Raw genomic sequence first — 915,101 nt, 5'->3', positions numbered from 1 at the left:
GAGCTGTGCAATTGGCCGTACGCTGATGCCGGGGCTGTCGAGCGGCAACAGGATGAAGGTCAGGCCGTGGTGGCGCTGGGAATCGGGGTCGGTGCGAAAGATGCCGAACAGCCAGTCGGCCCAGACCGCGCGGGTCGACCAGGTTTTCTGGCCGTTGATCACATAGTGGTCGCCAACCCGCTCGGCGCGGGAGCGGATCGCCGCCATGTCGGAACCTGCGCCCGGCTCCGACCAGCCCTGGGCCCAGATGTCCTGGCCGGTGGCCATGCGCGGCAGAAAGCGCGCTTTCTGCGCTTCGCTGCCGTATTCCATCAGGGTCGGGCCGAGCAGAAAGATGCCGTTCTGGTTGACCCGTGCCGGCGCCCCGGCGCGGTAGTACTCTTCTTCGAAAATCAGCCATTCGATCAGGTCGCAACCGCGCCCGCCGAGTTCGGTCGGCCAGGTGACCATGCCCCAGCGGCCTTCATTGAGGCGGGCCTCCCAGGCCCGGTGCTGGGCAAAACCGAGTTCGGTGTCGAACGATTGCAACGCTTGCGCCGGTACGTTGGCCGCGAGCCAGGCCCGGGCCTCGGCACGCAAGGCCTGTTGCGCCGGTGTGTAAGTCAGGTCCATCGCAGTACCTTCAGCCGTTGAAGTGGGCATCGCGCTTCTCGACGAACGAGTCACGCGCTTCCTGGGAATCCTGGGTGCGGTAGGCTTCGAGGGTGAAGCCCTGCTCCCAGCGGTATTTGTCTTCGAGATTGCCGTCCTCGATGCCGTTAAGCGCCTCCTTGGCCAGGGCGATCATCGCCGGGCTCTTGGCGGCAATGCTGCGGGCGATCTGCAGCGCGGTGTCGCGCAACGCCTCACGCTTGACCACCCGCTCGACGGCGCCCAGGCGGTAGGCTTCGGCGGCGTCGATCATCTCGCCGGTGAAGTACATGTGACGGACCTTCTGCACCGGGAACAGGCGCTGCAGATGGGCACCGCCGCCCATGGCACCGCGGTCCACCTCGGGCACGCCAAAGCGCGCGCAGTCGGCGGCGACAACGATGTCGGCGGCGCCGCAGATACCGATGCCGCCACCAAGGACAAAGCCGTGCACGGCAACGATCACCGGTTTCGGGTTGCGGTGGATGGCCTTGAAGCTGTCGTAGTTGCCCTTGTTGACCGCGACGATCAGGTTGCCGTCGGCGGCCAGTTCCTTGATATCGACCCCGGCGCAAAAACCACGGCCTTCGGCGCGGATGACGATCACCCGCACCTGTGCATCGCTGCCCAGCGCTTCAATGGCGCTGGCGATTGCCGCCCAGCCCTGGCAGTCGAAAGCATTCACCGGTGGCCGGTCGAAGACCAGCTCGGCAATGCCGTTGTCAATACTGACGCTAAATGTGCTCATGCCCTTCCCCTTCATGAAATACGGCGGCTCAGTTCGCCCAGGCGCGCTTGCGCGTCACCGACGATCTGCGCGATCAGTTCGGCGCAGCTGGGCAGGCTGTGAATGTTCGCTGCCACTTGCCCGGCCGGCAGTACGCCCTCGGCGGGCAGGCCGTCGACCATGGCCTTCTGGATCACCATCGGCGCGTTGGCGGCCATCAATGCCTGCGCCGCGCTCAGCTCGCCGCTGCCGCGCATCTTCAGCGCGCTGGCGAGCAACTGCGCCAGGCTGGTGCCGCTATGGCGGCGGTAGGCCAGGCCACTTTTGAGCGCCAGTAACCAGCGCTTGAGGCCACCGCTGGCTTCCAGCGCATCGAGCAGTTCGTTGCGGATCATTCGTTGCGGCATGCCGTCGATGGCGCGGCTGACGATTACCGCCGCCGGGTCGTTGACTGCCAGGTAGCGGGCCAGGGTCGCACTCGGCACCGGGCTTTCGGCGCTCATCAAAAAGCGTGTGCCCATGGCAATGCCGGCGGCGCCATAGGCCAGGGCGGCGACCAGGCCCTGACCGTCCTTGAAGCCGCCAGCGGCGACCACCGGTACCTTGAGCGCCTCGACCACCTGGCCGAGCAACAGCGAAGTCGGCACCGAGCCGGTATGGCCGCCGCCCTCGCCGCCCTGGATGGTCACCGCGTCGGCGCCCATTTCCACCGCCTTTTGCGCATGCTTGAGGGCGCCAACGGTAGGGATGCAGACCACGCCGGCATCTTTCAGCCGGGCGATCATCTGCTTGCCCGGCGAACGGCTGTAGCTGACCGCCTTGACCTTGTGCCGAAGCACCAGCTCGACGATGTCGGCGGCATTGGCCTGGTACATGTGAAAATTGACCCCGAACGGCTGGTCGCTAAGGCGCCGGGTTTCGACGATCGCCGCCTCCATGCGCGCCGGCTCGATGGTCGCGCCGGCAAGAAAACCGAAGCCGCCGGCGTTACCGGTGGCCGCCACCAGGCGCGGTTCGGCGACCCAGCCCATGGCGGTCTGGATGATCGGGTAGCGACAGCCCAACAGTTCGGTGAGCGGTGTTTGCAGGCAGACCGTCATGCTCAGGCCCCCTCCGGCTTGCGCTGGGCACTGGCCATGGCGCGGGCGTCGTAACCGCCCAGGCGGTCGCCGGACACCAGCTCGTTGTGGGCGTGGGCGAAGTGATGCAGGCCGAAGACCATGTCCATGGTCGCGCGCTTGCCCATCAAATCCTCGGCGTTGTTCACAGCCTGCTTGCTCAGCTGCAGGCCCAGGCGCGGCATTTGCGCGATGCGCTCGGCGATGGCCAGGGTTTCCGGCTCCAGGGCCTCGCGCGCCACCACGCGGTTGACCATGCCCATCTGGTAGGCCCGCGGCGCCGGCATCGGCGTGCCCATGAACAGGAATTCCTTGGCGATCCGCGGGTTGAGCTCATGCACGTGGGCAAAGTATTCGACCCCGGGGATGCCCATGCGCACCACCGGATCAGTGAAGTAGGCATCCTCGCTGGCGACGATCAGGTCACAGACCCAGGCCAGCATCAGGCCGCCGGCAATGCACGCGCCCTGGACCATGGCGATGGTCGGCTTGGGCATCTCGCGCCAGCGCCGGCACATGCCCAGGTACACCTCCTGCTCGCGGGCATAGAGAAACTCGCCGCCCGGTTTGTCGACGTGGTCGTACCACAGGCTGACGCGCTCGAAGCTCTGGTTGACGTCGCGCTCCGGGGTGCCGATGTCGTGACCGGCGGAAAAATGCCGGCCGGCCCCGCACAGCACGATGACCTTGACCGCGTCGTCGGCGCAGGCCCGGCGAAACGCCGCGTCCAGCGCGTAGGTCATGCGCGAGTTCTGCGCATTGTGGTATTGCGGGCGGTTCATGGTGACCATGGCCACCGCGCCACGGACCTCGTACAGCACCACCTCGGCCTGGTTGTTATTGTTCTGTTCGCTCATCGATTGCTACTCCGGCAAGGCGTACTGCCCGGGCCTGGCTCAACGCAGGTTGCGCTGGCCGGCGGGGTTGTCTTTCAACTGGCTGGCCCGCAGGTTGTGCGGGTCGAGGCGCCTGATCAGCTGCAACTGCGCCTCGCTGGGCGCGGCAGTAACCGGGCAATCGGCGTCCACCTGCAAGGCGAAGCCGGTGTTGTCCTGCACCTCATCGACACTCACCCCCGGGTGCAGCGAGCGGATCCGCACCTGGTGCTGCGGGCCGTGGAAATCGAGCACGCACAGGTCAGTGACGATCAGGCGGATATCCACCTCATCCAGCGCCCAGCCTCGGGCCAGGCGCGCGGGGTTGTAGCCGATCGAGGAGACCATATCGACCTCGCCTTCGACGAACACCCGGCGGTTGTGGCTGGGCACGAAGAATGAGTTGGCATGGCTGATCGAGTTGCCCGGCAGGCCGCGCACCCCGAGCATCTGCGCCTTGGGCCGGGCGTAGTCGCCGATGCACGAGAGGTTGGCCTGGCCGAAGCGGTCGATCTGGATCGGGCCGACCAGGGCATGGCGCTTGCCGCCCCAGACGTTGTCGAAAATCCGTGCAAAACCCATCCAGCTGTCGCGCTTGGGTTGATAGCCGTTGCGTGCGCCGAGAGGCACAGGTTCCGCGACCATGTAGGCTTCGGAATCGGTCATCAGCAACTGCGGGTTGCTGGTCAGCATGCTCAGGGAGGCGGCCAGGCGCGGGATCACCCCGATGCCGGTGGCCAGGACTTCACCGTCGTCGCGCCAGGCCTCGGAGGCGGCGCAGATCATCAGTTCGGCGAGGCTGTACGTCGTAGCTGGCGTGGTCATAGAAAACTCGCTTAGAAAACCGGCAGGGGAAGCTGGCGGATGGCGCCCAGGCCACCGACCTGTTCCAGGTACTGCTCGTGGGAGCAGGCGACAAATTGCTCGACATAGGCCTGCCAGCCCTCCTCGGCCTGGGCCGAGGCGCTGTAGGCCTTCAAATGCGGCACATCGAAACCGTACAGCGGCGCGCATGACGAGGGGTGCGCACCGCCCGGCACATGGGCCACGGCGGTGGTCAGGTTGCGCTCCCAAAACACCTGGTGCGCGCGCTCCGGCGCACTGTGGAAGTAGTCGCTGTCGACCAGCTGATCGCAGGTCACGTAGCTGTGGCGGGCGGCGCGCACGAACAGGTCGTCCATGTAGTGGTCGGGGCCGCTGATCTGGCAGACCCCGCGGGCATCGGCACGGTCGACGTGGATCAGCGCCGCGTCGAGGTCAAGCGCCGGCATCGCCACCCAGTCCTTGCCGTCGGCATAGGGCGAGGCCACCAGTTTGATTTGCGGGTTGTGGCGCAGCACATCGGTGCCCAGGCCGACCGCCGTGGGAATGAACGGCACGCCCATGGCCGCCGCGCGCAGGCCAAGCAGGAGCATGCCTTCGTCGATCTCCATGACCTCGATGGCGGCGTCCTGGCGGGCCTTGCGAAAGTACGGCTCGAGCGGAATGAAATCCAGCGAGACGAAGGCGAATACCAGCTTCTTCACCTTGCCCGCGGCGCAAAGCATGCCGACATCGGCACCGCCGTAGGCGACCACGGTCAGGTCCTTGAGGTCGGAACGCAGGATCTCGCGGATCAGCGCCATAGGCTTGCGCCGCGGGCCCCAGCCCCCGATGCCGAGGGTCATGCCGTCGCGCAGCTGGCCGACCATCTGCGCCGTGGTCAATTGTTTGTCCATCATCGTTGTCCTCATGGGCGGCCGACACTGAAGTCGTGGCCCCAGTGGCTGACCACCGTGCTTTCGAAGGGGGTGTGCTGGTTCCAGTCGACCACCAGGCCGTCACAGCCGTACTCCAGGTCAAAGCCTGAAGGGGTTTTCATGTAGAACGAGACCATCTGGTCGTTGGTGTGCTGGCCGAGGGTGGCCGAGAGCTTGACGCCGTGGGCGTGCATGCGGTCCAGGGCGCGGCCGACCTCGTCGAGGCCGTCGACCTCGACCATCATGTGCACACAGCCATGGGGCACCGGGCATTCGAAGATCGCCAGGGAGTGGTGACGGCCATTGTTGCAGTGCAGAAAATGAATGCGCTTTTCCGCCTCGCCCGGGTCAGGGGTGAAGCGCACTTTCATCAGGTCCGAAAGGCCAAAGCCCATGACCCGCTGATAAAAATCGCGGCAGCGCTCAAAGGTTGGCGCCGGCAGCACCACGTGGCCCATGCCCAGCTCATGGGTGACAAAGCCCTTGACTGCCACCGGCGAGACAAAGCGGGCGAAATCCTGGCGCGGGCCCCAGAACAGTTCGTGGCGGTTGCCGTCCGGGTCGCAGAACTGCGCCACCGCCTGGACCTTGCGCAGCTCGGCCTGGGCGGCATTGCCGCGCTCGACGGCGATATCGGCGTGCTGCAGCTCGGCGATTGCCTGCTCGAAGGCGGCCTCGCCGGCCAGCTCCCAGCCACAGGCGCCGAAGCTGTCCTGGTCGCTGTGCAGCACCAGGAGGCGGTACGGGCGATCGTCCATTTTCAGGTACAGCCGGGCGCTGTCAGCGCCCTCGCCGGCCACCATCATGCCCAGCACCTGGGTTGCGTAATGACGCCATTGCGCCAGGTCGGTGGACAGCAGGGTGACGTAACCCAGGCCGCGGATATCCATGCTTGTTGTCCTCGCGTTGATCGACGTGTTGAGCGCCATTCAAGCCCGCTGCACAAGGCCGGGCATCGTCTGTTGGGACTAGCGCTATCGGGTGAATTTCGCGGGTCTGTGGGAGCAGGCTTGACCCGCGATGCTTTCACCTCACTGCTTGCGAAAATGCGGAATCACCTTCTCGCCGATGTTGCGCAGGGTCTCCAGCTGCGCCCACTGCGGCACCGTGCCCATCTGGCAGATGAACAGGATCTCGTCGGCGCCGGCATCGATCAGGCGTTGCACGTAACCGATGCAGTCCTCGACCGTGCCGTAGGCATGGTTGGGGTTCATCATCGCCATGGTCGGGTCGGAGAAGTCGACGCTGACTTCCTCGGAGGCAAAGCGCGACTTGATCACTGCCTGGCCGTTGCCGTCGACGTAGGTGTCGTCTTTCCACTTCTCCGGGTCCGGCCGCTCGCCGCCGCCGTACCAGTAGCCCAGCGACTCCATGAAGTAGCGCTGGCCACGGATGCCGATGCGCCGCGCCAGTTCGTTGTCGTCGAGGACGATGGCCGGGCACAGCGCGGCGATGTGGCGGTTGGGGCGAAAGCCGACCTGCTGCTTGGCGTCACGGTTGTCCCAGGCCTGGTGATACACCTCGACCTTCTTGGCGATTTCCTCCGGGCCGCCGAAACCCAGCACCAACGCGCCCATGCCACGGCCGCCGGCGTTCTTCAGCGATTCGGTGTTGGTGCAGGCCAGGTACATCGGCGGGTGCGGGTCCTGGTACGGCTTGGGGTGGATCGGCCGCTTGGGGATCTGCACAAAGTCGCCGTGGTGCTCGATCTCGTCCTGGACGAAGATTTTCGGGATCAGGTACATGGCTTCATCGATCTGCGGCTGCAGGGTCGCCAGGTCGTAGCCGAAGGTACCGGCCTCCTGCTGGGTACCGCCCTTGCCCACGCCGAAATGCACCCGGCCCTTGGACAGCAGGTCGAGGGTAGCGATGCGCTCGGCAACCTTGACCGGGTGGTTCATCGCCGGCGGCAGGCACACCACGCCATGGCCGATGCCGATGCGCTCGGTCTTGCCGGCGACAAAGGCGAGCATGGTTTCTGGCGCCGACATGTGCGAGTAGTTGCTCAGGGCGGTGTGTTCCACGCACCAGAAGGTGTCGAAACCGAGCTGGTCGGCCAGCACTGCCTGCTCGACGGTGTCATCGAAGATCTTGCGGTCGCCTTCGCGGCTGGAGTCCACCGTCTGTGCTTCGTAAATCAATGAGAATTTCATGCTTGATCCTTGTTCTTGTTAACGGCTCGGTCGGCGCCAGGGACCCGCGCCTTGCCACCATGCTCGGGGATCGCCGCGCCGCTCGAATCCCGCAAACGGACTAGCCGGTTTCTGTGATCTGGCGATTCAGAGGAAGAAGTCGCTGCTGTCCTGGCCCATGCTCACGCCGCCCAGGTTCCAGGCGTACTTGGCCGGGTTGTTGGCAACGTGGGCGCGGCCGGTATGAATGTCGCGAAAGGCGCGGTTGATGGCGTGGCTGCGGAAAATCGTCGAGGCGCCGCTGTTGAACATCAGCTCGGCCACCGCCTTGGCGCACTTGTCGGCGACCAGCGCCGAGTCGTAGCGCATCTTCACCCGCGTCTGCATGGCCAGGGCGTCGCCGGCCTCGGCGGCCTTGAGCATGAAATCGAAGTTGCGCAGCAGCACCGTGCGGCACTCGTCGACGCAGACCATGGCATTGGCCAGGGCGGTTTGCGCCGCCGGGTCCTGGAGCATCTTGCGCCCGTCATTGACCCCGACCCGGCTGCGGTTGTGCTCGACGAACAGATCGATCGCGCCCTGCAGGGCGCCAATGGCCGACGACGACACCGCGCGCACGAAGATCTGCCCGAACGGCAGGCGGAACAGCGGCGCGCTGTTGACCGCGTTGCCCGGGCTGTACTGCATGAAACCGTCAGCAGCGCGGTGGGTGCGGTACTCCGGGACGAAGGCATCGCTCACCTGGATGTCGTGGGAGCCGGTCGCCTCCAGGCCCATGACATTCCAGTTGTCGATGATCTGGTAGTCGCTGCGCGGCACCAGGAAGGTCCGGTAGTCCGGCGCCCCGCCCGCCTCTTGCGGCGGCACCAGGGCGCCAAGGAAGGCCCACTGGCAATGCTTGCTGCCCGACGAAAAGCCCCAGCGGCCGCTGAGCTTGAAGCCACCCTCGACCCGCTCGACCTTGCCCACCGGCATATAGGACGACGAAATCAGCACGCTGGAATCCTCGCCCCAGACATCCTCGGCGGCGCGGTCGTCGAACAGCGCCAGTTGCCAGTTGTGAATGGCCACCACCCCCAGCACCCAGGCCGAGGACATGCAGCCTTCGGCGAGGGTCATCTGCACCTCGAAAAAGTCCCGCGGCTGCAGCTCGTAGCCTTGCCAGCGCGCCGGCTGAAGGATGCGGAAAAACCCGGCGTCGTGGAAATCGCGCAGGGTTTCTTCCGGTAGCTGGCCACGTTGCGCGGCATGGGCGGCACGTTCACGCAGGATCGGCACCAGCTCGCGGGCGCGCTGGGCCAGACGCTGGCGTATCAGGTCGTGATTGAGCATGTTGTTGTTCTCCTCTGATCACCCCGTCCGCCGGGGCGCGCGTGCAGCAGAGGCGCAACCGGCCTCTGCCCCGGCATTCAAGCAAGGCGCCCGACGGCCAACATCCCTCAAACGGACCATGCCGCGACGGCGTGGCTCGACTAGTCCCCTCGGACGATGTTGGGCCTTGCACCGATTGCAAGAATTCATCGCACTCCAAGCCAACCAGAGGCCGTGCGATGAACAACAACAATCTCAAAGCCGACATGCTCCAGGCCATGCGCCGCCTGGCCAAGTCCGTGACCATCATCAGTACCAGCAACGGCACCCAGCGCTTCGCCATGGCCGCCACTGCGGTCGACTCGCTGAGCACCGAGCCGCCGTCGCTGCTGATCTGCGTCAACACCAGCGCCTCACCGCATGCCGCCCTGGCGGACGGCGCCGACTTCTGCGTGAACATCCTCGGCGTCGAGCAACAAGACCTGGCGCACCTGTGCAGCGGCGCGATCAAGGGCGAGGCACGCTTCGAGCGCGGCGACTGGCAGACCAGCGAAGAAGGCATTCCGTTTCTGGCCGACGCGCAGTCATCGATTCTTTGCCGCCAGGACGGGCGCATGACCTATGGCACCCACACCATTTTCATTGGCCGCATCCTGCGCATCCGCACCAGCGCCAGCATCACCCCGCTGGTGTACCTGGACGGCAGCTACACCACCACTGCAGCGCCTGCGCGCATGATCGCGGCAGCGGGCTGAGGCCGGGCCATGAACAGCCTGAGCGCATTGGCGCCGCTGCGGGTGGAGCATGCGGGAGAGCTGCACTGGCACGCCGCGGCCGAGCTGCTGGTGGTCGGCTTTGGCGGCGCCGGGGTCTGCGCCGCCATCGAGGCCGCCAGCAGCGGCCTCAGTGTGCTGGCCCTGGACCGCTTCGCCGGTGGCGGCGCCACGGCGCTCAGCGGTGGCGTGGTCTATGCCGGTGGCGGCACGCCCTACCAGCAGCGCGCCGGCTACCCGGACAACAGCGAGGCGATGTTCAACTATTTGCGCCAGGAAGTCGGCGAGGCGGTATCGGCCGACACCCTGCGCGACTTCTGCCAGCGCAGTGTCGAGCAACTGGCCTGGCTGGAGCGCCACGGCGTGGCCTTCGAAGCCAGCGTGCCGCCACAGAAAACCTCCTACCCCAGCGACCGTTACTACCTCTACTACTCGGGCAACGAAGCGGTGCCGGCCTACGCCGCGCAAGCCACACCCGCCCCTCGCGGGCACCGCGCCAAAGGCCCGGGCATGTCCGGTGCCAGCCTGTTTGCGCCGCTGCGCGCCAGCGCGCTGAAGCTCGGCGTGCGCCTGCGCAGCCAGTGTGAAGTGCGCCAGCTGGTGGTCGACAACCACGACCGGGTGCTCGGTGTGGTGGCCTGGCAACTGCCTGCCGATAGCCGCGCCGCCCGCCGCCATGCACGTCTGGCGCGCTGGGTCAGCGTCCTGCAGATGTACGTCCCGGCGCTGGCCGAGGTGCTGCGCAAGCGCCTGCGGCAGATCGAGCAGCGCCATGCCGTGCGCACCCTGATTCGCGCCGAAAAAGGCCTGCTGCTCAGCTGTGGCGGTTTTATCTTCAACCGCGAGCTGGTGGCCCGGCACGCGCCGCAGTACCTGGCCGGCCTGCCGCTGGGCAGCAGCGCCTGCGATGGCAGCGGCTTGCTCCTGGGCCAGAGCGCAGGCGCCAGCCTGGCGCGGATGGACAAGATCAGCGCCTGGCGCTTTATCAACCCGCCGCTGGCCTGGGCCCGCGGCATGATCGTCAACGGCCTGGGCCTGCGCTACTGCAATGAAGAGGTGTACGGCGCCACCCTCGGCCACGCCATGGTTGAAGAACAGCGCGGCAAGGCCATCCTGATTCTCAACCGCGCCCTGGTGCGCCAGGCGCTCAAGCAGGTCGGCCCGGGCAAGGTGTGGAACTTCCAGCGTTTGCCGGTGCTGCTCAACCTGCTGTTCAACGCCAAACGCGGCAACAGCCTGGAACAGCTGGCCGAACGCTGCGCCTTGCCCGCCGGCAACCTGCGCCAGAGCGTGGCGCAGTACAGCAGCGCGGCCCGAGGGGACATCGCCGACCCGCTGGGCAAGTCGGCGGCGATGCTCTGCCCGCTGGACAGCGGCCCCTGGTATGCCCTCGACCTGTCCTATGACAGCCGCCTGTTCCCCTGCCCGGCCCTGACCCTGGGCGGCCTGCGCGTCGACGAGCGCAGCGGCGCGGTGCTCGACCTGCACGGCGCGCCGATCGCCGGGCTGTACAGCGCCGGGCGCAATGCCGTGGGCGTGGCCTCCAACCTGTATGTCTCCGGCCTGTCCCTGGCCGACTGCATTTACTCCGGGCGGCGCGCTGCGGCGCATATCGCCGCGCACGCCGCCCGCAACCCCGCACCATCAGGAGAACAACCATGCAACGTGTAGAAGGCAAAGTCTGCATCGTCACCGGCGCCGCCAGCGGTATCGGCCGCGAGGACGCCCTGCTGCTGGCCAGCCAGGGCGCCCGGGTGGTGCTTACCGACCTCAATGAACAGGCCGGTCGCGAAGTCGCCGCGCAGATCGGCAGCAAGGCGCTGTTCATCCGCCACGACATCGCCAGTGAAAGCGACTGGCAGCAGGTGGTCAAGACCACCCTGGAGCACTTCGGGCGCCTCGATGTGCTGGTCAACAACGCCGCCATCCTGGTGGCCGGCACCATCGAGGACACCTCGCTGGAAACCTGGCAGAAGGTCCAGAAGATCAACGGCGACGGTTACTTTCTCGGCTGCAAATATGCCATTGAAGCCATGAAGGACAGCGGCGGTGGCTCGATCGTCAATATGTCCTCGGTGGCCGCCCTGGGCGCCATGCCGATGTTCTGCGCCTATTCGGCCTCCAAGGGCGCGGTGGCGGCGATGACCCGCTCCATCGCCCTGCACTGCAAGCAGCAGGGGTATCGCATCCGCTGCAACAGCGTGCACCCGGACGGCGTCAACACGCCGATGACCCAGGCCCTGGCCGGTGGCCAGCCGATCGACCAGGCGCTGCTCGACCAGGACCCGATGAACCGCATGTGCGCGCCGCGCGATATCGCCAACGTGGTGCTGTTTCTGGCCAGCGACGAATCGAACTTCGTCAACGGCGCCGAACTGCGGGTGGACAACGCGCAATTGATCAGCGGCATTTGAGGCGAAGATGAACATGGGCATGCAAGCGCTTGGGCAGGACTCGCTGGTGTCGGCCAGCGGCAGCTATCGGCTGCAGGTTTGCGCGGTGATCGACGAAACCGCCGATGCGCGCTCGCTGGTCCTGGAGGTGCCGGCGCAACTGCGCGAGCGCTTTCGCTACAAGCCGGGGCAGTTCCTGAGCTTTCGCGTGCCCTGTGCCGGCAAACTGCTGACCCGCTGCTACTCCATGGCCAGCTCGCCGCTGTGCGATGCCCGGCCCAAGGTGACCATCAAGCGGGTTGCCGACGGGCGGGTATCGAACTGGATGAACCAGCAGGTGCAGGTCGGTGACTGGCTCGAAGTGCTGCCGCCGGCCGGGCATTTCTGCCTGGATGAGCACCAGGCCACTGATCCTTCGCGGCCACTGGTGCTGTTTGCCGGGGGCTCGGGCATCACCCCGGTGATCTCGATCCTCAAGTCGGTGCTGCACAGCGGCGCTCGATCCGTCAGGCTGGTGTATGCCAACCGCGACGAAGCCTCGGTGATCTTTCGCGACGAACTGCGCCAGCTGAGCCAGGATCACCCGCAGCGCCTGCAGGTGATCCACCTGCTCGATTCACTGCAGGGCTTTTTGCGCGACGCCCAGGTCCAGCAACTGGTCGGCGAAATGCGCGGCGGCGACTACTTCATCTGTGGCCCGGGGCCGTTCATGGACACCGTCGAGCGCAGCCTGCTGGCCCTGGGCGAAGCTGCCGCGTGCATCCATGTCGAGCGCTTCGTCTCGCCGCCCGACCCGGATCAACTCGCCGCGCAAGAGGCCGTTGCCCGCGCCGTCAGCAGCGACTCGGCCTGTGAGCTGCTGCTGGTCGAGCTCGACGGCGAGCAACACGAAATCCGTTGCAAGCCTGGCGATACCCTGTTGCAAAGCTGCCGGGCGGCGGGCCTGGACGTGCCCTCTTCGTGCGAAGAAGGCTTTTGCGGGGCCTGCATGTGTACGGTGCTCGAGGGTGAAACGCATCTTTCGCGCAACGATGTGCTCAGCGCCCGCGAGCTGGAGGAAGGCTGGACCCTGGCCTGCCAGAGCCGGCCACTGGGCGCGCGGGTGCGCTTGCGCTTCCCCGGCTGAGGGCCGGTGCCCGCTAGTCTCATCGGACGATCACTGCGGCCCCGACTGCGGTTAGACTCGGCGCCAGCAGCCCCACAACAATAAGACAGAGGTTCAGTTATGGCTCGTTTGCACAACAAGGTCGCCGTGGTTACCGGCGGCGCATCGGGTATCGGCCTGGCGTGCGTGCGTCGCTTCATTGCCGAGGGCGCCGAGGTCGTCGGCCTGGACATTGGCGAGGCGCCGGCGGACTTCCCCGGCCTGTTCATGAGCCTGGATGTGCGCGATGAAACCCGCGTGCAGCAGGTGATGAGCGAAGTCATCAGCCGCTTCGGGCGTATTGATGTGCTGGTCAATGCCGCCGGCGTCGCCGACCAGGGCAGCGTGACCCAGACCAGCACCGCCAACTGGCAGCGGGTGCTGGACATCAACCTCACCGGCAGCATGCTCACCAGCAAGCACGTGCTGGCGCAGATGGAGGCCCAGCGCAGCGGCTCGATCATCAACATCGGTTCGATCTTCGGCCTGCAGGGCTGCGACGGCAACGTTGCCTATAACGTCTCCAAGGGCGGCATCAACCAGCTGACCCGCTCGATGGCCATCGACTACGGCTACGCCAACATCCGCGTCAACGGCCTGTGCCCGGGCCTGATCGAAACGCCGATGACCAGCATGGTCCGCGAACAGCAGGCATTCCACGCCTTCTTCGCTTCGCAGCACATGCTCAACCGTTCCGGGCAGCCGGACGAAGTGGCCAACGTCGCGCTGTTTCTTGCCTCTGACGAAGCGTCGTTCGTCAGCGGCCAGATGATTGCCGTGGACGGCGGTTTCTCCGCTGGCCGCCGCTTCGCCCCGCCTAGCGCCTGACCCGCGGTGCCGGGCAGCCTGCCCGGCGCTTTCCCTGCTCATTCATCCTCAGCCTGAGGAGGCATCATGCTGCCTGTCGAAAACGCTCAGACCATCGCCCAACTGTTCGCCCGCGCCGCCCGGGACTACGGCGACAGCCCGGCCATCGAAGACGGCGGGCAGCGCATCAGCTACCGCCAGCTCGAGCTGTTGCGCCAGCAGGCCGCCCGCGCCCTGCTCGCCCTGGACGTGCAAGTGGCCGACCGGGTGGCAGTGTGGGCGCCCAACCTGTGGGAATGGATCGTTGCCGCCGGCGCCCTGCAGAGCATCGGCGCCACCCTGGTGCCGTTGAACACACGGATGAAAAGCAGCGAGGCCGGGCACATCCTGCGCGAGAGCGGCACCTGCGTGCTGTTTTGCATCAGCCGCTTTCTGGATAACGACTACCCGGCCATGCTCGCCGAGCAAACCCTGCCGGCCCTGCGCCAGGTGATCAGCCTGCGCCCGGCAGAGCCGCGCCACGGCGGCCTGGCCTGGGAGGCGTTCATGGCCCTCGCTGAGCAGGTGCCGCAGGCGCTGTTGCAGGCCCGCGAGCAGCAGGTCGGGCCGCAGACCCTGTCCGACCTGTTGTTTACCTCCGGTACCTCCGGCAAGCCCAAGGGCGTGATGACCGCCCACGGCCAGAATCTGCAGGTGGTGCGCGACTGGAGCGAGATCGTCGGCCTGCGCCGGGGCGATCGCTACCTGATCGTCAACCCGTTCTTCCATTCCTTTGGCTACAAGGCCGGCTGGCTGGCAGCGCTGATGCGCGGCTGTACCATCCTCCCGCAGCAGGTGTTCGAGGTGCAGGCGCTGCTCGACTGCGTGCAGCGCCAGCGCATCAACATCCTGCCCGGGCCGCCGACCCTGTATCAGTCGCTGCTGGCCCACCCGCAACGCCAGAACTACGACCTGAGCTCCTTGCGCGTCGCCGTCACTGGCGCCGCCGCGATCCCGGTGGAGATGATCGGGCGCATGCGCGAGGAGCTGGGCTTTGCCACCATCGTCACCGCCTACGGCCTGACCGAAGCCTGCGGCTTTGCCAGCATCTGCCGCCCCGGCGACAACGCCGAGCGGGTCGCCAGCACCAGCGGCCGGGCCATGCCAGGGGTTCAGATCCGCTGCGTCAACAGCAGCGGCGCCAGGGTGCCGGCCAACGTGCCTGGCGAGGTGTTGATCCGCGGCTACAACCTGATGCACGGCTACCTCAACGACCCGCAGGCAAGCCTCGAAGCGGTGGATGCCGAGGGCTGGCTGCACACCGGCGACATTGGCGTGCTGGATGAACAGGGTTACCTGCGCATCACCGACCGGCTCAAGGACATGTTCATCACCGGTGGCTTCAACGTTTACCCGGCGGAGATCGAACAGACCTTGCTGCAGTACCCCGGGGTGGCCCAGGCCGCCGTGATTGGGATTGCCGATGAACGCCTGGGGGAAGTGGCCATGGCCTTCTTGCTGGCGGTGCCTGGACAGGTGATTGACGTAGCGCAGTTCAATACCTGGTGCCGCGAGCAGATGGCCAACTACAAAGTGCCGCGGCGGGTGCAAGTGGTCGAGGCCTTGCCGCTCAATGCCACGGGCAAGGTGGCCAAGCAGGTATTGCGCGGCTGGGTGTGAGGGCTGCTGTGCAGCCCATCGCCGGCAAGGCCGGCGATTGAGCCCGAAGGGGTCGTAATCCGCCGCTCAGATCACCCGCGCCGGATGTTGCTGGCGCGGGTCGCCGAGCAAGCCGCGATGGGAAGGCGGCTGGCGCCCGCCCGCTTCGCTGATGCCATACCCAGCGGCTATCTCGGCAGTGATCAGGGTTTGCCCGGAATAGCGCATCAACTGCGGGTCATTGAGCAGCGCATGAATCACCCGCCCATTGAACTGCGGGGTCTCGGCATCGGCAAGAAACGCCTTGTACTGCTCGCCATGCTGCTCGCCGGCAATCCGCGTGCGCTCGGTCAGTTGCGGGCCTAACCATAGCGACACGGCGGCGACGCCCTGGCCTTCGAAATCGATGGCCATGTCGGCGGCCAGCTTGTCGCAGCCGGCCTTCTGCGCGCCATAAGCCGGCCCATGCATGTAGCAGCCAGCGCCAAACGATGAGGTGAAACACACCAGCCCCTGGCGGCTGCGCAGCAACAGCGGCGCGCCATGGTAGCTGGCGACATAGGCTGAACGCAGGCCGACGTCGAGGATACCCGCCAGCGCCAGCGGTTTGCTCCAGAACGGCCCCGGCTCGATCAACTGGTCATGGATGAACGCCGCGTTGTTGACCAGCAGATCCAGGTGCCCGCATTCGCGCTCCACCCGGGCGAACAGCGCCTGCACCTGGGCATCGTCGGCGTGATCGCAGGTCACCGCGATACCTTGCCCGCCCACCGCGCTGATGGCCTCGGCGGTGGCCTGCAGGTCGCCGTCCAGGGCATGCCCGTACAAATGTGAACCGCCCTGCCCGCGGGCCCGGCCGGTAACGTAAACGGTCATGCCGGCCGCGCCGAGGGCCAGGGCGATACCCTGGCCGACACCGCGGCTGGCGCCGGTGACCACGGCAACCTGCCTGTGTTGTGTACTCATGGGGTGCATCCTCAAGAAACCAGCGCCGCCTGGGCCTGGTGATTACTGGCTAACGCGCCGATATGGTTGGCGGCCAGGTAGCCGAAGGTCATGGCCGGGCCGAGGGTCGACCCCGCCCCCGGATAGGTACGGCCCATCATCGATGCGGCGCTGTTGCCAATGGCATACAGGCCGAGGATCGGCTGGCCGTCCTCGTGCAGCACCCGCGCATGCACATCGGTGAGCAAGCCGCCCTTGGTGCCGATATCGCCGGCATCGACCCGCACCGCATAGAACGGTGCCTGCAGCAACGGCGCCAGGCACGGGTTGGGCTGCACACCGGGGTCGCCGTAATAGCGGTCGAACAACGACTCGCCCTTGGCAAAATCCTCGTCGCGACCCAGGCTGGCCATGGCATTGAAGCGTTGCACGGTACGCGCCAGCCCTGCGGCATCGACCCCGATGCTGGTCGCCAGGGCTTCAAGACTGTTGGCCTTGTGGAAGTAGTCGCGCAGGTGCCGGGGTAACTGCCAGTCGCGCTGGGCATAGCCCGGCAACAGCGCGCCACAGGGGTATTTACGCCGGAAGCTGGCGTCGAAGACCATCCAGCACGGCACGCTGCTGGCGCCTTCGCGGTTGTTGGCGTACATGGCGTAGACGATGTCGGTGTACGGCGCCGCTTCGTTGACGAAGCGCTGGCCCGCGGCATTGACCAGCACGCAGCCGGGCAAGGTGCGTTCGACAAACAGCGCGCGCTGCTTCTCTTCGCCCTGCACATGGGTGGTCGGCGCCCACCAGCTGTGCTCCATCAGCGCGGTGCGCGCGCCCACGGCCTGGCCGGCGCGAATGCCGTCGCCGGTGTTGTGCGGCGGCGTCGCGCTCCAGCGCGCTTGCGAGGGCTGCGGGTGATACTGGTCGCGCATCGCCTGGTTACGCTCGAAGCCGCCGGCAGCGATGACCACCCCGTGACGCGCCTTGATCCGCAGCAGCTTGCCGTCGCGGCGCACCTGGGCGCCGCCGATGCGCCCGTCGACGATCAGCAGTTGCTCCAGCGCGCAGTCGAGCCACAGCGGTACCTCACGGTCGAGCAACGAGCAGCGCAAGGCGCCGACCAGGGCGTTGCCAAGGGTCAGGAAGCGATCACGTTTCGACAGCTTGCGGCCCGTGCGGTCGCGCCAGTAGCGCCACATCACCCGCAAGGTCAGGCGCAGCCAGCCGTTGCCGCGACACAGCAGCACCTGAGCTTCTTTCATGGTCATGGCCATGCGACCCATCATCAGCGTGCCCGGTGACGGCGCGCGCATCTTCAGGAACTCGTCGCCCAGTTGCGCCGCGTCGAACGGCAAGGGGTCCATGGAGCGGTAGCCAGGCTTGCCGCCCGGTACTTCGGGGTAGTAGTCGGCATAGTGCGGCTGCGCCTCGAAGCGCACCCGCGAGTGTTGTTCGAGGTATTCGAGCATGCGCCGGCCCTGCTCGACGTAGGTTTCGATGCGCCCGTCGTCGATCTCGCCCTGGGTGACGGCCTCGAGGTAAGCGATAGCTTCCTCGGCCGAGTCGTGCCCGCCCAGGGCCCTGATGCGCGGGTTGTTGGGGATCCACACACCACCGCCGGACACCGCCGAGGTACCGCCGTATTCGCTACTTTTTTCGATCACCAGGGCCTTGAGCCCCAGGTCATGGGCGCGCAGGGCGGCGGTCATGCCGCCGGCCCCCGAACCGATCACCAGCACGTCGCAACAGTGGTCCCAGTCGATCCCGGCTTCGTTCATGTGCTCACCTTGTAAAGGGCAATGGACAACAGGCCGCGCCGGCGGTCGGCCGGGGGCATTGGTCATTGATTGTTCGATGCCCGGCACGGGCCAACATCGTCCGATGGGACTAGCGCCAGCGTCCGGCGCACGTGGCGGCATCGCTTAGTCCGCTTGGACGATGTTGCGCCGCCAAGGGGATTCCATAGTCGCCTCCAGCTTCACCTCCCACCTTGAATACAGCGGTCGGGCAGGTCTGACCGCGGCATGAGGACGACATGATAAAAACAACAATCGCCCCACCTTCACTCAATACCTGCGTGCGCCTGGGGATGCTGATGCTGGCCGGCGGCCTGGGCACCCCGGCCAGCGCCCTGACCTTTCAGGCCAACGATGACCTGAGCATCGACTGGGACACCACCCTCACCTACAGCCTGGCCTGGCGTACCGAGGGCCGCGACCACAAGCTGGTGGCCAACGCCGACGGCAACGATGGCGACAACGCCTTCGACCGCGGCAGCCTGATCAACAACCGCGTTGGCTTTCTCACCGAGGCCAACCTCAAGTGGCAGGACAACTACGGCCTGTTCGTGCGCGCTGCCGGCTTCTACGACAACGTCTACGACCAGGGCAACGACAACAACAGCGGTGCCTCCAACTGCCTGGCCAGCGGCAACTGCCGGCGCGCCGACCGCTTCTCCCAGGACACCATCGACCAGCACCGCGACGACCTGCGCCTGCTCGACGCCTATGCCTACGGCAGCTGGGACGTTAGCGGCCACAACCTCAACCTGCGGGTCGGCGATCAGGTGGTGAGCTGGGGTGAAAGCCTGTTCTACCCGGGCATCTCTGCGGCCCAGAGCCCGGTCGATGCGACCAAGGCCACCACCCCCGGGGTCGAGGTCAAGGAAGTGCTGCTGCCGGTCGGCCAGGTGTTCGGCCAGTTCAGCCTGACCGAGGCCCTGGAGCTGCAAGCCTACTACCAGTACAAGTGGGAGAAGACCGACCTGTTCGGGGTCGGCAGCTATTTTTCCAGCACCGACCTGATCGACCGCGGCGGTTTCAGCGACGCCTCAGGCTTCGTTACCCGCCTCAAGGACGACGAGCCCAGTGACAGCGGCCAGTACGGCGTGGCCCTGCGCTACACCGCCGAGTCGCTGAACAACACCGAGTTCGGCCTCTACTACTCGCGCTACCACGACAAGAACCCGTCGCTGGACTTCCAGACCGACCTGGGCCACTACCGCGTGCGCTACTTCGACAACATCGACCAGTACGGCGCAAGCTTCGGTACCGTGCTCGGCGACACCAGCATCGCCGGTGAGGTCAGCTACCGCGACGGCGCGCCGGTGATGGTCGACAACGGTTTCTCAAGCCCGGTGCGGGCGCAGACCCTGCAGGCCCAGGTGTCGATGATCCACGTGGTCGGCCCGACCGCCTTTGCCGACAACACCACCCTGGTCGGCGAGCTGGTCTACAACACCGTGCTCGACAACGACGCCTCGACCCCGCTGACCCTGGCCCCCGGCCTGACCCTGCCGGGCACCGACAGCCTGGTGCTGGACCGCGACGCCTGGGGCTACACGGTACAGGCGACCTTCGACTACAACGACGTGTTCAGCGGCTGGGACATGTCGGTACCGGTCACCTACAGCAGCGCCGCCCAGCACGACAGCGCCCTGACCGGCTCGATCAATGCCGGGCAAGGCGATGAGCGCGCAAGCATCGGCACCACCTGGCGCTACCTCGGCAACTTCACCGTCGAAGCGCTCTACAACGCCTACCTGGGTAACGCCAACAACTCGCCCCTGGCCGACCGCGACAACGTCGCCCTCAACTTCAAGTACCGCTTCTGAAGCCCCTGATGGAGGAGCACCGCATGTCTACTCTCACGCATCCCTGGTTGCGCACCACCCTGGCGGCCGCCCTGCTCGGCGCAAGCCTGGCCCACGCCAATATCAGCAATAACGATGCCGCGCGCCTGGGCCAGGACCTGACCCCGGTCGGCGCCGAGCGCGCCGGCAACGCCGATGGCAGTATTCCGGCCTGGACCGGCAAATGGCGCGGGCTGCCGCCGCATCTGAAATTCGCCGGCCCAGGCACGCCCTACCCCGACCCATACGCCGACGAAAAACCGCTGTTCACCATCACCGCGCAGAACGTCGAGCAATACGCCGCCAACCTCACCGACGGCCAGAAGGCGCTGTTCAAGCGCTACCCCAACTCGTTCAAGATCCCGGTCTACCCCAGCCATCGGGACTTCAGGGTCGACCAGGCCAGCGAAGATGCGCTCAAGCGCAACGCACTGAACGCCACGCTCAGCGCCGACGGCAACGATGCCCTCAACGCCTTCGGCGCCTCGCCGTTCCCGATCCCGAAGAACGGCAACGAGCTGATCCTCAACCACAACATGCAGGCACGGGCGGTCACCGAAGAGGCCAACTACCAGCAGGTGGTGGTGTATGCCGACAACAACAAGGCCCTGGAGAAGGTCAACTACAAGATCTACTCGCTGTGGTCCGACCCCAAGCAGAGCGCGCAAAGCGTCAACGGCGTGTTCACCGACTTTTTGCTCACCACCCTTGAGCCGGTGCGCAAGAAAGGCGAGATCATCGTCGGCCACGAATTCATCAACGCCGCCGCCCAGCCGCGCCAGGCCTGGCAATACACCCCGGGCCAGCGCCGGGTACGCCGGGCGCCGACCGTGGGCTACGATTCGCCCACCGGCGCTGGCGGCTTTCGCGTCTACGATGAAGACCGCCTGTTCAACGGTGCCACCGACCGCTACGACTGGAGCATCGTCGGCAAAAAAGAAATCTACATCCCCTACAACAACTACAAGATCGACAGCCCCGAGGTGAACACCGCGCAGATCCTCTCTACCAGCGGCCACATCAACCCGGAGCTGATGCGCTATGAAAAACACCGGGTGTGGGTGCTGCAGGCAACCCTCAAGCCATCTGCCCGGCACATCTATGCCAAGCGCCTGATCTACATCGATGAAGACAGCTGGGCGGCTACCCTGGCCGACAACTTCGACGCCCGTGGCCAGCTGTGGCGCACCAACATGCAGACCTCGGTGTATGCCTATGAGATCCAGCGCTTCCACGCGCGCCTGGGGATCTATCACGACCTGATCGCCGGCTCCTACCTGGTCGATCGCCTGCTCGACGAGCAAAAGCCGGCCAAGCTCAACGCCAGCAACTTTGCCGCCGACGAGTTCACCCCCGGCAACCTGCGCAAGCTCGGTACCCGCTGAGCCCCAGGCACGCCGCCTTGCTCCCGAGCGCTGCGCTCGGGAGCAGGCGTTTTCGCCGCTGGCGAAGTACAATGGCCGCCGTACTGCCCGCGCATCCCCGCGCGCGGCCCCGCCTTTGAACGATCAATGGATGATCCTGGTGAAACCCCTCAAGAACCGTTTCCTCGCCATCGCCATGCAGGTGGAGCTCAACCTCAGCATCTGGACCGGCGGCCTCTACATGATCTGGGTGCTGTTCGACCGTGATGCGACGCGATACTTCGAGACCTACGCAGTGTTTGCCATCGTCAGCCTCTGCCTGTTCTTCTTCACCGCGCTGTTCGTGCGCTGCCCGGAATGCAACACCTCCATGCACCACCTGTACAAGCCGGGTGAAGGGCTGTTGATGCACCGCGGCTTCCTGCCCCATGAGGTCTTCACCCAGAAGCTGATCGAGTGCCCCAAGTGCAACCAGGTGGTGAAGTTTCGCGATTAGCGCAGGCTGATAACGATTTTGCGCGCAAGCATGCCCACCAACATACCGGCGAGGGTCAGCAGCACATCGGCGCTGAACTTTGCCGAGTAGTCAGGCGCATAAATACGGTCATGGCTGTAGAAGGTCGGGCCGGTGTTGAACAGCGCGTGGTAGCCATTGGGAAAGAACGCCACCGCGCACAGCACCACGATCAAGCCCAGGGTCCAGGCGCCGGTGCCGTCGTAGGACTGGCTACGAAACCAGAGCAGAATCCAGGTGAGCACAGCGGCGAGCAGCGGCGTCCAGAACTGCGAAGTGAGGGCGTTGTAGAATTCAATCGGGAAGTACATGGCGTTGCTGAGTCCTTTCAATGACACGGTGGGTAAAGCGCGGCGAATTCTATCACGGCAGTCTGGTTTACTCAGTGCTCTCAACTAAACCAGAAAAATGAAACCACTCCCGCTATCAGGCACACCCACACTATCGACGTCACCCTGGACGCAGCTTCGCTGCGACGACTTAGTTGTTGATCCAGAACTGCCCGGTTCGATTTTCTCTCTCCTTTCTCCCCGAGCTGAAGGTAATCACTCAGCGCATAAATGATCCTGGAGAAATTTTTATGGTGCCGATGATTGCCAGGAAGGTTCGCCCCGACCTTCAAGGACGACTCGATTCTTACAACGCAAACTCCCGGCTCCAGATCATCAACTACGATGGTCACCCGTTCGCCCCAGGAAAACGCCGACATGCCCGCCGACACATCGATTCTGCCGATGAACATGTCGACGTGCGTGGCTTGCAGCCCCAGGTTCGGCAGGACTTCGCCTAGCGCTTCGAGCACGACTTCTTTGGGAAACGGAAATTTTTGCTCGGTGGCCTGTGATCCACTGCCCATACGATTGCTCCCGTGCGCCAATCATTTGTGGCTCTGCGTGATACAGGAGGTTAGATCATCGAGCATCGACCTGCGGTGCAAAACTGACCTTTTGCAGTCGGTCCAGCCCTACCCCGTAGTAGAACGAAAACGGCCGCCCGGCCTGATACGCGTAGTCGCCACACATCTCGCGCAGGCCCTGGCGCCCGGCGTCGGCCATATCAAAGGGCTGGTAGGGGTGCTCGCCGAGTGATCCGAACTCAATGGTCAGCCAGGTCGAGCGAAACTTGCCGTAGGACATCTGGCTTCCCATGCTGACCTTCAGCCCTCCCGCCTCGAGGCGCTCGCGCAAGTCACGGTCGTCAAAGTACAGGCTGGCAGGCACGCGCAGGGTCATCTTGTCGTGGGTGAGAATGTCCATGCCGCCTTCCAGTTGCGCGCTATCGGCCTTGAAGCCGGTAATGACGAACGGCAAGGCGCTCTGCACGAAACTGTCGAGCTGGCAGCTCACCTCGGCGTTGACCGTGCGGCTACCGGCAAAGGCATGGCGCCGCTCGCTGTCGCTGATGCGGGTATCGAGGCTCGTTTCGTAGGGCAAGTCGAACCACAGCGGTATGACCTTGCGCCCCATCGCGACGACGTTGGCAGGCGCCGGGCCGATTTCCCTCCCCGCGGCATTCAGGCGCTTGGCCTGACTGTAGTCCAGCTGCAATTGCACGCTGGAGACCACCGCCTTGCGCGCCTGCAGGATGGTATCGAACTGGCCGGCCAGGGCCTGGCGTTGCGCGGCGCTCAGGGCAGGCTCAGGGCCGCGCAGCACAAGGGTGTCGCTGTGCTGGGGATCGAGTTCGATCTGCAGCCGTTGCGTATCGATGTGCTGGGTGGCCAACAGCTGCTCGACGGCCTGGCGGTAAACCTCGTGCACTTGCCCGGCGTCACCGCGAGGATGGGCACCGCCCTGGAACTGCAACTGTGCCAGCACCACCCTGGGCTCCTTGAACAAGGCCACAGCGAGCAGTGCACACAACCCGATACCCGCACCCACCATCAGCTTCCCTGCCGCACTTCGACTCATTACAAGCCTGCTCCTTGACCAAGACATCCGCAGTACACCTGCGGGCGCGGATGATAACCGCCATTAGCGCTTATTGCTTGTGCGGCAAACGCCATTGTTACTGTTTCACCAATAAAGCTTCTCAGCCCCGGGCGTTTATCCGCAAACACCCTCGGCCTAAACTGAAATCAGTTTCCAGGCCAAGCCCCTGCCCCGCTTCCCAGCTGACCAGCGCTGCCCATCAGGCGTTGATGCTGCCAACTTAATTCCCCCTGAGCCTTGCGCACTGCGTGCGTGCAATGCCTATGACTAACGGAACGTATAAACAATGACGGATGACCCTCGAACGCAAACCCGGAAGTTTGCCACGACCGCGAGCGTGCTGTTTTCCCTGCTGGTTCTAGTGATATCGCTGGCGTTGCTATATGGCGGCTTCAAGCTGGTGATGCTGGGGGGATCGACTTATTACTTGATCGCCGGTATTGCCTATTTACTGCTGGCGGCACTGTTTTTCTGGCGCAAACGCAGTGGCATTACCCTTTCCGTGGTTATCGCCCTTGCAACCTGTGCCTGGGCATTTTACGAAGTGGGCCAGTTTAGTTACTGGCAACTGCTGCCGCGCCTGGTGGTTCCGGCGATTATCCTGACCCTGAGCCTGTGGGTCGGTGCCGCGTTCCCAGGTACTGCAACGAACACCCGGCGCCTGGCCAACGGCGGCGGTTTTGTCGTGTTTGCGGCGCTGATCGCAACCTTCGTGGCTGCGTTCTATCCGCACGGTGCGATCTCTAACCCGGTCGCCAGCACCAGCACGCCCGCGCCCAAAGCGCCCGCCTCCGCACCTGAAAACTGGGAGTTCTTTGGCCGCAGTGCATCCGGCACGCGCTTTGCGCCGTTCAGCCAGATCACCGCAGACAACGTCAAGGACCTGCAAGTGGCGTGGATCTACCGCACCGGCCGCAGGACTACCGGCAATGGCGCCGGTGTCGACGAAAACACCCCGCTGCAGATCGGCAACGTGCTGTATTCGTGCACCCCGGAAAACCTGATCACCGCCCTCGACGGCGACAGCGGCAAGCCGATCTGGAAATTCGACCCGCACGCCAGCAGTGCCGAGCACGTCACCTGCCGCGGCGTGGGCTATTACGACATCGACAAGGACGACAGCCTGAGCACTGAGGTCAAAGCCTCCTACAACGATCAGCAACAATGCCGTCAGCGCATTCTGGTGTCGTCTGTCGATGCGCGCTTGTTTGCCCTCGATGCGCACACCGGCAGCCTGTGCCCGAACTTTGGCGACAACGGCTTCGTCGACCTGAAAAAAGGCATGGGCCCGACCGAGAACAGCAAGCGCTATCACCCCACCTCCCTGCCGGTGGTCATGGGCCACCTCACTGTGGTCGGTGGCTGGGTCCGCGACATCGTCGGCAAAGAGCCTTCGGGTGCGGTGCGGGCCTTTGACGTACTCACCGGTGCGCTGGTGTGGGCCTGGGATATCGGCGCGCCTGAGGATGCGGATACCACCGCCGCCGATCACGCCTTCACGCTGGAAACCCCCAACGTCTGGACCGTTCCGACTTTCGACAAGGAACTGAACCTGGTCTACCTGCCAACCGGCAACGGCCCGCCCGACTATTGGGGTGGCGACCGCAACCAGGCCAAGGAAAAGTATGGCTCGGCCGTGGTTGCCGTCGATGCCTCGACCGGCAAAGCGAAATGGGTTTACCAGACCGTTCACCACGACGTGTGGGACTACGACCTGCCATCGCAGCCGGTGCTGTACGACATCAAGAATGCCCAGGGCGAAAAAACCCCGGTGCTGATCCAGACCAGTAAAACCGGCAACATCTTCGTACTGGACCGCCGCACCGGCCAGCCGGTTACCGAAGTGCAGGAGCGCCCAGTGCCGACTGCACCGGCTGCAGAAGGCGAACACCTGGCGCCCACCCAACCGCACTCGGTGGGCATGCCGGTGATTGGTGCCGAGCCACTGACTGAAAAGTCCATGTGGGGCGTGAGCACCTTCGACCAACTGTATTGCCGCATCATGTTCAAGGACTCCGTCTACGTCGGCCCCTTTACCCCGCCAACCGAAAAACCCTACATCGAATGGCCGGGCCTGTTGGGCGGCATGAACTGGGGTGGTATTTCCATCGACGAAAACACCGGCATGATGTTCGTCAACGACATGCGCGTGCCGCTGCGTATGGCCCTGGTTACCAAGGAAAACACCAAGAAGTTTAAAGTCTCGACCGATGAAGTGCCTGGCTTCATGGGCACCATTCGCCCACAAGTTGCCGGCATCTATGGCGGGGTGAAAATCGATATTCTGCAATCCCCCCTGGGCGTACCGTGCAACAGCCCGCCGTTCGGCAGCATGAGCGCCATCGACCTGAATACCCAGAAACTGGTCTGGCAAGTGCCGCTGGGCACTGTCCAGGACACCGGCCCACTGGGAATCAAAACCCACCTGCCGATCCCGCTGGGCATGCCGACCCTTGGCGGCCCGACCTCAACGGCGTCCGGCCTGGTGTTCTTTGCCGGCACCCAGGATTACTACCTGCGCGCGCTCGATTCGGCCACCGGTAAAGAAGTGTGGAAAGCCCGCCTGCCGGTCGGTGCTGTAGCAGCGCCGTTGATCTACCAGTCGCCGGCTACCGGCCGGCAATATGTGGTGATCTCGGCGGGCGGCATGAGCCATTCGCCGGATGTGGGCGACTACATCATTGCTTATGCGTTGCCGGAGGGAACGGGGAAGCAATAAGTTGCTTAGCGCCACGTAAAAATAATCCCCGGTATTCGGGGATTGTTTTTTTGAGGGGTTCATTTGAGCGGCTGTTTGAACCGCCCCGCTGCAGATCACGCAAACTCCCAATCCCGCTCCAGATACTCAACCTCGGCAGGTAACAGCTCACGCAACAGCGCCAGGCACTGTTCGAACATCGCTATGTCGGGCAGGCGCAGTTCGAAGCCGATGGACAGGTTACTGATATGCGGGACCAGGATCCGGCGCTTGCGGTCGATGGTCAGGTAGCGATACTGCTCCCACCCGGGGCCATGTTCATGTTTCGCACAGGCTTCGGGCGAAGGCGGCACCATCTCGCGAGTGAACAGGATATAAGCGATAAACAGCGGCGTCAGCAACAACCACCAGGTGCCGGTCGCCACGGCCAGCCAGAGCATCAGCAGCGCCTCGATTACCACAACCACGACGATGGTGATCCTGGCGGCGCGATCGGAGCGCACGTACTTGCTGATGGTTATGCCGTCGCGGGTGAGCTGGAATGAAAGGTGGGTTCTGACCGTTAATAACAGCAGCATCAGGACGTACATCACCGCGCATAGCCCGTAGACCCACTTGTCGGCGCCCAGCCAACTGAACATACCGGCCGCCCCGAGCACTGCGATGGTCATCGCCAGGATGCCATTGCGCAGGTCCCTGGGCGCAATCAAGCGCGCCTTGATCGACCAGTTCATCAATGTATCGGGCGGGTTTGCTGCAGGGCGTTCAGCGGGGTCGGTCGGTTGTGGGTTTTGCACGGATATCCTTATCTTCGAATGCTGTCGCGGCTCACTCAAGCCCGTCGACGTCTCGAATAGAATTCGATCGCAACCAGTACGATGCCGGGTATTAGCAAGCCCAGACCGGTGTAAGCAAATGCAGGTTGCCCGGATAGCCCCACGGCAATGAAACCCGAGCCCATGGCAATCAGTGGCGCACCGGCCAGGATGAAAGGCTTTTTGCTTGGGTTGCTCATGTCAAACCTCCTTGTTTTATGGCTGCATGGCAGTCAGCCATGATGCACCATCTTAAACCAGATTGCCGTTATGCTGCGCAACAGGACAAGCAACACTCACGTTGAAAAGACAGGTCGTCAATGAAGCACATCAAGCTGATTCGCCACGGCGAAAGCGCTGCCAACGCAGGCCAAGCCAGTCGCGATCATGCGAGCATTGCCCTTACTCAAAAGGGAATCGAACAAGCGCAGCGGGTGGCCCATTCGTTCACCCAGGCGCCGCAATTAATTGTTGCCTCGCCATTCTTTCGAGCCCAGGCAACCGCCAGGGCAACGGCCACCGCCTTCCCTGCCGTGCCGTTCGAAACCTGGGCTGTGCAAGAGTTCACCTACCTTGAACCTGCGCGCTGTACCGACACGACAGTGGCCCAACGTCGCAACTGGGTTGAAGCGTACTGGGCCAGATCAGACCCGGCATTCAGGGATGGTGCCGGAGCAGAGTCGTTTCTGGACTTCGTGGCTCGGGCGAAGGCATTCCTGGAACAACTTGCCGCACATCCTGCCCAGGACATTGCAGTGTTCTCCCATGGGCAGTTCATCAATGCCGTTGCCTGGTTACTTGAATACACGCCAGAGACAATTGATGGCCAGGCAATGACGCAATGGCGGGCGTATGAAATTGCCAACCACGTGCCCAATTGCTGTGGCTACGCGTTGTGCTGGCATTCGGACGATGCGAAGTTTCAGGCACAGGTCTGTGCATCGACCCAAGCCAAGTTGCGGTGTTTCTATACCTGACCATTCCCCAAGCTACCCAGAAAAGGATTTCGCAAATGCCGTTTTCACCGACCGAACGCGCTGCACTGCTCACCCTCAAGGGCGTCGGCCCAACCGTCATTACCCGGCTCGAACAGATGGGGATTGAATCGCTGGCAGAACTGGGCAAGGCGGATGTCAGTGACATACTGGCTCAGGCCTCAGCGGCACTGGGCTCGACCTGCTGGAAGAACAGCCCGCAAGCGCGAGCAGCGATTACTGCTGCGGTTGAGCTTGCGAAAGGGGCTGCTAGTTTCAAGCCCGCCGGCTAGATTGGTTGGCCTGCGCGAGTGCAAACCCGCGCATCAAACATTGCGGAAAAGGCAAAGCATGGACCTGCAATTCAAGCGACTCAGTGAAATCAGCAGTGCCGACATCATTGAGCTCAACAACAACTCGCGGGTCTTGCGCCACATGCCTTTGGGCCGCCCCGACTTTGACGAAGCCAAATGCGCAGCGTGGGTCGCCGAGAAAGAGTCGCAGTGGCTGCTCAATGGCTATGGCCCGTGGGCTTTCTTGGTGGATCAGAAGTTTGCCGGCTGGGGTGGGCTGCAGTTAACAGAAGGTGATGCCGACCTGGCGCTTGTTTTACATCCGGACTATTGGGGCTGTGGCAAAGCGATTTTTGCTGAGATCGTTCGGCGAGCCTTTGAGGAGATGGGGCTGGAATCAGTTACCGTTTTGCTTGCGCCTAGCAGAACGCGGGTCAAGGGGATGCTTCGGTTAGGGTTTCAGCCGGATGGGGAAGTTTGTTTGGATGGCGTGCGCTTTGTTAGCTATCGGCTTCGGGCATCTGCTGGTGATTGAGGCTGGTGGCTGAAACGGCGGAGATTCTGATGGTATATTGTTATTGGCTCTGCGTACCGCCGCGCAGGGCTGCCAATTGCTACTGGATTTCATGCGCGATACTCAAATACGAGCGGAGCAACGATCATGGAATACGACGACAAACTGATTGAAGATGCCGTGCTTGCCCTGTTGGTAGCCTTTAGTTCCGACGATGGCAATGCCTGGAAAGGGTTCGATTTCGAGATCATGAATCGACTGCATGAGCAGGGCTTCATTAATGATCCGATAAACAAGAGAAAATCTATCTGGTTGACGGCGGAGGGGCTGGAGCGAGGTCGGCGGATAGCTGACCGGTTATTTGGCGTGAAAGCTCAAGCAGTGCATGCAACCAACGCTGATATCTGAGTGGATGCACGCGTGGATGAGTCGACACGCCCCCTGGCACAACGCCTGGTGCTCTGCGATCGAGCAAAAGGCTTCGCCCTCCACTACAGTTCGCTGTCGGCTTCTCGCAAATGCGAGCGCTTGAATACAACTACGGTAACTGCGGAGGGAATAGAGCCTCGCCGCTAATTCAACAGATCGCGCAGGTACTCCTGAAAACTGGCGGCAACTACATGAGCCTGCCCATCGAGCGGATCAATTTCAACTACCTGCCAGGCGTTGTCGGTATCGAAGCCTGCGCAGTAGCCCTGCATGTCATCACCGAACAACAGAATTCCCTCCAGCGCGGTGGCACTGTCAGCATCGTAAATTTCATTCGGCGCTAGCAAACCGTCATACAGAATGAACAGCGGCTGCTCCGCACCTACTGCTCCGCTTCCGAATTCCTTCAGGAAGGCGCTGTAATCCTCGGGAAGAGACGGATAGCATTCGCTCAGGTGTGCAAGCATCGCCGAGGTTACAGGCTGGAGTTTGCTTAGCATGCTCCCGTGCGGGGAATTGTTTTTTAAGTCCTGGAACATCCACTCATCGCCTGGCAAAAATACGAATTCAGCCCATCCTAGCGAGTCCGGGGTGATGCTGCGAGGCAAATCGTTCCCTTCTAGCGATGATCGGCCAGTTGCCTTCAGTGGTAGCGTTAGGCGATTCACGCCGCTTTCAAGAAAAGACTTGGAACTGTTCAGCGATCGCTCCGCCCGGACGAGACAAGCGTTGAATGCTGGGTCAATTCAACTACCTCACAGGCGATAATCTTGCACAGGCCTTGCTGTTGATCAACGCAGTGTTTCAGCAGTGGCCCACACAGTATCCACAGCAGACATTGATCGCAGTAGCGTCGACCGACGAATCGGGCGCAGCCGTTAAGTTTTACTTATCAAGAACAGAACAATCGTGGCTGGCTGGTGACATCGAAGGCTTTATTCAGCCCGTTCTGGTGACAGACTCGAGGCAGCTGCCATTTCAATAAGCGCACGATACAAGGTGCGCCGCGCCTGATTCTCCCGCGCGGCCCGCCAGCGCCTTATCATTTTTGGTTGGTAGGGGGCATAAAGGCACCCACGAAGAAAACGCTCGCAGGCCCGATAAGCCAACTGACGGTGGTTCCTGGACTGACAATTGGCACAGCGATAGTGACTGTAATCAGAGCTATGCCCATCCATAGCCGCCTACGCGGTGTGAGCCACTCTCGAAGCTGCTGCAGCCTTTGGCGCATGACCGCTCTCCCGCCTATTGGAAGCGAAGCATATCACCCACTTCAACGAAGCGCGCCACCCCGGCTAGGTTGGTCTAAATGAAGCGGACATGATTTCGGAGAAGGGGCGCGCACGCAGAAGGCAAAATAGTGAACGTCTTCGAAGCGATTCCAAGCCGAATTGGAAGCGATATTCCCAATCGTGTTCCCAAAGCCCTGTTTTTCGCCCCCCAGAAACGCAAAAAGCCCTGAATAATCAGAGCTTTAGAAGTGGCGGAAGCGTAGAGATTCGAACTCTAGGATAGTTGCCCATCGACGGTTTTCAAGACCGTTGCCTTAAACCACTCGGCCACGCTTCCTCGTATTGCGGGCGCCATAATACCGAAATGAAACAAGCTGTCAAACTCTCTATGTGGCTGCTTTGCGCGGCTCTGTTATGATCTTTGCATCTGAACGTTTCAAACCCACAGGAGTGTCGCCATGCGCGAACAGGATTACGCCGTCAATCACGGCCAGCAGGTCGAGCAGCAGGAGGTCAGCCGCGTCCTGCGTAACACATACGGGTTGCTGGCTATCACCCTCGCCTTCAGTGGCATCATGGCCTACGTGGCGCAGCAGATGCGCGTTGGCTACCCGAACATTTTCGTGGTGCTGATCGGCTTCTATGGCCTGTTCTTCCTCACCAACAAGCTGCGTGATTCGGTCTGGGGCCTGGTGTCTACCTTCGCCCTCACCGGTTTCATGGGCTTTTTGCTCGGCCCTATCCTCAACCGTTACCTGGGTATGGCCGGTGGCGCCGAGGTGGTCAGCTCGGCATTTGCCATGACCGCCCTGGTGTTCGGTGGTCTGTCGGCCTATGTGCTGATCTCCCGCAAGGACATGAGCTTCCTCAGCGGCTTCATCACTGCAGGCTTCTTCGTGCTGCTGGGCGCCGTGGTTGCCAGCTTCTTCTTCCAGATCAGCGGCCTGCAACTGGCGATCAGCGCCGGTTTCGTGCTGTTCTCGTCGGTGTGCATCCTGTTCCAGACCAGCGCGATCATCCACGGTGGCGAGCGTAACTACATCATGGCGACCATCAGCCTGTATGTATCGATCTACAACCTGTTCGTCAGCCTGCTGCAGCTATTCGGCCTGATGGGTCGTGATGACTGATTGATTGCTGGTGTGATGTGTTGAGAGAAAGCCCGCTTCGGCGGGCTTTTTTGTGGGTGGAATTTGGCATGGCTTTGCCTTGCATCGCTGGCAAAGCCAGCACCCACAGGGATAGAGCACTACCGTAAACGAGTGCGGCCCCGTAGAATGCGCTCCTTTTTTCTTCCGGGGCAGCACTCCCATGAGTTCAATCGAGCAAGGACCCGGCGCACCCGCGCAGGCCAATGAACTGGTCCTCGGCCTTGAAGACCGGCCGCGGCCGCTGATTGCGATGCTGGCGGCATTGCAGCATCTGCTGGCGATCATTGTGCCGATCGTCACCCCTGGCCTGCTGATCTGCCAGGCGCTGGGGGTTTCGGCCCGTGATACCAACCTGATTGTGTCGATGTCGCTGGTGATCTCGGGGATCGCTACCTTCGTGCAGTGCCGCCGCTTCGGGCCGTTCGGCGCCGGGCTGTTGATTGTGCAGGGCACCAGTTTCAACTTTGTCGGGCCGTTGATCGCCGGTGGCGCGTTGATGGTCAAGCAAGGCACGCCGGTTGAAGGTGTGATGGCGGCGATTTTTGGTGTGGTGATCGCCGGTTCGTTCGTGGAGATGGGCATTTCGCGCATTCTGCCGTTCGTCAAACGCCTGATCACTCCGCTGGTGACCGGGATCGTCGTGCTGATGATCGGCCTGACCCTGATCAAGGTCGGCCTGATCAGCATGGGTGGCGGCTTTGCGGCGATGAGCAACGGTACCTTTGCCAATGGCGAGAACCTGTTGCTGTCGGGTGTGGTGCTGGCGATCATCGTCATTCTCAACCGTATTCCGGTGGTGTGGATGCGCAGCTGCGCCATCGTTATCGCCCTGGCCGTGGGCTATGCCCTGGCCGGCTACCTGGGCCGCCTGAATTTCACCGGCATGCACGAAGCCGCGCTGTTCCAGGTGCCGGTACCCCTGCATTTCGGCCTGGGCTTCTCCTGGGCGTTGTTTATTCCGATGCTGGTGATTTACCTGGTTACATCGCTGGAAGCCATTGGTGATGTGACCGCAACCAGCAAAGTTTCGCGCCAGCCAGTGGAAGGCCCGCTGTGGATGCAGCGGATCAAGGGCGGCGTGCTGGTCAACGGCGCCAACTCGCTGCTGGCCGGGGTGTTCAATACTTTCCCGAGCTCGATCTTTGCCCAGAATAATGGCGTGATTCAGCTGACCGGCATTGCCAGCCGTCATATCGGTGTATGGATTGCGGCGATGCTGGTGATTCTTGGCCTGTTCCCGAGCGTGGCCGGGGTGATCCAGGCGGTGCCGGAGCCGGTGCTCGGGGGTGCGGCGATGGTGATGTTCGGCGCGGTGGCGGCTTCGGGGATCAATATCCTTGCCAGCATCAGCCTGGATCGTCGCGCGCTGCTGATCATTGCCGTGTCGCTGGCGCTGGGCCTGGGCGTGGCGCAGGTGCCGGAGTTCCTCGCGCACATGCCGTCGGCGCTGCGTAATGTGCTGGAGTCGGGGGTGGCCACCGGGGGGATTTGCGCCCTGGTGCTGAACTGGTTCTTGCCGGAGCATAAAGACAAGGCCTGAAGTTGAGGTTGCCGCCCATCGTGGGTCAAGCCCGCTCCAACAGGAGCGGGCTTTTTGCTTTATCATTCCCGCAGATTTGCTGAAAGAGCCTTCCATGAAGTTCGCCATTGCGGTTTTTTCTCCGGCCCATGCGCCCTCCTCGCGCCGCGCCCTGCGTTTTGCCCAGGCGGCGGTTGCCGGCGGGCATGAGATTGTCCGGCTGTTTTTCTATCAAGACGGTGTGCACAGCGCCTCGGGCAATGTCGTGGCGCCCCAGGATGAACTGGACCTTGCCGCCGAATGGCGCGCGTTCGTCAGCGCGCAGCAGCTCGATGCCGTGGTGTGTATCGCCGCCGCCCTGCGCCGTGGCGTGCTCAACGCCGAGGAAGCCCAGCGCTACCAGCGCCCGGCGGTCAACCTACCGGCGCCGTGGGAGTTGTCGGGGCTGGGCCAGTTGCATGAAGCGGCGCAAGGCGCCGATCGGCTGATGTGCTTTGGAGGCGACTGAAATGGCCAAGTCCTTGCTGATTATCAGCCGCCAGGCACCCTGGGCCGGGCCGTCCGCCCGCGAGGCGCTGGATATCGCCCTGGCCGGCGGTGCCTTCGATTTGCCGCTGGGCATGCTGTTTCTCGATGATGGCGTGTTCCAGCTCGCCTCCGGCCAGCAACCGGCCCAGCTGCAGCAGAAGAACCTGGCGGCCAACCTGCAGGCCCTGCCGATGTTTGGCGTCGAGGAACTGTTTGCCGCCGCTAGCTGCCTGCAAGAGCGTGGCCTTGCTGCCGATGCCCTGAGCCTGCCAGTGCAGGTGCTGGATGACGCCGCGCTTGCGGCGTTGATCGACCGTTTCGACCAGGTGGTGACCCTCTGATGAGCACCTTGCACGTGATTTCCCACTCGCCATTTGGCGATAACCGCCTGAGCAGCTGCCTGCGCCTGCTCGGCAGCGCCGACGGCCTGTTGCTGTGCAGTGATGCGGTGTATGCCCTGCAGCCCGGCAGCGAACCGCTGCGCAGCCTGCAGGCCAGCCAGCTGGACGGGCGCCTGTTCGCCCTGGACGAAGACCTGCAGGCCCGCGCCATCGTCCTCAGTGAGCTGGGCAAGGCCATCGACTACCCGGCATTCGTCGAGCTGTCGCTGCACTATGACAAGGTCAACAGCTGGCTATGAGTACCCTGACTGTCGGCGAGCGCAGCATCGCCCTGGATAAAGACGGCTACCTGCTCGAGCTGGGTGATTGGTCCGAAGAGGTCGCCAGCGCCCTCGCCGCTCATGAAGAGCTTGAGCTGACCGCCGAACACTGGGAGGTGCTGAACCTGTTGCGCGACTTCTACCGGGAGTTCGAGCTGTCGCCGGCCACCCGCCCGCTGATCAAGTACACCGCGCTCAAGCTGGGCGCGGACAAAGGCAACAGCCTGCACCTGAACCGCCTGTTCAAGGGCACCCCCGCCAAACTCGCCGCGAAACTTGCGGGCCTGCCGAAGCCGACCAATTGCATATGACCGAACACAGCCCGTTGATCACCGAAACCCCGGCCGAGCACCCGTTTGCCCAGTTCGTGCGCATTCTTGGCAAGGGCAAGCGCGGCGCCCGTGGCCTGAGCCGCGAGGAAGCCCGCGAAGCCATGGGCATGCTGCTCGATGGCAAGGTCGAGGAAACCCAGCTCGGCGCCTTTCTGATGCTGCTGCGCCACAAGGAAGAAAGCCCCGAAGAGCTGGCTGGCTTCACTGAGGCCCTGCGCCAGCGCCTGCAAGCGCCGCCGATTGAGGTTGATCTCGACTGGCCAAGCTACGCCGGCAAAAAACGCCACCTGCCCTGGTACCTGCTGGCTGCCAAGTGCCTGGCGGCCAATGGCGTGCGCATCCTCCTGCACGGCGGCGGCGCGCACACCGCCGGGCGGCTGTACACCGAGCAAGTGCTGGCGCTGCTGCAGATTCCGCTGTGCCGGGACTGGAATGCAGTGTCTGAAGCGCTGGACAGCCACAAGCTTGCGTTCATCCCGCTGCAAGACTGGGCCCCGCGCCTGCAACGGATGATTGACCTGCGCAACACCCTGGGCCTGCGTTCGCCGATTCACTCCCTGGCCCGGGTGCTCAACCCGTTGAACGCCCGCTGCGGCCTGCAGAGCATCTTCCACCCCGGCTACCAGGCGGTGCACCGCGAAGCCAGCCGCCTGCTCGGCGATACGGCAATCGTGGTCAAGGGTGATGGCGGCGAGATCGAGATCAACCCGGACACCAGCAGCCACCTGTATGGCACCGCCAATGGCATCGACTGGGATGAAGAATGGCCGGCCCTGGCCGCCCAGCGTCATGTCAAACCGGCGAGCCTGGAGCCCGAGCAGTTGCTGGCCGTGTGGCGCGGTGATGAGCAGAACAGCTACGGCGAACTGGCCGTGGTCGCAACCATGGCCCTGGCCTTGCGCGGCCTGGGTCATTGCCGCGAGGAAGCCTTCGCCCAGGCCCAACGCTATTGGGATCAGCGCAACTGATCGACTGAGCCGATCAAACAGGCCCGGACTTTGCGCTATTCGTTCGAACCCAGCTCCGTACACTGGGTTCTATATCAGAACGAATCGCCAAGGAGCTCAGCATGGGCCTGTTGATCGACGGACGCTGGCACGACCAGTGGTATGAAAGCAGCAAAGACGGCGCCTTCCAGCGCGAAAGCGCGCAGCGGCGCAACGCCCTGCCCGGCGCCGAAGCCGGCCGTTATCACCTGTACGTGTCGCTGGCCTGCCCCTGGGCCCACCGCACCCTGATCTTTCGCAAGCTTAAGGGCCTTGAGAGCCTGATCGATGTGTCGGTGGTCAGTTGGCTGATGGCCGAGCATGGCTGGACCTTCGACCAGAACAAGGGCTCGACCGGTGACAAGCTTGAGCACCTGGACTTCCTGCACCAGCGCTACACCCGCGACGACCCTCACTACAGCGGCCGGGTCACGGTGCCGGTGCTGTGGGACAAACACGAGCAGCGCATCGTCAACAACGAATCGGCAGAGATCATCCGCATCTTCAACTCGGCGTTCGACGAGCTGACTGGCAATCGCCTGGACCTGTATCCCGAACCCTTGCGCGAGCAGATCGACGCACTCAACGAACGGATCTACCCAGCGGTCAACAATGGCGTGTACCGGGCGGGCTTTGCCACGTCGCAGGCGGCCTACGAGCAGGCCTTTGACGAGGTGTTTGCCGAGCTGGATCATCTGGAGCGGTTGCTGGGCACCCAGCGCTATCTGGCCGGGGAATACCTGACCGAGGCCGACTGGCGGCTGTTCACCACGCTGATTCGCTTTGACGCGGTGTACCACGGACACTTCAAGTGCAACCTGCGGCGCATTGCCGATTACCCGAACCTGTCGAACTGGCTACGGGAGCTGTACCAGTGGCCGGGGATCGCCGAGACGGTGAATTTCGAGCATATCCAGAAGCATTACTACATGAGCCACAAGACCATCAATCCGAACGGGATTGTGCCCAAGGGGCCGTTGCAGGATTTTGAGCTGGGGCATGACCGGGAGCGGCTGGTGGGGCGAGGGATTTGGCGCAAGGCTGGGGAATAGGGGTGGACTCATCGCGGGTCAAGTCGAGGCGTCGCACCGCCGCTCCCACAAAACCTGTGGGAGCGGCGGTGCGGCGATCCGACTTGACCCGCGATGCGGCTAAGGCTGGGCGCCTTCGAACCAGGCCAGTTTCTCGCGCAGCTGTACGACTTCGCCGACGATCACCAGGGTCGGTGCATGCACTTCATGCTCGGCCACAAGCTTGGGCAAGTCGGCCAGGGTGCCGGTGAACACCCGCTGGTTCGGCGTGGTGCCCTGCTGCACCAGGGCCGCCGGGGTATCGGCCGCCCGCCCGTGACGAATCAACTCGGCACAGATGGTCGGCAGGCCCACCAGGCCCATGTAGAACACCAAGGTCTGCGCCGGTGCCACCAGGTCATTCCAGGGCAGGTCGCTGGTACCGTCCTTGAGGTGACCGGTGACGAAACGCACCGACTGCGCATAGTCGCGGTGGGTCAGCGGGATGCCGGCATAGGCAGAGCAACCGCTGGCCGCGGTAATCCCCGGCACCACCTGGAACGGAATGCCCTGGGCCGCCAGCTCCTCGATCTCTTCGCCGCCACGGCCGAAGATGAACGGATCGCCGCCCTTCAGACGCAGCACCCGCTTGCCCTGACGCGCCAGGTCGACCAGTTGCTGGTTGATCTGGGCTTGCGGCACGGCGTGGTCGGCGCGGCGCTTGCCGACGTAGATGCGCTCGGCATCACGGCGGCACAGCTCGATGATCGCCGGGGCGACCAGGCGATCGTAGAGCACCACGTCGGCTTGCTGCATCAGGCGCAAGGCGCGGAAGGTCAGCAGGTCCGGGTCACCGGGGCCAGCGCCGACCAGGTACACCTCGCCCGGCGCCTGGTAAGTGGCACCGTCGATCTTGGCTTGCAGCAGGCGCTCGGCTTCAGCGCCCTGCCCGGCCAGTTGCCGCTCGGCGATCGGGCCCTGGAAGACATCTTCCCAGAAACCGCGACGCTGATTGACGTCCGGGTACAGCGCCTTGACCTTGTGCCGAAAGCGCGCGCCAAGGCCGGCCAGCTCGCCATAGGCGGCGGGAATCCAGGTTTCCAGCTTGGCCCGGATCAGCCGCGCCAGCACCGGCGCATCGCCGCCGCTGGACACCGCAACCACCAATGGCGAGCGGTCGACAATGGCCGGGAAGATCACCGAACACAGCGCCGGCGCATCGACCACGTTGACCGGTACGCAGCGCTGCTGGGCATCGGCCGAGACCTGGGCGTTGAGCGCCTGGTCGTCGGTGGCGGCAATGATCAGCTGGCAACCCTCGAGGTCGCCAGGCTGGTACCCACGGCTGAGGATTTCACCACCGCTGTGCCGGGCAAGCTCGGCCAGTTGCGCTTCGATCTCGGGCGCCACGACCCGCAGCACAGCCCCGGCGTCGGCCAGCAGACGCGATTTGCGCAGGGCAATCTCGCCTGCGCCGACGATCAGCACACGGCTGCCGCGCAGTTTGTGGAACAGCGGCAGGAATTCCATTTAACCGATGACCTCCAGGCCACCCATGTACGGCTTGAGCACTTCTGGCACGCGGATCGAACCGTCGGCCTGCTGGTAGTTCTCCAGCACCGCCACCAGGGTCCGGCCAACTGCCAGGCCCGAACCGTTGAGGGTGTGCACCAGTTCCGGCTTGCCGGTTTCCGGGTTGCGCCAGCGCGCCTGCATGCGCCGGGCCTGGAAATCGCCACAGTTGGAGCACGAGGAGATTTCGCGGTACTTGTCCTGGCTTGGCACCCAGACTTCCAGGTCGTAGGTTTTCACCGCGCTGAAGCCCATGTCGCCGGTGCACAGCGCCAGTACCCGGTACGGCAGCTCCAAGGCCTGCAGCACGCGCTCGGCGTTGGCGGTCAGGCCTTCGAGGGCTTCCATGGATTTGCCCGGCTCGACGATCTGTACCATTTCGACCTTGTCGAACTGGTGCTGGCGGATCATACCGCGGGTGTCGCGGCCCGAAGCACCGGCTTCGCTACGGAAGCACGGGGTGTGGGCGACGAACTTGATCGGCAGTTGCTTGGCGTCGAGGATCTCGCCGGCCACGATGTTGGTCAGCGACACTTCGGCAGTCGGGATCAGGTAGAAGTCGGCTTCGCCGTCGCGGCTGATCTTGAACAGGTCTTCCTCGAACTTGGGCAACTGGCCGGTGCCTTGCAGCGCCGGGGCCTGGACCAGGTACGGGGTGTAGGCTTCTTCGTAGCCGTGCTCGCTGGTGTGCAGGTTGATCATGAACTGCGCCAGGGCGCGGTGCAGGCGCGCGATCGGGCCGCGCAGCAGGGCAAAACGGGCGCCCGACAGCTTGGCCGCGGTTTCGAAGTCCAGGCCGCCGGTCAGCTCGCCGAGCGCCACGTGGTCCTTGATCTCGAAGTCGAAGGCGCGCGGGGTGCCCCAACGACGCACTTCGACGTTGTGGTCTTCATCGGCGCCGACCGGCACGCTGTCATCCGGCAGGTTGGGAATACCCAGCAGGATGCCATCCAGTTCGGCCTGGATGCCGTCCAGCTCGACCTTGCCGCTGGCAAGTTCACCCGCCATGCGCTCGACGTCCGCCATCAGCGGGGCGATGTCTTCGCCCTTGGCCTTGGCCTGGCCGATGGATTTGGAACGGGCGTTACGCTCGGCTTGCAGTTGTTCGGTACGGGTCTGCACCACCTTGCGGCGTTCTTCCAGGGCCTCGATGCGCGCGACATCCAGGCTGAAGCCACGGGAGGCCAGGCGGTCCGCCACTTCCTGAAGTTGGCCGCGTAACAGTTTGGAATCGAGCATATCGTTCTCTCGTTGGTTCAGAATTTGGTCAAAGACAGGCCGGCCCAGGTAGCGAGCAGCCCGCCCAATACGCTGGCTCCGGCATACCCGAAGGCCAGCGGCGCCTGCCCGCTTTCGAGCAGGCGCACGGTGTCCAGTGAAAAGGATGAAAAGGTTGTCAGACCGCCGAGAAAGCCGACGATCAGGCCCGCGCGCAGCTCGACCGGCACAAGCGGGCGATGCAAAAACAGCCCGTAGAGCAAGCCGATCAGCAGGCAGCCGAGCAGATTGACCGCCAGCGTACCGAGATAGACGTGGCGTGGCCAGTGTGCGTTGACCCAATTGGCCGTCGCAAAGCGCAGCAAGGTACCGGCGATGCCGCCGGCGCTGACCGCGGCGATCAGCGCAATCATGGTTTTCTCCGCTGCCGCGGGCTGTTGCGGTCGAGTTCGGCCAGGTGCCTGAGCTTCTCGCCGATCTTCAGTTCCAGGCCGCGCGGCACCGGTTGGTAATAGTGGCGCGGCGCGAGGTTGTCGGGGAAGTAGTCCTCACCGGCAGCGTAGGCATCCGGCTCGTCGTGGGCGTAGCGGTATTCATCGCCATAGCCCAGTTGCTTCATCAGTTTTGTGGGCGCGTTGCGCAGGTGCAGCGGCACTTCCAGCGAGCCGTGCTCGCTGGCTTCGCGCAGGGCGGTCTTGAAGCCCATGTACACCGCGTTGCTCTTCGGTGCGCAGGCAAGGTAGGTAATGGCCTGGGCCACCGCCAGCTCGCCTTCGGGGCTGCCCAGGCGCTCCTGCACGTCCCAGGCCGCCAGGCACAGGCTCAGGGCGCGGGGGTCGGCGTTGCCGATGTCTTCGCTGGCCATGCGCACCACGCGGCGGGCGATGTACAGCGGGTCGCAGCCGCCATCGAGCATGCGCGCGAACCAGTACAGGGCGCCGTCGGGGTTGGAGCCGCGCACTGATTTGTGCAGCGCCGAGATCTGGTCATAGAAGGCTTCGCCGCCCTTGTCGAAACGCCGGCGGCTGTCGCCGAGCAGGCTCTGCAGCAGCTCGACGCCGATTTCGCCGCCGTCTTCGGCCAGGTCCGAGGCGTTTTCAAGAAAGTTGAGCATGCGCCGGCCATCGCCATCGGCGGCGGCCATGAGCATCTGGAAGGCTTCGTCGCCGACCCGCAACTGGCGCTTGCCCAGGCCTCGCTCTTCATTCAGGGCGCGGTTGACCAGCTTGCGCAGCGCCGCTTCATCGAGGCTTTTGAGCACATATACCCGCGCCCGCGACAGCAGCGCGTTGTTGAGCTCGAACGAGGGGTTCTCGGTGGTGGCGCCGATGAAGATCAGCGTGCCGTCTTCCACATAGGGCAGAAAGGCATCTTGCTGGGACTTGTTGAAGCGGTGCACTTCGTCGACGAACAGAATCGTCCGGCGCCCGTACTGCCCCGCCTGCTGCTTGGCGATGTCCACCGCGTGGCGGATTTCCTTGACCCCGGCCAACACCGCCGAAACGGTCTCGAAGTGGGCGTCGCAGAACTGCGCCAGCAGCCGCGCCAGGGTAGTCTTGCCGACCCCGGGCGGGCCCCAGAAGATCATCGAGTGCAGCGCGCCCGCTTCCAGTGCCTCGCGCAGCGGCTTGCCGCGGGCCAGCAGGTGCTCCTGGCCAACGTACTCGTCCAGGTTGGCCGGGCGCAGGCGCGCGGCCAGGGGCTGGGCTACGGGGTCGCTACGAAACAGGTCCATGAACGGCGGCTTGACCTCTTACTCTTTGATCACATCAGCGCCCTTGGGCACGTCGAACTTGAACTTGCTGGCCGGGATCTGCTCGTTGGCCTTCACCCCGGTGAACAGGATGTTGGTGCGCTGGCCGACGCTGTCGATCAGTTGCATGTCATTGACCAGGCCACGACGGAACGACAGACGCAGCGAGTCGAACAGGGTGTCCTTGGTTTTCGGCTTGAGTACGAAATCCATGACCTCGCCCTGCTCCTTGGAGGTGATGTCGAAGCTCTGGCTGATCTTCGAGACGTCACCGGACAGCAGCAGTGCCGGGGTTTCGGTCAAACGCTGGTCAAGTTTCTTGATGGTAGCCTGTTCCAGATCAGGGTCCCACAATGTGACGTTCTTGCCGTCCGAGACTACCACCTGCTCCTGTGGCGCGTCGGTGTGCCAGTAGAACAGGCCCGGGCGCTGCACGGCCATCTGCCCGGTGGTTTCCTGCAGCTGGGTGCCGGTGCCATCGAGGGTCAGCTGGGAGAAATTGGCGCTAATGGTTTTGGACTTGTCCAGCAACTGGGTCAGGCGCGCCGCATCGGCCTCGGCGGCAATTGCCGAAGCGCTGGACAGGGCCATAGCGGAAACCAACAGCATGCGAATCAGGCGCATGGAAATCCTCGTTGCAGTATGAAGGGGCCGACGGCCGTCACTGGCCGCCAGCAGGTTGGATCATCAGTCGCGGGACGGCCCGGGGGCAATCACTTCGCGCGAACCGTTGGTGTTCATGGCGGTGACCACCCCGGCCATTTCCATCGCCTCGATCATCCGCGCGGCGCGGTTGTAGCCGATCTTCAGCTTGCGCTGTACGGCGGAGATGGAGGCCCGGCGGCTTTCCAGCACGAACTGCACGGCTTCATCGTACAGCGCGTCGGTTTCGGCATCGTCGCCGTCACCACCGCCACTGCCGCCGTCGAAGCCGCTGCCGGCCTCTTCGACGCCGCTGAGGATGTCGTCGTTGTAGTCCGGGGCGCCTCGCAGCTTCCAGGCCTCGACCACGCGATGCACCTCGTCATCGGAGACGAAGGCGCCATGCACACGAATCGGCAGGCTGGTGCCCGGCGGCATGTAGAGCATGTCACCGTGGCCCAGCAACTGCTCGGCGCCGCCCTGGTCGATGATGGTCCGCGAGTCGATCTTGCTCGATACCTGGAAGGCCATCCGCGTCGGGATGTTGGCCTTGATCAGGCCGGTAATCACGTCCACCGATGGCCGCTGGGTGGCGAGAATCAGGTGGATACCGGCGGCACGGGCCTTCTGGGCGATACGCGCGATCAGCTCTTCAACCTTCTTGCCGACGATCATCATCATGTCGGCAAACTCGTCGACCACTACAACGATGGTCGGCAGGGTTTTCAGCAGCGGCGGCACGTCGTCCATGCTTTCGCGCTTGAACATCGGGTCGTAGATCGGCTCGCCGGCCTCTTCGGCATCCTTGACCTTGCGGTTGAAGCCGGCCAGGTTACGCACACCCATGGCCGCCATCAGCTTGTAGCGCCGTTCCATCTCGGCGACGCTCCAGCGCAGGGCGTTGGCGGCGTCCTTCATGTCGGTGACCACCGGGCAGAGCAGGTGCGGAATGCCTTCGTAGATCGACAGCTCGAGCATTTTCGGGTCGATCATGATCAGTTTGGCGTCTTCCGGGCCCGACTTGAACAGGATCGACAGGATCATGGCGTTGACGCCCACCGACTTACCGGAACCGGTGGTACCGGCCACCAGCAGGTGCGGCATCTTGGCAAGGTCGGTGATCACCGGCTTGCCGCCGATGTCGTGGCCCAGGGCCATGGTCACCGGCGACTTGGCTTCGTCGTATTGGGGCGACGACAGCACTTCGGAGAAGCGTACGATCTGCCGGTCTTCGTTGGGAATCTCGATACCGACGGTGGTCTTGCCAGGGATCACTTCAACCACGCGCACACTGGTCACGGCCAGGGAACGGGCCAGGTCCTTGGCCAGGTTGGCGATGCGGCTGACCTTGACGCCAGCGGCCGGCTGGATTTCGTACCGGGTAATCACCGGGCCTGGGTGGATCGAGTCTACCGAGACTTCGACGCCGAATTCCTTGAGCTTGATTTCCAGCAGGTGGCCAACCCCGGCCAGGGACTCTGGCGAGTAGTTGACCTGCTTCTTCTCGGCAGGATCGAGGATCGAGATCGGCGGCAAGGTGCCTTCGATGGCGCTGTCGACAAACAGCGGCGCCTGTTTTTCTTTCTGCACGCGCTTGCTCGGCTCCGGCGCCTTGGCCGGGGCCGGCATGATCACCGGCGCCGGTTGCTGCACGCGCTCGGCCACATGCTTGCTCAGGGCCTGGTCGCGCTCGATGATGCGCTCCTTGGCCTTGGCCTGCTCGCGGCGGTCAGGGGCTACCGGGGCGACCACATCGTGGACCTGGTCGTCGACCTCACGCAGCTGCGCCACCAGGCGCTTGCGCTCGTTGCGCGCTTCCCACCAGCGGTTGGCGGCGCCCTGGAACAGCTCGAACAGGTCGAGGGTGATCTTGCCGGTGATGTCCATGACCTTGAACCACGACAGGTCGGTGAACACGGTCAGGCCGAACAGGAACAAGGCAATGAACATCAGCGTGCTGCCCTGCACGTTCAGGGCGTTCTTGGCCAGGTCGCCAAGGCTTTCGCCCAGCGCGCCACCGGCCGATGCCGGCAGGCTGGCGGCGGAATGGAAATGAATATGCGCCAGCGCCGCACCCGAAAGCACCAGGAACACCAAGCCGATCAGGCGCCAGGAGAACAGCCAGCCGCTCCACTGCCACGGCTGGTGGCGTTCGCGGAAGATCTGCCAGGTCTTGATCGCCAGCAGCAAGGGGAAGATGTAGGCGAAATAGCCCAGGACCATGAACAGGATATCGGCGAAGTAGGCACCGGCACGGCCGGCGGCGTTCTGCACCTGCTCGACGTTGCTGGTGTGGCTGAAGCCCGGGTCGGCCTGGTCGTAGGTCAGCAAGGCCATCCACAGGTACAGGCACAGCGCGCCCACGGCGATCAGCGCACCTTCCTTGAGCCGATAGTGCAGCTGCTGGCGCCAGAGCGGCACGGGCAAGGGACTGGGTGTTGCGGTGGATTTCTTCAAAACGCGTCTATTCCTGCGCTCATTGCGCGTCCAACAGTGATTGACCCAACAGAACAGTCAACAAACCACTACTTTTAACATTACTGCCCGCCTACCGCCATGGCGGCACGCCAGAACACGCGTAAACGGGGGCCAATTTCCTATACAGCAATTTGAGCACGCATTTTCTTTTGTGACAAAGGCTTATGCGGTGTTTTTGTGCAAGTGTGACAACAAAGGCCCAAGCAAGTTGCCAGACGGCACCACCGCTGCAGGAGCAGACTTGTCCCGCGAGGCTTTTTCAGGCCATGCTGGGCGCCCTCCCCTCCTCCATCATTGGACCACGATGCTGACCTGGCTGAGCCGCGACACCCTGACCTTCCCGCCGCTGGACAAAGCCCTGCGCGACCCTAACGGCCTGCTCGCCGCCGGCGGCGACCTCAGCGCCGAGCGCCTGGTGCAGGCCTATCGCCATGGTTGCTTCCCCTGGTACCAGGACGGCCAGCCGATCCTCTGGTGGTCGCCCGACCCGCGCACCGTGCTGTTCCCCGACGAGCTGCACGTGTCGCGCTCGCTGCGCAAGTTCATCCGCCAGGGCCACTACCAGGTCAGCTTCGACCAGGACTTTGCCGCGGTAATCGACGCCTGCGCTGCACCGCGCGCCTACGCCGACGGCACCTGGATCACCGACAGCATGCAGGCGGCCTACCTGCAGTTGCACCGGCAGGGCTTTGCCCATTCGGTCGAGGTGCGCCGCGATGGCGAGCTGGTGGGCGGCCTGTACGGCCTGGCCATGGGCCGGCTGTTTTTCGGCGAATCGATGTTCAGCCGCGCCGACAACGCCTCCAAAGTCGGCTTCGTGGCGCTGGTCGAGCACCTGCAACAGGCAGGATTCGTCCTGATCGACTGTCAGATGCCTACCGACCACCTGCACAGCCTCGGCGCCCGCGCCATCGCCCGGGCCACGTTTGCCGACTACCTGCAGCGCTATCTCGACCAGCCCAACAGCGCCAGCTGGGTTTGCTAGGCGAGTTTTTCCAGCTGGCTTACACTTAAAACAAAAGCACCTCCCGAGGGGTTGATCATGACAGAGCTGGCGCGGTTGAAGTTTTATGCCACTCAACCCCATTCCTGCAGCTACCTGCCAGACGAGCAAGCCACCACGCTGTTCCTCGACCCGAGCCAGCCGATGGATGTCAACGTCTACGCAGACCTGTCGGAAATGGGCTTCCGGCGCAGCGGCGACCACCTGTATCGCCCGCACTGCCAGAACTGCAACGCCTGCGTGCCGGCGCGGATCCCGGCTGCGCGCTTTTTGCCCAACCGCCAGCAAAAACGCATCCTCAAGCGCAACGCCGACATCACCGTGACGCCCGCCCGTCCGGCGTTCAAGGAGGAATACTTCGAGCTGTACCGGCGCTACATCGAGCAACGCCACGCCGATGGCGACATGTACCCGCCAAGCCGCGACCAGTTTTCCACCTTCCTGGTCCGCGATCTGCCGTTTTCACGCTTTTACGAGTTTCGCCTGGACGGCCGCCTGCTGGCCGTGGCGGTCACCGACCTGCTGCCCAACGGCCTGTCGGCGGTATACACCTTCTACGAGCCGGACGAAGAGCGGCGCAGCCTGGGGCGCTTTGCCATCCTCTGGCAGATCACCGAAGCCCTGCGCCTGGGCCTGGACGCGGTCTACCTCGGTTACTGGATCAAAAACTGCAAAAAGATGAACTACAAGACCCAGTACCGCCCCATCGAGCTGCTGATCAATCAACGTTGGGTGACGCTGAACTGAAATCATTGGCTTGAAGGCCATTTTTCGGGCACAATGCACGCCACTTTTTTTGCCTGGCGCAGCTGTGCACCGGGCCATTAACTGGACACCGAGGGCTTTACTGCATGTCGAAAGAAGACAGCTTCGAAATGGAAGGCACTGTCGTCGACACCCTGCCCAACACCATGTTCCGTGTGGAGTTGGAAAATGGGCACGTCGTTACCGCGCACATCTCCGGAAAGATGCGCAAGAACTACATTCGTATTCTGACCGGTGACAAGGTCCGCGTCGAACTGACGCCTTACGACCTGAGCAAGGGGCGCATCACCTACCGCGCCCGCTAAGCGACACCAACGAAAACGCCCGGCTAAATGCCGGGCGTTTTTGTTGGCCTTTGAAAAGCATCGCGGGGCAAGCCCGCGATCAGCCGTTACGCCATCTCAGCCGTGGTCTCGAAGTCGAACACCAGTTCGCCATCGCGGATGTCGATGTGCACCACACCGCCATGCTCGGCCAGTTCGCCAAACAGGATCTCTTCGGCCAGCGGCCGTTTGATCTTGTCCTGGATCAGCCGCGCCATTGGCCGCGCGCCCATCTGCGCATCGTAGCCACCGGCCGCCAGCCAGCCGCGCGCCGCATCGCTCACCTCGAGCAACACGCGCTTGTCTTCCAGTTGCGCCTGTAGCTCGATGAGGAACTTGTCCACCACGCTCTTGATCGTCTCATGGCTGAGGCGGCCAAACTGGATGATGGTGTCCAGGCGATTGCGGAACTCCGGCGTGAAGCTCTTCTTGATCACTTCCATGGCGTCGGATGAGTGATCTTGATGAGTGAAGCCGATCGAGGCTCGCGCAGCAGTTTCAGCACCGGCGTTGGTGGTCATGATGACGATGACGTTACGGAAGTCCGCCTTGCGCCCGTTGTTGTCGGTCAGGGTACCGTGGTCCATCACCTGCAGCAGCAGGTTGAAGACTTCCGGGTGGGCCTTCTCGATCTCATCGAGCAGCAGCACGCAGTGCGGCTGCTTGGTGATGGCTTCGGTGAGCAGGCCGCCCTGGTCGAAACCGACGTAGCCCGGAGGCGCACCGATCAGACGCGAGACGGTATGACGCTCCATGTACTCGGACATGTCAAAGCGTACCAGCTCGACACCCAGGGCCTTGGCCAACTGGCGCGCCGCTTCGGTTTTACCGACACCGGTAGGGCCGGCAAACAGGAACGAACCGACCGGCTTGTCTGGCGCCTTGAGACCGGCGCGTGACAGCTTGATGGCGGTGGCCAGCGAATCGATCGCCGCATCCTGGCCAAACACGGTCAGCTTGAGGTCGCGCTCCAGGTTACGCAGCAGCTCCTTGTCGGAACTGGTGACGTGTTTTGGCGGAATCCGCGCAATCTTGGCGACGATGTCTTCGACTTGCGGCACGTCGATACGCTTGACGCGCATCTCCACCGGCTGCAGGCGCTGGTAGGCGCCGGCCTCGTCGATCACATCGATGGCCTTGTCGGGCATGTGCCGGTCGTTGATGTAGCGCGCTGCAAGCTCGGCAGCGGCGCGCAGGGCCTCATCGCTGTACTCGATGTTGTGGTGGCTCTCGAACCGCCCCTTGAGCCCACGCAGGATGCCCACGGTGTCTTCCACCGATGGCTCGCTCACATCAACCTTCTGGAAGCGCCGCGCCAGGGCCCGGTCTTTTTCGAAGATGCCGCGAAATTCCTGGAAGGTGGTCGAGCCGATGCAACGGATATCACCCGAAGACAGCAGCGGCTTGAGCAGGTTGGAGGCGTCCATTACCCCACCGGAGGCCGCACCGGCACCGATGATGGTGTGGATCTCGTCGATGAACAGGATCGCCTGCGGGCGTTTGCGCAGCTCATTGAGCAGCGCCTTGAAGCGCTTCTCGAAGTCGCCACGGTACTTGGTCCCGGCCAGCAACGCGCCCAGGTCCAGCGAGTAGACCACGCTTTGTGCCAGCAGGTCCGGCACCTGGCCGTCGACGATGCGCTTGGCCAGGCCTTCGGCGATGGCGGTTTTACCGACACCGGCCTCGCCAACCAGCAGCGGGTTGTTCTTGCGCCGACGGGCGAGGATCTGCGCGACGCGCTCGACTTCAAGCTCACGGCCGACCAGCGGGTCGATGCGCCCTTGGCGGGCCTGTTCGTTGAGGTTGCTGGCATAGGCATCCAGGGGATTGCCCGACGATGAAGTTTCGCCGCCGTCCTCGTCCTGCATTTCTTGTTCGCCCTCGGAGTGTTCACCATGGCCCGGCACCTTGGAGATGCCGTGGGCGATGTAGTTGACCACGTCGATACGGGCCACGCTCTGCTGTTTAAGCAGGAACACGGCCTGGCTTTCCTGTTCGCTGAAAATCGCCACCAGCACGTTGGCACCGGTGACTTCACGCTTGCCCGAGCTCTGGACATGGAAGACTGCGCGCTGCAATACACGCTGGAAGCCCAGGGTTGGTTGGGTCTCGCGATCCTCGTCGTGCACGGGGATCAACGGCGTGGTGGAGTCGATGAACTCCTGCAGGTCGTGTTTGAGTTTGTCGAGGTTTGCGCCGCAGGCGCGCAGAACGGTCGCGGCGGCCTCATTATCCAATAGTGCCAGCAGCAGGTGCTCGACGGTCATGAACTCATGACGTTTCGAGCGTGCCTCCTTGAAGGCCAGATTGAGGGTGACTTCGAGCTCGCGGTTTAACATAGCTTCACCTCATACCCAAGTGGCCGGCGATTAACCGTCCTTCTCGATTTCACAGAGTAGCGGATGCTGGCTTTCCCTTGCGTATTGGTTGACCTGCATGGCCTTGGTCTCGGCGATGTCACGGGTAAACAATCCGCACACTGCCCGTCCTTCTGTGTGGACGGCCAGCATGACCTTGGTCGCCAGCTCGCGATTCAGGTTAAAAAACACCTCGAGCACTTCGACGACGAAATCCATCGGTGTGTAGTCATCGTTAAACAAAACCACCTTGTACATGGGTGGCGCCTGCAGGGCCGGTTTGGCCTCCTGTACCGCCAGGCCAGAACCATCGTCCTCATGCGATTGCGGGCGATCCTGATTGAATGTTAGTCGAATCTGGCTATGTGCATGCATGGAAAGAATTTCATCATTTCGACAGGTTGGTTTATGGGTTGACCGCACAGGCGACGCGGGACAGCCGTCACCTCACCTTGACTATCGGCAAAACGGTGTTACAACCAATAAGAACCCACCGTGGTCGATAAAGATCCGCGCAGTCAACCAGAATTTTCGCAGGTTCATATGCGGATGGAGTGGATGATACTCCAGTGATGGAGTCCTTTGCAGAGGGATATGAGGATGGCAAGCGGTAAAGTCAAGTGGTTCAACAACGCCAAGGGCTATGGCTTCATCAATGAAGACGGAAAAACAGAGGATCTGTTCGCACACTACTCGGCTATTCAGATGGAAGGTTATAAAACCCTGAAAGCCGGACAATCCGTCAGCTTCGAGATCACCCAGGGCCCCAAAGGCTTGCATGCGGTCAAAATCGAGAGTGCGACCGCACCAACCACTGCCTCCCCCACCCCCAGCCCGCAAACGACTGAAGCCTGAGCCGGCGATCAGACAAAAGAAAACCGGCCAGCCCGCAAGGACTGGCCGGTTTTCTCGTGCCGCTTACATGTGCTTGATCAAGGCCTCACCAAAACCGGAGCTGCTGACCAGGGTCGCGCCGTCCATCAGGCGCTCGAAGTCATAGGTCACGGTCTTGGCGGCGATGGCGCCGTTGGTACCCTTGATGATCAGGTCGGCCGCCTCGGTCCAGCCCAGGTGGCGCAGCATCATCTCGGCCGAGAGAATCACCGAACCAGGGTTGACCTGGTCCTTGCCGGCGTATTTCGGCGCAGTGCCGTGGGTAGCCTCGAACATCGCCACGGTGTCGGACAGGTTGGCGCCCGGAGCGATACCGATGCCGCCGACTTCCGCCGCCAGGGCGTCGGACAGGTAGTCACCGTTGAGGTTGAGGGTGGCGATCACGTCGTATTCGGCCGGGCGCAGCAGGATCTGCTGGAGCATGGCGTCGGCGATGGCGTCCTTGACGATGACTTCACGGCCGGTTTTCGGGTTTTTGAACTTCATCCACGGGCCGCCATCGAGCAGCTCGGCGCCGAATTCGTTCTTGGCCACTTCGTAGCCCCAGTCCTTGAAGGCTCCTTCGGTGAACTTCATGATGTTGCCCTTGTGCACAATGGTCAGCGACTTGCGGTCGTTGTCCACCACGTACTGCAGGGCTTTGCGCACCAGGCGCTGGGTGCCTTCTTTAGAGACCGGCTTGATGCCGATGCCGCAATCCTGGTCGAAACGGATCTTGGTGACGCCCATTTCTTCTTTGAGGAACTTGATGACCTTGGTCGCCTCGGGCGAACCGGCCTTCCATTCGATACCGGCATAGATGTCTTCGGAGTTCTCGCGAAAGATCACCATGTCGACGTCGCCCGGCTTTTTCACCGGGCTGGGCACGCCCTGGAACCACACCACCGGGCGCAGGCAGACATACAGGTCCAGTTGCTGGCGCAGGGCCACGTTGAGGGAGCGGATACCGCCACCGACCGGGGTGGTCAGCGGGCCCTTGATGGAGACGACGTAGTCCTTGACCGCATCGAGGGTTTCCTGGGGCAGCCAGGTGTCCTGGTCGTATACCTGGGTGGCTTTTTCACCGGCGTAGACTTCCATCCAGGAAATCTTGCGCTTGCCCCCATAGGCTTTCTCTACAGCAGCATCAACCACTTTGATCATGACGGGGCTTACATCTACGCCAATGCCGTCGCCTTCGATGAACGGGATGATCGGATTATCAGGAACATTGAGAGAATGGTCCGCATTGACGGTGATTTTGTCGCCGACTGCCGGAACCTTGATTTTCTGGTATCCCATGCTGCACTCCGTTTTTTTTGGTGTGGTTCGTCATCTGGATCCCCTGAGCGTACCCCAGTTGAACGGCAACGGGAACCTCGTGCGCAAATGCCCTGCGATGGGGCAGCAACGCCTACATCTTTGGTCTAAAAAAGCCCCTGCGACGGGTTGATCTTGATCAATACGACCAAGGCTTTGGTATACTCGCCCGGTGACCAAAGGGTCACTGGGGGCGAACCGTCTGAAACGAGACCCGCGGCCCCGACAAGACTGGGCTGTTACCGCAGTTCAGCCGTTTGACACTCGACTGATGCAATCCACCATCACCGCCCAGAATCTTCGACCTTCTGCTCATGGATGTGTCTGAGCGAAGCGCCTACCCTGCGCACCTCGAGATTCTGCGCACGCTCAGCAAAACAGAGAGTTAACCCGAATATGCCCACCCGATCCAAGATCATCTACACCTTCACCGACGAAGCCCCCGCCCTCGCCACCTATTCACTGCTCCCCGTCATCGAAGCCTTCACCGCTTCTGCCGACATCGCCGTAGAAACCCGGGACATCTCTCTGGCCGGCCGCATCCTTTCTGCCTTCCCTGAACAGCTCGGCGCCGACAAGCAAGTGGCCGACCACCTGGCAGAACTGGGCCAACTGGCAACCACGCCAGAAGCCAACATCATCAAGCTGCCGAACATCAGCGCCTCGGTTCCGCAACTGAAGGCCGCGATCAAGGAACTGCAAGCCAAGGGCTTCAACATTCCTGATTACCCTGAAGCCGCCGCCAGCGATGCCGAGAAAGAAGCCAAGGCTCGCTACGACCGCATCAAGGGCAGTGCCGTCAACCCGGTCCTGCGTGAAGGCAACTCCGACCGCCGCGCACCGCTGTCGGTCAAGAACTACGCACGCAAGCACCCACACAAGATGGGCGCCTGGGCAGCCGACTCCAAGTCCCACGTGGCGCACATGAGCCAGGGCGACTTCTATGGCAGCGAGAAAGCCGCGCTGATCGAAGCCGATGACAGCCTGCGCATCGAACTGCTGGACAAGAATGGCAACACCACCGTTCTGAAAGAAAAAACTGCGGTCAAGGCCGGCGAAATCGTCGACTGCGCGGTCATGAGCACCAAGGCGCTGCGTAAATTCATCGCCGCCGAGATCGAAGACGCCAAAGCCAAGGGCGTCCTGCTGTCGGTCCACCTGAAAGCGACCATGATGAAGGTCTCCGACCCGATCATGTTCGGCCAGATCGTTGCCGAGTACTACCAGGACGCGCTGAACAAGCACGCCGACGTACTGGCGCAGATCGGCTTCAACCTGAACAACGGTATCGGCGACCTGTACGCCCGTATCAAGGCCCTGCCAGCCGAGCAGCAGGCGCAGATCGAAGCTGACGTCAAAGCCGTCTACGACGTTCGCCCCGCCCTGGCCATGGTCAACTCCGACAAGGGCATCACCAACCTGCACGTGCCGAGCGACGTTATCGTCGACGCCTCGATGCCGGCGATGATCCGTGACTCGGGCAAGATGTGGAACACCGAAGGCCAGTTGCAAGACACCAAGGCGGTGATTCCGGACCGTTGCTACGCCACCATCTACCAGGCCGCTATCGAAGACTGCAAGCAACACGGCGCCTTCGATCCGACCACCATGGGCAGCGTGCCGAACGTTGGCCTGATGGCGCAAAAAGCCGAAGAGTACGGCTCCCACGACAAGACCTTCCAGGCCAAGGCCGACGGCGTGATCCGCGTGGTTGACGGCAAGGGCAACCTGCTGCTGTCCCAGGACGTCGAAGCCGGCGACATCTTCCGCATGTGCCAGACCAAAGACGCACCGATCCAGGACTGGGTCAAGCTGGCCGTCAACCGTGCCCGCGCCAGCAACACCCCGGCGCTGTTCTGGCTTGACCCGCAGCGTGCCCACGACGGCGTGCTGATCGAGAAGGTCCAGCAGTACCTGAAAGACCACGACACCGCTGGCCTGGACATCCGCGTCCTGTCGCCTGTCGAGGCCATGAAGGTTTCCCTGCAGCGCATCCGTGCTGGCCAGGACACCATCTCGGTCACCGGCAACGTGCTGCGCGACTACCTGACCGACCTGTTCCCGATCATGGAGCTGGGCACCAGCGCCAAGATGCTGTCGATCGTACCGCTGATGAACAACGGCGGCCTGTTCGAAACCGGCGCCGGCGGTTCGGCTCCCAAGCACGTACAGCAACTGGTTGAAGAAAACTTCCTGCGCTGGGATTCGCTGGGTGAGTTCCTGGCCCTGGCCGCCTCCCTGGAGCACCTGGGCAACGCCTACGCCAACCCGAAAGCCAAGGTACTGGCGGCGACCCTGGACCAGGCCACCGGCCAGTTCCTGGACACCAACAAGTCCCCGGCGCGCAAGGTTGGTGGTATCGACAACCGCGGCAGCCACTTCTACCTGACCCTGTACTGGGCCCAGGCCCTGGCCGCCCAGAGCGACGACGCCGCCCTGCAAGCGCGCTTCGCCCCACTGGCAAAAGCCCTGGCCGAGAACGAAGCGACCATCGTCGCCGAGCTCAACGCCGTTCAGGGCAAGCCGGCTGACATCGGTGGTTACTACTACCCGGATGCCGAGCTGACCAGCAAGGTGATGCGCCCGAGCCAGACCTTCAACAGCGCGATTGCCGCGCTGTAAGCTTGAAGGAATGAAAAAACCCCGGCCACGCACCGGGGTTTTTTAGCTTTAAGTATCAAGCTACAAGCTACAAGAAAGAGCCTTGCGCGCTCGGCTTTTACTTGTAGCTTGCAGCTTGAAACTTCCAACTTAGGGAGAGAATCGACCGTGCGCCCCCACATCACCGTCGCCACCATTATCGAAGACCAGGGCCGCTTCCTCATGGTCGAGGAATTCAAGGCCGGCAAGCACGTCTTCAACCAACCCGCCGGCCACCTGGAGGCCAACGAGAGTCTGCTCGACGCCGCCCGCCGTGAAACCCTCGAAGAAACCGCCTGGGAGGTCGAGCTGACCGGCGTGGTCGGCATCTACCTGTACACCGCCCCCAGCAACGGCGTGACCTACCAGCGCATCTGCTTCGCCGCCCGGGCGCTCAAGCACCACCCCGAGCGGGCCCTGGACAGCGACATCGTGCGCGCAGTGTGGCTGAGCCGCGAGGAGCTGCTGGCCGACCCCGAGCGCTGGCGCAGCGAACTGGTGCCCCGTTGCATCGACGATTACCTGGCCGGCCCGCTGCACAGCCTGGCGTTGATTCGCGACTGACAGCAACGATGCCTTGAAGGCCGCAGCCTGATAGAATCGTTGTCTTTTTCCAGATACACAGCCGGTACCTATGACCAGTCCAGCACTTTACGAACCCGAAAAGACACGCGTTATCGTCGGCATGTCCGGCGGCGTGGACTCTTCCGTCTCCGCCCTCCTGCTGATGGAGCAGGGCTACCAGGTGGAAGGCCTGTTCATGAAGAACTGGGAAGAGGACGACGGCACCGAATACTGCACCGCCCGCGAAGACCTGGCCGATGCCCAGGCCGTGTGCGACCGCATCGGCATCAAGCTGCATACCGCCAACTTCGCCGCCGAATACTGGGATAACGTCTTCGAGCACTTTCTGGCCGAATACAAGGCCGGACGCACGCCAAACCCGGACATCCTCTGCAACCGCGAAATCAAGTTCAAGGCCTTCCTCGACTACGCGCTGATGCTCGGTGCCGACCTGATCGCCACCGGTCACTACGTGCGCCGCCGCGACACCGATGGCCGTACCGAACTGCTCAAGGGCCTGGACCCGAACAAGGACCAGAGCTACTTCCTGCACGCCGTCGGCGGCAAGGAAATCGCCCGCACGCTGTTCCCGGTCGGCGAGCTGGAAAAACCCGAAGTGCGTGCCATCGCCGAGAAACACGGCCTGGCCACGGCCAAGAAGAAAGACTCCACCGGCATCTGCTTTATTGGTGAGCGGCGCTTCAGCGACTTCCTCAAGCAGTACCTGCCCGCGCAGCCGGGCGAGATCCAGACCACCGACGGCGAAGTCATCGGTCGTCACCATGGCCTGATGTACCACACCATTGGTCAGCGCCAGGGCCTGGGCATCGGCGGCCTGAAAGACGCCGGCGACGAGCCGTGGTACGTACTGGAAAAAGACCTGACCCGCAACGTGCTGGTGGTCGGCCAGGGCAACGAACACCCCTGGCTGTTCTCCCGCGCCCTGCTCGCTTCAGAAATTTTCTGGGTCAACCCGATTGACCTTTCCAGCCCACGGCGCCTGACCGCCAAGGTGCGCTACCGCCAGAGCGACCAGCACTGCACCCTGGAGCAAACCCCGGGCGGCTACCGCGCGGTGTTCGACGAGCCGCAGCGGGCCGTGACCCCAGGCCAGTCGGTGGTGTTCTATGACGGCGAAATCTGCCTCGGCGGCGGCGTGATCGAAACCGCCGAGCCGTGGAGCGCGCGCGCATGAATGCCATGCAAGAGCAGTTGATCGCCCTGGGCGGCGTGTTCCAGGCTGCGGTGCTGGTCGACCGTATCGCCCGCACCGGCCAGGCCAGCGAGGCCAACCTTGGCTGCATGCTCGGCAGCCTGCTGGTACGCGACCCCAAGGACACCCTGGAGGTGTTCGGCGGTGACGACCTGAACCTGCGCGACGGCTACCGCGCCCTGGCCAGCGCCCTGGAGCGCGACCCCGGCAGCCTGCAGCGCGAGCCGCTGCGCTATGCCCTGTCGATGCTGGGCCTTGAGCGCCAGCTGGCCAAGCGCGGCGACATGCTTGACGTGATTGGCAACCGCCTGCCGCAAATCCAGTCCCAGGCCGAGCATTTCGGCCTGGTGCATGAAAATGTCATCGCTTCCAGCGGCGCCCTGTACCAGGACACCCTGAGCACCCTGCGCCAGCGCATCCAAGTGCACGGCGACATGCGCCACCTGCAGCAGCCCAGCAACGCCTCGAAGATTCGCGCCCTGCTGCTTGCCGGCATCCGCGCCGCGCGCCTGTGGCGGCAGCTCGGCGGGCATCGCTGGCAGCTGGTGATCAGCCGGCGCAAACTGCTCAAAGAGCTGTATCCGATGTTGCGTGGCTGATAAAGCCATCGCGGGTCAAGCCCGCTCCCACAGTTGAACGAAGGTTGCTGTGGGAGCGGGCTTGACCCGCGAAAAAGCCAAAGAATTACCGGCAGACCATTTGTCAGCCACCCGACCCGGGCGCGTTTTTCATGTATGATATGCGCCCTTTTCAAAGCCTGACTGTCCGAGAACACCCCATGCAGCTTTCCTCGCTCACTGCGGTTTCCCCTGTTGACGGCCGCTACGCCGGCAAAACCCAGGCCCTGCGCCCTATTTTCAGCGAATACGGCCTGATCCGTTTCCGCGCCCTGGTCGAGGTTCGCTGGCTCCAGCGCCTGGCCGCCCACCCGCAAATCGCCGAGGTTCCGGCTTTTTCCGCCGAAGCCAACGCCCTGCTCAACGGCCTGGCCGATGAGTTCGCCCTCGAGCACGCCGAGCGCGTCAAAGAGATCGAGCGCACCACTAACCACGACGTCAAGGCCATCGAGTACCTGCTCAAGGAGCAGGCTGCCAAGCTGCCGGAGCTGGCCAAGGTCAGTGAATTCATCCACTTCGCCTGCACCAGCGAGGACATCAACAACCTGTCCCACGCCCTGATGCTGCGCGAAGGCCGCGACAGCGTGCTGCTGCCGCTGATGCGCCAGATCGCCCAGGCCATCCGCGAGCTGGCCCACCGCTTCGCCGACGTGCCGATGCTGTCGCGCACCCACGGCCAACCGGCTTCGCCGACCACCCTGGGTAAAGAGCTGGCCAACGTCGTCTACCGCCTGGAGCGCCAGATCGCTCAGGTTGCCGCCGTGCCGTTGCTGGGCAAGATCAACGGCGCCGTGGGCAACTACAACGCCCACCTGTCGGCCTACCCGCAAATCGACTGGGAAGCCAACGCCCGCGCTTTCATCGAAGACGAGCTGGGCCTGGTGTTCAACCCCTACACCACGCAGATCGAGCCGCACGACTACATCGCCGAGCTGTTCGACGCGATCGCCCGCTTCAACACCATCCTGATCGACTTCGACCGCGACGTCTGGGGCTACATCTCCCTGGGCTACTTCAAGCAGCGCACCATCGCTGGCGAAATCGGCTCCTCGACCATGCCGCACAAGGTCAACCCGATCGACTTCGAAAACTCCGAAGGCAACCTGGGTATCGCCAACGCCCTGTTCCAGCACCTGGCCAGCAAGCTGCCGGTGTCGCGCTGGCAGCGTGACCTGACCGACTCCACCGTGCTGCGCAACCTGGGCGTCGGTTTCGCCCACAGCGTGATCGCCTACGAGGCCAGCCTCAAAGGCATCAGCAAGCTGGAAATCAACCAAGCGCGTATCGCCGAAGACCTCGACGCCTGCTGGGAAGTGCTCGCCGAGCCGATCCAGACCGTCATGCGCCGCTACAACATCGAGAACCCCTACGAGAAGCTCAAGGAGCTGACCCGTGGCAAAGGCATCAGCCCCGAAGCGCTGCTGACCTTCATCGATGGCCTGGACATGCCTGCAGAGGCTCGCAGCGAGCTGAAGAAGCTGACGCCAGCCTCCTACATCGGTAATGCCGCGGCTCAAGCCAAACGCGTCTGATCTGCGCCCTGCGCGTAAACGCCCGGCTCAGCCGGGCGTTTTTATTACCGAAAGAAAATTACTTTTTTTCAATAGGTTACACATGAATCCTGATACTCCTCTGCAGCTTCTGGGCGGCCTCACTGCCCGCGAATTCATGCGCGACTACTGGCAGAAGAAACCCCTGCTGGTGCGCCAGGCCTTCCCGGACTTCGAAAGCCCGATCGATGCCGACGAACTGGCCGGCCTGGCCCTGGAAGAAGAAGTCGAATCGCGCCTGGTCATCGAACATGGCGAGCGCCCTTGGGAGCTGCGCCGCGGCCCGTTCGAAGAAGACGCCTTCAGCACCCTGCCCGAGCGCGACTGGACCCTGCTGGTGCAAGCGGTCGATCAGTTCGTGCCGGAAGTCGGCGAGCTGCTCGAGCACTTTCGCTTCCTGCCAAGCTGGCGCATCGACGATGTGATGATCAGCTACGCCGCGCCCGGCGGCAGCGTCGGCCCGCACTTCGACAACTACGACGTGTTCCTGCTGCAAGGCCAGGGCAAGCGCAACTGGAAGATCGGCCAGATGTGCGACAGCGACAGCCCGCTGCTGGAGCACGCCGACCTGCGCATCCTGGCTGAATTCGAACAGAGCGAGGAGTGGTCCCTGGAGCCCGGCGACATGCTCTACCTGCCGCCGCGCCTGGCCCACTACGGCATTGCCGAAGATGACTGCCTGACTTACTCGGTAGGCTTCCGCGCCCCGGGCGCCGCTGAAGTGCTGACCCACTTCACCGACTTCCTCAGCCAGTTCCTGCCTGACGAAGAGCGCTACACCGACGCCGATGCCGAGCCGGTCAGCGACCCGCACCAGATCCAGCACGATGCCCTCGACCGCCTGAAGAAGCTGCTCACCGAACACATGGGTGACGAGCGCCTGCTGCTGACCTGGTTCGGCCAGTTCATGACCGAGCCGCGTTATCCGGAGCTGGTCAGCGGCGAGCCGCTGGACGAAGCCGACCTGATCGAGAGCCTGGCCGAAGGCGCGATCCTGATCCGTAACCCGAGCGCGCGCCTGGCCTGGTCGGAAGTCGATGACAACCTGCTGCTGTTCGCCAGCGGCCAGAGCCGCCTGCTGCCGGGCGAGCTGCGCGAGCTGCTGAAGCTGATCTGCGCCGCCGACGCGTTGCACATTGAAAACCTTGAGCAGTGGCTTGAAAACGATCAAGGCATTACCTTGATCTGCGAACTGGTCAAACAAGGAAGCCTGGGGTTCGCCAATGAATAAGATTCGCGTCCGTCTCGCCGACTGGCAAAAAGACAACGCTGACATCCGCCGTATTCGTGAAGCCGTGTTCATCGCCGAACAGAACGTGCCGCCGGAGCTGGAGTGGGATGCCGACGACAACACCGCCGTGCATTTCCTCGCCATGGAAGGTGACTACGCCATCGGCACCGCGCGCCTGCTGCCTGACGGCCAGATCGGCCGGGTTTCGGTGCTCAAGGACTGGCGCGGGCTGAAGGTCGGTGACGCGCTGATGCAGGCGGTCATCGTCGAAGCACAGAACCGCGACCTCAAACAGCAGATGCTCAGCGCCCAGGTGCATGCCACGCCGTTCTACGAGCGCCTTGGCTTCAAGGTGGTCAGCGAAGAGTTCCTCGAGGCGGGCATTCCGCACGTGGACATGGTGCGCGAGTCGCGCGAGCTGGCCTAAAAGCATCGCGGGTCAAGCCCGCTCCCACAGTGGGAGCGGGCTTGACCCGCGATGAGGGCGGCAAAACCCCAACAAATTTGCCATCATGTCCGTTCCACCCGCGGAGATCATGGACATGCCGCTACGCCCCCTTCTCGCCTCCCTGCTTCTGTCGTTCAGCCTGAGTGCGCTGGCCGCCACCGAAGTCCTGCCGCTGAGTCACCGCACCAGCGCTGAAATCCTCCCCACCGCGCAAGCCTTCATCGGCAAGGACGGCAGCGTCAGCGCCTTTGAAAACAAACTGATCGTCAACGCCGAACCCGAACGCATCGACGACCTGCGCACCCTGCTGCAGCAACTGGACACCGCGCCGCGCAGGCTTCTGATCAGCGTCGACAACAACGACAGCAACTTCCAGGACAACCGCGGCAATGCCCGGGTCATCCGCTACGGCACCGCCAACCGCGAAGGCGGCCTGCAACAGGTGCAAGCCAGCGAAGGCAGCCCGGCGCTGATCCAGGTCGGCCAGAGCATCCCGATCACCAGCACCAGTACCGATGGCTACGGCCGGGTGCAGAGCGACACCGAATACCGCAACGTCACCCAGGGCTTCTACGTCACCGCCAGCGTTACTGGCGACACCGTGCACCTGAACATCAGTACCAACAATGACCGGATGAGCCAGGAACGTCCTGATGTAGTGAAGGTGCAAAGTACCGACACAAAAGTCAGCGGCAAGCTCGGTGAGTGGATCACCTTGGCCGGGGTCAACCAGCAGAGTCAGTCCGAACGCAGTGCTTCAGCGCTCAGTTACAGCACCCAGCGCGGTGAAAACATGACATTGCGGGTAAAAGTCGACGCTTTGGACTGAACCCAGACAAATCAAGGCCTCGACCAAAGGCCTCGAAACTGACTGAGGAGTCGCATTAGACGAAAGATGTAGTGGTGATAAAAAACCACTACAAAACATTTGACGACCCCGAACCGCCGAGGCATGATGGCCCCGCTCCCGCTAATCAGAGGCCCTGGCAAGGGCTTTCGAGCCGCGCTCTAACCTACCCGCCTGAGCCGACTCGTGTCTGTACCGCCCACAAGGCAGTTTGACGAGATTGCGACTGGAACGAAGTTGTCCCGAGGGACGGAAGCGCATCAAAAGGTACCCGGCAGCACTGTTCACTGCAGTTCGGCAACCACGAGCCACCCTGCAGCGAAAACCTCGCCCACCTGCTCACTTCCCCCTTCGAGCCCCATCGTTCGACCGTCGCATATTTCGCCCATACTGACCTTTGCCAGGCTTCTGATCTGCGCAGTAGAGAGCGAGAATTTTTACCCAAGACCGATGCGACGAGGTTTATTTCCATGGCACTGACACGCGAACAGCAAATTGCAGCCCTCGAAAAAGACTGGGCCGAGAACCCGCGCTGGAAAGGCGTGACCCGTACCTACACCGCCGCTGATGTCGTTCGTCTGCGTGGCTCGATCCAGCCTGAGCACACCCTGGCCCGTCTGGGTGCCGAGAAGCTGTGGAAGCTGGTCACCCAGGGCGCACACCCGTCCTTCCGTCCAGAAAAAGATTTCGTCAACTGCATGGGCGCCCTGACCGGCGGCCAGGCTGTACAACAGGTCAAAGCCGGTATCCAGGCCATCTACCTGTCCGGCTGGCAAGTGGCTGCCGACAACAACTCGGCCGAATCCATGTACCCGGACCAGTCGCTGTACCCGGTGGACTCGGTGCCAACCGTGGTCAAGCGCATCAACAACTCGTTCCGTCGCGCTGACCAGATCCAGTGGAAAGCCGGCAAGAACCCGGGCGACGAAGGCTACATCGACTACTTCGCGCCGATCGTGGCTGACGCCGAAGCCGGTTTCGGTGGCGTACTGAACGCCTACGAGCTGATGAAGAACATGATCGAAGCAGGCGCCGCCGGCGTGCACTTCGAAGACCAGCTGGCCTCGGTGAAAAAATGCGGCCACATGGGCGGCAAGGTACTGGTTCCTACCCAGGAAGCCGTACAGAAGCTGAGCGCTGCCCGTCTGGCGGCCGACGTTGCCGGCGTACCGACCATCATCCTGGCCCGTACCGACGCCAACGCCGCTGACCTCTTGACCAGCGACTGCGACCCGTACGACCAGCCATTCGTGGTTGGCGAGCGCACCCAGGAAGGCTTCTACAAGGTTCGCGCCGGCCTCGACCAAGCCATCGCCCGCGGCCTGGCCTACGCGCCATACGCCGACCTGATCTGGTGTGAAACCGCCAAGCCGGACCTGGACGAAGCCCGTCGCTTCGCCGAAGCGATCAAGAAGGAATACCCGGACCAGATCCTGTCGTACAACTGCTCGCCTTCCTTCAACTGGAAGAAGAACCTGGACGACGCCACCATCGCCAAGTTCCAGCGCGAACTGTCGGCCATGGGCTACAAGCACCAGTTCATCACCCTGGCCGGTATCCACAACATGTGGCACGGCATGTTCAACCTGGCGCACGACTACGCCCGCAACGACATGACCGCCTACGTCAAGCTGCAAGAGCAAGAGTTCGCTGACGCCTCGAAAGGCTACACCTTCGTCGCCCACCAGCAGGAAGTCGGCACCGGCTACTTCGACGACATGACCACCGTGATCCAGGGTGGCAAGTCTTCGGTAACCGCACTGACCGGTTCGACTGAAGAAGAGCAGTTCCACTGATCGCTGATCGGTTGCTGACATTCGGGTAACACGCAAGACCCGGGGCCTGTGATGGGGCCCCGGGTTTTGTTTTTGTGGGAGCGGGCTATGCTAGGTGCACAACAACACCAAGGATCGGCCATGTCCCGCCCTGTTACCCTGCTCTGCCTGGCCCTGCTGGGCGCAGCCCTCTATATATATGCACTGGCCAGCGCCAATGCACTGCTGGGGCTGGCGGTCAAGCCGATCCCGGTGCTGGCGCTGATCTACTGGCTCAGCACTGCAGAACCCACCCCCTACCGGCGCTGGATCATCATCGGCCTGGGCTTTTCCTTGCTCGGCGACATCCTCCTGGCCGTGCCGGGCGACCTGTTCGTGTTTGGCCTGGCGGCCTTTCTCTGCGCGCACCTGGCCTACCTGCGCGGCTACCTGGGCGAGAACCGCCAGCTGGCGCCCGTGGCCCTGCTCGGCTCGGCGATTGTCGGCGCGCTACTGCTGGGGCTGCTGATCAGCTCCGGCCTGGGTGAACTGCTGATTCCGGTCACCGTGTACGCCCTGGCCATCAGCGCCATGCTCTGGCGCGCCCTGGCCTGTGGCGGCCTGGCAGCGCTGGGCGCGGTGTCTTTCGTGTTTTCCGACAGCCTGATCGGCATCGACCGCTTCGTCAGCCCGTTCGGCGCCGCCCAGTACCTGATCATCATTGCCTACTGGCTGGGGCAATGGGCGATTGCCGCCTCGGCCTACACCAGGCAATCGGCAAAAGCCTTGACCCAGAGCGCGGCGGGGCAAGAAAAAACAGGTTAAAACACAGGGTGTGGAAACTTGCGGGTGACGACCATGTTGCACAACTTTGTAGTTGACTCGAACAGTAGGACTAATCGCACCGCTTCAAATGATATTAATTATCATTACGAAGTTGCTGGTTCATTACGTTTTACAAGAAACATAATTAACAGAACCCGGGGCAATGCCCGGCCTGCGTGGCCTGCAGCCTGTTACGAAAGATTTTTGTTCTTAATCTTACGAATAAATTTGCTGCAGAAATTTTACTTGCACCGGGTTTACCCATAAAATCAGCGCGATAGATTCCGCTGCGACATATCGTCACTGCTCTACTTCTTTTCAAGCCGCAGAGACTGGTCTCTGTATAAGGATTTTCAGCATGCCCGATTCGACAGGACTCATCGCCCACAACTGGGGCTTTGCCATTTTCCTTTTGGGTGTCGTAGGCCTGTGTGCCTTCATGCTCGGTCTGTCCGCCCTGCTCGGCAGCAAGGCCTGGGGCCGCAGCAAGAACGAACCCTTCGAGTCCGGCATGCTGCCCACTGGCGGCGCCCGCTTGCGCCTGTCAGCCAAATTCTATCTGGTCGCGATGCTGTTCGTGATCTTCGATATCGAAGCCCTCTTTCTCTTTGCATGGTCTGTGTCCGTCCGCGAAAGCGGCTGGACCGGATTCGTCGAAGCACTCGTTTTCATAGCAATTCTGTTGGCAGGTCTTGTCTACCTATGGCGCGTCGGGGCACTTGATTGGGCTCCCGAAGGTCGTCGCAAGCGGCAAGCGAAGCTGAAACAATGAGGCTTTGGCAATGCAATACAATCTCACCAGAATCGACCCGGATGCTCCCAACGAGCAATATCCAATCGGAGAGCGGGAAACCGTCTCCGATTCGCTGCTAGAGGACCAGGTCCACAAGAACATCTTCATGGGCAAACTTGAAGATGTGCTCAGTGGCGCCGTCAACTGGGGGCGTAAGAACTCCCTGTGGCCGTACAACTTCGGCCTCTCCTGCTGCTACGTGGAAATGACCACGGCCTTCACGGCGCCCCACGACATCGCCCGCTTCGGCGCCGAAGTCATCCGGGCATCGCCGCGTCAGGCCGACTTCATGGTCATCGCCGGCACCTGCTTCATCAAGATGGCGCCGATCATCCAGCGCCTGTACGAGCAGATGCTCGAACCCAAGTGGGTCATCTCCATGGGTTCGTGCGCCAACTCCGGTGGCATGTACGACATTTACTCGGTCGTTCAGGGGGTCGACAAGTTCCTCCCCGTGGATGTCTACGTGCCTGGCTGCCCGCCTCGCCCTGAAGCCTTCCTGCAAGGCCTGATGCTGTTGCAGGAGTCGATTGGCCAGGAGCGTCGTCCTCTTTCCTGGGTTGTCGGTGATCAAGGCATTTACCGTGCCGAGATGCCGTCGCAGAAAGAGCAACGCCGTGAACAGCGCATCCAGGTCACCAACCTGCGCAGCCCCGACGAAGTCTGATCCAGCGACCTGTTGCCTGCGCATGCGCGACAGGCAGCCTGGCTTCATTCTCTACGTTGACCGAAAGCGACCGAGACCATGACAGCGGACACCGCTATTTATATCCCGCCTTACAAGGCTGACGACCAGGATGTGGTCGTCGAACTGAACAACAAATTCGGCCCCGAAGCGTTCGTCGCCCAGGAAACCCGCACCGGCATGCCGGTGCTTTGGGTTACCCGCGAAAAACTCAAGGACGTGCTGAGTTTCCTGCGCCACGTCGCCAAGCCGTACAGCATGCTCTACGACCTGCACGGCGTCGACGAGCGCCTGCGCACCCAGCGCCGCGGCCTGCCGGGCGCCGACTTCAGTGTGTTCTACCACCTGCTGTCGGTGGAGCGGAACAGCGACGTGATGATCAAGGTGGCCTTGAGCGAAGGCGACCTGAACCTGCCCACCGTCACCGGTATCTGGCCCAACGCCAACTGGTACGAGCGTGAAGTCTGGGACATGTTCGGCATCGACTTTGCCGGCCACCCGCACCTGACCCGGATCATGATGCCGCCGACCTGGGAAGGTCACCCGCTGCGCAAGGACTACCCTGCGCGCGCCACCGAGTTCGATCCGTACAGCCTGACCCTGGCCAAGCAGCAGCTCGAGGAAGAAGCCGCGCGCTTCAACCCTGAGGCCTGGGGCATGAAGCGTTCCGGCGCCAACGAGGACTACATGTTCCTCAACCTCGGCCCGAACCACCCTTCGGCCCACGGTGCCTTCCGTATCGTCCTGCAGCTGGACGGCGAAGAGATCGTCGACTGCGTCCCGGACATCGGCTACCACCACCGTGGCGCCGAGAAGATGGCCGAGCGCCAGTCCTGGCACAGCTTCATCCCCTACACCGACCGTATCGACTACCTCGGCGGGGTGATGAACAACCTGCCGTACGTGCTGGCGGTAGAGAAGCTGGCCGGTATCCAGGTGCCGCAGAAGGTCGACGTGATCCGCATCATGCTCGCCGAGTTCTTCCGCATCACCAGCCACCTGCTGTTCCTGGGTACCTACATCCAGGACGTCGGCGCCATGACCCCGGTGTTCTTCACCTTCACCGACCGTCAGCGCGCCTACACCGTGATCGAAGCCATCACCGGCTTCCGTCTGCACCCGGCCTGGTACCGCATCGGCGGCGTTGCCCACGACCTGCCGCGCGGCTGGGAAAAACTGGTGAAAGACTTCGTCGACTGGCTGCCGAAGCGCCTCGACGAATACACCAAGGCCGCCCTGCAGAACAGCATCCTCAAGGGCCGGACCATCGGCGTTGCCCAGTACAACACCAAAGAGGCCCTGGAATGGGGCGTCACCGGTGCCGGCCTGCGCTCCACCGGTCTGGACTTCGACCTGCGCAAGGCCCGCCCTTACTCCGGCTATGAGAACTTCGAGTTCGAAGTGCCGCTGGCCCACAACGGCGATGCCTACGATCGCTGCATGGTCCGTGTCGAGGAGATGCGCCAGAGTATCCGCATCATCGACCAGTGCCTGCGCAACATGCCGGAAGGCCCGTACAAGGCGGATCACCCGCTGACCACGCCGCCGCCGAAAGAGCGCACCCTGCAGCACATCGAAACCCTGATCACTCACTTCCTGCAGGTTTCGTGGGGCCCGGTGATGCCGGCCAACGAGTCCTTCCAGATGATCGAGGCGACCAAGGGCATCAACAGTTACTACCTGACGAGCGACGGCGGCACCATGAGCTACCGCACCCGGATCCGTACCCCGAGCTACCCGCACCTGCAGCAGATCCCTTCGGTGATCCGCGGCAGCATGGTCGCGGACCTCATTGCGTACCTGGGCAGTATCGACTTCGTTATGGCTGACGTGGACCGCTAAGCATGAACAGCACGCTTATCCAAACCGACCGTTTCGCCCTGAGCGAAACCGAGCGCTCGGCCATCGAGCACGAGATGCATCACTACGAGGACCCGCGCGCGGCGTCCATCGAAGCCCTGAAGATCGTCCAGAAGGAACGCGGCTGGGTGCCGGACGGCGCCATCTACGCCATCGGCGAAGTGCTCGGCATTCCTGCCAGCGACGTCGAAGGTGTGGCCACTTTCTATAGCCAGATCTTCCGTCAACCGGTTGGCCGGCACATCATCCGCGTCTGCGACAGCATGGTCTGCTACATCGGCGGTCACGAGTCGGTGGTCAGCCAGATCCAGAGCGAGCTGGGCATTGGCCTCGGCCAGACCACCGCAGACGGGCGCTTCACCCTGCTGCCGGTATGCTGCCTGGGTAACTGTGACAAGGCCCCGGCGCTGATGATCGACGACGACACCTTTGGCGACGTGCAGCCTGCTGGCGTCTCCAAACTGCTGGAGGGTTACGTATGACCATCACTTCCTTCGGCCCGGCCAACCGCATTGCGCGTTCGGCTGAAACCCATCCGCTGACCTGGCGCCTGCGTGACGACGGCGAGCCGCTGTGGCTCGACGAGTACCAGGCCAAGGACGGCTACGCCGCCGCCCGCAAGGCCCTGGCGCAAATGTCCCAGGACGATATCGTCCAGACCGTAAAAGATTCCGGCCTCAAGGGCCGTGGCGGTGCGGGCTTCCCCACCGGCGTCAAATGGGGCCTGATGCCCAAAGACGAATCCATGAACATCCGCTACCTGCTGTGCAACGCGGACGAAATGGAGCCCAACACCTGGAAAGACCGCATGCTGATGGAGCAACAGCCCCATCTGCTGATCGAAGGCATGCTGATCAGCGCCCGCGCGCTGAAAGCCTACCGCGGCTACATCTTCCTGCGTGGCGAATACACCACCGCAGCGCGCAACCTCACCCGTGCGGTCGAGGAAGCCAAGGCTGCCGGCCTTTTGGGCAAGAACATCCTCGGCAGCGGCTTCGACTTCGAGCTGTTCGTCCACACCGGTGCCGGGCGCTACATCTGCGGTGAAGAAACCGCTCTGATCAACTCCCTCGAAGGCCGCCGCGCCAACCCGCGCTCCAAGCCGCCCTTCCCTGCCGCCGTTGGCGTGTGGGGCAAGCCGACCTGCGTGAACAACGTCGAGACCCTGTGCAACGTGCCGGCCATCGTCGGTAACGGCATCGACTGGTACAAGTCGCTGGCCCGCGAAGGCAGCGAAGACCACGGCACCAAGCTGATGGGCTTCTCCGGCAAGGTCAAGAACCCAGGCCTGTGGGAGCTGCCGTTCGGCGTCCCGGCCCGCGAGCTGTTCGAAGACTACGCCGGCGGCATGCGCGATGGCTTCAAGCTCAAGTGCTGGCAGCCAGGCGGCGCCGGTACCGGTTTCCTGCTGCCCGAGCACCTGGACGCGCAAATGTACGCCGGTGGCATCGCCAAGGTCGGCACCCGCATGGGTACCGGCCTGGCCATGGCCGTGGACGACAGCGTCAACATGGTCTCGCTGCTGCGCAACATGGAAGAGTTCTTCGCCCGTGAATCCTGTGGCTTCTGCACCCCGTGCCGCGACGGCCTGCCATGGAGCGTCAAGCTCCTGCGCGCCCTCGAGAAAGGCCAGGGCCAGCAGGGCGACATCGAGACCCTGCTGGGTCTGGTCGGTTTCCTCGGCCCAGGCAAGACCTTCTGTGCCCACGCACCGGGCGCCGTTGAGCCGCTGGGTAGCGCGATCAAGTACTTCCGCCCTGAGTTCGAGGCTGGCATTGCCGCCCAGGCACCGGCTGCTGCCGCTGCCGGCCTGCGCCCGGACCTGGCGAAGCCGATCGTCGTCGGCGCATAACGAATAACAACGCGGGCGGTCCGTGCCGCCCGCTGCCTGCCCAGCTCGCCCGGGGATACCTGTCGCGGGCTGCAGGCACACAGATTTCCATTAGCCACGCCCGCAGACGCGGGCCAACGAAGAACTTTGAACCATGGCCACTATCCACGTAGACGGCAAAGAGCTCGAAGTCAACGGCGCAGACAACCTGTTACAGGCGTGTCTGTCGCTCGGCCTCGACATCCCCTATTTCTGCTGGCACCCGGCGCTCGGTAGCGTCGGTGCCTGCCGCCAGTGCGCGGTCAAGCAGTACACCGACGAGAACGACACCCGTGGTCGCATCGTCATGTCCTGCATGACCCCTGCCACCGATGGCAGCTGGATTTCCATCGAAGACGAAGAAGCCAAGGTATTCCGTGCCAGCGTCGTCGAATGGCTGATGACCAACCACCCGCACGACTGCCCGGTCTGTGAGGAAGGCGGTCACTGCCACCTGCAAGACATGACGGTAATGACCGGCCACAACGAGCGCCGCTACCGTTTCACCAAGCGTACCCACCAGAACCAGGAGCTCGGCCCGTTCATCGCCCACGAGATGAACCGCTGCATCGCCTGCTACCGTTGCGTGCGTTACTACAAGGACTACGCCGGCGGTACCGACCTGGGCGTATTCGGTGCCCACGACAACGTCTACTTCGGTCGCGTTGAAGATGGCACCCTCGAGAGCGAGTTCTCCGGCAACCTCACCGAGGTCTGCCCGACCGGTGTGTTCACCGACAAGACCCACTCCGAGCGCTACAACCGCAAATGGGACATGCAGTTCGCCCCGAGCATCTGCCATGGCTGCTCCAGCGGTTGCAACATCAGCCCGGGTGAGCGCTACGGCGAACTGCGCCGGATCGAAAACCGCTTCAACGGTTCGGTCAACCAGTACTTCCTCTGCGACCGTGGCCGTTTCGGCTATGGCTACGTCAACCGTGAAGACCGTCCACGTCAGCCACTGCTGGCCGACGGCACCAAGCTGAGCCTGGATGCCGCTCTGGACAAGGCCGCGGACATGCTGCGCGGGCGCAATATCGTCGGTATCGGTTCGCCGCGTGCCAGCCTTGAAAGCAACTACGGCCTGCGTGAGCTGGTCGGCGCCGAGCACTTCTACTCGGGTATGGAAGCCGCTGAGCTGGCCCGCGTACGCCTGGCCCTGCAAGTGCTCAACGACAGCCCGCTGCCAGTGCCGACCCTGCGCGACATGGAAGACCATGACGCGGTGTTCGTCCTCGGCGAAGACCTGACCCAGACCGCTGCCCGCGTGGCCCTGGCCCTGCGCCAGTCGGTCAAGGGCAAGGCCGAAGCCATGGCCGATGCCATGCGCGTTCAGCCGTGGCTCGATGCCGCGGTGAAGAACATCGGCCAGCACGCCATGTACCCGCTGTTTATCGCAAGCCTGGCCGAAACCAAGCTCGATGACGTCGCCGAAGAGTGCGTACACGCCGCGCCGGACGACCTCGCCCGCATCGGTTTCGCCGTGGCTCACGCCATCGACCCGAGCGCGCCTGCCGTTGACGGCCTGGACGCCGAAGCCCTGGCCCTGGCCAAGCGCATCGCCGACGCCCTGGTGGCCGCCAACCGTCCGCTGGTGGTTGCCGGTACCTCGCTGGCCTCCAACGCCCTGATCGAAGCTGCCGCCAACATCGCCAAGGCCCTCAAGCTGCGCGAGAAGAACGGTTCGCTGAGCCTGGTGGTGCCCGAGGCCAACAGCCTGGGCCTGGCCATGCTCGGTGGCGAGTCGATCGATGCCGCGCTGGATGCGGTGATCGAAGGCAAGGCCGACGCCATTGTCGTGCTCGAAAACGACCTGTTCAGCCGCGTTGCCGCGGCCAAGGTCGACGCCGCCCTGGCCGCCGCCAAGGTGGTCATCGTTGCCGATCACCAGAAGACCGCCACCACCGACCGCGCCCACCTGGTGCTGCCGGCGGCGACCTTCGCCGAAGGCGATGGTACCCTGGTCAGCCAGGAAGGCCGCGCCCAGCGCTTCTTCCAGGTGTTCGACCCAACCTACCTGGACAGCAGCATCCTGGTTCACGAAGGCTGGCGCTGGATGCACGCCCTGCGTGCCACCCTGCTCAACAAGCCGGTCGACTGGACCCAGCTGGACCACGTCACCAGCGCCTGCGCCGCGGTCGCGCCGCAACTGTCCGGCATCGTCAACGCCGCACCGTCCGCGTCGTTCCGCATCAAGGGCATGAAGCTTGCGCGTGAGCCGCTGCGCTACTCCGGCCGTACCGCCATGCGCGCCAACATCAGCGTGCACGAGCCGCGTACCCCGCAAGACAAGGACACCGCGTTCGCCTTCTCCATGGAAGGTTACTCGGGTTCGGCCGAACCGCGCTCGCAAGTGCCGTTCGCCTGGTCGCCGGGCTGGAACTCGCCGCAAGCCTGGAACAAGTTCCAGGACGAGGTCGGTGGTCACCTGCGCGCAGGCGACCCGGGCACCCGCCTGATCGAAACCCAGGGCGACAAGCTCAACTGGTTCGCCAGCGTTCCGGCAGCTTTCGCTCCGGCCCGTGGCACCTGGCAAGCGGTGCCGTTCTACCACCTGTTCGGCAGCGAAGAGAACTCCTCGCGCGCCGCCCCGGTGCAAGAGCGCATCCCAGAAGCCTACGTGGCCCTGGCCAAGTCCGAAGCCGACCGCCTGGGTGTCAACGACGGCGCCCTGCTCAGCCTCAACGTCGCCGGCGTTGCCCTGCGTCTGCCGCTGCGCATCAATGAAGAACTGGGCGCAGGCCTGGTTGCCCTGCCGAAAGGCCTGGCCGGCATTCCGCCAGCCATCTTCGGTGCATCCGTCGAAGGCCTGCAGGAGGCAGCACAATGACCTGGTTCACCCCTGAAGTGATCGATGTGATCATCACCGTCATCAAGGCCATCGTGGTCTTGCTGGCCGTGGTGGTCTGCGGTGCGCTGCTCAGCTTCGTCGAGCGGCGCCTGCTGGGCTGGTGGCAGGACCGCTACGGTCCGAACCGCGTCGGCCCGTTCGGCATGTTCCAGATCGCTGCCGACATGCTCAAGATGTTCTTCAAGGAAGACTGGAACCCGCCCTTCGTCGACAAGGTGATCTTCACCCTGGCGCCGGTGGTGGCCATGAGCGCCTTGCTGATCGCCTTCGCGATCATCCCGATCACCCCGACCTGGGGTGTTGCGGACCTGAACATCGGCCTGCTGTTCTTCTTCGCCATGGCCGGCCTTTCGGTATACGCGGTACTGTTCGCCGGCTGGTCGTCGAACAACAAGTACGCCCTGCTTGGCAGCCTGCGGGCCTCGGCCCAGACCGTGTCGTACGAAGTGTTCATGGGCCTGGCGCTGATGGGCATCGTTGCCCAGGTCGGCTCGTTCAACATGCGCGATATCGTTGACTACCAGGCCCAGAACCTGTGGTTCATCATTCCGCAGTTCTTCGGCTTCTGCACCTTCTTCATCGCTGGCGTCGCCGTGACTCACCGTCACCCGTTCGACCAGCCGGAAGCGGAACAGGAACTGGCCGACGGTTACCACATTGAATATGCCGGCATGAAATGGGGCATGTTCTTCGTCGGTGAGTACATCGGCATCATCCTGATCTCGGCGCTGCTGGTAACCCTGTTCTTCGGTGGCTGGCACGGACCGTTCGGCATCCTGCCGCAACTGTCGTTCGTCTGGTTCGCCCTGAAGACCGCGTTCTTCATCATGCTGTTCATCCTGCTGCGCGCCTCTATTCCGCGCCCGCGCTATGACCAGGTGATGGACTTCAGCTGGAAGTTCTGCCTGCCGCTGACCCTGATCAATTTGCTGGTGACCGCTGCGCTCGTGTTGCTCAACACGCCAGCTGTTGCGGCCCAGTGAGGATTTGACCCATGTTCAAATATATTGGCGACATCGTTAAGGGCACTGGCACCCAGCTGCGCAGCCTGGTGATGGTGTTCTCTCACGGTTTTCGCAAACGTGACACCCTGCAGTACCCCGAAGAGCCGGTCTACCTGCCGCCACGCTACCGTGGCCGCATCGTCCTGACCCGCGACCCGGATGGCGAAGAGCGCTGTGTAGCGTGCAACCTGTGTGCCGTGGCTTGCCCGGTCGGTTGCATCTCGCTGCAGAAAGCCGAAACAGAAGACGGTCGTTGGTACCCGGAGTTCTTCCGCATCAACTTCTCCCGTTGCATTTTCTGCGGCCTCTGCGAGGAAGCCTGCCCGACCACCGCGATCCAGCTCACCCCGGATTTCGAGATGGCCGAGTTCAAACGTCAGGACCTGGTGTACGAGAAAGAAGATCTGCTGATCTCCGGCCCCGGCAAGAACCCTGACTACAACTTCTACCGTGTTGCAGGTATGGCTGTTGCCGGCAAGCCGAAAGGCGCCGCGCAGAACGAAGCCGAGCCGATCAACGTGAAGAGCTTGCTCCCTTAAGGAAGAAAGATGGAATTCGCTTTCTATTTCGCATCCGGTGTCGCTGTGGTGTCCACCCTTCGGGTGATCACCAACACCAACCCCGTGCACGCCCTGCTCTACCTGATCATTTCGCTGATCTCCGTGGCGATGACCTTCTTCGCCCTCGGCGCTCCGTTCGCCGGTGTCCTGGAAGTGATCGCCTACGCTGGCGCCATCATGGTGCTGTTCGTCTTCGTGGTGATGATGCTCAACCTCGGGCCGGCTTCGGTCGCCCAGGAACGCGGCTGGCTCAAGCCGGGCATCTGGCTCGGCCCGGTGGTGCTTGGCGCACTGCTGCTGGTCGAGCTGCTGTACGTGCTGTTCGCCAGCGAAAGCGGCGCCGGCATCGGCCACACCACGGTTGACGCCAAGGCCGTCGGCATCAGCCTGTTCGGCCCTTACCTGCTGGTGGTGGAACTGGCCTCGATGCTGCTGCTCGCCGCAGCGGTGACGGCTTTCCACCTCGGCCGCAACGAGGCGAAGGAGTAATCACATGCCAGCAATTCCTCTCGAACATGGCCTGGCCGTCGCCGGCATCCTGTTCTGCCTCGGCCTAGTCGGCCTGATGGTGCGCCGCAATATTCTTTTCGTGTTGATGAGCCTGGAAATCATGATGAACGCCTCGGCACTGGCTTTCATCGTCGCCGGCAGCCGCTGGGCGCAACCGGATGGACAGATCATGTTCATCCTGGTGATCAGCCTGGCAGCGGCCGAGGCCAGTATCGGCCTGGCGATCCTGTTGCAGCTGTATCGCCGCTTCCACACTCTCGATATCGATGCTGCCAGTGAGATGCGCGGATGAACCTTCTCTTTCTGACGTTCGTATTCCCCCTGATCGGCTTCCTGCTGCTGTCGTTCTCGCGCGGCCGCTGGTCCGAGAACCTGTCGGCGCTGGTTGGCGTCGGTTCGGTGGGCCTCTCGGCCATCGTCGCCGCCTACGTGATCTGGCAGTTCAATGTCGCCCCGCCTGCAGGCGGCGCGTACAGCCAGCTGCTCTGGCAGTGGATGTCGGTGGACGGCTTTGCGCCGAACTTCACCCTGTACCTGGACGGCCTGTCGGTGACCATGCTTGGCGTGGTGGTCGGCGTCGGCTTCCTGATCCACCTGTTCGCCTCCTGGTACATGCGCGGTGAAGCCGGTTACTCGCGCTTCTTCGCCTACACCAACCTGTTCATTGCCAGCATGCTGTTCCTGATCCTGGGCGACAACCTGCTGTTCATCTACTTCGGTTGGGAAGGCGTGGGCCTGTGTTCGTACCTGTTGATCGGTTTCTACTACAGCAACCGCAACAACGGTAACGCCGCACTCAAAGCCTTCATCGTCACCCGAATCGGCGACGTGTTCATGGCCATCGGCCTGTTCATCCTGTTCCAGCAACTGGGCACCCTGAACGTTCAGGAACTGCTGGTGCTGGCCCCGCAGAAATTCCAGGCGGGTGATTTCTGGATGGTCCTGGCAACCCTGATGCTGCTCGGTGGCGCGGTCGGTAAATCGGCCCAGCTGCCGCTGCAGACCTGGCTTGCCGACGCGATGGCCGGCCCTACCCCGGTTTCGGCACTGATCCACGCGGCAACCATGGTGACCGCGGGCGTTTACCTGATTGCCCGTACCCACGGCCTGTTCGCCCTGGCCCCTGACGTGCTGCACCTGGTCGGTGTGGTCGGCGGCGTGACCCTGGTGCTGGCCGGCTTTGCCGCCCTGGTGCAGACCGACATCAAGCGCATCCTCGCCTACTCGACCATGAGCCAGATCGGCTACATGTTCCTGGCCCTGGGCGTTGGTGCCTGGGAAGGCGCGATCTTCCACCTGATGACCCATGCCTTCTTCAAGGCCCTGCTGTTCCTTGCTTCCGGTGCGGTGATCGTTGCCTGCCACCACGAGCAGAACATCTTCAAGATGGGCGGCCTGTGGAAGAAACTGCCACTGGCCTACGCCAGCTTCATCGTCGGTGGTGCCGCCCTGGCTGCCCTGCCGCTGCTGACCGCCGGCTTCTACTCGAAAGACGAGATCCTCTGGGAAGCCTTCGCCAGCGGCAACAACGGTCTGCTGTACGCCGGCCTGGTCGGTGCCTTCATGACCTCGCTGTACACCTTCCGCCTGATCTTCATCGCCTTCCACGGCGAAGCCAAGACCGAAGCTCACGCCGGCCACGGGATTTCCCACTGGCTGCCGCTGGGCGTGCTGATCGTGCTGTCGACCTTCGTCGGTGCCTGGATTCATCCACCGCTGGCGGGCGTGCTGCCGCAGAGCGTCGGCCATGCCGGCGGCGAAGCCAAGCACAGCCTGGAAATCGCCTCGGGCGCCATCGCCATCGCCGGTATCCTGCTGGCGGCGATGCTGTTCCTGGGCAAGCGTCGCCTGGTTACCGCGATTGCCAACAGCGGCATCGGTCGTGTGCTGTCGGCCTGGTGGTTCGCCGCCTGGGGCTTCGACTGGATCTACGACAAGCTGTTCGTCAAACCTTACCTGCTGATCAGCCACATCCTGCGCAAGGATCCGGTTGACCGCAGCATTGGCCTGATTCCGCGTATGGCGAAGGGCGGTCATGCCGCCATGAGCAAAACCGAAACCGGTCAGCTGCGCTGGTACACCGCTTCGATCGCCGTAGGTGCCGTGCTTGTCCTCGGTGCCGTTGTTATGGCTGCGGTCTGATATGAACCTTGCGACTTTGCGAAAGGAATTGAGCCCGTCATGATTTTGCCTTGGCTGATCCTGATCCCCTTCATCGGCGGCCTGCTGTGCTGGCTGGGTGAGCGCTTCGGCGCCACCCTGCCGCGCTGGATTGCGCTGCTGACCATGTCCCTGCTGCTTGGTATCGGCCTCTGGCTGTGGGCCAACGGGGACTACACCCTGGCCCCTGCACCGGGCGCCGCGCCCGAGTGGGCGTTCGAATTCAAAGTGCTGTGGATCGAACGCTTCGGCATCAGCCTGCACCTGGCCCTCGATGGCCTGTCGCTGCTGATGATCCTGCTCACCGGCCTGCTCGGTGTGCTCTCGGTACTGTGCTCGTGGAAAGAGATCACTCGCCACGTCGGCTTCTTCCACCTCAACCTGATGTGGATCCTGGGCGGCGTGGTCGGTGTGTTCCTGGCCCTGGACCTGTTCCTGTTCTTCTTCTTCTGGGAAATGATGCTGGTGCCGATGTATTTCCTCATCGCGCTCTGGGGTCACAGCTCCTCGGATGGCAAGAAGACCCGGATCTACGCCGCCACCAAGTTCTTCATCTTCACCCAGGCCAGCGGCCTGATCATGCTGGTGGCGATCCTTGGTCTGGTACTGGTCAACTACAGCAACACCGGTGTGATCACCTTCGATTACACCCAGTTGCTCAAGGCCGACCTACCGGCGGGCACCGAGTACCTGCTGATGCTCGGCTTCTTCATCGCCTTCGCGGTCAAGCTGCCGGTTGTGCCGTTCCACTCCTGGCTGCCTGACGCTCACGCCCAGGCACCGACCGCAGGTTCCGTCGACCTCGCCGGTATCTTGCTGAAGACTGCGGCCTACGGCCTGCTGCGTTTCGCCCTGCCGCTGTTCCCGAACGCTTCGGCCGAGTTTGCGCCGATTGCCATGACCCTGGGTCTGATCGGGATTTTCTATGGTGCCTTCCTGGCTTTCGCCCAGACCGACATCAAGCGCCTGATCGCCTTCTCCAGCGTTTCGCACATGGGCTTCGTGCTGATCGGTATCTACTCCGGCAGCCAGCAGGCCCTGCAAGGCGCGGTGATCCAGATGCTGGCTCACGGCCTGTCGGCAGCGGCACTGTTTATTCTCAGTGGCCAGCTGTACGAGCGCCTGCATACCCGTGACATGCGTCAGATGGGCGGCCTGTGGCACCGCATTGCCTACCTGCCGGCCATCAGCCTGTTCTTCGCCGCCGCCTCCCTGGGCCTGCCAGGCACCGGTAACTTCGTTGGCGAATTCCTGATCCTGATCGGCAGCTTCGTCGCTTCGCCGTGGGTCACCGTGATCGCTACTTCCGGCCTGGTGTTCGGTTCGGTGTACTCGCTGATCATGATTCACCGCGCCTACTTCGGCCCGGCCAAATCCGATGAAGTCCTGGCTGGCATGGACACCCGCGAACTGATCATGGTGCTGGGCCTGGCTGGCCTGCTGATCCTGCTGGGCGTCTACCCACAGCCGTTCCTGGACACTTCTGCCGCCACCATGAGTGGTGTACAGCAGTGGCTGGGTTCCGCTTTCACTCAACTCGCTTCGGCCCGGTAAGAGCGCTATGGACCTGACGATTCAACACTTTATCGCGCTTGCGCCGCTGCTGATCACCACCATCACCACGGTCGTGGTGATGCTGGCGATCGCCTGGCGGCGCAACCACTCGCAAACCTTCCTGCTGTCGACCGTGGGCCTGAACCTGGCCCTGCTGTCGATCATCCCGGCGCTGAAGGTTGCGCCCCTGGCGGTCACCCCGCTGCTGACCATCGACAACTTCGCCTGCCTGTACATGGCGCTGATCCTGGTTGCCACCCTGGCTTGCGTCACCCTCGCCCACGCCTACCTGGGTGATGGCGGCAAAGGCTACCCGGGCAACCGCGAAGAGCTGTACCTGCTGATCCTGATGTCCGCCCTGGGCGGTCTGGTACTGGTCAGCGCGCAGCACCTGGCTGGCCTGTTCATCGGCCTTGAGCTGCTCTCGGTACCGGTCTATGGCCTGGTCGCCTATGCCTTCTTCAACAAGCGTTCGCTGGAAGCCGGCATCAAGTACATGGTGCTCTCGGCCGCAGGTTCCGCCTTCTTGCTGTTCGGCATGGCGCTGTTGTATGCCGACGCTGGCAGCCTGAGCTTCGACGGCATTGGCAAGGCCCTGGCGGCCACCAGCATGCCAAGCATGATCGCCCAGCTGGGCCTGGGCATGATGCTGGTCGGCCTGGCGTTCAAACTGTCGCTGGTGCCGTTCCACCTGTGGACCCCGGACGTCTACGAAGGTGCTCCGGCACCGGTCGCCGCCTTCCTGGCCACCGCCAGCAAGGTCGCGGTGTTCGCCGTCGTCGTACGCCTGTTCATGATCTCCCCTGCGGCCAGCAGCGGCGTGCTAACCACCGTGCTGTCGGTGATCGCCGTGGCCTCGATCCTGATCGGTAACCTGCTGGCGCTGACCCAGAGCAACCTCAAGCGCCTGCTCGGTTACTCCTCGATCGCCCACTTCGGTTACCTGCTGATCGCCCTGGTGGCGAGCAAGGGCCTGGCGGTCGAAGCCATCGGCGTGTACCTGGTCACCTACGTGATCACCAGCCTCGGTGCCTTCGGCGTCATCACCCTGATGTCCTCGCCATACAACGGCCGTGACGCCGACGCCCTGTACGAGTACCGCGGCCTGTTCTGGCGCCGTCCGTACCTGACCGCGGTGCTGACCGTGATGATGCTGTCGCTGGCCGGTATCCCGCTGACCGCAGGCTTCATCGGCAAGTTCTACATCATCGCTACCGGCGTCGAGTCGCAGCTGTGGTGGCTGGTCGGTGCCCTGGTGATCGGTAGTGCCATCGGCGTGTTCTACTACCTGCGCGTGATGGTCACCCTGTACCTGATCGAGCCAAACCTGCGTCGTCACGACGCCCCGCTGAACTGGGAACAGCGCACCGGCGGCGTGATGCTGCTGGCCATCGCCATCCTCGCCTTCGTCCTGGGCGTGTACCCGCAGCCGTTGCTGGACATGGTCCAGCATGCAGGCCTGCAACTGATCGGTTGATCGATCAGGCACTGATAAACACCCCGCTTCGGCGGGGTGTTTTGTTTTCAGGCCGAAACCCTCATCGCGGGGCAAGTCGGGTCGCCGCACCGCCGCTCCCACTGGATGGGCTGCCCCGCGATGATGCCACTGCCTATCGGTGACTGTGCTTCGTCTGATAGTTGCGACGTCAGATACCCGCTCTCAGTCCTGGAACCCCATCGATGCACCCCACCCTACCCCGCTCCTCCCTCGCCTTGCTGATCTCCTGTGCCGCGTCGGTGCAGGCCAGCGATAGCATCGAACTCGGCCAGGTGCTGATCCAGGAACAGGAGCAGAGCGAGTTGCAAGATGCTCGCGAACGCCTGCAGCAGGTGCCCGGCGCCAGCAACCTAATCGACATGCAACGGGTGGAGCAAGGCCGGGTCGCCAGCAACCAGGATGTGCTCGCCTACCAGCCCGGGGTGTTCGCCCAGTCGGCTGGCAACGACGGCATCAAGCTGTCGATCCGGGGTTCGGGTATCAACCGCGCCCCCGGCGCTCACGGCTCGGGTGTGTACACGATGTTCGACGGCCTGCCGCTGAGCGGCCCGGGTGGCACGCCCTATGAACTGTTCGAACCACTGTGGCTGAGCCGCGCCGAAGTGCTGCGCGGTGCCAACGGCTTCGACCGCGGCGCGTTGGCGCTGGGCGGCGCTATCGACTACATCACCCACACCGGCCGCGACGCCGCACCGCTGCAACTGCGCTACGAGCTCGGCAGTCGCGGCTATGCCAAACGCCAGATCAGCTCCGGCCAGGTCCTGGGCGACCTGGACTACTACGTGGCGCTGACCGACTCGGAATACGACGGCTACCAGCGGCACAGCAGCGGCAGCAGCAAGGGCATCGCCGCCAATGTCGGCTACCGCTTCAATCCGAACCTGGAGACCCGCTTCTACCTGCGCTATCGAGAGACCGAGAATGACCTGGCCGGGCGCTTGACCCAGGAGCAGATCAAGCATGATCCGCGCGGGGCCAACCCGGCCTACCTGAGCCGCGACGACAGCCGTCCGCAGCCAGGCAGCACCTGGCTGGGCAACAAGACCACCTTCTATCTCGATGACGATTCGCAGCTCGAAGCAGGCCTGGTCTATCACGATTATCCGATGGACCTGCGCGAAGGTCCGATGCGCCTGAAGGTCGCCTACACCGACGTCAGCGGCACCCTGAATTATCAGCGCCGCCACACGCTGTTCGGCCACGAAAGTAAAACCACCGTCGGCTGGCGCACCACCAAGCACTTGCCCAACAGCGGCGCTTCGCAATACTCGCGGGTCAATGGCGTATTCGGGGCGAAAACCCGGGACTTCACCTACCAGGGCTCGGACACTGTCCTGCATGTCGGCAACGAACTGGAACTGATCCCCGACCTGTGGCTGACCAGTGGCCTGGCGGCGATCTATACCCGCCGCGAGAGCGCGGTGACCTACCCCGACAATGGCGGCAAGGTCAGCCAGAGCGATTGGGACTACGCCCCGCGCCTGGGCCTGCGCTACGACATCAGCCCGCAGTTGCAGGTCTATGGCAACCTCAGCCGTTCGGTGGAGCCGCCGCACCCGTGGTCGCTGATCTGGAGCTCGACCAGCAACACGCAACCGATTGAAATGCACAACCAGACCGCCACTACCCTGGAGCTGGGGGCCCGCGGCGAGTCGGCCATCGGCCGTTGGGACCTGGCCTGGTATTACTCGGACGTACGCCATGAGCTGCTGGCGGTGGAGATCGTGCCAGGCCAGCCCGCCAAGGAGTTCAACGCCAGCCCGACCGTGCACCAGGGCATCGAGGCCGGCCTTGACAGCCTGCTGTGGCAGCGTGCCGGGGTCGGCACGCTGAGCCTGCGCCAGGCCTACACCTTCAGCGACTTCCACTACCGCGACGACGATACCTTCGGCGACAACCGCCTGCCGGGCATCCCCATGCACTACTACCAGGCCGAATTACGCTTCGACCTGCCCAGCGGCCTGTTTGCAGGGATCAACACGCAGATGGCCTCCAAGGTCCAGGTCGACTACGCCAACAGCTACCCGACCGACGCCTATGCCATTCTCGGCGCCACCCTGGGCTACAACTCGCCGAAACAGGACTGGCAAGCCTGGCTCGACCTGCGCAACCTGACCAACAAACGCTATGCCGCCACCGTCACCCCCGGCTACAACGACAACGGTACCGACATTGCCCGCTCGACCCCGGGCGAAGGCTTCGGGGTCTATACCGGGGTGTCCTACAGCTTCCGTTAACTGGGCAATTGCACCTGCGGTTTGGTCGAGACGAAGATCGCCCAGCTGGACATGAACAGCGCGGCGATCAGCGGGCCGATGACAAAACCGTTGAGGCCGAACACTGCCAGGCCACCAAGGGTCGAGACCAGGATCAGGTAATCGGGCATCTTGGTGTCCTTGCCCACCAGGATCGGGCGCAGCACGTTGTCCACCAGGCCGATGACGAACACGCCGAAGGCGGCCAGCACCGCGCCTTGCCAGAAGGCGCCGGTGGCGACGAAGTACACCGCCACCGGCGCCCAGACGATCCCTGCACCCACTGCCGGCAACAGTGACAGAAAAGCCATCAGCACGCCCCAGACCAAGGCGCTGGGGATGTCGAGAATCCAGAAGATGATCCCGCCCAGGGCGCCCTGGGTCACCGCCACCAGCAGGTTGCCCTTGACCGTGGCGCGTACCACGCGGTTGAACTTCAGTTGCAGGCGGCGCTTTTGCTGTTCGGCCAGCGGCACCGCGGTGCGGATCTTGCGCACCAGCTCGGCGCCGTCACGCAGGAAGAAATACAGCAGGTAAAGCATGATGCCGAAGCTCACCAGGAAATCGAAGGTGCCCTGGCCGAAGCTGAAGGCCTGGGTGGCGAAGAACTGGCTGCCTTGCATGGCACCCTTGGTGATCTTGTCGCGCAAGCCGGCCAGGTCGCCCATGCCCATGCGCTCGAGGAAATTCTGCACAAAGGCCGGGAGGATGTTCTTGAAGCGCTCGAGGTAGCCGGCCAGGTCCAGCTCGCCGCTTTCAATGTTCTTGTACAGCGCCGCGCCCTCCTGCACCAGCAGGGTACTGATGATGATCACCGGCAAAATTGCGATGACCAGGCAGATGAACAGGGTCAACCCGGCGGCCAGGTTGCGCCGCCAGCCCAGGCGCGCCAGCAGGCGGCGTTGCAGCGGGGCGAAGACGATACCGAGGATCACCGCCCAGAACACCGCGCCATAGAACGGCAGGAGAATCCAGATGAAGGCGATGGTTACCAACACCAGCAGTGCCAGTAACGCCTTGTGTTGCATGACGGTTTCGTTCATGTGCGCTCCTTGTGCGTTCTTTTCATTAGTGCGCCGGGCATTGCCAAAAGTGCCGTTGATGCAGATCAATAAACACTAGCTGCAGCCGGCGTAGCATCCGCGCCTTTTGCCGCGACCCGATCATGACCCTTCTCGCCAAACCCGAACTGCTCGCCCCCGCCGGCTCGCTGAAGAACATGCGTTACGCCTTCGCCTACGGCGCCGATGCCGTGTATGCCGGGCAGCCGCGCTACAGCCTGCGCGTGCGCAACAACGAATTCGACCACGCCAACCTGGCACTCGGCATCAAGGAAGCCCAGGCCCAGGGCAAGCGCTTCTACGTGGTGGTCAACATTGCCCCGCACAACGCCAAGCTCAAGACCTTCCTCAAGGACCTGGCGCCAGTGATCGAAATGGCCCCGGATGCACTGATCATGTCCGACCCGGGGCTGATCATGCTGGTGCGCCAGCACTTCCCGCAGATGCCGATTCACCTCTCGGTACAGGCCAACACGGTGAACTGGGCCAGCGTCGAGTTCTGGCGCAGCCAGGGTCTGACCCGGGTAATCCTGTCGCGCGAGCTGTCGCTGGAAGAGATCGAGGAGATTCGCCAGCAGGTGCCGCAGATGGAGCTGGAAGTGTTCGTCCACGGCGCGCTGTGCATGGCCTACTCCGGTCGCTGCCTGCTGTCGGGTTATCTGAACCGCCGCGATGCCAACCAGGGCAGTTGCACCAACGCCTGCCGCTGGCAATACACAGCCACCGCGGCCAGCGAGAATGTCACCGGTGAAATCGTTCGCGAAGTGCAGCCGACCCTGGGCCTCGGCACGCCGACCGAGCAGGTGTTCGTGCTGCAGGAAAGCAACCGCCCGGGCGAAGACATGCCGGCGTTCGAAGACGAGCACGGCACCTACATCATGAACGCCAAGGACCTGCGCGCGGTGCAACATGTCGAGCGGCTGACGCGCATGGGCGTGCATTCGCTGAAGATCGAGGGCCGGACCAAGTCGCACTTCTACTGCGCGCGCACTGCCCAGGTGTACCGCCAGGCCATCGATGACGCGGCAGCCGGGCGTGAGTTCGATCGCAACCTGATGCTCAACCTCGAGTCACTGGCCCAGCGCGGCTATACCGAAGGTTTCCTGCGCCGGCACGTGCATGACGAATATCAGAACTACCAGCGCGGCAACTCGGTGTCCGAACGCCAGCAGTTTGTCGGCGAACTGAGCGGCGAGCGGGTCAATGGCCTGGCTGAAGTGCGGGTGAAGAACCGTTTTGCTGTGGGTGATCACCTGGAACTGATGACACCCAAGGGCAACTACCACTTCGACTTGCATCAGTTGCGCAATCGCCAGGGTGACGAAATCGAGGTAGCACCGGGGGATGGACACACGGTGTATTTACCGATCCCCGAGCAGGTAGACCTGGCCTTCGGTTTGCTGCTCAGGGATCTGGTTGACTGAATCAAGGCGCGGACGTGGCCACCGTCGCGCTTTCAACCTCGCGAATCACTTGCAAGCGGTACTGCGGATCGGCCTTGATCTGCGCCTCGGTGAACGGAATCACCTGCCACTGCTTGGCCGAGAACGCGCGGGTCTGGTCGCTGGCATGGGCCGAACCCGCTTCGCTGGACTCGGAGAACGCCAGCATCCCCAGCGCATGCGGGCCCTGGTCATCGAAGGTCACCAGCTGCAGGTAGCTGGTACCGCTGACTACCAGGCGCTTGTCGGCGGCGACCGGTACGCTCTGGATTGCGTTGTACACGCCAAGGCTTGCCGGCCCACCGTGGATCGGTGTGCCGTCGGCAGCCTGCTGGATCTGCCCCCAGCGCGCGTCCTCGGCGAAACCGGCCTTGCTTACCTGCGCAACTGAAGCCAGGGCTGCCTCACGCAAGGCACTGGCCACCTCGGCGCGATCAACGGCCAGCCCGCGCGGCGTGTGTTGCGGATCGGCGGCGTCGAAACCAACACGCCAGATGTCCTTGCGCCCCTGCAAGGCCTGCAAGATGTTCTGGAAATGCACCAGGCCAAGGCCACTGTCGAGGTTGGCGCGCAGGTCCCAGGCCTTGAGGCTGGTACACAGCGCGCCGAGCTGGGCATCTGCCGCTTGCGCGGCGCACCAGTTGAGCAGGTCGGGCATGACCAGCTCGGCGACATACACCTGGTTGTCCATGACCATCTGCTGCAGATCCGCCGGGCTGATCTTGCCCTTCTCGCTCAGGCTCGCCAGGCGCTGCAGGGCAAAGCGGCTGCGCGGGCCCAAGGGTTGGTCTTCGCGGCTGACCAGCGGCGAATAGCCCTGCAACGGTGTGGCCGGGTTGACCATCCAGGCCGAGTCGTTGGAATGCTGGACGAAGTCCTTGCGGCTCAGGCTCGGCAGCAGTTGCGCGGGGAAGATGCCTGCCTGGGCGGCCCGCGGGTCGACCTTCCAGTTGCAGGCACTGCGCGAACCGTCGAGCACGATCATCTCCTGCCCGGCGGCCGGGTCGCTGCAGCTGGCCAGCAAGGCGGCATCGACGTACGGCACCACCGACTGATTCAAGTACAGCGCCTGACCCTTGGCGTCCACCGCCAGGGTATTGACCCAGGGAATGCCCTGCAGGCGCTGCACCGAAGCTTGCAGGCTTTTCAGGCTGTCGGCGCGGTTCATCGCATCCCACTGCGCCAGCACCCGGGTGTTTTCGAGGTTGGCATCACGCAGGCTGAAGGCGTACTGCTTGTTCCAGTCCAGGCGCCCCGGCCATTGCACGATCGGGCCGAATACCGAGCTGTAGACCTCACGGGTCAGCGGCTTGAGCTGGCCGTCCGCGCCCTTGACCGTCACGTTCAGGCGCTGCTGGGTCAAGGCCTGCGACTTGCCGTCGAGCAGGTAGCGGGTCGGGTCCTTGGGGTCGAGCTCCAGCCGGTACAGGGTGAAGTGCTTGGAGGTGTCGACCGTGTGGGTCCAGGCCAGGTGCTGGTTGAAACCGATATTGATCAGCGGCAAGCCCGGCAGGGCCGCGCCCATGGCATCGAGCTGGCCCGGCAGAGTCAGCTGCATCTGATAAAAGCGCATGCCGCCGGCCCAGGGAAAGTGCGGGTTGGCCAGGAGTATGCCGCGACCGTTGAACGAGCGCTCGGCACCGATGGCCACGGCATTGCTGCCGCGCTCGACAGCAAACTGCTCCTGGCGCAACTGGGCAACGCGCAGGTCGGGGCGCAACTGGGCGACGACATTCGGCGGTGTGGCCCCGGCCAGTGCTTCGGCGAACTGGCCGACACCGCCTTCGACCAGCAAGCGGCGAGTCAGCTTGACCAGGTCGAGGGTGGTGATCGGCCGTAGCCATTCGGCCTGCAGGCACTGCACGCCCTGCCCCTGGGCCTTGAACTCGGCCAGCGCGCGGTTGTAGCCCTTGGCATAGCCTTCGAGCCGTGCACGCATGGCCGGCGGTTGTGCCTGCCAGAAGCCGAACACCGCCGTTGGTGTATTCAGCCAATTGAAAAACAGGTCGCTGGGCAGGTTTTCGCGCTGCTCGAAGGTGCGCTGTTCTGGCCCGAAGTAACGCGAACGCTCGCCATTGACGGTGACCACCTCGTTAGCCAGCAGGCACAGGTTGTCTTGTGCATAGGCATAGCCGATACCGTACCCCAAGCCCTGCTCGTCCCTGGCCAGGATGTGCGGCACGCCGTAACTGCTGCGGCGGATTTCAGCGCTGGCATCACCCGGCGCCACACGCGCCTGGACGGACAGGCTCAGGCCGGCAAGCAGCCCGGCCATACAAAGGGTCGCTAAGGGAAAGGGCTTGATCACGCGCACTCCAGCTCAATCAGGGGAAAGGTCGTCCTGACTGAACGAAATACGCCAAATAAATTTACCGGTTTGCGCCGCTCAATACGTCTTTAGAGGGTGAGGCTGAAGATTTTTTTCATCAGGTACTGCAGTTTTGCCGCGCTCATTCGTCTTATAGGTGTAGGCAAACACTTTTGCTTACCTGGACAGGCCAAGAAATGGAGCATTCACATGTACAACCAGCCACAGCCAGCGCTAACCGCTGGCCCTGGACGCACAAAGAGCCAACCGGTGACTGCAAGAACCGAAGCCGGCGAGCACGAGCGCCCTGGCAATGAACACATCCGCGAGCTGCTCAAGGCCTTTGGCCTGCGTACCAGCCTGATCCGCCTGAAGGTCATCGATGCCCTGCACATGGCCGATCGCGATGGCCGCAGTATCGGCGTGCGCGGGGTCCACAGCCAGCTCGAACAGCTGGATATTCCGCTGTCGTTCCTCAGCGTTCGCGAAGTGCTCAAGCGTTTGTGCGCCGAAGGCGTGATCAGCCTGGGCAACGACAAGTGCTACAGCCTCAACCCCCAGGCCCGCGCGGTACTGGAGCAAGCCACCTGCCGTTGAGCGACCGGCCGGCGCGCAGCCGGCCGCGCTTACCGCCTCAGGGCTTGACCTTACGGCGCATGATGCCGTTGACCACCACCACAACCACCGCCACGGCAATGGCGATGTACTGGAACACTTGCTCGCTGATGGTGCCCTGCTTTTGCAGGTAGGACAGTCCGAGCATGATCCCCAGCACCAGCAGGGAGATCAGGATGGAGTATTTCAGGCGTTGACCTTGAGTCATGGGTAGTTCCTTGCGACATCGGCGAAAAGCCCCGAAGCGGGCCGAGCGCATGATACAACGTCACCCGCAGGCAGCGGACTATTTCCCGCTTCTGCCCGCCCCGCAGCATTGCCAACATGGCTTCCCGGACGACTGCCCAGACCAACGCAAGGATCACCATGTCGATGCGAACCCTGCTGCTCAGCCTGGCGCTGCTCGGCCCCCTCAATGCCCATGCCCTGCCCACCGAATCCCAACCTCAGGCTTTGCTGCTGGAACTGGCTGCACAATTGGCGCACAGCGCCGGCAGTAGCCAGTGGCAACAACTCTGGCAACGCAGCCGACAGGCCGGGCATCTGCACAGCAACCCGCACACCGAGCATTTCGATGTGCCCCAGGCACAAATTCCGGCACTGGTAGCCAGCACCCTGGCCAGCGCCGATCAGGCACGACCGTTGAAGCAGACGCAGGTGCGCTATCGCCGCGACTTTCACCCCAGGGTCATCGGCAAGGCTGGCACGCAGGCGTTGACCGCCCTGTGCGTGTGGGTCGACTGGCGCAGTTTCCCCGAACAGGGCGTCAGCCATCCAACCCCCTACCTGGGCCAGGTCAGCCTGTTGCTGGCACGCCCTTGCGAGTAAGCATGGGTGGCTCAACCTGGGAAGGTCACCATCGCCATGGCACCCGGTAATCAAGGCGTTGCGCTTACGTCGCAATTCATTTCCCACCCATCGGCATGGTTCGTCCTACAGAAAGCGTACATAAAGCCCTCCCTTGCCGCCCCACTTGCTGCCTAGCCCGCCTTCAGCCCAGTAGCCGAGAATCCAGCTCAAGCCACGACAGACAGATGCGATTTGTCGCATTGACGCTGCCTGCAATGGCCCTAGCTGCCTGGCACGGATCATCAAGGTGCCGAACTATCGCCTACAAGGAAGTCACCATGGAACTGAGCGACCTGAACCGTATCGATATCGAACAACTGCCCCACTCGCTGCAGATGCTGATCGAATGCCTGGGCATCGAGAATGCCTACAACCTGACCTGCGCCTTTGGCGGGCGCCCCAAGTACATTCCCAAGCACCGCGAACGCACCGCACTGGCGGAAATTCTCCCGGCGCCGGCGCTGGATGCGCTGATCAAGCGCTTCGCCGGCATGGCCCTGGAGATCCCCAAGGTTGACCATTTTCTGCGCCAGCTGCGCAACCAGCAAATCCAGCAGGAAAGCGCCGACGGTCTGTCACGCAGCATGCTCGCCAACAAGTACGGCTTGAGCCTGCGCCAGATCGGCAATATCCGTCGCCAGGAACCCTGCCCGCGCTAAGCGTCATCGACTTGAGCCGATAACTCCGGCATTCAAGGCAACCCCGCACAATGATGTGCAGTCAAGACAAGGAAATCTCTAATGGCAACAATCGACAATGGCCTGATCGGCTCGGTAATGAACGCCTTGCCACTGGACCGGATGATCTCAGGACCTCTGCAGGCGATGATCCAGGCACAGATTTCGGCAAGCAAGTCGTACGCCGACTTTCTTATGGGCGTGTGCATCCAGAATGGCAAAGCCGTCGCCATTCAATTCGACTACGACGAAACCATCACCGATGAACAAGGGGTGTACAAGGGAACTGTCTCGAAGAAGATGCAGATCCCGCTGCTGGCAGCGGTCACTCACCCCAACATCGTCATCGAAGAAGGCAACATCGAATTCGAACTGACCATCAGCCAGCAAGCCGAAAGCACCGAAGAGAGCGGCAAAGAGGCAAGTTTCGGCGCGTCGCTGGGCTGGGGCAAATTCAGGCTCAATGTCAAAGGCCAGGTCAGCCACAAATCCACTCAAACGCGCAAAACCGATACCCGTGCACGTTACGCCTTCAACACCAAGGTACGCCGCCAGGACCCACCCGAGGCGCTGATGCGGGTCATCGACTTTCTCACCGACGCTGCGACCAAGCCTGTGGTCATGGCCGATGCCACCGCGCAAAACCTCGATGCGATGCCGGTTTCGGCACTGCCGATGCCTGACGAACAGGAAAGCCGCAAAGAAACAGCCATCTGATCGTGCAGCATAAATAAAAACCCAGGCCTCTCATGCTCGAGAGGCCTGCTGACGAGCACAAGGAGTGGGAACGATTGGACCAAACCTCGGCAGTGAACGCCCCCATTACCGCCAGCGACCTCTGTGATATTACCCGCGGCCTGCAGGAAGCCGCTGCGGCCACAAACCACCTGATTGCCCAGCAGTACATCAAGCTGTTCGACCAGTTTTTCGACTACGACGCCGAGACGCTTGGCGCGCCGATGAAAGCCAAGATGGTCGAAGTGGCAATGGATGACCAGCACACCATGCAGATCCCGCTGATCGCGCTGGTGTCGCCGCGCGGGCTGGCACTGGAGCGCATGCAGGTCGACCTGTCGGTACGGATTCAAAACACCGAGACCACCGATGCCAGTGAAAACCTGCAGCGCGAACGCTTCTATGTGACGGTCGGCAGCCAGGGCAAACGCAACGGCGATGCCGCACGCGACCCCGATGAAGTACAGATCCGCATGCAGTTCCAGGCCTGTGAGCCACCGGAAGCGTTGAACCGGCTGATCGAGGAGTACACCAGCCTGATCACTCCGCAGCGGGTGTCCACACCGGCCCAACCCACGATCGACAGCAACGAGTTCATCGCAGCGGCGACCGTGCGCTGATCATTGGCGCCTCTAGAAATCACGTTTGTAAAAAATATCCAGGGAACTGGCCAGGCCACTGGCCGCCTCCAGGTAAACCTTCTTGCTGAGCTTGTAGCGCAAGGCGATGGTGTTGGCCGGCTCGAACACACCCACCCCGTAACGCAGGCTCAAGCGCTCGGTCAGGTTACCGCTGGCGACCACCGCCGTGTTGTTACCGCTACCCTGGGTGTCGAGCTGGAAGTCATCGATGCCCAGGCTCGAGGCCAGGCTGCCGGTGATCCCGGCACTGCCCGCCAGGCCCAGGCCGAGCGCCGCTTCGGCGAGCATGTTGTTATCTTCGCCAGTGGTGCCCAGCGGCCGGCCGAGCACCAGGTAGGACAAGGCCTGCTCCTGGCTCATGGCCGGCTCCGAGAACACCTGGGTGGTGGGCTGCTCGGCGCTGCCGCTCAAGCGGATGCCGGCAATCACGTCATCGGTCTTGCGAATTGCCTCGATGTCCAGGTACGGCTGATCGATAGGGCCGGCAAACAGCAAGCGCGCACGGCGGATGGTCAGGCGCTGGCCATAGGCACGGTAGCGACCATCGGCCAGGCTCAGTTCACCGCGGGTATCGAGGTTGTCGCCGATATGCACGTGCCCGAGCAGGTTGGCGGTAAGGCCAAAGCCGCTGAACGAGAGCTTGTCCTGGCCCACCTGCACGTCGATATCCATGGCCATGGCCATCGGTGCTTTGCCCTCCTCGGTCTGGTGACCGAGGATCACCGTGTCATCGGAGACCTTGACCGTCGACGGCGGCAGTTCACGCACGGTGATCTTGCCCTTGGGCACCAGCACCTTGCCAGTCACCGCAAGCTTGTCGTCAATCAGGCTGATTTTCAGGTCCGGGGCCACTTCGAGGGCCGCATAGGGTTCGACGTTGACCGGCAGGCGCTGGCCCTGCAGCGCCAGGTTTACAGCCAGGGCCTGGCCCCAGCCGATCTGCCCGTTCAGGCTGCCCTGGCCGCTTTCGCCGCTTTTCCAGCTGCCGTTGAGCTGGACCTGTTCGCCGGCGATCAACGCTTGCAGTTGCAGGTCCTGAAGGCTGATCGGCAGCTCGGCACCGCTGATTTCGCCATGTACAAGGTTCAGGCTGCCATTGACCTGAGGCGCCAGCAAAGTGCCAGACAGGCGCCCGCTGCCATTGAGCTGGCCATTCAAACGCTCGACCATCGGCGCAAACGGACGGCCGATGGCCAGGTCCAGGCCGCTGAGGCGGAAGTCACCGCTCAACGGTTTGTTCTTTGCCAACGGGTCAAGCCGGGTATTGACCGCCAGCTCGCCGAGCTTGTCACCGTGAAAGTCCAGGCGGGTATCGATGCGCCGCGGGCCCAGGGTGCTTTGCAGGCGCAGGGTCTGGTAGGGGAAGTCCAGCCATTGGTCCTTTTCACGCACGCGCAAGGTGCCGCCGCTGGCATCGATGAGGATGGTGCCCTTGGGCCCGCTGGCCGGCACATCGAGGTTGATGTCGGCATTGAGCAGGCCCTGCCAGGCAAAATCCTTGGGCAGCCACTGCGCCAGGCTCTGCAGCGGGAACTGCTTGAGGTGATAGCGCAGGCGTGGCTCGGGCGCCAGGCGCTGGTCTTCGCCGCACAGGCTGGCCTGGCCGGAACGCCAGCAATGGGCGCCGAACTCCACCTGGCCGCTGGCCAGGCGCTGCAGTTTTGCCGGCGCCTGCAGGCGCCAGTCCTGGCCACCGGCCTGGATTTCGCCGCTTGCCAGGCGCCCGCGCCAGTTGCCCTTGTCCAGTTGCCCATCCAGGCCCAGGTCAAGCTTGAGCTGCGGCCCGTCCAGGGCCAGTTGCAGCTTTTGCTGACGAACATCACCGCTGCCCTTGGCCGTGAGCATCCCCAGGCTGGTATCGCCCAGGCGAATACTGCCGGCCTCAAGGTCGATGAGTGCACGTTGGGCGTTGTCCAGGCGTGCATCCAGGCTCAGGCGCTGCACGCGATTGTCAGCCTGGGCCAGTTGCTGGCCCTGCAGAACGAAGCTGCCTTGGGGGGCCTGCAAGGTACCGGCAACCTCCAGGCGGCCCTTGACCTGGCCTTGCAGCTGCGGCCAGAGCTGGCCCAGGCGTGGCAGGTTGATATCGATCTGACCGGCCAGACGCTGTTGCAGGCTGCCACTGCCATTGATGTGGTTGTCGCCCAGGCGGATGTCCAGGGTGCCCAGGGTCCATTGCTGCCCTGCCCCTTGCGCCAGCGCTTTGAGCACAGCGGGCTGGCCACGCAGTCGACCCTTGAGGTCAAGCTCGGCATCCAGACGCAACTCGCCGTTTTTCATCTCGCCCTTGCTGCGCAAGGGGCCAGCCAGGGTGCCGGGCAACTCGGCCAGCCAGTACGCCGGGTTCAGCGCCGACAGCTCCAGCGCGGCATCCCAGGCCACGCCATCGGCAAACTGCACGCCGACACTGCCGGTGGCCTTGCCTTGGCCCGCGCTCAGCTGAAGCTGCGCCAGGCTGACTTGCTTGAGGTCGCCCTTGAACGGGCTACTGAGGCTGAAGGTGCCTGCCGGGCCGTCCAGGTCGCCGTTGAATTCGCCCTGGTAGTTGCCATCGCGGTATTGCACCTGGCCGGTGAAGCGGCGCAGGGAAACCTCCGGTGCCGGGTTCATGGGATACAGGCGCAGCCAGGGAAAATCCAGCCAGTCGATGCTGGCGTCTGCGCTCAGGCCTTGCTGCCAGTCGGCCTTGGCCTTGAGCTTGAGCGCCTGCTCGGCGCTGGCACTGAGGTCCAGGGCGCTGACTTCTGCACCCTTGGCATCAACCCGGCCTTGCAGCTTGAGCGCCACCGGGCCCTGTTCGGCAGGCAGGCTGGCTGAACCGAGCAGTTGATAGCCGTTTTGCAGGTTGCCCTTGGCGCTCAGTTGCAACTGGTTCAGTTGCAAGGTGTCGGGCAGCGCGGCCGAAGGTTTGAACGCCTCGCTGCTGATCTGCAGTTGCGCTGGCAGATTCTGCGCCAGTGCCTGCAGCTCGCCGCTCAGGCGCGCTTGCAGATAACCGCTGCTGTCAGCCGTGAGCTTGAGGGTTTTCTGCAGGTCGCCGTCGACCTGCAACGCCAGTTGCCAGGGTTGCCCGTCGACACTGGGCAACTGCAGTTGCCCCTGGGCCTGCAACGGCCAATCGGCTTCGGGCTTGAGCAGGCCCTGCAGGTTCAGCTTGAGATCATCGCGTTGCAGTTGCAGGCTGTCGATCTGTAGCCCGCCGGTGGTCCAGTGCGCGGCCAGTTGCAACTGGCTGAGCTGTTCGTTGCCATCCAGGCGTAGCTGGCCGATGCGCACACTGCCAAGCTCAATGGCCAGCGGCAGCTTGAGTTGCGGCAGTTGCAACGGCCCGCTGTCGGGCTTCGGCTCGCCGGGAGTAAAGGCCAGGTTGACCTGATCGGTTTCCAGCCGCTCGATGCACAGGGTCATACGCAGCAGGCAGGCCGGCGACCAGGCCAATGCCGGCGCGACCAGCTCGACGCGATCGCCGCCTTGTTCCCACAGCAAGCGCTCGGCCTGCCACTGCCCGGCCAGGCGGCCCTGAAAGTTATCCAGTTGCAGCCCCGGCACCAGCCCCAGTGCCCAGCGGCTGCCGGCCTGAGTACCGAGCACCAGGCCGACACCCAGCACCAGCAACAGCAGCAAGGCCAGCAGGCCAAGAACGATGAATTTGATAACCCGACTCACAGTTCCGGCCCCATGGAGAAGTGCAAACGCAAACCGCCGTCGTCGTCCAGCGCGCGGGCCAGATCCAGACGCAGCGGCCCGACCGGAGACACCCAGCGCACACCGATACCGACACCGGTCTTGAGACTGGGAAGCTCCAGATTGTTGAATGAGTTGCCCTGGTCGACGAAGGTCGCCACCCGCCATTTCTCGGCAACCGAATACTGGTACTCGGCGCTGGCGGCCACCAGGTAACGGCCGCCGATGCGATCGCCATCGGAGTTCTTTGGCGACAGGGTCTGATAATCGTAGCCCCGCACGCTCTGGTCACCACCGGCGAAGAAGCGCAGCGACGGCGGAACGGAATTCTTGTAGCTGTTGGTGGCGCTACCGCCGAACTGCACACGGCCGAGGAAGCGATGGTTCTGGCCGAGGGTGGTCAGGCCCTTGAGCAACACATTGGCGTGCAGCAGGTTGGTGTCGGACACCAGCCCCTCCTTGGCTGCCTGTACATCGAACTGCAAGCGGTACCCGTTGTGCGGGTCGATACGGTTGTCACTGCGCAGGTAGGAATAGCTGATGCCGGGCATCAGCAGGTTGCTCAGGCCCGAGTCGTCACCGAGCTTGTACTCTTCGCGCTGGTACTTGAGCGAAATGACCCGCTGCCAGCCGCTGGGCAGTTTGCTGTGCCATTCCGGGCCGACCGTGAGCAGCTTGCTCACGGTGTCGGTGCCGGCGATTTCTTCATTCTGGTAGCCGCCGGCAAAACGCAGTTTGTCGGTCAGCGGCGGGTCGAGCGGAATGTCGTACCACAGGCCGACGTTCTGCCGCGGCGCCGACAGCTCGGTCTCCCAGCCATAACTATGGCCTTGCGGGTTGACCCAGTGGCGGGTCCAGTTGGCCTTGCCGCGCGGCCCGACGTCGGTCGAAAAACCCAGGCCCAGGCCCATGGTCCGTGGCTTGCGGGTGTCGAGTTGGACAGCCACCGGGATGCTCTGCTCGACCGCGGCAGTGGGCGCGGCATCGACCCGTACGCCTTCGAAGTAGCCGCTCGATTGCAGGGCGTTGTTGAGCTCGGCGATCAGCTCGGAATCGTAGGGGGTGTCGGCCTTGAACGGCACCATGCGTTGCAGCAGGTCTTCATCGAGCGGTGTATCGCCGGCGAAGCTGACCTTGCCCAGGCGGTAGCGCGGGCCGCTGGCGTAGATCAGCTCGATGTCGGCGACACCGGCCTGGGGATCGACCGCCAGGCGCTGGCGAACGAAATGGCCGCTGAAAAAGCCATAGCGCGAGGCCTGGTTCTGGATCAGGCGCTTGGCGTCTTCGTAATGGCCATGGTTGAGCACCGCGCCTGAGCGCAGCGCCTTGCTGTCGGGAATGCGAAAGGCCTTGAGCTCGCTGGCCGGGCCGTCGATACGGATGGTCACATCACGCAAGTGCACCGGCTCGCCGGGATCGATGCTCAACACCAGTTGCGGGCCCTTGTCGGCCTTGGCCGCTGGCTTGACCTCGCTATCGATCTGCGCCTGGTAATAGCCCAGGGCCTGGGAGGCCTTGCGCGCCTGCTCGACTGCGCCGCGGCTGAAGCGCAGCAGCGCCTCTTCATCGCGTTTACCAAGGCTGCCGATATAGCCTTCGACATTGGCCTTGAGTTCGTTATTGGCAGGTTTGACCCGGACCACCAGCTCGCTTTGCGCATACGCGCCGATGCTGGCAACCCATAGAATCAAACCGCAGGTGAATCGTCCTGAATACGTCATAGGCGCGGATGCTACCAGAGCTTGGCGGCAGCATGGAGCCCGAGGTTTTCCTCGCTGTTACGCAATTCAGGCCGAAGCCTGTTGCGACGACTGCGGATTGGGGTGAAAGAACACGTGTTCGTGGACCGGTCCTACAGCGATCTCACCAATTTCCTGATAGCCCTGTCGATGATAGAACGCCAGGTAGTGCTCGTTGCCGGTGTCCAGCACCACCCCCTCGGAATGCTCATCCACGGCACACCAATCGTGCACAGCCTGTAACAATTGTTCGCCGTAGTGCTTGCCCTGAAACTGCGGATGGATCCCCAACAGTGGCAACACATGCACCGCATCACTGGGCAGACAGGCCATCAGTGCGGCCTGGTAGTCCAAATAGCGGCGGGTGCAGCGAAAGCCGGTGCTGAGCACCATGCGCATGCGCCAGGCCCAGCTTTCGGTGATGCCCAGGCGTCGCTGCGGCGGGGCGATCAGGGCGATGCCGACCAGCCGGTCTTCGACCAGCAGGCCGATGGCGGGCAGGTCCTGGAGAAAATGCTGGTTGACCAGCTCGCGCACCGTGGCGCGTATGCGCTGGTCGAACCCCGGACGCCGGGCCTCGAACAGAAAGGCAAAGGTCGGTTCGTGGCGATAGGCGTGATACAGCAGGGAGCGCGCCTCGCGGCTGTAGCCGCCATCGAGCAGACGGACTTCAGCCGGTGCGGCAGTCGATTCGGGCATGCTGGCAAACCTCCGGAAATGGGCATTCATTGCCTTTGAGGTGTTCGCGGTGCCAACGTTCACCTCGTGGCACAGGTTAGCAACCTATCGAGTGGCTCGCCACGCTGGCCGGCGCCGCCGATGTCGGCTAGCATCCTGGGTTTTACCAGGATTGTGCTGCCCATGAAGATCGTCTCGTTCAACATCAATGGCCTGCGCGCCCGGCCCCACCAGTTGGCGGCGTTGATCGAAAAGCACCAGCCCGACGTCATCGGCCTGCAGGAAACCAAGGTCAGCGACGAGCAGTTCCCGCTCGCCGACGTCCAGGCCCTGGGTTATCACGTGCACTTTCATGGCCAGAAGGGCCACTACGGCGTCGCCCTGCTCTCGCGCCAGGCGCCACTGAGCCTGCACAAGGGCTTCAGCAGCGATGAAGAAGACGCCCAACGGCGCTTCATCTGGGGCACCTTCGCCGATACCGATGGCACGCCGATCACCATCATGAACGGCTACTTCCCACAGGGCGAAAGCCGCGACCACCCGACCAAGTTCCCGGCCAAGCAGCGTTTCTACAGCGATCTGCAGGCACTGCTGGAAACCCAGTTCCAGAACGACCAGCCGTTGCTGGTAATGGGTGATGTAAACATTTCGCCAGAAGACTGCGACATCGGCATCGGCGCCGACAACGCCAAGCGCTGGCTGAAGACCGGCAAATGCAGCTTCCTGCCGGAAGAGCGCGAGTGGATGGCACGCCTGAAAAACTGGGGCCTGGTCGACAGCTTCCGTCACCTGCACCCGGAAGTCGCCGACCGTTTCAGCTGGTTCGACTACCGCAGCCGCGGCTTTGAAGACGAACCCAAGCGCGGCCTGCGCATCGACCTGATCATGGCCTCCCAGGCGCTGCTGCCGCGGATCAAGGACGCCGGCGTCGACTATGACCTGCGCGCCATGGAAAAGCCTTCGGACCATGCGCCGATCTGGCTTGAATTGAACTGATAAACGCTCCCACAGGCTTTGTAGGAGCGGGCTTGCCCCGCGATGCGATCTGGCAGACAGCATACTATCGCGGGGCAAGCCCGCTCCTGCCACAGCCTGTCATCCCCCGGTCACATGTCTGTCTTAATCTCCCGGCACACCCTTTGCCCATGAGTGCCAGACGGCATGTTGCGCCACCTCTCCCTGCTTGTGCTTTGCCTGCTCCCGCTGATTGGCGCCGCTGACCCGCAGGCGCAATTGCGTATTCAGGGTTCCAACACCATCGGCGCCGCGCTGGCACCGGCGCTGGTCTCAGGTTTGCTCGCGCAGCAAGGCGCCAGCGCCATCAGCATCGTCAGCAGCGACGCCGCCAACGAGCTTCAGGTCCGTGCCCTGGACAGCAACGGCCAGGCCTTGCGCATCGACGTCGCCGCCCACGGTTCCAGTACTGGCTTCACTGCACTCAAATCCGGCCAAGCGGAGCTGGCGGCTTCCTCACGTCCGATCAAGCCAGCCGAACTGAACGAGCTGCAAGCGCTGGGCGACCTTAATAGTGCCGCCGCCGAGCAGATCATTGCCCTGGACGGCGTCGCGGTGATCGTCCACCCCGACAACCCGCTGCCGCAATTGACCACCACCCAGCTGGCGCAGATCTTCTGCGGGCAGATCGACCGCTGGGAGCAACTGGGCATCGGCAGCGGCCCGATCAACCTGTACGCCCGCGATGACCGCTCCGGCACCTTCGAGACCTTCAAAGCGCTGGTCCTCGACCCGGCACGGCAAGCCCTGGCCGACCACACCAAACGTTTCGAATCGGCGGAGCAACTGGCCAGCCAGGTGCTCGGCGATCGCCAGGCCATCGGCTTCAGCAGCCTGGCCACGGTGCACGGCGCCAAGGTCGTGGCGATTGCCGACGGTGAGTCCCGGGCCATGCTGCCGACAGCGGCGCTGGTGGCCAGCGAAGACTATCCGCTGTCGCGCCGGTTGTTCTTTTACTTGCCCCCCGGCCAGGCCAACCCCCTGGCCCGCGCCTTGGTCGAGTTCGCCCAAAGCCCCCAGGGCCAGGCCATCGTCACCGGCAGCGGCTTCGTCGGCCAGCAGGTGCAGAGCATCAAGGTTCAGCCCCGTACCGACATGCCGCGCCGCTACCTGGGCCTTGCCAATGATGCCCGGCGCCTGTCGGTCAACTTTCGCTTCCAGGAGGGTAACGCCAGCCTCGACAACAAGGCCCTGCGCGATGTGCAGCGGGTAGTCCAGTACCTGCAGGCGCAGCACAAGCTGAGTAACAGGGTGGTGCTGGTGGGCTTTGGTGATGCCAAGGATGACCCGCAGCGCGCCGCCCTGCTCTCGCGGCTGCGGGCCATGGCAGTGCGCCGGGAACTGGCTCGTAGTGGTGTCGAGTTGCGCGAAATAATCGGCCTGGGTGACGAACTGCCAGTGGCGGCGAACACCGCCGAACAAGGGCGGATCCGCAATCGGCGGGTCGAGGTGTGGGTCTACTGAGCCACTGCCTGCCAGGCGGGGCAATCAATTGTTACAGCCTCGATTGGGCGCCCTGGTTCTCCGGGTCTAGGCTTGTCCTTAGTGACGCCGGGCCCCTCTGACGGCTGCCAAGCCGCCATGTCGGAGTCACTGTTGCTCAGCAACGTCGACATTAAGGAGGGGCTCATGGCAGCTCTACAGGTATTTCTCGACAACGACTTCCTCGGCACCAGCCTGTGGTTCTGGCTGGCCTTTCTCGGCATCGTCCTGACCCTGCTGGTACTGGACCTGGGCGTGCTGCACCGCAAGCTGCACGAAATCGAAATGCGCGAGAGCCTGCTGCTGTATGGCGGCTATTTCAGCGTCGGAGTGCTATTCGGCGTGTGGGTGTGGTTCGAGCTGGGCGCGCAGAAGGCCCTGGAGTTCTACACCGGCTTTCTCATCGAGCAGTCGTTGTCGATGGACAACGTGTTCGTCATGGCGATGATCTTCAGCTTCTTCGCCATCCCTCGCCGCTATCAGCACCGGGTGCTGTTCTGGGGGATTCTCGGCGTGGTGGTGCTGCGGGCGATCATGATCGGCCTGGGCAGTGCGCTGGTGCAGGAGTTCGAGTGGATCCTCTACGTGTTCGGCGCCTTCCTGCTGTTCACCGGGGTAAAGATGCTGTTCTCCAGCGAAGATTCCCACCCGGACCTGGCCAACAACCCGGTGCTGAAGTTCGTCCGGCGTCATATGCGGGTAACCGACGAGATCCACGGCCCGCGCTTTTTCGTGCACATCACCCCGCCCGGGCAGAGCAAGGCACTGCGCTATGCCACGCCGTTGTTCCTGGCCCTGGTGCTGATCGAGCTGGCCGACCTGGTGTTCGCCGTCGACAGCGTGCCGGCAATCTTTGCCATCACCCAGGATCCGTTCATTGTCTACACCTCGAACATCTTCGCGATTCTCGGGTTAAGGGCGCTGTACTTTGCCCTGGCGGCGCTGATGCACCGCTTCATCTACCTCAAGTACGCGCTGGCGCTGGTGCTGGTGTTCATTGGCGGCAAGATCTTCTACCACGGCCTGATTGGCGCCGTGCCGCCGATGCTGTCACTGGCGGTGACCATTGCCCTGCTCAGCGGTGGCGTGCTGGTTTCACTGTTCTCGACCCGTGCACAGGGCAAGCCCGCCGCCGACAAGGAGGCGGACTTGCACGGCAAGCATCAATGACTGCTACGGAGCATTTCCTTGGGCACGTACTTGCCGATCTCGTACTTGCCGATCGCCGCGCGGTGCACTTCGTCCGGGCCGTCGGCCAGGCGCAGGGTGCGCTGCATGGCGTACATGTAGGCCAGCGGGAAGTCGCCCGAGACACCGGCGCCGCCGTGGATCTGGATCGCCCGGTCGATAACCTTCAGCGCCACGTTCGGCGCCACCACCTTGATCTGGGCGATTTCGCTGCGAGCGACCTTGTTACCGACGGTGTCCATCATGTAGGCAGCCTTGAGGGTCAGCAGCCGGGCCATGTCGATTTCCATCCGCGAATCGGCAATCTTGTCGACGTTGCCCCCCAGGCGCGCCAGAGGCCGGCCGAAGGCGGTACGTTCCACCGAGCGCTTGCACATCAGCTCAAGGGCCCGCTCGGCCATGCCGATCGAACGCATGCAGTGGTGGATGCGCCCCGGGCCCAGGCGCCCCTGGGCGATCTCGAAACCGCGGCCCTCGCCGAGCAGCACGTTCTCGTAAGGCACGCGCACGTTCTCGAACAGCACTTCGGCGTGGCCATGGGGCGCGTCGTCGTAGCCGAACACCGGCAGCGGCCGGACGATCTTTACCCCGGGGGTATCGGTAGGCACGAGGATCATCGAGTGCTGCTGGTGCCGCGGGCCTTCCGGGTTGCTCAGGCCCATGAAGATCATGATCTTGCAGCGCGGGTCGCAGGCGCCGGAGGTCCACCACTTGCGGCCGTTGATCACCCACTCGTCACCGTCACGCACGGCGCGGGCGGCCATGTTGGTGGCGTCGGACGAGGCCACGTCCGGCTCGGTCATGGCGAATGCCGAGCGGATGTCACCGCGCAGCAACGGTTCGAGCCACTGGCGCTTCTGCTCTTCGTTGGCGTAGCGCACCAGCACTTCCATGTTGCCGGTGTCCGGCGCCGAGCAGTTGAACGGCTCGGGGCCGAGCAACGAGCGGCCCATGATCTCGGCCAGGGGGGCATATTCGAGGTTGGTCAGGCCCGCGCCCAGCTCCGACTCCGGCAAAAACAGGTTCCACAAACCCTCGGCCTTGGCCTTGGCCTTGAGCTCTTCCATGATCGCGGTCGGCTGCCAGCGATCGCCTTCGGCAACCTGGCGCTCGAACACCGCTTCGGCGGGATAGACATAGGCATCCATGAACGCCGTGACACGTTCACGCAGCGCCTGGACCTTGGGTGAATAGGCGAAATCCATGGGCAGTACCTTCAGTGGAAAAGGGATCTGTTATCGATCCTAGATCAGCCGGTAAAATCCACCTAGTCTATTCTCGGCGTGTATAAACATTCATAACCGATATATGATCCACGGATAACACCAACAAGAGCAGCGCCCATGAACCTGAGCAAGGTCGACCTGAATCTGTTCATCGTCTTCGATGCCATCTACACCGAAGCCAACCTGACCCGGGCCGGGCAGATCGTCGGCATTACCCAGCCGGCAGTGTCCAACGCCCTGGCGCGCCTGCGCGAAACCTTCAACGACCCGCTGTTCGTGCGCACCGCCCAGGGCATGGTGCCCACGCCTATGGCGCAGAACATCATCGGCCCGGTGCGCAATGCCCTGTCGCTGCTGCGCGTGTCGGTGCAAGAGAGCCGCATCTTCAACCCGCTGCAGGCCAACAAGACCTTTCGCATCAGCATGACCGACCTCACCGAGGCGGTGATCCTGCCGCTGCTGTTCCAGCGCCTGCGGCGCTTGGCCCCGGCGGTGGTGATTGAAAGCTTCTTGTGCAAGCGCCGGGAAACCACCAAGGAACTGGCCGCCGGGCGCCTGGACTTTGCCGTCGATGCGCCGCTCAACACCGACCCGCAAGTGCGCCACGTCAAGCTGATGCAAGACCGCTATGTGTGCGCCATGCGCCAGGGCCACCCGCTGTTCAAGGACAAGCTCAGCCTCGACGACTACCTGGGCATGACCCACATCCATATCTCCAGCCGCCGCAATGGCCTGGGCTATGTCGACCTGGCCCTGGGCAAGATGGGCGTGCAGCGCAAGATCGCCCTGCGCTCCCAGCATTACCTGATGGCCTCGCAAGTACTGCAGCAGACCGACATGGTCATGACCGTGCCGGAGCGCTTCGCCCGCCGCCACCAGCTCAACCATGTCAGCCTGCCGGTGGACGTGCCGCCGCTGGAAACCCACCTGTACTGGCACGAAAGCACCGACCAGGACCCGGCCAACCGCTGGATGCGCGAACAGATCATCGAGCTGTGTCAGGGTGTGGTGGCGCAGGATGAGCGGGCGGCCATGGCTGAGGTGTAGGGAGCTATGGCGGGGCAAGCCCCAGCAATCCTTGCTTGACGTATACGTCAACCTGCAATTAGCTTAGCTCCATGCCCTTTTCCCGAGCCAAGCAATGAGCAGCCAGACCTACAGCATCTCCGACCTGTCCCGCGAGCTGGACATCACCACCCGGGCCATTCGCTTCTATGAAGAACAGGGCCTGCTCAGCCCGGAGCGTCGCGGCCTGGAGCGGGTCTATTCGGCTCGCGACAAGGTCAGCCTGAAGCTGATCCTGCGCGGCAAGCGCATTGGTTTTTCCCTGGCCGAGTGCCGTGAACTGATCGAGCTGTATGACCCGTCCAGCGGCAACCTCAAGCAACTGCACAGCATGCTGGCGAAGATCGCCGAACGCCGCGCCCAGCTTGAACAGCAACTGCTCGACATCCAGCAGATGCAACTGGAGCTGGACACTGCCGAAGAGCGCTGCGAGCAAGCCCTGGCCGCGACCTTGAACAACCAGAAAAACAGCCATTGAGCCCTGAGGAACCCTGCCCATGTCATTGCCTGAAAAAGTCCGCCTGGTCGAAGTCGGCCCGCGCGACGGCCTGCAAAACGAAGCCCAGCCCATCAGCGTGGCCGACAAGGTTCGCCTGGTCGATGACCTGAGTGCAGCAGGCCTTTCTTATATAGAAGTGGGCAGCTTCGTTTCCCCCAAGTGGGTACCGCAGATGGCCGGCTCCGCCGAGGTGTTTGCCAATATCCAGCAGCGCAACGGGGTGACCTACGCCGCGCTGGCGCCGAACCTGCGCGGTTTCGAAGATGCCCTGGCGGCCGGGGTCAAGGAAGTGGCCGTCTTTGCCGCCGCCTCCGAGGCGTTCTCCCAGCGCAACATCAACTGCTCGATCAGCGACAGCCTGCAGCGCTTCGTGCCGATCATCGAAGCGGCGCGTCAGCACGGGGTGCGGGTGCGCGGTTATGTCTCGTGCGTGCTGGGTTGCCCCTATGAAGGCAAGGTCAGCGCCGAGCAGGTGGCCCCGGTGGCCCGCGAGCTGTTCGACATGGGCTGCTATGAAGTGTCGCTGGGCGACACCATCGGCACCGGCACCCCCGGGGCAACCCGGCGCCTGTTCGAAGTGGTCGGCGCCCAGGTGCCACGCGCCCAGCTGGCCGGACACTTTCATGACACCTACGGCCAGGCCCTGGCCAACGTCTATGCCAGCCTGCTTGAAGGCATCAGTGTGTTCGACAGCTCTGTTGCGGGCCTCGGCGGCTGCCCCTATGCCAAAGGCGCCAGCGGTAACGTTGCCAGCGAAGACGTGCTGTACATGCTCCAGGGCCTCGGTATCGACACCGGTATCGACCTGCAGCGCTTGATTGCCGCGGGCTTGCGTATCAGTGAAGTACTGGGCCGCGCCAGCGGCTCGCGGGTGGCTCGCGCCCGTCAGGCACAGTAATCACAAGCGGTAACAGGCTGATCTGCGTGCGGGTGTTACCGCCCCCGCACTTTTCAGGGAAATTCCGGGTAACACGGAAACAAATCGACAGAATTTCCCGAGGAGATTTTTCCGTAAAATCTTCAAGCCATTGATTTTATTGGGTTTTAAAAAGTTGGCACGGCACCTGCTATATCTCAGGTACAAGAACAATAAAAAGTGCGACACACCCAATAAAAATAAGACGAAACGACTCTGACATAACAAGAACAACACGACAGAGGCGCAGCTAACAGATTTTTTTGGAGAGGATGTGCTTTCCAGGGGCTTGCCCCGCAACCGGACACAGAACAATAAAACTACCCCAAGGTAGCGCAGGTCACGGTTGGATCAGCAATGATGAAGGTAGATCAGCGCTCAAAAAAATACGTTTGCTCTTGATCCCGGATGGGGATCACCAAAGATACAGAGGCAACGGTCGCCAAAAACAACAACAGGCCGCCCTCCAATAACAAAAAAAGAGCACGCAACAATCTTTGAGGGGAGCCTAGGCTCCCCTCAGTGCTTCCTGCCCTCCTCGTTTTCGTCCTCGTCGTCCTTCTCGAAGCGATTGACCACCAGCGGCATCACCCCCAATACCAGCAACGCCAGCACCGTGCTGACCACCGCCGTGGCCTCCCGGCCCATGCCCGCCGCCACACCGATCGCCGCGGTCATCCACAAGCCCGCAGCCGTGGTCAGGCCCTTGACGTGCCCGGCATCCTGGTCGTGGCCCTTGAGAATGGTGCCGGCACCCAAAAAGCCGATACCGGCGACGATGCCCTGCACCACCCGGCTCAGCGCTGCATCGTCGGCCCCGGCCATGCGCGGCACCAGCACGAACAGCGCCGCGCCGAGGGCCACCAGCATATGGGTGCGCACCCCGGCGGCCTTGCCCTTGAGTTCACGCTCAAAACCGAGAATGGCGCCCAGCAGCGCCGCCATGACCAGGCGCACGGTCACCTGGGTAAGCTGCTTGGCATCGGTGATGTCGGCAAATTCCGCCACCAAGGTGATCCAGACTTGATGCCACCAGGCGTCCATGGGCTGTGTCCATGCAATAGGGATTAATCGATGGACAACGCCACTGGCGGCAAGTGCGCTGCCGACCGCTGATCGGTTGCTGCCAGCATCCCCTGCACCCGTGCGGTCCCACACATAGGACCCGAGTAAAGAGGACACAGCCATGCCTATTGAAATCGACACCACTAACCAGCGCTGCACCCTGATCAGCGATGACATGCACATCCAGGGCGAGGCCACGCAGGTGCGAATCGTCACCGACGAGGCCTTGCGCATGTCGGTTGCCGAGCTCGAAGGCAAGCGCGTGCCAATCACCGAACAGGAAGCCGATGCCCTCACTGTAGCGGGTGCGGTGGATGGTCGCAGGCACCTCAAGGAGACCGAGCAAGGCTCGATAATCTGAGGCCTGCGGAGTTTCCAAGGTAAATCTGATACGGTTTTTATCCAGATACCTGAGCCTGTTATGCAAACAGATGGGGCGCCATAGTGCTCTGGCCTGATCGAGGCCTGATGAGCGACGAACCATGAGCGATAGAATCCCCGTCCAGATCGTTGAAATTGCTGAGCCTTCCACCTTCAAGAAGAAGCCTGCCAGCAGTGACCGACAGATCCACACCCGTAGTTTCACCGGCTTGTTTCGTAACCTGCGCCTGGCTGGCGCGGGTTTTCTGTTTTTGCTGTTCTTTGGCACCGTCTGGCTGAACTGGGGCGGTCGTCAGGCCGTGCTTTGGGACCTGGCCGACAGCAAGTTCCATATCTTCGGCGCCACCTTCTGGCCGCAGGACTTCATCCTGCTCTCGGCGTTGTTGATCATCTGCGCCTTCGGCCTGTTTGCCATCACCGTGCTCGCCGGCCGGGTCTGGTGCGGTTACACCTGCCCGCAAAGTTCCTGGACCTGGATTTTCATGTGGTGCGAGAAGGTCACCGAAGGTGAGCGCAACCAGCGCATCAAGCTCGATGCCGCGCCCTGGAGCCTGAACAAACTGGCCCGGCGTTCGGCCAAGCACACCCTGTGGCTGGCCATCAGCCTGCTGACCGGGCTGACCTTCGTCGGCTACTTCACGCCGATCCGGCCGCTGGCCGAAGAACTGTTCACCCTGCAACTGGGCGGTGTCAGTCTGTTCTGGATTCTGTTCTTCACCGGCGCCACCTACATCAACGCCGGCTGGCTGCGTGAAGCGGTGTGCATGCACATGTGCCCGTACGCCCGGTTCCAGAGCGTGATGTTCGACAAGGACACCCTGACCGTCGCCTACGACCCGGCCCGTGGTGAATCCCGCGGCCCGCGCAAGAAGGAAGTCGACCACAAGGCCAAGGGCCTGGGCGACTGCATCGACTGCCATATGTGCGTGCAGGTGTGCCCGACCGGCATCGACATCCGCGACGGCCTGCAAATGGAGTGCATCGGCTGCGCCGCCTGTATCGACGCCTGTGACTCGATCATGGACAAAATGGGCTACGCCCGCGGCCTGGTCGGCTACAAGTCCGAACACACCCTGCAAGGCGGCACCACCAACTGGCTGCGCCCGCGCCTGCTCGGCTACGTCACCGCCCTGGTGGTGATGATCGGCGCCCTGGTGATCGCCCTGCAGCAGCGGCCGATGGTGTCGATGGACGTGATCAAGGACCGTGGCCTGTTCCGTGAGAACAACGCCGGGCAGATCGAGAACATCTACACCCTCAAGGTCATCAACAAGACCCAGCAATCCCAGCACTACCGCCTGCGCCTGCTCGATGCCGAAGGCTTCGAACTGCACGGCAGGACCGAATTCAGCCTGGCGGCCGGGGAAATGAGCGACTTGCCGGTGTCGGTAGCGATGTTGGCCGATCGCCCGCAAAGCAGCTCCCAGGAGATCAGCTTCGAACTGATCGATACGGACGAACCCGGTGTGCGCAGCGTCGCCCACAGCCGTTTTGTTGCGCCTTTGAACCGCTGATCCCATACACTGCCCGAGCATCCGAAACCTTTCGAGCCATGATGAAACGCTACGAGAAATTCGCCGACGACATTGCCGAACTGATCCGCTCCGGGGTCCTCGGCCCCGGCCAGCGCGTGCCGTCGGTGCGTTATGCCAGCCAGACCCACGGCGTCAGCCCGTCCACGGTGTTCCAGGCCTACTACCTGCTGGAGCGCCGCGGGCTGATCCGCGCCCGGCCGCGCTCGGGGTACTTCGTCAACGCCCACGCGCCGCGCCAGTTCAGCGAGCCGCAGATCATCGAGCAAGCCAGCGAGTCCACCGAGGTGGATGTCAGCGAGCTGGTGTTCTCGATCCTCGACTCGATCAAGGACCCGCAAACCGTGGCCTTCGGCTCGGCTTTTCCCAGCCCTCATCTGTTCCCGCTGCCGCGCCTGGCCCGCTCCATGGCCAGCGCCAGCCGCGAGATGGACCCGCGCATGGTGGTCACCGACCTGTCGCCGGGCAACCCGCAGCTACGCCGGCAAATTGCCCTGCGCTACATGGTCGGCGGCCTGATGCTGCCCATGGAGGAGCTGCTGATCACCAACGGCGCGCTGGAGGCCCTGAACCTGTGCCTGCAGGCGGTGACCGAGCCCGGCGACCTGGTGGCGATCGAGGCGCCGGCGTTCTATGCCTGCCTGCAGATCCTCGAGCGGCTCAAGCTCAAGGCGGTGGAAATCCCCGTGCACCCGCGCGAAGGCATTGACCTCGGGGTGCTGGCGCAAACCCTGGCCAAGCACCCGGTCAAGGCCGTGTGGTGCATGACCAACTTCCAGAACCCGGTGGGCGCGAGCATGCCGGAAGAGAAGAAGCAGCAGCTTGTGGAGCTCTTGCGCGAACATCAAGTGCCGCTGATCGAGGACGACGTCTATGCCGAGCTGTATTACGCCCAGCAGGCGCCGAAACCGGCCAAGGCCTTCGACACCGACGGCCTGGTGATGCACTGCGGCTCGTTCGCCAAGAGCCTGGCCCCCGGCTACCGCATCGGCTGGGTGGCGGCCGGGCGTTACGCGCAGAAGATCGAACGGCTGAAACTGATGACCTCGCTGTGCGCCTCGATGCCGGCCCAGGCGGCGATTGCCGACTACCTGCAGCACGGCGGCTACGACCGGCACCTGCGCCGGCTGCGCTATGCCCTGGAAGAGCAACAGGCGGCGATGCTCGCGGCCATTGCCCGGTATTTTCCGGCGCAGACCCGGGTCAGCCATCCGGCCGGTGGCTACTTCCTGTGGCTGGAGCTGCCTGAACAGATGGACTCGCTCAAGCTGTTCCAGATGGCGTTGGCGCAAGGCATCAGCATCGCCCCCGGGCCGATCTTTTCGCCGACCCGGCGCTTTCGCAACTGCATCCGCCTCAACTACGGCAGCCCCTGGACCGAGCAGTCGGAAAAGGCCATGGAAACCCTGGGCAAGATCGTCCGCTCGTTCTGATCGGCGGTTGTACTTCGAGCGCGCTTGCGGCACCCTGCGCGCTCGAATTTCCCAGGGATGGATGGCATGCACAAGCGACAGCACTTTCTTACGCCGCAGCGTTACGAGCGCTTCCTCGAACACGACGAAGAGAGCCGTGCATTCCTGCGCGACAATCGCCTGCAAGCCGACTCCGACGAGCAAGAGGCAGTGTTCAGCGGCAAGAGCCTCAAGGGCCTGGCGCTGGACAAACTGCTGATCAGCTATACCGCCGGCGTTGACATCGAGGCCCTGCCCGCCTTGCTCGAAGCGCTGGTCGCCGAGTACGAGCAACTGCAACGCAAGATGGCCGTGTACACCGAGCAAGCCAACGTCGCTCCGCTGAATCTGGGCGATAGTGAAGAACACCACGAATGCATGCAGGTCATCAGCCTGTGCATTCTGCTCGGTCGCCAGGACCTGCTCGAACGCTTCGTCACGCTGATGGACAACGGCGGCTATGCCGAAGAAGACACCCTCTATGAAGACCTGCTGAACCGGGTCCTGCCCGACCGCTACGACGTCGATGCGTGGTACCAGGACTACGCCACGCCGTTGGTGCAAACCATCTATGCCACCAGCCCCGAGCAAGCGGCCAGCCGCCTGCAGGGCTACTGCGAGCAGTGGTACGAGCACTTTGAGCACGCCAGCTGGTACGACACCCATGGCGACGATATCAGCGGTTACGTCGGCTACTGGTCATTCGAGGCCGCGGCAGTGGCCCTGCTCTACGGTATCGATACCCGCGAACTGCTGCACGTGATCTTCCCCCATGAGCTGCTCGCGCACGCGCGCAGCCTGCCCGCCTACCAGGGCATCCGCTGGGAGTGCCTGGGCGACGCTGAAGACGATCAGGAGGAGGACGAAGAAGAGCTGACCGACGAAGACGACGAAGACGACGAAGACGACAGCGACGAAGACTTCGCCTACGACATCAAGGCCGCCGGCGTCACCTTGTCCGACGCCATCGATGCCGGCAGCATCCCGCACCTGGCCCAGGCCCTGAGTGCCTACGACACCGTCGAAGCAATCCTGGCCCTGAACCTGGCGGCCGACCAGCAGGAAGAAGACGAGGCCTTCTTCGACCTCGCCCTGGCCCTGCTCGGCTGGGTCCCAGGCCCTGGCCACGGGCTCAAACGGGTATTGCGCCTGGTCAATCGCGACCCGCAAAAGCATGCCGAGCAGCTTTATGACCTGCTGCGCCACGTACTGCTCAACTGCAAACTGAAGACCAGCCCGGATGCCCTGCTCGAAGAGAGCCTGGACGCCGAGTTGCTACGCAGCGAGCTTGCGCAAATCATCGCTGCGGTCAGCGCCAGTGCGACCTTCCTGGCCCTCGACGCGCAGCGCCAGGCCCTGGTGCTGAGCGACCTGGAACAGGCTGGTGAACACCTTGACGACCTGATCGAACGCATCGACGAACGCCTGATGCCCTGGCTTGCCGTGCAGCGCAACAGCTCGGCGCAAGCCTCGGGCAGCAGCACCCGCGTGCCGGCACAAACCAGTAAACCGCAGTCGCGGCGTGTCGATAACCTGCGCGAGCACGGAACGTTCAGTACCCATCCAGCGGCCAGTGATGGCGGCAAACTCAGTCGCGAGCAAATCAACCCGGTAGCCACCAGCAACTGGCTGGAGCTGAGCCTGGACGACGGCAAGCTCGGCGGTGTACCCGGCGCGGCCTACAAGGTGATCTTCGCCGACGGCAGCATTGCCGAAGGCTTTTTGAACAACCTCGGTCATACTCGCCTGGAGGGCGTACCTTTCGGCCCGGCCAAGGTGTATTACGGTGAAGACCCGCGCCCCTACCCGCGCCAGCCGATCAAGGCCCTGGCCAGCAGCGCGGCGCTGATCGACCGCGACCTGCGCAGCCTGGGCTTCATCCCGGCGAAACTCGACCGCGACGACCTGTACGCCGAAACCACCGGGCGCATTGCCCCCTACTGCGAACTCAACGCCCTCTGGTGGGAATGGGCCAGCGCGCGCTATCACGGCCACTGAAGCGCTTGACCTGGGGCCGCGCAGTTGTTGAGTGCTGCGCGGGACGCTACATTTGCCACTATCCCCAGGCCGGAACACGCGCATGCCGTCGAGCGAACTGCAGTCCCTGCGCCAGCAACTTGAGCAGTTGCAGCAGCAGAACAATCTGCTCACAGCCCAGCTCGCCGAGCGCAGCCGCGCCGGGCCTGCACCTGACCAGCAGGCCCTGGCCGATACCCAGCAGCGTTATCGCTTTCTGTTCGAGGCCATGGACGAAGGCTTTTGCATCATCGAGTTCTTCGACGGCCCCCACGGCCCGCTCAGCGACTACGTTCATGTCGAAGCCAACGCTGCCTACGCCAAGCATGCCGGTATCGACAATGTGGTCGGGCAGAAGCTGCGAGAGATGGTGCCCGATGAGGCCGATGGATGGATTGCCCGCTATGGACCGGTGCTGCACAGCGGCAATCCGATCCGCTTCGAGCAGGAGCTGGTAGCCACCGGCCGCCACCTGGACATCTGCGCCTTTCGCCTGGAGCCGGCCAGCCGCAAGCAGGTCGCCGTACTGTTCCAGGATGTCACCGCGCGCAAACGTGCCGAATCCGAACTCAAGCGCCTCAACCAGGAACTTGAACAGCGGGTGGCCCAGGCGCTGGCAGAGCGCAAGATTCTCACCGATGTGGTCGAGGCGACCCTGGCGCAAATCCAGGTGGTCGATCTGCACATGCGCTGGCTGGCTATCAACCGCGCCGCGCGTGACGAATTCCAGCGAATTTTCGAGCAAGTACCCAGCGTCGGCGACAGCCTGCCGACGCTCATGGCCAGCCGTGCCGAAGACTGCGCCCAGGGCCTGCAACTATGGTCCCGCGCACTCAAGGGTGAGGCATTCGTCGAGATTGCCGAGTTTGGCGAGGGCGAGCAGCATCGCCACTACGAACTGCGGTTCAGCCCGCTGCATGACAGCAATGGGCAACTGATCGGCGCTTACCTGTTCGCCTACGACATCAGCGAGCGGGTCCGCGAGCAAAAACGCCTGCGCAAGACTGAAGAAGCCCTGCGCCAGGCGCAGAAAATGGAAGCGGTCGGCCAGCTCACCGGCGGCATCGCCCATGACTTCAACAACCTGCTGACCGGCATCAGCGGCTCGCTCGAACTGTCGCGCAACCTGCTCGGGCGCGGGCGCCATGAACAGATCGCCCCCTACCTGCGCACCGCCCAGGATGTGTGCAACCGCGCCGCATCCCTGGTTCACCGGCTGCTGGCCTTTTCCCGGCGCCAGACCCTGGAACCGCGCACCATCGACGTCAATCGCCTGGTCGGCGGCATGCTTGAGCTGATCCGCCGCAGCGTCGGCCCGCACATCGACATCGAGGTGTTTACCTCCAGCGCATCCTGCCGAGCCAACATCGACGCCTCGCAACTGGAAAACGCCCTGCTCAACCTGTGCATCAACGCCCGCGACGCCATGCCGGGCGGGGGCAGGATCAGCATCGAAACCCGTCATCTGCCAGCCGATGAGCAAGTCGCCGCGCACCTGGACCTCAAGCCCGGTGACTACCTGGCCTTAAGCGTCAGCGATAACGGCAGCGGCATGTCACCGCAGGTGCTGGCGCGCGCCTTCGATCCGTTCTTCACCACCAAGCCGGTGGGCCAGGGGACGGGCCTGGGGCTGTCGATGGTCTATGGTTTCGTCCGTCAGTCCGGTGGCCAGGTGCGGGTGTATTCGGAACCTGGCCAGGGCACCAGCGTGCACCTGTACCTGCCGCGCCTGGACAGCGCCAGCCTGCCGCTTAGCGAAGCGAAACCAACGGCCCGCCCGCAACGTGAACTGCGCGACATGACGGTGATGCTGGTCGATGACGAAGCAACCATTCGCATGCTGGTCGGCGAAGTACTCGAGGAACTGGGCTGCGCCAGAATAGAATTCGCCAACGGCCACAGCGCCCTGGCGGCCCTGAAAAAGGGTGCGGGCGTCGACCTGTTGATCAGCGATGTCGGCCTGCCCGGCGGCATGAACGGCCAGCAACTGGTGGCCGCCGCCCGCCAATTGCGGCCCGGATTGAAGGTGCTGTTCATCACCGGCTACGCCGAGCAGGCGGTGCTCGGCAGCGGCGTGTTCGAGCCCACTACCCGGGTGCTGACCAAGCCGTTCAGCCTCGACACCCTGGCCCAGCGTATCGAGGAAATGATCGGCTGATCAGCGCCCGCCACCAAGGTCCAGAAAGCTGCCGGTGGAATACGAGGCCTGGTCTGACAGCAGCCAGAGGATCGCCTCGGCGACTTCCTCGGCCTGCCCGCCGCGGCCCATGGGGATGCCTGGTTCCAGCTTGCTGACCCGCTGCGGGTCGCCGCTGAGGGCGTGGAAGTCGGTAAAGATGTAACCCGGGCGCACGGCATTGACCCGTACCCCTTCGCCGGCCACTTCCTTGGCCAGGCCGACGGTGAAGGTATCCAGCGCGCCCTTGGAGGCGGCATAGTCGACGTATTCGTTAGGCGAGCCCAGGCGCGCGGCCACCGACGAGACGTTGACGATGCTGCCGCCCTGCCCGCCATGGCGGGTCGACATGCGCTGCAGCGCGTGCTTGGCGCACAGCATCGGCCCGACCACGTTGGTCTTCATCAGCTTGAGCAGGCGAAACTCCGACACCTCTTCGACCCGACTCTGGTGGCCGATGGTGCCGGCGTTGTTGACCAGCGCAGTGACCGGGCCCAGCTCGGCATCGACGCGCTGGAACAGCTGGGCGATCTCGTCCTCGACACTGACGTCGGCCTTCACCGCAATGGCCTCGGCACCCAGTTCACGGACCTCGGCCAGCACCCGCTGGGCGGCTTCGTCGTCACGCAGGTAATTGATGCAGATACGGTAACCGGCGCGCGCGGCCAGGCGTGCGGTGGCAGCGCCAATGCCGCGGCTGGCGCCGGTGATCACGATAACCTTGTCCATGGATACTCCTTGCCCCCAATGGCGTTGACCCCTCAAGGCTAACGCAGTCAGGGGCCGGGCACAAAGCCGCTTCAGGCAGCCGGTGGCGGTACCGGTGCCTTGACTTCGGCCTTGCGCAGCGGGTACAGGTGCTGGCGCACGATACCTTCAGGCAGGTCCTTGCCGAACACGCCGTATCGCGCCGGCCATTCCTTGGGCGGCAGCTTGAAGGTGCCGAACAGCATGTCCACCAGCGGCGTATGGATCGCGTAGTTCTTGTAGATGTAATCCTTGTGCCGGGCGTGGTGCCAGTGGTGATAGCGCGGCAGCACCAGCAGGTAGTTGAGCCAGCCGCCGTCGATACGCACGTTGGCATGGGCCAGCACCGCCTGCACACCGACCAGGATCACGTAAGCGTTCATCGCCTGGGGCGAAAAGCCCAGCAGGATCAGCGGCGCCAACACCCCGGTGCGGGTCAGAAGGATCTCGCAGAAATGAATGCGCGAACCGGCCAGCCAGTCCATGTGCGTGCTCGAATGATGCACGGCATGAAAGCGCCACATCCACGGCACCACGTGATACAAGCGGTGCAGCCAGTACTGGCCGAGGTCGGCGACGAACACCGCGAGCAAGAACTGCACCACGATCGGCAGGCTTTGCACCTTGGCCTGCAAGGTATCGGACAGCACCCAGCCGGCCAGCCAGCTGGACGAGGCGGTGACAAAGATGAGGATGAACTGCACCAGCATATGGCTGACGAAGAAGTAGCTGAGGTCGGTGCGCCAGTGCGGGCGCAGGATGTTTTGCTGCGGGTCCTTGGCGTAGAGTTTTTCCAGCGGGATGAAGATCACCGCCGATACCAGCAGAGCGAGCACAAACCAGTCCAGGCCCAGCGAGTATGGGGTCTGGCCGATGGTTTCGGTCTGGATGTTGGTGCCGCCGAGAAACATCGCCAGGCCTGCCGCACTGATGCCGGTAAAGCCCAGGCGCTTGCGCTTGTTGAGGAGAATGTTCAGGGTGCCCAGGGCGAAGGCCAGGATCAATCCGATCAGCAGCGCGGTACGGGCAAAGTGCACGCTGTAGACCTTGCGAAACTCGGCAAAGGTCAGCCACTGCGGAAACAGGAAGCACAGCACCGCCAGCAGGCTGAGCAGCCCCAGGGCGGCCGAGAGGTAACCGCTGATACGCCCCTGGCCGAGCTTGAACGGGTCGTGGCCGTGGCGTTTGAAATAGGCCTTGATTGCCTGCATGAATCGCTGATCCTTCATAGTGGTGGGCTCCGTGCGGCGCGGAGTATACCGACCTGCGACCACAAGTGAACGCGTACCTGCCGGGCCAGCTGACAAATCTGTAATGCACTGCTCAGTTTGCTGACAGTCAGCACTGGCTAAGGTCGTGCCATCCCCGCCCCTGGAATGGCAGCCATGCTTCGACACCCGACCCGCCGCACCTTCGTCAAGGGCTTCGCCGCCGGTAGCGCCCTGGCCGGCCTCGGCCTCTGGCGCTTGCCGGCATTTGCCGCGCCCCCTGTGTTTGCCAATGAGCTGAGCGGCGAGCACTTCGAGCTGTTCATCGGCCAGACCCCGGTCAACGTTACCGGCCGCCCGCGCACGGCGCTGACCATCAACAACAGCCTGCCCGGCCCGACCCTGCGCTGGCGTCAGGGCGATACCGTGACCCTGCGGGTGCGCAACCGCCTGGGCGAGCCGACCTCGCTGCACTGGCACGGGATCATCCTCCCGGCCAACATGGATGGTGTGCCGGGCCTGAGCTTTGCCGGCATCGAGCCCGGTGGCGAGTACCTTTACCGCTTCACCCTGCAGCAGAGCGGCACCTACTGGTACCACAGCCATTCCGGCCTGCAGGAACAGGCCGGGGTCTACGGCGCGATCGTCATCGACCCCAAAGAACCCGAAGGCCATCGCTACCAGCGCGACTACGTGCTGCTGCTCAGCGACTGGAGCGACCAGGCCCCCGAGGCGCTGATGGCGACCCTGAAAAAGCAGTCCGACGCCTTTAACTACCACAAGCGCACCGTTGGCGACTTCATCGACGATGTCGCCAGAGATGGCTGGCAGCAAACCGTCGCCGAACGCAAGGCCTGGGCAGCCATGCGCATGAGCCCCACCGACCTTGCCGACATCAGCGCCGCTACCTACACCTACCTGCTCAACGGCCAGCCGCCGGATGGCAACTTCACCTGCCTGTTCCAGCCCGGCGACACTGTGCGCCTGCGCCTGATCAACGGCTCGGCGATGAGCTATTTCGACTTTCGCATTCCGGGCCTTAAGCTGACGGTGATCGCCGCCGATGGCCAGCCGGTGGAGCCAGTCGAGGTCGATGAACTGCGCATCGCCGTGGCCGAAACCTATGACGTGCTGGTGCGGGTCGGCGACCTGCCCGCCTATACCCTGTACGCGCAGAGCATGGACCGCAGCGGCTACGCCCGCGGTACCCTGGCGCGCAGCAACGGGCTGAGCGCCGAGGTGCCAGAGCCGGACCCACGTCCCATCCTGACCATGGCCGATATGGGCCACGGCGCCATGGCCGGGATGGGCGCCATGGACCACAGCCAGATGGCCGGCATGGACCATTCGAAAATGACCGGCATGCAGCAACACCCAGCCAGCGAAAGCGGCAACCCGCTGGTGGACATGCAGACCATGAACCCCAGGCCCAACCTCGCCGACCCAGGGATTGGCCTGCGCAACAACGGCCGCCGGGTGCTGACCTACGCCGACCTGAAAAGCACCTTCGCCGACCCCGATGGCCGCGAGCCGTCCCGGGAAATCGAACTGCACCTGACCGGACACATGGAGCACTTCGCCTGGTCGTTCAACGGCATCAAGTTCTCCGACGCCGAGCCGCTGCGCCTGACCTACGGCGAGCGCCTGCGCATCACCCTGGTCAACGACACGATGATGGCCCACCCGATCCACCTGCATGGCCTGTGGAGTGACCTGGAAGACGAACACGGGCGCTTCCAGGTGCGCAAGCACACCGTCGACATCCCGCCGGGCAGCCGCCGTAGCTACCGGGTCAGCGCCGACGCCCTGGGCCGCTGGGCCTATCACTGCCACCTGCTCTACCACATGGAGATGGGCATGTTCCGCGAGGTACGCGTCGATGAATAAGCCCATTGTTCGGCCGCTGTTCGGCGGCTTCGCCCTGCTCGCCCTGCTGGCCAGTGAAGAGGCCCGTGCCGAGGCCATGGATCACGCCGCCATGGGCCACGGTGCCATGCCCCAGCAAGGCATGAACCACAGCATGGCATCCGATTCGCCGCGCACGCCGTTACGGCCGATCACCGACGCCGACCGCCAGGCGGCCTTCCCGCCCCTGCCCGGTCATCAGGTCCACGACCAGCAGACCAACTGGGCCGTGACGGTCGAGCAGCTGGAGTACCAGAACTTCGACAACAGCAGCGCCCTGAAGTGGGACGCCAACGCCTGGATCGGCGGCGATGTCGACCGCCTGTGGCTGCGCAGCGAAGGCGAACGCGAACAGGGCGTGACCCACAAGGCCGAACTGCAGGCGCTCTGGGGCCATGCCATCAGCCCCTGGTGGGAGCTGGTCGGTGGCCTGCGCCAGGACTTCAAGCCGGCCACTGGCCAGACCTGGGCCGCCTTCGGCATCCAGGGCACGCCGCTGTACGGGCTGGAGCTGCAAGCCACCCTGTATGCCGGCGAACGTCAGCAAACCGCGCTGCGCCTGGAGAGCAGTTACGCTATCCTGCTGAGCAATCGCTGGATCCTCGAACCGTCGCTGGAGGCCAATTTCTATGGCCGCAACGACGCCACCCGGGACCAGGGCAGTGGCCTTGCCGACAGCGAGATTGGCCTGCGCCTGCGCTACGAAATCACCCGTGGCTTTGCCCCGTACCTGGGCATCAGCGTCAACCGGGCCTACGGCAACAACGCCGAGCAAATCCGTGATGAGCACGGCGATATCGGCCAGACCCGCCTGGTCGCCGGAGTTCGCCTGCGTTTCTAGAAGTGGAGAAGTACATGCTGAGCAAGAAAATCGTCGCCTTCGGCCTGCTGGCCCTGAGCACCCTGGCCCAGGCCGGGCCGACCATCGATGTCTACCGTGACCCCAACTGCGGCTGCTGCAAGGACTGGATCAAGCACCTGCACGACAACGGCTACACGGTCAACGACCATGTCGAGCCGAACATGAGCGCGCTCAAGCAGCGCCTGGGCGTCGAGCCGCGCCTGGCCTCGTGCCATACCGGGGTGATCGACGGCAAGTTCGTCGAAGGCCATGTGCCGGCCGAGCAGATCAAGCTGCTGAGCAAGCGTCCCGACCTCAAGGGTCTGGCCGTACCGGGCATGCCCATGGGCTCGCCGGGCATGGAAATGGGCGACCACAAGGACGCCTACCAGGTCATCGGCCTGACCCTTGAGGGCAAGGACGAAGTGGTCGCCAACTACTGATCAGGCCTTGATGCTCAGCTATTGGGCACTGTTTCTCAGCGCCTTCGGCGCAGCCACCTTGCTGCCGCTGCAATCGGAAGCGGTGCTGGTCGGCCTGCTGCTGCGCGAACCTGAGGCGCTGATCAGCCTGTTGCTGATCGCCACCGCCGGCAACGTGCTCGGTTCGATCGTCAACTGGCTGCTGGGCCGCGGCATCGAGCACCTGCGCGACAAGCGCTGGTTCCCGTTCAAGCCCGCACAACTGGCAAAGGCCCAGCAGCGCTACCAGCGTTATGGCCAGTGGTCGCTGCTGCTGAGCTGGATGCCGGTGATCGGCGATCCGTTGACGCTGATTGCCGGGATCATGCGCGAGCCGTTCTGGCGCTTTTTAGTGCTGGTCACCCTCGCCAAAGCCGGGCGTTACCTGGTGCTGGCGCTGCTGACGCTGGGCTGGATGCAGCACTAGCGCCCCCAGATCTGCGCCTCGGTCCAGCCCAGTTCGGCAAAGTCCTGGGCGCGCAGGTGCGCTTCATCCTCACAAAAGAATTCATCCAGTTGCGGCGGGCGCACCGAGGTGTCGCTGAGCATCGCGTGCACCTGGCCACGGTGGTGGATCTGGTGCTCGAACAGGTGCGAGAGCAGGCGCAGGCGTTGTTCGCGCTGCACCCAGTCGGGGCGCACGATGTTCACATAGCGCTGCAACTGGTCGTCACGTAACTGGCTGCAGTAAGCGATCAGGCGGTGATCGGCCTGCAACTGTTCGGCGTGCAGTTCCAGGCAGGTGGCAAAAGGCTCCTCGGGCTGGAAAAAACGCTCGCTGTCCGGGTCTGGCGCTTCGCCGCGCTGCTCACACTCAAGGGCCTGCAGGTAGAACCAGTCGACGGTGAGGATGTGGTTGAGGGTCGCCTTGATCGACGGGAAAAAGCTCGCCCGCGGGGCGACGAACTCATCCTGGCTCAGTTGCCTGCAGGCCTTGTACACCCGGTGGTTGGCCCAGCCGTTCTGGTAGGCCATGGTCAGCAGGTGGCGCGAAAGAGGCTCGGCCATGATCGATTCCTCAGCAGAAGCGTTGCAGTTGCATCTCCCGCAAGCGGCTGAGCGTACGCCGGAACGGGAACTCCAGATACCCTTCAGTGTAGAGCGCTTCCAGGGCGACCTCGGCTTCCAGGTACAGGGCGATCCGCCGGTCGTAGCATTCATCGACCAGGGCGATGAAGCGCCGCACGCTGTCGTCATGCACCGACAGTTGCGGTAGCTCGCGGTCGCCGGCGACCACCCGCCGGGCGCCGTCCTCGGTGCCGCGGGCGATCTTCGCCGGGCGCTGGCGGGCGCCGAGCGCCGGTACCTCGCCGAGCAGAATGGCCTGGAAGCTGTCGCACAGGGCCATGAAATCCATGGCGGCGAAGGGTTGCTCACAGAGGTCGGCGTAGCGGCACCAGAGCACCGTCTCGCAGCGTTGCACCACGCTGAGCTGGCGTGAGCCGATCAGCAAGGGTTGTTCAGTCGCCGCTTGCTCATCGCGCAGTTGCTCGAAGACCTGCGCCAGGGCTGCGGGCTGGCCTTTCTCGGTAATCCAGTAACGCTGTATCCGCGCGCCCGGATGCAGGCGATGGTCTTGCTCACCCGCCACTGCCACCACCTGCATATGCTGCTCGATGGCGGCAATCGCCGGCAGGAAGCGCTCGCGGTTGAAACCGTCGCTGTAGAGCTGCCCGGGCGGCTGGTTGGAGGTGGCCACGATCACCACCCCGGCCTCGAACAGCACCTGGAACAACCCGCCGAGAATGATCGCATCGCCGATGTCGTTGACGAACAACTCGTCAAAGCACAGCACGCGGATTTCTTCGGCCAGGGACAAGGCCAGGGCCTGCAAGGGCTCGGCGGTGCCATTGAGCTGGAACAGGCGCTGATGCACCCAGCGCATGAAGTGATGAAAATGCTGGCGCCGGGCCGGAACCTGCAGGCAGGCGTGGAACTGATCCATGAGCCAGGTCTTGCCGCGCCCAACCGGCCCCCAGAGGTACACGCCCTGCGGGGTTTCGCCGCGTTGCAGGGCCTCGAAGCAGGTTTGCAGGGCGGTGGCGGCCTGCAACTGGGCCGGATCGCTGACAAACCCCTGGCTGGCAATGGCCTGCTGGTAGCGGGTCAGCGGGGACTGTTCGGTGAAGCAGGACATGCGCGGCGTCCGTCGCAAAAGGGGGCATTCTGCGGCGGGGGGCATCGCGGGGCAAGTGCTACCACCATTGGTAGGAGCGGGCTTGCCCCGCGATGAGGCCAGTTCAGTCAGCACATCGGATGTTGTCTGAGATACCACCGCTGCGCGCTTGATCGCGGGGCAAGGCCCGCTCCCACAAGGTCTCTACAGATCCAGCCCGACTTTGAGCAGCGCCCCATCCGTCTCATCGGTAAGCAGGTACAGATACCCGTCCGGCCCTACCCGCACGTCGCGAATCCGCGCCTTGAGCTCGCCGAGCAGGCGCTCTTCATGCACCACCTTGTCGCCCTTGAGCTCCAGGCGAATCAGTTCCTGCGCCGCCAGGGCGCCGATGAACAGGCTGTGATCCCAGGGTTTGAAGCGCGGGTTGTCGTAGAACGCCATGCCGCTGATGGCCGGGGACTTCTCCCAGACATGGTGCGGGTCGAGCATGCCCTCGACATGCTCGCCCTTGGCCTCCGGGATCGGCATCAGCGAATAGTTGATGCCGTGGGTAGCGATCGGCCACCCATAGTTCTTGCCGGGCTTGGGGATGTTGATCTCATCGCCACCACGGGGCCCATGCTCGTTGGTCCACAACTCGCCGGTCCAGGGGTTGAGCGCCGCGCCCTGTTGGTTGCGGTGGCCAAACGACCAGATTTCCGGGCGCACGTTGGCCTGGCCGACGAACGGGTTGTCCTTGGGCACCGTGCCATCCGGGAGGATGCGCACCACCTTGCCCTGCAGCTTGTCGAGGTCCTGGGCGGTCGGGCGCTGGTTGTTCTCGCCCAGGGCGATGAACAGGTAGCCGTCGCGGTCAAACACCAGGCGCGAGCCAAAATGGTTGCCGCTGGAGAGCTTGGGCTGCTGGCGGAAGATCACATTGAAGTCTTCAAGCTTGGCGCTGTCGGCCGACAAGCGCCCGCGGCCCACCGCGGTACCGGCCGTGCCGCCCTCCCCACCACCTTCGGCATACGACAGGTAGACCATCCGGTCCTGCTTGAAGGTCGGTGACAACACCACGTCGAGCAAACCGCCCTGGCCCTTGGCCCAGACTTCGGGGACGCCGCCCAGCGGCGGCCCGACCTTGCCTTCGGGGCTGACAATGCGCAGGTTGCCGGCGCGCTCGGTCACCAGGATGCCCTGGCCGTCCGGCAAGAACGCCAGGGCCCAGGGATTGCGCAGGCCTTCGGCGAGGGTGCTGACCTTGACGCTGCCCTCCTCGCTCTTGAAGTCGCGCTCGGGCGCGGCATGGGCCAGCAGCGGCAGCAGCGCCGCGGTCATCAGAGTGGGTAGCCAGGTGCGTGGGGACATCAGCGATTCCTTCCAGGGAGGGCCTGTTATTCAGGGTGCGGGCGCACGCGGCGGCCGGCTGGGTTCCAGGCGCGGGGTGGTCTGTTCGCGGCGGATGTTTTCGCCATTGCCGATACCACGGTTCTCGAGGGACGGCGGGCGCGGGTTGGGCTGGGTCGACGGGCCGCGCACCGGCGGCGTGGCCGGCACGCTGCCCTGGCGGCTGTTGGGGTTGGCGCGCATGATCGGGCTGTTGTAGGGGTTATTGTTGCTGGCCGCCAGCTGCAACGGCGCGGCAACAGGCGCCGCCTGCAGCGGCGAGCTCAAGAACAGGGCCATGGCCAGGCCCGTCAGTGATCGGTTCACGGTATTCACCTCCGGCAACACGCGGCGCCGAAAACCTGCGCGCCCAAGCGTTGGATAGCCTAAGGCGCGACAGGTTCGCCGGGAAACCTCGATTTGCCCCGCAGGTGATTCATTTTGTTACCGGATCAGCCATCGACCTTATGCTTCGCGGCGTACAGGCAAAGCATTTCCATGGCCAGGGTGGCCCCGGCCAGGGCGGTGATATCGGCATGGTCATAGGCCGGAGCGACTTCCACCAGGTCCATGCCCACCAGGTTGATGCCGCGCAGCCCACCGAGGATTTCCAGCGCCTGCACCGTGGTCAGGCCGCCACACACCGGGGTGCCGGTGCCGGGCGCGTAGGCCGGGTCCAGGCAGTCGATGTCGAAAGTCAGGTACACCGGTTGCTCGCCAACCCGCTGGCGAATCGCTTCGATGATTGCCTGGGTACCACGTTGATGCACCTGGCGGGCATCGAGCACGGCAAAGCCCTGGGTATCGTCATTGGTGGTGCGCAGGCCGATCTGCACCGAGCGCGCCGGGTCTACCAGGCCTTCGCGGGCCGCGTGCCAGAACATGGTGCCGTGATCGACACGCTGGCCCTCCTCGTCCGGCCAGGTGTCGCTGTGGGCATCAAAATGAATCAGCGCCAGCGGACCGTGTTTGCGTGCATGGGCCTTGAGCAGCGGGTAGCTGATGAAGTGGTCGCCGCCCAGGGTGAGCATGGCGCAGCCGGCTTCGAGAATTTGCTCGGCATGGGCCTGGATGCTCTCGGGCACGGTGTGCGGGCTGCCGTAGTCGAAGTTGCAGTCGCCGTAGTCGATTACCGCCAGGTGCTCGAAGGGGTCGAACTCCCACGGCCAGTGCCGGGCCCAGGCCTGCTGCACCGAGGCGGCACGAATCGCCCGCGGGCCGAAGCGCGCACCCGGGCGGTTACTGGTGGCGGTGTCGAACGGCACGCCGCTGACCACCACATCAACGCCGCGCAAATCGCGGCTGTAGCGCCGGCGCGAAAAACTGGTGATACCGGCAAAGGTGTTTTCGGCGATGGTGCCGTAGAGGCTTTCGCGGGTAATGGCCTGGTCGTTGTCGGGGGCGAGGTCCATGGTCGGGCTCCTGGTTTGTTGTTATTGGCGGCTACGGAAGGTGGTCCACAGGCGGGTGCGCTGGCGCATGTCGGCGAGGCTCATGCTGCGGTCGGCAAACAGCCGCGCGCGTATTTCGGCCGAGGGGTAGATGTCCGGGTCGCCGCGCACCGCTTCATCCACCAGAGGCGTGGCGGCCTGGTTGGCATTGGCGAAGAACAGCGTGTTGGTCAGTGGCGCCACCGAATCGGGGCGCAGCATGAAGGCGATGAAGGCGCGGGCCGCTTCTGGGTGCGGCGCGTCCTTGGGCATGACCAGGTTGTCCTGCCAGATCAGCGTGCCTTCGCGGGGGATGCGGTAGATCACCTGGTACGGCTTGCCGGCCTTGTGCGCCTGGTCGGCGGCCATGGCTGCATCACCGTTGTAGGTCAGCGCCAGGCACACGCTGCCGTTGGCCAGGTCGTTGATCTGCCGGCCGTTGGCGACGTAGCTGATCGACGGCTGCAGTTGCTTGAGCAGCGCCTGGGCGGCCGCCAGGTCGTCCTTGTCACGGCTATAGGGATCCTTGCCAAGGTAATGCAGGGCGACGCCGATCACCTCCTGGGGCGAGTCGGACATGGCAATCCCGCAATCCTTGAGCTTGCTGGCGTACTCGGGCTTGAACAACAGGTCGAGGCTGTCCAGCGGCACATCACCCAGGCGTTGGCGCACCGCCTCAAGGTTCATGCCAAGGCCCAGGGTGCCCCAGGTGTAGGGCACGGCGTACTGGTTGCCAGGGTCGACCTCGGCCAGCTTGGCCAGCAGGTCCGGATCGAGGTTGGCGTAGCCGGGCATGGCCTGGGCGTGCAGCGGCTGCAAGGCACCTGCGGTCAAGGCCCGGGCCAAAAGGCTCGAAGATGGCACCACCACGTCATAGCCACTGCCGCCGGTGAGCAACTTGGTTTCCAGCACTTCGGTGGTGTCGAAGGTGTCGTAGCGCACCTTGTAGCCGGTTTCTTGCTCGAAGCGCTGCAAGGTCTCGGGCGCGACGTAGTCGGCCCAGCTGTACAGGTTGAGGACTTTTTCCTCGGCCTGCACCGGCAAGGCCAGGGCCAGGGACAACAACCACAGGGATGTACGCATGTCGGGCACCTTTGTCAGTGGATGCCGCCAGCATGCCTGCCGGGTTACATTACTAAAATGGCAAGTCAGTTAACCTGACATTCATATGGAGCAATGTTTGATGCTGGGACAACTGCACGACCTCGACCTGCACCTGCTGCGGCTGTTCGTCACTGTAGTCGAGGCCGGCGGCTTCAGCGCCGCCCAGGGCGTGCTGGGTTTGAGCCAGCCGAGCATCAGCCAGCAGATGGCGCGCCTGGAAACCCGCCTGGGCTATCGCCTGTGCCGCCGCGGCAAGGGCGGCTTTGGCCTGACCGCAAAGGGTGAAGTGCTGCTCAAGGCCACCCGCGAACTGCTGGTGCAGATCGAGGCGTTTCGGCATCAGGCCAACGGCGTCGCCGGACGCTTGCTCGGCGAGGTGCGCATCGGCATTTCCGAAGCCCAGGAAAGTACCGTGACCTTGCGCCTGGCGCGGGCCATCGAGCGTTTTCGCCAGCGTGACGAGGCGGTGCGCCTGGAGTTGGTCAGCGCCATGCCAGCCGACCTTGAGCGCCAGCTGTTGCAGCAGCGTCTGGACCTGGCCATCGGCTATTTTTCCGGCAAGCAGGCAGCGTTCGATTACACGCCGTTGTTCGAAGAAAACCAGCGCCTGTACTGCGCCAGCCATCATCCGCTGGCCGGGCAAACCGAGGTCAGCCTGGCGGCCTTGCAACAGGCCGACCAGGTCGAACACCCCTACCGCTTCCAGAGCCGCCAGGAACCCTTTGACGGCACCAGCGGCGCGGCCCGTTCCGAGCAGGTCGAAGGCGCGCTGGCCTTCATCCTCTCCGGCCGGCACATCGGTTATCTGCCCTGCCACTACGCCGAGCCCTGGGTCGCGCGCGGCCTGTTGCAGGCTCTGGACCCGGCGCTGGATTTTGCCGTGCCGTTCGTGCTGGTGCGCCACCGCGCCCAGGTGGCCAGTGATGCCGAGCAGGCCTTCGCAGCCGACCTGCTGGCCGCCTTCGCCTGACTCAGTAGGCCAGCGACCAGGTCAGGGTGTAGGTGCGGCCACGGCCCTGGTAGTCATAGAGGTAGGCCGGGCCATAGGTCGGCGAGTAGAACAGCGTCGCGCGCTGGCCCCAGACGGTGCTGTACTGCTTGTCGAGCAGGTTCTGGATACCGGCGCTGAAGGTGCCGAAACCGGTGTCCTGGCTACCCAGCAGGTCGAAGGTGGTGTAGCCGCTGATCGTGTGATCGGCATCGTCCTTGAGGGTGAAGGCGTGGTTGGCCTGCAAACGGGCGCTGCGGCCATCGCCCTTCCAGCCGACGAAAGCGGTGGACTTGGACAGCGACGCATAGCGGGCATCGCGCTTGATCCAGTCGCCGTCTTTGTCTTGCTCTTGCGAGCGCACCAGGTGCAGGGTGCTACCGGCTTCCCAGCCGCTTTCGAAGTGACGGGTCAACGCGCCTTCAAAGCCGAAATCGCGGCTTTTCTGCTCTTCGACATTGATGGTCAAAGTGGCCATGTCGGTGGTGATGATCTTGTCCGACCAGATGTAGTACACCGCCGCCTGGGCGTCCCAGTCCAGGTCGGCATAGCGCCAGCCCAGCTCCACCTGGCGGCTCTTGATCCCGGCCAGCGGGTTGTCCTCGACGCTCAGGCCCGGCTTGCCGTAGTACTTGGCCGGGTCCGGCAGGTCGAAGCCTTCGCCGTAGTTGCTCCAGACCTGGTGACCGTTCTTGAAGTCGTAGATGGCGCCGAAGTTGAACAGGTTGACCTGGTAGTCGTTGTTGCCGCCGGGCACGTTCTTGAAGTCGCCGACATCGACGTCCATCTGCTGGCGCCGGGCGCCACCGGAAAAGGTCAGGTTATCGGTGGCCTTCCAGTCCAGCTGGGCGTAGGCCGAGATGCCGTCGACCCGGTAGCTGGGGTAGCGTGCTGCCTTGCTGGCTTCATCCAGGTCCAGGCCACCGCTTTCGGACGACGTCAGGGCATTGAAGGTGGTCTGGTCGGCGTTGAAACGCTCGCGGTCCAGGTCCACGCCGTAGGTCAGCTTGAGGCTGTCCCACTGCTTGGCGAACAGCGCCTTGAGGCTGCTGACTTCGAAGTTCTGCTGCGAGGCGGCAAAGTACACGCCTTTGGAGCCCGCCGGTTTGCCGGTGTTGTAGTACGGGAACGGGTAGAAGTTGTCGTCTTCCTTGCGGTACGAGGCCTGCAGGTAGAAGTCCTGGCCGAGCACATCGCTGTGGTGGTAGTTGGCGTTGAGCAGCAGGCGCTTGGTGCGCGGCTCAAGATCGGTGGAGTAGCCGCCGCGCAGCTCGGCGTCTTCCAGATCCGACGGGCCGTTGTAGTTCAGGTTGGGAAAGTAGATACCGGTGCTGCCGTGGTTGCCCGAGTCGTAGTACTGGGCCAGCAGGTCGAGGCTCTGCTCGTCGTTGAACTTCAGGCCCAGGCTGCCAAGCACGTCGATGGTGCGGTTGTACTGCAGGTCGGTCTGCGTGTTGTCGATGAAGATCTGCTCGCCGGCGCCGTCGTAGAAGGCTTCGTTCTGCTCGGCAGACACACCCAGGCGCGCATTGATGCGCTCGTTGCCGCCGCTGATCGACTGGGCGATGCGGGTCGACAGGTCGTCGCTGTTGTTGAAGCCGCTGCTGGCACCCAGCTGGGTTTCAAAGCGCGCCGGGCCTGCTTCGCCCCTCTTGGTGACGATATTGATGATGCCGCCGGTGGCGCCGCCGCCGTAGATGGCACTGGCGCCGGAGAGCACTTCGACGCGCTCGACGTTGAACGGCGAGATGCTGTCAAACTGGCGCGACAAACCCCGCGAGCTGTTCTGGCTGACGCCGTCGATCATCACCAGGACATTGCGCCCGCGCATGTTCTGCCCGTAGTTGGTACGCCCTTCCGGCGCCAGGTCCAGACCCGGGACCAGCTTGCCGATAGCTTCCTTGAGGCTGACGCCGCTGTCGATCTGCTCACGCAGTTGCTGCTGGTCGACCACCCAGACAGTACCGGGGATTTCGCTGATCGAAGTGCTGGTACGCGAGGCGACGCTGACTTCGATGGGCTTGAGGCTGACGCTTTGCGCCGCCACGCTCTTGCGCAGGATCACCGTATTCTGCGCGCTGAACTGCCAGCTCATGCCGCTGCCGGCCAGCAGGCTCTGCAAGGCCTGGGCAATGCTGTAGCGGCCCTGGAGCGCCGGGCTTTGCCGGCCCGCCACATCCTGGCTGGTGAACAGCAGGTGCAGGCCGGCCTGGTCGGCGAAGGCGGTCAGTGCCTGGTCGAGGTTCTGCGCAGGCAAGTCCAGGGATACTTCACGCTCCTGCTGGGTGCTGGCGGCTTTTACCGGGTCGGCGGCGTGCACCTGCAGAGTGCCGAGCAACGCGGCGACGGCGGTCGAGGCTAGCAGGACGTGTTTGAAATAACCGGTGGAACGGGCGATTGGCTTGAGCGGACCCTTCACTGTTTTCTTCCAGGCAAATGGTTGTAAATGAGAATGGATTGCTGATCAGTCTCACTACGACGATTGGGCGAAGAAGAACTTGCAATGGGAATTCGAAAATATTTTTCAGTACTGCGGGTCAGTACACCACAGCCAGCCACGGCAAGTAGGTAACCTTCAGCGCATAGCGCTGTTCAAGGGTGCGCAACAAGCCTTCAGGGTCGTTCAGGTCAAACACCCCGCTGACCTGCAGCGCCGCCAGTTGCTGATCCGACAGCACGATGCGCCCGTGCTGATAACGCTCAAGTTCGGCCAGCACTTCGCGCAGCGGCTTGCCGTTGAAGATCAGCTTGCCGCGCTGCCAGGCGGTTTGCGCGCGGGCGTCGGGCGAGGTTTCCAGCACCTGCCCGCCTACCTGCGCCTGGCCCTGGGCTACCACCACGCGATTGCGCACGCCATCACGGCGCACGCTGAACACCGCAGCGCTGCCCTGCACCGGCTCGGCGCCGGCATCGACCACGAACGGCCGCGGGTCGGCAGCAGGCTCGAACAAGGCCTCGCCGGCCTTGAGCAGCACGCGGCGCTCACCACTGCTGAATTCCACCGACAGCGCACTGCCACTGTTGAGGGTGACCTGCGAGCCATCGGCAAGGGTGATGCGCTGCTGCTGGCCCACCCCGGTGTGGTAGTCGGCAAGCAGGGCCGGCGCCTGCTGCACACCGCCATAGCCGACCAGCGCCAACACCAGCGAGGCGGCCACGGCCGAGCCCCAGCGCCGCCAACGTGGCGCCGGCGCGGCTACTTCTGCCGCCGCCCGGGTCTGCCCCAGGTCTGCCCACAGTGCCTCGGCTTCACCCGCAGCCTCGGCATGCGCCGGGCTCAGCGCACACCAGCGCTGGTAGCGTTGGCGGTCAGCGGCGCTGGCGTTGCCCGAATGCAGCAGCACCTGCCAGTCGAGGGCATCATCGGACAAATCGCTGATCGGTTGCGGCGCAGGCATGGCGTAGGCGTCAGTCATGGTTGTGTTTGAGCCAGTCGCGGCAATGGCGCAGGGCCTGGCCGATGTATTTTGCCACCATGCTCTCGGAAACGCCCAGCCGTTGTGCAATCTGCGCCTGGGTCAGGCCTTCGACGCGGTTGAGCAGCAAGGCCTGACGGGCGTTGGCCGACAGTTGCAGCAAGGCTTCATCGAGCAGCTCCAGGCGCTCACTGGCGAGCAACGCCGCTTCCGGTGCCGGCGCCGGGCATGGCACCTGACGCGCCGCTTCGCTGTCGTCGAGGCTGCTGCTCATGCGTTGTTCGCGGCGCAAGGTATCGATGGCCAGGTTGCCGGCCACGCGAAAGATGAAGCTGCGTGCATGCAGCACCGGCAGGTCCTGCTGCTCGATCTTCACCAGTTTCAGGTAGGTTTCCTGGGCGACGTCGGCGGCCCGCTGGCGGTCGCTCATGCGCCGGGTCAGGAACTGCAGCAGGTCATCGTAATGTTCCTGGAAGCTTGCAAGCAGCCCGGACACGGGAGACGTCAACATGAAGGATTCGATGGCCAGTGGGAAGAATTAGCGGACGTTAATGAGAACAAGTATCTTTCATAACGTACAGCACTTTCAACGCCGCTGTGCATTTGCCACACTCGGGGCTGTTTTCCTGCGCTGGAGCTATGCCGTGACCCGATACTTACGCCTGTGCCTGGCCCTGCTGTTGATCGGCGGTTTGAACGCCTGCGCCCTGTTGCAGCCCCGCGACCCGGTGAACATCAGCGTGATCGGCATCGAGCCCCTGCCCGGCCAGGACCTGGAACTGCGCATGGCGGTGAAGATCCGTGTGCAGAACCCCAACGAAACCGCAATCGACTACAACGGCATCGCCCTCAACCTTGAGGTCAATGGCCAGCCGCTGGCGGCCGGTGTCAGCGATCGCAGTGGCAGCATCGGGCGTTTCAGCGAGCAGGTACTGGTAGTGCCGGTGAGCATCACCGCGTTCTCGGTACTGCGCCAGGCCGTGGGCCTGAGCCAGGTGCGCAGCCTCGATGGCCTGCCGTACACGGTGCGCGGCAAACTGGCCGGTGGCGCCTTCGGGACCCGGCGCTTCAGTGACAGCGGCCGGCTCAACCTGCCACAGCCAGCCAACGCCACCTGGTGATGGCGTGATGGGCCCGGGGGCTTACTTGGCTGCGGCCATCAGCTTGTTGACTTCACTGCGGACCATGTTGGCGTACTCGGGCGGCGACATGCCGTCCAGCTCTGCCCGCACCCATTCGGCCCACTTGCCCTTGCGCCGCGGCTTTTCGGCGATGATTCGCGCCGCATCGGCCTTGGCCTTGCCCAGGTTGGTCTGCCAGAGCTCGAACAGGCGTGCTTTCTCGTCCTCGATCTGCGCCCGTTCGGCGAAGCTCTTGTTGGCCAGATTGAAACTCATGAGGGGTGTCCTGCCGCTAGAAAATAGGCGCTATCTTACACTGTAGCCGCCGATGCCCGGCAAACCGCTGCAACTTTCAGCGCCCGCCGGCATCCACTGTTCAATGCCCATCAACTGACGAGGAAGCACCCATGGCCAGGAAAACCACCGTGCAAAGCGATGCCGAGCAAATCAAGGACCAGGCGTTCAGTGAGCTGCAGGCGTTGATCGAGGAGTCGGAAAAACTGCTCAGCGAAAGCGCCGCGCTGGTTGGCGAAGAAGCCGAAACCCTGCGCGCCCAGGTCGGACTGAAACTGAAACAGGCCCGCGACGCGGTCACTGGCGTGCGCAGCAAGGCGCAGCCGGTGGTCGAGGCCACCCAGGACTACATCGGCGGCCATCCGTGGCAGACGGTGGCGATTTCGGCAGGCTTTGGCCTGGTGGTCGGTTTGCTGCTGGGGCGCAGGCCATAAACGCATCGCAGGTCCTGCTCGCTCCTGTAAGAGCAGGCAGGACCTGCGATGAACTCAACGCAAACTCAACGGCTGCACCAGCCCACAGGCAATTGCCATGCCCACCAGCGCCGGCAAATGCTCGGCCTGCATGCGCTTCATGACCCGCGAGCGATAGAGGTCGACGGTCTTCACGCTGACCTGCAACTGCTCGGCAATTTCCCGATTGGTAAAACCCCGCACCAACGGCAGGAACACATCGCGCTCACGGGGCGTGAGGCTGTCGATGCGCGCCTGCACCGCTTCCAGCGGCCCGGCATGACGCGCCTGGCCAAGGGCGGCCTGAACGCTGTCGAGCAGTAGCTGGTCGTTGTAGGGTTTCTCGATGAAATCGCAGGCCCCGGCCTTGAAGGCGCGCACCACGATCGGCACATCGGCATGGCCGCTGACGAAGATTACCGGCAAATCGATGCCGCGGGCGCGCAGCGCTTCCTGCACGCTCAATCCGCCCATGCCCGGCATGCGCACATCCAGTAGCACGCACGCCGGCCGATGGCTGTCGCAAGCGTCAAGAAAGGCCTGGCCACTGGTGAACGGCAGCGCCTGCAAGCCCACCGACTCGAGCAACCACAGGGTCGAATCGAGCATGCCCTGGTCATCGTCGACCACATACACCCGCGGTTCCTGCATATCACTCCCCACTGTTGGCCACCGGCGCCAGCCGGCAGCACAAGATCAATCCGCCCGCCTCACCAGGCTGGGCCTGCAAGGTGCCACCAAAGCCTTCGATGATACTGCGGCTCATGCTCAAGCCCAGCCCCAGGCCGTCCGCCTTGCTGGTGTTGAACGGCGTGAAGATACCGTCCAGGCGCTCGGCCGCCACCCCCGGGCCCTGGTCGCTGACGCGGATCGCCAGCCAACCGGCCTCAAGCTTGGCGCTGAGCAGGATACCCGAGGCCCGGCCGTTGTGCTGTTCGCGATTGGCATCGATGGCGTTGCGCAACAGGTTGAGCAGCACCTGCTCGAGCAGCACCCGGTCGGCGTACACCGCGGGCAGCCCGGCGACCACGCGCTGCTCGATGCTCACCTGGTCGCGGCTGGCTTCCCAGTCGCACAGGCGCACCGCTTCGGCCACGACATCGGCAATCGCCAGGGCCTGCAAGCGCCGCGGTTCCTTGCGCAGGAAGGCGCGCAAGCGCTTGATCACCTCGGCGGCATGGGTCGCCTGTTCGTTGATGCGCTGCAAGCCCTGGGCGACCCGTTGCGCCGCCTGCGGGTCGCGTTCAACAGCTTGCAGGTAGCGCAGGCTGGCGCTGGCGTAATTGACCACCGCCGCCAGCGGCTGGTTGATTTCATGGGCAATTCCCGAGGCCAGCTCACCGAGGGTGATCAACCGGGCGCTGTGGGCCAGTTCGTCCTGATGGCGGCGCTGCTGGTTTTCGCGCAGTTCGCGCTCGGTCATGTCGCGGGCCACCAGCGAGTAGTAGCGCTCGCCACCGGCAGCGCGATGGGCCAGCAGCACCAGCGATACCGGGAACGCCGCGCCGCCCTGATGCGGCACCAGCCGCGCCTCGGCCTGCCACACGCCCTGCTGCTCGGCGCGCTGCCAGCCTTCGCTGCGCAGGCGTTGCTGCAGCGCTGGGTCGAGCAAGGCCTGCAAGCCGGGCAGCGGCTCGACTCCCTGCAGCCCCAGGGCCCGGCGCGCCGAACGGTTGAGGTAGCTGAGGCGGCCGTCGCGGTCGCTGAACAGCACCAGGTCAGTGTTGGCTTCGACCACTTCGGCCAGGCGCCGGCGGTTTTCCTGGGCCTCGATGCGCACGCTGATATCGCGCGAGACGCTGACAATTTCCACCACCGCGCCAGTGTAGGTTTCGCGGATGGCGCGGCTGGCGATCTCGAACCACAGGTAACGGCCATCACGGTGGCGCACCCGCCAGGTCATGGTCTGGTAGCCGTCCTGCTCCAGCGCCTGGGACGCCTGCAACAGCGCTTGCCGGCGATCCTGCGGGTGAAACAGCGACTGCACCGGCACCCCGCGCAGCTCCTCTGGCCAGTAACCGAGCAGGCGCAAGGCGGCAGGCGAAGCATCGATAAAGCGGCCATCGGGCGTGTGCCGGGAAATCAGGTCGGTGGTGTTCTCGGTGATCAACCGGTACAGGCGCCGGGCCTGGCTGGCGTCGCGCTCGCCCTGGCGCTCCGGGGTGGCGTCGCGGCAACGCGCCAGCACTTGCTGGCCGGCGTCATCGGGGATGAAGGTCCAGAGCAGAATCTGCCCGGCCACCTGCGCCTCGACCTCGCTGATCGCCCGCCCCTGCTCCAGGCAAGCGCGTACCAGGGCCCGGTAGTTGCTCGGTAGCCAGCGCTCGACGTCACGCTCGGGGCCCATCAAGGCCTGCAAGGCTGGATTGCTGGTCAGCAGACGAGCCTCGGCATCCAGCAACAGGCTCGGTTGCGGGTCCTTGGCCAGCAGCAGGGAAAACGAAGTATCCAAAAACGGTGCCTCTGGGTTTTTATAGTATTTATACCATATTGCTATAGTCTATCTTCCAGTTACCATAGCCATTCGCGTAAAACTTGCGACAGCGGAAGGGCCTGCCCTTCACGACACCTGAACAGAGCTAACAATCAGCCATCGGGGGTTTCAGTTCGCCAATGGGCGGCTGCCTCCTGCACAGGACGACCTCATGTCGATTTTCTCCCAGGGCCTGGCGCCCGCCCCTGTCAATCATGTTGCCTTGAGCCCCTTGAGTTTCATCGAGCGTACCGCCGCCGTCTATGGCCAGTACCCGGCAGTGATTCATGGCGCGATCCGCCGTAACTGGCAACAGACCTATGAACGTTCGCGCCGCCTGGCCAGCGCCCTGGCCGGGCGCGGTATCGGCCAGGGCGATACGGTGGCGGTGATGCTGCCGAACATTCCGGCCATGCTTGAAGCGCACTTTGGCGTGCCGATGATCGGCGCCGTGCTCAACGCCCTCAACGTGCGCCTGGATGCCGAAGCGATTGCCTTCATGCTCGAGCACGGCGAAGCCAAGGTGCTGATCACTGACCGCGAGTTTCACAAGGTCATCGAAGCGGCCCTGGCGCTGATGAAATACCCGCCGCTGGTGATCGATGTCGATGACCCGGAATACGGCGAAGGCCAGGCGGTCAGCGACCTCGACTACGAGGCGTTTCTGGCTGAAGGCGACCCCGAGTTCGCCTGGCACTGGCCCGAGGACGAATGGCAGGCGATCTCGCTGAACTACACCTCCGGTACCACCGGCAATCCCAAGGGCGTGGTCTACCACCACCGAGGCGCTTACCTCAATGCCCTGGGCAACCAAATGACCTGGGCCATGGGCAACCATCCGGTGTACCTGTGGACGTTGCCGATGTTCCATTGCAACGGCTGGTGCTACCCCTGGACCGTCACCGCCCTGGCCGGCACTCATGTGTTCCTGCGCCGGGTCGACCCGCAGAAGATTCTTACCCTGATCCGCGAGCACCAGGTCAGCCACCTGTGCGGCGCGCCGATCGTGCTCAATGCGCTGATCAACATGCCCGAGTCGGCCAAGGCAGCGATCGATCACCCGGTCAATGCCATGGTTGCCGGTGCGGCGCCACCGGCCAAGGTCATTGGTGCGGTGGAAGAAATGGGCATCAAGGTCACCCACGTCTATGGCCTGACCGAAGTCTATGGCCCGGTGACCGTCTGCGCCTGGCACGCCGAGTGGGATGAACAACCGCTGGCTGAACGGGCGCGGATCAAATCGCGCCAGGGCGTGCGTTACCCGACCCTCGAAGGCCTGATGGTCGCCGACCCGCAAACCCTGGAGCCGGTGCAACGCGACGGCAACACCCTGGGCGAGATCTTCATGCGCGGCAACACGGTAATGAAGGGCTACCTGAAAAACCCCGAAGCCACCAGCGAGGCCTTCCGGGGTGGCTGGTTCCACACCGGCGACCTGGCCGTTTGGCATGCCGACGGCTATGTCGAGATCAAGGACCGGCTCAAGGACATCATCATTTCCGGTGGCGAGAACATCTCTACCATTGAAGTCGAAGACACCCTGTACAAGCACCCGGCGGTCCTCGAAGCCGCCGTGGTCGCCCGCCCGGATGAAAAGTGGGGTGAAACCCCTTGCGCCTACATCACCCTCAAGGCCGGCTGCGAGGCCACCCGCGAAGCCGAGATCATCGCATTTTGCCGCGAGCACCTGGCCGGCTTCAAGCTACCGAAGACCGTGGTATTCAGCGAGTTGCCGAAGACCTCCACCGGCAAGATCCAGAAGTACCTGTTGCGCGACTGGGCCAAGGCGCTCTGACCCCCTTTGACAGCGAGAACTGCCATGCCTGAATTCAATGCTCCCCTGCGCGACATGCGCTTTGTCCTTCATGAAGTGTTCCATGGCCCGGCGCTCTGGGCGCGCCTGCCGACCCTGGCCGAGCGGGTCGATGCCGACACCGCCGATGCCATCCTCGAAGAGGCGGCAAAAATCACCAGCCAGCTGATTGCCCCGCTCAACCGCAGCGGCGATGAACAGGGCGTGGCCTTCGAGGCCGGTGGCGTGCGCACCCCGGACGGCTTTCGCCAGGCCTGGCAAACCTACCGCGACGGTGGCTGGGTGGGCCTGGCCGGTAATCCTGAGTTTGGCGGCCTGGGCATGCCGAAGATGCTCGCGGTGCAGTTCGAAGAAATGCTCTATGCCGCCAACTGCAGCTTCAGCCTGTACTCGGCCCTGAGCGCCGGCTGCTGCCTGGCGATCGACGCTCACGCCAGTGAAGCACTCAAGGCCAGTTACCTGCCGGCGCTGTACAGCGGCCAATGGGCCGGCACCATGTGCCTGACCGAGCCCCATGCCGGCACTGACCTGGGGATCATTCGCAGCAAGGCCGAGCCCCAGGCCGATGGCAGCTACAAGGTCAGCGGCACCAAAATTTTCATCACCGGCGGCGACCAGGACCTGACCGAGAACATCATCCACCTGGTGCTGGCCAAGCTGCCGGATGCGCCGGCCGGGCCCAAGGGCATCTCGCTGTTCCTGGTGCCCAAGCGCCTGGTCAATGCCGACGGCAGCCTGGGCGCCAGCAACGCGGTGAGCTGCGGTTCGCTCGAGCACAAAATGGGCATCAAGGCCTCGGCCACTTGCGTGATGAACTTCGACGGCGCCAGCGGCTACCTGATCGGTGAACCCAATCGCGGCCTGGCGGCGATGTTCACGATGATGAATTACGAGCGCCTGTCGATTGGCATCCAGGGCATTGGCTGCGCCGAGGCCTCGTACCAGAACGCCGCCCGCTATGCCTGTGAGCGCCTGCAAAGCCGCGCGGCCAGCGGCGCCCAGAACAAGCAGCAGATTGCCGACCCGATCATCGTCCACCCGGATGTGCGACGCATGTTGCTGACCATGCGCGCCCTCACCGAAGGCGGGCGCGCCTTCGCCACCTATGTCGGCCAGCAACTGGATATCGCCAAGTACGCCGAAGACGCCGATGAACGCAACGCGGCGCAACGCCAGGTGGCCTTGCTGACGCCGGTGGCCAAGGCCTTTTTCACCGACAACGGCCTGGAAAGCTGCGTGCTCGGCCAGCAGGTGTTCGGCGGCCACGGCTACATTCGCGAATGGGGCCAGGAGCAGCTGGTGCGGGATGTGCGCATCGCGCAGATCTACGAAGGCACCAACGGTATCCAGGCCCTGGACCTGCTCGGGCGCAAGGTGGTGGCCGATGGCGGCCAGGCGCTGGCGGCCTTTGCCGCGCAGATTCGCCAGTTCAGCGAAACTGAGCCGCCGTTCCGCCAGCCGCTGCTCAAGGCCCTGGGCGAGCTCGAAGACCTCAGCCAGTGGCTGTGCGAGCAAGCGCGCCACGACCCGAATGCCATCGGCGCGGCCTCTGTGGAGTACCTGCAACTGTTCGGCTACGTTGCCTACGCCTACATGTGGTCACGCATGGCAGCGGTCGCCCGCGATTCGCTGGTGCAGGACCCGGCGTTCTACGGTGCCAAGCTGGCCAGCGCCGGGTTCTACTTCGAACGACTGCTGCCACGCACCCTGTCTCTGCACGCGAGCATTCGCGCCGGCAGTGCTTCATTGTTCGAGCTGGATGCCGCGCAGTTCTGAAAACAACCTGCGCCGCTGCTCGGTGGCGCAGGCCTACCTTTCGTCTGTGATTTTGTAGGTAATCATTGTCAGATCCGCGGTTTTACGGGGTTTTGACGGTAAAAAATCTTACAACTGATAGTCATTCGCCATTATCTCGGTTCTCGCCCGCCTACCCTGCAAGGTAGAATGGACAAAACCGGGAGTTTCAATGAACCACACCAGTCTCAGCGACGCCGAACACGATGCCATCACCGATGCCGCCGCACAGTGGTGCCTGCGCCTGCAAGCTGAAGACTGTACCGCCGCCGAGCGACGCGCGTTCGAGCAATGGCTGAAAGCCCACCCGCTGCACCTGCAGGAATACCAGGCGATGGTCGAGATCTGGCAAACCGCCGATCACTTGCCACGCAGTTTCCCGGACAACGTCGTAGCGCTGCCTCGACCGCAGCGCAGCCAATGGCAACGGTTGGCCAGCGCCGCAGCCATCGCCCTGGTCGCCCTGCCAGCCGGCGCCTGGATCGGATGGGAACAAGGCTGGCTGCCCAATAGCTACCAGTCGTTGGAGACCGGCGAGCGGGTCAATCGCGTAGTGCTCAGTGATGGCAGTGAAGTCGAACTCAACCTCAATACCGAACTGCGCTTCACCAACTACAAGGATGAGCGCCGGGTAACCCTGGTCAGGGGCGAGGCGTTCTTCAAGGTCCGTCACGACAGCCAGCACCCGTTCGTGGTGCACGCGGCCAATGGCTGGACGCGGGTCACCGGCACCCAGTTCAACGTGTGGAAGTATGATGACCAGGTCAAAGTCACCCTGGTCGAAGGCTCGGTGCTGGTCAGCAGTGACGGCAACGCCAGCGACAGCAGCTATCGCCTTGGCCCGGGCATGCAGGCCAGCTACAAGGCCGGCGACTATGAGCCACGTCTGGACCAGACCGCCAACCAGGACAACAGCCTGGCCTGGCGTACGGGCAAGCTGATCCTCGACAACCAGAGCCTGGCCCAGGCCCTGCCGATGATCAACCGTTACCTGGAAAAACCGCTGCTGCTGGCCGATACCGGTACCGGCAGCATCCGCATCAGCGGCATCTACAACACCAGCGAGATCAAGCGCCTGGTCAGCACCCTGCCCAAGGTGCTGCCGGTGTACCTGACCCAGAACAAGAACGGCAACATGGTGCTCAACCGCATCTCGCCGCCGCCCGCCAAAGGCTGAGCCTTGCGCTCAGCCCTCGCCCTGCCCTAGAGCATCATCGCCGCCAGCCAACCGAACGCCAGCAACGGCAGGTTGTAGTGGATGAAAGTCGGTACCACAGTGTCCCAGATATGATGATGCTGGCCGTCGACGTTCAGCCCCGAGGTCGGCCCCAGGGTCGAGTCCGAGGCAGGTGATCCGGCATCGCCCAGAGCACCGGCGGTACCGACGATGCACACGGTGGCCACAGGATCAAAGCCCAGCTGTACGCACAGCGGCACGAAGATCGCTGCCAGGATCGGCACGGTGGAGAACGACGAGCCGATGCCCATGGTCACCAGCAGGCCCACCAGCAGCATCAGCAGTGCGCCGACGCCCTTGCTGTGGTTGATCCAGGACGCCGAAGTCTCGACCAGGGTCTTGACCTCACCGGTGGCTTTCATCACCTCGGCAAAGCCCGAGGCGGCAATCATGATGAAGCCGATCATGGCCATCATCTTCATGCCTTCGGTAAACAGGTCGTCGGTGTCTTTCCAGCGCACGATGCCCGACACCGAGAAGATCAGAAAACCGGCCATGGCACCGATAATCATCGAGTCCAGCCACAGCTGGATGATGAACGCTGCAGCAATGGCAACGCCCGCTACCAGCAGGGTCAGCGGGTTGTAGCTGACCGCCACCTGCTCGACCTGTTCGATTTTCTCCAGGTTGTACACACGCTTTTTGCGGTAGCTGATGAACACCGCCACCAGCAAGCCGAAGAGCATGCCCGCAGCCGGGATGGCCATGGCATGGGTAACGTTGACGCCGCTGACATCCACACCGCTGCGGCTGACGTTGGCCAGAAGGATTTCATTGAGGAAGATATTGCCGAAACCCACTGGCAGGAACATGTACGGGGTGATCAGGCCGAAGGTCATCACACAGGCCACCAGGCGCCGGTCGATCTGCAGCTTGGTCAGCACGTACAGCAGGGGCGGCACCAGCAACGGAATGAAGGCAATGTGGATGGGCAGGATGTTCTGCGAGGAAATCGCCACCACCAGCAGCAGGCCGATCAGTAACCACTTGACCTTGCCGCCTTCGCCATGGCCTTGGCGATCGACCATGGCCAGGGCGCGGTCGGCCAGGGCGTGGGCCATGCCCGACTTGGCGATGGCCACGGCGAAGGCTCCAAGCAAGGCGTACGACAACGCCACCGTAGCACCGCCACCCAGCCCGCCATTGAACGCCTTGAGCGTGCCTTCGATGCCCAGGCCACCCACCAGGCCACCGGCCAGGGCGCCGATGATCAGGGCAATCACCACATGCACACGGGACAGGCTCAATATCAGCATGATGCCGACCGCGGCAATTACTGCATTCATTCTGTAACCTCTAGAAACCAGACAAAAAGCGACCGATCCGGCGACAGACTGCCCGTGAGCAGTGGCCGAACGACAGGTATTTTTATGGGAGGGCGCACACTTTGAAGCAGCCCCCCGCACTTGTCAAAAAAAGGCCTTGGCGACCTGCGACAACGTGTCGCTTGAATAGACGAAAACGACGCATTTCAATTGAACGTTTGAATAAAGAAAACGGCATCGCGGCCGACATAGTCGGCAGCCTCAATCTTTCAGGATCAAAGGACTTCGCCATGTCGTTCAGACAACTTTCCATTCAGTGGAAGATCACCCTGCTGGCCGGCCTGTGCCTGGCCGGCATCGTCACCCTGCTGGTGGGACTCTCGCTGTATCGCATGGAGCACAGCACGCAACTGGTCAAGGCCAGCAGCATGCAGATGCTCACCGAAGCGGCCCAGGGGCGCATTGAATCCCAGGGTGAAGTCCAGGCACTGAACATCCGTCGCCAGTTCATGGACGCCTACCAGTACGGCGCCGGCTTCTCGCGCCAGGTGCTGTTTTTGCGCGAGCAGGCCGAAAAACGCTTCCTCGATGCCTTCGACCTGCGCGAAGACATGACCCGCCAGGTGCGCGCGGCCCTGCAGGCCAACCCCGAGCTGCTCGGCCTGTCGCTGGTGTTCGAGCCCAACGCGCTGGACAACAAGGACGCGTTGTTCGTCGACCAGAAAGACCTGGGCAGCAACGAGAAAGGCCGCTTCGCCCTGTACTGGTCGCAACCGACCCCGGGCCAGCTGACCTCGATGGCGCTGCCCGAACGCGACATGAATGACACCAGCATCGGCCCCAGCGGCGAGCCGGCCAACACCTGGTCGGTGTGCCCGCGCACCACCGGCAAGGTCTGTGTGATCGAGCCCTACTTCTATGAGATCAACGGCCAGCAGGTGCTGATGACCAGCATCGTGTTCCCGCTGAAGGCGGCCGACAAAGTCATCGCCACCCTGTCCATCGACATCAATCTCAACAGCCTGCAGGCCATGAGCCAACAGGCCAGCCGCAACCTGTACCAGGGCCAGACCCAGGTCGGCATCCTCAGCCCCGTGGGCCTGCTGGCCGGCTACAGCCCGGACGCCAGCAAGCTGGCCCAGCGCTTTGACCAGGTCGACAGCGAAAAAGGCGCCGAACTGATCCGCCTGCTCGGCGACAGCACGCCGCTGCACAGCATCCACCATAACCAGCGCCTGAAAGTGCTGGCCTCGTTTGCGCCAATACCTGGCGGCAAGCCCTGGGGCGTGCTACTCGACGTGCCGGAAAGCGCCCTGACCGGCCCGGCCGAAGCCCTCAAGCAAGAGCTCGACCAGCGCAACACCAGCGGCACCCTGATGGAATTGGGCCTGGGCCTGCTGGCGGCCATCGTCGGCTTGTTGCTGATCTGGTTGATGGCGCGCACCGTGACCCGGCCGATCCTTGGCGTGGCGGCGATGCTCAAGGACATCGCCAGCGGCGAAGGCGACCTGACCCGGCGCCTGACTTACGACAAGCGCGACGAACTGGGCGAACTGGCCGGCTGGTTCAACCGTTTTCTCGACAAGCTGCAACCGACCATTGCCGAGGTCAAGCGCTCGGTCCAGGCCGCCCGCGATACCGCCGACCAGTCTTCGGCCATCGCCACCCAGACCAGCGCCGGCATGGAGCAGCAGTATCGCCAGGTCGACCAGGTGGCCACCGCTTCCCATGAGATGAGCGCCACCGCCCAGGACGTCGCCCGCAGCGCTGCGCAAGCCGCCCAGGCCGCCCGCGACGCCGACCAGGCGACCCGCCAGGGCCTGGCGGTGATCGACCGTACCACCAGCAGCATCGACACCCTGGCTGCCGACATGAGCACCGCCATGAGCCAGGTCGAAGGCCTGGCCGAGAACAGCGAGAAGATCGGTTCGGTGCTGGAAGTGATTCGCTCGATCGCCGAGCAGACCAACCTGCTGGCCCTCAACGCCGCCATCGAGGCCGCGCGTGCCGGTGAAGCCGGCCGTGGTTTTGCCGTGGTTGCCGACGAGGTGCGCAACCTGGCGCGCCGGACCCAGGAGTCGGTAGAAGAAACCCGCCAGGTCATCGAACAGCTGCAAGCCGGTACCCGCGACGTGGTCGGCGCCATGGACAGCAGCCATCGCCAGGCCCAGGGCAGCGTCGAACAGGTCGGCCAGGCAGTCACCGCCCTGCAGCAGATCGGCAATGCGGTCACGGTGATCAGCGACATGAACCTGCAGATCGCCAGCGCCGCCGAAGAACAGAGCGCGGTGGCCGAAGAAATCAACAGCAACGTGGCGACCATTCGTGATGTCACCGAATCGCTGTCGGAACAGGCCAACGAAGCGGCGCGGGTCAGCCAGTCGCTCAACAGCCTGGCCAACCAGCAGCAGGGGCTGATGGATCAGTTCCGGGTGTGAAAACTTCACGGGGCAAGCCTGCTCCTATTCATCTGTAGGAGTAGGCTTGCCCCGCGATCGGTCTACTACACTTGCCGGACTCCCTACCCTGCGAGCGAGGCACAATGAAGCCGATCACTACCCTGCTGGCCAGCGCTCTCCTTGCGCTGGCCCTGATACCCTCCAGCCACGCCGCCGACAACTCCACGCCTATCCACTTCGCTGATATCACCTGGGAAAGCGGCAGCCTCACCACCGAAATCCTGCGGCTGATTGTCGAGAAAGGCTACGGCTACCCCACCGACACCCTGCCCGGCAGCACCGTGAGCATGGAGGTGGCGCTGGCGCGCAACGACATCCAGGTCATCGGTGAAGAATGGGCCGGCCGCAGCCCGGCCTGGATCAAGGCCGAGCAGGCCGGCCAGGTGTTCAGCATCGGCGATACGGTGAAGAACGCCGATGAGGGCTGGTATGTGCCGGCCTACGTGATCAAGAACCGGGCACCAAAGCTGCGCTCGGTGACCGACCTCAAGCAGTACAAGGCAGTGTTCAAGGACCCTGAGTCCGCGGACAAGGGCCGCTTCCTCAACAGCCCCAGCGGCTGGACCTCCGAGACCGTCAACAGCCAGAAACTCAAGGCCTACGGGCTGGACCAGGACTACGTGAACTTTCGCAGTGGCTCGGGCGCGGCGCTCGATGCTGAAATCACCTCGGCGATCCGCCGCGGCAAGCCTGTGTTGTTCTACTACTGGAGCCCTACCCCGCTGATGGGCCGCTACGATCTGGTGCGCCTGGAAGAACCCGCCTTCGATGCCCAAGCCTGGACGACCCTGACCGATGCCAGCAACCCCAACCCACAAGGCACGCGCTCACTGCCGGCAAAATTGTCGATTGGTGTTTCGGCGCCATTCAAAAAGGACTATCCCGAACTGGTCGAGTTCTTCGCCAAGGTCGACCTGCCCATCGATACCCTGAACAAGACCCTGGCGCAGATGAGCGAAAAGCGCGAGTCACCCAAGGATGCCGCGCTCAGGTTCATGCGCGATAACTCGCAGATCTGGAAAGCCTGGCTACCCGACGAAGTGGCGAGTAAGGTCGAGGCAAGCCTGTGAGTGGAGGCTTTCCTGAAGCGCTGCACTACTCCTTTGCCGATGCCGTTAACCGTTTTGTCGATTGGTTGGTGCTGGCTTACGGCGACCAGCTGCGCAACGTTTCCGATGGCTTGCTGCAGGTGCTGGTCGGCCTCGAGAACCTGCTGCGCCTGGCGCCCTGGTGGCTGTTGCTGGTGATTGTCGCGCTGATGACCTGGCACGCCAGCCGCAGCATCACCCGCGCCCTGGTGCTCAGCGGCCTGTTGTTTCTGATCGGCGTGGTCGGCCTGTGGGACAAGCTCCTGCAGACCTGCGCACTGGTGCTGGTGAGCACCGGCCTGTGCGTGTTGATCGGCATCCCGGTCGGCATCCTCCTGGCCAGCCGACCGTTGGCGCGCAAGCTGCTGATGCCGGTGCTCGATGTCATGCAAACGCTGCCCAGCTTCGTCTACCTGATCCCGGTGCTGATGCTGTTCGGCCTGGGCAAGGTACCGGCGATCTTCGCCACCTTGATCTACGCCCTGCCGCCGTTGATCCGCCTGACCGAACTGGGCCTGAGCCAGATCGACCCGAGCCTGACCCAGGCGGCCCACGGCCTGGGCGCCAGTCGCTGGCAGCGGCTGCGGCGGGTGCAACTGCCGCTGGCGCTGCCGAGCATCATGGCCGGGCTCAACCAGTCGGTGATGATGGCGCTGTCGATGGTGGTGGTCGCCTCGATGATTGGCGCGCGCGGCTTGGGCGAGGATGTGCTGGCAGGAATTCAGACGCTCAATGTCGGCAAGGGTGTGGAGGCCGGGTTGGCGATTGTGGCGCTGGCGATGGTGATCGACCGGATCAGTCAGGCGTACGGGCAACCGCGGCGGGGCTAGCGATGCTATCTGACCCTGCGCGGCAGCTCGATGCTGACCCGCAAGCCACCCAGCGGACTCTCAAGCAGACGCATCTGCCCGCCCCAGGCTTCGACGATATCGCGCACGATGCCCAGGCCCAGGCCGTGGCCATCGACCTGCTCGTCAAGCCGGGTACCGCGCTCAAGCACTTGTTCACGAGCCGCCTGCGGAATGCCGGGGCCGTCATCATCGATCCACAGGCAATAGCGTTGCGGCTGTTCTTCGATGCTCAACTGCACCTCGCTGTCGGCCCATTTGCAGGCATTGTCCAGCAGGTTACCCAGCAGTTCGAGCAGGTCTTCGCGGTCCCAGGGCAGGAGCAAACCGGGCGGCACCTGCTTGCTCAACTCCAGGCCTTCGCCATGGATCATGCCCAGGGTCGACAGCAGCCCGGGCAGCTCGGCATCGCAATCAAACTGCGCGCCCGGCAACGCATCGCCAGCCAGCCGCGCGCGATTGAGCTCACGGCTCAGGCGCTGCTGGATCTGCTCGAGCTGGTCGCGCAACTGGGCACGGACTTGCGGCAGGTCTTTGAGGCGTTCGCTGGAGGCCAGGCTGAGCAGCACCGCCAACGGTGTCTTCAGCGCATGCCCAAGGTTGCCCAGGGCATTGCGTGAACGACGCAGGCTGTCTTCGGTGTGGGCCAGCAGGTGGTTGATCTGTGCGACCAGGGGCTCAAGCTCGGTAGGCACCTGGGTATCGAGCTGCGAACGCTGGCCTTGCTGCAGCTGGGCGATCTGTTCGCGGGCTCGCTCCAGCGGCCGCAACGAGCGGGTCACGGTGATGCGTTGCAGTACCAGGATCAACAACAGTGCGACCAGGCCCAGCCCCAGGCCAATCTGCTGCATGCGCCTGAAGCCATCGCGCACCGGGGTATAGTCCTGGGCCACACTGATGGAAATCGCCTGGCCCAGGCGCCGGTAATCGGCACGCAGCACCAGCAGTTGCTGGCCTTCCGGCCCCAGCTCCAGGCCGGCGTGCAGCCCCGGGGTTTGCGGCGCCGGCATGTCCATGTCCCACAACGAACGCGAGCGCCAGTTACCGCCGTCAAAATCGATGCGAAAGTAATAGCCGGAAAACGGCCGCTTATAGGCCGAGGAAATCCGCCGTTCATCCAGTTCAAGGCCGGTCTGGCCGCGTACCAGGGCCACCAGCAGGTTTTCGCTCTCCTTGCGCAGACCGGTCTCCAGGTAGCGCTGCAGGCCAGCCTCGAACAGCCACAGGCTGATCTGCGCCAGGGCCAGCCCGACCAGCACCAGTACCGCAATCAGGCCAAGGCTCAGGCGTGCCTGAATCGACTTCACTCGCAGCTCCCGGCATAGCGATAACCCTGGCCACGGCGGGTTTCGATCACGCTACGGCCGAGCTTGCGGCGCAGGTGATTGACGTGCACTTCGAGAACGTTGGAATCGCGCTCGGTCTCACCGTCGTAGAGGTGTTCGGCGAGGTGGCTTTTCGACAGGATCTGTTGCGGGTGCAACATGAAGTAGCGCAACAGGCGAAACTCGGCAGCGGTGAGCTGGATGTCGACGCCGGCGCGGGTGACGCACTGGCGGCCTTCGTCCAGCTGCAGGCCGGCGGCTTCAAGGGTCGGCTGGTTGGCCAGGCCGCGGGCACGGCGTAGCAGCGACTGGATGCGCAGCTGCAGCTCTTCTGGATGAAACGGCTTGCTCAGGTAATCATCGGCACCGGCCTTGAGCCCCTCGATACGCTCGGCCCACGAGCCGCGCGCGGTGAGGATCAGCACCGGTGTCACCAGCCCCGATGCCCGCCACTGGGCCAGCACCTCAAGCCCCGGCAAGCCAGGCAAGCCGAGGTCGAGAATAATCAGGTCATAGGGTTCGCTGCTGCCCTGGTAGACCGCATCCCTGCCGTCGGCCAGCCAGTCGAGCGCATAGCCCTGGCGTTGCAGGCTATGGGTCAGTTCATCCGCCAGCGGCACGTTGTCCTCGACCAGTAACAGGCGCATCAGTCATCTTCCTCGTCTTTGAGCAGCGCTCCATTGGTAGCGTCGAGCTTGATCTCGCGTACCACGCCTTCAGGGGTCAGCAATTCGACCTCGTACTCATACCTGTCGTGTTTCTCTTCCAGCTCCGCCTCCAGCAGTTTCGCCCCGGGGTAACGCCCCAGGGCGGACTGCAGCAGTTGCTCAAGCGGCAGGATCACGCCCTGCTGACGCAATTGCAGGGCTTCATCCTGATCGAGGTCGCGGGCCGAAGCCAGCGAGCAGAGGGCCAACAGCGCGATGAGAAGTGTCTGTGCTGTTCGCGATCGAACGGTCATTAGTTATCCCGGGCATCCTTGAGGATTTCACCGGTCTTGGCATCCATGTCGACATCCCACTCGACATTCTGAGCGTCACGCAGTTCGACCTTGTAGATGTAGCGGCCGTACTCGTCTTCCAGCTCGGAATCGGTGACGGTTGCGCCTGGGTGCTTGGCTACTGCGGCGGCCTTGAGTTCGTCCAGAGACTTGATGGTCTTGGCGTTGACCAGTTTTACGACCTCGTCAGGCTGTACATCTTTAGCCATTGCAACGTTGGCGCTCAGGGCAAGGGCAGCAGTGGCGAACAGGGCAGTCAAAGTTTTCATGGTGTCTCTCCGTTGAGATCAAAAATGTTTCTACGGGGCCTAGAGTACCCAACCGAACTTAATTGAAGCTGAAAACAACTGGCGACATGATAGCGCAGCCCTGCCCCACTTCCGGAGCGCTGTTCTTTATAATTACCGGCTCAAGACAGCGAGGCCCGTATGAGTGCAATCCATATCAAGTACCCGGCGCTGACGCTCAAGGCCGGCAATCGCGCCTTGCAGCGCATCCGCGAGCGTGGATTACAGGCTGCCGATGTGGGTGTGCTGCCGGGTGCAGCTGGGGGGCCCAAGGCCCTCGGCATACAAGGCCTGGACCTGGCGTTGTTCGGCCATTGGTTGCCCAGCGCACCTCGTGAGCGGGCGTTGATCGGCGCATCCATCGGCTCCTGGCGCTTTGCCAGCGCCTGCTTGCCCAACCCCGCCCAGGCCCTGCAGCGCCTGGGCCAGCTGTACACCGAACAGGACTTTGCCAAGGGCGTGACCCAGGCCGAAGTCAGCCGCAGCTGCGAGCGCATGCTCGATGAACTGCTCGAAAACCGCGACGCACAGATACTCGCAAGCCCGGGCTACCGCCTTAACATCATGGTGGTCAAAAGCCATGGCCTGCTTGCTGACGATCACCGCGCGCGCCTGGGCATGGGCTTGTCATCGGTCATCGCTGACAACCTGATTGGCCGTGCACGCCTGTCGCGGCACTTCGAGCGAATCATCTTGCACGACGCCCGCAGCGCTCCGCCATTGCAGCCACTGACGGACTTCCCCTCGCGCTGCCTGCCACTGGATGTTGCCAATTTGCGCCATGGCCTGCTGGCCTCGGGGTCGATCCCGATGGTCATGCAAGGCGTACGTGATATTCCGGGTGTCGGTCAGGGGACCTATCGAGATGGTGGCTTGCTGGACTATCACCTCGACTTGCCCTACTCCGGCGACGACCTGGTGCTCTATCCGCACTTCACCGACAAGGTCATCCCCGGCTGGTTCGACAAGGCCCTGCCGTGGCGCCGTGGGGATACCCAGCGCTTGCGCAATGTGCTGCTGCTAGCGCCTTCGCCGCAGTACCTGGCCAGCCTGCCCTACGGCAAGCTGCCGGATCGTAGCGATTTCAAGCGCTTCATGGGCGATGCGGGCAGCCGTCAGCGTTATTGGCACAAGGCAATGGCTGAAAGCCAGCGACTGGGCGACGAGCTGCTCGAACTGATAGAAACCGGCAAGCTGCACGCGCATCTGCAACCACTGAAGTAACCATGCTGGTAAACTGGCAGCCAGCATTGGTTTACAGAGTCAAGATATCGTGGAAATTTTCAAAGAGTTTACGTTCGAATCGGCCCACCGCCTGCCCCACGTGCCTGAAGGGCACAAGTGCGGTCGCCTGCATGGCCATTCGTTCAAGGTTGCCCTGCACCTGACCGGCCCGCTCGATCCACATACCGGCTGGATCCGCGACTTCTCCGAGATCAAGGCGATCTTCAAGCCGCTGTACGAACAACTGGACCATAACTACCTGAACGACATTCCTGGCCTGGAGAATCCGACCAGCGAAGTGATCGCCAAGTGGATCTGGGACCAGGTCAAGCCGCTGCTGCCAGAGCTGTCCAAGGTGCGCATTCACGAGACCTGCACCAGTGGTTGCGAGTACTACGGCGACTGAGTCGGCGAAGGAAGCGAACAAACCACCCTGCGGGGTGGTTTTTTTTGGCAGGCATTTTATCCAGCTGGGCGCTGAAAAGACAAAACCCCTACCTGCATATGCAGATAGGGGTTTCGGAATTTAATCTTGACGATGACCTACTCTCACATGGGGAAACCCCACACTACCATCGGCGATGCATCGTTTCACTGCTGAGTTCGGGATGGGATCAGGTGGTTCCAATGCTCTATGGTCGTCAAGAAATTCTGTTGCCAGAAGGTCTTGTTTAAGACACTCCAGCGAATCGGGTATGTGATGTTTGTGAGTTACAAATCTTCGGCTGTGCAGTCTTCACAACACCGCAATCTGGCTTTCGCTCAAATTGCTTGGGTGTTATATGGTCAAGCCTCACGGGCAATTAGTATTGGTTAGCTCAACGCCTCACAGCGCTTACACACCCAACCTATCAACGTCGTAGTCTTCGACGGCCCTTCAGGGAGCTCAAGGCTCCAGTGAGATCTCATCTTGAGGCAAGTTTCCCGCTTAGATGCTTTCAGCGGTTATCTCTTCCGAACATAGCTACCCGGCAATGCCACTGGCGTGACAACCGGAACACCAGAGGTTCGTCCACTCCGGTCCTCTCGTACTAGGAGCAGCCCCTCTCAAATCTCAAACGTCCACGGCAGATAGGGACCGAACTGTCTCACGACGTTCTAAACCCAGCTCGCGTACCACTTTAAATGGCGAACAGCCATACCCTTGGGACCGGCTTCAGCCCCAGGATGTGATGAGCCGACATCGAGGTGCCAAACACCGCCGTCGATATGAACTCTTGGGCGGTATCAGCCTGTTATCCCCGGAGTACCTTTTATCCGTTGAGCGATGGCCCTTCCATACAGAACCACCGGATCACTAAGACCTACTTTCGTACCTGCTCGACGTGTCTGTCTCGCAGTCAAGCGCGCTTTTGCCTTTATACTCTACGACCGATTTCCGACCGGTCTGAGCGCACCTTCGTACTCCTCCGTTACTCTTTAGGAGGAGACCGCCCCAGTCAAACTACCCACCATACACTGTCCTCGATCCGGATAACGGACCTGAGTTAGAACCTCAAAGTTGCCAGGGTGGTATTTCAAGGATGGCTCCACGCGAACTGGCGTCCACGCTTCAAAGCCTCCCACCTATCCTACACAAGCAAATTCAAAGTCCAGTGCAAAGCTATAGTAAAGGTTCACGGGGTCTTTCCGTCTAGCCGCGGATACACTGCATCTTCACAGCGATTTCAATTTCACTGAGTCTCGGGTGGAGACAGCGCCGCCATCGTTACGCCATTCGTGCAGGTCGGAACTTACCCGACAAGGAATTTCGCTACCTTAGGACCGTTATAGTTACGGCCGCCGTTTACCGGGGCTTCGATCAAGAGCTTCGCGTTAGCTAACCCCATCAATTAACCTTCCGGCACCGGGCAGGCGTCACACCCTATACGTCCACTTTCGTGTTTGCAGAGTGCTGTGTTTTTAATAAACAGTCGCAGCGGCCTGGTATCTTCGACCGGCATGGGCTTACGGAGCAAGTCCTTCACCCTCACCGGCGCACCTTCTCCCGAAGTTACGGTGCCATTTTGCCTAGTTCCTTCACCCGAGTTCTCTCAAGCGCCTTGGTATTCTCTACCCAACCACCTGTGTCGGTTTGGGGTACGGTTCCTGGTTATCTGAAGCTTAGAAGCTTTTCTTGGAAGCATGGCATCAACCACTTCGTCGCCTAATGGCAACTCGTCATCAGCTCTCGGCCTTAAGATCCCGGATTTACCTAAGATCTCAGCCTACCACCTTAAACTTGGACTACCAACGCCAAGCTGGCCTAGCCTTCTCCGTCCCTCCATCGCAATAACCAGAAGTACAGGAATATTAACCTGTTTTCCATCGACTACGCTTTTCAGCCTCGCCTTAGGGACCGACTAACCCTGCGTCGATTAACGTTGCGCAGGAAACCTTGGTCTTTCGGCGTGGGAGTTTTTCACTCCCATTGTCGTTACTCATGTCAGCATTCGCACTTCTGATACCTCCAGCAAGCTTCTCAACTCACCTTCACAGGCTTACAGAACGCTCCTCTACCGCATCACCTAAGTGATACCCGTAGCTTCGGTGTATGGTTTGAGCCCCGTTACATCTTCCGCGCAGGCCGACTCGACTAGTGAGCTATTACGCTTTCTTTAAAGGGTGGCTGCTTCTAAGCCAACCTCCTAGCTGTCTAAGCCTTCCCACATCGTTTCCCACTTAACCATAACTTTGGGACCTTAGCTGACGGTCTGGGTTGTTTCCCTTTTCACGACGGACGTTAGCACCCGCCGTGTGTCTCCCATGCTCGGCACTTGTAGGTATTCGGAGTTTGCATCGGTTTGGTAAGTCGGGATGACCCCCTAGCCGAAACAGTGCTCTACCCCCTACAGTGATACATGAGGCGCTACCTAAATAGCTTTCGAGGAGAACCAGCTATCTCCGAGCTTGATTAGCCTTTCACTCCGATCCACAGGTCATCCGCTAACTTTTCAACGGTAGTCGGTTCGGTCCTCCAGTCAGTGTTACCTAACCTTCAACCTGCCCATGGATAGATCGCCCGGTTTCGGGTCTATACCCAGCGACTAAACGCCCTATTAAGACTCGCTTTCGCTACGCCTCCCCTATTCGGTTAAGCTCGCCACTGAATATAAGTCGCTGACCCATTATACAAAAGGTACGCAGTCACCTAACAAAGTAGGCTCCCACTGCTTGTACGCATACGGTTTCAGGATCTATTTCACTCCCCTCTCCGGGGTTCTTTTCGCCTTTCCCTCACGGTACTGGTTCACTATCGGTCAGTCAGTAGTATTTAGCCTTGGAGGATGGTCCCCCCATATTCAGACAAAGTTTCTCGTGCTCCGTCCTACTCGATTTCATGACTAAGAGATTTTCGCGTACAGGGCTATCACCCACTATGGCCGCACTTTCCAGAGCGTTCCGCTAATCTCAAAGCCACTTAAGGGCTAGTCCCCGTTCGCTCGCCACTACTAAGGGAATCTCGGTTGATTTCTTTTCCTCAGGGTACTTAGATGTTTCAGTTCCCCTGGTTCGCCTCTTGCACCTATGTATTCAGTACAAGATACTCAGCTTATGCTGAGTGGGTTCCCCCATTCAGAGATCTCCGGATCAAAGTCTGTTTGCCGACTCCCCGAAGCTTATCGCAGGCTACCACGTCTTTCATCGCCTCTGACTGCCAAGGCATCCACCGTATGCGCTTCTTCACTTGACCATATAACCCCAAGCAATCTGGTTATACTGTGAAGACAACATTCGCCGAAAACTTGTAATTACTCACAAATTTTACCTTAGCCTGAACACACACCAGTGAAAGTGCTGTCCAGTCTATCTTTCTATCACATACCCAAATTTTTAAAGAACGATTCTGAAAAAGTTCAGAAATCAATATTCGAGGCGAATATTCATTTCTAAGCTTTGACGTAAGGGTGGTGGAGCCAAGCGGGATCGAACCGCTGACCTCCTGCGTGCAAGGCAGGCGCTCTCCCAGCTGAGCTATGGCCCCGTATGCTACAGCTGCACCACAGTAATTGGTGGGTCTGGGCAGATTCGAACTGCCGACCTCACCCTTATCAGGGGTGCGCTCTAACCAACTGAGCTACAGACCCAATCGTCTTCTTCAATGAATCAAGCAATTCGTGTGGGAGCTCATAAGACAGCTGATGTCTGTCGATTAAGGAGGTGATCCAGCCGCAGGTTCCCCTACGGCTACCTTGTTACGACTTCACCCCAGTCATGAATCACACCGTGGTAACCGTCCTCCCGAAGGTTAGACTAGCTACTTCTGGTGCAACCCACTCCCATGGTGTGACGGGCGGTGTGTACAAGGCCCGGGAACGTATTCACCGCGACATTCTGATTCGCGATTACTAGCGATTCCGACTTCACGCAGTCGAGTTGCAGACTGCGATCCGGACTACGATCGGTTTTGTGAGATTAGCTCCACCTCGCGGCTTGGCAACCCTCTGTACCGACCATTGTAGCACGTGTGTAGCCCAGGCCGTAAGGGCCATGATGACTTGACGTCATCCCCACCTTCCTCCGGTTTGTCACCGGCAGTCTCCTTAGAGTGCCCACCATAACGTGCTGGTAACTAAGGACAAGGGTTGCGCTCGTTACGGGACTTAACCCAACATCTCACGACACGAGCTGACGACAGCCATGCAGCACCTGTGTCAGAGTTCCCGAAGGCACCAATCCATCTCTGGAAAGTTCTCTGCATGTCAAGGCCTGGTAAGGTTCTTCGCGTTGCTTCGAATTAAACCACATGCTCCACCGCTTGTGCGGGCCCCCGTCAATTCATTTGAGTTTTAACCTTGCGGCCGTACTCCCCAGGCGGTCAACTTAATGCGTTAGCTGCGCCACTAAAATCTCAAGGATTCCAACGGCTAGTTGACATCGTTTACGGCGTGGACTACCAGGGTATCTAATCCTGTTTGCTCCCCACGCTTTCGCACCTCAGTGTCAGTATGAGCCCAGGTGGTCGCCTTCGCCACTGGTGTTCCTTCCTATATCTACGCATTTCACCGCTACACAGGAAATTCCACCACCCTCTGCCCTACTCTAGCTCGCCAGTTTTGGATGCAGTTCCCAGGTTGAGCCCGGGGATTTCACATCCAACTTAACGAACCACCTACGCGCGCTTTACGCCCAGTAATTCCGATTAACGCTTGCACCCTCTGTATTACCGCGGCTGCTGGCACAGAGTTAGCCGGTGCTTATTCTGTCGGTAACGTCAAAATACTCACGTATTAGGTAAGTACCCTTCCTCCCAACTTAAAGTGCTTTACAATCCGAAGACCTTCTTCACACACGCGGCATGGCTGGATCAGGCTTTCGCCCATTGTCCAATATTCCCCACTGCTGCCTCCCGTAGGAGTCTGGACCGTGTCTCAGTTCCAGTGTGACTGATCATCCTCTCAGACCAGTTACGGATCGTCGCCTTGGTGAGCCATTACCTCACCAACTAGCTAATCCGACCTAGGCTCATCTGATAGCGCAAGGCCCGAAGGTCCCCTGCTTTCTCCCGTAGGACGTATGCGGTATTAGCGTTCCTTTCGAAACGTTGTCCCCCACTACCAGGCAGATTCCTAGGTATTACTCACCCGTCCGCCGCTGAATCGAAGAGCAAGCTCCTCTCATCCGCTCGACTTGCATGTGTTAGGCCTGCCGCCAGCGTTCAATCTGAGCCATGATCAAACTCTTCAGTTCAATACTGCTTGGGTTTTGAGAAAACCCTAAACTTGGCTCAGCAACCTCAAATGACTTACTTTCAAATCTTTCGATTTTCGTGTAGCCACTTGTGATGCTGATAATCTTTTTGACTATCAGTCTGAGCTCACAAGCACCCACACGAATTGCTTGATTCAGTTGTTAAAGAGCGGTTGGTTAAGAGGTTTTCGCCTCAACCGAGGCGCGCATTCTACGCTTTCCTCAGAGCCCGTCAAGCGTTTATTTTGAAGTTTTTCGTTTCACTTCAAACACTTGACTCACTGCGATCTCTCGTCAACGGGAGGCGAATTCTACAGCGTTTCAAACCGCTGTCAACTGCCTTTTTCACCGCTGCCGATCTTTCGATCGAAGCCCTTCCGGATCACCCTGGAACCGCTAACCCTTTGAAATTCAAGGAGTTTTCAGTTCCGACTGCGCCGGAAGTGGGGCGAATTATAGAGAGATTAAATCGGACGTCAAGGGTTAATTCAGAAAACCCCGAACAAAAGAATAATGAGCAGTATATTGCTCATTTTTGGGCCTTTGCGCATCATAGTCTGCCCGCGCTAGTACCTATATAAGGAATGCCTTCCCGCAATGAATAGCCAACCCCGCAGCCTGGCCGCCACTCTCTTCCCTATTGGCTTGCTGCTGATCGCCATGGCCTCGATCCAGTCCGGGGCCTCGCTGGCCAAGAGCATGTTCCCGGTAGTGGGCGCACAAGGCACCACCACCCTGCGCCTGATCTTTGCCAGCATCATCATGTTGTTGCTGCTGCGCCCCTGGCGCGCCAGGCTCAGTGCCAGCACCCTGCGAACCGTGATCATCTACGGTATGGCCCTGGGCGGGATGAATTTCCTCTTCTATATGTCGCTGCGCACCGTGCCACTGGGCATTGCCGTCGCCTTGGAGTTTACCGGCCCGCTAGCCGTCGCCCTGTACGCGTCGCGACGGGTCGTGGATTTTCTCTGGATCGGCCTGGCGGTAATTGGTTTGCTGCTGTTGATTCCGATCGGCCAGACCAGCGCCGGCATCGATCTGGTTGGCGCAGGCTACGCTCTCGGCGCCGGCGTGTGCTGGGCGCTGTACATTCTATATGGGCAAAAGGCCGGTGCCGAGAACGGCATCCAGACCGCCGCCCTGGGCGTGATGATTGCCGCGCTGTTCGTCGCCCCCATCGGCATTGCTCATGCCGGTAGCGCGCTGCTCACCCCATCACTGCTGCCTATCGCCCTGGGCGTTGCGATACTCTCCACAGCCCTGCCCTACAGCCTGGAGATGGTCGCCCTGACGCGCATGCCTGCCCGGACGTTCGGCACCTTGATGAGCATCGAACCCGCGTTCGGCGCACTGTCAGGCTTGCTGTTCCTGGGTGAAGTGCTGACCGTAGCGCAATGGCTGGCTATCGCTGCAATTATTACGGCCTCTGTCGGCGCCACTCTGTCACTGCGCAAGGAGCGCCCGGCGCTGGTTGCCGCCGACTGATTTGAGAAATATTTGCATTTAAATAGACGCTGGTCATTGTGCCGGACTTCCACCATCTTTAAGCTGTCATATAACGTCAACCTTAAAGATATCTAATTGACAAGACAGGGACGCGAAGAGGCATCAGGGACGAAGCACGGGAAATTAGACACGGGCGGTAGACCCGGTACGCATTAAGGACAGGAATGAAACGAATTTTGCTCATCCTAGCCATTTTGGCCATCGCGGGGTGTGCGGCGACGGCGAGCACCGAAGTCAAACGAGGCAAGAAAGGCCTGCACATCAACTGCTCTGGCCTGTCTTCATCTTGGGACAAATGCTACGCCAAGGCCGAAGCCTCCTGCGGCAGCAAAGGCTATAAAGTCATTGCCCGTTCAGGTGACGGCGATGCCGAGCCCGGTGACTATCCTTTTGGCCTCAACCCTGCTGGCTACACCAGCCGCAGCATGATCGTCATCTGCAAGTAAGCTGATCAAAAAACAAGGGCAGCCCACAGGCTGCCCTTGCTGTCACTGCCGTCTAGATATCAGATCGATTCCGTACGAACCTGCAACCAACGCAACGCAGGCCCCTCCAACAATGGCGAAAGGCGCTTGCGTACCTCTGCGTGATAGCCATTGAGCCAGTCACGCTCCTCACTACTCAATCGCTGCGTCAGCAGGCAGCGGGTATCGATCGGACACAGCGTCAGGGTTTCAAACTCGAGAAAGTCGCCAAACGCGCTTTTGCCCACCTCACGGTTGAACACCAGGTTCTCGATACGCACGCCCCACTCGCCGGGACGATAGGTACCGGGCTCGATCGAGGTGATCATTCCCGCCTGCATGGCGGTCTGTGGCGCGGCGGCGGCCTGATAGGCAATCACCTGCGGCCCTTCATGCACATTCATGAAATAGCCGACACCATGCCCTGTGCCATGACCGTAGTCGACCTGCTCAGCCCAGATGGGCGCACGGGCTATGGCATCGAGCAGTGGCGACAGGATGCCGCGAGGGAAACGCGCGCGGGACAATGCAATGACACCTTTGAGTACCCGGGTGCAGTCCTGTTTTTGTTCAACAGAGGGGTTGCCTATCGGCACCATCCGGGTGATGTCGGTAGTCCCGCCCAGGTACTGTCCGCCGGAATCGATCAGCAACAGACCATCGCCTTCAATGCGCGCGTGGGATTCGTCGGTTGCCCGGTAATGCGGCATGGCGCCATTGGCATTGAAGGCGGCGATGGTCGAGAAGCTCAGCGAGACGAACCCCGGGCGACGTGCACGCGAAGCACTGAGCTGTTCATCCACGCTTAGCTCGGTGATCGGCTCGCCGCGCCCCTGGGCCGCCTCGAACCAGGCGAAGAATTCGCACAGCGCCGCGCCATCTTGCTCCATGGCCTTGCGGATATGTGCAAGGTCGGCTGCGCTTTTCTGCGACTTGGCCAGCGTGGTCGGGTTCAACCCTTCTACCAGGCGAACGCCATTGGCGGCATTGGCCAACAGGCCACTGGTAACTCGCGCCGGGTCGATCAGCAGGCTGGCGCCAGCGGGAATCGCGGCCAGTGCCGAGGCAACCTCGGCATAGTCGCGCAAACTGATGCCGTCGACTTCCAGCACATGACGCAAATGTTCGTCGACCTTGTTCAGGGCGACGAACAGGGTGGCCTGACCTTGGCTGATCAAGGCAAAGGAGACGAACACCGGATTGTAGGAAACGTCACTGCCGCGCAGGTTGAACAGCCAGGCGATGTCGTCCAGAGTGGCGATGAAGTGCCAGTCGGCGCCGCGCTCGCCCATGGCCTGACGCAGATTGGCCAGCTTTTCGGCACGACTGACCGTGGCTTCGGGTGGCAGGTGCTGGTACACCGGGTTTTCCGGCAGCGCCGGGCGGTCAGCCCAGATTTGCCCGAGCAGATCCTTGTCACTTAGCAAACGCACGTTGCGCGCCTTGAGCCGCTCGCCCAGCTGGCGTGCAGATGCCAGGGCCATGACCGCGCCGTCAACCGCAACCACGCCGCCTTCAGGTGCCTGCTCGGCCAGCCAGTCCAGCGGACCGGGCTTGCCTGGCTGCAGCTTGACCAGCTCAATGGTAGTGCCCGCCAGCTCCTTTTCCGCCTGTTCCCAATAGCGGCTGTCCGCCCACAGGCCGGCGAAGTCGGCGCTGACGATCAAGGTGCCGACCGAGCCCTGGAACCCTGACAACCATTGCCTGGCCTGCCAATAACCGGGCAGGTATTCGGAAAGGTGCGGGTCGGCCGACGGCACCAACAGGGCATCGACGCCTTCGCGCTGCATCACTTCACGAATACGTTCCAGGCGCGTATTCACCGCTTCCTGCGTTGAAGACTGAGTGTTCATGCTGACTCCTGCTACCACGGCATCCATTGTTATAGGCGCTGATAATGGAACAGGCTTCAGCCCTGGGCAACCGCCCAGATGGGTTGTGATTGTAACGAGGCCTTGATCGCCCCGATTGCCTGGTCGATATCCTCTGCCCGGGTGTAGCGGCCCAGGCTCAGGCGAAGGGTCTGGCGCGCGTCCTGCGGCTCGAGCCCCAGCGCAAGGAGTACGTGGGACGCTGCATTGCTCGCCGAATTGCAGGCTGAGGTCGAAGAAAATGCCAAGGTCTGGGCCAACGTCGAAAAATCGGGAACGTCAGCGCCGAAGGTAAGACTCAGGGTATGCGCGATGCGTTGCCCGGCACTGCCGTTGAGCCTCACCCCGGGTACGCTCAGCAACTGATCGAGCAAGCGCTGCTGCAGATGAGCGATGCGCCGGGTTTCGTCTTCAAGCAGCGCCAGGGCCACGGCAAACGCCTCGCCCATGCCGACGATCTGGTGCGTTGCCAGCGTCCCGGAGCGCAGCCCGCCTTCGTGCCCGCCGCCGTGGATCTGTGCTTGTAGCAAGGGCCTGGCGCGCTCTCCTACATACAAGGCGCCGATGCCTTTGGGCCCATAGACCTTGTGCGCGGAAAAGGACATCAGATCGACCGGCCAGCGGGCCAGGTCGATCGGCAGCTTGCCCGCCCCTTGCGCCGCATCCACATGCAGCAAGGCGCCATGCTGGCGCACCACCTCGGCCAGCGCCGGGATATCGTTGACGGTGCCCAGTTCGTTGTTCACCAGCATCAGTGAAACCAGGAAGGTATCTTCGCGCAGGGCTGCGCGCAGCGCTTCGGTCGTGATCAAACCCTGGGCGTCGGGCGCGAGCAAGGTCAGCTCGAATCCGTTTTGCTCAAGCTGGCGAACGGTATCGAGCACCGCCTTGTGTTCGATCTGGCTGGTAATGATGTGACCACCCTGGCGCCCCTGGGCGAGGCCCTTGAGCGCCAGGTTGTTCGATTCGGTCGCCCCCGAGGTCCAGACGATCTGCGGGGCCTGCGCACCCACCAGCCCGGCAACCTGGGCACGGGCATTCTCCACGGCCGTGCGCGCGTTCTGCCCGTAGCAATGGGAGCTGGAGGCCGGATTGCCAAAATTGCCCGAGGCGCCCAGACAGCTGACCATGGCCTGGATGACTCGCTCGTCGACCGGTGTCGTGGCGGCGTAGTCGAAATACAGCGGAAGATCGTTCATGACAGCAGGCTCTCTGGTTGTCGTCGCCGTGCAAAGCAGACGTTGCCTAAATCCATGTAGGGAAAGTGCAACGCCATAGTGCATTAGCCACTAATAGAACTATAAATTATTAATTTTTATATTTATATAACCTAAAAACCATCCTTCAGTCACTCGCCCTGAACTTCTGCCCCTAAAGGACTTCACATTCAGTACAGCCCGGCAAGGGAGGACCTGCCCATGCTCCGATCAACAGACCGCAAGCAAGGCGTGGTGCTGCTGGATACCCGTCAAAGTACACCCGAACACGAACACAGCGTGCACCTCAAGCTCGCCGAACGGCTGGCGCAGTTGTTCGACACCGAGGTGGTCAGCCCTGCCCAGCCGCCGACGGCAAACCAGAACTTCTACTACCTGCCCACTGAAACCTTGATCGGTGCCGAACGCTATCGGGCAATGGGCATTGGCGCGCCGACCGATCTGTTTGGCGGCCTGGTCAGCCAGCCGTTTATGGCCACCAAGGCAATTTCCCACCCGCTTGCGGCCGATGCGCGTTTTCCGCTGGGCTGGAGCAATGATTTCGCCCGCCTGGCCCAGGATGCACTGCTTCGTGGCTACAGCGTCTTTAGCCTCGACGATGCCCTGCGCGCCGCACAATTGCTATTGCGCGAGGGGCCCCTGCGCCTCAAGCCGGTGCGCGCCACCGCAGGCCGCGGGCAATGCGTGATCGACAACATGAAAGGCCTGGAGCAGGCACTGGGCGCAATGGATGAGCAGGAAATAACCCTCTGGGGCCTGACCCTGGAAGAGAACCTCAGCCAGGTGCAGACCTTCAGCGTCGGCCAGGCCCTGGTCGCGGGCATCCTCTGCAGCTACTACGGCACTCAGCAATTGACCCGCGACCATGAGGGCGAGGAGATCTACGGCGGTTCCGACCTGGTGCTGGTGCGCGGTGACTACGACGACCTGCTGCAACTGCAACTGGAAGATCACTTGCGCCTGGCCATTACCCAGGCCAGGACCTACGAACAGGCCGCGCTGCAAAGCTTCCCTGGGTTTATTGCCTCACGGCGCAACTATGACGTGGCACGCGGCCTTAACAGCCAGGGCAAGCTGCGCAGCGGCGTACTCGAACAATCCTGGCGCATCGGTGGCGCCAGTAGTGCCGAGGTGTTGGCGTTGCAGGCGTTTGCCGCTGACCCGGCGCTGATGCGCGTGCGCGCCTCCACCCATGAAGTCTTCGACGCGCCAGAGTTGCCCGCCGATGCGACGATTTTCTATCAGGGGGACGACAGTGAACTCGGACGACTCTGCAAATACGCACGGATCCGCGACTATGACCATCCATAGCGAAGCGATCGAGATCCCGGTCGATGGCGAGAGCATCGCCGGAACCATCGTCAGCCCCAGTGCCAAGGTGCCCGCCATCCTCTTTGTGCACGGCTGGGGTGGCAGCCAGCAACGCGACCTGGCCAGGGCCAAGCAGATCACCGGCCTTGGCTGCGTGTGCATGACCTTCGACCTGCGTGGCCACGAGAAGACCGAAAGCCAGCGCCTGAGCGTTACCCGCGAGCAGAACCTCGCCGACCTGGTTGGCGCCTACGATCGGCTGGTCAGTCATCCGGCAGTCGACAGCAGCGCCATCGCCCTGATCGGCAGCAGCTACGGCGGCTACCTGGCGACCTTGCTGACAGCCTTGCGCCCGGTCAAATGGCTGGCATTAAGGGTGCCGGCGCTGTACTGGGATGAGGAATGGGAGCTGCCCAAACAAGCCCTCGACCGCCAGCGTCTGAGCGACTACCGCCAGCGCCCGCTCGCGCCGGCAGACAACCGTGCTCTGGGCGCCTGCGCCGAGTTTGCCGGCGATGTGCTGCTGGTGGAGTCGGAACAGGACGACTTCGTGCCACACAGCACCTTGATGAGTTACCGCTCAGCCTTCGTCAGTGCCCATTCGCTGACCCACCGGATCGTCGACGGCGCCGACCACGCGCTGTCCAGCGACCGCAGCCAGAAGGCCTACAGCTCTATTCTCAGTGCCTGGATCAGCGAAATGGTCATTGGCGCGCGACTTGACCGCTACCCGCATCATTCACCCTGGTACTCCTGAGCCCATAGGCAGTTGGCAGTGCAGCCCGTGCTCGGCTGTACGCGCCAGGCTGCTGAGGGTCTGGAAGGCATTGAAGTTGACGCTTCTGGCCTGGTGCTGGCGAATCAGTTGCAGGAACGGCTCCTGCTCGAAACTGCTGACAGCAGCCTCCCAGGCAGTACGCGACCGCCACTGCAGGTATTGCAATACCCGGCTGCCATCATCGCTGGCCTGGATACTGGCAGCGACCAGACCGTTGTGCTGCACGGCAAGGTACTCACTGCGCAGCACCAGCGCCTGGGCAAGCGCGTGTTGACGATCCGGCGCCACCTCGAACTCGATCATCTGGGTAAAACACAGGCTGTTGTCTGAAACCAGCATGAAGCTACTCCCTCTGCCTTTGCACTTGCGGTGCGATGGCAGGCAGGGTAAAACCTCGAGTTAACTAGAGGTCAAGAGAAATCCTGTCATGCCCGATACCGCCCAGAGCGCCCTCAGCGTCGGCCAACTGTCGGCGCGCAGCGGCGTGGCCGTCACCGCCCTGCATTTCTACGAAAGCAAAGGCCTGATCTACAGCACCCGCAGCGCCGGCAACCAGCGCCGCTACCCGCGCGAAACCCTGCGCCGGGTGGCGGTAATCAAGATGGCGCAACGCCTGGGTATTCCCTTGGCCACCATTCATGCCGCGTTGCAAACGCTGCCGGTGGGCCGTGCACCGAGCGTGAAGGACTGGCAACGGCTATCAGAGCAATGGCGCCAGGACCTGACCCGGCGCATCGACAAGCTGATTGTGCTGCGCGACCAACTCGACGGCTGCATCGGCTGCGGCTGCATGTCGCTGCAAAGCTGCCCGCTGCGCAACTGTGACGACCAGCTCGGCGAACAGGGCCCCGGGGCGCAACTGCTGGAGCCTGGCGCCGAACACGACGACTAACGGCCCGTGCCGGCCAGAAGCTGCGCCAGCGCCTTGGCCTGCAAGGCCACGTCGGTCACCGATGTACTCTCCCACCACAGCCCGCGCAGCGGCGGGCCCATGGCAAACAGCTGCGAACTGTAGCGGCCCTCGCCATCCTGCACCGCGCCCTGGGCGTTTGCGGCGATGCCCAGGGCCAGCGGCCCCGGCTGGATCAGCCGGCGTCGCAGCAAATTCTGCGGCAAGGGCCGGGCCACCCTGCGCCAGTCGTACTCAATACCGGTGGAATTGATCAGGGCGTCGGCGCTGATCCGCTCGACCTGCGTTTGCCCGCGAAAGCGCAGCTTGACCACCGGCAGGCGGTCGGCGCCGGTTTCGACCCCTTGCAACGACGCCGCATGAATCCGCAATCGCCCTGCTTCGATCAACTGCGCCAGCAATGCCGCTCCCGGCGGTGGCGATCGATGATGATGGCTCTCCCACCAGGGCCGCACATGGCGCACGAACTGGCGCTTGTGACGCTCGCTGGCCTGGCTCCAGAGCCTGCCGATATGCACGCGCACGGTGTCCAGGGGCGCCTGCCAGTCGATGCCCTGCTGCTGGGCCAGGCGGCACTGATTGCGCAAGGCCCGCAGCAGTTGCAATGGACTGCGCAGTGACAGGTCCGCAGCGAGAAAATCTTCCCATGCCGGCGGTTGACGACGTACATGAGGTAGCAGGCCGTGGCGGGAAAATACCTCGATCGGGCCGCGATGGCCGGCTGCCTGCAGCGACACCACGGCGTCGACCATGGTCAACCCGGAACCGATAATGACCACCCGGCCGTCCGGGTTGATCGACCGCATGGCCTGGATATCCCAGGGGTCCACACAGGCGCTGTTGAAAGCATTGTCGCCGCGCTGGGGAGTACGCGCGGCGGCAAACATGCCGGTGGCCAGGACGGCCCGGCTGGCGCGCAAGGTCCGACCGTCGGCCAGGCTTACGCTGAGCCCCAGTTCATCCACCGCCAGGTCCAGCGCCTCGGCCTGAACATGCTCAAGCCACGAGCCCTGCTGCGCACCCACCGCCTGCGCCTCGGCCAGGCGCTGACGGACATACACGCCAAACAGCCCGCGAGGCGCAAACAGCTCCGTCACCGGTACCCCTTGCGCGGCCGACTCTGGCCAGCCTCCGGCAGCAATGTGCTGGTCCAGCCACTGGCTCAGGTCATCGGCGTTGTCCGGGTCGACACTCATGCGCGCGGCATTGCCGTTGAGGGTGTGCCCCAGGTGCGTGGCGCTGTAGGCTTCGCCGCGCCCCAGTTCATCGCGTGGCTCGACGACCAGTACACGGCGCTGGCCAGCTTGGCGCAGCAACTGCGCCGCGAGCAGCGCTGCGCTCAAGCCACCGCCAATGATCAGCACATCAGCCGCAGGGTTGTTGGGGTGTTCAGGGGCGCTCATGGCGTTCTCCGTCTTGTTTGCAACGGATAATAGGCAACAAAACGCCAGGTGCGCAGCCCGGCCTGTACCAAAGTAGGATCAAGCCACCACAGCGGTGAGTCGGCGCCGGTAGTCGCTGGGGGCAAGGCCGGTGACCTTGAAGAACACTTTGCGAAACGCGCCCGGGTCCTGATAGCCGACACCCCAGGCGATCTGGTCGATTGAGCGGTTGGTGAACTCAAGCATGCGGCAAGCCCGCCCGACCCTGACCTGCTGGCAGTACTCGGTGGGTTTAAGGCCCGTGGCGCTGCGAAAGCGGCGCAGGAAAGTGCGCTGCTCAAGGCCGGCACACGCGGCCATGGCCGCCAGCGACACCTCACGCGCGCCACTGCCCTGCAACCAGTGCTGGACCTTGAGCACCGCCTCATCGCCGTGGTCCAGCCGAGGGCTGAAGACGCTGCCGGGGTGCTGCCCGCCGCTGACCCGTTCGACCGCCAGGAACCGCGCAGTCTCCGCCGCCAGGGTTTCGCCCAGGAAACGCTCGACCAGTTTCAGGCCCAGATCGGTCCAGGCCATCAACCCGGCCGAGGTGATGATGTCGCCGTCATCGAGCAGCGGCAGGTTGGCTTCGACCTGCACCTGCGCAAAGCGCTCGGCCAGTGATTGCGCGAAATTCCAGTGGGTGGTCGCCGGGCGCCCGTCAAGCAGGCCGCTGGCGGCGATGAAGAACACCCCGACGCAAACCGACACCAGCAATGCGCCGTCCGCATGCCATTGACGCAGGCTGGCACAGTAACGATCGAGCAGTTCGGGCGAGGGCGCCTGGGTCAGGCTCGGCGGGATGATCATGGCCCGCAGCGGGTGCAGGCTGCCTGGGTGCGTGTCGAAGGTTACCTGCAGTTGCTGATCAGGCCTCTCGCTCCAATGGCTGACGCGCAATGCGGGCCGCTCCAGCGCCCCCAACTCCAGGCGCAGGCGGTTGGCCACGGCAAACAGATCGGTCAGGCCATGCACGGCGGCCAGTTGCGCGCCGGGATAAACCAGCACGCCAATTTCCAGAGTGTCCTGCGCCGCTGCCATTGTCAGTTTTTCCCGCCAATTTGTCGTTCGCGCCAATCCGCAAGCGCATCGTCCAAGCCTATAACTATCACCACGCCACAACCACTCCCCAACACGAGGCTTTTGACATGAGCAAGCAGGCACTGATCGTCATCGATATCCAGAACGATTACTTCCCCGGCGGCAAATGGACTCTGGATGGTGCCGATGCGGCAGCCGACAACGCCGCCAGCATCCTTGAGGCCGCCCGCGCCCGTGGCGACCTGGTGGTGCATGTACGCCACGAGTTCGAGTCCGAAGACGCGCCGTTCTTCACCCCGGGCTCGCAAGGTGCGCAGATTCACCCCAAGGCCGCCAACCGCGCAGGCGAGCCGGTGCTGCTCAAGCACAAGGTCAATTCGTTCCTGGGTACCGGGCTCAAGCAGTTGCTGGATGAGCAGAACGTCAGCGAACTCACGGTGATCGGCAGCATGAGCCACATGTGCATCGATGCCGTCTGCCGCGCGGCGGCCGATTACGGCTATGGCGTCACCGTGGTTCACGATGCCTGCGCGACCCGCGCCCTGGAGTTCAACGGTATCACCGTGCCGGCGGCGCAGGTGCATGCAGCCTTTATGGCATCGCTGGCCTTCGCCTACGCCCAGGTGATTTCCACCGAACACTACCTGACCGACACCAAGCGCTGAGTGCCGTGACCCGCCGCGTGCTCAGATCACCACATTGCGCACGAAGCGGGTCGCCACCTCGCCGTCATTGCGATAGGCATAGCGGCGATTGCTGGCAAAGGTGAAGAACTCGCCAGCATTGAGCCGCTGTTGCTGCCCTTCGACCTCCAGGGTCAGGCAGCCTTCGAACACAAACAACTGCTCGCTCCAGCCATCGGCATCGGGCTCGCAGGGGTAGACCTCACCGGGTTCCAGGCGCCACTCCCAGAGTTCGACCTCCCGGGTGGCGGCGGAGCTTGCCAGCAGCACGGCCTTGCTGCCGGGATGCACACCGGCCCAGGCCAGTTCGTTGATGCGGCTCGGGTCGCGGTTATCCGGCGCCTTGATCAAGTCACTGAAGGCAACTTGCAGGGCTTCGGCGATCAGATCCAGAGTAGTCAGACTGACATTCTTTTCGCCGGCCTCGATGGCCACCAGCATGCGCCGGCTGACCCCGGACTTTTGCGCCAGGGCACTCTGGCTCAACTGGGCAGCATGGCGCAGGCGACGAATGTTCTGGCTCACATGCTGAAGCACCGAGGCGCGTTGAGGGGAATCTTTGTGCACTATATTGCTCATCAATAGGGGTTGCGCAGTATACTGCCCACTTTCGCCGCAATTGTGCGTCGCCCCTCTTCCGTGTGCAAGGCCATGACCCCAACGAACCCCGCTGAACGCCCTTCCGTTTCCTTCCGGCTGAGCAAGGCCGAACTGGTGCTGGTGTTTATCACCATGCTCTGGGGCGGCACCTTTTTGCTGGTGCATAACGTGATGACGGTCAGCGGGCCGATGTTCTTCGTCGGTTTGCGCTTTGCCGCCGCAGCTTTGTTCGTCGGCCTGGTCACAGCCCGCTCGCTGCCCGGCCTGACCGCTACCGAACTCAAGGCCGGGGTGTTGATCGGTGTATCGATCATGCTTGGCTACGGCCTGCAGACCGTTGGCCTGCAAACCATCAGCAGCAGCCAGTCGGCATTCATCACCGCCCTGTACGTACCCTTCGTGCCCTTGCTGCAATGGCTGGTGCTGGGCCGCCGCCCGGGCCTGATGCCCAGCCTGGGGATTGGCCTGGCGTTTGCCGGCCTGATGCTGCTGGCAGGCCCCGGTGGTGGTTCGCTGCAGTTCAGCCCGGGGGAAATCGCCACCCTGGTCAGCGCCGTAGCCATTGCCGCAGAAATCATCCTGATCAGCCGCTACGCCGGCCAGGTGGATGTTCGCCGGGTAACCGTCGTGCAACTGGCCACCGCCTCGGCGCTGTCGTTCATGATGGTGGTACCGACCCAGGAGCGCCTGCCGGACTTCTCCTGGCTGTTGCTGCTCAGCGCCGTGGGCCTGGGGGCGATGAGCGCGGTGATCCAGGTGGCGATGAACTGGGCACAGAAATCGGTCTCGCCAACCCGTGCCACGCTGATTTATGCCGGTGAACCGGTGTGGGCCGGCATCGTCGGGCGCATTGCCGGCGAGCGCCTGCCAGGCGTGGCCCTGCTTGGCGGTTTGCTGATCGTCGTCGCCGTGGTGGTCAGCGAGCTGAAGTTTCGCCGCCGTAACCAAGAGCAGACGGCTCTCGAGACCCACGCCGAAGAACGCGAGCCGGGTCTGTGATCGACAAATGCAGGCTATCCTTTGAAAAAAACTGTTATAAAAAAAAGGATTGATACAGCGCTCTTGTAGGATTCTGCGACAGCTTGCGGGTTGGTGATCGACCAGTCGCCACGTATGATCCCTTACAAACTCCTGCAGATTAGAAATCTATGTCCTTGATAGTGCTACTGCTTCTGCCGTTCGTCGGCAGCTGCCTGGCGGCTGTCTTGCCGCACAACGCACGCAACAGCGAATCGCTGCTGGCCGGACTGGTCGCCCTGGTGGGCACTGTCCAGGTCGCTTTGATGTACCCGCAGATCGCCCATGGCGGCGTGATCCGTGAAGAATTCCTGTGGCTGCCGAGCCTGGGCCTGAACCTGGTCCTGCGCATGGACGGCTTCGCCTGGCTGTTCTCCTTGCTGGTGCTGGGCATCGGTACCCTGGTGTCGCTGTACGCGCGCTACTACATGTCGCCGCAAGACCCGGTACCGCGCTTCTTTGCCTTTTTCCTGGCGTTCATGGGTGCCATGCTCGGCCTGGTGATTTCCGGCAACCTGATCCAGATTGTATTCTTCTGGGAACTGACCAGCCTGTTCTCGTTCCTGTTGATCGGATACTGGCACCATCGCGCCGACGCCCGCCGCGGTGCCTACATGGCCCTGATGGTCACCGGCGCGGGTGGCCTATGCCTGCTGGCGGGGGTACTGCTGCTCGGCCATGTGGTCGGCAGCTACGACCTGGACAAGGTCCTCGCTGCCGGTGAGCAGATTCGCAACCATGCCCTGTATCCCGTCCTGTTACCCCTGATCCTGCTCGGCGCGTTGAGCAAAAGCGCGCAATTCCCCTTCCACTTCTGGCTGCCCCATGCCATGGCGGCGCCCACCCCGGTCTCGGCCTACCTGCACTCGGCGACCATGGTCAAGGCCGGGGTATTCCTGCTGGCGCGGCTGTGGCCGGCGCTCTCCGGCACCGAGGAATGGTTCTGGATCGTCAGCGGCGCCGGCGCCGCCACCCTGGTGCTCGGCGCCTTTGCGGCGATGTTCCAGAACGACCTCAAGGGCCTGCTGGCCTATTCGACCATCAGCCACCTGGGCCTGATCACCCTGCTGCTGGGCCTGAACAGCCCGCTGGCAGCGGTCGCCGCGGTGTTTCACATCCTCAACCATGCCACCTTCAAGGCCTCGCTGTTCATGGCCGCAGGGATCATCGACCACGAAAGCGGCACCCGCGACATCCGCCGCCTCAGCGGTCTGTTCCGGCTCATTCCGTTCACCGCAACCCTGGCCATGGTCGCCAGCGCCGCGATGGCCGGGGTGCCGTTGATGAACGGCTTCCTGTCCAAAGAGATGTTCTTCGCCGAAACCGTATTCATCAGCTCCACCGCCTGGGTCGAAGCGGCCTTGCCGGTCATCGCCACCCTCGCCGGTACCTTCAGCGTTGCCTATGCCTTGCGCTTTACCGTCGACGTGTTCTTCGGCCCGCCGGCCACCGACCTGCCGCACACGCCCCACGAGCCGCCGCGCTGGATGCGCGCGCCGGTCGAATTGCTGGTGATGACCTGCCTGGTGGTCGGCATCTTCCCGGCGCAATCGGTCGGCCCGCTGCTGGCCGCTGCCGCATTGCCGGTGGTGGGCGGCACCCTGCCCGAGTACAGCCTGGCGATCTGGCACGGCTGGAACGCGCCGCTGATCATGAGCCTGATCGCCATGAGCGGCGGCATCATCCTTTACCTGCTGCTGCGCAACCAGCTCAAGCTCGGGCGTTTCCCGTCACCGCCGCTGATCGAGCGCTTCAACGGCAAGCGCCTGTTCGAACACGGCCAGGTGCTGATCATGCGCACCGCCCGGCGTTTCGAACGGGTGTTCACCACCCGGCGCCTGCAAAAGCAGCTGTTCATGCTGGTGCTGATCGCCCTGCTGGCCGGCCTGCTGCCGATGCTGCACAGCGGCCTGAGCTGGGGTGACCGGCCGAAGATCCCGGGCTCGGGTGTGTTCGTCATGCTCTGGCTGATCGCCATTGCCTGCGCCCTGGGCGCTGCCTGGCAGGCCAAGTACCACCGTCTGGCGGCGCTGACCATGGTCAGTGTCTGCGGCCTGATGACCTGCATTACCTTCGTCTGGTTCTCGGCCCCGGACCTGGCCCTGACCCAACTGGTGGTCGAGGTGGTCACCACGGTGCTGATCCTGCTCGGCCTGCGCTGGCTGCCACGGCGGATAGAAGGCGTCTCGCCGCTGCCGGGCACCCAGGAGCGCGCACGCCTGCGCCGCCTGCGCGACCTGCTGCTGGCGGTCGGCGTCGGTGGCGGCATGGCGCTGCTGTCCTATGCCATGCTGACCCGCCCGACCCCCAACGACATCTCCTCGTTCTACCTGAGCCGGGCCTTGCCCGAAGGTGGCGGCAGCAACGTGGTCAACGTCATGCTGGTGGACTTCCGCGGCTTCGATACCCTCGGCGAGATCACCGTGCTGGTGGCCGTGGCCCTGGCGGTGTTCGCCCTGCTGCGACGCTTCCGCCCGCCCAAGGAGAGCATGCAGTTGCCGGCGCAGCAGCGCCTGCTGGCCCCGGACGTGGTCACCGACCTGGTCAACCCGCGCCACGCGGCCGACACCGCGCTGGGTTTCATGATGGTGCCGGCGGCGCTGGTGCGCCTGCTGCTGCCAATCGCCCTGGTGGTGTCGATGTACCTGTTCATGCGCGGCCACAACCAGCCAGGCGGCGGTTTCGTCGCCGGCCTGGTAATGTCGGTGGCGTTCATCCTCCAGTACATGGTGGCCGGCACCCAGTGGGTCGAGGCGCAGATGAGCCTGCGACCGCTGCGCTGGATGGGCACCGGGCTGCTCTGCGCGACCCTCACCGGGGTTGGCGCGATGCTGCTCGGCTACCCGTTCCTGACCACCCATACCGCGCACCTGCATTTGCCATTGCTGGGTGACACCCACCTGGCCAGTGCGCTGTTCTTCGATATCGGCGTGTTCACCGTGGTGGTCGGTTCGACCCTGCTGATCCTCACCGCGCTGGCTCACCAGTCGGTGCGTGGTCATCGCCCGGGCAGCCAACAGAAACCCACTCAAGCAGGAGCCGCCTGATGGAAGAAGTCATTGCAATCGCCATTGGCGTGCTCGCCGCCTCCGGGGTCTGGCTGATCCTGCGGCCACGGACCTTCCAGGTGGTAATGGGCCTGTGCCTGCTGTCGTACGGGGTCAACCTGTTCATCTTCAGCATGGGCAGCCTGTTCATCGGCAAGGAGCCGATCATCAAGGACGGCGTGCCCCAGGATCTGCTCAACTACACCGACCCGCTGCCCCAGGCCCTGGTGCTCACCGCGATCGTCATCAGCTTCGCCATGACCGCACTGTTCCTGGTGGTGCTGCTGGCTTCGCGCGGCCTGACCGGGACCGACCATGTCGATGGCCGGGAGCCTAACGAATGAGTGCGATGAACCAACTGATCGTCGCACCCATCCTGCTGCCGTTGCTGACCGCAGCGCTGATGCTGCTGCTCGGGGAAAAACGCCGACCGCTCAAGGCGCGCATCAACCTGATCTCCAGCCTGCTCGGCCTGGGTATCGCCATCACCCTGTTGCTATGGGTGCAAGGTCAGGGCCAGGCCAGCTCGATTGGCGTCTACTTGCCCGGCAACTGGCCGGCGCCGTTCGGCATCGTGCTGGTGGTCGACCGTCTATCGGCCCTGATGCTGGTACTCACCGGCATCGTCGGGGTCAGCGCCCTGGTGTTCGCCATGGCCCGCTGGGACCGCGCCGGCGCCAGCTTCCACGCGCTGTTCCAGATCCAGCTGATGGGCCTGTATGGCGCCTTCCTGACCGCCGACCTGTTCAACCTGTTCGTGTTCTTTGAAGTGTTGCTGGCGGCCTCCTACGGCCTGATGCTGCATGGTTCGGGGCGCGCGCGGGTCAAGGCCGGCCTGCACTACATCGCCATCAACCTGCTGGCCTCGTCACTGTTTTTGATCGGTGCGGCGATGCTCTACGGCGTCACCGGCACCCTGAACATGGCCGACCTGGCCCTGAAAATCCCGCTGGTACCAGAGGCCGATCGCGGCCTGCTACACGCCGGCGCGGCGATTCTGGCCACGGCGTTCCTGGCCAAGGCCGGGATCTGGCCACTGAACTTCTGGCTGGTGCCGGCATATTCGTCGGCCAGCGCACCGGTGGCCGCGCTGTTCGCGATCATGACCAAGGTCGGCTTCTATACCGTACTGCGCCTGTGGACCTTGCTGTTTTCCGGACAGGCCGGTGCTTCGGCGTTCTTTGGTGGCGACTGGCTGATCTACGGCGGCCTCGCCACCCTGGGCTGCGCGGCGGTGTCGATACTGGCCGCGCAGCGCCTGGAGCGCATGGCCAGCCTGAGCATCCTGGTCTCGGCCGGCACCTTGCTGGCGGCCATCGGCTTCGGCCAGGCAACCCTGACCGCCGCCGCGCTGTTCTACCTGGTCAGCTCGACCCTGGCGCTGTGCGCGCTGTTTTTGCTGGCTGAGCTGATCGAGCGCTCGCGCTCGGCCAACGAGATTCCCCTGGATGATGAAGGCGACGGCCTGCCCTCGCCCGTCGAGTCGCTGCACCCACCCAAAGGCATCAACCTCGATGACGAACAGAAGGCGGTGATCGGCCAGGTGATCCCCTGGACCATGGCCTTCCTCGGCTTGAGCTTTATCGCCTGCGCCCTGCTGATCATCGGCATGCCGCCGCTGTCGGGCTTTATCGGCAAGCTCAGCCTGATCAGCGCACTGTTCAACCCGCAAGGGCTGGGTGTGGCGCCGGAGCAGCCGTTGAGCGTCGCCGGCTGGATATTGGTGGCGTTGCTGGTGCTCTCCGGCATGGCTTCGCTGATCGCCATGACCCGCGTCGGCATCCAGCGCTTCTGGACCCCGCAGGAGCGCCCTTCGCCGCTGCTGCGCCGCTTTGAGTGCATCCCCATCGTGGTGCTGCTGGGCTTGTGCGTGCTGCTCAGCCTGCGCGCCGAGCCGTTGCTGCGTTATACCCAGGACACCGCCGCCAGCCTGCAGGACCCAGAGCAATACGTCAGCGCCGTGCTCGGCACCCGACCGATTCCGGGGCCGACCAGCCTGGCCGCCAGCACCGAGGTGCAGCCATGAAGCGCCTGTTCCCTGCCCCGCTGCTGTCGCTGTCGCTGTGCCTGCTGTGGCTGCTGCTGAACCTCTCGGTAAGCCCGGGCAACTTGCTGCTGGGCGCCCTGCTCGGCGTTGTTGCGCCGCTACTGATGGCGCCGCTGCGCCCGCTGCAGGTACGCATTCGCCGCCCGGGCACCATCGTGCGCCTGATCCTGCGGGTCGGCGTCGATGTGCTGGTGTCCAACCTGCAGGTCGCCCGCGGCGTGTGGTCGGCCAAGCGCCGTCCGCCGCGCTCGCGCTTCGTGCACATTCCCCTGGAACTGCGTGACGCCCACGGCCTGGCCGCTTTGTCGATGATCACCACGGTGGTCCCAGGGACCATCTGGTCGGAGCTGGCACTGGATCGCAGCGTGCTTTTGCTGCATGTGTTCGATCTGGATGACGAGGCGCAGTTCATCGAGCACTTCAAGCACACCTATGAACGCCCGCTGATGGAGATCTTCGAATGACTGGCCTGCTTGCCAATGCCATTCTCGCCAGCCTGTTCATCTTCGCCCTGGCCATGGCCCTGACCCTGTGGCGGCTGTTTCGCGGCCCTTCGGCCCAGGATCGGGTACTGGCGCTGGACTACCTGTACATCCTGGCCATGCTGATGATGCTGGTGCTGGGTATCCGCTACGCCAGCGACACCTATTTCGAAGGGGCACTGCTGATCGCGCTGTTCGGCTTTGTCGGCTCCTTCGCCCTGGCCAAATTCCTTCTGCGTGGCGAGGTGATCGAATGATCAATGCCAATGAACTGCCGTTGTGGGTCGAGGTGCTGGTGGCCGTGCTGCTGCTGCTCAGCAGCCTGTTCGCCCTGAGCGGTGCGGTCGGCCTGATTCGCCTGAAGGACTTCTTCCAGCGCATGCACCCACCAGCACTGGCCTCGACCCTGGGCGCCTGGTGCGTGGCCCTGGCCTCGATCCTGTACTTCTCGATGCTCAAGGAGTCACCGGTGCTGCATGCCTGGCTGATTCCGGTCCTGCTGTCGATCACCGTGCCGGTCACCACCCTGCTGCTGGCGCGCGCTGCATTGTTTCGCAAGCGCATGGCCGGGCATGATGTACCTGAAGAAGTCAGCAGTGGCCGCGACCGCGGCAACTGAACTCAGCCGCTGAGCTGCTGCAGCTCGCGGCGGACCATGGCGGCGTACTCGGGCGGGCTCAACTGGTAGAGCTGAGTGGCGACCCAGGCAAACCAGGCGCCTTGCAACTGCGGGCGCTGCGACAGCCACTGTTCGGCCAGGGCACGGGCCTGGGCCTGGTGCCGGGCATGAAAGTCGGCGCGGCTGGTGCGCTCGGCGGATGCGCTCACTCGCTGGCCTTGAAAGTGGTCAGCTCACCCTTCTGCCATTTGGCAACCTTGCGGGTCACGGCCTTGAGGGTCTTGCTCAAGCCTTCCTGCAACTGCTCGTGGGCGGCGAACACCAACACCACGCCCTGGCCTTCCTTGAAGACAATACCTTCGCCTTCAGGCACCGAGACAAAGGCATAGTCACCCAGGCCATACACCGTCAGTTTGATTTCGCGAAAACGGATTTCCAGCTTGCCACCTTCGCGGCTGGGCAACACTGCGGCGCGAAAATGATCGCCAACCTTGAGCTCCAGACGCTGCTTGTCATCCACCACCAATGCGGTTTCAGTATCGATCTCGGCCATGTACAGACCTTCCGCGTTTTGTTCGGTGACGTAAACAAAACGCGATTGAAACTGTTTGACCAGTTTCGCCCTGAGGTCGCCCAGAACAAACAGGGCATGTGTATCAAGATTGCTGACTGCCAAAGAAGAATTCCTCAAAAACCGATTACACGCCGCTCCCCCCGCAGGCCGTGAGGCAGCCGCAAGGCAACGGTACTTCAATTCGAAGTCTGAAAGACTAGTGGATTTGTGCATGAAAAGTCTGTGCAGACTGGCAAAGCAACCCGCAGGAATGTTTACCCATTACTGCAAGCTTTAGTCAGTTTGCAGATTTTCAGCAGATTTCCTTAAACGGAGACGCTTTTTCTGACAGCACTACCGCAACAAAAGTGCGATAGATGAGAGCAAGCCCTTCAGCAGGACGGGCTCCTGGAAATCATCCACAGAACACAGGGAAGCGAATATGCACGAAAACACCGAATTCCGTCGAGAGCCTAAAGGCGTTTCCTACAGAGAATATGCTGTTCACTCACACAACAGCACCCCGCGCTTCGTGGTAGTACCGGCCGGCATCGGCTTCTTTCACATCACCGAACAGGCCACCGGACGCGTCAGGGGCTTTCGCCGCGAGCATACCGAAGCCTGTGCCCTGGCCCGTCACCTGGAAAACTGACCGGCGCCTGGCTCAACCGGCCTGACGCGCAACGGCGGGCCGGTCATCCCCGTGCAACTGCTGCAGCCAGGCCGCCTGGCATTCCTGGGCTTCATTGCGGCTGGCGAAAGCCGTGCCTCGTCGTTCACCGTTGACCAGCACCACCCAGCACACGCGCTTGCCCAGCGCCTGTAGCGACGCAGGTACGCCGCTGCCAATCATCACTGCAACATCGACTTGGCTATTCATCATTCCCTCCGGAATTTATTAGCAACCTAACGATATGCGTATGATAAGACCTGGGCGCTCAGGGAAAAAGCTATCCCCGGCATAGCTGTTTTACATTGCAGGTAACAAAACCGCTCAACCCTGCTGCGGCCGGTAGCCCAGACGCAAGCCTCCCCAATGCCTGCCCTGCACCAGGATCGGTACCGACAGGTCGTGCATCAGTTCACCGGTATCGCGGGTATAGGTTTGCAACAACACCGGCTGTTGATGGCTGCCGCAGCGAATGCCGGTACGGTCGTCGAACTTGCGCTTGCTGCGATTGTGCGCGGTATCCAGGGCCGGGTCGCCGGTCAACGGCTGATTGAAGGCAGTGTTGTGGGTGGGCACATAGCCCTGCTGGGTACAGGCGATAGCAAACACCAGGCCCTCATGCAGCTTGAGCAACGGCTCCTGGATTGCCGGCAGGACCTGGTCGGTATAGTGATCAAAGCGGGTGCGAAAACGGGCCGGCGACGTGCCGGGGATTTGCTGGTAGTGGCGGTCGAACAAGTCCTCGAGACTGATGCGCCCTTGGGCAATATCGTTCTCGAACTGTTCGCCAATTCGCTGCGCGCCTTGGCGGGCGAGGTCGTAAACACGCTGGTGATAGTCATCCAGCCCCACTTCGGCAAGACGCTCGCTGATGCTTTCAGCCTGCCCTTCCAGCTGCACTGCGGCCTGGGCCAGGCGCTGGGTTTGCTGGTCGCTGACCTGCAGGTCGCTGCGCATGCGCTCCACGGCCTCGAACAAGCTGTCCAGTTGCAGGCGGTTGGTCTCGGTGCCCTCGGCGATCTCGCCGATCTGCTGCTCGACCCCGGCAGCCAGCCCGGCAATGCTGTCCAGTTGCTCGCCGGTGTGTTCGACCTGGTCGACCCCGCTGTGCAGGTCATCGGACAGTTCGCGAATCTGCTCGACCACCTGCGCCGTACGCTGCTGGATATCGGCGACCATCTGCCCGACCTCTTCGGTAGCGCTGGCGGTTCGCCCGGCCAGACCGCGGACCTCGTCGGCGACCACGGCAAAGCCACGCCCATGGTCACCCGCCCGGGCGGCTTCGATGGCAGCGTTGAGGGCCAGCAGGTTGGTCTGGCTGGCGATGGTCTGGATGACCAGGGTAACCCGGGCAATGTCCTCGCTGCGCTGGTGCAGCGCCTCGATCAGTTCACGGCTGGCGGTAGCCCGCTCGCTCAGGTGATGCATGCGCTGGATCGACTCGGCCAGCACCGTGCGCCCGGCGGCGCTGCTTTCATGAGCACTGCGGGCAGCGACCAGGGCCTGTTGGCTCAACTGCGAGGTGGCCTTCTCGGTGCCGATCATCACTTCGGCGCTGCTGACAATCTGCGCAGCGGCATCCAGTTGCGATTGCAGCTTGCCGGCCAACTGTTGCACCGAGAACGCCACTCCGGCCGCCGACAGTGCATTGTCGCTGGTGGTTCGGGCCAGATCGCGGGTCAGCTCGGCCAGCGGCTCGCGGGTTTGCTGCACGACAATCGTCGCCTTGCGCAAGCGCGGTAGCCACAGCGCCAGCAAGGCCAGCGGCAGGCCGATATAGAACGAAAGCCCGGCAAACGCCATAGCTGCCAGCAACCCTGCCAGCACCAGGCTTTGCAAAACCGTATCTGACCACGGCGCAACGGCGAACGGCGCAGCTTGCCCTTCAACCACGGCGCCAGGCAGAGATCCTTCTCGCATCATGTTTTGGCTCCATCGCAGCACGTCTTGTTGTGCGGCCATTAAACGCCACTATTAGGCCATTAGCCATGCTTCCTTGGGTGTAAGACCGGTGCCCTTGATACAGGGCAAGAAAAGCAAAACCCCCGAAGATCGCTCTGCGGGGGTTTGCGGTGACACCTGCGCGGGTCAGGCCTGGCGCTGGTGCTTGTCGATCTGCTCGTGACGCTCTTGAGCTTCGATGCAGTACTTGGTGGTCGGGCTGATCAGCAGACGCTTGAGGCCGATCGGCTCGCCGCTGTCGTCGCACCAGCCGAAGCTCTCGTCAGCAATGCGGCCCAGGGCCATTTCCAGCTGCGGCAGCAGGCGCTGGTCACGGTCGATGGTATTGACCAACCAGTGGCGCTCTTCTTCGACCGAGGCGGCATCGGCAGGATCGGCAGGCGTGTCCAGGCTTTCGATGGTTACACGGCTTTGCTCGATGCGCTCATGGATTTCGACCTTCATCTGCTGCAGCAGCGAGGTGAAGAAAGCCAGTTGCTCAGCGTTCATGTAGTCATCGGCCGGCATGGCCAGCAACTTTTCCTTTGTCATTGATTTCTCTATAAAAAATACGTGCATTAAGGCGAATCGGGTGCTCCTGGCGAACAGCTCGCCAGCAGCGGAATTCTTCAAGCACCATCCGGCACTCAATTTACAGGGGGCGGCAGTCTAAGGCCGAGATTCACACTGGGCAACAGAAATGACGGTGCAAATGACCGAAAAGGCCCTGCAGGCCCTCCCCCGGCGCTGGTTTATAACAAAAAAACCGCGGCGCAGGCGCTTTCCCGGGGACAAACGGTCATTCTCCGACAAAAACCTTGTAACAAAGATCCCCTCAACCGAGCAACTGGCTCAACACCGCGCGCAACTTGCCAGGCTTCACCGGCTTGTTCAGCAAGGGTGCGCCCAGGCGCTGCATGGCCCGGCGGCTCTGGTCGCTGCGGTCAGCGGTGATCATCACGGCAAAGATGCTGCAGGCGAAATGGCGACGCAAATCGCGCACCACCTCGCAACCGGTTACGCCGTGGTCCAGATGGAAATCTGCCAGGATCAGCTCCGGCGCCCGGCCGTCGAGCACCACCAGGGCGCTGGCATAGTCGCTGGCGGTAAGCACCTCGCAGCCCCATTGCTGCAGCAGCGCAGCCATGCTTTGCTGGATGCTCAGTTCATTGTCCAGAACCAAAAGCCGGCGCCCTGGCAATGGGTCGCCAACACTGGGCAGCACCAGCGTCGATGGCGGCAACTCACTGGGCTGCTCACTCGACAATGGCACATCGATGCTGAACACCGAGCCGCGTCCCGGCCATGAGCGGACCTGCACCGGGTAATCAAGAATGCGCGCGATCCGCTCGACAATCGCCAGCCCCAGCCCGACGCCTTTGCGATCAGCGGCGCGGCCAACATCCAGTTGGTTGAATTCAAGAAAGATCGACTGCAATCGATCGGCGGCAATGCCACGGCCGCTGTCCCAGACTTCCAGGCGCAGGTACTCGCCCCGGCGCCGCGCGCCGAGCAGGATGCTTCCGTGCTCGGTGTAGCGGCAGGCATTGCTGAGGAAGTTGCGCAGGATCCGTGTGAGCAGGCGCAGGTCGGTGCGTACCGCCAGGCGCGCGCTGCGCAGGCGCAGGCTGAGCCCGGCGGCTTCGGCCACGGGCTGGAACTCCGAGGCCAGCGGCGCCAGCACTTCATCCAGGCGGTACAGGTCGAGGTCGGGCTTGATCGCCGCCTGGTCCAGCCGCGAGATATCCAGCAGGTCGGTGAGCAGGTCCTCCGCGCCTTCCAGGGCCTGGTGGGCACGCTCGACCAGTTGCTGTTCACTCTTCGCTAGCGATCGCTCGCGCAAGGTCGAGATCAGCAGCCGGGCGGCATTGAGCGGTTGCAGCAGGTCGTGGCTGGCCGCCGCCAGGTACTTGTCCTTGCTGCGATTGGCCGCCTGAGCGGCGTCGCGCGCCTCGATCAGCTCATTGGTGCGCTCGGCGACCCGCTGCTCGAGCTGGTCGTTAAGTTGCTGCAGGCGCGCCTGGGCCTGCTTGCGTTCGGTGATGTCGGCGACAAAGCCTTCGACCACGCCCTCTTCGTCGGGCCGCAGCAGCAGGTTCATCAGCACGTCGATATGGCTGCCATCTCGCCGGCGTAGCTGGGTCTCATAGCCGATCAGCGCCTGCTCGCGCTGCAGTACCTGGGCGATGGCCAGCAGTTCATCCTGGCCGCCGGCGAACAGATGGCTGGCCAGGTCGTTGCGCGACAGCACCAGGGCCTGGGCGTCGACATACCCGAGCATGCGCGCCAGCGCCGGGTTGGCGGCGCGCATGCCATCTTCGAGGCTGGCCTGAAAGATACCGTGCACGGCGTGCTCGAACAGCCACTTGTAGCGATTGCGCTCGGCTTCCAGCTCTTCCAGGCGCACCGCCAGTTCCGGGTAATGACTCTTGCGTACGGTGTGGTTGCTCAGCCCCAGCAAACCGGCCAGGGCATCGCCCGCCGGTTCAGAGGGCCTCGCCATACACCACCTCGACGTCGCGCTGGCTGGAGCTGCGCGGGTTGGTGAGGATGCACGGGTCATCCATGGCGTGCTGGGACAGGAATGGAATATCACTGAGGCCAACGCCATGCAGGCCGAGGGTTTCATGAAAGCCCACGGCGCGCTTGAGGGCGATCAGGTGCTCGACCAGACGCTGGCTGATCTGCTTGTGGCTCAGGCCCCGGCAATCGATGCCCAGGGTTTGCGCAATCACCTTGAACCGCTCTGGCGCGGCGCTGTAGTTGAACGCCACCACATGCTCGACCAGCACCGCATTGCACAGCCCATGGGGCAAGTCGAGAAAGCCACCCAGGCTGTGGGACATGGCATGCACGGCGCCGAGAATCGCGTTAGAGAACGCCAGCCCCGCCTGCATGCTGCCGAGCATGATCTTCTCGCGCAGGGCGATGTCGTCGGGGTTGGCGATCATCTGCACCAGGTTGCCGTCGATCAGGCGCATGGCCTCCAGCGCATGGGGGTCGGTCAGCGGCCCGTGGCCGGTCGAGACGAACGCCTCGATGGCATGCACCAGGGCATCGATGCCGGTACAGGCGGAGAGGAACGGGTCCATGCTCAGGGTGGTCTCAGGATCGATCAACGACACATCCGGCACCACCGCTTTGCTGACGATGGAAAACTTCATGCGTTCCTGCTGGTTGGAGATGATCACGAACTGGGAAACGTCGGCGGAGGTACCGGCGGTGGTCGGGATCAGGATCAGCGGCGGGCTTGGCACGCGAATGGTGTCGACCCCTTCGAACTCGAGAATGTGCCGGCCATGGGCAACCACGATGCCGATGCCCTTGGCGCAATCCATCGGGCTGCCGCCACCGACGGCGACGATCACGTCGCACTGTTCGCTGCGGTAACGCTCGGCGCCGGCCATTACCTCTTCAACCCGCGGGTTGGGGGATACCTCGGTGTACAGGCAGTAATCGATGCCCAGGCCCTGCAGGCTGGCTTCGATATCGCCGACCCAGCCGGCGGCGATCACGCCAGGGTCACTGACCAGCAGGACCTTGCGCGCGCCGAAGGTCTTGGCGTAGTTGGCGACATGATGCCGGCAACCGGCGCCGAAGATGATTTCCGGGGAGACGAACTTGCGCAACTGGCTCAGCTTCGGGCTCATGGGACGCCTCTGTTCTTGTTGTAATAGCGCCAGCCTAAAGCATCCCGCATCGATTGCAATCAGACCATCGGCGGGCAGAAACAGGAGCGCCGACCGCTGCAAGCAGCGACCGGCGCAAGAGGGATCAGCGATTGGCGAAGTACATGGTCACTTCAAAACCGATACGCAGATCAGTGAACGCAGGCTTTTTCCACATAGTTCCATCCTCTTCTGGCACCACAGGATTGCGGTGCACCTATTAATACACCCTTGCCGGTGCGGGTCGAATGCTACTTTGGAAGCGTTTCTTTCAGCCTATCCGGGCCCTCAGAAGAACCCCAGCGGGTTGACGTCGTAACTGACCAGCAGGTTTTTGGTCTGCTGGTAGTGATCGAGCATCATCTTGTGGGTCTCGCGGCCGACCCCGGATTTCTTGTAGCCACCGAACGCGGCGTGGGCCGGGTACAGGTGGTAGCAGTTGGTCCACACACGCCCGGCCTTGATGCCCCGGCCCATGCGGTAGGCGCGGTTGATGTCGCGGGTCCAGACCCCGGCGCCCAGGCCGAACTCGGTGTCGTTGGCAATTGCCAATGCCTCGGCTTCGTCCTTGAAGGTGGTCACGCCGACCACCGGGCCGAAGATTTCTTCCTGGAACACGCGCATCTGGTTGTGGCCTTTAAGCAAGGTCGGCTGGATGTAATAGCCGCTGGCAAGGTCGCCACCCAGGCGCTCACAGTCACCGCCGGTCAGCACCTGGGCGCCCTCTTCGCGGGCGATCTGCAGGTAGGAGAGAATCTTCTCGTATTGCTGCTCGGATGCCTGGGCGCCGACCATGGTCTCGGTGTCCAGCGGGTTGCCGCGCTTGATCTGGCTGATCTTTTTCAGAACCTGGGCCATGAACGGCTCGTAGATCGACTCCTGGATCAACGCCCGCGACGGGCAGGTGCACACTTCGCCCTGGTTGAAGAACGCCAGCACCAGGCCTTCGGCGGCTTTCTCGATGAAGGCCGGCTCGGCCTGCATGATGTCTTCGAAGAAGATGTTCGGCGACTTGCCGCCCAGCTCGACGGTCGACGGAATGATGTTCTCGGCAGCGCACTTCATAATGTGCGAACCGACCGGGGTGGAGCCGGTGAAGGCGATCTTGGCAATGCGTTTGCTGGTGGCCAGGGCTTCACCGGCTTCGCGACCCAAGCCATGAACGATGTTAAGTACGCCTGCCGGCAGCAGGTCACCGACCAGTTCGGCAAACACGGTAATCGACAGCGGCGTCTGCTCGGCCGGCTTGAGCACCACGCAGTTGCCGGCAGCCAAAGCCGGGGCGATTTTCCAGGCGGCCATCAGCAGCGGGAAGTTCCATGGAATGATCTGCCCGACGACCCCGAGCGGCTCATGAAAATGGTAGGCCGCGGTGTGCTCGTTGATCTCGGCGGCACTGCCTTCCTGGGCGCGGATGCAGCCGGCGAAGTAACGGAAGTGGTCGGCGGCCAGTGGCACGTCGGCATTCAGGGTTTCGCGGATGGCCTTGCCGTTGTCCCAGGTTTCACTCAGGGCCAGCACTTCGAGGTGCTGCTCGATGCGATCGGCGATTTTCAACAGGATGCGCGAACGTTCCTGCACCGAGGTGCGGCCCCAGGCAGCGGCGGCGCCATGGGCGGCGTCCAGCGCCAGGTCGATGTCGGCCGCGCCCGAGCGCGGGAACTCTGCAATCGTCTGGCCATTGACCGGCGAACCGTTGCTGAAGTACTGGCCGGTCAGCGGCGCGACGAATTCGCCGCCGATGTAGTTACCGTAAACGGCCTTGAAGCTGATCAGGGCATCAGCGGTGCCAGGGGCTGCGTAGATCATCGGGACCTCATGTGCGGTGCGGGCCTGTCGGCATGACAGGCAGCTGGCTCGATGGTAAGCAGGCGCACGGCAGGCGCGAATCGGCCCTTGGCAGGTACCGTCTCGTTAATTGGTAGTAACGCCTGGGTGCTACCCGAATACCGCCCGCTCATGCGTGTGCGCACGTCATATGGAGCCTCCCTTTTTTGGAAGCCTCGCCAGATGACCGCCTCGTCCCCCCATCAGTCCATCGCCGAACAGGCCACCTTGAGCTGCGCGGTAGCCAAGCGTTTCGTCAAGCGCCCCGCCCTGCTCGAAGTCGCCGGGCAGCTCCTGCTTGAGCATTGGGACCAGCGGGGGCTGTCACTGCAGCACAACCCGCTGACACTTTATCTGATCAGCCAGCACGGCGCGCAGGTGCATATCCGCCAGTTGCCGCAAGTGCTGATCGAGCGCTATTGCCTGGGCAGTACCTTGAACCTGGACAGCAACGAAGATTGTCTGAGCCGGTATCCTCAACAAGGCCACGACGCACTGCTCGATGTCGACCTGCACGCCCTAGAGCTGCTGATCAACGAGTGTGGCCCGTTGATCCTTGAAGCCTTCCTGCAGGCGCTGGTCGAGTTCTGGAGCCAGAGTGACGAGCGCGGTGAAACACCCTGGGGCTGGTATGCCGGCTACCTGCAAAGGCTGATGAAAGACGCTATCGAGATAGCCCTGAGCGCCGGCACGCTGAGCGCCGACCAAGCGGCGAGCGCCGGGGTCGTTACCGCGTTTCCAACTGCGCAGCAACGCAGCAGCTACGCCAACCTGCAGGGCTACAGCGTCCAGCAACTGACAGTCGACCTGACCTCGGCCCAGGTCATTGATGCCGACCTGTCCAGCGCTTTACTGATCGAGGATTTCCCCGACCCACCAAAGCCTCAAGTGACGGTCCTGTTTACCCTGGTAGGTGCGCTGGCGCCCTTCAAGTCCCCCCAGGGCTTGCTCGACATGCTCGCCAGAAGCTGGCCACGATCGTTGCTTAGCGCAGCGCCACCCACGCAATTCACCCCGACAAGCACCTCGGCGTTCGAAGTTCAGGCAGGCGGATTTCTCAAGCAACAATTGCGCTTGATCGAAATCATCGCCCTGGCTTCAAAAACCCATGAGCAAGCGCAAGCACTCAATGCCACCCTTGATCGCTCCACCTCGATGCTGGACCTGTGTACGGCCGAAGAACTGGAACGCCAGAACAAGATCGCGCTCCTGTTGCCGGCCTGGCTGCTCGACAGTGAACTGGCCATTCGCTACAGCACCTTGTTGATCGATCAGGCCCAATCACACAAAACTGCTGGCGGCAAAACCTGGCGCGATGATATCGATACCGCCGAAGCATTCGCCTGCAAGGTCCTGGACGCGAGGATCGCGCAGGATCACCCCGGCGCAGGCTTTAACGCCGAGGACGTGTTGATCAGCAATCGCCAGGTCATCGCCAGCGCCATCCCCGGGCAGGGCAGCCTGATCACCGATGGCGCCATCAAGGTTGTCAGCTTTTCCCTTGCACAGCTGGCCATCGACAACCTCGGCGTGTTGGCAGCAGGCACCGTGCGCGTGCACCTGGTCAACGGTGCCCGACTGCCGGAGTGGATGAACGAGCACTATGTTCGATCCCTGGTACGTGAACTGGATATGGGTGCGATGTATCCGCAGACCTTGCAACAGCAGCTTCTGGATGAACCTGCGCAGTTTCAAACCAGGCAAACGCTGTTCTGCACACAGCTAAAAACCCAGCTACCGCTGCTGGCGCTGGAGCTGCATCTGCGTGACAAGCGTCTGAGCCTGACCGCGTGCCAGGCGGTGGATGCGCTGTTTGGCCTGACAGAGCCAGGCATATGGGTGCTGCGTCCGCTGGCCCTGTTGCGCTCAACCGGTGCCACGGGCGATACATTGCTCAATGCCTGGCTAATCGAAACGAGTGACGTCAGGCAGGGCCCCTGCGTGCTCTATCGGCCATTGCATAGCGAACCGTTGCTGGAGTTTCACGACCGGATTGCTCTGTTCGATGCCTTCGCCAGCAGCGGCCCATTGCAGGATGACCTGCTCGAGCGCCTGCCCGAACATACGCGCCCGATCTATGCCAATGGCGGCCTGCGTGAACCGCATATCCACCGCTTTGTTCCCGGCGCCGAGTTCGAACGGCTGCAGACACCGGCACCTGCCCGTCTGGATATGGCCCTGGCCAAAGGCGCAGTACACCAGCTGATCTACCAGGCCAGCGCCCGGGAGCTGGTCGAACGGGCCAGGCGCCACTCGACCAGCAGCGCACAGTCGCGCTGGGACGCCTGGAAGCAACTGGGATGGTTGATGTTCAACACCTTACTGCCCTTGTTCGAGGGTGGCGTCGCCAAGGTTGCCTGGATGATCCAGGTCATCGACAGTGCCAAGCGCCTGCTCGAGAGCGATGAAAAGGCCAGCCCCGGCCAGCATCGCCAAGCGTTCGCCGACTTGCTGGTCAACATCGCCATGGTCCTTTTCGTGCACGCCACCCGCCGCCTGGGCATCAAACCCGAGACGCCGGCGCAGCCTGGCGATGGGCCAGAGCCGGTCAGAGTTCCCAGCACCCAGGTACTGCCGGCGCCACAGGCCGAACTGAACTTCAGTTGGGCACGTCCCGACCACCAGCTGACGACGCAACAAAAACTCCGGCTTGAGCGCCTGGCCAGCCCGCTGGCACCCTCCATGCTCGGTAGCCCCATTGCCAACGGCGCACTGCAGGGCCTTTACCTGCACAACGAGCAACTGTACTTCGCCCAGGGTACTCACGCCTACCCCGTGCAATACGATGCCGGCGTCAAGCAGCCTCGCATCGTTAGCGGACCATGGCTGAGAAGAGACGAAGCCCGGCGCTGGACGCTCGATCTGCGTTTGCGCCTGCGCGGTGGCCAGCCGCTGCGCAATCGCCTCACGTCTGCCGACCTGCAGCAGGCGATCGACAACCTGGATGAGACATTACGCACCCAGCAAAGCGCCGCCCTGGCCAGCCAACAGCGGCTGCACAATTTTGCCCGGCAGATCAGCGACGACACTGACCCGCGCATCCTGCAAGGCTACCTGGACAAGATGGAAGCGCTGTCACAGGACTTTGAACAACACCTGCGGACACTGCACGAGCGCAATGAAAAGCGCCCGCTCAATCAATACAAAACCCTGCGGGCAAAAGCCCTGTTTGAACGGGCGCGTTGCGAACTGTCCGTGATTGCGACCCTGGGCAAACTGTACAAACCGTTGCGCCAGCGCTTTGTCCAGACGGTGAAAGACGCCGAAGGCAGCTTGCCTGATGCAGGTACGCACGAACATTCATTGCAAACCAGCCTGCTTGATCAGGTTGATCCCTTGATCGGCAAGTTGATCGACCATCACCAAACCCTTACCGCCACCCGCGAACATCTGCACAAGCTGTCCAGCATTCGCCAACCCACAATCCAGATGATGGAACTAAGCCTCGACGAACCGGCCATCCGCCCCGCATCGCGGCTGTACTGGTACACCCTGCGCAGCGAAGTGCTGAGTAATCGCTTGCGGCTGGTGGAGACAGACGAAGACTCCAGCGAAAGCGATAACTGGCTCGAGCACAGTTGGCGCAATATCGAGCAGGGCATGCTGCAACGCATGAACTTGCTGGCACTGAGCCGCGAGGAGATAGAAGTTCATGCCCGGGTGCTGGACAACATCCAGCGCCACTTCGATACCGCGCTGCGCCAGCTGGGTAACCTGAAGAGGTTGCTGCCCGGGCAGCAAGCCGCCAATAGCCTGGTGTCCAGGCTCGAAACCGACATGGCACTGATGCTCAAGGAAACCCGCGCCGACCTTGCCGAATACCCGCAGCCACTGCTTGAGCGCAGCAGCCTGCGTCAATTGCACCGGCAAGTGCCGGGGCTGATCGAAACCCGCGATGAAGGCGTGCTGCTGGGGCAACAGCGGCGCAACAGTGAAGGTATCGTCGACATTCACAACCCGCAGGATGACAGCGTCCGCGCGTCCTACCGAGAAGATCCGCAGACAGGTAGCTGGGAGCCCTTGGCTGTCGAACAAGCGCTACTGCCGCAGGTCGCAGACGCCGAGCTGAGCGCTTTGCTGAGGGAAGGCATGCGCCTTGCGGCACTCGCCAGGCAAGACATCCAGCGCCTCAAGCGCCAGGGTAAAAGCACCTACCTGCCGGTCGAGATTGAGGAGATCGCCGAACGCCGACAACGGTCACTGCTCGCTCAGCGTCAAGCCATCGAACGCGCCCTGACCCAAAGCAACCAGACCGATCAGGCCGCCGACAACACCGATGCGGCCTTGCAGATCAAGTTGCTGGATGACGTCGCCAATGAACTGTTGCAGACCGGCGCGCAACTGAGGACAGAGGCGGCCCTGGCGCAAGCGCCGAGCATGCGCGAACTGGAGTACCTGCTGGGCAAGGGCCAGGTGAAACTCAAGCGCCTGGTCAGGCGCAAGCCGCTGGCCAGCACCCGGGACTGGGCTCAGGATTACCTGGATGAATACGTGGTGCTGCACGCCAACAAGCCCTTGTGGTATGCGCACTTTCACTACGCGGCCGAAAACACCGCAATCGACGACTTCAAGGCCGCACACCTGAAGCTTGCCAGTCAGCGCTATGACCGCGGGCAGTTCGTCGAAAGCAACAAGCTGGTGCACCGCGGGCCGATAAGCCTGGCGGCGGCCCGGCAATGGTTCTTCAAGGAGTGATGCAGTAAAAAACGGGCGCTGGCAACAGCGCCCGATCAATCTCAGCGATCCTTGAACTGCGCCTCACGTTTGGCGATGAACGCCGCCATGCCTTCCTTCTGGTCTTCGGTGGCGAAGGCTGCATGGAATACCCGGCGCTCGAAGCGCACGCCCTCGGCCAGGTTGACCTCGAACGCGCGGTTAACGCTTTCCTTGACCATCATGGTCATCGGGATCGACTTGCTGGCGATGGTCGCCGCCACCTTCAGCGCTTCTTCCAGCAGCTCGGCTTGCGGCACCACACGCGCCACCAGTCCGGCACGCTCGGCTTCCTCGGCGCCCATCAGGCGGCCGCTCAGGCACAGCTCCATGGCCTTGGCCTTGCCCACGGCGCGGGTCAGGCGCTGGGTACCGCCCATGCCCGGCAGCACACCGAGATTGATTTCCGGCTGGCCGAACTTGGCGTTGTCGGCGGCGAGGATGAAGTCGCACATCATCGCCAGCTCGCAGCCGCCGCCCAGGGCAAAACCCGACACCGCGGCAATGATCGGCTTGCGCCGGTTGGCAATGCGGTCTGCGTCGCTGAACAGGTCATCGACGTAGATCTGCGGGTAGCGCAGGTCGGCCATTTCCTTGATGTCGGCGCCAGCGGCGAAGGCCTTGGCGGAGCCTGTCAGCACCACGCAACCGATGTTCGGGTCGGCTTCGAGCTGGTCCAGGGCCTGGTTGATCTCGCCGACGATCTGCGCGTTCAGGGCATTGAGCGCCTGCGGTCGGTTGAGGGTGATCAGGCCGACCTTGCCGTGGATGTCCAACAGAATGGTTTCAAATGACATGCAAGCTGCTCCCTTCAAAGATTGCGCGCAATGACCATGCGCTGAATATCGCTGGTGCCTTCGTAGATCTGGCAGACCCGCACATCGCGGTAGATGCGCTCCAGCGGAAAGTCGCTCAGATAGCCATAACCGCCAAGGGTCTGCAAGGCATCCGAACAGACCTTTTCGGCCATTTCCGAGGCGAAAAGCTTGGCCATCGACGCTTCGACCAGCGCCGGACGCCCGGCATCGCGCAGCGCCGCGGCATGCAGCACCATCTGCCGGGCCACGGCAACGCGGGTGGCCATGTCGGCCAGGCGAAAAGCCACGGCCTGGTGTTCGATCAATGGCTTGCCGAAGCTTTCGCGCTCGCGCGCATAGTCACGTGCTACCTCGAAGGCGGCGCGGGCCATGCCCACCGACTGCGAGGCAATGCCGATACGCCCGCCTTCAAGGTTGGCCAGGGCGATCTTGTAGCCTTCGCCCTCCTCGCCGAGGCGGTTGGCCACCGGCACGCGCAGATTTTCAAAGACGATCTGGCAGGTGTCGGAGGCGTGCTGGCCGAGTTTGTCCTCGACCCGTGCCACCTGGTAACCCGGCGAGTCGGTGGGCACGATGAAGGCACTGATGCCGCGCTTGCCGGCCTCGGGGTCGGTTACCGCAAACACTATCACCACCCCGGCGTTCTGCCCGGAGGTGATGAACTGCTTGCAGCCGTTGAGCACGTAGTGATCGCCATCGCGGCGGGCGCGGGTCTTCAGGCTGCTGGCATCGGAGCCGGCTTGCGGCTCGGTCAGGGCGAAGGCGCCAAGCATGGCGCCGCTGGCCAGCGGGGTGAGGAACTGCTGCTTCTGCTGCTCGCTGCCGAACTTGAGAATCGGCACGCAACCCACCGAGTTGTGCACGCTCATGATCGTCGAGCAGGCGCCATCGCCTGCGGCGATTTCTTCCAGGGCCATGGCGTAGGCGACATAGCCGGTATCGCTGCCGCCCCACTGCTCCGGCACCAGCATGCCGAACAGGCCCAGTTCGGCCATCTCCTGGATGGCTTCTTTGGGGAAGCGGTGTTCGCGGTCCCACTGCTCGGCAAACGGGCGCAGGCGCTCCTGGGCGAACTGACGCACCGCGTCGCTGATTTGCTGTTGTTCGTCATTGATTAGCATGGTGCACCTCAGTACAGACACTCGACGGCCATGGCCGTGGCTTCACCGCCGCCGATGCAGATGGCGGCAATGCCGCGATGCAGGCCTTTCTGGCGCAGGGCCGCCAGCAAGGTGACCAGGATGCGCGCGCCGGAAGCACCGATCGGGTGGCCCAGGGCGCAGGCGCCGCCATGCACGTTGACCTTGTCGTGGGGCAGGTCCAGGTGCTTCATCGCCGCCAGGGTGACCACGGCAAAGGCTTCGTTGATTTCGAACAGATCGACCTCGGCCAGGTTCCAGCCGGTGCGTTTGATCAGTTTGTCGATAGCGCCGATCGGGGCGCTGGGGAACAGCGCCGGGGTGTCGGCGAACGCCGCGTGGCCATGGATCACCGCCAGCGGTTTCAAGCCTTGCTTCTCGGCCTGGGAGCGGCGCATCAGCACCAGCGCCGCCGCGCCATCGGAGATGGAGCTGGAGTTGGCCGCGGTCACCGTGCCACCTTCGCGAAAGGCCGGCTTGAGCTGCGGGATCTTGTCCAGACGGGCCTTGGGCGGCTGCTCGTCGTCGCTGATCAGGCGCTGGGTCTTGCCCTCGGTGACTTCGACCGGGACGATTTCGCTGGCAAAGCTGCCGTCCTTGATCGCCTGCTGGGCACGGGTCAACGAGGCGATTGCGAAATCGTCCTGCTGCTGGCGGGTAAAGCCATTGCTTTCGGCGCAGTCCTCGGCAAAGGTGCCCATCAGCCGGCCCTTGTCGTAGGCGTCTTCCAGACCGTCGAAGAACATGTGGTCGATGATCTTGCCATGGCCCATGCGATAACCGCTGCGGGCTTTGTCCAGCAGGTAAGGGGCGTTGGACATGCTCTCCATGCCGCCGGCCACCACCACCTCGGCACTGCCGGTCAGCAGCAGGTCGTGGGCCATGATCGCCGCCTGCATGCCCGAGCCGCACATCTTGTTGAGGGTGGTGCAGGTGGTGCCCTTGTTCAGGCCGGCGCCCAACGCCGCCTGGCGCGCCGGGGCTTGGCCCAGGCCTGCCGGCAGCACGCAGCCGAACAGCACTTGTTCGACGCTGTCGGGGGCAACACCTGCGCGCTCGACGGCGGCGCGAATGGCGGCAGCGCCCAGTTGCGGTGCGGTGAGGCTTTTCAGCTCGCCCTGCAGGCCGCCCATGGGCGTGCGCACGGCGCTGACGATTACGATCGGATCATTGGCGAGAGTCATGTTTGAGTGCTCCTGAAATTACTTGGCGGCCATGCGCAAGGCGCCGTCGAGACGGATCACCTCACCGTTGAGCATGCTGTTTTCAATGATGTGGCGGGCCAGCGCGGCGTACTCCTGCGGGCGCCCCAGGCGTGGCGGGAACGGCACGCCGGCGGCCAGCGAGTCGCGTACTTCCTGGGTCATGCCGGCCATCATCGGGGTTTCGAAAATGCCCGGGGCGATGGTCATCACGCGGATGCCGAAGCGCGCCAGCTCACGGGCCGCCGGCAAGGTCAGGCTGGCAATCGCGCCCTTGGAGGCGGCATAGGCGGCCTGGCCGATCTGGCCGTCATAGGCGGCAATCGAGGCGGTGTTGATGATCACCCCGCGTTCACCGTCAGCGCCCGCCTCGCCTTCGGCCATGGCCGCAGCGGCCAGGCGCAGCAGGTTGAAGCTACCGATCAGGTTGACGTTGATCACCCGGCTGAAGCTTTCCAGGCCATGCGGGCCGTTCTTGCCCAGGACCTTCTCGGCGCCGACGATACCGGCGCAGTTGATCAGCCCGTGGATATTGCCGAAGGCGGCAACCGCCGCATCGATCGCGGCCTGGGCGGCGGCTTCCTGGCTGATGTCGGCCACCGCGAAGTGCGCCCTGGTGCCCAGCTCGCGGGCTTTGGCGGCGACCGCTTCGGCATTGAGGTCGACCAGCATGACCTGGGCACCGGCCTCGATGAGCATCTGCGCGGTGGCAGCGCCTAGCCCGGAAGCGGCGCCGCTGACGATGAAGTTGTTATTGGCAATCTGCATGATGTTGGTTCCTCAGGCGCTGGCGGTCGACGCCAGCGCGGCCTGTTGTTTGGCTATTTCCTGATTGCGCAGGATGAAACGTTGCAGCTTGCCGCTCGGCGTCTTGGGCAGCTCGCTGACAAATTCGATTTCCCGTGGGTAGGCGTGGGCATACAGGCGCTGACGCACGTGCTGCTTGAGGGCCTCGGCCAGTGCTTCGCTCGGCTCTTGGCCTTTGGCCAGCACCACGAATGCCTTGATCAGCTCGGTCCGCTCCGGGTCCGGTTTGCCCACCACCGCGGCTTCGATCACCGCCGGGTGTTCGATCAGCGCGCTCTCGACATCGAACGGGCCGACCCGGTAGCCGGAGGTGGTGATCACGTCATCGCTGCGGCCGACAAAGCTGATGCTGCCGTCGTCGTTGAGCTCGACGGTGTCGCCGCTCAGGTAGTACTTGCCGACGAACGCCTTGGTCGGCAAACCCTGGTAGCCGGCAAACCAGCACAGCGGCGACTGCTCGCGGTCGACAGCGAGAATGCCCGGCTGCCCCGGCGGCAGTTCGTTGTGTTGTTCATCGAGCACGACGATGCGGTGACCGGGGATGGCGAAGCCGGCAGAGCCCAGGTGTACCGGGTGCTGCAGCCCATGGTGGTTGCACAGGACCATGCCCAGTTCGGTCTGCCCGTAATGGTCGTGAATGGTCACGCCCAGCTCGTCGGCAAACCAGCGGATCACCTGCGGGTTAAGTGGCTCGCCGGCGCTGCTGAGCACCCGCAGGCGGCCCTTGATCGGCGCGCTGAACTCGCTACCAGCGGCGATCAGCAGGCGGTAGGCCGTCGGCGAGCCGGCCAGGTTGCTGATGGCGTACTTGTTGATGACCCGGCAGGTGCTCTCGACGCTGAACGGCCCATCGAAAAACGTGGTGGCATGGCCCAGGGCAAGCGGACCGGTCACGGCGTAATAAAGCCCGTAGGCCCAGCCCGGATCGGCGAGGTTCCAGAAGCTGTCTTCAGGGCGCAGGTCGATGGCATCGCGCATGTAGCCCTGGAAGGCGACGATGGCCCGCAGCGGCACTTCCAGCGGCTTGGCCGGGCCGGTAGTGCCGGAGGTGAACATCAGCAGGAACGGTGCCTCGGCCCCCAGCAGCACCGGCTCGCAGTGATCACTGGCCAGCGCCAGTGCGCTGTGAAAGTCGATATCGCCGGAGCCTGGCGCAGCGCCCACGCAGATGACCGTCGGGCAGCCATGCACGTCGTCGAGCTTGCTGCGATTATGCGGTTCAGTGACGACTACCTTGGCTGCGGACTGCTCCAGCCGGTGCTCGATGGCCTTGGGCCCGAATGCGGTAAACAGCGGCTGGTACACCGCACCCAGGCGCCAGGTGGCCAGCACGGTGATCAGCAATTCGGCCGTACGCGGCATCAACCCGGCAACCCGGTCGCCGACGCCCACACCCTGGGCCCTGAGCACATTGGCCAGGCGCGCGGCAGAATGTTGCAGTTGCTCGAAGCTGTAGCGCGCGCTGCTGCCGTCGCGGCCTTCCCAGTTCAGGGCAATACGATTGCCGCCGACATGCCGGTCGCAGCACTCGACGCAGGCATTGAGTGCCTCAAGGTTGCCTTGCAGGGCAGCCGCAGCGGTGTGCAGGTAGTCGAACCCTTGCGCCGCGGCGCGGTAATCACGCATCGCCAGACTCCTCGTTTGTTATTGTTGGAATAAAACGATTGGTCTGAAGATAGTCGCGCCAGAGCTGGCGCGGGACAATGGCCAAAGCTGTCAAAGTGGATGACTGGTTTGGCCGCTGGCCCTGACGCGACCACTAACTCTCGGCTTTTGTGACAAGCAAGGGCTTGGTCAGCGCCACAATCAACACCCGTACCTTCTCGGCGCGCTCGACCGCCAGCACATCCACTGCTGCCTCACCGTCCCCCGCCATGTCGGTCAGTTCCTGCAGCCGATCGACGAAGGGCTCTTCAACCTCCGCGAACGATTGCGGATAAGTGTCACGCAGGTAATTGACCCAGAAATCCCGGGAAGCGATGAAGTCCAGCAGTTCATCTCCGGCTTCAGCTGTGAGTACTGTCCTGGCCGCGTCGTCGAGTTGACGCGAGGTTACCCCCGCCACCCCGCCAAACTGCATGTAACGTGGCTGGCCGGGCAGGTCCAGGGTCTCGGCCAGACCAACCCGATAGGCCAGGCTGACCTCCACCTCGTCGACGCCCAGGCCGCTGGCCTGACGCGCATGGATATCCTCCCGGGCAACCTGCTCGACACGCTCAAGGCGAAACAAGCGCCTGGCCACCCCAAGCAAGCGGCTGGCCTGGTTTTCCGAGCCAGGCTGCTGCTCGGCTTGCCACAAGAAGTAACCCACTTCGAGGTTACTGAAGCAATCCGAAACGCTGTCGACGCAGGTCCTCGGTGCCGAGGCCAGCTTGAACAGGGTCGAACGCAGTGTCTGGCTGTCTACCGCCTCTTCGACAAGGGCCCAGACCCGCCGGCTCAGGTCCTCGCGGTTCATCCGGTAGTCTGCAGTGCCGGTCAGCTCGCCGAGCAGACGCAGAAAACCTGCGCTGTCCTCTGACCATGCGAGATCATCCCATTGCCCTGCACGCACTTCGTACACCCGCTCATCCAGGGTGGCCAGCCAAAACGCACGAGCATCGACCGGCAGCTCGTGCTCATCCTCTTCTGGCAACTGCATGCCATCGAGCTCGGCAAGGCGTTGCCAGGTCGCCTGCGCCAGGGGATTGCCCTGCAAGTAGATGGCGTCACGGATCACCCCAGGGGTATGGAAAAAGCGCTCGGGCAAGGTGGCGATCAGATTGTTGCGCAAGTCGGCCTGCTCCAGGAACGGTCGGCTGAGCAACCCGCGCGGCAAGGCTTGCATGCCGGTGTTGCGCAAGCTCAGTTCGCGCAAACGGTGCAAGGGCCGCAGGTTGAGGTTGCGCCGCAGCGGGTTGTTGTCCAGCACCAGCATGCGCAGTTGGTTCAACCGGGCCAGTGCATCGACATCCATGGCCTGCAGGGCGATGTGGTTATGTTCCAGCCTGAGGGTGCGCAACGCCGACATGTGCTCAAGACCGGACGGCAACTGGTCAAAAAAGTTGTTGCTCAGGTTCAGCCAGCGAGTGTTCGAAAACGCCCGGAAAAACGACGCAGGCAACCTGCGCATACGCATGCCGACCATGACCACATCGACCACATGAGCAAAGCTGATCTCGCCTGGCAGATTGGGAAAGGTCGGGATATGCCGGCCAACAATGCTCAGGCGATAACCCTGGAGAATCCCGTTCGCGTCAATGATCGGCTCGCTTTGACGACGCCAGCAGTGGCGCAGCGCTTCGGCCACGCGATTGCGTGGCGACAACAGCACCGTAGCGCTACCACTGGCTTGCGCAGGCGCTGCGGCCTCCCAGGTACTCAGCGTCTGATCGAGCACCTGATACTCCTGCTCGAGCCGCTGCAACGCCAGTAGCACTGAAGAGCCACTTTCGCGCAGACGGGCGATAAAGGCTTCGCGCTGCTCGGCATCAAGGCCGGGAAACAAGGCACACAAGCGGTTGCTGATGCTTTGCGCCACCGCCTGCGCAGCCCCTCGGCCACTCAGCAGGTACCCTACGCGGCCATCTGCCAGGCGATGTCCCGGGTTGAACCAGCGCCGGACCGGCGCCAGGCCCAGAACCCCTTCCAGTTCGCTGGTAGCGACCGGCAGCTGGGCAATCAGGTCCGCGCGCATTTGCTCAAGCGCATGCGGCCCCTGCCATCCCAGGCCTTCACGCTGGGCATCATTCAACGAAGCGGCAATCACCTGTAGCAATCCCCCGCTCAGCTCGACGTCCTCAGCGCCATCTGGCTGATCGCCGTAGAGCTGGTAAACGCCTTGCTGGTGGACGATGACCCTATGCAGCCCAGGGCTGTCTTCGGGCTTCAGCCGGTCGAGCAAACGGCTGTAGGGAAAGCGGTCATGCAACGTCAGGTTCACCTCTTGCGGCCACCCTGGCAAACGCCGGAGTGCATAGAACACCAGGTGAGCGCTGTCCAGCGAACCGCCGTAGCCAAGGTATAGACCTTCACGGGCGCGAGTCAGTTGTGCCACCCGAGCCAGCATCCGCGCCTGTTCCGCCAGCCCAAGGGGTACGCGCGCCTGGGCTGCCAGCAGTGCGCGCGCTTCATCGCTGGCCTGTGCAAGCAAGGCCAGGCCATAGGCGTCGGGTAAGGTGGGGAAGTCCCGCTGGAGCGTTGCCAGCAGCGGGTCGTCAGGCAAGTACCGTGTAGAAAGCGACACGCCGTGCTGGTGCTGGGCGAAGCGCTCAAGGGTGTCGCGCAGGCCTATCGGCATCCGGCGGTTTTCCACCAGTAACCCGCGCAGTTCATCTTCATCGATAGCCGCCACCTGCAACAGCGCACGCACCTCGCTCACGCTCATCAGCCCGGCAGCGGGCCACAGGCGTTCGAGCAGATGCGACTGGCCCTGCCAGGCCAGCGGCCACTCATCACGCAAGCGCCAGGCGCGTTCGCCATTGAACTCTACGACCGGCCCATACGCGTCGGCACGTTGCTGATGAACCAGGCGCCACGAACCTTGCTGCGGGAGCTGACGAACTTCGTAGACTTCGCCGCGTAGCGGCAGGTAACTGCGCCCGTCGGCCAGGTGCAGGCCACTATCGGTCAAGCGCGAGCCGGCGGGAATGCGCCCCAGCTGGTAAAGGCGCAGATCCCGGCGCCATAAGCGCGGCTGATTGCTTTCGAGGGTGACCGGTAACAGTGACTGGACAAAATCACTGCGCTTGAACGCTCTGCCGACACTATGGATACCCGCCCCCAGCGCTACCGTCACCGCCACAGTCTGGGCAACACCGAGCAGATGCTCGAGTGCTTCGCCGCGATGCCCGCGCAGCCAGTCTTCGGCCCCTTCGAACACCTCGCTCAAGGTCTGCAGTGCAAGATGCCCGAGCAACAACCCACCCACAGCGGGAACGAACAGGCCGACCAGGTTGAGTGCCGTCCAACCGGCCGCAGCCAGATCAGAACGCCACGCTCGGGTCGCCGCACTGTCGACATCGGCGGTCGGCACCGCCAGTACCCGGGCATCGGCTTTGATCCGTGCCAGCTGCAATTGACAGACACCGGTGAACAGATCACCACGCAGGAGCGTGCCCGCCAAGTCCAGGTCAACGCTTGAGTCGGTGAGTCTGGTTGCCAGCAACAGGGCAAAACCGGCACGTTGCTGCAAACCGATCAGCGCACTGAAGTAAGCGCGATACGACTCGGCCCCCTTGAGCGACTCAGCCAGTGCCACGTTGAAGGCAAACCAGGAGCGGTAACTGCGCAAAGGCTGCTGCCGGTCGGTCGGAAAATACACCAACAACCCGCGAATCAGGCTGGCCTCGGTCCAGCGCAGCGCCCCTTGCGGCGGGTCGCCGCGCACTTCGAAAACCACCGCACCGCTGACCTGGCAGTTCAGCGCACTCAGTTGATAAATACGTACTTCCAACCCGCCATGGCTGACCTGGGATGCGCCCGAGACGACTTGCTCGAGCATCTGGTAGGCCAGCGCATCGATCTGCCCGCGCAAATGAGCGAGGCGCGCAGCCACTTGCAGGGCCAGGCGCTTTTCCTCGGCCAGGTCCTGCTCAGCCGGCGCGAAGACATCCTCCAGATGCTGCTGGAAACGCCTGCCCACATCCAGCTCACGGCAGACGCTGGCCACTTTTTCGGGCGCATCGAGCAAAACTGTCTCGAGTTCGCCCGCAGTGACGATCGCTGTCCCGGCATAGTAGCTGCTGGCGGATGTCTGGCGAGCGCCAAAACCTTGCAGCAGGCGTTGCATCAAGGGCTGGGTGAGCAGAATCGTATCATCACTAGGCAGCCCGATACCCTGGCTAGGCTTGAAGTCGCGCAGTACTTCACGCCACTGGTCGCTATCGAGATTGCCCTGGTAGTTGAGCTTGTCGTGCAGTGCGTCTGCCAGCAACGGGTGGGCAAAAGCATCAATCGCCTGGAGTTCATCGAGGGTTGCGTGGACGGCTTGCTGGCTGTGCCGAAGCCTTGCGAAATCATCGCGCAAATCATTGATCTGCTCGACGGAGGCGGTTCTAAGCCAGTCAGGCAGGATATGACCGATGAATTCATCGGTCACCCCGGGCTGGGTGATCGCAGCCGGTGTGGCTGGAGATCGGGCGGCAGGGTTAGGCACGTTCAAGGTCCTGGGGGAATGGCAATCCTCCAGCCTAGAAACGCTTAACCATCACTGGCAGCGAGAGGCGTTTCACCCTGGCCGATCAATGCCCGATAGTGGCCCGGATTGCAGCCATACCACTTGCGAAAGGCCTTGTAGAACGAGCTGCTGTCAGCAAACCCCAGGCGCTCGGCGATTTCGGCGAAGCTTATCTGTTCCTGGGCCAGCCAGGCGATTGCCAGCTCCTTGCGTACACTGTCCTTGAGGCCCTGGTAGGTGGCGCCCTCCTCGGCCAGGCGTCGACGCAGGGTCGAGGCCGATATGCACAGTTGCTGGGCCTGGGCCTCGGTTTCCGGCCAATCACCGGCGGGAAGCTGGCGCAGCGATTCCTTGATCCGCCGCGCCAGGCTCGACGGATCGCGGTACTTGACCAGAATATTGGCCGGCGCCTCGGCCAGAAAGCGCTGCAACTCTTCAGGCGTGCGCTTGAGCGGCAGGTCCAGGCAATCGGCGGCAAAGATCATCCGCGTGCGTGGCCGGTCAAACTGCAGGTTCTCCGAGAACATCACCCGGTAATCGTCGCAAAACGGCGGCTCGGCACAACGCAGCTCAATGGCCAGGATCGGGATGCGCCGCCCGGCCAGCCAGCAGGCGACGCCATGCACAATCATCCAGAAGGTGAAGTAGGTGAAGGCCCGGCGCGGCTCATCCCGGGGCTCGCCGATGACGATCTCCGCCAGGCTTTGCTGGCGCACCAGCGCCGGCTGCAGGTGCTCGAGCATCAGCCCGAGAAACGCCAGGGCGCTTTCAAGCCCGGCGCCCAACGTCGGCTGGGCCATGGACGAGCGGCACACAAAGGCCAGGCTGCCCGTGCGCAGGCCACGCGGGTCCATGCAGAAGAACTCATCGTGGCAACGACGAGCCAGCAGCCGCCAGAGCTGCGCGTAGGCCCCGGCGGGCACCCGCGCATCGGCCTGCTGCAACTGTTCGGGGTCGATCCCCACACGACTGAGCAGGGCCTGGCTCGCGGCGCCCGGGGCGCAGCTTTGCAGCAGCGCCTCGCGCACCAGTTGCATGGAGATGGTGTCTTTCTCCGCCATCAGCAGTCGTTCGCCTTGCCTGTAGTGTTTGCCCGCCATCTTAGGGGCCCGCCGGGAAAAAACCAGCCCCGCCTCATACCGCCGACGCCAGGCTGAGAAACGCCTGGATCAGGCGCAGTTCGCGGCGTCGCTCCAGGCAGCCGATCATGTGCTGGTTGATCAGCCCCGCTGCGCCGATGGGCCGCGCCACCACCCGCGGGTCATGGCTGATCTCCACCGACGAGACGATACCGATGCCCAGCTCGGCCGCCACCGCTTCAGTCACCGCCTCGCGGCTGTCGAGCTCCAGCAGCACGCGCGGCTGCACCTGGGCATCGCGGCAGGCCTGATCGAAGGTGCGGCGGGTAATCGAACTGGGTTCGCGCAGTACCATGATCTGCCGGTCCAGCTCGCCAAGGGGCAATTCCTCGGCGCTGGCCGCCCAGGCATGCCCGGCCGGCAGCAAGGCGCAGATCCGTGAATCGCCCAGGCTTTGCAGGTGCAGGCCCTTGCGCGACTCGACCTCGGTCATCACCGCGACATCGGCATGCTCGCTGAGCAGCGCCGCCAGGGTTTCCTGGGCGTTGCCCAGACGCAGGTTGACGGTGATCCCCGGATACCGCGCGCGCAGTTGCGCCAGCATCGGCATGACCCGGTGCGGGCCGTCGGCGGCCACTTCCAGGCGCCCGGTGAGCAACTGGCGGTTGGCCTCAAGCATCGCCTGGGCTTCTTCGGCAAGGCCAAACATCGCGCGGGTGATCGCCGCCAGGCGAATGCCCTCCTCGGTCAGCTCGACACGTCGCGCCGTGCGGCGCAGCAAGGTGATCTGGTAGTGCTCCTCAAGCGCCTTGACATGCCCGGTCACCGCCGGCTGGCTGATGAACAGACGGGCGGCGGCGCGGGTAAAACTGCCCTCACGGGCCACGGCATCGAAGGCGCGGAGCTGGAACAGGTTCATATCTATCGGCCTGACTTATGACTGGCATAACAACAAACAATTTGATTGATAAGGCACGGAATTGCAACGTAGGCCCCGTAGATTCAGCCCACCGCTTGCGAGGACTACCGGAATGAGTAACGCCCCTATCCTGCTGACCCCTGGCCCCCTGACCACCTCGGCCCGTACCCGCCAAGCGATGATGGTCGACTGGGGCTCATGGGACCGCGATTTCAACCAGCTCACCGCCAGCCTCTGCGAGCAACTGCTGGCCATCGTCAACGGTGCCGACAGCCACCATTGCGTGCCCCTGCAAGGCAGCGGCACCTTTGCCGTGGAAGCGGCCATCGGCACCCTGGTGCCCCGCGACGGCAAGGTCCTGGTACTGATCAACGGCGCCTACGGCCAGCGCCTGGCAAAAATCTGCAAGGTGCTGGGCCGCGCCTGCAGCACCTTCGAAACCGCCGAAGACCAGCCGACCACTGCCGCTGACGTCGACCGTCTGCTGAGCGCCGACAGCAGCATTACCCACGTGGCACTGATTCACTGCGAAACCAGCACCGGCATTCTCAACCCGCTGGCAGAGATTGCCGCAGTTATCGCCGGCCACGGCAAACGCCTGATCATCGATGCTATGAGCTCGTTCGGCGCCTTGCCGATCGATGCCCGCCAGGTACCATTCGATGCCCTCATCGCCGCCTCCGGTAAATGCCTGGAAGGCGTGCCTGGCATGGGCTTCGTCTTTGCCAACAAACAGTCGCTGGCCGCCGCCGAAGGCAACTCGCCGTCGCTGGCCATGGACCTGCATGACCAGCACGTCTACATGGCCAAGACCGGCCAGTGGCGCTTCACCCCGCCAACTCATGTGGTAGCGGCGCTGCACGAGGCCTTGCTGCAGTACAACGAACAAGGCGGCCTGCCCGCCCGCCACCAGCGCTATGCCAGTAACTGCAAGACCCTGCTCGACGGCATGGCCGCCATTGGCTTGCGCAGCTTCCTGCCCGCCGAGATTCAGGCGCCGATCATCGTCACCTTCCATGCCCCGAACGATCCGCGCTACCAGTTCAAGGACTTCTACGAGCGGGTCAAGGCCAAGGGTTTCATCCTCTACCCGGGCAAGTTGACCCAGGTCGAAACCTTCCGCGTCGGCTGCATCGGCTGCGTCGGCCCGGACGGCATGCAGGCCGCGGTCGATGCCGTGGCTCAGGTGCTGCGGGAAATGGAAGTGCTGGACATCTGATACCCCGAAGCCTTTTTACCCGATCAGCGCAACCACCCGCTCAAGGAACCCTGAACATGAACTACAACAACCCGACGCAATTGCAAGCCGCGATCCTCGACTGGGCCGGCACCGTGGTCGATTTTGGCTCCTTTGCCCCAACCCAGATCTTTGTCGAGGCCTTCGCCGAGTTCGACGTCGAAGTGTCTATCGAGGAAGCCCGCGGGCCGATGGGCATGGGCAAGTGGGACCATATCCGCACCCTGTGTGACCAGCCGCTGATCGCCGAGCGTTACCGCAAGGTGTTCGGCCGCACGCCGACCGACGCGGACGTCACCGCCATCTATGAGCGCTTCATGCCACTGCAGATCGAGAAGATCGCCGTGCACTCGGCGCTGATCCCCGGCGCCCTCGACACCCTCACCGGGCTGCGCCAAGACGGTCTGAAGATCGGCTCGTGCTCGGGCTATCCGAAAGTGGTGATGGACAAGGTGGTGGCACTGGCCGCGCAGAACGGCTACGTCGCCGATCACGTGGTGGCCACCGACGAAACCCCGAACGGCCGCCCCTGGCCGGCCCAGGCCCTGGCCAACGTGATTGCCCTGGGCATCGATGATGTCGCTGCCTGCGTCAAGGTCGACGACACCGTGCCAGGCATCCTCGAAGGCCGGCGCGCCGGCATGTGGACGGTAGCGCTGGTGTGCTCGGGCAACGCCCTGGGCCTGACCTACGAAGGCTACCGCGCCCTGGCCTCGGACACCCTCGACAGCGAGCGCAAGCGCATTCATGCGTTGTTCGCAGGCTCGCGCCCGCACTACCTGATCGACACCATCAACGAACTGCCAGAGGTGATCGCTGATATCAACAAGCGCCTGGCTCGTGGGGAAATGCCGCAGGCCGTGTAAGCACGTTGCACAGCTGATTGACCCAGCAATCTAAACAGGCAGGACAAGTTACCCAACTTGACCTGCCTGTTTGCTCATGCCGCCCCGGGCAAGTGACAAAAGGTGTTAGATATAGTCGTTATTGCCGCAAATTCACGATCTTTTCACCGACTTTCCCAACCAACATTCAAACTTTTTCCCTTGAGCTTTCCACCGTACGCTCAGTGCCTACACCTCAAGGAAGAAGGTTTTAATTCATGTCTGTTGACCTCAGCTCCCCTACCCGACCAACCGATATCACACCCATCTCAAGCAAGCTACCCGCGTGGCTGATCAGCGCCCCTGCCGCCACTCATGCTGCGCTACGCAAGATCGACGTGCAGACATTGCCCTGGCTGGCTGATGCACGGCATACCGATGCGCAGACACTGGAACAGCTGCAAAGGGTGTATATCCGCCATCGCCGCCACGAGCAGCGGGTCCACGAGATACTTGCCGCACTTCCGGCCATCGAGTCCTATGCCGAACCCTTGTTGAAAGCCAAGCTGCTGGAGCGATTCGGCCTGGATGTCGATGTGCACAACAGTTATCTGTTCCACGCCCGGCGCGTGGTCAGCGACGGCTCTTTCCTGACGTTGTCGCAGGATCCAGCGGTCAAGGCTGGTGTCGCGATCAAAGCCGCCACCCAATCGCTGCTGGCCTGTGCGCTACAGAACTTCGAAGCCTGGGAAGCCGTGCCGGGCGCCATGACTGACGATCGCGGGCGGACATCGATCGCCTCGCGCATTTATTACTCCGACCCGGCACTCAACCGGCCCGGGCGCCACCCCGACGAGTCGCCGCTGAATATCGTTCCCGAGCAGTTTGCTGCCCTGTGCCGCGAACTTGACCTGGGCGGTACCTACCAACAGTTGATACACCGCGTACTCAACCCGGAGTCCGCTGCTGGTGATGCTGCCGACGCCGCCAGCGCCAACCTGCGCGCCGACTTCAAACAGCTCGAGCAATCGACGTTCCTCCTGCACACGCACATTGCGCGGTTGAAAAAAGCCATCAGCCCGCAGATGCATGGCGTATTGCTGGATATCGCTCGAAACAAACCGGCAACCCTGGACGGGGTAACGATAACCCGTAACTTTCTCAAACTCTGGGATGTCGAACTCAGCGCCATCGTTGTCTTCGGTAAAGACCGCAGTGCCAGCCAGCACAGCGAAAAGGTCGTGGTCTACATTCCCGATGACCCCTACGACCCGCTCAGGGAGTACCCCTCGCTTGCGCACTTTTTCGCGTCCCTGCGTGACAGCTTTCTGAAGCCGGACTACCAGCAGTTCTTTGCCCGATTTGTACCTGCACGCCAGCGCGCGCGGTTGTTTGCTCGCCTGCACCAGGCTTTCTATCCCAAGGTCTGGAACAGTGCCGCGGGCTACTACGAAGAAAAACTCGACCGCAACGCCAGCCTGCACCTGCGCGAAGGTACCTTTTTCGGCAACCTGCTCAACGCGCTGTACCAGCAAAAAATCACCCAGCTCAAGGACGATGCCCTGTTTCACGGCGTGCCCACGGCCGCCGAGGACCACAAGTCGCTGCAAGACAAGCTGCTGTACTTTGTCCAGACGACGCTCAACGTGCTCAATATCGCCGCGTTCGTGGTGCCGGTGCTCGGCGAGGTGATGCTGGCCGTCACCGCCGTACAACTGTGCAACGAAGTCTATGAAGGCATCGAGAGCCTGGCCAAGGGCGAGAGCCAGCAAGCCTGGGGCTACCTGATGGATGTGGTCGAAAACCTGGCGATGATCGCCGCCCTGGGAGGCCTCTCGGCGGCAGGGGGCGGCGCTGCGGTACAAGCCCCTGAGCTGGTCAGGCAGATGCAGAGCGTGAAACTGCCCGATGGCAGTACGCGCCTGTGGAAACCCGACCTGCAGCCATTCGCCCAAGACGTCAGGCTACCCGCCGAGTTGCAACCCAATGCCTCCGGGCTCTACGACTACCAGGGCCGACAATGGCTGGTGCTCGAAGGCCGCACCTACGCGGTCAAGCCGCCCGCTGCCAGCGCGCCCTACCGGCTGGAACATCCGTGGCGCATGGGCGCCTACGAGCCGCCTTTGCGCCATAACCAGGCAGGCGCCTGGCTGCAGGTTACCGACCAGCCGCTTGAGTGGGAAGGCATCCGCCTGTTCCGACGGCTCGGACATGCCGGCGCAGAGTTCTCCGATGAAGTCGCCAGCACCATCATGCGCGTCAGCGAAACCCATCAGGCACAACTACGTCACGCATTGAGCGAAGGCCTGCACCCGCCCGCCCTGTTCAGCGACACGCTACACCGCTTCCGTCTGGAACATGAGCTTGACCGCTTCACCCAGCTACTGGAGGCAGGAGATCCGCACGCCGGCCCGGCCCTGCAACTGCAACTACTGGCCGAGGCGCCCGGCTGGCCGAACGGCCAAGCGCTGACCGTGCTCGATGAGCAGGGTAAGGTGCTTGCGCAGTACCACAGCCAAAGTGGCAATGCGCTGCCCCGCCCCCTGCAGGTGCGGCTCGGTGATGATGACGTTCTCGAAGCACTGATGCGGCAAATGACCAAGGTAGAGCTCGAAGGACTGCTGCAACACCCGCTGGGTTCAGGCGAGCCCAACTTCACCACAGCGAAACGCCAGTTACAGCAACAACTGGCGACCCAGGCAAAAACCCACAAAACCCGACTGTTCAATGAACGCTACCAGGCACTGCAAAAAACCGACGCCGGCCCGGTGCTGCAGGTCCAGAAAACCTTCAGCGGCCTGCCCACGGTGGTGGTCGAGGAACTGCTGCGCCACGCCAGCCCGGCAGAACTTGAACAATTGCGTGTCAATGCGCGCATTCCCGTACGAATTGGCGAAGAAGCCCGTGCCTACCAGCATAAGCTGCGTCTGAATCGTGCGTATGAAGGGCTGTATCTGGACGCTGGCAGCAGTTCTGACAGCGAGCGGCTGGCGCTGCATACCCTAGGCACTCTGCACGGCTGGTCCACCGACGTACGCCTGGAGGTCCGCGAGGGTTCAATCCAGGGGGCGCTACTCGACAGCATCGGCAGCAGCGAAGCGCCCATTCGCAAGGTCCTGGTCAGCGATGGCACCACCTACCGCACTTACGATGCCGACGGACGCCAATTGCATGGCCGTGACAACCTTTATGCCGCAGTCCTGCACGCGCTGCCGGACGCCCAACGCAGTGCCCTGGGCTTTGCCGAGGTCAGCCAGCACGCAGCGCTCAAACAGGCCGTACAGTCGCAACCGCTACTGGCCCGGCACAGCTTGAGAGCCGTGCTGAAGATGCAAGCGCTCAAGCCCGGCGCCCGCTCCCCCATGCGCCTGGCCGATGGCAGGCTTGGTTTCCCGTTGAGCGGACGCGGCAGGCTGGCGGGCTTCATCCTTGAAGAGACGCTGCTGGACAAGATCCGTCTGCTTGAATTCGAGCACGCCTTTCCCGAGCAGATCCTGCAGATGTTCTACGACGCGCAGTGGACCCGTGCCGACATCGACCAGCGCCTGGACCAACTGCTTGAAGAGCAACAGAGCCTGCGCAATCACCTTTCCAACTGGACCGATGCCGCCAGTTCAATGCCGCCCTTGAGCGCTGCGCGCATGAACAGCCGTACACGCATCGCCGAGGCCTTGTGGCGTCACTGGCGCGCCAACAACCTGTCCGAGCTGAGTCAAGCCACCACCCCGTTGCAACTGGCAGACGTCTACCTGATCGACTTTCCAGCGCAATTGCCGGACTTTATCCAGCAGCGCGTGCGGGCCCTGGAATTGTGGAACGTGAACCACGACGAAGCGCTACCCAATCCGTTCATCAACTTGGACAACGAGCGTATCGGCCTGGGCCGGTTCTTCGAGCGCTTTCCCCAGGTGAGGTCTTTGGTCTATGGCCAGAGTATTGGCCAACCCAGCTATTCCTTTATCGGCCAGACGGTGCTGGAACATTACCCACAACTGCGCGAACTGAGCCTGATCGATACCCGCCTGTACATCGGCCAGGCCGAAATCAACCTCTACCGGGGTTTCAGCCAGCTGCAACGCCTGGACCTGAGCGGCAACACCCTCAACATACTCGGTAACATCGACCTCAGCGGCTTGAACCTGCAGTACCTGGGGCTGAACCGCACCAGCCTTCGCGGCTGGCCACAGTGGCTCGACAGCGCCAACCTGAATGCAATTGCCGAAGTCTCCCTGGCCGACAACCAGATCACCACGGTACCCCCCGCCGTGCTGGAAAACCCCGTCGGTAGCGGGCATCACACCCGGGTTTCATTACTGAACAACGAGCTTTCGCGGAGCACCCTGATCCACATGCGCCTGAGTGAAGGTGAAGGCAGGCGTTTCAGCTTTGAACTGACCATTGCAGAGAACCTTCGCACCTACCTGGATGGCATAACCCAGGAGCGTGCCCGGCTGGATGAGTTCTTTGTGCAGTGGGCCGAAGCGTCCCACTCAGGCGCACCGCTAGGCGATGAACAGATTGCCTCCAGGCGCCGCCTGGGCCGTTTGGTGCACGATTTGTGGAGCCACGAACCAACACTTGGCCACGTTGGCACCTTGCGTCTCGAGGCAATCGCCTTGAACGACTTCCCCAGGCGATTGCCGCCGTTTTTCTATAATCGCCTACGCAGGCTGCACCTTCTGCGCGTGGGCACCAACGCCAGTGAATTGCATCGGTTTCTCAGTGACTTTCCCTACCTCGACAGTTTGCACATCGAGGGGCATGTCACCCCGCTGGGCAGCTTGAATACAGTTTTGCCGGAACTGCGGATGCTGGAACACCTGAGCCTGATCGACCTGGGCTTGAATATCGATCAGTCGGCGCTGGCAACGCTGCGACGCGTGCCAAAGCTGACTGAGCTGCAACTTGACGCAAATGTTATCGGCGAGATTACCGATGCCTCTGAATTGAGCAACATCGAGCAGTTGAGCCTCAACAATGTCGGCCTGCAAACCTGGCCGCAATGGCTGGACACACTGCTGCCCGGTCCGATTCAACGCCTGTCGCTGGTTGCCAACCAGTTGCGCGAATTGCCCGAGCGAATTCTCGCTAACCCACGCACTGAAGAACATCACACTGAAATTTCCCTGACCGGCAACCCGTTGAGCCACGAGAGCATGCGTCGCGCACACTTGTCCGAAGGTTTCAATCGCGCCTACGACTTCTATATGGACTTGCCGCCCGATATCCGTGCCCTGGAGCGTGAACCACACTATTCAAGCGAGTCTTCCCCCTCTTCCCCTGAAGAAGCCGAATCCGGTGCGGATGTCTGGCTAAGCGGTGCCGAGGACCGCAGTGCGATACGCAGAGGTATCTGGCAACAGATCGAAGACGGCGCAGACGCCAGCGACCTGCTGGGGGTCATCAGCCATCTGGAACACAGCGCCGACTATCGCGATGCTAGTAGCCGCAATGGCCTTACCGAACGGGTTTGGGGCGTGCTCGAGGTAGCCGCCAATGACACAGAGCTGCGCCTGGTCCTCAACGGCATGGGTGCCGAACCCTTGCAGCAGATCAGGCAGCGCGACACCTGCCCTGACGGCATACGCCTGGCCTTCAACCAGATGGAAATCCAGGTATTCATTCGTCAATCGCTGCAGGGCGTTGCCGCCGAACAGCGGGGCAATTCCCTGTACGCCCTCACCCGCCGTCTGTACCGGCTGGAGGCGCTGGACAACGCTGCCCGCGAACAGGCCGGTAGCCGCGACGAAGCCGAAGTGCGCCTGGCCTATCGCCTGCAATGGGCCCGTGAGCTGGACCTGCCGGTGCCGCCGAGCAACATGTTGTACCGAACGGCCGCCAACATTCGCCCCGGGGAACTGGATGCGGCCTTGAGCCAGGTGCGCCAGGGCGAAGGCGGCCAGGCTTTCCTCGACTTCGCCAGGGGGCGGGACTTCTGGGTGGATTACCTGCGCGAGAGCCACGCCGATCGTTTCATGGCGCTCAAGTCTGCCTACGAGGCCGAGGTACTGGAGCTGTACGACCTCTATCCGGATGACAACCCCGACCAGATTGCCGCACGCATCACCGCGTTGGAGCAACAGTTCAAGCGCAACGAAAGCAACCTGATCGAGGCGCTGACCAACCTGGCAGGGCAACAGCAACGTTGAACCTGCCTTTGCACCGGCCAGCCTTGAGTAAGGTGGCCGGTGCAATGCCTCAGTTCTGGTGCCGCGCGACCCACACGGCGAACTTGTCGATAAAGGTCTGCAGGAACGGCCGGGTCTTCTCCGACAGCTTGCCGTTGTCGTCAAACAGCGTCCCTGCCCCACCAATGTAGGCTTCGGGCTGCTGCATGCACGGCACATCAAGGAACACCAGCGACTGGCGCAGGTGGTGGTTGGCACCAAAGCCGCCCACCGCCCCCGGCGACACACTGATCACCGCCCCGGGCTTGCCACTCCAGGCGCTCTGGCCATAGGGCCGCGAGCCCACATCGATGGCATTCTTCAACACTCCCGGCACCGAGCGGTTGTACTCGGGGGTGACAAACAGCAGCGCATCACTGCCGCGAATCTGCTCGCGAAACGTTTTGTAGGCCTGCGGCGGATTGACGTCGATATCCTCGTTGTACAAGGCCAGCTCGCCAATTTCGACGATGTGCAGCTTGAGGCTGGATGGCGCAAGCTCGGCCAGCGCGCGGGCGACTTTGCGGTTGAGGGATTCCTTGCGCAAGCTGCCGACGACGACGGCGACTGAATACACCTGGCTCATGGCAAATTCCTGATGTGATGAACAAAGGGAGTTGTAGGTATAGATGATCCGGCACGGCCCTGAAGTTTTTTTCCATACAGGCAAAACTTACCAGGCAAAACAGTGGTCTATGCCTGACAGATACTTATTTCTTCAGAGGTTGTACGGTAAATGACAGCAGTACTGGTCGGACAGTTTCATGCACGGGACGCCGAGGGCCGCATCTATCCCGTTCATGAGTTCCAGGAAGCCACCCTGCAGGCCGACGGAAGCGCCGCATCCCTGCCCATTACCACCTACAAGCTGGCAATCGGTGACCGGGTCAACCACCTGGGTGAAGACCGTTTTGAGCTGGTCCAGAGTGGCGTGGAAATCATCCGCATTCCTTGAGCCCGCTCAGGCCTTGATGCAATCGACGGTATAGACCCGTCCCTGCGCTGTGGTTTCATGCTGCAACCCATGGACATCGGCGACAAAACCGGGAAAGCCGCTGTCGAAGGCAGCAGCAAAGGCCAGGTAGTCAATGATCGAACGGGTCGCCTCGGTAAAGCGCTCCCCCGGCATGATCAACGGAATGCCCGGCGGATAGGGCACCAGCATCACCGCAGCGATGCGCCCGAGTAACTGCTCGATCGGCACCGCCTCGACCTCCCCGCGCACCATCCGGTCATAGGCATCGGCAGGTTTCATCACCACTTCCGGCAAACGCGTGAACAGGCGCTTGAGTTGCTTGGCCGTGGCATTGCTGCGGTAGCAGGCGTGCAACTGGTCACACAGGTCGCGCAGGCCCAGGCCCTGGTAACGCACTGGATCGAGCTGGGCGACGCAGGGCAGGCATTCGAGCAGGCGGGTGTTGGCATCGTAGTTGCGCTTGAACTCAAGCAACTCGGTCAGCAGCGTGCTCCATTTACCCTTGGTGATGCCCATCGAGAACAACACCAGGAAGGTGTAGAGCCCGGTCTTTTCCACCACCAAGCCGCGCTCCCAGAGAAACTTGCTGACCACCGCGGCCGGAATGCCGTGCTCACTCAAGGCGCCGCCGGCACTGAGCCCGGGCATCACCAGGGTGACCTTGATCGGGTCGAGCAGCACGTAATCGTCACTGACATCAGCGAAACCGTGCCAGTCGGCCTGGGGCTGCAACAGCCAGTCTTCGGTGGCGAGCCGCCGTGCACCGTCCGCCAGCGGCGGCTGCCAGATGCTGAACCACCAGTCATCAGCGGCCATGTGCTCACGCAGGTTGGCCATGGCCCGGCGAAAGCTCAGCGCCTCATCGAACATTTCCTGCAGCAAGGAGCGCCCGGCCGGGCCTTCCATCATCGCCGAAGAGACATCCAGCGAGGCGAGGATGCTGTACTGCGGCGAGGTGGAAATATGCATCATGAAGGCTTCGTTGAAGCGGTCGCGGTCCAGCTGGCGGGCGCCGCCGTCCTGCACATGGATCATCGACGCCTGGCTGAAGGCAGCCAGCAGCTTGTGGGTCGAGTGAGTGCTGAACACCAGCGGGCTGTCGGCACTGCGCGAAGTGCCCATGGCGTAACGCCCGCGGAAGAACTCATGAAACGCCGCGTAGGCATACCAGGCCTCATCAAAATGCAACACCTCGACACTGTTGCCCAGTTCCTGCTTGATCAGCTCGGCGTTGTAGCACAAGCCGTCATAGGTGGAGTTGGTCACCACCGCCAGCTTGACCCTGGGCGGACGGCCACGGGCCAGGGGGTTGGCGCTGATCTTGGCGGCAATCGAGGCCTGGCTGAATTCGCTCAGCGGGATCGGCCCGATGATCCCCAGCTCGTTGCGCTCCGGGCACAGGTACAAAGGGATGGCCCCGGTCATGATGATCGCGTGGACCACCGATTTGTGGCAGTTGCGGTCGACCAGCACCAGGTCATCTCGACCGACCATCGAGTGCCAGACAATCTTGTTGGCGGTGGAAGTGCCATTGATCACAAAAAAGGTATGGTCGGCACCGAAATTCTTTGCCGCCCGCGCCTCGGCGGCCGCCAGCGGCCCGGTGTGATCGAGCAGCGAGCCCAGCTCAGGGACCGACACCGACAGGTCCGAACGCAGGGTGTTCTCGCCGAAGAACTGGTGAAAGGCCTGGCCGACCGGGCTTTTGCGATAGGCCACGCCACCGCCATGGCCGGGGGTGTGCCATGAGTAGTTCGATTGCGCGGTGTGCTGCACCAGCGCCTTGAAAAAGGGCGGCAGCAAGCCATCCAGATAACTGTGCGCGGCCCGCGCCACCTGGCGGGCGAGAAACGGCACGGTGTCTTCGAACAGGTAGAGAATGCCGCGCAGCTGGTTCAGCTCGCTCATGACATCGGCAGGGGCATTCTCCAGGGTCACCTGCTCGCCCAGGGCGAAGATCGGCAGGTGCGGTGCACGCACCCGGGCCAGGCGAATCAGTTCGACCATGTTCTGTAAAAGGTGAGTGTTTTCGCCAGCGCCTTCGGCAGCAATCAGCATGCACGCCAGGCCGTGATGGGTGGCGGCGACCAAGCGGCCTTCGGCGTAATCGACGGCCGGCAGGATGGTGAAGCCGTCCTGGGCCAGCTCCTGGGCAATTGCGCGAACACGCTCGCCAGCGACCGTATCGGCCTTGATGTCGCGATGCACGATGAGGACGGGGAACTTGAGGTCCTTGTACATGGGCGGGCGCTTCCTCCGGGTGACAGCTCTGTCACCTCAGGGTAGAAGGTCGCCAGCGCCCCTGCGCGGCAAATTGCCTCAGTTTGCTTCGGACAACTGCTGCCACAGCGCCGGGCCACCGGCGGACTTGGCGATGGCTTCCAGACGCGCCATGTGCAGCTCGAGCTCCTGCTCGCTGGCGCGAATGATCCGCCCCGGCTGGCGACTGGCAGGCAGGCGGCGAATTTCGCTGCCGCGGTTGTCGTCGCCCTCCTCTTCGCCATCGGCACCGTGGCCGGCCAGCGACAGGCTGGTCTGGCCACCGGTCATGCTCAGGTAGACGTCGGCCAGCAGCTCGGAGTCGAGCAGTGCGCCGTGCAGCTCACGGCCGGAGTTGTCGACACCATAGCGTTTGCACAACGCATCGAGGCTGTTGCGCTGCCCCGGATGACGCGAGCGGGCCATCATCAGGGTGTCGAGAATGGTGCAGTGCTGGGAGATGTCGGCGCGATCGTGCTGACCGAGCAAAGCGAATTCGTTGTTGATGAAGCCAACGTCGAACGCCGCGTTGTGGATGATCAGCTGGGCGCCCTGAATGAACTCGAAGAATTCATCGGCGACTTCAGCAAAGCGCGGTTTGTCGAGCAGGAAGGAGTCGGTGATGCCGTGGACGCCAATGGCGCCCTCGTCACTCTCGCGGTCCGGCTGCAGGTAGACGTGGAAATGGCGCCCGGTCAGGCGCCGGCCCATCAGCTCGACACAACCGATCTCGATGACCCGGTGGCCGTCAGTCACCGGCATACCGGTGGTTTCGGTGTCGAGGACGACCGACCTGTTGTTCTGAATCTCCACGCCGATGGTCTCCTGCCGCGTACAGTCTGGTGAAAAGCCGGCCATTCTACCTCAGCTCAAGGGCGAGTGGCGGCCGGTGTAGTCAACGCAGACCACGGACCTCGTCAACACCGCGGTTAGCCAGTTGATCGGCACGCTCGTTGCCATGATGGCCAATATGCCCGCGGACCCATTTCCAGGTCACTTTGTGCCGGCCCACCTGTTCATCGAGCAACTGCCAGAGGTCGGCGTTCTTTACCGGTTCTTTGGCGGCGGTTTTCCAGCCGCGTTTTTTCCAGTTGACCATCCACTCGGTGATGCCTTTCATCACGTACTGGGAGTCGGTGACCAGCAGCACTTCGCACTCGCGCTTGAGCGCTTCCAGGCCCTTGATCGCCGCCATCAGTTCCATGCGGTTGTTGGTGGTCTCGCGTTCGCCGCCCCACAGCTCCTTTTCGACGCCCTTGCACACCATCAGCACACCCCAGCCGCCCGGGCCGGGGTTGCCCTTGCAGGCACCATCGGTGAAGATTTCGACGCTATCGCTCATTTACAGCCTTTTTCATCAATGATTTGGCCCCGCGCCCAGGGGGCCCGGAACTCAGGGTTCGGAATGGCGCCGGTTGACCTTGGCCATCGGCAGCGGCAGCAGTTTGCCCATCGGCTCGCGGCGCTCCAGGCGCAGGGGCCGCAGGCCGACCACCATCTTGCGCGCCACCAGCAGGTAGACACCGCCACCAGCACTCTGCCAGCCACCGGCGATCCGCTCCCAGCCGGCCAGGCGCTGTTGCCAGGCGGGGGATGCGAGCGGCGGACGATAGCACCCGAAGCGGCGTTTCTCCAGCGCGAAACCCAGCAGGTTGAGCCAGTCGCCAACCCGCGACGGGGAAATGCAGCGCGCCTTGCGCAAGGCATCATGGGCGAACACCCGGCGTACGCCCCAACTGCTCCAGGGGTTGATGCCGACGATCAGCAAATGACCACCCGGGCGCACACTGCTGGCGGCCTCGCGCAGCAGGCCATGGGGCGACAGGCTGAAGTCCAGGCCATGTTGCAGCACCACGACGTCGGCGGCATGTTCGCTCAGTGGCCAGGCCTGTTCTTCACAGACGATCTCGACCCCGGGCAGCGGCGCGCCGAGGCGCACGTTACGCTGCACCTGCGGGGCCTTGGGCGGTGCTTCGGCGCAGGGGCCGTAATGCACCAGGTAACCGCCGAAGTAACGCCCCAGTTCCTCTTCGAGCAGGCGTTGCTCTTCTTTGAGCATCATTTGCCCCAACGGGCCGGCGAACCAGTCGCGGGCCAGGCTGATCAGCTCCAGCCACTGCGGATCGGCCTGGGCGAAGGCTTGATCGGTCATTGCAGTCTCCCTTGAAGGTTCTCGACAGCGCGCATAGCTACTAAGATGCACCCATGTCCACCGTTTGGCGAATCGCACCATGATACAGATCGATGCCCTGCCCGCTTTCAACGATAACTACATCTGGTTGTTGCAAGATGCTGCCAACCAGCGTTGCGCGGTGGTCGATCCAGGCGATGCCGCGCCGGTCCTGGCCTGGCTTGAGCGCCATCCCGGCTGGCAACTGAGCGACATCCTCATTACCCATCACCACCACGATCATGTCGGTGGCGTCGAGCAGCTCAAGTCGCACACCGGCGCGACCGTCTACGGCCCGGCCCACGAGCGCATCCCTGGCCGTGACCAGGCCCTGGAGGAAAACGCCAGCGTGCGCGTTCTGGGCCTGGATTTCCAGGTTATCGCGGTGCCTGGACACACCCTGGGACACATTGCCTATTATTGCCCGCAAACAACCACCCCGGTGCTGTTCTGCGGCGACACCCTGTTCGCCGCCGGTTGCGGGCGCCTGTTCGAGGGCACGCCGGAGCAGATGCACCACTCCCTGCAGCGCCTGGCCGCGCTGCCCGCCGCCACCCTGGTGTATTGCACCCACGAATACACCCTGAGCAACCTGCGCTTCGCCCAGGCGGTGGAGCCTGAAAACCCGCACATTGCCCAACGCTTCGCCGACGTTACCCAGCTTAGGGCACAAGATCGCATCACGTTGCCATCAACCCTGGCCCTGGAAAAGCTCACCAACCCCTTTCTGCGGACCACCGAAACATCCGTTAAAGAAAAACTAGACGAACGGAATGGCAAGATATACCCCACGCCAAGTGCTGTTTTTGCTGGGTTGCGTGCTTGGAAAGATACGTTCTAAACAGCCGCTGCTGGTGACGGAAAGTTCTGAAAGGTTGACCGTTGGGGGGCCGCTTTCTAGAATCCCCCGACATTTTTGCCCGGAACTTCGTCCCAGCCAATGTCGTCCACTAGCCGCAGAACCTTCAATTCCGTCGCCCTGACGCGCCTGGCCCAAGCCAGTGCGCTGGCCCTGGCCGCCACCCTCGTGGGCTGCCAGAGCACCCGTCAAGTCGACGAATCCGACAGCGTTCGCGCGCACAACTACCAGGCCCGGGCCAAGCAGAAGCCGTTGGTCGTACCGGTCAAGCCGGTCGTCGAGCAGGCCCCCCAGGACGTCTGGGAGCGCATGCGCCAGGGCTTCGTACTGCAGGACGGAGTTGCGGTCAACCCGCGCATCGAACAGCAACGCCTGTGGTTCGCCAGTAATCCTTCGTTCCTCGAAACCGCCGGCGACCGTGGCAGCCTGTACATCCACTACATCGTCGAACGCCTCGAAGAGCGCAACATGCCGCTGGAGCTGGCGCTGCTGCCGGCAATCGAGAGTGCCTACAACCCCATGGCCTACTCCCGGGCCCATGCGGTGGGGCTGTGGCAGTTCATTCCGTCCACCGGGCGTTACTTCAACCTGCGCCAGACCCGCTTCTACGATGGCCGTCGCGATATCACCGCCTCGACCAACGCCGCGCTGGACTACCTGACCCGCCTGCACGACATGTTCAACGGCGACTGGCTGCTGGCCCTGGCCGCCTACAACGCCGGTGAAGGCACGGTCAGCCGCGCCATCGAGCGCAACGAGAAGCTCGGCCTGCCAACCGACTACTGGAACCTGCCGCTGCCGCAGGAAACCCGCGACTACGTGCCCAAGCTGCTGGCCCTGTCGCAGGTGGTGATGACGCCGCAAGCCTATGGCGTCAACCTCAACCCGATTGCCAACGAGCCCTACTTCGAAGCCGTGGCGATCAAGGACCGCCTCGACCTGTCACGGGTCGCAGCCCTGGCCGAGATCGACGAAGACGAACTGTTCCAGCTCAACCCGGCCTTCAAGAAGCGCATGACCGTCGACGGCCCGCAGCAACTGCTGGTGCCGACCGCCAAGGCGCAACTGCTGACCGCTTCGCTGTCGAACATGAAGCCTGAAGAGCTGCTGACCCTGCAGCCGAAAAAGGCCGTGTTCGAAGCTGCCATGGCCGAAGCGGCGCCGCGCACCACCACAACCCGTAACAGCCGTTACCGGGTCAAGCGTGGCGACAACCTGGCCAGCATCGCCAAGGCCAACAAGGTCAGCGTCAAGGACTTGCAGCGCTGGAACAAGCTTTCCGGCAAGAACCTCAAGGCCGGCCAGACCCTGGTGATGCAGAACGCCCAGCCGGTTGGCGCCAAGAACCAGAAGAAATCCACCCAGTACAAGGTGCGCAAAGGCGACTCGCTGTACCTGGTGGCCAAGCGCTTCAACGTCGAGATGCAGCATCTCAAGCGCTGGAACCCACGCAGCGGCCACGCCCTCAAGCCAGGCCAGACCCTGACCGTCTACCTCAACCATTGAGGTTCGTGCTCCGGTCACTGACCGGAGCCACCTGCCCCGCCCCACGCGGCACTCTTTTTCCAGTCGATACAAGCTGTTACTGTAGCTGGAATAAAGCCCAAGCCGCCTGGATCGGATCTCGACTTGATACGTCCCCTCCTGTTGCTGTCACTCAGCCTGGCCTTGAGCTTTCCCGCGGGCGCAACAATCAGCGAAAGCCACGGTTACGCCCAGTTCGGCACGCTCAAGTATCCAGCCAAATTCACCCACTTCGACTGGGTCAATCCGCAAGCGCCCAAGGGCGGCACCTTGCGCGCCATGGCATTTGGCACCTTCGACACCCTCAACCCCTACACCTTCAAGGGCTCAAGCCCGGTCACCACGCCGAACTTCTTGCAGTACGGGGTGAGCGAGCTGAACGAAACCCTGATGGTCGGCACCGGCCAGTACGACCCCTCCGGTGATGAGCCCACTTCAAGCTATGGCCTGATCGCAGGCTCGGTCGAGTACAGCGAAGACCGCAGCTGGGTGGTGTTCAACCTGCGCCCCGAAGCGCGCTTTCACGATGGCAAGCCGATTACCGCCAGCGACGTGGCGTTCTCCTATCGCACCCTGCTCAAGGAAGGCCATCCGATCTACCGGACCAACCTGCAGGAAGTCAAACGCGTCGATATCCTCAACCCGCGACGCATCCGCTTTGTCTTCAAGCGCGCCGGCAACCCGCTGCTGATCCTGCGCCTGGGCGAGATGCCGGTGCTGCCGGCACACTACTGGAAAGGCCGCGACTTCAAGGCCACCACCTTCGAGCCGCCTTTGGGCAGTGGCCCCTACCGCATCACCCAGGTGCAGCCCGGGCGACGCCTGGTGTTCGAGCGGGTGAAGAACTACTGGGGCAAGGACCTGGCGGTGAACCGCGGCAAGTACAACGTCGACCGCGTCGAGTACGAGTTCTATCGCGACAGCGCAGTGGCCTTCGAAGCCTTCAAGGCTGGTGAGTTCGACATCTACATCGAGCACCAGGCGAAGAACTGGGCCAACGGCTACAACTTCCCGGCGGTGCGCCGCGGCGATGTGATCAAGGCACAGATCCCGCACAAGATCCCGACCCAGACCCAGGGCCTGTTCATGAACAGTCGCCGGGCGACCTTCAGCGATGCGCGGGTTCGCCAGGCACTGGGGCTGATGCTCGACTTCGAGTGGACCAACCGCGCCCTGTTCAGCAGCGCCTACCAGCGCGCCACCAGTTACTACCCCAACAGCGAATTCGCCGCCAGCGGCCTGCCGGTGGGCAAGGAGTGGCTGCTGCTGGCGCCCTACCGCAAACAACTGCCTGCGGCGCTGTTCACCGAGCCCTATTCGGTGAGCCACACCGACGGCCGAGGGATCAACCGCCAGACCTTGCGCCAGGCCCTCGAGCTGCTCGGCCAGGCCGGCTGGAAGCTCAATGGCCAACGCCTGCTCAACAGCGCCGGGCAACCCTTGAAGCTGGAACTGTTGCTGGTCAATCCGAACCTTGAACGGATCCTGCAACCTTATGTCGAAAATCTCGCCAGCATTGGCATCGAAGCACGCTTGCGCACGGTAGACCGGGCCCAGTACAAACAACGCCTGGACCAGTTCGACTTCGACATGATTCTGATGACCCTGAACCAGACCCTGAGCCCGGGCCTTGAACAATGGCTGTACTTTCACTCAAGCCAGGCCTCGACCAAGGGCAGCAAGAACTATGCTGGCGTGAAAGACCCGGTGGTCGATCACCTGCTCGACACCCTGCTGGCCGCCCAGAGCCGTGAAGACCAAGTGGCCGCCGCCCGCGCCCTGGACCGGGTGCTGCTGTGGCAGTACTACATGATTCCCAACTGGTATCTCGACAACCACCGCCTGGCCTACCGCAATCGCTTTGCCTTTGTGGCCACGCCGCCCTATACCCTGGGGCTCAACAGCTGGTGGATCAAGCCTTCGGAGAAAGCCCAATGATGCCAATGTCCCGCCTGCGCCTGAAGGCCTGCGCACTGCTGCTGGCCTGCCTCGGTGGCCAGGCACTGGCTGCACCGCAACACGCCGTGACCCTTTACGATGAAGCGCCGAAATACCCGGCAGGCTTCAAGCACTTTGACTACGTCAACCCCGACGCACCCAAGGGCGGCACCTTCCGCCAGGCCGGCTTCGGCGGCTTCGACAGCCTCAACCCGTTCATCAACAAGGGTGTTTCCGCCGATGACATCGGCCTGATCTACGACACTCTGATGACCCAAAGCCTGGATGAGCCCTTCACCGAGTACGGCCTGGTCGCCGGCAAGATCGAGAAAGCTCCGGACAACAGCTGGGTACGCTTCTACCTGCGCCCCGAAGCACGTTTTCATGACGGCCAGCCGATGCAGGCTGAAGACGTGGTGTTCACCTTCAACACCCTGATCAAGCACGGCGCACCGCTGTACCGCGGTTACTACGCCGACGTCGCCGAAGTGATCGCCGAAGATCCGCAGCGGGTATTGTTCAAGTTCAAGCACAGCAACAACCGCGAGCTGCCGCTGATCCTCGGCCAGTTGCCGGTATTGCCCAAGCACTTCTGGGAAAACCGTGAGTTCACCAAGGGCAACCTCGAAGTTCCCCTGGGCAGCGGCCCGTACAAGGTCGCCGAGGTCAAGCCGGGGCGTTCGATTCGCTACGAGCGGGTCAAGGACTACTGGGGCAAGGACCTGGCGGTCAATCGCGGCTTTTACAACTTCGACGAGATGACCACCGACTATTACCGCGACAGCGCCGTCACCCTCGAAGCGCTCAAGGCCGGCCAGTTCGACTACCGCCTGGAAACCGCCGCCAAGAGCTGGGCCACCGCCTACGACGTGCCAGCCGTACGGCAGAAACGCCTGATCCTCGAAGAGCTGCCCAACGGTAACCCGACCGGCATGCAGGGCTTCGTCTACAACATCCGCCGCCCGCTGTTCCAGGATGTGCGGGTACGTGAAGCGCTGAGCCTGTTGCTGGACTTCGAATGGACCAACAAGCAGCTGTTCAACGGTGCCTACACCCGCACCCGCAGCTACTTCGAGAACTCCGACATGGCCGCCACCGGCCTGCCCGACGCCGCCGAACTGAAAATTCTCGAACCGCTGCGCGGCAAGATCCCCGACCAGGTGTTCACCCAGCCCTTCGCCAACCCGGTCACCGATGGCAGCGGCATGATCCGCGAACAGCAGCGCAAAGCCTACAAGCTGCTGCAGGACGCAGGCTGGCGCATCGTCGACGACAAGATGGTCGACGCTCAGGGCAAGCCAGTGTCGATCGAGTTTCTCCTGGCCCAGACCGAGTTCGAACGCATCCTGCTGCCGTTCAAGCGCAACCTCGCCGACCTGGGCATCGACCTGGTGATTCGCCGGGTCGATGTTTCGCAGTACATCAACCGCCTGCGCTCACGGGACTTCGACATGATCGTCGGCGGCTACCCGCAGTCCAACTCGCCGGGCAACGAGCAACGCGAGTTCTGGCAGAGCGCCGCCGCCGACAACCCCGGCAGCCGCAATTTCATCGGCCTGAAGGACCCGGCCATCGACACCCTGGTCGAGCAGTTGATCAACGCCGATTCGCGACAAAGCCTGATCGAGCATTCGCGCGCCCTCGACCGGGTGCTGCAATGGGGCTTCTACGTGATCCCCAACTGGCACATCAAGACCTGGCGCGTGGCCTACTGGAACCACATCGGCCACCCCAAGGTGTCGCCCAAATACGACATCGGCATCAACACCTGGTGGATCAAGCCGGATGTCGAGCCGGTGGTGCCGCTGAACCCGGCGCCCGAGGCGCAAGCGGCCGAAGGGGCGAAATAGCATGCTGGCCTATATCTTTCGCCGTTTGCTGCTGATCATCCCGACCCTGCTGGGCATCCTGATCATCAACTTCATCATCATCCAGGCCGCCCCAGGCGGCCCGGTCGAGCAGATGATCGCCAAGCTTGAAGGCTTCGAGGGCGCCACCAGCCGGATTGCCGGAGGGGGTGCCGAAGTCTCGGTGGCCGGCTCCAACTACCGCGGCGCCCAGGGCCTGGACCCGGCCCTGATCAAGGAAATCGAGCAGATGTACGGCTTCGACAAATCGGCGCCGGAACGCTTGTGGATCATGATCAAGAACTACGCCCACCTGGATTTTGGCGACAGCTTCTTCCGTGATGCCAAGGTCATCGACCTGATCGTCGAGAAGATGCCGGTGTCGATCTCCCTGGGGCTGTGGAGCACGCTGATCATGTACCTGGTGTCGATCCCCCTGGGCATCGCCAAGGCCACCCGTCACGGCAGCCACTTCGACGTCTGGACCAGCTCGGCGATCATCATCGGCTACGCCATTCCGGCGTTCCTGTTCGCCATCTTGCTGATCGTGCTGTTTGCTGGCGGCAGCTACCTGGACTGGTTCCCGCTGCGCGGCCTGACTTCGAACAATTTCGACGAGCTGAGCACCGCCGGCAAGCTGCTCGATTACTTCTGGCACCTGGTGCTGCCGGTCACCGCCCTGGTGATCGGCAACTTCGCGACCATGACCCTGCTGACCAAGAACAGCTTCCTCGACGAGATCAACAAGCAGTACGTGGTCACCGCCAAGGCCAAGGGCCTGAGCCCTAACCGCGTGCTCTACGGCCATGTGTTTCGCAACGCCATGCTGCTGGTGATCGCCGGTTTCCCGTCGGCGTTCATCGGTATCTTCTTCACCGGCTCCCTGCTGATCGAGGTGATCTTCTCCCTCGATGGCCTGGGCCTGATGAGTTTCGAGGCGGCGATCAACCGCGACTACCCGGTGGTCTTCGGCACCCTGTTCATCTTCACCCTGCTCGGGCTAGTGGTGAAGCTGATTGGCGACCTGACCTACACCCTGGTCGACCCACGTATCGACTTCGACAGCCGGGAGCACTGAGATGAACCTGTCACCTCTGAATCGCCGGCGCTTCGAGCGCTTCAAGGCCAACCGCCGCGGCTGGTGGTCGCTGTGGCTGTTCCTGATCCTGTTCGGCCTGAGCCTGGGCGCCGAGCTGATCGCCAATGACAAGCCACTGGCCGTGCGCTACGACGGCCAATGGTATTTCCCGGCGCTCAAGCGCTATCCGGAAACCACCTTCGGCGGCGAGTTCCCGCTGGAAGCCAACTACAAGAGCCCGTACATCCGCGAACTGCTCGCCGCCAAGGACAGCTTCGTGCTGTGGGCGCCGATCCCGTTCAGCTACCAGAGCATCAACTACGACCTCAAGGTCCCGGCCCCCGCCCCGCCGTCGGCGCAGAACTGGCTGGGCACCGACGACCAGGGCCGCGACGTGCTGGCGCGGGTCATCTATGGTTTCCGTATCTCGGTGCTGTTTGCCCTGACCCTGACCATCCTCAGCTCGATCATCGGCGTGATCGCCGGTGCCCTGCAGGGTTTTTACGGCGGCTGGGTGGACCTGGCCGGGCAACGCTTCCTGGAAATCTGGTCGGGGCTGCCGGTGCTGTACCTGCTGATCATCCTCGCAAGCTTCGTGCAACCGAACTTCTGGTGGCTGCTGGGGATCATGCTGCTGTTCTCGTGGATGAGCCTGGTGGATGTGGTGCGCGCCGAGTTCCTGCGCGGGCGCAACCTTGAGTACGTGCGCGCGGCACGGGCGCTGGGCATGCAGAACGGCGCGATCATGTACCGGCATATCCTGCCCAACGCGATGATTTCGACCATGACCTTCATGCCGTTCATTCTCACCGGCGCCATCGGCACCCTGACCGCCCTGGACTTCCTCGGCTTCGGCCTGCCGCCCGGCGCGCCGTCGCTGGGCGAACTGGTGGCCCAGGGCAAGTCCAATCTGCAAGCGCCCTGGCTGGGCATGAGCGCGTTTGCCGTGCTGGCCTTGATGCTCAGCCTGCTGGTGTTCATCGGCGAGTCCGCCCGCGATGCCTTCGACCCGAGGAAATGAGATGAGCAAGCAAACCTTGATCGAAGTCCGTGACCTGGCCGTCGAGTTCGTCACCGGCGATCAATCCCAGCGGGTGGTCGAAGGTGTCAGCTTCGACATCCGCCGCGGCGAAACCCTGGCCCTGGTCGGTGAAAGCGGTTCGGGCAAGTCGGTGACGGCGCACTCGATCCTGCGCCTGCTGCCCTACCCGCTGGCCCGCCACCCGAGCGGCAGCATCCTGTTCGAAGGGCAAGACCTGCTGACCCTCGACGAGAAAAAGATGCGGCGCATACGCGGCAACCGCGTGGCGATGATCTTCCAGGAGCCGATGACCTCACTCAACCCGCTGCACAACATCGAAAAGCAGATCAACGAGATCCTCCTGCTGCACAAGGGCCTGCGCGGCAAGGCGGCCACCGAGCGCACCCTGGAGCTGCTGGCGATGGTCGGCATACCCGAGCCGCACAAACGCCTCAAAGCGCTGCCACACGAGCTCTCAGGCGGCCAGAGGCAGCGTGTGATGATTGCCATGGCCCTGGCCAACGAGCCTGACCTGCTGATCGCCGACGAACCGACCACGGCGCTGGACGTCACCGTGCAGTTGAAGATCCTCGAGTTGCTCAAGTCCCTGCAGGCACGCCTGGGCATGGCGCTGCTGCTGATCAGCCACGACCTCAACCTGGTCAAGCGCATTGCCCACCGGGTCTGCGTGATGCAAAAGGGCCAGATCGTCGAGCAAGCCGACTGTGATGCACTGTTCCGCCACCCCAAGCATCCCTACACGCAGATGCTCCTCGGTGCCGAGCCCAGCGGTGGCCCGGCTGGCAACCCGCCCGGCGCGCCGATGCTGCAGGTCGAGAACCTGCGCGTGTGGTTCCCGATCAAGAAGGGTCTGTTGCGACGCACCGTCGATTACGTCAAGGCGGTGGACGGCATCAACTTCGACCTGCCCCAGGGCCAGACCCTGGGCATTGTCGGCGAAAGCGGTTCGGGCAAGTCGACCCTGGGGCTGGCGATCCTGCGCCTGCTGGGCAGCCAGGGCAGCATCCGCTTTCAGGGCACGAGCCTTGAGCACCTGACCCAGCAGCAGGTGCGCCCGCTGCGCCGGCAGATGCAGGTGGTTTTCCAGGACCCGTTCGGCAGCCTCAGCCCGCGCATGTGCGTCAGCGACATCGTCGGTGAAGGCCTGCGCATCCACCGCATGGGCAGCGCCGCCGAGCAGGAGCAGGCAATCATTGCCGCCCTGCAAGAGGTCGGCCTTGATCCGCAGGCGCGGCACCGTTACCCGCACGAGTTCTCTGGCGGCCAACGCCAGCGCATCGCCATTGCCCGGGCACTGGTGCTCAAACCGGCGCTTATCCTGCTCGATGAGCCGACCTCGGCCCTGGACCGCACCGTGCAGCGCCAGGTGGTCGAGCTGTTGCGCTCATTGCAGAGCAAGTACAACCTCACCTACCTGTTCATCAGCCACGACCTGGCGGTGGTCAAGGCGCTCAGCCACCAGTTGATGGTGGTCAAGCAAGGCCAGGTGGTGGAGCAAGGGGTGGCGGCGGACATCTTTGCCGACCCGCAGCATGCGTATACCCGGCAGTTGCTGGAGGCGGCGTTTCTGGTGCCAGCTGCCGCTCAGTAGCCTCTTCGCGGGGCAAGCCCGCTCCTACAAACCGGCGGGAGCGGCGGTGCGGCGACCCGACTTGCCCCGCGATGAAAACAGAAAAGGCCGCATAAGCGGCCTTTTCTGTTTCAAGCATCCAGCACTCAGTAGCGAGTGATATCCGCTTTGGCTTCCAGCTGCTTGCGGTATGCCGCGAAGTCCTGCTGGCCGGCGCGCGAAGCGAGGAAGCGGCGGTAGCTCGCTTTCTCTTCTTCAGTGGCCGCTGTGCCTTCGTTGACGCCGTTCAGACGCAGTACCACCAGGCTACCATCGTTAAGGGCGACGCTGGCGTACACCGGCTTGTCCTTGGCTTCAGGCTTGCTCATACGGAACAGTGCCTGCAGCTCGACCGGGTCGATACCGTCCTGGCTACGCGATACCGCCTCCTGAACCTTCCAGGCCTGACCGTCCTGGCTGGCCGCCAAGGCAATCTTGCCATCGCGCAGACCGGCGATCAGGGCATCGGCCTTGGTCTTCAGGGCAGCAGTCGCCTGCTCTTTGGCCAGGTGCTTGCGGATGCTCTCGGAGACCACTTCAAGGCCCAGTTGCTCAGGCTTGCGGTGTTCCTTGACGCGCAGCACCACGATGGTTTCCGGATCCAGCTCGATCGCCGTGCTGTTGGAGCCTTCTTCCAGCACTTCAGTGCTGAATGCCGCCTGGATCACCGCGCGGTTGGCAGTGATGCCTTCGCCGCCTTCACGACCGAACGCTGGCGAGGTATGCACCTTCAGGCCCAGTTCCTGCGCCGGCTGGGCCAGGTCGGAGGCTTCGAAGGCCGAGTCTTCGAGCTGCTTGGTCACTTCGACAAAGCGCTGTTCGACCTGCTGGGTTTTCAGCTCACGAGTCAGCTTGTCTTTCAGGCTGTCGAAGCTTGGCACTTCAGGCGCCTGCACATCGAGCAGCTTGATCAGGTGGAAACCGTATTCGGTACGCACCGGGCCCGAGACCTGGTCCTTGTTCAGCGCATACAGCGCGTCTTCGAAGGCCGGATCATAAACGCCCTGGCCGGCATAACCGAGGTCACCGCCATTGCTGGCCGAGCCCGGGTCCTGGGAGAACTCCTTGGCCAGGGTGGCAAAGTCTTCGCCCTTGGCCAGGCGCGCCTGGATTTCTTCGATCTTGGCCTTGGCCTGCCCCTCGTTCACCTTGTCATTGATTTCAACAAGAATGTGCGCGGCATGCCGCTGCTCGGCCAGGTTGGCGATTTCTTTCTCGTACAGCGCCTTGAGCTCGTCCTGGTTGACTTCAACCTGGTCGAAGAACGCGGATTTCTTCAGCTCGATGTAGTCGATGACGACCTGGTCGGGGCTCATGAACTCCTTGGCGTGTTCGTCGTAGTGCGCCTTGATCTGCTCGTCGGTAACCTTGACCGCGGCCGGATCGGCCTTGAAGGTCAGCGAAGCGAAATCACGGGTCTGTTTTTCCAGACGGGCAAAAGCGTCGACCTGGTCGTCGGTAACAAAACCGCTGCCGGCAAGGCCGGTGCGCAGTTGGCCGATGAGCATTTCCTGAGCCAGCATTTCGCGGAACTGCAGACGGCCGTAGCCCATCTGGCGAATGACCTGATCGAAGCGCTCGGGGCTGAACTTGCCGTCCACCTGGAACTCAGGGGTTTGCAGGATCAGTTGGTCGAGGGCAGCTTCGGAGAAAGCGAACTTGGCGTCTTCGGCGCCTTGAAGCAGCAACTTGCGATCGATCAAGCCCTTGAGCGCGGCTTCACGCAGCATTTGCTCGTTGAGCATGGCCGGATCGAAATCCTTGCCCAGCTGTTGCATCAGCTGTCGACGTTGCATGTCGACGGCCTGGCTCAGCTCGTTCTGGCTGATCTTGTCGCCATTGACCTTGGCAGCGTCCTGGCTGTGGGTGGTGGCCTGGAAGATGGCATCGAAGCCGGTCAGTGCCATCAAGGCTACGATGACACCGATGATGGTCTTGGCAATCCAACCTTGTGAATTGTCCCTGATATTCTGCAGCATGCGTCCCCCAGAAACGGTTGTACTGAATGAACCAACCGTGGAGCGTGGGTAGAGTCCTGATAGAAGAAAGGCGCATCCGAGGATGCGCCTTCTCGTAACTGGCCGAGCGCCGGGAACCTGGTATCAGGCCTCCCGGCGCTCGGCAGCCGGACCAGGCGTGAGCCCGGCTCGGTTAGGCGTGAGCCTGAAGGAAGCGACTTAGTTGACGGCTTCTTTCAGAGCCTTGCCAGCCTTGAAGCCAGGCTTCTTGGCGGCAGGGATTTCCAGAGTCTTGCCGGTTTGCGGGTTGCGGCCGGTGCGAGCTGGACGGTCGGTGACCGAGAAGGTACCGAAACCTACCAGTACCACGGAGTCACCTGCCTTCAGGGCGCCGGTGACGGATTCGATTACTGCGTCCAGCGCTTTGCCAGCGGCAGCTTTCGAAATATCAGCAGATGCGGCGATAGCGTCAATCAGTTCCGACTTGTTCACTCTAAGTCCCCTTATATCTCTATTGAGTTTGTTTCTAAGTATGTAATGAAAAGCTAAACGAGCGCTGGGTGGCCTGTTGACACTTAAGTGCCGCTTTATAACAAGGGCCTGAAAATACTGTCAAGAAAGCCCCCCAGCCAAATACGTACTAATGTGTGCTGATTCTTTCCTTGGAATCGCTGTCGCGCTTTTCATCCTTGGCGACAATCTCCGGAGCCACATCGGGCAAGGGCTCCGGGGCGTATTGCAGCGCAATTTGGAGGACTTCGTCAATCCATTTGACCGGTTTAATCTGCAGATCCTGCTTTATATTCTCAGGAATTTCCTTCAGATCACGCACATTCTCTTCCGGAATGATCACCGTCTTGATTCCACCCCGGTGCGCGGCCAGCAGTTTTTCCTTCAAACCACCGATTGCCAGCACCTGACCACGCAAGGTGATCTCGCCGGTCATGGCCACATCGGCACGCACCGGGATCTGGGTCAGGGCCGAAACCAGGGCGGTGCACATGCCGATACCGGCACTTGGACCATCCTTGGGCGTGGCGCCTTCGGGCATGTGGATGTGGGTATCGCGCTTCTCGTGGAAGTCGGCAGGAATCCCCAGGCTGCGGGCGCGGCTGCGCACCACGGTTTGCGCGGCAGTGATGGACTCGACCATGACGTCACCGAGCGAGCCGGTCTTGATCAGCTGACCCTTGCCCGGAATCACTGCAGCTTCGATGGTCAGCAGTTCGCCGCCCACCTGGGTCCAGGCAAGGCCGGTGACCTGGCCAACCTGATCCTGCTGCTCGGCCAGGCCGTAGCGGTACTTGCGCACGCCCAGGTAGTGCTCGAGCTGCTCGCCAGTAACCTTCACCGCCACCTGCTTGAGGCCGGCGTGCTCCTTGACCACCTTGCGGCAGATTTTCGCGATCTGGCGCTCCAGGCCCCGCACGCCGGCTTCGCGGGTGTAGTAGCGGATGATGTCGCGGATCGCCGAGACGTCGATCTCCAGCTCGCCCTTTTTCAGGCCGTTGGCCTTGATCTGCTTGGGCGACAGGTACTTGACCGCGATGTTGATCTTCTCGTCCTCGGTATAACCCGGCAGGCGGATGACTTCCATCCGGTCCAGCAAGGCTGGCGGGATGTTCATCGAGTTCGAGGTGCAGAGGAACATCACGTCCGAGAGGTCGTAGTCGACTTCCAGGTAGTGATCGTTGAAGTTATGGTTCTGCTCGGGGTCGAGCACTTCCAGCAACGCCGAGGCCGGATCGCCGCGCATGTCGCTGCCCATCTTGTCGATTTCGTCGAGCAGGAACAGCGGGTTGCGTACGCCAACCTTGGTCATTTTCTGAATCAGACGACCGGGCATCGAACCGATATAGGTACGGCGGTGACCGCGAATCTCGGCCTCGTCGCGCACGCCACCGAGGGCCATGCGTACGAACTTGCGGTTGGTGGCACTGGCGATCGACTCGGCCAGCGAGGTTTTACCCACGCCAGGCGGCCCGACCAGGCACAGTACCGGACCACGGATCTTTTTCACCCGTTTTTGCACTGCGAGGTACTCAAGGATGCGCTCCTTGACCTCCTCCAGGCCGTAATGGTCGGCGTCGAGAATTTCCTCGGCCTTGGCCAGGTCCAGACGCACCTTGCTCTGCGCCTTCCACGGCACCTGCACCAGCCAGTCGAGGTACGAGCGCACCACGGTGGCTTCGGCCGACATCGGCGACATCTGCTTGAGCTTGTTCAGCTCGGCCTGGGCCTTGGCGTAGGCGTCCTTCGGCAGGCCGGCAGCGTCGAGACGCTTTTTCAGCTCCTCGACTTCGTTGTGACCTTCTTCGCTGTCGCCGAGCTCTTTCTGAATGGCCTTCATCTGCTCATTCAGGTAGTACTCGCGCTGGCTGCGCTCCATCTGTTTCTTGACCCGGCCACGGATACGCTTCTCGACCTGCAGCAGGTCGATTTCGGCATCCAGCAGCGCCAGCACGTGTTCGACACGGGCCGACAGGTCGAGGATCTCGAGGATTTCCTGCTTCTGCTCGATCTTCAGCGCCATGTGCGCTGCCATGGTGTCGACCAGGCGCCCGGGCTCATCGATGCTGTTGAGCGACGACAGGACTTCAGCCGGGACTTTCTTGCCCAGCTGAACATATTGTTCAAATTGTGACAGCAAGCTGCGGACGAAGACTTCAGACTCGCGCTCGGCAGCCTGGGATTCGTCGATCAGCGAAACTTCGGCACGAATGTGGCCGTCGACTTCGTTGAAACGCTCGACCGCACCGCGCTGTTCGCCTTCGACCAGCACCTTGACGGTGCCATCGGGCAGTTTCAGCAGTTGCAGGACGGTGGCAATGGTACCGACGCGGTACAGGGCGTCTTCGCCTGGATCGTCGTCAGCGGGGTTCTTCTGGGCCAGCAGGAGAATCTGCTTCTCGCCCGTCATCGCGGCCTCAAGGGCCTCGATGGACTTCTCGCGCCCCACGAACAGTGGGATGACCATGTGCGGATAGACGACGACATCGCGCAATGGCAAGAGAGGCAAGTCGAGGGTGGTCTTCATGATTTCGCCTCTACAGCGGCCTTATGGCCGGAAACCGATGGATTTTGAGCGTGGAGTTAATGTGGGGGCAGGCCCGCAAAAAAACAAGCTCTGCGACAGGAAAAGCAAAGGGGCCCGAAGGCCCCTTGCTTGAATCGAGCCGCGTGGCGACTCAGACGTCGGGTGCAGCCTTGGCTTGCGGCTCGCTGTTCTCGTAGATCAACAGCGGCTGCGAAGAACCATCGATGACGCTCTCGTCGATCACCACCTTGCTGACATCCTTCTGCGAAGGAATCTCGTACATGGTGTCGAGCAGGATGCCTTCGAGGATCGAACGCAGGCCACGGGCCCCGGTCTTGCGCTCCAGGGCCTTGCGGGCCACGGATTTGAGCGCATCACTGCGGAACTCCAGGTCCACGCCTTCCATTTCGAACAGCTTGGCATACTGCTTGGTCAGGGCGTTCTTCGGCTCGGTCAGAATCTGCATCAAGGCAGCTTCGTCGAGCTCGTCGAGGGTCGCCAGAACCGGCAGACGACCGACGAACTCCGGGATCAGACCGAACTTGACCAGATCGTCAGGCTCGACTTCACGCAGCGACTCGCCAACCTTCTTGCCTTCCTGCTTGCTGCGTACTTCGGCACCAAAGCCGATGCCGCCGCGGGTGGAACGCGCCTGGATGACCTTTTCGAGGCCCGAGAACGCACCGCCACAGATAAACAGGATGTTACGCGTATCGACCTGCAGGAATTCCTGCTGCGGGTGCTTGCGGCCACCTTGCGGCGGTACCGAAGCGACCGTGCCTTCGATCAGCTTGAGCAGCGCCTGCTGCACGCCCTCGCCCGAAACGTCGCGGGTGATGGACGGGTTGTCCGACTTGCGCGAGATCTTGTCGATTTCGTCGATGTAGACAATGCCCATCTGGGCCTTTTCCACGTCGTAGTCGCACTTCTGCAGCAGTTTTTGAATGATGTTCTCGACGTCCTCACCCACGTAACCGGCTTCGGTCAGGGTGGTGGCATCGGCGATGGTGAACGGTACATTCAACAGACGCGCGAGGGTTTCGGCGAGCAGGGTCTTACCCGAGCCCGTCGGACCGATCAGCAGGATGTTACTCTTGCCGAGCTCGACGTCGTCGTTCTTCTTGTCGCGTTGATTCAGGCGTTTGTAGTGGTTGTACACCGCTACCGCCAGTACCTTTTTCGCACGTTCCTGACCAATGACGTACTGGTCCAGGATGGTGCTGATTTCTTTCGGCGAAGGCAGTTTATGCGCGCTGCTCTCGGCCTGGGCTTCCTGCACCTCCTCACGGATGATGTCGTTGCACAGGTCGACGCACTCGTCGCAGATAAATACCGAGGGGCCGGCAATCAACTTGCGCACTTCGTGCTGGCTTTTGCCGCAGAAGGAGCAATAGAGCAATTTGCCGTTGTCCTCGCCGTTACGGGTGTCAGTCATTCGATCGATCCAATCCGGTAGGCTTGCAACACAAGATGAAGGCAATTGCGGGCTTTTTCAAGTCCGCAGGTAGGCGCAATGCGCGCCCGCCTGCTCTGGCACCCGGATTCAGGAGGCCAGTTGCCGCTTGTCGTAGACCGAGTCGATCAGGCCGTATTCGGCTGCGCGCTCGGCGCTCATGAAATTGTCGCGCTCAGTATCGCGCTTGATGGTCTCCAGGTCCTGACCTGTGTGGTAGGCCAGCAGCTCGTTCAGACGCGACTTGATGGAGAGGATTTCCTTGGCGTGGATCTCGATATCCGTGGCCTGGCCCTGGAAACCGCCCAGTGGCTGGTGAATCATCACCCGCGAGTTCGGCAGGCAGTGACGCTTGCCCTTGGCACCTGCGGCCAGCAGGAAGGCGCCCATGCTGCAGGCCTGGCCGATGCAGATGGTCGAGACGTCCGGCTTGATGAACTGCATGGTGTCGTAGATCGACATGCCGGCAGTCACCGAACCGCCCGGCGAGTTGATGTAGAGATGGATATCCTTGTCCGGGTTTTCCGCTTCAAGGAACAGCATCTGCGCCGCTACCAGGTTGGCCATGTAGTCCTCTACCGGGCCGACCAGGAAGATCACCCGCTCCTTCAGAAGGCGCGAGTAGATGTCATAGGCGCGTTCGCCACGAGCGGATTGCTCGATAACCATCGGGACCAGGCCGCCTGCGGCCTGGATGTCAGAGCTCTGCTGATAATAAGAATTGCGGGACATGTCCTGCACTCACTCCCAAATAGTCATGTCTTGAATACGCACAAGCCAGCTCGAAGGCTGGCTTGTGGTGTTTTCCTACGAAGCTGGCGTATTACTCAGCGGCGGCAGGTGCCTGGGCTGGTTTTACGGCTTCTTCGTACGAGACCGATTTGTCGGTCACAGTCGCTTTCTGCAGAACAGTATCCACAACTTGTTCTTCCAGCACAACCGAACGAACTTCGTTCAGTTGCTGGTCGTTCTTGTAGTACCAAGCGACGACCTGCTCAGGCTCTTGGTAAGCCGAAGCCATTTCCTGGATCATTTCGCGAACGCGGTCTTCGTCCGGCTTCAGTTCGTTCTGCTTGACCACTTCGGCGACGATCAGGCCCAGCACGACGCGGCGCTTGGCTTGCTCTTCGAACAGCTCGGCCGGCAGTTGCTCAGGCTTGATGTTGCCACCGAACTGCTGAACGGCTTGAACGCGCAGGCGGTTCACTTCGTTTTCCAGCAGGGCTTTCGGGACTTCGATCGGGTTGGCAGCCAGCAGGCCGTCCATTACCTGGTTCTTGACCTTGGTCTTGATCGCCTGACGCAGTTCACGCTCCATGTTCTTGCGAACTTCGGTGCGGAAACCTTCCAGGGTTGCTTCCTTGATACCGAACTGGGCGAAGAACTCTTCGGTCAGCTCAGGCAGCTTTGGCTCGGCAACACTGTTGACGGTAACGGTGAACTCGGCAGCTTTGCCAGCCAGGTCCAGGTTCTGATAGTCCTCGGGGAAGGTCAGGTTCAGAACGCGCTCTTCACCGGCCTTGGCGCCGACCAGGCCTTCTTCGAAGCCCGGGATCATGCGGCCGGAACCCAGTACCAGCTGGGTGCCCTTGGCCGAACCGCCAGCGAACACTTCATCGTCGACCTTGCCGACGAAATCGATGTTCAACTGGTCTTCGTTCTGGGCAGCGCGGTCAGCGGCTTCGAAACGCACGTTTTGCTTGCGCAGCACTTCGAGCATGTTGTCCAGGTCGGCGTCAGCCACTTCGGCGCTCAGGCGCTCGACGGCGATCGAGTCGAAACCGGCAACGGTGAACTCAGGGAATACTTCGAAAATGGCGACGTATTCGAGATCTTTGCCCTTTTCGAACGATTTTGGCTCGACGGCAGGGGCGCCAGCCGGGTTCAGCTTCTGCTCGACCACGGCTTCGTAGAAGGAAGCCTGGACCAGGTCGCCGAAGGCTTCCTGACGGGCGGCGTCTTCGTAGCGCTGACGGATCACGCTCATCGGCACTTTGCCAGGACGGAAGCCTGGGACCTTGGCGCGACGGGCAGTCTGTTGCAGACGCTTGTTGACTTCGGTCTCGACGCGCTCGGCCGGAACGGCGATGGTCATGCGGCGCTCGAGAGCAGAAGTATTTTCAACAGAAACTTGCATGGATATTCCTCGTTGCACAGACGTTAGCCGGCGATACCCGACTCCAGAATCAAGGGCAAGCATTCTAGTGGCTCAAAGACCAGAAGTCACCCCGTTCAGGACGACGAGAAAGTACGCCGGTCCATTTAATTCAAAGACCCCGGCAAAAACCTTGCCCAAGGCCGCTCAACACACGCAGCCCCTGGCCTGGACGCCACAGCTGAAGCCATGATGATCCAGCCCCTGGGCTGCATAAAATCTTGTCAAAACACTACAAATCCCAGTTGCAGCGTTACGAATCCTGTTCGATTTCGTTGAACTCGCAATACTCTTCCCACGCCATCCCCAGCGCCTCGGCAACCTCGCGATGCACCTCAAGGCGCAGGGCCGCAAGCTCCTCGTCGGACTCGGCAATCAGTTGCAAGGTCAGCTCCCAGGGTTCGACCCCCTGCTCCTGCGCGGCATCCTCGAAGGCCCAGAGGACCTGCTGAGCCTGCTCGTGCTCGCTGAGCCCGGCAATTTCCTCACGCATCTGCGGGTTGGCGTCCAGATAGCGCTGCAAGGCTACAGCCTGACGTTCTGGTGAAATCATGGTGTTTTTCCTTTTCGCAACCGGACCCCCGACTGCTGTTTCAACCGGCTGAAATTTATCAGCTTTTCGTCGATTGTCACCAGGCCGTCAAAACATGCATGAATAATCCACCCCGATTGTCGGAAATTTCATGAACAATGGGGGGTGGGCCGTTGTCTAGGAATAGCTTGCCCACTAAGCTAGCAACGTGCCACATCGTTAATACGATTCATTATCGCTTGGCACCTCCTGCAAAATCACAGCGCCAATGCAAGGAAGTACCCGTGCTGATCAAACTCATCTCTGGCTGTTGCCTGGCACTTTGCTGTTCCCTCGTCAGCGCTACAGTGCTGCAAACCTCCTTCGATCAAGACGCCCGCTACTCGATCGTGAGCGTGTCGGGTGATCCCTCCCAGCGCACTGTAATCACCCAGCGTGTCGGCATCAGCGGGACCAGCTACAGTGCCCGCCAGTTCGATTGCAGCGCACGCACAGTACGCTTCATGGGCTCGGGAGCTTCGCTGGAGGACCTTCAGGACGCCGAGGCCGACAACGAGCTCACTCCGATCTTCAAAGGCTCACTGTCCAGAGCCATCAGCCAGGTAGTCTGCGACGAAAGCGTGCAAGCAGGCACTGCGGCAGCTGGGCCGCTCGGCAAATCCGCTCACGGCCAGCCGGTGACCAGCATTTCTCAATAACAATGATTATCAATTGATAATCATTCTCGCTATAATGGGCGTCCGTTCCGCTTTACGCCGGCCACGCACCCGATGGACACCCGCCCCGCTACACCTGCACTGAATACGTGCCTGAGCACCCTGTACAACGACCATCACAATTGGCTGCACCGATGGCTACGCAACCGTATCGGCTGCCCGGAGCATGCCGCCGACATTGCCCACGATACCTTCCTGAGCATCCTCGGCTCCAAAGACCTGTTCAGGATCCGCGAACCCCGCTCGTTTCTCTCGACCGTGGCGCGGCGACTGATGGCCAATGTCTATCGCCGCCGCCTGGTCGAGCAGGCGTACCTGGAAACACTGGCCAGCCTGCCTGAAGCAGTTGAACCGTCACCCGAAGTCCGCGTGCTGGCACTTGAAGCCCTGACCCTGCTCGATCGCATGCTCGACGCCCTGCCGGCCAAGGTCCGCGAAGCCTTCTTACTGTCGCACCTGCAGGGCCTGAAGATCGCCGAAATCGCCGAACGCCTGCAGGTCAGCAGCCGCTCGGTAAAGCTGTACCTGGTGCGGGCCAACCAGCATTGCTTTTTTGCTGACCAGCCATGACCCCCTCCCCCTTTAACCCGCGTACTACTCGCGAAGCCGCACAGTGGCTCACCGAAACCATGGAAGGCGCACTCAGCCCCGAGCAGCAGCGGGCGCTTGAGCAGTGGCGCGCCGCCCATCCGGACAACGAACGTGCCTGGCTGCACATCGAGGCCCTGCGTCGACGCATGGCCGGGCTGGAGCCACATGCCGGCTACCAGAGCCTTTCCCGGGGCAGCCAGGGCCGCAGTCGCCGGCAAGCGCTCAAGGCACTGGCGGTGCTCGGCCTGTTCGGCTGCGCCGGGCAACTGGCCTATCGCAACGTCTGGCAGCCGGGCCCGGAACTGACCTACCGCAATGGTGCCAGCGCCCCACAACACATCGAGCTGGAAGACGGCAGCCAATTGACCCTCGACGCAAGTACCGAAATCGCCGTGCTGTTCGACAGCCGCCAGCGGCGCGTGCAACTGCTCGCCGGGCGCCTGTTGATCCGCAGTGGCCACCCTTCGAACGCCGATCAACGCCCGTTAAGCGTTTACACCGTACATGGCCAGGTACGGGCATTAGGGACGCGTTTTAGTGTCGAGCTGCAAGAGCCAGCCACGCAGGTCGAGCTGTTCGACGGTGCAGTCGAGGTGCAGGCGCGGCAATCACCCGCCAACCCCCTGCGCCTGGCTCCCGGGCAGCGCGCGCGCTTCACCCCGACCCGCATCGAACCGGCCACCGGCACCTCGGCCGAGCCGGCCTGGAGCAAGGGCTTGCTGGTGGCCGACAACATGCGCCTGGATGCCTTTGTCGAGCAACTCAGCCGCTACCGGCCTGGCCTGTTGCGCTGCAGCGACGAGATCGCTGCGTTGCGTATCTCCGGCGTTTATCCGCTGGCCGACACCGATGCGGTGCTCGACGCCCTGCCCCTGTCATTGTCCGTGCAGGTGCTGCGGCGCTCACGCTACTGGGTTACGTTGAGTCAGCGCTAGACGCCACTTACGGCGCCAGCTCAATGCTCACCTGGTGGTGTTTACCCGCCGTTACCCGTACCTGCGCACCAAACATCTGGGCAATGCGCTGCTCGCTGAGCACCTGGGCCGGCGCGCCGCTGGCGCAAAGCCGGCCGCCTTCGAGCAGCCAAAGGCGGTCGCAGTAGCGCGCAGCCAGGTTCAGGTCGTGTAACACACAGACCACGGCAATACGCGGCGAACGGGTCAGCGTGCGCAACACCCGCATGAGGTTCTGCTGCTGGCCGATATCCAGGGCGCTGGTGGGTTCGTCCAGCAACAGCAGGCAGCCGCGACCATCGTCCCAGGCGTCAGTCAGCGGGCTGATTGCCAATTGGTTCATGGCCCGGGCAATGGTTACCCGCTGCAGCTCGCCGCCAGACAGCGACAACACTCCCCGGCCAAGCAAGTGACGGACATCCAGCGCATCGATAATGCCCGGGCACGGCTCGCCAGGGTGCTGCTGACCGAGACGAATGAATTCTTCGACCCGCCAATCGAAAGCACTGTCCATCTGCTGCGTCACCAGCGCGCGCCGGCGCGCCAGTTGCCCGGGCAAATAAGCGGGCAACGCTCGACCGAGCAACTCGACCTGCCCGCCCGCCGGTTGCAGGTAACCGGATATCAACGACAACAGCGTGCTTTTGCCCGCGCCATTGGGGCCGATCAACCCAAGAAGCTCACCTGCCCTTATCTGTTCGCTGAACGGCGCCAGGGCAAACGGCTGCTCCAGGCTGACATTGATCAGTTCAAGCATGTCAAAACTCCCGCACCTTGCGACCGAGTAACAACCAGAGAAAGTACGGCCCACCAATAATGCTGGTGACCAGGCCGACGGGAATTTCTGCCGGGCTGGTAAGACTGCGTGCCAGGGTATCGGCGACCAGCAACAGGATCGCGCCGCAGAGCATCGACGCAGGAATCAGCAAACGGTGGCCGGGGCCGAAATACAGGCGCAGGCAATGCGGCACCAGCAGGCCGATAAACCCGATGATGCCGCTCAGCGCCACGCACAGCCCCACACCCAGCGACGAAGCCAGCACCACACGGTTTTTCAACCGGTCGCCATCCAGCCCGGCGGCGTGCGCAGACACCTCGCCCAGCTGAAACAAGTCCAGATCGCCCGCGCAGCGCGCCAGCGCCCACAAGCTCAGGGGCAAGACCAGGGCGGCCACCGATACGCTCGACCACTCGGCGCTGCTCAGGCTACCCATGCCCCACAAGCTCAGCTGGCGCAACTGCTCTTCGCTGGCGACAAAGGTGAGGATGCCGCCCAGGGCACCGGTCAGGGTGTTGATGACCAAGCCGGCCAGCAACAAGGTGATGGTCGACTCGCGCCCTTTGTAGCCGCGGCCAATACGAAAAATCACCAGGGTCACCAGCAACGCGCCAATAAAGCCTGCGAAAAACTGCCCATAAAGCTCCAGCCCGGCAAAGCGGCCGTTGAACAGTACGACCCAGATCGACACCGCCAGCCCGGCGCCGCTGGCCTGGCCGAGCAGGGTCGGGTCGGCCAGCGGGTTGCGAAACAGGCCTTGCATCGCCGTGCCGCCCACCGCCAGGGTCGAGCCCACCAGCACTGCCAGCAGCAGACGCGGCAGGCGCACTTCGCTCCAGACCTGCCACTCCAGGGCGGTGGGCAGATCACCGAACACAATCCGTGGCGACAAGCCGATACTACCGACCAGCGAACACACCACCAGCAGGGCGCACAGCCCTGCCAGCATCAGCATCAGTATCGGCAGCGAGACGCTGCTTGCGCGCCTCATGGAAACAGCGCTCCTGCGTCCTGGCGTAGCTGCAGCATGGCCTGCACCGTGCGCGGCCCGAGGTTGAGCAGCGCCTGGTCATCGACCTGCACCAAGCGCCGATGCTGTCCGGCCGGGGTATGGGCCAGGCCGCCCAGTTTCCACAGGTTGTCTTCACCCCCAAGTGCCGCCAGCCCGGCGCGGCTGACGATGACGAAATCCGGCGCCAGCGACACCATGGCTTCAGCCGCCACTTGCTTGTAGGCATTGAAGGTCGCGCAGTTTTCGATCCCCGCCTGCGCCAGTGCCGCCTGAGCTTCGGTGCCTTGCCCCATGATCAGCGGCGTCATGCCGGCATGATTGAAAATGAACAGCGCCTTCGCTCCTTTGAGCGCCGGCGTCTTGGCCAACTGCCCAGCCAACTGTCGCTGCTCATCAAGCAACGGTTGCGCCTGCGCCTGTAGGTTCATGGCCGCCGCCACCTGCTCGATCTTTGCCGGGATATCGCCGACACCCTTGCCGCGGGCAATGCTCAGCACTTCAAGCCCCAGGCCGCTCAACTGGCGCAGCACGATAGCCGGACGGGCAGCATCGCTGATCAGCAGCCGTTGCGGCTTGAGCGCCAGCACCCCTTCTGCCGAGAGCTGGCGCATGTACCCCACCGACGGCAGGTTGGCGATGGCCTGCGCAAAGCGACTGGAATCATCGCGCCCGACCAGGCGCGAAGTACCGCCCAGGCGCTCGACAATTTCCGCCAGGTCGTTGCCGATCACCAGCGTATCGGCGGTTTCGGCCTGCACGGTCATGACCGCACAGGCCGCCAGCACGCCAAGCAGCAAAGCCTTCATCGCGCCGCCTCCAGGGCATCCAGCCACTCACGCCAGGCCGGTTGTTCAGGCTGCCCCGCCGGACGACGAGCAAAGACCTGGACAATCAGACGCTGCTCGGCATCAAAAAACTCGAGGCTGGTGACGCCGCCGACCTGGTTCGGTTTGTAAACCCGCCAGATCTGCGCATCCGGCGCATCGGCGATCCTGAAGCAGGTAGCCGCCGCCTGGTCACTGGCGGGCATGTCAAACAGCAGCTCGGCGCCCGACTCGCTCACACCCGTCAGCCGGCCGGTAAAGATCTGCACGCTACCGGCGCTGTAGACGAACAGCATCAGCTCCAGCGCGCTGGCGGCCAGCTCACGGAACATCGCCACCGGGCTGGTCTGCGAAAGTTGCCGGGCAAAATCCGGGGCGACCAGGGCGTTACCTTCGTAACGGGTCAGGCCGTGGCGCTTGAGCAGGGCAAAGTGCTCATGGACATTGGCCATCGCCGCCCATTCCTCAACAAGGCCGGGCACCTGCAGATCACGCTTGCTGAACGAAGGCGGCTCGCTGAAAACTGCCGGCTTGTCGATGCACTGCTCATACAGTCCTGCCCAGCCGGCCATCGACGACTGCTCGGTCGAGGCCAGGCGCAGCAGCACTTTGCCGTGGCGATCGAAGACACTCAGGCGGTAGCCACCGGCATCATGAGCCATGCCGATCCAGTACCAGGCACGCAGATTCAAGCGCAGGTCCAGGCCGTCCTCGCCAATCACCAACCCCGCTTCGCTGATATCGTCGGATTGCGGATAACGCCCCAGTTGTTCGATCACGGCATGGTTAGCCGGCGTACACGTGCGCACCAGGTCCAGGCTATGCAGCTGTGCGGCTACCTCCACAGCGGGCAGGTCCAGGCACAGCGGGTTTAATCCGCTTTCAGTCAGTTCAGTCATGGCTAATTCCTTGTAATGAAGGCTTCAATGGGCGGGCTGGTCGCAACCACCCGCGTCGGTAACCAGGGCGGCGCCCTCGGCATCCGCGCTCGGCAACATCCAGACGTAGTCGGCGTCGCTGGCGCTCAGGCGATGATCCTGCTCAGCGATCACCAGTACTTTCAGCCCCGGGTCACTCGCCCCTTGCCCCAGGTATTGCGGGGCGCCCAGGCTTTTGAGCGTGTGCAGCACACCCGCCAATAGCAGTCGCGGCGCCTGGGCGTTATCGAGCACCTGCGCCATGCGCTGATCGCGGGCGTGCTGGATCGCCAGCATTGCATTCATGCGCGCGGCATCGATCTGCCCGCAGTGCATCTGCTTGATCTGCTGGCGTTGGCGGGCGGCGATGGCGGGCGACGGGAACAGACCGTCGGGGTTGGCTGGCGCTGTTGCCATCAGACGCTTGCGCTCGGCGCCCGCCAGGTTGCCGGCCAGCAGTGCCGCTGGCGCTGGCATCAGCGCTGCCATCAGCGTGCCGTATTGCTCCCAGCTCCAGCGCGGGTCCCAATGGATGATCTGTTGCAGGCGCTGGCTACGCACCTGGTTGCCCTGGCCCAGCCAGGCCTGGACTTCGGCGACCGGGCGCTGCTGGTCGCTGTCGAGCATTTCCAGGACCACCGCCCCCTGGGGCCGGCGCTTGGCCAGGTGGGTCGCCAGCCATTGCTCGATCAGATGATGGGCGAAGTTGTCGTGCACTTCGCCGACCATCACCGTGTGCGCTGGCGCCAGCTCATCAAGCAGTTGCGTCGGCGAAACCTGCTTGCCACTGCCCAACTCGATGATCGCGCCCCATTCGGGAATACGGCTTTCGACCCGGGTGTAGGCGCTGTCGGCCACCGGCGCATTGACGCTGGCGCAACCGACGAGCAGCGCCAGCCCTGCCCCTATAAAAGAAGACTTGAACATGAAGGGTCCTGTCAGTATTCGAGGGTGAAGCCGAACGAGGTGGTGCGGCCACGGCCGTTGCCCTGGTCCATCACCGCCGACATCAGGTAGTCCACCGAGGCGCTGTTGTTGTAGACCTTGTTGCCGACGTTCTCGACGTTGAAGAACAGGCTCAGGTTGTCCTGCACCCGGTAGCTGCCGTACAGGTCCCAGATCACCCCGGTGGAGTTGGATTTTTTCGTCTCGTACCAGTCCCAGCTGGTTTCCGACGGGCCGGCGTACTCGCCACGGGCGCCCAGCACCAGGCGTTCGTCAAACCAGCGGGTGCCAAGGTCGAGGGTCCAGAAACGGTCCGGCTGACTGTTGATGTCTTCCAGCTCGATGCCGGAGGTGGTCGGCGACTTGGTCGTGGCCTTGGTCCACGACAGATTGGCGTAGAAGAAGCCGGCGTCGTAGCGCCCTTCCAGCTCATAGCCGCTCATGCGCACTTCTTCCGGCCAGTTGACCCAGTTCATCTTCGCCGACTCTTCGCCGTCGTCATCAAGGATGTCGAACGACTGCGGGGTGATGTAGCCATCGATCTTGCTGATAAAGCGGTTGATCTTCAGTTGCCCGTAGTCGTCGTTGCTGAACAGCCCGGCGCGGCTGAAATTGACCCCGAACTCGTAGTTGGTCGAACGTTCCTGACGCAGGAACGGGTTGGCGCCAACACCATCGGCGTCGCTGGCATCGGCCTCGAGCGGCACTTTTTCGAAGAACATTTCCTGCACCCGCGGCGCCCGCGAGGTGCGCGACCAGCTGCTGTAGAGCTGCATCCAGTCATAAGGCTTGACTGCAAAGCCCACCCGCGGGTTGAAGCTGTGTTCACGCCGGGTGATATCCACGTCACCGCCATCGATGCCGCGGCACTGGCCAATGATCGAGCACTTGGGCACATGGCCGCTGACCTTGTAGCCGTCATAGTGGCCGGCCAGGGTCAGGGCATAGATGTCGTAGTTGAATTCCAGGGTGCTGAACAGGCTATGGGTAGCCTGCTTGCCTTCGGGGTTGGCGCCGCGTTTCTCCGGGGTCTGGGCAACGAAGTCGTCGGTGTAGTAACGCGCGCCATTGCTCCAACTCGCCTCCACCGGCCCAAGATTGAAACGACTGACGTTGGTCAGGTCAAAGCCGTGGGCGTCGTCGCGGGTTTTGCGGCCAATGTAGTGGGACTCTTCTACCGGCGGGTACTCAAGCTCGGTCTTGTTCTGGTAGGCATTGACCGTGAGGTTCACCCATTCGCTGTAGGGCGTGTAGGCGTACTTGGCGCGATAGGTCTCGTTGTCCAGTTGCCAGGGGTAGTTGTGATAGAACTCGTTGCGGTACTTCACCCCGCTCAGGTCAAGGCGGTGCATGTCGTTGGGCTGCAGGCGCAGCTTGAGCAAGCCGGAGCGTGGGTTCTGCTTGGTGGTGTCGTATTCGTTGGACTGGCCGTTGGTGGTCTTGTACTCGCCGGTCTGGGTGCTGCTCACCGCGGCGACCAGACCGTAGACACCCTCGACATCTTCCGGACGGGTGCGGGCACCGGCGGCAAACATGCGGGTGTTGCCGTAGCCGTTGTTACCGGTGCGATAAGTCGTGCGCAGGCCTACACGGTGGTCTGGTTTGACAATGTCATCGATATCGAAGGTACGAAAGTTCGCCGAGCCGCCCAGGGTGTTGGCACCTTCGGCGCCGTCCACCGAACCACGCTGTACATCGACCCCGGCCAGCAGGTTGGCGTCGACAAAGGCCATCGGCCCACCCGAGCCGTGGCCGGCATTATTGCGAAAGGTCTGGGTGACGCCATCGATCATGGTGTTGACCCGGCCCAGGCCGGCCAGGCCACGAATGTTTACCGACACCCCCGGCTGGCTGCGCGAGTGCAAGGTGTAAGTACCGGGTATCGAGCGCACCACACTGTTGAGGTCCTGGCGCTCGGCATGCACTTCCCGGCTGCTCTGGATTGCCCCGGGCCGCTCGGCCAGGGCGCCGACCATGGTCGGCCCGACTTCAAGCGCGCTGTCGCTGCGTTCGTGCATGCGCAGCACGTAGGTATGATCCTTGAGCCGCTCAACCCACAGGCCAGTGCCCATCAGCAGCAGGTCGAAAGCCTCCTTGAGGGTGTACTCGCCGCTCAGGCCCTGGGTGCTGCGGTTCTCGCTGAGTTGCGGATCGAAGGTGAGGATCACCCCAGTAGCGGTGGCCAACTGGTTCAAGGCCGGCGCCAACTGCCCTGGCGCAATTTCATAATGCTTGCGCAGCGGCGCCTGCTGGGTCGCGCCTCTTTCAGCGGCATTGGCCAACGACCAGGCGCTGCTGCCGCCCGCCAAAGCCAGTGCGGTCAGCGCACTGCAGGCAATCTTGCGTGCAGCGTTTTTGTTGTTTGGCTGCAGCCGCTGAACGGCGGCCGGCTGTGTGCTCTTCACGAGGCGCTCCCTTGCAGATTGAAATGATCTTGTAGGAGAGGTCACGCGAGGGAAGCAAAAAGGGAAATGAAAATCAGTTCCATCTGAAACTATTTTCTATTTGACCGGAAACCAGCAGGCAGGAGTCAAATCCCGGAAACGAAAAAAGCCGCACAAGGCGGCTTTTTCGAGGCTTTCTCGCGCTTCAGTGAAGGGCGGTGAAAGCTTGGATGGTGCGGACGAAGAGACTCGAACTCTTACAGCTTGCGCCGCTGGAACCTAAATCCAGTGTGTCTACCAATTTCACCACGTCCGCATGAAGCGTTTAAAACAAAGGCGCCGGATTTTCATCGGGCGCCTTTGGGAATATGGGGTGGACGATGGGAATCGAACCCACGACCACAGGAATCACAATCCTGCGCTCTACCAACTGAGCTACGTCCACCATATTGCATGTGCCGCTTTGCACCTGTCAAAGCTGCTTTTGAAACATTCACGCGCTTCAGCGAAGGGCGGTGAAACGTTGGATGGTGCGGACGAAGAGACTCGAACTCTTACAGCTTGCGCCGCTGGAACCTAAATCCAGTGTGTCTACCAATTTCACCACGTCCGCATGACGCTTTTAAAGCAAAGGCGCCAGACTTTCATCAGGCGCCTTTTGGAATATGGGGTGGACGATGGGAATCGAACCCACGACCACAGGAATCACAATCCTGCGCTCTACCAACTGAGCTACGTCCACCATATTGCAGTTACCGCTTTACTTGTGCCAAAGCTGCCGATTGGCGCACCCGGCAGGACTCGAACCTGCGACCATCCGCTTAGAAGGCGGATGCTCTATCCAGCTGAGCTACGGGCGCATATTTAATCTGCTTTCTGTGACGATTACAAATTAACTTTTAGCCGTACCGAACAAGCTAAAAAATCTGCTCATTCTGCCTGACCTTGCTAACCAGTGCTAGGCTCTGCCCGACAAGTGCGACGAATCTTATAGACGAGTGGAAAAGTCGTCAACAGTTTTCTAAAAAAAATTCATTTTATTTAAGGGCTTAGGGCAATTGCCGGACCAAGCGCCTTTGCCCTCGGGCCCCTTCATGCGAGAATGCGCGCTCTTTTTATTCCCTCTCGATGGTTAATCACGCGTCATGACTGCACACCTTATCGACGGCAAGGCGATCGCCGCCAGCCTGCGCCAGCAGATCGCCCAACGTGTCGTGGAGCGTCGCCAGCAAGGCCTGCGTACGCCTGGCCTGGCGGTGATCCTGGTCGGCACCGACCCCGCTTCTCAAGTCTATGTCTCGCACAAGCGCAAGGATTGCGAAGAGGTCGGCTTCAACTCCCAGGCCTTCGACCTGCCCAGCGATACCACGCAGCAAGCCCTGACCGAGCTGATCGATCGCCTCAATGACGACCCGAAAATCGATGGCATCCTCCTGCAACTGCCATTGCCGGCGCACCTGGATGCCTCGCTGCTGCTCGAGCGCATTCGCCCCGACAAGGACGTCGATGGTTTCCATCCGTATAACGTCGGCCGCCTGGCCCAGCGTATCCCGCTGCTGCGCCCGTGCACGCCAAAAGGCATCATGGCCCTGCTCGAAAGCACCGGCCAGGACCTGTACGGCATGAACGCGGTGGTCGTTGGCGCCTCCAACATCGTTGGCCGGCCGATGGCCATGGAACTGCTGCTGGCCGGTTGCACCGTGACCGTCACCCACCGCTTCACCAAGGATCTGGCCGGCCACGTCGGCCGCGCCGACCTGGTGGTAGTGGCTGCTGGCAAGCCGGGCCTGGTCAAGGGTGAGTGGATCAAGGAAGGCGCGATCGTCATCGACGTCGGCATCAACCGCCAGGAAGATGGCAAGCTGGTGGGCGATGTGGTCTACGAGACCGCCCTGCCCCGCGCCGGCTGGATCACCCCGGTACCGGGTGGCGTCGGGCCGATGACCCGCGCCTGCCTGCTGGAAAACACCCTGTATGCGGCCGAAGAGCTGCATAAGTAAGTGCTGATGGCGGGATAAAAAACGGCACCTGTGAAGGTGCCGTTTTTTTGTGCCTGTGTGGTTACTTGCGCGCAGCCTCCCAGGATTTGAGCAGCTCGCTGTAGCTCACGGTCTCGCCCTGGGGCTTCTCGTTGGCCAGTTTCGGCTTCGGCGCACCGGGCTGATCAAACCAGTACTGGGCATCTTTCTCGGGATTGAGCTTCGGCGCACAGGTGGCCTGGGCCTTGGAACGCTCCAGACGAGCAAGGATCGCGTCCTGATCCTTGGCCAGGCCGTCGAGCGCCTGTTGCGGGGTTTTCTCGCCACTGGCCGCCTCGGCAATGTGGCTCCACCACAGCTGAGCCAGGCGCGGGTAATCCGGCACGTTGGTGCCGGTCGGGGTCCATTGCACCCGCGCCGGGCTGCGGTAGAACTCCACCAGGCCGCCGAGCTTGGGCGCAAGGTCAGTCATGGCCTGGGAATTGATATCAGACTCGCGGATCGGCGTCAGGCCGACGATGGTCTTTTTCAGCGAGACGGTCTTGGAGGTGACGAACTGGGCGTACAGCCAGGCCGCCAGGCGTTGCTTCTCCGGGGTCGACTTGAGGAAGGTCCAGGAGCCGGCGTCCTGATAACCCAGCTTCATGCCCTCCTCCCAATATGGCCCTTTGGGCGACGGCGCCATGCGCCACTTCGGCGTGCCGTCGGCGTTCATCACCGGCAGGCCCGGCTTGGTCATGTCGGCGGTAAAGGCTGTGTACCAGAAGATCTGCTGGGCGATATTGCCCTGGGACGGTACCGGCCCGGACTCGGAGAAGGTCATGCCCTGGGCCTCGGGCGGTGCATAGGCGCGCATCCAGTCGACATATTTTTGCGTGGCATACACCGCCGCCGGGCCGTTGGTATCGCCGCCACGGGTGACACTAGAGCCGACCGGGTGGCAGTCCTCGACGCGAATCCCCCATTCGTCCACCGGCAGGCCATTGGGCAAGCCCTTGTCGCCGCCGCCGGCCATGGAGAACCAGGCGTCGGTGAAGCGCCAGCCCAGTGACGGGTCTTTCTTGCCGTAGTCCATGTGCCCGTAGACACGCTTGCCGTCGATTTCCTTGACGTCCTCGCTGAAAAACTTGGCGATGTCTTCATAGGCCGACCAGTTCACCGGCACGCCCAGTTCGTAGCCGTACTTTTCCTTGAACTTGGCCTTGAGGTCGGGGCGGTCGAACCAGTCGGCGCGGAACCAGTAGAGGTTGGCGAACTGCTGGTCGGGCAGTTGGTAGACCTTGCCGTCCGGCGCGGTGGTGAAGGAGATGCCGATAAAGTCCTTGAGGTCCAGGGTTGGCGAGGTGTAGTCCTTGCCTTCATTGGCCATCAGGTCAGTGATCGACTCAGTCTTGCCGTAGCGGAAATGGGTACCGATCAAGTCGGAATCATTGACCCAGCCGTCGTAGATGTTCTTGTCCGACTGCATCTGCGTCTGCAGTTTTTCTACCACGTCACCTTCTTGCAGCAGGTCGTGGGTCAGCTTGATCCCGGTGATCTCGCTGAAGGCCTTGGCCAGCACCTTGGACTCGTATTCATGGGTGGCGATGGTTTCCGACACCACGTTGATCTTCATCCCGCGAAACGGCTCGGAAGCCTTGATGAACCACTTCAACTCTTCGAGCTGCTGCTCGGGAGTCAGGGTCGAAGGCTTGAACTCGCTGCCGATCCATTTTTTCGCGGCATCTTCGTAGGCATCGCCCCAGGCGCTGGCGTGAAAGCTGCCCAGCACCAGCAGGGCTGCCAGGGTCAAATGTCGCCGGTTCTTGTTGTTGTCGAACATTGTGATCTCCCGATTGAGTATTTTCACCCAGGCGCGCCGATTGCCCTCGGCTACCCCCAGCGCATCACCACCAACAGCCAGGCCAGGGACAGCAGCGAGGCCACCCACAGGTTCCAGTCGCTGAGCCCGATTACCAGCAAATGCAAGTAAGCGCTGCCCAGCAAAGCAATGAACAGCCGGTCGCCACGGGTGGTGGCAATCGGCAGAAAGCCGCGACGCTCGACGCATGGCCGGCGCAGCTCGTACACCGTCATGCCCAGCAGCAACAGGCCGATCGCGGCGAAGAAGATCGCCGTCGGCAGGGTCCAGGCCATCCAGTCCATAGCGCGCTCCTCAGACCCGGCCCAGGGCAAAGCCCTTGGCCACATGGTTGCGGACAAACCAGATCACCAGCATGCCCGGCAGAATGGTCAATACCCCGGCGGCGGCCAGCACGCCCCAGTCGATCCCCGAGGCCGACACCGTGCGGGTCATTACCGCGGCAATCGGCTTGGCGTTCACCGAGGTCAGGGTGCGCGCCAGCAGCAATTCGACCCAGGAAAACATGAAGCAGAAAAACGCCGTGACGCCGATGCCGGAGCCAATCAGCGGGACGAAGATCTTCACGAAGAACCGCGGGAAGCTATAGCCATCGATGTAGGCGGTTTCGTCAATCTCCTTGGGCACCCCGGACATGAAGCCCTCAAGGATCCACACCGCCAACGGCACGTTGAACAGACAGTGGGCCAGGGCCACGGCAATGTGCGTATCGAACAGGCCAATGGAGGAATACAGCTGGAAGAATGGCAGCAGGAACACCGCCGGCGGTGCCATGCGGTTGGTCAGCAGCCAGAAGAACAGGTGCTTGTCGCCCAGAAACCGGTAGCGCGAAAAGGCATAGGCGGCCGGCAAGGCCACGCTCAGCGAGATCACTGTGTTCAGGCACACGTAGTACAGCGAGTTGATGTAGCCGCTGTACCAACTGGGGTCGGTGAAGATCACCCGGTAGTTGTCGAAGGTGAAGTTCTGCGGCCACAGGGTCAGGCCGCCGAGGATCTCGGTGTTGCTCTTGAACGACATGTTCAGCAGCCAGTAGATCGGCACCAGCAGGAACAGAATGTACAGCAGCAGCGCCAGCGTCTTGCGCAGGTTCATGGGCGGCCCCTACTGTTTGTCGGCGTGGGTCATGGCGGTATAGAACAGCCACGACACCAGCAGGATGATCAGGAAGTACACCAGCGAGAACGCCGCCGCCGGACCCAGGTCGAACTGCCCCACGGCCATCTGCGTCAGGGTCTGGCTGAGGAAAGTGGTGGCATTGCCAGGCCCGCCACCGGTGAGCACGAACGGCTCGGTGTAGATCATGAAGCTGTCCATGAAGCGCAGCATCACCGCGATCAACAGCACGTTCTTCATCTTCGGCAACTGGATATGCCGGAACACTGCCCAGGCCGAAGCGCGGTCGATGCGCGCCGCCTGGTAATAGACATCGGGGATTGCGCGCAAGCCGGAGTAACACAGCAGCGCAACCAGCGAAGTCCAGTGCCAGACATCCATCACCAGCACTGTGACCCAGGCGTCCATGGTGTTGGCGGCGTAGTTGTAGCTAATGCCCAGCTGGTTGAGCGAAGCGCCCAGCAGGCCAATGTCGGCGCGGCCGAAAATCTGCCAGATGGTGCCGACCACGTTCCACGGGATCAGCAGCGGAATGGCCATGACGATCAGGCACAGCGACGACCAACGGCCCTTGGTCGGCATGGTCAGGGCGATGGCGATGCCCAGGGGGATTTCGATCAGCAGCACGCAGGCCGAATAGATGAACTGGCGCAACAGCGAGTCGTGCAGGCGCGGATCCTGCAGCACCTGGCGGTACCAGTCGGCGCCGACGAAGTAGCGACTGGACTGGTCGAAAATGTCCTGCACCGAGTAGTTGACCACGGTCATCATCGGCACCACAGCGCTGAACGCCACCAGCAGGAACACCGGCAGCACCAGCCACCAGGCCTTGTTGTTGGGCACTTTGTTCATGGCCGGGCCTCCAGCAGTACGTCATCGGCATAGAGCATCAGCCACTGCGCCGGAAAACTGATCCAGGCCTGGCCCTCGGGCAGCGTGCGGTCCTCGCCCAGGCGCACTTTGAGCGGCACGCCTTGCAGGTCGAGGCTGAGAATCTTGTAGGTACCCAGGTCTTCGACATCCACCACCCGGGCGCTGAAGCCTTCGTCGAACGGGGTGTCCCAGACCTGGACGAATTCCGGGCGGATGCCCACTTGCAGGCGCACGGCACTGGTCGCAGCCAGGCGCGCCTGCAACTCCAGCGGCAACGCCAGGTGAATGCCGGCGAAGCCGACGCCACCAGGCTGCACCTGCACCGGGATCAGGTTCATCCCCGGGCTGCCGATGAAATAGCCGACGAAGGTATGGCGCGGACGCTCGAACAACTCGCGCGGGGTGCCGAACTGGACGATCTGGCCGCCATACATCACCGCGATCTTGTCGGCGAAGGTCGAGGCTTCGAGCTGATCGTGGGTGACGTAGATCATGGTGATATTGAACTGCTCGTGGATCTGCTTGAGCTTGCGCCGCAGCTTCCACTTAAGGTGCGGGTCGATCACCGTCAGCGGCTCGTCAAAGAGGATCGCCGAGACGTCGTCGCGCACCAGCCCACGGCCCATGGAGACCTTCTGCTTTTCATCGGCGCTAAGGTTGCGGGCTTTTTTCTTCAGCAGGTTGCCGAGATCGAGCACCTCGGCGATCTCGGCCACCTTGCTGGCAATGCGCGCTTCATCCAGGCCCTGGTTGCGCAGCGGGAAGGCCAGATTGTCGAACACTGTCATGGTGTCGTAGACCACCGGAAACTGAAACACCTGGGCGATGTTGCGCGCCTGTGGCGACAGTTCGTTGACCACCTTGCCATCGAACAGTACCTGGCCGTGGGACGGGCTGAGCAACCCGGAAATGATATTGAGCAAGGTCGACTTGCCGCACCCCGATGGGCCGAGCAAGGCGTAGGCGCCGCCCTGCTCCCAGACATGTTCAAGCTCACGCAAGGCATAGTCGTCCGCACCCTGGGGGGCACGGCTGTAGCTATGGGCCAGCTGCTGCAGACGAATCTCGGCCATCAGACGACCCTCGTTTCACGCAAGCCCGGGGCCTGCACCAGTTGCCCGGCGGGGTCGAAGACGAACAGCTTGTGGGTGGGGATGAACACCCGGATCGGCGCATCGACGTGGTACTCGTGCACCCCTGGCAAGTGCAGGACCAGGCGAAAGTGCTCGTTGCGCACATGCAGGAAGGTTTCCGAGCCGCTGATTTCGGCCAGCTCCACCAGCACCGCCAGCTCCAGGTCATCGTCGTTGGACGGCACCAGGCTGATATGGCTCGGGCGCACGCCAAAGCGGTAGTCGCCATCGCCGATGCGGCGCAGGTCGGCGTTCATGGCGAAATGCACAGCACCGGCAAAACTCACTTCGTTGCCGTTGATACGCCCGGGCATCAGGTTGATCGGCGGTTCGGAAAACAGCTCGGCGGCCAGCACCGTGCGCGGCTGGTGGTAAACCTGAGCAGTGGGCCCGCTCTGGACGATGCGCCCTTCATGGAGGATGGTGGTGGTGCCGCCCAGGGCCAGGGCCTCGTTGGGTTCGGTGGTGGCGTACACGGCAATGCAGTGGCGCGCGGCGAACAGCTCGCGCATCTCCTGGCGCAGCTCTTCGCGCAGCTTGTAGTCAAGGTTCACCAGCGGCTCGTCGAAGAGGATCAGTTCGGCATCCTTGACCAGTGCCCGGGCCATGGCCGTGCGTTGCTGCTGGCCACCGGAAAGCTCCAGCGGCAAGCGCTGCAGATACGGTTCGATACGCAGCATCTGCGCGGTCTGCTGGACCTTCTCGCGGATCAGCGCTTCGGCCATGCGCGCCTGGCGCAAGGGCGAGGCGATGTTCTCGAACACGCTCAGGGTCGGGTAATTGATGAACTGCTGATAGACCATCGACACGTTGCGCTGGCGCACCGGCCGGCCGGTGACATCCTCGCCATTCATCAGCACCCGGCCGCGGTCTGGCCGATCAAGCCCGGCCATCAGGCGCATAAGGCTGGTCTTGCCGGCCAGGGTGCGGCCGAGCAGCACATTGAACGAGCCGGGTTCGAAGCGCAGGCAGGCATCGTCGATGCACAGCTGGTTATCCACGGTACGGCTGACATGCTCAAGGGTGAGCGACATGGCGCGGCCTTCTTGTTGTTAGCGGACAGGCGCCTGCTATAGAGCGAGATTCATGCCAGCGCTGGCCAAGCCATTGTCGGCAAAGGACTTTCAGTAGATTGTGGCTTTGCCAAGGTTCACTCCTGAACACAAATGAACAACCTTCACTGCACGGTTGAACAGCCGCGGCATTGACAATGAACAGGACTGAACAACACTGGATCACACAAAAACAACAACACTGCCGCCGGCAGAGGACGGGCCCATGGCCGCATCCACCAGCGCCCATGCGCAACTGATCCAGGCGTCCTGGCAGCGCTGCCGCGCCTACGGCCTGGACCACCAGTCGCAACCGCAGTTCGGCGACGCATCTACTGTGCAGGTCAGCGAGCTGCTCGAACGCCAGCACTCGCTGCTGGGCACCACTCGCGACGAGGTGCTGCCGCAGTACGCGCACCTGCTGGGTAACTCCAGCTACCTGATCATGCTCAGCGACGATCACGGCCAGTTGCTCGATGCCTGGGGCACCCGGCGCTTTATCGACCCGCGCCAGCGCCACGGCTTTGTCGCCGGTGCCTGCTGGCGCGAGCAAGGGGTGGGCACCAACGCCATCGGCACAGCCCTGGCCACCGGCGAGGCGGTGCATGTCAGCCAGGACGAACACTTCCTCAAGCTCAACCGCTTCATGGCCAGCGCCGCCGCGCCGCTGTTCGATGCCGAGCGCCAGCTGATCGGCGTGCTCGATGCGTCCAGCGACAGCTACCTGCCGACGGCGCAAACTCAGGGCCTGGTACGGATGATGAGCCAGAGCCTGGAGAACCGCCTGATCCTGGCGCGTTTTGCCGGGCACTACCAACAGCTGAGCTTCAACACCGGGGCCAACAACCTCGACAGCCAATGGGCCGGGCTGCTGGTGTTCGATGTCCAGGGCCGGGTGCTGGCGGCCAACCGTCGGGCCGACAGTCTGCTTGGGCAGAACCCACTGCAACTGAACCTGGAGCAGTTGTTCCGCACGCCGCTGGCGCAACTGTTGGCCCACCGGGCTGACCAGCCATTTGCGCTGCAGGTGGCCGGGCGCAACCGCTTCCACTGCTTGCTGCATGCCCCCACAGCATCACCCACAGCAGCGCTCAACCGCCCGCAACCAAGCTGCGATCCGCGTATCGACAAGGCCCTGCGCCAGGCCGGGTTGCTGCTGGAAAAAGACATCCCGCTGTTGATCGAGGGCGAAACCGGCGCCGGCAAGGAGGTCTTTGTCACCGCCCTGCACCGCGCCAGTAGCCGCGCCACGCAGCCATTGATTGCGGTGAACTGCGCGGCAATTCCGGCCGAGCTGGTCGAGTCGGAGCTGTTCGGCTACGAGAAAGGCGCGTTCACCGGCGCCCACCACAAGGGCAACATCGGCCTGATCCGCAAGGCCGACCATGGCATTTTGTTTCTCGACGAAATCGGCGACATGCCGCTGCCCACCCAGGCACGCCTGCTGCGCTTTCTGCAAACCCGCAGCATCCAGCCACTGGGCAGCGGCGAACCGACGCCGGTGGATATCCGCGTGGTCTCGGCGACCAACCACAACCTCGCCGAACAGGTGCGCCTGGGTCATTTTCGCCAGGACCTGTACTACCGCATCGCCGGCCTGAGCCTGATGCTGCCACCGCTGCGCGAACGCAGCGACCGCCTGGCCCTGATCGAACAGCTCCACCAGCAGTACCGCGAACCGGGGGCACCGACGCAATTGCCCGGCAAAGTGCTGGAACTGCTGCTTCAGCATCCCTGGCCGGGCAACCTGCGACAACTGGCCAGCGTGCTGCAGGTGGCCCTGGCGTTGGCCGGCGAACGGCCGATTGCCGTGGAGCACCTGCCCGACAGTTTCTTTGCCGACCTGCCTGAGGCCAAGCCCGCCGCGCCAGTGCTGGCCACGCCGGCAAACACTGACGATCTCGGCCAGCGCCTGCGTGCCCTCAATGGCAATATCTCGGCCCTGGCCCGGGCCCTCGGCATCAGCCGCACCACCCTGTACAAGCGCCTGCACACCCAGGGCCATGCCGGCGCAGTTGACGAACGCCTGGGCTGATGGTCAGATGCCTGCCAGTTTCAGGTGCCTGCCGCCGCCGTGCGTCAGGTGAAACGGGAAGCCGGTGCGTCGTTATCGACCAGTCCGGCGCTGCCCCCGCAACGGTAAGCGAGTGAAGCATTCAACACGCCACTGTGCCCACAGGCACGGGAAGGCGAATGACTTTACGCCTCGCAAGCCCGGAGACCGGCCTGAAGCCCCACGACTGCATGCAGTCAATTAGGCAAACCTGCGGAGGGCGGGCACGAGCCGGCTGCCTGGCGCGTGTTGGCCGGGGCCCTCCTGTGCGCTTCGCGAATATTTTTCGAGAAGTCCATGACAGCAACAACCCCCAAGCGTCGCCGCGGCCGCCTCGCCGAAGAGCAAATCCAGAGCAAGCCGGAGTGGTCGCAGATCCCCGAGCATACCCGCCATGTGATGCTCTGCACCGGCCCGCGCTGCGTACAACGCGGTGCCCTGCCACTGTGGAAAGTCCTGCGCCGCGAGCTGCTGGTGGCCAACCGCATCGAAACCACTGACGGCGTGCTGCTGACCCGCAGCCATTGCCAGTTCCCGTGCAACCTCGGCCCGGTGCTGACGGTATATCCGGACCGCTGCTGGTACCGGGTAGCCAACGCCGAAGACGCTCAGCGCCTGGTGCGTGTGCACCTGATCGACGGCCAACCGGTGCCCGAGTTGCTGCTCAACGGCCAGGGCTCATGAGGGGGTTGGGCGCCAGCGTGCTGGCCCTGTTGAGCAGCAGCGCCATGGCCCTGGACTATCAGAACTGCGGACACACCTGGCAACTGCCACAGGAGCGCCCGCAACGCATCCTGGCCCTCAACCAGCACGCCGCCGACCTGTTGCTGGCCCTGGGCGCCGGCCCGGCGCTGGCCGCCGTCAGCTATATAGATGATGACGCCCAGGCGTTGACCAGCGGACGCTATCGCGGCGTCCCCCTGCTGTCGCGTCGCTACCCGGCAACCGAGGTGGTCTATGCCCAAGGTTACGACCTGCTGGTCGGCGGCTTTGCCAGCGCCTTTCGTGACCGCGACGGGGTCGCGCCGCGCACCACCCTGCAGGCCAACGGCATCGCCAGCTACCTGCTGGAAAACGCCTGCGCGCCAGCGCCGGAAAACGGCTTTGCCGCCATTGAACAAGACCTGCGCAGCCTTGGCCACCTGTTGCAGCGCGAGGCCCGGGCCAGCCAGTTGATCACCCGCCAGCGCCAGGACCTGGCCACCGCCAAAACCATCGCCGGGCACAGCCCGCCGCTGTCGGTGTTCTACCTCGACAGCGAGGTCAACGGCCTGCAAAGCGAAGGCAAGCGCGGTTTCATCACCCAGTTGATCGACGCAGCAGGCGGGCGCAACCTGTACGCCGAGGTGGAGCTGAACCGGGTTACGGTCGATGCCGAGCGCCTGCTGCGCGCCGATCCTGACGTGATCATCCTTGCCGATGCGGTGTGGTCACCGGCCGCCGGCAAGCGCGCCTACCTGCGCCAGCACCCGGCGCTTTCGCACCTGCGCGCGGTGCGCGACGACCGCCTGATCGACCTGCCCTTCAGCCATATCGTGCCCGGCGAACACAGCGCCCGTACCGCCCTGACCCTGGCGCGCCAACTGCTCGCCTTGAAGCAACAGCGGCCTTGACCCGTCGCAGCAGAATCCGCTGCCAAACCCACTATTTCAGCTTTACCGGCTGAGCACCCAATGCGCTTCAGCCGGGATTTATCCTTGATCACGTCGACAATAAGCACACAGCCAACCCCGGATGCGTGCCTCGATGCAAACAACAAATACAGTCTTGATGATCCGCCCGGCGCGGTTCGCCTTCAACCCGGACACCGCCCTCAACAACCGTTTCCAGCAAGCCCTGCTCGACCCGCAGCAGGCACAGCAGAAAGCGCTGGAAGAGTTCGATGGCTACGTCGATACCCTGCGCCAGCACGGTGTCGAAGTGCTGGTGGTGCAGGACACCCCGGCGCCGCACACCCCTGATTCGATCTTCCCCAACAACTGGTGGAGCAGCCACGCCGACGGCAGCCTGGTGCTCTACCCGATGGAGGGCCAGAACCGCCGCCTGGAGCGCAGCAAGGGCGTGCTCAAAGTGCTTGAAGAGCGCTTCGCCGTCCGTCAGACCATCGATCTGAGCCCCTTGGAACAGCAGAGTATGTATCTGGAAGGGACCGGCAGCATGGTCCTCGATCGCGAACACCGGATCAGCTACGCCTGCCACTCCGGGCGCACCCACACCCAGGCCCTGCGCCTGTTCGCCGAACAGCTCGATTATCGCCTGTGCCTGTTCCACGCCGTCGACCGCCACCAGGCACCGATCTATCACAGCAACGTGATGATGAGCGTCGGCCGCGGGCTCTCGGTGGTCTGCCTGCAGGCGCTGCCCGAGGCCGATGAGCGTCGCGCCCTGGAGCATTCGCTGCGCGACACCGGCAAGGACATCCTGGCCCTGGACTTCGACCAGCTCGAAGGTTTTGCCGGCAACATGCTCGAAGTCCACGACAAGCAAGGCCAGCCACTGCTGGTGATGTCGCGCAGCGCCTGGCGCTCGCTCAACCCAGAACAACGCCGGCAGGTCGAGCAGCACAGCCACCCGGTGGTGGTGAACATCGACCATATCGAGCGCATCGGCGGCGGCAGCGCGCGCTGCATGCTCGCCGAAGTGCACCTGCCTGTCCGTCACTGATTACAACAAAGGAGTTCACCATGACCCGCTATATCGACGTTACCGACCTCAGCCGCCTGGTGGCACGCAAAGGCCTGAGCACCTGCATCAGCGAGATGGCCGAGTACATCCGTGAGGACTACCTGCGCTGGCACGACTTCGAAAAATGCGCGCGCCTGGCCAACCACTCGGCCGACGGGGTGATCGAGCTGATGCCGGTGTCCGATGCCAACCTGTACGCCTTCAAGTACGTCAACGGCCACCCGAAAAACACCCAGCGCGGCATGCTCACAGTGATGGCCTTCGGCGCCCTGGGCGACGTTGATAGCGGCGCGCCGGTGCTGCTTAGCGAGATGACCCTGACCACCGCCATCCGCACCGCCGCCACCTCGGCCCTGGCCGCGCGCTACCTGGCGCGCAAAAACAGCCGCAGCATGGCGCTGATCGGCAACGGCTCACAGAGCGAGTTCCAGGCCCTGGCCTTCCATGCCCTGCTGGGCATCGAGGACATCCGCCTGTATGACCTGGACCCTGCGGCCAGCGCCAAGCTGGTGGCCAACCTCGCCGCCTTCCCGGCCATCAAGGTCAGCGTTGCCGGCTCTGTCGCCGACGCGGTGCGCGGCGCCGATATTGTCACCACGGTGACTGCCGACAAGGCCTACGCGACCATCCTCACTCCGGACATGATCGAGCCTGGCATGCACCTGAATGCCGTCGGCGGCGACTGCCCGGGCAAGACCGAACTGCACCGCGAGATCGTCGAGCGCGCCCGGGTGATCGTCGAGTACGAACCGCAAAGCCGCATCGAAGGCGAAATCCAGCAAATGCCTGCCGACTCGCCCACCACCGAATTCTGGCAAGTGGTCAACGGCCAGGCCGCCGGGCGCGAAAACGCCGAGCAAGTGACCCTGTTCGATTCGGTCGGCTTTGCTCTAGAGGACTATTCGGCCCTGCGCTATGTGCTGGACGTCGCCAAGGCCCTGGACATCGGCAGCGAGATTGCCCTGGTGCCGGAGCTCAAGGACCCGAAAGACCTGTTCGCGCTGCTGCGCGCCCCGGTTGCAGACCTGCAGAAAAAACGCGCCTGAGGCCGACCGATTCTGCCGCGCCGCGGTGCGGCAGATCGGAAACCGCTGCACACGAAGCTCAAACAGGAGGTGCTCCAGCCGATTCGGCTGCCATTCACGCGTTAACAGCAAAATCCGGCAGCCGACGCCGGCGCAAACGACACAAAAAAAACGTCGTCATCGCGCATTCTGAGCCCGACCAGAGAGTCACTAAAAGACCAGAAGCGCACCACTGCCCTACATCAACTATAAAACTCAGGGATACTCATATGACTTCGCTGCGAAAGCTCCTCAGCGTGCTGCTCCTGCCACTGTGCGCAAGTGCGGTGCAGGCCAAGGAATGGACCGAGATCCGTTTCGGCGTCTACCCCGAATACCCCCCTTTTGAATCGGTTGCTGCCGATGGCAGCCTGCAAGGCTTCGACATCGAGCTGGGCAACGCCATCTGCGCCAAGCTGCAGGTCAAATGCACCTGGGTGCATAACGAGTTCGACGGCATGATCCCGGCCCTGCGGGCACGCAAGTTCGACGCGATCATGTCGTCGATGGCGGTGACCCCGGCGCGACAGAAACAGATCGATTTCAGCGCCAAACTGTTCCTCAGCCCGACCTCGGTTATCGTGCGCAAGAGCGCCGACTTCGGTGATACCCCGGAATCGCTCAAAGGCAAGCAGGTCGGCGTGCTGCAAGGCTCGCTGCAGGAAGCCTACGCCCGCGCCAAACTGGCGCCGCTGGGGGCCCAGGTCAAGGCTTATCAGGCCCAGGACCAGAACTACGCCGACCTGCTCAACGGCCGTCTCGACGCCACCTTGACCGACAAGCTCGAAGCCCAGCTCAACTTCCTTTCCAAACCCGAAGGCGCCGACTTCAAGAGCGGCCCGGCGATCAAGGACCCGACCCTGCCCCTGGACATCGCCATGGGCCTGCGCAAGAACGACAGCGAGCTCAAGGCCCTGCTCGACAAAGGCATTGCCGCGGTGCACGCCGACGGCACCTTCGCCGAAATCCAGAAAAAATACGTCGGCGACCTGGATATCTACAACGAGTAAGCCGTGCCGGCGTGATCAGTTCGCCCTGAGCTGATCGCGCCCGCATTTGCCCTGCGTCCTACCGAGATTTTTCCCGTGAACGACTTCCTTCACTCCCATGGCTGGCAGGCCTTGAGCCTGCAGGGCTTCGGCCCGCTGTTGCTGCAAGGGACCTGGATGACCCTGAAACTGGCGCTGTTGTCGCTGGCCCTGAGCCTGGCACTGGGCCTGTTCGGTGCCAGCGCCAAGCTCTCGCGGCTGAAACTGCTGCGGGTACCGGCCACCCTGTACACCACGCTGATTCGCAGTGTGCCGGACCTGGTGCTGATCCTGCTGATTTTCTACACCTTGCAATTGTGGCTCAACGACCTGACCGAGCTGCTCGGCTGGGACTACTTCGAGATCGACCCGTTCACCGCCGGGGTCATCACCCTGGGCTTTATCTACGGCGCCTACTTCACCGAGAACTTTCGCGGGGCGATCCTCAGCGTCCCGGCCGGGCAACTGGAAGCCGCCACGGCCTACGGCCTTAGCCGCGCGCAACGCTTTCGCCTGGTGCTGTTCCCGCAACTGATGCGCTTCGCCCTGCCCGGTCTTGGCAACAACTGGCTGGTGCTGCTCAAGTCCACTGCGCTGGTGTCGATCATCGGCCTGGCCGACCTGGTCAAGGCCGCACAAAACGCCGGCAAGACCACCAACAACACCCTGTACTTCCTGATCATCGCCGGGCTTGTGTACCTGCTGATCACCACCCTCTCCAACCGTCTGTTCAAGCACCTGGAGCGGCGTTACAACACCGGTATCAAGGGGCTGGCACGATGATCGAACTCTTTGAGCAATACGGCCAGGCCTACCTCTACAGTGACGGCGCCGGGCTTTCCGGGTTGGCCATGACCCTGTGGCTGTTCGTCATCACCATGGTCCTGGGCTTTTTCCTGTCGCTGCCGCTGGCCCTGGCGCGGGTCTCGCGCAGCCTGTGGCTGCGCTGGCCGGTGGAGTTCTACACCTTCGTGTTCCGCGGCACGCCGCTGTATATCCAGCTGTTGATCTGCTACACCGGCCTGTACGGGCTGGAGGTGGTGCGCGATCACGCCCTGCTCGACCAGTTCTTTCGCAATGCGCTGAACTGCACCCTGCTGGCTTTCGTGCTCAACACCTGCGCCTACACCGTGGAGATTTTCGCCGGGGCGATTCGCAATATCCCCCATGGCGAGATCGAAGCGGCCCAGGCCTACGGCCTGCACGGCTGCAAGCTGAACCTGTTCGTGGTGCTGCCGGCGGCTCTGCGCCGCTCATTACCGGCTTACAGCAACGAGCTGATCCTGATGCTGCACGCTACCTCGCTGGCTTTTACCGCCACCATCGCCGACATCCTCAAAGTCGCCCGCGATGCCAATGCCGCCACCTTCCTGACCTTCCAGGCCTTCGGAACCGCGGCACTGCTGTACATGTTGCTGTCCTTCGCGCTGGTCGGGCTGTTTCGCCTGGCCGAGCGGCGCTGGATGGGTTTTCTTGTTCCTGCCCGAGGCTAACTCATGACCACTACCGCACACGCCTTGTCGACCGGCGAACACACTCACAGCACACGTCCAAGCCCGCGCATTGCCAACGTCGCCGCCGACGCCACGGTAAAACTGAGCGTTGCCGACCTGCACAAACGCTACGGCGATCATGAAGTGCTCAAGGGTGTCTCGCTGCAGGCGCGCAAAGGCGACGTGATCAGCCTGATCGGTGCCAGCGGCTCAGGCAAGAGCACCATGCTGCGCTGCATCAACTTCCTTGAGCAACCCGATGCCGGGGTCATCACCCTCGATCAGCAGACCATCGAAATGCGCCAGGGCCGCGCCGGCAGCCGGGCGCCGCACCCAGCGCAGTTGCAGAACCTGCGCACGCGCCTGGCCATGGTGTTCCAGCACTTCAACCTGTGGAGCCACATGACGGTGCTTGAGAACATCTGCATGGCGCCGCGGCGGGTGCTCGGGGTCAGCAGCCAGGAAGCTGCAGCGCGGGCACGCAAGTACCTGGACAAGGTCGGCCTGCCGGCCCGCGCCGCTGACCAGTACCCGGCGTTTCTTTCCGGTGGCCAGCAACAGCGGGTGGCGATTGCCCGGGCCCTGGCCATGGAGCCGGAAATCATCCTCTTCGATGAACCGACCTCGGCCCTCGACCCGGAACTGGTCGGTGAAGTGCTGAAAGTCATACAGACGCTGGCCGAGGAAGGCCGTACCATGCTCATGGTCACCCACGAGATGGGCTTTGCCCGCCAAGTGTCGAGCCAGGTGCTGTTTCTGCATCAGGGCCGGGTCGAGGAACAAGGAAGCGCCGAGATACTTGACCAGCCGCAGAGCGAACGCCTGCAGCAATTTCTTTCCAACCGTTTGAAGTGAAGCCGAACCTGCATGGATACCAAGGTCAACAGCCCACAGACCACGCCGCCCCTGGACCGGATCGACGAAGCGATCATCGATGTGTTGCGCCACAACGGGCGCATCACCTATGAAAAGCTCTCATCGCTGGTGCACCTCACCCCTCGCCCGTGCCTGGAACGGGTGCGCAAGCTGGAACGGCGCGGAGTGATTCGCGGCTATGGCGCGATCATCGATGTGCAGATGGTTTCGCCGGGGCTGTCGCTGCTGGTGCTGGTGGCCCTCTCCAACCAGAGCGGGCGCGCCGCGCAAAAGGCCTTCGAGGCCTGCGTACGCGCCTGCCCGCAGGTGTTCGACTGCCAGCTGATCAGTGGCCACTTCGACTACAGCTTGCGCATGCGCTGCCGTGACATGGAGCACTACCGGGTGCTGACCGAAACCTGGATGAACAACGACGAGTTGCACATCGACAAGCTGGTCGCCCACCCGGAGCTGGCGGTGGTGAAGAACACCGCCCCCCAGCTCTAGGCCATTAACTCAGGTACGCGGCGGCGCCACCGGCCCGCTGCGCGACCAATCGAGCAACAGGCTGTAGGCCACCGCCAGCAAGGTCGGGCCGATGAACAGGCCGATAAAGCCGAAGGCCAGCAAGCCGCCAAACACCCCGAGCAAGACGATCACCAGCGGCAGGTTACCGCCACGGCTGATCAGGTAGGGTTTGAGCACGTTGTCGACGCCGCTGATGATGAAGGTACCCCAGAGGCCGAGGAACACCGCCATGCCGTACTCGCCCTGCCAGGCCAGCCAGGCGGTAGCCGGCACCCAGGCCAGCGGTGGGCCCATGGGAATCAGGCTGAGCATGAAGGTGACGATCCCCAGCACCAGCGCCCCTGGCACACCGGCAATCAGGAAGCCGATCAGCGCCAGTACCGCTTGCGCCGCAGCGGTGCCGATCACGCCGTTGACCACCCGTTGCACGGTACCTGCCACCAGTTCGAGGTAGTACTCGGCGCGCTCGCCGATCAGGCGATCCAGCAGGCGCAGGACAAACGCCGCCAGGCGCGGCCCGTCACGGTAGAAGAAGAACACGAAGACCAGGCTCAGGGTCAGCTCGAGAATGCCGCTGCCGATCTGCGCGCTGCGCGCCAGCAGCCAGTTGCCGACCTGGCCCAGGTACGGCTTGATGGTGACCAGCAACGCCGCGCCTTGCTGGTCAATGGTGTTCCACATGCCCACCAGGCGCTCGCCGACAAAAGGCACGCTGCCCAGCCAGCCCGGCGCATCGGGCAGGCCATCGACCTGCACGTCGCGCACGAAGGCGGTGGCATCGCGAATATGGTCGGCCAGGTTGAAGCCCAGCCACACCAGCGGCAACGCCACCAGCAATATCCACAAGGTGGTCAACAACCCTGCGGCGAGGGTTTCGCGACCGCCGAGCAGGCGCGTCAACAGACGCATCAGCGGCCAGCTGGCGTAGGCCAGGATGGCCCCCCAGAGCAGCGCCGAAATGAACGGTGCCATCACCCAGAGGCCTGCGCCAAGCAGCGCCAGCAGGATGATCTGCACCAGCAGGCGGTCATTATTGGGCATCATGTTTCTCGATCAACGAATCAGTTCGACGTGGAAACCATCAGTCTCGGCGTTACCCACTTCCAGTCGCGCTGGACGCACCCCGGCCTTTACCAGTTGCTCACGCCAGTCTTGCGCCTTGGCCCCGCTCAGGCTCACGCGCAAGGTGGTGTTGTTGTTCAGGCTGCGCCCGATCAGGTTGACCCAGGCCGCAGGCGGCTCGCCGTTCAAGTCAGGGTAGTCGAGCTTGCCGGTGTCGAGCAGTTCGCGCATCAAGGTGGCTGGCGTGGGCAACAACTCGCCCAGGGGCGCATCGGCGACGAACTCTTCGACGTGCAGGTAAGCACGCTTGTTGCCACGGGTGATGCTGTACAGGGCGACCAGGGTGTTGCTCTGCTCGGCGGAGCGGCGCAGCAGAATGAACGCCTGTTGCTCGTCGGCACCCGACAACGTGCGGTTCTTGAACACCTCGTTGGCCCACAGGCTGTTCTCGCCACAATCACGCGCCTGGCACCAGAACAACGGATAACCGCCATCGTTCTGCAGGGCTTCGCGGGCGGCGGTGAAGGCTTCGTTGGCACTGCGCTCGCGGGGCAGCTCATAGGTGGTGGAGCTGACCTGGCCGCGGCTTTCGATCTTGCCCTCGACCCGCAGCTGATTGCTGATCTTGCGCAGGCCGCCCAAGGGGTAGATGCGCTCCTGCGGTACCGCCGCGCGCTGATCGACCACCTTGGCGTCCAGCGGAACCGGCAGGCCGTCGGCCAGCAACGGCAGGCTGGCGAGAACGCCGAGCCCGGCCATGGCCGCCCGGGTAAGCAATTTGAGCCTCATAGGCTCGTCACCGAGCGCGGGGCGTCAAGGTGGTCAAATGATGTGGCGTTGTCTTGCTCGTTCATGGTTGTCTCCCTGTTCAACCCGCCAAGCCTCGACAGTTGCCGGTCACAAGTCAAGAAATGCCAAAGAAGCGATTGAAACAGTCTGCAACAAGGGTTGCGCCGGCCTCGTCATTCAGGTGCAGATGATGACCGCCCGGCAGTTGTTCTCGCTCAAAGGGTAGCTGCTCGAGCAACTCGCTGTGGCGCGCCAGCATGCCTTCGGCGGCCACCACCAGTTTCGCCGGGCAGGCGATGCGCTGCACGAAGCTCATGGCCTGGGCCTGGTTCAGTCGCGTGGGCGATGGCAGGGTCAGGCGGCTGTCGCTGCGCCAAGTGTAGCCACCGGGTACCGGCATCAGCCCACGCTGGGCAAGTAGCTCGGCCGCCTCGCGGCTGACCGCCACCAGGCCCTTCATGCGTGCCTCGATGGCCTGCTCGAGGGTCGAGTGCACGGCCTTGCGCTTGCTGTCCAGGCGCAGTTGCGCCTGCAGGGCCATGCCCATGCGTTCGGCGGCATCCTGCGGGCCGCTGGTGGGCGGGATGACCCCGTCGATCAAGGCCAGGCGGGTGATGCGTTCGGGCAAGGCGCCGGCCAGCAGCACCGAAATGATCGCCCCCAGCGAGTGCCCGAGCAGGGCAAAGCGCTCCCAGCCCATCTGCTCGGCCACCCGCAGTACATCGTGGGCGTAGTCGGCCAGGGCGTAGCCGGCGCCGGCCGGGCGATGCTCGGAATGGCCATGGCCGGCCAGGTCCAGGGCGAGGATGCGCAGGCCCTTGAGCCGGGGCGCCAGGCGGGCAAAGCTGTTGGCGTTGTCCAGCCAGCCGTGCAGGGCAATCACCGGCAAGCCGTCGGCCGGGCCGAACAGGTGCGCGGCCAGCTCGATATGGCCCAGGTTCAGGCGTACTTCTTCCATTTCAGTGCTCATGTCGGGGTGTCCTGCCAGCGCTCGAACAGGCCCTTGATCAGGCTGGCGGTATCGCTCGGGTGCTCCAGCGGAAACATATGACCGCCCGGCAGGCTGTGGTATTCGCCCCTGGGCATGCCACGCACGGCCAGGGCGTGATGGCGCTTGACCACCCGGCTGTGGCTGCCACGGACCATGGCCAGGGGCAGCTGCAGCTGTTTGGCCGGGCTCGGGCTGGTGTGCGGCAGGCTGCGGTAGATGCTGATCTCGGTAGCCGGGTCAAAGCGTAGGCGCAAGCCGTCTGCGCCGGGCTGCAAGCCATGCTCAAGGTAGGCGTCCAGGCATTCGGGATCGAAATGGCGGAACAGCGTTTTGCCAGCGAAATAGGCCCGTGCGCTGTCACGGTCGGCAAAGGCTTCGCGGCGGCCCAGGGTGCGCCCGGCCGGGGTGATGCGATCGATGAAGCCCATGCGCTTGGCGGCCTGGATCAGCCACTGGTCGACCCGGGTCAACACCGGCGAATCGAGCATCACCACGCCGCGGTAGTACTGCGGGCAGCGCAGCGCCGCATGCAGGTGCAACACACCCCCCAAAGAATGCCCGACGCCCCAGACCGGGCCCGGCTGTTGCTCCAGGTGATGGATCAGCTCGTCGACCAGGTTCTGCCAGTTGTCGTTGACCGGAAAGCGCGGATCGTGGGCATGCTGGGCCAGGTGGCTGACCTGATAGTCCGGCGCCAGCGCCGCGAACAGCTTGCCGTAGGTGGCCGAGGGAAAGCCATTGGCATGGGCGAAGAAGATCTGCTGCGACATGGCCGCCAATCCAGAAGGAAGTGATGGCTCATTGTCGGCAACCGTACCCGTGGCGGCAATGTCCGGAAAAGCCATCGGCGACGGCAATCAGGTCAATACTCGCCGAAACTGGCCATCGAGCGGCGCAGGCAGGCCTGCATATAGGCCAGTTGCTGCTCGAGGGCTTCGCGGGCGCGGCGCTTGTCTTCGACATCGAGCTCGAGCCGGCGCAGGGCCAGGCAACTGGTCTGCAGCAGGTGTGACATGCGAATGCTGGCCTGGCGCAGTTGCTCCAGCTCGTACTGGCCTTCGAACTTGCGCAGCAGGTAGTCGAGCTTGGCGTCGGCGCTGTCCTGCAACATGCGGTACTCGGCAAAGTCCAGCGCCTGGTGCTTTTGCACCTTGTCGAGCGCCGGCTGCACGTCGGCCGAGTACACCAGATCCAGATGTCTACTGCTCATAGTCCAATTCCCTGGGACACCCTGCCCCGCAACTTGATTGCACGCTAACAAGGTGTACCGGGCAGGACAACTGGTAAAAATGCTAGGTCGATCAGCGGATTTATGGATGATTCAGGCCACGCAAGGTCATCAGCCCCGCCAGCGGCCACTCACCCTCGAGTTCGGCCAGGCTGGCGGTGCTCATCGGCGCCGGAGGTTGGCGGCTGCCATGCGCCAGCAGGCTGACCAGGTTGCCCACCAGCGGCTGGTGACTGACCAGCAACACTTCGTTCACGCCCAGGCTCTCCAGCTCGCTGATTACCGCGTGCGGGTCACTGTCGGGGGTCAGCCACGGCACGGTCTGCACCGGTTTGCCGAAGCCGAGGGCTTCGTGGACCAGCGCCGCAGTCTGCTGGGCGCGCACATAGGGGCTGGCGAGAATCACCTGCAGCGGCTGCCCGAGCAACTGCGCCGCGCTGCGCAGCACCTGCTCGCGGCCATGGGCGGTGAGCCGGCGCTCGGCATCGGTGTTGGCCCGCTGCTCGGCCTCGCCGTGACGCAGCACCCACAGTTTCACAGCTTTGGCTCTTCGTCGCGCACCGGGTGCGCTGCCGGCGGCACGCTGTGGGCAGCCTCGCCTTCGGGCGCACGCGGGGTTGGCCAGTCGGCGAAAGGCCAGGGCTTCTGGTCACTGTGGAAGCTGCCGAAGCGGCCGATCTGGGCCAGGAACTGGCTGAGGCTGTCGCCGAAATTCATCAGGCTGGCACTCGGTGCGCCGTAGATCAGCCGGTAGATCAGTTGCACCAGCACCAGGCCACCGAGCAGCAGCTCGGCCAGTTGCCAGACCACCAGGAACACCAGCATCCACAGCACGCGCAAGATGATCGACTCGCGCTGGGTCTGGTTTGAAGAATCGTTCATGTCCTGCTCCTGCTTAGTTGAAACCGCTGGTGGAGATAAAGTCGACATCGGTTTTCGGCTCGCCGCGCATCAGCAGCTCGATCACCTGGGTCAGGGTCCGGCCTTCGAACAGGATCGCATGCAAGCCGGCGACCAGGGGCATGTACACCTGGACCTCCTGGGCTTTGACCTTGAGCACCTTGAGGGTGTTCACCCCTTCGGCCACTTCGCCCAGGCGGCTGACCGCCTCGTCCAGGCTCAGGCCCTGGCCCAGGGCGTGGCCAACCTGGTAGTTGCGGCTCTTGGGCGAGGAGCAGGTGACGATCAGGTCACCGACCCCGGCCAGGCCCAGGAAGGTCATCGGGTTGGCGCCCTGGCTGACGGCAAAGCGGGTCATCTCGGCCAGGGCGCGGGTAATCAGCATGCTCTTGGTGTTCTCGCCCATACCCAAGGCCACGGCCATCCCGGCAATGATTGCGTAGACGTTCTTCAACGCCCCGCCCAGCTCGACACCAAAGCGGTCGCCGCTGGCATAAACACGGAAGGTGCGTCCGTGCAGCACAGCCTGGACCTGCTGGCAGAGGGCCTCGTCTTCACTGGCGACCACGGTGGCGGTCAGCGCGTGCTCGGCCACTTCGCGGGCCAGGTTCGGCCCGGACAGCACGCCGATGCGCGCCTGGGGGGCGATTTCTTCGAGGATCTGGCTCATCAGCTTGAAGCTTTGCGCCTCGATGCCCTTGGTCAGGCTGACCAGCATCTTGCCGCCCAGCAACTGGGCGTGGGGCGCCAGCACGCTGCGCAGGGCGCTGGAAGGCAAGGCGACGAAGATCAGCTCGCAGGCCTGCAGGGTCGCCAGCAGATCATTGACCGGCTCGACCCCGGCATGCAACTTGATGCCCTTGAGGTAGCGCGGGTTCTCGCGGTTGCTGCGCATGGCCTCGGCCTGCTCGGGGTCGCGCATCCATTGGCGCACCCGAACACCGTTTTCTGCCAGCAGATTCGCCACGGCGGTGCCGAAACTCCCGCCTCCCAGAACTGCAACAGGCTGCTGTTCAGTCATATCCAATCCGTTAAAACCAATTTAAGTGGCGACCTGCGCATTATACGGAGCGCCGGTGCCAGAGCCAGTGGCAGATGACCGAATCGCCGTTGGGAACCGTCGCGCCATGACTGGAAAATGCCCACCACTCGGTTAACATGCCCGACTTGAACCTGTTACCAAGGCCGCACTGTGTCTTTTGGCCCGACCTGCAAACGCCCTTTATTACTGCTGACTGCCCTGCTCAGCGGCCCCAGTGTGGCTGACGACCTGTTCGTCGACAGCCAGGCTTTGCCGCAAGTGCTCACCGCCACCCGCCTCAAGCAATCGCCAGCGGCGGTGCCGGGCAGCATGACCGTGCTCGACAACGAGCTGATCCGCGCCAGCGGCGCCCGCGACATACCCGAACTGCTGCGCCTGGTGCCGGGGATGATGATCGGCTACGGCGCCGGCAACCAGCCGACGGTCAACTACCACGGCAGCAACGTCAACGATGCCCGGCGCATGCAGGTGCTGATCGACGGCCGCTCGGTGTACCGCGCAGGCCTGGCCACGGTGGACTGGAGCGATATCCCGCTGGCCATGGAAGACATCGAGCGCATCGAGGTGTTCCGCGGCCCCAACACCGTCAGTTACGGCGCCAATGCGCTGATGGCGGTGGTCAATATCCTTACCCGCAGCCCGGCCGACAGCCACGGCACGCGCTTGAAAGTCACCCGTGGCCAGCGCGGCATCAATGACTGGTACGCAAGCCAGGGCCTGGGCTGGGACGGTGGCGACCTGCGTCTGTCATTGTCGGGCATGCAGGACGACGGCTTCGACGAGAACCACCTGGGCCAGGACTACCGCGACAGCCGCCGCCTGAACCGCCTGAACCTCAGCGCCAGCCACACCCTGGCCAGCAACCAGAGCCTGGAGTGGCAGTTCGCGGCCAAAGAAGGCAGTGACCAGCGTCCTTATACCTATAAACCGGTGTTTCCCTACGTTACTGCCGCCGGCAACAACGCCGACCTCAACGCCAAGGACTACGCCGGCTCGCTGCGCTGGAACATCGACTTCAACCCGAACCATAGCCTGTACATCCAGGGCTCGGCCCAGCACTGGGAACGTGAACAGGTGTGGCGCGCCTGCGATGCGGCGCTGTCGTTCAGCCCGCAACTGACCGAGCTCTGGCGCCTGAACCCGAACTACGCCGAGCAGGTGGCGCGTAACATCACCTCACCCCTGCCCGCCGGCAGCAGCGAGGAGACCGCGCTGGCAACGCAAGTCCAGCAGCAATGGCGCAACGGCGGCGCGCAGCAGGTGTGCGGCGACATCGACCAGAGCACCCGGGAAACCCGCTACGACCTTGAAGTGCAGGACACCCTGAGCCTGTCCGACAGCCTGCGCCTGGTCAGTGGCGCCAATTACCGCTACGACCGCGCCGACTCGCAGACTTACTTCAATGGCAGCCTCGACGACAGCACCTGGCGCCTGTTCGGCCACCTGGAATGGCGTGCCGACGAGCACTGGATCCTCCAGGGCGGGGCCATGTACGAAGATGCCCGACTGTCCGGCAGCTCGCTGACCCCGCGGGTGGCGGTCAACTACCTGATCACCCCGCGCCATGGCCTGCGCGCGGTGTACTCGGAGGCGGTGCGCTCGCCGGACATGTTCGAGAACAACGTCAACTGGAGCTACCGGGTCAATAACCTGGAACCTGGCGCTTTCGGCCAGCGCGACGCCGATTACTTCGTCAAGACCCGCGGCCCGGGCGATCTCGAGCAAGAGCGCATGCGCTCGCGGGAACTGGGCTATAACGGTTACTTCGCCGATGCCGACCTGAGCGTCGACCTCAAGCTGTTCTACGACGAAATCACCGGCATGATCAGCGAACCGCTGCGCAACAACCAGTACATTGCCAGCAACAGCAACAAGGCCCGCTTCAGCGGCAGCGAAGCGCAGCTGGACTGGCGTCTGAGCCCGGCCGATCGCCTGCGCCTGACCTACGCCTACGTCGATGCCTGGGCCAGCAACCCGGCCGACCGGCGCCTGAGCGCCCACAACAGCGGTTCGGCCGGCTGGCTGCGGAACTGGGGCGGCGGCTGGTCCAGTGCGCTGTTCTACTACGGCGACGATGCCCTCAACCAGTACCGCTTCGAACGCGTCGACTTACGCGTGGCCAAGCACCTGCGCTGGAATCGTACCAGCCTGGAACTGGCCGGCATGCTCCAGCAGCGCCTGGATGACGAGCCGACGACCATCTACGACAACCGCTATGACAGCCGTCACGTGCTGTCTTTCAGTGCGGAGCTGGCGTTCTGATGCGCCGCCTGCGGCGCTGGCTGCTGCTGGTCTGCCTATGGCCCCTGGGCAGCCTGTCGGCCAGTGAGATCCTGCTCACTGCCAGCCAGGACAACCCCGGCGTGCGCAGCTTCGTCGACGCCTTGCGCGAGCGCCGCCCGGCTGACCAGGTGCGCTTCGTGCCGGTGGCCGAGCTGCCACGACCGAGCCAGATTAAAGCCGCCACCCGCTTGATCCTGCTCGATGGCGCCAGCCTCGAATGGCGCCTGAGCGAAAGCGCCGGTCCACCGGCGCTGGCCTTGCGCGTCAGCCGCGTCCAGGCCCAACAGCGTCTGGGCAGCCTGCGCCCGCCTTACCTGAGCCTGCTATGGAGCGACCCGCCGCTGGCCCGCCAGCTGCGCCTGACCCGCTACCTGTTGCCGCAGGCCAAGCGCGTGGGCGTGCTGTATGCCGAGCACAGCCAGTTTCTGCTCGACGAGTTGCGCAAGGCGGCCAGCCCGTTGGGCCTGGAGATCATCGCCGAAGCCTGGCCAGACCTGCGCGACAGCCGCCCACTGCAAAGTCTTCTGCAAAACAGCGATGTACTGCTGGGCGTCGACGATCCACAGTTGTACAACTCGAAAACGGCGAAAAACGTTCTGCTCAGCAGCTATGGCCGGCAAATGGCGCTGATCGGGCCTAATGCCGGCTTCGTCAAGGCCGGCGCCCTGGCCAGTACCCTGAGCGATCAGGACGACTGGCTGGCGGTGCTCGAGCGGCTGCTCAACCAGCCCCCCAATCGCTGGCCACGCACGCTCTACCCGGATCACTTCAACGTGCTCGGCAACCAGCAGGTGGCCCGCGCCCTGGGCATCGAAGCGATTGACCCGTCCGCCGCCGCCCTGGCCCTGGCCGAAGGAGAAAGCACACCATGAGACGGCGCCTGAGCTGGGACATCCACACCCGCACGCAGATCATCAGCCTCGGCCCGGCCCTGTTGCTGACCCTGCTGCTGATCAGCTTCTTTACCTTCGTGCGTATCCAGGATTTGCGCCAGGAGCTCAACCACACCGGTCAGTTGATCGCCAACCAGTTGGCCCCGGCCTCCGAATACGGGGTAATCGCCGGTAATAACGAAGTGCTCGAAAGCCTCATGCGCGCGACCTTGAGCATCCCCCACGTGCGCTTTCTCGAGGTCCAGGACAGCAGCAACCATATCCTCGTGTATGTCGAGCAGCCGGACGAAAGCAACAACCGCGCACAGCAAGTCGAAGTGTTCCAGGCCCCCATTCGCCTGCAGCAGATCCGCCTGGACAACGACTTTTTGCACAGCAACGCACCGGCCAGGAGCATCGGTGACGACTATCTGGGCCGGGTAATCGTCGGCATGTCGGACGATGCCTTCAGCGAGCGCCAGCAGGAAATCGTGGTCAAGGCCGGGATCCTCGCGCTGTTTGCCCTGCTGTTCACCTTTATCCTCGCCCGGCGCCTGGCCCTGAGCCTGGCCAAGCCGATCAGCGACATGGGCCATGCGGTCAAGGCCATCCAGCAAGGGCAGTTCAATGCGCCGCTGCCGGTGGTCGACGACAGCGAACTGGGCCATCTGGCGCGGCACATCAACAACCTTGCCAGCGCCCTGGGCACGGCCAGCCATGAACAACAGCAAGCCATGTCGCAGCTGATCCAGGCCCGCGAAGAAGCCGAACAGGCGAACAAGGCCAAATCCGACTTCCTGGCGATGATGAGCCACGAACTGCGCACGCCCATGAACGGCGTCATGGGCATGCTGCAACTTCTGGAAACAACCCCGCTCAACGAGGAGCAGGCCGAATACACCGCGGTGGCCAGCGAGTCGACCGGGCACCTGCTCAAGGTCATCAACGATATCCTCGATTTCTCGCGCATCGAGCGCACCAACCTCGAGCTTGAGCATATCGACTTCAACCTCGGCGAGCTGATCGGCAGCAGCGTGCAATCGTTCCAGCACCTGGCCCAGCAGCGCCAGCTGGAACTGCAACTGCGCCTGCCGCCGGGCATGGAACAACTGCAAGTGGTGGGCGACCCGACGCGCATCCGCCAGGTGCTGCTCAACCTGATCGGCAACGCCCTAAAGTTCACCGAGCGCGGCAGCGTGCACATCGAACCGCGCTGGCAGGTGCTCGACCGCCAGCTGATCTGGTTCACCTGCGCGGTGCGCGACACCGGCATCGGCATCGACAGCACCCGCCTGGAGATGATGTTCGTTGCCTTCCAGCAAGCCGACAGCTCGATCTCACGCCGTTATGGCGGCACCGGCCTGGGCCTGTCGATCGCCCGCACCCTGACCGAGCGGATGGGCGGAACCCTGCGCGGCGAAAGCCGTGAAGGCCTGGGCTCGACCTTTACCCTGGAAATGCCCCTGGCCCTGTCGACCGCGCAAACGCCGCGCCTGCCCAGTGGCCTGACCCGCCCCGAAGACGACGGCCAGGGCCGACGGATCCTGCTGGTCGAGGACAATCCGGTGAACCAGACGGTGATCGAAGCGATGCTGCGCAGCCTGGGCTTTGAAGTCTGCGTTGCAGTTGATGGCGCCCAAGCCGTGGCCCAGGCCGGACGTCAGCGCTTTGCCGCCGCACTGATGGATTGCCGCCTGCCGATCATCGATGGCTACGAGGCCACCCGGCGCATTCGCCTGCTGCCACAGGCGGCGGCCATGCCGATCATCGCCCTGACCGCCAATGCCTTGCAGGGCGATCGCGAGCGTTGCCTGAACGCCGGCATGAACGACTACCTGGCCAAGCCGTTCAAACGCACTGATCTGCAGCAAATTCTGCAACGCTGGCTGCCCGGTCAGACAGCTGTGACTGGCGATAAATGCTAAATTGCGGCAGTCTAAGAGACTGGACAAGCGCCGCGAAGGGCTTGAAAATAAAATTTCAGTGCACAAGTGTACTTCTTTGCCCCGTGCGCTGTGACTTTCACTACAACGCAATAGTCTATGTGTAGGCTGCCGGCTCAAACGCTAGCGTTTTGGGACGGCCGGGAAGATTTGCCCCCTGCCGCACGGGGACTATTGAGGAGCTCGCATGACCAAACAAAACGCCTTTACTCGGGAAGACCTGCTGCGCTGCAGTCGCGGTGAGCTGTTCGGCCCAGGTAACGCGCAACTGCCCGCCCCGAACATGCTGATGGTTGATCGCATCACCCATATCAGCGCCGAGGGTGGCAAGTACGGCAAAGGTGAATTGGTCGCCGAGCTGGATATCACCCCGGACCTGTGGTTCTTCGCCTGCCACTTCGAAGGTGATCCGGTGATGCCGGGCTGCCTGGGCCTGGATGCCATGTGGCAGCTGGTCGGTTTCTACCTCGGCTGGCAAGGTTTGCCGGGCCGTGGCCGCGCCCTGGGTTCGGGCGAAGTGAAATTCTTTGGCCAGGTCCTGCCGACCGCCAAGAAAGTCACCTACAACATTCATATCAAGCGCGTCCTCAAAGGCAAGCTGAACATGGCCATCGCCGATGGTTCGGTCAGCGTCGACGGTCGCGAGATCTACACCGCCGAAGGCCTCCGGGTCGGCGTCTTCACCTCCACTGACAACTTCTAAGGGTTATCCGCATGCGCCGCGTCGTTATCACTGGTCTGGGCATCGTTTCGTGCCTGGGCAATGACAAAGAGACCGTCTCCGCCAACCTGCGTGCAAGCCGCCCTGGCATCCGATTCAACCCGGAATATGCCGAAATGGGTCTGCGTAGCCAGGTTTCCGGCTCCATCGACCTCAACCTCGAAGAACTGATCGACCGTAAAATCTACCGCTTCGTTGGTCACGCCGCTGCCTATGCCTACCTGGCAATGGCCGACGCGATCAAGGACTCGGGCCTGAACGAAGAGCAGGTTTCCAACCCGCGTACCGGCCTGATCGCAGGCTCCGGCGGCGCCTCGACCCTGAACCAGATGGAAGCGCTGGACATCCTGCGCGAGAAAGGCGTCAAGCGCGTTGGCCCGTACCGCGTCACCCGGACCATGAGCAGCACCGTATCGGCGTGCCTGGCCACCCCGTTCAAGATCAAGGGCCTGAACTACTCCATCGCCTCGGCCTGCGCCACCAGTGCTCACTGCATCGGTACCGCGATGGAACAGATCCAGATGGGCAAGCAGGACATCGTCTTCGCCGGTGGCGGTGAAGAAGAGCACTGGAGCCAGTCGTTCCTGTTCGACGCCATGGGCGCCCTGTCCAGCAAGCGCAACGACACCCCGGAAAAAGCCTCCCGCGCCTACGACGCTGACCGTGACGGTTTCGTCATCGCCGGCGGTGGCGGCATGGTCGTGGTTGAAGAGCTGGAACACGCCCTGGCCCGTGGCGCCAAGATCTACGCCGAAATCGTCGGCTACGGCGCGACGTCCGATGGCTACGACATGGTCGCGCCAAGCGGCGAAGGCGCCATCCGCTGCATGCAGATGGCCATGTCCACCGTCGACACCCCGATCGACTACCTGAACACCCACGGTACCTCGACCCCGGTGGGCGACGTTGCCGAGATGAAGGGCGTTCGCGAAGTGTTCGGCGACAAGGCTCCGGCCATCAGCTCGACCAAGAGCCTGTCCGGTCACTCCCTGGGCGCCGCCGGCGTTCACGAAGCGATCTACTGCATGCTGATGATGGAGGGCAACTTCATTGCCGGTTCCGCCAACATCGACGAGCTGGACCCGGAAGTGGCCGACCTGCCGGTGCTGACCAAGACCCAGGAAAACGCCAAGATCGATACCGTGATGAGCAACAGCTTTGGTTTCGGCGGCACCAACGCTACCCTGGTACTCAAGCGCTGGGCTGGCAAGTAAGGGCTGGCCCCTTGCACTCAAAACGCCCCGACTCGTCGGGGCGTTTTTGTTTGTGCCTTACACCGAAAAGCGCCCCACCAGCCCATTGAGCTCAATCGCCAGCTGTGACAACGCCTGGCTCGCCGCATTGGTCTGATTCGCCCCCGCCGACGTCTGCATCGCCAGGTCGCGAATATTGGTCAGGTTGCGATCCACCTCCCGCGCCACCTGCGCCTGCTGCTCCGAGGCACTGGCGATCACCAGGTTGCGCTCGTTGATCAGGCTGATGGCCGCGGCAATCTCCTCCAGCGCCGCCCCGGCGGCATGTGCGCCTTCCAGGGTGCCGCGCGCCCGCTCGTTGGTCTGCTGCATACCCTCGACCGCACGATTGGTGCCCTGCTGGATGCCGTCGATCATCTGCTCGATTTCCCGGGTCGACTGCTGGGTGCGATGGGCCAGTGCCCGTACCTCGTCAGCCACCACGGCAAAACCGCGCCCGGCATCACCGGCGCGCGCCGCCTCAATCGCCGCGTTCAGGGCCAGCAGGTTGGTTTGCTCGGCAATCGCGCCGATCACATCCAGCACCTTGGTAATGCCATGCACCTGTTGCGCCAGTTGCCCGACCTCTTCGGCGTTGGCGGTGACGCCAGCGGCCAGGTCTTCGATCGAGGTCACGGTCAGGCGCACCTGCTCGCGCCCTTGGCGGGCGATGCGGTCGGACTCGCGCGAGGCTTCGGAGGTGGCCACGGCATTGCTCGCCACCTCCTCCACTGCAGTGGTCATCTGGTTGACGGCGGTGGCCGCCTGTTCGATTTCCTGGCTTTGCTGCATCAACCCGCGGGTGGCATCTTCGGTTACCGCGCTGAGCTCTTCGGAGGCCGAGGCCAACTGGCTGGAAGAATCGGAGATGCGCCCGATGGTATCGCGCAGGCTTTGCTGCATCTGCTTCAAGGCCGCCAGCAAGCGCGCCGGCTCATCCTTGCCCTGCACCGAGATCTGCGGGGTCAGGTCACCGGTGGCGACCACTTCGGCGACCTGCAGCGACTGCGCCAGTGGCCGGACGATGCTGCGGGTCAGAGTCAGGGCCAGGACCACGGTGAGCACTACGGCGGCGATCAGCAAGCCGATCACCCAGATCCGCGCCTGCGTGTAGACGACTTCGGCAAGGTCGGTGGCGCTGTTGGCATGCTGATTATTGAGCGCGATCAGCTCGTTGAGGCTGGCGGTCATCTGGTCGGCGAGCTGGTTCATCTCGCCATTGACCATGGCCACCGCCTCTTCCACCCGGTGCTCGGTAGACAACTGCACCACCTGGGCCTGCAGCTTGAGGTAGCGCCGCTCCAGGTCCAGGTAGCGGTCGAACAGGGTCTGTTCTTCAGGCAGGACGATCAGCGCCTGGTACTTCTGCTGGGCCTTGTCCAGACCGGACTTGATCTCTTCGATGCGCGACTTGTTCTGCTCCAGCGCCGCCGCATCGCGATTGACCAAAAGGCGCAGGGTCAAGGCGCGGATGCGCAACATGTCCTGGGTCATCTGCCCGACCGAGATCACGCTGGGCAACCAGTTGCTGTCGACCTGCTCGGACTGCTGGCGCATGCTGGTCATCTGCATCAAGGCAAACGCACCCAAGGCAAACACCAGCGCCGCCACCAGGCCGAAGCCCAGGCCGGCCCTGGGCGCGATATTCATGCTTCTCAAGCTCATCTTCTGGCTCCCTCCAAAAGCGCTGCTCAATAGGGCAGCAGTCCTTGCTTCTAGACGGTATCGGCCTGTGGAAAATTTGCGTAAGACGAAAACGTGATATCAAAAGGCCTTATGATCGCGACGCCAGGGTCGCCCTGCCTCAGCGCACGGTAAAGCGTTGCTCGGCCAGCAGGCGATCGCCCTGAAAGACCATGAAATGCCATTGCCCCGGCACCACTTCGTGGTTCTCGGTGAACTCGTAGGCCATGACATCCTGGACCGCACCGGGCACCAGCTTTTGTACCACTTCGAACTTGTCGTGGCGCTTGCCGTCGGGTGTGCGCACGCCAGGGGTGAGGTACAGCAGGGTCAGCGGCGTGTCCTCGGCGACCTTGCCTTCCAGGCGGTAGCGCATACCGAACTTGCTACCCAGGCGCGCCGGGATTTCATCGGTAGGCTGGATGGTCTGGTTGCTCTGGCTCAGCACCCGTTCACCGGGCTGGAAGTTCTGGTGGCGGGTTTCGAACAGGCCGTACTCGACCGGGCCTTCGACGCGAACCTCGGCAGCGGCCAGGCCACTGACCAGCAACAGCCCGCACAGGGCGCTGAAACGACGTGGAAACATAGTGCACTCCATCAGGTTGATGGCGGCAGGCTATGACGCGGGCATGACAAGCTGATGACAGTGCTGTCACTTGCGTGCCTTGGGCAGCACCGCGAGGAAGTTGTCGCGGGCGACCTTTTGCGCCACCTCGGCAGGCAAGGCATCGAGAAACGGATCGAAACCATGCAACTGTTCGCCCAGGCTGTTGAAGCGCCCGACCACGTCGGAGCCAAGCATGAAGCGCTCAGGGAAGCGCTTGACCAGCGCCAGCCACTCAGCCCTGGGCTTGCCCTTCTCATCCAGCAGATAAGGCTGCAGCACGCTCCAGGACAGGTCTATGTACAGGTTCGGGTAATCCTCGAGCATCCGTGTCAGGGTCGGCAGCAGAAAATCCAGCTGCGTCTGGTGCCGATGAATCTCCATACTGGTGCCGGCATGGGCCCAGATGAAGCGGGTGTGCGGGTGATTGCGCAACGGTTCTTCGATTTCCGCCAGGTACAGCGGGTTGCGTTCGCGCTTGGAGGTGATGTTGGAATGGATCAGCACCGGCAGGTCCTGCTCGGCGGCCAGGTGATAGATGCGGGTCATGGCCTCGTTGTTGGCCCTGGGCGTGTCGCCGCTGGTCAACGCGGTCAGGTCGTCGTGGCGGGTGAACACTTCGCCGATCCCCTGCCACAGGCCCGGGTGCAGCGCTAGCATGCGTTCGATGTGGGCCACGGCGTTCTTGTCTACCGGGTTGAAGCCGGTGAGAAACGGATGAAAGCGCTGGCGCTGCTCAGGCGAAAGCTTCTCCAGCGCCGCAGCAACGTAGATGTCGGTGGCGCTGTACCAATAGGCATCGGCATCGTCGCCCGCGTAGTAACGCGGGCGCTTGGGCTCGTCTTCGTGCCACTTCTTGGCCACCGGGATGCCGGAAATCATCGACTGGTCGATGCGCGCCTGGTCCATGGCCTTGAGCAGGGCGTCCATGCCGGCGGTTTCCTGGAAAAAATCGACGTAATGCAGGTGCGCATCACTGTAGTGATACTCACGCGCCTGCGCCGCCTGCAGCGACAACCCCAGCAACAGCGCCCAGCCCAGACACCTGGCAATCATTTCGCATTCCTTCTGGCCGATTCAGACAGGGTAGACCGGAGCGAACACACGCCAGTTCAGCAGGTTATGCTACAAGAACTTTCCCTGCTGGCCTGGAGCACACCGTGAGCCTTCCCCTGGTCATCCGCCCTCGCGCCGAATCGGTCGAAGGCCAACCCATCCTGCGCCCCCTGCCCTCGGCCCAGTGCCGCAGCGTCGGGCCGTTCGTGTTCTTCGACCACATGCTCGAAACCGACTACCCGGCCGGGCGCGGCATGAACATCCGCCAGCACCCGCATATCGGCCTGTCGACCCTCACCTACCTGTTCGAGGGCGCAATCCAGCACAAGGACAGCCTGGGCTCGGATCAACGGGTCAAGGCCGGTGAAGTCAGCTGGATGACTGCCGGCAGCGCCATCGCCCATGTCGAGCGCACGCCGGCCGAACTGCTGCCTGGCAGCTCGCGATTGCACGGTTTGCAGGTGTGGCTGGCATCGCCCAAAGCGCATGAGCAAGGCCCGGGGCACTACAGCCATCATCCGGCGGCGAGCCTGCCGGTCAGTGACAGCCTGGGGGTGCGCATTCGCATGATTGCCGGCAGCGGCTTTTGCCTGCAATCGCCGGTGCCGGTGTTGTCACCGACCCTGTATGCGCTGGTGCAGATGCAGGCGGCCACTACCCTGACGGTGCCCACCGAGCATGCCGAGCGTGCGCTGTATGTACTGGATGGCGAAGTCAGCCTCAACGATGTGGCGATCGAGCCGTGCAGCCTGGTGATCTTGCCGCACGGTGAAGAGATGAGCCTGTATGCCGACAGCGAAAGCCAGTTGGTGCTGTTTGGCGGGGCGCCGCTGGACGGGCCGCGGCGGATGAACTGGAATTTTGTTGCCAGCGATCCGGCGCTGATCGAGCAGGCGCGGGCACGCTGGGCGGCCGGGGAGTGGCCGACGGTGCCGGGGGAAACTGAAAGGATCGATCTGCCTTGAGGTTATCGCGAGCGCTACGCGGTCGATCGCCGGCAAGGCTGGCGCCCACAAGGTCAAGTGTGGGAGCCAGCCTTGCCCCTTCACTCAGCGCTGGAACACTTCATCGAGCAAATTGAACATTGCCCGGAACGCGCGCTTGGATGTGCGGGCGTCGTACTTCATCTTGCCGGGAATGTTCGCCGCGGTATCGGTGAACGAATGCACCGCGCCGCCATAGCTGATCAGTTGCCAATCGACCTTGGCCGCATCCATCTCGACTTCGAAGGCCGGCAACTGCTCTTTGGGCACGAACGGGTCGGCGGCGCCATGCAGCACCAGCATCGAAACCTTGACCTTGCCTTCTACCGCCGGCAGCGGCGTATCGAGGGTGCCGTGGAACGACACCGCAGCCAGCAGGCGGGCATCTTCGCGGGCCAGCTCCAGGGCGCAGCAACCGCCGAAGCAGAAGCCGAAGGTGGCCAGCTTGCCAGGCTCCAGTACCGCCTTCGATTGCCCCAGCAACTGGTCCAGCGCCGCCTTCAGGCGCTTGCGCAGCTCGACGCGGTCGTTCTTCAGCGGCATCATCGCCGCCCCTGCTTCATCCATGTTCGACGGTCGCAGGGTCTGGCCGTAGATGTCGGCCAGCAACACCACATAGCCCTGAGCGGCGACTTCGCGGGCGATACGCTCGGCGCCCTCGCCCACTCCCATCCAGTTTGGTGCCATCAAAAGCCCAGGCTGCTCGCGGGCGCCCTGGGTAAAGAACAAGCGGCTCTCATAGGCTTTGCCGGCAACATGATAGACCAGCGATTCGACGGTAACCTTGCTCATGCACTCCTCCTTGCACAATGAAAAAAGCCCGCCGAAGCGGGCTTTCCTGCAACTACTTAAGCCGACAATTCGACCAGCAGCTTGTTCAGGCGACGAACGTACGCCGCCGGGTCCTTGAGGCTATCGCCCGCCGCCAGCGCGGCCTGATCGAAGAGGATGTGCGAGAAGTCGGCGAAACGGTCTTCGCTCTGCTCGTTGTCCAGCTTCTCGATCAGCGGGTGGCCCGGGTTGAATTCGAAGATCGGCTTGGAGTCCGGCACCTTCTGCCCGCTGGCTTCGAGGATCTGGCGCATCTGCAGGCCCAGGTCCTGTTCACCGATGGCCAGGATCGCCGGCGAATCGGTCAGGCGGTGCGACACGCGCACTTCGCTGACGCTCTCGCCCAGCGCCGCCTTGAGGCGCTCGACCAGGCCTTCTTTCTCCTTGGCGACTTCTTCCTGGGCTTTCTTGTCCTCTTCAGAGTCCAGCTTGCCCAGGTCCAGGTCACCGCGGGCGACGTCGACGAAGCTCTTGCCGTCGAATTCGCTCAGGTAGCTCATCAGCCACTCGTCGATACGGTCGGTCAGCAGCAGCACTTCGATGCCTTTCTTGCGGAAGACTTCCAGGTGCGGGCTGTTCTTGACCTGCGCGTAGGATTCGCCGGTGAGGAAGTAGATCTTGTCCTGACCTTCCTTGGCGCGGGCCAGGTAGTCGGCCAGGGCAACGCTCTGCTCGCCGCTTTCGTCATGGGTGGAGGCGAAACGCAGCAGGCCGGCGATCTTTTCCTTGTTGGCGAAGTCTTCAGCCGGGCCTTCTTTCATCACCTGGCCAAAGTTCTTCCAGAAGCCCTTGTACTGCTCAGGCTCGTTCTTGGCCAGCTTCTCGAGCATGTCCAGCACGCGCTTGGTCAGCGCCGACTTCATCGAATCGATGATCGGGTCTTTCTGCAGGATTTCGCGCGAAACGTTCAGCGACAGGTCGTTGGAATCGACCACGCCCTTGATGAAACGCAGGTACAGCGGCAGGAAGGATTCTGCCTGGTCCATGATGAATACACGCTGCACGTACAGCTTCAGGCCGCGTGGCGCTTCACGCTGGTACAGGTCGAACGGCGCGCGGGCCGGTACGTAGAGCAGCGAGTTGTACTCAAGCTTGCCTTCGACCTTGTTGTGGCTCCAGGCCAGCGGGTTCTCGAAATCGTGACCGATGTGCTTGTAGAACTCCTGGTATTCCTCGTCCTTGATCTCGGTACGCGGACGGGTCCACAGGGCGCTGGCGCGGTTGACGGTTTCCCATTCTTCGGCCGGCTTTTCTTCACCTTCGCCAGCTTCGACCTGTTTTGGCAGCTCGATCGGCAAGGCGATGTGGTCGGAGTACTTCTTGACGATGTTGCGCAGGCGCCAGCCGTCGGCGAACTCTTCTTCACCTTTTTTCAGGTGCAGGACGATGCGCGTACCGCGCTCGGCCTTGTCGACAGTGGCAACTTCAAAGTCACCCTCGCCCTTGGACGACCAGTGCACGCCCTCGGCAGCTGGCAGGCCGGCGCGGCGGCTGAATACGTCGACCTTGTCGGCGACGATAAAGGCCGAATAGAAGCCCACGCCGAACTGACCGATCAGGTGCGAGTCCTTCTTCTGGTCGCCGGTGAGGTTTTTCATGAAGTCGGCGGTGCCGGACTTGGCGATGGTGCCCAGGTGCGCGATGACCTCTTCGCGGCTCATGCCGATGCCGTTGTCTTCGAGGGTGACGGTGTTGGCGTCCTTGTCGAAGCTCAGGCGGATTTTAAGCTCGGCGCCGCCTTCGAGCAGCTCTGGCTTGGCCAGGGCTTCAAAGCGCAGTTTATCGACGGCGTCGGAGGCGTTGGAAATCAGTTCGCGAAGGAAGATTTCCTTGTTCGAATACAGGGAATGGATCATGAGGTGCAGCAGTTGCTTCACCTCGGTCTGGAAGCCCAGGGTTTCTTTTTGAGTTTCCACACTCATGGTCTTCAACACTCCGATCTGATGGCAGTTGTCGTTGGGCAGGCCGGCGGCCTGCTTTCACGGCGGGATGCACAACAGATGGGGGTGGCTGGGGCTATTTCAAGGGCGAAGTCATTTCTTCGATCTTGAAATGCGCGCGCGCCGTGGCAATCGGTTCGTCCGCGTCGCCCTGCCAGGCGGTTATGGCCACGTTGGTTACCCGCCGGCCCTGGCGCCATAGCTGGCAGCGGGCGTAGGTGTCGCGGTAGTGGCCGGCGCGCAGGTAGTCGATGGAAAAGTCGATGATCTTCGGGATCGCCGCGCTTTCGCTGAAAATCAGCAGGTACAGCGCCGCCGACAGCTCCATGAAGCCTGCGATCACCCCGCCGTGGATCGCCGGCAGCAACGGATTGCCAATGTTGTCCTGGCTGGCCGGCAGGCAAAACAACAGGTCATCGCCCTGGCGGCTGCACTGGATACCAATCAATCCGGCATAAGGGATCAACTGCAGCAGCGGCTCATAATTACCTTCGGCATGGGCCTGGCGCAGTTGCTGGTGTACCTCTGGCGGAATCATTGGCCGCTCCCCTTGAGCTTGCTGGCGAAATTCAGGCCGCCCTTGATGCCCTTGCCCAGGCGCATGAAAGTGCCAACCACCTGGGCGATCAGCTGCTGCGGGTCGTCCTGGTAGGCCAGCCCACGGGTGAAGATCACATCGCGAGAAACGCGGTAGCAGTAGGCATGGCCGAAGATGTCCTTGCCGGCCTCGGCCGGCTGCATGTAGTCGATGCGCAGGTCTAGCGTCGGGCATACCTCGAACTCAGGCAGCGCACAAAGGGTAGCCATGCCGCAGGTGGTGTCCATCAGGGTGGTCACCGCCCCGCCGTGCACGGCGCCGGTCTGTGGGTTGCCGACGATCTTCGTCGAGTACGGCAACACCAGGGTCATGCCCTGGGCATCAGCGTGATGCACGCGCATCTGCAGCACCTGGCAATGTCGCAATGCCGAGAGAAAACGTTCGGCCATTGCCAGCAAAGAAGTGTCGGTCATTTGAAAAACTCCCGGGCCATTGAGAACATGCACACAGTCTGGCAAATGTCCATATAGAACCATTTGTTATATATCTGTATTGTGCGCGGAACTTCTACCGGTTACTTGAGCTCGAAGGAACAAGTAACTTATTCCACAAGGAGAAACACCCCATGCGTAAACCTTTTGCTTTTGCCGTTATGCTCGCCGCTGCTCTGGGCCTGGCCGCTTGCGATAAAGCCAGCGAGAACAAAGCCCAAGATGCTCAACAACACGCCGAGCAAGCCCAAGAGAAGATGGGTGAAGCTCAGGATAAAGTGAACGAGGCCGCGAAAGAAAACGCCGAAGCCGCCAAAGATCAGGCCGAAGCGCAACAGAAAGCCGCTGAAGAAGCTGCAAAAGAAGCTGCACCTGCTGCTCCAGCTACTCCTGCCGAGCCTGCCAAGTAAGCAAGCCCGCCGGAATAAAAAAACCCGACGCTGTCGGGTTTTTTTATACCTGTTGCAATAGGGTTAAACGATTCAGTCAATAACCTTCAGGCGAGGTTCTCTTTGCCGGGTTCCGCCACCGGCGCTTCGGTCGGGGTATAGACCATCACATCGAGCACATCGGAGTGGAATTCACGGCGATACAGCACCAGTACTACCCCGGTACTCATCAACATAAACAACCAGGGGCTGATAAACCAGCAGAGCATGGCCATGCCGAAGTAATAGGAACGCAGGCCAAAGTTGAACTGGTTGGCGGCCAGGGAAATAACCTTGGCCGCTCTAAGGGCAAAGGCCTTGCGCTCAAGTTCGCTGACCTGACGCTCGCCGATCATCGGCGCCGAACCCACCAATACGGCGGCGAAGTTGTATTGACGCATGCACCAGCTGAAAGTGAAGAAGGCGTACACAAATACCATCGCCAGGCACAGCAACTTGATTTCCGACATGCCCTGGGACGCCTGCTGCACCAGCGGCAGGTCTGCCAGCAACGATACCGCACGGTCTGATGCGCCGAGCACGGTGAGAATACCGGCCAGGATGATCAAGGTGCTGGAGGCAAAGAACGAGGCGTTGCGCTCCAGGTTACCGATCACGCTGGCATCGGCAATGCGGTTGTCACGCAGCAGCATGCGGCGCATCCAGTCTTCGCGGTACAGGTGCAGCACGCTGGCCAGGCAAGCGGTATCGCGGCCCTTCCAGGTGGCATAACGGGTGTATCCACCCCAGCAGACAACGAACCAGCAGGCGGCCAGCAAGTGGATCAGATTGCTTTGAATGAAGCTCATGCAAGGTCCTGATTGAAGTTTCGAGCACAATAAAGCCCATTGACCGGCTTTCGACGCTTTAGCGCAGAAAAAGACACGTCTGCCGTGCAGAAACGAAAAAGCCCCGCGTCCTTGCGGACACGGGGCTCGGAATTTGCCGTGACGGTCACCCTGTTGGCTTGTGGCCGGTGTCCGTCATAGGGCCAATTCTCAGGCCAGCACTTCGCGTGGCTTGCCAAGCATGCGGTCACACACCACCGCAACGCCCAGGGCCACTACCGACGGCACCAGCCAGGCCAGGCCCTGCTCGCTCAGCGGCAGGTGGGCGAGGATTTCCGGCAGTTCGCTGGCCAGGGCGGTGCCCTTGATGGCATCGATCATGCCGAACAGCAGCGAAACCAGCATCACCGGCGCGAGGATGCGTACCTCGGAATTCCACAGTTCTTTGCAGAAGCTCAGGCCTACGACCACGATGCACGGCGGGTAGATAGCCGTCAGCACCGGAATCGAGAACATGATCAGCTTGGTCAGGCCGAGGTTGGAGATCAGCAGCGAGAAGCCGGCAAGGATCACCACCAGGGTGCGGTACGACAGCGGCAGTACCTGGCTGAAATACTCGGCACAGGCGCAGGTCAGGCCAACGGCGGTCACCAGACAGGCCAGGGCGATCAGCACGGCCAGGAAGCCGCTGCCCAGCGAGCCGAAGGTGTGCTGTACATAGGCATGCAGTACCGCTGCACCGTTGCTGGCACCGGCGGCGATTTCATGGCTGCCGGCACCCAGGCGGAACAGGCTGATGTACACCAGGGCCAGGCCGACCCCGGCGATCAGGCCGGCAATGATCGCATAGCGGGTGATCAGCCGCGGCGATTCGACACCGCGCGAACGGATGGCGTTGACGATGACGATACCGAACACCAGGGCGCCGAGGGTATCCATGGTCAGGTAACCATTGATGAAGCCCTGGGAGAACGGTGCGGCAACGTAGGCCGGCTGCGCCTCACCGATACCACCGGCGGGCAGCATGAACGCGGCGATGCCGAGTGCGGCCAGGGCGATGATCTTCAGCGGCGCAAGGAAGCGTCCGACGGTGTCGAGCAACTTGCCCGGGTACATGGACACCGCCAGCACCACCAGGAAGTACACCAGGCTGTAGATAAACAGGGCCAGCGGGCTTTCACCGGTCAGCGGCGCAACACCCACCTCGAAGGATACGGTGGCGGTACGCGGAGTGGCGAACAGCGGGCCTACCGACAGGTAGCACACCGCCGCCAGCAGGCCGCCGGCGACCTTGCCGATCGGGCTGCTCAGGGCATCCATGCCGCCGCCGACCTTGGCCAGGGCGACAACAGTGATAACCGGCAGGCCCACAGCAGTGATCAGGAAACCCAGCGCCGCCATCCACACGTGTGGACCGGATTGCAGACCGACGATAGGTGGGAAAATGATATTGCCCGCGCCGACGAACAAAGCGAACGTCATAAAACCAAGTGCCAGGATGTCCTGGCCTTTTAAAACTTTCATTAAGGAAATACCACACTGCTGAAATCGGGATTTAGAGAGGGATTTCCCCTTGGGTGAGGGAAATGCTGCCTGGCTGGATGAGCCAGACCCGTTTAGCGTGTCGTTCCCTTTTGGGGAGCGGGCACAAAATGAGTGCATAGGTTAACGAATTTGTCACAGAAACGCACTGCTGCAGGGCTGCTTGTCCGATGTGTGAATATGCGTGTCGCTTGCGCGACAGCCTCAAGCGGCAAGTTACAAGCCGCAAGCTTGCCGCAATACCCTCATGCAGCTTGAAGCTTGCTCCTTGCCGCTGCTGCCCGGTAAACAAAAAAGCCGCTTGCACGACAGCCTCAAGCAGCAAGTTACAAGCCGCAAGCTTGCCGCAATACCCTCTTGCAGCTTGAAGCTTGCCCCTTGCCGCTGCTGCCCGGTAAACAAAAAAAGCCGCTTGCACGACAGCCTCAAGCAGCAAGTTACAAGCCGCAAGCTTGCCGCAATACCCTCTTGCAGCTTGAAGCTTGCCCCTTGCCGCTGCTGTCCGGTAAACAAAAAAGGCCACCCGAAGGTGGCCTTTCTTGTTTACCGGGCAGTGCTTACTTCTTCACTTCCCAGCCAGTCAGCTCGGCCAGGGCCTTGCCGATGTCTGCCAGCGAACGCACGGTTTTTACACCAGCGTCCTGCAGCGCAGCGAATTTCTCGTCCGCAGTGCCTTTGCCGCCGGAGATGATGGCGCCAGCGTGGCCCATACGCTTGCCCGCAGGAGCGGTAACACCAGCGATGTAGGAAACCACAGGCTTGGTGACGTTGGCCTTGATGTAGGCAGCTGCTTCTTCTTCAGCCGAACCGCCGATCTCGCCGATCATGACGATCGCTTCGGTCTTCGGGTCTTCCTGGAACAGCTTCAGGATGTCGATGAAGTTGGAGCCCGGGATCGGGTCGCCACCGATACCGACGCAGGTGGACTGACCGAAACCGGCGTCAGTGGTCTGCTTGACCGCTTCGTAGGTCAGGGTGCCGGAACGCGAAACGATACCGACCTTGCCTGGCAAGTGGATGTGACCTGGCATGATGCCGATCTTGCACTCGCCCGGAGTGATGACGCCTGGGCAGTTAGGGCCGATCAGGGTAACACCCAGCTCGTCGCACTTGACCTTGGCATCGAGCATGTCCAGGGTAGGAATGCCTTCGGTGATGCAGACGATCAGCTTGATGCCGCCGAAGGCAGCTTCCAGGATCGAGTCCTTGCAGAAAGGAGCTGGAACGTAGATGACCGACGCATCAGCGCCGGTAGCTTCTACTGCTTCTTTCACAGTGTTGAACACTGGCAGGCCCAGGTGGGTGGAGCCACCCTTGCCTGGCGTCACGCCGCCGACCATCTTGGTGCCGTAGGCGATGGCTTGCTCGGAGTGGAAAGTACCTTGCGAGCCGGTGAAGCCCTGGCAGATGACTTTGGTGTCTTTATTGATCAGGACGCTCATTACTTGCCCTCCGCAGCTTTGACAACTTGTTGAGCAGCGTCGGTCAGGCTGGTTGCCGCAATGATGTTCAAACCGCTTTCTGCCAGTACTTTAGCACCCAGTTCAGCGTTGTTGCCTTCCAGGCGAACAACAACCGGTACCTTGACGCCGACTTCTTTCACAGCACCGATGATGCCTTCGGCAATCATGTCGCAACGAACGATGCCGCCGAAGATGTTGACCAGAACGGCCGCGACATTGCTGTCGGACAGAATGATCTTGAAGGCTTCGGTAACGCGCTCTTTGGTAGCACCACCACCTACGTCGAGGAAGTTGGCTGGCTTGCCGCCGTGCAGGTTGACGATGTCCATGGTACCCATGGCCAGGCCGGCACCGTTGACCATGCAGCCGATGTTGCCTTCCAGGGCCACGTAGTTCAGCTCGAAGCTGGCAGCGTGGGCTTCACGAGGATCGTCTTGCGACGGGTCGTGGAAGGTTTTCAGCTTAGGCTGACGGTACATGGCGTTAGCGTCGATGTTGATCTTGGCATCGAGGCAGTGCAGGTCGCCGTCGGCCTTGATGACCAGCGGGTTTACTTCCAGCAGGGCCAGGTCGTGTTCTTTGAACAGCTTGGCCAGGCCTACGAAAATCTTGGCGAACTGAGCAACTTGCTTGCCTTCCAGACCCAGCTGGAACGCCAGTTCACGACCCTGGAATGGCTGAGCGCCAACCAGTGGATCGATAGTAGCCTTGATGATCTTCTCAGGAGTCTCGTGAGCGACTTTCTCGATGTCCACGCCACCTTCGGTGGAAGCCATGAACACGATACGGCGGCTCGAACGGTCGACTACAGCGCCCAGGTACAGCTCTTTGGCGATGTCAGTGCAGGATTCGACCAGGATCTTGGTCACTGGCTGACCGTTGGCGTCGGTCTGGTAGGTTACCAGACGCTTGCCCAACCATTGCGCAGCGAACGCCTTGGCGTCTTCCTTGCTGCGAACCAGCTTGACGCCGCCCGCTTTACCGCGACCACCGGCGTGGACCTGGGCTTTGACAACCCACTCGGTGCCACCGATCTTGTCGCAGGCTTCTGCGGCAGCTTCAGGGGTGTCGACTGCGAAACCCTTGGAAACTGGCAGGCCGTATTCAGCGAACAGCTGCTTACCCTGATACTCGTGAAGATTCATGCTTTTTACCGTCTTCGTTAGGTACTGCGCTTCGGCGCTGCGCTCCATGGGAGTGCCGCGCCACCTGTGACCACTTGCCCCCGGTATGCTCCGGGAGTTCGAGTCCGGCGGACTTTCCGCGGTGAGTCATGCACGCAAGACTCACGACGGGCCACCCGCCGTGGTTTCTTATTGTTTAACGCTTCTTACGGTTGGCAACGTGAATGGCACCGCCATTCACAGCCAGCGCGGCTTCATGCAGCGCTTCGGACAGGGTCGGATGGGAGAAAACCATCATGCCCAGGTCTTCGGCGCTGGTGCCGAATTCCATTGCGATTGCACCCTGCTGCACCAGTTCGGCAGCCGATGGGCCAATCACGTGTACACCCAGGACGCGGTCGGTCTTGGCATCGGCGATGACCTTGACGAAACCACCGGTGTCGTTGGCAGCCATCGCACGGCCGCTGGCCGCGAACGGGAAGGTGCCCACGTTAACCTCAACGCCTTCGGCCTTCAAGGTCTGTTCGGTTTTACCGACCCATGCGATTTCCGGGTGGGTGTAGATAACCGACGGGATCAGGTCGTAGTTCATCTGGGCTTTGTGGCCCTTGATGCGCTCGACGACCATGATGCCCTCTTCCGAGGCCTTGTGCGCCAGCATCATGCCACGAACCACGTCACCGATGGCGTAAACGCCCGGTACGCTGGTCGCGCAGTGATCGTCGACGAAGATGAAACCACGCTCGTCGATGGTCACGCCGCTGTCGGCAGCCAGCAGATCGGTGGTCACCGGACGACGGCCGACCGCAACGATCAGCTTGTCGAAGGTGATCTTCTGCTCGCCGTTGGCGTCGGTGTAGGTCACTTCGACTTCAGCGCCGTTGACTTTCGAGCCGGTCACGCGAGCGCCCAGCTTGATGTCCAGGCCTTGCTTGGTCAGGGTTTTCAGCGCTTCCTTGGAGACAGCGGCGTCAGCGGCCATCAGGAAGGTGTCCAGGGCTTCGAGGACGGTGACTTCTGCGCCCAGGCGAGCCCAGACCGAACCCAGCTCCAGGCCGATCACGCCAGCACCGATCACGCCCAGGCGCTTAGGTACGGTTTGGAATTCCAGGGCGCCGGTGGAATCGACGATGACGTTCTGGTCGACCGGAGCCGGTGGAATGTCGATCGGACGCGAACCGGAAGCCAGGATGACGTTCTCGGCTTCGATGATTTCGGTGGTGCCGTCAGCCTTGGTGACTTCGACTTTCTTGCCAGCCAGCAGTTTACCGTGGCCCTGGATCGAGGTGACGCCGTTGGCCTTGAACAGGGTGGCAACACCGCCGGTCAGGTTTTTGACGATGCCAGCCTTGCGGCCAACCATCGCGGCGACGTCCATCTTCACTTCGCCAGTGGAGATACCGTGGACGTTGAAGCTCTCTTTGGCTTCCTTGTACTTCCAGGAGCTGTCCAGCAGCGCCTTGGAAGGAATGCAACCCACGTTCAGGCAGGTACCGCCGAGGGCCAGCTTGCCTTCGCCGTCAGTGTACTTCTCGATACAGGCAGTGCTCAGACCGAGTTGCGCAGCCTTGATGGCAGCTACGTAGCCGCCAGGACCTGCGCCAATCACTACCACATCAAATTTTTGCGACATTCAGAAAATCCTCTTTAAAGCTGCAAGCGATAAGCTGCAAGCCACAAGCTCAAGCGCAAACCGTTCAGGCTTGCCGCTTGAAGCTTGCAGCTTGCAGCTGCTCAATCAGATATCCAGCAGCAGACGAGCCGGGTCTTCCAGCAGGTTCTTGATGGTCACCAGGAAGGTCACGGCTTCTTTACCGTCGATCAGACGGTGGTCGTAGGACAGTGCCAGGTACATCATCGGGCGGATCACGACCTGACCGTTAACAGCCATAGGACGCTGGATGATGTTGTGCATGCCCAGGATCGCAGCCTGCGGCGGGTTGACGATCGGGGTCGACATCATCGAACCAAAGGTACCACCGTTGGTGATGGTGAAGGTACCGCCGGTCATTTCGTCGATCGACAGTTTGCCGTCACGGGCTTTCTTGCCGAAGGTGGCGATGCCGTTCTCGATTTCAGCCAGGCTCATCTGCTCGGCGTTACGCAGTACCGGTACCACCAGGCCGCGGTCGCTGGAAACGGCAACGCCGATGTCCGCATAACCGTGGTAGACGATGTCGGAACCGTCGATCGAGGCGTTGACGGCCGGGAAGCGTTTCAGCGCTTCGGTGGCAGCCTTGACGAAGAACGACATGAAGCCCAGGCGTACGCCGTTGTGAGTCTTCTCGAACAGGTCCTTGTACTTCGAACGCAGGGCCATGACTTCGGTCATGTCGACTTCGTTGAAGGTGGTCAGCATGGCCATGTTCGACTGAGCTTCGACCAGGCGCTTGGCAACGGTTGCACGTACGCGAGTCATCGGTACACGCTTCTCGGTGCGATCGCCAGTGGCGACGACCGGGGCAGCGGCAGCAGCGGCTGGCTTGGTGGCAGGTGCGGCAGCCGGAGCGGATTTCTTCGCTTCGATGGCAGCAACCACGTCTTCCTTGGTGATGCGACCGTCTTTGCCGGTGCCCTTGATGCTGTTCAGGGCGATGCCGTTTTCTTCGGCCAGCTTGCGGGCAGCCGGAGCGCCGATGGCGTCTTCGTCGCCAGCAGCAGCGGCAGCAGGAGCAGCGGCGGCAGGCGCGGCAGCAGCGGCAGGCGCCGCGGCAGCAACACCACCTGCTTCGATCGAACCCAGGACTTCGTCGGACAGGACGGTCTCGCCCTCGCCCTTGACGATAGCGCCCAGCACGCCGTCAGCGGTAGCCAGTACTTCCAGGACAACCTTGTCGGTTTCGATGTCGACGATCAGCTCGTCACGCTTGACCGCTTCGCCCGGTTGCTTGTGCCAGGTGGCAACGGTGCCATCGGCAACCGATTCCGGGAAAGTAGGGGCTTTGATCTCGATAGCCATTATCAGTGGTTCCTTAAATTCGGTTTCTGGTGCGCGATGGCATTAAACGGTGAAGGCATCTTGCAGCAGTTTTTCCTGCTGCTCGGCGTGCATCGAAGCGTAACCACAAGCAGGTGCTGCCGAGGCATCACGACCGGCGTACTCGAGGACCAGGTCCTTGTTGTGACGGGTCAGAATGCGACGCATGTGGTGTTGGCTGCTGTACCAGGCACCCTGGTTCATTGGCTCTTCCTGGCACCACACCACATCTTTGAGATTGGTGTACGGCGCGAGGATTTCGACCAGGTCGTCTTCAGGGAACGGATACAGCTGCTCGATACGCACGATGGCGATATCTTCGCGGCCTTCGGCACGGCGTTTTTCCAGCAGATCGTAGTAGACCTTGCCGCTGCACAGGACCAGGCGCGTGACGTTCTTCGGATCGAGGGTATCGATTTCCGGGATCACGGTCTGGAACGAGCCTTCGGCCAGTTCTTCCAGGGTCGAGATGGCCAGCTTGTGGCGCAGCAGCGACTTAGGTGTCAGCACGATCAGCGGCTTGCGCAGCGGACGGATGACCTGACGACGCAGCAGGTGGTAGATCTGAGCCGGCGTGGTCGGTACGCAAACCTGGACGTTGTGCTCGGCGCACAGCTGCAGGTAACGCTCCAGACGTGCCGAGGAGTGCTCAGGCCCCTGCCCTTCATAACCGTGTGGCAGCAGCATGGTCAGACCGCACAGACGGCCCCACTTGTGCTCGCCGCTGGTGATGAACTGGTCGACAACCACCTGGGCACCGTTGGCGAAGTCGCCGAACTGGGCTTCCCAGATCACCAGCGCGTTCGGCGTGGTGGTGGAGTAGCCGTATTCGAAGGCCAGTACCGCTTCTTCCGAGAGGAAGGAGTCGTACAGGTCGAACTTAGGCTGACCGGCGTACAGGTTCTGCAGTGGCAGGTAGGTGCTGGCGTCTTTCTGGTTGTGCAGTACCGCGTGGCGGTGCGAGAAAGTGCCGCGACCGATATCCTGACCCGTCATGCGGATCGGATGACCTTCAAACAGCAAGGTCGCGTAGGCCATGGTTTCGGCGTAGCCCCAGTTGATCGGCAAGCCACCGGCCTGCATCTTCTGGCGATCTTCGTAGATCTTCGAAACCTGACGCTGAACCACGAAACCTTCCGGCAGCTCCAGCAGCTTGGCCGACAGTTCCTGCAGGGTCTTCAGATCGAAGCGGGTGTCGTGACGCGCGGTCCAGGTGTGACCCAGGTACGGACGCCAGTCGACGAACAGCTCTTTGTTCGGCTCTTTAACCAGGCTTTTTACTACGTGCAGGCCGTTATCCAGCGCGTTGCGGTACTCGTCGACCTTGGCCTGGACGCGCTCGGCGTCAAGACGGCCCGACTGGGTCAGGGCTTCGGCGTAGAGTTCGCGGGTGGTGCGCTGCTTGGCGATCTGCTGGTACATCAGCGGCTGGGTGCCGTTCGGCTCGTCGGCCTCGTTGTGGCCGCGACGACGGTAGCAGACCAGGTCGATGACCACGTCACGCTTGAACTGCATGCGGTAATCGACCGCCAGCTGGGTCACGAACAGCACCGCTTCCGGATCATCACCGTTGACGTGCAGGATCGGCGCCTGAATCATCTTGGCGACGTCGGTGGCGTACTCGGTGGAACGCGAGTCCAGCGGGTTGCTGATGGTGAAACCAACCTGGTTGTTGATCACGATGTGCACGGTACCGCCGGTCTTGAAACCGCGGGTCTGCGACATCTGGAAGGTTTCCATGACCACGCCTTGACCGGCGAATGCCGCGTCACCGTGGATGGAAATCGGCAGTACCTTGTCGCCAACGGTGTCGTTGCGACGGTCCTGACGGGCACGTACCGAACCTTCAACCACTGGCGAGACGATCTCCAGGTGCGAAGGGTTGAACGCCATGGCCAGGTGAACTTCGCCACCGGCGGTCATCACGTTGGACGAGAAGCCCTGGTGGTATTTGACGTCACCGGAGCCCAGCTCGACCTTCTTCTTGCCTTCGAACTCGTCGAACAGGTCGCGCGGGTTCTTGCCGAAGGTGTTGACCAGGACGTTCAGACGGCCACGGTGAGCCATGCCGATGACAACTTCCTTGGTGCCGTAGGAACCGGAGCGTTGAATCAGCTCGTCCAGCATCGGAATCAGGCTTTCGCCGCCTTCCAGGCCGAAACGCTTGGTGCCCGGGTATTTGGTACCCAGGTATTTTTCCAGACCCTCGGCGGCGGTGACGCGCTCGAGCAGGTGGCTCTGAATATCCGCGGAGAAGACTGGACGCCCACGCACGCTCTCCAGACGCTGCTGGAACCAGCTGCGCTGCTCGGAGTCGACGATGTGGGTGAATTCGGCGCCAATGGTGCGGCAATATGTCTGCTGCAAAGCGTCGAAGATTTCGCGTAGGCTCGCTTCCTCTTTGCCGATGAACAGGTCGCCGGCACGGAAGGTCGTATCAAGATCGGCATTGGTCAAGCCGTAATGATTGATCGACAGGTCTACTGGCGCAGGGCGCTGCCACAACCCCAGGGGGTCGAGCTTAGCGGCTTGGTGGCCGCGCATACGGTAGGCCTGGATCAGTCGCAGAACTTCAACCTGCTTCTTCTCGTGTTCACTGCTCACGCTCCCGGCGGAAACCGGTTGGGCGCGGCGCTGGTTCTTTGCCAGCAGTACGAAATGGTCGCGGATTGTAGAGTGCGATACATCGGTAGCGGTGCTGCCTTCGGCGGGCAACTTCTGGAAGTAAGTGCGCCACTCTTCTGGCACAGCGTTAGGGTCGTGCAGGTAAAGCTCGTAGAGCTCTTCCACATATGCAGCGTTACCACCTGAAAGGTGGGCGCTATCCCACATGCGCTGCATCACGCTTTCTTGCATGCTTGGTCACCCTCGGTTAGGGGACGGATCGGCAAGAGCCACAGCACGCCTGGAAAAGTCCTAATGCAGCGACCCAACCAAGCCACCAAGGATCCTACAGATTTTCCGGGTACCAGCCCGGAAGCCCCTGCTGGTCTCATATCTTCATAGGTAAAAGCTTGGGCTTTGTGGGCCCTAGCTCGGGTTTCACCTTGGTGCGGGCAAGGGCCCGCACCTTGGCGTACTACGGGTACAACACTTTTAAAATCAGGTACCGCTTTGCAGCAGCATGTTACGTACGTGACCGATGGCCTTGGTCGGGTTCAGACCTTTAGGGCAAACGTTTACGCAGTTCATGATGCCGCGGCAACGGAACACGCTGAACGGGTCATCCAGCGAAGCCAGACGCTCCTGGGTCTTGGTGTCACGGCTGTCGGCCAGGAAACGATAGGCCTGCAGCAGTGCAGCTGGACCGAGGAACTTGTCCGGGTTCCACCAGAACGACGGGCAGGAAGTCGAGCAGCAAGCGCACAGAATGCACTCGTACAGGCCGTCCAGCTTTTCGCGTTCTTCCGGCGACTGCAGACGCTCGATGGCCGGAGCCGGCGTATCGTTCTGCAGGAATGGCTTCACCTTCTCGTACTGTTTGTAGAAGATGCTCATATCGACGACCAGGTCACGAATGACCGGCAATCCAGGCAACGGGCGAACGATCAGCTTGTTGCGCTTGACCACGGCCGACAGCGGCGTGATGCAGGCCAGGCCGTTCTTGCCGTTGATGTTCATGCCATCGGAACCGCAAACACCTTCACGGCAGGAACGACGATACGAGAAACCTTCGTCCTGTTCCTTGATCAGTGCCAAGACATCGAGAACCATCAGGTCCTTGCCGCCGGTATCGACCTGGAACACCTGCATCTTGGGTGCCGAGTCGGTATCGGGGTTGTAACGATAAACTTCGACTTGCAACATTGTGGCCACCCTTAGTAAGTCCGGACTTTAGGCTCGAACGCCGGAACGGTTTTCGGCGCGAAGTTGACGGCGCGCTTGGCGACGCGCTTCTCACCCGGGAAGTACAGGGTGTGGCACAGCCAGTTTTCGTCGTCACGGTCTTCGAAGTCTTCACGGGCGTGAGCGCCGCGGGACTCTTTACGGACTTCTGCAGCGATGGCAGTGGCTTCAGCGACTTCCAGCAGGTTCTGCAGCTCCAGCGCTTCGATACGCGCGGTGTTGAAGGCCTGGGACTTGTCGTTGATCTTGACGTTGGCGATACGCTCGCGCAGGCCAGCCAGTTGCTCGATACCCTTCTGCATGTATTCGCCGGTACGGAATACACCGAAGTAGTTCTGCATGCAGCTTTGCAGTTCGCGACGCAGGGTAGCCACGTCTTCGCCGGTGTTGCGCTCGTTGAGCTTGTTCAGACGGCTCAGGGCAACATCGATGTCGGTGTCGCTGGCGTCGAGGTATTCGATACCGTCGCTCAGTGCTTTTTCCAGGTGCAGGCCGGCGGCGCGACCGAAGACCACCAGGTCGAGCAGCGAGTTGCCGCCCAGGCGGTTGGCACCGTGAACCGATACGCACGCCACTTCACCGACCGCGAACAGGCCCGGGATGATGTGGTCGACGCCATCGGCGTCCTGGGTCATGGCCTGGCCATGGATGTTGGTGGCAACGCCGCCCATCATGTAGTGGCAGGTTGGCACAACAGGAACCGGCGCGACCACAGGGTCAACGTGAGCGAAGGTCTTGGACAGCTCGCAGATGCCTGGCAGGCGGCTGTGCAGTACTTCTTCACCCAGGTGGTCAAGCTTGAGCATCACGTGGTCGCCGTTAGGGCCACAGCCGTTGCCGGCGATGATCTCTTTAACCATGGAACGGGCCACAACGTCACGACCGGCGAGGTCTTTGGCGTTAGGCGCATAACGTTCCATGAAACGCTCGCCATGCTTGTTGATCAGGTAACCGCCTTCACCGCGGCAACCTTCGGTGACCAGTACACCAGCGCCGGCGATGCCGGTCGGGTGGAACTGCCACATCTCGATGTCCTGCACCGGAACGCCTGCACGCAGAGCCATGCCGATACCGTCACCGGTATTGATCAGGGCGTTGGTGGTGGAGGAGTAGATACGGCCTGCACCGCCGGTGGCCAGAACGGTGGCCTTGGCTTTGATGTACAGGGTTTCGCCGGTTTCGATGCAGATGGCGATCACACCGACGAACGCACCTTCCTGGTTCTTCACCAGGTCAACGGCGTAGTACTCGTTGAGGAAGGTGGTGCCTGCTTTCAGGTTGCCCTGGTACAGGGTGTGCAGCAGCGCGTGACCGGTACGGTCGGAAGCGGCGCAGGTACGGGCGGCCTGGCCACCTTTACCGAAGTCCTTGGACTGACCGCCGAACGGGCGCTGGTAGATACGGCCTTGCTCGGTACGCGAGAACGGCAGACCCATGTGGTCCAGCTCGAACACGGCAGCAGGACCTTCCTGACACATGTATTCGATAGCGTCCTGGTCACCGATATAGTCGGAACCCTTGACGGTATCGTACATGTGCCAGCGCCAGTCATCGTTCGGGTCGGCCGAAGCGATGGCGCAGGTGATGCCACCCTGGGCCGATACAGTGTGCGAACGGGTCGGGAAGACCTTGGTGATCACGGCAGTCTTGTGACCGCCCTGAGCCAGCTGCAGCGCTGCGCGCATGCCGGCACCGCCGCCACCAATGATGATGGCGTCGAATGAAATCGTAGGAATGTTAGCCATGAATCAGATACCCCAGAGAATCTGCACACCCCAGACGAAGTACGCGAACATCGCGACACCACATACCGCCTGGAACAGGAAACGTACGGCAGTCGCCGACTTGCCCAGCGCCATCGGCGTCAGGTAGTCGGTGGCAATGGTCCACATGCCGACCCAGGCGTGAGCGCCCAGGGCCACAAGGGCCAGCAGACTGAAAATACGCATCGCGTTGTTGGAGAACAGAGCGTGCCACTGGGCAAACTCGATGCCCGGGTGCGCGACCAGGTATCCGATCAGGAAAATGAAATAAGCCGCGAGAACGACCGCAGAAACGCGCTGCGCCATCCAGTCATAGAGGCCCGAACGCGAGAGGTTCGTGACGTTGGTTACCATATCCAAACTCCTGCCAGCACAATCACCACCACGGAAACGGCGATGATAATTTTCGAGCCCAGTCGGCCGCCTTCCAGCGTTTCACCGATGCCCATGTCCATGATCAAGTGGCGCACACCGGCTACCAAGTGATACAGCAAGGCGGACAGGAGGCCCCATGCCACGAACTTGGCCAGCGGACTGGTCAAGCATGCCTTCACCTCGGCGAAACCTTCCTCCGAACCCAGGGATTTGCCCAATGCATAAAGCATGAAGCCAAGGCCGAGGAAGAGGATGATGCCGGAAACACGGTGAAGAAATGACGTAACGCCGGTAATGGGGAGTTTGATGGTCCTTAGGTCTAGGTTTACAGGTCGTTGGCTTTTCACGGCTTTTTTCACACTGAAGAGCCCCTAGCAAGCAGGGCAAAGTTGTTGGTAAGTGTACTGGTCAGGTACCCACCACCCAGGGAGTGACGACCCCAGCAACACGGGCTTGCAAGCCCCTGGCGGTCGGGGGCCGATTATAGACAGTTAGGCTACTAATGACAACGCAGACACCTAGCCCAAATAGCGCATTGCCTTTAGCGAACAAAAGGCGTAAACGGGCGGTAATTTCGAGGAAAAACAGCGCCCAAAGCCCTTTACAACCGTGCTTTAGGCAAATTGACATTCGAATTTATCTCACTATAGTGGTGCGGGCCCTGCGTGGGGGGTCTGTCTGATGATTTCAAGCATTAATAGGAGGCCACATGGCTGACAAAAAAGCGCAGTTGGTCATCGAGGGCGCAGCCCCCGTCGAGCTGCCCATTTTAACCGGCACCGTTGGTCCCGATGTTATCGACGTTAGAGGGTTGGGGGCCACGGGTCACTTCACTTTCGACCCTGGTTTCATGGCGACCGCATCCTGCGAGTCGAAGATCACTTATATCGACGGCGACAAGGGTATCCTGCTGCACCGCGGCTATCCGATCGAGCAACTGGCCGAAAAATCCGACTACCTCGAGACTTGCTACCTGCTGCTCAACGGCGAACTGCCGAATGCCGAGCAGAAGGCTCAGTTCGTCAGCACCGTGAAGAACCACACCATGGTTCACGAGCAGTTGAAGTCCTTCTTCAACGGCTTCCGCCGCGACGCCCACCCGATGGCCGTCATGTGCGGCGTGGTTGGCGCCCTGTCGGCGTTCTACCATGACTCGCTGGACATCAATAACCCGCAGCACCGCGAAATCTCCGCGGTCCGCCTGGTCGCCAAGATGCCGACCCTGGCAGCGATGGTGTACAAGTACTCCATGGGCCAGCCCATGATGTATCCGCGCAATGACCTGTCGTACGCGGAAAACTTCCTGCACATGATGTTCAACACCCCGTGCGAGATCAAACCGATCAGCCCGGTACTGGCCAAGGCAATGGACCGGATCTTCATCCTCCACGCCGACCACGAGCAGAACGCATCGACCTCCACCGTCCGTCTGGCCGGCTCTTCGGGTGCCAACCCGTTCGCCTGTATCGCTGCCGGCATCGCTGCACTGTGGGGCCCTGCCCACGGCGGCGCCAACGAAGCGGTACTGACCATGCTCGATGAAATCGGCGATGTTTCGAACATCGACAAATTCATCGCCAAGGCCAAGGACAAGAACGATCCGTTCAAGCTGATGGGCTTCGGTCACCGCGTTTACAAAAACCGCGACCCGCGCGCCACCGTGATGAAACAGACCTGCGACGAAGTCCTGCGCGAGCTGGGCATCAAGAACGACCCGCAGCTGGAACTGGCCATGCGCCTGGAAGAGATCGCCCTCACCGATCCTTACTTCATCGAGCGCTCGCTGTACCCGAACGTCGACTTCTACTCGGGGATCATCCTCAAGGCGATCGGCATTCCAACCAGCATGTTCACCGTGATCTTCGCCCTGGCGCGGACCGTCGGCTGGATTTCGCACTGGAAAGAAATGCTCTCCAGCCCTTACAAGATCGGCCGCCCTCGCCAGCTGTACACCGGCTACGAGTCGCGCGACATCGTCAAACTGGAAGACCGCAAGTAAGCCTTTGGGCCGAACACGAAAAAAGGCTGCCCTCGGGCAGCCTTTTTTATTGCGCTCTCATCGCGGGCTGCGGTTCTGTGGGAGCGGGCTTGCCCCGCGACTGCCCAACAGTTGCCTCAAGCCCGCCAACTGATGCAACTGTACTTACGGCTTCTCGGCCCGCTCTTTCAACGCCTTCAAGGTATTGAACGGCGCATCGACCACAAACTTGTTCGCCACCATCGACGGCACGCTGCCGCCCGGCTCGGTGTGCACCTGGTAAGTCACTTCGGTGCCGCCGTCTTTTGGCTGCAGCTTCCAGAACCCATCAACCTTGGCCACCCGCACGAAGCCCTTCTCTTCCGGCAGGTACGTGGGCACGCCTTGAAGCTTGCGGATCAGGCTGCCATCAGCCGCTACGGTAGTGGTGACATGCATGACCGAATCACGCGCAGTGACCGGCCACGGGGTATTGAACTGAGTGTAGGTCCAGCTCTGATCACCTTCGGTTTTCAGCAGCTTTTGCGTCTTGCACTCATGAATCCAGGCGCAGGCCCCGACAACGTCTTCCTGCAGGGCCCTGACCCTGGCCAGTGGCGCCTTGATAAAGGTAACGCCGCGATAGGCCTTGTAGTCGGAACCGGCAACCTCACTGAGATCGATCTTGATTCCGTCTTCGTTCTTGGCCTGCTTCCAGTCCTCGGCATGCGCCAGGGGCACCAGCGCCGCTCCCAGACCCAACACCAGTGCCATGTGCTTAAACGATCCCATGCTTTTGTTCCTTATTGTCGAAGATCCGCGTTTCAAGCTGCCGTCATTTGCTCCAGCCACCCCAGGATCCTGATCGCCTCGTCGCGGTCGTTGCCGCAGATATCGGCCTCTGCCTTGAAACCACCGCACACCGACGGACGCTCTGGCTTGCCGAACAAGCCACAGAGATTGGCAACCGACAGGTGCAGGCAGCGCTCACCGGCAGGCTTGCCCTTGGGCATCCCCGGTATCGGCGAGCTGATGGAGGGCGCAATGCAGCAGGCGCCACAACCTTCACGGCAATTCATGACAACAGAATCCTCGGAGTAACAAATGATGAATGAACCCGGATAGTAACCGCTTAAACAGGCGTTTGAAATTGCTCGCAGGATGAAATATCAACCTGAAAGGGGTGACTGGACAGTCAGTTTCGCCCTACTGCTTGAACTCGAACTCGATCGCCGCGCCTTCGACATCCTTGCGACTGTCGTTACGCAGTTGCAGCTGCATTTCGTTGCTGATCAGCCGGCCATTGAGCTGAAACGGGCTGTCGGAAGGCGGTTTCTCACCAAACAGGTAGGGCAGCAATGGCTTAGGCAAAGGTGCCTGCTCCTGGGTATCGGGCTTGAGCTCCTTGACCATGCCCGAGGGCAGGCTCAGGTCGAGCTTGGTCTTGGTCTTGGGCAGTGGCGCGGGCGCCGCCTTGGCATTTTTGCGTGCGCTGCGCTGGGTGGCTTTGGTGCTTGCCTTTTTACGCACCGGCGGCGCTTTTGCCTGCTTTGGCTTGGCTGCAGGCTTGGCGCTTTTGCTAGTGGAAGTTTTGCCGGCCGGTGCGGTTTCGGCCACTGCTGCCCAGGTGCAAGCCAAGCCACCGAGCAAACACAGGGACAGCCCGATACAACGCAACGCTTTCATAGGCACCGACGATTATCCCTAAAAATGCTTATGCTCCCCGTTCCTGACACGACTGGCAAGTCTAGAAAAAAGCGCCCGAGGCCGATTCCTGGCACAACTGGCTGGCGAGCATGCCCAGGGTCATCACCGCCCGCTCCGCCTCACGATTCCACGGGATGCCGCAGTTCAGACGAATGCAGTGGTTGAATTGCTCGGTGTTACTGAAGATCAACCCTGGGGCGATACTGATGCCCTGCTGCAGCGCACGCACGTGCAATTCCTGGGTATTGACCCGGCCCGGCAGGCTCACCCAGAGAATGAAACCGCCGGTGGGCCGGGTCATCTGCGTACCTTCCGGGAAATGCTGTTGCACCGCCAGCTGGTAGGCGCTGAGATTTTTCCGATATTCCTGGCGGATGAAACGCAGATGCCGGTCGTAACCACCGTTCTCCAGGTAGGAAGCCACCCCCATCTGCGTCACGCTGCAGGCCGAGTGGGTGGTAAAGGTCTGCAAGCGCTGGATTTCCGCCTGGTACTTGCCGGCAACCATCCAGCCGATACGCACACCGGGCGACAAGGTCTTGGAAAAGCTTGAGCAATAGATCACCCGCCCGAGCCGGTCGAAGGCCTTGAGCGCCTTGGTCTTGCCCTGCTCGAACATCAGCTCGCCATAGATATCGTCTTCGATGATCTGGATGTCGAAATCCGACGCCAGGCGCAACAGCTGCTTCTGGCGATCTTCCGGAATGGTGCCGCCCAGCGGATTGCTCAGGCGCGCGGTCAACACCAGGGCCTTGATCGACCACTGGTTGGCCGCCAGCTGTAACGCCTCAAGACTGATGCCGGTGGATGGATCGCTGGGGATCTCGATGACTTTCAGGCCAAGCAGGTCGGCCAGTTGCAGCAAACCGTAGTAGGTCGGTGATTCGGCGGCGATCAGGTCGCCCGGCCGGGTCAGCACCCGCAACGACATCTGCAGGGCATCGACGCAGCCATGGGTGACTACCACTTCGCTGGGGTCGACCACCACGCCGGCATCGCGCATGCGAATGGCGATCTGCCGGCGCAACGGCTCGAAACCCGGGCTGAACATGTAGCTGAACGCCCGCGGGCTATGAAAGCGGGTGACCTTGGCCAATTGCTGGTGCAACGCGCGCACCGGCAAATAGTCGACATGCGGCACCGCCGCGCCAAAGGGAAACACCCCGTCGCGCCGGGCTTCGGTCAATACCTGCTGGATGATACTGCTGCGCGTGACCAGCCCCGGGCGCTCGACCCGGGCGATATCCGGCGTCTGTGCGGTCAACGCAGGGGTCTGGTGCACGTAATAGCCGGACTGCGGCCGCGCGCGAATCAAGCCCTGGTCTTCGAGATTGGCATAGGCCTGCAGCACCGTGGCATGGCTGACATTGAGCTGCGAGCTCATCTTGCGCACCGACGGCACCCGCTCACCTGGCTGGTACACACCGCGGCGAATATCTTCGGCCAGTTGCTGGGCGATGCGCTGGTAGAGCAACAGGTTGGTCATGATCAGTTCTCGACACGCAGGCAATGTAGTTGTTTTTGTACGGCTGTTTTCGGCCAAGAATACCGGAACAGTTGCGAAGTGTACTGGGACAGATTGCAGAATAGTCGACAATACAGTTGTGTGACAGAGGGGGCGATTATCATTTTCTGCGAGCTTATCCATTCGCTGGGGCGCGGCTGCTGGCCCCTTCCGCCCTTACGGCGGGTCCCTTTTGTTCTTGGCAAAAGGAACCAAAACCGCTCGCTCCAGCATACGGCCCTACGCTCCGCTCCGGGTTCCCTCGCTACGGTGCCTTCCAGGGGCATCGCGGCCTACGACTTGCTCCGCCAAGTCTACGTCTCAAGACTTCGGCCTAGGCCGAAGGGTGCTGCGCACCCGCCCCCCCTCCAGACACCTACGCTCAGCCTCTTGAAGTCGCGAAGTTACGGGCGGCACCTGCACTGGCGTATCTGCGAAAGCAGATGTCGGCGCAGCCAGGCTTACGCAGGGGCGGGACAAGCCCGCTGATAAAACGAGCACCAACTTGTTTGGTCTTGATCTTGATGTTCATGCACGTACTTCCAGGCGCCGCGAAAAGCGACTTCAGGAGGCCGAGCGTAGGTGCCTGTAGGGGCGGTGCGCAGCACCTTCGGCGTCAGCCGAAGACGCGAGACGTAGACTTGGCGTAGCAAGTCGTAGGCCGCGATGCCCCGGAAGGTGCCGTAGCGAGGGGACCCGAAGCGCAGCGTAGGGCCGTATGCAGGAGCAAGCGGTTTTGCCTACTTCTTCCCAAGAGAAAAGTAGGCCGCCGTAAAGGCGGAAGGGGCCGGCAGCCGCACCGCACCGAATGGATAAGCCCGCAGCTTCAAAAACCCAACCCAAGCCCCTGCAGAGTCATAAAAAACCCGGAGAGGAACACTCACCGGGTTTCTTCATCCATTACTCAGCGCGCCGCGCCAAGCTTGCCCTTGTCGTCGGAAAAGACGATCTCGACCCGACGGTTCTGCGCCCTGCCCCGCTCCGAGGCATTGGCCTCGACCGGATACTGGTCGCCATAGCCCTCGACCTCGATGCGCTTTTCATCGACACCCAGGTCGATCAGCATATCGGCTACCGCCTGAGCCCGATCCCGGGACAATTTGAGGTTATCCTCAGGCGCGCCCGTGCTGTCGGTATAACCCTCGATACGGATAATGCGCTTGGGGTTGAGCTGGAGGAACTGCACCAGCTTGAGCACCGTGCGGCTGGCCGAGTTTTTAAGCTCCGCATGCCCGGTGTCGAACAGCACGTCGCCCAGGGTCATCACCAAGCCACGGTCGCTCTGCTCGGTGGCCAGGCTGACGATCTGCGCTTCCAGCCATTTGCCCTGCTGCTGCACGCTGGCAAGCTTGGCCTCACGCAACGCCAGCTGCAGGCGCTGACGCTCAAGCTCAAGCTTGGCCAGGCGTTCCTGGTTGAGCACCAGATTGCTGTGCTCGCGGGCAATATCGCTGTAGCGCTGGCTCAGGTAGGCGTAATGGCGCACATCGGCGCCGGTCCCCAGATAACTGGACAGGCGCTCGGCACGGGCCAGCGATTCACCGGCACGAATCACGTCACGCGGCGCGCTGCGCAAAACGTTGGAATCGTCCTTGACCGTCTGGAACTTGGCCGTGGCCTCGTCCAGCGCCGTCTCGCTGCGCTGGCTGGCGCAGCCCTGCAGGCCGACCACACCGACCAACAACAGTGCTGCCAATGGTTTGATCGAACTCACCGCTGCTCCCCCAACTGTTTACGCAGGCGATTGACCCGCGATTGCAGCAAGTCCAGCTGCTCCTTGCTCTTGACCGTCAGCACCCGCGCCTCGGCCAGGCGCGCGTCCAGCTCGGCCTGCTCGGCGCGCATGCGCGCGTCACGGTAGGATTCGCTGGTCATGTTGACTCGGGCCCGAGCCAGTTTTTCTTCGGCCTGCTTCAGCTCTGCCACTTCGTCGGTGGCACCCACCGCCTTGGCCTGCTCCAGTGCCTGCTCGGACAGGCGCAACTGTTCATTCGGGGCCGGGTCATTGGCACATCCGGCCAGGGCCAGCAGTGCCAGAGCGGCGAATAATGGATGAGTTCTCACGCAATCTTCCTACTGTTTAGGGGCATCCAGCGGCGCCTGCATCTGCGCTTTCCAGCGTTCGACATTACGTTGCAGCACCGCCTGGGACACGCCGGAGGCCGGCAATTCTGTCAGCTTTTTTGCCAGTTGTCCGCGCAACCAGGCGTCATTGCATGCCGAATTATGCGACAGCGCCAGGTACAGGCCCGGGCGATCCAGAGGCAAACCGCGGGCAATCAGCTCGTTGTTCATGCCCAGGGCCTGAACCATCGCCATCCCGGCGTAGCGCCCGGCCAGCACATAGTCGACCTGACCGAGCAGCAACTTCTGGAAGGCCTGGGTCAGATTCTGCGAAGGTGCCAGCTGCAACTGGCTCTTGGCGTAGGCAGCAAATTCCGGGGTCATGCGCGCTTTTTCCGAGACGCTGCCGCGATGCTCGTGCAAATCGGCCAGGGTGTTATAGACCAGCGGCGAATCGTGGCGAGTCCACACCACGTATTCGTTGCTCAGCAGCGAGGGATGGACGAAGTCGACCGTAGTCAGCTCGGCCACCGCGAAGGGTGAATCGATCAGCAAGTCGACGCGACCGCTGCGCACCTCTTCCAGGGCCTGGCTGCGGCTGCCGCTGTCGAGGACTTCAACCTTCAGGCCCAGCTCGCTGGCTACCTGCCTGAACAGGTCGACGTTGGCGCCCATCAGGTGCCTGGGATCTTGCGGATCGCGCCACGAGTACGGCGGCGCATCGGGGCTGCCGGTGGCCACCAGCCGCTCGCACTTGCCCACCGCCCACGCTTGCAACGGCATCAGCACCGCAGCGAACATCAGCGCCGTGTTTATCCGGCCACGCCATCCCATGCAACCACTCCCCAACTTTCTAGCCAGAATGAAAAAGCCCGATCTGCCGGGCTGTGCAAGGCAGGCCTGCACAGCCCGAACGGACCGGGCTCTTTTATAAGTGAAGCGACTGGATTAAACCAGCTTCTCCAGCTCAGGGATGGCTTCGAACAGGTCAGCCACCAGGCCGTAGTCGGCCACCTGGAAGATCGGCGCTTCTTCGTCCTTGTTGATCGCAACGATCACTTTGGAGTCTTTCATGCCGGCCAGGTGCTGGATCGCGCCGGAAATACCGACGGCGATGTACAGCTGTGGTGCAACGATCTTGCCGGTCTGACCGACCTGCATGTCGTTGGGTACGAAACCTGCGTCGACCGCAGCGCGCGAAGCACCTACGGCAGCGCCGAGCTTGTCGGCCAGGGCGTACAGGTGCTTGAAGTTATCACCGTTCTGCATGCCGCGACCGCCGGAAACGACGATCTTGGCAGCGGTCAGCTCAGGGCGGTCGGACTTGGCCAGCTCTTCGCCAACGAAGGCCGATTTGCCTGCGTCGTGGGCAGCAGCGACAGCTTCAACGGCAGCCGAACCACCTTCGGCGGCAACGGCGTCAAAGCCGGTGGCACGGACGGTGATGACTTTGACGGCAGCGTTCGATTGCACGGTGGCAATGGCGTTACCGGCGTAGATCGGACGCTTGAAGGTGTCAGCCGATTCAACCGAGATGATCTCGGAAATCTGGTCGACGTCCAGCAGCGCGGCAACGCGCGGCAGGATGTTCTTGCCGTTGGAGGTGGCAGGAGCCAGCACGTGGCTGTAGCCCTTGCCCAGCTCGGCTACCAGCGGCGCGACGTTTTCTGGCAGCTGGTGAGCGTAGGCGGCGTTGTCGGCAACCAGGACCTTGGCAACGCCAGCGATCTTGGCCGCGGCTTCAGCGACGCCACCGACGTTCTGGCCTGCGACCAGCACATGGATGTCGCCACCGATCTTGGCGGCAGCAGCAACAGTGTTCAGGGTGGCCGGGGCAACGGCACCGTTTTCGTGTTCAGCGATAACCAGGATAGTCATTTAGATTACCTTCGCCTCGTTCTTCAGTTTCTCGACCAGTTCAGCAACCGACTTGACCTTGATACCGGCGCTGCGGGCAGCCGGCGCTTCGACTTTCAGGGTCTTGTTGGTAGAGGCGGTGGAAACGCCCAGCGCGTCTGGAGTAACGGTCTCCAGCGGCTTCTTCTTGGCCTTCATGATGTTCGGCAGCGACGCGTAGCGCGGCTCGTTCAGGCGCAGGTCGGTGGTGACGATGGCTGGCAGGTTCAGCGCAACGGTCTGCAGGCCGCCGTCGATTTCACGGGTAACGTTGACCTTGTCGCCAGCAACCTCGACCTTGGAGGCGAAGGTGCCCTGGGCGTAACCGCTCAGTGCAGCCAGCATCTGGCCGGTCTGGTTGTTGTCGCTGTCGATGGCTTGCTTGCCAAGGATCACCAGCTGCGGTTGTTCTTTGTCGACCACTGCCTTGAGCAGCTTGGCCACAGCCAGCGAAGTCAGCTCTTCAGCCGATTCGACCAGGATGGCGCGGTCGGCACCCAGTGCCAGGGCAGTACGCAGTTGCTCCTGGGCAGTGGCCGGGCCGACGGTAACGACGACGATCTCGCTCGCAACGCCCTTCTCTTTCAGGCGCACGGCTTCTTCTACGGCAATTTCGCAGAAGGGGTTCATGGACATCTTGACGTTAGCAAGGTCGACGCCGGAGTTGTCCGCCTTGACGCGAACCTTGACGTTATAGTCGACCACTCGTTTGACAGCTACAAGAACCTTCATGGATTCCTCGTTACTCTCCGGTGAAAAGAATGTCGCCTGGGGCAAACCCGGCGATTGCGCGTGGGTACAAGGGCACCTCTAAAAACGATCACAGGTGGACGAATTTAACCCTGACCCAGCAGTCTCGTTTCGGCCTGTCAGTTGCAAAACCCGTGGGTCATTATTTGTCGTGGCGTGTAAACTCCACTACAAAGCGGGTTGTGGCGTAACTGCCCTGCTTTTCGCCTGGTTTTTAGGGGTGCTCCTGCATCCTGCGGTCAGCCTACGGCGAGCGCAAAACCGCTCGTATCTTGACCGTAACGCCCAATCCGGTCAATACGGCAAACCGGTCAGCTTCAAGCCGCGCTTCTTTGATTTTACTGGCCTGCGGCAAATTCAAACAAACGTTTGTATTGGACCCCGCGAGTGGTGTAGATATAATGCGCGGCCAAGAGAAAGCGGTGTAGTCCGTCATCGCTCGAGCTACAGCCCGAGCGTCTGAAAAATGACCGCCTGACACCCGCCAACAAAGAAAAACCGATGAGCCTTGAGTAGGAGAGAACCTGTGGAACGCGAATACATGGAATTCGACGTGGTCATTGTCGGCGCTGGCCCGGCTGGCCTGTCCGCCGCCTGCCGACTGAAGCAGAAGGCCGCCGAAGCCGGTAACGAAATCAGCGTCTGCGTGGTCGAGAAAGGCTCGGAAGTCGGCGCCCACATCCTCTCCGGTGCGGTGTTCGAACCTCGCGCCCTGAACGAACTGTTCCCGGACTGGAAAGAGCTCGGCGCCCCGCTCAACACCGAAGTCAAACGCGACGACATCTATGTGCTCAAGGATGCTGGCAGCTCGATCAAGGTCCCTGACCTGTTCGTGCCCAAGACCATGCACAACGAAGGCAACTACATCATCTCTCTGGGTAACCTGTGCCGCTGGCTGGCCCAGCAGGCGGAGAACCTGGGCGTCGAGATCTACCCGGGCTTCGCCGCCCAGGAAGCCCTGTTCGACGAAAACGGCGTGGTCCGCGGGATTATCACCGGCGACCTCGGCGTCGACCGTGAAGGCAACCCGAAAGAAGGCCTGTATACCCCAGGCATGGAGCTGCGCGGCAAGTACACGCTGTTCGCCGAAGGTTGCCGTGGCCACATCGGCAAACAGCTGATCAAGCGTTTCAACCTCGACAGCGAGTCCGACGTCCAGCATTACGGCATCGGCTTGAAAGAAATCTGGGAAATCGATCCGGCCAAGCACGAACAAGGCCTGGTCGTGCACACCGCAGGCTGGCCGCTGGATGTCATGGCCAAGGAAAACACCGGTGGATCGTTCCTCTATCACCTGGAAAACAACCAGGTAGTCGTAGGTTTGATCGTCGACCTGTCCTACTCCAACGCCTACCTGTCGCCGTTTGACGAATTCCAGCGCCTGAAACACCACCCGGTGATCAGCCAGTACCTCGAAGGCGGCAAGCGCATCAGCTACGGCGCCCGCGCCCTGGCCAAAGGTGGCTTGAACTCGCTGCCGAAAATGGTCTTCGCCGGCGGCGCCCTGATCGGTTGCGATCTGGGCACCATGAACGTGGCCAAAATCAAGGGCAGCCACACTGCCATGAAATCCGGCATGCTCGCCGCCGACGCGGTGGCCGAAGCCCTGCTGGCAGGTGGTGAAGGCGGCGATCAACTCAACAGCTACGTTACAGCGTTCAAAGCCAGCTGGCTGTATGACGAGCTGTTCTCCAGCCGTAACTTCGGCCCGGCCATGCACAAGTTCGGCCCGATGCTCGGTGCGGCGTTCAACTACCTCGACCAGAACTGGTTCGGTGGCAAGCTGCCGTTCACCCTGCACGACACCAAGCCGGACTACGCCTGCCTGAAGCTGGCTGCCGACTCGAAAAAAATCGACTATCCAAAACCGGATGGCAAGCTGAGCTTCGACAAGCTGAGCTCGGTGTTCCTCTCCAGCACCAACCATGAAGAAGAGCAGCCGTGCCACCTGAAACTGGCTGACGCGAGCATCCCGATCGGCACCAACCTGCCGCTGTACGACGAGCCTGCCCAGCGCTACTGCCCGGCTGGCGTGTACGAAGTAGTCAGCCAGGAAGACGGCAGCAAGCGCTTCCAGATCAACGCCCAGAACTGCGTGCACTGCAAGACCTGTGACATCAAGGACCCTTCGCAGAACATTACCTGGGTCACCCCGGAAGGCGCCGGCGGCCCGACTTACCCGAACATGTAAGTCAGCCGGCCTAAAAAAACCCCCTCGCCGTTGTGGCCAGGGGGCTTTTTTATCGCTTGTGTCAGGCCGTTCTGACTTCTTCGAACAACTCAGGGTGGCGATCAAGTAGCTTGAGCAATTTGACCAGGGCCAAGGGAGGCTTGGTCTTGCCGTTTTCGTAACGGGAGAATGCATTGACCCCGCCGCCGAATATTTCCGCTGCTTCACGCTGGTCAAGTGCCAGCTTCTTGCGTACGGCAGCAATAAATTGCGGGTCGACAGCCGCAGCATTGACCTGCCGATTGAAAGCGAGCATCGCCGCACTGACACGCCGCGACTCTGTATCACTGAGCACCCTCTCAGCGCAGGCAGGGCAGTAATCCCCGGCAACATCAGTCACCCTGGTTGTCTCACCTTTGTAGGTGTACGGCAGATCGCGCCTGGCACTGACCAGCTCAGCCGCGCCACAGGCTGGACATTTCATTTTCACAACTCCTTGAAGGACACGATGAGCACATCATCGATGACCGTCAGTTTCAGGTAGACCCGCCAGCGCCCTGACCGTCGAAAGCCTGCAATGAGGCGTGCCTTTCTCCATGAGCAAATTAACCTAATAGGTTCAATTTGGCAAATAGGTTAATCCATTTGCCCCGCTCTGGAGTCTGCCCGATCAGCGCCCAGGCAGCAGGGAACCATTGTCACAGCAGATGAACTCAGCAGCGCACCGCCTCATCTTCGAAGGGCACCGCTTCGCGTGCGCCAAAGTACAGTGCCGTAAGCAAGCCAACCACACCCATGACCAGGCAGAAGCCCACGCACACCCATGGGCTCCACGGCATCAGGGCGATCAGCAGCAATGGCGTGGTGCTCGCCCACAGGGCGTAGGCAATGTTGTAGGTAAAGGAAATGCCCGAGACGCGAATCTGCGCCGGGAACAAGCCGACCATCACCGATGGCACCACCCCCACCACGCCACAAGACAGGCCAGCAATGGCATAGGCCAGCCCGGTCCAGCCCCAGCCAGCCACCAGGCTGGCGTAAAGGCCGGCGATGCCCAAGGGCAGCAGCAGGCTGTAGATCATCAAGGCCCGCCAAGCGCCGATACGGTCCACCAGCAAGCCGGCCAGCACACAACCGATATTGAGAAAAACAATGCCCATGCTGCTCAAGGCGAAGGTGTGCCCGGCACTCATGCCGAAGCGCTGCTGCATCACCGTCGGGGTGATCACCACCAGCACCACCACCGCCGAGGTCAGCACGCAGGTGAGCAGCGCTGCCGGTATCAGCGCCCGGCGATGCTCACGCAACACGGTGCGCAAGGGGAAAGCCGGCGGCTGCTCACGGCGCTCGCGCAAGGCCAGGAACACCGGTGTCTCGCTCAACCAGCGGCGCAGCCAGACGCCGATCACGCCGAATACGCCGCCGAGCAGGAACGGGTAGCGCCAGGCGTAATCAAGGATTTCCTGGGGGCTGAACAGCTGCGCCAGGGCCGTGGCGGTCAGGGCGCCGAGCAGGTAACCGAAGGTCAGCCCTGCCTGCAAAAAACCCAGGGCGTAGCCGCGGCGCCCGGGCGGGGCGTGCTCGGCGACGAAGGTCCAGGCGCTCGGCACCTCGCCCCCTACCGCGGCACCCTGAAGGATGCGCAAGGCCAGGAGGATCAGCGGCGCTGCGTAGCCAATATCGGCGTAGGTGGGCATCACCCCGATCAGCAGGCACGGCAAGGCCATCATCAGGATGCTCAGGCTGAACACCCGTTTGCGCCCCAGGTGGTCGGCAAAATGGGCCATCAGGATGCCGCCCAGCGGCCGCGCCAGATAACCGGTTACAAAAATCCCGAAGCTCTGCAGCAAACGCAGCCATTCGGGCATCTGCGGTGGGAAGAACAACTGGCTAAGGGTCAGGGCGAAGAACACGAATATGATGAAGTCGTAGATCTCCAGCGCCCCGCCCAGGGCCGCCAGGCTCAGGGTCTTGTGGTCGCTGCGCGATAGCTGCAGCGGGCGCGCAGGGTCAGTGGCCGTCATAGGGGTATCCGCAAGTGATCGAGTGCCGGTACGACAGGCGCACCAAGGCAAACGCAAGAGGATAGCAAAAGCTACCCGGCCACACCCAGCGCGGCTTCAGGACTGGCGGCAAAACGCGGTTTGGGCCAGGTCCATTCGCCGTGGGTTGTACGCCGGCCTGGCGGTGCACTCGGGGATGCCCGGCAAATGGCCGATCACCTGCGGCGAGTCAATGATATGCATGAAGGACTGGATGGTCTCGTTGTCCGGAACCTTGGACAGGCTGACATTCACCGCGCGGCGCTGGTTGTCGGGAATCGAGGGGATCTTCAAGTGTTGCGATTCGTACAGCAAGGCGTGCTGGATCAGCGGATTGACCCGGCAGAACCGTTCCAGATCAACGCCGGCATGACTGGCCAGGTCGATGTTGCCCAGCAGCAGGTTGAACGGTTGCAGTGCACTCTGCACCAGGCGTTGCAGATCCTCGAAGCTCTCGACCGGGGCTATGCGGTAATAGCCCATGCCATTGAGCATCCGTTCCAGTTGCAGCAACTGCATCGGGTGTTCGTCGGCAATCAGGATCCGCAGCGATTTGTTCGGCATCGTCATGACCAAGGCAGAGAGCGTTAGAGACGTTCCTTGACCATACTGCGCCAGATCATCAATTGCAGGCTATTGGCGGGCACTTCGCCAGAGAGAGGGTCTTTACTGATAGTTGTCGGGAAATCGCCATAAATCAAGCAAGGCCATGACGGAATTTTCACATTTTTTCGACGTTGGCCGGTTACTGCGATTCCCACTGACGCATGCGCAGCCGGCAGTGTTTCATGGCGTTAACAATATGTTTCTCCACCACACTGCGCGAGATGCCCAGGCGCTCGGCGATCTGCGGGTGAGAAAGGCCGTCGAGCTTGCGCAGCAGAAAACTCTCGCGACAAGGCTGACTGAGCTCGGCCAGCGCGCGCTGCATCAGGTCCAGGCGCTGATTGAGGTCCATGCTTTGGGATGGCGCGGGGGTAAAGAAACGCTCATCGCTGTCGAGCACTTCAAGCGGCTCGGACTGGCGCAGCAAACCACGTCGATGCCCATCGATCACAAGATTCAGAGCGGTGCGATAGAGAAACGCCCGGGGATGCTCGATATCGTCTTCACCGCTGCGCTCGAGCACGCGGATATAGGCATCGTGGGCAACGTCTTCAGCCGCCTGCCGGTTACCCAGGCGGGCACAGAGAAAACTCACCAGTTCGCGATAGTAGTTTTCCAACACAACACCTGGCCGCGACATCTGCGGGGGTTCCCTGACTCGTGGTTGAGCGGATCTGAATGATGGCAGTATGCAATAATACAAATTATAATTATTCTCAGCAAGATCAGACCTTGATCCCGGTAAATTCCACGGCCCCCACCTCGTTTACCTGGGAGCCTCCCGTGTCTGCCGTGCCGCTTCGGCAGTGAGATGTCACGGGCCATTCCATCCGGCTGGAACCCTGCATGAAACGCTCATCGAATACTCGTCGCCTGCTGTTGTGCAGTCTCGGCCTGCTCAGCCTGGGCGCCCTGCTCGCCTGGAAAACCCTGCCCGCCGGTGGCGACCCGTTGAGCACCGTTACCGTGACCCGTACCGACATCGAAAGCAGCGTCACGGCCCTGGGTACCTTGCAGCCGCGGCGTTATGTGGACGTGGGTGCCCAGGCCTCCGGGCAGATCCGCAAACTGCACGTCGAGGTGGGAGATCAGGTCAAGCAAGGTCAGTTGCTGGTTGAGATCGACCCCTCCACGCAGCAGGCAAAGCTTGATGCCGGGCGTTTCTCGATCGACAACCTCAAGGCCCAGCTGGATGAACAGAAGGCTCAGTACCAACTGGCCGAGCAACAGTTCAAGCGCCAGCGCAACCTGGCCGCCGGCGGCGCCACCCGCGAGGAAGACGTGCAAAGCGCCCAGGCCCAGTTGAAGGTCACCCAGGCGCGCATCGACATGTACCGCGCACAGATTCGCCAGGCCCAGGCGAGCCTGCGCAGCGACGAGGCTGAGCTGGGTTACACGCGCATTTATGCACCGATGGCCGGCACCGTGGTCGCCGTCGATGCCCGCGAAGGCCAGACCCTTAACGCCCAACAGCAAACCCCGCTGATCCTGCGCATCGCCAAGTTGTCGCCAATGACCGTCTGGGCCCAGGTGTCCGAGGCCGATATCGGCCATGTCAAACCGGGCATGAGCGCCTATTTCACCACCCTGGCCGGCGGCAAGCGGCGCTGGACCAGCAGTGTGCGGCAAATTCTGCCGGTGCCGCCCAAACCCCTCGATCAATCCAGCCAGGGCGGTGGCAGCCCGGCCAGCGCCAGTGGTAGCGGCGCCAGCAGCAAAGTGGTGCTCTATACCGTACTGCTGGATGTCGATAACCCGGACAACGCCCTGATGGCAGAGATGACCACCCAGGTGTTCTTCGTTGCCGGGCGTGCCAGCAAGGTGCTCACCGTACCGGTGGCAGCCCTGGATGATCATGCCGACGGCAATGACCTGCGCATTGCCCAGGTGCTCGACAGCAAGGGCAAGGTCAACCAGCGCCAGGTCCGCACCGGCCTCAGCGACCGCTTGCGGGTGCAGGTGCTCGACGGCCTTGCCGAGGGCGAGCGCCTGCTGATCGGCGCACCTGCCGCAAGCGGGGGTTGAATGTCCACGCCCCTGATCGAACTGCGCGACATCCGCAAATCCTATGGCGGCGTCGATACGCCCAAGGTCGAGGTGGTCCGCGGCATCAGCCTGGCCATCCATCCCGGCGAGTTCGTCGCCATTGTCGGCGCTTCCGGCTCCGGCAAGTCGACGCTGATGAACATCCTCGGCTGCCTTGATCGTCCGACCTCAGGCAACTACTACTTCGCCGGCAAGGACGTCGCCGACCTCGACAGCGATGAGCTGGCCTGGTTGCGCCGTGAAGCCTTCGGCTTCGTGTTCCAGGGCTATCACCTGATCGCCTCGGGTTCGGCCCAGGAAAACGTCGAGATGCCGGCCATCTATGCCGGCACCCCCGCCGCCGAACGCCATGCCCGCGCCGCCGCCTTGCTCGAACGCCTGGGCCTTGCCAGCCGCACCGGCAACCGCCCGCACCAGTTGTCTGGCGGCCAGCAACAGCGGGTGTCGATCGCCCGCGCCTTGATGAACGGCGGACACATCATCCTCGCCGACGAACCGACCGGGGCACTGGACAGCCAGAGCGGCGCCGAAGTCATGGCCCTGCTCGACGAACTGGCCAGCCAGGGCCACGTGGTGATCCTGATTACCCACGACCGCGAAGTCGCGGCGCGGGCCAAGCGGGTCATCGAGATTCGTGACGGCCTGGTGCTCAGTGATTCGGCAGAGCAATCTGCTGCTCCCGCCGCCAGCGCTCCCGGCCTGCAAGCCGAAGACCTGCGCCAGCGCCTGAACCTCGGCGCCACCGCCAGCGGCGCCTGGAAAGGCGAGCTGGTCGAAGCCCTGCAGGCGGCCTGGCGGATCATGTGGATCAACCGCTTCCGTACTGCCCTGACCCTGCTCGGGATCGTCATCGGCGTGGCCTCGGTAGTGGTCATGCTGGCCGTCGGCGAAGGCAGCAAGCGCCAGGTCATGGCGCAGATGGCAGCCTTCGGCTCGAACATCCTGTACCTGAGCGGCAGCGCCCCGACACTGCGTGAACCGGCCGGGGTCATCACCCTCGACGATGTCGCCGCGGTATCCAGCCTGCCGCAGGTGAAGATGATCATGCCGGTGATCGGCAACTCGCTGATGGTGCGCTACGGCAACAATAACCAGCAGTTCTATGTGGGCGGCAACAACACCTACTTCAGCGAAATCTTCAATTGGCCGGTGGTCGAAGGCAGCTTCTTCACCGAGGCCGATGAACAGAGCGCGGCAGCCGTGGCGGTCATCGGCCAGAAGGTGCGGGAGAAACTATTTGGAGCCGGTAACGACCCCATCGGCCAGTACATCCTGGTCGAAAACGTGCCCTTCCAGGTGCTCGGCATTCTCGCCGGCAAAGGCGCAAGCTCGGGCGACCAGGACAGCGACGAGCGCATCGTGGTGCCCTACTCGGCCGCCGCCATCCGCCTGTTCGGCAGCCGCAACCCGGAGTACGTGACCATCGCCGCCGCCGACTCACGGCGCGTGGCCGACACGGAAGCGGCCATCGACCACCTGATGCGCAAGCTTCACAACGGCAAGCACGACTATGAACTGACCAACGACGCGGCGCTGATCCAGGCCGAAGCGCGCACCCAGAATACCCTGTCGCTGATGCTCGGCTCGATCGCCGCGATCTCGCTGCTGGTCGGCGGTATCGGGGTGATGAACATCATGCTGATGACGGTGCGCGAGCGCACCCGCGAGATCGGCATCCGCATGGCCACTGGCGCCCGCCAGCGCGACATCCTGCGCCAGTTTCTCAGCGAAGCGGTGCTGCTGTCGATGGTCGGCGGGGTCACCGGCATTGCCCTGGCCCTGTTGATTGGCGGCGTGTTGCTGCTGGCCGATATTGCCGTGGCCTTCTCCTTGCCTGCCGTGCTTGGCGCCTTTGCCTGTGCGGTGGTCACCGGCGTGGTGTTCGGCTTCATGCCCGCGCGCAAAGCCGCCCGCCTCGACCCGGTCAAAGCCCTTACCAGCGAATAATCCATGAACTTGCCCAGCCGTCTCAGTGTCCTGTCGATCAGTTTGGTGCTTGCCGCCTGTACCTCAACCACCCCTGCACCTTCGAGTGGCCTGCAGGCGCCAGCGCAGTGGCAGGGCCAGGCAGCCAGCACCCCGCTGCCCCACGAGAACTGGTGGCAGCAGTTCTCCAGCCCCGCGCTCGATCAACTGATCGAACACGCCCGGCGCAACAGCTTCGATCTGGCCGCTGCCGCCGCGCGTATTCGCCAGGCTCAGGCCTCGGCGGTCATTGCCGGCGCGCCGTTGCTGCCTGAACTCAAGTTCGGCCTGGATGCCAGACGCCAACGCCTGCTACATGGCAACGGCTTCGACCAACTCGATGCCAGCAGCCGCGAACGCACCAGCACCTCGTTCGGCACCCGCTTGAGCGCCAGCTACGAAGTGGATTTCTGGGGCGGTAAAACGGCCGCACGCGACAGCGCCCTGTTCAACCTCGATGCCAGCCGCTTCGATCGCCAGACCGTCGAGCTGACCTTGCTCAGCGGCGTTGCCAACAGCTACCTGCAGAGCCTGGCCCTGCGTGAGCAGGTGCGTATTGCCCGCCTCAACCTGAGCAATGCCGAGGATGTCCTGCGCCTGGTCGAAACCCGCTATCAGTCTGGCTCGGCCACCGCCCTGGAGCTCGCCCAGCAACGCAGCCTGGTCGCCGGCCAGCAACGCCAGGTGCCGTTGTTCGAGCAGCAGTTGCAAGAGGCGCGCATCACCCTGGCAACCTTGCTCGGCGAGCCGGTGCAGGCGCTGCCGGCCCTTGACGAGTCGATCACCGGCCTGAACTGGCCGCAGATCGGCAGCGGCGTGCCCAGCGAGCTGCTCAGCCGCCGTCCCGACATTGCCACCGCCGAAGCCAGCCTGGCCGCCGCCCAGGCAGACGTGCAAATTGCCCGCGCAGCAATGCTGCCGAGCCTGACCCTGGGCGCCGACCTGGGCTCGGGTGCCGACACCTTTGCCCAGGTGCTGCGCAGCCCCTACTACACCCTGAGTGCCGGGCTGGCTGCGCCGATCTTCAACAACGGCCGCCTGCGCGCCGAGCGCGACAAGGCCCGCGCCAAGCAGGACGAACTACTGGAGAATTATCGCAGCAGCATCATCAACGGCTTTGCCGATGTCGAGAAGGCGCTCAATGGCATCAGCGGAGTAGACCAGCAGCGCCAGTCGCAGGATGAGGAAGTGCAGCAGGCGCAGATCGCTTTCACCCTCTCCGAGCGCCGCTACCAGGCCGGAGCCGAAACCCTGCTGACCGTACTGGAAACCCAGCGCACCCTGTACCAGGCGCAAGACCAGCAGGTGCAACTGCGCCTGGCCCGCCTGCAAGGCAGCGTGGCGCTGTACAAGGCATTGGGCGGCGGATGGCAGGTGGTTCGCTAAATCATTGACCTGCCTGCACAAAACCTGTGGGGGCCGGCCTTGCCGGCGATGGCCTGCACAGCAGGCCCAATACAGCCCATCAGCTCACAATCCCGCGCAACGACAAATGCCGCGCATACCAGGGCCGCTGCGGCACCCGGCGCACCAGGTCGCCGATCTTGTCGTCTTCACCAAAGGTAATGCGTAGAGCCAGCTTCATGATCTCGACATCCATTTCCACCGATTTGCCCGGGAACATCCCCGGCGTGGTGCTGCAGCCATGGGTCACCGGCCCCAGCCACGGGTCGTCGACCTCGACCCAGCGCCCCGGGGCGAACCACTGCACGCCATTGACCTCAAGACGCCGAACCTGCCCCGGGTTGTAGCGCTCATGGGCGCGGTACCAATCCTCGATGCGATCATCGATCCAGCCATGGAACCCCCAGAACACCGGGTTGACATGGGACGAGAACGGATCGCCGAGAAAGTCGTTTTCCGCCTCGTACCAGCGCCCGGCAAAATCAGCCGGGTCCCGGGCAAACGGCACTGGCGCACCGTTGACCGGATCACGTGGCACCGAGGCCCAGCACATGTGCAGCCAATCGTGCAGGTTCATTTCCAGCTCCGAACCGAACGCACCGAGGGTCAGCTTTGACAGGTACAGCGGGTCCTGGTACTGCGATTCCCAGACCTGGAAATTACTGCAGAAGGTCTCGCCGGCCTTGATCGCCGAGACCCATACGCCATAAGCCTCGTCGCCCGGTGCCCGCCAACCGGGCGGTACACAGTAACCGTCATGGTTGTCGTAATAGCGGGCAAAACCCTGGCGGTCGTGTTCGACGCTGGGTTGCGGCAAGGGGAAATGCGGCCATGACGGCAGGTCCTGCATCGACCGCGCCGTACCGAGCATATGCCGGTGCATGAACAGAAAATCCACCCCCGAACCATTGCGATGCTTGCGCGGGCCGCGGGCATCACGCTCCTTGTCACGCGGGCCGGGCTGCCAGCCCAGGCCACGCAAGGCACCGTGTTTCTCTTCAGACAGCCGATGCCATTTGTCACGGGTCGCGTGCCAGAGCTGATGGAACAAGCGGTGCTCGGCGCTGATCAGCCAGGCTTGCAACTGCGGTGTATAGGGCAGCCGCTCACGGGCTTCAGGAAACAGGCGCTTGACGGCAACGAAGTGACTGTCGGCCAAGGGCAAGACCATCGAGCGATCCAGCGGTTGCAAGCGGCCACTGAGGGTGCCGCTACCGGCATTGGCGAAGCTGCCCCAGACTTCATCCAGGCTCGCGGTACATTCATAACCCGGCCCGCCCTGGGTGCTCATCAGCCGCCAGCGCACCGTGGCGGTGGACGCCCCGACCAAGTCGCCAAGCACTCGGTAGGCGGCCGGGGCGTCGCTGCGCAGAACCCGTTCGGTATCGACAAAACCACGCAGGCCACGGCCTTTGGCGGCGACGTCGAGGTACATCTGCAAGCCTTCCACAGGCAGCCCGGCGAGCTCGCCATCGGCACCGCTCAAACGCAAATCCCAGACGCCGCGCAATTGATCGGCCAGGTGCTGGCCAGCGGCATCCGCAAGCTCAACGCTGGCCTCGCCGGGGGTGACGATGTCGTCCTGTGGATCGTGGGTCAGTTGCTTGTGCGCGTAATAGGCGGCTGGCACGGTCGCGCCCGCCACCGCCAGGCCCGCTATGAATCCTCGTCGCGAAATCGTCATCGTCCTACCCGTATCAGCCATGAAGCAGGCTTTATCCAAGCTAGGACGTTTCCTGGAGGGGGAAATTTAACCACTGCCGCCCTGTGCTAATTCGATCGGCGGCTATTTCGTTTTCAAGGAACCTCCCTTGGAAAAGGTACCGCCCATGTCAGCCTCCACCTCCCTGACCAACGCCCTGGGCAACGGTCTGCGCAAGCTGGTCGGCAAACCTGCCAGAACCAGTGCCTACGGAGTGTTCGATGTGCAGCTCAAAGCCATCATTGCCCTCAGCCCGTCCCTCAGCCGCTTCGTGTTCAGCGGTGAGGATGTCGGGCAGATGCGTACCCTGGCTGCCGACCAGCGCATCAAGATCTTCTTTCCCTCTGCCGATGGCCAATACCCGAACCTGCCCAAGCAAGGTTCCTGGCAGCAAGCGCGTCGCGGCCTGAGCGCCGAGCAGAGCCCGCCGATGCGTACCTACACCATCCGCGACCTGCGCCGCGAGGCACTGGAAGTGGATGTCGACTTCGTCCTGCACGGCGTCAACGGCCCGGCATCGACCTGGGCGACCCAGGCACGCATCGGCGATCGCCTGCAGATGGTCGCCCCGAACCTGGCCTTCGACGCCGACCCCGGCGGCTACGAATGGCGCCCCCCGAAGAACCTGCGCAACCTGCTGCTGATCGGCGATGAAACCGCCCTGCCGGCAATAGCCGGCATCCTCGAGCAGATGGCCGCAGACCTGCCCGAAGTCCCGGTACAGGCGTTCATCGAAGTCCCCTGCGAAGCCGATTGCCTCGACCTGACCTGCAGCCGCGCCACCGAACTGAACTGGCTGCCGCGCGAAGTGCTGCACTGCACCCACGGCGAAGCGATGATCCATGCCATCCGCGAGCTGGCGCGCCTGCCGGCAGCCGCAGCGCGTACAGGTGCGAAGGTCGCCCTGGAGGAGGTCGATATCGACCGGCAGATCCTCTGGGAACTGGCTCAACCCGGCAACGGCGACTTCTATGCCTGGATCGCCGGCGAGTCGGCAGCGGTGATGAATATCCGTCGCTACCTGATCACCGAGCACGGGCTGGATCGCAGCGCCCTGACCCTGATGGGTTACTGGCGCGCGGGGCGTAGTTTCGACTGAAGCAAAAAAAAGCCCGGTGCAGTGCACCGGGCTTGTGCATGCCAAGGCTGCCTACAGTCTGGCCACCGCCGCAGCAACCGCCCGAGCAAAGCGCGCCGCCACCTCATCAACCTGCTCGGCAGTAATGATCAGCGGTGGCAGGAAACGCACCACGGCGCCCTGACGCCCGCCCAGTTCCAGAATCAGCCCACGCTTTAGGCATTCGCGCTGCACCAGCGGTGCCAGACGCGGGCAGACCGGCGGATGCCCCTGGGCATCGAGCTGCCCTTGCGGATCAACCAGCTCGACCCCCAGCATCAGGCCACGGCCACGAATATCCCCCAACTGCGCGAAGTCCGCCTGCAAGCGGCGCAGATGGCCGGCCAGGCGTTCGCCCATGGCCTGGGCATGGCTGCACAGGTCGTGTGACTTGAGGTAGTTGATCACCGCCGAGCCTGCGGCCATGGCCATCTGGTTGCCACGGAAAGTACCGGCGTGCGCCCCCGGCTGCCAGGTGTCCAGCCACTGGCGATAGACCACCACCGCCAACGGCAGGCTGCCGCCAATGGCCTTGGACAGCACCACCACATCCGGAGTGATGCCTGCATGCTCGAAGGCAAACATTTTGCCGGTGCGGGCAAAGCCACTCTGGATCTCGTCGACGATCAGCGCCACACCGGCCTTCTCGGTAATGCGCCGCACACCGCGCAGCCATTCGATGTCCGCCGGGATCACCCCGCCTTCACCCTGGACCACTTCGACGATCACCGCCGCCGGCAGTTGCACGCCGCTCTCCGGGTCGCTGAGCAGGTTTTCCAGGTAGTGCAGGTTGACCTTCACGCCCTCTTCGCCGCCCAGCCCGAAAGGGCAGCGATAGTCATAAGGGTACGGCAGGAACTGCACGCCATTGGCCAGCAAGGCGGCCAGCGGCTTCTTCGGCCCCAGGCTGCCCATCAGGCTCAGGGCGCCCTGGGACATGCCGTGGTAGCCGCCCTGGAACGACAGCACGGTGTTACGCCCGGTAGCGGTGCGCACCAGTTTCAACGCCGCTTCCACCGCGTCGGTGCCGGTCGGCCCGCAAAACTGGATCTTCGCTTCGCCGCGCAGTTGCTCGGGCAGCAGGCTGAACAGGTCCTGGACGAACTGGTCCTTGACCGGCGTGGTCAGGTCCAGGGTGTGCAGCGGCAGTTCATCGGCCAGCACCTGCTGGATCGCTTCGATCACCAGCGGATGGTTATGCCCCAGCGCCAGGGTCCCGGCGCCGGCCAGACAGTCGATGAACTGACGCCCTTCTACGTCTTCGACATAGATGCCACGGGCGCGCTTGAGCGCCAGCGGAATGCGCCGCGGGTAACTGCGTGCATTGGATTCCTGCAGGCTCTGGCGGGCCAGCAACGGCGACTCATTGAATGCATAAAGTGTTTCAGCAGCGTCTGCGGTGGAAGACACCGGCAGCGCCTGGGCAAGGCTGATAGCGACTGACATCTGGGAAACCCTCGCAAGCAAGCGGATGTGCCCGTCACGCGCCTGTTGCCAGAGGAGTGCGGGTTGTTATCGCTTGAAAAACGCTTCAGCGCCCTGCGGATTTAGCCGATGCCCATCAACGCTGCGGATTTTTTCAACTGCCGCTTTGCACTTACCGGTTACGACGGGTTTGCACGCAACGGAATGTGCAACAACACCCGCAAGCCATCGCTGCGGCTGTCAAAGCGCAAGCTGCCGGCACAGCGCTGGACGATCGCCTGGACAATCGCCAGGCCCAACCCGCATCCGCCGCTCTGGCTATGGCGCCAGAAGCGCTCGGTCAGGTGCTCGATGTCCTGTTCGGGAATACCGGGGCCGTGATCGCGCACCAAAAATGCCACCCGGTCCTGTTCCATCTGCACTGCCAGCTCCACCGGTTCGCTGCCGCGGGTATGACGCAGGGCGTTGTCGAGCAGGTTGCGCAGGGCCGTGACCGCCAGTGGCGTGGGCATCCCGAGGTAGAGCTGGGCGGCGCCGGGCGCCAACTGCAGATCGATGCGCCCGGCGTTGTCGACCCCGGTGTCCAGGATTGCCTGGCGGGCGATCTGCTCGGCGTTGCACTGCAGGCCGTCTTCAAACGACAGTCGGCCTTCCACCCGGGCCAGCAGCAACAGTTGTTCAAGAGTCCGGTGCAGACGATCGGCACCCTGCTCGGCGTGTTCAAGGGCCTGCTCGCGCACCTCGCCATCGGTCATCCGTGCCACCTGCAGGTGGGTTTTGATCGCGGTCAGCGGGCTGCGCAGCTCATGGGCGGCATCATCGGTCAGGCGCCGTTCGCGCTCGATGGTCTGGCCAATGCGCAAAAACAGCTGGTTCTGGGTTTCCAGCAAAGGTTGCAGCTCACTGGGCAGGCCGCGCACCTGCAAGGGCTCAAGGGAGTCCGGGCTGCGCCGGCGCAAGGCATCGCGCATCCGGTTGAGCGGCGCCAGCCCCTTGCCAACACCCATCCACAGCAAGCCGAGGCTGCCGAGCAAGGCCATCAGCACCGGTGCCGAGGCCGCCAGCAGGATCGAACGGTTGAGGGCCTCGCGCTCCTGATGGCGGTCGGCGGTGGTAATACGCACATCGCCATGGGCATAGGTGAAACTGCGCCAGCGTGCGCCGTCGATGGTCTGGTCGCGAAACCCGCTGCGCTGGTCGTCGAGGGGCTGCTCATTATTGTGGCTGCGGGCAAGAATCTCGCCGCGCAGCGAGCTGACCTGGCAGGCCATGCCGTCGACGCTCAACTGGTCGGCGCTCAGGCGCGTGCCCTCGCCCTTGCTCGACAGCGGTTGCGGCAACTGGTCGACCAGGCCGGCAACCATGCGTGCCGATGCCACCAGGCGCTGGTCGAGGGAGAACATCATCTGCATGCGCAGGTCGCGCAGCATCCACGCCGCGGCCAGCACCCAGATGACGATGAAGGCGGTGCCCAGGATCAGGGTCAGGCGCAAACGCAAGGTCATGCTTGCGGCTCCTCCGGCAGTTGCGCCGGGCCCAGGCGATAACCCAGGCCGCGCACGGTTTCGACGATACCGTTGCCCAGTTTGCGCCGCAGGTGGTGGATATGCACGTTCAGGGCGTTGCTCTCGACCTCGTCGCCAAAGCCATAGACGCTGTCCTTGAGCTGTTCGCTGGAGAGCACCCGGCCACGGTTGTGCAGCAACGCCTGCAACAGCGCCTGCTCGCGCCGCGACAGGTCGACCGGGCGGCCACCCAGGCAGGTTTCGCGGCTGCTGGGGTCGTAGCTTAGCGGGCCATGCTCGATGATGTTCACCGCTCGCCCGGCGGCGCGGCGCAGCAAGGTGTGCAGACGTGCGGCCAGTTCACGCAGGTCGAACGGCTTGAGCAGGTAATCGTCGCCACCGGCCTGCAGGCCCTCGACCCGGTCAGTGACCGCATCGCGGGCGGTGAGGATCAGCACCGGCAACTCATGGCCCTGCTGGCGCAGGCGCTGCAGCAGCTTGAGGCCGTCTTCGTCGGGCAGGCCGAGGTCGAGCACCATGACGTCGAACGCCGCGGCCTGGAGCATGGCCTGGGCCGCGCCGGCGCTGGCCACCCGGTCGACGGTCATGCCCTGGGCGCCTAGGCCGGCGCTGATGCCGCTGGCGATCAGGTCATCATCCTCGCAGAGCAGTACGTGCATGGTCGGGTCTCGGTCATGAAAGGCCTTATTCAAGCCCAGGCGGATTAACCCAGGATTATGCCGCGCCAGGCCACAGCCGTCGCGGCCTTGGCGACAGCCGTCAGCCAACGGGTTAACTTTCGGTTAATCGGACTGGGCGAAGCTTGGCCCTTCATCGCATTGCCAAGGCGTCGACATGCGCGTTTTTCTGTTTGCCCTGATGTTCCTGCTAAGCGGCCTGAGCCAGGCCAACCCGTTTGCCCAGAGCGATTTTTTGCCGGTCAACAAGGCCTTCGTGTTCAGCAGCGAACGCCTGGAGTCGGGGCAAATGCGCCTGCACTGGCAGATCACCGATGGTTACTACCTGTACCAGAAACGCCTGAAATTCGACGGCCTGGCCCCCGAGCAGCAACCGCAACTGCCACCCGCCCTGCCCCACAGCGATGAGTACTTTGGTGAAACCCAGGTCTACCGTGGCGAGCTGGAGCTGATCCTGCCCGCCAGCGCCAGCGGCGAACTGCGCATGGGCTGGCAGGGCTGCGCCGACGCCGGGCTGTGCTACCCGCCACAAACCAGTGTGGTCAGCCTGGGTGGTACAAGCGCCGCCGCGCAGGCCAGCGACCAGGCCCTGGCCGGCGGCCTGCAACAGTCGACCCTGGCCTGGAACCTGCTGGCCTTCCTCGGCCTGGGCCTGCTGCTGGCCTTCACCCCGTGCTCGTTGCCGATGCTGCCGATTCTTGCAGGTCTGGTACTGGGCAGTGGTGCCAGTGCCCGCCGCGGCTGGTTGCTGGCCAGCGTCTATGTGCTGAGCATGGCCCTGGTCTACGCCGCCCTGGGCGTGGTTGCCGCATTGCTGGGCGCAAGCTTTCAGGCCTGGCTGCAGCAACCCTGGCTGCTGGGCACCCTGGCCGGGCTGTTCGTGCTACTGGCCCTGCCGATGTTCGGCGCCTTCGAGCTGCAGCTACCTGTATGGATCCGCGACCGCCTGGAGCGTGCCGGGAATGGCACCCGCGGCGGCAACCTGTACGGCGCGGCCTTGCTCGGGGCCTTGTCGGGCCTGCTGATGGGCCCGTGCATGACCGCACCGCTGGCCGGCGCCCTGCTGTACATCGCCCAGAGCGGCAATGCCGTGCATGGCGGCCTGGTACTGTTCACCCTCGGCCTGGGCATGGGCCTGCCGTTGCTGTTGCTGGTCACCCTCGGCAACCGCTACCTGCCGCGCCCGGGCGCCTGGATGAACCGGGTCAAGGGCCTGTTCGGCTTCGTCTTCCTGGCCATGGCCCTGTATACCCTGCGTGCGGTGCTGGAGCCTTCGCTGTGGCTGGGCCTGGCCGGTGCCTGGCTAATCGCCCTGGCCTGGGCTGCGTGGCCGGCCTTGCAAGCTATGCGGGCGCTTCGGGCACTGTCGCTGCTGCTGGGCTTGTGGGGCAGCCTGTTGGTCGTCGGCGCGGCAGCCGGTGGCAACGACCCCTGGCAGCCGCTGCAACCGTTCACCGCCGCCAGCGCGCCAATGGGCCTTGCCGTGCCGCATGATGCCTTCACCACCGTCAGCCAGCCGGCCGAACTGCAGCGCGAGCTGGAGGCGGCCAAGGCCCAGGGCCAGTGGGTGATGCTCGACTACTATGCTGACTGGTGCGTGTCGTGCAAGGTCATGGAGAAACAGGTGTTCGCCCGCGCCGACGTACTGGCGGCGCTTGGCGGCGTGCGCCTGCTGCGCCTGGATGTGACCGCCGACGCACCGTCCAGTCGCGAGTTGCTGCAGCGCTACCAGGTCCCGGGCCCGCCCAGCCTGATCTGGATCGGCCCGGAGGGCAACGAGCGCCGGGCCCGGCGCATCACCGGTGAAATCGATGCGGCGAACTTCCTCCAACACTGGGCCGCTACCCGGAGCCAAGGATGATGCTGACCGTCGCACTCGGGCCACTGACCATGGCCCTGAACCACCTGCTGCTGATCTGCGCCCTGGCCCTGGCCAGCCTTGTTGGCTGGCGCGTCGCCAAGCGCGGCGGCGACAACCCCGAGTCGGTGCTGTTCGGCCTGTTCCTGCTCGGCCTGCTCAGTGCACGCCTGGGCTTTGTCATCCAGTACTGGGCGATGTACCGCGAAGACCTGCTGCAGGTCATCGACCTGCGCGATGGCGGCTTTCTGCTCTGGCCAGGCCTGCTGGCGGTAGCCATCGGCGCCTTCTGCCTCGGCTATCGCCGCCCGGCCCTGCGCCGGCCGCTGGGCTGGGGCCTGCTCAGCGGTGGCCTGTTCTGGCTGCTCGGCAGCCTGGCCAGCCACCTGTATGACCAGGGCACTCAACTGCCGGAAATGAGCTTGCGCAAGGCCAGTGGCCAGTCCGTCGAGCTCACCGACTACCGCGGCAAGCCACTGGTGATCAACCTCTGGGCTACCTGGTGCCCGCCGTGCCGGCGCGAGATGCCGGTGCTGCAACAGGCCCAGGGTGATTACCCGGACATCACCTTCCTGTTCGTCAACCAGGGCGAGGCGCCGCAGACCGTGGTCACCTTCCTCGCCACCACCGGCCTTAATCTGTCCCACGTGCTGTTCGACAGCGGCGGCCAGCTGGCGCAGAAGGTCGGCTCCATGGCCTTGCCCACCACCTTGTTCTATAACGCCGAGGGTCGCCTGGTCGGCAGCCATCTTGGCGAGCTGTCGCGGGCCAGCCTCAGCCATGCCCTGCAATCTTTCGAGCACGCGCCCGCGCCTGCCGCCCCATCCCCCACAAGGAACGTCGCATGCGATCTCTGCTGAAACTGCCCCTCACCCTGGCCGTGGGCCTGATGACCAGCCAGCTGGCGCTGGCTGAAACACTCCCCAAGGCCATCCAGCAACTGGAGGCCAAAGGCGCAAAAATCAAAGGCAGCTTCGACGCCCCCGATGGCCTGCGTGGCTACGCGGCCGAATACCAGAACCGCGGCCTGGCGCTGTACCTGACCGCCGATGGCAAGCATGTGCTGGTGGGCAGCCTGTTCGACGAGCAAGGCAAGGACCTGAGCCAGGCGCCGCTGGAAAAACTGGTGTACGCCCCCATGGCCAAGGAGGTCTGGGCAAAGATGGAAAAAACCGCCTGGATCGCCGACGGCAAGGCCGATGCACCACGCATCGTCTACCTGTTCAGCGACCCCAATTGCCCGTACTGCAACATGTTCTGGCAGCAGGCGCGGCCCTGGGTCGAATCGGGCAAGGTGCAGTTGCGGCACATCATGGTCGGTATCATCCGCGAAGACAGCCCGGGCAAATCGGCCGCCCTGCTGGCCAGCAAGGACCCGGCCAAGGCCCTGGCACAACATGAAAAGGCCGGCAAGGCCAGTACCCTCAAGGCCCTGGACAAGGTTCCCGAAGCGGTACAAGCCAAGCTCGACGCCAACCTCGCGGTCATGGAAGAACTCGGTTTGTCAGCGACCCCGGCGATCTTCTACCTCGACGACCAGCAGCAACTGCAAACCCAACAGGGCGCACCGCGACCGGAGCTGCTGGGCAAGATCCTCGGCAAGCGTTGAGCACGCGATTGATGTAACAACAGGGCGGTCACGGCGTCTTGAGGATACCTGCCTCATCCCACCACAGGACCTCGCCATGACCCGCCCTGCCTACCTTGACCGCTTCATCCGCTCCTCCCTGGACATCCAGCTGCTGCGCTGGAGCCTGATCCTGATTTTCTTCGGCTTTGGCTATGCCAAGTGGTTCGATTACGAAGCCCAGGCCCTGATCCCGGTGATCGACAACAGCCCGTTGCTGTCCTGGCTGCACCTGGCCTTTGGCATCCACGGCGCCAGCTATGCGCTGGGCGTGGCGGAATGGGCGATTGGCGCGGCGTTGCTGGCCGGCATCTGGCAACCACGGCTGGCGGTGATCGGCGCCCTGGGCTCGGTGCTCACCTACGCCACCACCCTGACCCTGATCGTTACCACTCCGGGCGGCTGGGAGAACAGTGCTGGCGGGTTCCCGGCCATGGGCGGGGCGACGTCCTTCCTGATCAAGGACGCCGTGCTGCTGGCCGCTTCAGTCGCCTTGCTCAAGCACGACCTGCAGCGCAACAGCCCCACCCCGGCCTGAAGCCCTACAGCGCTTCGAGTTCAGCCATCAGGTCACTGAGACGGTCGACCTTGTCATCGCTCAGCTCACTGGCCTTCAGGCTGTCGACATAGGTCGCCAGCTCCTCGACCGTGCTGCACTCGAACATCGCCCGCAGCGGCACGTTCAGTTGCAGCACCTTTTGCACCCGCGAGGCGATCTGGGTGGCCAGCAGCGAATGCCCGCCCAACTCGAAGAAGTTGTCGCGCACCCCGACCCGCTCGGCCTTGAGCACCTCGGCCCAGATCCCGGCCAGGGTGCTCTCCAGTTCGCTGCGCGGCGCCAGGTAGGCCTGGCTGTGCTGGGCGCCGATGTCGATGGCCGGCAAGGCCTTGCGGTCGAGCTTGCCGTTGGCATTGAGCGGCAGTTGCTGGAGCCAGGCCCAGTGCAGCGGCACCATGTACTCCGGCAAGTCGGCACGCAGGCGCTGCTTGACTTGCTCCAGCAGCACGCTGGTATCGGCACCCGCAGTGCTGGCCACCAGATAGCCGACCAGGTGCTTGCCATTGACCCCGTCCTGCACACCGACCGCCGCATCGCGAATCTCGCTTTGCTCATGCAGGCGCGCTTCGATCTCGCCCAGCTCGATGCGGTAGCCGCGGATCTTCACCTGATGGTCGATACGGCCGACGTATTCGAGCACGCCGTCAGGCCGCCGGCGCGCCAGGTCACCGCTGCGATACAGGCGCTCGCCCGGTGCGCCGAACGGGTGCGGGATGAACGCTTGCGCAGTGCGCAGCGGGTCGCCAACATAACCACGGCCGACACCGGTACCGGCCACACACAACTCACCGACGGCGCCCAGCGGCACCAGTTGCTGATCGTCGCCTATCAGGTACAGGCGGTTGTTGTCGGTCGGCGTACCGATTGGCAGGTAACTGCCACGGGTCGAGGCAGCATCGACGCGGAAGAACGCCACGTCATCGGAACACTCGGCCGGGCCATAGGCATTGACCAGGCCGATGTGCGGGTAGCGCTGCAGCCACTGCCAAGCCAGCTCCGGCGGCATCGCCTCACCGGTCGGCAGCATCCAGCGCAAGCCATCGAGCTGTTGCTGCTCGCAGGCGAGCATGCCCTGGATCAGCGACGGCACGCTTTCCAGTACGGTAATGCCGGTAGCCTGCACGTGTTCCAGCAACCCTTGCGGGTCGTGGGCAATGGCGTTCGGCACGATGGCTACCTGGGCCCCGAACAGCGGTGCGGCGAGGAACTGCCAGACCGAGATATCGAAACTTTGCGAGGCGGTCTGGGCAATCACATCCTGCTCGTCCAGTTGCAGGTACGGCACCTTGCTCAACTGGTTGTTGAGCATGCCGCGCTGCTCGACCATCACCCCCTTGGGCAGGCCGGTGGAGCCTGAGGTATAGATCACATAGGCAAGGTTGTCCGGCCCGCTGTAGATACCTGGATTAGCCTCCGGCCCGGCGGCTGCCTGGACCTGCTCCCAGACCAGCAACTTCGGCCGCCCGGCACAGCTGAGCTCATCAAGCAGAGCACGGCCCTGCTCGGCACAGGCAGCGCTGCACACCAGCACCGGGGTACGACTGAGTTCGATGATCCGCTGCAGGCGTGCACCCGGCAGGCCAGGGTCCAGCGGCAGGTAACCGGCGCCGGCCTTGAAGCTGCCGACGATCATGCCCAGCAGCGGCAGGTCGCGTTCAGCCAGCAGCGCCACTGGCTGGTCGATTGCCACGCCGGCGGCCACCAGTGCATGGCCCAGGCGGTTGGCCTGGCGGTTGAGCTCGAGGTAACTCAGCGAGTGTTCCAGGCAGCGCGCGGCAGTGCGTTGCGGATGCGCGGCGACCCGCGCCTCAAACAGTTCGACGTAGCTTTGCTCAAGGCTGTAGGCCTGCTCGCTGCGGTTGCAGTCGTCGAGCAAGAAGCTGCGCTCGGCTTCACCGAGTAATGGCAACTCGCTGACCTCGCCCTGGAAGCCGTCGGCCAGGGCCAGCAGCAGGCGCTTGAATTCGGCCAGCAAGCGCTCGACCGTGGCAGTGTCGAAGTAGCGCTGGTCGAACGACAAATGCAGGCCGAGGTCATCGCCCGGGTAGCAGACCGCGGTCAACGGGAAGTTGGTGTGGGTGCGCCCGGAATCGGAACTGGCGTTGAGGCTTTGCGCGCGATCGAGTACGGCAACCTCCACCGGCGCGTTCTCGAACACGAACAGGCTGTCAAACAGCGGCTGGCCCTTGGGCAGTTCGCTGCATTCCTGGATGCTCACCAGCGGCAGGTACTCGTACTCGCGCAGTTCCATGTTGCGTTCCAGCAGGTCTTGCAACCACTGGCGCACGCTGCAGCGCTCGCCCGCGGCCGGCAGTTTTACCCGCAGGGCGATACTGTTGATGAACAGCCCGACCGTACGCTGCATCTGCGGCATGCTCACCGGCCGACCCGCCACGGTGACGCCGAAAACCACGTCGCGCTCGCCGCTGTAGCGGCTCAGCACCAGCGCCCAGGCGGCTTGGGCAAAGGTGTTGATGGTCAGCTGATGAGCCTGGGCCAGCTCGCGCAAGCGGGCGCCATCGGTGGCATCGAGGCGCGTGTAGCAATCGCCGACGACCATTCCGGCATTTTCCACCGCATGGTCACGCAGCAATGGCCGGTCGCTGGGCACTGCGGTGCTGCGCTCGAAACCTTCGAGGTTGTTGCGCCACCACTGGCGCGCCTCGTCCAGGTCCTGGTGCTGCAGCCAGCTGATGTAGTCGCGGTAGCGCGGCGGCACCGGCAGTTGCGCCTGACGGCCCTCGCCCAGGGCCAGGTAGATCTCGAAGAAGTCATTCATCAGCAGCGAACGGCACCAGGCATCGATGAGGATGTGGTGGTTGCTCATCATGAACCAGTAGCGGTCCTCGCCCACCCGCACCAGGCGCAGGTGGAACGGCGCCTGCTGAAGCAGGTCGAAACCGGCCTCGCGCTCGTGCTTGTGCAATGCCTGCAGGCGCGCTTCCTGTTCAGCTTCAGGGATCCCCGACCAGTCTTGATAGTCGACCGCCGTCGCCCCCGGTTTGTGAATGATCTGTAGCATGGCCTCGCCGGCGTTCCAGCAGAACGAGGCGCGCAAGGCTTCGTGACGGCCAACCACCGCTTGCCAGGCCTGGGCAAAGCGCTGCGGGTCCAGCGCGCTGTTGATCCGGTAGCGGTCCTGCATGTAGTAGATGCCGGTGCCCGGCTCCAACAGAGTATGCAGCAGCAGGCCCTCCTGCATCGGCGTCAGCGGATAGACGTCGTCGATTTGTGCAGCGGCGACCGGCAAGGCATCGATCTGCTCCTGGCTCAATTGCGCCAGCGGGAAGTCCGATGGCGTGAAGCTGCCAGTGCCCGGCGCCAGGCAATGCTCGATCAGGGCAATCAGTTCGAGCCGGTAGGCTTCGACCAGGGTTTCGATGGTTTCCTGGTCATAGCGCTCACGGCTGAAGGTCCAGCGCAACTGCAACTCACCACCGTACACCTGGCCATCGACGCTCAGCCAGTTGGGCAGCGGCGCCTCCAGCGCATGGGCAAGCCCGACGCTTTCATCCACCGGCTGGTACAGCGCGCCGGCCTGGAACTGCTGGTCGAACTGGCCCAGGTAGTTGAAGGTGATCCGCGCCTGGGGCAACGCGGCCATGGCTTCGCGCACCGGCGCATCGGCCAGGTAGCGCAGCACACCGTAGCCCAGGCCCTTGTGCGGCACCGTGCGCAATTGCTCCTTGATGGCCTTGATCGAAGCGCCCTGCCCAGCCGCCTCTTCGACGTTATGCGGGCTCAGGCTCAGCGGATAGGCACTGGTGAACCAGCCGACGCTGCGGGTCAGGTCCATGTCTTCGAACAGGTTCTCCCGACCGTGGCCTTCCAGTTGCACCAACACCGAGCTGTCGCCGCTCCAGCGGCACAGCACGCGAGCCAGGGCGGTCAGCAGCAGGTCGTTGACCTGGGTGTGATAAGCAGCGGGCGCTTCCTGCAGCAATTGCCGGGTATGGGTCGCGTCCAACTGTACGCTGAGGGTCTGCGCCTGCTGGTGCAGGTTCGCCCCCTGCGGGTGATCGCAGGGCAGTTCGCGGCTGGCGTGGCTCAGTTGCGCTTGCCACCAGCGTTGCTCGTCACGCAGCGAGTCGCTGCCGGCATAAGCCAGCAGGCGCGCCGCCCAGTCGCTCATGGCGCGGGTCTTGGCCGCCAGCGGCTGACCGCGGTACAGCGCTTGCAGGTCTTCCAGCAACACCCGCCACGACACACCATCGACCACCAGGTGATGGATCGCCAGCAACAGGCGCTGGCGGCCCTCGCCGTCTTCGACCAGCAAGGCGCGCAGCAGCGGCCCGTCTGCCAGGTCGAGGCTGCGCTGGACATCGCTGTACAGCGCCTGGCAGTCGCCCAGGTCGGCTACCGAGGCCTGCCAGAGCAACTCGCGCTGGTCGGCCTGGGCGTACTCGCCGTGCCACTGGCCGCCTGCCAGGGTGAAGCGCAGGCGCAAGGCATCATGCTGCTGCAGCAACTGCTGCAAGGCCTGCTCCAGGGGCTTGCCGTGCACACGCTCGGCGGGTGCCAGCAATACCGCCTGGTTCCAGTGCTGAGGGTGCGGCACATCGCTGTCGAAGAACCAGTGCTGGATCGGCGTCAACGCCGCGCGGCCGCTCAGCGGGCCCTGATCGATCTGGCTGGTTTCGCTGCGGCTGACCACGGTCGCCAGGGTCTGGATGGTCTGGTGCTGGAACAGATCGCGCGGGGTGAAATGCAGCCCCGCCTGACGCCCACGGCTGACCACCTGGATCGACAGGATCGAGTCACCGCCCAGTTCGAAGAAGTTGTCCTGCAGGCCGACCTGCTGAACGTTCAGTACCTCGCGCCAGATCGTCGCCAGTTGCTGTTCCAGCTCGCTGCGCGGCGCTTCATAACGTTGGCGGCCCTGCTCCAGGTCCGGCGCCGGCAAGGCGCGGCGGTCGAGCTTGCCATTGCCCATCAGCGGCAGCTGTTCAAGCAGTACCAGGTGAGTCGGCACCATATAGTCCGGCAGCTGCAGGCGCAGCTGCGCCTTCAGTGCATCACGCAGCGCGGCCTGTTCGGTGGCATCCGCCAGGGCCTGGTCGCAGACAAGATAACCCGCCAGTTGTTTGCCCCCGGGCATGTCCAGGGCCAGCACCACGGCTTCGCGCACCGCCGGGTGTTCGAGCAGGCGGATTTCGATCTCGCCCAGCTCGATACGAAAGCCGCGAATCTTCACCTGATGGTCGATTCGACCGACATACTCCACCAGCCCGTCAGCACCCTGGCGCACCAGGTCGCCGGTGCGGTACAGGCGCCCGCCATTGGTGCTGAACGGATCGGCAACAAAACGCTCGGCGCTCAAGCCCGGGCGCTCGTGGTAACCCTGGGCCAGGCCCGCGCCACCGACGTACAGCTCGCCAATGCCGCCTTGCGGCAACAGGGCCAGGTCGGCATCGAGGATGTACGCGGTGCGCGCACCGACCACGCTGCCGATCGGCACGCTAGCGGCGCCGGCTTCCAGTTGCGCGGGGGCCAGGCACGCCAGAGGCATGACCACGGTTTCGGTCGGGCCATAGGCGTTGAAAAACTGCTGCGGGGTAAAGGCCTGGCGAATGCGCTGCAGGTGCTCGCCGGTCAGTGCTTCACCGCCGGTGATCACCAGGCGCACTGGCAGCGCTTCGTTGCGGCTTGCCAGCCATTGCGCCAGCTGGCTGCCGTAACTTGGGGTAAAGCCAATGATCGATACCTGCTGCTCGCGGATCAGCTTACAGATTTCTTCCGCGCCCCACTGCCCCTGGGCACGCAGCACTACCCGCGCGCCACAGAGCAGCGGCACCAGCAGGCGCTCACTGGCCGCGTCGAAATTGATCGAATAAAAATGCAGCTCACAGTCGTCGCTGCACATGCCGAAGCGCTCGATCACCGCCTGGCAGTGCATGGCGATTTCACCATGGCTGACCACCACGCCTTTGGGCTTGCCGGTGGAGCCGGAGGTGTAGATCAGGTAGGCCTGATGGGCCGGCAGGGTCAGCGACGGCAAGGCTTCGCGGCTATACGCGGCGAGGCCGTCACGGTCGTCTTCCAGGCACCAGCGGCCGACCTTGGCCGGCAACTCGCCAAGGGCTTCGAACAGTGCCCGCTGGCCCAGCAACAGGGCGATGCCGCTGTCCTCGATCATGTAGTGCAGGCGCTCCAGCGGGTACTCAGGGTCGAGCGGCACATAGGCGCCGCCGGCCTTGAGGATCGCCAGCAAGCCCACCACCAGTTCCAGCGAACGCTCCAGGGCCAGGCCGACACGCACCTGCGGGCCGACGCCGCGCTCGCGCAGCACACGGGCCAACTGGTTAGCGCGAGCATCGAGCTCGGCATAGCTCAGGTGCTGACCGGCAAAGGTCAGGGCCAGGGCCTCGGGCTGGCGCGCAGCTTGTTCGCTGAACAGCTGCTCAAGGGTCTGATCCAGCGCCAGGCTGTTGTCACCCTTGAGCGAGTCGCACAACGCCTGTTGCTCGACCGCCGCCAGCAACGGCAACTCGCCCAGGCGCTGCTCGGGATCACCCAGCAGCGCCACCAGCAGGTTCTGCCAGTGGCCGGCCATTTGTGCGATGCGTGGTTCGTCGAACAGGTCGCGGCTGTAAGTCAGGCAGCAACCCAGACGGCGGTCGAGGTCGGTGACTTCCAGGTTGAGGTCGAACTTGGTCGCACGGGCGTCGTTGACCAGGTACTCGACCTGCATGCCGGCAAGCTCGCGGCTTTGCTGGAACTCCCAGCGCTGGACGTTGCACATCACCTGGAACAGCGGGTTGTAGGCACTGCTGCGGGGCGGCTGCAGGGCCTCGACCAATTGATCGAAAGGCAGGTCCTGATGGGATTGGCCATCGATCACGGTCTGGCGTACCTGCTCGATCAGTTCGCTAACGCGCATCTGCCCGTCGAGCTGGCAACGCAGCACCTGGGTGTTGAGAAAGGCGCCGATCAGGCCTTCGCTTTCCGGACGAATGCGGTTGGCCACCGGCGCGCCGATGCGCAGGTCGCGCTGGCCGCTGTAGCGGTACAGCAGCGCCGCCAGGGTGGCGGTCATGGTCATGAACAGGGTCAGACCGCGCTCGGCATTGAAGGCACGCACCCGCGCCGCCAGCTCCGGGCTCAGGTCGAAACGATAGAGCTCGCCACGGTGGCTTTGCACCGCCGGACGCGGGCGGTCGGCAGGCAGTTCCAGCACCGGGTGCTCATCGCCCAGCTTGGCCTGCCAGTAGTCGAGCTGGCGCTGACGCTCGCCGCTCTCCAGCCACTGGCGCTGCCATGCGCTGTAGTCCAGGTACTGCACCGGCAAGGGCTGCAGCGGCGATTCGCGCTCGTCGACAAAGGCCTCGTACAGCTCGCCCAGCTCCCGGGCAAAGATGTCCATGGCCCAGCCTTCGGTGACGATGTGGTGCAACGTCAGGACGAAATAATGCTCACGCTCGCCGGCCTTGACCAGGCATGCGCGCAGCAGCGGCCCGCGCTCCAGGTCAAACGGCTGGTGCGCCTGCTCATCGGCAAAGGCCTGCAGGCGTTGCTGGCGGTCCACCACGCCATAACTGGAAAAATCCAGCCAGCTCATCTGCAGGTTGCTGTCTTCGGCCACGCACTGGTACGGCACGCCGTCGATGCTCGGGAAGGTGGTGCGCAGGGTTTCGTGGCGCACGATCAGCGCCTGCAACGCCTGCTCGAAGCGGCTGACATCCAGCACCCCGCTCAGGCGCGCCATGCCGCCGACGTTATAGGCCGGGCTGTCGGGTTCCATCTGCCAGAGGAACCACATACGCTGCTGGGAGTAGGACAGCGGCACCGCCTGGCGACGGTCGATGCGCTGGATTTCGCCCTGCAGGTTGCGCGCGCCACTGTGCTGGATCGCCTCAACCGCAGCGGCAAAGGCCCCCAGTTCGCTGGCCTCGAACAGCGTGCGCAGCGGCAACTCGACGTTGCAGGCCTGGCGGGTACGGGAAATGATCTGGGTGGCCAGCAACGAGTGGCCACCGAGGGCGAAGAAGTCATCCTGCAGGCCAACCCGCGGGATGCCCAGCACCTCGCGCCAGATCGCGGCGATCTGCTGCTGCAGGGCACTGCCCGGCTCGATGTGTTCACGCGATTGCCATTGCGGCTCGGGCAAGGCCTTGCGCTCGATCTTGCCGCTCGGGCCCAGCGGCATCTGCGCCAGGTGAACCAGTTGCGCCGGGACCATATAGGCAGGCAATTGCTCGGCCAGGGCGGCCAGCATCTGCCCGCTCGCGTCGATACCGCTGTAGTAGCCGACCAGTTGCGGGCCGGCAGGGGTGTCGCGAATCATCACCAGCGCCTGCTCGACGCCGGGCTGCTTAAGCAGGCAAGCCTCGACCTCTTCGGGCTCGACCCGAAAACCGCGCAGCTTGACCTGCTGATCAAGGCGGCCCAGGTACTCCAGCGCCCCCAGGTCAGCCAGCCAGCGCGCCCGGTCACCACTGCGGTACAGGCGCTGGCCGTCGCCATCGGGCTGCGGCACGAAACGTTCGGCGGTCAGTCCCGCGCGCCCCAGGTAACCCCGGGCCAGACCGACGCCGCCCAGGTACAGTTCACCCGGCACGCCGGGCGAGGTAAGTTCGAGTTCATCGTCGAGCACCCTACACAGTACGTTAGCCAGCGGCCGGCCGATCGGCGAACGCGTACCGTCGGCAGCGCTGCACGGCCAGTGGGTAACGTTGATGGCGGTTTCGGTGGGGCCGTAACGGTTGTGCAGGGCCACCTGCGGCAATACCTGCAGCACCCGCTCACGCAGGCTGGCCGACAGCGCCTCACCGCCAGAGAACAACCGGCGCAGGCTGCTGCACTGTGCCGCCAACGGCTCCTGGACAAACACCTGGAGCAAGGCCGGGACGAAGTGCAAGGTGGTCACGCCATGCTCGCGCACCAGCTCGGCGATACGCTGCGGGTCACGGTGCTCGCCGGGGCCGGCCAGCACCAGTTGGCAACCGTTGACCAGCGGCCAGAAGCATTCCCACACCGACACGTCGAAACTGCTCGGCGCCTTCTGCATCAGCACGTCGCTGTCATTGAGTTGATAGCTGTCCTGCATCCACTGCAGGCGCTCAGCAAGTGCCGCGTGGGTATTGCCGACGCCCTTGGGCTGCCCGGTGGAGCCGGAGGTGTAGATCACATAGGCAAGGTTGTCGCCGTGCAGGTGCAGGCCCGGTGGCTGGCACGGCCAGCTGTCGAGCTTGAGGCGGTCCATGGCGATGGCGCTGACGTCTGCAGGCAGGCTCAGGCGCTCGAGCACGTCGCTGTGGCTCAGCAGCAGGCTGGCACCACTGTCGGCGAGCATGTAGGCCAGGCGCTCTGCAGGGTAATCGACATCCAGCGGCACATAGGCGCCCCCGGCCTTGAGGATGGCCAGCAGGCCGATCAGCAGTTGCGGCGAACGCTCGGCGGCGATAGCCACGCACACATCCGGGCCAACGCCCTTGTCGCGCAGGTAATGGGCCAGGCGGTTGGCCTGCTGATGCAAGCTGGCGTAATCGAGGCTGCCGCCTTGCCACACCAGGGCGGTGCGTTCCGGAGCCTGGCGGGCTTGTTCGTTGAGCTGCTCGACCAGCCATTGCTGCGCCGGTGCCGCCGGCGCCTGGCCCCAGGCGAGCAATTGCGCACGGCCATCGGCGTCCAGCAGTTGCAGCGCACCGATGGCGACCTGCGGTTGCGCGCAGACTTGCTCCAGCAAGCCGACCAGTTGGGCGCTGATGCGCGCCACGGTCGCGGCATCGAACAGATCGTCGGCATAGTCGAACGACAGGCTCAGGCGGCCCTGATGGTCTTCTTCACTGTGCAGTTGCAGGTCGAACTTGGCCTCGCGGCTGTGCCACGGCAGCTCATCGGCCAGCAGCCCGGGAAGCCGACGCAGGGCGCCGAGGTCACGCTGCTGGTGGTTGAACATGACCTGGAACAGGCCCTGCTCGCGCGCTTGCGGGAAGGCTTCGAGCAGTTGCTCGAACGGCAGGTCCTGATGCGCCTGGGCCTCCAGGCTGCGCTCGCGCACCTGGGCCAACAGCTGGTTGAACGGCAGGCGTGAGTCAAGCTCGGCGCGCAGCACCTGGGTGTTGATGAAAAAGCCCACCAGGCCCTGGGTTTCCAGGCGCGGGCGGTTGGCGTTGGGCACCCCGACACGGATGTCGGTCTGCCCGCTGTAGCGGTGCAGCAGGCTCTGAAAGCCGGCCAGCAACACCATGAACAGCGTTGCGTCATGATCACGGGCCAGGCTGCGCAAGGCTTCGGCCAGGGTCGGCTGCAGGCGCACGCTCAGGCGCACGGCGACGTTGCTTTGGCGGTTGGCGCGCGGGTGGTCGGTGGCCAGGTCCAGCACCGCGTGCTGCTCACCAAGCCGTTCCTTCCAGTACGCCAGTTGCCGGGCACTTTCACCCTCGGCAAGCCACTGGCGCTGCCAACTGCCGTAGTCGGCGTAGCCCAGGCTCAAGGCCGGCAGCCGGGCCTGCTGGCCCTGGCAATGGGCGGCGTACAGGCGCGAGAACTCATCAATGAGGATATTCATCGACCAACCATCGGCGATGATGTGGTGCAGGGTCACCCACAGCTGATGGTCTTCGCTGTCCAGCCGCACCAGGGTCACGCGCAGCAGCGGGCCCTGTTGCAGGTTGAAGGGCTGCATGGCTTCGGCTTCGCGCTGCGCCAATACGTCCTGGCTGCTGGCGGCAGACAGGTCCAGGCGCTGCAGGTTAAACACCTGGCTCGGCAGGATGCGCTGCAAGGCCTGGCCGTCTTCCTCAGCAAACACCGTGCGCAAGGCTTCGTGCCGCGCGACCAGGGCCTGGAAGCTGGCCTGCAGCGCCGCTTCGTCCAGCTCGCCGCGCAGGCGCAGGGCGCCGGGAATGTTGTACGCCGCACTGTGCGGCTGCAGTTGCCAGGTCAGCCACAGGCGGTTTTGTGCCAGTGACTGCGGCAGCGCCTGGGCGCGGTCGAGACGGCTGATGGCGCCACGGGCGACACCGCCGTCGTGTTGCAACGCCTCCACTGCCGCGCTGAAGCCGGCCAGGGTCGGCGCCTCGAACAGCACCCGCACACCCAGTTCAATGCCCAACTCATCGGCCAGGTGCGCGCAGGCCTGGGTGGCGGCGATGGAGTTGCCGCCAAGCAGGAAGAAGTGATCGTCTGCGGCGATCTGCTCAAGGCCCAGCAATTGGCCCCACAGGCGGGCAACCCGGGCTTGCATACTGGTCGCCGCAACCGCCTGATCAGCCACCGCTGCTGCTTGCGGGTCGGGGAAACGCGCGTAGCAATCGAGACTGCCATCGTCCATACGCAAGCGGCAGGCCGAGCGCTGCAGCTTGCCGCTGGAGGTCTTCGGCAAGGCGCCAGGGTTGAGCAGCAGGACCACCGCCGGCGCCTGCTGGCAGGCATCGGCGATCACCTGGCGTAGGGTCTTGATCAGGCTCGCAGGGGTGATGATTTTCTGTACGTTGCGGCTGACCTCGACGGCCACGCCGATGCCCTCCTCGCCGCAGTCATCGACCGCGAACACCGCCACCCGGCCTTTGCGCAGCACCTCGACTTCACGCTCCAGGGTCTTTTCCAGGTCCTGCGGGTAGAGGTTGTGGCCGCGTACGATCAGCAAGTCCTTGAGCCGACCGGTGACGAACAGCTCGCCATCGCGCAAGAAGCCCAGGTCACCGGTGCGCAACCAGGTCCGCCCGCCCTGCTCGACAAAGGTGCGCGCCGAGGCTTCGGGGTTGCGCCAGTAGCCCTTGGCGATGCTCGGGCCAGTGGCCCAGATTTCACCGACTTGGTTGTCGGCCAGCGGTGCCAGCGCGTGTGGCTCGACGATCTGCACCGCATGCAGCGGCTGGCTGCGCCCGCAACTCATCTGCACCGTGCCCCGGCCCGCTTCGGCGCTGTTGCGCGCCAGCGCCTGGCTGTCAAGCTCCAGTGCGCCAATACCTTGGCCGCGGGTGCTGCCGCTGACGAACAGCGTGGCTTCGGCCAGGCCGTAGCTGGCAAAAAAATTCTCCGGCACAAAGCCGCAAGCGGCGAACTTGTCGGCGAAGGCCTGCAGGCTGTCCTGGCGGATCGGCTCGGAGCCGGAATAGGCCACCCGCCATTTACTCAGGTCGAGGCTGGCCATTGCCGCGGCGCTGACCCGTTCGCTGCACAAGCGATAGGCAAAGTCCGGCCCGCCGCTGATGGTGCCGCCATGGTCGCTGATCGCCTGCAGCCAGCGCTGCGGCCGGGCAAGAAAATACGCCGGGGCCATCAACACGCAGGGCACGCCACTGAAGATCGGTTGCAGCAGGCCGCCGATCAGGCCCATGTCGTGGTACAGCGGCAGCCAGCTGACGATCACGTCATCAGGGTTCACATCGATGCCGAAGCCCTCGCGGATCAGCACTTCGTTGGCTACCAGGTTGCCATGGCTGACCTGCACGCCCTTGGGCAATGCGGTGGAGCCGGAGGTGTACTGCAAAAAGGCGATGTCGTCGCCCTTCAGGGGCGGCGCCTGCCAGCCTGCGGCCAGTTCAGCGGCCAGGCTGTCGACTGCCAGCAGTTGTGGCGCGCCGGGCCCGGCCAACACTTCGAGAGCCTGCAGGCTGTCGTGCAGGGCGCTGGTGGTCAGCAGCAGGCGCGGCTCGGCATCGTCGATGATCGACAGCAGGCGCTCCTGGTGGTGACGGCGCGATGACTCTGGCGGATAGGCCGGTACGGCGATCACCCCGGCATACAGGCAAGCAAAGAACGCTGCGACGTAATCCGGGCCACTGGGGAACAGCAGGATGGCGCGGTCCCCCACCTCGGTGCGTGCCTGCAAAGCCGCGGCGATGGTCCGCGCCCGCTGATCGAGGTCGTGATAGGAAAGCACGGCTTGATCACGCGGGTCTTCGGCCAGAAAGCGCAAGGCAACCCGGTCGGGTGTGCGCGCAGCACGTTGAACCAGCGCCTGGACCAGCGTAACCGGGAGTTCGAAGGCGTCCGTCATGAGGGGTTCCTGCCAGAGTCTGTACGTGAAATCAGGTCTCGGCCAGCGCAGGGCGGGCACACTGGCACCGCGTTGCGCCTTGCCGGAGCCGAGGATGTACAGAGAGGAACGGATGGCCGGAGGAAATAATTAAGACGTGCGCAGCCGGTCGGGCCGGGTGAAAAAATCTGGAGTTTGAAGCCGGTCACAAAGTAAAAGCTTAGAACCAAAAAGCATAGAGACTTATTAACTTTCGCATTTGACAATAATTATCATTACGAATAGTTTGTCGCACGTCGTAGGAAGCCTCCGAAACTGGAGCGCTCCACTTCCCTCTTAGAGATAAGGTGATTTCCATGGCGGAACAACTATCCACAAGTAAGTGCGATTCACCGTTACTCCAGGCGTTTGTCGACAACCGCAGCATCCTCGTGAAGATTGCCGCGCGCATTACCGGCTGTCGCTCCCGGGCCGAAGACGTGGTCCAGGATGCCTTCTTCCGGCTCAGCGCAGCGCCGCAGATCACCTCCTCGTTCAAGGCCCAGCTCAGCTACCTGTTCCAGATCGTGCGCAACCTGGCCATCGACCACTACCGCAAGCAGGCCATGGAGCTCAAATACTCCGGCAGCGAAGAGGAAGGCCTGAACGTCGTTATCCAGGGGGCTTCGCCAGAAGCCACGCATATCAACTTCGCCACCCTGGAACACATTGCCGAGGCGCTCAACGACCTGCCCCAGCGCACCCGCTACGCCTTCGAAATGTACCGCCTGCACGGCGTGCCACAAAAAGACATCGCCAAGGAACTGGGCGTCTCGCCGACCTTGGTCAACTTCATGATTCGCGATGCCCTGGTACATTGTCGGAAAGTCTCAAGCCAGAGGGCTTGAGAGCGACAAGCTGCAAGCTTCAAGCGGCAAGTGGGTGGTAATGCCGCTTGCCGCGCTTGAGGGTCAAAGCAACCTGCAACCTTCGAAGAACCGCTCCCGCCCCAGAATCATCAATGCCGCACGCTTGTGCGGAAAGTCGAACTCCTTCTCGCAATGAAAACACTGCTCGTGCATGTAGCCGATCATCTTGCCGTTGTCGGCACGTGGCTCGGCCACGACTCGCTGGGTGCGCGGATCGTCCAGGAACAGGTAGTGGACCAGCGCTGACAACCAGCTGGCGACCTTGTGCGGGCCACGATGCTGCTCTTCTCCCACCAGCATGTGGATGCCGCGATCGTAGTCGTCCACCGCATAGAATGGCGCGATGCGGTCTTCCTTGGCCCAGTAGGCTTCGAAGTAGGCGAACGGCTGGTCGTCTAAGCTACCGATCAGGGTCAGGCTGTGCGGATCGGCTTCGAGCTTGCTCAGGTAGTCACGGTGCTGTTCGAGGCTGCCGCCCTCCTGCCAGAAATTGAGCACCCGCGGGTTGTTCTGCCAGCGGTTGAAACGCTCCAGGTCCTGATCGATTTCCAGGGTACGTAACGAGATCCAGGCGCCGAGCCGGGCATCGAAGCGCCGATACACTTCGCCACGCGGTTTTGGTGCGCGGCGGGGATGGCGCTTGCCGTCACTGAGCTGCATCTGCTGCGGGTACACGCCTGCGAAGGGCTGGCCGAGCCAGGGTTGTGGCAATTGCCAGAACAGGCTGCGTTCGCACAGGTACTGGCCTGGGCTCGGTGTGCTGACCAGCAAGCCGCTGTTCAGGGCGTCCTGCGGCGCTTCATGCAGCTGCCAGGTCAGGCGCTGACAACCAGGGTCGCGTGCAAACAACCAGTAACAGACAGCCCACAGGGCTTGCTGCGCGCGGTCGCGCGCGTAGTCTTCAAGCTGCACCTGCAAGGTCTCGCCCCGCTGCAGGCGCACCCGCACCAACGGGCTGCCTTCAAGCACCAGGCTCAGGTGGCAATCACCTTCATCGGCGCTGAGGCTGCGCCAGCGCGGCAAGGACAAAGTCGGCGAAGCGGAATCGAATGGCATGATCGTGGCTCACGGAAGGAATGATCGGCTCACCCTTGTGAACGTAGCCTGTGCAGGCAAATTTAGTCGCCTTTGGGCGTGCTGACGCTGATGCGATAGGGCTGGAAGATTTTCAGCATCGCGCCGTTGTCGCGCAGCGACTGCAACAACCTGGCAAACGCCGGCGCGCTGATCGGCGCACCCGGACGCAGCAGTGCGTAGTGATGGTAGACCTGGTCGACCCGGTCGGAGGCCAATAGCTGGTCGGCGCTTTGCGGGTTACGTACGAGAAAATCGCTCAGGTAAGAACGGGTCACCAGGGCGATATCGGCGCGGCCACGCTGAACCATCAGCAGGTTGCTGTCATGGGAATAGGTCAGGGTCGCGTTGTAGGTGTCGGCCAGGTACTTGGGGTCGGGATTGAAACTGGCGAAGGCGTAGTGATAGCCGCTGTACAACGCCAGGCGCTTGCCCTTGAGGTCGTTGAAGTAGTGCTGATCGCGGCCGGACTGGCGATGGGTGACGAAGACTTCGGCGTCTTCCAGGCCCATGTCGACACTTTCATGGGGGATCTGCTGCCAGCCCCATTCGGGGTTCTCGAAGATCGCCATGTCGGTGCGCCCCTGCTGGAAGTCGCCAAAACGACGCGGGATCGAGGTCGGCACAAGGACGAAGCGATAACGTTGCTGGGTGTTGTTGAGCGCCTCGATCAATTGCGGCAACAGGCCGGTATCGGCGCCCTGCTCGGGCCGTACGGTATAGGGTGGAAAATGCGCTGCGCCGACCTTGACCTCGATTTCCTCTGCTGCCCAGGCTGAGGGCGACAGCCAGGTCGCGGCAAGCATGAACAGCAAGGGCACGGCCTGTGGCATGGGCGTCGAACTCAAAGCAACACACTCTTTGCGGATTTGAACCGGAATCCGCCTAAGCTAGGCGTTTTCCGGGCGTTGCACAACTGTCGGTTATGCCAAGCGCAGCAGGCAAAACGCCAGGGGATACCCGCCGCGCCCGAGTTTGGCTACGCTCTATCGAGTCTTGTATGGGAGCCTACTATGGGCCATTGGCTGGTGATCGACCTTGAAGCAACCACAGACGATGGCGGCTGGCCGGTCACGGATATGGAAATCATCGAAATCGGCGCGACCCTGGTGGATCGCCAGGGCCGTGAAGTCGGGCATTTCCAGCGTTTCGTGCGCCCGCGCCGGCGTCCGCAACTGACGCCGTTCTGCCGTGAACTGACGCACATCAGCCAGGCCAACGTCGACACTGCGGCCACCTTCACCGAGGTCTGGGCGCAGTTCGAGCGCTGGCTCGGCCATCATGCCAAGCACCTGCAAGGCTGGGTCAGCTGGGGCGACTACGACCGCAAGCAACTGCTGCAGGAGTGGCAGCAGTACCAGCTCGCCAGCCTGCTGCAGACCCTGCCGCACATCAACCTCAAGCAACGCTTCGCCAAGGCCCGCCAGTTGCAGCGCCCGCTGGGCCTCAATGGCGCGTTGCAACTGGCCGGCCTGCAGTTCAGCGGACAGCAGCACCGCGCCCTGGAAGACGCGCGCAACACTGCCCGCCTGCTGCCCCTGACCCTGCCGGCCAATGGCACCTGAAAGCGGATGACGACGCTGCGGGCCTTGGGCATACTGGCCTGCCTTTTTAGCCCCTGTTCAGGAGTCGCCCATGTTTAAAGTCAACGAGTACTTTGATGGCACGGTCAAGTCGATCGCCTTCGGCACCGCTGAAGGTCCGGCCACGGTTGGCGTAATGGCCCCGGGCGAATACGAGTTCGGCACTGCCCAGCGCGAAATCATGCACGTGGTCTCGGGCGCGTTGACGGTCAAACTGCCAGACAGCGACAACTGGGAAACTTTCAGCGCCGGCAGCCAGTTCAATGTCCCGGCCAACAGCAAGTTCCAGCTCAAGGTAGCGGTTGATACGGCTTACCTGTGCGAGTATCGCGGTTAAGCCGCTGTAGGAGCGGGCTTGCCCCGCGATCAGCGAGTGGCCACACCGCCGTAATCGCGGACAAGCCCGCTCCTACCATCAGTGCAAAAAACCTGTGATCCTCTGCGCCGCCGTCGCCAGATGATCGGCATGGCTGAACCCCGAAGCCTTCAGCGGCTTCAGGTCATGATCCCCCGCCTGCAGCCAGCACAGCTCGATCGCTGACGACAGCGCATAACCTTCTACCGTCTGCCGGTTGCCCAGGGCATCGCGCTCGCCCTGAACAATCAGGGTCGGTGTCTGCAATCCGGCCAAATGCGCCACCCGTGGTTTTTCCGGCTTGCCCGCGGCATAGAACGGATAGCCCAGGCACACCAGCGCATCAGCCCCCAACTCATCGGCCACGAGACTGGCCATGCGCCCGCCCATGGACTTGCCACCGATCGCCAGCGTCCCAGTGACCAATGGTCGCACCTGGCTGTACACCTCACGCCAGCATTCGAGCAGTTTGGCCTGGGGATTTGGCGGCCTTTTGCCACCATCGATGCGTCGCTGGGCCATGTAGGGGAACTCGAAGCGCAGCACCCCCAGGCCTTGCTCCGCCAGCCTTTGCGCGATTTCCTCCATGAACACGCTGTCCATCGGCGCACCCGCGCCATGGGCCAGGATCAGGCACCCCAAATGCTGGCCATCCCCCTGATTTTGCGGGGCATTCCACAGCCAGCCGCGGCTTTTGACCAGCCGCGCCCATTGATCCCCGTCAATACCGGCCAGTTGCCCATTACTCATGCTTGCCTCGCTGTTTAGTCTGCCTATAACCGTGGATGGGAACCCATACATGAACACAACCAGCAGTACCGCCTACAACTACAAGGTGGTCCGCCAATTCGCCATTATGACGGTGGTGTGGGGAATCGTCGGGATGGGGCTCGGCGTTTTTCTCGCCGCGCAACTCGTCTGGCCTTCGCTCAACTTCGACCTCCCCTGGACCAGCTTCGGCCGCCTGCGACCCTTGCACACCAACGCGGTGATCTTCGCCTTCGGTGGTTGCGCACTGTTCGCCGCTTCCTACTACTCGGTCCAGCGTACCTGCCAGACCACCCTGTTCTCGCCACGCCTGGCGGCTTTCACCTTCTGGGCCTGGCAATTGGTGATCCTGCTGGCTGCCATCAGCCTGCCGCTGGGTTATACCAGCTCCAAGGAGTACGCCGAACTGGAATGGCCGATCGACATCCTGATTACCATTGTCTGGGTGGCCTACGCCGTGGTGTTCTTCGGCACCCTGATGAAGCGCACCACCAAGCACATTTATGTGGGTAACTGGTTCTTCGGTGCGTTCATCATCACCGTGGCAATTCTGCACATCGTCAACAACCTGGAAATTCCGGTCAGCCTGACCAAGTCCTACTCGCTGTACGGTGGCGCCACCGACGCCATGGTCCAGTGGTGGTACGGCCACAACGCCGTAGGCTTCTTCCTGACCGCAGGCTTCCTGGGCATGATGTATTACTTCGTGCCGAAACAGGCCGAGCGTCCGGTGTATTCCTATCGCCTGTCGATCGTGCACTTCTGGGCGCTGATCACCCTGTACATCTGGGCCGGCCCACACCACCTGCACTACACCGCCCTGCCCGACTGGGCGCAGTCGCTGGGCATGATCATGTCGCTGATCCTCCTGGCGCCAAGCTGGGGCGGCATGATCAACGGCATGATGACCCTCTCGGGTGCCTGGCATAAGCTGCGCAGCGACCCGATCCTGCGTTTCCTCGTGGTATCGCTGGCGTTCTACGGCATGTCGACCTTCGAAGGCCCGATGATGGCGATCAAGACCGTCAACGCCCTGTCGCACTACACCGACTGGACCATCGGCCACGTACACGCCGGCGCCCTTGGCTGGGTTGCGATGATCTCGATCGGCGCCCTGTACCACATGATCCCGAAAGTGTTTGGCCGCGAGCAGATGTACAGCCTTGGCCTGATCAACGCGCACTTCTGGCTGGCGACCATCGGCACCGTGCTCTACATCGCCTCGATGTGGGTCAACGGCATCGCCCAGGGCCTGATGTGGCGCGCAGTCAACGAAGACGGCACGCTGACCTACTCCTTCGTCGAAACCCTGGTGGCCAGCCACCCAGGCTTCATCGTGCGCTTCGTCGGCGGGGCGATCTTCCTCACCGGCATGTTGCTGATGGCCTACAACACCTGGCGCACCGTACGTGCCCCGGTGGCCGCGACCGCCCCTGCCGCTGCGCAGCTGGCCTGAGGAGACCCTGATGAAACACGAAGTAATCGAGAAGAACGTCTTCCTGCTGGTGCTGTTGATGGTGTTTGCCGTCAGCATCGGCGGCCTGACCCAGATCGTTCCGCTGTTCTTCCAGGACGTCACCAACAAGCCGGTGGAAGGCATGAAGCCCTACACCGCGCTGCAACTGGAAGGCCGCGACATCTACATCCGTGAAGGCTGCGTGCAGTGCCACTCGCAGATGATCCGTCCGTTCCGCGCCGAAACCGAACGCTACGGCCACTACTCGGTCGCCGGTGAAAGCGTCTGGGACCACCCGTTCCTCTGGGGTTCCAAGCGCACCGGCCCGGACCTGGCCCGCGTCGGTGGCCGCTACTCCGACGACTGGCACCGTGCGCACCTGTACAACCCGCGCAACGTCGTGCCCGAGTCGAAGATGCCGGCCTACCCATGGCTGGTCGCCAACCCGGTCGACAGCAGCCACACCGAGACCAAGTTGAGCACCATGCGCACCCTCGGCGTGCCGTACACCGATGCCGACATCAGCGGCGCGGTGGAATCGCTCAAGGGCAAGACCGAAATGGACGCGCTGGTTGCCTACCTGCAGGTGCTCGGCACCGCGATCAAGAACAAGAGGTAAGGGCCATGGACTTCACACTGGATATCGGCCAATTGCGCGGCCTGGGCACCCTGCTGGTGGCCATCGCCTTCATTGGCCTGTCGCTGTGGGTGTTCAACGGCCGGCGTGACCGTGAATTCGCCGAAGCCAGCCTGCTGCCGTTTGCCGACGACCGCCTGGCACCTGCCGCCAACGAACCCGAACCGAGGAGTAACGGGCAATGACCACCTTCTGGAGTACGTACATCTGCGTACTGACCATCGGTAGCCTGATCGGCCTGACCTGGCTGCTGCTGGGCACCCGCAAGGGCGAAACCAAAGGCACCACCGACCAGACCATGGGCCACAGCTTCGACGGCATCGAGGAGTACGACAACCCGCTGCCCAAGTGGTGGTTCTGGCTGTTCGTCGCCACCCTGGTGTTTTCGGTCGGCTACCTGATCCTCTATCCAGGCCTGGGCAACTGGAAAGGCATCCTGCCGGGCTATGAGGACGGCTGGACGCAGACCAACGAATGGCAAAAGGAAATGAACAAGGCCGACGCCAAGTTCGGACCGATCTTCGCCAAGTTCGCCGCCATGCCGGTGGAAGAAGTGGCCAAGGATCCGCAGGCGCTGAAAATGGGCGGCCGTCTGTTCGCCTCCAACTGCGCTGTTTGCCACGGTTCCGACGCCAAGGGTGCCTACGGCTTCCCTAACCTCACCGACAAGGACTGGCGCTGGGGTGGCGAGCCGGAAACCATCAAGGCCTCCATCATGGGCGGCCGTCACGGGGTAATGCCGGCCTGGGCCGACGTGATTGGCGAACAAGGCGTTGCCGACGTTGCCGCCTTCGTGCTGACCAACCTCGATGGCCGCAGCCTGCCGCAGGAAGCCAAGGCGGATCCGGCCAACGGCGAGAAGCTGTTTGCCGCCAACTGCGTGGCCTGCCACGGCCCTGAAGGCAAAGGCACCCCGGCCATGGGCGCACCGGACCTGACCCACCCGACCGCGTTCATCTACGGCTCAAGCTTCGCCCAACTGCAGCAGACCATCCGCTACGGCCGCCAGGGCCAGATGCCTGCCCAGGAAGCGATCCAGGGCAACGACAAGGTCCACTTGCTGGCCGCCTATGTCTACAGCCTGTCCCAGGAGCAACCTGCACAAAGCGAAAGCCTCTCTGCCAAGTAAAACGATTGAGTAACTGAGCCTTGACTCAAACCGCCGCATCGGCACCCGATGCGGCGGTTCCCTTCGCCCCTTGCGACCAAGTGTCGCACCCCGCCCTGCCCCCGCCTTGCACCCCCCTCGATCACAACTAAGCTTGTTGCCACAGCGACTGAAACAGCCGGTGTGTTTGCACCTTTTTGGGGCATTTTTCGCCAGCGGTTCTGCGCAAAGGCTGATGGGGCCGACTCAAGCGCCGATCGGCGAGTGATGAACGGTACTGCGCACGCGCTCATCGAAAGCCTTTGCCATAGACGAAAAATCAAATTTTGGTACACATATCAGATAATTAATTGTGTACAATTTGCCCACCACAAAGGCTCGAAACCGCCGTGGAACAGGCTTTGGCAAGGATCGGCGCGGGCGCCATCGCGTTGCAATAACCACACGGTTTATACATACTTGCGCCGATTTTTACCCTATAAAAACACCCAAACCGTGGAACCTTAGAATGAGCACAGCAATCAGTCCGACTGCTTATAACTATAAGGTCGTCCGCCAGTTCGCCATCATGACGGTGGTCTGGGGGATCCTTGGCATGGGGCTTGGTGTCTTCATCGCCTCGCAACTGGTCTGGCCCCAGCTGAACCTGGACCTGCCGTGGACGAGCTTCGGACGCCTTCGCCCATTGCACACCAACCTGGTGATCTTCGCCTTCGGTGGTTGTGCACTGTTTGCCACTTCCTACTATGTCGTGCAGCGAACCTGCCAGACGCGACTGATTTCCGACAGCCTCGCGGCCTTCACCTTCTGGGGTTGGCAAGCGGTCATCGTCGGTGCGCTCATTACCTTGCCGCTGGGCTACACCACGACCAAGGAATACGCCGAGCTGGAATGGCCGATCGCCATTTTGCTGGCCATTGTCTGGGTCACCTACGGCGTGGTGTTCTTCGGCACCATCGTCAAGCGCAAGACCAAGCACATCTATGTCGGTAACTGGTTCTACGGCGCCTTCATCGTGGTTACCGCGATGCTGCACATCGTCAACCACGCCTCGTTGCCGGTCAGCCTGTTCAAGTCCTACTCGGCGTATTCGGGTGCCACCGATGCGATGATCCAGTGGTGGTACGGCCACAACGCCGTAGGTTTCTTCCTGACCACGGGCTTTCTCGGCATGATGTACTACTTCGTGCCGAAACAGGCCGAGCGCCCGATCTACTCCTATCGCCTGTCGATCGTGCACTTCTGGGCGCTGATCACCCTGTACATCTGGGCAGGTCCCCACCACCTGCACTACACCGCCCTGCCGGACTGGGCGCAGTCGCTGGGCATGGCCATGTCGATCATCCTCCTGGCGCCAAGCTGGGGCGGCATGATCAACGGCATGATGACCCTCTCGGGCGCCTGGCATAAGCTGCGTACCGACCCGATCCTGCGCTTCCTCGTGGTTTCGCTGGCGTTCTACGGCATGTCGACCTTCGAAGGTCCGATGATGGCGATCAAGACCGTCAACTCGCTGTCGCACTACACCGACTGGACCGTTGGCCACGTACACGCCGGCGCCCTCGGCTGGGTCGCGATGATCTCGATCGGCGCCCTGTACCACATGATTCCGAAGGTCTACGGCCGCGAGCAGATGCACAGCACCGGCCTGATCAATGCGCACTTCTGGCTGGCGACCATCGGTACCGTACTGTACATCTCCTCGATGTGGGTCAACGGCATCACCCAGGGCCTGATGTGGCGTGCAATCAACGATGACGGCACCCTCACCTACTCCTTCGTCGAAGCCCTGCAGGCCAGCCATCCGGGCTTTATCGTCCGTGCCCTGGGCGGTGCGTTCTTCGCCTCAGGCATGCTGCTGATGGCGTATAACGTTTTCCGTACCGTGCGCGCCTCGAAGCCGGCCGAAGCTGAAGCCGCCGCTCAGATCGCTGTAGTTGGAGCTCACTGATGAAGCATGAAGTAGTCGAGAAGAATATCGGCCTGCTGGCCTTCTTCATGGTCATCGCCGTGAGCATCGGCGGCCTGACCCAGATCGTCCCGCTGTTCTTCCAGGACGTCACCAACAAGCCGGTCGAGGGTATGAAGCCGCGTACCGCGCTTGAGCTCGAAGGCCGCGACATCTATATCCGCGAAGGCTGCGTGCAGTGCCACTCGCAGATGATCCGGCCGTTCCGTGCCGAAACCGAACGCTATGGCCACTACTCGGTCGCCGGTGAAAGCGTCTGGGACCACCCATTCCTCTGGGGTTCCAAGCGTACCGGCCCGGACCTGGCCCGCGTCGGCGGTCGTTACTCCGACGACTGGCACCGTGCTCACCTGTACAACCCGCGCAACGTCGTGCCCGAGTCGAAGATGCCGGCCTACCCATGGTTGGTGGAGAACAAGCTCGATGGCAAGGACACGGTGAAGAAGATGGAAGTCCTGCGCACCCTCGGCACGCCGTACACCGATGAAGACATCGCCGGTGCCCGCGACGCGGTCAAGGGCAAGACCGAAATGGACGCCCTGGTTGCCTACCTGCAAGGCCTGGGCACCATCATCAAAAGCAAACGGTGACATTGATGGATATCGGGATGATTCGTGGCCTGGGCACCGTCGTGGTGATGGTGGCCTTTATCGGCCTGGCGTTGTGGGTGTTCAGTTCTCGGCGCAAGTCCGAGTTCGACGAAGCGACCATGCTGCCCTTCGCGGATGATCCCGAAGCCAGCAAGCACGTCGAGCAAGCGCAAGCGAAAGCGTCTAGGAGTAACAACGAATGACTACCTTCTGGAGTCTGTACGTCACCGTTTTGAGTCTGGGCACCATCTTCGCCCTGACCTGGCTGCTGCTGTCCACCCGCAAGGGCCAGCGCAGCGAAACCACTGAAGAAACCGTGGGCCACGCCTACGACGGCATCGAGGAGTACGACAACCCGCTGCCAAAATGGTGGTTCATGCTGTTCGTCGGCACCATCGTTTTCGCCCTCGGCTACTTGGTGCTGTACCCGGGCCTGGGTAACTGGAAAGGCATCCTGCCGGGCTACCAGTACCTGGACAACGACAAGAAAACCGAGTTTGCCAACGGCCAGGCCGGCTGGACCGGCGTGCACGAGTGGGAAAAGGAAATGGCCCGCTCGGACGCCAAGTTCGGGCCGATCTTCGCCAAATTCGCGTCGATGCCTATTGAAGAAGTGGCCAAGGACCCACAAGCGCTGAAGATGGGCGGGCGCCTGTTCGCCTCCAACTGCGCGGTGTGCCATGGCTCCGACGCCAAGGGCTCCTACGGCTTCCCCAACCTCACCGACAACGACTGGCGTTGGGGCGGCGAACCGGAAACCATCAAGGCCACCATCATGGGCGGTCGTCACGGGGTGATGCCGGCCTGGGCCGAAGTCATCGGCGAACAAGGTGTTGCCGACGTTGCTGCCTACGTGCTGACCAACCTCGATGGCCGCACCCTGCCCAAGGATGCCAAGGCGGATCCGGCCAACGGCCAGAAGCTGTTTGCCGCCAACTGCGTGGCCTGCCACGGCCCTGAAGGCAAGGGCACCCCGGCCATGGGCGCGCCCAACCTGACCCACCCGACCGCGTTCATCTACGGTTCGAGCTTCGCCCAACTGCAGCAGACCATCCGTTACGGCCGCCAGGGCCAGATGCCTGCCCAGGAAGCAATCCAGGGCAACGACAAGGTCCACCTGCTGGCCGCCTATGTCTACAGCCTGTCGCACCAGCCTGAGAAAACCGCTGAAGCGCAGTAATTCGCCCAGCTGGCAAAAGCCCCGTCAGTGAAACTGCCGGGGCTTTTTTATAGACCCTGCCCCGACCCATGACCTGTGTCAATTGACACAGGCCAATACACTATTAACCGCGATTCCCCAACGCGGCCAAAGGTCGCACCCCTCCCCCCTGGCGGCAGGACAGGCGTATCATGCGCCCTAGAGCAGCAAGCTTTCGACTGCGGCCGGCAGGTACTGGCCGCGGCACTTCTCCACTGCCGTGGGACTCAATGATGAGCAAGCAGATTCCGGTACATGACGTCACCCCGCCTGCCAGTAAAGACACCAGCAGCGTCGATCTCTACGCCTCCCGAGAAAAAATCTACACCCGCGCTTTCACCGGCGTGTTCCGCAACTTGCGCATGGTCGGCGGCGCCGTCCTGTTCCTGCTGTACTTTGGTACGGTATGGCTGAACTGGGGTGGCCACCAGGCCGTCTGGTGGAACCTGCCGGAGCGCAAGTTCTACATTTTCGGCACCACCATCTGGCCTCAGGACTTCATCCTGCTCTCGGGCCTGCTGATCGTCGCCGCCTTCGGCCTGTTCTTCATCACCGTTTACGCCGGCCGCGTCTGGTGCGGCTACACCTGCCCGCAAAGCGTGTGGACCTGGATCTTCATGTGGTGCGAGAAAGTCACCGAAGGTGACCGCAACCAGCGCATGAAGCTCGACAAGGCGCCAATGAGCGGCAACAAATTCCTGCGCAAGCTGGCCAAGCACAGCCTGTGGCTGAGCATCGGCTTTGTCACCGGCATGACTTTCGTCGGCTACTTCTCGCCGATCCGCGAGCTGGTGATTGAGTTCTTTACCGGCCAGGCCGACGGCTGGGCCTATTTCTGGGTCGGCTTCTTCACCCTGGCCACCTACGGCAACGCCGGCTGGCTGCGCGAGCAAGTGTGCGTGTACATGTGCCCGTATGCACGCTTCCAGAGCGTGATGTTCGACAAAGACACCCTGATCGTTTCCTACGACCCGCGCCGCGGCGAAACCCGTGGCCCGCGTAAAAAAGACCTGGACTACAAGGCCAAGGGCCTGGGCGACTGCATCGACTGCACCATGTGTGTACAGGTGTGCCCGACCGGCATCGACATCCGTGACGGCCTGCAGATCGAGTGCATCGGCTGCGCCGCCTGCATCGACGCCTGCGACACCATCATGGACAAGATGAACTACCCCAAAGGCCTGATCAGCTACACCACCGAGCACAACCTGTCGGGGCAAAAGACCCACATGGTGCGCCCGCGCCTGATCGGTTATGCCGTGGTGCTGTTGACCATGATCGGCCTGCTCACTACCGCGTTCGTCATGCGTCCGCTGGTCGGTTTCGACGTCAGCAAGGACCGCGTGCTGTACCGCGAGAACGCCCAGGGGCGGATCGAGAACGTCTACAGCCTGAAGGTCATGAACAAGGACCAGCGCGACCACGTCTACGTGCTCGAAGCCGGCGGCCTGCCTGACCTCAAGCTTGAGGGCGCACGGGAAATCCGCGTCGCGGCCGGCGATATCGTCAGCCTGCCGGTACAACTGTCGATGGCGCCGGAGCAACTGCCGTCGACCACCAACGAAGTCATCTTCACCCTCAAGGACGCTGACGACAGCGCCACCCAGGTTGAAGCCAAGAGCCGCTTCATCGGCCCGCAAATTCGATAAGAGACTGAGCCCATGCCTTCTGCAACTGCCGCAAGCCCCTGGTACAAGCACCTCTGGCCGTGGATCATCATCGGTGTATTGGCCACCTCGGTGACCCTCAGCCTGACCATGGTGACCATCGCGGTGAACAACCCGGACAACCTGGTCAACGACAACTACTACGAGGCCGGCAAAGGCATCAACCGCTCGCTGGACCGCGAGCTGCTGGCCCAGACCCTCAACCTCAAGGCCAGCGTGCACCTGGACGCGCTGACCGGTGAAGTCGACCTGCGCCTGACCGGCAACAGCCAGCCGCAAACCCTGGAGCTGAACCTCATTTCGCCGACCCAGCCGGAGAAGGACCGCAAGATCATGCTGACCCGCAGCGACAGCGAAGCCGGCCGCTACCTCGGCCAGCTTGGCGACAAGGTCGAGGGCCGGCGTTTCGTCGAGCTGCTGGGCAGCCAGGACGCGCATGTCTGGCGCCTGTTCGAGGAAGAAGAAGTCGCTCACGACAAGACCCTGGTACTCGGTGACGAGGCGCTGCAAGGGGCTGAACACCTCGAGAAATGAGTCGTTGCTTATCGCGGGTCAAACCCGCTCCCACAGGTGCAATGAATCCCTGTGGGAGCGGGCTTGACCCGCGATAAGCCCAACACCACACCTTGCGACTGATACCATGACCAGCCCCACGCCCTGCTACCACTGCGCCCTGCCCGTGCCCGCCGGCAGCCACTTCACCGCCGTGGTGCTTGGCCAGCCGCGGGCGTTTTGCTGTCCGGGCTGCCAGGCGGTGGCCGAAGCCATCGTCGCCGGCAACCTGGAAAGCTATTACCAGCACCGCAGTGAAGCCAGCGCCAACCCCGATGCCCTGCCCCAGCAACTGGTCGACGAACTGGCCCTGTACGACCGCGCCGATGTGCAAAAGCCCTTCGTGCGCCACAGCGGCGAGCTGGCCGAAACCACCCTGCTGATCGAAGGCATCAGTTGCGCCGCTTGCGGCTGGCTGATCGAAAAGCACCTGCGCAACCTGCCGGCGGTGGCCGAGGCGCGTTTGAACCTGTCCAACCACCGCCTGCAGGTGAGCTGGGCCGACAGTGCGTTGCCGCTGTCCAAGCTGCTCGCCGAGCTGCGCCACATCGGCTACGCCGCCCACCCCTACCAGGCCGACCGCGCCGCCGAACAACTGGCCAGCGAGAACCGCACCGCCCTGCGCCAACTGGGCGTGGCCGGGCTGCTGTGGTTCCAGGCGATGATGGCAACCATGGCCACCTGGCCGGAGTTCAACATCGACCTGAGCCCGGAACTGCACACCATCCTGCGCTGGGTGGCGATGTTCCTAACCACGCCGATCGTATTCTACAGCTGCGCACCGTTCTTTCGCGGCGCCGCCCGCGACCTGCGTACCCGCCACCTGACCATGGACGTCTCGGTATCGCTGGCCATCGGCCTGGCCTACGGTGCCGGGATCTGGACCGCAATCACCGGCAGCGGCGAGCTGTACTTCGACGCCGTGGGCATGTTCGCCCTGTTCCTGCTTGCCGGACGCTACCTTGAGCGCCGCGCCCGCGAGCGCACTGCCGCCGCTACCGCGCAACTGGTCAACCTGCTGCCGGCCTCGTGCCTGCGCCTGGGCGCGGCCGGGCAGAGCGAGCGGATCCTGCTCAGCGAACTGCGCCTCAAAGACTGCGTGTTGATCCAGCCAGGCCACGTGATCCCCGCCGACGGGCGCATCGTCAGTGGCCAGTCGAGCATCGACGAGTCGCTGCTTACCGGCGAGTACCTGCCGCAACCACGCAGCGCTGGCGACGCAGTCACCGCCGGCACCCTCAACGTCGAGAGCGCGCTGACCGTCGAGGTCCAGGCTCTGGGCCAGGACACTCGCCTGTCGGCGATCGTGCGCCTGCTGGAGCGGGCACAGTCGGAAAAACCGCGCCTGGCGGAAATCGCCGACCGCGCCTCGCAGTGGTTCTTGTTGTTTACCCTGATCGCCTCCGCCGCCATCGGCCTGCTGTGGTGGCAGATCGACCCGTCGCGGGCGTTCTGGATCGTCCTGGCCATGCTGGTCGCTACCTGCCCCTGCGCCCTGTCGCTGGCCACCCCGACCGCGCTGACTGCCGCCACCGGCACCCTGCACAAGCTCGGCCTGCTGCTGACCCGCGGCCACGTGCTGGAAGGCCTGAACCAGATCGACACGGTAATCTTCGACAAGACCGGCACCCTCACCGAAGGCCGCCTGACCTTGCGCGCAATCCGCCCCTTGCGCGACACCGACGCCGATCGTTGCCTGATGCTCGCCGCCGCCCTCGAAAACCGCTCCGAGCACCCCATCGCCCGCGCCTTTGGCCGCGCCAGCCAGGCTGCCGACGAAGTTCAGGCAATGCCCGGGCTGGGTCTTGAAGGCAAGGTAGGCGAGCACGTGCTGCGCATCGGCGAAGCCGGCTTTGTCTGCGCCCTCAGCGGCGCCCCCACACCGGCGATGCCAGACGAAGCCGGGCAATGGCTGTTGCTCGGTGACCAGCAAGGCCCGCTGGCCTGGTTCGTCCTCGACGACCGCCTGCGCAGCGATGCCGCCGACCTGCTGGCGGCCTGCCGCGCCCGTGGCTGGCAGACCCTGCTGCTGTCTGGCGACAGCTCGCCGATGGTCCACAGCGTGGCCGCCGAACTGCAGATCGACCAGGCCATTGGCAGCCTGCGCCCGGACGACAAGCTGGAGCAGCTCAAGGCCCTGCAGCAGCAAGGGCGCAAGGTATTGATGCTCGGCGACGGGGTCAACGATGTGCCAATCCTGGCGGCGGCCGACATCAGCATCGCCATGGGCTCGGCCACCGACCTGGCCAAGACCAGCGCCGACGCGGTGCTGCTGTCCAACCGCCTGGACGCCCTGGTCCAGGCCTTCAGCCTGGCCCGGCGCACCCGGCGGATCATTATCGAGAACCTGCTGTGGGCCTCGGCGTATAATGGCGTCATGCTGCCGTTTGCCGCACTGGGCTGGATCACGCCAATCTGGGCGGCGGTCGGCATGTCGGTCAGTTCGCTGATCGTGGTCCTCAATGCCCTGCGCCTGACCCGCGTCAGCGGCCTGCCGGCCAGCCATGCGCCAGCCACTGCCACGCATCCCGCGACGGCCTGACCAGGAGCCCCCATGCCCGCGCTTTACATCATGATCCCGGCGGCCCTGCTGATCGTCGCCATCGCCATCTACATCTTCTTCTGGGCGGTGGACAGCGGCCAGTACGACGACCTCGACGGCCCGGCCCACAGCATCCTCTTCGACGACCAGGACCCGCAGCACCAGGCAGCCATGGACGAGGCCGACGGCAAGAAACCCGACGACGGTACCCCGCCCCGTGACTGAACTTCTGCCCCTGCTCAGCTCGGCGTTGATTCTCGGCCTGCTCGGTGGTGGCCATTGCCTGGGCATGTGCGGCGGCCTGATGGGCGCGCTGACCCTGGCCATTCCCAAGGAGCAACGCAGCCGCCGCTTTCGCCTGTTGCTGGCCTACAACCTGGGGCGCATCCTCAGTTATGCCCTGGCCGGCCTGCTGCTCGGCCTGGCCGGCTGGGCGGTGGCCAACAGCCCGGTGGCGACCGCCATGCGCGTACTGGCGGCGCTGTTGCTGATCAGCATGGGCCTGTACCTGGCCGGCTGGTGGAGCGGCCTGACCCGTATCGAGGGCCTGGGCCGGGGCCTGTGGCGGTATATACAGCCGCTGGCCAACCGCCTGCTGCCGGTCTCCAGCCTGCCGCGCGCCCTGCTGCTGGGCGCCCTGTGGGGCTGGCTGCCGTGCGGGCTGGTGTATAGCACCCTGCTCTGGGCCGCGAGCCAGGGCAATGCCGCCGACAGCGCGCTGTTGATGCTGGCCTTCGGCCTGGGCACCTGGCCGGTACTGCTGGCCACCGGCCTTGCCGCCGAACGCACCAGCGCCCTGCTGCGCCAGCGGGGCGTGCGTATCGCCGGCGGCGTGCTGGTGATGCTGTTTGGCCTGTGGACCCTGCCAGGGCCACACCAGCACTGGCTGATGGGCCACTGAAGCGGCGTTGATACAAATCAACACGGGTTTGCCCGGCACTCCCTAGACTCCGGACACTGCTGCTCTTTCTGGGGACTGCCCGCATGCTCGACGTTCTTCGTTGGGACTCCGACCTGATTCGCCGCTACGACCTGGCCGGCCCACGCTACACCTCCTACCCGACCGCGGTGCAACTGCACAGCGAAGTCGGCTCCTTCGACCTGCTGCACGCCCTGCGTGACAGCCGTCGTGCCGTTCGCCCACTGTCGATCTATGTGCACGTGCCGTTCTGCGCCAACATCTGCTACTACTGCGCCTGCAACAAGGTCATCACCAAGGACCGTGGCCGCGCCGCGCCCTACCTGCAGCGCCTGGAGCAGGAAATCCAGCTGATCGCCTGCCACCTGGACCCCAAGCAGACCGTCGAGCAGTTGCACTTTGGCGGCGGCACCCCGACCTTCCTCAGCCACGTCGAGCTGCGCCAGCTGATGGCCCACCTGCGCCAGCATTTCAACCTGCTGGATGACGACTCCGGCGACTACGGCATTGAAATCGACCCGCGCGAGGCCGACTGGTCGACCATGGGCCTGCTCCGTGAGCTCGGCTTCAACCGCGTCAGCCTCGGCGTGCAGGACCTCGACCCGGTTGTGCAGCGGGCGATCAACCGCCTGCAGAGCCTGGAGCAGACCCGGGCGATCATCGAAGCAGCGCGCACCCTGCAATTTCGCTCGATCAACCTCGACCTGATCTACGGCCTGCCCAAGCAGACCCCGGAAGGTTTTGCCCGCACCGTCGAAGAAGTGATCAAGCTGCAGCCCGATCGCCTCTCGGTGTTCAACTATGCGCACCTGCCGGAACGCTTCATGCCCCAGCGGCGCATCGACAGCAACGAGTTGCCGGCCCCGGCGGCAAAACTGGAAATGCTCCACAACACCATCGAGCAACTGACCGCCGCTGGTTACGTGTACATCGGCATGGACCACTTCGCCCTGCCCGATGACGAGCTGGCGATTGCCCAGGAAGAGTCGACCCTGCAGCGCAACTTCCAGGGCTACACCACCCACGGGCATTGCGACCTGATTGGCCTGGGGGTCTCGGCCATCAGCCAGATCGGCGACCTCTATTGCCAGAACAGCAGCGACCTCAACACCTACCAGGACACCTTGTCCACCGCTCAACTGGCGACCAGCCGCGGCTTGATCTGCAGCGAGGATGACCGCCTGCGCCGGGCGGTGATCCAGCAATTGATCTGCCATTTCGAACTGGACTTCGCAACCATCGAGCGGGATTTCACCATTGACTTTCGCGGCTATTTCAACGACCAGTGGCCCGCCCTGCAGGCCATGCACAAGGATGGCCTGATCGAACTAGGCAACGACAGCATCAAGGTGCTGCCCGCCGGACGACTGCTGGTGCGATCGGTGTGCATGGTCTTCGATGCCTACCTGGACCTGCACAACCGCCAACGTTTCTCCCGGGTTATCTGAGGTTTTTTGTCGCAGTCTTGTCCCGCCTGGCCTCGGCACAATTGTCCAAGCTGGCCGAAACACCCTAGCCTGGGTTACCCTTACGGCTTATGTGTGCTTTCCCACAAGGATTGAAGAAATGTCCGAGCCAGTTAAACTGCGCCCCCATAACCAGGCCCATTGCAAGGATTGCAGCCTGGCGCCTCTGTGCCTGCCCTTGTCATTGAACTTGGAAGACATGGATGCACTGGATGAAATCGTCAAACGCGGGCGTCCGCTGAAAAAAGGCGAGTTTCTGTTCCGCCAGGGCGACAATTTTGGCTCGGTCTATGCGGTGCGCTCCGGCGCCCTGAAAACCTTCAGCCTGAGCGACAGCGGCGAAGAGCAGATCACCGGCTTCCACCTGCCCAGCGAACTGGTCGGCCTGTCCGGCATGGACACCGAAGCCTACCCGGTGTCGGCACAGGCCCAGGAAACCACCTCGGTGTGCGAGATTCCTTTCGAGCGCCTGGATGAGCTGTCGGTGCAACTGCCACAGCTGCGTCGCCAGCTGATGCGGGTGATGAGCCGGGAAATCCGCGACGACCAGCAAATGATGCTGCTGCTGTCGAAAAAGACCGCTGACGAGCGCATCGCCACCTTCCTGGTCAACCTTTCGGCGCGCTTCCGCGCCCGTGGTTACTCGGCCAACCAGTTCCGCCTGAGCATGTCACGCAACGAAATCGGCAATTACCTGGGCCTGGCGGTCGAGACCGTCTCACGGGTGTTCACGCGCTTTCAGCAGAACGGCCTGATCCAGGCCGAGGGCAAGGAAATCCATATCCTTGACCCGATTCAGCTGTGCGCCCTGGCCGGTGGTTCGCTGGAAAGCTGACCCCGCGGATAACAGGTATACTGGCGGGCATTCGTTTCTCAGGATACCCGCCCATGCCCAGCGCCACTTTCGACCTCAAAGCCCTGATCCGCCCCGTACCGGACTTCCCCAAGCCGGGCGTGATCTTTCGCGACATCACCCCGCTGTTCCAGTCGCCGCGGGGCCTGCGCCATGTCGCCGATGCCTTTATCGAACGCTATGTTGAAACCGAGTTCAGCCATATCGGCGCGATGGATGCGCGCGGCTTTCTGATCGGCTCGATCATCGCCCACCAGTTGAACAAACCCCTGATCCTGTTTCGCAAGCAAGGCAAGCTGCCGGCCGACGTGCTCGCCGAGGGCTACCAGACCGAGTACGGCGAAGCCTTCCTCGAAGTGCACGCCGACAGCCTCTGCGAAGGCGACTCGGTACTGATTTTTGATGACCTGATCGCCACCGGCGGCACCCTGCTGGCCGCCACCAAACTGGTACGGCGCATGGGCGCGCAGGTATATGAGGCGGCGGCGATCATCGATCTGCCGGAGCTGGGCGGCTCGCAGCGCCTGAACGACGTGGGTGTGCCGACCTTCTGCCTGACCGAGTTCTCGCTGAGCGAGTATTGACAGCATCGCGGGGCAAGCCCGCTCCCACAGGCTAAGGTTCTGTGGGAGCGGGCTTGCCCCGCGATTAAAGACCCAGGGTTACAGCGAGATCGGTTTGCGCCCGGCGAACGAATGCGCCAGGGTGCCGCCGTCGACCAGTTCCAGCTCACCGCCCAATGGCACACCGTGGGCGATGCGAGACGCGACCAGACCTTTGTCGGCCAGCAACTGGGCGATGTAATGGGCGGTCGCTTCACCTTCCACCGTCGGGTTGGTGGCCAGGATTACTTCGGTGAAGCTGCCCTGCTCCTCGATCCGCGCCATCAGTTGCGGAATGCCGATGGCTTCCGGGCCCAGGCCATCAAGCGGCGACAAGTGCCCTTTGAGCACGAAGTAACGGCCGCGATAGCCGGTCTGCTCGACGGCATAGACATCCATCGGTCCTTCTACCACGCACAGCAGCGTGTCGTCCCGGCGCGTGTCGGAACACTGCGGGCACAGCTCCTGCTCGGTCAGGGTCCGGCACTGGCGGCAATGCCCCACCCCTTCCATGGCCTGGTTCAAGGCCTGGGCCAGCCGGGTACCGCCACTGCGATCGCGCTCAAGTAGCTGCAAGGCCATGCGCTGGGCGGTTTTCTGTCCGACGCCAGGCAAGATGCGCAACGCGTCGATCAGCTGTCGGATAAGTGGACTGAAACTCATGGGAAAAGGCCTTGATACAAGTGAAGGCGGTTTATACCTGCCCGACTGGGCAACGTCAAATCTTACAGACATTAAGACTAGCCGCGTAAGAAGCTAATGTTTCTTTCAAGCTAACAGTAATATTGCCTACATCACATAAAGCATACCACCCCCTTTCTAACACTTCCTGCCTCACTCCTTTCTATAAACACCCAATCTTACAATACCCGGCTAAGTTCCCTCCGCCATCACCACCCTTCTTCCTACATCCAGCCAAACAAATAATCCGCATAATTTCCTGGCGCTCAAAAGCAAGTAAATATGTCTATGCAACACCTCATTTTACTTATCAACGCGCAATCTTAATTAATCCAGTTGGAAAAAAAATGAACACACGCATTTTCGCTCTTGCCCTGTCCTTACCTCTGTTGGCTGGCGTCACCCTCAATGCCCAGGCAACTGATGGCCTGATCGATTTCACCGGCAGCATCTCGGGCACCACTTGCACCATCAACGGCGGCCCTGGCGGCCAGAACTTCACTGTTGCCATGAGCCCGGCGCATACCACCGAATTCACTACTGTCGGCAGTATCGCCCAACCTCGCCCCTTCGAGATCTCCCTGACCAACTGTGTCGCTGGCACCAGCGGCCAAGTGGACATCGAGTTCCTGGGCGGCGCCAATGTGCAGAACGGCCGACTGAACATGGATGCCGGTCCTACCAGCGCAACTGGCGTGCAGTACCAACTGCTCAACCAGGCGGGCATTCCGATCATTATCGGCGGGGTAAGCGGTGGCCAAAACACTGTCCCCGTAGAACTGGTAGATGGCGCTGCGACCCTGCGCTACACCAGCCAGTACTACGCTTCCGCCGCAGCGGTCACCCCGGGTGCCGCCAACTCCCGCGTTCAGTACGTGATCAATCTGCCGTAATGAACCAGCAGGCGCGCCTTGCGCGTCTGCTACCCCCAATCAGGTCGGATATCGCTTTCATGACTCGCTTTTCTTCCTTCCTGCTGGCTGCCCTCGCGCTACTGGCGGCCAGCGCACCCGCGCATGCCAGCGTTGTAATTACCGGCACCCGTATCATCTTTGCGGCACAAGAGCGCGAGGCTACCGTCAACCTCCTCAACAATGGCAAAGACCCCAGCCTGGTTCAGGTCTGGGTAGACGATGGCGATTCCCGAGCAGCACCCGAGACTCTACAGGTCCCCTTTACCGTAACGCCGGCGCTGGCCCGCATCGAACCTGCTCAAGGGCAGAGTATTCGCCTGTTGCACACCGGCAGCCCGATGGCCAGTGATCGAGAGTCAATCTTCTGGTTCAACATGTTAGAAGTCCCCCCAAAAGCCAAAGACAGCAACGTCCTGCAACTGGCCTTTCGTACCCGCATCAAGCTGCTGTACCGCCCACAAGGCCTGCCAGGCAAGCCCGAGGACGCACCCGCCCTGGTAACCTGGCACCGAGCGCCTGGCCAGGACGGCAAGCCGCACACGCTGGTTGGCCGCAACCCAACGGCCTACTTTGTCAATCTCGGGGAAATAAAAGTCGAATTCAACGGCCAGTCGACGTCCTTGGGCACCGGCTATATTGCACCTTATTCGCTGGCACACTTCAGCCCTTCGGCACCTATTAATCCAAGCGCAACCATCAACTTTACCAGCATTAATGATTATGGCGCAGGCCATAACAATAGCGCGCCCCTAAGTGCAGTGACGGCTACTACACCCAGCCCATAGCCTTACTCCTTATCTGACACTCCGGGCGGTCTCGAAGTTTTCGTGCGTGCCCAGGTTTACTATTGGCACTTCTGAAAATGACGATAATGTTATTGCACTTTCGCTCGCATCGAAAAAGCTCAGCTTCGTTAGTAAGCCGATTACCCGTTGGCCTGGCCAGCCTGTTGCTTTGGCAAGTACCGGTCATGGCCGACACACCTTCGTCCGCACTTGTCGAGTTTGAACCGGCGTTTCTGGGCAACGGTAGTACCTCCCCCGTGGACCTCTCGCGCTATCAGCGACGCAACATCACAAGCCCCGGAACCTACAGCGTGGATGTGCTGGTCAACGATAACTGGCACGGGCGCATGAACCTCAGCTTCAAGGCCTGGCCCGGTAAAGAAGAAGCCCTGGCCTGTTTCGACAACGCTTTGCTGGAGCGTCTGGGCCTGGATATCAGCAAGTTCAGCCCGCAGGCGCAACAGCAGCTGCTTGCCGTCGATACCTGCATCCCCCTGGACGGCGCACTTGACGATGCCAGCAGCCGTCTGGATTTTGCCAGCCAACGCCTGTACCTGTCGGTACCGCAAATCGCGGTCAAGCGCAGTGCGCGTGAAACAGTCGACCCGGCGCAATGGGATGAGGGCATAACGGCGGGTTTTCTCAATTACAACCTCAACAACTACAGCACCCGGCACCGCAATCAGGATAATTCGCGCCAGACCTACCTGGGCTTGGGCGCCGGGCTCAACATCGGGCCATGGCGCCTGCGTCATGACGGTTCACTGAACTGGAGCGACCAGGGCCAGCAGCGCTATCAGAGCATTGCCAGCTATGCCCAACGCGATATCACGCCCTGGCGCTCGCAACTGACCCTGGGCGAAAGCTACACCTCGGGCGAGCTGTTCGACTCATTGAGTTTCACCGGCATACGCCTGGCCAGCGACAATCGTATGCTCCCCGCCTCGCAGCGCGGCTATGCCCCCGTAGTCCGCGGGATTGCCAGCAGTAATGCCCGGGTGGTGGTCCGCCAACGCGGCGTGACCCTGCATGAAACCACTGTGGCGCCAGGCGCCTTCGAAATCGATGATTTGTATGCAACCGGCTACGGTGGCGATCTGGAGGTCACGGTAACCGAGGCCGACGGCCGCGAACATAGCTTCTCCGTGCCGTACGCTGCTGTTCCGTTATCCTTGCGCGCCGGTGCCAGTCGCTTCAGTGCAACCCTGGGCACCCTGCGCAATCAGGCACTGGACAGTGACCCGGTATTTGTCGAAGGCACCTGGCAATATGGCCTGAACAACCTGGTCAGCACCTACAGCGGCATGACCCTGGCATCAGGGTATGGCTCGGCCTTGTTCGGTGGCAGCCTGAACACCGAGCTTGGTGCGTTCGGCGCCGACCTCACCCAGGCCCGCACCCATCTGCCCGGGCTCGGCAGCCAGCAAGGCCAGAGCCTGCGCCTGAGCTACGCCAAGACCCTGAGTGAAACCGACACACAAATCGCTCTGGCGACCTATCGCTACTCGACCCGCGGCTTTTATGGCCTGGAAGACGCCCAGTTGAGCCGCCAGTTCCTGCGCGATGCAGGCGATCAGCGCCACCAGCGTCATCGCAACCGCACGACCCTGTCGCTGGCGCAACCGCTGGCCGAGCACTATGGACAGTTGCACTTGAGTGCCTCGGCATCCAGCTATTGGGACCATGCCGGCAGCGACGTCAACTATTCGATCGGCTACAGCAATCACTACAAGACGCTGGGCTATACCCTCAGCAGCACCAGGGAACGTGACCGCTTCGGGCGCGCCGACAACACCTATTCCCTGAGCTTGTCCCTGCCCCTGGGCGGCGAACGCGCGCGTAGCCTCAGCAGCAGTATTTCCAGGGACGGCAGAGGCAACAGCCGGGCCCAGGCCACGCTCACCGGCGCCCTCAGTGCCGATCAGCAGGTCAACTATGGCATCACCGCCAGCCAGGATCGCTCCGATGGCCTGAACAACCATACGCTGAGCAGCAATGTACTGTACCGCGGCTCTGCCGCCGAACTCAGTGCATCGATCAGTCAGGGCCGGCGTACCTCACAAGCCTCGCTCGGCCTGCGCGGCGCCATTGTCGCCCACGCCGATGGCATGACCTTGTCGCAACCCTTGAGTGAGACCTTCGGGTTGATTCAGGCCAAAGATGCCGATGGCGCTCGGGTGATTTCGGCTTCCGCGCTGAAAGTCGACAGCAGCGGCTACGCGGTCGTCCCGAACCTTACGCCTTACCAACGCAATACGGTTGCCATTGACCCCAAGGGCTTGTCGACCGATGTCGAGCTGCAATCGAGCAGCCAGCAGACCGTGCCGCGCGCCGGCGCCATTGCGTTGCTGGTGTTCCAGACCCGCTCCGGACGTTCGGCCGTCATCCATGCCCGCCAGGCCGATGGCCAGCCGCTGCCGTTTGGCGCCGCAGTACTGGATAGCCAAGGTAACGAGCTGGGCGCGGTGGGCCAGGGTAGCCAATTGTTTGTCCGCGGCCTGCAGGATGCAGGTGAGTTGATCGTGCGCTGGGACAGCGGCCTGGCAGGCAACTGCCGAATTACCTATGCCCTGCCCGCCGCCACGAAAAAAGCCGCGAACGCTGCACCACAGAACATTCACTCCGTTTGCCTCGCACCCCCAGCCCACCCTTGACCCGCCGAGACCTGCCCATGTTTTGTTCTCTACCCGCGCGCCTCGCCGGCGCTACAGGATTGTTGCTGCTGGCCCACAGCGGTATCAGCGCCGCCAGCTGTGTACATATCGGCTCAACACCATCTCAGGCGTTTATCACCATAGACTCGAGATTGATGGTGTCTGCCGCAGACCCGGTCGGCACGGTGATTTATGACAGCAACACCCGGTTCGCGACACGCATGGCCTACCGTTGCTCAGCCGCCCATGGGCAGCGCGCCGGCTTTACCCAGGGCTTCACTCACATCGGTGAGGGCATTCATCAAACCAACCTGGAGGGTATCGGTATCAAGATCACCGGTTCCGAAACCGGCGCCAGTCGTTTTTTCAGCTGGCCGGTTCCTACCATCCCACATTCGGCCGGCACTACCGACGTAACGCCTTGGTACAGACTGCAGTTGATCAAGACCGGACCGGTAACCAGTGGGGTGCTGTTTTTCCCCCAGACAATCATTAGCCACACCTTTGAGCCGCATCATATCCCGGCCAATACCGCCAGGCTGACGATGGTGCAAACCCGAGTAGAGGTTGTTTCGGCCGATCCCACCTGCGCCGTCGACCCCGGTTCGAAAACCATCCCCGTTAACCTGCGGGATCATCCAGCAGGGTTCTTCGACGCTGTTGGCAAGGTTACCGCACCCCAGCCACTTGAAATCCGCCTCAACTGTGCCGGCGGCAGTAGCGGCAGCCGCCTCAACGTCAGCTATACCGTCAGCGACGCCAGCAACCCGGGCAACCAGACCTCCATCATCAGCCTGGCCAGTCACGCTACTGCACGTGGCATCGGCATTCGCTTGTTGCGTAGCGACAACACCCCGATCGTGCTGGGCACCCGGCAACCGGGCGGTACGGTCGGAGCAGGCCCGATAACGCATCGCATACCCCTGCTCGCGCAGTATGTGCAAACCGCATCCCGGGTAACCCCAGGCTCCGCGCCAGGCCGGGCGACATTTCTGATGAGTTATGACTGAGCAGAAAAAAGCCAGGCAATAGCCTGGCTTTTATTTACGCTGCGACCGCCTCAGAACGGCATCTTGAAGCCCGGCGGCAACTGCATGCCGGCGGTCATGCCGCCCATTTTTTCCTGGCTGTTGGCTTCGACCTTGCGCACCGCGTCGTTGACGGCGGCGGCGATCAGGTCTTCGAGCACTTCCTTGTCTTCCTGCATCAGGCTGTCGTCCAGGCTGATGCGCTTGACGTCGTGACGACCGGTCATCACCACGCTGACCAGGCCGGCACCGGATTGGCCAGTCACTTCGGCGTTGGCCAGTTCTTCCTGCATCTTGGCCATTTTTTCCTGCATCTGCTGGGCCTGCTTCATCAGGCCGGCCATGCCACCTTTCATCATGGGGTTCACCTCAACTATTAGCTTACGGGGTGCGGCGAGGATCGGGCCCGGGCCGCTGCTGTTTTTCCGTTACTCGCCCTGGGCAACCGGGGCGTCGACAGGTTCAATCGTATCGTGGCGGACCATGGCGCCGAACTGCTGGATCATCTGCTGGATCAGGGGATCATCCTCGATCGAGGCCTCGGCCAGGCCCTGGCGCTCGGCGCGTTTGCGGGCTGCGGCCTGGGCGGGGGTTTCCTGCTCCGGGCGAATCAGCTCGATGGTCAATTTGAGCGTACGGCCCAGGTGCTGGTTCAACGCATCGTTCAGGCGCCGCTGTTGCGTGCTGTTAAACAGGGCGCTGTGGGCCGGGTCCAGGTGCAGCAGCCAGTCGTCGCCTTCGGCGCTGATCAGCGTACAGTTGGCGGCGATATTGCCGGTCATCCCGGAAATCGGCAACTGCGGGAACAATTCCAGCCATTTCAGCGCCAGCCCCGTGGCCGGTTGCGCGGCCGGCAAGGGCTCGGCCGGTGGCGCGTCGACTTCGTGGGCATGCTCGATGGCCAGCTCGTCCAGATAACTGTAGCTGGCCGGGTCCATTTCCGGCTCGTAATAATCTTCGTCCAGCGGCGGTTCGTCGTCGCGGTCCATGCCGGCCGGGCTGTAGCCGATACCGTCGTCGGGCGTCGGCATATCCACTGCGGTTGCCTGCTGAACCGGCGCCGGCGGCGCTTCAACGACAAGCGGTTCAGGCTCGACCTCGACCTCGACCTCGACCTCGACCTCGACCTCGACCTCGACGGCGACAGGATCGTTCCAGGGCAGATCGACCACCGGCTCAGGCGCAGAGACCCCGACAGGGGTGGGCTCTGGCTCTGCAACGGGTTCCGGTTCCGGTTCAGCAACCACAGGCACCGGTGCAACCGCCATGGCTGGCGCAGCCTGGGGGGCTACTGCCACCGCGTTTGCAGAATCAGCTGTGGCCTGGCTGATCCCCACCGGCTTTAGCACCGGTCTCGGTGCATCGTCGCTGTCGGCGGGGCGGAACGCCAGCATGCGCAGCAGGACCATTTCAAAGCCGCCACGCGGATCTGGTGCCAATGGCAGGTCGCGACGGCCGATCAGGCCCATCTGGTAATAAAACTGCACATCTTCGGCCGGCAATGCCTGGGCCAAAGCCAGCACCCGGTCACGATCGCCCTGGCCGTTGTCAACTGCCTCAGGCAGCGCCTGGGCAATGGCCACGCGGTGCAGCACATTGAGCATTTCGGCGAGCACGCCGTTCCAGTCCGGCCCCTGCTCGGCCAAATGACGAACGGCTTCGAGCAAGGCCCGGGCGTCACCTTCGAGCAACGCCTGCAGTACGCCATACACCTGGCCATGATCCAGAGTGCCGAGCATCGCCCGCACATCTGCGGCCAACACCTTGCCTTCACCGAAGGCGATGGCCTGGTCGGTCAGGCTCATGGCGTCGCGCATCGAGCCGTCCGCGGCGCGGCCGAGCAGCCACAGGGCGTCGTCTTCGAAGGGGACGTTTTCGGCCCCGAGCACATGGCTCAGGTGCTCGACGACCCGTTCGGGGGTCATGTTCTTCAGCGAGAACTGCAGGCAGCGCGAGAGGATGGTCGCCGGCAGTTTCTGCGGGTCGGTGGTGGCGAGGATGAACTTGACGTAGGGCGGCGGCTCTTCCAGCGTCTTCAGCAAGGCGTTGAACGAGTGGCTGGAGAGCATGTGCACTTCGTCGATCAGGTAGACCTTGAAGCGCCCGCGGCTCGGTGCGTACTGCACGTTGTCGAGCAGCTCGCGGGTGTCTTCGACCTTGGTGCGGCTGGCGGCGTCGATTTCGATCAGGTCGACAAAGCGCCCCTCGTCAATCTCCCGGCACACCGAGCAGGTACCGCAAGGCGTCGAGGTGATGCCGGTTTCGCAGTTAAGGCACTTGGCGATGATCCGCGCAATGGTGGTCTTGCCCACACCGCGGGTACCGGTGAACAGGTAGGCATGGTGCAGGCGCTGGTTGTCCAGCGCGTTGATCAAGGCCTTGAGCACATGGGTCTGGCCGACCATTTCGCGGAACGAGCGCGGACGCCATTTACGTGCAAGAACCTGATAACTCATCGAAAACCGTCGCGACTGCAAGCTGAAGACCGCTAATCGTAGCGGAGCGGGGGCAAAATTGCACCCTGCCGATCTCGGCTAAGCTGTCAGGCGGGCCGGCATCAGGGAGGATGCAGCATGTGGCGAATCGTGGGTGCACTGCTGCTGATCAGTTCTGCCAGCTTCGCGCAGCAACCGGTGCTGCGCTTTTCGGTGGCCGAGAGCTGGACCATGCCGCTGATTCGGGTGGAGCAGGAGCAGCCGGTCGAAGGTATTTTGCATGACCTGATGCTCGCTGTTGCCCGCGAGGTCGGGCATCACCCCGAATTTCACGTCCTCCCGCGCCTGCGCCTGCAGCAAGCCATGGACAACGGCGATGTCGATGTGCGCTGTTATGTTGCCCAGTCCTGGCTGAACACTACCTCGGATGCCTATTTGTGGAGCCTGCCGCTGTTTCAGCAACGCGACTGGCTGGTCGGTCAACCCGACCAGACACCGCCGCTGACGCCCACGCAATTGGCGCCCCAGGCCATTGGCACCGTGCTCGGCTACACCTACTCGACCATCGAACCGCTGTTTGCCAGCGGCCATTTGCATCGCGAGGACAGCCGCAATCAACTGTTGGTGCTGAACAAGTTGCACGCCCGCCGTTACCACTATGCCATCAGCAACCAGCTGTCGCTTGACTGGTTCAACCGGCAACTCCCTTCTGAGCAGCAACTGCGCCCGCTGACTGTGGTCGAGGAGCAGACCCTGGCCTGCCTGGTGCGTAACGATCCGGCCTTGCCGGTCCAAGGCATCCTGCAGGCCTTGCTGCGATTAAAAGCGTCCGGGGAGATTGAACGAATGATCGAGCGCTATACACACATCCGTGGACAACCGCCCCAATCAAGCTCCCCGCCGCCCTCATGACCGATCAGCCACCGGGGGCAGCCGGTATGCCCAGCGCTTCGCGGGTCAACCGCAGCAACAGCGCGGCCTCATCCATCGCCTGTTGCAACTGCCGGCCGCGTTCAAGCTGCAAACGTTCGGCCTCGGGCAGGCTGGCCTCGCGTAACCGTTGCGCAGCGCTGAGCTGATTGAAGCGGGTATCCAGTTCAAGCCACGCCGAGGCATGCCGCTGATGCAGGTACTCGACCCAGTTCGGTTGCCTGGTCATGAAGCGCGGCAAGCGCGCCTGTACCTGCGCCCCTTGCACATGGGCCAGCGCCGCGTCGAGCTGCGCGGTTGAAAGGGCAAGATCGGTGAGGATCAGATCCCGGGCATCGCCCGGCAACGCAAGCCGCCCGTACAGCTCTTGTTGGTAAAGCAACTGCAACTCGTCTCTGCGCGCAAACAGTTCGGGCTCCAGCAGCACCTGATCGATCACAAAGCGCCGCAACTCCTCACGATTGAAGGAGGCCCGGGCGAAATCCAGCAGTTGTCGCGGCCCGTGCTCCTGCAAGGCATCCAGCAAGGCGCGATGCCCTTGAACCCTGCTTTCCAGATTCTCAAACGCCAGCAACGGATGACCTATGCTCTGTTGCGGATCACCGGCAAAGCGCAACAGGTCTTCGGCCATCGGCCCTTCGACGGCGTAATGCAAGATCCCCGCGACCCGTGTGCGCATCGACTCTGACTGCTCCTGCGCTTCGACGGTCTGGGCCAAGCGCTCCAGGACTGTCATCAAATTGCCGGCCTGGGGCTCGTTGCGCAGTCGCTGCCAATACTCGACAAGCTGGCGGTTGGCAGACGCCGGAGCAGTCCAGAATTGTTGTGCGGCATCACCGCCCGGCAACCGCACAGGCGTCGGCGGCGCCTGTAGCCGACGTAGCCGTCGATACTGCTCGTCGGTCAATGCATTACCTTCCAGCTCGATCATGCGCAAAAAACTGCGTGGTTCTTCAAGGAAGTGTTCGGGCAACTGGCTGATCTGGTTGTCGCTCAGGTCGACCCACTCCAGCCTTGAGCGATCGTGCAGGCTTTCCGGCACGCGGGTGATCTCGGTATTGTTCAAGGTCAGGATACGTAGCTGGGGCAGCCTGCTCACATCGGGCGGGATGCCCAGAGGGTTGCCCTCCAGGTGGAGGCTGTCCAGATTCAAAAGATCACCTATTCGCGCGGCATCGCGGGCATCAAGCACAATCCGGTTGTTGCTCATGCGCAGGTTTTGCAGGCTCAGGCGATTTTCGATTGCGGGCGGAATCAGGGCCAGCTCATTACCGGAAAGATCCAGATAACGAAGACGGCCAAAGTGGGCGAGAAACTCCGCCGGCACGGTCGCCAGGTTCATGCCTGCCATGTCCAGCTCCAGCACATGATGCAGGTCCACCGCCTGCAACTCGGGCAATTCGCCAACCATCAGGCCTCCCAGATCCAGGCGATAACCCAGGGTTCGCCCTAATGGCGTGCGTATGCTCAGCGACTGGTGACGCCAGGCCTGGACCAGGCGCTCGCTGAATTGCTGGCGACCGAGCGCCTGCTCACTGTCCACTGAAGCACCTTGCCAGCGCCGCAGCCCGGATTGCAGCCCTTGCAACTCTTCGCGACGGCGCTGCAACAGCGCGCGGGCCTCGGCGGGTCGAGCACGATAGGGCTCAAGGTAAGCGGCGATCTCTTCAGCTGAATAGTCAGGGTAAAGCTCAAGGATTTCTTCTTCAATGGAACGGGGTGACACCGGGAGCCGTGCCCCGCCCCCACTCAGGGCATAGCCCAGGCGACCATCGGCAAAACGCTGAAGCGGCGTCCACCACCGCTCATGTACGCCCCCCAATACGCGTCCAACCATGGCCCGCTGTGCACCGGCCTGTACGCCAAGCTGACGGCGCAAGGCCGGCAGATCTTCTGCAACGTCCAGCCCGGCCAGTTCCCACGCCAGCTCAAGCAGGTCGCGAGGCGCAGCTTCAGGCCGTTGACCGTCGATGTACAGGTCGCCTCGGCGGATCAGGGTCGGGCCGTGCACCGCAGGACCTACCCCTTCGATACCGAGTTCCAGCGCCGCAGGCCAGCGCGGGTCCTGCATCAGCATATGCAGCAGCAGCTTGTCACAATCAGTGTTGGCCATTTGCGGCCAGAAAAACCCCTCCAGCGCATGCGCCAGCCGTGTCTCACTCAAAGCTTGCCGCGCCTGCCTGGCCAGCCGCAGGGGCACACGACGGCTGTCAGCCATGCGCAAGCGCTCAGCGCTGGTGGCACTGGCTTCGATTTCCTCGACCATGGCCGGCTCCAGGCCAGGGAAATCACGCGCCACCAGCGACGATGCAGGTGGCCGCTCGGCGGCCAGGCAGTGCTCGAAAAATCGCCGCCAGTTCGCCTTGAGCCACTCCTGCACTTGCCCTTGCGGCACCGGCTCATCCGCCGAAGAAGGCATCAGTTGCAACGCGCGCATCAACAAACTTTCATCGGCTACGGCTGCCGGGTTTTGCAACTGCTGGCTAAAACGCTGCAGGCGCCGCTGCAGCCGCGCCCGCTCGCAGGCGTCCACAAGAGCCCCGCCGGGTGGAAGCCGATGCAGATGCAATTGACGCAACTGTGCTTCATCGGCACCACTGACGGCGAGTACCGAAGTTACCTCCTCATCGCCGAGATCTTCAACACTGGGGCCCAGGCGACGAAACAGGTACTGACTGCCTTGCCAGCGGTGTGGACTGTCAAAGCGGCTGCGCCAGGCGCCCTTGCCATTGTGCTCCAGCACCGGCGCCCAAGCGCCACTGCGCACGGGATGGCGAATGCGCCAGCTCCCCGTCTCGGCGTCTTGCTCGACGCGATAGAAACTGTCCTCGATGCGCACAACCTGTTGTTCACCGATCTGGTAAATACCTTGCTCGGACGCCGTCCCGGCAATCGTCGAGTCCAGGTCAAGGGCATAGGGCTTAAGGTCAGGCAAGCAAAGACGTAGCGCGCCATTGTCCTTTCTCACCAGGGCCAGCGCCTTGAACAGCGCCGAGTTGCGTACCAGCGTTGCCGCCGTGCCGACAACGACTGCTCCGGCCGCCAGCCCGGCCACTTCGCCAACAACATGGGTAAGGCAATTGAACGCCTCATGACGATCACCTTCGGCCCAATCATCCAGCCCGGTAAACACCTCTTTCATCAATTGACTGGCCACCACCCCGAACAGCACCTCACCTAAACCTGGCACCACAAAGGCCGCCAGACCCAGCACATCCAGGCCAATTTCCAACGCCTTGTCCAGCGCGGCCTGGCGTTCGCTGGCATCCAGCGTTGCGGTGGGCACCGCGATGAAACGGGCATCATCCTGAAGCTGCTCCAGGCACTGATTGAACAAGTCCTCGAACAGCGGCTCCGGCCGCAGGATGGCATCCAGCGCCAAGGACGGACTGGACAGCGCCACTCGCTGGCCATTGCGCTGTTCAAACAGCCGGTTTTGCAGCTGCGTATGAAGCTCCGGCCATTGACGACGCAATGCCAAACGCATAAAGAACTGCCGGTAGCTGTCCCGGGAGAGCTTGCCGGCCAGGTCCTGCTCGAACTCATCCCAACCGGCGTACTCCTTGAGGGGTGAAAACGGGTCCTGGGGGATGTGCACCAGCAAGCGGACCCAGGACCGCTGAATCGCGGCCAGATGCCCCAGCGGCTGAAAACTGAACTCGAAGACACTGACCCCACGCAGTTCGATCCCCGCCAGCTTCAGCCGTTTGAGCCGTAGCGGCACGCCCTGCTCCTGGATCCCGGTCTTGAGCTCACTGATTTCAAGCACTTGCTTGTACATTGCCGCGCTGATTGCCCCGCGCATCAGCGCCACATGAGCATCGACCTGCAAGGCGTAACGGTCACACTCGCGGAACAGCTCACGGGTCGACTGGGGAATACCGACAACGCCATCGGGATCGAACACCGAGTCAATGTGTTTTTGATACTGCCCACCCAGATCCAGTTCGCGGCAGAACCTGACGAAATCCAGAACACTGACGCCCTGCACTCGCCTACCGGCATGCCGAAAGGATGACATCCTGACCAGGGCGCTATCACTCTGCTGCTCAGCGGCAGTGAAATTGTGCAAGGCCGCTTGCAGCAATCCCTGCTCGGTGTAATTTCGTTGCCAGAGCCATTTAAGACCGGGGGCTTGCCAGCCACCCATGAGCCGATTGACGCGAATCAAACGATCGCCAGTAGGTTTGAGTCTTGAACCGAAGCGTCGACGCAACGCCTCGTCGAATCGCGCCTGGGCAAACACCTGAACCGACTGCAGTGGCGCCAGCAAGCGGGCCCGCGCCGCCCGACTGGCCTCGCAGGCACGCATGCTGACACTCAGCTTTGCCAACAGTGCTGGCGGAGCAGAACGCAACCAGGCAGGTAGCTGCTGGCGAAGGAATTCGAGATTGAGACTGGCGGCGGAAAAATCCGCAGGTGATGTGGCCGCTGATGGTACTTGCTCGGGGGCTGACATGAAGATTCTCCCTGTAGGTCCAAAACCACAGACACTACGGGGCTGTCGAGCAGCCACGGCACTACAGGGTTATCGCACACACGCGCGAAAACCGGCAACGTAGGTTGTTGGACCAGCGTTTTGGAAAAATCTTCGAGAAGAGATGATGCAGAGCGCCAACAGGCAAGATGGGTGGCGACCCCACCAGCCACACCCCGGCACACAATGTTCCCGCTGTGGCTGCTTCCTTCCGGATCTGACCAGGTTCACGGGTAATCGTTGCGGGGGGACCGATGGGGTCACCATAACGCATGCTCATCTGGCGACGAGCCGCGCCATTGTACCGGCATCAACTCAAGATACAACCACTAAATTTAAAAAAACCATCACCACTCAATGACTTGGCATTGCTTCACGGGAGCGCAGCACCCGCTTGGTCGGCTATCGGTGACGTTGGCTGGGTGACCCGCAGGTGGATAAAGTGCAGCTTGGCAACCACCGGCTTACCCAGCACGAACGGATAGAGATCCACCTGGCCCATGCTGCGCGACAGCTCATTGAGCATTGCTGACAGCTCGACCCAGGCATTGATAAAGGCGAGAAACTCCTTTGCCCCGGGGTCGTCCGGGCGATAGAGGTCCTCACGCGTGAACGGCGGGAAGTCCAGCTCCAGGCTGCTGGCATTCATGCCCAGTGCCAGCGCGGTGTCGAGCGCATCGGTCATGTGCAGGTAGTGCGCCCAGGTTTCAGCCCAGTCTTCCCAGGGGTGCATGGTCGCATAGGCACTGACGTGAGCAGCCGCCCAATCACTTGGCGCCCCTTGCTGATAGTGACGTTCCAGCGCCTCGCTGTAGCTTTCGCGCTCGTCACCGAACAGGTCACGAAAGCCGTCGAGCCAATGGCTGTCGGCAATCAGACGATCCCAATAGTAGTGACCGACTTCATGACGCAGGTGGCCCAGCAGGGTGCGATAGGGTTCGTGCAGTTGCACGCGCACCCGCTCGCGCCAGTCATCATCGGCCTCGCGCACGTCGAGAGTAATCAGGCCATTGGCATGGCCGGTGATGGGCGCGTTGCCCTCAAGATCGACGCCGATGAAATCAAAGGCCAGGCCCGGGCCGTCCTGCGCGCTTTTCGGCTCCACCGGCAAGCCCAGGTGCAACAGCTGCGCGGTCAGCCGGCGCTTGGCGGTTTCCAGCTTGCGCCAGCGCGGGTGATTTTCAGCAATGCCAAGGTCGGGGATGGTGCGGTTCAGGCGACAGGCCAGGCACAGGTTGTCGGGCTCATGCTCGGCCAGCAGCCAGTTGCAGGCCGCCGGGGTGTCAAGGTTGGCACAGCGACGCAGCGACCCGGCTTCAGGCTCGCCATCGAGCAGCCAGAGCCCCTCTGCAGGGCCGGGCGACAGGCTGGCGACACGGTTACTGAGCGGCCAGTAGCCCAGTGCCGACTGACAGGCCAGGCACTGGCTGTTGCGAAAGAACACCGACTGCCCACACCGGCATTGCCAGACCCGATCCGGACGTTGTTGCTGGCTGACGAAGGGCGCCGCGATCCTGGCGCCCAGCTGTTCGAAAAAACGGTACATGGCGATCCCTCCTGGCTGCCTGCCAAGACTAGACCATGGCGAACGCCACCAGTGCCGCCTTTAGACCTCGATACCCTGCCCGGCCAGGAAGCTGACAAAAGCATCTTCATCCAGCACCTTCAGGCCCAGCTCATTGGCCTTGGCCAGCTTCGAGCCGGCGCCGGGGCCGGCGACCACGCAGTGGGTCTTGGCCGAGACCGAGCCCGCAACCTTGGCCCCCAGGCTTTCCAGCTTGTCCTTGGCCACGTCGCGGCTCATGCGCTCCAGCGAGCCGGTCAGCACCCAGGTCTGGCCGGCCAGAGGCAAGCCTTCGGCGACTTTCTTCTCGCTCGACCAGTGCATGCCGAAGTCGCGAAGTTGCGCTTCGATAGCCAGGGCCAGGGCGGCATTCTCAGGCACCTGGAAGAACGCGCGCACCGCTTCGGCCGGCTTGGCCGCCAGGGCCTGGCGCAGGTCGATGCCATCGGCGGCGATGATCTTCTCCAGGCTGTCGAGCTTGGCCACCAGCTTCTCGGCACCGGTGGGCCCGACCGAGGGAATATCCAGTTTGGCAATCAGCCCGGCCAAGGTGGTACTCGCAGCGAATTCGGCGCCCAGCTCGCCTTCATCCTGCAATTGCAGGCCGCGCTCAAGCAACTGGGCGATCACTGTGCGATTGTGCTGGTCTTCGAAAAAGCTGTGGATCTCGTGGGCGACTTCCAGGCCGATATCCGGCAGGTAGGTCAGCACTTGCGGCAACGCCGCCATGACCCGCTGCAACGAACCCAGCGAGCGCGCCAGGACCTTGGCGGTCTCCTCGCCCACGTCCGGGATGCCCAGTGCATAGATGAAACGCGCGAGGCCCGGCTGCTTGCTCGCCTCGATCGCCGCCAGCAAGTTCTTGCTCGACAGTTCGGCAAAGCCCTCGAGGTCGACAATCTGCTCGAACGTCAGCTGGTAGAGGTCGGCTGGCGAACGGATCAGGCCTTCATCCACCAGTTGCTCGACGCTCTTCTCGCCCAGGCCTTCGATGTCCATGGCCCGCCGCGATACATAGTGGATGATCGCCTGCTTGAGCTGCGCAGCGCAGGCCAGGCGGCCGACGCAACGGTACACGGCGCCCTCGCTGACGGTCTCCTTGCCCTTGCTGCGCTTGACCAGCTGGGTGCGCTCGACTTGCGAGCCGCACACCGGGCACGCGGTAGGAATGTGCACCGGACGGGCGTCTTCAGGGCGACGCTCGGTGACCACCTGCATGACCTGCGGAATCACATCGCCGGCGCGGCGGATGATCACCGTGTCGCCGATCATCAACCCCAGGCGCGCCACTTCGTCCATGTTGTGCAAGGTGGCATTGGACACCGTCACACCCGCCACCTTGACCGGCTTGAGCCGGGCCACGGGGGTTACCGCGCCAGTACGGCCGACCTGGAACTCGACATCCAGCACTTCGGTCAGCTCTTCCATGGCCGGGAACTTGTGGGCAATCGCCCAGCGTGGTTCACGGGCACGGAAGCCCAGCTCGCGCTGGGAAGCCAGGCTGTTGACCTTGAACACCACGCCGTCGATCTCGTAAGGCAGCTCGTTGCGCCGGGCGCCGATATCGCGGTAGTACTCCAGACACTCGGCAACGCCAGCGGCATGGCGCAGCTCGCGACTGATCGGCATGCCCCAGGCCTTTAGCTGCTCCAGGGTGCCGATATGGGTGTCGGCAATCGGCGCCGAGACCTGGCCGACGCCGTAGCAGCAGAACTCCAGCGGGCGGCTGGCGGTGATTTTCGAATCAAGCTGGCGCAGGCTGCCGGCGGCAGCGTTGCGCGGGTTGGCGAAGGTCTTGCCGCCGGCGTCGATCTGCGCCTGGTTCAAGCGCTCGAAACCGGCCTTGGACATGAACACCTCGCCGCGCACTTCCAGCACCGCCGGCCAGCCCTCACCCTGCAGCTTGAGCGGAATGTTGCGCACGGTGCGCACGTTAACGCTGATGTCTTCGCCGGTGGTGCCATCGCCACGGGTGGCGCCCTGCACCAGTTGCCCGTCGCGGTACAGCAGGCTGACCGCCAGGCCGTCGAGCTTGGGTTCGCAGCTGTAATCGACGGCGGCGCCATCACCCAGCAGGTCACCGGCCGGCAGGTCCAGGCCCTCGACCACGCGGCGGTCGAATTCGCGCAGGTCGGTTTCTTCAAAGGCGTTGCCCAGGCTGAGCATCGGCACTTCGTGACGCACCTGGCTGAACGCCGAAAGCGCCGAGCCACCGACACGCTGAGTCGGCGAGTCAGCGGTCACCAGCGCCGGGTGTTCGGCTTCCAGGGCCTTGAGTTCATTGAACAGGCGATCGTATTCGGCGTCTGGCACGCTCGGCTCATCGAGCACATAGTAGCGATAGTTGTGCTGGTCGAGCTCGGCGCGCAGTTCAAGGATTCGGGATTCGGCGGTCATGGTGTGTCGTCTCTTGCAAAGCAAAAGAGCAGCCTTGGCTGCTCTTGCGTGTTTCTTATCGCGGGGCAAGCCCGCTCCTACTAGCGCTTCTGGGTCAGCGCGCGGCGCTCGAACTCGACAATGCGCTGGCGGTAGTGCTCGATGGTCTGCGCGGTCATCACGCTGCGCTGGTCATCCTTGAGCTCGCCATTGAGTTCGTGGGCCAGCTTGCGCGCTGCCGCCACCATCACGTCGAAGGCCTGCTTGGGGTGACGCGGGCCTGGCAGGCCGAGGAAGAAGCTCACCGCGCGAGTGCTGAAGTGATCGATGTCGTCGAGGTCGAACACACCGGGCTTGACCGCGTTGGCCATCGAGAAGAGCACTTCGCCATTACCGGCCATGCTTTCGTGACGGTGGAAGATATCCATTTCACCAAAGCGCAGACCGCTTTCAAGAATGTTCTGCAGCAATGCCGGGCCCTTGAAGCCGCCTTCATCGCGGGAAATCACACTGATCACCAGTACCTCTTCAACCGGCGGCAGGTCTTTGTCCGGCGCGGAACCGTAGCCGCTGGTTTTCGGGCTTTCATCCGGGAAGTCGTCGTCGGCATTGCCAAACAGGTCCGGCTCACGCGGTTCGGCGGCCAGATTCAGGTCGCCCTGCTGAGGCTCGCTGCCGCGCTTGTTGCGCTTGCTCTTGCCGACCTTGGGTTCACGCTCACGCTCACGCCCGGCACTCATCGACGGCAGATCGTGCTCGTCCAGCGCTGGCTCTTTGTGGTTGTCGAGCACGCGCGGCTGACCGATCACTTCAGGGGAGCTGTCATCGTCCGGCAGGTTGGAAAAGCTGCGGTCCAGACGGAATTTCAACTTGCCCTTGCCGCCGCGCATGCGGCGCCAGCCGTCAAAAAGAATACCGGCAATGACAATAATGCCGATGACGATCAGCCACTCGCGCAGACCGATTTCCATGTAATCCCGTGCCTCTGTAAAAAATGCTGAAAAATAAAGGGTTTAAACCCCTTTAAAACGTGGCGCCAACTCTATGTTCTGACAGGCGTTTTACCCACGCAAAAAAATAAGTGACATTAAGCTAGCACGACCAAAGATAACTTTACACCGTCTGTCGCAACTGACAGGGCCATTTACCGCAGGTTCACGCGTTATTGCTTCAAATCAGGCGTCGACCATGGCCATCGCCTCCTCCACATCCACCGCCACCAGCCGTGAACACCCCGGTTCATGCATGGTCACGCCCATCAGTTGATCAGCCATCTCCATGGCAATCTTGTTGTGGGTGATGTAAATGAACTGCACCGTCTGGCTCATCTCTTTCACCAGCCGGGCGTAACGCCCGACGTTGGCATCGTCCAGTGGCGCATCGACTTCATCGAGCATGCAGAACGGTGCCGGGTTCAACTTGAAAATGGCAAATACCAGGGCCAGGGCGGTCAGCGCTTTCTCACCGCCCGAGAGCAGGTGGATGGTGCTGTTCTTCTTGCCCGGTGGCCGCGCCATGATCGTCACCCCTGTATCGAGTAGATCTTCGCCCGTCAGTTCCAAGTAAGCGCTGCCGCCACCGAAAACTTTTGGGAAAAGTGCCTGTAATCCGGCATTTATCTGATCAAAGGTATCTTTGAAGCGGTTGCGGGTTTCCTTGTCGATCTTGCGAATGACGTTCTCGAGGGTGTCCAGGGCTTCGACCAGATCGGCGTCCTGGGCATCCAGGTAGCGCTTGCGTTCGGACTGCTGCTGGTACTCGTCGATGGCCGCCAGGTTGATCGCACCCAGGCGCTGGATACGCGCATCGATGCGTTCGAGCTCCTGTTCGGCTTCCTGCTCGCTGGCCTGCTCGCCCAGGGTCGCCAGCACCCCTTCGAGGTCGTAACCGTCGGCGAGCAGTTGCTCCTGCAAGGTCTTGCGCCGCACGCTCAGCCCTTGCCACTCCAGGCGGTGCTGCTCGAGCTGGCCACGCAGCAACTGCGATTGCTGTTCGGCCTGGGTGCGGCGTTTTTCGGCATCACGCAGCTCGCGGTCGGCTTCGTCCATGTGCAGGCGCGCCTGACGCATCTCGTCGTCGACGCTCATGCGTTTTTCCAGCAGCTCTTCAAGCTTGAGGCGCAGCTCTTCGAGCGGTGCCTCGCCCTCCTCCAGGTTCAGGATCAGCTGTTCGCGTTTTTCGCTCAGGCGCTCGGACTGCAGCTCCAGCCGCTCCAGGGCCTGGCGGGTGGAATCGTGCTGGGCGCGCAGCGACCCCAGGCGCACGGCCAGCTGGTGGCCGTGGTCCTTGTGCTGGCGGGCTTCCTGGCGCACCCGGTCGAGGCGCTCGCGCAGGCTGTCGCGTTGGGCCAGCAACAGTTCACGCTGTTCGGTGTCCTGGGCCATCAGGTCGAGGGCTTCCTGCAGCTGCAGGCGCGACTCACCGAGGTTTTCGTGCTCGATGCTGCGTTGTTCAAGCAGCTCGGCAAGCTCTTCTTCCAGGCGCCGGCGGCGCAGGCTCAACTGCTCGGCGCGGGCCTTGCCGGCCGAGAGCCTGGCGTTGAGTTCGCTTTGCTGGCGCGCTTGGTCCTGGGCGCTGCGACGCAACTGCTCGCGGCGCTCTTCCAGTTCTTGCTGCTGCTCGCGCAGTTCCTGCAATCTGGTTTCCAGTAGCTCCAGCGCCGCTTCATGCTCTTGCAGCTCTTGGCCCAGGCGCTCCAGCTCCTGGCCACGGGCGAGTACGCCACCCTGGGCGTCGCTGGCGCGGCTGACACGCAAAAAGTGCCGGCCAACCCAGTAGCCGTCACGGCTGATCAGGCTTTGCCCGTCTGCCAGCTGAGCGCGCAAGGCCAGGGCCTGATCGAGGCTCTCCACCGGTTTGACCTGGCCGAGCCAGGGCGCCAGGTCGATGCGCCCCTCGACCTTGTCGAGCAGGCTGCCGGGAATACGCACGCCTTCGCCACGGCTGGCGAGCAGGCGCAACTCGCCCTGATCGAAGGCACTGAGGTCCAGGCCATTGAAGTCTTCGACCACTACCGCCTGCAGGTCGGCGCCGAGCACGGTTTCTACCGCAAGCTCCCAACCCGGCTCGACGCGCAGGCCTTCAGCCAGGCGCGGACGCTGCTCCAGGCCCTGCTCGCGCAGCCATTGCGCGGTGCCGGTGCCGGGGTCGAGCGCCGCCTGCTGCAGGGCTTCGAGCGAAGCCAGGCGGCCGCCCAGGCGCTGCAATTCGCCCTGGGCTTGCTGCTGGGCCTGCACCGCCTGCTGCAGTTGTTCGCGCAGGGTTTCTAGCTGCTCGACGACCTGCAGCTCTTCGAGCTGTAGTTCTTCGAGCAGCAATTCACTGCTGGCCACCTGCTCGCCCAGTTCGAGGATTGCCGCGTCTTCCGGGTCGGCGCTGAGCTGATCGCGCTCTTCGCCAAGCTTGCGCTGGCGCTCGGCCAAGCGCTCGAGGCTGGTTTCCAGCTGCTGGATGCGCGCCTGCTGCACTTCGGCCTGGCGCCGCGGTTCGGCCGAGCGGGTGTTGAAGCTGTCCCACTGCTCCTGCCAGCCGTGCATGGTGGTTTCGGCGTCTTCCAGGGTGGCGGCGGCCTCTTCGGCGGCGGCCAGGGTCAGCTCCTGCTCGGGTTCGAGCATCTGCAGCTCTTCGCCCAGGGTGGCGAGCAGGGTGCGGTCATGGCCCAGGTGCGACTCGGTTTCGAGGCGCGCGCGCTCGGCTTCCTTGAAGTCATCCTGCAACTGGCGCAAGCGCTGCTGGCCGTGCTGGATGCTCTGCTCGACCCGGGCGATATCGCCGCCAACCGAATAGAAACGCCCCTGCACCAGGTTGAAACGCTCGGACAGCTCGTGATGGCCATCACGCAGGCGCTCGATGCTGGCATCGGCATTGCGCTGCTCGGCCACCAGCGCTTCAAAGGCCACTTCCTGATCGCCAATCACCGCTTCGCGCTGGCCGACCTGATCGTTCAGGGCCTGCCAGCGCAGGGCTGCCAGTTGCGCCTTGAGCTGGCGTTCCTCGGCCTTGTATTCCTTGTACTTTTCGGCCGCCTGGGCCTGGCGATGCAGACGTTCGAGCTGGCGCTCAAGCTCTTCGCGCAGGTCGGTCAGGCGTTCGAGGTTCTCGTGGGTACGGCGGATGCGGTTCTCGGTCTCGCGCCGGCGCTCCTTGTACTTGGAGATGCCCGCCGCTTCTTCGATGAAATTGCGCAGGTCCTCGGGCTTGGCTTCGATCAGCTTGGAGATCATCCCCTGCTCGATGATCGAATAGCTGCGCGGGCCCAGGCCGGTGCCGAGGAAGATATCGGTAATGTCCCGGCGCCGGCATTTGGCGCCATTGAGGTAGTAGGTGTTCTGCCCGTCGCGGGTCACCTTGCGGCGAATGGAGATTTCCGCATACGCCGCGTACTCACCGACCAGGGTGCTGTCGGAGTTGTCGAAGACCAGTTCGATACTGGCCTGGCTCACTGGCTTGCGGCTGGTCGAGCCATTGAAGATGACGTCGGTCATCGACTCGCCGCGCAGGTTTTTCGCCGAGCTTTCGCCCATCACCCAGCGCACCGCGTCGATGATGTTGGACTTGCCGCAGCCATTGGGCCCGACCACCGCCGCCATGTTGCTGGGGAAGTTGACCGTGGTCGGGTCGACGAACGACTTGAACCCGGCCAGGCGAATGCACTTTAAGCGCATGCTCAGGCAGTCGCCAGCGCCGCCAGCACCAGCTCGCAGCTGCGCTGGCAGTACTCGGCCAATACCGTGCGGATACGCACCTGGTCTCGGGCCACCACGGCTTCGAGCAGGTTGGCGAACAACACCAGGAAGTCGTTCATGTTGGCCTTGCGCTGGTCCAGCGCCAGGTAATAGGTACGACTCATGGCCGGCTGCAGGTTCTCGACGGTTTCCTGCAGGTACGGATTGTTGGCAAACGGATAGGCGGCGCGCATCACCGCGAAGCTTTCATCGACGAAGGCGCGGATGTCCTGGCGCTCGAACGCGCCGGTCAGGCGCTGCTGGATCTTGAGGAACGGATGCAAATCGCCATCGTTGCGCCAGTTAAGGGCCACGGCGTTGCCGAGCAGGTTGTACAGCTCGCCCATCAGCGTGCACAGGCTGCGCACATTGTGCTCATTGAGCTCGGTCACATGGGCGCCACGGCGCGGCAGGATGGTCACCAGGTGGCGGCGTTCGAGGATCAACAGCGCCTCGCGCACCGAGCCACGGCTGACATTCAATGCCTGGGTGACCTTCTGCTCCTGGATCCGCTCGGCGGGCTTGAGCTCGCCGCGGATGATCCGCTCGGCCAGATAATGGGCAATTTGCTCGGAGAGGCTGTCCGGCGCCTTGAACGTCATGGTTTTCCTTCAAAATCATTGAACTGTGCACAAGCGCCGAATTGTAGCGCACTTGCCCCCGCGCCGCGCAGTGGCCATGCAGCAGAAGTTGGCACGATTGGCGCAAAAGATTCGGATCACGCAGGGCCAACTATGCTCATAACAGAGCACCTGTGAAAGGGCGGAAGCGCCACGAGAAATTTCCTGACCCAAAGGTCAGAAAATTGTTGACCTGAAAATCAAGTCTGCTTACAGTCCGCTCAACAACAATAAGTCGCTTGTGAGGCCTTCCCGTGATCCAGTTTCTACTTAACCAGGAGCTGCGCAGTGAGCATGCCCTGGACCCCAACCTGACCGTGCTCGAGTATCTTCGTGAACACCTGGGCAAGTCCGGTACCAAGGAAGGCTGCGCCAGCGGCGATTGTGGCGCCTGCACCGTAGTGGTCGGCGAGCTGGCCGAGGGCGAGGACGGCGGCGAGCACATTCGCTACCGCAGCCTCAACTCGTGCCTGACTTTTGTCTCCTCGCTGCACGGCAAACAGCTGATCAGCGTCGAAGGGCTCAAGCACCAGGGCAAGCTGCACAGCGTGCAACAGGCCATGGCCGATTGCCACGGCTCGCAATGCGGCTTCTGTACTCCGGGCTTTGTCATGTCGTTGTTCGCCCTGCAAAAGAACAGCGACGCACCCGATCTGCACAAGGCCCAGGAAGCCCTGGCCGGCAACCTCTGCCGCTGCACCGGCTACCGGCCGATCCTCGCCGCCGCCGAGCAGTCGTGCTGCCAGGCCCAGCCGGATCAGTTCGACAGCGGCCAAGCGCAGACCATCGCCCGCCTCAAAGCCATCGCCCCAAGCGAAACCGGCGAGCTCAACAGCGGCGACAAGCGCTGCCTGGTGCCGCTGACCGTGGCCGACCTGGCCGAGCTGTACGGTTCGCACCCCGAAGCCCGCTTGCTGGCCGGCGGCACCGACCTGGCGCTGGAAGTCACCCAGTTCCACAAAACCCTGCCGGTGATGATCTATGTCGGCAACGTCGCCGAACTCAAGCGCATCGACACTCAAGCCGAACACCTGGAAATCGGCGCGGCCACGCCATTGACCGACTGCTACGACGCCCTGAGCCGCGAATACCCGGATTTTGGCGAACTGCTGCACCGCTTCGCCTCGCTGCAGATCCGCAACCAGGGCACCCTGGGCGGCAACATCGGCAACGCCTCGCCGATCGGCGACTCGCCGCCCCTGCTGATTGCCCTGGATGCGCAGATCGTCCTGCGCAAAGGTGACAACACCCGCACCCTGGCCCTGGAAGACTACTTCATCGACTACCGGATCACCGCGCGTCAGGAAAGCGAGTTCATCGAGAAGATCATCGTGCCACGGTCCCGCGCCGACTGGGCGTTCCGCGCCTACAAGGTGTCCAAGCGCCTGGACGATGACATCTCGGCAGTCTGCGCGGCATTCAACCTGCGTATCGAGAACGGTGTTGTCGGCGCAGCGCGCATCGCCTTCGGCGGCATGGCGGCGATTCCCAAGCGCGCCCGCGCCTGCGAAGCGGCGCTGGTCGGCAAGGCCTGGAACCAGGCCAGCGTCGAGCGCGCCTGCCAGGCCCTGGCCGAAGACTTCACGCCGCTCTCGGATTTCCGGGCGAGCAAGGAATACCGCCTGCTCAGCGCGCAGAACCTGCTGCGCAAGTACTTCATCGAACTGCAAACGCCGCACATCGAAACTCGGGTGACCGCTTATGTCTAACCATCACGTCGCCAAAAGCCAGGCCGAAATGGCAGAACTGTTCAGCCAGGACCTGACCACCGGGGTCGGCCGCAGCCTCAAGCACGACAGTGCCGACAAACATGTGTCGGGCGAAGCGGTGTATATCGATGACCGTCTGGAATTTCCCAACCAGTTGCATGTGTATGCGCGCCTGTCCGACCGCGCCCACGCCCGAGTGCTGAGCATCGACACCAGCCCCTGCTACGCCTTCGAGGGCGTGCGCATCGCCATCACCCATGAAGATGTGCCGGGCCTCAAGGACATCGGCCCGCTGCTGCCCGGCGACCCGCTGCTGGCGATCGACACCGTCGAGTTCGTCGGCCAGCCAGTGGTTGCCGTCGCTGCCCGTGACCTGGATACCGCGCGCCGCGCAGCGATGGCCGCGATCATCGAGTACGAAGACCTGGAGCCGGTGCTGGACGTGGTCGAGGCGCTGCGCAAGAAGCACTTCGTGCTCGACAGCCACACCCACCAGCGCGGCGATTCGGTCAGCGCCCTGGCCAGCGCCCCGCACCGCCTGCAGGGCAGCCTGCACATCGGCGGCCAGGAGCACTTCTACCTGGAAACCCAGATCTCTTCGGTGATGCCCACCGAAGACGGCGGGATGATCGTCTACTGCTCGACCCAGAACCCCACCGAAGTGCAAAAGCTGGTGGCCGAAGTGCTCGACGTGCCGATGAACAACATCGTCGTCGACATGCGCCGCATGGGCGGCGGTTTCGGCGGCAAGGAAACCCAGGCGGCAAGCCCCGCCTGCCTGTGCGCGGTGATTGCCCACCTCACCGGCCAGCCGACCAAGATGCGCCTGCCGCGGGTCGAGGACATGCTGATGACCGGCAAGCGCCACCCGTTCTATATCGAGTACGACGTCGGCTTCGATGACAACGGCCGCCTGCATGGCATCAATTTCGACCTGGCCGGCAACTGCGGTTGCTCGCCGGACCTCTCGGCCTCGATCGTCGACCGTGCGATGTTCCACGCCGACAACGCCTATTACCTCGGCGATGCCACCATCCACGGCCACCGTTGCAAGACCAACACCGCCTCCAACACTGCCTACCGTGGCTTCGGCGGCCCGCAAGGCATGGTCGCCATCGAGGAGGTGATGGACCATATCGCCCGCCACCTGGCCCTCGACCCGCTGGCGGTGCGCAAGGCCAACTACTACGGCAAGACCGAGCGCAACGTCACCCACTACTACCAGACCGTCGAGCACAACATGCTCGAAGAGATCACTGCCGAGCTCGAAGCCAGCAGTGACTACGCCGAGCGCCGCGAATCGATCCGCCGCTTCAACGCCAACAGCCCGATCCTGAAAAAAGGCCTGGCGCTGACCCCGGTAAAATTCGGCATCTCGTTCACCGCCAGCTTCCTCAACCAGGCCGGCGCCCTGGTGCATATTTACACCGATGGCAGCATTCACCTGAACCACGGTGGCACCGAGATGGGCCAGGGCCTGAACACCAAGGTCGCGCAGGTGGTAGCCGAAGTGTTCCAGGTGGATTTCCAGCGTATCCAGATCACCGCGACCAACACCGACAAGGTGCCCAACACCTCGCCGACCGCGGCTTCCAGCGGCGCCGACCTGAACGGCAAGGCGGCGCAGAATGCCGCCGAGATCCTCAAGCAGCGCCTGACCGAATTTGCCGCACGCCAGTACAAGGTCAGTGAAGAGGACGTCGAATTCCGTAACGGCCATGTGCGCGTGCGCGATGAAATCCTCAGTTTCGAAGCGCTGGTACAACAGGCCTATTTCGCCCAGGTGTCGCTGTCGAGCACCGGTTTCTACAAGACCCCGAAGATCTATTACGACCGCAGCCAGGCCCGCGGCCGGCCGTTCTACTACTTCGCCTTCGGCGCAGCCTGCGCCGAGGTGATCGTCGACACCCTGACCGGCGAGTACAAGATGCTGCGCACCGACATCCTGCACGACGTCGGCGCCTCGCTGAACCCGGCCATCGACATCGGCCAGGTCGAGGGTGGTTTCATCCAGGGCATGGGCTGGCTGACCACCGAAGAGCTGGTGTGGAACGCCAAGGGCAAGCTGATGACCAACGGCCCGGCCAGCTACAAGATCCCGGCGGTAGCGGATATGCCGGTGGATTTGCGGGTGAAACTGGTGGAAAACCGCAAGAACCCGGAAGACACGGTGTTCCATTCCAAGGCCGTGGGCGAGCCGCCGTTCATGCTCGGCATTGCCGCCTGGTGCGCGATCAAGGACGCCGTGGCCAGCCTTGGCGATTACCGCGTGCATCCGCTGATCGATGCGCCAGCGACGCCGGAGCGGGTGCTCTGGGGCTGCGAGCAGATGCGCAAGGCGCTGGCGGCGCAGCAGCCTGCTGCCGAGGTTGAGACAGTCGCTCCGTAGGGCGCCAATCGCGGGTCAAGCCCGCTCCCACAGTGGACTACTGTGGGAGCGGGCTTGACCCGCGATGAGGCCAGAACAGGCACCACATAGGTAACTGAACATGCACACCTGGATCAACGCCCTGTCCGACCTGCAGTCCCGCGGCGAGCCCTGCGTACTGGTGACGATCATCGAAGAGCGCGGCTCGACGCCGCGCAACGCCGGCTCGAAGATGGTCGTCAGCGCCGAGCAGTTGTTTGACACCATCGGCGGTGGCCACCTGGAATACAAGGCCATGCATATCGCCCGGCAAATGCTCGCCGAGCGCCGCGAAGCGCCGCACCTGGAGCGCTTCAGCCTCGGTGCCAGCCTCGGCCAGTGCTGCGGCGGTGCCACCGTGCTGCTGTTTGAGCCGATGGGCCAGGTTCAGGCGCAGATTGCCGTCTTCGGCGCAGGCCATGTCGGCCGCGCTCTGGTACCCTTGCTCGCCGCCCTGCCCTGTAAGGTGCGCTGGATCGATTCGCGCGAGCAGGAATTCCCCGAGAGCATTCCCGCCGGGGTCAGCAAGATCGTCAGTGAAGAGCCGGTGGATGAAGTCGATGAGCTGCCCGCTGGCAGCTACTGCATCGTCATGACCCATAACCATCAACTGGATCTGGAACTGACCGCGGCGATCCTCAAGCGCAATGATTTCACCTGGTTCGGCCTGATCGGCTCAAAGACCAAACGCGTCAAGTTCGAGCATCGCCTGCGCGAGCGCGGCTTTGCCGAGGAGCGCCTGCAGCGCATGCGTTGCCCGATGGGCATCGCCGAGGTCAAGGGCAAGCTGCCGATCGAGATTGCCGTGTCGATTGCCGCAGAAATCATTGCCACCTACAACGCAAGCTTTGGCCAGCACAACAACGCTGCCAACGCCGGCCCCATTGCCCAATTGCTGCCGCCATCACGGCGCAGCCAAGCCATATGACGAGAGCCCTATGAGCGCAACCCGCAAAGCCTACCGTGCCGCCATCCTGCACAGCATCGCCGACCCTGCTGAAGTAGGCGTCGAAGCCTCCTATCAGTATTTCGAAGACGGCCTGCTGGTGATCGACAACGGCAAGATCAGCGCTGTCAGCCATGCCCGCGACCTGCTGCCGAGCCTGGCCGCCGACATCGAGGTCGAGCACCATCAGGACGCCTTGATCACCCCGGGCTTTATCGACACCCATATCCATTTCCCGCAGACCGGCATGATCGGTTCCTACGGCGAGCAGCTGCTGGATTGGCTCAACACCTACACCTTCCCCTGCGAAAAGCAGTTCGCCGAAAAGGCGCATGCCGACAAAGTCGCGAAAATCTTCGTCGAGGAACTGCTGCGCAACGGCACCACCACCGCCCTGGTGTTCGGCAGCGTGCACCCGGAATCGGTCAATGCCTTCTTCGAAGAAGCCGAGCGCCTGGACCTGCGGATGATCGCCGGCAAGGTGATGATGGACCGCAACGCCCCGGACTACCTGACTGACACCGCCGAATCCGGATATGTAGAAAGCAAGGCGCTGATCGAGCGCTGGCATGGCAAGGGCCGCCTGCACTACGCAGTGACCCCGCGTTTTGCGCCGACCAGCACCCCGGAGCAACTGGCCCTGGCCGGCCAGCTGCTGGGCGAATACCCCGACCTGTACATGCACACCCACCTGAGCGAGAACCTCAAGGAGATCGACTGGGTCAAGGCGCTGTTCCCGGAGCGCAAGGGCTACCTCGACGTCTACGATCACTACAAGCTGCTCGGCCAGCGCTCGGTGTTCGCCCACGGCGTACACCTGTGCGACGACGAATGTCAGCGCCTGGCCGAAACCGGCTCGGCCGTGGCCTTCTGCCCGACTTCCAACCTGTTCCTCGGCAGCGGCCTGTTCAACCTGCCGCAGGCCGAGAAGTTCAAGGTCAAGGTCGGCCTGGGCACCGACGTCGGCGCCGGCACCAGCTTCTCGCTGCTCAATACCCTGAACGAAGCCTACAAGGTCATGCAGTTGCAGGGCGCGCGCCTGAGCCCGTTCAAGTCACTGTACCTGGCAACCCTGGGCGGCGCCCGGGCGCTGAGCCTGGATGACCGTATCGGCAGCCTGCAGCCGGGCAACGATGCCGACTTCGTGGTCCTCGACTACAAGGCCACGGCGTTGATGGACTACCGCATCCAGCAGTCCAACAGCATCGACGAGACGCTGTTCGTGCTGATGACCCTGGGCGATGACCGCACCGTCAAGCAGACCTTCGCTGCCGGGCGCTGCGTGCATCAGCGCTAAGGCTCGCGGAACAGCCCCTTGTACAGCGCGCCGCCGATCACCGCCCCGATCAGCGGCGCGACCCAGAACAGCCACAGCTGCTGCAACGCCCAGCCACCGACGAAAATCGCCGGGCCGGTGCTGCGCGCCGGGTTCACCGAGGTATTGGTGACCGGTATCGAGATCAGGTGGATCAAGGTCAGCGCAAGGCCGATGGCAATCGGCGCAAAGCCTGCCGGGGCACGGCTGTCGGTGGCGCCCATGATGATCAGGATGAACATCGCGGTCATCACCACTTCACTGGCAAAGCCTGCCGCCAATGAGTAGCCGCCGGGGGAATGCTCGGCATAGCCGTTGGACGCCAGCCCCGCCGACAACTCGAAACCGGCCTTGCCGCTGGCAATGAAGTAGATCACCGCCGCACCGAGAATTGCCCCGATCACCTGGGCGATGACGTAGGGCAGCAGGTCTTTGAGTGGAAACCGCCCACCCACCACCAGCCCGACCGACACTGCGGGGTTGAGGTGGCATCCGGAAATATGGCCAATGGCGAAAGCCATGGTCAGCACGGTCAGGCCGAAGGCCATGGCCACTCCGACCAGGCCGATACCAATGGGGAACGAGGCGGCGATCACCGCACTGCCGCAGCCACCCACCACCAGCCAGAATGTCCCGATCAGTTCAGCACCCATGCGTTTGCTCAGGGGCATCGACATATACCAGTCCTCAAGTAGTTGAAGTTCTACGCAAAGCGCGCAAGCCCAACTGCTTGATGAAGGTTTGCGGTGGATCAGGTGAGAATCTAGCAGAGGCTGGATAACCTGCCAGTGGCCTGAAACGCATCGCGGGGCAAGCCCGCTCCCACAGGAGCTCTGTGGGAGCGGCGGTGCGACGATTCGACTTGCCCCGCGATTTGATGTTACTGGCCTTCAACCCTTGAGCGGTGCAACCCCACCCCGCTTCTTGGTTTGCAGCAGGTGCGAGAACACCGCGTGCAGGTCATCCGAAGCGCTGTCTTCGTCGAGGTTGAGCTTGCTGTCGATGTGGTCCATGTGGTGCATCATCAGGCTCACCGCCTGGTTGACGTCACGGGCCTCGATGGCGTCGATCAGTTGCATGTGCTCGTCGTAGGAGCAGTGCGAGCGGTTGCCGCTTTCGTACTGGGCGATGATCAGCGAGGTTTGCGACACCAGGCTGCGCTGGAAGCTGATCAACGGGGCGTTGCCCGCCGCTTCCGCCAGTTTCAGGTGGAACTCGCCAGACAGGCGAATGCCGGCACCGCGATCGCCACGGGAGAAGCTGTCGCGCTCTTCGCGGACCATCTGGCGCAGTTCGTTGAGTTGCTCGGCGGTGGCGTGCTCGACCGCAAGCTCGGTGATCGCGCGCTCTACCATGCGCCGCGAGAAGAACACTTGGCGGGCCTCTTCGACCGTCGGGCTGGCCACTACCGCGCCGCGGTTGGGCCGCAGCAGCACCACGCTTTCGTGGGCCAGGCGCGACAGCGCACGACGGATGATGGTGCGGCTGACGCCGAAGATCTCGCCCAGGGCTTCCTCGCTCAACTTGGTACCCGGCGCCAGACGCTGCTCGAGGATGGCCTCGAAAATGTGCGCGTAGACGATATCGTCCTGGGTTCCGCTACGACCGGCCTTGCCGGTACGCACTGGTTTCTTGAGAGGTTGCAGCTGTTCGTTCATGGGCACTCGAGCACGGAGATCCGCCAGTCGGACCCTGACTGTAATACCAGCCAGAGGGGCGATGGCAAGTCCTGGTAAGAAAATTAAACGATTAAGGTATTGGCACATTGTACACAGCCGCAGGGATTTCTGCAGGTGCCGATGGCCTTTATAGCTACGCCTGCAAATTATCTGGCCACAACAACGAAAACATTATTTGCATTCTTTGTATACAAACGCATAATCCATCCGTGCAACTTCCTGACCCAGAAGTCAACAAACGGTCCGGTGGCCTGCCATCCCATCCGCCTCACAGAGCCCCCCAGTGCGTGCGCAGGACTGGCTCTGGAAAACAAGAAAAGACTTGAGGAGTACACGCTGTGGAAAGCCGCAAATCCGACGCCCCTACGCTGGATCTTGCCCCACCGCTCGAAACGAGCTGGCTGGAGCGGATTTTCAAACTCAAGCTACATGGCACCACCGTCAAAACCGAGATGATCGCCGGGTTGACCACCTTCATCACCATGGCCTACATCATTTTCGTCAACCCCAACATCATGGCCGATGCCGGCATCGATCACGGTGCGGCGTTTGTCGCCACCTGCATCGCTGCCGCCCTCGGCTGCCTGTTGATGGGCCTGTACGCCAACTGGCCGGTCGGCCTGGCACCGGGCATGGGCCTGAACGCCTTCTTTACCTACACCGTGGTCGGGACCATGGGCTACACCTGGGAAGCCGCGCTGGGCGCGGTATTTGTCTCCGGGGTGCTGTTCATGCTGCTGACTTTGTCGCGGGTGCGCGAATGGCTGCTCAACAGCATTCCGGTCAGCCTGCGCCATGCCATGGGTGCCGGCGTCGGATTGTTCCTCGGACTGATCGGTCTTAAAACCGCAGGGATTGTCGTCGACAGCCCGGCGACCCTGATCAAGCTCGGCTCGCTGCACGAGCCCGGCCCGCTGCTGGCAGCCATCTGCTTTCTGATGATCGCGGTGCTCAGCTACCACCGGGTGTTCGGCGCGATCCTGATCAGCATCATCAGCGTCACCCTCGCCGGCTGGGGCCTGGGCCTGGTCGAGTACGGCGGCTTGTTCTCGCTGCCGCCGAGCCTGGCCCCGACCTGGATGGCCATGGATGTTGCCGGGGTGTTCAACGTCAGCATGATCGCGGTAGTGTTTGCCTTCCTCTTCGTGCACATGTTCGACACCGCCGGCACCCTGATGGGCGTGGCCCAGCGGGCCGGCCTGGTAAATGCCGACGGGCGCATCGAGAACCTGTCACGGGCGCTTAAAGCAGACAGCGCCTCGAGCGTGTTCGGGGCGGTGGTTGGTGTACCGCCGGTGACCAGCTACGTAGAAAGTGCGGCAGGTGTCGCCGCCGGCGGCCGTACCGGGCTGACCGCGGTGGTAGTCGGCCTGTTCTTTATCGCCGCAATGTTCTTCGCCCCGCTGGCCGGGATGATTCCTGCCTACGCCACGGCTGGCGCGCTGATCTATGTGGCGATGCTGATGATGGGCAGCATGGCCCACATCAACTGGGATGAAGCCACTGACAGCATCCCGGCGATCGTCACTGCGATCATGATGCCGCTGACCTTCTCGGTCGCCGACGGCATCGCCCTGGGCTTTATCACCTATGTGGTGCTCAAGGCCGGGACCGGACGCTACAAGGAGATCTCGGCCAGCCTGTGGGTACTGACGGCGATCTTCATTGCCAAGTTCGTGTTCCTCTAACACGGCACACTGCGACAACAGGGCCTCACCTTCGGGTGGGGCTTTTTGTTGTGTGTGAGGGACCTATCGCGGGTCAAGCCCGCTCCTACACCTGTGGGAGCGGGCTTGACCCGCGATGAGGCCGCAGAAAAATCACAGGCAAAAAAAAGCCCGCAGTGTGAGCGGGCAAGGGACCTACGAAGATTCTTCTAGCGACCAACTAGCTTCCACGATAGGTCGAGTAACTGTAAGGCGAGATCAACAGCGGCACGTGGTAGTGATCCTGTTCGGCGCTGATGCCGAAACGCAGTACCACCACGTCAAGAAAAGCAGGCTCGGGCAGTTGTACGCCGCGGGCACGGTAGTAGTCGCCGGCGCTGAACTGCAGCTGGTAAACGCCGCTGCGGTAATCATCGCCTTGCAGCAGCGGTGCGTCGCAACGGCCATCGCTGTTGGTCAGGGTAGTGTTCACCAGTTCCAACTGCTGGCCTTCGACCCGGTAGAGCTCGACCTTGATCGAGCTGCCAGGGCAGCCATGAGCGGCATCCAGTACATGCGTGGTCAAACGTCCCATTGCTTGCTCGCCTCTGTTCTATCTGTGGGCAAAAAATACCCGCACGCCAGCGTCAGGAAGCCCGACAACGTGCGGCTGTCGGATTATTAAGACATTTTTCTATAAAATTGTACACAATAATTCGGTATTCTTTCCTGGCACGCCGCTCATCCCCTGTAAATAGGCCATCAGTCGCAAAACCACGCCAATAGCCGACGCATCCGTCATTAGCTGACCGATCAGGCAGGTTTCTTGCAGGGCTCCTTATAGAGGTGGGAGTGGCCAAAAAGGCAAAGAAAAGCGAAAAAACAGGCTTACAAATCGCAAACAAAGTTGTATACAATCATTCCATCGTCGTGGCCGATACCCTACCCGGGTGCCCACGCCCTCCGTATTCACGTACAAGAAGGAAGACTGCAGTGAGCGCTGATTATCCTCGCGACCTGATCGGTTACGGCAACACCCCACCTCATCCGCGCTGGCCGGGGAATGCCCGCATTGCTTTGTCTTTCGTGCTCAACTACGAAGAAGGTGGCGAGCGCAACATCCTTCACGGTGACAAAGAGTCCGAAGCCTTCCTCTCGGAAATGGTCGCCGCCCAGCCGCTGCAGGGCGCGCGCAACATGAGCATGGAATCGCTGTACGAGTACGGCAGCCGTGCCGGCGTCTGGCGCCTGCTCAAGCTGTTCAAGGACACCGGCGTACCGCTGACCATCTTCGCCGTGGCCATGGCCGCCCAGCGCCATCCGGACGTGATCCGCGCCATGGTCGAAGCCGGCCACGAGATCTGCAGCCACGGCTACCGCTGGATCGACTACCAGAACATGGACGAGGCCCAGGAACGCGAGCACATGCTCGAAGCCATCCGCATCCTCACCGAACTCACTGGTGAACGGCCGCTGGGCTGGTACACCGGCCGTACCGGGCCGAACACCCGGCGCCTGGTGATGGAGGAAGGCGGCTTCCTCTACGACAGCGACACCTACGACGACGACCTGCCTTACTGGGAACGCAACAACCCCACCGACAAGCCGCACCTGGTGATCCCCTACACCCTGGACACCAATGACATGCGCTTCACCCAGGTACAGGGTTTCAATTGCGGCGAGCAGTTCTTCCAGTACCTCAAGGACGCCTTCGATGTGCTCTACGAAGAAGGCGCCGAGGCGCCGAAAATGCTCTCGATCGGCCTGCACTGCCGCCTGATCGGTCGCCCGGCGCGCCTGGCTGCGCTCAAGCGCTTCGTCGAGTACGCCAAGAGCCATGACCAGGTCTGGTTCGCCCGGCGCGTGGACATCGCCCGTCACTGGCATGCCACCCACCCTTTCCAAGCCGAGAACGCCTAATGACCGCATTCAAGACCCTGAAGCCTTCGACCCTGGACCGCACAGCGTTTGTCGAAGCCTTCGCCGACATCTACGAACACTCGCCATGGGTTGCCGAAAAGGCCTACGACCTCGGCCAGTTGCACGAAGCCGACCAGATCGAAGCCCTGCACCAGCGCATGAGCGACATCCTCCTGAGCGCCGACCACGCCGCCCAGCTGGCGCTGATCAATGCTCACCCGGACCTCGCCGGCAAGGCCGCGATCCAGGGTGAGCTGACCGAATCGAGCACCAATGAACAGGCCGGCGCCGGTATTCACCAGTGCACCGCCGAAGAGTTCGAGCGTTTCACCGAACTCAACGATGCCTACAAAGAAAAGTTCAAGTTCCCGTTCATCATGGCGGTCAAAGGCAGCAACCGGCACCAGATCCTCGCCGCCTTTGAAAAGCGCATCCACAACTCGGTCGAGGCCGAGTTCAAGGAAGCGCTGGCGCAGATCAACCTGATTGCCCTGTTCCGCCTGCTGCAGCTTTAAGGGCGTCGACCGCCGGGCTGGCCCGAGTGCGCGACGCGAGCGTACCCAGGGCCTGACCGGCGCCACAACGGCACCCTCCACAACACAGAATAAAGAGAATCCGCATGCGCACTTTAGTGATTGAGCCCCTGAGCAAAGAAGCCTTCGCCCCTTTCGGTGACGTGATCGAAACCGACGGCAGCGACCACTTCATGATCAACAACGGCTCGACCATGCGCTTCCATCGTCTGGCCACGGTCGAAACCGCACAACCCGACGACAAGGCGATCATCAGCATCTTCCGCGCCGATGCGCAGGACATGCCCCTGACCGTACGCATGCTGGAGCGCCATCCGCAGGGCAGCCAGGCTTTCATTCCGCTGCTCGGCAACCCCTTTCTGATCGTGGTCGCGCCCGTTGGCGATGCACCTGTATCAGGCCTGGTCCGTGCCTTCATCAGTAATGGAAGGCAGGGCATCAATTACCATCGCGGCGTCTGGCACCACCCGGTGCTGACGATCGAAAAGCGGGATGACTTCCTGGTGGTTGATCGCAGTGGCACTGGCAACAACTGCGATGAGCATTTTTTCAATGAGGATGAGCAATTGATCCTCGCCCCCCACCAATAAGAGAAGACCTGAGCGCCCGGCTACAGGGTGCCAGGGTAGAGGTAAAGACTGTGGAAGCACATCTGTTGGAATGGCTGAACCTGAGCGTGCGTTGGGTTCACATGATCACTGGCGTGGCATGGATTGGCGCGTCGTTCTACTTTGTCTGGCTGGAAAACAACCTCAACCGGGCCAACCCGCGCGACGGTCTGTCCGGCGATCTCTGGGCGATTCACGGTGGCGGGATCTACCACCTGGAGAAGTACAAGCTGGCTCCGCCAAAAATGCCGGAGAACCTGCACTGGTTCAAATGGGAAGCCTACTTCACCTGGATGTCGGGTATCGCCCTGCTGTGCCTGGTGTTCTACTGGAACCCGACCCTCTACCTGCTGGCCCCTGGCAGCACCCTGAGCGGTGGTGAAGGGATTGCCATCGGTGTCGGTTCGCTGATCGCCGGCTGGTTCATCTACGACTTCCTCTGCGACTCGCCACTGGGCAAGCGCCCTGGCCTGCTCGGCCTGGTCCTGTTCGTGCTGGTCATTGCCGCCTGCTACGGCTTCAGCCAGGTGTTCAGCGGCCGCGGCGCGTACCTGCACACCGGCGCGATCATCGGCACCATCATGGTCGGCAACGTGTTCCGCATCATCATGCCGGCCCAGCGTCAGCTGGTGGCCGCCATCGAAGCCAACCAGACCCCCGACCCGCTGCTGCCGGCCAAGGGCCTGCTGCGTTCGCGACACAACAACTACTTCACCCTGCCGGTGCTGTTCATCATGATCAGCAACCACTTCCCGAGCACCTATGGCAGCCAGTACAACTGGTTGATCCTGGGCGGTATCGCGGTGGCTGCGGTGTTGGTGCGTCACTACTTCAACACCCGTCATGACAGCAACAAGTACGCCTGGACCCTGCCGGTCGGCGCCCTGGCGATGATCTGCCTGGCTTACGTTACCGGCCCTGCGCCGATGCCGACTGCGCCACAGCAGGCCGCCGCCAAGGTTGAGTACCAGCCGCTGCCGGAAACCGCCCTGGGTGGCAAGACCGCTGCCGAGAAAGCCGCCGAACAAGCTGCCGCCCCTGCCCAGCCAGCCGCCCCTGCTGCTGCCCCGGCCGAGGCCACCGCCAAGCTCGACGATGCCGGTTTCGACAAGATCCACAGCGTCATACAGGAACGCTGCGCGGTGTGCCATTCGGCCAAGCCGACCAGCCCGCTGTTCAGCGCCGCCCCTGCCGGGGTGATGCTCGATACCCCGCAGCAGATCCAGCAACAGGCCGCGCGCATCCAGGCGCAAGCGGTAGCCACGCAGATCATGCCCCTGGGCAACATCACGCAGATGACCCAACAGGAACGTGAACTGATTGGCGCCTGGGTCGCCAAGGGAGCACCGACCAACTAAGGCAGCCGCAAGCTGCCAGCTGTAAGCGGCAAGCAAAAAAAAGCTGCAAGCCAAGCGCGACCTCCTGCTTCTTCTTGAAGCTTGGCGCTTGAAGCTTGCAGCTCCAAGAATAAAAACAAAACCGAGGTGTTGCATGTCCGAGTCACGCAAGGCGTACATCCCTGTTGCGCCCCCACGACAGCTACTGCCCCTGTTCCAACTGTTCCTGGTGGGTCTGCAGCATGTGTTGCTGATGTACGGAGGCGCGATTGCCGTGCCGCTGATCATCGGTCAAGCCGCCGGACTTTCTCGTGAAGAAGTCGCTTTCCTGATCAATGCCGACCTGCTGGTCGCTGGTGTCGCCACCATCGTCCAGTCGTTCGGCATTGGTGCTGTCGGCATCCGCATGCCGGTGATGATGGGCGCAAGCTTTGCCGCGGTCGGCAGCATGGTGGCCATGGCCGGCATGCCCGGCGTCGGCCTGCAGGGGATTTTCGGCGCGACCATCGCTGCCGGCTTCTTCGGCATGATCATCGCGCCGTTCATGTCCAAGGTGGTGCGCTTCTTCCCGCCCCTGGTGACCGGCACGGTCATCACCTCGATCGGCCTGTCGCTGTTCCCGGTTGCCGTCAACTGGGCCGGCGGCGGCGCCGATGCCGCACCCTTCGGCTCCCCCGTGTACCTGATCGTCGCCGGCCTGGTGCTGGCCACCATCCTGCTGATCAACCGCTTCATGCGTGGCTTCTGGGTCAATGTCTCGGTGCTGATCGGCATGGGCCTGGGCTACATCATTGCCGGCTCCATCGGCATGGTCGACCTCACCGGCCTGAGCGAAGCGCCCTGGGTCCAGGTCGTCACCCCGCTGCACTTCGGCATGCCGACCTTCAGCCTGGCGCCGATCCTGTCGATGTGCTTGGTGGTGGTGATCATCTTTGTCGAGTCCACCGGCATGTTCCTCGCCCTGGGCAAGGTCACCGACCGTGAAGTCACCCCGGGCATGCTGCGCCGCGGCCTGATGTGCGATGCCGGCGCATCGTTCGTGGCCGGCTTTTTCAACACCTTCACCCACTCCTCGTTCGCCCAGAACATCGGCCTGGTGCAGATGACCGGCGTGCGTTGCCGCTACGTTACGGTAGTTGCCGGAGGTTTTCTGATCCTGCTCAGCCTGCTGCCAAAAGCGGCGTTCCTGATTGCCTCGATTCCGCCAGCAGTACTTGGCGGCGCCTCGATTGCCATGTTCGGCATGGTCGCCGCCACCGGCATCAAGATCCTCCAGGAAGCCGACATCGCCGACCGTCGTAACCAGTTGCTGGTGGCCGTCAGCGTCGGCATGGGCCTGATCCCGGTGGTGCGCCCCGAATTCTTTGCACAGATGCCGCAGTGGATGGAACCGATCACCCATAGCGGCATTGCCATGGCCACCGTCAGCGCGTTGATCCTCAACCTGCTGTTCAACATCCTCGGTGGCGCCGAGCGCGCCGCCCACAACGATACCGCCCACCAGCACTGAGCCTTTGGGCGGCGCTTGCCGCCCGGCGTCACCCGAGCAACATGCAAGGCCGTCGACCCGTGGGAGCGGGTCGGCCGGGGCGCTTCGCGCCAAAAAACCGAAAACCAACAATAACAAAGCCGGGAATCACAACATGAAAGGCATCACCACTTCCCTCCTGCTGGGTAGCACTCTGCTGGCCACCTTGCCAGCCGCCGCAGGGGACTTGCTGCTCTGGCACACCAACAGCCTCACCTACCTCTACGGCAAGGACTTTCAGGTCAACCCGGCGATCCAGCAGACGCTGACCTTCGAACATGCCAACAAGTGGAAGTACGGCGACACTTTCCTGTTCATCGACAAGATCTTCTACAACGGCGGTACCGACCGCAACAAAGGCAGCAACACCTACTACGGTGAGTTCAGCCCGCGGCTGTCGCTGGGCAAGATCTTCGATCGCAAATTCGAGTTCGGTCCGATCAAGGACGTCCTGATCGCCATGACCTACGAGTCGGGCGAAGGCGACAACGAGGCCTACCTGATCGGCCCCGGCTTTGACCTGGCGATTCCCGGCTTCAACTACTTCACCCTCAACATCATGCAGCGCAATACCGAAGGCAGCCGCCCCGGTGATCGCGTCTGGCAGATTACCCCAACCTTTTCCTACACCATCCCTGTGGGCAAGTCCGACGTGCTGATCGATGGCTACATGGACTGGGTGGTTGATAACGACCAGAGCCGGCGCGGCACCTACCACGCCAACCTGCAGTTCAACCCGCAGGTCAAATATGACCTGGGCAAGGCCCTGAACCTGGGCGCCAAGCAGTTGTACGTGGGTATCGAATACAGCTACTGGAAAGACAAATACGGTATCGAGAACAGTGGGAAGCTCGACACCAACCAGAGCGTTACCAGCGCCCTGGTTAAGGTTCACTTCTAAAAGCTGACCAAACGCACAGTTTTTGCCACACCTGCTCCAGGACGGAGCACTTGAGGACCGGCGCGCAAGCCAGTAATCTGCGCGCCCCCTCGCTCAGGGCAGGACGGATCCTGTCTGCGTTTGCTGACCGCTCAGTCAATGAATTCGGGCGGTTGGCAAGCGTCACGCCATCCAGCAATACCCTTTTCATCTGTTCAGTCTGACGTCGAGCAGGATTGTTGAGCCAGCCCCAAAAAGTTGGCCCAGCTCTTGCCAAACAGCTGTGGCCAATCGAAAAAAACTGACTCAGAAGACAAGTAATTACCCAAAAGGTGCCACACCAGAGCACCGACACAGAATCAATCAAGGGAGCAACTACGCGATGCGTATTACCAACAGCCTGATCCTCGCCAGCGGCCTGCTGGCGGCCAGCACCGGTGCCAGCGCCGGTGACCTGCTGCAATGGCAGAACAACAGCCTGACCTACCTGTGGGGCAAGAACTTCGCCGTCAACCCGTCGATCCAGCAGACCGTGACCTTCGAGCACGCCGATGCCTGGAAGTACGGCGACAACTTCATCTTCGTCGACAAGATCTTCTACAACGGCGACAAGGACTTCAACAACGGCCCCAACACCTACTACGGCGAGATCAGCCCGCGCCTGTCGTTCGGCAAGATCTTCGACCAGAAGCTGGCCTTCGGCCCGGTCAAGGACGTGCTGCTGGCCATGACCTACGAGTTTGGCGAAGGTGACACCGAGTCCTACCTGATCGGCCCGGGTTTCGACCTGGACATCCCGGGCTTTGATTACTTCCAGCTGAACTTCTACCAGCGCCACACCGAAGGCAGCCGCGCCGGTGACAACGTCTGGCAGATCACCCCGGTATGGTCCTACACCATTCCTGTGGGCAAGTCCGACATCCTCATCGATGGTTTCATGGACTGGGTCGTCGACAACGATGCCACCAGCCGCCGTGGCACCTACCACGCCAACCTGCACTTCAACCCGCAGGTCAAATACGACTTGGGCAAGGCGCTGAACTGGGGCGAGAAGCAGTTGTATGTCGGTTTCGAATACGACTACTGGAAGAACAAATACGGCATCAAGGACAGCGATGCCTTTGATACCGATCAGAACACGGCCAGCTTCCTGGTCAAAGCGCACTTCTGATTTGCACGAATACAAAGTTGCGCCCTGCATGGGCGCAACTTTTATAAGCAAGTCAAGTTTCGGAAATCTCTTACATCAACTAAGGCATTTTCCTATAAACGAATTCAACCGATACTCGCGCGCCGCAGATTCAGACGCAGATACAAACCAGCAGCCGCAAGCCCCGGTGCAATAACCCCAAAAACCAACAGACTGAATAACACCGCCCGGTGATCGATCAGGCGCAGTACATCTGCCAACAGGATTCCCAGGCAGACCAGCACGCCCAGCCCAGCCACGCCCAGGCAACTGCCCGGCACAGTAGCAAAGCGACGCCTGCGCGCGCAAAGCAAAACCATGACGCACAGGCTGGTCCAGGCCAATGCAGTGGCCATGTACAAGCCCAGGTGAAAGACATCGTAGGTCAATGTTCTGAAGGGCATTCATGAGCTCCTTATTTAGTTATCAGGGGCGATTATCATTAGCGCCTCGTGCGCATCCTTGCGGCATGAAAGAACCATCACTATAAACCACAGACAAACTTCTTCACTGCATTTATTTGACAATTTTTTCTCATTTCAAGCGTTAGTTTGCCGCCCCACTTCCCCTGCAATAACAAGGCAAACGCCATGCACGCTACACGCTCAGCGCCGGTGCGCTATCTACTGCTATTAACGTCGTTGTGGTTGGTTATTTTCTTACTGACAAGAAGCGCCCTGTACTTCACTCACCTGAGTGAAGCCGGGGGGCATTTTTTCTCGATCTTTACCACCGGCCTGGTCTATGACCTGGGCTTTCTGATTTATGCCGCCCTGCCCCTGGCCGTCTACCTGCTGCTGTGCCCGGCGCCGCTATGGCGGTTGCGGGCGCATCGCGGGTTGCTGCGAGTGGTGATGTTCGCCAGCGTATTCATCATGTTGTTCGTCGCCGTTGCCGAATGGCTGTTCTGGGACGAGTTCGGCGTGCGCTTCAACTTTATCGCCGTGGACTACCTGGTGTACTCCGATGAGGTACTGAACAACATCCTCGAGTCCTACCCCATCGGCCTGATTCTCAGCGTACTGGCACTGGTCGCGCTGGTAGTGACCCTGGCAATTGCCAAACCGTTGCGCCAGGCCCTGGATGCACCTTTGCCCAGTTGGCGTAAACGCCTTGCCAACCTTGCTGGCCTGGCACTGCTGGTTGGCTGTTGCGCGCTGTTGATCAACCAGGACATGCCTCGCGGCCAGGGTGGCAATGCTTACGCCCGCGAACTGGCAAGCAACGGGCCTTACCAGTTCTTTGCCGCGTTTCGCAACAACGAACTGGACTATTCACAGTTCTACGGCAGCCTCAGCGAAAGCGAATCCACCCAGTTGATCCGCGCCGAACTGCAAGAACCCAATGCACGCTTCGTCGATCAGGAACCCATGGGCATTCGCCGGGAAATTACTGCCTCGGGCAGCCCGCGCACGCCGAATATCGTCCTGGTTACCATCGAGAGCCTGAGCGCCAAGTACCTGGGCAGCAACGGCGATACCCGCAACCTTACCCCCAACCTCGACGCACTGCGCAAGCAGAGCCTGTACTTCAACAACTTCTATGCCACCGGCACGCGCACCGACCGCGGCCTGGAGGCGATCACTCTGTCGATGCCGCCAACGCCCGGGCGTTCGATCGTCAAGCGCATCGGCCGTGAAAGCGGCTTCGCCAGCCTTGGCCAGCAACTGGCCGAAGTCGGCTATGACAGCGTGTTCGTCTACGGCGGGCGCGGCTATTTCGACAACATGAACGCGTTTTTCAGCGGCAACGGCTACCGGGTCGTCGACCAGAGCAGCGTTGCCGAAGCCGACATCAGCTTCAAGAATGCCTGGGGCATGTCCGATGAAGACCTGTACACCCAAGCGCTAAAACTGGCGGACGCCGACCACGACAACCAGGTGCCGTTCTTCCTGCAACTGATGACCACCTCCAACCATCGTCCTTACACTTACCCCGATGGCCGTATCGATATTCCATCAGGCAATGGCCGCGACGGCGCGGTGAAGTACACCGACCATGCCATCGGGCGCTTTTTGCGACAGGCCCGCAGCAAACCCTGGTTCGACAACACCCTGTTCATCTTTGTCGCCGATCACACGGCGGGGAGCGCCGGCAAGGAGGACCTGCCGGTCAGCAACTATCAGATCCCGCTGTTCATCTACGCCCCGAAGCTGATCGAAGCGCGCGAGGAGTCAAAACTGGCCAGCCAGATCGACCTCGCACCGACCCTGCTGGGCCTGTTGAACATGAGCTACACCTCGACCTTCTTCGGTCGCGACCTGATGCTCGATGACCGCCTGCCACCGCGGGTGCTGATCGGCAACTACCAGCACCTGGGCCTGTTCAATGGCCAGGACCTGGCCATCCTCAGCCCGCGTGACGGCTTGCGCCGCCACAACCAGGCGCTGGGTGAAAGCCAGGAAGTGAACAGCAGCACCAGTGACCCGTTGATCCAGCGCGCAATCGCCTACTACCAGGTCGCCAGCTACGGTTTCACCCACCACCTGCTCGACTGGCTGCCCGCAGCCAACGAGCGCACAGCACTGAAGAACTGATCGAACCTCGCGGCATCAGGCTCTGGCAGCACGCCAGAGCTTGCCGATGACCGCCACCACCGCCAGTACCGCGGCACCGGCAACGATACCGACGCCGGCGTTGAGCAAGGCGCCGGTCAAGGCGCCGCCGCGGCCTGCGCTGAAGGCTTCAATGGCATGGTGCAGCGGCGCCACGCCGTGCACCAGAATCCCGCCACCGACCAGAAACATCGCCGCCGTGCCGATCACCGACAGGCTTTTCATCATGTACGGCGCCGCGCGCAGGATGCCGTTGCCGATCGCCTTGGCGGCGCTGGAAGCCTTCTGGGTCAGCCACAGGCCCAGGTCATCGAGCTTGACGATGCCGGCCACCAGGCCATAAACACCGATGGTCATGACAATGGCGATGCCCGAGAGCACGATGATCTGCTGGGTCAGCGGCGCATGGGCGACCGCGCCCAGGGTGATGGCGATGATCTCGGCCGAAAGGATGAAGTCGGTGCGCACCGCGCCCTTGATCTTGCCTTGCTCGAAGGCCACAAGGTCGACTGCTGGGTCCGCCACCGCCTCGGTCAGCGCCGCATGCTCGGCCTGGTCTTGCTCCTTGCTGTGGAGGAACTTGTGCGCGAGCTTTTCGAAGCCTTCAAAGCACAGGAACGCACCGCCGACCATCAGCAGCGGCGTCACCGCCCAGGGGATGAAGGCGCTGATCAACAGCGCCGCCGGCACCAGGATCAGTTTGTTGAGGAACGACCCCTTGGCCACCGCCCAGACCACCGGGATTTCCCGCTCGGCGCGCACGCCGGTAACCTGCTGGGCATTGAGCGCCAGGTCGTCGCCCAGCACCCCTGCGGTCTTTTTTGCCGCGACCTTGGTCATTACCGAGACATCGTCGAGTACCGTGGCGATATCGTCGATCAATACCAGAAGACTGCTTCCTGCCATGTTTGCCTGATTCCAGCGGGTTGAGAGGGCCACAGTCTAGCTCAAAGTCGCCACCTTGAGCCGCTTGCGAACCCGGTGCTACCATGCGCAACCGCCCTCCCAGGCCCGGGTGCCGCCAGCGGCCAGACACGAGGAACAGCGTCAACCATGAGCAGCATTCGCGAGCGCAACAAAGAACTGATCCTGCGCGCGGCCAGTGAAGAGTTTGCCGACAAGGGCTTCGCTGCCACCAAGACCAGCGACATCGCGGCCAAGGCCGGCCTGCCCAAGCCCAACGTCTATTACTACTTCAAGTCCAAGGAAAACCTCTACCGCGAGGTCCTGGAAAGCATCATCGAACCGATCATGCAGGCGTCGACACCGTTCAATGCCGACGGCGATCCCAAAGAAGTGCTGAGCGCCTACATCCGCTCCAAGGTGCGCATCTCCCGCGACCTGCCGTTCGCCTCCAAGGTGTTCGCCAGCGAGATCATGCACGGCGCGCCGCACCTGAGCCCGAGCCAGGTCGAGCAGCTCAACGACCAGGCCCGGCACAACATCGAGTGCATCCAGGCGTGGATCGACCGCGGCCAGATCGCCCCACTCGACCCGCACCACCTGATGTTCAGCATCTGGGCCGCGACCCAGACCTACGCCGACTTCGACTGGCAGATCTCGGTGGTCACCGGCAAGGCCAAGCTCGATGACAGCGATTATGAAGCGGCGGCGCAGACCATCATTCGTTTGGTGCTCAAGGGCTGTGAGCCGGACGCTTGATCGGTAGTGCATCCATCGCGGGTCAAGTCGAGTCGTCGCACCGCCGCTCCCACAGGGTCAGGAGATTGTGGGAGCGGCGGTGCGACGACTCGACTTGACCCGCGATACATTTTAAGCCGCTACACCGGCATCCGCCGTCAACCCCGCCTCCTCGATCGCACTGATCGCGCACTGCTCGTCGATATCCGACGTATCGCCACTGATACCGATCGCTCCCAGCACCACGCCTTGCTGATTACGAATCAGCACCCCACCCGGCGCCGGCACCACCGGGCTTTGACCCAGGCCATTGAGCGCGGCGAAGAACGCCGGGCGCTGTTGCGCGTCCAGCGCCAGCAGGCGCGAGCCCTTGCCCAGGGCAATTGCGCCCCAGGCCTTGCCCATCGCCACTTGCGGGCGCAGCAGGCTGGCGCCGTCTTCACGCTGCAGGGCCAGCAGGTGACCGCCGCTGTCCAGCACCGCCACGGTCAGCGGCGCGGAGGAGATCTTGCGCCCGGCCACCAGCGCAGCGTTCACCAGGCTGACAGCGACTTTCAGGGTCAAAGCGTTCATGGAAAGGTCCTCTTGTTGTTAGAAGCCCGAGGGCAGGTGTAAAAATCAATAGAACAAATAGAACACAATGGCGAATATTTTTGTATACAATAATTTCGACGCGATGAACCAATTCTGACGAAACGCCATTTTTAAAGGCTTCCCGACGAAAGCGCCGATCGCCGATGAAAATGGATTGACCAGAGTCGCCTGGCGTGAATACACTCTGGTGAAAAGCCATTTGTATACAATTACAAAATAAAAGAGGCACAAAACCATGAGCAAAATGAGAGCAATTGATGCAGCCGTTCTGGTGATGCGCCGCGAAGGTGTGGAAACCGCGTTTGGCATTCCGGGTGCAGCCATCAACCCCCTGTACTCGGCCCTGAAGAAAGTCGGCGGTATCGATCACGTCCTCGCTCGTCACGTTGAAGGCGCCTCGCACATGGCCGAGGGTTACACCCGCACCAAGGCCGGCAACATCGGCGTGTGCATCGGCACCTCCGGCCCTGCCGGCACCGACATGGTCACCGGCCTGTACAGTGCCTCGGCCGACTCCATCCCGATCCTGTGCATCACCGGCCAAGCGCCGCGTGCCCGCATGCACAAGGAAGATTTCCAGGCCGTCGACATCACCAGCATCGTCAAGCCGGTGACCAAGTGGGCGACCACCGTTCTGGAACCCGGCCAGGTGCCGTATGCGTTCCAGAAAGCCTTCTATGAAATGCGCTCCGGCCGCCCAGGCCCGGTGCTGATCGACCTGCCGTTCGACGTGCAGATGGCCGAGATCGAATTCGACATCGATGCCTACCAGCCGCTGCCGGTGCAAAAGCCTGCGGCCAACCGTGTTCAGGTCGAGAAAGCCCTGGCCATGCTCGACACTGCCGAGCGTCCATTGCTGGTTGCCGGTGGCGGCATCATCAACGCCGATGCCTGCGACAAGCTGGTGGAATTCGCTGAGCTGACCGGTATCCCGGTGATCCCGACCCTGATGGGCTGGGGCATCATCCCTGACGATCACCCGCTGATGGTCGGCATGGTCGGCCTGCAGACCTCGCACCGCTACGGCAACGCCACTATGCTCAAGTCCGACGTGGTGCTGGGTATCGGCAACCGTTGGGCCAACCGTCACACCGGCTCCGTTGACGTCTACACCGAAGGCCGCCGCTTCATTCACGTCGACATCGAGCCGACCCAGATTGGCCGCGTGTTCACCCCGGACCTGGGTATCGTTTCCGACGCTGGCGCCGCCTTGGACGTGTTCCTGGAAGTGGCCCGCGAGTGGAAAGCCGCCGGCAAGCTCAAGGACCGCAGCGCCTGGCTCGAAGACTGCCAGCAGCGCAAGTCGAGCCTGCAGCGCAAGACCCACTTCGACAACGTGCCGGTCAAGCCGCAGCGCGTTTACCAGGAAATGAACCAGGTGTTCGGCAAGGACACCTGCTACGTCAGCACCATCGGTCTGTCGCAGATCGCCGGCGCGCAGTTCCTCCACGTCTACAAGCCACGCCACTGGATCAACTGCGGCCAGGCCGGCCCGCTGGGCTGGACCATTCCTGCGGCGCTGGGCGTGGTCAAGGCCGACCCGACTCGCAAGGTCGTGGCACTGTCGGGCGACTATGACTTCCAGTTCATGATCGAAGAGCTGGCAGTGGGCGCGCAGTTCAACCTGCCCTACGTCCACGTGCTGGTGAACAACTCCTACCTGGGCCTGATCCGCCAGGCCCAGCGCGGCTTCGAGATGGATTACTGTGTGCAGCTGGCGTTCGAGAACGTCAACGCGCCGGAACTCAACGGTTATGGCGTCGATCACGTCGCCGTGGTCGAAGGCCTGGGCTGCAAGGCCCTGCGCGTGACCGAGCCTGGCGAGATCGCCCCGGCCCTGCTCAAGGCGCAAAAGCTGGCTGAAGAGTTCCGGGTACCGGTGGTGGTCGAGGTTATTCTCGAGCGCGTGACCAACATTTCCATGGGCACCGAAATCAACGCGGTCAACGAATTCGAAGACCTGGCCCTGGTCGGCAACGACGCGCCAACCGCGATTTCCCTGCTCGACTGATCGCTGCGAAGGCCCTGCTGCCGGGTGCACAGGGCCCCTTTTTGCAAGGAGACAACCATGCCACGTTTCGCCGCCAACCTGTCCATGCTGTTCACCGAGCAGGACTTCCTCGCCCGTTTCAAGGCTGCTGCCGACGCCGGCTTCAGCGGTGTCGAGTACCTGTTCCCGTACGACTTCAGCTCGGCTGAAATCAAGCAGCAGCTCGATGCCCACGGCCTGACCCAGGTGCTGTTCAACCTGCCGGCCGGCGACTGGGCCAAGGGTGATCGCGGCATCGCCTGCGACCCGGCCCGTGTCGAGGAATTCCGCGCCGGTGTCGATCTGGCCATCGCCTACGCCCAGGTGCTGGGCAACACCCAGGTCAACTGCCTGGCCGGCATCCGTCCACAAGGCCCGGACTGCGCCACGGTGCGCAAGACCTTCGTCGACAACCTCAAGTTTGCCGCCGACAAGCTGCAGGCCGCCGGGATCAAGCTGGTCATGGAAATGATCAACACCCGCGACATCCCGGGCTTCTACCTGAACACCACCAAACAGGCGCTAGAGATCCAGGCCGAGGTGGCGAGCAGCAACCTGTACCTGCAATACGACATCTACCACATGCAGATCATGGAGGGCGATCTTGCCCGTACCGTGCAGAGCAACCTGGCCAAGATCAACCACATCCAGCTGGCCGACAACCCCGGCCGCAACGAGCCGGGTACTGGCGAGATCAACTATCGCTTCCTCTTCGAACACCTGGACCGTATCGGCTACCAGGGCTGGGTGGGCTGTGAATACAAGCCGCTGACCACTACCGAAGCGGGCCTTGGCTGGCTGAAGACCCATAACGCGATCTGACCTGCATCCAACAATTACAAGAGGCATTTCTCATGGCTAAAATCGGATTTATCGGCACCGGCATCATGGGCCGCCCAATGGCGCAGAACCTGCAAAAAGCCGGTCACAGCCTGTTCCTCTCGACCCACCACGACGCCGCGCCTGCCGACCTGGTCGCCGCCGGCGCCGTAGCCCTGGCCAACCCGAAAGAAGTGGCCCAGGAAGCTGAATTCATCATCGTCATGGTCCCCGATACCCCGCAGGTTGAAGCGGTGCTGTTCGGCGACAACGGCGTGGCCCAGGGCGTCGGCCCGAACAAGGTGGTGATCGACATGAGCTCGATCTCGCCAACCGCCACCAAAGCCTTCGCCGAGAAGATCAAGGCCACCGGCGCCACCTACCTCGACGCGCCGGTGTCCGGCGGTGAAGTCGGTGCCAAGGCCGCGACCCTGAGCATCATGGTCGGCGGCTGCCCGAACGCCTTCGAACGCGCCCTGCCGCTGTTCCAGGTCATGGGCAAGAACATCACCCGCGTCGGCGGCAGCGGCGATGGCCAGACCGCCAAGGTCGCCAATCAGATCATCGTCGCCCTGAACATCCAGGCGGTGGCCGAAGCGCTGCTGTTCGCCGCCAAGAACGGCGCCGATCCTGCCAAGGTGCGTGAAGCACTGATGGGCGGCTTCGCTTCGTCGAAAATCCTCGAAGTGCATGGCGAGCGCATGATCAAGGGCACCTTCGACCCGGGCTTCCGTATCAGCCTGCACCAGAAAGACCTGAACCTGGCCCTGCAAGGTGCCAAGGAACTGAACATCAACCTGCCCAACACCGCCAACGCCCAGCAAGTGTTCAGCACCTGCGCGGCCATCGGCGGCGCCAACTGGGACCACTCGGCGCTGATCAAGGGCCTGGAACACATGGCCAACTTCTCGATCCGCGGTGAAGAGTAAGAGGCCAGCTGCAAGCTTCAAGCTGCAAGTAAAAGCAGGCCGCGCATCGATCCGCTTTCTCTTGCGGCTTGGGGCTTGAAGCTTGCCGCTTTCAGCGCCCCTGGGTCGGCCTGCACGGAGGCAGAACCAGGGGCGTTTTCGATTTTGAAAAACAATAAGATTGGAGCCTGCCATGTCGGTCGATCCGCAACACTTTCTGCGCGAGCTGTTCGCCACGGCCATCGATGCCGCGCATCCCCGCCAGGTCCTTGAAGCCCACCTGCCCAGCGACCGCAGCGGTCGCGTCATCGTCATCGGCGCCGGCAAGGCTGCCGCGGCCATGGCTGAAGTCGTCGAGCGCGCCTGGAAGGGCCCGGTTTCCGGCCTGGTGGTTACCCGCTACGGCCATGGCGCCAGCTGCTCGAAAATCGAAGTGGTCGAAGCCGCCCACCCGGTCCCGGATGCCGCCGGCCTGGCCGTGGCCAAGCGGGTACTGGAAATGGTCAGCAACCTCACGGCTGACGACCGGGTGATTTTCCTGCTCTCCGGCGGTGGTTCGGCGCTGCTGGCGCTGCCTGCCGAAGGCCTGACCCTGGCCGACAAGCAACAGATCAACAAGGCCCTGCTCAAATCCGGCGCCACCATCGGCGAGATGAACTGCGTGCGCAAGCACCTCTCGGCGATCAAGGGCGGGCGCCTGGCCAAGGCTTGCTGGCCGGCCACCGTCTATACCTATGCGATTTCCGATGTACCCGGGGATCTGGCCACGGTCATTGCCTCCGGCCCCACCGTGGCCGACCCGAGCACCTCGGCCGAAGCCCTGGCGATCCTCAAGCGCTACAACATCGAAGCGCCTGCTGCGGTCACCGCCTGGCTCAACAACCCGGCCTCCGAGACCGTCAAGGCCGACGACCCGGCCCTGGCCCGCAGCCACTTCCAGCTGATCGCCCGGCCCCAGCAGTCGCTGGAAGCGGCAGCGGTCAAAGCCCGCCAGGCCGGCTTCAGCCCGCTGATCCTTGGCGACCTCGAAGGCGAGTCGCGCGAGGTGGCCAAGGTCCATGCCGGCATCGCCCGGCAGATCGTCCAGCACGGCCAGCCGCTGTCGCCACCCTGCGTGATCCTCTCCGGTGGCGAAACCACCGTGACCGTGCGCGGCAATGGCCGTGGCGGGCGCAACGCCGAGTTTTTGCTGAGCCTGACCGAAAGCCTCAAGGGCCTGCGCGGGGTCTATGCCCTGGCCGGTGACACCGACGGCATCGACGGCTCCGAAGACAACGCCGGCGCACTGATGACCCCGGACAGCTACGCCCGCGCCGCGGCCCTGGGCCTGTCGGCCAGTGACGAGCTGGACAACAACAACGGCTACGGCTACTTCGCCGCGCTCGATGACTTGATCGTTACCGAGCCGACGCGGACCAACGTCAACGATTTTCGCGCCATCCTGATTCTCGAGAGTGCCTGACATGACGCCTGATAAAAAAGTCAAAATCCTTGCCACCCTCGGTCCTGCGATCAAGGGCATCGATGACATCCGCCAACTGGTCGAGGCCGGGGTGAACATCTTTCGCCTGAACTTCAGCCACGGCGAGCACGAAGACCACGCCCTGCGCTACCAGTGGATCCGCGAGGTGGAGAGCCAGCTCAACTACCCGCTGGGCATCCTCATGGACCTGCAGGGGCCTAAACTGCGCGTCGGCCGTTTTGCCGAGGGCAAGGTCCAGCTGCAACGCGGCCAGGCCCTGCGCCTGGACCTGGACAGCACCCCGGGTACGCTTGAGCGGGTCAACCTGCCGCACCCGGAAATCATCGCTGCGCTGGAGCCGGGCATGGACCTGCTGCTCGACGACGGCAAGCTGCGCCTGCGGGTGACCGCCAAGCACAGCGACGCGATCGAGACCGAAGTGCTCAACGGCGGCGAGCTGTCCGACCGCAAGGGCGTCAACGTGCCGCAAGCGGTACTCGACCTCAGCCCGCTGACCGCCAAGGACCGCCGCGACCTGAGCTTCGGCCTGGAGCTGGGCGTGGACTGGGTGGCACTGTCGTTCGTGCAGCGCCCGGAAGACATCGTCGAAGCGCGCCAGCTGATCGGTGACCGTGCCTACCTGATGGCCAAGATCGAGAAGCCCTCGGCGGTGACCCAACTGCGCGCCATTGCCGAGCTCAGCGACGCGATCATGGTTGCCCGTGGCGACCTGGGCGTGGAAGTGCCGGCTGAAAGCGTGCCGCAGATCCAGAAGAGCATCATCAACACCTGCCGCGAACTGGGTAAACCGGTGGTGGTGGCCACACAGATGCTCGAATCGATGCGCTTCTCCCCGGCCCCGACCCGCGCCGAAGTCACCGACGTCGCCAACGCCGTGGCCGAAGGCGCCGATGCGGTGATGCTCTCGGCCGAGACCGCTTCGGGCGACTACCCGCTGGAAGCGGTGCAGATGATGAGCAAGATCATCCGCCAGGTGGAGAACGGCCCGGACTACCAGGCGCAACTCGACGTCGGCCGGCCGAAAGCCGAGGCCACCGTGTCGGATGCCATCAGCTGCGCGATCCGCCGCATCAGCGGCATCCTGCCGGTGGCGGTGCTGGTCAACTACAGCGAATCGGGGGCTTCGACCCTGCGCGCTGCGCGCGAGCGGCCACGGGCGCCGATCCTCAACCTGACGCCCAACCTGTCCACCGCCCGGCGCCTGAGCGTGGCCTGGGGTGTGCATTCGGTGGTCAACGATCGCCTGCGCCAGGTCGACGAGATCTGCTCCACCGCCCTGGAGATCGCCCAGGCCCAGGGCATGGCCAGCCGCGGCGACACGCTGTTGATCACTGCCGGTGTGCCTTTTGGCAAGCCGGGGTCGACTAACACGCTGCGGATCGAGACCTTGATCTGAGGTAGACCGCTCCCACAGGTTTGTGGGAGCGGGCTTGACCCGCGATGAATGCAACACAAACCCCAGGTGGGACAACCCGGCCCAAAGAGGCTCCCCACTCCACATCAACCCAGACTGCCCCCATGTACACCAAGAATTTCGTCAACCCGTGCCCCGACTGGGCCACGGCCTTGCTCAACGGCTTCAGCCAGGTACTGCTGCAGCGCAATCCGCTGTGTGGCCTGTGCTGCCTGCTGGCTATCACCCTGACCGCGCCCGACCTGGTCGGCGGCGCGCTGCTCGGGGCCCTCGCCGGGCTGCTGACTGCCCAGCGCCGTGGCTACAACCGCACTGACCGCCAGGCCGGCCTGTACAGCTACAACGGCGTGCTGATTGGTCTGCTGATCAGCTATGCCCTGCCCTGGTCGGCGATTCTGCCGCCACTGATCATCGCCGCTGGCGGCCTGAGCAGCATGCTCGTGCACCAGTGGCTCAAGCGCGGCCCCAGGCAACTGCTGCCCGCCTACACCGCGCCATTCGTATTGCTTGGCTGGATGGCGCTGGCCATGGCCGAACCCGCCAGCGCCACCAGCACCAGTGTCGAGGCCAACCCGCTGTTCGCCCTGGCCCGCGGCCTTGGGCAGATCTTCTTGCTCGACCAGCCGCTGGCCGGCGTGCTGATCGCCCTCGGCCTGCTGATCTCCAATCGCTACGCCGCCGTCTGGGCCCTGCTCGGCTCGGCCATCGGCGGCAGCGTGGCGTTGCTCGGTGGCGAGGCCACGGCGGCCTACAACGGCCTGTTCGGTTTCAATGCCGCCCTCGCCGCCCTGGCCTTCAGCCAGGAACGCCAGCGGCCCTGGCTGCCGCTGCTGGCCATCGTCCTGGCAATTGCCCTGCAACCGGCGGTGAGCCTGCTGCCGGTCGCCGGCCTGACCGCGCCGTTCATTCTCGCCTGCTGGCTGCTGCATGCCGGTGGCCGCCTGCTACGCCTGCCGCTATCCCACAGCCGGCGTCGCTTGCACAGCTGAGGTGCAGCCCCTAGGCTCTGCCCATCTGCCTTTGGAACGAGCCTATGGACACCCCTTCGAGCTGGCGCGAGCGGCTCTACGTCATCGTCTTTCAAACCGACACCACGGCCGGCCGGCGCTTCGACAAGATCCTCCTGCTGATCATTCTCGCCAGCCTGGTAACGGTGATCCTCGACAGCATCGACGAGGTGCACCAGGGTTATGCCGGGTTGCTGGCGGCCGTCGAGTGGGGCTTTACCGCGATCTTTCTGGTCGAGTACCTGATCCGCTTGTATTGCTCGCCCAAGCCCTTGCGCTACGCCTTCAGTTTTTATGGCCTGGTCGACCTGCTGGCGATCGTCCCGGGGATCATCGCCCTGTACTACAGCGACGCCCAATACCTGCTGATCATCCGCGTCGTACGTATGCTGCGGATCTTTCGCGTGCTCAAGCTCAGCCCCTACCTCAAGCAGGCCCATTACCTGCTCGCGGCGCTGCGCGGCAGCAAGCAGAAGATCATCGTGTTCCTGCTCAGCGTCTCGACCCTGGTCACCGTGTTCGGCACCCTGATGTATGTGGTCGAAGGTCCCGAGCATGGCTTTACCAGCATCCCCAAGGGCATCTACTGGGCGATCGTCACCCTGACCACGGTCGGCTTTGGCGACATCGTGCCCAAAACCCCGCTGGGCCAGGTGTTGTCGTCGATGGTGATGATCACCGGTTACTCGATCATCGCCGTGCCCACCGGGATTTTCACCGCCGAGCTTGCCAACGCCATGCGCGGCGAACAGCTGCAGCACGACTGCCCGGTGTGCCGGAAAAACAGCCATGAACACGGCGCGGCGTTCTGCTCGCGCTGCGGCAATGCGCTGTTCAAAAAAATGGAATAAGCAAAGCACTTTTTAATCTTTTAGCGCCTAAAGCCCAACCGTTATAGTCGCTGGCATAATGCCTTTAACGCTAACTCGAACAAGGAATGCGCAGTGAAAAAACTCTTCAGTGCCTCGCTTCTGGCCGCAAGCCTCGCCTTCGGCTCCGTGGCCCAGGCCGCTCCGGCGCCGCTGCTGAACGTCTCGTACGACGTGATGCGCGACTTCTACAAGGATTACAACGCCGCGTTCCAGAAGCACTGGGAAGCCGAGCACAAAGAGAAGATCACCGTGCAGATGTCGTTCGGTGGCTCGAGCAAGCAGGCCCGTTCGGTAATCGACGGCCTGCCGGCTGACGTCATCACCATGAACATGGCCACCGACATCAATGCCCTGGCCGACAACGGCAAGCTGGTGCCGGACAACTGGGTCACGCGCCTGCCGAACAACAGCGCGCCGTTCACCTCGGCCACTGTGTTCATCGTGCGCAAGGGCAACCCCAAGGCCCTGAAAGACTGGCCCGACCTGCTCAAAGACGGCGTCCAGGTCATTGTGCCAAACCCGAAAACCTCCGGTAACGGCCGCTACACCTACCTCTCGGCCTGGGGCTATGTGCTGAAAAACGGCGGTGACGAGAACAAGGCCAAGGACTTTGTCGGCAAGCTGTTCAAGCAGGCGCCGGTGCTCGATACCGGTGGCCGCGCCGCCACCACCACCTTCATGACCAACCAGATCGGCGACGTGCTGGTGACCTTCGAGAACGAAGCCGAAATGATCGCCCGCGAGTTCGGTCGTGACCAGTTTGAAGTCATCTACCCAAGCGTCTCCGCCGAAGCCGAGCCACCGGTGAGTGTGGTCGACAAGGTGGTCGAGAAGAAAGGCAGCCGCGCCACCGCCGAGGCATACCTGAAATACCTGTGGTCGCCTGAGGCCCAGGAAATCGCCGCCAACAACTACCTGCGTCCGCGTGATCCAGCGGTGCTGGCCAAGTACACCGACCGCTTCCCGAAAGTCGACTTCCTCTCGGTCGAGAAGACCTTCGGTGACTGGCGCACCGTGCAGAAAACCCACTTCAACGATGGCGGGATTTTCGACCAGATCTACACCGGGCAGTAATGGCCTCATCGCGGGTCAGTCGAGGTGACGCCTCTACTTGACCCGCGATTGCTTCACCCCCTATCGAACTTACCCTCCCATTTGCTGATCAGTTCATTGACTACCCTTTCCGTCATCCACGGCTCAAGGAGTGCCCAGTGACCCGATCTTTACTCACCTTGCTGTTCAGTTGCCTGTTGAGCAGCCAGCTGTTCGCCGCCGAACCTTCGCCCGCCGCACCAACACCTGAACCTGAACCCGTGGTCCAGGGCGGCCTGCTCGGCGCCATTGCCGATGGTCTGGACGATGTCAGCCAGGAACTGGATATCGACAGCCACCTATTCGACAGCTGGCGCCTGCGCGCCGACCGCGCCGCCAATGAAGTCGATCAACTGGTCAACCGCCACGCCGGTCGCGATGGCCTCGACCTGCTCGGCGATTTCGCCCTGCTGAGCATCACCTGGCTGGTCGCCTTCGCGGTGCTCACCAACCTCGGCCGCCTGCTGGCCCATCGCAGCAACAACAGCCGCCCGCTGCGCCAACGCCCGCGCCTGCAGAAACTGCTCGGCTACCTGCTGCCCTATACCCTGCCGGCCCTGGCCAGCCTGCCGACCACGCTGTACGTCAGCCACTATCTGGAGCCGTCGGTAGGCCGCGCCCTGGGCCTGAGCCTGGCCTATGCCACCAGCAGCGGTATCTTCTCGACCTCGATCATCCTGTGCCTGATCACCCTGTTCGACACCGGCCACAAGCGCGCGGCGGTGCGCATCATTCGCCAGCTGGCGCCTCGGCCGCTGTTCATGATCGGCTTTCTGGCGGCCTGGAGCGATGCCCTGACCAGCCCGCAGATCGCCCGCCAACTGGGCGGCAACATCACCAGCAGCGTGGCGGTAATCACCGGCCTGCTGGCGACCCTGGCGTTCGCCGTCCTGGTGATTCGCCTGCGCCGCCCGGTGGCGCACCTGATCCGCAACCGCGCGCTCAAGGAGCGCTTGCAGCACCGCGCCGTGCAGGAAACCCTGCGGATCTTTTCCTGGCTCTGGTACCTGCCGATCCTGATGATGATCCTGGTCTCGGCCATCACCCTGATCGGCGCCGGCGAAGAGAGCCAGAAGGCCCTGCAAAACGCCCTGCTGACCACCATTTTGCTGATTGCCACGCTGTTTCTCAGCACCACCTTGCAGCACCTGTTCAAGGCCCACGACATCGAACCCGGGCAACGCCTGCGTCCGTACAAGGAACTGCTGCGCAACCTTGCCCACGCGCTGCTGCGCATCGCCATGGCAGTGGCCTTCATCGAGCTGCTGGGGCGCATCTGGGGCTTTTCGGTGCTCGACTTTGCCCTGCGCAACAGCCTGGGCCGGGCGATCAGTGATTCACTGAGCAGCATCGGCCTGATCCTGCTGGTCACCTGGTTGTTGTGGGTGGTGATCGACACGGCGATCCAGGAAGCCCTCAAGCCCACGGTCGGGCGGCGCTCGTCGCGCCAGCCGAGCACCCGGGTGCGGACCATCCTGCCGATGCTGCGCAATGCCATCAAGATCATCCTGGTGGTGATCTGCACCATCACCACCATGGCCAACCTGGGCATCAACGTCGCGCCCTTGCTGGCCGGCGCCGGGGTGGTCGGCCTGGCGATCGGTTTCGGCTCCCAGCAACTGGTGCAGGACGTGATCACCGGGCTGTTCATCCTCATCGAAGACACCATCGCCATCGGCGACTGGGTGGTGCTCGATTCCGGGCATGCCGGCACGGTCGAGAGCCTGACCATCCGCACCTTGCGCCTGCGTGATGGCAAGGGCTTCGTGCACTCGGTACCGTTCGGCCAGATCAAGGCGGTCACCAACCAGTCACGGCAGTTCGCCTATGCGTTCTTCTCGGTGCAGTTCAGCTACCAGACCGACGTCGACAGCGCGCTTAAACTGATCCGCGAAGTCGGCCAGTCGATCAGCGAAGACCCGCTGCTGCGCCATAGCCTGCAGGGGCCGCTGCAGGTGTTCGGGGTCGACAGCATGAACCTCAACGGCATCACTTTGACCGCGCAGTTTCGCACCAGCTCCGGCGGGCAATATGCGGTCAATCGCGCCTTCAACGAACGGCTGAAAAAGCGCGTCGACCAGACCGACGACGTGAGCTTTGCGCAATACAATCCGCCACCGCAAAAAGTCGCTGAAGAACCGGCCTGATTGCTTTAACCCCAGCGGCCATCGGTGCTAAAGTCGCGGCCATGAACCGCGCCCCCGCCGACCGCCCGCTGATTGCCTGGACCTTGTACTTCTGTGTCCTGTTCAATCTGTTCGCCTGCGGTATCGGTCACGGGCAGATGATGGGCCTGCAACTCAACGGTATCGGCGGCGCCTATTGCTCGGCCATGGGCAGCGCCGGGCCGACGCTGAAAAGCGATTTCGGCGATCAGACGGTGGCCGGCTGGGACAGCATGCAGACCTGCCCGGTGTGCGCTGCCGCCGTGGTCTGCCTGGGCCTGGTGCTGGTCATCGGCTGGCTGCTGGCGGTTACCCGGGTACGTCGCTATCACCGTGAACTGCGCAGCAAGGCGCCGCCGCGATATTGCTGGCCGGCCGCCAACCCCCGCGCCTCCCCGCTTCTGGCTTGAACCTCCTGGCAGCCGCTTGGGCTGCCCGAAACCGGCCGTTTTTTGCTGTGCCTGCCTGACAGGTGCAGGCGGCCGCTGGCTCAAATTCCAGAGTGTGATTCATGCCCTACTCCTATCGCCTTTACGGTTGCGCGGCGCTGCTGTGCGCGTTGCCCTTCCACGCTGTGGCCGAGGCGCCGCTGACCCTGCCCGACCTGCGTATCAACAGCCGCGCCGACGCCGAAGACGGCGTGCTGCTCGACACCCCGTCGCAAACCGCTTCGCGCCTTGGCCTCACCCCGCGGGAAACCCCGGCCTCGGTGAGCATCGTCAACCGCCAGCAGATCGAGCAACGCGGCGCGCAGACCACCCAGGACGCGCTTAACGGCGTGCCCGGCATGACCGCCGCCTCACCACCGGGTTCGGCAGGCTCGGTGGCTTACCGGGGGTTTTCCGGGGGGCAGATCACCCAGCTGTTCAACGGCATCAGCGTGCAGTACGACTCGGTTGCCGCGCGCCCGGTCGACAGCTGGATCTATGACCGCGTCGAAGCCGTCGGCGGGCCGTCGAGCTTCCTGTTTGGCGCTGGCGCCGTCGGCGGCTCGATCAACTACATCAGCAAACTGGCCAGCCGCGACGAGAACTTCAACGAAGGCAGAATCAAGTACGGCTCCTACGACAGCAGCGAGACCTCGTTCGGCTTCAACCATGCGCTCAACGACGGCGATGGCATCCGCAACTACGCACGCCTGGATTTCAGCCACAGCAAGAGCAACGGCTATGTCGATCGCGAAGAGCGCGATGCCTGGACCGTGGCGTTCTCGCTGCTCACCGACATCAACGACCAGCTGTCCCACACCCTGGCCGTGGAGTACCAGAACGAAACGGTCGACAGCCCCTATTGGGGCAGCCCGGTGCTCAACCCGCTGGGCGGCGAAATGAAGGTCGACGAGAGCCGCCGCTTCGAAAACTACAACGTCGAGGACGGCCGCTACGAGCAGCGCGTGCGCTGGCTGCGCTCAATCACCGAGTACCGCTTCAACGACAACACCTCGCTGCGCAACACCCTCTACCACTACAACACCGAGCGTGATTTTCGTAACCTCGAAACCTACGCCTACAACGCCGACAACAGCCGGGTCAACCGCTCCAACGCGCTGCTGCAACGCCATGACCAGGAGCTCAACGGCAACCGCTTCGAATTGCTGCACGAGGGCCAGTTGTTCGGCCTCAACAGCCAGTGGTCGGCGGGCCTGGACTACAGCCACAACGTGCAGATGACCTACCCGCGCTCGATCACCGGTATTTTCGACAGTGTCGATCCGGCCAGCTTCGAACCCGGGCATTTCTATGACCTGAAGGGCATGGTCCCGGGCTTTCAGAAGAACCGCGAGAACACCGTCGACACCTGGGCGGCGTTCGTCGAGAACCGCCTGCAACTGACCGAGCGCCTGTCGCTGCTCACCGGTTTGCGCTATGACCATATCGACCTCGATGTGCACAACTACCGCACGGTCGATGCCAACAACCCGCTGGACTTCAAGCGCAGCTACGAGCCCACCACCGGGCGCATCGGCCTGGTCTACGAGCTGACCCCGGCGGCCAACGTCTATGTGCAGTACAGCACCGCCGCCGACCCGCCCTCGGGCATGCTCAGCACAGCCAGTTTTGCCACCGTACGCGACTTCGACCTGAGCACCGGCAAGCAGCTGGAAGTGGGCAGCAAGTTCAGCTTCCTCGATGGCCGCGGCGCCGCCACCGTTGCCGCCTACCAGATCGAGCGCAAGAACCTCGCCACCGCCGATGCCGCCAACCCCAGCGTCACCCAGCCGGTGGGCAAGCAGACCTCGCGCGGGGTAGAAGTGGCCGCCTCGCTGCACGTCACACCGAAACTGTTGGCCGAGGGCAACTTTGCCTACGTCGACGCCCAGTACGACGAGTTCAACGAGAACGTCGGCGGTCGCTCGATCTCGCGCAAAGGCAATACCCCGACCAACATCCCCGAGCGGGTCGCCAACCTTTGGCTGACCTACGATATCGACCCGAGCTGGCAAATCGGTGCCGACAGCCGCTACGTGTCTTCGGTGTATGCCGACGCGGCCAACACCCGCTACGCGCCGGCCTACACGATCTTCGGTGCCTTCGTCGGTTTCAAGGTTGATGACGACACGCGCATCACGGCCCGGGTGCGTAACCTGACCGACGAGGTGTATGCCCGCTGGACCTCCTCGAGCATGCTCTACCTCGGTGCCCCGCGCACCCTGGAGCTGGCCGTGCAGACGCGCTTCTAGGACGCCGCCGATGAAACGTTACCTGTACCTGTGGCACCGCTGGCTGGGCATCGGCTTATGCCTGTTCATGGCCCTGTGGTTCTTCTCGGGAATGGTCATGCTGTATGTCGGCTACCCCAAGCTGACCCCGCGCGAGCACTTCGCTCACCTGCCGCAGTTGCGCGTTCAAGATTGCTGCGTCGACCTCGGCACTGCCCTGCGCAGTGCCGATGCCGAGCGCACCCCGGCCAGCATCCGCCTGAGCACGGTGGCCGGCACGCCGCGCTACCTGTTCAGCTATCCAGGCCGGGCCAGCGTGGCGGTGGACGCCCGCACTGGCCAGCGCCTGCAGGCGATCGATCGCGAACAGGCCCTGGCCAGTGCGCATCAATACGACCCGCAGGCAACAGCCCGTTATGCCGGCGCGGTGAGCGAAGATCTGTGGAGCCACTCGCGCGCCCTCGACGCCGAGCGCCCGCTGCAGCGGGTGCAGCTCGACGATGGCGCACGCACCCTGCTATACATCTCCGGCCATACCGGCGAAGTGGTGCGCGATGCCAGCGCCCTGGAGCGCGGCTGGAACCTGGTCGGCGCCTGGCTGCACTGGCTGTATCCGTTGCGCGGCATTGGCGTCGACGGCCTGTGGAGCAACCTGGTGATCAGCCTGTCGCTGGCCGGCACCCTGATGGCGTTGCTTGGCGCGGTGATCGGGATCCTGCGCTGGCGCCTGCGCAAGCCTTACCGCAGTGGCTCGCGCTCGCCCTACCGGGGCATTGCCCGCTGGCACCATATCGGCGGCTTGCTGTTTGGCGTGCTGGCGATTACCTGGATCTTCAGTGGCTTGATGTCGATGAACCCGTGGCGGCTGTTCAGCAGTTCAGTGCCGCTGAACGTTGCGGCCTATCAAGGCGGGCCATTGACTGCGGCGGCTTTTCCGCTGTCGGCCTCTGAGGCGCTGGCGCGGTTCGACCAGCAAGGTTTCAAGGCCCGTGAGCTGGAATGGCGCTTGATTGCGGGTGCGGGGTACCTGGTCGGTCATGATGGCGCCGGGCGCACGCGGGTGCTGTCGATTGCCGACGGCCAGGTGCTCGAACGCCTGCCGCGGGAGGTGCTGGAGCGCGCCGCACAAGCGATCCTGCCCCAGGGCCAGATGCACAGCGAGCAACTTGAAGCCTACGACTTCTACTACTACGCCCGGGCCGAGCAAAGCATGCTCGGCCACCTGGAAAAGCGTTTGCCAGTGTTGCGCGTACGCTTTGCAGACCCGCAACAGACCTGGCTGCACCTGGACCTGTACACCGGCGAAGTGCTGGGTGTACTGGACCAGCCACGGCGCGTGTCGCGCTGGTTGTTCTCGTTGCTGCACAGCTGGGACTGGCTACCGCTGTTGCAACGGCGGCCATTGTGGGATGCCTGGATGATCGCCTTCAGCCTGGGCGGGCTGGTGCTGAGTGTCAGCGGTGTGGTGCTGGGCTGGCGGCGCTTAGCCAAGTAGGAGCGGGCTTGCCCCGCGATAGCATTCTGTCCGCCACATCGCATCGCGGGGCAAGCCCGCTCCTACACAAGGGCCCTGAACACCAGCGCCTTCAAGCCACCCGCCGGATCGCTATCGGGAAACTCCGGCGGGTTGGCCAGACGTTCGACGAAGGCCAGCTCCGGTGCTTGCTCAGCCATGCCTTCGATGAGAAAGTCCGGGCCAACGGCCGGGTCGTTGACGCAGGCCAGCACCGTGCCGCCGGCGTTCAACAACTCCGGCAGGCGCCGCAGGATCTTGCGGTAGTCCTGGGTCAGGACAAAGCTGCCCTTCTGGAAGCTTGGCGGGTCGATGATGATCAAGTCATAGGGCCCGGACTTGCGCACCTTGCCCCACGACTTGAACAGCTCATGGCCAAGAAAACTCACCTTGCCCAGGTCATGGCCGTTGAGCCGATGGTTATCGCGCCCGCGGCTCAATGCCGAGCGCGCCATGTCCAGGTTGACCACCTGCTCGGCGCCGCCGGCAATCGCCGCCAGCGAAAAACCGCAGGTGTAGGCGAACAGGTTGAGCACGCGCTTGCCCGCCGCCTGCTCGCGCACCCAGCGCCGACCATAGCGCATGTCGAGGAACAGACCGGTGTTCTGCTTGAGGCCCAGGTCCAGCTGATAGCGCAACCCGTCCTCATCGATCAACCAGTGCTCGCTGGGGGTACCCAGCAGCCACTGCCCGGGGCTGTCCGGCAGGTAACGGTGCTGGAGCAAAATGGCCTGGCCGCACCAGCCTGGCGCCTGGGCAAGCGTCAGGAGCATCTGCTCCAGGGCCGGCAACTGGCCCTCGGGCGGCTGGCGAAACAGCGACACCAGCAACACCCCCTGCAGCCAGTCCACGGTGATCTGCTCAAGCCCCGGCCAGCAGCGCCCGCGGCCATGGAACAGGCGCCGGGTTTCGCTCGGCGCCGGGTCGAGGGCGGCGAGCAGGTGCTGCTGGAGGGTGTCGATCACAGAGGTCATGGGCAGATTCAATCGGGTAAAGCCGCCTATTCTACCTTGCCCCGCCGGTGACAACAGGCCGTTCGGCCATTGATGAACACGATGGGTGAATGTGACCGGTTTTTGTCGCTTTTTTTAACCGACGCCGTTGCCGATAGTGCCTGCACCTTCACTAACGGAATCTTGCCATGCCTGCCCTGAAAATCGAGTTCTTCCACGACGTCGTTTGCGCCTGGTGCTTTGTCCTGGCCCCGCGCCTCAAGCAGTTGCAAGCTGAGTTCGAGCTGGATATCCAGCACCGCAGCTTCATCCTGCAAAGCAGCCGCGAGGCGATGATCCAGCGCTTCGGCTCGATGCCCCAGGCCAAGGAAACCATCCTCGATCACTGGCAGGCCTGCGCCCGCGCCGAGGACGAAAAGCGCATCAATATCCCGGGCATGCGCGAGCAAAGCTTCGAATACCCCAACGGCCTGCTCGCCGCCACTGCCTGCCAGGCGGCCCACGCACTGGCTGGCAATGCCGGTCACGAACTGATGTTCGACCGCCTGCAGTGGGCGCACATGGTCAAGAACCGCAATATCGGTGACAAGGCCACTGTACTGGCCATCGCTGCAGAGGCCGGCTTCGAGCCGCAAGCGTTTGCCCACAGCCTCGAACACGACGCCCCTGCCTTGCTGGAGCGCGACCTGCAGCAAGGCCGTGAACTGAACCTGCGTTCGGTGCCTTCGCTGGTGATCGCCGGGCGCTTTCGCTTGTCTGAATGCATGACCCTGGAGCAGTTGCGCCAGGTCTTCAGCGATATTCGCGCCAACCTGGACAACAGCGAGGGCTAGGCGAGCGCACGGCTGTTGCACTGCTGGCAGTGTTCACCAATCAGCTGCACCAGCAACTGCACCTCGGGACTGTGCCGCAGTGCTTCGGGGTAACCGATGTACAAGGGCACGTCCCGCTGGCGCTGATGCTGCAACGCCAGCCGATGCAAGCGCCCGGCAGCCAGCGCATCAATGATCGCGTGCTCGGGCAGCCAGGCAAACCCCATGCCGCGCTCGACCAGGGTGCAGGCCGCCGCCAGGCTGCTGACCGTCCAGCGCTGGGAGGTGCCAAGCCAGCCGCTGTTCTGCGGATAACGGGTGCCCGAGTCGCGAATCACCACCTGCCGATGCGCATGCAAATCCGCCAGGCCCAGCTCGCCCCGGCTGGCGGCCAGCGGGTGATCGGCGCCGACCACGCAAACCAGCCTGACGTTCAGCAGCAACTCGTGCACATAACCGGCAGGAAGGCTGCTGGCGATCGCCAGCTCGACCTTGCCTTCTTCCAACAGTTCGCGCGCACCGGACAGCGCGGTTTCGTACAGGCGAATCCGGTAGTTTTCGAAGGTCGCCGAAAACCCCTGCAACCCTGCTTGCAGCAGCTCCAGCGGGAACAATACATCGACCGCCAGCGCCAGCTCGCTGAGCAACCCCGGCTGATACTGATTGGCCAATTGTTCAAGCTTTTGCGCCGCGCCGAGCAAATGCTTGGCCTGGGGCAGCAACGCCTGGCCCAAGGAAGTCAACACCGCCTTGCGACCTTCAATGATGAACAACTCCTGGCCAAGCAGCGCCTCCATGCGATTGACCGAATGGCTGACCGCCGACTGGGACTTGAACAAATGCTCGGCAGCTTGCAGATAGCCGCCGCACTCGACCGTGGCGACAAACGCGCGCCACTGCTCGAGACTGATTCTGGAAAACATGCCTACCTCCCTGTCTGCGTTTCAGCGTTGCGCGGCGCCCCGCAACGGGGCCAAGCACAAGCATCTACACTAGCATTCCACCCCTGTGCTGGAGAACGATCATGAGCGACACTCCGTCCATAGTCCTGGTCCATGGTTTCTGGGGCGGCGCCGCCCACTGGAGCCGGGTCATCCTCGAACTGTCACGCCTGGGCCACCGCAACCTGCATGCGGTGGAGATGCCCTTGACCTCGCTTGCCGATGACGCTGAACGCACGCGCAAAATGGTCGCCTCGATACCCGGCAAGGTGCTGCTGGTCGGGCATTCCTACGGCGGTGCGGTGATTACCCAGATGGGCAACCAGGCCAATGTCGCCGGCCTTGTGTACATCGCCGCCTTCGCCCCCGACAGCGGCGAAAGCCCCGGCGCCATCACCGCCAAGAACCCGCCGCAAGCGGCAGCCAACCTGCAACCGGATGGCGATGGCTACCTGTGGATCAAACCCGACAAACTGCACGAAAGCTTTTGCCAGGACCTGAGTAAGGATGAAGGGTTGGTGATGAGCGTGACCCAGAAGGCGCCACTGGCCAGCACCTTCGGTGACACCATCGGTGAGCCCGCATGGAAGCACAAACCCAGCTGGTACCAGCTCTCGACCCAGGACCGGATGATCCACCCGGACAACCAGAAACTCATGGCAGAACGCCTGCAGCCCAAGGAGCTGCTGACCCTGGAGGCCAGCCATGCCTCGCTGGTGTCCAGGGCCGCCGAAGTGGCCGCCCTGATCGATCGCGCAGCCGTCAGTCTGGCTTGACCGCCGGGGCCTTGAGCGCAGGCTTGAACCACCAGCCTTGCTGCATGCCGGCCGCGGCCAGCAGGATCGCGGCCACACCCAGCCATTGCAGCGGCGCCAGGCGATGGCCAAAGGCGAACCAGTCGACGAAAATCGCTGCGATCGGGTAGATGAACGACAGCGCCCCGGTCAAGGCGGTCGGCAGCTTCTGGATCGCGCCGTACAGCAGCACATACATCACCCCGGTGTGGACGATGCCCAGGGTCACCAGGCTGGCCAGCGCACCGACGTCGCCCGGCAGGCCACTGGTATTGGCCCAGGGCGCCAGCAGGAGGATGCCGGTGCACACCTGGATCAGCGCGATCAGGTGCGGCGGCGTGCCGCTCAGGCGCTTGATGATCAGCGCCGCCACGGCGTACAGAAACGCCGCGCCCAGGGCCAGGGCGATGCCCAGCAGGTAGTCGTTGCCAGTGCCATCCTGGCTGCCATGGGCACTGACGATCGCCAGCATGCCGGCAAAGGAGACCGCTAGCCAGAACAGCTTGGGCGCGGTGATTTTCTCACCGAGAAACAGCGCCGCCAGGCCCACCAGCATGAACGGCTGGACGTTGTATACCGCAGTGCCGATTGCAATCGAGGCGCGTGAGTAGGAGGCAAACAGCAGCACCCAGTTGCCGACGATGGCCACGCCGCTGAGTACCGCCAGGGCGAAGGTGGCCAGGGTCAGGATACCGGGCTTGAGAAAGCCCATGGCCAGGCAGATCAGCAGCAAGGTGCCAGCACCGAACACACAGCGCCAGAACACCACATCCAGTACCGGTTGCCCGGACACCAGCACGAACCAGCCAATGGTCCCGGATATCAACATCGCGGCGACCATCTCGAACGACCCACGGCGGATTGAACTGTCCATCACTCACCTCCTTGACGATGGGCAAATTATGGCAAGGGCAGCGGCGACCGTTCCAGTGGATAAAACAGGCTAGACTGACCTTGTACCTTTACTATCAAGGCAGTTTTCGCATTTTGCCTAACGAGGCCTGTATGACCGACGATATCGACCAACTGTTGATCAAGGCACTGATGGAAGACTCGCGGCGCTCGCTCAAGGCCCTGGCGCAGCTCAGCGGGCTGTCAGCACCGAGCGTCAGCGAACGCCTGCGCCGCCTTGAAGAGCGTGGCGTGCTCAAGGGCTACACGGTAGAGATCGACCCGCGCTGCTTCGGCTACCAGCTACAGGCCATCGTCCGCGTGCGGCCGCTGCCCGGGCAACTGCAGGAAGTGGAGCGGCAGATCATGGCCATCCCCGAGTTCACCGAGTGCGACAAGGTCACCGGCGATGACTGCTTTATCGCACGCTTGCACGTGCGCTCGATGGAAGAGCTCGATACCGTGCTGGACAAGCTCAACAGCCACGCCGAGACCAACACCGCGATCGTCAAGAAGACCCCGGTAAAACGGCGCTTGCCGCCGATGGCCTGATAACAGCGCAGAAACTACTGCACCGGCTCGCTCGACGGCCTGGCAATCAGGCCCTTCAGTTCACTGGTCATCGCAAACTCCAGATTCAGGCCATTGGGCGGGATCGGCTGCTGGAACCAGCGGTTGTAGATCGACTCGATGCGCCCGCTGCGATAGACATCCGCCAACGCTTCATTGACCAGCGCCAGCAAGCCGTCATCGCCCTTGCGCACCATGCAACTGTAGATCTCCTTCGATTGCGCCTCGCCCACCACCACCCAGTCGTGCGGATTGCGCGCCTTGGCCCGCTCGCCGTACAGCAGCGCATCATCCATGTAGAACGCCGCCGCGCGCCCGGACTGCAGCATCATGAACGCCTCGCCGTGGTCCTTGGCACTGATCACCGAAGCCCCCAACTGGTGCTCCAGGTTGTAGTTCTTCAGGTACTTCTCGTTGGTGGTGCCGGCGGTGCTGACCACATTCTTGCCCTTGAGGTCATCCAGGCCCTGGATGCCGCTGTCTTTTTTGGTCAGCAACTGGCCTTTGACGAAAATAAAGCCATAGGAGAAATCCACCTGCTTCTGCCGCTCGGCGGTGACCCCGGTGGTGCCGCACTCCAGATCGACCGTGCCGTTCTGCACCAGCGGGATGCGCGTCTGCGAAGTCACCAGGTTGTAGCGCACCTTGAGCGGCGGCACCGCCAGCTTGGCCTGCAGGTGCTTGACGATCTCAGCCGCAAGATCGACCGAATAGCCCATGGGCTTGCCGCTGTGGTCGCCCACATAAGAAAACGGAATGGACGAGTCGCGATAGCCGAGGGTGATGCTGCCGGATTCGGCGATCTTCTTCAGGCTGCCGCTGAGCGTCGGCGTTTGCGCCAGCAGCGGCTGGGCAAAACACAATGACAGGGCAAGCAGAGCAGGACGGTGCAAACGGGGAATCGACATCGGGACACTCCTTGCGGTTGTTGTTCTTGTTCGGTTCAGGCCGCCCGTGGGGTCAGGCCGTGCAGGTCGATTGACGGCGCGCGACCCGCGATCAGTTCGGCCAACAGCTGGCCACTGGCGCAGGCCAGGGTGAAACCCAGGGCGCCGTGGCCAAGATTGAGCCACAGGTTGCGGTACGCCGTGGCCCCGAGCAACGGTACGCCGCTGGGGGTGGCCGGGCGCATGCCGGCCCATTCGCGGGCCTGGGCGTAGTCGGCGGCATCGGGCAAGGTCGCCCCGGCCAACTGGCGCATGCTGGCCAGCCGTGCCGGATCGAGCGATTCATCAAAGCCGACGATGTCGACCATGGCGGCGACGCGCAGTTGGTCTTCGAGGCGGGCATAGACGATTTTGCGATCGTAGTCGGTGATGCTTACCTGCGGTGCCCGCTGCCCGGCCTTGATCGGTGCGGTCAGGCTGTAGCCCTTGAGCGGATAGATCGGCAACTGCAGCCCCGGCAGGCCGAGGCTGGCACTGCGGTGCCCGGCGCACAGCACCAGGCGCTCCACCGGCACGACCTGCTCGCCCAGCTCCAGCGCCTGCACTACCCCACCACTGTGGCGGATGCGCGTCACTGCCTGCCCGAGCATCAGGCGGCATTGCCCCGACGCCTGCAGGCGCTCGACCAGCGCCAGGCAGAAACGATGACAATCGGCGACCTCTTCATCCGCGGTGAACACCCCGCCAATGAACGGCGCATCGGCCAGGGCCGGTTCCAGCGCGCGGATCTCCTGCGCATCCAGCACCTGCTGGCCCTGCGGGTCGAGCAGGTGCTGGCGGGCATGGGCAAAGGTTGCGCGATTACGAAAGGTCACCAGCTTGCCATTGCGCCGCCAGGCAAAGCCGTCCAGGCCATCGTCCTCGCGCCATTGCTTGAGCGTACCCTGGCTGTGCAAGGCCAGGCGTAGCAGGTGTGCGGCATTGGTGCGATTGACCGAACTGCGACACGCCGCCATGAACGCGCCCATCCAGCGCCACTGCGCCAGGTCCAGGCGCGGGCGTAACTTGAGCGGTGACTCGCTGCGCAGCAGCCAGCCCAGCGCCTGCAACGGCACCCCGGCATCGGCCAGCGGCGCGACATAGCGATAGGACAACTGCCCGCCATTGGCAAAGCTGGTGCCGCCCGCCAGGCTCTCGCGTGCCTCGACCAGATCGACGGCAAAGCCTTCGCGCACCAGCGCGTAGGCCGTTGCCAGACCAATCACGCCGCCGCCGATCACCGTTACCCGCTGTGCCATGTGCTTTCATCCGCCAATCTGAAGGCCTTCAGACTAGGCCCGGTGACAGCCTGACGATAATGAATAAAAATGGGCAGACCATAAACAAAGGTTATGGGCTACCCCATGCGCTTGCGTCATATCGAAGTGTTCCAGGCCATCCGCCAGACCGGCTCCATCAGCGGCGCCGCGCAGTTGCTGCACGTCACCCAGCCGGCGGTGTCGAAAATACTCCAACACGCCGAAGCGCAGCTGGGTTTCCCGCTGTTCCTGCGGGTGCGCGGCAAGTTGCAGATCACCCCCGAGGCCCTGGCCCTGGAACGCGAAGTCGACAAGGTCAGCGACAGCGTTGAAGGGGTGCGGCGCCTGGCCGCCAGCCTGCGCCGGCAACCGGGCATGCGCCTGCGCATCGGGGCGACGCCGGCGCTGGCCCTGGCGTTGTTTGCGCCGGTGATCCGCCAATGGGCCGAGCGCCACCCGCAGTCCGAATGCGAACTGTCGAGCCTGCACAGCCGCGAGCTGGTGCAGCAGTTGCTGATGCGCGAAATCGATGTCGCCCTGACCTTGCGCCACCCCGAACACCCCGGCCTGAATGTCCAGCCCCTGGCCCACGGCAAGCTGGTGGCACTGGCCCCCAAAGGCTACTGGAGCGCAGACAGCCAGGGCTTGGCGCTGGCAGTTGAAGAACTGGCCGATGCGCCCTTGATCGGCCTGAGCAGCAGCGACCCGCTGGCCGCCCAGGTCGGCCAGTACCTGAAGAACCTTGAGCCGGCGCCGCGCACCAGCATCCGGGTGCAGACCTACTCCCTGGCCCGGGCCATGGTCGAATCCGGAGCCGGGCTGGCCTTGATCGATCCGTTCACCGCCCAAGGGTCGGCGCAAACGCTGGTGCGGCCGTTGGACCCGGCCTTGCCGATTACCCTGTACGCCCTGACCCGCGCCAACGAAAGCCAGCCGCACACGCTCGACGACCTCTTGCAACTGTTCAGCGAACGGGCCGAAGAACAGATCGCCCACGTCAGCCGCGCGTCTCGCCTTGAAAAGCGCTGACAAGCAGCCCATCCTTGCGCCCCCACCTTTGCAAGGATCGCAGCATGGTTCGACTTTTCATTGCGTTTGCCGCGCTGTTCGCCAGTGCCACCGTCCTGGCCGTGCCGCCCGTGCACGTCTATCGCGGCACCCAGGGCGACACCGCCATTGAAGTCGCCCTGACCTACGACGCCCAGCACAAGACCCTCGAGGGTTACTGGCTTGATGAACAGCGCCAGTGGCTGATCCCCCTTGAGCGCACGCCCCATGACTATCGCTTGCCGCTGTTGATCAACATCTTCAACAACCCGGAGCTGCCGTCCGCTGCGCTGCTGATTCAGCCGTTTGCCTTCAGCCACGACCGCGAGCTGACCGGTACCCGGGTTGATCTGCGCAACCGCGAACGACAGGCGCTGGCGCTCAAGCGCGTGACCCGCTTCAGCGACCGTCAGGATTCGTCCTGGCAGGGCGAACTGCTGCAACTGCCGCTGGACGGCCGCCGGCTATTTCGCGTGCATGCACACAAGGCCGCCGGCGAGTATGTCGGCACCATCGATCGCATCACTGTCCTCGATCGCACCAGCGGCCAGCCGGTGCAGGTCATCGATAACCTGACGCTGTTTTTCCAGGGCACTGCGAGCCTGAGTTTTGCCGACTTCAACGCTGATGGGGTGACCGATTTCAAGGCCATTCCGGTCGGGCAACTGGCCAGCGGCGGTGCTGCAGGGCAAGACCCGCAGTACTACGTACATCAAGCCGACAGCAATCGCTATGAGCTCAAGACCGAGCAACAAGCCAGGGAGCGCAACCAATGAACACCTTGGGCAAATGCCTGCTGGGCGCCGGGTTGCTCGGCCTGAGCCTGGGCGCCCAGGCTTACCAGTCTGTTTATCAAGGCACCCTGGGCAAGCAGGCGATCACCCTGGTGATCGAGAAAACCAATGACTACAAGCACGGTTTCTACTTTTACGACCGCTACCGCACGCCGATCCGCCTCAAGCGCTCGGTCAACGCCGGTCGCCAGTTGTTCATGGACGAACTGGACAGCGCCGGTCTGCCCAACGCTCGGCTGAAGTTCTACAACCCCGATGACAACGCCGCCGCCAAGCCGATACTCGGCACCTGGACGGCCTACGCCAATGCCCGGCAGCTTCCCCTGGAGTTGCGCCTGGTAGCGGACTTCGGTCATCAACAGGTCTGGCCTGCCGGCACTGCGTCACTGCCCCAGGCGGCCTCTACCGAGCGTTTCTATTTCCAGATTCCGCTGGCCGATGACCACGACCGGGTGAAGACCATCGAGGTCATCGACAAGGCCAGCGGCAAGCGCGTGCAAACCCTTGACGTAGGCCTGCCCGGTTGCTACAGCCAGGGTATCGACAGCGTCAAGGTGCGTCTTGAAGGCGGCAGTACCCAGGTGCTGCTAGAAGCCAACAGCTATTGCCTGGGCAAGGTGTTTGAATGGCGCGAGGCCAAGGGGCAGTTCGAAGCGCTGAACTGAGCATCAGCTCGGGCAGCTGTGCTCGCCGTTGTTCAGGCCCTGCTTGTAGTTGCGGCTGAGCAGGCTGGCCTTGCCGTCGTGCCAGGTCAGGGTCAGTACGTACATCGAGTCGAAGTCCTCGCCGTCCCAGTCGTCGGTGATCACCCGTTTTTCACCGAGGGCCTTGCCGGCCACGGTGTTGATCAGTTCCGGCAGGTAGCCGTGGGACCAGGCGGTATAGACGGTGGCGTTGCGGTACTTGTCCTGCAGCAGTTCGTCGGCCAGATCGCCGGTATCGTTGGCGCCGAAGTCGATGTTCACCGGCAGGCCGAGCTTGATGGCACTGGGGCTGATGGTCATCAGCGGGCGGATATAGCTGTAGGCGTCGTCGTTGCTGCCCTCTTCGACGTGCCGGGACGGGTTGGCCGCGAACACATAGTCAGCCTTGCCGAACTTCTCCGGCAGCAGGGTGGCCAGGTCCAGGGCGCGGTTCAGGCCCTGGCAGTTGAGCTGCCCCAGGCCCTCGCCGGGCTTTTCGGCATGACGCAGGAACACCAGGGTCTGCACACCGTCCACAGGTGCTGCGCGGCTTTCCAGCGCCTCGACGGCCAGCAGGCCGACACCGGCAAGCAGGGCAAGGGACAACGCAGCGTGACGGTGACGCTTGAACAGGGAGGGCAACTTCATAGGGCTCTTCACAGCAAAAAGGGTTGAGGCTGACCCGCCTGTGCCACCCCGCGGCCGAAGCCGCGGGGGGATCCCTGTCTGATGCTCCATCCGTGGAATCGGGCATGCTTCAGAGTGCAAGAATGCCATTTGGTTCGATCCCTGAGCGCTCGGCCCTGAGCCAGAGCTACTGTAGCGCCTTGATGTTGCTGAATTAAGACCGACGGCGCTCAATCGTCGCGGGTAAGGACTTCGAGCAGCTCGATCTCGAAGGTCAGGTCGGAGTTGGGCGGGATCTTGCCCATGCTGCGCTCGCCATAGCCCAGGTGCGCCGGCACCAGCAGTTTGCGTTTGCCGCCGACCTGCATGCCCATCAGGCCCTGGTCCCAACCCTTGATCACCCGGCCGGTGCCGATCACGCACTGGAACGGCTTGCCACGGCTGTGGGAGGAATCGAACTCCGTGCCGTCGGCGAGCCAGCCAGTGTACTGGGTGGTGATCAGCGCGCCCTTGACCACGGCCTTGCCGTCGCCTGGCTGGATATCGATGATTTGCAGTTCGCTGCTCATGCTTGACCTCGTTGAAGCGGGATATGCCTTTGGTGGCCAGCGTTTTCGCAGGGTTGGCGAGGTTTTGCAAGGCCAGCGATCAAGCCTGGGCAGTCACCACCACCCTGCCCGGCTCGTGCTGGCGCATCGACCAGCAGACGCCGCCGATCACCAGGACAATCGCCAGGCCCTCCAGCAGGCTCGGGCCGCTCTGACGCCAGATGAAGGCGTAGAGCAAAGCGAACAGGGTCTCGAAGACGATCAACTGGCCGCTCAACGTCACTGGCATGCGCTTGGACGCGGCATTCCACAGCAGCGCCGCCAGCCACGAGCCGAACACCGCGCAACCCAGGCTGTACAGCCAGAACAGCGTCCAGCGCTCAGGCGCCGCCTCGACCTGCAACTGCGCCGGCTGCCACAGCGCCAGCAGCGCCACCAGCACCAGGCTCAACACGCCGGTCATCACCCCGTTGAGCACCGACCATTGATGGCTGTCGAAATGCCCGCACTGCTTGAGGTAACGGCTGTTGTGCACCGCGTACCAGGTCCAGCAAACCAGCGCGCCGAGGGCATAAAGCACCCCGGCCAGTTTGTCGGCCACCGCTCCCGGCTCGAGGGCAAAGGTCTGCAGGTTGATGCACAGCATGCCGGCCAAGATCAGGCCCAGCGGCAGCAACAACTGACGCAGCGCCACCCCGCCGCTGTCGTGACGGCCATACAGGGTGATGGTCAGCGGCAATACGCCGACAATCAACGACGCCGGCGCTACACCCAGGCGCTGGATCGCCGCCACCAGGCAGATGAAGTACAGCAGGTTGCCGATCAGCGCCAGGCGCCCGATCATCCACAGGTCGCCCAGGGTCAGGCGTCCGAGGGCCTTGCGCATGGGAATCGCCAGCACCAGGGTCACCAGGCCGAACAGCACGAAACGCGCGCAGCTGAGCAGCACCGGGCTGAACTCCGGCAACAGCTGCGGCACCATCAATACCAGCCCCCACATCGCACCGGCTACCCCGGCATACGCCACACCCCGTTTCACGTGCCTGCTCCTGATCTAAGAAGAGCGCAGGCTAACGCCTGGACAGCGCCTGGACAAAAGATCATTCGGCATGCAGGCATTCCCTGCAGGAATACCTTTCACGCTGAAAGCATCGACCTTATGATTCAGACATTCCCCAGACCGGACCGTCACATGAGCCGCTTCAGCCGTCACCTGCCACCCCTGGACACCCTGATCGCGTTCGAGGCAGTGGTGCGTACCGGCAGCTTTACCCGCGCGGCCAGCGAGCTGTACCTGACCCAGAGCGCGGTGAGCAAACAGATCAAGCTGCTGGAAGAACACCTCGGCGCGCTGCTGTTCGAGCGCCGCGCCCGGGGCATCGCATTGACGGCGGCCGGCGACGGCTTCAATGCCATCGTCGAGCCCATGCTGGAAAGCCTGCTGGCCAATGTGCTGCGTCTTAAAAGCGGCCACGGCAGCCGCAACGTCAGCGTCATCTGCACCCATGCGGTGGCCCAGTACTGGTTGTTTCCGCGCCTGCTGCGCTTCAACGAACAGCACCCGGAGCTGACGGTGAACATTCATGCCAGCAACGAAATCAGCGAAAGCGATATTGGCAATTACGACTTCGGCATTCTCTATGGCCATGGCCACTGGAGCTCGCTCAAGGCCAGCAAGTTGTTCGATGAGGCCATCTACCCGATCGCCAGCGTCAAACGTGCCCTGCCCGCTGTGCAGTCACTGAGTGAGTTGCAAGCCTTGCCGTTGATCCAGCTGGATGCCTCGGCCTGGAACTGCCTGGACTGGCAGGACTGGTTCGGCCATCAGGGCTTGCGTTACCAGGCGCCGGCCAATGCGGTGACCTTCAACCAGGTCAATCTGGTGTTCGATGCGGTGATGCAGGGGATGGGCGTGGGCCTTGGCTGGGAGTTCATGGCCCGCGAGCGGATCGACAACGGCCTGATCCGCCAGGTCTCGGAGTTTGTCGTGCACACCGGGCAAGCCGACTACCTGGTGCACGACAAACAGGCCCTGCGCTCGCCGGCGGCGCAGGTGTTCGAGGACTGGTTGCTGGCGCTTAGCTGAACATGGCTTCGACTTCGGCTGCGGTCATCGTCGGCGTGCCTCGGGCCAGGCAGTAGTACTCAGGTTTCTTGTCGATATACACCTGCAGATCGAACACCCAGTCGGTGTCACCCTCCAGTACACCCACCGACACCGCGTCGAAATTGCCGGATTTCAGCCGGTACAACAGGTGCGTACCGCAATTGCCGCAGAAACCGCGCTGGGCCCAGTCGGAGGAGTCATGGAACACTGGCTGGCCGCTGGTGAATTTCACCGGCTCGACACAGTGCACCGAAAAAAACGGCCCGCCGCCCCACTGCCGGCACATGCCGCAATGGCAGGCGTTGACGCTGGCTTTCTCAAGGCTGACGCTGAGTTTGACGGCGCCGCACAGGCAGCTACCGTGTTTTTCCAGGGACATGATCAAGGCTCCTTGCTGGGAGAAGAGCCGGCAAGTCTAGCAGCTGTCAGGCCGTGACCGGGGTCAGCACCGGCTCGCCGGCAAAAAACGCCTGCAGGTTGCGTAGCACCAGTTGCACGGTGTCGCGCGCCGCTTCCGGCGACTGACCGGCGACGTGCGGGGTCAGCACTACCGTGGGCAGGGCCTTCAAGGAATCAGGCACTGCCGGTTCGTCATCGAATACATCCAGCCCGGCACCGGCGATCACGCCGTTTTCCAAGGCATCGACCAGGTCCGCCGTGCTGACGACGCTGGCCCGGGCGATGTTGACCAGAAAGCCCTCTGCCCCCAGCGCTTCAAGCACCGGCTTGTCGATCAACTGGCGAGTAGCGGCGCCGCCCGGGGTGGCGACAATCAGAAAGTCCGATTCCCGAGCCAAGGCCAGGGGGCTGTCGCAATAGTGATAAGCGACGTCGCTACGCGGCGTGCGGTTGTGGTAATTCACCGGCATGTCGAAGCCCTGCGCCGCCCGCTTGGCGATCGCCAGGCCGACCGCGCCGAGGCCGAGAATGCCCAGGCGCTTGCCGCTGACCGACGGGCTGATCACCCGGTTCCACTCGCCACGGCGGGTCGAGGCATCGGCGCGGGGAATATCGCGCACCACCGCCAGCAGCAAGGCCATGGCATGGTCGGCGACCGCCGTGGCATTGGCGCCAGCACCGTTGGTCACGGTAATACCCCGGGCAGCAGCGGCCGCAAGGTCGACCTGCTCGTAACCGGCACCGATCACACAGATGATTTTCAAGGCGGGCAACGCGGCCATTTCATCGGCGTACAGGCCCAGCGGACCCCGGGTCAGCACTGCATCAATCTGGCTGCCATGGCGGGCAATGGCCTCGGCGCGCAAGGCCGGGGTCTGCGCGCGGATCAGGCGAAAGCCGTTGTGTTCCAACAGGGGAAGGTAGTCGTCGACCGTTTCTACCAGCACCAGTACCGTCTGTGTCATGCCTTGCTCCCGGGCTATTGGCGAGGGGGCATTATGCGCAGCTCAGGTTACTGGGCGAAAGCCCGGCCCAGACCGCCCGGCACGCCACTGCTGTCGGTTTCCTGCCAGGGGCCGTTGAGGTTGGTCGACCAGCTCCAGCCGTTGTTCCAGCGGTAGTAGGTGCGCTGGCGATAGAAGGTGTTGGTCTTGCCGTCGAGCACATACACGCCCAGGCGCGGGTCCCAGTGGCTGGCGCCACCGGGCGGAGGCGCAAAGCTCGGTGAGGTACGCTGCACTGGCTTGGGCACCGGGGTCACGGCCGGCTTGCTTGGCACCGCGCCCGGCTTGGGCGCAGGCTTGCTGCCCGGGCCCGGTGGCAGGGTTTCGACTGGCGGCGCGGTGGGTTCGGAGGGCTGGTGAACGGTACATGCACTCAAGCCCACAACCAGGGAAAGAAGGGTCAGGCGTGCGATGCTGTTCATAGTCGGTCTCTTACTGGTCCGGGCTGTCGATGGTCAGGTGCTGCGCAGCGGTCGTGCTGCTGGCCAGCGGAGCACCCTTGCCAACCCATTCGCCCTGGGTCGGCTGGCCAGCGCGAGAGATGCGCGCAACCAGTTGGACTTCAGGGAAGCTCGACAGTTTCATGTTCGGCATCATCGCGTCGCTGTCGCTCAGCTCGACCTCGATCGGCAGCTGCGCCACGGTTACCCGCTTGGCCGCCAGCGGCATCGGCGGGCCGGAACTTGCACGGGCAAAGATGAATACAGTGTCATCGGCCTTGACCTTGTCCTTGAGCGCCGCCGCAAGCTCGACCCGAACCTTCAGGCGTGCCGTGCCCTGCTCGGCAACTGCCGGTGCGGCCTTGCCCTCGCCGGCCTTGAGCTTGTCGCTGGCGCGCTCGATACCGCCCTGCAGCGCTGCCCGCGAGGCGTCGCCCTCGGGCAGTTGCGCCAGCAGGCGGTTCCAGTAATCGATGGCTTGCTGGTAATGCTCGGCCTCGAACGCAGCGATGCCCAGCAGGCCAAGGCTGGTGACTTCGTTGGGGTCGGCCTTGAGCGCTTCGTCGGTGAGGGCCTGCAATTGCCCGCTCCATTGCTTGTTGTTGGCAAAGTACAGCGCCTGCGCCCACTGCCCGAGCAGCTCCGGCTGGCGCCCGGCAACCGCGGCGGCACGCTCGAAGACCTTGGCGGCGTCGGCCGGACGCTCCTGGGCCATGTAGGCACGGCCAAGGAAGTACAAGCCTTCGGCCGAATCCGGCTGGGCCTTGACGGCCAGCTCCAGGCGGCGGGTCATTTCTTCCATGGACTGCGGCGCCTTGGCGAACTGCTGGGTCAGCTCGACCTGCTCGCTGGCACCAAAGTGCAGGTACAGGCCCAGGCCCATCAGCGGCACCAGCACCGCCGCCAGCAGCGGCAAGGGTTTGCCCAGGCGGCCCAGGCGCTGCGGTTCAGCGCCCTCGGTGTCGGCCAGCAGCTCGCGCGCGGCCTCGTCGCGGCCCTTGCCGAACTGCTCGGCATCGAGCACCCCGGCGGCCTGCTGGCTTGCCAGTTCGGCGACGCGCTCCTGATACAGGGCGACGTTGAGGGCGGTACGGTCTTCTTCCTGTTGCGCACGACGGCCGCGCAACACCGGGATCAGCAAAAAGCTCAGGGCCACCAGCAACAGCAGGCCTGCAGCAAGCCAGAAATCAGTCATGGGTCTGTTCTTTGTCCAGCAATTTGGCGAGGCGCTCACGCTCCTCGGACGAAAGGTCGGCGTTGCCTGCTGCCGCCTGGCCACGGCGCTTGCGCACGATCAGCGCGAGCACGGTGAAGCCGCCCAGCAGCAACACGCCAGGGCCAAACCAGAGCAGCCAGGTGCGGGCGCTCAGGGCCGGTTTGTAGCGGACGAAATCACCGTAGCGATCGACCATGAAGTCGATGATCTGCTGATTGCTCTGGCCCTCGCCGAGCATGCGGAAGATCTCCCGGCGCAGGTCGGCGGCAATCGGTGCGTTGGAGTCGGCGATGTCCTGGTTCTGGCACTTGGGGCAGCGCAGTTCCTTGGTCAGCTCGTGATAACGCGCGCGTTCCGCCTCATCGGCAAACTGGTAGGTATCGATCGCCGCCTGGGTTACCCCGGCCAGGCTCAGGCCGAGGACGGCGGCCGCCAGCCAGCGCTTCATGGCTTGGCCTCATCGACCAGGCTCTGGTACTGCGGCGCCAGTTGCTCGCGCCAAACGGTCGCGTCAACCACCCCGACGTGCTTGTAGCGGATGACGCCCTTGGCATCGATCAGGAAGGTTTCCGGCGCGCCATAAACACCCAGGTCCAGGCCCAGGCTGCCCTGCTCGTCACGGATGTCGAGCTGGTAGGGGTTGTGGAACTCGGCCAGCCACTTCAGTGCGGCGGCGTTGTCGTCCTTGTAGTTGACGCCGTGGATCACCACGCCCTGCTCGGCCAGCTTGTTCAGGTACGGGTGCTCGACCTTGCACGACGGGCACCAGGTGGCCCAGACGTTGACCAGCGCCGGCTTGCCGAGCAGGTCGGCCTCGGTCAGCGGCTTGCCGTCGACCGATTGCAGGGCAAAGGCCGGGAACGGCTTGCCGATCATCGCCGAGGGCAGTTCGCTCGGGTCGAGGAACAGCCCGCGGTAGAGAAACACCGCCACCAGCAGAAACACCGCCAGCGGCAGCACCATGATCCAACGCTTCATGCAGTAGCTCCAGACATGCCCAGTGCCTCACGCACACGGGTTTTGACCTTGACGCGATAGCGACCATCCAGTGCCGCCAGCAAACCGCCCAGGCCGGTCAGCAGGCCGCCCAGCCAGATCCAGCGCACAAACGGCTTGACGTGCACCCGCACCGCCCAGGCGCCGTTATCCAGCGGCTCGCCGAGGGCGACGTAGAGATCACGGGTGAAACCGGCATCGATGCCGGCTTCGGTCATCATCGACTGCTGCACGGTGTACAGGCGTTTTTCCGGGTGCAGCACGCTGATCTCACGACCGTTTTCGACCACCCGCACGGTGCCCTTGTCGGAGGTGAAGTTCGGCCCCTCAAAATGCTTGGCGCCCTCGAAGATGAACTGGTAACCGGCCAGCTCCACCGACTCGCCCGGCGCCAGGCGCAGGTCGCGTTCGGCGCTGTTGTTGCTCGACAGCACCACGCCCAGGGCGCACACCGCCAGGCCCAGGTGGGCGACGTGCATGCCCCAGTAGCTGCGATTGAGGCCGCGCAGGCCTTTGAACAAGCCTTTGTGGCGGGTCTTGTCGAGGATGTCGCGGGCCCCGGCCAGGACAATCCACGCAGCCAGGGCAAAGGTGGTCAGCACCTGCCAGTCAAAGTCATCCACCAGCAGGCCGCCGATCGGCGCCAGCACGGCGCTGGCGATCAGCACCGGGGTGAGCATGCCCAGCAGCCATTTGCTCGGGGTGTCTTTCCAGCGCACCAGCACGCCCACCGCCATGACCACCATCAACAGCGCCATCAACGGGATGAACAGCGCATCGAAGTACGGCGGGCCGACCGACAGCTTGGCCCCGGTCAGGGCATCGAGAATCAGCGGGTAAAGGGTGCCGAGCAGGATCATCGACGCCGCCACCACCAGAATCAGGTTATTGGCCAGCAGCAGGGTTTCCCGCGACCACAGGGCAAAGCCGACCTGGCTCTTGACCACTGGCGCGCGCAGGGCGAACAGGGTCAGCGAACCGCCGACCACGAACAGCAGGAAGATCAGGATGAAGATGCCGCGCTCAGGGTCGGAGGCGAAGGCATGCACCGAGGTCAGTACCCCGGAACGCACCAGGAAGGTACCCAGCAGGCTCAGGGAGAACGCGGCAATGGCCAACAGCACCGTCCAGCTCTTGAACACGCCGCGCTTCTCGGTGACCGCCAGCGAGTGAATCAGCGCGGTGCCGACCAGCCAGGGCATGAACGAGGCGTTCTCGACCGGGTCCCAGAACCACCAGCCGCCCCAGCCCAGCTCGTAATAGGCCCACCAGGAACCGAGGGTGATGCCGATACCGAGGAAGGCCCAGGCGACGATGGTCCACGGCCGCGACCAGCGCGCCCAGGCGGCGTCCAGGCGCCCGCCAAGCAAGGCGGCGATGGCGAAGGCGAAGGCCACCGAGAAGCCCACGTAGCCCATGTACAGCATCGGCGGGTGAACGATCAGGCCGATGTCCTGCAGCAGCGGGTTGAGGTCGGCGCCGTCACTCGGCATCTGCGGCAGCAGGCGCTTGAACGGGTTGGAGGTGATGATCAGGAACGACAGGAAGCCGACGCTGATCATGCCCATCACCGCCAGTACCCGCGCCAGCATCACCTGCGGCAATTGCCGGGAGAAGATCGACACGGCAAAGGTCCAGCCGCCGAGGATCATCGCCCACAGCAGCAGCGAGCCCTCGTGGGCGCCCCACACGGCGCTGAACTTGAAGTACCAGGGCAAGGCGCTGTTGGAGTTGTTGGCCACATAGGCGACCGAGAAGTTGTCGGTCATGAAGGCGTGGGTCAGGCAGGCGAAGGCGAACGCCAGAAAGGCGAACTGGCCCCAGGCGGCCGGGCGCGCCAGGCTCATCCACAGGCTGTCGCCGCGCCAGGCGCCGAGCAGCGGGATGGTGGCCTGGACACAGGCGAAGCAGATCGCCAGGATCATCGCCAACTGGCCCAGTTCAGGAATGATCAGTGCCGCATTCATGGCTTGGCTCCGGCATCGGTGGCGACCTGGCCGCTTTCCTTGAGGGCCTTGGTGACCTCTGGCGGCATGTATTTCTCGTCGTGTTTGGCCAGCACTTCATCGGCCACTACCACGCCTTCGGCGTTGAGCTTGCCTAGGGCGACGATGCCCTGCCCTTCGCGGAACAGGTCGGGGAGGATGCCGCGGTAGGTGATTGGCACCGATTTGTTGAAGTCGGTGACCACGAAGCGCACGTCCAGCGAGTCGCCGGAGCGTTGCAGCGAGCCTTTCTCGACCATGCCGCCAGCGCGGATGCGGGTGTCCAGCGGCGCTTCGCCGTTGGCGATCTGGGTCGGGGTGTAGAACAGGTTGATGTTCTGTTGCAGGGCACTCAGGGCCAGGCCCACGGCAATGCCAATCCCGGCCAGCAGGCCGAGGATGATGAACAGACGCTTTTTACGCTGCGGATTCACGGCTTGTTCTCCCGGCGCAGACGGCGCGCCTGTTCTTGCAAATAACGGCGCTTGGCGCGCACCGGCGCGGCGACGTTGAGGGCCAGCACCAGCAGGCAGATGCCGTAGGCCGACCAGACGTACAGGCCGTGATGGCCCATGGCGAGAAAATCACTGAAGGAGGCAAAGCTCATCGCGCCATCTCCCGACCCAGGCTGTTCAATACCTCCTCCTTGACCCAGCTGGCGCGCGCCTCGCGCTTGAGTACTTCAAGGCGCATGCGCAACAACAGCACGGCGCCGAAGAAGCAGTAGAAACCCAGCACCGTCAGCAGCAGCGGCAGCCACATCTCGGCGGGCATCGCCGGCTTTTCGGTGAGGGTGAAGGTGGCGCCCTGGTGCAGGGTGTTCCACCACTCCACCGAGTACTTGATGATCGGGATGTTGATCACCCCGACGATGGCCAGCACCGCGCAGGCCTTGGCCGCGCTCTCACGATTGCTGATGGCATGGCTCAGGGCAATGAGACCGAAGTACAGAAAAAGCAGGATCAGCATCGACGTCAGTCGCGCATCCCAGACCCACCAACTGCCCCAGGTCGGCTTGCCCCAGATGGCGCCGGTGACCAGCGCCACGGCGGTCATCCAGGCGCCGATGGGCGCCGCGCATTGCAGGGCGACGTCGGCGATCTTCATCTTCCACACCAGGCCCACCACCCCGGCCACCGCCAGCATCACGTAGCAGGACTGGGCAAGCATCGCCGCCGGCACGTGGATGTAGATGATCCGGAAGCTGTTACCTTGCTGGTAATCCTGGGGCGCGAAGGCCAGGCCCCAGACAACGCCGATGCCGATCAGCAGGATGGCGGCAATCGCCAGCCACGGCAGCATCCGCCCGCTGATGGAATAGAACCATTTGGGTGAACCCAGTTTGTGAAACCACGTCCAGCTGATTGCGCTGCTTTTCATCACGGTACATCCAGGGTCTTTGCTGGGCTGGGCCCAGACCTCATTATTCGCCGACGCTGATCTTCAGGCCAGCCGCTATTGCAAAGGGTGCCAGAGTTACTGCCAGGGCGGTCAGGCTGCCAAGCCAGAGCAGATAACCGGTCGCCGGCATAGCTTGCAGTGCCGCCTGCAAGGCGCCACTGCCCAGGATCAATACCGGGATATATAACGGCAAAATAAGTAGCGCCAGCAGCAGGCCGCCACGTTTCAAGCCGACTGTCAGGGCCGCACCCACGGCGCCCAACAGGCTCAGTACCGGGGTACCGAGCAAGAGCGATGCCAGCAGTACCGGCAGGCACGCCGCAGGCAAACCTAGCATCAGTGCCAGCAAGGGTGCCAACAATACCAGTGCCAGGCCGGAAAAGGCCCAGTGTGCCAGCACTTTCGCCAGCACCAGAAGAGGCAGGGGGTGCGACGAAAGGACCCACTGTTCGAGCGAGCCATCCTCGAAATCACTGCGGAAAAGCCCGTCCAGCGAGAGCAGAACCGATAAAAGCGCTGCCACCCAGACCAGCCCCGGAGACAAGGTTTGCAACAATTGAGTCTCGGGTCCGACCGCCAACGGGAACAGCGCAACGACGATCGCGAAGAACACCAGCGGGTTGGCAAGCTCGGCGGGACGTCGGCACAACAGGCGCGCTTCACGGCGCAACAACAGCACAAAGACACTCATGCGGCCCACTGCCCCAGGTTCAGTTCACGGTAACCGGACGGCTTGCGCTCCAGCGTGTGGTGGGTGGTCAGCACGACCATGCCGCCCTGCTCGCAATGGGCGGCCAGGTGCGCTTCGAGCTGGGCCACGCCCTGTTTGTCGAGGGCAGTGAACGGTTCGTCGAGAATCCACAGCGGCGGGCTGTCCAGGTACAGCCGGGCCAGGGCCACGCGGCGTTGCTGGCCGGCCGACAGGGTGTGGCAGGGGACGTCTTCGAAGCCGCGCAGGCCGACCGCTTCAAGGGCCGTGCGGATCGCCGCCGGCGCTGCCGGGCGATGCAGGGCGCAGAGCCAGGCGAGGTTCTCTTCGGGGCTGAGGACATCCTTGATGCCGGCGGCGTGGCCGATCCACAGGAGGATCCGCGCCAGTTCGTTGCGCTGTTCGGCCAACGGCTTGCCGCTGACTAGAATCTGCCCGGCGGTCGGGCTCATGAGCCCGGCCATCAGGCGCAACAGGCTGGTCTTGCCACTGCCGTTGGGGCCGCTGATCTGCAGCATGTCGCCTGCGCCCAGGTGCAATTCGAGGTTTTCGAAGAGCATTCGCCAGTCGCGCTCGCAGGCCAGGCCCACGGCTTGGAGATGAGGGGTCACGGTTTCGCCTTATGCTTGGGATGCCTGTCTCAAGTCGGTCCCGGCCTTGCCGTTATACTGGCAACGACGATGTGGCCCGGCCGCGCTGATCGCCAAAGATCGGGCGGCATTATACATGTGATGTCCTACTGCAAAGAGGGCTATTTCAACAGGTTGCGAGCGGATGACAGGCGAAATCAACAACCTCGGCACACAGATTCCGGCCAGCCCGCAGCTACGCTCGGCGATGACCGGCGAACTGCTGCGCCTGCTGCAACCGCAGCAGGCCCTGCTGGCCCCGGGCGAAACCGCCAAGGCCGAGGTCTTGGCCCTGCGCCAGGTCGGCCAGGACTTCCAGATGCTGCTCAAGCTGACCCAGGACAACGGCAAGCAAACCAATGTCCAGGCCAGCAGCACCCTGCCCCTGGCCCAGGGCAGCCAGCTGGCGGTCACCCAGAGCAGCAATGCCAACCTGAGCATTACAGTGCAGCAAGCCATCGCCAGCAGCGTCGCCACCCTGACCCGCATCGACACCCGCGAGCTGCCGGTGGGCACCCTGCTGCAAGGCAAGGTCGTTACCAGCCAGGCATTGCCGGCAAACGCCGGCCAATTGGCGCAGTTTCGCTCGCTGGTCACTTTGCTCGGCGGCCCGCAGGCCGGCGCCACCCTGGCCATCGACAGCCCGCGTCCGCTAACGGTGGGCAGCTTGCTCAGTGCCCGGGTGCAGGGCGATCAGTCGCTGAGCTTCGTGCCGCTCAGCGGCCGCCAGGAACAACTGGCAATCAGCCAGCAATTGAGCAGCCAGCAGAGCCGCCAAGCCTCACTGCAGGGTTTGCTCAGCGCCCTGCAGCAGGTGCGCAGCGATAACAATCAGCCCGCCGAGGTACGCGTCAACGTCGACAAGTTGCTGGCCAGCCTGCCGGATGTGCGTCAGCTCAGCGACCCTAAAGGCCTGGCCCAGGCCCTGAGCAACAGCGGCGTGTTTCTTGAGGCCAAGCTGCTGGCCGGGCTGCCCGCGACACTCGCACCTGACCTCAAGGCGCAGGTGACGCGCCTGGTGGCGCAACTGCTGCCGGGGCTGCCGGGCAACGCCACCTTCAACCCCGCCGCGGCCGCCAGTACCCTGGCCCAGGTCATGCCCGGCATGGTCCGCAGCGCCCTGGGCATGCTCGGCCAGGTCAGCCCGCGGCCACAGCCCGGCGGCTTCCCCCTGCCCTCACGGTCATTGCCAAGCCAGGATGGGGAAGGCGACCTCGAGCACCTGTTGCGCCTGGCCGCCTCAGCCATCTCGCGCCTGCAAAGCCATCAGTTGGCAAGCCTTGAGCAGACCGGCACCACCGCCGATGGCAACCTGCAAACCACCTGGCAACTGGAAATCCCCCTGCGCAACGGTCAGGACTTCATGCCGCTGCAAATGAAGCTGCAGCGCGAAGAAACCCCGGAGCAGCAAAGCGACCCGGAACGTGAGCGTCGCGATCCTCTGGAAATGCTCTGGCGCATTGAGCTGGCCTTCGATCTCGATCCACTGGGGCCACTGCAGGTGCAGGCGCAAATCACCCAGGGCAGCCTGTCGAGCCAGCTATGGGCCGAACGGCCGAGCACTGCGCAATTGATCGAAAGCCAGCTTGGCAACTTGCGCGAACGCTTGCTGGCCCGTGGCCTGAACGTTACCGAACTGCACTGCCATCACGGCACACCGCCCCAGGGGCCGCGTACGCACCTGGAACAACGATGGGTGGATGAACAGGCATGAGCGACAAGAACCCACGCCAGGCCATCGCCCTGACTTACGACGGTCAGCAGGCCCCGACCCTCAGCGCCAAGGGCGACGACGAGCTGGCCGAGGCAATCCTGAAGATTGCCCGCGAGCATGAAGTGCCGATCTACGAGAACGCCGAACTGGTGCGCCTGTTGGCGCGCATGGAATTGGGCGATCAGATCCCCGAGGCCCTGTACCTGACCATCGCCGAAATCATCGCCTTTGCCTGGCAGCTCAAGGGCAAGGTGCCGGTGGGGTTTGTCGACGAGGGGCCGCAGGAGCGCGATATCACCCCTACCGACCTGAGATTGCCGGGTACCTGAAAGCATCGCGGGGCAAGCCCGCTCCCACACAAGGTGTAGGAGCGGGCTTGCCCCGCGATTGATTCACTGCAACCCTCAGCTGCGGTGCAACTTGCTCATCAACTCCGCCTCAGCCTGGGTCAAACCACAGGACTGGGTCAGCTCATCGACGCTGGCACCCATGCCCACCAGCCGCGCCGCTTGCGCAAACGACAGGCTGTTGGGGTCACGCTGCTCCAGTTGCAGGAGCTTGTCCGGCAAGGGCGCAACCACCGCGCGCAGCTCGTGCAGGGCTTCGCCCATACGCACGCTGCCGTTCTGGTAGTCGTCCAGGCTTTTGGCCAGGTCCTTGATGCGCTGGTCACGCACGGCATCGCCCTGGGCCTGTTGCGCGGCCAGCTCGCGCTGGCGCTTGCTGTAGTTCAGGAAGAACCACAGGCTGACCGCCCAGAGCAGCGCCAGAAATATGACTGCAACCTCGAGGATCAACTCAGATGTTCTCCAGCTCGGACCACTCTTCCTCGGTCATCATCTTGTCCAGCTCGACCAGAATCAGCAGTTCGTTGTTCTTGTTGCACACGCCCTGGATGAACTTGGCCGATTCTTCGTTGCCGACATTCGGCGCGGTCTCGATTTCCGACTGACGCAGGTAAACCACTTCGGCAACGCTGTCGACCAGGATGCCGACCACTTGCTTGTCGGCTTCGATGATGACGATACGGGTGTTGTCGGTGATCTCGCTGGACAGCAGGCCGAAGCGCTGGCGGGTGTCGATCACGGTGACCACGTTACCGCGCAGGTTGATGATGCCCAGCACGTAGCTCGGGGCACCCGGGACCGGGGCGATCTCGGTGTAGCGCAGGACTTCCTGCACCTGCATCACATTGATGCCGTAGGACTCGTTGTCCAGTTTGAAGGTCACCCACTGCAGGATCGGATCTTCGGAACCTTGTGCAGACGATTTTTTCATTCCCCTATCCCTCAAATTCCGCCATCGGCGGTGTGCTCAGTGCGGTCGCGGCAGATGCGGCCGATTATTTATGGGTGGTGTGCAGTTGCTTGACTGCGCCGCTGGCGATCAACTCGGCCAGCTCGGCGACGTCGAGCAACGCGCACATGTGTTCAATCACGGTGCCGGCCAGCCATGGCCGCTGGCCACGCTGGCTGCGCCACTTGATCTCGTTGGGGTCCAGGCGCAGCGAACGGCTGACCTGATGCACCGCCAGGCCCCATTCGTAACCCTGGACCGAAATCACGTACTGTAGGCCCTGGCGAAAGTCGTCCCGGTAACGGTCGGGCATGACCCAGCGGGCGGTATCCAATACCTTGAGGTTACCGCTCTGGCTCGGCAGGATGCCAAGGAACCAGTCAGGCTGGCCGAACAGCGGTGTCAGTTCATGGCCGGCCAGCGAGTAGATCGAGCCCAGGCACACCAGCGGTACTGCCAGAGTCAGGCCGGCAACATCGAACAGCAGGCATTCGAACGGCTCGGCAGCCCAGGCCGGACGGCCATCGATGGTGGCCGGCGGTACCGGTTGATTGGGCGCCGGCGGCAGGTGCACGTCGACCAATGGCTCGACCGGTGCAACCTGGGCAACCTGGGCAACCTCAGGCACTTCGACCACAGGCTCCAGCACCGGCTCGACAACCGCTGGCAAGGTCAGCGGCAATACCGGCCGAGGCGGTTCGGCAAACGGCAGTGGCTCGGGTTTTACCACGGCCTGGGCCGCCACCTGGGCATCGCGGGCCTGCTCTTCGCGCACAGCCGCCTGGAATTCGTCGGGCTCAACCGAAACCGGCAGCACCTCGTCAAGTTCTTCGGTGGCCTCCTGCAGCAAGCCATCGAGGTAGCTCTGCAAGGCCATCTGCGGCCGGCTGGCAAGCTGTTGAGGGCGATTCATCAGGCCACCTGCAAGGCAAGGTTCTGCGTCAGCAGGTGCTTGAGCAAGGCGCGGTAAGCCACCACGCCGCGGCTTTTGCCGTCGAACTGCGAGGGTGTCAGCCCAGCCCGGCTGGCGTCACGCAGGCGCGTGTCGACCGGGATGTAGCCTTGCCAGATATGCTCGGGGTAAGCGTCGCGCAGCACCCGCAAGGTACCCATCGAGGCCTGGGTCCGGCGGTCGAACAGGGTCGGCACGATGTGGTAAGGCAAGGCCTGCTTGCGCGAGCGGTTGACCATCGCCAGGGTGCTGACCATGCGCTCCAGGCCCTTGACCGCCAGGTACTCGGTTTGCACCGGGATCACCAACTGCTGGCTGGCCGCCAGGGCGTTGACCATCAGCACGCCGAGCAACGGCGGGCTGTCGATGATGGCGTAGTCGAAATCCTGCCAAAGCTGCGCCAGAGACTTGGCGATCACCAGGCCCAGGCCACTCTGGCCCGGCGACTGGCGCTCAAGCACGGCCAGGGCTGTGCTCGAGGGCAGCAGCGAGATTTTCTCGTCGCTGGTGGGCAACAGCAATTGCCCGGGCAAGCCCTCGGGCACCGTGCCCTTGTGCAGGAACAGGTCGTAGCAACTGTGCTCCAGCGCATCGGGGTTGTGCCCGAAGTAGCTGGTCATCGACCCGTGCGGGTCGAGGTCGACGACAACCACGCGCTTGCCCGCCTCGGCCAGCAGGCCGGCCAGGGCGATGGACGTGGTGGTCTTGCCGACTCCACCTTTTTGATTGGCTACTGCCCAGACTCTCATTGCGTTGCTTCCTCCCGGTACGGCAGCCTGCCCTGCCGGGATCGGTTATAGGGTCGGTGACGGGGAATTGACGCGATTGTCGCCCACCGTCGGTGCTACCGCTGGCGGTGCAGTTTGTGTGCCAGCCCGCTTCATCGCCGCGTCCGGGGTGGCATTGGCGCTGCCAGTGCCAGTCAGGCTGCGGCGTACTTCGAGGTTGCGCGAGATCACCAGCACCACCCGTCGGTTGCGCGCCCGGCCTTCGGCGCTGTCGTTGGCGGCGATCGGCTGGAACTCGCCATAGCCGACCGATGCCATGCGCGCCGGGTTCACCCCTTCCATCGCCAGCAGGCGGACGATACTCGCCGCCCGTGCCGATGACAGCTCCCAGTTGGTCGGGTACTGCGCGGTGCGAATCGGCAGGTCGTCGGTAAAGCCTTCGACGTGCACCGGGTTGGCGAACGGCTTGAGGATCTTCGCCACCTTCTCGATGATGTTGAACGCGACGTCGCTTGGCATGGCGTCGCCGCTGCCGAACAGCAGCGAGGAATTGAGTTCGATCTCGACCCACAGCTCGTTGCCGCGCACGGTCATCTGGTCGGACTTGATCAGGTCGCCGAAGGCGTCGCGCACGTCATCGGTGATGGTCTTGAGCGGGTCGCTACTGGTTTGCGCCAGGCCCGCATCGACCTGCTCGCTGTCCTTGATCAACGGCTCGGCCGGCTTGACGCTGAGCGGGCGCTCGTCGCCAATGGGGATCGGCTTCATGCTCCGCTCGGGGTCGTTGAACACGCCGATCAGCGCCTGGGAAATGACCTTGTACTTGCCCTCGTTGATCGACGAGATCGAATACATGACCACGAAGAAGGCAAACAGCAAGGTGATGAAGTCGGCGTAGGACACCAGCCAGCGTTCGTGGTTTTCATGCTCTTCGGGTTGTCGACGGCGCGCCATGTGTTACTCCATGAAGCCCTGAAGCTTCAGCTCGATCGAGCGCGGGTTTTCGCCTTCGGCGATCGACAGCAAGCCTTCCAGAAGCATTTCCCGGTAGCGCGACTGACGCAGGGCCAGGGCCTTGAGCTTGTTGGCGATCGGCAGCAGGATCAGGTTGGCACTGGCAACACCGTAAATGGTGGCGACGAAGGCCACGGCAATGCCGTTGCCCAACTGCGACGGGTCAGCAAGATTGCCCATGACGTGAATCAGGCCCATCACCGCACCGATGATACCGATGGTCGGCGCATAGCCGCCCATGCTCTCGAACACCTTGGCGGCCTGCACGTCGCGGCTTTCCTGGGTGTAGAAATCCACCTCGAGAATGCTGCGAATGGCTTCCGGCTCGGCGCCGTCGACCAGCAACTGCAGACCTTTGCGTGCGTACGGGTCCGGCTCGGCATCGGCGACGCCTTCCAGGCCCAGCAGGCCTTCCTTGCGTGCGGTCAGCGACCAGTTGACGACCCGGTCGATACCGCCAGCCAGGTCGACCCGTGGCGGGAACAGGATCCAGCGCACGATCTGCAGCGCGCGCTTGAAGGCGCTCATCGGCGATTGCAGCAAGGCCGCCGCCAGGGTGCCGCCGAGCACGATCAAGGCCGCCGGGCCATTGAGCAGTGCCGACAGGTGGCCGCCTTCGAGGTAGTTGCCGCCCACAATGGCGACAAAGGCCAGGATGATCCCGATAAGGCTCAAGACATCCATCAGACGCAGGCCTCGACCAGGTGCTTGCCGATCTCGTCCAGGCCATACACGGCGTCTGCCAGGTTGGCTTTGACGATGGCCATGGGCATGCCGTAGATCACGCAGCTGGCTTCATCCTGGGCCCACACGGTGCTGCCGCCCTGCTTGAGCAGGCGCGCACCTTCACGGCCGTCGGCGCCCATGCCGGTGAGCACCACCGACAGCACCTTGTCGCCATAGGACTTGGCCGCCGAACCAAAGGTGATGTCCACGCACGGTTTGTAATTCAGGCGCTCGTCGCCCGGCAGGATCTTCACCGTGCCGCGGCCGTCGACCATCATCTGCTTGCCGCCAGGGGCCAGCAGGGCCAGGCCCGGGCGTAGCATGTCGCCGTCCTCGGCCTCCTTGACGCTGATCTTGCACAGCTTGTCGAGGCGCTCGGCAAACGCCTTGGTAAAAGCCGCCGGCATGTGCTGGATCAGCACGATCGGCGCCGGGAAGTTGGCCGGCAACTGGGTCAGAACCCGCTGCAGGGCAACCGGGCCGCCGGTGGAAGTACCGATGGCAACCAGCTTGTAGGGTTTGCGCTTGGGTGCCGGCGAAGCACTCGATGCTGGCGCAGCCGCTGCGCGCACAGGTGCTGCGGCGCGTGGTGCAGGCGTGCTGCCCAGGCTGCTGACGGCAGGTTGCGCGGCTGGCTGCGGCGCGGGCGCCGGGCTTGCGTAGGCACTGAAACGACGGTTGCTGCGGGAAATGGTATGAACCTTTTCACACAGCAGTTGCTTGACCTTCTCGGGGTTGCGCGAGATGTCTTCGAAGTTCTTCGGCAGGTAGTCGACCGCACCGGCATCCAGCGCATCGAGGGTGACGCGGGCGCCTTCGTGGGTCAGCGAGGAGAACATCAGCACCGGGGTCGGGCAACGCTGCATGATGTGACGCACGGCGGTGATGCCATCCATCATGGGCATTTCGTAGTCCATGGTGATGACATCGGGCTTGAGCGACAGCGCCTGGTCGATCGCTTCCTTGCCATTGGTCGCGGTACCGACGACCTGGATAGTCGGGTCCGCTGAAAGAATTTCCGAGACGCGGCGGCGGAAGAAACCGGAATCATCCACCACCAGGACCTTGACTGCCATAAACACTCCATTAGGGGGCGCGGCATGTGAGCCGCGCCACCAGAATCAAATACGCCGGGCGGCGTAACGCTTGAGCATGCTCGGTACGTCGAGGATCAGCGCAATGCGCCCGTCACCGGTAATGGTGGCGCCCGACATGCCCGGGGTGCCCTGGAGCATCTTGCCCAGCGGCTTGATGACCACTTCTTCCTGGCCCACCAGTTGATCGACGACGAAGCCGATCCGCTGGGTACCCACCGAAAGGATCACCACATGGCCCTCGCGCTGCTCTTCATGAGCGGCCGAGCTGACCAGCCAGCGCTTGAGGTAGAACAGCGGCAAGGCCTTGTCACGCACGATCACCACTTCCTGGCCGTCGACCACGTTGGTGCGCGACAGGTCGAGGTGGAAGATCTCGTTGACGTTGACCAGCGGGAAGGCGAACGCCTGGTTGCCGAGCATGACCATCAGCGTCGGCATGATCGCCAGGGTCAGCGGCACCTTGATGACGATCTTCGAGCCCAGGCCCTTGGTCGAGTAGATGTTGATCGAGCCGTTGAGCTGGGAAATCTTGGTTTTCACCACGTCCATGCCCACGCCACGCCCGGACACGTCGGAAATCTCGGTCTTGGTCGAGAAGCCCGGGGCGAAGATCAGGTTGTAGCACTCGGTCTCGCTCAGGCGATCGGCGGCGTCCTTGTCCATCACTCCGCGCTTGACCGCAATGGCCCGCAGCACGTCGGCGTCCATGCCCTTGCCGTCATCGGAGATCGACAGCAGGATGTGGTCGCCTTCCTGTTCGGCCGAGAGCACTACCTTGCCGCCGCGGGACTTGCCCGAGGCTTCGCGCTCTTCCGGGGTTTCGACGCCATGGTCGACGGCGTTGCGCACCAAGTGCACCAGCGGGTCGGCCAGGGCCTCGACGAGGTTCTTGTCGAGGTCGGTCTCTTCGCCGACCAGCTCCAGGTTGATTTCTTTCTTCAACTGCCGGGCCAGGTCGCGAACCAGGCGCGGGAAGCGTCCGAAGACCTTCTTGATCGGCTGCATGCGGGTTTTCATCACCGCGGTCTGCAGGTCGGCGGTCACCACGTCGAGGTTCGACACGGCCTTGGACATGGCCTCGTCGCCACTGTTCAGGCCCAGGCGCACCAGGCGGTTACGCACCAGCACCAGCTCGCCGACCATGTTCATGATCTCGTCGAGCCGCGCGGTGTCTACCCGTACGGTGGTTTCGGTTTCGCTGGCAGGGTGCTTTTCGGCAGCCGGAGCGGCCTGGCGTGCAGGTGCAGGCGCCGCAGCCGCTGCTTTGGCCGCAGGGGCTGGCGCAGCAGCTGGCTTGGCGGCAGGTGCTGGCGCAGGCTTGGCCGCTGCTTTCGCAGGTGCTGCGCTGGCAGCTGGTGCAGCCGTGGCTACTGCGTCCGGCGCAAACTTGCCCTTGCCGTGCAGTTCGTCGAGCAGCGCTTCGAACTCGTGCTCGGAGATGTGATCGCCAGCCGCGGCAGGCGCGCAGGCTTCCACAGGCGCGGCAGCAGCGCCCGGCAGTGCATCGACGGCAAAAGTACCCTTGCCGTGCAACTGGTCGAGCAGCGCTTCGAATTCATCGTCGGTGATGTCGCCACTGACATCGCCAGCGGCAGCTGCAGCAGCCGGTGCTTCAGCCGCGCCGCCGAGGTTGTCGGCGGCGAACTGGCCCTTGCCGTGCAACTGGTCAAGCAGCGACTCGAACTCGGCGTCGGTGATTTCGTCACCGGCAGGCTCGGCGTCCTGGGCTTGTGCCTCGGCCTTGACTGCATTGAGCGAGTCGAGCAGTTGTTCGAATTCGGTGTCGGTGATGTCCGCCTCGGCCTCGGCCGCCGGCGCTTCAAGCACCTCGGGCTCAGCGGCAGGGGCTGGTGCTTCGTCTTCCCCGGCAGGCTCGGCCAGGCGCGACAGCGCCGCCAGCAGCTCTGGGGTCGCCGGGGTGATGTCGCTGCGCTCGCGAACCTGGCCGAACATGCTGTTGACCGTGTCCAGGGCTTCCAGGACCACGTCCATCAGTTCGGAGTCGACGCGTCGGGCACCCTTGCGCAGGATGTCGAACACGTTTTCGGCGATATGGCAGCACTCCACCAGCTCGTTGAGCTGGAGGAAGCCGGCGCCCCCTTTTACAGTGTGAAAACCGCGAAAGATCGCATTGAGCAGGTCGGCATCATCCGGTCGGCTTTCCAGCTCGACCAATTGCTCGGACAGTTGCTCAAGAATTTCGCCGGCTTCTACCAGGAAATCCTGAAGGATTTCTTCATCGGCGCCGAAGCTCATTAAACGTGCTCCCTAAAAACCCAGACTGGACAGCAGATCGTCGACATCGTCCTGACCGGACACAACGTCTTCACGCTTATCGGCATGAATCTGCGGACCTTCACCCCGAGTCGGATGTTTTTCTTGATCTTTTTCAGCGCGCAGCTGCTGGTGGTCATGTTCGATACCGGCAAAACGGTCAACTTGACTTGCCATCAGCACGAGCTTGAGCAGATTGCTTTCTACTTCGGTGACCAGCGCCGTGACGCGTTTGATCACCTGGCCGGTCAGGTCTTGGTAGTCCTGAGCCAGAAGAATGTCATTGAGGTGGCTGGCGACCTTGCGGTTGCCCTCCTCGCTGCGCGTCAGGAAACTGTCGACACGCTTGGCCAGCTCACGGAACTCCGGTGCCGCCACTTCGCGGCGCATGAAGCGCTGCCAGTCGACACTCAGCGCCTTGGCCTCGTCGCTCAGTTCGTTGAGTACCGGCGTGCTGGCTTCGACCAGGTCCATGGTGCGGTTGGCCGCGCCCTCGGTCAGCTTGACCACGTAGGACAGGCGTTCGGTCGCATCGGTGATCTGCGACACTTCCTCGGCTTGCGGCATGTGCGGGTCGATCTGGAAACTGACGATCGCGCTGTGCAGCTCGCGGGTGAGTTTGCCGACTTCCTGATACAGGCCAAGGTCACGGGTCTGGTTCAGCTGATGGATCAGTTGCACCGCGTCGCCGAACTTGCCTCGTTCAAGGCTGTCGACCAGTTCCCGGGCGTGTTTCTTGAGTGTCGACTCAAACTCGCCCAAGGATGATTGTGTTTGCTCCATAGCGCCCCCGTGGCGTACCTCAGCTATTGACGCGCTCGAAGATCTTTTCGATCTTTTCTTTCAGCACCTGGGCAGTGAACGGCTTGACCACGTAGCCGTTGACCCCGGCCTGGGCGGCTTCGATGATCTGCTCGCGCTTGGCTTCGGCAGTCACCATCAGCACCGGCAGGTGCTTGAGGCGCTCATCGGCACGCACTTTGCGCAGCAGGTCGATACCGGACATGCCAGGCATGTTCCAGTCGGTCACCAGAAAGTCGAAATGACCGCTTTCGAGCATCGGCAGTGCGGTGTTGCCGTCGTCGGCTTCCTGGGTGTTGGTAAAGCCCAGATCACGCAACAGGTTCTTGATGATCCGCCGCATCGTCGAAAAGTCGTCCACGATGAGGATTTTCATGTCTTTGTTCAATTAGACCTCCAAGCAGTCTTTAACGCGTTCAGCGCGGAACGCGCATTCAATCAATTCGGCACTACGTTTCACGACTGCATCGAACCTGCGTTCAACGCGCCCGCCATTCCCCCAGGCGACCACGCAAACGTGCCGCGCACTGGCTGTGCAACTGGCTGACACGCGACTCGCTCACCCCCAGGACCTCACCGATCTCCTTGAGGTTGAGCTCTTCGTCGTAGTACAGCGCCAGGACCAGACGCTCGCGTTCCGGCAGGTTGGCGATGGCATCGGCCAGGGCTGCCTGAAAACGCTCGTCTTCCAGATCGCGCGAAGGCTCGAGCTGGGCACTGGCACCGTCCTCGTGCAGGCCTTCATGTTCGCCGTCCTGCAACAGGTCGTCGAAACTGAACAGGCGGCTGCCCAGGGTGTCATTCAAAATCCCGTAATAATCATCGAGACTCAATTGAAGTTCGGCAGCAACCTCGTGATCTTTAGCGTCACGGCCGGTTTTTGCTTCAATTGCACGAATCGCGTCACTGACCATGCGGGTATTGCGGTGTACCGAACGCGGCGCCCAGTCGCCCTTGCGCACTTCATCGAGCATGGCGCCACGGATGCGGATGCCGGCGTAGGTCTCGAAACTGGCCCCCTTGCTGGCGTCATACTTGTTGGCGACTTCGAGCAGGCCGATCATCCCGGCCTGGATCAGGTCCTCCACCTGCACACTGGCCGGCAGACGTGCCAGCAAGTGGTAGGCGATGCGCTTGACCAGCGGCGCGTAACGCTCGATCAGTTCGTACTGGGCGTCACGCGAAGCCTTGCTGTACATCCGATAACCACTGGCGTTCATAGCACCGGACCCGCACTCGTCGGTTGCACCAGGCGCTCGACGAAGAACTCCAGGTGCCCCCGTGGGTTGGCAGGCAGCGGCCAGCTATCGACCTTCTGGGCAATGGCCTTGAATGCCAGCGCGCACTTGGAACGCGGGAAGGCTTCATAGACCGCTCGCTGCTTCTGCACCGCCTTGCGCACACATTCGTCGTAAGGCACCGCACCGACGTATTGTAGGGCGACATCGAGGAAGCGATCAGTGACCTTGGTCAACTTGGCGAACAGGTTGCGCCCTTCCTGAGGGCTCTGGGCCATGTTGGCGAGGACGCGGAAGCGGTTCATGCCGTAATCGCGGTTGAGCAGCTTGATCAGCGCGTAGGCGTCAGTGATCGAAGTGGGCTCGTCGCACACCACCAGCAGCACTTCCTGGGCGGCGCGGACAAAACTGACTACCGAGTCACCGATACCTGCAGCGGTGTCGATCACCAGCACGTCGAGGTTGTCGCCGATCTCGCTGAAGGCCTGGATCAGGCCGGCGTGCTGGGCCGGGGCCAGGTGCACCATGCTCTGCGTGCCCGAGGCCGCCGGCACGATGCGCACACCGCCGGGGCCTTGCAGCAGCACGTCGCGCAGTTCGCAACGGCCTTCAATGACATCGGCCAGGGTGCGCTTGGGCGTCAGGCCCAGCAGCACATCAACGTTGGCCAGGCCCAGGTCGGCGTCCAGCAGCATGACCCGACGGCCAAGCTCAGCCAGCGCCAATGACAGGTTCACTGACACGTTAGTCTTGCCAACGCCACCTTTGCCGCCGGTCACGGCGATCACCTGTACGGGATGCATGCTACCCATGTTTGTTCTTTACCTTGTCTTACTTAGACCGAGGCCACATGACTGGGCTGCGCTTTCAACACCTGAAAAATGCCTGGCAGACCATTGATGTAGGTACTTTGCAACGTATTCATATTCCCCTCAGCCCACGCGTTTGCCGGAGCTGTGGTAGAGATCAGCGAACATGTCGGCCATGGCCTCTTCGCTGGGCTCGTCCTGCATCTGCACGCTCACTGCGCGGCTGACCAACTGGTGCCGGCGCGGCAGGTGCAGGTCGTCAGGAATGCGCGGGCCATCGGTAAGATAGGCCACCGGCAGTTCGTGACTGATTGCCAGGCTCAATACTTCGCCGAGGCTGGCGGTTTCATCTAGCTTGGTCAGGATGCAACCGGCCAGGCCGCAGCGCTTGTAGCTGTGGTAGGCGGCGGTCAGCACCTGTTTCTGGCTGGTGGTTGCCAGTACCAGGTAATTCTTGGCCTGAATCCCGCGCCCGGCAAGGGTTTCCAGCTGCATGCGCAGCGCCGGGTCGCTGGCTTGCAGGCCGGCGGTATCGATCAGTACCACGCGCTTGCGCAGCAGCGGGTCGAGGGCCTGGGCCAACGACTGGCCCGGGTCGACGTGAGTAACCGAAACGTTGAGGATCCGCCCCAGGGTCTTGAGCTGCTCCTGGGCGCCGATACGGAAGCTGTCCATGCTCACCAGGGCCAGGTTCTGCGCGCCGTACTTGAGCACGTAGCGCGCGGCGAGCTTGGCCAGGGTGGTGGTCTTGCCCATGCCGGCCGGACCGACCATGGCAATGACACCGCCTTCTTCGATCGGTTCGATTTCCGGCACCTGGATCATCCGCGCCAGGTGCGCCAGGAGCATGCGCCAGGCGTGACGCGGCTCTTCGATTTCGGTGGTCAGCTCGAGCAGTTCGCGGGCAATCGGCCCGGACAGGCCAATGCGCTGCAGACGGCGCCAGAGGTTGGCCTGCTGCGGCTTGTTGCCCTGCAACTGGCTCCAGGCCAGCGAGCCGAGCTGTACTTCAAGCAGTTCGCGCAGGCCCGACAGCTCCGAGCGCATCGAGTCGAACAGGCGCGGGTCGATGGGTGCCGCAGCCGGTGCAGCAGGCACGACCGGCGCTTCGACCTGCGGGTCGACCAGCGGCTCGGAAGCGGTCAGCGGCAAGCCGGCAAACAGCTGGCGATTGCCATCTTCACTCTCGCTACGGCTGCTCAGCTCGGCCTGGGCGGTGACGATGCGCGACTGGGTCTTGCGCAGCTCGTCTTCGAGCTCGACATTCGGCACCCGTGGCGCCAGGGCGGACAGCTTGTAGTCCAGCGCAGCCGTCAGCTCGACACCGCCAGCAATCCGTCGGTTGCCAATGATGGCGGCATCGGCCCCCAGCTCATCGCGAACCAGCTTCATGGCCTGACGCATATCGGCGGCGAAAAAACGCTTAACTTGCATAACCCACTACCTCAGCCGTTCGGGCCCACTGTGGCGACGATGGTAACTTGCTTGTTGTCAGGTATTTCCTGATACGCCAAAACATGCAAATTCGGTACAGCCAGGCGACCGAAGCGCGACAGCATGGCTCGTACCGGTCCTGCGACCAGGAGGATCGCCGGCTGCCCTTGCATCTCCTGACGCTGGGCGGCTTCGATCAACGAACGCTGAAGCTTTTCGGCCATGCTCGGCTCCAGAAGAACACCGTCTTCCTGGCCTTGCCCAGCCCTTTGCAAACTATTGAGCAAAATCTGTTCCAATCTTGGCTCAAGGGTGATCACAGGCAGCTCGGACTCAACGCCGACAATGCTTTGCACGATAGCGCGACACAATCCGACGCGCACCACCGCCACCAGTGCGGCGGTATCTTGACTCTTGCCCGGGTTGTTGGCGATGGCTTCGGCAATGCTGCGAATGTCACGCACCGGAACCTGCTCGGCGAGCAATGCCTGCAGCACTTTGAGCAGGCCCGACAAGGAAATGACGCCCGGCACCAGCTCTTCGGCAAGTTTGGGCGAAGCCTTGGCCAGCACCTGCAGCAGTTGCTGCACTTCTTCGTGGCCGATCAGCTCATGGCAGTGCTTGTGCAGAATCTGGTTGAGGTGGGTGGCGACCACCGTACTGGCGTCCACCACCGTGTAGCCCAGCGACTGCGCCTGGCTGCGCTGGTTGACGTCGATCCAAACCGCTTCCAGGCCAAAGGCCGGATCGCGGGCGGCAATACCATTGAGGGTACCGAACACCTGCCCGGGGTTGATCGCAAGCTCGCGGTCCGGGTAGATCTCGGCCTCGGCCAGGATCACCCCCATCAAGGTCAGGCGGTAGGCACTGGGCGCCAGGTCGAGGTTGTCGCGAATGTGCACCGTGGGCATAAGAAAACCCAGGTCCTGGGACAGCTTCTTGCGCACGCCCTTGATCCGCGCCAGCAACTGGCCGCCCTGGTTGCGGTCCACCAGCGGAATCAGCCGGTAGCCGACCTCAAGGCCGATCATGTCGATCGGGGTGACGTCATCCCAGCCCAGCTCCTTGGTTTCCATCGCGCGCTGTGGCGATGGCAGCAGGTCCTGCTGGCGCTGCACTTCTTCCAGGGCCTTGAGCTTGGCCTGGTTCTGCTTGCGCCACACCAGATAGGCACCGCCGGCGGCCAGCAGGCCGAGGCTCAGGAAGGCGATGTGCGGCATGCCCGGCACCAGGCCCATGACGATCATCAGGCCAGCCGACACCGCCAGGGCCTTGGGTGAATCGAACATCTGCCGGTTGATCTGCTTGCCCATGTCCTCGGAGCCCGAGGCGCGGGTGACCATGATCGCCGCCGCGGTGGACAGCAACAGCGAGGGCAACTGCGCCACCAAACCGTCACCGATGGTCAACAGTGCATAGACCTTGCCGGCGTCGGCAAAGGTCATGTTGTGCTGGAACATACCGACGGCCATGCCGCCGATCAGGTTGATGAACAGGATCAACAGGCCGGCGATGGCGTCACCGCGAACAAACTTGCTGGCACCGTCCATCGAACCATAGAACTCGGCCTCGCCGGCCACTTCGGCGCGCCGCGCCTTGGCCTGGGCCTGGTCGATCAGACCGGCGTTGAGGTCGGCGTCGATGGCCATCTGCTTGCCGGGCATGGCGTCGAGGGTAAAGCGCGCGCTCACCTCGGAAATACGCCCGGCACCTTTGGTGACCACCACGAAGTTGATGATCATCAGGATCGCGAAGACGACGATACCGACCACGTAGTTACCGCCGATCACCACCTCGCCGAAGGCCTGGATCACCTTACCGGCGGCCTCGTGGCCGTCATGGCCGTGGAGCATCACCACCCGCGTGGACGCCACGTTGAGCGCCAGGCGCAACAGCGTCGCCACCAGCAGGATGGTCGGGAACGCGGCGAAGTCCAGCGGGCGCAGGGCGTAGACGCAGACCAGCAGGACCACGATCGACAAGGCGATGTTGAAGGTGAAGAACACGTCGAGCAAAAACGGCGGGATCGGCAACATCATCATTGCCAGCATCACCAGCAGCAACAGCGGCACACCCAGGTTACCCCGGCCTAGACCGACCAGGTTGCTACGGGCACTGTTGATTAACTGAGAGCGATCCACCGGTATTCCTCGTTAGCTCAAGCAAAACTTTGACGCGTTTGAGGCGCGCAGCGCTGCCTTTGCAAGAAGCTTTCCAACTTTGCCAAACGAGGTGGTTTGAGTGGCTCGGGGCTGCTGCGCAGGCAGCGCCGATCAGGAATCGCGACGCAAATCCGGCGGGATCGGCAGATCCTTGAGCGGCTCCGGCGGCTTGCCCTTGCCGGCGCGATACTGGCGGATCTGGTAGACGTAGGCCAGCACCTGGGCCACTGCCAGGTACAAACCGGCGGGAATCTCTTCTTCAAGCTCGGTGGAGTAGTAGATCGAACGCGCCAGCGCCGGCGATTCGAGCACCTGGATCTTGTGCTCGTTGGCGATCTCGCGAATTTTCAGGGCGATGAAGTCGGCACCCTTGGCCAGCAGCAGCGGCGCCGCGCCCTTCTCCGGGTCGTACTTGAGCGCCACGGCATAGTGGGTCGGGTTGGTGATGATCACGTCCGCCTCAGGAATCGCCGCCATCATCCGCCGCTGCGAAGCCTCGCGCTGCAGTTGGCGAATGCGTTGCTTGACCTCGGGCTTGCCTTCGGAGTCCTTGTACTCGTCGCGCACCTCTTGCTTGGTCATTAGCAGCTTCTTGTGCGCCTGCCAGAGCTGGATCGGCACGTCCACCGCGGCAATGATCAACAGCCCCGCTGCCATCCACAGCGCACTCCAGCCAACCACCTGGACGCTATGGATGATCGCCTGTTCCAGCGGCTCGTTGGCAATCGCCAGCAGGTCATCGCGATCAGCCGACAACACCGTCAGGGCGACGATCAGAATCATGAAGAACTTGGCCAGCGCCTTGAGCAGCTCGGACAAGGCGTTGACCGAGAACATCCGCTTGATCCCCGATAGCGGGTTCATGCGGCTGAACTTCGGTGCCAGGGAGCTGCTGGAAAACAGGAACCCCCCCAGCGACACCGGGCCGATGATTGCCGCAATCAGCAGCACCAGCAATACCGGCTGAGTCGCGAGCAAGGCCATCTTGCCGGAAGCCATGAGGAAAATGCCCATGGACCGCTCATCGATGAGCACCTCGCGGGACAAGCTGAAATTGATGCGCATCAGCTCCATCAGGGTTTGCGCCAGGCCACCGCCAAACGCCAGCAGCGCTCCAGCGCCCGCCAGGGTCACCGCGACCGTGTTGAGCTCCTTGGAACGGGCAATCTCGCCCTTCTCGCGCGCGTCCTTCTTGCGCTTGTCGGTGGGGTCTTCTGTTTTGTCCTGACCGCTTTCGCTTTCTGCCATGCTCAGCGCGCCCGTGCCAGTTCACGCAGCCACTGCAAGGCTTCGGAAGCCAGTGACTGATAGTGAGGAAGAATATCGGCCAGGGTGATCCAGAAGATCACCATCCCCAGCACCAGGGTCAGCGGAAAGCCGATGGAAAAGATGTTCAACTGCGGCGCCGCCCGGGTCATCACGCCAAAGGCAATGTTGACCACCAGCAACGCGGTCACCGCCGGCAATACCAACAGCATGGCTGCACCCAGCACCCAACCCAGGCGCCCGGCCAGGTCCCAGAAATGATTGACCAGCACACCGCCGCCCACCGGCAAGGTGGTAAAGCTCTCGGTCAGCACCTCGAAGACCACCAGATGGCCGTTGATGGCAAGGAACAGCAAGGTCACCAGCATGGTCAGGAACTGGCTGACCACCGCCACGTTGACACCGTTGGCCGGATCGACCATGGAGGCGAAGGCCATGCCCATCTGGATTGCGACGATCTGCCCGGCGATCACGAAAATCTGGAAGAACAGCTGCAGCGCCATACCAAACACGGCGCCAATGATGATCTGCTCGGCCACCAGCAACATTGCCCTGAGATCCAGCGATTCGACCACCGGCATCGGCGGCAGGCCGGGAACGATGACTACGGTGATTGCCAGAGCGAAATACATGCGGATACGTGTCGGCACCAGGGTGGTACCGAAAATAGGCATGGTCATCAGCACCGCCGTGACGCGAATCAACGGCAGAATGAAACTGGCCACCCAGGCGCCGATCTGCGCGTCGGTCAGCTCAAGCATCGCCGGGTCAACCGATCAGCTGCGGAATGCTGCCGTACAACGACAGAATGTATTCCATGAATTTCTGCACCAGCCACGGGCCAACCACGATCAGCGTCACCAACATCACCAGCAGGCGCGGCAGGAAGCTCAGGGTCTGTTCGTTGATCTGCGTGGCAGCCTGGAACATCGCCACCACCAGGCCCACCAGCAGGCTTGGCACCACCAGGATGGCAACCATCAAGGTGGTCAGCCACAACGCATCGCGAAACAGGTCGACAGCCACTTCAGGGGTCATGGACTTCTTCTCCTCGCGGCGTCAGACGCCGCCGAAACTGCCGGCCAGGGTACCCATGATCAGCGCCCAGCCATCGACCAGGACGAACAGCATGATCTTGAACGGCAACGAGATGATCAGCGGCGACAACATCATCATACCCATGGCCATCAGCACACTGGCGACCACCAGGTCGATGATCAGGAACGGGATGAAGATCATGAAGCCGATCTGGAACGCGGTCTTGAGCTCCGAGGTGACGAATGCCGGCACCAGGATGGTCAATGGCGCCTGATCGGGGCTGGCGATGTCGGTGCGCTTGGACAGGCGCATGAACAGGTCCAGATCGCTCTCGCGGGTCTGCGCCAGCATGAAGTTCTTCAGCGGTGCCTGGGCCTTGCTGATCGCATCCTGGGCGCTGAGTTTCTCTGCCAGGTACGGCTGCACGGCCTCCTGGTTGATGCGGTCGAACACCGGCGCCATGATGAACAGGGTCAGGAACAGTGCCATGCCGTTGAGGATCTGGTTTGACGGCGTCTGTTGCAGGCCCAGGGCCTGGCGCAGAATGGAAAAGACGATGATGATGCGGGTAAAGCTGGTCATCAGCACGACGAACGCCGGGATGAAACTCAGCGCGGTCATGATCAGCAGGATCTGCAGGCTGACCGAATACTCCTGCTGGCCGTCAGCCCCGCTGGACAGGGTGATCGCCGGGATCGACAGTGGATCAGCCGCCAGGGCCAGCGGCGCCGCCAGCATCAGCAGCAGCGTCAACATCATGCGCAACGCGCCCATCACGACCTTCCCTTCTGATCCTTGCCCATCAGCTCCATCAGCCGCTGGGCGAATTCTGGTGTTGCCTGGCGCGCACTGGCGGGCACTTCAACCGGCTCGGCCATGACATGCAAGGCCTCGATGGTGCCTGGCGAATGGCCGATGAGGATCTGCTCCTTGCCGACCTGGATCAGCAACAGCCGATCACGCGGCCCCAGCGAACGGCTACCGAGGATCTCGATCACCTGGCCACTGCCGGGCGCGGCGTTCTGCACCCGGCGCAGCAGCCAGGCGAGGACGAAGATCAACCCCAGCACCAGCAGCAGCCCCAGCACCAGCTGGGTCAACTGCCCTGCCGCGCTGCCACTGCTTGCCGGTACCACTACCGCAGCCGCCGGCTGCGTGGTAGCCAGGGCGACATCCACGTACAGGCCGCAGGCCAGGCCCAGGCCGTTGCGCAGGAGCTTGCTCACTCAGCGCAGCTTCTTGATGCGTTCGCTCGGGCTGATCACGTCCGTCAGGCGGATGCCGAACTTTTCGTTGACCACCACCACTTCGCCGTGCGCAATCAGAGTGCCGTTGACCAGCACGTCCAGCGGCTCGCCGGCCAGGCGGTCGAGCTCGATCACCGAACCCTGGTTGAGTTGCAGCAGGTTGCGGATGTTGATCTCGGTACTGCCGACCTCCATGGAAATGCTCACCGGAATATCCAGGATCACATCCAGGTTCGGACCATCGAGGGTGACCTGTTCGTTGCTGCGCGGCGAACTGCCGAACTCTTCCATGGCCAGGCGGCTGGACGCCGGTGCGCTGGCGGCGCTATCGGCAGCGAGCAAGGCGTCGATGTCGGACTGGCCGGCATCGCCGGTTTCTTCCAGGGCCGCAGCCCATTCATCGGCCAGGGCCTGGTCCTCCGGGGAGGTGATGTCGTTTTCGTTAGCCATTTTGTCCTCGACGGGCAATCAATTCGGAGTTGGAACCGCGAGCGCCTCAGCGGCGCTCGATCGGATCGATAATCTGCAGGGCCAGGGTGCCCTTGTGCGAACCCAGCTTGGCCTTGAACGACGGCACGCCGTTGGCCCGCAGGATCAGTTCGTCCGGCAGCTCGACCGGAATCACGTCGCCCGGCTGCATGTGCAGGATGTCGCGCAGCTTCAGCTGGCGACGGGCAACCGTGGCGCTGAGCGGCACGCTGACGTCCAGCACGTCTTCGCGCAGGGCCTTGATCCAGCGCTCGTCCTGGTCGTCCAGATCGGACTGGAAACCGGCATCGAGCATCTCGCGCACCGGCTCGATCATCGAGTACGGCATGGTCACGTGCAGGTCGCCGCCACCGCCATCGAGCTCGATGTGAAAGGTCGAAACCACCACCGCCTCGCTCGGCCCGACGATGTTGGCCATGGCCGGGTTGACCTCGGAGTTGATGTACTCGAAGTTGACCGGCATGATCGCCTGCCAGGCCTCCTTGAGGTCAACGAAGGCCTGGTCGAGGACCATGCGCACCACGCGCAACTCGGTCGGGGTGAACTCGCGACCTTCGATCTTGGCGTGACGACCGTCGCCACCAAAGAAGTTATCCACCAGCTTGAACACCAGCTTGGCGTCGAGGATGAACAGCGAGGTACCGCGCAACGGCTTGATCTTCACCAGGTTGAGGCTGGTGGGCACGTACAGCGAATGCACGTACTCGCCGAACTTCATCACCTGCACGCCGCCGACCGCCACGTCCGCAGAGCGGCGCAGCAGGTTGAACATACTGATGCGGGTATAGCGGGCAAACCGCTCGTTGATCATTTCCAGGGTCGGCATGCGACCGCGGACGATCCGATCCTGGCTGGTCAGGTCATAACTTTTGACACTGCCGGGCTCGGCATTGCTTTCGGTTTGCACCAGACCATCGTCGACGCCATGCAGCAAAGCATCGATTTCATCCTGGGACAGCAGGTCCTGCACGGCCATCTGGGGCTCCTACTGCAATACGAAATTGGTGAACAGCAACTGGTCGATGACCGGCTTGCCGACTTCCTTCTGCGCCACTTCCTGGACACTGGCAGTGGCCTTCTGGCGCAGCATTTCCTGGCCGACCGGGCTGGACAGGGTGTCGAAGCCCTGGCCCGAGAACATCATGACCAGGTTGTTGCGAATCACCGGCATATGCACCTTGAGGGCATCCAGCGCTGCCTGGTCACGCCCCTGCATGGTGATGCTCACCTGCATATAGCGCTGGCGGCCGTTCTGGTTGAAGTTGACCACGAAGGCCGGTGCCAGCGGCTCGTAGATCGCTGCCGGCTTGAGGTTGGCCAGGGCCGGATCGACCGCAGGCTTATCCTCGGACTTGTGCAGGAAGAACCAGGTGGCGCCGACCGACAGGCCGATGGCAAGCAGCAATGCCAGCACCAACAGCAGGATCAGCTTGAGTTTGCCTGTAGCGGCGGGGTCTTTCTCTGCTTCGCTCTTCGCCATGCCAATAATCCGTCATTCATCGGAGATTTCAGTCACATGGCGAGGGTTGAGCAAGTGTTATGCCAACCTGGAAAAGCAAGGTCGGCCAGTACAAAGAGCACAGCCAATCAGGCGTAGTAATCCACCGCGCTGGAACCCACAACCGACTGCTGCTCGACCGGCATTGCACCTGGAGCGATTTCAGCGGACTCAGCGGATTCACCAGCTTCATTACGCCGTGCGGCCACGCCACTGAGTTTCGGCGTGTCCTGGGCGCCCTGCTGCTGGCCACCACGGGACTGGTCAGCGACGTTGACGTCCGGCTGGCCGAGCCCCTGCTGGGCAAACATTTCCTTGAGCCGGTGCACCTGGTTTTCCAGCGCCTCGCGCACCCCGGCGTGACCACTGACAAAGGTCACCTGGGCCTGCTGTTCCGGCGCCAGGTTGACGCGGATGTCCAGGCGCCCGAGCTCGGCCGGCTCAAGCTTGATATCGGCCGATTTCAGGTTCTGGCTGGACAGGTACATGACCCGGTTGACCAGGCCTTCGGTCCAGCCGCCCTGGTTCATCGCCAACGGCTGCTGCAGCGGCGTGGCTACCGGCACGGCATTGGCGGTCTTGGCCGTGGCGGCCAGGGTCAGGTTGCTCAGGCGCTCGGCAAAGTTGTCGACGCGCGTATCGCTGAAGGCGCTCTTGAGGTCCTTGAGGCCATCATCGAGCAGGCCACTGAAGGCTTTTTCACCCGGCTCGCCTGATTCGGCATCGGCACCTGGCTTGTCCAGCAGGGCCGCCAGTGTATTGACGGCAGGCTGCGCCGTCGGCGCTTCAGGCTGGGCATTGCCGGCCTTGCCAGCGGCATGGGCAGAGGTAGTGCCCTGGGCCTGGGCACTTTGCTCAAGGGCCAGGCGCAAGGCTGGCAGGTCAGACAGCGGATCGGCCTCAGGATCGAATTCCGGCGCTTCGGCTACCGGCTGGGCTGGCGCCGCAGCCACCTGCAATTGTGCTGCCGCCTGAAGCACCGGCGCCACGGTTTCAGCCTGGGCCTGGATCAATTGCGCGCCGGGCTGGGCGTCGGTCACTTGACCCGCCACCAGGCTGGGGTCAAGCAGGGTGGGATCAGACACCAGCGCCGGATCGACCTCGGTGCTGTCCTGCTCCTCAGGCAAACTATTGCCGCTGTCGGCAACCTTCGACGAATCAGCGGCCGTTTTATTGCCGCTGCCCGGGGCGGTGACGACCTTCTCAGGCACAGGCGCGTCCTTGGTGCCTGCAGTCGTCTCGCGAGACTGCTTGGCATACACATCGGAAAAGCCAGGCGCCTTGTCGTTAGAGGCCTGCAGCGATTTATCCGGCGCACCGGCAGTGGCGCGCGACGGCTTCGCCACGGCACTGGCTTGCAACAGGGGGTTGGAGGCGACAGGCATGCAGGAGTCTCCGCTACAGAAGTCGTAATCGTGAATTAGCGAAGACTACGCAAAACTCGCGCCAGGTTTGCCCTCGCGCTCAACCAATCGATACTCGCTGGCGTTCGTCGTGGTAAAGGTCACGAACGGCCGCATACTCGCGATCGATCTGGTTGATCAGGTCTTCGATGCCTTGCAGCGGGCCGTGATTGACGCGGTCTTCGAGCTGCCTGCACAACTCGGCCAACGCTACCGCCCCCATATTGCTGCTACTGCCCTTGAAACTGTGCGCGGCATGCGCCAGCTCGTCGGCGTTCTTCGCCTCATGCAATTGACTGAGGCGTTTTTCGGAATCTTCAAGAAAGGTTTCCAGCAAGTACAGGTAGCCATCTTCCATGACCTCCTGCAAGTCGCTGAGCACCTTGCGATCGATGTGAATGTCGGACACTTGCTCACTCCTTGATCAAGTTGGATTATGCCAGAGCCTCCCAGGCGAACTCCACGCATGCGCGGCGCCCCTCGTCGGCCCATTCGGCACGCCGGCTCAACCGGCGTATGAGGGTCAGACCGCGTCCGCACAACCCTTGTTCGGACACAGGCCTGGCCAGCACTTTACTCACATTGAAGCCCTTGCCGCTATCTTCGACTTCAATCTTCAGACGCCCGCCTTGGCGATCCGGCTCGACCCGAAGGGAGACGCGGATGAAGCCCTCGTTCAACGCCTGCAGGCGCTCGTCGCGCATCTGATAGTAGGCGGCAAAGCCCTGCGCATCGCGCTTTAGCGCCGAGTCCAGCCCCAGCACGCCGTGTTCCAGGGCATTGGAATACAGCTCGGTGAGGACACTGTGCAACGCCCCGCTCTGAGCCCGCAAACCGTGTATTTCCTGCAACAGCTGTAGCAAATAAGGTAATGGATTGAAACGTTTTAGCGTGTCGGCGCGAAACTCGAACTGCAGCGACCAGTCCAGCGGACTGGACTGCCCACTGTCAGAATAGATCACCGGCAGCGGCGACAACAGTTGCGGTTCGACCACCTCGATATCCAGCAGGCTGACATCATCGCGCGAGCGACCACGAAACGCTTCCAGCGCCTTCAGCACCTCCCCGAACAACAGTGCCGGCTGTCGATTGGCACTCAGCACCCGACGCAGGCGCTCGACACCGAACAGCTGGTCATTGTCATCACTGGTATCGACCACGCCGTCAGACAACAGAAACAGGCGCTCGCCCAGGGCCAACGGCAGCACCTGGGTGGCGTCATCAAAGCGCTCCGGCGCCAGGATACCCAAGGGCAAATGACGCGACACCAACGCCACAGGCTCACCCCCACCGGCGGGCAACAGATAGCCGTCGGGCATGCCGCCATTCCAGACCTCGACCACCCGCCGCTGGAAACTCAGGTTGAGCAACAATGCACAACAGAACATGTCCACCGGTAGGATGCGCTTGAGCTTGGCGTTCATCTCGCGCAGGGTTTCGGCCAGGCCGTAACCCTTGGCTGTCATGCCATAGAACACCTCGGCCAGGGGCATCGCCCCCACCGCCGCCGGCAGGCCGTGGCCGGTGAAGTCGCCGAGCAGCACATGCATGTCACCTGCCGGCGTGAAGGCGGCCAACAGCAAGTCGCCATTGAACAGGGCATAAGGTGACTGCAGGTAACGGATGTTCGGCGCACTCAGGCAACCGGCATGGGCCACCTGGTCGAACACCGCCTTGGCGACCCGCTGCTCGTTGAGCAGATGAGTGTGATGGCGGGCAAGCTGGTCACGCTGCTCCAGCACCGTGGCCTGCAGCCGGCGCATACGCTCCATCGCCTTGATTTTGGCGGCCAGGATCACCGGGCTGTAGGGTTTTGCCAGAAAATCGTCGCCACCTGCCTCCAGGCAACGGACCAGCGCCTGTTCTTCGCTAAGCGAAGTGAGAAAGATGATCGGCACCAGCGCTTCACCGGCCAGCGCCTTGATCTGGCGCGCCGCCTCGAAACCATCCATGACCGGCATCAGCGCATCGAGCAGGACCATGTGCGGGCGCTGCGCGGCGAACAGCGCCAGCGCCTGCTCGCCATTTTCGGCGGTGAGCACCTGATGCCCCTGCTTGCGCACAAGGGTGGCCAGCAACAAACGATCAGCAGCACCATCCTCGGCGATCAGGATGGTGAGCGCCTCGAAAACATGGGCTGGCTGGTTCAACTGATGTCGAACAGCTTGTCGAAGTTGGAAATGGCGAGGATCTTTCGCACATCGGAGCTGGTGTTGACCACACGGATTTCCGAGTCGTCGCCGCCGACGTGGTCACGCAGCAGCAACAGCATGCCCAGGGCCGAACTGTCCAGATAGGTGGCCTCCTTGAGGTCGACAACCACGGAGTCCGGCATGTTCTGCTTGAGCTCGTAAGCCTGGCGAAATTCCAGGTGCTTGCCAAAGTCAAAACGCCCCCTGACCTTGATCGTCAGTTTTTTCCCATCCGGGGATACTTCAGATACAACTGCCATGTCGATGATTCCTTCCATTGCGACGATTGCAGACATCTAGAAGGTTTAGCAGCCCCACCCCCCGGCAGCAAGCACTGCCGACCAAAGCACGCTTCAGTAGCGATCGTGGCGCGGCAGGCGCTGGGACAGTTCATCGAGCAGTTTTTGTTCGCGCTTGTCTTCCACCATGCGCGCCTCGTCGATGTAGCGCTGCACCAGCTTGCGCAAGCCCTCGACCCGGGCATAGGCCTGCTGCCAGGTGCCGCGGGCGTTCTTCAGATTGTTCTGGTGCCAGGCCAGGCTTTGGCGCTGCTGAGTCATGGCAGTTTCCAGCTGGCCGAGAAAGCTCTGGTAGTTGACCAGCCAGCTACCGGACACGCCCTGCCCACCGCGGTTGATCCACTGCAACTGGTAGTCTTCGCGAAAACGGTCAAGTTCGCTGAGCTTGGCCTGGGCCATGTTCACTTGCTGCTGGAATTGCCCCAGGCGCTGGGCGGCCTGGCGCTCGGCGTTTTCCGCCATCTCCACCACCGGCGCCAGACGCGCGGCACGGCTTGGCTGGGCCATGGCCTATCAGCCGCCTGCCGCAGGCAAGGGGGCAAACACGCCAGCCAGGTGCTCGCGGCTTTGCTGCATGCCGACGTTGTCGTTCAGGCCCTGGCGCAGGAAGTGCACCAGGCGCGGCTGCAGGGTAATGGCAAGGTCGGTCTCGGCGTCTCCACCGGCGACATAAGCGCCGACGCTGATCAGGTCGCGGCTTTGCGACAGGCGCGACCACAGCTGTTTGAACTGCTGCGCTTCGGTCATCTGCTCGGGGCTGACTACCTGCGGCATGACCCGGCTGATCGAAGCTTCGATATCGATGGCCGGGTAATGCCCCTCCTCGGCCAGGCGCCGGGACAGCACGATGTGGCCGTCGAGCACGCCCCGCGCCGAGTCGGCAATCGGATCCTGCTGATCGTCGCCCTCGGACAATACGGTATAGAACGCGGTGATCGAGCCACCACCGGCCTCGCCGTTACCGGCGCGCTCCACCAGCTTGGGCAGCTTGGCGAACACCGACGGTGGATAGCCCTTGGTCGCTGGCGGCTCACCAATAGCCAAGGCAATTTCCCGCTGGGCCTGGGCGAAACGGGTCAGCGAATCCATCAGCAACAGGACGTTCTTGCCCTTGTCGCGAAAGTACTCGGCAATGCGCGTGCAGTACATGGCCGCGCGCAAGCGCATCAGCGGCGCATCGTCGGCGGGCGAGGCCACCACCACCGAGCGCTTGAGGCCTTCTTCGCCAAGAATATGCTCGATGAACTCCTTGACCTCGCGGCCGCGCTCACCGATCAAGCCGACGACGATGATGTCCGCCTCGGTAAAGCGGGTCATCATGCCCAGCAGCACACTCTTGCCCACGCCGGTACCGGCGAACAGGCCCAGGCGCTGACCGCGGCCAACCGTCAACAAACCGTTGATGCTGCGGATGCCGACGTCCAGCGGCTGGCTGATCGGATCGCGGTTGAGCGGGTTGATGGTCGGGCCGTCCATGGGCACCCAGTCTTCGGCTTTCATCCCGCCCTTGCCGTCCAGGGCACGACCGGCGCCGTCAAGCACCCGGCCAAGCATGCTCATGCCCATGGGCAGGCGTCCACTGTCAGCCAATGGCACCACGCGCGCCCCAGGGGCGATGCCGGCAACGCTGCCGACCGGCATGAGGAACACCTTGCCGCCGGCAAAACCCATGACCTCGGCCTCGACCCGCACCGGGTGATAGCTGTCGTCATTGATCACCACGCAGCGGCTACCAACCGCCGCGCGCAGGCCTTCGGCCTCGAGGGTCAGGCCGACCATGCGTAGCAGGCGGCCCTCGACCACCGGCTGAGACGGCAAATTGACGGCGTCGGCATACGCCCCCAGGCGCTTGCCGAAACTGGTTCGTTCAAGGCGCATCAGGGGCATCCAGCTCAACCTGCACATCCGCCGCTGCCGGGTGCAGGCTTTGGTCATGGAGCTGATCGAACAATTGCGCCATGGCCTTTTCGATTCGGGTTTCCATGCTGGCATCGATACGGCTGTGATCAGTCTCGATGCGACAGCCTCCTGGCAGCAGGGCTTCGTCTTCGAGCAGCTTCCAGCGCTCCTCGTGACGCTCGCGCAGGGCTTTGACCTGCTCGAAGTCCTGCGGATTGATATGGATGCGGATGTTCTCGGCACCCATCGGCAGCAACTTCAGGGCTTCACGCAGTACCTGGCCGATCTGGCTGGAATCGCTGCGCAGCTCGCGACCGATGACCTCGCGGGCGATGTGCCCGACCAAATGGACCACGGCCTTTTCGATCTGGCTGTCTTGTTCGGCGATGGGTTCGAGCAGGTGGGTCATCACCTGTTCGAGGCTGGCCAGCTTGGCGCTCAGGGCCTCTTCGGCTTCCTGGCGAACCTTGAGCTGAGTGCTGTGAAAACCCTCGCGCTCGCCGGTGGCAAAGCCTTCGTTGTAGGCTTCCTGGCGAATGCTTTCAAGCTCTTCGAGGGTCAGTGGCTGGACTTCTTCCAGCGGCACTTCTTCGATTTCGTCCTGAACCGCTTCGGGCTCCGGTTCAGGCTCAGGCTCTGGTTCCGGGTCGAAACTGGGCAGCGCCCAGCGGTCGAAGCCCTCGACGTCGTTAGCGCGAATCAGTTCACTCAGGTGCTCGTTGGTTGACATGATTGCACGCACTCGTAAAGCATCGCGGGTCAAGCCCGCTCCCACAGGAGCGCTGTGGGAGCGGGCTTGACCCGCGATAAGGTCTTAGATCATCTCTTCGCCGCCCTTGCCACCGAGCACGATTTCTCCGGCTTCGGCCATACGGCGGGCGATGGTGAGGATTTCCTTTTGCGCCGTCTCGACGTCGCTGACGCGCACCGGGCCCTTGGCCTCGAGGTCGTCGCGCAGCAGCTCGGAGGCACGTTTGGACATGTTCTTGAAGATCTTCTCCTTGACCTTCTCGTCGGCGCCCTTGAGCGACACCACCAGCACGTCGGAAGACACTTCGCGCAGCAGCGCCTGGATACCGCGGTCGTCGACATCGGCCAGGTTGTTGAAGACGAACATCAAGTCTTCGATCTGCTCGGAGAGGTCGCCGTCGATGTCGCGGATCGCGTCCATCAGCTGGCCTTCGACGGAGCTGTCGAGGAAGTTCATGATGTCCGCGGCACGCTTGATACCACCCAGGGTGGTGCGCGCGGCATTGGAGTTGCCCGAGAACTGCTTCTCGAGGATCTGGTTCAGCTCCTTGAGCGCCGCCGGCTGGACGGTATTGAGCGACGAGACGCGCAGGATGATGTCCAGACGCACCTTGTGGTCGAAGTTGCCCAGCACTTCACCGGCCTGGTCCGGGTCCAGGTAAGCCACGACGATGGCCTGGATCTGCGGGTGCTCGTAGCGAATGACATCGGCAACCGCGCGCGGCTCCATCCACTTGAGGCTGTCCAGGCCGCTGGTGTTGCCACCGAGCAGGATGCGGTCGATCAGGCCGTTGGCCTTGTCCTCGCCCAGGGCCTGGGTGAGCATCTTGCGGATATAGCCGTCGGAACCGACGCCAAGGCTGGTCTGGTCGCCGACGATCTCGACAAACTCGCTCATCACCTGCTCGACCTGCTCGCGATGGACGTTGCCCATCTGCGCCATGGCCACGCCGACCCGCTGCACTTCCTTGGGGCCCATGTGCCGCAGCACCTGCGCGGCATCGGTTTCACCCAGCGACAGCAGCAGGATCGCTGCCTTGTCGACACGGGTCAGTTTGGCGGTAAGGGCTCGGTTATCACTCATCGGCGTTGATCCACTCTTTCACGACCTGGGCCACGCGACCCGGGTCTTCGGCCACCAGGCTCTTGATTGCGTTGAGCTGTGCGTCATAACCCTCGCTCGGGCTTGGCAGCAGAATGCTTTGCGGACCACCCAGGCTGACGCGGTCGTTGGCCAGCTCGCCATCCAGACCGAGCATGCCGCCCAGCTCCATGTCGCCATCGGCACCGGCGCCTTGCTTGCCATTGCCGGTGATGTTGTTAAGTACCGGACGCAGCACGCCGAACACCAGGACGAGGATGAACAGTACGCCCATGACCTGCTTGATGATGTCCCAGAACCACGGCTGCGAATAGAACGGAATCTCGGCAATTACCTCGCCACGGTCGGCGGCGAACGGCACGTTGATCACGCTGACACTGTCGCCACGGCTGGCATCGAAGCCCACCGCGTCCTGCACCAGGCGGGTAAAGCGCGCCAGGTCTTCGGCAGCCCACGGGGTGCGCGCGGCATCGCCGGTGGCCGGGTCGACCTTGAGCTGGTCATCGACCACTACCGCCACCGACAGGCGGGTCAGGCGACCCTGCTGCTGGCGGGTGTGGCTGATGGAACGGTCAAGCTCGAAGTTCTTGGTCGACTGCTGACGCTTGTCGGCCGGGTACGGTGCAAGCATCGGCTGGCCGGTGGCCGGGTCCATGATCTGCTGGCCGTTGGCATCGAGCAGCGGCTGGCCAGGCTGGATGGCGCTGGCGGCGGTTTGCGTGCCACCGGTGGTTTGCGGCGCCGAGGCCGGGCCAGGTGGCTGGTTGCTCAGCGCACCAGGCACGCCCTGCGGGCCCATGCTGCTGGAGCGCTGTTCGTTGACCGACTGCTCGCTGCGCAGCGCCGGCTGGTCAGGGTTGAACTGCTCGGAGGTGGATTCGACCGCGCTGAAGTCAACGTCCGCCGATACTTCGGCCTTGTAGCGGTCGTTGCCCAGCACCGGCTGGAGAATATTGTGCACACGCTGGGTGAGCAGGCCTTCCATGCGGCGACTGTAGTCGAACTGCTTGCCGGCCATGGTCAGCTCGGAATTCTCGACCTGGTCGGAGAGCAGGTTGCCCTTCTGGTCGACCACGGTGACCTGGGACTTGTTCAGTTCCGGCACGCTGGTCGCCACCAGGTTGACGATGGCCATCACCTGACCGGCTTCCAGGGCGCGGCCCGGGTACAGCTCGACCAGTACCGAAGCACTTGGCTTGCGCTCGTCACGGACGAACACCGAACTCTTCGGGATCGCCAGGTGCACGCGTGCACCCTTGACGTTGTTGAGGCTGGAGATGGTCCGCGCCAGTTCGCCTTCGAGGCCACGACGGTAACGGGTGGCCTCCATGAACTGGCTGGTGCCCAGGCCCTGCTCCTTGTCGAGGATCTCGAAACCGACATTGCCATCGCTCGGCGCCACGCCGGCGGCTGCCAGCTTCAGGCGGGCACGGGAAATATCGTCGGCCTTGACCAGCAAGGCGCCGGAATTGGGTTCGACGTTGTAGGGGATATCGGCAGCGGCCAGGGTCTCCATGACCTGCTTGGTGTCCATGCCGGCCAGGCTGCCGTACAGCGGCCGGTAGTCCGGTTGCTGCGACCACAGCACCACGGCAAAGCCGATCGCCACGCTGGCGGCCAGACCGACCAGCAGGCCGACCTGACGCAGCATGGGCATCTGCGAGATGTTTTCCAGGAACGACATGCCGAACAACGGCGGCTTGGGCGCTGCTGCGCTGCTTTTCGCGGGCACGTTATCGACGACTGCTTCGGCCATGACTCAATCTCGCCCTTATACCGGCATCTGCATGATGTCTTGATAGGCCTGCACCAGCTTGTTACGCACCTGGGTCAAGGCCTGGAACGACACAGTGGCTTTTTGCGAAGCGATCATCACGTCGGTCAGGTCAACCCCGCTCTTGCCGATCTCGAAGGCGCTGGCCAGCTGCGAGGAAGCCTGCTGGGTGTCGTTGACCTTGTTGACGGCCTGGCCGAGCATGTCGGCAAAACTGCTGGAGCCGACCTCAGGCGCAGCGGCAGCCTTCGGCATCGACATGGCGTCCATTTGCATGGCCCGCATGTCCAACATCAATCGATTAAATTCAACACCTTGGCTCATGGACTTCTCTCTCCGACGGCCCGCATTTTTTTGACACTCACGCAGCGGATAGGCAGGACATAGCAACAAGAGTGCCAGCTCTGCCCGCGGCCCGAACAAAAACTCTAATTCATTAATGGCTCAGCTGGCGTACAGGCTGGCCTCGACATCCATGCCGGCATCACGCATCTGCGCCAGCTTGTAGCGCAGGGTGCGCGGGCTGATGCCCAGGCGCTCGGCAGCCTCCTTGCGACGGCCGCGCTCGGCGCGCAAGGTGTCGATGATCATCTGGAACTCATGGCGACGCATGTCATCACCCAGACCGCCCGCCGCCTCGGTTTCAATATTCGGCACGACTGCGGCGACCGGCGCTGCAGCGAACATCGGCAGGACCCCGGCGAGACAGAAATCCGCCGCTTCGATCACCCCACCCTGCTGCAGGATCAAGGCACGCTGAATGGCGTTGTCCAGTTCGCGTACGTTGCCCGGCCAGGCATAACCTTGCAGACACGCCTGAGCATCAGGCGAGAGTCGAACCGGGGCATGCTTCATTTTATTGACGTGGCGCGCCAGCAATCGCTCGGCCAGCGGCAGAATATCGGCGCTACGTTCGCGCAGCGGCTTCCACGCCAGCGGGAACACCGACAGGCGATAGAACAAGTCTTCACGAAAACGCCCCGCCGCCACCTCGCCGGCCAGGTCACGGTTGGTGGTGGCGACCACGCGAATATCCAGGGCAATCGGCTTGCGCCCGCCAACCCGCTCCACCTCACGCTCCTGCAACACCCGCAGCAGCTTGGCCTGCAAGCCCAGGGGCATTTCGGAAATCTCGTCGAGCAGCAAGGTGCCGCCATCGGCCTGTTCAAATTTGCCGGCCTGGGCGGCGATGGCGCCGGTGAACGAGCCTTTCTCATGACCGAACAGGGTGGCTTCGAGCATGTTGTCGGGGATCGCCGCACAGTTGATCGCCACGAACGGCTGCTCGGCGCGCAGGGACTGCTGATGTATGTAGCGCGCCAGCACTTCTTTGCCGGTACCGGACTCGCCCGAGATCAGCACAGTCGAATCGCTGCGCGCAACCCGCGCCGCCAGCTCCAGCAACTGCGCACTGGCAGGCTCGCGCGCCACCGGTCCATCGCCTTCGCCCGCCGCAGCCACTCCCAGAGCGTGGCGTGCCACCAGCTCAAGCAATGCCTTGGGCTCAAATGGCTTGACCAGGTAATCGGCCGCGCCCTGGCGCATGGCCTCGACCGCGCGCTCGACGGCGGCATGCGCGGTCATCAGCAACACCGGCAACTGCGGCTGGCGCGCGCGCAGCAGGGCCAGTAACTGATGGCCGTCCATGCCGGGCATGTTCACGTCACTGACCACCAGGCTGAACGCCTCGCCAGCGACCACTTCCAGTGCTTCTTCGGCCGAACCTACGGCCTGGTAGGCAAAGCCGCCCAGCTCCAGGGTATCGGCCAGTGCCTGCCTCAGGGCGCGGTCATCTTCGACCAGCAGCACCTTGATTGCTTTCATTACTCTGCCTCCACCGACTGCGCGCCGATCAGCGGCAGGCTGATCCGGGCGCAGGTGCCGCGACCGGGTCGCGAACGTAATTGCAAACTGCCCTGGTGGGCCCTTGCCACCGCCTTGACTACCGCCAGACCGAGCCCGGTGCCGGTAGCCTTGGTGGTCAGGAACGGCTCGCCCAGGCGCGCCAGCAAGGCACTGTCGATACCGGCGCCGGCATCACTGATACACAGGTGCAAGACCTGCTCGCGCCGGTATAGGTGAACCTTGAGCCGCGCAGGCTCGCCACTGGCCTGCAGGGCGTTTTCGATCAGGTTGAGCATGGCGCCGACCAGGGTGTCGCGGTTGCACAGCAACTCGCCCAGGTGACTGTCGCACTGCCAGCGCACCGCATGACCCTGAACATGGGTCTGCGCTGCCTGCTGCAGGGCCTGGAACAATGCCTTGGGGGTCAGCCGATCGGTCAGCGGCAACTCGCCGCGGGCGAACACCAGCATGTCGCGCACCTGGTGCTCGAGCTCGTGCAGGCGTTCCTTGAGGTTGCCGGCAAAGCGTTGCTGGGTTTCCACCGGCAAGTTCTGCTCGGCCAGGTGGCTGGCGTAGAGCATGGCCGCCGACAAAGGCGTGCGGATCTGGTGGGCCAGCGACGCAACCATGCGCCCCAGCGACGACAAGCGCTGGTGGCGGGCCAGCTGGTCCTGCAGGTGACGGGTTTCGGTCAGGTCATTGAGCAGTACCAACTGCCCGGGCTCGGCATCCAGCGAGCGGGTGGCAATCGACAGGCGCCGGCCATCACGCAGCGACACTTCATGACCGTCATCCTCGCGTGGAGCAAAGCTGCGAGCGATCACTTCACGCCACAACTCACCCACCAGCGGTTCGCCCAACAGGTCGCTGGCGGCGGGGTTGGCCTCACGCACCCGGCCCAGGCCATCGATAACGATCACCCCGCCCGGCAGCAGGGCCAGCAGGTTCTGCAGGCGGTTGGCCAGGCGCTCCTTCTCGGCAAGCTCGGCCATGCGCTGGGCGCTGACCACCGCCAGCTCGCCCTTGAGCTCGGTAACCCGGGCTTCGAGCAGGCTATAGGACTCACTAAGCTGGCTGGAAACCTGGTCGAACATGGCAAAGGCCTGCTCAAGACCAAGGCGGCTTTCCTGTTCGGCGGCGTTCGGCCCCTTCGGTTCAGGGACACAGGAGATGGTGGCGACCTGGGGCATCATGCTCTCTCGCGTGGCTGACCGTCATAAAACGGTGTGTTGCCAGCGATATAGCAATAGCCGTGCCGGATAGTTTGGGGGCGCTTGCCAGGAAGGCCGTGCGATGGCTGCAAGAGCCGATGGGACGGGCGTTACAGCCCTTTGAAAGATAGGGTTATTAGCCATGATGAGCGCATTGCGCGACTCACCATGGCCACCCAGGCGTCAATCCTCCGCCTGTTCATCCCCTTCGCGGCGGCTCATGCCGTACTTGCGCATCTTCTCCACCAGGGTGGTGCGACGAATGCGCAGGCGCTCGGCAGCGCGGGCGACGATACCGTTGGCATCATCCAGCGCCTGCTGGATCAGACCCTGCTCCAGGCCACCGAGGTAGTCCTTGAGGTCCAGGCCTTCAGGCGGCAGCATCGCGTGGCTGGCGAAGTTCGGCGTATGGCCGTTGATGGCCACGCGCTCTTCGAGGTCCGAGCGCAGGCTGTCGACCAGTTGCTCGTCTTCGTCGTCGACGTAGCGGAATTTCTTCGGCAGCTCCGACACGCCGATCACCCCGTACGGGTGCATGATCGCCATGCGCTCGACCAGGTTGGCCAGCTCGCGGACGTTGCCCGGCCAGCCGTGCCGGCACAGCGACATGATCGCGGCCGAGTTGAAGCGGATCGAACCGCGCTTCTCGTGCTCCATGCGCGAGATCAGCTCGTTCATCAGCAGCGGGATGTCCTCGACGCGCTCGCGCAGCGGGGCCATCTCGATAGGGAAGACGTTGAGGCGGTAGTACAGGTCTTCGCGAAAGGTCCCCACCTCGATCATGCTTTCGAGGTTCTTGTGGGTCGCGGCGATGATGCGTACATCGATGCTCTGGGTCTTGTTGCTACCCACGCGTTCGAAGGTGCGCTCCTGCAGCACGCGCAGCAGCTTGACCTGCATCGGCAACGGCATGTCGCCGATCTCGTCGAGGAACAGGGTGCCGCCGTTGGCCAGCTCGAAACGCCCGGCACGGCTGGTAATCGCCCCGGTAAAGGCACCCTTCTCGTGGCCGAACAGTTCGCTTTCCAGCAGCTCGGCCGGAATCGCCCCGCAGTTGACCGGCACGAACGGCGCTTCGCGGCGCTTGGAGTGGTAGTGCAGGTTACGCGCAACCACCTCCTTGCCGGTGCCCGACTCACCGAGGATCAGCACGCTGGCGTCGGTATCGGCCACTTGCTGCATCATCTGGCGCACGTGCTGGATCGCCCGGCTGGTGCCGACCAGGCTGCGGAACAGATTGGGTTCGCGCTGGCGGCCGCGCTCGCGGGCCTGGTCGTACATCTCGCGATAGACCTGGGCACGGTGCAGCGAATCGAGCAATTTGCTGTAGCTCGGCGGCATTTCGAGGTTGGAGAGTACGCGACGGCGCAGGTCGTCCGGCAGCTCGGCAGAAGAAATTTCGCCCAGAAGCAGAACCGGAAGGAACTCATCCCATCCAGCCACTGTCTTAAGCAAGCCCATCAGACTTGCCGGAGCATTCACGGTCCCGATCAGGACACAGAGCACTTCACGACTGGATGACAACGACTCGACAACCTGCTGCCAGTCATGGCTCGAGCAGGGCAGATTTTCTTCGCCAAGAAAATTCAACACTACCGCCAGATCACGGCGGCGAGCGCTATCGTCATCGATCAGGAGAATTTTGGTTTCACGCCACATGCAATAACAACTTCCCTAGTCATCTCGGCGCCCTTGTAAGGGCAAGCTCGACATCATTCCGACTGAACGGTCAGTGTTCGGACGTCTGAAATTAGAAAACAGCCACTAGTTAAGTCAAAAAACCGTACATAGTCAAATTTATGGCGCACTGCTTTTTGTTTTGCCCAGTTTCAGCTGAACAAATGGTATACCTTTGCCGCGTTTTTGGCTTGTCGGATCTGCGTCATCTCATCGACTATTGATTGACGCTCCCCACTTGCAACTTCAATTAATTCCTTGTAGACGCCCAGCAACTCCTCGAGCTTGCTGCGCAGCGTCAGCTCATCCACCGACGCTTCGGCCAGCACATCGTCCACGCACAGACGGCAACTGACGTCGAGCTCGCTGATCGCCTCCCAGTCACGACTGGCCAGGGCACCCAGCAATGCCTCGCGGGTTTGTTCGATACGTTCGAGCACGACACTCATTGCAATCTCCTAGGCGTCGGCGAGTTGATCGCCGATCGCGTCCCAGCCTTCCTTGACGGTAATCAGCAGGCGCGCCACTTCGTTGAGGATTTCCGGATCGTTCTGCACGTTCGCCTCGACCAGGCGCTTGCTCATGTACGAATACAGGTTATCCAGGTCGGTCAGCGAATCGGCGTGGTTTTCCAGGTCCAGGCCTTCACGCAAACCGCCGACAATACCGATTGCCTTGCCGATCAGGATGCCGCGCTGGGCCACGTCGTTACGCGCCATGGCACCCTTGGCCTGGGCAATGCGATCGAGTCCACCCTGCATCAACATTTGCACCAGACGATGCGGGCTGGCCACGGAGGTCTGGGCCACGCCGTTGACTTTCTGGTACTGCCGAAGGGCCAACATCGGATTCATGTTCTACCTCGTCACCGCAAAAAAGGTTTCATATACCGCTTGTATCGCCTGCGCGTCAAAAAACTTTAGCGCGTACGGCAAAAAGCCCGGAGTCCCCCTAGGGGTACTGCCGGGCTTCTGGCACAACGCCGAATCAGGAGTTTTTCTGCTGCGCCTCGATCGAGGCGAACATCGAGGCGATGTTCTTGCGCTGGGCTTCGAGCTTGCCGACCAGGGTATCCATGGCCACGTAGCGCTTGGTCAGGGATTCGGTCAGCGAAGTGATGCGCCGGTCCAGGGCCAGCTGCTGATTGTCGAGGTCCTTTTGCAGCTTGTCCAGGCCAGCCTTGCGGGTGTCGAGGATGCCACCTGTCTGCAGGTACGGCTCGACCGCCTTGGTCATGTGCGCGAACACGCCGTCAGTGCCAGTGAACAGCTCCTGCACGTCCGGGCCGAGCTTCTTGTCCTTCATCGCGGCATCGTACTTGGTGGAGTTGAACTCCAGGGTACCGTCCTTTGCCGTGTTGATGCCCAGCTGGCTGAGGGTGGTCAGACGACCACTGCCCGACTCGGTCGCCAGTTGCTTGCGCAAGTCCGACAGCATCGAGCGCGTGGTCGGATCGTTGGTCAGCGGCCCGAGCACAGTCTTGCCATCAGCGTCCTTGGACACCGCCGTCAGGCTGTTGGCCGCCTTGACCAGGGTGTTGTAGGCATCGACAAAGTTCTGCACCGAGGCCTTCAGGCCGGCAGTGTTTTCACCGACCGTTACCTTGATAGGCTTGTCTGCGGCAGTAACCTGCAGCAGCTCCAGGCTCATGCCACTGATTGCGCCGTCGACGGTATTGGACTTGCTGGTAACCTTCAGGCCGTCGATGCTCAGCTCGGCGTCCTGGGCGAGGCCGTCGATGTAGCCGGCCCCATCACCGTTCATTTTGGTAGTACCGTTGATCTTCAGCTCGGCGATACCGTCGACCGAAATATCGGTACCTTTACCGGTCTTGGTCGAGCTGAAGACCAGGCGCGAGCCGTCCTTGCCATTGACGATGTTGGCAGTGATGCCCTGCTCGGCAAGCGATGAGTTGATCGAGTCGCGAACCGATTGCAAGGTCGCACCCGCCCCCACCTTCACAGTGTGGACCACACCATCCTGGGTAATGGTCAGGTCGCCTTCAGGGATCGAAGTGCTGGCCCCGCCGGCAAAGTTCTGGCTGGCCACCTTGGACGCGGTCGCCAGCTTGTCGACCAGAACGGTGTAGGTACCGGGCACCGCCTTGTTGTTCGACGTGGCCTTGACCGTGGTGTCACTGCTGGAGGTCGCGGTGTAGGCACTGAAGGCTGGCGCCTTCGGATCGTTGAGCTTTTTCATCGCTTCCTGGTAAACAGAAAGCGCACTCTTGAGCGACGCTACCCCGGAAAGCATGGCCGTGTTGTTGGCGGTCTGGCGCTTGATCTGGTTCGCCTTGGGACCGGTGTCCGCCTTGACAAGCACATCAACGATCTTGTTGATGTCTACGCCGGAACCCAGACCGACACTCGGTAAAATTGTACTCGCCATTGCTACTCCCTCATGGTTGCGCGCCGCCCTAGCCTTGCCAGACTAGCGAACTTGCCGCTCAGCCGCCAGCATCAGGCCTTGGCGTTGAACAGCAGGCTGTTTACATCGCTCAGACTGTGAGCGATCTTCAACGCCTCTTCCGAAGGAAGTTGGCGGATCAGCTCTCCGGTCTCGCTGGCGATGACTTTTACTACAATTCGGCCGGATTCTTCATCCGTGGAAAATTCAAGGTTGCGACGCGATGACGCAAGGAACTTCTCGATGTCCTTGACCGCGCTCTTGACCTTCTCAGCTTCGGACAGCCCCTTGTCGGTAGCCTCCTTGACTGGCGTGATGGCTTCAACTGCCGCTACGGGCTTGGCCGCAGGACGTTCGGTGGTCGGCTCGACCGGCTTTACCGTCGGGTAAGACAGGTTCAGCTTGACGCTCATATCCATGTCACCACCTCTCAATGCAAAAGGCGGAGGAGTGCCATAGATGCACTCCCCCGCCGACAACTACCGAGTGATTAGCCCAGCAGCTTCAGTACAGCCGACGGCAGTTGGTTGGCCTGGGCCAGAACCGAAGTCGAAGCTTGTTGCAGAGTTTGCTGCTTGGTCATCTGAGCAGTTTCAGCGGCGAAGTCGGTATCTTGTACGCGACCACGAGCAGCTTCAGCGTTCTCGTTGATGTTTTGCAGGTTGTTGATGGTGCTGGTCATACGGTTCTGCACCGCACCCAGGTCAGCACGAGCGGTACCGATCTTCGCCAGAGCGGAGTCGATCGCGCCCATGGCAGCCGAGAAGTTGGTCTGGGCAGTGGTGCTGTCGCTACCGGCGATGGTGATGGCGCTGGTGATACCCAGGTCGCTGGCCAGGAACTTGGCGCTCAGGTCGATGCTGATCTGGTTTTCGCCGCCAGTGTTGGAACCAACCTGGAAGGTCATGGTGCTAGCCGAACCGTCCAGCAGGTTTTTGCCGTTCAGCTGGGTGGACTGGGCGATACGAGTCAGCTCCGCAGACATCTGCTTGAACTCGTTGTCCAGCGAGGTACGGTTAGTCGAATCGTTCGAGTCGTTTCGCGATTGCAGAGCCAGTTCACGCATACGCTGCAGGATGTTGACCTGCTCTTGCATCGCGCCTTCAGCGGTCTGGGCGATCGAGATACCGTCGTTGGCGTTTTTGATTGCCATGGTCTGACCGCGGATCTGCGAGGTCATACGGGTAGAGATCTGCAGGCCGGCGGCGTCGTCTTTGGCGCTGTTGATTTTCAGGCCGGAGGACAGACGGCTCATCGAGGTGCTCAGAGCGTCGGAAGCGCGGTTCAGGTTCTTCTGAACGCCCAGGGAGGTAGTGTTGGTGTTAACGGTTAATGCCATGACGAATTCCTCGTGTTTGGGATACTGCGGCTTCCGGCCCTGGCATCCGCCGGGTGTGGCCTAGAGAACCTTCGTAATAGTTATCGTCGTCTGGCGCGGTTGCTTTAGGGGTTTTTGCAAATTTTTTAATGGCACCCTGCCACCCCAATGAAATCAAGGGTTTGACGCCAAAAAAACACTTACCCATAAATGCTGGAGATAAAAAAAAGCGCCACCGGGCAACCGGCAGCGCTCTATTTTCAGGCTGGCGCAGAAATCAGTCGTTGCGCTCGATAATCGCCGAGCCCCACGAAAGACCTACACCGAAACCGCTCAAGGCAACGCGCTGGTGGCGCGAACCGAGCACGTGCTTCTCAAGCAGCAAGGGAATGCTCGACGACACGGTGTTACCCGTCTCGACCATGTCCTTGACGAATTTGTCCGGGTCATCTTCGAAGCGCCGGGCGACGGCGTCGACAATCGCCGCACTGCCCTGGTGGATACAGAACAGGTCGATGTCAGCCGGTGCCAACTGGCTTTCGCCCAACAGCTCATGCAGGTGCGCCGGCACCTTGAGCAAGGCAAAGTTGAACACCTGGCGACCGTTCATGAAGAACACCCCGTCACTGACTTTCAGGTGCGCAGCGCCGCCGCCGTCAGTACCGAACTTGGCCTTGCCCAATTGCCATTGGGCGCCCTCGCCCATCCAGGTGACGGTCGCAGCATCACCGAACAGCATGGTGGTGTTGCGGTCTTCAGGGTCGACGATCTTCGAGTAAGGGTCAGCGGTGATCAGCAGACCGTTTTTCAGCCCCGCCGCCTCCATGAAGCCTTTCATGGCATACAAGCCGTAGACATAGCCCGAGCAGCCCAGGGAAATATCGAAGGCCGCCACGTGGGTCGGCAGGCCCAGTTTGTCCTGGACGATGGCTGCAGTGTGCGGCAAACCTTCTTCGTCGCCGTTCTGGGTAACGACAATCAGGGCGTCGATGGACTCAGGCACCAGGCTCGGATTGGCAGCGAACAGGGCCTTTACCGCCTCCACACACAGGTCGGAGGTTTCCTGGCCTGCGTCTTTGCGCGGCAGGAAGGTCGAACCGATCTTGCCGAGAATGAATTCCTGGTCCTTGGCGAATTTCGCACCCTGGGCGTAGTTGTCCACACCCTCGACAGGTACGTAACTCGCAATGCTTTTGATGCCAATCATTGTGGCTTCCCGATAGATATGCGGATTTTCACGGGCACTGGAACCTGGTAACCAAGGGCTTGCGAGCCTGCGCGCACCCCGCCCGCCAGTACCGCCCGACGACTCAATAGATTAAAGATGCCCGTTTCGACTGCCAAGTCACTGTTGCACAAAGATTACCCATCACAAATGTCAGCCATTGGCACTTTGTGACTATCAAAGATTGCTAGTTTGGCGGGTATCGACGCTGCGAAAGGCACCCCGGGAGGCTGGCGACACGGGACGAGCACGCCATCCACCGGGCTGCCGATCGACTCGGGCAACGCGGTGGACGCGGGGTCAGCTGGGGATCAGGCGGGCAACCAGGCGCTGCGCCAACGCTGCAGATGATCCTCGTCGAGCATCCAGCACCGATGAACGGCATCCCTGAGCTCATCACCGCGGCGCTGGGCAGCATCAAGATTGACCAGGTGCAGGCCAATAGCCTCGATCCAGTGCTCGTAGCTGTTGTGCACACGGGACACGGGCAAGTCGTCCTGCTCCTGGCCGATGTCGCTACAGATCACCGGCACGGCGCATGCGCCGAACTCCAGTTGACGCTGGTTACCTCTGCAAACATTGAACAGGGTCTGCTGCAGCGGCACCAGAGCGAGGTCCAGGTTCAAGCCTGCCAGCTTTTGTGGGTACTGCTGAACTTCGACACCCTCGTGGTACTCGTGTACATAGGGCCGCAGGCTATTGGGGCAGAAGCCGAAGAAAACCCACTCGACATCCGCAGCCAAGGCCTTGATAACGGGCGCGATAACCTCCAGGTCACTTGCCTGCTCGCTGCTGCCAACCCACCCCAGGCGAGGCCGGCCAGCCGTTCGGCGCTGCCCCTTTATATGGCGCCAGGCGTCGATCGACAAGCGCGTCTCGACCACCCGGATATCGCCATGCAGGCCGGCAAACGCCTGTGCCAGCGCCGCCGTCGGCACCACCAGGCGGTCGACGCACCCCAGGGCTTGCTGCAGGCTGTGGAACACATCCTCGCCCAGGCCCTCACGGCGGGCACTGCCCACCGGCAGATCCGGCAGGTAGTCGCTCAGCTCCAGAACCGTAAAGGCACGCGAGAACGCCTGAATCCGCCGCATGACTTCAAGGCGCGGTGCATCCAGCCCACCCTGGAACACCACTACATCCGCTGCCAGGCGCTCCAGCTCGACCAGGGGCGTCAACCCCGGCGACACCCGGCCATCGATGTAACCGGCAGCCTTCAAGCCATTGAATGGACGCACTACCCGCGAATAGCCCAGTTCACCCTGATCAAGCGGATGGACCACCAGCACCGGCATCTCTCGCTGCCCCTGTGGCGGCTGCCAGGTCGACTGCAGGCTGGCGACCTTGAAGCCACCGGCATGGGCCAGCGACAGATGGCGGTTGTAGGCCGGATCATGGGCCAGCACCGGCAACCAGCGCGCATACAGGGCGTCCTCTTCTTCCACACTGGCATCGGCCATTGCCGGCCTGTCGATCAACAGTTGTGCATGAGGCGTCCAGACGTTGAGGTAACCGGCCTGGCGCAGGCGCAAGCACAGATCGACGTCCATCCAGCGCGCCAGTGCAGGCGCCTCGTCAAACCCGCCGGCCTCGACAAACAGGTCGCGGCGTACCATCAGGCATTCACCGCTGAGCGCCGAGTAATTCTGATCGACCGTGAGCCGCTGCATGTAGCCGGAGTCGCTGTGAGCGTAGCCGGCAAATACCCGTCCCACCGGCCCGCGCAAGCCCAGAACCAGCCCAGCGTGGTGAATCCTGCCGTTCATCGACAGCAGCTTGGCGCCCACGGCTGCGACCTCCGGACGCTGGGCGTGATTGAGCAACTGCTGCAACCAGCCCTTGGCAATCGGCGCCGCTGTCGCATCCAGCCACAGCAGGTACTCACCGCGTGCCAGTCGCCCTGCGTCATTGCGCAACAGTGCCGGGCACTGGCCCTGGGCAAAAGACAGCACCCGCAACTGATCGCCACCGATTTGCTCGATCCCCTGCAACCATTGGCGCACTTGCGGTTCGTCACTTCCCGGATCGAGCAACAGGACCTCGTAGCAGGGGTAGTCGGTGTGCTGCAACAGCGCCTCAATGCAGCGCTGGAACTGTTCGAGGGCACCATCGAGCAAAATCACAATGCTCACCATGGGCTGATCGGCATGCCCATAGTCCAGTCGATAGTGGCCAGGCAGGTGCGAATCGACGTGCGCCTGAGCATAGCCCCGGGCCTTGAGATGACGCCCTACCACCTCCCGCTCGCTGGCACAGTCAGCGAAGCGCAACGCTTCGCTGACCAACAGCGGCTCACTGATATGCTCGATACCACTCAAGCCGCGCTGCTCGACCAGGCGCAGCTGGTACTCCAGCTCGAACGCCTGGCCACAGCCGGTATCGAAGCCGCCTTGCGCCAGGAACTCGCTACTTCGCAACAGCCAGTGCGGCGAGACACTGGCCGGCAGGCTCAAAAGCAGATCAAGGTTCAGGTCTGGCCGAAGCGAAATACCCAACGAGCCGTTGCCCATGCGCATGGCTTCGTCAGCGTAGGCGGCAACACAGGCATCGGCTGCATTGGCAAGCTCCAGGGCCACCAGCAACAAACCGCCAGGGGTGAACTCGACCCCCGCCTCGACCACCATGAACCAGTCGCAGCCGCTGTCGGCCACGACCCGGTTGATGACCTCGCTACGCTGCGCTGCCTGGCACGGCCGGTGGTGCACCGATAAACCCGGCACGTCTGACGCTGGCGACGCAGCCCCGAGGGTCACCACCTGCAGGTGGCGATAAAGGCACTGATCGGGAGCAAGGCTCTCAAGGGTACGCATCAACGCCTGATCAGCGTCGTCACTATCCAGCACCAGCACGCCCAGCATCGGCGCGCGGCCGCTGGCCAGGCGCTGCATCAATGCCGCGCGTTGCGGTTCTTCGGGGCAGCGCTGCTCGAGCCAGGCCAGCATGCCTTGCTTGTCCGCCAGTGCCTGCTGTTGCGCTGCCGCCTGGGTTTTTTCAATGAAGACATCCAGCTGCTGCCAGAACGGCTCGGTGACCGCGACGTAACGCTGCAAGGCCCCCTGCACCCCGGCACGGGCAACCTCCAGCGCATCGGTTTCATCCGACAAGGCAAAACCTTGCCTGCCGAAGAAGATACCGTCGAGAAACACCTGATCGACGCTGTGCCCGGCCATGAAGATCACCGGGCAACCGCATAGCACAGCAATGGCACAGGTCATCGACCATTCATAGCTGTATAGCACTTCGGCACTGCGCAGGACCTTGGCCAGTTCAACCAGCGACAGCGGGTTGGCAACACTGAGCAGGCGAATGCCTGCCGGCAGCGAGGCATAGTCCACCTGATCCAGAGGATGCCGGTTCTGATACAGGTAATGCCCCTGGCGAGGCACGCTAGGATCAGGTGCATTGAACAGCGAGATATCGATAATCGGGAAGCACAGCAGGTCGGCGACACTGACCCCCTTCTTGGCGGCGATCCGCGCATCGTAATAGAACAGCAGATCGTCCGGCTCTTCCTCCATCGCCCTGCCCGTCAGGAAGCCCTCGACGTTCAACAGGTAGCGTGCGACTACTTTGCCGCTGAGCGGGTTGCCGCTGGTGACTTCCGGATAGACCGTAATGGGCACCTTGCCGCTGGCGATATGGCGATCGGCGGTCGCCTGGTCGAGCAGTGGCGTTTTCAGCTCGGGGTTGACCACCTTGCCGCCGCAAATATAGGCCTCGCGGCCGCTCAGGTTCAACGCGTGGCACAGGTAATGAAGCGTGCAGACTCCTGAAGACGTCTCCCGGTAATCCGGCGCCGCAATATAGTAGGGATGCGCCGGCTTGGTATAGATCAGCTGCAAGCGAGCCATCGCCTGCTCAAGCCTATACCCATCAACGCCCAGGGTATTCGACATCTTCAAACTCCAGAATTGGTTGGAAACCCGACAGCCAAGGACAGGTTGCCCAGGCAACGGCGGTGACCTGCAAGGCGAACTGTCAATAATCTGCCATCGACCCCCTGCCAGTGCAGGAGCACAAGGCTGTAGACACGGGGGCTTAGCGAATCGCAGGCATGAAAAAGCCGGGCATTGCGCCCGGCTTTGCATATTTCGCGCCAGAGGCCTGTTAAGGCAACCACTCCAGCACGCCGTTGCCACCGGCCACTACTACACGCGAAACGTCAACGCCATGCTCGACATCGACTACAACACGGGTGCTGAAGGCTGCCGGCCAGCGCTGGACCAGCGCTTCACACTGTTCCCGCGCAGGCAATGGCACGGCGATGTTAAGCACTTGCGCCTGGGGTACGCAGATCGCCAGCAAACCGGCTTGTGCAGCCTTCAGGCACAGGTCGACATCGGTACCACCCGCAAGCTGTTCATCCAGCCCGGCACACTGCTCGAACAACGCCTTGCCCACCATCAGGCAGTCGGCCGACACCGCCTGGCAACCTCTTACCGCTTCCAGCCCGGGCAATGTCACTCGCACACGCGAAGCACCCTGCCGGGCATTGCGTACCAGGCCACTGCCGAGCAGCTCGTAACCGGCATGACTGATGACGCCATCGCGATCGAACATCTGGCAACCGACAACTCCCACTTCAGGGCGCTGAGCCTGGTTGAGCAGAGACTCGATCCAGGCCGGTGACACTACCTCGCTGCGGCTCGACATCAGCACCAGGTACTGCCCCTGGGCCTGGGCCGCAGCCTGGTTGACCATCTGTGCCCGCACCGACGACTCACAGGCAAACAAGCGCACCCGCGATCCCAGCCCCTGCACCGTGGCAAGGCCTGCGGCTACCGCCTCGGCATTGGCCGCCTCGCAGGTGACGATCACCTCGTAACGGGCATAGCGAGTACGCTGGACCACGCTTGCCAGGCTTACTTTGAGCTGCTCGAGATCGGAATCGGCAACCAGCACAATGCTCACTTGCGGGGTCTGCGGATGACGGAAGTCAACCTGGAAGGTACCGTCGGTACTTTCGTTGACCTGGCCACGGTAACCCAGCACGTTCAAATGACGCTTGAGGGTGGTCAGGGCTTGACCAGCCATCGACTCCGGCGCTTGCTGGCCGATCACCAGGTACTCGTCCAGGTGGGCCATGCCGCTGATACCGCTGGCTTCGACCAGACGCAGGAGCAGATCGAATTCCAGCGCTTGCGCACAGTCTTCGCTGTAACCGCCCAGGTCGACAACGGCCTGGCGACGCACCAGCCAATGCCGGGCCATCAGGTCAGGACGACTGCGCAGCAGGTCCAGGTCGCAACCAGGACGTACGACACTGAGCAGGCGCCCGTCGCTGTCGCGCTGAACTTCGTTGGCGCAGATCGCATGGCACGCCTGGGCGCCAGGCAGCTCGACCTGCAAACGCAACAAGCCGCCGGTAGCCAGTACATCGCCCGCCTGCAACATCAACAGCCATTCGCTGGAAAGCTGGCGTACCACCTGGTTCAGGTGCGCAACCATGTTGGCCGGCGTAACCTTGATAAAGTGCAGGGCATCCCGGGACGTGGTGATGGCCGGCAGTTCGCCGGCCTTGAGCACGACAATCTTGAAGTTGCGCAAACCGCTGGCGACCAGGCTGTCGAAGGTATCCTGCAAACCTGCGTTATCGTCCGCAAGATCGATCACCACAAAGGCTGTCTGCGGCGCCGGGGTTTTCCCCAGGTGGGCAAAAATGCGCTCGCGGGCGGCGCTGTCCGGGGTGGCCGCAGCGATTGCCGCCAGCACCTTGCCCGAAGGCGTGCTCGCCAGCTGCGTCTGCACAGCGGTAGCCGGCAGCAATTGGAGCTGCTCCAGCCAGGTGCCAAGGTCGCGGCGCAGCCCCTGGTCCTGCTCGCCCAGGCCTGCCAGCAGGCGCTGGCAAACCTGCGGGTTGAACACACCCAGTGCAAAGGCCTGCCAGTAGCGGGCCATGAGGCTCTCGGCGGTATCGTTGGGATGCTCGGCAAGCAATGCTTGCTGCCGTACCCAGGTACCTTCCAGCGCCCGGCTGTGAAGCTGTCCGGCGGGCCAGGCATGGACCATGAACTCGCTCGAGCGCAACTGACCGAACACGCTGCCGTTGTAGTACGGCATATCGACAAACTGGGTTGGCTCGAACGTCACTTGTGGTTCGGACGACAGGCTGTCCCAGCGCGAAGTGAACAGCAATGGCGCCTCACAGCGCGAGTGGGTATTGCGCACGAAGGCATTGAGGACTTCGAAGCCCCTGGCACTGGCAAATACCGCTGCCTGCTCGCCATCCCAGTGCTGGAGCTGGCGCACAGCCTGGCTCAGCAACTCTTCGCGAGCCTGCTCGGAAAGACTCCAGGGACGGAATTCGACCATCGCACTGGTGTGCGCCAGCAGCCGCGATGCGCCCTGGGCCAGCAGCCCATAGGAAACCGCCACACACCAGCTATCGAACGACAGGTTCGCCGGCACGCTGCGCACCGCGGTTTTCAACACCTCGGTCCTGATCACTGCCCGCCACGCCTGCAAACCGTACTCGGCATGCACGGCAATACGCCCCAGGGCGTTGCTGGCATGCAACTGAGCCTTGGGCGCAGAGCCGATCTTGTAGTAGTCCACGTCGCCATTACCAGGCTGGTAACCCAGCGAGTAACCTTGAGCCATTACGTAATCGGCGTCGCCTTGCAAGGCTTCCACCGCCGCAGCGATGCCATCGGTCAGGAGGAAATCACACTCCAGGGTCAGCACCGCAAACGCGGTATCGACCTGCTCCAGGGTCTGCAGCACCTGCTCGGACCAGTCACCGACCGACGTTTGCGACGCCGGCGCTGCGAGTGTCTGCAGGTGTGCAAAGCGCGCCTGGTAATAGTGAGCGGCGCGCCCTGAATAGCCAGGCTCGTCCTGACCCAGCAAGACGACGGTGACGTCATCGAGCAGCGCTGCACAACCGATTGCTTGTTCGCCCATAGTGCACCTAGTTCTCATGTTATCTGTCATGGCCAGCATCAAGGCCGGCCACTGTCGTTAATCGGCCAACCAGGCGTTAGCCCAGTGCTGAAGCTTGTCGGGTGTCAGCATGAAGTCGCGCAGCACCACTTCGCGCAGGGCATCGCCCTGGCGATAACTGGCCTGGGGATCGTCCAGATGCATGCGGATCGCTTCCAGCCAGGCCTGCGTCGAGTTGCCTGCCACCCGCGTGCATGGCAGGTAGCCCTGATAAGCCTTGGTATCGGAACACACCACGGGGAAGCCGCAGGCGCCATACTCGAGCAAGCGCAGGTTGCTCTTGCAGTCGTTGAACAGGTTGGTTTCCAGCGGTGCCAGCGCCAGATCCAGGTTCAGGCTCGCCAGCTTCTGCGGATAGAGCGACATGGCAATGCCGGTGTGGTACTCCTTGACGTAGGGCCTGAGCACCTCCGGGCACATACCAAAGAACACCCAGTCGACCTCGTCGGCAAGCTCCCGGACCACCTCGGCCAGCAGCTCCAGGTCACCTTGATGGCTGGTGCCCCCAGCCCAGCCGACACGCGGCTTGAGGGTAGTTTGTCGATGGCTCTTGAGGTCGCTCCACATGTGCATCGCCAGCATGTTCGGCACCACCCGGATATCATGGTGCATGCTCGACAGCGCATCAGCCAGCGGCTGGGTCGACACCACCACACGGTCGCACAGGGAAATGCCGCGGCTCACCAGTTCGCGCATGTTCTGCGGCATGTTGCGGCTGTGCGCATTCTTTTTCGGCACGTCGATGATGTAGTCGTCGATCTCGTAGATTCGCCGCGCACTGGAAAAGGTTTTGACCCGCTCGATATCCCGAATGGTACTGGCCATGTAACGGCACTGCAGGATGATCGAGTCCGGCTTGCAACGCTCCATTTCGATAGTGTTGGGCGTGGCGTAATCCAGCTGACCCTGGATCCAGCCGGCCCGCTCCAGCTCGGTAAATGGCTGCACCACCCGGTAATGCCCAACCGCCGTGGTGTTGACCGGCAACGCCAGCACATAGGGCAATGGCCGGCTGATGAACGGGTCCCAACCACTACGCAAACCCGGTTCCAGATTGTAGCTGGACAGCTTCAGGCTAAGGTTGCGGTTGTAGGCCGGATCGTTGGCCACCAGGGGCAGCCAGCGCTGGTAGAAGGCGCGTTGGTCCCGTTCTATCGCCTTGGTGTCGACAACCTGCTCGACTGGCAGGCGCGCCACCATCGAAAACGGTGTCCAGACCACCAGGTAACCCTGCTCACGCGCACGCAGGCAGAAATCGGCGTCGAGCAACTCAACGCTGAATGCCTGGACATCCAGACCACCCAGCGCATCGAACAGGTCGCGCCGCACCAGCAGGCAATGGGCGCTGACAGCGCTGAGGTTCTGTACCGCAAGCAAGCGGTTCATGTAACCACCGGCATCGACCGGCTGACCGTAGAACGGGCTTCCCGCCAGGCCATGCACACCCAGCAGCAGCCCGGCATTGACCACCATGCCGGCGCTGCTACACATCTTCGGACCGACAATGCCGACTTCCGGACGCTGGCCCTGGCGCATCAATTCGCTCAGCCACTGGCCATCGAACATCAGGCAGCCAGGGTCGACCAGCAACAGATAGCTGCCTCGCGCCTGCTCGGCGGCCTGGTTGATCAGTTGCTGCCCGGCGCTGTCCTCGGACTGGACAATGTGCAACTGATCGCTGCCCAGTTGCCGCATCGCAGCAAGCCAGGACTGCAGATCCTGAGGCTCGTCACCCTTGGTGGCGATCAGTACTTCATAGTTGCGGTAGGCGGTGTGTTCGAAAATCGATTCGACACAGCGCCGAAGCGCCTGCAGGTCTTGCCCGGCCACGATGATGATCGACACCGCGGGCGTATCAGCGTGCTGGTACAGCACTCGGGTCAACATGCTGTTTTCGGCCGATACCAGCTCGGCCTCGATACCCAGGCGCTGCAGGTGCGCCTGCAATACGCGTGGTGCCTGGGCCAGGCAGGCCGGCTCGGACTGCCAGCTGGAATAGCTGTACTGACTTTGCACCAGCAGTTCGGCGACGTGCTCGACCACCTGCAAACCATGGCTTTCAACCATCCGCCAGAGCAGATCTTGCGGCGCCAGGACGTCATAATCAGCCGTGAAGCCGCCCAGCTCCAACAGCCGGGTCCGCTCGAAGGCCAGCATTCGTCCGACGTAGGGGAAGCTGCGCATCAGATCGAGGTTGAAGTCGGGTTTGAAGATCGGCTGGCCAACCTGCAGGTTATCGTCACTGCCCTCATCGGTGTACAGGCACAACCGGTCCGTGTGCAAGGCCAGGCGCTCGGCCATGATCACCAGGGCATGAGGATGCAGGCGATCACCGGCGCGTAGCAGCAACACCCAGTCTGCCGATTCGGCCCTGGCGATCCGCGCATTGAGCTGTTCAAAACCATTGCCACGCAAAGCGCTGTACTCGACACCCGCATCACTCGCAGGCGGCTCTTGAGTGCCAAGCACCCAGACCTGATGCGGCGCATAAGACTGGGCGGCCAGGCTGTCGAGTGTCGACTTCAACGGCATCGCCTCGCCCCGTGGATCGAACACCACAGCAACGATGCGCGGTTGTCGTGGCCATTGCTCGATCCGTTTGGGCAGCAGGCTGATCTGCGCGGGCGACAAAGTGCGGCACTCAAGCCACTCGGCATAGAGCTCGGCAAAGCTCAGGCTGTGGGTACCGACTTGCTGCTGATAGTGGCCCATCTGCCCGGCGTACAACCGGGTCAGTTCATATTCGTCCCACTCCAGCGTCTCGCCTGGGCGAAAATCCTCAAGCGCCACGTAGCGAATCCAGCCGGTGGCCGGCGGCGCTTCGCCGGTGTTGGCGGCGAGCATCTGCTGCAACCATTCGCTCTCGGTCTTGTGTGCAAGGGTGATGCCGGCCTGATGGCTCAGACGTCCGGCATGGACCCGCTCGATACTGAGCATGTTAGACAGGTAGGCCAGGTGCCCACGGCGCAACAGGCACATGTACAGCGCCATGTCCAGGCGCGCAACGAACCCTGCGCCCTGCTGCACCAACTGCGGTAGGTACTGCTCTACCGCAGCCCGGCGCATGAGCATGTGACTGATGCCGCCAAACAGGTTGGGAACCTTGCTGGTGACCGCATCGAGCATGTCACCGCCGTTGAGGATCGCGCTGCAAGGGGCAATCACGCAGTTGGCCGGCCGCGGCGGCAACAGCGTCTCGTCCGCCGCGCAGATCAGCCGGTGGTTGACCACCATGTTGACCTCGGGGCAATCGGCCATGATCCGCGCCTGTTGCTCGATGCAGTTTTCGATCAACCAGTCGTCGTCACAAAGAAACTTGATGAACTCGCCCCGGGAGTGCTCCAGGCATTGCAGCAGGTTACCGGCAAAGCCCAGGGTCGCGGGGTTGCGCGAATAGCGCAGTTCGCAGCTTGCCTGCGCAACCCTCTCATCGAAAATGGCCTTGATCTCGTCCCCCTGACTGTCGTCGCAAACGATGACCTCGAGGTTGGTGTAGCTCTGGGAGATGGCACTGAGCAGCGCGCGACTGAAGAACTCGGGGTTGAAGGCAGGAATGGCGATGCTGACGAGGGGTTGTTCGATCATAGTGGTAGGCCTGGAGAGGGTTCCGGGTGATGCCGGCAGGGGGCATCACCCGGTGATGTTGCGCAAAGATGTATCAGAGCCGGTTGAACAGGCTCAGCGAGGAGATCTTGGTGAACGCCAATTGCGACGCCTGCAGCATTGTCTGCTGCAGGTTCAGGCGGATCAGCACATCGGCCGGATCGGCGTCGCGGATCGAACTCTGGGTCTTGGTATTGGCCATCTTCAGGCTTTCGTTGGTATCGGCCTGGACGTCCAGGGCGGCACCCCGGGCACCGATCGAGCTGATCGCCTCGGCAACCTTGTTGGCGCCGCTTTCCAGGTTACCGATGGCCGACTGCAAAGCCCCCTGGTATTTCTGCCGCGCCGCCAGGTTGTTGTCGACCGGCAATTCAAGCGCCTTGCGAAACTCCGAGATGGTGTCGAGGATATTCTGGGTCTGATGGGTATCGACCTTGACCGAGAACTGGTCGCCGCTAGCCGGCACTGCCGAGAAGTCGAAGTCGACACCGGCAATATTGGCCTTGGTCGCCGGGGTACCGGTCAGGTTGCCAGTGGCCACCGGGCGCGCATCCGGCCCCATTGGCTGGGCATACACTTCATAGGCCGAGGCACTGGTGAACTTGATGATCGCGCCACCGCCAGGAAAGGCATTGTGGTACGCCGTCTGGTCGGTAATCTTGGCTCCGGTGATCTGCGATGACGAGGTATTGCCGGCGCTGCGCGAGCCACTGACTTCGTCGGGTTTGGAGCTTAGCGAGAAGCTGTGACCGGCGATGACCGCGTCCGGGTTGGCCTTGTCGGCATCCGTCAGGTTGATGTCCAGGCGCATCTCGACACCACGGAAGGTGATGTTGGCCGGCTTTTTCGGGTCGAAGGCGCCTTCACCGGTGGCTTCCAGGGTCACGTCGTTGTTGGCTGCGTCAGTGATCTTGAACTGCGTGCTGCTGGTGAAGGTGATGGTGTACGGCTCGCCACCACGGAAACGATCGTTGTACTGGGTGCTGCCCGAGACCTGGCCATTGGACAGACTGACACGGCCGTCATCCACGGCCGGCGAGGTCAGCTTGGTCTGGCTGCGGCTGGTGTTCAGCGCCTGTTCGAACACACTGTAGCCACTCTCGTTGGTAGCCATGGTGAGCATGTCACCGACCTGCAGGCTCAGGGTGCTCTGGTCGCCCTGGTAGGTGTAGGTACCATCGGCATTACGCACGTAGGGCGGGGTGTCGCCACGGGAGCCGGAGAACAGGTATTTGCCGTTCTCGTCACGGCTGTTCATCAGGCTGTAGAGCTGCTCTTCGAGCTGGGTCAGTTCCTGGGCATCGGCCTTGCGGTCGGCGTCGGTGTAGCCACCGCTGCCGGCGCTGATGGCCAGTTCCTTGACCCGCGCCAGGATGTTGGTAATGCCGTTGAGGGTCGACTCGGAGGTGCCCAGGCTGTTGCGCACGTTGGTGATGTTGCCATCGTACTGGTCGATCAGGTTGCTCTGCTGTTGCAGTTGCAGCAGGCGCGCAGCCCCTACCGGATCATCGGCAGCGGTACGCACACGAATGTTGTCGCTGGCCTGCTGGCCGGTCTTGACCACGTTGGAAAAGTTGCGCTGATAGTTCGCGGAGCTGGTTTCGTAAAACTGGGAAGTAGAAATACGCACGGTCTACCACTCCTTAAAGGGCGTTGATCAGCGTGGAGAAAATTTCCTGCGCCGCTTTAATGATTTGCGACGAGGCCGTGTAGTACTGCTGGTACTTGATCAGGTTGCCGGCTTCTTCGTCGAGCTGTACGCCCGACAGCGAATCGCGCGCGCCCCGGGCCGACTCATGCAGGGCGCCGGTAGAGTCGACGTCCATCTGCGCCTGGGCGGTCTTGCCGCCGACGTTTTCCACCAGCTTGCCATAGGCGTCGGTGAGGCTGATGCCCTTGCCGTTGGCGCCGACTTCAACCGTACCTTTGGTCTGCAGGTCGATCAGCGCCTGGCCGTTGCGGTTGTTGTCCGAACCCGAGCCGGTCATGCCGATGGTGTAGTTGTCACCCTGCTTGGGTGCACCCGAGACGCTCATCTCGAAGGTGAAGGACTTCTGGTTGCCGCTGGCATCCTTGATCGGCGCGCCGGTGGAATCGACCATCGGCACCGAGAACTGCAGTTTGTTTTCCTGACCGGGAATAATGGTGCCGCTACCCAGGGTACCGCCCTTGGCATCGAGCAGCTTGTAGGTCTGCGGGTTGGCCTTTTCGTCACCGAACACCAGCTTGACCGGGGTCGAGTACTTCAGGCCATTCTGCAGATCCAGGCGCTGGGCCGGGTCGTAGATGTCCAGGGTCGAGGTCAGGTTGGGCTGTCCGATGATCCCGGTGCCCTGGTTGCCGGCACCACTGGTAGACGTCAGCGGCGATGCCAGCGCCAGGCGCTTGGGGTCGGTAAGGACGGTGTCCAGGTTGGTCGCGGCATTACGTGTCGGGGTGATCTTGAAGGTGTCACCGGCCTGCAGCGCGCCGCCATTGAGGTTGAGGCTGAAACCGTCGATGACCGGTGCCGGATCGTCATTGAGATCATAGGAACCGACCACGCTGCCCTCCGGCAGCTTCTTGACGCTGTAACCCGTGGCGCTGGTGAAGGTCACCTGATAGTCGCTGGTGCTCAGCTTGCCGGTGTCCTTGATGGTCACATCGAGGTTGCCGGAGCCTGCGCTGTTGCCCGCCTGGGCAATGCTGCGCTGGCTGATCAGTTCGGGGCTGTTGATGTTGTTGAACAGGGCCGCGCCGAACTCGCCGTTCTTGTCGATACCCTGGGCCAGCTGGCTGTTGATCCGGTCGGCCATGACCAGGGCCACGCGCCCCAGCTCGTTCAGCGACGGGTCGAGCACTTCGCTGCGATAGCGCAGCAGGCCGCCGATCTCGCCACCGCGAAGGCTCGAGGTAACGTCCATGGTGGTGCTGCCACGGTTGAGCTGCACGACAAATCGGGTCGGGTCGGTCTTGCTCGGCGCGGTCTCGAGGTTGTTGGTGGTTTTACCCAACACCAGCGGCTGGCCGTTTTCCAGGTAGATATCGAGGTTGCCTTCGCGCTCGACCACCTGGGTACCGACCAGCTCGGAGAGCTGACGTACCGCCTCGTTGCGTTGATCGAGCAGGTCGTTGGGGGTGCCCTGCACCACCGCCACCTTGGAGATCTGATCGTTGTACTGGGCAATGGTTGCCGTCAGCTTGTTGACCTGGTCGGCCATCGAAGCGAGGTTGCCATTGATGTTGCTGTTCTGCTCGTTGAGCTGGCTGGCGATGGTGTTGAAGCGCTTGCTCAGCGATTGCGCGCTGGTCAGCAGCAGCTGACGCGAGGCATCTTCATTGGGCTTGGCAGCAGCGCTCTGCAAGGCACTGAAGAAGCTCTTCAAGGCACCCGTGATTCCCGTGTCGGCGCCCGACAGCATCTGGTCGATCGGCCCGACCTGCTTCAGGTACGAGGCGGCATCGCTGCTCAGCGAGGTGGTGGTACGCAACTGGTTTTCAAGGTAGGCGTTGTACACCCGACGCACATCGGAGAGGGTCGTGCCGGTGCCGATGAACACACCGCCAACCTGCTGCGCGCCGTTGGACCGCTGCACATTCTGCTGGCGCGAATAACCGGCAACATCGGCATTGGCAATGTTGTTACCCGTGGTGTGCAGGCCCGCCTGGTTGGCGTTGAGCCCCGACATCCCGATGTTGATCAAACTCGCCATGGTTCAAACCTTATAGTTTCGTTGTAGTGCCAATCGCTGCGTAGCTTTCGTACGATTTCATCTGTTTGGCGATCTGCGAAATCTTGCTCGCGTAATCCGGGTCGGTTGCATATCCGGCTTTCTGCAGCTCGCGTACAAACTGTTCCGGTTTATCGGCAGCCTTGACCGCTTCTTTATAGCGCGCGTTGTTCTGTAGCAGGCTGACCAGGTCGTGGAAGCTGTCCTGGTAGGAATCGTAGGAACGGAACGCCGCTGTCTCCTTGACGAACTGACCGTCACGAAACTCGCTGGTGATCGCCCGCGCCTGGCCGCCCTGCCAGTTGCCGGTAGCCTTGATGCCAAACAGGTTGTGACTGCTGCTGCCATCGGCCTGGCGCATGACCGATTTGCCCCAACCGGTTTCCAGCGCCGCCTGGGCCACCAGGTAGCGTGGATCGATACCGATGCGCTTGGCAGCCTGCTCGGCCATTGGCAGCATGGTGGCAACGAATTCATCCGACGAGCCGAATGCGCGCTTGGCCGGCGCCAGCGGCGGCTGGGCCACGGCGCGGCCATAAATGCGCATCGAACCCGGCGCGGCAAAGCTCTGTGCCGACTGCCAGTCACCCTTGACCACGGCATCGGTCATGGCCGTGGTGCGTTGCGGCAAGGCTGCGGTGTTGGTGGTGGCAGCGACGGCACCGGCGGACGGCACGATGCCGGCCAGCAGGCGATCGGTGAGTTTGCCCGGCAGCGCCAGGCGCCGCGAGTTGAGCGCCGCCATGTCGTTGCGGGTGACGGCGGTTTCTTCGCTGCGCGCAGGCTCGGCGACCTTGCTTGCCCACAACGGCCGCTGCTGGATATCCACGCGCGGGAACGGGCTGTTGTTGCTCGCAGCGCTGGCCTTCTGCTTGGACAGCTGGCGCATCAGCACTTCCTGCAGGCCGATACCGCCGCCCTCGCGGGACATGCTCACCGCCAGCTGCTGGTCGTACATCTGCTGGTACTGCTTGGTGGTCTCGGTGTTGAGCGGGTTGTCCTTGGCCAGTACATCGCTGGCCGAGCGCATCGACTTGAGCATCTCGTTGAGAAACAGCGACTCGAATTCCTGGGCCACCTTGCGCAGGTTGGCATCGCTGTCGCGATCACCGACCTTCAGCGAGTTCAGGCGATTGAGGTCGGTGTAGGCACCACTGTCGGCGGCATTGAAAGCACTTTTAGGCATATCCATGGCCAGCCCCCTCAGATCACGATCAGGTCGGCTTGCAGGGCGCCGGCCTGTTTCAGGGCTTCGAGGATCGCCATCAGGTCGCCGGGCGCGGCGCCCACCTGGTTCACCGCACGGACGATTTCATCCAGGGTGGTACCGGGGCCGAACTTGAACATCGGCTTGGCTTCCTGCTCGGCATTGACCCGTGAGCGCGGCACCACGGCAGTCTCGCCATTGGAGAACGGCCCCGGCTGGCTGACGATCGGGTCTTCGGTAATGGTCACGGTCAGGCTGCCGTGGGTGACCGCCGCCGGCGACACCTTGACGTTCTGGCCAATGACGATGGTACCGGTACGCGAATTGATGATGACCTTGGCCACAGCCTGGCCCGGATCGATCTCAAGGTTCTCGAGAATCGACAGGTAGTCGACCCGCTGGCTTGGATCGAGCGGCGCGGTAACCCGTACCGAACCACCGTCCAGGGCCTGGGCCACACCCGGGCCGAGCAGCTCGTTGACCTTGTCGACGATGCGCTTGGCGGTGGTGAAGTCCGGGCGATTAAGGTTCAGGGTCAGGCTGTTGCCCTGGTTGAAACCACTGGGCACGGCGCGCTCGACCGAAGCACCACCGGGGATGCGACCGGCCGACGGCACGTTGACGGTAATCTTCGAGCCGTCGCGGCCTTCGGCATCGAAACCGCCGACCACCAGGTTGCCCTGGGCAATGGCGTAGACGTTGCCATCGATACCCTTGAGCGGAGTCATCAGCAGGCTGCCGCCGCGCAGGCTCTTGGAGTTGCCGATCGAGGAGACGGTGATATCCACCACCTGCCCCGGCTTGGCGAACGCCGGCAGGTCGGCATGCACCGACACCGCGGCAACGTTTTTCAGCTGCACGTTGCCCGAGCCTGGCGGCACCTTGATGCCGAACTGCGAGAGCATGTTGTTGAAGGTCTGCAGGGTGAACGGCGTCTGGGTGGTCTGGTCACCCGTGCCGTTGAGCCCCACCACCAGGCCGTAGCCGATCAGCTGGTTGGTGCGCACGCCGGAAATGCTGGCGATGTCCTTCAGACGCTCGGCCTGCACGGCGAACGCTGTAGACAGCAGAATCGTAGCGGCAATCAGCTGCTTGAAGTTGAACATGGTCATCCGAACCTAGAAAGGCCAAAGCGGGCTGATGAAGAACCGGTCAAACCAACCAGGCTGGCTGGCGTCGGCAAACGAGCCGGTACCCGAATAGGTGATGCGCGCATCGGCAACACGGGTAGAAGGCACGGTGTTGTCGGTGGCGATGTCATCGGCACGGATCATCCCGGCGATACGTACCAGCTCATCACCGGTGTTGAGGGTCAGCCACTTCTCGCCGCGCACGGCAATGATGCCGTTGGGCAACACGTCGGCCACGGTGACAGTGATCGAGCCGGTCAGGGTATTGCCCTGAGCCGCCTTGCTGTCGCCCTTGGTTGCACGGTCGCCGCTGTAGCCGGCACTGAGGCTCAGATCGCCATCACCAAATGGATTATTGGTGGTCAAACCACCGCCAAACAACGAGGTCAGGCCGATATCGGCCTTGCTGTTCTTGGCAATCTGCGAGTTGGCGTTCTTGCTCGCCTGGGTGCGCTCGTTGAGGGTAATGGTGATGATGTCACCCACCCTGAAAGCCTTGCGGTCGCTGTACAGGTTCTGGTCGAAACCGGCCTGGTAGATCGAGCCGTTGTTGGCCGCCGCCGGCAATGGCGTGCGCGGCAATACCGGCGCGTAGTAAGGATCGTTGGGCTTGGGCGTCGGCGCGACGCAGCCGGCCAGCAAGGCGATCCCACTCAGGGCAAGCACGGATAACAAACGACTCATGACTCTGACCTCACGGTGTAACAGGCGCCGTTCAAGCGACCTCGAAGACTTCACTTACAGGTTCTGGGTAACGTACGAGAGCATCTGGTCGGCGGTGGAAATGACCTTGGAGTTCATTTCGTAGGCCCGCTGGGTGGTGATCATGTTGACCAGCTCTTCAACGGTGCTGACGTTGGAGTTTTCCAGGGTTTGCTGCTGCATCACGCCAAAACCGTTGAGGCCCGGGGTACCGATCTGCGGCGCGCCGCTGGCGGCGGTTTCCAGGAACAGGTTGCCGCCCATGGCCTGCAGGCCGGCCGGGTTGATGAAGTCGGCGGTCTGGATGTTGCCGATGATCTGCGCCGCCGGGTTGCCAGCAGTGGTGATCGACACGGTGCCATCCTGGCCAACGGTGAAGGTCTGCGCCTCTGGCGGCACGACAATCGCAGGCTCCAGGGCAAAGCCGTTGGCGGTGACGATCTGGCCGTCGGAGTTCAGGTGGAAGGTACCGTCGCGGGTGTACGAAACCGTGCCGTCCGGCTGCAGGATCTGGAAGAAGCCACGACCGTTTACCGCCATGTCCAGCGGGTTCTCGGTGGTCTGCAGGCTGCCGGTGCTGAAGTTTTTCTGAGTGCCGACAATGCGCACACCGGTACCCACTTGCAGACCCGACGGCAGCTCGCTGTCCTGGGTCGACTGGGCGCCTGGCTGACGCTTGATCTGGTAGAGCAGGTCCTGAAACTCGGCGCGATCACGTTTGAAGCCGGTGGTCGAGACGTTGGCCAGGTTGTTGGAAATGGTCGTCAGGTTGGTGTCCTGGGCGGACAAACCGGTTTTACTGACCCAAAGAGCCGGAAGCATGCTGTTCTCCTCGCGCGCCTGTTTTACGGCGCTACGTCTGTGTAATTAGCCGATCTGCAAAACCCGAGCCATGGCTTCGTCGCCTTCCTTGGCCGTGGTCATCATCTTGATGTGCAGTTCGAATTGACGGGACAGCGCCAGCACCGAGGTCATTTCCTCGACCGCATTGACGTTGCTTGACTCCAGGAAACCGGAAACCACCTGGACGTTGGCGTCGGCAGGCGCGGGCTGGCCGCTCTTGGTGTGGATCATGCCGTCCAGGCCCTTGGTCATGGTCTTGAGGTCCGGATTGACCAGCTTGATGCGGTCGACCTCGGCCATGACCCGCGGGCCTTCGCCCATGGCGCGGATGCTGATGGTGCCATCCTGGCCGATCTCGACCTTCTGCTCTGGCGGCACGGCAATCGGCCCGCCATTGCCCATCACCGGCATGCCGTTGCCGGCGCGCAGCACACCCAGGCCGTCGATGTTGAGGCTGGCGGTGCGCACATAGGCTTCACTGCCATCCGGGGCCTGCACGGCGATGAAGCCGTCGCCGCCGATGGCGATGTCCAGGTCACGGCCGGTCTCTTGCATCGAGCCCGGGCTGAAATCGGTGGCCGGGCGCTCGGTCATGGCGTAGGCCCGCGCCGGAAAGCTGTCACCAAACACCGGCATCGAACGCGCCTGCTCCAGGTCGCGCTGAAAACCGCTGGTAGAAATGTTCGCCAGGTTGTTGGCATGGGCCTTTTGCGCCAGCGCATTCTGGCTGGCGCCGGTCATGGCCACGTATAGCATCTTGTCCACAGTCATCCTCCGCTGCGCTGGCGAACACTTGCCGTCCGCCGCTGCTCTGCAGTGCCTGTAGCAAGTTTCAAACCAACTTTTGCAAAAGACCCAAAAGCCCAATAGAACAAGGGTTTCAGCGCTGCGCGAAGACTCGCATGGAGAAAGCGCCGTCGAAATTACGGCGCCGGTTTGCCGCTAGCGGCAAGCTTAGTACTCGCGGCAGGCCGCGTTATTGAAAGGACCGGCAAAACGCTTCCAGCCCTCGCCCGGGGAAAACTGCGCGCACACCAGGCGCCCGGTGACCTGGCTTTCCCAGCGATACCAGGGCGCGGCATCGGCCCAGACCTGGCTCATCAACAGCACGGCAAACAGCGCCAGCAGCCATCGCTGCAACATGATCGATACCCCCGAAATACAAGACCCCTTCCGAGAAAGGGGTCTGTTTATACCAACTACCTTACACCCGCATCAGGCCATCTGGATGATGGTCTGCATGATGGTGCTCTGGGTCGAGATGGTCTTGGCGTTAGCCTGGTAGTTGCTCTGCGCCTTGATCAGCTCGACCAGCTCGTTGGTCAGGTTGACGTTGGACGCCTCCAGCGAGTTGGAAGCGATGGCGCCCAGGGTACCGGTTTTCGGTGCATCGATACCCGGGATACCCGAGGAGTAGGTTTCGGTCCAGCGAGTACCACCCATAGGCTGCAGGCCTTGCTCGTTGGCGAAACTGGCAATCGCGACCTGGCCGATGGCGCGCGACTGCTGGTTGCTGAAGCTTGCGAACATCACGCCGCTGGAGTCGATGCTCAGGCTCGACAGGATACCGGTAGCGTAACCGTCCTGGCTTTGCGACAGGCGCGTGGTCGGGGTGTTGTACGAGGTGGTGTCGGTCATGTCGATGGCGATACCGCCAGCATTGGCAGCCGAACCGTTGGAACCCCAGACCGGTGGCTTGGCACTGGCGTTGGTCACCTCGGCAGGAATCCAGCCGGTCAGCTTGAAGACCTTGTTGACCACTTCGTAGCCCGAGCCCGCAGCGCCGGCAGTCATGCTCTTGACGCTACCGTCGGAGTTGAACACGATGGTGCCTTCCAGCGCCTTTGGCGGCTCTTCGGCAGGGTTCAGCGGGTTGCGGCCATCGATCAGGGTGTACGACTTCCAGGTATTGGTCCCGGTCTTGACGTAGTACTGATCCATGACGTGCTCGTTACCCTGGCTGTCGTAGATCTTGGTGGCGAAGGTCTTGTTCCAGCTGTTTTCGTCGGTCGGGCTGAAGGTGGTGGTCGCCGGAATGACCTTGTCCGACGAGTTCAGGTTCAGGCCCTGATCGATCGCGGTGGTGCTCTTTGGCGCCAGCGCCGAGGTGTCGATCTTAAGGTCGGTCAGCACGCCATTGATGATCTTGCCGTTTTCATCAACGCCGTAGCCGCGCAGGCGCAGGCCGTCAGCAGTGACGACATAGTTGTCCTTGTTGGTCTGGAAGGCACCGGCACGGGTGTAGCTGAGCGCACCGTTGTCGCTCAGCACGAAGAAGCCCTGACCCTGGATACCCATGTCCAGCACGTTGCCGGTGTTGGTGATATCGCCATTGGTGAACTGCTGCGATACCGCGGCCAGGCGCACACCGTTACCGATGTTGTTGGTACCGACGCCGAGCTTGTTGGCCGAGTAGACGTCGGCGAATTCTGCGCGCGACGATTTGAAACCGGTGGTGGCGACGTTGGCGATGTTGTTGCCGGTCACGTCCAGTTGCTTGTTGGCTGCATAGAGACCGCTAAGGCCGATATTGAATGACATCTTTCACTCCTTGTGCCGCGTTAGCCGGCTCTATATACCGATGGTTTGGACTTTGGACAGGGCAATACTGCCCAGGCCGGCGAGATTGAGCATCATCTCGCCGCCAGTCTGACTGATGGTGACGCTGCTGACGGTGGCCGGCAGCATGGTGTACATGTCCAGCTGCTTGCCTTCGACGGTGGTCTTGGCGGCAAAGGTGTAGGTACCCGGGTCGACTTTCTCGCCCTTGTCGTTGGTACCGTCCCAGACGAAAGCGGCATTGCCAGCCTTCTGCGCCCCCATGTCGATGGTCTTGACCAGCTTGCCATCCTTGTCGGTAATGGTGACGGTGGCATTGCTGAGCGCCTGCGGGACCACCACCGAACCGTTGAAGCTCTTGGTGGTGTCGACCACGGCCTTGTCGGTCTGGGCGATCACCGAGCGACCGACCAGCGACGAGGCCTGCAGTGCCTGCGAGGACTTGTAGTTGCCGGAAATCGCGGTCACCGACTCGTTCAGCGAGGTGATGCCTTCCAGGCTGCTGAACTGCGCCAGCTGGGCCACGAATTCGCTGTTGTCCTGCGGATCGAGCGGGTTCTGGTGCTGCATCTGGGTCACCAGCAACTGCAGGAACGCGTCCTTGCCCAGTGCCTGCTTGTTGGCGCCGGTCTTGCTGTTGGTGGCCGAGGCGATACCGGCGGCGCTGTTGGCGCTGGTTTCGCTGTTTTTCTTGCCCGACGCCTTGATGACGTCGTTCAGGCTTACGCCGGCTGTTGGGTCATTAACACTTGCCATTGGCTTAGTCCTTTATCACTGACCCAGGGTCAGGACCTTCTGCATCATGGATTTGGCCGTGTTCATCAGCTCGGCGTTGGTCTGGAACGAGCGGCTGGCGGAGATCATGTCAGCCATCTCTTCCACCACGTTGACGTTCGGGTAGTAGACGTAGCCGTCCTTGTTCGCCGCCGGATGGTTCGGCTCGTAGCGCGCCTCAAGGTTGCTCTGGTCCTCGACCACGCCGAGCACCTGCACGCCCTGGCCGGCAGCGTCCTGGTCCTGAAACAGCGACTGGCTGACGCCGGCCTGGGCCTGCTGGAAGGTGGTGGCGAATACCGGGTGACGGGCGCGGTAGGTCTGGTCGATGCTCGACGAGACGGTCTCGGCGTTGGCGATGTTCGAAGCGACGGTATTCAGACGCGTGGTCTGGGCGCTCATGCCGCTACCGGCAATGTTGAAGACACTGGCGAGGGACATGACTTACTCTCCGCGCAGGGCCGATACCAGCCCTTTGAATTTACTGTTGAGCAGCGTGAAGCTGGCCTGGAAACCCACGGCGTTTTCCGCATAGCTCGATTGCTCGAGCTGGGCATCGACGGTGTTCTGGTCGATCGACGGCTGCATCGGCGTGCGGTACTGCAAGGTCTCGTCGCCCATGCTCAGGCCTTCGGCCTCGATGTGCCGGGCGTTGGTACGATCCAGTGCGAAATGGCCCTTGCTGGTCTGCTCGGCCTGCGCCGCCAGCACCGAAGCGAAGTCCATGTCGCGCGCCTTGTAGTTTGGCGTGTCGGCGTTGGCGATGTTGTTGGCCAGCACCTCGGCACGCTGGGCGCGAAAGCCCAATGCCTTTTCGTGGATGCCGAGCGCTTTGTCGAAGCTGATGCTCATGTCGTGGAAACCTTCGAAGGTTTTTCGTTGACTGTGTCAGAGCAAGAGCCATGCCAAAAAACAAAACCCCGTAAATACGGGGCTTTGAGGAGTTTGCCGCCAGCGGCAATGCCAGAAAAGTGGCAAAAGAGCGGCAAGCGGCAAGCTTCAAGCGGCAAGAAAAAGCCAGGCGGCGCGCGAGCGGCTCTCTTTCTTGCCGCTTGAAGCTTGCCGCTAAAGCCTACTTGGCCTGGTAGATGATCCCCGGGCTGCACTGGACCATCTGGTAGTGATCCGGCAAACCGTTGAGCGCTTCAGAAGCACCCAGGAACAGGTAGCCTCCCGGCTTGAGCGTGCCGTGAATGCGCAGCAGGATGTCCTTCTTGACCTGGGCCGAGAAGTAGATCAGCACGTTGCGACAGAACACGATGTCGAACTTGCCCAGGCTCGCATAACTGTCCAGCAGGTTGAACGAGCGGAACTCGACACGGCTGCGGATCGGCGCCTTGACCGCCCAGCGCCCCGGCCCCTTGACGTCGAAGTAGCGCTGCAGGCGCTCCTGGGACAGGCCGCGGGCAATCGCCAGGCTGTCGTACTCACCGGTCTTGCAATTGGTCAGCATCGAGCCGGAGAGGTCGGTGGCGACGATCTGCGCACCCATCTTCAACTGGCCGATGTTGCTGCGCTCGAACTCGTCGATGGCCATGGAGATCGAGTACGGCTCCTGACCCGACGAACAGGCAGCCGACCAGATGCGCAGGCGCTGGCCGGGGTTGGCCTTGATCTGCTCGGGCAAAACCTTGTTCTTCAGCACTTCGAACGGATAGGTGTCGCGAAACCAGAGGGTTTCGTTGGTGGTCATGGCATCGACCACCTGCTCGCGCAAACCGCTGCGCGGCTGGCTCTGGATACGCTGCACCAGTTCGCCCAGGGACTTGATGCCCTGCTGTTCCATCAGCTTGTTGAGACGGCTGGAGACCAGGTATTGCTTATTTTCGCCCAGCAGGATGCCACAGGCTTTTTCCAGGAAGACCCGGAACTGTTCGAAATCCAAATTACCCGTAGACAATGATGCCGCCTCTTAAATCGTATGTACCGCCAGGGGCAAAGGCCCCCGGCCGTTAGTGCGTGGCCTTGATCCGATCAACAACGCGCTGGGCGAGGTCGTCCGGGCGGAATTTGGCCAGGAAGTCATCAGCACCGACCTTCTTGACCATCGCCTGGTTGAACACCCCGGAAAGCGAAGTATGCAGGATGATGTGCAACTTTTGCATGCGCGGGTCGCTGCGAATCTCGGCGGTCAGGGTGTAGCCGTCCATCTCCGGCATCTCGATGTCGGAGATCATCATCAGGAATTCTTCCTCCGGCCGCTTGCCCTCGTCGACCAGCTTGCGCAGGTAGTCGAGCGCCTGGCGACCGTCGTTGAGCGCCACCACTTCGACGCCAACGGTCTGCAGGCAACGGCTGACCTGCTTGCGTGCCACCGACGAGTCATCGACCGTCAGCACTCGCAGCATCACTGCCTTGTCCTGCACTTCGGCATCGACCACGCCGGCGGAGATCGCCTCGGAGGTCGGCGCCACTTCGGCGAGGATCTTCTCCACGTCGATGATCTCGACCATCTTGTTGTCAACCCGGGTCACCGCCGTCAGGTAGTGATCGCGCCCAGTGCCCTTGGGTGGTGGATGGATCTCCTCCCAGTTCATGTTGACGATGCGCTCCACCGAATGCACCAGAAACCCCTGGGTCTTGGTGTTGTACTCGGTGATGATGACGAAACTCTTGCTGGTTTCTTCACTCAGACCGGGCATCCCGGTCGCCATCGCCAGATCGAGGATCGGGATGGTTGCCCCACGAATATTCGCGACACCGCGCACGACGGGGCTGGATTTGGGCATAACGGTCAGGTTCGGACACTGCAGCACTTCCCTTACCTTGAACACGTTGATGCCGTAGAGCTGCTCGCCATTGAGACGGAACAACAGCAGCTCCAGGCGGTTTTGCCCTACCAGTTGCGTGCGCTGGTTCACCGAATCCATTACACCAGCCATGCCAGACTCCTTCACCAAACGCTTCGAGCTTCGTACCCAGTCGGCACGCGCTTTGCTTTTTTTAATCGTATGAACATGAAAACGACATTTTTCCGACGCCTGACCCGCCACCTGCCCGGCTTCCTTGCTGCGCTGTGCCTCGCGGCCCCTGGCGTTCGAACTCTGGCTGACGCTTTCACCTTGCCTGAACAGCTTATCGGTGTCACCCAAGGGTTTCTTGAATTCACCGTAGAAGACTACCTGGCCACCAGCCAGACCGAAGGGCGCTACGAGATCCAGGTCAACAACCTCGACCCGCGCCTGCGCATGCCACTGTGCGACCAGCAACTGGGCGCTTCGCTGGAGAGCCCGGCGCAGCCGCTGGGCCGCGTGACCGTGCGGGTTCGTTGCGACGGCAGCTCACCATGGACGGTGTTTGTGCCCGCCCAGGTACGTCTTTTTCGCAACGTGGTGACCGTGGTCCGTCCGCTCAAGCGCGACAGCGTCGTCGGCGAACAGGACGTCGCCCTGCGCGAACGCGACGTAGGCATGCTCAACCAGGGTTTTCTCGCCAGCCTCGACCAGGCGGTGGGGCTCAAGGTTATCCGACCAACGGTCATGGATCAGGTCCTCACCCCCCAGCACCTGGAGCAGGCCGAAGTGGTGCGCAAAGGCGACCAGGTGGTGATCACCGCTCGCAGCGGCAGCCTGGCTGTGCGCATGCCAGGCGAAGCGCTGAGCAAGGGCGGCCTGAGCGAACAGATCCGCGTGCGCAACCTCAACTCCAAGCGGGTGGTCAAGGCCAGGGTGACCGGGCCGGGTCAGGTGGAAGTGGCCATGTAGAGCGCTGAATCAATATCAATGCTGGCGATCAGGAACTGCTTTTCCTAAACTGTGTCCATTGGATGCCCCGAACCGGCCGCGCACGCCTTTGAGCATTTGCGCCTAAAGTTTCTTTCGGGTTGGCCGAAAACAAGGCAAGCGTCCAAACACCCAGAGGTTTTCTGATCATGGTCATCGACTTCAGTCGTTTGAATAACTCCCCGTCGGTTGCCGGCGGCGTGCGCACTGGCAGCAGCCAGGAAAGCACCGCCAGCGCAGCTTCGGCCAAGGCCGGCAGCGTTGCTGAGAGCAGCGCCAGCGGGGAAACCGTACACCTCAGCCACGAGGCCCAGCAGTTGCAAAAGGTCAGCGACAAGCTGCGCGACCAGCCGATTGTCAACAGCGCCCGGGTGGCCGAGTTGAAACAGGCTATCGCCGACGGCAGCTACCAGGTCGACAGCAACCGCGTCGCCAGCAAACTGCTTAATTTCGAAGCCCAGCGCTAGCCCCTGGCGCGCTGACTTCAGGACGCTTGAACCAAAGAGCCAGCCATGCACGACACTACTCTGCTGCAACTGATCGAAAACGATATTGCTCCAGCGCAAGAACTGCTCGAATTGCTGCAGACCGAGAACGTTGCCCTGCACGGCCGCGACATGCCGCTGCTGGAAAACATCCTGGCGCGCAAGCAGTCGCTGGTGATCCTGCTCGATCAGCATGGCCGCCAGCGCAGTGAACTGCTTGCCGGCCTGGGCCTGTCCCAGGACCGCGAAGGTGTCGCCCAACTGGCCTGCAACTCCTCTTTCGGTGACCTGCTGCTGCAACAACTGGATGTGCTTGGCCAACTGCTGGCTGACTGCCAGGCGGTCAACGAGCGCAACGGCCGCTCTATCCAGATCCAGCAGAGCACTACCGCCAACCAGATCAGAATCCTCATGGGCGGCGAAGCACCGTCGCTCTATGACAGCCGCGGGGCCACCTCCCCCCTCGCCAAGCCGCGGGCGTTGAGCCAGGCTTGATTCCCTGTATCAAGGCACGGAACATACTGGCAAAATGCCGTAACTTGCGTGTGACGTTTTTGCCTGGAGAATGATTAACCGTGTTCAATGAAGCAGAAGCTCCGCAGCCTCCGAAGGTGCTCACTACTCCTTTGGAAATTGCCGCCAACTTGCGGTCGCTGCAAGAGAGCCATGACCCGCTGATCATCACTTTCCACGAACGCAGCCAGCGTTTTCAAAGCTATGTGGTCGAGGTCGACCGCGAAGGCAATCGCCTGGCCCTTGATGAAATGATCCCTCGTGACGGCGAACGCTATCTGCAGAATGGCGAACCATTTCGCGTTGAAGGCTTTCATGATGGCGTGCGTATCGCCTGGGAATGCAACACACCGTTGAGCATTGTCGAGGAAGATGGCCATCGCTGCTACCGCGGCACCCTGCCTACCGAAGTCGCCTACCACCAGCGCCGCAATGCCTTTCGTGCAGCGCTGAAGCTGACCCAGCTGGTGGACGTCGTGCTTGACGGCGAAAAACTCAAGGGCAACGGCGCGCTGCGCGGCAAGTTGCTGGATATTTCCGCAACCGGCTGCAAGCTGCGCTTTGAAGGCAATGTCGAAGAGCGCCTGCAATTGGGCCAGGTTTACGAGAAGTTCGCCAGCGGTGCACCGCTGGGTTTGTCCCAGGTCGAGGTCGAGTTGCGTCATCTGCATTTCGAAGAGCGCATCAACGCCACCTTCGCCGGCGTGCGCTTTCACAACCTCAACGGGCAGATGCAGCGCAAGGTGGAAACCTTCGTTTACCAGCTGCAGCGTGAAGCACGGCGCTTCGATAAAGACGACTACTGAGTCGACCCCATCGCGGGGCCCGCTCCCACGGGCCCCGCGATGGCATCACACCTGTGTCGGCTTGACCTCTTCAGCCACAACCTCAGCGTCATCCCCCTCCTGTGCCTCGGTATCTTCAGCCGCCACCGGCGTCTGCATCTGATCCTGCACCACCTGCTCGTCAACCCGTGGGTCCAGCGCTGCCGACAACGGTGAACCTGCCGCCGGCATGGCCACGTGATGCAGCGGCGCATCGTCGACCTGGTGCAAACCGGTCACCGCTTTCGGGCGGATCCGCCAGACCAGCACCAGGGCAAAGAACACAAAGAAGGCATAGAGCATCTGGTTGCCCAGCACCTTCATCAACACCCCGGCCACCAGCGGCCCGATACTCGCGCCCACGCCATAGGTCACCAGCAGCATCGCCGTCAGCGACACCCGCCGCTCGCTCTCGACGTGGTCGTTGGAAAACGCCACCGCCAGCGGATACAGGCAGAACTGCAGCAGCGACACGGCAAAGCCTGCGACAAACAATACCTCCAGCGGCACTGATGGCATGATCGCCAGCGGCAGCGCAACAATCGCCAGGCCCACGGCAACGCTACGAATCAGCAAGGCCCGGTCATAGCGATCGGACAACCAGCCCAGCGGCCACTGCACCAGCAGACCGGCGAAGATGCAGCAGCCCATGAACAGACCGACCTGCTCGGTGCTCAGCCCCTGCTTGGACGCATACAGCGGCGCCAGGCCGTAGAAGGAACCAACGATCAGGCCGGCCCCCAGCACGGTACTCAGCGACTGCGGCACCCGCTTGATAAAGAAGCGCGGCTCCATCGGTGCCGGCCGCAATGGCGCCGGGTGAATCCGTCGTGTGAGTGCCACCGGCACCAGGCACAGGGCAAAGCACATGGCGACCAGCATCAGCAGTTCAAGGCCCAGCTGCGGATGCGCCACCAGGATCAACTGGCCGAGCACCAGGCCCAGGTACGAGGCAATCATGTAGCCACTGAACACCGCGCCTCGCTGCTTGGCGTCGGCCTGCTCGTTGAGCCAGCTTTCGATGACCATGTACTGGCACATCATCCCCAGGCCGACGATAACCCGCAGCAGCACCCAGGCCGGCAACCAGCTGACCAGGCCATGGCCGAGCACCGCCGCGCCGACAATGCCGGCGCAGGTAGCATAGGCACGGATATGCCCGACCCGGGCAATCAGCCGGTGGCCGATCTTGCCGCCCAGGGCCAGGCCAAAATAGTTGGCGGCCATCAGCGCACCGACCCAGAGGCTGTCGACATGATCGGCAGCCAGGCGCAAGGCCAGGTAGGTACTCAACAAGCCGGAGCCGATCAACATCATCAGCGCAGCGAAATACAGCGCGCGAAAAGACTTCCAGATCTGTCGCATCAGCGTCCCGAACGGCTCCTTGAGCTGGTGGAAAAACTGCTTGAAAGCATAAGTGAAAATAACCGCCTTGCAGTTGATGCAGATAAAAAAACAGGTGCCAGGGTGTTTACCAACACCGCTGCCACCTGCCTTGAAACTGAGCGATTGCCCCGGCAAAAACGCCTCGCCGGTTATGCCTGCGCGGCCAGCACGCGGCGCTCCCACGGGGTGATCTCATCGAAGAAGCTGGTCAGCTCCAGGGTCTTGGTGGCAATGTAGCCTTCGATGAACTCCTTGCCGAACAGTTCCCGCGCAAGTTCGCTACGCTTCAGACGCTCCAGGGCCGCATGCAAGGTACATGGCAGGCTCAAATGATCCGGCACCTCGAATTCGCCCTGGATCGCCGGCGTCGGTTCGAGCTGCTGCTCGATGCCATAAAGCCCCGCGGCGAGACTGGCGGCAATTGCCAGGTAAGGGTTGGTATCGGCGCCTGGCAAGCGGTTTTCGACCCGCCGCGCCACTGGCGAGCTGGCCGGAATGCGCAGGCCGGCGGCGCGGTTGTCTTCGGACCAGCAAGCATTGTTCGGTGATGCATAGGGGTGGCAAAGGCGCTGGTAGGAGTTCACGTTCGGCGCGAACAAGGCGGTGAAGTCGGCCATGCACGCCTGCTGGCCGCCAATGAAGTGATAGAACGCCGGGGTCGGCTTGCCATCGGCATCGCTGAAGACATTGCCCCCGTCCTCCACCGCCACCACGCTCTGGTGAATGTGCATGGAACTGCCCGGCGTATGCGCCAGTGGCTTGGCCATGCACACCACGGTCAGGCCATGCTTGAGCGCGACTTCCTTGAGCAGGTGCTTGAACAACAGGGTCTGGTCGGCCAGCAACAGCGGATCGCCGTGCAGCAGGTTGATCTCGAACTGGCTGACGCCCATTTCGTGCATGAAGGTATCGCGCGGCAGGCCCAGTGCCGCCATGCAGCGATAGACCTCGCTGAAGAACGGGCGCAGGCCGTTGTTGGAACTGACACTGAACGCCGAATGACCTTCTTCGCGACGACCATCCTTGCCCAGCGGCGGCAAAAACGGCTGGTCGGGATCGCTGTTGGGGGCGAAGACAAAAAACTCGAGTTCCGTCGCCACAACCGGCGCCAGGCCACGAGCGGCGTAACGGGCAATCACCGCCTTGAGCAGGCCACGACTGGAGAGCCCGAAGCTTTCACCGCTAAGCTCGACCGCATCGCAAATCGCCAGGGCCCGTGGCTCGTCGCTCCAGGGCAGGCGATAGATATGCTGCGGGTCGGCGACCAGCGCCAGGTCGCCGTCGTCGCTGCCATAGAAACGCGCCGCCGGGTATCCGCCCATGATGCATTGCAGCAGCACACCGCGGGCCATCTGCAGGCGCCGGCCTTCAACAAAGCCTTCAGCGGTCATCACCTTGCCGCGCGGTACACCATTGAGATCCGGGGTAATGCACTCGATCTCATCAATGCCCGTCAATCGCTCGGCGAGAGAGTTTTGGCCATTGGTCGTCATGACTCTATCCTTGTTGTTTTCGCATGCCGGGAACGGCGACGGCTACAACATAGGCACCGGCCGTTCGAAATTTCAAGCGCCAAACGGACGATGTGATCGTAATTATCTACACGGCTTAACCTGGCAGGGTCAGGCCATTGGCTGGCAGCGGCAGCGCGGTTTTGTAGCGCACCTGCTTCAAGGCAAAACTCGAACGGATGTTGGCCACCCCCGGCAGGCGGGTCAGGTAGTCGAGAAAACGCTCCAGGGCCTGGATGCTGGGCAACAGCACGCGCAGCAGGTAATCCGGGTCACCGGTCATCAGGTAGCACTCCATGACCTCCGGGCGCTCGGCGATTTCTTCTTCGAAGCGATGCAGCGATTGCTCGACCTGTTTCTCCAGGCTGACATGGATGAACACGTTGACATCCAGGCCCAGCACCTCCGGCGCCAGCAAGGTCACCTGCTGGCGAATCACCCCAAGTTCCTCCATGGCCTTGACCCGGTTGAAGCAGGGGGTTGGCGAGAGATTCACCGAGCGCGCCAGCTCGGCGTTGGTGATACGGGCATTTTCCTGGAGGCTGTTGAGAATGCCGATATCCGTACGATCCAGTTTGCGCATGAGAGAAAATCACCTGTTTTTTGTCTTTATAAGGAATGTTTATCCGCTAGCCGAGGCAAAGGCAACGAAGTTGAGAAAAATATTCTTCAGGCGCCGGAATATCATGTAGGACAAGACTGACTCCCTGGTCACAAGCCGGGTGTCAGCAGCGACCGCTTCAAAGCTCAACAAAAACACAAGACAGAGCGAGCGTAAAAAAGCATGAACGAGTACGCCCCCCTGCGTTTGCATGTGCCCGAGCCTACAGGCCGGCCAGGCTGCCAGACTGATTTCTCCTACCTGCGTCTGACCGATGCCGGTCAGGTTCGTAAACCTCCCGTCGATGTAGAAGCCGCCGATACCGCGGACATCTCCTCTAGCCTGATCCGGGTGCTGGATGACAAGGGCAATGCCCTGGGCCCCTGGGCCGAGGACGTCAGCCCCGAAGTCCTGCGCCAGGGCATGCGCACCATGCTCAAGACCCGGCTGTTCGACAGCCGCATGGTGGTTGCCCAGCGGCAGAAGAAGATGTCGTTCTACATGCAGAGCCTGGGTGAAGAAGCCATCGGCAGCGGCCAGGCCATGGCCCTGAACCGCAGCGACATGTGCTTTCCCACCTACCGCCAGCAAAGCATCCTCATGGCCCGCGACGTGTCGCTGGTAGAGATGATCTGCCAGCTGCTGTCCAACGAGCGCGATCCGCTCAAGGGGCGCCAGTTGCCGATCATGTACTCGGTGCGCGAAGCCGGCTTCTTCACCATCAGCGGCAACCTGGCGACCCAGTTCGTCCAGGCGGTCGGCTGGGCCATGGCTTCGGCCATCAAGGGCGATACCAAGATCGCCTCGGCCTGGATCGGTGACGGCGCCACCGCCGAATCTGATTTCCACACCGCCCTGACCTTCGCCCACGTCTACCGCGCGCCGGTGATCCTCAACGTGGTCAACAACCAGTGGGCGATCTCGACCTTCCAGGCCATTGCCGGCGGTGAGTCGACCACCTTCGCCGGGCGTGGCGTAGGTTGTGGCATTGCCTCCTTGCGTGTCGACGGCAACGACTTCATCGCTGTCTACGCCGCTTCACGCTGGGCCGCCGAACGCGCCCGCCGCGGCCTGGGTCCGACGCTGATCGAATGGGTCACCTACCGCGCCGGCCCGCACTCGACCTCGGACGATCCGTCCAAGTACCGCCCGGCCGACGACTGGAGTCACTTCCCCCTGGGCGACCCGATCGCCCGCCTCAAACAGCACCTGATCGCCATCGGTCACTGGTCCGAGGAAGAGCACCAGGCGGTCAGCGCCGAGCTCGAAGCCGAGATCATCAAGGCGCAGAAAGAAGCCGAACAGTACGGCACCCTGGCCGGTGGCCAGATGCCAAGCCCGGCCTCGATGTTCGAGGATGTCTACAAGGAGATGCCGGAGCACCTGCGCCGGCAGCGCCAGGAACTGGGGATCTGACATGAACGATCACAACACTTCAATCCAGTTGGAAACCGCCATGGCGACCACCACCATGACCATGATCCAGGCCCTGCGCTCGGCCATGGACATCATGCTAGAGCGCGATGAAGACGTAGTCGTCTATGGCCAGGACGTCGGCTACTTCGGTGGCGTGTTCCGTTGCACCGAAGGCCTGCAGACCAAGTACGGCAAGTCGCGGGTGTTCGATGCACCGATCTCCGAAAGCGGCATCGTCGGCACCGCCGTGGGCATGGGTGCCTACGGCCTGCGCCCGGTGGTGGAAATCCAGTTCGCCGACTACTTCTACCCGGCCTCCGACCAGATCGTTTCGGAAATGGCCCGCCTGCGCTATCGCTCGGCCGGCGAGTTCGTCGCCCCGCTGACCCTGCGCATGCCTTGCGGTGGTGGTATCTACGGCGGCCAGACGCACAGCCAGAGCCCCGAGGCGATGTTCACCCAGGTCTGCGGCCTGCGCACCGTGATGCCGTCCAACCCCTATGACGCCAAGGGCCTGCTGATCGCCTCGATCGAGAACGACGACCCGGTGATTTTCCTCGAGCCCAAGCGCCTGTACAACGGCCCGTTCGACGGCCACCACGACCGCCCGGTAACGCCATGGTCGAAACACCCGGCCAGCGCCGTGCCGGATGGCTACTACACCGTACCGCTGGACAAGGCGGCGATCACCCGCCCGGGCAAGGACGTCACCGTGCTGACCTACGGCACCACCGTCTATGTCTCGCAGGTGGCCGCTGAAGAAACCGGCGTCGACGCCGAAGTCATCGACCTGCGCAGCCTGTGGCCGCTGGACCTGGAAACCATCGTCGCCTCGGTGAAAAAGACCGGCCGCTGTGTGGTGGTGCATGAAGCCACGCGCACCTGCGGTTTTGGCGCCGAGCTGATCGCGCTGGTCCAGGAACACTGCTTCCATCACCTCGAAGCCCCGATCGAACGCGTCACCGGCTGGGATACCCCCTACCCGCACGCGCAGGAGTGGGCGTATTTCCCCGGCCCTTCGCGAGTGGGCGCGGCATTGAAACGGGTCATGGAGGTCTGAATGGGCACGCACGTCATCAAGATGCCGGATATCGGTGAAGGCATCGCACAAGTTGAACTGGTGGAATGGTTCGTTAAAGTTGGCGACACCGTCACAGAAGATCAGGTCGTGGCCGATGTCATGACCGACAAGGCCACCGTCGAAATCCCTTCGCCGGTCAGCGGCAAGGTCCTGGCCCTGGGCGGCCAGCCCGGTGAAGTCATGGCGGTCGGCAGCGAGCTGATCCGCATCGAAGTCGAAGGCGCCGGCAACCACCAGGAAGGCACCAGCCAACCTGCTGCAGCTGCAGCAGCACCGGTGGGAGCGGGCTTGCCCCGCGAAGCGGCTCCAGCGGTTCCTGCCAAGGCCGCGGAAGCTGCCCCCAAACCGGCTGCCCCCGCAGCCTCGGCCCACCAGCCCGCCGCCATCGTCCCGCGCCAAGCCCACGACCGCCCACTGGCCTCGCCTGCCGTGCGCAAGCGCGCGCTGGACGCCGGTATCGAGCTGCGTTATGTACACGGCAGCGGCCCCGCCGGGCGCATCCTGCACGAGGACCTCGACGCCTTCCTGGCGCAACCGGCCACCAACACCCAAAGTGCCCCTGGCGGTTATGCCAAACGCAGCGACAGCGAGCAGATCCCGGTGATCGGCCTGCGCCGCAAGATCGCCCAACGCATGCAGGATGCCAAGCGCCGTGTCGCCCACTTCAGCTACGTCGAAGAAATCGACGTCACCGCCCTTGAGGAGCTGCGCCTGCACTTGAACAAAAAGTGGGGTGACAGCCGTGGCAAGCTGACCCTGCTGCCATTCCTGGTGCGCGCCATGGTCGTTGCCCTGCGCGAGTTCCCGCAGATCAACGCCACCTACGACGATGAAGGCCAGGTCATCACCCGCCACGGCGCAGTGCATGTCGGCATCGCCACCCAGGGCGACAACGGCCTGATGGTGCCGGTGCTGCGCCACGCCGAAGCCGGGAGCCTGTGGAGCAACGCCGGCGAGATCGTGCGCCTGGCCAATGCCGCCCGCGGCAACAAGGCCAGCCGTGAAGAACTGTCAGGCTCGACCATCACCCTGACCAGCCTCGGCGCCCTTGGCGGCATCGTCTCGACGCCGGTGGTCAACACCCCGGAAGTGGCGATTGTCGGGGTCAACCGTATGGTTGAACGGCCGATGGTCATCAATGGCCAGATCGTCATTCGCAAGATGATGAACCTCTCCAGCTCGTTCGATCACCGGGTGGTCGACGGCATGGACGCGGCACTCTTCATCCAGGCCATCCGCGGCCTGCTCGAACAACCTGCCAGCCTGTTTGTGGAGTGACCATGCAACAGACGCTCAACACTACCCTGCTGATCATCGGCGGCGGCCCCGGCGGCTACGTCGCCGCCATTCGCGCCGGCCAGCTGGGCATTCCCACGGTACTGGTCGAAGGCCAGGCCCTGGGTGGCACCTGCCTGAACATCGGCTGCATTCCGTCCAAGGCGCTGATTCACGTCGCCGAGCAGTTCCACCAGACCCAGCAGCACAGCCAGCAGTCGAACCTGGGCATCAAGGTCTCGCCACCGAGCCTGGACATCACCCAGAGCGTGGCCTGGAAAGACGCCATCGTCGATCGCCTGACCAGCGGCGTCGCCACCCTGCTGAAAAAGCACGGGGTCAAGGTGATCCATGGCTGGGCAAAAATTCTCGACGGCAAGCACGTCGAGGTCGACGGCCAGCGCATCCAGTGCGAACACCTGTTGCTGGCCACCGGTTCCAGCAGCGTTGAACTGCCGATGCTGCCATTGGGCGGCCCGATCATCTCCTCCACTGAAGCTCTGGCCCCGAAAACCCTGCCCAAGCACCTGACCGTGGTCGGCGGTGGTTACATCGGCCTGGAGCTGGGCATCGCCTACCGCAAGCTCGGCGTCGAGGTCAGCGTGGTCGAAGCCCGCGAGCGCATCCTGCCGACCTACGACAGCGAACTGACCGCGCCGGTGGCCGAGTCGATCAAGAAGCTGGGGATCAAGCTCTACCTCAAGCACAGCGTCGAAGGCTTCGATGCCGGCCACCAGGCCTTGCAGGTGCGCACGCCCGAAGGCGAACTGCTGCAACTGAGCACCGACCAGGTGCTGGTCGCGGTCGGCCGCAAGCCACGTACCCAGGGCTTCAACCTGGAAAGCCTGGCGCTGAAGATGAACGGCTCGGCGGTGGCCATCGACGAGCAATGCCAGACCAGCATGCTCAACGTCTGGGCCATCGGCGATATCAGCGGTGAACCGATGCTCGCCCACCGGGCCATGGCCCAGGGTGAGATGGTTGCCGAACTCATTGCCGGCAAATCGCGGCGCTTCGAGCCGGCCGCGATTGCCGCGGTGTGCTTCACCGACCCGGAACTGGTGGTCGTCGGCAAGACCCCGGAACAGGTGGAGCAGGAGGGCCTGGACTGCATCGTTACGCAGTTCCCGTTCGCCGCCAACGGCCGGGCCATGACCCTGGAATCGAAAAGCGGCTTCGTGCGCGTGGTCGCCCGTCGTGACAACCACCTGATCCTTGGCTGGCAAGCGGTTGGCGTGGGCGTCTCGGAACTGTCCACAGCCTTTGCCCAGTCACTGGAGATGGGCGCTTGCCTGGAAGATGTGGCCGGTACCATCCACGCTCACCCGACCCTGGGTGAGGCGGTGCAGGAAGCGGCGCTACGCGCCCTGGGTCACGCCCTGCATCTGTAGACACTGAAGCGGCTGAGGCCGATTTGACCCGCTGCCCCGTGCAGCGGGTCCTTTTTCATTCACCGATCTCATCCTTGCCGGCCGCCTTGGCCCGGTACAGCGCCTGGTCCGCGCGGCCCAGCAATTGCGCTTGCCCTTCACCCTCCAGCCATTCGACCACGCCATAACTCATGGTCAGCAATCGCTCGCCCACCGGCGGCGCCTGCTCCAGCGCCTGGCGAATCTGCCGCGCCAGTTGCAATGCCTCTTCGCGCTGGGTGCCCGGCAGCACTGCCACGAACTCATCACCGCCCCAGCGTGCCAGCAAGTCACCGGCACGCAGGCAAACCTTGATCCGCTCAACCGATGCGATCAGCGCCTGGTCACCCTGGGCATGGCCATACTGATCGTTGATCGGCTTGAAGTCGTCGATATCCATGACAATCAGCGCCAGCGGCTGGCGAAACCGCCGTGCCCGCTCGCACTCTTGCTGCAGGACCTTTTCCAGGCGGTAACGGTTGGCCACCAAGGTCAGCGCATCGCGTTCGGCCAGGTCGCGGTTCTCGTCGAGCTGGCGCTGCAGTTGCTGGTTGACCCACGACAGCTCGCGGGTGCGCTCGGCGATCTGCGCTTCCAGCGACAGGTTTTCCAGCTGCAGTTGCTCGACCAGGCGCTTGCCATCGTCGATATTGCGATGAGCGCCGAGCATCCGCGCCACCGAACCATCCGGGTTGCGCTCAATGATGTGACCGCTGTCCTCGATCCACAGGAAGTTGCCGTCCTGGCAACGGCAACGGTACTCGATGCGGTACTGGTCGGAGCGGTCACTGATGTAGTCCTCGAAATGGCTCATCACCCGCGGGTAGTCCTCGGGGTGGATCACGCCTTCCCAGGTCAGTACGGTGTTGTCCAGCGAGTGGCTGGGGTAGCCGAGCATCCGGTACCAGCCGGGGTTGCGGTAGACGTAGCCGGTATTGGCATTCCAGTCCCAGATACCGTCGCTGATCAGGTCCAGCAGGGTGTGCAACTGTTCTTCCCTGAAGTCGCCCAGCGGGGCCTTCAATGGTGGTGTGTCTGACGTTTGAGTCATGGACGATCTCCCTTGTCCAGGCAACTACGCCCCAGCCGGATGTTAGTGCTGCCGGTTTGAAATGACTTGCCGCTGACGGCAAGGGTTTACCTCTTCGGGGCAAAGCATGCGCCGATTCACCAGCCGCCGTACAGCGCCACCCCCTGAATATACTAGCGCGTAAGCCTGTCAGCAGAGCTGGCACAAGACTTGCCATCGATCGAAGGTCAACTTGCATCCATCAAGGAGAGTGATCAGGTGAGTAGCATCAATGCCCTCGGCGTCCACACGCCAGTCATCAACCCAACCCGTGGCGTGGCCGAAGCCGCCGCCGAACAGGCCCAGTTCCGCCCGCCGGTGCCAACCAGCAGTGCCAACCGCCAGCAGCAAAGCCAGGCCAACACCTCCCAGCAAAGTGCCGAAGACGCCCGCGAGGAAGCCTTCGCCAAGCTCAAGGTGCAACTGCAGAACCCCGACGTGGACATGCGCGAGCAAGCCACAATCAGCGCCAGCGAAACCGGCAAGAGCGCTGCCCAGCAATTTCGCGAGTACATGGCCCTGAGCCCGGCAGAGAAGATCAAGCTCAAGCTGCTCAATGAGCTGGGCATCAGCCAGGAAGAGTTCGAAGCCCTGCCGCCGGCGGAAAAGGACAAGATCGAGCGCAAGATTGCCGAGCAGATGAAAAAGCAGACCGAGCTTGAGTCGCTGGCCAGCCTGAACTCCGAACTGCAAGGCCCGGCGATGTCAGCCAAGCTGGTGGCCAACCTGACCGCCACCCAGGGCGGCAGCGATGACGCAAAGGATCAGGACCTGGCGTCAGCCTCGGCCCTGACCCAATCGGCGAAGGCCTGAACCTCGGGGCGCTGCAAGGCGTCCTGACGGCACACCAGGTAGTAGGCAAAACGCGCTGGCCAGGGTTTGTCGAGGGCCAGTTGCAGCTTGCCGCTGGCCAGGTCTTCAGCCGCGTGGGTGTCCTGCACCAGGGCGATGCCCTGGCCTGCAGCCGCGGCACGCAATAACAGCAGGTCATCCTCGAAACTCGCACCGCGTGCTGCCCGCGGGTCCTCGGCAACGCCATGGGCCTGCAGCCAGAGCATCCAGTCGGCGCGATCGGCATCGTGCAACAACGGGTACTTCAGGCAATCGGCGGGCCGTTTCACGGCCGGCCCTTGGGCCAGCAACTGCGGGCTGGCCACCGGCAGCAAAACCGGCGCCATCAGGCGCACGGACTCCAGCCCCGGATACTGCCCCAGGCCATGGCGCAGGGCGACGTCAATGCGCTCGCGGTGAAAATCCACCAGCTTGGCCGAGGCCTCGACGCGCACTTCGATCTGCGGGTGCAAGGCGTTGAAGCGCCCTAAACGCGGCACCAGCCAGGAGGCGGCAAACGACGGTACGGTGCTGATGGTCAGAGCCTTGCCCGGCGCCAGTTGCTCCAGCAACGCCAGCGACGCCTCGATCTGATCGAATCCCTTGAGCAGCCCCGGGTACACCCGCGCACCGGCTTCGCTAAGGTGCACGCCATGGCGACCGCGCACGAACAGCACCACGCCCATGCGCTCCTCGAGCAGGCGCACCTGCTGGCTGACCGCCCCAGGCGTAACCCCCATGTGCGCCGCGGCGGCCTTGAGGCTGCCCAGCCGGGCCGCTTCAGTGAAGGCCCGCAATGCCAACAACGGTAGAACTGCGCCCATTTTCACCCTCTCCATGGTTTAGAAAAACTATCGCCAAAGCGCAGGATTGATCGTTTTTCAAGCAGCCCAGGCGCGCCTAGCATAGCCCGTCTCTGATCACTCCTGAAGAGAAAGCCCATGCCGCTAATTCTGTATAGCGATAGCTCACCTAATGGCTTCAAGATCACCATCGCCCTCGAAGAGCTGGGGCTGCCCTACACCCTCAAGCATGTACAGATAGACCATGGCGAGCATCGCCTGCCTGAGTTTCTCGCACTCAACCCTCATGGCCGCATTCCGGTGCTGGTTGATCCCGAGCGCGATGTCACTCTGTTTGAGTCAGCGTCGATCCTTTTGTACCTGGCCGACAAGAGCGCACGCCTGCTGCCCGATTCCCCCCGTGAACGCTGGGCGGCCATCACCTGGTTGCAGTTTCACGCGGCGAGCATGGGGCCGATTCTCGGCCAGCGCGTGCATTTCGAACGGTTCGCCGAACAGCCCTGCCCCGAAGCCATCGCCCGCTACCGGCGCCTGAGCGAAGAGGTGTTCAGCACCCTCGACCAGCGCCTGACCGGCCGGCCCTGGCTGGCGGGCAGCAGTTACTCGATCGCCGACATTGCCACCTTCGGCTGGACCCATATCGCCCGGATCATCGACTTTGATTTCAGCCACTACCGACACCTGAGCGCCTGGCATGAACGCGTCAGTCAACGCCCTGCCGTGCAGCGCGGCATCCGCCTGCCCACCCCCGCGACCGGCCCCTGAAGGACTAAAAGGAATTAACCGATGAACCCAACCCTGAACGGCGCCAGCGCCCACGCCTTCGCCCACCACCCTGGCTATCGACGCATGTTCGCCGCCGACCGCCTGACCCTGGGGATCTTCCTGCCGCTGCGCTTCTATCGCGGCGACATGGCCGTGCTCACTGGCCAGGCCGCGCTGGTCAGCGACATCGACCGCCTGGGCTTCGCCGGCGTCTGGGTGCGCGATGTGCCGCTGTACGATCGGCACTTCGGCGATGCCGGCCAGCTGTTCGACCCCTTTGCCTACTTGAGCTACCTGGCCGCGCACACCCGGCGCATCGCCCTGGCCACGGGCAGCGCGATCTTCGCCTTGCGCCACCCGATCGACCTGGCCAAGGCCGCCTGCACCATCGACCAGCTGTCAGGCGGGCGCCTGGTGATGGGCATCGCTTCCGGGGATCGGCCGGTGGAGTTTCCCGCCTACGGTCTGGATCATGCCGAGCGCGGCGAACGCTTTGCCGAGGCCGTGAACTATTTCCGCCAACTGCTGCACAAGGGCGACCACCCGATTGAATCAACCCTCGGCCAAATGAGCGGCGCGCAACTGCTGCCCAAGCCCGTTGGCAGCGCCATCCCGCTGCTGGTCACCGGCAGCTCGCGCCAATCCATGCAGTGGCTGGGCGAACAGGCCGATGGCTGGCTGACCTTTCCTGATGCGACTGAAAACATCCTCGGCCCCCGGCGCCTGGCCGAGAAAATCCGCGCCTGGCGCGACTGCATTCCCGGCGGCGGCTTTCGCCCGCACGTGACCAACGAGTGGATCGATCTGGACGCCAACCCCGATTTTCCGCGCACGGCGCTGCAGGGCGGCTACGTGCTGAGGACCGGGCGCAAGGGGCTGATTGATCTGCTCGGGGAATGGCAGGATGCGGGGGTCAATCATGCGGCACTGGGCATTCAGTTTTGCCAGCGCCCGGCGGCGGAGGTGATTCAGGAGCTGGCAGAAGAAGTGCTGCCGTCATTTGCATCCCATGAAGGACCGTTGCCGTTGCGCCAGGATTGGTAGATCCCAGGCCGCAGCTGTTGCTGCGGCCTGACACCAGGCATCATCGAGTGTTGCCAATCACCGCACTCATGTATTGATTCAAATCGCGAAAATCCTGAACTCGCCAAGCGTACGGCGCCACCTTCACACCATTTTCTCGTAACGTCCTGGGGATCAAGTCGCCGTTGGGGCGAAGTATTACCGATGAGACGATAACGCCCGGGTAGTCTTTCAAGCGTTTCTTGAAGGCCGAGGTGGTCAGATCAGGGGTGGGCGGGTTGCTTTTATTCGCCAAGGGTCCGGTCCCCTTGATGTCTGCCCCATGGCACATGGCGCATCGTTGCAAAAAGAGCTGTTTGCCATTGGCATTATCCGCCAAGGACGCGGATGCCTGAATCAACGATAGAATCCCGAGCGCAGCGATGATTAGTCTTTTCATTTTCAGGGGCTTTCATCCGCACTTGGGAGCCAGTGAGCCGGGAGTGGGCCGATATCGAGAGCATCAGCGGCAGCGAGTTCATGGCCACTCAGGCGCCCCAGTCACAGACCGTCTTCCGCATTCGCATCCGGTACCGAGACGACCTGGTGTCGAGCTGGCGCATATGGGAAGGGGCGAAAGTGTACGAGATCACCGCCGTGCTGCCGGATGCTCGCCGCCGGCGGATCGAGCTGATGTGCAAGACCGGGAAGGCGTGAGACAGACCAAATCGCCCGACTCGGACTTGATGACCCGTTTGGAGTGTCCTCAGATTTGAGGACACCCTCTCCACTCCAAACTAATGATTGTTAGCAGGTCAATGCTCATCTTGACTGGCTGTAGTGCTATGCACATCGATTTGGAGATGACGCCGCCCTTCAGCAAGCAGAGCAAGATCTTTTTCCAGCTTTTCTAGATGGCGCGACATTTTTACGACAGGGTCTTCGCCTATACGGACAATGCCTTCAAAATCCGCAAAATTCAGCGTATAGCTATTAGTTTGGCGCTCTGGCGCAGCAGAGCTTTTCAGCCAAGAGATCTCAACAAAGAAGGACTTGTTCTCCAATGATTTGTAGTCAGCGACATAGCTGCTTAAGCCTTGCCCTGGCTTCAACACGCTCACATTTTGGAACGGGATCGTTCTGTCGGCATCTCTCGCCTCTCCATTTGGCAAGGGAGGCGAAAAGGATACCTTTATATCGTATGCAGGGGCGTTACCAGTGTTATCCACACTGAGGTCAAAATGACGTGTCGACCACCGGTTCGAGTTAAGCGTTGCGACAACATGAGGCTGATTAGACGCCTCTGCCATCCTGGTAGTTTCACGCGCAAGCGTTCGCGTAACTCGCCACAAGAAAAAGGTTGCAACCGCAGTTACCAAAGTGCCCAGAAGCCCCCCAAACCCTACGATCTGAGGCTGCCAAAACGCCCAATCCATTTGAAGCTCCTTGAGAAAAAGCCTATTACTCCCGCCGCAGTTAACAGAAATTCGGCGTTTCAGGTGCTGGTACTTTGCTGGTACTGCTAGGGGCGTCAACCCAGGCGAAGAAGGATATGCCCAGTAAAATATGGTGTCCCAGGGCAGGTTCGAACTGCCAACCTTCCCCTTAGGAGGGGGATGCTCTATCCAATTGAGCTACTGAGACACAGAACCGGCAACGGGCGTCGCGCGGCAAGGACGGCGTGCATGTTAACCAGCAGGCCGGCATTTGTCATGTCATCCGTGGGGCTTTTTGCCTGTGGGTTTTTCGACGGATCGTGCAATCTGCAATGAGGCAGTCAGCCATCATTGCAGATTGCACGCAAAAGCGCACAAAAAACCAGCTTAAGCCTCTGATTTTAAAGGGTAAATCACGATAAAGAGGCTGGCATGCAGTGTGCATTGTCTAGTTCATGACACGTGGCTCGGGGCCCCGCCCCGCCTTTGCGGAGTATGTCCATGAACAGCACCCTGCTTCTGCTCAATGCCCTGGCCCTGGCCGCCCTGGTTGGCCTGGTCGTGCAACCCGACAGCATCGCCACTGCGGCACAAGCCCATGCGGCACCGGCGATGAAAGCGCAACTGGCCGTGTTCGGCGCACAGGCTGCGCAAATGCAAAGCGCACCGCTTGCAAGCAGCGAACGGCTGGCGTTCTAGGCTTCAACCCAGGCCAGGCACACCCTGTTCGCGCAACAGCCCAAGCAAGCGCTGCACCGCCTCGTCCAGCGAGCTGGAGTTGTCCAGCACTTGCACCTCGCCTTCTTCTACCCTCACCTGCTGCGCCCGCGCCAGGCGCTGTTCGATGTCTTGCGCAGTTTCCCGGCCGCGATCCAGCAGGCGCTGGCGCAGTACGTGATGGTCGACCCGCAGCAGCACCGGCAACAGGTCGGGATAGCGTTCACGCGCCTGCTGCAGATGCGCGCGCGAGCCATTGACCAAAACCGCGTGCCCTGCAGCCAGCCAGGCATCGATTTGCACCGGTATGCCATAGGCCAGGCCATTGGCCTGCCACTGCAGGGCAAAGGCGCCCTCGGCGCTCAGGCGCTGGAACTCTTCGAGGGAAACACCGACGGCGTCTTCACCCTTGGCCTCGGCCGAGCGGGTGATCACCCGCCGGGCGATGTGCACGTTCAGGCGCTGCAATTGAGCGCGTGCTGCATCGATAAGGGAATCTTTTCCGGCCCCCGAGGGTCCCATCAGGTACACCAGGCGACCCGGGTTCGCTGTACGCCGCGTCGCGCTTGCGTCATGCTGCATAGCCACTATGCTCAATGGTAGGAAAGCACGCGCATTCTAGACGCTTTCCATGGCCTTTTCTGCCTGATGCATGGCGTTGTCGACGAAGGTCTGCAGGCGCGGAAAAAGAGAAAATGAAAACTTTTCAAACCAGTACTCATTTCTGATAATTGGTACTGGCAAAACGCCTTTATCCGGTTCAATATTTGTCACAGAATTGACGCCAAGGAACCGGCGATAATGAGGCATGATTCACGCCTCATTCACAATTCAGGTTGAACATTTTGACGCCGGGATGGTCGTAGTGACATCGTGCGGCCAATTTCGAGAACCGCTTCCCCTGAACTAAACCGGTCAATTATATGCGCCCAATGAAACAGGCTATTTACTCAAGCCGCACCGCTGACAAATTCGTCGTCCGCCTCCCCGACGGAATGCGTGAGCGCATTGCCGAGGTAGCGCGCAACCATCACCGCAGCATGAACTCGGAAATCATCGCTCGCCTGGAGCAGAGCCTTATTCAGGAAGGTGCGCTGGGTGAAGAACTGAGCATGCGTCTGGACAGCCCGGAACTGTCCCTGCACGAACGCGAACTGCTGCAACGTTTCCGCCAGCTTTCCCATCGCCAGCAAAACGCGCTGGTGTCGTTGATTGCCCATGACGCCGAGATGGCAGCTGACGCTTCCTGATTGCGTGGCTCAATCACTCAAGGCCAATGCCCGTGCATTGGCCTTTTTTATTGCCTAGCTCAATCCCGCCTGCTGCGCGACAACAACCACAGCAGATAGAAACCACCGAGCAAACCCGTGGTCAGGCCAATGGGCAGGTTGAGATTGAAGGCCAGGCGCTGACTGATCAGGTCGGCCACCAGCAACAACACCGCGCCCATCAACGCGCCAGACAACAGCGGCACTTCTGGTGCAGCGGTCAGACGCCTGGCCAGTTGCGGGGCAGCCAGGGCGACAAAGGCGATGGGGCCCGCTGCCGCCGTGGCAATCGCGGTCAAGCCCACAGCCGCCAATACCATGATCAGCCGCGTACGCTGCGGGGCAATGCCGAGCTGACTGGCGCTGTCATCGCCCATTTCCAACAGGTCGATGTGTCGCGCATGGCCAATCACCACGGGCACGATGGCGATGAAACCCAGTGCTGCTGGCAGCACGTGAGACCAGGTCCGGGTGTTGAGCGAGCCGGCCAGCCAGATTTGCGCCGACATCGCCCGGTCAAGGTCGCCCATCACCAGCAGTACGGTGTTGAGCCCCGAGAGCATCGCCCCCACGCCAATCCCCACCAGCACCAGGCGATAGCCACCAGTGCTGCGCCCGCGCATCGACAGCACGAACACCAGCAAGGCCGTGCCCACCCCCGCCAGCACCGCCGCCAGCGAGGTACCCAGGGGGCCGGCATCAAACAGGATGATCTGCACGATGGCACCGCTGGCAGCGCCGGTGGTAAAGCCGATGATATCCGGTGAGCCGAGGGCGTTGCGCGAGATCGACTGGAAAATTGAACCGGCCATGCCCAGCGCGCCGCCGACCAGCAGCGCCGTCAGTACCCGCGGCAAGCGAACCCGTTGAACGATCCGCTCGGCGGTCGGGTTGCCACCACCTGCGAACAGGCTGTCAAACACCTGACCTGGTGTCAGCGACAACGAACCTACGCCCAGCAACATGATCGCCAGCCCTGCTGCCAGTAGCGCCAACAGCGCACACACCACCGCAACCCGAGGCCGCCAACGCAACGAGTAATTGCCCAGGCGCAGCACCGCACCCGTCATGACCGACTCATCCGGAACCTGCGCACGATGACGATGAAGAACGGCCCGCCGATCAACAGGGCAATGATCCCGGCCGCGACTTCCGCTGGCGCCGCCACGACCCTACCGATCACATCGGCGCCCAGCAGCAGGATCGCCGCCAACAACCCGGCATACGGCAGGATCCAGCGGTAATCAGGCCCCACCAGCCGCCGGGCCAGGTGCGGCGCGAGCAGGCCGACGAAACCAATCGGCCCGGCCGCCGCTGTTGCTGCCCCGGCCAGCAACATCACCGCCAGGCACGCGAGCAGCCAAGTGGCGCGAAGATTGACGCCCAGCGCCCGGCCAAGATCCGCGCCCAGGGCCATGGCATTGAGGTTGCCGACCATGGCGATGGCCAGCGCCAGCCCGACTGCAACGACCACCGCCAGCACGCCAAGGGTCTGCAAGCCGCTGCCTTCGACCGAGCCTGCCGACCATTTGCGAAAACTGTCGAATACCTCAAGGGGAGCATTGAGCAGGATGATGCCAGTGATCGACACCAGCATCACCGACAAGCCTGCCCCAGCCAGCACCAGGCGCACCGGATTGGTCCCGGTTTCGTGGGCCTGGCCCAGGACGAACACGGCAACCCCGGCCAGCCCGGCGCCGGCAAAGGCAAAGCCGACATACTCGACAATGCTCACCAGCTTGAACAGGGTGACAGCGATGATCACTGCCAGCGCCGCGCCGGCGTTGATGCCCAGCAGCCCGGGTTCGGCCAGCGGGTTACGCGTCAGCGCCTGCATCAGCGCCCCGGCCACGCCCAGGGCCAGGCCTGCGAGAATCGCCACCAGAGTGCGCGGAACACGCAGTTCGCGAATCACCAGATGCTGATTGTTCTGTGGGTCATACGCCCAGAAGGCATCGGCGATTTCGCCAAGAGCGATGCTGCGCGAACCGATCAGCAAACTACAGGCGGCGACCAGCGCAAGCACGCCCAGGCCGCACAGCAGCCCCGATGAGCGCATGCGCCGTTGGCGATTGAAAACCATGGCGGGCAACACGGCAGTCGCCATGACTCAGCGCAGGTGCCGGGCGACGGTATCGATCATCTGCCGGCCAGAGTAGTAATCGATACGAAACGAAGTCGGGCCCAGCGCGTAGACCTTTTTCTGCACCACCGCCGGCAGGTTGGCCAGCAGCGGGTCGGCAACAAACGCCTGTACATCGGCATCGGTGCCACCCAGCAGGAACACGCTTTCACCGGTGATCGCAGCCGAAAGGTTTTCGCGGGAGATAAACTCGAAGTCGACGGCGCGAGTGACCTCACCGCTCATGGCCGGCGGCAGGCTCGCGACCTTGATCCCCAGCGCGGTGAACAAGCGGGCCTGCGGGCTGGAAGCACGGCCAACAGAATAACTGCCACCAATGTTGTAGCCGACGATACTCACCCCGCCCACCGGCGCTTTGATCGTGGCAGCGGCGCGTGCGGTGTAGTCGTCAAAATCCTTGATCGCCGCCGCTGCCTGCGCCTGCAGCCCCGCCGCCTGACCAAGGCGGGTAGCGATCTGTTGCCAGCTCTGGTTCGAATAATTGACCACGACGGTGGCGATACCCTGGGCCTCAAGCTCGGCCTGGTGCTGGACGACGCTATCGGCGCCAGTGGCAACCAGTACCAGCAGGTCGGGATTGACGCCGATCACCGACTCGATATCGAACACCAGGTTGGGGTACAACACCTCGACTTTGCGCTGATCCGCAACCGCCGCCCACTGGCTGAAAAAGCCCTTGCTGTCGGTCATCCGGCTCGGCGTGGTGGCCGCGCTGGCAACCAGTGGCGCCTCCATGGCCAGCAAGATGCCGGTGACACTCGGCGAAGTCGAAGCAATGCGCAGCGGTTTGGCGGGCTCGCTGGCGGCACTTGCCGGGCTCGGCCCAACGGCGCTGCAGGCAAGCAGGATCAGCGCCGCAACAGCAAGCATTGGCGCGAAGGTGAGCTTTTTCATCGGCAATCGGTCTTTTGCTACAAGGGCGGCAGGAAGGGTTCGAGAACAGGCACAAGCTCGTCTAAACGTGGATGCGATGCAATCGCATTCCATATTGCAGAATTAATTCTGCACATGCAATACTCGCCGCCGAGCTGCCAGCAAGGAAAGGCTACCCATGACGCATCGCCTGCATGCTGACGCCGTGACGCTGCGTTACGATCAGCGCACCATCTCCAGCGACCTCTCCATCGCCATTCCCGACGGCTCTTTCACGGTGATCGTCGGGCCCAATGCCTGCGGAAAATCCACTCTGCTTCGAGCCTTGTCGCGGCTGCTGGCCCCAGCCCATGGTCGTGTGGTGCTCGACGGCAAAAGCATCACCGCGCTTGCGGCCAAAGAGGTTGCCCGGCGCCTCGGCCTGCTGCCGCAAAGCGCCACGGCCCCGGAAGGCATCACGGTCGCCGACCTGGTGGCTCGCGGGCGCTTCCCCCATCAGTCGTTCTTGCGCCAATGGTCGCCAGCCGATGAGCAGGCGGTCAACGCCGCCATGGCCGCCACCCAGGTCAGCGCGCTGGCCGAGCGGGCGCTGGACGAGCTGTCCGGTGGCCAGCGCCAGCGGGTCTGGATTGCCATGGTGCTGGCGCAGGAAACACCGATCCTGCTGCTCGATGAACCGACCACCTTTCTCGACATCGCCCACCAGATCGAATTGCTCGAACTGCTCAGCGATCTCAATCGCCAGGGCCGAACCATCGTGGCGGTGCTGCACGATCTTAACCAGGCCTGCCGCTATGCCACGCACCTGATCGCCATGCGCGATGGCGCGGTGCTGGCCGAGGGCGCGCCCGGGGCGATTTTCACCGAGGCGCTGGTGCAAGAGGTATTCGGCCTGCCGGCGGTGATCATTGCTGACCCCGTCAGCGGCACGCCGCTGGTGGTGCCCAAGGGCCGCCAGGCTCAACCGCGCTGATCGAAAATCCGCCCGCCGGTGGCCTGGTTGACCAGGCCGGCTTCGCGGTGCAGGGCGTCGCGATCCTCTGCTGACTTGAGCTGGCCAAGGTCAGTGACCGTGGTCATTACGCAGGCGATTTCCTGCTGCGCATCGAACACCGGCGCCGCCTGGCCGGTGACGTTCGAGAGCAGATGGCTGGTCAGCTCGGCCCAGCGGCCATTACGCACCTGATCGAGCAGCGCCTTGTTAGGCGGCGTGCCACGAAAATGCGCGGGCTGCTGCTTGCGCGCGGCATCGATCACAGCTTTGGGCAGGAAGGCCTGGAACACCAGGCCGCACGCGGTGTTGTCGATCGGCAGGATGTCGCCCAGGGCCAGCGGGTTGATCGAGAAGTAGGCGCTGCGGTACCAGCGCACCAGGGTCGGGCCGCGGTCGGTCCAGATCGCCACCCCGCCGCTGGCGGCATGCTGTTGGGCCAGGGTCTTCATGTGCTGGGCGGCAATATCCACCGCATCGACGCGCTTCAAGGCGCTGATGCCGATGTTCAGCGCTGCCGGCCCCAGGTCGTAGAGGCCGCTGGCCGGGTCCTGCTTGGCCAGGCCTTCCTTGACCAGGCTCTGCAGGTATCGATGGGCGGTCGAGCCACCGGTCGCGGTGCGCCTGGCAACCTCCCCCAGCGCCAACTCACTCTCGGCATTGGCCAGTACCTGGAGAAAACGCACCGCAATCGACACCGACTGAATAGTGCCGGAGCGCTTTTCCGGGGCTGCTTGCGCCTCTTCGTCCAGGGCGGTCATCTCGTTGCTCAATTCTTCGCTCTCCTCGCCGGCGCGCACGGTCGCGCTTGTTGGCGGCCATGATACCGATTCCCTGAACCCGCACCTATTGCCATTTTGTGGAATGAATTCTTTATTGAGGAACGCAATAGCACCGTGCTACCCTCGAACAGGAAAGAGGATCATTCTCATTTGGGGGCATCTTGAAGGCACATCCACATCGCACACTGCGCCAAGGCTTTAGTGTGTTCACACTCTCGACATTGCTGGCTTCGCCCTACGCATTCGGGCAACCCGAGGTTAATGGCGGCAAGCCAGGCATTGTTTTCGAGCCGATCATCGTCACCGGTGAAAAGCTCGAACGCGAACTCAAGGACACCGCCTCCTCCGTGTCGATCAAGACCGCCAAGGAGATCGACAAGGAAAAGACCGGCAGCGCCTCGGTGGCCGAAGTACTCAATGATGTGCCCAACGTGATCTACACCGACTCGGTCGGCGCGCCGATCATCCGCGGCCAGGACACCCAGGGCCCGAACAACGGCCAGAATGTGTTCTGGGGCGGCACCGTGCCACGGGCGACAATCAACCTTGACGGCCATTACCTGAATTACAACGAGATGTTCTTCGGCGCCACCTCGGTCTGGGATATCGACAGCATCGAAGTATTCCGCGGCCCGCAGACCACCTCGCAAGGGGCCAACGCGATTGCCGGTGCGATCATCGTCAACACCAAGGATCCGACCTTCACTCCCGAAGCTGCCTACCAGACCGAGGTCGGCAGTTATGACGCCAAGCGCAGCTCGCTGGCTGTTTCCGGCCCGTTGATGGGCAACGAACTGGCCGGCCGCCTGGCGGTGGACTACTCGGCGCGCGACACTTTCATCGATTACGACAACCCGAAGTTCCAGCGCGGCAAGGCCGACCAGAACTTCCGCGCCGTCACCGCCCGGGCCAAGCTGCTGTGGGTGCCCGAGTCGCTGCCGGGCCTTGAGGCCAAGTACACCTTCGCGCACAACGACAGCAACCGTCCAAGCCAGGAGGCCGCCTCGGCGCCCTTGCACAAGCTCGACCACGACACCACCACCATGCCCAGTTGGGAGCAGGACACCAACACCAGCGTGGTGGATGTCAGCTACGACTTCGACAACGGCATCAAACTGTTCAACCAGGCGCAATACTCGCTGTCCAACGTGCAGCGGTTCACCGGCATCGCCGGCGAAGGCGACGCCGATATCAAGCAGAAAAACGCCTCCAACGAATCGCGCATCACCTTCGGCGACGCCCTGGATACCCTAAGCGGCATGGGTGGCATCTACTACGCCCACACCAAGACCGACGAAACCCTGAACCTGCGCGGGCTCTCGGCCTTCGATGACACCAAGGAGAACCTCGGCATCTTCGGCGAACTCAGCTACCGCCTGAGTGAGCGCTGGACCTTGAGCACCGGCCTGCGCTTTCAGCAGGATCACATCGAGCGCCAGGGCAATTCGGTGCTGGCACCGACGGCACTGGACTACGAGAAAACCTTCTCCGCCCTGCTGCCCAAGGTCTCGCTGGCTTACGCAGCGACGCCGGACTGGACCGTCGGCGCCCTGGTCAGCCGCGGTTACAATCCCGGTGGCGTGTCGCTCAACCTGACCACCCGGCAATGGGCGTACTTCAAGGAAGAGTCGATCTGGAACTATGAGCTGTTCAGCCGCGCCAACCTGCTCGACGACCGCCTGATCCTCAGCAGCAACCTGTTCTACATGGACTTCAAGGACGCTCAGTACAACATCCCGGTGGTGATTTCCCCGGGTGTCGCCCAGTCCTACACCATCAACGCCGAAAAGGCCCACGCCTATGGCCTGGAGCTGAGCGCCGACTACCGTGTGCTCGACAACCTGACCCTCAAGGCCAGTGCCGGCGCCTTGCGTACACGCATCGACAAGATCTCCAGCAACGCCGACTACCAGGCCAACGAGTTTGCCCGCTCCCCCGGTTACACCCTGAGCTTTGGCCCGAGCTGGGACATCACCGACAAACTCAACCTCAACGTCCAGGTCCGTCACCTGGATGGCTATTACTCCGACACCGCCAACACCTCGTCCTACTCGGTGAAGCCCTACACCCTCACCGATGCGCGGATGAGTTACCAGTTCAACAAGCAGGTGCAGCTGTACGGCTACGTGAAGAACGTGTTCGACGACCGCTCGCCCACCTATATGCAGCAGAACCGCGGCATCGGCGGCACCGAGGCGAGCATGACCCTGCCGCGCATGGTCGGCGTCGGCGTCAAGGGCGCGTTCTGAGTCCATCAAAAGACCACAAGGAGAATTGCAAGGATGAGTACCCCCAAGCGCCTGCACATTGGCCTGTCACTGGCACCGACCTGGTTGAGCGGCGATGGCTGGCGGCGCGAGAACAGCAACATAGAAGGTATTTTCACCGCCGAGTTTGCGATTGATCTGGCCAAGCGCGCAGAAGCTACGCACCTGGACTTTGTCTTTCGCCCCGATGTTCATGCTTTGGTGCCGGAGATGCTCGAAAGCGGCTCGGGCTTCGCCAGCCTCGACCCGAGCATCCTGCTCGCCGCAGTTGCCCAGCACACCTCGAAGATCGGCCTGGTTTCGACCGTATCGACCACCTTCCTGCCGCCCTATGTAGTCGCCCGCCAGTTGCAGTCTTTGAACTGGATCAGCAAGGGCCGGGTCGGCTGGAACATCGTCACCGCGCTGCAAGGCCACGAGAATTTCGGCCTGACGGCAATGCCCAGTGCCGATGAGCGTTACCAGCGGGCTGCGGAGTTCACCCGGGTGGTTCATCAGCTGTGGGACAGCTTCCCCAGCGACGCCCTGAAACTGGATCGCAGCACGGGCCGTTACGCCGACGCCTCACAGGTTCGCCCGATCGACCACGACGGCGCTCACCTGAAGGTCAAGGGCCCACTCAACCTGCCGGTGTACGCCAACACCCGAATCCCGCTGGTGCAAGCCGGCGCATCCGATTCGGGCCGTGACTTTGCCGCGTCGGTGGCCGACCTGGTATTCGCCCCCACGCCGGATATCGACGCTGCGCTCGAGCTGCGTCACGACCTGTCCCGCCGCGCTGAAAAACACGGCCGCGATCCGGCCGACATTCGCCTGCTGCCCGGCCTGAGCCTGTACCTGGCCGAGACCCGCGAACAGGCCCGCGAGCTGTTCATGTGCACCCACGCGCGCATCGACAAGCCGCGCAAGTTTGCCTCGATCAAGGAGATGGCCGGGCTCGACCTCAACCAATGGCCAGAAGACCGCCCGATCACCGCCGCTGACCTGCCTGCGCCCGTGAGCAATCCTGGCAGCCGTACCCACACCAACCTGCTGCGACGCCTGATCGAACGTGAATCGCTGCGGGTCAGTGAGTTACTGTTGCGCCCAGAGGTGATCTCGGCTGCACACTGGCAGGTGATCGGTACGGTGGACGATGCCGTCGAGAGTATTGTCGAATGGGCTGCATCCGGTGCCATCGATGGCTTCATCGCGGCGCCCGGTGGCTCGCTGGAATCGGTGCACCTGTTCCTTGAACAGGTGATGCCACGCCTGGTGCAGGCCGGGTTGTTCCGCGAGTGCTACAGCGGCTCGACCTTTATCGAGCACCTCACCGAGCAATAAACGCCAGGCAAAAAAACACCCCTCGCGAGGGGTGTTTTTTGTCGGATGCTCAATCAGAGCAGGAAGATGGTGGCAAGGCCCAGGAAGATGAAGAAGCCACCACTGTCGGTCACCGCCGTGATCATCACGCTGGAGCCCATCGCCGGATCGCGGCCCAGGCGCACCAGGGTCATCGGGATCAACACCCCCATCAGCGCCGCCAGCAACAAGTTGAGGGTCATGGCACCGGTCATGACCACGCCGAGCGACCAGCTGTCATACAGCAGGTAGGCGACCACACCAATCACTCCGCCCCAGATCAGGCCGTTGATCAGCGACACCGCTAGCTCCTTGCGCATCAACCGCGAGGTGTTGCCGGGGCTGACCTGGTCGAGGGCCATGGCGCGCACGATCATGGTGATGGTCTGGTTGCCTGAGTTGCCGCCGATACCGGCAACGATCGGCATCAGCGCCGCCAGTGCCACCAGTTTTTCGATCGAGCCTTCGAACAGGCCGATCACCCGCGAGGCGACGAAGGCAGTGATCAGGTTAATTGCCAGCCACGCCCAGCGGTTGCGCAGCGAGCGCCAGACCGAGGCGAAGATGTCTTCTTCTTCGCGCAGACCGGCCATGCTCAGCACTTCGCTTTCGCTTTCTTCACGAATCAGGTCGACCATTTCATCGATGGTCAGACGGCCGATCAGGCGATCGCTCTTGTCCACCACCGGCGCGGAAATCAAGTCGTAACGCTCGAACGCCTGAGCGGCATCGTAGGCGTCTTCATCCGGATGGAAGCTCACCGGATCGCTGGCCATGACCTCGGCGACTTTCTTCTCCGGGTCGTTGACCAGCAAGCGCTTGATCGGCAGCACGCCCTTGAGGATGCCGTCGTAATCGACCACGAACAGTTTATCGGTGTGGCCTGGCAGCTCCTTGAGCCGGCGCAGGTAGCGCAATACCACTTCGAGGCTGACGTCTTCGCGGATGGTGACCATCTCGAAGTCCATCAATGCACCGACCTGGTCCTCGTCGTAGCTCAGGGCCGAACGCACGCGTTCGCGCTGCTGGGCATCGAGGCTTTCCATCAGCTCGTGGACAACGTCACGGGGCAGCTCGGGCGCCAGGTCAGCCAGTTCGTCGGCGTCCATTTCCTTGGCAGCGGCGAGCAGCTCGTGATCGTCCATGTCGGCGATCAGGGTCTCGCGGACCGAGTCGGACACTTCGAGGAGGATGTCACCGTCGCGCTCGGCCTTGACCAGTTGCCAGACGGTCAGACGATCGTCCAGCGGCAAGGCTTCGAGAATGTAGGCAACGTCGGCGGAGTGCAGGTCGTCGAGCTTGCGTTGCAACTCGACCAGGTTCTGGCGGTGAACGAGGTTTTCTACCAGGTCATGGTGATGACCTTCCTGACGGTGGGTCAGGTCTTCGACCACGCGTTGACGCTGCAGCAGTTCGACCACCTGGGCCAGGCGATCCTGCAGGCTTTCTTGCGTCTTTTTTACTTCTACTTCAGTCATAGGCGAACTCCACTCCCAGCAGCGGAGCACGCCGGGAGATCAATCAGTCAATTCTTGATTGGCAAAACTTGCTATTGAGTAACTACTGGGTAAGTCCATGGTGGTATTCCACAAGCCCCGGCGGGGCTGACGGGCGCAATCATACACCGCTTGAGCTGTCAGGGTGCTGAAAAAATCGCGGCTAGAACAATCGTTTGCGAGACATACTTGTGACAACGTATGCAGGCAACAGTGCGACGGCGGTAGCGCGAAAAAAAACACATCGGGATAGGCAAAAAACAGCGCGGGGCTGGCACGGCCACGATGACAGTCTATTCATCGCGCCTTACCGGAAGATGAATGCCGGAAAGCAAAAAGCCCGCCTTGATAGGCGGGCTTTCTGTTGTATGGTGCACTCAGGAGGATTCGAACCTCCGACCGCTCGGTTCGTAGCCGAGTACTCTATCCAGCTGAGCTATGAGTGCAGGTTGGCGCTTGATGGACCAGATCACCTCTGGTTACAGCTAAAGCAACTTTCAAACTGAAAACTGCTTCGATGTATGGTGCACTCAGGAGGATTCGAACCTCCGACCGCTCGGTTCGTAGCCGAGTACTCTATCCAGCTGAGCTATGAGTGCAGGGTTGGCGCTTGATGGACCAGATCACCTCTGGTTGCAGCTGAAGCAGCATTCAAGTTGAAAACCGCTTCGTCGTATGGTGCACTCAGGAGGATTCGAACCTCCGACCGCTCGGTTCGTAGCCGAGTACTCTATCCAGCTGAGCTATGAGTGCATTTGTTACCGCGCATTATAGGCCGCTAAATCATTTTGCCAACCACTTTTTCGTTTAATTTCAACGACTTAGGCGATTCAGGCAGATTACAGCGTCCTACATGAATAATGGCGGAGAAGGGGGGATTCGAACCCCCGATACCCTTGTGAGGTATACTCCCTTAGCAGGGGAGCGCCTTCGGCCACTCGGCCACCTCTCCGCAACACGGGGCGTATAATAACCAGACCCTTCCCCGTTTGCAAACTCTTTTTTGAAAAAAACTCGATAAAAATTAATGGGTTGGTTCTTCGTCCTTCTCTTTCTTGATCCGCAGGTAGATTTCCTCACGGTGGACGGCCACTTCTTTAGGGGCGTTGACCCCTATCCGCACTTGGTTTCCTTTGACGCCGAGCACGGTCACGGTGATTTCGCCGTCGCCAATGATCAGGCTCTCGGCGCACCGACGAGTCAGAATCAACATAGCTTTCTCCTCACGCAATTCAGTTCAGGGATAACAGTCTGCAAAAAAAAGGGCTTCAGCCTACAACCCGTGACGGCTGCTGACCTACGCCTAAGTATTGACTAGCGCGAGCAAAAGCACAGATTTCTCACGCCAGCCAGAAACACGAAGGGCGCGGCATGGCCGCGCCCCCAGAGGCAGCCGCCTTACTCGCCCTGTCGGGCAGGGGCGTCCAGCTCGAAGGCGGTGTGCAGGGCGCGCACTGCCAGCTCCAGGTACTTCTCTTCTATTACCACCGAGACCTTGATCTCGGAGGTGGAGATCATCTGGATGTTGATGCTCTCCTTGGCCAGCGCTTCGAACATGCGGCTGGCAACACCGGCGTGGGAACGCATGCCGACGCCGACGATCGAGACCTTGGCGATGTTGGTGTCACCTACCACTTCGCGAGCGTTGAGCTCGGCGGCGGTCTTGTCCAGGACCTTGTGGGCCTTGTCGTAGTCGTTGCGATGCACGGTGAAGGTGAAGTCGGTGGTGTTATCGTGCGAAACGTTCTGCACGATCATGTCGACTTCGATGTTCGCGGCACTGATAGGGCCGAGGATCTTGAAAGCAACGCCCGGGGTATCCGGTACGCCACGGATGGTCAGCTTGGCTTCATCGCGATTGAAGGCGATGCCGGAAATGATCGGCTGTTCCATGGATTCCTCTTCATCAATGGTAATGAGGGTACCCGGACCCTCCTGGAAGCTGTGCAGCACGCGCAGCGGGACGTTGTACTTGCCGGCGAACTCGACGGCGCGGATCTGCAGCACCTTGGAACCGAGGCTGGCCATTTCCAGCATCTCTTCGAAGGTGATCTTGTCCAGGCGCTGGGCCTGGGCCACCACGCGCGGGTCGGTGGTGTAGACACCATCGACATCGGTGTAGATCTGGCACTCGTCCGCCTTGAGCGCTGCCGCCAGGGCCACGCCGGTGGTGTCGGAGCCACCGCGACCGAGGGTGGTGATGTTGCCGTGCTCGTCGACCCCCTGGAAACCTGCAACCACCACCACGCGGCCGGCCTTGAGGTCGCCACGAATCTTCTGGTCGTCAATCTGCAGGATGCGCGCCTTGTTGTGCGCGCTGTCGGTGAGGATCCGCACCTGGTTACCGGTGTAGGACACCGCCGGAATACCACGTTTGATCAGGGCCATGGCCAGCAAGGCGATAGTCACCTGCTCGCCAGTGGAGACGATCACATCCAGTTCACGCGGAACCGGCTGATCGCTGATCTTCTTGGCCAGGTCGATCAGGCGATTGGTTTCGCCGCTCATCGCCGACAGTACTACCACCAGGTCATCGCCGGCTTCGCGGAACTTCTTGACCTTGTCGGCAACCTGCTCGATTCGCTCGACTGTGCCGACCGAGGTACCGCCAAATTTCTGTACGATCAACGCCATTTCAAAGCCGCCTCAGCCCATGAAGGGCACCCAATAAACATTCAAACGACGCCATGGCCCGCCACTGGACGGCGGGCCGATGTACGCCTTAAACGCCCTGCTCCACGAATGGCACGGTCAGGGCCAGCGCGCTGTCCAGCGCGGCGGTGTCTACGCCACCACCTTGCGCCATGTCCGGACGACCACCGCCCTTGCCACCCACCGCGGCAGCGGCTTGCTTCATCAAATCACCGGCTTTGAGTTGGCCAGTCAGGTCTTTGGTCACACCGGCAACCAGTACGACCTTTTCCTCATGGACACTGCCGAGCAGGATCACTGCGCGGCCGAGTTTGTTCTTCAGTTGATCGACCAGCGCCAGCAGCGCCTTGCCATCCTGGCCATCCAGACGCGCGGCCAGGACTTTCACGCCCTTGACCTCGACGGCTGCACTGGACAGGTCGTCGCCAGCAGCGCTGGCGGCCTTGGCCTGCAGTTGCTCCAGCTGTTTTTCCAGCTGGCGGTTGCGCTCCAGCACTGCCGAGAGCTTGTCGATCAGGTTTTCGCGGCTACCCTTGACCAGTTGCGCGGCTTCCTTGAGCTGCTCTTCGGCAGCGTTCAGGTAAGCCAGTGCGGCAGCGCCGGTGACCGCTTCGATCCGGCGTACGCCGGAGGCCACGCCACCTTCGCTGATGATCTTGAGCAGGCCGATATCACCGGTACGCTTGGCGTGGATACCGCCGCACAGCTCGACGGAGAAATCGCCGCCCATGCTCAGCACCCGCACGCTGTCGCCGTACTTCTCGCCGAACAGCGCCATGGCGCCCTTCTGCTTGGCGGTTTCGATATCGGTCTCTTCGGTTTTCACCTCGGAGTTCTTGCGCACTTCGCGGTTGACGATGTCTTCCAGGGCCTTGAGCTGCTCCGGCTTGACCGCCTCGAAGTGACTGAAGTCGAAGCGCAGGCGCTGGCTATCGACCAGCGAGCCCTTCTGTTGTACGTGATCGCCCAGCACCTGGCGCAGCGCAGCGTGCAGCAGGTGGGTGGCAGAGTGGTTCAGCGAGGTGGCGTGCTGGACGTCGGCATCGACCCGGGTCTGCACCTGGGTGCCGACAGTCAGGGTGCCGCTGGCCACCACACCGTGGTGCAGGAAGGCGCCGCCGGTCTTGGTGGTGTCGCGCACGTCAAAGCGCACGTTGTCGGCCTGCAGGTAGCCGGTGTCGCCCACCTGGCCACCGGACTCGGCGTAGAACGGCGTGCGGTCGAGGATGACCACGCCCTCCTCGCCTTCGCCCAGCTGCTCGACAACCTTGCCGTCCTTATAAAGAGCAACGATGCTGGCGCTGCCTTCGGTGGCGTTGTAGCCGGTGAACTCGGTGGCCACGTCAACCTTGACCAGGGTGTTGTAGTCCAGGCCGAAGGCGCTGGCGGAGCGGGCACGCTCACGCTGGGCTTCCATCTCGCGCTCGAAGCCTGCTTCGTCGATGGTCAGCTCGCGTTCGCGGGCGATGTCGGCGGTCAGGTCCATCGGGAAGCCATAGGTGTCGTACAGTTTGAACACCACGTCACCCGGCACCACGGTGCCCTTGAGCTCGGCCAGGTCCTGCTCGAGGATCTTCAGGCCCTGCTCCAGGGTCTTGGCGAACTGCTCTTCTTCAGCCTTGAGCACGCGCTCGATGTTGGCCTGCTGCTGCTTGAGCTCGGGGAAGGCTTCGCCCATCTCGGCGACCAGGGCGGCGACGATCTTGTAGAAGAAGCTGCCGGTGGCGCCCAGCTTGTTACCGTGGCGGCAGGCGCGACGGATGATGCGGCGCAGGACGTAGCCGCGGCCTTCGTTGGACGGCAGCACGCCGTCGGCAATCAGGAAGCTGCAAGAACGGATGTGGTCGGAGACCACCTTGAGCGACGACTGCTCGGCATTGGCGCAGCCGATGGCCGCGGCCGAAGCGCTGAGCAGGTTGCGGAACAGATCGATCTCGTAGTTCGAGTGCACATGCTGCATGACCGCACTGATGCGTTCCAGGCCCATGCCGGTATCCACCGACGGTGCAGGCAGCGGGTGCAGCACGCCATCGGCAGTGCGGTTGAACTGCATGAAAACGTTGTTCCAGATCTCGATGTAACGGTCGCCATCTTCTTCCGGCGAGCCGGGCGGGCCGCCCCAGATGTCGGCGCCGTGATCATAGAAGATCTCGGTGCAAGGGCCGCACGGGCCGGTATCGCCCATGGTCCAGAAGTTGTCGGAGGCGTAGGGCGCGCCCTTGTTGTCGCCAATGCGCACCATGCGCTCGGCCGGTACGCCGATCTCTTGGGTCCAGATGTCGTATGCCTCGTCGTCGCTGGCATAGACGGTGACCCAGAGTTTCTCTTCCGGCAGGTTCAGCACCTTGGTCAGGAAGGTCCAGGCGTAGGTGATCGCGTCCTTCTTGAAGTAATCACCGAAGCTGAAGTTGCCCAGCATTTCGAAGAAGGTGTGGTGACGGGCGGTGTAGCCGACGTTTTCCAGGTCGCTGTTCTTGCCACCGGCGCGCACGCATTTCTGGCTGCTGGTCGCGCGGGTATAGGCGCGCTTTTCCTGGCCAAGGAAGCAGTCCTTGAACTGGTTCATCCCCGCGTTGGTGAACAGCAGGGTCGGGTCGTTGCCCGGAATCAAGGAGCTGGAGGCAACTCGGGTGTGTCCCTGCTCTTCGAAGAAGCGAAGGAAGGCTTCACGGATTTCTGCGCTTTTCATAGGTTCTTCCACGGAAACGGCGGCCTTAAGGCAAATGCTTGCGTCAAATTGACGAAACGACGGCAAAGGGCCGCATTATATCGGGCCTTAGGCTCGGGTGCAGTGTGTTTATGCTATAGAAACCGTCAATTGGACGGCCTGCAACGACAACGTCAGCGAAAAACCGCTCGCTGGCACCCTGCCCGGCCTCTCAGGGCCTGTTGTGATCTGGTGACACGGTATTACTGGGGCCGTATAAAAAAATTGGCAAGGTTTCCCTGATGAAATGTCGTTCATCCGGAAAAAACCGTTAGCAGCCTATACGTTTACCTGACATCTGTGCTAATAATTCCCCGCCGCCGATACCGGTGGCAACGTTCTCAGGGCGGGGTGCAATTCCCCACCGGCGGTAATTGCGCGCAATGCGCATAGCCCGCGAGCGCTTGCAGGCCAGCCTGTAAGGTCAGCAGACCCGGTGTGATTCCGGGGCCGACGGTCATAGTCCGGATAAAGAGAGAACGGGATAGGCGCAGCCGCGCCTGTCGCTTTGCACCTGCACGGCGAAATCCCCTTCGATCCAGCGCCCTGTTTCTCATACAAACAGGAGTCCGTTTCAATGCAACCTACCGCAATCGATAGCAAGAACCCTTCCCACGAGCGCATCGCCTTCATCCAGGCTTGCTGGCACAAAGATATTGTCGACCAGGCGCGCAAGGCATTCGTCGAGGAAATGGGTAAACAAGGCTATCAGCCCAGCGACATCGACTTCTTCGAAGTCGGCGGCGCTTTCGAGATCCCCCTGCACGCCAAGCTGCTGGCCCGTGGCGGCCGCTACGCTGGCATCGTGGCTGCCGGCCTGGTGGTCGATGGCGGCCTGTACCGCCACGAGTTCGTCGCCCAGTCGGTGATCAGCGGCCTGATGCAGGTGCAACTGGAAACCGAAGTGCCGGTGTTCTCGGTAGTGCTGACCCCGCACCACTTCCATGCCGGCGACGAGCACCAGAACTTCTACTTCGAACACTTCCTGGTCAAGGGTGCCGAAGCGGCCAAGACCTGTGCCGATACGTTGCAGAAGTTGCGCGCTCTGCGTCGCAATGAAGTGCCACAGAAGATGGCCGGCTGAATAACCTTGTAGGAGCGGGCTTGTCCCGCGATGCGATGCAGCAGGTAGATCGCAATCGCGGGGCAAGCCCGCTCCCACCCAATCAGCCTAGCTGTTCGGGGTTGGCGGGCACGATCAAAATCCCCGCCCGAAGGCCGTTCTTGACTTTCGGGTTGGGGAAGATGATGCGCGCGCCCTGCTCTTCGACAATCCAGCGGGTATCGGCGATGTCCTCGGCCAGCAGATAGCCGGGTTCGAGCTCTGAGAAATTCTCGACATCGGCCGGCAGGTTCAAGCGAAAATGCTCGCTGTGCTTGATGATCTCGCGCGCCACGCTGAACAGTTTCAATCCATCCAGGGCCTCAGGCGGCTCGGGTTCGGTGCCATCGATAATCTGTTTGAGGCGGGTTTCCAGGCGATCGACGTTGACCGCGCCGTTCTCTCCGAACGGCCGCGCCTTGCCAAGTTCCAGGGTAAAAGCTTCGGCCCCCAGTTGCTCATAGGTGTAGGCCGTGAAGGTGATCGACACCTTGCTCTGCAGCAGCACCGCCTCCATGCCGGCCGCGCTCAGGCGCGCCAGTTCGCGGCGCGAATGCTGGCGGCCTTCCTTGTACGGATAGAGCGCGAACTGCTCGATCTTCGAACCGCGAATGGCGGTGTGCAGGTCGTAATGCAGGCGGGTGCGATCAGGCACACTGAAGAAAGTCGCCGCCAGGCGCTCCAGCTCGCAGGCGCGCAGGGCCTCGGGGCCGCTGGTCTGATCGTGGCGACCATTGAACAGGCGGTTGACGTCTTGCTCGATATAACGCTCGCCGCGGCGGATCGCGTCAGGGTTACCGAACAGGAACAGAATACGCGCGCGCGGCTTGAGATCGCCGCGGGCAATGTCGTGCAGCAACCGGTCAAGCAGCTCGATCGGTGCGGTTTCGTTGCCATGGATACCCGCCGACAGCAGCAGGTCCAGGCCATTGTCAAGGGCATCGGGCGGGCGCACTTCGAGGGCGCCCTCGCCGAGCCAGCGCATGCGTACGCCTTCGACAGTCAGCTGGGTCTTCTCTGCCGGTTCACGACCAGCCAGGGTCAGTTCAAGCAGTTTGCCGAGGGCGAGCATGGGCTATTCCTTAGTGATGGTGGCCGCAATCGGGACCATGGACGTGATCATCATCGTCGCCGGCATCGGCCGGTTCCATTTCCAGCTGCAGGCTCACCAGGTTGGTGGCCAGCGGGCGCAGCAGCAGGTTGGCGTACTCGGTGTCGTCTTCTTCAACGTCGACGCCGATCAGCAGCTGACCACGGCCATCCTGCTGAATCCATACCTCCTTGCCTTGCCAGACCACCGCAAAGCGGGTGCAGGAAGTTTCCAGCTGGGTACCATCTTCATCTTCAAGGATCAGCTGCAGGGCGTCGGACATAGTCGAGTTCTCTCTCAAGGTTGGAGTTGGAACGGATAGACCGAACCCAGTTTGAGGATCTGGGTCAGTTCATCCAGTGCCGTACGACATTCCAGCAACAGCTGCGGATCGGCCAGGTCGGTTTCGCTCAGGCGATCGCGGTAGTGCTTGTCGACCCATTGGGTCAAGGTGTCGTACAGCGGTGCGGTCATGATAACGCCTGGATTGACCGCCGCCAGTTCCGTTTCATTCAATGCCACACGCAAGCGCAGGCACGCCGGCCCGCCACCGTTCTGCATGCTTTGCTTGAGGTCGAAGACCTTGACCTCGCCGACCGGCCCGCCCGAGCGGGTCAGGGACGACAGATAGGCCCAGACCCGCTCGTTGTTGCGACACTCTTCCGGCACGATCAGCAGCATCGAACCATCGGCGCGCGACAGCAACTGGCTGTTGAACAGGTACGAACGCACCGCGTCCTCTACCGTCACAGCCGAGCGCGGTACGCAGATCGCCTTGAAGTTGCCGCCTCGTTTAGCCAGTTTAGCCTGCAGTTCGCCAAGCATCGCCTCGGTCTCGAGGAAGGCGTCCTCGTGGTAGAACAGCACTTCGCCGTTACCTACCGCGATCACGTCGTTGTGGAACACGCCCTGGTCGATCACCGCCGGGTTCTGCTGGGCGAAGACCACGCCCTCCTCGCTCAGGCCGTGCAGGCGTGCGACGGCTTGCGACGCCTCAAGCGTCTGGCGTGCCGGGTACTTCTGTGGCGCCGGGTAGCGGGTGTCGAAGGCGCTGCGGCCATAGACGAAGAACTCCACACCAGCCTCGCCGTAGCTGCGGCAGAAACGTGTGTGGTTGGCCGCGCCTTCGTCACCGAACTGCGCTACCGCCGGCAAAGCGGCGTGGTGGGCAAAATGCTTGTTATCAGCAAACATGGCGCCGAGCACGCGGCTGGTGGTCGGGTGCTCGATGCTGCGGTGGTACTTGCAGTTGAGGTTGGCGGCGGTGAAGTGCACGCGGCCGTCCGCAGTGTCGGCACTGGGGCTGACGGTGGCGGCGTTGGCCACCCACATGCTCGAGGCCGAGCAGCTGGCGACCAGCAACGGCATGGCCTCTTTGGCGGCACGCTCGATCACTTGTGCGTCGGTTCCAGTGAAACCCAGGCGGCGTAGTGCTGCCACGTCCGGGCGCTCCTGCGGGGCCAGTACGCCCTGCTGGAAGCCCATCTCCATCAACGCCTTCATCTTCGCCAGGCCCTGACGCGCCGCTTCACGCGGGTTGGATGCCTGCTGGCTGTTGCTTTGCGAAGCAACGTTACCGTACGACAGCCCGCCGTAGTTGTGCGTCGGTCCGACCAGACCATCAAAATTCACTTCAAACGATTTCATCGGCAAGGCTCCGTGGACCTTTTGTTATAGGGAGACGCCGGGCGTCAGTGTCGCAGGCAGGGTCAGGCTGGCGGTCTCCAGCGAGGCTACCGGGTAAGCGCAATAATCAGCCGCGTAATAGGCACTGGCGCGGTGGTTGCCGCTGGCGCCCACGCCACCGAATGGCGCGCTGCTGGCGGCGCCGGTCAGTTGCTTGTTCCAGTTGACGATGCCGGCGCGGCTTTGCAGCCAGAAGTACTGATAGCGCGCGTGGGAATCGGACAACAGGCCGGCGGCCAGGCCGTACTGGGTGTTGTTGGCCTCGGCGATGGCCGCATCGAAATCACTGTAGCGAATCACCTGCAGCAGCGGGCCGAAGAACTCTTCGTCCAGGCGCTCGGCGACTGCGCTGACATCGATGATGCCCGGGGTCAGCAGGGCAGCGGTGGCTTGCGGCTTGGTCATTGGCAGCAGCGACACGCCGCCGTTGCCGAGCAGGTGCGCCTGAGCATCGAGCAGTGCCTTGGCCGCGCCCAGGGAAATCACCGAGCCCATGAACGGCGCCGGCTGCTGGTCGAAGGCACCGACCGTAATGTTCTTGCTCACTTCGACCAGGCGTTTGAGCAGCGCATCGCCCCAGGCGCCTTGCGGCACCAGCAGGCGGCGCGCGCAGGTGCAGCGCTGGCCGGCGGAAATGAACGCCGACTGGATGATGGTGTACACCGCAGCGTCAAGGTCCTTGACCTCGTCGACCACCAGCGGGTTGTTGCCGCCCATCTCCAGGGCCAGGATCTTGTCCGGGCGCCCGGCGAACTGCTGGTGCAGCAGGTTGCCGGTGCGGCTGGAGCCGGTGAAGAACAAGCCGTCGATGCCCGGGTTGGCAGCCAGGGCCACGCCGGTTTCGCGGGCGCCCTGGACCAGGTTGAGCACGCCTGCCGGCAGGCCGGCGTCGATCCAGCACTTGACCGTCAGCTCGGCGACTTTCGGAGTCAGCTCGCTGGGCTTGAACACCACGGTATTACCGGCCAGCAGCGCCGGGACAATATGCCCGTTGGGCAGGTGGCCGGGGAAGTTGTACGGGCCGAACACTGCAACCACACCGTGAGGCTTATGGCGCAGCACGGCGGTGGCATCGGCCAGCGGGCCGCTCTTTTCACCGGTGCGTTCGCGGTAGCTCTGTACCGAAATCGCTACCTTGTTGACCATGCTGGTCACTTCGGTGGCGGCTTCCCACAGCGGCTTGCCGGTTTCTTCACCGATGCAGCGCGCCAGCTCGTCGGCATTGGCCTTGAGCGCCGCGGCAAAGGCTTCGAGCACGCTGATGCGCGCTTCCAGCGACTGCAGCGCCCAGCCGGCAAAGGCCTGGCGCGCGGCCTTGACCGCACTGTCGACCTGCCCGGCGTTGGCGCCCTGGCCTTGCCAGACAACCTGCTGGCTGACCGGGTTAAGTGATTGCAGCGCTTCGCCCTGCCCTGCCTGCCAACTGCCGGCGATAAAGTGAGTCGTCATTATTTGGCCTCCCGGGCAGCAGACAGTGGTACCGCACGCACCTGGTCACCAGCGCTCAGGCGCAGGCGTTTGGCGGTCTGAGGATCGACCACCAGGGTGCCGGCAGCAAGGCGCGCCGGTGCGGCAGTAATGCGGCAGTCTTCACGCTTGCGGTTGTGGATGATGAAGGGGGTGGCATCGTCGCCTGGAGTGCCAACAGCCAGCACCAGTGCCTGGCTGTCGTGCACCGCACGAATCTTGGCGGTCTCGCACTCCACCGCAGGGCCTGCGTCAAAGATATCGACATAGCCCTGGTAGCTGAAACCTTCGCTCTTGAGCATCGCCAGCGCAGGCTCTGTGTCGGTGTGCACACGGCCAATGACGTTGCGCGCCGCTTCCGAGAGGAAGCAGGTGTACAGCGGAAACTTGGGCATCAGCTCGGCAATGAAGGCCTTGTTGCCGACACCGGTCAGGTAGTCGGCCTGGCTGAATTCCATCTTGAAGAAGTGCCGGCCCAGGCTTTCCCAGAACGGCGAACGACCCTGCTCGTCGGACATACCGCGCATTTCGGCAATGATCTTGTTGCCGAACAGCTCCGGGAACTCGGCGATAAACAGCAACCGCGCCTTGGCCAGCAGGCGGCCATTGAGGCCACTGCGGTGATCGGCGCGCAGGAACAGCGAGCACAGTTCGGAGTTGCCGGTCAGGTCGTTGGCCAGGAACAGGGTGGGAATTTCCCGGTAGATGTTCAGCTCCTGGGAAGCGCTGACGGTCAGGCCGACCCGGTAGTTGTACCAGGGCTCACGCAGGCCGACCGCGCCGGCGATGGCAGAGATACCCACCACCACGCCTTCGTCGTTTTCCAGCACGAACAGGTAGTCGGCATCGCCGCGCTCGGCTTCGCCACGGAAGGTTTTCTCGGCCCAGCCGACCCGGTGCGACAGGCGCTCTTCATTGGCCGGCAAGGTGGTCAGGCCGGTGCCGGTGCTGCGCGCCAGCTCGATCAGCGCGGGTAAATCGCTGCTGCGTACGGGACGAACGATCATGCTATCTCCTCGGGCGGCGGCCTTTGGCCTGCCGCAAAACTCGACCTGGGTGCTCGATTATCGAACCGCAGGGATCAAACCGCGACCAGACGCACGCTGGCGCCTTCGCCGACGCCCAGGGCTTCGGCGGCTTCAAGACTGAGGCTGACCGGCTTGCCGGGGGCCCAGTCGAGCTCCAGCAGCACTGCGCGGTAGTCCTGCAACTGGCCATTGCTGACCAGGTACGGGCGCCCGCCCTTGCTGGCAGAGTCGTCCAGCTTGACCGGCATCACCCGGCTCTGGGCAATCGAGCGGATCCCGGAAACCCGCGCATGCAGGGTCGGGCCGCCGTCGAAAATGTCGATGTAGTGATCGGTCTCGAAGCCTTCGCGCATCAGGATGTCGAAGGTGATCTGCGCCCGCGGATGCACCTGGCCCATGGCCTCCTGCGCGGCGTCCGGCAGCAGAGGCACGTAGATCGGGTAATGGGGCATCAGCTCGGCCAGGAAGGTCCGGCTCTTGAGGCCGCACAGGCGCTCGGCCTCGGCGTAGTTGAGGTCGAAGAAGTTGCGCCCGATGGCGTCCCAGAACGGCGAATCACCATGCTCGTCGCTGTAGCCGACAATCTCGGTCACCACCGATTCGGCAAAGCGCTCCGGGTGGGCGGCCATGAACAGCAGGCGGCCACGGGAGTTGAGCTCGGCCCAGCCGCTGCCGACCAGTTCCGGCAGTACGTAGAAGCTGGTCAGCAGGCTGTTGCCGGTCAGGTCGTGGCACTGCGAGAGGACGTGGATCTTGTTGTGGATCTTCAGCTCGCGCGACGCATGCACGAAGGTCTCGTTGCGAAAGCTGTAGAACGGCTCGGAATAGCCGGCCGAGGCAACGATGGCCGAGCAGCCGACCAGCTTGCCGCTGCTGCTGTCTTCGAGAACAAAGAAGTAGCTCTCTTCACCGTTGAAGCTGACTTCAGCGGCGAAGGAGGTTTCCGAAGCGGCAATCTTGTCGCTCAGGCGACCGGCATCATCCGGCAAGGACGTGACACCAATGGGGCTGTCTGCGGCAAGACGCTGCACTTCGCCCAGATCAGCCATTTGCGCGGGGCGCATCACCAGCATGGTGTCACTCCTTTCGGGTATACAGGCCGACATCCGCCGGCTCAGATAAAAACAGCAGGCGCCCGCAGGCACCTGCTCTGGAATTCGGTATCACCGGCCCCGCAGGGCCGATGACAGGACTGCAGGCGTGAATCAGGCCTGAGTCAGTTTTGCCGCGGCACGCTCGAAACGATCCAGGCCTTCGTCGATGTCGGCATCTTCGACCACCAGGCTCGGGGCGAAACGCACGACATCCGGGCCGGCTTGCAGGACCATCAGGCCTTCTTTCTCGGCGGCGTTGAAGACGTCCTTGGCCTTGCCCTTCCAGGCTTCAGACAACACGCAACCGATCAGCAGGCCAACGCCACGTACCTGGGTGAACAGGCCGTACTTCTCGCCGATCTGCTCCAGGCGCGCCTTGAACTTCTGGTGCTTGGCCTTGACGCCGGCCAGCACTTCAGGGGTGTTGACCACATCCAGCACGGCGTTGGCCACCGCACAAGCCAGCGGGTTGCCGCCGTAGGTGGTGCCGTGGGTGCCGACGGCCAGGTGCTTGGCCAGGTCTTCGGTGGTCAGCATGGCGCCGATCGGGAAACCGCCGCCCAGGCTCTTGGCGCTGGAGAGGATGTCCGGGGTCACACCGTAGTGCTGATAGGCAAACAGCGAGCCGGTACGGCCAACGCCGGTCTGCACTTCGTCGAAGATCAGCAGCGCGTTGTGCTTGTCGCACAGCTCGCGGGCGCCTTGCAGGTAGGCAACGTCAGCCGGGACCACGCCGCTTTCACCCTGGATCGGCTCGATGACCACAGCACAGGTCTTGTCGGAGATCTGTGCCTTGAGCGCTTCCAGGTCGTTGTACGGCACATGGCTGATGCCGGTGATTTTCGGCCCGAAACCGTCGGAGTACTTCGGCTGGCCGCCGACACTGACGGTGAACAGGGTACGACCGTGGAAGCTGTTAACGGTGGCGATGATTTCGTGCTTCTCGGGGCCGAAACGGTCGTGGGCGACACGACGGGCCAGCTTGAATGCGGCCTCGTTGGCTTCGGCACCGGAGTTGCAGAAGAACGCACGGTCGGCAAAGGTCGCGTCGACCAGCTTGTGCGCCAGGCGCAGGGCCGGCTCGTTGGTGAACACGTTGGACACGTGCCACAGTTTGTTGGCCTGCTCGGTCAGGGCGCCAACCAGCGCCGGATGCGCATGGCCAAGCACGTTTACGGCGATGCCGCCGGCGAAATCGATCAGCTCGCGGCCCGCCTGATCCCACACGCGGGAGCCCGCTCCACGGACGGGAATGAAAGCCGCCGGCGCATAGTTGGGGACCATCACTTGATCGAAATCGGCGCGTTGCACCGGAGCTTGCGGAGCGGACATCGGAGTCTCCTGAAGAGGAACGCCTGCCTGGAACTGGCGAGCGATGGGGGGATTGTAAGGACAGATCGGCGCCTGACCTTGCCGCCAAGCGACAACTTCTTATAGCGCCAAACCCTGTTTTACCAAGGCTTACGGCAATGCGACAAATAGGGTCGCAAAGGCGCAGTTTAAACGCTGCGGGGAATATGCGGGAGATTCTGTATGGGCGGTTCGATCGCGGCGACCCGACTTGTCCCGCGATCAAAAATCAACCGCGCTCGGCCGGCACCGAAGACAGTTCGAACGGGCTGCTGCTTCGTCGCTGGTTACGATCTTCGCGCGGCGTGGCACCGAAGAAGTTGCGATAGGCACTGGAGAAATGCGGCCCGGAAGAAAACCCGCAAGAGAGGCCGATCTGGATGATCGACTTGCTGGTCTGCATCAGCATCTGCCGGGCCTTGTTCAGCCGCAGCTCCAGGTAATACTGGCTCGGCACGCGATTGAGGTACTGCTTGAAGATCCGCTCCAGTTGGCGGCGCGAGACGCATACATGCTGGGCGATCTCGTCGGTGGTCAGCGGCTCTTCGATATTGGCTTCCATCAGCAGCACGGCCTGGGTCAGCTTCGGGTGGCTGGAGCCCAGGCGGTTCTGCAGCGGAATGCGCTGGCGCTCGCCGCCCTCGCGAATGCGCTCGACCACCAGTTCTTCCGACACCGCACCGGCAAGCTCGGCACCATGATCGCGGGCCAGCACCGCCAGCAACAGGTCGATCACCGACATGCCGCCGCACGCTGTCAGGCGGTCGCGGTCCCAGTCGAACAGGTGGCTGGTGGCGATGACCTTGGGGAAACGCTCGGCGAAATCATCCTGCCAGCGCCAGTGCACTGCGGCCCGGTAACCATCGAGCAGGCCCAGTTGCGCCAACGGATAGACCCCCGCCGACAAGCCGCCGACCACGCAACCGGCACGCACCAGTTGCTTGAGTGCGCTGGCCAGGCTCGAGGCCACGGCCTGCGGCGGCTCGTCCGCCAGCAGGAACAGCTTCTGACAGCCTTCGAGCTTGCCCGCCCACGGCTCGCCCGGCAGGCGCCAGGCACCTTCGCCAGGCGCTTCGGCCTGCAGGAAGGACAACTCGTAGACCACTTCCGGATGAACCTTCTGCGCTACCCGCAACACCTCCTCGGCCAGCGCCAGGGTCAGGGCTTTGGTGCTGGGCCAGATGAGAAAACCGATTCGCTGGGTGGTCATGGGATGCGGTCCGAAACCTGAGAGAGGTCAAGAAGTTAGAGCCTGGTCAGGCTGCGCTTGATACGCAGCATGACCCATTTTGGTGCAAAGCGGCAATCTTACTTCAAGCTGCCCGAGAGGAACTGCTGCAGACGTTCCGACTGCGGATTGACCAGCACTTCGCGCGGGTTGCCGCTCTCTTCCACCAGCCCCTTGTGCAGGAACACCAACTGGTTCGACACCTCACGGGCAAAGCCCATTTCGTGGGTGACCACGACCATGGTCCGGCCTTCCTGTGCCAGCGACTGCATGACCTTGAGCACGTCGCCAACCAGCTCCGGGTCGAGCGCCGAGGTCGGCTCGTCGAACAGCATCACTTCCGGCTCCATGGCCAGCGCCCGGGCAATCGCCACGCGCTGCTGCTCACCACCGGACATATGCCCAGGATAGGCGTCCTTGCGGTGGGCGACACCGACTTTGGCCAGGTAGTGCTCGGCTTTTTCCAGGGCGTCTTTCTTCGACATGCCGAGCACGTGCACCGGCGCTTCGATGATGTTTTCCAGCGCGGTCATGTGCGACCACAGGTTGAAGTGCTGGAACACCATCGACAGGCGCGAACGCATGCGCTGCAGCTGCTTGGGATCGGCGGCCTTGAGCGCGCCATCCTTGTTGGCTACCAGCTTCAACTCTTCGTTGTTGAGCAGGATCTTGCCCGCGTGCGGCTGCTCGAGCAGGTTGATGCAGCGCAGGAAGGTACTTTTGCCCGAACCGCTGGAGCCGATGATGCTGATCACGTCGCCTGCCTTGGCCGCCAGGGACACGCCCTTGAGCACTTCGTGACTGCCGTAGCGTTTATGCAGGTCTTGGATTTCGAGTTTGTACATGCTGTCGATTCTCACAAAGCAGTCAGTCTTGAGCTAACGCTCAGGGCGAAAAAGTGGGCGCAGGCCGTCAGTGCTTGCGCGGCGCCAGGTAGCCCAGCCAGCGGCGCTCAGCCAGCTTGAACAGGCGCACCAGAATGAAGGTCAGGCACAGGTAGAACACGCCGGCCGTGATGTAGGCCTCGAACGGCAGGTAGTACTGGGCGTTGACCGTGCGCGCTGCACCGGTGATGTCGATCAGGGTGACGATCGACGCCAGGCTGGTGGTCTGCAGCATCATGATCACTTCGTTGCTGTACTGCGGCAGCGCCCGGCGCAGGGCCGATGGCAGGAGGATGCGGCGGTACATCTTGACCCGCGACATGCCCATGGCCTTGGCCGCCTCGATCTCGCCATGGGGCGTGGCCTTGAGGCTGCCGGCGATGATCTCGGCGGTATAGGCGCTGGTGTTGATGGCAAAGGCCAGGCAGGCACAGAAGGTTGCACTGGACAGCCACGGCCAGAGGAAGCTTTCACGCACCGCTTCGAACTGGGCCAGGCCGTAGTAGATCAGAAACAGCTGCACCAGCATCGGCGTGCCGCGGATCACGTAGGTATAGAGCCAGGCGCTCATGTTCACCAAAGGCTGCTTGGAAACGCGCATCAGGCCCAGCGGGATCGCCGCCAGCAAACCGAACAGCAGCGACAGCGCCAGCAGCTTGAGGGTGGTCAGCAGGCCGCTCAGGTACAGCGGCAGCGCTTCCCAGATGACGTTGTAGTCGAAAATCATAGATCAGCCGCCTTTACGCCAACCGAGTAGCGCTTCTCGAGGTAACGCAGGGCCAGCAGCGAAACACTGGTGATCACCAGGTACAGCGCCGCTACCGCCAGGAAGAAGGTGAAAGGTTCGCGGGTGGCATCGGCCGCCTGCTTGGCCTTGAACATCATGTCCTGCAGGCCCACTACCGAAATCAGTGCGGTTGCCTTGGTCAGGACCAGCCAGTTGTTGGTGAAGCCGGGGATCGCCAGGCGAATCATCTGCGGCACCAGCACCCGGAAGAACACTTGCAGGCTGCTCATGCCATAGGCCATGCCGGCTTCGGCCTGCCCCTTGGGAATGGCCATGAACGCCCCGCGGAAGGTTTCCGACAGATAGGCACCAAAGATGAAGCCCAAGGTGCCGATACCCGCCATCAGCGGATTGAGGTCGATGTAGTCGTCAAAGCCCAGTAGCGGCGCGACGCGATTGAGCAGATCCTGGCCGCCGTAGAAAATCAGCAGGATCAGAACCAGATCGGGAATCCCGCGGATCACGGTGGAATACAGATCGCCGAGCCAGGCCAGCCAGCGCACTGGCGACAAACGCAGCGCCACACCGATCAGACCGAGCACGATGGCCAGGGCCATGGACGACAAGGCGAGCTGTAGCGTCAGCCACGCTCCGTCGAGGATGACTGCCCCGTAGCCTTTCAACATGATGAGGTCCTCGACCTTAGGGATGAAAAAATGGTGCAAACCTCAGAGTCTCTGCTGCTTGCACCATTGAACAGGTGAAACGTCGACGATTTACTTGGCGTCTGGGCCGTAGATGTCGAAGTTGAAGTACTTGTCCTGAATCTGCTTGTACTTGCCGTTGGCACGGATGGCCGCGATGGCAGCGTTGATGCGATCCAGGTTGGCCTTGTCGCCTTTGCGCACGGCAATGCCGATGCCGTCACCGAAGTACTTGGCGTCGGTGAACGATGGGCCAACGAAGGCGAAGCCTTTACCGGCATCAGTCTTCAGGAAACCGTCTTCCAACAGCGTAGCATCGGCGACGGTGCCATCCAGACGGCCAGCGGCGACGTCCAGGTAGATTTCGTTCTGGGTGCCGTAAGGAACGATGGTGGCGCCTTGCGCACCGAACACTTCCTTGGCGAAGCGATCGTGGATCGAGCCGCGCTGCACGCCGATCTTCTTGCCCTTGAGCTCAGTCAGGCCTTCGCTGACCGCAGTACCTTCCTTCATCACCAGGCGTGCCGGGGTCAGGTAGTACTTGCCGGTGAAGTCCACGGACTTCTTGCGATCGTCGGTGATCGACATGGACGACAGGATGGCGTCGATCTTGCGCACTTTCAGCGCCGGGATCAGGCCGTCGAACTCTTGCTCGACCCAGGTGCACTTGGCCTTCATTTCTTCGCACAGGGCATTACCGATGTCGTAGTCGAAGCCGGCGATGCTGCCATCAGGCTGCTTGAAAGCGAACGGTGGGTAGGCGGCCTCGATCCCGATTTTCAACGGTTTCTCATCAGCCAGCGCTGCCAGGGAAAACACGGACAGCGCCAGGGCGCCAAGCAGTGCGAGTTTCTTCATCTGGAACTCCATCGGTAAAGGGCAATACGAGGCAGGGTTGAGAACTGCCCGATATGCGAATGGGTACAACGCGAGCTGCGCAGGGTCGGCATTGAAGCAGACGCGACGAGCGAGTGATCGGCATTTTAACGACAGCTCCGAAGCCGATATTTCTTCAATGCGACAACTAGTTACAGAAGCGCAGGAACGCGGGGGCGCAGATATTGACAGCTTTCACGGAATATGCAAAAGCAAAAGACAAATAACCAATCAATGAAGCAATAAGCGGGCCTATTATTGGCAAAGCCTTCTAATCCGGCAAGCGCAGCGTTTCAGCAGGCGAAAACGGGTGGCTGAAATGCCCTGAAAACGTACGGTGGCGTTTCGCAATGCCCCGCTTTTGTGCGAAAGCGGTGACAGAAGGGTTACCGATGATTGTCGAAGTAACAGAAAGCACAAAGCCCCGCCGGAGTAACCCGGCAGGGCTTTGCGTGGACCCGATCGCTGTGTAGGAGCGGGCTTGCCCCGCGATACCTTTAGGCCGAAGCCTTGCTCATGTCCTTGTGGGTATCGATCAGGTGCTGCACCACACCCGGATCGGCCAGGGTCGAGATATCACCCAGGCCATCGTACTCGGCCGTGGCGATCTTGCGCAGGATGCGGCGCATGATCTTGCCCGAGCGGGTTTTCGGCAGGCCGGGCGCCCACTGGATGACATCCGGCGAGGCAATCGGGCCGATTTCCTTGCGCACCCAGTTCTTCAGCTCCAGGCGCAGTTGCTCGGTTGGCTCGACGCCACCATTGAGGGTGACGTAGACATAGATGCCCTGCCCCTTGATGTCGTGCGGCACGCCAACCACTGCGGCCTCGGCGACTTTCGGGTGGGCGACCATGGCACTTTCGATCTCGGCGGTGCCCATGCGGTGGCCGGAGACGTTGAGCACGTCATCGACGCGGCCGGTGATCCAGTAGTAGCCGTCTTCGTCGCGACGGGCACCGTCACCCGTGAAGTACATGCCGCGGAAAGTCTTGAAGTAGGTGTCGACGAAGCGGTCGTGGTCACCGTACAGCGAGCGCGACTGGCCCGGCCAGGAATCGAGGATCACCAGGTTGCCTTCGGCGGCGCCTTCGATCAGGTTGCCAAGGTTATCCACAAGGGCCGGCACCACACCAAAGAACGGACGGGTCGCCGAACCCGGCTTGAGCGCGGTAGCGCCTGGCAGAGGGCTGATCAGCACGCCCCCGGTTTCGGTCTGCCACCAGGTGTCGACGATCGGGCAACGCTCCTTGCCGACGGTGTGGTAGTACCAGTTCCAGGCTTCCGGGTTGATCGGCTCGCCCACCGAGCCCAGCAGGCGCAGGCTGGAACCATCGGCACCGGCGACGGCAGCCTGACCTTCAGCCATCATCGCGCGGATGGCGGTCGGCGCGGTATAGAGGATGTTGACCTTGTGCTTGTCGATGATCTTCGACACGCGGGTGATGTCCGGATAGTTCGGCACGCCTTCGAACAGCACGGTGGTCGCGCCGTTAGCCAGCGGGCCGTAGACGATGTAGCTGTGGCCGGTGACCCAGCCGACGTCGGCGGTGCACCAGTAGACTTCGCCCGGACGGTAGTCGAACACCCGTTCATGGGTCAGCGCGGCGTAGACCATGTAGCCGCCGGTGGTGTGCAGCACGCCCTTGGGCTTGCCGGTGGAGCCGGAGGTGTAGAGGATGAACAGCGCTTCTTCGGCGCCCATTTCCTTCGGCGCGCAGTGGCTGGAAGCAACCTTCATCAGGTCTTCGTACCAGATGTCGCGGTGCTGGTGCCAGGCGATGTCGCCACCGGTGCGCTTGCAGACGATGATCTTCTGCACGCTGCTGGTTTCGGGGTTGGTCAGGGCCAGGTCGACGTTGGCTTTGAGTGCGGTGCGACGACCGCCACGCAGGCCTTCGTCAGCGGTGATGACGATCTTCGACTTGCAGTCGATGATGCGCCCGGCCAGTGCCTCGGGCGAGAAGCCGCCGAACACCACCGAGTGGATCGCACCGATGCGGGCACAAGCCAGCATGGCGACCACGGCCTCGGGGATCATCGGCATATAGATGGTGACCACGTCACCGCGGTGCACATCCTGGCCACGCAGGGCGTTGGCGAACTTGCACACTTGCTCGTGCAGTTCACGGTAGGTGATGTTGCGGTGTTCGGAAGGGTCGTCGCCTTCCCAGATGATCGCGACTTGATCGCCGCGCTCGGCCAGATGGCGGTCCAGGCAGTTGTAGGAAACGTTCAGAGTGCCGTCAGCAAACCATTTGATATCGACATGGTGGTCGTCGAAGGAGGTCTGCTTGACCTTGGTGAAAGGCTTGATCCAGTCGAGGCGCTGAGCCTGCTCGCGCCAGAAGCCGTCCGGGTTGATCACCGACTGCTGGTACATGGCCTTGTAGGTCGCCTCGTCGGTCAACGTCTTGGCCGCAACCTCGGGACGAACGGGATACAGGGGAGCCGCACTCATCTTTGTTACCTCGGTGTAATAGTTGTTTTTGTATGACCTCGTTGTAACTGTACCAGACTGCGCCGGCCATTCGACGTTGGTAGTAACGCCCTGGTCTTTTCTCCCTGCGACAAACCGCGAAGGCTCAAGGCCGGGCCTGCACGGCGAAAAAATAAAATGACCCGGCAGTCTGCCAGGCGATTGTTACAGTTTCTGCCAACAGTGTTTATCAAAACCGTGGCTGTTTAAGCGCAGGCCGCACTCCTAGAATTCACCTCGCCAGCAACGGCACCACGATTAACTTTCTTGTAGCCCCCCACGAAGGGAAGTTAATCGGCAAATAATCGTGATAGTTGATCCTGCTGTACACGCGGCGCCACAAGCGCTGCGTGCCCCCTTACGACCTTAGACAGGTAAAAATGAAGATGAAAGCTTTACTGGTATTGGCACTGGGTAGTCTTTGCAGCGTGGCCATGGCCGACGAAGTTGCAAATGGCGGCGCCGAGCAGATTCCGGTTGAACAGTACAGTTACTCGCAACATCTGGACATCGCCAAGGTCATTTCCATGAGCGAAGTGCCGAATGTCTGCGAAGTGGTCCCGGCGCGCATGACCTACGAAGATTCCCAGGGCAAGCGCCACATTCTCGAGTACCGGGTGATGGGTAACGGGTGCTCGAACGGTTGATCCAACGGGTTGACCGCCTGCAGCGCCTCGGTTGGCATTCAACGAGGCGCGCTGCACTATTTGGACAGTACACCTGCAACTAATAACCTGCCTGCATTACCCATACTTTATTAACGCCAGATTAATTAATCCGTTTTGCCGACTGCATGTTCACGCAACTTGTTGGCAATAGTGGTGTGGGAAACTCCCAAGCGTTTACCCAGCGCCCGACTGCTGGGAAATTCGCTCATCAAGCGCTCCAGTACTGCCTTCTCGAAACGCCCGACTATTTGCCCCAGGTCGCCCTCAAGGGAAAACTCGCCCAAGGGTTGCCGGCCGCCGTAGTCCGGCAGGCGAATATGTTCAGTCTTGACCACCCCGCCGTCACACAGCGACACGGCCTGAAACAGCACGTTCTCCAGTTGCCGCACGTTGCCCGGCCAGTGGTACTGGCTCAAACGCTCCATGGCCGCTGGCGCAAGCTTGGGCAGCGGGCAACCGATCTGCCGGCTGGCCTGGTCAAGGAAGTGCTCGACCAGCGGCGGCAAGCCGTCCAGGCATTCGCGCAGCGGCGGAATATGCAGCGACAGCACGTTGAGGCGGTGGTAAAGGTCCTGGCGGAATTCGCCACGGGCGCACAACTCGGACAGATCGACCTGGGTGGCACAGATGACCCGCACATCCAGGTACACCTCTTCATCACTGCCTACCCGACGAAAGCAGCCGTCCTGCAGAAAACGCAGCAGTTTTACCTGCAGGCGAGGACTCATCTCACCGACGCCATCGAGGAACAGCGTGCCGCCTGCCGTCAGTTCCAATAGCCCCAGCTTGCCCTCGGCCCGCGCGCCTTCAAACGCCCCCGGGCCGTAACCGAACAGTTCGGTCTCGGCCATGGACTCGGGCAGGCCGGCGCAGTTGAGCGCCATCAACGGCGCCTGGCCACGGGGGCTGGCCAGGTGACAGGCACGGGCCAGCAACTCCTTGCCGGTGCCGGTCTCGCCTTCGATCAGCAATGGTGCATCCAGCGGCGCCATGCGCCGCGCTTCGCGCACCACCGCAGCCATCACCCGCGAACTCTGGAAGATGCTGTCGAAGCCACGCAGCTCCTGCTTGCGCACGTTATAGATGCGCTCGCCTATGCGGTCGGCGCGGTGCAGAGTCAACACCGCACCGGCCAGGGCTTCGCTGTCGTCGTGCTCGGACTGCAGCGGCGCAATATCAGCGAGGAACACATCGCCCTTGACCTTGACCCGCAGGCCGTTGATACGCGACTTGTTCGCCCGCACCAGCTCCGGCAGATCGAAATCCTCGGCATAACGCGACAGCGGAATGCCCGGCACCTCGTCGACACGCACCCCGAGCAGCTGCGCCGCAGCGCGGTTGGCAGCCACAATGGAGCCGCCCATGTCGATCGACAGCACCGGGAAATCCAGTGCGCCGAGCAAGGCATTGAGCTCCATGTGCCGACGCTCGCTGGGCATCAGGCCGACGCGCTTGACCCCGAACACCCCGGCGATCGATTCGAATTTCGGCCGCAGGGCCTGGAACTGCAGGTTGATCAGGTTCGGGCAGTGCAGATAGATGGCATTGCCATGCTCGCCACCGACCTCACCGCGGGCGACGTTGATGCCGTACTCCACCAGCAGGTTGAGAATGTCGCGCAGGATGCCGATGCGGTTCTGGCAATGCACTTTAATACGCATGAAATGTCCTACAAGAAGGTCTGGTAAGCGCCACGGCAAGCAAGTTTTTGCAGCGACCGAAGAATAGTCGTAAAGATTATGTGACAGATAACCGCAGTTTCAAGGATTAAAGCACCCGTTTTTTCGGGATTCCGGCTATTTCGTAAAGTTATCGTTACAAAATCCGAGGCAGTTCGAGCGCGAAGCTGCCGTCAGGACGCTGCAAACCGGACCAATGCGGGTTATCACTAGGGCAATGGCTTGAACACATAACAAGAATGGCCCTCAGCAGGAGAGCAGCATGAAACAGACGCAATACGTGGCTCGCGAGCCCGATGCGCAGGGTTTTATCGACTACCCGCAGCAGGAACACGCGGTGTGGAACACCCTGATTACCCGTCAATTGAAGGTGATCGAAGGCCGCGCGTGCCAGGAATACCTGGACGGCATCGAACAGCTGGGCCTGCCTCACGACCGTATCCCGCAGCTGGGTGAGATCAACAAGGTGCTGGGCGCCACCACCGGCTGGCAAGTTGCCCGGGTACCTGCCCTGATCCCCTTCCAGACTTTTTTCGAACTGCTGGCCAGCAAGCGCTTTCCGGTAGCCACCTTCATTCGTACCGAAGAAGAACTCGACTACCTGCAAGAGCCGGACATTTTCCACGAGATCTTCGGCCACTGCCCACTGCTGACCAACCCCTGGTTCGCCGAATTCACCCACACCTATGGCAAGCTCGGCCTGCAGGCCACCAAGGAAGAGCGCGTGTACCTCGCCCGCCTCTACTGGATGACCATCGAGTTTGGCCTGGTCGACACCCCGCAAGGTCGCAAGATCTACGGCGGCGGCATTCTTTCTTCACCGAAAGAGACCGTCTACAGCCTGTCCGGCGAGCCCGAGCACCAGGCGTTCGACCCGCTCGAAGCCATGCGCACGCCGTACCGCATTGATATCCTGCAGCCGCTGTACTTTGCCCTGCCTAACCTCAAGCGCCTGTTCGACCTGGCCCACGAAGACATCATGGGCATGGTCCACACGGCAATGAAGATGGGCCTGCACGCACCGAAATTTCCACCCAAGGTCGCCGCCTGAGCGACCTTGCAAACCAATAACAAACCACTTGCGGAAAACCTTATGAACGCCTTGAACCAAGCCCACTGCGAAGCCTGCCGTGCCGATGCTCCACAGGTCAGCGACGAAGAACTGCCGGTACTGATCAAGCAGATCCCGGATTGGAACATCGAAGTCCGTGACGGCATCATGCAGCTGGAAAAAGTTTTCCTGTTCAAGAATTTCAAGCACGCCCTGGCCTTCACCAACGCCGTTGGCGAAATCTCCGAAGCCGAAGGCCATCACCCAGGCCTGCTGACCGAATGGGGCAAAGTCACCGTGACCTGGTGGAGCCACTCGATCAAGGGCCTGCACCGTAACGACTTCATCATGGCCGCGCGCACCGACGAGGTCGCCAGCACCGCCGAAGGCCGCAAGTAATGCACTTCGGCGCCATCGGGCGCGTACCCGGCGATCCGATCCTCGGACTGATGGAGGCGTATGCCAAGGACAGCAACCCGAACAAGTTCGACCTCGGTGTCGGCGTGTTCAAGGATGCCCAGGGCCTGACGCCGATTCCGGCCGCGGTCAAACAGGCTGAACAGCGCCTGCTTGAGCAACAGGCCAGCAAGAGCTACGTCGGCGGTCATGGCGATGCGGCCTTTGGCCGACTGATCAGCGAACTGGTACTGGGCAGTGACTCGTCGCTGCTCAGCCAGCAGCGTGCCGGCGCCACCCAGACCCCGGGCGGCACCGGTGCCCTGCGCCTGGCGGCGGAGTTCATCGAACACTGTCTGCCGGGCCGCGGTATCTGGCTGAGCGATCCGACCTGGCCCATCCACGAAACCATCTTCGCCGGCGCCGGCCTCAAGGTCAGCCACTATCCCTATGTCGGCACCGACAACCGTCTGAACGTCGCCGGGATGCTGGCCGCCCTGGAAGTTGCGCCCAAGGGCGACGTAGTGTTGCTGCACGCCTGCTGCCACAACCCGACCGGATTCGACCTGAGCCAGGACGACTGGCGCGCCGTGCTCGAGGTGGTGCGCCGCCGTGAGTTGCTGCCGTTGATCGACTTCGCCTACCAGGGCTTTGGCGATGGTCTGGAAGAAGACGCCTGGGCGGTACGGCTGTTCGCCGCCGAACTGCCTGAGCTGCTGATTACCAGTTCCTGCTCGAAGAACTTCGGCCTCTATCGCGACCGCACCGGCGCTCTGCTGGTGTGCAGCCACGATGCCGACAAGCTGCTGGATGTGCGTAGTCAACTGGCATTGCTGGCGCGCAACCTGTGGTCGACACCACCGGATCATGGCGCGGCGGTAGTGGCGCAGATTCTTGGCGACACCGACCTCAAGCGCCTGTGGGTCGAAGAAGTCGAGGCCATGCGCCAGCGCATTGCCGAGCTGCGGGTCGGTCTGGTCGAGGCCCTGGCGCCCCACGGCCTGAACGAACGTTTCGCGCACATCGCCGAGCAACGCGGGATGTTCTCCTACACCGGGTTGTCACCGGAGCAGGTCAAGCAACTGCGTGAGCGCCACAGCGTGTACATGGTTGGCACTGGCCGGGCGAACATCGCCGGCGCCGATGCGGCACGCCTTGAAGCACTGGCTGCGGCCATCGCTGACGTCTGTCGTTAAAAGCATCGCGGGGCAAGTCGGATCGCCGCACCGCCGCTCCCACAGACAGTTGTGGGAGCGGCGGTGCGGCGATCCGACTTGCCCCGCGATGGCCATTAAGCAGGAAAATTCATACTGTCATTCAGACTCCTGTATCCTGCACAGGCTTTCACAAGCCCATGCGCGCCTTGCGCAGCCTTTCCACACACTTGCGAGGAACGACGAGATGCATGAAATCCCGAATCTTCCCTTCCCAAGCCTGAACCCAGAAGAGCAGACTCCTGCCACTCACAGCGCCGAACCAGCCCAGGCTGAATACGACGGCGACGAAACTTCCAGCGCCGACCAGGAATAACTCGCGCAACGATCAGACTGTGTGAAAACGGCTGATGCAGGGACTACCCCGTCAACACGTTTTCACACCGTCAAGAATTCCCCTCTACGAAAGCCCGCACATGCCCGACTCACCGCGCCCCCTTGCGGTCACCCTGCAAGTCGTCTCCATCGTCCTGTTTACCTTCATCGGCTACCTGAACATCGGCATTCCCCTGGCCGTTTTGCCTGGCTATGTGCACAACGACCTGGGCTTCGGCGCCGTAGTCGCGGGCCTGGTGATCAGTGTCCAGTACCTGGCCACCCTGCTCAGCCGCCCGTACTCCAGCCGCCTCATCGATAACCTGGGCAGCAAGCGCGCGGTGCTCTATGGCTTGGCCGGTTGCGGCCTGAGCGGCGTGTTCATGCTGCTTTCGGCGTGGCTGCAACATGCGCCCTGGCTGAGCCTGGCCAGCCTGCTGGTCGGGCGCCTGGTGCTGGGTAGCGCCGAAAGCCTGGTGGGTTCGGGCTCCATTGGCTGGGGCATTGGCCGGGTCGGTGCGCAACACACCGCCAAGGTAATCTCCTGGAACGGCATCGCCAGCTATGGCGCGCTGGCCATTGGCGCGCCGCTGGGCGTGGAACTGGTGCAACGCTTCGGCCTGTGGAGCATGGGCGCCAGCATTTTACTGCTGTGCGTACTGGGTTTGGCGCTGGCCTGGCCGAAAACCGCCGCCCCGATAGTGGCGGGTGAACGCCTGCCGTTCCTGCACGTGCTCGGGCGGATATTCGGCCATGGTTCAGGGCTGGCCCTGGGCTCGATCGGCTTTGGCACCATCGCCACCTTCGTCACCCTGTACTATGCCAGCCACAACTGGGACAACGCGGCCCTGTGCCTGAGCCTTTTCGGCGCCTGCTTCATTGGCGCGCGACTGCTGTTTGGCAATTTGATCAATCGCATGGGCGGGTACCGGGTGGCGATCGCCTGCCTGTCGGTAGAAACCCTCGGCCTGCTGTTGCTCTGGCAGGCACCGAGCGCCGAGCTGGCCCTGGCCGGTGCGGCGTTGAGCGGCTTTGGTTTTTCGCTGGTGTTTCCGGCCCTGGGGGTCGAAGCGGTGAACCTGGTGTCCGCCTCCAACCGCGGGGCGGCCGTGGGCGCCTATTCGCTGTTCATCGACCTGTCGCTGGGCATCACCGGCCCGTTGGCCGGGGCGATTGCCGCCGGGTTCGGCTTCGCTTCGATCTTTGTCTTTGCCGCCGGCGCGTCGTTCTGCGGCCTGCTATTGAGCCTGTATCTGTACCGCCAGGCCCGCCTGCAACCGCCGCGGCATTTGCCTCAGTAATCGATCTTGCCGCGCCCGGCCTTGATGGCGCCGCGCTTGCTCTTGGTGTCCAGGCGCCGGGTTTTCGAGCCCAGAGTCGGCCGGGTCGGGCGCCGCGCCTTTTCCACCTTGATCGCCGAGAGAATCAGTTCGCGCAGGCGCTCCAGAGCATCGGCGCGGTTCTGCTCCTGGGTCCGATACTGCTGGGCCTTGATGATGATCACCCCGTCACGGGTAATGCGGCTGTCGCTCAGTGCCAGCAGGCGCTCCTTGTAGAACGGCGGCAATGTCGAAGCCTGGGTGTCGAAACGCAGGTGCACGGCACTGGAGACCTTGTTGACGTTCTGCCCGCCGGCGCCCTGGGCGCGGATGGCAGTCAACTCGATCTCGTCGTCCGGGATCTGCACCGCGTTGGATAACTGCAACATCACACATCCTTTGATCAAAACATTCAGGCCGACTCAGGTATTCGGCAGCGCCCCCGCTCGGCCTCTTGCGCCCCCAGGCACAGCACCTGGGCTACACGCTGTACGCAGCCCTGGTCCACCGGGGACAACTGGCGAAATAAAATCAGCAGCTCGTTTTCGACTTCACTCAAGCGTTGCACAGGCGAAGCGTTACTTTCCGTGTTGAATGCGCAGGTTTTATGCTCCGACATGATCACCCTTCCCTAGCGAGACTGAATGCATCGACGTTACGAGCAATTCCCTGCGGACCCACCAGGACCGTTCCGAGCGTTTCGTAGGAAAATTGGGATAATAGCTATACGCTACTACCCTTCGCGTCGTGCATGGCCCCGACAATTCTATGCACAACATCTTGGTCAGCGATAGCCAATGATCGGTACTGAGCCAGCAATCGCTGTTCCGGTTCATTCAACGAAGCGCCGTCATCGATCGTACGCACGCCGGTGATCACGTAGCGCACATCGACACCAACCCCGGCGACCGCCGCAAGATACGCCGCATCCGGGTTGCGCTCGCCTTTTTCATAGCTGCCCTGGGTATTGCGGTTGACCCCGCCAAGCTGGGCGAAATCATCCTGGCGAAGGCCCAGGCGGGTACGCTCCTGACGCAATCGTTCACCGCTTTCTGCCGATTTCGGTGCAGTTGTTGCACAATTTTTCAATCAAAACCCCTTTACACGAACATTTTTTTGGGCATAATCGGCATCCGAACAACATAGACAGCCTTGTCGAGCACTATGCCCCCGCTGTTTACTCCTGGGCAAGGCCAAGCAAAGCACATAAAACCAAACATTCGCACGTTCTATCGTCTAGCCAAAACGTGTGAAAAATCGTCACGGATGACACAGCATCAGGGCTCGCCCTGGTAACTGGTACAGCAGGCATGCCTAGCGCGCCTGACGAGCCATCCGCTGCCGGCCCCACCCTAAGACCAACTACGGCACGGAGGTTCATTCATTTTCAAAGGACCGAATAATGAACACCAAGCCTTTGTGCACCCTGACCGCACTGCTGACCTTTGTCAGTGCCGGCGCCCATGCCAGCAGCACTGACGTCAATATCAGCGGCACCATCACTCCCGCCGCTTGCACGCCGTCGCTCTCTAGTAATGGCCAGGTCGACTTCGGCAACATCAGCATGCCCGGCCTCAATCCACAGCCCGGCATCCCCGACCACTCGGTCCTGGAGCCGCGCAACCTGACCTTCAGCGTCATCTGTGACCGTGCCACCCGCTTTGCCCTGGTAGCCACCGGCAATCGCCGCGACAGCAGTTCGATCCCTCTGCCCAAAGCCTTCGGCCTGGGTACCACCACCAGCGGCCAGGCCATCGGCTTCTACAGCGCGACCTGGCCCGACAACGGCGCCACCCTCGACAACCTGCCTGCCGACACCCTGTATTCCGAAGACAGCGGCAACACCTGGGTGAAAGTCCCGGGCAGCGGTTTCGAGCACCTGGGCGACAAGCCCGAGTCGCGCCTGGGCTTTGCCCTGCGCGGGCAGACCAGCCCGAGCGCAGCCGAAGTCCTCAACCTGCGGCTGGACGTGGCCGGCTGGCTTCGCAATGACATGACCCACGTCGATGAGGCGCTGCTCGATGGCCACATGATCATCGAGTTGCAGTACCTCTAGCGGGTAACAGAACGCCCACGCGTAACGGTCCTTCACCGACCGCTAAAAAGAACCCGGCGAACGCCCAGGTCTTTCCCTGTCGACACCGACAGGGAACGGACTGCTGCGCTTGCAAAACGGGTCATTCGCAACACCACCAACAACACTTAAAAGGAAAACCACTGTGAAAAAGTCCGTACTGTCCCTTGCTGTGCTGATGACCCTGGCCACTACCCATGCCATGGCCGCCACGACCGACCTGACCGTAACCGGCACCATCACCCCTGCCGCCTGTACGCCAACCTTGAGCAATGGCGGCCTGGTCGAATATGGCAGCCTAGCCTTGACCGACCTCGAAGAAAACCCTACCAATTACAAACTGCCGGCGAAGTCCTTGAACTTTTCCATTGAATGCAGCGCACCGGCCACCTTCGCCTTGATCGCCAACGACAACCGCCGCGACAGCAGCCCGGCCGACGCGTGGCTATTCGGGCTTGGCAAGCACCAGGATCAGTTGATCGGGTACTACGGCATGACCTGGCAGTACGAAAGCACCGTGGTCGACGGCGCGCAAGGCAGCAATCTGCTATCTGAGGATGGCGGCAACAGCTGGAACGACATCATCGACGGCATCCTTCAGGACGCCGGGCGAAAGCCAAATGCTCTCACCGGGTTCTCCACGGGCACAAACCTGGGCCCGACGCCAGCAACCAGTGTCAACGTGACCATGGATGTGCGCGGCACTATCAACAAAGGCCTGACCCTGAACGGCGCCATGAAGCTCGACGGCAGCGCAACCATCGAAGTCGTCTACCTCTGACCACTACCCCCAAGGGGCGCGAACAAGGAGCCCTCGCACCCCGGCCATGACCCACGGCCGGCGCACTCCCCCACCATGAGCCTGCCGGATGCAGCTTGAGGGGAGCTGCGCCCGACGCCGCACAAGAACCTTACAACCATGACTATTACGTGCAAATCCATTGCGGGCAGCCTGCTGCTTGCAATTCTCATCTGCACCCTACCCCTGATGCAGGCACACGCCGACGGTATGGTGCCCAGAACCTCGGTGGTGATCGTTGAGGAAGCCCGCGCCAACGGCAGCGACTTCGTCGTCACCAACACCGACCCCCATGCCGCCCTGCTGGCGGTATTTATCGAAAACCCGAGCGAAGACACCGACAACCTGCTGGTGGTGCAACCCACGGTGGCCCGGGTGGAGGCAGGTAAAGAGCAGCAGGTGATTTTCCACTACGTGGGTAACGAGCCGCTGCAGACCCAACGCCTGCGCCGGGTGATCTTCGAAGGCATCCGCGAAACCGCGCCGGGCGACCCCGGGGCCATGCGGGTCAACTTCGGCGTGCGCCAGAACCTGCCGGTGATCCTTCACCCCAAGGGCCTGGCGCGTAACAGCGAACCGTGGAAAGGCCTGACCTGGCGCATCGACGGCAAGCAACTGCGGGTAGAGAACAACACCCCCTACGTGGTGCGCCTGGCCCAGGAGCTGAAACTGTTGCCCGGCCAGCACGCCCTGGACCTTGGCCGCACCTACCTGCTGGCCAATCAAACCATCACCCTCGACTTGCCTGATGCCGCCGCTGCGGCCAACACCGTGCGCTTTCAGCCGGCCACGGTCTATGGCTTTGCGGTCGATCCATACGAGGCACGCATCCTGTGAAGGTCATCGACAATGCCATTGGCAAACCGCGACCACGCGAGCAACTGATACTGGGCCTGTGCCTGACCCTGCTGGGACTTGAGACCTTCAAACCGGCGCGAGCCGCCAATGAAGCCAGCGCGCCCGGGCACAGCGTGTTCGACCAGGAGGTCCTGCGCCAGCGCGGTATCGACCCCAGGCTTGCTGCCCTGTTTGGCCGGCAAACCCGCTTCCCGCCAGGGCGTCAGCAGATCAGCCTGAGCGTCAACGGCCGTGACAGGGGCACTACCCAGGCGCGCTTCGGCGAGGATGGCAGCCTGTGCGTCGATAATCCCTTGCTGGCCTTCGCCGGGCTGCGCCAACCCGCCGAGTGGTCCACCACCCTGGATGCCCAGGAGCAGCCTGCCGATCCGGACTGCCTGGCCCTGGGCACGGCCTTCCCCCAGGCTCAGGTCGAACTGCAGCCCGGTCAGCACCAGGTGCGACTGTTCGTACCGGACCAGGCGCTGCTGGACGAGCGGCAATTGTCCGACGACTACAGCCAGGGCGGCATTGCCGGGCTGTTGAACTACGACATTTTCAGCTCGTTCAACCGCTACGATGGCCAGTCCAGCCGTTATGCCGCAGCCAATACCGAGCTGGGCCTGAACCTGGACAACTGGATCCTGCGCAGCCGCCAGGTGCACAGCCGCTTCGATGGCAAGATGCGCAGCGAAATGCTCGACACCTATGTGCAACGCAGCTTCACCCAGCACCGCAGCCTGTTCCAGGCCGGCGAGATCAGCCTGGTCAACCCGGTGCTCAACGGCGCGCAGATCATTGGCGCGCAGCTCACGCCGGAGTATGGCCTGCTCTCGCAGCTGGACAACGCCAGCGTGCAGGGCATCGCCAACAGCCAGGCGCGGGTCGAGGTGCACCAGAACGGCGCCTTGCTGTACAGCACCGTAGTACAGCCCGGGCCCTTCACTCTCACCAACATCCCGCGCATCACCTCGCGTTCCGACCTGGAAGTGACGGTGATCGAGACCAATGGCGAGCAACGGCGCTTTCGCGTACCGGCCAGCCTCGCCGCCAGCGCCCGCCCGCAAAGTGGCTACAGCGTCGGCGCCGGCGTGGTGCGCAGCCATGGCCATGGCAGCGACGACCCGGCGGTGGTGAGCCTGGGCCAGAGCGGCGCGCTGGGCAATACCTCGGTCATCAGCAGCGGCCTGATCCTCGCCCAGGGCTATCGCAGCCTTGGCGCCAGCCTCGGCACCGCGCTCACGCCGCAGCTCAGCACCGAGGTGTTTGCCATCGGCGCGCAAGCCAGCAGTCTCGACCAGCAGGGCGCGCAACTGGGCGGCCAGCTCAACTGGCAAATGCACGAGCAATGGAGCAGCCTGGTGGCCGCCAACCACCGCAGCCGCGGCTACCGCGAACTGCTCGACAGCACCTACCGCAACAATGATCAGTTCGCCTCCAGCTACCGCGACCAGTTCAGCACCAGCCTGCGCTGGGCCAGCCGCGCCCTGGGCAGCCTCAACCTGGGGTACACGCAAAGCACCTACTACGAGCACGACAGCACGCAACGGCTGTTTTTGTCCTGGGGCAACAGCTACGGCGGCGTAACACTCTCGGCGACAGTGGAAAAAGCCCTGGGCAGCAGCGACGGCTACAACGACGACGCCGTGTATTTCAGCGCCAGCATCCCCCTGGATGGTCGCCGGCGCCTGCGCAGCAGCGTGCGCCACAACGACAGCAGTACCACCAGCACCGTGGCCTACAACGAGCAGGTCAGTGACAGCCTTGGCTATCGCCTGGGCGCCGAACATCGTTCCGGCGATTCCAGCACCCTGGCCAGCGCCGGCCTTTCGGCATTGCCGCGCTACACCCAACTGGACCTGAACTACAGCGGCGACGGCGACAACAGCAACTACAACCTCGGCCTGCGCGGCGGCATGGCCGTGCATGGTGCCGGGATCACCCCCTCGCCCTACCCGATCCGCGATACCTTCGCGATCCTCTCGGTCACCGACACCCCCGGAGTCAAGGCCAGCACCCCGAGCGGCCCGGTGTGGACCGATCATGCCGGCAACGCGGTGGTGGCCTCGCTCACCGCCTATGGCAAAAGCCCGGTCGAGGTCGACACCCAGAGCCTGCCGACCCACATCAACGTCGACCAGGGCGCCGGCGTGCTGCGCGCCACTCGCGGCGCGGTGCCGCGCCTGGAGTGTCCGTCGGCTGCTGCTGACCCTGCTCGACAGCAGCGGCCAGCCATTGCCCAGCGGCGCGTCGGTGTTCGACGACCGTGGGCGCTTCATCAACCTGGTGCAACCGGGCGGGCTGGTGTTCATCGACAACAGCGCCGACATCGGCCACCTGATCATCAGCGACCACCAGGCCCGCGAATGCCGCGTCACCCTCGACCCGGATACCGGCGCCAGCAGCGACAGCTACTACACCCAGGCCCAACGCACCTGCAGTTGACCCCCCTTCGCGACGACATGACGCCAGACGGCTGCTACACCTTGTGTCGTCCTTCCATACACCGCTTTGGTGAGGATGCGTCAAATCATGAACACCCGGTACAAACCCCAGCTTGCAATGCTCCTGCTCTTCGGCCTGCCGCTGACAGCCTTCGCCAATGAATGCCGATTACAGATCACGCCGACGCCGCTGGACTATGGCACCCTCGACCGCAGCCGCCTGCAGCCCGGCAGCCCAGGCCTGGCACTGCCGGAGAAATCCGCGCAGTTGGCCCTGAGCTGCAGCGAAAGCACCGACCTGAGTGTGTTCTATACAGCCAATGCCCTGGACGGCGAGCGCTTCGAACTCGCCGCTGGCGGGCACTACCGAATACGTGCCGCCGATGCCGTGGTCGACGGCGAACGCGTTGACCTGGCCCGGATCGAACAAACCGGCGCCGTGCCGGGCCCGGCCAGCGCCTCGCTGGGCTGGCAGCCGCGTAGCGGCATGGTCCCGGTCCGGGCCGGCAAAGCCGTGCAAGGCCGCAGCCTGAATCTGACCCTGGTGTTCGAAGCCGAGCTGTCTGCCAAGGCTTTAGAAGTGCGCGAGTCGACCTCATTGCGCAGCAGCGGGCAGTTCGCTGCCCCGGCCTCCGGCAGCACTGCCGAACTGGCCTTGCAATGGCAGATCCAGCCAGCGGCCTGCACGCCATTGCTGTCCCAGGGCGGGGTGGTGGACTACGGCAAGATCAGCCTGCAGAGCCTTAACAGCGACAAGCGCACGCGCCTGCCCACGCGCCAGCTCAACCTGTCGATCCAGTGCGACAGCCCGGCGCGCTATGCCCTGCTGATGCAGGACAACCGCGACGGCACGGCGGTGGTCGATTCGCTGAATTTCTACGGTTTGGGCCGCGATGCCAGCGAGAACAAAATCGGCCTGTACGAGGTGCAGATCGACCCGTTGCACATCAGCGCCGACCAGTTGCCGGCGGTGTACCTCACCCAGTCGACCCGCGGCACCGGCTGGAGCACCGCAGGCAGCACCAGCAAAGCGCTGACCACCACCACCCTGCTCGGCTTCAATGATGTCGAGAACAACAGCAACGGCCCGATCGCCATCCGCCACCTGAGCACGCCAATCAACATCATGCCGGTGATCGCCGCCACCAGCGAGCTGGACAACCGCCAGGACATCCACCTCGACGGCTCGGCGACGATCGAGATCATTTACCTGTAAACGAAAACGCCCCGGAAAACCGGGGCGTTTTTTCAACCGTGTGAATCAGCGCTTGAGCGAGGCCGGGGTAGCCGCTGCCGCCGCTTTGCTGCGGTTGGTTTTCAGGCTGTAGCAGACCACCATCACCAGCAGCCAGACCGGGATCGCGTAGACCGAGATCTGGATGCCCGGGATCTGCAGCATGATGCCCAGGATCAGCACCACGAAGGCCAGGCAGATGTAGTTGCCATAGGGGTACCACAGCGCCTTGAACAGCGGGGTCTGGCCGGTCTTGTTCAGGTGCTGGCGGAACTTCAGGTGCGAGTAGCTGATCATCGCCCAGTTGATCACCAGGGCGGCCACTACCAGCGACATCAGCAGCTCCAGCGCGTGCTGCGGGATGAAGTAGTTGAGCAGCACCGCGACCAGGGTCACCGCTGCCGAAGCCAGGATCGAACGCACCGGCACACCGCGCTTGTCGATCTTCGCCAGGCCCGCCGGGGCATCGCCCTGTTCGGCCATGCCGTAGAGCATACGGGCGTTGCAGTAGGTACCACTGTTGTACACCGACAGCGCCGCGGTCAGCACCACGAAGTTGAGGATGTGCGCAGCAACATCACTGCCCAGCAGCGAGAACACTTGCACGAACGGGCTGGCGCCGTAGGTTCCACCGGCGGCATCGAGGCTGGTGACCAGGCTGTCCCATGGGGTCAGCGACAGCAGCACGACCAGGGCACCGATGTAGAAAATCAGGATGCGGTAGATCACCTGGTTGATCGCTTTGGGGATCACAGTCTTCGGCTTGTCGGCTTCAGCGGCGGTGAAACCGAGCATTTCCAGGCCGCCGAAGGAGAACATGATGATCGCCAGGGCCATGACCAGGCCGCTGACGCCATTGGGGAAGAAGCCGCCGTGTTCCCACAGGTTGCTCACCGAAGCTTGCGGGCCGCCGCTACCGCTGGCCAGCATCCAGCTGCCCAGGGCGATCATGCCGACAATGGCCAGGACCTTGATGATCGCGAACCAGAACTCGGCCTCGCCGAACACCTTGACGTTGGCCAGGTTGATCGCGTTGATGAGGATGAAGAAAGCAGCCGCCGAGGCCCAGGTCGGGATCTCCGGCCACCAGTAGTGCACGTACTTGCCGACGGCGGTGAGCTCCGACATGCCCACCAGGATGTACAGCACCCAGCAGTTCCAGCCCGACAGGAAGCCGGCAAAACCGCCCCAGTATTTGTGCGCGAAGTGACTGAAGGAGCCGGCTACCGGCTCTTCGACGATCATCTCGCCGAGCTGGCGCATGATCATGAAGGCAATGAAGCCACAGATCGCATAGCCGAGGATCATCGACGGGCCCGCCGACTTCATCACCCCGGCCGAACCCAGGAACAGCCCGGTACCGATTGCACCGCCCAGGGCGATCAACTGGATATGGCGATTTTTCAGGCCGCGTTTCAGCTCGCCTGAATGCGTGTTTTGTCCACTCATGAACGAAGTCACCTGCTTGTTTTTATCTGTGACGGAATCGGACCCACCGCGCTCGTGGCGCAGCGGAATTAACAAGGTGATTACCTTGAGGATCTTGGCCAACTGCTGCCCGTCCAGGGCATAAGCCGTGGGCGAATCAGCCGGGTGTCAGCAAGAGTGCGCGGTACGCATTGGGGTCACAGTTAAAACGCGGCGCATTGTATACCCCTACAGACGCGCAGGGGTCAACACGTTGCGTGACTGTCTGACGACAAAACGCACCGGTCCTGAGGAAGGGTTCTAGCCTGGGGAGGTAATCGGCGTACATGGCGCCTCCATTTGTTCTTATTGAATGCCCGGCTCTCCGGCCCGGCTTTGCACACGGCAATGGCGCCTATCTCACCGCTCCCGGGGCCTGCGAACAAGCTGTTGACGGGCAGGTAAAGCGCCCTGGCCCGGGGCTTTCGGCAAGTTCTGTTTACACCCATAGAAATCTCCAGCCAGGGCCCGTGTACCGGCTGACATTTGTAACGATTTATTTACATGATGGTGTAAAAACTTTCCACGGCTTACGGAAGTGTCTGTAAGACAAGGAAATTTGCGCAAAAAAAAGCCAACCCGAAGGTTGGCTTGTTTAACCGGCCCGACTTACGGGCGCGGTTTGTTGCGGGTGCTGCCCGGACGCTTGGGCGCCGGCTTGCCGCGCTTGTTCATGTCGCTTGGGCGCTCGGCCACGGTGCTGCTGCCACGGCCGCTGTCCTTGCGCGGCGCTTCACCACGCGGCTGACGGGCTGGACGCTCGTCGCCACGGGGCTGGCGAACCGGACGCTCGGCTTCACCACGAGGCTGGCGCGCAGGGCGCTCGCCGGTTGCAGCGCCATCCTGGGCCGGACGCAGGGTGCGCACGCGCTCGCCACGGCCCAGCGGACGGGTGGACTTGCGCTGCAGGCGCTCGAGCTTGTCCTTGCTCTTGTGGTTCAGGGCCGGCATGGCCACTGGGGTCAGGCCCACTTCGGCGGCAAGAATGTCGACTTCCTGCTGGCTCATTTCGCGCCAGCGGCCCATCGGCAGGTCGGAGTTGAGGAACACCGGGCCGAAACGCACGCGCTTCAGACGGCTGACCACCAGGCCCTGGGATTCCCACAGGCGGCGTACTTCACGGTTGCGACCTTCCATCACCACGCAGTGGTACCAGTGGTTGAAGCCTTCACCGCCAGGGGCTTCCTGGATGTCGGTGAAACGCGCCGGGCCGTCTTCGAGCACGACACCGGCCTTGAGGCGGGCAATCATGTCTTCGTCGACATCACCACGCACACGCACGGCATACTCACGGTCCATTTCGTAGGACGGGTGCATCAGGCGGTTGGCCAGCTCACCGTCGGTGGTGAACATCAGCAGGCCGGTGGTGTTGATGTCGAGGCGACCGATGTTGATCCAGCGGCCTTCTTTCGGCCGTGGCAGGCGGTCGAACACGGTCGGACGGCCTTCTGGGTCGTCACGGGTGCAGATCTCACCGTCGGGTTTGTTGTACATGATCACCCGGCGCACGGTTTCGGCAGCTTCTTCGCGCTTGATCACGCGGCCGTCGACCGAGATCGCATCGTGCAGGTCGACGCGCTGGCCAAGGGTGGCATTGACGCCATTGACCTTGATCCGGCCCTGGCTGATCCAGGCCTCGACGTCGCGGCGCGAGCCCACGCCGATACGGGCGAGAACTTTTTGCAGTTTCTCGCCTGATGGCGGCAATGGCTGGGTTTCTTGCAGGTCTTTTTCACTCATGCTGGGCACCTCCCGGTGTATTTACGAAAATCTGGTATGGCGAACAAGCGCCAAAAAGGGTCGCGAATCATACGCTGATCGCGACGTGAACGCACCTGAGACTAGCCGAAATTGCAAAAGTTGCCGGGTCTATCCGCCCGAAGGCCAGGGTTACTGATGCGGCGTCTGCGGTTCGGTTGCCAACGGCTCGTCGTCCAGATCCACCTGGGTGTCGTCGACCAGGTCATCGAAATCGGTCTTGAGCCCTTCTTCCATGGCGTCCAGTTCGGTCAACAGGCTGCGGAAGCTGGTTTCTTCCTGGGGCTCTTGCGGCTCGGCACTGGCATCGGCCAGGGCCTGCAGGTGCGCCGGTACCGGGGCATCGTCCAGTTCCAGTACCGGTTCGGGCTCAGGCTCCATCTCGCGCAACTCGGCCAGCGGCGGCAGGTCATCGAGGTTCTTCAGGTTGAAGTGGTCGAGAAAGGCCTTGGTGGTGGCGAACATCGCCGGTTTACCCGGCACTTCACGGTAGCCGACGATGCGGATCCACTCGCGCTCGAGCAGGGTCTTGATGATGTTGCTGTTGACCGCCACACCGCGCACGTCCTCGATCTCGCCGCGGGTGATGGGTTGGCGGTAGGCGATCAGCGCCATGGTCTCCAGCAGGGCCCGGGAGTAGCGCTGCGGGCGCTCTTCCCACAGCCGGCCGACCCAGGGCGCGTAGTCTTCGCGGATCTGCAGGCGGTAACCCGAGGCCACTTCCTTGAGCTCGAAGGCGCGGCCATTGCAGGACTTGCGCAGCACCTCCAGGGCCTTCTTGAATACCGCAGGTTCCGGGCGCTCGGCTTCCTCGAACAATTCGTACAGGCGCTCAAGGGATTGCGGTTTGCCCGAGGCCAGCAAAAAGGCCTCGAGCAGGGGCGCCAGGTCGCGCGGTTCGTTCAGGTTCATGGGCTTGCTCAGTTGTTACTCGGCGCGGGCGCGGACATGGATCGGCGCAAAGGGCTCATTTTGCACCAGTTCGATCAAGGATTCCTTGACCAGTTCGAGAATCGCCATGAAGGTCACCACCACCCCGAGCTTGCCCTCCTCGGCGCTGAACAGCTCGACGAAGGGCACGAAGCCGCCGCCCTTGAGGCGCTCAAGCACTTCGCTCATGCGCTCGCGGGTCGACAACGCCTCACGGCTGACCTGGTGGCTTTCGAACAGATCACCACGGCGCAGCACTTCGGCCATCGACACCAGCAGCTCTTCCAGGCTGACCTCGGGCAACAGCTTGCGCACCTTGGCCTGCGGCGCGTCCAGGCGCGGCACGATGACCTCGCGGCCAACCCGGCTGAGGCCGTCGATGCCTTCGGCGGCGACCTTGAAGCGCTCGTACTCCTGCAGGCGGCGGATCAGTTCGGCACGCGGGTCGGCCTCTTCTTCCTCGACCTCGGCCGAACGCGGCAGCAGCATCCGTGACTTGATCTCGGCAAGCATTGCCGCCATCACCAGGTACTCGGCGGCCAGCTCCAGGCGCACGGTCTTCATCAGTTCGACGTAACCCATGTACTGGCGGGTGATTTCCGCCACCGGGATGTCGAGGATGTCGACGTTCTGCTTGCGAATCAGGTACAGCAGTAAATCCAGAGGCCCTTCGAAGGCCTCCAGAAACACTTCCAGGGCGTCCGGCGGAATGTACAGGTCCACCGGCATCTCGGTCATGGCTTCGCCATACACCAGCACCAGCGGCAGTTCCTGCTGGGCGCCTGCTTGCGGGTCGATACTGGCTTCGGGGGTAGTCGCCTGGCTCACGCTTCGACCATGAACGGCGCAGGGTCGCCGCAACCGACGCGGATCACTTCCGGCTCATCGCCCGCCAGGTTGATCACGGTCGAGGCCTTCAGGTCACCAAAGCCGCCATCGACGATCAGGTCGACATGATGCTCCAGGGCCTGGCGAATCTCGTAGGGGTCGGTCATCGGCTGGTCTTCGCCGGGCATGATCAGGCTGACGCTCATCAGCGGCTCGCCGAGCTCTTCGAGCAGGGCCAGGGCAATCGGGTTGGACGGCACGCGCAGGCCGATGGTGCGGCGCTTTTCGTGCAGCAGCAGGCGCGGCACTTCGCGGGTAGCGTTGAGGATGAAGGTGTACGGCCCCGGTACATGGGCCTTGAGCAGGCGAAAGGTGGCGGTGTCGATCTTGGCGAACAGGCCCATTTGCGACAGGTCGCAGCAGATCAGGGTGAAGTTGTGGTTCTTGTCCAGCTGACGCAGGCGACGAACCCGTTCAACCGCGTTCTTGTCGCCGATCTGGCAACCCATGGCGTAGGAGGAGTCGGTGGGATAAACCACCACGCCGCCCTTGCGGATGATTTCGACGGCCTGTTTGATCAGGCGCGGTTGCGGGTTTTCCGCATGAATCTGGAAAAACTGACTCACGTTCTCTTCCTGTTCAGACTGCCGCGATAGGCTGCTCATGTTTGAATCGGCGCCACAGTGGTGGCAGGTCCTCTGGCAATGGCCGGTAGACACCGATCTCGCCCCAGGTGCCAGGGCCATGGAAATCACTGCCGGCACTGGCCAGCAGACCGAATTCACGGGCCAGGATCGACAGAGTGCCTACCTGTTCGGCCGGCATCATGCCGTTGACCACTTCCAGCGCCTGCCCGCCTGCTTGAATATAGTCGGCAATCAGCCGGCGGCGCTTGCTGCGGGTTAAATCGTAGTGCATCGGGTGGGCCAGGCTGACCCAGGCATCGGACTGGCGCAACGTCTCGACGGTCTCCTCCAGGGTTGGCCAGTGCAGCTTCACGTCGCCCAGCTTGCCGGCCCCCAGCCACTTGCGAAATGCTTCGGCGCGGTCTTTTACATAGCCTGCGCGCACCAGGTACTCGGCAAAATGCGGGCGCGCCGGGGCATTGCCGCTGTCGCCCAGTTCCTGCTGGATGGCCCGCGCGCCGTCGAGCGCGCCCTTCATGCCCTTGAGTGCCAACCGTCGGTCGATTTCTTCCGAACGCAACCAGCGACCACGGTGCAGCGACTCGACGGCGGCCTGCAACGGCGCGGCGTCGAGGGGGAAGTTGTAGCCCAGCACGTGAATGGTCGCCCCGCCCCAGGTGCACGACAGCTCGATGCCGCTGACCCAGTGCATGTCCAGGGCCTGGGTGGCGGCGCGGGCTTCGAGCTGGCCTTCGAGGGTGTCGTGGTCGGTCAGCGAGAGCATCCGCACGCCGTGCTCATGGGCCCGGGCGACCAGAACCGTTGGCGACAAGGCGCCGTCGGAAGCCGTACTGTGGCAGTGCAGATCAACATTCATAGGTGGCGCTTTCGCTGTCATTGATGTTTGTTATTATGCCGTCACATCCTGCTTCTGGCTGCCACTGTGAAACAATTCATCGATTTCATCCCGCTGCTCCTGTTCTTCATCGTCTACAAGCTTGAACCGCGTGCCGTCGAATTCGCCGGGCACACCTTCGAACTGGGCGGCATCTACAGCGCCACGGCGATGCTGATCATCAGCTCGCTGGTGGTCTACGGCGCCCTGTTCCTTCGCCAGCGCAAGCTGGAGAAAGGCCAGTGGCTGACCCTGGTGGCCTGCCTGGTGTTCGGCGGCCTGACCCTGGCCTTCCACAGCGAAACCTTCCTCAAATGGAAGGCGCCGGTGGTCAACTGGCTGTTCGCCCTGGCCTTCACCGGCAGCCACTTCATCGGCGACCGGGTGCTGATCAAGCGCATCATGGGCCACGCCCTGACCCTGCCGGAGCCGGTATGGACGCGCCTGAACATCGCCTGGATCGGCTTTTTCCTGTTCTGTGGCGCGGCCAATCTGTTCGTTGCCTTCACCTTCCAGAGCTTCTGGGTCGACTTCAAGGTGTTCGGCAGCCTGGGCATGACCGTACTGTTCCTGGTGGCCCAGGGCGTGTACCTGTCCCGCCACCTGCACGACAGCGACCCGAGCACTCCGCCTTCCACTCCCAAGCACGAGGAATGACATGCTTTACGCCATCATTGCCACAGACGTAGCCGATTCGCTGGAACAACGCCTGGCCGCGCGCCCGGCGCATATCGAACGCCTGCAGCAGCTCAAGGAGCAAGGCCGCGTGGTACTGGCCGGCCCGCACCCGGCCGTTGACAGCAACGACCCGGGCGCCGCCGGGTTCACCGGCAGCCTGATCGTCGCCGAATTCGACTCGCTCAGCGCCGCCCAGGCCTGGGCCGACGCCGACCCGTACATTGCCGCCGGCGTCTACGCCAACGTCATCGTCAAGCCGTTCAAGCAAGTCCTGCCGTAATGCCGCAGGGCGGTGGCCAAGCCGGCGCACCGCCCCTTGCAGCTTTCTCTTGGCAAATGCTCATTATTCTCGCCCGATGGCCGACAACCTCCTGAACCATCCAATGGAATCAGGAGTTCCGATGCGTCAAGGTCCGTTGTCCCTGCTGCTGTGCCTGTTGCTGCTGACCCCATTGGCCCAGGCTGAAGAGCCCAGCGGCTCCAGCACCCCGCTGTCGCTCAGTGCCGGCAGCCAGATCACCGAGCTGCAACAGCGCCTCAAAGAAAGCGAGCGCCTGCGCGAAACCCTGGTCCAGCAACTGCACAACGCCGACAGCGAACGCGAAAGCGCCCAGCTCACCCGTCTGCGCCAGGAAAACCAGAAACTGAAGCTGGCACTCAAGGAATTGCAGGCCAGCGCCGCGCCGAAACTCATCACCGAGCAGCAACAATGGTTCCTGATTGGTGGCGCAGTTGCCCTGTTTGCAACACTCTGCGGTATCTTTGCCAGTGGCGGACACAGAAAGCGTCGGCAATGGTTGAATTGAGTGAGTCATGAGCGAGCTGTTACTGATTGATGATGACCAGGAACTCTGCGAGCTGCTCGGCAGCTGGCTGACCCAGGAAGGTTTCGTGGTACGTGCCTGCCACGATGGCCACAGCGCCCGCAAGGCGCTGGCCGAACAGGCGCCGGCCGCCGTCGTGCTGGACGTGATGCTGCCCGACGGCAGCGGTCTTGAGCTGCTCAAGCAGCTGCGCAGCGAACACGCCGAACTGCCGGTGCTGATGCTCTCGGCCCGTGGTGAGCCGCTGGACCGGATTCTCGGCCTGGAGCTGGGCGCCGACGACTACCTGGCCAAACCTTGCGACCCGCGTGAACTCACCGCCCGCCTGCGCGCCGTGCTGCGCCGCAGCCACCCCAACGCGACGCCGAGCCAGGTGGAAATCGGCGACCTGTGCTTCAGCCCGGCCCGCGGCGTGGTCAGCATCGACGAGCAAGAGCTGGCCCTGACCCTCTCCGAGAGCCGCATCCTCGAAGCCCTGCTGCGCCAGCCCGGCGAGCCGCTGGACAAGCAGGAACTGGCGCAGATCGCCCTGGGCCGCAAGCTGACCCTGTACGACCGCAGCCTGGACATGCACGTCAGCAACCTGCGCAAGAAGATCGGCCCGCACGCCGATGGCCGCCCGCGCATCGTCGCCCTGCGCAGCCGCGGCTACTACTACAGCCTGTAATGTCAGCACGGCGCGCAGGCATCTTTACCCAAGCTTTACCCTTGCCTGACCGCCGCTGACCTTGATCTCCCTAGACTGGGCACATCCGGTAACGACCGGCCTCAGAAAGGAGAGTCACCATGCGCAAGACCCTTATCGCCCTGATGTTCGCCGCTGCTCTGCCCACCGTTGCCATGGCCATGCCAGATGCCGGCGGCCCGCGCCACGGCGAGCACCACCGCGGTGGAGCGCCTTTCGCCCAGCTGGACCTGAGCCGCGAACAGCGCCAGCAGATCGGCAAGCTGATGGGCGAGCAGATGAAAAGCCGTCAGGAAATCACCCAGCGCTACCTGGAAAAACTGCCGGCCGCTGACCAGAAGGCCCTGAAAGACGAGCTCAAGGCCAAGAAGGACAAGACCCAGGCCGAGATTCGCGCCCTGCTCAAACCCGAACAGCAAAAACAGTTCGACGAAATGAAGAAAAAGCAGGATGAACGCCGCGCCGAATGGGCCGAGTTCAAAGCCTGGAAAGCTGAAAAAGCCAACAAGGCTCAGTAAGCTGTCAGCCACCCGCCCGGCCTGCCCCAGCAGGCCGGGCTTTTTCCGTTAGAGGTGCCTCTTTTGCGTTCATTGTTCTGGCGCATCCTGGCCAGTTTCTGGCTAGCCATCGCCCTGGTTGCCGGGCTGTCGATCCTGCTCGGGCACATGCTGAACCAGGACGCCTGGATTCTCAGCCGCCACCCGGGCCTCAATACCCTGGCCAAGAACTGGACCCAGCGCTATGAACAGCAAGGGCCGGAATACGCCCAGCATTACCTCGAACACCGCAAGCGCCGCTACAACATCGATGTGCAAGTGCTCAACGACAGTGGCGACGCCGTCGTGTCCGGCACCTTCCCGCGCCGCGCCGCCGCCTTCGAGGCGCGCCGCCACAACGACGACCGGCGCCTGCCGTGGCGCCGCCTGACCGAGGAATACACCAGCCCCGACAGCGGCGAGACCTACCTGCTGATCTACCGCATCCCGCACCCGGAACTGGATGCCTGGCACCGCGACAGCCTGCTCTGGCCGTTGAGCGCCCTAGGCATCGCGCTGGTGGTGCTGACCCTGTTCAGCCTGCTGGTGACCCTGTCGATCACCCGCCCGCTGAGCCGCTTGCGCGGCGCCGTGCATGACCTGGGGCAAACTACCTACCAGCAGAACAGCCTGGCGCGCCTGGCCAACCGCCGTGACGAGTTCGGCGTACTGGCCAACGACTTCAACCGCATGGGTGCGCGGCTGCAGAGCCTGATCGGCAGCCAGCGCCAGCTATTGCGTGACGTTTCCCATGAACTGCGCTCGCCGCTGGCACGCCTGCGTATCGCCCTGGCCCTGGCCGAACGCGCCGAACCCGAGCAGCGCCAGGCCCTGTGGCCGCGCCTGACCCGCGAATGCGACCGCCTCGAAGCGCTGATCAGTGAGATCCTGGTGCTGGCCCGGGTCGATGCCGAACAGGCACGGGCCGAACCGGTGGACCTTGATGCCCTGCTGGCCGCCGTGCACAAGGACGCGCAACTGGGCGCGCCGGAGCAGGAGATCCTGCTGCAGCATGAACCCGGGCTCAACCTGCAAGGCTGGCCGACGCTGCTGGAACGGGCGCTGGATAACCTGCTGCGCAATGCCGTGCGCTTCAACCCGGCCGGGCAGCCGATTGAAATCACCGGGGTGCGCGAAAGCGACAAGATAGTGCTGAGTGTGCGTGACCATGGCCCGGGAGTGGCCGCAGAGCACCTGGCGCAGCTGGGCGAGCCGTTCTACCGGGCGCCCGGGCAGAGTGCCGCAGGCCATGGCCTGGGGCTGGCCATTGCGCGCAAGGCGGCGGAGCGCCATGGCGGCAGCTTGAGCCTGGGCAATCATCCCCAGGGCGGGTTTGTTGCCACGCTAGAGTTGCCACTGGCAAGGCCTGACTCAATATAGCTTCGCGGGGCAAGCCCACTCCTACATTGTGGGAGCGGCGGTGCGACGCCTCGACTTGACCCGCGATGAGGCCCTACCCCCCGCTGCTACTCCCAGGCACTGACAAAATCAGCCGTCGCCAGCACCGGCGCGGTGCGCGGTTCATTTTGTGGAGTACCCAGGTACAGGAAGGCGATGATCTCTTCGTTGTCCGCCAGCCCCAATCCCTTGGCCACATGCTTGCTGTACGAAAGCTCACCGGTACGCCATACCGCACCAACACCCTGTGCATGAGCCGCGAGCAAAATTCCGTGGGCCGCGCAACCGGCCGCCAGGCGTTGCTCGGACTGCGGCACCTTGAAGTGATCCTGCAGCCGCGCAACCACAACCACCAGCAACGGCGCCCGCAACGGCATGGCCCGGGCCTTGTCCAGCGCCGCCTGGCCGGTCTCGCCATTGAGTTTGACCGCTTCGGCGAGCAGTTCGCCGAGCTTGGCCCGCGCCTCGCCCTCGACCGTCAGGAAGCGCCAGGGCCGCAACTGGCCGTGGTCCGGTGCCCGCAGGGCGGCCTGAAACAGCGCCTCGCGTTGTGCGGCATTGGGTGCCGGATCCAGCAGACGTGGAACCGAAACCCGGTTGAGCAATGCGTCGAGAGCCTCCATTGGCTACCCCTTGTGGATAAATGTCGGGCTATTCTAGCGTTTACTTAAAAAGGTCCATAGGTAGAATGGCGCCCTTCCGTTTTGAGTCAGAGCAGATCACATGGCGTTGCCGACCTTAAGGATCATTGGTTTCATCATCGGCATCTTCCTGATCACCCTGGCGATCAGCATGGTCGTGCCCATGGCCACCCTGGTGATCTTCGACCGCACGGGCGACCTGCCGTCGTTCCTGTGGGCCAGCATGATCACCTTTATCGCAGGCCTGGCCCTGGTCATCCAGGGCCGCCCCGAGCACGTGCACCTGCGCCCGCGCGACATGTACCTGCTGACGGTCAGCAGTTGGTTGGTGGTGTGCATCTTCGCCGCCCTGCCGTTCCTGCTGACCCAGCACATCAGCTATACCGACGCCTTTTTCGAAAGCATGTCCGGCATTACCGCCACCGGCGCCACCGTACTCAGCGGCCTCGACAGCATGTCGCCGGGTATCCTGATGTGGCGCTCGCTGCTGCACTGGCTCGGCGGTATCGGCTTTATCGCCATGGCCGTGGCGATCCTGCCGCTGCTGCGCATCGGCGGCATGCGCCTGTTCCAGACCGAGTCCTCGGACCGTTCCGAGAAGGTCATGCCACGCTCGCACATGGTCGCCAAGTCGATCGTGCTGGTGTACATCGGCATCACCACCCTCGGCGCCCTGGCCTTCTGGCTGGCGGGCATGAACGCCTTCGATGCGATCAACCACGCCATGTCGGCGATTTCCACCGGCGGTTTCTCTACCTCCGACCAGTCCCTGGCCAAGTGGGACATACCGGCGGTGCACTGGGTAGCGGTGGTGGTGATGATCCTCGGCAGCTTGCCGTTCGCCCTGTACGTGGCGACCATCCGCGGCAACCGCAAGGCGCTGATCAAGGACCAGCAGGTCCAGGGTTTGCTGGCGATGCTGGTAGCGACCTGGCTGGTGCTCGGCACCTGGTACTGGGCCACCACCAACCTGCACTGGCTCGACGCCCTGCGCCACGTGGCCCTGAACGTCACCTCGGTGGTCACCACCACCGGCTTCGCCCTGGGCGACTACAGCCTGTGGGGCAATTTCTCGCTGATGCTGTTCTTCTACCTGGGTTTTGTCGGCGGCTGCTCGGGCTCGACCGCTGGCGGCATCAAGATTTTCCGCTTCCAGGTGGCCTACATCCTGCTCAAGGCCAACTTGAACCAGCTGATTCACCCCCGGGCGGTGATCAAGCAGAAGTACAACGGCCACCGCCTCGATGAAGAGATCGTGCGTTCGATCCTGACCTTCTCGTTCTTCTTCGCCATCACCATCTGCGTCATCGCCCTGGCCCTGTCGCTGCTGGGTGTCGACTGGATGACCGCCCTGACCGGCGCCGCCAGCACCGTATCGGGCGTCGGCCCGGGCCTGGGCGAAACCATCGGCCCGGCCGGCAACTTCGCCACCCTGCCGGATGCGGCCAAGTGGATTCTGGCCTTCGGCATGCTGCTCGGGCGCCTGGAGATCATTACGGTGCTGGTGCTATGTATGCCGGCGTTCTGGCGTCACTGACCGGCGGATCCTCTACCGGGGCCACCACGGCCCCGTTCAAGCGCGCCCGGTACTCGCCAGGGGTGACATCGAACCAGCGGCGAAACGCCCTGAAAAAATTGCTCGGGTCGGCGAAACCCAGAAGATAGGCAGCCTCCAGCAGGGTCATGTTGGCTTGCGCCAGGTACTGCTCGGCAAGCTCGCGGCGGGTATCGTCCAGCAGCGTCTGAAAGCTCGTGCCCTCTTCCTGCAAGCGCCGCTGCAAGGTGCGCTGCGACAGGTGCAGGGCCTGGGCGATGGTTTCGCGCTTGGGCTCGCCCTGGGGCAAAACCCGGCACAACACCTGGCGCGCACGATGGGTAACCCGGCTTTCCGAGAAGCGCGCCAGGTATTCGCCAGCAAAGCGGTCGTGCAAGGTGGCCATGGCCTCGTTGGCGGTCGGCAGCGGCGCCTCCATATCAGCGCGCTCGAACACCAGCGCATCGTAGGGTGCGCTGAACACCAGCGGGGCATGGAATGCGGTCTTGTAAGGGCCCAAGTCCTTGGGCTGCGGCCCCTGGACCAGCACCCGACGCGGCTGGATCACTCGCCCGCTGAGCCAGCTGCACAGCGCCAGGGCGCAGGCCAGCGAGGCTTCGGCACTGTGCCGGGTGGGTGGCAGGTGATCGCCATGCACGGTCAGAATCAACGCATAGCCGTCGGGCTCAAGGCGAAAACTCAGGTCGGAGCTTTCGGCGATGATCCGCTGATAGCGCACCAGCCGCTCGAAACCTTCGGCCAGGGTGCGGCTTGACATCAGCGCGTAGCCGACCACATGAAAGGACGCCGGGCGTACCACCCGCGCCATGTTCAGGCCAATCGCCTGGTTGCCGGAAAGGTCGACCGCCAACTGCCACAGGCGGGTCATGGAGTCCTGGGTGAAGCGTGCGTCGGGGTCGTCCAGCGCGGTGAAATCCAGGCCAAGTTGCTTGAACATGGCACGGCAATCGAGCCCTTCCAGTTCAAGTGCCTTGACGATCCCTGATGCCCAGCTTGCTGACGTGGTTCTTTCGCTCATGGCTGGCTTCTTTTGTTACCGACAAGCCGCTCCTGCGGCGATCTCAAAGGATACTCAATTGGCGCCTATTGTCACTGCTCTGTAGTGTTACTCACTCTAGACTCAGATCAGGCTCCACGCCGTGTATCTTCGTCAGATTGACCAGACTCTGGAGCAGTGTCGTGAACAGCCCTCAGCAATTTCGCAGTTTTGCCGAGTTCTACCCCTATTACCTCGGCGAGCACAGTAACCCCACCTGCCGGCGCCTGCATTTCGTCGGTACCAGCCTGGTCATCGCCGTACTCGCCTTTGCCCTGGGCAGCGGCAACTGGTTGCTGCTGCTGGCCCTGCCCTTTGCCGGTTACGGCTTTGCCTGGGTCGGGCACTTCTTCTTCGAGAAAAACCGCCCCGCCACCTTCAAGCACCCGCTGTACAGCCTGATTGGCGACTTCGCCATGTACCGCGACATGCTGCGCGGCAAGGTCAGCTTCTGATTTCGGCCCGCAAGGTCAGAAACCCGTCCCGTGCGGCCACTGCCCCGACCAACGGTACAGGTAGAGTGCCCTGAAACCCCGCGTTTCGGAGCGCCGATGAACCAGCAAGCCCGCTTTAACCACATGCAGGACGGTACCGAGCAGGACTGGGCAATCATCGCCGAGGATTTCAGAGCCTATGCCAGCCAGCTGGCCGATCGCATCCTGGCGCACCTGCGCCTGCTCGATGGCGACTTCGGCGGCTTTCCCATCGACCGCCTGAGCCACTCCCTGCAAACCGCCAGCCGCGCCTGGCGTGACGGGCGCGATGAAGAGTACGTGGTCTGCGCGCTGTTGCACGACATCGGCGATACCCTGGGCAGCTACAATCACCCGGACATCGCCGCCGCCATCCTCAAGCCGTTCATCAGCCCGGAAAACCTGTGGATGGTAGAAAAACACGGGGTGTTCCAGGGCTACTACTTTTTCCATCACCTGGGCATGGACCGGCACCTGCGCGAGCAATTCCAGGACCATCCGCAGTACCAGCAAACCATCGAGTTCTGTGCCCGCTACGATGCCGCCGCCTTCGATCCGGGCTACGACAGCCTGCCCCTGAGCTTCTTCGAGCCGATGCTGCAGCGCCTGTTCGCCAAGCCCCGGCAGTCGATCTACAAGGCCGCGCTAGAGCAACCCGCCGCCACTGCCTGAATCCACCAGTTCCTCCAGCCCGGCCTGGCGCCGGGCGGCTTCGGCCTGGGCGTCGGCCAGGCGATAAAGCTCGATGCTGCCGTCCCAGTGCTCGATCAGTGCCGTGCACGACTCGACCCAATCACCGCAATTGAGGTAATCCACCTCGCCGACCTTGCGGATCTCGGCATGGTGAAGGTGCCCGCAGACCACACCATGAAAGCCGCGTTTGACGCACTCATGGGCGATGGCCTCCTCAAAGTCGCTGATGAAGCTGACTGCGCTCTTGACCTTGTGCTTGAGGTACGCCGACAGTGACCAGTAGCCGTAGCCATAGCGCGCACGCCAGTGGTTGAGCCAGCGGTTGAGGGTCAGGGTGAATTCGTAGGCCGAATCGCCGAGGAACGCCAGCCAGCGGTGATAACGGGTGATCACGTCGAACTGGTCGCCATGAATCACCAGCAGGCGCCGGCCATCGGCGGTCAGGTGCTCGGCCTGGTCGACCAACTGGATATTGCCCAGCACCAGCTTGGAGTAGCGACGCAGGAACTCGTCATGGTTGCCGGTCACGTAGATCACCTCGGTACCGCGCTTGCTCATGGTCAGCAGGCGGCGGATCACGTTGGTGTGCGCCTGGGGCCAGTACATGCCGCCGCGCAGCTTCCAGCCGTCGATGATGTCGCCGACCAGGTAGATGCGATCGGCCTGGTAACCCTTGAGAAACTGCGACAGGTGTTCGGCCTGGCAATCCCGGGTGCCCAGATGCACGTCCGAGATCCACAGGGTGCGCACGCGCTGTTTGCGCGAGGGTCTGACAAGCTCGGCACGGGTCATCGGCAGGCTCCGGGAAGGTTTGCGCCAGCTTGCCAAGCAGCGGTGAATCGAACATGACCGCCCGGTGTCGGTCTGATGACATGCCCGGCCCGCCTGCTTGCCTGTACACTGCTGCGATTGCCGGAGGAGCCTTCGATGAGCCGCGCCCCGATACTTTCCCTGCGCCATTATCGCCACGACCTGATCGCCCATAGCCACGACCATCCGCAACTGGTGTTCGGCCTGCGCGGGCGCCTGGAGTTCGAGGTCGAAGGCCGCGGCGCGCAGCTGGACCGCCAGGACCTGATGGTGGTCCCGGCTGGCCGCCATCACACCTGCGGCAGTACCGTCGGCAGCGATTGCCTGGTGCTGGACGTCCCGGTCGACAACTGGCTGGGCCAGAGCCTGGGCGCGCACCTGGACGCCAGCCAGCGCCTGCTGGAGCGGGCCGGGCCGTTGAGCCTGGACACTCGCCAACAGCAACTGGTCGACTGGCTGGCGGCCAGCCCGATCAACGATCCGCTAATCGCCCAGCAAGGTGCAGTGTTGCTGCTGGCCAGCCTGAACGGCGGCGCGGCGCCCGTTGCGCCGACAACCTCACTGCCCTATGCCCGCTTCGATGCGCATATCGAGCAGAACGCCGCCTACCCGCTGCAGGTGGCCGACCTGGCGCGCCTGGCCGGGCTATCCAGCGCGCGCCTGCATGCGCGGTTCATGGCTGAATGCGGGGTCACGCCCATGGACTATGTACGCCAGCGTCGCCTGCTACGCGCGCGGCAGCTACTACGCGATACCCGCTTGCCGATCGGCGATATCGCCTGCCAGGTCGGCTACAGCTCGCAAAGCGCCTTTGCCGCCGCCATGCTCAAGGCGTTTGGCCGCACGCCTGGTGCCTTGCGCCGCGATTGTGCCGACAATTGACGCGAGGACCGCGACAGACAGCGCCAGCGCCGCCCCCGTAAACTGGCGCCGCTGCCCTGCTCTCTGACAAGGACCACCATGAATCACCGCACTGCCCTCGGCGCCCTCCACATCGGCGCACTGTTTTTCGGCCTGACCGGCGTATTCGGCAAACTGGCCAGCGCCGCGCCGGCGATCATCGTCTTCGGCCGAGCCGCTTTTGCCGTGCTGGCATTGGCCGTGTTCGCAGGCTTTGCGCGCAAGGCCTGGCAGCCCCTGCAGGCCCAGGACTGGCGCCGCCTGCTGCTCGGCGGCGTACTGCTGGCCGGGCACTGGGTGAGCTTTTTCATTTCGGTGAAAGTCGCCGGTGTCGCCATCGCCACCCTCGGCTTTGCCAGCTTCCCGGCCTTTACCGTGATCCTTGAAGGCCTGCTGTTTCGCGAGCGCATCCGCACCAACGAGATCGTCCTGGTGCTGCTGGTGAGCATCGGCCTGGTGCTGGTAACCCCGGACTTCGACCTGGCCAGCCAGGCCACCGGCGGCCTGCTTTGGTCGCTGCTGTCAGGCCTGCTGTTTTCACTGCTGTCATTGACCAACCGTGCAGGCTCCGGGCGCATCCCGGCGGTGCAGGCGGCACTGTGCCAGAACGCCGTGGTCGCCCTGTGCCTGTTGCCGGTGGCCGCGCCGGCGCTGGGCAGCGTCAGCGCCATGGACTGGCTGTGGATCGGCCTGCTCGGGGTGTTCTGTACCGGCGTCGCCCACAGCCTGTTCGTCGCCAGCCTGGCGGTGATCAAGGCGCGCACCGCTGCCGTGGTGTTTGCTCTGGAGCCGGTCTACGGCATCGCCATGGCGTGGTTGATCTTCGCCGAAACCCCGACTTTGCGCATGCTTATGGGCGGTGTGCTGATCATTCTCGCCATCGTCATTTCCAGCCGCCTGGCGGCCGGCAATCAAGTAGGCAAGGCGGCGCTCGCCGAGGGCTGAGGGTCAGGGCCGGTCGTTGTGGCCCAGATCACGCTGCGGGTCGATCTGGTCGCGCACGCGCTGCTTGAGCACCTTGGCTTCAGGGAAGCCGCCATCGGCCTTGCGCTCCCAGATCTGCACGCCGTCGCAGGTAATACGGAAGGAGCCACCGGTGGCGGGTTCAAGGGCCACCCGCGCCAGATCGTCGCTGAAGGTGCTCAGCAGTTCCTGGGCCAGCCAGGCGGCACGCAGCAGCCATTGGCACTGGGTGCAGTAGGTAATGACAATTTCCGGTTTATGCGCGGACATACACTGAAGGTCTCCTGACAGGTGGGCGCGCTTATACTAGCGGTCTTTAGCCTTCGCTCCGAGAGTCATGATGCACCGCCTGCTGTTATCCCTGCTGCTGATGTTCGTTTGCTTCCCGCTGCTGGCCGCCGAAGCGCCCCGACCGAAAGTCGGCCTGGTGCTCTCCGGCGGTGCTGCCCGTGGCCTGGCCCATATCGGCGTGCTCAAGGCCCTCGAAGAACAGGGCATCAAGGTCGATGCGATTGCCGGCACCAGCATGGGAGCGGTGGTCGGCGGCCTGTACGCCTCCGGCTACAAGATCGACGAACTGGAAAAGCTCGCCCTCAACATCGACTGGCAGCAGGCGCTGTCCGACGCGCCGCCGCGCAAGGACGTGCCGTTTCGGCGCAAGCAGGATGACCGCGACTTTCTCGTCAAACAAAAGCTCAGCTTTCGCGACGACGGCAGCCTGGGCCTGCCGCTGGGGGTGATCCAGGGCCAGAACCTGGCGCTGCTGCTGGAAAGCATGCTCGCCCACACCAGCGACACCCGCGACTTCGACAAGCTGCCGATTCCCTTCCGCGCCGTGGCCACCGACATCGCCAGCGGCGAAAAGGTGGTATTCCGTCGTGGCCACCTGCCCCAGGTGATTCGCGCCAGCATGTCGATCCCGGCGGTGTTCGCCCCGGTCGAGATCGATGGCCGGCTACTGGTCGATGGCGGCATGGTCGACAACATTCCCCTGGACGTCGCGCGCGAGATGGGTGTGGACGTGGCCATCGTCGTCGACATCGGCACCCCGCTGCGCAGCCGCAAGCAGCTGGCAACCGTGGTCGATGTGCTCAACCAGTCGATCACCCTGATGACCCGACGCAACTCCGAAGAGCAACTGGCAGCGCTGCACCGCGACGACATTCTCATCCAGCCACCGCTGTCGAGTTTTGGCGTCACCGATTTCGGCCGCGCCCAGGACATGATCGACGCCGGCTACCGCGCCGCCCGCGCTTTGGACGCACGCCTGGCGGTGCTCAAGCGCCCGCAGGCCAGCGACGGCGAGCTGCTGGCCGCACGCTCGCCGAGCCAGCGCACACCGGTGATCACCGCGATCCGCATCGAGAACGATTCAAAAGTCAGCGACGACGTGATCCGCTACTACATTCGCCAACCCATCGGCGAGCCACTGGAACTGGGCCGCCTGCAGACCGACATGGGCACCCTGTACGGCCTCGACTACTTCGACCGGGTCCAGTACCGGGTAGTGCACAAGGGTGACGACAACACCCTGGTGATCAACGCCCGTGGCCGTCGCGGCGGCACCGACTACCTGCGCCTGGGTCTGAACCTGTCGGACGACATGCGCGGCGACAGCGCCTTCAACATCGGTGCCAGCTACCGGGTCAACGGCATCAACTCCCTCGGCGCCGAATGGCTGACCCGCGCGCAGATCGGCGACCAGCAAGAGCTGTACAGCGAGTTCTACCAGCCGCTGGATGCCGGCTCGCGCTATTTCATCGCGCCATACATTGACCTCGGCTCGCAAAACATCGAGGCGACCCTGGACGACGACCCGATTGCCGAATACCGTCTGGAGCGCTATGGCTTCGGTCTCAACTTCGGTCGGCAGATCGGCAACAACGGCGAAGTGCGCTTTGGCGTCGGCCAGGCCTGGGGCCAGGCCGAGGTGCGCATCGGCGACCAGGACCTGCCCAAGGTCAATTTCAACGAAGGCTTCTACGAGCTCAAGTACTCGTTCGACACCCTCGACAACGTCTACTTCCCCCATAGCGGCGAGGACATCAACCTGACCTTGCGCCAGTACGACCCCAACCTTGGCTCTGACCAGCGCTACCGGCAGTGGGACTTGAACATCGACAAGGCCATGAGCAGCGGCCCCAACACCTGGGTGGTAGGCGGTCGTTACGGCAGGACCCTGGATGATGCCGAGGTGGTCACCTCAAGCTTCGTGCTCGGCGGTGCGCGGCAGCTGTCGGGCTTTCGCCAGGACTCGGTGTCGGGACAGAACGTCAGCCTGATGCGCGTGGTCTATTACCGCCGCCTGACCCCACGCGCCTACCTGCCACTGGACTTCCCGTTGTACCTGGGCGGCTCGCTGGAACGCGGCCGGGCCTGGAACAACGACAACGAGTTCGACAGTGGCTACATCAATGCAGCCAGCATCTTCGTCGGTTTCGAGACGCCCCTGGGGCCGCTGAACTTCAGCTACGGGGCCAACAGCGAGAATCAGAAGGCGATGTACCTGAACCTGGGTCACACCTTCTGAGCAGGATCAGGACTTTTCCAGGTTGGCCAGGATCCGCGCATGGACGCGCATGCAAATGCGCATGTCCTCTTCGTCAACACCGACGAACAGCTCGGCGCGCAAGGCGTTGGCAATGGTTTCGATCTGGTCGATCAAAGGCTTGGCCGGTGGGCAGAGGAGGATTTTTTTCGCCCGTCGGTCTTCGAGCACCGCCTGACGGCGCACCAGCCCCTGGGTTTCCAGGCTATCGAGCAAGCGGGCCAGGGTCGGCCCCTCGACGCCGACACTCTGGGCCAGCTCGCGCTGGGTCGGCGCCTCATCGAAACGAGCCAGGTGCAGCAGCACCAGCCAGCGGGCCTGGGACAGGTTCAGCCCGGCCAGGCGGCGATCCAGTTCGGCGCGCCAGCCGCGGGACATGTGTGCCAGCTGCATCCCGAATTTGTGTTGGTCGGTCAACGGCATAGAGAAACTCATCATCAGAACTAATTATTAGTCAGCTAACCATGACCGTGAGCCGCAGGCAAGGCTCATACGGCTGGCGGTGCTTCGATAATCGTTATAAATGATGACAAGGCCGGTTTTACATCTCGAATTCGGCAGCCAGCGCGGCCCGTACGCAATACAAAACACCTTCAGGCACTCGCCCGCCAAACTGCTCGGCAATCGCCGACACCGGCGGCAACTCGCCTTCACCATCGAGGAAGGCATCCTGAACTTCGCCCAGCAGGTCTTCCGGCAGGTCCAGGGCCTGGTCCAGCGACAGCTCCTGGCGGCCAATGGCCTCGGCAAGCAGGCTGTAGACGTTCTTTTCGCTGCAGTTCAGCTGCCCGGCGATCTGCATCGGAGTCATGCCGGCGCGGGCCAGGCTGACCAGTTCGTGGCGCAGGTCGGTGACGATCTTTGGCGCTTCGACGCCGCCACCCAGCACTTCGAGGAAGGCTTCGCCGTAACGCTCGAGCTTGCGCGCACCGACGCCGCTGACCCGGCCCATCTCGCTGAGGCTGGTGGGCTGGCTGCGCAGCATCTCCAGCAGGGTCGAATCGGGGAAGATCACATACGGCGGTACACCGTGCTCTTCCGCGAGCTTGCGGCGCAACGCACGCAGGGCTTCCCATTGTTCGCGCTCTTCGCCACGCACCAGCTGGCTGGCCGGGCTGCCGCCACTGCTGCTGCCACCCTTGCTGCTGGTTTGTGGCTTGAGATCTTTACGCAGCTCGAGGCTGACTTCACCGCGCAGCAACGGCCGGCACGTGTCGGACAGGCGCAGGCCGCCGTAACCTTCGAGGTCGATGTCGGCCAGGCCGCGGGCGACCAACTGGCGGAACAGCGAACGCCAGTCGTGCTCGGAGCGGTCCTTGCCAACGCCGTACACGGCCAGTTTCTCGTGGCCGAAATTGCGGATCTTTTCGTTGTCGCGCCCCAGCAGTACATCTACCAGGTGGCCGACGCCATAGCGCTGACCGGTGCGATACACCGCCGACAGCGCCTGGCGCGCAGGCTCGGTGGCATCCCAGGTCTGCACGCCATCGATGCAGTTGTCGCAATGGCCGCACGGCTGCGGCAACTCTTCGTCGAAGTAGTTGAGCAGGGTCTGGCGGCGGCAGCGGGTTTCTTCACACAAGGCGAGCATGGCATCGAGCTTGTGTTGCTCAATGCGCTTGTGGCGCTCGTCGCCTTCAGAGTTTTGCAGCATCTGCTTGAGCATTACCATGTCTTGCAGGCCGTAGGCCATCCAGGCATCGGCAGGCAGGCCGTCACGACCGGCGCGGCCGGTTTCCTGGTAGTAGGCCTCGAGCGACTTGGGCAGGTCGAGGTGAGCAACGAAGCGTACGTTGGGCTTGTCGATGCCCATGCCGAAGGCAATGGTGGCGACCATGATCAGGCCTTCCTCGTTGAGAAAGCGCCGCTGGTTGGAGGCGCGGGTCTCGGCAGGCAGGCCGGCATGGTAAGGCAAGGCCGGGAAGCCCTGCTCGCACAGGTAGGCGGCGACGTCGTCGACCTTCTTGCGCGACAGGCAGTAGACGATACCGGCGTTGCCGCGCCGCTCGCCGAGGAACGCCAGCAACTGCTTGCGCGGCTGCTCCTTGGGCACGATGCGGTAGAAGATGTTCGGCCGGTCGAAGCTCGACAGGAAGCGCTCGGCGTTCTGCAGGTGCAGGCGGGTGACGATCTCTTCACGGGTGCGCATGTCCGCGGTGGCGGTCAGGGCAATGCGCGGCACATTGGGGAACAGTTCGGCCAGTTGCCCCAGTTGCAGGTACTCGGGACGGAAGTCATGGCCCCACTGCGACACACAGTGGGCCTCGTCGATGGCAAACAGGGCGATGTCGAGGGTACGCAGGAAATCGAGCATGCGCGGCTGCACCAGGCGCTCGGGAGCCAGGTAGAGCATCTTCACTTCGCCGCGGCGGATACGCCCGGCCAGTTCGCGTTGCTGCTCGGCGCTGAGGGTCGAGTTCAGCGAAGCGGCGGCCACGCCCAATTCGTCGAGGGTCGCCACCTGGTCGTCCATCAGCGCGATCAACGGCGATACCACCACCGCCAGGCCAGGGCGCAACAGGGCCGGGACCTGGAAGCACAGCGACTTGCCGCCGCCGGTGGGCATCAGGACCAGCGCATCGCCACCCTTGGCCACGCATTCGATGATCGCGCCCTGGCGACCCCGAAAACTGTCGTAACCGAAGATGTCCTTGAGGACGCGCTGAGCCTGTTCGAGCATAAAAACTCCAAAAATCGCAGAACCATCCTGGGCACAGGCTGGACGAAAAACCCGCTGGCGACACCCGAAAATGCGTAAGCGGCTTTTACCCTACCCCCAAGTTACAAGGGCCCTGGGATAAAAGCCGGGCATTATACCGGAGCCTGCGGCCTAGCAGGATGCTCTGCGATAGACGTCTTCCTTTGCCTCGTTTGCGCTGCAAGGTGCTAGAATTCAGTATCGTTTATTCCCAAGGTAGCCCCGTAATGTCCTTCGCCGAGCAACTGACCCGCCTGCAAGCCTTCCTCGACGCCGACGAGCTGCATGAAGAGGCGCTCGACTACGTGGCCGCCCACGGCTACATGACCGCGCTGTCGATCTGTGCCGAGTCGGTTCCGGACCGCGAATGGATCGACGCCCTGTTCGCCGAAGAGCCGCATTACAAGGACGACGCCGAGCGCGAAGCCATCGAAGGCACCCTGCTCGCCCTCAAGGCCCACATCGCCCGCCAGCTGGCCAGCGACGAAGAGTTCGAGCTGCCATGCGACCTCGACCTTGGTGAAGACCCGGACGACTCCGACCTGCGCGGCTGGTGCATCGGCTTCATGGAGGGCGTGTTCCTGCGCGAAGAGGCCTGGTTCGAATCGGCTGAAGACGAAGTCAGCGAGATGCTCCTGCCGATCATGGTCGGTTCCGGCCTGTTCGATGAACAGCCAGAATTCGAAGACATCGCCAAGGACGCCAACCTGCAGGACGACATGATCGTGCAGATCCCTGAAGCCCTGACCGCGCTGTACCTGCTGCTGCACGCGCCGGACGAGAAGCCAGCCCTGCTCAAGCCTCGCCACCACTGAGTCGGCGTCCATGCGCTACCTGCTGCTGGCCATCGGCTGGCTCAGCGTCGCGCTGGGGGTGATCGGGATCTTCCTGCCGGTACTGCCGACCACCCCGTTCCTGCTCCTGGCTGCTGCGTGCTTTGCGCGCAGCTCGCCGCGCTTTCACCACTGGCTGGTCAACCACCCCAAGCTCGGGCCGTGGATTCGTGACTACCTCAGTGGCGAAGGCATTCCCCTCAAAGGCAAGGTCTACGCCATCGGCCTGATGTGGCTGAGCATCGGTTTGTCCTGCTACCTGGTGCCGCTGATCTGGGCGCGGGGGTTCATGCTCACCAGCGCGGTGCTGGTGAGCATTTACATCCTGCGGCAGAAAACCCTGCGGCGCCCGTCCTGAGACTGCAGCAACAGACCTATACGGTATCCACCTTCAACGAATGATCGTTGAGCATGCCGTTGATGATCGTCGCCGTGTCCTGCCCTGCCGCAATCACCCCGCCCGCACCTGCCGTCACACCATAGTGCTGGGCCAGGTTCACCCCTGCCAGGTCGATGGTCTGGGTCGGCGCCGCACCTGCCACCGAGCTGACCTCGATGGTCGACACCACGCTGGCGCCACTGCCGGTGACCTTGAAGTGCAGGTAGTCATCCAGCGACGCTGTCGTTGCATTCTCACCCTGCAACAGCTGCGACAGGTCCAGACGATCGGTGCCCGGGGTGAAGTCGGTGACCACGTCGTGCCCGGTGTTGCCCTGCTGGTACAGGAAGGTATCGCTACCCGTGCCGCCAGTCAGGGTGTTGTTGCCCGGGCCGCCGATCAGCACATCATCACCGCCACCGCCGATCAGGGTGTCGTTGCCCAGGCCGCCGTTGAGCACGTTGGCGTTGTCGTTACCGGTCAGGTTGTCGTTGTAGTCCGAGCCGATCAGGTTTTCGATCGCCACCAGGGTGTCGGTACCGGCACCCCCGGTGTTCTGCGCTCCGACCGTGCTCAGATTGACCGTCACCGCGCTGCCGGCGCTGGCGTAGCTGGCGGTGTCAATACCCGCGCCACCGTCGAGCAGGTCGTTGCCGGCACCACCGATCAACAGGTCATTGCCATCACCGCCGTAGAGGAAGTCGTTGCCATCCCCGCCGATCAACACATCGTTGCCCGCACCTGCATTGAGGGTATCGTTGCCGGCGCCGGCCAGCAGGGTATCGTCACCGCTGGTACCGGTGAGGGTATTGCCCTCCTGATAAACGATGTCGACATTGCCGGTGCTGCTGCCACCATGCCCGTCGCTGACGGTATAGGTGCCGTAGGCGGTTTCGTTCTGGGCGTTGGAATAGTCGACAGTCATGGTCAGCGCGTAGTTTTCAGCCGCGTTGGTGTTGCTGCCTGACGAGTTGGTGAGGTTGACCAGGTGGATGCTGTAGAGGCCGGCATGACTGGCGGTGAAAGAGCCGCCGTCGGCGATGGTTTGATAGCTGCCGCTCTCGTCTTTCCATTCCATCAGGATGTTGCCCGCTGCCAGGTTGTGATCGAGGGTCAGCGTCTCGCCTTTTTTCAGGGTAACGGTCAATACGTCCTCATCGTTGGCATTGGCCGTGGTCACAGCACCCAGGTATCCGCTGACAACCAGTGCCGCCGTCATGGCATTGGCCGGGCCCCTGAAGGCACTGCGCGGCAGGTCCCGCAGCTGGTTGGCGCCGGTGTTGTTGGTGCCGTTGAAGACAACCGTCGGCGGTGTACCGCTGCCCACGGTAAAGCCTGCCCCTTTTGCCGCCCAGCCGGTATCGAAGGTGGTCGTCGAAGGCACGCTCAGGCGGTCATGGTTGGCATCGCTGTCATTGGCCAGCAAGGCTTCGGCGGGCACGGTGATGCTGCTCGACAGAATGTTGCTGATGACATGGTCGGCCCCGGCCACTGGCGCGGTATTGGCGTAGACATTGATCACCAGGTTGGCACTGGCGGTATCGCCATCGTTGTCACTGGCGACGAAGCCGATCTGCTCGACCTGGCCGCTGCCGGTGTCCTTGGGCGGCGTGTAGGTAAAGTCGCCGGTATCCATGTTGACCACGATGCTGCCGCCGATCGCCGTCTTCACGGTAATGCTGTTGGTGCCGGTATCGAAAGTACCCCGGTCCGCCGCACCGCTGGTGGCATAAGAGCCCGCACCGCCGTTGCCCTTCGGATCGTAGGTGTAGGTAGTGCCATCGATAACCAGCGACTTGATAAAGCCGCCATCAGCGCCGAACTGGCCGCCACTCATCAGACTGCCAGTGATCGGTGCGCCCTGGACGGTGCCAGACAGCACCGAGTTGAGCTGGTTGAGGTCGGTGACCACCGTGGCATTGGTGTCGGTGTGGGTACTACCGTCGTAGGACAACGGGTTGAGGTTACCGGCATTGACGCCACTGCCCAGACCGATCGCGTAGGACTTGATCCCATTACTGTCGAGGAAACCCTCCCATTCAACTTCGCGCGGCGCGGTAATCGCGTGCCCCGACGTAGGTGCGCCGTCGGAGAAGAAGTACACGATATTTTGCGCACCGGTGATTTTGCCCCCGGTGGTGTAGGCCGACTGCGCCGAGGTAATCGCTGAATCGTAATAGGTCGAACCACCCGCGCTGAGGCCGTTGACGATAGCCTTGGCCTGGTCGACGGTCACCCACACAGTTGAAGGCTGGTTGGCCCCGGTAGAGAAGGTCACCAGTTGGACCTTTACATCGCCCATTTCATCGTACTTGTCGAGCAAGGCATTGATCGCCTGCTTGGCCAGTTGCATACGCGTCAGCCCCGGCACGCCGGACGCCTCATTCATACTGCCGGACACATCGATCACCAGCAGCAGGTTGGAGTCCACCTGCCCCGGAGTCACCGAGCGTTCTGCCCCGACTGCATTCGGTACGTCGTCGACAATCTTCACATCGATCGTCGCGTTGGCGGAGCTGCCATCGGTGTCGGTGGCGACGACATTGATGCTCTCGTTGAGGTTGTTGATGCCATTGGCGTTCGGGTGGTTTTCGTTGTCGAGCAAGGTGTAGGTGTAACTGACCACCCCGGTGGCCGGGTTGTAACCGGTGATGGTGATCGAGTTACCCAGCGGCGTAGTCCCGCTCTGTGGGAAGCCGTTGACCACCCCGCCACTGACCACGCTGATGCCACCGACGGTCAGGCTTTGCAGCCCGTCAGGGACCGTCACGGTGAAGGTGCCGCTCTGGGTCAGGGCCGGAGAGTCCGGGCTGGTGCCGTCGCTGAGGTTCTTCTCGTAGACGGTCAGCTCGCCACCGTTGACGTTCAGGCCGTCAATGGTGACCGGGTTGTCCAGGTTGCTGACATTGAGCTTGAGCGTCGCTGTGCTGGTGTCGCCATCGGCATCGCGCAAGGTGTAGGTGAAAGTATCGACACCTGTGCCACCGCCGTGCAGGTTGATGAAGTCCGTATCGTTGGGGTTCAGGGTGTAGGTGTAGGAACCGTCGGCGGCCAGCACCAGGGTGCCGTAGGTACCGACAAAGGTGCCAGCGGTGATCGGCCCGGTTACGCGGTCGGCGCCCTGTACGTCGTTGGTCAGCACATTGCCGGTGAGGGTCAGCTGTACCTCAGTGGCCGTAACTGCGTTGGTGTCGTTAACAGCGCTCGGCAGGTCATCGACGATATTGACGTCGATCGAACCGCTGGCGGTGCTGCCGTCGGTATCGGTGGCGGTTACCGTAAAGCTTTCGTTGAGACTATTGGCGCCATTGGCCGTCGGATGGCTCTCGTTATCGAGCAAGGTGTAGCTGTAGGTCACCACGCCGGTCGCCGGATTGTAGCCGGTGATGGTCAGGGTATTGCCCAGGGCGGTGGTCGCCGATTGCGGGAAGCCGCTGACCACGCCGCCACTGACCACGTTGATGCCACCGACGGTCAGAGTCTGCAGGCCGTCCGGGGCGGTGACGGTAAAGCTCGCGCTCTGGGTCAGGGCCGGAATATTCGGGTTGCTGCCGTCGCCAAGGTTCTTCTCGAAAACGGTCAGCTCACCGCCGTTGACATTCAGGCCGTTGAGGGTCACCGGGTCGTTGAGGTTGGTGACGTTGAGCACCAAGTTGGCGGTGCTGATGTCGCCGTCGGCGTCCTTCAGGGTGTAAGTGAATGTCTCGGTGCCATTGCCGCCACCGTGCAGGTTTTTGAAGTCTACGTCGGTAGGATCGAGGGTGTAGGTGTAGGAACCGTCAGCGGCCAGTACCAATGTGCCGTAGGTGCCGACGAAGGTGCCGGCAGTAATTGGCCCGGTGGGTACACGGTCCGCGCCCTGCACATCGTTGGTCAGCACGTTGCCGGTCAGGGTCAGCTGGTTCTCGGTGGCGGTGACGGCATTGGTATCGCCCGCCGCGGTCGGTACGTCGTCGACGATATTCACATCGATGGACCCGCTGGCAGTGCTGCCATCGGTGTCCGTAGCCGTTACGGTAAAGCTTTCGTTGAGGCTGTTGGCGCCATTGGCCGTCGGATGGTTCTCGTTATCGAGCAAGGTGTAGCTGTAGGTCACCACGCCGGTGGCCGGGTTGTAGCCGGTGATGGTCAGGGTGTTGCCCAGTGCGGTGGTTGCCGATTGCGGGAAGCCGTTGGCCACCCCGCCACTGACCACGGTGATGCCACCGACGGTCAGAGTCTGCAGGCCGTCCGGGGCGGTGACGGTAAAGCTCGCGCTCTGGGTCAGGGCCGGGATATTCGGGTTGCTGCCGTCGCCAAGGTTCTTCTCGAAAACGGTCAGCTCGCCGCCGTTGACGTTCAGGCCGTTGAGGGTCACCGGGTCGTTGAGGTTGGTGATATTCAGCACCAGGTTGGCGGTGCTGATGTCGCCGTCGGCGTCCTTCAGGGTGTAAGTGAATGTCTCGGTGCCATTGCCGCCACCGTGCAGGTTTTTGAAGTCTGCGTCGGTAGGATCGAGGGTGTAGGTGTAGGAACCGTCAGCGGCCAGCACCAAGGTGCCGTAGGTGCCGACGAAGGTGCCGGCGGTGATCGGACCGGTTGGCACACGGTCCGCACCCTGCACGTCGTTGGTCAGCACGTTGCCGGTCAGGGTCAGCTGGTTCTCGGTAGCGGTAACGGCGTTGGTATCGCCTGCCGCGGTCGGTACGTCGTCGACGATATTCACATCGATGGAACCGCTGGCGGTGCTGCCGTCGGTATCGGTGGCGGTTACCGTAAAGCTTTCGTTGAGACTATTGGCGCCATTGGCTGTCGGATGGTTCTCGTTATCGAGCAAGGTGTAGCTATAGGTCACCACGCCGGTGGCCGGGTTGTAGCCGGTGATGGTCAGGGTGTTGCCCAGGGCGGTGGTTGCCGATTGCGGGAAGCCGCTGGCCACGCCGCCGCTGACCACGGTGATGCCACCGACGGTCAGAGTCTGCAGGCCGTCCGGGGCGGTGACGGTAAAGCTCGCGCTCTGGGTCAGGGCCGGAATATTCGGGTTGCTGCCGTCGCCGAGGTTCTTCTCGAAAACGGTCAGCTCGCCGCCGTTGACGTTCAGGCCGTTGAGGGTCACCGGGTCGTTGAGGTTGGTGATATTCAGCACCAGGTTGGCGGTGCTGATGTCGCCGTCGGCGTCCTTCAGGGTGTAAGTGAATGTCTCGGTGCCATTGCCGCCACCGTGCAGGTTTTTGAAGTCTGCGTCGGTAGGATCGAGGGTGTAGGTGTAGGAACCGTCAGCGGCCAGTACCAATGTGCCGTAGGTGCCGACGAAGGTGCCGGCGGTGATCGGCCCGGTTGGCACACGGTCCGCGCCCTGCACGTCGTTGGTCAGCACATTACCGGTCAGGGTCAGCTGGTTCTCGGTGGCGGTGACGGCGTTGGTATCGCCTGCTGCGGTCGGTACGTCGTCGACGATGTTCACATCGATGGACCCGCTGGCAGTGCTGCCATCGGTGTCCGTAGCCGTTACGGTAAAGCTTTCGTTGAGGCTGTTGGCACCATTGGCCGTCGGATGGCTCTCGTTATCGAGCAAGGTGTAGCTGTAGGTCACCACGCCGGTCGCCGGGTTGTAGCCGGTGATGGTCAGGGTATTGCCCAGGGCGGTAGTCGCCGATTGCGGGAAGCCGCTGGCCACGCCGCCGCTGACCACGGTGATGCCACCGACGGTCAAAGTCTGCAGGCCGTCCGGGGCGGTGACGGTAAAGCTCGCGCTCTGGGTCAGGGCCGGAATATTCGGGTTGCTGCCGTCGCCAAGGTTCTTCTCGAAAACGGTCAGTTCACCGCCATTGACGTTCAAGCCATTGAGAGTCACCGGATCGTTGAGGTTGGTGACATTGAGCACCAGGTTGGCGGTGGACACATCGCCATCAGCATCGGTCAGGGTGTAGGTAAAGGTCTCGACCCCGTTACCGCCGCCATGCAGGTTGAAGAAGTCCGGATCGGCAGTGTTCAGCGTGTAGGTGTAGGAACCGTCGGCGGCCAGCACCAAGGTGCCGTAGGTGCCGACGAAGGTGCCGGCAGTAATTGGCCCGGTGGGTACACGGTCCGCACCCTGCACGTCGTTGGTCAGCACATTACCGGTAAGGGTCAGCTGGTTCTCGGTAGCGGTAACGGCGTTGGTATCGCCTGCCGCGGTCGGCACGTCGTCGACGATGTTCACATCGATGGAACCGCTGGCAGTGCTGCCGTCGGTGTCCGTCACACTGACCGTAAAGCTCTCGCCCAGGCTGTTGGTGCCGTTGGCGTTCGGGTGGGCTTCGTTGTCGAGCAAGGTGTAGCTGTAGGTCACCACGCCGGTCGAGGCGTCATAACCGGTGATGGTCAAGGTATTGCCCAGGGCGGTGGTCGCCGATTGCGGGAAGCCGCTGGCCACGCCGCCACTGACCACGGTAATGCCACCGACGGTCAGGGTTTGCACACCGTCCAACGCAGTCACCGTGAAGCTGCCAGTTTGCGTCAGCGCTGGCGTATCCGGGTTGCTGCCGTCGCCGAGGTTCTTCTCGAAAACCGTCAGCTCGCCGCCTTCAACGTTCAAGCCATTGAGAGTCACCGGGTCGTTGAGGTTGGTGATATTCAGCACCAGGTTGGCGGTGGACACATCGCCATCAGCATCGGTCAGGGTGTAAGTAAAGGTCTCGACCCCGTTACCGCCGCCATGCAGGTTGAAGAAGTCCGGATCGGCAGTGTTCAGCGTGTAGGTGTAGGAACCGTCAGCGGCCAGTACCAAGGTGCCGTAGGTGCCGACGAAGGTGCCGGCGGTGATCGGCCCGGTTGGCACACGGTCCGCGCCCTGCACATCGTTGGTCAGCACGTTGCCGGTCAGGGTCAGCTGGTTCTCGGTAGCGGTAACGGCGTTGGTATCGCCTGCCGCGGTCGGCACGTCGTCGACGATATTCACATCGATGGACCCGCTGGCAGTGCTGCCGTCGGTGTCCGTCACACTGACCGTGAAGCTCTCGCCCAGGCTGTTGGTGCCGTTGGCGTTCGGGTGGGCCTCGTTGTCGAGCAAGGTGTAGCTGTAGGTCACCACGCCGGTCGAGGCGTCATAACCGGTGATGGTCAAGGTATTGCCCAGCGCCGTGGTGGCCGATTGCGGGAAGCCGCTGGCCACGCCGCCACTGACCACGGTAATGCCACCGACGGTCAGGGTTTGCACACCGTCCAGCGCGGTCACCGTGAAACTGCCGGTCTGGGTCAGGGCTGGCGTATCCGGGTTGCTGCCGTCGCCGAGGTTCTTCTCGAAAACCGTCAGCTCGCCGCCTTCAACGTTCAAGCCATTGAGAGTCACCGGGTCATTGAGGTTGGTGACATTGAGCACCAGGTTGGCGGTGGACACATCGCCATCAGCATCGGTCAGGGTGTAGGTAAAGGTCTCGACCCCGTTACCGCCGCCATGCAGGTTGAAGAAGTCCGAATCGGCAGGATTCAGCGTGTAGGTGTAGGACCCGTCGGCGGCCAGCACCAAGGTGCCGTAGGTGCCGACGAAGGTGCCGGCAGTAATTGGCCCCGTGGGTACACGGTCCGCACCCTGCACGTCGTTGGTCAGCACGTTGCCGGTCAGGGTCAGCTGGTTCTCGGTAGCGGTAACGGCGTTGGTATCTGCCGCCGCGGTCGGCACGTCGTCGACGATGGAAACATCGATACTCATGCTCGCGCTGCTGCCATCGGTATCGGTAGCAACCACGTTGAAACTCTCGCCCAGTGAGTTGCTGCCATTGCCGGCGGCATGCGCTTCGCTGCCATTGAGGGTGTAGCTGTAGGTGACCTCCCCGGTGGCCGGGTTAAAACCGTTGATGGTCAGGGTGTTGCCCAGGGCCGTGGTGAGTGATTGCGGGAAGCCATTGACCACCCCGGCACTGATCACATTGATACCGCCCACCGTCAGCGATTGCAGGCCGTCGGCGGCGGTCACGGTGAAGGTTCCACTCTGGGTCAGTGCCGCCGCATCAGGGCTGCTGCCAGCTGCCAGGTTCTTCTCGAACAGCACCAGCTCGCCGCCATTGATGCTCAGCCCGTTGAGTTCCACCGGGTCATTGAGGTTGCTGACGTTGAGCACCAGATTGGCGCTGGAAACATCACCGTCGGCATCGGTGAGGGTGTAGGTGAAGGTCTCGACGCCATTACCACCGCCATGCAGATTGATGAAATCCGGATCGGCAGTATTCAGCGTATAGGTGTAGGAACCGTCGGCGGCCAGCACCAAAGTGCCGTAGGTACCGACGAAGGTGCCGGCGGTAATCGGCCCGGTTGGTACCCGGTCTGCGCCTTGCACGTCATTGGTCAGCACGTTGCCGGTCAGGGTCAGCTGGTTCTCGGTGGCGGTGACGGCATTGCTATCGGCCACTGCCCGCGGTACGTCGTCAATCACCGTGACATCCAGCGAGCCAGTGGCTACGTCGCCGTCGGTATCACTGACCAGTACCGCGATGCTTTCACCAAGCCCGTTGGCACCCGCGCCACTGGGGTGGGTTTCGGCACCGTTGAGTGTGTAGCTGTAGCTGACCACGCCAGTGGCAGGGTCATAGCCGGTAATGGTCAGCAAATTGCCCAGGCCAGTGGTGATCGACTGGCCGATGCCGGTCACCGCACCGGCGGTGACCACATTGATGCCGCCGACGTTAAGGTTGAACACCCCATCGGGTGCCTGCACGGTAAAACTGCCCGCCTGGGTCAGGGCCGCCGGATTGCTGGCCGAGCCCTGGGGTAGATTGGCCTCGTTCAACGACAGCTCGCCGCCCTCGACGGCAAGCCCTTCGAGGCTGACCGGGTTGTCGATCACCGGCACTGGCGGGGCTTCGTCATTGTTGTTGATCAGGCCGACGTCCAGCTGCGGCAACTCGGGAAAGCCGTTGAAGCCTGCGGTGGGAAAGCCGATCTGCGGATCAACGCGCCCGGCCACCTCGTTGAGGATCACGAAGGTATGCCCGCCGCCCAGTGCCCCCGTTGCTCCGCCAGTGCTTGGGCCGGCTGCAGTGGGGTCGGCGTCCTGGCTCGGGTCGGCACCCGCAGCGATGGCTTGCTGGAGTTTCTCGACATCAGACAGTTGCGCCTGGCTGGGGGTCTGCGACTCCGGTGTATCAACATGCGGCGCGCGATCCGCCAGCAGCTCAGGGGTCAGGGTCAGATTGCTGTCACGGCCGAGGGTCAGTTCGGCACCGTTTTGCAGGTGGACGGCGACTGCGCCAGCAAGGCCTGTATCCAGCTGCTCGCCGGCATATACCTTGTCGCCTTCGATCAGCGGCCGGCGGCTGCCATCGCTGCCTACAGCGAAGACTTCGCCCACCACCTTGCTGACGACACCGATTAACTTAGCCATGAGCGCACTCCTCCACTGCAAATCGGTTGATTGCAGCAACGTGCGCTGAACTATCGCGTGGCCAGCCCGGCGGAATTAACCCGGGCCAACGCTAAAACAGCCCTGGAGTGCGAGATGATTTCAATGAAATCAATGACTTCGCCTGCCAGAGCTGCGGTGAAAGTGATTGAGCGAAGTGGCCTAGTGACACCTGCCAAAAATTTGTCGCCAAACTTCGCCCCGCCTCCATCCCCTCCGCTACATCCATGCCCTCTGCTGCAAAAACACGGGAACTTTCTCTGACGCCCGAAAAAATGCACCCTAGCGCTGATTCCACGGGCTGCCTGATATGAACAATGTCTCGGATTTCTTAGACCGCATAAGTTTTTTTTCGCATAACTCTTATGAAAAAATCTTCTTAGCTTCGCGCGTAAATGTTCTTAGCTCTGTTGTTACAAGCCTGATACGGTTTGACCTCAGGTTTTCGTCACTTTTTTGACGAATCGCAGGACCATTATTAGAAATCAGGGAGAAGTAACCCATGCGCGTTTTGACCCCCATCACCAGCGCAATTCTGTTGGCCATGGCATGTGCCAATGCCCAGGCGATGTCACTTAATGAGGCTGTGCAAAGCGCCGTGGATTACCACCCGGAAATCGGCTCCAGCAAAAACAGCCGGCTGTCGGCCGATGAAGACGTGAAGTTCGCCCGAGGCGGTTACTTCCCCACCGTCGACCTGGTGGCCGGTTACGGTCGACAACGCTCCGACAACACCAATACCCGTGGCTTCAATGCCGACGGCACGCGTAATCATAATAAAGAGACACTGACCTACACCCAGTCCGACCTGCGCCTGCGGCAGATGCTCTTCGACGGCTTCAACACCGCCAACGAAGTCGGCCGTACCGAGGCAGTGGTGAACTCGCGGGCCTACTACACCCAGGCCACCGCCCAGTCCGTCGCCCTGAGTACCGTCGAGGTGTACCTTGAAGTGCTCAAACGCCGCGAGCTGGTAACCCTGGCCAAGAACAACCTGCAGGCGCACCTGCGGGTCAACGACCAGATCGGCCTGCGCAGTGAGCGCGGGGTCGGCAGCAACGCCGACCGCGACCAGTCCACTGCCCGTCGCGCCTTGGCGGAAAACAACCTGTACACCGCCGAGGTCGACCTGGCCGATGCCGAGGCCAGGTTCTATAGCGTCGTCGGTCGCCAGCCCGATGAGCTGGAAACCCCGGTGACCATCAAGGGCGAAGTGCCTGCTGACCTGGCTGCTGCACGCCAGGACATGCTCGAAAACAACCCTTACCTGAAATCCGCCCAGGCCGACGTCAATGCGGCCGAGCAGCAATACGAAGTGGCCAAGTCGCCGTTCTACCCGCGTATTGACGCAGTATTGGCAACCGGTGCCAACAACAACACTGCAGGTCAGGTCGGCCACGACAACAACGACTGGCAGGCCGGTGTCGAGCTCAGTTACAACCTGTTCCGCGGCGGCAGCGACAAGGCCCGCCTGCAGTCCGATGCGCACAAGATCAACCAGGCCATGGACATCCGCAACAACGCCCTGCGCCAGCTGACCGAAGACCTGTCGCTGTCGTGGAACGCCATGAACAACGCCCGCGTGCAACTGCCGGCGGCCCGCGAGTACGCCGAGACCACCACCCGTGTGCGCGCCGCTTATCAGGACCAGTTCGGCCTCGGCCAACGCACCCTGCTCGATTTGCTCGACAGTGAAAACGAGCTGTACAACGCCAACCGCCGCTACACCGAAGTGCGCTACACCGAAGAGTTCTCCATGTACCGGGTGCTGGCCAACATGGGTGAACTGCTGAACAAGCAGCGCATCTCGCTGCCACCCGAGGCGATCGCCAAGAGCGAAGTGAAGAGCGAGGCGCGCCTGCCCGATATGCGCTAAACCCCTCCAACTGCGGCAGGAGTAGGCGACTGTGACCAGCATGCAACCTGCGAGCTCGGCAATAGATCCGCGCCAGAGTTTCGATGACCCGCTACTCGATGGCTTGCTGATCCTTTGCAAGCTGCATGGTTGCACTGTCAGTCGCGCCGGCCTGAGTGCCGGCCTGCCGCTGCCCGAGCAACGCCTGAGCCTTGAACTGCTGCCCCGGGCAGCGGCACGGGCCGGTTTGCAGGCGCGGATCCTGCGGCGTGAGCTGGGAGCGATCTCGGCGCTCAACCTGCCGGTGCTGTTGCTGCTCAAGGACGGCCGCTGCGCGGTGCTGCGGCGTTGGGGCGATGACGGCCGGGCGCTGATCCTGCCCTGTGAAGCCGAAGGCGGCGAGCAGTGGGTCAGCCGCGAAGAACTGCTGCAAGCCTACGCCGGCGAGGCGCTGTTCGCCCGCCCCCGCCATGAACTCGAAGACCTGCGTGCGCCGTTGATGCCACGGGTCAACGCCTGGTTTCGCGACACCCTCAAACTCTCACGCTGGCTCTACAGCGACGCCATTCTCGCCAGCCTGCTGATCAACCTGCTGGGGCTGATGGTGCCCCTGTTCGTCATGCAGACCTACGACCGCGTGGTGCCCAATCAGGCTACCTCGACGCTGTGGGTACTGAGCGCCGGCCTGCTGATCGGCACCCTGTTCGAATTGACCCTGCGCGTGGTCCGCGCCCACCTGCTCGACCAGGCCGGGAAAAAGACCGACCTGATTCTTTCCGCCACCCTGTTCGAACGCATCACCGGCATGTCGATGAAAGCCCGGCCGGCCACGGTTGGCGGCTTTGCCCAGAGCATTCATGACTTCCAGGGCCTGCGTGAATTCCTTACCGCCGTGACCCTGACCAGCATTATCGACCTGCCCTTCGTGGTGCTGATGCTGGCGGTGATCGGCCTGCTCGGTGGCTGGCTGGTGGTGATCCCGCTGATTGCCTTCCCGGTGACCATTTTCTTTGCCCTGTTCATCCAGGTGCGGCTGCGCGATACCGTGCAAAAAAGCCTGGCCCTGGGCGCGGTGCGCCAGGCGCTGCTGATCGAAACCCTGGGCGGCCTGGAAACCCTCAAGGCCTGCAGCGCCGAAAGCGAGCGCCAGTATCAGTGGGAAAGCACCCACGGCGCCCTCACCCGCCTCGACGCCCACGCCCGCAACCTGTCGGCGCTGGCCACCAACGGCACGCTGTTCATCCAGCAGTTCTGCGGCATGGCCACCATCGTTGCCGGGGTCTACAGCATCATTGCCGGCAACCTCAGCGTCGGCGCCCTGGTTGCCAGCTACATGCTCGGCAGCCGGGTGCTGGCACCGCTCGGGCAAATCGCCGGGCTGATCACCCGCTACCAGCAGGCACAGCTGACCATGCGCAGCACCGACGCGCTGATGGCCCTGCCGCAGGAGCGCCAGGCCGGCCAGCAACCGTTGGAGCGCACCCAGTTGCACGGCGGCCTCGACGTCAGCCATGTGAGCTTTCGCTACCACGGCCAGAACGCTGCCGCCCTCAATGACATCAGCTTCAGCGTCAAGCCGGGCGAACGCATCGGCATCATCGGCCGCAGCGGCTCGGGCAAGAGCACCCTGGCGCGCCTGTTGATGGGGTTCTATGCCCCGGACGAAGGGCAGATCCTGCTCGACAACCTCGACCTGCGCCAACTGGACATCGCCGACCTGCGCCACCAACTGGGCTACGTCGCTCATGACCTGCCGCTGCTGGCCGGCAGCCTGCGCGACAACCTGACCCTCGGCGCGCGCTATGTGAGCGATGCGCGCATGCTTGAAGTGGCCGAGCTGACCGGCGTCAGCGAGCTGGCCCGCCAGCACCCGCAAGGCTTCGACCGCCCGGTCGGCGAGCGCGGCCAGTTGCTCTCTGGCGGCCAGCGCCAGGCCGTGCTGCTGGCCAGGGCGATGTTGCTCGAACCGCCGATCATGATCCTCGACGAACCCACCAGCCACATGGACAACAGCAGCGAAGACCAGCTGCGCCAGCGCCTGCATGGCTGGGTGCAGGGCAAAACCCTGCTGCTGGTCACCCACCGCACCTCGATGCTCAGCCTGGTCGACCGGCTGCTGGTACTGGACAACGGCAAGATCGTTGCCGACGGGCCGAAGGAAGCGGTCATCGATGCACTGCGCAAAGGCCGCGTTGGCGCGGCACTCTAGGGGGTCATTCATGTCCGTAAGCCAAGGCCTGCGCAGCTACTTCCAGAGTTTCGGCAAGACCGCCGAACGCGAGTTCATGCCCGATGTGGCCGGCGCCACCCTGCAGGACTCGCCGCGTCTGTCGCGGATCACCGTGTGGCTGGCCGCGGGGCTGTTGCTGGTGGCGCTGCTGTGGGCCAAGTTCGCCGTGCTCGATGAAGTGACCATGGGCGAAGGCAAGGCCATTCCGTCGAGCAAGGTCCAGGTGATCCAGAACCTTGAAGGCGGCATCGTCACCGAGATCTTCGTCCGTGAAGGGCAGATGGTGAACAAGGGCGACACCTTGCTGCGCCTGGACGACACGCGTTTTCTCTCCAACAAGGGCGAGAGCGAAGCCGACCGCTTTGCCCTCACCGCCCAGGTCGAGCGCCTTGCCGCCGAAGCCGAAGGCCGGCCGTTCCAGCTCTCCGAAGAAGTGCGCAGCAAGGCGCCACAAGTGGCTGAAGACGAACTCTCGCTGTACCAGTCGCGCCAGCGCCGGCTAAGCAGCGAAAAGCAGACCCTCAACGAGCAACTGCGGCAAAAAACCCAGGAACTGGCCGAATTTCGCTCCAAGGTCGAGCAGTACCGCTCGGCCCTGGCGCTGCTGCAGCAGGAGCTGAACATGTCGACGCCGCTGGTCGGCACCGGGGCGATCTCACCGGTGGAAATCCTGCGCCTCAAGCGCAGCGCCGTTGAAGCCCGCGGCTCGCTCAACGCCACCAGCCTGGCAATCCCGCGCGCCGAAGCGGCGGTGGCCGAGATCAAGAGCAAGATCGAAGAGTCCGAAGCCGGGTTTCGCTCAGAGGCGGCCAAGGAGCTCAACGAAAAACGCACCGATCTGTCGAAGATCACCGCCTCAAGCATTGCCATCGATGACCGGGTAACCCGCACCACCGTGGTTTCGCCGGTGCACGGGATCATCAAGCTGCTCAAGGTCAACACCATCGGCGGCGTGGTCCAGCCCGGCAGTGACCTGCTGGAAATCGTGCCGCTGGAAGACAACCTGCTGATCGAGGCCAAGGTGCGCCCGCAAGATGTCGCCTTCCTGCACCCCGGGCAGTCGGCGATGGTCAAGTTCAGCGCCTACGACTACACCATCTACGGCGGCCTGAAGGCCAAGCTCGAACTGATCAGCGCCGACACCGTCACCGACGACAAGGGCAACGCCTTTTACCTGATCCAGGTGCGCACCGACAAGAACCACCTGGGTGGTGATAACAAACCGCTTTTGATCATCCCCGGCATGACTGCCACGGTGGATATCATCACCGGCCACAAGAGCGTGCTCGATTACCTGCTCAAGCCGGTGCTCAAGGCACGTACCGAAGCCATGCGCGAACGCTGAGGCGCTCGCAGTGGCTCAACGCAGATGATTGCGCTCGTAGGTCTCGCGCCCCATCGCCGCAATCTGCCCCTCGATCAGCGTCTCGAACGGCTTCAACAACGCATCGAAATTCTCCGGCGCCTCCAGCACGTTGAGCGCCTGCACCAGTGCCTCCAAAGTCGATAACGCCCCCGCCTGCGGCGCTTTGCGCAGGCGATAGCGCGAAGGCAGGACCTGGGCCAGGGTTACCCGCGGCAACGTGCCAAGCAACGGGTTCACATGCAGCAACTTGCTCGCCTTGCGCCAGGTACCATCAGGCACCACCAGCTGCCACGGTCGCTGATCCTCGCCGTCGGCATAGGCCACCAGCGGCTGCGCCGCATCGCCCGGAAACAGCAAGGCACTGCGGTACCCCGGTGCTTGCAGCAGCTCAGGCAGGTTCTCAAACACTTCGCCCACGTGCAATTGCGCATTGCGCAAGCCAAGCGCCGCCAGCTTGGCGGTATTGAGCGCATGGCGCACTTCACTGGGATGCTGCAGCAACAGCACGCGGGTACGGCTGTCGAGGGAAGGGATTAGCGGACAAAGGCAATGGGCTTGTGGGCGCAGGCAGCGCTCGCAGTGGATTCTGGACATCGGGTTCTCCTGAGCGGGCAAAGTGTGCCACAGCAGCCCCGAAAAAAGCCCACTTCCCTGTGGGAGAGACGAAAAGCTTCAGCGGTTGAAACGTTCGGCCAGGCTGTACAAGTAATCGGCCATGCGTTCGAGGTCCTGGCTGATCTCGGCGCCCTGCTTGGCCTGCCCGGCGCTGTGATCGCAGAGCTGGGCAATGCGGGTGATCTGCTGGTTGATGTCCTCGGCGACATGACTCTGCTGTTCCGAGGCTGTGGCCATCTGCTGGCTCATGCCGGTGATGCGGCTGACCGCCTGGGTGATGCCCACCAGCGCCGACTGCACCGCCTCGACGCTGTGCACGCTGTCGCGGGAGATCTGCTCGCCCTTGCTGGCACTGGACACCGCCCGCTCGGCGCCGGCGCGCAACGAGGCGATAATCTGGTGGATCTCCTCGGTCGAGGTACGGGTACGCTGGGCCAGCGAGCGCACCTCGTCGGCGACCACGGCAAAGCCCCGGCCCTGCTCGCCGGCCCGCGCCGCCTCGATCGCCGCGTTGAGCGCCAGCAGGTTGGTCTGCTCGGCAATCGAGGTGATGACATCGACCACGCTGCCGATCGACTGGGTCTGGTCGGCCAGGGCATTGACCGCCTGGCCGATGTCGCTGACCGCCTCGGCCATGCTGCCCATGGCGCGCAGGCTTTGCTGCGCCAGGTCACTGCCCTGCTGGGCCAGGTGATCGGCATCGGAGGCGGCCGTAGCGGTGTTCTGCACGTTGTGCGTCACTTCCTGGATGGTCGCTGCCATTTGCGCAATCGCTGTGGCCGACTGATCGGTTTCGCTGCGTTGCTTGTCGAGCATCTGCGCCTGGGCCCCCGACAGGTCGGAGGATTGCGCGGCGCGCGTCTTGACCCCGACACCGGCATCCACCAGGCGCGTCAGGGCCGTTTGCAAGCGGGCTTCTTCACTGATGATCGCCAGGTCCAGCTGGCCCTGCAGGCCGCTGTTGTCACTGTAGGTCAGGGCCACCAGAGGGCTGGTGAAGGCTTTCGGGTGTTCGCCCAGGGTGCGGCGGATTACCCGGTTCTGCCGCGCCTCGATCAGGTACCAGGCGCTGAGCAGGCTGGCCATCAGCACACCCAGGGCGGCGTACTGGGGCAGCCACAAATAGCTGATCACAGACAAAATACCAGCGCCGACCAAGGGCCAGCCGTGTTCCACTGTCGCGCCCAGTCGAGCCGCCAGCGGCACCGGGCTGCGCCCCTGGCGCAACCGTGCATACAACGCCGTGGCCCGGCGGATCTGCTCGCGGGTCGGCACCGAGCGCACCGACTCGTAGCCGCTGATCCGGCCGTTTTCGTAAATCGCCGTAACGTAAGCGCTGACCCAGTAGAAGTCGCCGTTTTTGGCGCGGTTCTTCACCACGCCCATCCAGGGTTTGCCCTGTTTGATGGTTTCCCACATATGCCCGAACACCGCGGGGGGCATGTCCGGATGACGCACCAGGTTGTGCGGCTGATCGAGCAATTCCTCGTAGGTAAAACCGCTGATGGCGACAAAGGCGTCGTTGCAATAGGTGATGCGGCTGTTGAGGTCGGTGGTGGAAATCAGCCGCTGTTCGCTCGGAAAGGTTCTTTCATGCTCAGTGACGGGCAAATTCATGCGCATCTGGGCGATCCCTGCAAAGGAGAGATGGGAAATTTCATCAAGCCAATACAGGTTTAGCAGAGCAATTACGGGGTCGCGGCCGATTTTTTCAGGATTTTTTGCAACCGCGACTAAATTTTTCAGGGGCCGTTTCGTTCAGGCTGGAGTGAGTTGCGCCTTGAGTAGATCGCGAAAGGTCTGGATCAAGGGTTCGCGGCTGCGGCCACGGCGAATGATCATGGAGAACGGCGCCTGATAGCCGAAGGTCGCCGGCGATAGCACCCGCAAATCGCCCTTGTCAGCCCAGGCCTGGGCATAGTGTTCCGGCAGGTAGCCGATATAGGCGCCGGACAACACCAGGATCAGTTGCGCCTCCATGCTCTCCACCGTTGCCGCGCTGTGCTTGAAGCCGTGGCGGGCAAGCTCAGCCTGGCTCCAGTAACCGCGACCGACCATGCGCTGCTGGGTAATCACCTGCTCGGGAATGCGCCGCTCGTTGAACAGCGGGTGGCGGTTGCTGCAATACAGCCAATGTTGCTCGCGGTACAACGGCTGATACACCAGCCCGCTCATGCGCGTGGAAAAGGCGCCGATGGCCAGGTCCAGGCGGTTGTCCTGCACCCCCAGTTGCAGCTCGTAGGGGCTCGACACCGACAGGTGCAAGTGCACCGCGGGGTGCTCCTGGCTGTAGGCACCGATAGCTTCAGCCAAAGGCAAGGCCCGATCGCCGACGGTGGAGTCGATCACCCCAAGGTTGAGGGTACCGCGCAATTCCCCCTTGAGCGCCGCCGCGTATTGCTCGAAACCGTCCATTTCTGCCAGCAGGCGCAAGGTCTCCTGGTGGAACAGTTCACCCTTGCTGGTCAGGCTGAAACCGCCACGGCCGCGATGGCAAAGGACGATGCCGAGGGCCGCCTCGAGCTGGCTCATGTAGGTACTGATGGCCGAGGTCGACAGGTTCAGCTCGCGCTGGGCGTTGGCAAACCCCTGGTGGCGCACGATGCTGACGAAGATGCGCAGGAGTTTCAGGTCGGGCAAGGCAGAGGCCATGTGATCGCGGTCCGCAGGGCTACAGATGGCCGGATTCTAACCGCAATACCGGCATTAGTTCAGAAAAACCTGAACTAAGTATTTGCCTGTAGCGATTCTTTTCATCCACTACCTTTTGCAGACTCTGCCGCAATGCACCTGCTTGCCGGCATTTCAGGGGTTGCCCCGAGCCAGCCAGACAGGTTCCAACAACTAGAACAATCGAATCGATGAGGCCCGACCGTGGACAAGATTCTGCACCAACCACTGGGCGGCAACGAAATGCCGCGCTTCGGCGGCATCGCCACCATGCTCCGTCTCCCTCACCTGCAAAGCGCCGAAGGCCTGGATGCTGCGTTCATCGGCATCCCCCTGGACATCGGCACCTCGCTGCGCTCCGGCACCCGCTTCGGCCCACGGCAGATCCGCGCCGAATCGGTGATGATCCGCCCGTACAACATGGCCACTGGCGCTGCGCCCTTCGATTCGTTGTCGGTTGCCGATATCGGCGACGTGGCGATCAACACCTTCAACCTGCTCGACGCCGTACGGATCATTGAAGAAGCCTACGACGAGATCCTCGAACACAACGTCATCCCCATGACCATGGGCGGCGACCACACCATCACCCTGCCGATCCTGCGTGCTATCCACAAGAAGCACGGCAAGGTCGGGCTGGTGCACATCGATGCCCACGCCGACGTCAACGATCACATGTTCGGCGAGAAGATCGCCCACGGCACCACCTTCCGCCGCGCCGTCGAAGAAGGCCTGCTGGACTGCGACCGCGTGGTGCAGATCGGCCTGCGCGCCCAGGGCTATACCGCCGAAGACTTCAACTGGAGCCGCAAGCAGGGCTTCCGTGTGGTCCAGGCCGAAGAGTGCTGGCACAAGTCGCTGGAGCCGTTGATGGCCGAAGTGCGCGAGAAAGTCGGTGGCGGCCCGGTGTACCTGAGCTTCGACATCGACGGTATCGACCCGGCCTGGGCACCGGGCACCGGCACCCCGGAAATCGGCGGCCTGACCACCATCCAGGCGATGGAAATCATCCGTGGTTGCCAGGGCCTGGACCTGATCGGCTGCGACCTGGTGGAAGTCTCGCCACCTTACGACACCACCGGCAACACCTCGCTGCTCGGTGCCAACCTGCTGTACGAAATGCTCTGTGCACTGCCGGGCGTGGTTCGCCGCTAACGGTAGTACACCAGGAGTTGCAACAGGGCAGGAGCCATGACAGTCGGGCCGCAACGACGGCCCACTGAGTAGACGAATGACCCGGCGCCAGGCTTGCCTGGCGCCGGGGTCGATCTCACCATAATAAAGATAATTGGAGACACCCATGGCCTTGGACATATTCGTTGTTCTGATTTATGCCGCCGGCATGCTCGCGCTCGGCTGGTTCGGCATGCGCCGGGCAAAAACCCATGAAGATTACCTGGTGGCCGGGCGCAACCTGGGCCCTAGCCTGTACATGGGCACCATGGCCGCCACGGTACTGGGCGGCGCGTCGACCGTCGGCACCGTACGCCTGGGCTATGTCCACGGGATTTCCGGCTTCTGGCTGTGCGCCGCGCTGGGCCTGGGCATCATCGCCCTGAACCTGTTCCTGGCCAAGCCGCTGCTGCGTCTGAAGATCTTCACCGTTACCCAGGTGCTGGAAAAACGCTACAACCCCATGGCCCGCCAGGCCAGTGCGGTGATCATGCTTGCCTACGCGCTGATGATCGCGGTGACCTCGACCCTGGCCATCGGCACCGTTTTGCAAGTGCTGTTCGACCTGCCGTTCTGGGGCGCGATCCTGCTCGGTGGTGGCGTGGTGGTGGTGTACTCGACCATCGGCGGCATGTGGTCGCTGACCCTGACCGACATCGTCCAGTTCGTGATCAAGACCGTCGGCCTGATGTTCGTCCTGCTGCCCATCTGCCTGTACAAGGTCGGTGGCTGGGATCAACTGGTGGCCAAGCTGCCGGCCAGCAACTTCAGCCTGACCACCATCGGCTGGGACACCATCATCACCTACTTCCTGATCTACTTCTTCGGCATCCTGATCGGCCAGGACATCTGGCAACGGGTGTTCACCGCCCGTGACGAGAAAGTCGCCAAGTACGCAGGCACCACTGCTGGCGTGTACTGCGTGATCTACGGCCTGGTGTGCGCACTGATCGGCATGGCCGCGCATGTCCTCCTGCCGGATCTGGACAACGCCAACAACGCCTTCGCCGCGATCGTCAAATCCACCCTGCCTGACGGTATCCGTGGCCTGGTGATTGCCGCTGCGCTGGCAGCGATGATGTCCACCGCCAGTGCTGGCCTGCTGGCCGCCTCCACGGTCCTGACCGAAGACCTGCTGCCGAAACTGCGCGGCGGCAAGCAGTCGAGCCTGGGCATCAACCGCCTGTTCACCCTGCTGACCGGTATTGCCGTACTGGGTATCGCCCTGGTGGTAACCGATGTGATCAGCGCCCTGACCCTGGCCTACAACCTGCTGGTGGGCGGCATGCTGATTCCGCTGATCGGCGCCATCTACTGGAAACGCGCCACCACTGCGGCGGCGATCACCAGCATGACCCTGGGCTTCGTCACCGCCCTGGCGTTCATGATCATAGATGGGATGGATGCCAACACGCCGATCTACTACAGCCTGGCGATCGGCCTGGTGAGCTTTGTGGTAGTCAGCCTGATGTCGCGCCGCCCGGTAGGCGCCGTCAACCTGGCCTGATAGACAGGTGCACCACGGCCGTCGCATCAGCAATGATGCGGCGGCCGATGTGTTTTAGCGACGTGGCTGGCGCTTGCGCTGTTCTTCGTCGGTAGGGATCGGCACCGGCTGCAGCGGTGGCGGGATCAGGCCCAGGGCAGCGGCCAGGTCGTGGAGCCAGTTGAACAGATGGTTTCTCATAACTCCCCCTTACGGGTCAGCCTGCACGGCGAATAAATCCTGCGATGCTTCATACAGATCATAGTCCCAAGTATTGCAATGCGCATGTCTGTGCAACATGACTTGAGGGCAAGTTTGATCTCAATCAAGCCTCCTGCGCCATCTGCGCTGCCTGGGTAACTGTTTCCCCTTGTTGCAAATCGATCCAGGCGCTCAAATTCGCCCCGCGCATGCCCTTGCGCCACATCAGCCAGGTGGTGGCCTGATCGAACGGCGCCTGCAGGCGATGCACCGCCACCCGTTCGCGGCCCGGCAGGCTGTCGAGCATCGACTGCGCCATCAACGCAACCCCAGCCCCGGCTATCACACAGGCGAGCATGCTCGGGTACGACTCGATTTCCATGACCCGGCCCATGGCCGCGTGATCGTGGGCATACCAGGCCTCCAGGCGCATCCGGTACGAACAGCCTTGACGAAAGGTGAACACCGCCCGCCCGGCGACATCGCGGGCACTGCGCACCGGCCCATGGCCGGGTTCGGTGATCAGCACCAGGGTTTCGTCGCACAGCGGCACGCCGTCGAGCCCGGCCAGGGCCAGCGGCCCGTCGACCAGGGCCAGCGGCCCGTCGACCAGGGCGGCATCCAGGCGGCCGCTGAGCAAGCCTTCGAGCAACTCGCCGCTGGGCGCCGCCTGCACCTGCAGGTTCACCGCCGGGTAAGCGCTGTGGTAACGGGCCAGCAAGTCGGGCAAATGAATGGCCGCAGTGCTGTACATCGAGCCCAGCACGAACTCCCCGGCCGGCTGCCCGCCCTGCACGGCGGCAAAGGCCTCATCGTGCAGGGCGAGCATGCGCCCGGCGTAATCGAGCAGCACCTTGCCCGCCGGCGACAGCTGCAAGCGCTGGCGCTCGCGGCGAAACAGCTCAACGCCCAGTTGCTCTTCGAGCTGGCGCAGGCGCGTCGACAGGTTCGACGGCACCCGGTGCAGGCGCTCGGCGGCGCGGGTCACCGAGCCCTCCTCGGCCACCGCCTGGAAAATCCGCAATTGGCTGAGCTCCACGATCCATTCTCCAAAACAGAACAAGTTACTCATCATTATTCAATTTTATTGAAAGTCAACCGGCTTTAGCCTGACGGTCATTCACGCTTGTGCAGGAATTGCCGCCATGTCGCCAGTTATTCGCCTTCTCGCCTGTGCCGTTGCCCTGATGATGGCCATGGGCATCGGCCGCTTCGCCCTCACTCCACAGCTGCCGCACCTGATCAGCGAAGGGCAGGTCAGCCTGACCGCCGCCGGCCTGATCGCCGCCGCCAACTACCTGGGCTATCTGCTCGGCGCCCTGGACGCCATGTTCGCCCGCCGCCCGCGCCAGGTCAGCGCTCGCCTGCACGGCGGTCTGTGGCTGTGCGTCGTGCTGACCCTGGCGTCGTTCTCGGCCAGCGGCTTCTGGGCTCACCTGCTGCTGCGCTTTGGCACCGGCGTGGCCAGCGCCTGGGTGCTGGTGATGCTCACCAGCCTCAGCCAGCAGGTGGCAGCGGCCAGCAATCGGCCACGGCTCGGCGCCCTGGTGTTTGCCGGGCCCGGGGTGGGAATTTTTTTAACCGGAATGCTGGCGCTGACCGCCAACCTCAACGGACTGGGCTCGGCGCCGCTGTGGTTGATCTATGCCGCCGTTGCCCTGTTGATGCTGCTGATCGTGCTGCCAGCGCTGCCACGCCCGCAGACGCTAGCGCCTACTGTCAGCGGGGCGCGCGTCCAGCCAGCCGGGCAAGGAATTGCCCGCCTGGGCCTGGTGTATGCGCTGTACGGTATTGGCTACATCATCCCCGCGACCTTCATGTCGCAGATGGCCAGTGCGCGCTTTCACGGGCAGTGGCTGGCCGACCTGTTCTGGCCCGGTTTTGGTCTGGCGGCGGCGCTGGGCGTGGTGCTGGTCAGCCTGCGCCGCCCGGGCATGGGCAGCACCTCAAGCTGGCTGATCGCGACCCTGTGGCTGCAGGCCGCCGGCGTGTTCGCCTGCCTGCTGGGCAACGGCCCGGGCCTGGCGCTGGGGGTAATCCTCTGTGGCGGCCCGTTCTTGGCCTGCATGCAACTGGTAATGCAACGCTCGCGGGAGCTGGCACCGCACGCCAGCCAGCGCAATGCCGGGCTGTTGACCGCCTGTTTTGCCCTGGGCCAGCTCAGTGGACCGCTGCTGGCGGCGCTGAGCAATCAGTTCGCCGGCAGCCTGCAGGCAGCGCTGCTGATCGCCGCCAGCGGCCTGGTGCTCGCCGGCCTGCTGCTGTTGCGCCCGCAGGCTAGCCGAGCAGGCTGCGCAGGCGCCGGCGCACCCACTGTTCAGCGCTGACCAGGGTCACCCCGAGCAGCACCATGATCGCGCCGAGGACGAAATTCAGGCTCAACGGCTCGCCCAGCAACAGCACGCCGAAAGTCACCCCGAATAACGGCGTAATGAACGAGAACACCGCCAGGTTCGAGGCCAGATAGCGGCGCAGCAGCCAGAACCAGGTCAGGTAGCTGAAAAACGACACGATCAGGCCCTGAAACAGCAGGCTGCCGATCGACAGCGGGGTGAACTGCACCTGGGTAACCTGGCCACTGGCGACAGCGATCAACAGCAGGCCGACAAAACCGACCGCCAGTTGATAGAACAGCGTCAGGGTCGCTGGCGCCTCCGACAGCCGCGAAGCGCGCACCACCACGGTGGTTGCGCCCCAGGCCAGGCCCGCCAGCACCCCGAAGGCATCACCGAGCAGCATTTGTGCGTCCAGATGCTCAAGGGAAACGCCACCGGCAAAGGCAAAGGCAATACCGCCAAAGGCCAGCAGGATGCCCAGCCACTGCAAGGGCCGCAGCCGCTCGCTGGGCAGCATGAAATGCAAGCCCAGGGCGGTAAACACCGGTGCGGTGTAGAGGAATACCGACATGTGCGCCGCCGAGGTCAGCTTCAGGCCTTCGGCGATGAACAGAAACTCCAGGCCAAACAGGGAACCGGCCAGTAGCCCGCCGCGCCAGGTGCTGGAGACCTGGTCCCAGCCGCCACGAAAACACATCAGCAGGCCGACCAGCAATGCCGCCATCCCCGAGCGCATGGCTTGCTGCATCACCGGGGCAATATCCGGTGCGGCCCACTTGATCATCACCTGCTGGATGCCCCAGATCAAGCACAGCACCAGCATCACTTGCAGGGCAAAGGCATCGGTATTGCGGCGGCTGGCGCTCATCGGGCGCCCCCGGTTTCTGGCAGCAACATGGCAGGCTCTCGGCAGAAGTGGATCCAGCGCCGATTATCAGCGGCGGCGGCCGCTCAATGCCAGCCTTGTGTTACCTGCTTCAGGCAATCTGCGCCTTGGAGGCCAAATGATCGAAAGTCGCCTCGTCCAGTGCATCCTCCTGTTCATCCAGCACCTGGCGCGGGTGATCGTTGCCCGGAATGCTGCTGTCCAGCAGGCTCAGCAGCCGCGAGCCCCGCTCGGTAAGGATGAAGTTCTCGCCGTTGCCGCCCTCGTCTTCCGGGCGTGAGGCAAAGTAACCGCGCTCGAACAGCAGCTTTTCATACTCACATGCCAGGGTTTTCAGATGATCGAGATCGCCAGGGGCTGCACCTTCGGCCGCCAGCTGGGCCGCATGCTGCTCGGCGTAAGGCCTGGGGGTAAAACTGTGGCCGGCGCTGTTCTGCGCTTCGTGCAACAGGCGTTCGATCAGGTCCCAGTCGTAGGTGGTCATCGGCATAGCCTCAATCAGGGGTAGGTAAGATTGTGACCGGTGTACGCGGCTGCGGTTCGACTGAACTTTCGCCGCCCGGCCAGGCTCAACCGCAAGACTTCACCTTGATTGCCCGGGAGCCTGCCGATGAAAACCCTGTTGAACATTGCCGCTGCCGCCAGCCTGCTGCTGGCCCTGCCCGGCTGGGCGTGCACGCTGGAAGAAGCGACGGCCAAGCGCGAAGAACTGGCCAAGGAAGTGAGCAAGCTCACCGAGCAGAACCCGCAGAAGGCCAAGGAGATCAACGACGAGCTGCAGAAGATGGAGCTGGGCACGGCCAGCAAGGACTTGCCGGACAAGTGCCAACTGATCGACAAGCGGATGCAGGAATTGAAGACCGCTGAGAAAAAGACTTGAAATCGGGGTGAAACAATCGCGGGTCAAGTCGGGTCGCCGCACCGCCGCTCCCACAAGGGCTGCAAAGAACCTGTGGGAGGGCTATGAAGCCGGCGCTTACTCCGCAGCCGGCGCCGGCTTGCGGCGCTTGAGCGGTGCCAGGCCGTCGGCGCTGGCCAGCGGCGCGTTAGGCTTTGGCTTGGCTGTTGGCTTGCGCTTGGCCACGACCTTCTTGTCGCCCTTTTTATCGGTCTTTTTCTTTTTCACACCGGCCGCCTTGCCCGAGGCCTTGACCTTCTTCGGCCCGGTGTAGGTGCCTTTGACTTCCTTGATGACCCGGCGCTCGAAGGTCTGCTTCAGGTAGCGCTCGATGCTCGACATCAGGTTCCAGTCGCCGTGACAGATCAACGACACCGCCAGGCCCTCGTTACCGGCACGGCCGGTACGGCCGATGCGGTGCACGTATTCGTCGCCGCTGCGCGGCATGTCGAAGTTGATCACCAGGTCCAGGCCATCGACGTCCAGGCCGCGGGCGGCAACGTCAGTAGCCACGAGGATCTTGGCGCCGCCCTGCTTCAGGCGCTCGATGGCCAGCTTGCGATCTTTCTGGTCCTTGTCGCCGTGCAGGACGAAAGCCTTGTAGTCCTTGGCCACCAGGTGACCGTAGATGCGGTCGGCCATCACCCGGGTATTGGTGAAGATGATCGCCTTGTCGTAGGTCTCGTTCTCCAGCAGCCACTGCACGATCTGTTCTTTGTGCTGGTTGTGGTCCGCGGTGATGATCTGCTGGCGGGTGCCTTCGGCCAGTTGGCTGACGCTGTTGAGCATCAGGTGCTCAGGGGTTTTCAGCACCTTGCCGATCATGTCGCGCAGGCCGGCGCCGCCGGTGGTGGCGGAGAACAGCATGGTCTGTTCGCGGTTCGGGCACTCATTGCACAGGCGCTCGACGTCTTCGGCAAAGCCCATGTCGAGCATGCGGTCGGCTTCATCGAGCACGATCACCTGGACATGCTCCAGGTGCAGGTTGCCGGCATTGAGCTGCTCGAGCAGGCGGCCCGGGGTGCCGATCAGCACGTCCGGCACCTTGCGCAGCATGGCGGCCTGCTCCTTGAAGTCTTCGCCACCAGTGATCAGCCCGGCCTTGATGAAAGTGAACTGGGAGAAGCGCTCGACTTCCTTGAGGGTCTGCTGCGCCAGCTCGCGGGTCGGCAGCAGCACCAGGGCACGAATCTCGACGCGCTTCTGCTTGAGGTCAACCAGGCGGTTGAGCATTGGCAGGACGAAGGCTGCGGTCTTGCCGCTACCGGTTTGCGCCGTCACCCGCAGGTCACGCCCTTGCAACGCCAAAGGGATGGCCGCTGCCTGCACCGGCGTCGGCTCGACAAATTTCAGCTCGGCCACGGCTTTGAGCAGGCGTTCGTGCAGGGCGAATTGGGAAAACACGGGTGTACCTCGGGCATGTGCAAAAAATTCAGTTGCATAGGGTAACGTTTTCCGGCGTCGGAGCCGAATTTCTTTTGGCAACTTCTTGCCGATCCGCGCTCTAATGGCCTTGTTTTCGACTTGCGGACCCTTTACGACACCGTTATGGACATTCAACAGCTGTGGCAAAACACCCTGGACCTCTGGGGCACCCTCGATCAACACCCGCTACTGCACGCCGGTATCGGCCTGGGCGTATTGCTGGTGATCGCCCTGCTGCTCGGCCGCGTGGCGCGCTTTCTGGTGCTGCACGCCGCCCGTCTGCTTGGCCGCCAGCCAGCCCTGCACTGGGTCAATGACCTGCGCGAGAATAAGGTGTTCCAGCGCCTGGCCCAGACCACCCCGTCACTGGTGGTGCAATTTGGCCTCAAACTGGTGCCGGAGCTGAGCGCCACCAGCCAGCACTTTCTCGGCAACCTCGCCCTGGCCTTCACCATCCTGTTCCTGACCCTGGCCCTGAGCGCCCTGCTCGACGCCCTGCTGGACATCTACGCGCGCACCGAGCACGCCCGCACCCGCTCGATCAAGGGTTACGTGCAACTGGCGAAGATGGTCCTGTTCGTGTTCGGCGCCATCGTTATCGTCGCCACCCTGATCGACCGCTCGCCGCTATTGCTGCTCTCGGGTCTGGGTGCCATGTCGGCGGTCATCCTGCTGGTCTACAAGGACACCCTGTTGTCGTTCGTCGCCAGCGTACAGCTGACCAGTAACGACATGCTGCGGGTCGGCGACTGGATCGAGATGCCCCAGGTCGGCGCCGACGGCGATGTGGTCGACATCACCCTGCACACGGTCAAGGTGCAGAACTTCGACAAGACCATCGTCTCCATCCCCACCTGGCGCTTGATGTCCGAGTCGTTCAAGAACTGGCGCGGCATGCAGCAGTCGGGCGGGCGACGGATCAAGCGCAGCCTGTTCATCGATGCTGGCGGCGTGCGCTTCCTGCGCTCCGATGAGGAGCAGCGCCTGAGCGAAGTACGTCTGCTGACCGACTACATTGCCCGCAAGCGCAGTGAGCTCAGAGCCTGGAACGAGGCCCAGGGCAATGTCGCCGAACTGTCCGCCAACCGTCGCCGGATGACCAACATCGGCACCTTCCGTGCCTATGCCCTGGCCTACCTGAAGAGCCACCCGGAGATCCAGCCGAACATGACCTGCATGGTCCGCCAGATGCAGACCACCGCCCAGGGCGTGCCACTGGAAATCTACTGCTTCACGCGCACCACGGCGTGGGCCGACTACGAGCGGATCCAGGGCGACATCTTCGACTACTTGCTGGCGGTGATGCCGGAGTTCGGCCTGAGCCTGTACCAGCAACCCAGCGGCAATGACCTGCGCGCCGGCCTGTTACCCTCGCCCCTGCCCAGCCAGCAGCGGGCGCTGAGTGCCGAGACGACTGAGCCATAGCGACGCGAGGATCACCGCCCCGCCGATGAACAACCGGCCGAGCGGCTCGTGCTGGTTCCAGATCAGCAAATTGAGCAGCAAACCGACCGGCACGTGCAGGTTGTTCATCACCGCCAGGGTGCCGCCTGAAACCAGGCAGGCACCCTTGTTCCACCAGTACAAGCCCAGTGCCGTCGGGCACAGCCCCAAAAACAGCAGCACCAGCCATTGCACCTCGGTGCTCGGCAGGTGCTGGCTGTTGCCGAACAGCAAAAAGGCCGGTAGCACCACCAGCAAGGCGCCCAGGTAGAAGTAACCGAAACGCCGGTAATGCGGCAGGTCGCTGGGGTTGCGTGCGATCAGGTGACGGTACAGCACCTGCCCGGCGGCATAGGTGAAGTTGGCCAGTTGCAGCAGCAAAAAGCCGATGAAAAAGTCCGGGCTGATGCTGTCGAAGCGAATCACCGCCGCGCCGGCAACCGCCACCAACGCCGCCACCAACGCCCAGGGGTTGAAGCGCCGGTTCAGGGCATCTTCGATCAGGGTCACGTGCAAGGGCGTGAGAATGGTGAACAGCAGCACCTCCGGCACCGTCAGCACGCGGAAGCTCAGGTACAGGCAGACATAGGTGATGCCGTACTGCAGCGCACCGATCAGCAGCATCGAACGCATGAAGCGCGCTTCGACCTGGCGCCAGCGGGTCAGCGGCAGGAACACCAGGCCGGCCAGCAGCACCCGCGCCAGCACGGCGAAATAGCTGTCGACATGCCCGGCCAGGTACTCGCCGATCAGGCTGAAGGAAAACGCCTGGATCAGCGCGACGATCAATAAATAGCCCATGTTGGCCCCTTGCTGTGGAGGCGGCGACCTTAACGGTTAGCGGCTGACCCGGCAATAGTCGCTGGCAAGGCCGGCTAGCACGCCAAGCAGCATAAAAAAGCCCGGTCACGCGCAAGGCAGACCGGGCAGGTACACCCAAAGGAGCAACAGGTGTCAGGCGGGAAAATTCATTGCCGGCTTATGCCACGGCGGCGAGCTGCGCCTTGGCCTGGTTCAGGCCCTTCTCGTGGAAATCGCCGCCCATGTTCAGGCCTTCGGCGTGGATGAAGGTCACGTCATGGATACCGATGAAGGCCATGACCTGGCGCAGGTAAGGTTCCTGGTGATCGCTGCTGGCGCCGGCATGGATGCCGCCGCGAGCGGTAAGGATGTAGGCGCGCTTGCCGGTCAGCAGGCCCTGCGGGCCGGTTTCGGTGTACTTGAAGGTGATGCCGGCGCGCAGTACGTGGTCCAGCCAGGCCTTGAGGGTGCTGGGGATGGTGAAGTTGTACATCGGCGCGGCCAGCACCAGCACATCGGCGGCCAGCACTTCATCGGTCAGCTCGTTGGAGCGAGCCAGGGCCTCTAGCTCTTCGGCATTGCGCTGGGTTTCGGGCTTCATCCAGCCGCCGAGCAGGTTGCCATCCAGGTGCGGCACCGGGTTGACAGCCAGGTCGCGCAGGGTCACCTGGTCGGCCGGGTGGGCGGCTTGCCACTGGCTGACGAAGTCGCGGGTCAGTTGCCGGGAGATCGAGTCCTGCTGGCGGGCGCTGCTTTCGATGACGAGTACACGGGACATGGGGCTTGCCTCCATCGGCGAGTTCGGTAAGTCGATGGAGGCAAGATTAATGATTGACCTATCGATAAAAAAGCGTAAAAACTGGGTCCAACCTATCAGTTAAATTGTTTTATTTCGGCTTGCAGTCCAAGGTGATGCGCAGCTTGATGATTTCCCGGTTGAACTTGGCAGTGGCATCGACGCTTTTTTTCGCCGGCACATTCACCCGGCGTACCCGTGGCGCTTCCGGGCCATTGCGGAAAGTCACCTTGCACTGGGCATCGACGTCGCCATAGTTGTTGACGCTGATCGAACCGATGTCACGGTCGGTGTCGTAGGTGGTGTAGTCGACCTTGACGCCGTCGATGTCTTTTTTCACGTCGATGGGATAGGCCAGGGCCGTGAGCGGAAGCAGGGCCAGCAATACAGCACAACATTTCTTCATACGACGCTCTCCATGAAAGAGCGCCAGCTTAGGACAACAGGAGCCGAAGATGAAAGCGCCGCGCGTAACCCTGGATCAGTGGCGGACCCTGCAGGCGGTGGTCGATCACGGCGGTTTTGCCCAGGCCGCCGAGGCCCTGCACCGTTCGCAATCCTCGGTGAGCTATACCGTGGCGCGCATGCAGGACCAGCTCGGCGTACCGCTGCTGCGTATCGACGGGCGCAAGGCGGTGCTGACCGAGGCCGGCAACGTGCTGCTGCGCCGCTCGCGGCAACTGGTCAAGCAGGCCAGCCAGCTTGAAGACCTGGCCCATCACATGGAACAGGGCTGGGAAGCCGAAGTGCGCCTGGTGGTCGATGCCGCCTACCCCAATGCTCGCCTGGTCCGCGCCTTGAGCGCGTTCATGCCGCAAAGCCGTGGCTGCCGGGTGCGCCTGCGCGAAGAGGTGCTGTCCGGGGTCGAAGAGGTGCTGCATGAAGGCATTGCGGACCTTGCCATCAGCGGCTTCAACATTTCCGGCTACCTGGGCACCGAACTGAGTTCGGTCGAATTCGTCGCCGTCGCCCACCCCGAACACAGCCTGCACCGCTTGAACCGGGAACTGAGCTTCCAGGACCTGGAAAGCCAGCTGCAGGTGGTGATTCGCGATTCAGGCCGCGCCCAGCCACGCGATGTCGGCTGGCTGGGCGCCGAACAGCGCTGGACGGTCGGCAGCCTGGCCACCGCCGCCACCTTCGTCAGCAGCGGCCTGGGCTTTGCCTGGCTGCCGCGGCACCTGATCGAGCGCGAGCTGCGTGAAGGCCTGCTCAAGCCTTTACCACTGGATCAGGGTGGCAGTCGCCACCCACTGTTCTACCTTTACTCGAACAAGGACAAACCCCTGGGCCCGGCAACGCAGATCCTCGTCGAGTTGCTGCGCAATTTCGACACCGCACCGCTGGATGTGCCCTTCGCCGCGCCCGCCCAAGCCTGACAGGAATCACGCCGATGGCCTACTTCGAACATGAAGGTTGCTCGCTACACTACGAGGAATACGGCCAGGGCGAGCCGCTGGTGCTGTTGCATGGCCTGGGCTCCAGTTGCCAGGACTGGGAAATGCAGGTGCCGGAGCTGGCTCGCCACTACCGCGTGATCCTCATGGACATCCGTGGCCATGGCCGCTCCGACAAGCCACGCGAGCGCTATAGCATCGCCAGCTTCAGCGCCGACCTGCTGGCCCTGCTCGAGCGGTTGCAGACCGGCCCCGTGCACCTGGTCGGGCTGTCCATGGGCGGCATGGTCGGCTTTCAGTTTGCCGTCGATCATCCCCAGTGGCTGCGCAGCCTGTGCATCGTCAACAGCGCCCCGGAGGTCAAGCGCCGCAGCCGCAGCGACTGGATCTGGTGGGCCAAGCGCTGGGCCCTGGCCCGCGTGCTGAGCCTTGAAACCATCGGCAAGGGCCTGGCCGAGCGGTTGTTCCCCAAGCCGCAGCAGGCCGATTTACGCCGCAAGATGGCCGAGCGCTGGGCAAAGAACGACAAACGCGCCTACCTGGCCAGTTTCGACGCCATAGTCGGCTGGGGCGTGGCGCAACGCCTGGGGCAAATTCGCTGTCCTACCCTGGTCATCAGCGCCGACCAGGATTACACCCCGGTACAACTTAAAGAGCGCTACGTTGCGCTGATTCCACAGGCACGGCTGGCGGTTATCGAAGATTCCCGGCACGCTACACCCCTGGATCAACCTCACGTCTTCAATCAGACGCTGCTGCAGTTCCTGGCGGCGTCCACCACCTCTCAAGGATCATTGAGCCCATGCTGAAAAAACTCCTGCTCGCCACCTGCTCGGTCGTTTTCGCCACCAGCCTGATGGCTTCCGAAAAGACGCCCCACGTATTACTCGACACCAGCTTCGGCCAGGTCGAAGTGGAACTGAACGCGGAGAAGGCGCCGATCAGCACCAAGAATTTCCTGCAGTACGTGGACAGCGGCTTCTACAACAACACCATCTTCCACCGGGTGATCCCGGGCTTCATGGTCCAGGGCGGTGGATTCACCGAGCAGATGGTGCAAAAGCCCACCAAAGACCCGATCCGCAACGAAGCCAGCAATGGCCTGCAGAACGTCCGTGGCACGCTGTCGATGGCGCGCACCTCCGACCCGAACTCGGCCACCAGCCAGTTCTTCATCAACGTCGCCGACAATGCCTTCCTCGACCCGGGCCGCGACCGCGGTTACGCGGTGTTCGGCAAGGTCGTCAAAGGCATGGAAGTGGTCGACCAGATCGTCAACTCGCCCACCACAGTGAAAAAAGGCATGCGCGATGTGCCGGTCGACCCGGTATTCATCAAGTCGGCCAAACGCATCGACTGACCTTGGGCTTCACAGGGACGTGAACCAGGCCCGCGGGTCGAACTGAACAGGAGTTACCGTTTTCATGCTGTTTCGCCGCTTCGAAAAACTGATCGACATTTTCCGTGAGGCGCCCACTGCGGCGCCGCCGACCACGGTGTGGCCATTCTACGTGTACTACCTGCGCCAGGTCTGGCCGAGCTTTGCCGCCCTGTTGGTGGTCGGCCTGATCGGTGCGCTGATCGAAGTGGCGCTGTTCAGCTACCTGAGCCGGATCATCGACCTGGCCCAGGGCACGCCGAACGTCAACTTTTTCAGCGAGCACGGCGGCGAGCTGATGTGGATGCTGGTGGTGGCGCTGTTGCTGCGCCCGGTGTTCGTCGGCCTGCACGACCTGCTGGTGCACCAGACCATCAGCCCGGGCATGACCAGCATGATCCGCTGGCAGAACCACACCTACGTGCTCAAGCAGAGCCTGAACTTCTTCCAGAGCGATTTTGCCGGGCGCATCGCCCAGCGCATCATGCAGACCGGCAACTCGCTGCGCGACTCGGCGGTGCAGGCGGTGGACGCGCTGTGGCACGTGCTGATCTACGCGATCAGCTCGCTGGTGCTGTTTGCCGAGGCCGACTGGCGGCTGATGTTGCCGCTGATCACCTGGATCGCCTGCTACATCGGCGCGCTCTACTACTTCGTGCCACGGGTCAAGGCCCGTGCGGTGATCTCCTCCGATGCCCGCTCCAAGCTCATGGGCCGCATCGTCGATGGCTACACCAACATCGCCACCCTGAAACTCTTCGCCCATACCGACTTCGAGCAGCAGTACGCCCGCGAAGCGATCAGCGAACAAACCGAAAAAACCCAGCTGGCCGCCCGCGTGGTCACCAGCATGGACGTGGTCATCACCAGCCTCAACGGCCTGCTGATCGTCAGCACCACGGGCCTGGCCCTGTGGCTGTGGACCCAGTCGCTGATCACCGTCGGCGCCATCGCCCTGGCCACCGGCCTGGTGATCCGCATCGTCAACATGTCGGGCTGGATCATGTGGGTGGTCAACGGCATCTTCGAGAACATCGGCATGGTCCAGGACGGTCTGCAGACCATCGCCCAGCCGGTCAGCGTCAACGACTCGCCTAGCGCGCCCAAGCTCAAGGTCGAACGCGGCGGGGTCAAGTTCGACAACGTCAGCTTTCACTATGGCAAGGGCAGCCGCATCATCGATGGCCTCAACCTGGACATCCGCCCCGGCGAGAAGATCGGCCTGATCGGCCCGTCCGGCGCCGGCAAGTCGACCCTGGTCAACCTGCTGCTGCGCCTTTACGACCTGGAAAGCGGGCGCATCCTCATCGATGGCCAGGACATCGCCCAGGTGACCCAGGCCAGCCTGCGCGCACAAATCGGTATGATCACCCAGGACACCTCACTGCTGCACCGCTCGATCCGCGAAAACCTGCTCTATGGCCGGCCCGATGCCACTGAAGATGAGCTATGGGAAGCGGTGCGCCGGGCGCGGGCTGACGAGTTCATCCCGCAGCTGTCCGACGCTCAGGGCCGGACCGGCTTCGATGCCCATGTCGGTGAGCGCGGGGTCAAGCTTTCCGGCGGCCAGCGCCAGCGCATCGCCATAGCCCGGGTGCTGCTCAAGAATGCGCCGATCCTGATCATGGACGAAGCCACCTCAGCGCTGGACTCGGAAGTCGAAGCGGCAATCCAGGAAAGCCTGGAAACCCTGATGCAAGGCAAGACCGTGATTGCCATTGCCCACCGACTGTCGACCATTGCCCGCATGGACCGCCTGGTGGTGCTGGAAAAAGGCCGGATTGCCGAGATGGGCAGCCACTCGGAGTTGCTGGCGCATCAGGGCCTGTATGCGCGGTTGTGGCACCACCAGACCGGGGGGTTTGTCGGGATCGACTGACAGTAACCTCATCGCGGGTCAAGTCGAGGCGTCGCACCGCCGCTCCCACAGTGGGAGCGGCGGTGCGACGCCTCGACTTGACCCGCGATGAGGCCCTCAACTTTGCCGATAAGGCAACGCCAAACGCGCTTCCTGGGCATAAGCCAACACCCCTGCCCGCTCCTGCTCAAGGAACTCCTCCACCGCCCGGCGCAAGCCCGGGTGCAGCAGATAGTGCCAGGAACGAGTGATCACCGGCTCAAAGCCGCGAATCAACTTGTGCTCGCCCTGCGCACCGGCATCAAAGCGCTGCAAACCCTCGGCAATCGCCCAATCCATGCCCTGGTAGAAACAGGTCTCGAAGTGCAGCCGGTCGAACTCGTCCAGGCAGCCCCAATAACGGCCATACAGGCTGTCGCCACCGACCAGGCTGAAGGCCATGGCCACATCACGCCCGCCCTGGCGCGCCATCACCACGCGTATTGACTCAGGCATACGCTCGGCCAGCAGGCTGAAGAATTCCCGGGTCAGATACGGCGCACGGCGGCGTACGGCATAGGTATTGGCATAACAGGCGAATACGAAATCCCACTGCGCCTCACTCAGCGCTTCGCCGCGAAACCAGCGAAACTCGATACCCTGCCCCGCCACCTGCTCGCGCTCCTTGCGCATTTGCTTGCGCTTGCGTGAACTCAAGGTATCGAGAAAATCCTGGAAGTCGCGGTAGCCCTGGTTACGCCAGTGAAACTGGCATCCCAGGCGCTCCATCCAGCCGTCACGCTCGCGCATCAGCGCATCCGCCTGCGCATCGGTGAAGTTGATATGGGCGCCGGACATCCCCTGCTCGAACAGTTCATCGGTCAGTTGATCCACCAACTCGGCCGCCGCATGCGGGTCGCCCAGCAGCCGTGGGCCGGTCACCGGCGAGAACGGCACGGCACACAGCAGCTTGGGATAGTAGGCAATACCCGCCCGCTCACAGGCATCGGCCCAGCCGTGGTCGAACACGTACTCGCCGAATGAATGGGTTTTCACGTAGGCCGGCAAGGCCGCTCGCAGTTGCCCGGCGCTGTCGGTCAGCAACTGGTGCGCGGGGCTCCAGCCGGTGTGGCGGCTGACACTGCCGCTGTCCTCCAGGCTGCACAGGAATGCATGGCTCAGGAACGGCTGGTCCCCCGGCACCAGGGCGTCCCAGGTGGCAGGCGTGAGTTCGGCTAGGTGTTGCAGGATGAGCTTGGGCATTGGCGCAGTCTGCCTCGTCGCGCAGACGAAAAAAAGCCCCGCGCAAGCGGGGCTGAAGATCTAACGGATGAGGAGCGGTGTTGCTTAGAACACGTATTGCGCGCGCATTACGAAACCGTCGCCGCTGTCGTCGCCGGCAGCGTTCTGGGCGTTGTCGACCTTGGCCTTGACGTACACGCCGCTGAGTTTGATCGACTCGTTGGCATACCAGTTCAGGCCGACGTTGTGGACCTTGCCTTCGACATCATCGATGTTGGCAAAGGCGCCGTTGTCGTCATCGACGCTCAGGTGGTCATAGCGGTAGAACACTTCCCAGGCACCGATCTGCTTGTTCGAAGGCTTGATGCTGTCGAACTTGCCGAGCTTGTAGCCACGGGCTTCACCGGTGATGGTGTAAGCCAGCTGGCCGTAGTAGCCGTCTGCCTTGATGTCGGAGAACGAGGCGCTGTCGGCCTGGACGTCACGCTTGACGTATTCGCCCTGTACCGAAAACGGGCCCATGGCCCATGCCGCTTCCAGGCCCCAGGCCTTGTCGGTGTCGTAGGCACCGGCCGGGGTGTTGTTGGCGCCGCCCAGGGTCAGGCGGTTGCCGTTGCTGCCGGCATCCTGGCCACCGTCGGTGCTGACGCCGCGCATGCCCAGACGGCTGCGGATACGACCATCGAAGGCGGTGTCGGAGAGGTCACGCTGGGCGTAGTTGATACCGAAGTGCAGGACATTGCCGGCTTCGTGCATCGGCGCGAAGACGCCGCGCAGGTTGAACTGCTTGGTGCTGTCGCCGTCCTTGTCCTGGTTGGTGGCGTCCTTGGCGAAGGCACCGACCGAGCCGTACAGCGAGTCACCGACAGTACCCGAAGCCTGGATACCCAGGCCGCCGTTGTGGGCGTTGGTCCAGTCGACAAGGTCATAGGCGGCAGTACGTTCCTGCGCGGTCACCCACTTGGAGCTGGTGGCTTTTTCCAGGCCGAACTCGGGGTCGAAACGACCGACCTTGATCGATACCGGGCTGAAGCCGTTGTAGGCCAGGGACGCTTCATCGAAGTAGCCGTCTTCGGAACGGTTGTCACCGCCGGAGTTGTGCGAGAAGTCGTAGGCGATCTGGTAGGCCCAGTCCTTGTACATCACGCCGCCCAGTTCCAGGTAGGCGCGGCGGAAGTAACCGGCGTCGGCGGTATTGCCGTTGTTGGTGTAGAAACCGTCGAAACGGCTGTAGTCAGCCTGGATCCGACCGCCCAGCTTGAAGCTGAATTCCTTGTCGGTGGTAGCGACCTCGAGGCCACCCTTGGTCTTGACTACGATATCGGCGCCGTCGGTGGTCACGGTACCCGCGAAAGCCTGGGCGGTAACGGCCATGGCCAAGGCGCTGGCTACGAAACCTGCGAAGTGCTTACGGATCATCGAAGAAGCTCCCCTACTTTATGGTCTTGATAATGTTGGAAAAACACGCGGCTCAGGCCACTTGTGCTGGGGAGGAATCTTGGCGGGGGTGTATGTCAGATCAGTGGCTTTTAGATAAATGTTTTGTGACAGGGGAACTTTTTTACTTCGAAATGAAATAAGCCGGAAAGCTCCGTTGCAGAGCCTCCCGAGCCGGATTCAGGAGTTTTTCAGCTCCCGCGCCAGACGCTCGGCCAGTGCCTCGCTGTCGCCCGCCGGTTGTTCCGGCAAAGCCCGTACCGTGGCCTGGGCCACGCGCATCTGCTTGAGAAAGCGCCGACAATGGCGACAGAACAACAGGTGCTGACGGACCATCAGGCGCTCGCCCAGGGTCAGTTGTCCATCCAGGTAGTCGCTGGAGCGGGCGACGAGTTCCTTGCAGCTCAGCATTGACCGGTTTCCTCGAAATGTTCCAGGGTGGCGAAGACCTTCAGGCGCGCGCGGTGCAGCAATACGCGGACATTGGAGAGGGAAATCTCGAGAAGATTACAGATCTGCTCGAGCTCCAGGCCCTGGCGCTCGCGTAGCACCAGCACACTGCATTGCAGTTCCGACAGGCTGAGCAAGGTGTGCTCCAGGCACTCACGCATCTGCTCGCGGCTGAGCAGGGCTTCAGGGGTGTCCTCATGCCAGGCCGAAGGCCCTTGCAGCCAGTGGCCGTCGGTAGCAAAGCGCTCATCGCCAATGGTGCCATGCGGGCCTGGCAAGTCATCGAGAAGCACTTCGCGGCGATTTTGCTTGTAGCGGGTCTTGGCCGCGTTGGCGGTAATGGTCAGCAGCCAGGTTTTCAGGCTCGAGCGCTGCTCGAACCCCTTGAGGTTGCGCACCACCGCCAGCCAGGCGTCCTGTACCGCTTCGTCGGCATGCCGGCTGCCGACAATCGCATAGGCCACTGCGCGCATGGCGCCCTGATAGCTGTCGACCAGTTCCTTGAACGCCTGTTGCTCACCCTTGAGCAGCCGCTCCAGCAAGCGGGTTTGTTGTTCAGCAGTCATCGCCATCCATCCATCGTTCTGCGGGTAGAGTCCGATTAGGCGGATTTGTTACAGCCAACGCTATCAGTGAAGTGTCGCAACAACGTGGGACACTTCACCGGTAGTTGCAGCTCAACGCTTGCGCAGGATCACGCTACCGATCGAATAGCCGGCCCCGAACGAGCTGAGCACGCCCAGGGCGCCCTGCGGCAGGTCGTCCTGATGCTTGTGCAGGGCGATTACCGAGCCTGCCGAGCTGGTGTTGGCGTAGCTGTCGAGGATTACCGGTGCCTCTTCTTCGAGGGCGTCACGACCAAGCAGTTTCTTCACGATCAGGTGGTTCATGCTCAGGTTGGCCTGGTGCAGCCAGAAGCGCTTGACGTCGCTGACATTGAGGTTGTTCTCGGTCAGGTGCTGGCCGATCAGCTCGGCGACCATCGGGCAGACCTCGCGGAACACCTTGCGGCCTTCCTGGACGAACAGCTTGTCGGGGGCGCCAATGCCCTCTTCGGCTGCGCGGTTGAGGAAGCCGAAGTTGTTGCGGATGTTGTTCGAGAACTGGGTCAGCAGTTTGGTGCTGACGATGTCGAACTGGTGCCTGGAGGTGGCCAGGTCGGCGCGCTCCACCAACACGGCAGTGGCGGCATCACCAAAGATGAAATGGCTATCGCGGTCACGGAAGTTCAGGTGGCCGGTGCAGATTTCCGGGCTGATCACCAGCACTGCGCGGGCCTGGCCCAACTGTACGCTGTTGCAGGCAGTCTGAATGCCGAAGGTGGCCGACGAGCAGGCTACGTTCATGTCGAAACCAAAGCCGTTGATGCCCAGCGCCTGCTGCACTTCGATGGCAATCGCCGGGTACGGGCGCTGCAGGTTGGAACAGGCAACGATCACCGCATCGACGTCGGCGGCAGTACGCCCGGCGCGTTGCAGGGCCTGCTCGGCGGCGGCCACGGCCATCTGGCAGAGGATCGACGGTTCGTCGTTGGAGCGCTCGGGCAGGCGCGGCTTCATGCGCTGCGGATCGAGGATGCCGTCCTTGTCCATGACGAAGCGGCTCTTGATACCCGAGGCTTTTTCGATGAAGGCGGCGCTGGACTCGGCCAGGGCCTGGACTTCACCGCGCTCGATGGCGGCGGCGTTGTCGCGATTGAACTGCTGCACGTAGGTATTGAAGGACTCCACCAGCTCTTCGTTGGAAATGCTGTTGGCCGGGGTGTACAGGCCGGTGCCGCTGATGACGACGTTATGCACGGTCGTTCCTCTGTTCGGGGCCATTGCCAGCCCGGCAACGGCCTGTTCGGTCGGTTTGAGTTGGCACCAAAGTACCAACTTTGACTGGCAATGCCCCCAGCTTGCGGGCCACTGCGCAGTGCTGCATGCGTGAGCCGCGCAGGCCCGGCAGGTTTTTCCGGGATGCGCGGCGTATATCGGTCAAGTGTGCCACAACTGCAGGGGTTTAGGCTTCCACCTGACTCCACTGCTTGCTCAGTCGTTTGTCGGAAACCGGGACCTTGGTGCCCAACTGCTGGGCGAACAACGACACCCGGTATTCCTCCAGCCACCAGCGGTACAGCTGCAGCTGCTCGTCGCGCTTGCCTTCCTGCAGGTGCTTGTCCAGGCGGGTCTGGTACTGGCTCCAGAGGTTGCCCAGCTCGCCGCTCCAGACCCGGTCCTTCTGCACCTGGGCGCCAAGCTTCTCAAGACGCAACTCGATCGCCTTGAGGTAGCGCGGCAGCTCCTTGAGCCACAGCCCCGGGGTTTCGCGGACAAAGCCGGGGTAGACCAGGTTGCCCAGTTGCTGCTTGATGTCGTTGAGGGCCACGGCCTGGGCCAGGTCGATCTTGCCCTTGAAGCGCTTTTGCAGGCCATGCCAGAGCTTGAGGACTTCCAGGGTCAGGCGAGCCAGACGCTCGGCGTGCTCGGCCCAGCTGCCGCGCTTGCGCTCGGCCAGCGAGGCCAGGCCGGCGCCATCGCGTGGCAGCGTGGCCTCGCCTTCAAGGATGCAACTGTCGAGGCTGGCCAGCAGAATGTCCTCGACCAGCGCCTCGACCCGACCCAGCTCGCGGTACAGCAAGCCCAGCTCGGTCAGCCCCGGCAGCTTGCCGCGCAAAAACTTGGCCGGCTCCGCCAGTTGTTGCAGCAGCAGGCGCTGCAAGGCTCGGCGGTGCTGGAACTCGGCTTCAGCCTGGGTCGAGAAGCGCCCTTCCTTGACCGTGCCGTTTTCTTCCACCAGCGCCGGATAGACCGTCATCGACAGCCCGGCAAACTTTTGTTGCGCAGTCTCGGCCACCTGGGTGAAGGCCTTGGCCTGCACCGGCTGCTGGCTTTGCGCGGTTTGCGGGACCGCCAGCGCGGCCTGGCTGGCCGCGGCAAAGCGCGCGGTCAGCTCGGCCAGGTCACGGCCTTCACCGAGGAACTTGCCCTGGCCATCGACCACTTCCAGGTTCATCTTCAGGTGGCTGTCGACCTGGGCCGCAGCTTCGGCCCAGGCTTCGTCGCTGACCCGCGCACCGGTCATGCGCAGCAACTCGCGGCCAAGCGCCTGGGGCAACGAACCTTCAGCGAAGCTCATGCGCTGCAGGGCGGCCTTGACGAAGTCCGGCACCGGCACGAAATTCTTGCGCAAGGCCTTGGGCAGGTTGCGCACCAGGGCGATGCACTTGGCTTCCAGCAGGCCCGGCACCAGCCACTCCAGGCGTTCGCCCGGCAGGCTCGGCAACAGCGGCGCCGGCACCCGCACGGTAACGCCGTCGCGCGGATGGTTTGGCTCGAAGTGGTAACTCAGGGCCAGGCTCAGATCGCCCAGGCGCAGGGTGTCCGGGTACTGCGCGGCGGTGACCTCACTGGCCTCGCGGGCCAGCACGTCTTCCTCGCGCATGATCAGCAACTGCGGGTCTTTCTGGCTATTGACCCGGTACCAGCTGTCGAAGGTTGCGGTCTGGTGGATCTCGGCCGGCAGCCGCGCCTCATAGAAGCCGTACAGGGTTTCTTCATCGGCGAGGATGTCGCGCCGGCGGGCCTTGGCTTCCAGCTCGTCGAGTTGCTCAAGCAAGCGCCGGTTGGCGGTCAGGCACCTGGCCTTGGACTGGATCTCGCCGCCGACCAGGGCCTCGCGGATAAACAGCTCGCGGGACATTACCGGGTCGACCGGGCCGTAATGCACCGGCCGCCGGCCAACCACGATCAGGCCATAGAGGGTGACCTGCTCGAAGGCCACCACCTGGCCGCGCTTCTTCTCCCAGTGCGGTTCGAAGTGGTTTTTCTTGATCAGGTGCCCGGCCAGCGGCTCGATCCAGTCCGAATCGATCTTGGCCACCATGCGCGCATAGAGCTTGGTGGTTTCCACCAGCTCGGCGGTCATCAACCATTGCGGACGCTTCTTGCCCAGGCCGGACGAGGGGTGCACCCAGAAGCGCCGTTGGCGGGCGCCGAGGTAGTCACCGTCTTCGCTCTTCTGGCCGATCTGGCTGAGCAGACCGCAGAGGATCGCCTTGTGCAGGCGCGGGTAGTCGGCAGGCTCTTTATTGATGCTCAACTGCAGGTCGCGGCAGATCAGGCTGAGCTGACGGTGAGCATCGCGCCATTCGCGCAGGCGCAGGTAGTTGAGGAAATTCTTCCGGCACCAGTTGCGCAGCGGGCTGGCGGTCAGGGCCTGGCGTTGCTCTTCAAAGCCACGCCACAGGTTGACCAGCGCGGCGAAGTCGGAGTCGGCGTCTTTCCATTGCGCATGGGCCTGGTCCGCCGCTTGCTGGCGCTCCGGCGGCCGCTCGCGCGGGTCTTGCACCGACAGCGCACTGGCGACGATCAACAGCTCATTGAGGCTGCCCTGCTTGGCGCCTTCGAGCAGCATGCGGCCCAGCCGCGGGTCCACCGGCAGGCGCGCCAACTGGCGGCCCAGGGGCGTGAGCTGGTTCTCGCGGTTGACCGCCGAGAGCTCCTGCAACAGGTTGAAGCCGTCGCTGATGGCCTTGCCGTCCGGCGGCTCGATGAACGGGAAGGCGTCAATATCGCCCAGGCGCAGATGCAGCATCTGCAGGATGACTGCCGCCAGGTTGGTACGCAGGATCTCAGGGTCGGTAAAGGCCGGCCGCGCATTGAAGTCTTCTTCGCTGTACAGGCGCACGCAGATGCCCGGCTCGACCCGCCCGCAGCGGCCCTTGCGCTGGTTGGCGCTGGCCTGGGACACCGCTTCGATCGGCAGGCGCTGAACTTTGGCCCGGTAGCTGTAGCGGCTGATGCGCGCGGTGCCGCTATCGATCACATAGCGGATGCCCGGGACCGTCAGCGAGGTTTCGGCAACGTTGGTGGCCAGCACCACGCGCCGCCCCGGATGGGACTGGAAAATCTTCTGCTGCTCGGCCGGCGACAGGCGCGCGTACAGCGGCAGGATTTCGGTGTGGCGCAACTGCGCCTTGCGCAGCATCTCGGCAGCGTCGCGAATCTCGCGCTCGCCGGGCAGGAACACCAGCACATCGCCCGGGCCCTTGCCCTGGCTGCGCTCAAAGGCGGCAATCTCGTCGAGGGTGGCGAGGATCGCCTGGTCGACGGTGAGGTCGTCCTCGACGCGGTTGCCCTCCTCGTCCTGCTCGCGGGTTACCGGCCGGTACCAGGTTTCCACCGGGTAGGTGCGGCCCGACACCTCGATGATCGGCGCATCGTTGAAATGCTTGGAGAAGCGCTCAAGGTCGATGGTCGCCGAGGTGATGATGACCTTGAGATCGGGGCGACGCGGCAGCAGGGTCTTGAGGTAACCGAGCAGAAAATCGATGTTAAGGCTGCGCTCGTGGGCTTCGTCGACAATGATGGTGTCGTAGCGCTCGAGAAAACGGTCGTGCTGGGTTTCGGCCAGCAGGATACCGTCGGTCATCAGCTTGACCAGGGTATTGGCATCGCTCTGGTCTTCGAAGCGCACCTGGTAGCCGACCAGCGCCCCCAGCGGCGTGCCCAGCTCTTCGGCAACCCGGGTGGCAACGCTGCGCGCGGCAATCCGTCGTGGCTGGGTATGGGCGATCAGGCCGTGCTGGCCGCGGCCCAGTTCCAGGCAGATCTTCGGCAGCTGGGTGGTTTTTCCCGAGCCGGTTTCGCCGGCGATGATCAGCACCTGATGCTCGGCCAGAACCTTCTTGATCTCGTCACGCTTGGCTGCAATCGGCAGGCTGTCGTCGTAACGGATGCTCGGCACGCTGGCCTTGCGCGCGGTGACCTGGGCGCAGGAGGCCTGGACCTTGTCGACCCATTGCGCAAGCCTGGCCTCATCCGGGCGCTTGCGCAGCTCGTGCAACTGCCGGCGCAGACGGTGGCGCTCGGCAATCATGGCGTGGTCGAGGTTTTTCAGCAGTTGATCAATCGCGTGGTCAGTCATGGGGGCTTTTTAGTCGTGCAGGTGAGCCTGCTTTTGCATGATCGGCTTTTCAAGGGCTGCGATTGTCGCAGATTTGCCGACGCTCGGCACGGTTGCGGGCGGGCGGACGATTGTTTAGCCGCGGCTTATCTGAAGTTACCCAAAGGCTGATTTAATGAACCTTCCCCGGCATGGGAGTATCCAGGCATGACTTCGTCTACCGGTTTGCCCCGCCTGCTGCTGCGCCCTTCGTTCCCGAAGGTGCGGGCGCGCTGCGGGGAAAATCCGCTGGTACACATCATTCTCGCCTTCTGGGCTTTGTGGCACTGCCGCCATGCCCGCCCGCCGGACGCCCGCCTCGCTCTGCAGTGAACCGTGCGGCCAGCTTCTGGCCGACCTTCCTTGTCAATGACTGGCGCCTGTCCGGCTGCACAGTCCTGTGCGCCTGAGGGCGCGAGCGAGCACACCATGCACTTTGCCCCTATCGAGCAGGCCCGAACGTTCCTGTCTGAAAACCCCGATATCGAGATGATCGAGCTGTTCATCCTCGACGCCAACGGCGTGCCACGCGGCAAGCTGCTGCACCGCGAAGAGCTGCTGGCGGTGTACGAAAGCGGGCGGCCATTGCCCAGCACCATCCTCGGTTTGACCCTCAACGGCGACGATGTGGAAAACTCAGGCCTGGTCTGGGATGTCGGCGATATCGATTGCCGCGCCTACCCGCTGGAAAACAGCCTGGTGCGCCTGCCGTGGCGGCAGATTCCCACCGCTGCAGTACAAGTCAGCATGCACCCCAGCGAAGGCCTGCCGGCGACTGTCGCCGACCCGCGCCACCTGCTGGTCAAGGTCATCGATGCGCTCAAGGCCGACGGTTACTACCCGGTGATGGCCTGCGAGCTGGAGTTCTATCTGCTCGACCAGCAACGTGACAGCCACGGCCGCCCGCAACCGGCCCTGGACCGCGACGGCGGGCGCCCGCGTGGCACTCAGGTCTACGGCCTGCGTGAGCTGGAGCAGATCGAGCCGTTTCTCGCCGACCTCTACGCGGCCTGCAAGGCCCAGGGCATTCCTGCGCGCACGGCGATTTCCGAGTACGCCCCGGGCCAGGTGGAAATCACCCTCGAGCATGGCGATGCGCTGCTGGCCATGGACCAGGCGGTGCGCTACAAGCGCCTGGTCAAGGGCGTGGCGCACAAGCACGGGATGCAGGCCTGCTTCATGGCCAAGCCGTTCGATCACCTGGCCGGCACTGGCATGCACATGCACGTGAGCCTGGCCGATGCCCAGGGCAACAACCTCTACGCCAGCGAAGACAAAGCCGGTACACCGCTGCTGCGCCAATCGGTGGCCGGCATGCTCACGCTGCTGCTCGATTCGCTGCTGCTGTTCTGCCCCAACGCCAACTCCTACCGCCGCTTCCAGGCCAACAGCTATGCGCCGCTGGCGCCGACCTGGGGCGTCGACAACCGTACCGTCAGCCTGCGCGTGCCCGGCGGCCCGGCCAACAGCCGGCACATCGAGCACCGCATCTGCGGCGCCGATGCCAACCCTTACCTGGCCGCAGCAGCGATTCTCGCCAGCCTGCATCACGGCATCCGCCAGCAACTCGACCCGGGCGCGCCGGTCGAGGGCAATGGCTACGCCCAGGCCAGCGAACTGCTGCCCACCGACTGGCTGACCTCGCTGACTGCGCTTGAGCGCTCGAACTGGGCTCGCGAAGCCCTGGGCGCCGAGTTCCTCGGCGTGTACCTGGCGGTCAAGCGCGCCGAGTACCGCCAGTTCATGGCCGAAGTCGGCGAACAGGACTGGCGCTGGTACCTGAGCCAGGCCTGACCCTTTATTTTTGCACCAAGGATTTTGTTATGAATGCAGCCGTAAACGCCGGCCCTGCCCAACGCAGCGCCTCGTACTACACCGCCAGCCTCAACGACACCACCCAGTACCCGACCCTCAAGGGCACGGTGAAAGTCGACGTGGCAATCATTGGCGGCGGCTTTACCGGGGTGGCCAGCGCCGTGGAGCTGGCCGAGCGCGGCCTGAAAGTCGCCATCGTTGAAACCAACCGCATCGGCTGGGGCGCCAGCGGGCGCAACGGCGGCCAGGTCACCGGCAGCCTCTCGGGCGATGAAGCGATGCGCAAACAGATGCGCGACAAGCTCGGCGATGACGTCGATGATTTTATCTGGCACCTGCGCTGGCGCGGCCACCAGATCATCGAGCAAAGGGTCGAGCGCTACGGCATCGACTGCGACCTCAAGCGCGGCCACCTGCACGCGGCGATGAAAGACTCGCACATGGGCGAACTGCGCGCCTTCGCCGCCGAGGCCGAGCGCCGCGGCATGGGCGACCAGGTCGAGCTGCTGGGCCAGAACGCCATGCGCGAACACCTGCAAAGCCCGCTGTACCTCGGCGCCTTGAAGAACCGGCGCAACCTGCACCTGCACCCGCTCAACCTGTGCCTGGGCGAAGCCCGCGCCGCACACAGCCTGGGCGCACTGATCTTCGAGAACTCCGAAGTGCTGGACATCATCCATGGCGAGCAGCCGGCGGTGGTGACGGCCCACGGCCGGGTCGAGGCCAAGCAGATTCTGTTGGCCGGCGACGTCTATCACAAACTGGAAAAACGCCAGCTCAAGGGCAAGATCTTCCCGGCCATGGGCGGTATCGTCACCACCGCGCCGCTCGGTGAGCTGGCCGCGCAGATCAACCCGCAGGATCTTGCGGTGTACGACTGCCGCTTCGTCCTCGACTATTACCGGCTGACCGCCGATGGTCGCCTGCTGTTCGGTGGTGGCGCCAACTATTCCGGGCGCGATTCACGGGATATCGCCGGCGAACTGCGGCCGTGCATCGAGCGCACCTTTCCGGCGCTCAAGGGCGTGCCGATCGAGTTCCAGTGGAGTTGCGCGATGGGTATCGTGGTCAACCGCATTCCGCAGCTGGGCAAGCTCTCGGACAACGTCTGGTACTGCCAGGGCTATTCCGGGCACGGCATCGCCACCAGCCATATCATGGGCGAGATCATGGCCGAAGCACTGACCGGGACGCTGGAGAAATTCGATACCTTTGCCGGCTGCAAACACATCAAGGTGCCAATGGGCGATGTGCTGGGCAATCCGTTGCTGGCGGCGGGGATGTGGTATTACCAGATGCTTGAAAAACTGCGCTGAAAGCATCGCTGGCAAGCCAGCTCCCACAGGATCGATGGTGGGAGCTGGCTTGCCAGCGATCGAGCGCGAAGCGCTCGCCTTGACTCAGGCGATCTTCTTCAGGCCCAGCTTCTTCAGTTCTTCATCACGCAGTTCACGGCGCAGGATCTTGCCGACGTTGGTGGTCGGCAGCGCATCGCGGAACTCGATGAAACGCGGCACCTTGTAGCCGGTGACGTTTGCACGCATGTGCTCCATCACCTGCTCCTTGGTCACGGTCATGCCCGGCTTGACCACGATGAAGATCTTGATCACTTCACCGGATTTTTCATCCGGCACACCGATGGCCGCGCACTGCAGCACGCCTGGCAACGCCGCCAGCACGTCCTCAAGCTCATTCGGATAGACGTTGAAACCGGAGACCAGGATCATGTCTTTCTTGCGATCGACGATGCGCATGTAGCCGTCGGTCTGGATCAGGGCGATGTCACCGGTCTTCAGCCAGCCGTCACTGTCGAGGATCTCGTTGGTGGCGTCTTCGCGCTGCCAGTAGCCCTTCATTACCTGCGGCCCTTTCACGCACAGCTCGCCGACTTCGCCCAGGGCCAGTTCAACACCGGCGTCGTCGATGATCTTGCACAGGGTCGAGGGCACCGGAATGCCGATGGTGCCGATCTGGTTCTGCTCGGCCGGGTTGACCGCCGCCACCGGGCTGGTCTCGGTCATGCCGTAACCTTCGCAGATGGCGCAGCCGGTGATTGCCTTCCAGCGCTCGGCGACGCTCATCTGCAGGGCCATGCCGCCCGACAGGGTGATCTTCAGGCCAGAGAAATCCAGCTTGCGGAAATTCTCGTTGTTGCACAGGGCCACGAACAAGGTATTGAGGCCGACAAAGCCGCTGAACTTCCACTTGCCCAGTTCCTTGACCATCGCCGGCAAGTCGCGCGGGTTGCTGATCAGGATGTTGTGGCTGCCGATCAGCATCATTGCCATGCAATGAAAGGTGAAGGCATAGATGTGATACAGCGGCAACGGCGTGATCAGGATCTCGCAACCTTCATTGAGGTCCGAGCCCATCAGCGCCCGGCATTGCAGCATGTTGGCCACTAGGTTGCGGTGGGTCAGCATCGCGCCCTTGGCCACCCCGGTAGTGCCACCGGTGTACTGCAATACGGCGACGTCATGGCGGTCTGGATTGGCTTCCTGAAAGGTCTGGCCACGGCCCTTGCTCAAGGCGTCGTTGAACTTGACCGCCTTGGGCAGGTTGTACGCCGGGACCATTTTCTTCACGTACTTGATCACGCTGTTGATCAACAGGCGTTTAACCGGTGGCAAGAGGTCGGCCACTTCGGTGACAATAACGTGTTTGACCTGGGTCTTGGGCACTACCTTTTCGGCCAGGTGCGCCATGTTTGCCAGGCAGACCAGCGCCTTGGCGCCGGAATCATTGAATTGGTGTTCCAATTCCCGCGCGGTATACAACGGGTTGGTGTTGACCACGATCAGGCCCGCACGCAGGGCACCGAACACGGCAACGGGGTATTGCAGAACGTTGGGCAGCTGCACGGCAATACGATCACCCGGCTGCAGGTCGGTATGCTGTTGCAGGTAAGCGGCAAACGCCCCCGACAACTCATACAACTCGCCGTATGTAATGGTTTTGCCCAGGTTGCTAAAGGCCGGTTTATCGGCAAAGCGCTGGCAAGACTGCTTCAATACCGCCTGAATATTCGGATACTCATCAGGATTGATTTGCGAGGCAATCCCGGCTGGGTACTTATCCTTCCAAAAGTTTTCGATCATGGAAGCCCACTCCTCCAGCAACAGCGAATTCTTCACCGCAGTCGATGCGATTATTATTGATATAAGATTACGGTTTATTGCAAACCTGATAATCAGAAGCGGGCCGAGAGTAGCAGCTTTGCCAAGGGCCGCCTAGAGCTAAAGTAGCCCAGACAGTCACGGAAATGACTCTTGATAATCACGTAGTCATTTTTAGAGTAAAAATTCTAAAGATTCAAGTTTCAAGCCACAAGCTACAAGCTGGCCGGGCTTGCAGCTTGCAGCTTGTAGCTTGTAGCTTGTAGCTTCCAGTTCCCTCAGGCTATATCCCGAAGCTCCCTGCGCAGAATCTTGCCCACTGCCGTCATCGGCAGCGACTCGCGCAAGACAATATGCTTGGGCACCTTGTAGCCGGTGAAGTTGGCCTTGCAGTAAGCCTTCAGCTCTTCAAGGCTTACCCCGCCCTCGCGCGGCACCACGAACAGCTTCACCGCCTCGCCCGAACGCTCGTCGGGGATGCCGATCACCGCGCAACTGGCCACTTGCGGATGGCTCATCACCACTTCCTCGATCTCGTTGGGGTACACGTTGAAGCCCGAGACGATGATCATGTCCTTCTTGCGGTCGACGATGCGGGTAAAGCCGTCCGGATCGATCACGGCAATGTCGCCGGTCTTGAACCAGCCTTCGCTGTCCAGCGCCTCGGCCGTCGCCTCGGGGTGCTGCCAGTAACCCTTCATCACTTGCGGGCCCTTGATGCACAACTCGCCGCGCTCGCCGAAGGGCTGCTCGACACCCGCATCGTCAATCACCTTGAACGCCGTGCCCGGCACCGGAATGCCCACGGTGCCCAGGCGTGCCAGCTGGCCGTAAGGGTTGGTGCTGGCTACCGGCGAGGTCTCGGTCAGGCCGTAGCCTTCGACAATGCGGCAACCGGTGATGCTCTCCCAGCGCTCGGCGGTGGCGCTGACCAATGCGGTACCGCCGGAGTTGGTGACCTTCAGCGCCGAGAAGTCGAGGTTCTTGAACTCTGGGTGGTTCATCAGCGCGACGAACAGGGTGTTGAGCCCGAGCAGCCCGGAGAACTTCCACTTCTTCAGCTCTTTGACAAAGCCGGCGATGTCGCGCGGGTTGGTGATCAGCACGTTGTGGTTGCCGGTAACCATCATGCACATGCAGTTCGCGGTAAAGGCATAGATATGGTAGAGCGGCAGCGGCGCGATCATCACCTCCTGCCCGTCCTTGATCAGGCGCTGGCCATCGGCACCGTGCTGGGAGAAACACGCCAGCACCTGGAGCATGTTCGCCACCAGGTTGCCGTGGGTCAGCATCGCGCCCTTGGCCAGGCCCGTGGTGCCGCCGGTGTATTGCAGCACGGCGATGTCATCGAGGCCCAGCGCAACCGGCTTGAGCGCCAGGCCGCGGCCCTGGGCCAGGGCGCTCTTGAATGGCACCGCCTGGGGCAGGCGGTAGTCCGGGACCATCTTCTTGACCTTGCTGACGATGGTGTTGACCAGCCAGCCCTTGGCCGTCGGCAGCATGTCGCCCATCTTCGCCTCGATGAGGAACTCGATGCCGGTGTCGGGCAGCACCTCCTGCACCAGCTTGCCGAACATGTTCAGGTACACCAGCGCCCGGGCGCCGGAGTCCTTGAACTGGTGGCGCATTTCGCGGGCGGTGTACAGCGGGTTGGTGTTGACCACGATCAGGCCGGCGCGCAAGGCGCCGAACACCGCGATGGGGTACTGCAGCACGTTGGGCATCTGTACCGCGATGCGGTCGCCCGGCACCAGGTCGGTGTGCTGCTGCAGGTAAGCGGCAAAGGCCGCAGAATAGCGTTCGAGTTCGGCGTAGCTCAGGGTGACCCCGAGGTTGCTGAACGCCGGGCGGTCAGCAAACTTCTTGCAGGAGCGTTCGAATACTTCGACCACTGACTTGTAAGCATTTATGTCAATTTGCGAAGGAACCCCTGCCGGGCGCTTGTCATTCCAGAAATCAGCTTGCATCTATTATTGTCCTCATACCTGAGCCGATCCGGCCCCCTTGCCTGCTTGGCGAAGAAGGTGCTCTGCCGACGTTAGCAGGTATGTCGCAGGTGGCAAATACGCCAAGCGCTGTCATTAACATTGTGAATCTTATTGCTGATGACCCTGCGATCCTGTCCCTGGGTTATACACTGTGCTGACTTACCGAGTTGCGCGCACAAGGACCCGCCATGCACCACGACGCGTTCTGGCTCCCGGCCAGCGATCACTGCAGCCTCTACGTTTATCAATGGCTGCCGGCCTCGCCGATCAAGGCGGTGGTGCTGCTGGCCCACGGCATGGCCGAGCACGCCGGGCGCTACCAACGCCTGGGCGAGGCCCTGAGCAATGCCGGCTATGCCCTGCTCGCCCACGACCAGCGCGGCCATGGACGCACCGCCGAACTTGGCACTTTAGGCCTGTTCGCCCGACACAATGGCTGGAACAGCGTGGTCAACGACCTGGCCCTGCTCAGCCAGCACATCGGCCAGCAGTTTCCGGGCACCCCGGTGTTCCTGTTTGGCCACAGCATGGGCAGCTACATTGCCCAGGCCTACCTGATGCACCACGGCGCCAGCCTGCAGGGCGCGATTCTCAGCGGCTCGAACTTCCAACCGCCCGCGCTATACCGCACCGCCTGCCTGATCGCCCGCTTCGAAGCCTGGCGCCAGGGCCCGCTGGGCCATAGCGCGCTGATCGAGTGGCTGTCGTTCGGCTCGTTCAACAAGGCCTTCAAGCCCAACCGCACGGCGTTCGACTGGCTCAGCCGCGACAACGACGAAGTCGACAAGTATGCTGCCGACCCGTTGTGCGGTTTTCGCTGCAGCAACCGTTTGTGGATCGACTTGCTGATGGGCCTTGAGCAAATCAGCCAGCCACGCAACCTGACGCAGATCGATCCGAACCTGCCGATCCTGGTGATGGGCGGCGAATGTGATCCGGTCAGTGCCGGCAAGCGTCTCAAGGATCTGGCCGGTGCCTTGCGCCTGGCCGGCAATCAGCATGTGCAGTTGCAGCTCTACCCCCAGGCGCGGCATGAGCTGCTCAACGAAACCAACCGTGACGAGGTCACGGCCGCCATCATCGACTGGCTGGAGCAGGCCCTGGCCATTGGCCGCCCCGCCCGCAGCGAATGATCGGCCGACCCGCACGTCAGAAGGAAAGCCAAGCATGACCCAGGTCACCAACACCCCGTACGAAGCCCTTGAAGTCGGCCAGACCGCCAGCTTCAGCAAAACCGTCGAAGAACGTGACATCCAGCTGTTCGCGGCGATGTCCGGTGACCACAACCCGGTGCACCTGGATGCCGAGTTCGCCGCCAAGAGCATGTTCAAGGAGCGCATCGCCCACGGCATGTTCAGCGGTGCGCTGATCAGCGCCGCAGTGGCCTGCGAGCTGCCTGGCCCGGGCACCATTTACCTGGGCCAGACCATGAGCTTCCAGAAGCCGGTCAAGTTCGGCGACACCCTGACCGTGCGCCTGGAAATCCTCGAGAAACTGCCGAAGTTCAAGGTGCGCATCGCCACCCGTGTGTTCAACCAGAACGACGAACTGGTGGTCGATGGCGAGGCCGAGATCCTCGCCCCGCGCAAACAGCAGACCGTCGAGCTGGTCAGCCCGCCGCCTATCACCATCGGCTGATGCCTACAACTCGGCCAGGCGGCGCTCGATAAAGCGCCGCTCGGGGCCCTGACGGGTCAGCTCGAGGGCACTGCGATAGGCCTCGCGGGCGTGATCCAGGCGGCCCAACTGGCGGCACAGTTCGGCGCGGGCCGAATGGGCCAGGTGATAATCCTGCAACTGGCCACGGGCCAGAATTGCCTCCACTGCCGCCAGCCCCGCCTCGGCGCCATCGCGCCGGGCCAGAGCCGCTGCGCGGTTGAGCTCGATCACCGGTGACGGCCAGCGCTGCAGCAGCACATTGTACAAACCGACGATTTCATCCCAGTCCGTTGCCTCGGCACTGGCAGCTTCAGCGTGCACGGCCGCTATCGCTGCCTGCAGGCTATACACACCAAACTGCTGACTGCGCAGAGCTTGCTGCACCAACTGGCAACCTTCAGCTATAAATGCACGGTTCCACAGGCTGCGGTCTTGCTCATCAAGCAGTACCAACTCCCCCTCGGCGTCGCTGCGCGCCTGTTGCCGCGAGGCCTGCAAAAGCATCAAGGCCAACAGCCCGAGCACCTCCGGGTCAGGCAGCAGCTGCTGGAGCAAACGCCCCAGGCGGATCGCTTCATCGCTCAGGTCGTGGCGCATCAGGCTCTCACCCGACGACGCCGAGTAGCCCTCGTTGAACACCAGGTAGATCACCCGCAATACGCTATCAAGGCGCTCCGGCAGCTCGGCCAGCGACGGCACCTGGTACGGTATGCGCGCATCGCGGATCTTGGCCTTGGCCCGCACGATGCGCTGGGCGATGGTCGCCGGGCTCTGCAAAAAGGCGCGGGCGATTTCTTCGGTGGTCAGGTCACAGACTTCACGCAAGGTCAGCGGCACCTGGGCATCGGCGGCCAGCGCCGGGTGACAACAGGTGAAGATCAGGCGCAGGCGGTCGTCCTCCAGTTCTTCGTCATTCACCTGAACCTCCTCTTGCGCCTCCAGCGCCTGCATCAACTGCACCTGGGAACGGTCGAAGCGCGCACGCCGGCGCAGGCTGTCGATGGCCTTGAAGCGCCCGGTAGACACCAGCCAGGCCCGCGGGCTTGCCGGAATGCCGTCGCGTTGCCAGCGCTCCACGGCAATGAAAAACGCCTCGTGCATGGCCTCTTCGGCCAGATCGAAGTCGCCCAACAAGCGAATCAGCGTCGCCAGGATGCGCCGCGACTCCTGACGGTAGACGGCCTCCAGTTGCGCCCGTACCTGTGCCAGCGCTGCCATCAGTCGGGCATCTGCGTGGTCACCAGCGCCACCAGGCGATCCAGGCTCTCACCCCAGCCCCGGTGAAAGCCCATCTCTTCATGGGCCTGGCAATCAGCGGCACTCCAGTGCCAGGCGCGGGCGGTGTACTGGGTCTTGCCGTGGACGTCGTCAAAGGTCACCACGGCGGTCATGAACGCCTTGTTCGACGGCACCCAACCCGGACCGAAGGCATCGGTGAAGACGATCCGCGCCGGCGGCACGATCTCCAGAAACACGCCCTGGTTCGGGTATTCGCTGCCGTCCGGGGCACGCATCACCGTACGAAACAAGCCGCCCACCCACAGCTGCATTTCGCATTCCGGCGTGGTCATGCCGTTGGGCCCCCACCACTGGGCCAGTAGTTGTGGCTCGGTCCAGGCGCGAAACACCTTGCGCCGCGGCGCATCGATCAGGCGCGTCAACGACAACTCATGCTGCGCCTTGGGCGGCTCGGGGTGTAAAAGGCTCATCGTGTTGTGCTCCTCGGGTTCAGGGTTGCAAGTCGCGCACCGGCCGCACCTCGACACTGCCGACTCGCGCTGCGGGAATGCCCTTGGCAATGTTCAACGCCTCATTGAGGTCGCGGGCATCGACCAGATAGAAGCCGGCCAGTTGCTCCTTGGTTTCGGCGAACGGGCCGTCGGTCAGGCTCATCTGCCCGCCGCGTACACGCACGGTGGTCGCGGTCTGCACCGGCTTGAGCGCCTCGGCGGCGAGCATCCGGCCGCTGCCCTGGACCGACTCGGCATAGGCCATGCACTCGGCGTCGGCCGGGCTTTCAGGCAGGCTGTGCAGCAGACTTTCATCACAGTAGACCAGGCACAGGTATTTCATCGTCGTCTCCACCGCTGGGGATACTATGGCGGCAGTTCGCTCCGCCTTGAAAAGCGCGATTCGGCATAACTTTCGGGGTTTTCAGCTCAAGGCTTGAGCGAGAACAGCGCGGCACCGGATTCCATGTCGAACGGTGCCGACCAATGCTCATGAATCACCTTCCACTGCCCGTCGATGCGCTGGTAGCCAACGGTCGCGCGCATATAGCAGCCTTGATCCTCACCGCCTTCGCTGCTGGCCGGACCACAGCGGTTGAGCCAATGGGCCAGGGCCAGTTCCGGCGTGGCGTGGATCTGCAGTTGCTCGATTTCGAAGATCATCTCGCCGGGGCAGTGATCCATGCAGGCCTGCCAGTGGGCGCGATAGGCGGCCTTGCCCTGGAACTGCAATTGCTGGATGGCATCGAAGGCGCGAATGTTCTCGGCGTAAGGCGCGGTAATGGCCTCGACATCGCGCGCGCGTACGGCGGGAAGCCACTGCTCGATGAGTTGGCGGATTTCGTTCTCGGCGGCACTGTTCATGGTCGTGTCCTCTGTGCGATAGGGCGCCGGATGACTCGGCGCGTTCACAGATGGTCGAATGGCAGTGGTTGAAATCGACAGGCTAGGGAAATGGATAACCCAGCAACCTCAATTTCGGGTCCAAAAAAAGAGCCCCTTGCGGAGCTCTTGGCGTTACTGCGCAAGAAAACTGTCGCCGGAGCGCTTGGCGCGTTTGGCGGCGTGTTTTTCCTTGGCGGTTTTCAGTGGCTTTTTCTTCGTCATCTTTTTTGCATCCAGACCTTTCATCGAAGATCCTCCTGCCTGACGGCACCTGCGCACCGGTGTCCCGAATCATTATAGACCCGGGGTAGCCGCAGGCACGGCAAGGATGAACTCGCGGTAACCGGAAAGGATCACGTAGCCAGCAAAGTAACAGAAGATGCCCGCCGACAGCAGGTACGACCAGGTCAGCAGGCGGTCACCCAGCAGGCGTCCGCCATGACTGGCAATACCGCACAACGACAGGCACCAGATCAGCCCGGCGGCAAAAAAACCGCTAAGAAACAGCCCGGCCTCAAGCAGGCTGCCGCCCCCTGAACGGGAAATCAGCACCCCGCCGACCGCGGCAAACCAGAGGATGGCGCTGGGCGAGGACATGGCCAGGAAGATCCCGCGCAGGAACTCGCGCCAGCCCGATTCGATCACCACTGCGCCGGGGGTCTGCAGATGGGTGTTGCCGCGCAGCGCCGCCAGCAGCATCTTGATGGCAAACCATACCAGCAACACCGAGCCGCCCAGCCACAGCACCCAGCGCACCGTTTCAAATTGCAGCAGCACGGTCATCCCGGCCAGCGCCGCAATGGCATACAACAGGTCACCGACACAGGTACCCAGCCCCAGCCAGAAACCCTGCAAAAAACCCCGCTGCATGGCCAGGGTGATCATGGCGATATTGGCAATGCCGATATCCAGGCACAGCGACAAACTCAGCAGAAATCCGTTTGAAAAAGGCATCGACGTTCCGTAACCGCGGTTGATGGCAGGCGCTATTAAAACGGTTTTCTGCTGGGCTGTATTGGAAGAAATTGCCTTTGTTCAGGCCTGTGCTGCGCGTTCAAAAACTTCATCGGCCCATTGGTTGAGGCTCTTGCCTGCCGATTGAGCGGCGATGGTCGCCGCAGCATGGACTTCTGGCCTGATACGCAGCATGACCTTGCCGGAAGCGGGTTTTTCCGGCTTGACCCCACGCTCGGCGCAATCGGCCAGGTAGTCATCCAGGGCCAGGTGAAACGCCTCGTGCAACTGCCTGACGGCGCTGGCGTGAAAGCTGATGATGTCACGCACCCCCAGGACACGTCCGACGAAAATATCGTCCCGTGGGTCGTATTCGACTCGGGCGGTGTAGCCCTTGTAGTTCATAGTGTTCATGGTTGAACTCCTGCCCGTAGAAGAAACTCGCGGGCTTCTTCCACCTGATATCGCTTGGCCTCTTTGCCCGGGTGCGGCCGGTGACAGCGCCAGAGCTGACCACCCAGGATCAACTTGACCCTGGAACCCTCACGTTCCTGCACTTGCCCGCCCAGGTACAGCACCAGCGCCTCGATGTCGGTAAACACCAGGCTGGCGCTGGTCGGGGTGCGAAGACGCTGTCGAGGATCTTTCGATATCGATTGTTCATCGGAAAATGCTATCAAAATAAGATAGCACTTTTTCCAATGCTTCAATTCAGGATTTTTCAATCGCCCGCCAGCACCTGCGCATACCGCTGCCGGTCAATGTTCGCCCCGCTGAGGATCACCGCCACCTTGCGCCCCTGCTGGCGCTCGCGCTCCTGGATCAGTGCGGCAAGCCCGGCGGCGCCTGCGCCTTCGGCGGTGTTGTGGGTGTCTTCGTGGTAGATGCGCATGGCCCGGGCCACTTCTTCGTCGCTGACGCGCACGATGCGTGCGGCATGCTGGCGGATGATTTCAAAGGCTTCGGGCAACGGCATGCGGCAGGCCATGCCATCGGCGAAGGTGTTGGCCGTGGCGGTGGTGACGATGCGGCCCTGCTCCAGGCTCTGGGCAAAGGCGTCGGCGGCGCTGGACACCACGCCGACGATCTCGGTGCGCAGGCCCAGCAGGTTGCGCGCCTGGATCAACCCGCAGATGCCCGAGCCCATGCCGATCGGCACGTAGATGCAATCCAGCTCGCGTACGGCTTCCAGCAGCTCCAGCGCGTAGGTGGCGACGCCACGGATCAACTCGGGGTGAAACGGTGGCACGCTCTCGTAACCATGCAACTGGGCCAGGCGTGCGGCCTCTTCGCGGGCCTGGTCAAAGTCGGCGCCGTGCTCGATCAGTTGGGCGCCCAAAGCGCGCATCGCCGCGTTCTTTTCCAGCGAGTTGCCCTCGGGCACAACGATGATGATCGGCAGCCCGGCATTGCCCGCAGCCAGGGCCATGCTCTGGCCGTGGTTGCCACGGGTGGCGGTGACCAGGCCGCGCACCGCCGGCTTTTGTGCCCGCAGCCACTGCACATACATCAACCCGCCGCGCACCTTGAAGGCGCCGGTCGGGGCATGGTTTTCATGCTTGACCCAGACTTCGCAGCCCAGCCGCTCGGCCAGGCGCGGCCAGGCGTACTGAGGGGTGGCGGGTACGCTGGCATGAACCAGGCGGGCAGCTTCGCGCAGGGCTGGCAGGTCGAACATGGAACACCTCGGCAGGATCGGATTTGACCTGATCCTAGTCGCCGCGCATTGTATGGGTAAATTCCTATATTGCATGGCCAACAATAAATGTGGACCCCTACCCTCTGCGACGATGCCCAGCCGCGCTACCTGGCCCTGGTCGATGCTATAGCCATTGCCATCGAACGCGGCGAGCTGAAAGTCGGCGAACGCCTGCCGCCACAACGGCGCCTGGCCTGGAACCTGGGGCTCAACCCGAGCACCACCCAGCAGGCCTACCGTGAGGCGGCGGCACGCCATTTGGTTTCGGGTGAAGTCGGCCGTGGCACCTATGTGCTGGCCGGCAGCAAGGAGGCCACGCTGTTTCGCCTCAAGCAGCGCGACGTGCAATCGAGCCTGATCGACCTGTCGACCAACGTGCCGGTGATCGAGCCGGCCAACCGCGACAGCGAAAACACTTTGCAGGCGCTGCTTGAGCAGGGGCTGGCAGCTTGCCTGGATCACTACCTGAGCGCCGAAGAGTTGCTGCGCGCTCGCGTGCACGGCGCCGCCTGGCTGGCCAACCGCGGTTTGCAACTGAACGAGCGGCAATTGCTGCTGTGCGGCGGCGCCCAGCAGGGTTTGTTCACGGTGTTGCTGTCGCTGTGCCAGCCGGGTGAAACAGTGCTGGTCGAGGCCCTTACCGCCCCCGGCATCAAGGCCGCCTGCCGGCAATTGCGCCTGCCGTTGCATGGCATCGCCCTGGACGATCAGGGCATTGTTGCCGACGACCTCGACCGGGTCGCCAGGGCCACCGGCGCACGGGTCATGGTCCTGACCCCGAGCCTGCACAACCCAACGGGTGCGTGCATGAGCAGCGCCCGCCAGCAGGCGATTGCCGAGGTGGTCGCGCGCCATGACCTGCTGGTGATCGAAGATGATGTCTACGGCGCACTCACCGACCAACCACCGCTATGGCGAATGCTCGGTGAGCGCGGCCTGTTGATCAGCAGCCTGTCGAAAACTGTGGGCGCCGGCCTGCGCCTGGGCTGGATTGTGGCTGAGCCGCAAGTGTTGGAGCAGATCGACCCGCATGCTCAGGCCACTCACTGGCAGGTGTCGCCGCTGAACCTGCAGATCGCCTGCCGCTGGATCGCCGATGGCACCGCACAAAGGCGCCTGGCCTGGCAGCGCGAGGAAATCACCCAGCGCTGGCGCCTGGCGTGCAAGGTGCTCGGTGGCCACCTGCTTAACACCCGCCAGCCGTCGCCGCACATCTGGGTCAAGGCCGGGCTCAGCGCCGCGCGCTTGGCCGAGGCCTGCCGGACCCATGGCGTGGCGGTGGTGCCAGGCGAGGTGTTCGCGGTAAAACAGCATGAGCTGGCGGCAATCCGTATCAGCCTGTCGGCCGCTGGCAGCCGCGCCGAACTCAAGCAGGCGCTGGAACAAGTGGCCAAGGCACTGGAGGCCTGATGAGCACGCACGCGTTCTATACCGAGGCACAAACCTGCCTCGCCGCACTCGACCCACAGTGGGCTGCGCACATCGAGGCGATTGGCCCGTGCCTGCACCAGCCCAAACCCACCCGTGACCCGTATCAGGCACTGGTGCGGGCTATCGCCTATCAGCAACTGCATGCCAAGGCCGGCGATGCGATCCTCGCGCGCTTTCTGGCGCTCTACCCGGGCAGCGCCTTTCCCAGCCCCGAGCAGGTGCTGGCGACCACCCCGGAGCAATTGCGCGCCTGCGGCTTTTCAGCGAGCAAACTGGCAACCATCCAGGGCATCGCACGGGCGCGCCTCGACGGCCTGGTGCCGGACTATCAGCAGGCTCTGATGCTTGAAGACGAGGCACTGATCGAACGCCTGGTGAGCCTGCGTGGCGTGGGCCGCTGGACCGTCGAGATGTTGCTGATCTACACCCTGGAGCGCATGGACATCCTGCCGGCCGACGACTTCGGCGTGCGCGAGGGCTACCGCCGCTTGCAGGGCCTGCAAGGGCAACCGACACGCCGGCAGATGATCGACCTGGGCAAGCACTGGAGCCCCTACCGGACCGTGGCCGCCTGGTACCTGTGGCGAGTGCCGGCCACTCGAGTTTGAACGCAAGACCCGGAGTTTTTCCGCAGCGCCAAAGCCGTAGCCTGAACCCATCGATCAACGCCAGGAGGACCCCGTCATGAGTACAGGCAAACCACGGATCAGCGAATCCGACCCACGCTGGCAGGCCATCCTGGCCCGCGACCCGGCCGCTGACCAGGCCTTCGTCTATGCCGTGCGCACCACCGGCGTGTACTGCCGGGCGAGCAGTAGCTCGCGCCTGCCGCGCATCGACAACGTCGAATTTTTCGACAGCGCCGAACAGGCCGAAGCCGCCGGGTACCGGCCAAGCAAGCGCCGCGGCGCCGACCAGACCCACGTTGCCGAACAGCACCGGGCCCAGGTCACCCGCGCCTGCGCTTTGATCGAAAGTGCCGACCCGGCGCCGAGCCTGAACCAGCTGGCCGAGCAATTGAACCTGAGCCCGTTCCACTTTCACCGGGTGTTCAAGGCCGTGACCGGGCTGACGCCCAAGGCCTATGCCTCGGCCCACCGCGCGCACAAGGTACGCACGCAGTTGCAGCAATCGGCAACGGTCACCGATGCCCTGTACGAGGCCGGGTTCAATTCCAACAGCCGCTTCTACGAATCGAGCAACGCGCGCCTGGGCATGACCCCGGGGGCCTATCGCGACGGCGGTGCCAACACCGACATCCGCTTTGCCATCGGCCAGTGCTCCTTGGGGGCAATTCTGGTGGCGCAGAGTGAACGGGGGATTTGCGCAATACTGCTCGGTGACGATCCGCAGGCGCTGCTCAATGACCTGCAGGACAAATTCCCCAAGGCCAACCTGATCGGCGGCGACGCCGGGTTCGAAACCCTGGTGGCCAGGGTCGTGGGCTTTATCGAAGCGCCGGGCATCGGCCTGGACCTGCCGCTGGACCTGCGCGGCACGGCGTTCCAGGAGCGAGTCTGGCAGGCGCTGCGGGCGATCCCGGCTGGCAGTACAGCCAGTTATGCCGAGATCGCTCAGCGCATCGGCTCTCCCAGGGCGGTGCGCGCGGTGGCCCAGGCTTGCGCGGCCAATGCCCTGGCTGTGGCCATCCCGTGTCACCGGGTGGTGCGCAGCGACGGCAACCTCTCGGGTTACCGCTGGGGCGTGGAGCGCAAGCGTGAGCTGCTGGCGCGCGAGAGCCAGTGAGGCGGGTTACTGGAAGTTGACGTCGAAAGCCTGGTAAAAGGCGTTGCCGGTGTCAGCGACCAGCCACAGCAGCACGATTACGTGATGGCCTTTTTTGTTGGCCGGTAGCTTGACGTCATGCTCAACCTTTGCCTTGAGCTGCTCCTTATGCTCGTAGTAAGGCGTGTCCGGATAGAGATCTTCGGCAAAGGGTGCCGTTTCGAGCTGAGCGCGACTGATACGTTTGTTGGCATCCCATCCGTCTTTGGTAATAAACCAGCGATAACCACGGGTGGTGTGCGGAGCCGTGTACTCCCACTTCACATGAAAAGTCTGGCCCGGCGTGACATTCAACAACGGCCAGGTAAACGGTTTGCCCAGTTTCGCGGACATTTCCGCGTTGGTGTAATTGACGACGTCACGAGCGTCCTGTTTACCGCCACTTAGAATATATCCATCGGCGGGGGGCTCAACGCTTGGGTCATCCGTCTGAAAAGGTTCAGGCACCGGTCCTGCCACCAGGCTCGGGAAGTTCTTGCCGCCTTCCATTTCATTGACTTGCCAGTTGCCAAGCAATCCCAGTTCGACGGTCTTGGAACCGCGGCTTTCGGGCGAAATGACGCGGCCGTGCCGCAGATTTTTCTCAGGGCTGTTCATTGCAATCACTCCATGTGAGATAAGAAAACTTGTCCACCCTGGACCCGTTTGACCCTAGCTCAAGCCCTGCAATGCGCAACCCAGAGGCGCCGAACGGTATCAGCCGTTGCTACAGCCGTCGCCCATGGCGCGATATTCGATGATGTGGCGCTGACCCTGGTGGTCTTCGTAGGTCATGGTTGCCGGTACCACTTCACAGACATTGGGAATGGTCGACAGGCTGATGACCTTGGCGATATCCAGGTTGGTGCTGTAGTCGTACTGCTCGACAACCGGTTGCGCCGCGGCGGTATTGATTTCATCCGCCAGGGCGAACGAAGAAACAGCAACCAGGGCAACTGCAATTAAACCTTTCATGATAATAGGCCTGCAAAGCAATCAAACTAATCGATTGACTTCATTTGCCAATAAGGGCGCGGAGAAGTTGTTATATCAAGCGATGGGACATAACACGAAGACCCGACCCCACTACAACTTATTCTGTGGGATGTGGTTAGTTTACAAGGTACTTCAGGCCGTTAAATCACGAAGCCGGACAATCACTGTTACCACTTGTGCAACAATAACCCGAGGCACGCCCCTCGACATTGATTGACTTGCGGTGTAAAAGCCCGGGGTAGAGCCATTACCAGATCAAACCTGTGACCCGTTTACGCTACTGCCCATTGCTTGCGCCCGAGCGGCCCTTGCTGAATAAATTCTATCGAAACCACGGCTCGCCCATGCGCGCAGCGGCCCAGGGTCGACTTTGGGTGGCCCGAGCCGAGGAAATCGTCGCCGCCTTGTGCCTGAGTGAAGTGCCCGGCGGCCATTGGCTGACCGGCTTGTTCGTTGCCCCCGCCTGGCGCGGCCAACAGCTCGCCGGGCGCTTGATCGACGCGGCGCTGGCTGAGTTGCAAGGCAATATCTGGCTGTTCTGTCACCCGGACCTGACAAGCTTTTACGCCCACCAGGCCTTCAACACCACCGACGCCCTGCCTGCGCCACTGGCCGAGCGCCTGCAGCGCTACCAGCAAAGCAAGCCGCTGCTGGCGATGGTGCGGGTTCAGTCGTCGCTGGCCGGGTCCAGCCCGGGGAACAGCACCTCGGTATAGCCGAAGCGGCTGAAGTCGTGAATGCGCGAGGGGTACAGGCGGCCGATCAGGTGATCGCATTCATGCTGCACCACCCGCGCATGAAAGCCTTCGGCGTTGCGCACGATGGGCTGGCCCTGGGGGTCGACGCCTTCGTAGCGAATGCGCTGGTAGCGTGGCACCACGCCACGCAGGCCCGGCACCGACAGGCAGCCTTCCCAGCCATCCTCGACCTCGGTGCCCAAGGGCGTGATCAGCGGGTTGAGCAAAATGGTTCGCGGCACCGCCTCGGCATCCGGGTAGCGCTCGCTGCGCTCGAAGCCGAAGATCACCAGTTGCAGGTCGATGCCGATCTGCGGCGCGGCCAGGCCAACGCCGCCGACATGCTCCATGGTTTCGAACATGTCGGCGATCAGCCGCTCAAGCTCGGCGCTGCCGATCATGTGCGCCGGCACCGGCGGGGCGATGCGCAACAAGCGCTCATCGCCCATTTTCAGGATGTCATGAATCATGCTGGCTTCGACTCAGGGGTTCGCTGGCAGGCGTGGTTTCATGATCGAGGGAGTGATCACGGCCCAGCCCGGATACATGCTTTTTATCATGCTCGGGGGCCACGCCATCAAAGTCTTTTTCGCCAGGGACCTTGCCTTCCTCGGACATATGCTCGATCACCGCGTTCATCTCCGCGCCCAGCAGCAGTACGGCAGCAGAAATATAGAAGTACAACAGCAGGACAATGATCGCACCGATACTGCCGTACATGGCGTTGTAGTCGGCGAAGGTCTTGACGTAATAACCAAAGCCCAACGAGGCGATGATCCACACCACCACCGCCAGCACCGAACCCGGGGTAATGAAGCGAAACTTCTGCTTCACATCGGGCATCACGTAATAGATCAGCGCCACCGCGACCATCATCAGAATGATGATCGCCGGCCAGCGCAGCACCGTCCACAAGGTGACGATGAACTCCTGCATGCCGATCTGCGCGGCAATCCATTCCATCACCTGCGGCCCCAGCACCATCAGCGCGGCGGCCGCCAGAAGCATGCCGGCGATACCGACGGTGTAGATCACCGACAGCGGAATGCGCTTCCACACCGGGCGCCCTTCGACCACATCATATGCGGCGTTCATGGCGCTCATCATCAGCCGCACGCCGGCTGAAGCGGTCCACAGGGCAATGACGATACCCACCGAGAGCAAGCCGCCCTTGGACTGCTGCAACTGGTCGATCACCGGGTTGACCTGCTCCAGCGCCTGGGGCGGCAACACCAGTTCCGACTGCAGGCGCAGCCAGGAGAAGAAGTCGGGCAAATGCAGGAAACCGATCAGGGCGATCAAAAACAGCAGGAAGGGGAACAGCGAGAACAGCATCTGGTAGGCCAGCGCCGAGGCATAGGTGGACATCTCGTCATCGAGAAACTCCTTGACCGTGCGCACCAGCACACGGTGCAACGGCAAGCCGCGCAGGTCGGGAAAAATCATAGCGTCTCCTTTCGCCGCTCGAGGTTCATGGGCGGGCTCCTCACACACTCATCTGACAGGTACGTCCTGAAGTCTAATCGACGATCGCCTCAAAGTTGCGATTGATTGCTGCAGATAGCACAACGGCCACCCGAGGATGGCCGTCGTCCCGCCCTGCTCACAGGGTTCAAGGCTTCTTCACGGCATCCTTGACCTTGCCGACCACTTGCTGGGCTTCGCCTTTGCGCTCCTGCAGTTCGCCTTCGGCGCGCAGACGATCATTGTCGGTCACTTTGCCGACACCTTGCTTGATGTTGCCAACAGCCTCATTGGCCATGCCTTTGACTTTATCTTTAGTGCCACTCATGGGAGTTCTCCTGAAGGGGAAATAACACGCTGTCAGAGTCGACAGTCTGTGGACCCGTGGCCGCTTGCGAGAGTTTCAATTATTTTCGGCGGCCGCCTGTCGAGCGCGCAGGGGCAATAGAGAGGCCGGCGAGCAACGTCGCTTTATGTTTCATCGCGTTGCCAGCACAATAAGCGACCTTTCAAGCGTCACCCGTAGGAACCTGCATGAAACTCGACAAACCCACCGCCATCGCCCGCCGCAACCAGGAACTGGAACGCCCCGTGCTCAACAGCGACAACACCCTGTTTGCCGTGCTCGACACCAAGCGCAGCCTGTGGTGGTTCGATGTGCCGGTGAAACTGCTGCGCAAGGGCCAGCCCGACTGGGTCAACCTGCTGCTGCACACCCCCGAAACCGACGAGCTGCAGCATTTGAAGGTGCCGGTGAACTACCTGCAGGCCCATCAGGAAAAAATGGAAGTGCGCCACCCGGGCAAGCGTCGCTCGACCATCAGCCTGGCGCTGAGCGCCGATCGCGACTCGCTGCTCAAAGACCTGCGCCCAGGCGGTGAGAACCTGAGTTTCGCAGGCTTCAAACAGGTCTGATCAGGCCAGTTCGATGCGGTCGGCGTGGATGACGATGCGGCCATCCTTGTACAAGGCACCGATGGCCTTCTTGAAGTTGCCCTTGCTGACCCCGAACAGATCGCTGATCAACTGCGGGTCGCTCTTGTCGCTGACCGGCAGCACGCCGTTGGCGTCCTTGAGCTTGGCGAGGATCTTGTCGTGCAGGCTGTTGGCCAGGTCCTGGCCGATGGGCTGCAGGCTCAGGGCAATCTTGCCATCGCTGCGCAGCTCTTTGATGTAGCCCTTCTCCTGCTTGCCCGAACGCAGGAACTTGAACACCTCGTTCTTGTGAATCAGGCCCCAGTGCTTGTTGTTGATGATCGCCTTGAAGCCCATCGGGGTTTCTTCGACCACCAGCAAATCAACCTCCTGGCCGACCTTATAGTTGGCCGGCACCTTGTCCAGGTAGCGGTCCAGGCGCGCGGTGGCAGTGATGCGGCGGGTGCGCTTGTCGAGGTAGGCATGCACCACGCAGTACTCACCGGCCTTCATCTGGCGCTTTTCTTCGGAGTACGGCATCAGCAGGTCTTTGGGCAGGCCCCAATCGAGGAAGATGCCGATGCTGTTGATTTCCTTGACCTTGAGGCTGGCGAAGTCGCCGACCTGCAACTTGGTCTTTTCCGTGGTGGCGATCAGCTTGTCTTCGCTGTCGAGGTAGATGAAGACGTTCAGCCAGTCCTCGACCTCGGTGGGCGTGTCCTTGGGGATGTAACGGTTGGGCAGCAGGATTTCGCCGTCCGCCCCGCCGTCCAGGTACAGACCGAAGTCTGTGTGCTTGACCACTTGCAAAGTGTTGTAACGCCCAACTAAAGCCATTTCCGGAAATCCTCGTTGCGAGCGGGGCATTCTACACCTCACGCGGCGATTGCGCCCGGTCGCCGATGACGGCCTGTCAGCAAAATGAACCGCACAGGCTTGCCCTGTTCTATAAAGACAAGCAAGCCTTCGCAAGGATTCGCTCATGTACGCCTGCCTGTCCAAGTACCTGCGCACCGTTCTGTTGCTGGTGATATCGGCCTTGCTGGTGGTCGCCTGCAACCGTATCGACCTGGCCTACCGCAACCTCGACATGCTGGTGCCCTGGTCGCTCAACGACTACCTGAGCATGAATCGCCAGCAAAAAACCTGGCTCAATGAACGGCTCAAACAGCAACTGGCCTGGCATTGCCGCACGCAACTGCCCGGCTACCTGACCTGGATCGACGAAATCCAGGCGATGGTCGCCCGCAATGCGATAACCGACCAGCAGTTGCAGGTACGCACGGAAGAAGCCCGGCAGGCGATTGCCAAGGTCGCCGACCAGATCACTCCGTCGGCCGCCGAACTGTTGCGCAGCATGGATGACGAGCAAGTGCGGGAAATGCGCGAAGCCTTTGCTGAAGACATTCGCGAACGCCAGGCCAAATACGTCAATACCCCACTGGCGCGGCAGATCGAACGCCGCGCCGAGCGAATGGAAAAACGCCTGAGCACCTGGCTGGGCGAGCTCAGCCCGCAGCAAAAACTTCGAGTCATGACCTGGTCCCAGGGACTGGGCGAGCAGAACCGCCAGTGGATCGCCAACCGCGCCCATTGGCAGGCACAGTTCAGCGCGGCGATGGACCAGCGCCACAGCGACAGCTTCGAGCCACGCCTGGAGATCCTCTTGAAAAAGCGCGAAAGCCTGTGGACCCCGGAGTACCGGATCGCCTTCCAGCGCACCGAGCAGGAGGCGCGGCGCTTGCTGGTGGATGTGATGGCGCAGAGCAGCGAACAACAGCGCCAGCACCTGGAGCAGAAGCTTGCGCAGGTGCGCCAGAGTTTCAGTGAGTTGAAGTGCTTGAAGGGGTAGCGGCCGCATTCAACGGTAGGAGCGGGCTTGACCCGCGATGAGGCCAGTACAGCCAGCAAACCAGGAGTTGCCTGGCATACGACCGCTACGCGCTCGATCGCGGGGTGGGCCCGCTCCCACAGATTCACCCTCATTCCTGTGGGAGCGGGCTTGACCCGCGATGTTGTTCAGCCCTCCCGGCACTTGCGCCGGTACGGGAACACATCGATCACTTTGCCGCCGCGGATCGCCGCCTGCAGGCTCTTCCAGTAGTCGGCGTCGTACAACTCGCCGTGCAGCTGGTTGAACAACCGACGCTGGCCGCTATCGGCGAACAGAAACGGTGGAAACTCCTCGGGGAACACGTCCAGCGGGCCGATCGAATACCAGGGCTCTGAGGCCATTTCATCCTCTGGCGTGCGCGGCGGCGGGATATAGCGGAAGTTGACCTCGGTCAGAAAGCAGATTTCGTCGTAGTCGTAGAACACCACCCTCCCGTGCCGAGTAACGCCAAAGTTCTTCAGCAGCATGTCACCGGGGAAGATGTTCGCCGCCGCCAGTTGCTTGATGGCCAGGCCGTAGTCTTCCAGGGCCTCGCGTACCTGGGCGTCGTTGGCGTTTTCCAGGTAGAGGTTGAGCGGGGTCATGCGCCGCTCGGTCCAGCAGTGGCGGATCAGCACGGTGTCGCCGTGCACTTCAACGGTAGACGGCGCCACTTCCAGCAGTTCGGCCAGGCACTCGGGCTCGAACTTGCTCAAGGGGAAACGAAAATCGGAGAACTCCTGGGTATCGGCCATGCGCCCGACGCGGTCGACGCTTTTTACCAGCCGGTACTTTTCGATCACCGTGGCGCGGTCGACGTTCTTCGACGGCGAGAAGCGGTCCTTGATGATCTTGAATACGGTGTTGAAGCCCGGCAGGGTAAACACGCTCATGACCATGCCACGCACGCCCGGGGCCATGATGAAGCGGTCATCGGTGCCGGCCAGGTGGTTGATCAGCGCCCGGTAGAACTCCGACTTGCCGTGCTTGTAAAAGCCGATCGAGGTGTACAGCTCGGCGATGTGCTTGCCCGGCAGGATGCGCTTGAGAAAGCCGACGAACTCGGCCGGCACCGGTACATCGACCATGAAGTAGGAGCGGGTGAAGGAGAAGATGATCGACACCTCGGCTTCGTCGGTGATCAGCGCGTCGACCTCAATGCCGTGGCCCTCACGGTGCAGCAGCGGGATCACCAGCGGCCATTGCTCGTCCTGGGTGTACAGGCGCCCGACCAGGTAGGCGCCCTTGTTGCGGTACAACACCGAGGAAAACAGCTCGACGGCCAGGGCCGGGTCTTTGCAGACCCAGTCCGGCAGGTTCTCGCGCAGTTGCCCTTCCAGGCGTGCCAAGTCGCCGGCAAGGTCCGCGTAGGGCACATCGAAACGGTAGTCGGCAAACACCTGCGCCAGCAATGCGCTCAAGCCGCTTTGTGGCCGATAGGTGCGGGTTTGCGCTGCCCGCTCGTGGCTGCGCAGCGAGGGCCGGGTGGTGTGGATGAACATGCAGCCATCGCTGATCAGGTCATGGCTGAACAGGCTGCAGAAGATCGAGTTGTACCAGGTCTCGGACAGTTCATCGTCCAGGCGCGGGTCGATCAGGCCTATATAAGCACTTTTGACCAGCGGCCACAGCGCGACGTCGAGCAGCACCTCGCCCTCGAAGCCCTGGCGCAGCCAGCCGCTGACCTCGCTGACTTTTTCCTCATACAGATTGATGCGCGCCGCCGAGGCGCTCTGGGTCTGTTGCCACTGGGCCTGCTCGAATCGCTCGCGGGCGCCGTCGGTGATCTGGCGAAAATGCTCGCGGTAATCGTCGAAGCCATCGAGGATCATCCGGGCGATATCGGCGGCCGGCCATTGCTGGGGCATACGTCAGACCTCTGCGGGAATGTCAAAGCCTGAGCTTAGCCAGTCGCCACGGGCAGGGAAAGCCTGTTGGCGCGGCTGTATCGGCCAAACTCGCCGGGTGCTGAATTCAAGCGCAAGAAAGGGAGAGAGCGCAGGCTGCGATGTAACGTAAACTCGCGCCCTGCCCCAAAGGACCCGGAGAGCCCCATGAGCCCCATCGCCATATCCCGCCTGTTGATTCTTGCTGCTGTCTGGGGAGCGAGCTTTCTGTTCATGCGCATCATCGCGCCGGTGCTCGGCACCCTGCCGACGGCGTTTTTCCGCGTCTCCATCGCCTGCCTCGGCCTGCTGGTGATTCTCGCCCTGCTGCGGGTGCGCTGGGACTTCAATGGCAAGCTCAAGGCCTGCCTGGTGCTGGGCATGATCAACTCGGGGATACCCGCCACCCTTTATTCAGTGGCCGCCCAGGTGCTGCCGGCCGGCTACTCGGCGATCTTCAATGCCACCACGCCGCTGATGGGCGTGCTGATTGGCGCGTTGTTGTTCCGTGAACCGCTGACCCTGGCCAAGCTCAGCGGCATCTTCCTCGGCCTGCTCGGGGTTGGCATTCTCAGTGGCGCGGGGCCGGTGGCGTTCGACGCCAAGCTGTTGCAAGGCGCCCTCTCGTGCCTGGCGGCGACCGCGTGCTACGGCCTGGCCGGCTTTCTCGCCCGGCGCTGGCTCGACCAGCAAGGCGGCCTCGACAGCCGCCTGTCGGCGCTAGGCAGCATGATGGGCGCGACCTTGCTGCTGTTGCCGTTGTTCGGCTACAGCGTGCTGACCCAGCCGCCGGCAAGCTGGGGTGGCTGGCAGGTGTGGGCGTCGTTGCTGGGCCTGGGGCTGGTGTGCACCGCCTTTGCCTACATCCTGTATTTCCGCCTGATCAGCGAGATCGGCCCGGTCAAATCCAGCACCGTGACCTTCATGATCCCGGCCTTCGGTGTGCTCTGGGGCGCCTGGCTGCTGGACGAGCCGCTGTCGATGGCGCACCTGTACGGCGGGTTGTTGATTGCCGTGGCGTTGTGGCTGGTGCTCAAGCCAGCTCGCGCCTGACAGGTTAATGCTTGTTCCTGTGGGAGCTGCCAAGCCAGCTTCCACAGTTTCTGGTTTCACCCCTGAAACCAGCCCTTCACTCGCGTTACCGAAAAAAGCCTCTTTTCATTGCACCCGCAATTGCCACGCGCAGTTGTTGTGCAATTTCGTGCCATATAGAAAACCTTGTTTCATATATAAAACAAACAAGTTTTCCTGTTAATTCAATAAGCCACTAATAAATAAGCACTTTTCAAATAAAACAGGGCCAATACACATTTGGCATTGTTCATGCACTAAACCGCGTATCACCTATAAAACAGACCAGAGAGCTTCCCCAATGGCTGTGAAAGAGATGTACGCAATCCCCTCTCAATGGAATACGCCGCACTCCAAGGAAGACCTGGAGCCGACCGAAATCGAATTTCGCAATGTCGGTAAATGCTTCCCGGCCAAGGGCAAGGCCGAGGCGCCCTTTGCCATTCGCGAGGTGAACTTCAAGATCCGCCGCGGCGAGGTGGTGTCGATCATCGGCCCGTCCGGTTGCGGCAAAAGCACCATCCTCAACATGGGCTCGGGCCTCTACCGCCCTAGCGAAGGCGAAGTTTTCGTCGGTGGCGAAGCGGTAGTCGGGCCGGTGCGCAAGGTCGCCTTCATGCTGCAGAAGGATCTTTTGATGCCCTGGCGCAGCATCCGCCGCAACGTCGAGCTGGGCCTGGAAATCCAGGGCATGCCCGCCGCCAAGCGCCAGCCGATTGCCGAAGATCTGCTCAATCGCTGTCACCTGCAAGGCTTTGCCGACCACTACCCGTTCCAGCTGTCGGGCGGCATGCGCCAGCGCGCCGCCCTGGCCCGGACCCTGGCCATCGACCCGCAGGTGCTGTTCCTCGACGAGCCGTTCTCGGCCCTCGATGCGCAGACCAAGATGATCCTGCAACAGGACCTGGCGCGGATGTTGTTCGAAGAGAAGAAAACCGCGCTGTTCATCACTCACGACCTGGTCGAGGCGATTGCCATGTCCGACCGCCTGCTGGTGATGAGCGCCCGCCCCGGCACCATCATCGAAGAAATCACTGTCGACCTGCCGTTTCGCGACAACCCGCTGGAGCGCCGCAAGCTGCCGGAAATCGGCCCGCTGGCCGGGCGCCTGATGGAACTGCTGAAAGTCGGCGAAGACACCGAACTGCATTGATCAACGGCCACCGGCCCATCAACCGATTCAGGAGTACGCATGTTCAAGTCCCTGCAACGCCTGGCACAGACTTCAGTCATCGCCCTGGGCCTTGGCCTGGCGCTCAGCGCCCAGGCAGAGCCGACCAAGGTCACCTACCTGCTGCCCGCGCCGCCCAACTCGCCGGCTTTTGCGCCGTGGATCATCGCCAAGGAAAAGGGCTACTACCGTGCCAGGGACCTGGACATGACCTTCATCGCCGCCAAGGGCGGAGTCGATGTCGCCAAGCAGATCGGTGCCGGCAACGCCATGCTCGGCGGCGCCATCGGTGACACCCCGATCGTGGTCCGCGCCAACGGTATTCCGGTGCGTGCGGTGGCGGTGCTCGGTGCCGGCGGGGTGACCATGATCGCCACCAACGCCGGCGAGAACATCCAGACGATCAAGGACCTCAAGGGCAAGACCCTGACCGTGATGTCCTACTCCGACACCACCTACTACGCCCTGCTCGCCTCGCTGCGCAAGGCCGGCCTGAACAAGACCGACGTCGATATCCAGGCCGCCGGCCCCTCGGGGGTGTGGCAGCTGTTTTCGGCCAACAAGGCCCAGGCCATGGCCGGGGTGCCGGACTGGGTGGTGAATGCCGAAGAGGCCGGGCTGAAGATCAGCCTGATCCCGCAGAGCGAAATCTTCGAGAGCATGGCCCAGGCGATCCTCGCCTCGGACGACGCCATCAAACACCAGCCGCAGGTGGTCGGCGGCGTGGTCCAGGCCACCCTGCAGGGCATGCGCGACATCATCCAGGACCCGAAAGCCGCCGCCGCCACCTTCGCCAAGGCCGTGCCGGCCTACGCCGGCAAGGAAGCGGCGCTGGAGAAAACCTTGCGCCTGTATGTCGAGCACGTCTACGCCAACCAGACCGTGCTCGGGCGCATCGACCCAGCGCGCCTGGACGCAGTGCGCAAGTTCTACGTCAGCGAAGGCATCGTCGCCAAGGAACCCAAGCTCGACGAGCTCTACAGCAACCAGTTCATCGAAACCACCACGGCCGCGCAATAAGCCTGGATGCATAACAAGGTATTAGCCCGATGAGAAACCTCAACACCTCCGTGCTCGGCAGCGTCGCCCTGCTGATCCTGTTCCTGCTGCTCTGGCAGTGGGGCCCCGGCCTGCTCGGCATGCCCGAGTTCGTCATGCCGCAACTGAGCCGCGTGGCCCAGGAAAGCCTGGTGATGTGGCAGTCCAGCGGCCTGCTGCAGCACACCCTGATCACCGCCTTCGAGATCATCGTCGGCTTTGGCCTCGGCGCCCTGCTGGGGGTGGCCATCGGCGTGTCGCTGGGGCTGTCGCCGTCGGCCGAGGCCATGCTCTCGCCGTACATCCTGGCCCTGCAGATCGCCCCGAAAGTCGCCTTCGCGCCGCTGTTCGTGATGTGGCTGGGCTACACCATCTACCCGAAGATCCTCATCGCCATCCTCATCGTGTTCTTCCCGGTGATGATCAACGTGCTCTCGGCAATCCGTACCGTTGACCCGGACATGATCAACCTGGTGCGCACCATGAACGCCAGCCGCTGGCAGATCTTCCGCCTGGTGGAGTTCCCCTCGGCCATGGCCGCGCTGTTCTCGGGCCTGCGCATCGCCTCGACCCTGGCGGTGATCGGCGTCACCGTCGGCGAACTGGTCGGCGGCAACCAGGGCCTGGGCTTCCTGTTGGTCGACGCTGAAGGCCAGGGCAACACCGCCGGGGTCTTCGTCGCCATCGTCATGCTCACCCTGATCGGCGTGCTGGCCTACGGCGCGGTGGTCTGGGCCGAGAAACGCGTCCTGCACTACCTGCCCAAAGCCATGCTGAGTACCCAATGATGAACCCATTCAACTCGATGCTTGAAGGCCGCCGCGTGCTGGTCACCGGTGGCGCCCGTGGCCTGGGCTATGCCTTCGCCCAGGCCATCGGCCAGGCCGGTGCCCGCGTGGTGATCGCCGATATTCTCCAGGAGCGCGTGCTGCAGGCCGCCTGCGAGCTGCGCGAGCAAGGCTTGCAGGTGACCGGCGTGACCCTCGACCTGGGCAACCCGGAGTCGATCACTGCCTGCGTCGCCGAGGCGGTTGCCGTGCTCGGCGGCCTCGACGGCCTGGTCAACAACGCCTCGATCACCAACTCCGGCGGCAAGACCTGCGAGCAACTGGACATCGACACCTGGGACCAGGTCATGCAGGTAAACGTCCGCGGCACCTGGCTGATGACCCGCGCCTGCCTGCCGGCCCTGCGCGCCAGCGCCAAGGGCGCGGTAATCAACCTGGCCTCCGACACCCCGCTGTGGGGTGCACCGAACCTGCTGGCGTATGTCGCCAGCAAGGGCGCGATCATCGCCATGACCCGCAGCCTGGCCCGTGAACTTGGCACTGACAACATCACCGTCAATGCCATCGCCCCCGGCCTGGTGCTGGTCGAGGCCACCGCCTATGTGCCCGAGGCGCGCCACCGCCTGTACACCGAACAACGGGCGATTCAGCGCCCGCAACTGCCAGAAGACGTCAGCGGCGCCGTGCTGTTCGCCCTGTCCGACCTGTCGCGTTTCATCACTGGACAAACCCTGCCGGTCAACGGCGGGTTCGTCATGCCTTGAGCAAGGAGACACCCATGACCGACCTATCCGTACAAAACGCCACCGCGAAAACCTGGGAACAACCCGCAGGCTCGGACCTCGCTGGCTGGATGCAGACCCGCATCGCCCGCTACCAGACCCGCAAGTACGACTGGGACGCGCTGAAGTTCCAGGCCGACTTCGACCCCAAGTTCCGCCGCGCGCAAATGCGCTACGTCGGCACCGGCGGCACCGGGGTCAACAGCGACATGAACACCATCCCCTCGGAGCACTTCACCTTCTCGACCATGGTCATCCCGGCCGGTCATGAAGGCCCGCCGCATATCCATACCGACGTCGAGGAAGTGTTCTTCGTGTTGCGCGGCAAGCTCAAGGTGATCATCGAGAAAGACGGCGAGCGCTTCGAAACCGTGCTCACCGACCGCGACCTGATTTCGGTACCGCCGGGCGTGTACCGCGAAGAGATCAACATCGGCGATGAAGACGCGCTGATGTGCGTGATGCTCGGCGCGAAAAAGCCGGTGACCCCGACCTACCCGCCAGCGCACCCGCTGGCCTCGATCAAGCGCGGTTAAGCCGATGTTGCACGCCACCGACCACTCGCTCGCCGGCCTTGCAGCCCAGTTGCAGCAGCGCTTCCCCCAGCGCCTGGTGCAACTGGCAAGCGGCGCCCAGGCGATCCGCGAAGCCGGGCAAGGGCCGGCCATCGTGCTGTTGCATGGCATTGGCTCGGGCGCCGCGTCCTGGCTGCAGGTGGCGCTGCAACTGAGCCAGCAGGCCCGGGTGATTGCCTGGGATGCACCGGGCTACGGCGACTCCAGCCCGCTGGCCAACCCTGCGCCGCAGGCGGTGGACTATGCCCGGCGCCTGCGGCATTTGCTCGATGCGCTGCAGATTGCCGACTGCCTGCTGGTCGGCCATTCCCTCGGTGCCCTCAGCGCCGCGGCCCTGGCCCAGCAGCAGCCGCAACGGGTGCGGCGCCTGGTGCTGATCAGCCCGGCTCGCGGCTATGGCGACCCGGCCCGTGCCGAGCAGGCGCAACAAGTACGCCGCCAGCGCCTGCACAACCTTGAGCAACTGGGCATCGCCCAGATGGCCCACCAGCGCAGCGCGCACATGCTCTCGCCAGCGGCCAGCAGCGAGGCCCGCGCCTGGGTGCAATGGAACATGGCGCGGCTGCTGCCCCAGGGCTATCGCCAGGCCATCGAGTTGCTGTGTGGCGATGACCTGCTGCGCTACGCCGCCCTGGCCGTGCCATGCGAAGTGCATTGCGGCGCCGCTGACAGCATCACCCGCCCCGAGGACTGCCAGGCCCTGGCCAAGGCCCTGGGGGCAGCGTTCGCGTTGATTGCCGAGGCCGGCCACGCCAGCCCGATCGAACAACCCGAGGCCGTGGCAACGCTGCTTGCCCGGGCCCTCGAAGAATCCCTGACAGGTACTGCGCTATGAATGATTCGGATCTGTTGAAAGACAACCAGGACAAGTACATCGTCCCCGGCCTTGAGCGCGGCCTGTTGCTGCTCTGTGAATTCAGCCGGCAAAACCGCACCCTCACCGCGCCGGAACTGGCGCGACGCCTGGAGCTGCCGCGCTCGACCATCTTCCGCCTGCTGACCACCCTGGAAACCATGGGCTTCGTCACCCGCAGCGGCAACGAGTACCGCCTGGGCATGTCGGTACTGCGCCTGGGCTTCGAGTACCTGGCCTCGCTGGAGCTGACCGAGCTCGGTCAACCGCTGCTGGCGCGGCTGTGCGATCACCTTAATTACCCGAGCAACCTGGTGGTGCGTGACGGTCGCTCGATCGTCTACGTGGCCAAGGTTTCGCCGCCGTCGGTGTTCTCCAGCGCGGTCAACGTCGGCACCCGCCTGCCGGCCCACGCCACGGTGCTGGGGCGCATCCTCCTTGAAGACCTGAGCCTGGCCGAGCTGCGTGAGCTGTACCCGGAGGAGCACCTGGAACAGCACTCGCCGTGCACACCGAAAACCGTACTGGAGCTGTTCGACCTGGTGCAGAGCGACCGTCAGCGCGGCTATGTCAGCGGCGAAGGTTTTTTCGAATCATCGATCTCGACCATCGCTGCGCCGGTGCGCGATCACAGTGGCCGGGTGGTTGCCGCCATGGGCGTGACCATCCCTACCGTGCAGGTTGCGCACATCAATTTCGACGGCCTGCTTGGCCATGTGCGGGGCAGCGCCGATGAGCTGTCGCGCCTGCTCAACTACACGCCAAACGCTGGCTCCGGCCGCGTCACCGCGCTGATGAGGGACTGACATGAGCAACCTCTATCAACTGCACGGGCGCACCGCCATCGTCACTGGCGGCTCTTCCGGGATTGGCCTGGCCTGTGTCGAGCAACTGCTTGAAGCCGGTGCGGCAGTGGCCTTTTGTGGTCGCGATCAGGACCGCTTGAACAGCGCCGAAGCCCGCCTGCGCGAACGTTTCCCCGATGCGCGTCTGTTGGCTCAAGCCTGTGATGTGCTGGATGCCGCGTCAGTCAACGCATTCGCTGCCGCTAGCCTGGCCGCCCTCGGCCCGGCCCAGGTGCTGATCAACAACGCCGGCCAAGGCCGGGTCTCGACCTTCGCCGACACCACTGATGAGGCCTGGAGCGAAGAGCTGCAGCTGAAATTCTTCTCGGTGATCTACCCGGTGCGCGCCTTCCTCCCCCAACTGCAAGGCCAGGCCGGCGCTTCGATCGTCTGCGTCAACTCGCTGCTGGCCAGCCAGCCGGAGCCGCACATGGTCGCCACCTCGGCAGCACGTGCGGGCCTGAAGAACCTGGTGCGCTCGATGGCCAGCGAGTTCGCCGAACAGGGCATCCGGGTCAACGGCATCCTTATCGGCCTGGTCGAATCCGGCCAGTGGCGCCGGCGCTTCGAGGCCCGCGAAGAGCGCGATCTGGACTGGTCGCAATGGACTGCGCAACTGGCGCAACGCAAACACATTCCTCTGGGGCGCCTGGGCCTGCCCAAAGAAGCAGCCCAAGCGATCCTGTTCCTGGCTTCGCCCCTGTCGGCCTACACCACTGGCAGCCATATCGATGTTTCTGGAGGCCTGTCCCGCCATGCGTAATGAAAACACTGTCACCGTTGGCGCTGCCATCACCGCGTTCCTCGAACAATGCGAGGTCAAGGCCGCCTTCGGCGTGATCTCGATCCATAACATGCCGATCCTCGATGCCTTCGCCGTACGCGGCAACATCCGCTTCGTCATGGCCCGTGGCGAAGCCGGCGCGACCAACATGGCCGATGCCTACGCCCGCACCACCGGTGGCCTGGGCGTGTGCCTGACGTCCACCGGCACCGCTGCCGGCAACGCCGCCGGGGCGCTGGTCGAAGCACTGACCGCCGGCACGCCGCTGCTGCACATCACCGGGCAGATCGAAACGCCGTACCTGGACCAGGACTTCGCCTACATCCACGAAGCCCGCGACCAGTTGACCATGCTCAAGGCGGTGTCCAAGGCGGCCTTTCGCGTGCGCAGTGTCGAGACCGCGCTGAGCACCCTCAAGCTCGCCGTGCAGACCGCCCTGACCGCGCCCACCGGCCCGGTCAGCGTCGAGATCCCGATCGATATCCAGTCGACCTTCATCCCCATGCCGAGCGACCTCTCGCCGCTGCCGATCCCGGTTGCGGTGCCAGCGCCGGAAGCCCTCGACCTGGTCGCCGAACGCCTGGCCAGCGCCACCCGCCCGCTACTGTGGCTCGGCGGCGGTGCCCGCCACGCCGGGGCGCAGGTCAAGCGCCTGCTGGACATGGGCGTTGGCGTGATCACCTCGACCCAGGGTCGCGGCGTAGTCAACGAAGACGACGAGCGTTGCCTCGGCGCCTTCTCGCAGAACAAGCTGGTCGAAGGCTTCCTGCAAAGCTGTGATGCGCTGGTGGTGGCCGGTTCGCGCCTGCGCAGCAACGAGACCTTCAAGTACGCCCTGAAGCTGCCGCGCACCACCCTGCGCATCGATGCCAACCCGGCCATCGAAGGGCGCAGCTACTCCAGCGAGCTGTTCATCTGCGGCGACTCGGCCCTGGCCCTCGACGGCCTGGCCGACCGCCTTGAAGGCCGCCTGAACATCGACCCGAACTTCATCGGCGAGCTCAAGGCCATCCGCTCGCAATCGCGCGCGCAGCTGGTGGCCGATCTCGGCCCGTACTCGACGATGGTCGAACAACTGCAGGGGCTGACCGGGCGCAATTTCTCCTGGGTGCGCGACGTGACCCTGTCCAACAGCATCTGGGGCAACCGCCTGCTCAACCTCTACCACCCGCTGGCCGGCGTGCATGCCCTCGGTGGCGGCATCGGCCAAGGGTTGGCCATGGGCATTGGCGCGGCGGTGGCAGCGGCGGAAACCGACCCGCAGCGCAAGGTCTTCGCCCTGGCTGGCGACGGCGGTTTCATTCTCAACCTCGGTGAGCTGGCGACCCTGGTGCAAGAGAAAGCCAATGTGGTGATCCTGCTGATGAACGACCAGCGCTACGGGGTGATCCGCAACATCCAGGACGCCATCTACGGCGCCCGCCACGCCTATGTCGAGCTGCACACCCCGGACTACACCAAGCTGGCCGAATCGATCGGCCTGCGCCATGGCCTGGTCAGCGACCTGAAGGACTTCGGCGCGGTGCTGGACAACGCCCTGAGCCAGGGCGGGCCGTTTTTGCTGGAAGTCGACATGCTCAGCGTCGGCGGCTTTGCCACCCAGTTCGCCGGTCCCCCCAACAGCGAAACCAAAGCCCAGAAAGCCACGGCCTGAGGACTTGCGCATGCTCAATATCACCATGATCGGCTGCGGCGCCATTGGCGTCGCGGTGCTGGAACTGCTGGAGAACGATGCGCAGTTGCGCGTCGAGCATGTGATCGCCTCGGCCGGTTCCGAAGCCCTGGTGCAACAGCGCCTGGCCAGCTTCAAGCGCCCGCCACAGGTGCTCACCGCCCTGCCCGCCGACGCCCGCCCGGATTTGCTGGTGGAATGCGCCGGGCACAAGGCAATCGAGGAACACGTGCTGCCGGCACTGGAGCGCGGCATCGCCTGCCTGATCGTCTCGGTCGGTGCACTGTCGGAGCTGGGCCTGGTCGAGCGCCTGGAGGCCGCCGCCGCCCGTGGCAACACCCGCATCGAGCTGCTGCCCGGCGCCATCGGCGGCATCGATGCGCTGTCGGCGGCCAAGGTCGGCGGCCTGGATTCGGTCGACTACACCGGACGCAAACCGGCCAGGGCCTGGAAGAACACCCCGGCCGAAGAGGTTTGCGACCTGGACGCCATCGACCAGGCCACGGTGATCTTCGAAGGCAGCGCCCGCGAAGCTGCGCGCCTGTACCCGAAGAACGCCAACGTCGCCGCCACCTTGTCGCTGGCAGGGCTGGGCCTGGACCGCACGCGAGTGACGCTGATTGCCGACCCGCTCAGCGAAGAGAACGTCCACCACTTCGAAGCCCGTGGTGCCTTCGGCGGTTTCGAGATGAGCCTGCGCGGCAAGCCGCTGCAGGCCAACCCGAAAACCTCGGCGCTGACCGTCTACAGCGTGGTCCGTGCCCTGGGCAACCACGCCCATGCCATTTCCATCTAGGGGAACGTCGATGACGCTGGAACAGACTCTACCTATCTGCATTGCCGGCACCTGGCGCCTGGGCGGCGGTGAGCGCTACGCCACGCGCTACCCGGCCACCGGCGAGCCGGTGGCCTGGCTCAACGCCGCCAGCCTCGAGGATGTCGAAGACGCCGTGCAAGGCGCCCACCAGGCTTTCCTCAACAGCGGCTGGGCCCAGCGCAAGCCGCACGAACGCGCCGCCGTGCTGTACCGCATCGCCGAGCTGATCCGTCAGCGCGGCGAAGAACTGGCGCAATTGCAGCGCCAGGACAACGGCAAGCCGATCAACGAAACCCGCGCCCTGGTGGCCAGCGCCGCCGGTACTTTCCAGTTTTTCGCCGCCGCCTGCGAAACCCTGGAAGAGACCATCACCCCGTCGCGCGGCGACTTCGTCAGCATGAGCGTCTATGAGCCCATGGGCGTGGTCGCGGCTATCACCCCGTGGAACTCGCCGATTGCCAGCGAAGCGCAAAAGGTCGCCCCGGCCCTGGCCGCCGGCAATGCGGTGGTGATCAAGCCGGCAGAAATCACCCCGCTGCTGGCCCTGCAACTGGCGCAGATCTGCGAGGACGCAGGCTTGCCCAAGGGCCTGGTCAGCGTGTTGCCGGGCAAGGGCTCATTGCTCGGTGATGCGCTGACGCAGCACCCGCTGATCAAGCGTGTGTCGTTCACCGGCGGGACCAAGACCGGCAAGCACATCGCCCACATCGCCGCCGACAAGATGATGCCGGTGTCGCTGGAACTGGGCGGCAAGTCGCCGACCATCGTCCTCGATGACGCCGACCTCGATCACGCCGTGGCCGGGGTGCTGTATGGCATTTTCAGTTCCTCGGGCGAGGCCTGCATTGCCGGTTCGCGGCTGTTCGTTGCCCGCGCCCTGTACGAGCCGTTCATGCAGCGCCTGGTCGCAGGCGCTGCACGTTTGCGCCTGGGCGACCCGGCGGACGAAACCACGCAAATGGGCCCGCTGATCAGCGCCGCGCACCGCGAGTCGGTGGAGCGCTACGTGGCCCTGGGCCTGGCCGAAGGTGGCCGCCTGCTGCTCGGTGGCCAACGCCCGACTGGCGGCCTGTTTGATCAGGGCTACTTCTACCCGCCAACCATCCTCGAAGGCCTGCGCAACAGCCAACAGACCTGCCAGGAAGAAATCTTCGGCCCGGTGCTGGTGGCCCTGCCGTTCGACAGCGAGGCAGAGCTGATCGAGCAGGCCAACGACAGCCTCTACGCCCTCGCCGCCGGCATCTGGAGCCGCGACTACAAGCGCGCCTGGGCCCTGGGCCGCAAGATCCAGGCCGGCACGGTGTGGATCAACACCTACAAGCAGTTCTCCATCGCCACCCCGTTCGGCGGCTGGCGTGACAGCGGCCTGGGTCGTGAAAAAGGCCGCCTGGGGATCCTGCAGTACATGGAACAGAAAAGCCTCTACTGGGGCATGAACGAACAACCACTGGCCTGGGCCGGTGTGGAGGCAAGGCCATGAGCGTATTGGGCATCGATGAAGTCACCTACGGCGTCGAAGACCTCGCCACCTGCGTGCGCTTCTTCAGCGACTGGGGCCTGGACAAGGTCAGCGAACAGGCCGACGAGGTGGTCTTCGAAACCCTCAACGGCTGCCGGGTGGTGTTGGCCGACATCAACAAGCCCGGCCTGCCAGCGGCCATCGAGCCGGGCTCGACCGTGCGCGAAGTAGTCTGGGGCGTGGAGAGCGAAGCGGACCTGGCCCTGTACAGCCAGCGCATCGCCAACGACCCGGGCTTTGTCGAAGGCAACGGGCGCATCGGCTGCACCGACCCCAACGGCCTGGCGATCCGCCTGCAGGTGACCCGCAAGCGCGCACTGGACATCGAGTGCAGCGGCCACAACACCTGGCAGACCAAGGGCCGGATCAACAAGCCGGCGCCGGTGTATGAGCGCGCCACGCCGATCGAAGTCGGCCACGTGGTGTTCTTCGTCAAGGATGTGAATGCCTGCGAAGCCTTCTACCACGAGCGCTTCGGCTTCCAGGCCTCGGACCGCTATCCCAACCGCGGCGCGTTCCTGCGCACCGCCGAAGAAGGTGGCCACCACGATTTGTTCATGCTTCAGCTGCCGGCCCCCCGCGCCGGTCTGAACCACGTCGCCTTCACCGTGCGCGACCTGCACGAAGTGTTCGGCGGCGGCATGCACATCTCGCGCAGTGGCTGGGCCACCGAGATCGGCCCGGGCCGCCACCCGGTGTCGTCGGCGTTCTTCTGGTACTTCAAGAACCCGGCCGGCGCCCTGGTCGAGTACTACGCCGACGAAGACCAGCTGACCGGCGAATGGCAACCGCGCGAGTTCGAGCCGGGCCCGACGGTGTTTGCCGAATGGGCGATTGCCGGCGGCATCGATGGCAATACCCGGCGCCAGCAGCATGTCGAGGCGCCGCAAGGCAAGTTCCTTACCGACAAACCCAAACCCTGAGCAGGAGTTGTCCATGTCTTCGTTGAACATCGCCATCAACGGTGCCGGCATCGGCGGCCTTACCGCCGCCATCGCCCTGCGCCAGGCCGGTCACCAGGTCACGGTTTTCGAACAGTCCAAGGCGTTTTTGCGGGTCGGTGCCGACATCAACCTCACCCCCAACGCCGTGCGCGCCCTCGATGGCCTCGGCGTCGGCCCGGCCGTGCGCATTCCGGCCGCGCGCCCGACCCACCGCATCAGCCGTATGTGGGACACAGGCGAAGAAACCTCGCGCCTGGAAATGGCCGACGCCGCGCAAAGCCAGTACGGCGCACCGCAATTGACCATTCACCGCGCCGACCTGCTGGCGGCCCTGGCCGATGTGTTCCCGCTGCACAACGTGCAGTTCGCCAAGCGCGCCGAGCAGGTGCTGCAGGATGCCGATGGCGTCGAGCTGCGCTTCAAGGATGGCAGCCGCCATCGCGCCGACCTGCTGATCGGCGCCGACGGCATTCACTCGGTGGTGCGCAATGCCCTGTTTGGTGAAGAGCAGCCGCGCTTTACCGGCGTGGTCGCCTACCGCGCCGTGGTCCCGGCCGAGCGTGTAGCGCATGTACCGAACATCCAGGCCTTCACCAAATGGTGGGGCCCCAACCCGCAGAGCCAGATCGTCACCTTCCCGCTGAACCAGGGCCGCGACATCTTCATCTTCGCCACCACCGCCCAGGACAGCTGGCACCTGGAGTCCTGGACCACTGCTGGCGACGCCGCCGAACTGCGCAGCCACTACCAGGACTTTCACGCCGACGCCCGGGCGCTGCTCGACGCCTGCGACGAAGTCCTCAAAACCGCACTGTACGAGCGTGACCCGCTGCCGTACTGGTCCGAAGGCGCGATCACCCTGCTCGGTGACGCCTGCCACCCGATGATGCCGTTCATGGCCCAGGGCGCCGGCCAGGCCATCGAAGACGCGGTGGTGCTGGCCCGTCATCTGCAGGGCGTAAACAGCCCGGCACAGATCGCCAGCGCCCTGCAGGGTTACCAACGGTCGCGCCTGGAGCGCACCAGCCAGATCCAGATCGGTTCACGCGGCAACCAGTGGCTCAAGGCCGGCGGCAATGCCGACTGGGTCTATGGCTACGACGCCTGGACCGTGCCTACCGCCAGCGCTGCCTGAGGCCCAAGCATGAGCGAGACGATGCAACTGACGGTGGTGCTCAGGCACGACCAGTCGAAGAACCTGGAACAGATCCAGGCGCACATGAAGCAGATGGGCTGGTGGGACAGCTTCCCGCCGGCCGGCGTCGAGCTGGTGTCCTGGACCGTGGCCATGGGCCTGGGCCAGATCGTCACCCTGCGCCTGCCGCCGAGCCTGCTCGGCAAGGTCAATGTGGAACTGGAGCGCGCCGCCTGGGGCGTGTTCCGCACCGAATGCTACCCGACGTACGACTTTGTCCCGGTCCGCGAAATGATCCGCGAACGGGTTCGCAATGGAGGTCAATGACATGAGCAACACCCCACGCTACCTGGAGCCCCATCAGGCGCGCAAACGGCCCAACACCCCGTTCGAGGAACTGCTCGGCGATTCCATCGAGCGCGCCTACGGCAACGGCATCACCCAGCTGCCCGAGCTGCTGGCGCACCTGAACCTGGCCGGGCCGCCCTGCCCCTTGACCCGCGGCGAGTGGACCGAAGACTCCTATAAAACCCTGATGGCGCGGCTGGGCGCATGACCCGCCGGAGGTAAAACAAGATGAATATGCAATTCACCGTCGATCCTGTTGAGAACCACCTGGCCAACGGCCTCAAAGACCTCTGGTTTCCGGTAATACCCTCCGAGCTGCTTGGCGACAAGCCGCTGTCGGTGCGCCGCCTGGGCTACAAGATCGCCCTGTGGCGCGACAACGATGGCAGCGTGCATGCCCTCGAAGACCACTGCCCGCATCGCGGCGCGCCGCTGTCCCAGGGCCCGGTGCTGGGCGACCGCCTGCAGTGCCCGTACCACGGCGTCGAAGTGCGCTGCGACGGCACCGTGACCAAGGTCCCCGGCAGCCCTGGCTGCAAGCTCGAAGGCAGCCGCCCGACGCGCATGTTCCACACCCGCGAGGCGGCCGGGGCGATCTTTTTGTTCAACGCCACCGACCCGCACCTGGACACCCCGCCAGAGCTGGTGCTGCCCGAGCAACTGACCTCGCCCGAGTGGAGCAGCTTCCTCTGCTACACCGAGTGGCAAGGTGACTACCGCTACGTGCTCGACAACGTCATGGACCCGATGCACGGCACCTACCTGCACAAGATGTCGCACTCGATGAGCGAAGGCGAAGCCACCGCCAAGTTCGTCACCCGCGATACCGAGCAGGGTTTCTTCTTCGAGAAGGAAGGCCAGCGCGGGGTCAACTTCGACTGGACCGAATTCCTCGACAACGGCTGCCACTGGCTGCGCCTGGAAATCCCTTACCCGAAGACCGGCGGCCCGGGCGGCAACTTCACCATCATCGGCAGCTACACCCCGAGCAGCCGCAGCCTCTCGGCAGTGTTCCACTGGCGCGCCCGGCCCCTGACCGGCTGGCAGCGCGACACCTGGCGCTTCCTCTACAAGAACCGCCTGGAAGCCCGCCACTGGGCAGTGCTGGAGCAGGACCGGGTGCTGCTGGAGTTCATGGAGTACGACGCCAACCAGCGCGAGAACCTCTATCAGCATGACCTCGGTGTGGTGCGCCTGCGCCGCTACCTCAAGGGCAAGGCCAAGGAGCAACTGGCGCTGATCGAAGCGAAGCAACTGTGATGAACCTGCCCGTGCACCGTATCCAGGCACAGGCGGTGACCGAGCTGGCCACTGCCAGCTGGTCCAACGCCCTGCTGCTGGGCAACGAGCTGGTGATGTCCGGCATGACCGGCCATCCCGCCACCCGCCAGGCCACCGAGGGCGGCGCGCCGCTGGATGCCTACGCGCAGACCCTGGTGGTGCTGAACAAGATCCGCGCCCTGGTGGAAGCGGCAGGCGGGCACATCGGCAATCTCTACCGCTTGACGCTGTACCTCACCGACATTGCCGACAAGGATGAAGTCGCTCGCGCCCGCCGCGACTTCTTCCAAGGCTTTGCCTGCTACCCCACCTCCACCCTGGTTCAGGTGAGCGCCCTGGTGTTCCCTGAGCTGGTGGTGGAAATCGAAGCCAGCGCCCGGCTCGACATTGACTTGCGCACTGCGCCCTTGAGGTGACCGATGTCCAACTCCTCTACCATCACCGCGCTGGTGCACACCCTGCGCCACGAAGCCGAAGGCATCATCAGCGTCGAACTGCGCCCCTGGGGCGACACCGTGTTCGCGCCGTTCGAAGCCGGCTCGCACATCGACCTGCACTTGCCCAACGGCCTGGTGCGCAGCTATTCACTGCTCAACTCGCCGAGCGACCAGGGCCGTTATGTAGTCGGCATTCTGCGTGATCGCAACAGCCGCGGCGGCTCGGCGTTCGTCCATGAGCAACTGCGGGTTGGCACGCAGCTGCGCATCTCTCAACCGCGCAACAACTTCGCCCTCGACCCGCACGCCAGCCACAACGTGCTGGTGGCCGGCGGCATCGGCATCACGCCGATCTACTGCATGTTTCGCCAGTTGCTGGCGCTGGGCAAATCCGCCGAGCTGATCTACTGCGCCCGCTCGCGCAAGGAAGCGGCGCTGCTGGAGGAGCTCAGCGGGGTCGATGCCAAGGTGCTCTACCATTTCAACGACGAGAAGAACGCGGTACCGGACCTGACCCATTACCTGGCCGGGCAGCCCGGCGATACGCACTTCTACTGCTGCGGCCCGACGCCGATGCTCGATGCCTTCGAGAGCACCTGCGAAAGCCTCGGTTACCCTCATGCGCATATCGAACGCTTCACCGCCGCCGAACTGCCGCCCTCGGAAGATGCCCAGGACAGCTACAGCGTCGAACTGAAAAAGTCCGGCAAGACCCTGAGCGTCGAGCCTGGGCTGAACCTGCTCGACGTGCTGCTCGAAGCCGGCTGCGATATCGAGTACAGCTGCCGCGAAGGGGTGTGCGGCTCGTGCGAAACCCGGGTGCTGGAAGGTGACATCGACCACCGCGATGGCGTGCTGACCAAGGCCGAACGGGCGGCGAACACATCGATGATGGTCTGTGTCTCGGGCTGCAAGAGCCGGCGCATGGTGCTTGATCTGTAACTGTTGCAACACGCGCAATTGGCCGGCACCGGGTGTGCCGGTTTTTTTTTTGCGCGGCTTTCGCAGGCCCCAGAACAGGCAATTACTTATTCATTGATAAAATACCCCACGCACTGTCAACGCGCGCTGTGCAGTTAAACCGCACTGCCATTGCCCACCCCTGTTACTTAAACACCACGCTGTTTCACCCACGGCACGAATTAAGGCGTTTCAGATATAAATAATTGTTTTACATCATATTTATTAAAACAACAGTCACTCCTCAGCACTGGCACAGTTCCTGCTCTTTACCTCTCGAGTTCAAATAAAAACAACGTGCCACCTATAAAACAATAACAAACCTACCGATGCGCCACCGCTGACTTTCGCTTAACGCCTGATTCCAGGCGGCGGACAGCTGTTGCCAGAGAAACTGCTCAACCTTGCGGGGCATTGATATGAACAAGTACGTGATAAGCCTGGGTCTGATCCTTGGCAGCGCCACCAGTTTCGCTTCCGAGCCCGGCCCGGCGGCGCCGGACCAGCCGCCAGCGCTGAAAAAACCCTTCCCGCACATTGCCTGGCGCAGTGACGACGGCCAGAGTTCGCTGGATATTGGCGGCGCACTGCGGGTCAACTACCGCGATGAGCACTGGGACACCACCGAAAACAACGGGCGCTTTCTCTTCGACACTTTCCGCCTGGATGTCCAGGCCACCCACAAACAACTGTTCAGCGACATCGGCTACTGGTTCCAGGACGACGGCAAGCGCTCGATCGACCGCGGCTACGTCGGTTATCGCTTCAATGCCAATTCCAACCTGCAACTGGGCGCACCGTTCAAACCCTTTGGCCTTGAGCCCTACCCGCAGTTCGGCTGGAGTTACCACATCCCGTTTTTCATGGGCTATGGCGTCAGCGCCGGCAGCGGCCTGAAGTACAGCTACAAGGACAAGGACTGGGACCTGCAACTGGGCTACTTCCCGCGCATGCTGCCCAGCGGCATCCGCTACTCGCCAGAAGTTGGCCGTTACAGCGATCTTGACGACAACGCCGTGGCCTTCACCCAGTCACGCCAGGACAACGAGAAGCGCAACCAGGTCAACGCCCGGGTGGCCCGGACCTTCAGCGGTGACGGCTGGAAAACCGAAATCGGCGCCTCGCTGGCCGCAGCCGAGCTGTACAACGCCACCACCCGTGACGATGGCGACTACTGGGCCGGCGGCGTGCATGCGATCGTCAACGCCGGCAACTGGACGGTTACCAGCCAGGCGATTCGCTATGAATACGATCCGAAGAACCCCGACGGCGTCAGCAACGACTCGGTGCTGATGGGCGGCAACGGCCTGACCCCGGCCTACCTGATCGCCTCCAAGGCCACCATCGGCTCGATCAACGTCGGCTACGACATCTTCACCCCGGGCCTTGGCCAGTTGAAGAAGATCAAGGTCTACAACGACTACAGCCGCATGATGAAAGACAAAAGCGGCTGGGATGACTCGCAGATGTTTACCGTCGGCGCGCAGTTTTTGGCCATGCCGATTATGGCCTGGGTCGACTTCACCTGGGCGAAGAACGCCAACCCCTTTGGCGGCGCCGAGAACGGCACGGGCTGGACCAGCACCAACTCGGTCGGCAGCAACGACTGGTACTACCGCACCAACATCAACATCGGCTACTACTTCTGACAGCAAACCGCCCGGCGCGCTGCCGGGCGGTCCGTACGGTCAGTCAGCCTGCAGTTGCGCCTGCGTGGCTGCGGGCTTGCGGAACACGAACAGCAGGCCGATGACGATCAGCCCCATGCCCAACAGGCTGAGCGCCGCCAGGCGGTTGCCGAAGATCAGGTAGTCCATGACCGCCGTCACTGCGGGCACCAGGTAGAACAGGCTGGTGACATTGACCAGGTTGCCCTTGGCGATCAGCCGGTACAGCAGCAAGGTCGCCAGCAGCGACACCACCAGGCCCATCCACAATAACGCGCCGATGAAACTGTCGGTCAGTTCCACGTGCAGCGGCTGGAACGGCGCAAACACCGCGCACATCATCAGCCCGGCAATGTACTGCAACGGCAGGGTGCCCATGGGGTTGTTGGTGATGCGCTTTTGCATGATCGAACCGCAGGTCATGCTCATCAGCGCCAGCAAGGCAAACAGCATCCCGGCCAGCGACACGCCACCGAGGTTGATGCCCTGGTAAACCACCATGATCAAGCCGCTCAAGCCCAGGCCCAGGCCGAACAACCGGCTCCAGGAGCGCTGGCGCTCCATCAGCACCACGGTGAGGATCGGTTGCACGCCCATGACCGTGGCCATGACCCCGGGGGTAACGTGGGTGTTGAGCGCCAGCAGGTAGAAGATCTGGTAGGCGCCGAGCAGCACGCAACCGGTGGCCAGGGCTTGCAGCAGCGCCGGGCGGCTGCGCGGCCAGTGCAGTTTGAGCAACGGGCTGAGCAACAGCAGGCCGGCCAGTGCCAGGGCCGATCGCAGCAGCAGGAAGGCAAACGGGCTGGCGTGGGCCAGGCCGAGCTTGGAGACGATCGCCCCGCTACTCCAGAGCAGGACGAACAGGCTGGTAGTGGCCGCCGAGGCCATAGATTGTTTCGATAGAACAGACATGAATGCCACCTGTAATTCGGGCAGATAAGCCGAACGGCGCTACCCGCGAGGGGCAGCCAACCGTATTCAGTAGGGTGCAGGTGTGTGGGAGCGCAGCGATTGGCCGCTTAGCCCAGCACTACCACCGCTGGCGGTGCAACGATGCACACGACCACGCTACTGACAGGTGGTGGGTAGTGACTGATCATGGCCGGCTGCTGGCTCGCGCGCACAACGACAACCGCGTCAGGCGCGGTAGCGAATACGGTGGCTGGGCAGGAAGCTGGCATGAGCAGGTCTTCGGTGAGGTGAAGTGGGTCTGACTATAGACCAGCCTGTTTCAGGCTGGCAAGTCGGTGGTGAATGCAGATCCATTGTGGGAGCCGGCCTTGCCGGCGATGGGCCGCAAAGCGGCCCGAAACAATCAGAACAACCAGCGATACAGCAGGTAGGCAACCAGCACCGCCAGCACCGGACGCAACACCCGGTAGGCCTTGGGATTGGCACGCTTGAACTGCTTCACGCGGCTGCTGATGACATTGCTGAAGCGCTTGCTCCAGGCATAGGCCTGGTTGATCCCGCCAACGCGCTCGTCGTCGGTGTTCTGCGGCGCGGTGGCGCGGCCGAGGAAGGCACTGACCTTGCGGTTGATGCGGGTCATCAGCGGGCTGTTGAGCGGGCGCTCGACGTCGCAGAAGAGGATCACCCGGGTGGTCTCGGTTTCGTTCTTGACCCAGTGCACGTAGGTCTCGTCGAACATCACGTCTTGACCGTCGCGCCAGGCGTACACCTGGCCATCGACGTAGATCCGGCAGTCGTCGGAGTTGGGCGTCGACAGGCCCAGGTGATAGCGCAGGGAACCGGCGAACGGGTCGCGGTGCGGGTTCAGATGGCTGCCACCGGGCAGCAGGGCGAACATCGCGCCCTTGACGTTGGGGATGCTGTTGACCAGCGCGACGGTCTTCGGGCACAGCGCCTCGGCCGAAGGCAGCGGCTTGTCGTACCACTTCAGGTAAAAACGCTTCCAGCCCTTCTTGAAGAACGAACCGAAGCCGGCGTCGTTGTCTTTCTCGGCGGCGCGGATGTAACCCTCGTCGAACAGGTGCATGGCCTCTTCGCGGATCACTTCCCAGTTGTCCTTGAGCACGTCGAGCTCGGGGAAACGGCTGCGGTCCAGGTACGGCTTGGACGGCACACCGGAAAACAGGTACATCAGGGCGTTATAAGGGGCGAACAGCGCCGAATGGTTGACGAACTGGCGCAACATTGGCAAACGCGCCTTGCCGCGCAGGTGCACATACAGTGTGCTGCCGAAGAACAGCAGCAGTACACCTGCCTTGGCGACAAAGGAAAAGGTCATGCAACACTCCTTGGAATTTCGATCAGGCCATCGCTGCCGGATTAATCGAACATATTAACCGATCCAGCCCTGCTGAAAACCTGCAGGGCCGGGATTCAGTGTTAAGGATTGTGCAACAAACAGCGGCGCCGGTTATTGCCCGGGATCAGCGCTGCGGCGACTTACTGCTGGTTTTCCTGCTCGGTGAACAGGTCGGCAAACAGCATGCTCGACAGGTAGCGCTCGCCCGAGTCCGGCAGGATCACGACGATGGTCTTGCCCTGCATTTCCGGTTTTTCCGCCAGGCGCACCGCCGCGGCCATGGCCGCACCGGAGGAGATTCCGCAGAGGATGCCCTCCTCCTGCATCAGGCGCAGGGCCATGGCCTTGGACTCCTCGTCGCTGACCAGCTCGACCTGGTCGACCATCGACAGGTCAAGGTTCTTCGGCACGAAACCGGCGCCAATGCCCTGGATCTTGTGCGGGCTGGGCTTGATCTCTTCACCGGCACGGGCCTGGGTGATCACCGGCGAGCCGAGCGGCTCGACCGCCACCGACAGAATGGCCTTGCCCTGGGTCTGTTTGATATAGCGCGACACCCCGGTAATGGTGCCGCCGGTGCCGACGCCCGCCACCAGCACATCGACCGCGCCATCGGTGTCGTTCCAGATCTCCGGGCCGGTGGTCTTTTCATGGATCGCCGGGTTGGCCGGGTTCTCGAACTGGCCGGGCAAAAAGTACGCCGACGGGTCGCTGGCGACAATTTCGCTGGCCTTTTCGATCGCGCCTTTCATGCCCTTGGCCGGCTCCGTGAGCACAAGCTCGGCGCCCAGGGCCTTGAGCACCTTGCGCCGCTCGATGCTCATCGACGCCGGCATGGTCAGCAGCAGCTTGTAGCCACGGGCGGCAGCGACAAAGGCCAGGCCGATGCCGGTGTTGCCCGAGGTCGGCTCGACGATGGTCATGCCCGGCTTGAGTTTGCCGCTGCTTTCGGCGTCCCAGATCATGTTCGCGCCGATCCGGCACTTGACCGAATAACCGGGGTTGCGCCCCTCGATCTTGGCCAGCACGGTGACGCCGCGGGGGGCGATGCGGTTGATCTGCACCAGCGGCGTATTGCCGATGGAATGCGCGTTGTCAGCAAAGATACGGCTCATGGCGGGGGTCCTTTTATGCACCGGGCGGAAAACTTCAAGGGTAAGCCTGCAGCGCCAGTGCGTCCACAACCGGCGAACCCCTGAGGCTGACAGGGGTCAACCGATCACTACCTTGCCGGGAACCGCCGCCGATGAAACGCCGCTATCGCTGGCCCTTGTGGGGGCTGCTGGGTATCACATTGTTACTATTGGCCTTGCACCTGACCCTGCCGCTGCTGGTGCGCAACTACCTCAACGACAAGCTGGCCGACATGGGCGACTACCGCGGCCAGGTCACCGATGTCGACCTGGCGTTGTGGCGCGGCGCCTACAAGATCAACGGCCTGAACATCGTCAAGACCAGTGGCAAGGTGCCAGTGCCGCTGCTTGAAGCGCCCTTGATCGACCTCTCGATCAGCTGGCATTCGCTGTGGCACGACCAGGCGGTGGTCGCCGAGGTGACCTTCCTCAAGCCGCAGTTGAACTTCGTCGACGGCGCCAGCAAGCAGAGCTCACAGACCGGCCAGGGCACCGACTGGCGCCAGCAGCTGGAAAAACTGCTGCCGATCACCCTCAATGAAGTGCGCATCGAAGACGCCACCTTGAGCTTTCGCAATTTCAACTCCAGGCCGCCGGTCAACCTCAAGGCCACCCAACTCGATGCCAGCATCCGCAACCTGACCAACGTCGAAGACCGCAAGGGCCGCCGCGATGCCACCTTCGACGCCAAGGCCCGCCTGCTGGGCGATGCCAGTGTCGAAAGCAGCGCCACCTTCGACCCGTTCAGCGACTTCGACGACTTCAAATTCCGCCTGCGCGCCACCGGTATCGAACTGCGCCGGCTCAATGACTTCGCCAGCGCCTATGGCAAGTTCGACTTCAATGCCGGCCACGGCGACCTGGTGATCGAGGCGCAAGCGCAAAACGGCCGGCTCACCGGCTACATCAAACCGCTGCTGCGTGATGTCGATGTGTTCAACTGGCAGCAGGACGTTCAGAACCAGGACAAGGGCTTTTTCCGCTCGATCTGGGAAGCGCTGGTCGGCGGCAGCGAAACCGTACTGAAGAACCAGGGCAAGAACCAGTTCGCCACTCGCGTGGAACTCAGCGGCAGCGTGCATAAAAGCGATATCAGTGCCTTCGAGGCGTTTTTGCAGATATTGCGCAACGGCTTTGTCCAGGCCTTCAACGCCCGTTATGAGCAAACGCCGCCCAAGGCTGACTGAGTTACCGAGTGACGGTCCATTCAGAGACTGAATGGGCCGTCTGCGTTCCCACTCGCCCGGAGCCCGCGTTATAGTCGTGCATGACAATTTTTCCGCCAGGGGCCAAGTACCCCCGGCGCTACGTTAGAGGATCGGTTCATGAAGTTCGAAGGCACCAGCGCTTATGTCGCTACAGACGACCTGAAACTGGCGGTCAACGCGGCAATCACCCTGGAGCGACCATTGCTGGTCAAGGGCGAGCCGGGCACCGGCAAGACCATGCTCGCCGAACAGCTGGCCGAATCCTTTGGCGCCAAGCTGATCACCTGGCACATCAAGTCGACCACCAAGGCCCACCAGGGCCTCTACGAGTACGACGCGGTCAGCCGCCTGCGTGACTCGCAACTGGGCGTCGACAAGGTCCACGACGTGCGCAACTACCTGAAGAAAGGCAAGCTCTGGGAGGCCTTCGAGTCCGAAGAGCGGGTCATTCTGCTGATCGACGAAATCGACAAGGCCGACATCGAGTTCCCCAACGACCTGTTGCAGGAACTCGACAAAATGGAATTCTACGTTTACGAGACCGACGAGACGATCAAGGCCAAGCAGCGCCCGATCATCATCATTACCTCCAACAACGAAAAGGAACTGCCCGACGCCTTCTTGCGCCGCTGCTTCTTCCACTACATTGCCTTCCCTGACCGCAGCACCCTGCAGCAGATCGTCGATGTGCACTACCCGAACATCAAGAAGGACCTGGTCAGCGAAGCGCTGGACGTGTTCTTCGACGTGCGCAAAGTGCCGGGCCTGAAGAAAAAACCGTCGACCTCCGAGCTGGTCGACTGGCTCAAGCTGCTGATGGCCGACAACATCGGCGAAGCGGTGCTGCGCGAACGTGATCCGACCAAGGCCATCCCGCCGCTGGCCGGGGCCCTGGTCAAGAACGAACAGGACGTGCAGTTGCTCGAGCGCCTGGCCTTCATGAGCCGTCGCGGTAACCGCTGAGCCGGGAGCAATAGCCATGCTGCTCAATCTGTTCAATGAAATGCGCGCGGCCAAGGTGCCGGTGTCGGTACGCGAGCTGCTTGATTTGCTCAATGCCCTCAAGCAGCGCGTGACCTTTGCCGACATGGACGAGTTCTACTACTTGTCGCGGGCCATCCTGGTCAAGGACGAGCGTCATTTCGACAAGTTCGACCGGGCGTTCTCGGCCTATTTCAAGGGCCTTGAGAACCTCAACCAGCACCTGGAAGCCTTGATTCCCGAAGACTGGCTGCGCAAGGAGTTCGAACGCTCGCTGAGCGACGAGGAACGCGCGCAGATCCAGTCCCTGGGCGGCCTCGACAAGCTCATCGAAGAGTTCAAGAAGCGCCTCGAAGAGCAAAAGGAACGCCATGCCGGCGGCAACAAGTGGATCGGCACCGGCGGCACCAGCCCGTTCGGCTCGGGCGGTTTCAACCCCGAGGGCATCCGCGTCGGCGATGCCGGCAAGCGCCAGGGCAAGGCGGTCAAGGTCTGGGACCAGCGCGAGTACAAGAACCTCGACGACCATGTCGAACTGGGCACGCGCAACATCAAGCTGGCCCTGCGCCGGCTGCGCAAGTTCGCCCGCCAGGGCGCGGCCGAAGAGCTGGATATCGACGGCACCATCGACCACACCGCCCGCGATGCCGGCCTGCTCAACATCCAGATGCGCCCGGAGCGGCGCAACAGCGTCAAGTTGCTGCTGCTGTTCGACATCGGCGGCTCGATGGATGCCCACGTGAAGATCTGCGAAGAGCTGTTCTCGGCCTGCAAGACTGAGTTCAAGCACCTGGAGTACTACTACTTCCACAACTTCGTCTACGAGTCGGTGTGGAAGAACAACCTGCGCCGCACCTCCGAGCGCACCTCGACCCTGGATTTGCTGCACAAGTACGGCGCCGACTACAAGGTGGTGTTCGTCGGTGACGCGGCCATGGCGCCCTACGAGATCACCCAGCCCGGCGGCAGCGTCGAGCACTGGAACGAGGAAGCCGGCTACGTGTGGATGCAGCGCTTCATGGAGAAGTACAAGAAGCTCATCTGGATCAACCCCTACCCCAAGGACACCTGGGGCTACACGGCGTCGACCAACATCGTGCGCGAGCTGGTCGAAGACCGGATGTTCCCGCTGACCTTGCGTGGGCTGGAGGAAGGGATGCGGTTTTTGTCCAAGTAGAGCATCGCGGGTCAAGCCCGCTCCTACCCCCTGTAGGAGCGGGCTTGACCCGCGATGAGGCCCGCTCAGCCAACAAACCTTTCAAGAAACGCCCGCTGCTCAAGCCACGCCATCTCCTGCACCACCGGCCGAAAGCGCACCACCCTCCCCGGCAGCATCTGCGCCAGCCGTGCCAACGCCAACGGCGTCAACGCCCCCAACCGTGGGTAGCCACCAATGGTCTGGCGGTCATTGAGCAGCACGATCGGCTGGCCATCCGGTGGCACCTGCACCGCGCCCAACGCAATCCCCTCGGAAATCATCGCCGGCCCCTGGTAGTGCAACACCGGCCCGAGCAAGCGCATGCCCATGCGATCAGCGCGGCTGTCGAGGGTCCAGTCGCGGTTGAACGCTTCAAACAGGCTTGTGCCGCTAAAATCGCCGATCTGCGCGCCGAGCAACAGATCAAGCGGCGACCTGTCGGTAAAGTCCGGCCACAACGCCTCCGGCACTTCTTTGAGCGCCGCTGCCGCATCGTCATATTCCAGCTGTTGGCCCTTGGCCAGCGGCGAACCCAGGCCATCCAGCCCGCCCAGTTCCTCGCGCACCACACTGGCACAACTGCCCAGTACCTGCGGCGCCTTGAAGCCTCCCGGCGCGGCGATGTAGGCACGGGCGCCATGCAGCGGCGCATTCAGGCGCAAGCGCTGGCCCTTGTTCATACTGAAGCTGCGCCAGGGCTTGAGCGGCTGGCCGTCGAGCCGAGCGTCGAGGTCGGCGCCTGCCAGGGCCAGGCAACAGTCCTGCTCGGCAATCAGGCTGAAACCACCGAGGGTGACCTCGACCACCGCGGCCTCGGGCGCATTGCCCAGCAGCCAGTTGGCCCAGCGCATCGACACCCAGTCCAGCGCCCCGCCCTGGGTCACGCCCAGGTGGCGCACGCCGAAGCGCCCGGCATCCTGCAACAGGCACAGCGGCGTGCTGGCCTCGATCGACAAGCGGCTCATGGCTGGGCCTCCAGCGGGCTATCGTCACCACCCAGGTTGATGAAGGTGGCGCGCTCAACCGCCACGAAGCGCACCCGGTCACCCGGCTGCAACAGGCTGTAGCCCTCGCGCTGACGGTCAAAAAGCTTGCTCGGGGTGCGCCCGATCAGGTTCCAGCCGCCAGGCGAGACTGCCGGATAGGCGGCGGTCTGGCGCTCGGCAATGCCCACGCTGCCGGCCGCCACGCGTTTGCGCGGGGTGGCCAGGCGCGGCGCGGCCAGAGCTTGTTCGACCAGGCCCATGAAGGCGAAGCCGGGGGCAAAGCCCAGGGCGAACACCTGGTACTCACGCTCGCTGTGGCGGCGAATGATGTCGGCCACCGATGTGTTGCAACGCTCGGCCAGCAGTTGCAGCTCCGGGCCGACACTCGGGTCATACCACACCGGAATCTCGTGCTGGCGGCCTGCGCTGCCAGGGTCCGGCTGCAAGTCGGTGAGCGCTTCACGAATACAGGCCTGGGCCTCGGCCGGCGACAGCTGGAGCAGGTCGAAATGCACCATCAGCGTGGTATAGGACGGCACCAGATCAACCAGGCGCTCGGCAAAGGCACTGCGCAGGAGCTGGCTGGCGGCGAGCAGCCAGGGCATGTTGCCTTCATCGATCTGGTCGAACAGGCGCACCATCAGGCAGTCGATGGCCACTACTTCAATACGGTAGTTCATGGCACCGCCTGGGCATCGAGGGCCTGGCGAATCTGCCGCACGGCGGCGATCGAGCTGTCGTTGTCGCCATGCACGCACAGGGTATCGGCCTGCAGCAGCAACGCGCTGCCATCGCTGGCGCTCAGCGCCTCGCCGCGGGCCAGGCGCAGGGCCTGCTCGACAATCATCGCCGGATCATGGTGCACCGCCCCCGGCAAGCGCCGCGACAGCAAGTGGCCGCTGGCGTCGTAGGCGCGGTCGGCAAAGGCTTCGAACCACAGGGTTACACCGTACTCATCGCCCAAGGCCTGGGCCGCGCTGTTGTCGGCGGTGGCCATCAGCATCAGCGGCAGTTGCCGGTCATAGGCGGCCACGGCTTCGAGCACGGCACGCAGCTTGAGCGGCTCGGCCATCATGTCGTTGTACAGCGCGCCGTGGGGTTTGACGTAGGCAACTCGGGTACCCTGGGTACGGCAAATGCCGTCCAGGGCGCCGATCTGGTAATGCAGCAGGTCGCGAATCTCTTCGGCGCTGCAGGCCATGGAGCGGCGGCCGAAGCCGGCCAGGTCCGGGTAGGCCGGATGGGCGCCGATGCGCACCTGGCTGGCCACGGCCAGGGCCACGGTCTTGCGCATGATCCCGGGGTCGCCGGCATGAAAACCGCAGGCAATGTTGGCGCAATCAACATAAGGCATGACCTGGGCATCCAGGCCCATGGTCCAGCTGCCAAAACTTTCACCCATATCGCAATTCAATAGCAGGCGGCTCACGACTGACACTCCTTCAGGCTTGGCCTCATTGGGCTTCCAGTTGTTTGCCGCGGGTTTCCGGCAGGCTCAGTGCTGCCAGAATTACCACTCCGTAGGACACTGCGGCAAATCCGCCGATGCCCAGGCCCAGGGGAATCTTCTGGCTCAGCAAGCCGATCAGCAGCGGGAAGAACGCCGCCAGCGCGCGGCCGATGTTGTAGCAAAAGCCCTGGCCCGAGCCGCGGATGCGGGTGGGGAAGAGTTCGGTGAGAAACGCGCCCATGCCGCTGAAGATCCCCGAGGCGAAGAAGCCCAGGGGGAAGCCCAGCCAGAGCATGACGCCGTCGCTGACCGGCATCTGGGTGTAGAGCAGGACAATGATGAACGAGCCGACCGCGAAGAGGATGAAGTTCTTTTTCCGGCCCAGCAGGTCGGTGAGGTAGGCGCTGATCACATAGCCGATGTAGGAGCCGAAGATCACCATCGCCAGGTAGCCGCCGGTACCCAGTACGCTCAAGCCGCGCTCGTTCTTGAGGAAGGTTGGCAGCCACGAGGTGATGGCGTAGTAGCCGCCCAGGGCGCCGGTGGTCAGCAGCGAGGCGCGGATCGTGGTGAAGAGCATGCCCGGGGCGAAGATTTCATAAAAATGCGACGGCGCTGCGGTCTTTTCCGCGGCCTTGGCCTGCTGGTAGATCTCCGGGTCCTTGACCAGGCGGCGAACGAAAATCACGAACACCGCTGGCACGATGCCCAGCAAAAACAGTGCGCGCCAGGCATCTTCCGGCGGCAACAGCGAAAACAGCACGGCATACAGAATCGCCGTCAGGCCCCAGCCGATGGCCCAGCCGGACTGCACCATGCCCACTGCCTTGCCACGGTCCTGGGCGCGGATCACTTCGCCGATCAGCACGGCGCCGGCGGTCCATTCGCCGCCAAAACCGAAGCCCATCAGGGTGCGGGCGATCAACAGCTGTTCGTAGTTCTGGGCAAAGCCGCAAAGAAAGGTGAAGAAGGCGAACCACAGCACCGTCAATTGCAGGGTGCGCACGCGGCCGATGCGGTCGGAAAGGATACCGGCGATCCAGCCGCCCAAGGCCGAGGCGATCAGGGTGCTGGTGTGAATCAACCCGGCCTCGGCGGTGCTGATGCCCCACAGGGCGATCAGGGTGGGGATGACGAAGCTGAGCATCTGCGTGTCCATGCCATCGAGGCCGTAGCCGATCTTGCAGCTCCAGAAGGTCCGGCGTTCCTGCTTGTTGATGTTGCGGTACCAGTCGAATGGCCCCGCCACTGACCTGGCTTTGACCTGTTGCTGCACGCCCGATGGGTTCATGGTTGCCTCAGCTTGTTGGTATTGTTTTAACGACGACAACATGTGTCGCGGCTTGAGGATCATTTTTCGACGCCCGCAGGTTGTCGTCCAACGAGAAAAACCAGCTGTCTGGCATAAGAAAAACTTGATCAGTGAGCGCGCCATGAACCTCAAATTCCTCGAAACCTTCGTCTGGGTCGCCCGCCTCAAGAGTTTTCGCCTGACCGCCGAAAAGCTCTTCACCACCCAGGCCTCGATCTCCAGCCGCATCGCCGCGCTTGAGGCCGATCTCGGGGTCAGGTTGCTGCTGCGCGACTCACGCGGCGTGAGCCTGACCCCGGAAGGCAGCAAGGTGCTCGAGTACGCCGAACAGATGCTCGACACCGCCAAGGCCCTCAAGCAATCGCTGGACAGAGACCGGGCCAAGGTCGGGCGCATTCGCATCGGCGTGATGGACACGGTAATCCACACCTGGATGAGCCCGCTGGTGGCGGAGTTGATGGAGCGCTACCCGCAGGTGGAAATCGAGTTGATCGCCGATACGGCGCTTAACTTGCGCGAACAACTGCAAAAAGGCTTTCTCGATGTAATCCTGCAAACCGACCTGTTGCGCCAGGAAAGCATCCGCAGCCTGGACCTGGCGCGCTACCCCATGGGCTGGATCGTCGCCAGCCAGTCAATCTACAACCGCGACTACGCCTCGCTGGCGGACCTGGCCCGCGAGCGCATCGTGACCTTTTCGAAAAATTCCCGCCCGCACCAGGAAGTGCTCAGCCTGCTGCAGGCCGAAGGGGTCGGCGCGCCACGGCTGAACTGCGTGAATTCGGTGGCGGCGATCACCCGGCTGTTGCGTGATGGTTTTGGTATTGGCGCCCTGCCACCGGCGCTGGTCAGCGAGGAACTGGCCCGTGGCGAGCTGATCCTGCTGCCGCTGGCCCGGCAGCCACCGAGCCTGGAGCTGGTGGTGGCCTGGCAGACCGGCGTCGAGCTGGTCGACGAGGTGGTGCAACTGTGCCGCAACGTGCTGGAGCGCTACGCCCGCGATGCCGGGCCGCAGCGCATCGTGCTGGTTTAGCGCCAGCTCTCCTGCACCGCCTTGCGCCGCCCGCCGAGGGCCACCCAGCCGAGCAACAGCAGCAGGCTTTCGACCACCAGCGCCAGCAGCAGCGCGCAGCTCAGGCCCCAGGCCAGGGCCTCGGGGTTAAGCAGAATCTGGTAGCGGTAACCGTTGAGGGTTTCTTCGCGCAGTTGCGGGTTGGCGGTAACCAGCACATGCCAGGTTTTCGCCAGCCACGGGCCCTGCACGATCTGCCATTCCTGCTCGAACTGGCGATTGCGGATCAACAGGCTCTCGATGCTGTTGGCATCGCTGGTGAACACCGGGTCGTCGCTGCTGCGGTAATGGCGCACCAAGGCTTGCAGGTCGCCGTTGAAGAAGCGCTTGGCGGTGTCTTCAAAACCCTTGAGGCCTTCGCGCGATTCAAGCAGGTGCGCCTCGACCCGCTGGCTGTAATCGACGATATAGCCCGGCACCTGCAGCCCGACCAGCAAACCGCAGGTAAACAACAGCAAGCGCAGGTAACTTCTGAACATGGGCTGATCCTTAGCTGGCCTGGCCTTCGGCGATGCATTCGCCACGGCGCCACAGGGCCCACTGGCCAGGTGCGTAGCGATGCCAGGTTTCGTTCTCGGTGAGGGCCTCGGTGGCGATCACCGTGACCACATCGTTAGGGGTGGTTTCGGCCTGGAAGTCGACGATCATGTCGACGTCCTTCAGCCGTGCCGGGCCAAACGGCGCTCGGCGAGTGATGTGCACCAGCTTGGTCGAGCAGAAGCAGAACAGCCAGTCGCCATCGCTGAACAGGCAGTTGAACACGCCCTTGCCACGGTATTCGGCGCAGGCCTCGACCAGCACCGGCAGCAATTGCTCGACCTCGACCGGTTCGGGGAAGGCTTCGCGCACGCGGTTGAGCAGGTCGCAAAACGCCGCTTCGCTGTCGGTGTCGCCAACCGGCCGATAGAAGGTCGCCTGGCCCTTGAACTCGCCGAGCTGGCCGTTGTGCGCAAAGCACCAGTTGCGCCCCCACAGCTCGCGCACGAACGGATGGGTGTTGGACAGGCAGACCTTGCCGACGTTGGCCTGACGAATGTGGCCGATCACCACCTCGCTCTTGATCGGGTAGCGCTGCACCAGGTTGGCGACTTCCGACTCGCAGCTCGCCGCCGGGTCCTGGAACAGGCGCAGGCCACGGCCTTCGTAGAAGGCGATGCCCCAGCCATCACGGTGCGGGCCGGTGCGCCCGCCGCGCTGCATCAGCCCGGTGAAGCTGAAAACGATGTCGGTCGGCACATTGGCGCTCATGCCCAGTAATTCACACATGCTTGGCTGCTCCGGGCAAAGGCTACAGGCGCGGCTCGACCCGCGTGCCACTGCCGCCCAGCGGCGCTGCAGGTGGCGGGTTACGGTAGCGGTCGCTGCGCTCGGCGGCGAACGGCTCATCGCTCACAGGCTCGTCCGCTTCACGTTGCGCGGCGGCTTGCGCCTGTTCGCGGCGGGCCCTGGCACGGCGCTCGAGCGGCCAGCGGATGAGCACGAACAGCGCATACAAGGCAAAGGCAATCATGCCGTACATGGCCAGGTCGGCTGCGGCGCGCAGGGCGTTGTTGCCGACCTTGAACAGGGTGTCGAGGGCGGCAATGGCGATGGCCGGGGCGAACTTTTCTTTCACCGGGTCGACAATGGTCGGGGTCAGCAGCAGCACCGCCATCAGCAGCCGCAGCGGTTCGCGCAACCAGCGCCACATCCATGAGGTCAGGCGAAAGCCCACCAGCAGGCATCCCAAGGCGGCAAGGGCGTAGAGGCCCCAGGCGAGCAGATAGTCGTTCTCGGTCATGGTGTCCGTGGCAAGCTAGGCAAATAGACGCTTATGATAAACACTTTTCCGCGCGCAGGCGCCCCCCAGCCAAGAGAACCCCGCATGTCCGCAGACGCCACCGCTCCGCGTGCCCCGATTGCCCGCAAGGCCGAAGGTGCCGATCCCTATGCCTGGCTGCAGCAGCGCGACACCCCCGAGGTGCTGGCGTACCTGAACGCCGAGAACGCCTATCAAGAGGCGCAGCTGGCCGCTCAGGCGCCGCTGCGCGAGCAACTGTTCGAAGAGATCAAGGCGCGCATCCTCGAGACCGACCTGTCGCTGCCCTCGCCCTGGGGCCCGTACCTGTACTACACGCGCACCACCGCCGGCGACGAATACGCCCGCCACTACCGCTGCCCGCGCCCGGCCGACGATTCCAACACGGTCGATGAAAGCCGCGAAGAGCTGCTGCTCGACCCCAATGAACTGGCCCAGGGCGGCTTTCTGTCCCTCGGTGCCTTCAGCATCAGCCCCGACCACCAGCGCCTGGCCTACAGCCTGGACACCACGGGCGACGAAATCTACACCCTGTACGTCAAGGAACTGGCCAGCGGCGCCATCGAGCAACTGCCGTTCGAGGACTGCGACGGCAGCATGACCTGGGCCAACGACAACCAGACGTTGTTCTTCGCCGAGCTGGACGACACCCATCGCCCGCACAAGCTGTTGCGCCATCGCCTGGGCAGCGGCAGCGTTGCACCCGTGTATGAAGAAACCGACGGTCGTTTCTTTCTGCACTGCTACCGCGCCAGCTCCGAGCGCCAGCTGATCCTGCTGCTCAACAGCAAGACCACCAGCGAAGCCTGGGTGCTCGACGCCGAACATCCCGAGCAGGCCTTCACCTGCCTGGCGCCGCGGGTCGAGGGCCACGAGTACTACCCTGACCACGGCCAGCTAGAAGGCCAGTGGCGCTGGTTCATCCGCAGCAACCAGGACGGCATCAACTTCGCCCTGTACCAGGCCCAAGCCGATAGCGTGCCGAGCCGCGAGCAATGGCAACTGCTGGTGGCCCACCGCGACACGGTGATGCTCGAAGGCCTGACCCTCAACGCCAGCGCCCTGACCCTGAGCCTGCGCGAAGGCGGCCTGCCGATCATCGAGGTGCGCCCGCAAGGCCTGCCGGCCTACCGCGTCGAGCTACCAGACGCTGCCTACAGCTTGTACGTGCAGGACAGCCTGGAGTTCGTCAGCCCGCGCATCCGCCTGCGTTACCAGTCGCTCAACCGCCCGGCCCAGGTACGCCAACTGGAGCTGGCCAGCGGCGCCCAGCAAGTGCTCAAGCAAACCCCGGTGCTCGGCCCGTTCGACCCGGATGCCTACGTCAGCCAGCGCCTGTGGGCCACTGCCGCCGACGGCACCCAGGTGCCGATCAGCCTGGTGCAGCGCCGCGCCGATGTCGGCAAGCCGGTGCCGCTGTACCTGTACGGTTATGGCGCCTATGGCGAAAGCCTCGACCCGTGGTTCTCCCACGCCCGCCTGAGCCTGCTCGAACGCGGCGTGGCCTTTGCCATCGCCCACGTGCGTGGCGGCGGCGAGCTGGGTGAAGCCTGGTACCGCGCCGGCAAGCAGGAGCACAAGCACAACACCTTCGGCGACTTCATAGCCTGCGCCGAACACCTGATCGCCCAGGGCGTTACCTGCGCCGGGCAACTGGCGATCAGCGGCGGCAGCGCCGGTGGCCTGCTGATCGGCGCAGTACTCAACCAGCGCCCGGAGCTGTTCAAGGCGGCGATTGCCGAAGTGCCGTTCGTCGACGTGCTCAATACCATGCTCGACCCGGAACTGCCGCTGACCGTCACCGAATACGACGAGTGGGGCAACCCCGAAGAACCCGAGGTGTACGAGCGGATCAAGGCCTACGCACCCTATGAAAACGTCCGCGCCCAGGCCTACCCTGCCCTGCTGGTGATCGCCGGTTACAACGACAGCCGCGTGCAGTACTGGGAAGCGGCCAAGTGGGTGGCGCGGCTGCGGGTGACCAAGACCGACGACAACCTGCTGCTGCTCAAGACCGAAATGGGCGCCGGCCACGGCGGCATGAGCGGGCGCTACCAGGGGCTGCGCGATGTGGCGCTGGAGTATGCGTTCGTATTTAACGTGCTGGGCGTGGTGTAAATCGGAAAATTTGTTGTCTGAGTCACCGCCCGCCCCTGTAGGAGCGGGCTTGACCCGCGATTATCAGACACCACAAAACTAAAAGAACGACGCAAATGCCTGAACCCACCCACCTCAACAACGAAATCCGCGACATGCTCATGGACTGCGGCCTGTTCGACCAGTTGCTGCCTGTCGACTTCCAGGCCGCCGCCGGCTATTTCAGCATCAGCAGCATGAGCGAAGGTGAAGAAATTTTCCGCGAAGGCGATGCCGGCACCTTCATGTGCATCATCCACCACGGCGTGGTGTCGGTACGCAAGACCGACGCCGAGCAGCGCCAGGTCGAAATCGCCACCCTGCGCAAGGGCCGTGCCTTCGGCGAAATGGCCGTGCTCGACGGTGAACGGCGCTCGGCCAGTTGCATTGCCGCCAGCGACTGCCAACTGCTCAACCTGGGCAAGGACTCGCTGGAAAAGATGCTCAACGACGCCCCGAAGATCGCCGCCAAGATCATCCGCGCCCTGGCCGTGGCCTTGTCGCGGCGCCTGCGCATGCAGGACGGTCAGCGTCTGGCGCAGCAGGTCTAGTCGCCCTTGCCTTTGCTGTTGTCCGGATTCAGGCCGGGCAACGGCTGGTCCTTGGGTGGAGCGGGCAGCGGCATCGGCGGCAGCAATGGCGAGCCCGGTCGCGCATCACCGGCCCGCGGCGGCGTACTTGGCGTCACCTGTGGATAGGGTGTTGGCGTGGCGGTGCCCGGCGCCCCCGGCACCGGCGTGGCCAACCGCGGTTGCAGCTCGGCGGCCACGGTGCTTTGCAGGCTGGCACAGATCAGTACGGCAATGATCGCGTTACGCATGCGCAGGCTCCTTGAGGGTCCTGGCTACAGGCTACTCCCACCGCGCACGGTTTGCCTGTCCGAATTGCCCGCCATCGGGCTAAACTTCAAGGCATAACCGTAACAAGCCCGAGAAAAGGTAATCCCATGAGTTCGTCATCCTCTGCCGCCGCCACTGCACGGCTAGACCGCATCCTCGCCGACGCCAAGCGCGACAAGGAAATGGGCTACCGTGACAAGGCCCTGCGCATGTACCCGCACGTGTGTGGCCGCTGCGCCCGCGAGTTCGCCGGCAAGCGCCTGAGCGAGCTGACCGTGCACCACCGTGACCACAACCACGACAACAACCCCCAGGACGGTTCCAACTGGGAGCTGCTGTGCCTGTACTGTCACGACAACGAGCACTCGCGCTATACCGACCAGCAGTACTTCAGCGAAGGCTCGACCAGCAGCCCGAGCATCGCCAAGGCCACCCACAATCCGTTTGCGGCCCTGGCCGGGATGCTGAAGAAGGACTGAAGCGCCCACAGTCGCCGGCAAGCCCGTATAATCGCGTCTTTTTTGCGAAGGGCCCCGGCACGTGGCGAACAAACGGTACAGCTGCATTGGTCTGTTCAACCCCAAGTCAGCAGAGAACGTCGGTTCGGTGATGCGCGCCGCGGGTTGCTACGGCGTCAACTCGGTGTTCTACACCGGCAAGCGCTATGAGCGCGCCCGCGACTTCGTCACCGACACCAAGCGGGTGCACTACGACATTCCGCTGATCGGTATCGACGACCTGCAGAAGATCATCCCCCTGGGCTGCACGCCGGTGGCGGTAGAGCTGGTCGACGGCGCCCGGGCGCTGCCCGAGTACACCCACCCGGACCGCGCGATCTATATCTTCGGCCCCGAAGACGGCTCCCTCGACCCGAGCGTGCGGGCCTGGTGTGAAGAGACCATCTACATCCCGACCAACGGTTGCATGAACCTTGCCGCCACCGTCAACGTGGTGCTCTACGACCGCCTGGCCAAGGGCCTGAACACCCGCTCCGGGCCGAAATTCAAGTAAGCCGACTGAACAGCCCGCCCCGCCCGGCGGTCTGCTATAGACCATCGTCCCTACTGGAGAATGACCATGACCGAGAAACAGACGCTTATCCCGGCCAATTCAGCGCATATGGCCAGCGATCAGAATGTCCACGGCTGGGAGCGCGCAGGTTCGGTTGCCACCGGGGTGATCATGGTCGGCAAGGGCCTGCGCCGTGGCGGCCTGTTCGGCTTGATTCAGGTGGCCATCGGCGGGGTTGCCCTGGCCCGTGGCATCACTGGCCACAGCTCGGTGAAAAGCCTGATCGAGCGCGGCCGCAGCGACCTGGACAACATCCGCAGCAAGATCGAACGCAGCGGCGCCGAGCTGCAAGCGCTCAAGGCCAACGCCGAAGCCGCTACCCGTGGCACCACGGTGACCGGCAACGACGCGCTCAATGACCCCAAGCCTTAACGCAGCAGCTTGCTCTGCAGCACCTCGGACGACTTGCCCAGCACGCTTTCGCTGAGCTGGATGAACTCGGCGGTGCTGACGCTGTTCAGGCGCATCATCGCCCGGGTGACATCGTCCAGGGAGCGCTGGTTGTGGGTGTGCAGGCGGATTTCCTGATCAAGTGCGCGCAACAGCAGCACGCCACGGGCGATCACCGCGCTGTCGACCTGCTCGCCGCGCAAGCTGCTGACCTTCTTGCCACTGCGTTCAAGGCTCGCCTGCAGGGCCTGGTAACGCTCATCGGTCATGCCGCCGGCGCGGCGCAGCAGTTCGCTGGCGTAGTACTCGGCCAGGCTTTCGCTGATCCAGTCGCTGGCCTCACGATCATTGATTTGCGCAAACACATGCACCAGCTCGCGCAGCACCGGGCTTGAGCCGTTCTCAGCGACCAACGGACGGCTGCTGTGCAGGTAGATGGAGTTGTGCCCGGCGCGAGCGCCGCGCCACAGTTCATCGCGGGCCCCCACCAGCAACAGCTTGGGCGGGTTGCGCGGGAACACTGCCTGCAGCTGTGGCCAGACGAAGGTCAGCAGGGTCAGGTTGTCCAGCCGGCGCATGCCCTGGCCTTGGGGTGCGGCGACACTGACTTCGGTTTCGCCCAGGCGCGCGCGGCGGGTGCCGACGGTGCCGGCGAGCATCCAGCCGGTCGGGCGGTCGAACAGGCGCGAAACGTTGTCGATGCGAAAACGCTGCTTGCCGATGCGCGGCCACGGCGTCTCGACGCTTTTCCAGCCCTTGGGCAGCTCGAAGCTCAGGCGTGCCACCAGTTCGGTGCCGTCGTGCTGGTCCAGGCGTGCCGGCGGCACCAGGTCATCGCCGCGAAACAGCGCCCAGTCCGGGGTCATGCGGGTTTCATAAGCGCCGCCCTTGAGCCGCTGGCTCAGGCGTACCTTGTAGGTGAGCTGGCTTTTGCCCGGCGCCGGTTGCCAGTGGCCACGCTGATCGTCGCCCTGCAGCTGCCACTGGCCGTCGGCCTTGAACTCGCTGTAGGCGCCGTCCTTGCCCAGGTCGAAGTCCAGGCTGCGCACGCTGGCGCCATCGGCCAGGGTCAGGCGCACTTCGGCCTGCTCGCTTTGTGGCAGCAAGCGCACGTGGTAATCCAGATCGACTTTTTTCGCCCAGGCCGGCGAACTGGCCAGCAGGCCCAGCACCAGCCACCCATGGCAACGCACACGCATACAGAAACTCCTTATTCCGCCAAACGCGCTGTCCGACAACCCTCTGCGAGGCTCAGCCGGCGCGGAAAATCAGATAGTCTTCCCAGTCGTCTTCATCGACGCTGTCTTCGCTGAGCATGCGCCCGGATTGTGAAATCCGTTGCTTGTGCACCTGCTCGCGGTCGCCACACACCAGGTGATGCCAGTCGGGCAGATCCTTGCCCTCGCTGACCAGGCGGTAACCGCAGGTGGTCGGCAGCCATTTGAACTGGTCGGCCTTGCCCGGCGTGAGCTGGATGCAGTCGGGTACGATCTGCATCCGCTGCGGGTAATCGCTGCACTGGCAGGTCTTGAGGTCCAGCAACTTGCAGGCGATACGCGTGTAATAGACGCTGTTGTCGTCTTCATCTTCAAGCTTTTGCAGGCAGCACAGGCCACAGCCGTCACACAGCGACTCCCACTCTTGCGGGTCGAGTTGCTCGAGGGTTTTACGCATCCAGAATGGATTGGCGTTGGCAGTCATGTCGCGGGTGTCCTGTTTCAATTCGTATGCGGCGGCGCCAGTCTAGGGCCTGTCACCGGCCATTGCCAGACCGCTTGTCAGCGCTCATATGACACAGTAGTTTGACCAGCGGTCACCTACCCAACTTCAGGAACTATTGATGAGTGCAAATCCTCGCGTTGCCGATCATGCCATCAACGAACAGTTCATCCAGCGCTGGTCGCCGCGCGCCTTCACCGCCGAGCCGATCGACCAGGCCACCCTGCTGAGCTTCCTTGAAGCCGCACGCTGGGCACCTTCGGCCTACAACTCGCAGCCCTGGCGCTTCCTCTATGCCCGCCGCGATACGCCGAACTGGGAACGCTTCCTTGGCCTGCTCAACGAGTTCAACCGCAGCTGGGCCCAGCACGCCTCGGCGCTGGTGATCATCATTTCCAAAACCAGCTTCACCGCGCCGGGCGCCAGCGAAGAAACCCCGGCCCTGTGGCACACCTTCGACACCGGCTCGGCCTGGGGACACCTGGCGTTGCAGGCGAGCCTGAGCGGCTGGCACACCCATGGCATGGCCGGTTTCGACCAGGAACTGACCCGCAAGGAGCTGAAGATCCCCGAAGGCTACGCCCTGCACGCGGCAGTGGCGATCGGCAAGCTGGGCGACAAGTCGACCCTGGCCGAAGGCTTGCAGGCGCGGGAAGTGCCGAGCCCGCGGCGGCCGTTGAGCGAGTTGGCGGCTGAGGGTGATTTCAGCCTTTGATGGGTTTCGCGGGTCAAGTCGAGACGTTTAATAGCCGCGCTGAAAGTCCACTTCCCCGCGCAGCCCTTGACCCGCCTGATACGCCCGCAAGTTCTCGACAAACAAGCGCACCATCGCCGAAGGCGATGTCGGTGCCGAGCTGTGCCCGGTCAGCAGCAAGCCCCAGGCGGTCCAGAACGGATGGCGCTGGGGCAGCGGCTCCTGCCGACAGACATCGATCACCGCACCGGCCAGATGGCCTTTCTTCAAAGCCTCGACGAGGTCGCCATCGACCACCGCCACACCGCGCCCGGCATTGATGAACAGCGCCTCGGGGTTGAAGCGCTGAAACAACGCGGCGTCGTACAGGTCATGGGTTGCCGGGGTATCGGGCAGCAGGTTGATGACATAATCGACCTCGCCGACCAGACGGCCCAGGTCGTCAAGGCCGGCCACTTCGATAAACGGCGCCTGCTCACGCGGCTGGCTGGCGATGCCGTACAACTGCACGCCAAACGGAACCAGAAACTGCGCCACCTGCTGGCCGATATCACCGGTGCCGACGATCAGCGCCCGGCGCCCTTGCAGGCTGCGTCCGGGGCGGTCATCCCACTTGCGCTCGACCTGGCTGACCAGGCGCGCCAGTACCTCGCGCTCGTGGCCAAGCATGTAGGTGAGCACATACTCGGCCATGACCTGGCCAAAGATGCCCACCGCCCGGGTCAGGCGGTAGTCGCGCTGCAGGCCGCCAGCCAGCAGCGGCGTGATGCCGGCCCAGGTCGACTGCAGCCACTGCGGCTGGTGGCCCTGGCGCAGCAAGGTCGCCAGCAGGTCCGGCTGGCCCAGCCACACCGGGCTGGCGGCGGCCATCCGCGCAAGCTCGGCCGAATCGCCACTGTTCAGGACCTCCAGGTCCGGTGCCATCTCGCGCAACAGCCGAGCGTAGAGGGCATGATCCTGTTCAGCGATCAAAACACGCATGTTCATTGCAACCTTGGGTAACGGCGCAAGCCGCCAGGGGCTGGCGGCGCGACAAAGAGGGGGATCAGACCGGGTCGTTGCGACGCAGCAGCTCTTCTGGCAGGTGCTCGATGTACTCGTCCTCGGCCGGTGGCATTTGCAGGTGGTAACCCTGCTGTTCGAGGTTTTCCAGGACCTTGGCAATATCTTCGCGGGCCAGCTGGCGCTCCGGGCTCAGGACCAGGTCGAAGGCATGCACCGGCTTGCCGAAGAACGGCAGCAGGCCTTCGGGCACGCGCTCCAGGCCGTCGGCCTTGAGCACGTACAGGTACATTTCGTTCTTGCGCGGGCTCTTGTAGATCGAGCAGATACGTTTCATGGTTGGTCTCCGGCGCCCGCCAGGCAATCAAGCAGCGCCTGCCCCATGCGCTCACGGCGCCAGCCGCGCAGCGACTCGGGGAGTTGATAGGGTCCGTTGGGGTAGCCGCTCTTGAGCAGCAGTTCCAGGGTTTTCTTGCGCAGCATCAGCTCGGGGGCGATGTTCAGGCGCTCGGCCTCGGCCTGGCCGATGGCGCGCAGTTGCTTGAGCAGCGCCGAGGCTTCGATCGGCAGCGGCTCGGGCACCGCTGGCGGCCATTGCTCTGGCGGCAGACTGGCGGCCTGCTTGATCAGGCCGAGCAAAAACTCGCCATCCTGACGAATGGTGCGCGGGTGCATGTCTTCGATCTTGGCCAGCGCCGACAGCGAGTCGGGCTGGGTGCGGGCCATCGGCCACAAGGCGTTTTCACGCACGATGCGGTTGCGCGGCAGGTCGCGCGCACGGGCCTCGCGCTCGCGCCAGGCGCACAGCTCGCGCAGTACCGCCAGTTGCGCACGCGACAGCTTCCAGGCCAGCTTGGCTTCGCGGTATAGCTCAAGGGGATCGGTTTCGCGGCGCAGCTGGGCAACCAGTTCGGCGCCGTCTTCAAGCACCCAGGCGTTCTTGTCATCCGACAATTGCGGGCGCAGGCGCTCGTACAGTTCGGCCAGGTGCACGGCGTCTTCGGCGGCGTAGCTGACCTGGGTGTCCGACAGCGGGCGTTGCAGCCAGTCGGAGCGGGTTTCACCCTTGGGCAGGTCAATGCCCAGCACTTCCTGGACCAGGCGCGAATAGCCCATGGAGAAGCCCAGGTTGAGGTAACCGGCGGCCAGCTGGGTGTCGAACAACGGCGCCGGCAGGCTGCCGGTCAGGCGCGACAGCACTTCGAGGTCTTCGCTGCAGGCATGCAGGACCTTGATCACCTGCGCATCTTCGAGCAGGCCGGCCAGCGGCTGCCAGTCGCCGATGCGCAGTGGATCGATCAGGTAGGCCCGTGCCCCGTCGCCGACCTGGATCAAACCGGCTTTCGGATAAAAGGTATCGACCCGCATGAACTCGGTGTCGAGTGCCACGAAGGGCAGCGTGCGCCAATGCTGGCAATGCTCTGCCAGGCTGCGGTCATCGCAAATCCAGTGAATATCAATGGCCACAAGGCTCTCCCACAAACAATGGCGCGCAGTATATACGGCGCAGGCCATCGTCGGGAAACCACTCGACCGCTATCCCTGCCGCCGCTACCGCGCCTGTGATCAGTGCCGGGCCAACATCGGCCGGCAACTGGCGAACAGGTCCAGCTGCGGCTTGTACAGGGCGGTGTGCACCTGCAGCAGGCCGAGCATGGAATGGAACAGATTGTCCTGGCTCAGCGGTTGATTACGGGCCTTCTGCAGGCAGTCGCTGTCGACGCCGAAGCTGGCCTTGTAACTGTCGGAGAACCACGCCAGCAGCGGCACGTGTTTTTGCTGCTCCGGCGCCAGCATGTACGGCGTGCCATGCAGGTACAGGTTGTACTCACCGAGCGATTCGCCGTGGTCGGAGAGGTACAGCATGGCGGTGTCGACCTTGTCCTGCTTGCTGCGCAAGAGGTCGATCAGCGAAGCGAGGACATGGTCGGTGTACACCAGAGTGTTGTCATAGGCGTTGACGATGCTCTCCTGGCTGCACTGGTTGAGGGCGTTGCTGCGGCACACCGGAGTGAAGCGCTCGTACGCTTTGGGGTAACGCTTGTAGTAGTCCGGCCCGTGGCTGCCCATCTGGTGCAGGACCAGCACGGTGTCCTGTTGCAGGTTGTCGATGAAGCTGTCCAGGCCCTTGAGCAGGATCTCGTCGCGGCACTCGTCATCGGCGCACAGCGCCGGGTCCTTGAGGTTGCTGACATCCTCGAACACCACCCGGTCGCAAGTGCCCTTGCAGCCAGACTGGTTATCACGCCAGCGCACCGCCAGCCCTGCCCGCTGCAGCACATCGAGCAGGCCTTCCTGGTTTTTTGCAGTGCTGGCGTCGTAATCCTTGCGGGTGAAGCCGGAGAACATGCACGGCACCGACACGGCGGTTTCGGTGCCGCAGGAGTGCACGTCGGTGAAGGCGATCAGGCCCTTTTCCTGGCTCAGTTGCGGTGTGGTGTCACGGCCATAGCCGAGCACCCCGAAGTTCGGCGCCCGCGCGCTCTCGCCGACCACCAGCACAGTCAGCGACTTGCGCGTACGTTGCTGCCAGGCGACGTCGAGCCTGGCGTCCTCGCCGATGGCGCGAAACGGCTTGGCGGCGCTGCCAACGCGCTCGCCGACATAGCCCAGGGAGGCGCCGACAAAATTGCTCGGCACCAGCAGCAGGCGGATTTCATGGTGATTGCGAAACAGCGAAGCCAGGCCCTGGTAGTTGATCAGCGCGACGGCGCCCAGCACCACAACACAGGCGACACTGGCGAGTAACTTGCCGAACAATTCACGGACCCAGTTACGGTATAAAACCGGCGTCTTGTACAACAACAAAGAAGGCAAGACACCTAAAAACGTTATATATAAAAAAAGTTTAATCGAGAGCAGGTCACGCACTTCCGTGGCATTCGTCTCCATGGCATTGCGCAGCATGCCGACATCGATCATTACCCCGTACTGGCTCATGAAGTACGCCACTGCGGCACTGACCATGAACAAGGTAATCAGCAGCGGTTTGAGCAGCGGCCTGAAGGCCAGCAGGGTCAATACCAGGTTGAACGCACAGAGGATCATCACCCCAAAGGCCGCGCGCAGCAGCAGGCCGTGGGCATCGGTGGCAAGCACCGAGGCCAGGTGTTGCCACAATAACGAATTGAAGCCGATCAACAGGTACAGGCTGGCAATCAACGTGACCCATTCGGCCCGCAGGGGTTTGACCTTGAACATGATGGTTCGCTTATTTAAACGTCGGGAACAGTGCCGTTGCGGCACTACCTGGAAACAGCCCGAACTTTAAGTAGCCAGTCATCAATTTTTTGTGAAAAAGACGCCAACAAATAGTCGCTTGGCGTCTATTTAAGTATGACGTTCAGCGTGTGTTCAGGCACACGCCTGTTTACCCCGGCAGGTGCACTTTTGAATAGGAATCGCGATCAATATCAATCACCTCGACGCACAGCTGGATGTCCAGCTCCGGCGTGCCTGGCACGGCCTCCTTGAGCACCTCCAGCAGGCTCGCCGACAGCTGGCGTTTGATCTCGGCCGAACGGCCGCTGAGGATCGCCAGCTTGATGTGGGCGAACGCACGCTCTACCGGCGCCACGCCAACGCGAAAACTGCCCAGGGCCACGGCGCGGCTCTTGATGTCCAGCTCTTCGGCAAACTGGCCGCTACCGACCAGGGCGTGGTTAAGGCGCAGCAACAGGCGGTCGACCTCGAGGTTTTTCAGGTTGTCGCTGTATTCCACATGAAGATGAGGCATTGCACGGAGTCCTGGGCAGGGCAAATGTTGCAACAGACTACCCCAGCCGCGAAACCCGGCAAAGCCGACTATCCTCTAAGTTCATGACTTCCACCCCACAAACCCCGGAGAGGTGAAGAAATGCCGGTCAAGCACGATTTACTCGCAGACTTGAATCTGACCAAGGACCAGTTCATCGAGAAGAAACAACACGACCCGCGGCTGAGTCAGCTGCATGAAGACTACAACCGCAAAGACGCCGAAGTCGTCGATGCCGAGAACAATAGCGCCGCCGATGACACCGTCACCCGGCTACGCAAGGAACGCCTGAAGATCAAGGACGAGATCGTCGCCCATCTTAAGTAACCCGCAATACCTGTGGGAGCGGGCTTGACCCGCGATAGCGATCTACCTGCCACATCGCATCGCCAGGCAAGCTCGCTCCTGCCAGACCCCTTAAGACCGCGCCCACACCACCGGAAACCAGTCCTCGCGCATGCGATCGCCGCTCTTCAGGTCAATCCCCGGAAACGGCGGTGAGGTCCGGCCGGGCCGCTGGATATAGCGCACGTCATCCCCCATGAAGCGCGTCGAGAAGGCCCGGCGGCGATTGCTGCCGTTGTTGCCGGCGGCGCCATGCACGGTACGAAAATCGAACACCACCGCATCACCTGGCTCAAGCTCCGGCGAAAGAATCTGATACTCGCCGTTCTCCACGTCCGGCATGTCCATGAACAGGCTTTCACCGGAGCCGGCATCGGTGGCGCCATAGAAATCCTTGTTGCTGGCCCAGCTCTTGGGCCGAACCGGCTTGGGCCAGCGATGGGAGCCGAGGACCACGCTCAGGGTGTTGTGGCGGGTGACCGGGTCCAGCGGTATCCAGTAGCTGGCGGTTTGCAGGCCGTCGACGCAGTAGTACGGCAGGTCCTGGTGCCAGGGCGTGGGCTTGGAGGTGCCCGGCTCCTTGACCAGGATGTGTTCATGGAACACCTGCACTTGCCGCGACTGCATCAGCGCCCCGGCAAGCGCCGCAGCGGGCGAGTTGAGCACGAAGTCCTTGAATGCCGGGATGCGTTGCCAGTTGCAGTAATCCTCGAAGAAGCGCCCGCCTTCGCCACTGCCGACGTTCTCGATGGCAAAGGCGCTGGGCGCGGCCAGGTTCTGTTCAAAACCTTCGCGCAGCGGTTCGATCCAGTCGCGGAACACGCCACGCAAGACCACTGCACCGTCACGCTGGAACTGTTCGATATCGGCATTCATCGCAGACCACCTCTCTTGTTGTAATGACAAAAGTATTGGGCGCCCGCGCGCAGCCGGTAAACCACAGATTACCTATGCGCCACTATAGGCAATCTGTATGGCGCGACGGTTGTCAGCCCGCCACCTTTGGCCGGTTAATGGCCCTGCCTGTGTCCTACGGCGCCTTGCTATCCAAGAATAAGAACAACGAGGAGTTACCTGGGATGAACGAAAACAGCACCGCCTTGCGGCGCGGTCTGAGTACCCGCCACATTCGCTTCATGGCGCTCGGTTCTGCCATCGGCACCGGGCTTTTCTATGGCTCTGCAGCGGCCATCAAACTGGCCGGCCCTTCGGTGTTGCTCGCCTACCTGATCGGTGGCGCGGCGATCTACATGATGATGCGCGCCCTCGGCGAGATGGCCGTGCGCAACCCGGTGTCCGGCTCCTTCGGGCAATACGCCAGCCAGTACCTGGGGCGCTTTGCCGGTTTTCTCACCGGCTGGAGCTACGCCTTCTCGATGCTGGTGGTGTGCCTGGCGGATGTCACCGCCTTCGGCGTTTACATGAGCTTCTGGTTCCCCGACACGCCGCGCTGGATCTGGGTGCTGGGCATCGTCTTCTTCATCGGCGCGCTGAACCTGTGCAGCGTGCGGGTGTTTGGCGAACTGGAGTTCTGGCTGTCGCTGCTGAAAGTCACCGCCATCGTCTCGATGATCCTTGCCGGCGCCGCCGTGCTGATGTTCGGCATCCAGCTGGGCGGCGCCGGCGAGCCCCTGGCGGCGGTGAGCAACCTGTGGAGCCATGGCGGCTTCTTCCCCAACGGCGTAGGCGGCATGATCGCCTCGTTCACCGTGGTGATGTTCGCCTTCGGCGGCGTCGAGATGATCGGCATCACCGCCGGCGAAGCCAAGGACCCGCAGCGGGTGATCCCCCGGGCGATCAACTCGGTACCGCTGCGCATCCTGCTGTTCTACGTGTTCACCCTATTGGTGCTGATGTCGATCTACCCCTGGTCGAAAATCGGCAGCGAAGGTAGCCCCTTCGTGCAGATTTTCAGCGGCCTGGGCATTGGCTCGGCGGCGACGCTGCTGAACATCGTGGTGATTTCGGCGGCGGTGTCGGCGATCAACAGCGACATCTTCAGCGCCGGGCGGATGATGTACGGCATGGCCCACAACGGCCAGGCACCGGCCAGCTTCGCCCAGCTGTCGCGCTTCGGTGTGCCGTGGATGACCGTGGTGGTGATGGCCGTGGCCCTGCTGCTGGGGGTGGTGCTCAACTACCTGGCGCCGGAAAACCTGTTCCTGATCCTCGCGGCGGTGGTGACCTTTTCGATCGTCTGGGTGTGGCTGATGATCCTGCTGTCGCAGATCGTCATGCGCCGCGGCATGAGCGCCGACGAGGTGACAAGGCTGCACTTCCCGGTGCCGTTCTGGCCGGTCGGCCCGGCCTGCGCGGTGGTGTTCATGCTGTTCATCTTCGGCGTGCTGGCCTGGTTCCCCGACACGCGCATGGCCCTGTACGTGGGCATCGGCTGGCTGGCCCTGCTGTCACTGGGCTACTGGCTGTTCGTCGCCCGCCAAGCGCAGGTCAGGCTGGCCGGATCGCCGGGTAACTGATCAGCTCGCCAGCTGCTCGCTGGCCCAGTCGAGGAAGGCCTGCGCCGCCGGTGACGGGCGCATGGCACTGGACTGGGCCAGCACCACCGGCTGCGGGCTGACCGTTTCCAGCAGGGGCCGGCAGGCCAGCGGCTGGCCGTCGTAGCTGCAATCGGCCACCGGCCGGGTGCAAGACAGCGCCACGCCATAGCCATGGGCGACCAGCCCGCGCTGCATCTCGAAAGTCTGGGTCAGTTGCAGGCTGGCCGGTTGCAGGTCATGGGCCCAGAACAGCGAAAGAAAGTATTCGCGGGTCCGGGCGATGTCTTCGAGAATCAAACACTCCGTGGCCAGGTCCACCAGCGATACCCGCTCCTGCAACGCCAGCGGGTGGTCGGCCGGCAGCAGGGCATAAGGAGTCAGCTGCGCCAGCACGCGCTTTTCGATCGGCGCATCGAGCCCCACGTCATAGGTCAGCGCCAGCTCCGCCTTGCCATCGGCAAGGCGCCGGTTGACCTCGGCAAGATCGGCTTCGAACAAGGTGATGGTGACTTCCGGATGGCGTCGGCGAAAGCCGCTCAACAGGCGCGGCGCGTAGTACGGCCCCAGGTCCTGGAAGCAGATCAGGCTCAGGCTCCCGCGCACCACCTGTTGCTGCTCGCCCTTGCCGCTGATGGCCGAGGCCAGGTTGAGCATGTCGCGCGCCTGTTCGAGCAGCTTGCGCCCGGCCGGGGTCAGCTCCAGGCCACGGCTGACCTGGCGATGAAAGAGCTTCTCGCCAAGGCTCACCTCCAGCTGCGACAGCGCCAGCGACACCGACGGCTGGGAAATATGCTTGGTGCGCGCCGCTGCGCTGACACTGCCCTGCTCGGCGGCGGCGACGAAATACTCCAACTGGCGAAAGGTGAAGCCGATCATCGCAATGCCCCTCTGGGATGCTGGAACCAACAGTCGCGCAGTTACCTCGCCAGCGCCGGGCTCAACGCCGCGGGCGTACGCCAGGGGATATCAGCCCAGGCACCGCTGCCGGGGGCCAGCAACTGGCGCAGATGCTGCTCGTGGAACGCTTCGCCCAGCGAGTCGACGCGAAACGCCGCGACCCACTGCTCGCGCCCCAGTTTATAGGCTTTGCCGAAATCTTCCCAACTGTCGAAACAGTCCTGCGCCCGCTGCGCATTGAGCAGCAGCACACGCCAGGCAAGGTCAGGCTCGAGCCAGCGCATCAGCAGCGCACAACGGGCCACAAACGCCACTCGCGCACAGGCAAAGGCCATGGCCGCACGCGGCTCATCGCTGGCCGTCAGCGCCTGCAGGTCGAGGCTGTACCATTGCTGTTCGAGGCTCGCGCTAAAGTGCGCGCGCACCGCCTCGTCATCGCAGTTGCTGCGAACCCCGGCCTGGTGCAGCAACGCTGCCCGCACGATCTTCTGCGCTTGCTCGTTGAAGTGATCGCAGGCCGGCGAGTAGAAGCCCTCGACGCCCATCGCATCGGCCATGGGCCTGGCCAACAACAGCGACCAGTGCTTGCGCTGGCTGAACAACGGCGCGGCACGCGGTCGCAATACCCGCCACAATAACCAGGCTGATACAACCGCCGCGATCAGTAAAAACATGCGCTTCTCCTTACCTTGCCCGGGCCTGCCAGGCCTGGATTTCCTCACCCTCGGCCGGCGTCATGTCCGGCCATGGCACGCCTTCGGTCTGGTACAGCGGATCATTGAGCTGACGCTCCGCGCGCTTGCTGACGATATGCCGGGTGGCGTACTTGACCGACACCGCTTGCGGGGCAGCCTGCAAGAACTGCTGCGGCTGACGCCCGGCCACCAGCCACTCGACCATGGCCGAAGGCGCTTCGAGGCGCTCGTACAGCTGCGGATAGCGCGCCACCAGGCGGGTCTGCGCGGTCGGGTCGCTGACCTCTTCGATCTGCTGCCAACCGGCCTCGGTGCGTACGATGCCGATGGCGATGCAGTCGGCGGGCGTCTGCTGGTCGGTGCCCAGGGCATTCAGGCACTGCAGCAAGTCCTGGTAATAACGCTCGACCGGCGGCCGGTTCTGCTTGCCCTTGACCTGCTCGACGGTCAAGGTGCCGTCGGCCTGAACGATCAGGCTGATGGTGATGTGTGGCTGGCCCTGGCCGTCGCGAAAACTCAACACGCGCATGCGCCGCTGCTCCACCGCTTCGGCATAGCGCTCGCCGTAGCCGCCGGTGAGGGCGCGGCGATCGGCGAACTGGCCCAGGCAGTGGCGCATCACGTAGCTTTCAAAGGCCATCTCGGCGCGCAGCAAAGGGCTCTCGGGGCGCAGCTCCTGCAGTACGTGCTCAGCAGTGGTCACCCGCGTGAGCAAGGCCTCGGGCTGGCTCTGGCGCCAGCCCTGCTCGACCCGCGCGGCCATCTGCGCATGCTCCTTGTGCCACAGCGCCAGCGCCTGCGGGCAGTTGATGCGGTCGAGCTTGCCAGCCAGCGCGGTGCCCTGGCGCGAGGTCAGGAACTCCACCAGCAAGGCCTCCTCGGCCAGCAGTGGCGCCTGCTGCGGATCGATCCAGACCAGCGGCGCCTGCTGCGACTGTTTGCCGGCGTCGCCCAAATGCCTGGCCACCCACGCCGGCGGTTCGGCCCCCAGCGCCTCGACCGCCTGCTCCAGGGTCAGGATCGGCCGCGCCGGCTCGAAGTTGCCGACCAGGTGCCGGTAGAAATGGTTGAGCAACCATTTGCCCACCTCTGGCGCATCACCACGGGCCTTGCTGCGCTCGGCAATGGCGCGCTTGAGTTGATCGGCATTGAGTGCGTTGCGCGGGGCGTAACCGGACTGTCGCAGCTCCGGTGTCACTTCCATATCTGCCACCAGGCCTTGCCAGCCGGTTTATCAACGGCCTGCAGCTCGGCGATGCTCTGGCTGAAGATTTCATTGTTGCTCTGGTCGATAGCGTTGTCCGGATCACTGCGCAGGATCGAGCGCTGGTAGTAGGCGATGGCCTCTTCCTTGCGCCCCAGGCCCTTGAGCACATCGCCGGAGCAGCCCAGCAGGCTGGCGATGTCACCTTCGTTGACATAGGGCGCGTAGCGCAGCCACAGGCTGGTGGCGGCCTCCGGCAGGTTGTACGACAGGTACGTGGCCACTTTTATCCGCGCGAACAGTTGCGAGATTTCCAGGTCCTTGTCGGCGACTCCTTGCTCTTGCTGCCATTTGAGCACGCGCTCAAGCCAGATCAGGATTTCGCGTTCGCGGTCCAGGCGGTACAGGGCCCGGCTGACTTCGAACAGGTACTCTTCGGGGTCGTGGCGGCTGTAGCCATAGTCGGCGGCGAAGTGCCAGAGCTGTTCGGCGGCTTCGGCGATGCCCGCGTCATCCCCCAGCTCAATGCGGTTTTGCAGGGTGCCATGATAGTGTTCTGCGAACGGACTGGCGGCAATGCCACGGGCATGCAGCTCCAGGGCCTGCTCATACATGCGCTGGTCGTTGTAGCAGCGGTAGTTGATCGCCAGGTTGTTGCAGAGCATCGAGTACATGTGCACACAGGCATCGTAACGATGCCCGCGACCGGTGGCGAAGCATTGCTCCATGCGCGCCTGGCCACGTTCGTAGGCCAGCTTTTGTACTTCGCGCAACAACGACCAGGCCTGATCTGCTTCCTCGCTCGAGAGCTTCTCGACTTCCACCTCGACCAGGTCGTCGATGTTGCAAGCGAAACTGTAATAGTTCATGCCACCAGCCATTGTCAGCAGCGGTTGGCGCAAGGCATCGACAATGCCGAACACACTGGCATGGGCGCTGAACAGGCTGTAGGCGCTGCGGTGGTCTTGCATATTGCCGGCCGAAACGGCCTCGCGCAGCATCGTAAGTTCAGTGTTGGCGTCAATGCGCCCGGCCTGGCGTTCACGCACTGCCAGCAGGCGGTTGATCCAGGGGTGGTTCGGCGCGCGGCGGCGGGCTTCTTCCAGGGCCTGGGCGAAAACGTTGTCGAGCTGCTCAAGGTCATCGCGGGCAGCATGCAGCGCATCGAGCAGCGGCCCCATGGACGGCGTCGACTCGTCGCGCCATGGCAGCCCGGAAACAAACCGCTCCAAGACCTTTTGATCATCACAGGCGCGCATCACGCACAGCGGCCACCATGGCGACTGGTCCTCGGCATCGAGCAGGCGATCATGTACCCAGTAGGCAGTGCCCGGCCACATCTGGCTGCGAACGCCATAGATTTCCATGAATGCACGCTGCCCGGCGTCGTCGATCTGACCGTTTTCAAGCAACCAGGGCAAGTGGAATTCGACAAAGTTGTCACTGCCGCTGGAGTCCAGTTCCAGGGTCGCCACTTCACAGATTTTCAAGGCGCCGGGCAGGTCGCCCTGGGCCTTCAATGAGCGCGCCGCCAGGCGCGCCAGGCGCACTTCCCACTCGCGGCGCTGGGGCAGCGACAGCTCAGCGATCAACTGCACTACAGGTTGCTCGAACATCGCCAGGCGCAGCGGCACGATTTCGATCAGTGCATCGCCCAGCCACAGCCAGTCGTTGCCGTCGACATCCTGACCTTCGCCAGCGGTGCGCAACGCGGTAATTGCCGCCAGCGCCGCTTCGCGAGCCTCTTCGTCACGTTCGTGGGCAGCCAGCACCCGCGCCCGGCGCCGATGCTGGTCGGCATCGTCCCAGGCCCGCAAGGCATGGCGGCCGGGGTTGATCAACGCCAGGGTGTGACGCACCTCGATGGCCTTGAGGGCGACGTCGAGGGTGGTGTGCTGCAGATCGTCAAAAATGCGGTAGCGCCGGTACTGTTCGATATCGAACGCCAGCGACTCGTTGCTCAGTTGCTGCAGGGCGTCGAGGGCCTGCAGCAGGCCTTGCTCGTCTTTGAGGTAGTTGCACAGGCGCAGCTGGTAGATCAGCAGGTTGACCTTGAGTTCGTTGCGCGCCTCTTCTGGCGTCGCCTCGATCAGCGCCTGGCCGTCGTCGGCCAGCACCGCCCTGGAGGCGTCGGCGTCTCCGGCGTTGACCCACAGCACGTGCAGACGGTCAATCGATTCCAGCGAGGCTGCCTTGAGCGGCTGGGCGCGCAGCAGGCCCAGCACATGGTCGTCACCGTGTTCCTGATGTTCGACCTCAAGACGGTCGATGAATTGATCCAGCTGGATTCCGGACAGCACGGTGCTGTTCTGCGTCATTGTGAACTCCATTTGCGAATGACTGTGCATCGCCCGATGCGCCCTGCGCCGGCGCCCTTGAACGGGCCAACGGGTACTCGTGTACGTCGGCCCTGGACAGGCAACGATGACGAAAGGGATCGGGCAATACAGCGAGGTGCTGCACGCTACCAGTTGGCGTTTGAAAATCCAAGCGGGTGCAGGGGGTGGGCGCGCTGATTAATGCGCAAACAGCGGATCGACACTGTGCAGGCAGCGCTTGATCGAGTCGAGGTCCGGTGCCGGCGACAGGCACAGTTGAATCCTGGCATTGACCGGCACCGAGACCCGCGAGCAATCGGCACGTTGCCCTTCATAGATCAGCGCATGGCGGATGCGCGGGTTGTCGTGGCAGAACTTCAACAGGTTGAACTGCCGGGAAGGCACCAGCACCGTGTTGACGATCAACAGGTCGAAGGGTGTGCCCTGCGCCCGGGTCGCGGCTTGCAACGCTTGAAAGCTACTCAAGTGGGCAACGCGGCTGTACCCCAGGCGGTTGAGCATGTTTTCTATCTTGCTTCGCTGATCCTGCTGCCGATCAGCGATCACTATGCGCAATGCTATGTTTGACATTCGGTAAACCTGACAGATGGGCTCCGCGAGTCTTTATAAACGCTGCGACTCGCTGAAGTACTGGCAAGGTTACCGTTGGTCGTGTGCAGAGACTCTAAGACAATTCTCAAACGCCCTTACGCCCAAGCCTTAAGGCGTGGTCAGGGTAATCAGGTAGGCGCCGGAACTCAGGGCCTTGCCGGAAGCATCCAGCAGCGCGTACTGCTGGTTGTAGTAACGCCCGGCCGTGCCGCTGTCGGCCACCAGCCTGACGTTGACCGGCGCATGGTCGGGCGTAGTGACCGAAGCCTGCGGGACGACCTGCTGCAGCTCGATCCGGGTACCCCGGGCCTGGGCCGGGCAATCGCTGAGATTCAAGCCACCAGCCCGGGCCGAAGGCGTGCACGGCGACTCGACGATGCTGCCGGTGAAATTGATCACGCCCTGGGCAACCGGCGTGGCGGCCATGCAGGCCCCGTTCAGACCCAACAGCAACCCTGCAGCGATAGCAACATATTTACTCTTCATGCCGACACTCCTGCGAAAACGGTTGATACCTTGAGTGTCGGCCAGGCGGCGCAATGTTTAAGGATTGTCTGATAGGCATTGTTGCGCTTTGCCAAGCAGGTCGCAGAACCGGACAAATAAGCGCCCGCTGGCTGGTCAAGACGCCTGGCCAGGCCTATGTTTAAGGATTGTCTGATGTCTGCAGCACTCGCGACTCACTAGAGTCGGCGAATGAGATTAAAAAGCTACCTGCTGCAAATCAGCCCGCTTCTTTCCAGCCCCGAAGCCGCCCGCCGCTTGCTGCGGTTGTTCGCCGTGGTTTTGCTGATCGGCATCTTCAGCGGCGTGTACAACTTCCTGTTGTTCACCTTCAACAACGACATCTCCCAGCGTCGCGGCTACATGAGCAGCGCGATCGCCGAGGCGCACACCTTCTTCACCAACCGCGAGGCCTTGCTCGAGAGCCTGAGCCTGTCGGCGGTGCGCAAGTCGAAACAGGCAAGGTCCCTGGTCTACCTGCCATCGAGCGAAGAAGTGCACCTGCAACTGGGCAGCACCAGCGACAACCGCTGGAGCATCTGGCTGACCCAGCGCATGCGCGATTACATGAAGGACAAGCAGGTCAGCCTGCTGTATGTCGACACCGGGCCGAACGCGCAGGTCAGGCGCCTGTACAACTCCGCCCCCGGGGTGCCGGGGTTTTCGCCGCGCATGCTTGAGCAGTTACAGGCGCTCAAGGACAACAGCCCCTACCCCGCCGCCGAGCTGTGGCTGACCGACCAGACCGAGCAGCGCTCGTACCTGTACATCTTCATTCGCCTGGATGAGCGCGACGCCGAGTCGGGCTGGCTGGGCCTGGAAATGGACAGCCGCGAGGTGTCGGCGGCGCTCAATGACCAGAGCGCCGGTGAGTTCATGATGCTCAACTCCGAAGGCATGCTGGTGTTCACCAACAGCCACGATAAGCAGTTGGGGCGGATGCTGCTCAACTCCCAGGGGGAAAACTTCTTCGGCTTTGTCGGCGACGGCTGGATCCCCGACCACCTGGTGATCCGCAAGCACCTGAAGTCCTCGGACTGGCAACTGGTGTACTCGATCGACCTGCTGGCGGTGCTGGCCGGGTTGTGGAAGCAGTTGGTTGGCTCGCTGCTGTTCTGCCTGTTCACCGTGACCCTGATCCTGCTGCTGATGCGCCGCATCGAGCATCGCTTCATAGCACCGGCGATCAACCGCATCCAGGCCCTGATCGAAAGCGAGGCGTTCAGCCGCGATGTGATCCAGACCGCACCGGTGGCCTTGTGCGTACTGCGCCGCACGGACGGCAAGGTGGTGCTGGAAAACACCCTGGCGCAACAATGGCTGGGCGACGGCCTGGAGCGCGATGTGCTGTGCGCCGGCTGGATCAACCAGGCCTTCGCCAGCCAGCAAGCCGAGCGCAGCGACTACTTCGCCACCGCCGATGGCCGCCACCTGTACCTGAGCAGCGCGCCAACCCGCTACAACGGCGAAGACGTGCTGTTCTGCGCCTTCAGCGACATCAGTGCGCGCAAGCAGGTTGAAGCGGCGCTGGAAGAAGCGCGGCAATCGGCCGATGCCGCCAACGAGGCCAAGACGCTGTTTCTGGCGACCATGAGCCACGAGATCCGCACCCCGCTGTACGGTGTGCTGGGTACCCTGGAACTGCTGGCGCGCACCCAGCTCGATGCCCAGCAGCGCGATTACCTGCACGCGATCGAAGGCTCGTCGGCGACCCTGTTGCAGTTGATCTGCGACGTGCTGGATGTGTCGAAGATCGAAGCCGGGCAACTGGCCCTGGAGCTGAGCGAGTTCTCGCCCGCGGAGCTGGTCCACGAGGTCATCCAGGGCTACAGCGCCGCAGCCCAGGGCAAGAACCTGCAGTTGTACGCCTGCTTCGATCCGCAACTGCCGGAGCGGCTGATTGGCGACGTGACGCGGATCCGCCAGATCCTCAACAACCTGCTGAGCAATGCGGTCAAGTTCACCGACAGCGGCCGGGTGGTGTTGCGGGTCAAGCTGATCAACCGCGATGGCGAGCGTTCAAGCCTGATGTGGCAGGTGTCGGACACCGGCAAGGGCATCGCCGAGGAAGACCACCCGTACATTTTCGAGCCGTTCTACCAGACTGAAGGTAACACCAACGTGGTGGCCGGCACCGGCCTGGGCCTGCCGATCTGCCAGCGCCTGACCCAGTTGATGAACGGCCAGTTGCGCATGGTCAGCGAACTGGGCCTGGGCAGCAGTTTCACCCTGACCCTGCCACTGGAAGAAGCCTCGGCCAGCAGCGACCTGCCGGCCCAGGGCAACCTGTTGCCCGAGACCATCTACGTAGTCTCGCCGATTCGCGAGCTGGCGCAGTCGATCAGCGGCTGGCTACGCCGCTGGGGCGCCCGGGCCCAGGTCGGGCGGCCAACGCCGGCGGATGCCGCCAGCGGCCACCTGCTGCTCGAGCTGCACCCCGGCAGCGCCGAGCAAGCGCTGGTGGCCGACTGGAGCGGGCCACTGATCCTGGCCAGCGCCCATGGCTGCTGCGAGCCGCAACTGGAAGACGGCCGCTGGCAGGTCAACCTCAACCACCTCAGTGCTCTTTACCAGGCCATCCGCCAGGCCCAGGGGCTGTGGATCGCCCGTACCGATGACCCGCAAAAGCGCGAAATGCAGAAACTCGAGCTGCACATCCTGGTGGCCGAAGACAACATCATCAACCAGTTGATCCTGCGTGATCAGCTCGAAGAGCTCGGCTGCACCGTCGAGTTGGCGGGGGACGGTATCGAGGCCCTGCAATTGTGGAAAAGCGGGCACTTCGACGTGGTCTTGACCGATGTGAACATGCCCAAACTCAATGGCTACGAACTGGCCAGAGAACTGCGCCGCCAAGGCTGCTCGATCCCGATCATCGGAGCGACGGCCAATGCCATGCGCGGCGAAGCCGAACTATGCCTTGCAGCCGGAATGAATCATTGCCTGGTCAAGCCTTTCGCGCTGCGGGCCTTGTTCAACTATCTGGCGCCTTATCAAGAGACCTCTAATGAAGCCCTATAACATCTTGATCGTCGAGGACCACCCGTTCCAGCACATGTACTTGCAGCACCTGTTCAGCGAATTGGGCGATTTCCATTTCGAAGCGGCCCAGGACGGCAAGGAAGCGCTGGAACACCTGCAGCGGCGTGACTTCGACCTGGTGCTGACCGACCTGCTGATGCCCGGCATGGACGGCGTGCAGTTCATCCAGGGCCTGGCCAGGCTGCGCAGCAAACCGGACCTGGCAATCATGAGCGCCGCCTCCAAGCGCATGCTCATGGCTGCAAGCCTGGTGGCCAAAAACCTTGGCGTCGAAGTGATCGGCCTGCTCTCCAAGCCGGTCAAGCCCGATGCCCTGCGCAACCTCACCGATCAGCTCAACGGCAAGAACCGCAGCGCACCGCCGGTGCCGCCGGCGGTGGCGCAGTTCGACTACCAAGCGCTTATCCATGGGCTGAGCAACGGCCAGTTCCAGGCCTGGTTCCAGCCGAAAAAATCCCTCAGCAATGGCCGCATCGTTGCCGCTGAAGCCCTGGTGCGCTGGATGCACCCGGAGCAAGGCGTGCTGCTGCCCGGCGCGTTCCTGCCGGCGTTCAAGACCTTCGAACTGGAAGAGCGCCTGCTGTGGCTGATGCTCAAGCAGGCGATCCATGCCCAGGCGCGCTGGCGCCAGCAGGGGTATGACATTCCGGTATCGATCAACCTGCCGACCCACCTGCTCAACAGCCATGACCTGGCCGACCGCCTGCTGGAGTTCGTCCTGCACCACCAGGGCATCCCCGGCAAGATCTGCTTCGAGCTGATGGAGTGCTCGGTGCCCCAGGACATCAGTAACTTTTACGCCGGCGCCTGCCGCCTGCGCATCAAGGGCTTCGGCCTGTCCCAGGATGACTTCGGCAAGGGCTACAGCTCGTACATGAACCTGGTTTCGACGCCGTTCACCGAGCTCAAGATCGACCGCGCCCTGGTCCAGGGCTGCCACGAAAACGAAAGCATGACCTCGGCGCTGACCAGCATCGTCGCCCTGGGCCGCAAGCTGGGGCTTACGGTGGTCGCCGAAGGGGTCGAGACGCCCCAGGAGCTGGCCCTGTTGCGCAAGATCGACTGCAACCAGGCCCAGGGGTTTCTGATTTCCCACGCGGTGTCGTCCGAGCAGTTCCAGCAACTGCTCACCAATGACGGGCCGGCCACCTTCTATTGAGTGGCCGCAGCGCCCTTGAACTGCCAGCAGAGGTACACTCCATCCAGTCACCATTACCGATACTGCGGAAGTTCCTGATGAAGCACGACAACGCCCTGCTGGAAAAACTCACCCGCAGTTCGTTGCGTCTGAACAAAGGGTTGATGGTGTTGCTTGGCCTGGCTTTACTGTTGGTCGGCACCAGCTACTGGTCGTTTCAGCGCCTGATCGAAGAGCAGCACGACACCGTGCGCTTTCACTTTGCCCGGCTGATGGAAAACATCCGCGAGCAGGAAGTGTTCTTGCGCAGCCTGGCCCAGCGCAGCCATCAGGGCGAGTTGCTCAAGGACGAGAATGCCCAGGTGCGCTTGCTCAAAGCCTTGCCGGAAGAAGGCCCGAATATTTACCAGGGCCAGGAGTTTTCCTACTCCATGCCCTTTAGCGCCAAAATCGACCCAGAGAAAATCGCCGCCAGCGAACACGCCAAGATCTTCTCCCTTGGCGTGCACCTGGCGACCTTTTACAGCACGTTCTGGTCGACCTCGCACTACCAGTCGCCGCATGTGTTCCTGTTCAACCAGCACGGCAACTTCGACATCACCGTGCCGGCCGCAGGCCATGCAGGGGCCAAGACCGTACCGCACAACGAAAGCTTCATCGACATGATCCGTAGCGTGATCGATCGCCTGCCGCGCGACCATCAGTTGCTGCGCGAAGGTGAAGTCTGCTGGCAACACTATGGCCCAAGCGCCGCCAGCCCGGGCCCGGCGCGCATGCTGGCGTACATCGGCATCCAGCTGGCCGCGGACGAAATCCACATCAAGGGCGCCGACACCCGGGTGATGATCGCCAGCATTCTCGATTTGTCCCAGGCCAATGACTACGAACGCACCATGGAATGGTCGATCTATGACCACTTCACCCTGGTGGCGCCTTCCGGCCAGGTGCTGATTGGCGCGTTGTGGCCAGAATCGCCGCTGCATGAGGGGATCAACTTCAAGCCCGAAGGCCTGGTGTTCAAGCTGGTCAACCACAATGGACCGACGTGGACGGCAGTCTATGCCCTCAACTACCGCAGCTTCTTTCGCTATGCCCTGTGGCCGCTGAGCAGCCTTGGCGCCGCGCTGCTCGCGCTGGTCGCCATGGGCTGGGGTGCCAACCGCTGGTACCGCCGCCAGGTGATCCTGCCGGCGCGCCAGGCGCATGCCAGCATCGCCGAAAGCGAAGCCTTCAGCCGCGTGGTAATCGATACCGCGCCCACCGGCCTGTGCGTGGTGCGCCGCGCCGACAACCAGGTGCTGATGGAAAACCAGCGGGCCCAACAGTCGCCAGGCAGCGCCAAGCTGATCAGCGCCCTGGAGCGGCGCACCGACCAGGGCGAGACGGGTGAGACCTACCTGGAAATCGACGGCCGGCACCTGCAGGTAGGTTTTGTCTCGACCCGCTACCAGGGCCAGGATGTGCGCCTGTATGCCTTCAACGACGTCACCCGGCATATTGAAGATGCCACGGCCCTGGAAGAAGCGCGGCGCGCCGCCGATGCCGCCAACGAAGCCAAGACCCTGTTCCTGGCGACCATGAGCCATGAAATCCGCACCCCGCTGTACGGCGTGCTCGGCACCCTCGAACTGCTCGGCCTGACTCGCCTGGAGCCGCGCCAGCAGGAATACCTGCAGACCATTCAGCGCTCCTCGGCCACCTTGTTCCAGCTGATCAGCGACGTGCTCGACGTGTCGAAGATCGAATCCGGGCAGATGGCGATCGAGTCCATCGAGTTCTGCCCCCTGGACCTGATCGAAGACACCCTGCACACCTATGCCGCCTTCGCCCAGCGCAAGGGCCTGCAGCTCTATGCCTGCACCGACGCCGCGCTGCCCGAGCGCCTGCTCGGCGACCCGATGCGCATTCGGCAGATCCTCAACAACCTGTTGAGCAATGCCATCAAATTCACCGACACCGGGCGCGTGGTCCTGCGCACCCGGGTGCTGGCGCGAGAAGATGACAAGGTCAACCTGGAGTGGCAGGTCACCGACACCGGCATCGGCATCTCCACGGCGCAGCAGGCCAAACTGTTCGAGCTGTTCTACCAGGTGCAGGACGCCTGCAGCGAAGGTGGCGCAGGCCTGGGCCTGCCGATCTGCTGGTGGCTTAGCGAAATGATGGGCGGACAACTGAAAGTGGTCAGCGAACCGGGGCTGGGCAGCAGCTTTGCCCTGCGCATGAGCTTGCCGGTGCTGGCAGGCCAAGCCGTCGGCAGCGCGCCAGCTGCAGCCGCGTCGATCCCGGTTTATGTGCGCGCCCCGGTACAGGAGCTGGCGCAATCGTTGGTCGACTGGCTTGTCCGCCTCGGCGTACACGCCGCCCTAGCCCCCCAACCGCTGGAAGCCAAGCATGCGCCGGCGGTACTGGTCGATGCCTTGCCGGCGACCAACGCTCCAGCCTGGCCGGGGCCACGGGTGCTGTGCACGGCCGGTGGGCGCAACCCGCCGGAATACACCGGGCAGGGCTGGAATGTCGACCTGCACAACCTGCGCGCCATCGCCGACGCGGTGGGCATGGCCCGCCTGGGCACGCCGCAGGCATCGCAGCAGGCCGCGCAGCAGCAGACCGACAATCTGCAACTGCGCATCCTGGTGGCCGAAGACAACCCGATCAACCAGGCGATCATCAAGGAACAGCTCGAGGCCCTGGGCTGCACCGCGGTGGTCGCCAGCAACGGCGAACAGGCCCTGCACCTGTGGCAGCCCGAGGTCTTTGACCTGGTGCTGACCGACGTCAACATGCCGGTCATGAACGGCTATGAGCTGGCCCGCACCCTGCGCGAGCATGACCCGCAACTGCCGATCATCGGCGTCACTGCCAACGCCATGCGCGAAGAGGGTATGCGCTGCATCGCCGTCGGCATGAACGCCTGGATCGTCAAGCCGCTGAGCCTGCAGACCCTGCGCGGCCACCTGCTCAAGCTCTGCCGCCCGGCTTTGCAGAATGCAGCGACGCGGGTCGAGCCAGACACCCTCACCGCCCCCGCCGCCGCCCCGGCCACCGATAGCCTGCAGCTTTCAGAGCGGATGCGCCCGCTGTTCATCACCACCATGCGCGATGACCTGCAACTGATCCGCTGCGCGCTGGAGCAAAGTGACGCTAGAATCGTCGCGCAAAGGCTGCACAGCATCGCCGGCGCCCTGGGCGCGGTACAGGCCAGTGAGCTGGCCGAGCACTGTACGGCGCTTGAGTGCCGCCTGGCTGGTGCGGTGCTGAATGCCTCACTGCGCCTTGAAGTGCAGCAGATACTGAGCCGGCTTGCCGCTGTTGTGGATGCGCTCGAGTAACAACAATCAGGCTTACCTGCGGCCGTATGGACACCCCCTAACCTTCTATACCGGTACTACGGACAGCCACTATGGACAAACTCAAAGTCATCATCGCGGACGATCACCCGATCGTGCTGCTCGGTGTGCGCGAACTGGTAGAACGTGACGAACGTTTTTGCGTGGTCGGCGAAGCCGTGTGCTCAAAAGGCCTGATCGAGCTGCTCGAACAGCAACCGGTGGACCTGGTGATCACCGACTACAACATGCCGGCCGATTCGCCCTATGGCGACGGCCTGAAACTGGTCGATTACCTGAAGCGGCACTTTCCGCATTTGCAGGTGTTGATCCTGACGATGATCTCCAACCACCTGATTCTCACCCGCCTGCATGAGCTGGGCGTGGTCGGGGTGATCCAGAAGAGCCAGTTGCACACCGAAATCCAGTTGGCGCTCAAGGCCGTGGCCCAGCAAAGCCAGTACCGCAGCCTGGAACCTGCAAAAACCTCGGTCATCGAAACCACCGCGGCGATCGAGGACCGGTTTGCCACACTGTCACCCAAAGAGTTTGAAATACTGCGACTGTTTGTCGCCGGTAAAAGTGTCAGTGATATTGCCCGCAGCCAGAACCGAAGTGCCAAGACCATCAGCGCGCAAAAGATTTCGGCCATGCGCAAACTTGATGTTAATAGCGACCAGGACTTACTGGCTTATTGCCTGGAGCGCAGTATCTTTAACTAAGTTTCCCGGCAACAAGGTCAGGAACCGATAAAGACTTTGTTGCCAGAACGCCCGCCCCACCTGGGCTCAAACCTTATAAGAATCGTCTGATGTTCGGCAAACACCCCCCGTTCTATTGTGTATTGGCATTTTCATGCAGCACTTTCCAACCAATACAAATGGACATCACCATGAAGAAGTTCTCCCTGGCCCTTATCACTCTGTCCGTACTTGCAGCGTCCGGCGCTGCCCTGGCAGCAGAAACGACGCCTGTTCAAGGTGGCAGCGGCAAGATCACCTTCACCGGCGTGATCAACAACGACGCCTGCTCGGTTGACGGCGCCAACGCTGATCGCGTGATCTCCGTGGACATGGGCACTGTATCGATCAAGGACATGGGCACCGCTGAAAGCCCGTCCTCGGGCCGTGTCACCGGTAAAGACTTCAACCTCAACGTCAACTGCAACCTGGGCACCAAAGTCTCGATGATCTTTGACGCCGCCAGCGGCGGTTCGGGCCTGGTCACCGGCAAGAAAGTCCTGGCCCTGACCAAAGGCACCGGCACTGCAGCCAACGTCGGTATCGCCCTGCTCGACAGCAACGGCGCGCTGATCGACCTGAGCTCGAAAACCACCGCCATGATCCAGAGCGACATGCACGGTACCGGCGCTGCCGGTGGCGACGCGATCCTCAACTTCTCCGCCGCCTACGTCACCACTGGCGCAGCGGGCACTGCCACCGCCGGTCGCGGTGACGCCACCCTGCCGTTCATCCTGCAATACGAATAAGTCGTAGCGCCTGAACTGCTTTGTGCGAGGCCGCCCGGCCTCGCCATTGGCCCTGAAGCAAAACCCCTGAATCAAACGGTACAGACCATGTTGCGTCGTTCTATTCCCGCATGCCTGGGGCTGCTCGGCATGCTCATGGCCGGCCAGGCCATGGCCAGTATTTCTCTGAGTGCCACGCGGATTGTCTTTGATGGCAACCACAAGGAAGCCAACGTCACCGTGCGCAATGGCAACCAGGACGTGCTGATTCAATCCTGGGTCGACGACAGCGATGCCCAGCGCAGCGTGCCCTTTGCCGTAACCCCGCCACTGGCACGGGTGTTCGCCCGTGAACAGCAGTTGCTGCGAGTGCTGTACGAAGGTGCCGGGATGCCTGCGGACAAAGAGTCGGTGGTCTGGCTCAACGTCCAGGAAATCCCTCAGGCCGCCGCCGCCGCCAACACCCTGCAACTGGCCGTGCGCCAGCGCATCAAGATTTTCTTCCGCCCCGCAGGCTTGCCTGGCAACGCCCTGATGGCGCCGACCGAACTGCAATGGCAACTGCTGCGCCACAGCGGCAAGACCCTGCTGCAGGTCAATAACCCGAGCCTTTATCACGTCTCGATGGCGGATATAAAACTTGAGGCGGGCAAACTTAGCGAACTGGCAGCGGACTCAACCATGGTCGCGCCGGGTGAAGTAAAGACATTTCCGGTTAAAACCCTGGGTAGCGATAACAACGTGCGCCTGAGTTTTTCCAGCATCAACGATTACGGTGCGCAAAACCAATACACCACGACACTGTCCAGCGGCCAGGCAAGTACCGCTGCCCAAGCGCCGGGCAAACAATAACGGTTAATGCCCAGGCGTTAAGCCTGCGCGTAACTGCGCCCCTCGCCGCGCCCAGTCGTTATTCGGGATACAAGGTTCCTTCGCATGTCTTTATCTTCCGGTAACAGGCCAACTCATTGCGCCGGCCAACCTGCGCGCGCTCAGTCTGCAACTGCCCGCCTGTGGAAGTTGAGCGCCCTGTCGCTGGCCGTGCTTGGCGCGATGCCGGTGCTGGCCGCGCAGGACACCAGCGATGCGCAACAACTGGAAGCCTTCAACACCACCTTCCTGCAAGGCGCACCTTCGTCGGTCGACCTGCAACTGCTGCTGTCGGCCAACAGCGTATTGCCGGGCAACTACCGGGTCGACCTGTACAGCAACGAAGTATTGGTGGGCCGGCGTGACATCGACTTCAACCGCAACCCGGCCACCGGCCGCGTCGAACCGTGCCTGACCCTGGAGTTGCTGCAACAGCTGGGCATCGACCTGAACAAACTGCAGGCCCAGGGCAAGTTCGACCCGGACACCCCGCAAAGCTGCTACGACCTGCCCAGCCTGATCGACCAGGCCAGCCTGCGCTATGACGCCGCGCGCCTGCAACTGGCGGCCAGCGTGCCGCAAGTGGCAATGCAGCGCGGTATCCGTGGCTACGTCGACCCGGCGCTGTGGGATGACGGTGTGCCGGCGGCGTTCATCAACTACCAGTACAACAGCAGCCGCAGCGCCGGCGATGCCGACACGCGCATCGCCAATAACCTCGGCCTGCGCAACGGCATCAACCTCGGTGCCTGGCGCTTGCGTAACGAGTCGAACTTCACCAGCAGCACCGGTCGCCCGAGCACCTTCAAGAGCAACCGCAGCTACCTGCAGCATGACGTCACGGCCCTCAAGGGCCAGTTCAGCGCCGGGGATATCTTCAGTGACACCGACCTGTTCGACAGCGTGCGCTATCGCGGTGTGAAGCTTGCCTCCGACGAAGGCATGCGCGCCGACAGCGAACGCGGCTACGCGCCGATCATCCGTGGCGTAGCGCAGACCAACGCCACCGTCGAGATCCGCCAGAACAACTACATCCTGTACACCGCCAGCGTGCCGCCAGGGCCGTTCGAGATCAGCGACATCTACCCGTCCGGCTCCAACGGCGACCTGCAAATCACTATCGTCGAGGCTGACGGCCGCCGTCGGGTGACCACCCAGGCGTTCTCCAGCCTGCCGATCATGGTCCGTGAAGGCCAGGTCAAATACAGCGTCTCGGCCGGCCAGTTCAACAGCAACACCGACGGCATGGCCACCCCGAACATCCTCAGCAGCACCCTGGCCTACGGTATCAGCAGCAGCCTCACCGGGATCATCGGTGTACAGGCCAGCGACAACTACAAGGCGCTGTCGCTGGGCGCCGGCAAGAACACTTCGCTGGGCGCGGTGTCGTTCGACGTCACCCATTCGAGCAGCCGCGCACTGGGGCAAACCACCCAGGGCAACAGTGTGCGTGCCCTCTACGCCAAGACCTTCACCGGCACCGACACCAACTTCACCCTGGCCGCGTACCGCTACTCCACCGAAGGTTTCCGCACCCTGACCGACCATGTCCAGGACTTGAGCAGCGACCTGGAGCGGCGCACGGGCAACTCCAAGACCCGCACCGACCTGACCATCAACCAGAGCATGGGCCGCAACCGCGAACTGGGCAGCCTGTACGTCAACGCCAGCGACCAGCGCTACTGGAACCGCGGCGGCTCGCAGAGCTTTTCGGCCGGCTACAGCAACAACTGGGGCGAAGCCAGCTACAACCTCGGCGTCACCCGCACCAAGGATTTGGGCGACGGCTACGGCGGCTCCAGCAGCGATACCCAGTTCAACCTGTCCGTGTCCTTCCCGCTGGGCAGCCGCGCCCGGGCGCCGCGTGCGTTCATCACCACCAGCACACAAAAAGGCGGCGACAGCACCCAGGTTGGCGTCAACGGCTACCTGTCCGAGACCAGCGACACCTTCTATTCGGTCCAGGGCGGCAACAGCAGCTCCGGCGGCAACTCCGCTTCGGCCAACCTCAACACCCGCACCTCGGTGGCCGACATCACCCTGGGCTACAGCCAGGGCCGCGGCTACGACTCGCAGAACCTCAACGTGTCGGGCTCGGTGGTTGCCCACCAAGGCGGCATCAACCTCGGCCAGACCGTCGGCGAAACCTTCGCCCTGGCCCAGGTGCCGGGCGTCAAGGGCGCCAAGATCAGCAGCTACAGCGGCGTCGAAACCGGGCGCAACGGCTACGCGGTGATCCCCAACGCGCAACCATACCGGGTCAACTGGATCAGCCTGGACACCCGCGAACTGGGCGGCGACATCGAAATCGACAACGCCACCCAGCAACTGGTACCGCGCCGCGGCGCCGTGGTGGTGGCCCGCTACACCGGCAAGAGCGGGCGGCGGGTGCAGTTCGAGCTGTTCGACGAACAGGGCGCGATGATCCCGTTCGGCGCCTCGCTGGAAGACGCCAGCGGCAAGCAACTGGCAATTTCCGACCCCAACGGCAAGGCGCTGGTGTTGCTGGAAGAAGACCAGGGCAGCCTGACCATCAAGTGGGGCGAGCGCCAGTGCACAGCGCCGTATAGCCTGCCGGAGCGGGACAAGGCGTTGAACTATGAGCGTCAGCGGTTGGTGTGCCGGCCCTGATGCGGCCTCATGTGACCAAAAGCCCCGCAATGCGGGGCTTTTTGTTATCTGTGTGATCTGGAACTTATTAATAGGCAGAAACGAAAAAACCCCTGAATCTTGCGATTCAGGGGTTTTCTCTTGTATGGCGGAGAGATAGGGATTTGAACCCTAGGTACTGTTGCCAGTACAACGGATTTCGAATCCGTCCCGTTCGGCCACTCCGGCATCTCTCCAGTGGCGCGCATGATACCAGCAGTTTGCCGAAAGGCAAAGCCTGTTTGCGAAAAAAATTCGCGTGGTATCAGGCGCTTGCGTGAACTTGCCGGTTACAGCGGCACGCCCAGGCGTTTGGCAACTTCTTCGTAGGCTTCGATAACGTCGCCCAGACCCTGGCGGAAGCGGTCCTTGTCCATTTTCTTGCGGGTTTCTTTGTCCCACAGGCGGCAGCCGTCCGGGCTGAACTCGTCACCGAGGACGATCTCGCCGTGGAATACGCCAAACTCGAGCTTGAAGTCCACCAGCAGCAGGCCGGCGTCGTCGAACAGCTTGTTCAGCACGTCGTTGACCTTGAGCGACAGCTCTTTCATCTTCGCCAGTTGCTCGGCGGTGCCCCAACCGAAGGCCACGACGTGGGATTCGTTGATGAACGGGTCGCCCTTGGCGTCGTCCTTGAGGAACAGCTCGAAGGTGTGCGGGGTGAGCTTCATGCCTTCTTCGACGCCCAGGCGCTTGACCAGGCTGCCGGCGGCGTAGTTGCGCACGACGCATTCGACCGGGATCATGTCGAGCTTCTTGACCAGGCATTCGTTGTCGCCCAGCAGTTTGTCGAACTGGGTCGGGATGCCGGCTTCTTCAAGCTTTTGCATGATGAAGGCGTTGAACTTGTTGTTCACCATGCCCTTGCGGTCGAGCTGTTCGATGCGCTTGCCGTCGAACGCCGAGGTGTCGTTGCGAAACAGCAGGATCAAGCGGTCAGCGTCGTCGGTCTTGTAAACCGACTTGGCTTTGCCGCGGTAGAGTTCTTCACGTTTTTCCATGATGGGCTCCGCTTGCTAAATGATGGGCTAGGCGATTTCACGCCAGTCGAGCCCGGAATCCTGATTGGCCACTTGCAGCCAGTCCGGGTCGCAGCCGAGGGTATCGACGAAGCATTGCCGGGCCAGCTGTGGCTGGTTGTTCTTGCTGCTGAGATGGGCCAGCACCAGGTGTTGCAGGTTCTGCCAGTCCAGCTCCGACACCAGGCGCGCGGCCTGATGGTTGTTCAAATGTCCGTAGTCGCCACCCACCCGCTGCTTCAAAAACATCGGGTACGGCCCGCGTCCGAGCAGGTCGCGACAGTGGTTGGCCTCGATCAGCAGGGCGTCCAGGCCCTGGTAGCTGCTGAGCAGGGCCGTATCATACGAGCCCAGGTCGGTCAGCACGCCAAAGCGCCGGCTGCCATCGCCAAACACGTACTGCAGCGGCTCCAGCGCGTCGTGAGTGACGCCGACGGCGGTAACGCTCAGGTCGCCCAGCTGCAAGGTGTCGTTGGCGGCCAGGAAGCCTGCGGCCTCGACCGGCTTGCGCATGCCGCGCAAGGTGCCGCGACTGAGGTAGACCGGTACATTGTAGCGCCGCGACAGCAACCCGACCCCATGCACGTGGTCGGCATGTTCGTGGGTGACCAGCACCGCGCTCAATTGCGCCGCAGAAACGCCGAGCAGCGCCAGGCGCCGCTCGGTTTCACGCAGGGAAAAGCCGCAATCGACCAGCAGCAAGGTATTGCCACTGGCGATCAGCGTGCCATTTCCCTGGCTTCCACTTCCAAGTACGGCGAAGCGCACTTAACCCAGGTTGTCCTGAATCACGCTCAGCACGCGGCGGGCAACGTCTGCCGGGGCCACGGTGTTGATGTTCTTCTCGACGGTGACCTGGACGCTTTCGCCCACCTTGCTCAGGCGAACCTGGTAGCGCTCGGCACGGGCTTCACGCTCTTCCTTGCTCGGCGCACTGCCGAACAGGCGGCTGAAGAAGCCTGGCTGCTCTTTGGTCTCGGCTTTCTCGGCAAGGTTGATGTAGTACAGGCCCAGGCTGCGGTTGATGTCTTCAACACGCCATTCGCCCTGCTCCAGGGCACGGCCAACGCTGGACCAGGCGCGATCGAGGTCGGCGCCCAGGTTCAGTACCGGGTTGCCGCTGCCGTCTTCGCTGAGGCTGACGCGGCTCGGGGTATCGAAGTCGCGGGCGGCAAGCAACGACACCGAACCGCCCTTCTCGGCGCTGCGGGTCATGCTGGCGAGCATTTCGTCGACCAGGATGGCATCGACACCGGTGTTGGCCGAACGTGCCGGGAATTCCTGCTCGGCAGTGCTGCCGGCCGGGCGTTCGACGGTCACGACGTAGACTTCACTGGTGTTGCGCTGCACGCCCGGCTCGATGCGGATGCGCGCACGGACTTCGTTGTCGCTGCTGCTCGAGGCACTGCCCAGGCGCTTGGCCATGGATGCCGAGAGCTCGTCGAAGCGCTGCCAGGTGGTGTTGAACTCGCCGGTTTGCGGACGCTCTTCGGCAATCCGGAAGCCGTTGTCTTCAAAGAACTGACGGGCCACCGGCCAGACTTCGGCCGGCGAGCGCTGGGCCAGCACCCAACGCGAGCTGCCGCTCTTCTGCAGGCTGAAATCGCTGATGTCGGCCGCGGCGTTCAACGGCAGCGGACGCGGCACTTCGAATTCGCCCTTGACGTTGTCGTCGGCGACGTTGCGCGGGATCGGCAGCAGCGGGTCGAGCCGCTTGGCGCTGCTGACGTCCGGTGGCAGCTGCATTGGCGGCTTCTGGGTGGCCTCCAGATAATCGCTGCCACGGTCACGGAAGTAACCCTCTTCGCCCCAGAGCCAGCCGCAACCGCTGGTACTGGAGATGATCAAGGCAAGGGCGGAAAGACCAGCCAATCGCTTCATGCGGTGTACGTCCTCAATTAAAACTTCAGGCCGCACTGGCGCATCGCCTGGCGTACCGTATCGTGACAGGATTCGCTCAGCCAGGTCAGTGGCAGGCGGATGCCTTTGTGCATCAGGCCCATTTCGACCAAAGCCCACTTCACCGGAATCGGGTTGGCTTCGATGAACAGGTCCTTGTGCAGCGGCATCAGTTGTTCGTTGATTGCGCGAGCCTTTTGGGCATTGCCCTCAAGGGCGGCTTCGCACAGATCGGCCATTTCTCGCGGGGCGACGTTGGCGGTCACGGAAATGTTGCCCTTGCCGCCCAGCAGGATCAGCTCGACAGCGGTCGGGTCATCGCCGGACAGGACGATGAAGTCCTTGCTGACGCCGTCAAGGATGGCCTTGGCGCGCTTGAGGTCGCCGGTGGCCTCTTTGATGCCGATGATGTTCGGCACGCTCGACAAACGGATCACGGTCTCGGCCTGCATGTCGCAGGAGGTGCGGCCAGGGACGTTGTAGAGAATCTGCGGGATGTCGACGGCTTCGGCAATGTGCTTGAAGTGCTGGTACAGGCCTTCCTGGGTCGGCTTGTTGTAGTACGGCACCACCAGCAGGCAGGCATCGGCGCCGGCTTCCTTGGCGTTGCGGGTCAGGTGCACGGCTTCGCTGGTGGAGTTGGCGCCGGTGCCGGCGATCACCGGGATACGGCCATTGACCTGCTTGACCACCGCCTTGATGACTTCAATGTGCTCATTGACATCCAGGGTCGCCGACTCGCCGGTAGTACCGACGGCAACGATGGCGTGGGTGCCGTTTTCCAGGTGGAAGTCCACGAGTTTGCTGAGGCTGTCCCAATCAAGACGCCCTTGTGCATCCATGGGTGTGACCAATGCCACCATACTGCCCGCAATCATGAAACTGCTCCTGCCGGAAAAAGAGAGCGGTAATGGTACTGGCGCCATCGGCCTTGCACAAGCGAAGCAGGCGGGCGGAGCATTCCCCTCGGCGGCCATTTTCGCTACCCTTCTGTCTTTGATCGGTACATAGTGGCCCGCCGGGCTGCCGACAATGCGCGTAGCCAGCGCCGCAAGGCTCGATCCTGAGCCCCGGGCGCCTGCCTACCGGCCTTTTTGCCACGTCAGGTACCGACCGCTCATCGCTTTAGGAATGCTGCATGTCCACCCCCACCGTTCGCGAACAATTCCTTGTCATCAGCGCCCTGGGTGCCAATCCCATGGAACTGACCAACATCCTGTGCCGGGCCAGCAACGACAATCGTTGCTCGGTCGTCACCTCGCGCCTGACCCGCCACGGCGAGTGCAGTGCCCTGGTCCTGCAGGTCGCCGGCAGCTGGGACGCCCTGGCGCGCTTCGAAGGCGCCCTGCCGGGCCTGGCCAAGAAGCACACCTTCACCGTCAACGTGGTGCGCAGCGCCGAGCTCGAAGTGCGCCCGCTGTCGCTGCCGTACGTGGCCTATGTCAGCGCCGCCTACCGCCCGGACATCATCAACGAGCTGTGCCAGTTCTTCATCGACCACCATGTGGAGCTGGAGAACCTCACCTGCGACACCTACCAGGCCCCGCAGACCGGCGGCACCATGCTCAACGCCACCTTTACCGTGACCCTGCCGGCAGGTACCCAGATCAGCTGGCTGCGTGACCAGTTCCTGGACTTCTCCGATGCGCTGAACCTGGATGCGCTGATCGAACCGTGGCGCCCACAGAACCCGATGTAAGGAAGCTTTTCATGGCCGTTGAACTCGACCAACCCGTCGCCCATTTTGAGGCCCAGGCCACCAGCGGCCAGACCGTCAGCCTGGCCGGGCTTAAAGGCCAGCAGGTGGTGCTGTACTTCTATCCCAAGGACAGCACCCCGGGGTGCACCACCGAAGGCCAGGGTTTCCGTGACCAGCATGCAGCCTTTGCAGCGGCCAACACCCAGGTGTTCGGCGTATCGCGTGATGGCATCAAGTCCCACGAGAACTTCAAGGCCAAGCAGGCCTTCCCCTTCGAGCTGATCAGCGACAAGGACGAAGCCCTGTGCCAGCTGTTCGACGTGATCAAGCTGAAGAAACTCTACGGCAAGGAATACCTGGGCGTGGACCGCAGCACCTTCCTGATCGACAAGGACGGCGTGCTGCGCAAGGCCTGGCGTGGGGTGAAGGTGCCAGGGCATGTCGATGCCGTACTGGCTGAGGCGCAGACGCTGAACGCAATATAAGCCAATCGCGGGGCAAGCCCGCTCCCACAGGTTCTTTCACTCACTGTGGGAGCGGGCTTGCCCCGCGATGCTTTTAGAGCAGCGGCGCCACCACCGGCTCTCGCCGCGGCCAGGCATCCAGCACGGCCTTGAACAGGGTCGCCAGGGGGATGGCAAAGAAGATCCCCCAGAACCCCCACAGCCCGCCAAACAGCAGCACCGCGCAGATGATCGCCACCGGGTGCAGGCTCACCGCCTCGGAGAACAGCAGCGGCACCAGCACGTTGCCGTCCAGGGCCTGAATGATCGCGTACACCGCCACCAGGTAGATGAACTGATCGCCCCAACCCCACTGGAACAGCGCAATCAGGGTTACCGGTACGGTCACCACCACCGCGCCGACGTAGGGCACCACCACCGACAGGCCGACCAGCAGGGCCAGCAACGCCGCATAGTTGAGCCCCAGGCTGATGAAGGCGATGTAGGTGGCCACGCCACAGATCAGAATCTCGATGCCCTTGCCGCGAATGTAGTTGGCGATCTGCCGGTTCATTTCTTCGGCCACCCGGGTCATCAGCGCCCGCTCCTTGGGCAGGTAGCCACTGACCCAATCGGCGATCTGCTCGCGGTCCTTGAGAAAGAAGAACACCAGGATCGGCACCAGCACCAGGTAGATCATGATGTTGACCAGCAGCGGCAGGCTCGACAGCGAGAAGGTCAGCGCCCACTGGCCGAACTTGCCGATCTCGCCGCGCATCACCTCGATGGCCTGCAGCACCTGCTCGTCGGAGACCAGGTGCGGGTAGCGCTCGGGCAACAGCAACAACAGCGACTGCCACTTGCCGAGCATGCCCGGCAGTTCGTTGAACAGGGTGATCAGCTGGTGCCAGAGCAGCGGCACCAGCACCAGCAGGAACACCGCCAGGGCGCCCATGAACAGCATGAACACCAGCCCGACCGCATAGCGCGTGGGCACCCGCAGGCGCTCCAGGGCGTTGACCAGGCCTTGCATCAGGAACGCCAGAACCATCCCCGCCAGCACCGGCGCAAGCATGCCACCGAGGGTCAGGACGGCGGTGAACGCCAGAAACAGCAAGACCGCCAGCACCACCGCTTCTTCATCGGAGAAGTAGCGCTGCATCCAGTCGCGAAGCACCTTGAACATTGACGATCCTTTAACAGAAAAAACTCAGGCCTTCTTCAGCCAGTAGGTGTAAACACCGGCCTCGGCCTCTTCGAGCAGCAGCGTATGACCGGCCAATCGGGCAAAAGTGCGAAAGTCGCGCTGGGAACCGGCGTCGGTGGCAATCACCTTGAGCACCGCGCCAGTGGCCAGGCGATTGAGCTCCATCTTCGCCTTGAGCAGCGGCAGCGGGCAGTTCAGCCCGCTGGCGTCGAGTTCGGCGTCATGGGTCGGGGTCTCGCTCATGGGGGTCTCCAGGCAGGAATGCGGGCACAGGTAGCATTTTGAACAAGCCCGGTAGGATACCGCCACTGGTCGCCAACGTGCGAGCGGGCTACAGTAAGGTTCTTTGTCGACCAGAGCTTCGTGCATGAATTTTCTGCGCCCTACCCTGCTGACGCTGGCCTGTTTGATGGCGCTCCCCAGCCATGCCGACGACCTGCCGTCACTCGGCGACGCCAGTTCTGCCATTGTCTCCCCGCAACAGGAACACCAGCTGGGCCGCGCCTGGCTCAGCCTGCTGCGGGGCAATGTCAACCAACTGAACGATCCCCAGCTCAAGGATTACGTCGAAACCAGCGTCTACCGCCTGGCCGAAACCAGCCAGTTGCAGGACCGGCGCCTGGAGTTCATCCTCATCGACAGCCGCGAACTCAACGCCTTTGCCGCCCCCGGCGGGATCGTCGGGGTCAACGGCGGGCTGTTCCTCAATGCCCAGACCGAAGGCGAATACGCCTCGGTACTGGCCCACGAACTGGCGCACTTGTCGCAACGCCACTTCGCCCGCGGCGTCGAGGCTCAGCAGCGCATGCAGTTGCCGATGATGGGCGCGCTGCTGATCGGCATCGTCGCCGCCGCGGCAGGTGCCGGTGATGCCGGTATTGCCGCAATTGCCGGCACCCAGGCGGCCGCCATCCAGGAGCAGCGGCGCTTCTCGCGACAGAACGAACAGGAAGCCGACCGCATCGGTATCCTCAACCTTGAGAAGGCCGGCTATGATCCGCGCAACATGCCGACCATGTTCGAGCGCCTGATGCGCCAGTACCGCTACGACGCCAAGCCGCCGGAATTCCTCCTGACTCACCCGGTTACCGAATCGCGCATCGCCGACACCCGCAACCGCGCCGAACAGGCGCCCAAGGGTGGCACCGAAGACAGCATGCGCTACCAGCTGATTCGTGCCCGGGTGGCGCTGATCTACGAAGGCACCCCCGGCCTTGCCGCCAAGCGCTTCCAGGCCCAGCTCGACGAAAACCCGCAGATGGACGCCGCCCGCTACGGCCTGGCGCTGGCGCAGATCAAGGGCGGGCGCCTGAACGAGGCGCGCGAGAACCTCAAGCCGCTGCTGGCCAAGGCGCCCAACGACATCACCTACAACCTGGCGCAGATCGACCTGGACATCACCAACAACCGCCTGCCCGATGCCCAGCAACGGGTCGAGCGGATGCGCAGCCTGTACCCGGCCAACTACCCGCTGCAACAGGCGCGCATCGACCTGCTGCTCAAGCAGAACCGCCCTGCCGAGGCAGAGAAGGCGCTGGATGCGCTACTCAAGAACCGTCCTGAAGACCCGGATGTCTGGTATGACGTGGCGGAAGTACGTGGCCTTTCGGGCAACACCATCGGCCTGCACCAGGCCCGCGCCGAATACTTTGCCCTGGTGGGCGACTTCGACCAGGCCCTGCAGCAGCTCGACTACGCCAAGCAGCGCGCCGGCAACAACTTCGTCCTGGCGTCGAAGATCGATGCGCGTCAGCGCGAGCTGATGGAGCAACAGCGGATGGTCAAGGACATGATGCGCTAAGCATCGCGGGGCAAGCCCGCTCCTACGGTAGGAGCGGGCTTGCCCCGCGAAGGCGTCGTCAGGCGTTACCGGACAACTTCATCCGCGCTGCCTGGGTGAAGTCGAGCATACGCTTGAGCGGCTTGATCGCCTGGGGGATCAACGCCGGCTCAACGAAAATCTCGTTAGTGCCTTCCCGCAGGCACTGCAAGGTGCGCTCCAGGGTATTCATCGCCATCCACGGGCAATGCGCGCAGCTGCGGCAGGCCGCGCCGTTACCGGCGGTAGGCGCTTCGATGAAGATCTTGTCGGGGCACAGCTGCTGCATCTTGTAGAAGATGCCGCGGTCGGTGGCGACGATGAAGGTCTTGTTCGGCAGGGTCTGCGCCGCAGCAATCAGCTGGCTGGTGGAGCCCACTGCGTCGGCCAGGTCGATCACCGCCTCGGGCGACTCCGGATGCACCAGGATTGCCGCCTCCGGGTACAGCGCCTTCATGTCGGCCAGTTGGCGCGACTTGAACTCTTCGTGGACGATGCAGGCACCGTCCCACAGCAGCATGTCGGCGCCGGTCTGTTTCTGGATATAGCGACCCAGGTGCTGGTCCGGGCCCCAGATGATGGTCTCGCCGTTGTCCATCAGGCTTTCGACGATTTCCAGCGCGCAGCTTGAGGTCACTACCCAGTCGGCGCGGGCCTTGACCGCCGCCGAGGTGTTGGCATACACCACCACGGTGCGCTCGGGGTGCTTGTCGCAGAACGCCGAGAACTCATCTACCGGGCAGCCGAGATCGAGCGAGCAGGTCGCCTCGAGGGTCGGCATCAGCACGCGCTTTTCCGGAGTGAGGATCTTGGCCGTCTCGCCCATGAAGCGCACCCCGGCGACCACCACGGTCGAGGCCGCGTGGTTCTTGCCGAAGCGGGCCATTTCCAGCGAGTCGGACACGCAGCCACCGGTTTCCTCGGCCAGGGCCTGGATCACCGGGTCGCAATAGTAGTGGGCAACCAGCACCGCATTTTGCGCCTTGAGTTCGGCGGCAATGGCGGCGCGGTAGTCGGCCTCTTGCTCGGGCGTCAGCGGCGTGGGCTGCTTGGCATCGAGGTGAGCCTGGACGAGAAGGCGTTCGGAAATCTGGGTCATGATCGCTGGACCTGCAGGCGCTTGAGCGCGTAAGTCGAGTGTATCACCGAGCCCTGGCAAATCGGCTACAGGCTCCACAGGCAGGGCAAAACAGCCTTGCGCACAGAACCACGGACCAGCTGCGGCCTCGGGTTTTTATAGGATGCCGAAGGCTACAGATAATCGAATGAATTCAAAAGGTTTTTTTAGTGAAACAAGCCCGGGGCGGGCGCCCCGGGCCTGAACATCAACCGCCGGTCGCCTGCATTGCGCTGGCGTTGGCCATGATCACGCTGGCGAACTGCTCAACGGTCATCTTCTGGCCGTTGAAGTCGACCATGCCATCGGCATAGTGCAGCGAGGTAACAATGTCATTGCCCTCGACCTTGGCCATCTGGCTCTGCACCGCCATCATGCTGACCATTTCCCCGGCCTGGGCCGCTTGCTGGGCAACAATGGCAGCATCGGTCTGGCCTTCGAACTGAGCCTGCAGGGTCGCCAGGTCACCGATCATCGGCTTGGACAGCGACATCTTGCTCTGCAGTTGGGTGATCAACTGCTTGGACAACTCCTCGGGCGGCAGCTCCAGGGAGGTCGGGTTGGCCAGGTCGACGCTGAAGCTGAAACGGCTTTCGCCATTGGCAGTCTTGAACGACAGATTCTCCAGGGCGATCTGCGGCTTGGCTGCCAGCAGGCGCTGCACATCGCTGCGCACCTGGGCCGTTTCAGCCTCGGTCATCGCCAGGTCCGGCATGCCTGCACCTTCGGCAGCGGCCTGCTGGAACTCAGGCAGGCGGCTCTGGTACCAGCCGATCAGTGCCTGCATGGCCGGGATGTCGAGACGTTTGAGGCTCCAGACCATCTCGCCGGCACCGATGGCCTTGCCGTCAAAGTTGATGTCGCCAACCTTGTATTCCATGCGTGCCGAGAGCTTGTCGCCGTCGTTCTTGTACTCGTTGTTCTGCGCCAGGCCCTTGAGCTTCAGGACCTTTTGCTCATCGCCGAAGGTGGCGACCGTATCATCCACGGCCATATCCATCTTGCCGACATAGAAGCCGAACGGCGTCTTGGTCATGTCGCCGGTCAGGCTCAGGCCCTTGATCTCGACTTTCAGCACTTTGCTGTCAGGGTCGACCAGGTTCAGGCTCAGGCCGCCCGACTGGCCGGTGAGCTGCACGTGTTCGGCGCCTTCGTTGCCGTGGCCAGTGACTTCAAAGCCGGAGAACTTCAGCGACGAGCCGTCCTTGCTCCACTCGATCGGCGCCACCTGGAAAGCGCTGTCCATCGAGCGATCGTAACCGTAGGCAACCTGGCCTTGCAGCGGCGAAACGTCTTTGGTCAGGGCGAACCAGTCGGCGGTGGCCGCGTCTTTTTCCAGGCTGTAATGACTGGCTGCCATGACCGGCATCAGCTTCAGCGCCTTGACCCGCGACAGCGGCAACGGCCCGTGTTCGATCTGGTCGACAAAATTCAGCTCGAAGCTTTTGCTGTCTTCGCCAACCTGCAGGTTTTTTACCTTGAGGCGGTATTTGGCGGTACTGCTGAACAGATGGCTGTCCAGCGATACCAGCTCAAGCTCCACGAGGGTGTCCATACCCACCAGCGCCTGCTTGGTCTGGGCGTTGGATTCGGCGATGGTGGTTGCCAGCACGCCTGGCAGTTGCTTGCCGGTGTACCAGGCACCCGCGGTGCACACCGCTGCCACTGCCACTGCGAGGCCGAGTACGCCTGTAGATTTCTTCATGAATTGTTTCGCTTCCATTTGTAGAGAGTTGTTGCGTTGACTAAGCCTTGCGGCCTATTCGTTGACGTCCATGTACTCGCGGGCCCAGACGATGTAGTCGTCCGGTTGCGTGTAGGTATGGGTGAGTTCGGTGGCGCTCAGGTCCGAGGTGCTGCAGGTGATGCCGCGCTGCTCGCGCAGGCAGTCGTAGGTGGCCTTGATCGCGGCAAAGTAGGCGCCATGACCATCGACGGCAATGCGCACGCCCAGCTCGGCCAGGCGCGCATCATCATGCAGTTGCGGGTTGCCGTAGGTGACCAGCATCAGCGGCACGCTCAGGTGCGTGGCAATCTGCTCCAGGTGTTCGAAGTCGCGGATACCGACAATGCACAAGGCGTCTGCGCCGGCGTTCTGGTAGGCCACAGTGCGGGCGATGACTTCTTCGGTGGCAATCAGCGCCGCGTTGGTGCGGGCAATGATCGACAGCTCCGGGTCAACCCGCGCCTCCAGCGCCGCACGGATCTTGCCGACGCCTTCGGCGATGCTGATCAGGTCGGTGGACTTGCGCCCGAACTGGGCCGGCAGCAGGGTGTCCTCGATGGTCAGCGCGGCAATCCCGGCACGCTCAAGCTCGGTCACCGTCCGCATCACGTTGAGCGCGTTGCCATAGCCGTGGTCGGCGTCGGCAATTACCGGCAGTTGCGCCACCCGGCCGATCCGCGTCGCCTGCTCGGCGAATTCGCTCAGGCTGATCAGGGCAAAGTCAGGGGCGGCCAGCACCTGCAGGGAGGCCACCGAACCGCCGAGGATCCCCACCTCGAAGCCCAGGTCAGCGGCAATGCGCGCCGACATCGGGTCGAAAACGGAGGCGGTGTGGTAGCAGGCAGGTGAGGCAAGCAGTTGGCGGAACGCGCGACGCAGGTCTTGGTGGGAGGCTCTTGGCATGGTCTTTCCAGGCTATCGACTTCATTTAGTAGGTCGAACATTACCACTGCTGGCTATCTGACTGACAGCGCCACGCGCTTCAGGGTCTCGCTGGGCAGCTCCTTGAACAGCTTGCGGTAGCTGTCGGAAAACCGTCCCAGGTGCCAGAACGACCAATGCATGGCCACTTCGGCGACGGTGGTATCGCTGGGCGTGCAACTGAGCAATTCACGCCGTGCACTGTTGAGCCGGCGCAAGCGCAGCCACTGCGCCGGGGCCATGCCGGTGAAGGTCTTGAAGGCGTGCTGCAGCTGGCGCAGGGACACCCCGGCAACCTGCGAAAGCTCAAGCAGATTGAGGGTTTCTTCCGGGCAATCTGCCGCCCATTCGCCAACCTTGCGCATGATTGCGCGCTCTTCGGTACGCCGCCACAACGCCCCGCGATCGAGGCAGATACACGCGTTATCGAGGATGAACAGGCAGTCTTCCAGCAACTGCGCGGCCAATGCGTCCTGGCTTGGCGGGTCGATGGTCTGCGAGATGCGCGTGAGGGTGCCGCTCAGCCAGCGGCTGAACAGCTCGTTCTGCATCGAGTTCAACGGCGCCATGAACAGCCCGTCGAGGCGGGCGATGTCCAGGCTGTGGCGCTGGACGAATTCCGGGCCGAACACCACGGCCACTTCCTGGTAGTTCTCCGGGGTGATCCAGATGTTGCGGCTTTCGCCATTGAGCACGTAAAGACTGTGATCGTTGCGGTCGAAACAAAACGCCAGGGAGCCGGCCGGCGCACTGAAATTCTGCTCGACCCGGGTGTTCATGCACTCCTCGTAGATCTCCACGCCCTGCAGGTCGAGGCAGCGCAGCTGGCCGGCGAAATGCCCGGGAGACATCTGTTGGTAATGCTGGGTCCAGCCCGGGGTGGCACGGACCTGTTCGGTGACATCGGCGGTGTTGAAAGCTTGAACCCGCAAAGGCGTTGACGCTGTCATGAGCTGCTCTTTATGCACTCTTTTGGTGCATTTTAGTCTTGCTGAAAGTGGATAGATCGAATGCGCAAGCGTCACCCAAGATAGACCTCAACGCGCTACAGGGGAAGCCGCTTGGGTGGCAAGCCGGTCGCAACTGCCGGTCCTGGCGTGGATAAAACCAACAACGAGGTCTTTATGAATGCCCCTTTCGATCAGCTGTCTGCGTGGCTGAAAGAACACAAGATTACCGAAGTCGAGTGCGTGGTCAGTGATCTGACCGGTATCGCCCGCGGCAAGATCGCACCGACCAACAAGTTCCTGCATGAACGAGGCATGCGCCTGCCGGAAAGTGTGCTTCTGCAAACGGTAACCGGGGACTTTGTCGACGACGACATCTACTACGACCTGCTCGATCCGGCCGACATCGACATGGTCTGCCGCCCGGATTCGGCGGCGGTGTACGTGGTGCCATGGGCCATCGAGCCGACCGCCGTGGTGATCCACGACACCTTCGACAAGCAAGGTAACCCGATCGAGCTGTCGCCGCGCAACGTGCTCAAGAAAGTCCTCAAGCTCTACACCGACAAGGGCTGGCAGCCCATCGTCGCCCCGGAGATGGAGTTCTACCTGACCCAGCGCTGCGAAGACCCGGACTTGCCGCTGCAGGCGCCACTGGGCCGTTCGGGCCGGGCCGAAAGCGGCCGCCAGTCGTTCTCGATCGATGCCGCCAACGAATTCGACCCGCTGTTCGAAGACGTCTATGACTGGTGCGAAGCCCAGGGCCTGGACCTCGACACGCTGATCCACGAAGACGGCCCGGCGCAGATGGAAATCAACTTCCGTCACGGCGACGCCCTCGACCTTGCCGACCAGATCACCGTGTTCAAGCGCACCATGCGCGAGGCGGCGCTCAAGCACAACGTCACCGCCACCTTCATGGCCAAGCCAGTGGGCGACGAGCCGGGCAGCGCCATGCACCTGCACCAGAGTGTGGTCGACATCGCCACCGGCAAGCCGATCTTCGTCGACGACAACGGGCAAATGAGCGAGCTGTTTCTGCATCACATCGGCGGCTTGCAAAAGTACATCCCCAAAGTGCTGCCGATGTTCGCCCCCAACGTCAACTCGTTCCGCCGTTTCCTGCCCGACACCTCGGCGCCGGTGAACGTCGAATGGGGCGAAGAGAACCGCACCGTGGGCCTGCGCGTACCGACCTCGAGCCCCGAGGCGATGCGCGTGGAAAACCGCCTGCCCGGCGCCGATGCCAACCCTTACCTGGCGATTGCCGCCAGCCTGCTGTGCGGCTACCTGGGCATGGTCGAGAAGATCAACCCCAGCGCTCCGGTCCAGGGCCGCGCCTACGAGCGGCGCAACCTGCGCCTGCCGATCACCATCGAAGACGCCCTGGCGCACATGGAAGACTGCCCGACCATCGAGCAGTACCTGGGCAGCAAGTTCGTCCGCGGCTACGTGGCGGTCAAGCGTGCCGAGCACGAGAACTTCAAACGGGTGATCAGCTCCTGGGAGCGCGAATTCCTGCTGCTCAGCGTCTGAGCCCGAGCTTGTAACAAGTATCGAAAACAACAATTCGAAAAGGTGTCGATATGCGTCCCATGAAAACAGTCGTAACTGCAACCCTGGCGCTGCTGGTCAGCGCCGTGGCCCAGGCCCAGCCCAGTGTCAGCGTGTACAACTGGACCGACTACATCGGTGAAACCACCCTGGCGGATTTTCAGGGCAGCACCGGTATCAAGGTCATCTACGACGTGTTCGACTCCAACGAAACCCTGGAAGGCAAGTTGCTCGCCGGTCGCACCGGCTACGACGTGGTCGTGCCTTCCAACCACTTCCTGGCCCGTCAGGTCAAAGCCGGGGCCTTTCTGAAACTGGACCGCGAGCAGTTGCCGAACTGGAAGAACCTCGACCCGGTGCTGCTCAAGTTCCTCCAGGAGAACGACGCCGACAACCTGCACTCGGTGCCCTACCTGTGGGGCACCAACGGCATCGGCTACAACGTCGACAAGGTCAAGCAGGTGCTGGGCGTCGACCACATCGATTCCTGGGCAGTAATGTTCGAGCCCGAGAACCTGAAAAAGCTCAGCCAGTGCGGCGTGTCGTTCATGGACTCGGCCGACGAACTGTTCCCGGCCATCCTCAACTACATGGGCAAGGATCCGCGCAGCGAAAAGCCTGAAGACTACAAGGCGGCCGAGGCCAAACTGCTGACCCTGCGCCCCTACATCACCTATTTCCACTCGTCCAAATATGTCTCGGACCTGGCCAACGGCGATATCTGCGTGGCCTTCGGCTATTCGGGCGACGTGTTCCAGGCCGCCAACCGCGCCAAGGAAGCCAACAACGGCGTGAACATCGCCTACGCCATTCCCAAGGAAGGCAGCAACCTGTGGTTCGACCTGCTGGCGATTCCTTCCGACGCCAGCAACCCGAAAGCGGCCTACGCCTTCATCAACTACCTGCTCGACCCGAAAGTGATCGCCAAGGTCAGCGGCGTGGTCGGCTACGCCAACGCCAACCCGCCGGCCAAGCAGTACATGGACGCGGAGCTGGTCAACAACCCCGAGGTCTACCCACCGCAAGCGGTGCTCGACAAGCTGTATGTGTCCAGCACCCCGACGCCGGCGATCATGCGCCTGATGACCCGCTCCTGGAGCAAAGTGAAGTCGAACAAATGAACCAGTACAGCCCTGAACACGCCCGCTCCTACTACAGCGCCACCGCCCATGACCTGGCGCCCTACCCTGCCCTGGGCGCCGATCTGCAGGCCGATGTCTGCGTGATCGGCGGCGGTTTTACCGGGGTCAACTGCGCCATCGAACTGGCCCAGCGCGGGCTCTCGGTGATCCTCCTCGAAGCCCGGCGCATCGGCTGGGGCGCCAGCGGGCGCAACGGCGGCCAGCTGATCCGCGGTATCGGCCATGAGGTCGAGGGCTTTGCCCGCTACGTTGGCCAGGAGGGGGTGAAGTACCTGCAACGCGCCGGCATCGAATCGGTCGAGGTGGTGGCCGAGCGCGTCCGCACCCACGGCATCGATTGCGACCTGCGCTGGGGCTTTTGCGAACTGGCCAACACCCCGGCGCAGTTCGCCGCCTTGCGTGCCGAGCAGCAAAGCCTGGCCGAGCAGAATTATCAGCATGAAACGCAATTGATCGGGCCTGAGCAGATGCATCAGGTGGTCGCCTCCGACCTGTATGCCGGCGGCCTGATCGACCGCGGCTCGGGCCACCTGCATCCGCTCAACCTGGTGCTGGGCGAGGCACGCGTGGCCGAGACTCTCGGCGTGCGCATCTTCGAACAGAGCCCGGTGCTGGAAATCAGCCATGGCGCCACTGCGCAGGTACGCACCCGGCACGGTACGGTGCGCGCCGGCAGCCTGGTGCTGGCCTGCAACGCGCACCTGGATGAACTGGAGCCGCGCCTGAGCGGCAAGGTATTGCCCGCCGGCAGCTACATCATCGCCACCGAGCCGCTGTCCCAGGCGCAGGCCGAGCAGCTGATTCCGCAGAACCTGTCGCTGTGCGACCAGAAGGTTGGCCTCGACTATTACCGGCTGTCGGCCGACCGCCGCCTGCTGTTCGGTGGTGCCTGCCACTACTCCGGGCGCGACCCTGCGGATATCGCTGCCTACATGAAACCGAAGATGCTCAAGGTGTTCCCGCAACTGGCCAATACCCGCATCGACTTCCAGTGGGGCGGCAAGATCGGCATCACCGCCAATCGCTTCCCCCAGGTCGGCCGCCTGCAACAGCACCCGAACGTGTTCTATGCCCAGGGCTACAGCGGCCATGGCCTGAACGTCACCCACTGGACCGCGCGGCTGCTGGCCGAGGCCATTCACGCCGGGCACAGCCAGGGCCTGGATGTGTTCAGCGCGGTGCCGCACCTGACCTTCCCCGGCGGCAAGGCCCTGCGCTCGCCGTTGCTGGCGTTGGGGATGTTCTGGTACCGGCTGCGCGAGGTGCTGGGCTAGTCAGCGCCCACCCCTGGCAATCACCTTTTTTCCTCCTGTGCGCTTGCGGCCGACTCAATTGGGCGGCTGCTGCGTTGCCCGCCCTGTGGTCAACAAGCTCAAGGCCAGGTTATGGGCCAGCGCCGCCCCGGGGACGGCGTGCACCGGCACGCCATAAACTGCTGCCAGTACCGGTGCCAGGCCGGTCAGTTCGGCAAGGTTGCCCGGCTGCCCGGTTGCCGTCAGGACCATGCCCCGGCACCACGACGCCAGCCACTGGCGCTGGCCCTTGAGCCACAGCACCAGACGCTTGCGCGCCTGCAGGTCATCCTCGGCCGCTGGCGGCATGGGCGGATAGACCAGGACAAACTCACGGTTGCGCGTCAGCAACGCTTCGACCTCGACAATCCAGCGCTCTACCTCGTCGAGATTGGCAGGCATGGACTTGACGTGAACCAGCGGAAACTCACCGGCATCGAACAGAACCCATTGGTTGAGCATCATCGTACACCTCGATTTAATACTGTACTGTACGATACACTTCTTTCAGCAAAGATCAACCCAAACGAGATTTGTTCTCGTTAAGTGACGGACAAGCAACCATGAGTACTGACTGCGAAAACCCCAGGAAGGCCAGCCCGCGCCTCACCGCTCGCGGGCTTCAGCGCCGCCACGCATTGATCGAGGCGGCCACCCGGACGTTTATCGAGCACGGTTTTGAAGGCGCCACCCTGGACATGATCATCGACCTGGCCGGCGGCTCACGCGGGACGCTGTACAGCAGCTTCGGCGGCAAGGAAGGTTTGTTTGCCGCAGTGATTGAACGAATGATCGAAGAGATCTTCGTTGCCCCAGACCCCGGCAGCGCCGCACACGACTCGCTTGAACGCGTGCTCGAACACTACGGGCGCCGCTTTCTGCACGGCCTGCTGGCGCCCAGAAGCATCGGCCTGTATCGCTTGATCGTGGCCGAAGCGCCGCGTTTTCCGCAGATCGGCGAGCACTTCTACACCCTGGGCCCCGAGCGCAGCTACCAGTTGCTGGCCGAGCGCCTGGGGCAACTGCACGGTATCCAGGCCGACCGGCAAACCCTCAGCCTGGTTGCTTGCCAGTTTCTGGAGATGCTCAAGGCCGACCTGTTTCTCAAGGCGGTCAGCATGCCGGCCTATACCCCGGCCAGCGAGGACATCGAGCAACGTCTGCAACTGAGCGTGAAGATCATCGCCCACTACCTGCAAGCGACGCCTTGAGCATCCTCAGCTGGCCGGCAACACGCTCAGCGGATCGATCGGCTTGCCGTTCTGGCGGATTTCGAAGTACAGCTGCACGCGGTCGGTATCCAGATCGCCGGCTTCGGCAATCTTCTGGCCCTTGCTGACGCTCTGGCCTTCCTTGACCAGCAACTTGCTGTTGTGGCCGTAGACGCTGGCATGGGCAGTGCCGTGCTGGAGGATGATCAGGTTGCCGTAGCCGCGGATGTTGGTCGCGAACGCGACCTTGCCGGCAAGGCTGGCGTACACCGGCTGGCCCGGGGTGGCGGCGATGCGGATGCCCTTGTTGAGCTTGTCGGCAGAGGAATAGCGGCGGATCAGCGTGCCCTGCAGCGGCCACGCCCAGCCGCGCAGGGTGACCTTGGTGGCCGGCGCCACGGGCCGGGCCTTGCTGCCAGTGCCGGTGGTGCGCGTGGTGCTCTTCGAGCCGCCGAAGCGGATGGTCTGGCCGACATTCACCGCGTAGGGCGCACTGATGCCGTTGTAGCGCGCCAGTTCCTTGAAGTTCCAGCCATGGCGCGAGGCAATCGAGTACAGGGTATCGCCGCGCTTGACCTTGTAGGTGCCGGCCACGACTTTGTTGGCGGAGCTACCGGGGCTTGGGGAATGCGAACTGCATGCAGACATCGCCAGCATTACGGCGATCAGAACAAACCTGAAAAACACACCACTTCCTTTTCCCGGAGACGCCGTTGACGAGGGCGCTACTATAAATCAGTCCGCAGCGTTACGCGGCAATGTCCGTGCAAGTTCGATAAAAGCCCGGGTCGCGGGCGAGATGATGCGCTCATCGACCACCGCCAGCCCCACCATCCGCTTGACCGGCGGATCGAGCGGGCGCTGCACATAAGCCAGGCTCGTGGGCAACGGCAAGGACGATTGCGCGACGATGCTCACGCCGTCACCACGGGCAACCATCTCCAGGGTGCTGAGCAGTTGCGAGGTGCGGTAGCGAATGCGGGGTTGCAGCCTGGCGGCAAGAAACAGCCGCGAGACGATCTCGGCTGAACCGGCCTCGGTCAATACGAAGGGGTCCAGGCACAGTTGCTTGAGCGTCACTGAAGCGAGCTGCGCCAGCGCATGATCGGCGGGCAGCAGCGCAACCATCTGGTCCTCCAGCAGCGGGTAGCTGTCGAACTGCTCTTCAGGCAGCACCACGAAGCCGACATCGATGCGCCGCTCCTGCAGCCAGTGCAGCACCTGGCGGTCCGGACCTTCGTCGACATGCACCTCGATACCGGGGTACGCCTGGCGGTAGGCAGCGAGAAACGCCGGCAGCAAGCGCACCGACGCTGTCGGCCCGAACGAGCCGATGCGCAGCGTACCCTGCTTCATGCCACGGGCATCGTGGGCTTCCTGGCGCAGGGTTTCGGCCAGGCCGAGCATGGCCTGGGCCCGCGGCAGCAGGCGGCTGCCAATATCGCTCAGCTCGATCTGCCCCTGCTGGCGCTCGAACAGGGCCACGCCAAGCTCTTGCTCCAGGGCGCGGATGGCGTGAGACACCCCTGATTGGGAGATTTTCAGTTGCGCCGCGGCAAGGGTGAAGCCTTTGCGCGCAGCGACCACGGCGAAGATTTCCAGCTGGGTCAAAGTCATCGAAAGCCCATGAGCGATTGCTCATTTCCCTATGAGTCGGCATTCGGACAAGTATGGCGCATCACCTGTCCGCCGTCAGCCGGGGCCCACCATGCCGTCTCAGTTTTGCACCTACCTGAAACTTGCGCTGGTCGCGATGATCTGGGGCGGCACCTTCGTTGCCGGTCGCGCCGTGGCCTGCGGTATCGATCCGCTGCTGCTCGGCAGCCTGCGCTTTGCCCTGGCCAGCCTGGTGCTGGCGATCATCCTGCGGGTGTCGAAAAAGGGTTTTGTCCGGCTGAGCAAGACCCAGGCCGTGCAAGTCGCCGGCCTGGGGTTTGCCGGCATCTATGCCTATACGCTGTTCTTCTTCCATGGCCTGCAGTACACCGATGCCTCCCGGGCTTCGCTGATCGTGGCGAGCAACCCTGCGGTCATGGCGATCATGGCCTACCTGTGTTTCAGGCAGCGCCTGGGCCGCACACAGTTGCTCGGCGTCGCCCTGTGCCTGCTGGGCGCGGGCTGGGTGGTGCTGGCCCGGGCGCCCGCAGCGATTGGCCAGGGCAGCTGGCTCGGCGATGGCTTGATCTTCGGCTGCGTGCTGAGCTGGGTGATCTTCAGTGTCTGCTGCAGCGGCCTGGTGAAACAGCTCGGCGCGCTGCACACGGTGACCTATGCGGTGTTCGCCGGGGCAGCGATGCTCAGCGTCCACGCCCTGCTCAATGGCAGCCTGAGCATCAGCGCATTGCACGCACTGTCGGCGCCCGAGTTACTCAGCCTGGGGTACCTGGGGGCACTGGGTTCGGCGCTGGCGTACGTGCTGTATTACGACGCCATCGCCAGGATCGGCGCCACCCGGGCCGGCAGTTTCATTGCCCTCAACCCGCTGACCGCCGTGGTCGCTGGCGCCCTTTTGCTGGGCGAGCAACTGAGCGGTGCCATGCTGGCCGGTGGCACGCTGCTGATCAGCGGCATACTGCTGGTCAACCGCGTGCCGGCACGGCTCAGTTGTCCTGCGGCCAGTGCAGGTTCACCGTGCCGGTCTGGCCGGGAACCAGGTTGACGGCGCCCAGTTGCTGCACGCCATTACGCGAGGCCACCAGGTTGTAATGACCCGGCGGCAGCTTGACGTAGACCATCGGCCCGACCTGGCTCAGTTGCAGCAAGGTTTGCCCCTGCCCGCCCTGGATCGCCAGGTCGACATCCGGCACATACTTGTTCTCGGGGCCGGTCGAGAAGGTCAGATGCAAGTTATAGCCCTGGACTTGCTGAATGGCCCGCGACTCATCGATGCCGATTCCGCCGCTGACATAGCTCACGCCATTCTGCTCCTGGGGTTGCAACTTGACCCCGGACATGTCGATCGGCTCCTGGTACTGCGCGGCCTGAACGTGCTGGGCCGGCCAGGCCAACAGCAACGCAGCCAGTGCCGTGGTGAACGCGAGTGTGCTGAAGGATTTCATTGCCATGACTCCTGCGCTACAGCGTCGATACCATTTTACCCCTCTCACTCCTGGCGTTTAGATCAATTCGGCGTGAGGCTTGCGGGCAATACAATGAGGGTTTCGCCGCGTGCTAGAGTCTGCGGCCCAATCCGAAGGTGGACCACGAATGGAACTCTCCCCCGCCGAACATCAGCTGTTGCAGGACCACCACCTGGCCCTGTTCGAAGGCTGCGTGATCTTCGATACTCAACCTGCAATCGACGCCGCCACCCTGGCGCGGATCGAAGCCCAACTGAGCGGCCCGCTACCCGCAGGGCTGTTGCAGCTGTGGCAGACCTGCCTGGGCGGTCGCGTCGGCTATGACCTGGAAGTGGTTTACGACGGCCACCGCCACCCGTTCTCCTTCAGCGAGCTGTTCTACCCGGATAGTGACGGCTACCGCGACCTCTGGGGCTGGATCGAGCACGAACAGGAGCAAGCCGAAGAAGCCGCCCGGGAACACGGCCGCCCCTGGAACGGCAAGCTCGACTACCTGCCGTTCGGCGGATTCGAATATCTGGAACGCTTGTACGTGTGCGTCACCCCGGGCCCCAACCATGGCGCGGTGATCGCCTGGAGCCGCGGGCTGCCGCCAGCCTGGGCCGGCAGCCTGCACCAGGACAGCCTGGCACGCATCGCCGACGACATCGCCGGGCTGTTCCACCTGCTGGCCTATGAACAAGACCCGTTCGACCCGCAGGCCGAGTACAGCAGCGCCAGCGAACTGCTCGAAGCGCTGGATGAACTGGAAGCAGCCGGTGAGTCGGGCGTGACGCTCAAGGCGCGGCTTGAGACCTTGCTACGCGAACGAGTACTGGACTGGCGCCCGGCACTGGCTGACGGCAGCCTCGCCGGACAACCACGCCTGCGCCAACTGGCGCTGCTCGATGCGGCCAGCCATGGCGATATCGAGCGCCTGGCAGCCCTGCGCAAGGCCGGCTGCGACCTGAGAGAAGTGCTGCGCGGACACGGCGCCAGCCTGGAATGCTGCCTGCAGCATGGGCACCTGGAAGCTGCCAGCTGGTTGCTCGACCAGGGCATGCCGGTGCAAGCCGATACGCTGCTGGTGGGCGCTGCGCAGGTAACGCCGGCGCTGGCCAAGCGTTTGCTGGGCCTGGGGGCGATAACTGAGCCCAGTGCGGTGCTCAGCGCCATCGCCCAGGACCACCTGGACAGCGCCGAGGCCATGGCCCGGCCACTGCTTGAAGCCTCGCCGGACAGTGCCAGTGCCTTGCAAAAGGCCTTGCTCGAACGCGCCGAGCAGCAGCGGCGCGATGCCAAGCGGATCAAGGCCGGCACGTTGTACAGCAACCTCAGTGCCGCCGACTACCTGGCCGAAGCCGAACGCATCGACGCGCTGCGCCAGCGCCTGTTCAACTGACTGTCAGCCGTTACGGGCCTTGATGTAGGCAAGAAAGCTATCAAGGTCCGAGCTGCTGAGCATCCGCGAGACAGCTTTGACTTCATCCATGGGCCAGTCCCACCAGGCCGCTTCGAGCAAGGTGTTGCGCACCTCTTCGTCAAACCGCCACCTGATCTGCTTGCACGGGTTGCCGCCGACCACCGCAAACGGCGGCACATCGCGGGTCACCAGCGCACCGGCGGCGACAATCGCGCCATGGCCGATGGTCACGCCCGAGAGGATCACCGCGTTGGTGCAGATCCAGCAGTCGCTGCCGATCACCACATCGCCCTTGCTCGGCGCATAGTCCTTGATGTCCTTGACGGCATCGACCATGGCCGGGAACGGGTAAGTGGTCAGCCAGTCGGTACGGTGCTCACCGCCGAGCAGTATCTGTACGCCCGCTGCGATCGAGGTGTAGGAACCGATCTTCAGCACTGTATCGTCACCGAACTCAACAACTTCCGGAATCCCGTAGGTGCCTACCCCGACGCTATAACGTGGGTAACGCAGCCTGATCTTTTCTGCCGCACGCTCAAGCTTGTCCATCGAGCGCAGTCGTTTGCGCTCACGCCGCTGTTTCAAGAGGTCGAATAACTTCACAAAGGGGTCCTTGCTGATCAACGGTGCAGTACGAGGCGCTTCAGGCGTTTGAATGTGGTGCGGTTGTAATGGCGTAGCGGGATCGAGCGCAACAGTTGCCAGGCAAATTTCTTGTCGGCGACCACCGCATACTTCAATGCCTTGTTGATCAACACCGTCCTGCCCTGCTGATACCCGGGATGCGTTTTGAAGGGCGCCATCGCCAGCATATCGGCATCCAGCAGGACCTTGAACTTTCGCGACAGGTTGTTGGGGTGGCGGCGATAGCGCGTCACGCATACCGGCAACTCGTGAATCTGGTAGCCCTTGCTGGCGATCCTGAGGGTGATCTGGAAATCCTGGACCTTGATCGCCGGGTCGTAGAATTGCGCCGCGCGCATCGCCTGCATGCGGTACAACGCGCCCGGCGCACCGATGACCACTGCCTCGCGGACGATCTGGTCGAAGCTGAAGGTCTTTACCTCGGTGCGCTGCTGGGTCTTGGTTTCGGCGCCATCGCTGTCCATGTAGGCGATCAGGGCGCCGACGCAGCCGACCTCGGGGTGCTCGTCCAGGTACCTGGCCCTGACGCTGAGCGAATGCGGGAGCATGATGTCGTCCAGGTCCGGAGTGGACACATACACGCCCCGGGCATGCTTGAGGCCATTGTTCAGCGTGGCACTGACGCCCTGATTGTGCTGGGTCAGCAGGGTGAAAGCGTAGGTGTCCTGCAGCGCCCGGAGCATGGCAAGGCTGTTGTCCGTCGAGCCATCGTCGACAATGATCACCTCGAAGTTGGGGTAATCCTGGGCAAAGATGCTCTGCAGCGCGGCCTCAAGGTACTTCTCGGCGTTGTAGCAAGGAGCGACGACCGAGATCAGTGGCGGCGACTGCGAAGGCTGCTGGGCGTGTTCTTGGGTCATTACGGGTAAAAGCCTTATGCCGGCCTCACGACGGAGGCGGGTCATCTTTGAGTTCGAAGTGGCACCATGATGCTGGAACTCTGCCTGGTTGTCATGGTTCGCTCCAGAAACATGTCGAAACACCTACAGTTGCAAGAAAGGTAAGCGGCGAGATTATCATCAGCAGCGTAACTGCTAATAATTCTCATAAACACTTACATTTAATTTTCACTGGGGTGAAACTTTACATGTCTTGCCAACTTGCTCGTGGTCGTTCATCGCATTCCTTCATGGCTTCAGCGCTGGGCCTTGCCGTCGCTTCAACATCAAGCTATTCGCTCGCCGAGAAGGCATCCAGCCCGCCCCTGGAGCTGGGCAATATCAACATCGATGCCAAGGCCAGCAGCGACTACAAGACTGAACGCTCGGCGTCGGGCAAGTACACCACCACCCTGCTCGACACCCCGCAGACCATCACCGTGGTGCCCTCCCAGGTAATCAAGGAGCAGCAGGCCCTGAGCCTGCGCCAGGTACTGTCCAACGTCTCCGGCATCACCTTCAACGCCGGCGAAGGCGGTGGCGGCTCGGGCGACAGCATCAACATCCGTGGCTTCTCGGCCAACAGCAATATCCAGATCGACGGCTTGCGCGACAGCGCCCAGACCAACCGCACCGACACCTTCAATGTCGAGCAGGTCGAAGTCATCAAAGGCCCCAACTCGGTGTTCGGCGGTGCCGGCACCACCGGCGGCAGCATCAACATCATCAGCAAGCAGCCCCAGGACCAGGCCTTCACCCGCCTGGGCGGCAGTGTCGGCACCGACAGCTACTACCGCATGACCCTGGACAGCAACCAGCCGCTGGAGGGCGTAGGGCATGACAGCGCGTTTCGCATCAACCTCATGGGTCATCAGAACGATGTGGCCGGCCGCGAACAGATCGACCGTGAACGCTGGGGGCTCGCCCCATCGCTGCGCCTGGGCCTGAGCGAATCCACGCGCCTGACCCTGAGCGCCTTCCACCAGGTCGATGACAACCTGCCCGACTACGGCGTACCGGCCCTGGACGGCAAACGCCTGGCCGGCGTCAGCCGCGAAGACTACTTCGGCTGGAAGAACCTCGACAAGGAAGAGATCGAGCAAAGCTCGTTCACCGCCAACTTCGAACACGACTTCAACGACAACCTGCGCCTGCAAAACCTTACGCGCTACAGCCACATTGCCCGCGATACCACGGTTTCGGCTTCGCACGTCAACACCACCGGCCTGCCGCCTGGCCGCTATCGCCCCGCCGGCCCCCAGGGCTACGGGCGCGATGCGACCACCGAAATGTGGATCAACCAGACCAATCTGATCAGCAACTTCAAGCTGCTGGGCATGCGCCATGACCTGGTCACCGGCATGGAAGTGTCACGCGAAACCATGGACCTGAAGACCTACGGCTACGGCTTGAGCAACGCCCTGTATCCGGCCAATGGCTATGACTTGAGCAACCCGCCGGGGCATTGGTCGGGGCCGGCCAACAAGGCCACCAGCGGCTATACCGACACCGAACTGACCAACCAGGCGCTGTACATCTTCGATACCATCGCCCTGCATGAGCAATGGGACCTGAACCTGGGCCTGCGCTACGACAAGTTCAAAGGTCAGGCCCAAGGCTACGACGCCGGGCATGTGCGTACCTCCGACTTCGACTCCACCGACGAGAAACTCAGTGGCCGTGCCGGGCTGGTCTACAAACCGACTGAGAACGGGCGTATCTACCTGGCCTGGGGCAACTCCTTCAACCCTTCGGCAGAGAGCCTGGCCTCCACCGGCGGCGGCCTGAGCGCGGCCACCGAAAACCTCGCCCCGGAAAAGAACGAAACCTGGGAACTGGGGACCAAATGGGAGCTGCTCGACAAGCGCCTGGAACTGGACGCGGCGCTGTTTCGGGTAGAAAAGACCAACGCCCGCGAAACCATGGCCGACGGCTCCACCCAACTGGCCGGCAAGCAGCGTGTACAGGGCGTCGAAGTCGGGGTCACCGGGCATATCACCGAGCAGTGGGATGTGTTCGCCAACTACACCTTCCTCGACAGTGAAACCCTCAAGGCCGCCAACACTGCAGCCGGTATCGCCCGTGAAGGCCAGGCCCTGGGCAACACCCCGCCGCGCTCGCTGAACCTGTGGACCACTTACCAGTTGCCGGCCGGCTGGACCCTGGGCTATGGCGCGCGTTATGTCAGCGAACGCAACGTCACCTCCAGCACCAGCGCCAAGCTTGACGCCTACTGGCTGCACAACGCCATGGTGGCGTACCGGGTCAACGAAGACCTCGACCTGCAGCTGAACGTCAACAACCTGTTCGACAAGGATTACGTTGAGCGTGTGCGCCAGCAGAACGGCACCGATGCGCGTTCTTCGGCCATAGAGTACGGCGATGCGCGTTCGGCGATTCTGTCGGCGACCTACGCGTTCTGATAGGTAGGAAACGAAAAAGCCCGCGACCTTTGCAGGACGCGGGCTTTCTCTTACAGCGTATGGTGGGTCGTGTAGGATTCGAACCTACGACCAATTGGTTAAAAGCCAACTGCTCTACCAACTGAGCTAACGACCCGTTGGATGGCGCGTATAATACTGATTTCTAACAGGAAATCAACACCCCATCGCAAAATAATTTAAAAATATCTGGTCGGGTCCTCTACACCGGCGGCTTTAAAGCCGTCGGCGCGCAGGCGGCAGCTGTCACATTTGCCGCACGCACGGCCTTGGTCGTCGGCCTGATAGCAGGAAACGGTCAGGCTGTAATCCACCCCGCGGGCCATGCCGGCCTGGACGATCTGCGCCTTGCTGAGGTTCTGCAGCGGTGCCTGGATGCGAAAGCCGTTGCCTTCGACACCGGCTTTGGTAGCCAGGTTGGCCATGCGCTCGAACGCCTCGACGAACTCCGGGCGGCAATCCGGGTAACCGGAGTAATCCACGGCGTTGACGCCGATGAAGATATCGCGGGCTTCCAGTACTTCTGCCCAGCCCAGGGCCAGGGACAGGAACACCGTATTGCGTGCCGGCACGTAAGTGACCGGGATGCCTTCGCTCGGCGCTTCAGGTACATCGATGCTGCTGTCGGTCAGGGCCGAGCCGCCAATCCCGTCCAGGCTCAGGCCGATGACCTTGTGTTCGACCACGCCCAGGTCACGGGCAACCCGCGCTGCGGCGTTGAGCTCGGCGCGGTGGCGCTGGCCGTAGTCGAAGCTCATGGTGTAGCAGCTGTAGCCCTCGGCCTTGGCCATGGCAACAACAGTGGCCGAGTCGAGGCCGCCGGAAAGCAGAATTACCGCACGTTTCTCAGTCATTGCATCACTCCTGTCAGCGTCCCGGTTCGTCGTTCCACAGCAGTTTGTGCAGCTGCATCTGGAAACGAACCGGCAAATTATCGGCCACGATCCAGTCGGCCAGGTCGGTGGCACTCACCTGGTGGTGGCTGGGCGAGAAGAGGACATCGCCAGCGCGTTTTTCCAGGCCATATTGAATGAGCTTGGACACCGCCCAATCGTAGTCCTCACGGGAACAGATAACGAACTTGACCTGGTCATTCGGGGTCAGCAGCTCGATATTCTCGTAACGGTTGCGGTGAACTTCCTCGGAGCCTGGGGTTTTCAGGTCGACCACGCGACTGACCCGGGTGTCGACCCTGGAAATATCCAGGGCGCCACTGGTCTCCAGCGAAACCTCGTAACCGGCGTCGCACAGTTGCTTGAGCAAAGGGATGGCATTGGGCTGGGCCAGCGGCTCGCCGCCGGTGACGCAGACATAGCGCGGCTTGAAGCCGGCGACCTGGTCGAGGATCGAGTCGAGGGTGCGGATGCTGCCGCCACTGAATGCGTACTCGCTGTCGCAATACTGGCAACGCAGCGGGCAGCCGGTGAGGCGGACGAATACCGTGGGCAGCCCAGCGGTACGCGTTTCACCCTGCAAAGAGTAAAAAACTTCGGTAATGCGTAATGTGTCTTGCATAGTCGCCACGGGCGTAACAGCTAAACAGGCTGTCCGCCTCCGTCAGGCACTGCTGAGAACCCGTCATCGCGTAGTTCGCAGCAGCGTGTTTCATAAAAGGGCAGTGATTCTAACGAAAAAACCCGCGACTAGCGCGGGTTTCTTTTAAAACGGCTGGTTCAGAGCTTTTGCAAATCGCGCTGGGCCAGTTGTGCAGCCGAGGTACCCGGGTACTGGGTAACCACCTGCTGGAGAATGCCCTTGACCCGGTCGGTGTGACCCAGGCGGCGTTCCACGTCGGCGAGCTTGTACAGCGAATCCGGCACCTTGTTGTGCTTGGGATACAGCTGGCTCACTTTGGCAAAGGCTTGCCCTGCCGCTTGCAGGTCACCTTTGGCCAGGTTTACTTCACCGAGCCAGTACTGGGCGTTGCCGGCATACTGGCTGTTCGGGTACTTGCGCAGGAAGGCGTTGAACGCCTGGCTGGCCTTGTCGAAATCCTTGGCTTTGATCAGGTCGAAAGCAGCGTCGTAATAGAGCTTCTCTTTCGCCGGATCGCCAGGTTCGCTGCTGGCGGCAGGCTGCTGGCCGGTGGCAGCACCGGTGGCTTCGCCACCGGCTGGGGAATTGGGCGGAGTGGCGGCAGGTGCAACACCGCTTCCGATACGCCGATCCAGGTCCTGGTAACGCTCCAGGCTCTCCTGTTTCATGCGTGACACGTCATTTTGCAGCTCTTCAATGACGCCTTGTTGACGCGCTATCTGCTCCTGCATTTGCTGCAGTTGCATGAACAGCTGGCCCTGTGCCGAGGCAGGGGCCGTAACCCCTCCCCCGGCATAGGCGCCGTTCGTACCATAACCCGCAGGCGGATAGCTGCTTGCGCCGCTATAGCCTGCGTTGTCATCAACAACAGGAACCTCAGCCCAGGCCATGAGAGGCAGGGTGAGAGCCAGGACGGTTACAGCACGACGGCACGTTCGCATATCGAATTACTTACGCAGTTCGACGCGACGGTTCTGAGCCCAGGACTGCTCGTCGTTACCGGTAGCAACTGGACGCTCTTCGCCGTAGGAAACCAGTTCCAGCTGGGCAGGAGAAACGCCTTGCAGTACCAGGTAGCGTTGAACGGCTTTCGCACGACGCTCGCCCAGAGCCATGTTGTATTCGCGAGTACCACGCTCGTCGGTGTTACCTTCCAGAACGACGCGAGCGCCGTTGCCTTTCAGGTCCTTGGCATGAACGTCCAGAGCGCGCATGGCTTCTGGCTTCAGGTCCGAGCTGTCGTATTCGAAGTAGAAGGTGGTGATTGCGCGCAGAGCAGCTTCTTCGCTCAGGCTGCCGTCAACAGCGCCAGTGTTGGCACCGTAGCCAGCGTTAGGATCAACCTGGCCTTGACCAGCATCGTCGCCGCCTTTCGAGGAGCAACCTACAGCTACGGCCATGGCCAGAGCCAGCGCAGCAAACTTACCAAACTTCAGCATTTCCATCGTGAAACTCCTAATGAACCCCAGTGTGTTAAGTAAAACGTAAAGCGCCGCGTCAGTTCAGGTAAGGGGACCAGGACGGTTCTCTGACTTCGCCTTGAGCGGTAGGAAGCGGGAGCCTCACGCGTCCGTTGAGAGAGACGAGCATCAAGACTCCCCGGCCCTGCTGGCGGGTGGCGTAGATTAGCATGGTGCCGTTGGGCGCAACAGTGGGTGACTCATCAAGACTTGTTTCCGAGAGAATCTTTACACTGCCGCGTTGCAAATCTTGTGCAGCCACTTTGAAGTTGGTGAAACCTTGTTGGCGATGAATCATCACCAGGGTCTTTTCATCCGCCGACAGTTTAGGGTTGGCGTTGTAGTTACCCACGAAAGTTACCCGCTCTGCACCACCACCGGAAACATTGGTTTTGTAGATCTGTGGTTTACCACCGCGGTCGGAGGTGAAGTAGATGGTCGAGCCATCTTTACCCCAGAACGGTTCGGTGTTGATACCCGGGCCTGCGGTCACGCGCGACAGCTGGCGCGACCCCATGTTCATCACGTAGATGTCCGGGTTGCCGTCCTTGGACAGCACGAACGCCAGGCGCGAACCATCCGGCGACCAGGCTGGCGCACCGTTGAGGCCTTCGAAGTTGGTGATCTGCTCACGGCGACCGGTATCGATATGCTGGACGAAGATGCGCGGACGCTTCTGCTCGAACGACACGTAGGCAATGCGCTTGCCGTCTGGTGCAAAGCGCGGCGACAGGATCGGCTCACGCGACTGCAGCAGGGTTACCGCCCGCGCACCGTCGTAGTCCGAACGCTGCAGGGTGTAACGGGTGTTGTTGGTCGAGAAGCGCTCGGCGGTCACGTAAAGCATGCGGGTAGAGAATGCACCCTTGATGCCGGTGAGCTTTTCGAACGACTGGTCGGCGATGTAGTGCGACATGTCGCGCAGTTGATCGACGCTGCCCGAGACGCTGCCGGTCAGCACTTGCTGCTCGGTGGCGACGTTGAACAGCGCGTACTGCACCTGCAGGCGGCCGCCGGACGGAACGATGCTGCCGACCATCACGTACTGGGCGCCCAGGGCTTTCCAGTCACGGAAGATCACTTCGCTGGCCTGGCTCGGCTGGCTGATCATGTTCTGGCGCGGGATCGGCGAGTAATAACCGGAGTTGCGCAGGTCATTGCCGATGATGTCAGCCATGTCTTCAGGCAGCACGCTGCCGCCCTGCAGCCCGAACGGCACGACCGCGATCGGCGTGGCGCGATCGCTGCCGCTGGTGACCAGAATGTTCTTTTCATCTGCTACGGCCAACCCTGCTGCACAGCAGAGAACGACCAGCAGTCCTCGAAGAAGGTTAATCACAAGGCTAGATCCTCAGGTGTGAATGTCATCTTGAATGAACGATAGGGATTGAATTCGCTCGGTTTCAAGCCCTGCATTTCGGTTAAACGACCAATGTTCTTGACCGCTGCCACAGCCGAGCTGTCAAACGGACCGTCACCACTGGAGCGGGCTACGCTCACCGAGGTAATGGTGCCGTCCGGCAACATGCCGATCTGCAGGACCACCGTCATGTTCTTGCGCGCAGAAGGCGGACGTGCCCAGCCCTCGGCCGCACGTGCACGGATCAGGTCGTCGAAATCGCCGGCTACCTGGTCACCCTGCTCGTCAGCCAGGGCCTGCTGCCGTTCGGTGGTATCGGACAGAAGCTCGGCCAGGGCCTGGGCTTTCTTGTCTTCCGCCGCCTTGCGGGCTGCATCCTGTGCCTTCTTCTTGGCCGCATCAGCTGCGGCTTTCTTCTTGGCGTCTTCGGCGGCTTTCTTCTTCGCCTCTTCAGCCGTTGCTTTTTTCTTGGCGTCCTCGGCCGCCTTCTTCTTGGCGTCCTCGGCTGCTTTTTTCTTGGCTTCTTCAGCCGCCTGCTTCTTGGCCTCTTCGTCAGCCTTTTTCTTGGCTTCCTCTTCGGCCTTCTTCTTGGCGATGTCAGCCTGTTGCTTCTCGGCAGCCTTCTTCGCCTCTTCGGCTTTCTTGGCTTCGGCGGTTTTCTTCGCTTGCTCGGCCTTCTCGGCCTGTTCGGCTTTCTTCGCTTCAGCTTCGGCTCGCGCCTCTTCGGCCTTTTGAGCCGCTTCTTCTTTCTTTTGTTCCGCAGCCTTCACTGCCTGCTGCTCGACCTTCTTCTGTTCCATCTGTTCTTCTTCGGTTTGACGCGAAGCAGTCTTCTTGGCCTCACCGGCAATCTTCTGATTGGTCTGGGTGGTGGCCTGGCTCTTGGATTTGAGCTGGTACAGGGTTGCCTGGACAATAGGCTTGGCCGGCGGCAGCTCCGGGGTCATGGCAAAGCTGACGAACAGCATGCCGAACACCAGAACGTGCAGCGCAATGGCCCAGACACTGGGCCAGAAATAGCTTTCCGAGGCGGATGGCTCTCGCTGTTGCATCAGGGCGCCTCGGTAATCAGGCCAACGTTACCGACACCTGCCTTCTGCAACCCGCCCATGGCACCCATGACCGCGCCGTAGTCGACGGACTTGTCGCCACGGATGAAGACCTGGGTCTGCTTGCCCTGGTCACGGCCGGCGCTGATGATCTTGGTCACGGCGTCGGTCATTTGCGGCAAGGTCATGGCCTTGTCCATCTGCTTGTCGGTGTCGACTTCGCTGCCAAGGTTCCAGTAGTAGGTCTTGTCAGCCTTGATCGAAATGGTCAGGACCTGGGTGTTGTTGTCCTGCGGCAAGGCTTCACTGGAAACCTTGGGCAGGTCGACCTTCACGCCCTGGTTGAGCATCGGTGCGGTCACCATGAAAATCACCAGCAGTACCAGCATCACGTCGATGTATGGCACCACGTTCATTTCGGCGACCGGCTTGCGTTTGTGGCGAACTCGGGCCATGGGCTTTTACCTGATCACTCTTCGCTGGTGTGCACTTTACGGTGCAGGATGGCCTGGAACTCGTCGGCGAACGTGTAGTAACGGCCGATCAAGACTTCACTGCGGGCAGCGAAACGGTTGTAGGCAATAACCGCAGGGATCGCGGCGAACAGGCCGATCGCGGTGGCGATCAGGGCTTCGGCGATACCCGGGGCCACGGTGGCCAGGGTCGCTTGCTGCGCCGAGGCCAGGCCACGGAAGGAGTTCATGATGCCCCAGACGGTACCGAACAGGCCGATGTACGGGCTGGTGGAGCCGACGGTGGCGAGGAACGGCAGGCTCTGCTCGAGCTTCTCTTCCTCGCGGGAGATGGCTACGCGCATGGCCCGGCCAACGCCTTCCATGACCGCGTCCGGGTCGACGCCTGGCTGTTGGCGCAGACGCGAGAACTCTTTGAAGCCGGCGCGGAACACCTGCTCTACACCCGAATCCGGGTCCGGGTTGCTGCCAGCCTGACGATACAGCTTGGACAGGTCGATACCCGACCAGAAGCGCTCTTCAAAGCTGTCCAGCGCACGACGACCGGCGCGCAGCATGGTGCTGCGCTGGAAAATCATGATCCATGACGTTACCGATGCGGCCACCAGAATCAGCATGACCAGCTGCACCACGATGCTGGCATTGCTGACCAGGCTCCACATGGAGGTATGGTCGACGACGTTAGCTTCCACGCTTAATCTCCTGCATTTGAATGAGTACCCGGATCGCCCGCCTCGGCAAAGGCCGCGCGCAGCGCTTGGGGGATGGCCCGGGGTTTGAAAGTATCGGCGCGCACACAGGCCACCAGGAACTGCCCCTCACAGAGCAGCGTTGCATCTTTTTCGCGCCACACCTGCTGCACGAAGCGCAGGCTGGCGCGGTTCAATTCAAGCACTTGCGCGGTAACCCGCAACTCGTCGTCCAGCCGCGCTGGCGCGTGATAGCGCGCCTCGCTGGAATGGACCACGAACAGCAGGTTGTCCTGCGCCAGTGCCGACTGGGCAAAGCCCAGGTCACGCAACCGCTCGGTGCGGGCACGTTCCATGAATTTCAGGTAATTGACGTAATACACCACGCCGCCGGCATCGGTATCTTCGTAATAGACACGACAACGATGTGCGAACGGCTCTAGCTCGTTTTGCGCGCGCATACTCTAGTGCTAACTCCTCAGCTTGCCAATCCGCCCCGGCAACTGTTTTTCATCGATTATGTCGTATTGCCAGCGCGACTGAGGCATGCCCGCGGATAGGACCACAGAAACGCTGGATAAATCTGTCATTCATCGGTCTGGGCGGAAAAACCCTCGCCGCTGATCGATTCGCCCAGGCGGTTGGGAATGTTCAGGCCGAAATGCAGGTAGGCATGCCGGGTCACCACCCTGCCCCGTGGCGTGCGCATGATGTAGCCCTGCTGGATCAGGTAGGGCTCGAGCACGTCTTCGATGGTGTGACGCTCTTCGCTGATGGCCGCGGCCAGGCTGTCGACCCCCACCGGGCCGCCGTCGAACTTCTCGATCATGGTCAGCAGCAAGCGCCGGTCCTGATGATCGAAACCGCGCTCGTCGACGTCCAGCAGGTTCAGCGCCATGTCGGCCACCGGCTTGGTGATGTGGCCCTTGCCACGCACCTCGGCGTAGTCGCGCACCCGCCGCAGCAGGCGGTTGGCAATCCGTGGCGTGCCACGGGCGCGGCGGGCGATCTCGAAGGCACCTTCGTCTTCAATGGGCAGGCCGAGAATGCCACCGGAACGGCTGACGATGGTCGCCAGGTCCTCGGTGTTGTAGAACTCAAGGCGCTGGACGATGCCGAAGCGGTCACGCAGCGGGTTGGTCAGCATGCCGGCACGGGTGGTGGCGCCGACCAGGGTGAACGGCGGCAAGTCGAGCTTGATCGAACGCGCCGCCGGCCCCTCGCCGATCATGATGTCGAGCTGGAAGTCTTCCATGGCCGGGTACAGCACTTCTTCGACGATGGGCGACAGGCGATGGATTTCGTCGATGAACAGCACATCGTGCGGCTCAAGGTTGGTCAGCAACGCGGCCAGGTCACCCGGGCGCTCGAGGATCGGCCCGGAAGTGCTTTTGATCGACACGCCCATTTCCTGGGCAATGATATTGGCCAGGGTGGTCTTGCCCAGGCCCGGCGGGCCGAAGATCAGGGTGTGGTCGAGGGATTCGTTGCGCCCGCGGGCGGCCTGGATGAACAGCGCCATCTGTTCACGCACCACCGGCTGGCCGATGTATTCGGCCAGGCGCAATGGGCGGATCGCCCGGTCCTGGACCTCTTCACGGTCGCGCCCGGTGGCGGCTATCAGTCGATCGGCTTCAATCACTTAGATCATTCCCTTCAGGCTGCGACGGATCAGCTCTTCGCTGCTCAGGCCCTTGGCATCCACGGCGGCGACCGCCTTGCTCGCTTCCTGGGGCTTGTAGCCCAGGGAAATCAGCGCGCTGACGGCATCGGCCTCGGCGCTGGAAACGCTGGCAATCGGCAGTGGACCATTGGGCACAAGGGCAAACATGGCCGGGGAGGTTTCCCAGGCCTTGAAGCGGTCCTTGAGTTCGACCAGCAGGCGTTCGGCGGTCTTTTTACCAACCCCCGGCACCTTGACCAGGGCCGAAGCATCCTGGGCCTGGACACAGCGTACCAGTTCGTCGACCTCCAGGCCCGACATCAATGCCAGGGCCAGCTTGGGCCCCACGCCATTGAGGCGGATCAGCTCGCGAAACAGCTCGCGCTCGCGCTTTTCATGGAAGCCATACAGCAGGTGGGCGTCTTCGCGCACCACCAGGTGGGTGTGCAAGGTCACCACTTCGCCAACCTTGGGCAGGCGGTACAGGGTGGTCATCGGCACTTCGAGCTCATAGCCCAGGCCGTTGACGTCGACAATCAGGTGCGGCGGCTGTTTTTCAGCCAGGGTGCCGCGCAAACGTCCAATCACGTTCCGATCCTTCCTCATGGGTACCGGCAAGCGACCGGTCAACCCTAACAGCAAATGCAATGGCCGATGGCATTGCCCAGGCAAAATTTGTTTCAGCAGATGATGCTATCAGAGCCGCAAGCGCCCGCTTCGACTGCGCGCCGTACCCAGGCCGTGGGGCACCAGGCTTGAGCGGGTATGGGCATGGCACAAGGCGATGGCCAGGGCGTCGGAGGCATCGATCTGCGGCTTTTGCGTCAGTTTCAGCAGGTGCATGACCATCATCTGCACCTGCTCCTTATTGGCCCCACCGGTGCCGGCCACCGCCTGCTTGACCTGGGTGGCGCTGTACTCGGCGATTTCCAGGCCTTCTTCGATAGCCGCGACGATCGCCGCGCCGCGGGCCTGGCCGAGCTTGAGCGCCGAGTCGGCGTTACGCGCCATGAACACCCGCTCGATGCCCATGGTCACCGGGCCGTGCTGGCGGATAATCTCGCGCACACCGCGAAAGACGATCTGCAGGCGCTCGGGCAGCTCCCCGGCGCCAGTACGAATGCATCCGGAAGCCACGTACTCGCAGCCTCGCCCGCTGTGGTGCACCACGCCATAGCCGGTAATGCGCGAGCCGGGGTCGATGCCAAGAATCAGAGTCATACGTCTTTGCGCCATAGTAAAAACAGAAGCCGGACCGGCTCGCAGGTGCAATGCAACTGCAGGCAGATCCGGCCTCGGGCCGGTAGGAGCGGGCTTGCCCCGCGATTGCGCATTACCACCCAATCGCATCGCGAGGCAAGCTCGCTCCCACCTAAATGAACAACTTGAGACTAGCCGAGCTGTTCCATGACTTCGTCAGGAATTTCGGCATTGGAGTAGACGTTCTGTACGTCGTCCAGGTCTTCAAGCATGTCGATCAGCTTGAGCACCTTCTGTGCGCCGTCCAGGTCGAGTTCGGCGCTGGTGGTCGGCTGCATCACGATTTCCGCGTCAGCGGCCTTGAAACCGGCCTCTTCCAGGGCGTTGCGCACGGCATAGAAGCTGTTGAACGAGGTAAACACGTCGAACGAACCGTCCTCGTTGCTGACCACGTCGTCGGCATCGGCTTCCATCGCCGCTTCCATCAGCGCGTCTTCATCGACGCCGGCGGCGAAGCTGATCTGCCCCTTGCGCTCGAACAGGTAAGCCACCGAACCGTCGGTGCCGAGGTTGCCGCCGCATTTGCTGAAGGCATGACGCACAGCGGCGGCGGTACGGTTGCGGTTGTCGGTCATGGCCTCGACCATGATCGCCACGCCGCCCGGGCCGTAACCTTCGTAGCTGAGCTCTTCGACGTTGTCGGCTTCGGCCGTGCCAGCACCGCGGGCAACCGCCCGGTCGATGATGTCGCGGCTCATGTTCGCCCCCAGCGCCTTGTCCAGGGCCAGGCGCAAGCGCGGGTTGGAGGCAGGATCGCCGCCGCCCTGCTTGGCGGCAACGGTCAGCTCACGAATCCACTTGGTGAAGATCTTGCCTCGCTTGGCATCCTGGCGCTCTTTGCGGTGCTTGATGTTTGCCCACTTGGAATGACCTGCCATAACGCACTCCGAATCCTTTGTAACAATGCCACGCCGCGGCCGCGCTCACGCCCGGCCGAGACCTTTAAATTCATGCGCCTTAACGCAAAGGCGCATCCATCTGGATGCGCCCGGGGCCTGCTTACTCAGCCTTGGGCTGTTCGCGCAGACGGATATGCAACTCACGCAGGGCCTTGGCATCGACCAGGCCAGGGGCCTGGGTCATGACGCACGCGGCGCTCTGGGTTTTCGGGAAGGCAATGACTTCGCGAATCGACTGGGCGCCGGTCATCAGCATCACCAGACGGTCAAGGCCGAAGGCCAGGCCGCCGTGCGGCGGTGCGCCGAACTTCAGGGCGTCGAGCAGGAAGCCGAACTTCTCTTCCTGTTCAGCCGCTTCGATACCCAGCAGACGGAAGACCGCCTGTTGCATCTCTTTGCGGTGGATACGGATCGAACCGCCACCCAGCTCGGTACCGTTGAGGACCATGTCGTAAGCACGCGACAGCGCGGTGGCCGGGTTGGCCTCGAGCTCTTCGGGGCTGCATTTTGGCGCGGTGAACGGGTGGTGCAGCGCGGTGAAGCTGCCGTCGTCGTTCTCTTCGAACATCGGGAAGTCAACCACCCACATCGGGGCCCACTCGCAGGTGAGCAGGTTGAAATCGTTACCGACCTTGATACGCAGGGCGCCCAGCGCCTCGCTGACAATCTTGGCCTTGTCGGCGCCGAAGAACACGATGTCGCCATCGACCGCGCCAACGCGATCGAGGATCACGTTGAGGTTGGCCTCGGGGATGTTCTTGACGATCGGCGACTGCAGGCCTTCAACGCCCTTGGCGCGCTCATTGACCTTGATGTAGGCCAGGCCCTTGGCACCGTAGATGCCGACGAACTTGGTGTACTCGTCGATGCGGCTGCGCGGCATGCTCGCGCCACCTGGCACGCGCAGGGCGGCAACACGGCTCTTCGGATCGTTGGCCGGGCCGCTGAACACCTTGAATTCGACGTCCTTGAGTTGGTCGGCAACGTCGACCAGTTCCAGCGGGTTACGCAGGTCAGGCTTGTCGGAACCGTAGCGGCGCATGGCTTCTTCGAAAGTCATGTGCGGGAATTCACCGAATTCCAGGTCCAGGACTTCCTTGAACAGCTTGCGGATCATGCTTTCGGTCAGGCCCATGATCTCGGACTCATCGAGGAAGCTGGTCTCGATGTCGATCTGGGTGAATTCCGGCTGACGGTCGGCGCGCAGGTCTTCGTCACGGAAGCACTTGGCGATCTGGTAGTAGCGGTCGAAACCGGCAACCATCAGCAGCTGCTTGAACAGCTGGGGCGATTGCGGCAGGGCGAAGAAGCTGCCGGCGTGGGTACGGCTCGGCACCAGGTAGTCACGCGCGCCCTCAGGGGTGGCACGGGTAAGGATCGGCGTTTCGACGTCGAGGAAGCCGTTTTCGTCGAGGAAGCGACGGATGCTGGTGGTGATGCGCGAACGCAGACGCAGCTTCTCGGCCATCTCTGGACGACGCAGGTCGATGAAGCGATAGCGCAGGCGGGTTTCTTCGCCAACGTCGGAGTATTCGTTGAGCGGGAACGGCGGGGTTTCCGCTTCGTTCAGCACGGTCAGCTCATAACCCAACACTTCGATGGCACCCGAGGCCATGTTGGCGTTGACTGCGCCAGCCGGACGCGGACGCACCTTGCCGGTAATCTGCACCACGTATTCGCTGCGCACGCGGTCGGCGGCGGCGAAGCTTTCTGCGCGATCCGGGTCGAAAACGACCTGGGCCATGCCTTCGCGATCACGGATATCGAGGAAAATCACCCCGCCGTGGTCGCGGCGACGATGGACCCATCCGCAAAGGGTAATTTCCTGACCTTCCAGGCTCTCGTTCAGTTGGCCGCAATAATGGCTGCGCATCATGATGGTGGTTTCGCTTCTCGTCATTCGTATGTTCAGTGGAGGCCTTGCAGCCCCAAAGGGCTAATAGTGCAAGACCCTGCCGGTGCAATCAACTCAGTCGGCCTTGTCGCCGCCTGCCAGGTTCTTTTTCGCACCGGTCTTGAAGTCGGTTTCGTACCAGCCGGTACCACCCAGGCGGAAGCCCGGGGCCGAAATCAGCTTCTTCAGCGCTGGCTGCTCACACGCCGGGCAATCGGTCAGCGGCGCGGCGCTGAGCTTCTGGAGGACTTCCAACTGGTGGTTGCAGGAAGCACATTGATAGTCGTACATGGGCATAGGCGTGTCTCGTTAACCACAGCGCAGGCTGGTTCGGGCAGTAAAGCGCGGGATTATATATGGTTAAGGAGTGCTGTGCAGCCCGGCAACCGACTAGCGTGCCACTGGCAAGCCGAGCAAATAGACCACGCAGACCACGCGGATCAGCCCGCTGAAATTTTTTACCCCGCCGTGACGCAGGTGCACCTCACGGTCGATATACGACAACACGGCATTGACCGAGCACTGATTGGCCTTGGCGATGCGTTCAAGAATAGTCCAGTAGATCTCTTCCAGGCGCAGACAGGTGGCAAAGCCGTTGAGGCGCACCGACCGCGACAGCGGCTGGGCCAGGCCCATGTTGAAATTGGCCTCGAAAGGGTCGACGCCATCCTTGTGCGGCACGCAGGCTACGCGCCCCGTGCGATTCATCCATGCCGACATAGTCGTACCACGCCACTGTTTAACCGGGAAACAAACCCGCGTGCGTTATGCACGCGGGAACATGCCCTTAATAAAGCGCTGTGTAACGTGGCGGTGCCAGCAGACACCCTAACTCTGAATGTAGGAATACTCGGCACTGGAGCCGGTACTTTAAAACACCGGAAAGTGCTTCCGTACTAACTGAAATGCCCGAACTTCGCACAAAAGTTCGGGCATTCGAATAACAGGGTTAAATCTGCCGGTTACTTGCCTTCAAGTAGCGAGCGCAGCATCCAGGCGGTTTTTTCATGCACCTGCATGCGCTGGGTCAGCAGGTCGGCCGTCGGCTCGTCGCTGACCTTGTCGAGCAGCGGGAAAATGCTGCGCGCCGTGCGGGTTACCGCCTCCTGGCCTTCGACCAGTTGTTTGATCATTTCGTCAGCAGGTGGCACCCCCTCTTCTTCCTTAATAGAAGAAAGCCGCGCGTAGATCGAGTACGCCCCGGGTGCCGGGAAGCCCAGCGCGCGAATACGCTCGGCGATCGAGTCGACCGCCAGGGCCAGTTCGTTGTACTGCTCTTCGAACATCAGGTGCAAGGTACGAAACGCAGGCCCGGTGACGTTCCAGTGAAAGTTGTGGGTCTTCAGATAAAGTACGTAGGTATCCGACAACAGGCGCGACAAACCATCGACGATGGACTTGCGATCTTCTTCGCTGATACCGATATCGATTGCCATGTAGTTCCCCTTTCCTTAGTGCTTGCTGATCAAGCGGGTACAAACCACTGTACCAAGAGTTTTCCACCCCTGCAGCCTCATGCCTGCGACACAAGGCTGCAGGCCGCGCGACACACGGTTGGCCGCTGATTTGAGAAGCCCGGGGCTTTGCTGTTAAATAGGCAGCGTGCCGCCCGCGCCGATTGTCATTGCCCGGGCGCATAGGCTGGCCTTCTCACGTTTTTGCGCTTTTTTACCCGTGCGCGCCGTGAAGCCAGCTCTTCCTGTGATCCGCCTTATCAATGTGAGCCAACCAACATGTTCAAGATCGTCCACCTGTTGACGGGCGTTGCAGCTTTGCTGCTGTCCTTCATACCCAGCCTCAGAACCGAAGCCATACCCGTCCTGCAGCAACCGGAGGCGGTTTACCTGGCGCTTTTCGGCCTGCTTAACCTGCTCATCGCTCCCGTGCTCGCACAGCACTACCGGGGCGTGCGCCAGCAACTGCAGCGCGCTGCCAGTGCTTTGCTGGTGCTTACCGTGATCCTGCAGACCGTGACCTTGCTGGCCCGTCCGGAGCTTGGCAACCTGCCGGCCCTGGCTTGCGCCCTGCTGGCCACCCTCCTGCACTTGATTGCCGGTTTTGCCAAAAGCGCTGTGGCCCGTAGCCAGAACACCCAGTACGACATGTCCAATCGCGATACCGGCACGGTGAAGTGGTTCAACACGTCCAAGGGTTTCGGCTTTATCTCCCGCGATTCGGGCGATGACATCTTCGTCCACTTCCGCGCCATTCGCGGCGAAGGCCACCGGGTGCTGGTCGAAGGCCAGCGCGTGGAGTTCTCGGTGATGAACCGCGACAAGGGCCTGCAGGCCGAAGACGTGATCGCCGCCCCACGGCGCTGATCAGCAGCAACAAAAAAACCGCGACGGCATCACTGCCCATCGCGGTTTTTTTTCGCCCCCGAATCAGTAATGCGGCGGCGGTGCCTCTTCTTCACTGGCCTCGTACTGGCCGACCATCTCTTCATAGCGCTTGAGCAGTGCTGCCATCTGCAACTGCAGGCGCTCAACGACGCGCTGCTGTTCGACCAGCACATCATTCAAGGCCAGCAGGGTATCGTCCTGAAAGGCCAGCCGGCTTTCCAACTCGGTCACGCGCGCTTCAAGGGTCATGATTCAAGCCTCCGCGAACTGAAAGTCGTCAACCAATACCTCGGCCAGACGCAAACGGATCTCAGCCACCTGTTGTGGCGCATATTCAATTGCAGGTTTATTGCCCCACACAGGTGCCGGCCAGGCCGGATCAGAACGATGACGAACAATCACATGCATATGTAGCTGGCTAACTACATTGCCGAGGGTTGCCACGTTCATTTTGTCGGCGGCAAAGACGTCCTTGAGGATCTGGGCCAGGGCGTTAGTTTCTTTCCAGAGTTGCTGCTGATCGCTGTCATCAAGTTGAAACAATTCGCTGATTTCGGCCCGACGCGGCACTAGGATAAACCAGGGATAGTTGCCATCCCTACTCAGCAACAGACGACAAAGAGGAAAGTCCCCCAGGCAAAAGGTGTCTTGTTGAAGACGTTGATCCAGAACAAACACTACGAAATCTCCTACAACAGCTTAATACCTTGCTCACACAACCCTCCGTGAGCCACTGCCAGCAGGATACTCCTGATCGCTCGTCGGGGCATTGCCTGCTGCCTTATTAATGAAGCAATGCACCGATTTAGCCCCCTCCCCTCACCCAAAAGGCCTATGCGTACGTCGGTGTTACGCTGCCCGGGCAAGGAAACGCTACTTTTCGCACCAAAATGAAGCCGTCCGTCGGCGTTTCGCCCAGTGAACATCCACAAACTACTCAGCTTTAGCCTTCAACGGTAACGCTTTGACTTTACGGGCAACTTTTTCCCTTATTCCATTGCGATCGACAGCCGCGAACCAAAGGTTCTTTGACCCCCGGTTTATCGGCACCTGAGGACCTTCGGAGGGCGAAAGCGTGAAAATTTCGTGAAGCCGTTCGATTTTGTGCACGCTTGTTGCATTGTCATCCGCCACGGTCGGCACGCCCTCTGCACTGATGCAGTGAGCGGCGACAAATAACAACAGCTGCATGGGTTAACCAGGGAGTTTCGGGGGGCAGGGGCTAGATCGTTTTTACCTATCCTTAATCCGCTTGAAACAGCGCTGGAGTTGTACGGCCCGCGAAACCCGGGGCGTGGTTTGCGACAAGGACATAACTGTTAGCGACATGACCGTAAAGTTACCGAAAGGTTCTCGACAGGCATATCGCCAACGCCGGTCAGCGTGATATACATTTCCGCCGACACAAAAAGAAAGAGCCGCGCTGTATAAAAAAACCAAACAGCGACGGCAGTACTCTTCCTAAAAACCAAAGGAGCAAATCACGATGCGCGTGATGAAGTGGAGCATAATCGCCCTGGCTGTTGCAGCCGGCACCTCGCAATTGGCAGTGGCCTCTTCTCAGGATGAGTCCAAGGGTTTTGTTGAAGACAGCAAACTCAATGTCAAAACCCGCATGCTGTACTTTAGCCGTGACTTCCGTAACGTGCCTAACGGCGACCAAAGCCGCGTTGAAGAAACCGGCCTGGGCTTCCTCGGCACCTACCAGTCGGGCTTTACCCAAGGCACCGTAGGTTTCGGTGTCGACGCCATCGGCATGCTCGGCCTGAAACTGGACAGCGGCAAAGGTCGCGCCGGCACCGGCCAGTTCCCGCTGGGCGCAGATGGCCGTTCGCAGGACTCGTTCTCCGAAGGTGGCGCGGCGGTCAAGTTCCGCATCTCCGACACCGTGCTGAAGTACGGCACCCAGTTCACCGCCCTGCCGGTTCTGGCAACCGACGACAGCCGCCTGCTGCCTGAAACCGTCGAAGGTTTCCTGGTGACCAGCAAGGAAATCAAAGGCCTTGAGCTGAATGCCGGTCACTTCACCGCCCTGAATGCTCAATCGCAGTCCTACCACGACAGCATCGGTGGCAAGAACCGCACTACCGGGATCAAGAACCCTGGCCTGACCCAGGCTGACGTGTTCGGCGGCACCTATGCCTTCACCGACACCCTGAGCACCAGCCTCTACTACTCCAAGGTCGAAGACTACTGGCGTAAATACTACGCCAACGTCAACTGGGCACTGCCGATCAACGACAACCAAGGCCTGGTGTTCGACTTCAACATCTATGACACCAAGAGCGACGGCAAGGCCAACGTTACCGCCTTCGATGGTGACAAACTTGATAACCGTGCGTTCAGCCTGTCGGGCGCCTACAACATTGGCGCGCACACCTTCACCCTGGCCTACCAGAAGGTTACCGGTGACGGCGACTATGCCTACGGCATCGACGGCGGCGGCACCATTTTCCTGGCCAACTCCATCGCTCGTTCCGACTTCAACGCCGAAGACGAGAAATCCTACCAGGCACGTTACGACCTGAACTTCGCCGAATACGGCGTTCCAGGCCTGAGCTTCATGACCCGTTATGTCAAGGGTACCGGTGCCAACGTCACTGGCACCGACAACGGCAAGGAATGGGAACGCGACATCGAGGCCAAGTACGTTCTGCAGGAAGGTCCGGCCAAAGACCTGAGCCTGCGTGTACGTCAAGCCACCTACCGTTCGGGTGACGGCGTTTACTACGGTTCGCCATCGATCGACGAACTGCGCCTGATCGTCGAGTACCCGCTGAGCATCCTGTAAGCCTCGGGCTTTCAGTATCCCCAGTACGAAAGGGCCCGGCACTGCCGGGTTTTTTCTTGTCTGAATTCGGGCTGACAACGCCTTCGTGCTCCGGCATCCTGTACGCCACCGAATCGCCCCCGTACAATGCGGGGTCATTTAAAGTCTTAAGCAACCGACAACGGCCTACCATGCGCACCAGTCAATATTTGCTCGCTACTCAAAAAGAAACCCCTTCCGACGCGGTCGTCATCAGCCACCAGCTGATGCTGCGTGCCGGCATGATCCGCAAGCTCGCATCCGGCCTTTATACCTGGCTGCCGATGGGCCTGCGGGTAATGCGCAAGGTCGAAGCCGTGGTCCGCGAGGAAATGAACGCCGCTGGCGCCCTTGAAGTGCTGATGCCGGCCATCCAGCCTGCCGAGCTGTGGCAGGAATCCGGCCGCTGGGAACAGTACGGCCCGGAGCTGCTGCGCCTCAAAGACCGTCACGGTCGCGAGTTCTGCGTGGGCCCGACCCACGAAGAGGTCATCACCGACCTGGCCCGCAACGAGCTCAACAGCTATAAACAGCTGCCGCTGAACATGTACCAGATCCAGACCAAGTTCCGTGACGAGATCCGTCCGCGCTTCGGCCTCATGCGTGGTCGCGAGTTCATCATGAAGGACGCCTACTCCTTCCATGCCGATCCGGCTTCCCTGCAGCAAACCTACGATCGCATGCACCTGGCGTACAGCAACATCTTTACCCGCCTGGGCCTGGACTTCCGCCCAGTGCAGGCTGACACCGGCTCGATCGGTGGCAGCTACTCCCACGAATTCCACGTGCTGGCCGAGTCCGGTGAAGACGATGTGATCTTCAGCGACAGCTCCGACTACGCCGCCAACATCGAGAAGGCCGAAGCCATCCCACGGGAAACCGTGCGCCCGGCGCCGACCGAAGAGCTGCGCCTGGTCGACACCCCGGACGCCAAGACCATCACCCAGCTGGTCGACAACTATGGCCTGGCGATCGAAAAGACCGTCAAGACTCTGATCGTCCACGCCGCCGAAGAAGGCAAGCTGATTGCCCTGATCGTCCGTGGCGACCACGAGCTCAATGAAATCAAAGCTGCCAACCTGGCAGAAGTTGCCAGCCCGCTGGTCATGGCCAGCGACGAAGAGCTGCGCGACGCCATTGGCGCCGGCGCCGGTTCCCTCGGCCCGCTGAACCTGCCGCTGCCATGCATCATCGACCGCTCGGTTGCGCTGATGAGCGACTTCGGCATCGGTGCCAACATCGACGACAAACACTACTTCGGCGTCAACTGGGAGCGCGACCTGCCAGTTCCGCAAGTGGCCGACCTGCGCAACGTCGTCGAGGGCGACCCAAGCCCGGATGGCAAGGGCACCCTGGTGATCAAGCGCGGCATCGAAGTCGGGCACATCTTCCAGCTCGGCACCAAGTACAGCGAGGCACTCAAGTGCCAGGTACTGGGCGAGAACGGCAAGCCGGTAACCCTGAGCATGGGTTGCTACGGTATCGGCGTATCGCGTGTGGTGGCTGCGGCCATCGAGCAGAACTACGACGAAAACGGCATCATCTGGAGCGATACCCTGGCACCCTTCCAGATCGCCCTGGTGCCGCTGCGCTACGAGACCGAACAGGTTCGCGAAGCCACCGACAAGCTGTATGCCGAGCTGACCGCTGCCGGCTTCGAAGTGCTGCTGGACGACCGCGACAAGAAGACCAGCCCGGGGATCAAGTTCGCCGACATGGAACTGATCGGCATCCCGCACCGCATCGTCATCAGCGACCGCGGCCTGGCCGACGGCAACCTGGAATACAAGCACCGCACCGAGCGTGACGCACAGCCGCTGCCAGTGGCCGAGGTGCTGTCGTTCCTGCAAGCCCGCATTCGTCGCTAAGCCAACGCAAGAGTAATCATGTTCAAGCGAAGTACCATCAACCTGGGGGGCGCCGCACTGTGCGGCGCCCTGCTCCTCAGCGGTTGCGCCAACCAGATGTCCCAGCGCAGCGAGCACGAGGAGCGCATCGAGCGCAAGCTGCTCGAACACAGCCTGCAGATCGATGTTGGGGACCCCAAGGTACTCGAGCTGCCGCAACGGCGTGTGCGCATCCACGAACAGAAGAACTTCGAAGTCACCGAGTTCGAGGTTACCCGTCGCTACGATCGCTACACGCCTTACCAACCCTGGCGCGAAGTCTATGAGATTCCGCTGGGCGCGGTGGCGGTGGTGGCCGGTGTCGGCGCCAACGTGGTCAATGTCTTTGCCCTGGGCAACCTGCCCGACAGCGTGACCCATGACTGGTTGAGCTATGGCTTCGACGGCCTCAACCCGTTCATGAACGCCCAGTCCAACGGTCGTGCCCAGCAGAACCTGGCGGGCATCACCGAAGTGCAAAAGGACAAGCGCCAGGAATACACCAGCGTACCCTGGAGCGAGCGGCCGGTGTCGGTCAAGGCCGGCAAGATCGACCATGAGCTGACCACCGACCGCAATGGCGTGCTGCACCTGAACCTGCTCGACAGCCCGTTCAGCGAGCAGAACCTGACCCACATCGGCACCCTGCACCTGCAGGTGGTCGATGAAGACAACAACGTGCGTGGCGATGCCAGCCTGCTGATCAGCGCCGGCCTGCGCGGCAAACTGGTGGAAGCCCACGAACTGATTTTCGATGATCTGGAAGACGACGAAGTCAGCCAGTGGGTACATCGGGTCAAGCGCCTGTCGGAGCTGGGCCTGGAAGAAGAAGCCAGTGAACTGGAGCAAAGCCTGATCGAGCTGACCCGCAACGATCCGGAGCTGCAACAGGAATTCCTCAAGTCACTGACCAAGGACGCCGGCCGCCTGGTTGCCGACCCTGGCGCGCACTGACCTTCGCTGTACCCGGAGAGCGCCAGCCTGCTGGCGCTGCCCTCCTCACTCCCGAGTGAACAGCTCCAGCTGTTCATGCGCACCGCGCAAATCCTGCAAGCGCACACCAATCCCCAACAGCCTCACCGGCTTGCCGCCACGGGCAAAGGCCTGGCTGAGCAAGTGTTGATAGCTGCCCAGGTCACGCCCCGCCCCTGACTGCTCAAGGGTGGTCTGGCTGAAATCATGGAACTTCACTTTGACGAACGGCTTGCCCGGGCGATAACTGTCGTCGATGCGGGCCATGCGCCCGGCCAGGGTTTCCAGCAGCTCCGGGAGTTTTTCCAGGCAACTGGCCAGGTCAGGCAGATCGGTGTCGTAGGTGTTTTCGACACTGACCGACTGACGCCGGCTGTCATTTTGCACCGGACGGTCATCGATACCCCGCGCCAGCCCCCACAACCGCTCACCAAAACCGCCGAATTCACGGGCCAGGGCCAGGCGACTCCAGTCGCGCAACTCCAGGCAGGTGATGATGCCCAGGCGGCCCATCTTGTCGGCGGTGACCTTGCCTACGCCATGCAGCTTGCTCACCGGCAAGGCAGCCACGAAGTCTTCGACTTCATTCGGAGTGACCACAAACAGGCCATTGGGCTTGCGCCAGTCACTGGCGATCTTGGCCAGGAATTTGTTCGGCGCCACGCCAGCCGACACAGTGATATGCAACTGTTGGGCAACCCGACGGCGAATATCGGCGGCAATCCGTGTAGCGCTGCCCGCAAACCAGGAACTGTCCGACACATCCAGGTAAGCCTCGTCCAGCGACAAGGGCTCGATCAGGTCAGTGTATTCGCGAAAGATGCCGTGAATTTCCCGCGAGGCTTCTTTATAGGCATCCATGCGCGGCTTGACGATCAGCAGGTCCGGGCACAGCTTGAGGGCATGGTGCGAAGACATCGCCGAACGCACGCCGAACGCCCGCGCCTCATAGTTGCAGGTAGCGATCACCCCGCGCCGCTCCGCCGAACCGCCCACCGCCAGCGGCCGCCCGACCAGACGCGGGTCGTCGCGCATTTCGATGGCGGCGTAGAAGCAATCGCAGTCGATATGGATGATCTTGCGTTGAGACATAGGGAGCGTAAGAACAGGTTTAAAGTGATGTAAGCAGTATCTCACCCGCTAGCGGCCCATGCATCACAACTAATTCATTCCCCCCCGGAACCTCTGCAAGGCCCGCCCTTGCTGCCTTGCAGCCCTTTTCAGCGGCGCTAAGCGATTGAAGGAGAAAGGATTTCTGCAAACAGGCTATTGACAGCCCCGGGCAAAACTGTAGAATCTCATCTCACAGGCGCGGGATGGAGCAGCCTGGTAGCTCGTCGGGCTCATAACCCGAAGGTCGTCGGTTCAAATCCGGCTCCCGCAACCAGATTCAGGAAAGGCCACTCTCACGAGTGGCCTTTTTCTTTGCCCGGAATAAAGCCCCAGGTAATTTTTTATTGTAAATCAACAATTAAGCGTTGACAGCCAAGCTCAACGCTGTAGAATCCGCCCCACAGACGCGGGATGGAGCAGTCTGGTAGCTCGTCGGGCTCATAACCCGAAGGTCGTCGGTTCAAATCCGGCTCCCGCAACCAAACAACAGAAAAGGCCACTTTGAAAAAAGTGGCCTTTTTTGCGTCTGCCTTCCAGCTAATCAGCCCGCCCCCTGAACGCCCTTCGCCGCTCAGGCAATATGAAACTTCTTTAACTATCCTCAAGGTGCTCAGCGGCCCGATCATATCGGACATTACGCTTCCAAAGGGATTGGTACTTTGACCGGATACACCCTGCTTCCCCTGCGCAAGCCACGAGGTGGCTGATGCGCACCCAGACGCCTGAAACACAAGCCCCTGTGACCGCCGCATTGCCCAATGCCGAGCAACGCCTGCGCTGGCTCGAACGCCTGAGCAAGTACCGCCAGCCCATCGGCCTGGGCGTAACCTTGCTGCTGTTCGCTGTCGCCCTGATCGCCTGCCGTCACCTGCTCAGCGAACTGGACATCTATGCCCTGCATGATTCGCTGCTCAGCGTGCCGCCGCCAGCATTGGCCGGCGCACTGCTGGCGACGGTGGCCGGCTTCGTCATCCTGCTGGGGTACGAGTGGTCGGCCAGCCGCTATGCCGGCGTCCAGCTACCGGCTCGCACCCTGGTAATGGGCGGCTTCAGCGCCTTTGCCATCGGCAATGCCATTGGCCTGTCACTGCTGTCCGGTGGCTCGGTACGCTATCGCCTGTATGCGCGCCATGGCATCGGCGCCGCCGAAGTGGCGCGCATGACCCTGTTTGCCAGCCTTTCCCTCGGCTGCGCGTTGCCGCCGCTCGCCGCCCTGGCGACCTTGAGCAACTTGCCGGCTGCAGCTTCAGCCTTGCACCTGGCGCCTGCGTTGCTGGCAGCGATCGCCCTGGCGGTACTGGGCTTGAGCGGCGCACTGGTCTATGGCCTTTATCGTCGTCGCCTGCCCGAACAACCCCAGGCTGACAACCTGCTGGTACAAGTAGGCCGGCGTACTCTGCGCTTGCCGGGCGCACGCCTGACCCTGCTGCAACTGCTCATTACTGCCCTGGACGTAGCCGCTGCCGCCACCGTGCTGTACCTGCTGCTGCCCGAGGCGCCGCCGTTTGGCGCCTTCTTGCTGGTCTACCTGCTGGCGCTGGCGGCCGGGGTGCTCAGCCATGTGCCCGGTGGCGTCGGGGTGTTCGAGGCGATCCTGCTGGCGGCCTTTGCCGACAAGCTCGGCGCCGCGCCACTGGCCGCCGCGTTGCTGCTTTATCGCCTGATCTATGTGGTGCTGCCACTGCTGCTGGCCTGCGTCCTGCTGCTGGCCAGCGAAGCCAAGCGCCTGCTGTTTGCCCAGCAAGCGATCAGGGCCGCTTCCGGGCTCGCAGCCCCGGTGCTGGCGGTGCTGGTGTTTCTCTCCGGCGTGGTGCTGCTGTTTTCCGGCGCCACCCCGGAAATCGACGAGCGTCTGGAGCATCTGGGCTTCCTCGTACCGCACCGGTTGATCGACGCGTCGCACTTCGGCGCCAGCCTGATTGGCGTCCTCTGCCTGCTGCTGGCCCAGGGCCTGCGCCGGCGCCTGTCGGCTGCCTGGATCCTGACCACCGTCCTGCTGCTGGTCGGCGCCCTGCTCTCGCTGCTCAAAGGTTTCGACTGGGAAGAAGCCAGCATCCTGACCTTCACCGCCTGCCTGCTGGCGGTGTTCCGCCGTTCCTTCTATCGCCCCAGCCGCTTGCTCGAACTGCCGTTCTCGCCGGTTTACCTGGCGGCCAGCGCCTGTGTACTGGGCGCTTCGGTGTGGCTGCTGCTGTTTGCCTATCAGGATGTGCCCTACAGCCATCAGCTGTGGTGGCAATTCACCCTCGACGCCGATGCCCCACGCGGCTTGCGCTCGGCCCTGGGCAGCGCGGTACTGCTGGTGATCGTCGCCCTGACCTGGCTGCTGCGCACCGCGCGCCCGGTTATTCACCTGCCCAGCGCCGACGAGCTGCAACGCGCCAACGCCATCCTGCAAGCCTCCGACCAACCCGACGGCGGCCTGGCCCTGACTGGCGACAAAGCCTTGCTGTTCCACCCCAACGACGATGCCTTCCTTATGTATGCACGTCGCGGCCGCAGCCTGGTGGCGCTGTACGACCCGATCGGCCCGGCCCACGAGCGCGCCGAAATGATCTGGCAGTTCCGCGACCTGTGCGATGTACACCATGCCCGCCCGGTGTTCTACCAGGTTCGGGCCGAGAACCTGCCCTTCTATATGGACATCGGCCTGACCGCGATCAAACTGGGCGAAGAAGCCCGGGTCGACCTCAAGCGCTTTGACCTAGAAGCCAAGGGCAAGGAGATGAAAGACCTGCGCTACACCTGGAACCGCGGCGGCCGCGACGGCCTGAGCCTGGAAGTGCACGAGCCGGGGCAGGCTCCGCTGGAAGAACTCAAGACCATCTCCGACGCCTGGCTCACTGGCAAGAACGTGCGCGAGAAAGGCTTCTCCCTCGGCCGTTTCAGCCCGGAGTACCTGCAGCACTTCCGGATTGCCCTGATCCGTTTCGAAGGGCGCCCGGTGGCCTTTGCCAACCTCCTGGAAACCCGCAGCCTGGAGCTGGCCAGCCTCGACCTGATGCGCGCCCACCCGCAGGCGCCCAAGCTGACCATGGAATTCATGATGATCGGCCTGATCCAACACTATAAGCAGCACGGCTATGGGCGCTTCAGCCTGGGCATGGTGCCACTCTCCGGGCTGCAACCACGGCGCGGCGCACCGCTGACCCAGCGCCTGGGCTCGATGGTGTTCCAGCGCGGCGAGCAGCTCTACAACTTCCAGGGCCTGCGCCGCTTCAAGGACAAGTTCCAACCGGACTGGGAACCTCGCTACATGGCCGTGCCGGCCGGACTCGATCCGCTGGTGGCACTGGCCGACACCGCCGCCCTGATCGCGGGCGGCCTGACTGGATTGGTGAAACGCTGATGATTCGACGCTACTGGCTGTACCTGCTGCTTCCCCTGCTGCTGGCCTTGCTGGCTGCCGCCCTTGGCTTCTGGCTGTGGACCCGGCCGGCCCCCGAAGCCTCCCTTGAGCACCTGAGCCTGGCCGATGGCAGCAGCCTGGTCCGGGTCAACCCCGGCACCCGGGCCAAGGCCCGCGTGGCCATCGCCGTGCCCCAGGACCAGGCCCTGAGCGACAAGCAACTGCTCGACCTGAGCCAGAGCGGCGAGGCGCAGATGGTCCAGGTAATCCTGCCGCCAGCCGATTGCAGCAAGCAGCAACAGGCGCTGCAGCAAGCCATGCAGCAACTCAAGGGCGCGCCGACCCTGGTAGCCGGTATCGGCCCGGGCGCAGCCCAGGCCTGGAGCTGGCTGGCCAGCCAGAGCGATGACAAGGCCCTGGCCATCTCGGTGGACTTCAACCTCGAACAACCCGGCTGCGCCACCCCGCTGCCCAAGTCCGCCGCCCACGGCCACTGGAGCGTGGCCTGGAACGACAACCCGGATGACGCCAGCGCCGCCTTCGTGCGCGACCAGGCCAATGCCGAGACCAGCATCAGCGACTACGACATCCACCTGCCGCAGGTACTCAAGGCGCAACTGACCCAGGCACTGGTGGGTGAGGACGGCAACGCCATGAGCATCCCGGTAGTCGAAGTACCTGCCGGGCAAACCACCGACACCGTCACCCTGTTTCTCTCGGGCGATGGCGGTTGGCGCGACCTGGACCGCGACGTCGCCGGCGAGATGGCCAAGCTCGGCTATCCGGTGGTGGGCATCGACACCCTGCGCTACTACTGGCAGCACAAGACTCCGGAACAAAGCGCCATCGACCTCTCCGAGCTGATGCAGCACTACCGGCAGAAATGGGGCACCAAGCGTTTCGTGCTGACCGGCTACTCGTTCGGCGCCGACGTCTTGCCGGCGATCTACAACCGCTTGCCGGCCGAAGACCAGAAGCGCATCGATGCCGTGATCCTGCTGGCCTTTGCCCGCAGCGGCAGCTTCGAGATCGAAGTCGAGGGCTGGCTGGGCAATGCTGGCAAAGAGGCACCGACCGGGCCGGAAATGGCCAGGCTGCCAGCGTCCAAAGTGGTCTGCGTGTATGGCGAGGAAGAGGCCGACGAGAGCGGCTGTACCGACCATACTGCAGTCGGCGAGCGCCTGAAGCTGCCTGGCGGGCATCACTTCGACGAGAACTACCCGGCGCTGGCCAAGCGCCTGATCGGCGATATCGAGAACCGCCAGGGCAAGACCCGCGTCGCCGAGCAGGATTGAAGCGCGCCCCCGGCGCGCAGCTGCAAGCTACAAGCCTCAAGCTGCAAGCTAGAGCCAAGCGCGCACGGCTCTAGCTTGCAGCTTGAGGCTTGTAGCTTGTAGCTTGTAGCTCCCTATATCTCTACCTGAGTGCCAAGTTCGATCACCCGGTTCAACGGCAAGTTGAAAAACCTCAGGTTGCCGTTGGCATTCTTCAGCAAGAAGGCAAACAGCAGCCCCCGCCAGCGCGACATGCCCACCAGCCGCGACGGGATCACCGTTTCGCGGCTGAGGAAATAGGTCGTGCGCATCGGGCTGAAATCCAGCCCTTCCAGGTGACAGAGCTTCAATGCCGCCGGCACATCCGGCTCATCCATGAAGCCAAAGTGCAACAGCACCCGGTAGAAACCCTCGCCATACGCCTCGACCTCGAAGCGCTGCTGCGCCGGCACCCGCGGGGTGTCCTCGCTGACCACGGTCAACAGCACCACCTGCGAGTGCAGCACCTGGTTGTGCAGCATGTTATGCAACAACGCGTGAGGCACGGCATCCGCCCGTGCGGTGAGAAACACCGCCGTGCCTTCGACCCGATGCGGCGGCTGCACGCGAATGCTGCTGATGAACAACGGCAACGGCAGGCTGCCTTCGTCCAGGCGCTCGACCAGAATCTGCTTGCCGCGCTTCCAGGTGGTCATCAAGACAAACAGGACAATCCCCGCCAGCACCGGAAAAGCCCCGCCCTGAACGATTTTCGGCACGTTGGCGGCAAAGAACAGGCCATCGACAAAGAGAAAGCCCAGCAAAATCGGCACCGCCAGCAGCGGCGGCCATTTCCACAGCAACAACATCACCGTCGACACCAGCAGCGTGGTCATCAACATGGTGCCAGTCACTGCCACGCCATAGGCCGAGGCCAGCGCCCCGGAAGACTCGAAGCCCAGCACCAGCAGGATCACCCCGACCATCAGCGACCAGTTCACCGCACCTATATAGATCTGCCCCTGTTCGTCACTGGAGGTGTGCTGGATTTGCATACGCGGCACATAGCCAAGCTGGATGGCCTGGCGGGTCAGGGAGAAGGCCCCGGAAATCACCGCCTGGGAGGCAATCACCGTGGCCAGGGTGGATAAACCGACCAACGGTATCAACGCCCAGTTCGGCGCCAGCAGATAGAACGGGTTGCGCGCTGCCTCCGGGTTTTGCAGCAACAGCGCGCCCTGGCCGAAATAGTTGAGCACCAGCGCCGGCAGCACCAGGGCAAACCAGGCGAGGGCAATGGGTTTGCGGCCAAAGTGGCCCATGTCGGCATACAGTGCTTCAGCGCCGGTCAGGGCCAGCACCACGGCGCCAAGAATCGCCACGCCCATGCCCGGGTGAACAATAAAGAAGCGCACGGCCCACACCGGGTTGAAAGCCTTGAGCACCTCCGGGCTCTGGGCGATGCCATGCACGCCCAGAGCGCCGAGCACCACGAACCAGGTGACCATCACCGGACCAAAGAGGATGCCAATGCGCGCCGTGCCATGCTTCTGGATCAGGAACAGCGCCACCAGCACGATCAACGCCACCGGTATCACCCAGTGGTCGATGCCATCGAAGGCCAGCTCCAGGCCCTCTACCGCCGACAATACCGAAATCGCCGGGGTGATCATGCTGTCGCCGTAGAACAGCGCCGCGCCGATCAGGCCGCAGCCGACCATCAGCGCCTTGAGCTTGGGGTACGGCGCCGAGGCGCGCCGGGCCAGGGCGGTCAGGGCCATGATGCCGCCCTCGCCCTGGTTGTCGGCGCGCAGGATGAACACCACGTACTTGATCGTCACCACCCAGATCAGCGACCAGAAGATCAGGCCGAGGATGCCCAGCACCCCATCATGATTGACCGGTACGCCGTAACCGCCCGAAAACACCTCCTTGAGGGTATACAAGGGGCTGGTGCCAATATCGCCGTAAACCACTCCGACGGCTGCCACCAGCAGGCTCAACGGCTTTGCCACCGAATGCCCGGAATCGGCCTGACTACTTGCCTGAACCATCCATCACTCCCGCCACCAGGCCCCTTGCACCAGACACAGGCACACTGCCGCGAAGCATAGCTGAGCGTTCGTCGTATTTCTGCTGGTCAAGTGACTTTGCGCTCGCTAGAATTGCGCACTTTTTGATCAGAGGCGCCCAAAGCGCCCATCAGGTTTGCCCGCCGGCCCGGCCAGGCAAGCCCTTCAATACCGAGGTTAGCCATGTCCACCACTCCTACGCCCACCACGCCCAAGGTCGGCTTCGTTTCCCTGGGTTGCCCCAAGGCCCTGGTCGATTCCGAGCGCATCCTGACCCAGCTGCGCATGGAAGGTTATGAAGTCGTGCCCACCTACGAGGACGCCGACGTAGTGGTGGTCAACACCTGCGGCTTCATCGACAGCGCCAAGGCCGAGTCCCTGGAAGTGATTGGCGAAGCCATCAAGGAAAACGGCAAGGTCATTGTCACCGGCTGCATGGGTGTCGAGGAAGGCAGCATCCGTGACGTGCACCCCAGCGTGCTCTCGGTAACCGGCCCGCAGCAGTACGAGCAGGTGGTCAATGCCGTGCACGAAGTCGTGCCGCCGCGCCAGGACCACAACCCGCTGATCGACCTGGTGCCGCCACAGGGCGTCAAGCTGACCCCGCGCCACTACGCCTACCTGAAGATTTCCGAGGGCTGCAACCACAGCTGCAGCTTCTGCATCATCCCGTCGATGCGTGGCAAGCTGGTCAGCCGTCCGGTCGGCGAAGTGCTGAGCGAGGCCGAGCGCCTGGTCAAGGCCGGGGTCAAGGAAATCCTGGTGATCTCCCAGGACACCAGCGCCTACGGCGTCGACGTCAAGTACAAGACCGACTTCTGGAACGGCCGCCCGGTCAAGACGCGCATGCTCGAGCTGTGCGAAGCGCTGAGCAGCCTCGGCGCCTGGGTGCGCCTGCACTATGTGTACCCGTACCCGAACGTCGACGACGTGATCCCGCTGATGGCGGCCGGCAAGATCCTGCCGTACCTGGACATCCCGTTCCAGCACGCCAGCCCGAAAGTGCTCAAGTCGATGAAACGCCCGGCGTTCGAAGACCGCACCCTGGCGCGCATCAAGAGCTGGCGCGAGCAGTGCCCGCAACTGGTGATCCGTTCGACCTTCATCGTCGGCTTCCCGGGTGAAACCGAAGAAGACTTCCAGTACCTGCTCGACTGGCTGACCGAAGCCCAGCTCGATCGCGTCGGCTGCTTCCAGTATTCGCCGGTCGAAGGCGCCCCGGCCAACGACCTGGGCCTGGACGAAGTGCCGGACGACATCAAGCAGGAGCGCTGGGATCGCTTCATGGCCCACCAGCAGGCGATCAGCACCGCCCGCCTGCAACTGCGCATCGGCAAGGAAATCGACGTGCTGATCGATGAAGTCGAAGACGAAGGCTCGGTCGGCCGCAGCTTCTTCGATGCTCCGGAAATCGACGGCAACGTGTTCATCGATGGCAACCACGGCTTCAAGCCGGGCGACACCGTTCGCTGCCGGGTGACCGACGCCGACGAGTACGATATGTGGGCCGAACCGATCTGATCCGGCGCCAATAAAAAAATGCCCTGCCAGCGATGGCGGGGCTTTTTTTTGCAACTATCGTTTCCTCAATCGCCACGAGGAGACCATCGTAATGCGCAGGCGCATGACCGTGCAGACACCCGGCCTGCGCGACTACCCGGAGCTGGCGCGGGTGTGGGAAGCGTCGGTGCGCGCCACCCACGACTTTCTCCCCGACAGCTACATCTGCCTGCTGCGTGAGCTGCTGCTGAACCAGTACCTGGACGCGGTAATGCTGATTTGCTGCAAGGACGCCAGCCAGCGCATCCGCGGCTTTGCCGGGGTCGCTGGCGGACGGGTGGAGATGCTCTTCATCGACCCCGAGGCGCGCGGCCAGGGCCTGGGCGCAAGGCTGCTGCGGGTGGCCATCGACGAGCTGCACGCCGAGCAACTGGACGTCAACGAACAGAATGCCCAGGCCCTGGGCTTCTACCTGCGCCAGGGCTTTGAAGTGGTCGGCCGCTCAGAAACGGACGGCATGGGCCAGCCCTACCCCCTACTTCACATGAGGCTAATTCGTACGCAGTCTGTCCGCACCGACTGAAGGCTTGTGTAATCCCCCTCTGAAATGCCGCGAAAGCGCAGATTAATGGCCGGATCGACGAATGTTACCGGCCCCAAGCCCGTCCAGGCAGTTACAATAGGCACCTTTCCCTGTGTCTACGGCTGTCGTCATGTCTGAACCCATTCGCCTTTCCAAACGCCTTATCGAACTGGTCGGTTGCTCCCGGCGCGAGGCCGAGCTGTACATCGAGGGCGGCTGGGTCACGGTGAACGGCACCGTGATCGACGAGCCGCAATTCAAGGTCACCGATCACAAGGTCGAACTGCGCCAGGGCGCCAAGGCCGAAGCCCTGGAGCCGGTCACCCTGCTGCTCAACCAGCCCGCCGGGCTCGACGTCGATGCCGCCTGCGCCAGCATCAGCGCCGACAGCCTCTCGCCGGAGCACAGCTACAGCCGTCGTCCGCTCAAGGGCCACTTCGCCCGCCTGAGCTGCTCCGCGCCGCTGCAAGAAGGCGCCAGCGGCCTGCAGGTGTTCACCCAGGACTGGCGCGTGACGCGCAAGCTCGATGCTGACCTGGCCAAGCTTGAACAGGAATACATCGTCGAAGTGACTGGCGAAATGATTGCCCACGGCCTTGAGCGGCTGAACCGCGGCTTCACCTGGAAAGGCAATGAGCTGCCGAAGATCAAGGCCAGCTGGCAGAACGAGACGCGCCTGCGCATGGTCCTGAAAAACCCGCCTGCCGGGCTCATCGACCTGCTCTGCCGCAGTGTCGGCGTCACCCCGGTGAGCATGCGCCGCATCCGCCTCGGTGGCGTCGCCATGAGCAAGCTGCCGCTGGGCCAGTGGCGCTACCTGGCCGCCAGCGAAAGATTCTAAGCAACACGGCGCCGCCACCCAGGCGGCGCCCCTGAACAGGATTGTCCCCATGATTCACAACGATGTACTGCGCAGCCTGCGCTACCTGCTGGACGTCAACGACGCCAAGCTCACCGATATCATCAAGCTGAGCGGCTTCGAAGTATCCACCGCCGATATCGCCACCTACCTCAAGAAGGAAGAAGAGGAAGGCTTCGTGCGCTGCCCCGATGAGGTCATTGCGCACTTTCTAGATGGCCTGGTGATCTTCAAGCGCGGCAAGGACGACAGCCGTGCGCCGCTGCCGGTCGAACTGCCGGTGACCAACAACATCGTCATGAAGAAGCTGCGCGTGGCCTTCGAGCTTAAAGAGGACGACCTGCACGCGATTCTCAAGGCCGCCGACTTCCCGGTGTCCAAGCCAGAGCTCAGCGCCCTGTTCCGCAAGGTCGGGCACAACAACTACCGCCCGTGCGGCGACCAGTTGCTGCGCAACTTCCTCAAGGGCCTGACCCTGCGGGTTCGTGGCTGAGCCGACGATGAACTACAGCGTTGCTCCCATCGGCCACGTGCGCTCCTGCTTCAAGGAAAAGTTCGCCATTCCGCGTCAGCCGCAACTGGCGCCGGCCGCCCGTGGCGTGCTGGAGCTGCTGTCACCCTACGACAACGGTGAGGCCGTTGCCGGCCTTGAGCAGGTCAGCCATGTCTGGCTGCTGTTCCTGTTCCACCAGGCGCTGGAAGACAAACCGCGGTTGAAGGTGCGCCCGCCTCGGCTGGGGGGCAACAAGTCCATGGGTGTGTTTGCCACCCGTGCCACCCACCGGCCCAATGGCATCGGTCAGTCGGTGGTCAGGCTGGAGAAGGTCGAGGCTGACCGCTTGTGGCTGTCGGGCATCGACCTGCTTGATGGCACCCCGGTATTGGATATCAAGCCTTACGTGCCCTACGCCGATGCCGTGGCCGACGCGACCAACCAGATGGCTGACGCGCCACCTGCGCCGATTGCCGTGAGCTGGAGCGATACTGCCCTGCCCCAGGCCCGCGAGCACGCCTTGCGCCTGGCCGAGCCGCTGGTGGAGCTGATCGAACAATGCCTGGCCCAGGACCCGCGCCCGGCCTACCAGGTACCCCCGCCCGAGCGCGTGTACGGGGTTAGGTTCTGGGATGTGCAGGTGCGCTGGCACTACCCGCACCCGGATCAGATCCGGGTGCTGGAAGTGGTGCTGGACCTGTAGTTAACGTCCTGCGCTTCATTGGGCCTGGCTGGCGAGCCAGTGGGAGCGGGCTTGACCCGCGATGAGGCCAGTACAGCCAGCACATCAGGTATTGCCTAGATTGCGACCGCTTCGCGCTCGATCGCGGGGCAAGGCCCGCTCCCACAAGTCCGCGGCATGCAGACCCGCTACTTCAGGCACAAAAAAAAAGCAGGCCGAAGCCTGCTTTTTTTGTATTCAATGTCTTACTTCTCGACGAATGCACGCTCGATCAGGTAATCACCCGGCTCACGCATACGCGCCGAGATCTTCAGGCCGAAGCTGTCGAGCACTTCGCTGGTCTCGTCGAGCATGCTCGGGCTACCGCAGATCATCGCGCGGTCGTCCTGCGGGTTGATCGGCGGCAGGCCGATGTCGCTGAACAGCTTGCCGCTGCGCATCAGGTCGGTCAGGCGGCCCTGGTTCTCGAATGGCTCGCGGGTCACGGTCGGGTAGTAGATCAGCTTGTCACGCAGCGCTTCACCGAAGAACTCGTTCTGCGGCAGGTGCTCGGTGATGAATTCGCGGTAGGCGACTTCGTTGACGTAGCGCACGCCGTGGACCAGGATGACTTTTTCGAAGCGCTCGTAGGTTTCCGGGTCCTGGATGACGCTCATGAACGGCGCCAGGCCAGTGCCGGTGCTGAGCAGGTACAGGTGCTTGCCCGGGTTCAGGTCGTCGAGTACCAGGGTGCCGGTAGGCTTCTTGCTGATGATGATTTCATCGCCTTCCTTCAGGTGCTGCAACTGGGAGGTCAGCGGGCCGTCCGGCACCTTGATGCTGAAGAACTCCAGATGCTCTTCCCAGTTCGGGCTGGCGATCGAGTAGGCGCGCATGAGCGGGCGGCCGTTTGGCTGTTGCAGGCCGATCATCACGAACTGACCGTTCTCGAAGCGCAGGCCCGGATCGCGGGTGCACTTGAAGCTGAACAGGGTGTCGTTCCAGTGGTGAACACTGAGGACACGTTCGTGGTTCATGTTGCTCATGTACGGGCTCCTGAAGAAAAACGCGGCGCTAAGCGAGAGCGCGATTGCGCAATAGTTTAGTGCCAGCGACAATATCTGTTAAATGAATTATCAAGATATGTCTTATCGGTTATATAGATATGCGATTTACCCTTCGTCAGCTCCAGGTGTTCGTTGCCGTGGCCCAGTACCAAAGCGTCTCGCGGGCCGCCGGAATACTGGCGTTATCGCAATCGGCCGCCAGTACATCGATCACCGAACTTGAGCGCCAGTCCAGCTGCCAGCTGTTCGACCGCGCCGGTAAACGCCTGAGCCTCAACGCTCTGGGCCATCAACTGCTGCCCCAGGCGGTGGCCCTGCTCGACCAGGCCAAGGAAATCGAGGACCTGCTCAACGGCAAGTCCGGTTTCGGCTCGCTGGCGGTGGGCGCGACCCTGACCATCGGCAATTACCTGGCCACCCTGCTGATCGGCAGCTTCATGCAGATCCACCCGGAGAGCCAGGTGAAGCTGCATGTACAGAACACTGCGCATATCGTGCAACAGGTTGCCCATTACGAAATTGATCTGGGTCTAATTGAAGGCGACTGCAACCACCCGGACCTGGAAGTGCAGCCGTGGGTCGAGGACGAGCTGGTGGTGTTCTGTGCGCCGCAGCACCCCTTGGCCAAACGCGGCCAGGCGAGCATGGAAGAACTCACCCATGAGGCCTGGATCCTGCGTGAACAGGGCTCGGGCACCCGCCTGACCTTCGATCAGGCCATGCGTCACCACCGCTCCAGCCTCAACATACGCCTGGAGCTGGAACACACCGAGGCGATCAAGCGCGCGGTCGAGTCGGGCCTGGGCATTGGCTGCATCTCGCGCCTGGCCCTGCGCGACGCATTTCGCCGCGGCAGCCTGGTGCCGGTGGAAACCCCCGAACTGGACCTGGCCCGGCAGTTCTTCTTCATCTGGCACAAGCAGAAGTACCAGACCTCCGCCATGCGCGAGTTTCTCGAACTGTGCCGCAGCTTTACCGAAGGCGTCAGCCGCAGCGACGAGATCGTTCTGCCGACCATCGCTTAAAGCAGGATCACCGCCCAGGTCAGGCCAACCATGCTCAAGGCCACGAACTGGGCGGCACTGCCCATGTCCTTGGCGTTCTTCGACAACGGGTGGCGATCGAGGGAAATGCGGTCGATCGCTGCCTCCACCGCCGAATTGAGCAATTCGACGATCAGCCCCAGCAAACACACGGCGATCAGGATCGCCCGCTCGGCACGGCTGACATCCAGCCAGAAGGCCACCGGAATCAACACAACGTTGAGCAGCACCAGCTGACGGAACGCTGCCTCACCGGTGAACGCAGCACGCAGGCCATCGAACGAATAGCCGGCGGCGTTGAAAATACGTTTAAGGCCGGTCTGGCCCTTGAAAGGCGACGACATAGAAGGTCACTTCATCCACTGAAAACGCTGCAGCCTAGTGTAGGTACAGTCAAAAAAGCGTGAAGGCCAATGGCCTTAAGTGGCCGAAACCGATTCCAGTTGTTGCAGCAACAAAGCGGCCTGGGTCCGGGTCCGCACGCCCAGCTTACGGAAAATCGCCGTCACATGGGCCTTGATGGTCGCTTCCGACACGCTCAGTTCGTAGGCAATCTGCTTGTTCAGCAGCCCTTCGCAGACCATGGTCAAAACCCGGAACTGTTGCGGCGTCAGGCTGGCAAGCCCTTCACTGGCGGCCTTGGCCTCAGCGGACACATCGACTTTTTCGAACGCCTGCGGCGGCCACCAGACCTCGCCATCGAGAACCTTCTGCACTGCGTCCTGAATCACTTCCAGCGGGCTTGATTTGGGAATGAAGCCACTGGCGCCGAATTCGCGGGACTTGACCACGACCGCGGCTTCTTCCTGAGCCGAGACCATCACCACCGGAATCTGCGGGTACTGCCCGCGCAGCAACACCAGCCCGGAGAAGCCGTAGGCGCCCGGCATGTTCAGGTCCAGCAGCACCAGGTCCCAGTCGGCTTTTTCGGTCAGGCGGGTTTCCAGTTCGGCGATGCTTGCCACCTCGACTAGGCGTACATCCGGGCCCAGCCCCAGGGTAACGGCCTGGCGCAGTGCGCTGCGAAATAGCGGGTGGTCATCGGCAATCAGGATTTCGTATGTGGCCATCGATCTAATGATCCTGTTCTGTGCAGGCGCAGGAAAGGAAGAATAGGCGCCTGGCGGGCAACTCGAGGCGACGGCAACGCCGTCTGCCCAAACGGCACATCGAGGCCAGGAAAAACAGCGTTTCAAGCCATCGTCGTGCTCGAATCGGCGCCAAGGATGCCGAGCCAGGACCGGGTGGTCAAGCTCAATACCCGCCCTGCTCGCCCACCCTGGCCACCAATCTGCCCATTATGCCGCAAAGTGCCGCGCCTGCCCCTTGTACTATAGGAAGGTATGCAAACGCTGGTGCACGGTGTCCTGCTCATCCAGTGGCAGTTGATGCTTGGCACTCAGGTAATGGGTGGTGAACACGTCCAGGTAGGCATCCAGTGCCTCGGCTGCACGTTGATCACCGGCCAGCTCCAGGCACATGGCGGCCACTTCGGCGGTGCAGAAGTGATCGTCGCGCTTGGAGCGACGCAGGCGGTAGCGCGAAATCTGCTCGGGCTGCAGGCTCAGGACCGGGAAGCGGTTCAAGTACGGGCTTTTGCGAAACATCTTGCGCGCTTCGGTCCAGGTGGCGTCCAGCAGGATGAACAGCGGGCGCTTGCCCGGTACCCGCTGCACCTCGTTGACCACCCGCCCTGGCTCGACGAACTCGCCAGGGAAAACAATGTACGGCTGCCAGTGCGGCTGCTCGAGCAAGGCCAGCAAAGTCTCGTCGACCACCGTACGCTGCCAGCCAAAGGCCGAGGTGTCGGCGATCAGGTCGGCGATCAGCCAGCCGGTGTTGGTCGGCTTGAGTGGCTCGGTGTCATGCATCAGCAGGCAGATGCCCGAATCAGCCGGTACTTGCGGGCGCCAGGCGCACAGGCAATAACTGGGGATCACCCGGCACTGCGGGCAGCGCGGCGCCCGCGAACCACGGGCAACGAAGGGTTTGACACTGCGCGCCAGGCGCTCGGCGCGCAGACGCGATACGGCATGGCTCATGACTGGGCACAACGTGGGCAATAAAGGGATGGCACTGCACGGACTCGGCAAGACGGAAATCCCGGGCAGTTTATCAGAGCCTGCCTACGGGTAGACTGGATTTGCCGTGCAGCTAAAGCAGCGACTCCTTATAATCTTCCACCTGTCGCTACCCGCTGGCCTTGCCGTTGCGCCGTGACGGAACACCGTGCGCCGTTGTTGGTCCAATTGCCAGTTACCGAACCAGGAGAGATTCATGCTGCGTTTCATCGTCCCGTCCCTGAGCCTGTTGCTCGCCCTGCCCCTGGCGGCCAATGCCGCGTCCAAGCAGGAGTACGAGCTGAGCCGGATGCTGCAAAAAGTTGCCACGCAAAGCAGCGTCGGCACGCCGCGGGCGATCAACGAAGACATCCTCGACCAGGGCTACACCGTCGAAGGCAAGCAACTGATCAACCACCTGAGCGTGCTGCCAAGCCATGCGCAAAAGATGCAGGCCGACCCCAACCGAGTACGCAGCCAACTGGGTGACAGCGTGTGCAAGAACACCGGTTATCGCCTGCTGATGGAAAAAGGCGCGGTGCTGACCTATCGCTTCACCGAGTACAAGACCAACCGCCCGGTCAGCGAACAGGCCTTCAATGCCGCCAGCTGCGGCCTGAAGCTCAAGAAGTAACGGCCTTAGGCAACCCGCTCCCTGTCGCGCCGCTGTTTTTCATCGGCGCGCAGTTCGGCCACCAGGGCCTGGATGTACCGCGAGTGCCGCTCCCCTCCCCCCAGCCGTCGCAGGCACTCCTGTTCAAGGCTCAGGTTGTTGGCCTGCGCCGCGCTCTGAAGCATCTGGAATAGCTGCTCGTCGAGCTCAAGGTTAAGCCGTTGCATGCTGCAGCCTCCCTGCATCGCGCTGACTCGCTCTGAGCTTCAGTTAACCAGACCCTCACAATGATTGGATCCCAGCTGACGAGCGGTTCCACTGCGGCGCGATACTGCGCGGATCATTCGGCATAAACACGCGCCAGGGTCTAGATTGATAGCAACCACCCTGTAATTTTTGGGCAAGCAAAGGGGGTTGCCCATGGATGCCTTGCGCTGCACCCGAAGCCATGAAGAACAATAAGTTGTATGGACCCATTACCACTGCACTGAGACCTTGCAGGTCTACTGCAATGCTCGGGGGTCACACTCGAGCCACGGCAGCCAGCGACACATGCAGTGTCGCGGCCGGGCAGCCCATTGCCGCCCGGTCAGAGGTTTTGCTGCAGAAGGAGACGCTTGAATGCCTTACCAACCGAATGAACTGCTATCGAGTCACTTCAGCAACAATGGAATCGACCTGAGCAAGATCGAAGAACAACTGAACCTGGTTGCGCCCAACAGCCCCAACCTGCCGCTGTACCGCGACATGATGCTGACCGTCCTGCGCATGGCCCATGACGACCGCAACCGCTGGAACGCCAAGATTACCCTGCAGGCCCTGCGCGAACTCGATCACGCCTTTCGTACCCTCGAACAGTACAAAGGCCGGCGCAAGGTTACGGTGTTCGGCTCGGCCCGCACGCCGATCGAACACCCGATGTATGCCCTGGCCCGGGAACTGGGGGCGACTCTGGCCCGTTCCGACCTGATGGTCATCACCGGCGCCGGTGGCGGGATCATGGCTGCCGCCCATGAAGGCGCCGGGGTGGAGCACAGCCTGGGCTTCAACATCACTCTGCCGTTCGAGCAACACGCCAACCCCACGGTGGACGGCACCGACAAGTTGCTGCCGTTCCACTTCTTCTTCATTCGCAAGCTGTTCTTCGTCAAGGAAGCCGATGCCCTGGTGCTGTGCCCGGGCGGCTTCGGCACCCTGGATGAAGCACTGGAAGTACTGACCCTGATCCAGACCGGCAAAAGCCCGCTGGTGCCAGTGGTGCTACTGGACTCGCCCGGCGGCAGCTTCTGGCAGGAGGCGCTGAACTTTATTACTCGCCAACTGGAAGAGAACCGCTACATCCTGCCCAGCGACATGAAACTGCTGCGCCTGGTGTACAGCGCCGACGAGGCAGTGGAAGAAATCAACCAGTTCTATAGCAACTACCACTCCAGCCGCTGGCTGAAGAACCAGTTTGTGATTCGCATGCAGCATCCGCTTAGTGAAGCCGCACTGTTTGACTTGCAGGAGGGATTTGCGGACTTGCGCCTGAGCGGCAATTTCCATCAGCACGCCTATGGCGGCGAGCAGCATGACGAGGCGCGCTTCAGTCATTTGACCCGCCTGGCCTTCGCCTTCAACGGGCGCGATCAGGGGCGCCTGCGCGAATTGGTCGACTTCATCAACCTGTCGGAGAACTGGGCCAAGCCAGAGCCCATGCACACTACCCAGCGGGCAAGGGAAGCGTTGAAAGTCACCTGAGCCGTCAGTCGTCCAGCCCTCGGCCGCTCAACAGGCGGCCGACCGACTCCATGGAAAAACCACGGTAAACCAGAAAACGGGTTTGCTGGGCGCGGCTGCGCGGATCGACAGGCAACTGACCGGCAAACTTGCGCTGCCAGACATCCTGCAACAGCGCCGACCAGTCCACACCGCATTCACGCAGGGCCTGGTCAATGTCACCGCGGTGCAGCCCCCGCTGGCCCAGCTCCTCACGAATACGCGCAGGGCCGTAGCCCGAGCGTGAACGGTAGCTAATGAAACTTTCCAGGTAACGGGCTTCACTGAGCAGGCCCTCTTCCGTCAGACGGTCGAGTTCCTGGTCAATCAATTCGGCAGGGGCGCCGCGCTGACGCAACTTGCGCGTCAGCTCGACTCGACCGTGCTCGCGACGTGCGAGCAGGTCCATGGCTGTCCGCCTTACGGCGACGGGGGTATCGAGTACGGCGGACATGGGTACGATCAGTAGCCGGCTTCAGCTTCGGTTTCGTCTTCAGGCTCGGCGGCTACCGCAGCAGCCTTGCCAGCCGCTTCAACGGCGCCGGCATTGAGCAACTTGTCGCGGATCTGCTTCTCGAGCGTCGCGGCGATTTCCGGGTTCTCCTGGAGGAACTTGGCCGAGTTGGCCTTGCCCTGACCGATCTTGCTGCCCTGGTAGCTGTACCAGGCACCGGATTTTTCCAGGAAGCCGTGCAGCACGCCGAGGTCGATGATCTCGCCGTTGCGGTAGATGCCCTTGCCGTAGAGGATCTGGAATTCAGCCTGACGGAATGGCGGCGCCACCTTGTTCTTGACGATTTTGACCCGGGTTTCGCTACCAACGACTTCGTCGCCTTCCTTCACCGCGCCGGTACGGCGGATATCGAGACGGACCGAAGCGTAGAACTTCAGCGCGTTACCACCGGTGGTGGTTTCCGGGCTGCCGAACATCACGCCGATCTTCATGCGGATCTGGTTGATGAAGATCACCAGGCAGTTGGCGTTCTTGATGTTACCGGTGATTTTACGCAGCGCCTGGGACATCAGGCGAGCCTGCAGGCCCACGTGCATGTCACCCATTTCGCCTTCGATCTCGGCCTTGGGTACCAGCGCCGCCACGGAGTCGACGATGATCACGTCAACGGCGTTGGAGCGCACCAGCATGTCGGTGATTTCCAGGGCCTGTTCACCGGTATCCGGCTGCGAGACCAGCAGGTCGTCGACATTGACGCCCAGCTTGCCGGCGTATTCCGGGTCCAGGGCGTGCTCGGCGTCGACGAAGGCACAGGTAGCGCCGGCTTTCTGCGCCTGGGCGATGACCGACAGGGTCAGGGTGGTTTTACCCGACGACTCAGGGCCGTAGATTTCGACGATACGACCTTTTGGCAGACCGCCAATGCCCAGGGCAATGTCCAGGCCCAGGGAGCCGGTGGAAATGGCCGGAATCGCCTGGCGCTCGTGGTCGCCCATGCGCATGACCGCGCCTTTACCGAATTGACGCTCGATTTGCCCCAGGGCCGCAGCCAAGGCGCGCTTCTTGTTGTCGTCCATTGAAGTCCTCACGTAATCGATAGGGCCTGACGGCCAGAACACCTGTATAAGTAGCCAGTATTATTCCACAGGGTTTTGTTCCCGCCTACCCCCGATGTGCGATTTACTCTGCACCAAGGTGTAACAAGCCCTCTAGCGCGGCGATTACCGTTTGTCGGCGCACCGCATCGCGGTCGCCATCGAAGTGCCGGCGCTCGCTGCTGACATGGCTGCCATCGGCCCAGGCCAGCCATACGGTACCCACCGGTTTTGCCGGCGAGCCACCGTCGGGCCCGGCCACGCCGCTAACCGCCACGGCAAAGCGCGCGCCGCTGGCCGCCTGGGCGCCACGGACCATGGCCTCGACCACTTCCTGGCTGACCGCCCCGACTTGCGCGAACAACCCCTCGGGCACCGCCAGCTGGCGGCTCTTCTGGCTGTTGGAGTAGGTCACGTACCCGGCCTCGAACCAGGCCGAGCTGCCGGGAATGCGCGTTATGGCCTCGGCGATGCCGCCGCCGGTGCAAGACTCGGCAGTGCTTACCTGGGCGTTGAAACGGCGCAGGTGCTCACCCAGGCGGGCAGACAGTACTGTGATCGGGTCCATGCCAAGCTCCTCTAAGATCTGCCGACTACCCTACACCAGCTGTCCCCCATTCCACAGCCTCAGCGCACCAGCCCGCGCACGTACGCCTGGCACGCGCGCAAGGCGATCAGTCCGCGGTCACCGTCGTCGGTGATGGCGATAATTCGTTGCGCATGCGCCGGCTCAAGTCGGGCGCGTACGGGGTCATGATCCACGCTGCCGGTGCCGGGGGCGGCAGGCAGGCCGGCGCAACCGGAGGCGTCGCGCTCGACCAGGACCGACAGCCGCACATCAGCAGTAGCCAGGCGATCACGCAGGCGTGCCTGAGTCTGTTGAGCATCGAGTAGCTCCTGATAATGGTGTTGCTCGCTGACCGCCAGGCGCTGCGCCAGCCCCTGGCGTTGCAGGCGCTCGGCGACCAGTTGCGCGGCAGCGGATTCAGCCTGGGCTTGCCACTCGCGCTCGTGCTGCGCCGCTTGCTCCGCCAACTGCCGGCCCATGCGCCAACTCTGGACTTGCCAGCTCAGCGCACAGGCCAGCAGCGTCAATAGCAGCCACGCCCCAAGCTGCAGGCGGCTCAACACAGCACCTCTCGGGCCCGCGCCCAGAGCCGCAGGCGATCTTCCAGGCCGTTGAGCCCGCCATTGATATGCCGGGTGATGCGGTTGAACTCGCCGCGGTCAGCCAGCTGGTTGAGGCCGCGCGAGTGCCAGAACCAGGCCGCCGACTCGGCTGCCCATTGTGGTTGTTCGAGCAGTTGCGGTTGCTTGAGCAAACGCTCATCGCCAAACAGGGCCATGCTGCAGGCCCGGTAATTGTTGCGCCCGGTGACCTGGATCAGGCCACGGCCGCAGTACAGCTGGCCGTCGCCATCGGCCTCGGGACTATTGCCCAGGCGCAGGGCCAGGGTGCCGGTGTCGTAGCGCGCCAGGTAACGGTCGTTGCCCAGCTCTTTGACGTAGCGCAACTGGCCGGACTCATGGCCGACCTGGGCGAGAAAAGCCGCCTGGCGCCGTGGGGTGTCGATGTCCCAGCGGGCCATGGCCAGGTTCAGTGCAGGTAGAAAAACGCCCGCATTCAGGCGGGCGTTGGGGAACACGGCAGCAAGTTGCTCCAGGGTCATATGGGGTTCCTCATCCTTGGGGTTCAAAGGGGCTGCAACTGGACCGTGCGCAGCCCTGGCCGGCTTTTGGCCTGCTTGCCCCTGGCCTTGGCTTTGCCTTTATTGCCGCCGTTGCAGTCGACCGACGTCGCCCAGCCACTGGAGCTGAAGGTGTGTTCGACCGACTCGATCAGGTACTCACCATCCAGCCCGTCCTTGAAACCCTGGGTGAGGATCAGGCGCTCGGCAAACAGGTCGGTGCGCCCGGCCATTTCCAGGCGCACACTGGCAGTGCTGCGGTTGAACGCTGCCAGGCGTGCCTTGGCAGCCTGCTCGGCAGCAGGCTTGTTGGGGTAAACATGACGGTCGCTGTGCACCGGCTGCAGCCCAGCGGGCGAGGCATCGTTAGCCAGCTCGACAGTCTTCAGCTCGCCGCTTTTGGGATCCTGGTGACGGGTTTGCACAGCCTTGTGCGTGCCCTTGTCCGCCAGGCGAATCTGCCAGCGACTGACATCGCGACGGTTGATGGTCACCACGCCCAGGGCCTGCCCGCTGGCGCTGTGGCCGGCCTGACGCGACAGCACCAGCAACTTGCCGTCGCCGATCTTGGCCGTGCAGTCGTATTGCCTGGCCAGGCGGGTGATGAAGTTGAAATCCGACTCGTTGAGCTGGTCAACCCTGGGCAGCCGCGTGCTCACCGGGCAAACCGGCTGCCAGCCATTGCGCGCGGCAATGTCACGCACGATCTGCTGCAGCGGCACGTCCTCCCAGCTACCGCTGCGGATGCTTTTGCCGGTACCGCGCATGTCGCTGGCCTTGCCGCGGATGACGATGCTGTCAGGGGGGCCGGACAGCTCGATTTCATCCACGGTGTAGCGCCCCAGGCGCGTCAATACCTGGCCGGCATAACCCAGGTGCACCTCGATCATCGCCCCCCGTGCCGGCAACGTCACCGCACCATCGCGGTCGTCGATGCGCAGCTCGAACTCGTCGGATTCCATTCCGGGCTTGTCCGAGGTGCGCAAGGACAGCAAGCGGTCGTTGATCAGTTCGGTGATGTCCTTGCCATCGGCAACAAGACGAAACACTGGCTGCATGGTTCAGGCTCCAGAAATGAATGACCCCGCACGCGGCGGGGTCTGGTGAGAACGGTTGTCGACGAGCGTCAATCCCACAGCTGCACCGTAGCGTCGCTCGCCGCGGGTAACGCCGGCAGCAGGATCTGTACCCCGGCACGAAATGGCTGGGGCTGCTCGGCCAGGCCCTGGTTGGCGCCCAGCACGGCCTCGACTGTGCCGTTCAGGTGGCCATAGTAGTGCTGGCACAAGGTGTCGAGCACATCGCCTTCAGCGGTTCTGCAGGTCGTCGCCATAGCTCACAAACTCCAGTGAGAAACCTTGTTTTCGCGGAATGCCGCCAGCCAGCAGATTGCTCTGGTCTTCATCGACGCCGGTCAGGCACCAGGTGCCCAGGACCTCGCCGTAACCGCTGGTGAGGGTTAGCGGCTGCAATTGCCGGCCGATACTGCGCAGCGCCTGCAACTGGCCAAGCCCGCCCTTGAAGCCTGGGAAGATCGCCCCTTTGATGCTGATTTTCTCGTCACCCAGGCCCACTGCCTGCTGGGCGGTGCTGCGCGTCAGACGCTCCTGCCCGGCCCAACGGAAGCTCGTCTGCCTGCGCAGTTCATCGAACGCGGCGGTGTCGAGGTTGAAGTAGTAAGCGGGTGATTCGGGCTTGAGTGGTTGCACAATCAGCAAATGCGGGAACGGCTTGACTGCCTCTGCCGCCGGCGTCGCTTCGGGGGCGAAGCTGCTGGTCGGCAGGATATTGGCCAGTGACGGGCTGATCTTGCCCGCCACCCGGTTGATCGCGGCGCTGACCCGGCCAATCTGGGTCTTCACCGTGGCGACGCCGTCACGCACCTGCGCCACCACCGCCACGGCCCGGTCGTATTTTGCCAGCGCCTGGTCGACAGTGGCCTGGGCCTTGTTGATCGCGCGCAAGCTGCGCTGCAGCTTGGCACCAATGGCGGGCCCGACAAAGGGCAGCGCCTCGAGCTCGGCGGCGGCACCGACGAACTCGGCGGCGGCCTCCTTGACCGGCGCCAGCATTCCGTCCGCGCTGCGCCGCCCTGCTTCGCCCGCTGCCACCAGGGCGCCGAGCCCGGATTGCAACTGGTCCATGTAGGTCATGGCACCTCCTTAAGCAACATGAGGAACGTCGTATAGCTGACGACTGGTGGATTGGCGGATCAGATCATCGAACTGGCGACGGACAATGGCCTCGACGTTCATGGCGAGCTGGGCGGGATCGCTCAATCCGCCCTGGACGGTGATCGGCATGTTCGGCGAGAAGGTGAACTGCTGATTGATCTGCGGTGCCGGCGCCGGAATCTGCACAGTAGAACTGGCGAGGCTGGACAGCGTTTGTGCAGCAGATGACGGCTCCGCCAGCGAACGCACGACCTCACCCGGTACAGCGACAGCCGATGCCTCTTTGGTATCGCTCCCAGCTACCTGAACAGGCTTTTCGCCAGCGCCGAACAGGCGCTTGCCCAGCCAGCCACCGAGGTCTTCGCCGCCCATACCTCCGAGCATTGCGCCAATTGCCCCACCCACGGCAGTCCCCAGTACAGGTACCACCGAGCCCAGCGCCGCACCCGCAGCGGCGCCGGCCAGTGCACCGCCAAAGCCGCCGGCAGCGCTGCCATAACCCCTGGCCTTCTGTGCGGTCGTGCGCGCATTGCGATACGTGTCAACAATCCTCAAGCCAGCGTCGATAACAGACCCGCCCGGCAAGCGCCTGGCCAGGGGAGCGGCCTTGCTCACCGCCCCGAACATGCTCGCAGTACCGCCCCGAGAAGTGAAACCCTTGAGGGGTATCGGCGCGGGTGGCCCCGAATACCCTGCAAGGCTGACCCTGTTTCCGGTCCTCCTCCCAGATCGTTTCTGGTCACGCGGCGCACGGCGACCGCGACGGCCTCCCTGCCCTCCTGAACCACCGAGAAAGTCACCGGCATTGACCACGAACACGTTCAGCGGCTCGTTGACAACCAAAACGCCTTGGGCATTGTTCGGCGTCTCTACGCCCAGCACCTTGAGACCGATCTTCATCAATCCCGATGCCTTGCCTTGGCCACCCTCGAGCGGACGGCCTCCTGCCCCACCTGCGTTGAGTACACCACGACCGATGTTCAGCGCGCCCCGGCCAATCTTGACCGCGCTCAACGCCGTGAGCAGCACCGACACGGCACCACCGACAAGGGCGATACCCAGCACCAGCGATTGCGACTTGTCTGTCAGCGTGGTGAAGGCCTGGGCAACGGAAGTGATGACCTTGGCCGTCGTATCGGTGAGCGGCCGGATGGCATCGCCGATGCTGCGCAGCGAATCATCGAGTGCACCGAATGCTTCGTTCCAGATCACCGTCGAGGTTTGCCGACGCATTTGCAGATCATGGTCAAGCCCTTCGCCTTCCTTGGGCTTGGCATCACGTATTTGCTTGTACAATGCCTGGTTCTGGGTAAAGGCCATCAACGCAGCACTGGTTTGTGCATCGGCAAAGGAATCGCCGGTACGCAAACTTTGCTCCAGGGCGTTGAGCAGGGTCCTGGCAGCCTGCGGATCAGCCTCCTTGCTGATCTGTTCAGTGGCCGCAGCCATCTTTCTGGCCTTTTCCGGGTTGGTCCTTTCGAGGTACCGCCGGGCCAGGTCAAAGCTCGACTCCAGCGCCGACATGCCCTTCTGCAGCCTGGTGTTCATCGCTCCCTGATAATCAATGCCGGCGTCGGCGTAGGCCGATACCGTGTCCTGGGAGTAGATGCCTGACATCCAGCTATTGAGATTTCCTGCAGCGTCATCCGAATTACCGGTCGCGCTGCGTTGAACCTGCAACATCGCCCCCACCTGGCTGACGGCAGCCAGACCGGTACTCCCCAAGGTGCCCATTTGCCCCAGCAAAGGTGCAAAGGACTTGGCCATGTCGGCGGCTTCAAAGCCGCCGGCCTTGCTTTGCACCGCAAGGACCTGCAGCGCCTGCTCCATAATCTTGGGGTCGGTGATCCGAGCGTTGTTTTGCAATGCAGTGATAATCGCTGCCGTATCCGCGCCACTCACGCCCTGACCGACAGCGAACTTGGCCGCCAGTGGTGCATAGGCCTGCGCCTTGTCCGCTTGCATGCCATTGTCCACCAGGCTTTTGACCAGGTTGGCAACGTCGTTGCGGGCCATGCCGGTGGTTTGCGAAGTCTGGATGAAAGTGCGGGCCAGCTGCGCTTCCTGCGGTTTGCCAGCCACCCCGGCCTTGATCGCGATATCGCGCACTATCGATTGAAAGTCCGCGCTGATCTTGGTCGGTATCGCCACCGCGCGAACGACAGTGGTGGCGCGGTCAACATTTGACTTCAGGCTTTCCTTGCCCTCGGCCAATTGTTGGTGCCCCCTGGCTTGCAACTCGGCGCTCCTGGCCGTGCGTCCCAGCCACTGGTACTCCTTGCCCAGTTTGCCGACTTGTACGCCTTGGGCGCGCAAGCTGTCGAGGTTTCGTTCCAGCTTGCGCAGCAATCCTGCAGCAGACGCCGAACCGCTGTCGTGGGCCTGCTTCCATTGCTGACGCAGCTTTATGGCCTCGCCAATAGCGCCCTTGAGCAGCGAGGCGTTGCGGCCGCGTTGCTCAAGGTCTTTGATACGGTCTTCGACCGCGTTTAAAACGGTACCTACCGTCGGGTTGACGGCGGCACCTATTACCAGCTCAAACGCCAGTTTGCTCGCCATCTGATCCCCCTTTGCATGGGCTATCTGCTCAATCCGTGAGCCACCAGACCATGTCGTTGAACGACATGGTCATGATTTCGCCGGCGCTAAAATTCAGCTCTTTGGCGAGCCGTTTTGCCGCCGCTTTCTGCAGCCCGGGATCAAAGCTCGTCGTCTTGCACCAGACGAAAATAGCCCGCCTGCAGGCGGCCATAGTCCTTGAGCGACAGGCCCTCGAGGTCCTTGACCCCGACCTCGGCCAGCGAGGCAAAGAGGTTCAGCTCGCGCTGCTCGTCATCGCCACTGGCCGCCGACTGGGCGGTGCGGATGTCGCGCACGGTCGGTGCACGCAGTGACAGGCTGTCGACCTGCATGCCATTGGCCTCACTGGCTTTGCTCAGTTGAACGACGACGCGTTCGGCACTGACATTCAGCCAGCTCGGCATTTTCGCGGTTTGAGTCATGTCGCCTCCTTACAGGCCCAGGGCCGAACGTTGGGCGGCGAGCTGGTCGACGCCGTTGATGACGCGCTTCATGCCCAGTGGATCGATTTCGTAGACCAGGCGGCCGTCGACTTCGAGCTTGTAGTAGGTCACGGCCACGTTGTGCTTGATCTCGGCCTTGTCGCCCGGCTTCCAGTCGCCCATGTCGACTTCTTTAAGCGCGCCGCGCAGGGTGACGATGACCGGGGTGACCTTGCCCTTGAGGCCCTTGAAGGCACCGCGGAAGGTGCCGTTGAAAGCCGAGCCGTCGGCCAGGCCGAAGAACTTCAGCGACTCACGGCGCACGCCGGTGGTGACGAAGCCTGCCTCCTGTTTTTCCATGCCCTGGTCGATTTCGATCGCCATGTCCATGCCGCCGGCACGGTGCTCCTCCATCTTCAGGGTGAGCTTGGGCAGGGTCAGGCTGGGCACGTCGCCTTGAAAGCTGACGCCATCGACGAACAGGTTCAGGTTTGCCAGGGTTTCGGGAATCATTGCCATGGTTATTGCTCCTTAAACGGCTTGGTCGAGGACTTCGGTCAACCACTGGTTGGTGACCTCGACACGGAAATTCGGGTTCTCGGCGGGCGGCACATCGGTGAAACGGATGTTCCAGTAGACCTTGCCCTGCTCCAGCTGGCTGGCAGTGTTCAGCTCGGGATCGGCGAACACTTCGAAATTGATGATTGCGCCCTGGGCTTTCAGATCACGCATGAACGCCTGCAGGCCTTCGGTCACGTCCTTGACGTAGGTCGCGGTGATCGAGCGATCGACCGCCCACTTGTGGCCATAGAGGATCGCGTCCATGACGATGTCCATGGTCCGCACGCGGGTGACGAAGGCCCACTTCGGGTCGCTGCTCAAGGTACGGTTGCCCCACAGGCGGAAGCCGTCATCGCGGATCACGGTGGTGATGTTGGCGTTGTTGAGCAGGTTGGCGCGGCAGGTGGCGTCGCCATCCAGGTACTCGATCGAGCGGCTGGTACCGGTGATGCCGACGAACTCCTTGTTCGATGGCGAGGCCCAGAAGCCATACTCGCTGTCGGTCCAGGCAAACAGGCCAGCAACCCAGGCCGACGCTGGCGCATCGAGGGTGGCGCTTTTGCCGGTGTCCCAGTACTGCACGCCCGGGTCGACCAGGTAGGCACGCTTGGCGCCGAAGTTCTCGGCGTAGGCGATGGCTGCTTCATCGGTGCTGTTCGGGCCATCGATAATGGCCAGGCCGCGCAGCTTGTCGGCCAGGGCCACCAGCGCGGTTCCGACCGCCAGGGTCGAGCTGTGCTTTGGCGTCACCAGCAGGCGGGGCTGGGCGTTGAACCGGCTCTTGCCGTCCAGCAGTGCTTGCAGGCCGGTGCGTTTGCCGTCAGCCAGCACGCCGCCGATGATCGCCGAAGTCTGCGCAGCCTCTTCTTCGAGCTTGGCCACACCGCAGGCGACGATCACCGCCTTGGCGCGGCTGTAGATCGCCTGGCAGGCGCGGGTGATAGCCGAGTCGGCGCCGAAGGCGGCGACGGCTTCACGCTCGCTGGTGATCAATACCAAGTCGTTGGCCTTGGCGGTTGCAGTCGGGCCTTCGGTGAAGGTATCGACCAGGCCGATGATCGAGGAAGAAGGCAGCGCGATGGAACGTGCGCCGGTGTCGACGTTGGTTACGGTAACGCCGTGGAAGAATCCACTCATGGGTAAGTCTCCAGAAATGCGAAGGCCCCGCGGTGCGGGGCCTTCAGAGGGTTTGTTGCGGGTAAGAAAAAGCCCCGGCGGTGCGGGGCTTTATTGGGTTTGGGTGATGAGCCAGGTGGGTGCAGTTGGGCGCTGTCGCAGCTCGGGGAAAAGCTCTGCTTGCGGCCATTCCCGCAGCTCTGCTCGATAGAGTTGAAGCTCTTGATACTGCTCCGAACTTAGTGTGGTTTTCCCGGATTCCAGTTCGTCACGATGACGGGCAACTACATCGTCGGTCTCCCTGAGTTGGGCGTCCCGCCACTTCTTCTCTATGCCGGCAATCACCTCAGGCGGCAAAGGTGGGCGCTCTTTGGTCATTGGACGACCATCTTGATCCGCGCAGATCACTCGACCTTGCGATTGTTCTTCGAGAATACGTGCGTGGTGTTCTGCCGTTATCGAAACACTGTCAGCGGGCCATGTATTACTGTCCTCATAAGAATTACGTAATTGCGCCGCGTAAAACGCCAACTCACTCGCGGAGAAAACATATTCGCTCATGGTGTACGGTTCCTCTTTATCAATAGCCGATTGCGATGTAACTGATGCTGCGCGCATTGGGCGATAACCCCGCATTCGGAACGCCTTCAGATCGGAATGTGACGTTTTGCCTGGTCCACCCAATCACACGAGCAAATGAATCATCATCACCGGTCGCGCCGTTGACAGTTGTGGGTATGCACATGAGGCAATAATTAGGAAATGCCATATGGAAAACTGAGGAATAGTTTGCTTCAGCCGGCGTGAATACTGAACCGTACTGGATGATCATGCCGGTCTGAGCATCCCGCCAAAATCCTGATGCGCCGCCGAAAGCGGAAGTGTTCGCGATGCCCAAAATATTTCGGGCCGAAGGGACGTCTCCCGCGGACATCAGTGACTGCCCAACGGCGCCTGTGTGCTCCGTTGTGTAAATCTTTGCATTGGGCCCCCAATGCAAGTCTCCCGCCGCTGACATCAGCAACTGGCGAAACACCCTGTCACCCCAGTGAAATGTGATGGCGGGTGCGTACGTAATTGCACTTTGAGTGGTGCCCACCCGTGCTGTTTCACGAATCTGGATAGCCCCGTTGCGCCAGTCATTCCCAGGTGTTTTGGAATAGAACTCCGGAAACTGATCACTCGAGACACGTACGCCATCCGTTATCCCATATCCCGTAAGCGTCGTGGCTTTTGCTGCCTTGCCCGCCAAGGCATTGGTTATCGTTGAGGCGAAGTTCGGATCATTGCCCAGAGCCAGAGCAAGCTCGTTAAGTGTATCAAGGGCAGCCGGTGCGGCCGCGACCAAGCTATTGATAGCGTCGGTTACAAACTTGGTGGTTGCCGCCTGACTGTTACTGGTCCCGGGGACAGGTGAAGGCACAACCACGGTGCCGGTAAACGTAGGACTCACCAATGGTGCTTTGGCGACCAACAAGTTGTTTACTTGCGCCTGGCTAAACGCATCGGTGATGCCATACCCCGCCAGCGTGGTTGCTTTGGCGGCCTTTGCAGCAAGCGCATTGGTCATGGTTACGGCAAAGTTCGGATCGTTACCCAGCGCGTCAGCAAGTTCTTTCAGCGTGTCCAACGTAGCCGGAGAGGCCCCCACCAAAGCGTCAATAGCAGCTTTTACAAATGCAGTACTTGCTGCTTGTGTGCCATTTGCGGAAGCTGCGGCGGTAGGTACATTGACCACACCCGAAAATGTGGGGCTAGCCAACGGCGCCTTGCTTGCGAGGCCATTAACCATTGTGCCGGCAAAATTAGGATCGTTATCAATGGCTGCAGCAAGCTTGTTCAGTTGATTCAGCAACCCTGGAGCACCGTTGACAACACCGTCAATCGCCAACTGGATTGCAGCGCTCGTAGCAGCCTTCGTGAACGCATCACCGATGCTGTAACCGGCCAAAGTCGTCGGGTTGCTTCCCTCAACCACAATGCCACGATCGTTGGTTCTAACCTTGGTAAAAGTGCCTGCCACCTTGTTCTTCGGTAAAACGCTCAATATCGATGAGTCGACATACTCACGGGTCGCAAGTACCACAGACGGATCAATCTTCAACTGCACATTGGCAGCACTGGTCACGACAATGTTGAGCCGCACAATCTGCGTTTTACCGGTGCCCTGACTGAGCAGGGGCTTGAAACTAGGCGCACAGTTGGCCACTGCTACCAGATCACCGTCGGCGTCATACAGGCCAATCTCGCGAATCCACCAGCCCCCCACATCCGGCGGTATCACTTGCTCGGCGATGATGATGCTGTTGTTGTCCGGGTCAACCTTGACCTGGTTGAGCGGCGCCCTTCGGCGTTCGTTGATGAGTTTTTTCTGATCCCTCGACGGGATCGGGTCGGTCAGGTTGGCATCGCCAACGCCCATTTGGGAAAAGCTCCACGGCACGCCCAAGGCGTTGGCGTTGGCCTGCTTGGCCTCGCCCACCGCCGTGAGGATGGCGAAGAACTGGCTTGTCTGGTCAGTCATGAGTACACGTCCAGGGTTTCAATTTGCTGTTCACGGCCCACAAGGCCATAGCTGCCGCTGACTTCAATGTCGTGAGACGTCGGCGGATAAATGTCGATTTCATCGCCTTCAGAAAGGCTTATTCCCAGGCGCAGATAGCCACTGCTGGCGAGCGTGATCGCCAGCCCCGTCAGGTGGCGACTGACCGGCTTGGCGTCATCGATCAGCCGGGTCAGCTCCAGGTACATTTGTTCGGAGATTCCGTTCTCCAGTACCCCGACCTGCAGCGCAAATGTGCCCGGCACGCCTTGCGGTACCGTCTGCCACCACTCCTGCACTTCGATCAGATAGCCCAGCGGCTCCACTACCCGGCGCAGCGCACCAATGGTGCCTTTATGGGCATGCACGTAGAACGCCGAGCGGATTACCGAGCGCTTGATTGCCTCCGGCCAGGTTTCATCCCAGCGGTCCACCGACCAAGCCCAGGCCAGTTGATGCAGCAGGTGCGCCGGGCAGGTGTCGGGGTTGTACAGCGTGCGCAGGGGGACTTCGGTGGTTTCAAACCCGGCAGCCTCGATGGCCTGTTCGAGATCGGTACTGTTGAGCGGCAGCAGACTGTCCATGTCAGCTCCCCCGCGTCACGGTGATCCCTTCGCACCAGGCCGCTTGCGCCTGGGTCGGGCGGATGTCGGTCCAGTTGTTCAGGTCGACCCGGCTGACGCCGTGGATGTGCAACTGGGCATCCACGCCCGAGCGGGCCACTTCGACACCCAGGCGCCGGCGCGGGTTGATCCAGGCTTGCAGCCGACTTTTGCACTCGGCAAGTGTCGCTTCGATCTCCGGGCCGTTGCCGCTCATGTGCACCACGGCATCGATGCGGTAACGCAGAATTTGTGCGCCCTGAACCGTCAGGCGGTCACCCACCGGGCGCACGTCATCGTCATTGAGCTTGAGCCGCACGGTGTCCAACAGCGCAGCCGGGGCACTGCCATCGCCTTCGAGCGCCAGCACCGTCACCACCACCTGGGCCGGCGACGGGCTTTGGGCGGTGGCATCGGCCACCAGCCCGGAAGCGTTGCGGGCATGCAGGATGTAACTGTTGCGCGGGCCCGCGGTGGTCAGCCCCTCATAGACCAGCTGCACCCGCTCACGCAGGGCGTCGTCTTCTTCAAGCACTTGCGGCGTTGGCGGCACGCTGCTGGCGTCGGGTGCCTGCACCACCAGGCGCTGCAGCTGTACATTGGCCGCCAGTTGATCCAGGTCGGCGCCCTGCGCATAGGCAAGCAACAGTGCCTTGGCCGCATCGTTGACCCGTGCGCGGTTGAGCAGCTTGCGATAGGCGCCGACTTCCAGCAGTTTGTTCACCGGGTCGCTTTCGACTGTAGCGTCCCAGTTGTCGCCCATGTGCGACCGGAAGGTCGCCAGGTCAGCCTGGAACAGCACCTCGAAATCGAGGTCTTCCAGAACCTGCGGCGCGGGCAGCGCCGAAAGATCCACACTACTCATGCCGTCACCTCCGGCGTGCTGCAGAAACGAAAACGCCCCGAAGTTCGGGGCGCTCAAGGCATGCGGCAGCCGTCAGGCGTTGCCGACACCGACCACGCTGGCGCGAATGGCGGCAATGGCCTGATCGGCAATGGCTTCGGCTTCTTCATGACTGCCGGCCTTGAGCGCGGACTGTTTGCCCTTAAGGCGGGCGGCGCGGATGGCGTAGAGGGCGGTTTTCCAGGCATGGGCTTCGGCGAGGATGCTTTCGGCCGCGGCTTGCGGTGAGAGGTTGGCGGCGTCGGCCCAGGCCTTAACAGCAAGTGGCATCTCACCCTCGAATTGGATATCTGCGAAAACCCTAGCCTCCTGCTCTACCAGTAGGTATTCGGAAAGCCGCGACGTTTCACCGAGAATAGCAACACGTGATTGATCGGCAACAAGGTCAATTTGCTGAACTACAACAACGAGCGCAGCTTCTAACGGCAACGCCTCGTAATCGTAGCCGGCATAACTCGTGCCCCCGTGCGTTACAAAAAGATTTTGCTTTTGCATATATAATCCTTACAGGGTAGCTAGGTTGGTGAGAACATTACTCAAATCTTTAGAGGGAGTGCCTGCAGCCACTCCAAAGATGTATCGACCAGGAAATGTGGAGGAAAAATTTGTCGATACCGCTTGAAGAATCACTGCGTTGACGTGTTGCAACATCAACCAACCGCCGAAATCTGCCGCCATCTGTACATCACACGCTGCAAACTTGAGGGCTTGAGAAGAAGTAATCTGCGTGCTGTAGGACTTAAGCATGACGTTCGCTGTACCTCCGGGAGCGGGTGTAATGCCCGCCGGACTTGGCAACGTCAGCGTCAAATCCAGGAAACCCAAACTAGAGCTAGACGCCAAAGCAAAGCCTGACAATCCGTTGTTCCCATCTGCCCCAAGATAATAACTCATATTGAACTTTCGCTTGACACCAGGAGTATCACTGCAAATATTCAGCCTATCTACGGACACAACAAGTGCACCACTATGAGTATAATCACTCATTAAACGTATATTACAAGCCCCTCCTACCGGGGTGCTTGCCACTGCCTTATTTATTGTTTTAAACGGGGTCTGGAGATTGCCCGCTCCTTGGTCGTCACCTGCTAAATAGTCGACAAACCAAGTACGTTCCATGTTCGGCACCGCCGCAACAGCCGCCGCCACCGCCGCATCAATCCCCGCCTTCTTGCCATTAAAGTAACTGATCAAATCAGTGGTTTTCGTCACCAGATTGGCAACATCAGTCTCAAGACTCATCGGTCTTATGCTCCGTGCATGTTTTCAATAACGAGTTTTTGCAGTGCGATGACCGCCGCTGCATTGCTCACTGTGGCGCTCAACAGGCCATCGCGGTCTGTGCTCTGGCGTTGCTCCGCCGCTTTCATACGTTCAATCAGGTTGGCAATCTGCTCACCTGCGATCCGCTGGCGCGTGGCCTGATCATCCAGCCGGTCCTGCTGGTGCAAGCCGCGCAGTTGCTCAGCAATCAACGCCGAGGCCTGGGCCGCCAGCGGCGCCGCCAAGGTCAGGTTGAGCCCGGTCGCACCGCTGACGATGGTCACGCTGTTGGCCGGCAAGGCCGCCAGTGACAGGTCGTAGGCGAGCAGCAGGTCAGTTCCTGCAGGCTTGTAGGCCAGGGCTTCAGTCGGGTGTGACCACACCGCCAGCAAGGTGCCGTCGCTGAGCAGAAAGCCGACTTCACGCACCCAGAAAGCGCGATCTCCATCCGCCACCGCGGTGAGGTGCAGCTGGCTATTGCCCAGGCGCTCGCCACCGGAAATTGGGTACTTGGCGGTTTGCGCTTTCAGGCTTTTTTGCTCGGCATTCGGTGTGTAGCCCGACGTGCCCAGCACCACATGGCTGATTTCGGCCGCCAGGCCGCTGTTGTCGGCCCGCCAGATCGCGGCCAGGCCGGCCTTGGTAATGACAGGTTGCAAGGGTGTACTCATAGCACTGCCTCCATCGTGCCGCGCACGACGATGCGGGCCCGCGCCGCGTTGGCGACCTGCAGGCCCTGTTGCGCATTGATCGGAACGCCCGTGGCCTCGGCTGATCGCCGAACCAGGGCATAGAGGTTGGCGGCGTTGGCCAGGCGCAGGCCGCCGTCAAAGCCGGCGCCCAGGCGAAACTGGTAATGGCTGCGCTCGTTTTTCGCCGCATCGACCAGGGCACGCAGCCGGGCGTAGAGCTGTGGCGAAAGAATCGAGCCCTCGCCCGGGCGGTTGTCGTTGGCCCAGGCGGTCAGCTCGAAGGTGTAAGGCGCGGCGCCGGGAATCTGCTGCCACTCCCTGAATTGCGAATTGACCCGCACCGCCTTGAGCACCCGACGCACCGCGCCCACCGTGCCCTTGGTCTTGTGCACCGGAATCGCCTCGTGAATCAGTTCACGTTGCTGCATTTCGGATTCTGCCGCCTCCCAACCGTCGACCTTCAGCGCCCAGGCAAGCCAGGGTAGAAAGTTCGGCGGGCAGCGTGCCGAGTCGGCCACACCGTGGATGATCTGCGCATCGATGTTCAGGTCGCAGGCTGCCGATAAGGCTTGCTCAAGCGCTGTGGAGCTCTGTGGCAGCAGGCTCATGCGACCACCTCGGTGCTCAAGGTGATGCTGCGACAACTTGGATAGTGACGTTTGTCGCTGATGACATCCGCAGTCGGCTGGGTAATTCGCACCCGCCGAACGCCTGCGGTATGCAGTGCGGCGTAGATGGCTGAAATCGGTAACAGCCCTTGCAGTTGCCGGGCCTGGGCGATGGTGCCTTCCAGCGCGGCCCGAACCTGGGCTTGGACCACCAGCGGATCCGGCCCGGCTTCCAGCTCCAGAGCCGCGACCACGCTGAACTCGGTCGGCTGGCCAAGCTGCACGCGCGGCCGGTCGGTTAGCGGGCGCACGTCCTCAGCTGAAAGCGCAGCCTCCACGGCGCCAACCAGTTCGTTACCCGGCACCGGGCTGTCAATTCGAGGCAGCACAGCCAGCGAAACATCGCCCGGCAAGGGCTTGTCCAGCCCGGCATTGTAGTCACACACCAGGACAATGGCGCCGGCCGGCAGTTGCGCTTGCAACGCGGCACTGATCGACAGCCCCTTGAAGGTTGGCGAATCCACCGACACGCTGGCGACATTGGCCGAGGCGCTAAGCCCGTGAAATTCATAGGCGCCGCGACTGCCGGCTACCGACAAAGCCTCAAGCGACAAGCGGGTGCGGTAGCGCAACTCGCTATCGCCCTCCAGCACCGCCTCCACGGGGGGCACGGCATCGGGATCGGCAGGGGTAATCACCAGGCGCTGCACGCCATAGTCGGCCGCGCGATGGTCCAGGTCCGCGCCCTTGGCATAGGCCAGCAGACTGGCCTTGGCCGCATCATTGATCCGGGCCCGGCCGAGCAGCTTGTGATAAGCCGCCACTTCCAGCAGCTTGACCACCGGATCGGACTCCAGCAGCGCACTCCATTGATCGCCCATCTGCAGGCGAAAATCCTCCAGCACCTGCTGATACAGCGTTTCGAATTCTAGGGTTTCCAGTACATCCGGTGCCGGCAGCAAGGAAAGGTCGATCATGCGACCACCTCCAGGCTGGTCGGTTGCGCCAGGTAGACCCCGGTCAACTGCAGCGTGACCTGCCCGCCCACCACCGCCGTGACCCTGACCCGCTCAAGCTTCAGACGCGGCTCCCAACGGCCCAGTGCGCGTGCCACCTCCGCCTGCACCGCGCTCTTCCAGCCTTCGTTGACCGGCAAATCGACGAAGCGGCGTAGCTTGCTGCCGTACTCCGGGCGCATGCGCCGGCTGCCCAGTGGCGTGGTGAGGATGTCTTCGATGGACTGGCGTAAATGTGCAATGCCGGACAACGGTTGGCCGCTCCGGCGATCCATGCCGATCATTGATGTTCTCCAGGCGTAAAAAAGCCCGCAGTGGGCGAGCTGGTTTTTTAGTGTTTGTGATTGGCGGTGTTGCCGCCGGTGTCGATGATCTTGCCACCGCCGAGGATGTCGCCGGTTACCCGCAGGGGTCCGTTGATCTGCACCTCGCCGGTCAGGGTGATGCTCGCGGCATTGGCGGTGATGGCCTGGTCGGTGACCACAGCCGAGCTGCCGCCGACCTTGATGCTGACGGTACCGCTGGGCAGTTCGATGCTGTAGCTGCGGGCCTGCCAGTCATAGACCAGCGAGCCACCATCGTCGAAACGCCAGACCTCGACATGCTCGCGGTTGTCCGCTGGTGCCCCGGCGTTGCCATACAGGCCAGGCACGAACGTACCTTGCGCCGGCTCACCGCTCGGGCTGATCAGCACCCCTTGCTCGTTAAGGCTCGGCGCACGCCAGTGGCGGGCCTTGCCGGCGGCCTGGCTGTGCCAGCGCAACCAGGCGCTGGTCCAGCCAGCGCCGTCGGACACCCGAACCCGGGCAGCGGCAAGGTCAACGGCGACCACCCGGCAAGGAATCACCAGGCCGGCGAGCATGCGGTCGTGCATGGCGCTGGCATAGCTCATTGCAGGTCCTCCGGCGACTGGTAGCCGCCCTCGAAGCCCGGCCCGGTGTCGGGGCTGAAGGCAAACGCCAGCGGGCCTGGTTCAACGGGCCATGGCCATTGCTCGGCGCCCAGGTACAGGGCCTGCTCCCATTGCACCGTCCATTTGCGCGGCAATGCCGCGTCCGCAGACAGTTGCACAGGCCACGCCTGTACCGCCTTTGCTTCGTCGACAAAGTCTAGGGCCCAGAACTGTTTACGCAACAGCACGGTCATCTGGCAGGCCAGCGTGGCTATATCCAGGGCTGCCTGCTCGCCAGCGGAATCAACGAAGATACGCGCTTCGAAGGTAGCGATGACACGCACTCGACCATCGCCGGGATCATCTCCAGGCTTGAGCGCGGTAATGGAGTGAAACAGTGCTGGCAGCACTGTAGTGGGAGCCGCCGATGCGTAAGCCTCGACGGTTTCAAACTGAGGCAAGGCGGCCTTGATAGTCGCACTGATCGCCTCGTGCAAGCGGTTCAGTTCGCTCATGATCAGTCCAGAGTCGGGGAGCTGGCCAAAGCAGCTCGAGAGGTACCAGTGGCACAAACAAAGCCGCCGCAGGTGCGGGCAGAGTTGATGTCAGGCGAGAAAATCCCAGCTCAGCGAAATTGCAGCAATCGCGTTGTTGGCCACAGTCCACAAGCCGTAGCCGGCAGGGATAAACAGCGGGAAAGGGAGGGTGTATTGCGAGTTGTTGCCACCATCCACCCCGCCGAAAATGGCATGTACCGCTGGGTCGCCAAGGTAAGCAGGGGCTACTGGGCCGCTATACAGGTTGAGGGTACCGCCACCTGTGCACAGAGTAGTAGTCCGTAGATACACGCCCTCCTTGTTTTCCGCCGGATTGATCACCTGGGTCACTGCGGTCGGATGGCCGTTGAAGAAATGTTTGCCTACTTTTACGGGTTCCATAATTTTTCCTATCAAGTCCAATGATTAGTTGCGAAAGATTCTGCATTCATGTCGCTCACAAGCGATCGTTGGGCGCTCGCGGCCCTCACGTGGTTCAAGGTTGCGCAGCGCGAACATTTGATCTGCAACTCGGTGAAACCGCCCATGCGGGCGAGCAGTCGTTTGCATTTGCCGCATCTGAACGCTTTCAATAGCTGCAAATCCATTTGGTTGTCTGCCTGGTCAGTGCTCACCCTCCCCTTTTGCCCCACCTGCAGGCTCAACCCCCAGACGCTTAGCAGCCCAGCGTTCATAAAGCCCGATGGCGACATCGGCGCCGGCCATGGCGGTAAGGCAACCAAAAGCGCTGGCGCTCCAGATCGACATGCCGCTGGCGTACAGCAGCATTACGGTGGACACACCGCAGACCATGCAGGCCCCCGAGCGCAATAAAAGGCGCCGAAAAAGCGCCCAGCCCCGGGCGCCGGCCTTGTCCGCGCGCCACATCTCTCCGGAAAGGCCGCCCAGCAAGGCCAGGACGATCACCAGCCAGATCGGCATTTCCAGTAACGTCTGTTGCTCGCTTGTCACTGTCCTGTCTCCTTGGTAGTTCCGCTCGGCAGCTTGCCGGCGGCGTTTGTTGTAGAACCGATCGCTCGGCATTCCAAAAAGCCCGGCCTCCCCAGGCTTTTCAGTAATGCGTTGTCGAACCGCCCGCCACGACTGGTGCGCTGGGCGACTCCGCTTCAAATTGTTCCTCCGGCCGCGGCCACCTGCCCGCCGGATAACTGCTTGTGGTGCTTTACGCTGCACACCCGGGCCAGTTGCCAACCCTCTGAACAGTTCAGGCCTGTTCATCGCTGCCTTTGTCACTACCGGTGTCGACCGGCTTGAGACAAAGCCTATGCATTGATGCATATGCAGTCAATGCATTTGTGGAAATATTTATGCATGAGAAATGCACTTGCGCATGTAGGCCTTGCCCTACCTGGGCTGGACCACTTTTCTGCAGGCGAAAAAAAACCCGCCGAAGCGGGTTTTCCGAGGATGCGGACTACTCAGCGAGCGTACATACCCCACCAGAACACATGCCCAAGGATGCTGATCTGCTCTTCCTGCATCTGCTGGAAGCTGTAGTCTTCATCCGGGTGTTCGTCGCGGTTGAAGCTGCGCAGGCGAATACCGGTAGGCAGGCGGTAGAGCTGCTTGACCCGCAATTGACCGTTGTGGTTGATGGCGTACAAGTCGCCATCGACGATGTCGCCGATGCCGCTTTTACCGGCGTTGACGCCAACCGTGGCGCCGTCGCGCAATACCGGCAACATGCTGTTGCCGCGTACCGTCACGCACTTGGCCTGGTCAAACTGCACACCGTTGTGGCGCAGGCTGCGCTTGCCAAAGCGCAGGCTGGCCTTCTCGCTTTCTTCGATGACGAATCTTCCTGATCCTGCTGCCAACTCGACCTCGCGAAGAAATGGAATGGACACCTCGTCGTCCTCGACGGGGGTGTCGTCATCCCACAGGCTGATGTCATTCAACTCCGCGTGGCTGCGCGCGGGCGCGGCTTCGCGGCTTTCACCGAGCTCGACGCGGCCGCGCAACTGGTCGGTGCTCACGCCGAAGTACTCGGCGATCTTCGATACATGCTTGTCGGACGGATCGACGATCTTCTCGCTGAGAATGCGCGACAGGGTGGATTGCGGCACGCCGGTACGACGGTGCAGCTCCGTGGGGGAGAGACCGTGACGATCGAGCAGTGCTCTGAGGACGGATGCTACGTTGCGTTTTTGCATAAAATGCATAATGCCGGGGCTAAACAAAGAATGCAATTGCCTTGATGCATGAGAGGGCATAAACGTCCTGAGCCACGAAAGCTTCTTACGCGGACGGTTGCGCTACGACGTTTTCCGGGGCCCCGTCGTGAACCCACCACTGGTCGACGGCACAACGCGACCATTAAGAACAAATTGTTCAACATCCACACGAGACCCTTGCAAGGTGGCATTTACCAAGACAGGCGCGCCTCCCGAGAAAGCACTTGATGTATTGACCCGCATGACCTTCGATTTAAAGTTGCACCACAGCGACTTAAACTTCTCAGCGTCACCAAACCGGACTCCGCCACTGCCGACCGAATCAGCGACCCACTCGGTGATCTCAACTTCTCCAGCAGATACCCCGTACAGCGTGTTTCCGGTATCCTCGATTAAAGCATGCAGCCACTGAGCCTGAGTTTTTCCGTCATTTTTCTGATTCATGGATAAGCGCCGGATGCGGGTGTCCCAGCACCTGTTTACCCAGAGCCCCTTGATCTCGTTTGACTGCTCAATCCCATTGGAGTCTTGAAGCGTCGGGCATACCGTGTTTTCTGCCGCAAAAGCATCGATGACCAAACTGTCTATCCTGTGGCCAAAACCGGTGATATAAGCCCCATGAAAAGCGCTATTCTTTATATGCACAAATCCAAACGTGCAGTTTGATGGATTCCACCCATGACCATCGATCGCAAAAGCCGCTGCAGTATTGGGTCCGCCGGCATAGTCGATTACAAGCCGATCAATCCTCAAGCCGTCTGTACCTGCGTAGATATGCGCGCCCCGGCTCCCCCCCCCAGGGACAGCACTGTGTCGCTCTGGATCATTCAAGATCCAGCAACTTTCGATATAGCAATTTTTGCAATTGATAGTGCCCAGCCGGTCGGTGGTCGTTAATACACCGGTAATACGAACATTCATCAGTGGAGTTTCATTGATTGCAGAGGCTCTCAGCAATGCTCCAACATCATCTGGCTTAGACTCGATATACTGCAAAGCGACACCATCAGCCGCTGTTACTCGATACCTATCGCCATTGAACTCAGATCGCTCACCCGACACGTTCCGAACCTGAATAGAATCGCCAACCTGAAAGCTATGTGCCGACTTGACATTTACCGTCACTACGCCAGCGGAGCGTTGTATCTTGGTAATTTCAAAAGATCTAGGCTGAGGTCCACTTATCATGTGAACAACGCCTCCCAGAACAGCCCCAGGCTGGAAGTGCATTCTTGCTCCGCTCAATGAACGGTTGAAATTTATACCTGTGGCATAGTACCCCGGAGGCCAGTAGACACCTGTCTCGACAGAGGCGAGGAGCATGGGTAACCAGTTTTTTGTATTCTCCCAGTTTGTTTTCCCATCTGGAACTATACCAAACTCCGCCACCGAGACCATGTGCTGGTCTTTGGCTGATGCGATTGCGGCTGACGTCATCAGAGGTCCAGAAATCGCTGCGGCAGCAGCTCCAAAAGCCGAAAATCTCAACAACTGACGACGCTTCAAAACATTCCCTCCCCTGGAAAAAGGTCTGGAATATACCATCAACTTCAGAGCGTAACGTCAGCGCAAGGCCGATTGGTAGCGCAACGAGCAGATGCTGCACTGACTGCCCCTCCTTCAGGCTTCACAACAGAGCCGCCCCCTAGAGGTCACTAGGACTGTGGTACCCTACCCGTCATCGAGATCACCCCAAGCATTGCACTGGAAGCTATGCCCGAATTTCGCCCCAGCGCCAGCTTAAAAAAGCCCTAACTAATTGATGAATAAAGCAATTTCTGATTTGTCCGCACACACCCCGATGATGCAGCAGTACTGGAAGCTGAAAAACCAGCACCCGGACCAGCTGATGTTCTACCGCATGGGCGACTTCTACGAGATCTTCTACGAAGACGCGAAGAAGGCTGCCAAACTCCTGGACATCACCCTGACCGCCCGCGGGCAGTCGGCGGGCCAGTCGATCCCCATGTGCGGTATCCCCTTCCATGCGGCCGAGGGCTACCTGGCCAAGCTGGTCAAGCTGGGCGAGTCGGTGGTGATCTGCGAACAGATCGGCGATCCGGCCACCAGCAAGGGCCCGGTCGAGCGCCAGGTGGTGCGCATCATTACCCCGGGCACGGTCAGTGACGAAGCGCTGCTCGACGAGCGCCGCGACAACCTGATCGCCGCCGTGCTGGGCGACGAGCGCCTGTTCGGCCTGGCTGTGCTGGACATCACCAGCGGCAATTTCAGCGTGCTCGAGATCAAGGGCTGGGAAAACCTGCTGGCCGAGCTCGAGCGCATCAACCCGGTCGAACTATTGATCCCCGACGACTGGCCCCAGGGCCTGCCGGCGGAAAAACGCCGTGGCGCACGTCGCCGTGCGCCGTGGGATTTTGACCGCGATTCGGCACGCAAAAGCCTTTGCCAGCAGTTCGCGACCCAGGACCTCAAGGGCTTTGGCTGCGAGAAGCTGACCCTGGCCATCGGCGCCGCCGGCTGCCTGCTCGGCTACGCCAAGGAAACCCAGCGCACCGCCCTGCCGCACCTGCGCAGCCTCAAGCATGAACGCCTGGACGACACCGTGGTGCTCGACGGAGCCAGCCGGCGCAACCTTGAGCTGGATGTGAACCTGGCCGGTGGCCGCGACAATACCCTGCAATCGGTGATCGACCGTTGCCAGACCGCGATGGGCAGCCGCCTGCTGACCCGCTGGCTGAACCGCCCGCTGCGCGACCTGAAAGTACTGCAGGCACGTCAGGGCTCGATTCGCTGCCTGCTCGACGGTTACCGCTTCGAGAAGCTGCAACCGCAGTTAAAGGAAATCGGCGACATCGAGCGTATCCTCGCCCGTATCGGCCTGCGCAATGCGCGCCCGCGAGACCTCGCACGCCTGCGCGATGCCCTCGGCGCCCTGCCGGAACTGCAAAACGCCATGGCCGAGCTCGAGGCGCCGCACCTGGCGCGCCTGGCTGCCATTGCCGGGACCTACCCGGAGCTTGCCGACCTGCTGGCAAAAGCCATCATCGACAACCCGCCAGCGGTGATCCGCGACGGTGGCGTGCTCAAGACCGGCTACGACAGCGAGCTGGACGAGCTGCTGGCGATGAGCGAGAACGCCGGGCAGTTCCTCATCGACCTGGAAGCCCGCGAGAAAGCCCGCACGGGCCTGGCCAACCTCAAGGTCGGCTACAACCGAGTGCATGGCTACTTCATCGAGCTGCCAAGCAAGCAGGCCGAGCAGGCACCGGCTGACTACATCCGCCGCCAGACCCTCAAGGGCGCCGAGCGCTTCATCACCCCGGAGCTGAAAACCTTCGAAGACAAGGCGCTGTCGGCCAAGAGCCGCGCCCTGGCGCGCGAGAAGATGCTCTACGATGCCCTGCTGGAGAACCTGATCGGCCACCTGGCGCCGTTGCAGGACACCGCTGCGGCCCTGGCCGAGCTGGATGTGCTGAGCAACCTGGCCGAGCGCGCGCTGAACCTTGACCTGAACTGCCCGCAGTTCGTCGACGAGCCGTGCATGCGCATCACCCAGGGTCGCCACCCGGTGGTCGAGCAAGTGCTGACCACGCCGTTCGTGGCCAACGACCTGGCCCTGGATGACAACACCCGGATGCTGGTGATCACCGGTCCGAACATGGGCGGTAAATCCACCTACATGCGCCAGACCGCATTGATCGTGCTGATGGCCCACATTGGTAGTTTCGTCCCGGCTGCGGCCTGCGAGCTGTCACTGGTGGATCGCATCTTCACCCGTATCGGCTCCAGCGACGACCTGGCCGGTGGCCGTTCGACCTTCATGGTCGAGATGAGCGAAACCGCCAACATCCTGCACAACGCCACCGAGCGCAGCCTGGTGCTGATGGACGAAGTCGGCCGCGGCACCAGTACCTTCGACGGCCTGTCGCTGGCCTGGGCCGCCGCCGAGCGCCTGGCGCAGCTGCGCGCCTACACGCTGTTCGCCACCCACTACTTCGAGCTGACGGTGCTGCCGGAGAGCGAGCCGCTGGTGGCCAACGTGCACCTGAACGCTACCGAGCACAACGAACGCATCGTGTTCCTGCACCACGTGCTGCCCGGCCCTGCCAGCCAGAGCTACGGCCTGGCAGTGGCGCAGCTGGCCGGCGTGCCGTCGCCGGTGATCCAGCGTGCTCGCGAACACCTGGGCCGGCTGGAAACCGCCAGCCTGCCCCACGAAACACCTGTCTTGCAGCAAGGTGCACCTGCGGTACCGCACCAGAGCGACCTGTTTGCCAGCCTGCCGCATCCGGCCATCGAGAAGCTCGGAAAGCTGGACCTGGACAATATGACGCCGCGTCAAGCTATCGAAATGCTCTATACACTGAAGACTCTGTTATAACGCGCGCCCGCACAAGCTGATAGAATCCCGCGCGGTTTGGCGGCGCTGCAGGTTACTAGCCTGGCCTGCAGCCGAACAACCAAACCGAGCGGCCCTGTCTGGAGGGGCACCGCTGCCGTCGCCTGAGGAGAGAATTAGAAATGACCTTCGTCGTCACCGACAACTGCATCAAGTGCAAGTACACCGACTGCGTAGAAGTCTGTCCGGTGGACTGCTTCTACGAAGGCCCGAACTTCCTGGTCATTCACCCGGACGAGTGCATCGACTGTGCACTGTGCGAGCCTGAATGCCCCGCCGTCGCCATTTTCTCGGAAGACGAAGTGCCTGCCGGCATGGAGAACTTCATCGAGCTCAATGCCGAGCTGGCGGAAATCTGGCCGAACATCACCGAAAAGAAAGATTCGTTGCCAGATGCCGCCGAGTGGGATGGCAAGCCAGGCAAGATCGCCGATCTCGAGCGCTAATCGCGGATCAACAAAAAAGGCCCTTCGAGGGCCTTTTTTAATGTTTGTTGCGGGCAAAAAAAAGGGGCGGTTTGACCCGCCCACATTTTTTCCGTAGTCCCTTTGTTCCCTTTCATCATCCTGATGAATCGCATCCTGCGATGTCCTTGGCTTTCATCCTTGAGAGCCTGTGTCAGTCCGTAGACACAGGACAAATATTAGCGCTTCCAAGATTTACCACAACAGCACAAAGCTCTCAAAAAGCTGCGGTAACCGTACTGTCACAAACAAAAAAACCTATATATATCAATAGTTTAAACAAAAGCGCACACTGAAAACGACAACGATTTACTACAGCGTACAGCCAAGGCTTACACAACGAGTAAGCGATGGCTTACATGAACTAGAACAGTACCAACATCGCCATCGGATCGCGCCCAAACCCGAATGTTTCCAGACCGCCATCGGGAAGCCGTTCACGGGTAAACCGCTGTTCTGCAGATGCAAAAACGCCCCGACATGTCGGGGCGTTCTTCACAACGATTTCGCTGGCGTTACTGAAACAGCGACTCGCTGGACAGGCCATTCTTTTCGAGGATCTCACGCAGGCGCTTGAGGCCCTCTACCTGGATCTGCCGCACCCGTTCCCGGGTCAGGCCGATTTCCAGGCCGACATCTTCCAGCGTACTGCTTTCATGACCGCGCAGGCCGAAGCGGCGAATCACTACCTCGCGCTGCTTGTCGGTCAGCTCGCTGAGCCACTGGTCGATGCTCTGGGACAGATCGTCATCCTGAAGCAGCTCGCACGGATCAGTGGGACGGTCGTCGGTCAGGGTATCGAGCAGGGTTTTATCCGAATCCGGCCCCAGGGACACGTCCACCGACGATACCCGCTCGTTGAGCCCAAGCATGCGCTTGACCTCGCCGACCGGTTTTTCCAGCAGGGTGGCGATCTCTTCCGGGGACGGTTCGTGATCGAGCTTCTGGGTCAGTTCGCGGGCGGCGCGCAGGTAGACGTTGAGTTCCTTGACCACGTGAATGGGCAAGCGGATGGTACGGGTCTGGTTCATGATCGCCCGTTCGATGGTCTGCCGAATCCACCAGGTGGCGTAGGTAGAAAAACGGAAGCCGCGTTCCGGGTCGAACTTCTCGACCGCCCGAATCAGGCCGAGGTTGCCTTCTTCGATCAGGTCGAGCAGCGAAAGCCCCCGGTTGACATAACGCCGGGCGATTTTAACCACCAGGCGCAGGTTGCTTTCGATCATGCGCTTGCGCCCGGCCGGATCACCACGTTGCGACAGGCGCGCAAAGTGCACTTCTTCTTCCGGAGAGAGCAATGGCGAGAAGCCGATTTCATTGAGGTAAAGCTGGGTTGCATCAAGTGCCCGAGTATAGTCGATGTACTTGTGCTGTTTGAGCGTAGCGCTCTGTTTAGCCTTGGTCCGAACCGTAGGTACAGCAGGTTCGTCTGACATCACATCCGTTTCCAAAACAATGCCGGTCTCCATCAGGAGAACCTCATCGTCGATGTCAAACTCCGGCACTTCTTTACTGAGAGCCATTGTTATAGTCCTTTGCTGAGTTCGAACTCAGACTCGAGCGGCGCCTTTATCCCTGGCAGCGCTGGAGCCTGTCCCCTCTACGCGAGGAACAGGCCGGGCCTAGCAATCAACGACGTGGCAGGAATTGCAGCGGATCGACAGGTTTGCCCTGGCGGCGAATTTCAAAATGAAGCTTCACCCGGTCTGTGCCCGTGGACCCCATTTCGGCAATTGTCTGCCCTACCTTGACCTGCTGTCCCTCCCGAACCAAAAGCCTGCGGTTGTGGCCGTAGGCACTGACGTAGGTATCGTTGTGCTTGATGATTACCAACTCGCCGTAGCCCCGCAAGCCACTCCCGGCGTAGACAACTGAACCATCAGATGCAGCAAAAACAGGCTGTCCCAAATCACCGGCGATATCAATGCCTTTATTCAAACTACCGTTTGAAGCAAATTTTCCAATCAGCACGCCGTTGGCCGGCCAGGCCCAGCCGGCCGTGGAGCGCCCTGCGGGGGGCACTTGCACGGGTGCTGTGGTAGTCGCCACCGGGGCAACCGGCACGGTGTTTGGCGTGCTTGCAGGCGCGGTGGTGGGCGGCGGCGTTATTGGTTTGCCGGAGCTGTCCAGCGGACGCTTGATGATGGTGGTCTTGCTTGAAGAAGATGGCGAGCTGGTGACCACGGTGGTGCCGACGACTGGCGCCGGACCACTGGAGCGACCATCGAAACGGATCGCCTGGCCCGGACGAATGGTATACGGCGCAGCGATACCGTTGCGCGCGGCCAGGGCCTTGTAGTCCCAGCCATAGCGAAAGGCGATGGAGAACAGCGTGTCGCCGGGGCGCACCAGATATTGACCGGTGGTGACCACAGGGCGTTTGGGCGCGGCGTTGTTGCGATCGACCACCCGGACGCTGTTGGAAGACGTGCTCGAGCACCCCGTCACCAGCGTACCCACGGCCAGTGCAATCAGCAGAAGCTTGAAGCTCGATGGATCCTTGCGCTGCCGAATGTTTGTGTGACCCACCCGCCGCTCCCTCTAATGGTGACCGATGTAAAAAATGCAATATTGTTGCAATTATACCCGAGCGCGCCGCCATGCGGACGTCTGGCCATTGCTAAACGTGATCTGTAACAGACTATGGTAGCCCGCCAGATAGACAGGGCAATGCCGCCGAAATTCGCCCGGGCGAAAAAAAAGCCCGGTCAGGCCAGTGGCCCGGTGAGCAACGGCACAAAACGCACGGCGCCCAGCACCCGTCGCGAGAAGCCGTGTTCTTCGCGCACGATCAGCATCAACTGCTGGGTTTCACCGGCCGGCCCCACCGGTATGACCATGCGCCCGCCCGGGGCGAGCTGGTCGAGCAGGGCCTGAGGCACCTCGGGCGCGACCGCAGTGACGATGATGCCGTTGTAAGGCGCAAGTGCCGGCCAGCCTTCGCAACCATCGCCCCAACGGAACACCACGTTGCGCAGGTTCAGCTCGATCAGGCGTTCCTTGGCGCGGTCCTGCAGGACCTTGATACGCTCGACGGAAAACACTCGTTCGACCAGTTGCGCAAGAATTGCGGTCTGGTAGCCGGAACCGGTGCCGATCTCCAGCACCTTGTCCAGGGGACCGGCTTCGAGCAGCAGCTCGCTCATGTGCGCGACCATGAACGGCTGGGAGATGGTCTGGTTATTGCCGATTGGCAACGCCGTGTCTTCGTAGGCACGGTGGGCCAGGGCTTCATCGACGAACAGGTGCCGAGGCGTGCGGCGCAGTACCTCGATCACCTTGGGGTTCGAGACCCCTTCCTCGATCAGGCGCTTGATCAGCCGTTCGCGGGTTCGCTCAGAGGTAAAACCGATACCGTGGCGCATCAGATCATCCTGTTCGCGCATCAGAGTAAGCCCTCCAGCCAGCCGTCGAGGCGCTCGAAGGCATCATTGAAGGTCCGGTCGAGCTGCAGCGGAGTGATCGAGACATAGCCCTGCATCACCGCGTGGAAATCGGTCCCCGGGCCGCCATCTTCGGCATCGCCGGCCACGGCGATCCAGTAGCCCTCCTTGCCCCGCGGATTGACCACCTTGGTCGGTGCCGCAGCGCGGGCGCGATGGCCCAGGCGGGTCAACTGGATGCCGCGGATGTGTTCCAGCGGCAGGTTGGGGATATTGACGTTGAGCACCGTACGAGGCGGCAGCTCGAGGCTGGCATGAGCCTCGACCAGCTTGCGGGCGAAGTAGGCAGCCGTCGGCAGGTTGTCGGGCAGGCGCGAGAGCAACGAGAAGGCAAACGAGGTACCGCCGAGAAAACGGCCCTCAAGCGCAGCAGCCACGGTGCCGGAATACAGCACATCATCGCCAAGGTTGGCGCCCAGGTTGATCCCCGACACCACCATGTCCGGAGGGGTCGGCAGCAGGCCGTTGAGGCCCAGGTGGACGCAATCGGTCGGCGTGCCGTTGAGGCTGATAAAACCATTGGCCAGGGTTTGCGGACACAGCGGCCGGTCGAGCGTCAGCGAGCTGCTGGCGCCGCTTTTGTCCTGGTCCGGGGCGATCACCACACATTCGGCATAATCCGCCAGCGCAGCATGCAGCGCGGCGAGACCGGGTGCGGTAACCCCGTCGTCGTTCGAAATCAGAATACGCATGGGCTGTCCGTCTGCCCTGCCGGCACCAGATCAACAAGCTCGCGCACCACCACGGTGGCGAAGCATCCGGCCGGAAGGACGAATTCCAGTTGCAGGATATCAGGCTCGGGATAATGCCACGTCAGCCCGCTTATGGGCAGTCGCAGAATGCGTCGTTCGTGACTCATGCCCGCCCGCGCCAGCCATTGGCACAAGGCGCCATGCTGTTCACCGATACGTTGCTCGAGTTCACCAGCCGCGCCGCTGGCGCCGGACTGCCCCTCGCCCCATAGCGGGCCGGTGGGGTGCAGGTCGAGAATTGCCAGGCGCGGATCGGAACATTCAGCCTCACCCGCCGGAAAAAAGCTGCGGCTGTCGGTAAACGCCAGCAGGTCACCGACCTGTGCCTGCTGCCAACTGCCGTCGGCGACACGTGCGGCCAGCACCTGGTTGAACAAGTAGCTGCGGGCGCTGGAGAGCAGCCGCGAACGAACGTTGCGCTGCTCAGGCAAGGCCTGGCGGTTGGCCCACTCACGGGCGTCGTGGACATTGCCGCCGTCGTGACCAAAGCGCTGGGTGCCAAAGTAGTTAGGCACGCCCTGGCTACGGATTTGCTCAAGCCGTGCATCCAGCGCCGCACGTTCAGCCTTGAGGCCAGTGAGGCGCAAGGTGAAGCCGTTGGCCGAATGCGCGCCGCGCTGCAGCTTGCGTGAGTGGCGGGTCTGCTTGAGGATGCTCAGGGTTTGGTTTTCGGCGGCGCTCAGGTCCGGGTCGGCCTTGCCCGGCAGGTGCAGGCTGAACCACTGGCGGGTCAGCGCCTGGCGGTCCTTGAGGCCGGCGTAGCTGATGCTGCGCAGCGGCACGCCGGCGGCGCGGGCCAGGCGACGGGCAGCCTCTTCGGTGTTGAGGTCACGTTTTTCGACCCACAGCCACAGGTGCTCACCGCTGCCGCTGAGGGGAATGTCGAGTACTTCATCGACCTGGAAGTCTTCGGCGCTGGCCTTGAGAATTGCGCTGCCCAGCGCTTGGCCCGCAGCACGCGGGCCGAGCAGTTCGAGTTCGCTCATCATGCCGGCAGCAACAGGGCAACGGCGTGAACCGCGATGCCTTCCTCACGCCCGGTAAAACCAAGCTTTTCGGTGGTGGTGGCCTTGACGTTGACCTGATCCAGCTCGACCTGCAGGTCCTGGGCGATCAACTGGCGCATGGTGTCGATATGCGGGGCCATCTTCGGTGCCTGGGCAACGATGGTGGCGTCGATGTTACCGACCTTCCAGCCCTTGGCCTGAACGATCTGCACCACGTGGCGCAGCAGCACGCGACTGTCGGCGCCCTTGAACTGCGGATCGGTGTCGGGGAAATGCTTGCCGATATCGCCCAGCGCCGCAGCGCCAAGCAGGGCATCGCTCAGGGCATGCAAGACGACGTCGCCATCGGAATGGGCCAGCAGCCCGAACTTGTGCGCAATGCGCACCCCACCCAAGGTGATGAAATCGCCTTCCGCGAAGCGGTGCACATCGTAGCCGTGGCCAATACGCATAAAAAAACGCCCTGATTGAGTCAGGGCGTGATTCTACCTGCTTTGCCGGCGCTTGGGCTTGATTTGTAGGATCAGTTACCCGGGCCTATCAGCGCTGCGGCATGATGCCGCAAGTGGTCATCGATGAAGCTGGCAATGAAGTAGTAGCTGTGGTCATAGCCCGGTTGCAGGCGCAAGGTCAGCGGATGACCCGCCGCCCTGGCCGCCTGCTCGAGCACCTGCGGCTTGAGCTGGTTGTCGAGAAAATCATCGCGATCGCCCTGGTCGACCAGCAGCGGCAAGCGCTCGCCAGCCTCGGCGAGCAACACGCTGGCATCCCACTCGCGCCAGCGCGCCCGGTCCTCACCCAGGTAGCGACTGAAGGCCTTCTGCCCCCACGGGCAATCCATCGGGTTGCTGATCGGCGCGAACGCCGACACCGAACGGTAACGCCCCGGGTTGCGCAAAGCGCACACCAGCGCACCATGGCCGCCCATGGAATGACCGCTGATACCGCGCTGACTTGAGGCCGGGAAATGCGCCTCGACCAATGCCGGCAATTCCTCCACCACATAGTCGTGCATGCGGTAGTGCTGGGCCCACGGCTGCTCGGTGGCGTTGAGGTAGAACCCGGCCCCAAGGCCGAAGTCCCAGGCGCCATCAGGATCAGCCGGCACCTGCGGCCCGCGCGGGCTGGTGTCGGGGGCGACGATGATCAAGCCAAGCTCGGCAGCCAGCTTGTGCGCACCGGCCTTTTGCATGAAATTCTCGTCGGTGCAGGTCAGGCCGCTCAACCAGTACAGGACCGGCAGCTTGCCGCCCTGCTCGGCCTGCGGCGGCAGGTACACGGCAAACACCATGTCGCAGCCGAGCACCTGGGAGCGATGGCGGTAGCGTTTATGCCAGCCGCCGAAGCTCTTCTGGCAAGAGATGTTTTCCAGGCTCATGGCAGACCTCAGAAGTGGATGACGCTGCGAATGCTCTTGCCTTCGTGCATCAGGTCGAATGCCTTGTTGATGTCTTCCAGGCCCATGGTGTGGGTGATGAAGGTATCCAACGGGATTTCGCCTTTTTCCGACATTTCCACGTAGCTTGGCAGCTCGCTGCGGCCACGCACGCCACCGAAGGCCGAACCGCGCCAGACCCGGCCAGTCACCAGCTGGAACGGACGGGTGGAAATTTCCTGGCCGGCACCGGCAACGCCGATGATCACCGACTCGCCCCAGCCCTTGTGACAGCATTCCAGCGCCGCACGCATCAGTTGCACGTTACCCACGCACTCGAACGAGAAGTCGACGCCACCATCGGTGAGATCGACGATCACTTCCTGGATCGGACGGTCGTAGTCTTTCGGGTTGACGCAGTCGGTGGCACCCAGCTGTTTGGCGATCTCGAACTTGCTCGGGTTGATGTCCACGGCAATGATCCGCGAAGCCTTGGCCTTCACCGCACCGATGATCGCCGACAGGCCTATGCCGCCCAGGCCGAAGATGGCCACGGTATCGCCCGGCTTGACCTTGGCGGTGTTGAGCACCGCGCCGATACCGGTGGTTACGCCGCAACCGAGCAGGCAGACCTTTTCCAGCGGGGCTTCTTTCTGGATCTTGGCCACGGAGATTTCCGGCAGCACGGTGTACTCGGAAAAAGTCGAGGTGCCCATGTAGTGGAACAACTGCTGGCCCTTGTAGGAGAAGCGCGTGCTGCCGTCGGGCATCAGGCCCTTGCCCTGGGTGGCGCGGATGGCCTGGCACAGGTTGGTCTTGCCGGAGCGGCAGAATTTGCACTGGCCGCACTCGGGGGTGTACAGCGGGATCACATGATCGCCAACGGCAACCGAGGTCACGCCCTCACCGATGGCTTCGACGATGGCGCCGCCCTCGTGGCCGAGGATCGACGGGAAGATGCCTTCCGGGTCGGCGCCCGACAGGGTGTAGGCATCGGTATGGCAGACGCCGCTGGCGACCACGCGCAGCAGCACCTCGCCGGCCTTGGGCATGGCCACGTCGACTTCGACGATCTCCAGCGGTTTCTTGGCCTCGAAGGCAACGGCGGCACGGGACTTGATCATCAATCTTCTCCAGCAAGGGGTCAGTTCAGGCTTGCAGTGTAATTCATCGATATTTGATGAATAATCCAGGCAAAGACAAAACATTATTGCTGCACAGGGATAATCAATGAGCAATCTGTGGGAGGGTATCGACGAATTCGTGGCCGTCGCCGAAGCCGGGCAGTTCACCGCCGCCGCCGAACGCCTCGGGGTGTCGTCGTCCCACGTCAGCCGGCAGATCGCCCGCCTGGAAGAACGCCTGCAAACCCGCTTGCTGTACCGCAGCACCCGGCGGGTGACCCTGAGCGAAGCCGGGCAGACCTTCTTGCAGCATTGCCAGCGCCTGCAGGACGGCCGCGAAGAAGCCCTGCGCGCCATGGGCGACCTGACCAGCGAGCCCAAAGGGCTGCTGCGCATGACTTGCGCCGTGGCCTACGGTGAGCGCTTCATTGTGCCGCTGGTGACGCGCTTCATGGCCGCCTATCCGCAACTGCGCGTGGACATCGAACTGAGCAACCGCCCGCTGGACCTGGTGCATGAGGGCATGGACCTGGCCATTCGCCTGGGCCGTTTGCAGGACTCGCGGCTGGTGGCCACGCGCCTGGCGCCGCGGCGCATGTACCTGTGCGCGTCACCTGCGTATCTGGAACGCTACGGCCGCCCGCACAGCCTGTCGGAGCTGGCGCGGCACAACTGCCTGATCGGCAGCTCCGACAACTGGGCGCTGCAACTGGACGGGCGGGAGATCGGCCAGCGGGTTCAGGGCAACTGGCGCTGCAACAGCGGCCAGGCAGTGCTGGACGCGGCGCTGCAAGGGATGGGCTTGTGCCAGTTGCCGGACTACTACGTGCTTGAACACCTCAAAACCGGCGCGCTGGTGTCACTGCTGGAAGCGCATCAACCGCCCAATACCGCGGTGTGGGCGCTGTATCCGCAACAGCGGCATCTGTCGCCGAAAGTACGCAAGCTGGTGGACTATTTGCGTGAGGGGTTGGCGAGTTTGCCTGAGTATCGAGGTGCCTGAAAAGCATCGCGGGGCAAGCCCGCTCCTACTGTAGGAGCGGGCTTACCCCGCGAAGAGTGCTCAACCGCGCTTGGCCCAGCGCTGGCGCAGCCACTCGAGGTCTTCGGGGCGGGTGACCTTGATGTTGTCGCTGCGCCCTTCGATCAGGCGCGGCGCCTGCCCGGCCCATTCGATGGCCGATGACTCGTCGGTAATCGCCACGTCGGCCACCAGGCTGTCGGCCAGGGCCCGGTGCAAGGCACCGAGACGGAACATCTGTGGCGTGTAGGCCTGCCACACGGTACTGCGGTCGATTGTGCTGCTGACCCGGCCGTTGGCATCGGCGCGCTTGAGGGTATCGCGTGCCGGCACCGCCAGCAGTCCACCCACCGGGTCATCGGCAAGCTCTGCGAGCAAGCGGTCGAGGTCGCTGCGGGCCAGGTTCGGCCGCGCGGCGTCGTGCACCAGCACCCAGTCGCTGTCCGCCGCGCCCTGGGCGTGCAGCAGCAACAAGGCATTGAGCACCGAATCGGCACGTTCCTGGCCGCCTTCGGCACGCTGGATGCGTGGATCGCTGGCGCAGCGCAAACCGGGCCAGTAGGGATCGTCAGCGGCAACGCTGACCACCACCCCTTTGACGCAGGGATGGTCAAGAAAACAGTCGAGGCTATGCTCGAGAATGGTCTGCCCGCCCAACTGCAGGTACTGCTTGGGACGGTCGGCAGCCATGCGGGCACCAACACCCGCGGCGGGAATCACGGCCCAGAAGGCCGGCAAGGTCGGGTTCATTGGGCAAGCTGGTAGAGGGTTTCGCCCTCCTTGACCATACCCAGTTCGTGGCGAGCCCGTTCTTCGACGGTTTCCATACCTTTCTTCAACTCCAGTACCTCGGCATCAAGCACACGGTTACGCTCCAGCAAACGCTCGTTTTCAGCGTGCTGGTCAGCGATCTGTTGCTTGAGTTCGGTGACCTGGGCCAGGCTGCCATTGCCCACCCACAGACGATACTGCAGGCCACCGAGCAGCAGGAGCAAGACGAGGAACAACCAATAAGGACTGCGCATCAGGGTATCCAGTGGAAAAGACCGCCACATCTGCAGGTCGCTGATGGCACGAAGCCTGGCCGAAGCCAGGCTTTGTGTTCAGACACCTGCAGCAAGGGCTTCTGAACGATCAGTATGACCGTTCGGCGCCGCTTTGCTGCGGTCTTTTTACCATCTCTTGCTTAGCCGCGAAACTCGGCACGGCCACGGTACACAGCCTTGCTGCCCAGTTGCTCTTCGATACGCAGCAGTTGGTTGTACTTGGAGACGCGGTCGGAACGGCACAGCGAACCGGTCTTGATCTGGCCGGCAGCGGTACCCACGGCCAGGTCGGCAATGGTCGAATCTTCGGTTTCGCCCGAACGGTGCGAGATTACCGCGGTGTAACCGGCAGCCTTGGCCATCTGGATGGCTTCCAGGGTTTCGGTCAGCGAGCCGATCTGGTTGAACTTGATCAGGATCGAGTTGGCGATGCTCTTGTCGATGCCTTCTTTCAAGATCTTGGTGTTGGTCACGAACAGGTCGTCACCGACCAGTTGCACCTTGGCGCCGATCTTGTCGGTGAGGATCTTCCAGCCAGCCCAGTCGGACTCGTCCAGGCCGTCTTCGATCGAGATGATCGGGAAGCGCTCGGTCAAGCCTTTGAGGTAGTCGGCAAAACCTTCGGCGTCGAACGACTTGCCTTCGCCGGACAGGTTGTACTTGCCATCTTCGTAGAACTCGCTGGCCGCGCAGTCCAGGGCCAGGGTCACGTCGGTGCCCAGCTTGTAACCGGCGTTGGCGATGGCTTCGGCGATGGCCGACAGCGCGTCTTCGTTGGATGCCAGGTTAGGCGCGAAACCACCTTCGTCACCGACAGCGGTGTTCAGGCCACGGGCCTTCAGCACAGCCTTGAGGTGATGGAAAATCTCGGTGCCCATGCGCAGCGCGTCGGAGAAGGTCTTGGCGCCAACCGGCTGAACCATGAACTCCTGGATGTCGACGTTGTTGTCGGCGTGCTCGCCGCCGTTGATGATGTTCATCATCGGAACCGGCATCGAGTACTGGCCTGGGGTGCCGTTGAGGTTGGCGATGTGCGCGTACAGCGGCAGGTCCTGGTCCTGGGCGGCGGCCTTGGCGGCAGCCAGGGACACGGCGAGGATGGCGTTGGCGCCCAGCTTGGCCTTGTTCTCGGTACCGTCCAGTTCGATCATGGCGCGGTCGAGGGCTTTCTGGTCAACCGGGTCCTTGCCCAGCAGCAGGTCGCGGATCGGGCCGTTGATGTTGGCAACTGCCTTGAGTACGCCCTTGCCCATGTAACGGCTCTTGTCGCCATCACGCAGCTCCAGCGCTTCGCGCGAGCCAGTGGAAGCACCGGACGGCGCGCAGGCGCTGCCGATGATGCCGTTGTCGAGCAGCACGTCCGCTTCTACGGTAGGGTTACCACGCGAATCGAGAACTTCACGACCTTTGATGTCGACGATTTTTGCCATTGTTGTAAGCACTCCAGAATTGACGAAAACAACGCAGCTGAGAAAAATCTTGCCGCTCGCCGGGCAATTTGAAACAGGCAGGCCCGGCGAAAGCAGACCCCTGACCCGAGGGTCAGAGGTTGAACGGGGGGTACTTTACCGGAGAATCGAGGATTACGCGGTTTCTACCGTCGGAAAACTCTTCACCAGGTCATCAAGTTGCTTGAGCTGGGCCAGGAAAGGCTCCAGTTTGTCCAGGCGCAGGGCGCAAGGACCGTCACACTTGGCGTTGTCCGGATCCGGATGCGCCTCGAGGAACAGGCCGGCCAGGCCCTGGCTCAGGCCTGCCTTGGCCAGGTCGGTGACCTGGGCGCGGCGACCACCGGCGGAATCGGCGCGACCACCCGGCATCTGCAGGGAGTGGGTGACGTCGAAGAACACCGGGTACTCGAACTGCTTCATGATGCCGAAGCCGAGCATGTCCACCACCAGGTTGTTGTAACCGAAGCTTGAACCACGCTCGCAGAGGATCAACTGATCGTTACCGGCCTCTTCGCACTTGGTCAGGATGTGTTTCATTTCCTGGGGTGCGAGGAACTGGGCTTTCTTGATGTTGATCACCGCGCCGGTCTTGGCCATGGCCACCACCAGGTCGGTCTGGCGCGAGAGGAAGGCCGGCAACTGGATGATGTCGCAGACCTTGGCCACCGCAGCAGCCTGTTCTGGCTCGTGCACGTCGGTGATGACCGGCACGTTGAAGGTCTTCTTGATCTCTTCGAAGATCTTCATCCCCTCTTCCAGGCCAGGGCCACGGTAGGAGTTGATCGACGAACGGTTAGCCTTGTCGAAGCTGGCCTTGAACACGTAAGGGATACCGAGTTTCTCGGTAACCCGCACGTACTCTTCACAGACCTTCATGGCCAGGTCACGGGATTCCAGCACGTTCATGCCGCCGAACAGGACGAACGGCTTGTCGTTGGCGATCTCGATGTTACCGACGCGAATGATCTTCTGGGTCATGAATCAGGCCTTGTTCTTTTGAGCCAGTGCCGCCTTGACGAAGCCGCTGAACAGCGGATGGCCGTCACGCGGGGTCGAGGTGAACTCCGGGTGGAACTGGCAAGCGACGAACCATGGATGATCCTGGGACTCGACCACTTCGACCAGCGCGCCGTCACCGGAACGACCGGAGACTTTCAGGCCGGCTTCGACCAGTTGTGGCAGCAGGTTGTTGTTCACTTCGTAGCGATGACGATGACGCTCGACGATCACGTCCTTGGCGTAGCAGTCGTGAACCTTGGAGCCGCTTGCCAGCTGGCATTCCTGGGCGCCCAGACGCATGGTGCCGCCCAGGTCCGAGGCTTCGGTACGGGTTTCGACTGCGCCGGTGGCATCTTCCCACTCGGTGATCAGGCCGACGACCGGGTGACCGCTGTTGCGATCGAACTCGGTGGAGTTGGCGTCTTTCCAGCCCATGACGTTACGGGCGAATTCGATGACCGCCACCTGCATGCCCAGGCAGATACCCAGGTACGGGACCTTGTTCTCGCGAGCATATTGCACGGCAGTGATCTTGCCTTCGACGCCACGCAGGCCGAAACCGCCTGGAACCAGGATCGCATCGGCGCCTTCGAGCAGGCTGGTGCCCTGGTTCTCGATGTCTTCGGAGTCGATGTAGCGCAGGTTGACCTTGGTGCGGTTCTGGATGCCGGCATGGCTCATCGCTTCGATCAGCGACTTGTAGGCGTCCAGCAGCTCCATGTACTTGCCGACCATGGCGATGGTGACTTCGTGCTCGGGGTTGAGCTTGGCGTCGACGACCTTTTCCCACTCGGACAGGTCGGCACCGTTGCATTGCAGGCCGAAACGCTCGACGACGAAGTCATCCAGGCCCTGGGCGTGCAGTACGGCCGGGATCTTGTAGATGGTGTCGACGTCTTCCAGGGAAATCACCGCACGCTCTTCGACGTTGGTGAACAGGGCGATCTTGCGGCGCGAGGAGACATCCACCGGATGGTCGGAGCGGCAGATCAGCACGTCTGGCTGCAGGCCGATGGAGCGCAGCTCCTTGACCGAGTGCTGGGTTGGCTTGGTCTTGGTCTCGCCAGCGGTGGCGATGTACGGCACCAGGGTCAGGTGCATCAGCATGGCGCGCTTGGAGCCCACTTCGACGCGCAGCTGACGGATAGCCTCGAGGAACGGTTGCGACTCGATGTCACCCACGGTACCGCCGATTTCCACCAGGGCCACGTCGGCGTCGCCGGCACCCTTGATGATGCGGCGCTTGATCTCGTCGGTGATGTGCGGAATGACCTGGATGGTCGCGCCCAGGTAATCACCACGGCGCTCTTTGCGCAGCACGTGCTCGTAGATACGGCCGGTGGTGAAGTTGTTGTTCTGGGTCATGGTCGTGCGGATGAACCGCTCGTAGTGGCCCAGGTCCAGGTCGGTCTCGGCGCCGTCATGGGTGACGAACACTTCACCGTGCTGGAACGGGCTCATGGTGCCCGGGTCGACGTTGATGTACGGGTCCAGCTTGAGCATGGTGACCTTGAGCCCCCGCGCCTCCAGGATGGCCGCCAATGAAGCCGAGGCAATGCCTTTCCCCAATGAAGAAACAACACCGCCCGTGACGAATATGTAGCGCGTCATGAAAAACCCTAGAAGTCTGCGTTAAAGCGGTCAGTGCCGCCGGGGAAAGCGAAGGAAGGCCGAAGCCCCCGATCACCTGCGTCAATCACAGTGCATTTTAAAAAACTGCCGCGTCTGGTCACACCGGGGGTTGGATACCCGGTTAGGAGCTCGCTAAACATTTTTAGAATCGCCCAGCAAAAAACTGCTTGGTAATCGGCAACTGCTGTGATTTCGGGGAAGCCACAGAAGCTGTATCAAGAAGGGAGCGTAGTCTACCCGAATGTGCCTTTCATCTCAAACCTTGCTCGCTCGTCGGCGCATGCCAATGCAATTGCCAGTCGCCCTGGCTCAGCCCCGGCAGGTTAGCGACCGCCAGCAATTGCCCGGCGCAATACAGCAACGGCAGGCGCGAACGGGCGAATGACGGCAGTTGCGCCTCGTTGAGCAGGCGCTTCAAGTCGCGCTGGCCGCGGCCGGCAATTGCCAGGGTTTCGCCGCCCTGGCGGTAGGCAATGTGCAAGGGGCCCTGCGGCAACGTGCCGCTGAGGCTGACACTGCCGTTGTGGCTCAAGGTCAGTGCTTTGTGCGGGTCAGCCCAGACCTGCCGGCCACCTGCAGGCATCAGCCAGTCACCGGCCAGCCACCAGATACGGCCAGCGGCGCGGTGCAATTGGCCGTCGGTCAGTTGCCACAGTGGCCGTCCGTCGGATGCCGCATCGCGCAGGGCCTCCCAGCCTGCCCAGTGGCGGCTGTCGGGCAAGCGCGTGCGCGGCGCCAGCCAATATTGCAGGGCGTTGCGCTGGCGCGCCGGGGATAGCTCGCGCAGCACCTCGAGGTCGAGCGAGTCCAGGCCAAGCCAGTCGAACGCTGCCGGGGTCGCGGCCCGGACCAGGTCGTCCTGCGCCAGTTCATCGAGCAGGCCCTGGGCTTCGCTCAAGTGCTCGGCGCTGCGCGCGAGGTTTTGCGCGGCCTGCGGCCAGCGCTGCAGCAGTGCCGGGAACACCTGGTGGCGCAGGTAGTTGCGCGAGAATTGCGTATCGGTGTTGGACGGGTCTTCGATCCAGCTCAACTGCTGAGCCTTGGCGTACGCCTGCAGGTCTTTACGCGAAACACCCAGCAACGGCCGCAGCAACATGCCCTGCCCTAGCGGCCGCTGCCCGGGCATGGCGCCCAGGCCGCGCAGGCCGGCGCCGCGCAACAGGCGAAACAGCAAGGTTTCGGCCTGGTCTTCGCGGTGCTGGCCGGTCAACAGGATTTCGCCGGGATGCAAGGCAGCGGTAAAGGCGGCGTAACGCGCGTCACGGGCGCCCTGCTCAATGCTGGCGCCAGGGGCGACCTTGACCCGAATGATCTGCAGTTCAACGCCCAGGGCGTCGCACAGGCGCTGACAATGCGCCGGCCAGGCGTCTGCCGCAGCCTGCAGGCCGTGGTGGATGTGAATCGCGCGGATGGGCGGTATTGGCTGCTGGCGGGACAGGCTTGCCAGCAGGTGCAGGAGGACACTGGAATCCAGGCCGCCGGAGAGGGCGATGCACCAGGAGGGGGCGGTGAGCCAGGGGGACAGCTTGGTGTGAAGATCAATCATCAGCGTCGACCCGGTTGCGAGCGCTTTGCGCTCGATCGCGGGTCAAGCCCGCTCCCACAGTTTGCCTAGAGCCCTGTGGGAGCGGGCTTGACCCGCGATTGTCAGATCAGAGCCCGTAGCTCATCAGACGGTCATAGCGGCGCTTGAGCAGCGCGTCGTTGTCGAACTTCTTGAGCATGTCCAGTTGCTCGATCAGCTCGCCGCGAACGGTGGCGGACATTTTTGCCGGATCACGGTGCGCGCCGCCCAGGGGCTCGGCGATAACCTTGTCGACGATGCCCAGGCCTTTCAGGCGCTCGGCGGTGATGCCCATGGCTTCGGCTGCGTCGGAGGCCTTTTCGGCGGTCTTCCACAGGATCGAGGCGCAACCTTCCGGCGAGATCACCGAGTAGGTCGAATACTGCAGCATGTTCAGCTGGTCGCAGACACCGATGGCCAGTGCACCGCCGGAACCGCCTTCACCAATTACAGTGGCGATGATCGGGGTTTTCAGGCGGGCCATGACCCGCAGGTTCCAGGCAATGGCTTCGCTCTGGTTGCGCTCTTCGGCGTCGATGCCAGGGTAAGCGCCCGGGGTGTCGATGAAGGTCAGGATCGGCATCTTGAAACGCTCGGCCATTTCCATCAGGCGGCAAGCCTTGCGGTAGCCTTCCGGGCGCGGCATGCCGAAGTTGCGGCGAACCTTTTCGCGCACTTCGCGGCCTTTCTGATGACCGATGACCATCACCGGCTTGTCGTCCAGGCGGGCGATACCACCGACAATCGCGGCGTCGTCGGAGAAGTGACGGTCACCGTGCAGCTCGTCGAACTCGGTGAAGATGTGCTCGATGTAGTCCAGGGTGTACGGACGGCGCGGGTGACGGGCCAGGCGGGCGATCTGCCAGCTGGTCAGGTTGCCGAAAATGCTTTCGGTCAGGGTGCTGCTCTTGTCTTGCAGACGGGCGATCTCATCGCCGATGTTCAGCGAGTTGTCATTGCCAACCAGGCGCAGCTCTTCGATCTTGGCTTGCAGGTCAGCAATCGGCTGTTCGAAATCCAGAAAATTCGGGTTCATAGGCATCCGTCTTGGGTCTACGGCCAGGCGGCCGGCCGGTTGATCCGTTTGGCGCCCTACCTTAAGGGATCAGGCGCATTCAGGTCGAGATTAAAAATTCATCGATATTGCAAAAAGACGTTCTCACGTCCGAACTGGTCACGCAGGGCCTGAATCAAGCCATCGGCTGGGTCGATGCGCCAGCTTTCGCCGAACTGCAGCATGGCCTTGGCATCGCTGCCGGTGTATTCCATGGTGATCGGGCAGGCGCCGCGATGGCGCTTGAACAGCTCGCCCAGCCAGTTCAGCCGGTCGCCCTTGAGGGCATCGGCGTGCACTTTAAGGCGCAGGCTTTCGGCCAGGTTGGTGCGGGCATCTTCCATGCTCATCACGCGCTTGACCCGCAGGCGCAGGCCGCCGGAGAAGTCATCGTTGCTGACCTCGCCTTCAACCACCACCATAGCATCGGTCTGCAGCAGCGCCTGGTTGGCCATGAAGGCATCGGCAAACAGCGAGGCCTCGATGCGCCCGGAGCGGTCGTCGAGGGTGACAAAGCCCATCTTGTCGCCCTTCTTGTTCTTCATCACGCGCAAGGCAATGATCATCCCGGCGACGGTCTGGGTGTCGCGCGCAGGCTTGAGGTCAATGATGCGCTGGCGGGCAAAACGGCGGATCTCGCCTTCGTACTCGTCGATCGGGTGACCGGTCAGGTACAGGCCCAGGGTGTCTTTTTCACCACGCAGGCGCTCCTTGAGGGTCAGCTCGCGGGCCTTGCGGTGGTTGGCATAAACGTCGGCATCCTCTTCGACAAACAGCCCGCCGAACAGGTCGGCGTGGCCACTGTCGGCGGTGCGCGCGGTTTGCTCGGCCGCCTTGATCGCCTCTTCCATCGCCGCCAGCAGCACTGCGCGGTTGCGGTCGATGTTGGCCTGGTAGGCCTTGAGTTCGTCATGGAAGTACGGGCCCAGGCGGTCCAGCGCGCCACTGCGGATCAAGGCATCGAGGGTGCGCTTGTTGATGCGCTTGAGGTCGACCCGCTCGCAGAAGTCGAACAGGTCCTTGAACGGGCCGCCGGCGCGGGCTTCGACGATGGCCTCGACCGGCCCCTCGCCCACGCCCTTGATCGCCCCCAGGCCATAGACGATGCGGCCATCGTCGTTGACCGTGAACTTGAAGTCGGAGGTGTTCACGTCCGGCGCATCGAGGCGCAGCTTCATGCTGCGCACTTCCTCGATCAAGGTCACGACCTTGTCGGTGTTGTGCATATCCGCCGACAGCACCGCGGCCATGAACGGCGCCGGGTAGTGGGTCTTGAGCCAGGCAGTCTGGTACGAGACCAGGCCGTAGGCGGCGGAGTGGGATTTGTTGAAGCCGTAGCCGGCGAATTTCTCTACCAGGTCGAAGATGTTGCCGGCGAGGTCCGGATCAATGTTGTTGCTGGCGCAACCTTCAATGAAACCGCCGCGCTGCTTGGCCATTTCCTCGGGCTTTTTCTTACCCATGGCCCGGCGCAGCATGTCCGCACCACCAAGGGTGTAACCGGCCATGACCTGGGCAATCTGCATCACCTGTTCCTGGTACAGGATGATGCCGTAGGTCGGTGCCAGAACGGGTTTCAGGCCTTCGTACTGGTAATCGGAGTGCGGGTAGGCAAGTTCCGCGCGACCGTGCTTGCGGTTGATGAAGTCGTCAACCATGCCCGATTGCAGCGGGCCGGGACGGAACAGCGCCACCAGTGCGATGAGGTCTTCCAGGCAGTCGGGCTTGAGCTTCTTGATCAGCTCCTTCATGCCCCGCGATTCAAGCTGGAACACCGCCGTGGTTTCGGCCTTTTGCAGCAGGTCGTAGGTCTTCTTGTCATCCAGCGGGATGAAGTCGATGTTCAGGTCATCCAGGCCTTTCTTGGCCTGTTCGCGGTTGATGGTTTCCATCGCCCACTTGATGATCGTCAGGGTACGCAGGCCGAGGAAGTCGAACTTCACCAGGCCTGCGGCCTCGACGTCATCCTTGTCGAACTGGGTGACCAGGCCGCCGCCCTCTTCATCACAGGCAATCGGCGAGAAATCGGTAAGCTTGGTCGGCGCGATAACCACGCCACCGGCGTGTTTACCGGTACCCCGGCAGACGCCCTCGAGCTTGAGGGCCATGTCCCAGATTTCCTTGGCGTCTTCATCGCTCTTGAGGAAATCGCGCAGGATCTCTTCCTGCTCGTAGGCTTTTTCCAGGGTCATGCCGACTTCGAAGGGGATCATCTTCGACAGGCGGTCAGCCAGGCCGTAGGACTTGCCCTGGACCCGCGCCACGTCGCGCACCACCGCCTTGGCCGCCATGGTGCCGAAGGTGATGATCTGGCTCACGGCATTGCGCCCGTAGGCGTCAGCCACGTATTCGATTACCCGGTCGCGGCCATCCATGCAGAAGTCGACGTCGAAGTCGGGCATCGATACCCGTTCCGGGTTGAGGAAACGTTCGAACAGCAGGTCATAGGCCAGCGGGTCGAGGTCGGTAATCTTCAGTACGTAGGCAACCAACGAACCGGCACCCGAACCCCGGCCCGGGCCAACCGGCACGCCGTTGTTCTTGGCCCACTTGATGAAGTCCATAACGATCAGGAAGTAACCGGGGAAGCCCATCTGGATGATGATATCCAGCTCGAACTTCAGCCGGTCCAGATAGACCTGGCGCTTTTCTTGGTAATTCGGCGTGGTCTCTTTCGGCCACAACACCGCCAGACGCTCTTCCAGGCCCTCGTGGGAAACGTGGCGCAGGTAGTCGTCGATACCCATGCCGTTGGGCGTCGGAAAGTCCGGCAGAAAGTGCTTACCCAACTGCACCTGGATGTTGCAGCGCTTGGCGATCTCGACGGTGTTGGCAATCGCTTCGGGCAGGTCGCTGAACAGCTCGGCCATTTCTTCCGGGCTTTTCAGGTACTGCTGGTCGCTGTAGTTGCGCGAACGGCGCGGGTCATCCAGCGCCCGGCCTTCCCCGATGCACACGCGGGTTTCGTGAGCGTCGTAGTCGGACTGCTTGATAAAGCGCACATCGTTGGTGGCTACCAGCGGCGCGTCCAGCTTGTCGGCCAGGGCCACGGCGGCGTGCAGGTATTCTTCGTCACCGGCGCGGTTGGTGCGCTGCACTTCGACGTAGAAGCGCTCCGGGAACATCTGCATCCAGTCGCGCAGCAAGGCTTCGGCTTCGTCCGGGTTGCCATTGAGCAAGGCCATGCCGATGTCACCTTCCTTGGCCGCGGACAGGGCGATCACGCCCTCGCTGGCTTCGGCGATCCACTGGCGCTCAATGATCACCAGGCCGTTGCGCTGGCCATCGACCCAGCCACGGGAAATCAACTCGGTGAGGTTGCGGTAGCCCTTGGCATCCATGGCCAGCAGGCAGATACGCGACAGCGGCGCATCCGGGTCGCTGTTGGCCAGCCACAGGTCGGCGCCGCAGATCGGCTTGATCCCGGCGCCCATGGCGTTCTTGTAGAACTTGACCAACGAGCACATGTTGCTCTGGTCGGTAACCGCGACCGCCGGCATGTTCATCGCCGCCAATGCCTTGGCCAGCGGCTTGATCCGCACCAGGCCATCGACCAGCGAGTATTCGGTGTGCAGGCGAAGATGAACGAAAGAAGCCGACATGATGATCCTATAGCAGCACAAAACAACAAGGCCCGGATTGTACCGGGCCTTGATCAAAACAACAGCCAGTGCGGGGCGATCCTGACTACTGACGCCTGCCGCGCCCGGTCAGACCTCGGCAAATCCGCTGCTGATGGCGTCGCGGGCTTCGTAGGCGGCGCGTACCGGTGCGAACGAGCGCCGGTGAATCGGCGTCGGCCCCAGGCGCGCCAGGGCTTCGAGGTGCACCGGCGTCGGGTAGCCCTTGTGCCCGCCAATGCCGTAGCCGGGGTAGATCAGCTCGAACGCCGCCATCTCGCGGTCACGGGTGACTTTGGCCAGGATCGATGCCGCGGCAATCGCCGGCACCTGGCTATCGCCCTTGACCACCGGCGCCGCCGGTACCGACAGCTGCGGGCAGCGGTTACCGTCGATCAGCGCCAGTTTCGGGGTGACGCTCAGGCCTTCGACGGCACGCTGCATGGCCAGCATGGTGGCGTGAAGGATGTTGAGTTGGTCGATTTCCTCGACCTCGGCGCGGGCGATGCAGAAGCTCAGGGCCTTCTCACAAATTTCGTCAAAAAGCTTTTCACGCTTGGCTTCGGTGAGCTTCTTCGAGTCGTTGAGCCCCAGAATCGGCCGCTGCGGGTCGAGAATCACCGCCGCCGTCACCACTGCGCCGCACAGCGGGCCACGGCCCACTTCGTCGACACCGGCAACCAGGTCCTCGACCAGGTTGAAGTCCAATCCCATTTGCATCTATCGGTTTTCCAGCAGGGCCAGCACCGCGTCAGCTGCCTGGTTCGAGGCATCGCGGCGCAGGGTACGGTGAATCTGGTCAAAGCCTTCGGTCTGCTGCACACCGCCGTGCACCAGTGGCGCCAGGGTCTGGGCCAGGGCCTCAGCAGTGGCAGCTTCCTGCAGCAACTCGGGCACCAGCATACGCTGGGCCAGCAGGTTAGGCAGCGACACGTAGGGGCTTTTTACCAGGCGTTTCAAAATCCAGTAGGTCAGCGGCGCCAAGCGGTAGGCAACCACCATCGGCCGCTTGAACAGCAGCGCTTCGAGGGTGGCGGTGCCAGAGGCGATCAGCACCGCGTCGCAGGCGGCCAGGGCCTGGTGCGAGCGACCGTCAAGCAGGGTCACTGGCAGGTCGCGGCCCTGGAGCATCTGCTCAAGCTGGGCACGGCGCTCGGCATTGGCACACGGGGATATAAAACGTACCCCCGGCACCAGCTCGCGCAAACGCTGGGCGGTATCAAGGAACAGCGCACCCAGGCGCCCTACTTCACCGCCACGGCTGCCGGGCATCAGGGCAACCAGCGGCCCGTCGGCCAGGCCCAGCTGTTCACGGGCAGCAGCCCGATCGGCGTCCAGCGGAATGCTGTCGGCCAACGGGTGGCCGACGAAGCGCACCGGCACGCCCTTCTCTTCATAGAATTTGGCTTCGAACGGAAACAGCGTGAGCATCAGGTCGCAACCTTCGCGAATCTTCAGCACGCGCTTCTGCCGCCAGGCCCAGACCGACGGGCTGACGTAATGCACGGTCTTGATCCCGGCCTTGCGCAGGTTCAGTTCGATGTTGAGGGTAAAATCCGGGGCATCGATGCCGATGAAAACATCCGGGCGCTCGGCGATCAGGGTCTGGATCAGCTCCTTGCGGCGCTTGAGCAGCTCGCGCAGGCGCCCTAGCACCTCGACCAGGCCCATCACCGCCAGGCGCTCCATGGGGAAGTACGAAGTCAGGCCTTCAGCCTGCATCAACGGCCCACCCACACCAATGAAGCGTACCTGCGGATGACGCGCCTTGAGCGCGCGCATCAACCCGGCGCCGAGAATATCGCCGCTGGCCTCACCTGCCACCAGCGCTACACAAAGCTCGGCCATGTCAGCGGGTGATGCCGCGGGTGGAGTTCTGGATCGACTTGAGGAACACGTCGACTTCAGGGAACTGGCTAGCCGGCTCGGCCAGCTCGGCAATCGCCTGCTCGACGGTCAGGCCCTGGCGGTAGACCACCTTGTAGGCGCGGCGCAGGGCGTGAATGGCGTCTTCGCTGAAACCACGACGGCGCATGCCCTCGAAGTTCATGCTGCGCGCTTCGGCCGGGTTGCCGAACACCGTGACGTAGGCCGGCACGTCCTTGCCGATCGCCGTGCCCATGCCGGAAAAGCTGTGGGCGCCGATGTGGCAGAACTGATGCACCAGGGTGAACCCGGAAAGGATCGCCCAGTCGTCGACGTGCACATGGCCAGCCAGCGCGGTGTTGTTGACCAGGATGCAGTGGTTGCCGATGATGCTGTCGTGACCGATGTGGGCATAGGCCATGATCAGGTTGTGATCACCCAGGGTGGTTTCCGAGCGGTCCTGCACGGTGCCACGGTGGATGGTCACGCCTTCGCGGATCACATTGTGATCACCGATCACCAGGCGCGTGGCTTCACCCTTGTACTTGAGGTCAGGGGTGTCTTCGCCTACCGAAGAAAACTGGTAGATGCGGTTGTGCCGACCGATGCGGGTCGGCCCTTTGAGAATCACGTGCGGACCGATCACGGTCCCCTCGCCGATCTCGACCCCGGCACCGATGATCGACCAAGGGCCTACCTCGACACCGTCGGCGAGCTTCGCCGATGGATCGATGATTGCCCGAGGGTCAATCAAACTCATAGTTTGCGTTCCGCGCAGATGATCTCGGCCGAGCATACCGGCTTGCCGTCGACCGACGCCTGGCACTCGAACTTCCAGATCTGGCGCTTGCAGCTGATGAACTTGGCCTCGAGGATCAGCTGGTCACCCGGCAGCACCGGCTGGCGGAAGCGCAGCTTGTCGGAACCGACGAAGTAGTACAGGGTACCGTCCGCAGGTTTGACGTCGAGCATCTTGAAGCCGAGGATACCGGCCGCCTGGGCCATGGCTTCGATGATCAGCACGCCCGGCATGATCGGGTGCGCCGGGAAGTGACCATTGAAGAAAGGTTCGTTGATGCTGACATTCTTGTAGGCACGAATGCGCTGGGCCTCGACGTCCAGTTCCACCACCCGGTCCACCAGCAGGAACGGGTAACGGTGAGGCAGGTATTCGCGAATCTCGTTGATGTCCATCATTTCGGGGGGAAGCCTGTAGTAAAGATAGGGAGCGCCGGTTTTCACACGGCGCTCCTTTAGCAAATCAAAGAGTCAGTCTAGGGCTGTTCGCTCTTGATCAGGAAATGGTATCAGCCTTCTGATGAAGCTTTATCGCCAGAGGTCACGGCGGCGAGACGCTTTTCCAGTTGTTGAAGGCGTTTTGACATCTCATCCAGCTGGCGAATTCGCGCGGCGCTTTTGCGCCACTCGGCCAGCGGCTGCATCGCCGTACCGGAAGAATAAGCGCCTGGCTCGGTAATCGAGCGCGTCACCATGGTCATCCCGGATACGAAAACGTTGTCGCAGACATCGATGTGTCCAACCATGCCGACACCGCCGGCAATGGTGCAATGCTTGCCGATCTTGGTGCTGCCGGAAATCCCGACACACGCCGCCATCGCCGTATGATCGCCGATCTGCACGTTATGGGCGATCTGGATCTGGTTGTCGAGCTTGACCCCGTCACCGATGCGGGTGTCGGCCAGTGCGCCGCGGTCGACCGCAGTGTTGACGCCGATCTCGACATCATCGCCGATGCTCACGCCGCCGATCTGGGCGATCTTCTGCCACACGCCTTTCTCGTTGGCAAAGCCGAAGCCTTCGCCGCCGATCACTGCGCCCGACTGAATGACCACACGCTTGCCGATACGCACGTCGTGGTACAGGGTTACCCGCGGGGCCAGCCAGCCGCCCTCACCGATCACGCAGCGCGCGCCGATGAAGCACTGGGCACCGATAGTCACACCCGGGCCGATCTGCGCACCGCTCTCGATCACCGCGCAGGCACCAATGCTGGCGCTGGCATCGACCTGGGCATCGGCGGCAACCACGGCGCTGGGATGAATTCCCGCTACAGCCCTGGGCTTTGGATCGAACAGGTGGGAGATGCGCGCGTAGGCGAGGTACGGGTCGGGAACAATCAGGGCGTTGCCGGCAAAACCTTCGGCGTCGGCCGGCTTGAGCAGGATCGCCGCCGCCTGGGTTTCACCCAGGTACTTGCGGTACTGTGGGTTGGCAAGGAAGCTCAACTGCCCAGGCCCAGCTTCCTGAAGGGTTGCCAGGCCAGTGATTTCCAGCTCCTCGGGGCCACTCAGGGTGGCTCCGAGGAACTCGGCCAGCTGACCGAGTTTCATGGTCACGGTCATGATCAACGGGACTGGTTCATGCGCTCGATGACCTGGCGGGTGATGTCGTACTGAGGTTTGACATCAATGACCGCGCCACGCTCGAGAACCAGGTCGAAACCGCCTTTCTTGATCACTTCTTCAACTGCGCCATCCAGCTTGGGCTTCAGTTGCTTGAGCATTTCGCGGTCGGCCACGGCCTTGGACTCGTTCAGCTCCTTGGACTGGAACTGGAAGTCACGGGCCTTTTGCTTGTATTCAAGCTCCAGGCGCTCGCGCTCTGGCTGGGCCATCTTGTCGCCACCGGCACGGATGCGGTCGGCAATGCCCTTGGCGCTGCTTTCCAGGTTCTTCAGCTTGGTCAGCTGCGGGCCGAATTTCTTCTCGGCATCGACGGCGTACTTCTTCGCCGCGTCCGATTCGAGCAGGGCCATTTGATAGTTCAGCACAGCAACCTTCATTTCGGCGAAAGCCGGGGTTGCGATCAGGGTCGCAGCCAGTACTGCCAGTTGAGTCAACTTACGCACGATGCACTCCTACAGAATCCGTTGTCGTTAGCAAGGGGCAGACCTTAGAAGGTCTGGCCCAGAGAGAATTGGAACACCTGGGTATCGGCTTCGTCCGGCTTCTTCACCGGCATTGCCAGGCTGAAGCTCAACGGACCGAGCGCGGTAATCCAGGTCACGCCCAGGCCGACGGAGCTGGCCAGGCCCGACAGGCCGACCTTCTCGCAGTCCGGCTTGGAACCGCAGTTGGTGTCGAAAACGTTACCCACATCCCAGAAGACCGAGGTGCGCAGCGAGCGTTGGTCCTTGACGAACGGCAGCGGGAACAGCAGCTCTACACCACCCTGGACGAGAACGTTACCACCAAATGGCAGCGGGTCCTGATCCGGGTCGGCGATGGTGCCCTGGTTACCGGTGACATCCGCGCCACGGCTCGGGGTACTGCGTGGACCGAGACTGCTGTCCTTGAAGCCACGAACCGAGTTGAAACCACCGGCGTAGTAGTTCTCGTAGAACGGCAGGCCCGAGGTACCGCCGAAACCGTCACCATAGCCCAGTTCGGTGTGCAGGCGCAGGGTGTAGTCATTATTGATCGGCTTGAACAGCTGGCCACGGTAATCCAGCTTGAAGAACGACAGGTCGCTACCCGGGGTAGTGGCTTCCAGCACCAGGCTTTGCGAGTGACCGCGAGTAGCCAGTACGCCCTTGTTCAGGGTCGATTCCGACCAACCGGCCGAGGCCTTGAAGTTCAGGTACTTGTCGCCTTCTTCGTTAACGAACTTGAAGATCTCGTCAACAGTGTACTTACCGGTCTTGATCTCGTCCTGCTGTACGGTCAGGCCGAAGGTCAGGCGCGAGGTTTCGCTGATCGGGTAACCGACGCTGACGCCAGCACCCAGGCTGTCGACCGCATAGCTGGCCACGTCGACGTCGAGGTCATCGTAGTCGGTGGTGCGATAGAAGGCGTTGTAGCCCAGGCTGACGCCGTCGGCAGTCCAGTAGGGGTCGACATAGCCGAAGTTGTAACGGCTCTGGTATTCACTGCGGGTCAGGCCCAGGGAAACCTTGTTACCGGTACCGAGGAAGTTGTTCTGGCTGATCGAACCACCGAGGATCAGACCTGCGCTCTGGGCGAAACCGACGCTGGCGGTGATCGAACCGGAGGCTTGCTCTTCAACGCTGTAGTTGACGTCGACCTGGTCGTCGGTGCCCGGAACGGCCGGGGTCTCGACGTTGACTTCCTTGAAGAAGCCCAGGCGCTCCAGACGGGTCTTGGACTGGTCGATCAGGTAGGTCGACGCCCAGCCGCCTTCCATCTGGCGCATCTCACGGCGCAGCACTTCGTCCTCGGACTTGGTGTTGCCACGGAAGTTGATGCGGTTGACGTAGGCACGCTTGCCCGGGTCGACCACAAACATGATGTCGACGGTGTGGTCTTCGTCGTGCGGCTGCGGCACGCCGTTGACGTTGGCGAAGGTGTAGCCCTCGTTACCCAGGCGACGGGTGATCAGCTCGGAGGTGGTGGTCATCACCTTGCGCGAGAATACCTGGCCAGGCTGTACCAGCAGCAGCGACTTGACCTGGTCTTCAGGCACCTTGAGGTCGCCGGAAAGCTTGACGTCACGAACGGTGTACTTCTCGCCTTCGTTGACGTTGACGGTGATGTAGACGTGCTTCTTGTCCGGGGTGATCGACACCTGGGTGGAAGCGATGTCCATGTTGATGTAGCCGCGGTCCAGGTAGTAGGAACGCAGACGCTCCAGGTCACCGGAGAGTTTTTCGCGGGCGTACTTGTCATCGTTCTTGAAGAACGACAGCCAGTTGGTGGTCTTGAGCTCGAACAGGCCGATCAGGTCTTCATCAGCGAAGACGGTGTTGCCGACCACGTTGATGTGCTGGATGGCAGCAACGGTGCCTTCGTTGATCTTGATCTTCAGGCCCACGCGGTTGCGCGGCTGCGGCACCACTTCGGTGTCGACCTCGGCCGAGTAGCGGCCCTGGGCAACGTACTGGCGTTGCAGTTCGTTGCGCACGCCTTCAAGGGTGGCACGCTGGAAGATCTCGCCTTCGGACAGACCGGACTGCTTCAGACCCTTCATCAGGTCTTCGGTGCTGATCGCCTTGTTGCCTTCGATCTCGATGCTCGACACCGAAGGACGCTCGACCACGGTAATGATCAGGACGTTGCCGTCCCGGCTCAGTTGGATGTCCTGGAAGAAACCGGTCTTGAACAGGGACCGGGTGGATTCCACCAGGCGCCGGTCATCGGCCTCATCGCCGACGTTCAATGGCAAGGCACCAAAAACGCTGCCCGCGGAAACCCGCTGCAGACCATTGACACGAATATCGGAGATGGTGAAGGACTCGGCGTGAACTTCAGCGATCATCAGTACGGCGAGAACCGCAGTTAGCAGCAGACGTTTCATGAAGTCCTTTCTTATTCCAACTGGCAATAAACGACCCGCCGCGGGACGCGGCAGGTTCGCAATTGAGCGAAGCTTTACAGTCGACCCAAATCGTTGATCAGGGCAAGCAACATCACCCCGACTACCAAACTGATACCGATCTGGATCCCCCAACCTTGCACCTGATCCGAGAGCGGACGACCACGCGCCCACTCGATCAGGTAGAACAGCAAATGCCCCCCATCCAGTACAGGAATGGGCAGCAAATTAAGAACCCCCAGGCTAATGCTCAGGTAGGCGAGGAAATTCAGGAAATCTCCAACGCCGGACTGGGCCGAAGCGCCCGCCACTTTAGCAATGGTTATCGGTCCGCTCAAGTTTTTTACCGAGAGCTCGCCGAACAGCATTTTCTTCAGCGATTCGAGGGTCAGCACGCTCATGTTCCAGGTGCGTGAAAGCCCCTCCCCCACAGCCTCGAGCGGCCCATAGCTGACCTCGCGAAGCATGGCATCCGGCCACTTCACCGCCTTGACCCCCGCCCCGAGGTAACCCGTGGCCGATTGGCCTTCGCCACGGCTGGCCAGGGTTACCGGCAGCTCCAGCGGCGCACCGTCACGCTCGATACGCAGGACAATCTTGCTGCCAGCGCGGCCACGCACGGTATCAACCACTTGTTGCCAGTCGTTCAGCACCTGGCCATCGAGGGCCAGCAGACGGTCGCCGGTTTTCAGCCCCGCGGCCTGCGCCGGGCCCTTGGGGTCGAGTTCAGCCAGCACCGGCGGCAACGCCGGGCGCCACAGGCGCAGGCCCAGGGAGCGGATCGGGTCGGGCTCGTCGGCACCCTTGAGCCAGTTGTTCAGGGTCAGCACGTGGGGGCTGTCGACGCTCGCACCCTCTTCCCGCACGCTGATGTGCAACTGGCCACTCTCGCCCAGGCGACGGATCAGTTGCAGGTTGACCGCAGCCCAGCCACTGGTCGGTTTGCCATCAATGGAAACAATTTCCTGGCCTGCCTTGAGCCCGGCCACCTCGGCAATACTCCCGGCCTCGACCGCACCAATGACCGGGCGCTCCTGCTGGGTGCCAACCATGGCCAGGATCCAGAAGAAGAAAATCGCCAACAGAAAGTTGGCCACCGGGCCCGCCGCCACAATTGCGATACGCTGACGCACCGACTTGCGGTTGAACGACTGCTCGACCTGGTCGCGTGGCACTTCGCCTTCGCGCTCATCGAGCATTTTCACGTAGCCGCCCAGCGGGATCGCCGCAACCACGAACTCGGTGCCATGGCGGTCGTGCCAGCGCAACAGCGGCATGCCAAAACCCACGGAGAAACGCAAAACCTTGACGCCGCAACGCCGGGCCACCCAGAAGTGACCAAATTCGTGAAAGGTGACCAGCACACCCAATGCCACCAGGGTGCCGATAATCATGTAGAGCGCACTCATGTCTCTCTCCGAATGACGTTCAGCGGCACCGGGCCTGACGCATTACTGCGCCAGACCTCAGCGGCCGTGATGAGCCAACCATTGTCCGGCCAGTTGCCGCGCGCGCTGATCGGCGGCAAACACCGCATCGAGCGACTCGACCGCAACCACCGGCTCCTGATCGAGCACTTGTTCGATCATACTCGCGATCTCGGGGAAGCGGATGCGCCGCTGGAGAAATGCCTCCACCGCCACTTCATTGGCCGCGTTGAGCATCGCCGGCGCACTGTTGCCTGCCTCCGCCGCCTCGCGGGCCAGGCGCAAGCATGGGAAACGCTGCTCGTCCGGGGCCTTGAAGTCCAGGCGGGCAACCGCGAACAGGTCCAGTGGTGCCACCCCCGAATCGATCCGCTCCGGCCAGGCCAGGGCATTGGCGATCGGCGTGCGCATGTCCGGGTTGCCCAACTGGGCCAGCACCGACCCATCGACATAATCGACCAGCGAGTGGATCACACTTTGCGGGTGCACCACCACCTCGACCTGGCTGGGCCGGGCATCGAACAGCCAGCAGGCCTCGATCAACTCCAGACCCTTGTTCATCATGCTTGCCGAGTCGACGGAAATCTTGCGGCCCATCGACCAGTTCGGGTGGGCACAGGCCTGCTCGGGGCTGACATCCATGAGCTCGGCCATCGGCGTTTCACGAAACGGCCCGCCGGAGGCGGTCAACAGGATGCGGCGCACGCCTACCTGGGCCAGGCCGCGGGAATAATCACCCGGCAGGCACTGGAAGATCGCGTTGTGCTCGCTGTCGATCGGCAGCAGTACAGCGCCACTGCGCCGCACTGCCTGCATGAACAAGGCGCCGGACATCACCAGCGCTTCCTTGTTGGCCAGCAGCACCTTCTTGCCCGCCTCGACCGCCGCCAGGGTCGGACGCAGGCCGGCGGCGCCGACAATCGCCGCCATCACGGCATCGACCTCGGCAGCCGCAGCCACCTGACACAAGCCATCCTCGCCGACCAGCACCTCGGTGCTCGAACCTGCAGTTGCCAGACCTTCACGCAGTTGCTGTGCAGCCTCGGCCGAAGGCACCACGGCAAATACCGGGGCGTGACGCAGGCACAGGGCCAGCAACTCCTGCAAGCGCGAATAGCCGCTCAGGGCAAACACCTGGTAACGATCCGGGTGACGGGCAATCACATCGAGGGTGCTAAGACCAATGGAGCCGGTCGCACCCAGTACGGTAATACGCTGCACGCCGCTCACATCACGCCCCAATTGGCTGCCCAGAGCAGCACCGCAAACACCGGGATCGCCGCAGTGAGGCTGTCGATACGGTCCAGCACGCCGCCGTGACCGGGCAGCAGGTTGCTGCTGTCCTTGATCCCGGAGCGGCGCTTGAACATGCTTTCGGTCAGGTCACCCACCACCGATACCAGCACCACCACGCCTGCGCCCAACAAGCCCAGCAACAGCTCGCCGATGCTCCAGTCACGGTAGATACCCACCGCCGCGGTAATCACCAGGCTCAGGGCCAGGCCGCCATAGACGCCTTCCCAGCTCTTGCCCGGGCTGACCTGCGGGGCCAGCTTGCGCTTGCCGAAGGCACGGCCGGAGAAATACGCACCGATATCCGCCCCCCAGACCAGCACCATGACCGCCATGATCAGCCAGTTGCCCAGCGGCCATTGCTTGAGCAACACCAGGCCTTGCCAGGCCGGCAGCAGGATAAGCAAACCGATCAGCAAGCGGCAGGCCACGCTGGCCCACAGCTCGCTGCTGCTCGGGTAGGTCAATACCAGCCAGGTCGCCAGGCCCCACCACAATACCGACGCGCCCAATACCCAGGGCGCCAGTTCCGGCATCAGGTAGAGCAGCATCAGCAGCCCTGCAACTACAGCCGCGTACGCCACCCGCAGGGCCTGGCCGACCAGGCCGGCCAGGCGCGCCCATTCCCAGGCGCCAAGGGTCACCACCACGCCGATGAACAGGGCAAAGTCGCCGCCGTTCAGCAGGAAGAAGCCACACAGGGCGATCGGCAACAGGATCAGCGCAGTAATGATGCGTTGTTTAAGCATTAAGCACGGGCTCCAGCTTCGACCTGCTCGCTGGTTTTCCCGAAGCGGCGCTGGCGCGAAGCGAAATCGGCCAGCGCAGTACGCATGGCCTCGTGTTTGAAGTCCGGCCAGAACAGGTCGGAAAAGTACAACTCGGCATAGGCCAGCTGCCACAGCAAGAAATTGCTGATGCGGTGCTCACCACCGGTACGGATGCACAGGTCGGGCAGCGGCAGGTCGCCTGTCGCCAGGCAAGTCTGCAGCAGCTCGGGGGTTATGTCGTCCGGACGCAGGTGACCGGCCTGGACTTCCCGCGCCAGGCGCTGGGCGGCCTGGGCGATATCCCACTGACCACCGTAGTTGGCGGCGATCTGCAGGATGAAACGATTGGCGCCGGCGGTCGCCGCTTCGGCCTCACGCATGGCAGCCTGCAGCTCAGGATGAAAGCGCGAGCGGTCACCGATGATACGCAGGCTGATATTGTTGTCGTTGAGGCGCTTGGCTTCCCGGCGCAAGGCCGAGAAGAACAACTCCATCAACGCTCCGACCTCTTCGGCCGGGCGCTGCCAGTTCTCGCTGGAAAAGGCGAACAGGGTCAGCACCTCGACCTTGGCCTCGGCGCACACCTCGATGACCGCGCGCACCGCATCGACACCGGCCTTGTGCCCGGCGACACCGGGCAACAGGCGCTTCTTCGCCCAGCGATTATTCCCATCCATGATGATCGCGACATGGCGCGGCACCGATGGGGACACACCTTGCTTGGTCTTTTCCATTAAAAAAAGTCCCGACCCTTAAACGGCCATCAGGTCCTTTTCTTTCTCTTCGGTGGCCTTGGTGATCTGGGCCTCGGTATCTTTCGTCAGCTTGTCGATATCAGCGATGGCGCGACGTTCTTCGTCTTCGCTGATTTCCTTGTCTTTGACCAGCTTCTTCAGTTCACCCAGAGCATCGCGGCGAATGTTGCGCACAGCCACGCGAGCGTCTTCGGCCGCACTGCGCGCCTGCTTGGTGAAGCCCTTGCGGGTTTCTTCAGTCAGGGCTGGCATGGTGATCAGCAGCAACTCACCCAGGTTGGTCGGGTTGAGGTTCAAACCGGCGCTCTGGATGGCCTTGTCAACGGCAGCGAGCATGTTGCGCTCGAAAGCCACGACCTGCAGGGTGCGCGAATCTTTAACGGTGACGTTGGCGACGCCGCTGATCGGGGTGTCGGTACCGTAGTAAGGCACCATCACGCTTGCCAGGATGCTTGGGTGTGCCTTGCCGGTGCGAATCTGGCCGAACGCATAAGCCAGAGACTCCAGGGATTTCTGCATACGCGCTTGAGCGTCTTTCTTGATTTCGTTGATCATTTTTGAACTTCCTCGATCAGAGTTCCTTCAGCGCCGCCATGCACGATGTTCAGCAGGGCGCCGGGCTTGTTCATGTTGAAGACGCGCAGCGGCATCTTGTGATCGCGGCAAAGGCAGATTGCCGTCAGGTCCATCACGCCCAGCTTGCGATCCAGCACTTCATCGTAGGTCAGATGATCGAACTTCTCGGCATGCGGGTCTTTGAATGGATCTGCAGTGTATACACCATCGACCTTGGTTGCCTTCAATACCACGTCGGCATCGATTTCGATGGCGCGCAGGCAAGCGGCGGAGTCGGTGGTGAAGAACGGGTTGCCGGTACCGGCAGCGAAGATGACCACTTCTTTGGAGTTCAAGTGGCGCATGGCTTTGCGACGATCATAGTGATCGGTAACGCCAACCATGGAGATGGCCGACATGACAATCGCGGTAATGTTGGCGCGCTCAAGCGCATCGCGCATGGCCAGGCCATTCATCACGGTCGCCAGCATGCCCATGTGGTCGCCAGTGACGCGGTCCATGCCGGCTGCACTGAGCGCCGCACCACGGAACAGGTTGCCACCACCGATCACCAAACCTACCTGAACACCGATGCCGACCAACTGGCCGACTTCCAGCGCCATGCGATCCAGGACCTTGGGGTCGATCCCGAACTCTTCCGAGCCCATCAGGGCCTCGCCGCTAAGCTTGAGTAGAATGCGTTTATAGCGAGCTTGATAACCACTGCCCTGCTGAGCCATTGCGAATCTCTCCTGCGGCGTTTGTAAAAAAATCTGGCGGGCTGTTTTCAGCCTGCGCGTAACTCTAGCGTGGCGCAGCTACTGCGCCAGCGAAAGGCGGTCTCGTAAACCGCTCCCGCTTTGACAAAGAGGCTGCGCGCGTGAGCGGGCAGCCTCTTCGGGGCGACAGAGGTGAATCTGTCTTATTGCTTGGCAGCAGCCAGCTGGGCAGCAACTTCTTCAGCGAAGTTGTCGACCGGCTTCTCGATGCCTTCGCCTACTTTGAAGTAGGTGAACGAAACGATTTCAGCACCGGCTTTCTTGGCCAGCTCGCCGACCTTGACTTCCGGGTTCATGACGAAGGCTTGCTCGACCAGCGAAGCTTCGGCCAGGAACTTCTTGATGCGACCGTCGATCATGTTGGCGACGATGTTCTCAGGCTTGCCCTTCATCTTCTCTTCGTTCAGCTGCATGAATACAGCCTTCTCGCGCTCGATTGCTTCAGCGGAGACTTCCGAAGGGTTGAGGAACTCTGGGTTGCTGGCAGCCACGTGCATGGCGATTTCTTTGGCCAGCTGGACGTCGCCGCCCTTCAGGACAACAGCAACACCGATCTTGTTACCGTGCAGGTAGGTACCGACAACGTCACCTTCAACGCGCACCAGGCGACGGATGTTGACGTTCTCACCAACCTTGGCAACCAGCGCTTCACGAGCAGCTTCACGCGAAGCGATCAGCGGAGCGGCGTCGGTCAGTTTTTCAGCGAAAGCCTGTTCAACGCTTTCAGCGACGAAGTTTTTGAAGTCATCTTGCAGGGCCAGGAAGTCGGTCTGCGAGTTCACTTCCAGCAGGACGGCGGACTTGTCGTCGGCCTTGATGGCGATAGCGCCTTCAGCAGCAACGTTGCCAGCCTTTTTGGCGGCCTTGATGGCGCCCGAAGCACGCATGTCGTCGATGGCTTTTTCGATGTCGCCGCCGGCCTTGGTCAGGGCCTTCTTGCAGTCCATCATGCCTTCGCCGGTACGCTCGCGCAGTTCTTTGACCAGCGCTGCAGTAATCTCTGCCATTTCAAAATCCTCTTGGATAGGTTTTCAACCATTCCACCCGATACTGACGGGCGTTCAATTCTGTAAATCCACTTGCCAGCACTCATGCAGTAACAAGGTTGCAACGGCGATGCTGACAGGAGGATTTCAAGGTGGCAAAAAGGGGGCAAAGCCCCCTTTTCGCGTGCCGAGTAGACGCTAAGCGTCAGTTACTCAGGCTTCGGCAGCCGGTGCTGCTGCTTCTTCGGCGTACACTTCGGTACCGCCAGCAACGTTGTTGCGGCCACGGATCACGGCGTCAGCCATCGAACCCATGTACAGCTGGATAGCGCGGATGGCGTCATCGTTACCTGGGATGATGTAGTCAACGCCTTCTGGGCTGGAGTTGGTATCGACAACGCCGATGACCGGGATGCCCAGCTTGTTGGCTTCGGTGATAGCGATGCGCTCGTGGTCAACGTCGATCACGAACAGGGCATCAGGCAGGCCGCCCATGTCCTTGATACCGCCCAGGCTGCGATCCAGTTTTTCCAGATCACGGGAGCGCATCAGGGCTTCTTTCTTGGTCAGCTTGGCGAAAGTGCCGTCTTCGGCCTGGGTTTCCAGGTCGCGCAGACGCTTGATCGAAGCGCGGATGGTCTTGTAGTTGGTCAGCATGCCGCCCAACCAGCGGTGATCGACGTACGGCGAACCGCAACGTGCTGCTTCTTCAGCAACGATCTTGCCAGCGGAACGCTTGGTGCCGACGAACAGAATCTTGTTTTTGCCCTGGGCCAGACGCTCGACGAAAGTCAGTGCGTCGTTGAACATTGGCAGGGTTTTTTCAAGGTTGATGATGTGGATCTTGTTGCGCGCGCCGAAAATGTACTTGCCCATTTTCGGGTTCCAGTAACGGGTTTGGTGACCGAAGTGCACACCGGCCTTCAGCATATCGCGCATGTTGACTTGGGACATGATAGTTCCTTGATAAGTCGGGTTGGGCCTCCACGTATCCCAATGACCAACCCGTGATCCGCAGATCAAAGGCACCCAGGTCATCGTGTCGACACGTGTGTGGGTTTAGTGCTTGCGGAGCTATCCCCGGAAAGCGGCGCATTTTATACCACACAAGCTCGCCGAGCGAAACCCGAATTACCATAGAACGTCACCGGCTTTTGCACACACCGCCCATTAGCGCCAGAATGGCCCCTATATAAAGGCTGTATCAGCGCCATAGCCGCCTGAATCGGGCTTCGCTCTGTTAGAATCCGGCCTTTCCCCAGATTATTCGCGCCTTGCTGCGCCGTAGAGAGCCTGTAATGACCGTTACCATCAAAACCGCCGAAGACATCGAAAAGATGCGCATCGCCGGCCGCCTGGCCGCCGAAGTCCTGGAGATGATCGAAGAGCACGTCAAGCCCGGTGTCACCACCGAGGAGCTCGACCGCCTGTGCCACGACTACATCGTCAACGTCCAGCAGGCTATCCCGGCGCCGCTCAACTACAAAGGCTTCCCCAAGTCGATCTGCACCTCGGTCAACCACGTGGTCTGCCATGGCATCCCCGGTGACAAGCCGCTCAAGGATGGCGACACCCTGAACATCGACGTCACGGTGATCAAGGACGGCTACCACGGCGACACCAGCCGCATGTTCCACGTCGGCAACGTGCCCGTCTGGGCCGAACGCCTCTCGCAGATCACCCAGGAATGCATGTACAAGGCCATCGAGCTGGTCAAGCCGGGCTGCCGCCTGGGCGACATCGGCGAAGTAATCCAGAAGCACGCTGAAAAGAACGGCTTCTCGGTGGTCCGCGAATTCTGCGGCCACGGCATCGGCAAGGTGTTCCACGAAGAGCCGCAGATCCTGCACTACGGCCGCGCCGGCACCGGCATGGAACTGAAAGAAGGCATGACTTTCACCATCGAGCCGATGATCAACCAGGGCAAGGCCGACACCAAGGTGCTGGGCGACGGCTGGACCGCCATCACCAAGGACCGCAAGCTCTCGGCACAATGGGAACACACCCTGGTGGTGACCGCGACCGGTTACGAGATCTTCACCCTGCGCAAAGACGACACCATTCCTCGCACATCGGCCTGATTCTTACAGGAAAGCCTCTCGATGCCCCAGGTGGATCCCGAGCTGTTCGATCGCGGCCAGTTCCAGGCGGAACTGGCCCTCAAGGCAAGCCCCATCGCTGCCTTCAAGAAAGCCATCCGCCAGGCCGGCGAGGTGCTCGACAACCGTTTTCGCAGCGGTCGCGAGATCCGCCGGCTGATCGAGGACCGCGCCTGGTTCGTCGACAATATCCTGCAACAGGCGTGGAACCAGTTTACCTGGAGCGAAGATGCCGATATCGCCCTGATCGCCACCGGCGGTTATGGGCGCGGCGAGCTGCACCCCTATTCCGACATCGACCTGTTGATTCTGCTCGACAGCGCCGATCATGAAGTCTTTCGCGACTCGATCGAACGCTTTCTGACCCTGCTGTGGGACATCGGCCTGGAAGTGGGCCAGAGCGTGCGCTCGGTCGATGAATGCGCAGAACAGGCCCGTGCCGACCTGACGGTTGTCACCAACCTCATGGAAAGCCGCACCATTGCTGGCCCGGAGCACCTGCGCCAGCGCATGCTCGAAGTGACCAGCACCGCGCACATGTGGCCAAGCAAGGAATTCTTCCTGGCCAAGCGGGCCGAGCAAAAGGCCCGGCACCACAAGTACAACGACACCGAGTACAACCTCGAGCCCAACGTCAAGGGCTCGCCGGGCGGGCTGCGCGACATCCAGACGGTGCTGTGGATCGCCCGCCGCCGGTACGGCACCCTCAACCTGCACGCCCTGGCCGGCGAAGGTTTCCTGCTGGAAAGCGAGAACAACCTGCTGGCCTCGTCCCAGGAGTTTCTCTGGAAAGTGCGTTACGCCCTGCACATGCTGGCCGGGCGCGCTGAAGACCGCCTGCTGTTCGACCACCAGCGCAGCATCGCCGCGCTGCTGGGGTTTGGCGACGAGAACCCCAAGCGTGCCATCGAGCAGTTCATGCAGCAGTATTACCGGGTGGTGATGAGCATCGCCGAGCTCAGCGACCTGATCATCCAGCACTTCGAAGAGGTCATCCTCGACGACGACAGTGGCAACGCCCAGCCACTCAATGCCCGCTTCCAGCTGCATGACGGCTATATCGAGGCCGTGCGCACCAACGTATTCAAACGCACGCCGTTCGCCATGCTGGAAATCTTCGTGCTGATGGCCCAGCACCCGGAAATCAAGGGCGTGCGCGCCGACACCATCCGCCTGCTGCGCGAACACCGACACCTGATCGACGACGAGTTTCGTAACGATATCCGCAATACCAGCCTGTTCATCGAGCTGTTCAAGTGCGAGATCGGCATCCACCGCAACCTGCGGCGGATGAACCGCTACGGCATTCTCGGGCGTTACTTGCCGGAGTTCGGTCTGATCGTCGGGCAGATGCAGCACGACTTGTTCCACATCTACACGGTCGATGCGCACACCCTGAACCTGATCAAGCACCTGCGCAAACTGCAGTACACCCCGGTTTCGGAGAAATTCCCGCTGGCCAGCAAGCTCATGGGCCGCCTGCCCAAGCCGGAGCTGATTTACCTCGCCGGGCTCTATCACGACATCGGCAAGGGCCGCCAGGGCGATCATTCCGAGCTCGGCGCGGTAGACGCCCAGGCCTTCTGCGCGCGTCATCAGCTGCCAAGCTGGGACAGCCGCCTGATCGTCTGGCTGGTACAGCATCACCTGGTGATGTCCACCACCGCCCAGCGCAAGGACCTCTCCGACCCGCAGGTGATCTACGATTTTGCCCTGCTGGTGGGCGATGAAACCCGCCTGGACTACCTCTACGTGCTGACCGTGGCCGACATCAACGCCACCAACCCCAGCCTGTGGAACTCCTGGCGCGCCAGCCTGCTGCGCCAGCTCTACACCGAGACCAAGCGCGCCCTGCGCCGCGGCCTGGAGAACCCGCTGGACCGCGAAGAGCAGATCCGCCAGACCCAGAGCGCGGCGCTGGACATCCTCATTCGCGAAGGCACCGACCCGGACGACGTCGAGCAGCTGTGGTCGCAACTGGGCGATGACTACTTCCTGCGCCATACCGCCGCTGACGTCGCCTGGCACAGCGATGCCATCCTCCAGCAGCCGGCCGACGGCGGGCCGCTGGTGCTGATCAAGGAAACCACCCAGCGCGAGTTCGAGGGCGGTACCCAGATCTTCATCTATGCCCCCGACCAGCACGACTTTTTCGCCGTGACCGTGGCGGCCATGGACCAACTCAACCTGAACATCCATGACGCCCGCATCATTACCTCGAGCAGCCAGTTCACCCTCGACACCTATATCGTGCTCGACAACGATGGCGGCTCGATCGGCGACAATCCCGCGCGCGTCAAACAGATTCGCGACGGTCTGACCGACGCCCTGCGTAACCCCGACGACTACCCGACCATCATCCAGCGCCGGGTACCGCGCCAGCTCAAGCACTTCACCTTTGCCCCGCAGGTGACCATCCACAACGATGCCCAGCGCCCGGTGACCATCCTCGAACTCAGCGCCCCCGACCGCCCCGGCCTGCTGGCGCGGATCGGCAAGATCTTCCTGGAGTTCGACCTGTCGCTGCAAAATGCCAAGATTGCCACCCTCGGCGAACGGGTCGAAGACGTGTTCTTCATTACCGACGCCGACAACCAGCCCCTGTCCGACCCGCAACTGTGCAGCCGCCTGCAGGATGCGATCGTCGAGCAACTGCGCGTCGACCAGGCGACCGGGGTGCCTTTGACCCGCCTGACCATTTGACCGTTTGACGAGACCTTGCGCCGATGAACAACGCTTTGAACCAGCTTCAGCCCTACCCGTTCGAGAAACTCCGTGCGCTGCTCGGCAGCGTGACGCCTGCGGCGGACAAACGCGCCATTGCCCTGTCGATCGGTGAACCGAAGCATGAGTCGCCGGCGTTCGTCGCCCAGGCCCTGGCCGACAGCCTCAAGCAAATGGCGGTGTACCCGACCACTGCCGGCCTGCCGGCCCTGCGTCAGGCCATCGTGCGCTGGTGCGAACAGCGCTTTGGCGTACCGGCCGGCTGGCTGGATGCCGACAAACACGTATTGCCGGTCAATGGCACCCGGGAAGCGCTGTTCGCCTTCACCCAGGCGGTGGTCAATCGCGCCGATGACGGCCTGGTGATCAGCCCCAACCCGTTCTACCAGATCTACGAAGGCGCAGCCTTGCTGGCCGGCGCCACCCCGCACTACCTGCCATGCCTGGACAGCAACGGCTTCAACCCGAACTTCGATGCGGTGTCGGCCGAGACCTGGCAGCGCTGCCAGATCCTCTTCCTCTGCTCCCCGGGCAACCCCACCGGCGCCCTGGTGCCGATGGACACCCTGAAAAAACTGATCGCCCTGGCCGACCAGTACGATTTCGTGATTGCCGCCGACGAGTGCTACAGCGAGCTGTACTTCGACGAACAAAGCCCGCCGCCAGGCCTGCTCAGCGCCTGCGTCGAGCTTGGCCGTAGCGACTTCAAGCGTTGCGTGGTGTTCCACAGCCTGTCCAAGCGCTCCAACCTGCCGGGCCTGCGTTCGGGCTTCGTCGCAGGTGATGCCGAGATCATCAAGCCGTTCCTGCTCTATCGCACCTACCACGGCTGCGCCATGCCGGTGCAAACTCAACTGGCGAGCATCGCCGCCTGGAACGACGAACAACACGTACTGGCCAACCGCGACCTGTACCGCGAGAAGTTCGACGCAGTGCTCGAAATCCTCGCCCCGGTGCTGGACGTGCAGCGCCCGGACGGCGGTTTCTACCTGTGGGCCAAGGTGCCAGGCGACGACGCAGCGTTCACCCGCGACCTGTTCGAAGCCCAGCACGTGACCGTAGTGCCGGGTTCGTACCTGTCGCGCGAAGTGGACGGCGTCAACCCAGGTGCCGGGCGCGTGCGCATGGCGCTGGTAGCGCCATTGGCCGAGTGCGTCGAGGCGGCCGGGCGGATTCGAGACTTCCTCACCCGCTGATGGATCGGCGGCATCGGAACAGCCGGTGCCGCCTGCCCTAGAAAAGCCAAACTAAAGCTTTATCTACCACTAGATCCGGCGCCTGACTGGAGACACTTCACGCTCACGAACGAGAAGGACTCCCTCATGAGCGATTTGATCTTTTGCCGTTACCGCCACAACGTCGACCCGCAGCTTTCCTACGAAGCCGCCGTCGCGGAAAACCCTGCCAATGTTCCCAACCATTCCGGGTCGCGCAAAAAACGTGCAATTTATGGTTCCACCCGTCTCTGGCAGCCAGGGCGCATCCTGAAATTTTCGTTTCTGGGCTCGCCCAGCATCGAACTGCAGTTGAAAATTCTCAATACAGGGAGCCAATGGGTGTCGCAGTCTGGCGCCAACCTCGGCATAACCCTGTACCACGACAACTACCTGCAGGCCGATATCAGGATCAAGCTCGACCCCAAGGCCCTGCACAATGAGTCCGCCCTGGGAACTGACGCTCTGCTGATCAAAAAAAACGAAACCATGACCCTGAATGTCCTGCCGGACAGCGAAAATTTCGAGCAGATCGTCCTGCATGAGTTCGGCCATGTCTTTGGCGCGACCCACGAACATCAAAACCCGTTAGCTGACATTCCCTGGAATGAAGACGAACTCATGAAAGTGATGACCAAGCGACCGGGATGGAGCGAGGCCGATGTACGCAGCCAGTTTCTGGAGAAGCGATCTGAAGCGAATACCTTCTTCACAACCTACGACCGCGAGTCGATCATGCACTATCCAATTGAGCAGTGGATGACCCTGGGTGACTGGGAAGTGGGGGCAAACAAGACGTTGAGCGAATATGATCTGGCATTCATGCGCCGAGCCTACCCCCTGGCCGACACACCTACCTGACCTGCCCCAGGTTCGCCTCACTCATATCCAGCTCCCCCAGCACCTGACGCACCACATCATCACCAATCAGGTGCTGGCGATGCAGGTTGTACAGCTCCAGGCGCTGGGCCCGCAGCGCCCGCAATCGCAAGCGCCGCTCCAGCTGGTCCATCTGTTCGGCCAGGGCCTGGGCTTCGGCGCTGTCGTTGAAGGTATCAAGCTGATGCCGGTATTCAGCCATCAAGCGGGCCTTGAGCTCGGCCGCCAGCGCCGCCTGCGAAGCGTCCAGCGGGCTGCCGGCCTCACTCAGGTCCTCTGCCTCAAGGGCATGAATCGCCGCTTCGGCGGTACGTCGCCAGGCCTCCTGGGCTTCCTGACGCAGGGCGTCATCCGGGCTCTTGGTCACCCCGCGCAACAACAGCGGCAGGGCAATACAGGCTGACACCAGCGACAGCAGAATAACCCCGGCGGCGATGAAAATCAGCAAGTCGCGCTCCGGGAAGTCCTTGCCGGCGCTGATCAGCAGCGGCACCGACATGACACCGGCCAGGGTCACCGCCCCGCGCACACCGCCGACCGTCAACAGCCAGCAGGAACGCGCGTTGGGCATCAGCACCAGGTCCTCTTTACCACGCCAGCGGCGGATCACCCCGATCAGGCGCCAGATGCTCTGCACCCAGATAAAGCGCAAGGCCAGCAGTACCGCGAAGATCGCCACCACATCCAGGCAGCGCCACAGCAAGGTCGGCCACAGCGAGGCTTCGTGGCTGGTCACCGCCTTGATGATGTCGGGCAACTGCAGGCCCAACAACAGGAAGATCAAACCATTGAAGGCGAACTCCAGCAGCGACCAGACGCTGCGGTTGAGCAGGCGCGTGCTGGTCTGCCGGGGCAGCAGGTCAAGCCAGCTTTGCATCATCCCAGCCGCTACCGCCGAGAGAATGCCGGAGGCGCCCAGGCGCTCGGCCAGCACGTAGGCGGCAAACGGCAGCAGCAACATGAACACCACGTGGGTGGCCGGGTCATCCCAGCCACGGGCGATCATCCAGGCACGCAGGCGCCCGACCAGCCAGCTCAGGGCGACACCGATGGCCAGGCCGCCGACAGCCACCAGCACGAAGGTCAGGCTGGCCTCGGTCAGCGAGAACACGCCGGTGATTGCCGCGGCCAGGGCGAATTTGAAGGTCACCAGGCCCGAGGCGTCGTTCATCAGCGCCTCGCCCTGGAGCATGTGCATCAACGGCGTCGGCAGCCGGTCCTGGGAAATGGCCGACACCGCCACGGCGTCGGTGGGCGACAGAACCGCAGCCAGGGCGAAGGCCACCGGCAAGGGAATGCTCGGCAAAATCCAGTGAATGAAATAACCGGCACCCACCACGGTAAACAGCACCAGGCCAACGGCCAGGGTCAGGATCGGCCCGCGCAACTTCCACAGATCGCGCTTGGGCATCCGCCAGCCATCGGAAAACAGCAGCGGCGGCAAAAACAAGAACAGAAACAATTCTGGGTCCAGGGCCACGTGCAGGCCCAGGGTAGGCCACGCCAGCAAGGCGCCAGCGCCGATCTGCACCAGTGGCAACGGCAGCGGGATAACCCGCCCGACCAGTTTGGAAACACTCACCAGCATCAGCAGGATGAGAACGGTGTAGGCTGATTGCATTCGGCGAGTCCTGTTCAATTCAAACGCATTCAATAACTTATGCGGGCCTGGGCACGGTTTTGCCATTGAAACGACATATTAGCCGCTTAGGCTGCCGGCGCACCGCTGCACAAAAGTCGCAGAACTGCCCAGAACCTGTAACACAATGCTACAAAGAGCCATGGCAACGCCAACCCAACGCCGCCGACCATGGCATAATCCTTCACCATTTTTTCCCAGGGGGGCAAGACATGACCAAACGCGACACGCCATTGCACCTTTATGGAATCAAGGCCTGTGACACCATGAAGAAAGCCCGCACCTGGCTCGAAGAGCAGGGCCTGGGCTACGATTTCCACGACTACAAGGCCCAGGGCATCGACCGTGCAAGCCTTGAGCGCTGGTGCGATGAACATGGCTGGCAAACGGTACTCAACCGCGCCGGCACCACCTTCCGCAAGCTCGACGACGCCCAGAAGGCCGATCTCGACCAGGCCAAGGCCATCGAACTGATGCTGGCCCAGCCGTCGATGATCAAGCGCCCTGTGCTCGACCTCGGCAAGCGGACCCTGGTCGGCTTCAAGCCTGATTTGTACGCGGCCGCCCTTCAGTAACCCGGCGCCGAGCTTTCATTCAATTTCGCAAGAGGTAACTGCATGTCCACTACCCTGTTCAGCCTGGCCTTCGGTGTCGGCACCCAGAACCGTCAAGGCGCCTGGCTGGAAGTCTTTTACGCCCAACCGCTGATCAACCCGGCTGCCGAGCTGGTCGCGGCCATCGCCCCGGTCCTGGGCTATGAAGGCGGCAACCAGGCGATCGCCTTCAGCACCAGCCAGGCCGCGCAGCTGGCCGAAGCCCTCAAGGGTGTCGATGCTGCCCAGGCCGCACTGCTGACCCGCCTGGCCGAAAGCAACAAGCCGCTGGTGGTCACCCTGCTGGCCGAAGACGCCGCACTGACTTCAACCCCGGAAGCCTACCTGAAGCTGCACCTGCTCTCGCACCGCCTGGTCAAGCCACATGGCCTGAACCTGGCCGGGATCTTCCCGCTGCTGCCAAACGTTGCCTGGACCAGCCAGGGCGCCGTCGACCTGGCCGAGCTTGCCGAGCAGCAACTGGAAGCGCGCCTGAAGGGCGAGCTGCTGGAAGTATTCTCGGTAGACAAGTTCCCGAAAATGACCGACTACGTCGTCCCTGCCGGCGTGCGTATCGCCGATAGCGCCCGTGTGCGCCTGGGTGCCTACATCGGCGAAGGCACCACGATCATGCACGAAGGCTTCGTCAACTTTAACGCCGGCACCGAAGGCCCGGGCATGATCGAAGGCCGTGTTTCCGCGGGCGTCTTCGTCGGCAAGGGTTCGGACCTGGGCGGCGGCTGCTCGACCATGGGCACCCTGTCCGGTGGCGGCAACATCGTCATCAAGGTTGGCGAAGGCTGCCTGATCGGCGCCAACGCCGGTATCGGCATTCCGCTGGGCGATCGCAACACCGTCGAAGCCGGCCTGTACATCACCGCTGGCACCAAGGTGAACCTGCTGGACGAGAACAACCAGCTGGTCAAGGTGGTCAAAGCCCGCGACCTGGCCGGGCAGACCGACCTGCTGTTCCGCCGCAACTCGCTCAACGGCGCAGTGGAGTGCAAGACCCACAAGTCGGCCATCGAGCTGAACGAAGCGCTGCACGCCCACAACTAAGTGGTACCATCGGGTCTGGCCTAACGCCAGGCCCGATTTTCAGGTCCGATCATCATGTTCCAGCCCTCCCCCTGGCGCGCTGACTTCCCAGCCATCGACGCCCTGCAGCGGCAACACCAGACCTACCTGGACAGCGCCGCTACCACGCAAAAACCGCAACTCCTGCTCGATGCCCTGAGCCACTATTACGGCCACGGTGCTGCCAATGTGCACCGTGCCCAACACCTGCCCGGCGCCCTGGCTACCCAGGCCTTCGAACGCAGCCGCGACAAGGTCGCCGGCTGGCTGAACGCCGCCGACAGCCAGCAGATTGTCTTCACCCACGGCGCCACCTCGGCCCTGAACCTGCTCGCCTACGGGCTTGAGCCGCTGTTCGAGGCCGGTGACGAAATTGCCATCAGCGCCCTCGAACACCATGCCAACCTGCTGCCCTGGCAACAGCTGGCCCAGCGTCGCGGGCTCAAGCTGGTGGTGCTGCCACTGGACAACCGCGGCCTGATCGATCTGAACATTGCCCTGCAACTGATTGGCCCGCGTACCCGGGTGCTGGCGGTCAGCCAGTTGTCCAATGTCCTCGGCGCCTGGCAGCCGCTGGAGCCGCTGCTGGCCCATGCCCAGGCCCAAGGTGCGCTAACCGTGGTCGACGGTGCCCAGGGCGTGGCCCACGGCCGTCACGACGTTCGCCAGCTGGGCTGCGATTTCTACGTGTTCTCCAGCCACAAGCTCTATGGCCCGGACGGTGTCGGTGTGCTCTACGGCCGCAGTGAAGCCCTGGCGCGCCTGCGACACTGGCAGTTCGGCGGCGAGATGGTCCAGGTCGCCGACTACCACAGCGCCAGCTTTCGCCCGGCGCCCCTGGGTTTTGAAGCCGGTACGCCGCCGATTGCCAGCGTCATCGGCCTCGGGGCCAGCCTCGATTACCTGGCCGGCCTGGATGCCAATGCTGTTGCCGAGCATGAAGCCGGCCTGCACCGCCACCTGCTGCGTGGCCTCAACGACCGCGAAGGCATCCGCCTGCTCGGTCAACCGCAAGTGGCCCTGGCCAGTTTCGTGGTCGAGGGTGTGCACAACGCTGACCTGGCCCATATGCTCACCGAACAGGGCATCGCCGTACGCGCCGGCCATCACTGCGCCATGCCGTTGCTGAAAAGCCTCGGCCTGGACGGTGCCATCCGCGTATCGCTGGGCTTGTACAACGACTCCGACGACCTGCAGCGCTTCTTCGACGCTCTGGATCAGGCCCTGGAGCTGCTGCGATGAGCCTGCCTGTCGCTGCGCAGCAAGCCCTCGATTCGTTCGAACAAGCAGCCGGCTGGGAACAACGCGCGCGCCTGCTGATGCAATGGGGCGAGCACCTGGTGCCCTTGAGCGAAGAAGAAAAGTCCGAAGCCAACCGAGTCCATGGCTGCGAAAGCCAGGTCTGGCTGGTGGCGGCACAGCAAGATGGTCAGTGGCGCTTCAAAGGCGCCAGCGATGCACGGATCATCCGCGGTTTGCTGGCGCTGCTGCTGGTGCGGGTCGAGGGCCTGTCCAGCGCTGAGCTTGCGCAACTGGACCTGCCCGCCTGGTTCAACCAGCTAGGCCTGGGCCGCCAGCTCTCACCCTCGCGCAGCAACGGCCTGAACGCCGTGCTGCAACGCATGGCTCAGCTTGCCGCAGGTGTCTGAGCCTGGCGCTCGGACGGGCGCCGAGCGCCGGCCACAAGCTTTTCCACCGCTTTGCTGGCGGCGACCATGCCGAAGGTCGCGGTGACCATCATCACCGCGCCGAAGCCGCCTGAGCAGTCCAGCTTCACCCCTTCGCCAACAAAACTCTTCTGCAGACAGACGCTGCCGTCACCCTTGGGGTAGCGCAGCTGTTCGGTGGAAAACACACAGGGCACGCTGTAGTTGCGGGTTACCGTGCGGGAAAAGCCGTAGTCGCGGCGCAAGGTCGAACGCACCCGCGAGGCCAGCGGATCGTTGAAGGTCTTGTTCAGGTCGGCGACGCGGATCTGGGTTGGATCGATCTGCCCGCCGGCGCCTCCGGTGCTGATGATGGTGACTTTGTGGCGCTTGCACCAGCCGATCAGCGCGGCCTTGGCCATGACGCTGTCGATGCAGTCAATCACACAGTCGATGTGTTCGCCGATGTACTCGGGCAGGGTTTCCTTGGTGACGAAATCCACCACCGCATGCACCTTGCACGCCGGGTTGATGGCCCGCAGGCGCTCGGCCATGACCTCGGCCTTGGCCCGGCCGATATTGCCTTCCTGGGCATGCAGCTGGCGGTTGGTATTACTGACGCAGACATCATCGAGGTCGAACAGCGAAATTTCGCCCACGCCGCTGCGGGCCATGGCTTCGGCCGCCCAGGAGCCGACCCCGCCAATACCGACGATAGCCACATGGGCCTCGCGCAGGCGCTGCAGGCCGTTGTCACCGTATAACCGGGCGACACCGGCAAAGCGTGGATCTTCTGTACTCATGGCCCAACCCCGAAAAAACCGGCGCGTATTATAGGCCTCTTGAGGTGCGATGACACCCTGCCGTGGCCGCCACCCGAGTCATGCATTGGTCAAGGCAGTTGTAATCCTGCTTTAATGTCCTATGCAATCCAAAGACTTGGACGACAAAAGTACGGGCTAAGAACTTCAGCTCCTGAAGCCAATCCAATCTTCTGCCACCGACCTGTTCTTACACAATCTGAGCAGGAAGCACGCAGGATTCGCGCCTCATGGCGCCCGCCCGTTCCACCTTTCGGAACCCGAACTATCTATGTCATCGCGTAAATTTGGTATCAACCTGGTAATAGTCATGGCTATCGCCGCGCTATTCACCGGGTTCTGGGCGCTGATCAACCGCCCGGTTTCCGCCCCCAACTGGCCGGAGCAGATTTCCGGTTTCTCCTATTCGCCGTTCCGCCAGGGCGAAAGCCCGCAAAAGGGCCAGTACCCCAGCGAGGACGAACTGCGCCAGGACCTCGAACAGCTCAGCAAGCTGACCGACAGCATCCGCATCTATACGGTGGAAGGTACCCAGGCCGAGATTCCGCGCCTGGCCGAAGAGTTCGGCCTGCGCGTGACCCTGGGGGTGTGGATCAGCCCGGACCTTGAGCGCAACGAACGGGAAATCGACAAAGCCATCGAACTGGCCAACAGCTCGCGCAGCGTGGTGCGGGTGATGGTCGGCAACGAAGCGCTGTTTCGCAAGGAAATCACCCCCGAAGCACTGATCCAGTACATGGACCGCGTGCGCGCGGCAGTAAAAGTCCCGGTGACCACCAGTGAACAGTGGCACATCTGGAAAGACCACCCGGAGCTGGCCAAGCATGCCGACCTGATAGCTGCGCACATCCTGCCGTACTGGGAGTTCATCCCGATGAAGGATGCCGGCCAGTTCGTACTGGATCGTGCCCGCGATCTGAAGCAGCAATTCCCACGCAAACCGCTGCTGTTGTCTGAAGTCGGTTGGCCGAGCAACGGCCGCATGCGCGGCGGTGCCGATGCCACCCCGGCTGACCAGGCCATCTACCTGCGCACCCTGGTCAACAAACTCAACCGCCAGGGCTACAACTACTTTGTCATCGAAGCCTACGACCAGCCGTGGAAGGCCAGCGACGAAGGCTCGGTGGGTGCCTACTGGGGCGTGTTCAACGCTGCCCGCCAGCAGAAATTCAACTTCGAAGGCCCGGTGGTGGCCATTCCGCAATGGCGTGTGCTGGCGGTCGGCTCGGTGGTATTGGCGATGCTTTCGCTGACCCTGCTGCTGATCGACGGCTCGGCCCTGCGCCAGCGCGGGCGCACCTTCCTGACCTTCATCGCCTTCCTCTGCGGTTCGGTGCTGGTGTGGATCGGCTACGACTACAGCCAGCAATACAGCACCTGGTTCAGCCTCACCGTGGGCTTTTTGCTCGCCCTCGGCGCCCTTGGCGTGTTTATCGTGCTGCTCACCGAGGCCCATGAACTGGCCGAAGCGGTGTGGATTCACAAGCGCCGCCGGGAGTTCCTGCCGGTGCAGGCCGACGCCGCGTACCGACCAAAAGTCTCGGTGCATGTGCCGTGCTACAACGAGCCGCCAGAGATGGTCAAACAGACCCTCAACGCCCTGGCCGCGCTGGACTACCCCGACTACGAAGTCCTGATCATCGACAACAACACCAAGGACCCGGCGGTCTGGGAGCCGATCAAGGCGCACTGCGAGATGCTCGGCGAGCGCTTCAAGTTCTTCCACGTCGCGCCCCTGGCGGGCTTCAAGGGCGGCGCGCTGAACTACCTGATTCCGCATACCGCCAAGGACGCCGAAGTGATCGCGGTGATCGACTCGGACTACTGTGTCGACCGCAACTGGCTCAAGCACATGGTGCCGCACTTCGCCGATCCGAAGATCGCCGTGGTGCAATCGCCCCAGGACTACCGCGACCAGAACGAAAGCACCTTCAAGAAGCTCTGCTACAGCGAATACAAAGGCTTCTTCCATATCGGCATGGTCACCCGCAACGACCGTGACGCGATCATCCAGCACGGCACCATGACCATGACCCGCCGTTCGGTACTCGAAGAGCTGGGCTGGGCCGACTGGTGCATTTGCGAAGACGCCGAACTGGGCCTGCGGGTGTTCGAGAAAGGCTACTCGGCGGCGTATTCCCACGAGAGCTATGGCAAAGGCCTGATGCCCGACACCTTCATCGACTTCAAGAAGCAGCGCTTTCGCTGGGCCTATGGCGCCATCCAGATCATCAAGCGCCATGCCGCAAGCCTGTTGCGCGGCAAGGACTCGGAACTGACCCGTGGCCAGCGCTACCACTTCCTCGCCGGCTGGCTGCCGTGGATCGCCGATGGCATGAACATCTTCTTCACCGTCGGCGCCCTGCTGTGGTCGGCGGCGATGATCATCGTGCCGCAGCGGGTCGACCCGCCGCTGCTGATCTTCGCGATTCCGCCGCTGGCGTTGTTCGTGTTCAAGGTCGGCAAGATCGTGTTCCTCTACCGCCGCGCGGTGGGCGTGAACCTCAAGGACGCCTTCGCCGCGGCCCTGGCGGGCCTTGCGCTGTCGCACACCATCGCCAAGGCGGTGCTGTACGGCTTCTTCACCAGCAGCATCCCGTTCTTCCGCACGCCTAAGAACGCCGACAGCCATGGCTTGCTGGTGGCGCTGTCAGAGGCCCGTGAAGAGCTGTTCATCATGTTGCTGCTGTGGGGCGCAGCAGCCGGGATCTACCTGGTCCAGGGCCTGCCGAGCAACGACATGCGCTTCTGGGTGACCATGCTGCTGGTGCAGTCGCTGCCCTACCTGGCGGCGCTGATCATGGCCATGCTGTCGTCACTGCCCAAGCCTGTGGATGCCGCGCAGCCGGCCCAGGCTTCCTGAGCCTTGAGATAACCTGTAGGAGCGGCGGTGCGCCGCTCCTACAGGGCTCTGAATTGCTATAAGATAACCCCCCTCGAATTAGTGCCCTGCCTTGCCCCGGAGCTCCCCATGACGGCCCCAGCCGACCTCTCGCCTACCCTTGAACTGGCCTGCGACCTGATTCGCCGTCCGTCGGTTACCCCGCTGGACTTCGACTGCCAGAAACAGATGATGCAACGCCTGGGCGATGCTGGTTTCATGCTTGAGCCGATGCGCATCGAAGACGTCGACAATTTCTGGGCCACCCATGGCACCCAGGAAGGCCCGGTGCTGTGCTTTGCCGGCCATACCGACGTGGTCCCGACCGGCCCGGTGCAGGCCTGGCAGAACGATCCGTTCGATGCCCTGATCGATGCCGACGGCATGCTCTGCGGGCGTGGCGCGGCTGACATGAAAGGCAGCCTGGCCGCCATGGTAGTGGCCACCGAGCGCTTCGTCGCCGACTACCCCAACCATCGCGGCAAGGTCGCCTTCCTGATCACCAGTGATGAAGAAGGCCCGGCCCACCACGGCACCAAGGCCGTGGTCGAGCGCCTGGCCGCGCGCAACGAGCGCCTGGACTGGTGCATCGTCGGCGAGCCGTCGAGCACCAGCCTGGTCGGTGACGTGGTCAAGAACGGCCGTCGCGGCTCGCTCGGCGCCAAGCTCACGGTGCGCGGCGTACAGGGCCACGTGGCCTATCCGCACCTGGCCAAGAACCCGATCCACCTGGCAGCTCCAGCCCTGGCGGAACTGGCCGCCGAGCACTGGGACGAAGGCAATGCGTTCTTCCCGCCGACCAGCTTCCAGATCTCCAACCTCAATTCCGGCACCGGCGCCACCAACGTGGTACCGGGCGAGCTGACCGCGCTGTTCAACTTCCGCTTCTCTACCGAGTCGACGGTCGAAGGCCTGCAGCAGCGGGTTGCCGCCATCCTCGACAAGCACCAGCTCGACTGGCACGTGGACTGGGCGCTGTCGGGCCTGCCGTTCCTGACCGAGCCGGGCGATTTGCTCGACGCAGTGTCGGCCAGCATCAAGGCAGTCACCGGCCGTGAGACCAAGGCATCGACCAGCGGCGGCACCTCCGACGGGCGCTTCATCGCCACCCTCGGCACCCAGGTGGTCGAGCTGGGCCCGGTCAACGCCACCATTCACCAGGTCAACGAGCGGATCCTGGCCAGCGACCTCGATGTGCTGACCGAAATCTACTACCAGACCCTGACCCGGTTGCTTGCCTGATGCTCACCTGCCCGATCTGCAGTGCCGCGCTGAGCACCCTCGACAATGGCGTGGCCTGCCCGGCCGGCCACCGTTTCGACCGTGCCCGCCAGGGTTACCTGAACCTGTTGCCGGTGCAGCACAAGAACAGCCGTGACCCGGGCGACAACCAGGCCATGGTCGAGGCCCGCCGCGACTTTCTAAACGCCGGCCATTACGCCCCGGTGGCCCGCCGCCTGGCTGAGCTGGCCGCCGAACGCGCACCCGCGCGCTGGCTGGACATCGGCTGTGGCGAGGGTTACTACACCGCGCAAATCGCCCAGGCGTTGCCCGAGGCTGACGGTTATGCCCTGGACATCTCCCGCGAGGCGGTCAAGCGCGCCTGCAAGCGCAACCCGGCGCTGACCTGGCTGGTGGCAAGCATGGCCCGGGTGCCGCTGGCCGATGGCAGTTGCCAGTTCCTCGCCAGTGTCTTCAGCCCGCTGGACTGGCAAGAGGCCCTGCGCCTGCTGAGCCCCGGCGGCGGCCTGATGCGCGTCGGCCCGACCAACGAGCACCTGATCGAACTGCGCCATAAGCTCTACGATGAAGTGCGCGACTACAGCGACGACAAGCACCTGGCGCTGGTCCCCGAGGGCATGCACCACGCCCATAGCGAAACCCTGAAATTCCGCCTCAGCCTTGCCGATAGCAAGGCCCGCGCCGACCTGCTGGCCATGACCCCTCATGGCTGGCGTGCCAGCGCCGAGAAACGCGCGCGCGTCATCGACCAGGCCGAGCCTTTCGAGGTCACGGTATCGATGCGTTACGATTATTTTGTGCGCCAAGACTGAGCGCACCCGGAGCCCCTATGCGCCAACCCGATATCGAGATTTACCTGAAAGACGCCGAGGTCGACCACAAGCAGATCGCTGCCTGGCTCGGCGAAGCGCTTGGCCCGTGCAGCGACTGGCAGCAGAAAGGCCAGACCTACAAGTGCATGGCCGGTAACATTCCAGTTACCTGGTTACCGAAGGCTGTGGGCAAATGGAACAGTCTTTACCTGGAGAGCGACCAGACCCCTTGGGATGATGACATTGCCTGCGCACGCGCAGCCTTTGCCGCGCTGAACGTCGAAGTGCGCTGTGCACCGGGCAGTTGGGTCGAGGAAGAAGGTGAAGAAGATGCCGATCGCTGGATCCGCATCAGTGCCGACGGTGAAGAGGAAATCACCTGGCGGACCAGCTGAAAACTGTCTTCGAAAAGGCCCGCCCCGGTCGTCCGGCGGCGGGCCTTTTCGCTGGTGGGCCCAGGCTCGAGGCTTGTGGCCCGGCGCTTACAGACCGACTACGTCTTCTGCCTGCAAGCCTTTCTGGCCCTGAGTCAGATTGTATTCGACCTGCTGCCCCTCGAGCAGGGTGCGATGCCCCTCCCCGCGGATGGCACGGTAGTGAACGAACACGTCCGCGCCACCTTCACGCTGAATGAAACCGTAACCTTTTGCGTCATTGAACCACTTTACACTTCCAGTCTCACGAGACGACATCTGCACTACTCCGGATTTTTATTTTGGAATCGCCTTGCATGCAGAGGGGTCACGGCCCCCTGCCGACGCAGCTTGCACAAATCTCTTGCAAGCGGCGGACCGAGTATATGACACACTTAAATTAATTTTCATGACCGGGGCGCTTTTTGCTGAACTTGCGCAGATACGGCACACTAGTCGACTGAGCAAATACTCAAAAATCTCATCCAGAGCACACACCGTATGACCCGTTCCCCCTTGCGCCGCCTGATCTTCGGCGCCCTGCGTCGCCTGTTGTACCTGTGGGTTCGCTCCGAGACCATCAACCAGTCATCCTTTACCCTGAACCTGGATCGCAGCCGGCCGGTGTTCTACGCCCTGCAGTCGCCGTCGCTCACCGACCTTGCGGTGCTCGACCGCGAATGCACCAAAGCCGGGCTGCCACGCCCGGTGCTGCCGGTCGCCGTCGGCACCCTGCACGAGCCGGCAGCGTTCTTCTACCTGACCCCGGAGCCCGACTGGCTCGGCCGCCAGGACAAGCGCGGCGCCCCGCCGACCCTGGCACGACTGGTCAACGCCATCAGCCAGCATGCCGAAGAAGACGCGCAGATCATCCCGGTCAGCGTGTTCTGGGGCCAGTCGCCGGCCAGCGAATCCAGCCCGTGGAAGCTGCTGTTTGCCGACAGCTGGGCGGTTACCGGGCGCCTGCGGCGCTTGCTCACCGTGCTGATCCTGGGGCGCAAGACCCGCGTGCAGTTCTCGGCGCCGATCCACCTGCGCGAGCTGGTGCAGCACAACAAGGGCCACGAGCGCACCGTGCGCATGGCCCAGCGCCTGCTGCGGGTGCACTTTCGCAACCTCAAGACCGCCGTCATCGGCCCGGACATCTCCCACCGCCGCAACCTGGTCAAGGGCCTGGTCCACGACCCGCTGGTGCGCCAGGCCATCGCCGATGAAGCCGAACGCGAGAAGATCCCGCTGGCCAAAGCCGAAGCCCAGGCCCTGCGCTACGGCAACGAGATCGCCTCGGACTACACCTACACCGCCATCCGCTTCCTCGAAGTGGTGCTGAGCTGGTTCTGGAACAAGATCTACGACGGCATCAAGGTCAACCACATCGAGCAGGTGCAGGGCATCGCCCCGGGCCACGAAGTCATCTATGTGCCGTGCCACCGCAGCCATATCGACTACCTGCTGCTGTCCTACCTGCTGTTTCGCAACGGCCTGACCCCGCCGCACATCGCCGCCGGCATCAACCTCAACATGCCGGTGATCGGCGGCCTGCTGCGCCGTGGCGGGGCGTTCTTCATGCGCCGCACGTTCAAGGGCAACCCGCTGTACACCGCGGTGTTCAACGAATACCTGCACACCCTGTTCACCAAGGGCTTCCCGGTCGAGTACTTCGTCGAAGGCGGCCGCTCGCGCACCGGGCGCATGCTCCAGCCGAAAACCGGCATGCTCGCCATTACCCTGCGCAGCTACCTGCGCTCCTCGCGCACGCCAATCGTCTTCGTGCCGGTGTACATCGGTTATGAACGGGTGCTCGAAGGCCGCACCTACCTGGGCGAGCTGCGCGGGGCGAGCAAGAAGAAAGAATCGATCTTCGACATCTTCAAGGTCATCGGCGCGCTCAAGCAGCGCTTCGGCCAGGTGGCGGTCAACTTCGGCGAGCCGATCCGCCTCGGCGCCTTCCTCGACCAGCAGCAACCCGGCTGGCGCGAACAGGAGCACGGCCCGCAGTTCCGCCCGGCCTGGCTCAACGAGACCACTTCGCGCCTGGGCGAAAAAGTCGCCCAGCACCTGAACGAGGCGGCGGCGATCAACCCGGTCAACCTGGTGGCCCTGGCGCTGCTCTCCACCAGCCGCCTGGCCCTGGACGAGCGCGCCCTGGCGCGGGTGCTGGACCTGTACCTGGCGCTGCTGCGCAAGGTGCCCTACTCGCCGCACACCACCCTGCCTGAAGGCGATGGCCTGGCGCTGATCAGCCACGTCAAGGGCATGGACCTGCTGGCCGAGCAAAGCGATGCGCTGGGCAAAATCCTCTACCTGGACGAGCAGAACGCCGTCCTGATGACTTACTACCGCAACAACGTGCTGCACATCTTCGCCCTGCCAGCCTTGCTGGCGAGCTTCTTCCAGAGCAGCTCGCGGATGAGCCGCGAACTGATCCTGCAGTACACCCGGGCCTTGTACCCGTACCTGCAATCGGAGCTGTTCATTCGCTGGGAGCTCGATGAGCTGGACGCGGTGGTCGACCAGTGGCTGGAGGCCTTCGTCGAACAGGGCCTGCTGCGCTTCGAGAACGGCGTGTACCTGCGCCCGGCACCGAGTTCGCGGCAGTTCGTGCTGCTGACCTTGCTGGCCCGGGCCATCACCCAGACCCTGCAGCGCTTCTACATGGCTACCGCGTTGCTGCTCAACAGCGGCCAGCACACCCTGAGCGCCGAAGAGCTGGAAGACCTGTGCGTGATCATGGCCCAGCGCCTGTCGATTCTGCATGGCCTGAACGCCCCGGAGTTCTTCGACAAGACCCTGTTCCGCCACTTCATCCAGACCCAGATCGAGCAAGGCGTATTGCGCCCGGACAGCAACGGCAAACTTGGCTACCACGAAAAACTCAGCGAACTGGCCGAGGGCGCGGCCAAGCGCGTGCTGTCGGCAGAGGTGCGCCTGTCGATTCGCCAGGTCGCCCTGCAGCGCAGCGAAGAAGCCACCGAAACTGCGGTATAGGCCATACTGGCCAGTGCCTTTGGAGCAACACGAATCGAACCGCCTGGCGACCGCAACCGCGGCGCCGGCGCTAAGGAGCTACTGATGAAAAAACTGTCCCTGATCCTTCTTGGCAGCCTGCTGGCCGCGTGCAGCAGCACCCCTGAAGCCCCCAAGGCCAGCCTCGACGGCGAGGTCTTCTACCTGCAACGCATCGCCCTGCCGCCCGCCGCCACCCTGAGCGTGGCCCTGCAGGACGTGTCGCTGATGGACGCCCCCGCCGTTACCCTGGCCAGCCAGAGCGGCCCGGTCAAAGGCAATGTGCCGCTGCCCTTCCACCTGAGCTACGACCCGGCCCAGGTCAAGCCCGGCCACCGCTATGCGGTAAGCGCGCGGATCGAACTGGACGGCAAGCTGCTGTTCATCAACACCGAGCACCATGGCGTGCAACTTGATGGCAACGACCCGCAGCCGGTACGCATCAAGGTCGATGCCGTTCGTTGATTGATTGTTTTTCCTTCGTATAAGGATGCTGCCATGTTCCGCCCCGCTCTAACCTTCACCGGCCTGTGCGCCGGCCTGTTGCTGTCGGCCAGCGCCCTGGCGCTGTCGCTCGGCGACCTCTCGCAAAAAGATGCCTCCACCGGCCTCAAAGACGCCCTGACCCAGGGTGCCCAGGTAGCGGTGAAACAACTGGGTACCCCGGGTGGCTTCAGCAATAACCCGGATGTGCGCATCGAACTGCCCGGCAACCTGGGCAAAGTCGCCAAGAAGATGAAAGCCTTCGGCATGGGCGCCCAGGTCGATCAGCTGGAAACCAGCATGAACAAGGCCGCCGAGGCCGCCGTGCCGCAAGCCCAGGCGCTGCTGGTGGATGCCGTGAAGAAGATGACCGTGGACGATGCCAAGGGCATCCTCAGCGGCGGCAACGACTCGGCTACCCAATACCTGAGCAAAACCAGCCGCGAGCAGATCCGCGCCAAGTTCCTGCCGATCGTCAAGAAAGCCACCGACCAGGTCGGCCTGGCCCAGCAGTACAACAACTTTGCCGGGCAAGCAGCGACCCTGGGCGTGCTCGATGCCAAGAACGCCAATGTCGAAGGCTACGTGACCGAACAAGCGCTCAACGGCCTGTTCGAGATGATTGCCAAGCAGGAAGAAACCATCCGCCAGAACCCGGCGGCGGCAGCTACCAGCATTGCCAAGAAGGTGTTTGGCGCGCTGTAAGCGCCAGCTACAAGCTTCGAGCGACAAGCCACAAGCAGTGTGAACAGCACCTCTTGCAGCTTGCCGCTTGTAGCTCTCAACTGCTCTTTCTGACCCTGAACCACGCCGCATACAGCGCCGGCAGGAACAACAGCGTCAACGCCGTCGCCACGATCAAGCCACCCATGATCGCCACCGCCATCGGCCCGAAGAACACGCTGCGTGACAGCGGGATCATCGCCAGCACCGCCGCCAGGGCGGTCAGTACGATTGGCCGGAAGCGCCTTACTGTCGCCTCGATAATCGCCTGCCAGCGGTCCAGCCCGGCGGCGATGTCCTGCTCGATCTGATCGACCAGGATCACCGAGTTACGCATGATCATCCCCGACAGGGCGATGGTCCCGAGCATCGCGACAAAACCGAACGGTTGGCGGAACACCAGCAGGAACAGGGTCACGCCGATCAACCCCAGGGGCGCGGTGAGGAACACCATCACCGTGCGCGAGAAGCTGCGCAGTTGCAGCATCAGCAGGGTCAGGACCACGACGATGAACAACGGCACCCCGGCGTTCACCGATTTCTGCCCGCGAGTGGAGTCCTCCACTGTGCCACCCACGTCCAGCAGGTAGCCATCGGGCAGCTCGGCACGTATCGGGTCCAGGGTCGGCAGGATCTGCTTGACCAGGGTGACCGGCTGTTCCTTGCCATAGATGTCGGCGCGCACGGTGACGTTGGGCAGGCGGTTGCGGTGCCAGATCACGCCTTCTTCAAAGCCGTATTCCAGGGTTGCCACCTGCGACAGCGCCACACTGCGGCCATTGTCGGTAGGCACCGCCAGGCTCGGCAGGTTGGCAAGCTCGCTGCGCTCCTGCTGGGTACCGCGCAGGAGGATCTCGATCAGCTCGTTGTCCTCGCGGAACTGGCTGACCGCCGAGCCGGTCAGCGAGCTTTGCAGGAACTTCGCCAGGTTCGCCGTGCTCACCCCCAGGGCGCGGGCGCGGTCCTGGTCGATGTTCAGGTAGACCACCTTGCTCGGCTCTTCCCAGTCCAGGTGAACGTTGACCACGTGGGGGTTCTCGCGCACCTTGGCGGCCACTTTGCGGGCCAGGGCACGCACCTGCTCGATGTGCTCACCAGTGACCCGGAACTGTACCGGGTAACCCACCGGCGGGCCGTTTTCCAGGCGCGTGACCCGCGAACGCAGGTCGGGGAACTGCTCGTCGAGGGTTGCGATCAGCCAGCTACGCAGCTGTTCGCGCTCCTCGATGGTTTTCGCCAGCACCACGAACTGGGCGAAACTCGGCGCCGGCAATTGCTGGTCGAGTGGCAAGTAGAACCGCGGCGAGCCGGTGCCGACATAGGCCACATAGTTGTCGATACCGGCGCGTTCCTTGAGCAGCGCTTCCAGGCGCTTGACCTGATCGGCGGTGTTGCTCAGCGAGGCGCCTTCGGCCAGCTTCAGATCGACCATCAGTTCCAGGCGCCCGGAAGCCGGGAAGAACTGCTGGGGCACGAAACGGAACAGCAAGATGCTGCCGACAAACAGCGCGATGGTCGCCACGATCACCGTCTTGCGCCGCTCCACGCACCAGCCCACCAGGCGCCGCACGCGCTGGTAGAACGGCGTGCCGTAAGGGTCAGGGCCGCCTTCGGCGGTGCCGTGCTTGGCCGCATGCAGCTTGGCCAGGTCAGGCAACAGGCGCTCACCCAGGTACGGCACGAACACCACCGCGGCAACCCAGGAGGCGAGCAAGGCGATGGTCACCACCTGGAAGATCGAACGGGTGTATTCACCCGTGCCGGATTGCGCGGTGGCAATCGGCAAGAAGCCTGCGGCGGTGATCAGGGTGCCGGTGAGCATCGGGAAGGCGGTGCTGGTCCAGGCGTAGCTGGCGGCCTTGAACCGGTCGAAACCCTGCTCCATCTTGATCGCCATCATCTCCACGGCAATGATCGCATCATCCACCAGCAAGCCCAGGGCCAGCACCAACGCGCCGAGGGAGATCTTGTGCAAACCGATGCCGAAGTAGTACATGGCGGCAAAGGTCATCGCCAGCACCAGCGGAATGGCCAGGGCCACCACCAGGCCGGTGCGCATGCCCAGCGAGAAGAAGCTCACCAGCAAGACAATGGCCAGCGCTTCAACCAGCACCTGAACGAACTCGCCGACGCCGGTCTTCACCGCCGCTGGCTGGTCGGAGACCTTGCGCAGCTCCATGCCGGCCGGCAGGTTGTGGGCAATGCGGGCGAACTCGGTTTCCAGCGCCTTGCCCAGCACCAGAATGTCACCGCCAGCCTTCATCGACACCGCCAGGCCGATGGCGTCCTCGCCCATGAAGCGCATGCGCGGCGCGGGCGGATCGTTGAAGCCCCGGCGCACCTCGGCAACATCGCCGATACGGAAAGTGCGGTCACCGACCCGGATCGGGAACTGCTGGATCTGCTCGACCGTGGTAAAGCGCCCGCTGACCCGCAGTTGCAGGCGCTCGCTCGGCGTCTCGAAGAAGCCTGCGGTGCTCACCGCGTTCTGTTCTTCCAGCGCCTGTTGCACCGCTGCCAGGGGCAGGCCGAGGGTGGCCAGCTTGAGGTTGGACAGCTCGATCCAGATCTTCTCGTCCTGCAGGCCAAGCAGCTCGACCTTGCCGACATCCTTGACCCGCTGCAACTGGATCTGCACGCGGTCGGCGTAGTCCTTGAGCACGGCGTAATCGAAGCCGTCACCGGTCAGCGCGTAGATATTGCCGAAGGTGGTGCCGAACTCATCGTTGAAGAACGGCCCCTGGATACCCTGCGGCAAGGTGTGGCGGATATCGGCGACCTTCTTGCGGATCTGGTACCAGAGCTCGGGGATATCGGCCGAATGCATCGAGTCGCGGGCCATAAAGGTGACCTGCGATTCACCGGGCCGCGAGAACGAGACGATCTTCTCGTACTCGCCGGTTTCCATCAGCTTCTTTTCGATGCGCTCGGTGACCTGACGCGAGACTTCCTCGGCGCTGGCCCCTGGCCAGTTGGTGCGAATGACCATGGCCTTGAAGGTAAACGGAGGGTCTTCGCTCTGCCCCAGCTTGGTGTAGGACAGCGCGCCGACCACAGCCAGCAAAATCATCAGGAACAGCACGATCTGCCGATTGCGCAGGGCCCAGGCGGAAAGGTTGAAACCCATCGGGACTTACTCCTTGGCCGCCAGATTCACCACACGATTGGACCGGTCCACCGGACGAACCTGCTGCCCCTCCTGGAGTACATGCACGCCGGCCGCCACCACCCAGTCCGAGGCATTCAGGCCTTCGAGCACTGGCACGCTGTTTTCACCGTAGGCACCCACCCGCACCGGTACGCGCTTGAGGGTGTTGTTGGCATCGACACGCCAGACGTAGGTCTGGCCGTTTTCTGCGGTCAGCGCCGAGAGCGGCACCGCCAGGGGAATGTTCTCGGCGTGCTGGATGTACACCCGGGCGCTTTGCCCAAGCTCGGCCGGCACCTTGCCGGCGGTAAAGGCGATGCGCGCAGCGAAGGTTCGCGAGCGCGGGTCGGCCGAAGGCGACAGTTCGCGAATCCGGCCATTGAAGCGTTGATCCGGTTGCGACCAGAGCTCCACCGCCACCGTCTGGCCGACCTTGAAGCGGCCAAAATTCTGCTCAGGCAGGCCGATCAGCACTTCGCGCTCGCCATCGGCGGCCAGGGTGAACACAGTCTGCCCCGCAGCCACCACCTGGCCCACCTCAACCTGGCGCTTGGCGATCACGCCGTCCTGGGACGCGCGCAGTACGGCATATTCTGCCTGGTTGCCGGCGACGTCGAACTCGGCGCGCACTTGCTTGAGCCGGGCCAGGCCAGCACGGTAGAGGTTTTCGGCGTTGTCGTATTGCGAATGGCTGACCATCTGCCGGTCGAGCAGGGTCTTGTAGCGGTCGCGCTCGGCCTTGACCAGGTTCAGGTTGGCTTCGGCAGCGGCCAATTGGGCACGGCTGGCTTCCAGTTGCAGGCGCACATCCTGGGGGTCGAGTTCGGCCAGTGGCTGTTCGGCCTTGACCCGCTGCCCCTCCTCGACCAGGCGCTTGCTGACCTTGCCACCGATGCGGAACGCCAGCTCCGGCTCGAAGCGCGCACGCACCTCGCCGGGGTAGCTGTCGGCGGCGGCGCTGGCCGGCTGCGGCTGCACCACCATGGCCGGACGAAGGGAAGTCTGCGGTGCGCTTTCCTGCCCGCAGGCAGCAAGCAACAGCACGAGACCAACGGGCAAAGCGAGGGGCAAGGCATGGCGCAACATGATGGACGACCTTTCGCGAATGGCGCTTTGAATATTTATACTGGCGGGTATATTAAATCAGGGAACCGGAGCGGGGAAGCAGGCCTGCGCGAGAAATCCCATATTTACGCCGGGAGCAGCGCGTCGATTTTTGCCCGCCGAAATGCCGGTCGCGATGTACCATGTGCACTTACTGGAATATGTAACTTTTCACTCATGCCCAAAGTCACCGCTGCTACCGGCCCCGGCCGGCCCAAGGACCTGGCAAAACGCCAGGCCATTCTCGAGGCAGCCAAGGCGCTGTTTCTAACCCTTGGCTATGCCAACACCAGCATGGATGCGGTCGCGACAGCGGCAGGTGTGTCAAAACTCACGGTCTACAGCCACTTTACCGACAAGGAGACGCTGTTCTCTTCGGCAGTGGTCGCCACCTGCACGGCACAGTTGCCCGAGCTGATTTTCGAGCTGCCTGAAGGGGTACCGCTGGAACAGGTGCTGCTGAAGATCGGCCGCGGCTTTCAGGCGCTGATCAGCAGCGACCTGTCGGTCAAGCTGCACCGCCTGATCATGGCCCTGGGCAATCAGGACCCGAAACTCAGCCAGATCTTCTTCGAGGCCGGGCCGTTGCGGGTGCTGCACGAGATGGAGGCGCTGCTGCGCCAGGTGGATGCCCGCGGGCTGCTGCGCATTGAATTGCCGGCCAACGCTGCCGAGCACTTCTTCTGCCTGCTCAAGGGCGCGGCCAACTTCCGCCTGTTGCTCGGCTATGCCCCGGCGCTGGATGCCGAGGCCTCCGAGGCCCATGTGCAAGAAGTGGTGGCGCTGTTCATGCGCGCTTACCGACCTTAAGCCTTGAGGGCTTTTTTCGGATAGATGTCGTAGCGGCTGGATTTGCCTTCCAGGCAGTGGCTGGGCTTGGGCCCGTCGATGATCGGCGCCTTGCGCGGGCGCTTGACCACCACCCGGTGGCTGGCCAGGGCCAGGGCGGCTTCGAGCAGCGCCGGGGCGTCGAGGTCGTCACCAACCAGTGGGCGGAACACGCGCATTTCCTTTTTTACCAGGGCGCTCTTGTCGCGATGAGGGAACATCGGGTCGAGGTAGATCACCTGCGGCGGCTCACCCTGCCAGGTGCGCATACGCTCGATGGCATTGCCGGTGAGCAGTTGCATGCGCGCAACGATGGGGCCCACCTCGGCATCGCTGCGGGCGCGGGCCAGGCCGTCTTCGAGCAAGGCCGCGACCAGCGGCTGGCGCTCGATCAGGGTCATCTGGCAACCGAGGCTCGCCAGCACGAAAGCGTCCTTGCCCAACCCCGCCGTGGCATCGAGCACCTGCGGGCGCACGCCCTGGGCGATGCCCACGGCCTTGGCGATCATCTGCCCGCTACCGCCGCCGAATACCCGTCGGTGCGCCGCCGCGCCTTCGACAAAATCCACCCGCACCGGCCCCGGCGCCTGCGCACCGAGTTGCTGGATCTGCAGGCCATCGGCGCCGATCTGCACGGCAAAGCCTGCATTGTCATCGCTCAGCGGCAATCCCAGGCGCTGCGCCCACTCGCCAGCCTGGGCCTGATAATCGGCCGTCAATGCCTCGACCCGGATGCCGCCGTCAGCCAGTTGCTCCACCATCAAATCCTGTACTCAAAAAAATTAAATGATCGTCGGCCGCGGCCGATATACGAAGTATTCGCTATTTTGCCAGACCAGCACCCTCTGCGACTGCCATGACCGACATTCTTCAGCTCAACTCAGGTTATATCTCGCCCGTCGGCGACTATGGCCGGCACAATACCCAGGCACTGGGCGGCGTCAGCCACCTGTGGCAGGATTTTTTTGCCCGCGCCCTGGCTGAGCAGCAAGGTCAGGAGGACGCGGCCAAGGCCGTGGCCACCGAGCAGTTCGACAAAGTCACCGGCGAGCCGCTGGGCGGCAGCCAGGTGCTGGCGCAGATCCACAACCAGCGCCTGTGCGATGTGCACGACACCGAACTGGCCCCGCCAGAGCCGCTGTTCCTGCCGATCGCCGAGCTTGAGCCGCAGCTGCTGGAAAAACTCGCGCCGCCGTTCAGCGCCGCCGAACTCATCGAGCAACAGCGCCAGCTGGATATCAGCAACACCTGGGTACGCCCGGTAGTCATGAGCCAGGGCCACCCGCTGCCCGAACCCGGCCCGGCACCACAGGCCAAACCGTTGTACCTGCCGATCGCTGAATTCGAGATGGACCTGCTGGACAAGGCGCCGGAGCCCTTCGACGACGCCACCATGGCCGTGCAGCAATCGCAGCTGGACTTCGACAACCGCTGGGCTCGCCCGGTGGTGCTGAACAACGTGCGCATCGCCGCCTGAGCCTTAGCGGCAGATCTGCCAGAAGCCCATGTCCAGGTGAAAGTGATTGCGGTGTGCGGCGTTGTACTCAGGCCCCAGCACCGTGTTGAAACTGTCGCAGGCACTGGCGTGCACATCCCTTAAAAACTTCGCTTTGACGCCCTCGCCCGGCCAGTCCTTGAGCAACTGGATACGCTGCCCGTCCGCCAGGCGAAAGCCGGCGATATCCAGGGCATTGGCCGTGGCGTGCTGGCTCAGGCGGCCATTCTTGCGGTTGTACATGTTGCGACAGGCAAAGCTGCCCAGGTGATCGACCTGCACCACCGGCTGGGCAAAGGCGCGCTGTGCCGCCGGTTGCAGGGCGTGGCGCTCGAACAGCGCATAAGCCACCGCCAAGGGGCAACTGGCGAGAAAGCTGCTGCTCAGGCGCACCGACGAGCCTTCGACGCGCACCACGTTTTCCAGGGGGCACGGCGCATTGGCGGGGCTGTCGGCCTGCTTGCGGTAGCGCAGGCTGGAGGTGGCCAGGGCCTGCTCGCACAGTTGCGGATCATCCTCAAGGCGGCCCAATTTATACGGCGTAAGCAAGTTCGGCGGCTGGCGCACATCCAGCACCGCCCAGGGGTTCCAGGCATCCGGCAGATGCCAGCCCAGGCGCCAGGCAGCACCCAGTGCAACGAGCAGAATCAGACACAGTACCGCGAGCAATCCTTTGCGCATGGTCGATCAGCGCCTGAACAACTGGTTGAGCTGGTCGAACGACAGCGCCTGGTCGGCGTAGTCAAAACAGCCTTGATCATGAATCTGCTGCGCAGCGTTGAAAAACGCCCCATAGGCGGCCCGCGCCAGCGATGAGCCGACGCTGATGCGCTTGACCCCCAGCGCTTGAACGTCGGCAAAACTCAAGCGCACACCGCTCAGGCCCATCAGCACATTGACCGGCTTCGGCGCCACCGCCTGGACCACCCGACGGATCTCCTCGGCCGTACGCAAGCCCGGCGCATACAGCACATCGGCACCGGCTTCGGCGAAGGCCTGCAGGCGGGCGATGGTGTCGTCCAGGTCCATGCGCCCGTGCAGCAGGTTTTCCGCGCGGGCACAGAGCATGAACGGAAAGTCCAGGCTGCGCGCGGCGGTGACGGCCGCCTCGACCCGCTCCACGGCGTGATAGAAGCTGTAGATTGGCTCGTCGACATTGCCGCTGGCATCCTCGATCGAGCCGCCCACCAGGCCAATGGCGGCGCCTTGCAGGATCGCCTCGCCACAGCCCTTGGGGTCGTCGCTGAAACCGTTCTCAAGGTCGGCAGCCACCGGCAATGCCGTGGCATCGACAATGGCGCGGGCATTGACCAGGGTTTCATCCAGGCTCATCGCCCCTTCGGCATCTGGCCGCCCCAGGGAGAACGCCAGGCCGGCGCTGGTGGTGGCCAACGCCTCGAAGCCGAGGCTGGCCAGCAGCTTGGCCGAGCCGGCATCCCAGGGGTTGGGAATGACAAAGGCGCCATCGCGCTCATGCAGGGCTTTGAAGGCTTCGGCACGCAGGGTTTGCACATCCATGATCTCGGCTCCCGGGCAGGCGGCAGGACGCGCTCAGAGCAGGCCGAGTTGTTCGGCTTCTGGCGTGCGGTCCAGTTCAGGCAAGGCCGCAAGCCCCGGCAGGCGCTCCATCAGGCCTTGATGAAAACGCCGGGCCAGGGCGGCGGCCAGGCGGTTGTCGGCAGTATGCAGGAAAACATAGGGGCTGCGCCCCTCCTCGATCCAGGCCGCGACCTTGTCCAGCCACGGCAGCAGAAACGGCTCGTTGGCGGCCAGCTCCGGGTGGCCGATGAAGCGGATCTGCGGGTGCTGGGTAAAGGCGGTCGGGCGAGGCGGCACGCGCGGTTTTTTCGACTGGGCGTGGAGCACCTCGGGCGTCTGTGAAGTACAACTGAACAACGCGCGAGGGTCGAGACAGATGCGCTCCACACCACGCTCAAGCAGCAGGCGGTTGAGCAGGCGCTCTTCCTCGCCCTTGCTGAAGAACGCCGCGTTGCGCACTTCCACGGCGATGGGCACGCCAGCCTCGTCGATAAAGTTCACCAGCTCGCTCAGGCGCGCCGGGCCGAAGGTTGCCGGCAACTGCAGCCAGTACGGCGCAACCCGTGCGCCAAGGGGCTTGAGCAATTCGATGAAGGATTGGGCGGCGGCCAGTTGAGCGTGCAGGTCACCGCTGTGGCTGATGTCGCCGGGGAACTTGGCGGTGAAGCGAAAGTGCGCCGGCATCAGCTGCGCCCAGCGTTCGATGGTCGCCGGTGCCGGGCGGGCATAAAAGGTGGTGTTGCCTTCTACGGCATTGAAGACCTGGCTATACAGGCCGAGGAAGTCGCTGGTTTTAGCCTCGGCCGGGTACAGGTACTCGCGCCAGGCGTTTTCACTCCAGGACGGACAACCGACAAAATAGGGCAGCGTGGACAGACTCATCCATCAAATGTACAGGTCCAGCCCCAGTACTTCCATCTCCCAGTCAACGAAACCGGCAGTGGTCAGGTAGCTGGCCAGGGCATGGGCGGTGCGCTTGTTGCGCGCCCGCGGGAAGATCATGTCCTGAGGCCGCGCCGGCAGGCCGCCGGTGCGCGCCTGGCCGTGGCTGGCGCTGGCTTGCGCCTGTACTTCGAACTCGCCCGGCAGATCTTCGTCGTCCACGTCATCGGTACGTACCGGCGCTTTGCGCGGGGCTCGCTTGATGGGGTAGGACTGAGAAGAAAAACCGTCTATGCGCATGGCGATTACTCAGGAGCAGTGATGGCAATTTAGCAGCATCGCTGATCCTTCGCTAATGCCCGATTGATAACTGGACCACAGATCGGGCAAAAGGTTTTATTTTGCCTGGGAATAACCGACGAACTGCACTCAGCGCGCTTTCGGCGTGGCCACCTTGTCGCGCAGGTACACAGGTTGCGCGAGGTCGGCGGCAATCGCCTCGCCGCGCTGCCAGGCGAAGGTCGCCAGGCTCAGCAGGTCCTGGGCATGGGGCAGCAGGCGGGCGTCCTGGCCGCAGGCCTTGACCGCCAGGCGCTCGGCATAGCCCCAGCCAGTGCCCGCGCCAAACCAGTCGCCGCTGGCACCCTCGGGCAAAGCCACCTGCTCCGGTGGCAGCACCGCCTCCTTGCCCTGCAGGCGCATTTCGCCGTCAACGTTGCGATAGCAGCCCCAGTAGACCTCGTCCATGCGCGCATCGATCGCCGCCGCCACTTGCTGCACGCCCTGCTCACGCATGGCACGCTGGGCCAGCACGGCCAGGTTGGACACCGGCAGTACCGGCCGCTCGAGGGCGAAGGCCAGGCCCTGGACCACGCCAATGGCAATGCGCACGCCAGTGAAGGCGCCCGGGCCACGACCGAAGGCGATGGCATCGAGCTGTTGCAGGGTGACGCCGGCATCGGCCAGCAGTTGCTGGATCATCGGCAGCAGCTTCTGCGCGTGCAGGCGCGGGATCACCTCATAGTGGCTGGAAACCTTGCCATCATGCAGCAAGGCAACGGAGCAGGCTTCGGTGGCGGTGTCGAGGGCCAGCAAGGTGGTCATCGGGGGTTCCAGGGGCAAGAAAAAAGAGCAGCATTATAAACAACAACGGCCCGCAAGCGGGCCGTTGTCTGCACTACCGAGCGTCGATCAGCTCAGTGCGGCCAGGACCTTGGCGGTGATCGCGTCAACCGAGCCCACGCCTTCGATATGCGCGTACTTCGGCTTGCCAGCGTTGGCAGCCGAGAGCTTCTGGTAGAAGTCTACCAGCGGCTTGGTCTGGTCGTGGTAGACCGACAGGCGATGACGCACGGTTTCTTCGGTGTCGTCTTTGCGCTGCACCAGCGCTTCGCCGGTTTCGTCGTCCTTGCCTTCAACCTTTGGCGGGTTGTAGACAACGTGGTAAACGCGGCCCGAACCTTCGTGCACACGGCGGCCAGCGATACGCTGAACGATTTCTTCGTCTTCGACAGCGATTTCGACCACGGCGTCCAGCTCGACGCCAGCAGTCACCAGGGCTTCAGCCTGAGGAATGGTGCGCGGGAAGCCGTCGAACAGGAAGCCGTTGGCGCAGTCAGGCTGGGCAATACGGTCCTTGACCAGGTTGATGATCAGCTCGTCGGAGACCAGCTTGCCAGCGTCCATGATCGCCTTGGCTTCCAGGCCCAGCGGGGTGCCGGCCTTGACCGCGGCGCGCAGCATGTCGCCAGTGGAAATCTGTGGAATACCGAACTTTTCGGTGATGAACTTTGCCTGAGTACCTTTACCGGCCCCGGGAGCTCCCAGCAGAATTACGCGCATCTTGTGCTCCTCATTTTTTTGTAAGCAAATCAGTGGGTTTGCCACGCAGGGCCAATCCCGAAATTTGGGTGATGATCGTAATTTCGATCAAAAGGCTGCTCAAGATACACAGCGCCCGCAAGCCACACAAGCGCTCGAAAGTCGGAAAAACCCACGCACTGTGGCCACTTGCAGCACAGGTTGCGCCGAGCGCAACCTGTTGCTTTACAAGCATTCGGCCCTTCCTGGGCAAACCCTCGGCAAAGCGTTTTGCCAACTCAGCCGGTATTGCGCAAACCTGCCGCGATGCCGGCCACGGTGACCAGCAAGGCCTGCTCCAACGGGCTGTCCAGAGCGGCTTCACGCCCACGCGAGCGCGCCAGCAGCTCAGCCTGCAATAGATGCAGCGGGTCCAGATAGGTGTTGCGCAAGCGGATGAATTCCAGGGTTTCGGGGCTGTGCGCCAGTAGCACCGGCTGCCCGGTCAGCCCCAGTACCACCTCGCACGCCTGCGACAATAGGTCGCGCAAATGTGCACCCAAAGGTCGCAGTTCTGGTTGCACCAGACGTTCGTCGTAGGAGCGGGCGATATCGGCATCGGCCTTGGCCAGAACCATCTCCAGCATGTCGATGCGTGTGCGGAAAAACGGCCACTGCTCGCGCATCTCGGCCAGCAACGGCCCCTGGCCGCGAGCCAGGGCGTTGTTCAATGCCGCTTCCCAGCCGAGCCAGGCCGGCAGCATCAGGCGGGTCTGAGTCCAGCCGAAAATCCACGGGATCGCCCGCAGGCTTTCGATGCCACCGGCGCGGCGCTTGGCCGGGCGGCTGCCCAGCGGCAGGCGGCCGAGTTCCTGTTCGGGGGTGGACTGGCGGAAGTACTCGACGAACTCGGGGTTGTCGCGCACCACGCCGCGATAGGCCTTGACGCCGTCGGCAGCCAACTGGTCCATCAGCGCGCGCCAGGCCGGTTGTGGCGGCGGCGGTGGCAGCAGGGTCGCTTCGAGAACCGCCGCCAGGTAGAGGTTCAGGTTCTGCTCGGCGATGTCCGGCAAGCCGAATTTGAAGCGGATCATCTCGCCCTGCTCGGTAGTGCGCAAGCGCCCGGCCACCGAACCCGGCGGCTGCGACAGGATCGCCGCGTGGGCCGGGCCGCCGCCACGCCCGACGGTACCGCCACGGCCGTGGAACAACAGCAGTTCGACCTGCTGCTCGCGGCAGATGCGCACCAGGGTTTCCTGGGCGCGGTACTGGGCCCAGGCCGCGGCCGTGGTGCCGGCATCCTTGGCCGAATCGGAATAGCCGATCATCACCTCCTGCGGGCCATGCAGGCCGGCGCGATACCCCGGCAAGCCCAGCAGGCGCTCCATCACCGGCCCGGCGTTGTCCAGGTCAGCGAGGGTTTCAAACAACGGCACCACGCGCATCGGCCGCAGCACGCCGGCCTCTTTAAGCAGCAACTGCACCGCCAGCACATCGGAAGCGGCGCCGGCCATGGAGATCACATAGGAGCCCAGCGAAGCTGCCGGTGCAGCGGCAATCTCGCGGCAGGTGGCGAGCACTTCGGCGGTGTCGGCCTGGGGCCTGAAGTAGCTGGGCAGCAGTGGCCGCCGGCTGTTGAGTTCCTGCTGCAGGAAGGCCACACGCGCGTCTTCATCCCACTCGGCATAGCGGCCAAGGCCAAGGTATTCGGTGATTTCACTCAGCGCCGAGGTGTGCCGGGCGGCGTCCTGGCGCACGTCCAGGCGCACCAGGAACAGGCCGAAGGTCACCGCCCGACGCAGGCAATCGAGCAGCGGGCCGTCGGCGATAACCCCCATGCCACAGGCGTGCAGCGACTCAAAGCACAGCTGCAGCGGCTCGAACAGTTCACGGTTGTCCTGCAGCACTTCAGCGGCCGGCGCTTGCGCCGTGGTCAGCGCGGCATGGGCCCAGGCGCGGGTGACCCGCAGGCGCTCACGCAATTGCTTGAGCACGGCGCGATAAGGCTCGGCCGACTCGCCCACCTTGGCCCTCAGCGCTTCGCTGGCCTGCTGCATCGACAGTTCGGCGGCCAGGGCATCGATATCGCGTAAAAACAGGTCAGCGGCCATCCAGCGCGCCAGCAACAGCACTTCACGGGTCACCGGCGCAGTGACATTGGGGTTGCCGTCACGATCGCCGCCCATCCACGAGGCAAAGCGGATCGGCGCCGCCTCCAGCGGCAGGCGCAGGCCGGTGGCCTGGTGCAGGGCCTTGTCGACCTTGCGCAAGTGGTGTGGCACCGCTTGCCATAGCGAATGCTCGATCACCGCAAAGCCCCATTTGGCTTCGTCTACCGGGGTTGGCCGGGTGCGGCGGATTTCTTCGGTGTGCCAGGCTTCGGCGATCAGCCGTTGCAGGCGTTCGCGGATCTGCTCGCGTTCGGCGGGGGTCAGGTCGCGGTGATCCTGGGCAGCCAGTTGCGCGGCAATCGCGTCGTACTTCTGGATCAAGGTGCGCCGCGCCACCTCGGTCGGGTGGGCGGTAAGCACCAGCTCGATGCTGAGCTTGCCCAGTTGCCGGGCCAGGGCATCGTCGCTGTGGCCGGCGGCCTTGAGCCGCGCCAGCAGTTCGGGCAGCACCCGCGCTTCGAAAGGTTCGGCCTGGCCGGCGTCGCGGCGGCGGATCAGCTGATACTGCTCGGCGATGTTGGCCAGGTTGAGAAACTGGTTGAAGGCCCGCGCCACCGGCAACAGCTGGTCTTCGGCGAGGTCATTGAGGGTCGAGCTCAGTTGCTCGGCGCTACCGCTGCGGTCGGCCTTGGCACTGCGGCGTATGTCCTCGATGGTCTGCAAAAACGCTTCGCCGTGCTGCTCGCGCACGGTATCGCCCAACAACTCGCCCAACAAATGAACATCTTCACGCAAGCGCACATCGATATCAGTCATCAGCCATGTCTCCGGCATTCGGGAAAACCGCTCTGGGTCCAGAGTGCCCCAGTAGCGCCCGGGCTTCAAGGCAGGGTCATGGCTGGGCCACAGGGTGAACTACGCTCAACACAGGCACACAGGAGACCATCATGAAAATCCGTGATCTTGCCCAGCATTGGGAACAGCACGCCAAAGGCTCGCTGAGCCCCACCGGCCATGTCCTGCACCTGGACATGGAAGCGGCGGCGCGCCTGGCGGCCCTGGCCGAGATGTACCCCAAGCGCCAACCCGAAGAACTGCTCGGCGAACTGCTCGGGGCTGCGCTTGAAGAGCTGGAAGCGAGCTTTCCGTATGTTCAGGGCGCGCAGGTGATTGCCACCGACGAAGAGGGTGACCCGCTGTACCAGGACATCGGTCCGACCCCGCGGTTTCTTGCCCTTTCACGCCGCTACCTGCACGAGATGAGCAACCCCAAAGAAGCCGGCAAGCCTTGATCCACCCCGCCTCCTGATCCGCGCTGCGAGCGCCCGCGCAGGCGCTCGCGTACCGCCGGCACGCCTGAAAGTTCAACGAAAAACCCACTGACCGATCAGTCAGAAAAAACCGCGAACAAGCGGCACTTTTTTCTGAACTATTCAAAAAACGCTTCGGTCACAGCCAATAGCCATCACGGCAAAACCCTTTCAGAACCGGGTCAGAGCAGTCCCGTAGCTGACGGGTCGCGCCGATGGACTGTTACGGAATTCGTTGTTCATCAGGAGTGATCCAATGGAGTTGACCACCATGAAGACCCGCACCGCAAACACCCCGTCCACTCACCTGCGCGGGCTCAAGCTGGCCGCGCTGGCACTGGGCAGCAGCCTGGTCCTGGCCGGCTGTGCCGGCAACCCACCTACCGAGCAGTACGCTGTCACGCAATCGGCGGTCAATTCCGCTGTCAGCGCCGGCGGTACCGAGTTTGCCGCCGTCGAGATGAAGGCTGCGCAGGACAAGCTCAAACAGGCGGAAATCGCCATGCACGACAAGAAGTACGACGACGCCAAGCGCCTGGCCGAGCAGGCCGAGTGGGACGCCCGCGTCGCCGAGCGCAAGGCCCAGGCCGCCAAGGCCGAGAAAGCCGTACAGGATGCCCGCCAGGGCGTTCAGGACCTGCGTGAGGAAGGCATGCGCAGCGTCGAATGACGCCCGCCCACCGACCCGTGCATTCGTAATCGATCAAAGGATGAACCATTATGCGTAAACACGTGATGATCCCCGCCCTTCTGGCCCTGAGCGTTGGCCTGGCCGCCTGCTCGACGCAGCCGAACGCCAACCTGGAATCGGCCCGGACCAACTTCTCGGCCCTGCAGAGCAACCCGCAGGCCGCCAAGGTCGCGGCCCTTGAAACCAAGGACGCCCAGGACTGGCTGAACAAGGCCGACAAAGCCTACATGGACAAGGAAGACTCGAAAAAAGTCGACCAGCTTGCCTACCTGACCAACCAGCGGGTTGAAGTGGCCAAGCAGACCATTGCCCTGCGCACTGCCGAAGGCAACCTGAAAAACGCTGCCGCCCAGCGTGCCCAGGCGCGCCTGGATGCCCGTGATGCGCAGATCAAGAAGCTGCAGGACAGCCTCAACGCCAAGCAGACCGACCGCGGCACCCTGGTGACCTTCGGCGACGTGCTGTTCGACTTCGACAAGGCCACGCTCAAGAGCAGCGCCTACCCGAACATCACCAAGCTGGCGCAGTTCCTCCAGGAGAACCCTGACCGCAAGGTGATCGTCGAGGGCTACACCGACAGCAAGGGCAGCGCCAACTACAACCAGTCGCTGTCCGAGCGCCGCGCCGCGGCCGTGCGCATGGCGCTGGTACGTGCCGGTGTAGATCCGGCGCGCATCGTCGCCCAGGGCTACGGCAAGGAGTATCCGGTGGCCGACAACACCAGCAACTCGGGTCGCGCGCAGAACCGTCGGGTGGAAGTGACCATTTCCAACGACAACCAGCCGGTGGCGCCGCGTTCGGTCAGCCAGCTGAATTGATGGTTGCTGTGCAGTAACAAAAATCCCGCCGAGTCTGGCGGGATTTTTGTTTGTGTGGCCGGCGATTGGGCTGCAAAGCAGCCTCAGGGCTTACTGGACTTCTTGTGGGGTTTCCTGACCCAGGCAACGCACCGCCTGCTTCTTGTTGTTGACCAGCACACCAGTCAGGCCTTTTTGCGCGGTATCGAACAGCACCAGCACGCCATCGACGCACTGCGCCACCTGGCTGGCCGGCTGCAGGGAGATCTTGTAGTCCTCGCCTGGGATGGTCTTGAGCATGGTGAAGTCGGACAGCAGCAAGGCATCCTCGGGCTTGGCGAAATGCAGGTAACCGTAGTACCACAGGGCCGCGACGGTACCGATGATGCTGCAGACTCCGGTAATGATCAGCGGGATGGCGTTGCGTTCTTCACTCATTGCGACTTCTCGTCAGGGTAGTTGGGGACTTCGGCCAGGCGCCGCAGCCCGTTGAAATGCATCGGGTCGTCCAGAAAGCGCAACATGACCTGGCGCCAGGTCTTGTCGGCAAAGGTCTGCACATGCCCGCCACGGGTCAGCTGCAACACCCTCGGGGGCGGCGCAGCCTGATACAACTGCAGGCCGTTGACCAGCGGCACGATGGGGTCGTCGATGCTGTGGAAGAACAGCTTGGGCGGGGCCTTGATCTGCGCGATCGAATGGATCGCACTGTCGCCATCGGGCACCAGCCACGACAAAGGCACCTGCAGCGGCCAGGTCAACCACGAATTGCTCAGGGCAAAGCGCCCGACCTGACGGTAGCTGGCCGGTACGCCATCGAAGACCATGGCCTTGAAGCGCTCGGCCTGGCGCGGATGCTCGGCCAGGTAATGGATAGCCATTGAGCCGCCCAGGCTCTGGCCCAGCAGGATCTGCGGTTTGCCCTGCACCTCGGGGGCCTGGTCCAGCCAGGCCAGCGCCGCGGCGATGTCCTGGTAGACCTCCGGCAGCCCGGGCTTGCCCTGCGACAGGCCATAGCCGCGGTAGTCGAGCAACAGCACCTGATAACCCTGCTCCGGCAACCACCAACTGCCGCCCAGATGCCAGGCCAGGTTGCCGCCATTGCCGTGCAGGTGCAGCACCGTGCCCTTGACCTCGACACCGGCCTTGGCCGGCAGCCACCAGCCATGCAGGCGGGTGCCGTCGGCGGCGGTCAGGGTTACGTCGCGGTACGCGAGTTTGGCTTTCTCGGGGGTGAACGGCTGGCCAGGCTCGGGATAGAACAACAGCGAACTGCAGCCGCCCAGACTCAGCAGCACCAGCAGCAGGCCCAGATGCCTGCGCCATGCTTCAGAGAATGTTCGAGTAATCGGCTTCAATCCGGTCCAGGCTCAGGTGGTTGAGGAAGTTGGAGAAACACATCCAGGCCGACAGCGCGTTGAGGTCGCGAAACTGCTCAGGCAGGTACTTGGGCGGTTCCACCAGGCCTTCATCGACCAGTTGGCGCAAGGTGCGCATGTCTTCAAGGGTGGTCTTGCCGCAGAACAACAAGGGGATCTGTTCGAGCTTGCCCTTGCGCACGGCCAACTGAATATAGTTGTAAACCATGATAAAGCCCTTGAGATAGGACAAGTCCTTGGTAAACGGCAAGCCGTTGGGCACCGAGCCACGGAACACCCGGCTGGCGTTGCCGTAGCTTTCGGCCATCTCGAAGCCCTGGGCGCGGAAAAACTCATACACCTGCATGAAGTCGGCGCCCTCCTCGACCATGTGGATGGCGCGGGTGCGGTTGGTCAGCTTGCGCAGGCGGCTGGGGTAGGAGGCGAAGGCGATCACTTCCATGAGGATCGCCAGGCCTTCCTGGGTCACGGTCGACGAGGGCGGGCCCTTGGCCAGGAAGGTGCAGATCGGCTGGTTGAGACCGTTGAGGGTGGTGCCGACGTGCACCAGACCTTCGTGAACCTCTAGCGCGCGCACATCGCGGCTGTTGAACATGGCGTCGGCGCGGATCTTGATGTAGTCGGCGCCAGCGGCGGCGTCGGCGACGATACCGTCGGACTCGAACACGCGGATGGTGTCTTCGGCCTCGTTGAACACCTTGTTCAGGCGGCCCTGCAGCATCTCCACGGCCTGCTTGGCGGTGAGGTTCTTCGGCTCGTCCTTGAGGTCGCCACGGCCGTCGATGTTGTTCAGGTAGTCCGAGAGCATCAGGCCGAGGTCGGCCAGGGTCGGGTCACCGGCATGGAAGGCATCGGAGGCGGCGCCGTACAGTTCCTGGGAGATCAGGCCGAAATCCTCGGTGCCGCGCGCTTCGAGCATGCGCACCACCATGCGGTATTCCTTGCACATGCGCCGCATGATCTGCCCGACCGGGTTGAACTGGCCAAGCTGGCGGGTGATGTCGCGCTCGATGTTCTGGAACTCGAGCTTGACTGCCGCCGAGTCGAACGACAGCGGCCGGCCCTGGTAGTAGGCGCGGTCTACCGCTGGCAGCTCCTTGCCCTTGGCCTTGAGGAAACCCTGGCGGATATTGTCGTCCCACTTCACCGCATCGAGCACGCGAATGGGCGTTTGCGCCAGGACAATGCGATCAGACAGGGCACGTATCGTCTGCTGGTACTCGTCCACCCTACACTCCTTGAATTGCGCTGATTACTTGCCGGCCCGCTTGAAGCGCGCCACTTCGATGAACAGGTCGGAGTTGGCCGGATCGTCCAGGTAAGCCAGGACGCGCTCGGCCGGGCTGTCGATTAGAACCCCTTCGCCGTTTTCTTCGGGCACCTCGATACTGCGGCCGCTGAGTTCTTTCTTCTGCACGGCCTGGTTAACCTGCTCGACATCGAGGTTGTAGACCACCAGTTCCTTGTTATCGAGCACTTCAAAACCGCCGATCAGGAAGTTGCCGCCCAGACGCTTGGGCACGCCGGCCGAGAGGTACCAGCGATTGCCGTGCTGGGACACGGTGAAGGCGTACTCGTCGCGCTTCTTGTTCTTGCCGATGGCCACTGCCTTGTAGGCGTTGCCACCGCTGCGGCTGATCTGCAGGGTCAGCGGCTCGCCCCAGGCGTCCTTGCTGGTCCAGGTGCCGAGCAGGGCCTTGGGTGCAGGTTTGTTGCCCGGAATCGGCTCGTTGAAGGTGACCAGACAACCGCCAAGCAGCAAGAACGACAATGCCAACAGCAGGGTTCTGGCTTTCATCAACCTCTCCTTGAAATAGGTTCGCGCCTTACACCGACGCCAAGACCAGATGCAGGTACCGGGTAAGAATAGCGAGCATCGGCGCTTCAGCCTGGGCTTGTTCAGCGTCGAGCAGGCCCTGATATTCCATCTGCTCGATAATCGCCGTCAACACCAGGGCATCCTGTTGTGGCTGACGTGAGCCTACCACCTGCAGCATCTGCACGGCGCCGCGCAGCAGAATCTGCTCGTGCAGCTTGACCAGCTCGGCCAGGCGCGGGCACAGCAGCGCCTCCTGGCGAAAGGCCTGCTCGGCCATCAGAAAGTCGCGGCGGTTATGCAATTGGCGCTGCACATAGTCGGTGGTCATCTTCGCTACTTCATCGGCCAGGCGCGCCCGCCACTGCGGGCTGCCATCGCCCTGGGAGAGCAACTGGCGCAGCACCACCTCGGTGTTCTCCCAGAGCTTGGCCATGTAGGCCGCGCTGCGTTCGACATACTGGGCGAAGGTGTCGGTGAGCAGGTCTTCGATGTCCTTGAAGTAATAGGTGGTCGCCGACAGCGGCACGCCGGCCTCGGCCGCCACCGCGCGGTGGCGCACGCCGCGCACGCCATCACGCACAACGATGCGCATGGCCGCGTCGAGGATCTGCTGGCGGCGCTGCTCGCTGCCTTCGCGGCTGGCCTTGCGGCCCTGGTACTGCACGCTTTCGGCCACCGCTGTAGCCACGCAGGCGGCGCCTTGTTGAGTCATTGCAGGAGTCACTGCTGGTCTACCCCAAACGTTGGATCCGATCGATGAATTTCTTCCAGGCATGAAAAAGCCGCCCCGGAAGGCGGCTTGTTCAGTTCGCTCAGGCCTGTGGGCGCATGTGCGGGAACAGGATGACGTCGCGAATCGATGGCGAGTTGGTCAGCAGCATCACCAGACGGTCGATGCCGATGCCTTCACCGGCGGTTGGCGGCATGCCGTATTCCAGGGCACGGACGAAGTCGGCATCGTAGTGCATGGCTTCGTCGTCACCGGCGTCTTTCTCGGCCACCTGGGCCATGAAACGCTCGGCCTGGTCTTCGGCATCGTTGAGCTCGGAGTAGGCGTTGGCGATTTCACGGCCACCGATGAACAGCTCGAAGCGGTCGGTGACGTTCGGGTTGTCGTCGTTGCGACGAGCCAGCGGCGAGACTTCGAACGGGTACTGGGTGATGAAGTGCGGCTGCTCGAGCTTGTGCTCGACCAGCTCTTCGAAAATCATCACCTGCAGCTTGCCCAGGCCTTCGAAGCCGAGCACCTTGGCGCCGGCTTTCTTGGCGATCTCGCGGGCCTTGTCGATGTCCTGCAGGTCGGCGGCGCTGATCTCGGGGTTGTACTTGAGGATCGAGTCGAACACCGACAGGCGCACGAACGGCTCGCCGAAGTGGAACACCTTGTCGCCGTACGGCACGTCGGTGCTGCCCAGAACCAGCTGGGCCAGTTCACGGAACAGCTCCTCGGTGAGGTCCATGTTGTCTTCGTAGTCGGCGTGGGCCTGGTAGAACTCGAGCATGGTGAACTCGGGGTTGTGCCGGGTCGAAACGCCTTCGTTACGGAAGTTGCGGTTGATCTCGAAGACCTTCTCGAAACCACCGACCACCAGGCGCTTGAGGTACAGCTCCGGGGCGATGCGCAGGAACATCTGCATGTCCAGGGCATTGTGGTGGGTTTCGAACGGCTTGGCTGCGGCGCCACCAGGAATGGTCTGCAGCATCGGCGTCTCGACTTCGAGGAAGTCGCGGGCCATCAGGAAGTTGCGGATGTGGGCGATGACCTGCGAGCGAACGCGGAAGGTGTGGCGGGTTTCATCGTTGACCATCAGGTCGACGTAGCGCTGGCGGTAGCGCTGCTCGGTGTCGGTCAGGCCGTGGTGCTTGTCCGGCAGCGGGCGCAGCGACTTGGTCAGCAGGCGCACGCTGGTCATTTCGACGTACAGGTCGCCCTTGCCGGAGCGCGCCAGGGTACCTTCGGCGGCGATGATGTCGCCCAGGTCCCAGGTCTTGACCGCGGCCAGGGTTTCTTCCGGCAGGGTCTTGCGGTTGACGTAGACCTGGATGCGCCCGGTCATGTCCTGGATCACCATGAACGAGCCACGGTTGAGCATGATGCGCCCGGCAACCTTGACCGGAATCGCTGCAGCTTCCAGCTCTTCCTTGGTCTTGTCGACATACTGTTTCTGCAGGTCGTTGCAGTAGCTGTCACGGCGGAAGTCGTTGGGGAAGGCGTTACCCTTGGCGCGCTCGGCAGCAAGTTTTTCCTTGCGCAGCGCGATCAGGTTGTTTTCTTCCTGTTGCAGGTCTTGCGATTCGGTCTTCAGGTCGCTCATGTCGTCATTCTTTCCATCAGGTATTCGTTGCCCTTTTCGGGCAGGGCACGCGATGCCGGCGGGCAGCCGGGCATCGCGGCGGTGGTGTGCGGCTTACAGCCCCTGCTTGAGGCTCGCTTCCAGGTACTGGTCGAGGTCGCCGTCCAGCACCTTCTGGCAGTCGCTGCGCTCGACGCCGGTACGCAGGTCCTTGATACGCGAGTCATCCAGCACGTACGAACGGATCTGGTGGCCCCAGCCGATGTCCGACTTGCTGTCTTCCAATGCCTGCGAGGCGGCGTTGCGCTTCTGCATTTCCAGCTCGTACAACTTGGCCCGCAGCATTTTCATGGCGGTGTCCTTGTTGGCGTGCTGGGAGCGTTCGTTCTGGCAGGCCACCACGGTGTTGGTCGGCACGTGGGTGATACGTACTGCCGAGTCGGTGGTGTTTACGTGCTGGCCACCGGCGCCCGAGGAGCGGTAGGTGTCGACGCGCAGGTCGGACGGGTTGATGTCGATTTCGACCTTGTCGTCGATCTCGGGCGACACGAACACCGCCGAGAACGAGGTGTGGCGACGGGCGCCGGAGTCGAACGGGCTCTTGCGCACCAGGCGGTGCACGCCGATCTCGGTACGCAGCCAGCCGAAGGCGTACTCGCCCTTGATGTGCACGGTGGCACCCTTGATGCCGGCGACTTCACCCTCGGAAAGCTCGATGATGGTGGCGTCGAAACCGCGCTTGTCGGCCCAGCGCAGGTACATGCGCAGGAGGATGTTGGCCCAGTCCTGCGCTTCGGTACCACCGGAACCGGCCTGGATGTCCAGGTAGGCGTTGTTCATGTCCATCTCGCCGCTGAACATGCGACGGAACTCAAGCTGTGCCAGGCTTTCTTCCAGACCTTGCAGCTCGGTCACGACGTCGCTCGCGGCGCCTTCGTCATTTTCCTCGACGGCCATGTCGAGCAGGTCCTGGCAGTCGGCCAGGCCACCGGACATTTTGTCCAGGGTCTCGACGACCTGCGCCAGCATGGCACGTTCGCGGCCCAGGGCCTGAGCGTACTCGGGCTTGTTCCAGACGTTCGGGTCTTCGAGCTCGCGGTTGACTTCGATCAGGCGGTCATGCTTTTGATCGTAGTCAAAGATACCCCCGAATGGACTCGGAGCGCTCGGTGAGGTCCTTGATGGTGTTCAGGATCGGTTGGATTTCCATGGGCGGGCAGCTCTCGTGCGTATTCTGTAGAAAAGCCGGAGAGTATAGCGGAGTTACAGCTTCAAGCGGCAAGCTACAAGCGACAAGAGGCCAGAGAAATGCCCGGCGCTGCAGTTTTTCTTGCCGCTTGAAGCTTGCCCCTTGTAGCTGCCGTCAATCCACCCCGACCTGGTTACGGCCGTTGTTCTTGGCCAGGTACAGGCCTTTGTCCGCTGCCGAAATCAGTTGCCGGCAATGGCTGCCGATACCCGGGGTGAGGGTCGCCAGGCCGATACTCACGGTGAGCACCGAGTCGGCGTTGGGCATGGTGTGGGCGATGTTCATCGCCGCCACGGTCTGGCGCAGTTTTTCCGCCACCAGGCGGGCGCCACCCGGCGAGGTGTTGGGCAGCACCAGGGCGAATTCCTCGCCACCGTAACGGGCCGGCAGGTCGCTGGGGCGGGCGCAGGAGGCGCGAATGGCTTCGGCGACCTTGCGCAGCGCTTCGTCACCGGCCAGGTGGCCGAAGGTGTCGTTGAACGACTTGAAATAGTCGACATCGATCATCAGCAACGACAACTGCGCCTGTTCGCGCATGGCCCGGCGCCATTCCAGCTCCAGGTACTCGTCGAAGTGGCGACGGTTGGAAAGCCCCGTGAGGCCGTCGGAGTTCATCAGCCGCTGCAGCACCAGGTTGGTGTCGAGCAACTGCTGCTGACTGACGCGCAGGGCGCGGTAGGCCTCGTCGCGCTGCAGCAGGGTCAGGTAGGAGCGTGAGTGGTAGCGGATACGCGCCACCAGCTCGATGTTGTCCGGCAGCTTCACCAGGTAGTCGTTGGCCCCGGCGGCAAAGGCGGCGCTCTTGACCAGCGGGTCCTCCTTGGTCGACAGGACGATGATCGGGATGTCCTGGGTCGCCGGGTTGTTGCGGTATTCGCGCACCAGGGTCAGGCCGTCAAGGCCAGGCATGATCAGGTCCTGGAGAATCACCGTGGGCTTGATGCGCACAGCCTGGGCCACCGCCTGGTGCGGGTCGGCGCAGAAGTGGAAATCGATGTTCTCTTCGTGAGCCAGGCCACGCCGCACCGCTTCGCCGATCATTGCCTGATCGTCGACCAAGAGGACCATTGCCGAATTTTCATTCATGGTCGGAAAACCGTCGAGCGGTAAATCATTCATGCGCTGTCACCTGGTCACTGCCGGCCAGCCGGCGTGGCTCAATACATATCGTCATTTTGGAAAAATTTCCATCAATCGCGCGGCGATTCGCTCCAGAGGGCGAATTTCGACGGCGGCGTCTATCGCGGCGGCTGCCTTGGGCATGCCGTACACCGCGCTGCTCTGCTGATCCTGGGCGATGGTCAGAAAGCCCTGTTGGCGCATCAGCTTCAGGCCCTGGGCGCCATCGCGCCCCATGCCGGTGAGCAGTACGCCGACCGCGTCGCCGCGCCAGTAGCGGGCCACGCTTTCAAAAAATACGTCGATCGAGGGCCGGTAGATTTCGTTTACCGGCTCAGCGGTATAGGCCAGGTTGCCGTTCTTGAGCAGGCGAATGTGGTGGTTGGTGCCGGCCAGCAGCACCTGCCCCGGTTGCGGCGGCTCGCCTTCGCTGGCCAGGCGCACCGCCAGGCCCGAGGCGCTGCTGAGCCATTCGGCCATGCCGGCGGCGAACACCTGGTCAACGTGCTGGACCAGCACGATGGCCGCCGGAAAACTGCGCGGCAAGCCCTTGAGCAGCACTTCCAGGGCCGCCGGGCCGCCCGCCGAAGAACCAATGGCAACCAGGCCCTGGCGCTGCGCGGCTTCTCGCACCGGCGCGGCCATGGCCCGGGTCGGGGTGCTGCGCTGCTGGCCGATCAGCCAGCCGATATTGAGGATCTTGCGCAGCAGCGGCGCTGCCGCTTCACGCGGATCGCCGGCGCCAAGGGCCGGAGTATCGACCACGTCGAGGGCGCCATGGCCCATGGCCTCAAACACCCGGTGGACGTTCTGCTGGCGGTCGACGGTGACGATCACGATGGCGCACGGCGTTTCGGCCATGATCCGCCGGGTGGCCTCGACGCCATCCATGACCGGCATGATCAAATCCATGAGGATCAGGTCCGGTAACTGCTCGGCACACAGCTTGACCGCATCGGCGCCATTGCTGGCGACCCAGATCACCTGATGGGCCGATTCGAATGCCAACGCCCGGCGCAAGGCCTCCACGGCCATGGGCATATCGTTGACGATGGCGATTTTCATCCCTGCGCTCCCCCGATCAGCTCGACGACGGCGTCGAGCAAGGCATCATCGTGAAAACTGGCCTTTGCCAAATAGTAGTCGGCCCCGGCGTCCAGTCCACGGCGACGATCTTCTTCGCGGTCTTTGTACGACACCACCATCACCGGCAGCGATTGCAGGCGGCTGTCGCGCCGCAGCAGCGTGACCAGTTCGATACCGTCCATGCGCGGCATGTCGATGTCGGTGATCAGCAGGTCGAAGTCTTCGCTGCGCAAGGCGTTCCAGCCGTCCATGCCGTCGACCGCAACGGCCACTTCATAGCCTTTGTTGCTCAGCAGCTTGCGCTGCAGTTCGCGCACGGTCAGCGAGTCGTCGACCACCAGCACGCGCTTGCGCGCCGCCTCGCGCACGCTGCGCTGGCCGCGCTCGATACGCTCCAGGCGGCCGGTGCTGAGGAGTTTTTCCACCGAACGCAGCAGGTCTTCGACGTCGATGATCAGCACCACCGCGCCGTCGTCGAGCAAAGCCCCGGCGGAAATATCCTGGACCTTGCCCAGGCGCGCATCCAGCGGCATCACCACCAGCACCCGTTCGCCGATCAGGCGCTCGACCGCCACGCCGTAGAGCATGTCGCGCTCGCGAATCACCACCACCTTGATGCTCTGCCCTTCACCCTGGCTTGGCGGACGGTTGAGCAACTGGCTGGCCGCGACCAAACCGATATGCCGGCCCTCATGCCAGAAATGCTGGCGCCCCTCGATCTGCACGATGGCCTCGGCCGGCAGCTCCAGGGTGCGTTCGATATGTGCCAGCGGGAAGGCATAGGCTTCGGCGCCAACCTCGACCACCAGGCTGCGCACCACCGACAGGGTCAGCGGCACTTCGAGGTGAAAGCAACTGCCCTGGCCGCTGGTCTGGGTCAGCTCGATCGAGCCGCGCAACTGGCGAACCATGTGCTGCACGGCGTCCAGGCCGACACCGCGCCCGGACACCTCGGTAACCCGGTCACGCAGGCTGAAACCGGGCAAAAACAGGAAGGTCAGCAGCTCGGCCTCGCTCATCTGCGCCACGGTTTCGGCCGGTGACAACTGGCGCTCGACGATGCTCTGGCGCAAGTGTGCCAAGTCGACGCCGCCGCCATCGTCGCTGATCTCAAGCACCAGCAGGCCGGCCTGGTGCGAGGCACGCAGGCGGATCTGCCCTTCCAGGGGCTTGCCGGCCACCAGGCGCCGCTCGGGCGATTCGATACCGTGATCGACGGCATTGCGCAGCAGGTGGGTCAAGGGCGCTTCGAGCTTCTCCAGCACGTCGCGGTCGACCTGGGTTTTCTCGCCGTCGATGTCCAGGCGCACCTGCTTGCCCAGCGAGCGACCAAGGTCACGGACCATGCGGCTTTGCCCGGTCAGCACATCGGCAAACGGACGCATGCGACAGGCCAGTGCGGTGTCGTACAGCAGCTGCGCGCGCTGGCTGGCCTGCCAGCCGAACTCATCGAGATCGGAGGCTTGCTGCAACAGAATTTGCTGGGTCTCACCGAGCAGACGCTGGGCCTGGGCCAAAGCGTCCTGGACTTCGGCGCTCTGGCCGCTGCTTTCCAGTTGCTGCTTGAGGCCATCGAGGGCGCGGATGCTTTGCCCGTGCATGCGCTTCAGGCGCTGCAGGGTGGCCAGGTAAGGCTTGAGCCGCTGGGTTTCGACCAGCGATTTGCTCGACAGGTCGAGCAGGCTGTTCAAGCGCTCAGCCGTGACCCGCAAGACCCGCTCACCGCCCTCGGTCGTGCGTTTGCCGCTGCGCACCGGCGCGGCTTCGACCTCGGGCTCGGGGTCAACGCTTGGCAGCTCGACCGCCAGTGGTTCGGGTTCGGGCTCGGGTTCCGGCAATGGCGGCGCTGCGATCGCAGGCGCTGCTGGTGCACCTGGGTCGAGCAACGCGGCCATCTGCACCAGAAAGGTCTGCACCGCGGCGTCGATACTGGCATCGCCCGGCGTGGCGATGCGCATCAGCAGGTCGGTGCCCTGCAACAGCGCATCGATGTGCTCCGGGCGCAGCAGCAAGCGGCCTTCCTGGGCGCCGACCAGGCAGTCTTCCATGACATGGGCGACGCTGACCCCGGCATCGACGCCGACAATCCGCGCCGCGCCCTTGAGCGAATGGGCTGCGCGCATGCACGCTTCAAGCTGGTCGGCCTGGGTCGGGTTGCGCTCCAGCGCCAGCAGCCCGGCACTGAGCACCTGGGTCTGGGCTTCGGCCTCCAGGCTGAACAGCTCGAGCAACGAGGCGTCGCGCATTTGCTCTGGGGTCATGACAGGCTCCGGTTCACGGCAGACAGCACTTGGTCTTCATCCAGCACGCGAACACTGCGTCCGCGCCATTGCAGCACCGCTGCGGTAAAACGCGTTTCGCCCTGCTCGGCCCCCAGACGGACGGGGTCCAGAGCATGGATGCCGTCCACTTCATCGACCTGGACCACCACCGAGCCGCCGGCAGCGGCGATGATCAGCATGCGCGGCATGATCCGCGCCGAGGTTGGCGCCGAACCCTGGGTTTCAAGGCCGAGCAGGTCGCCCAGCGACAGGCAGGGCACCAGCGCGCCACGTACATTGGCCACGCCATGCAGCACCCGCGAGCGCTGGTGTGGCAGGGAATGCACCTGCTGCAGCGGCGCAACCTCGACCAGGCAGCGGGTGGCCAGCGCCAGCCACTCCTCGCCCAGGCGAAACAGCAGCAATGAGCGGCCACTGCTGGCTTGCTCAGGCGCCTCGCTCTGCTCGTGGGCTTCCTGAGACAACGAATAGCGGTCCAGCAGGCGCGTCGCTGCAGCGGCATAGACGTCGCAGTTGCGGCAGTGAATATGTTCATCAAGCAGCGGGCAGCTCTTGTCACCGTGTACGCCGATACGGTTCCAGCAATCGTCGATGCTGGCGGCGTCACTGGCGACCAGTTGCACGTCGTTGTCACCCATCATTGCTCAGACTCCCGGTCAGCGCGCCGTGCGGCCCGTTCCTGCAGGCGCCGGGCGCCTGCGACATCACCTTGCGAAGCCAGCAGCGCGGCCAGGTGCACCAGTGCCTCCGGATGCTGGGGGTCAAGGTACAGCGCCTTGCGGTAATGGCTCAGGGCTTCACCGCTGTCGCCGGCGGTATCACTGAGCAAGCCCAGCCAGTAGAACACCTGGGCCGTGGGCGGATACTGCTGCAGGTAACGGGTACACGCGGCCTGGGCCTCGGTGCTGCTACCGGCATTGGCCAGTTGGGCGATCTGCGCCAGCAATTGGCTGGCCGCATCCTGCGCGGCGGGCTTCGCCGGCGGCGGCGCAATCGGCTTGAGCTTGCGGACTGTCAGCGGCGCCGACGCCGGGCGCGGCACGCTGGCCGCCGTCACCGGCACTGTCAACGGCAAAGGGATCGCCAACGGCTTGCTCGGCGGCGCCGGCTGCATTTCAGCCTGGCGTACGTAGGCAAAGGATTGGGCAATGCCCACCGGGCGCATGCCCATGCGCGCCAGCAGGCTGCCTTCGGCCGGGCCGATGAACAGCACACCTTGCTCATGGATCAGGCTTTTGAGCACCTCGAACACCCGCTGCTGGGTGGGGACGTCGAAATAGATCAGCAGGTTGCGGCAGAACACGAAATCGTAACTGCCCTCCCGGGCCTTGAGCGCCGGATCCAGGACATTGCCGACCTGCAGCTTGACCTGCTGGCGAACCCGCTCATCGAGGCGCTGGCCTTCGTCGCTGTCGCTGAAGTGCCGCTCGCGAAAGTCCAGGTGCGAGCCACGGAACGAGTTGCGCCCGTACAGCGCCTGTTCGGCGCAATCAATCGAATTGGGGCTGATGTCCATAGCGTCGACGCGAAAGCTGTGCCCGGCAAAGCCGCCGTCGAGCAGGGCCATGGCAATCGAATACGGCTCTTCGCCGGTCGAGCACGGCAGGCTGAGGATGCGCAGCGGGCGCATGCCACCGAGCTCGGCCAGGCGTTTGCGCGCCAGGGTCACCAGGGCGTTGAACGACTCCGGATAACGGAAGAACCAGGTTTCCGGGACGATCACCGCCTCGATCAGCGCCTGCTGCTCCTGGCTCGACTGCTGCAGGCGCAGCCAATAGTCATCCAGGTCGCGGGCTTCGAGGGTTGCGCAGCGCTGACGCAAGGCGCGCTCGACCATCGCTGCGCCGACCGAGGCGACATCCAGACCGATCCGATCCTGCAAAAAGCGAAAGAAGCGCTGTTCGCCACTCATGCCAGGCCCTCGTCGCTCGCCGCCAGCTCAGGCGGGAACAACAGCTGGCGCACCTCGGCGCTGAGCAGGTCCTGCACACCGATGCACTGCAGCAAACCGTGGGCATCCTCGCGCACCGGCCCCAGGTAAGGCGCCTGCTGGTTGTCCAGGCCATAGGACTGGAACTCGGCGGGGTCGCAACGCAGGGTATCGGTGGCCTGTTCGAGGATCAGCCCCAGCCGCAAGTGCGGGCGCAACGGGTCGGCACGGTAGTGCACCAGGACCAGGCGCGTGCTGGTGCGCACCGGCGCCGGCAAACCGAAGCTCAAGGCGCCGACGTCGATCACCGGTACCAGCGCGCCACGATGCGCCAGCACCCCGGCCACCCAGGCCGGGGTCTGGGCAATGGGCTTGAGCGGCAGACGCGGCAGCACTTCGGCGACCTCATGGGCGTCCAGGGCAAAGCGCTGGTCGCCGATGCGAAACACCAGGTACAGGGTGCCGTGGGAGGCCGCATCCTGGTTGCGGCGAGGCTGAAGGTCGTTCATCGGCAGGTCAGACTTTGAACCGCGACACGCCGCCACGCAGGCCGGTGGCCACCTGGCTCAGTTCGTCAATGGCAAAGCTGGCCTGGCGCAACGATTCGACCGTCTGGCTGCTGGCATCGCCCAACTGCGCCAGGGCGTGGTTGATCTGTTCGGCGCCGGTGGCCTGAGCCTGCATGCCTTCGTTGACCATCAACACCCGCGGCGCCAGGGCCTGGACCTGGTGAATGATCTGGGTCAGTTGCTCGCCGACCTGCTGCACCTCGAACATGCCGCGGCGTACTTCTTCGGAGAACTTGTCCATGCCCATGACCCCGGCCGACACCGCCGACTGGATCTCGCGAACCATCTGCTCGATGTCGTAGGTAGCCACGGCAGTCTGGTCGGCCAGGCGCCGCACTTCAGTGGCGACCACGGCGAAACCACGGCCGTACTCACCGGCTTTTTCCGCCTCGATGGCGGCGTTGAGCGAGAGCAGGTTGGTCTGGTCGGCGACCTTGACGATGGTCACCACCACCTGGTTGATGTTGCCGGCCTTCTCGTTGAGGATCGCCAGCTTGTTGTTGACCAGATCGGCCGCGCCCATCACCTGGTGCATGGTCTCTTCCATGCGCGCCAGGCCCTGCTGGCCGGAGCCGGCCAGGATCGAGGCCTGGTCGGCGGCCGAAGTGACTTCGGTCATGGTCCGCACCAGGTCGCGGGAAGTCGCGGCGATTTCCCGCGAAGTGGCGCCGATTTCGGTGGTGGTGGCAGCGGTCTCGGTGGCGGTGGCCTGTTGCTGCTTGGAGGTGGCGGCAATCTCGGTCACCGAAGTGGTGACCTGCACCGAAGAGCGCTGGGCCTGGGACACCAGGTTGGTCAGTTCGCCCATCATTTCGTTGAAGCCGGTTTCCACCGCGCCGAACTCATCCTTGCGGTCCAGGTTCAGGCGCACGCTGAGGTCGCCGCCGCTGAGCTTGTCCAGGGCATGGACGATACGCTGCATCGGTGCGGTGATGGCGCGCATCAGCACCAGGCCGCAGATGGTTGCGGCGACAATCGCCAGCAACAGCGAGACGATCATGCTGAACTTGGCCGTGGCCACGGCGCTGACGATGGAGTCGGTGGCGGATTCGGCCGAATGACGGTTGCGCTCGATCACCCCGTTCAGGTGCTTGCGGCCATCGACCCAGGCCGGGGTCAGCACCTCGGCGAGCAGGCGCTGGGCTTCGGAGTAATCCTTCTTGCGGTAGGCCTCCAGGACGCTATCCACCGCTTTCAGGTAGCCCGCTTCGAGCTGGCCGAACTGGTCGAAGCTGGCCTGGTCGTCCTTCTCGCGAATGGTCGCCTGGTAGCTGGCCATGTGCTGTTTGAGGCGCTCTTCAAAGCCCTTGTACAGCTCCATGTCGGCCGAGGTGAGCTCGCGGTGGTCACTCAGGCCCACCAGCTGCTGGGTCAGTACATAGCTGTCGACCCAGGCGCTGCGGATCATGGAGCTGTAGTAGACCCCGGGGATGCTGTCGGTTCGCACCGCTTCCTCGCCGGACTCTATGGCCACCAGTCGCGAATAGGCAGCGACCACCATCAGCGACATGATGGCGATAATCACGGCGAAGCTCGCCAGGATCCGTTGGCGCAAGGTCCAGTTTTTCACAGTCAGCCCTCAAGTGTTCTACGCGAGCAGGAAAAATGGGCAGAGTATAGCCCAGCGGCTGCGCGCTTTTGCGGCTGACTTAACGGCTGGATCGGGCCAAACGGGCTAGATACTGGCCATTAGCCCGGTTTCATTGACTGGCAGCAAGTTTTACCTGGTTTTCCAGCTCGCTCTTGAGCGCCGGGTCAAGCTTGAGCTGGCGCGCCAGTTCGTCCAGGTAGGCACGCTCCATGAAATGCTCCTCGTCCACCAGCATGACACTGGCGATGTACATTTCGGCGGCCATTTCCGGGGTGCTGGCGGCGCGGGCGACGTCGGCCGGGTCCAGCGGTTTGTTCAGCTCGGCGTGCAGCCAGTGTTGCAGTTCCTGGTCGCTGGACAGCTTGACGAATTCGCCCTCGATCAGCGCCCGCTCGCGGTCATCGACATGGCCATCGGCCTTGGCCGCTGCCACCAGCGCCTTGAGGATCGCCTGGCTGTGCTGCTCGACCTGGGCCGGCGGCAGGCGGTCGAGGGTTTGCGGCTCACCCTGCACCGCAGTGCCCTGCTTGGCCTGCCAGTTGCCGTAGGCCTTGTAGGCGATCACCCCGAGGGCCGCCAGGCCGCCGTAGGTCAGGGCCTTGCCGCCGTACTTGCGAGCCTTTTTGTTGCCCAGCAGCAAGCCCATCGCCCCTGCCGCCAGGGCACCGCCGCCGGCACCGGAGAGCAGGCTGCCCAGGCCACCACCGCCCTTGCCGCCGAGCAGGTCGCCAAGGCCGCCGGATTTGCCGGCAGGGCTTTTGCCGCCCTGGTTCTGCAGCAGGTCCTGGCCGGATTTGAGCAGTTGATCAAGCAAGCCGCGGGTGTTCATGGGGCATCTCCATGGGGAGGAAAGAAGCCCAAAGAGTACTGCCGCAGGCTGAAGCGAAGCTGAATGCATTTGCTTCCAGATGTTGCCTACGCTTAAACCAGCTATACCTGCACTTTCACCGCCCCGAGATAATTCCAACAAGAGGGAACACCATGTTCGTGCACAAGACCGCCACGCTCTGCGCCCTGAGCACCGCCCTGCTGGCCAGCGCCAGCCTGCAGGCCGCCGAACCCCTGAAAGCCGTGGGCGCCAGCGAAGGCCAGCTGGATATCGTCGCCTGGCCGGGTTACATCGAGCGCGGTGAAAGCGACAAGGCCTACGACTGGGTGACCGGCTTCGAGAAGGACACCGGCTGCAAGGTCAGCGTCAAGACCGCCGCCACCTCCGACGAGATGGTCAGCCTGATGACCAAGGGCGGTTACGACCTGGTCACCGCCTCCGGTGACGCCTCGCTGCGCCTGATCGCCGGCAAGCGCGTGCAGCCGATCAATACCGCGCTGATCCCCAACTGGAAGAACCTCGACCCGCGGCTCAAGGACGGCGCCTGGTACGTGGTCAACCAACAGGTGTACGGCACGCCCTACCAATGGGGTCCGAACGTGCTGCTGTACAACACCGAGGTGTTCAAGCAGGCGCCGACCAGCTGGAGCGTGGTTTTCGAGCCGCAGGAGCTGCCCGACGGCAAGCCCAACAAGGGCCGGGTGCAGGCCTACGACGGGCCGATCTACATCGCCGATGCGGCGCTGTACCTGAAGTCGGCCAAACCTGAACTGGGCATCCACAACCCCTATGAACTGAACGAAACCCAGTACCAAGCGGTGCTCGACCTGCTGCGCCAGCAACATCCGCTGATCCACCGTTACTGGCACGATGCCACGGTGCAGATGAGTGACGTCAAGAACGAGGGCGTGGTCGCCTCCAGTTCCTGGGGCTACATGGTCAACGGCCTGCAAGCCGACAAACAGCCGGTGGCCTCGACCATTCCCAAGGAAGGCGCCACCGGCTGGGCCGACACCACCATGCTGCACAGCGAGGCCAAGCACCCCAACTGCGCCTACAAGTGGATGGACTGGTCGCTGCAGCCCAAGGTCCAGGGCGACGTAGCGGCCTGGTTCGGCTCGCTGCCCGCGGTGCCGGCGGCCTGCAGCGGCAGCGAACTGCTCGGCGCCGAGGGCTGCAAGACCAATGGTTTCGACCAGTTCGACAAGATCGCCTTCTGGAAGACCCCGCAGGCCGAAGGGGGCAAGTTCGTGCCCTATAGCCGCTGGACCCAGGACTATATTGCGATCATGGGCGGCCGTTAGGGCCCTATCGCGGGGCAAGCCCGCTCCCACCTGAAGACGCGGGCTTGCTCCCTCTTGCTGGAGCTTCGCACCATGACCCTTGCAGTGCAGTTCACCAATGTCTCGCGCACCTTTGGCGAGGTCAGGGCGGTTGACCAGGTGTCGATCGACATCCACGACGGTGAGTTCTTCTCGATGCTCGGCCCCTCAGGGTCGGGCAAGACCACCTGCCTGCGCCTGATTGCAGGCTTCGAGCAACCCAGTGCCGGGTCGATCCGCATCCACGGTGAAGAGGCGGCGGGGTTGCCGCCCTACCAGCGCGACGTCAACACGGTGTTCCAGGACTACGCGCTGTTCCCGCACATGAACGTGCGCGACAACGTCGCCTATGGCCTCAAGGTCAAGGGCGTGGCCAAGGCCGAACGCCATGCCCGCGCCGAAGAGGCCCTGGCCATGGTTGCCCTGGGCGGCTATGGCCAGCGCAGGCCGGTGCAACTGTCTGGCGGCCAGCGCCAGCGCGTGGCCCTGGCGCGGGCGCTGGTCAATCGCCCGCGGGTGCTGCTGCTCGATGAACCGCTGGGAGCGCTGGACCTGAAACTGCGCGAGCAAATGCAGGGCGAGCTGAAAAAGCTGCAGCGCCAATTGGGCATCACCTTCATCTTTGTCACCCATGACCAGACCGAGGCGCTGTCGATGTCGGACCGCGTCGCGGTGTTCAACCGCGGCCGCATCGAGCAGGTCGACACTCCACGCAACCTGTACATGAAGCCGGCGACCACTTTCGTCGCCGAGTTCGTCGGCACCTCGAATGTGCTGCGCGGCGCATTGGCGCAGCAGCTCAATGGCAGCCAGCTGCCGTTCTCGATCCGCCCGGAACACATCCGCCTTGGCGACCAGCCGGCGGCCAGCAACGAAATCCAGGTCAGCGGCCTGCTCCACGATATCCAGTACCAGGGCAGCGCCACCCGCTACGAGCTGCAGCTGGACAACGGCCAGTTGCTGAGCATCAGCCAGGCCAACAACCAGTGGCAGGAACACGCCGCGCCCTGGCAGCCCGGCCAGCGCCTGCAGGCACGCTGGGCCCGCGAGGCGATGACGGCGTTGCAGGAAACCGTGCCCGGCGAGGGCCACTGAAATGACCCAGGCTCTGGCAAACAGCGCGCCGGGCGTCATGCGGCGCTTCTCGACCCTGCTCTACCGGCGCCCCAACCTGTACCTGGCGCTGCTGCTGGTGCCGCCGCTGCTGTGGTTTGGCGCGATCTACCTGGGGTCGCTGCTGAGCCTGCTGTGGCAGGGTTTCTACACCTTCGACGACTTCACCATGGCGGTCACCCCTGACCTGACCCTGGGCAACTTCGCTGCGCTGTTCAACCCATCGAACTTCGACATCATCCTGCGCACCCTGGGCATGGCCATCGCCGTGTCGCTGGCTAGCGCCGTGCTGGCCTTCCCCATCGCCTACTACATGGCCCGCTACACCAGCGGCAAGACCAAAGCGTTCTTTTATATCGCGGTGATGATGCCGATGTGGGCCAGCTACATCGTCAAGGCCTACGCCTGGACCCTGCTGCTGGCCAAGGGCGGCGTGGCCCAGTGGTTCGTCCAGCAACTCAACCTGGGGCCGGTGCTGCAGTTCATCCTCGCTATTCCCGGGGTCGGCGGCAGCACCCTGTCGACCTCGCACCTGGGGCGCTTCCTGGTGTTCGTGTACATCTGGCTGCCGTTCATGATCCTGCCGATCCAGGCTTCGCTGGAACGCCTGCCGCCGTCATTGCTGCAAGCCTCGGCGGACCTTGGCGCGCGGCCGCGACAGACCTTCATGCAGGTGATCCTGCCGCTGTCGGTGCCGGGCATAGCCGCAGGCTCGATCTTCACCTTCTCGCTGACCCTGGGCGACTTTATCGTCCCGCAACTGGTCGGCCCGCCCGGCTACTTCATTGGCAGCATGGTCTATGCCCAGCAGGGCGCCATCGGCAACATGCCCATGGCTGCCGCCTTTACCCTGGTGCCGATCGTGCTGATTGCCGTGTACCTGACCATAGTCAAACGCCTGGGGGCCTTCGATGCACTCTGAACGCGCCTCGATCGGCCTGCGCCTGGCGGCCTGGGGCGGGCTGGTGTTCCTGCACTTCCCGATCCTGATCATCTTCCTCTATGCCTTCAACACCGAGGACGCCGCCTTCAGCTTTCCGCCCCAGGGCTTGACCCTGAAGTGGTTCAGCGTGGCGTTTGCGCGCCCGGACGTGCTGGAGTCGATCAAACTGTCGCTGCAGGTCGCCTGCCTGGCGACGCTGATCGCCCTGGTGCTCGGCACCCTGGCCTCGGCGGCGCTGTACCGGCGCAGCTTTTTCGGCAAGGAGAGCATCTCGCTGATGCTGATTTTGCCCATCGCCCTGCCCGGGATCATCACCGGCATCGCCCTGCTCTCGGCATTCAAGACCCTGGGGATCGAGCCGGGCATTTTCACCATCGTCGTCGGCCACGCCACCTTTTGCGTGGTGATCGTCTACAACAACGTCATCGCCCGCCTGCGGCGCACCTCGAAGAGCCTGATCGAGGCGTCGATGGACCTGGGCGCCGACGGCTGGCAGACCTTTCTCTACATCGTTTTGCCCAACCTCGGCTCGGCACTGCTGGCCGGCGGCATGCTGGCCTTTGCCTTGTCGTTCGATGAAATCATCGTCACCACCTTCACCGCTGGCCACGAGCGCACCCTGCCAATCTGGCTGCTCAACCAGTTAAGCCGGCCGCGCGATGTGCCGGTCACCAACGTAGTGGCCATGTTGGTGATGCTGGTGACCATGCTGCCGATCCTCGGCGCCTATTACCTGACCCGCGGCGGCGAAAGCGTAGCCGGCAGCGGCAAATAACTCCTGGAGGACTGGACCATGCAAACCCGAATGTTGATCAACGGCCAACTGGTGGACGGCGAAGGCGCAGGCTACGCGGTGCTCAACCCGGCGCTGGGTAGCGTGCTGGTGGAAGTCAACGAGGCCAGCGAGGCCCAGGTCGATGCTGCCGTGCGCGCCGCCGACCGTGCCTTCGACAGCTGGTCGCAGACCACGCCCAAAGAGCGTTCGCTGTTGCTGCTCAAACTTGCCGACGCCATCGAGGCCCACGGCGAAGAGCTGGCCCGCCTGGAGTCGGACAACTGCGGCAAACCCTATGCCGCCGCGCTCAATGACGAGATCCCGGCGATCGCCGATGTGTTCCGCTTTTTTGCCGGTGCCAGCCGCTGTCTGGGCGGCTCGGCTGCCGGTGAATACCTGCCGGGGCATACCTCGATGACCCGTCGCGACCCGCTGGGCGTGGTCGCCTCGATCGCGCCGTGGAACTACCCGCTGATGATGGTTGCCTGGAAGATCGCCCCGGCGCTGGCCGCCGGCAACACCGTGGTGCTCAAGCCGTCGGAGCAAACGCCGCTGACTGCGCTGCGCCTGGCAGAACTTGCCAGCGAGCTGTTGCCGGCCGGCGTGCTGAACATTCTTTTCGGCCGCGGGCCGAGCGTCGGCACGCCGCTGGTGACCCACCCGAAAGTGCGCATGGTGTCGCTGACCGGCTCGATCCCAACCGGCGCCAACATCATCGCCAGCACCGCCGACAGCGTGAAGCGCATGCACATGGAACTGGGCGGCAAGGCCCCGGTGATCATTTTTGATGATGCCGATATCGACGCCGCGGTCGACGGCATCCGCACCTTCGGCTTCTACAATGCCGGCCAGGACTGCACCGCCGCCTGCCGCATCTATGCCCAGAGCGGGATCTACGAGCAATTCGTCGAAAAGCTCGGCAAGGCCGTGGCCAGCATCAAGCATGGCCTGCAGAACGACCCGGACACCGAGCTCGGCCCGCTGATCACCGCCCAGCACCGCGACCGGGTGGCGGCCATGGTCGAACGGGCGGTTGCCCAGCCGCATATTCGCCTGGTCACCGGTGGCAAGGCGGTGGCCGGTGACGGTTTCTTTTTCGAACCTACGGTGCTGGCCGATGCCCAGCAGGATGACGAGATCGTCCGCCGCGAGGTGTTCGGGCCGGTGGTCTCGGTAACCCGTTTCGACGATGAAGCGCAGGCCCTGGCCTGGGCCAACGATTCCGACTACGGCCTGGCGTCGTCGCTGTGGACCGCCGACGTCGGCCGTGCCCATCGCGTTTCGGCGCGCCTGCAGTACGGCTGTACCTGGGTCAACACGCACTTTATGCTGGTCAGCGAAATGCCCCATGGCGGTCAGAAACTGTCTGGCTATGGCAAGGATATGTCCATGTACGGGCTGGAGGACTACACCTGCGTCCGGCATGTGATGTTCAAACATTAAGGTAAGGACACCCATGGAAATCACCCGACGCGACTTCATCAACGGAGTCGCCATCGGCGTCGCAGCGGGCCTGACCCCGCTGCAACTGCTTCAGGCGGCCCCCAGCGGGCGCTATTACCCACCGGCCTTGACCGGTTTGCGGGGCAGCCATGTCGGCGCCTTCGAAGTTGCGCACCAGATGGGCTGGGAGAAAAAGACCTTCGCCACCGACGCCCTGCCGATCAGCGAGGAATACGACCTGGTGGTGGTCGGCGGCGGCATCAGCGGCCTGGCGGCGGCGTTCTTCTATCGCGAGAAACATCCCGCCGCGAAGATCCTGATCCTCGAGAACCACGACGATTTCGGCGGCCACGCCAAGCGCAACGAGTTCAGCGCCGGTGGGCGGATGATCCTCGGTTATGGCGGCAGTGAAGCCTTGCAGTCGCCCAACCATCTGTACAGCAAGGAGGTCAACAGCCTGCTGCAAAAGCTTGGCGTCGATATCAAGCGTTTCGAGACCGCCTTTGACCGCAGCTTCTACCCCGACCTGGGCCTGTCGCGCGCGGTGTTCTTCGACCAGGAAACCTTCGGCGAAGACAAGCTGGTCACTGGCGACCCGACGCCGATGGTCGCCGACGACATCGCCCCGAGCCAGCTCAACGCCCGCCCGATTGCCGATTTCATCAATGACTTCCCCTTGCCCGCAAGCGACCGCAAGGCGCTGATCGACCTGCACCAGGCGCCGCGCGACTACCTGGCCGGCAAGTCGCTGGAGGACAAGACGGCCTATCTGGAGCGCACCAGCTACCGCGACTTCCTGCTCAAGGACGTCGGCCTGTCGGCCAGGGCGGTCAAGTACTTCCAGGGCCGCACCAACGACTTCATGGCCGTGGGCATCGATGCCGTCGCCGCTGCCGACGCCTACTCTGTCGGCTTCCCGGGCTTTGCCGCGATGAACCTGGCGCCGCTCAGCGAGGAAGCCAAGGCGGAGATGGAAGAGCCCTACATCTACCACTTCCCCGACGGCAACGCCTCGCTGGCACGCCTGCTGGTGCGCAGCCTGGTGCCATCGGTGGCGCCGGGCCAGAGCATGGAAGACATCGTCCTCGCCAATTTCGACTACAGCCAGCTCGACCGCGCCGGGCAACCGCTGCGCCTGCGCCTGAACAGCACGGCGGTGAGCGTGCGCAACGTCGCGGGTGGAGTCGATGTCGGCTACAGCCGCGCCGGGCAACTGGCCAAGGTGCGCGCCAAGCACTGCGTCCTGGCCTGCTACAACATGATGATCCCCTACCTGCTGCGCGACCTGTCGGCCGAACAGGCCCACGCCCTGAGCCAGAACGTCAAGTTCCCGCTGGTGTACACCAAGGTCATCGTGCGCAACTGGCAAGCGTTCCAGAAGCTTGGCGTGCACGAGATCTACGCCGCCACCCAGCCCTACAGCCGGATCAAGCTCGACTACCCGGTGAGCCTCGGCGGCTACGAACATCCACGCGACCCGGCGCAGCCCATCGGCCTGCACATGGTGTTTGTCCCGACCAGCCCCGACAGCGGCATGAGCAGCCGCGACCAGGCCCGTGCCGGACGCGGGCGCCTGTACGGCACCTCATTCGAGGTACTGGAAAGCCAGCTGCGCGAGCAGTTGCAACGCATGCTGGGTCCTGGTGGCTTTGACCACAACAAGGACATCCTGGCGATCACGGTCAACCGCTGGCCCCATGGTTATGCCTGCTCCACCAATACCCTCTACGACGACCCGGCGCAGATCGAGCAGTGGATGGAGCTGGCGCGCCAGCCCGTGGGCAAGGTCAGCATCGCCAACTCGGACGCGGCCTGGAGCGCCTATGCCCATGCGGCGATTGATGAGGCGTGGCGTGCGGTGGGGGAACTGGGCTAAATCCAGGAAACCTCCTTCATCCATAACGGCTTCGCCCTACGGACATCCCATTGCTGCATCGAAGACGGTATCATAATCTGATACCATGAATAAACATCAGGGCTGAAGTCAATCTTCAGCAAACCGATACCCGGCAATCTGGAATGGGCTCGCATCGAATCTTTGTTGGTCGGTGCGGGAGCCCGGGTAATCGAAGGCAGAGGTTCACGCGTGCGCTTTGAACTCAATGGTGTGATCGCGACGTTCCATCGCCCTCATCCGGATAAAGATGCCAAGCCTTATCAGATCCGCGATGCGCGGTACTTTCTGGAACAGGCAGGAGTGACCCCATGAATGTCATGAACTACAAGGGCTACGCCGCCCGTATTGAATACAGCGATGAAGACCAATTGCTGATCGGCCATGTCGCCGGTATACGCGATGTGATCGGCTTTCACGCGCAATCGGTCCCGCAGTTGCGCAGCGCCTTCGAAGAAGCCGTGGATGACTACCTTGATACCTGCGCGCGCCTGGGACGTGAACCACAGAAAGCTTACTCGGGGAAATTGAGCTTGCGCCTTGAGCCGACGCTGCATGCCAGCGTCGCGCAAAAAGCTGAGTTGGCAGACAAGAGCATCAACCAGTGGGTCAGCGATGTGTTGAGCCAGGCCGCACATGCCTAAGGCCCGCTCCCACAGAGGGTTTATGTACGCCGACCCTGTGGGCGCTGGCTTGCCTGCGATCGAGCGCGAAGCGCTCGCCATTCAGTCAATCGCGTAAATCAGACTCATGTATCGGCTGCTCGCGACTGGTAGCCCGCTGATACTGCGCCGGCCACACCGCCTTGTTGCCGCCCAGGTCGTCGTCGGCGTGCAGCGGCCAGTACGGGTCGCGCAGCAATTCGCGGGCGAGGAAGATGATATCGGCCTGCGCGGTACGCAAGATGGTTTCAGCCTGCATTGGGTCGGTGATCATGCCCACCGTCCCGGTGGCGATCCCCGCCTCTTCCCGGACTTTGGCCGCGAACTGAGTCTGATAGCCCGGCCCGGTCGGGATCTCGGCTTTTACCGAGGTGCCGCCAGAGGACACGTCGATCAGGTCCACGCCCAGTTTGCGCAGGCGCTTGGCCAGCTCCACGGTCTCATCCGGGTTCCAGCCATCCTCGACCCAATCGGTGGCCGATAGCCGCACGAACACCGGCAACTCGGCTGGCCACACCTCGCGCACCGCTTCGGTCACTTGCAGGGTCAGGCGAATGCGGTTTTCAAAGCAGCTGCCGTACTGGTCGCGGCGCTGGTTACTCAATGGCGACAGGAACTGGTGCAACAGGTAGCCATGGGCGGCATGCACTTCGACCACCTTGAAACCGGCCTCAAGGGCGCGCCGGGCAGCGGCGACAAAGGCCTGGATGATCTCGCCGATCTGCGCTTCGTTCAGTTCGCTGGGGGCTGTGTGCTCCGGGTCGAAGGCAATTTTCGAGGGCCCCACTGGCACCCAGCCGCCATCGTCGACCTTGACGCTGCCATGCTTGCCCAGCCACGGCCGATGGGTGCTGGCCTTGCGCCCGGCATGGGCCAGCTGAATGCCGGGCACCGCGCCCTGGGCGGTGATGAAACGGGTGATGCGTTGCAGCCCCGGGATCTGCGCGTCGTCCCACAAGCCCAGGTCTTGCGCGGTAATGCGCCCGTCGGCAGTCACGGCAGTGGCTTCGGTGAAAATCAGCCCGGCACCACCCACCGCGCGGCTGCCCAGGTGCACCAGGTGCCAGTCATTGGCCAGGCCGTCGACACTGGAATACTGGCACATGGGTGAGACGGCAATGCGGTTGGGCAGGATCAGCTGGCGCAGGGTATACGGCTCAAGCAGCAGGCTCATGGGGCACCTCTCAAATCAAGTGGTAAGGCTCCAGGTAGTTGACCGGCCGACTACAGAATCTTCCCCGCAGGTTCTTCGACCCATCATTCGAAGCCTAGACCACTTTGCCCCGTGAGATCAGCGCGGCTCGATATGCGCAATCATCAGTTGCACGCTTTCCTGGCCGCGAAACTCGTTGACGTCGAGCTTGTAGGCCAGCTCGACCCAGCGCACGGTGGGGTTGGGCCAGACTTCCCGGTCGACGCCAAAGGCGATGCCATCGAGCTTGAGTGAACCGCATTCGCTCTTGAGCACCACCTTCAGGTGCCGCTCACCGACGACCCGTTGCTCGACCAGCTGGAACACCCCGTGGAACAGCGGCTCGGGGAAGTGCTGGCCCCACGGCCCGGCATTGCGCAAAGCCCGGGCCAGCTCCAGGTGGAACTCCTCGACCGCCAGGGTGCCGTCCGACAGCAAGCGGCCGGTGAGGTCTTCTTCACGCAGCTGGCGACGGGTTTCTTCGTCGAAGGCCTGGGCAAAGGCCGGAAAGTTATCAGCCGGCAGCGACAGGCCGGCGGCCATGGCGTGGCCGCCGAACTTGCTGATCAACTGCGGATGGCGCGCCGCCACGGCATCCAGCGCATCGCGAATATGAAAGCCCGGCACCGAGCGCGCCGAGCCCTTGAGCATGCCGTCGCCGGCATCGGCAAAGGCGATGGTCGGGCGGTGGTAACGCTCTTTCAGGCGCGAGGCAAGGATGCCGATCACGCCCTGGTGCCAGTCCGGCTCGAACAGGCACAGGCCGAACGGCATCGATTCCAGCGGCAGGTCCTTGAGCTGGGCCAGGGCTTCGCGCTGCATGCCCTGCTCGATGGATTTGCGGTCCTGGTTCAGTTCGTCGAGCTGGCCGGCCATTTCCCGAGCCAGGTTGGCATCGTCACTGAGCAGGCACTCGATGCCCAGGCTCATGTCGTCCAGGCGCCCGGCCGCATTGAGCCGTGGGCCGAGAATAAAGCCAAGGTCGGTGGAGGTGATGCGCGCGTGATCGCGGCGGGCCACTTCAAGAATGGCCTTGAGCCCCGGCCGAGCCCGTCCGGCACGGATGCGTTCCAGGCCCTGGTGCACCAGGATGCGGTTGTTGGCATCCAGCGGCACCACGTCAGCGACGCTGCCCAGGGCCACCAGATCAAGCAGCTCGCCAATGTTCGGTTGCGGCGCGTTGTCGTAGTGACCGAGGCTGCGCAACCGCGCGCGTAAGGCCATCAGCACATAGAAAATCACCCCGACCCCGGCCAGCGCCTTGCTGGGGAACTCGCAGCCCGGCTGATTGGGGTTGACGATGGCGTCGGCCGCCGGCAGCTCATGGCCAGGCAGGTGGTGATCGGTCACCAGGACCTTCAATCCCGCAGCTTTGGCGGCGGCCACGCCTTCGACGCTGGAAATGCCGTTGTCGACGGTGATCAGCAATTGCGGCTGGCGCTGCAAGGCCACTTCGACAATCTCCGGAGTCAGGCCATAGCCGTACTCGAAGCGGTTGGGCACCAGGTAATCAACATGGGCAGCACCCAGCAGACGCAGGCCGAGCAGGCCGACGGTGCTGGCGGTGGCGCCATCGGCATCGAAGTCGCCGACGATAAGGATGCGCTGGCGTTCTGCCAGTGCCGTCACCAGCAGGTCGACTGCCGCCTCGATGCCCTTGAGCTGCTGGTAAGGCAGCAGGCGCGCCAGGCTCTTATCCAGCTCGGCTGCCGATTGCACGCCACGGGCGGCATACAGGCGGGTCAGCAAGGGTGGCAGGTCGCCGAGAAAGGGCAACGTGGACGGCAACGGGCGGGGATCGATACGCATGGGGCGTTGGGGCTTCTCGTCAATCAGGGATGTTCGGCTTGAAAGGACGCGCGATCAGCGCTCGCCCATCAGCCATTGCAGCTGGACTTCGTGCTGGCCGCGATCGTCGGTGACGAACACCGTGCCTTCGCTGATCATCACGTCCCACTTGATCGCCCGCGGCATGTCCTTGGCCAGGGTTTCCAGAACTTCCTGGGGCACGGCGGCGATGTTGAGGTTTTTCAGGTTCTTGACCGCCGGCAGCACCTTGGTTTCCCACACGCGCAGGCTGCCATAGGCCAGCAGGC

841 protein-coding genes, 17 tRNA genes, 3 rRNA genes, 1 other RNA gene, 6 pseudogenes and 2 riboswitches (2 of these 870 cut by a window edge) are annotated in these 915,101 nt (G+C 62.8%); of the genes and pseudogenes, 365 read left to right on the top strand and 503 right to left on the bottom strand.

The window, feature by feature from the left end:
• From LOY34_RS09885 to LOY34_RS09845, 9 genes are all read right to left on the bottom strand, one after another.
• A protein-coding gene (locus LOY34_RS09885) for an acyl-CoA dehydrogenase family protein (RefSeq protein ID WP_045201610.1) crosses the window boundary here: on the bottom strand, window positions 1-612 show its 5' portion. It extends 555 nt beyond the left edge of the window; 612 of the gene's 1,167 nt are visible here — the first part of the coding sequence; it begins with the start codon at window positions 610-612; the stop codon falls past the left edge of the window.
• A gap of 10 nt (window positions 613-622) precedes the next feature.
• Window positions 623-1,378 (bottom strand): enoyl-CoA hydratase family protein, encoded by a 756-nt coding sequence (locus LOY34_RS09880; protein WP_195883621.1) that lies wholly within the window; start codon window positions 1,376-1,378, stop codon window positions 623-625.
• Between the two features lie 11 nt (window positions 1,379-1,389).
• Complete coding sequence (locus LOY34_RS09875; protein ID WP_195883620.1) at window positions 1,390-2,457, bottom strand: nitronate monooxygenase family protein; 1,068 nt, start codon at window positions 2,455-2,457, stop codon at window positions 1,390-1,392.
• Window positions 2,458-2,459: 2 nt separating this feature from the next.
• Window positions 2,460-3,332 (bottom strand): enoyl-CoA hydratase, encoded by an 873-nt coding sequence (locus tag LOY34_RS09870; RefSeq protein ID WP_195883619.1) that lies wholly within the window; start codon window positions 3,330-3,332, stop codon window positions 2,460-2,462.
• 39 nt (window positions 3,333-3,371) lie between these two features.
• Window positions 3,372-4,175, bottom strand: a complete 804-nt coding sequence (locus LOY34_RS09865; protein ID WP_093384790.1) for a CoA-transferase subunit beta — start codon at window positions 4,173-4,175, stop codon at window positions 3,372-3,374.
• Window positions 4,176-4,186: 11 nt separating this feature from the next.
• Window positions 4,187-5,068: a CoA transferase subunit A gene (locus LOY34_RS09860; protein ID WP_195883618.1), complete on the bottom strand. Its 882-nt coding sequence runs from the start codon at window positions 5,066-5,068 to the stop codon at window positions 4,187-4,189.
• 11 nt (window positions 5,069-5,079) lie between these two features.
• Window positions 5,080-5,979: a VOC family protein gene (locus tag LOY34_RS09855; protein ID WP_195883617.1), complete on the bottom strand. Its 900-nt coding sequence runs from the start codon at window positions 5,977-5,979 to the stop codon at window positions 5,080-5,082.
• Window positions 5,980-6,120: 141 nt separating this feature from the next.
• A complete protein-coding gene (locus LOY34_RS09850) occupies window positions 6,121-7,242 on the bottom strand; it encodes an LLM class flavin-dependent oxidoreductase (RefSeq protein WP_093384798.1) in 1,122 nt (373 codons plus the stop codon).
• Between the two features lie 126 nt (window positions 7,243-7,368).
• Window positions 7,369-8,553 carry a flavin-dependent monooxygenase gene (locus tag LOY34_RS09845; protein WP_195883616.1) on the bottom strand — a complete coding sequence of 395 codons (1,185 nt, stop codon included), beginning with the start codon at window positions 8,551-8,553 and terminating at the stop codon, window positions 7,369-7,371.
• Window positions 8,554-8,771: 218 nt separating this feature from the next.
• On the opposite strand from LOY34_RS09845, the gene LOY34_RS09840 reads away from it, so the two are divergent.
• The 6 genes from LOY34_RS09840 (at window position 8,772) to LOY34_RS09815 (ending at window position 15,308) form a co-directional block, all read left to right on the top strand.
• The gene (locus tag LOY34_RS09840) at window positions 8,772-9,287 is read left to right on the top strand and encodes a flavin reductase family protein (RefSeq protein WP_195883615.1); all 516 of its coding nucleotides are present in this window, start codon (window positions 8,772-8,774) and stop codon (window positions 9,285-9,287) included.
• A gap of 9 nt (window positions 9,288-9,296) precedes the next feature.
• A complete protein-coding gene (locus tag LOY34_RS09835) occupies window positions 9,297-10,976 on the top strand; it encodes an FAD-binding protein (RefSeq protein WP_195883614.1) in 1,680 nt (559 codons plus the stop codon).
• The gene (locus tag LOY34_RS09830) at window positions 10,964-11,719 is read left to right on the top strand and encodes a glucose 1-dehydrogenase (RefSeq protein ID WP_045201630.1); all 756 of its coding nucleotides are present in this window, start codon (window positions 10,964-10,966) and stop codon (window positions 11,717-11,719) included. The genes LOY34_RS09835 and LOY34_RS09830 overlap by 13 nt, the downstream gene beginning before the upstream one ends.
• A gap of 13 nt (window positions 11,720-11,732) precedes the next feature.
• The gene (locus LOY34_RS09825; RefSeq protein ID WP_258664666.1) at window positions 11,733-12,824 is read left to right on the top strand and encodes a ferredoxin--NADP reductase; all 1,092 of its coding nucleotides are present in this window, start codon (window positions 11,733-11,735) and stop codon (window positions 12,822-12,824) included.
• A gap of 99 nt (window positions 12,825-12,923) precedes the next feature.
• A complete protein-coding gene (locus LOY34_RS09820; protein ID WP_093384815.1) occupies window positions 12,924-13,670 on the top strand; it encodes an SDR family NAD(P)-dependent oxidoreductase in 747 nt (248 codons plus the stop codon).
• Window positions 13,671-13,736: 66 nt separating this feature from the next.
• Window positions 13,737-15,308: a FadD3 family acyl-CoA ligase gene (locus tag LOY34_RS09815; protein ID WP_195883612.1), complete on the top strand. Its 1,572-nt coding sequence runs from the start codon at window positions 13,737-13,739 to the stop codon at window positions 15,306-15,308.
• A gap of 66 nt (window positions 15,309-15,374) precedes the next feature.
• Here the strand turns inward: LOY34_RS09815 and LOY34_RS09810 are convergent, their stop codons facing one another.
• Both LOY34_RS09810 and LOY34_RS09805 read right to left on the bottom strand, forming a co-directional pair.
• Window positions 15,375-16,253 (bottom strand): SDR family NAD(P)-dependent oxidoreductase, encoded by an 879-nt coding sequence (locus LOY34_RS09810; protein WP_195883611.1) that lies wholly within the window; start codon window positions 16,251-16,253, stop codon window positions 15,375-15,377.
• A gap of 11 nt (window positions 16,254-16,264) precedes the next feature.
• Window positions 16,265-18,001 (bottom strand): FAD-dependent oxidoreductase, encoded by a 1,737-nt coding sequence (locus LOY34_RS09805; protein WP_195883610.1) that lies wholly within the window; start codon window positions 17,999-18,001, stop codon window positions 16,265-16,267.
• Between the two features lie 257 nt (window positions 18,002-18,258).
• Between LOY34_RS09805 and LOY34_RS09800 the strand changes: the two genes are divergently transcribed.
• The 3 genes from LOY34_RS09800 to LOY34_RS09790 all read left to right on the top strand — a co-directional run bounded on the left by LOY34_RS09800 (window position 18,259) and on the right by LOY34_RS09790 (window position 21,714).
• Entirely contained in the window at window positions 18,259-19,836 is a 1,578-nt protein-coding gene (locus LOY34_RS09800; protein WP_195883609.1) for a DUF1302 domain-containing protein, read from the top strand.
• 23 nt (window positions 19,837-19,859) lie between these two features.
• The gene (locus LOY34_RS09795) at window positions 19,860-21,239 is read left to right on the top strand and encodes a DUF1329 domain-containing protein (protein WP_195883608.1); all 1,380 of its coding nucleotides are present in this window, start codon (window positions 19,860-19,862) and stop codon (window positions 21,237-21,239) included.
• A 139-nt stretch (window positions 21,240-21,378) separates the two neighbouring features.
• Window positions 21,379-21,714, top strand: a complete 336-nt coding sequence (locus LOY34_RS09790) for a hypothetical protein (protein ID WP_143013296.1) — start codon at window positions 21,379-21,381, stop codon at window positions 21,712-21,714.
• Here the strand turns inward: LOY34_RS09790 and LOY34_RS09785 are convergent.
• Genes LOY34_RS09785 through LOY34_RS09775 form a run of 3 tightly spaced genes read right to left on the bottom strand, consistent with a single transcriptional unit; the run spans window position 21,711 to window position 23,642 of the window.
• Window positions 21,711-22,070: a hypothetical protein gene (locus LOY34_RS09785; RefSeq protein ID WP_258664662.1), complete on the bottom strand. Its 360-nt coding sequence runs from the start codon at window positions 22,068-22,070 to the stop codon at window positions 21,711-21,713. The two genes, LOY34_RS09790 and LOY34_RS09785, sit on opposite strands and share 4 nt — an antisense overlap.
• Before the next feature lie 53 nt (window positions 22,071-22,123).
• Entirely contained in the window at window positions 22,124-22,588 is a 465-nt protein-coding gene (locus tag LOY34_RS09780; protein ID WP_052676574.1) for a hypothetical protein, read from the bottom strand.
• Between the two features lie 55 nt (window positions 22,589-22,643).
• A complete protein-coding gene (locus LOY34_RS09775; protein WP_195883607.1) occupies window positions 22,644-23,642 on the bottom strand; it encodes a hypothetical protein in 999 nt (332 codons plus the stop codon).
• Between the two features lie 307 nt (window positions 23,643-23,949).
• Here LOY34_RS09775 and LOY34_RS09770 point away from each other — a divergent pair, with 307 nt between their 5' ends.
• Complete coding sequence (locus LOY34_RS09770) at window positions 23,950-26,382, top strand: membrane-bound PQQ-dependent dehydrogenase, glucose/quinate/shikimate family (RefSeq protein WP_195883606.1); 2,433 nt, start codon at window positions 23,950-23,952, stop codon at window positions 26,380-26,382.
• Window positions 26,383-26,477: 95 nt separating this feature from the next.
• Here LOY34_RS09770 and LOY34_RS09765 read toward each other — a convergent pair whose 3' ends face one another.
• Together LOY34_RS09765 and LOY34_RS09760 are read right to left on the bottom strand one after the other, a co-directional pair.
• Complete coding sequence (locus LOY34_RS09765; RefSeq protein WP_093384845.1) at window positions 26,478-27,095, bottom strand: hypothetical protein; 618 nt, start codon at window positions 27,093-27,095, stop codon at window positions 26,478-26,480.
• 98 nt (window positions 27,096-27,193) lie between these two features.
• Complete coding sequence (locus LOY34_RS09760) at window positions 27,194-27,376, bottom strand: hypothetical protein (RefSeq protein WP_045201655.1); 183 nt, start codon at window positions 27,374-27,376, stop codon at window positions 27,194-27,196.
• Window positions 27,377-27,496: 120 nt separating this feature from the next.
• On the opposite strand from LOY34_RS09760, the gene LOY34_RS09755 reads away from it, so the two are divergent.
• The 4 genes from LOY34_RS09755 to LOY34_RS09740 all read left to right on the top strand — a co-directional run bounded on the left by LOY34_RS09755 (window position 27,497) and on the right by LOY34_RS09740 (window position 29,365).
• Window positions 27,497-28,153, top strand: a complete 657-nt coding sequence (locus LOY34_RS09755) for a histidine phosphatase family protein (RefSeq protein WP_195883604.1) — start codon at window positions 27,497-27,499, stop codon at window positions 28,151-28,153.
• A 35-nt stretch (window positions 28,154-28,188) separates the two neighbouring features.
• Window positions 28,189-28,443: a helix-hairpin-helix domain-containing protein gene (locus tag LOY34_RS09750; protein WP_195883603.1), complete on the top strand. Its 255-nt coding sequence runs from the start codon at window positions 28,189-28,191 to the stop codon at window positions 28,441-28,443.
• A gap of 58 nt (window positions 28,444-28,501) precedes the next feature.
• The gene (locus LOY34_RS09745) at window positions 28,502-28,978 is read left to right on the top strand and encodes a GNAT family N-acetyltransferase (RefSeq protein WP_195883602.1); all 477 of its coding nucleotides are present in this window, start codon (window positions 28,502-28,504) and stop codon (window positions 28,976-28,978) included.
• A 126-nt stretch (window positions 28,979-29,104) separates the two neighbouring features.
• On the top strand, window positions 29,105-29,365 hold the full coding sequence (locus LOY34_RS09740) for a DUF6429 family protein (RefSeq protein WP_195883601.1): 261 nt from the start codon (window positions 29,105-29,107) through the stop codon (window positions 29,363-29,365).
• A gap of 164 nt (window positions 29,366-29,529) precedes the next feature.
• Here the strand turns inward: LOY34_RS09740 and LOY34_RS09735 are convergent, their stop codons facing one another.
• Window positions 29,530-29,886 carry an SMI1/KNR4 family protein gene (locus tag LOY34_RS09735; protein ID WP_258664652.1) on the bottom strand — a complete coding sequence of 119 codons (357 nt, stop codon included), beginning with the start codon at window positions 29,884-29,886 and terminating at the stop codon, window positions 29,530-29,532.
• Between the two features lie 233 nt (window positions 29,887-30,119).
• Between LOY34_RS09735 and LOY34_RS09730 the strand changes: the two genes are divergently transcribed.
• The gene (locus tag LOY34_RS09730) at window positions 30,120-30,371 is read left to right on the top strand and encodes a hypothetical protein (protein ID WP_195883599.1); all 252 of its coding nucleotides are present in this window, start codon (window positions 30,120-30,122) and stop codon (window positions 30,369-30,371) included.
• A 496-nt stretch (window positions 30,372-30,867) separates the two neighbouring features.
• On the opposite strand, the gene LOY34_RS09725 is transcribed toward LOY34_RS09730, so the two are convergent.
• Window positions 30,868-30,955 (bottom strand) — tRNA-Ser (locus LOY34_RS09725).
• Window positions 30,956-31,076: 121 nt separating this feature from the next.
• Between LOY34_RS09725 and LOY34_RS09720 the strand changes: the two genes are divergently transcribed.
• The 8 genes from LOY34_RS09720 to LOY34_RS09685 all read left to right on the top strand — a co-directional run bounded on the left by LOY34_RS09720 (window position 31,077) and on the right by LOY34_RS09685 (window position 36,847).
• Window positions 31,077-31,748, top strand: coding sequence for a Bax inhibitor-1/YccA family protein (locus LOY34_RS09720; protein ID WP_038996015.1), 672 nt, complete (start codon window positions 31,077-31,079; stop codon window positions 31,746-31,748).
• A 181-nt stretch (window positions 31,749-31,929) separates the two neighbouring features.
• Complete coding sequence (locus LOY34_RS09715; protein WP_045201415.1) at window positions 31,930-33,309, top strand: nucleobase:cation symporter-2 family protein; 1,380 nt, start codon at window positions 31,930-31,932, stop codon at window positions 33,307-33,309.
• Between the two features lie 94 nt (window positions 33,310-33,403).
• Complete coding sequence (gene tusD / locus LOY34_RS09710) at window positions 33,404-33,796, top strand: sulfurtransferase complex subunit TusD (RefSeq protein WP_045201414.1); 393 nt, start codon at window positions 33,404-33,406, stop codon at window positions 33,794-33,796.
• 1 nt (window position 33,797) lies between these two features.
• Window positions 33,798-34,157 carry a sulfurtransferase complex subunit TusC gene (gene tusC, locus LOY34_RS09705; protein WP_093384873.1) on the top strand — a complete coding sequence of 120 codons (360 nt, stop codon included), beginning with the start codon at window positions 33,798-33,800 and terminating at the stop codon, window positions 34,155-34,157.
• Window positions 34,157-34,456, top strand: a complete 300-nt coding sequence (tusB, locus tag LOY34_RS09700) for a sulfurtransferase complex subunit TusB (protein ID WP_258664647.1) — start codon at window positions 34,157-34,159, stop codon at window positions 34,454-34,456. The genes tusC and tusB overlap by 1 nt, the downstream gene beginning before the upstream one ends.
• Window positions 34,453-34,788, top strand: a complete 336-nt coding sequence (locus LOY34_RS09695; RefSeq protein ID WP_093384880.1) for a TusE/DsrC/DsvC family sulfur relay protein — start codon at window positions 34,453-34,455, stop codon at window positions 34,786-34,788. The genes tusB and LOY34_RS09695 overlap by 4 nt, the downstream gene beginning before the upstream one ends.
• Window positions 34,785-35,777, top strand: coding sequence for a glycosyl transferase family protein (locus LOY34_RS09690; RefSeq protein WP_195883512.1), 993 nt, complete (start codon window positions 34,785-34,787; stop codon window positions 35,775-35,777). Before LOY34_RS09695 ends, LOY34_RS09690 begins: the two co-directional genes overlap by 4 nt.
• 101 nt (window positions 35,778-35,878) lie before the next feature.
• A complete protein-coding gene (locus LOY34_RS09685; protein WP_093384887.1) occupies window positions 35,879-36,847 on the top strand; it encodes a glutathione S-transferase family protein in 969 nt (322 codons plus the stop codon).
• Between the two features lie 99 nt (window positions 36,848-36,946).
• Here LOY34_RS09685 and cysG read toward each other — a convergent pair whose 3' ends face one another.
• The 6 genes from cysG to ftsK all read right to left on the bottom strand — a co-directional run bounded on the left by cysG (window position 36,947) and on the right by ftsK (window position 44,447).
• Window positions 36,947-38,335 carry a siroheme synthase CysG gene (gene cysG / locus LOY34_RS09680; RefSeq protein WP_195883511.1) on the bottom strand — a complete coding sequence of 463 codons (1,389 nt, stop codon included), beginning with the start codon at window positions 38,333-38,335 and terminating at the stop codon, window positions 36,947-36,949.
• Complete coding sequence (gene serS / locus LOY34_RS09675) at window positions 38,336-39,616, bottom strand: serine--tRNA ligase (RefSeq protein ID WP_045201407.1); 1,281 nt, start codon at window positions 39,614-39,616, stop codon at window positions 38,336-38,338.
• 17 nt (window positions 39,617-39,633) lie between these two features.
• The gene (gene crcB / locus LOY34_RS09670) at window positions 39,634-40,008 is read right to left on the bottom strand and encodes a fluoride efflux transporter CrcB (protein ID WP_195883510.1); all 375 of its coding nucleotides are present in this window, start codon (window positions 40,006-40,008) and stop codon (window positions 39,634-39,636) included.
• Complete coding sequence (locus LOY34_RS09665) at window positions 40,005-41,330, bottom strand: replication-associated recombination protein A (protein ID WP_195883509.1); 1,326 nt, start codon at window positions 41,328-41,330, stop codon at window positions 40,005-40,007. The genes crcB and LOY34_RS09665 overlap by 4 nt, the downstream gene beginning before the upstream one ends.
• A gap of 18 nt (window positions 41,331-41,348) precedes the next feature.
• Entirely contained in the window at window positions 41,349-41,972 is a 624-nt protein-coding gene (gene lolA / locus LOY34_RS09660) for an outer membrane lipoprotein chaperone LolA (RefSeq protein ID WP_045201404.1), read from the bottom strand.
• Window positions 41,973-42,035: 63 nt separating this feature from the next.
• Window positions 42,036-44,447 (bottom strand): DNA translocase FtsK, encoded by a 2,412-nt coding sequence (ftsK, locus tag LOY34_RS09655; protein WP_045201403.1) that lies wholly within the window; start codon window positions 44,445-44,447, stop codon window positions 42,036-42,038.
• Between the two features lie 325 nt (window positions 44,448-44,772).
• Between ftsK and aat the strand changes: the two genes are divergently transcribed.
• From aat to infA, 3 genes are all read left to right on the top strand, one after another.
• On the top strand, window positions 44,773-45,453 hold the full coding sequence (aat, locus tag LOY34_RS09650; RefSeq protein ID WP_093384897.1) for a leucyl/phenylalanyl-tRNA--protein transferase: 681 nt from the start codon (window positions 44,773-44,775) through the stop codon (window positions 45,451-45,453).
• Between the two features lie 57 nt (window positions 45,454-45,510).
• Window positions 45,511-46,218 (top strand): arginyltransferase, encoded by a 708-nt coding sequence (locus LOY34_RS09645; RefSeq protein ID WP_045201401.1) that lies wholly within the window; start codon window positions 45,511-45,513, stop codon window positions 46,216-46,218.
• A 104-nt stretch (window positions 46,219-46,322) separates the two neighbouring features.
• Window positions 46,323-46,541 carry a translation initiation factor IF-1 gene (gene infA / locus LOY34_RS09640; RefSeq protein WP_002553999.1) on the top strand — a complete coding sequence of 73 codons (219 nt, stop codon included), beginning with the start codon at window positions 46,323-46,325 and terminating at the stop codon, window positions 46,539-46,541.
• A gap of 86 nt (window positions 46,542-46,627) precedes the next feature.
• Here the strand turns inward: infA and clpA are convergent, their stop codons facing one another.
• Window positions 46,628-48,898 (bottom strand): ATP-dependent Clp protease ATP-binding subunit ClpA, encoded by a 2,271-nt coding sequence (gene clpA, locus LOY34_RS09635; protein WP_045201400.1) that lies wholly within the window; start codon window positions 48,896-48,898, stop codon window positions 46,628-46,630.
• A gap of 30 nt (window positions 48,899-48,928) precedes the next feature.
• Entirely contained in the window at window positions 48,929-49,291 is a 363-nt protein-coding gene (clpS, locus tag LOY34_RS09630; protein WP_009400967.1) for an ATP-dependent Clp protease adapter ClpS, read from the bottom strand.
• 225 nt (window positions 49,292-49,516) lie between these two features.
• Between clpS and cspD the strand changes: the two genes are divergently transcribed.
• Window positions 49,517-49,771: a cold shock domain-containing protein CspD gene (cspD, locus tag LOY34_RS09625; protein ID WP_093384904.1), complete on the top strand. Its 255-nt coding sequence runs from the start codon at window positions 49,517-49,519 to the stop codon at window positions 49,769-49,771.
• A 63-nt stretch (window positions 49,772-49,834) separates the two neighbouring features.
• On the opposite strand, the gene icd is transcribed toward cspD, so the two are convergent.
• Window positions 49,835-51,091, bottom strand: coding sequence for an NADP-dependent isocitrate dehydrogenase (gene icd, locus LOY34_RS09620; protein WP_045201398.1), 1,257 nt, complete (start codon window positions 51,089-51,091; stop codon window positions 49,835-49,837).
• Window positions 51,092-51,505: 414 nt separating this feature from the next.
• Here icd and LOY34_RS09615 point away from each other — a divergent pair, with 414 nt between their 5' ends.
• From LOY34_RS09615 to LOY34_RS09500, 24 genes are all read left to right on the top strand, one after another.
• The gene (locus tag LOY34_RS09615; protein WP_258664643.1) at window positions 51,506-53,731 is read left to right on the top strand and encodes an NADP-dependent isocitrate dehydrogenase; all 2,226 of its coding nucleotides are present in this window, start codon (window positions 51,506-51,508) and stop codon (window positions 53,729-53,731) included.
• Window positions 53,732-53,878: 147 nt separating this feature from the next.
• Window positions 53,879-54,313 carry an NUDIX hydrolase gene (locus tag LOY34_RS09610; protein ID WP_082075505.1) on the top strand — a complete coding sequence of 145 codons (435 nt, stop codon included), beginning with the start codon at window positions 53,879-53,881 and terminating at the stop codon, window positions 54,311-54,313.
• A gap of 70 nt (window positions 54,314-54,383) precedes the next feature.
• Window positions 54,384-55,508, top strand: coding sequence for a tRNA 2-thiouridine(34) synthase MnmA (gene mnmA / locus LOY34_RS09605; protein ID WP_045201396.1), 1,125 nt, complete (start codon window positions 54,384-54,386; stop codon window positions 55,506-55,508).
• Window positions 55,505-56,125: a high frequency lysogenization protein HflD gene (gene hflD / locus LOY34_RS09600; protein WP_045201395.1), complete on the top strand. Its 621-nt coding sequence runs from the start codon at window positions 55,505-55,507 to the stop codon at window positions 56,123-56,125. The genes mnmA and hflD overlap by 4 nt, the downstream gene beginning before the upstream one ends.
• A gap of 179 nt (window positions 56,126-56,304) precedes the next feature.
• The gene (gene purB, locus LOY34_RS09595) at window positions 56,305-57,675 is read left to right on the top strand and encodes an adenylosuccinate lyase (RefSeq protein ID WP_010226761.1); all 1,371 of its coding nucleotides are present in this window, start codon (window positions 56,305-56,307) and stop codon (window positions 57,673-57,675) included.
• A gap of 82 nt (window positions 57,676-57,757) precedes the next feature.
• Window positions 57,758-58,924, top strand: a complete 1,167-nt coding sequence (locus LOY34_RS09590) for a cupin domain-containing protein (protein WP_045201394.1) — start codon at window positions 57,758-57,760, stop codon at window positions 58,922-58,924.
• A complete protein-coding gene (locus LOY34_RS09585; protein ID WP_038996039.1) occupies window positions 58,917-59,351 on the top strand; it encodes a GNAT family N-acetyltransferase in 435 nt (144 codons plus the stop codon). The genes LOY34_RS09590 and LOY34_RS09585 overlap by 8 nt, the downstream gene beginning before the upstream one ends.
• Before the next feature lie 85 nt (window positions 59,352-59,436).
• On the top strand, window positions 59,437-60,201 hold the full coding sequence (locus LOY34_RS09580; protein WP_082075504.1) for a secretin N-terminal domain-containing protein: 765 nt from the start codon (window positions 59,437-59,439) through the stop codon (window positions 60,199-60,201).
• A 488-nt stretch (window positions 60,202-60,689) separates the two neighbouring features.
• Complete coding sequence (gene aceA, locus LOY34_RS09575; protein ID WP_038996041.1) at window positions 60,690-62,015, top strand: isocitrate lyase; 1,326 nt, start codon at window positions 60,690-60,692, stop codon at window positions 62,013-62,015.
• A 120-nt stretch (window positions 62,016-62,135) separates the two neighbouring features.
• Window positions 62,136-62,798, top strand: coding sequence for a lysoplasmalogenase (locus tag LOY34_RS09570; protein ID WP_195883507.1), 663 nt, complete (start codon window positions 62,136-62,138; stop codon window positions 62,796-62,798).
• Between the two features lie 358 nt (window positions 62,799-63,156).
• Window positions 63,157-63,570, top strand: coding sequence for an NADH-quinone oxidoreductase subunit A (locus tag LOY34_RS09565; RefSeq protein ID WP_010220397.1), 414 nt, complete (start codon window positions 63,157-63,159; stop codon window positions 63,568-63,570).
• 10 nt (window positions 63,571-63,580) lie between these two features.
• Window positions 63,581-64,258 (top strand): NADH-quinone oxidoreductase subunit B, encoded by a 678-nt coding sequence (locus LOY34_RS09560; RefSeq protein ID WP_010220398.1) that lies wholly within the window; start codon window positions 63,581-63,583, stop codon window positions 64,256-64,258.
• Between the two features lie 78 nt (window positions 64,259-64,336).
• Window positions 64,337-66,118 carry an NADH-quinone oxidoreductase subunit C/D gene (gene nuoC / locus LOY34_RS09555; protein ID WP_195883506.1) on the top strand — a complete coding sequence of 594 codons (1,782 nt, stop codon included), beginning with the start codon at window positions 64,337-64,339 and terminating at the stop codon, window positions 66,116-66,118.
• 2 nt (window positions 66,119-66,120) lie between these two features.
• Window positions 66,121-66,618 (top strand): NADH-quinone oxidoreductase subunit NuoE, encoded by a 498-nt coding sequence (gene nuoE / locus LOY34_RS09550; protein ID WP_012313767.1) that lies wholly within the window; start codon window positions 66,121-66,123, stop codon window positions 66,616-66,618.
• On the top strand, window positions 66,615-67,988 hold the full coding sequence (gene nuoF / locus LOY34_RS09545; protein ID WP_045201391.1) for an NADH-quinone oxidoreductase subunit NuoF: 1,374 nt from the start codon (window positions 66,615-66,617) through the stop codon (window positions 67,986-67,988). The genes nuoE and nuoF overlap by 4 nt, the downstream gene beginning before the upstream one ends.
• A gap of 133 nt (window positions 67,989-68,121) precedes the next feature.
• Window positions 68,122-70,836 carry an NADH-quinone oxidoreductase subunit NuoG gene (gene nuoG, locus LOY34_RS09540; RefSeq protein WP_195883505.1) on the top strand — a complete coding sequence of 905 codons (2,715 nt, stop codon included), beginning with the start codon at window positions 68,122-68,124 and terminating at the stop codon, window positions 70,834-70,836.
• Window positions 70,833-71,840, top strand: coding sequence for an NADH-quinone oxidoreductase subunit NuoH (gene nuoH / locus LOY34_RS09535; protein WP_038996049.1), 1,008 nt, complete (start codon window positions 70,833-70,835; stop codon window positions 71,838-71,840). The genes nuoG and nuoH overlap by 4 nt, the downstream gene beginning before the upstream one ends.
• A gap of 11 nt (window positions 71,841-71,851) precedes the next feature.
• On the top strand, window positions 71,852-72,400 hold the full coding sequence (gene nuoI / locus LOY34_RS09530; RefSeq protein WP_009400993.1) for an NADH-quinone oxidoreductase subunit NuoI: 549 nt from the start codon (window positions 71,852-71,854) through the stop codon (window positions 72,398-72,400).
• A 9-nt stretch (window positions 72,401-72,409) separates the two neighbouring features.
• Entirely contained in the window at window positions 72,410-72,910 is a 501-nt protein-coding gene (gene nuoJ, locus LOY34_RS09525; protein WP_038996050.1) for an NADH-quinone oxidoreductase subunit J, read from the top strand.
• 4 nt (window positions 72,911-72,914) lie between these two features.
• Entirely contained in the window at window positions 72,915-73,223 is a 309-nt protein-coding gene (gene nuoK, locus LOY34_RS09520; RefSeq protein WP_028944232.1) for an NADH-quinone oxidoreductase subunit NuoK, read from the top strand.
• Window positions 73,220-75,073, top strand: a complete 1,854-nt coding sequence (gene nuoL / locus LOY34_RS09515; RefSeq protein WP_038996051.1) for an NADH-quinone oxidoreductase subunit L — start codon at window positions 73,220-73,222, stop codon at window positions 75,071-75,073. The genes nuoK and nuoL overlap by 4 nt, the downstream gene beginning before the upstream one ends.
• Before the next feature lie 39 nt (window positions 75,074-75,112).
• On the top strand, window positions 75,113-76,645 hold the full coding sequence (nuoM, locus tag LOY34_RS09510) for an NADH-quinone oxidoreductase subunit M (protein ID WP_045201389.1): 1,533 nt from the start codon (window positions 75,113-75,115) through the stop codon (window positions 76,643-76,645).
• A gap of 7 nt (window positions 76,646-76,652) precedes the next feature.
• Window positions 76,653-78,122, top strand: coding sequence for an NADH-quinone oxidoreductase subunit NuoN (gene nuoN / locus LOY34_RS09505; protein ID WP_045201388.1), 1,470 nt, complete (start codon window positions 76,653-76,655; stop codon window positions 78,120-78,122).
• Between the two features lie 203 nt (window positions 78,123-78,325).
• Window positions 78,326-80,380: a TonB-dependent receptor domain-containing protein gene (locus LOY34_RS09500; protein ID WP_195883503.1), complete on the top strand. Its 2,055-nt coding sequence runs from the start codon at window positions 78,326-78,328 to the stop codon at window positions 80,378-80,380.
• Here LOY34_RS09500 and LOY34_RS09495 read toward each other — a convergent pair.
• Window positions 80,377-81,441 carry an AI-2E family transporter gene (locus tag LOY34_RS09495; RefSeq protein ID WP_045201386.1) on the bottom strand — a complete coding sequence of 355 codons (1,065 nt, stop codon included), beginning with the start codon at window positions 81,439-81,441 and terminating at the stop codon, window positions 80,377-80,379. The two genes, LOY34_RS09500 and LOY34_RS09495, sit on opposite strands and share 4 nt — an antisense overlap.
• Before the next feature lie 122 nt (window positions 81,442-81,563).
• Between LOY34_RS09495 and yegQ the strand changes: the two genes are divergently transcribed.
• Entirely contained in the window at window positions 81,564-82,883 is a 1,320-nt protein-coding gene (gene yegQ, locus LOY34_RS09490) for a tRNA 5-hydroxyuridine modification protein YegQ (protein WP_195883502.1), read from the top strand.
• 1 nt (window position 82,884) lies between these two features.
• Here yegQ and LOY34_RS09485 read toward each other — a convergent pair whose 3' ends face one another.
• A complete protein-coding gene (locus tag LOY34_RS09485; RefSeq protein ID WP_195883501.1) occupies window positions 82,885-85,176 on the bottom strand; it encodes an acylase in 2,292 nt (763 codons plus the stop codon).
• A gap of 243 nt (window positions 85,177-85,419) precedes the next feature.
• Between LOY34_RS09485 and LOY34_RS09480 the strand changes: the two genes are divergently transcribed.
• Window positions 85,420-85,806, top strand: coding sequence for a fe2+ zn2+ uptake regulation protein (locus LOY34_RS09480; RefSeq protein WP_045201383.1), 387 nt, complete (start codon window positions 85,420-85,422; stop codon window positions 85,804-85,806).
• Between the two features lie 37 nt (window positions 85,807-85,843).
• On the opposite strand, the gene LOY34_RS09475 is transcribed toward LOY34_RS09480, so the two are convergent.
• Window positions 85,844-86,032 (bottom strand): hypothetical protein, encoded by a 189-nt coding sequence (locus LOY34_RS09475; protein WP_093384931.1) that lies wholly within the window; start codon window positions 86,030-86,032, stop codon window positions 85,844-85,846.
• Window positions 86,033-86,190: 158 nt separating this feature from the next.
• Between LOY34_RS09475 and LOY34_RS09470 the strand changes: the two genes are divergently transcribed.
• From LOY34_RS09470 to LOY34_RS09455, 4 genes are all read left to right on the top strand, one after another.
• Entirely contained in the window at window positions 86,191-86,652 is a 462-nt protein-coding gene (locus LOY34_RS09470; RefSeq protein ID WP_230090834.1) for a hypothetical protein, read from the top strand.
• 299 nt (window positions 86,653-86,951) lie between these two features.
• Window positions 86,952-87,332: a Mor transcription activator family protein gene (locus LOY34_RS09465; RefSeq protein WP_045201382.1), complete on the top strand. Its 381-nt coding sequence runs from the start codon at window positions 86,952-86,954 to the stop codon at window positions 87,330-87,332.
• Window positions 87,333-87,413: 81 nt separating this feature from the next.
• Window positions 87,414-88,067: a DUF2589 domain-containing protein gene (locus tag LOY34_RS09460; RefSeq protein WP_045201381.1), complete on the top strand. Its 654-nt coding sequence runs from the start codon at window positions 87,414-87,416 to the stop codon at window positions 88,065-88,067.
• Between the two features lie 104 nt (window positions 88,068-88,171).
• Complete coding sequence (locus tag LOY34_RS09455) at window positions 88,172-88,705, top strand: DUF2589 domain-containing protein (RefSeq protein WP_093387610.1); 534 nt, start codon at window positions 88,172-88,174, stop codon at window positions 88,703-88,705.
• 12 nt (window positions 88,706-88,717) lie between these two features.
• Here LOY34_RS09455 and LOY34_RS09450 read toward each other — a convergent pair whose 3' ends face one another.
• From LOY34_RS09450 to LOY34_RS09440, 3 genes are all read right to left on the bottom strand, one after another.
• Window positions 88,718-92,392, bottom strand: a complete 3,675-nt coding sequence (locus LOY34_RS09450; RefSeq protein WP_045201380.1) for a translocation/assembly module TamB domain-containing protein — start codon at window positions 92,390-92,392, stop codon at window positions 88,718-88,720.
• Complete coding sequence (locus tag LOY34_RS09445; protein ID WP_045201379.1) at window positions 92,389-94,131, bottom strand: autotransporter assembly complex family protein; 1,743 nt, start codon at window positions 94,129-94,131, stop codon at window positions 92,389-92,391. Before LOY34_RS09445 ends, LOY34_RS09450 begins: the two co-directional genes overlap by 4 nt.
• A gap of 66 nt (window positions 94,132-94,197) precedes the next feature.
• Window positions 94,198-94,848: an N-acetyltransferase gene (locus LOY34_RS09440; RefSeq protein ID WP_093384937.1), complete on the bottom strand. Its 651-nt coding sequence runs from the start codon at window positions 94,846-94,848 to the stop codon at window positions 94,198-94,200.
• 162 nt (window positions 94,849-95,010) lie between these two features.
• Between LOY34_RS09440 and xthA the strand changes: the two genes are divergently transcribed.
• The 3 genes from xthA (at window position 95,011) to LOY34_RS09425 (ending at window position 98,493) form a co-directional block, all read left to right on the top strand.
• Window positions 95,011-95,823 carry an exodeoxyribonuclease III gene (xthA, locus tag LOY34_RS09435; protein WP_195885974.1) on the top strand — a complete coding sequence of 271 codons (813 nt, stop codon included), beginning with the start codon at window positions 95,011-95,013 and terminating at the stop codon, window positions 95,821-95,823.
• A 165-nt stretch (window positions 95,824-95,988) separates the two neighbouring features.
• Window positions 95,989-97,305: a substrate-binding domain-containing protein gene (locus tag LOY34_RS09430; RefSeq protein ID WP_195883500.1), complete on the top strand. Its 1,317-nt coding sequence runs from the start codon at window positions 95,989-95,991 to the stop codon at window positions 97,303-97,305.
• Window positions 97,306-97,470: 165 nt separating this feature from the next.
• Entirely contained in the window at window positions 97,471-98,493 is a 1,023-nt protein-coding gene (locus LOY34_RS09425) for a TerC family protein (RefSeq protein WP_045201375.1), read from the top strand.
• Here the strand turns inward: LOY34_RS09425 and LOY34_RS09420 are convergent.
• On the bottom strand, window positions 98,487-99,716 hold the full coding sequence (locus LOY34_RS09420; RefSeq protein WP_093384950.1) for an acyl-CoA dehydrogenase: 1,230 nt from the start codon (window positions 99,714-99,716) through the stop codon (window positions 98,487-98,489). The two genes, LOY34_RS09425 and LOY34_RS09420, sit on opposite strands and share 7 nt — an antisense overlap.
• A gap of 138 nt (window positions 99,717-99,854) precedes the next feature.
• On the opposite strand from LOY34_RS09420, the gene LOY34_RS09415 reads away from it, so the two are divergent.
• The 3 genes from LOY34_RS09415 (at window position 99,855) to LOY34_RS09405 (ending at window position 102,199) form a co-directional block, all read left to right on the top strand.
• Window positions 99,855-100,784, top strand: coding sequence for a LysR family transcriptional regulator (locus LOY34_RS09415; protein WP_195883499.1), 930 nt, complete (start codon window positions 99,855-99,857; stop codon window positions 100,782-100,784).
• Window positions 100,785-100,878: 94 nt separating this feature from the next.
• Complete coding sequence (locus tag LOY34_RS09410; RefSeq protein WP_010226535.1) at window positions 100,879-101,280, top strand: MerR family DNA-binding transcriptional regulator; 402 nt, start codon at window positions 100,879-100,881, stop codon at window positions 101,278-101,280.
• A gap of 19 nt (window positions 101,281-101,299) precedes the next feature.
• Entirely contained in the window at window positions 101,300-102,199 is a 900-nt protein-coding gene (locus tag LOY34_RS09405; RefSeq protein ID WP_045201372.1) for a hydroxymethylglutaryl-CoA lyase, read from the top strand.
• Window positions 102,200-102,736: 537 nt separating this feature from the next.
• Here LOY34_RS09405 and LOY34_RS09400 read toward each other — a convergent pair.
• Window positions 102,737-103,261, bottom strand: coding sequence for an MgtC/SapB family protein (locus LOY34_RS09400; RefSeq protein ID WP_045201371.1), 525 nt, complete (start codon window positions 103,259-103,261; stop codon window positions 102,737-102,739).
• Between the two features lie 142 nt (window positions 103,262-103,403).
• On the opposite strand from LOY34_RS09400, the gene LOY34_RS09395 reads away from it, so the two are divergent.
• The 5 genes from LOY34_RS09395 to LOY34_RS09375 all read left to right on the top strand — a co-directional run bounded on the left by LOY34_RS09395 (window position 103,404) and on the right by LOY34_RS09375 (window position 110,820).
• Window positions 103,404-103,643, top strand: coding sequence for a DUF3203 family protein (locus tag LOY34_RS09395; protein WP_045201370.1), 240 nt, complete (start codon window positions 103,404-103,406; stop codon window positions 103,641-103,643).
• A 121-nt stretch (window positions 103,644-103,764) separates the two neighbouring features.
• Window positions 103,765-105,177 carry a cytochrome c oxidase accessory protein CcoG gene (gene ccoG, locus LOY34_RS09390; RefSeq protein ID WP_195883498.1) on the top strand — a complete coding sequence of 471 codons (1,413 nt, stop codon included), beginning with the start codon at window positions 103,765-103,767 and terminating at the stop codon, window positions 105,175-105,177.
• 41 nt (window positions 105,178-105,218) lie between these two features.
• Window positions 105,219-106,628 carry a GntR family transcriptional regulator MpaR gene (gene mapR / locus LOY34_RS09385; RefSeq protein ID WP_045201498.1) on the top strand — a complete coding sequence of 470 codons (1,410 nt, stop codon included), beginning with the start codon at window positions 105,219-105,221 and terminating at the stop codon, window positions 106,626-106,628.
• A gap of 66 nt (window positions 106,629-106,694) precedes the next feature.
• Window positions 106,695-108,644 carry a PoNe immunity protein domain-containing protein gene (locus LOY34_RS09380; RefSeq protein WP_230090833.1) on the top strand — a complete coding sequence of 650 codons (1,950 nt, stop codon included), beginning with the start codon at window positions 106,695-106,697 and terminating at the stop codon, window positions 108,642-108,644.
• Between the two features lie 82 nt (window positions 108,645-108,726).
• Window positions 108,727-110,820, top strand: a complete 2,094-nt coding sequence (locus tag LOY34_RS09375) for a PAS domain-containing sensor histidine kinase (protein WP_195883497.1) — start codon at window positions 108,727-108,729, stop codon at window positions 110,818-110,820.
• Here the strand turns inward: LOY34_RS09375 and LOY34_RS09370 are convergent, their stop codons facing one another.
• Window positions 110,821-111,567: an SDR family oxidoreductase gene (locus LOY34_RS09370; RefSeq protein WP_258664636.1), complete on the bottom strand. Its 747-nt coding sequence runs from the start codon at window positions 111,565-111,567 to the stop codon at window positions 110,821-110,823.
• Between the two features lie 71 nt (window positions 111,568-111,638).
• On the bottom strand, window positions 111,639-112,814 hold the full coding sequence (locus LOY34_RS09365) for a sterol desaturase family protein (protein ID WP_230090832.1): 1,176 nt from the start codon (window positions 112,812-112,814) through the stop codon (window positions 111,639-111,641).
• 156 nt (window positions 112,815-112,970) lie between these two features.
• On the opposite strand from LOY34_RS09365, the gene LOY34_RS09360 reads away from it, so the two are divergent.
• The 4 genes from LOY34_RS09360 to LOY34_RS09345 are packed head-to-tail and all read left to right on the top strand — an operon-like array spanning window position 112,971 to window position 116,427.
• On the top strand, window positions 112,971-114,680 hold the full coding sequence (locus tag LOY34_RS09360; protein WP_195883495.1) for a copper resistance system multicopper oxidase: 1,710 nt from the start codon (window positions 112,971-112,973) through the stop codon (window positions 114,678-114,680).
• Window positions 114,673-115,539: a copper resistance protein B gene (locus LOY34_RS09355; RefSeq protein WP_195883494.1), complete on the top strand. Its 867-nt coding sequence runs from the start codon at window positions 114,673-114,675 to the stop codon at window positions 115,537-115,539. Before LOY34_RS09360 ends, LOY34_RS09355 begins: the two co-directional genes overlap by 8 nt.
• Before the next feature lie 14 nt (window positions 115,540-115,553).
• The gene (locus LOY34_RS09350) at window positions 115,554-115,982 is read left to right on the top strand and encodes a DUF411 domain-containing protein (protein WP_045201363.1); all 429 of its coding nucleotides are present in this window, start codon (window positions 115,554-115,556) and stop codon (window positions 115,980-115,982) included.
• A 10-nt stretch (window positions 115,983-115,992) separates the two neighbouring features.
• The gene (locus tag LOY34_RS09345) at window positions 115,993-116,427 is read left to right on the top strand and encodes a YqaA family protein (protein WP_195883493.1); all 435 of its coding nucleotides are present in this window, start codon (window positions 115,993-115,995) and stop codon (window positions 116,425-116,427) included.
• On the opposite strand, the gene LOY34_RS09340 is transcribed toward LOY34_RS09345, so the two are convergent.
• From LOY34_RS09340 to LOY34_RS09315, 6 genes are all read right to left on the bottom strand, one after another.
• Window positions 116,424-117,008 (bottom strand): DinB family protein, encoded by a 585-nt coding sequence (locus LOY34_RS09340; protein WP_195883492.1) that lies wholly within the window; start codon window positions 117,006-117,008, stop codon window positions 116,424-116,426. The genes LOY34_RS09345 and LOY34_RS09340 overlap by 4 nt on opposite strands.
• A gap of 10 nt (window positions 117,009-117,018) precedes the next feature.
• Entirely contained in the window at window positions 117,019-118,137 is a 1,119-nt protein-coding gene (gene zapE / locus LOY34_RS09335; protein ID WP_195883491.1) for a cell division protein ZapE, read from the bottom strand.
• Window positions 118,138-118,320: 183 nt separating this feature from the next.
• Window positions 118,321-119,469, bottom strand: coding sequence for a PQQ-dependent sugar dehydrogenase (locus LOY34_RS09330; protein WP_045201359.1), 1,149 nt, complete (start codon window positions 119,467-119,469; stop codon window positions 118,321-118,323).
• A gap of 30 nt (window positions 119,470-119,499) precedes the next feature.
• The gene (locus LOY34_RS09325) at window positions 119,500-119,787 is read right to left on the bottom strand and encodes a hypothetical protein (RefSeq protein WP_408980913.1); all 288 of its coding nucleotides are present in this window, start codon (window positions 119,785-119,787) and stop codon (window positions 119,500-119,502) included.
• Window positions 119,788-119,939: 152 nt separating this feature from the next.
• Window positions 119,940-120,899, bottom strand: coding sequence for an agmatinase (speB, locus tag LOY34_RS09320; protein ID WP_195883489.1), 960 nt, complete (start codon window positions 120,897-120,899; stop codon window positions 119,940-119,942).
• Window positions 120,900-120,920: 21 nt separating this feature from the next.
• The gene (locus LOY34_RS09315) at window positions 120,921-122,000 is read right to left on the bottom strand and encodes a polyamine ABC transporter substrate-binding protein (RefSeq protein WP_195883488.1); all 1,080 of its coding nucleotides are present in this window, start codon (window positions 121,998-122,000) and stop codon (window positions 120,921-120,923) included.
• Between the two features lie 100 nt (window positions 122,001-122,100).
• Here LOY34_RS09315 and LOY34_RS09310 point away from each other — a divergent pair, with 100 nt between their 5' ends.
• Window positions 122,101-122,991, top strand: a complete 891-nt coding sequence (locus tag LOY34_RS09310; protein ID WP_045201356.1) for a LysR family transcriptional regulator — start codon at window positions 122,101-122,103, stop codon at window positions 122,989-122,991.
• Window position 122,992: 1 nt separating this feature from the next.
• On the opposite strand, the gene LOY34_RS09305 is transcribed toward LOY34_RS09310, so the two are convergent.
• From LOY34_RS09305 to LOY34_RS09295, 3 genes and pseudogenes are all read right to left on the bottom strand, one after another.
• Window positions 122,993-125,428 carry a TonB-dependent receptor gene (locus tag LOY34_RS09305; protein ID WP_195883487.1) on the bottom strand — a complete coding sequence of 812 codons (2,436 nt, stop codon included), beginning with the start codon at window positions 125,426-125,428 and terminating at the stop codon, window positions 122,993-122,995.
• Between the two features lie 118 nt (window positions 125,429-125,546).
• Window positions 125,547-126,425 (bottom strand): FecR domain-containing protein, encoded by an 879-nt coding sequence (locus LOY34_RS09300; protein ID WP_230090831.1) that lies wholly within the window; start codon window positions 126,423-126,425, stop codon window positions 125,547-125,549.
• A 4-nt stretch (window positions 126,426-126,429) separates the two neighbouring features.
• Window positions 126,430-126,936 (bottom strand): annotated as a pseudogene (locus LOY34_RS09295) (RNA polymerase sigma factor); the annotation flags it as partial.
• 133 nt (window positions 126,937-127,069) lie between these two features.
• On the opposite strand from LOY34_RS09295, the gene LOY34_RS09290 reads away from it, so the two are divergent.
• Window positions 127,070-127,546 (top strand): LEA type 2 family protein, encoded by a 477-nt coding sequence (locus tag LOY34_RS09290; RefSeq protein WP_195883486.1) that lies wholly within the window; start codon window positions 127,070-127,072, stop codon window positions 127,544-127,546.
• A 21-nt stretch (window positions 127,547-127,567) separates the two neighbouring features.
• Here LOY34_RS09290 and LOY34_RS09285 read toward each other — a convergent pair whose 3' ends face one another.
• Complete coding sequence (locus tag LOY34_RS09285) at window positions 127,568-127,822, bottom strand: hypothetical protein (protein WP_045201352.1); 255 nt, start codon at window positions 127,820-127,822, stop codon at window positions 127,568-127,570.
• 131 nt (window positions 127,823-127,953) lie between these two features.
• On the opposite strand from LOY34_RS09285, the gene LOY34_RS09280 reads away from it, so the two are divergent.
• Entirely contained in the window at window positions 127,954-128,274 is a 321-nt protein-coding gene (locus tag LOY34_RS09280; RefSeq protein WP_045201351.1) for a YqjD family protein, read from the top strand.
• Between the two features lie 54 nt (window positions 128,275-128,328).
• Here the strand turns inward: LOY34_RS09280 and LOY34_RS09275 are convergent, their stop codons facing one another.
• Window positions 128,329-128,943 carry a response regulator transcription factor gene (locus tag LOY34_RS09275; protein ID WP_093385032.1) on the bottom strand — a complete coding sequence of 205 codons (615 nt, stop codon included), beginning with the start codon at window positions 128,941-128,943 and terminating at the stop codon, window positions 128,329-128,331.
• Between the two features lies 1 nt (window position 128,944).
• On the bottom strand, window positions 128,945-130,744 hold the full coding sequence (locus LOY34_RS09270) for a PAS domain S-box protein (RefSeq protein ID WP_309475826.1): 1,800 nt from the start codon (window positions 130,742-130,744) through the stop codon (window positions 128,945-128,947).
• A gap of 193 nt (window positions 130,745-130,937) precedes the next feature.
• Here LOY34_RS09270 and LOY34_RS09265 point away from each other — a divergent pair, with 193 nt between their 5' ends.
• The 3 genes from LOY34_RS09265 to LOY34_RS09255 all read left to right on the top strand — a co-directional run bounded on the left by LOY34_RS09265 (window position 130,938) and on the right by LOY34_RS09255 (window position 135,549).
• Entirely contained in the window at window positions 130,938-132,560 is a 1,623-nt protein-coding gene (locus LOY34_RS09265) for an acyl-CoA synthetase (protein WP_045201348.1), read from the top strand.
• Between the two features lie 24 nt (window positions 132,561-132,584).
• Window positions 132,585-134,354, top strand: coding sequence for an acyl-CoA dehydrogenase C-terminal domain-containing protein (locus LOY34_RS09260; protein ID WP_258664631.1), 1,770 nt, complete (start codon window positions 132,585-132,587; stop codon window positions 134,352-134,354).
• A 190-nt stretch (window positions 134,355-134,544) separates the two neighbouring features.
• Window positions 134,545-135,549, top strand: a complete 1,005-nt coding sequence (locus tag LOY34_RS09255) for a FecR family protein (protein ID WP_045201346.1) — start codon at window positions 134,545-134,547, stop codon at window positions 135,547-135,549.
• A 26-nt stretch (window positions 135,550-135,575) separates the two neighbouring features.
• Here LOY34_RS09255 and LOY34_RS09250 read toward each other — a convergent pair whose 3' ends face one another.
• The gene (locus LOY34_RS09250; RefSeq protein ID WP_045201345.1) at window positions 135,576-136,895 is read right to left on the bottom strand and encodes a Na+/H+ antiporter family protein; all 1,320 of its coding nucleotides are present in this window, start codon (window positions 136,893-136,895) and stop codon (window positions 135,576-135,578) included.
• Between the two features lie 269 nt (window positions 136,896-137,164).
• On the opposite strand from LOY34_RS09250, the pseudogene LOY34_RS27495 reads away from it, so the two are divergent.
• The 4 genes and pseudogenes from LOY34_RS27495 to LOY34_RS09235 form a co-directional block, all read left to right on the top strand.
• Window positions 137,165-138,454: pseudogene (locus tag LOY34_RS27495) on the top strand (HAMP domain-containing protein); the annotation flags it as partial.
• A gap of 102 nt (window positions 138,455-138,556) precedes the next feature.
• Entirely contained in the window at window positions 138,557-139,312 is a 756-nt protein-coding gene (locus LOY34_RS27490; protein ID WP_408980912.1) for a methyl-accepting chemotaxis protein, read from the top strand.
• A 104-nt stretch (window positions 139,313-139,416) separates the two neighbouring features.
• Window positions 139,417-140,403, top strand: a complete 987-nt coding sequence (locus LOY34_RS09240; protein WP_195883483.1) for an ABC transporter substrate-binding protein — start codon at window positions 139,417-139,419, stop codon at window positions 140,401-140,403.
• Entirely contained in the window at window positions 140,400-141,251 is an 852-nt protein-coding gene (locus LOY34_RS09235) for a proline/glycine betaine ABC transporter permease (protein WP_195883482.1), read from the top strand. The genes LOY34_RS09240 and LOY34_RS09235 overlap by 4 nt, the downstream gene beginning before the upstream one ends.
• Window positions 141,252-141,256: 5 nt before the next feature.
• Here LOY34_RS09235 and LOY34_RS09230 read toward each other — a convergent pair whose 3' ends face one another.
• Genes LOY34_RS09230 through LOY34_RS09215 form a run of 4 tightly spaced genes read right to left on the bottom strand, consistent with a single transcriptional unit; the run spans window position 141,257 to window position 143,863 of the window.
• Window positions 141,257-142,576, bottom strand: coding sequence for a sensor histidine kinase (locus LOY34_RS09230; protein ID WP_093385059.1), 1,320 nt, complete (start codon window positions 142,574-142,576; stop codon window positions 141,257-141,259).
• Window positions 142,573-143,241 carry a response regulator transcription factor gene (locus LOY34_RS09225; protein WP_195883481.1) on the bottom strand — a complete coding sequence of 223 codons (669 nt, stop codon included), beginning with the start codon at window positions 143,239-143,241 and terminating at the stop codon, window positions 142,573-142,575. Before LOY34_RS09225 ends, LOY34_RS09230 begins: the two co-directional genes overlap by 4 nt.
• Window positions 143,241-143,555, bottom strand: coding sequence for a PepSY domain-containing protein (locus LOY34_RS09220; RefSeq protein ID WP_093385064.1), 315 nt, complete (start codon window positions 143,553-143,555; stop codon window positions 143,241-143,243). Before LOY34_RS09220 ends, LOY34_RS09225 begins: the two co-directional genes overlap by 1 nt.
• Window positions 143,555-143,863 carry a PepSY domain-containing protein gene (locus tag LOY34_RS09215; protein ID WP_093385069.1) on the bottom strand — a complete coding sequence of 103 codons (309 nt, stop codon included), beginning with the start codon at window positions 143,861-143,863 and terminating at the stop codon, window positions 143,555-143,557. Before LOY34_RS09215 ends, LOY34_RS09220 begins: the two co-directional genes overlap by 1 nt.
• Before the next feature lie 159 nt (window positions 143,864-144,022).
• Between LOY34_RS09215 and LOY34_RS09210 the strand changes: the two genes are divergently transcribed.
• Together LOY34_RS09210 and queD are read left to right on the top strand one after the other, a co-directional pair.
• The gene (locus LOY34_RS09210) at window positions 144,023-145,105 is read left to right on the top strand and encodes a patatin-like phospholipase family protein (protein ID WP_123567372.1); all 1,083 of its coding nucleotides are present in this window, start codon (window positions 144,023-144,025) and stop codon (window positions 145,103-145,105) included.
• A gap of 49 nt (window positions 145,106-145,154) precedes the next feature.
• Window positions 145,155-145,511 (top strand): 6-carboxytetrahydropterin synthase QueD, encoded by a 357-nt coding sequence (queD, locus tag LOY34_RS09205; protein WP_010226613.1) that lies wholly within the window; start codon window positions 145,155-145,157, stop codon window positions 145,509-145,511.
• 124 nt (window positions 145,512-145,635) lie between these two features.
• Here queD and rrf read toward each other — a convergent pair.
• The 5 genes from rrf to LOY34_RS09180 form a co-directional block, all read right to left on the bottom strand.
• A 5S ribosomal RNA gene (gene rrf, locus LOY34_RS09200) occupies window positions 145,636-145,751 on the bottom strand.
• A gap of 136 nt (window positions 145,752-145,887) precedes the next feature.
• Window positions 145,888-148,778, bottom strand: a 23S ribosomal RNA gene (locus tag LOY34_RS09195).
• Window positions 148,779-148,993: 215 nt separating this feature from the next.
• Window positions 148,994-149,069: transfer RNA gene (locus LOY34_RS09190), tRNA-Ala, on the bottom strand.
• 26 nt (window positions 149,070-149,095) lie between these two features.
• Window positions 149,096-149,172, bottom strand: a tRNA-Ile gene (locus LOY34_RS09185).
• Between the two features lie 66 nt (window positions 149,173-149,238).
• Window positions 149,239-150,775 (bottom strand): 16S ribosomal RNA (locus tag LOY34_RS09180).
• Together the 16S, 23S and 5S rRNA genes with 2 tRNA genes alongside form the textbook arrangement of a ribosomal RNA operon.
• A gap of 597 nt (window positions 150,776-151,372) precedes the next feature.
• On the opposite strand from LOY34_RS09180, the gene rhtA reads away from it, so the two are divergent.
• A complete protein-coding gene (rhtA, locus tag LOY34_RS09175; RefSeq protein ID WP_045202035.1) occupies window positions 151,373-152,260 on the top strand; it encodes a threonine/homoserine exporter RhtA in 888 nt (295 codons plus the stop codon).
• A gap of 185 nt (window positions 152,261-152,445) precedes the next feature.
• Window positions 152,446-152,727, top strand: coding sequence for a hypothetical protein (locus tag LOY34_RS09170; protein ID WP_045202036.1), 282 nt, complete (start codon window positions 152,446-152,448; stop codon window positions 152,725-152,727).
• 59 nt (window positions 152,728-152,786) lie between these two features.
• Here LOY34_RS09170 and LOY34_RS09165 read toward each other — a convergent pair whose 3' ends face one another.
• Complete coding sequence (locus LOY34_RS09165) at window positions 152,787-154,598, bottom strand: aminopeptidase P family protein (protein WP_195883480.1); 1,812 nt, start codon at window positions 154,596-154,598, stop codon at window positions 152,787-152,789.
• 56 nt (window positions 154,599-154,654) lie between these two features.
• A complete protein-coding gene (locus LOY34_RS09160; protein WP_258664624.1) occupies window positions 154,655-155,815 on the bottom strand; it encodes a cysteine desulfurase family protein in 1,161 nt (386 codons plus the stop codon).
• A gap of 219 nt (window positions 155,816-156,034) precedes the next feature.
• On the opposite strand from LOY34_RS09160, the gene LOY34_RS09155 reads away from it, so the two are divergent.
• Both LOY34_RS09155 and LOY34_RS09150 read left to right on the top strand, forming a co-directional pair.
• The gene (locus tag LOY34_RS09155; protein WP_258664622.1) at window positions 156,035-157,144 is read left to right on the top strand and encodes a DUF3182 family protein; all 1,110 of its coding nucleotides are present in this window, start codon (window positions 156,035-156,037) and stop codon (window positions 157,142-157,144) included.
• Entirely contained in the window at window positions 157,131-157,901 is a 771-nt protein-coding gene (locus LOY34_RS09150) for a S9 family peptidase (protein ID WP_195883477.1), read from the top strand. Before LOY34_RS09155 ends, LOY34_RS09150 begins: the two co-directional genes overlap by 14 nt.
• On the opposite strand, the gene LOY34_RS09145 is transcribed toward LOY34_RS09150, so the two are convergent.
• On the bottom strand, window positions 157,884-158,261 hold the full coding sequence (locus tag LOY34_RS09145) for an antibiotic biosynthesis monooxygenase (protein ID WP_123568370.1): 378 nt from the start codon (window positions 158,259-158,261) through the stop codon (window positions 157,884-157,886). The two genes, LOY34_RS09150 and LOY34_RS09145, sit on opposite strands and share 18 nt — an antisense overlap.
• Window positions 158,262-158,349: 88 nt before the next feature.
• Here LOY34_RS09145 and soxR point away from each other — a divergent pair, with 88 nt between their 5' ends.
• Window positions 158,350-158,814: a redox-sensitive transcriptional activator SoxR gene (gene soxR / locus LOY34_RS09140; RefSeq protein ID WP_195883476.1), complete on the top strand. Its 465-nt coding sequence runs from the start codon at window positions 158,350-158,352 to the stop codon at window positions 158,812-158,814.
• Here soxR and LOY34_RS09135 read toward each other — a convergent pair.
• Window positions 158,811-160,235, bottom strand: a complete 1,425-nt coding sequence (locus LOY34_RS09135; protein WP_195883475.1) for an FAD/NAD(P)-binding protein — start codon at window positions 160,233-160,235, stop codon at window positions 158,811-158,813. The genes soxR and LOY34_RS09135 overlap by 4 nt on opposite strands.
• A gap of 78 nt (window positions 160,236-160,313) precedes the next feature.
• Window positions 160,314-161,294: a GlxA family transcriptional regulator gene (locus LOY34_RS09130; RefSeq protein ID WP_195883474.1), complete on the bottom strand. Its 981-nt coding sequence runs from the start codon at window positions 161,292-161,294 to the stop codon at window positions 160,314-160,316.
• 107 nt (window positions 161,295-161,401) lie between these two features.
• On the opposite strand from LOY34_RS09130, the gene LOY34_RS09125 reads away from it, so the two are divergent.
• Complete coding sequence (locus LOY34_RS09125; protein WP_195883473.1) at window positions 161,402-161,959, top strand: cysteine hydrolase family protein; 558 nt, start codon at window positions 161,402-161,404, stop codon at window positions 161,957-161,959.
• Window positions 161,960-161,980: 21 nt separating this feature from the next.
• Here LOY34_RS09125 and LOY34_RS09120 read toward each other — a convergent pair whose 3' ends face one another.
• Window positions 161,981-162,544, bottom strand: coding sequence for a helix-turn-helix domain-containing protein (locus LOY34_RS09120; protein WP_093385117.1), 564 nt, complete (start codon window positions 162,542-162,544; stop codon window positions 161,981-161,983).
• 84 nt (window positions 162,545-162,628) lie between these two features.
• On the opposite strand from LOY34_RS09120, the gene LOY34_RS09115 reads away from it, so the two are divergent.
• The 7 genes from LOY34_RS09115 (at window position 162,629) to LOY34_RS09085 (ending at window position 169,789) form a co-directional block, all read left to right on the top strand.
• A complete protein-coding gene (locus LOY34_RS09115; protein ID WP_195883472.1) occupies window positions 162,629-163,576 on the top strand; it encodes a DMT family transporter in 948 nt (315 codons plus the stop codon).
• A gap of 149 nt (window positions 163,577-163,725) precedes the next feature.
• Window positions 163,726-166,641 carry a monovalent cation/H+ antiporter subunit A gene (locus LOY34_RS09110; RefSeq protein WP_213601946.1) on the top strand — a complete coding sequence of 972 codons (2,916 nt, stop codon included), beginning with the start codon at window positions 163,726-163,728 and terminating at the stop codon, window positions 166,639-166,641.
• Window positions 166,641-166,985, top strand: a complete 345-nt coding sequence (locus LOY34_RS09105) for a Na+/H+ antiporter subunit C (protein ID WP_010224297.1) — start codon at window positions 166,641-166,643, stop codon at window positions 166,983-166,985. Before LOY34_RS09110 ends, LOY34_RS09105 begins: the two co-directional genes overlap by 1 nt.
• The gene (locus LOY34_RS09100; protein WP_195883471.1) at window positions 166,982-168,667 is read left to right on the top strand and encodes a monovalent cation/H+ antiporter subunit D; all 1,686 of its coding nucleotides are present in this window, start codon (window positions 166,982-166,984) and stop codon (window positions 168,665-168,667) included. The genes LOY34_RS09105 and LOY34_RS09100 overlap by 4 nt, the downstream gene beginning before the upstream one ends.
• Entirely contained in the window at window positions 168,664-169,152 is a 489-nt protein-coding gene (locus tag LOY34_RS09095; RefSeq protein WP_045202063.1) for a Na+/H+ antiporter subunit E, read from the top strand. The genes LOY34_RS09100 and LOY34_RS09095 overlap by 4 nt, the downstream gene beginning before the upstream one ends.
• Entirely contained in the window at window positions 169,149-169,427 is a 279-nt protein-coding gene (locus LOY34_RS09090; protein WP_038996132.1) for a K+/H+ antiporter subunit F, read from the top strand. The genes LOY34_RS09095 and LOY34_RS09090 overlap by 4 nt, the downstream gene beginning before the upstream one ends.
• Window positions 169,424-169,789, top strand: coding sequence for a Na+/H+ antiporter subunit G (locus tag LOY34_RS09085; RefSeq protein WP_045202065.1), 366 nt, complete (start codon window positions 169,424-169,426; stop codon window positions 169,787-169,789). Before LOY34_RS09090 ends, LOY34_RS09085 begins: the two co-directional genes overlap by 4 nt.
• Window positions 169,790-169,791: 2 nt before the next feature.
• On the opposite strand, the gene LOY34_RS09080 is transcribed toward LOY34_RS09085, so the two are convergent.
• Window positions 169,792-169,998 (bottom strand): hypothetical protein, encoded by a 207-nt coding sequence (locus LOY34_RS09080; RefSeq protein WP_045202068.1) that lies wholly within the window; start codon window positions 169,996-169,998, stop codon window positions 169,792-169,794.
• Entirely contained in the window at window positions 169,995-170,465 is a 471-nt protein-coding gene (locus tag LOY34_RS09075) for a hypothetical protein (protein WP_045202070.1), read from the bottom strand. The genes LOY34_RS09080 and LOY34_RS09075 overlap by 4 nt, the downstream gene beginning before the upstream one ends.
• A 319-nt stretch (window positions 170,466-170,784) precedes the next feature.
• Between LOY34_RS09075 and LOY34_RS09070 the strand changes: the two genes are divergently transcribed.
• Window positions 170,785-170,994, top strand: a complete 210-nt coding sequence (locus LOY34_RS09070; protein ID WP_045202071.1) for a hypothetical protein — start codon at window positions 170,785-170,787, stop codon at window positions 170,992-170,994.
• A 12-nt stretch (window positions 170,995-171,006) separates the two neighbouring features.
• On the opposite strand, the gene LOY34_RS09065 is transcribed toward LOY34_RS09070, so the two are convergent.
• From LOY34_RS09065 to LOY34_RS09035, 7 genes are all read right to left on the bottom strand, one after another.
• Complete coding sequence (locus LOY34_RS09065) at window positions 171,007-171,222, bottom strand: hypothetical protein (RefSeq protein ID WP_045202073.1); 216 nt, start codon at window positions 171,220-171,222, stop codon at window positions 171,007-171,009.
• A 114-nt stretch (window positions 171,223-171,336) separates the two neighbouring features.
• Window positions 171,337-172,557: a methyl-accepting chemotaxis protein gene (locus LOY34_RS09060; protein WP_408980582.1), complete on the bottom strand. Its 1,221-nt coding sequence runs from the start codon at window positions 172,555-172,557 to the stop codon at window positions 171,337-171,339.
• A 543-nt stretch (window positions 172,558-173,100) separates the two neighbouring features.
• Entirely contained in the window at window positions 173,101-173,505 is a 405-nt protein-coding gene (locus LOY34_RS09055) for a TraR/DksA C4-type zinc finger protein (protein ID WP_045202077.1), read from the bottom strand.
• Window positions 173,506-173,788: 283 nt separating this feature from the next.
• Window positions 173,789-175,456, bottom strand: a complete 1,668-nt coding sequence (locus tag LOY34_RS09050) for a hybrid sensor histidine kinase/response regulator (protein WP_258664612.1) — start codon at window positions 175,454-175,456, stop codon at window positions 173,789-173,791.
• Window positions 175,440-176,603 (bottom strand): alcohol dehydrogenase-like regulatory protein ErcA, encoded by a 1,164-nt coding sequence (gene ercA / locus LOY34_RS09045; protein WP_045202081.1) that lies wholly within the window; start codon window positions 176,601-176,603, stop codon window positions 175,440-175,442. The genes LOY34_RS09050 and ercA overlap by 17 nt, the downstream gene beginning before the upstream one ends.
• Window positions 176,604-176,727: 124 nt before the next feature.
• Window positions 176,728-176,799, bottom strand: coding sequence for a pyrroloquinoline quinone precursor peptide PqqA (gene pqqA / locus LOY34_RS09040; protein WP_009394664.1), 72 nt, complete (start codon window positions 176,797-176,799; stop codon window positions 176,728-176,730).
• 110 nt (window positions 176,800-176,909) lie between these two features.
• Window positions 176,910-178,430 (bottom strand): aldehyde dehydrogenase family protein, encoded by a 1,521-nt coding sequence (locus LOY34_RS09035; RefSeq protein WP_195883468.1) that lies wholly within the window; start codon window positions 178,428-178,430, stop codon window positions 176,910-176,912.
• A 201-nt stretch (window positions 178,431-178,631) separates the two neighbouring features.
• Here LOY34_RS09035 and LOY34_RS09030 point away from each other — a divergent pair, with 201 nt between their 5' ends.
• Window positions 178,632-183,143, top strand: coding sequence for a hypothetical protein (locus tag LOY34_RS09030; RefSeq protein WP_258664605.1), 4,512 nt, complete (start codon window positions 178,632-178,634; stop codon window positions 183,141-183,143).
• Window positions 183,144-183,184: 41 nt separating this feature from the next.
• Here the strand turns inward: LOY34_RS09030 and LOY34_RS09025 are convergent, their stop codons facing one another.
• The 8 genes from LOY34_RS09025 to LOY34_RS08990 form a co-directional block, all read right to left on the bottom strand.
• Complete coding sequence (locus LOY34_RS09025; RefSeq protein WP_010224326.1) at window positions 183,185-183,958, bottom strand: enoyl-CoA hydratase; 774 nt, start codon at window positions 183,956-183,958, stop codon at window positions 183,185-183,187.
• Window positions 183,959-183,972: 14 nt separating this feature from the next.
• Window positions 183,973-185,100, bottom strand: coding sequence for an acyl-CoA dehydrogenase (locus LOY34_RS09020; protein WP_045202085.1), 1,128 nt, complete (start codon window positions 185,098-185,100; stop codon window positions 183,973-183,975).
• Between the two features lie 8 nt (window positions 185,101-185,108).
• Window positions 185,109-186,302, bottom strand: coding sequence for an acetyl-CoA C-acyltransferase (locus LOY34_RS09015; RefSeq protein WP_195883465.1), 1,194 nt, complete (start codon window positions 186,300-186,302; stop codon window positions 185,109-185,111).
• Between the two features lie 18 nt (window positions 186,303-186,320).
• Entirely contained in the window at window positions 186,321-187,088 is a 768-nt protein-coding gene (locus tag LOY34_RS09010; protein ID WP_195883464.1) for an SDR family NAD(P)-dependent oxidoreductase, read from the bottom strand.
• Window positions 187,089-187,100: 12 nt separating this feature from the next.
• Window positions 187,101-188,753, bottom strand: coding sequence for an AMP-binding protein (locus LOY34_RS09005; RefSeq protein WP_195883463.1), 1,653 nt, complete (start codon window positions 188,751-188,753; stop codon window positions 187,101-187,103).
• A 133-nt stretch (window positions 188,754-188,886) separates the two neighbouring features.
• A complete protein-coding gene (locus LOY34_RS09000; RefSeq protein ID WP_195883462.1) occupies window positions 188,887-193,263 on the bottom strand; it encodes an NEL-type E3 ubiquitin ligase domain-containing protein in 4,377 nt (1,458 codons plus the stop codon).
• Between the two features lie 44 nt (window positions 193,264-193,307).
• Window positions 193,308-194,345 carry an AraC family transcriptional regulator gene (locus LOY34_RS08995; RefSeq protein WP_045202212.1) on the bottom strand — a complete coding sequence of 346 codons (1,038 nt, stop codon included), beginning with the start codon at window positions 194,343-194,345 and terminating at the stop codon, window positions 193,308-193,310.
• 73 nt (window positions 194,346-194,418) lie between these two features.
• Window positions 194,419-195,282, bottom strand: coding sequence for a LysR substrate-binding domain-containing protein (locus LOY34_RS08990; RefSeq protein WP_195883461.1), 864 nt, complete (start codon window positions 195,280-195,282; stop codon window positions 194,419-194,421).
• Window positions 195,283-195,394: 112 nt separating this feature from the next.
• Between LOY34_RS08990 and LOY34_RS08985 the strand changes: the two genes are divergently transcribed.
• From LOY34_RS08985 to LOY34_RS08975, 3 genes are all read left to right on the top strand, one after another.
• The gene (locus LOY34_RS08985) at window positions 195,395-196,501 is read left to right on the top strand and encodes a 2-aminoethylphosphonate--pyruvate transaminase (RefSeq protein WP_195883460.1); all 1,107 of its coding nucleotides are present in this window, start codon (window positions 195,395-195,397) and stop codon (window positions 196,499-196,501) included.
• A 56-nt stretch (window positions 196,502-196,557) separates the two neighbouring features.
• Entirely contained in the window at window positions 196,558-197,385 is an 828-nt protein-coding gene (gene phnX, locus LOY34_RS08980) for a phosphonoacetaldehyde hydrolase (RefSeq protein WP_045202100.1), read from the top strand.
• Window positions 197,386-197,621: 236 nt separating this feature from the next.
• A complete protein-coding gene (locus LOY34_RS08975) occupies window positions 197,622-203,492 on the top strand; it encodes an NEL-type E3 ubiquitin ligase domain-containing protein (protein ID WP_258664594.1) in 5,871 nt (1,956 codons plus the stop codon).
• A gap of 49 nt (window positions 203,493-203,541) precedes the next feature.
• Here LOY34_RS08975 and LOY34_RS08970 read toward each other — a convergent pair whose 3' ends face one another.
• Window positions 203,542-204,096: an NADPH-dependent FMN reductase gene (locus tag LOY34_RS08970; RefSeq protein ID WP_093385206.1), complete on the bottom strand. Its 555-nt coding sequence runs from the start codon at window positions 204,094-204,096 to the stop codon at window positions 203,542-203,544.
• Between the two features lie 150 nt (window positions 204,097-204,246).
• Between LOY34_RS08970 and LOY34_RS08965 the strand changes: the two genes are divergently transcribed.
• Window positions 204,247-204,465: a hypothetical protein gene (locus LOY34_RS08965; protein WP_038996154.1), complete on the top strand. Its 219-nt coding sequence runs from the start codon at window positions 204,247-204,249 to the stop codon at window positions 204,463-204,465.
• A gap of 6 nt (window positions 204,466-204,471) precedes the next feature.
• On the opposite strand, the gene LOY34_RS08960 is transcribed toward LOY34_RS08965, so the two are convergent.
• From LOY34_RS08960 to LOY34_RS08945, 4 genes are all read right to left on the bottom strand, one after another.
• Complete coding sequence (locus LOY34_RS08960) at window positions 204,472-206,727, bottom strand: Orn/Lys/Arg decarboxylase N-terminal domain-containing protein (RefSeq protein WP_195883458.1); 2,256 nt, start codon at window positions 206,725-206,727, stop codon at window positions 204,472-204,474.
• Between the two features lie 78 nt (window positions 206,728-206,805).
• Complete coding sequence (dnaQ, locus tag LOY34_RS08955; protein WP_082075525.1) at window positions 206,806-207,603, bottom strand: DNA polymerase III subunit epsilon; 798 nt, start codon at window positions 207,601-207,603, stop codon at window positions 206,806-206,808.
• A 37-nt stretch (window positions 207,604-207,640) separates the two neighbouring features.
• Window positions 207,641-208,087, bottom strand: coding sequence for a ribonuclease HI (gene rnhA, locus LOY34_RS08950; RefSeq protein WP_045202106.1), 447 nt, complete (start codon window positions 208,085-208,087; stop codon window positions 207,641-207,643).
• 51 nt (window positions 208,088-208,138) lie between these two features.
• Window positions 208,139-208,897, bottom strand: coding sequence for a class I SAM-dependent methyltransferase (locus LOY34_RS08945; protein WP_045202108.1), 759 nt, complete (start codon window positions 208,895-208,897; stop codon window positions 208,139-208,141).
• A gap of 79 nt (window positions 208,898-208,976) precedes the next feature.
• Between LOY34_RS08945 and gloB the strand changes: the two genes are divergently transcribed.
• The 7 genes from gloB (at window position 208,977) to LOY34_RS08910 (ending at window position 218,794) form a co-directional block, all read left to right on the top strand.
• Complete coding sequence (gene gloB / locus LOY34_RS08940; protein ID WP_195883456.1) at window positions 208,977-209,756, top strand: hydroxyacylglutathione hydrolase; 780 nt, start codon at window positions 208,977-208,979, stop codon at window positions 209,754-209,756.
• A 99-nt stretch (window positions 209,757-209,855) separates the two neighbouring features.
• Window positions 209,856-211,280, top strand: a complete 1,425-nt coding sequence (locus LOY34_RS08935) for a LysM peptidoglycan-binding domain-containing protein (RefSeq protein ID WP_195883455.1) — start codon at window positions 209,856-209,858, stop codon at window positions 211,278-211,280.
• Window positions 211,281-211,406: 126 nt separating this feature from the next.
• Window positions 211,407-213,236: an extracellular solute-binding protein gene (locus LOY34_RS08930; protein WP_195885971.1), complete on the top strand. Its 1,830-nt coding sequence runs from the start codon at window positions 211,407-211,409 to the stop codon at window positions 213,234-213,236.
• A complete protein-coding gene (locus LOY34_RS08925) occupies window positions 213,233-215,086 on the top strand; it encodes an extracellular solute-binding protein (RefSeq protein ID WP_195883454.1) in 1,854 nt (617 codons plus the stop codon). Before LOY34_RS08930 ends, LOY34_RS08925 begins: the two co-directional genes overlap by 4 nt.
• 1 nt (window position 215,087) lies before the next feature.
• On the top strand, window positions 215,088-216,161 hold the full coding sequence (locus LOY34_RS08920) for a microcin C ABC transporter permease YejB (RefSeq protein WP_045202116.1): 1,074 nt from the start codon (window positions 215,088-215,090) through the stop codon (window positions 216,159-216,161).
• A gap of 1 nt (window position 216,162) precedes the next feature.
• Complete coding sequence (locus LOY34_RS08915; protein ID WP_045202118.1) at window positions 216,163-217,182, top strand: ABC transporter permease; 1,020 nt, start codon at window positions 216,163-216,165, stop codon at window positions 217,180-217,182.
• A 1-nt stretch (window position 217,183) separates the two neighbouring features.
• Window positions 217,184-218,794 (top strand): ABC transporter ATP-binding protein, encoded by a 1,611-nt coding sequence (locus LOY34_RS08910; protein ID WP_258664590.1) that lies wholly within the window; start codon window positions 217,184-217,186, stop codon window positions 218,792-218,794.
• A 125-nt stretch (window positions 218,795-218,919) separates the two neighbouring features.
• Here the strand turns inward: LOY34_RS08910 and LOY34_RS08905 are convergent, their stop codons facing one another.
• From LOY34_RS08905 to LOY34_RS08875, 7 genes are all read right to left on the bottom strand, one after another.
• Window positions 218,920-220,791 carry a SurA N-terminal domain-containing protein gene (locus LOY34_RS08905; protein ID WP_195883452.1) on the bottom strand — a complete coding sequence of 624 codons (1,872 nt, stop codon included), beginning with the start codon at window positions 220,789-220,791 and terminating at the stop codon, window positions 218,920-218,922.
• A 198-nt stretch (window positions 220,792-220,989) separates the two neighbouring features.
• Complete coding sequence (locus LOY34_RS08900; protein ID WP_045202124.1) at window positions 220,990-221,262, bottom strand: HU family DNA-binding protein; 273 nt, start codon at window positions 221,260-221,262, stop codon at window positions 220,990-220,992.
• Window positions 221,263-221,410: 148 nt separating this feature from the next.
• Complete coding sequence (lon, locus tag LOY34_RS08895; protein WP_045202125.1) at window positions 221,411-223,807, bottom strand: endopeptidase La; 2,397 nt, start codon at window positions 223,805-223,807, stop codon at window positions 221,411-221,413.
• Window positions 223,808-223,958: 151 nt separating this feature from the next.
• On the bottom strand, window positions 223,959-225,242 hold the full coding sequence (gene clpX / locus LOY34_RS08890) for an ATP-dependent Clp protease ATP-binding subunit ClpX (protein ID WP_010224368.1): 1,284 nt from the start codon (window positions 225,240-225,242) through the stop codon (window positions 223,959-223,961).
• A 108-nt stretch (window positions 225,243-225,350) separates the two neighbouring features.
• Window positions 225,351-225,992 carry an ATP-dependent Clp endopeptidase proteolytic subunit ClpP gene (gene clpP / locus LOY34_RS08885; RefSeq protein ID WP_010224369.1) on the bottom strand — a complete coding sequence of 214 codons (642 nt, stop codon included), beginning with the start codon at window positions 225,990-225,992 and terminating at the stop codon, window positions 225,351-225,353.
• 91 nt (window positions 225,993-226,083) lie between these two features.
• Window positions 226,084-227,397, bottom strand: coding sequence for a trigger factor (tig, locus tag LOY34_RS08880; RefSeq protein WP_258664587.1), 1,314 nt, complete (start codon window positions 227,395-227,397; stop codon window positions 226,084-226,086).
• Between the two features lie 271 nt (window positions 227,398-227,668).
• Window positions 227,669-227,968, bottom strand: a complete 300-nt coding sequence (locus tag LOY34_RS08875) for a DUF6388 family protein (protein ID WP_195883451.1) — start codon at window positions 227,966-227,968, stop codon at window positions 227,669-227,671.
• A gap of 263 nt (window positions 227,969-228,231) precedes the next feature.
• Here LOY34_RS08875 and LOY34_RS08870 point away from each other — a divergent pair, with 263 nt between their 5' ends.
• From LOY34_RS08870 to LOY34_RS08860, 3 genes are all read left to right on the top strand, one after another.
• Window positions 228,232-228,645 (top strand): hypothetical protein, encoded by a 414-nt coding sequence (locus tag LOY34_RS08870; protein ID WP_195883450.1) that lies wholly within the window; start codon window positions 228,232-228,234, stop codon window positions 228,643-228,645.
• A gap of 72 nt (window positions 228,646-228,717) precedes the next feature.
• Window positions 228,718-229,233, top strand: a complete 516-nt coding sequence (locus tag LOY34_RS08865) for a sigma-70 family RNA polymerase sigma factor (RefSeq protein ID WP_195883449.1) — start codon at window positions 228,718-228,720, stop codon at window positions 229,231-229,233.
• Complete coding sequence (locus tag LOY34_RS08860; RefSeq protein ID WP_195883448.1) at window positions 229,230-230,189, top strand: FecR domain-containing protein; 960 nt, start codon at window positions 229,230-229,232, stop codon at window positions 230,187-230,189. Before LOY34_RS08865 ends, LOY34_RS08860 begins: the two co-directional genes overlap by 4 nt.
• A gap of 7 nt (window positions 230,190-230,196) precedes the next feature.
• On the opposite strand, the gene LOY34_RS08855 is transcribed toward LOY34_RS08860, so the two are convergent.
• The 11 genes from LOY34_RS08855 to LOY34_RS08805 form a co-directional block, all read right to left on the bottom strand.
• On the bottom strand, window positions 230,197-230,964 hold the full coding sequence (locus LOY34_RS08855) for an ATP-binding cassette domain-containing protein (protein WP_195883447.1): 768 nt from the start codon (window positions 230,962-230,964) through the stop codon (window positions 230,197-230,199).
• A gap of 1 nt (window position 230,965) precedes the next feature.
• A complete protein-coding gene (locus LOY34_RS08850; RefSeq protein WP_195883446.1) occupies window positions 230,966-231,976 on the bottom strand; it encodes an iron ABC transporter permease in 1,011 nt (336 codons plus the stop codon).
• Window positions 231,973-232,803: a hemin ABC transporter substrate-binding protein gene (locus LOY34_RS08845; protein ID WP_195883445.1), complete on the bottom strand. Its 831-nt coding sequence runs from the start codon at window positions 232,801-232,803 to the stop codon at window positions 231,973-231,975. Before LOY34_RS08845 ends, LOY34_RS08850 begins: the two co-directional genes overlap by 4 nt.
• Window positions 232,800-233,720 (bottom strand): ChuX/HutX family heme-like substrate-binding protein, encoded by a 921-nt coding sequence (locus tag LOY34_RS08840; protein WP_195883444.1) that lies wholly within the window; start codon window positions 233,718-233,720, stop codon window positions 232,800-232,802. The genes LOY34_RS08845 and LOY34_RS08840 overlap by 4 nt, the downstream gene beginning before the upstream one ends.
• A gap of 24 nt (window positions 233,721-233,744) precedes the next feature.
• A complete protein-coding gene (locus LOY34_RS08835) occupies window positions 233,745-234,665 on the bottom strand; it encodes a ChaN family lipoprotein (protein WP_195883443.1) in 921 nt (306 codons plus the stop codon).
• Window positions 234,666-234,676: 11 nt separating this feature from the next.
• The gene (locus LOY34_RS08830; RefSeq protein ID WP_195883442.1) at window positions 234,677-237,088 is read right to left on the bottom strand and encodes a TonB-dependent receptor; all 2,412 of its coding nucleotides are present in this window, start codon (window positions 237,086-237,088) and stop codon (window positions 234,677-234,679) included.
• Between the two features lie 210 nt (window positions 237,089-237,298).
• A tRNA-Leu gene (locus LOY34_RS08825) sits at window positions 237,299-237,383 on the bottom strand.
• Window positions 237,384-237,436: 53 nt separating this feature from the next.
• Window positions 237,437-237,512, bottom strand: a tRNA-His gene (locus LOY34_RS08820).
• A gap of 83 nt (window positions 237,513-237,595) precedes the next feature.
• Window positions 237,596-237,680 (bottom strand) — tRNA-Leu (locus LOY34_RS08815).
• 53 nt (window positions 237,681-237,733) lie between these two features.
• A tRNA-His gene (locus LOY34_RS08810) sits at window positions 237,734-237,809 on the bottom strand.
• Window positions 237,810-237,850: 41 nt separating this feature from the next.
• A tRNA-Arg gene (locus LOY34_RS08805) sits at window positions 237,851-237,927 on the bottom strand.
• A gap of 285 nt (window positions 237,928-238,212) precedes the next feature.
• Between LOY34_RS08805 and folD the strand changes: the two genes are divergently transcribed.
• Window positions 238,213-239,067 carry a bifunctional methylenetetrahydrofolate dehydrogenase/methenyltetrahydrofolate cyclohydrolase FolD gene (folD, locus tag LOY34_RS08800; RefSeq protein WP_195883441.1) on the top strand — a complete coding sequence of 285 codons (855 nt, stop codon included), beginning with the start codon at window positions 238,213-238,215 and terminating at the stop codon, window positions 239,065-239,067.
• A gap of 61 nt (window positions 239,068-239,128) precedes the next feature.
• Here the strand turns inward: folD and LOY34_RS08795 are convergent, their stop codons facing one another.
• Genes LOY34_RS08795 through LOY34_RS08770 form a run of 6 tightly spaced genes read right to left on the bottom strand, consistent with a single transcriptional unit; the run spans window position 239,129 to window position 245,063 of the window.
• Window positions 239,129-240,868, bottom strand: coding sequence for an ABC transporter substrate-binding protein (locus tag LOY34_RS08795; RefSeq protein WP_195883440.1), 1,740 nt, complete (start codon window positions 240,866-240,868; stop codon window positions 239,129-239,131).
• A gap of 50 nt (window positions 240,869-240,918) precedes the next feature.
• Window positions 240,919-241,191: a DUF2160 domain-containing protein gene (locus LOY34_RS08790; RefSeq protein WP_045202145.1), complete on the bottom strand. Its 273-nt coding sequence runs from the start codon at window positions 241,189-241,191 to the stop codon at window positions 240,919-240,921.
• A 10-nt stretch (window positions 241,192-241,201) separates the two neighbouring features.
• Window positions 241,202-242,002, bottom strand: coding sequence for a carbohydrate ABC transporter permease (locus LOY34_RS08785; protein WP_045202146.1), 801 nt, complete (start codon window positions 242,000-242,002; stop codon window positions 241,202-241,204).
• 9 nt (window positions 242,003-242,011) lie between these two features.
• A complete protein-coding gene (locus LOY34_RS08780) occupies window positions 242,012-242,875 on the bottom strand; it encodes a carbohydrate ABC transporter permease (protein WP_045202147.1) in 864 nt (287 codons plus the stop codon).
• The gene (locus tag LOY34_RS08775) at window positions 242,872-243,969 is read right to left on the bottom strand and encodes an ABC transporter ATP-binding protein (protein ID WP_093385287.1); all 1,098 of its coding nucleotides are present in this window, start codon (window positions 243,967-243,969) and stop codon (window positions 242,872-242,874) included. The genes LOY34_RS08780 and LOY34_RS08775 overlap by 4 nt, the downstream gene beginning before the upstream one ends.
• The gene (locus LOY34_RS08770) at window positions 243,969-245,063 is read right to left on the bottom strand and encodes an ABC transporter ATP-binding protein (RefSeq protein WP_258664583.1); all 1,095 of its coding nucleotides are present in this window, start codon (window positions 245,061-245,063) and stop codon (window positions 243,969-243,971) included. The genes LOY34_RS08775 and LOY34_RS08770 overlap by 1 nt, the downstream gene beginning before the upstream one ends.
• 244 nt (window positions 245,064-245,307) lie before the next feature.
• On the opposite strand from LOY34_RS08770, the gene LOY34_RS08765 reads away from it, so the two are divergent.
• From LOY34_RS08765 to LOY34_RS08720, 10 genes are all read left to right on the top strand, one after another.
• Window positions 245,308-247,116, top strand: coding sequence for a sigma-54-dependent Fis family transcriptional regulator (locus LOY34_RS08765; protein ID WP_258664578.1), 1,809 nt, complete (start codon window positions 245,308-245,310; stop codon window positions 247,114-247,116).
• Window positions 247,117-247,121: 5 nt separating this feature from the next.
• A riboswitch (cobalamin riboswitch) is annotated at window positions 247,122-247,326 on the top strand.
• A 105-nt stretch (window positions 247,327-247,431) separates the two neighbouring features.
• Window positions 247,432-247,818, top strand: coding sequence for a ferredoxin (locus tag LOY34_RS08760; RefSeq protein WP_045202155.1), 387 nt, complete (start codon window positions 247,432-247,434; stop codon window positions 247,816-247,818).
• Window positions 247,815-248,747 carry an ABC transporter substrate-binding protein gene (locus LOY34_RS08755; RefSeq protein WP_195883436.1) on the top strand — a complete coding sequence of 311 codons (933 nt, stop codon included), beginning with the start codon at window positions 247,815-247,817 and terminating at the stop codon, window positions 248,745-248,747. The genes LOY34_RS08760 and LOY34_RS08755 overlap by 4 nt, the downstream gene beginning before the upstream one ends.
• A 133-nt stretch (window positions 248,748-248,880) precedes the next feature.
• On the top strand, window positions 248,881-249,798 hold the full coding sequence (gene ctlX, locus LOY34_RS08750; protein ID WP_123568396.1) for a citrulline utilization hydrolase CtlX: 918 nt from the start codon (window positions 248,881-248,883) through the stop codon (window positions 249,796-249,798).
• Window positions 249,799-249,818: 20 nt separating this feature from the next.
• Window positions 249,819-250,865 carry an ornithine cyclodeaminase gene (locus tag LOY34_RS08745; protein WP_195883435.1) on the top strand — a complete coding sequence of 349 codons (1,047 nt, stop codon included), beginning with the start codon at window positions 249,819-249,821 and terminating at the stop codon, window positions 250,863-250,865.
• A gap of 248 nt (window positions 250,866-251,113) precedes the next feature.
• Window positions 251,114-251,893 (top strand): ABC transporter substrate-binding protein, encoded by a 780-nt coding sequence (locus LOY34_RS08740; protein WP_045202161.1) that lies wholly within the window; start codon window positions 251,114-251,116, stop codon window positions 251,891-251,893.
• Between the two features lie 75 nt (window positions 251,894-251,968).
• Complete coding sequence (locus LOY34_RS08735) at window positions 251,969-252,694, top strand: ABC transporter permease (RefSeq protein WP_038996184.1); 726 nt, start codon at window positions 251,969-251,971, stop codon at window positions 252,692-252,694.
• On the top strand, window positions 252,691-253,404 hold the full coding sequence (locus LOY34_RS08730; RefSeq protein WP_045202163.1) for an ABC transporter permease: 714 nt from the start codon (window positions 252,691-252,693) through the stop codon (window positions 253,402-253,404). The genes LOY34_RS08735 and LOY34_RS08730 overlap by 4 nt, the downstream gene beginning before the upstream one ends.
• Window positions 253,405-253,407: 3 nt before the next feature.
• Entirely contained in the window at window positions 253,408-254,259 is an 852-nt protein-coding gene (locus tag LOY34_RS08725) for an ABC transporter ATP-binding protein (RefSeq protein ID WP_230090830.1), read from the top strand.
• A gap of 12 nt (window positions 254,260-254,271) precedes the next feature.
• Window positions 254,272-254,766 (top strand): Lrp/AsnC family transcriptional regulator, encoded by a 495-nt coding sequence (locus LOY34_RS08720; RefSeq protein WP_010224632.1) that lies wholly within the window; start codon window positions 254,272-254,274, stop codon window positions 254,764-254,766.
• A gap of 9 nt (window positions 254,767-254,775) precedes the next feature.
• Here the strand turns inward: LOY34_RS08720 and LOY34_RS08715 are convergent, their stop codons facing one another.
• The 8 genes from LOY34_RS08715 to LOY34_RS08680 form a co-directional block, all read right to left on the bottom strand.
• Window positions 254,776-255,828, bottom strand: coding sequence for an AI-2E family transporter (locus LOY34_RS08715; RefSeq protein ID WP_045202231.1), 1,053 nt, complete (start codon window positions 255,826-255,828; stop codon window positions 254,776-254,778).
• 12 nt (window positions 255,829-255,840) lie between these two features.
• On the bottom strand, window positions 255,841-256,608 hold the full coding sequence (locus LOY34_RS08710) for a DUF4892 domain-containing protein (RefSeq protein ID WP_230090950.1): 768 nt from the start codon (window positions 256,606-256,608) through the stop codon (window positions 255,841-255,843).
• Window positions 256,609-256,753: 145 nt separating this feature from the next.
• Window positions 256,754-257,608 (bottom strand): alpha/beta hydrolase, encoded by an 855-nt coding sequence (locus LOY34_RS08705; protein ID WP_045202167.1) that lies wholly within the window; start codon window positions 257,606-257,608, stop codon window positions 256,754-256,756.
• The gene (locus LOY34_RS08700) at window positions 257,605-258,399 is read right to left on the bottom strand and encodes an alpha/beta fold hydrolase (protein ID WP_093385316.1); all 795 of its coding nucleotides are present in this window, start codon (window positions 258,397-258,399) and stop codon (window positions 257,605-257,607) included. The genes LOY34_RS08705 and LOY34_RS08700 overlap by 4 nt, the downstream gene beginning before the upstream one ends.
• Before the next feature lie 92 nt (window positions 258,400-258,491).
• Window positions 258,492-258,839 (bottom strand): hypothetical protein, encoded by a 348-nt coding sequence (locus LOY34_RS08695; RefSeq protein ID WP_045202171.1) that lies wholly within the window; start codon window positions 258,837-258,839, stop codon window positions 258,492-258,494.
• A gap of 100 nt (window positions 258,840-258,939) precedes the next feature.
• Window positions 258,940-259,395 carry a phosphohistidine phosphatase SixA gene (sixA, locus tag LOY34_RS08690; protein WP_195883433.1) on the bottom strand — a complete coding sequence of 152 codons (456 nt, stop codon included), beginning with the start codon at window positions 259,393-259,395 and terminating at the stop codon, window positions 258,940-258,942.
• Window positions 259,392-259,739, bottom strand: a complete 348-nt coding sequence (locus tag LOY34_RS08685; RefSeq protein WP_045202175.1) for a DUF4389 domain-containing protein — start codon at window positions 259,737-259,739, stop codon at window positions 259,392-259,394. The genes sixA and LOY34_RS08685 overlap by 4 nt, the downstream gene beginning before the upstream one ends.
• A 13-nt stretch (window positions 259,740-259,752) precedes the next feature.
• Window positions 259,753-260,778 (bottom strand): NAD(P)H-dependent glycerol-3-phosphate dehydrogenase, encoded by a 1,026-nt coding sequence (locus LOY34_RS08680; protein WP_045202177.1) that lies wholly within the window; start codon window positions 260,776-260,778, stop codon window positions 259,753-259,755.
• Between the two features lie 171 nt (window positions 260,779-260,949).
• Here LOY34_RS08680 and LOY34_RS08675 point away from each other — a divergent pair, with 171 nt between their 5' ends.
• The 5 genes from LOY34_RS08675 to fabB all read left to right on the top strand — a co-directional run bounded on the left by LOY34_RS08675 (window position 260,950) and on the right by fabB (window position 267,832).
• Entirely contained in the window at window positions 260,950-263,061 is a 2,112-nt protein-coding gene (locus LOY34_RS08675) for a TonB-dependent siderophore receptor (protein WP_258664574.1), read from the top strand.
• Window positions 263,061-263,954 (top strand): ABC transporter substrate-binding protein, encoded by an 894-nt coding sequence (locus tag LOY34_RS08670; protein WP_195883431.1) that lies wholly within the window; start codon window positions 263,061-263,063, stop codon window positions 263,952-263,954. The genes LOY34_RS08675 and LOY34_RS08670 overlap by 1 nt, the downstream gene beginning before the upstream one ends.
• Window positions 263,951-265,879, top strand: coding sequence for an ATP-binding protein (locus LOY34_RS08665; RefSeq protein ID WP_195883430.1), 1,929 nt, complete (start codon window positions 263,951-263,953; stop codon window positions 265,877-265,879). Before LOY34_RS08670 ends, LOY34_RS08665 begins: the two co-directional genes overlap by 4 nt.
• 205 nt (window positions 265,880-266,084) lie before the next feature.
• Entirely contained in the window at window positions 266,085-266,600 is a 516-nt protein-coding gene (gene fabA, locus LOY34_RS08660; RefSeq protein WP_045202185.1) for a 3-hydroxyacyl-[acyl-carrier-protein] dehydratase FabA, read from the top strand.
• Window positions 266,601-266,611: 11 nt separating this feature from the next.
• Window positions 266,612-267,832 (top strand): beta-ketoacyl-ACP synthase I, encoded by a 1,221-nt coding sequence (fabB, locus tag LOY34_RS08655; RefSeq protein ID WP_195883429.1) that lies wholly within the window; start codon window positions 266,612-266,614, stop codon window positions 267,830-267,832.
• 57 nt (window positions 267,833-267,889) lie between these two features.
• Here the strand turns inward: fabB and LOY34_RS08650 are convergent, their stop codons facing one another.
• From LOY34_RS08650 to LOY34_RS08640, 3 genes are all read right to left on the bottom strand, one after another.
• Window positions 267,890-269,515: a methyl-accepting chemotaxis protein gene (locus tag LOY34_RS08650; RefSeq protein WP_045202189.1), complete on the bottom strand. Its 1,626-nt coding sequence runs from the start codon at window positions 269,513-269,515 to the stop codon at window positions 267,890-267,892.
• Window positions 269,516-269,654: 139 nt separating this feature from the next.
• Entirely contained in the window at window positions 269,655-270,119 is a 465-nt protein-coding gene (locus LOY34_RS08645) for a DUF3859 domain-containing protein (protein ID WP_045202191.1), read from the bottom strand.
• Window positions 270,120-270,185: 66 nt separating this feature from the next.
• Window positions 270,186-271,193, bottom strand: coding sequence for an amidohydrolase family protein (locus LOY34_RS08640; RefSeq protein WP_195883428.1), 1,008 nt, complete (start codon window positions 271,191-271,193; stop codon window positions 270,186-270,188).
• A gap of 104 nt (window positions 271,194-271,297) precedes the next feature.
• On the opposite strand from LOY34_RS08640, the gene LOY34_RS08635 reads away from it, so the two are divergent.
• Window positions 271,298-272,158 carry a pirin family protein gene (locus LOY34_RS08635; protein WP_195883427.1) on the top strand — a complete coding sequence of 287 codons (861 nt, stop codon included), beginning with the start codon at window positions 271,298-271,300 and terminating at the stop codon, window positions 272,156-272,158.
• 84 nt (window positions 272,159-272,242) lie between these two features.
• On the opposite strand, the gene LOY34_RS08630 is transcribed toward LOY34_RS08635, so the two are convergent.
• The 4 genes from LOY34_RS08630 to LOY34_RS08615 all read right to left on the bottom strand — a co-directional run bounded on the left by LOY34_RS08630 (window position 272,243) and on the right by LOY34_RS08615 (window position 275,958).
• Complete coding sequence (locus LOY34_RS08630) at window positions 272,243-272,968, bottom strand: dienelactone hydrolase family protein (RefSeq protein WP_195883426.1); 726 nt, start codon at window positions 272,966-272,968, stop codon at window positions 272,243-272,245.
• 56 nt (window positions 272,969-273,024) lie between these two features.
• Window positions 273,025-274,929 (bottom strand): molecular chaperone HtpG, encoded by a 1,905-nt coding sequence (gene htpG, locus LOY34_RS08625; RefSeq protein ID WP_123568226.1) that lies wholly within the window; start codon window positions 274,927-274,929, stop codon window positions 273,025-273,027.
• Between the two features lie 94 nt (window positions 274,930-275,023).
• On the bottom strand, window positions 275,024-275,485 hold the full coding sequence (locus LOY34_RS08620) for a PaaI family thioesterase (RefSeq protein WP_045202202.1): 462 nt from the start codon (window positions 275,483-275,485) through the stop codon (window positions 275,024-275,026).
• Window positions 275,482-275,958, bottom strand: a complete 477-nt coding sequence (locus tag LOY34_RS08615; RefSeq protein WP_258664569.1) for a PaaI family thioesterase — start codon at window positions 275,956-275,958, stop codon at window positions 275,482-275,484. Before LOY34_RS08615 ends, LOY34_RS08620 begins: the two co-directional genes overlap by 4 nt.
• 152 nt (window positions 275,959-276,110) lie before the next feature.
• Between LOY34_RS08615 and LOY34_RS08610 the strand changes: the two genes are divergently transcribed.
• Window positions 276,111-276,386, top strand: a complete 276-nt coding sequence (locus tag LOY34_RS08610) for a hypothetical protein (RefSeq protein ID WP_045202206.1) — start codon at window positions 276,111-276,113, stop codon at window positions 276,384-276,386.
• A gap of 86 nt (window positions 276,387-276,472) precedes the next feature.
• On the opposite strand, the gene LOY34_RS08605 is transcribed toward LOY34_RS08610, so the two are convergent.
• The 12 genes from LOY34_RS08605 to sdhC all read right to left on the bottom strand — a co-directional run bounded on the left by LOY34_RS08605 (window position 276,473) and on the right by sdhC (window position 290,641).
• Entirely contained in the window at window positions 276,473-277,213 is a 741-nt protein-coding gene (locus LOY34_RS08605; RefSeq protein WP_045202208.1) for a DUF599 domain-containing protein, read from the bottom strand.
• A 189-nt stretch (window positions 277,214-277,402) separates the two neighbouring features.
• Window positions 277,403-278,716 (bottom strand): branched-chain amino acid transport system II carrier protein, encoded by a 1,314-nt coding sequence (gene brnQ, locus LOY34_RS08600; protein ID WP_045202210.1) that lies wholly within the window; start codon window positions 278,714-278,716, stop codon window positions 277,403-277,405.
• Between the two features lie 31 nt (window positions 278,717-278,747).
• Window positions 278,748-279,257, bottom strand: coding sequence for a hypothetical protein (locus LOY34_RS08595; protein WP_195883424.1), 510 nt, complete (start codon window positions 279,255-279,257; stop codon window positions 278,748-278,750).
• Window positions 279,258-279,291: 34 nt separating this feature from the next.
• Window positions 279,292-280,176, bottom strand: coding sequence for a succinate--CoA ligase subunit alpha (gene sucD, locus LOY34_RS08590; RefSeq protein ID WP_045200545.1), 885 nt, complete (start codon window positions 280,174-280,176; stop codon window positions 279,292-279,294).
• Complete coding sequence (gene sucC / locus LOY34_RS08585) at window positions 280,176-281,342, bottom strand: ADP-forming succinate--CoA ligase subunit beta (protein ID WP_010224674.1); 1,167 nt, start codon at window positions 281,340-281,342, stop codon at window positions 280,176-280,178. Before sucC ends, sucD begins: the two co-directional genes overlap by 1 nt.
• Window positions 281,343-281,517: 175 nt before the next feature.
• The gene (gene lpdA / locus LOY34_RS08580) at window positions 281,518-282,954 is read right to left on the bottom strand and encodes a dihydrolipoyl dehydrogenase (RefSeq protein WP_038996215.1); all 1,437 of its coding nucleotides are present in this window, start codon (window positions 282,952-282,954) and stop codon (window positions 281,518-281,520) included.
• 105 nt (window positions 282,955-283,059) lie between these two features.
• Entirely contained in the window at window positions 283,060-284,280 is a 1,221-nt protein-coding gene (gene odhB / locus LOY34_RS08575; RefSeq protein WP_258664565.1) for a 2-oxoglutarate dehydrogenase complex dihydrolipoyllysine-residue succinyltransferase, read from the bottom strand.
• Between the two features lie 42 nt (window positions 284,281-284,322).
• Entirely contained in the window at window positions 284,323-287,154 is a 2,832-nt protein-coding gene (locus LOY34_RS08570; protein ID WP_045200540.1) for a 2-oxoglutarate dehydrogenase E1 component, read from the bottom strand.
• Between the two features lie 246 nt (window positions 287,155-287,400).
• Window positions 287,401-288,105: a succinate dehydrogenase iron-sulfur subunit gene (locus LOY34_RS08565; protein ID WP_010224678.1), complete on the bottom strand. Its 705-nt coding sequence runs from the start codon at window positions 288,103-288,105 to the stop codon at window positions 287,401-287,403.
• Window positions 288,106-288,116: 11 nt separating this feature from the next.
• Window positions 288,117-289,889, bottom strand: a complete 1,773-nt coding sequence (gene sdhA, locus LOY34_RS08560; RefSeq protein WP_045200538.1) for a succinate dehydrogenase flavoprotein subunit — start codon at window positions 289,887-289,889, stop codon at window positions 288,117-288,119.
• 3 nt (window positions 289,890-289,892) lie between these two features.
• On the bottom strand, window positions 289,893-290,261 hold the full coding sequence (gene sdhD, locus LOY34_RS08555) for a succinate dehydrogenase, hydrophobic membrane anchor protein (RefSeq protein WP_028945358.1): 369 nt from the start codon (window positions 290,259-290,261) through the stop codon (window positions 289,893-289,895).
• Window positions 290,255-290,641, bottom strand: coding sequence for a succinate dehydrogenase, cytochrome b556 subunit (gene sdhC, locus LOY34_RS08550; RefSeq protein ID WP_174242293.1), 387 nt, complete (start codon window positions 290,639-290,641; stop codon window positions 290,255-290,257). Before sdhC ends, sdhD begins: the two co-directional genes overlap by 7 nt.
• 350 nt (window positions 290,642-290,991) lie before the next feature.
• Here sdhC and gltA point away from each other — a divergent pair, with 350 nt between their 5' ends.
• Window positions 290,992-292,281, top strand: a complete 1,290-nt coding sequence (gltA, locus tag LOY34_RS08545; RefSeq protein WP_010224685.1) for a citrate synthase — start codon at window positions 290,992-290,994, stop codon at window positions 292,279-292,281.
• 144 nt (window positions 292,282-292,425) lie between these two features.
• On the opposite strand, the gene LOY34_RS08540 is transcribed toward gltA, so the two are convergent.
• From LOY34_RS08540 to LOY34_RS08495, 10 genes are all read right to left on the bottom strand, one after another.
• Window positions 292,426-293,031: an START domain-containing protein gene (locus LOY34_RS08540; RefSeq protein ID WP_195883423.1), complete on the bottom strand. Its 606-nt coding sequence runs from the start codon at window positions 293,029-293,031 to the stop codon at window positions 292,426-292,428.
• 32 nt (window positions 293,032-293,063) lie between these two features.
• Complete coding sequence (locus LOY34_RS08535) at window positions 293,064-293,318, bottom strand: YkgJ family cysteine cluster protein (protein ID WP_195883422.1); 255 nt, start codon at window positions 293,316-293,318, stop codon at window positions 293,064-293,066.
• A gap of 127 nt (window positions 293,319-293,445) precedes the next feature.
• On the bottom strand, window positions 293,446-293,769 hold the full coding sequence (locus LOY34_RS08530) for a translation initiation factor 2 (protein ID WP_309475825.1): 324 nt from the start codon (window positions 293,767-293,769) through the stop codon (window positions 293,446-293,448).
• 217 nt (window positions 293,770-293,986) lie between these two features.
• Window positions 293,987-295,432: a PLP-dependent aminotransferase family protein gene (locus tag LOY34_RS08525; protein ID WP_045200530.1), complete on the bottom strand. Its 1,446-nt coding sequence runs from the start codon at window positions 295,430-295,432 to the stop codon at window positions 293,987-293,989.
• Between the two features lie 400 nt (window positions 295,433-295,832).
• Entirely contained in the window at window positions 295,833-295,982 is a 150-nt protein-coding gene (locus tag LOY34_RS08520) for a hypothetical protein (protein ID WP_195883420.1), read from the bottom strand.
• A 372-nt stretch (window positions 295,983-296,354) separates the two neighbouring features.
• Window positions 296,355-297,164 carry an OmpA family protein gene (locus tag LOY34_RS08515; RefSeq protein ID WP_045200527.1) on the bottom strand — a complete coding sequence of 270 codons (810 nt, stop codon included), beginning with the start codon at window positions 297,162-297,164 and terminating at the stop codon, window positions 296,355-296,357.
• Window positions 297,161-297,514, bottom strand: a complete 354-nt coding sequence (locus tag LOY34_RS08510; RefSeq protein ID WP_045200525.1) for a DUF4398 domain-containing protein — start codon at window positions 297,512-297,514, stop codon at window positions 297,161-297,163. Before LOY34_RS08510 ends, LOY34_RS08515 begins: the two co-directional genes overlap by 4 nt.
• A 9-nt stretch (window positions 297,515-297,523) precedes the next feature.
• Complete coding sequence (locus LOY34_RS08505; RefSeq protein ID WP_408980904.1) at window positions 297,524-298,348, bottom strand: substrate-binding periplasmic protein; 825 nt, start codon at window positions 298,346-298,348, stop codon at window positions 297,524-297,526.
• Between the two features lie 114 nt (window positions 298,349-298,462).
• Window positions 298,463-299,392, bottom strand: a complete 930-nt coding sequence (locus LOY34_RS08500) for an electron transfer flavoprotein subunit alpha/FixB family protein (RefSeq protein ID WP_045200521.1) — start codon at window positions 299,390-299,392, stop codon at window positions 298,463-298,465.
• Window positions 299,393-300,142 (bottom strand): electron transfer flavoprotein subunit beta/FixA family protein, encoded by a 750-nt coding sequence (locus LOY34_RS08495; protein WP_010224703.1) that lies wholly within the window; start codon window positions 300,140-300,142, stop codon window positions 299,393-299,395.
• A gap of 544 nt (window positions 300,143-300,686) precedes the next feature.
• Here LOY34_RS08495 and LOY34_RS08490 point away from each other — a divergent pair.
• Window positions 300,687-302,351, top strand: a complete 1,665-nt coding sequence (locus LOY34_RS08490; RefSeq protein ID WP_045200520.1) for an electron transfer flavoprotein-ubiquinone oxidoreductase — start codon at window positions 300,687-300,689, stop codon at window positions 302,349-302,351.
• 61 nt (window positions 302,352-302,412) lie between these two features.
• Here the strand turns inward: LOY34_RS08490 and LOY34_RS08485 are convergent, their stop codons facing one another.
• From LOY34_RS08485 to LOY34_RS08470, 4 genes are all read right to left on the bottom strand, one after another.
• On the bottom strand, window positions 302,413-302,814 hold the full coding sequence (locus LOY34_RS08485; protein ID WP_045200518.1) for a type II TA system antitoxin MqsA family protein: 402 nt from the start codon (window positions 302,812-302,814) through the stop codon (window positions 302,413-302,415).
• Window positions 302,815-303,043: 229 nt separating this feature from the next.
• The gene (locus LOY34_RS08480; protein WP_093385367.1) at window positions 303,044-304,354 is read right to left on the bottom strand and encodes an MFS transporter; all 1,311 of its coding nucleotides are present in this window, start codon (window positions 304,352-304,354) and stop codon (window positions 303,044-303,046) included.
• A gap of 96 nt (window positions 304,355-304,450) precedes the next feature.
• Window positions 304,451-304,936 (bottom strand): histidine kinase, encoded by a 486-nt coding sequence (locus LOY34_RS08475; RefSeq protein WP_195883419.1) that lies wholly within the window; start codon window positions 304,934-304,936, stop codon window positions 304,451-304,453.
• Between the two features lie 181 nt (window positions 304,937-305,117).
• A complete protein-coding gene (locus tag LOY34_RS08470) occupies window positions 305,118-305,597 on the bottom strand; it encodes a sigma-70 family RNA polymerase sigma factor (protein ID WP_045200511.1) in 480 nt (159 codons plus the stop codon).
• A gap of 227 nt (window positions 305,598-305,824) precedes the next feature.
• Here LOY34_RS08470 and LOY34_RS08465 point away from each other — a divergent pair, with 227 nt between their 5' ends.
• Genes LOY34_RS08465 through LOY34_RS08455 form a run of 3 tightly spaced genes read left to right on the top strand, consistent with a single transcriptional unit; the run spans window position 305,825 to window position 310,375 of the window.
• A complete protein-coding gene (locus LOY34_RS08465; protein WP_195883418.1) occupies window positions 305,825-307,003 on the top strand; it encodes an efflux RND transporter periplasmic adaptor subunit in 1,179 nt (392 codons plus the stop codon).
• Window positions 307,004-308,971: a MacB family efflux pump subunit gene (locus tag LOY34_RS08460; protein WP_195883417.1), complete on the top strand. Its 1,968-nt coding sequence runs from the start codon at window positions 307,004-307,006 to the stop codon at window positions 308,969-308,971.
• Window positions 308,972-308,974: 3 nt separating this feature from the next.
• Entirely contained in the window at window positions 308,975-310,375 is a 1,401-nt protein-coding gene (locus tag LOY34_RS08455; protein WP_195883416.1) for an efflux transporter outer membrane subunit, read from the top strand.
• A 79-nt stretch (window positions 310,376-310,454) separates the two neighbouring features.
• Here LOY34_RS08455 and LOY34_RS08450 read toward each other — a convergent pair whose 3' ends face one another.
• Window positions 310,455-312,077, bottom strand: a complete 1,623-nt coding sequence (locus LOY34_RS08450; RefSeq protein WP_195883415.1) for a twin-arginine translocation signal domain-containing protein — start codon at window positions 312,075-312,077, stop codon at window positions 310,455-310,457.
• 145 nt (window positions 312,078-312,222) lie between these two features.
• Between LOY34_RS08450 and LOY34_RS08445 the strand changes: the two genes are divergently transcribed.
• Window positions 312,223-313,194, top strand: a complete 972-nt coding sequence (locus LOY34_RS08445; RefSeq protein ID WP_195883414.1) for a siderophore-interacting protein — start codon at window positions 312,223-312,225, stop codon at window positions 313,192-313,194.
• 51 nt (window positions 313,195-313,245) lie between these two features.
• Here LOY34_RS08445 and LOY34_RS08440 read toward each other — a convergent pair whose 3' ends face one another.
• From LOY34_RS08440 to LOY34_RS08430, 3 genes are all read right to left on the bottom strand, one after another.
• Window positions 313,246-314,658 carry an aspartate aminotransferase family protein gene (locus tag LOY34_RS08440; RefSeq protein ID WP_093385389.1) on the bottom strand — a complete coding sequence of 471 codons (1,413 nt, stop codon included), beginning with the start codon at window positions 314,656-314,658 and terminating at the stop codon, window positions 313,246-313,248.
• A 158-nt stretch (window positions 314,659-314,816) separates the two neighbouring features.
• Window positions 314,817-316,142 carry an ATP-binding protein gene (locus LOY34_RS08435; RefSeq protein ID WP_045200499.1) on the bottom strand — a complete coding sequence of 442 codons (1,326 nt, stop codon included), beginning with the start codon at window positions 316,140-316,142 and terminating at the stop codon, window positions 314,817-314,819.
• Window positions 316,139-316,822 carry a response regulator transcription factor gene (locus tag LOY34_RS08430; protein WP_045200496.1) on the bottom strand — a complete coding sequence of 228 codons (684 nt, stop codon included), beginning with the start codon at window positions 316,820-316,822 and terminating at the stop codon, window positions 316,139-316,141. Before LOY34_RS08430 ends, LOY34_RS08435 begins: the two co-directional genes overlap by 4 nt.
• 175 nt (window positions 316,823-316,997) lie before the next feature.
• On the opposite strand from LOY34_RS08430, the gene dsbD reads away from it, so the two are divergent.
• From dsbD to LOY34_RS08410, 4 genes are all read left to right on the top strand, one after another.
• Window positions 316,998-318,701 carry a protein-disulfide reductase DsbD gene (dsbD, locus tag LOY34_RS08425; RefSeq protein WP_045200494.1) on the top strand — a complete coding sequence of 568 codons (1,704 nt, stop codon included), beginning with the start codon at window positions 316,998-317,000 and terminating at the stop codon, window positions 318,699-318,701.
• On the top strand, window positions 318,701-319,558 hold the full coding sequence (locus tag LOY34_RS08420) for a TlpA disulfide reductase family protein (protein ID WP_045200576.1): 858 nt from the start codon (window positions 318,701-318,703) through the stop codon (window positions 319,556-319,558). Before dsbD ends, LOY34_RS08420 begins: the two co-directional genes overlap by 1 nt.
• Entirely contained in the window at window positions 319,543-320,307 is a 765-nt protein-coding gene (dsbG, locus tag LOY34_RS08415) for a thiol:disulfide interchange protein DsbG (RefSeq protein ID WP_045200491.1), read from the top strand. The genes LOY34_RS08420 and dsbG overlap by 16 nt, the downstream gene beginning before the upstream one ends.
• Before the next feature lie 76 nt (window positions 320,308-320,383).
• The gene (locus LOY34_RS08410) at window positions 320,384-320,863 is read left to right on the top strand and encodes a YkgB family protein (RefSeq protein ID WP_258664562.1); all 480 of its coding nucleotides are present in this window, start codon (window positions 320,384-320,386) and stop codon (window positions 320,861-320,863) included.
• 4 nt (window positions 320,864-320,867) lie between these two features.
• Here the strand turns inward: LOY34_RS08410 and LOY34_RS08405 are convergent, their stop codons facing one another.
• Window positions 320,868-333,830 carry a non-ribosomal peptide synthetase gene (locus tag LOY34_RS08405; protein WP_258664560.1) on the bottom strand — a complete coding sequence of 4,321 codons (12,963 nt, stop codon included), beginning with the start codon at window positions 333,828-333,830 and terminating at the stop codon, window positions 320,868-320,870.
• A 335-nt stretch (window positions 333,831-334,165) separates the two neighbouring features.
• Here LOY34_RS08405 and LOY34_RS08400 point away from each other — a divergent pair, with 335 nt between their 5' ends.
• A complete protein-coding gene (locus LOY34_RS08400; protein WP_093385407.1) occupies window positions 334,166-334,696 on the top strand; it encodes an RNA polymerase factor sigma-70 in 531 nt (176 codons plus the stop codon).
• A gap of 63 nt (window positions 334,697-334,759) precedes the next feature.
• On the opposite strand, the gene LOY34_RS08395 is transcribed toward LOY34_RS08400, so the two are convergent.
• Together LOY34_RS08395 and LOY34_RS08390 are read right to left on the bottom strand one after the other, a co-directional pair.
• Complete coding sequence (locus LOY34_RS08395) at window positions 334,760-335,773, bottom strand: GNAT family N-acetyltransferase (protein WP_195883412.1); 1,014 nt, start codon at window positions 335,771-335,773, stop codon at window positions 334,760-334,762.
• Window positions 335,774-335,835: 62 nt separating this feature from the next.
• Complete coding sequence (locus LOY34_RS08390; RefSeq protein WP_045200574.1) at window positions 335,836-336,597, bottom strand: ABC transporter substrate-binding protein; 762 nt, start codon at window positions 336,595-336,597, stop codon at window positions 335,836-335,838.
• Between the two features lie 207 nt (window positions 336,598-336,804).
• On the opposite strand from LOY34_RS08390, the gene LOY34_RS08385 reads away from it, so the two are divergent.
• Both LOY34_RS08385 and LOY34_RS08380 read left to right on the top strand, forming a co-directional pair.
• Window positions 336,805-337,356, top strand: a complete 552-nt coding sequence (locus LOY34_RS08385; protein WP_195883411.1) for an exonuclease domain-containing protein — start codon at window positions 336,805-336,807, stop codon at window positions 337,354-337,356.
• A gap of 70 nt (window positions 337,357-337,426) precedes the next feature.
• Window positions 337,427-337,711, top strand: a complete 285-nt coding sequence (locus tag LOY34_RS08380; RefSeq protein WP_010225980.1) for a pyrimidine/purine nucleoside phosphorylase — start codon at window positions 337,427-337,429, stop codon at window positions 337,709-337,711.
• A 78-nt stretch (window positions 337,712-337,789) separates the two neighbouring features.
• On the opposite strand, the gene LOY34_RS08375 is transcribed toward LOY34_RS08380, so the two are convergent.
• A complete protein-coding gene (locus LOY34_RS08375) occupies window positions 337,790-338,479 on the bottom strand; it encodes an alpha/beta family hydrolase (protein WP_195883410.1) in 690 nt (229 codons plus the stop codon).
• A 49-nt stretch (window positions 338,480-338,528) separates the two neighbouring features.
• Here LOY34_RS08375 and ccoN (LOY34_RS08370) point away from each other — a divergent pair, with 49 nt between their 5' ends.
• From ccoN (LOY34_RS08370) to LOY34_RS08295, 16 genes are all read left to right on the top strand, one after another.
• On the top strand, window positions 338,529-339,953 hold the full coding sequence (ccoN, locus tag LOY34_RS08370; protein WP_038996264.1) for a cytochrome-c oxidase, cbb3-type subunit I: 1,425 nt from the start codon (window positions 338,529-338,531) through the stop codon (window positions 339,951-339,953).
• A 10-nt stretch (window positions 339,954-339,963) separates the two neighbouring features.
• Window positions 339,964-340,572, top strand: coding sequence for a cytochrome-c oxidase, cbb3-type subunit II (gene ccoO, locus LOY34_RS08365; RefSeq protein ID WP_038996265.1), 609 nt, complete (start codon window positions 339,964-339,966; stop codon window positions 340,570-340,572).
• 5 nt (window positions 340,573-340,577) lie between these two features.
• Window positions 340,578-340,775, top strand: a complete 198-nt coding sequence (locus tag LOY34_RS08360) for a CcoQ/FixQ family Cbb3-type cytochrome c oxidase assembly chaperone (RefSeq protein WP_010225988.1) — start codon at window positions 340,578-340,580, stop codon at window positions 340,773-340,775.
• Window positions 340,772-341,719, top strand: a complete 948-nt coding sequence (gene ccoP / locus LOY34_RS08355; RefSeq protein WP_195883409.1) for a cytochrome-c oxidase, cbb3-type subunit III — start codon at window positions 340,772-340,774, stop codon at window positions 341,717-341,719. The genes LOY34_RS08360 and ccoP (LOY34_RS08355) overlap by 4 nt, the downstream gene beginning before the upstream one ends.
• Before the next feature lie 487 nt (window positions 341,720-342,206).
• Window positions 342,207-343,649 (top strand): cytochrome-c oxidase, cbb3-type subunit I, encoded by a 1,443-nt coding sequence (gene ccoN / locus LOY34_RS08350; RefSeq protein WP_038993873.1) that lies wholly within the window; start codon window positions 342,207-342,209, stop codon window positions 343,647-343,649.
• A complete protein-coding gene (gene ccoO / locus LOY34_RS08345; RefSeq protein WP_036994387.1) occupies window positions 343,649-344,257 on the top strand; it encodes a cytochrome-c oxidase, cbb3-type subunit II in 609 nt (202 codons plus the stop codon). The genes ccoN (LOY34_RS08350) and ccoO (LOY34_RS08345) overlap by 1 nt, the downstream gene beginning before the upstream one ends.
• A gap of 5 nt (window positions 344,258-344,262) precedes the next feature.
• Window positions 344,263-344,460: a CcoQ/FixQ family Cbb3-type cytochrome c oxidase assembly chaperone gene (locus LOY34_RS08340; RefSeq protein WP_010225992.1), complete on the top strand. Its 198-nt coding sequence runs from the start codon at window positions 344,263-344,265 to the stop codon at window positions 344,458-344,460.
• Window positions 344,457-345,437 carry a cytochrome-c oxidase, cbb3-type subunit III gene (gene ccoP / locus LOY34_RS08335; RefSeq protein ID WP_045200473.1) on the top strand — a complete coding sequence of 327 codons (981 nt, stop codon included), beginning with the start codon at window positions 344,457-344,459 and terminating at the stop codon, window positions 345,435-345,437. The genes LOY34_RS08340 and ccoP (LOY34_RS08335) overlap by 4 nt, the downstream gene beginning before the upstream one ends.
• Window positions 345,438-345,688: 251 nt before the next feature.
• Window positions 345,689-347,104, top strand: a complete 1,416-nt coding sequence (gene ccoG / locus LOY34_RS08330) for a cytochrome c oxidase accessory protein CcoG (RefSeq protein WP_045200470.1) — start codon at window positions 345,689-345,691, stop codon at window positions 347,102-347,104.
• A 12-nt stretch (window positions 347,105-347,116) separates the two neighbouring features.
• Entirely contained in the window at window positions 347,117-347,656 is a 540-nt protein-coding gene (locus LOY34_RS08325) for a FixH family protein (RefSeq protein ID WP_045200468.1), read from the top strand.
• Between the two features lie 106 nt (window positions 347,657-347,762).
• Entirely contained in the window at window positions 347,763-350,216 is a 2,454-nt protein-coding gene (locus LOY34_RS08320) for a heavy metal translocating P-type ATPase (RefSeq protein WP_093385420.1), read from the top strand.
• A gap of 12 nt (window positions 350,217-350,228) precedes the next feature.
• Entirely contained in the window at window positions 350,229-350,441 is a 213-nt protein-coding gene (ccoS, locus tag LOY34_RS08315) for a cbb3-type cytochrome oxidase assembly protein CcoS (RefSeq protein WP_010225999.1), read from the top strand.
• On the top strand, window positions 350,434-351,117 hold the full coding sequence (locus LOY34_RS08310; RefSeq protein WP_195883408.1) for a sulfite exporter TauE/SafE family protein: 684 nt from the start codon (window positions 350,434-350,436) through the stop codon (window positions 351,115-351,117). The genes ccoS and LOY34_RS08310 overlap by 8 nt, the downstream gene beginning before the upstream one ends.
• A gap of 83 nt (window positions 351,118-351,200) precedes the next feature.
• Entirely contained in the window at window positions 351,201-352,583 is a 1,383-nt protein-coding gene (gene hemN, locus LOY34_RS08305; protein WP_093385431.1) for an oxygen-independent coproporphyrinogen III oxidase, read from the top strand.
• Window positions 352,584-352,701: 118 nt separating this feature from the next.
• The gene (gene fnrA, locus LOY34_RS08300; protein WP_010226003.1) at window positions 352,702-353,436 is read left to right on the top strand and encodes a Crp/Fnr family transcriptional regulator FnrA; all 735 of its coding nucleotides are present in this window, start codon (window positions 352,702-352,704) and stop codon (window positions 353,434-353,436) included.
• Between the two features lie 53 nt (window positions 353,437-353,489).
• Window positions 353,490-354,038 carry an adenine phosphoribosyltransferase gene (locus tag LOY34_RS08295; protein ID WP_045200461.1) on the top strand — a complete coding sequence of 183 codons (549 nt, stop codon included), beginning with the start codon at window positions 353,490-353,492 and terminating at the stop codon, window positions 354,036-354,038.
• A 78-nt stretch (window positions 354,039-354,116) separates the two neighbouring features.
• Here LOY34_RS08295 and recR read toward each other — a convergent pair whose 3' ends face one another.
• A complete protein-coding gene (recR, locus tag LOY34_RS08290; protein ID WP_045200459.1) occupies window positions 354,117-354,719 on the bottom strand; it encodes a recombination mediator RecR in 603 nt (200 codons plus the stop codon).
• A 365-nt stretch (window positions 354,720-355,084) separates the two neighbouring features.
• Between recR and LOY34_RS08285 the strand changes: the two genes are divergently transcribed.
• The 4 genes from LOY34_RS08285 (at window position 355,085) to LOY34_RS08270 (ending at window position 360,100) form a co-directional block, all read left to right on the top strand.
• Complete coding sequence (locus LOY34_RS08285) at window positions 355,085-355,630, top strand: fimbrial protein (protein WP_045200457.1); 546 nt, start codon at window positions 355,085-355,087, stop codon at window positions 355,628-355,630.
• 59 nt (window positions 355,631-355,689) lie between these two features.
• Window positions 355,690-356,436 (top strand): fimbria/pilus periplasmic chaperone, encoded by a 747-nt coding sequence (locus LOY34_RS08280; protein WP_195883407.1) that lies wholly within the window; start codon window positions 355,690-355,692, stop codon window positions 356,434-356,436.
• 185 nt (window positions 356,437-356,621) lie between these two features.
• Window positions 356,622-359,090 (top strand): fimbria/pilus outer membrane usher protein, encoded by a 2,469-nt coding sequence (locus LOY34_RS08275; RefSeq protein WP_195883406.1) that lies wholly within the window; start codon window positions 356,622-356,624, stop codon window positions 359,088-359,090.
• Between the two features lie 17 nt (window positions 359,091-359,107).
• On the top strand, window positions 359,108-360,100 hold the full coding sequence (locus LOY34_RS08270; RefSeq protein WP_195883405.1) for a fimbrial protein: 993 nt from the start codon (window positions 359,108-359,110) through the stop codon (window positions 360,098-360,100).
• 50 nt (window positions 360,101-360,150) lie between these two features.
• On the opposite strand, the gene LOY34_RS08265 is transcribed toward LOY34_RS08270, so the two are convergent.
• Together LOY34_RS08265 and dnaX are read right to left on the bottom strand one after the other, a co-directional pair.
• Window positions 360,151-360,477, bottom strand: coding sequence for a YbaB/EbfC family nucleoid-associated protein (locus LOY34_RS08265; protein WP_010226011.1), 327 nt, complete (start codon window positions 360,475-360,477; stop codon window positions 360,151-360,153).
• A gap of 69 nt (window positions 360,478-360,546) precedes the next feature.
• Window positions 360,547-362,574 (bottom strand): DNA polymerase III subunit gamma/tau, encoded by a 2,028-nt coding sequence (dnaX, locus tag LOY34_RS08260; protein ID WP_258664551.1) that lies wholly within the window; start codon window positions 362,572-362,574, stop codon window positions 360,547-360,549.
• 117 nt (window positions 362,575-362,691) lie between these two features.
• On the opposite strand from dnaX, the gene LOY34_RS08255 reads away from it, so the two are divergent.
• Complete coding sequence (locus LOY34_RS08255; RefSeq protein WP_045200451.1) at window positions 362,692-363,465, top strand: ABC transporter substrate-binding protein; 774 nt, start codon at window positions 362,692-362,694, stop codon at window positions 363,463-363,465.
• Between the two features lie 4 nt (window positions 363,466-363,469).
• Here the strand turns inward: LOY34_RS08255 and LOY34_RS08250 are convergent, their stop codons facing one another.
• The 7 genes from LOY34_RS08250 to LOY34_RS08220 form a co-directional block, all read right to left on the bottom strand.
• Window positions 363,470-367,795, bottom strand: coding sequence for a dermonecrotic toxin domain-containing protein (locus LOY34_RS08250; protein ID WP_195883403.1), 4,326 nt, complete (start codon window positions 367,793-367,795; stop codon window positions 363,470-363,472).
• Between the two features lie 325 nt (window positions 367,796-368,120).
• An RNA gene (gene ffs, locus LOY34_RS08245) (signal recognition particle sRNA small type) lies at window positions 368,121-368,217 on the bottom strand.
• Between the two features lie 116 nt (window positions 368,218-368,333).
• Window positions 368,334-369,506 carry a putative zinc-binding metallopeptidase gene (locus LOY34_RS08240; protein ID WP_195883402.1) on the bottom strand — a complete coding sequence of 391 codons (1,173 nt, stop codon included), beginning with the start codon at window positions 369,504-369,506 and terminating at the stop codon, window positions 368,334-368,336.
• Window positions 369,507-369,566: 60 nt separating this feature from the next.
• Window positions 369,567-371,921 carry an NAD-dependent DNA ligase LigA gene (gene ligA / locus LOY34_RS08235; RefSeq protein ID WP_195883401.1) on the bottom strand — a complete coding sequence of 785 codons (2,355 nt, stop codon included), beginning with the start codon at window positions 371,919-371,921 and terminating at the stop codon, window positions 369,567-369,569.
• Window positions 371,922-372,001: 80 nt separating this feature from the next.
• The gene (zipA, locus tag LOY34_RS08230; RefSeq protein WP_195883400.1) at window positions 372,002-372,871 is read right to left on the bottom strand and encodes a cell division protein ZipA; all 870 of its coding nucleotides are present in this window, start codon (window positions 372,869-372,871) and stop codon (window positions 372,002-372,004) included.
• A gap of 204 nt (window positions 372,872-373,075) precedes the next feature.
• Window positions 373,076-376,564, bottom strand: a complete 3,489-nt coding sequence (gene smc / locus LOY34_RS08225) for a chromosome segregation protein SMC (protein WP_258664548.1) — start codon at window positions 376,562-376,564, stop codon at window positions 373,076-373,078.
• A gap of 2 nt (window positions 376,565-376,566) precedes the next feature.
• Window positions 376,567-377,226 (bottom strand): GntR family transcriptional regulator, encoded by a 660-nt coding sequence (locus LOY34_RS08220; protein ID WP_045200438.1) that lies wholly within the window; start codon window positions 377,224-377,226, stop codon window positions 376,567-376,569.
• A 272-nt stretch (window positions 377,227-377,498) separates the two neighbouring features.
• On the opposite strand from LOY34_RS08220, the gene xdhA reads away from it, so the two are divergent.
• The 4 genes from xdhA (at window position 377,499) to guaD (ending at window position 383,603) form a co-directional block, all read left to right on the top strand.
• A complete protein-coding gene (gene xdhA, locus LOY34_RS08215) occupies window positions 377,499-378,953 on the top strand; it encodes a xanthine dehydrogenase small subunit (RefSeq protein ID WP_195883398.1) in 1,455 nt (484 codons plus the stop codon).
• Entirely contained in the window at window positions 378,946-381,342 is a 2,397-nt protein-coding gene (gene xdhB / locus LOY34_RS08210; protein WP_195883397.1) for a xanthine dehydrogenase molybdopterin binding subunit, read from the top strand. Before xdhA ends, xdhB begins: the two co-directional genes overlap by 8 nt.
• Window positions 381,343-381,442: 100 nt before the next feature.
• Window positions 381,443-382,288, top strand: a complete 846-nt coding sequence (xdhC, locus tag LOY34_RS08205; protein WP_045200432.1) for a xanthine dehydrogenase accessory protein XdhC — start codon at window positions 381,443-381,445, stop codon at window positions 382,286-382,288.
• A gap of 10 nt (window positions 382,289-382,298) precedes the next feature.
• Window positions 382,299-383,603, top strand: coding sequence for a guanine deaminase (gene guaD, locus LOY34_RS08200; protein WP_258664546.1), 1,305 nt, complete (start codon window positions 382,299-382,301; stop codon window positions 383,601-383,603).
• Here the strand turns inward: guaD and aqpZ are convergent.
• Together aqpZ and LOY34_RS08190 are read right to left on the bottom strand one after the other, a co-directional pair.
• Entirely contained in the window at window positions 383,600-384,292 is a 693-nt protein-coding gene (aqpZ, locus tag LOY34_RS08195) for an aquaporin Z (protein ID WP_401288245.1), read from the bottom strand. The genes guaD and aqpZ overlap by 4 nt on opposite strands.
• A 219-nt stretch (window positions 384,293-384,511) precedes the next feature.
• Entirely contained in the window at window positions 384,512-385,279 is a 768-nt protein-coding gene (locus tag LOY34_RS08190) for a GntR family transcriptional regulator (protein ID WP_036994364.1), read from the bottom strand.
• A 359-nt stretch (window positions 385,280-385,638) separates the two neighbouring features.
• Between LOY34_RS08190 and LOY34_RS08185 the strand changes: the two genes are divergently transcribed.
• Window positions 385,639-386,988, top strand: coding sequence for an NCS2 family permease (locus LOY34_RS08185; protein WP_045200426.1), 1,350 nt, complete (start codon window positions 385,639-385,641; stop codon window positions 386,986-386,988).
• A gap of 199 nt (window positions 386,989-387,187) precedes the next feature.
• Here LOY34_RS08185 and uraH read toward each other — a convergent pair whose 3' ends face one another.
• Complete coding sequence (uraH, locus tag LOY34_RS08180; protein ID WP_010225132.1) at window positions 387,188-387,541, bottom strand: hydroxyisourate hydrolase; 354 nt, start codon at window positions 387,539-387,541, stop codon at window positions 387,188-387,190.
• Window positions 387,542-387,939: 398 nt separating this feature from the next.
• Here uraH and puuE point away from each other — a divergent pair, with 398 nt between their 5' ends.
• The 7 genes from puuE to LOY34_RS08145 all read left to right on the top strand — a co-directional run bounded on the left by puuE (window position 387,940) and on the right by LOY34_RS08145 (window position 394,923).
• A complete protein-coding gene (gene puuE / locus LOY34_RS08175; RefSeq protein ID WP_045200424.1) occupies window positions 387,940-388,866 on the top strand; it encodes an allantoinase PuuE in 927 nt (308 codons plus the stop codon).
• A complete protein-coding gene (gene uraD, locus LOY34_RS08170; RefSeq protein WP_045200422.1) occupies window positions 388,866-389,381 on the top strand; it encodes a 2-oxo-4-hydroxy-4-carboxy-5-ureidoimidazoline decarboxylase in 516 nt (171 codons plus the stop codon). Before puuE ends, uraD begins: the two co-directional genes overlap by 1 nt.
• Window positions 389,382-389,485: 104 nt before the next feature.
• Complete coding sequence (locus LOY34_RS08165) at window positions 389,486-389,989, top strand: ureidoglycolate lyase (protein WP_045200421.1); 504 nt, start codon at window positions 389,486-389,488, stop codon at window positions 389,987-389,989.
• 50 nt (window positions 389,990-390,039) lie between these two features.
• Window positions 390,040-391,365, top strand: coding sequence for a urate hydroxylase PuuD (locus LOY34_RS08160; RefSeq protein ID WP_045200420.1), 1,326 nt, complete (start codon window positions 390,040-390,042; stop codon window positions 391,363-391,365).
• A gap of 133 nt (window positions 391,366-391,498) precedes the next feature.
• Window positions 391,499-392,854: a nucleobase:cation symporter-2 family protein gene (locus tag LOY34_RS08155; RefSeq protein WP_258664542.1), complete on the top strand. Its 1,356-nt coding sequence runs from the start codon at window positions 391,499-391,501 to the stop codon at window positions 392,852-392,854.
• A 133-nt stretch (window positions 392,855-392,987) separates the two neighbouring features.
• Complete coding sequence (locus LOY34_RS08150; protein WP_195883395.1) at window positions 392,988-393,773, top strand: outer membrane protein OmpK; 786 nt, start codon at window positions 392,988-392,990, stop codon at window positions 393,771-393,773.
• A 361-nt stretch (window positions 393,774-394,134) separates the two neighbouring features.
• Window positions 394,135-394,923, top strand: coding sequence for an outer membrane protein OmpK (locus LOY34_RS08145; protein ID WP_045200414.1), 789 nt, complete (start codon window positions 394,135-394,137; stop codon window positions 394,921-394,923).
• A gap of 104 nt (window positions 394,924-395,027) precedes the next feature.
• Here LOY34_RS08145 and LOY34_RS08140 read toward each other — a convergent pair whose 3' ends face one another.
• Window positions 395,028-395,345, bottom strand: a complete 318-nt coding sequence (locus LOY34_RS08140) for a hypothetical protein (RefSeq protein WP_213602029.1) — start codon at window positions 395,343-395,345, stop codon at window positions 395,028-395,030.
• A 186-nt stretch (window positions 395,346-395,531) separates the two neighbouring features.
• On the opposite strand from LOY34_RS08140, the gene LOY34_RS08135 reads away from it, so the two are divergent.
• Window positions 395,532-397,478, top strand: coding sequence for an LTA synthase family protein (locus tag LOY34_RS08135; RefSeq protein ID WP_195883393.1), 1,947 nt, complete (start codon window positions 395,532-395,534; stop codon window positions 397,476-397,478).
• Window positions 397,479-397,493: 15 nt separating this feature from the next.
• Here the strand turns inward: LOY34_RS08135 and LOY34_RS08130 are convergent, their stop codons facing one another.
• The gene (locus LOY34_RS08130) at window positions 397,494-398,402 is read right to left on the bottom strand and encodes a DUF808 domain-containing protein (protein ID WP_045200409.1); all 909 of its coding nucleotides are present in this window, start codon (window positions 398,400-398,402) and stop codon (window positions 397,494-397,496) included.
• A gap of 147 nt (window positions 398,403-398,549) precedes the next feature.
• Between LOY34_RS08130 and LOY34_RS08125 the strand changes: the two genes are divergently transcribed.
• The gene (locus LOY34_RS08125; protein WP_010225109.1) at window positions 398,550-399,158 is read left to right on the top strand and encodes a TetR/AcrR family transcriptional regulator; all 609 of its coding nucleotides are present in this window, start codon (window positions 398,550-398,552) and stop codon (window positions 399,156-399,158) included.
• Window positions 399,159-399,269: 111 nt separating this feature from the next.
• On the opposite strand, the gene LOY34_RS08120 is transcribed toward LOY34_RS08125, so the two are convergent.
• Window positions 399,270-399,710, bottom strand: a complete 441-nt coding sequence (locus tag LOY34_RS08120; protein WP_045200407.1) for a heme-binding protein — start codon at window positions 399,708-399,710, stop codon at window positions 399,270-399,272.
• A 256-nt stretch (window positions 399,711-399,966) separates the two neighbouring features.
• Here LOY34_RS08120 and gcl point away from each other — a divergent pair, with 256 nt between their 5' ends.
• The 12 genes from gcl (at window position 399,967) to LOY34_RS08060 (ending at window position 415,674) form a co-directional block, all read left to right on the top strand.
• Window positions 399,967-401,742: a glyoxylate carboligase gene (gene gcl / locus LOY34_RS08115; RefSeq protein WP_045200404.1), complete on the top strand. Its 1,776-nt coding sequence runs from the start codon at window positions 399,967-399,969 to the stop codon at window positions 401,740-401,742.
• A 57-nt stretch (window positions 401,743-401,799) separates the two neighbouring features.
• A complete protein-coding gene (hyi, locus tag LOY34_RS08110) occupies window positions 401,800-402,582 on the top strand; it encodes a hydroxypyruvate isomerase (protein WP_093385501.1) in 783 nt (260 codons plus the stop codon).
• A gap of 32 nt (window positions 402,583-402,614) precedes the next feature.
• Window positions 402,615-403,508, top strand: a complete 894-nt coding sequence (locus LOY34_RS08105; RefSeq protein ID WP_045200397.1) for a 2-hydroxy-3-oxopropionate reductase — start codon at window positions 402,615-402,617, stop codon at window positions 403,506-403,508.
• Window positions 403,509-403,680: 172 nt separating this feature from the next.
• Window positions 403,681-404,949, top strand: coding sequence for a glycerate kinase (locus LOY34_RS08100; RefSeq protein ID WP_045200395.1), 1,269 nt, complete (start codon window positions 403,681-403,683; stop codon window positions 404,947-404,949).
• A gap of 1 nt (window position 404,950) precedes the next feature.
• Entirely contained in the window at window positions 404,951-406,366 is a 1,416-nt protein-coding gene (gene pyk / locus LOY34_RS08095) for a pyruvate kinase (RefSeq protein WP_045200392.1), read from the top strand.
• Between the two features lie 122 nt (window positions 406,367-406,488).
• Window positions 406,489-407,373: an urea transporter gene (locus tag LOY34_RS08090; protein ID WP_195883392.1), complete on the top strand. Its 885-nt coding sequence runs from the start codon at window positions 406,489-406,491 to the stop codon at window positions 407,371-407,373.
• Window positions 407,374-407,417: 44 nt separating this feature from the next.
• A complete protein-coding gene (locus LOY34_RS08085) occupies window positions 407,418-408,242 on the top strand; it encodes an ion transporter (protein WP_045200389.1) in 825 nt (274 codons plus the stop codon).
• A gap of 93 nt (window positions 408,243-408,335) precedes the next feature.
• Window positions 408,336-409,337: a sulfate ABC transporter substrate-binding protein gene (locus tag LOY34_RS08080; protein ID WP_123568109.1), complete on the top strand. Its 1,002-nt coding sequence runs from the start codon at window positions 408,336-408,338 to the stop codon at window positions 409,335-409,337.
• A 137-nt stretch (window positions 409,338-409,474) separates the two neighbouring features.
• Window positions 409,475-411,502 carry a mechanosensitive ion channel family protein gene (locus tag LOY34_RS08075; protein WP_195883391.1) on the top strand — a complete coding sequence of 676 codons (2,028 nt, stop codon included), beginning with the start codon at window positions 409,475-409,477 and terminating at the stop codon, window positions 411,500-411,502.
• Between the two features lie 41 nt (window positions 411,503-411,543).
• Window positions 411,544-411,930, top strand: a complete 387-nt coding sequence (locus tag LOY34_RS08070) for a DUF2946 domain-containing protein (RefSeq protein WP_093385520.1) — start codon at window positions 411,544-411,546, stop codon at window positions 411,928-411,930.
• A gap of 101 nt (window positions 411,931-412,031) precedes the next feature.
• Window positions 412,032-414,200: a TonB-dependent siderophore receptor gene (locus LOY34_RS08065; RefSeq protein WP_195883390.1), complete on the top strand. Its 2,169-nt coding sequence runs from the start codon at window positions 412,032-412,034 to the stop codon at window positions 414,198-414,200.
• A gap of 10 nt (window positions 414,201-414,210) precedes the next feature.
• Window positions 414,211-415,674 (top strand): PepSY domain-containing protein, encoded by a 1,464-nt coding sequence (locus LOY34_RS08060; RefSeq protein ID WP_195883389.1) that lies wholly within the window; start codon window positions 414,211-414,213, stop codon window positions 415,672-415,674.
• Between the two features lie 62 nt (window positions 415,675-415,736).
• Here the strand turns inward: LOY34_RS08060 and LOY34_RS08055 are convergent, their stop codons facing one another.
• On the bottom strand, window positions 415,737-416,666 hold the full coding sequence (locus LOY34_RS08055; protein WP_195883388.1) for a class I SAM-dependent methyltransferase: 930 nt from the start codon (window positions 416,664-416,666) through the stop codon (window positions 415,737-415,739).
• A gap of 167 nt (window positions 416,667-416,833) precedes the next feature.
• Between LOY34_RS08055 and LOY34_RS08050 the strand changes: the two genes are divergently transcribed.
• Window positions 416,834-417,478: a DsbA family protein gene (locus LOY34_RS08050; protein ID WP_195883387.1), complete on the top strand. Its 645-nt coding sequence runs from the start codon at window positions 416,834-416,836 to the stop codon at window positions 417,476-417,478.
• On the opposite strand, the gene LOY34_RS08045 is transcribed toward LOY34_RS08050, so the two are convergent.
• Entirely contained in the window at window positions 417,475-418,380 is a 906-nt protein-coding gene (locus tag LOY34_RS08045) for a LysR family transcriptional regulator (RefSeq protein ID WP_195883386.1), read from the bottom strand. The two genes, LOY34_RS08050 and LOY34_RS08045, sit on opposite strands and share 4 nt — an antisense overlap.
• Before the next feature lie 101 nt (window positions 418,381-418,481).
• Between LOY34_RS08045 and LOY34_RS08040 the strand changes: the two genes are divergently transcribed.
• On the top strand, window positions 418,482-419,174 hold the full coding sequence (locus tag LOY34_RS08040) for an alpha/beta hydrolase (protein WP_045200372.1): 693 nt from the start codon (window positions 418,482-418,484) through the stop codon (window positions 419,172-419,174).
• On the opposite strand, the gene LOY34_RS08035 is transcribed toward LOY34_RS08040, so the two are convergent.
• Window positions 419,161-420,066 (bottom strand): DMT family transporter, encoded by a 906-nt coding sequence (locus tag LOY34_RS08035; RefSeq protein ID WP_093385546.1) that lies wholly within the window; start codon window positions 420,064-420,066, stop codon window positions 419,161-419,163. The genes LOY34_RS08040 and LOY34_RS08035 overlap by 14 nt on opposite strands.
• Before the next feature lie 131 nt (window positions 420,067-420,197).
• On the opposite strand from LOY34_RS08035, the gene LOY34_RS08030 reads away from it, so the two are divergent.
• Window positions 420,198-420,635 (top strand): Lrp/AsnC family transcriptional regulator, encoded by a 438-nt coding sequence (locus tag LOY34_RS08030; protein ID WP_045200368.1) that lies wholly within the window; start codon window positions 420,198-420,200, stop codon window positions 420,633-420,635.
• A 14-nt stretch (window positions 420,636-420,649) separates the two neighbouring features.
• On the opposite strand, the gene LOY34_RS08025 is transcribed toward LOY34_RS08030, so the two are convergent.
• A complete protein-coding gene (locus LOY34_RS08025; RefSeq protein ID WP_176794286.1) occupies window positions 420,650-421,561 on the bottom strand; it encodes a transporter substrate-binding domain-containing protein in 912 nt (303 codons plus the stop codon).
• 35 nt (window positions 421,562-421,596) lie between these two features.
• Entirely contained in the window at window positions 421,597-422,838 is a 1,242-nt protein-coding gene (locus LOY34_RS08020) for a D-amino acid dehydrogenase (protein WP_195883385.1), read from the bottom strand.
• A gap of 105 nt (window positions 422,839-422,943) precedes the next feature.
• Between LOY34_RS08020 and LOY34_RS08015 the strand changes: the two genes are divergently transcribed.
• Genes LOY34_RS08015 through LOY34_RS08005 form a run of 3 tightly spaced genes read left to right on the top strand, consistent with a single transcriptional unit; the run spans window position 422,944 to window position 425,344 of the window.
• Window positions 422,944-423,867, top strand: coding sequence for a LysR family transcriptional regulator (locus LOY34_RS08015; RefSeq protein ID WP_093387641.1), 924 nt, complete (start codon window positions 422,944-422,946; stop codon window positions 423,865-423,867).
• 44 nt (window positions 423,868-423,911) lie between these two features.
• Window positions 423,912-424,661, top strand: coding sequence for a hypothetical protein (locus LOY34_RS08010; RefSeq protein WP_195883384.1), 750 nt, complete (start codon window positions 423,912-423,914; stop codon window positions 424,659-424,661).
• Window positions 424,658-425,344 (top strand): hypothetical protein, encoded by a 687-nt coding sequence (locus LOY34_RS08005; RefSeq protein WP_195883383.1) that lies wholly within the window; start codon window positions 424,658-424,660, stop codon window positions 425,342-425,344. The genes LOY34_RS08010 and LOY34_RS08005 overlap by 4 nt, the downstream gene beginning before the upstream one ends.
• 3 nt (window positions 425,345-425,347) lie before the next feature.
• Here LOY34_RS08005 and LOY34_RS08000 read toward each other — a convergent pair whose 3' ends face one another.
• The 3 genes from LOY34_RS08000 to LOY34_RS07990 form a co-directional block, all read right to left on the bottom strand.
• Window positions 425,348-426,010, bottom strand: coding sequence for a hypothetical protein (locus LOY34_RS08000; protein WP_045200362.1), 663 nt, complete (start codon window positions 426,008-426,010; stop codon window positions 425,348-425,350).
• A 209-nt stretch (window positions 426,011-426,219) separates the two neighbouring features.
• Entirely contained in the window at window positions 426,220-426,558 is a 339-nt protein-coding gene (locus LOY34_RS07995; RefSeq protein ID WP_195883382.1) for an FKBP-type peptidyl-prolyl cis-trans isomerase, read from the bottom strand.
• A gap of 79 nt (window positions 426,559-426,637) precedes the next feature.
• On the bottom strand, window positions 426,638-427,576 hold the full coding sequence (locus tag LOY34_RS07990; protein WP_195883381.1) for a DMT family transporter: 939 nt from the start codon (window positions 427,574-427,576) through the stop codon (window positions 426,638-426,640).
• A gap of 153 nt (window positions 427,577-427,729) precedes the next feature.
• Here LOY34_RS07990 and LOY34_RS07985 point away from each other — a divergent pair, with 153 nt between their 5' ends.
• Complete coding sequence (locus tag LOY34_RS07985) at window positions 427,730-428,623, top strand: LysR substrate-binding domain-containing protein (protein WP_093385566.1); 894 nt, start codon at window positions 427,730-427,732, stop codon at window positions 428,621-428,623.
• Here LOY34_RS07985 and LOY34_RS07980 read toward each other — a convergent pair.
• Genes LOY34_RS07980 through ccmA form a run of 12 tightly spaced genes read right to left on the bottom strand, consistent with a single transcriptional unit; the run spans window position 428,616 to window position 437,405 of the window.
• Entirely contained in the window at window positions 428,616-429,023 is a 408-nt protein-coding gene (locus tag LOY34_RS07980) for a GFA family protein (RefSeq protein WP_195883380.1), read from the bottom strand. The genes LOY34_RS07985 and LOY34_RS07980 overlap by 8 nt on opposite strands.
• A 46-nt stretch (window positions 429,024-429,069) precedes the next feature.
• Window positions 429,070-430,008, bottom strand: coding sequence for a 2-hydroxyacid dehydrogenase (locus LOY34_RS07975; RefSeq protein ID WP_195883379.1), 939 nt, complete (start codon window positions 430,006-430,008; stop codon window positions 429,070-429,072).
• A 47-nt stretch (window positions 430,009-430,055) separates the two neighbouring features.
• Window positions 430,056-430,469 carry a hypothetical protein gene (locus LOY34_RS07970; protein ID WP_195883378.1) on the bottom strand — a complete coding sequence of 138 codons (414 nt, stop codon included), beginning with the start codon at window positions 430,467-430,469 and terminating at the stop codon, window positions 430,056-430,058.
• A gap of 10 nt (window positions 430,470-430,479) precedes the next feature.
• A complete protein-coding gene (ccmI, locus tag LOY34_RS07965; protein WP_195883377.1) occupies window positions 430,480-431,682 on the bottom strand; it encodes a c-type cytochrome biogenesis protein CcmI in 1,203 nt (400 codons plus the stop codon).
• Complete coding sequence (locus tag LOY34_RS07960) at window positions 431,675-432,151, bottom strand: cytochrome c-type biogenesis protein (RefSeq protein WP_045200346.1); 477 nt, start codon at window positions 432,149-432,151, stop codon at window positions 431,675-431,677. Before LOY34_RS07960 ends, ccmI begins: the two co-directional genes overlap by 8 nt.
• Window positions 432,148-432,681, bottom strand: a complete 534-nt coding sequence (locus LOY34_RS07955) for a DsbE family thiol:disulfide interchange protein (RefSeq protein ID WP_045200344.1) — start codon at window positions 432,679-432,681, stop codon at window positions 432,148-432,150. Before LOY34_RS07955 ends, LOY34_RS07960 begins: the two co-directional genes overlap by 4 nt.
• Entirely contained in the window at window positions 432,678-434,651 is a 1,974-nt protein-coding gene (locus LOY34_RS07950) for a heme lyase CcmF/NrfE family subunit (protein WP_176794336.1), read from the bottom strand. Before LOY34_RS07950 ends, LOY34_RS07955 begins: the two co-directional genes overlap by 4 nt.
• Before the next feature lie 11 nt (window positions 434,652-434,662).
• Entirely contained in the window at window positions 434,663-435,118 is a 456-nt protein-coding gene (gene ccmE, locus LOY34_RS07945) for a cytochrome c maturation protein CcmE (protein WP_045200340.1), read from the bottom strand.
• Window positions 435,115-435,291, bottom strand: a complete 177-nt coding sequence (gene ccmD / locus LOY34_RS07940) for a heme exporter protein CcmD (protein WP_038996352.1) — start codon at window positions 435,289-435,291, stop codon at window positions 435,115-435,117. The genes ccmE and ccmD overlap by 4 nt, the downstream gene beginning before the upstream one ends.
• A complete protein-coding gene (locus LOY34_RS07935) occupies window positions 435,288-436,064 on the bottom strand; it encodes a heme ABC transporter permease (RefSeq protein WP_038996353.1) in 777 nt (258 codons plus the stop codon). The genes ccmD and LOY34_RS07935 overlap by 4 nt, the downstream gene beginning before the upstream one ends.
• A 43-nt stretch (window positions 436,065-436,107) precedes the next feature.
• Window positions 436,108-436,776, bottom strand: coding sequence for a heme exporter protein CcmB (gene ccmB / locus LOY34_RS07930; protein WP_026001415.1), 669 nt, complete (start codon window positions 436,774-436,776; stop codon window positions 436,108-436,110).
• On the bottom strand, window positions 436,773-437,405 hold the full coding sequence (gene ccmA / locus LOY34_RS07925) for a cytochrome c biogenesis heme-transporting ATPase CcmA (RefSeq protein ID WP_045200338.1): 633 nt from the start codon (window positions 437,403-437,405) through the stop codon (window positions 436,773-436,775). The genes ccmB and ccmA overlap by 4 nt, the downstream gene beginning before the upstream one ends.
• 163 nt (window positions 437,406-437,568) lie before the next feature.
• Between ccmA and LOY34_RS07920 the strand changes: the two genes are divergently transcribed.
• The gene (locus LOY34_RS07920; protein WP_045200336.1) at window positions 437,569-439,137 is read left to right on the top strand and encodes a flagellar hook-length control protein FliK; all 1,569 of its coding nucleotides are present in this window, start codon (window positions 437,569-437,571) and stop codon (window positions 439,135-439,137) included.
• Window positions 439,134-439,466 carry an EscU/YscU/HrcU family type III secretion system export apparatus switch protein gene (locus tag LOY34_RS07915; RefSeq protein WP_045200334.1) on the top strand — a complete coding sequence of 111 codons (333 nt, stop codon included), beginning with the start codon at window positions 439,134-439,136 and terminating at the stop codon, window positions 439,464-439,466. The genes LOY34_RS07920 and LOY34_RS07915 overlap by 4 nt, the downstream gene beginning before the upstream one ends.
• A 75-nt stretch (window positions 439,467-439,541) precedes the next feature.
• Here LOY34_RS07915 and LOY34_RS07910 read toward each other — a convergent pair whose 3' ends face one another.
• The 58 genes from LOY34_RS07910 to LOY34_RS07625 all read right to left on the bottom strand — a co-directional run bounded on the left by LOY34_RS07910 (window position 439,542) and on the right by LOY34_RS07625 (window position 502,659).
• Window positions 439,542-439,934 (bottom strand): DUF2802 domain-containing protein, encoded by a 393-nt coding sequence (locus tag LOY34_RS07910; protein WP_038996358.1) that lies wholly within the window; start codon window positions 439,932-439,934, stop codon window positions 439,542-439,544.
• 1 nt (window position 439,935) lies between these two features.
• Window positions 439,936-440,415, bottom strand: coding sequence for a chemotaxis protein CheW (locus LOY34_RS07905; protein ID WP_010225041.1), 480 nt, complete (start codon window positions 440,413-440,415; stop codon window positions 439,936-439,938).
• Window positions 440,416-440,479: 64 nt separating this feature from the next.
• A complete protein-coding gene (locus tag LOY34_RS07900) occupies window positions 440,480-441,346 on the bottom strand; it encodes a CheW domain-containing protein (RefSeq protein WP_195883376.1) in 867 nt (288 codons plus the stop codon).
• A complete protein-coding gene (locus tag LOY34_RS07895; RefSeq protein ID WP_045200330.1) occupies window positions 441,346-442,134 on the bottom strand; it encodes a ParA family protein in 789 nt (262 codons plus the stop codon). Before LOY34_RS07895 ends, LOY34_RS07900 begins: the two co-directional genes overlap by 1 nt.
• A 45-nt stretch (window positions 442,135-442,179) precedes the next feature.
• A complete protein-coding gene (motD, locus tag LOY34_RS07890; protein ID WP_045200328.1) occupies window positions 442,180-443,067 on the bottom strand; it encodes a flagellar motor protein MotD in 888 nt (295 codons plus the stop codon).
• 3 nt (window positions 443,068-443,070) lie between these two features.
• The gene (locus LOY34_RS07885) at window positions 443,071-443,811 is read right to left on the bottom strand and encodes a flagellar motor protein (protein ID WP_045200326.1); all 741 of its coding nucleotides are present in this window, start codon (window positions 443,809-443,811) and stop codon (window positions 443,071-443,073) included.
• Window positions 443,811-444,929, bottom strand: coding sequence for a chemotaxis response regulator protein-glutamate methylesterase (locus tag LOY34_RS07880; RefSeq protein WP_045200324.1), 1,119 nt, complete (start codon window positions 444,927-444,929; stop codon window positions 443,811-443,813). The genes LOY34_RS07885 and LOY34_RS07880 overlap by 1 nt, the downstream gene beginning before the upstream one ends.
• Before the next feature lie 45 nt (window positions 444,930-444,974).
• Window positions 444,975-447,206: a chemotaxis protein CheA gene (locus tag LOY34_RS07875; RefSeq protein WP_195883375.1), complete on the bottom strand. Its 2,232-nt coding sequence runs from the start codon at window positions 447,204-447,206 to the stop codon at window positions 444,975-444,977.
• Between the two features lie 12 nt (window positions 447,207-447,218).
• Window positions 447,219-448,007: a protein phosphatase CheZ gene (locus LOY34_RS07870; protein WP_045200319.1), complete on the bottom strand. Its 789-nt coding sequence runs from the start codon at window positions 448,005-448,007 to the stop codon at window positions 447,219-447,221.
• Window positions 448,008-448,026: 19 nt separating this feature from the next.
• Window positions 448,027-448,401, bottom strand: a complete 375-nt coding sequence (locus LOY34_RS07865; protein WP_036990294.1) for a chemotaxis response regulator CheY — start codon at window positions 448,399-448,401, stop codon at window positions 448,027-448,029.
• A gap of 103 nt (window positions 448,402-448,504) precedes the next feature.
• A complete protein-coding gene (gene fliA / locus LOY34_RS07860) occupies window positions 448,505-449,245 on the bottom strand; it encodes an RNA polymerase sigma factor FliA (protein ID WP_010225024.1) in 741 nt (246 codons plus the stop codon).
• Entirely contained in the window at window positions 449,242-450,075 is an 834-nt protein-coding gene (fleN, locus tag LOY34_RS07855) for a flagellar synthesis regulator FleN (RefSeq protein ID WP_016393812.1), read from the bottom strand. The genes fliA and fleN overlap by 4 nt, the downstream gene beginning before the upstream one ends.
• A 120-nt stretch (window positions 450,076-450,195) precedes the next feature.
• Window positions 450,196-451,506: a flagellar biosynthesis protein FlhF gene (gene flhF / locus LOY34_RS07850; protein ID WP_195883374.1), complete on the bottom strand. Its 1,311-nt coding sequence runs from the start codon at window positions 451,504-451,506 to the stop codon at window positions 450,196-450,198.
• An 11-nt stretch (window positions 451,507-451,517) separates the two neighbouring features.
• Complete coding sequence (gene flhA, locus LOY34_RS07845; protein ID WP_045200310.1) at window positions 451,518-453,647, bottom strand: flagellar biosynthesis protein FlhA; 2,130 nt, start codon at window positions 453,645-453,647, stop codon at window positions 451,518-451,520.
• A gap of 132 nt (window positions 453,648-453,779) precedes the next feature.
• Complete coding sequence (gene flhB, locus LOY34_RS07840; protein ID WP_045200308.1) at window positions 453,780-454,916, bottom strand: flagellar biosynthesis protein FlhB; 1,137 nt, start codon at window positions 454,914-454,916, stop codon at window positions 453,780-453,782.
• A 2-nt stretch (window positions 454,917-454,918) separates the two neighbouring features.
• Window positions 454,919-455,695: a flagellar biosynthetic protein FliR gene (gene fliR, locus LOY34_RS07835; RefSeq protein WP_045200306.1), complete on the bottom strand. Its 777-nt coding sequence runs from the start codon at window positions 455,693-455,695 to the stop codon at window positions 454,919-454,921.
• 7 nt (window positions 455,696-455,702) lie between these two features.
• On the bottom strand, window positions 455,703-455,972 hold the full coding sequence (fliQ, locus tag LOY34_RS07830) for a flagellar biosynthesis protein FliQ (protein WP_045200304.1): 270 nt from the start codon (window positions 455,970-455,972) through the stop codon (window positions 455,703-455,705).
• Between the two features lie 21 nt (window positions 455,973-455,993).
• Window positions 455,994-456,746 carry a flagellar type III secretion system pore protein FliP gene (gene fliP, locus LOY34_RS07825; RefSeq protein ID WP_038996372.1) on the bottom strand — a complete coding sequence of 251 codons (753 nt, stop codon included), beginning with the start codon at window positions 456,744-456,746 and terminating at the stop codon, window positions 455,994-455,996.
• A complete protein-coding gene (gene fliO / locus LOY34_RS07820; protein WP_195883373.1) occupies window positions 456,746-457,198 on the bottom strand; it encodes a flagellar biosynthetic protein FliO in 453 nt (150 codons plus the stop codon). Before fliO ends, fliP begins: the two co-directional genes overlap by 1 nt.
• Window positions 457,199-457,669, bottom strand: a complete 471-nt coding sequence (gene fliN / locus LOY34_RS07815; RefSeq protein WP_093385593.1) for a flagellar motor switch protein FliN — start codon at window positions 457,667-457,669, stop codon at window positions 457,199-457,201.
• A 46-nt stretch (window positions 457,670-457,715) separates the two neighbouring features.
• On the bottom strand, window positions 457,716-458,684 hold the full coding sequence (gene fliM, locus LOY34_RS07810; RefSeq protein WP_045200301.1) for a flagellar motor switch protein FliM: 969 nt from the start codon (window positions 458,682-458,684) through the stop codon (window positions 457,716-457,718).
• Between the two features lie 9 nt (window positions 458,685-458,693).
• On the bottom strand, window positions 458,694-459,188 hold the full coding sequence (gene fliL, locus LOY34_RS07805) for a flagellar basal body-associated protein FliL (RefSeq protein WP_045200300.1): 495 nt from the start codon (window positions 459,186-459,188) through the stop codon (window positions 458,694-458,696).
• A gap of 107 nt (window positions 459,189-459,295) precedes the next feature.
• Window positions 459,296-460,591 (bottom strand): flagellar hook-length control protein FliK, encoded by a 1,296-nt coding sequence (locus LOY34_RS07800; protein WP_258664524.1) that lies wholly within the window; start codon window positions 460,589-460,591, stop codon window positions 459,296-459,298.
• Window positions 460,592-460,670: 79 nt separating this feature from the next.
• Window positions 460,671-461,018, bottom strand: a complete 348-nt coding sequence (locus LOY34_RS07795; protein WP_045200296.1) for an Hpt domain-containing protein — start codon at window positions 461,016-461,018, stop codon at window positions 460,671-460,673.
• A 25-nt stretch (window positions 461,019-461,043) separates the two neighbouring features.
• Window positions 461,044-462,759: a fused response regulator/phosphatase gene (locus LOY34_RS07790; RefSeq protein ID WP_195883371.1), complete on the bottom strand. Its 1,716-nt coding sequence runs from the start codon at window positions 462,757-462,759 to the stop codon at window positions 461,044-461,046.
• Window positions 462,756-463,061 carry an STAS domain-containing protein gene (locus LOY34_RS07785; RefSeq protein ID WP_045200292.1) on the bottom strand — a complete coding sequence of 102 codons (306 nt, stop codon included), beginning with the start codon at window positions 463,059-463,061 and terminating at the stop codon, window positions 462,756-462,758. The genes LOY34_RS07790 and LOY34_RS07785 overlap by 4 nt, the downstream gene beginning before the upstream one ends.
• Window positions 463,062-463,154: 93 nt before the next feature.
• A complete protein-coding gene (gene fliJ / locus LOY34_RS07780; protein WP_045200290.1) occupies window positions 463,155-463,607 on the bottom strand; it encodes a flagellar export protein FliJ in 453 nt (150 codons plus the stop codon).
• A 6-nt stretch (window positions 463,608-463,613) separates the two neighbouring features.
• Window positions 463,614-464,978 (bottom strand): flagellar protein export ATPase FliI, encoded by a 1,365-nt coding sequence (gene fliI, locus LOY34_RS07775; RefSeq protein WP_093385605.1) that lies wholly within the window; start codon window positions 464,976-464,978, stop codon window positions 463,614-463,616.
• The gene (gene fliH / locus LOY34_RS07770) at window positions 464,968-465,729 is read right to left on the bottom strand and encodes a flagellar assembly protein FliH (RefSeq protein ID WP_093385609.1); all 762 of its coding nucleotides are present in this window, start codon (window positions 465,727-465,729) and stop codon (window positions 464,968-464,970) included. The genes fliI and fliH overlap by 11 nt, the downstream gene beginning before the upstream one ends.
• A gap of 84 nt (window positions 465,730-465,813) precedes the next feature.
• Entirely contained in the window at window positions 465,814-466,833 is a 1,020-nt protein-coding gene (fliG, locus tag LOY34_RS07765) for a flagellar motor switch protein FliG (protein ID WP_045189054.1), read from the bottom strand.
• Window positions 466,826-468,607, bottom strand: a complete 1,782-nt coding sequence (gene fliF / locus LOY34_RS07760; RefSeq protein WP_045200285.1) for a flagellar basal-body MS-ring/collar protein FliF — start codon at window positions 468,605-468,607, stop codon at window positions 466,826-466,828. The genes fliG and fliF overlap by 8 nt, the downstream gene beginning before the upstream one ends.
• Window positions 468,608-468,622: 15 nt before the next feature.
• A complete protein-coding gene (fliE, locus tag LOY34_RS07755) occupies window positions 468,623-468,949 on the bottom strand; it encodes a flagellar hook-basal body complex protein FliE (RefSeq protein WP_045200283.1) in 327 nt (108 codons plus the stop codon).
• 120 nt (window positions 468,950-469,069) lie between these two features.
• Window positions 469,070-470,449, bottom strand: coding sequence for a sigma-54 dependent transcriptional regulator (locus LOY34_RS07750; protein ID WP_045200281.1), 1,380 nt, complete (start codon window positions 470,447-470,449; stop codon window positions 469,070-469,072).
• Window positions 470,449-471,660, bottom strand: coding sequence for a PAS domain-containing sensor histidine kinase (locus LOY34_RS07745; protein WP_045200279.1), 1,212 nt, complete (start codon window positions 471,658-471,660; stop codon window positions 470,449-470,451). Before LOY34_RS07745 ends, LOY34_RS07750 begins: the two co-directional genes overlap by 1 nt.
• A 204-nt stretch (window positions 471,661-471,864) precedes the next feature.
• Window positions 471,865-473,340 (bottom strand): transcriptional regulator FleQ, encoded by a 1,476-nt coding sequence (gene fleQ, locus LOY34_RS07740; RefSeq protein WP_038996385.1) that lies wholly within the window; start codon window positions 473,338-473,340, stop codon window positions 471,865-471,867.
• A 170-nt stretch (window positions 473,341-473,510) separates the two neighbouring features.
• Window positions 473,511-473,807 (bottom strand): flagellar protein FliT, encoded by a 297-nt coding sequence (locus LOY34_RS07735; protein WP_045200277.1) that lies wholly within the window; start codon window positions 473,805-473,807, stop codon window positions 473,511-473,513.
• 9 nt (window positions 473,808-473,816) lie between these two features.
• Window positions 473,817-474,212 (bottom strand): flagellar export chaperone FliS, encoded by a 396-nt coding sequence (fliS, locus tag LOY34_RS07730; RefSeq protein ID WP_045200275.1) that lies wholly within the window; start codon window positions 474,210-474,212, stop codon window positions 473,817-473,819.
• A 133-nt stretch (window positions 474,213-474,345) separates the two neighbouring features.
• The gene (fliD, locus tag LOY34_RS07725; RefSeq protein WP_195883370.1) at window positions 474,346-475,746 is read right to left on the bottom strand and encodes a flagellar filament capping protein FliD; all 1,401 of its coding nucleotides are present in this window, start codon (window positions 475,744-475,746) and stop codon (window positions 474,346-474,348) included.
• A gap of 71 nt (window positions 475,747-475,817) precedes the next feature.
• A complete protein-coding gene (locus tag LOY34_RS07720) occupies window positions 475,818-476,183 on the bottom strand; it encodes a flagellar protein FlaG (protein WP_123568025.1) in 366 nt (121 codons plus the stop codon).
• Between the two features lie 71 nt (window positions 476,184-476,254).
• Window positions 476,255-477,103, bottom strand: coding sequence for a flagellin domain-containing protein (locus LOY34_RS07715; RefSeq protein WP_045200267.1), 849 nt, complete (start codon window positions 477,101-477,103; stop codon window positions 476,255-476,257).
• Between the two features lie 256 nt (window positions 477,104-477,359).
• Window positions 477,360-478,289: a ketoacyl-ACP synthase III gene (locus LOY34_RS07710; RefSeq protein WP_093385623.1), complete on the bottom strand. Its 930-nt coding sequence runs from the start codon at window positions 478,287-478,289 to the stop codon at window positions 477,360-477,362.
• A gap of 329 nt (window positions 478,290-478,618) precedes the next feature.
• Window positions 478,619-482,203: a glycosyltransferase family 2 protein gene (locus tag LOY34_RS07705; RefSeq protein WP_258664519.1), complete on the bottom strand. Its 3,585-nt coding sequence runs from the start codon at window positions 482,201-482,203 to the stop codon at window positions 478,619-478,621.
• Window positions 482,204-482,414: 211 nt separating this feature from the next.
• Window positions 482,415-485,210, bottom strand: coding sequence for a glycosyltransferase (locus LOY34_RS07700; RefSeq protein ID WP_195883368.1), 2,796 nt, complete (start codon window positions 485,208-485,210; stop codon window positions 482,415-482,417).
• Window positions 485,211-485,267: 57 nt separating this feature from the next.
• Window positions 485,268-488,834: a glycosyltransferase gene (locus LOY34_RS07695; RefSeq protein ID WP_195883367.1), complete on the bottom strand. Its 3,567-nt coding sequence runs from the start codon at window positions 488,832-488,834 to the stop codon at window positions 485,268-485,270.
• Window positions 488,835-488,907: 73 nt separating this feature from the next.
• Window positions 488,908-490,482 carry a flagellar hook-associated protein 3 gene (locus LOY34_RS07690; protein WP_093385639.1) on the bottom strand — a complete coding sequence of 525 codons (1,575 nt, stop codon included), beginning with the start codon at window positions 490,480-490,482 and terminating at the stop codon, window positions 488,908-488,910.
• 13 nt (window positions 490,483-490,495) lie between these two features.
• Window positions 490,496-492,544 (bottom strand): flagellar hook-associated protein FlgK, encoded by a 2,049-nt coding sequence (gene flgK, locus LOY34_RS07685; RefSeq protein WP_045200252.1) that lies wholly within the window; start codon window positions 492,542-492,544, stop codon window positions 490,496-490,498.
• 10 nt (window positions 492,545-492,554) lie between these two features.
• Entirely contained in the window at window positions 492,555-493,754 is a 1,200-nt protein-coding gene (gene flgJ, locus LOY34_RS07680; RefSeq protein ID WP_045200250.1) for a flagellar assembly peptidoglycan hydrolase FlgJ, read from the bottom strand.
• A gap of 11 nt (window positions 493,755-493,765) precedes the next feature.
• On the bottom strand, window positions 493,766-494,875 hold the full coding sequence (locus LOY34_RS07675; protein WP_010224970.1) for a flagellar basal body P-ring protein FlgI: 1,110 nt from the start codon (window positions 494,873-494,875) through the stop codon (window positions 493,766-493,768).
• A 12-nt stretch (window positions 494,876-494,887) separates the two neighbouring features.
• Window positions 494,888-495,583, bottom strand: a complete 696-nt coding sequence (gene flgH, locus LOY34_RS07670) for a flagellar basal body L-ring protein FlgH (RefSeq protein ID WP_045200248.1) — start codon at window positions 495,581-495,583, stop codon at window positions 494,888-494,890.
• Window positions 495,584-495,637: 54 nt separating this feature from the next.
• Entirely contained in the window at window positions 495,638-496,423 is a 786-nt protein-coding gene (gene flgG / locus LOY34_RS07665; RefSeq protein WP_045200246.1) for a flagellar basal-body rod protein FlgG, read from the bottom strand.
• A gap of 45 nt (window positions 496,424-496,468) precedes the next feature.
• Window positions 496,469-497,209: a flagellar basal body rod protein FlgF gene (locus LOY34_RS07660; protein WP_045200237.1), complete on the bottom strand. Its 741-nt coding sequence runs from the start codon at window positions 497,207-497,209 to the stop codon at window positions 496,469-496,471.
• A gap of 189 nt (window positions 497,210-497,398) precedes the next feature.
• On the bottom strand, window positions 497,399-497,587 hold the full coding sequence (locus tag LOY34_RS07655) for a hypothetical protein (RefSeq protein ID WP_195883366.1): 189 nt from the start codon (window positions 497,585-497,587) through the stop codon (window positions 497,399-497,401).
• A gap of 72 nt (window positions 497,588-497,659) precedes the next feature.
• Window positions 497,660-498,985, bottom strand: coding sequence for a flagellar hook protein FlgE (flgE, locus tag LOY34_RS07650; RefSeq protein WP_045200234.1), 1,326 nt, complete (start codon window positions 498,983-498,985; stop codon window positions 497,660-497,662).
• A gap of 30 nt (window positions 498,986-499,015) precedes the next feature.
• Window positions 499,016-499,759, bottom strand: coding sequence for a flagellar hook assembly protein FlgD (flgD, locus tag LOY34_RS07645; protein ID WP_045200232.1), 744 nt, complete (start codon window positions 499,757-499,759; stop codon window positions 499,016-499,018).
• Window positions 499,760-499,774: 15 nt separating this feature from the next.
• Window positions 499,775-500,218, bottom strand: coding sequence for a flagellar basal body rod protein FlgC (gene flgC / locus LOY34_RS07640; RefSeq protein ID WP_045200230.1), 444 nt, complete (start codon window positions 500,216-500,218; stop codon window positions 499,775-499,777).
• Between the two features lie 3 nt (window positions 500,219-500,221).
• On the bottom strand, window positions 500,222-500,629 hold the full coding sequence (gene flgB / locus LOY34_RS07635) for a flagellar basal body rod protein FlgB (protein ID WP_038996408.1): 408 nt from the start codon (window positions 500,627-500,629) through the stop codon (window positions 500,222-500,224).
• Window positions 500,630-500,849: 220 nt separating this feature from the next.
• Entirely contained in the window at window positions 500,850-501,677 is an 828-nt protein-coding gene (cheR, locus tag LOY34_RS07630) for a protein-glutamate O-methyltransferase CheR (protein ID WP_038996410.1), read from the bottom strand.
• Window positions 501,678-501,729: 52 nt separating this feature from the next.
• Window positions 501,730-502,659, bottom strand: coding sequence for a chemotaxis protein CheV (locus LOY34_RS07625; RefSeq protein ID WP_010224956.1), 930 nt, complete (start codon window positions 502,657-502,659; stop codon window positions 501,730-501,732).
• Between the two features lie 69 nt (window positions 502,660-502,728).
• Here LOY34_RS07625 and flgA point away from each other — a divergent pair, with 69 nt between their 5' ends.
• The 4 genes from flgA to LOY34_RS07605 all read left to right on the top strand — a co-directional run bounded on the left by flgA (window position 502,729) and on the right by LOY34_RS07605 (window position 505,303).
• The gene (gene flgA / locus LOY34_RS07620) at window positions 502,729-503,481 is read left to right on the top strand and encodes a flagellar basal body P-ring formation chaperone FlgA (RefSeq protein ID WP_045200223.1); all 753 of its coding nucleotides are present in this window, start codon (window positions 502,729-502,731) and stop codon (window positions 503,479-503,481) included.
• 167 nt (window positions 503,482-503,648) lie between these two features.
• The gene (gene flgM / locus LOY34_RS07615; RefSeq protein WP_045200221.1) at window positions 503,649-503,966 is read left to right on the top strand and encodes a flagellar biosynthesis anti-sigma factor FlgM; all 318 of its coding nucleotides are present in this window, start codon (window positions 503,649-503,651) and stop codon (window positions 503,964-503,966) included.
• Window positions 503,967-504,011: 45 nt separating this feature from the next.
• Window positions 504,012-504,479 (top strand): flagella synthesis protein FlgN, encoded by a 468-nt coding sequence (locus LOY34_RS07610; RefSeq protein ID WP_258664511.1) that lies wholly within the window; start codon window positions 504,012-504,014, stop codon window positions 504,477-504,479.
• A gap of 80 nt (window positions 504,480-504,559) precedes the next feature.
• The gene (locus LOY34_RS07605; protein WP_045200217.1) at window positions 504,560-505,303 is read left to right on the top strand and encodes a flagellar brake protein; all 744 of its coding nucleotides are present in this window, start codon (window positions 504,560-504,562) and stop codon (window positions 505,301-505,303) included.
• 45 nt (window positions 505,304-505,348) lie between these two features.
• Here the strand turns inward: LOY34_RS07605 and LOY34_RS07600 are convergent, their stop codons facing one another.
• From LOY34_RS07600 to bkdR, 3 genes are all read right to left on the bottom strand, one after another.
• A complete protein-coding gene (locus LOY34_RS07600; RefSeq protein WP_195883365.1) occupies window positions 505,349-506,686 on the bottom strand; it encodes an MFS transporter in 1,338 nt (445 codons plus the stop codon).
• A 170-nt stretch (window positions 506,687-506,856) separates the two neighbouring features.
• Entirely contained in the window at window positions 506,857-508,098 is a 1,242-nt protein-coding gene (locus LOY34_RS07595) for a glutamine synthetase family protein (RefSeq protein ID WP_258665094.1), read from the bottom strand.
• Between the two features lie 217 nt (window positions 508,099-508,315).
• Window positions 508,316-508,801: a Bkd operon transcriptional regulator BkdR gene (bkdR, locus tag LOY34_RS07590; RefSeq protein WP_045189126.1), complete on the bottom strand. Its 486-nt coding sequence runs from the start codon at window positions 508,799-508,801 to the stop codon at window positions 508,316-508,318.
• A gap of 201 nt (window positions 508,802-509,002) precedes the next feature.
• Between bkdR and LOY34_RS07585 the strand changes: the two genes are divergently transcribed.
• The 4 genes from LOY34_RS07585 to lpdA (LOY34_RS07570) are packed head-to-tail and all read left to right on the top strand — an operon-like array spanning window position 509,003 to window position 513,982.
• Entirely contained in the window at window positions 509,003-510,235 is a 1,233-nt protein-coding gene (locus LOY34_RS07585; protein WP_045200210.1) for a 3-methyl-2-oxobutanoate dehydrogenase (2-methylpropanoyl-transferring) subunit alpha, read from the top strand.
• A 1-nt stretch (window position 510,236) separates the two neighbouring features.
• Window positions 510,237-511,295: an alpha-ketoacid dehydrogenase subunit beta gene (locus tag LOY34_RS07580; protein ID WP_045200208.1), complete on the top strand. Its 1,059-nt coding sequence runs from the start codon at window positions 510,237-510,239 to the stop codon at window positions 511,293-511,295.
• The gene (locus LOY34_RS07575; protein WP_195883364.1) at window positions 511,296-512,594 is read left to right on the top strand and encodes a dihydrolipoamide acetyltransferase family protein; all 1,299 of its coding nucleotides are present in this window, start codon (window positions 511,296-511,298) and stop codon (window positions 512,592-512,594) included.
• A gap of 2 nt (window positions 512,595-512,596) precedes the next feature.
• Window positions 512,597-513,982 (top strand): dihydrolipoyl dehydrogenase, encoded by a 1,386-nt coding sequence (lpdA, locus tag LOY34_RS07570; RefSeq protein WP_195883363.1) that lies wholly within the window; start codon window positions 512,597-512,599, stop codon window positions 513,980-513,982.
• A 55-nt stretch (window positions 513,983-514,037) separates the two neighbouring features.
• Here the strand turns inward: lpdA (LOY34_RS07570) and LOY34_RS07565 are convergent, their stop codons facing one another.
• Window positions 514,038-515,051, bottom strand: coding sequence for a sensor domain-containing diguanylate cyclase (locus tag LOY34_RS07565; protein WP_045200204.1), 1,014 nt, complete (start codon window positions 515,049-515,051; stop codon window positions 514,038-514,040).
• Between the two features lie 237 nt (window positions 515,052-515,288).
• Here LOY34_RS07565 and LOY34_RS07560 point away from each other — a divergent pair, with 237 nt between their 5' ends.
• Window positions 515,289-515,882, top strand: coding sequence for a hypothetical protein (locus tag LOY34_RS07560; protein ID WP_176794287.1), 594 nt, complete (start codon window positions 515,289-515,291; stop codon window positions 515,880-515,882).
• On the opposite strand, the gene LOY34_RS07555 is transcribed toward LOY34_RS07560, so the two are convergent.
• Entirely contained in the window at window positions 515,834-516,724 is an 891-nt protein-coding gene (locus LOY34_RS07555; RefSeq protein ID WP_195883362.1) for a LysR substrate-binding domain-containing protein, read from the bottom strand. The genes LOY34_RS07560 and LOY34_RS07555 overlap by 49 nt on opposite strands.
• A gap of 117 nt (window positions 516,725-516,841) precedes the next feature.
• Between LOY34_RS07555 and LOY34_RS07550 the strand changes: the two genes are divergently transcribed.
• The gene (locus LOY34_RS07550) at window positions 516,842-517,468 is read left to right on the top strand and encodes a glutathione S-transferase family protein (protein WP_195883361.1); all 627 of its coding nucleotides are present in this window, start codon (window positions 516,842-516,844) and stop codon (window positions 517,466-517,468) included.
• 21 nt (window positions 517,469-517,489) lie between these two features.
• Window positions 517,490-518,512, top strand: coding sequence for an LLM class oxidoreductase (locus LOY34_RS07545; protein WP_195883360.1), 1,023 nt, complete (start codon window positions 517,490-517,492; stop codon window positions 518,510-518,512).
• 40 nt (window positions 518,513-518,552) lie between these two features.
• Here LOY34_RS07545 and LOY34_RS07540 read toward each other — a convergent pair whose 3' ends face one another.
• Window positions 518,553-518,930 (bottom strand): cytochrome c, encoded by a 378-nt coding sequence (locus tag LOY34_RS07540; protein ID WP_195883359.1) that lies wholly within the window; start codon window positions 518,928-518,930, stop codon window positions 518,553-518,555.
• A 32-nt stretch (window positions 518,931-518,962) separates the two neighbouring features.
• On the opposite strand from LOY34_RS07540, the gene LOY34_RS07535 reads away from it, so the two are divergent.
• The gene (locus LOY34_RS07535) at window positions 518,963-519,187 is read left to right on the top strand and encodes a phage head closure protein (RefSeq protein ID WP_195883358.1); all 225 of its coding nucleotides are present in this window, start codon (window positions 518,963-518,965) and stop codon (window positions 519,185-519,187) included.
• A gap of 98 nt (window positions 519,188-519,285) precedes the next feature.
• Here the strand turns inward: LOY34_RS07535 and LOY34_RS07530 are convergent, their stop codons facing one another.
• Together LOY34_RS07530 and LOY34_RS07525 are read right to left on the bottom strand one after the other, a co-directional pair.
• Window positions 519,286-519,906, bottom strand: coding sequence for a hypothetical protein (locus tag LOY34_RS07530; protein WP_195883357.1), 621 nt, complete (start codon window positions 519,904-519,906; stop codon window positions 519,286-519,288).
• A gap of 131 nt (window positions 519,907-520,037) precedes the next feature.
• A tRNA-Arg gene (locus LOY34_RS07525) sits at window positions 520,038-520,114 on the bottom strand.
• 293 nt (window positions 520,115-520,407) lie between these two features.
• Between LOY34_RS07525 and LOY34_RS07520 the strand changes: the two genes are divergently transcribed.
• Complete coding sequence (locus LOY34_RS07520) at window positions 520,408-520,605, top strand: hypothetical protein (RefSeq protein WP_195883356.1); 198 nt, start codon at window positions 520,408-520,410, stop codon at window positions 520,603-520,605.
• Between the two features lie 3 nt (window positions 520,606-520,608).
• Here the strand turns inward: LOY34_RS07520 and phnN are convergent, their stop codons facing one another.
• Together phnN and LOY34_RS07510 are read right to left on the bottom strand one after the other, a co-directional pair.
• On the bottom strand, window positions 520,609-521,205 hold the full coding sequence (gene phnN / locus LOY34_RS07515; protein WP_258664503.1) for a phosphonate metabolism protein/1,5-bisphosphokinase (PRPP-forming) PhnN: 597 nt from the start codon (window positions 521,203-521,205) through the stop codon (window positions 520,609-520,611).
• A gap of 36 nt (window positions 521,206-521,241) precedes the next feature.
• On the bottom strand, window positions 521,242-521,433 hold the full coding sequence (locus LOY34_RS07510; protein ID WP_082075482.1) for a hypothetical protein: 192 nt from the start codon (window positions 521,431-521,433) through the stop codon (window positions 521,242-521,244).
• Between the two features lie 113 nt (window positions 521,434-521,546).
• On the opposite strand from LOY34_RS07510, the gene LOY34_RS07505 reads away from it, so the two are divergent.
• A complete protein-coding gene (locus tag LOY34_RS07505) occupies window positions 521,547-521,873 on the top strand; it encodes an Arc family DNA-binding protein (protein WP_010226671.1) in 327 nt (108 codons plus the stop codon).
• 59 nt (window positions 521,874-521,932) lie between these two features.
• Here LOY34_RS07505 and LOY34_RS07500 read toward each other — a convergent pair whose 3' ends face one another.
• From LOY34_RS07500 to fepB, 3 genes are read right to left on the bottom strand one after another with little or no spacing between them, the layout of a single operon-like run.
• Window positions 521,933-522,961, bottom strand: coding sequence for an iron chelate uptake ABC transporter family permease subunit (locus tag LOY34_RS07500; RefSeq protein WP_195883354.1), 1,029 nt, complete (start codon window positions 522,959-522,961; stop codon window positions 521,933-521,935).
• Window positions 522,958-523,998 (bottom strand): iron ABC transporter permease, encoded by a 1,041-nt coding sequence (locus tag LOY34_RS07495; protein ID WP_045200187.1) that lies wholly within the window; start codon window positions 523,996-523,998, stop codon window positions 522,958-522,960. Before LOY34_RS07495 ends, LOY34_RS07500 begins: the two co-directional genes overlap by 4 nt.
• A 3-nt stretch (window positions 523,999-524,001) precedes the next feature.
• Window positions 524,002-524,928 (bottom strand): Fe2+-enterobactin ABC transporter substrate-binding protein, encoded by a 927-nt coding sequence (gene fepB / locus LOY34_RS07490; protein WP_045200185.1) that lies wholly within the window; start codon window positions 524,926-524,928, stop codon window positions 524,002-524,004.
• A 157-nt stretch (window positions 524,929-525,085) separates the two neighbouring features.
• On the opposite strand from fepB, the gene LOY34_RS07485 reads away from it, so the two are divergent.
• Window positions 525,086-525,880 carry an ABC transporter ATP-binding protein gene (locus tag LOY34_RS07485; RefSeq protein WP_045200183.1) on the top strand — a complete coding sequence of 265 codons (795 nt, stop codon included), beginning with the start codon at window positions 525,086-525,088 and terminating at the stop codon, window positions 525,878-525,880.
• Here the strand turns inward: LOY34_RS07485 and LOY34_RS07480 are convergent.
• Window positions 525,868-526,659, bottom strand: coding sequence for an IclR family transcriptional regulator (locus tag LOY34_RS07480; RefSeq protein ID WP_093387648.1), 792 nt, complete (start codon window positions 526,657-526,659; stop codon window positions 525,868-525,870). The genes LOY34_RS07485 and LOY34_RS07480 overlap by 13 nt on opposite strands.
• Window positions 526,660-526,841: 182 nt before the next feature.
• On the opposite strand from LOY34_RS07480, the gene LOY34_RS07475 reads away from it, so the two are divergent.
• On the top strand, window positions 526,842-528,929 hold the full coding sequence (locus LOY34_RS07475) for a TonB-dependent receptor (RefSeq protein ID WP_195883353.1): 2,088 nt from the start codon (window positions 526,842-526,844) through the stop codon (window positions 528,927-528,929).
• Window positions 528,930-528,962: 33 nt separating this feature from the next.
• On the top strand, window positions 528,963-530,270 hold the full coding sequence (locus tag LOY34_RS07470; protein ID WP_258664499.1) for an NtaA/DmoA family FMN-dependent monooxygenase: 1,308 nt from the start codon (window positions 528,963-528,965) through the stop codon (window positions 530,268-530,270).
• A 53-nt stretch (window positions 530,271-530,323) separates the two neighbouring features.
• On the opposite strand, the gene mgtE is transcribed toward LOY34_RS07470, so the two are convergent.
• The 8 genes from mgtE to alaS all read right to left on the bottom strand — a co-directional run bounded on the left by mgtE (window position 530,324) and on the right by alaS (window position 537,125).
• Window positions 530,324-531,766, bottom strand: a complete 1,443-nt coding sequence (gene mgtE, locus LOY34_RS07465; protein ID WP_045200179.1) for a magnesium transporter — start codon at window positions 531,764-531,766, stop codon at window positions 530,324-530,326.
• A gap of 387 nt (window positions 531,767-532,153) precedes the next feature.
• Window positions 532,154-532,230: transfer RNA gene (locus LOY34_RS07460), tRNA-Arg, on the bottom strand.
• Between the two features lie 76 nt (window positions 532,231-532,306).
• Window positions 532,307-532,383, bottom strand: a tRNA-Arg gene (locus tag LOY34_RS07455).
• Window positions 532,384-532,460: 77 nt separating this feature from the next.
• Window positions 532,461-532,537 (bottom strand) — tRNA-Arg (locus LOY34_RS07450).
• A 108-nt stretch (window positions 532,538-532,645) separates the two neighbouring features.
• A tRNA-Ser gene (locus LOY34_RS07445) sits at window positions 532,646-532,736 on the bottom strand.
• Between the two features lie 72 nt (window positions 532,737-532,808).
• Window positions 532,809-532,997 (bottom strand): carbon storage regulator CsrA, encoded by a 189-nt coding sequence (csrA, locus tag LOY34_RS07440; protein WP_010226667.1) that lies wholly within the window; start codon window positions 532,995-532,997, stop codon window positions 532,809-532,811.
• 185 nt (window positions 532,998-533,182) lie between these two features.
• Window positions 533,183-534,418, bottom strand: a complete 1,236-nt coding sequence (locus LOY34_RS07435) for an aspartate kinase (RefSeq protein ID WP_010226665.1) — start codon at window positions 534,416-534,418, stop codon at window positions 533,183-533,185.
• Window positions 534,419-534,506: 88 nt separating this feature from the next.
• Window positions 534,507-537,125: an alanine--tRNA ligase gene (alaS, locus tag LOY34_RS07430; protein ID WP_195883351.1), complete on the bottom strand. Its 2,619-nt coding sequence runs from the start codon at window positions 537,123-537,125 to the stop codon at window positions 534,507-534,509.
• A 351-nt stretch (window positions 537,126-537,476) separates the two neighbouring features.
• Window positions 537,477-537,628, top strand: a riboswitch (FMN riboswitch).
• A 92-nt stretch (window positions 537,629-537,720) separates the two neighbouring features.
• Between alaS and LOY34_RS07425 the strand changes: the two genes are divergently transcribed.
• Window positions 537,721-538,227, top strand: a complete 507-nt coding sequence (locus LOY34_RS07425; protein ID WP_123567962.1) for a 6,7-dimethyl-8-ribityllumazine synthase — start codon at window positions 537,721-537,723, stop codon at window positions 538,225-538,227.
• 82 nt (window positions 538,228-538,309) lie between these two features.
• Here the strand turns inward: LOY34_RS07425 and astE are convergent, their stop codons facing one another.
• From astE to acs, 13 genes are all read right to left on the bottom strand, one after another.
• Window positions 538,310-539,317, bottom strand: coding sequence for a succinylglutamate desuccinylase (gene astE / locus LOY34_RS07420; protein ID WP_195883350.1), 1,008 nt, complete (start codon window positions 539,315-539,317; stop codon window positions 538,310-538,312).
• Window positions 539,318-539,327: 10 nt separating this feature from the next.
• Window positions 539,328-539,618 (bottom strand): topoisomerase II, encoded by a 291-nt coding sequence (locus LOY34_RS07415; RefSeq protein WP_045200170.1) that lies wholly within the window; start codon window positions 539,616-539,618, stop codon window positions 539,328-539,330.
• Between the two features lie 14 nt (window positions 539,619-539,632).
• Window positions 539,633-540,982: an N-succinylarginine dihydrolase gene (gene astB / locus LOY34_RS07410; protein WP_195883349.1), complete on the bottom strand. Its 1,350-nt coding sequence runs from the start codon at window positions 540,980-540,982 to the stop codon at window positions 539,633-539,635.
• A gap of 24 nt (window positions 540,983-541,006) precedes the next feature.
• On the bottom strand, window positions 541,007-542,473 hold the full coding sequence (gene astD, locus LOY34_RS07405) for a succinylglutamate-semialdehyde dehydrogenase (RefSeq protein ID WP_195885967.1): 1,467 nt from the start codon (window positions 542,471-542,473) through the stop codon (window positions 541,007-541,009).
• On the bottom strand, window positions 542,470-543,495 hold the full coding sequence (gene astA, locus LOY34_RS07400) for an arginine N-succinyltransferase (RefSeq protein ID WP_045200164.1): 1,026 nt from the start codon (window positions 543,493-543,495) through the stop codon (window positions 542,470-542,472). The genes astD and astA overlap by 4 nt, the downstream gene beginning before the upstream one ends.
• 74 nt (window positions 543,496-543,569) lie before the next feature.
• The gene (aruF, locus tag LOY34_RS07395) at window positions 543,570-544,589 is read right to left on the bottom strand and encodes an arginine/ornithine succinyltransferase subunit alpha (protein ID WP_045200162.1); all 1,020 of its coding nucleotides are present in this window, start codon (window positions 544,587-544,589) and stop codon (window positions 543,570-543,572) included.
• A 132-nt stretch (window positions 544,590-544,721) separates the two neighbouring features.
• The gene (locus LOY34_RS07390; protein WP_045200160.1) at window positions 544,722-545,942 is read right to left on the bottom strand and encodes an aspartate aminotransferase family protein; all 1,221 of its coding nucleotides are present in this window, start codon (window positions 545,940-545,942) and stop codon (window positions 544,722-544,724) included.
• 247 nt (window positions 545,943-546,189) lie between these two features.
• On the bottom strand, window positions 546,190-547,170 hold the full coding sequence (gene argR / locus LOY34_RS07385) for a transcriptional regulator ArgR (RefSeq protein WP_010226652.1): 981 nt from the start codon (window positions 547,168-547,170) through the stop codon (window positions 546,190-546,192).
• 98 nt (window positions 547,171-547,268) lie between these two features.
• Window positions 547,269-548,033, bottom strand: a complete 765-nt coding sequence (locus LOY34_RS07380; protein ID WP_045200156.1) for an ABC transporter ATP-binding protein — start codon at window positions 548,031-548,033, stop codon at window positions 547,269-547,271.
• A 67-nt stretch (window positions 548,034-548,100) separates the two neighbouring features.
• Complete coding sequence (locus LOY34_RS07375) at window positions 548,101-548,799, bottom strand: ABC transporter permease (RefSeq protein ID WP_045200154.1); 699 nt, start codon at window positions 548,797-548,799, stop codon at window positions 548,101-548,103.
• Complete coding sequence (locus tag LOY34_RS07370) at window positions 548,796-549,485, bottom strand: ABC transporter permease (RefSeq protein WP_045200553.1); 690 nt, start codon at window positions 549,483-549,485, stop codon at window positions 548,796-548,798. The genes LOY34_RS07375 and LOY34_RS07370 overlap by 4 nt, the downstream gene beginning before the upstream one ends.
• A gap of 90 nt (window positions 549,486-549,575) precedes the next feature.
• Window positions 549,576-550,361, bottom strand: a complete 786-nt coding sequence (locus LOY34_RS07365) for an ABC transporter substrate-binding protein (protein ID WP_045200152.1) — start codon at window positions 550,359-550,361, stop codon at window positions 549,576-549,578.
• 515 nt (window positions 550,362-550,876) lie between these two features.
• Complete coding sequence (acs, locus tag LOY34_RS07360) at window positions 550,877-552,838, bottom strand: acetate--CoA ligase (RefSeq protein WP_045200150.1); 1,962 nt, start codon at window positions 552,836-552,838, stop codon at window positions 550,877-550,879.
• A gap of 404 nt (window positions 552,839-553,242) precedes the next feature.
• On the opposite strand from acs, the gene LOY34_RS07355 reads away from it, so the two are divergent.
• A complete protein-coding gene (locus LOY34_RS07355) occupies window positions 553,243-553,503 on the top strand; it encodes a DUF2790 domain-containing protein (RefSeq protein WP_045200148.1) in 261 nt (86 codons plus the stop codon).
• 125 nt (window positions 553,504-553,628) lie between these two features.
• Here the strand turns inward: LOY34_RS07355 and LOY34_RS07350 are convergent, their stop codons facing one another.
• The gene (locus tag LOY34_RS07350) at window positions 553,629-555,185 is read right to left on the bottom strand and encodes a sigma-54-dependent transcriptional regulator (protein WP_093385747.1); all 1,557 of its coding nucleotides are present in this window, start codon (window positions 555,183-555,185) and stop codon (window positions 553,629-553,631) included.
• Between the two features lie 280 nt (window positions 555,186-555,465).
• Here LOY34_RS07350 and phhA point away from each other — a divergent pair, with 280 nt between their 5' ends.
• From phhA to LOY34_RS07325, 5 genes are all read left to right on the top strand, one after another.
• Window positions 555,466-556,254, top strand: a complete 789-nt coding sequence (gene phhA, locus LOY34_RS07345) for a phenylalanine 4-monooxygenase (RefSeq protein WP_045200144.1) — start codon at window positions 555,466-555,468, stop codon at window positions 556,252-556,254.
• A gap of 42 nt (window positions 556,255-556,296) precedes the next feature.
• Window positions 556,297-556,653: a 4a-hydroxytetrahydrobiopterin dehydratase gene (locus LOY34_RS07340; RefSeq protein WP_036994257.1), complete on the top strand. Its 357-nt coding sequence runs from the start codon at window positions 556,297-556,299 to the stop codon at window positions 556,651-556,653.
• On the top strand, window positions 556,653-557,846 hold the full coding sequence (locus LOY34_RS07335; protein WP_195883348.1) for an amino acid aminotransferase: 1,194 nt from the start codon (window positions 556,653-556,655) through the stop codon (window positions 557,844-557,846). Before LOY34_RS07340 ends, LOY34_RS07335 begins: the two co-directional genes overlap by 1 nt.
• A gap of 205 nt (window positions 557,847-558,051) precedes the next feature.
• Window positions 558,052-558,180 (top strand): hypothetical protein, encoded by a 129-nt coding sequence (locus tag LOY34_RS07330; protein ID WP_256326754.1) that lies wholly within the window; start codon window positions 558,052-558,054, stop codon window positions 558,178-558,180.
• Between the two features lie 100 nt (window positions 558,181-558,280).
• Window positions 558,281-559,480, top strand: coding sequence for an MFS transporter (locus LOY34_RS07325; protein ID WP_195883347.1), 1,200 nt, complete (start codon window positions 558,281-558,283; stop codon window positions 559,478-559,480).
• Here LOY34_RS07325 and arfB read toward each other — a convergent pair.
• The 3 genes from arfB to LOY34_RS07310 form a co-directional block, all read right to left on the bottom strand.
• Window positions 559,474-559,887, bottom strand: a complete 414-nt coding sequence (gene arfB, locus LOY34_RS07320) for an alternative ribosome rescue aminoacyl-tRNA hydrolase ArfB (RefSeq protein WP_195883346.1) — start codon at window positions 559,885-559,887, stop codon at window positions 559,474-559,476. The two genes, LOY34_RS07325 and arfB, sit on opposite strands and share 7 nt — an antisense overlap.
• A gap of 23 nt (window positions 559,888-559,910) precedes the next feature.
• The gene (locus LOY34_RS07315) at window positions 559,911-560,117 is read right to left on the bottom strand and encodes a hypothetical protein (protein ID WP_093385766.1); all 207 of its coding nucleotides are present in this window, start codon (window positions 560,115-560,117) and stop codon (window positions 559,911-559,913) included.
• Between the two features lie 104 nt (window positions 560,118-560,221).
• Window positions 560,222-560,587, bottom strand: coding sequence for a helix-turn-helix domain-containing protein (locus LOY34_RS07310; protein WP_230090827.1), 366 nt, complete (start codon window positions 560,585-560,587; stop codon window positions 560,222-560,224).
• 313 nt (window positions 560,588-560,900) lie between these two features.
• On the opposite strand from LOY34_RS07310, the gene LOY34_RS07305 reads away from it, so the two are divergent.
• From LOY34_RS07305 to LOY34_RS07285, 6 genes and pseudogenes are all read left to right on the top strand, one after another.
• Window positions 560,901-561,554 (top strand): DUF1120 domain-containing protein, encoded by a 654-nt coding sequence (locus LOY34_RS07305; RefSeq protein WP_195883345.1) that lies wholly within the window; start codon window positions 560,901-560,903, stop codon window positions 561,552-561,554.
• A gap of 163 nt (window positions 561,555-561,717) precedes the next feature.
• Window positions 561,718-562,353, top strand: coding sequence for a DUF1120 domain-containing protein (locus LOY34_RS07300; protein WP_195883344.1), 636 nt, complete (start codon window positions 561,718-561,720; stop codon window positions 562,351-562,353).
• Between the two features lie 138 nt (window positions 562,354-562,491).
• Window positions 562,492-563,208 carry a fimbria/pilus chaperone family protein gene (locus LOY34_RS07295; protein WP_258664492.1) on the top strand — a complete coding sequence of 239 codons (717 nt, stop codon included), beginning with the start codon at window positions 562,492-562,494 and terminating at the stop codon, window positions 563,206-563,208.
• Window positions 563,205-565,379, top strand: a pseudogene (locus tag LOY34_RS07290) (fimbria/pilus outer membrane usher protein); the annotation flags it as partial. The gene LOY34_RS07295 and the pseudogene LOY34_RS07290, both read left to right, overlap by 4 nt.
• Window positions 565,288-565,653 carry a FimD/PapC C-terminal domain-containing protein gene (locus LOY34_RS27485; protein ID WP_408980911.1) on the top strand — a complete coding sequence of 122 codons (366 nt, stop codon included), beginning with the start codon at window positions 565,288-565,290 and terminating at the stop codon, window positions 565,651-565,653. The pseudogene LOY34_RS07290 and the gene LOY34_RS27485, both read left to right, overlap by 92 nt.
• 117 nt (window positions 565,654-565,770) lie before the next feature.
• Window positions 565,771-566,868, top strand: a complete 1,098-nt coding sequence (locus LOY34_RS07285) for a DUF1120 domain-containing protein (RefSeq protein WP_258664488.1) — start codon at window positions 565,771-565,773, stop codon at window positions 566,866-566,868.
• A 45-nt stretch (window positions 566,869-566,913) separates the two neighbouring features.
• Here the strand turns inward: LOY34_RS07285 and LOY34_RS07280 are convergent, their stop codons facing one another.
• The 6 genes and pseudogenes from LOY34_RS07280 to LOY34_RS07255 all read right to left on the bottom strand — a co-directional run bounded on the left by LOY34_RS07280 (window position 566,914) and on the right by LOY34_RS07255 (window position 573,372).
• Window positions 566,914-568,335 carry an amino acid permease gene (locus LOY34_RS07280; RefSeq protein ID WP_045200547.1) on the bottom strand — a complete coding sequence of 474 codons (1,422 nt, stop codon included), beginning with the start codon at window positions 568,333-568,335 and terminating at the stop codon, window positions 566,914-566,916.
• Between the two features lie 627 nt (window positions 568,336-568,962).
• Window positions 568,963-570,093, bottom strand: a complete 1,131-nt coding sequence (gene rluB, locus LOY34_RS07275; protein WP_258664485.1) for a 23S rRNA pseudouridine(2605) synthase RluB — start codon at window positions 570,091-570,093, stop codon at window positions 568,963-568,965.
• 171 nt (window positions 570,094-570,264) lie between these two features.
• Window positions 570,265-571,023 (bottom strand): annotated as a pseudogene (scpB, locus tag LOY34_RS07270) (SMC-Scp complex subunit ScpB); the annotation flags it as partial.
• A 15-nt stretch (window positions 571,024-571,038) separates the two neighbouring features.
• Entirely contained in the window at window positions 571,039-571,737 is a 699-nt protein-coding gene (locus LOY34_RS07265; RefSeq protein WP_195885965.1) for a ScpA family protein, read from the bottom strand.
• Window positions 571,738-571,865: 128 nt separating this feature from the next.
• Complete coding sequence (locus tag LOY34_RS07260; protein ID WP_045200120.1) at window positions 571,866-572,495, bottom strand: L-threonylcarbamoyladenylate synthase; 630 nt, start codon at window positions 572,493-572,495, stop codon at window positions 571,866-571,868.
• Between the two features lie 13 nt (window positions 572,496-572,508).
• The gene (locus LOY34_RS07255; RefSeq protein WP_045200118.1) at window positions 572,509-573,372 is read right to left on the bottom strand and encodes a PHP domain-containing protein; all 864 of its coding nucleotides are present in this window, start codon (window positions 573,370-573,372) and stop codon (window positions 572,509-572,511) included.
• 66 nt (window positions 573,373-573,438) lie between these two features.
• Between LOY34_RS07255 and LOY34_RS07250 the strand changes: the two genes are divergently transcribed.
• The 6 genes from LOY34_RS07250 (at window position 573,439) to LOY34_RS07225 (ending at window position 577,493) form a co-directional block, all read left to right on the top strand.
• Complete coding sequence (locus tag LOY34_RS07250) at window positions 573,439-574,047, top strand: septation protein A (protein WP_195883338.1); 609 nt, start codon at window positions 573,439-573,441, stop codon at window positions 574,045-574,047.
• A gap of 1 nt (window position 574,048) precedes the next feature.
• The gene (locus LOY34_RS07245; protein WP_093385819.1) at window positions 574,049-574,348 is read left to right on the top strand and encodes a YciI family protein; all 300 of its coding nucleotides are present in this window, start codon (window positions 574,049-574,051) and stop codon (window positions 574,346-574,348) included.
• 121 nt (window positions 574,349-574,469) lie between these two features.
• Window positions 574,470-574,874 carry a translation initiation factor 2 gene (locus LOY34_RS07240; protein WP_258664479.1) on the top strand — a complete coding sequence of 135 codons (405 nt, stop codon included), beginning with the start codon at window positions 574,470-574,472 and terminating at the stop codon, window positions 574,872-574,874.
• A 7-nt stretch (window positions 574,875-574,881) separates the two neighbouring features.
• Window positions 574,882-575,559 carry a response regulator transcription factor gene (locus tag LOY34_RS07235; RefSeq protein ID WP_045200109.1) on the top strand — a complete coding sequence of 226 codons (678 nt, stop codon included), beginning with the start codon at window positions 574,882-574,884 and terminating at the stop codon, window positions 575,557-575,559.
• Window positions 575,560-575,678: 119 nt separating this feature from the next.
• Window positions 575,679-576,095, top strand: a complete 417-nt coding sequence (locus LOY34_RS07230; RefSeq protein ID WP_045200107.1) for a Spy/CpxP family protein refolding chaperone — start codon at window positions 575,679-575,681, stop codon at window positions 576,093-576,095.
• 63 nt (window positions 576,096-576,158) lie between these two features.
• Window positions 576,159-577,493, top strand: coding sequence for a sensor histidine kinase KdpD (locus LOY34_RS07225; RefSeq protein ID WP_258664477.1), 1,335 nt, complete (start codon window positions 576,159-576,161; stop codon window positions 577,491-577,493).
• 86 nt (window positions 577,494-577,579) lie between these two features.
• On the opposite strand, the gene LOY34_RS07220 is transcribed toward LOY34_RS07225, so the two are convergent.
• The gene (locus tag LOY34_RS07220) at window positions 577,580-578,134 is read right to left on the bottom strand and encodes a nitroreductase family protein (protein ID WP_195883337.1); all 555 of its coding nucleotides are present in this window, start codon (window positions 578,132-578,134) and stop codon (window positions 577,580-577,582) included.
• A gap of 100 nt (window positions 578,135-578,234) precedes the next feature.
• Here LOY34_RS07220 and LOY34_RS07215 point away from each other — a divergent pair, with 100 nt between their 5' ends.
• On the top strand, window positions 578,235-579,689 hold the full coding sequence (locus LOY34_RS07215; protein WP_093385829.1) for a TrkH family potassium uptake protein: 1,455 nt from the start codon (window positions 578,235-578,237) through the stop codon (window positions 579,687-579,689).
• On the opposite strand, the gene LOY34_RS07210 is transcribed toward LOY34_RS07215, so the two are convergent.
• Entirely contained in the window at window positions 579,646-580,725 is a 1,080-nt protein-coding gene (locus LOY34_RS07210) for an AraC family transcriptional regulator (protein ID WP_045200099.1), read from the bottom strand. The two genes, LOY34_RS07215 and LOY34_RS07210, sit on opposite strands and share 44 nt — an antisense overlap.
• Window positions 580,726-580,886: 161 nt before the next feature.
• On the opposite strand from LOY34_RS07210, the gene LOY34_RS07205 reads away from it, so the two are divergent.
• Together LOY34_RS07205 and LOY34_RS07200 are read left to right on the top strand one after the other, a co-directional pair.
• Window positions 580,887-581,198: a DUF962 domain-containing protein gene (locus tag LOY34_RS07205; RefSeq protein ID WP_093385834.1), complete on the top strand. Its 312-nt coding sequence runs from the start codon at window positions 580,887-580,889 to the stop codon at window positions 581,196-581,198.
• A gap of 96 nt (window positions 581,199-581,294) precedes the next feature.
• On the top strand, window positions 581,295-581,888 hold the full coding sequence (locus tag LOY34_RS07200; RefSeq protein WP_195883336.1) for an HD domain-containing protein: 594 nt from the start codon (window positions 581,295-581,297) through the stop codon (window positions 581,886-581,888).
• Here the strand turns inward: LOY34_RS07200 and LOY34_RS07195 are convergent.
• Entirely contained in the window at window positions 581,862-582,701 is an 840-nt protein-coding gene (locus LOY34_RS07195) for a UDP-2,3-diacylglucosamine diphosphatase (protein WP_258664473.1), read from the bottom strand. The two genes, LOY34_RS07200 and LOY34_RS07195, sit on opposite strands and share 27 nt — an antisense overlap.
• A gap of 135 nt (window positions 582,702-582,836) precedes the next feature.
• Here LOY34_RS07195 and LOY34_RS07190 point away from each other — a divergent pair, with 135 nt between their 5' ends.
• The gene (locus LOY34_RS07190; protein ID WP_195883334.1) at window positions 582,837-583,601 is read left to right on the top strand and encodes a helix-turn-helix transcriptional regulator; all 765 of its coding nucleotides are present in this window, start codon (window positions 582,837-582,839) and stop codon (window positions 583,599-583,601) included.
• A gap of 78 nt (window positions 583,602-583,679) precedes the next feature.
• On the top strand, window positions 583,680-584,564 hold the full coding sequence (locus LOY34_RS07185) for a DMT family transporter (RefSeq protein ID WP_045200089.1): 885 nt from the start codon (window positions 583,680-583,682) through the stop codon (window positions 584,562-584,564).
• A 3-nt stretch (window positions 584,565-584,567) separates the two neighbouring features.
• On the opposite strand, the gene LOY34_RS07180 is transcribed toward LOY34_RS07185, so the two are convergent.
• Window positions 584,568-584,852, bottom strand: coding sequence for a SelT/SelW/SelH family protein (locus tag LOY34_RS07180; RefSeq protein ID WP_045200087.1), 285 nt, complete (start codon window positions 584,850-584,852; stop codon window positions 584,568-584,570).
• Window positions 584,853-584,922: 70 nt separating this feature from the next.
• Between LOY34_RS07180 and LOY34_RS07175 the strand changes: the two genes are divergently transcribed.
• Window positions 584,923-587,112 carry a patatin-like phospholipase family protein gene (locus LOY34_RS07175; protein ID WP_195883333.1) on the top strand — a complete coding sequence of 730 codons (2,190 nt, stop codon included), beginning with the start codon at window positions 584,923-584,925 and terminating at the stop codon, window positions 587,110-587,112.
• 6 nt (window positions 587,113-587,118) lie between these two features.
• On the opposite strand, the gene LOY34_RS07170 is transcribed toward LOY34_RS07175, so the two are convergent.
• Window positions 587,119-587,553: a MarR family transcriptional regulator gene (locus tag LOY34_RS07170; RefSeq protein ID WP_045200083.1), complete on the bottom strand. Its 435-nt coding sequence runs from the start codon at window positions 587,551-587,553 to the stop codon at window positions 587,119-587,121.
• A 118-nt stretch (window positions 587,554-587,671) separates the two neighbouring features.
• Window positions 587,672-589,810 (bottom strand): DNA helicase RecQ, encoded by a 2,139-nt coding sequence (gene recQ, locus LOY34_RS07165; protein ID WP_045200081.1) that lies wholly within the window; start codon window positions 589,808-589,810, stop codon window positions 587,672-587,674.
• A 245-nt stretch (window positions 589,811-590,055) separates the two neighbouring features.
• On the opposite strand from recQ, the gene LOY34_RS07160 reads away from it, so the two are divergent.
• Window positions 590,056-590,643, top strand: coding sequence for a YecA family protein (locus LOY34_RS07160; protein WP_195883332.1), 588 nt, complete (start codon window positions 590,056-590,058; stop codon window positions 590,641-590,643).
• 10 nt (window positions 590,644-590,653) lie between these two features.
• On the top strand, window positions 590,654-591,019 hold the full coding sequence (locus LOY34_RS07155; RefSeq protein ID WP_045200076.1) for a YbaN family protein: 366 nt from the start codon (window positions 590,654-590,656) through the stop codon (window positions 591,017-591,019).
• A 16-nt stretch (window positions 591,020-591,035) separates the two neighbouring features.
• Here the strand turns inward: LOY34_RS07155 and LOY34_RS07150 are convergent, their stop codons facing one another.
• Entirely contained in the window at window positions 591,036-600,377 is a 9,342-nt protein-coding gene (locus tag LOY34_RS07150) for a retention module-containing protein (protein WP_258664469.1), read from the bottom strand.
• 520 nt (window positions 600,378-600,897) lie between these two features.
• On the opposite strand from LOY34_RS07150, the gene LOY34_RS07145 reads away from it, so the two are divergent.
• From LOY34_RS07145 to LOY34_RS07135, 3 genes are read left to right on the top strand one after another with little or no spacing between them, the layout of a single operon-like run.
• Complete coding sequence (locus LOY34_RS07145; RefSeq protein ID WP_045193386.1) at window positions 600,898-602,271, top strand: TolC family outer membrane protein; 1,374 nt, start codon at window positions 600,898-600,900, stop codon at window positions 602,269-602,271.
• Window positions 602,272-602,311: 40 nt separating this feature from the next.
• A complete protein-coding gene (locus LOY34_RS07140) occupies window positions 602,312-604,459 on the top strand; it encodes a type I secretion system permease/ATPase (protein WP_371128686.1) in 2,148 nt (715 codons plus the stop codon).
• Window positions 604,460-604,469: 10 nt separating this feature from the next.
• Window positions 604,470-605,825 carry an HlyD family type I secretion periplasmic adaptor subunit gene (locus LOY34_RS07135; protein WP_045193388.1) on the top strand — a complete coding sequence of 452 codons (1,356 nt, stop codon included), beginning with the start codon at window positions 604,470-604,472 and terminating at the stop codon, window positions 605,823-605,825.
• Window positions 605,826-605,840: 15 nt separating this feature from the next.
• Here LOY34_RS07135 and LOY34_RS07130 read toward each other — a convergent pair whose 3' ends face one another.
• The 4 genes and pseudogenes from LOY34_RS07130 to LOY34_RS07120 form a co-directional block, all read right to left on the bottom strand.
• Window positions 605,841-606,440 (bottom strand): tRNA-uridine aminocarboxypropyltransferase, encoded by a 600-nt coding sequence (locus LOY34_RS07130; protein WP_195883330.1) that lies wholly within the window; start codon window positions 606,438-606,440, stop codon window positions 605,841-605,843.
• 78 nt (window positions 606,441-606,518) lie between these two features.
• Window positions 606,519-607,493: pseudogene (locus tag LOY34_RS27480) on the bottom strand (methyl-accepting chemotaxis protein); the annotation flags it as partial.
• Window positions 607,494-607,772: 279 nt separating this feature from the next.
• Window positions 607,773-608,078 (bottom strand): annotated as a pseudogene (locus LOY34_RS27475) (PAS domain-containing protein); the annotation flags it as partial.
• Between the two features lie 141 nt (window positions 608,079-608,219).
• On the bottom strand, window positions 608,220-609,113 hold the full coding sequence (locus LOY34_RS07120) for a LysR family transcriptional regulator (protein WP_045193391.1): 894 nt from the start codon (window positions 609,111-609,113) through the stop codon (window positions 608,220-608,222).
• Window positions 609,114-609,335: 222 nt separating this feature from the next.
• On the opposite strand from LOY34_RS07120, the gene speB (LOY34_RS07115) reads away from it, so the two are divergent.
• Entirely contained in the window at window positions 609,336-610,286 is a 951-nt protein-coding gene (gene speB / locus LOY34_RS07115; RefSeq protein WP_045193392.1) for an agmatinase, read from the top strand.
• A 145-nt stretch (window positions 610,287-610,431) separates the two neighbouring features.
• Window positions 610,432-611,811 carry a sodium:solute symporter gene (locus tag LOY34_RS07110; RefSeq protein ID WP_093385872.1) on the top strand — a complete coding sequence of 460 codons (1,380 nt, stop codon included), beginning with the start codon at window positions 610,432-610,434 and terminating at the stop codon, window positions 611,809-611,811.
• Window positions 611,812-611,865: 54 nt separating this feature from the next.
• Here the strand turns inward: LOY34_RS07110 and LOY34_RS07105 are convergent, their stop codons facing one another.
• The gene (locus LOY34_RS07105; RefSeq protein ID WP_010223057.1) at window positions 611,866-611,991 is read right to left on the bottom strand and encodes a PA1414 family protein; all 126 of its coding nucleotides are present in this window, start codon (window positions 611,989-611,991) and stop codon (window positions 611,866-611,868) included.
• A 124-nt stretch (window positions 611,992-612,115) separates the two neighbouring features.
• Window positions 612,116-613,030, bottom strand: a complete 915-nt coding sequence (ptrR, locus tag LOY34_RS07100) for a putrescine utilization regulator PtrR (RefSeq protein ID WP_258664466.1) — start codon at window positions 613,028-613,030, stop codon at window positions 612,116-612,118.
• 106 nt (window positions 613,031-613,136) lie between these two features.
• Between ptrR and LOY34_RS07095 the strand changes: the two genes are divergently transcribed.
• The gene (locus tag LOY34_RS07095) at window positions 613,137-614,318 is read left to right on the top strand and encodes an MFS transporter (RefSeq protein WP_195883329.1); all 1,182 of its coding nucleotides are present in this window, start codon (window positions 613,137-613,139) and stop codon (window positions 614,316-614,318) included.
• Here LOY34_RS07095 and LOY34_RS07090 read toward each other — a convergent pair.
• Together LOY34_RS07090 and LOY34_RS07085 are read right to left on the bottom strand one after the other, a co-directional pair.
• On the bottom strand, window positions 614,269-615,195 hold the full coding sequence (locus LOY34_RS07090; protein ID WP_045193396.1) for a DMT family transporter: 927 nt from the start codon (window positions 615,193-615,195) through the stop codon (window positions 614,269-614,271). The genes LOY34_RS07095 and LOY34_RS07090 overlap by 50 nt on opposite strands.
• A gap of 109 nt (window positions 615,196-615,304) precedes the next feature.
• Window positions 615,305-615,697: a transcriptional regulator gene (locus LOY34_RS07085; RefSeq protein WP_093385881.1), complete on the bottom strand. Its 393-nt coding sequence runs from the start codon at window positions 615,695-615,697 to the stop codon at window positions 615,305-615,307.
• A 126-nt stretch (window positions 615,698-615,823) separates the two neighbouring features.
• On the opposite strand from LOY34_RS07085, the gene LOY34_RS07080 reads away from it, so the two are divergent.
• On the top strand, window positions 615,824-616,093 hold the full coding sequence (locus LOY34_RS07080; RefSeq protein ID WP_045193398.1) for a hypothetical protein: 270 nt from the start codon (window positions 615,824-615,826) through the stop codon (window positions 616,091-616,093).
• Window positions 616,094-616,189: 96 nt separating this feature from the next.
• Here the strand turns inward: LOY34_RS07080 and LOY34_RS07075 are convergent, their stop codons facing one another.
• The gene (locus tag LOY34_RS07075; RefSeq protein ID WP_045193399.1) at window positions 616,190-617,515 is read right to left on the bottom strand and encodes a DEAD/DEAH box helicase; all 1,326 of its coding nucleotides are present in this window, start codon (window positions 617,513-617,515) and stop codon (window positions 616,190-616,192) included.
• Window positions 617,516-617,659: 144 nt separating this feature from the next.
• On the opposite strand from LOY34_RS07075, the gene LOY34_RS07070 reads away from it, so the two are divergent.
• The gene (locus LOY34_RS07070; RefSeq protein ID WP_195883328.1) at window positions 617,660-618,961 is read left to right on the top strand and encodes a mechanosensitive ion channel family protein; all 1,302 of its coding nucleotides are present in this window, start codon (window positions 617,660-617,662) and stop codon (window positions 618,959-618,961) included.
• Here the strand turns inward: LOY34_RS07070 and LOY34_RS07065 are convergent.
• From LOY34_RS07065 to LOY34_RS07055, 3 genes are all read right to left on the bottom strand, one after another.
• Window positions 618,902-619,780 (bottom strand): carboxylate/amino acid/amine transporter, encoded by an 879-nt coding sequence (locus LOY34_RS07065; protein ID WP_045193401.1) that lies wholly within the window; start codon window positions 619,778-619,780, stop codon window positions 618,902-618,904. The two genes, LOY34_RS07070 and LOY34_RS07065, sit on opposite strands and share 60 nt — an antisense overlap.
• A 178-nt stretch (window positions 619,781-619,958) precedes the next feature.
• Window positions 619,959-620,558, bottom strand: coding sequence for an FMN-dependent NADH-azoreductase (locus tag LOY34_RS07060; protein ID WP_045193402.1), 600 nt, complete (start codon window positions 620,556-620,558; stop codon window positions 619,959-619,961).
• A gap of 109 nt (window positions 620,559-620,667) precedes the next feature.
• Window positions 620,668-620,982, bottom strand: a complete 315-nt coding sequence (locus LOY34_RS07055; protein ID WP_045193403.1) for a hypothetical protein — start codon at window positions 620,980-620,982, stop codon at window positions 620,668-620,670.
• Window positions 620,983-621,031: 49 nt separating this feature from the next.
• Here LOY34_RS07055 and LOY34_RS07050 point away from each other — a divergent pair, with 49 nt between their 5' ends.
• From LOY34_RS07050 to LOY34_RS07035, 4 genes are all read left to right on the top strand, one after another.
• Entirely contained in the window at window positions 621,032-621,955 is a 924-nt protein-coding gene (locus tag LOY34_RS07050; RefSeq protein ID WP_045193404.1) for a LysR family transcriptional regulator, read from the top strand.
• A 14-nt stretch (window positions 621,956-621,969) separates the two neighbouring features.
• A complete protein-coding gene (locus tag LOY34_RS07045) occupies window positions 621,970-622,782 on the top strand; it encodes an alpha/beta fold hydrolase (protein WP_093386004.1) in 813 nt (270 codons plus the stop codon).
• The gene (locus LOY34_RS07040) at window positions 622,776-623,333 is read left to right on the top strand and encodes a peptidylprolyl isomerase (protein ID WP_195883327.1); all 558 of its coding nucleotides are present in this window, start codon (window positions 622,776-622,778) and stop codon (window positions 623,331-623,333) included. Before LOY34_RS07045 ends, LOY34_RS07040 begins: the two co-directional genes overlap by 7 nt.
• Window positions 623,334-623,397: 64 nt before the next feature.
• Window positions 623,398-625,230: an ABC transporter ATP-binding protein gene (locus tag LOY34_RS07035; protein ID WP_195883326.1), complete on the top strand. Its 1,833-nt coding sequence runs from the start codon at window positions 623,398-623,400 to the stop codon at window positions 625,228-625,230.
• A gap of 96 nt (window positions 625,231-625,326) precedes the next feature.
• On the opposite strand, the gene LOY34_RS07030 is transcribed toward LOY34_RS07035, so the two are convergent.
• From LOY34_RS07030 to hrpA, 6 genes are all read right to left on the bottom strand, one after another.
• Window positions 625,327-626,451 carry a GNAT family N-acetyltransferase gene (locus tag LOY34_RS07030; RefSeq protein WP_258664447.1) on the bottom strand — a complete coding sequence of 375 codons (1,125 nt, stop codon included), beginning with the start codon at window positions 626,449-626,451 and terminating at the stop codon, window positions 625,327-625,329.
• A gap of 84 nt (window positions 626,452-626,535) precedes the next feature.
• Entirely contained in the window at window positions 626,536-627,849 is a 1,314-nt protein-coding gene (locus tag LOY34_RS07025) for an OprO/OprP family phosphate-selective porin (protein ID WP_045193409.1), read from the bottom strand.
• Between the two features lie 198 nt (window positions 627,850-628,047).
• Window positions 628,048-628,278: an anti-sigma factor gene (locus tag LOY34_RS07020; protein WP_093386024.1), complete on the bottom strand. Its 231-nt coding sequence runs from the start codon at window positions 628,276-628,278 to the stop codon at window positions 628,048-628,050.
• Window positions 628,272-628,883 carry an RNA polymerase sigma factor gene (locus tag LOY34_RS07015; RefSeq protein WP_045193411.1) on the bottom strand — a complete coding sequence of 204 codons (612 nt, stop codon included), beginning with the start codon at window positions 628,881-628,883 and terminating at the stop codon, window positions 628,272-628,274. The genes LOY34_RS07020 and LOY34_RS07015 overlap by 7 nt, the downstream gene beginning before the upstream one ends.
• Before the next feature lie 111 nt (window positions 628,884-628,994).
• The gene (locus LOY34_RS07010) at window positions 628,995-630,116 is read right to left on the bottom strand and encodes a beta-ketoacyl-ACP synthase III (RefSeq protein WP_195883324.1); all 1,122 of its coding nucleotides are present in this window, start codon (window positions 630,114-630,116) and stop codon (window positions 628,995-628,997) included.
• A gap of 205 nt (window positions 630,117-630,321) precedes the next feature.
• Window positions 630,322-634,227, bottom strand: coding sequence for an ATP-dependent RNA helicase HrpA (gene hrpA / locus LOY34_RS07005; protein ID WP_195883323.1), 3,906 nt, complete (start codon window positions 634,225-634,227; stop codon window positions 630,322-630,324).
• Between the two features lie 186 nt (window positions 634,228-634,413).
• On the opposite strand from hrpA, the gene LOY34_RS07000 reads away from it, so the two are divergent.
• From LOY34_RS07000 to LOY34_RS06990, 3 genes are all read left to right on the top strand, one after another.
• Entirely contained in the window at window positions 634,414-634,578 is a 165-nt protein-coding gene (locus LOY34_RS07000) for a hypothetical protein (RefSeq protein ID WP_195883322.1), read from the top strand.
• A gap of 96 nt (window positions 634,579-634,674) precedes the next feature.
• On the top strand, window positions 634,675-636,039 hold the full coding sequence (locus LOY34_RS06995) for a glutamine synthetase family protein (RefSeq protein ID WP_195883321.1): 1,365 nt from the start codon (window positions 634,675-634,677) through the stop codon (window positions 636,037-636,039).
• Window positions 636,040-636,068: 29 nt separating this feature from the next.
• Window positions 636,069-637,376, top strand: coding sequence for an FAD-binding oxidoreductase (locus LOY34_RS06990; RefSeq protein WP_045193415.1), 1,308 nt, complete (start codon window positions 636,069-636,071; stop codon window positions 637,374-637,376).
• Window positions 637,377-637,460: 84 nt separating this feature from the next.
• Here the strand turns inward: LOY34_RS06990 and fadD1 are convergent, their stop codons facing one another.
• Window positions 637,461-639,158 carry a long-chain-fatty-acid--CoA ligase FadD1 gene (gene fadD1 / locus LOY34_RS06985; RefSeq protein ID WP_093386044.1) on the bottom strand — a complete coding sequence of 566 codons (1,698 nt, stop codon included), beginning with the start codon at window positions 639,156-639,158 and terminating at the stop codon, window positions 637,461-637,463.
• Between the two features lie 296 nt (window positions 639,159-639,454).
• Complete coding sequence (fadD2, locus tag LOY34_RS06980) at window positions 639,455-641,143, bottom strand: long-chain-fatty-acid--CoA ligase FadD2 (RefSeq protein ID WP_195883320.1); 1,689 nt, start codon at window positions 641,141-641,143, stop codon at window positions 639,455-639,457.
• A gap of 209 nt (window positions 641,144-641,352) precedes the next feature.
• On the opposite strand from fadD2, the gene LOY34_RS06975 reads away from it, so the two are divergent.
• A complete protein-coding gene (locus tag LOY34_RS06975; protein ID WP_045193418.1) occupies window positions 641,353-642,297 on the top strand; it encodes an alpha/beta hydrolase in 945 nt (314 codons plus the stop codon).
• Window positions 642,298-642,331: 34 nt separating this feature from the next.
• Entirely contained in the window at window positions 642,332-642,802 is a 471-nt protein-coding gene (locus LOY34_RS06970) for a MaoC family dehydratase (RefSeq protein WP_045187560.1), read from the top strand.
• 3 nt (window positions 642,803-642,805) lie between these two features.
• Here the strand turns inward: LOY34_RS06970 and LOY34_RS06965 are convergent, their stop codons facing one another.
• The 8 genes from LOY34_RS06965 to LOY34_RS06930 form a co-directional block, all read right to left on the bottom strand.
• On the bottom strand, window positions 642,806-644,041 hold the full coding sequence (locus LOY34_RS06965; RefSeq protein WP_093386051.1) for an RNA polymerase sigma factor: 1,236 nt from the start codon (window positions 644,039-644,041) through the stop codon (window positions 642,806-642,808).
• Window positions 644,041-644,532, bottom strand: a complete 492-nt coding sequence (locus LOY34_RS06960; RefSeq protein ID WP_045193421.1) for an SRPBCC family protein — start codon at window positions 644,530-644,532, stop codon at window positions 644,041-644,043. Before LOY34_RS06960 ends, LOY34_RS06965 begins: the two co-directional genes overlap by 1 nt.
• Window positions 644,533-644,551: 19 nt before the next feature.
• Window positions 644,552-644,896 (bottom strand): YciI family protein, encoded by a 345-nt coding sequence (locus LOY34_RS06955; RefSeq protein ID WP_045193422.1) that lies wholly within the window; start codon window positions 644,894-644,896, stop codon window positions 644,552-644,554.
• A gap of 86 nt (window positions 644,897-644,982) precedes the next feature.
• Window positions 644,983-645,417: a nuclear transport factor 2 family protein gene (locus LOY34_RS06950; RefSeq protein WP_045193423.1), complete on the bottom strand. Its 435-nt coding sequence runs from the start codon at window positions 645,415-645,417 to the stop codon at window positions 644,983-644,985.
• A gap of 315 nt (window positions 645,418-645,732) precedes the next feature.
• Window positions 645,733-646,392, bottom strand: coding sequence for a LysE family translocator (locus LOY34_RS06945; RefSeq protein ID WP_195885915.1), 660 nt, complete (start codon window positions 646,390-646,392; stop codon window positions 645,733-645,735).
• Window positions 646,393-646,473: 81 nt separating this feature from the next.
• Window positions 646,474-646,806 carry a type II toxin-antitoxin system HicB family antitoxin gene (locus tag LOY34_RS06940; protein WP_195885914.1) on the bottom strand — a complete coding sequence of 111 codons (333 nt, stop codon included), beginning with the start codon at window positions 646,804-646,806 and terminating at the stop codon, window positions 646,474-646,476.
• Window positions 646,803-647,117 (bottom strand): type II toxin-antitoxin system HicA family toxin, encoded by a 315-nt coding sequence (locus tag LOY34_RS06935; protein ID WP_230090930.1) that lies wholly within the window; start codon window positions 647,115-647,117, stop codon window positions 646,803-646,805. The genes LOY34_RS06940 and LOY34_RS06935 overlap by 4 nt, the downstream gene beginning before the upstream one ends.
• Window positions 647,114-648,070 carry a threonine dehydratase gene (locus LOY34_RS06930; protein WP_195885913.1) on the bottom strand — a complete coding sequence of 319 codons (957 nt, stop codon included), beginning with the start codon at window positions 648,068-648,070 and terminating at the stop codon, window positions 647,114-647,116. Before LOY34_RS06930 ends, LOY34_RS06935 begins: the two co-directional genes overlap by 4 nt.
• Before the next feature lie 87 nt (window positions 648,071-648,157).
• On the opposite strand from LOY34_RS06930, the gene LOY34_RS06925 reads away from it, so the two are divergent.
• From LOY34_RS06925 to ada, 3 genes are all read left to right on the top strand, one after another.
• A complete protein-coding gene (locus tag LOY34_RS06925) occupies window positions 648,158-649,501 on the top strand; it encodes a PLP-dependent aminotransferase family protein (protein ID WP_258664442.1) in 1,344 nt (447 codons plus the stop codon).
• Window positions 649,501-650,130 carry a DNA-3-methyladenine glycosylase gene (locus LOY34_RS06920; protein ID WP_093386074.1) on the top strand — a complete coding sequence of 210 codons (630 nt, stop codon included), beginning with the start codon at window positions 649,501-649,503 and terminating at the stop codon, window positions 650,128-650,130. Before LOY34_RS06925 ends, LOY34_RS06920 begins: the two co-directional genes overlap by 1 nt.
• A gap of 76 nt (window positions 650,131-650,206) precedes the next feature.
• Entirely contained in the window at window positions 650,207-651,268 is a 1,062-nt protein-coding gene (gene ada, locus LOY34_RS06915; protein WP_258664440.1) for a bifunctional DNA-binding transcriptional regulator/O6-methylguanine-DNA methyltransferase Ada, read from the top strand.
• Window positions 651,269-651,274: 6 nt separating this feature from the next.
• Here the strand turns inward: ada and LOY34_RS06910 are convergent, their stop codons facing one another.
• Window positions 651,275-651,904, bottom strand: a complete 630-nt coding sequence (locus LOY34_RS06910) for a lytic polysaccharide monooxygenase auxiliary activity family 9 protein (protein WP_195885910.1) — start codon at window positions 651,902-651,904, stop codon at window positions 651,275-651,277.
• 99 nt (window positions 651,905-652,003) lie between these two features.
• Entirely contained in the window at window positions 652,004-652,261 is a 258-nt protein-coding gene (locus LOY34_RS06905) for a DUF2790 domain-containing protein (RefSeq protein WP_195885909.1), read from the bottom strand.
• 284 nt (window positions 652,262-652,545) lie between these two features.
• Here LOY34_RS06905 and LOY34_RS06900 point away from each other — a divergent pair, with 284 nt between their 5' ends.
• A complete protein-coding gene (locus LOY34_RS06900) occupies window positions 652,546-652,998 on the top strand; it encodes a GNAT family N-acetyltransferase (protein WP_258664436.1) in 453 nt (150 codons plus the stop codon).
• Here the strand turns inward: LOY34_RS06900 and def are convergent.
• The 3 genes from def to LOY34_RS06885 all read right to left on the bottom strand — a co-directional run bounded on the left by def (window position 652,950) and on the right by LOY34_RS06885 (window position 654,811).
• Window positions 652,950-653,489, bottom strand: a complete 540-nt coding sequence (gene def / locus LOY34_RS06895) for a peptide deformylase (protein WP_093386093.1) — start codon at window positions 653,487-653,489, stop codon at window positions 652,950-652,952. The two genes, LOY34_RS06900 and def, sit on opposite strands and share 49 nt — an antisense overlap.
• A complete protein-coding gene (locus LOY34_RS06890; protein ID WP_195885908.1) occupies window positions 653,479-654,465 on the bottom strand; it encodes a YihY/virulence factor BrkB family protein in 987 nt (328 codons plus the stop codon). Before LOY34_RS06890 ends, def begins: the two co-directional genes overlap by 11 nt.
• A gap of 166 nt (window positions 654,466-654,631) precedes the next feature.
• On the bottom strand, window positions 654,632-654,811 hold the full coding sequence (locus tag LOY34_RS06885; protein ID WP_045193435.1) for a CsbD family protein: 180 nt from the start codon (window positions 654,809-654,811) through the stop codon (window positions 654,632-654,634).
• Window positions 654,812-655,017: 206 nt separating this feature from the next.
• On the opposite strand from LOY34_RS06885, the gene LOY34_RS06880 reads away from it, so the two are divergent.
• Window positions 655,018-655,398: a hypothetical protein gene (locus tag LOY34_RS06880; RefSeq protein WP_038996550.1), complete on the top strand. Its 381-nt coding sequence runs from the start codon at window positions 655,018-655,020 to the stop codon at window positions 655,396-655,398.
• Here the strand turns inward: LOY34_RS06880 and LOY34_RS06875 are convergent, their stop codons facing one another.
• Window positions 655,399-656,235 (bottom strand): S1 RNA-binding domain-containing protein, encoded by an 837-nt coding sequence (locus LOY34_RS06875; RefSeq protein WP_045193436.1) that lies wholly within the window; start codon window positions 656,233-656,235, stop codon window positions 655,399-655,401. It abuts the gene before it with no gap.
• 145 nt (window positions 656,236-656,380) lie between these two features.
• On the opposite strand from LOY34_RS06875, the gene LOY34_RS06870 reads away from it, so the two are divergent.
• Window positions 656,381-657,250 carry a DUF6279 family lipoprotein gene (locus LOY34_RS06870; RefSeq protein WP_195885907.1) on the top strand — a complete coding sequence of 290 codons (870 nt, stop codon included), beginning with the start codon at window positions 656,381-656,383 and terminating at the stop codon, window positions 657,248-657,250.
• A gap of 167 nt (window positions 657,251-657,417) precedes the next feature.
• Here LOY34_RS06870 and aceK read toward each other — a convergent pair whose 3' ends face one another.
• On the bottom strand, window positions 657,418-659,139 hold the full coding sequence (aceK, locus tag LOY34_RS06865) for a bifunctional isocitrate dehydrogenase kinase/phosphatase (RefSeq protein WP_045193438.1): 1,722 nt from the start codon (window positions 659,137-659,139) through the stop codon (window positions 657,418-657,420).
• 186 nt (window positions 659,140-659,325) lie between these two features.
• On the opposite strand from aceK, the gene LOY34_RS06860 reads away from it, so the two are divergent.
• From LOY34_RS06860 to LOY34_RS06765, 20 genes are all read left to right on the top strand, one after another.
• Entirely contained in the window at window positions 659,326-660,210 is an 885-nt protein-coding gene (locus tag LOY34_RS06860; RefSeq protein WP_195885906.1) for a DMT family transporter, read from the top strand.
• A gap of 334 nt (window positions 660,211-660,544) precedes the next feature.
• A complete protein-coding gene (locus LOY34_RS06855; RefSeq protein ID WP_045193440.1) occupies window positions 660,545-661,381 on the top strand; it encodes an ABC transporter ATP-binding protein in 837 nt (278 codons plus the stop codon).
• Between the two features lie 39 nt (window positions 661,382-661,420).
• Window positions 661,421-662,419: an ABC transporter substrate-binding protein gene (locus tag LOY34_RS06850; RefSeq protein WP_195885905.1), complete on the top strand. Its 999-nt coding sequence runs from the start codon at window positions 661,421-661,423 to the stop codon at window positions 662,417-662,419.
• Between the two features lie 29 nt (window positions 662,420-662,448).
• Window positions 662,449-663,225: an ABC transporter permease gene (locus tag LOY34_RS06845; RefSeq protein ID WP_045193442.1), complete on the top strand. Its 777-nt coding sequence runs from the start codon at window positions 662,449-662,451 to the stop codon at window positions 663,223-663,225.
• The gene (locus tag LOY34_RS06840) at window positions 663,225-663,989 is read left to right on the top strand and encodes an SDR family oxidoreductase (protein ID WP_195885963.1); all 765 of its coding nucleotides are present in this window, start codon (window positions 663,225-663,227) and stop codon (window positions 663,987-663,989) included. Before LOY34_RS06845 ends, LOY34_RS06840 begins: the two co-directional genes overlap by 1 nt.
• A 14-nt stretch (window positions 663,990-664,003) precedes the next feature.
• Window positions 664,004-664,543 (top strand): cupin domain-containing protein, encoded by a 540-nt coding sequence (locus tag LOY34_RS06835; RefSeq protein WP_093386119.1) that lies wholly within the window; start codon window positions 664,004-664,006, stop codon window positions 664,541-664,543.
• 4 nt (window positions 664,544-664,547) lie between these two features.
• A complete protein-coding gene (locus tag LOY34_RS06830; protein ID WP_195885904.1) occupies window positions 664,548-665,417 on the top strand; it encodes an alpha/beta fold hydrolase in 870 nt (289 codons plus the stop codon).
• The gene (locus tag LOY34_RS06825) at window positions 665,414-666,241 is read left to right on the top strand and encodes an IclR family transcriptional regulator (protein ID WP_045193445.1); all 828 of its coding nucleotides are present in this window, start codon (window positions 665,414-665,416) and stop codon (window positions 666,239-666,241) included. The genes LOY34_RS06830 and LOY34_RS06825 overlap by 4 nt, the downstream gene beginning before the upstream one ends.
• A gap of 1 nt (window position 666,242) precedes the next feature.
• Complete coding sequence (locus LOY34_RS06820) at window positions 666,243-667,043, top strand: SDR family oxidoreductase (protein ID WP_195885903.1); 801 nt, start codon at window positions 666,243-666,245, stop codon at window positions 667,041-667,043.
• Window positions 667,036-668,718, top strand: coding sequence for a thiamine pyrophosphate-binding protein (locus tag LOY34_RS06815; protein WP_258664432.1), 1,683 nt, complete (start codon window positions 667,036-667,038; stop codon window positions 668,716-668,718). Before LOY34_RS06820 ends, LOY34_RS06815 begins: the two co-directional genes overlap by 8 nt.
• A gap of 10 nt (window positions 668,719-668,728) precedes the next feature.
• Window positions 668,729-669,532 carry an aspartate dehydrogenase gene (locus tag LOY34_RS06810; RefSeq protein ID WP_195885901.1) on the top strand — a complete coding sequence of 268 codons (804 nt, stop codon included), beginning with the start codon at window positions 668,729-668,731 and terminating at the stop codon, window positions 669,530-669,532.
• Window positions 669,533-669,542: 10 nt separating this feature from the next.
• Window positions 669,543-671,033 (top strand): aldehyde dehydrogenase, encoded by a 1,491-nt coding sequence (locus tag LOY34_RS06805; protein ID WP_195885900.1) that lies wholly within the window; start codon window positions 669,543-669,545, stop codon window positions 671,031-671,033.
• The gene (locus tag LOY34_RS06800) at window positions 671,030-671,995 is read left to right on the top strand and encodes a VOC family protein (RefSeq protein ID WP_195885899.1); all 966 of its coding nucleotides are present in this window, start codon (window positions 671,030-671,032) and stop codon (window positions 671,993-671,995) included. The genes LOY34_RS06805 and LOY34_RS06800 overlap by 4 nt, the downstream gene beginning before the upstream one ends.
• 13 nt (window positions 671,996-672,008) lie before the next feature.
• A complete protein-coding gene (locus tag LOY34_RS06795; RefSeq protein WP_195885898.1) occupies window positions 672,009-673,151 on the top strand; it encodes an FAD-dependent monooxygenase in 1,143 nt (380 codons plus the stop codon).
• Between the two features lie 9 nt (window positions 673,152-673,160).
• A complete protein-coding gene (locus LOY34_RS06790; RefSeq protein WP_045193455.1) occupies window positions 673,161-673,478 on the top strand; it encodes a hypothetical protein in 318 nt (105 codons plus the stop codon).
• 1 nt (window position 673,479) lies between these two features.
• Window positions 673,480-673,707, top strand: a complete 228-nt coding sequence (locus tag LOY34_RS06785; RefSeq protein WP_045193456.1) for a recombinase-like helix-turn-helix domain-containing protein — start codon at window positions 673,480-673,482, stop codon at window positions 673,705-673,707.
• Window positions 673,708-673,727: 20 nt separating this feature from the next.
• On the top strand, window positions 673,728-674,759 hold the full coding sequence (locus tag LOY34_RS06780) for an aromatic ring-hydroxylating dioxygenase subunit alpha (RefSeq protein ID WP_195885897.1): 1,032 nt from the start codon (window positions 673,728-673,730) through the stop codon (window positions 674,757-674,759).
• Window positions 674,759-675,196 carry a Rid family hydrolase gene (locus LOY34_RS06775; RefSeq protein ID WP_045193459.1) on the top strand — a complete coding sequence of 146 codons (438 nt, stop codon included), beginning with the start codon at window positions 674,759-674,761 and terminating at the stop codon, window positions 675,194-675,196. Before LOY34_RS06780 ends, LOY34_RS06775 begins: the two co-directional genes overlap by 1 nt.
• 3 nt (window positions 675,197-675,199) lie before the next feature.
• Complete coding sequence (locus LOY34_RS06770) at window positions 675,200-676,159, top strand: PDR/VanB family oxidoreductase (protein ID WP_195885896.1); 960 nt, start codon at window positions 675,200-675,202, stop codon at window positions 676,157-676,159.
• Between the two features lie 437 nt (window positions 676,160-676,596).
• Window positions 676,597-677,826, top strand: a complete 1,230-nt coding sequence (locus LOY34_RS06765) for a hypothetical protein (RefSeq protein ID WP_195885895.1) — start codon at window positions 676,597-676,599, stop codon at window positions 677,824-677,826.
• Window positions 677,827-677,865: 39 nt separating this feature from the next.
• Here LOY34_RS06765 and LOY34_RS06760 read toward each other — a convergent pair whose 3' ends face one another.
• A complete protein-coding gene (locus LOY34_RS06760) occupies window positions 677,866-678,756 on the bottom strand; it encodes a DMT family transporter (RefSeq protein WP_195885894.1) in 891 nt (296 codons plus the stop codon).
• Between the two features lie 176 nt (window positions 678,757-678,932).
• Between LOY34_RS06760 and LOY34_RS06755 the strand changes: the two genes are divergently transcribed.
• Complete coding sequence (locus LOY34_RS06755) at window positions 678,933-679,058, top strand: hypothetical protein (protein WP_258664425.1); 126 nt, start codon at window positions 678,933-678,935, stop codon at window positions 679,056-679,058.
• Between the two features lie 101 nt (window positions 679,059-679,159).
• On the opposite strand, the gene LOY34_RS06750 is transcribed toward LOY34_RS06755, so the two are convergent.
• Window positions 679,160-680,095 (bottom strand): aspartyl/asparaginyl beta-hydroxylase domain-containing protein, encoded by a 936-nt coding sequence (locus tag LOY34_RS06750; RefSeq protein ID WP_258664421.1) that lies wholly within the window; start codon window positions 680,093-680,095, stop codon window positions 679,160-679,162.
• 161 nt (window positions 680,096-680,256) lie between these two features.
• Window positions 680,257-681,231 carry a cysteine synthase A gene (gene cysK, locus LOY34_RS06745; protein ID WP_045193464.1) on the bottom strand — a complete coding sequence of 325 codons (975 nt, stop codon included), beginning with the start codon at window positions 681,229-681,231 and terminating at the stop codon, window positions 680,257-680,259.
• Between the two features lie 131 nt (window positions 681,232-681,362).
• On the opposite strand from cysK, the gene LOY34_RS06740 reads away from it, so the two are divergent.
• From LOY34_RS06740 to LOY34_RS06730, 3 genes are all read left to right on the top strand, one after another.
• A complete protein-coding gene (locus LOY34_RS06740; protein ID WP_195885893.1) occupies window positions 681,363-682,436 on the top strand; it encodes a DUF748 domain-containing protein in 1,074 nt (357 codons plus the stop codon).
• 138 nt (window positions 682,437-682,574) lie between these two features.
• A complete protein-coding gene (locus LOY34_RS06735) occupies window positions 682,575-683,420 on the top strand; it encodes a MoxR family ATPase (RefSeq protein WP_093386178.1) in 846 nt (281 codons plus the stop codon).
• A gap of 16 nt (window positions 683,421-683,436) precedes the next feature.
• Window positions 683,437-684,615: a VWA domain-containing protein gene (locus LOY34_RS06730; RefSeq protein WP_258664417.1), complete on the top strand. Its 1,179-nt coding sequence runs from the start codon at window positions 683,437-683,439 to the stop codon at window positions 684,613-684,615.
• A 65-nt stretch (window positions 684,616-684,680) separates the two neighbouring features.
• Here the strand turns inward: LOY34_RS06730 and LOY34_RS06725 are convergent, their stop codons facing one another.
• The 4 genes from LOY34_RS06725 to LOY34_RS06710 are packed head-to-tail and all read right to left on the bottom strand — an operon-like array spanning window position 684,681 to window position 688,363.
• Complete coding sequence (locus LOY34_RS06725; protein WP_258664414.1) at window positions 684,681-685,601, bottom strand: biotin-dependent carboxyltransferase family protein; 921 nt, start codon at window positions 685,599-685,601, stop codon at window positions 684,681-684,683.
• A complete protein-coding gene (pxpB, locus tag LOY34_RS06720; protein WP_195885890.1) occupies window positions 685,598-686,302 on the bottom strand; it encodes a 5-oxoprolinase subunit PxpB in 705 nt (234 codons plus the stop codon). The genes LOY34_RS06725 and pxpB overlap by 4 nt, the downstream gene beginning before the upstream one ends.
• A complete protein-coding gene (locus LOY34_RS06715; protein ID WP_082075365.1) occupies window positions 686,299-687,051 on the bottom strand; it encodes a 5-oxoprolinase subunit PxpA in 753 nt (250 codons plus the stop codon). The genes pxpB and LOY34_RS06715 overlap by 4 nt, the downstream gene beginning before the upstream one ends.
• 25 nt (window positions 687,052-687,076) lie before the next feature.
• The gene (locus tag LOY34_RS06710; RefSeq protein ID WP_258664411.1) at window positions 687,077-688,363 is read right to left on the bottom strand and encodes an MFS transporter; all 1,287 of its coding nucleotides are present in this window, start codon (window positions 688,361-688,363) and stop codon (window positions 687,077-687,079) included.
• A gap of 142 nt (window positions 688,364-688,505) precedes the next feature.
• On the opposite strand from LOY34_RS06710, the gene LOY34_RS06705 reads away from it, so the two are divergent.
• Complete coding sequence (locus tag LOY34_RS06705) at window positions 688,506-689,417, top strand: LysR family transcriptional regulator (protein WP_195885888.1); 912 nt, start codon at window positions 688,506-688,508, stop codon at window positions 689,415-689,417.
• On the opposite strand, the gene LOY34_RS06700 is transcribed toward LOY34_RS06705, so the two are convergent.
• The 3 genes from LOY34_RS06700 to LOY34_RS06690 are packed head-to-tail and all read right to left on the bottom strand — an operon-like array spanning window position 689,414 to window position 691,236.
• Entirely contained in the window at window positions 689,414-689,935 is a 522-nt protein-coding gene (locus LOY34_RS06700) for a DUF2937 family protein (RefSeq protein WP_045193473.1), read from the bottom strand. The two genes, LOY34_RS06705 and LOY34_RS06700, sit on opposite strands and share 4 nt — an antisense overlap.
• Window positions 689,936-689,945: 10 nt before the next feature.
• The gene (locus LOY34_RS06695; protein WP_045193474.1) at window positions 689,946-690,722 is read right to left on the bottom strand and encodes a class II glutamine amidotransferase; all 777 of its coding nucleotides are present in this window, start codon (window positions 690,720-690,722) and stop codon (window positions 689,946-689,948) included.
• Between the two features lie 22 nt (window positions 690,723-690,744).
• Window positions 690,745-691,236, bottom strand: a complete 492-nt coding sequence (locus tag LOY34_RS06690) for an MFS transporter (RefSeq protein WP_195885887.1) — start codon at window positions 691,234-691,236, stop codon at window positions 690,745-690,747.
• Between the two features lie 84 nt (window positions 691,237-691,320).
• On the opposite strand from LOY34_RS06690, the gene LOY34_RS06685 reads away from it, so the two are divergent.
• Both LOY34_RS06685 and LOY34_RS06680 read left to right on the top strand, forming a co-directional pair.
• Entirely contained in the window at window positions 691,321-693,372 is a 2,052-nt protein-coding gene (locus tag LOY34_RS06685) for a S9 family peptidase (protein WP_093386205.1), read from the top strand.
• A gap of 95 nt (window positions 693,373-693,467) precedes the next feature.
• Complete coding sequence (locus LOY34_RS06680; protein ID WP_045193477.1) at window positions 693,468-693,941, top strand: cyclic nucleotide-binding domain-containing protein; 474 nt, start codon at window positions 693,468-693,470, stop codon at window positions 693,939-693,941.
• Here LOY34_RS06680 and LOY34_RS06675 read toward each other — a convergent pair.
• Window positions 693,938-694,210 carry a hypothetical protein gene (locus tag LOY34_RS06675; RefSeq protein WP_195885886.1) on the bottom strand — a complete coding sequence of 91 codons (273 nt, stop codon included), beginning with the start codon at window positions 694,208-694,210 and terminating at the stop codon, window positions 693,938-693,940. The two genes, LOY34_RS06680 and LOY34_RS06675, sit on opposite strands and share 4 nt — an antisense overlap.
• Window positions 694,211-694,336: 126 nt before the next feature.
• Between LOY34_RS06675 and LOY34_RS06670 the strand changes: the two genes are divergently transcribed.
• The 3 genes from LOY34_RS06670 to LOY34_RS06660 all read left to right on the top strand — a co-directional run bounded on the left by LOY34_RS06670 (window position 694,337) and on the right by LOY34_RS06660 (window position 695,672).
• Window positions 694,337-694,708 (top strand): YajD family HNH nuclease, encoded by a 372-nt coding sequence (locus LOY34_RS06670; protein WP_038996595.1) that lies wholly within the window; start codon window positions 694,337-694,339, stop codon window positions 694,706-694,708.
• A 61-nt stretch (window positions 694,709-694,769) separates the two neighbouring features.
• Window positions 694,770-695,240, top strand: coding sequence for an RNA methyltransferase (locus tag LOY34_RS06665; RefSeq protein WP_093386219.1), 471 nt, complete (start codon window positions 694,770-694,772; stop codon window positions 695,238-695,240).
• 66 nt (window positions 695,241-695,306) lie between these two features.
• Window positions 695,307-695,672 carry a DUF2892 domain-containing protein gene (locus tag LOY34_RS06660; RefSeq protein ID WP_093386224.1) on the top strand — a complete coding sequence of 122 codons (366 nt, stop codon included), beginning with the start codon at window positions 695,307-695,309 and terminating at the stop codon, window positions 695,670-695,672.
• Here LOY34_RS06660 and LOY34_RS06655 read toward each other — a convergent pair.
• Together LOY34_RS06655 and LOY34_RS06650 are read right to left on the bottom strand one after the other, a co-directional pair.
• Complete coding sequence (locus LOY34_RS06655) at window positions 695,669-696,883, bottom strand: hypothetical protein (protein ID WP_195885962.1); 1,215 nt, start codon at window positions 696,881-696,883, stop codon at window positions 695,669-695,671. The genes LOY34_RS06660 and LOY34_RS06655 overlap by 4 nt on opposite strands.
• Before the next feature lie 58 nt (window positions 696,884-696,941).
• Window positions 696,942-697,391, bottom strand: coding sequence for a YcgN family cysteine cluster protein (locus LOY34_RS06650; RefSeq protein WP_045193480.1), 450 nt, complete (start codon window positions 697,389-697,391; stop codon window positions 696,942-696,944).
• Window positions 697,392-697,530: 139 nt separating this feature from the next.
• Here LOY34_RS06650 and LOY34_RS06645 point away from each other — a divergent pair, with 139 nt between their 5' ends.
• The gene (locus LOY34_RS06645; protein WP_045193482.1) at window positions 697,531-698,124 is read left to right on the top strand and encodes a nitroreductase family protein; all 594 of its coding nucleotides are present in this window, start codon (window positions 697,531-697,533) and stop codon (window positions 698,122-698,124) included.
• Window positions 698,125-698,151: 27 nt separating this feature from the next.
• On the opposite strand, the gene LOY34_RS06640 is transcribed toward LOY34_RS06645, so the two are convergent.
• From LOY34_RS06640 to LOY34_RS06620, 5 genes are all read right to left on the bottom strand, one after another.
• Window positions 698,152-699,084 (bottom strand): D-2-hydroxyacid dehydrogenase, encoded by a 933-nt coding sequence (locus LOY34_RS06640; RefSeq protein WP_258664407.1) that lies wholly within the window; start codon window positions 699,082-699,084, stop codon window positions 698,152-698,154.
• Between the two features lie 64 nt (window positions 699,085-699,148).
• Entirely contained in the window at window positions 699,149-699,442 is a 294-nt protein-coding gene (locus LOY34_RS06635; RefSeq protein WP_045193483.1) for a YcgL domain-containing protein, read from the bottom strand.
• Window positions 699,439-700,572 carry a ribonuclease D gene (gene rnd / locus LOY34_RS06630; protein WP_195885884.1) on the bottom strand — a complete coding sequence of 378 codons (1,134 nt, stop codon included), beginning with the start codon at window positions 700,570-700,572 and terminating at the stop codon, window positions 699,439-699,441. The genes LOY34_RS06635 and rnd overlap by 4 nt, the downstream gene beginning before the upstream one ends.
• Window positions 700,573-700,671: 99 nt before the next feature.
• Window positions 700,672-702,306 (bottom strand): phosphoethanolamine transferase, encoded by a 1,635-nt coding sequence (locus LOY34_RS06625; protein WP_258664405.1) that lies wholly within the window; start codon window positions 702,304-702,306, stop codon window positions 700,672-700,674.
• Window positions 702,307-702,475: 169 nt separating this feature from the next.
• Complete coding sequence (locus LOY34_RS06620) at window positions 702,476-702,841, bottom strand: 5-carboxymethyl-2-hydroxymuconate Delta-isomerase (RefSeq protein WP_093386246.1); 366 nt, start codon at window positions 702,839-702,841, stop codon at window positions 702,476-702,478.
• Window positions 702,842-702,961: 120 nt separating this feature from the next.
• Here LOY34_RS06620 and LOY34_RS06615 point away from each other — a divergent pair, with 120 nt between their 5' ends.
• Window positions 702,962-703,186 carry a YdcH family protein gene (locus LOY34_RS06615; protein ID WP_045193487.1) on the top strand — a complete coding sequence of 75 codons (225 nt, stop codon included), beginning with the start codon at window positions 702,962-702,964 and terminating at the stop codon, window positions 703,184-703,186.
• A gap of 90 nt (window positions 703,187-703,276) precedes the next feature.
• Here LOY34_RS06615 and LOY34_RS06610 read toward each other — a convergent pair whose 3' ends face one another.
• On the bottom strand, window positions 703,277-704,080 hold the full coding sequence (locus LOY34_RS06610) for a phytanoyl-CoA dioxygenase family protein (RefSeq protein WP_093386256.1): 804 nt from the start codon (window positions 704,078-704,080) through the stop codon (window positions 703,277-703,279).
• A gap of 203 nt (window positions 704,081-704,283) precedes the next feature.
• On the opposite strand from LOY34_RS06610, the gene LOY34_RS06605 reads away from it, so the two are divergent.
• Window positions 704,284-705,681, top strand: coding sequence for an amino acid permease (locus LOY34_RS06605; RefSeq protein WP_258664403.1), 1,398 nt, complete (start codon window positions 704,284-704,286; stop codon window positions 705,679-705,681).
• Here the strand turns inward: LOY34_RS06605 and LOY34_RS06600 are convergent, their stop codons facing one another.
• The 6 genes from LOY34_RS06600 to LOY34_RS06575 all read right to left on the bottom strand — a co-directional run bounded on the left by LOY34_RS06600 (window position 705,682) and on the right by LOY34_RS06575 (window position 711,914).
• Entirely contained in the window at window positions 705,682-706,578 is an 897-nt protein-coding gene (locus tag LOY34_RS06600) for a LysR substrate-binding domain-containing protein (protein ID WP_195885881.1), read from the bottom strand.
• A 41-nt stretch (window positions 706,579-706,619) separates the two neighbouring features.
• On the bottom strand, window positions 706,620-707,273 hold the full coding sequence (locus LOY34_RS06595; RefSeq protein ID WP_195885880.1) for a DUF1266 domain-containing protein: 654 nt from the start codon (window positions 707,271-707,273) through the stop codon (window positions 706,620-706,622).
• Between the two features lie 10 nt (window positions 707,274-707,283).
• Entirely contained in the window at window positions 707,284-708,498 is a 1,215-nt protein-coding gene (locus LOY34_RS06590; RefSeq protein ID WP_195885879.1) for a hypothetical protein, read from the bottom strand.
• The gene (locus tag LOY34_RS06585; protein ID WP_195885878.1) at window positions 708,489-710,816 is read right to left on the bottom strand and encodes a hypothetical protein; all 2,328 of its coding nucleotides are present in this window, start codon (window positions 710,814-710,816) and stop codon (window positions 708,489-708,491) included. The genes LOY34_RS06590 and LOY34_RS06585 overlap by 10 nt, the downstream gene beginning before the upstream one ends.
• A 198-nt stretch (window positions 710,817-711,014) precedes the next feature.
• Entirely contained in the window at window positions 711,015-711,338 is a 324-nt protein-coding gene (locus LOY34_RS06580; protein WP_230090928.1) for a chemotaxis protein CheY, read from the bottom strand.
• A 198-nt stretch (window positions 711,339-711,536) separates the two neighbouring features.
• Entirely contained in the window at window positions 711,537-711,914 is a 378-nt protein-coding gene (locus LOY34_RS06575; protein WP_195885877.1) for a type 1 fimbrial protein, read from the bottom strand.
• 210 nt (window positions 711,915-712,124) lie between these two features.
• On the opposite strand from LOY34_RS06575, the gene LOY34_RS06570 reads away from it, so the two are divergent.
• The 7 genes from LOY34_RS06570 to LOY34_RS06540 all read left to right on the top strand — a co-directional run bounded on the left by LOY34_RS06570 (window position 712,125) and on the right by LOY34_RS06540 (window position 724,407).
• On the top strand, window positions 712,125-714,953 hold the full coding sequence (locus LOY34_RS06570) for an ATP-binding protein (RefSeq protein WP_195885876.1): 2,829 nt from the start codon (window positions 712,125-712,127) through the stop codon (window positions 714,951-714,953).
• Entirely contained in the window at window positions 714,940-716,133 is a 1,194-nt protein-coding gene (locus LOY34_RS06565; RefSeq protein ID WP_045193498.1) for an EAL domain-containing protein, read from the top strand. The genes LOY34_RS06570 and LOY34_RS06565 overlap by 14 nt, the downstream gene beginning before the upstream one ends.
• Window positions 716,134-716,210: 77 nt before the next feature.
• Complete coding sequence (locus LOY34_RS06560; protein WP_258664401.1) at window positions 716,211-719,441, top strand: hybrid sensor histidine kinase/response regulator; 3,231 nt, start codon at window positions 716,211-716,213, stop codon at window positions 719,439-719,441.
• 71 nt (window positions 719,442-719,512) lie between these two features.
• Entirely contained in the window at window positions 719,513-720,160 is a 648-nt protein-coding gene (locus LOY34_RS06555; RefSeq protein ID WP_123565844.1) for a response regulator, read from the top strand.
• Between the two features lie 170 nt (window positions 720,161-720,330).
• Window positions 720,331-720,927: a fimbrial protein gene (locus tag LOY34_RS06550; protein WP_093387664.1), complete on the top strand. Its 597-nt coding sequence runs from the start codon at window positions 720,331-720,333 to the stop codon at window positions 720,925-720,927.
• A gap of 87 nt (window positions 720,928-721,014) precedes the next feature.
• Window positions 721,015-721,758: a molecular chaperone gene (locus LOY34_RS06545; RefSeq protein ID WP_195885873.1), complete on the top strand. Its 744-nt coding sequence runs from the start codon at window positions 721,015-721,017 to the stop codon at window positions 721,756-721,758.
• Between the two features lie 84 nt (window positions 721,759-721,842).
• Window positions 721,843-724,407, top strand: coding sequence for a fimbria/pilus outer membrane usher protein (locus LOY34_RS06540; RefSeq protein WP_408980903.1), 2,565 nt, complete (start codon window positions 721,843-721,845; stop codon window positions 724,405-724,407).
• A gap of 125 nt (window positions 724,408-724,532) precedes the next feature.
• On the opposite strand, the gene LOY34_RS06535 is transcribed toward LOY34_RS06540, so the two are convergent.
• The 5 genes from LOY34_RS06535 to dapA all read right to left on the bottom strand — a co-directional run bounded on the left by LOY34_RS06535 (window position 724,533) and on the right by dapA (window position 728,221).
• A tRNA-Ser gene (locus LOY34_RS06535) sits at window positions 724,533-724,622 on the bottom strand.
• A gap of 93 nt (window positions 724,623-724,715) precedes the next feature.
• Window positions 724,716-725,426: a phosphoribosylaminoimidazolesuccinocarboxamide synthase gene (gene purC, locus LOY34_RS06530; protein ID WP_045193505.1), complete on the bottom strand. Its 711-nt coding sequence runs from the start codon at window positions 725,424-725,426 to the stop codon at window positions 724,716-724,718.
• A gap of 27 nt (window positions 725,427-725,453) precedes the next feature.
• Window positions 725,454-726,212: an MBL fold metallo-hydrolase gene (locus tag LOY34_RS06525; RefSeq protein WP_045193507.1), complete on the bottom strand. Its 759-nt coding sequence runs from the start codon at window positions 726,210-726,212 to the stop codon at window positions 725,454-725,456.
• Entirely contained in the window at window positions 726,213-727,325 is a 1,113-nt protein-coding gene (gene bamC, locus LOY34_RS06520; protein WP_093386324.1) for an outer membrane protein assembly factor BamC, read from the bottom strand. It abuts the gene before it with no gap.
• Between the two features lie 17 nt (window positions 727,326-727,342).
• Complete coding sequence (gene dapA, locus LOY34_RS06515; protein WP_195885872.1) at window positions 727,343-728,221, bottom strand: 4-hydroxy-tetrahydrodipicolinate synthase; 879 nt, start codon at window positions 728,219-728,221, stop codon at window positions 727,343-727,345.
• Here dapA and LOY34_RS06510 point away from each other — a divergent pair.
• The 3 genes from LOY34_RS06510 to LOY34_RS06500 all read left to right on the top strand — a co-directional run bounded on the left by LOY34_RS06510 (window position 728,220) and on the right by LOY34_RS06500 (window position 729,527).
• Window positions 728,220-728,354: a hypothetical protein gene (locus LOY34_RS06510; RefSeq protein ID WP_258664398.1), complete on the top strand. Its 135-nt coding sequence runs from the start codon at window positions 728,220-728,222 to the stop codon at window positions 728,352-728,354. The two genes, dapA and LOY34_RS06510, sit on opposite strands and share 2 nt — an antisense overlap.
• Window positions 728,355-728,481: 127 nt before the next feature.
• The gene (locus LOY34_RS06505) at window positions 728,482-729,042 is read left to right on the top strand and encodes a glycine cleavage system protein R (protein WP_038996628.1); all 561 of its coding nucleotides are present in this window, start codon (window positions 728,482-728,484) and stop codon (window positions 729,040-729,042) included.
• Window positions 729,043-729,053: 11 nt separating this feature from the next.
• Window positions 729,054-729,527: a peroxiredoxin gene (locus LOY34_RS06500; protein ID WP_195885871.1), complete on the top strand. Its 474-nt coding sequence runs from the start codon at window positions 729,054-729,056 to the stop codon at window positions 729,525-729,527.
• Window positions 729,528-729,600: 73 nt separating this feature from the next.
• Here LOY34_RS06500 and LOY34_RS06495 read toward each other — a convergent pair whose 3' ends face one another.
• A complete protein-coding gene (locus tag LOY34_RS06495) occupies window positions 729,601-730,671 on the bottom strand; it encodes an AI-2E family transporter (protein WP_258664396.1) in 1,071 nt (356 codons plus the stop codon).
• A 24-nt stretch (window positions 730,672-730,695) separates the two neighbouring features.
• Window positions 730,696-730,935: a sulfurtransferase TusA family protein gene (locus LOY34_RS06490; RefSeq protein WP_045193512.1), complete on the bottom strand. Its 240-nt coding sequence runs from the start codon at window positions 730,933-730,935 to the stop codon at window positions 730,696-730,698.
• Window positions 730,936-731,059: 124 nt separating this feature from the next.
• On the opposite strand from LOY34_RS06490, the gene LOY34_RS06485 reads away from it, so the two are divergent.
• Entirely contained in the window at window positions 731,060-732,493 is a 1,434-nt protein-coding gene (locus LOY34_RS06485) for a M48 family metalloprotease (protein ID WP_045193514.1), read from the top strand.
• A 58-nt stretch (window positions 732,494-732,551) separates the two neighbouring features.
• On the opposite strand, the gene nadA is transcribed toward LOY34_RS06485, so the two are convergent.
• From nadA to LOY34_RS06465, 4 genes are all read right to left on the bottom strand, one after another.
• Window positions 732,552-733,610, bottom strand: a complete 1,059-nt coding sequence (gene nadA / locus LOY34_RS06480) for a quinolinate synthase NadA (RefSeq protein ID WP_258664392.1) — start codon at window positions 733,608-733,610, stop codon at window positions 732,552-732,554.
• 226 nt (window positions 733,611-733,836) lie between these two features.
• Window positions 733,837-735,333: a YdgA family protein gene (locus LOY34_RS06475; protein WP_195885869.1), complete on the bottom strand. Its 1,497-nt coding sequence runs from the start codon at window positions 735,331-735,333 to the stop codon at window positions 733,837-733,839.
• 54 nt (window positions 735,334-735,387) lie between these two features.
• Complete coding sequence (locus LOY34_RS06470; RefSeq protein WP_195885868.1) at window positions 735,388-736,257, bottom strand: oxaloacetate decarboxylase; 870 nt, start codon at window positions 736,255-736,257, stop codon at window positions 735,388-735,390.
• Between the two features lie 53 nt (window positions 736,258-736,310).
• Window positions 736,311-737,225 (bottom strand): helix-turn-helix domain-containing protein, encoded by a 915-nt coding sequence (locus LOY34_RS06465; protein WP_045193518.1) that lies wholly within the window; start codon window positions 737,223-737,225, stop codon window positions 736,311-736,313.
• Window positions 737,226-737,399: 174 nt separating this feature from the next.
• On the opposite strand from LOY34_RS06465, the gene LOY34_RS06460 reads away from it, so the two are divergent.
• The 3 genes from LOY34_RS06460 to LOY34_RS06450 are packed head-to-tail and all read left to right on the top strand — an operon-like array spanning window position 737,400 to window position 741,192.
• On the top strand, window positions 737,400-738,758 hold the full coding sequence (locus LOY34_RS06460; RefSeq protein WP_045193707.1) for a glutamine synthetase family protein: 1,359 nt from the start codon (window positions 737,400-737,402) through the stop codon (window positions 738,756-738,758).
• 50 nt (window positions 738,759-738,808) lie between these two features.
• Window positions 738,809-739,897 carry a polyamine ABC transporter substrate-binding protein gene (locus LOY34_RS06455; RefSeq protein ID WP_195885867.1) on the top strand — a complete coding sequence of 363 codons (1,089 nt, stop codon included), beginning with the start codon at window positions 738,809-738,811 and terminating at the stop codon, window positions 739,895-739,897.
• Complete coding sequence (locus tag LOY34_RS06450) at window positions 739,894-741,192, top strand: FAD-binding oxidoreductase (protein ID WP_195885866.1); 1,299 nt, start codon at window positions 739,894-739,896, stop codon at window positions 741,190-741,192. Before LOY34_RS06455 ends, LOY34_RS06450 begins: the two co-directional genes overlap by 4 nt.
• 54 nt (window positions 741,193-741,246) lie before the next feature.
• Here the strand turns inward: LOY34_RS06450 and LOY34_RS06445 are convergent, their stop codons facing one another.
• A complete protein-coding gene (locus tag LOY34_RS06445) occupies window positions 741,247-741,672 on the bottom strand; it encodes a hypothetical protein (RefSeq protein WP_195885865.1) in 426 nt (141 codons plus the stop codon).
• Between the two features lie 101 nt (window positions 741,673-741,773).
• Here LOY34_RS06445 and LOY34_RS06440 point away from each other — a divergent pair, with 101 nt between their 5' ends.
• Window positions 741,774-742,421: a TetR/AcrR family transcriptional regulator gene (locus LOY34_RS06440; protein WP_093386431.1), complete on the top strand. Its 648-nt coding sequence runs from the start codon at window positions 741,774-741,776 to the stop codon at window positions 742,419-742,421.
• A 6-nt stretch (window positions 742,422-742,427) separates the two neighbouring features.
• On the opposite strand, the gene LOY34_RS06435 is transcribed toward LOY34_RS06440, so the two are convergent.
• Together LOY34_RS06435 and LOY34_RS06430 are read right to left on the bottom strand one after the other, a co-directional pair.
• Window positions 742,428-743,108: a peptidoglycan DD-metalloendopeptidase family protein gene (locus tag LOY34_RS06435; RefSeq protein WP_195885864.1), complete on the bottom strand. Its 681-nt coding sequence runs from the start codon at window positions 743,106-743,108 to the stop codon at window positions 742,428-742,430.
• Between the two features lie 48 nt (window positions 743,109-743,156).
• Window positions 743,157-744,038 (bottom strand): LysR family transcriptional regulator, encoded by an 882-nt coding sequence (locus LOY34_RS06430; RefSeq protein ID WP_195885863.1) that lies wholly within the window; start codon window positions 744,036-744,038, stop codon window positions 743,157-743,159.
• A gap of 91 nt (window positions 744,039-744,129) precedes the next feature.
• On the opposite strand from LOY34_RS06430, the gene LOY34_RS06425 reads away from it, so the two are divergent.
• Window positions 744,130-745,080 carry a DMT family transporter gene (locus LOY34_RS06425; protein WP_195885862.1) on the top strand — a complete coding sequence of 317 codons (951 nt, stop codon included), beginning with the start codon at window positions 744,130-744,132 and terminating at the stop codon, window positions 745,078-745,080.
• Here LOY34_RS06425 and LOY34_RS06420 read toward each other — a convergent pair.
• Entirely contained in the window at window positions 745,022-745,480 is a 459-nt protein-coding gene (locus tag LOY34_RS06420; RefSeq protein ID WP_123565829.1) for a carboxypeptidase regulatory-like domain-containing protein, read from the bottom strand. The two genes, LOY34_RS06425 and LOY34_RS06420, sit on opposite strands and share 59 nt — an antisense overlap.
• 148 nt (window positions 745,481-745,628) lie before the next feature.
• Here LOY34_RS06420 and LOY34_RS06415 point away from each other — a divergent pair, with 148 nt between their 5' ends.
• The gene (locus LOY34_RS06415) at window positions 745,629-746,882 is read left to right on the top strand and encodes an ankyrin repeat domain-containing protein (RefSeq protein WP_195885861.1); all 1,254 of its coding nucleotides are present in this window, start codon (window positions 745,629-745,631) and stop codon (window positions 746,880-746,882) included.
• 3 nt (window positions 746,883-746,885) lie between these two features.
• Here LOY34_RS06415 and LOY34_RS06410 read toward each other — a convergent pair whose 3' ends face one another.
• Both LOY34_RS06410 and LOY34_RS06405 read right to left on the bottom strand, forming a co-directional pair.
• Window positions 746,886-747,506: a CatB-related O-acetyltransferase gene (locus LOY34_RS06410; protein ID WP_045193528.1), complete on the bottom strand. Its 621-nt coding sequence runs from the start codon at window positions 747,504-747,506 to the stop codon at window positions 746,886-746,888.
• A 17-nt stretch (window positions 747,507-747,523) separates the two neighbouring features.
• Window positions 747,524-748,408 carry a glycosyltransferase family 2 protein gene (locus LOY34_RS06405; RefSeq protein ID WP_093386460.1) on the bottom strand — a complete coding sequence of 295 codons (885 nt, stop codon included), beginning with the start codon at window positions 748,406-748,408 and terminating at the stop codon, window positions 747,524-747,526.
• Between the two features lie 269 nt (window positions 748,409-748,677).
• Here LOY34_RS06405 and LOY34_RS06400 point away from each other — a divergent pair, with 269 nt between their 5' ends.
• Window positions 748,678-750,849, top strand: coding sequence for a TonB-dependent receptor (locus LOY34_RS06400; protein WP_408980902.1), 2,172 nt, complete (start codon window positions 748,678-748,680; stop codon window positions 750,847-750,849).
• Window positions 750,850-750,909: 60 nt separating this feature from the next.
• Here the strand turns inward: LOY34_RS06400 and LOY34_RS06395 are convergent.
• From LOY34_RS06395 to LOY34_RS06310, 18 genes are all read right to left on the bottom strand, one after another.
• Window positions 750,910-750,985, bottom strand: a tRNA-Lys gene (locus tag LOY34_RS06395).
• A gap of 61 nt (window positions 750,986-751,046) precedes the next feature.
• Entirely contained in the window at window positions 751,047-751,721 is a 675-nt protein-coding gene (gene queC, locus LOY34_RS06390) for a 7-cyano-7-deazaguanine synthase QueC (RefSeq protein WP_045193531.1), read from the bottom strand.
• A gap of 13 nt (window positions 751,722-751,734) precedes the next feature.
• Window positions 751,735-752,382: a 7-carboxy-7-deazaguanine synthase QueE gene (gene queE, locus LOY34_RS06385; protein WP_093386470.1), complete on the bottom strand. Its 648-nt coding sequence runs from the start codon at window positions 752,380-752,382 to the stop codon at window positions 751,735-751,737.
• Window positions 752,383-752,540: 158 nt separating this feature from the next.
• A complete protein-coding gene (gene ybgF / locus LOY34_RS06380) occupies window positions 752,541-753,344 on the bottom strand; it encodes a tol-pal system protein YbgF (RefSeq protein ID WP_195885859.1) in 804 nt (267 codons plus the stop codon).
• Between the two features lie 6 nt (window positions 753,345-753,350).
• Window positions 753,351-753,848: a peptidoglycan-associated lipoprotein Pal gene (gene pal / locus LOY34_RS06375; protein ID WP_010223188.1), complete on the bottom strand. Its 498-nt coding sequence runs from the start codon at window positions 753,846-753,848 to the stop codon at window positions 753,351-753,353.
• Between the two features lie 52 nt (window positions 753,849-753,900).
• Window positions 753,901-755,202 carry a Tol-Pal system beta propeller repeat protein TolB gene (tolB, locus tag LOY34_RS06370; protein WP_045193535.1) on the bottom strand — a complete coding sequence of 434 codons (1,302 nt, stop codon included), beginning with the start codon at window positions 755,200-755,202 and terminating at the stop codon, window positions 753,901-753,903.
• A complete protein-coding gene (gene tolA / locus LOY34_RS06365) occupies window positions 755,199-756,275 on the bottom strand; it encodes a cell envelope integrity protein TolA (RefSeq protein ID WP_045193536.1) in 1,077 nt (358 codons plus the stop codon). The genes tolB and tolA overlap by 4 nt, the downstream gene beginning before the upstream one ends.
• Window positions 756,275-756,727 carry a protein TolR gene (gene tolR / locus LOY34_RS06360; protein ID WP_045193537.1) on the bottom strand — a complete coding sequence of 151 codons (453 nt, stop codon included), beginning with the start codon at window positions 756,725-756,727 and terminating at the stop codon, window positions 756,275-756,277. Before tolR ends, tolA begins: the two co-directional genes overlap by 1 nt.
• Before the next feature lie 14 nt (window positions 756,728-756,741).
• Window positions 756,742-757,437 carry a protein TolQ gene (gene tolQ / locus LOY34_RS06355; protein WP_010223192.1) on the bottom strand — a complete coding sequence of 232 codons (696 nt, stop codon included), beginning with the start codon at window positions 757,435-757,437 and terminating at the stop codon, window positions 756,742-756,744.
• A 2-nt stretch (window positions 757,438-757,439) separates the two neighbouring features.
• Entirely contained in the window at window positions 757,440-757,895 is a 456-nt protein-coding gene (ybgC, locus tag LOY34_RS06350) for a tol-pal system-associated acyl-CoA thioesterase (RefSeq protein ID WP_045193538.1), read from the bottom strand.
• A 125-nt stretch (window positions 757,896-758,020) separates the two neighbouring features.
• Window positions 758,021-759,076, bottom strand: coding sequence for a Holliday junction branch migration DNA helicase RuvB (gene ruvB, locus LOY34_RS06345; RefSeq protein WP_045193539.1), 1,056 nt, complete (start codon window positions 759,074-759,076; stop codon window positions 758,021-758,023).
• The gene (ruvA, locus tag LOY34_RS06340) at window positions 759,077-759,685 is read right to left on the bottom strand and encodes a Holliday junction branch migration protein RuvA (RefSeq protein ID WP_010223195.1); all 609 of its coding nucleotides are present in this window, start codon (window positions 759,683-759,685) and stop codon (window positions 759,077-759,079) included. It lies immediately after the preceding gene.
• Between the two features lie 108 nt (window positions 759,686-759,793).
• Window positions 759,794-760,318: a crossover junction endodeoxyribonuclease RuvC gene (gene ruvC / locus LOY34_RS06335; protein ID WP_093386484.1), complete on the bottom strand. Its 525-nt coding sequence runs from the start codon at window positions 760,316-760,318 to the stop codon at window positions 759,794-759,796.
• 170 nt (window positions 760,319-760,488) lie between these two features.
• A complete protein-coding gene (locus tag LOY34_RS06330) occupies window positions 760,489-761,235 on the bottom strand; it encodes a YebC/PmpR family DNA-binding transcriptional regulator (protein ID WP_045193541.1) in 747 nt (248 codons plus the stop codon).
• A gap of 121 nt (window positions 761,236-761,356) precedes the next feature.
• A complete protein-coding gene (aspS, locus tag LOY34_RS06325) occupies window positions 761,357-763,132 on the bottom strand; it encodes an aspartate--tRNA ligase (protein ID WP_045193709.1) in 1,776 nt (591 codons plus the stop codon).
• A 93-nt stretch (window positions 763,133-763,225) separates the two neighbouring features.
• Window positions 763,226-763,447 carry an FmdB family zinc ribbon protein gene (locus tag LOY34_RS06320; protein ID WP_045193542.1) on the bottom strand — a complete coding sequence of 74 codons (222 nt, stop codon included), beginning with the start codon at window positions 763,445-763,447 and terminating at the stop codon, window positions 763,226-763,228.
• A 93-nt stretch (window positions 763,448-763,540) separates the two neighbouring features.
• The gene (locus tag LOY34_RS06315; protein ID WP_045193543.1) at window positions 763,541-763,870 is read right to left on the bottom strand and encodes a ribbon-helix-helix domain-containing protein; all 330 of its coding nucleotides are present in this window, start codon (window positions 763,868-763,870) and stop codon (window positions 763,541-763,543) included.
• A gap of 242 nt (window positions 763,871-764,112) precedes the next feature.
• On the bottom strand, window positions 764,113-764,586 hold the full coding sequence (locus LOY34_RS06310; RefSeq protein WP_045193544.1) for a Dps family protein: 474 nt from the start codon (window positions 764,584-764,586) through the stop codon (window positions 764,113-764,115).
• A gap of 297 nt (window positions 764,587-764,883) precedes the next feature.
• Here LOY34_RS06310 and LOY34_RS27370 point away from each other — a divergent pair, with 297 nt between their 5' ends.
• The gene (locus LOY34_RS27370; protein WP_309475823.1) at window positions 764,884-765,471 is read left to right on the top strand and encodes a cold-shock protein; all 588 of its coding nucleotides are present in this window, start codon (window positions 764,884-764,886) and stop codon (window positions 765,469-765,471) included.
• A 63-nt stretch (window positions 765,472-765,534) separates the two neighbouring features.
• Here the strand turns inward: LOY34_RS27370 and LOY34_RS06300 are convergent, their stop codons facing one another.
• From LOY34_RS06300 to LOY34_RS06290, 3 genes are all read right to left on the bottom strand, one after another.
• Complete coding sequence (locus tag LOY34_RS06300) at window positions 765,535-765,741, bottom strand: SlyX family protein (RefSeq protein ID WP_038996659.1); 207 nt, start codon at window positions 765,739-765,741, stop codon at window positions 765,535-765,537.
• 3 nt (window positions 765,742-765,744) lie between these two features.
• A complete protein-coding gene (locus tag LOY34_RS06295) occupies window positions 765,745-766,170 on the bottom strand; it encodes an HIT domain-containing protein (RefSeq protein WP_045193546.1) in 426 nt (141 codons plus the stop codon).
• A 255-nt stretch (window positions 766,171-766,425) separates the two neighbouring features.
• A complete protein-coding gene (locus tag LOY34_RS06290; RefSeq protein ID WP_195885858.1) occupies window positions 766,426-766,683 on the bottom strand; it encodes a hypothetical protein in 258 nt (85 codons plus the stop codon).
• A gap of 295 nt (window positions 766,684-766,978) precedes the next feature.
• On the opposite strand from LOY34_RS06290, the gene LOY34_RS06285 reads away from it, so the two are divergent.
• The 3 genes from LOY34_RS06285 (at window position 766,979) to LOY34_RS06275 (ending at window position 771,141) form a co-directional block, all read left to right on the top strand.
• On the top strand, window positions 766,979-768,283 hold the full coding sequence (locus tag LOY34_RS06285) for an OprD family porin (protein WP_045193547.1): 1,305 nt from the start codon (window positions 766,979-766,981) through the stop codon (window positions 768,281-768,283).
• 170 nt (window positions 768,284-768,453) lie between these two features.
• The gene (locus tag LOY34_RS06280; protein WP_045193549.1) at window positions 768,454-770,169 is read left to right on the top strand and encodes a proline--tRNA ligase; all 1,716 of its coding nucleotides are present in this window, start codon (window positions 768,454-768,456) and stop codon (window positions 770,167-770,169) included.
• Between the two features lie 18 nt (window positions 770,170-770,187).
• On the top strand, window positions 770,188-771,141 hold the full coding sequence (locus LOY34_RS06275; protein ID WP_045193550.1) for a lipoprotein: 954 nt from the start codon (window positions 770,188-770,190) through the stop codon (window positions 771,139-771,141).
• Between the two features lie 45 nt (window positions 771,142-771,186).
• Here the strand turns inward: LOY34_RS06275 and dinB are convergent, their stop codons facing one another.
• Window positions 771,187-772,251 carry a DNA polymerase IV gene (dinB, locus tag LOY34_RS06270; RefSeq protein WP_195885857.1) on the bottom strand — a complete coding sequence of 355 codons (1,065 nt, stop codon included), beginning with the start codon at window positions 772,249-772,251 and terminating at the stop codon, window positions 771,187-771,189.
• Window positions 772,252-772,469: 218 nt separating this feature from the next.
• Between dinB and LOY34_RS06265 the strand changes: the two genes are divergently transcribed.
• From LOY34_RS06265 to LOY34_RS06250, 4 genes are all read left to right on the top strand, one after another.
• A tRNA-Met gene (locus tag LOY34_RS06265) sits at window positions 772,470-772,546 on the top strand.
• 131 nt (window positions 772,547-772,677) lie between these two features.
• Window positions 772,678-772,754, top strand: a tRNA-Met gene (locus tag LOY34_RS06260).
• Window positions 772,755-772,978: 224 nt separating this feature from the next.
• Window positions 772,979-775,621 (top strand): bifunctional lysylphosphatidylglycerol flippase/synthetase MprF, encoded by a 2,643-nt coding sequence (mprF, locus tag LOY34_RS06255; protein WP_195885856.1) that lies wholly within the window; start codon window positions 772,979-772,981, stop codon window positions 775,619-775,621.
• Window positions 775,621-776,916, top strand: a complete 1,296-nt coding sequence (locus LOY34_RS06250) for a virulence factor family protein (protein WP_195885855.1) — start codon at window positions 775,621-775,623, stop codon at window positions 776,914-776,916. The genes mprF and LOY34_RS06250 overlap by 1 nt, the downstream gene beginning before the upstream one ends.
• A gap of 113 nt (window positions 776,917-777,029) precedes the next feature.
• Here LOY34_RS06250 and LOY34_RS06245 read toward each other — a convergent pair whose 3' ends face one another.
• Complete coding sequence (locus tag LOY34_RS06245) at window positions 777,030-778,928, bottom strand: potassium transporter Kup (RefSeq protein ID WP_258664389.1); 1,899 nt, start codon at window positions 778,926-778,928, stop codon at window positions 777,030-777,032.
• Window positions 778,929-779,129: 201 nt separating this feature from the next.
• Between LOY34_RS06245 and rimO the strand changes: the two genes are divergently transcribed.
• The 5 genes from rimO to tsaA all read left to right on the top strand — a co-directional run bounded on the left by rimO (window position 779,130) and on the right by tsaA (window position 783,084).
• Window positions 779,130-780,467, top strand: a complete 1,338-nt coding sequence (gene rimO, locus LOY34_RS06240) for a 30S ribosomal protein S12 methylthiotransferase RimO (protein ID WP_195885854.1) — start codon at window positions 779,130-779,132, stop codon at window positions 780,465-780,467.
• Window positions 780,468-780,558: 91 nt separating this feature from the next.
• Entirely contained in the window at window positions 780,559-781,029 is a 471-nt protein-coding gene (locus tag LOY34_RS06235; protein WP_195885853.1) for a GNAT family N-acetyltransferase, read from the top strand.
• A 130-nt stretch (window positions 781,030-781,159) separates the two neighbouring features.
• Window positions 781,160-781,870 (top strand): rRNA pseudouridine synthase, encoded by a 711-nt coding sequence (locus LOY34_RS06230; protein WP_258664386.1) that lies wholly within the window; start codon window positions 781,160-781,162, stop codon window positions 781,868-781,870.
• Window positions 781,871-781,919: 49 nt separating this feature from the next.
• Complete coding sequence (locus LOY34_RS06225; protein ID WP_045193558.1) at window positions 781,920-782,381, top strand: DUF1456 family protein; 462 nt, start codon at window positions 781,920-781,922, stop codon at window positions 782,379-782,381.
• Between the two features lie 7 nt (window positions 782,382-782,388).
• Window positions 782,389-783,084 carry a tRNA (N6-threonylcarbamoyladenosine(37)-N6)-methyltransferase TrmO gene (gene tsaA, locus LOY34_RS06220; RefSeq protein ID WP_195885851.1) on the top strand — a complete coding sequence of 232 codons (696 nt, stop codon included), beginning with the start codon at window positions 782,389-782,391 and terminating at the stop codon, window positions 783,082-783,084.
• A gap of 224 nt (window positions 783,085-783,308) precedes the next feature.
• Here the strand turns inward: tsaA and fpr are convergent, their stop codons facing one another.
• Window positions 783,309-784,088, bottom strand: coding sequence for a ferredoxin-NADP reductase (gene fpr, locus LOY34_RS06215; RefSeq protein ID WP_003222277.1), 780 nt, complete (start codon window positions 784,086-784,088; stop codon window positions 783,309-783,311).
• Between the two features lie 119 nt (window positions 784,089-784,207).
• Here fpr and LOY34_RS06210 point away from each other — a divergent pair, with 119 nt between their 5' ends.
• Entirely contained in the window at window positions 784,208-785,134 is a 927-nt protein-coding gene (locus tag LOY34_RS06210) for a LysR family transcriptional regulator (protein ID WP_195885850.1), read from the top strand.
• On the opposite strand, the gene LOY34_RS06205 is transcribed toward LOY34_RS06210, so the two are convergent.
• From LOY34_RS06205 to LOY34_RS06195, 3 genes are all read right to left on the bottom strand, one after another.
• Window positions 785,131-785,496, bottom strand: coding sequence for a diacylglycerol kinase (locus tag LOY34_RS06205; RefSeq protein ID WP_038996675.1), 366 nt, complete (start codon window positions 785,494-785,496; stop codon window positions 785,131-785,133). The genes LOY34_RS06210 and LOY34_RS06205 overlap by 4 nt on opposite strands.
• 75 nt (window positions 785,497-785,571) lie before the next feature.
• Window positions 785,572-786,222 carry a response regulator transcription factor ErdR gene (erdR, locus tag LOY34_RS06200; RefSeq protein ID WP_093386534.1) on the bottom strand — a complete coding sequence of 217 codons (651 nt, stop codon included), beginning with the start codon at window positions 786,220-786,222 and terminating at the stop codon, window positions 785,572-785,574.
• 261 nt (window positions 786,223-786,483) lie between these two features.
• A complete protein-coding gene (locus tag LOY34_RS06195; protein ID WP_195885849.1) occupies window positions 786,484-787,194 on the bottom strand; it encodes a tRNA-uridine aminocarboxypropyltransferase in 711 nt (236 codons plus the stop codon).
• Between the two features lie 235 nt (window positions 787,195-787,429).
• Between LOY34_RS06195 and LOY34_RS06190 the strand changes: the two genes are divergently transcribed.
• Window positions 787,430-787,846: a quorum-sensing-regulated virulence factor family protein gene (locus LOY34_RS06190; protein WP_045193564.1), complete on the top strand. Its 417-nt coding sequence runs from the start codon at window positions 787,430-787,432 to the stop codon at window positions 787,844-787,846.
• Between the two features lie 5 nt (window positions 787,847-787,851).
• Here the strand turns inward: LOY34_RS06190 and LOY34_RS06185 are convergent, their stop codons facing one another.
• The gene (locus LOY34_RS06185) at window positions 787,852-788,052 is read right to left on the bottom strand and encodes a hypothetical protein (RefSeq protein WP_045193565.1); all 201 of its coding nucleotides are present in this window, start codon (window positions 788,050-788,052) and stop codon (window positions 787,852-787,854) included.
• Between the two features lie 394 nt (window positions 788,053-788,446).
• On the opposite strand from LOY34_RS06185, the gene LOY34_RS06180 reads away from it, so the two are divergent.
• Window positions 788,447-789,565, top strand: coding sequence for an LOG family protein (locus LOY34_RS06180; protein WP_045193566.1), 1,119 nt, complete (start codon window positions 788,447-788,449; stop codon window positions 789,563-789,565).
• Between the two features lie 4 nt (window positions 789,566-789,569).
• Here LOY34_RS06180 and recX read toward each other — a convergent pair whose 3' ends face one another.
• From recX to LOY34_RS06035, 29 genes are all read right to left on the bottom strand, one after another.
• Window positions 789,570-790,037, bottom strand: a complete 468-nt coding sequence (gene recX, locus LOY34_RS06175) for a recombination regulator RecX (RefSeq protein ID WP_045193567.1) — start codon at window positions 790,035-790,037, stop codon at window positions 789,570-789,572.
• 8 nt (window positions 790,038-790,045) lie between these two features.
• Window positions 790,046-791,113, bottom strand: a complete 1,068-nt coding sequence (recA, locus tag LOY34_RS06170) for a recombinase RecA (protein ID WP_045193568.1) — start codon at window positions 791,111-791,113, stop codon at window positions 790,046-790,048.
• 103 nt (window positions 791,114-791,216) lie between these two features.
• Window positions 791,217-791,699, bottom strand: a complete 483-nt coding sequence (locus LOY34_RS06165; protein ID WP_195885848.1) for a CinA family protein — start codon at window positions 791,697-791,699, stop codon at window positions 791,217-791,219.
• Window positions 791,700-791,758: 59 nt separating this feature from the next.
• On the bottom strand, window positions 791,759-792,259 hold the full coding sequence (locus LOY34_RS06160; protein WP_093386562.1) for a lysis system i-spanin subunit Rz: 501 nt from the start codon (window positions 792,257-792,259) through the stop codon (window positions 791,759-791,761).
• Complete coding sequence (locus tag LOY34_RS06155; RefSeq protein ID WP_045193573.1) at window positions 792,256-792,801, bottom strand: glycoside hydrolase family 19 protein; 546 nt, start codon at window positions 792,799-792,801, stop codon at window positions 792,256-792,258. Before LOY34_RS06155 ends, LOY34_RS06160 begins: the two co-directional genes overlap by 4 nt.
• A gap of 23 nt (window positions 792,802-792,824) precedes the next feature.
• Complete coding sequence (locus LOY34_RS06150) at window positions 792,825-793,877, bottom strand: phage late control D family protein (RefSeq protein WP_195885847.1); 1,053 nt, start codon at window positions 793,875-793,877, stop codon at window positions 792,825-792,827.
• A gap of 68 nt (window positions 793,878-793,945) precedes the next feature.
• Window positions 793,946-794,152: a tail protein X gene (locus LOY34_RS06145; protein WP_093386571.1), complete on the bottom strand. Its 207-nt coding sequence runs from the start codon at window positions 794,150-794,152 to the stop codon at window positions 793,946-793,948.
• Window positions 794,127-794,972 (bottom strand): phage tail protein, encoded by an 846-nt coding sequence (locus LOY34_RS06140; RefSeq protein ID WP_045193576.1) that lies wholly within the window; start codon window positions 794,970-794,972, stop codon window positions 794,127-794,129. The genes LOY34_RS06145 and LOY34_RS06140 overlap by 26 nt, the downstream gene beginning before the upstream one ends.
• A gap of 9 nt (window positions 794,973-794,981) precedes the next feature.
• Window positions 794,982-797,552: a phage tail tape measure protein gene (locus tag LOY34_RS06135; protein ID WP_195885846.1), complete on the bottom strand. Its 2,571-nt coding sequence runs from the start codon at window positions 797,550-797,552 to the stop codon at window positions 794,982-794,984.
• A 140-nt stretch (window positions 797,553-797,692) separates the two neighbouring features.
• Window positions 797,693-797,995 (bottom strand): phage tail assembly protein, encoded by a 303-nt coding sequence (locus tag LOY34_RS06130; protein ID WP_045193580.1) that lies wholly within the window; start codon window positions 797,993-797,995, stop codon window positions 797,693-797,695.
• 9 nt (window positions 797,996-798,004) lie between these two features.
• The gene (locus LOY34_RS06125; RefSeq protein WP_045193582.1) at window positions 798,005-798,514 is read right to left on the bottom strand and encodes a phage major tail tube protein; all 510 of its coding nucleotides are present in this window, start codon (window positions 798,512-798,514) and stop codon (window positions 798,005-798,007) included.
• Window positions 798,515-798,526: 12 nt separating this feature from the next.
• Window positions 798,527-799,693: a phage tail sheath family protein gene (locus LOY34_RS06120; protein WP_195885845.1), complete on the bottom strand. Its 1,167-nt coding sequence runs from the start codon at window positions 799,691-799,693 to the stop codon at window positions 798,527-798,529.
• A 90-nt stretch (window positions 799,694-799,783) separates the two neighbouring features.
• The gene (locus LOY34_RS06115) at window positions 799,784-800,233 is read right to left on the bottom strand and encodes a phage tail assembly chaperone (RefSeq protein WP_195885844.1); all 450 of its coding nucleotides are present in this window, start codon (window positions 800,231-800,233) and stop codon (window positions 799,784-799,786) included.
• Between the two features lie 19 nt (window positions 800,234-800,252).
• Window positions 800,253-802,196 carry a phage tail protein gene (locus LOY34_RS06110; RefSeq protein WP_230090927.1) on the bottom strand — a complete coding sequence of 648 codons (1,944 nt, stop codon included), beginning with the start codon at window positions 802,194-802,196 and terminating at the stop codon, window positions 800,253-800,255.
• The gene (locus LOY34_RS06105) at window positions 802,193-802,798 is read right to left on the bottom strand and encodes a phage tail protein I (RefSeq protein ID WP_195885843.1); all 606 of its coding nucleotides are present in this window, start codon (window positions 802,796-802,798) and stop codon (window positions 802,193-802,195) included. Before LOY34_RS06105 ends, LOY34_RS06110 begins: the two co-directional genes overlap by 4 nt.
• Before the next feature lies 1 nt (window position 802,799).
• A complete protein-coding gene (locus tag LOY34_RS06100; RefSeq protein WP_195885842.1) occupies window positions 802,800-803,681 on the bottom strand; it encodes a baseplate J/gp47 family protein in 882 nt (293 codons plus the stop codon).
• A 72-nt stretch (window positions 803,682-803,753) separates the two neighbouring features.
• The gene (locus LOY34_RS06095) at window positions 803,754-804,215 is read right to left on the bottom strand and encodes a hypothetical protein (RefSeq protein ID WP_195885841.1); all 462 of its coding nucleotides are present in this window, start codon (window positions 804,213-804,215) and stop codon (window positions 803,754-803,756) included.
• A gap of 9 nt (window positions 804,216-804,224) precedes the next feature.
• Window positions 804,225-804,962, bottom strand: coding sequence for a hypothetical protein (locus LOY34_RS06090; protein WP_195885840.1), 738 nt, complete (start codon window positions 804,960-804,962; stop codon window positions 804,225-804,227).
• Window positions 804,963-804,967: 5 nt separating this feature from the next.
• Window positions 804,968-805,654, bottom strand: coding sequence for a phage tail protein (locus LOY34_RS06085; protein WP_195885839.1), 687 nt, complete (start codon window positions 805,652-805,654; stop codon window positions 804,968-804,970).
• On the bottom strand, window positions 805,651-806,283 hold the full coding sequence (locus tag LOY34_RS06080; RefSeq protein WP_195885838.1) for a phage tail protein I: 633 nt from the start codon (window positions 806,281-806,283) through the stop codon (window positions 805,651-805,653). The genes LOY34_RS06085 and LOY34_RS06080 overlap by 4 nt, the downstream gene beginning before the upstream one ends.
• Window positions 806,280-807,260 carry a baseplate J/gp47 family protein gene (locus LOY34_RS06075; RefSeq protein WP_195885837.1) on the bottom strand — a complete coding sequence of 327 codons (981 nt, stop codon included), beginning with the start codon at window positions 807,258-807,260 and terminating at the stop codon, window positions 806,280-806,282. Before LOY34_RS06075 ends, LOY34_RS06080 begins: the two co-directional genes overlap by 4 nt.
• Complete coding sequence (locus tag LOY34_RS06070; RefSeq protein WP_045193593.1) at window positions 807,257-807,583, bottom strand: GPW/gp25 family protein; 327 nt, start codon at window positions 807,581-807,583, stop codon at window positions 807,257-807,259. The genes LOY34_RS06075 and LOY34_RS06070 overlap by 4 nt, the downstream gene beginning before the upstream one ends.
• Before the next feature lie 47 nt (window positions 807,584-807,630).
• The gene (locus tag LOY34_RS06065; RefSeq protein ID WP_093386615.1) at window positions 807,631-808,191 is read right to left on the bottom strand and encodes a phage baseplate assembly protein V; all 561 of its coding nucleotides are present in this window, start codon (window positions 808,189-808,191) and stop codon (window positions 807,631-807,633) included.
• The gene (locus tag LOY34_RS06060) at window positions 808,188-808,706 is read right to left on the bottom strand and encodes a hypothetical protein (RefSeq protein ID WP_195885836.1); all 519 of its coding nucleotides are present in this window, start codon (window positions 808,704-808,706) and stop codon (window positions 808,188-808,190) included. Before LOY34_RS06060 ends, LOY34_RS06065 begins: the two co-directional genes overlap by 4 nt.
• Before the next feature lie 90 nt (window positions 808,707-808,796).
• On the bottom strand, window positions 808,797-809,129 hold the full coding sequence (locus LOY34_RS06055; protein WP_195885835.1) for a hypothetical protein: 333 nt from the start codon (window positions 809,127-809,129) through the stop codon (window positions 808,797-808,799).
• A gap of 11 nt (window positions 809,130-809,140) precedes the next feature.
• Window positions 809,141-809,329, bottom strand: a complete 189-nt coding sequence (locus LOY34_RS06050) for a Com family DNA-binding transcriptional regulator (protein ID WP_195885960.1) — start codon at window positions 809,327-809,329, stop codon at window positions 809,141-809,143.
• Window positions 809,330-809,351: 22 nt separating this feature from the next.
• The gene (locus LOY34_RS06045; RefSeq protein ID WP_123565786.1) at window positions 809,352-809,699 is read right to left on the bottom strand and encodes a phage holin family protein; all 348 of its coding nucleotides are present in this window, start codon (window positions 809,697-809,699) and stop codon (window positions 809,352-809,354) included.
• Between the two features lie 467 nt (window positions 809,700-810,166).
• Window positions 810,167-810,910 (bottom strand): XRE family transcriptional regulator, encoded by a 744-nt coding sequence (locus LOY34_RS06040; protein ID WP_195885834.1) that lies wholly within the window; start codon window positions 810,908-810,910, stop codon window positions 810,167-810,169.
• 93 nt (window positions 810,911-811,003) lie between these two features.
• Window positions 811,004-812,428 (bottom strand): hypothetical protein, encoded by a 1,425-nt coding sequence (locus tag LOY34_RS06035; protein WP_195885833.1) that lies wholly within the window; start codon window positions 812,426-812,428, stop codon window positions 811,004-811,006.
• A 268-nt stretch (window positions 812,429-812,696) separates the two neighbouring features.
• On the opposite strand from LOY34_RS06035, the gene mutS reads away from it, so the two are divergent.
• The gene (mutS, locus tag LOY34_RS06030) at window positions 812,697-815,264 is read left to right on the top strand and encodes a DNA mismatch repair protein MutS (RefSeq protein ID WP_195885959.1); all 2,568 of its coding nucleotides are present in this window, start codon (window positions 812,697-812,699) and stop codon (window positions 815,262-815,264) included.
• 140 nt (window positions 815,265-815,404) lie between these two features.
• Window positions 815,405-815,728: a ferredoxin FdxA gene (gene fdxA / locus LOY34_RS06025; RefSeq protein WP_010224804.1), complete on the top strand. Its 324-nt coding sequence runs from the start codon at window positions 815,405-815,407 to the stop codon at window positions 815,726-815,728.
• 533 nt (window positions 815,729-816,261) lie between these two features.
• On the opposite strand, the gene rpoS is transcribed toward fdxA, so the two are convergent.
• The 8 genes from rpoS to LOY34_RS05985 all read right to left on the bottom strand — a co-directional run bounded on the left by rpoS (window position 816,262) and on the right by LOY34_RS05985 (window position 823,447).
• A complete protein-coding gene (gene rpoS, locus LOY34_RS06020) occupies window positions 816,262-817,269 on the bottom strand; it encodes an RNA polymerase sigma factor RpoS (RefSeq protein WP_045193601.1) in 1,008 nt (335 codons plus the stop codon).
• A gap of 106 nt (window positions 817,270-817,375) precedes the next feature.
• Window positions 817,376-818,275 (bottom strand): peptidoglycan DD-metalloendopeptidase family protein, encoded by a 900-nt coding sequence (locus LOY34_RS06015; RefSeq protein WP_045193602.1) that lies wholly within the window; start codon window positions 818,273-818,275, stop codon window positions 817,376-817,378.
• A 179-nt stretch (window positions 818,276-818,454) separates the two neighbouring features.
• Window positions 818,455-819,132 (bottom strand): protein-L-isoaspartate(D-aspartate) O-methyltransferase, encoded by a 678-nt coding sequence (locus tag LOY34_RS06010; protein ID WP_045193603.1) that lies wholly within the window; start codon window positions 819,130-819,132, stop codon window positions 818,455-818,457.
• Complete coding sequence (gene surE, locus LOY34_RS06005; protein ID WP_093386651.1) at window positions 819,132-819,881, bottom strand: 5'/3'-nucleotidase SurE; 750 nt, start codon at window positions 819,879-819,881, stop codon at window positions 819,132-819,134. The genes LOY34_RS06010 and surE overlap by 1 nt, the downstream gene beginning before the upstream one ends.
• Complete coding sequence (truD, locus tag LOY34_RS06000) at window positions 819,869-820,927, bottom strand: tRNA pseudouridine(13) synthase TruD (protein ID WP_195885832.1); 1,059 nt, start codon at window positions 820,925-820,927, stop codon at window positions 819,869-819,871. Before truD ends, surE begins: the two co-directional genes overlap by 13 nt.
• On the bottom strand, window positions 820,927-821,400 hold the full coding sequence (gene ispF / locus LOY34_RS05995) for a 2-C-methyl-D-erythritol 2,4-cyclodiphosphate synthase (RefSeq protein ID WP_045193605.1): 474 nt from the start codon (window positions 821,398-821,400) through the stop codon (window positions 820,927-820,929). Before ispF ends, truD begins: the two co-directional genes overlap by 1 nt.
• 71 nt (window positions 821,401-821,471) lie before the next feature.
• Window positions 821,472-822,326, bottom strand: coding sequence for an S-formylglutathione hydrolase (gene fghA, locus LOY34_RS05990; protein ID WP_093386654.1), 855 nt, complete (start codon window positions 822,324-822,326; stop codon window positions 821,472-821,474).
• An 8-nt stretch (window positions 822,327-822,334) separates the two neighbouring features.
• On the bottom strand, window positions 822,335-823,447 hold the full coding sequence (locus LOY34_RS05985; RefSeq protein ID WP_045193608.1) for an S-(hydroxymethyl)glutathione dehydrogenase/class III alcohol dehydrogenase: 1,113 nt from the start codon (window positions 823,445-823,447) through the stop codon (window positions 822,335-822,337).
• 106 nt (window positions 823,448-823,553) lie between these two features.
• Between LOY34_RS05985 and LOY34_RS05980 the strand changes: the two genes are divergently transcribed.
• Window positions 823,554-824,450, top strand: a complete 897-nt coding sequence (locus LOY34_RS05980; protein ID WP_195885831.1) for a LysR substrate-binding domain-containing protein — start codon at window positions 823,554-823,556, stop codon at window positions 824,448-824,450.
• A gap of 60 nt (window positions 824,451-824,510) precedes the next feature.
• On the opposite strand, the gene ispD is transcribed toward LOY34_RS05980, so the two are convergent.
• From ispD to rpsB, 23 genes are all read right to left on the bottom strand, one after another.
• A complete protein-coding gene (ispD, locus tag LOY34_RS05975) occupies window positions 824,511-825,218 on the bottom strand; it encodes a 2-C-methyl-D-erythritol 4-phosphate cytidylyltransferase (protein ID WP_045193610.1) in 708 nt (235 codons plus the stop codon).
• A complete protein-coding gene (gene ftsB, locus LOY34_RS05970) occupies window positions 825,215-825,493 on the bottom strand; it encodes a cell division protein FtsB (RefSeq protein ID WP_038996723.1) in 279 nt (92 codons plus the stop codon). The genes ispD and ftsB overlap by 4 nt, the downstream gene beginning before the upstream one ends.
• Before the next feature lie 161 nt (window positions 825,494-825,654).
• Window positions 825,655-826,944 carry a phosphopyruvate hydratase gene (gene eno / locus LOY34_RS05965; protein ID WP_045193612.1) on the bottom strand — a complete coding sequence of 430 codons (1,290 nt, stop codon included), beginning with the start codon at window positions 826,942-826,944 and terminating at the stop codon, window positions 825,655-825,657.
• A 153-nt stretch (window positions 826,945-827,097) separates the two neighbouring features.
• Entirely contained in the window at window positions 827,098-827,943 is an 846-nt protein-coding gene (kdsA, locus tag LOY34_RS05960) for a 3-deoxy-8-phosphooctulonate synthase (protein WP_045193613.1), read from the bottom strand.
• A 3-nt stretch (window positions 827,944-827,946) separates the two neighbouring features.
• Window positions 827,947-829,575, bottom strand: a complete 1,629-nt coding sequence (locus LOY34_RS05955) for a CTP synthase (RefSeq protein ID WP_038996727.1) — start codon at window positions 829,573-829,575, stop codon at window positions 827,947-827,949.
• Between the two features lie 271 nt (window positions 829,576-829,846).
• Window positions 829,847-831,142 (bottom strand): tRNA lysidine(34) synthetase TilS, encoded by a 1,296-nt coding sequence (gene tilS, locus LOY34_RS05950; protein WP_195885830.1) that lies wholly within the window; start codon window positions 831,140-831,142, stop codon window positions 829,847-829,849.
• Between the two features lie 106 nt (window positions 831,143-831,248).
• Window positions 831,249-832,196 (bottom strand): acetyl-CoA carboxylase carboxyltransferase subunit alpha, encoded by a 948-nt coding sequence (locus tag LOY34_RS05945; protein ID WP_045193615.1) that lies wholly within the window; start codon window positions 832,194-832,196, stop codon window positions 831,249-831,251.
• Window positions 832,197-832,294: 98 nt separating this feature from the next.
• Window positions 832,295-835,816: a DNA polymerase III subunit alpha gene (dnaE, locus tag LOY34_RS05940; RefSeq protein WP_045193616.1), complete on the bottom strand. Its 3,522-nt coding sequence runs from the start codon at window positions 835,814-835,816 to the stop codon at window positions 832,295-832,297.
• A 108-nt stretch (window positions 835,817-835,924) separates the two neighbouring features.
• Window positions 835,925-836,554: a ribonuclease HII gene (gene rnhB, locus LOY34_RS05935; RefSeq protein WP_093386668.1), complete on the bottom strand. Its 630-nt coding sequence runs from the start codon at window positions 836,552-836,554 to the stop codon at window positions 835,925-835,927.
• Entirely contained in the window at window positions 836,555-837,682 is a 1,128-nt protein-coding gene (gene lpxB, locus LOY34_RS05930; protein ID WP_195885829.1) for a lipid-A-disaccharide synthase, read from the bottom strand.
• Window position 837,683: 1 nt separating this feature from the next.
• A complete protein-coding gene (gene lpxA, locus LOY34_RS05925) occupies window positions 837,684-838,460 on the bottom strand; it encodes an acyl-ACP--UDP-N-acetylglucosamine O-acyltransferase (RefSeq protein WP_195885828.1) in 777 nt (258 codons plus the stop codon).
• A complete protein-coding gene (gene fabZ, locus LOY34_RS05920) occupies window positions 838,457-838,897 on the bottom strand; it encodes a 3-hydroxyacyl-ACP dehydratase FabZ (protein WP_010224833.1) in 441 nt (146 codons plus the stop codon). The genes lpxA and fabZ overlap by 4 nt, the downstream gene beginning before the upstream one ends.
• Before the next feature lie 110 nt (window positions 838,898-839,007).
• The gene (gene lpxD, locus LOY34_RS05915) at window positions 839,008-840,063 is read right to left on the bottom strand and encodes a UDP-3-O-(3-hydroxymyristoyl)glucosamine N-acyltransferase (protein WP_045193620.1); all 1,056 of its coding nucleotides are present in this window, start codon (window positions 840,061-840,063) and stop codon (window positions 839,008-839,010) included.
• Window positions 840,064-840,065: 2 nt separating this feature from the next.
• Window positions 840,066-840,569, bottom strand: a complete 504-nt coding sequence (locus LOY34_RS05910) for an OmpH family outer membrane protein (protein WP_038996736.1) — start codon at window positions 840,567-840,569, stop codon at window positions 840,066-840,068.
• Window positions 840,570-840,613: 44 nt separating this feature from the next.
• Window positions 840,614-842,974, bottom strand: coding sequence for an outer membrane protein assembly factor BamA (gene bamA / locus LOY34_RS05905; RefSeq protein ID WP_045193621.1), 2,361 nt, complete (start codon window positions 842,972-842,974; stop codon window positions 840,614-840,616).
• 74 nt (window positions 842,975-843,048) lie between these two features.
• Entirely contained in the window at window positions 843,049-844,401 is a 1,353-nt protein-coding gene (rseP, locus tag LOY34_RS05900; RefSeq protein ID WP_258664376.1) for an RIP metalloprotease RseP, read from the bottom strand.
• 57 nt (window positions 844,402-844,458) lie between these two features.
• Window positions 844,459-845,649 carry a 1-deoxy-D-xylulose-5-phosphate reductoisomerase gene (gene ispC, locus LOY34_RS05895; protein ID WP_195885826.1) on the bottom strand — a complete coding sequence of 397 codons (1,191 nt, stop codon included), beginning with the start codon at window positions 845,647-845,649 and terminating at the stop codon, window positions 844,459-844,461.
• A complete protein-coding gene (locus LOY34_RS05890) occupies window positions 845,646-846,461 on the bottom strand; it encodes a phosphatidate cytidylyltransferase (RefSeq protein ID WP_195885825.1) in 816 nt (271 codons plus the stop codon). The genes ispC and LOY34_RS05890 overlap by 4 nt, the downstream gene beginning before the upstream one ends.
• Window positions 846,461-847,216, bottom strand: coding sequence for a polyprenyl diphosphate synthase (gene uppS / locus LOY34_RS05885; protein WP_010224846.1), 756 nt, complete (start codon window positions 847,214-847,216; stop codon window positions 846,461-846,463). The genes LOY34_RS05890 and uppS overlap by 1 nt, the downstream gene beginning before the upstream one ends.
• Before the next feature lie 18 nt (window positions 847,217-847,234).
• Window positions 847,235-847,792, bottom strand: coding sequence for a ribosome recycling factor (gene frr / locus LOY34_RS05880; RefSeq protein ID WP_045193626.1), 558 nt, complete (start codon window positions 847,790-847,792; stop codon window positions 847,235-847,237).
• Window positions 847,789-848,532, bottom strand: coding sequence for a UMP kinase (pyrH, locus tag LOY34_RS05875; RefSeq protein ID WP_010224848.1), 744 nt, complete (start codon window positions 848,530-848,532; stop codon window positions 847,789-847,791). Before pyrH ends, frr begins: the two co-directional genes overlap by 4 nt.
• 182 nt (window positions 848,533-848,714) lie before the next feature.
• On the bottom strand, window positions 848,715-849,578 hold the full coding sequence (tsf, locus tag LOY34_RS05870; RefSeq protein WP_045193627.1) for a translation elongation factor Ts: 864 nt from the start codon (window positions 849,576-849,578) through the stop codon (window positions 848,715-848,717).
• Window positions 849,579-849,770: 192 nt separating this feature from the next.
• Complete coding sequence (gene rpsB, locus LOY34_RS05865; RefSeq protein ID WP_045193628.1) at window positions 849,771-850,511, bottom strand: 30S ribosomal protein S2; 741 nt, start codon at window positions 850,509-850,511, stop codon at window positions 849,771-849,773.
• A gap of 344 nt (window positions 850,512-850,855) precedes the next feature.
• Here rpsB and map point away from each other — a divergent pair, with 344 nt between their 5' ends.
• The 4 genes from map to LOY34_RS05845 all read left to right on the top strand — a co-directional run bounded on the left by map (window position 850,856) and on the right by LOY34_RS05845 (window position 856,455).
• Window positions 850,856-851,638 (top strand): type I methionyl aminopeptidase, encoded by a 783-nt coding sequence (gene map, locus LOY34_RS05860; RefSeq protein ID WP_093386675.1) that lies wholly within the window; start codon window positions 850,856-850,858, stop codon window positions 851,636-851,638.
• A 21-nt stretch (window positions 851,639-851,659) separates the two neighbouring features.
• Window positions 851,660-854,359 (top strand): [protein-PII] uridylyltransferase, encoded by a 2,700-nt coding sequence (locus LOY34_RS05855; RefSeq protein WP_195885824.1) that lies wholly within the window; start codon window positions 851,660-851,662, stop codon window positions 854,357-854,359.
• A 23-nt stretch (window positions 854,360-854,382) separates the two neighbouring features.
• The gene (gene dapC / locus LOY34_RS05850; RefSeq protein ID WP_195885823.1) at window positions 854,383-855,576 is read left to right on the top strand and encodes a succinyldiaminopimelate transaminase; all 1,194 of its coding nucleotides are present in this window, start codon (window positions 854,383-854,385) and stop codon (window positions 855,574-855,576) included.
• 126 nt (window positions 855,577-855,702) lie between these two features.
• Window positions 855,703-856,455 (top strand): M12 family metallopeptidase, encoded by a 753-nt coding sequence (locus LOY34_RS05845; RefSeq protein WP_195885822.1) that lies wholly within the window; start codon window positions 855,703-855,705, stop codon window positions 856,453-856,455.
• On the opposite strand, the gene LOY34_RS05840 is transcribed toward LOY34_RS05845, so the two are convergent.
• Entirely contained in the window at window positions 856,448-858,094 is a 1,647-nt protein-coding gene (locus tag LOY34_RS05840) for a Na+/H+ antiporter (protein WP_195885821.1), read from the bottom strand. The two genes, LOY34_RS05845 and LOY34_RS05840, sit on opposite strands and share 8 nt — an antisense overlap.
• A gap of 230 nt (window positions 858,095-858,324) precedes the next feature.
• On the opposite strand from LOY34_RS05840, the gene LOY34_RS05835 reads away from it, so the two are divergent.
• The 4 genes from LOY34_RS05835 to LOY34_RS05820 are packed head-to-tail and all read left to right on the top strand — an operon-like array spanning window position 858,325 to window position 861,431.
• Window positions 858,325-858,687, top strand: coding sequence for an ArsC family reductase (locus tag LOY34_RS05835; RefSeq protein WP_093386686.1), 363 nt, complete (start codon window positions 858,325-858,327; stop codon window positions 858,685-858,687).
• Window positions 858,688-858,729: 42 nt separating this feature from the next.
• Window positions 858,730-859,764: a 2,3,4,5-tetrahydropyridine-2,6-dicarboxylate N-succinyltransferase gene (dapD, locus tag LOY34_RS05830; protein ID WP_045193637.1), complete on the top strand. Its 1,035-nt coding sequence runs from the start codon at window positions 858,730-858,732 to the stop codon at window positions 859,762-859,764.
• 54 nt (window positions 859,765-859,818) lie between these two features.
• On the top strand, window positions 859,819-861,024 hold the full coding sequence (locus LOY34_RS05825; RefSeq protein WP_195885820.1) for an aminotransferase class V-fold PLP-dependent enzyme: 1,206 nt from the start codon (window positions 859,819-859,821) through the stop codon (window positions 861,022-861,024).
• Complete coding sequence (locus tag LOY34_RS05820; protein ID WP_195885819.1) at window positions 861,021-861,431, top strand: SufE family protein; 411 nt, start codon at window positions 861,021-861,023, stop codon at window positions 861,429-861,431. Before LOY34_RS05825 ends, LOY34_RS05820 begins: the two co-directional genes overlap by 4 nt.
• On the opposite strand, the gene tcdA is transcribed toward LOY34_RS05820, so the two are convergent.
• A complete protein-coding gene (gene tcdA, locus LOY34_RS05815) occupies window positions 861,410-862,231 on the bottom strand; it encodes a tRNA cyclic N6-threonylcarbamoyladenosine(37) synthase TcdA (protein ID WP_045193641.1) in 822 nt (273 codons plus the stop codon). The genes LOY34_RS05820 and tcdA overlap by 22 nt on opposite strands.
• A 289-nt stretch (window positions 862,232-862,520) precedes the next feature.
• Between tcdA and LOY34_RS05810 the strand changes: the two genes are divergently transcribed.
• The 4 genes from LOY34_RS05810 to LOY34_RS05795 all read left to right on the top strand — a co-directional run bounded on the left by LOY34_RS05810 (window position 862,521) and on the right by LOY34_RS05795 (window position 867,579).
• Complete coding sequence (locus tag LOY34_RS05810) at window positions 862,521-865,112, top strand: glycosyltransferase (RefSeq protein WP_258664367.1); 2,592 nt, start codon at window positions 862,521-862,523, stop codon at window positions 865,110-865,112.
• A gap of 108 nt (window positions 865,113-865,220) precedes the next feature.
• Window positions 865,221-866,372 carry a succinyl-diaminopimelate desuccinylase gene (gene dapE / locus LOY34_RS05805; RefSeq protein ID WP_010224867.1) on the top strand — a complete coding sequence of 384 codons (1,152 nt, stop codon included), beginning with the start codon at window positions 865,221-865,223 and terminating at the stop codon, window positions 866,370-866,372.
• Entirely contained in the window at window positions 866,372-867,184 is an 813-nt protein-coding gene (locus LOY34_RS05800; protein ID WP_195885817.1) for a putative RNA methyltransferase, read from the top strand. The genes dapE and LOY34_RS05800 overlap by 1 nt, the downstream gene beginning before the upstream one ends.
• Window positions 867,185-867,201: 17 nt before the next feature.
• Entirely contained in the window at window positions 867,202-867,579 is a 378-nt protein-coding gene (locus LOY34_RS05795) for a hypothetical protein (protein WP_123565756.1), read from the top strand.
• Between the two features lie 87 nt (window positions 867,580-867,666).
• On the opposite strand, the gene LOY34_RS05790 is transcribed toward LOY34_RS05795, so the two are convergent.
• Window positions 867,667-867,876, bottom strand: a complete 210-nt coding sequence (locus tag LOY34_RS05790; protein ID WP_038996759.1) for a cold-shock protein — start codon at window positions 867,874-867,876, stop codon at window positions 867,667-867,669.
• A gap of 222 nt (window positions 867,877-868,098) precedes the next feature.
• Between LOY34_RS05790 and plsB the strand changes: the two genes are divergently transcribed.
• From plsB to LOY34_RS05775, 3 genes are all read left to right on the top strand, one after another.
• On the top strand, window positions 868,099-870,585 hold the full coding sequence (plsB, locus tag LOY34_RS05785) for a glycerol-3-phosphate 1-O-acyltransferase PlsB (RefSeq protein ID WP_045193647.1): 2,487 nt from the start codon (window positions 868,099-868,101) through the stop codon (window positions 870,583-870,585).
• An 84-nt stretch (window positions 870,586-870,669) separates the two neighbouring features.
• A complete protein-coding gene (locus LOY34_RS05780) occupies window positions 870,670-871,068 on the top strand; it encodes a YbaY family lipoprotein (RefSeq protein ID WP_038996762.1) in 399 nt (132 codons plus the stop codon).
• A gap of 33 nt (window positions 871,069-871,101) precedes the next feature.
• Entirely contained in the window at window positions 871,102-871,791 is a 690-nt protein-coding gene (locus tag LOY34_RS05775) for a DUF4197 domain-containing protein (protein ID WP_195885816.1), read from the top strand.
• A 76-nt stretch (window positions 871,792-871,867) separates the two neighbouring features.
• Here the strand turns inward: LOY34_RS05775 and LOY34_RS05770 are convergent, their stop codons facing one another.
• Both LOY34_RS05770 and LOY34_RS05765 read right to left on the bottom strand, forming a co-directional pair.
• Complete coding sequence (locus tag LOY34_RS05770; protein ID WP_045193649.1) at window positions 871,868-874,936, bottom strand: efflux RND transporter permease subunit; 3,069 nt, start codon at window positions 874,934-874,936, stop codon at window positions 871,868-871,870.
• A gap of 6 nt (window positions 874,937-874,942) precedes the next feature.
• Window positions 874,943-876,043, bottom strand: coding sequence for an efflux RND transporter periplasmic adaptor subunit (locus LOY34_RS05765; RefSeq protein WP_045193650.1), 1,101 nt, complete (start codon window positions 876,041-876,043; stop codon window positions 874,943-874,945).
• A gap of 195 nt (window positions 876,044-876,238) precedes the next feature.
• On the opposite strand from LOY34_RS05765, the gene LOY34_RS05760 reads away from it, so the two are divergent.
• Window positions 876,239-876,871, top strand: a complete 633-nt coding sequence (locus tag LOY34_RS05760; RefSeq protein ID WP_045193651.1) for a TetR/AcrR family transcriptional regulator — start codon at window positions 876,239-876,241, stop codon at window positions 876,869-876,871.
• Here the strand turns inward: LOY34_RS05760 and LOY34_RS05755 are convergent.
• The gene (locus LOY34_RS05755) at window positions 876,868-877,650 is read right to left on the bottom strand and encodes a class I SAM-dependent methyltransferase (RefSeq protein WP_195885815.1); all 783 of its coding nucleotides are present in this window, start codon (window positions 877,648-877,650) and stop codon (window positions 876,868-876,870) included. The genes LOY34_RS05760 and LOY34_RS05755 overlap by 4 nt on opposite strands.
• 95 nt (window positions 877,651-877,745) lie before the next feature.
• Here LOY34_RS05755 and LOY34_RS05750 point away from each other — a divergent pair, with 95 nt between their 5' ends.
• Complete coding sequence (locus tag LOY34_RS05750) at window positions 877,746-878,366, top strand: energy transducer TonB (RefSeq protein ID WP_195885814.1); 621 nt, start codon at window positions 877,746-877,748, stop codon at window positions 878,364-878,366.
• A gap of 3 nt (window positions 878,367-878,369) precedes the next feature.
• On the opposite strand, the gene LOY34_RS05745 is transcribed toward LOY34_RS05750, so the two are convergent.
• The 8 genes from LOY34_RS05745 to ppc all read right to left on the bottom strand — a co-directional run bounded on the left by LOY34_RS05745 (window position 878,370) and on the right by ppc (window position 885,532).
• On the bottom strand, window positions 878,370-879,065 hold the full coding sequence (locus LOY34_RS05745; RefSeq protein WP_093386713.1) for an extensin family protein: 696 nt from the start codon (window positions 879,063-879,065) through the stop codon (window positions 878,370-878,372).
• 6 nt (window positions 879,066-879,071) lie between these two features.
• Complete coding sequence (locus LOY34_RS05740) at window positions 879,072-879,902, bottom strand: oxaloacetate decarboxylase (RefSeq protein ID WP_195885813.1); 831 nt, start codon at window positions 879,900-879,902, stop codon at window positions 879,072-879,074.
• 33 nt (window positions 879,903-879,935) lie between these two features.
• Window positions 879,936-880,805 (bottom strand): DUF72 domain-containing protein, encoded by an 870-nt coding sequence (locus tag LOY34_RS05735; RefSeq protein WP_123565747.1) that lies wholly within the window; start codon window positions 880,803-880,805, stop codon window positions 879,936-879,938.
• 3 nt (window positions 880,806-880,808) lie between these two features.
• Window positions 880,809-881,105, bottom strand: a complete 297-nt coding sequence (locus tag LOY34_RS05730) for a hypothetical protein (RefSeq protein WP_045193656.1) — start codon at window positions 881,103-881,105, stop codon at window positions 880,809-880,811.
• Between the two features lie 129 nt (window positions 881,106-881,234).
• Complete coding sequence (gene tsaB, locus LOY34_RS05725; protein ID WP_195885812.1) at window positions 881,235-881,909, bottom strand: tRNA (adenosine(37)-N6)-threonylcarbamoyltransferase complex dimerization subunit type 1 TsaB; 675 nt, start codon at window positions 881,907-881,909, stop codon at window positions 881,235-881,237.
• Window positions 881,910-881,996: 87 nt separating this feature from the next.
• Complete coding sequence (gene adk, locus LOY34_RS05720) at window positions 881,997-882,647, bottom strand: adenylate kinase (protein ID WP_045193658.1); 651 nt, start codon at window positions 882,645-882,647, stop codon at window positions 881,997-881,999.
• 10 nt (window positions 882,648-882,657) lie between these two features.
• Window positions 882,658-882,861 (bottom strand): hypothetical protein, encoded by a 204-nt coding sequence (locus LOY34_RS05715; RefSeq protein WP_045193659.1) that lies wholly within the window; start codon window positions 882,859-882,861, stop codon window positions 882,658-882,660.
• A 43-nt stretch (window positions 882,862-882,904) separates the two neighbouring features.
• A complete protein-coding gene (gene ppc, locus LOY34_RS05710) occupies window positions 882,905-885,532 on the bottom strand; it encodes a phosphoenolpyruvate carboxylase (protein WP_195885811.1) in 2,628 nt (875 codons plus the stop codon).
• A gap of 131 nt (window positions 885,533-885,663) precedes the next feature.
• On the opposite strand from ppc, the gene LOY34_RS05705 reads away from it, so the two are divergent.
• From LOY34_RS05705 to LOY34_RS05695, 3 genes are all read left to right on the top strand, one after another.
• Window positions 885,664-886,008: a pilin assembly protein gene (locus LOY34_RS05705; RefSeq protein WP_093386725.1), complete on the top strand. Its 345-nt coding sequence runs from the start codon at window positions 885,664-885,666 to the stop codon at window positions 886,006-886,008.
• A 274-nt stretch (window positions 886,009-886,282) separates the two neighbouring features.
• Complete coding sequence (locus tag LOY34_RS05700) at window positions 886,283-886,696, top strand: DUF4398 domain-containing protein (RefSeq protein ID WP_045193662.1); 414 nt, start codon at window positions 886,283-886,285, stop codon at window positions 886,694-886,696.
• A 50-nt stretch (window positions 886,697-886,746) separates the two neighbouring features.
• Window positions 886,747-887,535 carry an OmpA family protein gene (locus tag LOY34_RS05695; RefSeq protein WP_045193663.1) on the top strand — a complete coding sequence of 263 codons (789 nt, stop codon included), beginning with the start codon at window positions 886,747-886,749 and terminating at the stop codon, window positions 887,533-887,535.
• Window positions 887,536-887,625: 90 nt separating this feature from the next.
• On the opposite strand, the gene LOY34_RS05690 is transcribed toward LOY34_RS05695, so the two are convergent.
• The 15 genes from LOY34_RS05690 to LOY34_RS05620 form a co-directional block, all read right to left on the bottom strand.
• On the bottom strand, window positions 887,626-887,952 hold the full coding sequence (locus tag LOY34_RS05690; RefSeq protein ID WP_195885810.1) for a hypothetical protein: 327 nt from the start codon (window positions 887,950-887,952) through the stop codon (window positions 887,626-887,628).
• Window positions 887,949-888,872: an alpha/beta hydrolase gene (locus LOY34_RS05685; protein ID WP_045193665.1), complete on the bottom strand. Its 924-nt coding sequence runs from the start codon at window positions 888,870-888,872 to the stop codon at window positions 887,949-887,951. The genes LOY34_RS05690 and LOY34_RS05685 overlap by 4 nt, the downstream gene beginning before the upstream one ends.
• Entirely contained in the window at window positions 888,844-890,121 is a 1,278-nt protein-coding gene (locus LOY34_RS05680) for a flavohemoglobin expression-modulating QEGLA motif protein (RefSeq protein WP_045193667.1), read from the bottom strand. Before LOY34_RS05680 ends, LOY34_RS05685 begins: the two co-directional genes overlap by 29 nt.
• Before the next feature lie 24 nt (window positions 890,122-890,145).
• Window positions 890,146-890,691, bottom strand: a complete 546-nt coding sequence (locus tag LOY34_RS05675) for a hypothetical protein (RefSeq protein WP_045193668.1) — start codon at window positions 890,689-890,691, stop codon at window positions 890,146-890,148.
• A gap of 28 nt (window positions 890,692-890,719) precedes the next feature.
• Window positions 890,720-891,424 (bottom strand): TetR/AcrR family transcriptional regulator, encoded by a 705-nt coding sequence (locus LOY34_RS05670; protein WP_093386736.1) that lies wholly within the window; start codon window positions 891,422-891,424, stop codon window positions 890,720-890,722.
• A gap of 100 nt (window positions 891,425-891,524) precedes the next feature.
• Entirely contained in the window at window positions 891,525-893,027 is a 1,503-nt protein-coding gene (gene lysS, locus LOY34_RS05665) for a lysine--tRNA ligase (RefSeq protein ID WP_045193670.1), read from the bottom strand.
• Between the two features lie 93 nt (window positions 893,028-893,120).
• Window positions 893,121-894,216, bottom strand: a protein-coding gene (gene prfB, locus LOY34_RS05660) for a peptide chain release factor 2 (protein ID WP_143013309.1) whose coding sequence is annotated in 2 segments (ribosomal slippage) — window positions 893,121-894,143 and window positions 894,145-894,216 — 1,095 coding nt in all. Because the reading frame shifts where the segments join, the coding sequence is not laid out codon by codon here.
• A gap of 153 nt (window positions 894,217-894,369) precedes the next feature.
• On the bottom strand, window positions 894,370-895,374 hold the full coding sequence (locus tag LOY34_RS05655) for a PleD family two-component system response regulator (protein ID WP_045193671.1): 1,005 nt from the start codon (window positions 895,372-895,374) through the stop codon (window positions 894,370-894,372).
• A 51-nt stretch (window positions 895,375-895,425) separates the two neighbouring features.
• A complete protein-coding gene (locus tag LOY34_RS05650; protein ID WP_195885809.1) occupies window positions 895,426-896,439 on the bottom strand; it encodes a chemotaxis response regulator protein-glutamate methylesterase in 1,014 nt (337 codons plus the stop codon).
• Window positions 896,436-898,721: a hybrid sensor histidine kinase/response regulator gene (locus LOY34_RS05645; RefSeq protein ID WP_045193674.1), complete on the bottom strand. Its 2,286-nt coding sequence runs from the start codon at window positions 898,719-898,721 to the stop codon at window positions 896,436-896,438. Before LOY34_RS05645 ends, LOY34_RS05650 begins: the two co-directional genes overlap by 4 nt.
• Window positions 898,718-899,383 carry a chemotaxis protein CheW gene (locus LOY34_RS05640; protein ID WP_045193675.1) on the bottom strand — a complete coding sequence of 222 codons (666 nt, stop codon included), beginning with the start codon at window positions 899,381-899,383 and terminating at the stop codon, window positions 898,718-898,720. Before LOY34_RS05640 ends, LOY34_RS05645 begins: the two co-directional genes overlap by 4 nt.
• Window positions 899,380-900,654, bottom strand: coding sequence for a protein-glutamate O-methyltransferase CheR (locus LOY34_RS05635; protein WP_195885808.1), 1,275 nt, complete (start codon window positions 900,652-900,654; stop codon window positions 899,380-899,382). The genes LOY34_RS05640 and LOY34_RS05635 overlap by 4 nt, the downstream gene beginning before the upstream one ends.
• Window positions 900,651-901,181 (bottom strand): chemotaxis protein CheW, encoded by a 531-nt coding sequence (locus LOY34_RS05630; protein WP_195885807.1) that lies wholly within the window; start codon window positions 901,179-901,181, stop codon window positions 900,651-900,653. Before LOY34_RS05630 ends, LOY34_RS05635 begins: the two co-directional genes overlap by 4 nt.
• 7 nt (window positions 901,182-901,188) lie before the next feature.
• The gene (locus LOY34_RS05625) at window positions 901,189-902,811 is read right to left on the bottom strand and encodes a methyl-accepting chemotaxis protein (protein WP_195885806.1); all 1,623 of its coding nucleotides are present in this window, start codon (window positions 902,809-902,811) and stop codon (window positions 901,189-901,191) included.
• Between the two features lie 130 nt (window positions 902,812-902,941).
• Window positions 902,942-903,661, bottom strand: a complete 720-nt coding sequence (locus LOY34_RS05620) for a tellurite resistance TerB family protein (RefSeq protein WP_195885805.1) — start codon at window positions 903,659-903,661, stop codon at window positions 902,942-902,944.
• A 152-nt stretch (window positions 903,662-903,813) separates the two neighbouring features.
• Between LOY34_RS05620 and ydcS the strand changes: the two genes are divergently transcribed.
• The 8 genes from ydcS to LOY34_RS05580 all read left to right on the top strand — a co-directional run bounded on the left by ydcS (window position 903,814) and on the right by LOY34_RS05580 (window position 911,795).
• Entirely contained in the window at window positions 903,814-904,965 is a 1,152-nt protein-coding gene (ydcS, locus tag LOY34_RS05615; protein ID WP_195885804.1) for a putative ABC transporter substrate-binding protein YdcS, read from the top strand.
• 72 nt (window positions 904,966-905,037) lie between these two features.
• On the top strand, window positions 905,038-906,078 hold the full coding sequence (locus tag LOY34_RS05610) for an ABC transporter ATP-binding protein (RefSeq protein WP_045193684.1): 1,041 nt from the start codon (window positions 905,038-905,040) through the stop codon (window positions 906,076-906,078).
• A gap of 1 nt (window position 906,079) precedes the next feature.
• Window positions 906,080-907,018, top strand: coding sequence for an ABC transporter permease (locus tag LOY34_RS05605; RefSeq protein ID WP_045193686.1), 939 nt, complete (start codon window positions 906,080-906,082; stop codon window positions 907,016-907,018).
• Window positions 907,008-907,814 carry an ABC transporter permease gene (locus LOY34_RS05600; protein ID WP_195885803.1) on the top strand — a complete coding sequence of 269 codons (807 nt, stop codon included), beginning with the start codon at window positions 907,008-907,010 and terminating at the stop codon, window positions 907,812-907,814. The genes LOY34_RS05605 and LOY34_RS05600 overlap by 11 nt, the downstream gene beginning before the upstream one ends.
• 18 nt (window positions 907,815-907,832) lie before the next feature.
• The gene (locus LOY34_RS05595) at window positions 907,833-909,257 is read left to right on the top strand and encodes a gamma-aminobutyraldehyde dehydrogenase (protein WP_195885802.1); all 1,425 of its coding nucleotides are present in this window, start codon (window positions 907,833-907,835) and stop codon (window positions 909,255-909,257) included.
• Between the two features lie 13 nt (window positions 909,258-909,270).
• A complete protein-coding gene (locus LOY34_RS05590; protein WP_195885801.1) occupies window positions 909,271-911,133 on the top strand; it encodes an FAD/NAD(P)-binding protein in 1,863 nt (620 codons plus the stop codon).
• Window positions 911,134-911,259: 126 nt separating this feature from the next.
• Complete coding sequence (locus tag LOY34_RS05585) at window positions 911,260-911,466, top strand: type II toxin-antitoxin system HicA family toxin (RefSeq protein ID WP_408980910.1); 207 nt, start codon at window positions 911,260-911,262, stop codon at window positions 911,464-911,466.
• On the top strand, window positions 911,463-911,795 hold the full coding sequence (locus LOY34_RS05580; protein ID WP_093386790.1) for a type II toxin-antitoxin system HicB family antitoxin: 333 nt from the start codon (window positions 911,463-911,465) through the stop codon (window positions 911,793-911,795). Before LOY34_RS05585 ends, LOY34_RS05580 begins: the two co-directional genes overlap by 4 nt.
• A gap of 85 nt (window positions 911,796-911,880) precedes the next feature.
• Here the strand turns inward: LOY34_RS05580 and LOY34_RS05575 are convergent, their stop codons facing one another.
• The 3 genes from LOY34_RS05575 to LOY34_RS05565 all read right to left on the bottom strand — a co-directional run.
• Complete coding sequence (locus LOY34_RS05575) at window positions 911,881-912,987, bottom strand: NADH:flavin oxidoreductase/NADH oxidase (RefSeq protein ID WP_195885800.1); 1,107 nt, start codon at window positions 912,985-912,987, stop codon at window positions 911,881-911,883.
• 117 nt (window positions 912,988-913,104) lie between these two features.
• Window positions 913,105-914,814: a single-stranded-DNA-specific exonuclease RecJ gene (gene recJ, locus LOY34_RS05570; protein ID WP_195885799.1), complete on the bottom strand. Its 1,710-nt coding sequence runs from the start codon at window positions 914,812-914,814 to the stop codon at window positions 913,105-913,107.
• A 54-nt stretch (window positions 914,815-914,868) separates the two neighbouring features.
• Window positions 914,869-915,101 carry the final stretch of a YaeQ family protein gene (locus tag LOY34_RS05565; RefSeq protein WP_045193694.1) on the bottom strand. Its footprint extends 307 nt past the window's final position, so only the last 233 of its 540 coding nucleotides appear in the window; its start codon lies beyond the right edge, outside the window; its stop codon occupies window positions 914,869-914,871.

Origin of the sequence: Pseudomonas sp. B21-009 (genome assembly GCF_024749345.1) — a bacterium.
In the GTDB taxonomy this organism is placed as follows: Bacteria; Pseudomonadota; Gammaproteobacteria; order Pseudomonadales; family Pseudomonadaceae; genus Aquipseudomonas.
The sequence above is the reverse complement of the archived record's forward strand: the minus strand, read 5'-3'. Positions and strand labels throughout refer to the sequence as shown.

Coding starts and splice junctions, on each gene's coding strand:
- LOY34_RS09880 (WP_195883621.1), bottom strand. CDS start 1,378: ATGAGCACATTTAGCGTCAGTATTGACAACGGCATTGCCGAGCTGGTC.
- LOY34_RS09875 (WP_195883620.1), bottom strand. CDS start 2,457: ATGACGGTCTGCCTGCAAACACCGCTCACCGAACTGTTGGGCTGTCGC.
- LOY34_RS09870 (WP_195883619.1), bottom strand. CDS start 3,332: ATGAGCGAACAGAACAATAACAACCAGGCCGAGGTGGTGCTGTACGAG.
- LOY34_RS09865 (WP_093384790.1), bottom strand. CDS start 4,175: ATGACCACGCCAGCTACGACGTACAGCCTCGCCGAACTGATGATCTGC.
- LOY34_RS09860 (WP_195883618.1), bottom strand. CDS start 5,068: ATGGACAAACAATTGACCACGGCGCAGATGGTCGGCCAGCTGCGCGAC.
- LOY34_RS09855 (WP_195883617.1), bottom strand. CDS start 5,979: ATGGATATCCGCGGCCTGGGTTACGTCACCCTGCTGTCCACCGACCTG.
- LOY34_RS09850 (WP_093384798.1), bottom strand. CDS start 7,242: ATGAAATTCTCATTGATTTACGAAGCACAGACGGTGGACTCCAGCCGC.
- LOY34_RS09845 (WP_195883616.1), bottom strand. CDS start 8,553: ATGCTCAATCACGACCTGATACGCCAGCGTCTGGCCCAGCGCGCCCGC.
- LOY34_RS09840 (WP_195883615.1), top strand. CDS start 8,772: ATGAACAACAACAATCTCAAAGCCGACATGCTCCAGGCCATGCGCCGC.
- LOY34_RS09835 (WP_195883614.1), top strand. CDS start 9,297: ATGAACAGCCTGAGCGCATTGGCGCCGCTGCGGGTGGAGCATGCGGGA.
- LOY34_RS09830 (WP_045201630.1), top strand. CDS start 10,964: ATGCAACGTGTAGAAGGCAAAGTCTGCATCGTCACCGGCGCCGCCAGC.
- LOY34_RS09825 (WP_258664666.1), top strand. CDS start 11,733: ATGGGCATGCAAGCGCTTGGGCAGGACTCGCTGGTGTCGGCCAGCGGC.
- LOY34_RS09820 (WP_093384815.1), top strand. CDS start 12,924: ATGGCTCGTTTGCACAACAAGGTCGCCGTGGTTACCGGCGGCGCATCG.
- LOY34_RS09815 (WP_195883612.1), top strand. CDS start 13,737: ATGCTGCCTGTCGAAAACGCTCAGACCATCGCCCAACTGTTCGCCCGC.
- LOY34_RS09810 (WP_195883611.1), bottom strand. CDS start 16,253: ATGAGTACACAACACAGGCAGGTTGCCGTGGTCACCGGCGCCAGCCGC.
- LOY34_RS09805 (WP_195883610.1), bottom strand. CDS start 18,001: ATGAACGAAGCCGGGATCGACTGGGACCACTGTTGCGACGTGCTGGTG.
- LOY34_RS09800 (WP_195883609.1), top strand. CDS start 18,259: ATGATAAAAACAACAATCGCCCCACCTTCACTCAATACCTGCGTGCGC.
- LOY34_RS09795 (WP_195883608.1), top strand. CDS start 19,860: ATGTCTACTCTCACGCATCCCTGGTTGCGCACCACCCTGGCGGCCGCC.
- LOY34_RS09780 (WP_052676574.1), bottom strand. CDS start 22,588: ATGGGCAGTGGATCACAGGCCACCGAGCAAAAATTTCCGTTTCCCAAA.
- LOY34_RS09775 (WP_195883607.1), bottom strand. CDS start 23,642: ATGAGTCGAAGTGCGGCAGGGAAGCTGATGGTGGGTGCGGGTATCGGG.
- LOY34_RS09770 (WP_195883606.1), top strand. CDS start 23,950: ATGACGGATGACCCTCGAACGCAAACCCGGAAGTTTGCCACGACCGCG.
- LOY34_RS09765 (WP_093384845.1), bottom strand. CDS start 27,095: ATGAACTGGTCGATCAAGGCGCGCTTGATTGCGCCCAGGGACCTGCGC.
- LOY34_RS09760 (WP_045201655.1), bottom strand. CDS start 27,376: ATGAGCAACCCAAGCAAAAAGCCTTTCATCCTGGCCGGTGCGCCACTG.
- LOY34_RS09755 (WP_195883604.1), top strand. CDS start 27,497: ATGAAGCACATCAAGCTGATTCGCCACGGCGAAAGCGCTGCCAACGCA.
- LOY34_RS09750 (WP_195883603.1), top strand. CDS start 28,189: ATGCCGTTTTCACCGACCGAACGCGCTGCACTGCTCACCCTCAAGGGC.
- LOY34_RS09745 (WP_195883602.1), top strand. CDS start 28,502: ATGGACCTGCAATTCAAGCGACTCAGTGAAATCAGCAGTGCCGACATC.
- LOY34_RS09740 (WP_195883601.1), top strand. CDS start 29,105: ATGGAATACGACGACAAACTGATTGAAGATGCCGTGCTTGCCCTGTTG.
- LOY34_RS09735 (WP_258664652.1), bottom strand. CDS start 29,886: ATGCTAAGCAAACTCCAGCCTGTAACCTCGGCGATGCTTGCACACCTG.
- LOY34_RS09730 (WP_195883599.1), top strand. CDS start 30,120: ATGCTGGGTCAATTCAACTACCTCACAGGCGATAATCTTGCACAGGCC.
- LOY34_RS09720 (WP_038996015.1), top strand. CDS start 31,077: ATGCGCGAACAGGATTACGCCGTCAATCACGGCCAGCAGGTCGAGCAG.
- LOY34_RS09715 (WP_045201415.1), top strand. CDS start 31,930: ATGAGTTCAATCGAGCAAGGACCCGGCGCACCCGCGCAGGCCAATGAA.
- tusD (WP_045201414.1), top strand. CDS start 33,404: ATGAAGTTCGCCATTGCGGTTTTTTCTCCGGCCCATGCGCCCTCCTCG.
- tusC (WP_093384873.1), top strand. CDS start 33,798: ATGGCCAAGTCCTTGCTGATTATCAGCCGCCAGGCACCCTGGGCCGGG.
- tusB (WP_258664647.1), top strand. CDS start 34,157: ATGAGCACCTTGCACGTGATTTCCCACTCGCCATTTGGCGATAACCGC.
- LOY34_RS09695 (WP_093384880.1), top strand. CDS start 34,453: ATGAGTACCCTGACTGTCGGCGAGCGCAGCATCGCCCTGGATAAAGAC.
- LOY34_RS09690 (WP_195883512.1), top strand. CDS start 34,785: ATGACCGAACACAGCCCGTTGATCACCGAAACCCCGGCCGAGCACCCG.
- LOY34_RS09685 (WP_093384887.1), top strand. CDS start 35,879: ATGGGCCTGTTGATCGACGGACGCTGGCACGACCAGTGGTATGAAAGC.
- cysG (WP_195883511.1), bottom strand. CDS start 38,335: ATGGAATTCCTGCCGCTGTTCCACAAACTGCGCGGCAGCCGTGTGCTG.
- serS (WP_045201407.1), bottom strand. CDS start 39,616: ATGCTCGATTCCAAACTGTTACGCGGCCAACTTCAGGAAGTGGCGGAC.
- crcB (WP_195883510.1), bottom strand. CDS start 40,008: ATGATTGCGCTGATCGCCGCGGTCAGCGCCGGCGGCATCGCCGGTACC.
- LOY34_RS09665 (WP_195883509.1), bottom strand. CDS start 41,330: ATGGACCTGTTTCGTAGCGACCCCGTAGCCCAGCCCCTGGCCGCGCGC.
- lolA (WP_045201404.1), bottom strand. CDS start 41,972: ATGCGCCTGATTCGCATGCTGTTGGTTTCCGCTATGGCCCTGTCCAGC.
- aat (WP_093384897.1), top strand. CDS start 44,773: ATGCTGACCTGGCTGAGCCGCGACACCCTGACCTTCCCGCCGCTGGAC.
- LOY34_RS09645 (WP_045201401.1), top strand. CDS start 45,511: ATGACAGAGCTGGCGCGGTTGAAGTTTTATGCCACTCAACCCCATTCC.
- infA (WP_002553999.1), top strand. CDS start 46,323: ATGTCGAAAGAAGACAGCTTCGAAATGGAAGGCACTGTCGTCGACACC.
- clpA (WP_045201400.1), bottom strand. CDS start 48,898: ATGTTAAACCGCGAGCTCGAAGTCACCCTCAATCTGGCCTTCAAGGAG.
- clpS (WP_009400967.1), bottom strand. CDS start 49,291: ATGCATGCACATAGCCAGATTCGACTAACATTCAATCAGGATCGCCCG.
- cspD (WP_093384904.1), top strand. CDS start 49,517: ATGGCAAGCGGTAAAGTCAAGTGGTTCAACAACGCCAAGGGCTATGGC.
- icd (WP_045201398.1), bottom strand. CDS start 51,091: ATGGGATACCAGAAAATCAAGGTTCCGGCAGTCGGCGACAAAATCACC.
- LOY34_RS09615 (WP_258664643.1), top strand. CDS start 51,506: ATGCCCACCCGATCCAAGATCATCTACACCTTCACCGACGAAGCCCCC.
- mnmA (WP_045201396.1), top strand. CDS start 54,384: ATGACCAGTCCAGCACTTTACGAACCCGAAAAGACACGCGTTATCGTC.
- hflD (WP_045201395.1), top strand. CDS start 55,505: ATGAATGCCATGCAAGAGCAGTTGATCGCCCTGGGCGGCGTGTTCCAG.
- purB (WP_010226761.1), top strand. CDS start 56,305: ATGCAGCTTTCCTCGCTCACTGCGGTTTCCCCTGTTGACGGCCGCTAC.
- LOY34_RS09590 (WP_045201394.1), top strand. CDS start 57,758: ATGAATCCTGATACTCCTCTGCAGCTTCTGGGCGGCCTCACTGCCCGC.
- LOY34_RS09585 (WP_038996039.1), top strand. CDS start 58,917: ATGAATAAGATTCGCGTCCGTCTCGCCGACTGGCAAAAAGACAACGCT.
- LOY34_RS09580 (WP_082075504.1), top strand. CDS start 59,437: ATGTCCGTTCCACCCGCGGAGATCATGGACATGCCGCTACGCCCCCTT.
- aceA (WP_038996041.1), top strand. CDS start 60,690: ATGGCACTGACACGCGAACAGCAAATTGCAGCCCTCGAAAAAGACTGG.
- LOY34_RS09570 (WP_195883507.1), top strand. CDS start 62,136: ATGTCCCGCCCTGTTACCCTGCTCTGCCTGGCCCTGCTGGGCGCAGCC.
- LOY34_RS09565 (WP_010220397.1), top strand. CDS start 63,157: ATGCCCGATTCGACAGGACTCATCGCCCACAACTGGGGCTTTGCCATT.
- LOY34_RS09560 (WP_010220398.1), top strand. CDS start 63,581: ATGCAATACAATCTCACCAGAATCGACCCGGATGCTCCCAACGAGCAA.
- nuoC (WP_195883506.1), top strand. CDS start 64,337: ATGACAGCGGACACCGCTATTTATATCCCGCCTTACAAGGCTGACGAC.
- nuoE (WP_012313767.1), top strand. CDS start 66,121: ATGAACAGCACGCTTATCCAAACCGACCGTTTCGCCCTGAGCGAAACC.
- nuoF (WP_045201391.1), top strand. CDS start 66,615: ATGACCATCACTTCCTTCGGCCCGGCCAACCGCATTGCGCGTTCGGCT.
- nuoG (WP_195883505.1), top strand. CDS start 68,122: ATGGCCACTATCCACGTAGACGGCAAAGAGCTCGAAGTCAACGGCGCA.
- nuoH (WP_038996049.1), top strand. CDS start 70,833: ATGACCTGGTTCACCCCTGAAGTGATCGATGTGATCATCACCGTCATC.
- nuoI (WP_009400993.1), top strand. CDS start 71,852: ATGTTCAAATATATTGGCGACATCGTTAAGGGCACTGGCACCCAGCTG.
- nuoJ (WP_038996050.1), top strand. CDS start 72,410: ATGGAATTCGCTTTCTATTTCGCATCCGGTGTCGCTGTGGTGTCCACC.
- nuoK (WP_028944232.1), top strand. CDS start 72,915: ATGCCAGCAATTCCTCTCGAACATGGCCTGGCCGTCGCCGGCATCCTG.
- nuoL (WP_038996051.1), top strand. CDS start 73,220: ATGAACCTTCTCTTTCTGACGTTCGTATTCCCCCTGATCGGCTTCCTG.
- nuoM (WP_045201389.1), top strand. CDS start 75,113: ATGATTTTGCCTTGGCTGATCCTGATCCCCTTCATCGGCGGCCTGCTG.
- nuoN (WP_045201388.1), top strand. CDS start 76,653: ATGGACCTGACGATTCAACACTTTATCGCGCTTGCGCCGCTGCTGATC.
- LOY34_RS09500 (WP_195883503.1), top strand. CDS start 78,326: ATGCACCCCACCCTACCCCGCTCCTCCCTCGCCTTGCTGATCTCCTGT.
- LOY34_RS09495 (WP_045201386.1), bottom strand. CDS start 81,441: ATGAACGAAACCGTCATGCAACACAAGGCGTTACTGGCACTGCTGGTG.
- yegQ (WP_195883502.1), top strand. CDS start 81,564: ATGACCCTTCTCGCCAAACCCGAACTGCTCGCCCCCGCCGGCTCGCTG.
- LOY34_RS09485 (WP_195883501.1), bottom strand. CDS start 85,176: ATGGCCGGGCTGCTTGCCGGCCTGAGCCTGTCCGTCCAGGCGCGTGTG.
- LOY34_RS09480 (WP_045201383.1), top strand. CDS start 85,420: ATGTACAACCAGCCACAGCCAGCGCTAACCGCTGGCCCTGGACGCACA.
- LOY34_RS09475 (WP_093384931.1), bottom strand. CDS start 86,032: ATGACTCAAGGTCAACGCCTGAAATACTCCATCCTGATCTCCCTGCTG.
- LOY34_RS09470 (WP_230090834.1), top strand. CDS start 86,191: ATGTCGATGCGAACCCTGCTGCTCAGCCTGGCGCTGCTCGGCCCCCTC.
- LOY34_RS09465 (WP_045201382.1), top strand. CDS start 86,952: ATGGAACTGAGCGACCTGAACCGTATCGATATCGAACAACTGCCCCAC.
- LOY34_RS09460 (WP_045201381.1), top strand. CDS start 87,414: ATGGCAACAATCGACAATGGCCTGATCGGCTCGGTAATGAACGCCTTG.
- LOY34_RS09445 (WP_045201379.1), bottom strand. CDS start 94,131: ATGACGTATTCAGGACGATTCACCTGCGGTTTGATTCTATGGGTTGCC.
- LOY34_RS09440 (WP_093384937.1), bottom strand. CDS start 94,848: ATGCCCGAATCGACTGCCGCACCGGCTGAAGTCCGTCTGCTCGATGGC.
- xthA (WP_195885974.1), top strand. CDS start 95,011: ATGAAGATCGTCTCGTTCAACATCAATGGCCTGCGCGCCCGGCCCCAC.
- LOY34_RS09430 (WP_195883500.1), top strand. CDS start 95,989: ATGTTGCGCCACCTCTCCCTGCTTGTGCTTTGCCTGCTCCCGCTGATT.
- LOY34_RS09425 (WP_045201375.1), top strand. CDS start 97,471: ATGGCAGCTCTACAGGTATTTCTCGACAACGACTTCCTCGGCACCAGC.
- LOY34_RS09420 (WP_093384950.1), bottom strand. CDS start 99,716: ATGGATTTCGCCTATTCACCCAAGGTCCAGGCGCTGCGTGAACGTGTC.
- LOY34_RS09415 (WP_195883499.1), top strand. CDS start 99,855: ATGAACCTGAGCAAGGTCGACCTGAATCTGTTCATCGTCTTCGATGCC.
- LOY34_RS09410 (WP_010226535.1), top strand. CDS start 100,879: ATGAGCAGCCAGACCTACAGCATCTCCGACCTGTCCCGCGAGCTGGAC.
- LOY34_RS09405 (WP_045201372.1), top strand. CDS start 101,300: ATGTCATTGCCTGAAAAAGTCCGCCTGGTCGAAGTCGGCCCGCGCGAC.
- LOY34_RS09400 (WP_045201371.1), bottom strand. CDS start 103,261: ATGGACGCCTGGTGGCATCAAGTCTGGATCACCTTGGTGGCGGAATTT.
- LOY34_RS09395 (WP_045201370.1), top strand. CDS start 103,404: ATGCCTATTGAAATCGACACCACTAACCAGCGCTGCACCCTGATCAGC.
- ccoG (WP_195883498.1), top strand. CDS start 103,765: ATGAGCGATAGAATCCCCGTCCAGATCGTTGAAATTGCTGAGCCTTCC.
- mapR (WP_045201498.1), top strand. CDS start 105,219: ATGAAACGCTACGAGAAATTCGCCGACGACATTGCCGAACTGATCCGC.
- LOY34_RS09380 (WP_230090833.1), top strand. CDS start 106,695: ATGCACAAGCGACAGCACTTTCTTACGCCGCAGCGTTACGAGCGCTTC.
- LOY34_RS09375 (WP_195883497.1), top strand. CDS start 108,727: ATGCCGTCGAGCGAACTGCAGTCCCTGCGCCAGCAACTTGAGCAGTTG.
- LOY34_RS09370 (WP_258664636.1), bottom strand. CDS start 111,567: ATGGACAAGGTTATCGTGATCACCGGCGCCAGCCGCGGCATTGGCGCT.
- LOY34_RS09365 (WP_230090832.1), bottom strand. CDS start 112,814: ATGAAGGATCAGCGATTCATGCAGGCAATCAAGGCCTATTTCAAACGC.
- LOY34_RS09360 (WP_195883495.1), top strand. CDS start 112,971: ATGCTTCGACACCCGACCCGCCGCACCTTCGTCAAGGGCTTCGCCGCC.
- LOY34_RS09355 (WP_195883494.1), top strand. CDS start 114,673: ATGAATAAGCCCATTGTTCGGCCGCTGTTCGGCGGCTTCGCCCTGCTC.
- LOY34_RS09350 (WP_045201363.1), top strand. CDS start 115,554: ATGCTGAGCAAGAAAATCGTCGCCTTCGGCCTGCTGGCCCTGAGCACC.
- LOY34_RS09345 (WP_195883493.1), top strand. CDS start 115,993: ATGCTCAGCTATTGGGCACTGTTTCTCAGCGCCTTCGGCGCAGCCACC.
- LOY34_RS09340 (WP_195883492.1), bottom strand. CDS start 117,008: ATGGCCGAGCCTCTTTCGCGCCACCTGCTGACCATGGCCTACCAGAAC.
- zapE (WP_195883491.1), bottom strand. CDS start 118,137: ATGTCCTGCTTCACCGAACAGTCCCCGCTGACCCGCTACCAGCAGGCC.
- LOY34_RS09330 (WP_045201359.1), bottom strand. CDS start 119,469: ATGTCCCCACGCACCTGGCTACCCACTCTGATGACCGCGGCGCTGCTG.
- LOY34_RS09325 (WP_408980913.1), bottom strand. CDS start 119,787: ATGGCCCTGTTCTTGAGCTCGCCGCTGCAGGCGGCGCCTGTTGCCGCG.
- speB (WP_195883489.1), bottom strand. CDS start 120,899: ATGGACCTCGCCCCCGACAACGACCAGGCCATTACCCGCGAAAGCCTC.
- LOY34_RS09315 (WP_195883488.1), bottom strand. CDS start 122,000: ATGCGTACATCCCTGTGGTTGTTGTCCCTGGCCCTGGCCTTGCCGGTG.
- LOY34_RS09310 (WP_045201356.1), top strand. CDS start 122,101: ATGCTGGGACAACTGCACGACCTCGACCTGCACCTGCTGCGGCTGTTC.
- LOY34_RS09300 (WP_230090831.1), bottom strand. CDS start 126,425: ATGACTGACGCCTACGCCATGCCTGCGCCGCAACCGATCAGCGATTTG.
- LOY34_RS09285 (WP_045201352.1), bottom strand. CDS start 127,822: ATGAGTTTCAATCTGGCCAACAAGAGCTTCGCCGAACGGGCGCAGATC.
- LOY34_RS09280 (WP_045201351.1), top strand. CDS start 127,954: ATGGCCAGGAAAACCACCGTGCAAAGCGATGCCGAGCAAATCAAGGAC.
- LOY34_RS09275 (WP_093385032.1), bottom strand. CDS start 128,943: ATGCAGGAACCGCGGGTGTATGTGGTCGACGATGACCAGGGCATGCTC.
- LOY34_RS09265 (WP_045201348.1), top strand. CDS start 130,938: ATGTCGATTTTCTCCCAGGGCCTGGCGCCCGCCCCTGTCAATCATGTT.
- LOY34_RS09260 (WP_258664631.1), top strand. CDS start 132,585: ATGCCTGAATTCAATGCTCCCCTGCGCGACATGCGCTTTGTCCTTCAT.
- LOY34_RS09255 (WP_045201346.1), top strand. CDS start 134,545: ATGAACCACACCAGTCTCAGCGACGCCGAACACGATGCCATCACCGAT.
- LOY34_RS09250 (WP_045201345.1), bottom strand. CDS start 136,895: ATGAATGCAGTAATTGCCGCGGTCGGCATCATGCTGATATTGAGCCTG.
- LOY34_RS27490 (WP_408980912.1), top strand. CDS start 138,557: ATGGAGCAGCAGTATCGCCAGGTCGACCAGGTGGCCACCGCTTCCCAT.
- LOY34_RS09240 (WP_195883483.1), top strand. CDS start 139,417: ATGAAGCCGATCACTACCCTGCTGGCCAGCGCTCTCCTTGCGCTGGCC.
- LOY34_RS09225 (WP_195883481.1), bottom strand. CDS start 143,241: ATGCGCCTGTTACTGGTCGAGGACAACGTGCCGCTGGCGGATGAACTG.
- LOY34_RS09220 (WP_093385064.1), bottom strand. CDS start 143,555: ATGACCGTTCGATCGCGAACAGCACAGACACTTCTCATCGCGCTGTTG.
- LOY34_RS09215 (WP_093385069.1), bottom strand. CDS start 143,863: ATGAAAACTTTGACTGCCCTGTTCGCCACTGCTGCCCTTGCCCTGAGC.
- LOY34_RS09210 (WP_123567372.1), top strand. CDS start 144,023: ATGAGTGCAATCCATATCAAGTACCCGGCGCTGACGCTCAAGGCCGGC.
- rhtA (WP_045202035.1), top strand. CDS start 151,373: ATGAATAGCCAACCCCGCAGCCTGGCCGCCACTCTCTTCCCTATTGGC.
- LOY34_RS09170 (WP_045202036.1), top strand. CDS start 152,446: ATGAAACGAATTTTGCTCATCCTAGCCATTTTGGCCATCGCGGGGTGT.
- LOY34_RS09165 (WP_195883480.1), bottom strand. CDS start 154,598: ATGAACACTCAGTCTTCAACGCAGGAAGCGGTGAATACGCGCCTGGAA.
- LOY34_RS09160 (WP_258664624.1), bottom strand. CDS start 155,815: ATGAACGATCTTCCGCTGTATTTCGACTACGCCGCCACGACACCGGTC.
- LOY34_RS09155 (WP_258664622.1), top strand. CDS start 156,035: ATGCTCCGATCAACAGACCGCAAGCAAGGCGTGGTGCTGCTGGATACC.
- LOY34_RS09150 (WP_195883477.1), top strand. CDS start 157,131: ATGACCATCCATAGCGAAGCGATCGAGATCCCGGTCGATGGCGAGAGC.
- LOY34_RS09145 (WP_123568370.1), bottom strand. CDS start 158,261: ATGCTGGTTTCAGACAACAGCCTGTGTTTTACCCAGATGATCGAGTTC.
- soxR (WP_195883476.1), top strand. CDS start 158,350: ATGCCCGATACCGCCCAGAGCGCCCTCAGCGTCGGCCAACTGTCGGCG.
- LOY34_RS09135 (WP_195883475.1), bottom strand. CDS start 160,235: ATGAGCGCCCCTGAACACCCCAACAACCCTGCGGCTGATGTGCTGATC.
- LOY34_RS09130 (WP_195883474.1), bottom strand. CDS start 161,294: ATGGCAGCGGCGCAGGACACTCTGGAAATTGGCGTGCTGGTTTATCCC.
- LOY34_RS09125 (WP_195883473.1), top strand. CDS start 161,402: ATGAGCAAGCAGGCACTGATCGTCATCGATATCCAGAACGATTACTTC.
- LOY34_RS09115 (WP_195883472.1), top strand. CDS start 162,629: ATGACCCCAACGAACCCCGCTGAACGCCCTTCCGTTTCCTTCCGGCTG.
- LOY34_RS09110 (WP_213601946.1), top strand. CDS start 163,726: ATGTCCTTGATAGTGCTACTGCTTCTGCCGTTCGTCGGCAGCTGCCTG.
- LOY34_RS09105 (WP_010224297.1), top strand. CDS start 166,641: ATGGAAGAAGTCATTGCAATCGCCATTGGCGTGCTCGCCGCCTCCGGG.
- LOY34_RS09100 (WP_195883471.1), top strand. CDS start 166,982: ATGAGTGCGATGAACCAACTGATCGTCGCACCCATCCTGCTGCCGTTG.
- LOY34_RS09095 (WP_045202063.1), top strand. CDS start 168,664: ATGAAGCGCCTGTTCCCTGCCCCGCTGCTGTCGCTGTCGCTGTGCCTG.
- LOY34_RS09090 (WP_038996132.1), top strand. CDS start 169,149: ATGACTGGCCTGCTTGCCAATGCCATTCTCGCCAGCCTGTTCATCTTC.
- LOY34_RS09085 (WP_045202065.1), top strand. CDS start 169,424: ATGATCAATGCCAATGAACTGCCGTTGTGGGTCGAGGTGCTGGTGGCC.
- LOY34_RS09070 (WP_045202071.1), top strand. CDS start 170,785: ATGCACGAAAACACCGAATTCCGTCGAGAGCCTAAAGGCGTTTCCTAC.
- LOY34_RS09065 (WP_045202073.1), bottom strand. CDS start 171,222: ATGAATAGCCAAGTCGATGTTGCAGTGATGATTGGCAGCGGCGTACCT.
- LOY34_RS09060 (WP_408980582.1), bottom strand. CDS start 172,557: ATGATCGGCACCGAGAAGGCCACCTCGCAGTTGAGCCAACAGGCCCTG.
- LOY34_RS09055 (WP_045202077.1), bottom strand. CDS start 173,505: ATGACAAAGGAAAAGTTGCTGGCCATGCCGGCCGATGACTACATGAAC.
- LOY34_RS09050 (WP_258664612.1), bottom strand. CDS start 175,456: ATGGCGAGGCCCTCTGAACCGGCGGGCGATGCCCTGGCCGGTTTGCTG.
- ercA (WP_045202081.1), bottom strand. CDS start 176,603: ATGAGCCCGAAGCTGAGCCAGTTGCGCAAGTTCGTCTCCCCGGAAATC.
- LOY34_RS09035 (WP_195883468.1), bottom strand. CDS start 178,430: ATGATCTACGCAGCCCCTGGCACCGCTGATGCCCTGATCAGCTTCAAG.
- LOY34_RS09030 (WP_258664605.1), top strand. CDS start 178,632: ATGACCGCCTCGTCCCCCCATCAGTCCATCGCCGAACAGGCCACCTTG.
- LOY34_RS09025 (WP_010224326.1), bottom strand. CDS start 183,958: ATGTCATTTGAAACCATTCTGTTGGACATCCACGGCAAGGTCGGCCTG.
- LOY34_RS09020 (WP_045202085.1), bottom strand. CDS start 185,100: ATGCTAATCAATGACGAACAACAGCAAATCAGCGACGCGGTGCGTCAG.
- LOY34_RS09015 (WP_195883465.1), bottom strand. CDS start 186,302: ATGACTCTCGCCAATGATCCGATCGTAATCGTCAGCGCCGTGCGCACG.
- LOY34_RS09010 (WP_195883464.1), bottom strand. CDS start 187,088: ATGCAGATTGCCAATAACAACTTCATCGTCAGCGGCGCCGCTTCCGGG.
- LOY34_RS09005 (WP_195883463.1), bottom strand. CDS start 188,753: ATGCGTGATTACCGCGCCGCGGCGCAAGGGTTCGACTACCTGCACACC.
- LOY34_RS08995 (WP_045202212.1), bottom strand. CDS start 194,345: ATGGCGGAGAAAGACACCATCTCCATGCAACTGGTGCGCGAGGCGCTG.
- LOY34_RS08990 (WP_195883461.1), bottom strand. CDS start 195,282: ATGAACCTGTTCCAGCTCCGCGCCTTCGATGCCGTGGCCCGTGAGGGC.
- LOY34_RS08985 (WP_195883460.1), top strand. CDS start 195,395: ATGAGTAACGCCCCTATCCTGCTGACCCCTGGCCCCCTGACCACCTCG.
- phnX (WP_045202100.1), top strand. CDS start 196,558: ATGAACTACAACAACCCGACGCAATTGCAAGCCGCGATCCTCGACTGG.
- LOY34_RS08975 (WP_258664594.1), top strand. CDS start 197,622: ATGTCTGTTGACCTCAGCTCCCCTACCCGACCAACCGATATCACACCC.
- LOY34_RS08970 (WP_093385206.1), bottom strand. CDS start 204,096: ATGAGCCAGGTGTATTCAGTCGCCGTCGTCGTCGGCAGCTTGCGCAAG.
- LOY34_RS08965 (WP_038996154.1), top strand. CDS start 204,247: ATGACAGCAGTACTGGTCGGACAGTTTCATGCACGGGACGCCGAGGGC.
- LOY34_RS08960 (WP_195883458.1), bottom strand. CDS start 206,727: ATGTACAAGGACCTCAAGTTCCCCGTCCTCATCGTGCATCGCGACATC.
- dnaQ (WP_082075525.1), bottom strand. CDS start 207,603: ATGGCCGGCTTTTCACCAGACTGTACGCGGCAGGAGACCATCGGCGTG.
- rnhA (WP_045202106.1), bottom strand. CDS start 208,087: ATGAGCGATAGCGTCGAAATCTTCACCGATGGTGCCTGCAAGGGCAAC.
- LOY34_RS08945 (WP_045202108.1), bottom strand. CDS start 208,897: ATGACCGATCAAGCCTTCGCCCAGGCCGATCCGCAGTGGCTGGAGCTG.
- gloB (WP_195883456.1), top strand. CDS start 208,977: ATGATACAGATCGATGCCCTGCCCGCTTTCAACGATAACTACATCTGG.
- LOY34_RS08935 (WP_195883455.1), top strand. CDS start 209,856: ATGTCGTCCACTAGCCGCAGAACCTTCAATTCCGTCGCCCTGACGCGC.
- LOY34_RS08925 (WP_195883454.1), top strand. CDS start 213,233: ATGATGCCAATGTCCCGCCTGCGCCTGAAGGCCTGCGCACTGCTGCTG.
- LOY34_RS08920 (WP_045202116.1), top strand. CDS start 215,088: ATGCTGGCCTATATCTTTCGCCGTTTGCTGCTGATCATCCCGACCCTG.
- LOY34_RS08915 (WP_045202118.1), top strand. CDS start 216,163: ATGAACCTGTCACCTCTGAATCGCCGGCGCTTCGAGCGCTTCAAGGCC.
- LOY34_RS08910 (WP_258664590.1), top strand. CDS start 217,184: ATGAGCAAGCAAACCTTGATCGAAGTCCGTGACCTGGCCGTCGAGTTC.
- LOY34_RS08905 (WP_195883452.1), bottom strand. CDS start 220,791: ATGCTGCAGAATATCAGGGACAATTCACAAGGTTGGATTGCCAAGACC.
- lon (WP_045202125.1), bottom strand. CDS start 223,807: ATGAAGACCACCCTCGACTTGCCTCTCTTGCCATTGCGCGATGTCGTC.
- clpX (WP_010224368.1), bottom strand. CDS start 225,242: ATGACTGACACCCGTAACGGCGAGGACAACGGCAAATTGCTCTATTGC.
- clpP (WP_010224369.1), bottom strand. CDS start 225,992: ATGTCCCGCAATTCTTATTATCAGCAGAGCTCTGACATCCAGGCCGCA.
- tig (WP_258664587.1), bottom strand. CDS start 227,397: ATGCAAGTTTCTGTTGAAAATACTTCTGCTCTCGAGCGCCGCATGACC.
- LOY34_RS08875 (WP_195883451.1), bottom strand. CDS start 227,968: ATGATTTCACCAGAACGTCAGGCTGTAGCCTTGCAGCGCTATCTGGAC.
- LOY34_RS08865 (WP_195883449.1), top strand. CDS start 228,718: ATGGACACCCGCCCCGCTACACCTGCACTGAATACGTGCCTGAGCACC.
- LOY34_RS08860 (WP_195883448.1), top strand. CDS start 229,230: ATGACCCCCTCCCCCTTTAACCCGCGTACTACTCGCGAAGCCGCACAG.
- LOY34_RS08855 (WP_195883447.1), bottom strand. CDS start 230,964: ATGCTTGAACTGATCAATGTCAGCCTGGAGCAGCCGTTTGCCCTGGCG.
- LOY34_RS08850 (WP_195883446.1), bottom strand. CDS start 231,976: ATGAGGCGCGCAAGCAGCGTCTCGCTGCCGATACTGATGCTGATGCTG.
- LOY34_RS08845 (WP_195883445.1), bottom strand. CDS start 232,803: ATGAAGGCTTTGCTGCTTGGCGTGCTGGCGGCCTGTGCGGTCATGACC.
- LOY34_RS08840 (WP_195883444.1), bottom strand. CDS start 233,720: ATGACTGAACTGACTGAAAGCGGATTAAACCCGCTGTGCCTGGACCTG.
- LOY34_RS08835 (WP_195883443.1), bottom strand. CDS start 234,665: ATGTTCAAGTCTTCTTTTATAGGGGCAGGGCTGGCGCTGCTCGTCGGT.
- folD (WP_195883441.1), top strand. CDS start 238,213: ATGACTGCACACCTTATCGACGGCAAGGCGATCGCCGCCAGCCTGCGC.
- LOY34_RS08795 (WP_195883440.1), bottom strand. CDS start 240,868: ATGTTCGACAACAACAAGAACCGGCGACATTTGACCCTGGCAGCCCTG.
- LOY34_RS08790 (WP_045202145.1), bottom strand. CDS start 241,191: ATGGACTGGATGGCCTGGACCCTGCCGACGGCGATCTTCTTCGCCGCG.
- LOY34_RS08785 (WP_045202146.1), bottom strand. CDS start 242,002: ATGAACCTGCGCAAGACGCTGGCGCTGCTGCTGTACATTCTGTTCCTG.
- LOY34_RS08780 (WP_045202147.1), bottom strand. CDS start 242,875: ATGAACAAAGTGCCCAACAACAAGGCCTGGTGGCTGGTGCTGCCGGTG.
- LOY34_RS08775 (WP_093385287.1), bottom strand. CDS start 243,969: ATGGCCGAGATTCGTCTGCAGCAGCTGGCCCATAGCTACAGCCGTGCC.
- LOY34_RS08770 (WP_258664583.1), bottom strand. CDS start 245,063: ATGTCGCTCACCCTTGAGCATGTCAGCCGTACCGTGGATAACCAGCTG.
- LOY34_RS08765 (WP_258664578.1), top strand. CDS start 245,308: ATGGCCGCATCCACCAGCGCCCATGCGCAACTGATCCAGGCGTCCTGG.
- LOY34_RS08760 (WP_045202155.1), top strand. CDS start 247,432: ATGACAGCAACAACCCCCAAGCGTCGCCGCGGCCGCCTCGCCGAAGAG.
- LOY34_RS08755 (WP_195883436.1), top strand. CDS start 247,815: ATGAGGGGGTTGGGCGCCAGCGTGCTGGCCCTGTTGAGCAGCAGCGCC.
- ctlX (WP_123568396.1), top strand. CDS start 248,881: ATGCAAACAACAAATACAGTCTTGATGATCCGCCCGGCGCGGTTCGCC.
- LOY34_RS08745 (WP_195883435.1), top strand. CDS start 249,819: ATGACCCGCTATATCGACGTTACCGACCTCAGCCGCCTGGTGGCACGC.
- LOY34_RS08740 (WP_045202161.1), top strand. CDS start 251,114: ATGACTTCGCTGCGAAAGCTCCTCAGCGTGCTGCTCCTGCCACTGTGC.
- LOY34_RS08730 (WP_045202163.1), top strand. CDS start 252,691: ATGATCGAACTCTTTGAGCAATACGGCCAGGCCTACCTCTACAGTGAC.
- LOY34_RS08725 (WP_230090830.1), top strand. CDS start 253,408: ATGACCACTACCGCACACGCCTTGTCGACCGGCGAACACACTCACAGC.
- LOY34_RS08720 (WP_010224632.1), top strand. CDS start 254,272: ATGGATACCAAGGTCAACAGCCCACAGACCACGCCGCCCCTGGACCGG.
- LOY34_RS08715 (WP_045202231.1), bottom strand. CDS start 255,828: ATGCCCAATAATGACCGCCTGCTGGTGCAGATCATCCTGCTGGCGCTG.
- LOY34_RS08710 (WP_230090950.1), bottom strand. CDS start 256,608: ATGGCCGGGCTCGGCGTTCTCGCCAGCCTGCCGTTGCTGGCCGACGGC.
- LOY34_RS08705 (WP_045202167.1), bottom strand. CDS start 257,608: ATGAGCACTGAAATGGAAGAAGTACGCCTGAACCTGGGCCATATCGAG.
- LOY34_RS08700 (WP_093385316.1), bottom strand. CDS start 258,399: ATGTCGCAGCAGATCTTCTTCGCCCATGCCAATGGCTTTCCCTCGGCC.
- LOY34_RS08695 (WP_045202171.1), bottom strand. CDS start 258,839: ATGAGCAGTAGACATCTGGATCTGGTGTACTCGGCCGACGTGCAGCCG.
- LOY34_RS08685 (WP_045202175.1), bottom strand. CDS start 259,739: ATGAACGATTCTTCAAACCAGACCCAGCGCGAGTCGATCATCTTGCGC.
- LOY34_RS08680 (WP_045202177.1), bottom strand. CDS start 260,778: ATGACTGAACAGCAGCCTGTTGCAGTTCTGGGAGGCGGGAGTTTCGGC.
- LOY34_RS08670 (WP_195883431.1), top strand. CDS start 263,061: ATGCGCCGCCTGCGGCGCTGGCTGCTGCTGGTCTGCCTATGGCCCCTG.
- LOY34_RS08665 (WP_195883430.1), top strand. CDS start 263,951: ATGAGACGGCGCCTGAGCTGGGACATCCACACCCGCACGCAGATCATC.
- fabA (WP_045202185.1), top strand. CDS start 266,085: ATGACCAAACAAAACGCCTTTACTCGGGAAGACCTGCTGCGCTGCAGT.
- fabB (WP_195883429.1), top strand. CDS start 266,612: ATGCGCCGCGTCGTTATCACTGGTCTGGGCATCGTTTCGTGCCTGGGC.
- LOY34_RS08650 (WP_045202189.1), bottom strand. CDS start 269,515: ATGAGCTTGAGAAGCATGAATATCGCGCCCAGGGCCGGCCTGGGCTTC.
- LOY34_RS08645 (WP_045202191.1), bottom strand. CDS start 270,119: ATGTTTCCACGTCGTTTCAGCGCCCTGTGCGGGCTGTTGCTGGTCAGT.
- LOY34_RS08640 (WP_195883428.1), bottom strand. CDS start 271,193: ATGATTGCCAGGTGTCTGGGCTGGGCGCTGTTGCTGGGGTTGTCGCTG.
- LOY34_RS08630 (WP_195883426.1), bottom strand. CDS start 272,968: ATGAGCAAGGTTACCGTCGAATCGCTGGTCTATCATGTTGCCGGCAAA.
- htpG (WP_123568226.1), bottom strand. CDS start 274,929: ATGAGTGTGGAAACTCAAAAAGAAACCCTGGGCTTCCAGACCGAGGTG.
- LOY34_RS08620 (WP_045202202.1), bottom strand. CDS start 275,485: ATGATTCCGCCAGAGGTACACCAGCAACTGCGCCAGGCCCATGCCGAA.
- LOY34_RS08615 (WP_258664569.1), bottom strand. CDS start 275,958: ATGACCGACACTTCTTTGCTGGCAATGGCCGAACGTTTTCTCTCGGCA.
- LOY34_RS08610 (WP_045202206.1), top strand. CDS start 276,111: ATGCGTAAACCTTTTGCTTTTGCCGTTATGCTCGCCGCTGCTCTGGGC.
- LOY34_RS08605 (WP_045202208.1), bottom strand. CDS start 277,213: ATGAGCTTCATTCAAAGCAATCTGATCCACTTGCTGGCCGCCTGCTGG.
- brnQ (WP_045202210.1), bottom strand. CDS start 278,716: ATGAAAGTTTTAAAAGGCCAGGACATCCTGGCACTTGGTTTTATGACG.
- sucD (WP_045200545.1), bottom strand. CDS start 280,176: ATGAGCGTCCTGATCAATAAAGACACCAAAGTCATCTGCCAGGGCTTC.
- sucC (WP_010224674.1), bottom strand. CDS start 281,342: ATGAATCTTCACGAGTATCAGGGTAAGCAGCTGTTCGCTGAATACGGC.
- lpdA (WP_038996215.1), bottom strand. CDS start 282,954: ATGTCGCAAAAATTTGATGTGGTAGTGATTGGCGCAGGTCCTGGCGGC.
- odhB (WP_258664565.1), bottom strand. CDS start 284,280: ATGGCTATCGAGATCAAAGCCCCTACTTTCCCGGAATCGGTTGCCGAT.
- LOY34_RS08570 (WP_045200540.1), bottom strand. CDS start 287,154: ATGCAAGAAAGCGTGATGCAGCGCATGTGGGATAGCGCCCACCTTTCA.
- LOY34_RS08565 (WP_010224678.1), bottom strand. CDS start 288,105: ATGTTGCAAGTCGAAGTTTATCGTTACAACCCCGATACCGACTCGGCA.
- sdhA (WP_045200538.1), bottom strand. CDS start 289,889: ATGGCTAACATTCCTACGATTTCATTCGACGCCATCATCATTGGTGGC.
- sdhD (WP_028945358.1), bottom strand. CDS start 290,261: ATGGTAACCAACGTCACGAACCTCTCGCGTTCGGGCCTCTATGACTGG.
- gltA (WP_010224685.1), top strand. CDS start 290,992: ATGGCTGACAAAAAAGCGCAGTTGGTCATCGAGGGCGCAGCCCCCGTC.
- LOY34_RS08540 (WP_195883423.1), bottom strand. CDS start 293,031: ATGGGATCGTTTAAGCACATGGCACTGGTGTTGGGTCTGGGAGCGGCG.
- LOY34_RS08535 (WP_195883422.1), bottom strand. CDS start 293,318: ATGAATTGCCGTGAAGGTTGTGGCGCCTGCTGCATTGCGCCCTCCATC.
- LOY34_RS08525 (WP_045200530.1), bottom strand. CDS start 295,432: ATGACCAACCTGTTGCTCTACCAGCGCATCGCCCAGCAACTGGCCGAA.
- LOY34_RS08520 (WP_195883420.1), bottom strand. CDS start 295,982: ATGAACATCAAGATCAAGACCAAACAAGTTGGTGCTCGTTTTATCAGC.
- LOY34_RS08505 (WP_408980904.1), bottom strand. CDS start 298,348: ATGGGATGGCGTGGCCGGATAAACACGGCGCTGATGTTCGCTGCGGTG.
- LOY34_RS08500 (WP_045200521.1), bottom strand. CDS start 299,392: ATGACTATCCTGGTTATCGCTGAACACGAAAACGGTGCCGTTGCCCCG.
- LOY34_RS08495 (WP_010224703.1), bottom strand. CDS start 300,142: ATGAAGGTTCTTGTAGCTGTCAAACGAGTGGTCGACTATAACGTCAAG.
- LOY34_RS08485 (WP_045200518.1), bottom strand. CDS start 302,814: ATGAAATGTCCAGCCTGTGGCGCGGCTGAGCTGGTCAGTGCCAGGCGC.
- LOY34_RS08480 (WP_093385367.1), bottom strand. CDS start 304,354: ATGACGGCCACTGACCCTGCGCGCCCGCTGCAGCTATCGCGCAGCGAC.
- LOY34_RS08475 (WP_195883419.1), bottom strand. CDS start 304,936: ATGCCGAACAAATCGCTGCGGATCCTGATTGCCGACGAACACCCGATG.
- LOY34_RS08465 (WP_195883418.1), top strand. CDS start 305,825: ATGAAACGCTCATCGAATACTCGTCGCCTGCTGTTGTGCAGTCTCGGC.
- LOY34_RS08460 (WP_195883417.1), top strand. CDS start 307,004: ATGTCCACGCCCCTGATCGAACTGCGCGACATCCGCAAATCCTATGGC.
- LOY34_RS08455 (WP_195883416.1), top strand. CDS start 308,975: ATGAACTTGCCCAGCCGTCTCAGTGTCCTGTCGATCAGTTTGGTGCTT.
- LOY34_RS08450 (WP_195883415.1), bottom strand. CDS start 312,077: ATGACGATTTCGCGACGAGGATTCATAGCGGGCCTGGCGGTGGCGGGC.
- LOY34_RS08445 (WP_195883414.1), top strand. CDS start 312,223: ATGTCAGCCTCCACCTCCCTGACCAACGCCCTGGGCAACGGTCTGCGC.
- LOY34_RS08440 (WP_093385389.1), bottom strand. CDS start 314,658: ATGTCAGTCGCTATCAGCCTTGCCCAGGCGCTGCCGGTGTCTTCCACC.
- LOY34_RS08435 (WP_045200499.1), bottom strand. CDS start 316,142: ATGACCTTGCGTTTGCGCCTGACCCTGATCCTGGGCACCGCCTTCATC.
- LOY34_RS08430 (WP_045200496.1), bottom strand. CDS start 316,822: ATGCACGTACTGCTCTGCGAGGATGATGACCTGATCGCCAGCGGCATC.
- dsbD (WP_045200494.1), top strand. CDS start 316,998: ATGCGCGTTTTTCTGTTTGCCCTGATGTTCCTGCTAAGCGGCCTGAGC.
- LOY34_RS08420 (WP_045200576.1), top strand. CDS start 318,701: ATGCTGACCGTCGCACTCGGGCCACTGACCATGGCCCTGAACCACCTG.
- dsbG (WP_045200491.1), top strand. CDS start 319,543: ATGCGATCTCTGCTGAAACTGCCCCTCACCCTGGCCGTGGGCCTGATG.
- LOY34_RS08410 (WP_258664562.1), top strand. CDS start 320,384: ATGACCCGCCCTGCCTACCTTGACCGCTTCATCCGCTCCTCCCTGGAC.
- LOY34_RS08405 (WP_258664560.1), bottom strand. CDS start 333,830: ATGACGGACGCCTTCGAACTCCCGGTTACGCTGGTCCAGGCGCTGGTT.
- LOY34_RS08400 (WP_093385407.1), top strand. CDS start 334,166: ATGGCGGAACAACTATCCACAAGTAAGTGCGATTCACCGTTACTCCAG.
- LOY34_RS08395 (WP_195883412.1), bottom strand. CDS start 335,773: ATGCCATTCGATTCCGCTTCGCCGACTTTGTCCTTGCCGCGCTGGCGC.
- LOY34_RS08390 (WP_045200574.1), bottom strand. CDS start 336,597: ATGCTTGCCGCGACCTGGCTGTCGCCCTCAGCCTGGGCAGCAGAGGAA.
- LOY34_RS08385 (WP_195883411.1), top strand. CDS start 336,805: ATGGGCCATTGGCTGGTGATCGACCTTGAAGCAACCACAGACGATGGC.
- LOY34_RS08380 (WP_010225980.1), top strand. CDS start 337,427: ATGTTTAAAGTCAACGAGTACTTTGATGGCACGGTCAAGTCGATCGCC.
- LOY34_RS08375 (WP_195883410.1), bottom strand. CDS start 338,479: ATGAGTAATGGGCAACTGGCCGGTATTGACGGGGATCAATGGGCGCGG.
- ccoN (WP_038996264.1), top strand. CDS start 338,529: ATGAACACAACCAGCAGTACCGCCTACAACTACAAGGTGGTCCGCCAA.
- ccoO (WP_038996265.1), top strand. CDS start 339,964: ATGAAACACGAAGTAATCGAGAAGAACGTCTTCCTGCTGGTGCTGTTG.
- LOY34_RS08360 (WP_010225988.1), top strand. CDS start 340,578: ATGGACTTCACACTGGATATCGGCCAATTGCGCGGCCTGGGCACCCTG.
- ccoP (WP_195883409.1), top strand. CDS start 340,772: ATGACCACCTTCTGGAGTACGTACATCTGCGTACTGACCATCGGTAGC.
- ccoN (WP_038993873.1), top strand. CDS start 342,207: ATGAGCACAGCAATCAGTCCGACTGCTTATAACTATAAGGTCGTCCGC.
- ccoO (WP_036994387.1), top strand. CDS start 343,649: ATGAAGCATGAAGTAGTCGAGAAGAATATCGGCCTGCTGGCCTTCTTC.
- LOY34_RS08340 (WP_010225992.1), top strand. CDS start 344,263: ATGGATATCGGGATGATTCGTGGCCTGGGCACCGTCGTGGTGATGGTG.
- ccoP (WP_045200473.1), top strand. CDS start 344,457: ATGACTACCTTCTGGAGTCTGTACGTCACCGTTTTGAGTCTGGGCACC.
- ccoG (WP_045200470.1), top strand. CDS start 345,689: ATGAGCAAGCAGATTCCGGTACATGACGTCACCCCGCCTGCCAGTAAA.
- LOY34_RS08325 (WP_045200468.1), top strand. CDS start 347,117: ATGCCTTCTGCAACTGCCGCAAGCCCCTGGTACAAGCACCTCTGGCCG.
- LOY34_RS08320 (WP_093385420.1), top strand. CDS start 347,763: ATGACCAGCCCCACGCCCTGCTACCACTGCGCCCTGCCCGTGCCCGCC.
- ccoS (WP_010225999.1), top strand. CDS start 350,229: ATGCCCGCGCTTTACATCATGATCCCGGCGGCCCTGCTGATCGTCGCC.
- hemN (WP_093385431.1), top strand. CDS start 351,201: ATGCTCGACGTTCTTCGTTGGGACTCCGACCTGATTCGCCGCTACGAC.
- fnrA (WP_010226003.1), top strand. CDS start 352,702: ATGTCCGAGCCAGTTAAACTGCGCCCCCATAACCAGGCCCATTGCAAG.
- LOY34_RS08295 (WP_045200461.1), top strand. CDS start 353,490: ATGCCCAGCGCCACTTTCGACCTCAAAGCCCTGATCCGCCCCGTACCG.
- recR (WP_045200459.1), bottom strand. CDS start 354,719: ATGAGTTTCAGTCCACTTATCCGACAGCTGATCGACGCGTTGCGCATC.
- LOY34_RS08285 (WP_045200457.1), top strand. CDS start 355,085: ATGAACACACGCATTTTCGCTCTTGCCCTGTCCTTACCTCTGTTGGCT.
- LOY34_RS08280 (WP_195883407.1), top strand. CDS start 355,690: ATGACTCGCTTTTCTTCCTTCCTGCTGGCTGCCCTCGCGCTACTGGCG.
- LOY34_RS08275 (WP_195883406.1), top strand. CDS start 356,622: ATGGCCGACACACCTTCGTCCGCACTTGTCGAGTTTGAACCGGCGTTT.
- LOY34_RS08270 (WP_195883405.1), top strand. CDS start 359,108: ATGTTTTGTTCTCTACCCGCGCGCCTCGCCGGCGCTACAGGATTGTTG.
- LOY34_RS08265 (WP_010226011.1), bottom strand. CDS start 360,477: ATGATGAAAGGTGGCATGGCCGGCCTGATGAAGCAGGCCCAGCAGATG.
- dnaX (WP_258664551.1), bottom strand. CDS start 362,574: ATGAGTTATCAGGTTCTTGCACGTAAATGGCGTCCGCGCTCGTTCCGC.
- LOY34_RS08255 (WP_045200451.1), top strand. CDS start 362,692: ATGTGGCGAATCGTGGGTGCACTGCTGCTGATCAGTTCTGCCAGCTTC.
- LOY34_RS08250 (WP_195883403.1), bottom strand. CDS start 367,795: ATGCGTGCCTGCGAGGCCAGTCGGGCGGCGCGGGCCCGCTTGCTGGCG.
- LOY34_RS08240 (WP_195883402.1), bottom strand. CDS start 369,506: ATGTACCGTTTTTTCGAACAGCTGGGCGCCAGGATCGCGGCGCCCTTC.
- ligA (WP_195883401.1), bottom strand. CDS start 371,921: ATGACCGCCGAATCCCGAATCCTTGAACTGCGCGCCGAGCTCGACCAG.
- zipA (WP_195883400.1), bottom strand. CDS start 372,871: ATGGAAATCGGTCTGCGCGAGTGGCTGATCGTCATCGGCATTATTGTC.
- smc (WP_258664548.1), bottom strand. CDS start 376,564: ATGCGCTTAAAGTGCATTCGCCTGGCCGGGTTCAAGTCGTTCGTCGAC.
- LOY34_RS08220 (WP_045200438.1), bottom strand. CDS start 377,226: ATGACGTTCAAGGCGCCGGACAGCCTCTCCGAGCAAATTGCCCATTAT.
- xdhB (WP_195883397.1), top strand. CDS start 378,946: ATGTCTAACCATCACGTCGCCAAAAGCCAGGCCGAAATGGCAGAACTG.
- xdhC (WP_045200432.1), top strand. CDS start 381,443: ATGCACACCTGGATCAACGCCCTGTCCGACCTGCAGTCCCGCGGCGAG.
- guaD (WP_258664546.1), top strand. CDS start 382,299: ATGAGCGCAACCCGCAAAGCCTACCGTGCCGCCATCCTGCACAGCATC.
- aqpZ (WP_401288245.1), bottom strand. CDS start 384,292: ATGCCCCTGAGCAAACGCATGGGTGCTGAACTGATCGGGACATTCTGG.
- LOY34_RS08190 (WP_036994364.1), bottom strand. CDS start 385,279: ATGAACGAACAGCTGCAACCTCTCAAGAAACCAGTGCGTACCGGCAAG.
- uraH (WP_010225132.1), bottom strand. CDS start 387,541: ATGGGACGTTTGACCACGCATGTACTGGATGCCGCTCATGGCTGCCCT.
- uraD (WP_045200422.1), top strand. CDS start 388,866: ATGACCGCATTCAAGACCCTGAAGCCTTCGACCCTGGACCGCACAGCG.
- LOY34_RS08165 (WP_045200421.1), top strand. CDS start 389,486: ATGCGCACTTTAGTGATTGAGCCCCTGAGCAAAGAAGCCTTCGCCCCT.
- LOY34_RS08155 (WP_258664542.1), top strand. CDS start 391,499: ATGTCCGAGTCACGCAAGGCGTACATCCCTGTTGCGCCCCCACGACAG.
- LOY34_RS08150 (WP_195883395.1), top strand. CDS start 392,988: ATGAAAGGCATCACCACTTCCCTCCTGCTGGGTAGCACTCTGCTGGCC.
- LOY34_RS08145 (WP_045200414.1), top strand. CDS start 394,135: ATGCGTATTACCAACAGCCTGATCCTCGCCAGCGGCCTGCTGGCGGCC.
- LOY34_RS08140 (WP_213602029.1), bottom strand. CDS start 395,345: ATGCCCTTCAGAACATTGACCTACGATGTCTTTCACCTGGGCTTGTAC.
- LOY34_RS08135 (WP_195883393.1), top strand. CDS start 395,532: ATGCACGCTACACGCTCAGCGCCGGTGCGCTATCTACTGCTATTAACG.
- LOY34_RS08130 (WP_045200409.1), bottom strand. CDS start 398,402: ATGGCAGGAAGCAGTCTTCTGGTATTGATCGACGATATCGCCACGGTA.
- LOY34_RS08125 (WP_010225109.1), top strand. CDS start 398,550: ATGAGCAGCATTCGCGAGCGCAACAAAGAACTGATCCTGCGCGCGGCC.
- LOY34_RS08120 (WP_045200407.1), bottom strand. CDS start 399,710: ATGAACGCTTTGACCCTGAAAGTCGCTGTCAGCCTGGTGAACGCTGCG.
- gcl (WP_045200404.1), top strand. CDS start 399,967: ATGAGCAAAATGAGAGCAATTGATGCAGCCGTTCTGGTGATGCGCCGC.
- hyi (WP_093385501.1), top strand. CDS start 401,800: ATGCCACGTTTCGCCGCCAACCTGTCCATGCTGTTCACCGAGCAGGAC.
- LOY34_RS08105 (WP_045200397.1), top strand. CDS start 402,615: ATGGCTAAAATCGGATTTATCGGCACCGGCATCATGGGCCGCCCAATG.
- LOY34_RS08100 (WP_045200395.1), top strand. CDS start 403,681: ATGTCGGTCGATCCGCAACACTTTCTGCGCGAGCTGTTCGCCACGGCC.
- pyk (WP_045200392.1), top strand. CDS start 404,951: ATGACGCCTGATAAAAAAGTCAAAATCCTTGCCACCCTCGGTCCTGCG.
- LOY34_RS08090 (WP_195883392.1), top strand. CDS start 406,489: ATGTACACCAAGAATTTCGTCAACCCGTGCCCCGACTGGGCCACGGCC.
- LOY34_RS08085 (WP_045200389.1), top strand. CDS start 407,418: ATGGACACCCCTTCGAGCTGGCGCGAGCGGCTCTACGTCATCGTCTTT.
- LOY34_RS08070 (WP_093385520.1), top strand. CDS start 411,544: ATGAACCGCGCCCCCGCCGACCGCCCGCTGATTGCCTGGACCTTGTAC.
- LOY34_RS08065 (WP_195883390.1), top strand. CDS start 412,032: ATGCCCTACTCCTATCGCCTTTACGGTTGCGCGGCGCTGCTGTGCGCG.
- LOY34_RS08060 (WP_195883389.1), top strand. CDS start 414,211: ATGAAACGTTACCTGTACCTGTGGCACCGCTGGCTGGGCATCGGCTTA.
- LOY34_RS08055 (WP_195883388.1), bottom strand. CDS start 416,666: ATGACCTCTGTGATCGACACCCTCCAGCAGCACCTGCTCGCCGCCCTC.
- LOY34_RS08050 (WP_195883387.1), top strand. CDS start 416,834: ATGCCTGCCCTGAAAATCGAGTTCTTCCACGACGTCGTTTGCGCCTGG.
- LOY34_RS08045 (WP_195883386.1), bottom strand. CDS start 418,380: ATGTTTTCCAGAATCAGTCTCGAGCAGTGGCGCGCGTTTGTCGCCACG.
- LOY34_RS08040 (WP_045200372.1), top strand. CDS start 418,482: ATGAGCGACACTCCGTCCATAGTCCTGGTCCATGGTTTCTGGGGCGGC.
- LOY34_RS08035 (WP_093385546.1), bottom strand. CDS start 420,066: ATGGACAGTTCAATCCGCCGTGGGTCGTTCGAGATGGTCGCCGCGATG.
- LOY34_RS08030 (WP_045200368.1), top strand. CDS start 420,198: ATGACCGACGATATCGACCAACTGTTGATCAAGGCACTGATGGAAGAC.
- LOY34_RS08025 (WP_176794286.1), bottom strand. CDS start 421,561: ATGTCGATTCCCCGTTTGCACCGTCCTGCTCTGCTTGCCCTGTCATTG.
- LOY34_RS08020 (WP_195883385.1), bottom strand. CDS start 422,838: ATGGCACAGCGGGTAACGGTGATCGGCGGCGGCGTGATTGGTCTGGCA.
- LOY34_RS08015 (WP_093387641.1), top strand. CDS start 422,944: ATGCGCTTGCGTCATATCGAAGTGTTCCAGGCCATCCGCCAGACCGGC.
- LOY34_RS08010 (WP_195883384.1), top strand. CDS start 423,912: ATGGTTCGACTTTTCATTGCGTTTGCCGCGCTGTTCGCCAGTGCCACC.
- LOY34_RS08005 (WP_195883383.1), top strand. CDS start 424,658: ATGAACACCTTGGGCAAATGCCTGCTGGGCGCCGGGTTGCTCGGCCTG.
- LOY34_RS08000 (WP_045200362.1), bottom strand. CDS start 426,010: ATGAAGTTGCCCTCCCTGTTCAAGCGTCACCGTCACGCTGCGTTGTCC.
- LOY34_RS07995 (WP_195883382.1), bottom strand. CDS start 426,558: ATGAGCAGCGAACTGCAAATCATCGATATCCAGCCAGGCGACGGCAAG.
- LOY34_RS07985 (WP_093385566.1), top strand. CDS start 427,730: ATGAGCCGCTTCAGCCGTCACCTGCCACCCCTGGACACCCTGATCGCG.
- LOY34_RS07980 (WP_195883380.1), bottom strand. CDS start 429,023: ATGTCCCTGGAAAAACACGGTAGCTGCCTGTGCGGCGCCGTCAAACTC.
- LOY34_RS07975 (WP_195883379.1), bottom strand. CDS start 430,008: ATGACACAGACGGTACTGGTGCTGGTAGAAACGGTCGACGACTACCTT.
- LOY34_RS07970 (WP_195883378.1), bottom strand. CDS start 430,469: ATGAACAGCATCGCACGCCTGACCCTTCTTTCCCTGGTTGTGGGCTTG.
- ccmI (WP_195883377.1), bottom strand. CDS start 431,682: ATGACTGATTTCTGGCTTGCTGCAGGCCTGCTGTTGCTGGTGGCCCTG.
- LOY34_RS07960 (WP_045200346.1), bottom strand. CDS start 432,151: ATGAAGCGCTGGCTGGCGGCCGCCGTCCTCGGCCTGAGCCTGGCCGGG.
- LOY34_RS07955 (WP_045200344.1), bottom strand. CDS start 432,681: ATGAAGCGTTGGATCATGGTGCTGCCGCTGGCGGTGTTTCTGCTGGTG.
- ccmD (WP_038996352.1), bottom strand. CDS start 435,291: ATGAGCTTTGCCTCCTTCAGTGATTTTCTCGCCATGGGCCATCACGGC.
- LOY34_RS07935 (WP_038996353.1), bottom strand. CDS start 436,064: ATGAAAAGCAGCGCAATCAGCTGGACGTGGTTTCACAAACTGGGTTCA.
- ccmB (WP_026001415.1), bottom strand. CDS start 436,776: ATGAGTGTCTTTGTGCTGTTGTTGCGCCGTGAAGCGCGCCTGTTGTGC.
- LOY34_RS07920 (WP_045200336.1), top strand. CDS start 437,569: ATGACAGGCGAAATCAACAACCTCGGCACACAGATTCCGGCCAGCCCG.
- LOY34_RS07915 (WP_045200334.1), top strand. CDS start 439,134: ATGAGCGACAAGAACCCACGCCAGGCCATCGCCCTGACTTACGACGGT.
- LOY34_RS07905 (WP_010225041.1), bottom strand. CDS start 440,415: ATGAAAAAATCGTCTGCACAAGGTTCCGAAGATCCGATCCTGCAGTGG.
- LOY34_RS07900 (WP_195883376.1), bottom strand. CDS start 441,346: ATGAATCGCCCTCAACAGCTTGCCAGCCGGCCGCAGATGGCCTTGCAG.
- LOY34_RS07895 (WP_045200330.1), bottom strand. CDS start 442,134: ATGAGAGTCTGGGCAGTAGCCAATCAAAAAGGTGGAGTCGGCAAGACC.
- motD (WP_045200328.1), bottom strand. CDS start 443,067: ATGGCGCGCCGTCGACAACCCGAAGAGCATGAAAACCACGAACGCTGG.
- LOY34_RS07885 (WP_045200326.1), bottom strand. CDS start 443,811: ATGGATGTCTTGAGCCTTATCGGGATCATCCTGGCCTTTGTCGCCATT.
- LOY34_RS07880 (WP_045200324.1), bottom strand. CDS start 444,929: ATGGCAGTCAAGGTCCTGGTGGTGGATGATTCCGGTTTCTTCCGCCGC.
- LOY34_RS07875 (WP_195883375.1), bottom strand. CDS start 447,206: ATGAGCTTCGGCGCCGATGAAGAAATCCTTCAGGATTTCCTGGTAGAA.
- LOY34_RS07870 (WP_045200319.1), bottom strand. CDS start 448,007: ATGGAGCAAACACAATCATCCTTGGGCGAGTTTGAGTCGACACTCAAG.
- LOY34_RS07865 (WP_036990294.1), bottom strand. CDS start 448,401: ATGAAAATCCTCATCGTGGACGACTTTTCGACGATGCGGCGGATCATC.
- fliA (WP_010225024.1), bottom strand. CDS start 449,245: ATGAACGCCAGTGGTTATCGGATGTACAGCAAGGCTTCGCGTGACGCC.
- fleN (WP_016393812.1), bottom strand. CDS start 450,075: ATGGGTAGCATGCATCCCGTACAGGTGATCGCCGTGACCGGCGGCAAA.
- flhF (WP_195883374.1), bottom strand. CDS start 451,506: ATGCAAGTTAAGCGTTTTTTCGCCGCCGATATGCGTCAGGCCATGAAG.
- flhB (WP_045200308.1), bottom strand. CDS start 454,916: ATGGCAGAAAGCGAAAGCGGTCAGGACAAAACAGAAGACCCCACCGAC.
- fliR (WP_045200306.1), bottom strand. CDS start 455,695: ATGCTTGAGCTGACCGACGCGCAGATCGGCGCCTGGGTGGCCAGTTTC.
- fliQ (WP_045200304.1), bottom strand. CDS start 455,972: ATGACCCCTGAAGTGGCTGTCGACCTGTTTCGCGATGCGTTGTGGCTG.
- fliP (WP_038996372.1), bottom strand. CDS start 456,746: ATGGGCGCGTTGCGCATGATGTTGACGCTGCTGCTGATGCTGGCGGCG.
- fliN (WP_093385593.1), bottom strand. CDS start 457,669: ATGGCTAACGAAAACGACATCACCTCCCCGGAGGACCAGGCCCTGGCC.
- fliM (WP_045200301.1), bottom strand. CDS start 458,684: ATGGCCGTGCAGGACCTGCTGTCCCAGGATGAAATCGATGCTTTGCTG.
- fliL (WP_045200300.1), bottom strand. CDS start 459,188: ATGGCGAAGAGCGAAGCAGAGAAAGACCCCGCCGCTACAGGCAAACTC.
- LOY34_RS07800 (WP_258664524.1), bottom strand. CDS start 460,591: ATGCCTGTCGCCTCCAACCCCCTGTTGCAAGCCAGTGCCGTGGCGAAG.
- LOY34_RS07785 (WP_045200292.1), bottom strand. CDS start 463,061: ATGGCAGTTGTATCTGAAGTATCCCCGGATGGGAAAAAACTGACGATC.
- fliJ (WP_045200290.1), bottom strand. CDS start 463,607: ATGGCCCAGCCAAGCCGTGCCGCGCGTCTGGCGCCGGTGGTGGAGATG.
- fliI (WP_093385605.1), bottom strand. CDS start 464,978: ATGCGCCTTGAACGAACCAGTTTCGGCAAGCGCCTGGGGGCGTATGCC.
- fliH (WP_093385609.1), bottom strand. CDS start 465,729: ATGTCAACCAACGAGCACCTGAGTGAACTGATTCGCGCTAACGACGTC.
- fliG (WP_045189054.1), bottom strand. CDS start 466,833: ATGAGTGATAACCGAGCCCTTACCGCCAAACTGACCCGTGTCGACAAG.
- fliF (WP_045200285.1), bottom strand. CDS start 468,607: ATGGCCGAAGCAGTCGTCGATAACGTGCCCGCGAAAAGCAGCGCAGCA.
- fliE (WP_045200283.1), bottom strand. CDS start 468,949: ATGAGCCAAGGTGTTGAATTTAATCGATTGATGTTGGACATGCGGGCC.
- LOY34_RS07750 (WP_045200281.1), bottom strand. CDS start 470,449: ATGAAAGCAATCAAGGTGCTGCTGGTCGAAGATGACCGCGCCCTGAGG.
- LOY34_RS07745 (WP_045200279.1), bottom strand. CDS start 471,660: ATGCCCCAGGTCGCCACCATCTCCTGTGTCCCTGAACCGAAGGGGCCG.
- fleQ (WP_038996385.1), bottom strand. CDS start 473,340: ATGTGGCGTGAAACCAAAATTCTCCTGATCGATGACGATAGCGCTCGC.
- LOY34_RS07735 (WP_045200277.1), bottom strand. CDS start 473,807: ATGAGTGTCGTGCTCGAACGTATCGAACAAACCCGCGAGGCATTGCTG.
- fliS (WP_045200275.1), bottom strand. CDS start 474,212: ATGAATCCGATGTTGGCCCTTCGGCAGTACCAGAAAGTCAACGGCGTG.
- fliD (WP_195883370.1), bottom strand. CDS start 475,746: ATGGCGAGTACAATTTTACCGAGTGTCGGTCTGGGTTCCGGCGTAGAC.
- LOY34_RS07720 (WP_123568025.1), bottom strand. CDS start 476,183: ATGGATATGAGCGTCAAGCTGAACCTGTCTTACCCGACGGTAAAGCCG.
- LOY34_RS07715 (WP_045200267.1), bottom strand. CDS start 477,103: ATGGCATTAACCGTTAACACCAACACTACCTCCCTGGGCGTTCAGAAG.
- LOY34_RS07710 (WP_093385623.1), bottom strand. CDS start 478,289: ATGATTGGCATCAAAAGCATTGCGAGTTACGTACCTGTCGAGGGTGTG.
- LOY34_RS07705 (WP_258664519.1), bottom strand. CDS start 482,203: ATGTCGAATACCCTGGGCGTTGATGGGTATAGGCTTGAGCAGGCGATG.
- LOY34_RS07700 (WP_195883368.1), bottom strand. CDS start 485,210: ATGGGCGAACAAGCAATCGGTTGTGCAGCGCTGCTCGATGACGTCACC.
- LOY34_RS07695 (WP_195883367.1), bottom strand. CDS start 488,834: ATGATCGAACAACCCCTCGTCAGCATCGCCATTCCTGCCTTCAACCCC.
- flgK (WP_045200252.1), bottom strand. CDS start 492,544: ATGGCGAGTTTGATCAACATCGGGATGTCGGGGCTCAACGCCAACCAG.
- flgJ (WP_045200250.1), bottom strand. CDS start 493,754: ATGGATATGCCTAAAAGTGCTTTCAATGCCGCCGACAGTGGTGCCTAC.
- LOY34_RS07675 (WP_010224970.1), bottom strand. CDS start 494,875: ATGTTCAACTTCAAGCAGCTGATTGCCGCTACGATTCTGCTGTCTACA.
- flgH (WP_045200248.1), bottom strand. CDS start 495,583: ATGAGTCGTTTGTTATCCGTGCTTGCCCTGAGTGGGATCGCCTTGCTG.
- flgG (WP_045200246.1), bottom strand. CDS start 496,423: ATGCTTCCGGCTCTTTGGGTCAGTAAAACCGGTTTGTCCGCCCAGGAC.
- LOY34_RS07655 (WP_195883366.1), bottom strand. CDS start 497,587: ATGTTGCAGCGATGGCTGCTGGCGCTGTTTGCCGTGCTGTTGATGAGC.
- flgE (WP_045200234.1), bottom strand. CDS start 498,985: ATGTCATTCAATATCGGCCTTAGCGGTCTCTATGCAGCCAACAAGCAA.
- flgD (WP_045200232.1), bottom strand. CDS start 499,759: ATGGCAAGTGTTAATGACCCAACAGCCGGCGTAAGCCTGAACGACGTC.
- flgC (WP_045200230.1), bottom strand. CDS start 500,218: ATGTCCCTCGCCAGTGTCTTCAACATTGCCGGTAGCGGCATGAGCGCC.
- flgB (WP_038996408.1), bottom strand. CDS start 500,629: ATGAGCATCAGCTTCGACAAAGCGCTCGGCATCCACGAAAAGGCATTG.
- LOY34_RS07625 (WP_010224956.1), bottom strand. CDS start 502,659: ATGGCTGGTGTAATGGATTCGGTGAACCAGCGCACGCAACTGGTAGGG.
- flgA (WP_045200223.1), top strand. CDS start 502,729: ATGAACATGAAAACGACATTTTTCCGACGCCTGACCCGCCACCTGCCC.
- flgM (WP_045200221.1), top strand. CDS start 503,649: ATGGTCATCGACTTCAGTCGTTTGAATAACTCCCCGTCGGTTGCCGGC.
- LOY34_RS07610 (WP_258664511.1), top strand. CDS start 504,012: ATGCACGACACTACTCTGCTGCAACTGATCGAAAACGATATTGCTCCA.
- LOY34_RS07600 (WP_195883365.1), bottom strand. CDS start 506,686: ATGCGACAGATCTGGAAGTCTTTTCGCGCGCTGTATTTCGCTGCGCTG.
- LOY34_RS07595 (WP_258665094.1), bottom strand. CDS start 508,098: ATGACCGCTGAAGGCTTTGTTGAAGGCCGGCGCCTGCAGATGGCCCGC.
- bkdR (WP_045189126.1), bottom strand. CDS start 508,801: ATGCGCAAACTGGATCGTACGGATATCGGCATTCTCAACAGCCTCCAG.
- LOY34_RS07585 (WP_045200210.1), top strand. CDS start 509,003: ATGAACGAGTACGCCCCCCTGCGTTTGCATGTGCCCGAGCCTACAGGC.
- LOY34_RS07580 (WP_045200208.1), top strand. CDS start 510,237: ATGAACGATCACAACACTTCAATCCAGTTGGAAACCGCCATGGCGACC.
- LOY34_RS07575 (WP_195883364.1), top strand. CDS start 511,296: ATGGGCACGCACGTCATCAAGATGCCGGATATCGGTGAAGGCATCGCA.
- lpdA (WP_195883363.1), top strand. CDS start 512,597: ATGCAACAGACGCTCAACACTACCCTGCTGATCATCGGCGGCGGCCCC.
- LOY34_RS07565 (WP_045200204.1), bottom strand. CDS start 515,051: ATGACTCAAACGTCAGACACACCACCATTGAAGGCCCCGCTGGGCGAC.
- LOY34_RS07555 (WP_195883362.1), bottom strand. CDS start 516,724: ATGGGCGCAGTTCTACCGTTGTTGGCATTGCGGGCCTTCACTGAAGCG.
- LOY34_RS07550 (WP_195883361.1), top strand. CDS start 516,842: ATGCCGCTAATTCTGTATAGCGATAGCTCACCTAATGGCTTCAAGATC.
- LOY34_RS07545 (WP_195883360.1), top strand. CDS start 517,490: ATGAACCCAACCCTGAACGGCGCCAGCGCCCACGCCTTCGCCCACCAC.
- LOY34_RS07540 (WP_195883359.1), bottom strand. CDS start 518,930: ATGAAAAGACTAATCATCGCTGCGCTCGGGATTCTATCGTTGATTCAG.
- LOY34_RS07530 (WP_195883357.1), bottom strand. CDS start 519,906: ATGGATTGGGCGTTTTGGCAGCCTCAGATCGTAGGGTTTGGGGGGCTT.
- LOY34_RS07520 (WP_195883356.1), top strand. CDS start 520,408: ATGAACAGCACCCTGCTTCTGCTCAATGCCCTGGCCCTGGCCGCCCTG.
- phnN (WP_258664503.1), bottom strand. CDS start 521,205: ATGCAGCATGACGCAAGCGCGACGCGGCGTACAGCGAACCCGGGTCGC.
- LOY34_RS07510 (WP_082075482.1), bottom strand. CDS start 521,433: ATGCCTCATTATCGCCGGTTCCTTGGCGTCAATTCTGTGACAAATATT.
- LOY34_RS07505 (WP_010226671.1), top strand. CDS start 521,547: ATGCGCCCAATGAAACAGGCTATTTACTCAAGCCGCACCGCTGACAAA.
- LOY34_RS07500 (WP_195883354.1), bottom strand. CDS start 522,961: ATGACGGGTGCGGTGCTGCGCCTGGGCAATTACTCGTTGCGTTGGCGG.
- LOY34_RS07495 (WP_045200187.1), bottom strand. CDS start 523,998: ATGGCGACTGCCGTGTTGCCCGCCATGGTTTTCAATCGCCAACGGCGC.
- fepB (WP_045200185.1), bottom strand. CDS start 524,928: ATGAAAAAGCTCACCTTCGCGCCAATGCTTGCTGTTGCGGCGCTGATC.
- LOY34_RS07485 (WP_045200183.1), top strand. CDS start 525,086: ATGACGCATCGCCTGCATGCTGACGCCGTGACGCTGCGTTACGATCAG.
- LOY34_RS07480 (WP_093387648.1), bottom strand. CDS start 526,659: ATGACCGCCCTGGACGAAGAGGCGCAAGCAGCCCCGGAAAAGCGCTCC.
- LOY34_RS07470 (WP_258664499.1), top strand. CDS start 528,963: ATGAGTACCCCCAAGCGCCTGCACATTGGCCTGTCACTGGCACCGACC.
- mgtE (WP_045200179.1), bottom strand. CDS start 531,766: ATGACTGAAGTAGAAGTAAAAAAGACGCAAGAAAGCCTGCAGGATCGC.
- csrA (WP_010226667.1), bottom strand. CDS start 532,997: ATGTTGATTCTGACTCGTCGGTGCGCCGAGAGCCTGATCATTGGCGAC.
- LOY34_RS07435 (WP_010226665.1), bottom strand. CDS start 534,418: ATGGCGTTGATCGTACAGAAATTTGGCGGTACCTCGGTCGGCACAGTC.
- alaS (WP_195883351.1), bottom strand. CDS start 537,125: ATGAAAAGCGCAGAAATCCGTGAAGCCTTCCTTCGCTTCTTCGAAGAG.
- LOY34_RS07425 (WP_123567962.1), top strand. CDS start 537,721: ATGCAACCTACCGCAATCGATAGCAAGAACCCTTCCCACGAGCGCATC.
- astE (WP_195883350.1), bottom strand. CDS start 539,317: ATGCTCGCCCTCGGCAAACTGCTTGAACTGACCCTGGCTGGTCGTGAA.
- LOY34_RS07415 (WP_045200170.1), bottom strand. CDS start 539,618: ATGTCCGACGCCCTGCAGCTGATCCTTGAAGATGAAGATGGTACCCAG.
- astB (WP_195883349.1), bottom strand. CDS start 540,982: ATGAAATCGTTTGAAGTGAATTTTGATGGTCTGGTCGGACCGACGCAC.
- astA (WP_045200164.1), bottom strand. CDS start 543,495: ATGATCGTTCGTCCCGTACGCAGCAGCGATTTACCCGCGCTGATCGAG.
- aruF (WP_045200162.1), bottom strand. CDS start 544,589: ATGCTGGTGATGCGCCCCGCGCAAATGGCTGATCTGGGCGAAGTGCAG.
- LOY34_RS07390 (WP_045200160.1), bottom strand. CDS start 545,942: ATGTCCGCTCCGCAAGCTCCGGTGCAACGCGCCGATTTCGATCAAGTG.
- argR (WP_010226652.1), bottom strand. CDS start 547,170: ATGACCACCCAGCGAATCGGTTTTCTCATCTGGCCCAGCACCAAAGCC.
- LOY34_RS07380 (WP_045200156.1), bottom strand. CDS start 548,033: ATGTACAAACTCGAAATCCAAGACCTGCATAAACGCTACGGCAGTCAC.
- LOY34_RS07375 (WP_045200154.1), bottom strand. CDS start 548,799: ATGATTTTCGACTACAACGTCATCTGGGAAGCGCTGCCGCTGTACCTG.
- LOY34_RS07370 (WP_045200553.1), bottom strand. CDS start 549,485: ATGTTGAAAGGCTACGGGGCAGTCATCCTCGACGGAGCGTGGCTGACG.
- LOY34_RS07365 (WP_045200152.1), bottom strand. CDS start 550,361: ATGAAGAAACTCGCACTGCTTGGCGCCCTGGCGCTGTCCGTGTTTTCC.
- acs (WP_045200150.1), bottom strand. CDS start 552,838: ATGAGTGCGGCTCCCCTGTATCCCGTTCGTCCCGAGGTTGCGGCCAAG.
- LOY34_RS07355 (WP_045200148.1), top strand. CDS start 553,243: ATGAAAGCTTTACTGGTATTGGCACTGGGTAGTCTTTGCAGCGTGGCC.
- LOY34_RS07350 (WP_093385747.1), bottom strand. CDS start 555,185: ATGCGTATTAAAGTGCATTGCCAGAACCGCATCGGCATCCTGCGCGAC.
- phhA (WP_045200144.1), top strand. CDS start 555,466: ATGAAACAGACGCAATACGTGGCTCGCGAGCCCGATGCGCAGGGTTTT.
- LOY34_RS07340 (WP_036994257.1), top strand. CDS start 556,297: ATGAACGCCTTGAACCAAGCCCACTGCGAAGCCTGCCGTGCCGATGCT.
- LOY34_RS07335 (WP_195883348.1), top strand. CDS start 556,653: ATGCACTTCGGCGCCATCGGGCGCGTACCCGGCGATCCGATCCTCGGA.
- LOY34_RS07330 (WP_256326754.1), top strand. CDS start 558,052: ATGCATGAAATCCCGAATCTTCCCTTCCCAAGCCTGAACCCAGAAGAG.
- LOY34_RS07325 (WP_195883347.1), top strand. CDS start 558,281: ATGCCCGACTCACCGCGCCCCCTTGCGGTCACCCTGCAAGTCGTCTCC.
- arfB (WP_195883346.1), bottom strand. CDS start 559,887: ATGTTGCAGTTATCCAACGCGGTGCAGATCCCGGACGACGAGATCGAG.
- LOY34_RS07315 (WP_093385766.1), bottom strand. CDS start 560,117: ATGTCGGAGCATAAAACCTGCGCATTCAACACGGAAAGTAACGCTTCG.
- LOY34_RS07305 (WP_195883345.1), top strand. CDS start 560,901: ATGAACACCAAGCCTTTGTGCACCCTGACCGCACTGCTGACCTTTGTC.
- LOY34_RS07295 (WP_258664492.1), top strand. CDS start 562,492: ATGACTATTACGTGCAAATCCATTGCGGGCAGCCTGCTGCTTGCAATT.
- LOY34_RS27485 (WP_408980911.1), top strand. CDS start 565,288: ATGGCAAAAGCCCGGTCGAGGTCGACACCCAGAGCCTGCCGACCCACA.
- LOY34_RS07285 (WP_258664488.1), top strand. CDS start 565,771: ATGCTCCTGCTCTTCGGCCTGCCGCTGACAGCCTTCGCCAATGAATGC.
- LOY34_RS07280 (WP_045200547.1), bottom strand. CDS start 568,335: ATGAGTGGACAAAACACGCATTCAGGCGAGCTGAAACGCGGCCTGAAA.
- rluB (WP_258664485.1), bottom strand. CDS start 570,093: ATGAGTGAAAAAGACCTGCAAGAAACCCAGCCATTGCCGCCATCAGGC.
- LOY34_RS07255 (WP_045200118.1), bottom strand. CDS start 573,372: ATGAATGTTGATCTGCACTGCCACAGTACGGCTTCCGACGGCGCCTTG.
- LOY34_RS07245 (WP_093385819.1), top strand. CDS start 574,049: ATGCTTTACGCCATCATTGCCACAGACGTAGCCGATTCGCTGGAACAA.
- LOY34_RS07240 (WP_258664479.1), top strand. CDS start 574,470: ATGCGTCAAGGTCCGTTGTCCCTGCTGCTGTGCCTGTTGCTGCTGACC.
- LOY34_RS07235 (WP_045200109.1), top strand. CDS start 574,882: ATGAGCGAGCTGTTACTGATTGATGATGACCAGGAACTCTGCGAGCTG.
- LOY34_RS07230 (WP_045200107.1), top strand. CDS start 575,679: ATGCGCAAGACCCTTATCGCCCTGATGTTCGCCGCTGCTCTGCCCACC.
- LOY34_RS07220 (WP_195883337.1), bottom strand. CDS start 578,134: ATGGAGGCTCTCGACGCATTGCTCAACCGGGTTTCGGTTCCACGTCTG.
- LOY34_RS07215 (WP_093385829.1), top strand. CDS start 578,235: ATGGCGTTGCCGACCTTAAGGATCATTGGTTTCATCATCGGCATCTTC.
- LOY34_RS07210 (WP_045200099.1), bottom strand. CDS start 580,725: ATGAGCGAAAGAACCACGTCAGCAAGCTGGGCATCAGGGATCGTCAAG.
- LOY34_RS07200 (WP_195883336.1), top strand. CDS start 581,295: ATGAACCAGCAAGCCCGCTTTAACCACATGCAGGACGGTACCGAGCAG.
- LOY34_RS07195 (WP_258664473.1), bottom strand. CDS start 582,701: ATGACCCGTGCCGAGCTTGTCAGACCCTCGCGCAAACAGCGCGTGCGC.
- LOY34_RS07190 (WP_195883334.1), top strand. CDS start 582,837: ATGAGCCGCGCCCCGATACTTTCCCTGCGCCATTATCGCCACGACCTG.
- LOY34_RS07185 (WP_045200089.1), top strand. CDS start 583,680: ATGAATCACCGCACTGCCCTCGGCGCCCTCCACATCGGCGCACTGTTT.
- LOY34_RS07180 (WP_045200087.1), bottom strand. CDS start 584,852: ATGTCCGCGCATAAACCGGAAATTGTCATTACCTACTGCACCCAGTGC.
- LOY34_RS07175 (WP_195883333.1), top strand. CDS start 584,923: ATGCACCGCCTGCTGTTATCCCTGCTGCTGATGTTCGTTTGCTTCCCG.
- LOY34_RS07170 (WP_045200083.1), bottom strand. CDS start 587,553: ATGCCGTTGACCGACCAACACAAATTCGGGATGCAGCTGGCACACATG.
- recQ (WP_045200081.1), bottom strand. CDS start 589,810: ATGCTCGAACAGGCTCAGCGCGTCCTCAAGGACATCTTCGGTTACGAC.
- LOY34_RS07160 (WP_195883332.1), top strand. CDS start 590,056: ATGTCCTTCGCCGAGCAACTGACCCGCCTGCAAGCCTTCCTCGACGCC.
- LOY34_RS07155 (WP_045200076.1), top strand. CDS start 590,654: ATGCGCTACCTGCTGCTGGCCATCGGCTGGCTCAGCGTCGCGCTGGGG.
- LOY34_RS07150 (WP_258664469.1), bottom strand. CDS start 600,377: ATGGCTAAGTTAATCGGTGTCGTCAGCAAGGTGGTGGGCGAAGTCTTC.
- LOY34_RS07145 (WP_045193386.1), top strand. CDS start 600,898: ATGCGCGTTTTGACCCCCATCACCAGCGCAATTCTGTTGGCCATGGCA.
- LOY34_RS07140 (WP_371128686.1), top strand. CDS start 602,312: ATGCAACCTGCGAGCTCGGCAATAGATCCGCGCCAGAGTTTCGATGAC.
- LOY34_RS07135 (WP_045193388.1), top strand. CDS start 604,470: ATGTCCGTAAGCCAAGGCCTGCGCAGCTACTTCCAGAGTTTCGGCAAG.
- LOY34_RS07130 (WP_195883330.1), bottom strand. CDS start 606,440: ATGTCCAGAATCCACTGCGAGCGCTGCCTGCGCCCACAAGCCCATTGC.
- LOY34_RS07120 (WP_045193391.1), bottom strand. CDS start 609,113: ATGGCCTCTGCCTTGCCCGACCTGAAACTCCTGCGCATCTTCGTCAGC.
- LOY34_RS07110 (WP_093385872.1), top strand. CDS start 610,432: ATGGCCTTGGACATATTCGTTGTTCTGATTTATGCCGCCGGCATGCTC.
- LOY34_RS07105 (WP_010223057.1), bottom strand. CDS start 611,991: ATGAGAAACCATCTGTTCAACTGGCTCCACGACCTGGCCGCTGCCCTG.
- LOY34_RS07095 (WP_195883329.1), top strand. CDS start 613,137: ATGTCGCCAGTTATTCGCCTTCTCGCCTGTGCCGTTGCCCTGATGATG.
- LOY34_RS07090 (WP_045193396.1), bottom strand. CDS start 615,195: ATGAGCGCCAGCCGCCGCAATACCGATGCCTTTGCCCTGCAAGTGATG.
- LOY34_RS07085 (WP_093385881.1), bottom strand. CDS start 615,697: ATGACCACCTACGACTGGGACCTGATCGAACGCCTGTTGCACGAAGCG.
- LOY34_RS07080 (WP_045193398.1), top strand. CDS start 615,824: ATGAAAACCCTGTTGAACATTGCCGCTGCCGCCAGCCTGCTGCTGGCC.
- LOY34_RS07070 (WP_195883328.1), top strand. CDS start 617,660: ATGGACATTCAACAGCTGTGGCAAAACACCCTGGACCTCTGGGGCACC.
- LOY34_RS07065 (WP_045193401.1), bottom strand. CDS start 619,780: ATGGGCTATTTATTGATCGTCGCGCTGATCCAGGCGTTTTCCTTCAGC.
- LOY34_RS07060 (WP_045193402.1), bottom strand. CDS start 620,558: ATGTCCCGTGTACTCGTCATCGAAAGCAGCGCCCGCCAGCAGGACTCG.
- LOY34_RS07055 (WP_045193403.1), bottom strand. CDS start 620,982: ATGAAGAAATGTTGTGCTGTATTGCTGGCCCTGCTTCCGCTCACGGCC.
- LOY34_RS07050 (WP_045193404.1), top strand. CDS start 621,032: ATGAAAGCGCCGCGCGTAACCCTGGATCAGTGGCGGACCCTGCAGGCG.
- LOY34_RS07045 (WP_093386004.1), top strand. CDS start 621,970: ATGGCCTACTTCGAACATGAAGGTTGCTCGCTACACTACGAGGAATAC.
- LOY34_RS07040 (WP_195883327.1), top strand. CDS start 622,776: ATGCTGAAAAAACTCCTGCTCGCCACCTGCTCGGTCGTTTTCGCCACC.
- LOY34_RS07035 (WP_195883326.1), top strand. CDS start 623,398: ATGCTGTTTCGCCGCTTCGAAAAACTGATCGACATTTTCCGTGAGGCG.
- LOY34_RS07030 (WP_258664447.1), bottom strand. CDS start 626,451: ATGCCCAAGCTCATCCTGCAACACCTAGCCGAACTCACGCCTGCCACC.
- LOY34_RS07025 (WP_045193409.1), bottom strand. CDS start 627,849: ATGATCCGTAAGCACTTCGCAGGTTTCGTAGCCAGCGCCTTGGCCATG.
- LOY34_RS07020 (WP_093386024.1), bottom strand. CDS start 628,278: ATGCTGAGCTGCAAGGAACTCGTCGCCCGCTCCAGCGACTACCTGGAT.
- LOY34_RS07015 (WP_045193411.1), bottom strand. CDS start 628,883: ATGACTGCTGAACAACAAACCCGCTTGCTGGAGCGGCTGCTCAAGGGT.
- hrpA (WP_195883323.1), bottom strand. CDS start 634,227: ATGACTGACCACGCGATTGATCAACTGCTGAAAAACCTCGACCACGCC.
- LOY34_RS07000 (WP_195883322.1), top strand. CDS start 634,414: ATGACTTCGTCTACCGGTTTGCCCCGCCTGCTGCTGCGCCCTTCGTTC.
- LOY34_RS06995 (WP_195883321.1), top strand. CDS start 634,675: ATGCACTTTGCCCCTATCGAGCAGGCCCGAACGTTCCTGTCTGAAAAC.
- LOY34_RS06990 (WP_045193415.1), top strand. CDS start 636,069: ATGAATGCAGCCGTAAACGCCGGCCCTGCCCAACGCAGCGCCTCGTAC.
- fadD1 (WP_093386044.1), bottom strand. CDS start 639,158: ATGATCGAAAACTTTTGGAAGGATAAGTACCCAGCCGGGATTGCCTCG.
- fadD2 (WP_195883320.1), bottom strand. CDS start 641,143: ATGCAAGCTGATTTCTGGAATGACAAGCGCCCGGCAGGGGTTCCTTCG.
- LOY34_RS06975 (WP_045193418.1), top strand. CDS start 641,353: ATGCACCACGACGCGTTCTGGCTCCCGGCCAGCGATCACTGCAGCCTC.
- LOY34_RS06970 (WP_045187560.1), top strand. CDS start 642,332: ATGACCCAGGTCACCAACACCCCGTACGAAGCCCTTGAAGTCGGCCAG.
- LOY34_RS06965 (WP_093386051.1), bottom strand. CDS start 644,041: ATGGCAGCGCTGGCACAGGTACGGGCGCAACTGGAGGCCGTCTACCGT.
- LOY34_RS06960 (WP_045193421.1), bottom strand. CDS start 644,532: ATGAGCCTTTTACACCCCGAGCCGCCCAAGGCGCAGCATGAGTTGTCG.
- LOY34_RS06955 (WP_045193422.1), bottom strand. CDS start 644,896: ATGAAATACCTGTGCCTGGTCTACTGTGATGAAAGTCTGCTGCACAGC.
- LOY34_RS06950 (WP_045193423.1), bottom strand. CDS start 645,417: ATGAACAGTGCCGCCGAGAACGAAATCCGCCAACTCATCGAGCAGTGG.
- LOY34_RS06945 (WP_195885915.1), bottom strand. CDS start 646,392: ATGCCTTTTTCAAACGGATTTCTGCTGAGTTTGTCGCTGTGCCTGGAT.
- LOY34_RS06940 (WP_195885914.1), bottom strand. CDS start 646,806: ATGAACACTATGAACTACAAGGGCTACACCGCCCGAGTCGAATACGAC.
- LOY34_RS06930 (WP_195885913.1), bottom strand. CDS start 648,070: ATGTTCGACCTGCCAGCCCTGCGCGAAGCTGCCCGCCTGGTTCATGCC.
- LOY34_RS06925 (WP_258664442.1), top strand. CDS start 648,158: ATGTGGACCCCTACCCTCTGCGACGATGCCCAGCCGCGCTACCTGGCC.
- LOY34_RS06920 (WP_093386074.1), top strand. CDS start 649,501: ATGAGCACGCACGCGTTCTATACCGAGGCACAAACCTGCCTCGCCGCA.
- ada (WP_258664440.1), top strand. CDS start 650,207: ATGAGTACAGGCAAACCACGGATCAGCGAATCCGACCCACGCTGGCAG.
- LOY34_RS06910 (WP_195885910.1), bottom strand. CDS start 651,904: ATGAACAGCCCTGAGAAAAATCTGCGGCACGGCCGCGTCATTTCGCCC.
- LOY34_RS06905 (WP_195885909.1), bottom strand. CDS start 652,261: ATGAAAGGTTTAATTGCAGTTGCCCTGGTTGCTGTTTCTTCGTTCGCC.
- def (WP_093386093.1), bottom strand. CDS start 653,489: ATGATTCATGACATCCTGAAAATGGGCGATGAGCGCTTGTTGCGCATC.
- LOY34_RS06890 (WP_195885908.1), bottom strand. CDS start 654,465: ATGATTTTTCCCGACCTGCGCGGCTTGCCGTTGCACCGTGTGCTGGTG.
- LOY34_RS06885 (WP_045193435.1), bottom strand. CDS start 654,811: ATGAGTGGCACTAAAGATAAAGTCAAAGGCATGGCCAATGAGGCTGTT.
- LOY34_RS06880 (WP_038996550.1), top strand. CDS start 655,018: ATGAAACTCGACAAACCCACCGCCATCGCCCGCCGCAACCAGGAACTG.
- LOY34_RS06875 (WP_045193436.1), bottom strand. CDS start 656,235: ATGGCTTTAGTTGGGCGTTACAACACTTTGCAAGTGGTCAAGCACACA.
- LOY34_RS06870 (WP_195885907.1), top strand. CDS start 656,381: ATGTACGCCTGCCTGTCCAAGTACCTGCGCACCGTTCTGTTGCTGGTG.
- aceK (WP_045193438.1), bottom strand. CDS start 659,139: ATGCCCCAGCAATGGCCGGCCGCCGATATCGCCCGGATGATCCTCGAT.
- LOY34_RS06860 (WP_195885906.1), top strand. CDS start 659,326: ATGAGCCCCATCGCCATATCCCGCCTGTTGATTCTTGCTGCTGTCTGG.
- LOY34_RS06855 (WP_045193440.1), top strand. CDS start 660,545: ATGTACGCAATCCCCTCTCAATGGAATACGCCGCACTCCAAGGAAGAC.
- LOY34_RS06850 (WP_195885905.1), top strand. CDS start 661,421: ATGTTCAAGTCCCTGCAACGCCTGGCACAGACTTCAGTCATCGCCCTG.
- LOY34_RS06845 (WP_045193442.1), top strand. CDS start 662,449: ATGAGAAACCTCAACACCTCCGTGCTCGGCAGCGTCGCCCTGCTGATC.
- LOY34_RS06840 (WP_195885963.1), top strand. CDS start 663,225: ATGAACCCATTCAACTCGATGCTTGAAGGCCGCCGCGTGCTGGTCACC.
- LOY34_RS06835 (WP_093386119.1), top strand. CDS start 664,004: ATGACCGACCTATCCGTACAAAACGCCACCGCGAAAACCTGGGAACAA.
- LOY34_RS06830 (WP_195885904.1), top strand. CDS start 664,548: ATGTTGCACGCCACCGACCACTCGCTCGCCGGCCTTGCAGCCCAGTTG.
- LOY34_RS06825 (WP_045193445.1), top strand. CDS start 665,414: ATGAATGATTCGGATCTGTTGAAAGACAACCAGGACAAGTACATCGTC.
- LOY34_RS06820 (WP_195885903.1), top strand. CDS start 666,243: ATGAGCAACCTCTATCAACTGCACGGGCGCACCGCCATCGTCACTGGC.
- LOY34_RS06815 (WP_258664432.1), top strand. CDS start 667,036: ATGCGTAATGAAAACACTGTCACCGTTGGCGCTGCCATCACCGCGTTC.
- LOY34_RS06810 (WP_195885901.1), top strand. CDS start 668,729: ATGCTCAATATCACCATGATCGGCTGCGGCGCCATTGGCGTCGCGGTG.
- LOY34_RS06805 (WP_195885900.1), top strand. CDS start 669,543: ATGACGCTGGAACAGACTCTACCTATCTGCATTGCCGGCACCTGGCGC.
- LOY34_RS06800 (WP_195885899.1), top strand. CDS start 671,030: ATGAGCGTATTGGGCATCGATGAAGTCACCTACGGCGTCGAAGACCTC.
- LOY34_RS06795 (WP_195885898.1), top strand. CDS start 672,009: ATGTCTTCGTTGAACATCGCCATCAACGGTGCCGGCATCGGCGGCCTT.
- LOY34_RS06790 (WP_045193455.1), top strand. CDS start 673,161: ATGAGCGAGACGATGCAACTGACGGTGGTGCTCAGGCACGACCAGTCG.
- LOY34_RS06785 (WP_045193456.1), top strand. CDS start 673,480: ATGAGCAACACCCCACGCTACCTGGAGCCCCATCAGGCGCGCAAACGG.
- LOY34_RS06780 (WP_195885897.1), top strand. CDS start 673,728: ATGAATATGCAATTCACCGTCGATCCTGTTGAGAACCACCTGGCCAAC.
- LOY34_RS06775 (WP_045193459.1), top strand. CDS start 674,759: ATGAACCTGCCCGTGCACCGTATCCAGGCACAGGCGGTGACCGAGCTG.
- LOY34_RS06770 (WP_195885896.1), top strand. CDS start 675,200: ATGTCCAACTCCTCTACCATCACCGCGCTGGTGCACACCCTGCGCCAC.
- LOY34_RS06765 (WP_195885895.1), top strand. CDS start 676,597: ATGAACAAGTACGTGATAAGCCTGGGTCTGATCCTTGGCAGCGCCACC.
- LOY34_RS06760 (WP_195885894.1), bottom strand. CDS start 678,756: ATGTCTGTTCTATCGAAACAATCTATGGCCTCGGCGGCCACTACCAGC.
- LOY34_RS06750 (WP_258664421.1), bottom strand. CDS start 680,095: ATGACCTTTTCCTTTGTCGCCAAGGCAGGTGTACTGCTGCTGTTCTTC.
- cysK (WP_045193464.1), bottom strand. CDS start 681,231: ATGAGCCGTATCTTTGCTGACAACGCGCATTCCATCGGCAATACGCCG.
- LOY34_RS06740 (WP_195885893.1), top strand. CDS start 681,363: ATGAAACGCCGCTATCGCTGGCCCTTGTGGGGGCTGCTGGGTATCACA.
- LOY34_RS06735 (WP_093386178.1), top strand. CDS start 682,575: ATGAAGTTCGAAGGCACCAGCGCTTATGTCGCTACAGACGACCTGAAA.
- LOY34_RS06730 (WP_258664417.1), top strand. CDS start 683,437: ATGCTGCTCAATCTGTTCAATGAAATGCGCGCGGCCAAGGTGCCGGTG.
- LOY34_RS06725 (WP_258664414.1), bottom strand. CDS start 685,601: ATGAGCCGCTTGTCGATCGAGGCCAGCACGCCGCTGTGCCTGTTGCAG.
- pxpB (WP_195885890.1), bottom strand. CDS start 686,302: ATGAACTACCGTATTGAAGTAGTGGCCATCGACTGCCTGATGGTGCGC.
- LOY34_RS06710 (WP_258664411.1), bottom strand. CDS start 688,363: ATGAACCCATCGGGCGTGCAGCAACAGGTCAAAGCCAGGTCAGTGGCG.
- LOY34_RS06705 (WP_195885888.1), top strand. CDS start 688,506: ATGAACCTCAAATTCCTCGAAACCTTCGTCTGGGTCGCCCGCCTCAAG.
- LOY34_RS06700 (WP_045193473.1), bottom strand. CDS start 689,935: ATGTTCAGAAGTTACCTGCGCTTGCTGTTGTTTACCTGCGGTTTGCTG.
- LOY34_RS06695 (WP_045193474.1), bottom strand. CDS start 690,722: ATGTGTGAATTACTGGGCATGAGCGCCAATGTGCCGACCGACATCGTT.
- LOY34_RS06690 (WP_195885887.1), bottom strand. CDS start 691,236: ATGACCGAGAACGACTATCTGCTCGCCTGGGGCCTCTACGCCCTTGCC.
- LOY34_RS06685 (WP_093386205.1), top strand. CDS start 691,321: ATGTCCGCAGACGCCACCGCTCCGCGTGCCCCGATTGCCCGCAAGGCC.
- LOY34_RS06680 (WP_045193477.1), top strand. CDS start 693,468: ATGCCTGAACCCACCCACCTCAACAACGAAATCCGCGACATGCTCATG.
- LOY34_RS06675 (WP_195885886.1), bottom strand. CDS start 694,210: ATGCGTAACGCGATCATTGCCGTACTGATCTGTGCCAGCCTGCAAAGC.
- LOY34_RS06670 (WP_038996595.1), top strand. CDS start 694,337: ATGAGTTCGTCATCCTCTGCCGCCGCCACTGCACGGCTAGACCGCATC.
- LOY34_RS06660 (WP_093386224.1), top strand. CDS start 695,307: ATGACCGAGAAACAGACGCTTATCCCGGCCAATTCAGCGCATATGGCC.
- LOY34_RS06650 (WP_045193480.1), bottom strand. CDS start 697,391: ATGACTGCCAACGCCAATCCATTCTGGATGCGTAAAACCCTCGAGCAA.
- LOY34_RS06645 (WP_045193482.1), top strand. CDS start 697,531: ATGAGTGCAAATCCTCGCGTTGCCGATCATGCCATCAACGAACAGTTC.
- LOY34_RS06640 (WP_258664407.1), bottom strand. CDS start 699,084: ATGCGTGTTTTGATCGCTGAACAGGATCATGCCCTCTACGCTCGGCTG.
- LOY34_RS06635 (WP_045193483.1), bottom strand. CDS start 699,442: ATGAAACGTATCTGCTCGATCTACAAGAGCCCGCGCAAGAACGAAATG.
- LOY34_RS06625 (WP_258664405.1), bottom strand. CDS start 702,306: ATGTTCAAGGTCAAACCCCTGCGGGCCGAATGGGTCACGTTGATTGCC.
- LOY34_RS06620 (WP_093386246.1), bottom strand. CDS start 702,841: ATGCCTCATCTTCATGTGGAATACAGCGACAACCTGAAAAACCTCGAG.
- LOY34_RS06615 (WP_045193487.1), top strand. CDS start 702,962: ATGCCGGTCAAGCACGATTTACTCGCAGACTTGAATCTGACCAAGGAC.
- LOY34_RS06610 (WP_093386256.1), bottom strand. CDS start 704,080: ATGAATGCCGATATCGAACAGTTCCAGCGTGACGGTGCAGTGGTCTTG.
- LOY34_RS06605 (WP_258664403.1), top strand. CDS start 704,284: ATGAACGAAAACAGCACCGCCTTGCGGCGCGGTCTGAGTACCCGCCAC.
- LOY34_RS06600 (WP_195885881.1), bottom strand. CDS start 706,578: ATGATCGGCTTCACCTTTCGCCAGTTGGAGTATTTCGTCGCCGCCGCC.
- LOY34_RS06595 (WP_195885880.1), bottom strand. CDS start 707,273: ATGTTTTTACTGATCGCGGCGGTTGTATCAGCCTGGTTATTGTGGCGG.
- LOY34_RS06590 (WP_195885879.1), bottom strand. CDS start 708,498: ATGGAAGTGACACCGGAGCTGCGACAGTCCGGTTACGCCCCGCGCAAC.
- LOY34_RS06585 (WP_195885878.1), bottom strand. CDS start 710,816: ATGACGCAGAACAGCACCGTGCTGTCCGGAATCCAGCTGGATCAATTC.
- LOY34_RS06580 (WP_230090928.1), bottom strand. CDS start 711,338: ATGCTCAACCGCCTGGGGTACAGCCGCGTTGCCCACTTGAGTAGCTTT.
- LOY34_RS06575 (WP_195885877.1), bottom strand. CDS start 711,914: ATGAAGAGTAAATATGTTGCTATCGCTGCAGGGTTGCTGTTGGGTCTG.
- LOY34_RS06570 (WP_195885876.1), top strand. CDS start 712,125: ATGAGATTAAAAAGCTACCTGCTGCAAATCAGCCCGCTTCTTTCCAGC.
- LOY34_RS06565 (WP_045193498.1), top strand. CDS start 714,940: ATGAAGCCCTATAACATCTTGATCGTCGAGGACCACCCGTTCCAGCAC.
- LOY34_RS06560 (WP_258664401.1), top strand. CDS start 716,211: ATGAAGCACGACAACGCCCTGCTGGAAAAACTCACCCGCAGTTCGTTG.
- LOY34_RS06555 (WP_123565844.1), top strand. CDS start 719,513: ATGGACAAACTCAAAGTCATCATCGCGGACGATCACCCGATCGTGCTG.
- LOY34_RS06550 (WP_093387664.1), top strand. CDS start 720,331: ATGAAGAAGTTCTCCCTGGCCCTTATCACTCTGTCCGTACTTGCAGCG.
- LOY34_RS06545 (WP_195885873.1), top strand. CDS start 721,015: ATGTTGCGTCGTTCTATTCCCGCATGCCTGGGGCTGCTCGGCATGCTC.
- LOY34_RS06540 (WP_408980903.1), top strand. CDS start 721,843: ATGTCTTTATCTTCCGGTAACAGGCCAACTCATTGCGCCGGCCAACCT.
- purC (WP_045193505.1), bottom strand. CDS start 725,426: ATGGAAAAACGTGAAGAACTCTACCGCGGCAAAGCCAAGTCGGTTTAC.
- bamC (WP_093386324.1), bottom strand. CDS start 727,325: ATGAAGCGATTGGCTGGTCTTTCCGCCCTTGCCTTGATCATCTCCAGT.
- LOY34_RS06510 (WP_258664398.1), top strand. CDS start 728,220: ATGAAACTGCTCCTGCCGGAAAAAGAGAGCGGTAATGGTACTGGCGCC.
- dapA (WP_195885872.1), bottom strand. CDS start 728,221: ATGATTGCGGGCAGTATGGTGGCATTGGTCACACCCATGGATGCACAA.
- LOY34_RS06505 (WP_038996628.1), top strand. CDS start 728,482: ATGTCCACCCCCACCGTTCGCGAACAATTCCTTGTCATCAGCGCCCTG.
- LOY34_RS06500 (WP_195885871.1), top strand. CDS start 729,054: ATGGCCGTTGAACTCGACCAACCCGTCGCCCATTTTGAGGCCCAGGCC.
- LOY34_RS06495 (WP_258664396.1), bottom strand. CDS start 730,671: ATGTTCAAGGTGCTTCGCGACTGGATGCAGCGCTACTTCTCCGATGAA.
- LOY34_RS06490 (WP_045193512.1), bottom strand. CDS start 730,935: ATGAGCGAGACCCCGACCCATGACGCCGAACTCGACGCCAGCGGGCTG.
- LOY34_RS06485 (WP_045193514.1), top strand. CDS start 731,060: ATGAATTTTCTGCGCCCTACCCTGCTGACGCTGGCCTGTTTGATGGCG.
- nadA (WP_258664392.1), bottom strand. CDS start 733,610: ATGACCCAGATTTCCGAACGCCTTCTCGTCCAGGCTCACCTCGATGCC.
- LOY34_RS06475 (WP_195885869.1), bottom strand. CDS start 735,333: ATGAAGAAATCTACAGGCGTACTCGGCCTCGCAGTGGCAGTGGCAGCG.
- LOY34_RS06470 (WP_195885868.1), bottom strand. CDS start 736,257: ATGCCAAGAGCCTCCCACCAAGACCTGCGTCGCGCGTTCCGCCAACTG.
- LOY34_RS06465 (WP_045193518.1), bottom strand. CDS start 737,225: ATGACAGCGTCAACGCCTTTGCGGGTTCAAGCTTTCAACACCGCCGAT.
- LOY34_RS06460 (WP_045193707.1), top strand. CDS start 737,400: ATGAATGCCCCTTTCGATCAGCTGTCTGCGTGGCTGAAAGAACACAAG.
- LOY34_RS06455 (WP_195885867.1), top strand. CDS start 738,809: ATGCGTCCCATGAAAACAGTCGTAACTGCAACCCTGGCGCTGCTGGTC.
- LOY34_RS06450 (WP_195885866.1), top strand. CDS start 739,894: ATGAACCAGTACAGCCCTGAACACGCCCGCTCCTACTACAGCGCCACC.
- LOY34_RS06445 (WP_195885865.1), bottom strand. CDS start 741,672: ATGCTCAACCAATGGGTTCTGTTCGATGCCGGTGAGTTTCCGCTGGTT.
- LOY34_RS06440 (WP_093386431.1), top strand. CDS start 741,774: ATGAGTACTGACTGCGAAAACCCCAGGAAGGCCAGCCCGCGCCTCACC.
- LOY34_RS06430 (WP_195885863.1), bottom strand. CDS start 744,038: ATGACTTTGACCCAGCTGGAAATCTTCGCCGTGGTCGCTGCGCGCAAA.
- LOY34_RS06425 (WP_195885862.1), top strand. CDS start 744,130: ATGCCGTCTCAGTTTTGCACCTACCTGAAACTTGCGCTGGTCGCGATG.
- LOY34_RS06420 (WP_123565829.1), bottom strand. CDS start 745,480: ATGAAATCCTTCAGCACACTCGCGTTCACCACGGCACTGGCTGCGTTG.
- LOY34_RS06415 (WP_195885861.1), top strand. CDS start 745,629: ATGGAACTCTCCCCCGCCGAACATCAGCTGTTGCAGGACCACCACCTG.
- LOY34_RS06405 (WP_093386460.1), bottom strand. CDS start 748,408: ATGACCCAAGAACACGCCCAGCAGCCTTCGCAGTCGCCGCCACTGATC.
- LOY34_RS06400 (WP_408980902.1), top strand. CDS start 748,678: ATGGCTTCAGCGCTGGGCCTTGCCGTCGCTTCAACATCAAGCTATTCG.
- queC (WP_045193531.1), bottom strand. CDS start 751,721: ATGACTGAGAAACGTGCGGTAATTCTGCTTTCCGGCGGCCTCGACTCG.
- queE (WP_093386470.1), bottom strand. CDS start 752,382: ATGCAAGACACATTACGCATTACCGAAGTTTTTTACTCTTTGCAGGGT.
- ybgF (WP_195885859.1), bottom strand. CDS start 753,344: ATGCGAACGTGCCGTCGTGCTGTAACCGTCCTGGCTCTCACCCTGCCT.
- pal (WP_010223188.1), bottom strand. CDS start 753,848: ATGGAAATGCTGAAGTTTGGTAAGTTTGCTGCGCTGGCTCTGGCCATG.
- tolA (WP_045193536.1), bottom strand. CDS start 756,275: ATGCAACAGCGAGAGCCATCCGCCTCGGAAAGCTATTTCTGGCCCAGT.
- tolR (WP_045193537.1), bottom strand. CDS start 756,727: ATGGCCCGAGTTCGCCACAAACGCAAGCCGGTCGCCGAAATGAACGTG.
- ybgC (WP_045193538.1), bottom strand. CDS start 757,895: ATGCGCGCGCAAAACGAGCTAGAGCCGTTCGCACATCGTTGTCGTGTC.
- ruvC (WP_093386484.1), bottom strand. CDS start 760,318: ATGACTCTGATTCTTGGCATCGACCCCGGCTCGCGCATTACCGGCTAT.
- LOY34_RS06330 (WP_045193541.1), bottom strand. CDS start 761,235: ATGGCAGGTCATTCCAAGTGGGCAAACATCAAGCACCGCAAAGAGCGC.
- aspS (WP_045193709.1), bottom strand. CDS start 763,132: ATGATGCGCAGCCATTATTGCGGCCAACTGAACGAGAGCCTGGAAGGT.
- LOY34_RS06320 (WP_045193542.1), bottom strand. CDS start 763,447: ATGCCCATGTACGACTATCAATGTGCTTCCTGCAACCACCAGTTGGAA.
- LOY34_RS06315 (WP_045193543.1), bottom strand. CDS start 763,870: ATGTCGGCATGGATGAATCGCACGGGGCGCGTAGCCTGCGTGCCGCAC.
- LOY34_RS06310 (WP_045193544.1), bottom strand. CDS start 764,586: ATGGCAATCGATATCGGTATCAGCGAAGAAGATCGCAAGTCCATCGTC.
- LOY34_RS27370 (WP_309475823.1), top strand. CDS start 764,884: ATGTTCAAGATCGTCCACCTGTTGACGGGCGTTGCAGCTTTGCTGCTG.
- LOY34_RS06300 (WP_038996659.1), bottom strand. CDS start 765,741: ATGACCCTTGAAGCGCGCGTGACCGAGTTGGAAAGCCGGCTGGCCTTT.
- LOY34_RS06290 (WP_195885858.1), bottom strand. CDS start 766,683: ATGCAGCTGTTGTTATTTGTCGCCGCTCACTGCATCAGTGCAGAGGGC.
- LOY34_RS06285 (WP_045193547.1), top strand. CDS start 766,979: ATGCGCGTGATGAAGTGGAGCATAATCGCCCTGGCTGTTGCAGCCGGC.
- LOY34_RS06280 (WP_045193549.1), top strand. CDS start 768,454: ATGCGCACCAGTCAATATTTGCTCGCTACTCAAAAAGAAACCCCTTCC.
- LOY34_RS06275 (WP_045193550.1), top strand. CDS start 770,188: ATGTTCAAGCGAAGTACCATCAACCTGGGGGGCGCCGCACTGTGCGGC.
- dinB (WP_195885857.1), bottom strand. CDS start 772,251: ATGTCTCAACGCAAGATCATCCATATCGACTGCGATTGCTTCTACGCC.
- mprF (WP_195885856.1), top strand. CDS start 772,979: ATGCGCACCCAGACGCCTGAAACACAAGCCCCTGTGACCGCCGCATTG.
- LOY34_RS06250 (WP_195885855.1), top strand. CDS start 775,621: ATGATTCGACGCTACTGGCTGTACCTGCTGCTTCCCCTGCTGCTGGCC.
- LOY34_RS06245 (WP_258664389.1), bottom strand. CDS start 778,928: ATGGTTCAGGCAAGTAGTCAGGCCGATTCCGGGCATTCGGTGGCAAAG.
- rimO (WP_195885854.1), top strand. CDS start 779,130: ATGTCCACCACTCCTACGCCCACCACGCCCAAGGTCGGCTTCGTTTCC.
- LOY34_RS06235 (WP_195885853.1), top strand. CDS start 780,559: ATGCGCAGGCGCATGACCGTGCAGACACCCGGCCTGCGCGACTACCCG.
- LOY34_RS06230 (WP_258664386.1), top strand. CDS start 781,160: ATGTCTGAACCCATTCGCCTTTCCAAACGCCTTATCGAACTGGTCGGT.
- LOY34_RS06225 (WP_045193558.1), top strand. CDS start 781,920: ATGATTCACAACGATGTACTGCGCAGCCTGCGCTACCTGCTGGACGTC.
- tsaA (WP_195885851.1), top strand. CDS start 782,389: ATGAACTACAGCGTTGCTCCCATCGGCCACGTGCGCTCCTGCTTCAAG.
- fpr (WP_003222277.1), bottom strand. CDS start 784,088: ATGAGCAACATGAACCACGAACGTGTCCTCAGTGTTCACCACTGGAAC.
- LOY34_RS06210 (WP_195885850.1), top strand. CDS start 784,208: ATGCGATTTACCCTTCGTCAGCTCCAGGTGTTCGTTGCCGTGGCCCAG.
- LOY34_RS06205 (WP_038996675.1), bottom strand. CDS start 785,496: ATGTCGTCGCCTTTCAAGGGCCAGACCGGCCTTAAACGTATTTTCAAC.
- erdR (WP_093386534.1), bottom strand. CDS start 786,222: ATGGCCACATACGAAATCCTGATTGCCGATGACCACCCGCTATTTCGC.
- LOY34_RS06195 (WP_195885849.1), bottom strand. CDS start 787,194: ATGAGCCATGCCGTATCGCGTCTGCGCGCCGAGCGCCTGGCGCGCAGT.
- LOY34_RS06190 (WP_045193564.1), top strand. CDS start 787,430: ATGCTGCGTTTCATCGTCCCGTCCCTGAGCCTGTTGCTCGCCCTGCCC.
- LOY34_RS06185 (WP_045193565.1), bottom strand. CDS start 788,052: ATGCAACGGCTTAACCTTGAGCTCGACGAGCAGCTATTCCAGATGCTT.
- LOY34_RS06180 (WP_045193566.1), top strand. CDS start 788,447: ATGCCTTACCAACCGAATGAACTGCTATCGAGTCACTTCAGCAACAAT.
- recX (WP_045193567.1), bottom strand. CDS start 790,037: ATGTCCGCCGTACTCGATACCCCCGTCGCCGTAAGGCGGACAGCCATG.
- recA (WP_045193568.1), bottom strand. CDS start 791,113: ATGGACGACAACAAGAAGCGCGCCTTGGCTGCGGCCCTGGGGCAAATC.
- LOY34_RS06165 (WP_195885848.1), bottom strand. CDS start 791,699: ATGGACCCGATCACAGTACTGTCTGCCCGCCTGGGTGAGCACCTGCGC.
- LOY34_RS06155 (WP_045193573.1), bottom strand. CDS start 792,801: ATGACCCTGGAGCAACTTGCTGCCGTGTTCCCCAACGCCCGCCTGAAT.
- LOY34_RS06150 (WP_195885847.1), bottom strand. CDS start 793,877: ATGCAGCCAGTGTTTCGTCTTGTTGCCGATGGCAAGGACATCACCGAA.
- LOY34_RS06145 (WP_093386571.1), bottom strand. CDS start 794,152: ATGGCGACGACCTGCAGAACCGCTGAAGGCGATGTGCTCGACACCTTG.
- LOY34_RS06140 (WP_045193576.1), bottom strand. CDS start 794,972: ATGACCTACATGGACCAGTTGCAATCCGGGCTCGGCGCCCTGGTGGCA.
- LOY34_RS06135 (WP_195885846.1), bottom strand. CDS start 797,552: ATGGCGAGCAAACTGGCGTTTGAGCTGGTAATAGGTGCCGCCGTCAAC.
- LOY34_RS06130 (WP_045193580.1), bottom strand. CDS start 797,995: ATGACTCAAACCGCGAAAATGCCGAGCTGGCTGAATGTCAGTGCCGAA.
- LOY34_RS06125 (WP_045193582.1), bottom strand. CDS start 798,514: ATGGCAATGATTCCCGAAACCCTGGCAAACCTGAACCTGTTCGTCGAT.
- LOY34_RS06120 (WP_195885845.1), bottom strand. CDS start 799,693: ATGAGTGGATTCTTCCACGGCGTTACCGTAACCAACGTCGACACCGGC.
- LOY34_RS06115 (WP_195885844.1), bottom strand. CDS start 800,233: ATGAGCGAATATGTTTTCTCCGCGAGTGAGTTGGCGTTTTACGCGGCG.
- LOY34_RS06110 (WP_230090927.1), bottom strand. CDS start 802,196: ATGACTGACCAGACAAGCCAGTTCTTCGCCATCCTCACGGCGGTGGGC.
- LOY34_RS06105 (WP_195885843.1), bottom strand. CDS start 802,798: ATGGACAGTCTGCTGCCGCTCAACAGTACCGATCTCGAACAGGCCATC.
- LOY34_RS06100 (WP_195885842.1), bottom strand. CDS start 803,681: ATGAGTAGTGTGGATCTTTCGGCGCTGCCCGCGCCGCAGGTTCTGGAA.
- LOY34_RS06095 (WP_195885841.1), bottom strand. CDS start 804,215: ATGCAAAAGCAAAATCTTTTTGTAACGCACGGGGGCACGAGTTATGCC.
- LOY34_RS06090 (WP_195885840.1), bottom strand. CDS start 804,962: ATGAGTCTTGAGACTGATGTTGCCAATCTGGTGACGAAAACCACTGAT.
- LOY34_RS06085 (WP_195885839.1), bottom strand. CDS start 805,654: ATGAGTACACCCTTGCAACCTGTCATTACCAAGGCCGGCCTGGCCGCG.
- LOY34_RS06080 (WP_195885838.1), bottom strand. CDS start 806,283: ATGAGCCTGCTGCCACAGAGCTCCACAGCGCTTGAGCAAGCCTTATCG.
- LOY34_RS06075 (WP_195885837.1), bottom strand. CDS start 807,260: ATGATCGACCTTTCCTTGCTGCCGGCACCGGATGTACTGGAAACCCTA.
- LOY34_RS06070 (WP_045193593.1), bottom strand. CDS start 807,583: ATGATCGGCATGGATCGCCGGAGCGGCCAACCGTTGTCCGGCATTGCA.
- LOY34_RS06065 (WP_093386615.1), bottom strand. CDS start 808,191: ATGAGCTATGCCAGCGCCATGCACGACCGCATGCTCGCCGGCCTGGTG.
- LOY34_RS06060 (WP_195885836.1), bottom strand. CDS start 808,706: ATGAGCGAACTGAACCGCTTGCACGAGGCGATCAGTGCGACTATCAAG.
- LOY34_RS06055 (WP_195885835.1), bottom strand. CDS start 809,129: ATGGAACCCGTAAAAGTAGGCAAACATTTCTTCAACGGCCATCCGACC.
- LOY34_RS06040 (WP_195885834.1), bottom strand. CDS start 810,910: ATGCATTTTATGCAAAAACGCAACGTAGCATCCGTCCTCAGAGCACTG.
- fdxA (WP_010224804.1), top strand. CDS start 815,405: ATGACCTTCGTCGTCACCGACAACTGCATCAAGTGCAAGTACACCGAC.
- rpoS (WP_045193601.1), bottom strand. CDS start 817,269: ATGGCTCTCAGTAAAGAAGTGCCGGAGTTTGACATCGACGATGAGGTT.
- LOY34_RS06010 (WP_045193603.1), bottom strand. CDS start 819,132: ATGCGCGAACAGGATGATCTGATGCGCCACGGTATCGGTTTTACCTCT.
- surE (WP_093386651.1), bottom strand. CDS start 819,881: ATGCGTATTCTGATTTCGAACGACGACGGGGTTACCGCACCCGGTCTC.
- truD (WP_195885832.1), bottom strand. CDS start 820,927: ATGAGCGAACTCGAACTGCTCGGCCCGCGTGCTGCGGGCCAAGCGCTG.
- ispF (WP_045193605.1), bottom strand. CDS start 821,400: ATGCGTATTGGCCACGGCTACGATGTGCACCGCTTCGCGGAAGGCGAT.
- fghA (WP_093386654.1), bottom strand. CDS start 822,326: ATGAGCCTGGAAAACATCTCTTGCCAGAAGAGCTTCGGCGGCTGGCAT.
- LOY34_RS05985 (WP_045193608.1), bottom strand. CDS start 823,447: ATGATCAAGTCCCGTGCCGCCGTTGCCTTCGAGGCCAAGAAACCGCTG.
- LOY34_RS05980 (WP_195885831.1), top strand. CDS start 823,554: ATGAGCAATCTGTGGGAGGGTATCGACGAATTCGTGGCCGTCGCCGAA.
- ispD (WP_045193610.1), bottom strand. CDS start 825,218: ATGAACCCGACCTTGCCGGCCTTCTGGGCCGTGATTCCCGCCGCGGGT.
- ftsB (WP_038996723.1), bottom strand. CDS start 825,493: ATGCGCAGTCCTTATTGGTTGTTCCTCGTCTTGCTCCTGCTGCTCGGT.
- eno (WP_045193612.1), bottom strand. CDS start 826,944: ATGGCAAAAATCGTCGACATCAAAGGTCGTGAAGTTCTCGATTCGCGT.
- kdsA (WP_045193613.1), bottom strand. CDS start 827,943: ATGACCCAGAAGATCATTCGCGTCGGTAACATCGAGATCGCCAACGAC.
- LOY34_RS05955 (WP_038996727.1), bottom strand. CDS start 829,575: ATGACGCGCTACATATTCGTCACGGGCGGTGTTGTTTCTTCATTGGGG.
- tilS (WP_195885830.1), bottom strand. CDS start 831,142: ATGATTGATCTTCACACCAAGCTGTCCCCCTGGCTCACCGCCCCCTCC.
- LOY34_RS05945 (WP_045193615.1), bottom strand. CDS start 832,196: ATGAACCCGAATTTTCTGGATTTCGAACAGCCGATTGCTGACCTGCAA.
- dnaE (WP_045193616.1), bottom strand. CDS start 835,816: ATGTCGGCTTCTTTCGTTCATCTTCGCCTGCACACCGAATACTCGCTG.
- rnhB (WP_093386668.1), bottom strand. CDS start 836,554: ATGCAAATGGGATTGGACTTCAACCTGGTCGAGGACCTGGTTGCCGGT.
- lpxB (WP_195885829.1), bottom strand. CDS start 837,682: ATGGCCGAGCTTTGTGTAGCGCTGGTGGCAGGTGAGGCCAGCGGCGAT.
- lpxA (WP_195885828.1), bottom strand. CDS start 838,460: ATGAGTTTGATTGACCCTCGGGCAATCATCGATCCATCGGCGAAGCTC.
- fabZ (WP_010224833.1), bottom strand. CDS start 838,897: ATGATGGACATCAACGAGATTCGCGAATACCTGCCTCACCGTTACCCG.
- lpxD (WP_045193620.1), bottom strand. CDS start 840,063: ATGACCGTGACCATGAAACTCGGTCAGCTGGCCGAGTTCCTCGGAGCC.
- bamA (WP_045193621.1), bottom strand. CDS start 842,974: ATGAAACGTCTGCTGCTAACTGCGGTTCTCGCCGTACTGATGATCGCT.
- rseP (WP_258664376.1), bottom strand. CDS start 844,401: ATGAGTGCGCTCTACATGATTATCGGCACCCTGGTGGCATTGGGTGTG.
- LOY34_RS05890 (WP_195885825.1), bottom strand. CDS start 846,461: ATGCTTAAACAACGCATCATTACTGCGCTGATCCTGTTGCCGATCGCC.
- uppS (WP_010224846.1), bottom strand. CDS start 847,216: ATGGAAAAGACCAAGCAAGGTGTGTCCCCATCGGTGCCGCGCCATGTC.
- frr (WP_045193626.1), bottom strand. CDS start 847,792: ATGATCAACGAAATCAAGAAAGACGCTCAAGCGCGTATGCAGAAATCC.
- pyrH (WP_010224848.1), bottom strand. CDS start 848,532: ATGGCTCAGCAGGGCAGTGGTTATCAAGCTCGCTATAAACGCATTCTA.
- tsf (WP_045193627.1), bottom strand. CDS start 849,578: ATGGCAGAGATTACTGCAGCGCTGGTCAAAGAACTGCGCGAGCGTACC.
- rpsB (WP_045193628.1), bottom strand. CDS start 850,511: ATGTCCCAAGTCAACATGCGCGATATGCTGAAGGCCGGTGTGCACTTC.
- map (WP_093386675.1), top strand. CDS start 850,856: ATGACCGTTACCATCAAAACCGCCGAAGACATCGAAAAGATGCGCATC.
- LOY34_RS05855 (WP_195885824.1), top strand. CDS start 851,660: ATGCCCCAGGTGGATCCCGAGCTGTTCGATCGCGGCCAGTTCCAGGCG.
- dapC (WP_195885823.1), top strand. CDS start 854,383: ATGAACAACGCTTTGAACCAGCTTCAGCCCTACCCGTTCGAGAAACTC.
- LOY34_RS05845 (WP_195885822.1), top strand. CDS start 855,703: ATGAGCGATTTGATCTTTTGCCGTTACCGCCACAACGTCGACCCGCAG.
- LOY34_RS05840 (WP_195885821.1), bottom strand. CDS start 858,094: ATGCAATCAGCCTACACCGTTCTCATCCTGCTGATGCTGGTGAGTGTT.
- LOY34_RS05835 (WP_093386686.1), top strand. CDS start 858,325: ATGACCAAACGCGACACGCCATTGCACCTTTATGGAATCAAGGCCTGT.
- dapD (WP_045193637.1), top strand. CDS start 858,730: ATGTCCACTACCCTGTTCAGCCTGGCCTTCGGTGTCGGCACCCAGAAC.
- LOY34_RS05825 (WP_195885820.1), top strand. CDS start 859,819: ATGTTCCAGCCCTCCCCCTGGCGCGCTGACTTCCCAGCCATCGACGCC.
- LOY34_RS05820 (WP_195885819.1), top strand. CDS start 861,021: ATGAGCCTGCCTGTCGCTGCGCAGCAAGCCCTCGATTCGTTCGAACAA.
- tcdA (WP_045193641.1), bottom strand. CDS start 862,231: ATGAGTACAGAAGATCCACGCTTTGCCGGTGTCGCCCGGTTATACGGT.
- LOY34_RS05810 (WP_258664367.1), top strand. CDS start 862,521: ATGTCATCGCGTAAATTTGGTATCAACCTGGTAATAGTCATGGCTATC.
- dapE (WP_010224867.1), top strand. CDS start 865,221: ATGACGGCCCCAGCCGACCTCTCGCCTACCCTTGAACTGGCCTGCGAC.
- LOY34_RS05800 (WP_195885817.1), top strand. CDS start 866,372: ATGCTCACCTGCCCGATCTGCAGTGCCGCGCTGAGCACCCTCGACAAT.
- LOY34_RS05795 (WP_123565756.1), top strand. CDS start 867,202: ATGCGCCAACCCGATATCGAGATTTACCTGAAAGACGCCGAGGTCGAC.
- LOY34_RS05790 (WP_038996759.1), bottom strand. CDS start 867,876: ATGTCGTCTCGTGAGACTGGAAGTGTAAAGTGGTTCAATGACGCAAAA.
- plsB (WP_045193647.1), top strand. CDS start 868,099: ATGACCCGTTCCCCCTTGCGCCGCCTGATCTTCGGCGCCCTGCGTCGC.
- LOY34_RS05780 (WP_038996762.1), top strand. CDS start 870,670: ATGAAAAAACTGTCCCTGATCCTTCTTGGCAGCCTGCTGGCCGCGTGC.
- LOY34_RS05775 (WP_195885816.1), top strand. CDS start 871,102: ATGTTCCGCCCCGCTCTAACCTTCACCGGCCTGTGCGCCGGCCTGTTG.
- LOY34_RS05770 (WP_045193649.1), bottom strand. CDS start 874,936: ATGGGTTTCAACCTTTCCGCCTGGGCCCTGCGCAATCGGCAGATCGTG.
- LOY34_RS05765 (WP_045193650.1), bottom strand. CDS start 876,043: ATGTTGCGCCATGCCTTGCCCCTCGCTTTGCCCGTTGGTCTCGTGCTG.
- LOY34_RS05760 (WP_045193651.1), top strand. CDS start 876,239: ATGCCCAAAGTCACCGCTGCTACCGGCCCCGGCCGGCCCAAGGACCTG.
- LOY34_RS05755 (WP_195885815.1), bottom strand. CDS start 877,650: ATGGTGGAGCAACTGGCTGACGGCGGCATCCGGGTCGAGGCATTGACG.
- LOY34_RS05750 (WP_195885814.1), top strand. CDS start 877,746: ATGACCGACATTCTTCAGCTCAACTCAGGTTATATCTCGCCCGTCGGC.
- LOY34_RS05745 (WP_093386713.1), bottom strand. CDS start 879,065: ATGCGCAAAGGATTGCTCGCGGTACTGTGTCTGATTCTGCTCGTTGCA.
- LOY34_RS05740 (WP_195885813.1), bottom strand. CDS start 879,902: ATGGATGTGCAAACCCTGCGTGCCGAAGCCTTCAAAGCCCTGCATGAG.
- LOY34_RS05735 (WP_123565747.1), bottom strand. CDS start 880,805: ATGAGTCTGTCCACGCTGCCCTATTTTGTCGGTTGTCCGTCCTGGAGT.
- LOY34_RS05730 (WP_045193656.1), bottom strand. CDS start 881,105: ATGCGCATAGACGGTTTTTCTTCTCAGTCCTACCCCATCAAGCGAGCC.
- tsaB (WP_195885812.1), bottom strand. CDS start 881,909: ATGACCACCTTGCTGGCCCTCGACACCGCCACCGAAGCCTGCTCCGTT.
- adk (WP_045193658.1), bottom strand. CDS start 882,647: ATGCGCGTAATTCTGCTGGGAGCTCCCGGGGCCGGTAAAGGTACTCAG.
- LOY34_RS05715 (WP_045193659.1), bottom strand. CDS start 882,861: ATGCTTGTAAAGCAACAGGTTGCGCTCGGCGCAACCTGTGCTGCAAGT.
- ppc (WP_195885811.1), bottom strand. CDS start 885,532: ATGACTGATATCGATGTGCGCTTGCGTGAAGATGTTCATTTGTTGGGC.
- LOY34_RS05705 (WP_093386725.1), top strand. CDS start 885,664: ATGAAAATCCGTGATCTTGCCCAGCATTGGGAACAGCACGCCAAAGGC.
- LOY34_RS05700 (WP_045193662.1), top strand. CDS start 886,283: ATGGAGTTGACCACCATGAAGACCCGCACCGCAAACACCCCGTCCACT.
- LOY34_RS05695 (WP_045193663.1), top strand. CDS start 886,747: ATGCGTAAACACGTGATGATCCCCGCCCTTCTGGCCCTGAGCGTTGGC.
- LOY34_RS05690 (WP_195885810.1), bottom strand. CDS start 887,952: ATGAGTGAAGAACGCAACGCCATCCCGCTGATCATTACCGGAGTCTGC.
- LOY34_RS05675 (WP_045193668.1), bottom strand. CDS start 890,691: ATGAAAGCCAGAACCCTGCTGTTGGCATTGTCGTTCTTGCTGCTTGGC.
- LOY34_RS05670 (WP_093386736.1), bottom strand. CDS start 891,424: ATGACTCAACAAGGCGCCGCCTGCGTGGCTACAGCGGTGGCCGAAAGC.
- lysS (WP_045193670.1), bottom strand. CDS start 893,027: ATGAGCGACCTGAAGACCGAATCGCAAGACCTGCAACAGGAAGAAAAC.
- LOY34_RS05655 (WP_045193671.1), bottom strand. CDS start 895,374: ATGAATGATTTACCGCTCGACGGTTTTCCGACCATGAATGAAAATTCG.
- LOY34_RS05650 (WP_195885809.1), bottom strand. CDS start 896,439: ATGAAAATCGCCATCGTCAACGATATGCCCATGGCCGTGGAGGCCTTG.
- LOY34_RS05645 (WP_045193674.1), bottom strand. CDS start 898,721: ATGACCCCAGAGCAAATGCGCGACGCCTCGTTGCTCGAGCTGTTCAGC.
- LOY34_RS05640 (WP_045193675.1), bottom strand. CDS start 899,383: ATGATGGGTGACAACGACGTGCAACTGGTCGCCAGTGACGCCGCCAGC.
- LOY34_RS05635 (WP_195885808.1), bottom strand. CDS start 900,654: ATGAGTGGCGAACAGCGCTTCTTTCGCTTTTTGCAGGATCGGATCGGT.
- LOY34_RS05630 (WP_195885807.1), bottom strand. CDS start 901,181: ATGAACGACCTTCAGCCTCGCCGCAACCAGGATGCGGCCTCCCACGGC.
- LOY34_RS05620 (WP_195885805.1), bottom strand. CDS start 903,661: ATGAACACCCGCGGCTTGCTTGATCAACTGCTCAAATCCGGCCAGGAC.
- ydcS (WP_195885804.1), top strand. CDS start 903,814: ATGTTCGTGCACAAGACCGCCACGCTCTGCGCCCTGAGCACCGCCCTG.
- LOY34_RS05610 (WP_045193684.1), top strand. CDS start 905,038: ATGACCCTTGCAGTGCAGTTCACCAATGTCTCGCGCACCTTTGGCGAG.
- LOY34_RS05605 (WP_045193686.1), top strand. CDS start 906,080: ATGACCCAGGCTCTGGCAAACAGCGCGCCGGGCGTCATGCGGCGCTTC.
- LOY34_RS05600 (WP_195885803.1), top strand. CDS start 907,008: ATGCACTCTGAACGCGCCTCGATCGGCCTGCGCCTGGCGGCCTGGGGC.
- LOY34_RS05595 (WP_195885802.1), top strand. CDS start 907,833: ATGCAAACCCGAATGTTGATCAACGGCCAACTGGTGGACGGCGAAGGC.
- LOY34_RS05590 (WP_195885801.1), top strand. CDS start 909,271: ATGGAAATCACCCGACGCGACTTCATCAACGGAGTCGCCATCGGCGTC.
- LOY34_RS05580 (WP_093386790.1), top strand. CDS start 911,463: ATGAATGTCATGAACTACAAGGGCTACGCCGCCCGTATTGAATACAGC.
- LOY34_RS05575 (WP_195885800.1), bottom strand. CDS start 912,987: ATGAGCCTGCTGCTTGAGCCGTATACCCTGCGCCAGCTGATCCTGCCC.
- recJ (WP_195885799.1), bottom strand. CDS start 914,814: ATGCGTATCGATCCCCGCCCGTTGCCGTCCACGTTGCCCTTTCTCGGC.